The 909,113-nt window shown below is 71.1% G+C and carries 849 protein-coding genes, 2 tRNA genes, 1 other RNA gene, 2 pseudogenes and 2 riboswitches (1 of these 856 only partly in view); of the genes and pseudogenes, 473 read left to right on the top strand and 381 right to left on the bottom strand.

What is annotated here, in order from left to right; all coding sequences use genetic code 11:
- Both FH608_RS05040 and FH608_RS05035 read right to left on the bottom strand, forming a co-directional pair.
- Window positions 1-1,107: the 5' portion of a beta-propeller domain-containing protein gene (locus tag FH608_RS05040; protein WP_193318229.1), read on the bottom strand. Its footprint begins 912 nt before the window's first position; the window shows 1,107 of its 2,019 coding nt (coding positions 1-1,107); the start codon lies at window positions 1,105-1,107; the stop codon falls past the left edge of the window.
- A gap of 31 nt (window positions 1,108-1,138) precedes the next feature.
- The gene (locus tag FH608_RS05035) at window positions 1,139-3,613 is read right to left on the bottom strand and encodes a serine/threonine-protein kinase (protein WP_139628710.1); all 2,475 of its coding nucleotides are present in this window, start codon (window positions 3,611-3,613) and stop codon (window positions 1,139-1,141) included.
- A gap of 85 nt (window positions 3,614-3,698) precedes the next feature.
- On the opposite strand from FH608_RS05035, the gene FH608_RS05030 reads away from it, so the two are divergent.
- The 3 genes from FH608_RS05030 to FH608_RS05020 all read left to right on the top strand — a co-directional run bounded on the left by FH608_RS05030 (window position 3,699) and on the right by FH608_RS05020 (window position 6,228).
- Complete coding sequence (locus FH608_RS05030; protein WP_139628708.1) at window positions 3,699-4,292, top strand: TetR/AcrR family transcriptional regulator; 594 nt, start codon at window positions 3,699-3,701, stop codon at window positions 4,290-4,292.
- A gap of 19 nt (window positions 4,293-4,311) precedes the next feature.
- Window positions 4,312-5,055, top strand: a complete 744-nt coding sequence (locus tag FH608_RS05025; protein WP_139628706.1) for an MBL fold metallo-hydrolase — start codon at window positions 4,312-4,314, stop codon at window positions 5,053-5,055.
- A 195-nt stretch (window positions 5,056-5,250) separates the two neighbouring features.
- On the top strand, window positions 5,251-6,228 hold the full coding sequence (locus tag FH608_RS05020; protein WP_139628704.1) for a PLP-dependent cysteine synthase family protein: 978 nt from the start codon (window positions 5,251-5,253) through the stop codon (window positions 6,226-6,228).
- 197 nt (window positions 6,229-6,425) lie between these two features.
- Here the strand turns inward: FH608_RS05020 and FH608_RS05015 are convergent, their stop codons facing one another.
- Window positions 6,426-7,169, bottom strand: coding sequence for an N-acetyltransferase (locus FH608_RS05015; RefSeq protein WP_226898974.1), 744 nt, complete (start codon window positions 7,167-7,169; stop codon window positions 6,426-6,428).
- A gap of 79 nt (window positions 7,170-7,248) precedes the next feature.
- On the opposite strand from FH608_RS05015, the gene FH608_RS05010 reads away from it, so the two are divergent.
- Together FH608_RS05010 and FH608_RS05005 are read left to right on the top strand one after the other, a co-directional pair.
- Window positions 7,249-8,742 (top strand): DUF885 family protein, encoded by a 1,494-nt coding sequence (locus FH608_RS05010; RefSeq protein WP_139628700.1) that lies wholly within the window; start codon window positions 7,249-7,251, stop codon window positions 8,740-8,742.
- A gap of 198 nt (window positions 8,743-8,940) precedes the next feature.
- Entirely contained in the window at window positions 8,941-9,690 is a 750-nt protein-coding gene (locus FH608_RS05005; protein ID WP_139628697.1) for an SAM-dependent methyltransferase, read from the top strand.
- A gap of 41 nt (window positions 9,691-9,731) precedes the next feature.
- Here FH608_RS05005 and FH608_RS05000 read toward each other — a convergent pair whose 3' ends face one another.
- Window positions 9,732-10,682, bottom strand: a complete 951-nt coding sequence (locus FH608_RS05000) for a DUF2207 domain-containing protein (protein WP_139628695.1) — start codon at window positions 10,680-10,682, stop codon at window positions 9,732-9,734.
- A 97-nt stretch (window positions 10,683-10,779) separates the two neighbouring features.
- Between FH608_RS05000 and guaA the strand changes: the two genes are divergently transcribed.
- The 3 genes from guaA (at window position 10,780) to FH608_RS04985 (ending at window position 14,398) form a co-directional block, all read left to right on the top strand.
- Window positions 10,780-12,327 carry a glutamine-hydrolyzing GMP synthase gene (guaA, locus tag FH608_RS04995; RefSeq protein ID WP_139628692.1) on the top strand — a complete coding sequence of 516 codons (1,548 nt, stop codon included), beginning with the start codon at window positions 10,780-10,782 and terminating at the stop codon, window positions 12,325-12,327.
- A gap of 378 nt (window positions 12,328-12,705) precedes the next feature.
- Window positions 12,706-13,608: a DNA-processing protein DprA gene (locus FH608_RS04990; protein WP_193318228.1), complete on the top strand. Its 903-nt coding sequence runs from the start codon at window positions 12,706-12,708 to the stop codon at window positions 13,606-13,608.
- Window positions 13,609-13,807: 199 nt separating this feature from the next.
- Window positions 13,808-14,398 (top strand): hypothetical protein, encoded by a 591-nt coding sequence (locus FH608_RS04985; protein ID WP_139628689.1) that lies wholly within the window; start codon window positions 13,808-13,810, stop codon window positions 14,396-14,398.
- 68 nt (window positions 14,399-14,466) lie between these two features.
- Here the strand turns inward: FH608_RS04985 and FH608_RS04980 are convergent, their stop codons facing one another.
- On the bottom strand, window positions 14,467-15,105 hold the full coding sequence (locus FH608_RS04980) for a protein-L-isoaspartate(D-aspartate) O-methyltransferase (protein WP_139628687.1): 639 nt from the start codon (window positions 15,103-15,105) through the stop codon (window positions 14,467-14,469).
- 374 nt (window positions 15,106-15,479) lie between these two features.
- Between FH608_RS04980 and FH608_RS04975 the strand changes: the two genes are divergently transcribed.
- Both FH608_RS04975 and FH608_RS04970 read left to right on the top strand, forming a co-directional pair.
- Window positions 15,480-15,965, top strand: coding sequence for an ATP-binding protein (locus tag FH608_RS04975; protein ID WP_139628685.1), 486 nt, complete (start codon window positions 15,480-15,482; stop codon window positions 15,963-15,965).
- Between the two features lie 356 nt (window positions 15,966-16,321).
- Complete coding sequence (locus FH608_RS04970) at window positions 16,322-17,272, top strand: TAXI family TRAP transporter solute-binding subunit (RefSeq protein ID WP_139628684.1); 951 nt, start codon at window positions 16,322-16,324, stop codon at window positions 17,270-17,272.
- Window positions 17,273-17,300: 28 nt separating this feature from the next.
- On the opposite strand, the gene FH608_RS04965 is transcribed toward FH608_RS04970, so the two are convergent.
- Window positions 17,301-18,707: a sensor histidine kinase gene (locus FH608_RS04965; RefSeq protein WP_139628682.1), complete on the bottom strand. Its 1,407-nt coding sequence runs from the start codon at window positions 18,705-18,707 to the stop codon at window positions 17,301-17,303.
- 6 nt (window positions 18,708-18,713) lie between these two features.
- The gene (locus FH608_RS04960) at window positions 18,714-19,397 is read right to left on the bottom strand and encodes a response regulator transcription factor (protein ID WP_139628680.1); all 684 of its coding nucleotides are present in this window, start codon (window positions 19,395-19,397) and stop codon (window positions 18,714-18,716) included.
- A 170-nt stretch (window positions 19,398-19,567) separates the two neighbouring features.
- Between FH608_RS04960 and FH608_RS04955 the strand changes: the two genes are divergently transcribed.
- The 4 genes from FH608_RS04955 (at window position 19,568) to FH608_RS04940 (ending at window position 22,892) form a co-directional block, all read left to right on the top strand.
- A complete protein-coding gene (locus tag FH608_RS04955) occupies window positions 19,568-20,605 on the top strand; it encodes a tripartite tricarboxylate transporter substrate-binding protein (protein ID WP_226898973.1) in 1,038 nt (345 codons plus the stop codon).
- Window position 20,606: 1 nt separating this feature from the next.
- Window positions 20,607-21,068 (top strand): tripartite tricarboxylate transporter TctB family protein, encoded by a 462-nt coding sequence (locus FH608_RS04950; RefSeq protein WP_193318227.1) that lies wholly within the window; start codon window positions 20,607-20,609, stop codon window positions 21,066-21,068.
- 20 nt (window positions 21,069-21,088) lie between these two features.
- Window positions 21,089-22,594, top strand: a complete 1,506-nt coding sequence (locus FH608_RS04945) for a tripartite tricarboxylate transporter permease (protein ID WP_139628677.1) — start codon at window positions 21,089-21,091, stop codon at window positions 22,592-22,594.
- Between the two features lie 85 nt (window positions 22,595-22,679).
- Complete coding sequence (locus FH608_RS04940; RefSeq protein ID WP_139628675.1) at window positions 22,680-22,892, top strand: hypothetical protein; 213 nt, start codon at window positions 22,680-22,682, stop codon at window positions 22,890-22,892.
- 18 nt (window positions 22,893-22,910) lie between these two features.
- Here FH608_RS04940 and FH608_RS04935 read toward each other — a convergent pair whose 3' ends face one another.
- Window positions 22,911-23,906, bottom strand: a complete 996-nt coding sequence (locus tag FH608_RS04935) for a hypothetical protein (RefSeq protein WP_139628673.1) — start codon at window positions 23,904-23,906, stop codon at window positions 22,911-22,913.
- A gap of 154 nt (window positions 23,907-24,060) precedes the next feature.
- Here FH608_RS04935 and FH608_RS04930 point away from each other — a divergent pair, with 154 nt between their 5' ends.
- The 3 genes from FH608_RS04930 (at window position 24,061) to FH608_RS04920 (ending at window position 26,752) form a co-directional block, all read left to right on the top strand.
- Window positions 24,061-25,122 (top strand): sensor histidine kinase, encoded by a 1,062-nt coding sequence (locus FH608_RS04930; RefSeq protein WP_139628671.1) that lies wholly within the window; start codon window positions 24,061-24,063, stop codon window positions 25,120-25,122.
- Complete coding sequence (locus FH608_RS04925) at window positions 25,062-25,691, top strand: response regulator (protein WP_139628669.1); 630 nt, start codon at window positions 25,062-25,064, stop codon at window positions 25,689-25,691. Before FH608_RS04930 ends, FH608_RS04925 begins: the two co-directional genes overlap by 61 nt.
- Window positions 25,692-25,756: 65 nt before the next feature.
- Window positions 25,757-26,752, top strand: a complete 996-nt coding sequence (locus tag FH608_RS04920; protein WP_139628667.1) for a hypothetical protein — start codon at window positions 25,757-25,759, stop codon at window positions 26,750-26,752.
- 3 nt (window positions 26,753-26,755) lie between these two features.
- Here the strand turns inward: FH608_RS04920 and FH608_RS04915 are convergent, their stop codons facing one another.
- The 11 genes from FH608_RS04915 to FH608_RS04865 form a co-directional block, all read right to left on the bottom strand.
- Window positions 26,756-29,383, bottom strand: a complete 2,628-nt coding sequence (locus tag FH608_RS04915; protein ID WP_139628665.1) for a beta-galactosidase — start codon at window positions 29,381-29,383, stop codon at window positions 26,756-26,758.
- Window positions 29,380-30,576: an ROK family transcriptional regulator gene (locus FH608_RS04910; protein ID WP_226898972.1), complete on the bottom strand. Its 1,197-nt coding sequence runs from the start codon at window positions 30,574-30,576 to the stop codon at window positions 29,380-29,382. The genes FH608_RS04915 and FH608_RS04910 overlap by 4 nt, the downstream gene beginning before the upstream one ends.
- A gap of 107 nt (window positions 30,577-30,683) precedes the next feature.
- Window positions 30,684-31,355: a polysaccharide deacetylase family protein gene (locus FH608_RS04905; RefSeq protein ID WP_139628663.1), complete on the bottom strand. Its 672-nt coding sequence runs from the start codon at window positions 31,353-31,355 to the stop codon at window positions 30,684-30,686.
- Window positions 31,356-31,418: 63 nt separating this feature from the next.
- Complete coding sequence (locus FH608_RS04900) at window positions 31,419-32,117, bottom strand: class I SAM-dependent methyltransferase (protein WP_139628661.1); 699 nt, start codon at window positions 32,115-32,117, stop codon at window positions 31,419-31,421.
- Window positions 32,118-32,120: 3 nt separating this feature from the next.
- Window positions 32,121-33,248 (bottom strand): glycosyltransferase, encoded by a 1,128-nt coding sequence (locus FH608_RS04895; RefSeq protein ID WP_139628659.1) that lies wholly within the window; start codon window positions 33,246-33,248, stop codon window positions 32,121-32,123.
- Between the two features lie 122 nt (window positions 33,249-33,370).
- Window positions 33,371-35,746 (bottom strand): hypothetical protein, encoded by a 2,376-nt coding sequence (locus FH608_RS04890; RefSeq protein WP_139628658.1) that lies wholly within the window; start codon window positions 35,744-35,746, stop codon window positions 33,371-33,373.
- Window positions 35,743-36,963 carry an acyl-CoA reductase gene (locus FH608_RS04885; protein ID WP_139628656.1) on the bottom strand — a complete coding sequence of 407 codons (1,221 nt, stop codon included), beginning with the start codon at window positions 36,961-36,963 and terminating at the stop codon, window positions 35,743-35,745. Before FH608_RS04885 ends, FH608_RS04890 begins: the two co-directional genes overlap by 4 nt.
- The gene (locus FH608_RS04880; protein WP_226898971.1) at window positions 36,963-37,988 is read right to left on the bottom strand and encodes a LuxE/PaaK family acyltransferase; all 1,026 of its coding nucleotides are present in this window, start codon (window positions 37,986-37,988) and stop codon (window positions 36,963-36,965) included. Before FH608_RS04880 ends, FH608_RS04885 begins: the two co-directional genes overlap by 1 nt.
- Complete coding sequence (locus tag FH608_RS04875; protein ID WP_139628654.1) at window positions 37,985-39,292, bottom strand: AMP-binding protein; 1,308 nt, start codon at window positions 39,290-39,292, stop codon at window positions 37,985-37,987. Before FH608_RS04875 ends, FH608_RS04880 begins: the two co-directional genes overlap by 4 nt.
- On the bottom strand, window positions 39,292-40,050 hold the full coding sequence (locus tag FH608_RS04870; RefSeq protein ID WP_139628652.1) for an SDR family NAD(P)-dependent oxidoreductase: 759 nt from the start codon (window positions 40,048-40,050) through the stop codon (window positions 39,292-39,294). Before FH608_RS04870 ends, FH608_RS04875 begins: the two co-directional genes overlap by 1 nt.
- Window positions 40,025-40,273, bottom strand: coding sequence for an acyl carrier protein (locus FH608_RS04865; protein ID WP_139628650.1), 249 nt, complete (start codon window positions 40,271-40,273; stop codon window positions 40,025-40,027). Before FH608_RS04865 ends, FH608_RS04870 begins: the two co-directional genes overlap by 26 nt.
- A 164-nt stretch (window positions 40,274-40,437) precedes the next feature.
- Between FH608_RS04865 and FH608_RS04860 the strand changes: the two genes are divergently transcribed.
- From FH608_RS04860 to FH608_RS04850, 3 genes are all read left to right on the top strand, one after another.
- Complete coding sequence (locus tag FH608_RS04860) at window positions 40,438-41,265, top strand: hypothetical protein (protein ID WP_139628648.1); 828 nt, start codon at window positions 40,438-40,440, stop codon at window positions 41,263-41,265.
- Between the two features lie 136 nt (window positions 41,266-41,401).
- Entirely contained in the window at window positions 41,402-43,018 is a 1,617-nt protein-coding gene (locus tag FH608_RS04855; RefSeq protein ID WP_139628646.1) for a methyltransferase domain-containing protein, read from the top strand.
- 100 nt (window positions 43,019-43,118) lie between these two features.
- On the top strand, window positions 43,119-45,005 hold the full coding sequence (locus FH608_RS04850; protein WP_193318226.1) for a glycosyltransferase family 2 protein: 1,887 nt from the start codon (window positions 43,119-43,121) through the stop codon (window positions 45,003-45,005).
- On the opposite strand, the gene FH608_RS04845 is transcribed toward FH608_RS04850, so the two are convergent.
- Entirely contained in the window at window positions 45,002-46,126 is a 1,125-nt protein-coding gene (locus tag FH608_RS04845) for a DegT/DnrJ/EryC1/StrS family aminotransferase (protein ID WP_139628642.1), read from the bottom strand. The two genes, FH608_RS04850 and FH608_RS04845, sit on opposite strands and share 4 nt — an antisense overlap.
- Window positions 46,126-47,100, bottom strand: a complete 975-nt coding sequence (pseB, locus tag FH608_RS04840; protein ID WP_139628640.1) for a UDP-N-acetylglucosamine 4,6-dehydratase (inverting) — start codon at window positions 47,098-47,100, stop codon at window positions 46,126-46,128. Before pseB ends, FH608_RS04845 begins: the two co-directional genes overlap by 1 nt.
- A gap of 104 nt (window positions 47,101-47,204) precedes the next feature.
- Here pseB and FH608_RS04835 point away from each other — a divergent pair, with 104 nt between their 5' ends.
- Both FH608_RS04835 and FH608_RS04830 read left to right on the top strand, forming a co-directional pair.
- Entirely contained in the window at window positions 47,205-47,933 is a 729-nt protein-coding gene (locus tag FH608_RS04835; RefSeq protein WP_139628638.1) for a cytidylyltransferase domain-containing protein, read from the top strand.
- Window positions 47,930-48,901 (top strand): PseG/SpsG family protein, encoded by a 972-nt coding sequence (locus FH608_RS04830; RefSeq protein ID WP_139628636.1) that lies wholly within the window; start codon window positions 47,930-47,932, stop codon window positions 48,899-48,901. Before FH608_RS04835 ends, FH608_RS04830 begins: the two co-directional genes overlap by 4 nt.
- Window positions 48,902-48,922: 21 nt before the next feature.
- On the opposite strand, the gene pseI is transcribed toward FH608_RS04830, so the two are convergent.
- Window positions 48,923-49,966: a pseudaminic acid synthase gene (pseI, locus tag FH608_RS04825; RefSeq protein ID WP_139628634.1), complete on the bottom strand. Its 1,044-nt coding sequence runs from the start codon at window positions 49,964-49,966 to the stop codon at window positions 48,923-48,925.
- Window positions 49,963-50,454 carry a GNAT family N-acetyltransferase gene (locus tag FH608_RS04820; protein WP_226898970.1) on the bottom strand — a complete coding sequence of 164 codons (492 nt, stop codon included), beginning with the start codon at window positions 50,452-50,454 and terminating at the stop codon, window positions 49,963-49,965. The genes pseI and FH608_RS04820 overlap by 4 nt, the downstream gene beginning before the upstream one ends.
- A gap of 147 nt (window positions 50,455-50,601) precedes the next feature.
- Here FH608_RS04820 and FH608_RS04815 point away from each other — a divergent pair, with 147 nt between their 5' ends.
- The 3 genes from FH608_RS04815 to FH608_RS04805 are packed head-to-tail and all read left to right on the top strand — an operon-like array spanning window position 50,602 to window position 54,033.
- Window positions 50,602-52,047, top strand: a complete 1,446-nt coding sequence (locus FH608_RS04815) for a glycosyltransferase family 2 protein (protein ID WP_193318225.1) — start codon at window positions 50,602-50,604, stop codon at window positions 52,045-52,047.
- 48 nt (window positions 52,048-52,095) lie between these two features.
- Window positions 52,096-52,974 (top strand): CDP-alcohol phosphatidyltransferase family protein, encoded by an 879-nt coding sequence (locus tag FH608_RS04810; protein ID WP_226898969.1) that lies wholly within the window; start codon window positions 52,096-52,098, stop codon window positions 52,972-52,974.
- A gap of 21 nt (window positions 52,975-52,995) precedes the next feature.
- Window positions 52,996-54,033: a sulfotransferase family protein gene (locus tag FH608_RS04805; protein ID WP_139628630.1), complete on the top strand. Its 1,038-nt coding sequence runs from the start codon at window positions 52,996-52,998 to the stop codon at window positions 54,031-54,033.
- Here FH608_RS04805 and FH608_RS04800 read toward each other — a convergent pair.
- The 8 genes from FH608_RS04800 to FH608_RS04765 form a co-directional block, all read right to left on the bottom strand.
- Window positions 54,030-55,052, bottom strand: a complete 1,023-nt coding sequence (locus FH608_RS04800) for a glycosyltransferase (protein WP_139628628.1) — start codon at window positions 55,050-55,052, stop codon at window positions 54,030-54,032. The genes FH608_RS04805 and FH608_RS04800 overlap by 4 nt on opposite strands.
- Complete coding sequence (locus FH608_RS04795) at window positions 55,049-57,682, bottom strand: bifunctional glycosyltransferase/CDP-glycerol:glycerophosphate glycerophosphotransferase (RefSeq protein ID WP_139628625.1); 2,634 nt, start codon at window positions 57,680-57,682, stop codon at window positions 55,049-55,051. The genes FH608_RS04800 and FH608_RS04795 overlap by 4 nt, the downstream gene beginning before the upstream one ends.
- 95 nt (window positions 57,683-57,777) lie before the next feature.
- A complete protein-coding gene (locus FH608_RS04790) occupies window positions 57,778-58,485 on the bottom strand; it encodes an SRPBCC family protein (protein WP_193318224.1) in 708 nt (235 codons plus the stop codon).
- A 79-nt stretch (window positions 58,486-58,564) separates the two neighbouring features.
- On the bottom strand, window positions 58,565-59,419 hold the full coding sequence (locus FH608_RS04785; protein ID WP_139628623.1) for an FAD binding domain-containing protein: 855 nt from the start codon (window positions 59,417-59,419) through the stop codon (window positions 58,565-58,567).
- Complete coding sequence (locus tag FH608_RS04780) at window positions 59,416-61,752, bottom strand: xanthine dehydrogenase family protein molybdopterin-binding subunit (RefSeq protein WP_139628621.1); 2,337 nt, start codon at window positions 61,750-61,752, stop codon at window positions 59,416-59,418. The genes FH608_RS04785 and FH608_RS04780 overlap by 4 nt, the downstream gene beginning before the upstream one ends.
- Window positions 61,749-62,231 carry a (2Fe-2S)-binding protein gene (locus FH608_RS04775; RefSeq protein WP_139628619.1) on the bottom strand — a complete coding sequence of 161 codons (483 nt, stop codon included), beginning with the start codon at window positions 62,229-62,231 and terminating at the stop codon, window positions 61,749-61,751. Before FH608_RS04775 ends, FH608_RS04780 begins: the two co-directional genes overlap by 4 nt.
- 71 nt (window positions 62,232-62,302) lie before the next feature.
- On the bottom strand, window positions 62,303-62,509 hold the full coding sequence (locus FH608_RS04770; RefSeq protein ID WP_139628617.1) for a hypothetical protein: 207 nt from the start codon (window positions 62,507-62,509) through the stop codon (window positions 62,303-62,305).
- A complete protein-coding gene (locus FH608_RS04765; RefSeq protein ID WP_193318223.1) occupies window positions 62,499-64,070 on the bottom strand; it encodes a PspC domain-containing protein in 1,572 nt (523 codons plus the stop codon). The genes FH608_RS04770 and FH608_RS04765 overlap by 11 nt, the downstream gene beginning before the upstream one ends.
- A 114-nt stretch (window positions 64,071-64,184) precedes the next feature.
- Between FH608_RS04765 and FH608_RS04760 the strand changes: the two genes are divergently transcribed.
- The 3 genes from FH608_RS04760 to FH608_RS04750 all read left to right on the top strand — a co-directional run bounded on the left by FH608_RS04760 (window position 64,185) and on the right by FH608_RS04750 (window position 67,118).
- Window positions 64,185-65,393, top strand: a complete 1,209-nt coding sequence (locus tag FH608_RS04760) for an ATP-binding protein (RefSeq protein WP_139628614.1) — start codon at window positions 64,185-64,187, stop codon at window positions 65,391-65,393.
- Complete coding sequence (locus tag FH608_RS04755) at window positions 65,390-66,022, top strand: response regulator (protein WP_139628612.1); 633 nt, start codon at window positions 65,390-65,392, stop codon at window positions 66,020-66,022. The genes FH608_RS04760 and FH608_RS04755 overlap by 4 nt, the downstream gene beginning before the upstream one ends.
- A gap of 142 nt (window positions 66,023-66,164) precedes the next feature.
- Complete coding sequence (locus FH608_RS04750) at window positions 66,165-67,118, top strand: L,D-transpeptidase (protein WP_139628610.1); 954 nt, start codon at window positions 66,165-66,167, stop codon at window positions 67,116-67,118.
- 135 nt (window positions 67,119-67,253) lie between these two features.
- Here the strand turns inward: FH608_RS04750 and pcrA are convergent, their stop codons facing one another.
- Window positions 67,254-69,506, bottom strand: coding sequence for a DNA helicase PcrA (gene pcrA, locus FH608_RS04745; protein ID WP_449867004.1), 2,253 nt, complete (start codon window positions 69,504-69,506; stop codon window positions 67,254-67,256).
- A gap of 94 nt (window positions 69,507-69,600) precedes the next feature.
- Between pcrA and FH608_RS04740 the strand changes: the two genes are divergently transcribed.
- A complete protein-coding gene (locus FH608_RS04740) occupies window positions 69,601-70,320 on the top strand; it encodes a PIG-L deacetylase family protein (protein WP_139628608.1) in 720 nt (239 codons plus the stop codon).
- A 422-nt stretch (window positions 70,321-70,742) separates the two neighbouring features.
- Here FH608_RS04740 and FH608_RS04735 read toward each other — a convergent pair whose 3' ends face one another.
- From FH608_RS04735 to sucC, 8 genes are all read right to left on the bottom strand, one after another.
- Window positions 70,743-71,171: a PIN domain nuclease gene (locus FH608_RS04735; protein ID WP_139628606.1), complete on the bottom strand. Its 429-nt coding sequence runs from the start codon at window positions 71,169-71,171 to the stop codon at window positions 70,743-70,745.
- Window positions 71,153-71,377 carry a type II toxin-antitoxin system VapB family antitoxin gene (locus tag FH608_RS04730; protein WP_139628604.1) on the bottom strand — a complete coding sequence of 75 codons (225 nt, stop codon included), beginning with the start codon at window positions 71,375-71,377 and terminating at the stop codon, window positions 71,153-71,155. The genes FH608_RS04735 and FH608_RS04730 overlap by 19 nt, the downstream gene beginning before the upstream one ends.
- Window positions 71,378-71,643: 266 nt before the next feature.
- The gene (locus FH608_RS04725; protein WP_226898968.1) at window positions 71,644-72,330 is read right to left on the bottom strand and encodes a CPBP family intramembrane glutamic endopeptidase; all 687 of its coding nucleotides are present in this window, start codon (window positions 72,328-72,330) and stop codon (window positions 71,644-71,646) included.
- A gap of 200 nt (window positions 72,331-72,530) precedes the next feature.
- Window positions 72,531-72,788 (bottom strand): WhiB family transcriptional regulator, encoded by a 258-nt coding sequence (locus FH608_RS04720; RefSeq protein ID WP_139628602.1) that lies wholly within the window; start codon window positions 72,786-72,788, stop codon window positions 72,531-72,533.
- Between the two features lie 105 nt (window positions 72,789-72,893).
- Entirely contained in the window at window positions 72,894-73,574 is a 681-nt protein-coding gene (locus FH608_RS04715; RefSeq protein WP_226898967.1) for a neutral zinc metallopeptidase, read from the bottom strand.
- On the bottom strand, window positions 73,571-75,022 hold the full coding sequence (locus FH608_RS04710) for a glutamate--cysteine ligase family protein (RefSeq protein WP_226898966.1): 1,452 nt from the start codon (window positions 75,020-75,022) through the stop codon (window positions 73,571-73,573). The genes FH608_RS04715 and FH608_RS04710 overlap by 4 nt, the downstream gene beginning before the upstream one ends.
- 355 nt (window positions 75,023-75,377) lie before the next feature.
- A complete protein-coding gene (sucD, locus tag FH608_RS04705) occupies window positions 75,378-76,253 on the bottom strand; it encodes a succinate--CoA ligase subunit alpha (protein ID WP_139628598.1) in 876 nt (291 codons plus the stop codon).
- 3 nt (window positions 76,254-76,256) lie between these two features.
- Window positions 76,257-77,438, bottom strand: coding sequence for an ADP-forming succinate--CoA ligase subunit beta (gene sucC, locus FH608_RS04700; protein WP_139628597.1), 1,182 nt, complete (start codon window positions 77,436-77,438; stop codon window positions 76,257-76,259).
- 396 nt (window positions 77,439-77,834) lie between these two features.
- Here sucC and FH608_RS04695 point away from each other — a divergent pair, with 396 nt between their 5' ends.
- Window positions 77,835-78,662 carry a hypothetical protein gene (locus FH608_RS04695; RefSeq protein WP_139628596.1) on the top strand — a complete coding sequence of 276 codons (828 nt, stop codon included), beginning with the start codon at window positions 77,835-77,837 and terminating at the stop codon, window positions 78,660-78,662.
- A gap of 109 nt (window positions 78,663-78,771) precedes the next feature.
- Here FH608_RS04695 and FH608_RS04690 read toward each other — a convergent pair whose 3' ends face one another.
- The 4 genes from FH608_RS04690 to galE (FH608_RS04675) are packed head-to-tail and all read right to left on the bottom strand — an operon-like array spanning window position 78,772 to window position 80,835.
- Window positions 78,772-79,122, bottom strand: coding sequence for a VOC family protein (locus FH608_RS04690; RefSeq protein ID WP_139628594.1), 351 nt, complete (start codon window positions 79,120-79,122; stop codon window positions 78,772-78,774).
- Window positions 79,119-79,370 carry a zinc ribbon domain-containing protein gene (locus FH608_RS04685; RefSeq protein WP_139628593.1) on the bottom strand — a complete coding sequence of 84 codons (252 nt, stop codon included), beginning with the start codon at window positions 79,368-79,370 and terminating at the stop codon, window positions 79,119-79,121. Before FH608_RS04685 ends, FH608_RS04690 begins: the two co-directional genes overlap by 4 nt.
- Window positions 79,367-79,798, bottom strand: coding sequence for a MarR family winged helix-turn-helix transcriptional regulator (locus tag FH608_RS04680; RefSeq protein WP_193318222.1), 432 nt, complete (start codon window positions 79,796-79,798; stop codon window positions 79,367-79,369). The genes FH608_RS04685 and FH608_RS04680 overlap by 4 nt, the downstream gene beginning before the upstream one ends.
- A gap of 59 nt (window positions 79,799-79,857) precedes the next feature.
- On the bottom strand, window positions 79,858-80,835 hold the full coding sequence (gene galE / locus FH608_RS04675) for a UDP-glucose 4-epimerase GalE (RefSeq protein WP_139628589.1): 978 nt from the start codon (window positions 80,833-80,835) through the stop codon (window positions 79,858-79,860).
- A gap of 827 nt (window positions 80,836-81,662) precedes the next feature.
- On the opposite strand from galE (FH608_RS04675), the gene FH608_RS04670 reads away from it, so the two are divergent.
- On the top strand, window positions 81,663-83,288 hold the full coding sequence (locus tag FH608_RS04670; RefSeq protein WP_139628587.1) for a cell division protein PerM: 1,626 nt from the start codon (window positions 81,663-81,665) through the stop codon (window positions 83,286-83,288).
- A 175-nt stretch (window positions 83,289-83,463) separates the two neighbouring features.
- On the opposite strand, the gene FH608_RS04665 is transcribed toward FH608_RS04670, so the two are convergent.
- Complete coding sequence (locus tag FH608_RS04665; RefSeq protein WP_226898965.1) at window positions 83,464-83,883, bottom strand: hypothetical protein; 420 nt, start codon at window positions 83,881-83,883, stop codon at window positions 83,464-83,466.
- A 74-nt stretch (window positions 83,884-83,957) separates the two neighbouring features.
- On the opposite strand from FH608_RS04665, the gene purN reads away from it, so the two are divergent.
- From purN to FH608_RS51245, 3 genes are all read left to right on the top strand, one after another.
- Window positions 83,958-84,587, top strand: coding sequence for a phosphoribosylglycinamide formyltransferase (gene purN, locus FH608_RS04660; protein WP_139628585.1), 630 nt, complete (start codon window positions 83,958-83,960; stop codon window positions 84,585-84,587).
- Complete coding sequence (gene purH / locus FH608_RS04655; RefSeq protein ID WP_139628583.1) at window positions 84,584-86,122, top strand: bifunctional phosphoribosylaminoimidazolecarboxamide formyltransferase/IMP cyclohydrolase; 1,539 nt, start codon at window positions 84,584-84,586, stop codon at window positions 86,120-86,122. Before purN ends, purH begins: the two co-directional genes overlap by 4 nt.
- Before the next feature lie 224 nt (window positions 86,123-86,346).
- Window positions 86,347-86,523, top strand: coding sequence for a hypothetical protein (locus FH608_RS51245; protein ID WP_193318220.1), 177 nt, complete (start codon window positions 86,347-86,349; stop codon window positions 86,521-86,523).
- A 136-nt stretch (window positions 86,524-86,659) separates the two neighbouring features.
- On the opposite strand, the gene FH608_RS04650 is transcribed toward FH608_RS51245, so the two are convergent.
- The 4 genes from FH608_RS04650 to FH608_RS04635 all read right to left on the bottom strand — a co-directional run bounded on the left by FH608_RS04650 (window position 86,660) and on the right by FH608_RS04635 (window position 94,327).
- Entirely contained in the window at window positions 86,660-87,559 is a 900-nt protein-coding gene (locus FH608_RS04650; protein ID WP_139628581.1) for an ROK family protein, read from the bottom strand.
- Window positions 87,559-88,359 (bottom strand): DUF7158 domain-containing protein, encoded by an 801-nt coding sequence (locus FH608_RS04645; RefSeq protein WP_226898964.1) that lies wholly within the window; start codon window positions 88,357-88,359, stop codon window positions 87,559-87,561. The genes FH608_RS04650 and FH608_RS04645 overlap by 1 nt, the downstream gene beginning before the upstream one ends.
- Before the next feature lie 302 nt (window positions 88,360-88,661).
- On the bottom strand, window positions 88,662-93,095 hold the full coding sequence (locus FH608_RS04640; protein ID WP_139628579.1) for a glycoside hydrolase family 38 N-terminal domain-containing protein: 4,434 nt from the start codon (window positions 93,093-93,095) through the stop codon (window positions 88,662-88,664).
- A 560-nt stretch (window positions 93,096-93,655) separates the two neighbouring features.
- On the bottom strand, window positions 93,656-94,327 hold the full coding sequence (locus FH608_RS04635; RefSeq protein WP_139628577.1) for a tyrosine-protein phosphatase: 672 nt from the start codon (window positions 94,325-94,327) through the stop codon (window positions 93,656-93,658).
- A gap of 152 nt (window positions 94,328-94,479) precedes the next feature.
- Here FH608_RS04635 and FH608_RS04630 point away from each other — a divergent pair, with 152 nt between their 5' ends.
- Window positions 94,480-95,328 (top strand): bifunctional methylenetetrahydrofolate dehydrogenase/methenyltetrahydrofolate cyclohydrolase, encoded by an 849-nt coding sequence (locus FH608_RS04630; RefSeq protein WP_139628575.1) that lies wholly within the window; start codon window positions 94,480-94,482, stop codon window positions 95,326-95,328.
- Between the two features lie 224 nt (window positions 95,329-95,552).
- Here the strand turns inward: FH608_RS04630 and FH608_RS04625 are convergent, their stop codons facing one another.
- Genes FH608_RS04625 through FH608_RS04600 form a run of 6 tightly spaced genes read right to left on the bottom strand, consistent with a single transcriptional unit; the run spans window position 95,553 to window position 101,836 of the window.
- Complete coding sequence (locus FH608_RS04625) at window positions 95,553-97,013, bottom strand: benzaldehyde dehydrogenase (RefSeq protein WP_139628573.1); 1,461 nt, start codon at window positions 97,011-97,013, stop codon at window positions 95,553-95,555.
- Between the two features lie 10 nt (window positions 97,014-97,023).
- Window positions 97,024-98,610, bottom strand: coding sequence for a thiamine pyrophosphate-dependent enzyme (locus FH608_RS04620; RefSeq protein ID WP_139628571.1), 1,587 nt, complete (start codon window positions 98,608-98,610; stop codon window positions 97,024-97,026).
- On the bottom strand, window positions 98,607-99,377 hold the full coding sequence (locus FH608_RS04615; RefSeq protein ID WP_139628569.1) for an ABC transporter ATP-binding protein: 771 nt from the start codon (window positions 99,375-99,377) through the stop codon (window positions 98,607-98,609). The genes FH608_RS04620 and FH608_RS04615 overlap by 4 nt, the downstream gene beginning before the upstream one ends.
- Window positions 99,370-100,131 (bottom strand): ABC transporter permease, encoded by a 762-nt coding sequence (locus tag FH608_RS04610; RefSeq protein WP_139628566.1) that lies wholly within the window; start codon window positions 100,129-100,131, stop codon window positions 99,370-99,372. Before FH608_RS04610 ends, FH608_RS04615 begins: the two co-directional genes overlap by 8 nt.
- Window positions 100,128-100,907 carry an ABC transporter permease gene (locus FH608_RS04605; protein ID WP_226898963.1) on the bottom strand — a complete coding sequence of 260 codons (780 nt, stop codon included), beginning with the start codon at window positions 100,905-100,907 and terminating at the stop codon, window positions 100,128-100,130. Before FH608_RS04605 ends, FH608_RS04610 begins: the two co-directional genes overlap by 4 nt.
- Complete coding sequence (locus FH608_RS04600) at window positions 100,904-101,836, bottom strand: ABC transporter substrate-binding protein (protein ID WP_226898962.1); 933 nt, start codon at window positions 101,834-101,836, stop codon at window positions 100,904-100,906. The genes FH608_RS04605 and FH608_RS04600 overlap by 4 nt, the downstream gene beginning before the upstream one ends.
- Window positions 101,837-101,936: 100 nt before the next feature.
- Between FH608_RS04600 and FH608_RS04595 the strand changes: the two genes are divergently transcribed.
- Window positions 101,937-102,707, top strand: coding sequence for an IclR family transcriptional regulator domain-containing protein (locus FH608_RS04595; RefSeq protein WP_139628564.1), 771 nt, complete (start codon window positions 101,937-101,939; stop codon window positions 102,705-102,707).
- An 11-nt stretch (window positions 102,708-102,718) separates the two neighbouring features.
- Here FH608_RS04595 and FH608_RS04590 read toward each other — a convergent pair whose 3' ends face one another.
- Window positions 102,719-103,591 carry a MurR/RpiR family transcriptional regulator gene (locus tag FH608_RS04590; protein ID WP_139628563.1) on the bottom strand — a complete coding sequence of 291 codons (873 nt, stop codon included), beginning with the start codon at window positions 103,589-103,591 and terminating at the stop codon, window positions 102,719-102,721.
- Window positions 103,576-105,012 (bottom strand): glycoside hydrolase family 3 protein, encoded by a 1,437-nt coding sequence (locus tag FH608_RS04585; RefSeq protein WP_139628561.1) that lies wholly within the window; start codon window positions 105,010-105,012, stop codon window positions 103,576-103,578. The genes FH608_RS04590 and FH608_RS04585 overlap by 16 nt, the downstream gene beginning before the upstream one ends.
- Before the next feature lie 108 nt (window positions 105,013-105,120).
- Between FH608_RS04585 and FH608_RS04580 the strand changes: the two genes are divergently transcribed.
- Window positions 105,121-106,629 (top strand): glycoside hydrolase family 10 protein, encoded by a 1,509-nt coding sequence (locus FH608_RS04580; protein ID WP_226898960.1) that lies wholly within the window; start codon window positions 105,121-105,123, stop codon window positions 106,627-106,629.
- Window positions 106,630-106,789: 160 nt separating this feature from the next.
- Here the strand turns inward: FH608_RS04580 and FH608_RS04575 are convergent, their stop codons facing one another.
- The gene (locus FH608_RS04575; RefSeq protein ID WP_139628556.1) at window positions 106,790-107,437 is read right to left on the bottom strand and encodes an FHA domain-containing protein; all 648 of its coding nucleotides are present in this window, start codon (window positions 107,435-107,437) and stop codon (window positions 106,790-106,792) included.
- Between the two features lie 240 nt (window positions 107,438-107,677).
- On the opposite strand from FH608_RS04575, the gene FH608_RS04570 reads away from it, so the two are divergent.
- The 7 genes from FH608_RS04570 (at window position 107,678) to FH608_RS04540 (ending at window position 116,235) form a co-directional block, all read left to right on the top strand.
- Complete coding sequence (locus FH608_RS04570; protein ID WP_139628554.1) at window positions 107,678-108,799, top strand: citrate/2-methylcitrate synthase; 1,122 nt, start codon at window positions 107,678-107,680, stop codon at window positions 108,797-108,799.
- Window positions 108,800-108,956: 157 nt separating this feature from the next.
- Entirely contained in the window at window positions 108,957-109,256 is a 300-nt protein-coding gene (locus FH608_RS04565) for a DUF3017 domain-containing protein (RefSeq protein WP_139628552.1), read from the top strand.
- A 53-nt stretch (window positions 109,257-109,309) separates the two neighbouring features.
- A complete protein-coding gene (locus tag FH608_RS04560; RefSeq protein WP_139628550.1) occupies window positions 109,310-110,524 on the top strand; it encodes an NADP-dependent isocitrate dehydrogenase in 1,215 nt (404 codons plus the stop codon).
- 140 nt (window positions 110,525-110,664) lie between these two features.
- Complete coding sequence (locus FH608_RS04555) at window positions 110,665-111,693, top strand: polysaccharide deacetylase family protein (protein ID WP_226898958.1); 1,029 nt, start codon at window positions 110,665-110,667, stop codon at window positions 111,691-111,693.
- A gap of 84 nt (window positions 111,694-111,777) precedes the next feature.
- A complete protein-coding gene (locus FH608_RS04550) occupies window positions 111,778-112,995 on the top strand; it encodes an RNA-guided endonuclease InsQ/TnpB family protein (RefSeq protein ID WP_264372875.1) in 1,218 nt (405 codons plus the stop codon).
- A 130-nt stretch (window positions 112,996-113,125) separates the two neighbouring features.
- Window positions 113,126-115,207 (top strand): serine/threonine-protein kinase, encoded by a 2,082-nt coding sequence (locus FH608_RS04545; RefSeq protein ID WP_139628546.1) that lies wholly within the window; start codon window positions 113,126-113,128, stop codon window positions 115,205-115,207.
- A gap of 56 nt (window positions 115,208-115,263) precedes the next feature.
- On the top strand, window positions 115,264-116,235 hold the full coding sequence (locus FH608_RS04540) for a malate dehydrogenase (RefSeq protein ID WP_139628544.1): 972 nt from the start codon (window positions 115,264-115,266) through the stop codon (window positions 116,233-116,235).
- Here FH608_RS04540 and FH608_RS04535 read toward each other — a convergent pair.
- Both FH608_RS04535 and galE (FH608_RS04530) read right to left on the bottom strand, forming a co-directional pair.
- Window positions 116,228-116,413 (bottom strand): hypothetical protein, encoded by a 186-nt coding sequence (locus FH608_RS04535; protein WP_139628542.1) that lies wholly within the window; start codon window positions 116,411-116,413, stop codon window positions 116,228-116,230. The genes FH608_RS04540 and FH608_RS04535 overlap by 8 nt on opposite strands.
- Window positions 116,414-116,447: 34 nt before the next feature.
- A complete protein-coding gene (galE, locus tag FH608_RS04530; protein WP_139628540.1) occupies window positions 116,448-117,398 on the bottom strand; it encodes a UDP-glucose 4-epimerase GalE in 951 nt (316 codons plus the stop codon).
- Between the two features lie 86 nt (window positions 117,399-117,484).
- On the opposite strand from galE (FH608_RS04530), the gene FH608_RS04525 reads away from it, so the two are divergent.
- On the top strand, window positions 117,485-118,798 hold the full coding sequence (locus tag FH608_RS04525; RefSeq protein ID WP_139628538.1) for a hemolysin family protein: 1,314 nt from the start codon (window positions 117,485-117,487) through the stop codon (window positions 118,796-118,798).
- Between the two features lie 14 nt (window positions 118,799-118,812).
- On the top strand, window positions 118,813-119,817 hold the full coding sequence (gene trpS, locus FH608_RS04520; protein WP_139628536.1) for a tryptophan--tRNA ligase: 1,005 nt from the start codon (window positions 118,813-118,815) through the stop codon (window positions 119,815-119,817).
- 119 nt (window positions 119,818-119,936) lie between these two features.
- On the opposite strand, the gene FH608_RS04515 is transcribed toward trpS, so the two are convergent.
- The 4 genes from FH608_RS04515 to FH608_RS04500 all read right to left on the bottom strand — a co-directional run bounded on the left by FH608_RS04515 (window position 119,937) and on the right by FH608_RS04500 (window position 123,804).
- Complete coding sequence (locus FH608_RS04515; RefSeq protein WP_226898954.1) at window positions 119,937-121,457, bottom strand: alpha/beta hydrolase; 1,521 nt, start codon at window positions 121,455-121,457, stop codon at window positions 119,937-119,939.
- A gap of 83 nt (window positions 121,458-121,540) precedes the next feature.
- A complete protein-coding gene (locus FH608_RS04510) occupies window positions 121,541-121,735 on the bottom strand; it encodes a hypothetical protein (RefSeq protein WP_139628534.1) in 195 nt (64 codons plus the stop codon).
- A gap of 77 nt (window positions 121,736-121,812) precedes the next feature.
- A complete protein-coding gene (locus FH608_RS04505) occupies window positions 121,813-123,003 on the bottom strand; it encodes a helix-turn-helix domain-containing protein (RefSeq protein ID WP_139628532.1) in 1,191 nt (396 codons plus the stop codon).
- Window positions 123,004-123,297: 294 nt separating this feature from the next.
- A complete protein-coding gene (locus FH608_RS04500) occupies window positions 123,298-123,804 on the bottom strand; it encodes a MarR family winged helix-turn-helix transcriptional regulator (RefSeq protein ID WP_193318219.1) in 507 nt (168 codons plus the stop codon).
- Window positions 123,805-123,865: 61 nt separating this feature from the next.
- Between FH608_RS04500 and FH608_RS04495 the strand changes: the two genes are divergently transcribed.
- Both FH608_RS04495 and FH608_RS04490 read left to right on the top strand, forming a co-directional pair.
- Complete coding sequence (locus FH608_RS04495) at window positions 123,866-125,146, top strand: amidohydrolase family protein (protein ID WP_139628528.1); 1,281 nt, start codon at window positions 123,866-123,868, stop codon at window positions 125,144-125,146.
- 133 nt (window positions 125,147-125,279) lie between these two features.
- On the top strand, window positions 125,280-126,383 hold the full coding sequence (locus FH608_RS04490; RefSeq protein ID WP_139628526.1) for a YihY/virulence factor BrkB family protein: 1,104 nt from the start codon (window positions 125,280-125,282) through the stop codon (window positions 126,381-126,383).
- Window positions 126,384-126,408: 25 nt separating this feature from the next.
- Here FH608_RS04490 and FH608_RS04485 read toward each other — a convergent pair whose 3' ends face one another.
- Complete coding sequence (locus FH608_RS04485) at window positions 126,409-127,521, bottom strand: D-alanyl-D-alanine carboxypeptidase family protein (protein WP_139628525.1); 1,113 nt, start codon at window positions 127,519-127,521, stop codon at window positions 126,409-126,411.
- Between the two features lie 83 nt (window positions 127,522-127,604).
- On the opposite strand from FH608_RS04485, the gene FH608_RS04480 reads away from it, so the two are divergent.
- Window positions 127,605-127,841: an SCO4848 family membrane protein gene (locus FH608_RS04480; RefSeq protein ID WP_139628523.1), complete on the top strand. Its 237-nt coding sequence runs from the start codon at window positions 127,605-127,607 to the stop codon at window positions 127,839-127,841.
- A gap of 6 nt (window positions 127,842-127,847) precedes the next feature.
- On the opposite strand, the gene FH608_RS04475 is transcribed toward FH608_RS04480, so the two are convergent.
- Entirely contained in the window at window positions 127,848-129,200 is a 1,353-nt protein-coding gene (locus FH608_RS04475) for a peptide ligase PGM1-related protein (protein WP_139628521.1), read from the bottom strand.
- A 554-nt stretch (window positions 129,201-129,754) separates the two neighbouring features.
- Here FH608_RS04475 and FH608_RS04470 point away from each other — a divergent pair.
- Window positions 129,755-130,981 (top strand): M20 family metallopeptidase, encoded by a 1,227-nt coding sequence (locus tag FH608_RS04470; protein WP_139628519.1) that lies wholly within the window; start codon window positions 129,755-129,757, stop codon window positions 130,979-130,981.
- Here the strand turns inward: FH608_RS04470 and FH608_RS04465 are convergent.
- The gene (locus FH608_RS04465; protein ID WP_139628517.1) at window positions 130,959-132,842 is read right to left on the bottom strand and encodes a Xaa-Pro dipeptidyl-peptidase; all 1,884 of its coding nucleotides are present in this window, start codon (window positions 132,840-132,842) and stop codon (window positions 130,959-130,961) included. The genes FH608_RS04470 and FH608_RS04465 overlap by 23 nt on opposite strands.
- A 287-nt stretch (window positions 132,843-133,129) precedes the next feature.
- On the opposite strand from FH608_RS04465, the gene FH608_RS04460 reads away from it, so the two are divergent.
- The 6 genes from FH608_RS04460 (at window position 133,130) to FH608_RS04435 (ending at window position 139,945) form a co-directional block, all read left to right on the top strand.
- Complete coding sequence (locus FH608_RS04460; RefSeq protein ID WP_139628515.1) at window positions 133,130-134,188, top strand: BMP family lipoprotein; 1,059 nt, start codon at window positions 133,130-133,132, stop codon at window positions 134,186-134,188.
- Between the two features lie 82 nt (window positions 134,189-134,270).
- Window positions 134,271-135,857 (top strand): ABC transporter ATP-binding protein, encoded by a 1,587-nt coding sequence (locus FH608_RS04455; protein WP_139628513.1) that lies wholly within the window; start codon window positions 134,271-134,273, stop codon window positions 135,855-135,857.
- Window positions 135,857-136,999, top strand: coding sequence for an ABC transporter permease (locus FH608_RS04450; protein ID WP_139628511.1), 1,143 nt, complete (start codon window positions 135,857-135,859; stop codon window positions 136,997-136,999). The genes FH608_RS04455 and FH608_RS04450 overlap by 1 nt, the downstream gene beginning before the upstream one ends.
- Window positions 136,996-138,273 carry an ABC transporter permease gene (locus tag FH608_RS04445; RefSeq protein ID WP_139628509.1) on the top strand — a complete coding sequence of 426 codons (1,278 nt, stop codon included), beginning with the start codon at window positions 136,996-136,998 and terminating at the stop codon, window positions 138,271-138,273. The genes FH608_RS04450 and FH608_RS04445 overlap by 4 nt, the downstream gene beginning before the upstream one ends.
- Window positions 138,270-138,668 (top strand): cytidine deaminase, encoded by a 399-nt coding sequence (locus FH608_RS04440; RefSeq protein WP_139628507.1) that lies wholly within the window; start codon window positions 138,270-138,272, stop codon window positions 138,666-138,668. Before FH608_RS04445 ends, FH608_RS04440 begins: the two co-directional genes overlap by 4 nt.
- Window positions 138,668-139,945: a thymidine phosphorylase gene (locus tag FH608_RS04435; protein WP_139628505.1), complete on the top strand. Its 1,278-nt coding sequence runs from the start codon at window positions 138,668-138,670 to the stop codon at window positions 139,943-139,945. Before FH608_RS04440 ends, FH608_RS04435 begins: the two co-directional genes overlap by 1 nt.
- A 43-nt stretch (window positions 139,946-139,988) precedes the next feature.
- On the opposite strand, the gene FH608_RS04430 is transcribed toward FH608_RS04435, so the two are convergent.
- Window positions 139,989-140,378, bottom strand: a complete 390-nt coding sequence (locus tag FH608_RS04430) for a MarR family winged helix-turn-helix transcriptional regulator (RefSeq protein ID WP_139628503.1) — start codon at window positions 140,376-140,378, stop codon at window positions 139,989-139,991.
- Between the two features lie 87 nt (window positions 140,379-140,465).
- On the opposite strand from FH608_RS04430, the gene FH608_RS04425 reads away from it, so the two are divergent.
- Window positions 140,466-141,878, top strand: a complete 1,413-nt coding sequence (locus FH608_RS04425) for an MFS transporter (protein WP_226898952.1) — start codon at window positions 140,466-140,468, stop codon at window positions 141,876-141,878.
- A 139-nt stretch (window positions 141,879-142,017) separates the two neighbouring features.
- On the opposite strand, the gene FH608_RS04420 is transcribed toward FH608_RS04425, so the two are convergent.
- Window positions 142,018-143,898, bottom strand: coding sequence for a hypothetical protein (locus tag FH608_RS04420; RefSeq protein WP_139628501.1), 1,881 nt, complete (start codon window positions 143,896-143,898; stop codon window positions 142,018-142,020).
- 115 nt (window positions 143,899-144,013) lie between these two features.
- Between FH608_RS04420 and FH608_RS04415 the strand changes: the two genes are divergently transcribed.
- The 7 genes from FH608_RS04415 to FH608_RS04385 all read left to right on the top strand — a co-directional run bounded on the left by FH608_RS04415 (window position 144,014) and on the right by FH608_RS04385 (window position 149,079).
- Window positions 144,014-144,613, top strand: coding sequence for an AMIN-like domain-containing (lipo)protein (locus FH608_RS04415; RefSeq protein ID WP_139628499.1), 600 nt, complete (start codon window positions 144,014-144,016; stop codon window positions 144,611-144,613).
- Window positions 144,614-144,617: 4 nt separating this feature from the next.
- Window positions 144,618-144,968 (top strand): cupin domain-containing protein, encoded by a 351-nt coding sequence (locus FH608_RS04410; protein WP_139628497.1) that lies wholly within the window; start codon window positions 144,618-144,620, stop codon window positions 144,966-144,968.
- Between the two features lie 94 nt (window positions 144,969-145,062).
- On the top strand, window positions 145,063-146,136 hold the full coding sequence (locus tag FH608_RS04405; RefSeq protein ID WP_139628495.1) for an adenosine deaminase: 1,074 nt from the start codon (window positions 145,063-145,065) through the stop codon (window positions 146,134-146,136).
- Window positions 146,133-146,744: a hypothetical protein gene (locus FH608_RS04400; protein ID WP_139628493.1), complete on the top strand. Its 612-nt coding sequence runs from the start codon at window positions 146,133-146,135 to the stop codon at window positions 146,742-146,744. The genes FH608_RS04405 and FH608_RS04400 overlap by 4 nt, the downstream gene beginning before the upstream one ends.
- Window positions 146,745-146,847: 103 nt before the next feature.
- The gene (locus tag FH608_RS04395) at window positions 146,848-147,666 is read left to right on the top strand and encodes a MerR family transcriptional regulator (protein WP_139628491.1); all 819 of its coding nucleotides are present in this window, start codon (window positions 146,848-146,850) and stop codon (window positions 147,664-147,666) included.
- On the top strand, window positions 147,627-148,577 hold the full coding sequence (locus FH608_RS04390; protein ID WP_139628489.1) for a sigma-70 family RNA polymerase sigma factor: 951 nt from the start codon (window positions 147,627-147,629) through the stop codon (window positions 148,575-148,577). Before FH608_RS04395 ends, FH608_RS04390 begins: the two co-directional genes overlap by 40 nt.
- 16 nt (window positions 148,578-148,593) lie before the next feature.
- Window positions 148,594-149,079 (top strand): GyrI-like domain-containing protein, encoded by a 486-nt coding sequence (locus tag FH608_RS04385; RefSeq protein ID WP_139628487.1) that lies wholly within the window; start codon window positions 148,594-148,596, stop codon window positions 149,077-149,079.
- Window positions 149,080-149,087: 8 nt separating this feature from the next.
- Here the strand turns inward: FH608_RS04385 and FH608_RS04380 are convergent, their stop codons facing one another.
- From FH608_RS04380 to FH608_RS04360, 5 genes are all read right to left on the bottom strand, one after another.
- Window positions 149,088-150,497 (bottom strand): ATP-binding protein, encoded by a 1,410-nt coding sequence (locus tag FH608_RS04380; RefSeq protein WP_139628485.1) that lies wholly within the window; start codon window positions 150,495-150,497, stop codon window positions 149,088-149,090.
- Between the two features lie 132 nt (window positions 150,498-150,629).
- Complete coding sequence (locus tag FH608_RS04375; RefSeq protein WP_226899009.1) at window positions 150,630-152,249, bottom strand: phospho-sugar mutase; 1,620 nt, start codon at window positions 152,247-152,249, stop codon at window positions 150,630-150,632.
- 68 nt (window positions 152,250-152,317) lie between these two features.
- Entirely contained in the window at window positions 152,318-153,121 is an 804-nt protein-coding gene (locus FH608_RS04370) for a purine-nucleoside phosphorylase (protein WP_139628483.1), read from the bottom strand.
- Between the two features lie 3 nt (window positions 153,122-153,124).
- Window positions 153,125-154,429: a M20/M25/M40 family metallo-hydrolase gene (locus FH608_RS04365; RefSeq protein WP_139628481.1), complete on the bottom strand. Its 1,305-nt coding sequence runs from the start codon at window positions 154,427-154,429 to the stop codon at window positions 153,125-153,127.
- Window positions 154,426-155,418 (bottom strand): Lrp/AsnC family transcriptional regulator, encoded by a 993-nt coding sequence (locus FH608_RS04360; RefSeq protein WP_139628479.1) that lies wholly within the window; start codon window positions 155,416-155,418, stop codon window positions 154,426-154,428. The genes FH608_RS04365 and FH608_RS04360 overlap by 4 nt, the downstream gene beginning before the upstream one ends.
- A 110-nt stretch (window positions 155,419-155,528) precedes the next feature.
- Between FH608_RS04360 and FH608_RS04355 the strand changes: the two genes are divergently transcribed.
- Window positions 155,529-156,833: an MFS transporter gene (locus tag FH608_RS04355; RefSeq protein ID WP_139628477.1), complete on the top strand. Its 1,305-nt coding sequence runs from the start codon at window positions 155,529-155,531 to the stop codon at window positions 156,831-156,833.
- Between the two features lie 10 nt (window positions 156,834-156,843).
- On the opposite strand, the gene FH608_RS04350 is transcribed toward FH608_RS04355, so the two are convergent.
- A complete protein-coding gene (locus FH608_RS04350; protein WP_263008728.1) occupies window positions 156,844-157,332 on the bottom strand; it encodes a gamma-glutamylcyclotransferase in 489 nt (162 codons plus the stop codon).
- A 154-nt stretch (window positions 157,333-157,486) separates the two neighbouring features.
- On the opposite strand from FH608_RS04350, the gene FH608_RS04345 reads away from it, so the two are divergent.
- The 11 genes from FH608_RS04345 (at window position 157,487) to FH608_RS04295 (ending at window position 173,594) form a co-directional block, all read left to right on the top strand.
- The gene (locus FH608_RS04345; RefSeq protein ID WP_139628475.1) at window positions 157,487-158,881 is read left to right on the top strand and encodes an NAD(P)H-quinone dehydrogenase; all 1,395 of its coding nucleotides are present in this window, start codon (window positions 157,487-157,489) and stop codon (window positions 158,879-158,881) included.
- 96 nt (window positions 158,882-158,977) lie between these two features.
- A complete protein-coding gene (locus FH608_RS04340) occupies window positions 158,978-159,835 on the top strand; it encodes a polysaccharide lyase (RefSeq protein ID WP_139628473.1) in 858 nt (285 codons plus the stop codon).
- Window positions 159,836-159,955: 120 nt separating this feature from the next.
- Window positions 159,956-162,241: a TIM-barrel domain-containing protein gene (locus tag FH608_RS04335; protein ID WP_139628471.1), complete on the top strand. Its 2,286-nt coding sequence runs from the start codon at window positions 159,956-159,958 to the stop codon at window positions 162,239-162,241.
- A gap of 17 nt (window positions 162,242-162,258) precedes the next feature.
- Window positions 162,259-163,566, top strand: a complete 1,308-nt coding sequence (locus tag FH608_RS04330; RefSeq protein ID WP_139628469.1) for an ABC transporter substrate-binding protein — start codon at window positions 162,259-162,261, stop codon at window positions 163,564-163,566.
- Window positions 163,567-164,430: a carbohydrate ABC transporter permease gene (locus FH608_RS04325; protein ID WP_139628467.1), complete on the top strand. Its 864-nt coding sequence runs from the start codon at window positions 163,567-163,569 to the stop codon at window positions 164,428-164,430.
- On the top strand, window positions 164,427-165,248 hold the full coding sequence (locus FH608_RS04320) for a carbohydrate ABC transporter permease (RefSeq protein ID WP_139628464.1): 822 nt from the start codon (window positions 164,427-164,429) through the stop codon (window positions 165,246-165,248). Before FH608_RS04325 ends, FH608_RS04320 begins: the two co-directional genes overlap by 4 nt.
- 14 nt (window positions 165,249-165,262) lie before the next feature.
- Window positions 165,263-168,142 (top strand): glycoside hydrolase family 3 protein, encoded by a 2,880-nt coding sequence (locus tag FH608_RS04315; RefSeq protein WP_139628462.1) that lies wholly within the window; start codon window positions 165,263-165,265, stop codon window positions 168,140-168,142.
- Window positions 168,143-168,255: 113 nt separating this feature from the next.
- Window positions 168,256-168,729, top strand: a complete 474-nt coding sequence (locus FH608_RS04310) for a DoxX family protein (protein ID WP_139628460.1) — start codon at window positions 168,256-168,258, stop codon at window positions 168,727-168,729.
- Between the two features lie 193 nt (window positions 168,730-168,922).
- Window positions 168,923-171,586: a cellulose-binding domain-containing protein gene (locus FH608_RS04305; RefSeq protein ID WP_139628458.1), complete on the top strand. Its 2,664-nt coding sequence runs from the start codon at window positions 168,923-168,925 to the stop codon at window positions 171,584-171,586.
- Window positions 171,587-171,977: 391 nt separating this feature from the next.
- Window positions 171,978-172,355 carry a hypothetical protein gene (locus FH608_RS04300; RefSeq protein WP_139628456.1) on the top strand — a complete coding sequence of 126 codons (378 nt, stop codon included), beginning with the start codon at window positions 171,978-171,980 and terminating at the stop codon, window positions 172,353-172,355.
- Window positions 172,356-172,391: 36 nt separating this feature from the next.
- Window positions 172,392-173,594: a serine hydrolase domain-containing protein gene (locus FH608_RS04295; protein ID WP_139628454.1), complete on the top strand. Its 1,203-nt coding sequence runs from the start codon at window positions 172,392-172,394 to the stop codon at window positions 173,592-173,594.
- Between the two features lie 4 nt (window positions 173,595-173,598).
- On the opposite strand, the gene FH608_RS04290 is transcribed toward FH608_RS04295, so the two are convergent.
- Window positions 173,599-174,291 (bottom strand): glycoside hydrolase family 12 protein, encoded by a 693-nt coding sequence (locus FH608_RS04290; protein WP_139628452.1) that lies wholly within the window; start codon window positions 174,289-174,291, stop codon window positions 173,599-173,601.
- A 357-nt stretch (window positions 174,292-174,648) separates the two neighbouring features.
- Here FH608_RS04290 and FH608_RS04285 point away from each other — a divergent pair, with 357 nt between their 5' ends.
- Window positions 174,649-175,509: an SDR family NAD(P)-dependent oxidoreductase gene (locus FH608_RS04285; RefSeq protein ID WP_139628450.1), complete on the top strand. Its 861-nt coding sequence runs from the start codon at window positions 174,649-174,651 to the stop codon at window positions 175,507-175,509.
- Between the two features lie 30 nt (window positions 175,510-175,539).
- On the top strand, window positions 175,540-176,436 hold the full coding sequence (locus FH608_RS04280) for an RNA polymerase sigma-70 factor (RefSeq protein WP_139628448.1): 897 nt from the start codon (window positions 175,540-175,542) through the stop codon (window positions 176,434-176,436).
- 429 nt (window positions 176,437-176,865) lie between these two features.
- Here FH608_RS04280 and FH608_RS04270 read toward each other — a convergent pair whose 3' ends face one another.
- The 7 genes from FH608_RS04270 to FH608_RS04240 all read right to left on the bottom strand — a co-directional run bounded on the left by FH608_RS04270 (window position 176,866) and on the right by FH608_RS04240 (window position 183,236).
- Window positions 176,866-177,276 carry a hypothetical protein gene (locus FH608_RS04270; protein WP_226898951.1) on the bottom strand — a complete coding sequence of 137 codons (411 nt, stop codon included), beginning with the start codon at window positions 177,274-177,276 and terminating at the stop codon, window positions 176,866-176,868.
- A gap of 92 nt (window positions 177,277-177,368) precedes the next feature.
- Window positions 177,369-178,127, bottom strand: a complete 759-nt coding sequence (locus FH608_RS04265) for an SDR family NAD(P)-dependent oxidoreductase (protein WP_139628442.1) — start codon at window positions 178,125-178,127, stop codon at window positions 177,369-177,371.
- Between the two features lie 48 nt (window positions 178,128-178,175).
- Window positions 178,176-178,547 carry a YciI family protein gene (locus tag FH608_RS04260; RefSeq protein WP_139628440.1) on the bottom strand — a complete coding sequence of 124 codons (372 nt, stop codon included), beginning with the start codon at window positions 178,545-178,547 and terminating at the stop codon, window positions 178,176-178,178.
- 29 nt (window positions 178,548-178,576) lie between these two features.
- Complete coding sequence (locus tag FH608_RS04255) at window positions 178,577-179,230, bottom strand: DUF998 domain-containing protein (protein WP_139628438.1); 654 nt, start codon at window positions 179,228-179,230, stop codon at window positions 178,577-178,579.
- 451 nt (window positions 179,231-179,681) lie between these two features.
- Window positions 179,682-180,596, bottom strand: coding sequence for a carbohydrate ABC transporter permease (locus FH608_RS04250; RefSeq protein WP_139628436.1), 915 nt, complete (start codon window positions 180,594-180,596; stop codon window positions 179,682-179,684).
- Window positions 180,593-181,564, bottom strand: coding sequence for an ABC transporter permease (locus FH608_RS04245; protein ID WP_139628434.1), 972 nt, complete (start codon window positions 181,562-181,564; stop codon window positions 180,593-180,595). The genes FH608_RS04250 and FH608_RS04245 overlap by 4 nt, the downstream gene beginning before the upstream one ends.
- Before the next feature lie 34 nt (window positions 181,565-181,598).
- A complete protein-coding gene (locus FH608_RS04240; protein WP_139628432.1) occupies window positions 181,599-183,236 on the bottom strand; it encodes an extracellular solute-binding protein in 1,638 nt (545 codons plus the stop codon).
- A 173-nt stretch (window positions 183,237-183,409) separates the two neighbouring features.
- Here FH608_RS04240 and FH608_RS04235 point away from each other — a divergent pair, with 173 nt between their 5' ends.
- The 13 genes from FH608_RS04235 to FH608_RS04175 all read left to right on the top strand — a co-directional run bounded on the left by FH608_RS04235 (window position 183,410) and on the right by FH608_RS04175 (window position 194,207).
- Window positions 183,410-184,609 carry an ROK family transcriptional regulator gene (locus FH608_RS04235; RefSeq protein WP_139628430.1) on the top strand — a complete coding sequence of 400 codons (1,200 nt, stop codon included), beginning with the start codon at window positions 183,410-183,412 and terminating at the stop codon, window positions 184,607-184,609.
- A 104-nt stretch (window positions 184,610-184,713) separates the two neighbouring features.
- Complete coding sequence (locus FH608_RS04230) at window positions 184,714-187,476, top strand: glycoside hydrolase family 3 protein (RefSeq protein WP_139629025.1); 2,763 nt, start codon at window positions 184,714-184,716, stop codon at window positions 187,474-187,476.
- Window positions 187,473-188,477, top strand: a complete 1,005-nt coding sequence (locus FH608_RS04225) for a LacI family DNA-binding transcriptional regulator (protein ID WP_139628427.1) — start codon at window positions 187,473-187,475, stop codon at window positions 188,475-188,477. Before FH608_RS04230 ends, FH608_RS04225 begins: the two co-directional genes overlap by 4 nt.
- A gap of 138 nt (window positions 188,478-188,615) precedes the next feature.
- Window positions 188,616-189,038 carry a gas vesicle protein GvpJ gene (gene gvpJ, locus FH608_RS54705; RefSeq protein WP_139628425.1) on the top strand — a complete coding sequence of 141 codons (423 nt, stop codon included), beginning with the start codon at window positions 188,616-188,618 and terminating at the stop codon, window positions 189,036-189,038.
- A gap of 5 nt (window positions 189,039-189,043) precedes the next feature.
- Window positions 189,044-189,856 (top strand): GvpL/GvpF family gas vesicle protein, encoded by an 813-nt coding sequence (locus FH608_RS04215; protein WP_139628423.1) that lies wholly within the window; start codon window positions 189,044-189,046, stop codon window positions 189,854-189,856.
- Between the two features lie 3 nt (window positions 189,857-189,859).
- The gene (locus FH608_RS04210; RefSeq protein ID WP_139628421.1) at window positions 189,860-190,090 is read left to right on the top strand and encodes a gas vesicle protein GvpG; all 231 of its coding nucleotides are present in this window, start codon (window positions 189,860-189,862) and stop codon (window positions 190,088-190,090) included.
- 5 nt (window positions 190,091-190,095) lie between these two features.
- Entirely contained in the window at window positions 190,096-190,449 is a 354-nt protein-coding gene (gene gvpO / locus FH608_RS04205; protein WP_226898946.1) for a gas vesicle protein GvpO, read from the top strand.
- A 1-nt stretch (window position 190,450) separates the two neighbouring features.
- The gene (gvpJ, locus tag FH608_RS04200; RefSeq protein ID WP_263008729.1) at window positions 190,451-190,774 is read left to right on the top strand and encodes a gas vesicle protein GvpJ; all 324 of its coding nucleotides are present in this window, start codon (window positions 190,451-190,453) and stop codon (window positions 190,772-190,774) included.
- A 16-nt stretch (window positions 190,775-190,790) separates the two neighbouring features.
- Window positions 190,791-191,588, top strand: a complete 798-nt coding sequence (locus tag FH608_RS04195) for a GvpL/GvpF family gas vesicle protein (protein WP_226898944.1) — start codon at window positions 190,791-190,793, stop codon at window positions 191,586-191,588.
- A complete protein-coding gene (locus FH608_RS04190) occupies window positions 191,585-191,767 on the top strand; it encodes a gas vesicle protein (RefSeq protein WP_139628417.1) in 183 nt (60 codons plus the stop codon). Before FH608_RS04195 ends, FH608_RS04190 begins: the two co-directional genes overlap by 4 nt.
- Window positions 191,764-192,045: a gas vesicle protein K gene (locus FH608_RS04185; RefSeq protein WP_139628415.1), complete on the top strand. Its 282-nt coding sequence runs from the start codon at window positions 191,764-191,766 to the stop codon at window positions 192,043-192,045. Before FH608_RS04190 ends, FH608_RS04185 begins: the two co-directional genes overlap by 4 nt.
- Before the next feature lie 30 nt (window positions 192,046-192,075).
- Window positions 192,076-192,993 (top strand): RNA polymerase sigma factor SigJ, encoded by a 918-nt coding sequence (gene sigJ, locus FH608_RS04180; RefSeq protein WP_193318217.1) that lies wholly within the window; start codon window positions 192,076-192,078, stop codon window positions 192,991-192,993.
- A 104-nt stretch (window positions 192,994-193,097) separates the two neighbouring features.
- Complete coding sequence (locus tag FH608_RS04175; RefSeq protein WP_193318216.1) at window positions 193,098-194,207, top strand: NAD(P)/FAD-dependent oxidoreductase; 1,110 nt, start codon at window positions 193,098-193,100, stop codon at window positions 194,205-194,207.
- On the opposite strand, the gene FH608_RS04170 is transcribed toward FH608_RS04175, so the two are convergent.
- From FH608_RS04170 to FH608_RS04150, 5 genes are all read right to left on the bottom strand, one after another.
- Window positions 194,176-194,718 carry a GNAT family N-acetyltransferase gene (locus FH608_RS04170; RefSeq protein ID WP_139628413.1) on the bottom strand — a complete coding sequence of 181 codons (543 nt, stop codon included), beginning with the start codon at window positions 194,716-194,718 and terminating at the stop codon, window positions 194,176-194,178. The genes FH608_RS04175 and FH608_RS04170 overlap by 32 nt on opposite strands.
- 23 nt (window positions 194,719-194,741) lie before the next feature.
- On the bottom strand, window positions 194,742-195,365 hold the full coding sequence (locus FH608_RS04165; RefSeq protein ID WP_226898942.1) for a histidine phosphatase family protein: 624 nt from the start codon (window positions 195,363-195,365) through the stop codon (window positions 194,742-194,744).
- Window positions 195,362-195,868 carry an AAA family ATPase gene (locus FH608_RS04160; protein WP_139628411.1) on the bottom strand — a complete coding sequence of 169 codons (507 nt, stop codon included), beginning with the start codon at window positions 195,866-195,868 and terminating at the stop codon, window positions 195,362-195,364. The genes FH608_RS04165 and FH608_RS04160 overlap by 4 nt, the downstream gene beginning before the upstream one ends.
- A gap of 123 nt (window positions 195,869-195,991) precedes the next feature.
- The gene (locus FH608_RS51240) at window positions 195,992-197,386 is read right to left on the bottom strand and encodes a hypothetical protein (protein ID WP_226898940.1); all 1,395 of its coding nucleotides are present in this window, start codon (window positions 197,384-197,386) and stop codon (window positions 195,992-195,994) included.
- A gap of 127 nt (window positions 197,387-197,513) precedes the next feature.
- Window positions 197,514-199,271, bottom strand: coding sequence for an acetyl/propionyl/methylcrotonyl-CoA carboxylase subunit alpha (locus FH608_RS04150; protein ID WP_139628409.1), 1,758 nt, complete (start codon window positions 199,269-199,271; stop codon window positions 197,514-197,516).
- A 242-nt stretch (window positions 199,272-199,513) separates the two neighbouring features.
- Here FH608_RS04150 and FH608_RS04145 point away from each other — a divergent pair, with 242 nt between their 5' ends.
- The 5 genes from FH608_RS04145 (at window position 199,514) to FH608_RS04125 (ending at window position 206,215) form a co-directional block, all read left to right on the top strand.
- Entirely contained in the window at window positions 199,514-199,786 is a 273-nt protein-coding gene (locus FH608_RS04145; protein WP_026214895.1) for a WXG100 family type VII secretion target, read from the top strand.
- A 233-nt stretch (window positions 199,787-200,019) separates the two neighbouring features.
- The gene (locus tag FH608_RS53735; protein ID WP_193318215.1) at window positions 200,020-202,317 is read left to right on the top strand and encodes a serine/threonine protein kinase; all 2,298 of its coding nucleotides are present in this window, start codon (window positions 200,020-200,022) and stop codon (window positions 202,315-202,317) included.
- Between the two features lie 154 nt (window positions 202,318-202,471).
- Window positions 202,472-203,902 carry a type VII secretion protein EccB gene (gene eccB, locus FH608_RS04135; RefSeq protein ID WP_139628406.1) on the top strand — a complete coding sequence of 477 codons (1,431 nt, stop codon included), beginning with the start codon at window positions 202,472-202,474 and terminating at the stop codon, window positions 203,900-203,902.
- Window positions 203,903-204,124: 222 nt separating this feature from the next.
- The gene (locus tag FH608_RS04130) at window positions 204,125-205,273 is read left to right on the top strand and encodes a hypothetical protein (protein WP_139628405.1); all 1,149 of its coding nucleotides are present in this window, start codon (window positions 204,125-204,127) and stop codon (window positions 205,271-205,273) included.
- A gap of 33 nt (window positions 205,274-205,306) precedes the next feature.
- Window positions 205,307-206,215: a hypothetical protein gene (locus FH608_RS04125; protein WP_139628404.1), complete on the top strand. Its 909-nt coding sequence runs from the start codon at window positions 205,307-205,309 to the stop codon at window positions 206,213-206,215.
- Between the two features lie 24 nt (window positions 206,216-206,239).
- On the opposite strand, the gene eccCa is transcribed toward FH608_RS04125, so the two are convergent.
- On the bottom strand, window positions 206,240-210,247 hold the full coding sequence (gene eccCa / locus FH608_RS04120) for a type VII secretion protein EccCa (protein ID WP_139628403.1): 4,008 nt from the start codon (window positions 210,245-210,247) through the stop codon (window positions 206,240-206,242).
- 143 nt (window positions 210,248-210,390) lie between these two features.
- Between eccCa and eccD the strand changes: the two genes are divergently transcribed.
- Together eccD and FH608_RS04110 are read left to right on the top strand one after the other, a co-directional pair.
- Window positions 210,391-211,866 (top strand): type VII secretion integral membrane protein EccD, encoded by a 1,476-nt coding sequence (gene eccD / locus FH608_RS04115; protein WP_226898936.1) that lies wholly within the window; start codon window positions 210,391-210,393, stop codon window positions 211,864-211,866.
- Window positions 211,867-212,016: 150 nt separating this feature from the next.
- A complete protein-coding gene (locus FH608_RS04110; protein ID WP_226898934.1) occupies window positions 212,017-212,463 on the top strand; it encodes a YbaB/EbfC family nucleoid-associated protein in 447 nt (148 codons plus the stop codon).
- 95 nt (window positions 212,464-212,558) lie between these two features.
- Here FH608_RS04110 and FH608_RS04105 read toward each other — a convergent pair whose 3' ends face one another.
- Window positions 212,559-213,203, bottom strand: coding sequence for a hypothetical protein (locus FH608_RS04105; RefSeq protein WP_139628402.1), 645 nt, complete (start codon window positions 213,201-213,203; stop codon window positions 212,559-212,561).
- A 132-nt stretch (window positions 213,204-213,335) separates the two neighbouring features.
- Window positions 213,336-215,156, bottom strand: a complete 1,821-nt coding sequence (locus FH608_RS04100; RefSeq protein ID WP_139628401.1) for a midas domain-containing protein — start codon at window positions 215,154-215,156, stop codon at window positions 213,336-213,338.
- Window positions 215,157-215,543: 387 nt separating this feature from the next.
- On the opposite strand from FH608_RS04100, the gene FH608_RS04095 reads away from it, so the two are divergent.
- The 7 genes from FH608_RS04095 to FH608_RS04065 all read left to right on the top strand — a co-directional run bounded on the left by FH608_RS04095 (window position 215,544) and on the right by FH608_RS04065 (window position 220,914).
- Window positions 215,544-215,966, top strand: coding sequence for a WXG100 family type VII secretion target (locus FH608_RS04095; RefSeq protein WP_139628400.1), 423 nt, complete (start codon window positions 215,544-215,546; stop codon window positions 215,964-215,966).
- A 150-nt stretch (window positions 215,967-216,116) separates the two neighbouring features.
- On the top strand, window positions 216,117-216,440 hold the full coding sequence (locus tag FH608_RS04090; protein ID WP_139628399.1) for a WXG100 family type VII secretion target: 324 nt from the start codon (window positions 216,117-216,119) through the stop codon (window positions 216,438-216,440).
- An 86-nt stretch (window positions 216,441-216,526) separates the two neighbouring features.
- Window positions 216,527-216,982 (top strand): hypothetical protein, encoded by a 456-nt coding sequence (locus FH608_RS04085; RefSeq protein WP_139628398.1) that lies wholly within the window; start codon window positions 216,527-216,529, stop codon window positions 216,980-216,982.
- Window positions 216,983-217,000: 18 nt separating this feature from the next.
- Window positions 217,001-218,392, top strand: coding sequence for a hypothetical protein (locus FH608_RS04080; protein WP_139628397.1), 1,392 nt, complete (start codon window positions 217,001-217,003; stop codon window positions 218,390-218,392).
- 21 nt (window positions 218,393-218,413) lie between these two features.
- Entirely contained in the window at window positions 218,414-218,893 is a 480-nt protein-coding gene (locus FH608_RS04075) for a hypothetical protein (protein WP_139628396.1), read from the top strand.
- A 10-nt stretch (window positions 218,894-218,903) separates the two neighbouring features.
- The gene (locus tag FH608_RS04070; RefSeq protein ID WP_139628395.1) at window positions 218,904-220,193 is read left to right on the top strand and encodes a hypothetical protein; all 1,290 of its coding nucleotides are present in this window, start codon (window positions 218,904-218,906) and stop codon (window positions 220,191-220,193) included.
- A 76-nt stretch (window positions 220,194-220,269) separates the two neighbouring features.
- Entirely contained in the window at window positions 220,270-220,914 is a 645-nt protein-coding gene (locus tag FH608_RS04065; protein ID WP_139628394.1) for a hypothetical protein, read from the top strand.
- Here FH608_RS04065 and FH608_RS04060 read toward each other — a convergent pair.
- A complete protein-coding gene (locus FH608_RS04060) occupies window positions 220,902-221,198 on the bottom strand; it encodes a hypothetical protein (protein WP_139628393.1) in 297 nt (98 codons plus the stop codon). The genes FH608_RS04065 and FH608_RS04060 overlap by 13 nt on opposite strands.
- 87 nt (window positions 221,199-221,285) lie before the next feature.
- Between FH608_RS04060 and FH608_RS04055 the strand changes: the two genes are divergently transcribed.
- From FH608_RS04055 to FH608_RS04025, 7 genes are all read left to right on the top strand, one after another.
- Window positions 221,286-221,588, top strand: coding sequence for a hypothetical protein (locus tag FH608_RS04055; RefSeq protein WP_139628392.1), 303 nt, complete (start codon window positions 221,286-221,288; stop codon window positions 221,586-221,588).
- On the top strand, window positions 221,585-222,751 hold the full coding sequence (locus tag FH608_RS04050) for a transglycosylase SLT domain-containing protein (protein WP_139628391.1): 1,167 nt from the start codon (window positions 221,585-221,587) through the stop codon (window positions 222,749-222,751). The genes FH608_RS04055 and FH608_RS04050 overlap by 4 nt, the downstream gene beginning before the upstream one ends.
- A gap of 33 nt (window positions 222,752-222,784) precedes the next feature.
- On the top strand, window positions 222,785-223,927 hold the full coding sequence (locus tag FH608_RS04045) for a S8 family serine peptidase (RefSeq protein WP_193318214.1): 1,143 nt from the start codon (window positions 222,785-222,787) through the stop codon (window positions 223,925-223,927).
- A 99-nt stretch (window positions 223,928-224,026) separates the two neighbouring features.
- Window positions 224,027-226,696, top strand: coding sequence for a serine/threonine-protein kinase (locus tag FH608_RS04040; protein WP_193318213.1), 2,670 nt, complete (start codon window positions 224,027-224,029; stop codon window positions 226,694-226,696).
- A 170-nt stretch (window positions 226,697-226,866) separates the two neighbouring features.
- A complete protein-coding gene (locus FH608_RS04035) occupies window positions 226,867-228,033 on the top strand; it encodes a hypothetical protein (protein WP_139628388.1) in 1,167 nt (388 codons plus the stop codon).
- Window positions 228,034-228,309: 276 nt separating this feature from the next.
- Window positions 228,310-228,606, top strand: a complete 297-nt coding sequence (locus FH608_RS04030; protein WP_139628387.1) for a hypothetical protein — start codon at window positions 228,310-228,312, stop codon at window positions 228,604-228,606.
- 56 nt (window positions 228,607-228,662) lie between these two features.
- Entirely contained in the window at window positions 228,663-229,106 is a 444-nt protein-coding gene (locus FH608_RS04025; protein WP_139628386.1) for a YbaB/EbfC family nucleoid-associated protein, read from the top strand.
- 131 nt (window positions 229,107-229,237) lie between these two features.
- On the opposite strand, the gene FH608_RS04020 is transcribed toward FH608_RS04025, so the two are convergent.
- Both FH608_RS04020 and FH608_RS04015 read right to left on the bottom strand, forming a co-directional pair.
- Complete coding sequence (locus FH608_RS04020) at window positions 229,238-230,671, bottom strand: LysM peptidoglycan-binding domain-containing protein (RefSeq protein ID WP_139628385.1); 1,434 nt, start codon at window positions 230,669-230,671, stop codon at window positions 229,238-229,240.
- A gap of 285 nt (window positions 230,672-230,956) precedes the next feature.
- Window positions 230,957-236,122 (bottom strand): FtsK/SpoIIIE domain-containing protein, encoded by a 5,166-nt coding sequence (locus FH608_RS04015; RefSeq protein WP_394367649.1) that lies wholly within the window; start codon window positions 236,120-236,122, stop codon window positions 230,957-230,959.
- A gap of 394 nt (window positions 236,123-236,516) precedes the next feature.
- Here FH608_RS04015 and FH608_RS04010 point away from each other — a divergent pair, with 394 nt between their 5' ends.
- From FH608_RS04010 to FH608_RS03955, 12 genes are all read left to right on the top strand, one after another.
- Window positions 236,517-237,188 carry a hypothetical protein gene (locus FH608_RS04010; RefSeq protein ID WP_139628384.1) on the top strand — a complete coding sequence of 224 codons (672 nt, stop codon included), beginning with the start codon at window positions 236,517-236,519 and terminating at the stop codon, window positions 237,186-237,188.
- A 1-nt stretch (window position 237,189) separates the two neighbouring features.
- On the top strand, window positions 237,190-237,906 hold the full coding sequence (locus FH608_RS04005; RefSeq protein WP_139628383.1) for a hypothetical protein: 717 nt from the start codon (window positions 237,190-237,192) through the stop codon (window positions 237,904-237,906).
- A complete protein-coding gene (locus FH608_RS04000) occupies window positions 237,903-239,198 on the top strand; it encodes a CpaF family protein (RefSeq protein ID WP_139628382.1) in 1,296 nt (431 codons plus the stop codon). The genes FH608_RS04005 and FH608_RS04000 overlap by 4 nt, the downstream gene beginning before the upstream one ends.
- Window positions 239,199-239,201: 3 nt before the next feature.
- A complete protein-coding gene (locus FH608_RS03995) occupies window positions 239,202-240,044 on the top strand; it encodes a type II secretion system F family protein (protein WP_139628381.1) in 843 nt (280 codons plus the stop codon).
- Window positions 240,037-240,957: a type II secretion system F family protein gene (locus FH608_RS03990; RefSeq protein ID WP_139628380.1), complete on the top strand. Its 921-nt coding sequence runs from the start codon at window positions 240,037-240,039 to the stop codon at window positions 240,955-240,957. Before FH608_RS03995 ends, FH608_RS03990 begins: the two co-directional genes overlap by 8 nt.
- Complete coding sequence (locus tag FH608_RS03985; RefSeq protein WP_139628379.1) at window positions 240,957-241,190, top strand: hypothetical protein; 234 nt, start codon at window positions 240,957-240,959, stop codon at window positions 241,188-241,190. The genes FH608_RS03990 and FH608_RS03985 overlap by 1 nt, the downstream gene beginning before the upstream one ends.
- 28 nt (window positions 241,191-241,218) lie before the next feature.
- Complete coding sequence (locus tag FH608_RS03980) at window positions 241,219-241,644, top strand: TadE/TadG family type IV pilus assembly protein (RefSeq protein WP_226898930.1); 426 nt, start codon at window positions 241,219-241,221, stop codon at window positions 241,642-241,644.
- Window positions 241,641-242,057: a TadE/TadG family type IV pilus assembly protein gene (locus FH608_RS03975; RefSeq protein ID WP_139628378.1), complete on the top strand. Its 417-nt coding sequence runs from the start codon at window positions 241,641-241,643 to the stop codon at window positions 242,055-242,057. The genes FH608_RS03980 and FH608_RS03975 overlap by 4 nt, the downstream gene beginning before the upstream one ends.
- Window positions 242,054-242,458 carry a TadE/TadG family type IV pilus assembly protein gene (locus tag FH608_RS03970; RefSeq protein WP_226898929.1) on the top strand — a complete coding sequence of 135 codons (405 nt, stop codon included), beginning with the start codon at window positions 242,054-242,056 and terminating at the stop codon, window positions 242,456-242,458. The genes FH608_RS03975 and FH608_RS03970 overlap by 4 nt, the downstream gene beginning before the upstream one ends.
- Before the next feature lie 109 nt (window positions 242,459-242,567).
- Window positions 242,568-245,246: a BTAD domain-containing putative transcriptional regulator gene (locus FH608_RS03965; protein WP_226898927.1), complete on the top strand. Its 2,679-nt coding sequence runs from the start codon at window positions 242,568-242,570 to the stop codon at window positions 245,244-245,246.
- Window positions 245,243-245,857: a lipoprotein gene (locus tag FH608_RS03960; RefSeq protein WP_139628377.1), complete on the top strand. Its 615-nt coding sequence runs from the start codon at window positions 245,243-245,245 to the stop codon at window positions 245,855-245,857. The genes FH608_RS03965 and FH608_RS03960 overlap by 4 nt, the downstream gene beginning before the upstream one ends.
- Window positions 245,854-246,780: a hypothetical protein gene (locus FH608_RS03955; RefSeq protein WP_226898926.1), complete on the top strand. Its 927-nt coding sequence runs from the start codon at window positions 245,854-245,856 to the stop codon at window positions 246,778-246,780. The genes FH608_RS03960 and FH608_RS03955 overlap by 4 nt, the downstream gene beginning before the upstream one ends.
- Here FH608_RS03955 and FH608_RS03950 read toward each other — a convergent pair.
- The gene (locus tag FH608_RS03950) at window positions 246,770-247,204 is read right to left on the bottom strand and encodes a MarR family winged helix-turn-helix transcriptional regulator (RefSeq protein WP_139628376.1); all 435 of its coding nucleotides are present in this window, start codon (window positions 247,202-247,204) and stop codon (window positions 246,770-246,772) included. The genes FH608_RS03955 and FH608_RS03950 overlap by 11 nt on opposite strands.
- Before the next feature lie 90 nt (window positions 247,205-247,294).
- Between FH608_RS03950 and FH608_RS03945 the strand changes: the two genes are divergently transcribed.
- On the top strand, window positions 247,295-248,446 hold the full coding sequence (locus FH608_RS03945) for an MFS transporter (protein WP_139628375.1): 1,152 nt from the start codon (window positions 247,295-247,297) through the stop codon (window positions 248,444-248,446).
- A gap of 41 nt (window positions 248,447-248,487) precedes the next feature.
- On the opposite strand, the gene FH608_RS03940 is transcribed toward FH608_RS03945, so the two are convergent.
- The 6 genes from FH608_RS03940 to FH608_RS03915 form a co-directional block, all read right to left on the bottom strand.
- The gene (locus FH608_RS03940) at window positions 248,488-248,763 is read right to left on the bottom strand and encodes a hypothetical protein (protein WP_226898924.1); all 276 of its coding nucleotides are present in this window, start codon (window positions 248,761-248,763) and stop codon (window positions 248,488-248,490) included.
- Between the two features lie 31 nt (window positions 248,764-248,794).
- Window positions 248,795-249,307 (bottom strand): methylated-DNA--[protein]-cysteine S-methyltransferase, encoded by a 513-nt coding sequence (locus FH608_RS03935; RefSeq protein WP_139628374.1) that lies wholly within the window; start codon window positions 249,305-249,307, stop codon window positions 248,795-248,797.
- A complete protein-coding gene (locus FH608_RS03930; RefSeq protein WP_139628373.1) occupies window positions 249,304-250,686 on the bottom strand; it encodes an AlkA N-terminal domain-containing protein in 1,383 nt (460 codons plus the stop codon). Before FH608_RS03930 ends, FH608_RS03935 begins: the two co-directional genes overlap by 4 nt.
- Before the next feature lie 61 nt (window positions 250,687-250,747).
- Entirely contained in the window at window positions 250,748-251,689 is a 942-nt protein-coding gene (locus tag FH608_RS03925) for an NYN domain-containing protein (RefSeq protein ID WP_139628372.1), read from the bottom strand.
- 112 nt (window positions 251,690-251,801) lie between these two features.
- Window positions 251,802-252,002 carry an acyl-CoA carboxylase subunit epsilon gene (locus tag FH608_RS03920; protein ID WP_139628371.1) on the bottom strand — a complete coding sequence of 67 codons (201 nt, stop codon included), beginning with the start codon at window positions 252,000-252,002 and terminating at the stop codon, window positions 251,802-251,804.
- Complete coding sequence (locus tag FH608_RS03915) at window positions 251,999-253,588, bottom strand: acyl-CoA carboxylase subunit beta (protein ID WP_139628370.1); 1,590 nt, start codon at window positions 253,586-253,588, stop codon at window positions 251,999-252,001. Before FH608_RS03915 ends, FH608_RS03920 begins: the two co-directional genes overlap by 4 nt.
- 36 nt (window positions 253,589-253,624) lie before the next feature.
- On the opposite strand from FH608_RS03915, the gene FH608_RS03910 reads away from it, so the two are divergent.
- From FH608_RS03910 to FH608_RS03900, 3 genes are all read left to right on the top strand, one after another.
- Window positions 253,625-254,473 (top strand): ABC transporter ATP-binding protein, encoded by an 849-nt coding sequence (locus FH608_RS03910; protein WP_139628369.1) that lies wholly within the window; start codon window positions 253,625-253,627, stop codon window positions 254,471-254,473.
- On the top strand, window positions 254,470-256,029 hold the full coding sequence (locus FH608_RS03905; protein ID WP_139628368.1) for a hypothetical protein: 1,560 nt from the start codon (window positions 254,470-254,472) through the stop codon (window positions 256,027-256,029). The genes FH608_RS03910 and FH608_RS03905 overlap by 4 nt, the downstream gene beginning before the upstream one ends.
- Before the next feature lie 67 nt (window positions 256,030-256,096).
- The gene (locus FH608_RS03900) at window positions 256,097-258,718 is read left to right on the top strand and encodes a phosphoenolpyruvate carboxylase (protein WP_139628367.1); all 2,622 of its coding nucleotides are present in this window, start codon (window positions 256,097-256,099) and stop codon (window positions 258,716-258,718) included.
- Window positions 258,719-258,721: 3 nt separating this feature from the next.
- Here the strand turns inward: FH608_RS03900 and FH608_RS03895 are convergent, their stop codons facing one another.
- Window positions 258,722-259,813 (bottom strand): epoxide hydrolase family protein, encoded by a 1,092-nt coding sequence (locus FH608_RS03895; RefSeq protein ID WP_139628366.1) that lies wholly within the window; start codon window positions 259,811-259,813, stop codon window positions 258,722-258,724.
- Between the two features lie 108 nt (window positions 259,814-259,921).
- Between FH608_RS03895 and FH608_RS03890 the strand changes: the two genes are divergently transcribed.
- The 9 genes from FH608_RS03890 (at window position 259,922) to FH608_RS03850 (ending at window position 266,923) form a co-directional block, all read left to right on the top strand.
- Window positions 259,922-260,743 (top strand): biotin--[acetyl-CoA-carboxylase] ligase, encoded by an 822-nt coding sequence (locus FH608_RS03890; protein ID WP_139628365.1) that lies wholly within the window; start codon window positions 259,922-259,924, stop codon window positions 260,741-260,743.
- A gap of 38 nt (window positions 260,744-260,781) precedes the next feature.
- Window positions 260,782-261,294, top strand: a complete 513-nt coding sequence (locus FH608_RS03885) for a PH domain-containing protein (RefSeq protein ID WP_139628364.1) — start codon at window positions 260,782-260,784, stop codon at window positions 261,292-261,294.
- A gap of 4 nt (window positions 261,295-261,298) precedes the next feature.
- Window positions 261,299-262,312 carry an adenylate/guanylate cyclase domain-containing protein gene (locus tag FH608_RS03880; RefSeq protein ID WP_139628363.1) on the top strand — a complete coding sequence of 338 codons (1,014 nt, stop codon included), beginning with the start codon at window positions 261,299-261,301 and terminating at the stop codon, window positions 262,310-262,312.
- Window positions 262,313-262,326: 14 nt separating this feature from the next.
- On the top strand, window positions 262,327-263,412 hold the full coding sequence (locus FH608_RS03875) for an S-(hydroxymethyl)mycothiol dehydrogenase (RefSeq protein ID WP_139628362.1): 1,086 nt from the start codon (window positions 262,327-262,329) through the stop codon (window positions 263,410-263,412).
- Window positions 263,413-264,033: an MBL fold metallo-hydrolase gene (locus FH608_RS03870; protein ID WP_139628361.1), complete on the top strand. Its 621-nt coding sequence runs from the start codon at window positions 263,413-263,415 to the stop codon at window positions 264,031-264,033.
- A gap of 98 nt (window positions 264,034-264,131) precedes the next feature.
- Complete coding sequence (locus tag FH608_RS03865; protein WP_139628360.1) at window positions 264,132-264,308, top strand: (2Fe-2S)-binding protein; 177 nt, start codon at window positions 264,132-264,134, stop codon at window positions 264,306-264,308.
- A 15-nt stretch (window positions 264,309-264,323) separates the two neighbouring features.
- The gene (gene bfr / locus FH608_RS03860; protein WP_139628359.1) at window positions 264,324-264,809 is read left to right on the top strand and encodes a bacterioferritin; all 486 of its coding nucleotides are present in this window, start codon (window positions 264,324-264,326) and stop codon (window positions 264,807-264,809) included.
- 161 nt (window positions 264,810-264,970) lie between these two features.
- A complete protein-coding gene (locus tag FH608_RS03855; RefSeq protein WP_012888073.1) occupies window positions 264,971-265,639 on the top strand; it encodes a response regulator transcription factor in 669 nt (222 codons plus the stop codon).
- Window positions 265,640-265,642: 3 nt separating this feature from the next.
- Window positions 265,643-266,923 carry an ATP-binding protein gene (locus tag FH608_RS03850; protein WP_139628358.1) on the top strand — a complete coding sequence of 427 codons (1,281 nt, stop codon included), beginning with the start codon at window positions 265,643-265,645 and terminating at the stop codon, window positions 266,921-266,923.
- Window positions 266,924-266,998: 75 nt separating this feature from the next.
- Here the strand turns inward: FH608_RS03850 and FH608_RS03845 are convergent, their stop codons facing one another.
- Window positions 266,999-267,493, bottom strand: a complete 495-nt coding sequence (locus tag FH608_RS03845; protein ID WP_139628357.1) for a GtrA family protein — start codon at window positions 267,491-267,493, stop codon at window positions 266,999-267,001.
- 340 nt (window positions 267,494-267,833) lie between these two features.
- Here FH608_RS03845 and FH608_RS03840 point away from each other — a divergent pair, with 340 nt between their 5' ends.
- Together FH608_RS03840 and purE are read left to right on the top strand one after the other, a co-directional pair.
- A complete protein-coding gene (locus FH608_RS03840; protein ID WP_139628356.1) occupies window positions 267,834-268,982 on the top strand; it encodes a 5-(carboxyamino)imidazole ribonucleotide synthase in 1,149 nt (382 codons plus the stop codon).
- Window positions 268,979-269,479: a 5-(carboxyamino)imidazole ribonucleotide mutase gene (gene purE / locus FH608_RS03835; protein WP_139628355.1), complete on the top strand. Its 501-nt coding sequence runs from the start codon at window positions 268,979-268,981 to the stop codon at window positions 269,477-269,479. The genes FH608_RS03840 and purE overlap by 4 nt, the downstream gene beginning before the upstream one ends.
- Window positions 269,480-269,516: 37 nt before the next feature.
- On the opposite strand, the gene FH608_RS03830 is transcribed toward purE, so the two are convergent.
- Window positions 269,517-270,830 (bottom strand): UDP-glucose dehydrogenase family protein, encoded by a 1,314-nt coding sequence (locus FH608_RS03830; RefSeq protein WP_139628354.1) that lies wholly within the window; start codon window positions 270,828-270,830, stop codon window positions 269,517-269,519.
- 124 nt (window positions 270,831-270,954) lie between these two features.
- Here FH608_RS03830 and FH608_RS03825 point away from each other — a divergent pair, with 124 nt between their 5' ends.
- Window positions 270,955-272,118 (top strand): acyl-CoA dehydrogenase family protein, encoded by a 1,164-nt coding sequence (locus FH608_RS03825; protein WP_139628353.1) that lies wholly within the window; start codon window positions 270,955-270,957, stop codon window positions 272,116-272,118.
- A gap of 75 nt (window positions 272,119-272,193) precedes the next feature.
- On the opposite strand, the gene FH608_RS03820 is transcribed toward FH608_RS03825, so the two are convergent.
- The 9 genes from FH608_RS03820 to FH608_RS03780 form a co-directional block, all read right to left on the bottom strand.
- Window positions 272,194-273,453 carry a tyrosine-type recombinase/integrase gene (locus tag FH608_RS03820; protein ID WP_139628352.1) on the bottom strand — a complete coding sequence of 420 codons (1,260 nt, stop codon included), beginning with the start codon at window positions 273,451-273,453 and terminating at the stop codon, window positions 272,194-272,196.
- Between the two features lie 3 nt (window positions 273,454-273,456).
- Entirely contained in the window at window positions 273,457-273,633 is a 177-nt protein-coding gene (locus FH608_RS03815; protein WP_139628351.1) for a helix-turn-helix transcriptional regulator, read from the bottom strand.
- Window positions 273,630-274,937 (bottom strand): replication initiator, encoded by a 1,308-nt coding sequence (locus FH608_RS03810; RefSeq protein ID WP_139628998.1) that lies wholly within the window; start codon window positions 274,935-274,937, stop codon window positions 273,630-273,632. Before FH608_RS03810 ends, FH608_RS03815 begins: the two co-directional genes overlap by 4 nt.
- Window positions 274,938-275,185: 248 nt before the next feature.
- Window positions 275,186-275,524 (bottom strand): hypothetical protein, encoded by a 339-nt coding sequence (locus tag FH608_RS03805; RefSeq protein ID WP_139628350.1) that lies wholly within the window; start codon window positions 275,522-275,524, stop codon window positions 275,186-275,188.
- A gap of 14 nt (window positions 275,525-275,538) precedes the next feature.
- The gene (locus FH608_RS03800; protein ID WP_139628349.1) at window positions 275,539-276,237 is read right to left on the bottom strand and encodes a DUF2637 domain-containing protein; all 699 of its coding nucleotides are present in this window, start codon (window positions 276,235-276,237) and stop codon (window positions 275,539-275,541) included.
- Between the two features lie 27 nt (window positions 276,238-276,264).
- Window positions 276,265-277,599, bottom strand: a complete 1,335-nt coding sequence (locus FH608_RS03795; RefSeq protein ID WP_139628348.1) for an FtsK/SpoIIIE domain-containing protein — start codon at window positions 277,597-277,599, stop codon at window positions 276,265-276,267.
- On the bottom strand, window positions 277,592-277,921 hold the full coding sequence (locus FH608_RS03790) for an SCO3933 family regulatory protein (RefSeq protein WP_226898923.1): 330 nt from the start codon (window positions 277,919-277,921) through the stop codon (window positions 277,592-277,594). The genes FH608_RS03795 and FH608_RS03790 overlap by 8 nt, the downstream gene beginning before the upstream one ends.
- A gap of 324 nt (window positions 277,922-278,245) precedes the next feature.
- Window positions 278,246-279,442: a helix-turn-helix domain-containing protein gene (locus FH608_RS03785; protein ID WP_226899005.1), complete on the bottom strand. Its 1,197-nt coding sequence runs from the start codon at window positions 279,440-279,442 to the stop codon at window positions 278,246-278,248.
- 2 nt (window positions 279,443-279,444) lie between these two features.
- Complete coding sequence (locus FH608_RS03780; RefSeq protein ID WP_139628346.1) at window positions 279,445-279,753, bottom strand: putative quinol monooxygenase; 309 nt, start codon at window positions 279,751-279,753, stop codon at window positions 279,445-279,447.
- 173 nt (window positions 279,754-279,926) lie between these two features.
- Here FH608_RS03780 and FH608_RS03775 point away from each other — a divergent pair, with 173 nt between their 5' ends.
- Genes FH608_RS03775 through FH608_RS03765 form a run of 3 tightly spaced genes read left to right on the top strand, consistent with a single transcriptional unit; the run spans window position 279,927 to window position 281,213 of the window.
- A complete protein-coding gene (locus FH608_RS03775) occupies window positions 279,927-280,355 on the top strand; it encodes an ATP-binding protein (RefSeq protein ID WP_139628345.1) in 429 nt (142 codons plus the stop codon).
- Between the two features lie 32 nt (window positions 280,356-280,387).
- On the top strand, window positions 280,388-280,621 hold the full coding sequence (locus FH608_RS03770) for a hypothetical protein (RefSeq protein WP_139628344.1): 234 nt from the start codon (window positions 280,388-280,390) through the stop codon (window positions 280,619-280,621).
- 55 nt (window positions 280,622-280,676) lie between these two features.
- Window positions 280,677-281,213, top strand: a complete 537-nt coding sequence (locus FH608_RS03765; protein WP_139628343.1) for a hypothetical protein — start codon at window positions 280,677-280,679, stop codon at window positions 281,211-281,213.
- A gap of 12 nt (window positions 281,214-281,225) precedes the next feature.
- Here the strand turns inward: FH608_RS03765 and FH608_RS03760 are convergent, their stop codons facing one another.
- Window positions 281,226-281,729, bottom strand: coding sequence for a DUF4265 domain-containing protein (locus FH608_RS03760; RefSeq protein WP_139628342.1), 504 nt, complete (start codon window positions 281,727-281,729; stop codon window positions 281,226-281,228).
- Between the two features lie 257 nt (window positions 281,730-281,986).
- On the opposite strand from FH608_RS03760, the gene FH608_RS03755 reads away from it, so the two are divergent.
- Entirely contained in the window at window positions 281,987-282,553 is a 567-nt protein-coding gene (locus tag FH608_RS03755) for a hypothetical protein (RefSeq protein ID WP_139628341.1), read from the top strand.
- A 262-nt stretch (window positions 282,554-282,815) separates the two neighbouring features.
- Here the strand turns inward: FH608_RS03755 and FH608_RS03750 are convergent, their stop codons facing one another.
- The 5 genes from FH608_RS03750 to FH608_RS03730 all read right to left on the bottom strand — a co-directional run bounded on the left by FH608_RS03750 (window position 282,816) and on the right by FH608_RS03730 (window position 289,165).
- A complete protein-coding gene (locus FH608_RS03750; RefSeq protein ID WP_139628340.1) occupies window positions 282,816-284,300 on the bottom strand; it encodes a UvrD-helicase domain-containing protein in 1,485 nt (494 codons plus the stop codon).
- A gap of 52 nt (window positions 284,301-284,352) precedes the next feature.
- Window positions 284,353-286,293 carry an ATP-dependent nuclease gene (locus tag FH608_RS03745; protein ID WP_193318212.1) on the bottom strand — a complete coding sequence of 647 codons (1,941 nt, stop codon included), beginning with the start codon at window positions 286,291-286,293 and terminating at the stop codon, window positions 284,353-284,355.
- Window positions 286,294-286,734: 441 nt separating this feature from the next.
- Window positions 286,735-287,679 (bottom strand): hypothetical protein, encoded by a 945-nt coding sequence (locus FH608_RS03740; RefSeq protein WP_139628338.1) that lies wholly within the window; start codon window positions 287,677-287,679, stop codon window positions 286,735-286,737.
- A complete protein-coding gene (locus tag FH608_RS03735; protein WP_139628337.1) occupies window positions 287,676-288,329 on the bottom strand; it encodes a TauD/TfdA family dioxygenase in 654 nt (217 codons plus the stop codon). The genes FH608_RS03740 and FH608_RS03735 overlap by 4 nt, the downstream gene beginning before the upstream one ends.
- 44 nt (window positions 288,330-288,373) lie before the next feature.
- Complete coding sequence (locus FH608_RS03730; protein ID WP_226898921.1) at window positions 288,374-289,165, bottom strand: HNH endonuclease; 792 nt, start codon at window positions 289,163-289,165, stop codon at window positions 288,374-288,376.
- Window positions 289,166-289,591: 426 nt separating this feature from the next.
- Here FH608_RS03730 and FH608_RS54285 point away from each other — a divergent pair.
- Window positions 289,592-289,666: pseudogene (locus FH608_RS54285) on the top strand (hypothetical protein); the annotation flags it as partial.
- A 176-nt stretch (window positions 289,667-289,842) separates the two neighbouring features.
- Here FH608_RS54285 and FH608_RS03720 read toward each other — a convergent pair.
- The 7 genes from FH608_RS03720 to FH608_RS03690 all read right to left on the bottom strand — a co-directional run bounded on the left by FH608_RS03720 (window position 289,843) and on the right by FH608_RS03690 (window position 295,549).
- Window positions 289,843-290,331: a VOC family protein gene (locus FH608_RS03720; RefSeq protein ID WP_139628335.1), complete on the bottom strand. Its 489-nt coding sequence runs from the start codon at window positions 290,329-290,331 to the stop codon at window positions 289,843-289,845.
- A 55-nt stretch (window positions 290,332-290,386) separates the two neighbouring features.
- Window positions 290,387-291,019, bottom strand: coding sequence for a transposase (locus FH608_RS03715; protein WP_139628334.1), 633 nt, complete (start codon window positions 291,017-291,019; stop codon window positions 290,387-290,389).
- Between the two features lie 424 nt (window positions 291,020-291,443).
- Entirely contained in the window at window positions 291,444-292,547 is a 1,104-nt protein-coding gene (locus FH608_RS03710) for a serine hydrolase domain-containing protein (RefSeq protein ID WP_193318211.1), read from the bottom strand.
- Window positions 292,548-293,017: 470 nt separating this feature from the next.
- A complete protein-coding gene (locus FH608_RS03705; RefSeq protein ID WP_193318210.1) occupies window positions 293,018-293,506 on the bottom strand; it encodes a MarR family winged helix-turn-helix transcriptional regulator in 489 nt (162 codons plus the stop codon).
- A gap of 136 nt (window positions 293,507-293,642) precedes the next feature.
- Window positions 293,643-294,239 (bottom strand): ankyrin repeat domain-containing protein, encoded by a 597-nt coding sequence (locus tag FH608_RS03700; RefSeq protein ID WP_139628332.1) that lies wholly within the window; start codon window positions 294,237-294,239, stop codon window positions 293,643-293,645.
- A 102-nt stretch (window positions 294,240-294,341) separates the two neighbouring features.
- Complete coding sequence (locus tag FH608_RS03695; RefSeq protein WP_139628331.1) at window positions 294,342-295,232, bottom strand: hypothetical protein; 891 nt, start codon at window positions 295,230-295,232, stop codon at window positions 294,342-294,344.
- A complete protein-coding gene (locus FH608_RS03690) occupies window positions 295,229-295,549 on the bottom strand; it encodes a hypothetical protein (RefSeq protein ID WP_139628330.1) in 321 nt (106 codons plus the stop codon). Before FH608_RS03690 ends, FH608_RS03695 begins: the two co-directional genes overlap by 4 nt.
- A 107-nt stretch (window positions 295,550-295,656) precedes the next feature.
- Between FH608_RS03690 and FH608_RS03685 the strand changes: the two genes are divergently transcribed.
- Together FH608_RS03685 and FH608_RS03680 are read left to right on the top strand one after the other, a co-directional pair.
- Window positions 295,657-296,040, top strand: a complete 384-nt coding sequence (locus FH608_RS03685; protein WP_193318209.1) for a YbaB/EbfC family nucleoid-associated protein — start codon at window positions 295,657-295,659, stop codon at window positions 296,038-296,040.
- A gap of 2 nt (window positions 296,041-296,042) precedes the next feature.
- Entirely contained in the window at window positions 296,043-296,411 is a 369-nt protein-coding gene (locus FH608_RS03680; protein WP_193318208.1) for a YbaB/EbfC family nucleoid-associated protein, read from the top strand.
- A gap of 29 nt (window positions 296,412-296,440) precedes the next feature.
- Here FH608_RS03680 and FH608_RS03675 read toward each other — a convergent pair whose 3' ends face one another.
- Window positions 296,441-296,710, bottom strand: coding sequence for a lamin tail domain-containing protein (locus tag FH608_RS03675; RefSeq protein ID WP_226898920.1), 270 nt, complete (start codon window positions 296,708-296,710; stop codon window positions 296,441-296,443).
- A complete protein-coding gene (locus tag FH608_RS03670) occupies window positions 296,707-297,912 on the bottom strand; it encodes an RNA-guided endonuclease InsQ/TnpB family protein (protein ID WP_139628327.1) in 1,206 nt (401 codons plus the stop codon). Before FH608_RS03670 ends, FH608_RS03675 begins: the two co-directional genes overlap by 4 nt.
- Before the next feature lie 22 nt (window positions 297,913-297,934).
- Between FH608_RS03670 and tnpA the strand changes: the two genes are divergently transcribed.
- The 5 genes from tnpA (at window position 297,935) to FH608_RS03645 (ending at window position 302,683) form a co-directional block, all read left to right on the top strand.
- On the top strand, window positions 297,935-298,351 hold the full coding sequence (gene tnpA / locus FH608_RS03665; RefSeq protein ID WP_139628326.1) for an IS200/IS605 family transposase: 417 nt from the start codon (window positions 297,935-297,937) through the stop codon (window positions 298,349-298,351).
- Window positions 298,352-298,510: 159 nt separating this feature from the next.
- The gene (locus FH608_RS03660; RefSeq protein ID WP_226898918.1) at window positions 298,511-298,969 is read left to right on the top strand and encodes a VOC family protein; all 459 of its coding nucleotides are present in this window, start codon (window positions 298,511-298,513) and stop codon (window positions 298,967-298,969) included.
- Between the two features lie 9 nt (window positions 298,970-298,978).
- Window positions 298,979-300,466, top strand: a complete 1,488-nt coding sequence (locus FH608_RS03655; protein WP_226898916.1) for an AAA family ATPase — start codon at window positions 298,979-298,981, stop codon at window positions 300,464-300,466.
- 107 nt (window positions 300,467-300,573) lie between these two features.
- A complete protein-coding gene (locus tag FH608_RS03650) occupies window positions 300,574-301,719 on the top strand; it encodes a hypothetical protein (RefSeq protein WP_139628325.1) in 1,146 nt (381 codons plus the stop codon).
- A 115-nt stretch (window positions 301,720-301,834) separates the two neighbouring features.
- The gene (locus FH608_RS03645) at window positions 301,835-302,683 is read left to right on the top strand and encodes a hypothetical protein (RefSeq protein WP_139628324.1); all 849 of its coding nucleotides are present in this window, start codon (window positions 301,835-301,837) and stop codon (window positions 302,681-302,683) included.
- A gap of 33 nt (window positions 302,684-302,716) precedes the next feature.
- Here FH608_RS03645 and FH608_RS03640 read toward each other — a convergent pair whose 3' ends face one another.
- The 4 genes from FH608_RS03640 to FH608_RS03625 form a co-directional block, all read right to left on the bottom strand.
- Entirely contained in the window at window positions 302,717-303,439 is a 723-nt protein-coding gene (locus tag FH608_RS03640) for a DUF4097 family beta strand repeat-containing protein (RefSeq protein WP_139628323.1), read from the bottom strand.
- 146 nt (window positions 303,440-303,585) lie between these two features.
- Entirely contained in the window at window positions 303,586-304,410 is an 825-nt protein-coding gene (locus FH608_RS03635; protein WP_139628322.1) for an LLM class flavin-dependent oxidoreductase, read from the bottom strand.
- A gap of 151 nt (window positions 304,411-304,561) precedes the next feature.
- Complete coding sequence (locus tag FH608_RS03630) at window positions 304,562-304,909, bottom strand: STAS domain-containing protein (RefSeq protein WP_139628321.1); 348 nt, start codon at window positions 304,907-304,909, stop codon at window positions 304,562-304,564.
- Between the two features lie 22 nt (window positions 304,910-304,931).
- Window positions 304,932-306,377 carry an LCP family protein gene (locus FH608_RS03625; protein WP_139628320.1) on the bottom strand — a complete coding sequence of 482 codons (1,446 nt, stop codon included), beginning with the start codon at window positions 306,375-306,377 and terminating at the stop codon, window positions 304,932-304,934.
- An 80-nt stretch (window positions 306,378-306,457) separates the two neighbouring features.
- Between FH608_RS03625 and FH608_RS03620 the strand changes: the two genes are divergently transcribed.
- Window positions 306,458-307,477, top strand: coding sequence for a glycosyltransferase family 2 protein (locus tag FH608_RS03620; protein ID WP_139628319.1), 1,020 nt, complete (start codon window positions 306,458-306,460; stop codon window positions 307,475-307,477).
- A gap of 33 nt (window positions 307,478-307,510) precedes the next feature.
- On the opposite strand, the gene FH608_RS03615 is transcribed toward FH608_RS03620, so the two are convergent.
- Together FH608_RS03615 and FH608_RS03610 are read right to left on the bottom strand one after the other, a co-directional pair.
- Window positions 307,511-309,247 (bottom strand): CDP-glycerol glycerophosphotransferase family protein, encoded by a 1,737-nt coding sequence (locus tag FH608_RS03615; RefSeq protein ID WP_226898915.1) that lies wholly within the window; start codon window positions 309,245-309,247, stop codon window positions 307,511-307,513.
- A gap of 59 nt (window positions 309,248-309,306) precedes the next feature.
- A complete protein-coding gene (locus FH608_RS03610) occupies window positions 309,307-310,056 on the bottom strand; it encodes an IspD/TarI family cytidylyltransferase (protein WP_226898912.1) in 750 nt (249 codons plus the stop codon).
- Between the two features lie 112 nt (window positions 310,057-310,168).
- Between FH608_RS03610 and FH608_RS53730 the strand changes: the two genes are divergently transcribed.
- From FH608_RS53730 to FH608_RS03580, 6 genes are all read left to right on the top strand, one after another.
- On the top strand, window positions 310,169-311,584 hold the full coding sequence (locus FH608_RS53730; protein WP_263008730.1) for a CDP-alcohol phosphatidyltransferase family protein: 1,416 nt from the start codon (window positions 310,169-310,171) through the stop codon (window positions 311,582-311,584).
- Complete coding sequence (locus FH608_RS53725; protein ID WP_139628318.1) at window positions 311,581-312,204, top strand: DUF5941 domain-containing protein; 624 nt, start codon at window positions 311,581-311,583, stop codon at window positions 312,202-312,204. Before FH608_RS53730 ends, FH608_RS53725 begins: the two co-directional genes overlap by 4 nt.
- Window positions 312,205-312,279: 75 nt before the next feature.
- Window positions 312,280-313,014 carry a phosphocholine cytidylyltransferase family protein gene (locus FH608_RS03595; protein ID WP_139628317.1) on the top strand — a complete coding sequence of 245 codons (735 nt, stop codon included), beginning with the start codon at window positions 312,280-312,282 and terminating at the stop codon, window positions 313,012-313,014.
- Between the two features lie 27 nt (window positions 313,015-313,041).
- Window positions 313,042-314,082, top strand: a complete 1,041-nt coding sequence (locus tag FH608_RS03590) for an iron-containing alcohol dehydrogenase family protein (RefSeq protein ID WP_193318241.1) — start codon at window positions 313,042-313,044, stop codon at window positions 314,080-314,082.
- Window positions 314,060-314,827, top strand: a complete 768-nt coding sequence (locus FH608_RS03585) for a CDP-alcohol phosphatidyltransferase family protein (RefSeq protein ID WP_139628315.1) — start codon at window positions 314,060-314,062, stop codon at window positions 314,825-314,827. Before FH608_RS03590 ends, FH608_RS03585 begins: the two co-directional genes overlap by 23 nt.
- Before the next feature lie 185 nt (window positions 314,828-315,012).
- Window positions 315,013-315,897, top strand: coding sequence for a glycosyltransferase family 2 protein (locus FH608_RS03580; RefSeq protein WP_139628314.1), 885 nt, complete (start codon window positions 315,013-315,015; stop codon window positions 315,895-315,897).
- Window positions 315,898-315,932: 35 nt separating this feature from the next.
- On the opposite strand, the gene FH608_RS03575 is transcribed toward FH608_RS03580, so the two are convergent.
- The 5 genes from FH608_RS03575 to FH608_RS03555 all read right to left on the bottom strand — a co-directional run bounded on the left by FH608_RS03575 (window position 315,933) and on the right by FH608_RS03555 (window position 322,552).
- Window positions 315,933-316,646 carry an acetoacetate decarboxylase family protein gene (locus FH608_RS03575; protein ID WP_139628313.1) on the bottom strand — a complete coding sequence of 238 codons (714 nt, stop codon included), beginning with the start codon at window positions 316,644-316,646 and terminating at the stop codon, window positions 315,933-315,935.
- A gap of 165 nt (window positions 316,647-316,811) precedes the next feature.
- Entirely contained in the window at window positions 316,812-317,774 is a 963-nt protein-coding gene (locus FH608_RS03570; protein ID WP_139628312.1) for a glycosyltransferase, read from the bottom strand.
- A 56-nt stretch (window positions 317,775-317,830) separates the two neighbouring features.
- Window positions 317,831-319,075, bottom strand: a complete 1,245-nt coding sequence (locus FH608_RS03565; RefSeq protein ID WP_139628311.1) for an acyltransferase family protein — start codon at window positions 319,073-319,075, stop codon at window positions 317,831-317,833.
- A 174-nt stretch (window positions 319,076-319,249) separates the two neighbouring features.
- Window positions 319,250-320,896 (bottom strand): LCP family protein, encoded by a 1,647-nt coding sequence (locus tag FH608_RS03560; RefSeq protein WP_139628310.1) that lies wholly within the window; start codon window positions 320,894-320,896, stop codon window positions 319,250-319,252.
- 123 nt (window positions 320,897-321,019) lie between these two features.
- Entirely contained in the window at window positions 321,020-322,552 is a 1,533-nt protein-coding gene (locus FH608_RS03555; protein ID WP_226898911.1) for a hypothetical protein, read from the bottom strand.
- Between the two features lie 356 nt (window positions 322,553-322,908).
- Between FH608_RS03555 and FH608_RS03550 the strand changes: the two genes are divergently transcribed.
- From FH608_RS03550 to FH608_RS03540, 3 genes are all read left to right on the top strand, one after another.
- Window positions 322,909-324,999, top strand: coding sequence for a hypothetical protein (locus FH608_RS03550; RefSeq protein WP_139628309.1), 2,091 nt, complete (start codon window positions 322,909-322,911; stop codon window positions 324,997-324,999).
- Between the two features lie 100 nt (window positions 325,000-325,099).
- A complete protein-coding gene (locus tag FH608_RS03545) occupies window positions 325,100-326,011 on the top strand; it encodes a glycosyltransferase family 2 protein (protein ID WP_139628987.1) in 912 nt (303 codons plus the stop codon).
- A gap of 4 nt (window positions 326,012-326,015) precedes the next feature.
- Window positions 326,016-327,077, top strand: a complete 1,062-nt coding sequence (locus tag FH608_RS03540) for a glycosyltransferase family 4 protein (RefSeq protein ID WP_139628308.1) — start codon at window positions 326,016-326,018, stop codon at window positions 327,075-327,077.
- On the opposite strand, the gene FH608_RS03535 is transcribed toward FH608_RS03540, so the two are convergent.
- The 3 genes from FH608_RS03535 to FH608_RS03525 are packed head-to-tail and all read right to left on the bottom strand — an operon-like array spanning window position 326,978 to window position 330,132.
- On the bottom strand, window positions 326,978-327,934 hold the full coding sequence (locus tag FH608_RS03535) for a lysylphosphatidylglycerol synthase transmembrane domain-containing protein (RefSeq protein ID WP_139628307.1): 957 nt from the start codon (window positions 327,932-327,934) through the stop codon (window positions 326,978-326,980). The two genes, FH608_RS03540 and FH608_RS03535, sit on opposite strands and share 100 nt — an antisense overlap.
- Window positions 327,935-327,943: 9 nt before the next feature.
- The gene (locus FH608_RS03530; RefSeq protein ID WP_139628306.1) at window positions 327,944-329,020 is read right to left on the bottom strand and encodes a hypothetical protein; all 1,077 of its coding nucleotides are present in this window, start codon (window positions 329,018-329,020) and stop codon (window positions 327,944-327,946) included.
- A 50-nt stretch (window positions 329,021-329,070) separates the two neighbouring features.
- Window positions 329,071-330,132 (bottom strand): SPFH domain-containing protein, encoded by a 1,062-nt coding sequence (locus FH608_RS03525; RefSeq protein WP_139628305.1) that lies wholly within the window; start codon window positions 330,130-330,132, stop codon window positions 329,071-329,073.
- A gap of 71 nt (window positions 330,133-330,203) precedes the next feature.
- On the opposite strand from FH608_RS03525, the gene FH608_RS03520 reads away from it, so the two are divergent.
- From FH608_RS03520 to FH608_RS03490, 7 genes are all read left to right on the top strand, one after another.
- Window positions 330,204-331,031, top strand: a complete 828-nt coding sequence (locus FH608_RS03520; protein WP_139628304.1) for a class I SAM-dependent methyltransferase — start codon at window positions 330,204-330,206, stop codon at window positions 331,029-331,031.
- Window positions 331,032-331,048: 17 nt separating this feature from the next.
- Entirely contained in the window at window positions 331,049-331,963 is a 915-nt protein-coding gene (locus tag FH608_RS03515; protein WP_226898909.1) for a lysylphosphatidylglycerol synthase transmembrane domain-containing protein, read from the top strand.
- Between the two features lie 94 nt (window positions 331,964-332,057).
- A complete protein-coding gene (locus tag FH608_RS03510; protein WP_139628303.1) occupies window positions 332,058-333,173 on the top strand; it encodes a glycosyltransferase family 4 protein in 1,116 nt (371 codons plus the stop codon).
- A gap of 32 nt (window positions 333,174-333,205) precedes the next feature.
- Window positions 333,206-334,285: a mannose-1-phosphate guanylyltransferase gene (manB, locus tag FH608_RS03505; RefSeq protein WP_226898907.1), complete on the top strand. Its 1,080-nt coding sequence runs from the start codon at window positions 333,206-333,208 to the stop codon at window positions 334,283-334,285.
- 53 nt (window positions 334,286-334,338) lie between these two features.
- The gene (locus tag FH608_RS03500) at window positions 334,339-335,235 is read left to right on the top strand and encodes a DNA-3-methyladenine glycosylase family protein (RefSeq protein ID WP_193318207.1); all 897 of its coding nucleotides are present in this window, start codon (window positions 334,339-334,341) and stop codon (window positions 335,233-335,235) included.
- Between the two features lie 49 nt (window positions 335,236-335,284).
- Window positions 335,285-337,849, top strand: coding sequence for a bifunctional FO biosynthesis protein CofGH (locus FH608_RS03495; RefSeq protein ID WP_139628301.1), 2,565 nt, complete (start codon window positions 335,285-335,287; stop codon window positions 337,847-337,849).
- 30 nt (window positions 337,850-337,879) lie between these two features.
- Window positions 337,880-339,628, top strand: coding sequence for a substrate-binding and VWA domain-containing protein (locus FH608_RS03490; protein ID WP_394367648.1), 1,749 nt, complete (start codon window positions 337,880-337,882; stop codon window positions 339,626-339,628).
- 61 nt (window positions 339,629-339,689) lie between these two features.
- Here the strand turns inward: FH608_RS03490 and FH608_RS03485 are convergent, their stop codons facing one another.
- The 3 genes from FH608_RS03485 to cofD all read right to left on the bottom strand — a co-directional run bounded on the left by FH608_RS03485 (window position 339,690) and on the right by cofD (window position 342,859).
- On the bottom strand, window positions 339,690-340,427 hold the full coding sequence (locus FH608_RS03485) for a lytic polysaccharide monooxygenase (RefSeq protein WP_139628300.1): 738 nt from the start codon (window positions 340,425-340,427) through the stop codon (window positions 339,690-339,692).
- Between the two features lie 127 nt (window positions 340,428-340,554).
- The gene (locus FH608_RS03480) at window positions 340,555-341,826 is read right to left on the bottom strand and encodes a coenzyme F420-0:L-glutamate ligase (RefSeq protein WP_139628299.1); all 1,272 of its coding nucleotides are present in this window, start codon (window positions 341,824-341,826) and stop codon (window positions 340,555-340,557) included.
- 94 nt (window positions 341,827-341,920) lie between these two features.
- On the bottom strand, window positions 341,921-342,859 hold the full coding sequence (gene cofD / locus FH608_RS03475; protein WP_139628298.1) for a 2-phospho-L-lactate transferase: 939 nt from the start codon (window positions 342,857-342,859) through the stop codon (window positions 341,921-341,923).
- A 181-nt stretch (window positions 342,860-343,040) separates the two neighbouring features.
- On the opposite strand from cofD, the gene FH608_RS53720 reads away from it, so the two are divergent.
- The 6 genes from FH608_RS53720 to FH608_RS03450 all read left to right on the top strand — a co-directional run bounded on the left by FH608_RS53720 (window position 343,041) and on the right by FH608_RS03450 (window position 351,226).
- Window positions 343,041-344,927 (top strand): hypothetical protein, encoded by a 1,887-nt coding sequence (locus FH608_RS53720; protein ID WP_139628297.1) that lies wholly within the window; start codon window positions 343,041-343,043, stop codon window positions 344,925-344,927.
- A gap of 316 nt (window positions 344,928-345,243) precedes the next feature.
- Window positions 345,244-345,504 (top strand): WhiB family transcriptional regulator, encoded by a 261-nt coding sequence (locus FH608_RS03465; protein WP_020546325.1) that lies wholly within the window; start codon window positions 345,244-345,246, stop codon window positions 345,502-345,504.
- A 112-nt stretch (window positions 345,505-345,616) separates the two neighbouring features.
- Window positions 345,617-348,439 carry a glycosyltransferase family 2 protein gene (locus FH608_RS51235; protein ID WP_193318206.1) on the top strand — a complete coding sequence of 941 codons (2,823 nt, stop codon included), beginning with the start codon at window positions 345,617-345,619 and terminating at the stop codon, window positions 348,437-348,439.
- Complete coding sequence (locus FH608_RS51230) at window positions 348,436-349,743, top strand: DUF5719 family protein (RefSeq protein WP_193318205.1); 1,308 nt, start codon at window positions 348,436-348,438, stop codon at window positions 349,741-349,743. The genes FH608_RS51235 and FH608_RS51230 overlap by 4 nt, the downstream gene beginning before the upstream one ends.
- A 610-nt stretch (window positions 349,744-350,353) precedes the next feature.
- Window positions 350,354-350,743, top strand: coding sequence for a VOC family protein (locus FH608_RS03455; RefSeq protein WP_226898903.1), 390 nt, complete (start codon window positions 350,354-350,356; stop codon window positions 350,741-350,743).
- A 186-nt stretch (window positions 350,744-350,929) separates the two neighbouring features.
- A complete protein-coding gene (locus FH608_RS03450) occupies window positions 350,930-351,226 on the top strand; it encodes a DUF4287 domain-containing protein (protein ID WP_139628295.1) in 297 nt (98 codons plus the stop codon).
- A 103-nt stretch (window positions 351,227-351,329) separates the two neighbouring features.
- Here FH608_RS03450 and FH608_RS03445 read toward each other — a convergent pair whose 3' ends face one another.
- From FH608_RS03445 to FH608_RS03430, 4 genes are all read right to left on the bottom strand, one after another.
- Entirely contained in the window at window positions 351,330-352,199 is an 870-nt protein-coding gene (locus tag FH608_RS03445; protein ID WP_139628294.1) for an alpha/beta fold hydrolase, read from the bottom strand.
- A 99-nt stretch (window positions 352,200-352,298) separates the two neighbouring features.
- Entirely contained in the window at window positions 352,299-352,538 is a 240-nt protein-coding gene (locus FH608_RS03440) for a helix-turn-helix domain-containing protein (protein ID WP_139628293.1), read from the bottom strand.
- The gene (locus FH608_RS03435) at window positions 352,538-353,155 is read right to left on the bottom strand and encodes a hypothetical protein (protein WP_139628292.1); all 618 of its coding nucleotides are present in this window, start codon (window positions 353,153-353,155) and stop codon (window positions 352,538-352,540) included. The genes FH608_RS03440 and FH608_RS03435 overlap by 1 nt, the downstream gene beginning before the upstream one ends.
- Window positions 353,156-353,264: 109 nt before the next feature.
- On the bottom strand, window positions 353,265-353,705 hold the full coding sequence (locus FH608_RS03430; protein ID WP_226898901.1) for a metallopeptidase family protein: 441 nt from the start codon (window positions 353,703-353,705) through the stop codon (window positions 353,265-353,267).
- 214 nt (window positions 353,706-353,919) lie between these two features.
- Here FH608_RS03430 and FH608_RS03425 point away from each other — a divergent pair, with 214 nt between their 5' ends.
- From FH608_RS03425 to FH608_RS03400, 6 genes are all read left to right on the top strand, one after another.
- Complete coding sequence (locus tag FH608_RS03425; RefSeq protein ID WP_139628290.1) at window positions 353,920-354,849, top strand: dihydrodipicolinate synthase family protein; 930 nt, start codon at window positions 353,920-353,922, stop codon at window positions 354,847-354,849.
- Between the two features lie 349 nt (window positions 354,850-355,198).
- Window positions 355,199-355,567 carry a DUF3499 domain-containing protein gene (locus FH608_RS03420; RefSeq protein ID WP_106236645.1) on the top strand — a complete coding sequence of 123 codons (369 nt, stop codon included), beginning with the start codon at window positions 355,199-355,201 and terminating at the stop codon, window positions 355,565-355,567.
- A gap of 416 nt (window positions 355,568-355,983) precedes the next feature.
- Entirely contained in the window at window positions 355,984-357,333 is a 1,350-nt protein-coding gene (locus tag FH608_RS03415) for a phosphomannomutase/phosphoglucomutase (protein ID WP_139628289.1), read from the top strand.
- Window positions 357,330-357,497 (top strand): Trm112 family protein, encoded by a 168-nt coding sequence (locus FH608_RS03410; RefSeq protein ID WP_139628288.1) that lies wholly within the window; start codon window positions 357,330-357,332, stop codon window positions 357,495-357,497. The genes FH608_RS03415 and FH608_RS03410 overlap by 4 nt, the downstream gene beginning before the upstream one ends.
- Entirely contained in the window at window positions 357,494-358,603 is a 1,110-nt protein-coding gene (locus FH608_RS03405; RefSeq protein ID WP_193318204.1) for an SIS domain-containing protein, read from the top strand. Before FH608_RS03410 ends, FH608_RS03405 begins: the two co-directional genes overlap by 4 nt.
- Window positions 358,604-358,654: 51 nt before the next feature.
- Window positions 358,655-359,611 (top strand): cation diffusion facilitator family transporter, encoded by a 957-nt coding sequence (locus tag FH608_RS03400; RefSeq protein ID WP_139628287.1) that lies wholly within the window; start codon window positions 358,655-358,657, stop codon window positions 359,609-359,611.
- 23 nt (window positions 359,612-359,634) lie between these two features.
- Here FH608_RS03400 and FH608_RS03395 read toward each other — a convergent pair whose 3' ends face one another.
- Entirely contained in the window at window positions 359,635-359,973 is a 339-nt protein-coding gene (locus tag FH608_RS03395) for a MerR family DNA-binding transcriptional regulator (RefSeq protein WP_139628286.1), read from the bottom strand.
- A gap of 103 nt (window positions 359,974-360,076) precedes the next feature.
- On the opposite strand from FH608_RS03395, the gene ahcY reads away from it, so the two are divergent.
- Both ahcY and FH608_RS03385 read left to right on the top strand, forming a co-directional pair.
- On the top strand, window positions 360,077-361,504 hold the full coding sequence (ahcY, locus tag FH608_RS03390) for an adenosylhomocysteinase (protein ID WP_139628285.1): 1,428 nt from the start codon (window positions 360,077-360,079) through the stop codon (window positions 361,502-361,504).
- Window positions 361,505-361,710: 206 nt separating this feature from the next.
- Window positions 361,711-362,946 (top strand): adenosylhomocysteinase, encoded by a 1,236-nt coding sequence (locus FH608_RS03385; protein WP_139628284.1) that lies wholly within the window; start codon window positions 361,711-361,713, stop codon window positions 362,944-362,946.
- A gap of 12 nt (window positions 362,947-362,958) precedes the next feature.
- Here the strand turns inward: FH608_RS03385 and FH608_RS03380 are convergent, their stop codons facing one another.
- Window positions 362,959-363,588, bottom strand: coding sequence for a DUF305 domain-containing protein (locus FH608_RS03380; protein ID WP_139628283.1), 630 nt, complete (start codon window positions 363,586-363,588; stop codon window positions 362,959-362,961).
- A 167-nt stretch (window positions 363,589-363,755) separates the two neighbouring features.
- Here FH608_RS03380 and FH608_RS03375 point away from each other — a divergent pair, with 167 nt between their 5' ends.
- A complete protein-coding gene (locus FH608_RS03375; RefSeq protein WP_139628282.1) occupies window positions 363,756-365,135 on the top strand; it encodes an LVIVD repeat-containing protein in 1,380 nt (459 codons plus the stop codon).
- Window positions 365,136-365,141: 6 nt separating this feature from the next.
- Here the strand turns inward: FH608_RS03375 and FH608_RS03370 are convergent, their stop codons facing one another.
- Window positions 365,142-366,119, bottom strand: a complete 978-nt coding sequence (locus tag FH608_RS03370) for an RDD family protein (protein WP_139628281.1) — start codon at window positions 366,117-366,119, stop codon at window positions 365,142-365,144.
- A 51-nt stretch (window positions 366,120-366,170) separates the two neighbouring features.
- Here FH608_RS03370 and FH608_RS03365 point away from each other — a divergent pair, with 51 nt between their 5' ends.
- Window positions 366,171-367,163, top strand: a complete 993-nt coding sequence (locus tag FH608_RS03365) for a stage II sporulation protein M (protein ID WP_139628280.1) — start codon at window positions 366,171-366,173, stop codon at window positions 367,161-367,163.
- Window positions 367,164-367,178: 15 nt separating this feature from the next.
- On the opposite strand, the gene FH608_RS03360 is transcribed toward FH608_RS03365, so the two are convergent.
- The 5 genes from FH608_RS03360 to FH608_RS03340 are packed head-to-tail and all read right to left on the bottom strand — an operon-like array spanning window position 367,179 to window position 372,485.
- Complete coding sequence (locus tag FH608_RS03360; RefSeq protein ID WP_139628279.1) at window positions 367,179-368,552, bottom strand: DUF58 domain-containing protein; 1,374 nt, start codon at window positions 368,550-368,552, stop codon at window positions 367,179-367,181.
- 58 nt (window positions 368,553-368,610) lie between these two features.
- Complete coding sequence (locus tag FH608_RS03355; protein ID WP_139628278.1) at window positions 368,611-369,591, bottom strand: AAA family ATPase; 981 nt, start codon at window positions 369,589-369,591, stop codon at window positions 368,611-368,613.
- Complete coding sequence (locus FH608_RS03350) at window positions 369,581-370,768, bottom strand: DUF4350 domain-containing protein (protein WP_139628277.1); 1,188 nt, start codon at window positions 370,766-370,768, stop codon at window positions 369,581-369,583. The genes FH608_RS03355 and FH608_RS03350 overlap by 11 nt, the downstream gene beginning before the upstream one ends.
- Window positions 370,765-371,436: a DUF4129 domain-containing protein gene (locus FH608_RS03345; RefSeq protein ID WP_139628276.1), complete on the bottom strand. Its 672-nt coding sequence runs from the start codon at window positions 371,434-371,436 to the stop codon at window positions 370,765-370,767. Before FH608_RS03345 ends, FH608_RS03350 begins: the two co-directional genes overlap by 4 nt.
- 8 nt (window positions 371,437-371,444) lie before the next feature.
- The gene (locus FH608_RS03340) at window positions 371,445-372,485 is read right to left on the bottom strand and encodes a glycerophosphoryl diester phosphodiesterase membrane domain-containing protein (protein WP_226898900.1); all 1,041 of its coding nucleotides are present in this window, start codon (window positions 372,483-372,485) and stop codon (window positions 371,445-371,447) included.
- A 533-nt stretch (window positions 372,486-373,018) separates the two neighbouring features.
- Between FH608_RS03340 and mtrA the strand changes: the two genes are divergently transcribed.
- The 6 genes from mtrA (at window position 373,019) to FH608_RS03310 (ending at window position 380,216) form a co-directional block, all read left to right on the top strand.
- Window positions 373,019-373,696, top strand: a complete 678-nt coding sequence (gene mtrA / locus FH608_RS03335; RefSeq protein WP_043620615.1) for an MtrAB system response regulator MtrA — start codon at window positions 373,019-373,021, stop codon at window positions 373,694-373,696.
- 18 nt (window positions 373,697-373,714) lie between these two features.
- Window positions 373,715-375,448 carry an MtrAB system histidine kinase MtrB gene (mtrB, locus tag FH608_RS03330; protein WP_139628275.1) on the top strand — a complete coding sequence of 578 codons (1,734 nt, stop codon included), beginning with the start codon at window positions 373,715-373,717 and terminating at the stop codon, window positions 375,446-375,448.
- Entirely contained in the window at window positions 375,435-377,150 is a 1,716-nt protein-coding gene (locus tag FH608_RS03325) for an LpqB family beta-propeller domain-containing protein (RefSeq protein ID WP_139628274.1), read from the top strand. The genes mtrB and FH608_RS03325 overlap by 14 nt, the downstream gene beginning before the upstream one ends.
- A 178-nt stretch (window positions 377,151-377,328) precedes the next feature.
- The gene (locus FH608_RS03320) at window positions 377,329-378,051 is read left to right on the top strand and encodes a ComF family protein (RefSeq protein WP_226898898.1); all 723 of its coding nucleotides are present in this window, start codon (window positions 377,329-377,331) and stop codon (window positions 378,049-378,051) included.
- A 628-nt stretch (window positions 378,052-378,679) separates the two neighbouring features.
- On the top strand, window positions 378,680-379,345 hold the full coding sequence (gene hpf / locus FH608_RS03315) for a ribosome hibernation-promoting factor, HPF/YfiA family (RefSeq protein ID WP_139628273.1): 666 nt from the start codon (window positions 378,680-378,682) through the stop codon (window positions 379,343-379,345).
- Window positions 379,346-379,517: 172 nt separating this feature from the next.
- Window positions 379,518-380,216, top strand: coding sequence for a response regulator (locus FH608_RS03310; RefSeq protein ID WP_139628272.1), 699 nt, complete (start codon window positions 379,518-379,520; stop codon window positions 380,214-380,216).
- Window positions 380,217-380,291: 75 nt separating this feature from the next.
- On the opposite strand, the gene FH608_RS03305 is transcribed toward FH608_RS03310, so the two are convergent.
- Window positions 380,292-381,509 (bottom strand): winged helix-turn-helix domain-containing protein, encoded by a 1,218-nt coding sequence (locus FH608_RS03305; protein ID WP_139628271.1) that lies wholly within the window; start codon window positions 381,507-381,509, stop codon window positions 380,292-380,294.
- 579 nt (window positions 381,510-382,088) lie between these two features.
- Complete coding sequence (locus FH608_RS03300) at window positions 382,089-382,349, bottom strand: HGxxPAAW family protein (RefSeq protein ID WP_139628270.1); 261 nt, start codon at window positions 382,347-382,349, stop codon at window positions 382,089-382,091.
- A gap of 222 nt (window positions 382,350-382,571) precedes the next feature.
- On the opposite strand from FH608_RS03300, the gene secA reads away from it, so the two are divergent.
- Complete coding sequence (gene secA, locus FH608_RS03295) at window positions 382,572-385,361, top strand: preprotein translocase subunit SecA (RefSeq protein ID WP_139628269.1); 2,790 nt, start codon at window positions 382,572-382,574, stop codon at window positions 385,359-385,361.
- 89 nt (window positions 385,362-385,450) lie between these two features.
- Here secA and FH608_RS03290 read toward each other — a convergent pair whose 3' ends face one another.
- From FH608_RS03290 to FH608_RS03280, 3 genes are all read right to left on the bottom strand, one after another.
- Window positions 385,451-385,909: an Rv3235 family protein gene (locus tag FH608_RS03290; protein ID WP_226898896.1), complete on the bottom strand. Its 459-nt coding sequence runs from the start codon at window positions 385,907-385,909 to the stop codon at window positions 385,451-385,453.
- A gap of 219 nt (window positions 385,910-386,128) precedes the next feature.
- Window positions 386,129-387,442 (bottom strand): PTS transporter subunit EIIC, encoded by a 1,314-nt coding sequence (locus FH608_RS03285; protein WP_139628268.1) that lies wholly within the window; start codon window positions 387,440-387,442, stop codon window positions 386,129-386,131.
- A 61-nt stretch (window positions 387,443-387,503) separates the two neighbouring features.
- On the bottom strand, window positions 387,504-388,244 hold the full coding sequence (locus FH608_RS03280; protein ID WP_226898895.1) for a GntR family transcriptional regulator: 741 nt from the start codon (window positions 388,242-388,244) through the stop codon (window positions 387,504-387,506).
- 124 nt (window positions 388,245-388,368) lie between these two features.
- Between FH608_RS03280 and FH608_RS03275 the strand changes: the two genes are divergently transcribed.
- The 11 genes from FH608_RS03275 (at window position 388,369) to FH608_RS03225 (ending at window position 396,966) form a co-directional block, all read left to right on the top strand.
- Window positions 388,369-389,403, top strand: coding sequence for an SIS domain-containing protein (locus tag FH608_RS03275; RefSeq protein WP_139628266.1), 1,035 nt, complete (start codon window positions 388,369-388,371; stop codon window positions 389,401-389,403).
- 46 nt (window positions 389,404-389,449) lie between these two features.
- Window positions 389,450-389,686, top strand: coding sequence for a glucose PTS transporter subunit EIIB (locus FH608_RS03270; RefSeq protein WP_139628265.1), 237 nt, complete (start codon window positions 389,450-389,452; stop codon window positions 389,684-389,686).
- A 10-nt stretch (window positions 389,687-389,696) separates the two neighbouring features.
- Complete coding sequence (locus tag FH608_RS03265) at window positions 389,697-390,137, top strand: PTS sugar transporter subunit IIA (protein WP_139628264.1); 441 nt, start codon at window positions 389,697-389,699, stop codon at window positions 390,135-390,137.
- 85 nt (window positions 390,138-390,222) lie between these two features.
- Window positions 390,223-390,483, top strand: coding sequence for an HPr family phosphocarrier protein (locus tag FH608_RS03260; protein ID WP_139628263.1), 261 nt, complete (start codon window positions 390,223-390,225; stop codon window positions 390,481-390,483).
- Window positions 390,480-392,147 carry a phosphoenolpyruvate--protein phosphotransferase gene (ptsP, locus tag FH608_RS03255; RefSeq protein WP_139628262.1) on the top strand — a complete coding sequence of 556 codons (1,668 nt, stop codon included), beginning with the start codon at window positions 390,480-390,482 and terminating at the stop codon, window positions 392,145-392,147. Before FH608_RS03260 ends, ptsP begins: the two co-directional genes overlap by 4 nt.
- Window positions 392,148-392,386: 239 nt before the next feature.
- Window positions 392,387-393,676: a beta-N-acetylhexosaminidase gene (gene nagZ, locus FH608_RS03250; RefSeq protein ID WP_139628261.1), complete on the top strand. Its 1,290-nt coding sequence runs from the start codon at window positions 392,387-392,389 to the stop codon at window positions 393,674-393,676.
- Window positions 393,677-393,711: 35 nt separating this feature from the next.
- The gene (locus FH608_RS03245) at window positions 393,712-394,356 is read left to right on the top strand and encodes an HAD family hydrolase (RefSeq protein WP_139628260.1); all 645 of its coding nucleotides are present in this window, start codon (window positions 393,712-393,714) and stop codon (window positions 394,354-394,356) included.
- 31 nt (window positions 394,357-394,387) lie between these two features.
- On the top strand, window positions 394,388-394,894 hold the full coding sequence (locus FH608_RS03240; RefSeq protein ID WP_139628259.1) for a DUF6912 family protein: 507 nt from the start codon (window positions 394,388-394,390) through the stop codon (window positions 394,892-394,894).
- Between the two features lie 103 nt (window positions 394,895-394,997).
- Window positions 394,998-395,444, top strand: coding sequence for a DUF2690 domain-containing protein (locus FH608_RS03235; protein WP_139628258.1), 447 nt, complete (start codon window positions 394,998-395,000; stop codon window positions 395,442-395,444).
- Window positions 395,445-395,509: 65 nt separating this feature from the next.
- The gene (locus FH608_RS03230) at window positions 395,510-396,136 is read left to right on the top strand and encodes an HAD family hydrolase (protein WP_139628257.1); all 627 of its coding nucleotides are present in this window, start codon (window positions 395,510-395,512) and stop codon (window positions 396,134-396,136) included.
- 116 nt (window positions 396,137-396,252) lie between these two features.
- Entirely contained in the window at window positions 396,253-396,966 is a 714-nt protein-coding gene (locus FH608_RS03225) for an HAD family hydrolase (RefSeq protein ID WP_139628256.1), read from the top strand.
- A 207-nt stretch (window positions 396,967-397,173) separates the two neighbouring features.
- On the opposite strand, the gene FH608_RS03220 is transcribed toward FH608_RS03225, so the two are convergent.
- Window positions 397,174-398,748 carry a penicillin-binding transpeptidase domain-containing protein gene (locus FH608_RS03220; RefSeq protein WP_139628255.1) on the bottom strand — a complete coding sequence of 525 codons (1,575 nt, stop codon included), beginning with the start codon at window positions 398,746-398,748 and terminating at the stop codon, window positions 397,174-397,176.
- Window positions 398,749-398,835: 87 nt separating this feature from the next.
- Between FH608_RS03220 and FH608_RS03215 the strand changes: the two genes are divergently transcribed.
- The 7 genes from FH608_RS03215 to rhaS all read left to right on the top strand — a co-directional run bounded on the left by FH608_RS03215 (window position 398,836) and on the right by rhaS (window position 407,410).
- On the top strand, window positions 398,836-399,765 hold the full coding sequence (locus FH608_RS03215; RefSeq protein WP_139628254.1) for a LysR family transcriptional regulator: 930 nt from the start codon (window positions 398,836-398,838) through the stop codon (window positions 399,763-399,765).
- Window positions 399,762-400,619 (top strand): serine hydrolase, encoded by an 858-nt coding sequence (locus FH608_RS03210; protein WP_139628253.1) that lies wholly within the window; start codon window positions 399,762-399,764, stop codon window positions 400,617-400,619. The genes FH608_RS03215 and FH608_RS03210 overlap by 4 nt, the downstream gene beginning before the upstream one ends.
- Window positions 400,620-400,677: 58 nt before the next feature.
- Window positions 400,678-402,672: an acetoacetate--CoA ligase gene (locus tag FH608_RS03205; protein WP_139628252.1), complete on the top strand. Its 1,995-nt coding sequence runs from the start codon at window positions 400,678-400,680 to the stop codon at window positions 402,670-402,672.
- 128 nt (window positions 402,673-402,800) lie between these two features.
- Entirely contained in the window at window positions 402,801-404,297 is a 1,497-nt protein-coding gene (locus tag FH608_RS03200) for a sugar ABC transporter ATP-binding protein (protein ID WP_139628251.1), read from the top strand.
- Window positions 404,294-405,361, top strand: a complete 1,068-nt coding sequence (locus tag FH608_RS03195; RefSeq protein WP_226898894.1) for an ABC transporter permease — start codon at window positions 404,294-404,296, stop codon at window positions 405,359-405,361. Before FH608_RS03200 ends, FH608_RS03195 begins: the two co-directional genes overlap by 4 nt.
- Window positions 405,351-406,334, top strand: a complete 984-nt coding sequence (locus tag FH608_RS03190; RefSeq protein WP_139628250.1) for an ABC transporter permease — start codon at window positions 405,351-405,353, stop codon at window positions 406,332-406,334. The genes FH608_RS03195 and FH608_RS03190 overlap by 11 nt, the downstream gene beginning before the upstream one ends.
- Window positions 406,331-407,410 carry a rhamnose ABC transporter substrate-binding protein gene (rhaS, locus tag FH608_RS03185; protein ID WP_139628249.1) on the top strand — a complete coding sequence of 360 codons (1,080 nt, stop codon included), beginning with the start codon at window positions 406,331-406,333 and terminating at the stop codon, window positions 407,408-407,410. Before FH608_RS03190 ends, rhaS begins: the two co-directional genes overlap by 4 nt.
- 33 nt (window positions 407,411-407,443) lie before the next feature.
- Here rhaS and FH608_RS03180 read toward each other — a convergent pair whose 3' ends face one another.
- Complete coding sequence (locus FH608_RS03180) at window positions 407,444-408,082, bottom strand: GNAT family N-acetyltransferase (RefSeq protein ID WP_139628248.1); 639 nt, start codon at window positions 408,080-408,082, stop codon at window positions 407,444-407,446.
- A gap of 203 nt (window positions 408,083-408,285) precedes the next feature.
- On the opposite strand from FH608_RS03180, the gene FH608_RS03175 reads away from it, so the two are divergent.
- Entirely contained in the window at window positions 408,286-409,311 is a 1,026-nt protein-coding gene (locus FH608_RS03175) for a L,D-transpeptidase family protein (RefSeq protein WP_139628247.1), read from the top strand.
- Here the strand turns inward: FH608_RS03175 and FH608_RS03170 are convergent.
- The 5 genes from FH608_RS03170 to FH608_RS03150 all read right to left on the bottom strand — a co-directional run bounded on the left by FH608_RS03170 (window position 409,308) and on the right by FH608_RS03150 (window position 415,614).
- A complete protein-coding gene (locus FH608_RS03170) occupies window positions 409,308-410,717 on the bottom strand; it encodes an FAD-binding oxidoreductase (RefSeq protein ID WP_139628246.1) in 1,410 nt (469 codons plus the stop codon). The two genes, FH608_RS03175 and FH608_RS03170, sit on opposite strands and share 4 nt — an antisense overlap.
- Before the next feature lie 86 nt (window positions 410,718-410,803).
- Window positions 410,804-412,423, bottom strand: coding sequence for an NADH-ubiquinone oxidoreductase-F iron-sulfur binding region domain-containing protein (locus FH608_RS03165; RefSeq protein ID WP_317135544.1), 1,620 nt, complete (start codon window positions 412,421-412,423; stop codon window positions 410,804-410,806).
- A gap of 115 nt (window positions 412,424-412,538) precedes the next feature.
- Window positions 412,539-413,378 (bottom strand): ferric reductase-like transmembrane domain-containing protein, encoded by an 840-nt coding sequence (locus tag FH608_RS03160; protein WP_139628245.1) that lies wholly within the window; start codon window positions 413,376-413,378, stop codon window positions 412,539-412,541.
- A gap of 69 nt (window positions 413,379-413,447) precedes the next feature.
- Complete coding sequence (locus FH608_RS53715; RefSeq protein WP_264372873.1) at window positions 413,448-414,974, bottom strand: DUF1996 domain-containing protein; 1,527 nt, start codon at window positions 414,972-414,974, stop codon at window positions 413,448-413,450.
- 16 nt (window positions 414,975-414,990) lie between these two features.
- The gene (locus tag FH608_RS03150; RefSeq protein ID WP_139628244.1) at window positions 414,991-415,614 is read right to left on the bottom strand and encodes a DUF4142 domain-containing protein; all 624 of its coding nucleotides are present in this window, start codon (window positions 415,612-415,614) and stop codon (window positions 414,991-414,993) included.
- Window positions 415,615-415,731: 117 nt separating this feature from the next.
- Between FH608_RS03150 and FH608_RS03145 the strand changes: the two genes are divergently transcribed.
- The 3 genes from FH608_RS03145 (at window position 415,732) to FH608_RS03135 (ending at window position 421,632) form a co-directional block, all read left to right on the top strand.
- Window positions 415,732-416,277, top strand: a complete 546-nt coding sequence (locus FH608_RS03145; RefSeq protein ID WP_139628243.1) for a sigma-70 family RNA polymerase sigma factor — start codon at window positions 415,732-415,734, stop codon at window positions 416,275-416,277.
- Window positions 416,277-416,474 carry a zf-HC2 domain-containing protein gene (locus FH608_RS03140; protein WP_139628242.1) on the top strand — a complete coding sequence of 66 codons (198 nt, stop codon included), beginning with the start codon at window positions 416,277-416,279 and terminating at the stop codon, window positions 416,472-416,474. Before FH608_RS03145 ends, FH608_RS03140 begins: the two co-directional genes overlap by 1 nt.
- A 283-nt stretch (window positions 416,475-416,757) precedes the next feature.
- Window positions 416,758-421,632 carry an NAD-glutamate dehydrogenase gene (locus tag FH608_RS03135; protein ID WP_139628241.1) on the top strand — a complete coding sequence of 1,625 codons (4,875 nt, stop codon included), beginning with the start codon at window positions 416,758-416,760 and terminating at the stop codon, window positions 421,630-421,632.
- Window positions 421,633-421,678: 46 nt separating this feature from the next.
- Here the strand turns inward: FH608_RS03135 and FH608_RS03130 are convergent, their stop codons facing one another.
- The 3 genes from FH608_RS03130 to FH608_RS03120 all read right to left on the bottom strand — a co-directional run bounded on the left by FH608_RS03130 (window position 421,679) and on the right by FH608_RS03120 (window position 423,622).
- The gene (locus tag FH608_RS03130) at window positions 421,679-422,161 is read right to left on the bottom strand and encodes a Clp protease N-terminal domain-containing protein (RefSeq protein ID WP_139628240.1); all 483 of its coding nucleotides are present in this window, start codon (window positions 422,159-422,161) and stop codon (window positions 421,679-421,681) included.
- On the bottom strand, window positions 422,158-422,391 hold the full coding sequence (locus FH608_RS03125) for a hypothetical protein (protein WP_139628239.1): 234 nt from the start codon (window positions 422,389-422,391) through the stop codon (window positions 422,158-422,160). Before FH608_RS03125 ends, FH608_RS03130 begins: the two co-directional genes overlap by 4 nt.
- 214 nt (window positions 422,392-422,605) lie before the next feature.
- Complete coding sequence (locus FH608_RS03120) at window positions 422,606-423,622, bottom strand: hypothetical protein (RefSeq protein ID WP_193318203.1); 1,017 nt, start codon at window positions 423,620-423,622, stop codon at window positions 422,606-422,608.
- 115 nt (window positions 423,623-423,737) lie between these two features.
- Here FH608_RS03120 and prfB point away from each other — a divergent pair, with 115 nt between their 5' ends.
- Window positions 423,738-424,865, top strand: a complete 1,128-nt coding sequence (prfB, locus tag FH608_RS03115) for a peptide chain release factor 2 (protein ID WP_139628237.1) — start codon at window positions 423,738-423,740, stop codon at window positions 424,863-424,865.
- 33 nt (window positions 424,866-424,898) lie between these two features.
- Here the strand turns inward: prfB and FH608_RS03110 are convergent, their stop codons facing one another.
- Window positions 424,899-425,090 (bottom strand): hypothetical protein, encoded by a 192-nt coding sequence (locus FH608_RS03110; RefSeq protein WP_139628236.1) that lies wholly within the window; start codon window positions 425,088-425,090, stop codon window positions 424,899-424,901.
- A gap of 202 nt (window positions 425,091-425,292) precedes the next feature.
- Between FH608_RS03110 and ftsE the strand changes: the two genes are divergently transcribed.
- The 5 genes from ftsE (at window position 425,293) to ssrA (ending at window position 429,958) form a co-directional block, all read left to right on the top strand.
- Window positions 425,293-425,982: a cell division ATP-binding protein FtsE gene (gene ftsE, locus FH608_RS03105; protein ID WP_090930082.1), complete on the top strand. Its 690-nt coding sequence runs from the start codon at window positions 425,293-425,295 to the stop codon at window positions 425,980-425,982.
- 20 nt (window positions 425,983-426,002) lie between these two features.
- Window positions 426,003-426,911 (top strand): permease-like cell division protein FtsX, encoded by a 909-nt coding sequence (gene ftsX, locus FH608_RS03100; RefSeq protein ID WP_139628235.1) that lies wholly within the window; start codon window positions 426,003-426,005, stop codon window positions 426,909-426,911.
- A 25-nt stretch (window positions 426,912-426,936) separates the two neighbouring features.
- A complete protein-coding gene (smpB, locus tag FH608_RS03095) occupies window positions 426,937-427,404 on the top strand; it encodes an SsrA-binding protein SmpB (protein ID WP_139628234.1) in 468 nt (155 codons plus the stop codon).
- Between the two features lie 19 nt (window positions 427,405-427,423).
- Window positions 427,424-429,283: a penicillin-binding transpeptidase domain-containing protein gene (locus FH608_RS03090; protein WP_139628233.1), complete on the top strand. Its 1,860-nt coding sequence runs from the start codon at window positions 427,424-427,426 to the stop codon at window positions 429,281-429,283.
- A 291-nt stretch (window positions 429,284-429,574) separates the two neighbouring features.
- Window positions 429,575-429,958: a transfer-messenger RNA gene (gene ssrA / locus FH608_RS03085) on the top strand.
- A gap of 80 nt (window positions 429,959-430,038) precedes the next feature.
- On the opposite strand, the gene FH608_RS03080 is transcribed toward ssrA, so the two are convergent.
- Both FH608_RS03080 and FH608_RS03075 read right to left on the bottom strand, forming a co-directional pair.
- Window positions 430,039-431,412, bottom strand: a complete 1,374-nt coding sequence (locus FH608_RS03080) for a dipeptidase (protein ID WP_139628232.1) — start codon at window positions 431,410-431,412, stop codon at window positions 430,039-430,041.
- A gap of 33 nt (window positions 431,413-431,445) precedes the next feature.
- The gene (locus tag FH608_RS03075) at window positions 431,446-432,300 is read right to left on the bottom strand and encodes a PhzF family phenazine biosynthesis isomerase (protein WP_139628231.1); all 855 of its coding nucleotides are present in this window, start codon (window positions 432,298-432,300) and stop codon (window positions 431,446-431,448) included.
- Window positions 432,301-432,362: 62 nt separating this feature from the next.
- On the opposite strand from FH608_RS03075, the gene FH608_RS03070 reads away from it, so the two are divergent.
- Window positions 432,363-433,304 carry a LysR family transcriptional regulator gene (locus FH608_RS03070; protein ID WP_226898892.1) on the top strand — a complete coding sequence of 314 codons (942 nt, stop codon included), beginning with the start codon at window positions 432,363-432,365 and terminating at the stop codon, window positions 433,302-433,304.
- 461 nt (window positions 433,305-433,765) lie between these two features.
- A complete protein-coding gene (locus tag FH608_RS03065; protein ID WP_139628230.1) occupies window positions 433,766-434,281 on the top strand; it encodes a hypothetical protein in 516 nt (171 codons plus the stop codon).
- Window positions 434,282-434,378: 97 nt separating this feature from the next.
- Here FH608_RS03065 and FH608_RS03060 read toward each other — a convergent pair whose 3' ends face one another.
- Both FH608_RS03060 and FH608_RS03055 read right to left on the bottom strand, forming a co-directional pair.
- Window positions 434,379-435,278, bottom strand: a complete 900-nt coding sequence (locus tag FH608_RS03060; RefSeq protein WP_226898996.1) for an endonuclease/exonuclease/phosphatase family protein — start codon at window positions 435,276-435,278, stop codon at window positions 434,379-434,381.
- Between the two features lie 115 nt (window positions 435,279-435,393).
- The gene (locus tag FH608_RS03055) at window positions 435,394-436,668 is read right to left on the bottom strand and encodes a sensor histidine kinase (RefSeq protein ID WP_139628229.1); all 1,275 of its coding nucleotides are present in this window, start codon (window positions 436,666-436,668) and stop codon (window positions 435,394-435,396) included.
- Between the two features lie 242 nt (window positions 436,669-436,910).
- Here FH608_RS03055 and FH608_RS03050 point away from each other — a divergent pair, with 242 nt between their 5' ends.
- Entirely contained in the window at window positions 436,911-437,774 is an 864-nt protein-coding gene (locus tag FH608_RS03050; RefSeq protein WP_139628228.1) for a hypothetical protein, read from the top strand.
- Complete coding sequence (locus FH608_RS03045) at window positions 437,771-438,475, top strand: hypothetical protein (protein ID WP_139628227.1); 705 nt, start codon at window positions 437,771-437,773, stop codon at window positions 438,473-438,475. The genes FH608_RS03050 and FH608_RS03045 overlap by 4 nt, the downstream gene beginning before the upstream one ends.
- Here FH608_RS03045 and FH608_RS03040 read toward each other — a convergent pair.
- Window positions 438,420-438,827 carry a hypothetical protein gene (locus FH608_RS03040; protein WP_139628226.1) on the bottom strand — a complete coding sequence of 136 codons (408 nt, stop codon included), beginning with the start codon at window positions 438,825-438,827 and terminating at the stop codon, window positions 438,420-438,422. The two genes, FH608_RS03045 and FH608_RS03040, sit on opposite strands and share 56 nt — an antisense overlap.
- Window positions 438,828-438,927: 100 nt before the next feature.
- Between FH608_RS03040 and FH608_RS03035 the strand changes: the two genes are divergently transcribed.
- The 5 genes from FH608_RS03035 (at window position 438,928) to FH608_RS03015 (ending at window position 445,906) form a co-directional block, all read left to right on the top strand.
- Entirely contained in the window at window positions 438,928-439,890 is a 963-nt protein-coding gene (locus FH608_RS03035) for a GlxA family transcriptional regulator (RefSeq protein WP_139628225.1), read from the top strand.
- A gap of 38 nt (window positions 439,891-439,928) precedes the next feature.
- A complete protein-coding gene (locus tag FH608_RS03030) occupies window positions 439,929-441,758 on the top strand; it encodes a serine/threonine-protein kinase (RefSeq protein ID WP_139628224.1) in 1,830 nt (609 codons plus the stop codon).
- Between the two features lie 3 nt (window positions 441,759-441,761).
- Window positions 441,762-444,689 (top strand): AfsR/SARP family transcriptional regulator, encoded by a 2,928-nt coding sequence (locus tag FH608_RS03025; RefSeq protein ID WP_264372872.1) that lies wholly within the window; start codon window positions 441,762-441,764, stop codon window positions 444,687-444,689.
- 73 nt (window positions 444,690-444,762) lie between these two features.
- Window positions 444,763-445,380: a hypothetical protein gene (locus tag FH608_RS03020; protein ID WP_139628223.1), complete on the top strand. Its 618-nt coding sequence runs from the start codon at window positions 444,763-444,765 to the stop codon at window positions 445,378-445,380.
- Window positions 445,364-445,906: an OmpA family protein gene (locus tag FH608_RS03015; RefSeq protein WP_139628222.1), complete on the top strand. Its 543-nt coding sequence runs from the start codon at window positions 445,364-445,366 to the stop codon at window positions 445,904-445,906. Before FH608_RS03020 ends, FH608_RS03015 begins: the two co-directional genes overlap by 17 nt.
- Window positions 445,907-445,960: 54 nt before the next feature.
- On the opposite strand, the gene FH608_RS03010 is transcribed toward FH608_RS03015, so the two are convergent.
- Both FH608_RS03010 and FH608_RS03005 read right to left on the bottom strand, forming a co-directional pair.
- Window positions 445,961-447,049: a trypsin-like peptidase domain-containing protein gene (locus FH608_RS03010; RefSeq protein ID WP_139628221.1), complete on the bottom strand. Its 1,089-nt coding sequence runs from the start codon at window positions 447,047-447,049 to the stop codon at window positions 445,961-445,963.
- Between the two features lie 18 nt (window positions 447,050-447,067).
- Window positions 447,068-448,498: an AMP-binding protein gene (locus FH608_RS03005; protein WP_139628220.1), complete on the bottom strand. Its 1,431-nt coding sequence runs from the start codon at window positions 448,496-448,498 to the stop codon at window positions 447,068-447,070.
- A 491-nt stretch (window positions 448,499-448,989) separates the two neighbouring features.
- On the opposite strand from FH608_RS03005, the gene FH608_RS03000 reads away from it, so the two are divergent.
- Together FH608_RS03000 and FH608_RS02995 are read left to right on the top strand one after the other, a co-directional pair.
- The gene (locus FH608_RS03000; protein WP_139628219.1) at window positions 448,990-449,862 is read left to right on the top strand and encodes a hypothetical protein; all 873 of its coding nucleotides are present in this window, start codon (window positions 448,990-448,992) and stop codon (window positions 449,860-449,862) included.
- Between the two features lie 62 nt (window positions 449,863-449,924).
- Window positions 449,925-452,168, top strand: coding sequence for an acyl-CoA dehydrogenase (locus tag FH608_RS02995; protein WP_139628218.1), 2,244 nt, complete (start codon window positions 449,925-449,927; stop codon window positions 452,166-452,168).
- Here the strand turns inward: FH608_RS02995 and FH608_RS02990 are convergent.
- Window positions 452,165-453,985, bottom strand: coding sequence for a DUF2628 domain-containing protein (locus FH608_RS02990; protein WP_139628217.1), 1,821 nt, complete (start codon window positions 453,983-453,985; stop codon window positions 452,165-452,167). The genes FH608_RS02995 and FH608_RS02990 overlap by 4 nt on opposite strands.
- Window positions 453,986-454,080: 95 nt before the next feature.
- Between FH608_RS02990 and FH608_RS02985 the strand changes: the two genes are divergently transcribed.
- The 5 genes from FH608_RS02985 (at window position 454,081) to FH608_RS02970 (ending at window position 462,002) form a co-directional block, all read left to right on the top strand.
- Complete coding sequence (locus FH608_RS02985) at window positions 454,081-455,604, top strand: hypothetical protein (protein ID WP_139628216.1); 1,524 nt, start codon at window positions 454,081-454,083, stop codon at window positions 455,602-455,604.
- A gap of 104 nt (window positions 455,605-455,708) precedes the next feature.
- On the top strand, window positions 455,709-455,843 hold the full coding sequence (locus FH608_RS53710) for a hypothetical protein (protein ID WP_263008733.1): 135 nt from the start codon (window positions 455,709-455,711) through the stop codon (window positions 455,841-455,843).
- Window positions 455,844-455,854: 11 nt separating this feature from the next.
- The gene (locus tag FH608_RS02980; RefSeq protein WP_139628215.1) at window positions 455,855-456,658 is read left to right on the top strand and encodes a glycosyltransferase; all 804 of its coding nucleotides are present in this window, start codon (window positions 455,855-455,857) and stop codon (window positions 456,656-456,658) included.
- Window positions 456,655-457,749: a glycosyltransferase family 4 protein gene (locus FH608_RS02975; protein ID WP_139628214.1), complete on the top strand. Its 1,095-nt coding sequence runs from the start codon at window positions 456,655-456,657 to the stop codon at window positions 457,747-457,749. Before FH608_RS02980 ends, FH608_RS02975 begins: the two co-directional genes overlap by 4 nt.
- On the top strand, window positions 457,746-462,002 hold the full coding sequence (locus FH608_RS02970) for an alpha-(1->3)-arabinofuranosyltransferase domain-containing protein (protein ID WP_139628213.1): 4,257 nt from the start codon (window positions 457,746-457,748) through the stop codon (window positions 462,000-462,002). The genes FH608_RS02975 and FH608_RS02970 overlap by 4 nt, the downstream gene beginning before the upstream one ends.
- Here the strand turns inward: FH608_RS02970 and FH608_RS02965 are convergent.
- Window positions 461,923-463,071, bottom strand: a complete 1,149-nt coding sequence (locus FH608_RS02965; protein ID WP_139628212.1) for an acyltransferase family protein — start codon at window positions 463,069-463,071, stop codon at window positions 461,923-461,925. The two genes, FH608_RS02970 and FH608_RS02965, sit on opposite strands and share 80 nt — an antisense overlap.
- Window positions 463,072-463,238: 167 nt before the next feature.
- On the opposite strand from FH608_RS02965, the gene FH608_RS02960 reads away from it, so the two are divergent.
- Complete coding sequence (locus tag FH608_RS02960; protein WP_139628211.1) at window positions 463,239-464,147, top strand: DUF3068 domain-containing protein; 909 nt, start codon at window positions 463,239-463,241, stop codon at window positions 464,145-464,147.
- A 117-nt stretch (window positions 464,148-464,264) separates the two neighbouring features.
- Window positions 464,265-465,371 (top strand): NAD(P)H-dependent flavin oxidoreductase, encoded by a 1,107-nt coding sequence (locus tag FH608_RS02955; RefSeq protein WP_139628210.1) that lies wholly within the window; start codon window positions 464,265-464,267, stop codon window positions 465,369-465,371.
- Between the two features lie 29 nt (window positions 465,372-465,400).
- Here FH608_RS02955 and FH608_RS02950 read toward each other — a convergent pair whose 3' ends face one another.
- Window positions 465,401-466,210 carry a crotonase/enoyl-CoA hydratase family protein gene (locus FH608_RS02950; protein ID WP_139628209.1) on the bottom strand — a complete coding sequence of 270 codons (810 nt, stop codon included), beginning with the start codon at window positions 466,208-466,210 and terminating at the stop codon, window positions 465,401-465,403.
- 111 nt (window positions 466,211-466,321) lie between these two features.
- Between FH608_RS02950 and FH608_RS02945 the strand changes: the two genes are divergently transcribed.
- Genes FH608_RS02945 through FH608_RS02925 form a run of 5 tightly spaced genes read left to right on the top strand, consistent with a single transcriptional unit; the run spans window position 466,322 to window position 472,493 of the window.
- Window positions 466,322-467,869 carry an acyl-CoA synthetase gene (locus FH608_RS02945; protein WP_139628208.1) on the top strand — a complete coding sequence of 516 codons (1,548 nt, stop codon included), beginning with the start codon at window positions 466,322-466,324 and terminating at the stop codon, window positions 467,867-467,869.
- Window positions 467,859-468,758: a Zn-ribbon domain-containing OB-fold protein gene (locus FH608_RS02940; RefSeq protein ID WP_226898890.1), complete on the top strand. Its 900-nt coding sequence runs from the start codon at window positions 467,859-467,861 to the stop codon at window positions 468,756-468,758. The genes FH608_RS02945 and FH608_RS02940 overlap by 11 nt, the downstream gene beginning before the upstream one ends.
- Window positions 468,755-469,759, top strand: coding sequence for a lipid-transfer protein (locus tag FH608_RS02935; RefSeq protein WP_139628207.1), 1,005 nt, complete (start codon window positions 468,755-468,757; stop codon window positions 469,757-469,759). The genes FH608_RS02940 and FH608_RS02935 overlap by 4 nt, the downstream gene beginning before the upstream one ends.
- A complete protein-coding gene (locus FH608_RS02930) occupies window positions 469,759-470,907 on the top strand; it encodes a thiolase domain-containing protein (protein ID WP_139628958.1) in 1,149 nt (382 codons plus the stop codon). Before FH608_RS02935 ends, FH608_RS02930 begins: the two co-directional genes overlap by 1 nt.
- Window positions 470,907-472,493 carry an acyl-CoA synthetase gene (locus tag FH608_RS02925; protein WP_139628206.1) on the top strand — a complete coding sequence of 529 codons (1,587 nt, stop codon included), beginning with the start codon at window positions 470,907-470,909 and terminating at the stop codon, window positions 472,491-472,493. The genes FH608_RS02930 and FH608_RS02925 overlap by 1 nt, the downstream gene beginning before the upstream one ends.
- 5 nt (window positions 472,494-472,498) lie before the next feature.
- On the opposite strand, the gene FH608_RS02920 is transcribed toward FH608_RS02925, so the two are convergent.
- The gene (locus FH608_RS02920; RefSeq protein ID WP_139628205.1) at window positions 472,499-473,125 is read right to left on the bottom strand and encodes a LysE family translocator; all 627 of its coding nucleotides are present in this window, start codon (window positions 473,123-473,125) and stop codon (window positions 472,499-472,501) included.
- A gap of 21 nt (window positions 473,126-473,146) precedes the next feature.
- Window positions 473,147-474,007 (bottom strand): LysR family transcriptional regulator, encoded by an 861-nt coding sequence (locus FH608_RS02915; protein ID WP_139628204.1) that lies wholly within the window; start codon window positions 474,005-474,007, stop codon window positions 473,147-473,149.
- A 94-nt stretch (window positions 474,008-474,101) separates the two neighbouring features.
- Here FH608_RS02915 and FH608_RS02910 point away from each other — a divergent pair, with 94 nt between their 5' ends.
- Genes FH608_RS02910 through FH608_RS51220 form a run of 3 tightly spaced genes read left to right on the top strand, consistent with a single transcriptional unit; the run spans window position 474,102 to window position 475,455 of the window.
- A complete protein-coding gene (locus FH608_RS02910; RefSeq protein ID WP_139628203.1) occupies window positions 474,102-474,626 on the top strand; it encodes a cysteine dioxygenase family protein in 525 nt (174 codons plus the stop codon).
- A gap of 56 nt (window positions 474,627-474,682) precedes the next feature.
- Window positions 474,683-475,270, top strand: coding sequence for a winged helix-turn-helix domain-containing protein (locus tag FH608_RS02905; RefSeq protein ID WP_139628202.1), 588 nt, complete (start codon window positions 474,683-474,685; stop codon window positions 475,268-475,270).
- Window positions 475,271-475,281: 11 nt separating this feature from the next.
- Window positions 475,282-475,455, top strand: coding sequence for a hypothetical protein (locus FH608_RS51220; RefSeq protein WP_193318201.1), 174 nt, complete (start codon window positions 475,282-475,284; stop codon window positions 475,453-475,455).
- Here the strand turns inward: FH608_RS51220 and FH608_RS02900 are convergent.
- Window positions 475,440-475,844 (bottom strand): ester cyclase, encoded by a 405-nt coding sequence (locus FH608_RS02900; protein WP_139628201.1) that lies wholly within the window; start codon window positions 475,842-475,844, stop codon window positions 475,440-475,442. The two genes, FH608_RS51220 and FH608_RS02900, sit on opposite strands and share 16 nt — an antisense overlap.
- Before the next feature lie 88 nt (window positions 475,845-475,932).
- On the opposite strand from FH608_RS02900, the gene FH608_RS02895 reads away from it, so the two are divergent.
- The 3 genes from FH608_RS02895 to sigJ (FH608_RS02885) all read left to right on the top strand — a co-directional run bounded on the left by FH608_RS02895 (window position 475,933) and on the right by sigJ (FH608_RS02885) (window position 478,273).
- The gene (locus FH608_RS02895; RefSeq protein ID WP_139628200.1) at window positions 475,933-476,463 is read left to right on the top strand and encodes a TetR/AcrR family transcriptional regulator; all 531 of its coding nucleotides are present in this window, start codon (window positions 475,933-475,935) and stop codon (window positions 476,461-476,463) included.
- Window positions 476,464-476,525: 62 nt separating this feature from the next.
- Window positions 476,526-477,269, top strand: coding sequence for an SDR family NAD(P)-dependent oxidoreductase (locus FH608_RS02890; RefSeq protein WP_139628199.1), 744 nt, complete (start codon window positions 476,526-476,528; stop codon window positions 477,267-477,269).
- 65 nt (window positions 477,270-477,334) lie between these two features.
- Window positions 477,335-478,273 carry an RNA polymerase sigma factor SigJ gene (gene sigJ / locus FH608_RS02885; RefSeq protein ID WP_139628198.1) on the top strand — a complete coding sequence of 313 codons (939 nt, stop codon included), beginning with the start codon at window positions 477,335-477,337 and terminating at the stop codon, window positions 478,271-478,273.
- 45 nt (window positions 478,274-478,318) lie between these two features.
- Here sigJ (FH608_RS02885) and FH608_RS02880 read toward each other — a convergent pair whose 3' ends face one another.
- Window positions 478,319-479,674: a dipeptidase gene (locus FH608_RS02880; protein WP_139628197.1), complete on the bottom strand. Its 1,356-nt coding sequence runs from the start codon at window positions 479,672-479,674 to the stop codon at window positions 478,319-478,321.
- Window positions 479,675-479,946: 272 nt separating this feature from the next.
- Between FH608_RS02880 and FH608_RS02875 the strand changes: the two genes are divergently transcribed.
- Together FH608_RS02875 and ald are read left to right on the top strand one after the other, a co-directional pair.
- The gene (locus FH608_RS02875; RefSeq protein WP_139628196.1) at window positions 479,947-481,329 is read left to right on the top strand and encodes an aspartate aminotransferase family protein; all 1,383 of its coding nucleotides are present in this window, start codon (window positions 479,947-479,949) and stop codon (window positions 481,327-481,329) included.
- A gap of 82 nt (window positions 481,330-481,411) precedes the next feature.
- Window positions 481,412-482,521: an alanine dehydrogenase gene (gene ald, locus FH608_RS02870; protein WP_139628195.1), complete on the top strand. Its 1,110-nt coding sequence runs from the start codon at window positions 481,412-481,414 to the stop codon at window positions 482,519-482,521.
- Here ald and FH608_RS02865 read toward each other — a convergent pair.
- A complete protein-coding gene (locus tag FH608_RS02865; RefSeq protein WP_139628194.1) occupies window positions 482,518-482,967 on the bottom strand; it encodes a VOC family protein in 450 nt (149 codons plus the stop codon). The two genes, ald and FH608_RS02865, sit on opposite strands and share 4 nt — an antisense overlap.
- On the bottom strand, window positions 482,964-483,281 hold the full coding sequence (locus tag FH608_RS02860) for a PadR family transcriptional regulator (protein WP_153261267.1): 318 nt from the start codon (window positions 483,279-483,281) through the stop codon (window positions 482,964-482,966). Before FH608_RS02860 ends, FH608_RS02865 begins: the two co-directional genes overlap by 4 nt.
- Before the next feature lie 62 nt (window positions 483,282-483,343).
- Between FH608_RS02860 and FH608_RS02855 the strand changes: the two genes are divergently transcribed.
- Complete coding sequence (locus FH608_RS02855) at window positions 483,344-483,712, top strand: VOC family protein (RefSeq protein WP_139628192.1); 369 nt, start codon at window positions 483,344-483,346, stop codon at window positions 483,710-483,712.
- On the opposite strand, the gene FH608_RS02850 is transcribed toward FH608_RS02855, so the two are convergent.
- Both FH608_RS02850 and FH608_RS02845 read right to left on the bottom strand, forming a co-directional pair.
- A complete protein-coding gene (locus FH608_RS02850) occupies window positions 483,709-485,094 on the bottom strand; it encodes a tetratricopeptide repeat protein (protein WP_139628191.1) in 1,386 nt (461 codons plus the stop codon). The two genes, FH608_RS02855 and FH608_RS02850, sit on opposite strands and share 4 nt — an antisense overlap.
- A 128-nt stretch (window positions 485,095-485,222) precedes the next feature.
- Complete coding sequence (locus FH608_RS02845; protein WP_139628190.1) at window positions 485,223-485,405, bottom strand: type II toxin-antitoxin system Phd/YefM family antitoxin; 183 nt, start codon at window positions 485,403-485,405, stop codon at window positions 485,223-485,225.
- Window positions 485,406-485,428: 23 nt separating this feature from the next.
- Between FH608_RS02845 and FH608_RS02840 the strand changes: the two genes are divergently transcribed.
- Window positions 485,429-486,625, top strand: coding sequence for an RNA-guided endonuclease InsQ/TnpB family protein (locus FH608_RS02840; RefSeq protein WP_139628189.1), 1,197 nt, complete (start codon window positions 485,429-485,431; stop codon window positions 486,623-486,625).
- 45 nt (window positions 486,626-486,670) lie between these two features.
- Here FH608_RS02840 and FH608_RS02835 read toward each other — a convergent pair whose 3' ends face one another.
- From FH608_RS02835 to ggt, 4 genes are all read right to left on the bottom strand, one after another.
- Window positions 486,671-487,513, bottom strand: a complete 843-nt coding sequence (locus tag FH608_RS02835) for an urease accessory protein UreH domain-containing protein (protein WP_193318200.1) — start codon at window positions 487,511-487,513, stop codon at window positions 486,671-486,673.
- A gap of 47 nt (window positions 487,514-487,560) precedes the next feature.
- Entirely contained in the window at window positions 487,561-487,761 is a 201-nt protein-coding gene (locus FH608_RS51215; protein WP_193318199.1) for a hypothetical protein, read from the bottom strand.
- Window positions 487,762-487,853: 92 nt separating this feature from the next.
- On the bottom strand, window positions 487,854-488,099 hold the full coding sequence (locus FH608_RS02830; protein ID WP_139628187.1) for an SHOCT domain-containing protein: 246 nt from the start codon (window positions 488,097-488,099) through the stop codon (window positions 487,854-487,856).
- Between the two features lie 138 nt (window positions 488,100-488,237).
- The gene (gene ggt, locus FH608_RS02825) at window positions 488,238-489,968 is read right to left on the bottom strand and encodes a gamma-glutamyltransferase (protein ID WP_139628186.1); all 1,731 of its coding nucleotides are present in this window, start codon (window positions 489,966-489,968) and stop codon (window positions 488,238-488,240) included.
- Window positions 489,969-490,062: 94 nt separating this feature from the next.
- On the opposite strand from ggt, the gene FH608_RS02820 reads away from it, so the two are divergent.
- Window positions 490,063-491,172: a sensor histidine kinase gene (locus tag FH608_RS02820; protein ID WP_139628185.1), complete on the top strand. Its 1,110-nt coding sequence runs from the start codon at window positions 490,063-490,065 to the stop codon at window positions 491,170-491,172.
- A complete protein-coding gene (locus FH608_RS02815) occupies window positions 491,169-491,816 on the top strand; it encodes a response regulator transcription factor (protein WP_139628184.1) in 648 nt (215 codons plus the stop codon). Before FH608_RS02820 ends, FH608_RS02815 begins: the two co-directional genes overlap by 4 nt.
- On the opposite strand, the gene FH608_RS02810 is transcribed toward FH608_RS02815, so the two are convergent.
- Window positions 491,797-493,272, bottom strand: a complete 1,476-nt coding sequence (locus FH608_RS02810) for an FAD-dependent monooxygenase (RefSeq protein WP_139628183.1) — start codon at window positions 493,270-493,272, stop codon at window positions 491,797-491,799. The two genes, FH608_RS02815 and FH608_RS02810, sit on opposite strands and share 20 nt — an antisense overlap.
- A gap of 52 nt (window positions 493,273-493,324) precedes the next feature.
- Between FH608_RS02810 and FH608_RS02805 the strand changes: the two genes are divergently transcribed.
- The 3 genes from FH608_RS02805 (at window position 493,325) to FH608_RS02795 (ending at window position 494,872) form a co-directional block, all read left to right on the top strand.
- Window positions 493,325-493,528 carry a helix-turn-helix domain-containing protein gene (locus tag FH608_RS02805; RefSeq protein WP_139628182.1) on the top strand — a complete coding sequence of 68 codons (204 nt, stop codon included), beginning with the start codon at window positions 493,325-493,327 and terminating at the stop codon, window positions 493,526-493,528.
- Between the two features lie 10 nt (window positions 493,529-493,538).
- Window positions 493,539-493,994 carry a Clp protease N-terminal domain-containing protein gene (locus tag FH608_RS02800; RefSeq protein ID WP_139628181.1) on the top strand — a complete coding sequence of 152 codons (456 nt, stop codon included), beginning with the start codon at window positions 493,539-493,541 and terminating at the stop codon, window positions 493,992-493,994.
- A 122-nt stretch (window positions 493,995-494,116) separates the two neighbouring features.
- Complete coding sequence (locus tag FH608_RS02795) at window positions 494,117-494,872, top strand: class I SAM-dependent methyltransferase (protein WP_139628180.1); 756 nt, start codon at window positions 494,117-494,119, stop codon at window positions 494,870-494,872.
- Here the strand turns inward: FH608_RS02795 and FH608_RS02790 are convergent.
- Complete coding sequence (locus FH608_RS02790; RefSeq protein WP_139628179.1) at window positions 494,866-496,314, bottom strand: flavin-containing monooxygenase; 1,449 nt, start codon at window positions 496,312-496,314, stop codon at window positions 494,866-494,868. The two genes, FH608_RS02795 and FH608_RS02790, sit on opposite strands and share 7 nt — an antisense overlap.
- A 137-nt stretch (window positions 496,315-496,451) precedes the next feature.
- A complete protein-coding gene (locus tag FH608_RS51210; protein WP_193318198.1) occupies window positions 496,452-496,628 on the bottom strand; it encodes a hypothetical protein in 177 nt (58 codons plus the stop codon).
- Window positions 496,629-496,733: 105 nt separating this feature from the next.
- On the opposite strand from FH608_RS51210, the gene FH608_RS02785 reads away from it, so the two are divergent.
- A complete protein-coding gene (locus FH608_RS02785) occupies window positions 496,734-497,516 on the top strand; it encodes an SURF1 family protein (protein ID WP_193318197.1) in 783 nt (260 codons plus the stop codon).
- A 2-nt stretch (window positions 497,517-497,518) separates the two neighbouring features.
- Entirely contained in the window at window positions 497,519-497,836 is a 318-nt protein-coding gene (locus FH608_RS02780; protein ID WP_139628178.1) for a DUF3817 domain-containing protein, read from the top strand.
- Window positions 497,837-497,958: 122 nt separating this feature from the next.
- Here FH608_RS02780 and FH608_RS02775 read toward each other — a convergent pair whose 3' ends face one another.
- From FH608_RS02775 to FH608_RS02765, 3 genes are all read right to left on the bottom strand, one after another.
- On the bottom strand, window positions 497,959-498,153 hold the full coding sequence (locus FH608_RS02775; protein ID WP_139628177.1) for a hypothetical protein: 195 nt from the start codon (window positions 498,151-498,153) through the stop codon (window positions 497,959-497,961).
- A 129-nt stretch (window positions 498,154-498,282) separates the two neighbouring features.
- Complete coding sequence (locus tag FH608_RS02770; RefSeq protein WP_139628176.1) at window positions 498,283-499,347, bottom strand: protein kinase domain-containing protein; 1,065 nt, start codon at window positions 499,345-499,347, stop codon at window positions 498,283-498,285.
- Between the two features lie 27 nt (window positions 499,348-499,374).
- Window positions 499,375-500,229, bottom strand: coding sequence for an arylamine N-acetyltransferase family protein (locus FH608_RS02765; RefSeq protein WP_139628175.1), 855 nt, complete (start codon window positions 500,227-500,229; stop codon window positions 499,375-499,377).
- Between the two features lie 72 nt (window positions 500,230-500,301).
- Here FH608_RS02765 and FH608_RS02760 point away from each other — a divergent pair, with 72 nt between their 5' ends.
- From FH608_RS02760 to FH608_RS02730, 6 genes are all read left to right on the top strand, one after another.
- Window positions 500,302-500,985, top strand: coding sequence for a response regulator transcription factor (locus FH608_RS02760; RefSeq protein ID WP_226898889.1), 684 nt, complete (start codon window positions 500,302-500,304; stop codon window positions 500,983-500,985).
- Window positions 500,982-504,905, top strand: coding sequence for a DUF4153 domain-containing protein (locus FH608_RS52405; RefSeq protein WP_226898888.1), 3,924 nt, complete (start codon window positions 500,982-500,984; stop codon window positions 504,903-504,905). Before FH608_RS02760 ends, FH608_RS52405 begins: the two co-directional genes overlap by 4 nt.
- A gap of 8 nt (window positions 504,906-504,913) precedes the next feature.
- Window positions 504,914-506,470: an N-acyl-D-amino-acid deacylase family protein gene (locus tag FH608_RS02745; protein ID WP_139628174.1), complete on the top strand. Its 1,557-nt coding sequence runs from the start codon at window positions 504,914-504,916 to the stop codon at window positions 506,468-506,470.
- A gap of 65 nt (window positions 506,471-506,535) precedes the next feature.
- Entirely contained in the window at window positions 506,536-507,603 is a 1,068-nt protein-coding gene (locus tag FH608_RS02740) for an alanine racemase (protein ID WP_226898887.1), read from the top strand.
- Window positions 507,604-507,612: 9 nt separating this feature from the next.
- The gene (locus FH608_RS02735; protein ID WP_139628172.1) at window positions 507,613-507,993 is read left to right on the top strand and encodes a RidA family protein; all 381 of its coding nucleotides are present in this window, start codon (window positions 507,613-507,615) and stop codon (window positions 507,991-507,993) included.
- Between the two features lie 9 nt (window positions 507,994-508,002).
- Window positions 508,003-509,193 (top strand): hypothetical protein, encoded by a 1,191-nt coding sequence (locus tag FH608_RS02730; protein WP_139628171.1) that lies wholly within the window; start codon window positions 508,003-508,005, stop codon window positions 509,191-509,193.
- Between the two features lie 21 nt (window positions 509,194-509,214).
- Here FH608_RS02730 and FH608_RS02725 read toward each other — a convergent pair whose 3' ends face one another.
- The gene (locus FH608_RS02725; protein WP_139628170.1) at window positions 509,215-509,754 is read right to left on the bottom strand and encodes a TetR/AcrR family transcriptional regulator; all 540 of its coding nucleotides are present in this window, start codon (window positions 509,752-509,754) and stop codon (window positions 509,215-509,217) included.
- A 4-nt stretch (window positions 509,755-509,758) separates the two neighbouring features.
- Window positions 509,759-510,343, bottom strand: coding sequence for a LysE family translocator (locus tag FH608_RS02720; RefSeq protein ID WP_226898886.1), 585 nt, complete (start codon window positions 510,341-510,343; stop codon window positions 509,759-509,761).
- A 132-nt stretch (window positions 510,344-510,475) separates the two neighbouring features.
- Here FH608_RS02720 and FH608_RS54125 point away from each other — a divergent pair, with 132 nt between their 5' ends.
- A complete protein-coding gene (locus FH608_RS54125) occupies window positions 510,476-513,256 on the top strand; it encodes a helix-turn-helix transcriptional regulator (protein ID WP_139628168.1) in 2,781 nt (926 codons plus the stop codon).
- 243 nt (window positions 513,257-513,499) lie between these two features.
- Here FH608_RS54125 and FH608_RS02710 read toward each other — a convergent pair whose 3' ends face one another.
- Genes FH608_RS02710 through FH608_RS51205 form a run of 4 tightly spaced genes read right to left on the bottom strand, consistent with a single transcriptional unit; the run spans window position 513,500 to window position 517,243 of the window.
- On the bottom strand, window positions 513,500-514,102 hold the full coding sequence (locus tag FH608_RS02710) for a TetR/AcrR family transcriptional regulator (protein WP_139628167.1): 603 nt from the start codon (window positions 514,100-514,102) through the stop codon (window positions 513,500-513,502).
- 37 nt (window positions 514,103-514,139) lie between these two features.
- A complete protein-coding gene (gene otnC / locus FH608_RS02705) occupies window positions 514,140-514,778 on the bottom strand; it encodes a 3-oxo-tetronate 4-phosphate decarboxylase (protein WP_139628166.1) in 639 nt (212 codons plus the stop codon).
- Window positions 514,775-516,049: a 3-oxo-tetronate kinase gene (gene otnK, locus FH608_RS02700; RefSeq protein ID WP_139628165.1), complete on the bottom strand. Its 1,275-nt coding sequence runs from the start codon at window positions 516,047-516,049 to the stop codon at window positions 514,775-514,777. Before otnK ends, otnC begins: the two co-directional genes overlap by 4 nt.
- 42 nt (window positions 516,050-516,091) lie before the next feature.
- The gene (locus tag FH608_RS51205; RefSeq protein ID WP_193318196.1) at window positions 516,092-517,243 is read right to left on the bottom strand and encodes a hypothetical protein; all 1,152 of its coding nucleotides are present in this window, start codon (window positions 517,241-517,243) and stop codon (window positions 516,092-516,094) included.
- Between the two features lie 177 nt (window positions 517,244-517,420).
- Between FH608_RS51205 and FH608_RS02690 the strand changes: the two genes are divergently transcribed.
- Window positions 517,421-518,362, top strand: coding sequence for a sulfite exporter TauE/SafE family protein (locus FH608_RS02690; protein ID WP_139628163.1), 942 nt, complete (start codon window positions 517,421-517,423; stop codon window positions 518,360-518,362).
- 146 nt (window positions 518,363-518,508) lie between these two features.
- Here FH608_RS02690 and FH608_RS02685 read toward each other — a convergent pair whose 3' ends face one another.
- Genes FH608_RS02685 through FH608_RS02670 form a run of 4 tightly spaced genes read right to left on the bottom strand, consistent with a single transcriptional unit; the run spans window position 518,509 to window position 520,832 of the window.
- Window positions 518,509-518,964, bottom strand: coding sequence for a hypothetical protein (locus tag FH608_RS02685; protein ID WP_139628162.1), 456 nt, complete (start codon window positions 518,962-518,964; stop codon window positions 518,509-518,511).
- 37 nt (window positions 518,965-519,001) lie between these two features.
- The gene (locus FH608_RS02680) at window positions 519,002-519,757 is read right to left on the bottom strand and encodes a MauE/DoxX family redox-associated membrane protein (protein WP_139628161.1); all 756 of its coding nucleotides are present in this window, start codon (window positions 519,755-519,757) and stop codon (window positions 519,002-519,004) included.
- A gap of 10 nt (window positions 519,758-519,767) precedes the next feature.
- On the bottom strand, window positions 519,768-520,364 hold the full coding sequence (locus FH608_RS02675; protein ID WP_139628160.1) for a cell wall protein: 597 nt from the start codon (window positions 520,362-520,364) through the stop codon (window positions 519,768-519,770).
- Between the two features lie 12 nt (window positions 520,365-520,376).
- Window positions 520,377-520,832, bottom strand: a complete 456-nt coding sequence (locus FH608_RS02670) for an RlpA-like double-psi beta-barrel domain-containing protein (RefSeq protein WP_139628159.1) — start codon at window positions 520,830-520,832, stop codon at window positions 520,377-520,379.
- A gap of 170 nt (window positions 520,833-521,002) precedes the next feature.
- Between FH608_RS02670 and FH608_RS02665 the strand changes: the two genes are divergently transcribed.
- From FH608_RS02665 to FH608_RS02650, 4 genes are all read left to right on the top strand, one after another.
- The gene (locus tag FH608_RS02665) at window positions 521,003-521,893 is read left to right on the top strand and encodes a siderophore-interacting protein (protein WP_226898885.1); all 891 of its coding nucleotides are present in this window, start codon (window positions 521,003-521,005) and stop codon (window positions 521,891-521,893) included.
- A 131-nt stretch (window positions 521,894-522,024) separates the two neighbouring features.
- Window positions 522,025-523,410 carry a family 2B encapsulin nanocompartment shell protein gene (locus FH608_RS02660; RefSeq protein ID WP_139628158.1) on the top strand — a complete coding sequence of 462 codons (1,386 nt, stop codon included), beginning with the start codon at window positions 522,025-522,027 and terminating at the stop codon, window positions 523,408-523,410.
- 15 nt (window positions 523,411-523,425) lie between these two features.
- Complete coding sequence (locus FH608_RS02655) at window positions 523,426-524,592, top strand: family 2 encapsulin nanocompartment cargo protein terpene cyclase (protein WP_139628157.1); 1,167 nt, start codon at window positions 523,426-523,428, stop codon at window positions 524,590-524,592.
- Between the two features lie 17 nt (window positions 524,593-524,609).
- Window positions 524,610-525,455, top strand: a complete 846-nt coding sequence (locus FH608_RS02650) for a geranyl diphosphate 2-C-methyltransferase (RefSeq protein ID WP_139628156.1) — start codon at window positions 524,610-524,612, stop codon at window positions 525,453-525,455.
- A 34-nt stretch (window positions 525,456-525,489) separates the two neighbouring features.
- Here the strand turns inward: FH608_RS02650 and FH608_RS02645 are convergent, their stop codons facing one another.
- The 3 genes from FH608_RS02645 to FH608_RS02635 form a co-directional block, all read right to left on the bottom strand.
- Window positions 525,490-526,587, bottom strand: a complete 1,098-nt coding sequence (locus FH608_RS02645) for a hypothetical protein (protein WP_139628155.1) — start codon at window positions 526,585-526,587, stop codon at window positions 525,490-525,492.
- Entirely contained in the window at window positions 526,584-527,090 is a 507-nt protein-coding gene (locus tag FH608_RS02640; protein WP_139628154.1) for a SigE family RNA polymerase sigma factor, read from the bottom strand. The genes FH608_RS02645 and FH608_RS02640 overlap by 4 nt, the downstream gene beginning before the upstream one ends.
- 124 nt (window positions 527,091-527,214) lie before the next feature.
- Window positions 527,215-527,649 carry a CBS domain-containing protein gene (locus tag FH608_RS02635; protein WP_139628153.1) on the bottom strand — a complete coding sequence of 145 codons (435 nt, stop codon included), beginning with the start codon at window positions 527,647-527,649 and terminating at the stop codon, window positions 527,215-527,217.
- A 128-nt stretch (window positions 527,650-527,777) separates the two neighbouring features.
- Between FH608_RS02635 and FH608_RS02630 the strand changes: the two genes are divergently transcribed.
- From FH608_RS02630 to FH608_RS02620, 3 genes are all read left to right on the top strand, one after another.
- Window positions 527,778-528,125 carry a hypothetical protein gene (locus FH608_RS02630; RefSeq protein WP_226898884.1) on the top strand — a complete coding sequence of 116 codons (348 nt, stop codon included), beginning with the start codon at window positions 527,778-527,780 and terminating at the stop codon, window positions 528,123-528,125.
- 12 nt (window positions 528,126-528,137) lie between these two features.
- The gene (locus tag FH608_RS02625; RefSeq protein WP_139628152.1) at window positions 528,138-528,980 is read left to right on the top strand and encodes a universal stress protein; all 843 of its coding nucleotides are present in this window, start codon (window positions 528,138-528,140) and stop codon (window positions 528,978-528,980) included.
- A 108-nt stretch (window positions 528,981-529,088) separates the two neighbouring features.
- Window positions 529,089-530,135 (top strand): cellulose binding domain-containing protein, encoded by a 1,047-nt coding sequence (locus FH608_RS02620; protein WP_139628151.1) that lies wholly within the window; start codon window positions 529,089-529,091, stop codon window positions 530,133-530,135.
- 60 nt (window positions 530,136-530,195) lie between these two features.
- Here FH608_RS02620 and FH608_RS02615 read toward each other — a convergent pair whose 3' ends face one another.
- From FH608_RS02615 to FH608_RS02605, 3 genes are all read right to left on the bottom strand, one after another.
- Window positions 530,196-530,861 carry an AIM24 family protein gene (locus FH608_RS02615; protein WP_193318195.1) on the bottom strand — a complete coding sequence of 222 codons (666 nt, stop codon included), beginning with the start codon at window positions 530,859-530,861 and terminating at the stop codon, window positions 530,196-530,198.
- A 99-nt stretch (window positions 530,862-530,960) separates the two neighbouring features.
- The gene (locus FH608_RS02610; protein WP_226898883.1) at window positions 530,961-531,596 is read right to left on the bottom strand and encodes a hypothetical protein; all 636 of its coding nucleotides are present in this window, start codon (window positions 531,594-531,596) and stop codon (window positions 530,961-530,963) included.
- Window positions 531,580-531,975 carry a response regulator transcription factor gene (locus FH608_RS02605; RefSeq protein WP_226898882.1) on the bottom strand — a complete coding sequence of 132 codons (396 nt, stop codon included), beginning with the start codon at window positions 531,973-531,975 and terminating at the stop codon, window positions 531,580-531,582. Before FH608_RS02605 ends, FH608_RS02610 begins: the two co-directional genes overlap by 17 nt.
- A 116-nt stretch (window positions 531,976-532,091) precedes the next feature.
- Here FH608_RS02605 and FH608_RS02600 point away from each other — a divergent pair.
- Window positions 532,092-532,163: transfer RNA gene (locus tag FH608_RS02600), tRNA-Arg, on the top strand.
- A gap of 642 nt (window positions 532,164-532,805) precedes the next feature.
- Here FH608_RS02600 and FH608_RS02595 read toward each other — a convergent pair.
- Window positions 532,806-533,291, bottom strand: a complete 486-nt coding sequence (locus FH608_RS02595; RefSeq protein ID WP_394367647.1) for a DUF1062 domain-containing protein — start codon at window positions 533,289-533,291, stop codon at window positions 532,806-532,808.
- Window positions 533,292-534,118: 827 nt separating this feature from the next.
- On the opposite strand from FH608_RS02595, the gene FH608_RS02590 reads away from it, so the two are divergent.
- The 5 genes from FH608_RS02590 to FH608_RS02570 all read left to right on the top strand — a co-directional run bounded on the left by FH608_RS02590 (window position 534,119) and on the right by FH608_RS02570 (window position 537,748).
- Entirely contained in the window at window positions 534,119-535,468 is a 1,350-nt protein-coding gene (locus FH608_RS02590) for an MATE family efflux transporter (RefSeq protein ID WP_317135543.1), read from the top strand.
- Between the two features lie 55 nt (window positions 535,469-535,523).
- A complete protein-coding gene (locus tag FH608_RS02585) occupies window positions 535,524-535,916 on the top strand; it encodes a VOC family protein (protein ID WP_139628147.1) in 393 nt (130 codons plus the stop codon).
- A complete protein-coding gene (locus FH608_RS02580) occupies window positions 535,913-536,788 on the top strand; it encodes a sigma-70 family RNA polymerase sigma factor (RefSeq protein ID WP_139628146.1) in 876 nt (291 codons plus the stop codon). Before FH608_RS02585 ends, FH608_RS02580 begins: the two co-directional genes overlap by 4 nt.
- Window positions 536,789-536,863: 75 nt before the next feature.
- Complete coding sequence (locus tag FH608_RS02575; RefSeq protein WP_139628145.1) at window positions 536,864-537,430, top strand: LOG family protein; 567 nt, start codon at window positions 536,864-536,866, stop codon at window positions 537,428-537,430.
- Window positions 537,431-537,460: 30 nt separating this feature from the next.
- Window positions 537,461-537,748: a DUF1330 domain-containing protein gene (locus FH608_RS02570; RefSeq protein WP_139628144.1), complete on the top strand. Its 288-nt coding sequence runs from the start codon at window positions 537,461-537,463 to the stop codon at window positions 537,746-537,748.
- 23 nt (window positions 537,749-537,771) lie between these two features.
- Here the strand turns inward: FH608_RS02570 and FH608_RS02565 are convergent, their stop codons facing one another.
- On the bottom strand, window positions 537,772-538,746 hold the full coding sequence (locus FH608_RS02565; RefSeq protein ID WP_139628143.1) for a GlxA family transcriptional regulator: 975 nt from the start codon (window positions 538,744-538,746) through the stop codon (window positions 537,772-537,774).
- A 72-nt stretch (window positions 538,747-538,818) separates the two neighbouring features.
- Here FH608_RS02565 and FH608_RS02560 point away from each other — a divergent pair, with 72 nt between their 5' ends.
- From FH608_RS02560 to FH608_RS02545, 4 genes are all read left to right on the top strand, one after another.
- Window positions 538,819-539,523: an HD domain-containing protein gene (locus FH608_RS02560; RefSeq protein ID WP_139628142.1), complete on the top strand. Its 705-nt coding sequence runs from the start codon at window positions 538,819-538,821 to the stop codon at window positions 539,521-539,523.
- Window positions 539,524-539,594: 71 nt separating this feature from the next.
- Entirely contained in the window at window positions 539,595-540,539 is a 945-nt protein-coding gene (locus FH608_RS02555; protein ID WP_226898879.1) for a class I SAM-dependent methyltransferase, read from the top strand.
- Entirely contained in the window at window positions 540,523-541,212 is a 690-nt protein-coding gene (locus FH608_RS02550; protein WP_193318193.1) for a GNAT family N-acetyltransferase, read from the top strand. Before FH608_RS02555 ends, FH608_RS02550 begins: the two co-directional genes overlap by 17 nt.
- 225 nt (window positions 541,213-541,437) lie before the next feature.
- Complete coding sequence (locus FH608_RS02545; protein ID WP_139628139.1) at window positions 541,438-543,222, top strand: serine hydrolase domain-containing protein; 1,785 nt, start codon at window positions 541,438-541,440, stop codon at window positions 543,220-543,222.
- Window positions 543,223-543,284: 62 nt separating this feature from the next.
- Here the strand turns inward: FH608_RS02545 and FH608_RS02540 are convergent, their stop codons facing one another.
- Window positions 543,285-544,088, bottom strand: coding sequence for a cytochrome b/b6 domain-containing protein (locus FH608_RS02540; RefSeq protein WP_226898878.1), 804 nt, complete (start codon window positions 544,086-544,088; stop codon window positions 543,285-543,287).
- A complete protein-coding gene (locus FH608_RS02535; protein WP_139628138.1) occupies window positions 544,072-544,533 on the bottom strand; it encodes a hypothetical protein in 462 nt (153 codons plus the stop codon). Before FH608_RS02535 ends, FH608_RS02540 begins: the two co-directional genes overlap by 17 nt.
- Before the next feature lie 111 nt (window positions 544,534-544,644).
- On the opposite strand from FH608_RS02535, the gene FH608_RS02530 reads away from it, so the two are divergent.
- Both FH608_RS02530 and FH608_RS02525 read left to right on the top strand, forming a co-directional pair.
- Window positions 544,645-545,157, top strand: a complete 513-nt coding sequence (locus tag FH608_RS02530) for an RNA polymerase sigma factor (protein WP_139628137.1) — start codon at window positions 544,645-544,647, stop codon at window positions 545,155-545,157.
- On the top strand, window positions 545,150-545,821 hold the full coding sequence (locus tag FH608_RS02525; protein ID WP_139628136.1) for a zf-HC2 domain-containing protein: 672 nt from the start codon (window positions 545,150-545,152) through the stop codon (window positions 545,819-545,821). The genes FH608_RS02530 and FH608_RS02525 overlap by 8 nt, the downstream gene beginning before the upstream one ends.
- 49 nt (window positions 545,822-545,870) lie before the next feature.
- Here the strand turns inward: FH608_RS02525 and FH608_RS02520 are convergent, their stop codons facing one another.
- Window positions 545,871-547,346, bottom strand: coding sequence for a serine/threonine-protein kinase (locus tag FH608_RS02520; protein WP_139628135.1), 1,476 nt, complete (start codon window positions 547,344-547,346; stop codon window positions 545,871-545,873).
- Window positions 547,336-548,601 (bottom strand): DUF4407 domain-containing protein, encoded by a 1,266-nt coding sequence (locus tag FH608_RS02515; RefSeq protein WP_193318192.1) that lies wholly within the window; start codon window positions 548,599-548,601, stop codon window positions 547,336-547,338. The genes FH608_RS02520 and FH608_RS02515 overlap by 11 nt, the downstream gene beginning before the upstream one ends.
- Before the next feature lie 222 nt (window positions 548,602-548,823).
- On the opposite strand from FH608_RS02515, the gene FH608_RS02510 reads away from it, so the two are divergent.
- The 3 genes from FH608_RS02510 to FH608_RS02500 are packed head-to-tail and all read left to right on the top strand — an operon-like array spanning window position 548,824 to window position 553,228.
- Entirely contained in the window at window positions 548,824-550,173 is a 1,350-nt protein-coding gene (locus FH608_RS02510) for a hypothetical protein (protein ID WP_139628133.1), read from the top strand.
- Between the two features lie 14 nt (window positions 550,174-550,187).
- A complete protein-coding gene (locus FH608_RS02505; protein ID WP_139628132.1) occupies window positions 550,188-551,147 on the top strand; it encodes a hypothetical protein in 960 nt (319 codons plus the stop codon).
- Window positions 551,144-553,228, top strand: a complete 2,085-nt coding sequence (locus FH608_RS02500) for a hypothetical protein (RefSeq protein ID WP_139628131.1) — start codon at window positions 551,144-551,146, stop codon at window positions 553,226-553,228. The genes FH608_RS02505 and FH608_RS02500 overlap by 4 nt, the downstream gene beginning before the upstream one ends.
- Window positions 553,229-553,404: 176 nt before the next feature.
- Here FH608_RS02500 and FH608_RS02495 read toward each other — a convergent pair whose 3' ends face one another.
- On the bottom strand, window positions 553,405-554,517 hold the full coding sequence (locus tag FH608_RS02495) for a winged helix DNA-binding domain-containing protein (protein WP_139628130.1): 1,113 nt from the start codon (window positions 554,515-554,517) through the stop codon (window positions 553,405-553,407).
- A 326-nt stretch (window positions 554,518-554,843) separates the two neighbouring features.
- Here FH608_RS02495 and FH608_RS02490 point away from each other — a divergent pair, with 326 nt between their 5' ends.
- The 3 genes from FH608_RS02490 (at window position 554,844) to FH608_RS02480 (ending at window position 557,342) form a co-directional block, all read left to right on the top strand.
- Window positions 554,844-555,437: an MFS transporter gene (locus tag FH608_RS02490; RefSeq protein ID WP_139628129.1), complete on the top strand. Its 594-nt coding sequence runs from the start codon at window positions 554,844-554,846 to the stop codon at window positions 555,435-555,437.
- A 190-nt stretch (window positions 555,438-555,627) separates the two neighbouring features.
- Window positions 555,628-556,128, top strand: coding sequence for a copper chaperone PCu(A)C (locus tag FH608_RS02485; RefSeq protein WP_226898876.1), 501 nt, complete (start codon window positions 555,628-555,630; stop codon window positions 556,126-556,128).
- Entirely contained in the window at window positions 556,128-557,342 is a 1,215-nt protein-coding gene (locus FH608_RS02480) for a Dyp-type peroxidase (protein WP_139628128.1), read from the top strand. The genes FH608_RS02485 and FH608_RS02480 overlap by 1 nt, the downstream gene beginning before the upstream one ends.
- Window positions 557,343-557,360: 18 nt before the next feature.
- Here FH608_RS02480 and folE read toward each other — a convergent pair whose 3' ends face one another.
- From folE to FH608_RS02465, 3 genes are read right to left on the bottom strand one after another with little or no spacing between them, the layout of a single operon-like run.
- Window positions 557,361-557,969 (bottom strand): GTP cyclohydrolase I FolE, encoded by a 609-nt coding sequence (gene folE / locus FH608_RS02475; protein ID WP_139628127.1) that lies wholly within the window; start codon window positions 557,967-557,969, stop codon window positions 557,361-557,363.
- Window position 557,970: 1 nt separating this feature from the next.
- Entirely contained in the window at window positions 557,971-558,369 is a 399-nt protein-coding gene (locus FH608_RS02470) for a hypothetical protein (RefSeq protein WP_139628126.1), read from the bottom strand.
- A gap of 21 nt (window positions 558,370-558,390) precedes the next feature.
- The gene (locus FH608_RS02465) at window positions 558,391-558,894 is read right to left on the bottom strand and encodes a DUF2231 domain-containing protein (protein WP_139628125.1); all 504 of its coding nucleotides are present in this window, start codon (window positions 558,892-558,894) and stop codon (window positions 558,391-558,393) included.
- A gap of 97 nt (window positions 558,895-558,991) precedes the next feature.
- On the opposite strand from FH608_RS02465, the gene FH608_RS02460 reads away from it, so the two are divergent.
- On the top strand, window positions 558,992-559,681 hold the full coding sequence (locus tag FH608_RS02460) for a helix-turn-helix transcriptional regulator (protein WP_139628124.1): 690 nt from the start codon (window positions 558,992-558,994) through the stop codon (window positions 559,679-559,681).
- Window positions 559,682-559,779: 98 nt separating this feature from the next.
- Here the strand turns inward: FH608_RS02460 and FH608_RS51200 are convergent, their stop codons facing one another.
- On the bottom strand, window positions 559,780-563,019 hold the full coding sequence (locus FH608_RS51200) for an ATP-binding protein (protein WP_193318191.1): 3,240 nt from the start codon (window positions 563,017-563,019) through the stop codon (window positions 559,780-559,782).
- 167 nt (window positions 563,020-563,186) lie between these two features.
- On the opposite strand from FH608_RS51200, the gene FH608_RS02445 reads away from it, so the two are divergent.
- Window positions 563,187-563,669 carry a hypothetical protein gene (locus tag FH608_RS02445; RefSeq protein ID WP_139628122.1) on the top strand — a complete coding sequence of 161 codons (483 nt, stop codon included), beginning with the start codon at window positions 563,187-563,189 and terminating at the stop codon, window positions 563,667-563,669.
- 45 nt (window positions 563,670-563,714) lie between these two features.
- On the opposite strand, the gene FH608_RS02440 is transcribed toward FH608_RS02445, so the two are convergent.
- Window positions 563,715-564,920 (bottom strand): MFS transporter, encoded by a 1,206-nt coding sequence (locus FH608_RS02440; RefSeq protein ID WP_226898875.1) that lies wholly within the window; start codon window positions 564,918-564,920, stop codon window positions 563,715-563,717.
- A 98-nt stretch (window positions 564,921-565,018) separates the two neighbouring features.
- Here FH608_RS02440 and FH608_RS02435 point away from each other — a divergent pair, with 98 nt between their 5' ends.
- Complete coding sequence (locus tag FH608_RS02435; protein WP_139628120.1) at window positions 565,019-565,897, top strand: LysR family transcriptional regulator; 879 nt, start codon at window positions 565,019-565,021, stop codon at window positions 565,895-565,897.
- Window positions 565,898-566,047: 150 nt separating this feature from the next.
- Here FH608_RS02435 and FH608_RS02430 read toward each other — a convergent pair whose 3' ends face one another.
- Genes FH608_RS02430 through FH608_RS02390 form a run of 9 tightly spaced genes read right to left on the bottom strand, consistent with a single transcriptional unit; the run spans window position 566,048 to window position 576,280 of the window.
- Window positions 566,048-566,917 carry an aldehyde dehydrogenase family protein gene (locus FH608_RS02430; protein ID WP_226898874.1) on the bottom strand — a complete coding sequence of 290 codons (870 nt, stop codon included), beginning with the start codon at window positions 566,915-566,917 and terminating at the stop codon, window positions 566,048-566,050.
- Window positions 566,910-568,331 carry an aldehyde dehydrogenase family protein gene (locus FH608_RS02425; RefSeq protein WP_226898991.1) on the bottom strand — a complete coding sequence of 474 codons (1,422 nt, stop codon included), beginning with the start codon at window positions 568,329-568,331 and terminating at the stop codon, window positions 566,910-566,912. The genes FH608_RS02430 and FH608_RS02425 overlap by 8 nt, the downstream gene beginning before the upstream one ends.
- A gap of 14 nt (window positions 568,332-568,345) precedes the next feature.
- Window positions 568,346-569,266 carry a deoxyribose-phosphate aldolase gene (gene deoC, locus FH608_RS02420; RefSeq protein WP_226898873.1) on the bottom strand — a complete coding sequence of 307 codons (921 nt, stop codon included), beginning with the start codon at window positions 569,264-569,266 and terminating at the stop codon, window positions 568,346-568,348.
- On the bottom strand, window positions 569,259-570,263 hold the full coding sequence (locus FH608_RS02415) for an ABC transporter permease (RefSeq protein ID WP_139628116.1): 1,005 nt from the start codon (window positions 570,261-570,263) through the stop codon (window positions 569,259-569,261). The genes deoC and FH608_RS02415 overlap by 8 nt, the downstream gene beginning before the upstream one ends.
- Window positions 570,260-571,756 (bottom strand): sugar ABC transporter ATP-binding protein, encoded by a 1,497-nt coding sequence (locus FH608_RS02410; protein ID WP_139628115.1) that lies wholly within the window; start codon window positions 571,754-571,756, stop codon window positions 570,260-570,262. Before FH608_RS02410 ends, FH608_RS02415 begins: the two co-directional genes overlap by 4 nt.
- Window positions 571,753-572,694 carry a sugar-binding transcriptional regulator gene (locus FH608_RS02405; protein WP_139628114.1) on the bottom strand — a complete coding sequence of 314 codons (942 nt, stop codon included), beginning with the start codon at window positions 572,692-572,694 and terminating at the stop codon, window positions 571,753-571,755. The genes FH608_RS02410 and FH608_RS02405 overlap by 4 nt, the downstream gene beginning before the upstream one ends.
- On the bottom strand, window positions 572,691-574,205 hold the full coding sequence (locus FH608_RS02400; protein WP_139628113.1) for an FGGY-family carbohydrate kinase: 1,515 nt from the start codon (window positions 574,203-574,205) through the stop codon (window positions 572,691-572,693). Before FH608_RS02400 ends, FH608_RS02405 begins: the two co-directional genes overlap by 4 nt.
- Before the next feature lie 2 nt (window positions 574,206-574,207).
- Window positions 574,208-575,260, bottom strand: a complete 1,053-nt coding sequence (locus FH608_RS02395; protein WP_226898872.1) for a galactitol-1-phosphate 5-dehydrogenase — start codon at window positions 575,258-575,260, stop codon at window positions 574,208-574,210.
- A gap of 33 nt (window positions 575,261-575,293) precedes the next feature.
- On the bottom strand, window positions 575,294-576,280 hold the full coding sequence (locus FH608_RS02390) for a substrate-binding domain-containing protein (protein WP_139628112.1): 987 nt from the start codon (window positions 576,278-576,280) through the stop codon (window positions 575,294-575,296).
- A 273-nt stretch (window positions 576,281-576,553) separates the two neighbouring features.
- Between FH608_RS02390 and FH608_RS02385 the strand changes: the two genes are divergently transcribed.
- Window positions 576,554-577,372 carry a lipase family protein gene (locus tag FH608_RS02385; protein WP_139628111.1) on the top strand — a complete coding sequence of 273 codons (819 nt, stop codon included), beginning with the start codon at window positions 576,554-576,556 and terminating at the stop codon, window positions 577,370-577,372.
- A gap of 283 nt (window positions 577,373-577,655) precedes the next feature.
- Here the strand turns inward: FH608_RS02385 and FH608_RS02380 are convergent, their stop codons facing one another.
- Window positions 577,656-578,189, bottom strand: a complete 534-nt coding sequence (locus FH608_RS02380) for an LppU/SCO3897 family protein (protein WP_139628110.1) — start codon at window positions 578,187-578,189, stop codon at window positions 577,656-577,658.
- Between the two features lie 32 nt (window positions 578,190-578,221).
- On the bottom strand, window positions 578,222-578,578 hold the full coding sequence (locus tag FH608_RS02375; protein WP_139628109.1) for a winged helix-turn-helix transcriptional regulator: 357 nt from the start codon (window positions 578,576-578,578) through the stop codon (window positions 578,222-578,224).
- A 95-nt stretch (window positions 578,579-578,673) separates the two neighbouring features.
- Between FH608_RS02375 and FH608_RS02370 the strand changes: the two genes are divergently transcribed.
- Complete coding sequence (locus FH608_RS02370) at window positions 578,674-579,567, top strand: NAD(P)-dependent oxidoreductase (protein WP_139628108.1); 894 nt, start codon at window positions 578,674-578,676, stop codon at window positions 579,565-579,567.
- Here FH608_RS02370 and FH608_RS02365 read toward each other — a convergent pair.
- The 12 genes from FH608_RS02365 to coxB form a co-directional block, all read right to left on the bottom strand.
- Window positions 579,557-580,600, bottom strand: a complete 1,044-nt coding sequence (locus FH608_RS02365; protein WP_139628107.1) for a PP2C family protein-serine/threonine phosphatase — start codon at window positions 580,598-580,600, stop codon at window positions 579,557-579,559. The two genes, FH608_RS02370 and FH608_RS02365, sit on opposite strands and share 11 nt — an antisense overlap.
- A 256-nt stretch (window positions 580,601-580,856) precedes the next feature.
- Window positions 580,857-581,558, bottom strand: coding sequence for a cytochrome c maturation protein CcmE domain-containing protein (locus FH608_RS02360; protein WP_139628106.1), 702 nt, complete (start codon window positions 581,556-581,558; stop codon window positions 580,857-580,859).
- 85 nt (window positions 581,559-581,643) lie between these two features.
- Complete coding sequence (gene ccsA, locus FH608_RS02355) at window positions 581,644-582,330, bottom strand: cytochrome c biogenesis protein CcsA (protein ID WP_139628105.1); 687 nt, start codon at window positions 582,328-582,330, stop codon at window positions 581,644-581,646.
- Between the two features lie 47 nt (window positions 582,331-582,377).
- The gene (locus tag FH608_RS02350) at window positions 582,378-582,671 is read right to left on the bottom strand and encodes a hypothetical protein (RefSeq protein WP_139628104.1); all 294 of its coding nucleotides are present in this window, start codon (window positions 582,669-582,671) and stop codon (window positions 582,378-582,380) included.
- Window positions 582,661-584,136, bottom strand: coding sequence for a cytochrome bc1 complex cytochrome b subunit (gene qcrB / locus FH608_RS02345; RefSeq protein WP_139628103.1), 1,476 nt, complete (start codon window positions 584,134-584,136; stop codon window positions 582,661-582,663). The genes FH608_RS02350 and qcrB overlap by 11 nt, the downstream gene beginning before the upstream one ends.
- The gene (locus tag FH608_RS02340; protein ID WP_139628102.1) at window positions 584,133-584,960 is read right to left on the bottom strand and encodes a QcrA and Rieske domain-containing protein; all 828 of its coding nucleotides are present in this window, start codon (window positions 584,958-584,960) and stop codon (window positions 584,133-584,135) included. The genes qcrB and FH608_RS02340 overlap by 4 nt, the downstream gene beginning before the upstream one ends.
- Before the next feature lie 40 nt (window positions 584,961-585,000).
- Complete coding sequence (gene qcrC, locus FH608_RS02335) at window positions 585,001-585,717, bottom strand: cytochrome bc1 complex diheme cytochrome c subunit (protein WP_139628101.1); 717 nt, start codon at window positions 585,715-585,717, stop codon at window positions 585,001-585,003.
- Window positions 585,714-586,685, bottom strand: coding sequence for a cytochrome c oxidase assembly protein (locus FH608_RS02330; protein WP_139628100.1), 972 nt, complete (start codon window positions 586,683-586,685; stop codon window positions 585,714-585,716). The genes qcrC and FH608_RS02330 overlap by 4 nt, the downstream gene beginning before the upstream one ends.
- Window positions 586,676-587,062 (bottom strand): hypothetical protein, encoded by a 387-nt coding sequence (locus FH608_RS02325; RefSeq protein WP_139628099.1) that lies wholly within the window; start codon window positions 587,060-587,062, stop codon window positions 586,676-586,678. The genes FH608_RS02330 and FH608_RS02325 overlap by 10 nt, the downstream gene beginning before the upstream one ends.
- 8 nt (window positions 587,063-587,070) lie before the next feature.
- Window positions 587,071-587,682 (bottom strand): cytochrome c oxidase subunit 3, encoded by a 612-nt coding sequence (locus FH608_RS02320; RefSeq protein WP_139628098.1) that lies wholly within the window; start codon window positions 587,680-587,682, stop codon window positions 587,071-587,073.
- The gene (gene ctaD / locus FH608_RS02315) at window positions 587,679-589,598 is read right to left on the bottom strand and encodes a cytochrome c oxidase subunit I (protein ID WP_139628097.1); all 1,920 of its coding nucleotides are present in this window, start codon (window positions 589,596-589,598) and stop codon (window positions 587,679-587,681) included. Before ctaD ends, FH608_RS02320 begins: the two co-directional genes overlap by 4 nt.
- A 9-nt stretch (window positions 589,599-589,607) precedes the next feature.
- Window positions 589,608-590,594, bottom strand: a complete 987-nt coding sequence (coxB, locus tag FH608_RS02310) for a cytochrome c oxidase subunit II (protein ID WP_193318190.1) — start codon at window positions 590,592-590,594, stop codon at window positions 589,608-589,610.
- A 151-nt stretch (window positions 590,595-590,745) separates the two neighbouring features.
- On the opposite strand from coxB, the gene FH608_RS02305 reads away from it, so the two are divergent.
- Genes FH608_RS02305 through FH608_RS02290 form a run of 4 tightly spaced genes read left to right on the top strand, consistent with a single transcriptional unit; the run spans window position 590,746 to window position 594,712 of the window.
- Complete coding sequence (locus tag FH608_RS02305; RefSeq protein ID WP_193318189.1) at window positions 590,746-592,800, top strand: cytochrome c-type biogenesis CcmF C-terminal domain-containing protein; 2,055 nt, start codon at window positions 590,746-590,748, stop codon at window positions 592,798-592,800.
- Window positions 592,797-593,312 carry a TlpA family protein disulfide reductase gene (locus FH608_RS02300; RefSeq protein ID WP_139628094.1) on the top strand — a complete coding sequence of 172 codons (516 nt, stop codon included), beginning with the start codon at window positions 592,797-592,799 and terminating at the stop codon, window positions 593,310-593,312. Before FH608_RS02305 ends, FH608_RS02300 begins: the two co-directional genes overlap by 4 nt.
- On the top strand, window positions 593,309-594,301 hold the full coding sequence (locus FH608_RS02295) for a cytochrome c-type biogenesis protein CcmH (protein WP_139628093.1): 993 nt from the start codon (window positions 593,309-593,311) through the stop codon (window positions 594,299-594,301). Before FH608_RS02300 ends, FH608_RS02295 begins: the two co-directional genes overlap by 4 nt.
- A 33-nt stretch (window positions 594,302-594,334) precedes the next feature.
- A complete protein-coding gene (locus FH608_RS02290) occupies window positions 594,335-594,712 on the top strand; it encodes a hypothetical protein (protein ID WP_139628092.1) in 378 nt (125 codons plus the stop codon).
- Window positions 594,713-594,753: 41 nt separating this feature from the next.
- Here FH608_RS02290 and FH608_RS02285 read toward each other — a convergent pair whose 3' ends face one another.
- Window positions 594,754-595,245 carry a MarR family winged helix-turn-helix transcriptional regulator gene (locus FH608_RS02285; RefSeq protein WP_139628091.1) on the bottom strand — a complete coding sequence of 164 codons (492 nt, stop codon included), beginning with the start codon at window positions 595,243-595,245 and terminating at the stop codon, window positions 594,754-594,756.
- Window positions 595,246-595,270: 25 nt separating this feature from the next.
- Window positions 595,271-595,966, bottom strand: a complete 696-nt coding sequence (locus FH608_RS02280; protein WP_139628090.1) for a DUF4142 domain-containing protein — start codon at window positions 595,964-595,966, stop codon at window positions 595,271-595,273.
- Between the two features lie 196 nt (window positions 595,967-596,162).
- On the opposite strand from FH608_RS02280, the gene FH608_RS02275 reads away from it, so the two are divergent.
- From FH608_RS02275 to FH608_RS02225, 10 genes are all read left to right on the top strand, one after another.
- On the top strand, window positions 596,163-596,666 hold the full coding sequence (locus FH608_RS02275) for a hypothetical protein (RefSeq protein WP_139628089.1): 504 nt from the start codon (window positions 596,163-596,165) through the stop codon (window positions 596,664-596,666).
- A gap of 77 nt (window positions 596,667-596,743) precedes the next feature.
- Window positions 596,744-597,016: a DUF3040 domain-containing protein gene (locus FH608_RS02270; RefSeq protein ID WP_139628088.1), complete on the top strand. Its 273-nt coding sequence runs from the start codon at window positions 596,744-596,746 to the stop codon at window positions 597,014-597,016.
- 170 nt (window positions 597,017-597,186) lie between these two features.
- A complete protein-coding gene (locus tag FH608_RS02265; protein WP_226898871.1) occupies window positions 597,187-597,825 on the top strand; it encodes an RNA polymerase sigma factor in 639 nt (212 codons plus the stop codon).
- Window positions 597,826-597,905: 80 nt separating this feature from the next.
- The gene (locus tag FH608_RS02260; RefSeq protein WP_139628087.1) at window positions 597,906-598,145 is read left to right on the top strand and encodes an anti-sigma factor family protein; all 240 of its coding nucleotides are present in this window, start codon (window positions 597,906-597,908) and stop codon (window positions 598,143-598,145) included.
- A gap of 198 nt (window positions 598,146-598,343) precedes the next feature.
- Window positions 598,344-599,684, top strand: a complete 1,341-nt coding sequence (gene egtA, locus FH608_RS02255) for an ergothioneine biosynthesis glutamate--cysteine ligase EgtA (protein ID WP_139628086.1) — start codon at window positions 598,344-598,346, stop codon at window positions 599,682-599,684.
- Window positions 599,681-600,973, top strand: a complete 1,293-nt coding sequence (gene egtB, locus FH608_RS02250) for an ergothioneine biosynthesis protein EgtB (protein ID WP_139628085.1) — start codon at window positions 599,681-599,683, stop codon at window positions 600,971-600,973. The genes egtA and egtB overlap by 4 nt, the downstream gene beginning before the upstream one ends.
- 1 nt (window position 600,974) lies before the next feature.
- Window positions 600,975-601,694, top strand: coding sequence for an ergothioneine biosynthesis protein EgtC (gene egtC / locus FH608_RS02245; RefSeq protein WP_139628084.1), 720 nt, complete (start codon window positions 600,975-600,977; stop codon window positions 601,692-601,694).
- Window positions 601,695-601,709: 15 nt separating this feature from the next.
- Complete coding sequence (egtD, locus tag FH608_RS02240) at window positions 601,710-602,690, top strand: L-histidine N(alpha)-methyltransferase (protein ID WP_139628083.1); 981 nt, start codon at window positions 601,710-601,712, stop codon at window positions 602,688-602,690.
- Window positions 602,691-602,956: 266 nt separating this feature from the next.
- Entirely contained in the window at window positions 602,957-604,258 is a 1,302-nt protein-coding gene (locus FH608_RS52390; protein WP_226898870.1) for an aminotransferase class V-fold PLP-dependent enzyme, read from the top strand.
- Window positions 604,259-604,408: 150 nt separating this feature from the next.
- Window positions 604,409-605,758: an MFS transporter gene (locus FH608_RS02225; RefSeq protein WP_139628082.1), complete on the top strand. Its 1,350-nt coding sequence runs from the start codon at window positions 604,409-604,411 to the stop codon at window positions 605,756-605,758.
- 173 nt (window positions 605,759-605,931) lie between these two features.
- On the opposite strand, the gene FH608_RS02220 is transcribed toward FH608_RS02225, so the two are convergent.
- Window positions 605,932-606,501: a hypothetical protein gene (locus FH608_RS02220; RefSeq protein WP_139628081.1), complete on the bottom strand. Its 570-nt coding sequence runs from the start codon at window positions 606,499-606,501 to the stop codon at window positions 605,932-605,934.
- 234 nt (window positions 606,502-606,735) lie between these two features.
- Here FH608_RS02220 and FH608_RS02215 point away from each other — a divergent pair, with 234 nt between their 5' ends.
- From FH608_RS02215 to FH608_RS02195, 5 genes are all read left to right on the top strand, one after another.
- The gene (locus FH608_RS02215) at window positions 606,736-607,503 is read left to right on the top strand and encodes a hypothetical protein (protein ID WP_139628080.1); all 768 of its coding nucleotides are present in this window, start codon (window positions 606,736-606,738) and stop codon (window positions 607,501-607,503) included.
- Window positions 607,504-607,521: 18 nt separating this feature from the next.
- Window positions 607,522-609,027, top strand: coding sequence for a sensor histidine kinase (locus FH608_RS02210; RefSeq protein ID WP_139628079.1), 1,506 nt, complete (start codon window positions 607,522-607,524; stop codon window positions 609,025-609,027).
- On the top strand, window positions 608,999-609,661 hold the full coding sequence (locus FH608_RS02205; protein ID WP_139628078.1) for a response regulator transcription factor: 663 nt from the start codon (window positions 608,999-609,001) through the stop codon (window positions 609,659-609,661). The genes FH608_RS02210 and FH608_RS02205 overlap by 29 nt, the downstream gene beginning before the upstream one ends.
- A gap of 70 nt (window positions 609,662-609,731) precedes the next feature.
- Entirely contained in the window at window positions 609,732-610,292 is a 561-nt protein-coding gene (locus tag FH608_RS02200; protein ID WP_139628077.1) for a DUF4956 domain-containing protein, read from the top strand.
- Between the two features lie 81 nt (window positions 610,293-610,373).
- Window positions 610,374-611,222 (top strand): polyphosphate polymerase domain-containing protein, encoded by an 849-nt coding sequence (locus FH608_RS02195; RefSeq protein ID WP_139628076.1) that lies wholly within the window; start codon window positions 610,374-610,376, stop codon window positions 611,220-611,222.
- Here the strand turns inward: FH608_RS02195 and FH608_RS02190 are convergent.
- Window positions 611,156-611,542 (bottom strand): P-loop NTPase family protein, encoded by a 387-nt coding sequence (locus FH608_RS02190; RefSeq protein WP_139628075.1) that lies wholly within the window; start codon window positions 611,540-611,542, stop codon window positions 611,156-611,158. The genes FH608_RS02195 and FH608_RS02190 overlap by 67 nt on opposite strands.
- Before the next feature lie 68 nt (window positions 611,543-611,610).
- Here FH608_RS02190 and FH608_RS02185 point away from each other — a divergent pair, with 68 nt between their 5' ends.
- The gene (locus tag FH608_RS02185; RefSeq protein WP_394367646.1) at window positions 611,611-612,198 is read left to right on the top strand and encodes a DUF6879 family protein; all 588 of its coding nucleotides are present in this window, start codon (window positions 611,611-611,613) and stop codon (window positions 612,196-612,198) included.
- Window positions 612,199-612,283: 85 nt separating this feature from the next.
- Here the strand turns inward: FH608_RS02185 and FH608_RS02180 are convergent, their stop codons facing one another.
- Genes FH608_RS02180 through FH608_RS02160 form a run of 5 tightly spaced genes read right to left on the bottom strand, consistent with a single transcriptional unit; the run spans window position 612,284 to window position 618,983 of the window.
- Window positions 612,284-613,507 (bottom strand): acyl-CoA dehydrogenase family protein, encoded by a 1,224-nt coding sequence (locus FH608_RS02180; protein ID WP_139628073.1) that lies wholly within the window; start codon window positions 613,505-613,507, stop codon window positions 612,284-612,286.
- A gap of 9 nt (window positions 613,508-613,516) precedes the next feature.
- Window positions 613,517-614,497, bottom strand: coding sequence for an ABC transporter ATP-binding protein (locus tag FH608_RS02175; protein ID WP_139628072.1), 981 nt, complete (start codon window positions 614,495-614,497; stop codon window positions 613,517-613,519).
- The gene (locus FH608_RS02170) at window positions 614,487-616,427 is read right to left on the bottom strand and encodes a dipeptide/oligopeptide/nickel ABC transporter permease/ATP-binding protein (protein WP_139628071.1); all 1,941 of its coding nucleotides are present in this window, start codon (window positions 616,425-616,427) and stop codon (window positions 614,487-614,489) included. The genes FH608_RS02175 and FH608_RS02170 overlap by 11 nt, the downstream gene beginning before the upstream one ends.
- Window positions 616,420-617,358, bottom strand: coding sequence for an ABC transporter permease (locus FH608_RS02165; protein ID WP_139628070.1), 939 nt, complete (start codon window positions 617,356-617,358; stop codon window positions 616,420-616,422). The genes FH608_RS02170 and FH608_RS02165 overlap by 8 nt, the downstream gene beginning before the upstream one ends.
- On the bottom strand, window positions 617,355-618,983 hold the full coding sequence (locus FH608_RS02160; protein WP_139628069.1) for an ABC transporter substrate-binding protein: 1,629 nt from the start codon (window positions 618,981-618,983) through the stop codon (window positions 617,355-617,357). The genes FH608_RS02165 and FH608_RS02160 overlap by 4 nt, the downstream gene beginning before the upstream one ends.
- 109 nt (window positions 618,984-619,092) lie before the next feature.
- Between FH608_RS02160 and FH608_RS02155 the strand changes: the two genes are divergently transcribed.
- Window positions 619,093-619,737 carry a TetR family transcriptional regulator gene (locus tag FH608_RS02155; RefSeq protein ID WP_139628068.1) on the top strand — a complete coding sequence of 215 codons (645 nt, stop codon included), beginning with the start codon at window positions 619,093-619,095 and terminating at the stop codon, window positions 619,735-619,737.
- A gap of 220 nt (window positions 619,738-619,957) precedes the next feature.
- The gene (locus FH608_RS02150; protein ID WP_139628067.1) at window positions 619,958-621,010 is read left to right on the top strand and encodes a 3-deoxy-7-phosphoheptulonate synthase; all 1,053 of its coding nucleotides are present in this window, start codon (window positions 619,958-619,960) and stop codon (window positions 621,008-621,010) included.
- Between the two features lie 79 nt (window positions 621,011-621,089).
- Here the strand turns inward: FH608_RS02150 and FH608_RS02145 are convergent, their stop codons facing one another.
- Genes FH608_RS02145 through FH608_RS02130 form a run of 4 tightly spaced genes read right to left on the bottom strand, consistent with a single transcriptional unit; the run spans window position 621,090 to window position 625,907 of the window.
- The gene (locus FH608_RS02145) at window positions 621,090-623,051 is read right to left on the bottom strand and encodes a DUF6807 family protein (protein ID WP_317135542.1); all 1,962 of its coding nucleotides are present in this window, start codon (window positions 623,049-623,051) and stop codon (window positions 621,090-621,092) included.
- Complete coding sequence (locus tag FH608_RS02140; RefSeq protein WP_139628066.1) at window positions 623,048-624,136, bottom strand: mandelate racemase/muconate lactonizing enzyme family protein; 1,089 nt, start codon at window positions 624,134-624,136, stop codon at window positions 623,048-623,050. The genes FH608_RS02145 and FH608_RS02140 overlap by 4 nt, the downstream gene beginning before the upstream one ends.
- Window positions 624,133-625,005 carry a 5-dehydro-4-deoxyglucarate dehydratase gene (locus tag FH608_RS02135; protein ID WP_139628065.1) on the bottom strand — a complete coding sequence of 291 codons (873 nt, stop codon included), beginning with the start codon at window positions 625,003-625,005 and terminating at the stop codon, window positions 624,133-624,135. Before FH608_RS02135 ends, FH608_RS02140 begins: the two co-directional genes overlap by 4 nt.
- On the bottom strand, window positions 625,002-625,907 hold the full coding sequence (locus FH608_RS02130; protein WP_139628064.1) for an NAD-dependent epimerase/dehydratase family protein: 906 nt from the start codon (window positions 625,905-625,907) through the stop codon (window positions 625,002-625,004). Before FH608_RS02130 ends, FH608_RS02135 begins: the two co-directional genes overlap by 4 nt.
- A 180-nt stretch (window positions 625,908-626,087) precedes the next feature.
- Here FH608_RS02130 and FH608_RS02125 point away from each other — a divergent pair, with 180 nt between their 5' ends.
- The 6 genes from FH608_RS02125 to FH608_RS02100 all read left to right on the top strand — a co-directional run bounded on the left by FH608_RS02125 (window position 626,088) and on the right by FH608_RS02100 (window position 632,700).
- Window positions 626,088-627,041, top strand: a complete 954-nt coding sequence (locus FH608_RS02125) for a LacI family DNA-binding transcriptional regulator (protein WP_139628063.1) — start codon at window positions 626,088-626,090, stop codon at window positions 627,039-627,041.
- 214 nt (window positions 627,042-627,255) lie between these two features.
- The gene (locus tag FH608_RS02120; protein WP_139628062.1) at window positions 627,256-628,212 is read left to right on the top strand and encodes a carbohydrate ABC transporter permease; all 957 of its coding nucleotides are present in this window, start codon (window positions 627,256-627,258) and stop codon (window positions 628,210-628,212) included.
- On the top strand, window positions 628,196-629,062 hold the full coding sequence (locus FH608_RS02115; RefSeq protein ID WP_139628061.1) for a carbohydrate ABC transporter permease: 867 nt from the start codon (window positions 628,196-628,198) through the stop codon (window positions 629,060-629,062). The genes FH608_RS02120 and FH608_RS02115 overlap by 17 nt, the downstream gene beginning before the upstream one ends.
- 46 nt (window positions 629,063-629,108) lie before the next feature.
- Window positions 629,109-630,395, top strand: coding sequence for an ABC transporter substrate-binding protein (locus FH608_RS02110; RefSeq protein WP_139628060.1), 1,287 nt, complete (start codon window positions 629,109-629,111; stop codon window positions 630,393-630,395).
- A gap of 9 nt (window positions 630,396-630,404) precedes the next feature.
- Window positions 630,405-631,685, top strand: a complete 1,281-nt coding sequence (locus tag FH608_RS02105) for a Gfo/Idh/MocA family protein (protein WP_139628059.1) — start codon at window positions 630,405-630,407, stop codon at window positions 631,683-631,685.
- Complete coding sequence (locus tag FH608_RS02100) at window positions 631,675-632,700, top strand: dienelactone hydrolase family protein (protein WP_139628058.1); 1,026 nt, start codon at window positions 631,675-631,677, stop codon at window positions 632,698-632,700. Before FH608_RS02105 ends, FH608_RS02100 begins: the two co-directional genes overlap by 11 nt.
- Window positions 632,701-632,767: 67 nt before the next feature.
- On the opposite strand, the gene FH608_RS02095 is transcribed toward FH608_RS02100, so the two are convergent.
- The 7 genes from FH608_RS02095 to FH608_RS02065 all read right to left on the bottom strand — a co-directional run bounded on the left by FH608_RS02095 (window position 632,768) and on the right by FH608_RS02065 (window position 639,358).
- Entirely contained in the window at window positions 632,768-634,537 is a 1,770-nt protein-coding gene (locus tag FH608_RS02095; protein WP_139628057.1) for an ABC transporter substrate-binding protein, read from the bottom strand.
- Window positions 634,538-634,556: 19 nt separating this feature from the next.
- Window positions 634,557-634,832 (bottom strand): DUF2160 domain-containing protein, encoded by a 276-nt coding sequence (locus FH608_RS02090; protein WP_139628056.1) that lies wholly within the window; start codon window positions 634,830-634,832, stop codon window positions 634,557-634,559.
- Between the two features lie 2 nt (window positions 634,833-634,834).
- Window positions 634,835-635,656: a carbohydrate ABC transporter permease gene (locus FH608_RS02085; protein WP_139628055.1), complete on the bottom strand. Its 822-nt coding sequence runs from the start codon at window positions 635,654-635,656 to the stop codon at window positions 634,835-634,837.
- A 5-nt stretch (window positions 635,657-635,661) separates the two neighbouring features.
- Window positions 635,662-636,555, bottom strand: coding sequence for a carbohydrate ABC transporter permease (locus tag FH608_RS02080; RefSeq protein WP_226898869.1), 894 nt, complete (start codon window positions 636,553-636,555; stop codon window positions 635,662-635,664).
- Complete coding sequence (locus tag FH608_RS02075; protein WP_139628054.1) at window positions 636,552-637,688, bottom strand: ABC transporter ATP-binding protein; 1,137 nt, start codon at window positions 637,686-637,688, stop codon at window positions 636,552-636,554. The genes FH608_RS02080 and FH608_RS02075 overlap by 4 nt, the downstream gene beginning before the upstream one ends.
- Complete coding sequence (locus tag FH608_RS02070) at window positions 637,681-638,808, bottom strand: ABC transporter ATP-binding protein (RefSeq protein ID WP_139628053.1); 1,128 nt, start codon at window positions 638,806-638,808, stop codon at window positions 637,681-637,683. The genes FH608_RS02075 and FH608_RS02070 overlap by 8 nt, the downstream gene beginning before the upstream one ends.
- 121 nt (window positions 638,809-638,929) lie before the next feature.
- Entirely contained in the window at window positions 638,930-639,358 is a 429-nt protein-coding gene (locus FH608_RS02065; protein WP_139628052.1) for a MarR family winged helix-turn-helix transcriptional regulator, read from the bottom strand.
- 61 nt (window positions 639,359-639,419) lie between these two features.
- On the opposite strand from FH608_RS02065, the gene FH608_RS02060 reads away from it, so the two are divergent.
- Window positions 639,420-639,812 (top strand): VOC family protein, encoded by a 393-nt coding sequence (locus FH608_RS02060; protein WP_139628051.1) that lies wholly within the window; start codon window positions 639,420-639,422, stop codon window positions 639,810-639,812.
- Window positions 639,813-639,821: 9 nt separating this feature from the next.
- On the opposite strand, the gene FH608_RS02055 is transcribed toward FH608_RS02060, so the two are convergent.
- The gene (locus tag FH608_RS02055; protein ID WP_139628050.1) at window positions 639,822-640,604 is read right to left on the bottom strand and encodes an SDR family NAD(P)-dependent oxidoreductase; all 783 of its coding nucleotides are present in this window, start codon (window positions 640,602-640,604) and stop codon (window positions 639,822-639,824) included.
- Window positions 640,605-640,711: 107 nt separating this feature from the next.
- Here FH608_RS02055 and FH608_RS02050 point away from each other — a divergent pair, with 107 nt between their 5' ends.
- Window positions 640,712-642,289 (top strand): DUF4434 domain-containing protein, encoded by a 1,578-nt coding sequence (locus FH608_RS02050; protein WP_139628049.1) that lies wholly within the window; start codon window positions 640,712-640,714, stop codon window positions 642,287-642,289.
- Between the two features lie 7 nt (window positions 642,290-642,296).
- On the opposite strand, the gene efeB is transcribed toward FH608_RS02050, so the two are convergent.
- From efeB to FH608_RS02015, 7 genes are all read right to left on the bottom strand, one after another.
- Window positions 642,297-643,547 (bottom strand): iron uptake transporter deferrochelatase/peroxidase subunit, encoded by a 1,251-nt coding sequence (efeB, locus tag FH608_RS02045; RefSeq protein WP_139628048.1) that lies wholly within the window; start codon window positions 643,545-643,547, stop codon window positions 642,297-642,299.
- A 12-nt stretch (window positions 643,548-643,559) separates the two neighbouring features.
- Window positions 643,560-644,702: an iron uptake system protein EfeO gene (gene efeO, locus FH608_RS02040; RefSeq protein WP_139628047.1), complete on the bottom strand. Its 1,143-nt coding sequence runs from the start codon at window positions 644,700-644,702 to the stop codon at window positions 643,560-643,562.
- 11 nt (window positions 644,703-644,713) lie between these two features.
- Window positions 644,714-645,547, bottom strand: a complete 834-nt coding sequence (gene efeU / locus FH608_RS02035) for an iron uptake transporter permease EfeU (RefSeq protein ID WP_139628046.1) — start codon at window positions 645,545-645,547, stop codon at window positions 644,714-644,716.
- A gap of 91 nt (window positions 645,548-645,638) precedes the next feature.
- Window positions 645,639-647,006: a glycoside hydrolase family 5 protein gene (locus tag FH608_RS02030; RefSeq protein ID WP_139628045.1), complete on the bottom strand. Its 1,368-nt coding sequence runs from the start codon at window positions 647,004-647,006 to the stop codon at window positions 645,639-645,641.
- A 4-nt stretch (window positions 647,007-647,010) separates the two neighbouring features.
- A complete protein-coding gene (locus tag FH608_RS02025) occupies window positions 647,011-647,853 on the bottom strand; it encodes a carbohydrate ABC transporter permease (protein WP_139628044.1) in 843 nt (280 codons plus the stop codon).
- On the bottom strand, window positions 647,850-648,809 hold the full coding sequence (locus tag FH608_RS02020) for a carbohydrate ABC transporter permease (RefSeq protein WP_139628043.1): 960 nt from the start codon (window positions 648,807-648,809) through the stop codon (window positions 647,850-647,852). Before FH608_RS02020 ends, FH608_RS02025 begins: the two co-directional genes overlap by 4 nt.
- The gene (locus tag FH608_RS02015) at window positions 648,806-650,080 is read right to left on the bottom strand and encodes an extracellular solute-binding protein (protein WP_139628042.1); all 1,275 of its coding nucleotides are present in this window, start codon (window positions 650,078-650,080) and stop codon (window positions 648,806-648,808) included. Before FH608_RS02015 ends, FH608_RS02020 begins: the two co-directional genes overlap by 4 nt.
- 209 nt (window positions 650,081-650,289) lie before the next feature.
- On the opposite strand from FH608_RS02015, the gene FH608_RS02010 reads away from it, so the two are divergent.
- Window positions 650,290-651,300 carry a LacI family DNA-binding transcriptional regulator gene (locus FH608_RS02010; protein WP_139628041.1) on the top strand — a complete coding sequence of 337 codons (1,011 nt, stop codon included), beginning with the start codon at window positions 650,290-650,292 and terminating at the stop codon, window positions 651,298-651,300.
- 112 nt (window positions 651,301-651,412) lie between these two features.
- Here the strand turns inward: FH608_RS02010 and FH608_RS02005 are convergent, their stop codons facing one another.
- The 4 genes from FH608_RS02005 to FH608_RS01990 are packed head-to-tail and all read right to left on the bottom strand — an operon-like array spanning window position 651,413 to window position 654,875.
- The gene (locus FH608_RS02005) at window positions 651,413-652,213 is read right to left on the bottom strand and encodes an ArsR/SmtB family transcription factor (RefSeq protein ID WP_226898868.1); all 801 of its coding nucleotides are present in this window, start codon (window positions 652,211-652,213) and stop codon (window positions 651,413-651,415) included.
- 38 nt (window positions 652,214-652,251) lie between these two features.
- Entirely contained in the window at window positions 652,252-653,190 is a 939-nt protein-coding gene (locus FH608_RS02000) for an aminoglycoside phosphotransferase family protein (RefSeq protein WP_139628040.1), read from the bottom strand.
- Window positions 653,191-653,243: 53 nt separating this feature from the next.
- Window positions 653,244-654,458 carry an amidohydrolase family protein gene (locus tag FH608_RS01995; protein ID WP_139628039.1) on the bottom strand — a complete coding sequence of 405 codons (1,215 nt, stop codon included), beginning with the start codon at window positions 654,456-654,458 and terminating at the stop codon, window positions 653,244-653,246.
- Window positions 654,459-654,512: 54 nt separating this feature from the next.
- On the bottom strand, window positions 654,513-654,875 hold the full coding sequence (locus FH608_RS01990; protein WP_139628038.1) for a nucleotide pyrophosphohydrolase: 363 nt from the start codon (window positions 654,873-654,875) through the stop codon (window positions 654,513-654,515).
- Window positions 654,876-654,916: 41 nt separating this feature from the next.
- Between FH608_RS01990 and FH608_RS01985 the strand changes: the two genes are divergently transcribed.
- The 3 genes from FH608_RS01985 to FH608_RS01975 all read left to right on the top strand — a co-directional run bounded on the left by FH608_RS01985 (window position 654,917) and on the right by FH608_RS01975 (window position 656,958).
- A complete protein-coding gene (locus FH608_RS01985) occupies window positions 654,917-655,363 on the top strand; it encodes a MarR family winged helix-turn-helix transcriptional regulator (RefSeq protein ID WP_226898867.1) in 447 nt (148 codons plus the stop codon).
- A gap of 32 nt (window positions 655,364-655,395) precedes the next feature.
- Entirely contained in the window at window positions 655,396-656,199 is an 804-nt protein-coding gene (locus tag FH608_RS01980) for an alpha/beta fold hydrolase (RefSeq protein ID WP_139628037.1), read from the top strand.
- Between the two features lie 81 nt (window positions 656,200-656,280).
- A complete protein-coding gene (locus tag FH608_RS01975) occupies window positions 656,281-656,958 on the top strand; it encodes a helix-turn-helix domain-containing protein (protein WP_226898866.1) in 678 nt (225 codons plus the stop codon).
- An 85-nt stretch (window positions 656,959-657,043) separates the two neighbouring features.
- Here FH608_RS01975 and FH608_RS01970 read toward each other — a convergent pair whose 3' ends face one another.
- Entirely contained in the window at window positions 657,044-657,724 is a 681-nt protein-coding gene (locus FH608_RS01970; protein ID WP_139628036.1) for a 2OG-Fe(II) oxygenase, read from the bottom strand.
- Window positions 657,721-658,209 (bottom strand): methylated-DNA--[protein]-cysteine S-methyltransferase, encoded by a 489-nt coding sequence (locus tag FH608_RS01965; protein WP_139628035.1) that lies wholly within the window; start codon window positions 658,207-658,209, stop codon window positions 657,721-657,723. Before FH608_RS01965 ends, FH608_RS01970 begins: the two co-directional genes overlap by 4 nt.
- Before the next feature lie 217 nt (window positions 658,210-658,426).
- Here FH608_RS01965 and FH608_RS01960 point away from each other — a divergent pair, with 217 nt between their 5' ends.
- Window positions 658,427-659,230, top strand: coding sequence for an alpha/beta hydrolase (locus FH608_RS01960; RefSeq protein WP_139628034.1), 804 nt, complete (start codon window positions 658,427-658,429; stop codon window positions 659,228-659,230).
- A 12-nt stretch (window positions 659,231-659,242) separates the two neighbouring features.
- Here the strand turns inward: FH608_RS01960 and FH608_RS01955 are convergent, their stop codons facing one another.
- Window positions 659,243-659,764 (bottom strand): hypothetical protein, encoded by a 522-nt coding sequence (locus FH608_RS01955; protein WP_139628033.1) that lies wholly within the window; start codon window positions 659,762-659,764, stop codon window positions 659,243-659,245.
- Between the two features lie 173 nt (window positions 659,765-659,937).
- Between FH608_RS01955 and FH608_RS01950 the strand changes: the two genes are divergently transcribed.
- Complete coding sequence (locus tag FH608_RS01950; RefSeq protein WP_139628032.1) at window positions 659,938-660,627, top strand: maleylpyruvate isomerase N-terminal domain-containing protein; 690 nt, start codon at window positions 659,938-659,940, stop codon at window positions 660,625-660,627.
- A 91-nt stretch (window positions 660,628-660,718) separates the two neighbouring features.
- Here the strand turns inward: FH608_RS01950 and FH608_RS53705 are convergent, their stop codons facing one another.
- The 3 genes from FH608_RS53705 to FH608_RS01940 form a co-directional block, all read right to left on the bottom strand.
- The gene (locus FH608_RS53705) at window positions 660,719-660,853 is read right to left on the bottom strand and encodes a hypothetical protein (protein WP_263008735.1); all 135 of its coding nucleotides are present in this window, start codon (window positions 660,851-660,853) and stop codon (window positions 660,719-660,721) included.
- Window positions 660,854-661,036: 183 nt separating this feature from the next.
- Window positions 661,037-662,848 carry a DNA helicase RecQ gene (gene recQ, locus FH608_RS01945; protein WP_139628031.1) on the bottom strand — a complete coding sequence of 604 codons (1,812 nt, stop codon included), beginning with the start codon at window positions 662,846-662,848 and terminating at the stop codon, window positions 661,037-661,039.
- A 270-nt stretch (window positions 662,849-663,118) separates the two neighbouring features.
- Window positions 663,119-664,273: an MFS transporter gene (locus FH608_RS01940; protein ID WP_139628030.1), complete on the bottom strand. Its 1,155-nt coding sequence runs from the start codon at window positions 664,271-664,273 to the stop codon at window positions 663,119-663,121.
- A gap of 313 nt (window positions 664,274-664,586) precedes the next feature.
- Between FH608_RS01940 and FH608_RS01935 the strand changes: the two genes are divergently transcribed.
- The gene (locus FH608_RS01935) at window positions 664,587-664,826 is read left to right on the top strand and encodes a DUF3040 domain-containing protein (RefSeq protein ID WP_139628029.1); all 240 of its coding nucleotides are present in this window, start codon (window positions 664,587-664,589) and stop codon (window positions 664,824-664,826) included.
- Here FH608_RS01935 and FH608_RS01930 read toward each other — a convergent pair.
- The 4 genes from FH608_RS01930 to FH608_RS01915 form a co-directional block, all read right to left on the bottom strand.
- Complete coding sequence (locus FH608_RS01930; RefSeq protein WP_139628028.1) at window positions 664,800-665,060, bottom strand: DUF6343 family protein; 261 nt, start codon at window positions 665,058-665,060, stop codon at window positions 664,800-664,802. The genes FH608_RS01935 and FH608_RS01930 overlap by 27 nt on opposite strands.
- A gap of 24 nt (window positions 665,061-665,084) precedes the next feature.
- Entirely contained in the window at window positions 665,085-665,789 is a 705-nt protein-coding gene (locus FH608_RS01925) for a maleylpyruvate isomerase family mycothiol-dependent enzyme (RefSeq protein ID WP_139628027.1), read from the bottom strand.
- A 17-nt stretch (window positions 665,790-665,806) separates the two neighbouring features.
- Window positions 665,807-666,511, bottom strand: coding sequence for a DUF4344 domain-containing metallopeptidase (locus FH608_RS01920; RefSeq protein ID WP_193318187.1), 705 nt, complete (start codon window positions 666,509-666,511; stop codon window positions 665,807-665,809).
- Between the two features lie 145 nt (window positions 666,512-666,656).
- Entirely contained in the window at window positions 666,657-667,391 is a 735-nt protein-coding gene (locus FH608_RS01915; protein ID WP_139628025.1) for a hypothetical protein, read from the bottom strand.
- Window positions 667,392-667,570: 179 nt separating this feature from the next.
- Here FH608_RS01915 and FH608_RS01910 point away from each other — a divergent pair, with 179 nt between their 5' ends.
- A complete protein-coding gene (locus FH608_RS01910) occupies window positions 667,571-668,443 on the top strand; it encodes a sugar kinase (RefSeq protein WP_139628024.1) in 873 nt (290 codons plus the stop codon).
- 20 nt (window positions 668,444-668,463) lie between these two features.
- Here FH608_RS01910 and FH608_RS01905 read toward each other — a convergent pair whose 3' ends face one another.
- Entirely contained in the window at window positions 668,464-671,727 is a 3,264-nt protein-coding gene (locus tag FH608_RS01905) for a discoidin domain-containing protein (RefSeq protein ID WP_139628023.1), read from the bottom strand.
- 239 nt (window positions 671,728-671,966) lie between these two features.
- Here FH608_RS01905 and FH608_RS01900 point away from each other — a divergent pair, with 239 nt between their 5' ends.
- From FH608_RS01900 to FH608_RS01880, 5 genes are all read left to right on the top strand, one after another.
- Window positions 671,967-672,956 (top strand): LacI family DNA-binding transcriptional regulator, encoded by a 990-nt coding sequence (locus tag FH608_RS01900; protein ID WP_139628022.1) that lies wholly within the window; start codon window positions 671,967-671,969, stop codon window positions 672,954-672,956.
- A gap of 116 nt (window positions 672,957-673,072) precedes the next feature.
- A complete protein-coding gene (locus FH608_RS01895) occupies window positions 673,073-674,422 on the top strand; it encodes an ABC transporter substrate-binding protein (protein ID WP_193318186.1) in 1,350 nt (449 codons plus the stop codon).
- A gap of 4 nt (window positions 674,423-674,426) precedes the next feature.
- Window positions 674,427-675,293 carry a carbohydrate ABC transporter permease gene (locus FH608_RS01890; RefSeq protein WP_139628020.1) on the top strand — a complete coding sequence of 289 codons (867 nt, stop codon included), beginning with the start codon at window positions 674,427-674,429 and terminating at the stop codon, window positions 675,291-675,293.
- On the top strand, window positions 675,290-676,222 hold the full coding sequence (locus FH608_RS01885) for a carbohydrate ABC transporter permease (protein WP_226898865.1): 933 nt from the start codon (window positions 675,290-675,292) through the stop codon (window positions 676,220-676,222). The genes FH608_RS01890 and FH608_RS01885 overlap by 4 nt, the downstream gene beginning before the upstream one ends.
- A gap of 4 nt (window positions 676,223-676,226) precedes the next feature.
- Window positions 676,227-677,741 (top strand): glycoside hydrolase family 13 protein, encoded by a 1,515-nt coding sequence (locus FH608_RS01880; RefSeq protein WP_139628019.1) that lies wholly within the window; start codon window positions 676,227-676,229, stop codon window positions 677,739-677,741.
- On the opposite strand, the gene FH608_RS01875 is transcribed toward FH608_RS01880, so the two are convergent.
- Window positions 677,652-679,127, bottom strand: coding sequence for a nitrilase-related carbon-nitrogen hydrolase (locus tag FH608_RS01875; protein WP_139628018.1), 1,476 nt, complete (start codon window positions 679,125-679,127; stop codon window positions 677,652-677,654). The two genes, FH608_RS01880 and FH608_RS01875, sit on opposite strands and share 90 nt — an antisense overlap.
- A gap of 82 nt (window positions 679,128-679,209) precedes the next feature.
- On the opposite strand from FH608_RS01875, the gene FH608_RS01870 reads away from it, so the two are divergent.
- Window positions 679,210-679,737 (top strand): carboxymuconolactone decarboxylase family protein, encoded by a 528-nt coding sequence (locus tag FH608_RS01870; protein WP_139628017.1) that lies wholly within the window; start codon window positions 679,210-679,212, stop codon window positions 679,735-679,737.
- Here the strand turns inward: FH608_RS01870 and FH608_RS01865 are convergent.
- The 5 genes from FH608_RS01865 to FH608_RS01845 all read right to left on the bottom strand — a co-directional run bounded on the left by FH608_RS01865 (window position 679,734) and on the right by FH608_RS01845 (window position 686,025).
- A complete protein-coding gene (locus FH608_RS01865) occupies window positions 679,734-680,588 on the bottom strand; it encodes an aminoglycoside phosphotransferase family protein (protein ID WP_193318185.1) in 855 nt (284 codons plus the stop codon). The two genes, FH608_RS01870 and FH608_RS01865, sit on opposite strands and share 4 nt — an antisense overlap.
- A 61-nt stretch (window positions 680,589-680,649) precedes the next feature.
- A complete protein-coding gene (locus FH608_RS01860) occupies window positions 680,650-681,645 on the bottom strand; it encodes a LacI family DNA-binding transcriptional regulator (protein WP_139628015.1) in 996 nt (331 codons plus the stop codon).
- Between the two features lie 90 nt (window positions 681,646-681,735).
- A complete protein-coding gene (locus FH608_RS01855) occupies window positions 681,736-683,106 on the bottom strand; it encodes a GH1 family beta-glucosidase (RefSeq protein ID WP_139628014.1) in 1,371 nt (456 codons plus the stop codon).
- Between the two features lie 152 nt (window positions 683,107-683,258).
- Window positions 683,259-684,149 (bottom strand): serine/threonine-protein kinase, encoded by an 891-nt coding sequence (locus FH608_RS01850; RefSeq protein WP_139628013.1) that lies wholly within the window; start codon window positions 684,147-684,149, stop codon window positions 683,259-683,261.
- 40 nt (window positions 684,150-684,189) lie between these two features.
- Complete coding sequence (locus FH608_RS01845) at window positions 684,190-686,025, bottom strand: N-6 DNA methylase (RefSeq protein ID WP_139628012.1); 1,836 nt, start codon at window positions 686,023-686,025, stop codon at window positions 684,190-684,192.
- A 76-nt stretch (window positions 686,026-686,101) separates the two neighbouring features.
- On the opposite strand from FH608_RS01845, the gene FH608_RS01840 reads away from it, so the two are divergent.
- Together FH608_RS01840 and FH608_RS01835 are read left to right on the top strand one after the other, a co-directional pair.
- Window positions 686,102-686,872 carry a PP2C family protein-serine/threonine phosphatase gene (locus FH608_RS01840; RefSeq protein WP_139628011.1) on the top strand — a complete coding sequence of 257 codons (771 nt, stop codon included), beginning with the start codon at window positions 686,102-686,104 and terminating at the stop codon, window positions 686,870-686,872.
- Window positions 686,873-687,053: 181 nt separating this feature from the next.
- Window positions 687,054-687,980, top strand: coding sequence for a CHAP domain-containing protein (locus FH608_RS01835; RefSeq protein ID WP_139628010.1), 927 nt, complete (start codon window positions 687,054-687,056; stop codon window positions 687,978-687,980).
- 16 nt (window positions 687,981-687,996) lie between these two features.
- Here FH608_RS01835 and FH608_RS01830 read toward each other — a convergent pair whose 3' ends face one another.
- On the bottom strand, window positions 687,997-689,046 hold the full coding sequence (locus FH608_RS01830; protein WP_139628009.1) for a glucose 1-dehydrogenase: 1,050 nt from the start codon (window positions 689,044-689,046) through the stop codon (window positions 687,997-687,999).
- A 147-nt stretch (window positions 689,047-689,193) separates the two neighbouring features.
- On the opposite strand from FH608_RS01830, the gene icmF reads away from it, so the two are divergent.
- Window positions 689,194-692,385, top strand: a complete 3,192-nt coding sequence (gene icmF, locus FH608_RS01825) for a fused isobutyryl-CoA mutase/GTPase IcmF (protein ID WP_139628008.1) — start codon at window positions 689,194-689,196, stop codon at window positions 692,383-692,385.
- 84 nt (window positions 692,386-692,469) lie between these two features.
- A complete protein-coding gene (gene tpx / locus FH608_RS01820; protein WP_139628007.1) occupies window positions 692,470-692,970 on the top strand; it encodes a thiol peroxidase in 501 nt (166 codons plus the stop codon).
- 29 nt (window positions 692,971-692,999) lie between these two features.
- Here tpx and FH608_RS01815 read toward each other — a convergent pair whose 3' ends face one another.
- Entirely contained in the window at window positions 693,000-693,908 is a 909-nt protein-coding gene (locus tag FH608_RS01815) for a TIGR03619 family F420-dependent LLM class oxidoreductase (protein ID WP_139628006.1), read from the bottom strand.
- A 6-nt stretch (window positions 693,909-693,914) separates the two neighbouring features.
- A complete protein-coding gene (locus tag FH608_RS01810) occupies window positions 693,915-694,718 on the bottom strand; it encodes an SAM-dependent methyltransferase (protein ID WP_139628005.1) in 804 nt (267 codons plus the stop codon).
- A gap of 95 nt (window positions 694,719-694,813) precedes the next feature.
- Between FH608_RS01810 and FH608_RS01805 the strand changes: the two genes are divergently transcribed.
- Entirely contained in the window at window positions 694,814-695,560 is a 747-nt protein-coding gene (locus tag FH608_RS01805; RefSeq protein WP_139628004.1) for a helical backbone metal receptor, read from the top strand.
- 4 nt (window positions 695,561-695,564) lie between these two features.
- On the opposite strand, the gene FH608_RS01800 is transcribed toward FH608_RS01805, so the two are convergent.
- The 4 genes from FH608_RS01800 to FH608_RS01785 are packed head-to-tail and all read right to left on the bottom strand — an operon-like array spanning window position 695,565 to window position 699,904.
- Window positions 695,565-696,716 carry an ROK family transcriptional regulator gene (locus FH608_RS01800; RefSeq protein WP_139628003.1) on the bottom strand — a complete coding sequence of 384 codons (1,152 nt, stop codon included), beginning with the start codon at window positions 696,714-696,716 and terminating at the stop codon, window positions 695,565-695,567.
- 3 nt (window positions 696,717-696,719) lie between these two features.
- Window positions 696,720-697,565 (bottom strand): carbohydrate ABC transporter permease, encoded by an 846-nt coding sequence (locus tag FH608_RS01795; RefSeq protein ID WP_153261386.1) that lies wholly within the window; start codon window positions 697,563-697,565, stop codon window positions 696,720-696,722.
- Window positions 697,552-698,478: a carbohydrate ABC transporter permease gene (locus tag FH608_RS01790; RefSeq protein WP_139628001.1), complete on the bottom strand. Its 927-nt coding sequence runs from the start codon at window positions 698,476-698,478 to the stop codon at window positions 697,552-697,554. Before FH608_RS01790 ends, FH608_RS01795 begins: the two co-directional genes overlap by 14 nt.
- Window positions 698,479-698,524: 46 nt before the next feature.
- Entirely contained in the window at window positions 698,525-699,904 is a 1,380-nt protein-coding gene (locus tag FH608_RS01785) for an ABC transporter substrate-binding protein (RefSeq protein WP_139628000.1), read from the bottom strand.
- A 354-nt stretch (window positions 699,905-700,258) separates the two neighbouring features.
- On the opposite strand from FH608_RS01785, the gene FH608_RS01780 reads away from it, so the two are divergent.
- From FH608_RS01780 to FH608_RS54280, 3 genes and pseudogenes are all read left to right on the top strand, one after another.
- A complete protein-coding gene (locus tag FH608_RS01780) occupies window positions 700,259-701,254 on the top strand; it encodes a zinc-dependent alcohol dehydrogenase (protein ID WP_226898864.1) in 996 nt (331 codons plus the stop codon).
- A gap of 2 nt (window positions 701,255-701,256) precedes the next feature.
- Window positions 701,257-702,042: a sugar phosphate isomerase/epimerase family protein gene (locus FH608_RS01775; RefSeq protein ID WP_139627998.1), complete on the top strand. Its 786-nt coding sequence runs from the start codon at window positions 701,257-701,259 to the stop codon at window positions 702,040-702,042.
- A pseudogene (locus tag FH608_RS54280) lies at window positions 702,039-703,217 on the top strand (MGH1-like glycoside hydrolase domain-containing protein); the annotation flags it as partial. The gene FH608_RS01775 and the pseudogene FH608_RS54280, both read left to right, overlap by 4 nt.
- 9 nt (window positions 703,218-703,226) lie before the next feature.
- On the opposite strand, the gene FH608_RS01765 reads toward FH608_RS54280, so the two are convergent.
- Window positions 703,227-704,330 (bottom strand): zinc-binding dehydrogenase, encoded by a 1,104-nt coding sequence (locus FH608_RS01765; RefSeq protein WP_139627997.1) that lies wholly within the window; start codon window positions 704,328-704,330, stop codon window positions 703,227-703,229.
- Window positions 704,323-705,264, bottom strand: a complete 942-nt coding sequence (locus FH608_RS01760; protein ID WP_139627996.1) for a Gfo/Idh/MocA family protein — start codon at window positions 705,262-705,264, stop codon at window positions 704,323-704,325. Before FH608_RS01760 ends, FH608_RS01765 begins: the two co-directional genes overlap by 8 nt.
- 108 nt (window positions 705,265-705,372) lie before the next feature.
- On the opposite strand from FH608_RS01760, the gene FH608_RS01755 reads away from it, so the two are divergent.
- Window positions 705,373-706,344, top strand: a complete 972-nt coding sequence (locus FH608_RS01755) for a glucosyl-3-phosphoglycerate synthase (protein WP_139627995.1) — start codon at window positions 705,373-705,375, stop codon at window positions 706,342-706,344.
- Window positions 706,341-707,459 carry a glycosyltransferase gene (locus tag FH608_RS01750; protein ID WP_139627994.1) on the top strand — a complete coding sequence of 373 codons (1,119 nt, stop codon included), beginning with the start codon at window positions 706,341-706,343 and terminating at the stop codon, window positions 707,457-707,459. Before FH608_RS01755 ends, FH608_RS01750 begins: the two co-directional genes overlap by 4 nt.
- A 49-nt stretch (window positions 707,460-707,508) precedes the next feature.
- Here the strand turns inward: FH608_RS01750 and FH608_RS01745 are convergent, their stop codons facing one another.
- Entirely contained in the window at window positions 707,509-708,303 is a 795-nt protein-coding gene (locus FH608_RS01745; RefSeq protein WP_226898863.1) for a universal stress protein, read from the bottom strand.
- Between the two features lie 78 nt (window positions 708,304-708,381).
- Between FH608_RS01745 and FH608_RS01740 the strand changes: the two genes are divergently transcribed.
- Both FH608_RS01740 and FH608_RS01735 read left to right on the top strand, forming a co-directional pair.
- On the top strand, window positions 708,382-708,684 hold the full coding sequence (locus FH608_RS01740; protein ID WP_139627993.1) for a hypothetical protein: 303 nt from the start codon (window positions 708,382-708,384) through the stop codon (window positions 708,682-708,684).
- An 89-nt stretch (window positions 708,685-708,773) separates the two neighbouring features.
- Window positions 708,774-709,322 carry a phosphatase PAP2 family protein gene (locus FH608_RS01735; RefSeq protein ID WP_139627992.1) on the top strand — a complete coding sequence of 183 codons (549 nt, stop codon included), beginning with the start codon at window positions 708,774-708,776 and terminating at the stop codon, window positions 709,320-709,322.
- On the opposite strand, the gene pip is transcribed toward FH608_RS01735, so the two are convergent.
- On the bottom strand, window positions 709,276-710,247 hold the full coding sequence (gene pip / locus FH608_RS01730) for a prolyl aminopeptidase (protein ID WP_139627991.1): 972 nt from the start codon (window positions 710,245-710,247) through the stop codon (window positions 709,276-709,278). The two genes, FH608_RS01735 and pip, sit on opposite strands and share 47 nt — an antisense overlap.
- A 45-nt stretch (window positions 710,248-710,292) precedes the next feature.
- Here pip and FH608_RS01725 point away from each other — a divergent pair, with 45 nt between their 5' ends.
- Window positions 710,293-711,219, top strand: a complete 927-nt coding sequence (locus FH608_RS01725; protein ID WP_139627990.1) for a threonine ammonia-lyase — start codon at window positions 710,293-710,295, stop codon at window positions 711,217-711,219.
- 22 nt (window positions 711,220-711,241) lie between these two features.
- Here FH608_RS01725 and FH608_RS01720 read toward each other — a convergent pair whose 3' ends face one another.
- Window positions 711,242-711,820 (bottom strand): hypothetical protein, encoded by a 579-nt coding sequence (locus tag FH608_RS01720; RefSeq protein WP_226898862.1) that lies wholly within the window; start codon window positions 711,818-711,820, stop codon window positions 711,242-711,244.
- A gap of 206 nt (window positions 711,821-712,026) precedes the next feature.
- Between FH608_RS01720 and glgX the strand changes: the two genes are divergently transcribed.
- Genes glgX through treZ form a run of 3 tightly spaced genes read left to right on the top strand, consistent with a single transcriptional unit; the run spans window position 712,027 to window position 717,980 of the window.
- The gene (glgX, locus tag FH608_RS01715; RefSeq protein ID WP_139627989.1) at window positions 712,027-714,120 is read left to right on the top strand and encodes a glycogen debranching protein GlgX; all 2,094 of its coding nucleotides are present in this window, start codon (window positions 712,027-712,029) and stop codon (window positions 714,118-714,120) included.
- Window positions 714,113-716,242: a malto-oligosyltrehalose synthase gene (treY, locus tag FH608_RS01710; RefSeq protein ID WP_139627988.1), complete on the top strand. Its 2,130-nt coding sequence runs from the start codon at window positions 714,113-714,115 to the stop codon at window positions 716,240-716,242. The genes glgX and treY overlap by 8 nt, the downstream gene beginning before the upstream one ends.
- Window positions 716,232-717,980: a malto-oligosyltrehalose trehalohydrolase gene (treZ, locus tag FH608_RS01705; protein ID WP_139627987.1), complete on the top strand. Its 1,749-nt coding sequence runs from the start codon at window positions 716,232-716,234 to the stop codon at window positions 717,978-717,980. The genes treY and treZ overlap by 11 nt, the downstream gene beginning before the upstream one ends.
- Window positions 717,981-717,998: 18 nt before the next feature.
- On the opposite strand, the gene FH608_RS01700 is transcribed toward treZ, so the two are convergent.
- A complete protein-coding gene (locus tag FH608_RS01700) occupies window positions 717,999-718,901 on the bottom strand; it encodes a LysR family transcriptional regulator (RefSeq protein WP_139627986.1) in 903 nt (300 codons plus the stop codon).
- Between the two features lie 220 nt (window positions 718,902-719,121).
- Between FH608_RS01700 and FH608_RS01695 the strand changes: the two genes are divergently transcribed.
- Window positions 719,122-719,931, top strand: a complete 810-nt coding sequence (locus FH608_RS01695; protein ID WP_139627985.1) for an SDR family NAD(P)-dependent oxidoreductase — start codon at window positions 719,122-719,124, stop codon at window positions 719,929-719,931.
- A 97-nt stretch (window positions 719,932-720,028) separates the two neighbouring features.
- Window positions 720,029-721,717, top strand: a complete 1,689-nt coding sequence (locus FH608_RS01690; protein ID WP_139627984.1) for a DUF885 domain-containing protein — start codon at window positions 720,029-720,031, stop codon at window positions 721,715-721,717.
- Between the two features lie 100 nt (window positions 721,718-721,817).
- Here FH608_RS01690 and FH608_RS01685 read toward each other — a convergent pair whose 3' ends face one another.
- A complete protein-coding gene (locus FH608_RS01685; protein ID WP_139627983.1) occupies window positions 721,818-722,498 on the bottom strand; it encodes a LysE family translocator in 681 nt (226 codons plus the stop codon).
- A gap of 52 nt (window positions 722,499-722,550) precedes the next feature.
- Here FH608_RS01685 and FH608_RS01680 point away from each other — a divergent pair, with 52 nt between their 5' ends.
- Window positions 722,551-723,063, top strand: coding sequence for a CGNR zinc finger domain-containing protein (locus FH608_RS01680; RefSeq protein ID WP_139627982.1), 513 nt, complete (start codon window positions 722,551-722,553; stop codon window positions 723,061-723,063).
- A gap of 174 nt (window positions 723,064-723,237) precedes the next feature.
- Here the strand turns inward: FH608_RS01680 and FH608_RS01675 are convergent, their stop codons facing one another.
- Window positions 723,238-723,966, bottom strand: coding sequence for a TetR/AcrR family transcriptional regulator (locus FH608_RS01675; RefSeq protein WP_226898861.1), 729 nt, complete (start codon window positions 723,964-723,966; stop codon window positions 723,238-723,240).
- Window positions 723,967-724,063: 97 nt separating this feature from the next.
- Here FH608_RS01675 and FH608_RS01670 point away from each other — a divergent pair, with 97 nt between their 5' ends.
- From FH608_RS01670 to FH608_RS01655, 4 genes are all read left to right on the top strand, one after another.
- Window positions 724,064-725,059, top strand: coding sequence for a zinc-dependent alcohol dehydrogenase family protein (locus FH608_RS01670; protein WP_139627981.1), 996 nt, complete (start codon window positions 724,064-724,066; stop codon window positions 725,057-725,059).
- A gap of 550 nt (window positions 725,060-725,609) precedes the next feature.
- The gene (locus tag FH608_RS01665; protein ID WP_139627980.1) at window positions 725,610-726,626 is read left to right on the top strand and encodes a hypothetical protein; all 1,017 of its coding nucleotides are present in this window, start codon (window positions 725,610-725,612) and stop codon (window positions 726,624-726,626) included.
- 181 nt (window positions 726,627-726,807) lie between these two features.
- The gene (locus tag FH608_RS01660) at window positions 726,808-728,028 is read left to right on the top strand and encodes an FAD-dependent oxidoreductase (RefSeq protein ID WP_139627979.1); all 1,221 of its coding nucleotides are present in this window, start codon (window positions 726,808-726,810) and stop codon (window positions 728,026-728,028) included.
- 172 nt (window positions 728,029-728,200) lie between these two features.
- Window positions 728,201-728,773 (top strand): hypothetical protein, encoded by a 573-nt coding sequence (locus FH608_RS01655; RefSeq protein WP_139627978.1) that lies wholly within the window; start codon window positions 728,201-728,203, stop codon window positions 728,771-728,773.
- 154 nt (window positions 728,774-728,927) lie between these two features.
- Here FH608_RS01655 and FH608_RS01650 read toward each other — a convergent pair whose 3' ends face one another.
- The 8 genes from FH608_RS01650 to FH608_RS01615 all read right to left on the bottom strand — a co-directional run bounded on the left by FH608_RS01650 (window position 728,928) and on the right by FH608_RS01615 (window position 737,217).
- A complete protein-coding gene (locus FH608_RS01650) occupies window positions 728,928-730,580 on the bottom strand; it encodes an FAD-dependent monooxygenase (RefSeq protein WP_139627977.1) in 1,653 nt (550 codons plus the stop codon).
- A gap of 132 nt (window positions 730,581-730,712) precedes the next feature.
- Complete coding sequence (locus FH608_RS01645) at window positions 730,713-731,003, bottom strand: MTH1187 family thiamine-binding protein (RefSeq protein WP_139627976.1); 291 nt, start codon at window positions 731,001-731,003, stop codon at window positions 730,713-730,715.
- Window positions 731,004-731,214: 211 nt separating this feature from the next.
- Entirely contained in the window at window positions 731,215-731,535 is a 321-nt protein-coding gene (locus FH608_RS01640; RefSeq protein ID WP_139627975.1) for a hypothetical protein, read from the bottom strand.
- Between the two features lie 10 nt (window positions 731,536-731,545).
- Window positions 731,546-732,223: a uracil-DNA glycosylase gene (locus FH608_RS01635; protein ID WP_139627974.1), complete on the bottom strand. Its 678-nt coding sequence runs from the start codon at window positions 732,221-732,223 to the stop codon at window positions 731,546-731,548.
- Between the two features lie 113 nt (window positions 732,224-732,336).
- Window positions 732,337-733,236 carry a carbohydrate ABC transporter permease gene (locus FH608_RS01630; protein ID WP_139627973.1) on the bottom strand — a complete coding sequence of 300 codons (900 nt, stop codon included), beginning with the start codon at window positions 733,234-733,236 and terminating at the stop codon, window positions 732,337-732,339.
- The gene (locus FH608_RS01625) at window positions 733,233-734,615 is read right to left on the bottom strand and encodes a carbohydrate ABC transporter permease (protein ID WP_139627972.1); all 1,383 of its coding nucleotides are present in this window, start codon (window positions 734,613-734,615) and stop codon (window positions 733,233-733,235) included. The genes FH608_RS01630 and FH608_RS01625 overlap by 4 nt, the downstream gene beginning before the upstream one ends.
- A gap of 6 nt (window positions 734,616-734,621) precedes the next feature.
- The gene (locus FH608_RS01620; protein ID WP_139627970.1) at window positions 734,622-735,947 is read right to left on the bottom strand and encodes an ABC transporter substrate-binding protein; all 1,326 of its coding nucleotides are present in this window, start codon (window positions 735,945-735,947) and stop codon (window positions 734,622-734,624) included.
- A gap of 7 nt (window positions 735,948-735,954) precedes the next feature.
- Window positions 735,955-737,217, bottom strand: a complete 1,263-nt coding sequence (locus FH608_RS01615; RefSeq protein WP_226898859.1) for an ABC transporter substrate-binding protein — start codon at window positions 737,215-737,217, stop codon at window positions 735,955-735,957.
- A 114-nt stretch (window positions 737,218-737,331) separates the two neighbouring features.
- On the opposite strand from FH608_RS01615, the gene FH608_RS01610 reads away from it, so the two are divergent.
- The 3 genes from FH608_RS01610 to FH608_RS01600 are packed head-to-tail and all read left to right on the top strand — an operon-like array spanning window position 737,332 to window position 740,827.
- Complete coding sequence (locus tag FH608_RS01610) at window positions 737,332-737,838, top strand: PadR family transcriptional regulator (RefSeq protein ID WP_139627968.1); 507 nt, start codon at window positions 737,332-737,334, stop codon at window positions 737,836-737,838.
- The gene (locus FH608_RS01605) at window positions 737,835-738,563 is read left to right on the top strand and encodes an ABC transporter ATP-binding protein (protein ID WP_139627966.1); all 729 of its coding nucleotides are present in this window, start codon (window positions 737,835-737,837) and stop codon (window positions 738,561-738,563) included. Before FH608_RS01610 ends, FH608_RS01605 begins: the two co-directional genes overlap by 4 nt.
- Window positions 738,560-740,827 carry an ABC transporter permease gene (locus tag FH608_RS01600; RefSeq protein WP_139627964.1) on the top strand — a complete coding sequence of 756 codons (2,268 nt, stop codon included), beginning with the start codon at window positions 738,560-738,562 and terminating at the stop codon, window positions 740,825-740,827. Before FH608_RS01605 ends, FH608_RS01600 begins: the two co-directional genes overlap by 4 nt.
- Here FH608_RS01600 and treS read toward each other — a convergent pair.
- On the bottom strand, window positions 740,814-742,523 hold the full coding sequence (gene treS / locus FH608_RS01595; RefSeq protein WP_139627963.1) for a maltose alpha-D-glucosyltransferase: 1,710 nt from the start codon (window positions 742,521-742,523) through the stop codon (window positions 740,814-740,816). The two genes, FH608_RS01600 and treS, sit on opposite strands and share 14 nt — an antisense overlap.
- A gap of 263 nt (window positions 742,524-742,786) precedes the next feature.
- On the bottom strand, window positions 742,787-744,433 hold the full coding sequence (locus FH608_RS01590) for an asparagine synthetase B family protein (RefSeq protein WP_139627961.1): 1,647 nt from the start codon (window positions 744,431-744,433) through the stop codon (window positions 742,787-742,789).
- 138 nt (window positions 744,434-744,571) lie between these two features.
- Between FH608_RS01590 and FH608_RS01585 the strand changes: the two genes are divergently transcribed.
- The 6 genes from FH608_RS01585 to FH608_RS01560 all read left to right on the top strand — a co-directional run bounded on the left by FH608_RS01585 (window position 744,572) and on the right by FH608_RS01560 (window position 750,708).
- Window positions 744,572-746,416 carry a hypothetical protein gene (locus FH608_RS01585; RefSeq protein WP_226898858.1) on the top strand — a complete coding sequence of 615 codons (1,845 nt, stop codon included), beginning with the start codon at window positions 744,572-744,574 and terminating at the stop codon, window positions 746,414-746,416.
- A gap of 23 nt (window positions 746,417-746,439) precedes the next feature.
- Window positions 746,440-747,060, top strand: coding sequence for a DALR anticodon-binding domain-containing protein (locus FH608_RS01580; RefSeq protein WP_139627959.1), 621 nt, complete (start codon window positions 746,440-746,442; stop codon window positions 747,058-747,060).
- A gap of 124 nt (window positions 747,061-747,184) precedes the next feature.
- Window positions 747,185-748,567, top strand: a complete 1,383-nt coding sequence (lysA, locus tag FH608_RS01575; RefSeq protein ID WP_139627957.1) for a diaminopimelate decarboxylase — start codon at window positions 747,185-747,187, stop codon at window positions 748,565-748,567.
- A complete protein-coding gene (locus FH608_RS01570) occupies window positions 748,564-749,853 on the top strand; it encodes a homoserine dehydrogenase (protein WP_263008737.1) in 1,290 nt (429 codons plus the stop codon). The genes lysA and FH608_RS01570 overlap by 4 nt, the downstream gene beginning before the upstream one ends.
- 40 nt (window positions 749,854-749,893) lie before the next feature.
- The gene (locus tag FH608_RS01565) at window positions 749,894-750,355 is read left to right on the top strand and encodes a prevent-host-death family protein (RefSeq protein WP_139627955.1); all 462 of its coding nucleotides are present in this window, start codon (window positions 749,894-749,896) and stop codon (window positions 750,353-750,355) included.
- Window positions 750,352-750,708: a hypothetical protein gene (locus FH608_RS01560; protein ID WP_139627953.1), complete on the top strand. Its 357-nt coding sequence runs from the start codon at window positions 750,352-750,354 to the stop codon at window positions 750,706-750,708. The genes FH608_RS01565 and FH608_RS01560 overlap by 4 nt, the downstream gene beginning before the upstream one ends.
- A gap of 5 nt (window positions 750,709-750,713) precedes the next feature.
- Here the strand turns inward: FH608_RS01560 and FH608_RS53700 are convergent, their stop codons facing one another.
- From FH608_RS53700 to FH608_RS01540, 4 genes are read right to left on the bottom strand one after another with little or no spacing between them, the layout of a single operon-like run.
- A complete protein-coding gene (locus tag FH608_RS53700; protein ID WP_139627952.1) occupies window positions 750,714-752,387 on the bottom strand; it encodes a glycosyltransferase in 1,674 nt (557 codons plus the stop codon).
- Window positions 752,384-754,483 carry a glycosyltransferase gene (locus tag FH608_RS53695; protein WP_139627950.1) on the bottom strand — a complete coding sequence of 700 codons (2,100 nt, stop codon included), beginning with the start codon at window positions 754,481-754,483 and terminating at the stop codon, window positions 752,384-752,386. Before FH608_RS53695 ends, FH608_RS53700 begins: the two co-directional genes overlap by 4 nt.
- On the bottom strand, window positions 754,480-755,982 hold the full coding sequence (locus tag FH608_RS01545; protein WP_139627949.1) for a glycosyltransferase: 1,503 nt from the start codon (window positions 755,980-755,982) through the stop codon (window positions 754,480-754,482). The genes FH608_RS53695 and FH608_RS01545 overlap by 4 nt, the downstream gene beginning before the upstream one ends.
- Window positions 755,979-756,416, bottom strand: a complete 438-nt coding sequence (locus tag FH608_RS01540) for a hypothetical protein (protein WP_139627947.1) — start codon at window positions 756,414-756,416, stop codon at window positions 755,979-755,981. Before FH608_RS01540 ends, FH608_RS01545 begins: the two co-directional genes overlap by 4 nt.
- A gap of 235 nt (window positions 756,417-756,651) precedes the next feature.
- Here FH608_RS01540 and FH608_RS01535 point away from each other — a divergent pair, with 235 nt between their 5' ends.
- On the top strand, window positions 756,652-757,749 hold the full coding sequence (locus FH608_RS01535; protein WP_139627945.1) for a glycosyltransferase family 2 protein: 1,098 nt from the start codon (window positions 756,652-756,654) through the stop codon (window positions 757,747-757,749).
- Complete coding sequence (locus tag FH608_RS01530; RefSeq protein WP_139627944.1) at window positions 757,746-759,401, top strand: glycosyltransferase family 2 protein; 1,656 nt, start codon at window positions 757,746-757,748, stop codon at window positions 759,399-759,401. The genes FH608_RS01535 and FH608_RS01530 overlap by 4 nt, the downstream gene beginning before the upstream one ends.
- Before the next feature lie 30 nt (window positions 759,402-759,431).
- Here FH608_RS01530 and FH608_RS01525 read toward each other — a convergent pair whose 3' ends face one another.
- Window positions 759,432-760,934 (bottom strand): glycosyltransferase, encoded by a 1,503-nt coding sequence (locus FH608_RS01525; RefSeq protein ID WP_139627942.1) that lies wholly within the window; start codon window positions 760,932-760,934, stop codon window positions 759,432-759,434.
- A 157-nt stretch (window positions 760,935-761,091) separates the two neighbouring features.
- Here FH608_RS01525 and thrC point away from each other — a divergent pair, with 157 nt between their 5' ends.
- The 24 genes from thrC to FH608_RS01400 all read left to right on the top strand — a co-directional run bounded on the left by thrC (window position 761,092) and on the right by FH608_RS01400 (window position 784,043).
- Entirely contained in the window at window positions 761,092-762,150 is a 1,059-nt protein-coding gene (gene thrC / locus FH608_RS01520; protein WP_139627940.1) for a threonine synthase, read from the top strand.
- Window positions 762,151-762,171: 21 nt separating this feature from the next.
- Complete coding sequence (gene thrB / locus FH608_RS01515) at window positions 762,172-763,134, top strand: homoserine kinase (protein ID WP_139627938.1); 963 nt, start codon at window positions 762,172-762,174, stop codon at window positions 763,132-763,134.
- A gap of 457 nt (window positions 763,135-763,591) precedes the next feature.
- On the top strand, window positions 763,592-765,604 hold the full coding sequence (rho, locus tag FH608_RS01510; RefSeq protein ID WP_139627936.1) for a transcription termination factor Rho: 2,013 nt from the start codon (window positions 763,592-763,594) through the stop codon (window positions 765,602-765,604).
- A gap of 184 nt (window positions 765,605-765,788) precedes the next feature.
- Window positions 765,789-767,051: a sensor histidine kinase gene (locus FH608_RS01505; RefSeq protein WP_226898857.1), complete on the top strand. Its 1,263-nt coding sequence runs from the start codon at window positions 765,789-765,791 to the stop codon at window positions 767,049-767,051.
- Window positions 767,052-767,149: 98 nt separating this feature from the next.
- Window positions 767,150-767,785: a response regulator gene (locus FH608_RS01500; RefSeq protein ID WP_139627933.1), complete on the top strand. Its 636-nt coding sequence runs from the start codon at window positions 767,150-767,152 to the stop codon at window positions 767,783-767,785.
- A 138-nt stretch (window positions 767,786-767,923) separates the two neighbouring features.
- Window positions 767,924-768,142, top strand: coding sequence for a 50S ribosomal protein L31 (gene rpmE, locus FH608_RS01495; RefSeq protein ID WP_139627932.1), 219 nt, complete (start codon window positions 767,924-767,926; stop codon window positions 768,140-768,142).
- 87 nt (window positions 768,143-768,229) lie between these two features.
- Window positions 768,230-769,282, top strand: a complete 1,053-nt coding sequence (gene prfA / locus FH608_RS01490; RefSeq protein WP_139627930.1) for a peptide chain release factor 1 — start codon at window positions 768,230-768,232, stop codon at window positions 769,280-769,282.
- Complete coding sequence (prmC, locus tag FH608_RS01485) at window positions 769,279-770,133, top strand: peptide chain release factor N(5)-glutamine methyltransferase (RefSeq protein WP_139627928.1); 855 nt, start codon at window positions 769,279-769,281, stop codon at window positions 770,131-770,133. Before prfA ends, prmC begins: the two co-directional genes overlap by 4 nt.
- 27 nt (window positions 770,134-770,160) lie before the next feature.
- Window positions 770,161-770,808, top strand: coding sequence for an L-threonylcarbamoyladenylate synthase (locus FH608_RS01480; RefSeq protein ID WP_139627926.1), 648 nt, complete (start codon window positions 770,161-770,163; stop codon window positions 770,806-770,808).
- A gap of 88 nt (window positions 770,809-770,896) precedes the next feature.
- Complete coding sequence (locus FH608_RS51195; RefSeq protein ID WP_193318184.1) at window positions 770,897-772,690, top strand: hypothetical protein; 1,794 nt, start codon at window positions 770,897-770,899, stop codon at window positions 772,688-772,690.
- A gap of 44 nt (window positions 772,691-772,734) precedes the next feature.
- Window positions 772,735-773,064 (top strand): hypothetical protein, encoded by a 330-nt coding sequence (locus FH608_RS01465; protein WP_226898856.1) that lies wholly within the window; start codon window positions 772,735-772,737, stop codon window positions 773,062-773,064.
- Window positions 773,065-773,132: 68 nt separating this feature from the next.
- A complete protein-coding gene (locus tag FH608_RS01460) occupies window positions 773,133-774,398 on the top strand; it encodes a serine hydroxymethyltransferase (protein ID WP_139627918.1) in 1,266 nt (421 codons plus the stop codon).
- 57 nt (window positions 774,399-774,455) lie between these two features.
- Window positions 774,456-775,742, top strand: a complete 1,287-nt coding sequence (locus FH608_RS01455) for a glycosyltransferase family 4 protein (protein WP_193318183.1) — start codon at window positions 774,456-774,458, stop codon at window positions 775,740-775,742.
- 130 nt (window positions 775,743-775,872) lie between these two features.
- Complete coding sequence (locus FH608_RS01450; protein WP_139627916.1) at window positions 775,873-776,295, top strand: hypothetical protein; 423 nt, start codon at window positions 775,873-775,875, stop codon at window positions 776,293-776,295.
- Between the two features lie 65 nt (window positions 776,296-776,360).
- Complete coding sequence (locus tag FH608_RS01445) at window positions 776,361-776,576, top strand: AtpZ/AtpI family protein (protein WP_226898855.1); 216 nt, start codon at window positions 776,361-776,363, stop codon at window positions 776,574-776,576.
- A 73-nt stretch (window positions 776,577-776,649) separates the two neighbouring features.
- A complete protein-coding gene (atpB, locus tag FH608_RS01440; RefSeq protein WP_139627914.1) occupies window positions 776,650-777,450 on the top strand; it encodes a F0F1 ATP synthase subunit A in 801 nt (266 codons plus the stop codon).
- Between the two features lie 72 nt (window positions 777,451-777,522).
- The gene (atpE, locus tag FH608_RS01435) at window positions 777,523-777,753 is read left to right on the top strand and encodes an ATP synthase F0 subunit C (protein WP_138666586.1); all 231 of its coding nucleotides are present in this window, start codon (window positions 777,523-777,525) and stop codon (window positions 777,751-777,753) included.
- A gap of 28 nt (window positions 777,754-777,781) precedes the next feature.
- On the top strand, window positions 777,782-778,327 hold the full coding sequence (locus FH608_RS01430) for a F0F1 ATP synthase subunit B (RefSeq protein ID WP_139627912.1): 546 nt from the start codon (window positions 777,782-777,784) through the stop codon (window positions 778,325-778,327).
- Window positions 778,327-779,136 carry a F0F1 ATP synthase subunit delta gene (locus tag FH608_RS01425; protein WP_139627910.1) on the top strand — a complete coding sequence of 270 codons (810 nt, stop codon included), beginning with the start codon at window positions 778,327-778,329 and terminating at the stop codon, window positions 779,134-779,136. The genes FH608_RS01430 and FH608_RS01425 overlap by 1 nt, the downstream gene beginning before the upstream one ends.
- Window positions 779,137-779,159: 23 nt before the next feature.
- Complete coding sequence (gene atpA, locus FH608_RS01420; RefSeq protein ID WP_139627908.1) at window positions 779,160-780,809, top strand: F0F1 ATP synthase subunit alpha; 1,650 nt, start codon at window positions 779,160-779,162, stop codon at window positions 780,807-780,809.
- 3 nt (window positions 780,810-780,812) lie between these two features.
- Complete coding sequence (locus FH608_RS01415) at window positions 780,813-781,715, top strand: F0F1 ATP synthase subunit gamma (protein WP_139627906.1); 903 nt, start codon at window positions 780,813-780,815, stop codon at window positions 781,713-781,715.
- A gap of 1 nt (window position 781,716) precedes the next feature.
- On the top strand, window positions 781,717-783,165 hold the full coding sequence (gene atpD, locus FH608_RS01410) for a F0F1 ATP synthase subunit beta (protein ID WP_139627904.1): 1,449 nt from the start codon (window positions 781,717-781,719) through the stop codon (window positions 783,163-783,165).
- Window positions 783,166-783,231: 66 nt separating this feature from the next.
- Complete coding sequence (locus tag FH608_RS01405) at window positions 783,232-783,633, top strand: F0F1 ATP synthase subunit epsilon (RefSeq protein WP_139627903.1); 402 nt, start codon at window positions 783,232-783,234, stop codon at window positions 783,631-783,633.
- 29 nt (window positions 783,634-783,662) lie between these two features.
- Window positions 783,663-784,043 (top strand): DUF2550 domain-containing protein, encoded by a 381-nt coding sequence (locus FH608_RS01400; RefSeq protein WP_139627901.1) that lies wholly within the window; start codon window positions 783,663-783,665, stop codon window positions 784,041-784,043.
- Between the two features lie 149 nt (window positions 784,044-784,192).
- On the opposite strand, the gene FH608_RS01395 is transcribed toward FH608_RS01400, so the two are convergent.
- Window positions 784,193-784,783: a cob(I)yrinic acid a,c-diamide adenosyltransferase gene (locus FH608_RS01395; protein ID WP_139627899.1), complete on the bottom strand. Its 591-nt coding sequence runs from the start codon at window positions 784,781-784,783 to the stop codon at window positions 784,193-784,195.
- A gap of 127 nt (window positions 784,784-784,910) precedes the next feature.
- Between FH608_RS01395 and FH608_RS01390 the strand changes: the two genes are divergently transcribed.
- The 4 genes from FH608_RS01390 (at window position 784,911) to FH608_RS01375 (ending at window position 788,465) form a co-directional block, all read left to right on the top strand.
- Window positions 784,911-785,810 (top strand): ABC transporter ATP-binding protein, encoded by a 900-nt coding sequence (locus FH608_RS01390; protein WP_139627897.1) that lies wholly within the window; start codon window positions 784,911-784,913, stop codon window positions 785,808-785,810.
- Window positions 785,807-786,916: an ABC transporter permease gene (locus tag FH608_RS01385; protein WP_139627895.1), complete on the top strand. Its 1,110-nt coding sequence runs from the start codon at window positions 785,807-785,809 to the stop codon at window positions 786,914-786,916. The genes FH608_RS01390 and FH608_RS01385 overlap by 4 nt, the downstream gene beginning before the upstream one ends.
- Window positions 786,917-788,068: a sensor histidine kinase gene (locus FH608_RS01380; RefSeq protein ID WP_139627893.1), complete on the top strand. Its 1,152-nt coding sequence runs from the start codon at window positions 786,917-786,919 to the stop codon at window positions 788,066-788,068. It abuts the gene before it with no gap.
- Window positions 788,069-788,147: 79 nt separating this feature from the next.
- Window positions 788,148-788,465, top strand: a complete 318-nt coding sequence (locus tag FH608_RS01375) for an STAS domain-containing protein (protein WP_139627891.1) — start codon at window positions 788,148-788,150, stop codon at window positions 788,463-788,465.
- 101 nt (window positions 788,466-788,566) lie between these two features.
- Here FH608_RS01375 and FH608_RS01370 read toward each other — a convergent pair whose 3' ends face one another.
- The 3 genes from FH608_RS01370 to nucS all read right to left on the bottom strand — a co-directional run bounded on the left by FH608_RS01370 (window position 788,567) and on the right by nucS (window position 791,801).
- Window positions 788,567-789,109: a TetR/AcrR family transcriptional regulator gene (locus FH608_RS01370; RefSeq protein ID WP_226898854.1), complete on the bottom strand. Its 543-nt coding sequence runs from the start codon at window positions 789,107-789,109 to the stop codon at window positions 788,567-788,569.
- Window positions 789,110-789,250: 141 nt separating this feature from the next.
- Window positions 789,251-790,723, bottom strand: a complete 1,473-nt coding sequence (locus FH608_RS01365; protein ID WP_139627887.1) for an aldehyde dehydrogenase family protein — start codon at window positions 790,721-790,723, stop codon at window positions 789,251-789,253.
- A 415-nt stretch (window positions 790,724-791,138) separates the two neighbouring features.
- A complete protein-coding gene (nucS, locus tag FH608_RS01360) occupies window positions 791,139-791,801 on the bottom strand; it encodes an endonuclease NucS (protein WP_139627885.1) in 663 nt (220 codons plus the stop codon).
- 101 nt (window positions 791,802-791,902) lie between these two features.
- Here nucS and FH608_RS01355 point away from each other — a divergent pair, with 101 nt between their 5' ends.
- The 6 genes from FH608_RS01355 (at window position 791,903) to FH608_RS01330 (ending at window position 804,543) form a co-directional block, all read left to right on the top strand.
- Window positions 791,903-792,193, top strand: a complete 291-nt coding sequence (locus FH608_RS01355) for an ATP/GTP-binding protein (protein ID WP_139627883.1) — start codon at window positions 791,903-791,905, stop codon at window positions 792,191-792,193.
- A gap of 90 nt (window positions 792,194-792,283) precedes the next feature.
- Entirely contained in the window at window positions 792,284-792,988 is a 705-nt protein-coding gene (locus FH608_RS01350) for an alpha/beta hydrolase (protein ID WP_139628907.1), read from the top strand.
- A gap of 241 nt (window positions 792,989-793,229) precedes the next feature.
- Window positions 793,230-796,472: a LamG-like jellyroll fold domain-containing protein gene (locus tag FH608_RS01345; protein ID WP_226898853.1), complete on the top strand. Its 3,243-nt coding sequence runs from the start codon at window positions 793,230-793,232 to the stop codon at window positions 796,470-796,472.
- 76 nt (window positions 796,473-796,548) lie between these two features.
- Window positions 796,549-802,782: an RHS repeat domain-containing protein gene (locus tag FH608_RS01340; protein WP_139627880.1), complete on the top strand. Its 6,234-nt coding sequence runs from the start codon at window positions 796,549-796,551 to the stop codon at window positions 802,780-802,782.
- Window positions 802,783-802,897: 115 nt separating this feature from the next.
- The gene (locus FH608_RS01335; RefSeq protein ID WP_139627878.1) at window positions 802,898-803,656 is read left to right on the top strand and encodes an SDR family NAD(P)-dependent oxidoreductase; all 759 of its coding nucleotides are present in this window, start codon (window positions 802,898-802,900) and stop codon (window positions 803,654-803,656) included.
- Between the two features lie 143 nt (window positions 803,657-803,799).
- On the top strand, window positions 803,800-804,543 hold the full coding sequence (locus FH608_RS01330) for an alpha/beta fold hydrolase (RefSeq protein WP_264372868.1): 744 nt from the start codon (window positions 803,800-803,802) through the stop codon (window positions 804,541-804,543).
- 74 nt (window positions 804,544-804,617) lie between these two features.
- Here the strand turns inward: FH608_RS01330 and FH608_RS01325 are convergent, their stop codons facing one another.
- From FH608_RS01325 to mce, 3 genes are all read right to left on the bottom strand, one after another.
- Complete coding sequence (locus FH608_RS01325; protein ID WP_226898852.1) at window positions 804,618-805,910, bottom strand: AI-2E family transporter; 1,293 nt, start codon at window positions 805,908-805,910, stop codon at window positions 804,618-804,620.
- Window positions 805,911-806,079: 169 nt separating this feature from the next.
- On the bottom strand, window positions 806,080-807,363 hold the full coding sequence (locus tag FH608_RS01320; protein ID WP_139627874.1) for a DivIVA domain-containing protein: 1,284 nt from the start codon (window positions 807,361-807,363) through the stop codon (window positions 806,080-806,082).
- A gap of 182 nt (window positions 807,364-807,545) precedes the next feature.
- Window positions 807,546-807,980 carry a methylmalonyl-CoA epimerase gene (mce, locus tag FH608_RS01315; RefSeq protein ID WP_139627872.1) on the bottom strand — a complete coding sequence of 145 codons (435 nt, stop codon included), beginning with the start codon at window positions 807,978-807,980 and terminating at the stop codon, window positions 807,546-807,548.
- Window positions 807,981-808,064: 84 nt separating this feature from the next.
- Here mce and FH608_RS01310 point away from each other — a divergent pair, with 84 nt between their 5' ends.
- On the top strand, window positions 808,065-809,252 hold the full coding sequence (locus FH608_RS01310) for an acetyl-CoA C-acetyltransferase (RefSeq protein WP_139627870.1): 1,188 nt from the start codon (window positions 808,065-808,067) through the stop codon (window positions 809,250-809,252).
- Window positions 809,253-809,318: 66 nt separating this feature from the next.
- A complete protein-coding gene (locus FH608_RS01305; RefSeq protein ID WP_139627868.1) occupies window positions 809,319-809,786 on the top strand; it encodes an AAA family ATPase in 468 nt (155 codons plus the stop codon).
- A gap of 199 nt (window positions 809,787-809,985) precedes the next feature.
- Here the strand turns inward: FH608_RS01305 and FH608_RS51190 are convergent, their stop codons facing one another.
- The 3 genes from FH608_RS51190 to FH608_RS01295 form a co-directional block, all read right to left on the bottom strand.
- A complete protein-coding gene (locus FH608_RS51190) occupies window positions 809,986-810,138 on the bottom strand; it encodes a hypothetical protein (RefSeq protein ID WP_193318182.1) in 153 nt (50 codons plus the stop codon).
- A gap of 159 nt (window positions 810,139-810,297) precedes the next feature.
- Window positions 810,298-810,969 carry a DUF4230 domain-containing protein gene (locus FH608_RS01300; RefSeq protein ID WP_139627866.1) on the bottom strand — a complete coding sequence of 224 codons (672 nt, stop codon included), beginning with the start codon at window positions 810,967-810,969 and terminating at the stop codon, window positions 810,298-810,300.
- Between the two features lie 67 nt (window positions 810,970-811,036).
- Entirely contained in the window at window positions 811,037-812,416 is a 1,380-nt protein-coding gene (locus tag FH608_RS01295) for a hypothetical protein (RefSeq protein WP_139627865.1), read from the bottom strand.
- A gap of 228 nt (window positions 812,417-812,644) precedes the next feature.
- Here FH608_RS01295 and FH608_RS01290 point away from each other — a divergent pair, with 228 nt between their 5' ends.
- Genes FH608_RS01290 through FH608_RS01275 form a run of 4 tightly spaced genes read left to right on the top strand, consistent with a single transcriptional unit; the run spans window position 812,645 to window position 816,222 of the window.
- Window positions 812,645-813,196 carry a MarR family winged helix-turn-helix transcriptional regulator gene (locus tag FH608_RS01290; RefSeq protein WP_139627863.1) on the top strand — a complete coding sequence of 184 codons (552 nt, stop codon included), beginning with the start codon at window positions 812,645-812,647 and terminating at the stop codon, window positions 813,194-813,196.
- On the top strand, window positions 813,180-814,118 hold the full coding sequence (locus FH608_RS01285; protein ID WP_139627861.1) for a tetratricopeptide repeat protein: 939 nt from the start codon (window positions 813,180-813,182) through the stop codon (window positions 814,116-814,118). The genes FH608_RS01290 and FH608_RS01285 overlap by 17 nt, the downstream gene beginning before the upstream one ends.
- Before the next feature lie 9 nt (window positions 814,119-814,127).
- A complete protein-coding gene (locus FH608_RS01280) occupies window positions 814,128-814,757 on the top strand; it encodes a cytidylate kinase-like family protein (protein WP_139627859.1) in 630 nt (209 codons plus the stop codon).
- A gap of 55 nt (window positions 814,758-814,812) precedes the next feature.
- Window positions 814,813-816,222 carry an NAD-dependent malic enzyme gene (locus FH608_RS01275; RefSeq protein WP_139627858.1) on the top strand — a complete coding sequence of 470 codons (1,410 nt, stop codon included), beginning with the start codon at window positions 814,813-814,815 and terminating at the stop codon, window positions 816,220-816,222.
- 368 nt (window positions 816,223-816,590) lie between these two features.
- Here FH608_RS01275 and FH608_RS01270 read toward each other — a convergent pair whose 3' ends face one another.
- Genes FH608_RS01270 through FH608_RS01255 form a run of 4 tightly spaced genes read right to left on the bottom strand, consistent with a single transcriptional unit; the run spans window position 816,591 to window position 820,979 of the window.
- Window positions 816,591-817,064: a hypothetical protein gene (locus FH608_RS01270; RefSeq protein WP_139627856.1), complete on the bottom strand. Its 474-nt coding sequence runs from the start codon at window positions 817,062-817,064 to the stop codon at window positions 816,591-816,593.
- Window positions 817,065-817,121: 57 nt separating this feature from the next.
- Window positions 817,122-818,684: a glycerol-3-phosphate dehydrogenase/oxidase gene (locus tag FH608_RS01265; protein WP_139627855.1), complete on the bottom strand. Its 1,563-nt coding sequence runs from the start codon at window positions 818,682-818,684 to the stop codon at window positions 817,122-817,124.
- An 11-nt stretch (window positions 818,685-818,695) separates the two neighbouring features.
- Window positions 818,696-820,171: a glycerol kinase GlpK gene (glpK, locus tag FH608_RS01260; protein WP_139627854.1), complete on the bottom strand. Its 1,476-nt coding sequence runs from the start codon at window positions 820,169-820,171 to the stop codon at window positions 818,696-818,698.
- A gap of 55 nt (window positions 820,172-820,226) precedes the next feature.
- Window positions 820,227-820,979: an IclR family transcriptional regulator gene (locus tag FH608_RS01255; RefSeq protein ID WP_139627853.1), complete on the bottom strand. Its 753-nt coding sequence runs from the start codon at window positions 820,977-820,979 to the stop codon at window positions 820,227-820,229.
- Window positions 820,980-821,138: 159 nt separating this feature from the next.
- Between FH608_RS01255 and FH608_RS01250 the strand changes: the two genes are divergently transcribed.
- Window positions 821,139-821,768 carry a TetR/AcrR family transcriptional regulator gene (locus FH608_RS01250; protein ID WP_139627852.1) on the top strand — a complete coding sequence of 210 codons (630 nt, stop codon included), beginning with the start codon at window positions 821,139-821,141 and terminating at the stop codon, window positions 821,766-821,768.
- Between the two features lie 6 nt (window positions 821,769-821,774).
- Here FH608_RS01250 and FH608_RS01245 read toward each other — a convergent pair whose 3' ends face one another.
- Entirely contained in the window at window positions 821,775-822,287 is a 513-nt protein-coding gene (locus FH608_RS01245) for a hypothetical protein (RefSeq protein WP_139627851.1), read from the bottom strand.
- A gap of 110 nt (window positions 822,288-822,397) precedes the next feature.
- On the opposite strand from FH608_RS01245, the gene FH608_RS01240 reads away from it, so the two are divergent.
- Entirely contained in the window at window positions 822,398-822,976 is a 579-nt protein-coding gene (locus tag FH608_RS01240) for a YqgE/AlgH family protein (protein ID WP_139627849.1), read from the top strand.
- A gap of 121 nt (window positions 822,977-823,097) precedes the next feature.
- Here FH608_RS01240 and FH608_RS51185 read toward each other — a convergent pair whose 3' ends face one another.
- Window positions 823,098-823,706 carry a TetR/AcrR family transcriptional regulator gene (locus FH608_RS51185; protein WP_193318181.1) on the bottom strand — a complete coding sequence of 203 codons (609 nt, stop codon included), beginning with the start codon at window positions 823,704-823,706 and terminating at the stop codon, window positions 823,098-823,100.
- Window positions 823,707-823,858: 152 nt separating this feature from the next.
- On the opposite strand from FH608_RS51185, the gene FH608_RS01230 reads away from it, so the two are divergent.
- The 6 genes from FH608_RS01230 (at window position 823,859) to FH608_RS01205 (ending at window position 831,165) form a co-directional block, all read left to right on the top strand.
- Window positions 823,859-825,466: an MFS transporter gene (locus FH608_RS01230; protein ID WP_139627848.1), complete on the top strand. Its 1,608-nt coding sequence runs from the start codon at window positions 823,859-823,861 to the stop codon at window positions 825,464-825,466.
- 90 nt (window positions 825,467-825,556) lie between these two features.
- Complete coding sequence (locus FH608_RS01225; RefSeq protein ID WP_139627846.1) at window positions 825,557-825,820, top strand: DUF3039 domain-containing protein; 264 nt, start codon at window positions 825,557-825,559, stop codon at window positions 825,818-825,820.
- Between the two features lie 78 nt (window positions 825,821-825,898).
- Window positions 825,899-826,807 (top strand): zinc metalloprotease, encoded by a 909-nt coding sequence (locus FH608_RS01220; protein ID WP_139627845.1) that lies wholly within the window; start codon window positions 825,899-825,901, stop codon window positions 826,805-826,807.
- Window positions 826,808-826,833: 26 nt separating this feature from the next.
- Window positions 826,834-828,219 carry an MFS transporter gene (locus FH608_RS01215; RefSeq protein WP_226898850.1) on the top strand — a complete coding sequence of 462 codons (1,386 nt, stop codon included), beginning with the start codon at window positions 826,834-826,836 and terminating at the stop codon, window positions 828,217-828,219.
- Between the two features lie 83 nt (window positions 828,220-828,302).
- Window positions 828,303-829,289, top strand: a complete 987-nt coding sequence (locus FH608_RS01210; protein ID WP_139627843.1) for a hypothetical protein — start codon at window positions 828,303-828,305, stop codon at window positions 829,287-829,289.
- 124 nt (window positions 829,290-829,413) lie between these two features.
- Window positions 829,414-831,165, top strand: coding sequence for a DEAD/DEAH box helicase (locus FH608_RS01205; protein ID WP_193318180.1), 1,752 nt, complete (start codon window positions 829,414-829,416; stop codon window positions 831,163-831,165).
- A gap of 253 nt (window positions 831,166-831,418) precedes the next feature.
- Here the strand turns inward: FH608_RS01205 and FH608_RS01195 are convergent, their stop codons facing one another.
- Genes FH608_RS01195 through FH608_RS01185 form a run of 3 tightly spaced genes read right to left on the bottom strand, consistent with a single transcriptional unit; the run spans window position 831,419 to window position 834,178 of the window.
- The gene (locus tag FH608_RS01195) at window positions 831,419-831,919 is read right to left on the bottom strand and encodes a GNAT family N-acetyltransferase (RefSeq protein WP_139627842.1); all 501 of its coding nucleotides are present in this window, start codon (window positions 831,917-831,919) and stop codon (window positions 831,419-831,421) included.
- A 26-nt stretch (window positions 831,920-831,945) separates the two neighbouring features.
- Window positions 831,946-833,088 (bottom strand): hypothetical protein, encoded by a 1,143-nt coding sequence (locus tag FH608_RS01190; protein ID WP_139627841.1) that lies wholly within the window; start codon window positions 833,086-833,088, stop codon window positions 831,946-831,948.
- Window positions 833,078-834,178, bottom strand: coding sequence for a helix-turn-helix domain-containing protein (locus tag FH608_RS01185; RefSeq protein ID WP_139627840.1), 1,101 nt, complete (start codon window positions 834,176-834,178; stop codon window positions 833,078-833,080). The genes FH608_RS01190 and FH608_RS01185 overlap by 11 nt, the downstream gene beginning before the upstream one ends.
- A gap of 403 nt (window positions 834,179-834,581) precedes the next feature.
- Here FH608_RS01185 and FH608_RS01180 point away from each other — a divergent pair, with 403 nt between their 5' ends.
- Both FH608_RS01180 and FH608_RS01175 read left to right on the top strand, forming a co-directional pair.
- The gene (locus FH608_RS01180) at window positions 834,582-834,806 is read left to right on the top strand and encodes a hypothetical protein (RefSeq protein ID WP_139627839.1); all 225 of its coding nucleotides are present in this window, start codon (window positions 834,582-834,584) and stop codon (window positions 834,804-834,806) included.
- A 175-nt stretch (window positions 834,807-834,981) separates the two neighbouring features.
- The gene (locus tag FH608_RS01175) at window positions 834,982-835,359 is read left to right on the top strand and encodes an STAS domain-containing protein (protein ID WP_139627838.1); all 378 of its coding nucleotides are present in this window, start codon (window positions 834,982-834,984) and stop codon (window positions 835,357-835,359) included.
- 91 nt (window positions 835,360-835,450) lie between these two features.
- On the opposite strand, the gene FH608_RS01170 is transcribed toward FH608_RS01175, so the two are convergent.
- The 4 genes from FH608_RS01170 to FH608_RS01155 form a co-directional block, all read right to left on the bottom strand.
- Window positions 835,451-836,104: a class I SAM-dependent methyltransferase gene (locus FH608_RS01170; protein ID WP_139627837.1), complete on the bottom strand. Its 654-nt coding sequence runs from the start codon at window positions 836,102-836,104 to the stop codon at window positions 835,451-835,453.
- Window positions 836,105-836,247: 143 nt separating this feature from the next.
- Window positions 836,248-836,799 carry a hypothetical protein gene (locus FH608_RS01165; protein ID WP_139627836.1) on the bottom strand — a complete coding sequence of 184 codons (552 nt, stop codon included), beginning with the start codon at window positions 836,797-836,799 and terminating at the stop codon, window positions 836,248-836,250.
- 136 nt (window positions 836,800-836,935) lie between these two features.
- The gene (locus tag FH608_RS01160; RefSeq protein ID WP_139627835.1) at window positions 836,936-837,505 is read right to left on the bottom strand and encodes an isochorismatase family protein; all 570 of its coding nucleotides are present in this window, start codon (window positions 837,503-837,505) and stop codon (window positions 836,936-836,938) included.
- 15 nt (window positions 837,506-837,520) lie between these two features.
- Entirely contained in the window at window positions 837,521-838,804 is a 1,284-nt protein-coding gene (locus FH608_RS01155; protein WP_193318179.1) for a nicotinate phosphoribosyltransferase, read from the bottom strand.
- Between the two features lie 46 nt (window positions 838,805-838,850).
- On the opposite strand from FH608_RS01155, the gene clpS reads away from it, so the two are divergent.
- The 5 genes from clpS to FH608_RS01130 all read left to right on the top strand — a co-directional run bounded on the left by clpS (window position 838,851) and on the right by FH608_RS01130 (window position 841,451).
- Window positions 838,851-839,144 (top strand): ATP-dependent Clp protease adapter ClpS, encoded by a 294-nt coding sequence (clpS, locus tag FH608_RS01150; protein WP_132330654.1) that lies wholly within the window; start codon window positions 838,851-838,853, stop codon window positions 839,142-839,144.
- A gap of 10 nt (window positions 839,145-839,154) precedes the next feature.
- Window positions 839,155-839,679, top strand: coding sequence for a DUF2017 domain-containing protein (locus tag FH608_RS01145; RefSeq protein ID WP_139627833.1), 525 nt, complete (start codon window positions 839,155-839,157; stop codon window positions 839,677-839,679).
- 10 nt (window positions 839,680-839,689) lie between these two features.
- Window positions 839,690-840,091 carry a Mov34/MPN/PAD-1 family protein gene (locus tag FH608_RS01140; RefSeq protein ID WP_139627832.1) on the top strand — a complete coding sequence of 134 codons (402 nt, stop codon included), beginning with the start codon at window positions 839,690-839,692 and terminating at the stop codon, window positions 840,089-840,091.
- A 138-nt stretch (window positions 840,092-840,229) separates the two neighbouring features.
- A complete protein-coding gene (locus tag FH608_RS01135; protein ID WP_139627831.1) occupies window positions 840,230-840,502 on the top strand; it encodes a MoaD/ThiS family protein in 273 nt (90 codons plus the stop codon).
- A gap of 1 nt (window position 840,503) precedes the next feature.
- The gene (locus FH608_RS01130) at window positions 840,504-841,451 is read left to right on the top strand and encodes a PLP-dependent cysteine synthase family protein (RefSeq protein WP_139627830.1); all 948 of its coding nucleotides are present in this window, start codon (window positions 840,504-840,506) and stop codon (window positions 841,449-841,451) included.
- An 87-nt stretch (window positions 841,452-841,538) separates the two neighbouring features.
- Here the strand turns inward: FH608_RS01130 and FH608_RS01125 are convergent, their stop codons facing one another.
- Window positions 841,539-843,488 carry a DUF3352 domain-containing protein gene (locus FH608_RS01125; protein WP_139627829.1) on the bottom strand — a complete coding sequence of 650 codons (1,950 nt, stop codon included), beginning with the start codon at window positions 843,486-843,488 and terminating at the stop codon, window positions 841,539-841,541.
- A gap of 86 nt (window positions 843,489-843,574) precedes the next feature.
- On the bottom strand, window positions 843,575-843,901 hold the full coding sequence (locus FH608_RS01120) for a hypothetical protein (RefSeq protein WP_139627828.1): 327 nt from the start codon (window positions 843,899-843,901) through the stop codon (window positions 843,575-843,577).
- A 107-nt stretch (window positions 843,902-844,008) separates the two neighbouring features.
- On the opposite strand from FH608_RS01120, the gene FH608_RS01115 reads away from it, so the two are divergent.
- The 3 genes from FH608_RS01115 (at window position 844,009) to FH608_RS01105 (ending at window position 846,447) form a co-directional block, all read left to right on the top strand.
- Window positions 844,009-844,800 carry a thioesterase family protein gene (locus FH608_RS01115; protein WP_139627827.1) on the top strand — a complete coding sequence of 264 codons (792 nt, stop codon included), beginning with the start codon at window positions 844,009-844,011 and terminating at the stop codon, window positions 844,798-844,800.
- Between the two features lie 73 nt (window positions 844,801-844,873).
- Window positions 844,874-845,698 carry a glutamate racemase gene (gene murI, locus FH608_RS01110; RefSeq protein WP_139627826.1) on the top strand — a complete coding sequence of 275 codons (825 nt, stop codon included), beginning with the start codon at window positions 844,874-844,876 and terminating at the stop codon, window positions 845,696-845,698.
- A complete protein-coding gene (locus FH608_RS01105) occupies window positions 845,695-846,447 on the top strand; it encodes an MBL fold metallo-hydrolase (protein WP_139627825.1) in 753 nt (250 codons plus the stop codon). Before murI ends, FH608_RS01105 begins: the two co-directional genes overlap by 4 nt.
- On the opposite strand, the gene FH608_RS01100 is transcribed toward FH608_RS01105, so the two are convergent.
- On the bottom strand, window positions 846,432-847,670 hold the full coding sequence (locus FH608_RS01100; protein ID WP_226898849.1) for an MFS transporter: 1,239 nt from the start codon (window positions 847,668-847,670) through the stop codon (window positions 846,432-846,434). The two genes, FH608_RS01105 and FH608_RS01100, sit on opposite strands and share 16 nt — an antisense overlap.
- A gap of 68 nt (window positions 847,671-847,738) precedes the next feature.
- On the opposite strand from FH608_RS01100, the gene rph reads away from it, so the two are divergent.
- The 5 genes from rph to FH608_RS01075 all read left to right on the top strand — a co-directional run bounded on the left by rph (window position 847,739) and on the right by FH608_RS01075 (window position 852,352).
- Window positions 847,739-848,458, top strand: coding sequence for a ribonuclease PH (rph, locus tag FH608_RS01095; RefSeq protein WP_139627823.1), 720 nt, complete (start codon window positions 847,739-847,741; stop codon window positions 848,456-848,458).
- Window positions 848,455-849,045, top strand: a complete 591-nt coding sequence (gene rdgB, locus FH608_RS01090; RefSeq protein ID WP_139627822.1) for an RdgB/HAM1 family non-canonical purine NTP pyrophosphatase — start codon at window positions 848,455-848,457, stop codon at window positions 849,043-849,045. Before rph ends, rdgB begins: the two co-directional genes overlap by 4 nt.
- Window positions 849,046-849,091: 46 nt before the next feature.
- Window positions 849,092-850,717, top strand: coding sequence for a molybdopterin-dependent oxidoreductase (locus tag FH608_RS01085; protein ID WP_317135541.1), 1,626 nt, complete (start codon window positions 849,092-849,094; stop codon window positions 850,715-850,717).
- Window positions 850,718-850,841: 124 nt separating this feature from the next.
- Window positions 850,842-852,086 carry a toxin glutamine deamidase domain-containing protein gene (locus FH608_RS52375; RefSeq protein ID WP_226898848.1) on the top strand — a complete coding sequence of 415 codons (1,245 nt, stop codon included), beginning with the start codon at window positions 850,842-850,844 and terminating at the stop codon, window positions 852,084-852,086.
- Window positions 852,083-852,352, top strand: a complete 270-nt coding sequence (locus FH608_RS01075; RefSeq protein WP_139627821.1) for a hypothetical protein — start codon at window positions 852,083-852,085, stop codon at window positions 852,350-852,352. Before FH608_RS52375 ends, FH608_RS01075 begins: the two co-directional genes overlap by 4 nt.
- Before the next feature lie 185 nt (window positions 852,353-852,537).
- Here FH608_RS01075 and FH608_RS01070 read toward each other — a convergent pair whose 3' ends face one another.
- The 4 genes from FH608_RS01070 to FH608_RS01055 form a co-directional block, all read right to left on the bottom strand.
- Window positions 852,538-855,015: an ABC transporter permease gene (locus FH608_RS01070; protein ID WP_139627820.1), complete on the bottom strand. Its 2,478-nt coding sequence runs from the start codon at window positions 855,013-855,015 to the stop codon at window positions 852,538-852,540.
- A 1-nt stretch (window position 855,016) separates the two neighbouring features.
- Window positions 855,017-855,763 carry an ABC transporter ATP-binding protein gene (locus FH608_RS01065; protein WP_226898847.1) on the bottom strand — a complete coding sequence of 249 codons (747 nt, stop codon included), beginning with the start codon at window positions 855,761-855,763 and terminating at the stop codon, window positions 855,017-855,019.
- 81 nt (window positions 855,764-855,844) lie between these two features.
- Window positions 855,845-856,495: a response regulator transcription factor gene (locus FH608_RS01060; RefSeq protein ID WP_139627819.1), complete on the bottom strand. Its 651-nt coding sequence runs from the start codon at window positions 856,493-856,495 to the stop codon at window positions 855,845-855,847.
- Between the two features lie 13 nt (window positions 856,496-856,508).
- Window positions 856,509-857,678 (bottom strand): sensor histidine kinase, encoded by a 1,170-nt coding sequence (locus tag FH608_RS01055; RefSeq protein ID WP_139627818.1) that lies wholly within the window; start codon window positions 857,676-857,678, stop codon window positions 856,509-856,511.
- A 166-nt stretch (window positions 857,679-857,844) separates the two neighbouring features.
- On the opposite strand from FH608_RS01055, the gene FH608_RS01050 reads away from it, so the two are divergent.
- A complete protein-coding gene (locus tag FH608_RS01050; RefSeq protein ID WP_139627817.1) occupies window positions 857,845-858,273 on the top strand; it encodes a hypothetical protein in 429 nt (142 codons plus the stop codon).
- Between the two features lie 14 nt (window positions 858,274-858,287).
- Here FH608_RS01050 and FH608_RS01045 read toward each other — a convergent pair whose 3' ends face one another.
- Both FH608_RS01045 and FH608_RS01040 read right to left on the bottom strand, forming a co-directional pair.
- A complete protein-coding gene (locus FH608_RS01045) occupies window positions 858,288-858,800 on the bottom strand; it encodes a hypothetical protein (protein ID WP_139627816.1) in 513 nt (170 codons plus the stop codon).
- Window positions 858,801-859,400 carry a DUF6286 domain-containing protein gene (locus FH608_RS01040; RefSeq protein ID WP_226898987.1) on the bottom strand — a complete coding sequence of 200 codons (600 nt, stop codon included), beginning with the start codon at window positions 859,398-859,400 and terminating at the stop codon, window positions 858,801-858,803. It abuts the gene before it with no gap.
- Window positions 859,401-859,536: 136 nt separating this feature from the next.
- Between FH608_RS01040 and FH608_RS01035 the strand changes: the two genes are divergently transcribed.
- Window positions 859,537-860,730, top strand: a complete 1,194-nt coding sequence (locus FH608_RS01035; protein ID WP_139627814.1) for an amino acid deaminase/aldolase — start codon at window positions 859,537-859,539, stop codon at window positions 860,728-860,730.
- A gap of 67 nt (window positions 860,731-860,797) precedes the next feature.
- Here FH608_RS01035 and FH608_RS01030 read toward each other — a convergent pair whose 3' ends face one another.
- On the bottom strand, window positions 860,798-861,124 hold the full coding sequence (locus FH608_RS01030; RefSeq protein ID WP_139627813.1) for a DUF3618 domain-containing protein: 327 nt from the start codon (window positions 861,122-861,124) through the stop codon (window positions 860,798-860,800).
- A 154-nt stretch (window positions 861,125-861,278) separates the two neighbouring features.
- On the opposite strand from FH608_RS01030, the gene bcp reads away from it, so the two are divergent.
- Together bcp and FH608_RS01020 are read left to right on the top strand one after the other, a co-directional pair.
- The gene (gene bcp / locus FH608_RS01025; RefSeq protein ID WP_139627812.1) at window positions 861,279-861,752 is read left to right on the top strand and encodes a thioredoxin-dependent thiol peroxidase; all 474 of its coding nucleotides are present in this window, start codon (window positions 861,279-861,281) and stop codon (window positions 861,750-861,752) included.
- Window positions 861,753-861,882: 130 nt separating this feature from the next.
- Window positions 861,883-861,965 (top strand) — tRNA-Leu (locus FH608_RS01020).
- 25 nt (window positions 861,966-861,990) lie between these two features.
- Here the strand turns inward: FH608_RS01020 and FH608_RS01015 are convergent.
- From FH608_RS01015 to FH608_RS00975, 9 genes are all read right to left on the bottom strand, one after another.
- Entirely contained in the window at window positions 861,991-863,367 is a 1,377-nt protein-coding gene (locus tag FH608_RS01015; protein WP_139627811.1) for an L-serine ammonia-lyase, read from the bottom strand.
- Between the two features lie 54 nt (window positions 863,368-863,421).
- Entirely contained in the window at window positions 863,422-863,811 is a 390-nt protein-coding gene (gcvH, locus tag FH608_RS01010) for a glycine cleavage system protein GcvH (protein WP_139627810.1), read from the bottom strand.
- Complete coding sequence (gcvT, locus tag FH608_RS01005; RefSeq protein WP_139627809.1) at window positions 863,808-864,893, bottom strand: glycine cleavage system aminomethyltransferase GcvT; 1,086 nt, start codon at window positions 864,891-864,893, stop codon at window positions 863,808-863,810. The genes gcvH and gcvT overlap by 4 nt, the downstream gene beginning before the upstream one ends.
- Window positions 864,894-864,927: 34 nt before the next feature.
- A riboswitch (glycine riboswitch) is annotated at window positions 864,928-865,024 on the bottom strand.
- Window positions 865,025-865,122, bottom strand: a riboswitch (glycine riboswitch).
- Between the two features lie 149 nt (window positions 865,123-865,271).
- Entirely contained in the window at window positions 865,272-867,581 is a 2,310-nt protein-coding gene (locus FH608_RS01000; protein ID WP_139627808.1) for a M4 family metallopeptidase, read from the bottom strand.
- Window positions 867,582-867,682: 101 nt separating this feature from the next.
- Window positions 867,683-868,654 (bottom strand): LysR family transcriptional regulator, encoded by a 972-nt coding sequence (locus tag FH608_RS00995; RefSeq protein ID WP_226898846.1) that lies wholly within the window; start codon window positions 868,652-868,654, stop codon window positions 867,683-867,685.
- A 43-nt stretch (window positions 868,655-868,697) separates the two neighbouring features.
- Window positions 868,698-869,396, bottom strand: coding sequence for a gamma-glutamyl-gamma-aminobutyrate hydrolase family protein (locus tag FH608_RS00990; protein WP_139627807.1), 699 nt, complete (start codon window positions 869,394-869,396; stop codon window positions 868,698-868,700).
- A gap of 45 nt (window positions 869,397-869,441) precedes the next feature.
- Window positions 869,442-870,206 (bottom strand): 3-oxoacyl-ACP reductase, encoded by a 765-nt coding sequence (locus FH608_RS00985; RefSeq protein WP_139627806.1) that lies wholly within the window; start codon window positions 870,204-870,206, stop codon window positions 869,442-869,444.
- Between the two features lie 3 nt (window positions 870,207-870,209).
- Window positions 870,210-871,553: an aldehyde dehydrogenase family protein gene (locus FH608_RS00980; protein WP_139627805.1), complete on the bottom strand. Its 1,344-nt coding sequence runs from the start codon at window positions 871,551-871,553 to the stop codon at window positions 870,210-870,212.
- A gap of 9 nt (window positions 871,554-871,562) precedes the next feature.
- On the bottom strand, window positions 871,563-872,927 hold the full coding sequence (locus tag FH608_RS00975; protein WP_139627804.1) for a glutamine synthetase family protein: 1,365 nt from the start codon (window positions 872,925-872,927) through the stop codon (window positions 871,563-871,565).
- 98 nt (window positions 872,928-873,025) lie between these two features.
- Between FH608_RS00975 and FH608_RS00970 the strand changes: the two genes are divergently transcribed.
- From FH608_RS00970 to FH608_RS00950, 5 genes are all read left to right on the top strand, one after another.
- Complete coding sequence (locus FH608_RS00970) at window positions 873,026-873,730, top strand: FadR/GntR family transcriptional regulator (RefSeq protein ID WP_139627803.1); 705 nt, start codon at window positions 873,026-873,028, stop codon at window positions 873,728-873,730.
- A 44-nt stretch (window positions 873,731-873,774) separates the two neighbouring features.
- The gene (locus FH608_RS00965) at window positions 873,775-874,536 is read left to right on the top strand and encodes a hypothetical protein (RefSeq protein WP_139627802.1); all 762 of its coding nucleotides are present in this window, start codon (window positions 873,775-873,777) and stop codon (window positions 874,534-874,536) included.
- A 102-nt stretch (window positions 874,537-874,638) separates the two neighbouring features.
- Window positions 874,639-875,232 (top strand): NADPH-dependent FMN reductase, encoded by a 594-nt coding sequence (locus FH608_RS00960; RefSeq protein ID WP_139627801.1) that lies wholly within the window; start codon window positions 874,639-874,641, stop codon window positions 875,230-875,232.
- Window positions 875,220-876,692, top strand: coding sequence for a DHA2 family efflux MFS transporter permease subunit (locus FH608_RS00955; protein WP_139627800.1), 1,473 nt, complete (start codon window positions 875,220-875,222; stop codon window positions 876,690-876,692). Before FH608_RS00960 ends, FH608_RS00955 begins: the two co-directional genes overlap by 13 nt.
- Window positions 876,689-877,099, top strand: coding sequence for a MerR family transcriptional regulator (locus FH608_RS00950; protein WP_139627799.1), 411 nt, complete (start codon window positions 876,689-876,691; stop codon window positions 877,097-877,099). Before FH608_RS00955 ends, FH608_RS00950 begins: the two co-directional genes overlap by 4 nt.
- A 301-nt stretch (window positions 877,100-877,400) precedes the next feature.
- On the opposite strand, the gene FH608_RS00945 is transcribed toward FH608_RS00950, so the two are convergent.
- The gene (locus FH608_RS00945) at window positions 877,401-877,832 is read right to left on the bottom strand and encodes a tautomerase family protein (protein ID WP_193318177.1); all 432 of its coding nucleotides are present in this window, start codon (window positions 877,830-877,832) and stop codon (window positions 877,401-877,403) included.
- Between the two features lie 78 nt (window positions 877,833-877,910).
- Between FH608_RS00945 and FH608_RS00940 the strand changes: the two genes are divergently transcribed.
- Complete coding sequence (locus FH608_RS00940; RefSeq protein WP_139627797.1) at window positions 877,911-878,393, top strand: winged helix-turn-helix transcriptional regulator; 483 nt, start codon at window positions 877,911-877,913, stop codon at window positions 878,391-878,393.
- On the opposite strand, the gene FH608_RS00935 is transcribed toward FH608_RS00940, so the two are convergent.
- The 3 genes from FH608_RS00935 to FH608_RS00925 form a co-directional block, all read right to left on the bottom strand.
- A complete protein-coding gene (locus FH608_RS00935; protein ID WP_193318176.1) occupies window positions 878,390-879,817 on the bottom strand; it encodes a nickel/cobalt transporter in 1,428 nt (475 codons plus the stop codon). The genes FH608_RS00940 and FH608_RS00935 overlap by 4 nt on opposite strands.
- Entirely contained in the window at window positions 879,814-881,019 is a 1,206-nt protein-coding gene (locus FH608_RS00930) for a tetratricopeptide repeat protein (RefSeq protein ID WP_139627796.1), read from the bottom strand. The genes FH608_RS00935 and FH608_RS00930 overlap by 4 nt, the downstream gene beginning before the upstream one ends.
- 67 nt (window positions 881,020-881,086) lie before the next feature.
- On the bottom strand, window positions 881,087-882,463 hold the full coding sequence (locus FH608_RS00925; RefSeq protein WP_139627795.1) for a DUF4331 domain-containing protein: 1,377 nt from the start codon (window positions 882,461-882,463) through the stop codon (window positions 881,087-881,089).
- 225 nt (window positions 882,464-882,688) lie between these two features.
- Here FH608_RS00925 and FH608_RS00920 point away from each other — a divergent pair, with 225 nt between their 5' ends.
- The 3 genes from FH608_RS00920 (at window position 882,689) to FH608_RS00910 (ending at window position 887,086) form a co-directional block, all read left to right on the top strand.
- Complete coding sequence (locus FH608_RS00920) at window positions 882,689-884,398, top strand: ABC transporter ATP-binding protein (protein WP_394367651.1); 1,710 nt, start codon at window positions 882,689-882,691, stop codon at window positions 884,396-884,398.
- 53 nt (window positions 884,399-884,451) lie between these two features.
- Complete coding sequence (hutU, locus tag FH608_RS00915) at window positions 884,452-886,101, top strand: urocanate hydratase (protein WP_193318175.1); 1,650 nt, start codon at window positions 884,452-884,454, stop codon at window positions 886,099-886,101.
- Between the two features lie 208 nt (window positions 886,102-886,309).
- Complete coding sequence (locus FH608_RS00910) at window positions 886,310-887,086, top strand: MurR/RpiR family transcriptional regulator (protein WP_264372867.1); 777 nt, start codon at window positions 886,310-886,312, stop codon at window positions 887,084-887,086.
- On the opposite strand, the gene FH608_RS00905 is transcribed toward FH608_RS00910, so the two are convergent.
- The 3 genes from FH608_RS00905 to FH608_RS00895 are packed head-to-tail and all read right to left on the bottom strand — an operon-like array spanning window position 887,066 to window position 889,323.
- Window positions 887,066-887,815 carry an ABC transporter permease gene (locus tag FH608_RS00905; protein WP_139627791.1) on the bottom strand — a complete coding sequence of 250 codons (750 nt, stop codon included), beginning with the start codon at window positions 887,813-887,815 and terminating at the stop codon, window positions 887,066-887,068. The two genes, FH608_RS00910 and FH608_RS00905, sit on opposite strands and share 21 nt — an antisense overlap.
- Window positions 887,812-888,762 carry an ATP-binding cassette domain-containing protein gene (locus FH608_RS00900; RefSeq protein ID WP_139628891.1) on the bottom strand — a complete coding sequence of 317 codons (951 nt, stop codon included), beginning with the start codon at window positions 888,760-888,762 and terminating at the stop codon, window positions 887,812-887,814. The genes FH608_RS00905 and FH608_RS00900 overlap by 4 nt, the downstream gene beginning before the upstream one ends.
- Before the next feature lie 27 nt (window positions 888,763-888,789).
- The gene (locus FH608_RS00895) at window positions 888,790-889,323 is read right to left on the bottom strand and encodes a PadR family transcriptional regulator (RefSeq protein WP_193318174.1); all 534 of its coding nucleotides are present in this window, start codon (window positions 889,321-889,323) and stop codon (window positions 888,790-888,792) included.
- A 57-nt stretch (window positions 889,324-889,380) separates the two neighbouring features.
- On the opposite strand from FH608_RS00895, the gene FH608_RS00890 reads away from it, so the two are divergent.
- From FH608_RS00890 to FH608_RS00855, 8 genes are all read left to right on the top strand, one after another.
- The gene (locus FH608_RS00890; RefSeq protein ID WP_139627789.1) at window positions 889,381-890,067 is read left to right on the top strand and encodes an SDR family oxidoreductase; all 687 of its coding nucleotides are present in this window, start codon (window positions 889,381-889,383) and stop codon (window positions 890,065-890,067) included.
- 32 nt (window positions 890,068-890,099) lie between these two features.
- Window positions 890,100-891,311: an allantoate amidohydrolase gene (locus tag FH608_RS00885; protein WP_226898843.1), complete on the top strand. Its 1,212-nt coding sequence runs from the start codon at window positions 890,100-890,102 to the stop codon at window positions 891,309-891,311.
- Window positions 891,302-892,624: a formimidoylglutamate deiminase gene (locus tag FH608_RS00880; protein WP_139627788.1), complete on the top strand. Its 1,323-nt coding sequence runs from the start codon at window positions 891,302-891,304 to the stop codon at window positions 892,622-892,624. The genes FH608_RS00885 and FH608_RS00880 overlap by 10 nt, the downstream gene beginning before the upstream one ends.
- Complete coding sequence (gene hutI / locus FH608_RS00875) at window positions 892,621-893,769, top strand: imidazolonepropionase (RefSeq protein ID WP_139627787.1); 1,149 nt, start codon at window positions 892,621-892,623, stop codon at window positions 893,767-893,769. The genes FH608_RS00880 and hutI overlap by 4 nt, the downstream gene beginning before the upstream one ends.
- Window positions 893,770-893,872: 103 nt before the next feature.
- Window positions 893,873-894,814, top strand: coding sequence for a sigma-70 family RNA polymerase sigma factor (locus FH608_RS00870; RefSeq protein ID WP_139627786.1), 942 nt, complete (start codon window positions 893,873-893,875; stop codon window positions 894,812-894,814).
- A gap of 248 nt (window positions 894,815-895,062) precedes the next feature.
- A complete protein-coding gene (locus tag FH608_RS00865; RefSeq protein WP_193318172.1) occupies window positions 895,063-896,181 on the top strand; it encodes a globin domain-containing protein in 1,119 nt (372 codons plus the stop codon).
- Window positions 896,178-896,978, top strand: a complete 801-nt coding sequence (locus FH608_RS00860) for a DivIVA domain-containing protein (protein WP_139627784.1) — start codon at window positions 896,178-896,180, stop codon at window positions 896,976-896,978. Before FH608_RS00865 ends, FH608_RS00860 begins: the two co-directional genes overlap by 4 nt.
- Before the next feature lie 143 nt (window positions 896,979-897,121).
- Entirely contained in the window at window positions 897,122-897,559 is a 438-nt protein-coding gene (locus FH608_RS00855; RefSeq protein ID WP_139627783.1) for a hypothetical protein, read from the top strand.
- A 61-nt stretch (window positions 897,560-897,620) separates the two neighbouring features.
- Here the strand turns inward: FH608_RS00855 and FH608_RS00850 are convergent, their stop codons facing one another.
- The gene (locus FH608_RS00850) at window positions 897,621-898,538 is read right to left on the bottom strand and encodes a CPBP family intramembrane glutamic endopeptidase (RefSeq protein ID WP_139627782.1); all 918 of its coding nucleotides are present in this window, start codon (window positions 898,536-898,538) and stop codon (window positions 897,621-897,623) included.
- Between the two features lie 172 nt (window positions 898,539-898,710).
- On the opposite strand from FH608_RS00850, the gene FH608_RS00845 reads away from it, so the two are divergent.
- From FH608_RS00845 to FH608_RS00785, 13 genes are all read left to right on the top strand, one after another.
- Window positions 898,711-899,628, top strand: coding sequence for an ABC transporter ATP-binding protein (locus FH608_RS00845; RefSeq protein ID WP_139627781.1), 918 nt, complete (start codon window positions 898,711-898,713; stop codon window positions 899,626-899,628).
- 2 nt (window positions 899,629-899,630) lie between these two features.
- Window positions 899,631-900,389 (top strand): hypothetical protein, encoded by a 759-nt coding sequence (locus FH608_RS00840; protein WP_139627780.1) that lies wholly within the window; start codon window positions 899,631-899,633, stop codon window positions 900,387-900,389.
- Between the two features lie 107 nt (window positions 900,390-900,496).
- A complete protein-coding gene (lxmK, locus tag FH608_RS00835; protein ID WP_139627779.1) occupies window positions 900,497-901,564 on the top strand; it encodes a class V lanthionine synthetase subunit LxmK in 1,068 nt (355 codons plus the stop codon).
- A complete protein-coding gene (locus FH608_RS00830; protein WP_139627778.1) occupies window positions 901,561-902,535 on the top strand; it encodes a T3SS effector HopA1 family protein in 975 nt (324 codons plus the stop codon). Before lxmK ends, FH608_RS00830 begins: the two co-directional genes overlap by 4 nt.
- Window positions 902,535-902,855 (top strand): helix-turn-helix domain-containing protein, encoded by a 321-nt coding sequence (locus tag FH608_RS00825; protein WP_139627777.1) that lies wholly within the window; start codon window positions 902,535-902,537, stop codon window positions 902,853-902,855. The genes FH608_RS00830 and FH608_RS00825 overlap by 1 nt, the downstream gene beginning before the upstream one ends.
- Before the next feature lie 162 nt (window positions 902,856-903,017).
- Window positions 903,018-903,836 carry an ABC transporter ATP-binding protein gene (locus FH608_RS00820; protein ID WP_226898841.1) on the top strand — a complete coding sequence of 273 codons (819 nt, stop codon included), beginning with the start codon at window positions 903,018-903,020 and terminating at the stop codon, window positions 903,834-903,836.
- Window positions 903,833-904,663, top strand: coding sequence for an ABC transporter permease (locus FH608_RS00815; RefSeq protein WP_139627776.1), 831 nt, complete (start codon window positions 903,833-903,835; stop codon window positions 904,661-904,663). The genes FH608_RS00820 and FH608_RS00815 overlap by 4 nt, the downstream gene beginning before the upstream one ends.
- Window positions 904,660-905,646, top strand: a complete 987-nt coding sequence (locus FH608_RS00810) for an LLM class flavin-dependent oxidoreductase (RefSeq protein WP_139627775.1) — start codon at window positions 904,660-904,662, stop codon at window positions 905,644-905,646. Before FH608_RS00815 ends, FH608_RS00810 begins: the two co-directional genes overlap by 4 nt.
- Window positions 905,639-906,247: a flavoprotein gene (locus FH608_RS00805; RefSeq protein WP_226898840.1), complete on the top strand. Its 609-nt coding sequence runs from the start codon at window positions 905,639-905,641 to the stop codon at window positions 906,245-906,247. The genes FH608_RS00810 and FH608_RS00805 overlap by 8 nt, the downstream gene beginning before the upstream one ends.
- The gene (locus FH608_RS00800) at window positions 906,244-907,248 is read left to right on the top strand and encodes a hypothetical protein (RefSeq protein WP_139627774.1); all 1,005 of its coding nucleotides are present in this window, start codon (window positions 906,244-906,246) and stop codon (window positions 907,246-907,248) included. Before FH608_RS00805 ends, FH608_RS00800 begins: the two co-directional genes overlap by 4 nt.
- Window positions 907,249-907,263: 15 nt before the next feature.
- Complete coding sequence (locus FH608_RS00795) at window positions 907,264-908,007, top strand: class I SAM-dependent methyltransferase (RefSeq protein ID WP_139627773.1); 744 nt, start codon at window positions 907,264-907,266, stop codon at window positions 908,005-908,007.
- A 28-nt stretch (window positions 908,008-908,035) separates the two neighbouring features.
- Window positions 908,036-908,296, top strand: a complete 261-nt coding sequence (locus FH608_RS00790) for a hypothetical protein (protein WP_139627772.1) — start codon at window positions 908,036-908,038, stop codon at window positions 908,294-908,296.
- A 575-nt stretch (window positions 908,297-908,871) separates the two neighbouring features.
- A complete protein-coding gene (locus FH608_RS00785) occupies window positions 908,872-909,069 on the top strand; it encodes an LxmA leader domain family RiPP (RefSeq protein ID WP_139627771.1) in 198 nt (65 codons plus the stop codon).
- Window positions 909,070-909,113: the final 44 nt, after the last annotated feature.

Raw genomic sequence — 909,113 nt, 5'->3', positions numbered from 1 at the left:
CTGGGGTTGCGTGGGGGTGGGCTCCTCGGCGGGGGCGACGCCTTGCGACGGCAGGGGCCGCGGGCGGGTCGCCGGGGTGTCGTCCAGCGGGCGCGGCGGCGGCGGCAACGGCATCCACCGGTGCGGGGTGCCGGCGACGTACAGGCTGGTGCCGGTGCCGTACACGGTGTCGCCGTCGGCCGCCAGGGTGATCGGGTCGGTGCCGGAGGCGGTGACGCCCCGCGCGAGGTCGATGGTGTGCACGGTGAGCAGCGAGGTGCCGCTGTAGTCGGCGGGGTGGCTGACCCGCTCGCACGTCACGGATTCGCGCCTGATCGTCCCGGCCGCGTCGGTGATCTCGATCTTGGGGAGCCAGGCTTCGGCCGGGGCCCGCCGTACCGTCTCCTGGTTGGCCTTGAGGCGCTCGGACTCCGAGACGTCCTGCTCGTACTCGGGGAACGCGATGTCCGGCTGGCTGCGCGTGACGAGCTTGACCGTGGAGCCGACCATCCTGGCGTCCACGTACGAGCCCTGCGGCTTGATCGTGCTCAGCACCTTCGGCGCGCCGGAGAGATCGACGAGCACGTACTTCGTCTCGCCGGGCCGTACGAAATCCACCGCCTTGTACATGATGTCGCCGCCGCGCATCAGCACCAGCGCCCGATCGCCCGAGAGCAGCAGGTCGGCGGGCACGCCGCGCACGCCGTCGCCGTTCGTCAGCCGGAGCGAGCCGGTGACCTTCTGGGTGGCGGTGTCGATGACGCGAAGGACGCCGTCCTTGACGGTGATGACCCGGTCGCCGTCGGTCTTGACCACGTCGGGCTCGTCCACGCCGGCCTCGTGCACGTTCGTCGTGGAGTGCTCGGAGGTGTCGGCCTTCGCGGTGGTGCGGGCCTCCTTGGCGAGGGCTGCGACGGGCATCCCGTTCTGGAGGCCGTACGGGGTGACGCTCCTGGCCGCGTGCTCGCGCAGCCCGGACAGCAGGTCGTCGCAGCTGGTGTAGGCCACCAGGCGGACCGCGCCGAGCCGGGTCGGCCTGGGTTCCGGTGACGGGGTGCCCGCCGTGCAGGCGGTCGTGACTGTCGCGAGGGCCGCGGCGGCAGCGGCCGTACGGATCAGCGTCTTCATGCCCTCATGACGGGCTCGCCGCCCGGATGGTTCAGGAGCCCTGGCTGGGATTGACGGTGAAGGTCGGGCTGAAGTCGATCTTCTCCGGCACCTCCACCAGCTTGCGCACCAGCTTTCCGGCGAAGTCGACGACCTGGATCTCGTCGTTCACGCCGTTGTCCTGCTCCCAGCAGTAGAGGTGGCTCTCGTCGTAGAAGCCGAGGACCTTGTCGCAGTCGGAGGAGAACTTGCGCAGCCGCTCGCCCGAGCCGGCGTCCCAGATGCAGTGGTCACCGTCGCCGCCGTTGGGACAGTTGGTGACGAACGCCTTGCCCGAGGGCGAGAAGATGTCCTGCGTGCCGGCGGAGAGCGTGCCGATGCCGGGGTGGGAGCGCGTGGCCCTGCCGTCGGCGTCGAAGAAGCGCAGGCCGCGGTTCTTCTCGTCGCCGTAGACGTTCACCGTGCCCCCGTCGTCGCCGTCGAAGCCGAAGGACGTCGTCCGCACGGCAGGGTCGGAGACGTTCACCCTGGTCGCCTTCTTGGTGGCCATGTCGACCAGCATGAATCCGAGGTAGATCCAGTCGTCGCCGCTCTCTTTCTCGACGTTGAGCAGGATCTTGCCGCCGTCCTTGGACCAGGCCCTGATGGGCGTGATCAGCGGCTCCTTGACGGTCTTGATCGTCGTACGGTCGCCCGTCTGCCTGTCGGAGATGACGATGAAGTCGTAGTCGTCGGAGCTGTAGCTCTTGCCCCTGGACGCGAGGTAGCGGCCGTCGGGGGAGACCTTGGACTCGAAGTTGCCGGAGTATCTCGTGTACGAGCCGTGCAGCGAGTTCCTGGCGTAGTCGGTCCACTGGTCCTTGTTCTTGGGGTCGACCTCGTAGGAGGTCATGACGATCGCGTCACGCGGGTCCTCGTACAGGTACATGCCCGAGGCGCCGGGGATCTTTATCTTGGTGCCCGTCGTGGGCACGGCCGGCGGCTTGGCCGGCCTGCTGGGGGACGCGCTGGCGCTCGTCCCGGACCTGGACGGGCCGGGGGACGGAGTGCGGACGGGGCCGGCCAGCGACGCCTTGTCGACCTGGATGTACACGATCACGCCGGCCAGGATGAGCAGCGCCACCGCGACCGTGACGCCGGCGAGGATCGGGGCTCTGGTCCTGCTCCTCGTCGTCTGGTCGTGGCGGCCCGGGTGGGCGGGCGTCGGCGTCGGCCCGTACGGGGGCTGCCACGGGGGTTGGGACGAGCCCGTCTGCGGTGGCTGTCCCGACGGTCCGGCCGGGAAGCCCGTGTACGGTCCGTACGGGCCCGACCCGTGTCCCGACGGCGCCCCGGACTGTGGGCCGGAGTGCGGTCCAGGGTGCGGCCCGGACTGTGGTGCGGAGTGCGGTGCGGAGTGCGGTGCGGAGTGCGGTCCGGACGGTGCGGTGAACGGCGGCGCGGGCGTGGGTGTGGGCGTGGGCGGAGGCGGGTTGGAGGCCTCGGCGGCGGCCTGCGCGAGAATGCCCGAATGCTGCGGGAAGCCGGTCCCGGGACCGGACGGGCCGCCCGCGCCGGTGGAGGGGACGGGCGCGGGTCCTGCGCCGGACGCGGGGCCTGGACCGGACGCCGGGCCTCCGCCGGACACCTGGCCCGGCATGGACCCTGCGGGGGGCGCGAAACCCCCTGCCATGGGACCCGAGCCCGGCATGGGGCCCGCGGTGGGCGCCGGGCCGTTCGTGGGGCGCCGCAGCAGCCGCATGATGACCTGCTCGGCCGCCGGCCGCTGCGCCGGGTCCTTGGCCAGGCACGCGCCCACCACCTCGCGCAGCTGCTCGTCGAGCATGCCCAGGTCAGGATGCCGGTTGAGGACGCGGTTGATCACCGCCGGCATCGTGTCGCTCCCGAAGGGCGCCTGCCCGCAGGCGGCGAAGACCATCGTGCAGGCCCACGAGAACATGTCGGCGGCCGGCCCGACCGTGTGGCCCATGATCTGCTCGGGCGACATGTACGCCGGAGTGCCCACGACCATCCCGGTGATCGTCGAGGTCGCGTCCAGAGCCCGCGCGATCCCGAAGTCGATCACCCTGGGCCCGTCGGCGCCGATGATCACGTTGGCCGGCTTGAAGTCGCGGTGCACGATCCCGGCCTCGTGGATGGCGGCCAGCGCGGTCGCGGTGCCGATGGCCAGCCGGTGCAGGACCGAGCCCGTACGCGGCCCGTCATCCTGCACGACCTTGTGTAACGAGGGGCCCTCGATGAACTCGCTGATGATGTACGGCCGGTCCTGCTCGATCCCGGTGCCCAGCACGGCCGCGGTGCAGAACGGCGCCACCTGCTGGGCCACCTGCACCTCGCGCAGGAACCTCTCCACGCTCACCTGGTCGCCCGACAGGTCCGGCCGCAGCCACTTGACGGCCACACGGTTGTCGTTGTCGCCCACGGCCAGGTAGACGACGCCCTGACCGCCCTCACCGAGCCGGCCGAGGAGATCCAGTCCCCCCAGCCGGTGTGGATCTCCGGGGCGAAGCTGAGCGAACGTTGCCATGCAAGGATTCTGGCCCTATGCCGCGCATCCGCAAAAACAGCCTGCGGGCGCGGGAGGACTTCAGCGTGACGTCTACGCTGTAAACATGAACGATCGTGGCACGGCCGGGCGCATCGTGGACGTCGCGCGGCGCATCCTCGTGGAGGAGGGCGCCGGCGCGGTCAGCATGCGCCGGGTGGGCGACGCCGTGGGCATCACGGCCATGGCCATCTACCGTCACTACCCGAACAGGGACGCCCTGCTGCGCGCCGTCGCCGACCGCAGCGCGAGCGACCTGGCCACGATGTGGACCGAGCGCGCCGCCTCGGGGGACTGGGAGGAGCGGGCCTCGGCCGCGCTCGACGACTTCCTCGACTTCGCGCTCGGCAACCCGCACCTCTACCGGTTCCTGGTCCTGGAGTCCTGGGCGGGGGCGCGGCGCTTCCCCGAGGACTTCCGCGACGGGCAGGGCCCGCCCTTCAGCGTCGTCACGGCCCTCGTGGAGGAGGGCATGAGCACGGGACGGCTGCGCGCCGACGACCCGCTGGAGGTCGCCATGGTGATCACGTCGAGCACGCAGGGGCTCGTCCAGCAGTACCTGAGCGGGCGCATCGGGATGGACGAGCCCGACTTCAGGGCGCTCTGCCACCGCTCGATGTGGCGGATCGTCCACGGGCTCGTCAGGAATAACGGGTCATAGCGCGGTGTCATTTCACACCATGGAGATTCGTTACGTCGGGGGACCGACGGCCGTCCTGGAGATCGGCGGGGTGCGCCTGCTGACCGACCCCACGTTCGACGCTCCGGGCGACTACCCGATCGGCGACAGAGCGCTCACGAAGACGGCCGGACCCGCCGTCGAGGCGGCCTCCCTCGGGCCCGTGGACGCCGTGCTGCTCTCGCACGACCAGCACCCGGACAACCTCGACCGGGCGGGCCGCGACTTCCTGGCCTCCGTGCCGCTGGTGCTGTCCACGGGGTCGGCGGCCTCCCGGCTGGGCGGCCAGGTGCGCGCCCTGCCCAACTGGACGTCCGTCACGGTGGGCGGCGGGCTGGAGGTGACCGGCGTCCCCGCACAGCACGGCCCCGACGGGACCGAGCACCTGGTGGGCGAGGTCACCGGGTTCGTGCTGCGCGGCGACGGGCTGCCGACCGTCTATGTGAGCGGCGACAACGCCTCGCTGGATGTGGTGCGGGAGATCGCCGGCCGGGTGGGGCCGGTGGACGTGGCGCTGCTGTTCGCGGGCGCGGCCCGTACGCCGCTGGTGTCCGGCAACCTCACGCTCACCAGCGAGGACGCGGTCGCGGCGGCCGAGATTCTGCAGGCCAGGTACGTGGTGCCGCTGCACTTCGAGCACTGGGCGCACTTCACGGAGGGGCGCGAGAGGGTGGCCGAGGCGTTCGCCGGGTTCGGCGACCGGCTGCGCCTGCTCTCCCCGGGCGACCGCACGGACCTCACCTGAACGTAGTCGGCGTCCGCACCGACTTCACCTGAACGTAGCCGGCGTCCGCACCGACTTCACCTGAGCACCGCTGCGCGGGAGTACCGGCTTCACCTGAGCGCCGGTCCGCCGCCTGAACGCCGCCGCCTCCCGGGGCGGGGTCGGCTCGTGGCGAACGGGGGCGGTGGCGGGGCGCGCGCCTGGCAAGGTGGAACGGTGAGTTGGAACACGCGGGCGCTCGACGTGCTGGCGGCGGGGGAGCCCACCCCGCTGATCGACTTCCCGGTGCCGGCCCCCGGCATCCGGCTGCTGCTGAAGGACGAGTCCGCGCATCCGACCGGCAGTATGCGGCACCGGCACGCCAGGGCGCTGTTCCGCCAGGCGATCCTCGACGGGCTGGTCACCGAGGGCACGACCGTGGTGGAGGCGACCGGCGGCAACGCGGCCGTGGCCCAGGCGTGGTTCGCGCGGCGGCTCGGGCTGCCGTACACCGTGGTCATGCCGGGCAGGCGCAGCGAGGCGCGCGCCCGCGCGGTGGAGGCGCTGGGCGGGGAGTGCAGGTTCGTGACGCCGCCCCTCGCGATCTACGACGCGGCCCGCGAGATCCCCGGCCACTTCCTCGACCAGTTCGGGCGCGCGGCCACGCACGACCTGGGCGAGGAGCTGTTCGCGCAGGTGCGGCCCGACTGGGTGGTGACGGGCGCGGGCACGGGCGCGACGTCCGCCACGCTCGGCCGGTGGATCCGCGACCACGACCTGCCGTGCCGGGTCGCGGTGGCCGATCCCGATAATTCGGCATATTTCCCGGGCTGGACCCTCGACGTGCCCGACTACGGGACCGGGATGCCGTCCCGGATCGAGGGCATCGGCAGACCCCGCATCGAGCCCGGCTTCCAGCCCGACCTGGTCGACCTGGTCATCCCCGTGCCCGACGCGGCGAGCGTGGCGGCGGCCAGGCGCATCAGGGAGCTCACCGGGCTGCCGGTGGGCGGCTCGTCGGGCACGGCGCTCTGGGCGGCGCTGGAGCTCGTCGAGCGCATGCGGGCCAGGGGCGAGGGCGGCACGGTGGTGTCGCTGCTCGGAGACGCCGCCGATCGGCACCTGGCGACCTATCACGACGACGAGTGGGCCGCCGGGAAAGGCCTCGATGCCGGGGAATACACGGGGGAGCTGCGGCGCCGCACGGCTGCGTGAGCTTCGCGGTCGCCGTACGGGCGCGTGATGCGCTGCGGTCGCGGTACGGGCGCGTGATGCGCTGCGGTCGCGGTACGGGCGCGTGATGCGCTGCGGTCGCGGTACGGGCGCGTGATGCGCTGCGGTCGCCGTACGGCCACGGGAGGCCCTGTGGGTCGCCGTAGGGCGCGTGGCGATGTGGGCGAAGGCGCCCGCGCTCAGGTCAGCGGGTGGCTGACCCAGACGTTCGGCTCGACGTACACCGCGTGATCCTGCTCCACGTCGCAGTGCACCGGGCTGAGGGCGCCCGGCACCTCCACCGGCCCCGAGCGGTCGAACGGGAGGCCCGTCCACCGCCGCCACTCCGCCGGCGTGCCCGCCACCACCATCGAGCGGGGCGCCACCTTGACGATCTTCCCGCCCGCCCGCACGTGCACCCGTAACCAGGCGTCATGGGGCAGGCCGTCGGCCCGGGTCCTGAAGGCGTACTCGGCCATGGGGGTGTGCGGTTCGAGGTGCTTCATGGTGGGCCGGACCGGCGCCACCAGCTCGCCGTACCCGAGCCGGGCGGCGCACTCGCGCATGGCGGCCAGCATCCGCCCGGACAGGCCCGTCCCCTGTAGGTCGCGGCGGACGGTGATCTCGAGCGCCGAGACGGCGTCGGGCCGGGTGCCGCGCTCGCGGGCGAGCCAGCCGGACCTGATCACGCCGTCCCATCCGTCGTCGGGCAGCTCGGCGCCCTCCGAGTGGAACGGGGTCATGCAGGCCCGCGCCACCAGCCGCCCCGGTTCGGCGTCGTCGTCGGCCACCAGCACGTGGCCGGCGTGCGTCGTGGTGGCGAGGGGATAGAACAGGTCCGCGATCGGATCCTGCAGCATGAACTCCTGCCACGTATGGTCCATCTCGAACAACGACGCCGCGAATTCGGGGCGTTCCGCCAGGGTCGTGATCGTGAGAGCCATGTGGATCATTCTCACATCACGCCCACCTGGTACGCGCGCCAATAAACCACGCGATAAGCCGTACGCTACCGTCGGCCGCATGACAGAACTTGACGCCAGGCTGCGAGCCATCACCGACCTGATCGTGGCCGAGGCGCGCGAGGGCGGCGGCAGGCACGAGTACGACGGCCGGATCCAGGACCTCTCACCCGAGGGCGTACGGACCGGGCTGACACGGCTTGGCCAGGGTCCCGCGCCCGAGGACGCGCACGACGCCGAGCACCTACAGGTGTTCGAGGAGAGCCTGCGCACCCAGCTCGGCGAGCTGGAGCTGCACCGCAAGAACCCCCTGCTGCACCTGTCGAACCTCGACCTCGCCTGCTACGACCGCGACTACGCCCCCGAGGAGGAGCGTGCCGCCGCCAAGGCGGCCCACCTGGCGCTCTGGCCCGACGCCGTGCGCCACGCGATCGACGCGCTCGACCAGGTCCCCGCCCCGGTCGCGCAGTCCCTGCTGAGCGCGGTCAAGGGGCTGGCCGCCGGCGTCACGGACGAGGCCGCGCTGGAGGCCCACGGCCGGCTGGTCCGGCACGTCGAGCGAGCGGCGGCCGAGGGCGACCCGGACGCGGCGCTCGGCGGTGAGGCGCTGGCCCGGCTCATGGGCACGGCCGAGGGCCTGACGGTCGACCTGGGCCGGCTGGCCGAGCGGGCCGACGCCGAGCGCGACCGGCTGATGGCGCTGCTCGCCGAGTCCTGCGCCAAGCTGGGCGAGAAGGACAGGGCGCCGCTGGACGTCGTACGCGAGCTGGTCAAGGACCACCCCGACGCCGGCGGCGTGATCGAGGCGGCGCGGGTCGGCACGGAGAAGGCCATCGCGTTCACCCGCGAGAAGGACCTCGTCCCCTACCACGACGGCGAGTGCCTGGTGGGACCGGCGCCCGAGTCGCGGCGCTGGGCGATGGCCATGATGGCGTGGAACTCGCCGGGCGAGCCGGACGGCCCGTCGTGGTACCACATCACGCCGCCGGACCCGTCCTGGCCCGAGCAGGACCAGGAGGAGTGGCTGGAGGTCTTCAGCCGTACGACGCTGCCGGCCATCAACGTGCACGAGGTCGCGCCCGGCCACTTCTCGCACGCCCGCGCGCTGCGGCGGGCCGGGTCGGACGTGCGGCGGCTGCTCCAGTCGATGTCCTTCGTCGAGGGCTGGGCGCACTACGCCGAGGAACTGTGCGTGGAGGAGGGGTTCGAGGCGGACGACCCGCGGTTCGAGATCGGCGTGTGGGTGGAGGCGCTGATCCGCGTCACCCGGCTGGCCTGCGCCATCGGCGTGCACACCGGGCAGATGACGGTCGAGGACGGCGCCAGGCGCTTCGAGTCGGACACGCACCTGGCCGGGCCGGCGGCGCTGTCGGAGGCCAGGCGGGCGTCGTTCGACCCGACGTACGGGCGTTACACGTGGGGCAAGCTGCTCATCCTCGACCTGCGGGCGCGGGCGCGCGAGGAGTGGGGCGCGGGCTTCACCCTGCAGCGCTTCCACAAGGCCCTGCTCGACCTCGGCTCGCCGCCCCTCGGCCTGATCGACCGCATCCTCTGAGGCGCGCACCGACACGTCGCCGGCGGGTGGCGGCGCGGAGGTCTCTTCCGGCCCTCACCCCCCGGTCGCCGGCGAGCGGCAGGGGCGGGGGCCCTTTCGGCCCTCACCCCCCGCCGCCGGCGAGCGCTGGCGCGACCGCTCGGATATCGGGACGATAGTGACAAGACCGGAGCCCGAGCCCAAGCGCAACGGAGTGCGATGTCCGATCCGGAGTCCGTCCCCTCGTTCGACGCCGAAGGCCTCTTCGACGACGACTACCTCCACTTCTTCGCCGAGCACCTCGACGCCCGCGGTGACGCCGAGACCGAGCTGATCTGGCAGCTGCTCGACCTGCGGCCCGGCATGGAGGTCCTGGACCTGGCCTGCGGCCACGGGCGGATCGCCAACCGGCTCGCGCGGCGCGGCTGCCGCGTCACCGGCCTGGACTCCTCGCGGATCTTCCTGGACCGGGCCCGCCAGGACGCCGACGCCCTCGGCGTCACGGTCGACTACGTCCACGGCGATATGCGCCGGCTCCCGTGGACGGACCGCTTCGACCGCGTCGTCAGCTGGTTCACCGCCTTCGGCTACTTCAGCGACTCCGACAACCAGCGGGTGCTCGCCCAGGCCGCCGCCGCGCTCAAACCGGGCGGCAGGATCGCGATGGACCTGAACAACTACGCCGCCGTCGTCCGTACGTACCAGACGTCCACGGTGGTCGAACGAGACGGAGACCTGCTGATCGACCGGCACCACCTCGACCTGCTGACCGGCAGGAACGTGGTCGACCGGACGGTCATCCGCGACGGCAGGACCCGGAACGTCCCGTACTTCGCGCGGATGTTCACCTTCCCCGAGCTGCGCGACCGGATGCTCGCCGCCGGATTCACGACCGTCCACGCCGTCGGCACGGACGGCGCGGCACTCACGATGGACAGCCGGCGGATGATCGTGATCGCCGAACGCTGAGTGGCGAGCACGCCCGCGCGGCGGTCCCGGTGACCCGGGTGCTACCAGTGCCGCTCGTGCGCCAGCAGCCGCACCACCTTCCCGGTGCGCGGCTTGACCAGCAGCCGGACGAAGTCGCCCGGCAGCACGTCGTGGTAGAGCGTCTCCTTGACCACGTACGATCTGGCCTTCTCCGAGCTGCCGTCGTGGAGGGCCACGTAGTAGGAGCGGCCGCTGCTCATCGCGTCGGTGTCCACCTCGGCGACGGACCAGCGCTTGACGATGTGCCCGGCGACCTCCTGGCGTTCGGAGCCCGGGGCCGGTGAGCCGGGCGGCTCGATCTCGACGCCGTGCCAGCCGCTGCCGGTGTAGATCCATTCCTGCCGGGGGTTCGCCGGCTCGCGGTCGGGGCCGGTGATCTCCCGTCCGGTCCCGGTCAGCAGGAACCCCCTCCCGGCCATGAGCAGGCTCACCCCCGCCACGAACGACACCATGGTCGCGATCATCCCCGGCCACGACAGCCCGGCCGTCGCGATGGTGACGTACCAGGGGACCACGAGGGCCGCGGCGAGCAGCAGCGGCACGATCATGTTGGGCCAGCGCCGCCGCGCCAGGCCGAGGTCGATCGCGGTCTGCCGGACGAGGGGGACGAACTCGCCGTCCAGGTCGGTCCCCTCCGGCGTGAGCGCCATCACCGGCGCCTGCGGCCTGCCTCTCAGCCGGGCGGCCACCCGGTCGAGCACCCACCGCTCGTACGGCAGCAGCGGCTCCCGCCGGGGCGGGGCCAGGGTGAGGCGGTCGCCCTCGACGGTCACCCACCCGCGTCCCGCCAGGTCGAACAGCGCCGCGTGGAACACCTCCTGCGTCCGCATGCCTCGTAACAGCTCGACGACGGGCACGGGCGCGTCGTATCGGGAGGCCTCGCGAGGGCGTTCGCGGCTGGACACCTTGAAGGCGGCGGCCAGCGCGGCGACCCACAGAGCCCACGCGATCACCGGCCAGGCAAGATCCATCGTTCTGTGTTAGCACGAGTGCCGTCCACAGGCCAGGTGTAATGCACGAGGCCGATAGACTGTGGTTACCGCATTTCGCCTTTGGGGGGTTCTCACGGTGTCTGAATTCGACACAGTGCTGGTGGTCGACTTCGGCGCACAGTACGCGCAGCTCATCGCAAGGCGGGTGCGCGAGTGCCACGTCTACTCCGAGATCGTGCCCTCGACGATGCCGGTCGAGGAGATGATGGCGAAGAACCCCAAGGCGATCATCCTGTCCGGCGGCCCCTCCTCCGTCTACGCCGAGGGCGCGCCGCCGGTGCCTCACGGGCTGTTCGACACGGGCGTGCCCACGTTCGGCATCTGCTACGGCTTCCAGGCCATGGCGCAGGCGCTGGGCGGCGAGGTGGCGCGCACGGGCGTCGCCGAATACGGCGGCACGGCGCTGGAGGTCCTCAAGGAGGGCGTCATCTTCGCCGGCCTGCCGGCCGCCCAGACGGTCTGGATGTCACACGGCGACAGCGTCGCCGCCGCCCCCGAGGGCTTCACGGTGACCGCCTCGACGGGCGAGACGCCGGTCGCCGCCTTCGAGCATCCCGGGCGGGGCCTCTACGGCGTGCAGTTCCACCCCGAGGTGCTGCACTCCGAGCACGGCCAGGCCGTCCTCAAGCACTTCCTCGACGCGGCCGGCTGCCGCCCGTCGTGGACCATGCTCAACATCGTCGAAGACTCCGTCGAGGCCGTGCGCCGCCAGGTCGGCGACGGCCGCGCCATCTGCGCGCTGTCGGGCGGCGTCGACTCGGCGGTCGCCGCCGCGCTCGTCCAGCGCGCCATCGGCGACCGGCTGACCTGCGTCTTCGTCGACCACGGCCTGCTGCGCAAGGGCGAGGCCGAGCAGGTGGAGCGCGACTTCGTGGCCGCCACGGGCGTGAAGCTGCGCGTGGTCGACGCCTCCGACCGCTTCCTCAAGGCCCTGGAGGGCGTCTCCGACCCCGAGGAGAAGCGGAAGATCATCGGCCGCGAGTTCATTCGCGTCTTCGAGGACGAGCAGCGCGCCATCATGGCCGACGGCCCCGTCGACTTCCTGGTCCAGGGCACCCTCTACCCCGACGTGGTCGAGTCGGGCGGCGGCACCGGCACCGCCAACATCAAGTCCCACCACAACGTCGGCGGCCTCCCGGAAGACCTGCAGTTCACGCTGGTGGAGCCGCTGCGGGCGCTGTTCAAGGACGAGGTCCGGCGGGCGGGCGAGGAGCTCGGGCTGCCCGCCGCCATGGTCTGGCGCCAGCCGTTCCCCGGTCCGGGGCTCGGCATCCGCATCGTCGGCGAGGTCACCCGCGAGCGCCTGGCCCTGCTGCGCGAGGCCGACGCGATCGCCCGCGAAGAGCTGTCCAGGGCCGGGCTCGACCGGCAGATCTGGCAGTGCCCGGTGGTGCTGCTGGCGGACGTCCGCTCGGTGGGCGTGCAGGGCGACGGCCGCACGTACGGGCACCCGGTGGTGCTGCGGCCGGTGACGTCGGAGGACGCGATGACGGCGGACTGGGCGCGGGTGCCGTACGACGTGCTGTCGCGCATCTCGACCCGCATCACCAACGAGGTGCCCGACGTCAACCGCGTGGTGGTCGACGTCACCAGCAAGCCCCCCGGCACCATCGAGTGGGAGTAACCAGCAGTAACCAGCAGTAACCAGGAGTAACCGCCGTTGTTCGCCGCCTGGCCGTTCGTACAGGCTGGTCTGGTTTCAAACCCGTCCACACAGTACGGCTTCGCCTGGCCGGCACCACCCACCGCACGTGGCTGAGGGCCTCCAGGGAGACGCCCGCTGACCCGCACGTGCCCGGCCGCCGCAACGCCGCATCCTTGACCATCCGAGCAGGATCGTCGCCGGGTGAGGCATCCGAACGGTGAGGCTCAGCTTGCACGCGCGACTTGAGCATGTGCGGATTGATCGGTGGCTGCGCAGGCACACCTTCCCTGAAGGAATCGGCACACATGTTCGATGTCCGGGATGACGGGAGAGTTGCCGGGACACTACTCTGTAGGTATGGCCAGGTGGGACGACGAACGCGCCGCGATCGTGGCATTGCTTCGCCGTACCCCTACTGAGAAGGGGGAGCGGGAGGTCGTTCAGCGTCTCACCGAAGGGGCGTCAGCAGTGGCATTGCTGCGTGAACGACTGGCTCCTGTCGATCTGTTTGCCGATCCTGTAGAGGAAGCGATAGCGCAGGCGGAAGCGGAGATCGCCGCCTGGGAGCAGGAGGGCATTCAAGTCGTCGTCCTCGGGGATGACCGCTACCCACACCGCTTGCGAGATGTGTTCGACCGCCCCGCGTTGCTGTTCGTCCGCGGGGCACTGCTTGAGGAGGACAACGGCGTTGCGGTGGTCGGTTCGCGGGCGGTCTCATCGGAAGGCCACTCGATAGCGGCCGGGTTGGCCACGGGCCTTGTGGAGCGCGGACTCACCGTGGTCTCGGGTCTGGCCGCCGGTGTAGACACCGCAGCGCACCAGGCCGCGCTCAGAGCGGGCGGCCGGACAGTGGCCGTCATCGGCACGGGGATCCGCAAACACTTCCCTCCGGAGAACCGTGATCTCCACCGCGAGGTTGCCGGGCAAGGCGCCGTATTCTCCCAGTTCTGGCCGGACAAGGGCCCGGACAAGACGACGTTCCCACAGCGTAATGGCACGATGTCCGGCTACAGTCTGGCGACGGTCATCGTCCAGGCCAGCGAGCGAAGCGGGACTCGCATCCAGGCTCGGAAAGCGGTCGAACACGGCCGCCCTGTGATCTTGATGCGGTCGGTGGTCAACGGCACCCAGTGGGGGCAGGTCGCGGCAGGCAAGCCAGATGTGCATGTGGCTCGAGACGCTGGCGAAGCGCTGGCGATCGTCGACGGCCTGTTGGACCGGCCCAATCAGCTCGAAAGCTTCCTCTCGAGGATCGGCTGATCAAGTGGCGGAAACGTCGCCGATGCTCCGGCAGATGATCCGTGATCGGTTGGGCGCGATCATGAGTAACCCTCTTCGAATACCGAACATCACGTGTGACACGTGCACGGGGCCCGTCCCCGCGCAATACGTGAGGTGCTTTCGGTGCGAGAGGGACGCTCGCCGAGACGATGTACGCGTCGCAAGGCGAGTTGTTCCCTTGACCTACGCTGTGGTGGGCACACAGGCGGACCGCGACATGTACCGCTATAAGGATCCGATGCCGGACAACCAGCGGCTCCGCAATCCCTCATACCAGCGGTTACTCCTTCTTCTTCTGGGCTTTGCCCGTACTCACGCACCTTGTCTCGACGTGGGGGCGCGCAAGCCGGTTACGGGCATGACTGTGGTTCCCTCGCTCAGGGGCCGTCTGGGTCCTCATCCCCTCGCCGCTCTGGCGGCGGTCCTTCCCCGCTGCTGGGCGCCGGTAGGGCTCGAAGCCGTTCTCGGGATTTCAGAGTCGCGCCGACGTGAGACGCGGCCCGATCACTTCCTCGTGCATGATCCAGCAGCGGTGGCCGGCGAGCACATCCTCGTGGTTGAGGACACTTGGGTCCAGGGCGGCCACGCGCAGTCCGCGGCCGCCGCGCTGCTGCTCGCGGGCGCTGCGGATGTGACCATCGTGGTCCTTGCCCGCCGCATCCGCACTGACTATCAACGGTCGCTCATGGAAGCTTCCCTACGGCAGATCCTGGCCGACCGTGAGTACTCCCTGGACCTTTGCCCCGTCACAGGCGGTCGCTGTATGTAGCCTGAGCGTCCGGAGGCCGAAGCAGCGTTCGGTGCGTTCGTTTTTCCAGACCATTCCTGATCACGTACTTAGCTGTCCGGGCCCTCCAGATGGTCGCCGATCAGCGGGACGAAGCAGGCGGGGGTCAGCAGTCGCTCCCGGACCAGCCGCTCCTGCCGTTTGGCGAACAGCATGACGGTCTCCGGGGCCAGGCCCTCCTGGATGGGCATGACGAGACGGCCGTCCTCGGCCAGTTGGGCGGCGAGCGGGGCGGGCACCGCGTCGGACGCCGCCGAGACGATGATCCCCTCGAACGGGGCCTTCTCCGGCAGGCCCGCGGTGCCGTCGCCGACCAGCACCTCGACGTTGCCCACCGCTGAGGCGGCGAGGTTGGCGCGCGCGTGCTCGGCCAGGTCCGCGTGGCGCTCCATCGAATACACCTGGCGGGCGAGGCCGGCGAGGAGGGCGGTCTGGTAGCCGTACCCGGTGCCGATCTCCAGGACCGTCTCCGTGCCCGTCAGCCGCAGGGCCTCGATCATCTGCGCTATCAGGGACGGCTGCGAGGTGGGCTGGCCGTGGCCGATCGGGATGGGCGCGTCCAGCCGGGCACTCGGGGCAGCGCGCGGGGGCACGTACCGCTCGCGTGGGGTCGCGGCGATGACGGCGAGCAGGCGGGGATCGCGCACCCCGGCGCGCCGAGCGGCCACCACCAGCGGGTCGCGCTCCATCGCCGGTCACCGGCGACCCGCCATCGCGCGCCTCCCGCAGGCGCGTCGACGGCCATCGAAGGCGAATTCGTCGGCCATGCCCCTCAGCTTCCCCACCATCTGGAGTCGATTCCGGCGCCGCCGGGCCGGGGCTGATGAGCGCCGCCTCGGCCAGGAGTTGACGAGCGCTCGGCCGGGCCGTAGATGGCGCCGGCATCGCCCAGACGGGAATAGATCAGGACGATATGCCTCCTGGCGTCGGTACCTAGGTACTCGGGATAGGTACGTAGATGGGGATTTCTGGCCTCATTTCGGGGTGGTGCGGTGAGGCATTCTCGTGATGTGAGCAGGAAACGGGGACTCGTCCCCGGTACCGCACACGGGGGAGTAAGGCAATGAGGACGTGGAGCGAGATCCTGGCCGCGGTGACGGGCCGCCGGGCCATGGCGCTGCGGGAGGTGTCGTGGTGGCTGGCGCCGGAGCTGAGCTCGGTACGGGACGCGCGCCGGCTGACGCGGAGACAGTTGGCCGCCTGGGGTCTCGATGACCAGGTGGAGGTCGCGGAGTTGCTGGTCAGCGAGGTGGTCGGCAACGCGCTGGGCCACGGGTCCGGGCAGGTCAGGCTCGGGCTCGCGGTCGAGGACGGACTGCTGCGCTGCGAGGTCGAGGACGAGAACCCGGAGCTGCCGCGCCTTCGGAGCGCCGAGGTGGACGACGAGAGCGGGCGGGGGTTGTTCCTGGTCGACACGCTGTCGTGCTGCTGGGGCGGCGAGCGCACGGCACGGGGCAAGGCCGTCTGGTTCGAGCTCCCGGCACCCACCGACGACGGCACCGCGGGCGCCCCCGCCCCGGTCGCCGGCCTGATCCCCGCATTCTCCTAGCTCTCGTCCCGCCGAACCGCGTCCCAGCTCGGCGCCGCCGTGAGCAGCCGTCCCACGAGGCCGACCAGCGTGCTCGACCGGCTCCAACGGCGCCGCCACCACACCCCGCATCCGCCCCACACGCCGCATCCGCCACATTCCGCATGCTCCACAGGCCGCATCCGCCACACCCCGCGCCCGGCCGACCTCGTGTCCGCTGTGCGCCCAGGCTCGCGCGCACCAGCCGCCTTCGGCAGGGGCATCGCCGTTCGACGACCTGATGCGGGAGGTGAACGGCCGACGCGGACCGCTCCGGCCCTCGCCGGCACGTCCGCCGAGCAGGCCACCGGCCGGCGCCGAACTCGTATGCTCTCGGCATGGTGCTGAACCGGCTCACCCGGCGGGCCGCGCTCCTGGCCGCCGGAGGGCTGCTCGCCGGTTGCACAAGGCAGCCCGACGCGGGCACGGTCCGCCTGCGGCTGGCCACCGGCCCGGCGGGGGCGGTGTACCGGCGCATCGGCGGCGCGCTGGCCGAACGCATCTCCGAGCAGGTGCCGGGTGCCACGGTCAGCACCGTGCCGAGCGGGGCGTCCACCGACAACATCCGGATGTTACGGGCCGGTGAGGTCCACCTCGGGCTGACGAGCCTGGACGCGCTGATCACGACCGACGGCAGCGCGCCCGAGGGTCTGTCGGCGATATGCCGGCTGTACGACAGCCACCTGCATCTCGTGGTCATGGCCGGTTCGGCGATCGCGAAGTTCCCGGACATACAGGGCAAGCGCTTGTCCCTCGGCGCGCGCGACTCGGGCACGGAGTTCACCTCGCTGCGGGTTCTGGAGCTCGGCCGGGTGGACGCCGACACCCAGTACCTCAGCCAGGCAGCGTCGGCGGCGGCACTGCGCGATGGCGAGATCGATGCGATGTTCTCCCTGACCGGTGTCCCGACGCCCGCCATCACGGAGCTGGCGCAGCGGTCCCCGATCCGGCTGATCCGGCTGGACAAGCAGGCGGACGCGCTCGTCACCGCGTTCCCCGGGCCGTACTCTCCCGCCATGATCCCCGCGACCTCGTACGCCGGGGTCCCGGCCACCCGGACCGTCGCCGTGCCGAACGTGCTGCTCGTACGGAACGATCTGCCTGACGACCTGGTCCACGCCATCACCGACACGATCTTCACGAACACCGGCTCGATCATCTCCGCCGGCCGCGACGACGGCGAGGGCATACCGGAGGCGTGGCACATCAATGTGCGCACCGGCATCTCGACCGCGTCGATCCCGCTCCATCCGGGCGCCGCCGCCTGGTTCCAGGACCGTAAGCGCTGACCTGGCCGATTCAGCTGACCCAGCCGATTCAATCGACAGGAACGACCGGGAGCGCCACCACTGCGGCGAACCCGTGCCCCGCCCCGTCCTGACGCGCCAGGCCCTCCTCCAGCCGCAGCTCGCCCCCGGCCGCCCCCACCAGGTCCGCGCAGATCGCCAGTCCCAGGCCGGTCCCCGGCACGTTCTGGTGCCGCGGCGACCGCCAGAACCGCTGCATCGCCTGCGCCCGCTCGGACGCGTCGAGCCCCTGGCCGTCGTCACGGACCGCGATCGCCGCCACCCCAGCGGGGGAGACGCGGGCCGACACCTCCACCACCTGCGCCTCTGACAGCCGCAGCGCGTTGCTGATCAGCTCGTCCAGAATGCTCCCCAGCCCACCCGATGGCTCCAGCACCCGCAACCCTGGCGGCACGTCCACCGCCAGCCTCTGCCCGGCCGTCGCCGTCAGCGCCCGCCACCGGTCCACCCGGGTCGCCAGCACCGCGTCGAGCTCCACCGGCGACGCCGTCCGTATGCTCTCCATCCGCGCCGTGGCCTGCAGCGAGTTCAGCATGCGCTGCATCGCCTTCAGCTCGTCCACGGCGACGTCGTACACCTGGTGCCCGTTCCCGGCCGGCCGCAGGTGCGGTTCCAGGCTCTCCACGGCGAGCCGGAGGCTGGTCAGCGGATTGCGCAGCTGGTGGGAGGCGTCGGAGACGAACGCCCGCTGCCGCTGCACGGCGTTCTCGACCGCGTCCATCATCGTGTTGAACGACTCCGCCAGCCGCCGTAGCTCGACCGGCCCCGCCTCGGCGTCCGCGCGGATGGTGAGGTCGCCCTGCGAGATGCGTGAGCTGGCCGCGTCCAGCTCGCGTACCGGCCGCAGCACCCACGCCGACACCGGCCAGGCGACGGCCACCAGCGCGACCAGCGGCAGGAGTCCGAGCCCGGCGAGCTGGGCCCAGCGCAGGAGGATGCGCTGCCGCGTCTTCGACAGGTCGGAGATGGTCACGACGGCTCCGACGACCTCGCTGTCGCGGCCCACCGGCTCGGCGACCACGAGCGCGGAGTCTTCCCACGGCGCCCATTCCCCGGAGGGTTCGGGTCTCGCCCCGGCCAGCGCGGCGCTCAGGATCCGGGGCAGCGCCGGCTCGGTGCGCGCCGCCTCCTGGTAGGCACCGGCCGGTCCGAGCAGCACCGCGCCGGAGGTGTCGATCAGCGCGACGGGGATGCCGTACAGCTCGTGGTAGCGCTGCAGCTCCAGGGCGAGCGCCTCGGTACGGCCGGTCGCGAGCGCGGTGTCGGCCAGCGACGCGAACCGGCCGGCGTCGTTGAGCCGGTCCACGTACGTCTCCTGCATCTCCCGCTCGGCCACGGTGATGCTGAGCGGCACCCCGAGCGCCGCGACGAGCAGCACCGCGAGGGGCACCAGGACGACGAGCAGGCGGCGGTGCACGGCCTGTCAGCCGATCAGCTCCGGCTGGTCGGCCAGGAGCCGATAGCCGACCCCGTGGATCGTGCGGATCAGCACGGCCGGCCCGAGCTTGTGCCGCAGCGCCGCGATGTGGGTGTCCAGGGTGCGGCTGGAGGACTCCCAGGTGGCGCCCCAGATCTGGTCGAGGATGACGTCGCGGCTGACGACGTTCGGCGCGCGCCGGGCCAGCAGCAGGAGCAGCTCGAACTCCTTGCGGGTCAGCGTCAGTGGCGTGCCCTCGACGGTGACCTCGCGGGTGCCGACGCCGATCCGCATCGGGCCGAGGACGAGCGGTCCGTCGGGGCGGCTCAGCGCGCGGGCCACCCGGGTGCGCCGCAGGACGGCGTCGATCCTGGCCAGCAGCTCGGGTACGCCGAACGGTTTGACGATGTAGTCGTCGGCGCCGGCGCGTAAGCCGCGTACCCGCTCGTGCTCCTCCGAACGTGCCGTCACGGCGATGACGGCGGTCTCCGGGCTGTCACGCAGCTTGCGGATCACGTCGAGTCCGTCGCCGTCGGGCAGGCCCAGATCGACGAGGACCACATCGGACGGGTCGGCACGCAGGGCCTCCGCGGCGGTGGGGATGCGATGGACCTCGAAGCCCGCTTGGGCCAGGACAGTGACCAGGCCCCGCGCCACGCGGTCGTCATCTTCGATGATGGTGATCCGCATACCGGATTGTAAGTCCGAGATCGATGCTTGTGTTACCCCTCCAGTATTGGGATTCTTCTGACATCTGGCGCATTCCTTGGGATTCCTCTGACACCATCCGCCTCTCTGCCAGCCGAGACTGAGGCCGCGCACTCTCCGAAATGCGCCTGCCCTGACGAGGAGGCCGCGCTATGAGATCGACCAGTAGGTACCGGGCCACCACACAGATGATCGCCACGATCGGCGTCGTCACGCTCCTCACCGCCTGTTCCGGCAACGGAGGCACCACCGGCACCGGAGGTTCGACCGGCGCCACCGGGACCTACCCGGAGGAGAACATCACGTTCGTCGTGCCGTTCAGCGCCGGCGGCCCGACGGACACCGTCACCCGCATGATCGCCGAGCCGATGGCCGCCAAGCTCGGCGGCAAGATCGTCGTACAGAACGTCGAGGGCGCCGGCGGCACGGTCGGCGCCGGCGAGGTCGCGCGGGCGGAACCCGACGGCTACACCGTGCTCATGCACCACATCGGCATGTCGACGGCCCCCGCTCTGTACCAGAACCTGGACTACAAGCCGCTCGAGGACTTCGAGACGATCGGGCTCGTCACCGAGGTGCCCATGACGATCGTCGCCCGCAAGGACTTCCAGCCCTCGACGCTCCAGGACCTCGTGACCTACGTGAAGGCGAACGCCGACAAGGTCACCCTGGCCAACGCCGGCATCGGCGCCGCCTCGCACCTGTGCGGCCTGCTGTTCCAGACCGCCGTCGGCGTCAAGCTGCAGGAGGTCCCGTACGAGGGCACCGGGCCCGCCCTCACCGACCTCGTCGGCGGCCAGGTGGACTTCATGTGCGACCAGACGACCAACACCACCGGCCAGATCTCCGCCGGCGAGGTCAAGGCGTACGCGGTCACCACGCCCGAGCGGGTCAAGAGCCTGCCCGACGTGCCCACCACGACCGAGGCCGGGCTGCCCCAGCTCCAGGTCAGCGTCTGGCACGGCCTCTACGCCCCGAAGGGCACGCCGCAGGACGTCGTGGCGAAGCTGTCCGAGGCGCTGAAGGTGGCGCTGGCCGACCAGAAGGTCATCGACCAGATGGCCAAGCTCGGCACCGCGCCGGTCCCGGCCGAGAGCGCGACGCCGCAGGCGCATCGGGCCAAGCTCGAGGAACAGCTCGGCACCTGGGCGAAGGTCATCGCCGACGCCGGGGTCAAGGCGGCTTCCTGACGTGGAGCGCCGCCGGTCCTTCCCCGACGTCGTCGTCGGGACGATCTTCGTACTGATCGGTGGCGCGTTCGTGGTGGGGTCGCTCGGCTACGAGCTGGGCACCCCGCTGCGGATGGGCCCCGGTGCCTTCCCGCTGCTGGTCGGCGCGATCGTGGCCGCCCTTGGCCTGGCGATCGTCGTCAAAGGGTTCATCGCCGGCGAGGTGATCCCGTTCGGGCGCATCCCCTGGCGCGCGATCGCCGCCATCGTGGTCGCGCTCCTGTTCTTCGGGTTCACCGTGCGGGGGCTGGGCTTCGTCGTGACCTCGGCGGTGACCGCACTGGTCACCACGCTGGCCAGCTCGCGCGTACGGCTGCTCACGGCCGTGGCCGTGGCTGCCGGGCTGACCGTGGCCAGCACGCTCATCTTCGTCGTCGGGCTCCAGCTGCGGCTCCCGCTCTGGGGCCCGTGGCTGGGATTCTGACGCGGCATCCGGATTGAGGTATGGACCTTCTCAACGACCTCGCGCTGGGCTTCTCGACGGCCCTGGCGATCCAGAACATCCTCTACTGCTTCGTGGGAGTGCTGCTCGGAACGGCGGTCGGCGTGCTGCCCGGCATCGGACCGACGGCGACGGTGGCGATGCTGCTGCCGATCACGTTCAGCTTCGAGCCGGTGACGGCGCTGATCATGCTGGCCGGCATCTATTACGGCGCGCAGTACGGCGGCTCGACCACCGCCATCCTGATCAACCTGCCCGGTGAGTCGTCGGCAGCGGTCACCGCGCTGGACGGGCACGCGATGGCCAGGCAGGGCCGCGCGGGCGCCGCGCTGGCCGCCGCCGCGATCGGCTCCTTCATCGCCGGTACGGTGGCCACCGTCGTGCTGGCCGTCGCGGCCCCGCCGCTGGCCAGGGTCGCGTTGCAGTTCGGCCCGGCCGAATACTTCTCGCTCGTGCTGCTCGGCCTGATCGTGTCGATCGCGCTGGCGCGCGGCACGGCACTCAAGGCGCTGGCGATGATCGCGCTCGGCGTCCTGCTCGGCACGGTCGGCCAGGACATCTACACCGGTACGCCCAGATTCGTCTTCGACCGGCGTGAACTGTACGGCGGCATCGACTTCGTGTCGGTGGCGGTCGGCATGTTCGGCGTGGCCGAGATCCTGCGCAACCTGGAGAACGAGCAGGCCAGCACGGCGATCACCAGCAGGGTGCGCAACCTCTGGCCGACCCGCGAGGACTGGCGCCGGATGGCCGGCCCGATCGCGCGGGCCACCGGCCTCGGCTCCGCGCTCGGCGTCCTGCCCGGCGGTGGCCACGTGCTGGCCTCGTTCACCTCGTACGCCGTGGAGAAGCGGATCTCGAAGCGGCCGCAGGAGTTCGGGAACGGCGCGATCGAGGGCGTCGCCGGTCCCGAGTCGGCGAACAACGCGGCGGCGCAGACGTCGTTCATCCCGCTGCTCACCCTGGGCCTGCCCGCCCACCCGGTGATGGCGTTGATGGTCGGCGCGTTCATCGTCCACGGCATCACCCCTGGCCCGAACGTCATCACCGACGAACCGGCGCTGTTCTGGGGACTGATCGCGTCCATGTGGATCGGCAACGTGCTGCTCGTGCTGCTGAACCTGCCGCTGATCGGTCTCTGGGTGCGCATGTTGCGCATTCCGTACAAGGTGCTGTTTCCGATGATCATCCTGTTCGCGGCGATCGGCACGTACTCGCTGAGCTTCAACGCGTACGACGTCTACACGATCGTCTTCTTCGGGATACTCGGCTACATCCTGATCAAGTGCGGCTGCGAGCCGGCGCCCCTCCTGCTCGGTTTTGTTCTCGGGCCCCTGCTGGAGGAGAACATGCGTCGGGCGCTGATCATCTCCCGCGGTGACGCGACGGTCTTCCTGACCCGGCCGATCTCCGCGGTGCTCCTGGTCCTGGCCGTGGCGGCGCTCGTCCTCGCCGTCCTGCCGGCGATCCGCAAGCGCCGCGAGGTGGTGTTCACCGAGGAGGAGTGAGCCCCGTCCCGATGCAGAAACACCTGTTTCGCCATAGCCTGCTGCTCTGATGTCCCGAAGGCGACCGCGTTGTCACGGAGGATCGATGGCCGACCGCCCGCGCTTGCCGAAGGTTCTCTCGGCCGTCAGGACGCTCATGTTCGTCCAGAGCATTCTCGGCATCCTCGTCGGGCTCGCCGACGGTTCCTTCCCCCTCATGGGGATCGTGCCGCTGGCTTTCAGCGTCCCGGTGCTGATGAACCTGCTCCGGCACGATGTCCGCGCCTGGTTCGCGGGTGAGGAGGCAGCCCTGCCCTGACGGCATCCGCGTGCGCGTTCACGATGCGGTGACCGAGCCCGAGGGTGGTGCGTCGTGCTTGCGGCGCTGGTGGTAGCAGACGGTGGCGACGGCCAGCGCGGTGCCCCAGACCGGCCAGAAGCACTCTGGCAGCCAGGCGCCCCATTCGTCCAGGGCGAACCGGCCGGCGATGGTCCAGCGGAGGTAGGTCAGCCCGGCCACGGTGATGATGATCGAGACGAATCCGGCCGGGATGACGGCCATCAGCGGCGGCACCCGCCTGCCGCGCAGGCCGGGCATCCAGCGCGGGAAGATCTCGCCCCACCGCTGGGTCAGGCCGAGGGTGAGCAGGCCGCCGAACGCGCCGAAGGTGGCCAGGTACGCCCCCGCCAGCCACATGCCGTCCTCGCCCTCGGCCAGGAACTCCGCGTTCACGCCGAGCGGGATGCCCATCGCCCACGCCCACCGGGTGGCGGAGTACACCATTGGCACCGCGACCGCCACGTACACCGCCCTGCGTCCCCGCCGCGGGGTGAACCAGTGCGCGCGTTCCTGATCGCGCGCGTACGCCAGCGCCGCGGCGGCCAGCAACAGGCCGCCCAGCACGCACACGAGCTGGTTGAGCACCGGCCAGGGCCAGGCGTCCGCGAGGGTGGTGCCGCCGAGACCCCAGCCGAAGACGGGAGCGACCAGCAGGAGCGGCGTGTAGGCGACGCCCATCATGAGCCGCGAGTCGGGGACGACCAGGATCAGGAGCGCGGCGATCGGCCAGGCCAGGAACAGCGGTACGCGGCTGCTGCTCCTGCGGGCCAACGCGGTCGCCGTGACCGCGGTGACCAGGCCGAACGCGGCGATCGCCCAGCCGAAGCCCGGCGTGGTCGCGGCCAGGACGGACAGCGCCCGGTCCGGGTCGGGGTCGGTGGCGCCCCACGGGTATCCGGGCGCGCCCAGCGCCCACCCGGCTCCGAGCGCGCCGTAGGCCAGCGCCCACAGCGCCGCCGCGTACGGCCGCCGTCGAGAGGTGGAAGTCGTCATGCGACCAGCCTTGCGGCGCGGCGGGAGGGCGAGCCAGATGCCGTTCGGCACCCCTGCGGGCTCGGAACGGTGCCGTTCGGCACTCCCCGGTACGGCGTCAGAGCCGCGTATCGTCGCACGAGTGACCGTTATGTGGGTATTTGGCGTCATCCCAATGGCCGTGGCCGTGGCCGGACTGTCCCGGCGCCGGCTCCGGGCGCGGCTGTCCACCCCGGTTCTGCTGGCGGCGGGCGTGTCGGTGGCTGTCACCCTGGCCCACCTGACCGGAGTGGCGACCCCCGCACCCGGCGCCGACGTGCTGGGCATGGGCGAGAGCGTGGCGCTGATGGTGCTGGTCGGCCTGGTCACCCGATATGCGCCGTCCCGGCAGGCCATGGTCTCCGCCCCGGCGGCGGGCCTGGCCGCGGCCGTCTGGCTGCTGCGCGTGTTCGCGCCCGCCTCGCCGCTGGAAGGGCTGGGGGTGTGCGCGTTCTGGGGTACGGGCGCGCTGCTGGCCGCCGCCGTGGGTGGCTACCTGCGCCTGCTCGATGTACGGCAGGAGCGCGCGGTCGCCGACACCCGAATGGCCCTGCGGTTGCAGCTGGCCAGGGACCTGCACGACTACCTGGCGCACGACATCAGCGAGATGGTCGCGCACGCCCAGGCGGGCGGGGTGGCGGGCGATCCCCGGCAGGCGCTCGAACGCGTCGAGGCCGCCGGCCAGCGCGCCCTGTCCATGCTCGACAGGACCCTGGACATGCTCCACCACGACCGGCCCCTCGCCCCCGGCAGCGACCTGGGCGGCATCCGCGAGGCCGCCGAACGGTTCGCCGCCGCCGGCCCGGCCCGGGTCGACCTGCGCATCGACCCGGCCGTGACGGCTCCGCCGGAGACCGCGGCGCTGGCGTACCGGATCGTGATCGAGGGGCTGACCAACATCCGGCGGCACGCGCCGCGGGCCGGTCACGTGCGCCTCGGCCTCGGCGCCTCGTCCGGCATGCTGGAGATCACGATGACCAACGACGGCGTGGTCCGCGCCCCGAGCGCCCGGCGCGGCGGCACCGGCCTGGCCGCCCTGACCTCGCTCGTCCAGGCCAGGGGCGGCGAGCTGGTCGCGCGAGCCGTACCCGAGGGGTGGTCGCTGACCGCCCGCCTGCCGCTGGCACAATCGCCGGCGTGGCCACCCGCATCCTCGTCGCCGACGACCAGGAAGGCATCCGCAGCGCCTTCCGCCTGATCCTCGACGCCCAGCCCGACATGACGGTGGTGGCCGAGGCCGCCGACGGGCGGGCCGCGATCGACACCGCCAAGGCCGTCAAACCCGACGTGGTGCTCGCCGACATCCGCATGCCCGTGGCCGACGGGATCGAGGTGACCCGCGCCCTGGCCGGCACCGGCATCCGCGTCGTGGTCGTCACCACCTTCGGGCTGGACGAGTACGTCCACGCCGCGCTGCGGCACGGCGCCGCCGGGTTCATCCTCAAACGCTCCGGCCCCACGCTGCTCGTCGAGGCCGTCCGGGCCGCGATGAACGGCGACGTGCTCATCAGCCCGCAGCTCACCGTCCGGCTGCTGCGCGAGACCGGCCGGCCACGCGAGACCTCCGACGTCGTCCTCACCGAGCGGGAGGACGAGGTCGTGACCCTGGTCGCGCAGGGCAGGACCAACGCCGAGATCGCCGCCGAGCTCTTCCTGTCGCCGGGCACCGTGAAGAACCACATCGCCTCCGTCCAGCGCAAGACCGGCGCCAGGAACCGCGTCACGATCGCCGCGTGGGCCTGGGCCACCGGCCGGGCGGAGCCCTGAATCCTCCCGGTCATGAACGTCTCTAAGCCGCCACCCCGGAGGCCGGGCCGTGCGAGCGTGAAGGCGTGGGACTTCTGCGACTCGCCGTGCTGCTGTGGCTCACGGTGTGCCACCTCCGCAACGGCCGATCGTCCCCGGAGGCCTCCTCCGCAGGGCCGGAACCCGCCCCCAAGGCCGTGGGACGGCCCCGCGGCCTTCCGGTGATCATGGGGATGTTCGGCCTCGCCGCCCTGCTGGGCGTCGCCGCGTGGAAGGAGTACCGGCTGGCCGCGCCGGAGCCCCTGTACACCCGGTTCGACGGATCCATCGTCGTGGAGGTGACCCTGCCGAAGGGGGCACGCGCGCTCGACCTCCTGACGCTGGGCGTCACGGCCACTCCCTGCGCCGAGCTCCGGGAGCAGGTCGCCAGGTGCGGCCCCGACACGTACGACATCATGATGGGGGCGCTGGCCGGGGAGAACGCCCCGCGCTGCTTCGACTACCGCCTCGGGCTCCAAGGCGATGCCCGGATGTCCGAGATGGAGCTCGACGAAAAGCCCCAGCCGGCACCGTCGAAGGCGATCTCCGTGATCACGGGGAAGTTCTGCCGCGAGAGGGCGAACCCCCTCCTTCTCCGGCCCGTCCACATCAGGGGCCGCGCGCTGAAGCCGCTCGTGGCGAGCCGGGGATACACCACCGTGCTCGCCGCTCCAGCGGTCATCTACGCCGACGCCTCCCAGGAGACGTCCGTCTCCTGGGATCTGGGGGAGATCCCGCTCGACAGCACCGTGGAGTCCAGCAGCCGGTACGGCCGCACCGACGACGAGCGGCGGCTGGCATGGCGCCACCCCGATGTCGAGCCCGCGCGGCCCCAGCCCGGGGCGAAGCTGGAATGGCGGCCTGCCGTTCCCGAGTCCGGAGGGGGATACGGCCCGGCCCCGCACGCCCGGCTCGTGTCGCTTCCCGAGAAGCAGGCCGCCGAGCGGGCCCTGTTCTGGGCGGGGCTCCTGGCCGGGGCCGCCGTGTCGATGCTCACGTGGGCGGGGGAACTGCTGCTCGAGAACCGCCGCTCCCGACGTTGATCGTCAGGCTCGCAGGGTGACGGCCGTGAGCTCCCCGTCATCGTCGGGGTGTACGGCCTCCGCCAGCAGGACGAGCTCGTTGCCCCCGTCGGCGAACCACGGGCCAGGCAGGGTGAGACGGTCGGGGGAGCCGCCCGCCAGCTCGGGGCGGATGTCGCCGGGCAGCCAGAGACGGCCCACGACGCGGCCGTTGAAGAGCGCGGTCAGCTTGAGGTCGTGGCCGGTGAAGGTCGCGCTCCACGTACGGGCCGGGAGGTCCGCCAGGTCGAGGCGCACCCAGCGCAGCTCGCCGGCGCGCAGCCGTACGGGCAGCGTGGCGGGCCGGGCGGGGGCGGCGGACAGGGCGCGGAGCTCGGGCTCCCCGGCGAGGGCGACCGACCAGCCGGTGGCCCTGCGGCCTTCGAGCAGCCGCACCTCGCCGGCCGGCTCGCCGTGCCAGCGCCGCAACGCCAGCTCGATGCGGGCCGGCGCACCCGGGGTGATTGCCGAGGTGACGTCCACGTACGGGACGAGCGGGTTGACCGGGCCGAAACCGGTGCCGTTGACCGAGACCTCCACCAGCGCCCCCAGCCCGGCGAACTCCAGCACCCAGGTGTCGGCCTCCGCCGACGTGGCCTGCTCGGCGGCGTAGCGGGCCTCGGCGGGGCGGCGGGCGGTGATCCAGGCGCCCCAGCTCGTCACGGGGGCCGGTGCGGCGCCGATGCCGGGGCCGCTGACGCGCCACGGGTGCGGCACGTGGACGGCGGTGATCGCGGTGGCCGCGTCGAAGCCGCGCAGCGAGCCGAGGCGCAGGGCGGGCAGGCGGGCGTCGTCGAAGTTGGGGTGGCCCCAGATCTCGGTACGGACCTCCAGGCGCCCGCCCCGGTGGCCGGGCAGCAGCGCGAAGCCGCCGCCCGGCGTGACGGTGCCGAGGTGGTCGCCGTCCACGCGGGCCGAGAGCACGTCGGAGGCGCCGTGCAGGAGCAGGGCGCGGCCGGGGGAGAGGTCGGCGGCGTACCAGGCGAAGCCGCGGTAGGCGCCCAGGTGCTCGGGACGGGTGGGGACGTCGCCGATCTCGCGGGCGGGCGGCGGGGTGAACGGCGCCGTTCCTGACACGGCCAGGTGCCGCTCCTCCACCACCTCGGCGGGGTCGTCGAAGAGCGGGGCGCCGTGCTCGTCGAGGCCGCGCAGGCGGGCGGCGTCCGTACGGGGAAGGAAGATCAGGCGCAGGTCGCCGGCCGTGGCGCTCCCGACGGCCTTGCCGGACGGGCGGAAGATCACGCGGTCGCCGTCCCGCTCGGCCTCGACGTCCCCGGACAGCACCTCGCCGGACGCCTGCGCCTCCACGGACCCCAGTGCCTCCTCGGACGCCGGCGGGGCGGTGACGATCACCTGGGACGGGCCGTCGCAGGAGAACACCAGCGTGCCGGCGGCGGCCAGGCGCAGCTCGGCGGTGGCCAGCTCGATCCCGCCCCAGTCCATCAGCACGAACGGGCAGCTCCGGGCCGGAACCGCCACCTCGACGTCGCCGATCCGGGCGGTGCCCGGCGCGCCGCCCGGGTTGGCGAGGGCGACCAGCGTGCCGCCGCCGTGCAGGGCCAGCGCCCGCGCGCCGCCGTCCGGCAGCGGGAAGTCGGCCGTGACGGAGACCTCCGCCGGCACGGCCAGGGCCAGGGACGGGCCGAGGGCGTCGATCATCCCGGCCAGCAGGCGGGCCTCGCCGTACTCCTCCCGCCGCACCCCTGACGGCGACAGGTACCCGCCGAAGTCGTAGTCGCTGGTGAGCAGCGCGAGCGGCGACCCCCAGTTGTTGGTGGCCGTGGTGAACCCGAAGTCGTTCCCCGAGGCCTGCAGGTAGGGGCCGATCAGCTTGGCGCCCGCCGACAGCAGCCGGCGCAGCGTGACGTGCGTCCGGTTGGTCTCCGTGACCAGCAGCGGGAGGCCGCGCTCCGCGAGGTGCCGCTGGTAGACGGCGGCGGTCGCCTCGATGGCGGTGGAGGCGTCGTCGGGGTAGAAGTTGGCGGCGGGCACCACCCCGGCGACCTCGCCGCCGGCCCGCGCGAGGTCGCCCTGGCCGGCGCAGGCGACGAGCGGCACGCCGATGCCGTGTTCGAGCGCCATGTCGCGCAATGCGGCGACATATCCGGATGGGTGCTCGCAGTCGAAGAAGTCCAGCTCGTTCTCCAGCTGCACGAGGGCGACGGCCGGCGACTCCCGCAGGATCGGCAGGATCCGGTCGAACCACGCGCGGACGTGCGACAGAAAGCGGGCGTCGTTCTGGCGCAGCGGCACCCCCTCGGCGGCCAGCCAGGCGGGCAGGGCGCCGCCGTCCCATTCGGAGCAGATGTACGGCCCGGGCCGCGCCACGACCCACAGCCCCTCCTCGGCCGCCATTTCGAGAAATGTCCGTACGTCCCGCTCCCCGGAGAAGTCCCAGACCCCGGGCTCGAGCTCGTGGTGGTTCCACGGGAAGTAGACGTCGACGCAGGTGTAGCCCGACTCCCGCACCGCGCGCAGCCGCTCCCGCCAGGACCCGCGGGCGATACGGAAGTAGAACAGCGAGGCGCACAGCAGCAGCCGGGGCTCGTCGTCGATGAACAGGGCGCCGTCGGCGATGCGGACGTTCAGCGGGGGCCTCCAGCTCGGGCTCATGTTCGCCTTCCGGGGGAGATGACTGCGTCGAGGAACCCTTCGAGGGCGAAGGTGGCGGCGCCGAGGCTGACCGCGTTGCCGGGAATGTCGCTGAGCACGATGTGTACGGCGCCCATCGCCCGGTCCAGCGCGTGCGCGGCCACGGACTCCCGCAGCTCGGGCAGGAGCCTGGGGCCGAGGCTGCGCGCCACCCAGCTGCTCAGGACGACCGTCTCCGGGTTGATGATGTTCACGAGACCGGCCAGGGCCGCGCCCAGCAGGCCGGCCGTCCTGGTGATGACGGGGCCGGCGTCGGGCGAGTCGGCCAGGGCCTGGACGCAGGCGGTCTGGTCACCGCCGCACAGCAGCTCGCTGCCGGGGTCGAGCTCTCTCAGCGTCTCCATGATCCCGGGGGCGCCCACGTACGCCTCGACGCAGCCGCGGCTGCCGCATCGGCAGGCGCGCCCGCCGTACACCAGCACGCTGTGGCCCCACTCGCCCGCCGCGTCGGTGGTGCCGCGATACAGCGAGCCGCCGATGACCACGCCCGCGCCGACGCCGGTGCCGACGGTGACGCAGACCAGGTTGCCGGCCTCGCGCCCGGCGCCGGACCACAGTTCGGCCACGGTGCCGGCCATCAGCGGGTTGTCCAGGTAGAGCGGCAGGCCGATGCGCTCCTGGAGCAGGGCGAGCATGGGCACGTCGTGCCAGTCCCAGCCGGGCGCGAAGACGGAGACGCCCAGCTGGGGGGCGACCTGGCCGGGCACGCTCACCCCCACCCCGAGCACGCGCTCCCGCGCGGCGCCGTGCTCGGCGAGCAGCGCGTCGATCGCCCTGGCGATGCGCTCCGCGATCTCGGCGGGCCGCCGGGTCTCGGGCCCGATGGGGTGCTCGCCGGCGTGCAACCGCCGCAGCGCCAGGTCGAACAGCTCGGCGTGCACGTACGTCTCCGCGACGTCCACGCCGACCAGCAGGCCGCGCACGCCGTTGGGCGTGAGCACGGCGCGCGGCCGGCCGCTGCCCGAGCCGACGAAATGGTCCTCCACGATCACGCCCGCGCCCAGCAGATCGTTGACGACGTTGGCGATGGTGGCGAAGCTCAGCTCGCTCCGCCGGGCGATGTCCTGCCTGCTGGCGCTGCCCGCGGCGTAGATGCGGCGAAGGACGTCCAGGCGGTTGGCCCTGCGGATGTCGCTCGTCGTCCGGCGCAGCATGCGACCTGCCTCACTCGATGGTCGGAAGTGAGGCTAATACTTCGTCTAATACTTGTAAATATCCGACTTGCGGCGACTTGTCCGGATAGGGGCGGGCGGCCTGGGCGTCAGGGGTAGGTGACCCCGGACTTGGGGCCCTTGCCGCGCAGCAGCGTGGGCACCGTGACGAGGTGGTAGCCGCGCTTCTTGAGCTCCTTCAGGATCCCCGGCATGGCGTTGACGGTCGCCGGGACCACGTCGTGCATGAGGATCACGCCGTCGCGCTTGGCCAGCCTGAGCACCGCGGCCCTGATCTTCTTCTCGTCGCGCAGCTTCCAGTCGAGCGTCGTGCCCGTCCACAGCACCTGCGCCAGGTCCACCTGGTCGGCCAGCCCGAGCACGCGGTCGTTCGTCTGCCCGTAGGGAGGACGGAACATCACCGGCCGCAACCCGGTGGCCTTCCGGATCGCGCTCTGCGTGACCTTGAGCTCGTCGAGAATCTCGTCGTCGAGCAGGGCCGGCAGCGAGGCGTGGGACCAGGTGTGGTTGCCGATGGCGTGGCCCTGCGCGAGCGTCCGCCTGGCCACCTCCGGCCGCTCCTCCACCCGCTTGCCCACCAGGAAGAACGTCGCCTTGGCCCCCGCCTTCCGCAAGATCTTGAGCATCGTGGGGGTGTACGGGCCAGGCCCGTCGTCGAACGTCAGCGCCAGGCACTTCACCCGGGCGCAGTCGACCGCCGGGGCCTGGGCGTGCAGCGAGGTCATGGCCAGCGTCGCGGCCAGCAGGGCATGGATCACCACGGCTGCCAGCCTAGGACCGGGGCCCCGGCCGGCGGGTGCCGTCACGTCTCGTTCTGGAAACGCTCACTTCCCCAGCCGGGCACGCAGGAACAGCGTCACGCCCTTGAGCGACTTGACCGGCAGGTACCGCTCCGCGCGCACGACCGCCGACAGGCCCGCGTTCACCAGCGCCGGCATCCTGCGCAGGTCGCTGCCGCTGGAACGCCGCCGGTGCCGGACCACGAGGGGGCGGAGCAGCACGTTCCAGCTCCAGACCCGGTCCACCTCCAGCCCGGCCCGCTCCACCACGACGGTCAGCGCCTCGCGGCCGTAGCGCCGTACGTGCCCGACCGCGTGGTCATGGGCCGACCACAGCGCCATGTCGCACGGCACCGCGATCAGCGCGTACCCGCCCGGCGCCAGCACCCTGGCGATCTCCTCCGCCACGAGGCGGTCCTCGCGCACGTGCTCCAGCACGTCGAACGCGGTCACCAGGTCCAGGCTCCCCGGCTCGAACGGCAGCGCCCGCGCGTCCGCCCGCACCGCCCGGAGCCCCCGCTGCCTGGCCAGCTCGACCGCCGTCGCGCAGGTGTCGGTCGCCGTCGCGTCCCAGCCCTCCTCGACCAGCACCCTGGTGTTGCCGCCGCCCGCGGCGCCGATGTCCAGCGCCCTTCCGGTACGGCCCAGCCCGCGCAGCTCCCTGCGCAGGATGGCCCGCCGCTCGCGGTACCACCAGTGGGTGTCCTCTAGCGCGATCAGGCGGCGGATCTCCGTGGTTTCCATGGGTCATTTCCTCGTGTGGGCCCAGATGGTGAGCAGGCAGTACGCGACGGTGGCGGCGCCTGCCTCCACCGGCCGCCCGGCGGCGGCCGGCAGCGCGAGCACGGCCAGGGCGGTGAGGACGTACTGCGCGAGGAACAGCGGTAGCGCCCGCGTCCGGGCCGCCCGGCTCCGCACGGCCCCGGCGAGCACGAGCGCGCCGAGACAGGTCAGCGCGGGCGGCCAGATCTCCCGCAGCGGCAGGTAGGCGAGCGGGTAGAGCACGATCGGGAGCACGGCGGCCCCCGCTCCCGGCCTCCTGGGGCGGGACACGACCGCGTCCGGATGCGTCGGCGTGGGCTCGGGCCGCGCCACCGCGACGCGGGCCCGGCCCCTCGCCACCGACCAGGCGACCCTGGCCAGCCCCTTCAGGTCGTCGAGCGCCGTCCTGACGATCTCGACCCGGGAGTCCTCGTCCTCGATCCAGTCGACCGGCACCTCGTGCACGCGCAGCCCGTTGTGCTCGGCCAGCAGGAGCAGTTCGGTGTCGAAGAACCAGCCGTCGTCCTCGACCTTGGCCATCAGCGGCCTGACCACGTCGGTCCTGGCCGCCTTGAAGCCGCACTGGGCGTCGCTGAAACGCGCGCCGAAGCCGTGCCTGAGCAGGGCGTTGTAGGCGCGCGAGATCAGCTCGCGGCGCGGCGACCGGCGGGTGCGGGCGCCGTGCGCCAGCCGGGTGCCGATGGCGAGCTCCGCATGGCCGCTCGCCACCGACGCGACCAGCGGGAACAGGGCCCCGAGGCCGGTGGACAGGTCGACGTCCATGTACACCACCACGTCGGCCGGGCTCTCCCGCCAGGCCGCCCGCAGCGCCGCGCCCCTGCCCCGGATATCGAGCCTGCGTACGTGCACCCGCTCGTACTCGGCGGCCAGCGCGCAGGCGACCGGCCAGGTGGCGTCGGTGCTGCCGTTGTCGACGATCGTGATGCGCCACGGCAGCGGGAAACCGTCGTCCAGGAACCGGGCCAGCGTGCGCACGCAGCCGGGCAGGGCGCGCTGCTCGTTGAGCACGGGGATGACGATGTCGACGCTGGCGAGCCCGGTGGCGACCGCGACGACGCCGGGGCTCGGCTCCATGATGGCGCGCGTGTCCATGTCCCTGGTCCTGATCCCTGGTCGCTGGTGTCGGTGGCCGTACGTCCAGGGACATGATCGTGGGGGCGTCCAGCGCGGCGCGTGGCCGTTTCTCCTCACCGTGCCGTGAGCAGAGGAGGTCTTTACCCGATGCGGTAGACGGAGAAATGCGAGTTCCGAAACTGCAGCCGGGCGAACTTCCCCAGCTCCGGATTTATCCCGGTGAAGAGCCATTTGACGCCGTATTTCTGGGAGAGGTGCTGCACGTTCCGCGCCGAGGGCGCCCGGAAGGTCGCGTCGTTCGCCGCCAGCCGCGCCTGGTCCGCGAACGGTACCCGCAGGTACGGCGACACGAACAGCTCCGCCCGCGACAGCGTGCTCTCGGCGTACGCCCAGCCCTCCACCAGCACGCGCCGCTCGGTCAGCCCCGCCACCCAGTAGTGCCTGCTGTCGCACCCGGGCACCTGGACGGGGCGGCAGTGCAGGTCGGTGGCCACCACGTCGCCGGGCGCGGAGTGCCCGCGCAACCACCGCGCCGCGCGTACCGCCCCCGGCGGGATCTCCACCAGGCGGCCCCCGTGCTCGGGCGCGACGCGCAGCGCCGCCTCCCGGACGGACGCCGGCACCGCGAACCCCGCCACCATCGCCACCACCGCCACCCCGGCCCGGCCCCGCCGCGACACCACCGGACCGGCCTGCACGACCCCACCGGCCCGCCCCCACCTCACAGGAACGGCCCGCGTGGTCCCACCGGCCCGCCGCCACCCCACGGGAGCGGCCCGCGCGGTCCTACCGGCCCGCCGCCACCTCACGGGAGCGGCCCGCGTGGTCCTACCGGCCCGCCGCCACAGCAGCAGCGCCGCGACGGCTGAGGCCCCGAGCAGCGCGTACGGCGTGACCACCCGCACCAGCACGCCCCCGGGCACCTCGACCCGCGCGGCCAGCAGCGCGATCACCGCGCCGGCCCCCGCCATGGCGACCGGCGACCTCCACGGCACGCGCCGCCCGGCCACCCCGCACACGGCCGCGACCGACAGGTAGGGCCGCACGCTCTCCAGGAAGTACAGCTGCGAGCTCGCCGGATGCCCGAGCAGCACCGCCGCTCCCACCCCGGCCGCCCCCATCCCGAGCAGCAGCGACATGGACGGCTCCAGCACCCGCCGCCCCAGCCCCGCCACCCCGCCCCACACGCAGGCCAGGCAGAACAGATGGACGCAGGTCAGCACCGCGAGCGGCGCCACCGGCACGGCCGCCAGTCCCGGCTCACCGACGCCCGCCACCGCCCCCCACAGCACCCGCATCGCCGCGAACGGCGCCACCACCGTCCCCTGAGACCCTCGCCCGAACACCACGACCTGCGCGATCACCAGGCACACCAGCGCGACCCCCGCCACGCATACCCAGTCGGCCCGCAACCGGCGCTCCACCACCCACCGCACGGCCACCACGACCACCGCCCCCGCGAGCAGCAGCGGCAGGAACGTGGCCTTCGCCCCGGTCAACGCCACCAGCAGCACGACCAGCGCCACCCACCCGCGCCCGAGCCACCCTCGCCCCAGCCGCCCGCGCGTCAGCAGCAGCACCACCGGAGCGAACAGCAGCGCCCCGAACGTCTGCGTCGGGCTCGCCCACGCGGTGAACATCGACCGCGACGTGAAGTCCGCGCCCTCCCGCAGCGCCGGGCTGAGCAGGAAGTACGTGACCCCCACGGCCGCCACCCCGGCACCCCACCGCCCGCCCAGCTGCCGCCCCACCACCGCGACCAGCACGACCATGGCCGCCATCATCGGCAGCGTGGACAGCCGGTAGACCAGCGTCACCGGCTCGATCCCGGTCACCCAGCTCGTCGCCGCCATCTCGGCGTGGACGAACCAGTGGTAGGACAGCGGCTCGCCCAGCACGGACGGCAGCGTGGGCGGCACGTGATGCCGTACCTCGCCGACCAGCGCCAGGTGGTAGGGCATGTCCACGTACGAGCGGGAGATCGGCACCCGGTAGAGGTGGAGCGCGCTCCACGCGATGAGGTACGCCACGACGGCCGCCAGCGCCCACGCGCACCACGCGGGCATCCGCTCGGCAACCGCGCCGCCGATCGCATGCCCGCCCGCCGATCGCACAGCGGCCGGGCCGCCCCGCCAGTGCCGGCGCAGCCCCGGCACGAAGGCGAACGCGCCGAGCACCCCCGCGGGCATGACCAGCACGAGCAGCGGCGCGCCGAGCGCCCGGGCCGGGAGGTAGGCAAGGACCTCCAGCGCGTACCCGAACGCCAGCCCCGCCGCGACGTCCTCGGCCCGCGACCGGCCGCCGCCCGCCAGCGCCCGCCACAGCAGCGTGCCCGGCAGCGCCACCTCGATCCCGATATAGGCCGTGAAAGCCGCCAGATCACGCGCGGACACCCCGCACCACAGGAACACCACCACCGCGCCGGCGCCCACGATCACCGCGGGCAGCCCGCCGCGACCTCGCCGGTGGGACGCCGGCAGCCGGGCGAACGCGTTCGCGGGCGGCGCGAGCGTCATCTGATGACGGTCACCAGCCGCGTGAACTCGGCGGGAAGGTCGAACCCGTCCCACACGCGGTGGAAGCTCAGCGCGCTCCCGACCGGCACCATGCGATCGACCCCGCGCCCGGCCAGCCCTCTCGCCAGCTCCCTCAGCTCGTCGCCGCCGAACCCGAAGTGCGTCATCGTCTGGTCGCGCCGCTCCACCAGGGGGACCAGCTCCGCCAGCGAGCCGAGCCTGGCGTGCGCGAACGTCCCGGCCCCCAGCCACCGCCGCGGCGCCGCGGCGGCCGCCGCCAGCGTCACGTTGGCCAGCGCGTTGCCCCGGAACTCGACGCTCTCCGCCAGCCCGTCGGCGGCCAGGCCGTAGGTGGAGACCCGCTTCTCCACGGCCATCGCCGCGTCGACCCCCCACCCGCGCACGGCGACCACCCGCGCCACGTGCTCGCAGAAGTCGGCCCTCGCCGCGTCGCAGTCGCCCTCCGCGCCCACCCAGAACACGGTCCTGGGCGAGGAGCAGGCGGCCTGGTCGAACCAGTAGGTGTCGGTCACGAACCCCTCGGCCACGGTGACCCGCGCGGCCCTCGGCGCGCACAGCCAGGCCGCCGCGCGGACCACGGCGAACGAGGAGCGGTCGGGGAAGACCAGGTCGCGGGCGTGCGGGGCGAGCGGGTGGCGCCGCAGCTCGCCCACGGTGACGTCGCCGCCCCACACCACGCGCAGGTCACAGGCGGCGGAGAGCGCGGCCGTGATGCCGTCGCTGCGCCCGTAGGAGACGATGCGCTGGGTGGCCGCGATGACGGGATCGGCGCCGGTCAGCGCCTCGTGCAGGGTCTCCAGGATGACCTCGGCGACCGCGCCGGAGCGCGGCGACAGGCGCACGACGTTGCGGTTGCCCATCAACGCCGACAGGGCCCAGGAGTAGACGAAGACGGTGTCGACGTTCGCGGGTGGGATGTGGAAGACCAGACCGCGCGGCACGCGTACGTGCTCGGTGCCGAGACCCTCGACCGTGCGGGCCAGCTCGCTGGGGCGCAGGAAGAAGCCGAGCGAGCCCAGCTCCGGGTGGCGGCGCGCCAGCGCCGGCCGCAGCAGCCGCCGGCCGAAGGCGGCGAGGAACTCGCGCACCCGCTCGTCGCCCACGTCGAGCCCGCCGCCCAGCTCGCCGAGCAGCCCGTCGACGGGGACGTGGCCCGTGGCGGGGAAGCGGACGTCGAGCTTCGGGTCGTCCAGCATCAGGCCCGCCCCATGGTGTCGCTGCAGCCGCGCGCCTCGGCCCTGGGCAGCCTGCCCAGCACCTCGAACCGCTTGCCCGGCCAGCACCCGTCGTCGACGCCGCGCACCACGCCGAGGTCCTCGGTCAGCAGCACGTGGCCGGGGTAGGAGGTGGGCAGCGTGCTCACCACCTCGATCAGCCCCGGCTCGCCGGTCGGCGCCTCCTGCCAGGTCTCCGGATCCCGGATCACGACATCGGCGAAATCGGGGCAGTAAAGGCCGTCGCCGTCGGGGCCCTCCAGGAAGATCGTGCCGATCTGCTCCACCATCCCGTAGAAGTTGTGCACCCGGGTCAGCCCGCACTCGGCCGCCAGCCGCCCGCGGAACTCGGCGTTGCCGACCGCCTGCTCGGCCAGCCGCTTCCAGCCGCCGGAGTGGACGAGCACCCCCTGCGACAGGTCGGCGCCCAGGCCGAGCAGGTGCTGCCAGACCATGAACGTGAACCCGAAGACCAGGAACCGCCCGCCGCCGTGGCGTGCCAGGAACCCCTTGACCGCCTCCGCGTCCACCCGCCCCTGCTCGTCGAGCACGAACGTGTGGTCCCTGCCGAAGTTCATCATCCCGAGCACGCCCGCGCCCCTCGCGCTCAGCGTGGGGTCGCGCACGACGGAGCGGGTGTCCACCACCAGCATCGGCAGCCGCCGCTCGCCGAGCACCTCCCGGAGCGTGGCGGCCAGCATCCGGGGCTGCGCCGCCGCCGCCTCCCGATCGAGGTAGACCCGGCTGGGCCGCTGCCCGGTGGTGCCGCTGGAGGTCAGCACCCTGAACACCTGGTCCTCGCGTACGCTGCGCAACTCGTGCGTCTTGAACAGCCGCACGGGCAGCCACGGCAGATCGGCGAGCCGCGCGTAGGGGGGCTCGGCGCCGATGGCGTCAAGGATCCTGCGGTACGGGGGACACGCCTGCCGATGCCGCTCGGTCAGCGCCGCCAGCTCCCGCACCAGCGCCACCTCCCGCTCGGCCTCCCCCATCCTGAACACACTCACGCGCGCGACTCCAGGGCGCGGTAGTCGACCTTGCCGGTGGCCAGCAGGGGCAGGCTGTCGATGCCGCGCACGTCGAACCCGCTCCAGTGGACCCGCAGCTCGGCCCCCAGCCGGCGGGCCAGGCCCGCGCAGCCGGCAGCGTCGAGACCCTCGGCCCACACCGTCACCCGGTCGTCGCCGCTGGTGGCCGCCACCGGGACGGAGCCGCGCAGCAGGCGCTCCACGTCGTCGAGGTTGACCCGGACGCCGAAGATCTTGGCGATCCGCTTGAGCCGCCCCGTGATGTGGAGGAACCCCTCGGAGTCGAGCCGGCCCAGGTCGCCGGTGCGCAGCACGCCACCCAGGTCGTCGCCCCTGGCCAGGTCGGCGGCCGTCTCGGCGTAGCCCATCATGACGTTGGGCCCGTGGTAGACGATCTCGCCGTCGTCGATCTCCAGCCGCCCGCCGGGGACGGCCAGCCCGGCACAGCCCGGCTTGTCGGCCAGCCGGTCGGGCGGCAGGACGGCGATGCGGGCCGTCGCCTCCGTCTGCCCGTACATCACGAAGAACCGGTCGGCCTGCGCGGCGAACTCCGTGACCAGCTCGGGCCCGAGCCGCCCCCCGGCCTGGGTGAGGGTGGCGAGCGTCGGGTGCTCGGAGCGGTCGTAGCGCAGCCGCCGCAGCATCTCGTACTGGTAGGGGACCGCGGCCAGTGACGTGCACCCGTGCGCGTCGAGGTGGGTCCAGAACGACCGCTCCAGCAGCCCCGCCTCGGTCAGCATCACGCCGGCCCCCGCCACGAGATGGCTGTTGAGCACCGACAGCCCGTAGCTGTAGTGGAGCGGCAGGCTGGTAGGCGCGAGCTCGCCAGGGGTGATGGACAGCGCCGTGGCGATGGCGGAGGCGTTGGCCAGCACGGCCTGGCGCGACAGGCGGACGAGCTTGGGGTTGCCGGTCGAGCCGGAGGTGGCGAGGAGCACGGCCAGGTCGGGATGCGGCGGCGGCGCGTCGCGGCGCGCCGGGGGCGAGCCGTCGGCGGCGTGGGTGAACCCGAGCAGCGCCGCCGGCCGGAACCGGCCCACCAGCTCGGCCAGCGCCCCCGGCGTCAGGTCGGGGTCGAGCAGCGCGACCGGCCGCCCGGACCGCCACGCGGCGAGATAGCGCAGGACCGACGTGAGGTTGTTGCGCATGCCGCAGAACAGCGGGCCGGGCCGCAGCCGGGCCAGCGCCTCGGCGGTGCGGGCGACGTGATGGGCCAGCTCGTCGCCGCGGAGACCGGGCGGCTCGCCCGCGACGACGAGGCGGGCCTGCGGGTGCGGGAACATCACGACACCAGCCCGCCGTCCACTCCGAGGACCTGGCCGGTGATGAAGGAGGCGCTGGAGGAGAGCAGGAACGCCACGGCGAGGGCGACGTCGGCGGGCGTGCCGAGCCGGCCCAGCGGGGTCGCGGCGACGGTGGCCGCGCGGGCGTCCTCGCCGAGCGAGGCCAGCATGCCGGTCTCGATGTAGCCGGGGGCCACGGCGTTGACCCGGATCCCGGTGGGCCCCAGCTCCTTGGCCGCCGCCAGGGTGAGGCCGATCATGGACGCCTTGGTGGCGGAGTAGACCGCCTGGCCCGCGCCGCCCAGGCGGCCCATCATCGAGGAGACCAGCACCACGGCCGGGCAGGTGCCCCGGCGCAGCAGCCTGAGCGAGGACTGCAGGGTGTAGGCGGCGCCCGCCGCGTTGACCTGGAAGAGCCGGTCGATCGTGTCGTGGTGGGTCAGGCCGAGCGGGGCGGCGGCGTGGATGCCGGCGTTGATCACGAGCGCGTCGAGGCGGCCGTGCCGCTGGTAGATCCGCCGCATCACGGCTGAGACAGCCGCGGCGTCGCCCACGTCGCAGGCCACCGAGTCGGTGAGCCCGCCGGTCTGCTCGGCCACCTCGGCGGCGGCCTTGGCCGCCCGCTCCTCGTCGCGGCCGTGGAGCACGACGTCGTGGCCGGTCGCGGCCAGTGTGGCGGCGACGGCCCGGCCGATGCCCGCCGTGGACCCGGTGACGAGGACGACTCTGGGCTCAGATGGCGGCGGCGCCGATGCCATGCTTCTCCAGCAGCCCGGCCGCCTTGGCGAACGAGCTCATGTCGATCATCTCGTCGGTGTCGATCATGACGGAGAACTCGTCCTCCATCGCGGCGATCAAGGCCATGTGGGCCAGGGAGTCCCACTGGGGGATCGCGCGGTATTCGAGCCCGTCGACGTCGGCGCCGGCCGGGAGATTGAGCGCGCTGCGGAAGACGGCCCGCAGGCGGTCGACATGATTCATGATCACTCACCCTTTGTCGTCAAGCCACGACGTAGTGTAGCCGTAATTGTCGAGCGAGGAGAAACCAAGGCCCCGTCCCGGGTAATGGAAGCGTATAACGGCGAGTGGCGCCCCTTGGCGGCTGGGAATGTCGGACGGACACGGTCCACCGTACGGGGGGAATGATGGACGAATCCAATCACTGGTACGGGCACTCCCGCATACTCAGCAAATACTGCGGCCTGTCGGAGGAATCGCCGAAACGCATCCAAGGTTTCCTTCAGCACGGATGGAACTATCTCCACGGATTTCCACCCAACGACCACTGGTGCAGCCCCGGCTACCCCCGTTTCGTCTGGTCGGACGTGCTGCGCCGCCGCGGCTGGTCCATGGGCCGCCGGGGACACTACCTCATCGGCGCCCCGTGGATTTACCTTCTTCACCTTGAGCCGGAACTGGGCGTGGTACCCGAGCGCAAGGGTACGATCTGGTATCCCTTTCATGGCTGGGAAAAGCACTCCGTCACCGGCGACCACGCCCGGCTGGCCGACGAAATCCGAAATGTCGAGACCGGTCCGGTCACGGTCTGCCTTTACTGGCTGGAATTCGCGAACCCGGACATCCGGCGGGCGTACGAATCGAGGGGGTTCCGGGTCATCTGCCATGGCGAGCGCGGCTCCCGCTGGGAGGGGAAAGGGCGCGACTTCCTGCGCAAGCAGCTGGTCCAGTTGCGGCGCCACCGCAGGGTGGCCTCCAACCGGCTCGGCAGCGCGCTGTTCTACGGCGCCTCCGTGGGCTGCGAGGTGGCCGTGTACGGCGATCCGATGCAGTTCGAGGACGAGCGCCCCGAGTACGGCGGGACGGCGCGCCGCATGCGGCTCTGGCCCGAGCTGCACGGCACCCACGTCGACAGCGGGCTGGCGGCGGAGGTGGCCCGGCGCGAGCTGGGGTTCGACTATCAGGCGACACCGGAGGAGCTGGTGCGGATGTTCGGATGGAAACGGGTGCGGTGACGAGTCGGTGCGATCCGTGTGAGGCGGGCGCGATGGCTTTCACGCGATCTGTATGAGGCGGGGGCGACTTCGATGAAGCGGGTGCGATCTGTATGAACGGGGCGTTCGAGAACGTCTGGGAACGGATGTGGTGCGGGTGAACGAGGCGCCCGAGAACGTCCGGTTGATCGGCGGGGAGATGCTGCTGTGGTCCGACATGTCCACCATGGGTGGCGTCACGGACTGGCGCGGCGCGGCGTTCGAGCTGATCGCGCGGCTCATCCCGGCGAGCGGCCGGGTGCTGCTGGTCGGCCCGCATCCGCAGATGCTGGTGGACGAGGTCGTCGAGCGCGCGCCGTCCGCCGCCGTGCTCCTGCGCTCCTATCCCGACGCCTGCGCCCTGGGCGAGCGGCACCCGGGGCTGGCGGTCTTCTGCGGGCGGCTGGAGGTCTTCGAGGCCGAGGAGCCGTACGACCTGGTGCTGGCGCTCGACGGGCTGCTGCGCACCCACTCGGCCGAGGCGCCCGCGGCGGCCTGGCGCGAGTCGCTGGGGGCGCTGGCGGGGCTGCTCGCGCCCGGCGGGCGGCTGGTCCTCGGCGTACGCAACGACCTGGGCGTCGACCGCTTCCTGGAGGCCAGGCCCGCGGACCGGGAGGGCGGCGACGACCAGTGGGCGCCGCACGGCTTCGACCCGAGCTACCCCAGCGGGCCGGCGGCGCTCGACCGGGGTCTGGAGGCGGCGGGCCTGAGCGTGCGGCGCTGCTACGCGGCCTATCCGGGCAGGCAGGCGCCCCGGGCGCTGCTGTCCAGGGAGGCGCTGGCGGCCGAGCTGCCCGACGCGCTCACGTTCCCGCTGAGCGCGCGCGGCGGCGACCGCATGCTGGTGGCCGACCCGCTCCAGCTGACGCGCCTGGTGTTCCGGCACCGTCTGGGGGAGGAGCTGGCCCCGCTCTGGCTGGCCGTGGCCACCCGCCCCGCGCCTGAGGGGCGAGAGAGGCAAGACGGGCTGCGGGGTGACGAGCTGCCGTACGGGCTGGTCGAGGAGGGCGCCCTGCTGTACGAGCTCACCCCCGACGGCTCCAAGCGGTTCCCCGACGGCGAGGAGCGCCCGATCCCGGCGGGCCGGGTCGTGGAGGAGATCCTCGTCGAGGCGTGCGCCCGCGAGGACGTCAAGACCGTACGCGAGCTGCTGGAAGAGCTGGCCGGCTGGCTGGAGTCCGGCGGCGACGTGTCGGCGGCGACCGACAGCCTGGTCTACGACGGGGAGCGGTTCGCGGCCATCAGCCCCACGGCGGGCCCGTCCACGCCGCCGGGGCCGAAGGTGGTCCTGTGCAGGATCCTGTGGCGGTTCGCGGTCAGGCTGCTGGCGGCCGGTCACCATCACCCGTGGCCGTGGCCGCTGGAGGCCGACCAGCTGACGCTGACCCTGTGCGGGATGGCCGGCCGGCCGTGCGACCAGGGCGACCTCGACCGCGCCCGCAAGCTGGACGCCGAGCTGGGCTGCCCCGCCGACGAGCACGCCCCCACGTACCGCGACCTGCTCGGCGCCCGCGACCGCCTGGCCGACCAGCTCACCGCGGCCCTGGCCAGGATCTCCCGCCTGGAGACCAAGCTCTCCTACCGCGAGCGCGAGCTGGTCAGGTCGAAGGCCAAGCTGCGCAGGACCCAGCGCAGGGCCTCCGCCTACCGCAGGACGCTCGGCTACCGCCTCTCCCGCCGCCTGGCCAGCCCCCGCAAGGTCGCCCGCCGGGTCATCCGCCTGCTGTCCGGATGAAACCGCGCGTACGCCTGCTGTCTGGATGAACCGCGCGTCCGTCCGCTGCCCGGATGAACGCGCGGGGGAAACGGATAACCACCCTGGAAGAGGAGAGCGCATGCCGGTTCTTTCGGTGATCGTCCCGTTCCACAACGTCGAGAAGTACATCGGGCCCTGCCTGGAGTCCATCGCCGCGCAGACGATGGACGACCTGGAGGTGATCTGCGTCGACGACGGCAGCGCCGATGGCGGCCCGGCGGTGGTCGAGTCCATGCGGGCAGGCGACCGCCGGATCACCCTGCTCAGGCAGGGCAACCACGGCGTGGGCCGGGCCCGCAACGTGGGCGTGCGCCGGGCGACCGGCCGCTACCTGGCCTTCGTGGACGGCGACGACACCGTGCCGCGCGACGCGTTCAAGCGCCTGGTGTCCTCGCTCGAGGCGACCGGCTCGGACCTGGCCTGCGGCAACGTCATGCGCCTCTACCGGAACCTGCTCATCCCCTCGTGGGCGCACCGCGAGGCGTTCGCCCGCCCGGTCAAGAGCACCCACATCACCCGCCACCCGCTGCTGGTGCGCGACCGCATGCTGTGGAACAAGGTCTACCGGCGCGCGTTCTGGGACCGCCTCGGCCTGACCTTTCCCGAGCGCATGTACGAGGACCAGCCCGTCGCCATGGCGGCCCACGTGGGGGCGCGCTCGGTGGACGTGCTGGCCGCGGTCGTCTACCACTGGCGCGAGCGCGACGAGCCGGGCGCCTCGATCACCCAGCGCTGCCTGGAGCCGGACAACCTGCGCGACCGCCTGCTGTCCGTGCTGCAGACCTCGGCCGTGCTCGTCCGCGGCGCGCCGGAGCTCAAGACGGACTTCGACCGCGACACGCTGGACATCGACATGTCCGTCGCGGCGGAGGCCATGGCGGCCATGGGCCCGACGGCCGACCCGGCCCTGCTCGACCTCGCCGTCCGCTACCTCGACGGCGTCTCGCACGAGGCGTGGCTGAGCCTCCCGTACGCGCTGCGCCTCCAGGTCCACCTGCTGCACCAGCGCCGCCTGGCCGAGCTGGCGTACGTCTTCACCCAGGAGCGCTGCGGCCAGCTGCAGCCCCGGGTGAGCTCGGCCGGGCTGCTGCGCAGGCGCTGGTACGGCAGGCACCCGTCGATGCCGCAGCAGCTGTCCGACGTCTCCGGCGAGCTGCGCACGCGCGCCAGGCTGGTGAGCCTCGACTGGCGTGGCGGCATGCTCTACGGCGCCGGCCGGGTGGGGGTGGGCAGGTTCGACGTACGGGAGCTGCGCCGGATGCGGGTCAAAGTCTGGCTGGAGGAGCGCAGGACCGGCGAGACCGTGCCGCTCTCCGACGAGGAGAGCGCCCCCACCTGGGAGAGCGTCGTGCAGGAGGACGGCGGCGCGCTGCCTGAGCACGCGTTCCCGTTCAGGTTCGCGTTCGATCCGGCCGCGCTGACGCCCGCGCAGCTGGCCCGGCGCGGCCGGTGGGACCTGTACGTCCAGCTCAGGGGCCACGGCCTGCGCCTCGACGGCCGGGTGTCGGGGCCGCGCTGGTCGCCGCCCCTGATTCCCGCGCCGCGGCGCAGGAACGGCGTGTGGCTGGTGCCGGTGCGCAGCCCCAAGGGCAGGTGGGGCCTGCGGCTGCGCAAGGCGCCGGCGATCATCGGGGAGTGCCGGGTGGACGGCGGCGACCTGGTGTTCTCGGGGGCGCTGTCCGACGTGGGCGACGGCGATCCGGTGGTCAGGTTGCGGCGCAGGAGCGACGGGGAGGAGATGTACTTCCCGGCGACGCTGGCGGGCCGGGACTTTGAGGCCCGGGTGCCGCTGGCCGACATCGACGAGAGCGTGGGCCGCGAGTCGTGGTGGGAGGTCCTGCTCGACCAGGGCCGGGCCATCCGCCCGCTGGTACGCACGAAGGAGCGCCCGGTCGCGACCGTCGCGGCCAGGCGCTTCCTCGTCGACCGGGGCGAGGACGGCTGCCTGCTGCTGGCCGAACGCTAGCCGAGGATGCCCGCGAGGGTGTCCACGACCCGGTCCTGCTGGGCGTCGGTCAGGTCGGCGAAGAGCGGCAGCGACAGCTCCTCGGCGTAGAACTCCTCGGCACGGGGGCAGAGCCCGCGCCGGTAGCCGAGGTCCCCGAACACGGGATGGAGGTACGCCGGCAGGTAGTTGACCTGCACGCCGATGCCCGCGGCCCGCATGCGGTCGTAGACCTCGCGCCGGCGGCCGGCGAGGATCCTGACCGGGTAGAGGTGCCGGCTGGGCCGCACGTACGCGCGCTGGACCGGCAGCGTGAGCCCCGGCACGTCGCGCAGCAGCGCGTCGTAGCGGGCGACCAGCTCGGAGCGCCGCTCCCGGAAGCGCCCGAGCCGCCCGAGCTGGGCGAGCCCGAGCGCGCACAGCACATCGGGCAGCCGGTAGTTCAGCCCGAACTCGTGCACCTCCTGATGCCACCCGCCCGTGTCGGGCTCGCGCTGCTCGGCCGGGTCCCTGACCAGGCCGTGGTTCCTGAAGCGGAGGGCACGCCGCAGCATCTCGGGGTCGGCCGCCGCGACCGCGCCGCCCTCGGCCGTCGTCACGGTCTTGGTCGGGAAGAAGGAGAACGTGGTCAGGTCCGCCAGCGAGCCCACCGGCCGGTCCTTGTACGCGCTCCCGATCGAGTGCGCCGCGTCGGCCACGAGCACCGCCCCGGCCGGGTCGCAGAGCGCGCGCAGTTCGTCGTAGTCGGCGGGATGGCCCGCGTAGTCGACCGCCGTGACGGCCCGCGTCCTCGGCGTGACCAGCGCGGCCACCGCCTCGGGGTCGAGGTTGCCCGTGTCGGGCTGCACGTCGGCGAAGACGACCCGCGCGCCCAGCAGCGCGGCCGTGGCGGCCGTGGCCACGAACGTCAGCGGCGACGTGACCACCTCGTCGCCCGTCCGGACCCCGGCCGCCACGTAGGCGACGTGCAGCGCGGCCGTCCCCGACGTGACGGACACGCACGGCACGCCGCCCGTCCAGCGGGCCAGCTCCTCCTCGAACCGGCCGACGGCGGGCCCGGTGGTCAGCCAGTCGCCGCGCAGCACCTCGGCGACCGCCTCGACGTCGGACTCGCTGATCGACTGGCGCCCGTAGGGGAGCATCAGCGGGCCACCATGGCGCGCAGGTCGTCGACCGTGAGCCACCGGTCGTTGGTGTCGGAGCGGTAGGTGAAGCCCTCGGGCAGCGGCTCGCCGGCCGGCGGCGTGTAGCCCCAGGTCGCGATCGTGGGCTGGACGACGTAGCGGTCGTCCAGGCGCAGGGTCCTGCGGCCGTCGTCGGGGCCGATCATCTCCTCGTGGAGCTTCTCGCCCGGCCGGATGCCGATCTCGTAGATCGGGCAGCTCGGCGCGAGCGCCTCGGCCAGGTCGGTGATGCGCATGCTGGGGATGCGGGGCACGTACAGCTCGCCGCCCCTCATCAGGTCGAACGAGTCGACCACGAACCTGACGGCCTGGTCGAGCGTGATCCAGAACCTCGTCATGCGCTTGTCGGTGATGGGCAGGCTGGCGGCCTGCTCGGCCAGGCGCTGGAAGAGCGGCACCACCGAGCCCCTGCTGCCGACGACGTTGCCGTAGCGGACGACGGAGAAGCGGGTCTCGTGGGCGGCGGCGTAGTGGTTGGCCGAGACGAAGAGCTTGTCGGCGACCAGTTTCGTGGCGCCGTACAGGTTGATCGGGCTGGAGGCCTTGTCGGTGGAGAGCGCGACGACCTTGCGCACGCCGCAGTCGATGGCGGCCTCGACGACGTTCTGGGAGCCGGCGACGTTGGTGCGGACGTACTCGAACGGGTTGTACTCGGCCGTGTCGACCTGCTTGAGCGCGGCCGCGTGGACCACGTGGTCGACGCCGTGCATGGCGCGGGTCAGCCGGTCGCGGTCCCTCACGTCGCCGATGAACCAGCGCAGCCGCTCGTCGTCGCCGAACAGCTGCCTGGTCTCGTACTGCTTGAGCTCGTCGCGGGAGAAGACCACCAGGCGCCGCACCCCCAGGGAGTCGAGCGCGTGGCGGATGAACGCCCTGCCGAAGGACCCCGTGCCTCCGGTGATCAGTATCGATGATCCACTGAGAATGCTCACGTGGCCCCCTGAAATCGCGGTTACGCAAAGTAATGCTGCGATGCAGCCGGTAGCATAGCGCGATCGTCAAACCACGCACGGTCACACGGGGGAATGGGGCTTCGGTGCGGATTGTCGGGATTGTTCAGGCTCGGATGGGCTCGACACGCCTGCCGGGCAAGGTGCTGCGCGAGCTGGGCGGCCGGTCGGTGCTGGGGTGGGTGGTCCGCGCCGCGCGCGAGGCCGGCGTGCTCGACGACCTCGTGGTGGCCACCACGACCGAGGCGGCCGACGACGCGGTGGTCGCCGAGTGCCGGCGGCTCGGCGTCGCCTGGCACCGCGGGCCCGTGGACGATGTGCTGACGAGGTTCGTGCGCGCGCTGGCCGGACGGCAGGGGGAGGCGGTGATGAGGTTCACCGCTGACTGCCCGCTGCTCGACCCCGCCGTGATCAGGGAGGCGGCACTGGTCTTCCGCGCCGTGCCGGGGCTCGGCTACCTGAGCACGAGCCTGGCGCGCACGCTGCCGCGCGGGCTCGACGTGGAGATCGTCTCCGGCGACGCGCTGGCGCGGGCCGACGCCGAGGCGACAGGGTTCCACCGCACCCACGTGACCTCCTACGTCTACACGCACCCGGGCGACGCGCGGCTGCTCGGGCTGGCCTACCAGCCGGCCGCCGGTGACCTGCGGGTCACGCTCGACACCGAGGACGACTGGCGGCTCATCTCCCGCGTGGTCGACGCGCTGGGCGACCGCTGCCCGCCGTACGCGGCGCTGGTGGGCTGGCTGCGCGAGCGGCCGGAGGTGTGCGCGCTCAACGCCCACGTACGCCAGAAGGCGCTCCAGGACGCGTGATCCGGGTCGGGTTCCGATGCGACGCGGGCACCGGCACCGGGGTCGGCCACCTGGTGAGGTGCGTGGCGCTGGCCGAGGAGCTGTGCGCGCGGGGCGTGGCGGTGGTGTTCCTGGGCGAGGTGCGCGACTCCGCGTGGGGGCGGGCGCAGCTGCGGGAGCGCGGGCTGCCGCTCGTGCCCGCTCCCGAGAGGCCGTCCCGGCTGACGGCGCTCGCCCGCGAGCTGCGGCTGGACGCCGTGGTCCTCGACTCGTACGGGCTGCCGGACGGCACGGGCGCGGCGCTCAGGGCGGCGGGCCTGGCCGTGCTGGCGATCGTGGACGGCGACCCGCTGGGCCAGGACGCCGACCTCTACCTCGACCAGAACCTCGGCGCCGAGCGACACCCCGGCCCCGCCTCGCGCCTGGCCGGGGCCCGTTACGTGCTCCTGCGCGACAGCGTGCGGCGACTTCGATGCCGGGGGGAGCGGGAGTCCGGCCAGGTGCCGCGCGTGCTGTGCTTCTTCGGCGGCACCGACAGCGCGGGCGTGGCCCCGGCCTGGGCGCGGGCGCTGCGGGAGACCGGGGTGCCGTTCGAGGCCACCGTGGTCAGCCCCGCGCCGTTCGAGGCGGGCGGGCCGATCACCGTGATCCCGCCCACCGACCGCCTGCCCGAGCTCATGGCCGGGGCCGACCTCGTGGTCACCGCCGCGGGGTCGGCGATCTGGGAGCTGCTCTACCTCGGGGTGCCGGCCGCGCTGAGCTGGGTGGCCCGCAACCAGCTCATCGGTTATGAGGAGCTGGTGGGGCGGGGCGTCGCGGCCGGTCTCGGACCGGCGCCCGATCCCGCCGCCGTGGAGCTGCTGGCCAGGCTGCTGGCCGACCCCGCCGCCCGCGAGGAGCACGGCAGGCGGGGCGGCGGCCTGGTGGACGGCAGGGGCAGGGAGCGCGTCGCCGACGCGCTCCTCCGTGCCGGCGCCGGCTCCCCCTGAGAGCCCGTGCCCGCGCTCTCCTCAGATGAGATCCCAGCTCAGCGGGGTGCCGAACGCGACATCCCGGGTGAAGCGCCGCCCCATCACGTCCGCGGTCGCGTCGGGTGGCAGGCCGCCCGCCGGCCGGATCGAGCGCACGTTGTCGGGGGTCACCGTCTCGCCCGCGCGCACGTCGCGCACCACGTAGAGGGACCGGCGGAAGCGCAGCCCCTCACGCTCGGACGGCCGCGGCCCGATGGCCACCTCGCCCAGCGCCTGCCAGGCCCGCCCGCTCTCCACCACCAGCGCCGCGAGCTCGGGCGGCTCCAGCGAGAAGGCCGCGTCGACCCCGCCCTCGGCACGGGACCTCGTGACGTGCTTCTCGATCAGGCAGGCCCCCAGCGCCACGGCCGCCAGCGGCACCCCGATGCCCGGCGTGTGGTCGGAGATGCCGACCACCTCGCCCGTGAGCGCGGCCAGCAGCGGCAGCGAGCGCAGGTTGCTCTCGGCGGGGGAGGCGGGGTAGGCGGCCGTGCAGGACAGCACGGCGAGCTGGGTGCACCCGGCCTCGCGGGCCGCGGCCAGCGCCGCGTGGATCTCGCCCGCCGACGCCATCCCCGTGGAGATGACCAGCGGCTTGCCGGTGGCGGCGGCGAGCCGGATGAGCGGCAGGTCCACGATCTCCGAAGAAGCGATCTTGTACGCCGGCACGCCCAGCTTCTCCAGCAGCTCCACGGCCGTCGCGTCGAAGGGCGACGAGAACGCGATGAGCCCCCGCGCGCGGGCCCGCTGGAGGATCGGATCGTGCCACTCCCACGGCGTGTGGGCCCGCTCGTAGAGGCGGTAGAGGCTCTGCCCGCCCCACAGCTCGTGCCCGTCGCCCAGGCGGAACGCGGGCGCGTCGCAGTCGATGGTCAGCGTGTCGGGCGTGTACGTCTGCAGCTTGATCGCGTGCGCCCCGCTGTCGGCCACCGCGTCCACGATGGCCAGCGCCTGCTCCAGGCTGCCGTTGTGGTTGCCGGACAGCTCGGCGACGACGAACGGCGGATGGCCGGGCCCGATCGCCCGCCCCGCGATGGAGATCATGACTGCTCCTTCCTGAGCCTGATGGCGACGACGTCACGCGGGACGCCGTCGACGTCGCGCACGTAGGCGCCCACCTCCACGAACCCGAACCGCCTGTGCAGCCGCCTGACCGGCTCGTTGCAGGCCAGCACCTCCCCGCGCAGCGTGGTCAGCCCGAGCGGCCCGAAGGCGTGCTCGATGGCCGCCCGCTCCAGGCCGATCCAGGCCGGCAGCAGCGCGCCCGACGGTTCGAGGCCGTCCAGATCCAGGTAGAAGCCCCACGAGCCGCCCTCGGACGACAACCCCGAGTAGGACACCACACCCGCGGCGACGCCCTCGTGGTCGTAGATCAGCACCTGTTTGCGGGTGTCGGCGCGGGTGGCCTCCCACCACCGGGCGTGCTCCTCCTCGCCGATCTCGTGCGGATCGAAACTGGCCGCCCGCACGCGCGGATGGTTGCGCCACCGGCGCATGAGCGGCAGGTCGTCGTCCATCACGTCTCTCAGCACCGCTCCCCCTTACTCATCGTGTACGGGCTACTCCTCAACGTAGCGGATTACGCGTCCGGTAAAGAGCTGATCAGGGAGACGGAATCAGGGGGGCGGCCGGTGCATGCTGCCCCTGAAACCGTCCCCGCAGCCAAGGAGCGATGCGGCATGATCCCCCTGCTCAGCGTGATCGTCCCGATCTTCAACGTGGAGCCGTACCTGACCGAATGCCTGAAGTCGCTGGCCGCGCAGACGCTGGACGACATCGAGGTCGTGCTGGTGGACGACGGGTCCACCGACGGCAGCAGGCGCGTCGCCGAGGACTTCGTCGCGCGGGACGGCCGGTTCGTCCTGCTCGGCCAGCGCAACCTGGGGCCGGGGCCCGCGCGCAACCTGGGCATCCGGCAGGCCAGGGGCACGTACCTGGCCTTCGCCGACAGCGACGACGTCGTGCCGCCCGAGGCCTACCGGCGGCTGGTCGGCTCGCTCGCGGAGACCGGCTCCGAGGTGGCGTGCGGCGCGGTGCGGCGGCTCGTGGACGGCGTGCTGGAGGAGTCGATCCTGCACGAGAAGGTGTTCAGAAGACCCCAGCTCTGCACGCACATCACCGACAAACAGGTGCTCATCCGGGACCGCACGGTCTGGAACAAGGTCTACCGGCGCGACTTCTGGGAGCGCTGCGGCCTGGCGTTCTCCGCCGGCATCTACGAGGACGTGCCCGTCGCCATGCAGGCGCACGTGCTGGCCACCAGCGTGGACATGGTCGGCGACGTGGTCTACCACTGGCGCAAGCGCGACGCGGGGGAGACCTCGATCACGCAGCGCCGGGCCGAGCTGCCCAACCTGTGGGAGCGGCTGGCGGCCATCCGCGCGGTCCGCGCCTTCCTGGACGAGCGGGCGCCCGAGCTGCTCGACGGGTTCGACGCGCTGGTGCTGGAGAAGGACATCCTGTTCCTGTTCCAGGCGCTGGAGGCGTGCGACGAGAGCGGGCCGCTGCTGGAGCTGGGCGCCGCGTGGCTGGCCGCGCTGAGCCCGAAGGCGCTGGCCACCGCGCCGTCACTGCGCCGCCTGGAGCTGCACCTGCTCAGGCACGGCATGGTGCGGGAGCTGCGCAAGGTGCGGGCGTTCCGGCGGGCCCGCGAGGAGAGCGCCCGCATCGTGCCGCGCGGGCGGGGCGACGCCGAGTGGTACGGCGACTACCCGTTCTTCCGCAGGCGCCGCCGGCTGCGCATCCCCGACGAGGTGTTCGACGCCCGCGACGAGCTCAAGCTGATCGCCAGGGTGGAGGAGTGCTCCTGGAGCGGCGGGGAGTACCGCCTGCGCGGCAAGGTCGCGATCCACCGCGTCGACCGCAAGGTCGACAAGGTCAACCTGTGGCTCAGCGACGGCCGGCGCCGGGTGCCGCTGGAGGTGCGCCGCGCCGGCCGGCACGGCGTGACCGCGGCCATCGACACCCGGCGCCTGGTGGGCGGGGGGCCGAGCTGGCGCCTCCAGGTGCGCGCCGAGACGCGCGGCCTCGTGCTCAAGGGCTGGGCCAGGGACGGCGACGCGAACTCCGCGTGGCGGTTCTTCGTGCCCGGTTGGTCAAGAAGCGGCATGGACATCCCCCAGTAGTTCCAGAGAGTGACCGCCAGGATGCTCCACGTGGTCATGCTGGAGTCCATGAGGACCTATTCGCTCGATGACGTCTACGAGACACGCAAGCGGAGAGATTCCTGGTGGACCGTGTATTTCGTGGACCCGGTCGCCTGCCGGGTCGCCCTGCCCGTCGCCAACCGCACCAAGATCACACCCAACGGCCTCACCGTGTTCTCGCTGGTCCTCGGCGCGGTGTCCGCCCTCTGTTTCGCGACAAACCACCTCATAGCGGGCGCGGTCGTCTTCTATCTGAGCTTCATGATCGACTGCGTGGACGGCAAAATCGCCCGGCTCAAGGGCACGGGCACGCCGTTCGGCCTCTGGCTGGACTACGTGGGGGACCGCGTCAGGGTGGTCCTGTGCGCCGGGGGGCTGGCGTACGGCCAGTACGCCCTCACGTCGGATGTCAACTACATCCTGCTCGGCGCGGCGGTGGCCGTGCTCGATCTGTTCAGGTACGTCAACGCGCCGCAGATGAAGCGCGTACGCGAGGCCGTCAGGGAGGAGCGGGGGGAGCGCGGGCCCGAGCCCGACGAGGAGCACACGGAGCCACTGGAGCGGGTGCCGCACGCCGAGCCGCTGGAGCGGATGTCGCACATCGATTCGCTGGAGCGGGTGCCGCTCGCAGAGCGCACGCGGCGGCCACGCAGCTTCCCCAGGCGGCTCAACAGGTTCCTGGCCCGGCACCGGGTCCGCTCGCACCTGATCAGCGGCATCGAGTTCCACGCGGCGGTGTTCGTGGTCGCGCCCCTCGCGGGGGCATGGGCGCTGATCCCGCTCGCCGCACTGGCGGGCGTGCTGCTGCTGGTCAACGAGATCTTCCTTGTCTACCGGATGTGGCGCTTCACACGCAGGCACGGCGTCGCCTCCTCTCAGGAGAGCCGAGAGCACGTTCTCGTCTAAGTTTTCGGGGGTTACTACGAAATGTCCGACCGGCCAGTCTTCGTCATCGGATGTCCGCGGTCCGGCACCACGATGCTCCAGCTGATGCTCCACTCGCACCCGCGCATGGCGGTGCCGCCGGAGACGCGCTTCCTCGTCCCGGCTTATTACCGCCGCCGCACGTGGGGCGACCTGCGCGTCACCTCCCGCCGCCGCGCGCTGGCGCAGTGGATCGCGACCGACCGCAGCACCAAGTTCCGCGAGCTCAAGATCGACAAGGACGAGTTCGTCAGGGAGGTCGCGGAGGGCCCCGGCTCGCTCGGCTCGGTGTTCGGGACGGCCTTCCGCATGTACGCGGACCGGTTCGACAAGGCCCGCTGGGGGGACAAGCGGCCCAGCTACGTCAAGCAGGTCGACATGCTGCTCAGGCTCTTCCCCGACGCCCAGTTCGTCCACCTCATCAGGGACGGCCGCGACTGCGTGGCCTCGCTGAAGGAGATGCCCTGGTACACGCTCGACTCCTTCCACGCCATCTCCACCTGGGCCGAGGCCATCGACGCGGGCGGCCGGCTCAAGCGCACACTGAGCGAGGACACCTACTACGAGCTGCGCTACGAGGACCTCACCGACGACCCGGGAACCGAGCTGAAGAAGCTCTGCCACTTCCTGGAGGAGGACTTCTCCCCGTCGATGATCTCCCCGCGCGAGGCGGCCAGCGTGGCGGTGCCGCAGCACAAGGTCTGGCACCGCAACACCCACGGCGAGGTCACCCGCAGCCGCGTCGGGTCCTGGGCCGGCAGGCTGGACGACTGGGAGGTGTCGCTGTGCGAGCACATGCTCGGCGACCGCCTGGAGTCCATGGGGTACGAGCTGAGCGGCGCCCCCAAGCCGGCCAAGGAGCACGTGACGGCCGCCCAGAAGACCATGCAGAAGCGCAAGAACAGCCGCATGCGCAAGCAGATGCGCGACCGGCTCAACCGGCTGCGCGAGCCCAGCCCCGTGGCCGCCATGCTCACCTCGGGCCAGCGGTCCATGGCGGGCGTGCCGCAGCAGCGTACGGAGATGACCGAGCCGGTCTAGCGCTCCAGGTGGGCGAAGAGCCGCTCCCAGCCGTCCAGCACGTGGTCGAGGCGGAACGCCTCGGCCCGTGCGCGGGCGGCGACGCCCAGCCGCCGCCGCTCCTTCGGTGACCAGGTCAGGGCGCCCAGCACGGAGGCGAACGCGTCCACGTCCCCCGGCGGCACCGGCACGGGCCCGGCGGAGCGCACGCCGCCCGACACGTCGAACGCCACCGACGGCACCCCGTGCGCGGCGGCCTCCAGCAGCACGACGGGCAGACCCTCATGCTCGCTCGTCAGGCCCACGACGGAGGCGTCCAGGTACTCGCCGGGCATGCGCTCGGCGGGCACCAGCCCTCTGAAGACCACGCGGTGCCCGACCCCCTCCCGGTAGGCGTGCTCGCGCAGCCGTCCCAGCTCGGAGCCGTCGCCGATGAGGTGCAGCTCCCACTCCTGCGGCGCCCCCGAGCGGGCGAACGCGCTGATCAGCCGGTCGAACCGCTTGACCCCCTCCAGCCGGCCCACGCCGAGCACGCGGGGCGAGCGGAGCGAGGAGACCTGTTCCGGCCAGTGCGGCAGCGGGTTCGGCAGCGTCCAGGTGTTGGGCAGCAGCGCGTGCTCGGAGAACAGCCAGGCGTCGTCCTCGCTGAGGAAGACCGCCTGGTCGAGGCCGGGGTAGTGGCGGCGGATCGAGCCGAGGTGCCAGCAGCCGCGGGCGTGGTCGTACGAGCCGTGGTACTGCCCGATCGGCCGCAGCGCCGGGGGCAGCAGCGCCGACAGCCGGGCCACCACGGACGGCGTGGTCATGATCGCGTAGCCGGGCCCGATCCCGCCCAGCAGCCCCCTCAGCCGGCGCCCCGCCCCGGTCACGTGGCGGCGGTACATCGGCCGCTCCACGTACCGGAACGGGGCGCGGGAGCGTTCCAGGCCGATCACGTGCACCTCGTGTCCGCGCCCGGCGAGCCCCTGGGCCAGGGTGTGGGTCACCTGCTGGACACCGCCCAGCGTGTCGGCGTCGAGGCAGGCGAAGACGACGTTCATGCGAAGAAGTCCTCCACGATGCGCGCGGACGCGTCGCCACGCTCGTCGGCGCACCACAGGTCGCGGAAGGCCGCGTACCGGCCGCCGAAGGCCGCGTGGATCTCGGGCAGCCGCTTGATGACGTTCACCAGCTCCTCGGTGGTCGTGACGCACGGCCCCGGCGCGATCGCGGGCAGGTCGTGGTAGACGCCACGCTCCGACAGCCGGTACTCGTCCCAGTCGTCGATGAGGAACACCATCGGCTTGCCGGTGATCGCGTAGTCGCACATCACCGAGGAGTAGTCGGTCAGCAGCGCGTCGGAGGCCAGCATCAGGTCGTTGATCTCCGGATAGGAACCGGCGTCCCGGACGAAGTGCCGCAGGTGCTCGGGCGGGACGTAGCGCTCGACCGGATGGGTGCGCAGCACCAGCACCCACTCGCCGGCCAGTTCGCGGGCCAGCAGCTCCAGGTCGGCGCGTACGGACCGGCCGCTGCCCTTGCCCCAGTCGCGGTAGGTGGGCGCGTACAGCAGGATCTTGAGCCCGCGCGGGATCTCCAGCCGCTCGCGCACGTCCGAGCCGGGCTCGCCCTTGACCAGCGCGTCGCAGCGGGGCGTCCCGCACCGGTAGACCTTGCCCGCGTACCCGTTGGACGGCAGGAACAGCCGGGTGAACTCCGCGCTCGGCGCGACCAGCGCGTCCCACCGCGCGACCGCGGCCCGCCAGCGCGCCCGCGGCCGGTCGAAGTCGGAGCGCAGGTCGGGCGCGTCGAACCCGATCGACTTGATGCCCTGGCCGTGCCAGGTCTGCAGGTAGCGGGTGCCGCGCGGCTTCGGGTAGTCGAGGGGGAAGCCGTGGCTGTCCACCCAGATCCCGGCCCTGGCCATCGTCCAGAGGTAGGCCCAGCTGCCCCGGCGCACGAGCCGCGCGCCGGGCGGGAAGTGGCCGCGCCCCTTGGCCACCGACCAGACCACGTCGATCGGCAGCGAGCGCCGCCGCAGCTCCTCGTAGACGGCCCGCGGGCTGCCGCAGCAGCCCTTGCCGACGTCCGACTCGAACAGCGCCAGGTCCGGCCGCGTCGGCACCACCTTGATGAGCAGCTTGTACGCCCGCAGCTTGACTCGCGGCGTGCTGACCCGCCGCAGCAGCTCCCGCCTGGCCCACCGCGCGGCCCGCCGCCAGATCCGGCGCGAGCGCGTGCCGGGCCGCACACACAGGTACGCGGCGTACCCCTCGACCGTCACCGTGCCGCCGGGCAGCTCGACCGGCTCGGTGCGCGGGTCGGCGATGATCCGGTCGGTCGTGGTGTGCCCGTCGGAGGTCCTGGTGAAGCCGATGCGGGGCTCGCACTTGCCGGCGGGCGTGAAGGTGACCTCGCTGACGTAGCCGCCCTCGCCCGACGGTTCCGGCCTGATCGGGATCTTCCGGCCGCCCACCTGCAGGAAGGCCGTCCAGTCCAGCGGCAGCGCCCCGAACGGGTCGTACGTCCGCACCACCAGCCGCGCCCGCTCGCCGTCCGCGCGCAGGTCCGACACCTCGTGCCGGAGCCTGGCCTGGGAGAAGGGCAGCTCGGCCAGGCGCAGGTCCGTGATGTCCAGGCCCGGCGCGACCGACGTCCCCCAGTACGTGCGCCCGCCGAGCCGCACGGCCGCCCGCGGCGCGGCCCTCGTCCCGGTCAGCGAGCCCGCCGCCACCCGCAGGTCCTCGGCCCGGTCGTCGAGGATGAGCCGGCAGCAGACCCGCTCCAGCGGCTCCATCCCGTCCAGCACCTCGCCGGGGATCTGCTCCAGGTACGGCCGCACGACCGAGGCGAACTCCTTGACCCACACCAGGTCGCGCGCGGGCAGCGGGTTGAGGTAGACCCGCAGGTCCTGCCGCAGGAACCGGCGCTGCCGGTGCGGCACCAGGTCCGCCGCCCCGTGCCGGCGCAGCATGTCGTCGCTCATCCGCGCCGCGCGGACGCGCTGCCGCACGTTGTCGATGTCGTCGATGCTGAGCGAGATCGAGTCGTTGGCCGGGGCCCGGTGCCAGAGGTAGACCACCCACGGCACGATCGCGAACCTGCTCGTGAGTGCGTACAGCCCGGCCGCGAAGACGTGGTCCTCGTAGTGGATGTCCTCGGGGAAGCGCAGGCCGAGCTCGCGCAGCCGGCGCACGTCGTAGAGCTTGTTGGTGCTGAAGCAGTCGAGGAACAGCTCGGGCTCGGCGCGGATCCCCGCCACCACCCGCCGTCTGGCGAACAACTGCGGGTAGTACGGCTTGAGCTTCCCGCTCGACTCGTGCAGCCGCGAGATCTGCCCGGAGACGAACTCGGCCCCCGTCCGCTCGATCTCGCCGACCAGGCTCTTGCACGCGTGTCTGGGCAGCTCGTCGTCGCTGTCCAGGAACATCACGTACGGCGAGGTCGCGGCGTCCAGCCCGTCGTTGCGCGGCGCGCCGCAGCCTCCGCTGTTGACCCTCCTGCGCACGTACCGCACGCGGCGGTCACCCTCCACGAGCCGGGCCGCCACCTCCGGCGTGCCGTCCGTGCTGGCGTCGTCGACGACGATCACCTCGAGGTCGCGCAGCGACTGGCCGAGCACGGAACGCACGGCTCTGGGAAGGCGAGTGGCGTCGTTGTAAGAGATCACGACGACGGTGCAGTCCGGCATGCCACGTCCCCCCGCTGGTCGCATTCACCTGCGGGAATGGGACTTCCCCCAGGCTGCGGGAAGTGTCCGGACTTGATGGAGTATTTGGCTGAATATCAGCGTGTAAGACGACGAATCACCCAAATGATGACGAGCAGGGCCGCGAGCGCACCCGCGACGGGCGCCAGGCGCTTCAGCAGCGGCTGGCCCGCTATCTGCAGCAGGTCGAGCGCCTCCTCGTCCGGCGTGAGCGAGGTGCGCAGGGTGCCCGCGGGATGCGTGTCCTGCTCGGGCGACGGCACCGCGCTCAGGTGCCGCCCTTCCTCCTGGAGCGGCTTCTGAGCGGTCTCCTCCACGGGGGCGGGCTCGACCGTCGACTCGGAGAGCAGCCCGGCCAGGTTGGCCGCGAACTTGTCGATCAGCTTGCCCCCGACGTCGGCCATCACGCCGCGCCCGAACTGGGCGGGCCGGCCGGTCACGTTGAACGTGGTCTCCACGGACACCGTCGTGGCGTCGCCGGCCGCCGCCAGCCGCGCCTTGACCGTGGCCGAGGCCGTGCCCGCACCCCTGGCCTCCTTGCCCGACGCCTTGATGGTGAGCGAGCGGGCGTCCTTGTCGACGTCCTCGAAAGCGGCCGTGCCCTTGTAGGTCACCACGATGGGGCCGACCTTGACCTTCAGCCTGCCGGTGAACCCGTCGCCGTCGAAGGCGTCCAGCGTGGCCCCGGGCAGGCACGGCGCCACCCGCTCGACGTCGAGCAGCACGGCCCACGCCTGCTCGACGGGAACCGGAACAGTGAACTCGTGCTCGAACCGCATCGCCATCGATACGCTCCTTCCCGATGGTTGCGACCCTACGTCCGGGCGGGGGCGCCCCGGAAGAGGCGCCCCCTGGGTCACGGGCTCAGGGCGACCCCGACGCCGCGCGCACGGCGCGGTGGGTCAGGACCTGGGCCAGATGCCGGCGGTAGTCGGGCTGCGCGTGCAGGTCGGACGGCGGCGAGGTGCCCTCCGCCGCCCCCTCGCACGCCTGGCGCACCTGGTCGCCCAGCTCCACGCCGCGCAGGGCTGCCTCGGCGGCGCGCGCCCGCACCGGCGTCGGCCCCATGTTCGTCAGGCCGATCCTGGCCTCGGCGATCGCCCCGTTCGACCGCTTGAGCGCGACGGCCACGCCGACGATCGCCCATGCCTGCGCGGTCCTGTGGAACTTCTCGTAGTGGAAGCCCCAGCCCGCGCCCAGCTTCGGCAGCTTCACCCCGGCCAGGATCTCGCCGGGAGCCAGCGACGACTCCAGGTAGTCGACGAAGAAGTCGGCGGCCGGGATGTCCCGTTCGCCCTCCTCCGACCTGGCCACGAGCACGCCGTCCAGCGCCAGCACCACGGCCGGCAGGTCGCCCGCCGGGTCCGCGTGGGCCAGCGAGCCCCCGAACGTGCCCCGGTGCCTGATCGCCCGATCCGCCACCGTGGCCGCGGCCAGCGCCACCAGCGGGCAGCCGTCCCGCACGACGGGCGAGCGCACGACCTCGTCGTGCGTCGTCATCGCGCCGATGAAGACGTGGTCGCCGCGGTCGTGCACGCCCTTCAGCTCGGGCAGCCGTCCCACGTCGACCAGCGTCGAGGGGTACGCCAGCCGCAGGCGCAGCAGCGGCAGCAGCGACTGCCCGCCCGCCAGCACCTTGGCGTCCTCGTCCGAGGCGAGCGCCTGGCAGGCCTCGGCCACCGACCCGGGACGCACGTAGTCGAACCGCGCGGGGATCATCGCCTCTCTCCTTCCAGCGATCTCCAGACCCGTTCGGGCGTGCACGGCATCTGGATGTCGTGGATGCCGCGCGGGCGCAGGGCGTCCACGACGGCGTTCACGACGGCCGGGGTCGAGGCGATGGTGCCCGTCTCGCCCACGCCCTTGACGCCCAGCGGGTTGCTGGTCGCCGGCGACTCGGTCCTGTCGAGCTGGAAGTCCGGCAGGTCCGCCGCCGACGGCAGCAGGTAGTCGGCCATCGTGGTGGTCAGCAGGTTGCCCTCGGCGTCGTAGACGGCCTCCTCGAACAGCGCCTGCGCGATGCCCTGCGCGATGCCGCCGTGCACCTGGCCCTCGACGATCAGCGGGTTGACGACCGTGCCGACGTCGTCGACCGCCACGTACGAGCGGATCCTGACCATGCCCGTCTCGGTGTCCACCTCCGCCGCGCACAGGTGGGTGCCGTGCGGGAAGGAGTAGTTCTCCGGATCGAACGTGGCGTCGGAGTCGAGCCGCGCCTCCACGCCGTCGGGCACGTCGTGCGCCGTGAACGAGGCGTAGGCCAGCTCCTGGATGGTCCTGCGCTGGTCCGTGCCCCGCACCTGGAACGCCCCGCCCTCGAACTCCAGGTCGTCGGGCGAGCACTCCAGCAGGTGCGCGGCCAGCTTCCTGGCCTTCTCCCTGACCTTGTCGCAGGCCTTCACGACGGCGATGGCGCCCACGGCCAGCGAGCGGGAGCCGTACGTGTCCATGCCCTTGTGCGCGATGGCCGTGTCGCCGTGCAGCACCGTGACGTCCTCGAACGGCACGCCGAGCGCGTCCGCCACGATCTGGCTCCACGCCGTCACGTGCCCCTGGCCGTGCGGCGAGGTGCCGGTGACGACCTCGACCTTGCCCGTGGGCAGCATGCGCACCGAGGCGTGCTCCCAGCCGCCGGCCGCGTAGCGGGCCTCGCCGAGCATCCTGGACGGCGCCAGCCCGCACATCTCGGTGTACGTGCTGACCCCGATCCCGAGCTGCACCGGGTCGCCCCTGTCACGCCGGTCGGCCTGCTCGGCGCGGAGCTTGTCGTAGCCGAACAGCGCCAGCGCCCTGTCGGTGGCCGCCTCGTAGTTGCCCGAGTCGTACGTCAGGCCCGAGATCGTGGTGTACGGGAACTCGTCGTGCCTGATCCAGTTGCGCCTGCGCACCTCGACCGGGTCCATCCGCAGCTCGGCGGCCAGCTCGTCCATCACCCGCTCGATGGCGAACGTGGCCTCCGGCCGGCCCGCGCCCCGGTAGGCGTCCGTGGGCATCTTCGTGGTGAACACGCCCGTGCAGCCGAACTCGTACGCGTCCATCTTGTAGATGCCGTTGAACATCGACGCGCCCAGCATCGGGATGCCCGGCGTGACCAGCATCAGGTACGCGCCCATGTCGGCCAGCAGGTCGACCTGGAGCCCGCGCAGCCGCCCGTCGGCGTCGGCGGCCAGCCGGATGTGCTGGATCTGGTCGCGGCCGTGGTGCACGGTCAGGTTGCCCTCGGAGCGGGACTCCGTCCACTTGACCGGCCTGCCCAGCTTGCGGGCGAGCAGCAGGCAGAGCACCTCCTCGGCGGTGACCTGCAGCTTCGAGCCGAACCCGCCTCCCACGTCGGGGGCGATCACGCGGATCTTGTGCTCGGGGATGCCCGTCACCACCGCCAGCATGACCCGCAGGATGTGCGGGATCTGCGTGGCCGACCACATCGTGAACGAGTCGCCGTCGGTGTCGGCCAGGACCGCCCTCGGCTCCATCGCGCTCGGGATCAGCCTCTGCTGCACGTACGTCCGGTCGATGACGACCGGGGCGTCCCTGAAGGCGGCCTTGACGTCACCTGATTCGATCTTGACGTGGAACGCCCTGTTGCCCGCCTCGTGCACCTTCGGGCTACCGTCCATCAGCGCCTCGGTCATGTCGAGGACCGCCGGCAGCGGGTCGTACTCGACGTCGATCGCCTCCAGGGCGTCGGCGGCGCGGTAGCGGTCGGTCGCGACCACGCAGGCCACGGCCTCGCCGACGTACCGGACCTCCGACACCGCCATCGGCGGGTGGTCGGGGATGACGATGTCCTCGCTGACCGGCCACGCGCACGGCAGGCTGCCCTGCTCGGCGGCGAAGTCCTGACCGCTGAACGCGGCCACCACCCCGGGCAGCTCGCGCGCCCCCGACACGTCGACCCGGGTGATCCTGGCGTGCGCCATCGGGCTGCGCAGGAACATCACGTGCAGCATGCCCGCGCGGGACAGGTTGTCCGTCCACCGCGTGCGGCCCGTGAGCAGCCTGGCGTCCTCTTTCCGCCTCCTCGGGCGGCCGATTTCCTGCTCGACGGTCATGGCGCGCTCACCGTCCGCCCCATCTCCTGAGCGCCCCTGCGTACGGCCTTGACGATGTTGCAGTAGCCGGTGCAGCGGCACAGGTTGCCTTCCAGGCCCTGCCTGATCGCCTCCTCCGACGGCTCGGGGTCGTCCCTGAGCAGGTCTATCGCGGCCATGACCATGCCGGGCGTGCAGTAGCCGCACTGCAGCGCGTGCTCTTCGTGGAAGGCCCGCTGCATCGGGTGCATCGACCCGTTGACGCCCAGGCCCTCGATCGTGACGACGTCGCAGCCGTCGGCCTGCACGGCGAGCACGGAGCAGCTCTTGACGCTCGCGCCGTCGAGCATGACCGTGCAGGCGCCGCAGTTGCTGGTGTCGCAGCCGACCGGGGTGCCGGTCTTGCCGAGCTTTTCTCGTAGGAGATGGACGAGGAGGAGCCGCGGCTCCACATCCTCCTCGTACGCTATCCCGTCGACGGTGACGGTGATTCGGGGCATATGTCCTCCCTCAGGAGCAGGGGATCGGCGGACACACCCGAACCTACGCCGGTGTTTTTCCCGGTCAAGGGTTATTTGTGACGGAACACCTTGGCAATGATCGCCACCAGCCCCGCGAACGCCAATCCCAGCACCACGACCCCGATCAGCACCAGCGGATCCGTGATCGCGCGTGTCACAATCAGGATGCCCAGAACGACGAACAGCACACCGCTGAGCAGGGCCATCCAGTCCGTCCTGTGCAGGCGCCGCGGCCGCTCGACCTCGTCACGCGGCACGCCGCACCTCCATGTCGCCGACGCCGCCCTTCAGGTCGAGCACGATCGTGGAGACCTTCCCGTCCGGCTCGATCTCCGGCTGCAGCACCTTGTCGAGCCGCACGTCCATGCCTCCCCTGAGCGTGTGTTCGAGCTTGATGTCGCCGACCTTGTTGGTGGCGTGCACCTCGACCCGCGCCTCGGGCGGCACGATCACCACCAGCTCGCCGATCGTCAACGACGCCCTGAACGTCACCGTCGCCCCTGGCTCCAGCTTCAGCTCCGACAGGTCCAGCCGGCCGTCGCCGATGCCCGCGTCGTACAGCCTGCTCGCCTCCGCCACGCTCGTCGGCATCCACTGCGACTCGCCGACGGTGCGCGGCACGCCGCCGACCATCATGCCGACGCCCACCATGAGCGCGATCGTGGTCCCCGCGGCCACCAGCCCGGCGCCGCGGCCCCACCAGGCGGCCACCAGCAGCCCGGCGCCGATCGTGATGAGCATGGCGCCGCCGACGACGGTCGGGCTCACGCCCGCGGCCGACCTGGCTTGGACCGCCACGACGATCCCTCCAATGATGATTGCCAGCAGGAAGGTGATGACGCCGATGAACGACTTCGGGCGGCGCTGCCTGGGCTCCGTCCTGGGAAGCGTGCGGCCGTACAGCGCCGGGTCGTACGGCGAGTAGCCGGTCGCCCCTGCCCGCCTGGCCGGGTCGAGCGGCTGGTAGGGACCGTGCGGGGCGAAGGGCTCGCCGTACGGGGTGTAGTCGACCCGGGTCCTCGGCTGCGGCCGGTACGGCGGGACGGGGTGCGGCGCGGTCGCCTTGACGTCCTCGACGGGCTCGTCCACGGGGGCCGGCGGAGCCTGAGGGGCCTGAGGGGCGTTCGGGGCTTGCGGGGCATGTGGTGCTTGAGGAGCCTGAGGAGGCTCCGGAGCTTCGGGGGCGACCTCCCGGACGGCGGCCCGCTGGGTGGGTTCCCCCGCCGGCTCCACGATCGGCTCCACGATCGGCTCCGCAGCCGGCTTCACGGTCGGTTCCGCGGCCGGCTTCACGGTCGGCTCCGCGGCACCTGCCGCGGTCGTGACCGGCGGGGGCGCGTCGTGGGCCGTGGCGGCGGCGTTCGGCCGCCTGTTCAGCCGTTCGGGCATCGAGCGGGCCAGCCCGAGCAGATCCACTCCGCTGGAGTGAGCCGCCAGCAGGGCGACGGCCAGCAGGACGCCCACCACCAGCGTGCCGACGTCCAGCCAGACCGTCGCCAGGTTGAGCGCCAGCCCGAACGCCAGCACCGCCGTCAGCAGCGCCATCACGGTCTCGGCGTCGAAGTCGCGGCGCGTCCACTGCTCGATGAGTCCGGGCTTGCCGTTCGGCTCCTTCATCAGCAGGAACGCCGCTATGTAGAGGAACAGCCCGATGCCGGAGCCGAGCAGGAGCACGGCGAAGCCCACGCGGAACACCACGGGGTCGATGCCGGTGTGCCGTCCGAGCCCGGCACACACGCCCATGAGGAAGCGCCCCTCGCTGCTGCGTCGCAGCACCCGGGGCGGGGCGGCCGGTTCTCTGGGCGGAGCTTCTGTCATGCCACCTATCGTGGACCTACGCGCGGTGCGCCCGCATCCGGGACACCCCTGACCCGACCCGGGGGTTGTTCCCTGATGCCCGCGGTCCTCCGACATGTGACGATGAGCAATGTTATGGCTGACCAGAAGACTCTCGCCGAGCCGACCGGCGACGCGCCCTACCGGCGCATGATGCGCCCCATGGAGGGCCGCCTGCTCGGCGGTGTCGCCCAGGGGCTGGCCACACAGCTCTCACTCGACCCCGTCGTGATCAGGCTGATGTTCGTGCTGCTCAGCGTGGTCGACGGGGTCGGCATGGTGGCGTACGCGGTGCTCTGGATGATCACGCCGCGCCAGCCGCACGAGGGACAGCCGCCGCAGCGGGACTGGAGCCAGCTCGCGGCGTTCAGCGCGATCGGGGTGGCGCTGTTCGCGTTCGGCTGGCTCACGGGGGCCTCCCAGGGCGGGATCGGCATGTTGCCGTTCGCCGTGGGCGGCATCGGCGCGCTGATCCTCTGGCAGCAGGCCGACCCGGAACGCCGCAAGAGCTGGGTCCGGGGGGCCACCTCCAGCATCAGGAAGAACCGGGTCCGCACGCTGCTCGGCGTGGCGCTCGTCGTGGTCGGCGCGGTCGGCTTCCTCTACGCGCAGGGCGAGCTGGCCCAGGCCAGGCCCGGTCTGCTGTTCACCGTCGTGGTGGTCGGCGGCCTGGCCGTCATCGCCGCGCCCTGGCTGGCCGGCCTGTGGAAAGAGCTGCAGCTGGAGCGGCGCGAGCGCATCAGGCAGGAGGAGCGCGCCGAGGTGGCCGCCATGGTGCACGACTCGGTGCTGCACACGCTGACGCTGATCCAGCGCGTCGCCCACGACCCGCGCGAGGTCTCCCGGCTGGCCCGCTCCCAGGAGCGCGAGCTGCGCAACTGGCTCTACCAGCCCGCCCAGGACGCCGACGCCACGGTCGCGGCCGCCGTACGCAGGATCGCGGCCGAGGAGGAGGACGCCCACGGCGTGCCCATCGAGGTCGTCTGCGTCGGCGACATCGCCCTCGACCCGGCCGGCAAGCTGGCCGCCATGCTCAAGGCGTCCCGGCAGGCGATGGTCAACGCGGCCAAATATTCTGAGAGCCCGTCCATCTCCGTCTACGCCGAGGTGGAGGGCGAAGAGGTCACGATCTTCGTGAAGGATCGGGGCAAGGGCTTCGACCTCGACGCGGTGCCACTGGACAGGATGGGGATCAGGGAGTCCATTATCGGGAGAATGGAACGCCACGGAGGCGCGGCCAGGATCCGCACCTCGGTGGGTGACGGCACCGAAGTGATGTTGACGATGAAGGTGGAGAAGGCATGACGCGCGTGTTGATCGTCGACGATCACCGGCTCTTCCGTTCCGGCGTGCGGGCCGAACTGGGCGACTCGATCGAGGTCGTGGGCGAGGCCGAGGACGTCGAGACGGCCGTCCAGGCGATCGCCGCGCACCAGCCCGACGTGGTCCTGCTCGACGTCCACATGCCCGGGGGCGGGGGCCAGGAGGTGCTGCGCCGCGTGCTCGGTTCGGGCTCCCAGGTGCGCTTCCTCGCCCTGTCGGTCTCCGACGCGGCCGAGGACGTCATCGGCGTGATCCGCGGCGGTGCCAGGGGCTACGTGACCAAGAACATCAGCGGCAAGGAGCTGACGGACGCCATCCGGCGCGTGGCCGAGGGCGACGCCGTCTTCTCGCCGCGGCTGGCGGGCTTCGTGCTCGACGCGTTCGCCTCCTCCGAGGCGCCCTCCATCGACCCCGAGCTCGACTCGCTGACGCAGCGGGAGCGCGAGGTGCTGCGGCTGATCGCGCGGGGGTACGCGTACAAGGAGATCGCCAAGGAGCTGTTCATCTCGGTGAAGACGGTGGAGACGCACGTCTCGTCGGTGCTGCGCAAGCTCCAGCTCTCCAACCGCCACGAGCTCTCCCGCTGGGCCACCGCCCGCCGCCTGGTCTGACCCCCCCGCGCTTCCCCGCCGGACGGACCGTATTCGTGCGGGATCACACTGTTACGCGATAGTTATCCCCTGTCCGCCCATGATTCCCTGGCCTCAGTTGTCTCACATAGAGGAGAAAACCACATAGTCCAGGAGAATCCCCTTGAATCGCGTCCCCCGGATGCTGCCGGCCCTGGTCGCGCTGGCTGCCCTGACGGCCTGCGCGGCGGAGAGCGCCCACGTCCCGCAAGCGCAACCCCCGGTCGTACGGGTCGCGCAGGCGGCAGCCGTCGCGGCCCCGGCCAAGAAGGTCACGCTCGACATCGCCGACATCACGCCGATGAGCGAGACGACCGAGAAGGTAGGCGTCGGTTTCCCGATCATCGTCACGTTCGACCGCGACGTGAAGGACAAGGCGGCCGTCGAGGCACTGCTCGAGGTCCAGGCGGACAAACCGGTCGAGGGCGCCTGGCGCTGGGTGTCGAAGCGCAAGGTGATCTACCGCACCAAGACGTACTGGAAGCCCCACCAGAAGGTGCTCTTCACCGCGCGCCTGTCGCAACTGCCCGGCAACACCGGCGCCAAGGACGTCTCCCGCCGCTTCGCCGTGGGCACGCAGAACGTCTCCGTGGTCAACACCCGCAAGCACCAGATGCGGGTCTACCGGGACGGCAAGCTGGCCAAGAAGATCCCGATCAGCGCCGGCCGCGGCGGCCTCGTGCGCAACGGCGTGGACGTCTACCTCACCACCAGCGGCGTGCACCTCACCATGGGCAAGAAGGCCATGGAGACCATGACCTCCTCCTGGATGGGCGTGACCGACCCCAAGGACCCGCGCTACTACAAGGAGGAGATCCCGTGGGCGGTCCGGATCTCCGACAGCGGCGAGTACGTGCACCAGAGCGCCGGCTACTACCAGTACCTCGGCCGCTCCAACCAGAGCCACGGCTGCGTCCGGGCCACCCCGGCCGGGGCCAAATGGTTCTATGACATCGCCCAGCGCGGCGACGTCGTCAAGATCACCGGAACGAAGCGCAAGCTCCAGTGGAACAATGGCTGGAGCTACTGGCAGCTCAACTGGACCCAGTGGAAGAAGGGCAGCGCCCTGAAGAGCTGACCCGCCCCGGTTCGGGCCCCGTCAAACGGGGCCCGACCGGCATCGTCGGAGCCTTTCGCACCGCGGCCCGTCCGTCGCACCGGGCTCGTCGCAGCTTGTCGAACCAGGCTCGCCGGGCTTGCGGTGCCGGGCTGGTCAGAGCTTTTCGAGCGGCGCGTACGCCAGCAGCAGCGTCTTCTCCCCACCACTACCGAAGTCGATCTTGACCTTGGTCTTCTCCGCCACCCCGTCCACGGACACCACCGTGCCCAGCCCGAACGCGTCGTGCGTCACCCGGTCGCCGGGCGCCAGCGAGGGCACCTTGCGCCCGCCGCTCTTGGCGGGCGCCGGCCGGGCGGCGGGCTCGCGACGGGTGGCCGCGCTCCAGGCCGACTTCTCCGGGTCAGTGCGCCAGTCGATGAGCTGCCCCGGCACCTCGTTGACGAACCGCGAGGCCGGGTTGAACGACGGCGCCCCCCAGGAGCTCCGGACGGCCGCCCGCGTGAGGTAGAGCCGCTTCTGCGCCCGGGTGATGCCGACGTAGGCCAGCCGCCGCTCCTCCTCCAGCTCCTTGGGCTCGCCGAGGGAGCGGATGTGCGGGAACACGCCGTCCTCCATGGCCGTCAGGAAGACCACCGGGAACTCCAGCCCCTTGGCCGTGTGCAGGGTCATCAGCGTGACCACCCCCTGACCGCCGTCCGCGTCGGGGATCTGGTCGGCGTCGGCCACGAGCGACACCTGCTCCAGGAACTCGACCAGCGTGCCCTCCGGATTGGCCTCCTCGAACTCGGAGGCGACGGAGATGAGCTCGTTGAGGTTTTCCAGCCGCGACTCGTCCTGCGGGTCCTCCGAGGCCTCCAGCTCGGCGCGGTAGCCGGTGGCCACCAGCACCTCCTCGGCCAGCGCCGACGGCGGCACGCCCTCCGCCTTGGCGATCAGCTCCTCGATCAGCGCGACGAACTCGCGCACGGCGTTGAGCGAGCGCGTGGCCATGCCGTACGCCTCGTCGGCGCGGCGCAGCGCGTCCCAGAACGAGATGCGCTCGCGCGTCGACAGCGCCTCGATCATCGCCTCGGCGCGGTCGCCGATGCCGCGCTTCGGCACGTTGAGAATGCGGCGCAGCGACACCACGTCGGCCGGGTTGGCGAGCACGCGCAGGTAGGCCAGCAGGTCCTTGACCTCCTTGCGCTCGTAGAAGCGCACGCCCCCGACCACCTTGTACGGCAGGCCGGTGCGGATGAAGATCTCCTCGAACACGCGGGAGGCGGCGTTGGTGCGGTAGAAGACCGCGACCTCGCCCGGCTTGACGTCCTCCTCGTCGCTGAGCCGGTCGACCTCCTGGGCCACGAACATGGCCTCGTCGTGCTCGTTGTCGGCGACGTACCCGACGATCTTGGGCCCGTCGCCCTGGTCGGACCAGAGGTTCTTGGGCTTGCGCGACTCGTTGCGGGCGATGACCGCGTTGGCGGCCGCCAGGATGTTCTGGGTGGAGCGGTAGTTCTGCTCCAGCAGGATCGTGCGGGCGTCGGGATAGTCGCGCTCGAACTCCAGGATGTTGCGGATCGTCGCGCCGCGGAAGGCGTAGATCGACTGGTCGGCGTCGCCCACCACGCACAGCTCGGACTGGTCGGCTCCCGACCGCACCACGTCGCCGTCGGCCGTGCGCAGCTCGGGATGCCCCACCAGCTCCCTGATCAGGATGTATTGGGCGTGGTTGGTGTCCTGGTACTCGTCGACCAGCACGTGCCTGAACCGCATCCGGTAGTGCTCGGCCACCTCGGGGAACAGCTGGAACAACGTCACCGTGTTCATGATGATGTCGTCGAAGTCCATCGCGCCGGCCTCGGTCAGCTTGAGCTGATAGGCCTTGTACGCCTGCGCGAGCGTCTTCTCCAGGTGCGAGCCCGCCTTGTCGAGCGCGGTCTCGTAGTCGACCAGCTCGTTCTTGAAGTTGCTGACCTGCGCCGAGAACGAACGCGGCGGGTAGCGCTTCGGATCGAGCTCCATCTCCCTGCAGACCATCGCCATCAACCGCTGCGAGTCGGCCTGGTCGTAGATCGAGAAGCTCGACGGGAACCCCAGCCGCTTGGCCTCCCGCCGCAGGATGCGCATGCAGGCGCTGTGGAACGTCATCACCCACATCGCCCTGGAACGCGGCCCGACCAGCTTGTCGATGCGCTCCTTCATCTCGCGGGCGGCCTTGTTGGTGAACGTGATCGCCAGGATCTCTCCCGGATGGACCTCCCGCTCGGCCAGCAGGTAGGCGATGCGATGCGTGAGCACCCTCGTCTTCCCGGATCCCGCCCCTGCCACGATGAGCAGCGGGCTGCCATGATGAATCACGGCCTCGCGCTGCTGTGGGTTGAGGCCGTCGAGCAAGGGGTGGTCAACAGAGACTTGGGTCGGCACCTACCTAGGTTAAGACGCGCCGCCGACAATCGTTGACCGGAATGCCGCCGAAGGGCCGTGCGGTTGTCCTTCGTGGACAACGGAAAGGGGAGCCATGCTGCCGGAAGCCGAGATCAACCGGGTTCTCGTGGTCACCGCCCATCCGGACGACGTCGACTTCGGCGCCGCCGGAAGCGTGGCGCTGTTCGGGGACAGGGGCATCGAGGTCACGTACCTGCTGGTCACGGATGGGGACGCGGGCGGCAACGAGCGCACCTTGGACAATTCCGGCATGGCCGAGCTCCGCAGGACCGAGCAGCGCGCCGCCGCCAAGGCCGTCGGCGTCACGGACGTGCGCTTCCTCGGCTACCCGGACGGACAGGTCGTGCCCTCGCTGGAGCTCCGGCGCGACATCTCCCGTGTGATCCGCCAGGTCCGGCCCGATCTGGTCATCACCCACCATCCCGACCGCAACTACCAGCACGTCGCCCCCAGCCACCCCGACCACCGCGCGGTCGGCGGCTCCGCCCTCGACGCCGTCTACCCGGACGCCCGCAACCCCTACGCCTTTCCCGAACTGCTCAGGGCCGAGGGCCTGGAAGACTGGACCGTACGCGAGGTCTGGCTCACCGGCGGCCCCAACCCCGACCACTGGGTGGACATCACCGAGGCCATGGACCGCAAGCTCGCGGCCTTGCAGTCACATGTGAGCCAGATCGCCCATGTGGAGGGCTTCATCGACTTCATCAAGACCCGCTTCGCGACCTGGGCCGAACAGGCCGGCCTCCCTTCCGGCCGCTACGCGGAAGCGTTCCAGGTGGTCTCCACAGCCTGATCCCTGCCCCTGGCTGTCCCCGAACCCGCCCGGCTTTGTGCGGCACTCCGTCGCACGGCCCTGGCCCGTTGCTGCGACCTCGAGCCGTTCTACGGCACCGAGACGGCCGTTGTGGGGTGGGGAGCAGCCGTGCTGGGGGCCCGGAGCCGTCATCCGGCACGGGACCGTTCCGGGGCACGGAGCCGTCCCCCGGCGCGGGACCGTTCTGGGCCACGGGCCGTTCTGGAGGCACGGGACCGTTCTCGGATACGGGACCATTCCGGGGCACTGGGCCGTGGCCGGGTTCGGAGCGGTTCCGCGATACGGACCTTTCCAGGGCACCGGAACGGTTCCAGGGCACCGAGGTGGGCTGAGGCACCGAGGTGAGTGTGAGGCCGGGGTGGGCTGTAGGGCCCGGGTGGGTGTGGGGCGCCGAAGAGGGTCTAGGGCACCGAGCCCGGTGGTGCCACCCAGAGCGCCGGCTGTCCGGTGACCTCGGAGATGATGTCGAAGTCGCGGTCGTAATGCAGGACCGTGGCCCCGTGCACCTCGGCACACGCGGCGATCAGCAGATCATTCGGCGGGATGCCGCGGTGCTGAGAGCGTGCGGCGAGCTGCTTCTGCACGTCCAAGGCTCGGACCTGCGTCTCCTGGGTGAGTGGGAGCTGGATGCACTGCCCCTGGGCGTCCAAGATGCGTTGGTAGTGGGCGAAGTCGCGAGCGCTGTAGAGCACCTCCAGATCGATGACGCTGCAGGTCGCCACGACGCGCGCCACGTAGAGCGGATAGAGAGCTTTGGCGACCACATCGCTGGTGCGCATGCGGGCCAGTGCGCTCTTGTCGAGGAGATACATCACTCCGGTTGCGGCCACGCATGCTTCATGATCTCCGGATCCAGCAGATCCGGGCTCCCCTCCGTGCGCCAGAACTCGAACGCCTCGATTGCGTCCGCCCTTTCCGCATCCCGGTCGACCACCGCTTGAAGCGCGGCGTGCACCGTCTCCTTCATGGTCGGGGCGCCGAGTCTCCTCTGGGCTTGCTCCAGAAGCTCCTTGTCGACGTCGATTACCGTACGCATACGACATCACCTCCGTGCCTCCATCGTATATCAGAAGACGTGATCTTGATATACGCATTTCCCGGACGGCGCGGGCCCTGGGAAGTGCGCCCAGGAGACCTTAAAGCGTGCAGGTAAGACGTCTATGGCTGCTCAAGTTTCGGGCCCGGGGAATGTTCCGCCGACGGGTAAGAATCCTGATCCGCGGCGACAAAAGATCCACCGGATCTTCAGAAGAGACGGTCACGCTTCGTAGTGCAATTCGCCCAGCATCAGGGCAAACCGTCCTACTTTCGTTTGCCGGCCATCCGGGCGAAGAGGTAGCCGAGGGAGTTGGTGGCGAGGTGCAGCATGGCCGGGGCGAGCAGGCCGCCGTGGCGGCGTAGTTCGCAGAACAGCACCCCGGCCGCCGCCGTCGACACCACGCTCCCCGCCACCACCCGTGCGGTGTCCGGGCGAGAGGGTGACTCCGCTGCGGTCAGGGAACCTAGTGCCGGGTTGGCGTCGGCCATGTCGATGGCCGGGAGGATGTGCCACAGGCCGAACAGGGCCGAGGAGATCGCCGTGGCGGCGACCGTGCCCTGCCTCTGGCGCAGCATGGCGTACAGGGCGCCCCGGAAACCCACCTCCTCCAGCAGGACCGTGCCCAGCGGAACCTGGACCAGCGCCTCCTCCAGGGCGCGGGCGCGCGAGAGCGACAGGGCGCGCTCGTCCTGGAACAGCGGCCTGGTGCGGGGGTTGGCGACGCCGACCGCGTAGACGGCCGCCACCGCCGCCGCCAGCGCGCCTCCTGTCACGGCGCCCCGGCGGCCGTGCTCGAACCCGAGCTCCCGCCACGACAGGCCGGACCGCCGGGCCATCACGAGGAGGACGGCGGTCGCCGCGGAGGAGGTGACGGGCGCCCATCGGGGGGCGACCTTGTTGTTCATGATGTTGGCGGCGGCGAGCACGGCGATCGCGGGGAGCAGCGTCACCCCTGCAGGCTACGTCCGGCCCGTTCGCCGCGCTCGTTCCCCGCACGCTTCGCCGTCACGTCCCCTGCACCCGGCATGCTGCGCCGGTCGTCCGTCCGTGCTTGCCGGCACATTGCCTCGGCCGTAGACCGGTGTAGCGGGCCGATGGTCTGTCGCCTCGGCGGCAACCGGACGGGCGAGGAGGTGGGAGTGGGCGGGTGTCAGGAGGCGGCGGGGCGGCGCCAGCCGGCTGGGAGGCGGGTGCGGCGGCGTTCCTCCGGGGTGAGGCCGCCCCAGATGCCCTCCGACTCGCCCGCGTCTAATGCGTACGTGCGGCACTCCTCGATGACCTGGCAGCGCGCGCAGACCGCCTTGGCGCGGGCCTCCTGCAAGGGGGTGGGGGCGAGGGGGAAGAAGAGGTCAGGGTCGCTGGATCTGCACGCGCCCCGGCGCAGCCAGCCGATCTCCTCCATAGGCATGGGTCAAAGGTAGAGCGTGGGGGTGATCCAAGACATCATCCTGTGGGTTGAACCGGGAGTACATCCCCAGGTTCGATTCGGCCGGCCTCCGTACACCTGCGGTGCTCAGCAGGCGCCCACGCCGTCGCGGTAGCCGGTCGCGAAGGAGGCCTGGCGCTGTTCGGCCGTCCCGTGGGCGGCCGGGTTCAGCCAGTCGTCCGTCGGGTCGCCCGCCGCCGCGAGGCTCAGGAGCAGTTCGTCCTCGTCGCCCGGATCCGCGGTGAGCGCTCCCGAGCGGACCAGGGTCGAGAGGGTGCCGCCGGCGTAGCAGTCGGCTTGGAGCTCGAGCTGGACGTTCAGCTCGAAGGAGGTCCGGAGCTGTGCCTGCACGGCGTGCCCGAGCTCGTGCGGAATGATGACATAGACGGACCCGTCCCCCATCTCGTTCCAGAGCGATTCCATCCAGGCCTGGTCATAAGCGATGAAGTGCCCGATGGGGCAGTAGAAGGCGTTGTTCGGGACGGCGGGCTGGTTGCCGCAGCTGGGACCGGCGTTCCCGGTATAGGGGACGAAGTCGGCGATAGGCTGATATGTCCGGCCGAGGTGCTGGAACTGCTGCCGCCAGAATGCCTCCGTCAGCGTACGCGCGGCACGGACGTCGTCCTCGAACGAGTCGGCCCCCTGCGCGTCCATGGACCGCGGGCTGACGATGCCACAGGCCCCGACCAGCAGGGCGAGCACGGCCGACAGGAGGAGGGGAAGCAGGGGGATCGGGGGAATGGTCGAGATGCGCCGCACCGGCCTCACACGTCCCAAGTGTGCACGGGCTCGTTGGTGTGCATCCGCTCGATGTACCCCAAAGTCATGGCTCGCAACGCCTCATGCCGATCTCCTCCGTGCGCGCGTACGCGTTCCACCTGCCAGTTCGCCCCCGTACGACCGGTAAGACAGCGACCCTCGATGATGCCCAGCAGCCGGTCGGCGACGGGACGGTTCACGCCCCACAGCGCCAGCCCCTCGTACGCCATGGGCAGCAGCCGGCGCAGGATCAGCTCCGCCGCCGGCACCTCGCCCATCCCCGGCCAGTACAGCCGCGCGTCCAGCCCGTGCCGGGCCGCCGCGCCGAGATTGTCCTGTGCCGCCTGGAACGACATCTGGCTCCAGATCGGCCGCTCGTCGTACGGCAGCACGCGCATCAACCCGTAGTAGAACGCCGCGTTGGCCGCGATGTCGGAGACGGAAGGCCCGGCAGGCAGCACGCGGTTCTCGACGCGCAGGTGCGGCATCCCGTCCACCACCGCGTACACCGGTCTGTTCCACCGGTAGATCGTCCCATTGTGCAGAGTCAGCTCGTGAAGCTGGGGGATACGTCCCTGTTCGAGCTCGGTACGGGGGTCCTCGTCCTCGCAGAGGGGCAGCAGGGCGGGGTAGTAGCTGACGTTCTCCTCGAACAGGTCGAAAACACTCGTGATCCACCGCTCCCCGAACCACACCCTCGGCCGCACGCCCTGCGCCCTCAGCTCGGCCGGTCGCGTGTCCGTGGCCTGCTCGAACAGGGCGATCCTGGTCTCGCGGTGCAGTTCCCTGCCGAACAGGTAGGGGGAGTTGGCCGCCACCGCGACCTGGGGCCCCGCGATGGCCTGGGCGGCGTTCCAGTGCGCGGCGAACGCCTCGGGGCTGACCTGGAGATGCAGCTGGACGCTCGTGCACGCGGCCTCGGGGGCGAGGCTGTCGGCGTGCGTGTCCAGGCGTTCGACGCCCTCGATGGCCAGGTGCAGGTCCTCGCCCCTGGCCGCGAAGATCTGCTCGTTGAGCAGGCGGTAGCGGGGGTTCGCGGAGAGCGTGCCCTCGCCGAGGTCCTGCTCGCGCAGCGTGGGCAGGATGCCGATCAGGACCAGGTGGCCGCCCTCGGAGCGGGCGCGCTCCTCGGCGTGGTTGAGCCGCGTCCTGACGTCGTCCTCCAGGCGCGACGCCCCGTCGCCGCCCAGTTCCTGGGGCTCGATGTTGATCTCGACGTTGAACTGCCCCAGTTCCGTCGCCCAGTCCGGCCGCGCGATGGCGGCCAGCACCTGGGCGTTGCGCATAGCGGCCTCGCCGTACGCGTCCACGATGTTGAGCTCGATCTCCAGACCGGCGAGGGGACGTTCCACCTCGAAGCGCGATTCACGCAACATCTGGGCGAAGACGTCAAGGCACCGGTGCACCTTTTCCCGATATTTCCGGCGATCGTCCCGGCTGAAGACGACGACTGGCACGTCCCTCCCCATATCCCGAAATGTCCCACGCCAACGCCACCAACACCAGAGCGGGAGAGGGGGCCAAGGATGTCGTGACGTGGGGGTCAGGTCTTCACCACGGAGCCGGCCCAGGGGGCGGCGTAACGGCGGCCGGCCCCGCACACCCCATGACCGTCTCCCTGGACGGAGCCCAGCCCCGTGCGGTGGGTGGGCCGGTGGGGCGGAGCCGTAACAGATGGAGGGAGGGCACGCCCCGTGCGGTGGGACGGCCGGGCGGAGCCGTGAAAGAGGAAGCCCCGTGCGCTGGGCGGGCCGGGCGCCGTAGCCGCGAAAAGAAAGCCCCGTGCGGGGGCCGCACGGGGCTGGAGGGAGATCAGCGGGACTGCATGATCTCGCGCATGAGCTGCGCCGTCTCGGAGGGGGTCTTGCCGACACGGACGCCGACCTTCTCCAGGGCCTCCTTCTTGGCCTGGGCGGTGCCGGCGGAGCCGGACACGATGGCGCCCGCGTGGCCCATCGTCTTGCCCTCGGGCGCCGTGAAGCCCGCCACGTAGGCCACGACCGGCTTGGTGACGTGCTGCTCGATGTACGCGGCGGCCCGCTCCTCGGCGTCGCCGCCGATCTCGCCGATCATCACGATCGCGTCCGTGCCCGGGTCCTCCTGGAACGCCTGGAGCGCGTCGATGTGCGTCGTGCCGATGACGGGGTCGCCGCCGATGCCGACCGCGGTCGAGAAGCCGAAGTCGCGCAGCTCGTACATCAGCTGGTACGTCAGCGTGCCCGACTTCGAGACCAGGCCGATGCGCCCGGCGGTGGTGATGTCGGCCGGGATGATGCCCGCGTTGGAGGCGCCGGGGGAGGCGATGCCGGGGCAGTTGGGGCCGATGATGCGGGTCTTGTTGCCCTTGGCGACGGCGTGCGCCCAGAAGGCGGTGCTGTCGTGGACGGGCACGCCCTCGGTGATCACCACGCAGAGCGGGATCTCGGCGTCGATGGCCTCCATGACGGCGTCCTTGGTGAACGCCGGCGGCACGAAGACGACCGACACGTCGGCGCCGGTCTTGTCCATGGCCTCCTTGACGGAGCCGAACACGGGCAGGCCCTCGTGCGTGATGCCGGCCTTGCGGGCGTTCACGCCGCCCACGACGCGTGCGCCGGAGGCGAGCATGCGGCGGGTGTGCTTGGTGCCCTCGCCGCCGGTCATGCCCTGAACGATGATCTTGCTGTTCTCAGTCAACCAGATGGCCATAAGTCACGCACCTACCGCAGCGAGCTCGGCGGCCCGCTTGGCCGCGTCGTCCATCGTGTCCACCAGCTCGACCCGCGGGAGCGCGGCGTCGGCCAGGATCTGCCGCCCGAGCTGGGCGTTGTTGCCGTCGAGGCGGACCACCAGCGGGTGGGTCACGGCCTCGCCACGGCTTTCCAGCAGCTTGAACGCCGAGACGATGCCGTTGGCGACGGCGTCGCAGGCGGTGATGCCGCCGAAGACGTTCACGAAGATCGACTTGACGCTTGGGTCGGAGAGGATGATCTCCAGCCCGGCCGCCATGATCTCGGCCGAGGCGCCGCCGCCGATGTCGAGGAAGTTGGCGGGGGAGGGCTTGCCTGGGAACTGCTCGCCCGCGTACGCCACCACGTCGAGGGTGGACATGACCAGGCCCGCGCCGTTGCCGATGATGCCGACGTCGCCGTCGAGCTTGACGTAGTTGAGGTCCTTCTCCTTGGCCCTGGCCTCGAGCGGGTCCTCGGCCGACTTGTCGGCGAGCGCCTCGTGGTCGGTCTGGCGGAAGGCGGCGTTGTCGTCGAGGGTGACCTTGCCGTCAAGGGCCTTCACCTGGCCGTCGGCCGACAGGATCATGGGGTTGACCTCGACGAGCGTGGCGTCCTCGTCGACGAAGCAGCACCAGAGCTTCTCGATGAGCTCGGCGGCGCCGTCGAGCGCCTTCTCCGGCAGGCCGCCGGCCACCGCGATCTCGCGGGCCTTGGCGCGGTCGACGCCCGTCAGCGCCGAGACCGGCACCTTCGCCACCTTCTCGGGCGCGGTGTGGGCGACCTCTTCGATGTCCATGCCGCCCGAGGCGGAGCAGATGGCGAGGAAGGTACGGTTCGCGCGGTCGAGGAGGAAGGAGAAGTAGTACTCCTCGGCGATCGCGCTGGCCTCCTCCACGAGCACCTTGTGGACCGTGTGGCCCTTGATGTCCATGCCGAGGATGGCCTGGGCCTTGGTGACCGCGTCGGCGGCGTCGTCGGCCACCTTCACGCCGCCGGCCTTGCCCCGGCCGCCGGTCTTGACCTGGGCCTTGACGACAACGCGGCCGGTCAGCTCGTCGGCGGCGGACCGCACCTCCTCCACGTTCTTTGCGACGATGCCGCGTGGCACCGGGATGCCGTAGTCGGCGAAGAGCTCCTTCGCCTGATGTTCGAACAGGTCCACGAGGGTCCGTCCTCTTCCACTTGGTCGCTCGCCCTCCGTCGGGTTCGCGCCCTGCTTTTCCGACTGATGTTCGACAGCCCGGACAGTTGCGCTGATGGTCGCGTCCGCTTCGCCGCTCGTGTCGGCATCATGCCTCGTTCTCTCACGGCGAGCTCCTACGGCTCAGGGTGCGTGCCGGGCGTTTCCGCCGGTAAAGCCTAGCCCGAAGCTTGACCTGCCCCGGTCATGGGGGCGGGGGTTCTTCCGCTCTGTGACGGTGATCTCACTGTTCCGAACGGCCTCTGCACCGAATATGCACTGTTTCGGAATCGTACGCCCGGACGCTCGATATATGGCCGTGATCTTCGATTGGCATGCTTCTGCTCCCTCACCTCTGAATCGAACGGGGAAAAACGTATGAAGCGAATTCTCACGGGCCTCGCGTTAGCCGCGGCCGCCACGCTGGTGACGGCGACGCCCGCGCACGCGGCTCCCGTGAACCCTGCCAAGGCGCTGCAGAAGCAGTTCGTCAAGGGGCACGGGGTGCGGATCTCGGAGAAGTCCCGCATGAGCGTGGACGGAAAGAGCCTGGGAACCAGCACGACGACCGGCAGGCTCGAGTTCGGCAAGTCGGGCATCGTCGCCTCCGACATCCGGACCAGCTCCCCCAAGGGCAGCCTGAGCAGCCTCTTCGCCGCGCCTCCGCGCATCATCTCGATCGACGGCCACAGCTACGTCCAGGGTGGCCTCTACAGCGAGGACCTGCCCGACGGCAAGAAGTGGGTGCGCTACAACGGTCAGCCCAGCGGCAGCACCTACAACCAGCTCATCGACATCTTCGAGCCGAAGGTGCTGAAGCTGGTCCTCTCGCACGCCAAGAGCTCCAAGAGCGGCCTCTACAAGGGGTCGGTCACCTACAAGGACCTGGCCAAGGCATATGGGAGCAGGCTCGACGGCTCCTTCGCCAAGATCAAGATCGACTATGCGCTGAAGACCAACTCCAAGGGCCTGATCACGTCGCTGACCTCCTCGTGGGGCCTTGACTTCGGCATCCTGGGCAACAGCCGGTCCACCACCGAGACCCGCTACGTCGGGTGGGGATCCAAGGTCAGCATCAAGGCTCCGTCCAAGAGCGTGTGGATCGACGTCAAGGACCTCGGTGAGGACAGCGATGTTCCGCAGGAGATCCCGGACAACGCGCTCAAGGAGATCCCGGAGGGCTCCCTCAACTCCCTGGCCAACTAGCGCCGAAACGGCCGACCGGCTCCAACCGGCTTGAACTGGCTCGAAACGGCCTCCCCTTCTCCGATGGATTCAGGGGAGGCTTTTTCGGTCAGGGTCCCGTGGGAAGCGGTCAGCCCGCGCGGGCCAGGTCGGGCCGCTTGGTGTAGTCGGTCAGGCCGATGACGTTCCCCCACGGGTCGGGGACCTCGACCGTCCACCCGGTGAACACCTCGAACGGCTCGATCCCCAGCTCGGCCGCCGCCGCGCGGGCGTCGGGCACCTCCAGCCAGACGCGCATGGACCCCGGCCCGCCCTCCTGGACCCGTACCAGCAGGCCCGGGGTCTCCCGCCCGATCGCGAACAGCGCCAGCTCGTCCGTCGAGAACCGCTCCTCCAGTCCGAGCACGCCGCCGTAGAACTCCCTGGCGCGCGCCAGGTCGCCCACCCCGACCAGGATGTTGTCGACGCCGAGGATCCTCATGACGCGAGCCCCGGGTGGTCGCGCCAGGCGGGCATGGAGCGCATGTGGGCCCTGGTGGCCTCCTCTGCCTCGGCCCGTGACTGGCCGGCGCGCTGCGTCTGCCACTGCACCATGCGCTCGAACCGTTCGTCGAAGTCCTGCAGCGTGCCGTCCGGCCGGGAGCACAGCCGGCACCACGTGCTGTCCGGGTGCCGGGGCGTGTGGTCGCCGGGGCCCTCCATCGGCATCCCGCAGCTCTCGCAGTTCATGGCCCGTCCTCTCTGAGCAGCGCGCGGAGCCCGGCGACGAGGCCCTCGCGCTCCTGCGGCGTCATCTTCCGCACGGCGCGCGCCAGCAGGTCGTCCTCCAGCACCCGCGGCGAGGCCGCGTCGAAGGCCGCCCGCCCTTCGTCGGTGACCCAGACGAACACCCGCCGCCGGTCGCGCTCGTCCCTGATCCTGGCGACCAGGCCGCGCTCCTCGACCCGGTCGACCAGCTCGGTCGTCGCGGCCCTGGACAGGTGCAGGTGTTCGGCCAGCTCGCTCAGGGTGAGCGGCCCGGCGGCCCGCAGGTGGCCGAGCACGGCGTGCATCCTGGCGGTCAGCCCGGCCGCGATCGGCTTCCTGGACGCCTTGAACCGCCGGTAGACCGCCGGGTAGAGCCGCGCGACCTCGCCGGCCGCCTCCGCTTCTTCCATGGCTTCTTTCGTGTACGAACTGTTCGTACACGAATCGTACGCCCGCCATGGGGCGCGGTCTAGGCCAGGCGGGACTCCCGGATGCGGGCCCATTCGAGCGAGTGGCGGATGCCGTCCTCGATGGAGTGGCGCGGCCGCCAGTCCAGCAGGCGCCGGGCCAGGTCGCTGCGGGTGTAGGCGCCGGCCACGTCGCCGGGGCGGGGAGGCGCCTCGACCAGCTCGATCGGGCGGTCGACGACGCGGTTGAACGCCTCGGCCAGCTCCCTGACGGTGGTGCCGGCGCCCGTGCCGAGGTTGATCACGCCGGCCTCCAGCGCGTCGAACCTGCGCAGGGCGGCCACGTGGGCGGCGGCCAGGTCCCAGACGTGGACGTAGTCGCGGATGCCCGAACCGTCCCTCGTCGGGTAGTCCGTGCCGGTGATCTGGAAGGGCACGCCGTCCTCGTAAGCCTCGATCATCTTGCCCAGGGCGTGGCTGGGGCGGCGCAACTGCAGGCCCGTGCGCATCTCGGGGTCGGCGCCGATCGGGTTGAAGTAGCGCAGGGAGAGGATCTTGATCGGGTGGCCGGCGGCGATGTCGGCGAACATGCCCTCGCACACCGCCTTGGTGCGCGCGTAGGGGCTCTGGGGGTCGAGCGGGGACTGCTCGTCGACGGTGTGGTCGTCGCCCGCGCGGTAGATGGACGCGGAGGAGCTGAAGATCATCCGGGTGCATCCGTTGCGGAGCAGGTGATCGACGAACTCGAGGCTCTTGGTGACGTTCGCGCGGTAGTAGCCGATGGGGTCGGCCACCGAATCGGGCACCACGATGAGAGCGGCACAGTGCACAACCGCGTCTATATCCGGATTTTCCCCGAATATCTTGTCAATCAGCGGGCCGTCGCTGATATCCCCCTCATAGAACACCCGCCCCTCGGCGAACTCCCGCCTTCCTGTCACAAGGCTGTCCAGAACGACCGGCTCGATCCCGGCATCGAGACACGCGGACGCTACCGTGCTCCCGATATATCCCGCCCCACCAGTAACCAATACACGCATCCCTGCACCCTAATTGCTGGCGTCGCCCCTCAAACCAATCCATCTGTTACGGCTTCGCCCGGCCGGCGCCACCCGCCGCACGTGGTCGGCGGCCTCCAGGGAGACGCCCACTGACCCGCACGTGGCCGGCCGCCGCAACGCCGCCCCCTTGACCTGCTCCGTGGTCGAGCGGACCCATCGCGCGACGACATCCTCGCCCGCCTTCCACCCCGACCCCGGCGGACCGCACCGCCCCGGGGCTGCACGGCTGCCGGTCGCATCACCGCCAATGGCATGGCCGCGCATCACACGACCGCCAATGCCGGCGCCTCACACGCCCACCACTCGCCGCCCCCGATCACACGAGCGCAAACCACACGATGGCGGGTCACACGGTGGCGGGTTGCACGGCGGTAGGTCACAAGGTGGCGGGTCACACGCTGCGGGTCGCACGGTGGCGGGTTGCACTGCGGCGATCGCACGGTCATCCCGGTCGCGACGGCACCACCACGGGCGGCGTGCGCGGAGGCCCCACGGCATCACCACGGAGCCGGTCAAGGGTGCGGCGTTGCGGCGGCCGGCCACGTGCGGGTCAGTGGGCGTCTCCCTGGAGGCCGCCGACCACGTGCGGCGGGTGGCGCCAGCCCGGCGGAGCCGTAACAGATGGATGGTTTGAGGGGTGGCGCCGACCCGGCGCAGCCGTAATAGAGGGGTGGTGCCGGCCGGGCGCGGCCGCAACAGAGGGAAGCAGCCGTGGCAGACGGAAGACGCGCATCGGGAGAAGAAGAACGGGATCGGCGGCGCGTCAACCAAGCGCTGGTCGGGAAAGCTTGAGAAAATCGCCTACTGTGACGGCGATTCTCGACCAGTTGCGCACTGCCCCCCGGTCCGTGCTCGGCAAGCTCCCCGGGGTTTCGGGCGACGACGACGAGTCGAGGCGGCCGCTGCCCGTGTCGGGGATGCTGGCCGCCGCCGCCACGCTGGGCGTCGGGCTGGCCGCGCTCACCACGCTCACCCTCGTCGGCTGGATCGCCGCGCCGAGCGGCACGCTGGGCAGCGGGCTGCCGGGGGTCTTCCGCACGGCGGCGCAGCTCTGGCTGGCCGCGCACCACGCCGGGTTCGCGATCCAGGGCGGGCGGGTCGGTCTGCTGCCGCTGGGGTTGATGTTGCTGCCGGCCGTGCTGCTCTACCGCGCGGGCCGGTGGATGGCGCGTGACGCTGACCTGCGGCTGCGGCTGCCCGCGCGGCTGCCGAAGAACAGTCCCAAGGAGAAGGCGAGGGCGCGTCGCCGGGCCCAGATGGCCGTGGTGATGCAGGCCGGGGTGTCCCTCGCGGCCCCTTACGCGCTGCTCGCGGGGTTGATCGCGCTCGCGGCGAGCAACGAGATCACCCAGCCGTATCTCGGTGAGGTGCTGCTCAGCCACTTCGTGCTGGCGTTCCTGGCGGGGGCGGTGGCGACGGCCCGCATGATCGGCCCGTGGCGGGTGATGCTGCGGCTGCTGCCGGAGCGGGTGCGCGCGCTCACCGTCGGCACGGCGGTCGCCACGGCCCTGCTGCTCGTGGCCGGGCTCATGCTGGTGCTGGTCGCCGTCGCGCTGAACTTCGGGCAGGTCAGAGACCTGTCAGGGGTGCTCTCGCCCGGGTTCGTGGGCGGGGTGCTGCTGTTGCTGCTGCAACTGCTCTACCTGCTCAACGCCGTCGTCTGGGCCTCCTCCTACATCGCCGGGCCCGGGTTCGCGATCGGCGCCGACACCCTGGTGGCCCCCACGGGGGTGCAGCTCGGCACGGTGCCGAGCCTGCCGCTGCTGGGGGCGCTGCCGGACAGCGGGCCCGTGCCGGGGTGGATGATGGCGGTGGTCGCGCTGCCGTTCGCGGCGGGGGCGGTGGCCGGGGTGATGGTGGCCCGGATCTCGCCGTCGCCGTCGTATGAGGCGGCGCCGCTCTGGGGGCTTCTGAGCGGGGTGACCTCGGGGTGCGTGGCGGGGCTGCTGGCGGCGCTGTCCGGCGGGCCGATCGGCGGCGGACGGATGGCCACGGTCGGCCCTTCGCCCTGGGAGGTGGCGTTGTCGGTGGCGCTCGAGGTCGGGGTGGCGGCCGGCATCTCGGCCGGCGTGACCAACCTGCTGCTGCTCAACAAGAAGGCTCGCGCGCCGCTCGACAAGGCGGCCGCCCCCGTGCGCAAGGCCGGGGCCGCCATCGCCAAGGCGGCGAGCAAGGTGGGGCTGGCCGAGTCGGACCCGCGCCCGCTGCCCGGTCACTGGATGGACGCCACCGAGGCGGACACTCAGGAGATCCCGGTCATCAGGGACGACTGGCAGGACGAGCACGCCTCGGCGGAGGCGGAGACCCTGGCCCAGGCCCGTCCCCGCCGGCCGGAGCCGGCGCGGCCGCCGCGCAAGGACATCGTGGACGAGTCGGACGATCGCGGCGGCCACGTGATCTACGTCGACCCGTACGCGTGGGACCGCGACTGACCCGCATCACGAGCCCCGCCTGACAGCCGCACGCCCCGAACATCCCCCAGGACCAGGCCGACGGCCGTACGGCCCCGAACGAGCGTTCTCGGGCCCCGGGCGGCGGCAGCACGCCCCGTCGTCTCCGGGACCCGGCCGGGGCCGCGGGCACTCGGACGCTTTCGGAGCCGCCCGATCAGGGTTGCATGGCGCCGAGCATCTCCAGCACGTCGGCGGGCAGCTTGCGCTGGGCCGCCTCCCTGAACTGCGCGAAGCACTCGCCCTGCGCCGAAACGGTCCCCGCGCCCTTCATGCACTCCTGATAGGCGGAGTACTCCTCCATCAGATACAGCTGCATGCCCGTGGCCATGGCCGACAGCGCCAGCGCGATGGACGAGACGGTGATGCCGCCGACGGCGACACCGGTGGGCCGGCCCTCGGCCCTGAGCATGGGGAGCGCGCGGATGCCGGCCATGAGCGCGAACAACGCCATGACCAGTCCGGCGAGGGGCAACATGAACGTCATGGCCAGCGCTGCGATGGACAACCAGATCGCTCGGCGGCCCGCCGAATCAGCGGGCTGCTGGCCTGCCGGTGCCTTCACCGGTGTCGACACCTGACCTCCTCTGCGTCGCCGGGCGAGGAACAGATACTCTGACACCCCCACCCTGTTTCCTTTTGGGAGTGTGCGTGTCTAAGGCTGGGCGGCTCGTCGTCCTCGTCTCCGGCTCTGGAACCAACCTACAGGCCCTGCTGGACGCTTCTGCCGACCCGTCGTACGGGGCCCGCGTGGTCGCGGTCGGCGCGGACAGGGGCGGGATCGAGGGACTGGCCAGAGCAGAGAGGGCGCAAGTCCCGACATTTGTGGAAAAACTGGGCGATTATGCGACACGGGCGGAGTGGGATGTCGCCATCGCGGCCAGGATCGCAGCGTACGAACCCGACCTGGTGGTGTCGGCGGGCTTCATGAAAATTCTGGGTGCGCCGACGCTGAGCGCCTTCCCCGTGCTGAACACGCACCCGGCGCTGCTCCCGTCGTTCCCCGGCGCGCACGGCGTGCGCGACGCGCTGGCCCACGGGGTCAAGGTGACCGGCTGCACGGTGATGCTGGCCGACGAGGGCGTCGACAGCGGGCCGATCATCGCCCAGGAGGCGGTGGCGGTGCTGCCCGATGACGACGAGGCGGTGCTGCACGAGCGCATCAAGACCGTCGAGCGGCGCCTGCTCGTCGAGATCGTCGGCCGGATGGTCCGCGAGGGCTGGACGGTCAGCGGACGCATCGTCCGCATCGGCAACGAAACTGGAGGGGAATCCACGTGACTCGCATCGCCATCCGGCGCGCGCTGATCGCCGTTTACGACAAGTCCGGGCTCGAGGAGCTGGCCAGAGCCCTCGACGGCGCCGGGGTGGAGATCGTCTCGACCGGCGGCACGGCGGCCGCCATCTCGTCGTACGGGATCCCGGTGACGAAGGTCGAGCAGCTGACCGGGTTCCCGGAGTGCCTGGACGGGCGGGTCAAGACGCTGCACCCGCGCGTGCACGCCGGGCTGCTGGCCGACGTCACCAAGCCGCACCACGTGACGCAGCTGGAGGAGCTGGAGATCGACCCGTTCCAGCTCGTCGTGGTGAACCTCTACCCGTTCCAGGAGACGGTGGCCTCCGGCGCGACCGACGAGGAGTGCGTCGAGCAGATCGACATCGGCGGCCCCGCCATGATCAGGGGCGCCGCGAAGAACCACAACACCTGCGCCGTCGTGGTCGACCCCGCCTACTACGGCGAGGTGCGCGACGCGCTGGCCGGTGGCGGTTTCACGCTCACCGAGCGCAGGCGCCTGGCCGGCCTCGCCTATGCGCACACGGCCGCGTATGACGTGGCGGTGGCCAACTGGTTCGCGCGGACCGCCGACGACGGCGAGTTCCCCGAGTTCACGGGCGGTACGTACGAGCGCAAGGCCACGCTCCGCTACGGCGAGAACCCGCACCAGCGCGCCGCCCTCTACACCGGCGGCACCGGCGGGCTGGCCAACGCCGAGCAGTTGCACGGCAAGGAGATGTCCTACAACAACTACCTCGACTCCGACGCCGCCTGGCGCGCCGCCTGGGACTTCGCCGAGCCGTGCGTGGCCATCATCAAGCACCAGAACCCGTGCGGCATCGCGATCGGCGCCGACGTGGCCGAGGCGCACCGCAAGGCGCACGCCTGCGACCCCGTCTCGGCCTACGGCGGCGTGATCGCCGTCAACCGTCCCGTCACGGCCGAGCTGGCCCGGCAGATCGCCGAGATCTTCACCGAGGTCGTCATCGCGCCGTCCTACGAGGCGGAGGCGCTGGAGGTGCTGCGCTCCAAGAAGAACATGCGCCTGCTGCGCTGCCCGGAGGGCCCGTCGCGGCTGACCGAGCTCCGCGAGATCGACGGGGGGCTCCTGGCGCAGACCGTCGACAAGGCGGACGCGCCGGGCGACTCGGCCGCGCAGTGGGAGCTCAAGACCGGCACCCCCGCGTCGCCCGAGCAGCTGGCCGACCTGGAGTTCGCCTGGCGGGCGTGCCGGTCGGTGAAGTCCAACGCCATCCTGCTGGCCGCCGACGGGGCGACCGTGGGTGTGGGCATGGGGCAGGTCAACCGCGTCGACTCGTGCCGCCTGGCGGTCACCAGGGCGGGGGAGCGGGCGACGGGGGCTGTCGGGGCCTCGGACGCGTACTTCCCGTTCCCTGACGGGCTTCAGGTGCTGATCGACGCCGGTGTGCGGTATGTGGTGGAGCCTGGGGGCTCGATCCGGGACGAACTGGTCGTCGAGGCCGCAGAGAAGGCCGGAATCACCCTGTATTTCACCGGCACCCGCCACTTCTTCCACTGACCTCCGGACGATTCCTTCACTGAACCTTCGCCTTCGGACGGCCCCTTCACGGTGTCCCTGCTCCGACCTCATGGAGCTCGGCCATCGTGGAGGGGTCAGACCGGTTTGCGATGATCGTCCGTTATGGGACGATCATGTAGCATTCTGTCTGTTTCGGCGGCGAGCATCCGTGAAGTGCGGTTAACCTAAGGGCTTCCCCTGCCTCGCGTTTCACGGAGTTCCCCTTGCTCGACACGCTGCTGCACGCCTTCGTGACCATGAACGGCTTCGCCACCAGCCCGGTCGTCCTCGTGATCCTCGCCCTCATCGGCGCCTACCTGGGCGGCAAGGTCGTCGAGATCATCCCGTTCACCCGCCGGATCATCGAGCGCCGCGAGGCCCAGGCCGCCGAACGCGAGTAGCCCTCAAGAGCACCTCACCCACCGGCCGTCCCCCTTACCGGCCATCCTGCTCGTCGGCCGTCCCGCTCACCGGCCCATCCCGCTCGTCGGCCGTCCCGTCCACGGCCGTCCCGTCCACCCTGCGCCCCCGTCGTGCTCACGCGTGCAAGGTCGCCAGGCGGGCCGCTCCCGCCAGGGCCGCGTGCACGCCCAGAGTGCTCTGGTGGACCCGTACCGCGCGGACGAAGGCGAGCCCCGCCACGTCGTCCAGCATCCGCTCCAACGGATCGAACAGCACCTTCCCAGCCCCCGACACGCCGCCCCCGATGACCACCGTGGTGATCTCGACCGCGGCCGCCGTGGAGGCGATCATCCCGGCCAGTGCCCGCGCCCCGCGTTCGAAGGCGGCGACGGCGACCGGGTCGCCCGCCGCGGCGGCTTCGGCGAGCGCTCGCGCGTCCGCCTGTCCCGGGGCGGGCGACCAGCCGTTGTCCAGGGCCCAGCGGGCGAGGTTGGGGCCGCTGGAGTAGCGCTCGACGCAGCCCCGCCCCCCGCACTCGCACCGTTCACCGGAGGGGTCGATGGACATGTGCCCGACATGTCCGGCGTTTCCGGTCGGTCCCAGCAGCGGCATGCCGTCGATCACCAGCCCTCCGCCGATCCCGGTGGACACCACGATGCCGAGCAGGGCCGTACTGTCACGTCCCGCCCCCAACCAGTGCTCCCCGAGCGCGAAGCACTGAGCGTCGCCGGCGAGCACGGTGGGCAGCCCCGTCAGCTTCCGCACCTCGTCACGCAGGGGGAACCCGCGCCAGGTGGGCATGTTGACCGGGCTCACCGTCCCGGCCGCCAGGTCGAGCGGCCCGGCGCAGCCGATGCCGACGGCCTCCGGCGACGGGCCGTCCTCGGTCACCTCCCCGATGAGCGCCGTCAGGGCGGACATGACGTCCGTACGGGGCGTGGGCCGCGTACCGGAACGCAACACGGAACCCTCCTCGTCCACCAGCGCGGCGGCGAGCTTGGTTCCTCCGATGTCAATGGCAAGTACGTAGGTCATCAATGTTTGTGGTGGTTGTCGGGCTGGCGAGGATCGCCAGGGTGTTCCAGTCCGGGCACGAGTTCGATCTTCTTGGCGCGCATGTCGTCCAGCCATCGCGCGAAGGCTCTCCGCCGCGCGGCGTCCAGCAGCGCGTCCCCACCGGCGATGGGGGCGGGCGCGCGGGAAGGTCCTGGTTCTGGCCGAAGGGCGGCTCCTTGCTGGGGCGGCGGGGGTGCCGAGGCGGTGTCGGGCACGGCGATCGCGACATGCCAGCCCAAAGTGTCCCGCACCGGTCCGACCAGGGTGCCGTGGGGGTGGCGTCGCAGCTCTTCCGCGATCGCCGCGGGCAGGGAGTCGAGCGACGCCCTGCCCAGCGGGTCGAGGTCGTCGGACGTCGCCTGCTGGGCGCTCGAAGGGTCGGGGAAGACGCGGTGCCGGAGGAGGTGCCGCGGCGGCCGGTGCTCGGCCGGGGTGGGGGAGCGCCATTCCGGTGGGGCCGCCGTGGTGGCGGTGACGTGCGCGAACACGGCACGCACCCACGGGCTGCCGTTGTAGGCGGCGGTGTTGATGGAGCCCAGCTCGACGGCCGCCACCCCCTCGAACGGCTCGCCTTCCACCGGGTCGAGCCCCAGCTCGGACGCGACGGCCTCGCACAGCGCCTCCGTGAGGATGACCTGGGTCAGCCACCTGGCGAGCTGGCGGTCCTCCGAGCTTCCCGGCACGGGCAGCGTCCCGCGGAACGGGCCTTCGCGGAGCTCGGCGATGCGACGGTCAAGCCGCTCGCGCGGAACCGGCCGGCTGTCCACCCACCCGGCCACCGCCCCCACCCCAGGCGCCGACACCGCCCCCGTGGCGGGCGATGGCACATCCTTCGCCGTGGGGTCGCTCGAGTGCGAATGAGTGCGGGGATCGGTGGAGTGCGAAGGGGCGTGGGGGTCAGTGGAGTGTGTATGCGCGGGAGGATCGGCGGAGCGGGGTGTGCGGGTGGCGGCAGCGCTGGGGTCGGGTGTGTGGTGGGTGCTCGGGGTATGGCCGGATCCCGGTGCGATGGGCGGTGGCAGCAGGACAGGAGCCGGGCGTGCGGTGGGTGGTGGGGGCACGGCTGGGTGGGGGTGGGCCGTCACCGGGTCACCTCCAGGCGGATCGCCGGGCTGTACTGGCAGCGGCCGAACCACATGACCTTGGCCAGGGCCCATGCATGGCCGGTGGGCGCGTCCTCCGGGACCTCCACCGGGAACGACACGTCCACGGTCTCACCCGCCCCGACCGTGAAGCCCCGGATGACCTCAGGGAGCAGGTGCCAGGTCCCCCACGGGGACGCGAGCTGCGACTCACCGCGGATCTCGTCGGACGTCGTGTTGGTGAGTCGCAGCACGAGCGAGGTGCTGGTGCCTGGTCGGAGGGTGAGAGCGTCGGTGACGGGGGTGATGGACAAGCCGGTGGGGCGGGCCTCGGCGGACTTGGTGCCGCGATTTGCCTGGGTGGTGGACGATGCTGACGGTTCATCGTGGGCCGGGAGCTCCGGGGGGCTTCCGAAGGCGACGGTGGTGACGTCTTCGATGACCTGGCCGCCTACCGAGGTGCGGGCGGAGACGAAGTGCAGCCCCCGGTGCGGGTCGGGGTCCGCAGGGGGCGGGGTGACGGTGACCGGGAAACGGAGGTGGCCGCCCGCGGGGAGGCGGAAGGCGCGTTGGGCGGGGGTGGCGGCCCAGCCTTCCGGGAGGCGGAGGGTGACCAGGCCCTCATGGGGCTCGTCCGTCAGGTGGGAGGAGAGCACCACCTCCACGTCGAACGGCTCCCCGTCCGACGGCGTGACCAGGCCGGGGCTGATCGTCAGGGAGATCGGCAGGTAGCCGAGTGGAGCCGGCCCCTTGTTGTGCAGCCAGTAGCGGGTGAAGACCGGTTGGGCCTGCTCCACGGTGGGGCCCAGCTCCGGCGTGGGTTCCGGAACTGCGGTGCCCGTTTCGAGCAGGTCACCAGGGCCGGCGGCAGTCGAGTCGGCGATGATCGTGCTGGCGGCGGTCGTGCCAGTAGCGGTCGTGCTGGCGGTGATCGTGCCGGTAGCGCTCGTGCCGGTCGTGGTTGTGCTGGTGGTGGTTGGGTCGGTGGGCGGAGTGGCGTTGCTGGACGGGGTGGTGGCCAGGAAGGTGGCGATTTCGGAGCCCGTCAACGGGAGGGTGGGCGTCGTGACGGGGGTGCCGGGGCGTTCGAGGAGGTCGGAGTGGGTGAGGGAGCTCAGCGGGAGATGGGGCGAGCTGATCTCCGCATGAGAGCCCAGCCCGGTCGACTCCATCAGGCGGATCGTCACGCCCTGGTCGGGGGCGGTGGTGTGGCCGTGGGCGTGGGGGTTGCCGGTGACCTTGAGGGTGCTCAGCAGCACGTCACGGGCCGGCGAGAGCGTCAGGAGCGAGTGTGTCTGGGGGAGTTCGCCCGCTTGCGGAGCGGCGATCGTACGGGGGAGCAGCGGGGTGATGTGCTCCTGGGCCTGCGCGGGGAGTCGCTGGGCCCGCCAGTCGCCCTCCCCGGCGACCAGGGAGTAGGAGAACTCGTGGGTCCAGTGCTGGAGCTGGAAGGCCGAGCCGTCAGGCGTCGTGCGGTGGGGCGGGTCCAGCCAGATGCCGGACGGCCAGCCCGTGCAGGAACGCATCAACGACAGGTGCAGCGCGCCCGAGGGGTCGACGGCGAAGCCGGGCAGGCCGTAGGCGAGCAGGGCCACCGTGTGGTCGTCGAGGCGTTCAGCCCCCAGCGGGCACACCGCTTCGATCGTGGCGTCGGCCAGGTCGCTCACCAGCTCGGCGACCGGGCAGTTGACGATCAGGGCGGGCAGCGCACGTACGTCGCGCAGGTCGGCGCTCGGCTGCCAGACCTCCGTGAGGGGTTGTTCGGCCGGGATCCACACCCGGGACGCGCCCGACTTCAGGGCATCGAGGTAGGCGGGATCGGCGCGGGAAAGAATCTCGGCGGCCAGCGGGTTGGCGTCGGGGCCGCCCAGGACGATGCGGACGTCGGGCAGGTTGGAGTCGACGTCGAGCCAGCCGTAGCGGGTGCCCGCCGCGGACGACGTCGTGGCGGTCACCCCCACGCGGGCCAGGGCGACCACCAGATCGCGGGCCTCCGGAGCCTCCTCCAGGGTGGGCACCACGACCTCGGCCACCCCCAGGGCACGGGCGCCCGCCTCGCCGAGATCGACCTTCGCCGTGGCCGACAGGCCGAACCAGGTGTTGGCCGGATTGTCCAAGGTCCACGGATGCTCGGCCGTGTCGACGTCGGGGAGGGCGAAGCCGCGGCCCACGACGGCGCCCGAGACGTCCGACACGGGGAGCGCGCCTTCGACGCGAGCGGGGAAGCGGACGCGCAGCAGCCGGTCGGCGCCGCTGTGATCGAGCACGCGGGTGGTGAAGTCGATCCGGTCGGAGCCGGTCAGCAGGGTGACGGTCTGCTCATAAGTGATCTCGCCGACCTGCCCCGTGACGATGAGGCGCCGGCCCAGCGGGCTCGTGTCGGCGCGGGCGCTCGCCGCCGGGGCGTCGGCGGAGCCCACGACCCGGCCTGTGGGGATGAGGTGCCAGGGCCCCTCGCCCATGTCGGGGTGCTGGGGATATTCGTCGTAGAGGCGTAGTTCGTTGCCGAGGCCGGTGAGAACCTCCCGGCCGGATGACCGGTCGAGGATCGAGGTGAGCGCGCCTCCCCGGGACGGGTCGGCCGTGACCCGCCATCGGTGGTTCTCGATGGTCACGGAATCGGAGACCGGCCCGGTGTGGGGCGGGTTCTGTGCCTGAGCTTCCGCTGGTTTCGCGGGCGGCTGACCGCCGGTGGCGACCGGTGCGCCGGTGCGCCAGGTCTCCGGGGAGGTCGTCACGATGCGGTACGTGCGCCAGCCCATCGACGGCACGTCGCGGGCCAGGAAGGTCAGCGTGCCGTTCTCCACGACGGCGGGGACCTCGGCGCCTGAGGCGTCGATAACACTGTGCCCCGTCGGCAGCGCCACGCGGACCAGGCCGTCGCGGGCGAACGGCAGGGTGTTGGTCACCACCACGCTCGGCGTCTCGACGCCGATCCGGCCGGTCAGGGCGGCGAGCGCGTTGTCGCGGGAGGCCGTGGCCAGGTCGTACGCCTCGCGCCAGCCGGTCAGCAGGTCGATGTAGACCTGGTCGGACTCCGAGCCGGTGATCGCGTCGTGGTGGGCGCCGTAGGCCAGCTGCCGCCACACCTTGTCGAGCGCCGTGTGCGGGTAGCCGCCCAGGCCCAGCGCGGCCGCGAACGTCGACAGCCGCTCGGCGTCCAGCGCGGCCACCTCGGCGGCCCGCTGGGCCTGCTTGGTGTCGATGTACGACACGTCCTTGCCGGTGTAGACGGGGTTCATGTCGCGGGTCTGGGGGCTGAAGGACGACATTTCGGCGCGTACGGCGTCGAGGAAGTCGCGCGGGGTGGCGCAGACGAATTTGGGCCAGACATAGCGGTCGGCCCAGGTGCGGTGGATGTCGGTGACCCACTTGTTGGGCGGGGTGTAGTCGGTGCCCACGGGAAGGAGGATGTGCTTGGTCGCGGCGACCGGCTTGAGCGAGCGGTAGAGGTCGTGGACCGCGGCGCAGGCGTCGTCCAGCGACGGCGAGGAGTCCATCGTCCAGCCCGCGGAGTAGTGGGCGGGCATGTAGTGGGTCAGGACGCCCTGCCCCGACGGCGAGATCCACTCGAACTCGCTGGGGAACTGCATCAGCGCGGCGTCGTTCTTGGCCTGCTTGAAGTTCTTGCTGATCGGCCCCCACTGGTGGAACGGGCCGCGCGCCCACGCGCTGCCGGTCAGCCCGGCCGCCGCGAGATAGCCGGGGAACTGCGGGTCGTGGCCGAACACGTCGAGCTGCCACGCGGTGCGCGGATCGCCGCCCAGGATGTCGCGCTGGTAGCCGATGCCGTAGACGAGGTTGCGGATCGTCGCCTCGGCGCCGGTCAGGTTGGTGTTGGGCTCGTTGTACGTGCCGCCGATCAGCTCCGCCCTGCCCTCCGCCATGAGCGCGCGCAGGTCGGCCCGGCGCTCGGGATGGGTGTCGAAGAACGGCTTGAGATAGTCGACCTCGGCCAGCACGAAACGGTAGTCGGGGTCGCGCAGCGCCAGCTCGATGTGGGCCTCGACCAGCGCGAACGCGTTGCGCTCCCACAGCGGCCTGGTCGTGCCGTCGCCGGGCAGGAGCTCCCACGGGCTGGTGTAGGCGGCCTGGGTGTTCCACCACACCGGGTCGTAGTGGAAGTGGGACACCATGTGCATCGTCCAGCCAGGCTCCTCGGCCGTGACCGTGACCTCCAGCGACTCCTCGCCCAGCGTGAGCACACAGGGGACGGCGCTGCCCGGCGGGACGGACACGGCCAGCGGCACCTCCAGGACGGTGGCGTCCGCCGGCACGGTGACCGGGCCGGCCAGCCGCACGCCCTCGCCGCGCAGCTCCAGCGCCGCCTCGTGCTCTCCCCGGGCGACGGTGACCCGCAGGACCTGGTGAGGGGCGTCCTGGGAACCTACGAACAGGTCGGTCGACTCGGCGGTCATCAGGCGGGAAGGCACGGGGGAACCTCCTGGGCATGTTGCTGGCGCCCGCAACACTAAGCCCTCCGAAGATCAATGACAACGATGTCATGATTCTCTGTGGATAACGGAGCTCTGCTGCCTGGCGTCTGTGGATAACTCCTGGCCGGAGGGCTGGGTGTGCCGGGGTCCGTGTGCGGGTTTCCGGCCCCCTGAGGCACGCGGTGAGATGGGGGTGCGGTGCGGCCGGGCCGAGGCGATGGGAGCGCTTTGGTGGCGGTGTCGCTGTGGCGGTTTCGGCGGTCTTCCTACGGGAGGCACCGGTTCCGCCGCCTGCCGCGGCTGTGATGGCGGCGCCCGTTTCGGGTGGCGGAGGGTGAGGTGGCGCGGCGGCAGTGGTGAGTGCCGCTCGCGAGGGTGCGGTGGGGGTGAGCGGTGGTGTTGCGAGGGCGCGGCAGATGCGGAGTGGTGGTGTGCCGAAGGTGCGGTGGCGATGAGCGGTGGTGCCGCCAGGGTGCGGTGGTGGTGAGTGGTGGTGCCGCCAGGGTGCGGTTGGGGAGCGGTGTCGGGGGAGCGGGGTGGGCGATCGGGTGAGGGCGTCAGCGGCTCTGGGGTTCGGTCAGGCGGGTGCGCAGGGACGTGATGACGGACTCGTCGATGCCGAGGTACGGCACCGCGCCACCGTGCCGCTCCCGGAGATGCTCCAGCGTCCGCAGCATGGTCGCCTCGGTGATCTCGTTGAACAGGCGGCGCGAACGGTCGCCGGCGCCGGGCCGCGTGCAGGAGGCGGTGAGGGCGTAGTCGCGGGCGATCTCCCGGTCCGGGACCCCGGCCAGGGTCAGCGCCAGGGCGACGACGAGCCCGGTGCGGTCGCGCCCGGAGTGGCAGTGCACGAGCACCCCGCCGGGCGGCGCGAGGGCGATCGCGGTGATGACGGCCGCCATGCGGTCCGCGCCGCGATCGAGGATCGCCCGGTAGATGTCGGGCATCGTGTCGGCCATGGCTTCCAGGACGTCGTCCTCGTCGCGCAGGACGGACAGGTTCCGGTACGCGGGGTGGCCGGCCAGCGGGCTGGGATCGGCCGCGCACTCGCCGGCCAGGCGGAGGTCGATCACCAGCCGTACGTCGTGTGCCAGCACCGCCTCGACGCCGGCCGGGCGGGGGCGGTCGGAGCGGATCAGGGCGCCCTTCCTGATGCGGCCGCCCGAAGCGGTGGGGAGGCCGCCGAGGTCACGGGCGTTCTCGCAGCCGGGCCATGAAAGTGCGGTCATCGCTGAGTCCCGGTGCTTGCCGGCATGAGGTGGGGTCCTCCTCGTATTATGAAGGTCTCCTTCATTAGTAGCACCGTTCGTCCTGAAGATCAACCAGTGGGCGGGGTCGGGTGGCGTGCCGGTGGTCATGAGGGACGTGGAAGGATTGCGGCATGAGCGCAGTGAAACTCGATGGCAAGGCGACCGCCGCCAAGATCAAGGCAGACCTCACGGCCCGGGTGGCCGCGCTCAAGGAACGCGGCATCACGCCCGGCCTGGGCACCGTGCTCGTGGGCGACGACCCCGGCAGCCAGATCTACGTCGCGGGCAAGCACCGCGACTGCGCCGAGGTGGGCATCGCCTCCATCCGCGTCGACCTCCCGGCGACCGCCACCCAGGCCGAGGTCGAGGCGGCGGTCGACGAGCTCAACGCCTCGCCCGAGTGCACCGGCTACATCGTGCAGCTCCCGCTGCCCAAGCACCTCGACACGATGGCCCTGCTCGAGCGCATGGACCCGGCCAAGGACGCCGACGGCCTCCACCCGGTCAACCTCGGCCGCCTCGTCCACATGGTGGAGGCGCCGCTCCCGTGCACGCCGCACGGCATCGTGCTGCTCCTGCAGGAGTACGGCGTGCCGATCAAGGGCGCGGAGGTGGCCGTGGTCGGGCGCGGCATCACGGTGGGCCGTTCGCTGGGCCTGCTGCTCACCCGCCGCAGCGAGAACGCCACCGTGACCCTCTGCCACACGGGCACCCAGGACCTCGCGGGCCACGTGCGCCGGGCGGACATCGTGGTGGCGGCGGCGGGCGTGCCCGGTCTGATCACGCGCGACATGGTCAAGCCCGGTGCGGCCGTCCTCGACGTGGGGGTCTCCCGGGTGGAGGGGAAGATCGCCGGTGACGTGGCGCCCGAGGTGGCGGAGGTGGCGGGGTTCCTCACGCCCAACCCGGGCGGCGTCGGGCCCATGACCCGCGCCCTGCTGCTGTCCAACGTCGTGGAGGCCGCGGAACGCCTTCAGTAGCCGCCAGCAGGCAGAACGACCGCCGGCGGTGATACCGGGCAGCACCCGGTATCACCGCCGAAGGTCGGAAGCCCCCGAAGGTCGGAAGCCCCCGAAGGTCGGAAGCCCCCGAAGGTCGGAAGCCCCCGAAGGTCGGAAGCCCCCGAAGGGTCGGGGGCCGCCGAACAGGTCAGCAGCCGCCTGAAGGTCGGAGGCCGCCTGAAGGTCAGGAGCCGCTGAACAGGTCAGAAGGGGTACGTGGCGATGTCCCCCTGCATGGTGACCCACTGCGTCTCGGTGAAGGCGTCCACGTTCGCCCCGGTGCCCCCGAACCTGGCCCCCGTCCCCGACGCCCCCACCCCGCCGAACGGCGCCACCGCCTCGTCGTCCACGGTCTGGTCGTTGATGTGCACGATCCCCGTCGGCACCAGGTCGGCCAGCGCCAGCCCCTTCATCACGTCGCGGGTGAGGATCCCCAGCGACAGCCCGTACTCCGAGTCGCCGGCCAGCGCCGCCGCCTCCTCCAGCGTGGCGAACGTCGTCACGGGCGCGACCGGCCCGAACACCTCCTCGGCGTACGCGGGCGCGGTCACCGGCACCTCGGCCAGCACGGTGGGCCGGTAGAACAGGTCCTCGTACGTGCCTCCGGCGGCGAGCCGGGCCCCGGCGTCCACGCTGGAGGTGACCAGCCGGTGCACCCGGTCGCGCTGCCGCGCGTCGATGAGCGGCCCGAGCGCGACCTCGCCGGTGGCGGGGTCGCCGACCGGCAGCCCGGCGGCCTTGGCGGCCAGGCGCTCGACGTACTCCTCCGCGACGGCCTCGTGCACGAGGTGCCGCCCTGAGGTCATGCAGATCTGGCCCTGGTGGAAGAACGACGCCCACGCGCCCGCGGACGCGGCGGGGCCGAGGTCGGCGTCGTCGAACACGACCAGCGCCGAGTTCCCGCCCAGTTCCAGGTGGACCCGCTTGAGCAGGCGCGCCGCCGCCTCCCCGACCTTGCGTCCGGCGGCGGTGGAGCCGGTGAAGGAGATGACGGGGATGTTCGGGTCGGCGACCAGCGCCTGGCCGGCCTCGGGGCCGCCGGGCAGCACGTGCAGGAGCCCCGCGGGCAGCCCGGCCTCCTCGAAGACCCGTGCGATCGCGAACCCGCCGCAGACGGCCGTGCGCTGGTCCGGCTTGAACACGACCGCGTTGCCCAGCGCGAGCGCCGGTGCGACCGACCTGATGCCGAGGATCAGCGGGAAGTTGAACGGCGCGATCACGCCGACCACCCCGACCGGTATCCGCCGGGCGAAGCTGAGCCGCCTGCGGGCGGTCGGCAGCACCTCGCCGAGCGGCTGCGAGGCCAGCGCCGCCGCCTCGTAGCACTCCTGCGCCGCCACGTGCGTCTCGAATCCGGCCTTGCCCGGCACGCCGCCGGACTCGCGCACGATCCAGTCCTGGATCTCCTGCGCGTGCTCCTCGAAGAGCCGCCCGGCCCGCCGCAGCAGCGCCGCCCGCTCCTCGTACGGCGTGGCGGCCCACGCCCGCTGCGCCTCGCGCGCCCGCGAGGCCGCCGCCGCCACGTCGTCGGCGCCGGCCGAGCCCGCGCGGCCGAGCTCGTTCCCGGTCGCGGGCTCGACGACCGGGACGTCACCGGCCCGAGCGGCGGTCCACCCGCCGTCGAAGATCGATCCTGTCCAGATCTTGGGGTCGAGGAAGGTCATCGTGCGCCTCCTAGGGCTGGAAGTCGGGGTCCACGGTCACGGACACGTCGAGCAGCAGGGGTTCCTCGCGGGCGGCGAGCGACGGCAGCACCTCGTCCAGCGCCGCCGTCAGCTCGTCGTACGCGTCCACCCGCCTGGCCGGGCACCCCAGCGACCTGGCCAGCGCCCCCATGTCCACCTCGGTGAAGGGTGGCCACGGCGCCTTGCCGCCGCGCTGGTCGGCGAGGTGGTCCATGATCGCGTACCGGCCGTTGGCGAGCACCACGAAGAGGGCGCCCACCCGGTAGTGGGCGGCGCTCCAGAGGGCGTGCACGCCGTAGAGGGCGGAGCCGTCGCCCACCACGGCGAGCACGGGACGGCCGGGCAGCGCCATCCGCAGCCCGACCGCGGCCGGCACGGCGAACCCAAGCCCGCCCATGGCCGCCGAGAGGAAGCCGAGCGGGGTCCTCGCGGGCACGAGCCGGTGCAGGTCGGGGCGGGAGGACGGGGTCTCCTCGACCAGCACGGTGTCGGCCGGCAGCCGCGCCGCCAGCTCGCGCAGCACGTGCGCCGCCCGCAACGGCCGCCCTCCAGGAGGTACGGGAGGAATGTCCGGTACGTCCGGCCGTCGCGCCACAGCGGTCCTGGCCGGCAGCAGGGCGGCCAGGCGGGCGCAGACGGCCGAGGGCGACGCCAGGTAGGCGAGGGCGGCCGGGCTGCGGTGCGCCTCCGCCGGGTCGTCGGTGACCACCGCAACCGACGTCCCCGGCTCCACCAGCGGGCCGGGCGCGTACGGGTACTGCCGGAACACCGGCGCCCCCACCGCCAGCACCACGTCATATTCGGCCAGCGCCTCCCGCAGCCGCCCCCGGTCGGCCGGGAGCACCCCGGCGTAGCGGGGATGATCCTGCGGGAACCCGGCCCGCCCGCCGAACGACTCCTGGAACACCGGGCATCCCAGCCGCTCGGCCAGCGCCACCAGCGACTCCCACCCCGCCCGCGCGCCCGCCACGATCGCCGGCAACCTGGCCGCCGACAGCAGCTCCACCAGCGGCGCCAGCTCCTCGTCTGATACGTCCGCGGGCCGCACCACCCGAGCGGGCGCCGCCGCGGTCTCCCCGGAGAACGGCGCGTCCCAGTCGTCCATCGGCACGATCACGAGCGCGGGCCCGCGGAACGTCGTCGCCTCGTGGCAGGCCCGCGCAACAGCCCCCGGCACGTCCTGTGCCCGCACCGGCTGGTCCGTCCAGACCGGGTAGTCACCGGCCAGCCCGCCCAGCCGCCCGGCCAGGAACGGCTCCAGCGCCAGGTGCCGCCGGTCCTGCTGCCCGACAAGGACGACGAGCGGCACCCGGTTCGCCCGGGCGGTCGCGATGGCGCCCACCGCGTTGCCCAGCCCGGCCGTGGTGTGCAGGACGGCCAGCGCGGGCGCCTCGTTCCCGATCGCCCATCCCGTCGCCATGCCGATCACGGAGCCCTCGTGCAGGGCGAGCACGAACCGCAGGTCGTCCGGCAGCCCGGTCAGCAGGCTCACCTCGGTGGAGCCGGGATTGCCGAAGATCGTGGTCAACCCGTGCCGCCTGAGCACGTCGAACGTCGCGTCCCTCACGGTCGTCATCGCTGGTCCCTCGCGCGCTGGATCTGCCGGTAGACGTGCCCGCGCAGCTCCCCGAACCGGGGCAGGGACCGGGTGGTCAGCTGGTCGCGCTCCGGCGGCAGGTCGACCTTCAGGTCCTCCATGACCACGGTGGGCGACGCGGACAGCACGACCACCCGCTGCCCCAGATAGACCGCCTCATCGATGTCGTGCGTGACGAACAGCGTGGTCACCCCCAGGTCGCGCCACAACCGCAGGATCAGGTCCTCCAGGTCCGCGCGGGTCTGGGCGTCCACGGCCGCGAACGGCTCGTCCATCAGCAGCACCTGCGGCTCGTACGCGACCGCCCTGGCGATGGCCACCCGCTGCTGCATGCCGCCGGACAGCTGCCAGGGATGCGCGTCGGACACGTCGCCGAGGCCGACCGCCTCCAGCGAGCCGGTGACCAGCTCGCGCCGCCGCCCGGCGGGCACCTTCTTCTCCTTCAGCGGCAGCTCGACGTTCTGGCGCACGGTCATCCAGGGGAACAGGCTGCGGCCGTACTCCTGGAAGACCACGGCCATCCGCGGCGGCGGCCCCGTCACCGGCACGCCGTCCACCCGCACCTCGCCCGCGCTCGCCGGCAGCAGCCCGGCGACGCACCTCAGCAGCGTGGTCTTGCCGCAGCCCGACGGCCCCACCACGCACACCAGCTCGCCGGCGCCCACGTCGAAGGTGATCGAGCGGATGGCCTCCACCCGGCGGCCAGGACCCTCGTAGACCTTGCGCAACGCGGAGATCTCAAGCACGGGCCGCTCCACTGCCGTAGTACCAGGACAGGACCCGCCGCTCCAGGCGGCGGAACAGCACGGACAGCCCCAGGCCGATCAGCCCCAGCAGCAGGATGCCGCTCCACATCTCGGTGATCTGGAACTGCCGCTGGAACAGCACGATCGTGAACCCCAGCCCGCTGGAGCTGGCGAACATCTCGCTGATGACCATGAGGATGATCCCGATGGACAGTGCCTGCCGGAGCCCGGTCATGATCTGCGGGCTGGCGCCGCGCAGCACGAACCGCCGCAGCCTGGACGGGCCGCGCACGCCGTACATGCGGCAGGTGTCGGAGAGGACCTCGTCCAGCGCGCGTACGCCCTCCACGGTGTTCAGCAGGATCGGCCACACGCAGCCCGACACGATCACCAGGACCTTCATGAACGTGTCGATCCCGGCCAGCAGCATGATCAACGGCACCAGCACGGGCGGCGGGACGGCCCTGAAGAACTCCAGCACCGGCTCCAGCGTGGCCCGCAGCCGCGGCGACAGCCCGATCGGCACGCCGAGGCCCACCCCGAGCAGCGCCGCCATCGCGTAGCCCGCCAGCAGCCGCCCGACGCTCGGCAGCACGTCCACGACCAGGCGCTCGGAGAACCAGGTCTCGACGAACGCGCGCCCCACCCGATCGGGGCTCGGCAGGTAGAACGAGCCGCCGCTCACCGCCCACCAGGCCAGCACCAGCAGGGCGGGCAGGGCGAGCAGGGTGAGCAGCCGCGCCGGGCGTCTCATGCGGCCACCTCCGACCTGACGCTCGGGTGCCAGGCCAGCACCCGCCGTTCGAGCAGCCGTACGGCCGCGTTCACCCCGATGCCGACGAGCCCGGACAGCACGATCAGCGCGTACACGGCCGGGATCGCGCCGCTGCTCTGCGCCACCTGGATCTCGGCGCCCAGCCCCGGGCTGCCGATCACCAGCTCGGCCGTCACCGCCAGGATGAACGCCACCGCAGCCGCCAGCCTGAGCCCGGTCATCACGTACGGCAGAGCCGTCGGCCACACCAGGTGCCTGACCCTGGACCAGACCGACAGCCCGTACGCCCTGGCGGTGTCGGCGGCCACGGAGTCCACGGCCGCGACGCCGTACAGGACCTGGATGAGCACCTGCCAGAACGACGCGTACACGACGAGCAGGAGCGTCGAGCCGAGCGACGGGCCGAACAGCAACGTCGCCAGCGGCACCAGCGCGACCGACGGGATGGGGCGCAGGAACTCGACGGTGGAGCTCGTCAGCGCGCGCAGCCCCGGCACGACGCCGATGACCACCCCGGTCACCACCGCCGCGCAGAACGCCAGCGCCAGCCCGAGGGCCCAGCCGCGCAGGGTCTCGCCCAGCGCGATCCACAGCTCCGGCGTGGCCAGCTGGGCGGCGAGCGTGCCGAGGATGCGCGTGGCGGGCGGCAGGAACCGCTCGTCGACCAGGCCCAGCCGCGGGACGGCCTCCGTCAGCGCCAGCAGCCCGCCCAGCCCGGCGAGGCCGTACCAGCCCCTCTTCAGCGCACCGGTCACGGCACCAGCGCCGAGACGTCGACCTTCTCCTTCAGCACCCCGTCGGCCAGCGCCAGGTCGGCGATGGTCTGCACGGACGCCCTGTCCACCTCGACCGGCCACTTCGGCAGGTAGATCTTCGCGATCACCTCGGGCGAGATCTTGGTGTACGTCTTCAGCACCTCCCTGACCTCGTCGGGATGCGCGTCGGCGTACTCCAGCGACTTGCGCATCGCCGCCGTGAACCGCTTGGTCAGGTCCGGGTCGGTCTTGCCGGTGGTGAAGTACATGGCGACGGTCAGGTTGGGCGCGGCGTCGGCGAAGTTCCAGGCGACCGGGCGCGCGCCCTGGCTGAGGGCCTGGCTGACGAACGGCTCGACCACCCAGATGGCGTCCACCCGGCCGCTCTGCAGCGCGGCGGGCGCGTCGGGGAAGGGCAGCTCGACGAACTCGATGCCGCCGGGATCGCCGCCGGCCTTGCGCACGGAGGCGCGCACGGTCGTGTCGCCGATGTTCTTGAGCTGGTTGACGGAGATCTTCTTGCCCGCCAGGTCCTTGGCCGTCCTGATCGGGCTGTCGGGCTTGACCAGCACGGCGCTGAAGTCCTCGCCCTGCTGCCCGGTCGAGGAGACGCCGTTGGCGACGACCTTGACGTCGAGGCCCTGCTGCTTGGCGGTCAGCAGCGAGGTGGTGTTCGCGAAGGCGAACTGGAACTGCCCGCTCACCGCTCCCGTGATGGCGGCGGCGCCGCCCTGGACGGAGGTGATCGTGAGGTCGATGTTCTGCTCGGTGAAGAAGCCCTTGGCCTTGCCGAGATGGATCGGAGCGGTGTCGACGATGGCGATCACCCCGGCGTTGACCTGATCCCTGGCCCCGCCGGGGGACGCGTCGGGCTGGGCGCCGCAGGCGGTCACGAGTAAGGCGGCGAGGACGATGAGAGCTCGACGCACGATTGCTCCTATTTGTTCGCAATGCGCACATGTATTCTCGTCCCGAACAACTCGGTATGCGGAACCTACGCCTTTGTCCGCCCCTGTCAAGAGGATCACGATGGTTGATCATGTGCAGTCGCTGGCCCGGGGGCTCGCGGTGATCCGGTCCTTCAGCGCCACAGAACCCGAGCTGACGCTCAGCCAGGTCGCCCGCGCGACCGGCCTGAGCAGGGCCGCGGCCCGCCGCTTCCTGCTCACGCTGGAGGACCTGGGGTACGTGCGCAGCGACGGGCGGCTGTTCTCGCTCACTCCCCGCGTGCTGGAGCTGGGGTACGCGTACCTGTCGAGCCTGTCACTGCCCGAGGTCGCCGACCCGCACCTGGAACGCCTGGCCGCCGAGGTGCACGAGTCGGCGTCGGTGGCGGTGCTGGACGGCGAGGACGTCGTCTACGTGGCCCGCGTGGCGACGGCCCGGATCATGCGCGTGACCATCAGCATCGGGACCCGGTTCCCCGCCCACTGCACGTCGATGGGGCGGGTGCTGCTCGCCGGCCTGCCTCCGGCGGAGCTGGACGCGTACCTGGAACGGGCGCGGCTGCGCCGCCTCACCTCCCACACGATCGTGCTGCCCGCGGCGCTGCGGGGCGAGCTGGAGCGGGTGCGCGAGCGCGGGTGGGCGATCGTGGACCAGGAGCTGGAGGAGGGGCTGCGGTCGATCGCGGCGCCGATCAGGGACCGGTCGGGGCGCACGGTGGCGGCGGTGAACGTCTCGACGCACGCCAGCCGTACGAGCCTGCAGGCGGCGCGGCGCGACCTGCTGCCGCCGCTGCTGGCGACGGCCGCCGCCATCGAGGCCGACCTCGCCGCCCTGTCCGTCGCCCGCGCCTGAGCCCGGGCGGGTCAGCGGTTGCGGTAGCGGTCGGTGGCGTCGCGGGTGGCGCGGATGGCGGCGTCCGCCCGGTCGTACGTCCGCTGCGCCAGCCCCACGAAGATGCAGTCGACGATGAGCAGCTGGCTGATCCGGCTGGCCAGCGCGCCGGGACGGAAGGCCGTCTCGCGGCCCGCCGACACCAGCGTGTGGTCGGCCAGCCCCGCCAGCGAGGAGCGGGGATTGTTGGTGATCGCCACCACCATCGCCCCCTCCTCCGCGGCCGTACGGGCGGGCACCAGCACGTCGGGCGTCTCCCCGCTGCAGCTGATCGCCACCGCCACGTCGCCGTCGCGGAGCAGCGCGGCGCTGGTCAGGGCCAGGTGCGCGTCGCTGAACGGATGGCTCGACACCCCGATCCGCAGCAGCTTCTGCGACATGTCGGCCGCCACCAGGCCCGAGGCGGCGACCCCGTACACGTCCACCCGCCGGGCCACCGAGATGGCCTGCACGACCTCGCCCAGCTGGTCGGGGTCGAGCTGGGCCGCCGTGTCGGCCAGCGCCTCGGACTCGGCCCTGGCCACCTTGGCGATCACGTCCGTCAGCGGGTCGTCGGGCCCGAGGTCGCCGGGCACCAGCCGCTCCGGCTCCTTGGCGACGGCGGCCGCCAGCGCGAAGCGCATCTGCGAGTAGCCGGAGAAGCCGAGCGCCCGCGCCGTGCGCACGATCGTGGCCTCGCTCGTCCCGGACACCGCGCTGAACTCGGTGATCGTGCTGCGCACCACCAGCCCGGGATCGTCGAGGATGATGCGCGCGATGCCCTGCGCCGCCGGCGTGAGCGAGGGCAGCACGGCGCGTACGGCGGCGACCGGGTTGGCCGAGTCGGCGGTCACCGGGTCAGCCATTCGGCGGCCGCCTGCGCGGACACGCGGGAGATCCCGTGCGTGGCGACATGGACGGCCTCGCCGGGCGGCGCGGGGATGCCGGTGTCCACCACGATCACGTCGGGCCGCATCGCCACCGCCCGCGCGACGGTCTCGCGTACCCACGCGTGCCGGGCGGCGTCGTGCACCACCAGCACCACCGGCCGCTCGTCGTCCCTGAGGTCGGGCAGCTCGGCGGCGGGCTCCAGCTGCAGCCGGGCGGTGTTCGGCAGCTCGGCGGTGAGCGCCGCGGTGATGCCGGTCGGCGTGGAGGGGTCCACGGCCTTGTTGTGGCGGGTGTTGACCTCGATGATCAGGGGGCCGCGGTCGAGGGTGGCGGTGCCGGAGGTGGTGAGCGCCGCCCTGGCCGCCTCCAGGCCCACGCGCCGGTCCACGTCGCCGCGGGCCTTGTCGCGCAGCGCCGCCTGCCCGGCGTACCACTCCGACAGGGCGCGCACCCGCCCGGCAGCCTCGGCGAGCCGCTCCTCGGGCAGGTCCCCGGCGCGTACGGCGGCGACGATCGCGTCGCGGACCTCGTACACGATCTCCTCGGTGCAGATGCCGACGCAGATGGCGTCCACGCCCGCGTTGAGCGCCCGCACCGCGATCTCGCCGGGGCTGAACATGGCGGCCACCGCCCGCATCTCGATCGCGTCGGTGACGAGCATCCCGTCGAAGCCGAGCTCGTCCCTCAGGAGCTCGGTCATCACGGTACGGCTCAGCGTCGCGGGCAGGGACGGGTCGAGCGCGGGGATGAGCAGGTGGCCCGACATGATGGCGCGGACCCCGGCTCCGATCGCGGCCCTGAACGGCGGGAGGTCGCGCGCCAGGAACTCCTCACGGGAGGCGTGCACGGTCGGCAGGTCCAGGTGGGAGTCGGTGACCGTGTCACCGTGGCCGGGGAAGTGCTTGGCGCAGGCGGCCACGCCCGCGCCCTGCACCCCGTTCACGTACGCCACGGTGTGCCGGGAGACCAGGTCGGCCGTCGGGCCGAACGAGCGCACGCCGATGACCGGGTTGGCCGGGTTGGAGTTCACGTCGGCGTCGGGGGCGTAGTTGAGGGTGATGTCCAGCTCCCCGAGCATCCTGCCGATCTGGCGGGCCACCCGCTCGGTGAGGGAGGTGTCGTCCACGACGCCCAGCGCCCTGTTTCCGGGGAAGGAGCTGCCGGCCAGGACCTCGAGCCGGGTGACCGTGCCGCCCTCCTCGTCGATGGAGATCACGGCGTCGGGGTTCTCGGCCCGTAGATTCCGTACGAGCTGCGCGTCGATGACGTTCCGGGCGAACAACACGACACCGCCGAGACCTTCGCCGAGGGCGCGCCGCATCCAGTCGGGGGTGGAGGCCCCCTCGTACCCTGGGTGCAGCACGGTCATCGCCTGCCTGGCCAGGTCTCCGCTCATCGGCATTTTCCTTCACGGTTGTTGAACTGAAGGTAATTTTCTGTCATCGTCGCCTTCGATACAACCACTTTCGAGAGGCACCCCCCAATGCCCAGCAGAAGAACTCTTTTGAAGGGTCTCGCCCTCGCCGCCGCCGCGTCCGCCGTACCGCTGCCCGCCTTCGCGGAGGCGGGCTATGTCCCGCCGCTGCGCCAGATGCGCGGCATGTGGATCGCCTCCGTGGTCAACATCAACTGGCCCTCGAAGCCGGGACTGACCGCCGAGGAGCAGAAAGCCGAGTTCGTCGCCTGGCTGGACGTGGCCGTGCAGCGCAAGCTGAACTCGGTGTTCGTGCAGATCAGGCCGACCGCCGACGCGTTCTGGCCGTCGCCGTTCGAGCCCTGGTCACAGTACCTGACCGGCACCCAGGGACAGGACCCCGGCTACGACCCCCTCGGGTTCGCCGTCGAGGAGACGCACAAGCGCGGCCTCGCCTTCCACGCCTGGTTCAACCCGTACCGCGTCTCGATGCAGGCCGACCCCGCCAAGCTGCACCCCGACCACCCCGGGCGCCGGCACCCCGACTGGATCCTGCCGTACGGCGGGAAGCTGTACTACAACCCCGGCATGCCGGAGGTCCGTAAGTTCTGCCAGGACGCGATGATGGACGCGGTCACCCGCTACGACATCGACGGCCTGCACTTCGACGACTACTTCTACCCGACCAACAGCACGGCCTTCGACGACAGCGCCGCGTTCGCGCAGTACGGCGCGGGCTTCCCCGACCTGGCCGCCTGGCGGCGCAACAACGTCGACCTCATGGTCCAGGAGATGCAGCAGCGGGTCCTGGAGGCCAAGCCCGAGATCGCGTGGGGCATCAGCCCGTCGGGCATCTGGCGCAACAAGGGCACCGACCCGCTCGGCTCCGACACCAACGGCGGCCAGTCGTACGACAACCTGCACGCCGACACCCGTGGCTGGGTCAAGAAGGGCTGGCTCGACTACATCGCGCCGCAGCTCTACTGGTACATCGGGCAGCCGCCGGCCGACTACTCCAAGCTCGTGCCCTGGTGGTCCGACGTGGCGAGCGGCACGAACACGCTGCTGTGGATCGGCCAGGCCGCCTACAAGGCGGGCGACCCGGCGCAGGCGGCCGAGTGGCAGGCGCCCGGCGAGCTGTCGCGCCACCTGACGCTCAACCGCGACCACCCCGAGATCAGCGGCGACATCTGGTACAACGCCAACGACGTCAAGGTCGACAGGATCGGCTCCATCACCACCGCCGTCAACGACCACTACCAGCGGCCCGCGCTCGCCCCGGTGCTGCCCAGGCTGGCGAAGGGGCGGGCGCCGCACCGGCCCGTGCTGGCGTACGCGCTGCGCCGCTCCGGCGGGGTCGAGGTGCGGGCCGTGGCCACCGGCAGGGACGAGCCGTTCCAGTTCGCGATCTTCCGCTTCGACGGGCACGCGCGCTCGGACGCGTTCGACGACGCGCGCAACCTCGTCGCGGTCGTGCCCGGCGACCGGCAGGTGCGCTGGACCGACCCCGACGGGAAGCGCGGCGACCACTACTACGTGGTGGCGGTGGACCGGGCCAACCGGACCAGCCGGCCCAGCAATCCGTTCAGGGTGCTCTGATCAGGGCGATCTGAGAGCGCGCTACGCCCGCGCGTGTCGCCGGCCGGTTCGCCCGGCCGGCGACCAGCCCATCCTCACGGGCAGGGCGGCACTCAGGTTCCGACGCTGCCGGAACCCCTCGCCGAAGCCCCGGTCGCGACCCGATTCCTGAGAATCGCTCCTATGAAGCCCTTCGCCCAGCCGCCGACGGCTGCTCGGCCGAGGAGCCCGACGACCGCTGTGGGGGCACCACGGGGGTCGGGCGCACCAGACCGAGCGCGACGACCTCGTTGGCCAGGCGCGTGCGACGGTTGGTGCCCTCGGGGATCCTGAACTTCTGGTAGAGCCGCAGCAGATGCTGCTTGACCGCGGCCTCGGTCACGACCAGGTCGTCGGCGATCTCACGTGCGGTCGCCGGGGCGACGAACGCCTCGTCCGACAGCGCCGGCCTGCAGAGCGAGGTCAGCACGTCGACCTCCCGCCTGGTCAGCTCGGGGGCCGCCGCCCTGCGCAGCTCCACCTCGGGGGTGAAGTCCTCACGGGGGACTCCACCGATGCGGCCCCGCGCCGCGCCGAACGAGACGACGTCGCCGTCGTCCAGGACCCTCCGGGCGATCGGCCTGCCGTTCACCCGCGTGCCGTTCCTGGACAGCCCCAGGTCGACGACGTACAGGTAGGGTCCTCGTCTGACGAACTCGGCATGGAGCCGGGACACGCTGGGGTCGGTGAGCCGGATGTCGACCCCCCGCCCCCTCCCGACCGTCGTGATCTCGGGGCGCAACGGGACAACCTCGCCAGTGTCCTCGATGCGTATGAACGGCCCCTCCACTGGCGGTTCCTCCCCTTGGGTTGAGGCAGCGTATGGACGGCACGCCTCGTCCTGGGCACGGCAGTTCCTCCCCAGGTAGCCCGCCGTAACTATTACTACAGCTCCGGCTTACCCAAACGAGGGGATGCGGAATCGCCTTTGCCGAAAGGAGAATCCGACGTGAAATTGGTCTGGACCTTTGCGGACGGTTTTGCCTGCTCACGGGTAGACTTCGGTCGGAGATAAGCGGAGGAAACACTCATGGCGGACAAGCCCACGAAAGGTCTGGCCGATGTCGTCGCGGCGTCCACAGCGCTGAGCGACATTGACGGAAAGGCCGGCCGGCTCTTCTACCGTGGATACGACATCCACGACCTGGCCGGCCGCGCGACGTTCGAGGAGACCGCACACCTGCTCCAACGAGGCAAGCTGCCCGACCGGGCCGAGCTCGCCGCCTACGGCGAGGAACTGGCGCAAGGCCGGGAGCTCGGCGCCCTCGTGTCCGCGAACATCGCGGAGATCGCCGAGAAGCAGCAGCCGATGGAGGCACTGCGCTCGCTCGTGTCGCTGGCCGGCGCCGACGATCCCGACAAGGGCTCCATCACCCCCGACGCCAACCTGCGCAAGGCGGCCCGGCTGACCGCGCAGCAACCCCTCCTGGTGGCCCGCTACCACGCCGCCCGCACCGGCGGCGACGTCCCCGAACCCGACCCCTCCCTGAGCATCGCCGCGAACTTCCTGCACGAGATCACCGGCCGCATCCCCGGCGACCGCGAGGTCGAGATCTTCGACGAGTGCCTGGTGCTGCACGCCGACCACACGATGAACGCCTCCACGTTCGCCGCCCGGGTCTGCGCCGCGACGCTCTCCGACATGCACTCCGCGATCGTCGCCGCCATCGGCACGCTCAAGGGCCCGCTGCACGGCGGCGCCAACGAGCAGGTCATGAAGACCCTGCAGTCGATCCCGCCGGGCGGGGTGGCCCAGGCCGTACGCGAGAAGCTGGCGGCGGGCGAGAAGATCATGGGCTTCGGCCACCGCGTCTACAAGACCGAGGACCCGCGCGCCACCCACCTGCGCCGGATGTCGGCCGAGCTGGCCGAGGCCACCGGCGACGACACCTACTACCGGATGTCCAAGGAGATGGAGGAGGTCGTCTTCGAGACGAAGGGCCTCTACCCGAACGTCGACTTCTACGCCGCTTCGGTCTACCACTATCTCGGCATCCCGACGGACCTCTTCACCCCCGTCTTCTCCGTCAGCCGCATGGCGGGCTGGACGGCCCATGTCATCGAGCAACACGCAGACAATAGGCTGATCCGGCCCGACAGTGAGTACATCGGGGAGACGGATCAGAAGTGGAAGCCAATCGACGAGCGATGAGCCTGGGCCGGAGAGAGCGAGCCACGATGCCAACGGAGGCCCGTAGCGAATGCGACCATCAGCGCGAGCGATGAGCCTGGGCCGGAGAGAGCGAGCCACGATGCCAACGGAGGCCCGTAGCGAATGCGACCATGGGCTCGAGCGATGAGCGTCTGCGTTGAGCGATCGGGTTGAGCGTGAGAGCTGGGGGCCGTACCCGCTGATTCTGGCGGGTGCGGTCGTCGGCGTGCTGTTGATCCTTTTCGTGGACCCGCGCTGGGGCGGGTTCACGCTGGGCGCGGTCATCATGGTCGCCGCCGCCCTCCGGTTCGCCGGGTACGCCGGGCAGTTGTCGGTACGGGGCAAGCGGGCCGACGTCGTCACGTTGTCCGTGTTCGGCTTCGTGGTGGTCCTGACGTCGCTCCTGCTCTACAACCAGGAGCTCAAAGAGCTCATCCTGTCCCTTTTCGCCCGTTGACCGGACGGTCCGATAGCCTCAACGCATCAATTCATTGAAGGGGAACCATTCGCATGCCCAAGATCAAGGTGGAGGGCCCCGTCGTCGAGCTTGACGGCGACGAGATGACCCGGATCATCTGGCAGTTCATCAAGGACCAGTTGATCCTTCCCTACCTCGACGTCGACCTGAAGTACTACGACCTCGGCATCGAGCACCGCGACGCCACGGACGACCAGGTCACCATCGACGCCGCGAACGCCATCAAGAAGTACGGCGTCGGTGTGAAATGCGCCACCATCACCCCGGACGAGGCGCGGGTCGAGGAATTCGGTCTCAAGAAGATGTGGAAGTCCCCCAACGGGACCATCCGCAACATCCTCGGCGGTGTCATCTTCCGCGAGCCGATCATCATGTCCAACGTGCCGCGCCTGGTGCCCGGCTGGACCAAGCCCATCGTGGTCGGCCGTCACGCGTTCGGCGACCAGTACCGCGCCACGGACCTGAAGATCCCCGGTGAGGGCACGCTGACCCTGACGTTCACGCCGAAGGACGGCTCGGAGCCGATCGAGCTGGACGTCTACGACTTCCCCGGCGGCGGCGTCGCGATGGCGATGTACAACCTGGACGAGTCGATCCGCGACTTCGCCCGCGCCTCCATGCGGTACGGCCTCGCCCGCAACTACCCGGTCTACCTGTCGACGAAGAACACGATCCTCAAGGCGTACGACGGCCGCTTCAAGGACATCTTCGCCGAGGTCTTCGAGACCGAGTTCAAGGACGACTTCGACAAGGCCGGTCTCACGTACGAGCACCGCCTCATCGACGACATGGTCGCCGCGGCGCTGAAGTGGGAGGGCGGCTACGTCTGGGCCGCGAAGAACTACGACGGCGACGTGCAGTCCGACACGGTGGCCCAGGGCTTCGGCTCGCTCGGCCTGATGACCTCGGTGCTGATGACCCCCGACGGCAGGACCGTCGAGGCGGAGGCCGCGCACGGCACCGTGACGCGCCACTACCGCCAGCACCAGCAGGGCAACCCGACCTCCACCAACCCGATCGCCTCGATCTTCGCGTGGACGCGCGGTCTGGCCCACCGGGGCAAGCTCGACAACACCCCCGCCGTGACCGAGTTCGCGAACAAGCTGGAGGAGGTCTGCGTCGAGACCGTCGAGGGCGGTCAGATGACCAAGGACCTGGCGCTCCTGGTCGGCGGCGACGCCAAGTGGCTCACCACCCAGGACTTCCTGGGTGCGCTCGACGAGAACCTCAAGAAGAAGATGGCCTGACCATCCCCGTTCGAAGGGCCGCCTGCGGGCGGCCCTTTCGTCGTTCCCAGACCATCTCTTGACGGTGAGGCGGCGTGGCGTAGTTGATCACCTGGGTAAGAGCCACCTCGTAACAGTCGTACGCGTCTCGGGGGGTTCGGATGCGACTGGGTATTTTCAGGGGACTCGGCTTGCTGGCCGCCGTGGCGATCCTGGCTGGGTGCGACTCGCAGCCCGCGACCGTCAAGCTCACCGACACCAAGGTCGACGCCGCCGCCAAGCTGGCGGCGAGCAAGGCCGCCAAGGCCAAGGCGGCGGCCGCGGTGAAGGCGAACGAGCTGGGGCAGATCCCGGTGCTCATGTTCCACCGGATCATCGACAAGCCGGGCACGACGGACGACAGGACGCCGCAGCAGTTCCGCGCCGATCTGGAGCGGCTGGCCAGGGAGGGGTACGTGCCGATCTCGGCCGCCGAGATGGTGACCGGCAAGATCGACATCCCGGCCGGGAAACACCCTGTGGTCCTGACATTTGATGACTCGTCCCCGTCGCAGCTGACCCTGAACGAGGTCGGCGTCCCCGCACCCAACACGGCCGTCTCGATCCTCAAGGACGTGGCCGCCAAGCACCCGGGCTTCCCCGCGAAGGCCACCTTCTACGTGACCCGCGACATGTTCGGCAAGAGCATCCGGGAGGAGCAGGCCCAGGTGCTGGGCTGGCTCAGGGACAACGGCTTCGACATCGGCAACCACACCCGCGACCACGTCAACCTGCGCGGGCGCTCGCACAAGGAGGTCGAGGAGCAGATCGGCTCGATCGCCAAGGAGATCTTCGCCCTGTCCTCGGTCCGCCCGGTCTCGATCGCCCTGCCGTACGGCAACCAGCCGTCCAAGAAGGAATGGGCGCTGCACGGCAAGCTCTACAACCACAAGGGCGCGTTCCTGGCCGGGTACACCCCCGCGCCGGCTCCCTTCAGCAAGGCGTTCGACCCCCTGGGGATCCCGCGGATCAAGGTCATGGAGAAGAAGGGCGACTGCAAGCAGTTCTGCTCGGAGGCCTGGCTGGACTGGCTCAAGAGCAACCCGGACATGCGCTACACCTCCGACGGCGACGCGTCCACGGTGGCGTATCCCAAGTTCAAGACGCCGTACCTGCGCAAGGCCTTCGTCAAGTGGAGCCTGCCCTACTGACGCACGCTGCCGAGGACCACGCTCTGTGCGTCCCCCCGTGCCGGACGCTCATTTTGTCGTGCCCCCTCGATAGATTGGGCGATCGTGACGACACCATCGCAGGCGGTCGGGCATGCCCGGTACGGCTACCGGCTGCGGGTGTCGTCGACCGCCGAGAAGGCGTTGCTGGCGGAGTGGGATCGGTGCCGGTGGGTGTGGAATCAGTGCGTGGCCACCTCCAAGCAGGTCCACGCGCGCAACCGGGCCGATCCTGGTGACAGTCGGACGTGCGGGCCGGCGCAGCTCGACCGGATGCTGACCGGCTGGCGTGCCGGACATGAGTGGCTGGCGGCGGGGGCGTCGGTGCCGCAGCAGCAGACCATCCGCGACTTCGCCAAGTCCCGCGCGAAAGCGCTGAAGGACATCAAGGAGCGGTTGCCCGTGAAGCGGCGGGCGGGGATGCCGCGTTTCAAGAAGAAGGGCCTGGCCGATCCGAGCCTGAACTACACCCTGCGCGGCTTCCGGGTCAAGGACGGGCGCCTGCATCTGGCGGGCGGGATCGTGCTGACGGTGGTGTGGTCGCGCGCGCTGCCCGCCGAGCCGTCCAGCGTGCGGGTGTATCGCGACCGGCTGGGCCACTGGTACGCGAGCTTTGTCGTCCCTGCCCAGGCCGAGCCGCTGCCTGCCGCCGGTCGGATGATCGGCATCGACTGGGGTGTACGGGAGACGGCGACCACCACCAGCGACGCCCATGACCTTCCCCATGCCGAGTACGGCAGGAAGGCCCAGGCCAGGCTGTCGCGGTATGACAAGATGATGGCTCGCCGCAAACCCGCAACGGGCCAGCCCTCCTCGAATGGCTACCGGACGGCGAAGAGGCTGCGCGCCAAGCAGTACAAGAAGATCGCCCGCCAGCGCCAGGACACCGGTCGCAAGTGGGCCAAGAAGGTCGCGCGCGACCACGATGCGCTCGCGGTGGAGGACTTCAAGCCGAAGTTCCTGGCCAGGTCGAGGATGGCGCGCAAGGCGGCGGATGCGGCCATCGGCGCCACCAAGCGGGCGCTGGTCGAGATGGCGCGCAAGCACGGCCGCACTTTGCGGCTCGTCAACCCCGCGCACACCACCATGGACTGCGCCCGGTGCGGAGTGAGAACCAAGCACGCACTGCCGCTGTCCGAACGTACCTACACCTGCACCGCGTGCGGAGCCGTCTCCCCCAGAGACAAGAACTCCGCACACGTGATGCTGGTCCGGGCTGGTCTGACCCCGGCTGGTGCTGATCGCGTAAGACCTGGCAGTCCGCCGGACCGCCAGGCAGTGTGAGCCAGAAATCCCCCGCCTTTCTTGGCCTTTTAGACGGGGGAGCACTCAAGAACGGTTAACGGATCCCTGGGGACTTGCTGAACGTCGTAAAGTTTTCGTCGTTGGGGTTCAGCGCACGTGGGGATGACGTATGCCGCAAATCTCGCCGCTGGTGGCCGGCGATCCCGTCGAACTGGGGTCTTTCCGGCTGTCCGGACGGATCGGAGAAGGCGGTCAGGGCATCGTATACCTGGGCGTCAACGCCAAGGGGGAGCGTGGCGCGATCAAGCTGCTGCACGTGAAGTTCACCGGCGACACGATCGCGAGGTCGCGGTTCGCCAGGGAGCTCAAGGCGGCGCAGCGGGTGGCGTCGTTCTGCACGGCGCGGGTGATCGAGGCCGATCTCGACGGCGACACCCCCTACATCGCGAGCGAGTACATCGACGGGCCCGCGCTCAGGGACATCGTGGAGACCGAGGGGCCACTCTCCGGCACCGTGCTCGACCGCCTGGCCATCGGCACCGCCACCGCGCTCACCGCGATCCACCACGCCTCCATCGTCCACCGCGACTTCAAGCCCGACAACGTGCTCATCGCGGCCGACGGCCCACGCGTGGTCGACTTCGGCATCGCCCGCATCATCGACTCCACCGGCACGATCACCAGCCGGGCCATCGGCACGCCCGCCTACATGGCGCCCGAGCAGATCGCCGGTGACGACGTCGGCCCCTACACCGACGTGTTCTCCTGGGGCGCCACCATCGCGTTCGCCGCCACCGGGAAGCCGGCCTTCGAGGGCAAGTCCATCGCGGTGGTGCTCAACCGGATCCTCAACCACGAGGTCGACGTCGGCATGATGCCGGAGCCGCTGCGCGGCGTGGTGCGCTCGGCGCTGGCCAAGTCGCCGGCCGCGCGCCCGTCCGCCGACCAGATCCTGCTGCGGCTGCTCGGCCAGCCGGCCGGGGCGGGGGCGTCCACGGCGGTGCTCACCCGAGGCGTGCAGGTGGCCAGTGACGACACCACGCCGTTCCACCGGGTCTCGGCCGGGTCGATCACCGACCTGCCCGCCAGGAACGAGTCCGTGACGGGGCCGCCCGAGCCGCCGCGCCCGATGACGCACCCCACCCAGCCGCCGGCGTCCGGCTCATCGCCCCAGCCCGCCCGGTCGAACCAGCCCGGCCAGGCCGTGCCACCCACACAGCCCCCGGTCACCCAGTCGCCGGTCACCCAACCCCCGGTCACCCAACCCCCGGTCACCCAACCCCCGGCCACCCAATCGTCGGGCGCGCAGCCGCCGGGCACACAGCCGCCGCAGTCCGCCCAGCCGACGCGGGCGGCCTCCGGCGGAGCGCCCGTGCCGCGCGGGCGCTCGCGCCGCGGCAAGGTGTGGCTGGCGCTGGGCACCGCGATCGTCCTGCTCGCCCTCGCGGCCGCCGCGCTCGTGGTGAACCGCTGGCCGCTCGCGTTCGGCGAGGAACCCACGCCGACCGAGGAGCCCACGAGGACCTTCGCCACGGTCGTGGACAAGGTGGCGCAGACCGGCAAGGTCGTGATCGGCGTCAAGGGCGACCTGCCCGGCGTGGGGCTGCAGGACGGCGACGACTTCCAGGGCGTCGACATCGAGATCGCCCGGCGCATCGCCACGGAGCTGGGAGCGAGGGAGACCGAGCTCGTCAGGGTCAGCAGGGACGACCGGGCGTCGTCGCTGGCCGACGGCAGCGTCGACCTGATCGTGGCCACCTACTCCGTCGACAAGTCCGACACGCAGTTCGCGGGGCCGTACTACCTGGCGCACCAGGACGTGCTCGTCCGCGCGGGCAGCGGCATCGAGACGGTCGACGACCTGGCGGGCAAGGCGCTCTGCGCCCCCAACAGCCCGTCGGTCGGCGAGGTCCAGGACCGGGTGAAGGTCCGCGCCGTTCCCGCCTCCGACTACGCGATCTGCATGGACCTGCTCAAGAGCGGCAAGGTGGACGCGGTGCCCGGCGACGACCTGATCCTCGCGGGGTTCGCGGCCCGCGAGAACATGCGCTTCAAGATCCTCGGCGCCAAGTTCAACAACGAGCGCTACGCCGTCGGCATCAGGCAGGGCGACGTGAAGACGTGCAAGGCGGTCAAGGCCGTCATCGCCGACCTCTACCGCACGGGCTACATGAAGCAGCTCCTCACCAGGGCCTTCGGCAAGGTCGACTTCGAGCTGGAGCTGAAGGTGCCCGCGATGGAAACCTGCTGATGGCGAACGGGTAGCATCCCAAAGTCAGCGAATATCCCACGAGTGAGGGGAAGGCCATGGGGCCCGTCAAGGTGACCGTCACCGGAGCAGCCGGCCAGATCGGCTACGCACTGCTGTTCCGCATCGCGTCGGGGCAGCTGCTCGGTGCCGACGTCCCGGTCAAGCTCAGCCTGCTGGAGATCCCGGCGGCGGTGAAGGCGGCCGAGGGCACCGCGATGGAGCTCGACGACTGCGCGTTCCCGCTCCTGTCGGGCATCGAGATCACCGACGACCCCAACGTCGCGTTCGCGGGCGCCAACGTCGCGCTGCTGGTCGGCGCCATGCCGCGGAAGGCGGGCATGGAGCGGGGCGACCTGCTCGGCGCCAACGGCGGCATCTTCGGCCCCCAGGGCAAGGCGATCAACGACCACGCCGCCGACGACATCAGGGTCCTGGTCGTGGGCAACCCGGCCAACACCAACGCGCTCATCGCCCAGCAGAACGCCCCTGACGTGCCGGCCGACCGCTTCACCGCGATGACCAGGCTCGACCACAACCGCGCCCTGTCCCAGCTGGCCGCCAAGCTCGACGTGCCGGTCACCGAGATCAAGAAGATGACGATCTGGGGCAACCACTCCGCCACCCAGTACCCTGACCTGTTCCACGCCGAGGTGGGCGGCAAGGTCGCGGCCGAGCAGGTCGACCCCGAGTGGCTGCGCGAGACGTTCATCCCGACGGTGGCCAAGCGCGGCGCCGCCATCATCGAGGCCCGCGGCGCCTCCTCGGCCGCCTCGGCCGCCAACGCCGCGATCGACCACGTCCACGACTGGGTCAACGGCACCGACTGGACCTCCGCGGCCGTCGTCTCCGACGGCTCCTACGGGGTGCCCGAGGGCATCATCTCGTCGTTCCCCGTGCGCGCGTCCGGCGGCACGTTCGAGATCATCCAGGGTCTCGAGATCGACGCGTTCTCCCGCGACCGGATCGACGCCAGCGTGCGCGAGCTGGAGGAGGAGCGCGACGCGGTCAAGGCCCTCGGCCTCATCTGAGTTCCGTCACCGGCCCCCCGCTCGCCTGCGGGGGGCTCGAGGTCGGACAGGACACCTGCTGTACGGCCGGGGCGGCCTCCGGGGTGGCGAAGACCACGCCGGCGGCGGCCAGCAGGCTGCCCACCACGATGAGGACACCGAAGAGCAGCTTGGTGACCCTTGGTGAAAAGTTCCTCACATTTGGGTATCACAGCACACTTTGCGGTCTCGTATCACGGGTTTACAGAAAGCGCGTCCCACGCGTCAGAAACGATATCTTTCAGCGACGGACGCTCGGCCTTCCAGCCCAGCTCGCGCTGGATCCGCGCCGACGAGGCCACCAGCACGGCGGGATCGCCGGGGCGGCGCTCGCCGATGACGGCCGGAATCTCGTGGCCGGTGACCTCGCGGCAGACCGAGATCACCTCCTGCACGCTGAAGCCGGTGCCGCTGCCCAGGTTGTAGATCTTGTGCTCGCCCGGCTCGATCGCCTCCAGCGCCAGCAGGTGCGCCTGCGCCAGGTCGGCCACGTGGACGTAGTCGCGCACGCAGGTGCCGTCGGGCGTCGGGTAGTCGGTGCCGAAGACGCTCACGGACGCGCGTTCGCCGGTCGCCACCTTCAGCACGTTCGGGATGAGGTGGGTCTCGACCGTGTGCCGCTCGCGGAAGCGGCCGTAGGCGCCGGCCACGTTGAAGTAGCGCAGGCTCACCGCTCCTAGGCCGCGGATCCCCGCGAAGGCGCTCAGCGCGGTGTCGACGGCCAGTTTCGAGGCGCCGTAGGGGTTGGTCGGGCGCGTCGGGTCGTCCTCCCGGATGGGGGAGCGCTCGGGCTCGCCGTACGTGGCCGCGGTCGAGGAGAACACGATGCGGCCCACGCCCCTGTCCCGCATGGCGTCGAGCAGGGCGAGCGTGCCGCCGAGGTTGTTGGCCCAGTAGCGGCCCGGCTTCTCCACCGACTCGCCCACCAGCGACTTGGCCGCGAAGTGCAGCACCGCGTCCACGCCGTCGAGGGCATCGTGTGCCTCGGTGATGCTTTTTTGGACAAATCGGGCACCTTCCGGCACCGCATCCTGATGTCCCGTTGACAGGTCGTCGAGTACGGTCACCTCGTGTCCTGCCTCGACGAGCTGTGCCGCGACGACACTCCCGACATAACCGGCACCCCCGGTGACCAGTAGCCTCATGTGTACTCCTGTGCAAATATGTTTGATTTTGTACGGCTCGCCGTACAGCATACGCGCGAAAGCCCACGAGTACGCTGCCAACCACCATGTTTGACACCGTCGCGGCCAACATCGCCCTGGTTCTGCTTTTCATCCTGATCGGGGGGTTCTTCGCCGCCGCCGAGATCGCGATGGTCTCCCTCCGGGACAGCCAGGTCCGCAAGCTGTCGCAGAAGGGTCGCAGGGGCGAGCGGGTGGCCAAGCTGGCCCGCGACCCCAACCGCTTCCTGTCCGCCGTCCAGATCGGCGTGACCGTGGCGACCATGCTGTCCGCCGCGTTCGGCGCCGACCGGCTCGCCGTGCAGCTGTCGCCCGTGCTGGAGCGGTGGGGCGTGCCGGGGGCCGTCGCCCCCGTGCTCGCGCTCGTGCTGGTGACGCTGGCGATCTCGTACGTGTCGCTGGTGCTGGGCGAGCTGGCCCCCAAGCGGCTCGCGCTGCAGCGGGCCGAGGGGCTGTCGTTGTACGTGGCGCCGTTCCTCGACCGGATCGCGTCCCTGTCGCGGCCGATCATCTGGATGCTGTCGAAGTCCACCGACCTCGTGGTCCGGCTGCTCGGCGGCAATCCGGCGGCCGGCCGCGAGGCGGTCACCACCGAGGAGCTGCGCGACATGGTGGTCGGGCACACCGACCTCACCGCCGACGAGCGCAAGCTCATCGCCGAGGTGTTCACCGCCGGCAAGCGGCAGCTCAGGGAGGTGATGCTACCGCGGACGGAGGTGGAGTTCATGGACGCGGAGACGCCGCTGGCCGAGGCCGCCCGCATCGCCGCCGGGCTGCCGCACTCGCGCTTCCCCGTCTACCGTGACACCTACGACGAGATCATCGGCTTCGTCCACGTACGCGACCTGCTGGACCCCGAGCTGATCGGGCGGGTCGAGCCGATCAGCGCGGTGGTGCCGATCCGTCCCGCGAAGTTCGTGCCGTGGTCGAAGCGGCTGCTCAGCACCATGAACGAGATGCGCGCCGAGGGGCAGCACCTGGCGATCGTGGTCGACGAGTACGGCGGCACGGCCGGCATCGTCACCATGGAGGACCTGGTCGAGGAGCTGATCGGGGACATCAGGGACGAGTACGACGTCGAGGAGGACGTCGTGGTCCTGCCCGCCGGTGAGATCGAGATCGACGGCCTGACGAACCTCAACGACTTCGCCACGGAGACCGGCATCCGGCTGCCCGACGGCCCGTACGAGACGCTGGCCGGGTTCGTCATGGCGATGCTGGGGCATGTCCCAGATAGCGGGGAAAAGGTGGAAATAGCGGGATTTGAGATGACTGTCACCGAGCTGGACGGGCGCCGTATCGCCAGGGTGAGAGTGAAGCGGGGACCTCTCGCCGAGTCGCCTCCGGACCAGGATTCCTGACACAATTGCGTGCCATGGCCAGACCTCGTGTACTCTCCGGCATCCAGCCCACCGCGGACTCCTTCCACCTGGGCAACTACCTGGGTGCGGTTCGGCAGTGGGTCACTATGCAGGAGACCCACGACGCCTTCTACTGCGTGGTCGATCTCCACGCGATCACCGTCCCCACCGAGCCCGCCGCGCTGCGCCGCCGCAGCCGCGTGGCCGCCGCGCAGCTCTTCGCCGCCGGCCTCGACCCCGAGCGGTCCACCGTCTTCGTGCAGTCGCACGTGCGCGAGCACACCGAGCTCGCCTGGATCCTGACCTGCCTCACTGGCATGGGCGAGGCGGGCCGGATGACCCAGTTCAAGGACAAGGCGGCCAAATACGGCGAGAGCGCCGCCAGCGTCGGGCTGTTCACCTACCCGATCCTCATGGCCGCCGACGTCCTGCTCTACCAGGCCAACGCCGTGCCGGTGGGCGCCGACCAGAAGCAGCACCTGGAGCTCACGCGCGACCTGTGCCAGCGCTTCAACCACCGCTTCGGCGACACGTTCACGATGCCCGAGCCGTACATCCTCAAGGAGGTCGAGAAGATCACCGACCTCCAGGACCCGACGGCGAAGATGTCGAAGTCCTCCTCCAGCCCGGCCGGCATCCTCGACGTCCTGGAGCAGCCGGGCCCGCTGCGCAAGAAGATCATGCGCGCGGTCACGGACACCGGCTCGGAGGTGCTGTTCGACGAGGAGGGCAAGCCCGGCGTCTCCAACCTCCTCCGCATCCAGTCGGCCCTGACCGGCACGCCCATCCCCGACCTGGTCGCCCGCTACGAGGGGCAGGGCTACGGCACGTTCAAGAAGGACGTGGCGGAGGCCGTGGTCGACGCCTTCACGCCCATCCGCGAGCGCACGGAGAAGCTGCTGTCGGACGAGGCGGAGCTCGACCGCCTGCTGGCCATCGGCGCCGAGCGCGCGTCGGCGGTGGCCCGCCGGACCATGGCCGAGGTCCGCGACAGGGTCGGCTTCCTGCCCACCCTGTAGGCGATGACCGAGACCGGCCCCGGGCCCGGGGCCGGTGATCGGAGTGACCCCCGGCCGGGGTCATCCGGCCGGAGGAGCGAGGGCTCGTGCGCGCGCCCGGCGCGCGCACGAGCGGCGGCTCACCCCAGCGGGCCGGGGAACGACCAGCCGGGTGTGCCGGGCAGGGGCTCGACGGGCGCTCCGAACGTCCGCGTCTCCGCCGGCGGGACGGCCGGGCAGCGGGTGCCGGGCGCCGGGAGGGTCAGGGAGATCAGGTAGGCGTCGATGGCCTCGGTGACGCACGTGCCGCGTCCGTACGTGATGTGGCCCCATCCCTCGTACGTGAGCAACCGCCCCGAGCGGCCGAGCTGGCGCGACGTGCCGAGCGCCCACGGGTGGACGGTCGCCGGGTCGTGCAGCGAGTTGGCGACCAGCACCGGCGTGTCCGTGCGGACCTTCAGCCGGTGCTGCGGGTTCGGGATCGGGCCGGGCTGCCCGAGGCACGAGACGATCGGGCTGATGGACAGCGAGCTGTAGCGCATGTCGGGCGCGATCCTGGCCAGGCGGCGCAGGTGCCCGGCGTACTCGCGGTAGTTCCGCACGGGAAGCCGGTAGTCCAGGCAGAAGATCTGGAACGGGTTGGGCGCGACCTCCTGCGCGGTGTCCGCCGCCGGCGAAGCCGGCGCCTCACCGGCGGACAGGTCGGCGAGCAGCTGGGAGAAGGGCTGCCAGTTGGCCGGGTCGTAGAAGTGGCCGACGGCGGCGGAGATGAGCGTGAACGCGGTCAGCCGAGCGCCGGGCTGCCCCGGGATCGACAGCTCACCGCGGTCGGCGCGGGCCAGCAGGTCCCGCCAGAACGCCCTGACGTCGTGGCCGTGCTGGAGGCAGCCGCTGTCGCGCTCGCACCAGGCCACGAACTCGTTGAAGGCGTCCTGCGCGCCCCACGCCTCGGTGTCCATGAAGGCGCGCGTGCCGAGGCTGTGGTCCATCGTGCTGTCGAGGACGAAGGCCCGCACCCGATGGGGGTAGCGCTCGGCGTACAGCTGGCCCAGGAGGGTGCCGTACGAGCCGCCCCAGAAGCTCAGCCGCTCCTCGCCGAGCGCGGCGCGGAAGGCGTCGAGGTCGGCGGCGGTGCTGAGCGAGTCGACGTGGTCGAACAGCGGCCCGGTGCGGGCCCGGCAGTCGTCCCGCAGGCGCTCGTTGTAGGCCAGCGCCGCGTCGAAGTCGGCCTGGCTCGTGAAGATCGGGTTCGGCGCCTGGCCGAGCAGGGCGGTGGAGCAGACCACGGGGTGGCTGCGGTTGGTGCCGCGCGCGTCGAGGCCGATGACGTCGAAGCGGCGCAGCAGCTCGGGGCTGAGCATCCGCGGGCTCGTGATGGCCAGGTCCACCCCCGAGCCGCCGGGGCCGCCCGCGCCGAGCACGAGCGCGCCGATCCTGGCGGCCGGATCCGTGGCCTTGCGGCGGGCGACGCCCACGGTGAAGGTGCCGCTCGACGGCCGGCTCCAGTCGATCGGCACGGCGAGCGTCCCGCACTCCACGGCCGGGTCCTCGGGACAGGGTGTCCAGGCGATGGCGTCCCGCGTGGCGGCGGTGGCGGCAGTGGCGGGGAGGAGAGCGAGGGGGACGATGAGCCCCATGAGTAATGCGGCGAATCTTCGCATATCCCCGATCTTCAGCGCGATTCGGGCGGCTGTGAATCGGGCTGAGGTAGGGACCCTCGGCTCCTACGCGAGGATGATGCGAATCAGACTTGACGCGTCGCCCGGTGGATCCGGAGCAGGGCACGCAGGGCCGCGAGGCTGGGCCGGGTGAGGCGGAGGTCCCCGTGCGTGGCGGTCCAGCCCGTGCGGTCCCGCCGGAACGACCACCCAGGGAACTCCCGCGCGGCCTCCTGTTGCAGTCGTTCCATGACGAGATCGGCGGTCGGCGCTGTGGTCATGAACGCAGCGTGTCACCGGCAACCCGCTCCGTGACGAACTCGGGCGACAGATCTTCCCGTTCGCCGGGACCGAACTCCTAGTTCGAGATGTGGTGCCGCTCGGCCAGGTGGCGCACCTCCGGCGCCCACGACGGCCGCGCCCGCCGGGCGAGGGACCGGACCATCTCCCGCAGCAGCAGCTTGTGGTCGAGCTCCTCCGGGGACTCGCGCTCGATGCGCAGCAGGTGGAGCAGGCCGGCGGCGTCGTCGCCGACGTCCTCGCAGGCGCGGGCGACCTGGCTGAGATGGGTGGTGCGGCGCTCGATGGACGGCGTGCGGCGCAGGTCGATGTCGTCGGCGATCCGCAGCACCGTCTCGGGCCGCCCCATGTCGCTCTCGATGCTGGCCATGTGGATGGCGACGTTCGTCGGCCCGAAGAAGGCCAGGTCGTAGGCGTCGGAGCCGTCGTCGACGCGCTGCGCGAGCTGCGCCGCCGGCCCGCGTACCCGTTCCCTGGCCTCGTCGTCGTCGCCGCTGCGGGCCGCGCCGATCGCGGCGAGCAGGTGGAGCGCGCCGAGTGCCTTGAGATGGCGCACGTCGCCGTCGGCGACGTGCGGCTCCAGGATCTCGAGGCCGTGCCGCGCGACGTCGTAGGCGATCTGGTGCATGTCGTCGGCCAGCATCGACTGGCCGAGGTTCCAGTGCGTCCACGCGCGCATCAGCGGGTCGGCCGTCTCCTCGGCGAAGCGCATGGCGCGGTCGGCCGCCAGGTGCGCGAGATCCACCCGTCCCAGGTGCTTGAGCACGCCCCTGGCCAGCATGTACGCGTCCGTCGCGACGCTGAGGGCGCGGGGCGTGTCGCCGAGTGCGACGTTCTCGGCGTCGGAGATGAGGGCGGGCAGGGCGGACATCAGGATCGAGTAGCGGCGCGTCGAGCCGAACCAGGACGCCCGGGCCGCCGCCACCCGCTCCGCGAGCTGCTCGGCGTCGGGCGGCTCCAGATCGGGCGCCAGCGAGCGGGGGGTGAACAGGGCGCGCTCGATGTCGCTGATCTGCGGCCTGCTCGGCTCGTGCGAGTCGCGCGGGGCCTCGCCGAGGAGCACGGCCGTGCGCACGCCCAGCACCTTGGCGATCTCCCGGAGGAGGGGGAGCGAGGGAGTGCGCTTGCCGTGCTCGATCAGCTCGATGTGCCTGGGGGTGCAGCCGGATTGGGTCGCCAGCGCGGTGGTGCTCATGCCCCGCCGCTCGCGCTGGAGCCTGATCATCTGACCGGTGCTGATTTCGGCCATGGGGGTGACAGCCTCCTGGGTGAGCCCTGATCCCCCTCAGGTTAGGACTCCCGAAGATCGCCTGCCATGGATTCAGCCCTGCTCAGAGGAGTTGCCGCGGCCCGCATGGTGCTCCAGGAGGCGGGCCGGGAAACCTGATAGTTTCTCGCGTTCCGGCTGACTCAAAGGGGCCAGAATCTCGTCCTGAAGGCTCGCTATCAGTGCTCGCAGCCTCTGTTCGCGCTGCCGGCCCTCCGTGGTGAGCGTGATGACGTCGCGGCGGCGGTCGGAGGGGTCGGGGGCGCTCGACGGGGGCTAGCGGTAGCGGCGGCGGCCGATGTGGGTGAGAACTTCGCGCAGCGCGTCGGCCGCCGCCCGCACGGCCTCGTCGGGCACCCCGGCCGCCACGTCGCCGTAGGCCCGCCCGGCGGCCTCCAGTGCCGCGTCCGTCACGCGCCGCCCCTCGTCGGTGAGCTGGACCCAGCGGCTGCGCGCGTCGCCCGCGTTGGCCTCGCGCTCCACGTATCCGGCCGCCGCGAGGCGTTGCAGCACGTTGCTGATCCCCCCGGAGGTGAGGAACAGCGCCTTCGACAGCTCGCTCGGCTTCATCCCGTACGGCTCCGCCGCCCGGCTCAGTGCGGCCAGCACGTCGAACTCGGCGTACGTCAGCCCCAGCTCGGCCAGCTCCGCCTTGACGGCGTGCTCGAAGAGCAGGTGGAGCCGCGACATCCGCTTGCCGAGCTCCAGGGTGGCGATGAGCGACGGCGACATGCCTGCTTGCTCCCACCGGGGGACCATCGCGTCGATCTCATCGGGTTTCACGACATCGAGGATACTCAGCGAGAGATTGCTTTCTGAAAAGCTTCTTATTAAGCTTTTCGCCATGACATCTCCCCTCTTGATCAGGAACGGCGTCGTCATCGACACCGAGCCGGAGCCCGCCGTGCTGGGCCGGATGGACGTGCGGATCGAGGACGGCGCCATCGCGGAGGTCGGCCCGGGGTTGCCCGCCGTGCCGGGCGCCGAGGTGATCGACGCGACGGAGCGGATCGTGCTGCCCGGGTTCGTCGACACCCACCGCCACACGTGGCAGGCCGCAATCAGGGCCGTCGCGCCCGACATCGTCTTCGACGACTATCTGCGCCGCGTCCTCGGCGAGATCGCCCCGCGCTACCGCGCCGAGGACGTGCACGCGGGCAACCTCGCGGGCGCGCTGGAGTGCCTGGACGCGGGCGTCACCACGGTGCTCGACTGGTCGCACGTCCAGTTCAGCCCCGGCCACACCGAGGCCGCCGTGCGGGCGCTGCACGAGTCGGGCATCAGGGCCGTGTTCGGCTACTGCTACGGCGGCGAGCCCAACGGGCTGACCGCCGAGACCCGGCGGGTGCACGCGCTGCTCTCCGGCGCGCCGGGGCTGGTCACGATGGCGCTCGCCGCCCTCGGGCCGGAGATCGCGGGGCAGGAGCGCGCGCTGGAGGAGTGGCGCGTGGCCGCGGAGCTGGGCCTGCCGGTCACCGCGCACCTGGGCGGGCACAGCCGTGACAGCGCCGAGCGCGAACTCGCGTTCCTGGAGGCGAACGGGCTGCTCGCCACCCCCACGACCTTCGTGCACGCCCTCCACTACACCGACGACGAGTTCAAGCGCATCGCCGCCGCGGGCGGCAGCGCCTCGTACGCTCCCGTGGACGAGATGGCGCTGGGCATCGGCTACCCGGCCGCGGGGCGCGCCAGGGCGGCGGGCGTCCCGGCCAGCCTGGGCGCCGACACGGTGGTGTGCGCGCCGGGCGACATGTTCAGCCTGATGCGGGCCGTCCACCTGCTCGAACGGGGCCGCCCCGGCGGCGCGGGTCTCGGCTTCACCACCCGCGACGCGCTGCGCATGGCCACCATCGAGGGCGCCGAGGTGCTCGGCCTGGCCGACGCCGTCGGGTCGCTGCGGCCGGGCAAGCAGGCCGACCTGGTGCTGCTGCGGACCGACACGCCGGGCATGGCGGCGGTCCAGGACCCGATCGGCGCCGTGGTGCTCCACGCCGACACCGCCGCCGTGGACACGGTGCTGGTGGCGGGGCGGGTGGTCAAGCGGGACGGGCGCCTGCTGCACCACGACGTGGCGGCGGTCCTCGCGGCCCTGAAGGAGTCGGCCGCCACGGTGCTCGCAGCCTGACCGGGCCGGACACCGCCGACCTCCCAGGCTGACCGGGCCGGCCGTCACGGTCGTCCCGGCCCTGACCGCCGCCCGTGGGGACGCCTGATCGTCGGGCTCGCGCCAGGGTAGGGGGTTCCCGGGGAGGCGCGTGATGGCGAGCTTGAAGGAGCGGATCGCGGCGGTCAAGGCCTGGGTCCGCGGCAAGGTGAACTACTGGCGGGTCAGAAGGCTGTCGTTCGACCACCTGCTCAGGGCGATCCGGCGCTACCAGCAGCAGTCCGGCGACCGGCTGGCGGGCGCGGTCACCTACTTCGCGTTCCTGTCGTTCTTCCCGCTGCTCGCCCTGTCGTACGCGGTGCTCGGCTTCGTGGTCGCGACCAGCGGCACCACCAGGCAGGCGCTGGAGCAGGCCATCGCCGAGCGGCTCCCCGGCATCGCGGGCCAGCTCAATCTCGAAGCCATCGCCAGGGCCAGGGAGACCGCAGGGCTCATCGGTCTGCTGGGCCTGCTCTACGCCGGGCTCGGCGCGCTCGACGCGCTGCGCCAGGCGCTGCGCGAGATGTCGATGGCGGTCACCCCGGCGCCCAGCTTCTTCGCCGGCAAGCTCAGGGACCTGGTGTCGATCATCATGATCGGGGTCACGATGATCGTGTCCGTGCTGGTCGCGGGGTTCGCCACCACGGCCACGGACAAGGTCATGCACTTCGTCTTCGGCGGCGGGTCGGCGGTGGCCACCTGGGTGTGGCGGGCCGCGGGCGTGGCGGCCGCCGTCGGGGCCGACTGGCTGCTGTTCCTGATCCTGCTCGGCTGGGTGGCCAGGCCGACCCAGCCGTTCCGGGTGATCGCCAAGGGGGCGCTGATCGGGGCGATCGGGTTCGGGCTGCTGAAGCAGCTGGCGACGCTGCTGCTCGGCCACACGCTGGGCAACCCGATCTACGGGACGTTCGCGGTCATCGTCGGTCTGCTCATCTGGATCAACTTCTCGGCCAGGCTCGTGCTGTACGTCGCCGCCTGGACGGCCACCGCCGGCTACTGCCCGCCGCCGGTGCCGTCCCCCATCCCGGCCTCCGGCGCGCAGCCGGACGACGGGCCGCTGCCGGGCCGGGCCTGCGACCCGAGCCACCCGCCCGAGCCGGATGCGCGGCGCCGCCCGGCCCGCCCGCCCGAGCCGAGCCCGCGGCCCCGCCCCAGCCATCCGCCGGAGCCGGGTCCGCGGCGCCGCCCGGGCGACCCGGCGTCGGCGCCGGACGCCTGACCGGCCGCCGGGGACGGGGCCCGGGTCAGGAGCGTGATCTGGCGCGGCGACGGCGGCGGATGCCGAAGCCGAGCCAGACCAGCCCGAACAGCACCCCGCCCCCGATCACCAGCGAACCGACCAGCTTGGTGGAGTCGTCCTGCCGGGAGGCGGCCGTGTCGAGCAGCGGCGGCTGGGCGGCCGGCGTGACGTGCGCGGCCGGCGCCGAGGCGCGCGGCGCGGCCTGGACGTCCGGGGCCGGGTTCACGAGCTTGCCGACGGGCGTGGCCTTGCCCCTGACCGCGAAGCCCCAGTCGAGCAGCTTGGCCACCTCGTCCCAGAAGTAGCCGTCGTGCCGCATGATGCTCACCACGATCGTGTGCCCGTCGCGGGTCGCCGCGCCGACGAAGCTGCCCAGGGCCTTGGAGGTCCAGCCGTTCTTGACGCCGATCATGCCCTTGTAGCGCCCGAGCAGCTTGTTGTGGTTGCTGATCTCGTAGTGGCCCTTCGGGGCGGGGAAGTTGGCCCGCTTCGTACTGATGTATTCGCGGAAAGCGGGATTGGCGAGGCCGGCCCGGGCGATCAGCGCCAGGTCGTACGCCGAGCTGCTCTGCCCCGGCTTGTCCAGCCCGCTGGGCGTCTTCGCCACGGTGTCGTACGCCTGCAGCCGCTTGGCCTCGGCGTTCATGTCGCGCATGGTCTTGGCGAGGCCGCCGTTCGTTTCGGCGAGCGCCATGGCCGCGTCGTTGCCCGACGCCATCAGCAGCGCCCTGAACAGGTCATCGACCTTGTACGTCGCCTTGACCGACAGCCCGACCGCGCTGCCCTCCTGGTTGCACGCGTTCCGGCTGGGGCGGATCTCGCGGTCCTTGTCCAGCTTGGGAATGAGCGTGACCGCCGTCAGCGTCTTCAGCGTGCTGGCGGGCAGGTACCGTCCGTGGGCGTCCTTGGCCGCGAGCACGTCGCCCGTTTCCACGTCCGCGATGACGTACGACTTAGCCTGGGTCTTGGGCGGGTGCTCGACGCCCGGGGGCGCCACCAGGCCGCGGCTGCCCAGCGCCTCGCCGCCGACCGGCGTCGTGGGTGCGGCGTACGCGGTCCCGCCGGTGAGCGTGACCGAGGCGATGAGTGCCGTGACCGGCACGATTTTCGTCCACATGGCGGTCTCAGCGTAGCTTCGTGTTAATGCCCATGTGGCGACACATCCCCCGATGATCCACCTTCGATACAAGTGAGGCACTGATGTCACGAAAGATCGCCGGATTCCTCATCATCTTGGGCGCTTTCATGATCTTCGAATGGGTGAACCTCGGGTTTAACTTGGCCGACGGGCATCCGACGAGTTTCTACGTGGTGCACGGCATCCTGATCGCGGTGAACATCGTGCTCGCCGTCGTGCTGGGAGTGATCGGCTGGCGCGGCCTCCAGGGCGCCGCCCGCCGGGCGCCCGCCGAGGACCGCACGGGAAGCGCCCGGTGAGCCTCGTCAGGAGCCGCACAGGAGGCGCCGGGTGAGGGCGTGCAGCTCGTCGGCCTCCTCCCGCGAGTCGCCGATCGAGGTGAAGCCCAGCTTCCCGTACTCGGGGATGGCCCCGAGCAGGTGGAAGACATTCCCGGTCCGCCGCTCGGCGTCGAAGCCGATCCCGAGCCGTTCGGCCGTGCGGACGACCTCTCCGGGGGTACGCCCGCGCAGGCAGGACGAAGAGCAATTGTCCGTTGCGGTGTAGTACTTCGGCTGATTTCCGGACATGAGGAGGCCGGTGGCCGGGTCGTACGACGCCCCGGTCGTCAGCACGGCGGCCCCGAACGGATGCGTGGTGCCGCCGATCCGCAGGTTGATCTCGCACAGCAGCGCCGCGTACCCGGCGTCGGCCTTCAGCGCGAAGAAGTCCATGCCGAAGATCCCCACCACGCCGCGCTCGGCCAGCACCCGCGCGATCCGCTCGGCCGACGCCCCCACCTCGGCGCGGTACTCGGGCGCCGCGGGGAACGTGCAGCCCTGGTAGACGTGGCCGTTCGGACCGCCGAGCACCTGGTCGTGCGTGGCCACCACCTGGGCGTGGCCGCCGGGCGTGATCCGGGCCAGCGCGCTCGGGTAGTACAGCGGCCGGTGCTCGATGAACTCCTCGACCACCCCGCCCCGGTCCCTGATCTTGGCGGTGAAGGTGTCCCAGGTCTCGCCGGCCGCCGAGAAGCTGGTCAGCGACCTGTCGGCCTTGGTGACGATCACGTTGCCGAGCCCTGAGTAGCCGTCGTTCAGCTTGACGATCACCCGCTCGCCGGGCAGGGCCTCGATCGCCTCCTCGATCTCCAGCACGGTCCGCACGTCGCCGAAGCCCCGCGCCATCGGCACGCCCGCCTCGTGACCGACCTCGCGCGCCCCGCTCTTGGAGCCGTAATAGGCCAGGGAGGTGGCGGGACCGTAGAGGGGCACGTTGAGTAACGACGCCAGCTCCTCCTCCAGCTCGCTCAGCACGAACGGCACCAGCCAGGCGTCGCCCTCGACGGCCGCGCGCAGCTGTTCGAGCGCGTCGGGGCGGGCGAGCAGAGTCCTGGTCAACGGCTGGGACCAGGGGTCGTCGAGGCTGATCAGGCTGAGCCGCTTGGCGGCGTCGTCCGGATCGGGGAGGAACGAAAGGTAGTAGTCGACGATGTCGGGATCGACGGGCGCGGAGGAGAGATAGACCACCTTGACCCGGGGTTCGCGGAGCGCGAGCAGCAGGAAGAGCAGACGCTCCTCGTACGACCTGGCTGCCGTGATCCGGCGAAGCTCGTCCTGCGGCAGGGAGAGCGAGGGCACGACCACCAGGGTCCCCTCGCTCGGCTCGAAGATGCTCAATCCAGCATGCTTCTCCCCGAACGGGATATTAGTGATCATATTGCGAGTGAAACACGCATTCTTCTCAAACGCAGCCACCGCCGAAGTGTGATGAACATGACAGAAGGTGACAGGATTCGGAATCGCTGACCACGTTTGAACTGACAGCGATGGGTCACGATCTACTGATCCGTTGTAACTATTTCCGGATCAGTCGAGTGCTCACCCAGCGTGGTCACCTGCGGTTAGGGGCCATGCAGGGGGAGAATTTTGGCACATCCGTCACCGCGAACACGTGCGGGGGCGATAAAGTCTAACTATCGCCATCGGGCTCACGGCCGACCGCTGTGCTCCCCCCGGCTGCAGCGGCGCTCGCGACAGACGCGTTAAGCCCATGCTGACGATCTCGCGCACCCCGACCAGAGGGTGTGTTTTTTGATTCGCCGAGCGGCCGCTCGACCCGGGAGAGCCGCGGCGGATGGACCGGCTTTGACGAGCCTTCACGAGCTTTACGAGCGCATGAGCCGCGGTGGTCCGGCATATCGGTGAGCGCGGCACGAACGGGATGGTGACATATGAGGGGACGTGAGCTGCGGGGCGAACTCGATGCGTTCCTGGCGGAGACGGAGCAGGACCTCGTGGCGTTCCGCCGCGACCTCCACATGCACCCCGAGCTGGCCTTCGCCGAATATCGCACGACGCAGCGCATCGCCGAGCGGCTCACCGCCGCCGGGCTGGCCCCCTCGGTGCTCCCCCGCGGCACGGGCCTGATCTGCGACGTGGGCAGCGGCGACGGCCCGACCGTCGCGCTGCGTGCCGACATCGACGCGCTGCCCCTGCAGGACGAGAAGGACGCCCCCTACCACTCCACCGTCGAAGGCGCCTGCCACGCCTGCGGCCACGACGTCCACACCACCGTCCTGCTCGGCACCTCGCTCTTCCTCGCCCAGCAGGCCGCCGCCGGCCTGCTGCCCGGCCGAGTGCGGCTGATCTTCCAGCCCGCCGAGGAGTTGCCCGGCGGCGCCCTCGAGGTCATGGCGCAGGGCGGGCTCAAGGACGTCGACCGCATCTTCGGCCTCCACTGCGACCCCCGCGTCGACGTCGGCCAGGTCGGCATCCGGCCCGGCCCCATCACCTCCGCGTGCGACAAGCTGGTCGTCCGGGTCTCCGGCCCCGGCGGCCACACCGCCCGCCCCCACCTGACCGCCGACCTGGTCTTCGCCCTGGCCAAGATCCTCACCGAGCTGCCCGCCGCCCTGTCGCGCCGCATCGACCCCCGCTCCTCGCTCAGCCTCGTCTGGGGCAAGGTCGAGGCGGGCACGGCGGCCAACGCCATCCCCGACGCCGGCGTCGCCGCCGGCACCGTGCGCTGCCTCGACGAGGACGCCTGGCACGCCGCGCCCGACCTGATCAAGTCCCTCCTGGAGTCGGTGGCCTCCGCCTACGGCGTGGAGGCCACGATGGACTACACGCGCGGCGTTCCGCCCGTGGTCAACGACGAGGTCAGCACCGAGATGCTGGCCGAGGCCGCCGAGCGCGCGCTGGGCGCGGGCGCGGTGGTCCCGACCCAGCAGTCACTCGGCGGCGAGGACTTCGCCTGGTACCTCGAGTCGATCCCCGGCGCGTTCGCCCGGCTCGGCACCCGCTCGCCCGGCGGCGTCACGTACGACATCCACCAGGGCACGTTCGACGTGGACGAGAAGGCGATCGCGATGGGCGTGCGGGTCATGGCCGCCACCGCGCTGACCGCGCTGTGGGAGGTCGGCCCGCTCGACTCGGTCACCACCACCGCCATGGCGTGACCACCGGCAGCCGCAGCGACGACCGCCCCGGCGAGACCGTGATCCTCGTGCCCGGAGGGTAGCGCAGGGTGTAGTCGGGGTCGGTCGACATGATCACCAGGCCCAGCCGGTGGCCCTTCTTGACCAGGTAGTCCGTCGGCTGGAAGTCCCAGGTGAAGGTGTACTCCTTGCCCGGGCGCAGGGCCTCGGTCCGGTCCGGGCGGTGCCGGTTGCGCACGTCCAGCCAGCCCCTGGTGACGATCTTGTACGGGGTCGTCGCCGTCCCGAGCGCCCTGAGCGTCGTGCAGCCGGAGTCGCCGGGGACGCTCTCGCCGTAGCAGTAGGTCTGGCCCGTCGAGACCAGGCCGCCGGTGGGCCGCACGTCCGTGCCGTAGTCCACCAGCAGCGCCGTCAGGTAGGGCGCCGCGCCGCCGGCCAGCGAGGCGCGCACCGACACCGTGGGGGTGCCGGAGATGCGCACGTCGGCGGGGAGGTCCCCGGTCAGGTACGCCAGCCGGTTCGGGTCGGGCCCCGTGGCCTCCACCAGTTCCTCGGCCGTCCTGACCTTCTGGTCCGTGAACGTCTCCCTGGCCGACCTCGGGCTCGGCAGCAGGCCCAGCGCCGAGTCGCGGCCCAGCCGGAGCGGCACCGTGACCGCGCCGGGCAGCGGCCAGGAGGCGTGCCGCTCCCACCGGCCGGGCGCGATCTCCACGTCCGCCCGCGGCTCGCGCATGACGCCGGAGTCGATGCCGTACAGCCAGTGGTCGAACCAGCCGTGCAGCTGCCGCAGCCACTCGGCCGTGCGGAAGCTGAACGGGCTCATGTGGGTGCCCTGGTGCAGCCAGATCTTGCGCGGCACGTGCCGCTTGGCCAGGGCCTGCCACCACTGCGCGAACTGCTTGGTCTTGACGTTCCAGTCGTTGAGCCCGTGCACGAGGAAGACGCTGGCCTTGACCCCGCCGACGTCGTTCAGGTAGTTGCGGGCGTCCCACAGCGGGCCGTAGTCGCCGGTGACGCGGTCCTGGGCGGCGGTGATGTCCTCGATCAGCGCGCCGCAGGCCTCCTGGCCGTTCTGCCTGGTCAGCACGTACTTGGCGAGCACGTCCAGGTCCTCGCCCTGGTAGCCGCCGGGGGCCAGGACGCCGCCGTTGGCGCGGTAGTAGTCGTACCAGCTGGAGATGGAGGCGATCGGCACGATCGTCTCCAGGCCCTCGACGCCGGTCGAGGCGACCGCGTTGGCCAGCGTGCCGTTGTACGAGACGCCGATCATGCCGACCTTGCCGGTGGACCAGGTGGCCTCGACCGGGTTCCCGCCGGCGTCGAAGCCCTTGGCGCGGCCGTTGAGCCAGTCGATCGCGGCCTTCGGGCCGGCCGTCTCGTTGCGGTCACCGGAGGTGGGGCAGCCGGTGGCCCGGCCGCTGCCGAGGTTCTCCACGAGCGCGATCGCGTACCCGCGGGGCAGGAAGTAGTTGTCGTAATAGCCGTCGAACGGCTCGGCGGCCAGCTTGTCCGCCGCCACGGTGAGCGCGGGCAGCGGGTTGCCGCTCTCGTCCACGTCCACGGGGTGGTTGGCGACGTCGTTGCCGCCGGCGAAGTACGGGCTGGCCTCCATGATGACCGGGACCTTCAGCCCCTGGTCGGTCTCCTTGGGCCGGAGGATGTCCACGGCGACCCGGTCCGGCAGGCCGTCGTCGTCGCTGTCGGTTCCTTCGACCTCCACGAACACCGTCTCCTTCACGGCGTCCGCGCGGGAGAAGACCGGCTGGGTGGCGTTGTCCTCGACCGCGATGGCCGGGGTGCCGGCCGCGGCGGGGGCGGTGCCGCTCAGGGCCACGACGAGCAGCGCGGCCACGGGTAAGGTCAGGGCCTTCCAAGGATGCATGCGGGGCTCCGGGATGAGATTTCCACCGTCTGTCGGAATCTCCGTCAAGATCGGCCCCGACACAAGGGGCGAAGTCGGGACAAATCTTGTCCCGACTCGCGGCATGTGTCATGAATCATGCTTCAGGTCACGGACGCGAGTGATGTCGATAACGGAGCGGTTTCGACCCTGTGTGCCAGTTTGGTTCGCCCTGGTCAAGCAACTATCTTCCGTGCAGGTGCCGTACGTGTTTCTTCTCTTCGCGCCTGCGATGAAGTCCGACGGCGGGGAAACGGAAGGGAGTCGCCTTGCTCGGCAAGCGATTCAACAGGATGGCGATCGGCTCCGTGGCCGGCGTCATGCTCATGGCAGCGGCGGCCTGCGGCGGCGGCAGTGGTGGGGGCACCACGGCCAGCGAGGCGCCGAGCAGCGAGGCGTCGGAGAGCACGCTCAAGGTGGGCCTGGCGTTCGACGTCGGCGGGCGGGGTGACAAGTCCTTCAACGACGCGGCCTACGCCGGACTGGAGAAGGCCAAGACCGACCTCGGCGCGGAGATCAAGGAGCTGAGCCCGACGGCCGACGGCTCCAACCGCGGTGACCTGCTGCGGCAGCTCGCCGACGCCGGCTACAACCCGATCATCGGCGTCGGCTTCGCGTACGGCGACGACATCAAGAAGACGGCGGCCGAGTACCCCGACATCCAGTTCGCGGTGGTCGACTCCGCCTCCAACGGCCCCAACGTGACCGGCCTGCTGTTCGCCGAGGAGCAGGGCTCCTACCTGGCGGGCGTGGCCGCGGCCACCAAGTCCGAGGCGGACCACGTGGGCTTCGTCGGCGGTGTCGAGAACGACCTGATCAAGAAGTTCGAGGCGGGCTTCGTGGCGGGCGTGAAGTCCGTCAAGCCGGACGCCAAGATCGACATCAAGTACCTCACCCCCGACGGTGACTTCTCCGGCTTCAAGGCCCCCGACAAGGGCAAGGTCGCGGCCGAGAAGATGTACCAGGACGGCGCCGACATCGTCTACCACGCCGCCGGCGACTCCGGCCTCGGCGTGTTCCAGGCGGCCGCCGCGGCCAAGAAGAAGGCCATCGGCGTCGACTCCGACCAGCGCCAGACGGTCAAGGAGACCAACCTCCAGGGCGTCATCATGACCTCGATGCTCAAGCGCGTCGACGTCGGCGTCTTCGAGTTCATCAAGGCCTTCCAGGGCGGCGCCAAGGGCGGCACGAACGTCACGTACGACCTCAAGGTCGACGGCGTGGGCCTGTCCACCACCGGCGGCGAGATCGACGACATCAAGGACAAGCTCGACGCGGCGAAGCAGGACATCGTGGACGGCAAGATCACGGTTCCGACCAAGCCGTAACCGGGGTAGGAGTGACAGCTGAGGGCCCGGAGTCCCCACTTCGGGCCTTCTGTCTATCCCCCGCCCCCCGCTAGGAGAGGCAATGAGTGCTGACACCCTGGCCACGGCGCGACCCGCCGTAGAGCTGGAGGGCATCACCAAGCGTTTCCCCGGTGTCGTCGCGAACCACGACATCCGCATCACCGTCCGACCCGGCACGGTGCACGCCATCGTGGGGGAGAACGGCGCGGGCAAGTCGACGCTGATGAAGATCCTGTACGGCATGCAGAAGCCGGACGAGGGCACCATCAGGGTCAACGGCGAGGAAGTGAGCTTCCGCACGCCGAGCGACGCCATTGAGGTCGGCATCGGCATGGTCCACCAGCACTTCATGCTGGCCGACAACCTCACCGTGCTGGAGAACATCGTCCTCGGCGCCGAGCCGAAGAAGTTCGCCCGGCTCGACACCGCCTTCGCCAGGAGGCGCATCACCGAGCTGGCCGAGAGCCACGGCCTGCGGGTCGACCCCGACAAGCTCGTGGAGGACCTCGGCGTCGGCGACCGCCAGCGCGTGGAGATCCTCAAGGTCCTCTACCGGGGCGCGCGCATCCTCATCCTCGACGAGCCGACGGCCGTGCTCGTGCCGCAGGAGGTCGAGGAGCTCTTCCAGAACCTGCGCGAGCTGAAGTCCGAGGGCCTGACCGTCATCTTCATCTCGCACAAGCTCGACGAGGTGCTGGGCATCGCCGACGAGATCACCGTGATCCGGCGCGGCACCACCGTCGCCAGCGTCGATCCCGGCGACGTCACCGCACGCCAGCTGGCCGAGCTGATGGTCGGCAGCGAGCTGCCCACCCCGGAGACGCGCGAGTCCACCGTGACCGACGTCGTGACGCTGAAGATCGGCAACCTCACCATGGGGGCCGACGGCCACCGCCCCGGCGCCGACCCCGCCAAGCTGCGCGAGGAGGGCAGGCGGCTGCTCCTCGACGACGTGTCGTTCGAGATCCACCAGGGCGAGATCCTGGGCATCGCCGGGGTCGAGGGCAACGGCCAGTCGGAGCTGATCGAGGCCATCATGGGCATCCGGCCCGCGCACGGCACCATCGAGCTGGCCGGCCAGGACATCAGCGGCTGGTCCACGCTGCGGCGCAGGGAGTCCGGCATCGGCTACATCCCCGAGGACCGCCACCGGCAGGGCCTGCTGCTGGAGGCCTCGCTGTGGGAGAACCGCGTCCTCGGCCACCAGACCAGGAAGCCCGCGCGCCGCGGCATCTGGGTCAACCGGCGCGCCTCCAGGGCCGACACCCAGCGCATCGTCGAGGCGTACGACGTCCGCACCCCCGGCGTCGACACGCTCGCCCTGGCCCTGTCGGGCGGCAACCAGCAGAAGCTGATCGTCGGCCGCGAGATGAGCGGCGAGCCGAAGTTCCTCATCGCCGCCCACCCCACGCGCGGCGTGGACGTCGGGGCGCAGGCCGCCATCTGGGACCACCTGCGTGACGCCAGGGCGGCCGGGCTGGCCGTGCTGCTCATCTCCGCCGACCTCGACGAGCTGATCGGCCTGTCCGACACGCTGCGCGTCATCTACCGGGGGCGGATCGTGGCCGCGCTCGACCCGACCGACATCACGCCCGAGAGGCTGGGCGGCTACATGACCGGCGCCATCGCCGGCACCGAGGAGTCGTGATGCCCGCAGGGCTCAACCGGGCGCTGCTCACCGTCGTCGGCGCCGTCGTCGCCATCGTCCTCGCGATCGCGATCTCCAGCGTGGCGATCATCGCCGCGGGCGCCGACCCGGTCGCCGCGCTCACCGCGTTCTTCGACTTCGGCGCGAGCGAGCGGTCGGTGTCGAACAACATCGCGGCGTTCCTCAACCGGTCGGTGCCGCTGTTCATCTCCGGCCTGGCGGTGGCCGTCGGCTTCCGCATGAACCTCTTCAACATCGGCGTGGAGGGCCAGTACCGCCTCGCCGCCATCGTCGCGGCGTACGTGGGCTCGACGTTCACCGCGCCCGCGCCGATCCAGATCGCGGTGATCGTCGTGGTCGCGGCGGCCGTCGGCGGCCTCTACGCGCTGATCCCCGCGGTCATGAAGGTGACCAGGGGCGTGAACGAGGTCATCGCCACGATCATGCTCAACTACATCGCGATCAACCTGACGTCCTTCCTCGTCCGGGGGCCGTTCGCGGGGGAGCGCGCCGAGGGGCAGCTCACGACGACCACCCCCAAGCTGGGGGAGTCGGCGATGTTCCCCAACATCAACTTCATCTTCGACTGGTTCGGGCAGCCCCCGCCCACCCGCGGCGGCGGCGTGTGGGGCTTCCTGCTCCTGGCGGTCGTGCTCGGCGTGGTGGTCTGGGCGGTGCTGGAGCGCACCCGCTTCGGCTTCGGCGTCAAGGCCAGCGGCCTCAACGGCCCGGCGGCGCTCGCCTCGGGCGTCGACCCGAGAAAGATGATCATCGCGGCGATGGTGATGTCCGGGGCGATCGCCGGGCTCATCGGCCTGCCCGAGATCCTCGGTGACAGGGGCGCCTTCAACTCCAACTTCACCGCCGGCCTCGGCTTCCTCGGCATCGCGGTGGCCCTGCTCGGCAGGAACAAGCCGGTCGGCATCGCGTTCGCCGCGCTGCTGTTCGCCTTCCTCGACCGGGCGCAGGGCGCGCTGCAGATCGCGGAGGTCCCGGCGTCCGTGGTCACGATCATCCAGGGCGTCATCGTCCTGCTCGTGGTCGTGGCGAACGAGGTGACCAACCGGCTGGCGCTCAGACTCGAAGAACGGCGGGCCGCCCAGCAACTCGGCAGCAACACTCCGGTTGAGGTGGCGGCATGACGCGGATCGGCAAGTACCACGTGGCGCTCATCGGCGTCGCCGCGCTCATCCTGCTGATGTCGCTGGTGCGCGTCGTGACGGGCGAGGACGACATCACCTCGTCCGGCACGTTCGGAGCGGCGCTGATGCTGTCGGTGCCGATCGGCCTGGCCGGTCTCGGCGGCCTGTGGTCCGAGCGGGCCGGCGTCGTCAACATCGGCCTCGAAGGCATGATGGTGCTCGGCACCTGGTTCGCCGGGTGGGCCGGATACCAGTGGGGCCCCCTGGCCGCGCTGCTGGCCGGGCTGCTCGGCGGCGCGCTCGGCGGCCTCATCCACGCCGTCGCCACCGTCACGTTCGGCGTCGACCACATCGTCAGCGGCGTCGCGATCAACCTGCTCGGCCCTGGCATCACCCGCTTCCTGTCCGAGGTCCTCTACAAGGAGGGCACGCCGGCGGCCGAGGCGGGCGCGGGCATCACGAGCTCACCCGCGATCGGCTCCCCGCCGAGGCCAAGCCTGCCCCTGCTGTCCGACGGGCCCGACCTGCTGGGCAAGCTGGAGCAGACGCACTGGTTCCTGCTCTCCGACATCGCCGGCATCCTGCGCGGGCTCACGCACAATGTGAACGTGCTGGTCATCCTGGCGGTCCTGCTGCTGCCCCTGACGTTCTACGTGATCTGGCGCACGGCGTTCGGCCTCCGCCTGCGCTCGGCGGGCGAGAACCCGTGGGCTGCCGAGTCGCTGGGCGTGAACGTCTACCTGATCAAGTACCTCGCGGTCGTGATCTCCGGCGCCTTCGCCGGGCTCGGCGGCGTGTTCCTGGTCTTCGTCTCCACCAAGTACGTCGAGGGCCAGACGGCCGGGCGCGGCTTCATCGGCCTGGCCGCCATGATCTTCGGCAACTGGCGTCCCGGCGGGCTCGCGATCGGGGCCTCGCTGTTCGGCTACGCCGACGGCCTGCAACTGCGCAGCAACGGGGCGATCACGTCGTTCTTCCTGTTCGGCGCCGTGCTGCTGCTCGCCTACCTGGTCATCATGGCCCGCCGGATGCTGGCGCCGGGCCGGCCCGCCGACCTGGCGGTCAGGAGCGCCAAGGACTACACGCTGATGGCGGTCGCCGCCGCGGGCATGGTCGTGCTCTTCTGGCTGTGGCTGACCGTCGACCAGCTGCCCAACGAGTTCGTCTTCATCACACCACACGTGCTCACGCTGCTCGTGCTGCTGGTGGCGTCGCAGCGCCTGCGAATGCCCAAGGCCGACGGCGTGAGCTATCGCCGGGGGGAGCAACATTGACCACCATCGACTGGGACGGCCTGCGGGAGGCCGCCGCCGAGGCCATGCGCAGCGCGTACGCCCCGTACTCGAAGTTCCCCGTGGGCGCGGCGGCGCTGGTGGACGACGGAAGGGTCGTCACCGGCTGCAACGTCGAGAACGCCTCCTACGGCGTGGGCCTGTGCGCCGAGTGCGGCCTCGTGTCGGCGCTGCAGGCGTCGGGCGGTGGCCGGCTGGTGGCGTTCACCTGCGTCGACGGGCACGGCGAGCTGCTCATGCCGTGCGGGCGCTGCCGCCAGCTCCTCTACGAGTTCGGCGGCGAGGAACTGCTGGTCGAGACCGTGGACGGGCCGAAGCGCATGGCCGAGATCCTGCCGTACGCGTTCGGCCCGCAGGATCTCAGCCGGAGCGCCTGATGGACGCCATCGAGGTCATCCGCGCCAAGCGCGACGGCGGGGAGCTGACCGCGGCCCAGATCGACTGGGTGATCGACGCCTACACCCGCGGCGGCGTCGCCGACGAGCAGATGTCCGCGCTGGCCATGGCCATCCTGCTCAACGGCATGAACCGCCGGGAGATCGCCGGCTGGACCCAGGCCATGATCCGCTCGGGCGAGCGCATGGACTGGTCCGCGCTCGACCGGCCGACCGCCGACAAGCACTCCACGGGCGGCGTCGGCGACAAGATCACGCTGCCGCTGGCGCCGCTGGTGGCGGCCTGCGGGGCGTACGTGCCGCAGCTGTCCGGCCGTGGCCTCGGCCACACCGGCGGCACGCTCGACAAGCTGGAGTCGATCCCCGGCTGGCGGGCCTCGCTCTCCAACGACGAGATGCTGCACGTCCTGCGCGCGGCGGGCGCGGTCGTCTGCGCCGCCGGCTCGGGGCTGGCGCCGGCCGACAAGAAGCTGTACGCCCTGCGCGACGTCACCGGCACCGTCGAGTCCATCCCGCTGATCGCCTCGTCGATCATGTCGAAGAAGATCGCCGAGGGCACCGGCTCGCTCGTCCTGGACGTGAAGGTGGGCTCGGGGGCGTTCATGAAGACCCCGGAGACAGCCAGGGAGCTGGCCGAGACCATGGTCGCCCTCGGGACGGACGCCGGCGTGCGCACGGTGGCGCTGCTGACCGCGATGGATCGGCCGCTGGGGCGCGCCGTGGGCAACGCGCTGGAGGTCGCGGAGGCCGTCGAGGTGCTCGGCGGTGGCGGGCCCGCCGACGTGGTGGAGCTCACCGTACGGCTGGCTCAGGAGATGCTGGAGGCCGCCGGGGTGTCCGCCGGAAAGGACCCCGCCAAGGCGCTGGCGGACGGGTCGGCCATGGACGCCTGGCGGCGCATGATCGCCGCCCAGGGCGGTGACCCGGACGCGCTGCTGCCCCGCGCGGCGGAGACGCTGACCGTCTCCGCGCCCGCGTCAGGGGTGCTGACCCGGCTGGACGCGTACGCGGTGGGCCTCGCGGCATGGCGGCTGGGGGCCGGGCGGGCGCGCAAGGAGGACCCCGTCTCCTTCGGGGCCGGCGTCACGCTGCACGCCAAGCCCGGGGACCTGGTGCACGAGGGACAGCCCCTGATGACGTTGCACGCGGACGAGACCGGGAGGTTCTCGCGGGCGCTGGAGGCGCTGGAGGGGGCCTACGCGGTGGGTCCGGTGGACGAGGAGCGGCTGCCCCTGGTGATCGACCGCATCACCGCCTGAGCCGCCCCCTCAGGCACGCCCCTGCCGCTCGGCCCGCGCGAGCTCAGCGCGTCAGCGCGGCCGGGGCGTCGTCGAAGATCTCTGTCAGGACGGCGCGCTGCGTCGGGAGCGCCTCGGCGTGGCGGGCCCGGCCGGCCTCCGTGATGCACACGAACACGCCGCGCCGGTCGGCGTCGCACACCACGCGCGACACGAGCGCGGCCTTCTCCAGGCGGGCGACCACCCGCGACAGGGCGCTCTGGCTCAGGTGGACCTCGTCGCAGAGCTCCTGGATGCGCAGCTTCCTGTCGTGATGGACCATCCGGTCGAGCACTTCGAACTCGCTCGGCCCCAGCCCGTGCCGATCGCCCAGCTCGCGCTCCAGCGCGCACATGGCCTTGCTGTGCTTGGCCAGGACGTAATGCCAGGTGTCGACCACGAACTCCTCGTCCATGTCGCGGAGGTTACCACTTCGCCAAATCTCATGCAACGGCATTAAATTCTCTTGCATAAGATGCACCTGCATGTATTGTTCTGTCCCATGTCTTCTTCCTCATCCCGTTGGGGCGCGCTCGCCGTGCTCTGCGCAGTGATATTTCTTGACGCCCTGGACGTCTCGATGGTCGGCGTGGCCCTGCCCGCCATCCAGCACGATCTGGGCCTGAGCACGTCCTCCTTGCAGTGGGTGGTCAGCGGCTACGTGCTCGGCTACGGCGGTCTTCTGTTGCTCGGGGGCAGGACCGCCGACCTGCTCGGGCGGCGCAGGGTTTTCCTGGTCGCCTTGGGTGTCTTCGCCGTGGCGTCGTTGCTGGGTGGCATTGTGGACGACGGCGGGCTGCTGATCGCGGCCCGGTTCGTCAAGGGGGTGGCCGCCGCCTTCACCGCTCCCGCGGCGTTGTCGATCATCACGACCACCTTTCCCGAGGGGCCGGAGCGCAACAGGGCGTTGAGCATCTTCACCGCCTGCGGCGCAAGCGGCTACTCGCTCGGCCTCGTGCTGTCCGGCCTGCTCACCGAGATCGGCTGGCGTTGGACGCTGTTGATGCCGGTGCCCGTCGCGATCCTCGCGCTGATCATCGCGCCGAGGGTGCTGCGCGGCAGGGACGAGCGGGCCGAGGGCGGCCACGACCTGATCGGCGCCGTGCTGATCAGCGCGTCTATGCTGCTGCTCGTGTTCACCGTCGTGCAGGCGCCCGAGGCCGGTTGGGCCTCGCTCCAGACGATCGGCTCGCTGGTCGCGGTGGCGGTGCTGCTCGGCCTGTTCGTGCTCGCCGAGCTGCGGACGCGCCACCCGCTGGTACGCCTCGGCCTCCTGCGTTCCGGCCACATCGTCCGCGCCAACCTGGGGCTGCTCATCCTCATGGGCTCGTACGTCGCCTTTCAGTTCGTGGCCATGCAGTACTTCCAGAACCTCCTCGGCTGGTCCGCCCTCGGCACGGCCATGGCGTTCCTGCCCGCGGGCCTGCTCGTCGCGGTCACCTCGACCAAGATGGGCGACTTCGCCGACCGGTTCGGCACCGGCAAGCTGATCGTCATCGGCTCCGCCGCGCTGGCCGGCGGGTACGCGTTCTTCCTCGGCATCGACCGCGACCCGAGCCTGGGCGGCCTGGTGATCCCCGGCATGATCCTCATGGGCACCGCGTTCGCGCTGTCGTTCCCCTCGCTCAACATCCAGGCCACCAGTGGCGTGGACGACGACGAGCAGGGGCTGGCCTCGGGACTGCTCAACACCTCCGGCCAGGTGGGCGGCGCGATCGTGCTGGCCGTGGTCACCGCCGTGCTCACCTCGGGCGGCGGCGAGACGCTCTCGATCGGCGCGCTGCGCTCGGCCATCGTGGTGTCGCTGGTGCTGGCCCTGGTCGGCCTGGCGATCTCGGCGACCGGCCTGCGCGCCCGCCGGGTCCCGGCCGTCGGCCAGGCGGAGCGGGAGGCGCCGGTCTACGAGACCGTCTGACACGGGCCCGCTCCGCGAGACCGCCTGGTCACGCGGACGGGCTCGACGGGCCCGCCTGGTCACGCGGACGGACTGGACGGCGCCGCCTGGTCACGCGGACGGGCTGGACGGGCCGCCGGGCGACACGGCGGGCCCGCGCTCATTCCAGCGCGCCGATCGGCGAGTCGTAGTCGAGCGGCTCGATCTCGTAGTCCGCGGACTCGCTCGTGCCCGACCGCACGTCGACCTTGGTCAGGACGGCGTACTCGTCGTCCGTCTGGCGGACCAGCACCTCGTCCGCGCTCAGCCAGCGCTCCACCGCGAGCACCTGGTAGTCGTCGATCGCCGTACGGCGGCCGGTGACGCGGCCCGTACGGGCGTCCATGGTGACGAGCCTCTCCCCCTCCGCCACCAGGGCCAGCGTGCGGCCGTCGGGGGAGAGCGCGGCGCCGTACGCGATCAGGTCGGGGTCGATGCGGTAGCGGCCCGCGGGGCCGTTCGCCCGCTGGACCGTGAGCGTGGTGAGGGAGGCGTGGCCCGGTACGTTCTCCACGTCCCGCTCGTCGCTCACCACCCGCGTGCCGTCGTCCCCCACGGCGAGGATCCTGACCTCGCGCCCGGCGCTGTGCCTGGTCACGCCGGTGTCGAAGTCCAGCACCGCGCTGTCGGCCGCGCCGAAGTCGAGGGCGAAGTAGCGGCCGTTGGGGGAGGACGTGATGTGCGGGAGCGCCTCGCGGTGCCGCAGGTCGATCGTCCTGACCGTCCCGGTGCGCAGGTCGCGGACGACGTACGAGCCCTTGAGGTCGCGGTAGGCCAGGCGGTGGCCGTCGTGGCTGATGGCGAGCGGCAGCGTGGCGAAGGTCGTCTCGTCGTAGCCCGACCGCGCGCCCTCCAGCCGCCACTCCCTGCCCGACGTGGTCACGAGCCGCCACTGCTCGCAGGGCCTGGGGTCGCTGGAGTTCCTGGCGCGGCCGCCGCCCTCGCACCAGCCCAGGTACGCCGAGCCGATCGGGTCGTCCAGCGTGGCCGGCAGCGGCTCGGGGACCTGGTCGGGGGTGGCGTCGAGGGCGGTGGCGGGCATGCGGTCGAGGGTGTCGGCGATGGAGCTCAGGCCGGCCACGACCAGGGCGGCGAACGCGCCCACCGTACCCAGGGACACGGCCGTCCACGTGGCCAGGCGGATCCTGCGGCGCCTGGCGAGACTGCTCAGGACGGGTTCGGTGAGACCCGTACGCGACATCTCGGCCGCCACCCGGATCAGAGCGGCGCGCAGTCCTGGCTCGTCTGCGGCCGGTACGAAGTCCCTCGCCTGGACAGGCGCCGCCCACGCCGCAGGCGCACTCACGGCTTCCCCGCCCGGCGTCTGCCCGCCCGCCGGCTCCGTGTCCGTTGGTTCCGTGTTCGCCGCCTGCCCGCCCGCCGGTTCTGCGCCTGCGGTCTGCCCGCCCGCCGGCTCCGCGCTCGGCGGCTGCTCACCCGCTGATACCGCTCCCGCCGGTCCCGCGCCCGCCCGGTCCGAGGCCGGCGGCGCCGCGCCTGCCCAACCCGAGGGGGCCGCCCATGGCGCATGGATGTCCGCCGGCCCCTCCTGAGCGCCCGCCGCCGGCGGCGCTTCGGCTGCCGACAGGCCGTCGGCGAAGAGTTCGGGGTGGGCGGTGCGTAGCCGGGTGTATGCCTGGTGGGCCTCCGCGTCGAGTACGGCGGTCCACAGGCCCGTGACCGCCGTCGCCTGCTCCGCGGTCAACCCGTCGTGAAAGCGCGCCACCAGCGCGGCGCGCGCCTTGGGCGGCAGCGCGGCCAGCGCGTGGCCCCCGAGCGCGGGCGCCCCCCTGACGCCCAGGTAGCGCCCGTACAGCTCCCGCAGCGCCGCATGGACGGGGTCGTTCCAGCGGACGGAGGACCAACGGCGGCCCACCGCGACGAGGGCGGCGACCGCCAGGTCGTGGGCGCGGTTCTGGTCGGCGGTCAGCAGGTACGCGGTCCTGGCGAACGACGGCCCGTAATTCGCCAGGAAAATCGGTAAATCAGAGGCTTTATTCATGTAGTTGACTCCTTGTGGGCTGTTCAGCGTAGAGGGCGGCATCGGTCCCGCGAAAGGCCGGGAAACCCGCGCCCAACGGCCGCTTGCCGCCCCGCAAGCTGGGCATCTACCGGGCATGCGCCCGTCATCCCCGATCGCGCGCCGGTCACCGCGCTCCCGTGCCGTGGTCCCGCCCGCCTGCCTGGCTCTGCTCGCCTGCCTGGCTCTGCTCACCGCCTGTGGCACGGCCACCCGGACCGCGCTGCCTGACACGCCGTCCGTCTCCGGGCCGGCCAGGCCCGACACGCCGACGAGCACGGCCGAGGTGGACGTCCAGCGCGACGGCGCGGAGCCCGCCGTCGTGACCGGCGTGCGGTACGCCGCGCACGACACTTACGACCGCGTGGTCGTCGACCTCAAGGGCGAGATCCCCGGCTACAACGTCACCTGGGTGGAGCAGTTCCTGCAGAGCGGATCGGGCGAGCCCATCGAGGTGCGCGGCGGCGCGTACCTCCAGCTCACGCTCTTCCCCGCGAACGCCCACGACGAGAGCGGCCGGCCCACGTGGGGCGGCGGTCCGGTCTTCCCCGCCGACCTGGGCAACCTCACCGAGGTGGTCAGGACCGGCGACTTCGAGGGCCACGTCGGCATCGGGCTGGTGCTGGCCAGGCAGGCGGCGTTCCAGCTCAACGAGCAGGGCGGTCCCAACCGCCTGATCATCGACGTGGCACACTGACCTCGTGGTGAGAAAGATCGAGGGCCCGGCCCGCATACCGGTCCCTGGCGACAAGGTCATCGACGAGCACATCGGGCGCGTCAGCAGCGGTGACGACGCGATATCCATCGCCCACATGACGGCTCCGCCCGGCTGGGAGGAGCCGCCGCAGCGGCCGCAGTTCACCGAGTACACCGTGGTGCTGCGCGGCCTGGTGATGGTGGAGCACGCCGAGGGCACGACGGAGGTGTCGGCCGGGCAGTCGGTGGTCACGTCGCCGGGGGAGAAGGTCCGCTACAGCGCGGGTCCCGAGGGGGCCGAGTACATCGCGGTGTGCCTGCCCGCCTTCTCGGCGGACGGCGCGGGCCGCGACTGAGGAACGTCCCCGGGCGCGGCCGGGCCGTACCCCGCGAACGGCAGGCGGCAGGCGGCGCTGAGCCGCATCCGGGAGGACGTCCTATCATGGCGAGATGAGTCCCACGCTTGACGAGATCCGGCGGGCTCCCAAGGTGCTGCTGCACGATCACCTCGACGGCGGGCTCCGCGCCGGGACGATCGTCGAGCTCGCCAGGGAGACCGGCTACGACCGGCTGCCCACCGACGACCCCGACCACCTGCGCCGCTGGTTCGAGGAGGCGTCCGACTCGGGCTCGCTGGAGCGCTATCTGGAGACGTTCGAGCACACCGTCGGCGTCATGCAGACGCGCGAGTCGCTGGAGCGGGTGGCCGCCGAGTGCGCCGAGGACCTCGCGGACGACGGCGTGGTCTACGCCGAGGTGCGCTTCGCGCCCGAGCAGCACACCACCAGGGGGCTGAGCCTCGACGAGGTCGTCGAGGCGGTGCTCGACGGGTTCAGGAAGGGCTCCGAGGGGCGCGGTATCCGGGTCGGCACGCTGCTCACGGCCATGCGGCACAAGGCGCGCTCCATGGAGATCGCCGAGCTGGCCGTGCGCTACCGCGACGTGGGCGTGGTGGGGTTCGACATCGCGGGGGCCGAGGCCGGCTACCCTCCCACCCGCCATCTCGACGCGTTCGAGTACCTCCAGCGGGAGAACGCCCACTTCACCATCCACGCGGGCGAGGCGTTCGGGCTGCCGTCGATCTGGCAGGCGATCCAGTGGTGCGGCGCCGACCGGCTGGGGCACGGCGTGCGCATCATCGACGACATCTCCGTGGCCGGTGACGGGTCCGCGAAGCTGGGGCGGCTGGCGGCGTACGTGCGCGACAAGCGCATCCCGCTGGAGATGTGTCCCACCTCCAACCTGCAGACCGGGGCCGCCGCGTCGATCGCCGAGCACCCCATCGGGCTGCTGCGGCGCCTGCACTTCCGGGTCACGGTCAACACCGACAACCGGCTGATGAGCTCGACCAGCGTGTCGGGGGAGTTCGCCAAGCTGGTCGAGGCGTTCGGCTACGGCTGGGACGACCTGCAGTGGTTCGCGGTCAACGCGATGAAGTCGGCGTTCCTCCCGTTCGACGAGCGGCTGGCGCTGATCAACGGCGTGATCAAGCCGGGGTTCGCGCAGCTGAAGTGGCAGCCGTGAAGCAGACCTACCGGTCCAGGACCGCTTTCGTGCTCGGCTGGGTGTGGCTGGCCTTCGTCGCGTTCAACGTGTGGGACCTGATCGCCCACTACACCGGCCAGGCGTCGATGGTGGCGCTGGCCGTGCTGGGGGCGCTGACGGCGCTGGTCTACGTGGTCGCGCTGCGGCCCGCCACCGTGTTCACGGAAGGCGAGCTGGTGGGGCGCAACCCGCTGCGCACCACGTACCTGCCGTGGGCCTCGGTCGAGGACGTGACGGTCTCCCACTCCATCAACGTCGAGCACGGCGGCGGTCGGGTGCTGCGGCTGTGGACGCCGATGAGCACCGCCCGCGAGCGGGCCAAGGCGCAGCGGCGCTCGGCGCCCAGGCAGCAGCGCGGGCGCTACCGCACCGAGCCCACGCTGTCGAGGTCGGAGCAGGCGGCGGTGGACGCGTTCGCGGGCAAGACGCACGCCGACTGGGTGGGCGAGCAGATCCGCGACCGCGCCGAGGCGGCCAGGCGGCGCGACGAGGAGGCGACTCCGGCCCGGGTGACGTGGTCCTACGACGCCATCGCGGCGGTGGTCGCGGCCGTGGCGCTGGTGGTCGCGGCGATCCTCGCCGGCTGATCCCGGAGCGCTGAGCACCGTCCCCGAGGCCCGGCCCCCGGGCCCGGTCGTCTCGCCTCGGGTTGACCCTGACATCGTGTGAGGCCCTACACCTGGAGGGGTCATGTTCAGCATCGGAGACTTCGCCAGGCTCGGGCTGGTGTCGGTGCGCATGTTGCGCCACTACGACGCCATCGGCCTGCTACGCCCCGCACACGTGGACCCGGTCACCGGCTACCGGTCCTACCAGGCCGCGCAGCTGTCCAGGCTCAACCGGATCGTCGCCATCAAGGACCTCGGCTTCACACTGGAACAGGTCAGGGCGATCCTGGACGAGAAGGTCAGCGCGGAGGAGCTGCACGGCATGGTACGCCTGCGCCGCGCCCAGCTCGAAGCCCAGATCAGCGCGGATCTGGCCAGGCTGCGGGGGGTCGAGGCGCGGCTCCGTACGATCGAGAGGGAGGGGCACATGCGGACGGCGGAGGTCGTTCTGAAGAGCCTGGGCCCGGTCCGGGTCGCCCAGCTCGCCGCGAGGGCCGCCAGCTACGAGGGCGAGCACATCGGGCCCGTCATCCAGCCGCTGTTCCGGGAGGTCTGCCGCAGGGTGGAGGCGGCGTCCCTCCGCGTCACGGGGCCCGGCATCGCCTACTACGAGGAGGAGGGTGACGGCTCGGTCATGGTGCACGCCTGCCTGCCGGTCGCCGTGGGCGACGGCGACGTCGGCGACGTGGAGGTGGTGGACCTGCCCCGCGTCGAGACGGCGGCCACGATCATCCACCACGGGTCGATGGAGCAGGTGGGGCCGACGTTCCAGGCGCTGGCCCACTGGATCGAGGAGAACGGCTACCGGTCCTCCGGCCTGGCGCGGGAGGTCTCGCTGCACTGCCCGGATAACCTGGACGAATGGGTCACGGAGCTTCAGATCGAGGTGACCGCGACCTAGTGGACGCCACGCGGCTGGAAGCACACCGGGCCGAGCTGACCGGCTACTGCTACCGCATGCTGGGCTCGGGGTTCGAGGCCGAGGACGCGGTGCAGGAGACGTTCGTCAGGGCGTGGCGCACGTACGATCCGGGGCGCGGGCCGCTGCGCCCGTGGCTGTTCCACCTGGCCACCAATGTCTGCCTCGACATGCTGCGCGGCCCGCAGCGCCGCGCCCGCGCCATGGACCTGGGGCCCGCCGCCGTCCCTGGCGCCGACCTCGGCCCGCCGCTGCCTCCCGAGCGCTGGATCCACCCGATCCCGGACGCCCGCATCGTCCCCGAGGACGCGGCGGTGGCCCGGGAGACCGTCCGCCTGGCGTTCGTCGCGGCCCTGCACCACCTGCCGCCCCGGCAGCGGGCCGTGCTCATCCTGCGCGACGTGCTGGCGTGGAGCGCCGCCGAGACCGCGACGCTCCTGTCCACCACGGTCACGTCGGTCAACAGCATGCTGCAGCGGGCGCGCGCCAAACTCCCCGCGGCGGGCGCCGCGGACGCGGAGGTGGACGAGGCCCTGCTGTCGCGCTACGTCGCGGCCTTCGAGAGCCACGACGTGACCGGTCTGGTCTCGCTGCTGCACGAGGACGCGACGATGTCGATGCCGCCGTTCACGTGGTGGCTGCGCGGGCGCGAGCACATCCGCGCGGTCCTGCTGGCGTCCGACGCGCCCTGCACGGGCGCCCGCCTGCTGCCCACCCGTGCGAACGGCTCCCCGGCCTTCGGCCAGTACGTCGAAGGGCGGGCGTTCGGCCTGCTCGTCCTGGACGTCGCGGACGGCCGCGTCGCGGGCACGACCACCTTTCTCGACCCCGGCCTGTTTCCCTTCTTCGATCTGCCGATGAGTTTGGGGCACGCACTCCGTACCAGGAGGTGAAGGAGGAACATTCACCATGCCAAAGATCATCGACCTGCCCGCCCGCCCGTACGTCGGGATCCGCAGGACCATCACCATGACCACCTTCGGCCTCGTCGCCGACCGCATCGCGGGGCTGATCGGCTGGCTCGCCGAACGCGGCGTCTCCCCGGCCGACGCGCCCTTCCTCCGGTACGACAGCATCAACATGCCGGAGGACCGGCTGGTGGTGCAGGCCGGAGTGCCGGTCGCCACGCCGGTGGCGGGCGAGGGCGACATCTTCGCCGACGTCCTGCCCGCCGGCCGCTACGTCACCGAGTCCCACCACGGCCACCCCGATCAGCTGGCCGGAGTGATCTCGGGGATGCTGGCGTGGGGCGACGAGCAGGGGCTGGCCTGGGACATGACGGAGAAGGACGGTACGGAGCACTGGGGCTGCCGCCTGGAGCTCTACCGGACCAACCCGATGGTGGAGCCCGACCCGAACAACTGGGACACCGACCTGCAGTTCCGGCTGGCCTGACGAGCCGTCTACCGCCAGACGCCGAGTAGCTCCTCCGGGGAGATGTGCCTGACGCCGCTCACCTCGCACCCACTGCGGGACACCGCGTAGAGGGATGTCGAGGTGTCGGCGCCGGGCATCTTGGAGCGGTGGACGATGAGCTCGCTCAGATCATGATGGTCGAACGGCCGGTTCTCCAGCCATTTCACGGAGCCGACCATGGTGATCACCTTGGCGACGGGTTCCCGGTCGGCGCCGACCAGGTCGATCTCGGGATCGTTGCTCCTGGTCCAATAGCCGCCGATCGCCCCGGTCCCCTCGGGCAGGTCGTCCATGCGGCGAACGGACTCGAGGATCAGGGGCTCGATGGCCGTCCCTCGCCATGATGTCCATGAGCGGCGGATCCGGTCCAGGACCAGGTCTCCGCGGTCACGCTCGATGTCGGTCAGGCGGGATCCGATGAAGCGAAGCCAGAATCGCATATGCGAGTCGATCACTCGATACCGGGACTCCCGTGAAGGCCGGGTCGAGAGCGGCCGGTCCGCGACGATCATGCGCTTCTCCAGAAGGAGTTGCAGTGCACGGTTCATCGTCGCGCGGGGAATGCCCTGGGTGGCCGCCGCGATGTTGGCATGTGTGCGTTGCCCGGATCCGATGGAGCTGAGGATCTGACGTGCGTGTGCTTCCGGCGGAAACTCAGCGGCGAGCGCACGTTCGCCGCTGACCACCAAGGCCGAAAGGGGATCTTCGAGCGCTTCCTCCAGGTACGCCCAGAGGGAACCGCTCTTGGGCCACTCCTCGCAGATCATCGGCAGCCCGCCCGAAACAAGGTGCGCGTCGAACGCCTCCGCTGGGGGCAGATCCAGTGCCTGCGCAAGATCGTACGGGGTGAGCGGGTTCACCAGAAAGTCGACCGCCCGCTGGTAGAAGGGGCGGCCATGGGTGTTGATCGCCTCCATCATGGACAGGTCCGAGCCGATGAGGAGCAGCAGCACGGGCCGTCTGGAGAACTCTCTGTCGAAGAGCTTCTGGAGCACGCCCTCCAACCCCGGATCCGCCTTGATGAGGTATGGCAGCTCGTCAAGGACCACGATGCCGGGCGAGTCTTCCGGCAGGGCGCGTGCCAGGAGGGAAAGCGCGTCATGCCACGACGTGGGTTGTTCATCAGCGAAGACGGACGCACTGGGCAGGTTGGATGAGCGTGCCTCGTCAAGGAAGATGCGCAGCTCCTCACCCAGCGTCTGGCCGGTCGCCGTGTAGTACAGGTAAGGAAGCCGCGCCTGCCTGACGAACTCCTCCGCCAGCCTTGACTTCCCGACCCGGCGGCGTCCTCGGACGAGGAGGGCGCGTCCTGGCCGGTCGAATCGGTCGCGGGCCGTCTTCGCCAGCGCACGATTCAGGACAGCGAGCTCTCGCCGCCTTCCGATGAACGGCCCCATCTACCCTCCTGAATAGTCTCATCAGTGAGACTAATGCAGGAGTTGGTATCAAGCCTTGAGTACTGCGACTGTGGTCCGCAAATAGTCTCACGGATGAGACCAAGCTCGACGTCAGCCACGGGAGACTCTGTTTCAGAGGCCGAGGTGGGTGGTCAGGCCGGCCTTCAGGGCGTCGAGCTCGCGCGCCGCCCGCGCGCGGGCCCCCGCCACCTCGCCCGTCACCGGGACGACGACCTCCAGGTAGCACTTCAGCTTGGGCTCCGTGCCCGAAGGGCGGACCAGCACGCGGGCGTCGCCCGACAGCAGGTAGCGCAGCCCGTCGGTGGGCGGCAGGCCGCCGTCCCCGCGCGCCAGGTCGTCCACCCCGAGCACCTCCCGGTCGCCGAGGGTCGTGAACGGGCTGGTGCGCAGGCGGGCCATGGCGCCGGCGATCACGGAGAGCTCGTCCACCCGGAAGGAGAGCTGGGACGTCGCGTGCAGGCCGTAGCGGCGGGCCTGGTCGTCGAGGAGGTCGAGCAGCGTGCGGCCCGAGCGCCTGGCGGCGGCGGCGATGGCGACCACCGTGAGGGCCGCGCCGATGCCGTCCTTGTCGCGGACCGGGAGGCCCGCGTCGGAGCCGACGGCGTAGCCGATGGCCTCCTCGTAGCCGAAGACCATCCCCGGACCCGCCTTCATGATCCACTTGAAGCCCGTCAGCGTCTCGCCGTAGCGGACCCCGTGCGCTCGGGCGATCTTGCCGAGCAGCGTGGAGGAGACGATGGTCGTGGCCACCATGCGGTCGCCGGTGGTGTGGGTGATCACGTGCTCGGCGAGCAGGCCGCCGACCTCGTCACCGGTCAGCATGCGGCACGTGCCGTCGGGCAGCGGCACCCCCACCGCGCACCGGTCGGCGTCGGGGTCGTTGGCGAGGACGAGGTCCGCCCCCAGCTTGGCCGCCAGCGCCACGGCGAGGTCCATCGCCCCGGGCTCCTCCGGGTTGGGGAAGGAGACCGTGGGGAAGTCCGGATCGGGATCGCGCTGCTCCTCGACGGCCACCGGGGGCTCGAAGCCGGCCGCCGCGAAGGCGCGGGCCAGCGTGGCCGCGCCCACCCCGTGCAGCGGCGTGTACGCCACGCGCAGGTCGCGGGCCTCGCCCAGGGGCAGGGCCGTCACGGCGGAGACGTACGCCGCCACGATGTCGTCGCCGAGCTCGGTCAGCGTGCCGGGCGCGTGGAGCGGGAGCCGGTCGACCCGGCCGACGGCGTCGATGGCGGCCGAGATGTCGCGGTCGACGGGCGGGACGATCTGGGAGCCGTCGCCCCAGTAGACCTTGTAGCCGTTGTCGCGCGGCGGGTTGTGGCTGGCCGTGACCGTCACGCCGGCGTCGGCCCCGAGATGGCGTACGGCGAAGGCCAGGACCGGGGTGGGCAGCGGCCCCGGCAGGAGCGAGGCGTGCAGCCCGGCGCCCGTCAGGACGGCGGCCGTGTCGCGGGCGAAGACGTCGGACTTGTGGCGCGCGTCGTGGCCGATGACCACGTGTTTGCCGGGACCGAGCACCCGGGCCAGGCCGGCGGCGGCGCGCATGACGGTGACGCGGTTCATCCGGTTGGGGCCCGCGCCCAGCTCGCCGCGCAGGCCCGCGGTGCCGAACTCCAGCTTGGCCCCGAACCGGTCACGCAGCCCGGCCGCGTCGCCGCTATTGAGGAGGGCCATGAGCTCCGCGCGGGTCTCGGGGTCGGGGTCCTGCGACAGCCACTCCCCGGCCGCCGCCAGGACCGGGTCCGCGTCCGTGCCGGAAGGACCGGCGCCGGTGTCCGGGGGGTTCGGCTCGTGCGAGCGGCTCACAGGCGGTCCACCGCCTTGGACAGCAGGACGCCCATGCGGGCCGCCGTGGCCCGGCCGACCTCCAGGACCTCCTCGTGGTTGAGCGGCTCGCCCGACAGCCCCGCCCCCGGGTTGGTCACCAGGGAGACGCCGAGCACCTCCAGGCCCGCCTCGCGGGCGGCGATGGCCTCCAGCACGGTGGACATGCCGACCATGTCGCCGCCCAGCGTGCGCAGCATGCGGATCTCGGCCGGCGTCTCGTAGGTCGGCCCGCGGAAGGCCACGTAGACCCCTTCGGCGAGGGACGGGTCGATCTCGTGGATCAGCGCGCGCAGGCGGCGGGAGTAGACCTCGGTGAGGTCGATGAACGTGGTGCCGGTGATCGGGTTGGCCCCGGTCAGGTTGATGTGGTCGCTGATCAGGACCGGGTCGCCGACGTTCTGGGTCTCGGGGCGCAGGCCGCCGGCGGCGTTGGTGAGCACCAGCGTGCGCACCCCGGCCGCCGCCGCCGTGCGTACGCCGTGCACGACCGCGTCCACCCCGAGCCCTTCGTACAGGTGCGTGCGCCCGAGGAAGACGAGCGCGTGCCGCCCCTCGGGGGTGCGCACGACGCGGATCTTCCCGCCGTGGCCCGCCACGGCGGGCGCCCGGAAGCCGGGCAGGCCGGTGAACGGCACCTCGCTCACCGTCTCACCGATCGCGTCGGCGGCCGGCACCCACCCCGACCCCATGACGAGCGCCACGTCGAAGGTGTCGAGGCCGGTCGCGCTCCGCAGAGCCGCGGCGGCCTCGGAGGCCAGGGTGTATGCGTCGTTGGTCACAGCTCAGTAGTTTAGGAGCAGCCTGTCCAGGACCCGCACCCCGAACTGCAGGGCCTCCACCGGCACCCGCTCGTCCACGCCGTGGAACATCGAGGCGAAGTCCATGTCGGCGGGCAGCCGCAGCGGCACGAACCCGAACCCGCGCACCCCCAGGTCGGCGAAGAACGTCTTGTTGTCGGTGCCGCCCGACATGCAGTACGGGATGGCCCGCGCCGCCGGGTCCTCGGCCTTGAGCGCCGCGATCATCGACTCGACCAGCGCCCCGTCGAACGAGGTCTCCAGCGCGATGTCGTGGTGCACGAACTCGCGCCGCACCTTCGGCCCGAGCAGCGAGTCGACGGTCTTGAAGAAGTCGTCCTCGAACCCGGGCAGGAACCGACCGTCGATCACCGCCGTGGCCTGGCCGGGGATGACGTTCGACTTGTAGCCGGCGTCGAGCTGGGTCGGGTTGACGGTGTGGCGCAGCGTCGCGCCGACGAACCGGACGAGGGGCCCGATCCTGTCCAGCACCGCCTGCGGGTCGTTCTCGTCGAACGGGATCCCGAACGCGTCCGCCACCTCGGTGAGGAACTGCCGGACGGTCGGCGTGTAGGTGAGCGGCCAGTCGTGCTCGCCGATCCTCGCCACGGCCTTGGCGATCTCGGTGACGGCGTTGTCGGAGTTGAGCATGGAGCCGTGCCCCGCCGTGCCGTCGGCGATCAGCTTCATCCAGGCCAGGCCCTTCTGGGCGGTCTCGATCAGGTAGAGCCGCAGCGACGGGTCCACCTCCAGCGAGTAGCCGCCGACCTCGCTGATCGACTCGGTCACGCCCTCGAACAGCTCGGGGTGGTGGGCGGTGAGGTATTTGGCGCCGTACACGCCTCCGGCCTCCTCGTCGGCCACCCACGCGAACACGATGTCGCGGCGCGGCCTGCGCCCCTCGCGCTTGAGCTGGCGCAGCACGGCCAGCATCATCGCGTCCATGTCCTTCATGTCGACGGCGCCGCGGCCCCAGATGTAGCCGTCGCGCACCTCGCCGGCGAAGGGGTCGACGGACCAGTCGGCGGCGTTGGCGGGCACCACGTCGAGGTGGCCGTGCACGAGCAGCGCGGGCAGCGACGGGTCGGAGCCCTCGACGCGGGTGATCACGTTGCCGCGGCCCGGCTCGCTCTCGATGTAGGTGGACTCGATGCCGACGTCGGCCAGGCGGGCCATGACGATCTCGGCGGCGGCCCGCTCGCCCGGGCCGCTGCCGTCTCCGTAGTTGCTGCTGTCGGCGCGGATCAGCTCCACGCACAGGTCGGCGACCTCATTCTCGGCGGGTGTCATGGCGTTCTCTCCCAACGGTGATCCAACGTGAGAAGTCCGGACTTGTGGAGGTGACCGCGCTTGTAGGCGCGGGTGATCAGGGTGAGGTCGCTGTCGGTGATCTCGTCGTACTGCCCGACGACACCGGTCATGAAGCGGTAGAGGTCGGCCTCGTGGGCGGCCACGACCTGCACGATCAGGGAGTGGGTGCCGGAGGTGGCGGCGCAGTAGCGCACGCTGGGGTGGGCGGCCAGCCGCTGCCCGACCAGGTCCAGCCCGTACGGCCGGACCTTCAGCCAGAGCATGGCCTCGACCTCCAGCCCGAGCAGGGCCGGCTCCACCTCGGCGCGCGGCAGCAGCAGCCGCCGCTCGATCAGCGAGGTCACCCGCCTGCGCGCGGTCGGCACGGAGACGTCGAGCCGCTCGGCGACGGCGGTGAACGCGATCCTGCCGTCGGCGGTGAGCAGCCGGGCGATCTCCTGCTCCAGCGGCGACAGGCCCTCCTCGTCGGGCTGGCAATCGGGCGGCGGCGGGGGCCGCAGCTCGGCCACCTCCTGCTCGGTCAGGTAGGGAGCGTGCCACTCGGCGACGGTCCTGAACGTGTGCAGCACGACCTGGGCCTGTGTCTGCCGCACGCCGTCGATCTCGGAGACCTGCGCGGACAGGATGTGGTGCAGTTCCTCGCGGGACGGCGAGACCAGCTCGCAGCCGATGTCGGCGGCCCCGGTGAGCGCGTAGACCGAGCGCGTGTCGGGCCGGTCGGCCAGCGCCCCGGCCACCTTGCCCGCCGTGCCGGGCCGCACCTGGACGTGCAGGTGCACGGGACGCCCGTGGCCGGTGCGCAGGTCGTCGTAGATGGCGGTGACCCGGACGACGCCCTCGGAGATCAGGCGCTGCAGTCTCCTGGCGACCGTGCGCTCGTGCTCGCCCACGGCCCGGCCGATCTCGCCCCACGAGGCGCGCGGGCTGACTTGCAGCGCGGCGACGAGGCGCCGGTCGAGAACGTCCACCTGCAACCTGTTCTGTGTCGGGTTTGTAAATATCCGGCCAGACATTTGACTGTTTCGGTCTGCCAACTGCACAGTAGGCCATCACCGCACTTTGCAGCAAAGGAGCCCAAGTGGCGACCTCCCCCGTGGCCTCCTCACCACTCGGCATCCCCAAGAGCCGGGTCCGCCAGCTCATGGCGGCCAGCATCGGCAACGTCGTCGAGTGGTACGACTGGTACGCCTACACGTTCCTCGCTACCTACTTCTCCGCACAGGTCTTCCCCGAGACCGCCGGCAACAGCCTCGTGCCGCTGCTCAGCGCCTACGGCGTCTTCGCCGTCGGCTTCTTCATGAGACCCCTGGGCGGCCTGCTGGTCGGCGCGTTCGCCGACCGGTTCGGGCGCAAGGCCGCGATGACGTTCACGATCGTGCTGATGGGCGTGGGCTCGCTGCTCCTCGCCGTGACGCCGACGTACGAGGCCGCGGGCCTGCTGTCGCCGATCATCCTGACCCTCGCCCGGCTCGTCCAGGGCCTGTCCGTGGGCGGCGAGTTCGCCGCCGCCACCACGTTCCTGGTGGAGTCGGCCCCGTCCGGCCGGCGCGGCCTCTACTCGAGCTTCCAGTACGTCAGCACCACCATCGGCCAGCTCGTGGCCTCGGGCCTGGCGGCGCTGCTGGCCTCCGGCCTGGCCGAGACCGACATGACCTCGTACGGCTGGCGCATCCCGTTCCTCGTGGGCGCCCTGATCAGCCTCGTCGGCCTGTGGATCCGCAAGGGCGCCGACGAGACGTCGGCCGTGGCGGAGGAGATCCAGCGGGGCGAGGCCCAGCGGCCGCGGCTGTTCGAGTTCCTGCTGAGCTACCCGAAGGCGGCCGCCACGATCGTCGGCATCACGATCGCGGGCACCGTGGCGTACTACACCTGGACGAGCTTCCTGCCGACCTACGCGCAGATCACCGTCGACTTCGACAAGGCCGACTCGCTCACGGTCGGCACGATCTCGCTGTTCGTCTTCATGGTGCTGCAGCCGCTGCTCGGCATGCTCTCCGACCGCGTCGGGCGCAGGCCCATGCTGATCGCCTTCGGCGTGGCCTTCGTGGTGCTGCCGGTGCCGCTGCTCAACCTGCTGTCGGACTCGTTCGCGAGCCTGCTGGTCGTGCAGCTGGTCGGCATGCTGTTCCTCGGCTGCTTCACCTCGATCTCCGCGGCGGTGAACTCCGAGCTCTTCCCGACCCGGGTGCGGGCGGCCGGCGCGGGCTTCCCGTACTCGCTGACCGTGGCGCTCTTCGGCGGCACCGCCCCGCTGATCGGGACGGCGCTCAAGGACGCCGGCAACGTCGGCGTGTTCCCCTACTACATGTCGGCGCTGGCGCTGATCTCGACGCTGGTCTACATCTTCGTGCTGAAGGAGACCAAGGACGACCCGTTGTCCTAGCCGGCTCGTCCTAGCCGCCGTACGAGGTGCAGGGGCGCTCCCGCAACTCCTTGACGTAGTCGTCGGGGGCGCCCGCGCGCTCGGCCGCGTCGGCCAGGCTGCCGAGGTAGCGGGCCGACGGCAGGCCGCCCTCGTAGCCGTCGAGCACGTAGAGCCAGGCCACCACCTCGCCGTCGAGGGTCTGCACGCGCAGCCGCACCTTGTGGTACGCCCCGCGCACCGCGCCCTCCCACTGGTCGAGCGAGGTCTCCTCCCACTCCGGCACGTCGTAGAGCACCACGAACACGTGCTCGTCGGGATCCTCCACGATCGTGGCGATGGCGCCCTCACGGGGGTCGCCGCCGCCGAAGGTCAGCCGCCAGCCGGGCAGCCAGCCGACCCCGCGGATAGGGGAGTGCGGGGCGCGCATGGCCATCTGGTCCGGGTCCATGTTGGAGCCGTAGGCGGCATAGAGCCGGGGCTCGTTCGGTTGGCCCGAAGGACCTGAAAGCCACGCCACGGTCCACCCCTTTCACCGGGTGCTGCTCGTCTTCCGGTTACCGCGCCATCCTGCCACGCTGGACGGCCGCCACGTGTCATCAGCGCGGATCCCGTGTCCGGACGACTACGGGCCGGTTGCGGTCTTACCCGGCCCATGCGGGACAATGGGTGATGTGACGAGGATCGTGATCATCGGTGGCGGACCCGGAGGCTACGAGGCGGCCCTGGTGGCCGCCCAGCTAGGCGCGCAGGTCACGCTGGTCGAGCAGGACGGCCCCGGTGGCGCGTGCGTGCTGACCGACTGCGTCCCGTCCAAGACGCTGATCGCGACCTCCGTGCGCAAGCAGGCCCTGCTCGACGCGCCGTCGCTGGGCATCTCCTACGACGGCGGCCCCGACGGCGAGGCCGGCACGGTCGGCATCGACCTGCCGCTGGTCAACAAGCGGGTCAAGGAGCTGGCGCAGGCCCAGTCGGCCGACATCGCCACCCGCGTCGAGGCCGAGGGCGTGGAGATCATCAGGGCGCGCGGGCGGCTGGTCGACCCGCAGGTGGTCAGGGCCGGCGACCGTACGATCAGGGCCGACGTGGTGCTGCTGGCCACCGGCGCGACTCCGCGGGTGCTGCCCTCCGCCGAGCCCGACGGCGAGCGCATCCTCACCTGGCGCCACCTCTACGACCTGGAGGAGCTGCCCGAGCACCTGATCGTGGTCGGCTCGGGGGTGACGGGCGCGGAGTTCGCGGGCGCCTACCGCTCGCTCGGCTCCGAGGTCACGCTGGTCTCCAGCCGTGACCGGATGATGCCCAACGAGGACGCCGACGGCGCCGAGGTGCTCGAAGAGGTCTACCGCAGGCGCGGCATGAACGTCATGGGCCGCTCGCGGGCCGCCTCCGTCAAGCGCACTGCCGACGGCGTGGTGGTGACGCTCGAGGACGGCCGCACCGCCGAGGGGTCGCACGCGCTGATGACCGTCGGCATGATCCCCAACACCTCCGGCATCGGCCTGGAGGAGGCGGGGGTGCAGCTCGACCGGGGCGGCTTCGTCAAGGTCGACAAGGTCTCGCGCACCTCCGCGCCGGGCGTCTACGCGGCCGGCGACTGCACGGGCGTGCTCATGCTGGCGTCCGTGGCGGCCATGCAGGGCCGGATCGCGGTCTGGCACGCGCTGGGAGAGGCCGTGCAGCCGCTGCGGCTGGCCACCGTGGCGTCCAACATCTTCACCGACCCGGAGATCGCCGCGGTCGGGGTCGCGCAGCGGGCCATCGAGGCGGGCGAGATCGAGGCCAACGTGGTCAAGCTGCCGCTGGCCACCAACGCGCGGGCCAAGATGCAGGGGTTCAACGACGGGTTCGTCAAGGTGTTCTGCCGGCCCAACACCGGCATCGTGCTGGGCGGCGTGATCGTGGCGCCGGGGGCCTCCGAGCTGATCCTGGCCGTCTCCGTGGCGGTGCAGCAGCGGCTCACCGTCGACCAGCTCGCGCACACGTTCGCGGTCTACCCGTCGCTGTCCGGCTCGATCACCGAGGCCGCCCGGCGGCTCATGCAGCCCGAGGCCGCCATCGGCATCTAGGACGATCGGCCCGTTCCGGTATGTCGCGGGTATACCGCCGGTATGCCGCGCGCTCATCCGGCACGGGCGTGATCGGGGGACTTGTAGCGTTCGCGCATGACCATCCCCTCCCCACTCGCCGGCGGCAGCCGGAAGGCGGCCGCCGCCCTGCTCCTGTGCGCCCTGCTCGTGCCGGGACAGCCCGCCTTCGCGGCGCGCTCGGCGGCGCCCGCCGTCCTGTTCGACTACGAGGACGGCACGAAGACGTCCGGCTACGGCATCGAGCCCAACGCGTGCTGCCCGCACTCGATCGGGGTCAGCACCATGGGGCGGACGGGTGATTACTCGATCCGCAGCCATCTGAAGTACGGCGACCCGGCGGTCGCGGGCGGCGCCCGGGCGGAGAGCCACACCCTCGGCCTGGAGAAGAGCTACTACCGGTCGGGCGACACCGTCTACTACGGGTTCAGCATCTACATCATGAGCACCTGGAAGACCGACTCCCGGGAGGACATCCTCTTCCAGTGGAAGCCGTGGCGTGACACGTGCGAGTCCAACAAGTTCCCCAGCGCGTTCCTCACCGTCCAGCCGTCGGGCAAGTGGCGGCTGCGGGTCAACTCCGACGGCAACCGCTGCTCCACCGCCGGCTCGGTGCGCAAGACCAGCTTCGACCTGGCCGACATACGGCCGGGGAGCTGGCACGACTTCGTGTTCAAGTTCAGGTGGAGCCATCGCGGTGACGGCAGCATCGACGTCTGGCACCAGACCCACAAGGCTCCCGGCTGGAAGAAGGTCCTGGCCACCACCGGGGCCAATACGTTCAACGACGACGCCACCACCAAGGGCTACCTGAAGTGGGGGATCTACAAGCCCGCGTGGAACACCGCGCCGACCGAGGTCGACAGCCGGGTGGTCGTTCACGACAACATCGCGGTGGGCACGTCCTTCAGCGCCGTCGACCCGTCGGCGCACTGATCCGGGGCGGCGCCGCCCGGCGGCGGGCGGGCAGGGGGATCGGCAAATAGGCGTTGACCTTTGTTGGTATGGCCACCAAACTAATTCAGGAGTTTGGCGCCGCCGTTCAAAGGAGCTTCCATGCCCTATCGCCCCCCACTGGTCGCGCACGAATATTTCGTGGCCGACCCGCCCGAGCTGCCGGTCCGCGCGCGAGGCGAGGGTGGTCTGTCGGCGGTGACCGCCGCCGAGCTGGTCGCGGCGGACGGCGCCGAGGTGCTGGTGAAGGCTCTCACGACGGCGCAGGAGACGCTGGTCGTCCAGGTGGGCGTGGCCGGTGAGGGCGTCATCCGGGTGCGGTTGTCGGAGGACCCGAGCGCCCGGCCGCGATCCGAGAGGGCCGTCTCGCTTGTGACGCCCGGCACGTACTCAGGGGCACGTGCCGAGGCGGAGCCGGACCGGCCGATCGTGATCGACGCGGGGTCGCTGCGGGCCGAGATCAGCCTGGCGCCGTGGCACCTGCGGTTCACGGACGCGGCCGGGCGGACGCTGGTCGAGCAGGACCGGGGCCACACCGACATCAGCGGGCGCCTGCGCACGCTGCCCTTCGGCCGCTCCAGCGCCGGCGGCGCGCCCGTCGCCTACCACGAGAGCTTCGCCGCCGCCCCCGACGAGTCCTTCTCCGGCTTCGGCGAGTCGTTCACCCGGCTGGACAAGCGCGGCCAGCGCCCGCTCATGTGGAACTTCGACGCGTTCGGCGCCGAGTCGCAGCGCGCGTACAAGAACATCCCGCTGTACGTCTCCAGCAGGGGTTACGGCGTGCTCGTCGACAGCGGCGCCCCGACGGAGTTCGACGTGTGCCAGTCCACGCACAGCGTCGTGCAGATCGTCGTGCCCGACGACGTGATGGACTACTACGTGATCGCCGGGCCGGCGCCGGCCGACGTCCTGGACCGTTACGACCGGCTGACCTGCCGCCCGTCGCTGCCGCCGAAGTGGGCGTTCGGGACGTGGATCTCGTCCGGGTTCTGCGTGGACAGCCAGGAGCGGGTGCTGGCCAGGGCGCGCACGATCAGGGAGCGCGGCATCCCGTGCGACGTGCTGCACCTGGACACGTACTGGCAGAGCGACGGGCACTGGTCCGACATGCGGTGGGACCCCGAGAACTTCCCCGATCCCGGCGCGATGCTGGCCGAGCTGGAGGAGATGGGGTTCCGGGTCTGCCTGTGGATGAACCCGTACGTCTCCCACCTGAGCCCCGCCTTCGCCGAAGCCTCCGAAGCCGGATATTTCCTGAAGAATCAGGAGGGGGAGACGTACGTCGCCGACTGCTGGCACGAGTCCTTCCCGCCCTGCGGGATCGTCGACTTCACCAATCCGCGGGCGGCCGAGTGGTTCACCGGGCTGCTGCGCGACCTCCTCCATCAGGGCGTGGCCGCGTTCAAGACCGACTTCGCCGAGGGCGTGCCCGCCGACGCCGTCGCCTTCAACGGCATGACCGGCACCGACCTGCACAACGTCTACACCCTGCTGTTCAACGACGCCGTCGCCGCCGTCACCCATGAGGTGCACGGCCACGGACTGGTGTGGGCGCGCTCGTCGTTCCTCGGCGGCCAGCGCCACAGCGCCCAGTGGGGCGGCGACACCTACACCAGCTACGCCGCCATGGGCAGCACGATCAGGGGCGGCCTGGCGCACGGCCTGTCCGGGGTGCCGTTCTGGAGCCACGACGCCGGCGGCTTCACCGGCCGCCCCACCGACGACCTGTACGTGCGCTGGACCCAGTTCGGCGCGCTCTCCCCGCTGCTGCGCCTGCACGGCACGACCACCCGCGAGCCGTGGGAGTTCCCCGAGGTCGAGGAGCAGGCCGTGGACGCGCTGAAGCTGCGCTACCGGCTGATGCCCTACATCTACTCGGCGGCCGTCGAGGCGGCGCGCACGGGCGCCCCCATGATGCGGGCGATGTGCGTGGACCACCCGGACGACCCGGTGGCCTGGCAGGCGGACCTGCAGTACCTGCTCGGCCGCGACCTGCTGGTGGCCCCCATGACCGCGCCGGAGGGCGCCCGCCAGGTCTACCTGCCGCGCGGCCGCTGGGTCGACTACTGGACGGGCGAGGTGCTCGAAGGCTCCCGTTACGTCACGGTCGCCAAGCCGCTCGACCAGATCCCGCTGTTCGTCCGGCACGGCGCGCTCATCCCGGTCACCGCGCCGGGAGCCACGATCGACGTGCCGACCGAGATCACTCTCGTCGCCTTCGGGGGCGGCGACGCGACGGTGGAGGTCCACGACGAGGACGGCGTGACCGTCGCCGTCGCCACCAGGGACGGCGACGTGCTGCGTGTCGCCGTCACCGGCCCGAAGCGCGTCACCGGGGTGGAGTTCGCCCCGGTGGCCGGAGCTCCCGCTCGGGCCGTCCTTTCGTAACACCCCCTGGAGGGATCATGGTGAAATCACGAGCCGCGGCGGCGCTGGCCGCCGCGGTCCTGGTCCTGACGGCGTGCGGTTCTGGAGGCTCGGAGACACCGGCCACCCAGGACGGCAGTCAGCCGCGCACGCTCAAGCTCTGGCACTACGAGACGGCCGACAGCGCCATGGGCAAGGCGTGGGCCGAGGCGATCAAGAAGTTCGAGGCGTCGCACCCGAACGTCACCGTCACGTTCGAGGAGAAGAGCTTCGAGCAGATCCAGAAGACGGCGAGCATGGTGCTCAACTCCGACGAGGCGCCCGACATCATGGAGTACAACAAGGGCAACGCCACCGCCGGCCTGCTGTCCAAGCAGGGTCTGCTCACCGACCTGAGCGAGGAGGCCACCAAGCGCGGCTGGGACAAGCTGCTGCCCGGCGGCCTGCAGACCACCGCCAAGTACGACGACCGCGGCGTCATGGGCTCCGGCAAGTGGTACGGCGTGCCCAACTACGGCGAGTTCGTGATGGTCTACTACAACAAGGACCTCTTCGAGAAGAACAAGGTCGAGGTGCCGACGACGTTCGAGGAGTTCACGGCGGCGCTGGACACGTTCGTCAAGGCCGGGGTGACCCCCATCGCCAACGCCGGCGCCGAATACCCGGCCCAGCAGATCTTCTACCAGCTCGCGCTCACCAAGGCGCAGAAGCCCTGGCTGGACGCCTTCCAGTCGTACAACGGCAAGGTGGACTTCCACGGCCCCGAGTTCACCTACGGCGCCGAGACGTTCGCCGACTGGGTGAAGAAGGGCTACATCGCCAAGAACTCCTCCGGGCTCAAGGCCGAGGACATGGGCGTGGCCTTCATGAACGGCAAGTTCCCCATCATGATCAGCGGTAGCTGGTGGTACGGCCGCCTCGCCTCCGAGATCAAGAACTTCGAGTGGGGCCACTTCCTCTTCCCCGGCGCCACGATGGCGCCCGGGTCGAGCGGCAACATCTGGGTGGTGCCGGAGAAGTCGGAGAACAAGGACCTGGCCTACGACTTCATCGACATCACGATGAGCAAGGACATCCAGAACCTGCTCGGCAACTCGGGCGGTGTGCCCGTGGCCGCCGACCCGGGCGCGATCACCGACGAGAAGAGCAAGGAGCTCATCGAGACGTTCAACAAGCTCACCGCCCAGGACGGCCTGGCCTTCTACCCCGACTGGCCCGCGCCCGGCTACTACGACGTGCTGGTCGCCGGGGTCCAGAACCTCATCAACGGCGGCAAGACCCCTGCCGAGGTGCTGGACGAAATCGCCGGGCCGTACGAGGACAACCTCGCCGACATTGGCAACTGAATGAGGGTGCGCACGAGGGGGTACTGGCCCTACCTGGTCCCCAGCCTGCTGCTGTTCGTGGCCGTCATCGTCGTGCCGTTCCTGATGAACGTGGGCGCGAGCTTCACCCGCTGGTCGGGGGTGGGCACGCCCCGATGGATCGGGCTGGACAACTACGCCAGGCTGATGGAGGACGAGCGCTTCTGGCAGTCGTTCCAGCACAACGTGGGCCTGATCGTGGCCATGGCCGTCGTGCCGACCGCGATCGGTCTCGTGCTGGCGGCCTGCCTGTTCGACTACATCGGCAAGCGGTTCGGGCCGCGCACGGCCTCGGCGTTGCGGGCGATGTACTACCTGCCACAGGTGCTGCCGGTGGCGGTGGCCGGCGTGGTGTGGGGATGGATGCTGCACCCGTCGTACGGCGCGGTCAACCAGATCCTCGGGCTGGACCTCGACTGGCTCGGCGACCCCGACCTGGCGCTGGCCACGGTCATGGCCGTCATGGTCTGGTTCCAGCTCGGCTACCCGGTCGTGATCTTCATGGCCGGGCTGCAGCGGGTCGACCCGGCCTACTACGAGGCGGCCGAGATCGACGGGGCCTCGTGGTGGCGCAAGTTCTGGCACATCACGATCCCGCAGATCCGGCCGGAGATCTTCGTGGTGCTGCTGACCTGCACGATCGCCGCGCTCAAGGTGTTCGGGCCGATCTTCGTGCTGACGCGCGGCGGGCCGAGCAACGCGACCATGGTCCCCTCGTACTTCTCGTACCTGAACTTCTTCCAGAAGAGCAACGTCGGGTACGGCTCGGCCGTCGCCACGGTGCTGGCGCTGATCATCGTCGTGGTGACGTTCCTGTTCCTGCGGGTGCAGGAGCGTGAGTCATGAGGGGCCCGGGACGCTGGGCCGTGCTGTTCGCGCTGGTCGTGCTGGCGGTCGTGATGGTGTTCCCGTTCGCGATCGTGGCGGTCAACGCCGTCAAGTCGCCGGCCGAGTACAGCTCGCAGGGCCCGCTGAGCCTGCCCGACGGGCTCTACCTCCAGGGCATCGTGGACTTCTGGAACCGGGTGGAGTTCGGCACGAAGCTCTGGAACAGCTTCGTCATCAGCGCCTCGGTGGCGGTGTTCGCCGTGGTGCTGTCGGTGCTCAACGCGTACGCGCTGGGCATCGGCCGGGTGAAGGGGCGGCTGTCGATCCTCGTGCTGTTCCTGGTGGCCAACACGCTGCCGCAGGAGGCGCTGGCCTACCCGCTGTACTACCTGGCCAAGGCCGTCGGGCTGTACGACACCCGGCTGTCGGTGATCATCGTCATGACGGTGATCCAGGCGGCGTTCGGCACGTACCTGCTGAGCGCGGTCCTCGGCCAGTTCCCGAAGGAGATCCTGGAGGCGGCGGCCATCGACGGCGCGGGGCGGCTGCGGTCGCTGTGGCGGATCGTGGTGCCGATCAGTCGCCCCACGTTGAACGTGCTGCTGATCTTCTTCTTCATCTGGACGTGGAACGAGTTCTTCCTTCCGCTGATCTTCCTGATCTCGAACGACACCCAGACGGTGCCCGTCGCGCTCGGTGTCCTGCAGGGCGAGAAGTACATGGACGCCACCATGTCCAGCGCCTCGGCCCTGCTCGGCGTCGTCCCGGCGATCGCCTTCTTCCTGATCTTCCAGCGCACGCTGACCAGAGGTGTGACGGTCGGCGCCATCAAGTGATGGAGAACCCCTCTATGCGAAAGATCCCGTTATTAGCCACCCTCGTGCTGGCGGCCTCCGTGCTCGCCGCACCGCCGGCCCAGGCGGAGAGCTTCCCCTTCCAGAACCCGAGGCTGCCGGTGGAGCGGCGGGTCGACGACCTGCTCGGCCGGCTCACGCTCCAGGAGAAGCTGGGGCTGCTGCACCAGTCGCAGGCGGCCATCCCGCGGCTGGGCATCGCGTACCACAAGAACGGCACCGAGGCGCTGCACGGCGTCGCCTGGTCCAACCACCTCAACGACAACTGGAACCAGAAGCTGGCGAGCGGCACCGTGTTCCCGCAGGCCGTGGGCCTGGCGAGCACGTGGGACCCCGGCCTGATCAAGAAGGTCGGGTCGGCCGTCGGCGACGAGGTCCGCGGCTACAACGACGCCGACCCGATCCTGTGGGGCCTTCAGGTGTGGGCGCCGGTCGTGGACCTGCTCCGCGACCCGCGGGCGGGCCGCAACGAGGAGGGCTACTCGGAGGACCCGCTGCTGACCGGCGCCATCTCCACCGCCTACGGCAAGGGCCTGCAGGGTGACGATCCCTTCTACCTGAAGGCCGCGCCCGTGCTGAAGCACTACCTGGCCTACAACAACGAGACGAACCGCAGCCTCAGCTCCTCCAACCTGACGCCGAAGCTCAAGCACGAGTACTACGAGCAGGCGTTCAAGGCGGCCGTCTCGGCGAACGCCGCGACCGGGGTCATGGCGTCGTACCAGCTGGTCAACGGGCGGCCCGACCACGTCAACCCCGACCTGAACAGCACGGTCCGGTCGTGGACGGACAGGACGCTCTACAACGTCAGCGACGCCTGGGGGCCGCACGCGCTGACCGACCTGGAGAAGTACTACGACACCAAGCCCGAGGCGTTCGCCGCGGTGCTCAAGGCCGGGCTCGACAGCTACACCATCGACAACAGCGACTCAGGGCCGCTGACCGAGCACCTGACGGCCGCGCTCGACCAGGGGCTCATCACCGAGGCCGACGTGGACACGGCCGTGCGCCACGTGCTGACCATCCGCACCCGGCTGGGGCACTTCGACCCGGACGGCGGGCCGTACAAGAAGATCACCAAAGATGTGATCAACAGCCCCGCCCACCAGCGGCTCAACCGGGAGGCCGCCGGCGAGGCGGCGGTGCTGCTGCGCAACTCCGGCGTGCTGCCGCTGAGCTCGCCGAAGTCCGCCGCCGTGGTCGGGCCGCTTGCCGACACGCTCTACCGCGACTGGTACTCCGGCGAGATGCCGTACGAGGTCACGCCGCTCGACGGCATCAAGGAGCGCGTCGCCGACGTCAGCACCGGCACGGGCCTGGAGCGGATCGCGCTCAAGCACCTGGCCTCCGGCAAGTACATCACCGCGACCGGCACCGGCCCGGACGACAACGCCGCCCTGATCGACACGGCTCCCACCGCCGCCTCCCAGTGGGACCTGACCGACTGGACCGACGGCGTGTCCACGCTGCGCAACGCCGGCAACGGCAAGCTGCTCGGCGGCGACTGGCGCTCGCTCGACACCGATGACGACGAGCCCAACGGCTGGTACGTCCAGCAGCAGTTCGCCCTGGAGCGCCAGTCCGACGGCAGCTACCTCATCAGGTACGCCGGCTACGAGAGCGTGGAGGGCTGGTTCGCCCTGCCCGACCCGTACGTGAGCGTCTCCGCCGACGGCACGCTCGGCCTGGCCCCCAAGGCGGAGGCGGCCAGGTTCGGCAAGGAGATCGTGTCGGACGGCGTGGCGGCGGCGGCCGAGCAGGCGGCCAAGGCAGAGGTCGCGGTCGTCGTGGTCGGCAGCCACCCGTTCGTCTCGGGGCGCGAGTTCCACGACCGGAGCAGCCTGCGGCTCGGCGACGGGCAGCTGCGGCTGATCGAGGCCGTGCGCAAGGCGAACCCGCGCACGGTCGTCGTCCTGGAGACCAGCTACCCGGTCATCGTGGACGCCCCGACCCTGCTGTGGACCACGCACGCGGGCTCGGAGACCGGGCACGCCGTCGCGGACGTGCTCTTCGGCGACGTCAACCCGGCCGGCCGGCTCACCCAGACCTGGCCCGCCGGCGACGATCTGCCGAGCATCTTCGACTACGACCTGGCCAAGACCGGCATGACGTACCTGTACGGGGACGACGACCCGCTCTACGCCTTCGGGCACGGCCTCAGCTACACCTCGTTCGCCTACCGCGACCTGAAGGTCAGGGGGTCCACGGTGAGCGTGAAGGTCACCAACACCGGCCGGGTCAAGGGCGACGAGGTGGTCCAGCTCTACACCCACCAGCGCGAGTCCCGCTTCGAGCAGCCGGTCAAGCAGCTGCGCGGCTTCGAGCGGGTCACCCTGCGGCCGGGCCAGACCCGCACGGTGACCTTCACGCTGAAGAGGCCGGACCTGGCGGTCTGGGACTACACCCGCGGCAGGTGGGCCGTCGAGCGGGCCAGCCACGACGTGCTCGTCGGCTCCGCCTCCGACCGGATCCGCCTGTCCACGACTCTGCGCGTGCCCGGCGAGCGGATCCCCGTGCGCGATCTGGCCAGGACCACGCGGGCGATGGACTTCGACGACTACTCGGGCGTGGTGTTCGCGGACGAGACGAAGGCCGCGGGCGAGGCCGTGGAGGGCTCGGCGGGGGACTGGATCTCCTTCACCGGCGCCTCCTTCGGCTCCCGCTTCACGGCCGGGGTGTCGTCGGCGAGCGGCGGCGCGATCGAGCTGCGCTCCGGCTCGCCGACCGGCGACCTGCTGGGGACCGTCCAGGTGCCCGCCACCGGCGGGATCTACCAGTGGGGTACGGCGACCGGCACCGTCAAGGCGGGCACCGGCGACCTGTACGTCGTGTTCAAGGGTGACCTGAGGATCAGGGACTTCGCCCTGGCCCGATGACGTTCCGTGGCGGCCGCGAGCATGGTCGCGGCCGCCACGGAACCCCTGCTTGCTCCTTTTGGATAGCTGTGCTATCTATAGTCGATAGTGCGACTATCCAATGGGAGGCTCCGATGGTCCTGATCGTTCTGCTGGCCGCCACGCTGGTGTTCCGGCTGCTGGGGGCGCTGGGCGTGGCCAGGTTCACCACCTGGCGGGTCAGCGCCGCCCACGGCCTGGCCGTCATGCTGGTGATGACGGCCAGTGCGCACTTCGTCCCGGCGGGCGTGACCTTCATGCCCAACCACGCCGACATGGTGGCCATGGTGCCCTCGTTCGTGCCGTTCCCGGCCCTGGTGGTCCACCTCACCGGCGTGCTGGAGCTGGCCGGGGCCGCCGGGCTCGTGCTCGAAAGGACCCGGGGGCTCGCCGGCGTCTGCCTGGCGCTGCTCTTCGTGGCCCTGCTCCCGGCCAACGTCCACGCCGCCCTGGCCGGCCAGGAGGTGACGCCGCTGTGGCAGCGGGTCCCCGAGCAGGCGCTCTACATCGCGATCGCGCTGTGGCAGCGCGGCGTGCGGGTCGGGGAGCTCGCTCCCACCAGGTCGTGAGCGGGGGTCGATGTCTTATTAATTCGTTGTCTATCCAAACTATTGACCTTCGATACGCGCCTGTGTGAGCCTTCTGGTAGAGCTCATGCGCGAAGGCGCGGCGACGGTCAGGGTCCTGCACTCTGCTCGTGCATGGCGGTCATCTGAAGCCTTTGGGGCGCCTGCTGGCGTGCCTGGAAAGGAAGAGCCGCGCATGCGAAGAAGATTATTCGTCCTGCTGACGGCCGCGGCCGTGCTCCTCGTGGCGGCGATCGTGCGGATGTCGCCGGTCTCGGCCGTCGCCTCCGACCCGTACGCGTTCAAGAACGTCAGGATCGACGGCGGCGGCTTCGTGCCGGGCATCATCTTCAACCCGTCGGAGAGGAACCTCATCTACGCCCGCACCGACATCGGCGGCGCGTACCGGTGGAACCAGTCGAGCAGGACCTGGACGCCCCTGCTCGACTGGGCCGGCTGGGACGAGTGGGGCTACAACGGCGTGATCAGCCTCGCCACCGACCCCGTGCAGACCAACCGGGTGTACGCCGCCGTCGGCATGTACACCAACAGCTGGGACCCGAACAACGGCGCGATCCTGCGCTCCACCGACAAGGGGAACAACTGGCAGGTCACGACGCTGCCGTTCAAGCTCGGCGGCAACATGCCGGGCCGGGGCATGGGCGAGGCGCTGTCGGTCGACCCGAACGACAACCGCGTCCTCTACTTCGGCGCCCCCAACGGCAACGGGCTCTGGCGCAGCACCGACTACGGCGCCACCTGGGCGAAGGTCACGAGCTTCCCCAACCCCGGCAACTACGCCCAGGACCCCAACGACTCCAACGGCTACCTCAGCCACAAGCCGGGCGTCGTCTGGGTGACCTACGACCCGCGCTCGTCCGCCAAGGGCAGCGCCACCAAGACCATCTACGTGGGCGTGGCCGACAAGGAGAACAGCGTCTACCGCACCACCGACGCGGGCGCCACCTGGTCGCGCGTCGCCGGGCAGCCGACCGGTTACCTCGCCCACAAGGGCGTGCTGGACACCGTCAACGGCTACCTCTACATCGCGACGAGCGACACGGGCGGCCCGTACGACGGCGCCAAGGGCGACGTGTGGCGCTACGCCACCGCGACCGGCACCTGGACGCAGATCAGCCCCATCCCGTCCTCCAGCAGCGACGACTACTTCGGCTACAGCGGCCTGACCATCGACCGGCAGCACCCGGGCACGATCATGGTGGCCACGCAGATCTCGTGGTGGCCGGACGTGATCTTCTTCCGCTCCACGGACTCCGGCGCCACCTGGACCCGCGTGTGGGACTGGACGTCGTACCCGAACCGCAGCTTCCGCTACAAGCAGGACATCTCCGAGAACCCGTGGCTGTCGTTCGGCACCAACCCGCAGCCGCCCGAGGTCACGCCGAAGCTCGGCTGGATGACGGAGTCCCTGGAGATCGACCCGTTCGACTCTGACCGGATGATGTACGGCACCGGCGCCACGATCTACGGCACCGAGGACCTGACCAAGTGGGACTCCGGCGGCCAGTTCACCATCAAGCCCATGGCCAGGGGCCTGGAGGAGACGGCAGTGCTCGACCTGATCAGCCCGCCGAGCGGCGCGCCACTGGTCAGCGCCCTGGGTGACATCGGCGGGTTCCGCCACGCGAACCTGGACGCCGTCCCGTCGATGATGTTCACGGCACCGGTCTTCACCTCGACCACGAGCCTGGACTACGCCGAGAAGTCGCCGTCCGTCATGGTCAGGGCCGGCAACTTCACCGACGCCGACCGCCCGAACGACAGCCACGTGGCCTTCTCCACGGACGGCGGCGCGAACTGGTTCCAGGGCACCGAACCGGGCGGCATCGACGAGGGCGGCACGGTGGCCGCCGCCGCCGACGGCTCCCGCTTCGTCTGGGCGCCCAAGAACGTCACCCCCGTCTACTCCGTCGGCTACGGCAACTCCTGGCAGCAGGCGTCCGGCCTGCCCACCGGCGCCGTCGTGGAGTCGGACCGCGTCAACGCCTCGAAGTTCTACGGCTTCAGCGGCGGCCGGCTCTACGTCAGCACCAACGGCGGGGCCTCCTTCACCGCCACCGCCGCCTCGGGGCTGCCCAGCACCGGCAAGTTCAAGGCGGTGCCCGGCCGGGAGGGCGACCTGTGGCTGGCCGGGGACGGCGGCCTGTGGCACTCGACCGACAGCGGCGCCTCCTTCGCCAAGGTCTCGGGCGTCTCGAAGTCGGTGAACGTGGGCTTCGGCAAGGCGGCGCCCGGCGGGACGTACATGGCGGTCTTCACGGTCGCCACGATCGGCGGGATCACCGGCCTCTACCGCTCGGACGACGCCGGGGCGAACTGGGTGCGCGTCAACGACGACGAGCACCAGTGGGGCAACATGGGCGAGGCCCTCACGGGCGACCCCAGGGTGTACGGGCGCGTCTACCTCGGCACGAACGGCCGGGGCATCATCTACGGCGACCGTACCGGCCCGCCCGTCACCGTCACCCCCACGCCCACTCCCACGCCGACCCCGACCCCCACCCCGACCCCCACCCCGACCCCCACGCCGACCCCGGGGACGGGCTGCGCGGCCACCTACAAGACGGTCAACGAGTGGTCGGGCGGCTTCCAGGCGGACGTCACCGTCAAGAACACCGGCACGGCCGCGATCTCCGGCTGGAAGGTCACCTGGACCTGGTCCGGTGACCAGAAGATCTCCCAGCTCTGGAACGGCACCCCGACCCAGACGGGTGCCGACGTGAGCGTCACCAACGCCAGTTACAACGGCAACCTCGCGGCGAACGCGAGCACGTCGTTCGGCTTCACGGGCAGCGGGGCCGGCACGCCGCCCACCACGCTCACCTGCGCACCCGCGTGACGGCGGGAGGCGCTCCGGCGCCTCCCGTCACAGGGTGCTCCCGGTGCCGCCGTCGTTCAACGGCGGCGGCTCCGGCGGCGTGACCGGCTGCTGTCGTCCTGCCTGCGGCGAGGCCTCGGACCTGGCGGGGCCGGCGTGTGGAGCAGGACGATCCTTGCGGCAGACATGAAGTCGCCCCCTTCCGGCATATCGTCCCAAAATCCACATTACCCGCGCGAACGGCACTTCTTTGGCATCAGCCCCGGAAAGCTCGTCTCCCATGTAGACAACGTTCTTGTGGAGCGCTAACGTCGTCTTCAACAGAGACAAAGTCACGGCAGCCAGGGCGCCCATCCCGGCGTGGTACTACTGGAGATCCGCGAAGGAGGCCTACCGGCAAGATGGTGCACCCATGACCGAGCGTTACCTCGGTGTCATCGGCGTCGCCGAGGCACTGGGCGTGACCCGTCACGCGGTGCACAAGTGGCGCAGCCGCTATCCCGACGGCTGCGATCACCCGTTCCCCGGCCCGGACGTCGAGGTCGACGGCTCTCCCGGCTGGCGGCCCGAGCGGCTGCCGGAGATCGTGCGGTGGCGCGAGGGCCTGCCCGGCCGCGGCGCCGGCGGGGGCCGCCCCTCTCTCGCGCGCCAGGAATACCTTACGGCGGCGGCGGCGCGCGGCCTCACGAGGGACGAGGCGATACGCACGCTCGCCACGTTCGCCGCCGAGTTCCCCGAGATGACCGAGCCGGAGATCTGCGCCTGGCTCGTCGGGAAATGGCGCCCCTAGCTTCCCCACGCACACCGGCACGGAAGGCGATGACCCATGCCCGAGATAGGCGGAGAGACCGCACCAGGATTCGAAGCAGTACGCGAGGCGTTCGCCGCCAACCTGGCCGGCGGCCTGGAGACGGGCGCCGCGGTCAGCGCGTACCTGCACGGCCGGAAGGTCGTCGACCTGTGGGGCGGCATCGCCGACCCCGAGACCGGCCGCCCCTGGGAGCGCGACACCCTGCAGCTCGTCTACTCCACCACCAAGGCGATCACCGCCACCTGCGCGCTCCTGCTCGCCCAGCGCGGCGAGCTGGACCTCGACGCGCCCGTGGCCGACTACTGGCCCGAGTTCGCGGCCGGCGGGAAAGAGCGGCTGCCGGTCCGCTGGCTGCTCACCCACCAGGCCGGGCTGCCCGCGATCGACCACCCGATCACCCCGGAGGAGGCGATCGCCTGGGAGCCCATGGTCAGGGCGCTGGCGGCCCAGCGGCCGTACTGGGAGCCCGGAACGGAGCACGGCTACCACGCGCACACTTTCGGCTGGCTCGTCGGAGAGGTCGTCCGCCGGGTGTCCGGCCGCAGCCTCGGCACGTTCCTCGCGGAGGAGATCGCCGCGCCCCTCGGGCTGGACCTGTGGATCGGCCTGCCCGCGGCCGAACGGCACCGCGTCAGCCGCATCCTCGCCGGAAAGCTCGACCCGGAGGCCATGGTCGGCATCGACCTGGACACCGTCCCCGAGCCCATGCGCGACGTCATCGCCGCCTACGCCGACCCGACCTCGCTCACCGTACGCTCGCTCATGGTCGTCAGGCCCGCCCTCGACCACAACAGGCCGGAGGAGCAGGCCGCCGAGATGCCCGCCACCAACGGCATCTGCACGGCCCGCTCCCTGGCCCGCTTCTACGCCGCGCTCATCGGCGAGGTGGACGGCCACCGCATCCTCACCCAGGACACCCTGGCCGCCGCCACCGCCGAGCAGGCCACCGGCATCGACCGCGTCCTGCGCGTGCCCGTACGGATCGGCACCGGCCTCGGCCTGCCCACGCCGGACGCGTTCTGGTACTCGCCCACCGCCTTCGGCTTCCCCGGCCTCGGCGGCTCGCTCGGCTTCGCCGACCCGGCGACGGGGCTCGCGTTCGGCTACGTCATGAACCGGGTCGTGGAGGGCACGCCCGACCCCCGGGCCGCCGGCCTCCTCGCCGCGGTCCAGAGCGCCATGGAGGCCCAGGGCGCCGGGAGTGTCCCAATCCTCTGAATGGTCAGCTCGCCGACACCGAGAAGCTGTTGGTGCGGAAGTCCATCCCGCCGCTGGACGACGTGATCTCGTAGCCGAACTGGACGTCGCCGAGCGTCACGTCACCGAACCAGTTCCTGGCCCGCAGCCAGGTGAGGACCGCCTTGATGTCCACGGTCCCTGACATGGCGTTGCCCTGCCGTACGAACGAGAACACCTGGTTGGACCCGTTGGAGCCGCGGTAGACGTCCCAGCTGTGGCCGCCCACCGACGCGCTCGTCTGCCGCGACCCCAGCGGCCCCACCGGGCCGTACTTGTTCATCCAGAGCATGATCTCGTAGGTGTGGCCGTCGCACCAGATGTCGTACGCGGAGGTGTAGGCGCCGCCGTTGGGCACGGTGACGTTGAAGCTGCTGGTCACGCTGCCGAGCGCGCTGATCCGCCGGTTCACGTTCCTCGTGGCGTTGGGGTAGGACTTGACGCCGCCGGTGTTGGGGTGGTCCGCCCAGACACCCCAGTTGCTGTACGAATTCGCCCAGATCGTCTGGGGGCCATGGCCGCTGCCCCAGATGTTGTTGTAGAGCGTGTAGCCGCCGTTGGTCCAGGTGGCCCACTGGTCCGACGACCACCAGACGGCGGCCTGCGCCGGCTGCGCGAGCACTCCGACGAGCGCGACGATCAGGAAGGACGGGACGAAGAGGCGGAGCATCCTGAGCATGATCTCCCTTTCCACGGTGGTCCGTCGAACGGTCTGTCGAAGCGCTTCGACGAAATCGACGCGGCGCCGGGACCGGGTCCGACGGGAAGTGGAGTCACCGTAAATCCACGTGCGCGCGGAGAGAACAGCGCCGAGAAAGGAATTCTCACGCCGCAGGTCAACCCCGGTGAGGGGAAGGCAGGATCGAGGTGAAAGTTTCACGCCGCCCCGCGCTGCGCCGCTACGGGGGGAGGGGAGACGCAGGTCACACCGGATGCGTGTTATGAGCCCGCCGGGCCATGTGTCTTGAGGGTGTAACAGCGTGACGGCGGTGACCAGGGACCGACCTTGGCGGCCGCCACCGTAGGAGGAGACATCATGAGCAAGGTGTGGTTCGTCACCGGTTCGTCGCGCGGCCTCGGCCGCAACTTCGTCGAGGCCGCCCTGTCCCGCGGCGACCAGGTGGCCGCGACCGCCCGCGACGCCGCGAGCCTGGACGATCTGGTCGCCGCCCACGGCGACACCGTGCTCCCCCTGGAGATGGACGTCACCGACAAGGCCGCCGTCTTCGAGAGCGTGAAGCGGGCCGAGAGGCACTTCGGCCGGCTGGACGTCATCGTGAACAACGCCGGCTACGCCCAGGTCGGCGCGGTCGAGGAGCTGAGCGAGCGGGAGCTGCGCGCCCAGCTGGAGACCAACCTGTTCGGGGCGGTGTGGGTGATCCAGGCCGCGCTGCCGTTCCTGCGCCAGCAGCGCTCCGGGCACATCGTCCAGCTCTCCTCGGCGGCCGGGGTCATCGCCATGCCGCTCGGCGGCGCGTACCACGCCTCCAAGTGGGCCCTGGAGGGCCTGAACGAGGCCCTCGCCGGCGAGGTCGCCGAGTTCGGCGTCAAGGTCACCATCATCGAGCCCGGCGGCTTCGCCACCCGCCGTGGCAAGAACCCCGACCCGCTGGCCAACGGTCACATGGCCCAGACGGACCCGGCCTACGACGCTCTCCGCAGCCGCCTCGGCGCGGTCGCCGGGAAGCAGCCCGCCGGCGACCCGGCCGCCGCGGCCCAGGCGCTCCTCAAGCTCGTCGATTCCGACAACCCGCCCCTGCGGGTGCTGTTCGGCCAGGGCTTCTACCCGATGATCCAGCAGGCGTACGCCGACCGGCTCAAGACCTGGTCCGACTGGCAGGACCTGTCGGCGGAGGCGCACGGCGGGCCCGCGCCGTCGGAGCCGTCCCAGCCCTGAGCGAGCCGGAGCAAGGAGAGAGGGCGGCACATGACCGACCACGCCACCAACGAGGCGACCGAGACCTTCCTCGCCTACCGCAACCTGCTCTTCACCGTCGCCTACGAGATGCTCGGATCGGCGGCCGACGCCGAGGACGTCCTCCAGGAGACCTGGCTGCGATGGGTCAAGGCCGACATGGAGCAGGTGCGCGACCCGCGCGCCTACCTGGTCCGGATCACCACCCGGCAGGCGCTCAACCGGCTGCGCAGCCTGAAGCTGCGCAAGGAGGCGTACGTCGGTCCGTGGCTGCCCGAGCCGCTGCTCACCGCGCCGGACGTGGCCGAGGACGTCGAGCTCGCCGAGAGCGTGTCGATGGCGCTGATGCTCGTCCTGGAGACGCTGTCACCGACCGAGCGAGCCGTCTTCGTGCTGCGCGAGGCCTTCGAGGTCGGCTACGACGAGATCGCCGCCGCCATCGGCAAGAGCCCCGCCGCCGTCCGCCAGATCGCCTACCGCGCCCGCCGCCACGTCGACGCCCGCCGCCCGCGCGAGGCGGTCTCCTCCAGCGAGACCCGGGCGGCCCTGGAGTCGTTCCAGCGCGCGCTCGAAGGCGGCGACCTGCAGGGCCTGCTCGACGTGCTCGCCCCGGAGGTCGTGCTGGTGAGCGACGGGGGCGGCGTCAAGCAGGCCGCGCCCCGGCCCATCACCGGCGCCGGCAAGGTGGCCCGCTTCATCCTGGGCAGCATCGGCAAGGCCGGCGTCACGCTCACCGGGGACCCCACCGCGGTCAACGGCAACCCGGGGCTCGTCGTGCGCGTGGACGGGGAGATCGACGGCGTCATCGCGGCCCGGGTCGAGGACGACCGCCTCACCGGCCTGTACTACGTCCGCAACCCGCAGAAGCTGACCCGCATCGCCTCGGAGACCCCGCTCACCCTGCGGTGACCGCCGGTGCTGATCCTGGCCCTGCCTTTCAGGACGGAGCGTGTTACCTGATGCATGCGTACGACATCGCTGTGCCTGCTCGCGGTCAACGATGTTGATCGGTTTGCCTTGGATGACCGGTTCCCGCGTGTGTGATCCACAGGGTGCGCGCTTCGTCATCGATCGCGTACCACAGCCGACCGCCCGACGTCGCTTCGTACTGCCATTGCTCCAGCGGGTCCCCGCCCACCTTCACAACGCCGAGCGCTCCCTTGAGCGGGTGCTGGCGAGAGTCCACGCGCCTCGGGTCACTCGTGACGGCCTCCCAGGCCCGATCGAGATTCTCCCGTGCGTGAGCGAGTAGATGATTCCAACCTTGGGCGGCGCGGCGATCAGCGAATCGAACGCGCCACGGATTCGGGCGGGGAACGTCATCTCCTCGCCCCGCCATCAGGACTCGGCTCCCGGACGAGCGGCGTCCGGCCCATCACCGGAGAAGGGCCCTTGCAACTCGCGGGCGAGGCGCGGATCGCTCCAGACCACTGCCGTGGACCGCCACGAGATCAGCGATCGGGCGAACGGCAAGAATTCACCCGTGTCGGCTCCCGCGATCAGATGGTCGAGCAACTCGCGGACGCACTGATGACGCTCGGTCTCGGGCAGCCAGGTGAGCCAGGGAAGCTCCTCGGCCAGGACCTCCTCGGCCAGGGAGGCGTTGCGGCGAGCCACGGTGGCCAACGCCCGGCCGGCGATCCGCAGGCTGGCCGCCCCGGCCTCGAAGCGCTCCGCACGCATGAGGATGAGGTTCTCGTCGTCGCGCCGTTCCAGGATGACGTCGGCGTCGTCCAACGTGGGCAGCACCTCTGAAGGCCCTCTGAGGAATGTGCTGTATGGGAAGCTCCTGGTCGCCATGGCACCATCTTATCTGAAGTAGTTCAGATCCACACGATCATTCACGCCAGGACCGCGCCGCCGGCGACGTCGACGATGACGCCGGTGATCCAGCTCGATTCGTCTGACGCGAGGAACAACGCGGCTCTGGCGACGTCCTCGGGGGTGCCGAGCCGCCGCAGCGGGTGTGACTCGGCGAGCGAGTGCTGGACGTCGTCCGGTATCCACTGCTTGTTCGTCTCGGTGAGGATCGTCTCCGGGGCCAGGCAGTTGGCGCGGATGCCGAACGGTCCGACCTGGGCGGCCAGATCCTGGGTGAAGATCTGCACGCCGGCCTTGGCCGCCGCGTACGCGACGATGGTCCGTTCGCTCGGCTTGCGGCCGGCCGCGGAGGACAGGGTGATGATGTTGCCGGTTCGGCGGCGCTTCATGTCGGGCAGGAAGCACTTCACGGTCAGGAACGTACCGGTCAGGTTCCGGTCGATGTCGGCTCGCCAGCTCTCCTCCGTGATGTCCTCGATGGCCGTGGGCCGGCTGTTCGAGCTGCCGGCGTTGGCGACCAGGACGTCGACGTGGCCGTACCGTTCGAGGATCCGCTCACGCATCCTGGAGAGGTCGTCGGCGACCGTGACGTCGCCGAGCACGCTCATGACCTCGCCCCCGAGATCGCTGATGCGGGCCTCGACCGCGGCGAGCGCGGCTTCGTCGCGGCCGTGCAGCGCGACACGGGCGCCCGCGTGCGCGAACGCCATCGCGACGGCCGCGCCGATCCCCCGTGAACTGCCGGTGATCAGTGCCACCCGGTCCTTGAGCAGGCTCATCAGTCGTCACCTCTCTGCCATAAGTTCGTGATCGCACACCGTCGCCGCTCAGCCGGACTGGGGGAAGTCCTCGGGCCCGAACAGCCTCAGCACGTGCGACTCGCCTTCCCAGCCGGGCCAGAGCTCATAGTGCAGCTTCATGAAGCGGGAGGTCCAGTCCACGGCCTCCTCCTTGCTGCCGACCTCGTAAACGGCGTAACTGATGAGTTCCTTGCTCTCGGCGAACGGGCCGTCGGTGACGTGCAGCTTGCCGCCGGTCACTTCGACCCTGGCCCCCTGCGAGCTGGGCGCGAGGCCGCTCTGGTCGACCAGGGCGCCGGACTCGGTGGCCTGCCGGCCGAGCTTGGCGATGGCCTCCATGAGCTCCGCGGGTGGCGGGCCGTCGGGCTGGGTGGCGGTGAGCGTGACCAGGTAACGCACGATGGTTCTCCTCCGAGAGGATGGTCGGGTCAGACGGGGTTGCGGGAGAGGTTCAGGGACAGGAGCGACAGCCAGCTCCAGATGGCCAGGATGCCGACGATGAACAGGATGTTGGTCCAGGCCGCCCCGCCGCCGCTGGCGATGCCCAGGAAACTACCCAGGAACAGGGTGCCGGTGACGCGCGAGTAGACGGCCCAGCCCTTGCGGCCCTCGCGGGAGAAGCGGGAGGCCACGACGTACGAGGCCGCGATCATGCACAGGAACCCGACGGCCCCCACGACAAGGTGCCCGATGCCTGACATGGTGACGACTCCTGGCCCCTCCGGGGTTCCCGCCGGGAAGCCCATCGTCGGGTCGGCCTTGAAGACTGCGGCGCCGATCAGGCTGACGCCGAAGGCGCCCACCAGCAGCGGTGCCCATCGCGCGCCCCGGCCGGGCGTCAGGGCCCCGCGCAGGCCGGCGGCGCAGGCGATGGTCAGCAGGCCGGTGACGACGAAGTTGGCGGTCTGGATCCAGCCCAGATCACCGTTGGCCAGCAGGCTCCAGGAGTGGCGGGCCAGGTCGAAGCCCTCGCGGGTGAAGGCCTGAGCCAGGCCGGCCACCACGTACAGGGGACCCGCGACCACGCCGGCGGCCAGCAGCGGTCGTGCGGGGGCGGCGGAGTGGGTGAACTGCTCGGTCATGGTCCTTGTCCTCACGTCTGCGTGTCTTGCCTACGCGTCGAACGGTGCGAGCCGTTTTCGACAGCCTGCGGCGAGATCTTTGAGGATTTTCGGCGGTCACCGGAGCAGGCGGCACGATGCGCTGTCGGTCATCGGCGTTCTGCGCCCTGCCATCGCCACGCGAGGTCGCAGAGACGATCTCGCCGTGGGAGTTCATGTTGGACGATTTTCACCGATGCATGAAGCGCAAGCCAGGCAAGCAGCCGGACATTAGCCGGACATTTGTCACCGTGCGCTTCCCCTTCTCAGAACGTGTGCACGGAGATCCGCTACCGATGTGGTGCCCATGCGCTCGTCGAGACCGGTTCGGACCGGCGAGGTTCGACATGGCCCCTGGTCTGCATGACGGGCGTGGGTGCCCCGAGGTATCGCCGGGCCGAGCCCCGAGCGCCCCTTGTGGAAGGCGTTGCTTTCAGCCTTTGATGGCCCCGACGATGACGCCCTTGGTGAAGTGACGTTGGACGAACGGGTAGATGATCAGGGCCGGGATCACGGCGATCACCACGATGGCCATCTTGATCGCCAGGGTGGGCGGGGCGTCGCCCGTCACGCCGGCCGTGGCGCTGGGCAGCGGGTTCGAGTCGACCACGTACTGGCGCAGGATCAACGCCAGCGGCCACTTGCGGGTGTCGTCGATGTACAGCATCGCGTTGAACCACGCGTTCCAGTAGCCCACCGCGTAGAACATCGCCACCACCGCCGTCACCGCCTTCGACATGGGCAGGACGATGCGCCACAGGATGCGGAACTCGCCGGCCCCGTCGATGCGGGCGCTGTCGAGGATCTCTCCCGGGATGTTCATGAAGAACGAGCGCAGCACCACGACGTTGAACGCGGAGACCGCCGTCGGCAGGATCAGCGACCAGTACGTGTCCTTCAGGCCGAGGCCGCTGACCATCAGGTAGACGGGGATGATGCCGGGGAAGAACACGAACATCAGCAGGATGCTGAAGAGCAGCGGGCGGTGCAGGAAGGAGCCGGGGCGCGACAGCGAGTAGGCGCCGAGGATGCTGACGCCGGCGCTGATCAGCGTTCCCACGACCGTGACCCCGGTGCTGACCAGGACGGCGCGGCTGACGACGGTGTCGGAGAAGATCTGCCGGTACGCCTCGAACGTGATCCCGTCCGGCACCAGCACGAGCCCGCCCACGCGGTTGACCGTGGCGGCGGAGCTGAGGCTGGTCAGGACGATGACGTAGAGGGGGCCGAGCACGGCCACGACGATCAGGGTGATGAGGGTGCCCTTGCCGAGCTGGCCGACCGGTGAGGGGCGTTCCTCCCAGGGGGCGAGCCGGCCGCCGCGCGGGCGTGATGTCAGGACGCTCATGATCGTGAATACACCCCTCGCTCGCCGAGCGCGTGCGCGACCCGGTTGGCGGCCAGGATGAGCAGCAGCCCGACCAGGCCCTTGAACAGCCCGGCCGCCGCCCCGTACCCGAGGTCCCCGGTACGCATGCCGGACCAGTACACGAACGTGTCGAAGACTTCGGACGCCTGGCTGCCGACGGCGCTGCGTTGCAGCATGAACTGCTCGAACCCGACGTTCAGGGCGTCGCCGAGCCGCAGGATCAGCAGCAGCACGATCACCGGCCGCAGCCCGGGCAGCGTGATGTGCCACATGCGGCGCCACCGGCGCGCCCCGTCGACGGCGGCGGCCTCGTACAGGTTGGGGTCGATGGTGCTGAGCGCGGCCAGGAAGATGATCGCGCCCCAGCCCGCGTCCTTCCAGATGGTCTGGGACGTGATGAGCAGGATGAAGGTGTCCGAGTTGGTCATCCAGTCGACGCCCTGGTGGCCGTTCTCGCGCAGGATCTGCGCCAGCAGGCCCGCGCCGCCGAACATCTGCTGGAAGATGGCGATGACCAGCACCCAGGAGAAGAAGAACGGCATGTAGACGACGCCCTGCACGAACGCCCGCAGCCGGGCCGAGATGATGCTGTTGAGCAGCAGCGCCAGCATGATCGGCACGGGGAAGTAGAAGACGAGCTGGAAGGCGGTGATGGACAGGGTGTTGGCGATGGCGCGCAGGAACTGGGGGTCCTGGAAGAGCAGCGCGAAGTTGGTGAAGCCGATGATCGGGCTGCCGGTGATGCCGCCGGTGTAGGGGTTGTAGTCCTGGAACGCGATGACGTTGCCGAGGGCGGGGACCCACCAGAAGGCGACGACGATCAGGAGCATCGGCAGGTTCATCACCAGCAGCGGCCAGTCCCGCCGGAGCTTGGCCCGCCAGGTGAGCGTCACCGCCGTCCCCTCGGCGGTGACCTTGCGGGGCCGGGTGGCGGTCAGCATCCCCATGGCCGGTCCTCAGTCGCCGACGCACTTGCCACCGTCACAGGCGGCCGTTCTCTCGCGCGACCTTCATGTAGAACTCGCGTGCCTCGTTCCCGCCCTGCTCCTGCCACTCCTTGACGATCTTCGGCCATTCGGACACGGGCCGCTTGCCCCGGAAGATCTCCTGCATCTTGTCCTCGGTCGGCGTGACGAGCCCCGCCATCTTGGACGGCGTCTCCACCCGGATCCCCACGAACGGGTCGTTGTCGAGCACCTTCGCGGCGCCGACCTCCCAGTCGTACAGGGACTGCACGAGCTCCGGGTACTGGCTGGTCGCGTTGGCGTTGGGCCGTCCCGACAGGAACATGTACGTGGGCGCGACCTCCTTGCGCCCGAGCGCCGTCTGCTTGATGGTGCCGTTCTCGACGGTGTAGTGCTTGCCTTCGACGCCGTTGAAGACCAGCTCGTACTCCTGCGTCCCGAACGGCGCGGAGGTCCAGTTGGCCAGGGCGATCAGCTCGCGCGTGCGGGCGTCCCCGAGGCCCTTCTTGATGAAGGCGAACATGCTGGCGGGCTCGTTGCGCCACACGATGGGCGCGCCGCCGGCGTGCGCCGGGTACGGGGCGACGATGCCCTGCTCGAACTTGGGGTTGTCGGGCAGGAAGCGGTCGAGGTTCTCGTGCCAGGCGCCGAGGCCGTCCTTGTAGATGATCATCTGGCCGCTGCCGAAGATGGCCTTGTTGTCGGCGTCCTTGTTGGCGACGACGTCGGGGTGCACGTACCCGGCCTCGAAGATCTTCGTGAGCAGCTCGATGTGCGCGGCCCACTCGGGGGTCTCGTACTTGTACTCGAGCGTTCCGTCGCTCTTCTTGCGCCACTCGCGCGGCGCGCCCATGGCGCGCTGGACCTCCTGGTCAATGCCGCCGTACGCCCAGCGCTTCTTCTTCGGGTCGGTGATGGCCTTGCCCAGCTCCATCAGGTCGTCGGCGCTCTTGGGGTGCTCCAGGCCGAGCTCCTCCAGGATGTCCTGGCGGACGAACGTGGCGAACGGGAACGGGTCGTTCTGCCAGGGGATGCCCTGGAGCACGCCGCCGAAGACGCTGTACTGCCAGGCCGCCGTGTCGTAGTTGGCCAGCATGGGGAACTCCTTGGCCTTGTCCCCGGCCAGGAAGGGGGCGAGGTCGGCGAAGAGCTTGTTGGCCGCCTCGGTGAAGTGGGCGATCTTGATGAGCTCCCACTGCGGGACGCAGATCATCTCGGGCACGTCGCCGCTGGCGAGCAGGGTGCTGAGCTTCTGCCCGTACGTGTTGCCGTCGGAGATGTTGAAGCGGACGACGCCGCCGAGGCGCTCGTTGACCGTGTCGTAGTAGGAGTTGCTGCCCAGTCCTGGCGGCACGGTGCCCCACAGCGGCGTCATCGCGGTCACTTCCTTGCCGCTGGTCAGCGGCTTGGTGGTGACGGCCTGCACCATCTCGGCGGGGCGGGTCAGGAAGCCGGGCGCGACGAACTCGCTGCCCGCGAGCTCCGGCTTGAGCCCGGGGATCTCGAACGGGATCCGCGTCGGCACCAGGCTCTTGAGCTTGTCCGCGGCGACGGCCGTACCCTTGGACAGCTGCTTCTTCTCGGCGCAGCCCGCCACCAGAACGCTCGCGCCGACCAGACCGAGGAACCCGCGGCGAGTCGTGTTGGTCGCCATCGCGTCTCCCTTCTCGGAGTAGGGATGGCCTTACCAAAATTAGTTGGTATTCCGACCAAACAAATTAGTAGACTGTGACCGCAGCCACAAGGGATCGCGACGGTCACAGGTTGGTGAAGGGAGCCCACGATGCGGCATGCTGGGGTCATCTCTTGGCGGGAACGGGGCTGATATTGATCACTTCAACGACCGGCCCTCAGCCGGCCGACTTCGCCGACGTACGGGCCACCAACCTCGCGGTCGTCCTGCGGTTCGTGCGCGAGCACGCGCCGTGCTCGCGGGCCGACATCGCGGCCTCCACCGGGCTCAACAAGGCGACGGTCTCCAGCCTCGTCGCGGACCTCATCGACCGGCGGCTGGTGCGCGAGACCGGGCTGACGGAGAACCGGGTCGGCCGGCCCGCGACGATGCTGGTGCTCGACGGCTCGCCGTACGCCGCCATCGGGGTCGAGATCAACGTCGACTTCGTGTCGGCCGTGGCGACCGACCTGGCGGGGGAGCGGCTCCTGACGTGGCGGCGCGCGTTCTCGGGCGGTGACTCGGTCAACCAGGGCATCGCGGGGGTCGGCGCGATCATCAGGCGCGTGGTCGGCCGCATGGCCAAGGAGGAGCGCCAGGTCCTCGGCCTGGCCGTGGCCGTGCCGGGGCTGGTCGACGTGCAGGGGACCGTACGCATCGCGCCCAACCTGGGCTGGCGCGACGCCGACATCGGCGGCGACCTGACCAAGGCGCTGCGCGACCCCGGCTTCCCCATCCAGGTCGACAACGACGCCAACCTCGCCGCCCTGGCCGAGCAGCGGTTCGGGGCCCATGCCGGGGCCTCCGACCTGATCTACCTGACGGGCGAGGTCGGCGTGGGCGCCGGCGTCATCCTCGACGGGCGGCTGCGCCGCGGCCGGCTCGGCTTCAGCGGCGAGATCGGCCACGTGCAACTCGACCCCGACGGCCCCGCGTGCCACTGCGGGCGGCGCGGCTGCCTGGAGGCCATGGCCGGGATCGGCGCCGTGCTGGGCAAGGACCCCTCGCAGGCCGAGATCCAGATGGAGGTCGAGGAGTCCGTACGCCTGGCCCGCGCCGGCGACCCCGCCACCCTGGCCACCCTGGAGTCGGTGGGCCACAGCCTCGGCAAGGGCGTGTCCGCCCTGGTCAACCTGCTCGATCCCGAGGTGGTGATCCTCGGCGGCTACTACGTGCCGCTGGCGCCGTGGCTGCTGCCCGCCGTGCACGAGGAGGTGCGCGACCGGGTGATCGCCTCCGGTTCCGGCGGGTGCCAGGTGGTGGCCTCGACGCTGGGCCACGACGCGGCGGCTCTCGGCGGGGCCGCGAGGGTGCTGGATTCCGTAGATTCGGGGAGATTGCCCCGAGTCCCTTGACCTCGCTCTCGGTGGCGTGCACTCTTCAGTCAACCCACCGAAATGTCCGCGTAACTTCCCCAGGCCGGTCGTCGAAGCGCTTCGACACTCTCAGAGGGATGACCATGCAAGAACCCTTCCGCGACCCATCGGTCCCGATCCCCGACCGGATCGACGACCTGGTGCGCCGGCTCAGCCTCGAGGAGAAGGTGGGCCTGCTGCACCAGTACCAGCGGCCGGTCGAGCGGCTGGGCCTCGGCGCGTTCCGCACGGGCACCGAGGCGCTGCACGGGCTGGCCTGGCTCGGCCCGGCCACCGTCTTTCCCCAGGCCGTCGGGCTGGCCTCGACGTGGGACCCCGACCTCGTGCGCCGGGTGGGCGAGGCGACCGGCGACGAGGTGCTGGCCTTCCACCACAAGGACCCCTCGGGCGCCGGCCGCAACGTTTGGGCGCCCGTGGTGAACCCGCTGCGCGACCCCCGCTGGGGGCGCAACGAGGAGGGCTACTCCGAGGATCCGTGGCTGACCGGCGTCATGGCCGCGGCGTACGCCGGCGGGCTACGTGGGAGCGCTCCCGGCGTGCTGAAGACCGCCCCCACGCTCAAGCACTTCCTCGCCTACAACAACGAGACCGACCGCTGCACCACCTCCAGCAACCTGCCGCCCAGGGTGCTGCACGAGTACGAGCTGCCCGCCTTCAGGCCTGCCATCGAGCAGGGCGCGGCGGTGGCGGTCATGCCGTCGTACAACCTGGTCAACGGCCGCCCCGCGCACCTCAGCCCGCTGATCCGGCGGGTGCTGCGCGCGTGGGCGCCCGACGACCTGCTGGTCGTCAGTGACGCGTACGCGCCGGGCAACCTCACCGCGCTCCAGGGCTACCACGACACGCTGCCCGAGGCGTACGCGCACGCGATCAAGGCCGGGCTCGACAGCTTCACCCAGGACGACGACCGCTCCGAGGCCACGCTCGGCCACCTGCGCCAAGCGCTCGCGCGGGGCCTGCTCGGCGAGGAGGACGTCGACGGGGCCGTGCGGCACGTGCTGTCGATCAGGTTCCGGCTGGGCGAGTTCGAGGCGGCGACGCCGTACGACGACGTCAACGGCAACGTGGTCAACTGCCCCGAGCACCAGGCGCTGGCCAGGGAGGCGGCGCGGCGCTCGCTCGTGCTGCTGCGTAACGACGGGCTGCTGCCGCTCGACGGCGTGACGAAGATCGCGGTGATCGGGCAGCTCGGCGACGCGCTCATGGAGGACTGGTACAGCGGCACCCTCCCGTACGCGGTCACCGCCCGCCAGGGGCTGGCCGAGCGGTGCGAGACCGTGTTCTGCGAGGCGGTCGACCGGGTGACGCTGTCGTCGGAGTCGGGGCCGGTGGCCGCCGACCCGGCGGGCGGGCCGCTGAGCGTCAGCGGGGCGGAGCCGGGCACGTTCGACCTGTTCGACTGGGGCGGCGGGGCCTACGCGCTGCGGGCCGTGGCGACCGGCCGGTTCGTGTCGGTGGACGGCATGACGCTGGTCAACGACCAGCCGGGGCCGAACGGGTGGGAGGTGCGCCAGACGTTCCGGATGGAGGAGCGGCCGCGCGGCACGCTCGCCCTGCGCCACATCTCGACCGGCTGCTACGTCGGCGCGGGCGAGGACGGCGTGCTGCGCCTGGTGGACGACGCCGACCAGGCGGTCTGGCTGGCCATGGAGGTGGTCAGGAGCGGCACCGAGCAGGCCGCCCGACTGGCCGCCGAGGCCGACGTCGCGGTGGTCGTGGTCGGCGACCACCCGCTGGTGAACGGCCGCGAGACCGAGGACCGCATGACGCTGGCCCTGGCCCCCGGCCAGGACGCCGTGGTGCGGGCCGCTCGCAAGGCCAACCCCCGCACCGTCATGGTCATCACCAGCGGCTACCCGCTCACCTGGACCGACGACGAGCTGCCCGCCGTGCTGTGGTCGGCGCACGGAGGCCAGGAGTACGGCCACGCCCTGGCCGACGTGCTCTTCGGCGACGCCGACCCGGAGGGCCGCCTCACCCAGACCTGGTACCGGTCGGAGCAGGAGCTGCCCGACCTGCTCGACTACGACATCATCGCCTCCGACGCCACGTACCTGTACTTCCGCGGCGTGCCGCTGCACCCGTTCGGCCACGGCCTCAGCTACACCACCTTCGACTACGCCGACCTGCGCGTGCGCGTGGACGGCGACGTGGTCAGGGCCGAGGTCACGGTGACCAACACGGGCGGCCGGCCGGGCGTCGAGGTCGTGCAGTTCTACACCCACCAGCGGCGCTCGCGCGTCAAGCAGCCGCTGCGCCGCCTGCGCGGGTTCGAGAAGGTACGCCTCGCGCCGGGCGAGAGCCGTACGGTCACCCTGGCCCTGCCGGTGGCGGACCTGGCGTTCTGGGACGTGACCAGGGACAGGTTCGTCGTGGAGAGCGCGCCGCACCGCCTGATGGTCGGCCGCAGCGCCACCGACCTGCGCCTGAGCGCCCGCTTCGAGGTCGAGGGCGAGACCGTCCCGCCCCGGTCGGGGCGGCTGCGCGCGGACGCGCACGACGAGTACGACGCGATCACGTTCGTGGACGAGACCAAGGAGGACGGCGACGCCGTCAGGTCCGACGCGGAGGGAGCCTGGATCCTGTTCCGGCAGGTGGACCTCGACGGGGTCACGTCGTGCGTGGCGACGGCCGGCAGCGCGGAGGGCGGCGTGATCACCATCCGCCGCGACGACCCCCTCTACGGCCAGGCCCTGGCCACGTTCCCGGTGCCGAGGACCGCCCGCTACGCCTACCACGCCATCTCCGCGCCGCTGGCGGAGGCGGACGGGGTGCACGACCTCTACGTGGTGTTCGAGAATGACGGCGTGACGCTGGCCAGGCTCGACTTCGGAGGCGGGGATTGAACGGGCGCACGGTCACGATCGCCCAGGTCGCCAAGCACGCGGGCGTCGCCGTCAGCACGGTCTCCTACGTGCTCAGCGGCAAGCGTACGATCTCGGCCGACACCAGGCGGCGGGTGCTCGACAGCATCAGCGCGCTCGGCTACCACCCCAACGCCGGCGCCCGCGCGCTGGCCAGCAAGCGCTCCAACGTGATCGCGCTGGTGCTGCCGCTGCGCGCGGGCGTGCACGTGCCCGTCATGATGCGCTTCGCCGGCGCGGTGGTCACGGCCGCGCGCCGGTTCGACCATGACGTGCTGCTGCTGACCGCCGACGAGGGCGCCGCCGGCATCCGCCGGGTGGCCGCGAGCGCGCTGGTGGACGCGCTGGTGCTGATGGACGTCGAGATGGACGACCGCAGGGTGCCGCTGCTGCGCGAGCTGGCCGAGCCGAGCGTGCTCATCGGCTTTCCCGCCGAGCCGGGCGGGCTGACGTGCGTGGACCTCGACTTCCGCGCCGCGGGCGCGCGGTGCGTGGAGCACCTGGCCGAGCGCGGCCACGAGGAGATCGCGCTGCTCGGGGCCCCTTCGGTGGTGTACGAGCGGGGCACGGGGTTCGCCCGGCGGACCCGCGAGGGGTTCGTGGAGGCGGTCGAGGCCCACGGGCTCACGGGTGTCGCGCTGCCGTGCGAGGAGACGTTCGACGACGTCTACGAGACCGTACGCGACCTGTTGCTCGACCATCCCGGCACGTCCGGGCTGGTGGTGCACAACGAGGCGGCGGTCGGCCACGTGCTGGGGGCGCTGCGGCAGCTCGACCGGCGGGTGCCGCACGACGTGGCGGTGGTCGCGATCTGCCCCGACGACGTGGCCGAGCGCGCCAGCCCGCCGCTCACCTCGGTGCTGATCCCGGCCGAGGAGGTGGGCCGCGAGGCGGTCCGCCTGGTCATGGACAAGCTGGAGGGCCGCGTGGTGCCCCACTCCACCCTCCTCGCCCCGCAGCTCGCCATCCGCGCCAGCACCTGAGGCGAATCTCCCTTCTTCTCCAAGGTTGCACCGCGTGGTTGACCGCCCACGTCAAGCGATGCCCGTTTTTGTGCTCAATGTGGTTCAGTGTCGCTTTCTTCGGGCAGGCTCACGCGAAGGCAAGGGGAGGAAGGGAAGATGACCACGTCTGTGCAACCGGCGGCAACCGGCCAGATGGCCGGGCGTCCGACCCCGACCGGCCTGGCCGACGTCATCGACACGATTCTCGATCGGGGTCTCGTGATCGACGCCTACGTCAGGGTCTCGCTCGTCGGCATCGAGGTGCTCACGATCGACGCGCGGGTCGTCGTCGCGAGCGTCGACACGTACCTGCGCTTCGCCGAGGCCGCGAACCGGGTCGACATGTCCCAGACCGGAGAGAAGGGACTGCCCGAGGTCCTGGAGGACACGAAGGGCGCGGCCGGCGTGGACCGCACCAAGAACGTGGTCCAGGGCGCCCTGGAGGCGGCCGACGAGAAGCTGACCGACATCGTCGAGTCCCACACCGCCAGGAGAAAGGCCCCTCGTAGCCGTCGCGACGAGCGCGAAGAGGAAGAGTGAGCGAGATGGCACGATCGACCAAGGTCTCGGGAGCCTCCGTGCCCAAGCAGGCCACCCGCCGGGATCAGAACATCGCCTCATATGTGTACGGGATCGTGCCCGCGGACATGGAGCTGGATTCCGACGACCGCGGGCTGGGCGACCCGCCGGGAAAGGTCGAGCTCGTACGGCACGGCGAGGTCGCGGCCATGGTGAGCGACGTCGACGTCGAGCAGCCCCTGGGAAAGCCCGGCGACTACCTGGCCCACGAGCGGCTGCTCGACTCGGCCGCCGCCAGGACGCCCGTGCTGCCGTTCCGGTTCGGCGCGGTGATGGCCACGCCCGAGTCCGTCGTGGAGGAGCTGCTCAAGCCGTTCCACGACGAGTTCCGCGCCGCGCTCCAGGACCTGGAGGGCCAGGCCGAGTACATCGTCAGGGGCCGCTACGTCGAGGCCGCCCTCATGCGGGAGATCCTCACGGAGAACCCGGAGGCGGCCGCCCTGCGCGACGCCATCCGCAGCCGCCCGGAGGACGCGACCAGGAACGAGCGGATCAGGCTCGGGGAGATCATCGCGGCCTCGATCGAGGCCAAGCGCGACATGGACACCCGCCAGATGGTGGACGCGCTGTCCGGGCACTTCTCCACGGCGGTCGTCCGCGACCCGTCGCACGAGCAGGACGCCGTGCACCTGGCCATGCTCGTCAGGACCGACGGGCAGCGGGCGCTGGAGGAGGCGCTGAGCCAGGTCGGCGAGCGCTGGGAGGGACGCGTGAGCCTCCGGCTGCTCGGCCCCCTCGCCCCTTACGACTTCGTCATCGCGCAGGAACAGGGGGTATGACCCATGGGCCTGCTGGGGCTGATCCTGGGGCTGCCGTTCGCGCCCATCCGGGGGCTGGTCTGGCTCGCCGAGCTGTTCCAGGAGCAGGTCGACATGGAGACCAGGAACCCCGCCTCCGTCCGGCGGCACCTGGAGGAGATCGAGGCGGCCAGGGCGGCCGGCGAGATCACCGAGGAGGAGGAGAGCCGGGCGGTCGAGCGGGTGCTCCAGCTGATGGCCACAGGGCGGGGCTGATTCAGGTGATCGAGAAGCGTGCCACCGCCACCCGGCCGCGCGAGTCCCGCGAGCCCCGTGAGTCCCGGGAGCCCCGCGAGGCGCGGCGCAGGGGGCTGACGGCCGTGACGGCCGGCGGGGTCGGGCTCCAGCACATCAGCGACCTGACCACGAAGGAGCCGGAAGGGGTCACGGCGGTGGAGCCGGTCGAGGGCGGCTGGAAGGTCGGCGTCGAGGTCGTCGAGGACCGCCGCATCCCCTCATCGGGCGACATCCTCGCCCTCTACGAGGCCGAGATCGACACGGAGGGGAACTTGATGTCCTACCGCAGGCTGCGGCGCTACCGGCGGTCCAACGCCGACTTCGGTGAGGCGTTGTGACGTGGACAGAATAGGAGGAACCACCGCGCCCGCGGTGCGCCAGCCGTACGGGGGGTCCGGCCGCGAGCCGGCCAACCTCGGCGACATCCTGGAGCGCGTGCTCGACCGCGGCGTCGTGATCGCCGGCGACATCCGGGTGAACCTGCTGGACATCGAGCTGCTCACGGTCAAGCTGCGCCTGCTGATCGCGTCCGTGGACACGGCCAGGGAGCTCGGCATCGACTGGTGGGAGCACGACCCGTGGCTGTCCGGGCGCGACCGGGAGCTGATCGAGGAGAACCGCCGCCTGCGCCGCCTGCTCGCCGTGCGGGGCGGGGATGAGTGACACGGGGAGCCGAGCGGTGACGGGGGACGCAGGGACCTACGTGTACGCGGTCGCCCGCTCGGCCGTCGAGTGCCCCGACGGCGTCGGGTCCGTACGCACCGTCGCGGGGGCGGGCCTGGTGGCCTACGTGAGCACGGTGCCGCTGGCCGAGTTCGGGGAGGAGCCGCTGCGCCGCTCCCTGGAGGACCTGGACTGGCTGTCGGTGACGGCCCGCGCCCACCACCGCGTGGTGGAGACCGTGGCGGCGGCCACCCCGACGGCGCCGGTCCGGCTCGTCACCGTGTACGCCGACGACCAGCAGGTACGCGACCTGCTGGAGCGGCGCAGGGACGACTTCCTGGACGTGCTCTCCCACGTCACCGGGCGCAGGGAGTGGGGCGTCAAGGTCTACGCCGGCCACTCCTCCGAGCCCTCCGCCACGGCGCGGGGAGGCGGCGACGCGCGCAAGCCGGAGGGGGGCGACGCTCACAAGCCAGGGAACGGTGACGCGCGCAAGCCCGGGACCGCGTACCTGGAGCGCCGCCGGGCCGGCCTGCGCGGTCGTGAGCAGGTCCGCAGGCAGCTCCTGGCCCGCGCCGACCACATGCACGCCGCCCTGTCAGCGCTGTCCGTCGCGAGCTGCCGCCACCGCGCCCAGGACCCGCACCTGTCCGGCCGGACCGAGATGATGGTGCTGAACGGCGCCTACCTCGTGGACGAGGGCCGCGACGAGGAGTTCGCCGCGGCGGCCGGAGGTCTCGGCGGGGACGGCGTGGAGGTGCGCCTGACCGGCCCCTGGGCCCCGTACTCCTTCACGGTCATGGAGGCACGGTGACCCGCGACGTGGTCGCCGACGACCGGATCCCGCCCGAACGGGTCGCCCTGGTCGACCTCCTGGACCGCCTGCTGGCCGGCGGCGTCGTCCTGACCGGCGACCTCGTGCTGTCGATCGCGGACGTCGACCTCGTCCGCGTCTCGCTGCGGGCCATCATCACCTCGATCGAGGCGGCATGAGCACGGAGGCGCCCCGGCTGCGCATCGCGGCCGACTCGGAGACGGTCGAGCGCGACCTCACCCGGCTCGTGCTCACGCTCGTCGAGCTGATCCGCCAGCTCGTGGAGCGGCAGTGCGTACGGCGCATGGAGCAGGGTGACCTGTCCGACGAGCAGATCGAGGCGCTCGGGGTGAGCCTGATGCGCCTGGACGAGGCGATGAGCGACCTGCGCGACCGGTTCGGCCTCGCGCCCGAGGACCTCAACCTGGACCTGGGCCCCCTCGGCACCCTTCTCTGACCGGGAGGGGCGGGGTCTAGCATCGATCGGGTGGATCGCCGTGAGGCCGGGGCCGGGCCGGTCGAGGTGTTCGAGGAGCAGCGGGCGCGGCTGTTCGGGCTGGCGTACCGGCTGCTCGGCTCCGCCTCCGAGGCCGAGGACATGGTGCAGGAGACCTACCTGCGCTGGAGCCGGCGTTCGAGCGCGACCGCCGGGCCGGTCGAGGTGCCCGCCGCGTGGCTCACCAAGGTGCTCACCAATCTGTGCCTCAACCAGCTCGACTCCGCGCGGCTGCGGCGGGAAGCGTACGTCGGGCCGTGGCTGCCCGAGCCGGTGCTCACCGGCGACGGCGCGCTCGGGCCGCTGGAGACCGTCGAGCAGCGCGAATCCGTGTCGATGGGCGTGCTCGTCCTGCTGGAGCGGCTGACGCCGGTGGAGCGCGCGGTGTTCGTGCTGCGGGAGGCGTTCGGCCACAGCCACGCGGAGATCGGCGACCTGCTGGGCATCGACGAGGCCCACTCCCGGCAGCTGCACCGGCGGGCCAGGGCGCACGTGGGGGAGCCGCGTAAGAGGTTCGAGAGCGACCGCGAGCAGCACCGCCGCATCGTGGAGGTGTTCATGGCGGCGACCATGGAGGGAGACGTGGCCACCCTCGAACGCCTGCTCGCCGACGACGTGACCGCCTGGGCCGACGGCGGCGGCACCTCGACCGCGGCGCGGCGGCCCGTACACGGGCACGCGAAGGTGCTGCGCTACCTGCTGGGCCTCGGCACGCGCCCGGAGGCGGCCAGGGTGTCGCTGGAGATCCTGGAGACCAACGGGGAGCCCGCCGTCGCGATCCGCGACGCGGACGGCGGCGCGCTGTACGCGGTCATGGTCCTGGACGTCGAGGACGGGCGCGTCACCGCGACGCGGACCGTCATCAGCCCGGTCAAGCTCGCCTTCGCCGCCGCGCAGCTCGCGATGTGAGGGCGCCCGCCGGGCGTGAGGACGATTGTGAGAGCGATCACACGCGCCTGCTGTCACGCGCGGGCGGGCTCGCCGGTTCAGATGGGGACTCGACAGGAGGAACCATGACGGACCACATCCTGGTGCTGGGAGCCGGATACGCCGGACTGGGGGCGGCCAAGCGCGCCGCGCGGCGGCTGCCGCGAGCTCGGGTGACGCTGGTCAACGCGAGCGGGCTCTTCGTGGAGCGGGTACGCCTCCACCAGCTCGCGGCCGGCCAGCGGCTGCCCGAGCTGCCGCTGACCGGCCTGCTCCAGGGCACCGGCATCGACCTGGTGGTCGCCCGGGTGACCGGGATCGACCTCGCCACCCGCACGGTGACCCTCGACGGGCCGCCGCACCGGATCGGTTACGACATGCTCGTCTACGCGCTCGGGAGCGCCGCGGAGCTGGACGCCGTGCCCGGGGTGCGCGAGCACGCCCACACCCTGGCCACCGCCGACGAGGCCGCCCGGCTGCGCCGCCGCCTCGCGGAGAGCCGCGAGGTGACCGTGGTCGGTGGCGGGCTGACCGGGATCGAGGCGGCGACCGAGTTCGCCTCCACCCGTCCGGACCTGCGCGTCTCCCTGCTCTCCGGCGGCCCGATCGGGCCGGGCCTGTCCGTACGGGCGCGCGGCCACCTGCACCGCGCCTTCTCCCGCATGGGCATCGCCGTGCGCGAGCACGCCCCGGTCGCCAAGGTCGGCGAGGCCGGCCTGCTCCTGGAGGACGGCCAGGAGATCGCCGGCGAGACCGTCGTGTGGGCGGCCGGGTTCCGCGTCCCCGACCTGGCCGCGGCGGCGGGGCTGGCCACCGACGAGGAGGGCCGCATGATCGTGGACGACACGCTGCGCTCGGTGTCGCACCCGGACGTGCTCGGCATCGGCGACGCCGCCGCTCCCGGTCGCGGCGGGCGGCCGGCCCGGATGGCCTGCCAGACCGGCCTGCCCATGGGCCTGTACGCGGGGGAGGCGGCGGCCGACCTGCTGGCCGGGCGCACGCCGCGACGGGCCAGATACCGCTACGTGTGGCAGAACATCAGCCTCGGCCGCCACGACGGCGTCACCCAGTTCACCCGCGCCGACGACAGCCCGCTCGACGCCGTCCTCACCGGCCGCGCCTCCGCGGCCTTCAAGGAGGCCATCACCCGCGGCACCGTCTGGGTCATGCGCCACCCTGTGCCGATTCCCGGGTGATCGCCCAGCGCTCGTGGTCCCTCCACGCGCCGTCGATGAACTGGAAGTCCGGCGAGTAGCCCTCCTTCCTGAAGCCGGCCCGCTCGATCAGCCTCAGGGATCGGTCGTTGGACGGCTGGATGTTGGCCTCGATGCGGTGCAGCCCCAGCTCGGCGAACGCGTACCCGACCAGCAGCCGCAGCCCCTCCGTCAGGTAGCCGCGCCCGGCGGTGGCGGCGAAGGCGCAGTATCCCAGGGTGGCGTCCTGGCGGGTGCCGCGGACGATGTTGTTGAGGTTCGCCCGGCCCGCGATCGCGCCGGTGTCGCGGCGGCAGATGACGAAGCCCTCGTTGGACGGCCCGTCGAAGCGCGCGATATACCCGTCGAAGTCCTCGTCGGTGGCGATGGGCGCGCCGGGCATCCAGCGGGCGAGATGGTCGGCGCTGTCCCGGCTGAGGGCGAGGAACTCGGCGCGGTCCTGACGGGTGAGGCGGCGGAGCCCGACACGGGGCCCTTGAGCGAGGTAGTTCACCTATCGATCTTGTGCCGGACGCGTCAGGAACGCGCACCCCGCCCTTGAACCGGACACGGCCAGGACGGGCACCTCCACATCGATCCGTCCCATTCGACCGGGAACGGCGTCGCGTGCGGCAGCGGCGCCCCCCACACCCGCCGCCCCAGCCCGCACAGGGCGCTGAGCCCCGTGGTGAGGCTTCCGACATGCCCGACCAGCGCCACCGTCTCGCCGCGATGCGCGGCCGCGATGGCGGTCAGCGCGGCGACGACGCGCGCGGTCACCGCGTGCCCGTCCTCGCCGTCCGCCACCGCCTCGTCCAGCCGCCCGTCCACGATCCAGGACCTCAGCACCTCGGCCGAACGGGCCCGTACAGCCGGGTCGGTGGCGCCCTCCCGCTCTCCGACGCCCATCTCCACGAGCCCTGGCAGCGTGACCACCTCCACCTGCCCGAGCGCCTCGGCGACGATCTCGGCGGTCTGCCGGGCGCGCAGCGCGGTGCTGGCGTAGACGCGGCTGATCCCCTCGCCGCGCAGGCGCTCGGCCGCCTCCGCCGCCTGCGCCCGCCCGGTCGCCGTCAGGGCCGCGAGCGGCAGCGCGCCCGCGGCCCCGGCGACGACGTTCTCGGACTCGGCGTGCCGCATGCACAGCAGCCGCACCTTCACGCCTCCATCCGGAGTGCCTGAACGAGAGCGCCGAGCGACTCGTCCGGATCGTCCCCGGCGGTGTCGATCACGATGTGCTCCCGGTTCCACGGCTCGTACTCCCGGTCGACGACCTCCTGCCAGCCGGGCAGCCGCAGGCCGGGAATGTCCACCTTCCGCTCCCCGATCCGCGCCCGGTGCTCGTCCTGATCGGAACAGACCACCTCGACCTCGGCCACCGGCACGCCCGCCTTCACCCCGACGTCCCGCCAGGCGTCACGGGTCACCGCCAGAGGGTTCACCGACTCGGCCACCACGCTCAGCCCCTGGCGAAGGTGCTCCTCGGCGAGGGCGTAGCCGACGACGTAGCCGGCTGGTCCGATGGGGTGACGGGCCAGGCCGGAACGGACGATCGCCTGCTCGATGGTGTCGATCCGCAGGTGGACCGCGCCGAGGCGGGCGGCCAGCAGCCTGGAGAGCGTCGTCTTGCCGGTCGCGGGAAGGCCGCCGATGACGATGAGCACGCACCCCATGCTGCCGCAGCTCATCTGCGTCCTCGACCCCGGGCATCGAAAAGGGGGTGCCGCGCGGAAGCTGGTCCGCGTGAGCGCCCCCCTTGCGGAGGCCCATGCTGGTGGGCCCTGGGTTTACCAGTCGCCGCCGCCGAAGTCTCCGCCGCCGAAGTCGCCTCCGCCACCGAAGTCGCCCCAGCCGCCGCCACCGAAGTCTCCGCCGCCGCCGAAGTCGCCGCCCCCGCCGAGGTCGCCTCCGGCATCCTGGTAGCCCTCGGCGTAGCCGGCGCCGTAGCCGCCGTAGCCCCAGCCGCCGCTCAGCATGCTGCCCATCATGGTGCCGATGAACATGCCGGTCATGATGTCGCCGAAGCCGCCGTAGTAGCCGTACGCGTAGGGCTGGTAGGCCGGTCCGGCGTCGTAGTAGGGCCGGCGCTGGCCGTCGACCATGACCTCGCGCATCTGCGGGTCGAAGCCGCGCTCCACGGCTTCGGCGTCCATGCGGCAGGCCGGGACGTCGCGGACGGCGCCGCCGGGCGGGGCCCAGCGCACGTCGCGGACGGACGGGCCGTGCTGCGGGTTGAAGAAGCAGGGGGCGCGCCGCTCGGGGACCGGCTCGTTGTTGACCTTGGCCTTGACCACGGCCAGCGCGTAGCGGCCGTCCTCGAGGGTCTGGGTGACCTCGCGGACCTCCTGCGGGCGCTGGACGGCGGCCAGCTGTGTCTTGGCCTTCTCGTAGGAGTCGAGCGCCTGCTGGAACTCCTCGATGTGCTTGCCGCCCTCGCCGGAGAGCGTCACGTCGGTGTCGAGGGCGGTGATCTCCTCGCCCAGCTTGGTGACGTCCTCCTCGACGGTCTGCTTGACGGCCGCGAGGTCCTTGGCCTCCTGGATGGCCCGCTTCTTCTTCTTGTTGCTGGAGTAGAGGAAGTAGCCGCCACCGCCGACCACGACCAGCGCGCCCAGGGCGATCAGCGCGGAGGTGCCGCCGGCGCCGGGGTTGGCCTGGCTGCCGGGGTCGAGCGCCGAGCGCTTGCCGGCCGCGGCGAGGTCGACACGGTTGACGAAGTCCTTCATCCCGTCCGCGACGTTGGAGTTGGCGGACACCGCGAGGTTGGCCAGCTGGCCCGCGAGGCCCGGCTGGCGCAGCGCGCTCGACGCGGCGAACAGCGTCTGGCCGTCGATGACGGCCCACGTGGCGCGGTTGCGGCCCGCGTCCGTCAGCGCGGTGTTGAGGGAGCTCATGTAGGACTCAACGTTGGCGTCCGTCACCGAGCCGTCGGGGAGCGCCACGGCATAGACCTTGGTGTCGGCCCCCTTCAGCGCGTCACGGATCTCATCCTGCTGGTCGGATGTCAGCGGGGAACCCGACTGCACGAAAAGCGGATCCTTCTTGTCCTTCCAGTAGGACACCACCGACTGAGCATCCGGGGGTGCCGCCGCGTTGGCGGCAGGGGACAGCGCAAGAACGACGATTAGACCGGCGATCAGAGCCGCGATCGCGGCCCCTGCTCGGCGCAGCGAATGGGTCATTGGCAGCAAGCCTCCTTCGCCCATCAGGACGAACGGGCGGTCGGAAAAGTTCCTCACTTGGCACGGTACCCGTCGGGGGGCACATGGGTGCGTACGGCCGCCCAACAGCCTGGAGCCATGACTCGGGTCAGGCGTCCTTGATCTCGCAGATCGTGGCGCCGGAGGTGACCGTCTGCCCGACCGCGGCCGTGAGGCCCGTGATGGTGCCCGCTTTGTGCGCCGCGAGCGGCTGCTCCATCTTCATGGCCTCCAGGACGACGACCGTGTCGCCTTCGGCCACCACGTCGCCGTCGGCGGCCACGACCTTGACGATCGTCCCCTGCATGGGGCTGACCAGGGTGTCGCCGCTCGCCGCCGACGCCTTGCCGGCGCCGCGGGCGCGTCGCGGCGCCTTGCCGGGCGCGGCGGAGCCGGGGGCGGAGGCGGCGGCGCCGAGCCCCGCGGGCAGCACGACCTCCAGCCGCTTCCCGCCGACCTCGACCGTCACCGTCTCGCGCGGGGCGGCGCCCGGTCCTGGCGCGACCTCCTCGTCGTACGGCGGGACCGGGTTGTCCCACTCCGTCTCGATCCACCGCGTGTGTACGGAGAACGGCGCGGAAGCGAAGGCGGGATCCTCCACGACCGCCCGGTGGAACGGCAGCACGGTCGGCATCCCGGAGATCTCGAACTCCGCCAGCGCCCGCCGCGAGCGCTCCAGCGCCTCCGAGCGCGTCCTGCCCGTGACGATCAGCTTCGCGATCAGGGAGTCGAAGGTCTGCGGCACCGTCATCCCGGCCTCGTACCCCGAGTCGAGCCGCACGCCGGGGCCCGAGGGGGCGCGCATGACGGTGAGGGTGCCGGGGGCGGGCAGGAAGTTGCGCCCGGCGTCCTCGGCGTTGATCCGGAACTCGATGGAGTGGCCGCGCAGCGCCGGGTCGGCGTAGTCGAGCGCCTCCCCGTCGGCGATCCTGAACATCTCCCGCACCAGGTCGATGCCCGACACCTCCTCGGTGACCGGGTGCTCGACCTGCAGCCGCGTGTTGACCTCCAAGAACGAGATCGTCCCGTCCTGGCCGACCAGGAACTCGCACGTGCCGGCCCCGGCGTAGCCGGCCTCCTTCAGGATGGCCTTGGAGCTGGAGTAGAGGATCTCGACCTGCTCCTCCGTCAGGAACGGCGCCGGCGCCTCCTCCACGAGCTTCTGGTGGCGGCGCTGGAGCGAGCAGTCGCGCGTGCTCACCACGACGACGTTGCCGTGCGTGTCGGCCAGGCACTGCGTCTCGACGTGGCGGGGCCGGTCGAGGTAGCGCTCCACGAAGCACTCGCCCCGTCCGAAGGCCGCGACGGCCTCGCGCACGGCCGACTCGTACAGCTCGGCGACCTCCTCCAGCCGGCGCGCCACCTTGATGCCGCGCCCGCCACCGCCGTACGCCGCCTTGATCGCGATGGGCAGCCCGTGCTCCTCGGCGAACGCCACCACCTCGTCGGCCCCGGAGACGGGGTCCTTGGTGCCCGCGACCAGCGGCGCGCCGACCTTCTGGGCGATGTGCCTGGCCTGCACCTTGTCGCCGAGCGCGGCGATGGCGGAGGGCGGCGGGCCGATCCAGGTCAGGCCCGCGTCGATGACGGCCTGCGCGAAGGCGGCGTTCTCGGCCAGGAAGCCGTAGCCGGGGTGCACGGAGTCAGCGCCGGAGCGGCGCGCGACGTCGAGCAGCTTGCCGATGTCGAGGTAGGTCTCGGCGGGGGACTGGCCGCCCAGCGCGTACGCCTCGTCGGCGACCTTGACGTGCAGGGCGTCGAGGTCCTGGTCGGCGTAGACCGCCACGCTGCCGATCCCGGCGTCCTTGCACGCGCGCGCCACTCGTACGGCGATCTCGCCGCGGTTGGCGATCAGAACCTTCCGCACGGACCCACAGTCCTTCCTAAGAGAGTTCAGCGGCCCGGTTGCGCGCCGCCGTTCACGTGGAACACCTGCCCGCTGACATGCCTGGCTCATCCCGGAGGCCAGAAGAGAACGCTATCTCGCCGGCACCCACGAACGACTCCGAACAATCCTCGGGTAGACCATAGCCGCTCGGCATATCTCCGGCGACGGCCGGTGGTGACTCCTTAGGGTGAGGGCGCTTTCACAGCTTCCAGGAGGTATGCATGAGCCAGAGCATGCTCGGCGGCGACCCCGCGGAAATGCAGCAGATGGCCAGCCAGTTCACCCAGCAGTCGGAGGCGGTCCGCACCACGATGACCGCGCTCGACCGCGAGGCCGCCAAGGTCGGCACGGCGTGGACGGGGCCGGGTGCCCAGCGTTTCCAGCAGGCGTGGCAGAACTACCGCACGGCCTTCCAGCGCATGACCGAGGAGCTTCAGGAGGCTTCGCGGGTCATCGGCACCTACCGCCAGAACATCGAGTCCGCCACGAAATGAGCAACGGACGGGGGCCCTGGCGAGGGTGCCGGGGCTTCTTCCGACGTACGTGAGCCACACGCCGTCGCGAGGCCACGCCGGGCGGCGGGCGCTCGGGGCTCCCCGGCCCACCCGGCGGTGCGCGCGCGAATTGACGGTTAACAGTAAGGTTGCGCAATCCCAAACTAGTGATACGTATGTGGCGTATTTGGTTAAATGTCCTTCGATCATGAGGAATGCTCGGAAGGACGGTCATGGCCGAGAAGGACTCCCCGACGCCTGAGCGGATCGGCGCCCACGAGATCGTGGACCGGCTCGGCGAAGGCCCTCGGGGCATCGTCCACCTGGGACAGGAGTCCGAGGACGCCCCCCGCGTCGCGGTCAAGACACTGCCGGTGGACCCCGAGGATCCCGGCTTCGCCGAACGGCTCAAGGACGTCGCGAAGGTGTCGAGCTCGTACGTGGCCCGCACCATCGACGCCGGCACGCAGGACGGCCTGTCGTACGTGGTCCGCGAGTACGTCGAGGGCCGCTCGCTGGCCGAGACCGTCGCCGCGGACGGCCCGCTGAGCGGCGACGCGCTGGAGCGGGTGGCCGTCGGGATGCTGACCGCGCTGACCGCGGTCCACCTGGCCGGCTTCGCGCACCGCGGCCTCACCCCGTCGAACGTGATCCTCACCGGCGAGGGGCTGCGCGTCACCGACATCGAGATCGGCGACCCCGCGGGCGAGATCGGCTACCGCGCCCCCGAACAGATCAACGGCCTGAGGTACGGCCCGTACGCCGACGTGTTCGCCTGGGCCGCGACCGTCGTGTTCGCCGCGACAGGCTCCGCGCCGTTCGGGCACGAGGCCGCTTCCGTGCTGAACGGCGAGCCCGAGGTGGGCGACCTGCCCGAGCCGCTGCGGGAAGTGGTGCTCGCGGCGCTGGCCAAGGACGTGTCGGGGCGGCCCACGACGTACACGGCGCTGCTGCGGCTGCTCGGCGACGCCAGCGCGCCCATGCCCGGTGCGGCGATCGATGGCGTGCCTGTGCCGCCCGCCCCCGGCGAGGGCGCGCCGCCCACCGCGATCGAGGGGCCCATGCCGGTGCCCCCGGCGATCCTGCCGATCCAGCTGTCCATCGAGGGCGCCCAGAGGCCCGTCATGCCGCCGCCCCAGGGCCCCGACCAGCCCGGCGGCCCCATGCAGCCCGGCCCGGCGCCGATGCAGCAGGGCACCCCGCCGCAGATCCCCATGCAGCCCGGCCCGATGCAGCCCGGCCCCATGCAGCCCGGTCCCATGCAGCCCGGTCCCATGCAGCTTGGCCCCATACAACAGGGTCCGATGCAGCCTGGCCCCATACAACCCGGCCCGATGCAGCCGGCCCCGATGCAGGCAGGCCCCGCGGGGCAGGGCCCGATGCAGCAGGGCCCCATGGACCAGGGCCCCCAGAATCCCGTGCCGTCGCAGACCTGGGGACCACCGGAGCCGCCGCAGGACCCGTCCCAGGACCCCTCCTCCGAGAACCCGTCCCCCCAGAACGGGTGGACGCCCACCGTCGTGCCCGGCGGCCAGGCCGGCGCCAAGCCGCGCAAGCCGTTCCCCATCGGCCTGGTGGCGGGCGTGAGCGCGGTCGTGCTGCTGTCCGGGCTGGGCCTGTGGGGCGCGAGCGAGTACTCCGGCCGGGTCACCTTCTCCCCGGCCGCCGCGGCGGGCGACGGGCCGGCCAGGCAGGGCGACGCCGCCGCGGCCCAGGGGGTCGTGAGCAACCCGCCCGGCCAGCCGCAGGCCGAGGTGACGGTGCCGTGGGCCGCGACGCCCGGCGCCGACGACAACGGCGTGGGCCCCATGACGCTCCCCACCGACGGCGCCACAGGCGGCCCGCAGGTGCCCGTCCTCACCACGGTTCCGACGCCGCCGCCGGTCCCGATCCCCACGGTCACGACGACGGCCCAGCCGACCGTCACGACCACGAGCACGGCCACGCCGGCCAAGAAGGCCAAGCAGACCAAGAAGGCCAAGCCGCAGGCGACGGTGACCAAGACCGTGCCGCCGAGCCGGACGCCGACCCCCACGCAGAGCGCCACGAAGCGCCCGACCAAGCGGCCCACGCAGAGCCCGACCCAGGAGCCCACGCAGGAGCAGGAGAAGCCGACGCAGGCCGCGCGGCCGACGCCGACGAAGACCACGCAGAAGCCGGCGCAGCCGAAGCCCACGAAGACCTCGGCGCCGCCGGCGCCGAAGAAGAACCCCTACACCCCGACGCAGGTGTGCGGGAGCGGGTTCGTCGTGCAGCGGTCGAGCTCGTTCAGCGGCGGTACGACGTACCAGCTGTGGAACAACAGCACGGGACAGAACTGCGCGGTCACCATGAAGACCGGCGCGGACGTCGGCAAGGCCACCCCGATGAGCGTCAAGATCGAGGCGCAGGGCGGGGGGAGCGACAGCGACTCCGGCAACTTCGAGTACTACGCGGGCCCGGTGAAGGTGTCGGCCGCGGGCAAGTGCGTGCGCTACTCCGGCAGCGCCGGCTCGGGCAGCACGAGCGCCGGCTGGGCCAACTGCGGCTGAGCCTGCCGGTGGCCGGCGCGCCTGATCCGGGCGCCCGGCCACCGGTCTACCGGCAACTCCTAAGCTAAAGCGGACGTAACTTACGCCGCGGTGTGACCCTATGTCACGGCAGCCCCGTGTATATGGTGGTTTCCCCTGATTCACGAGGGGTGGCATGCAGACCAGCAAGGATCTCTACCAGGCCCACAAGCTGATGCAGCAGCGCATGGGCATGGCGCTGTTGCAGGCCGAGCCGGACGTGACAGAGTCGCCCATGCGGCGGCTCAACACGGCCATGCTGATCGGCCTCGTCCTGGCCGTCGTCGTGGCCGCCGGGTTCGGGATCTGGGGGTTGATCAAGCCGGGCAACGCCACCAAGCTCACCGATCCCGGCCAGTTGCTGGTGGAGGAGGAGACCGGCGCCACCTACGTCTACAGCCAGCAGGACGGCAAGCTGCTCCCGGTGGCCAACTACGTCTCGGGGAGGCTGCTGCTCGACGGCTCGGCCGAGGTCAAGTCCCGTAACGTCACCGCGGCGTCGCTCGCCCAGTTCAGCAGGGGCAAGATGGTCGGCATCCCCGGCGCCCCCGCCACGCTGCCCGACAAGAAGAGGCTGGTCCGCGGCCCCTGGTCGGTGTGCGTGTCGACCGACGCGAGCGGCAGGCCGTACGTGTCCCTGGTGGGCGGGCAGAACGTCGGCGGCGCGCCCGTCGACAGGAGCACCGCCATGGTGGTCGGCACCGCGCAGCAGACCTTCGTGGTGTGGAACAACGAGAAGTTCGAGGTTCCCCAGCAGCTGGCCAGGGTGGTCAGCAACGGCGGCCGGCCACGCCAGATGCCCGCGTCCTGGCTCAACGCCATCCCCACCGGTCCGCCTTTCGCCACGCCCTCGATCCCGGGACGCGGCAAGAGCGCGACCGCGCCGGGCGGGCGAAGGGGGCGGATCGGCCAGATCTACACCGTGCCGGCCGTGGCAGGCGCGGAGGCGCGCTGGTACGTCCTGCTCGCCGACGGCCTCGCTCCCATCGGGAACACCCAGGCCGAACTCCTGCGCCAGGACCCGGCCAGCAAGGCGGCGTACGGCAAGAACCCGGTCACCATGATCCAGATAGACGCGGCCACCGCCAACGCCACACCCCTGTCCAAGACCGACCTGCGCGTGGGCGGGTTGCCGACGACGATGCCGAAAATGATGTCCCCCGCTCCCTCGTCGCCGCTGTGCGCGGTCTACGCCGATGCCGACAAGGGTTCGATGCGGGCCACGATCACCGTGGGCAACACGCTGCCCCTGCCCGCGCCCAGGAGCTCGGACAACGCCCAGGAGAACGTCAGCCAGGTGCTGCTGCCGCCGGGTGGCGCCGCGCTGGTCGGCCTGCTTCCCGGCGAGGGACAGCTCACGTCGATCGCGAACTACTACCTGATCACCGACCAGGGGCGCAGGTTCGGCCTGCCGACCGCCGACGTGCTGGGCAAGCTCGGCTACACCGAGAAGGACGCCGCCCCGCTGCCCAGCCACCTCATCCACCTGGTGCCGCCGGGGCCCGACCTGGACCCGGCCGCGGCGAGGAACCCCGTGCAGGTCACCGCGTCCAACACCCAGCCGTGACCGGTGCGGAGCCTCGCCGCGGTCGCGACGCCAGGTTGCGCGCCGCGCCGTCCCGCCTCCTTCGCGGTCACGGCGTCCCAGGGGCAGGGGAAATTGGGACTCCTGTCCCTCAAAAGGGATATCGATATAGATTTTGCGTGATGTGACCGATGATGCGAGGCTGGACCACGGAGCTCGATGTGCGGGTGGCGCGTCGTCGACCGCTTCCCGGCCCGGGAGGGGATGAAGATGGCCAACGGATCGGGCATGACATCGGGGTCGGGCATCGATCCCGCCCTGCTCCTGAACACCGGTCAGCAGATGCCGGAGGAGCTGCAGAAGCAGGTCGGCGCGCAGATCCAGCAGGGCCTCGCGTTCCGGCTGGGCGAGATCACGAATCTGGGCAGGCAGTTCGAAGGCCCGCGCCAGACCGTCCAGACCTACCGTGACAACGTGACCGGCAGCGACATCGCCTGGCCCGGTTTCGGCCTCTGCGGGATGATGTACGGCTCGACGCACACGCAGACCAAGAAGGCACACGTCGACGCCTGCGAAACCGCCAAGGAGGTGCTGGAGAGCTGGCAGGCCGCGTTCAAGAGCGCCGACACCAACTACGACAAGGTCGAGCAGGAGATCGAACGACTGCAGAAGGGCGCTGGCGATGGGCCAGGCGGGCCCCAGGGCCCCGGCGGTCCCGGTGGTCCCACGTCGTACGGCGATGGCGACCCGTTCTCCGGCGGCGGCGTTCCCAGCGGACTCGGCAACCTGGATGGCATCTCTCCGGCGGGCTACGATCCTTCTGACGCGCTGAAGAACGGCATGACGGACCCGTCGTCACTGGGGTCCGTCCCGGGCCCGGGCGACATCGACCAGCCCGACTTCACCACCCCCGACACGCAGAGCCCCGACTTCACCACGCCGGACGCGCAGAACCCGGATTTCACCACACCGGACATGCAGAGCCCCGACTTCACCACCCCGGACATGCAGAGCCCGGACCTCAAGACGCCCGACTTCGGCAACCAGGACGGTCTCAACCCCAACGTGCCCGACCCTGGCTCGACCAACCTGGCGGGCCTCGGCAACAATCCGCTCGACCCGCAGGCGCTGTCGACCAACGGCCCATTGGATGGGCGCGCCGTCCCGCAGACCAGCACGGACGCGACCGTGCGCACCGGCTCCTACACCGGAGGCGGGAATGTCCCGAATCCGGGGGCCTCGACGAGTGTGGCCGGCGCGAACGGGATGCCTGGCATGCCCATGTCGCCGATGCTCGCCAATCCGGGGCAGGACCGGAGCCAGGGGGAAGGCAGCAAGCTCCAAGGCGAGGAATCCGACTGGATCGACGACCTCGACGTCGCACCTGCCACCTTGGGTCACGACAACGTCTGACATGCCGAACGAGAAAGTGAGCAGTCACCGCTGATGGTGGATTTGAACCCCTTTCATGTGGGAACGGCGGCGTGGACGGCGGCGGTCCCGACGACGGTCGCCGCCGGTGGTGTGCTGGGGCCGTACGGCTGGGCCATCGCCATCCTGGCCGCCGCCATGGCCAGCAACCCCGGAGGCATCGCGACCGAGGGCATGGTCATCGGCCCCGAGGGCGATGAGGGCTTCGAGGGGTTGAAGAAGCAGTGTCAGCAGCTCTACAAGAGCCTCGAGGAGAACGCGGACTGGCATGGCGACGCCAAGGAAACGTTCAAGACCGTGCTGGACAACTTCGTCGCCGAGTGTGACAAGGCCGCGCTCCGGTGCAAGGACCATCGCGACTCGCTGATCTGCACGGCGACGGTCCTCTCCGTACTCGGCGGCCTCATGGTGGTCATCGCGGGCGTCCTGGTGAAGCTGAAATGGGCGGACTTCGCGAGCAAATTCCTGCCGGCGAACGCGAAGCTCATGTCGGGGACGGCGATCCAGGGCATTCTGAAGGGCATCCTGCAGTCGCTGAAGATGAAGTGGCCCGAACTGAAGAAGCTCTTCCTCGCGGTCGGCGGTATCGCCACCCTGGTCATGTTCGCGGCCATGAAGCAGGACCGGATGTTCTTCCTGATGAAGGCGTTGCCCTCGCAGTTCGACATGAACGACACGAACTTCGGCCAGAATCCAACCGGGCTCGCTTACAACATCACCTACGAGAAGGGCCACCCCGTGTCCTCCACGGGTCTTGATCCGCAGCAGATGAGCAGCCTCACCCAACCGCGTGTGGAAGGGGCGGAGAACGGAGCCGGGACGATGCCCGCGCCCTACCCCGGCACGTCGGGCACTCCCGTTCCGGCATCAGGGGCGACCACGTCCGATGCCGGCACGGGATCACCGGACAACGCCCAGGCGTGATGATCAGCGCTGTGGCCGTGGACGTCATCCGCCGCTTTCCTGGCCGCCCTCCTGATCGCCCATGTAGGCCGACTGCATGAGCCGCTGGCCGGACTTGCGGTCGACGAAGATGCCCCGCCCCTGCGGCAGGAGCTGGGGACGCACGTTGCCGACGACGTAGCCCTCGTCCTTGTTGCCCGACATGAGCAGCGTCGGGCTGGCCATGTCCTTCAGCCTGGTGATCGTCTGGTCGAACATCGCACGCCCGATGCCGCCCATCTGCCGGGCGAGGATCAGGTGCAGGCCGATGTCGCGGGCCTGGGGCAGCAGTTCGACCAGGCCCATCAGCGGGTTGCTCGACGTGGCCACCAGGTCGTAGTCGTCCACGACGATGTACAGGTCGGAGCCCTTCCACCAGCTCCGGTCACGGAGCTGGTCTGGCGTCACGTCGGCGGGCGGGAGCCGCTTGAGCAGCGCGCTGCGGGCGTCGTTGATCAGCTCGGTGGCCGCGGTCGCCGAGGCGGCGTACCCGATCCGGTGCTCGGTGACCGCCGAGTCCAGCAGCGACCGGCGGTAGTCGATCACGATCATCATCGCCTCGCGGGGCGTGTTGCGCGCGACGATGCCCTCCGCGATGAGCCGCAGCAGGTTCGACTTGCCGCTCTCCGTGTCACCCGCGACGAAGAAGTGCGGGTCGGCCTCGAAGTCGAGCAGCACGGGGGAGAGCGTGGCCTCGTCGATGCCGATCGGCACGAGTCTGCCGGTGCGCTCCGGCCCCGGCAGCTGCGCCACGGGGAGTACGGCAGGCAGGAGGCGCACCCTCGGCGCGGGAGCGTGCCGCCAGGCGTCCTTCACGGCGCCCACCATCGCGCGCATGCCCGCGGCCAGGTCGTCGATCTCGGAGACCCCGTCGATCCTCGGCAACGCGGACAGGAAGTGGAACCCGTCCTTGGTCAGGCCGCGCCCAGGCACCCCCTCGGGCACCGCGAGCGACTTCTTCCTGTTGACCTCGGACTCGTAGGCGTCGCCGAGCTTGAGCTCGACCCGGGTGCCGAACAGGTCGCGGATGGCCGGCCTGAACTCCGACCACTTGTTGCTCGCTCCCACGACGTGGATGCCGTAACCGAGACCGCGCACGGCGAGGTCGGTGACCACCGGCTCCAGCGCCTCGTAATCCTGGCGCAGGGTCAGCCACCCGTCCACCACGAGGAACACGTCGCCGAAGCCGTCACCGGCGATCTCGCCGGCGGCGATCATCCTGCGGTACGTGCCGATGCCGTCGATGCCGTTCTCGGCGAACATGTGCTCCCGCTGGGCCAGCAGCGTGCTGACCTCGGCGACCGTCCTTCGCACCCGGTCGCCGTTCAGGCGGCTGGCGACCCCGCCGACGTGCGGCAACCCTTCCAGCGCTGCGAGCGCGCCGCCACCGAAGTCGAGGCAGTAGAACTGCACTTCTCGCGGGGTGTGCATGAGCGCCATGCTGCTGATCAGCGTGCGCAGGACCGTGCTCTTGCCGCTCCGCGTGCCGCCGGCCAGGCCGACGTGTCCGGCGGCACCGGACAGGTCCAGCCAGTACGGGTCGCGTCGCTGTTCGAAGGGGCGGTCGATGATGCCGATCACGGCGTGCAACTTGCCGCGACCGCCCCAGCCCGCGGTGGTCAGGCCGAACTCCTGCGTGACGGACAGCTGTGGCAGGAGTTGGTTGAGCGTGGGCGGCTCGTCGAGCGGTGGCAGCCAGATGGGGTGCGCGGGCGGTCCGTGCCCCTGGAGCCGGCCGACCACGATGTCGAGCAGGCTCTTCTGCGTGCTGTTGTCGGCCTTGGAGGCCTCGCCCGCGGCCACCTCTTTCTTCGGTTCCTGGATCACCGGCACGGGGACGAAGTCCGGCCCGTACTCCACCACCTGGCGGACCAGCCGCGTCTCGTCGTCGGCCATCGCCTGCTGGGGGTCGGCCTGGTAGGGACCGGAGACGTAGGCGGCCTTGAACCGGGTCATGCCGGTGGTGTCGAACTTGAGGTAGCCGTTGCCCGGGGCCGACGGCAGCTCGTAGGCGTCGGCCACGCCGAGCACGACCCGGCTTTCCATCGCCGAGAACGTGCGCAGGCCGATGCGGTAGGACAGGTGGGTGTCCAGGCCGCGCAGCCGTCCCTCCTCCAGCCGCTGGGAGGCGAGCAACAGGTGCACGCCCAGGGAGCGGCCGAGCCTGCCGATCATGACGAACAGCTCGATGAACTCGGGTTTGGCGGTGAGCAACTCGCTGAACTCGTCGAGCACCACGAAGAGCGTGGGCATCGGCTTCAGGTCGGCGCCCATCTCGCGAGCCTTCTCGTAGTCGCGCAGCGAGGCATAGTTACCGGCCGCGCGCAGCAGCTCCTGCCGCCGGACCATCTCGCCGTGCAGGGCGTCGTGCATGCGGTCGACCAGCGGCAGCTCGTCCTCGAGGTTCGTGATGACCGCGGAGACGTGGGAGAGGCCCTCCAGGCCGAGGAAGGTCGCGCCACCCTTGAAGTCGACCAGGACGAAGTTGAGGATCTCCGACGAGTGGGTGATCGCGAGGCCGAGCACGAGCGTGCGCAACAGCTCCGACTTTCCTGAGCCGGTGGCGCCGATGACGAGGCCGTGCGGCCCCATACCGCCCTGGGCGGACTCCTTGATGTCCATTTCGACCATCCGGCCATCGCTGCCCAGCCCGATCGGCACCCGCAGGCGGTTGCGTCCGGCACGCGGCTTCCACGTCTCGGCCGGGTTCAGCCGGTTGGGGTTCCCGACCCCGAGCAGCTCCGTCAGCGTGGTGTTCACCGACAGCGCGTCCTGCACGTCGCTGCTGGTCGCGGCCGACGCGCGGAGCGGGGCGAGCTGCCTGGCCAGCCCTTCGGTCCGGGCGAAGTCCAGCTTGTCGGGCGCGCCGAGCCTGGTCACCGTCTCCTTCCTGGCGTGATCCAGCTTGATCATGTGGAAGGCGTCCTGCTGGACGTCGAGCCTGAGCATCGCGCGTTCCTCCACCGGCCCGGTGGAGTCGGACAGGTCGATCACGGTCACGCCCTGGATGGCGTCGGTGCCGAGCTGGGAGTCGATGGGCACGTGCCCGCCGTCGACGATCAACACGTGGTACGGCAGCGCGTCCGCGGCCGAGCCCGGTTTGAACCTGGCGCGCTCCTTCAGCTCACCGCCCACGAGCCGGTCGAGCTCGGCGAGGTTCTCCGCCATCAGCCTGACCTGGCCGGCGGCGTCCGTCTCCTCCGGATGGAGGGCGTGCGGAAGCCACTTGAGCCACTCCCAGTGGGGCATCCACTCCTTGCTCGCACAGACCATGATCCGCATGTCGTCCGGCGAGTGGAACACCGCGATCTGCGCGATCATGGCGCGGACCAGCCCGCGCATGGCAGCGGCGTCGCCACGCAGACGGATGCGCGCGAACGAGCCGAGCGCGACGGACACCGGCAGCTCGGCGACCGTGGCATGGGCGCGGATGAACCGCCGCAACGCACCCGCCGACAGCGCGTCGAGCTCCTCGACGGGCTTGGAGTCCGGGGGAACGAGCTGCACCGCCAGCTTCTGCACGCCGGTGCCGAGCCGTACCGTGCCGAAGTCGTCGTCCCGTGACCTGCGTTCCCAGAGCCGCGGTCCCATGGCGATCCACCACAGCATGTCCGGTGACGGCGCGCCCCACTCGAGCGCCTCGCGCTGCTGCCTGGCCGTACGGCGCACCCGCTTGCGCACCTGCGCCAGATAGCGGAAGTAGTCGCGCCGAGCGCCGTTGAGCCGGAACTTCCGCTCACCCGCCTGGCGGCCGAACTGGCCGATCGACATGCCGAGCATGGAGATCGCGAACAGGCCGCTCGACACGTACATCAGCGGGTTGCTGTTGCCGTACGAGGTGAACATGAGCGCCATCGCGGCACCGCCGGCCACCATGGGCAGCCACATGAGCGCCTGCATCGCGCCCTGCGGCTGAACCTCGGGGATCTCCGGCGGCGACTCCAGCAGGATCTCTCCGCGTGGGGGCTTCGGCGGAGGGCGTCGTTCGGGGCGCCGTACGACGACGATGCTCACGTGATGTACTCTCCAGCCTCATAGCGCGCAGTGGCCCCGTCAATATTAGATCGGCCAACACCAGACACGGGGCTTAATCGACGTAGGCGGTGACATTTCACCACCGATACGCTAAACCCCGACGTACCTTAGGGAGGGTCGCTGTGACGTCACTCGCTCCGGGGCGGCGAAACTCACCCCCGGCCCGTAGCGGGCCGCCGCTGGGACCTGCCGCGCAGGGCCTTCCGCGGGGTGGCCAGGCCCCCCTGCCGCCGCTGTGCCGGGTCACGATCGTGGCGCCGCGCAAGCGAGTCGACCTGGCCCTTCCGGCGGACGTCCCGCTTCCTCACGTCCTGCCCGGCGTGCTGCGTGCCGCCGGCGAACAGGACGGCGAGCACGCCTCGGCCCCCGGATGGATACTGCAGCGGCTCGGCCAGCCGCCACTTGACGCCGGCCAGAGCCTCGGCGCGCTCGGCGTGCTGGACGGCGAGATCCTCTACCTGCGCCCCCGCCAGCTCGTGCTGCCCCCCGCGACCTACGACGACGTCGCTGACGTGATCGCGCTCGGCGTCGAGGAGAACGACGGCACGTGGAAGCACAGGCACACCCGGCTGATGGGCATCGGCGGCGCTGCCGCACTGCTCGTGGTGGGCACGCTCGCGCTGATACTCGCCGGCCCGCCGTGGACGATCTCCGCCCTGGCGTCCGGGGTGTTCGCGCTGTTGCTCGTGGCCGGCGGCGCCGTCGTGTCCCGCGCGGCGGGTGACTCCGGCGCCGGTGCGTTGATCGGCTACACCGCGCTGCCGTGCGGGTTCGTCGCCGGACTGCTGGTGCCGGCAGGGGCGGTCCCCATCTTCGACCTGGGCGCGCCCCACCTGCTCGCCGCTTTCGCGGTCACCGCGCTGGTCGCCACCATCGGTGGCGTGGCCATCGGGGACGGCGTCCCCGGCTTCCTCGGCACGGCCATCGCCTCGGTCGGCGGTGCCGTGTCCGCCGCGGTCATCATGCTCTTCCCCCTGCCGCCCGCCGGCGTGGTGGCGATGACGACCGCGCTCATGCTCACGATCTGCCCCCTGGTGCCGACGCTGGCGTTCCGGCTCGGCGGGCTCCCCATGCCCACCATGCCCACCACGGCCGAGGAGCTGCGCAACGACAACATCAACGTCGACGCCGATGTCGTCAAGGAGCGAACCAAGAACGCGCTGGACTACGCCTCGGGCATGATCGCGGGCCTCGCCCTGATGGCGCTCATCTGCCAGGCGTTCCTGATCGCCGCCGGCACCTGGATGGCCGCCGCGATGTCGGTCACGCTCTCCATCGCCCTGGTCCTGCGGGCCAGGGTGTTCCAGGGCGTCGCCCAGCGGCTCTGGCTGATCATCGCCGGGCTCGGCGGTGTCGCGGCGTTCGCGATCGCCATGGCCGTCGGCCAGGGTCCGTTCATCGCCGTGTCCGTCAAGATCGCACTGTTGTGGATCGCCGCGATCCCCGTCGGCCTGGCGCTGCGCTCTCCCGATGCCAAGCCCTCCCCGTTCTGGGTACGGGCGGGCGATGTCTTCGAAATCATGATCACCGTCGCGTTGTTCCCCCTGGCCCTCGGCCTGCTGGACGTCTACACCTGGGTGCGCGGCCTGGCCGGCTGAGCCCTCGGAGTGCCTGGATTGTCCTGAGGCAGGTGGGGATGGAGGGATAGGTTGTGGTAAGTCTCGTATGAGCATTAGGTTGCTGCACCGGTACGTACTCACGACCGCACGCCGGCGACCCCCCAAATCCTCCACGACAGGAGCACCACTGTGACCTCGGAGTTCGGCGACTTCGCCAATATCGACATCGACAAACTCCTCGCAGGCGCAGACCAGCAGTTCGCCAAGATGGAAGAGCTCCAGAAGGCCATGGCCGACATGGTCGGGACGGCGACCGACGAGAGCAAGTTCGTCACGGTCGAGTACGCCGGCGAGGGCATCCGCGAGCTCACCATCCACCCGAAGGCGATGCGGCTCAGTTCGGGCGAGCTGGCGGACATCATCAAGCAGGTCGTCGCCGACGCTGCCGAGGATCTGCAGCGCCAGGTCAACGAGGCCATGTCGGAGGTGTTCGGTGAGGAGGACAATCCGATGAACCTCATCAACGACCCCGAAGGCGCCATGCAGCAGATCAGAAGCGCCGAGGAGGCCTACAACCGGACCTTCGACGACGTGATGGGCGAGCTCGACAGGATCCGCCGCCGTCTCGATCTCTGAGCGCCCTGGACGAACCGATCGTCAGGTCGATCCTGCCGCCGTAGGCGCTGCCGGCCCGGAGATCCCCGCGCCGGGTTCCGGCTCGCGCCCCCTGTCTACCGCTCCTCGTCGGCCGCCGGGGAATCTCCACTGCCGCTGGTGGCCACGTTCTCGAGCCCCTCGATCTGGATCTTCTTGAAATCGGGGAGCTTTCCGTCCGCGGGTGTCGCGGCATGTTTGAGATCACCCGCGAGAAGTCGCTCACAGAGCATCTGCACCCCGATGAGAAGCGCCGAACTGACCGCCAGCAGGACCATTCTCTTCGCGATGGATCTCTTCACGGGGGCCTGAGCCGCTTGAGCCGCCGCACCGCCCGCGGCCTGAGCGCCGAGAGCGCCGAGTCCGGCCGTGGCCACGCTGCCGAAAAACCTCCCCAAGTTGGTCAACCATGCGATGGGGAGCAAGGTGGTTCCGACGGCCGCGCAGACTATGGCGGCGCTGAACGATTCGCGGGCCAGCCCGTCCAACGCTTTCGCGAGACTCTCCAGCAGGGTCTTGACCTCGCGCAGGCCGTCGACGGCCTTGCCGTTCGCGTCTTCGTACTCGGTGCGGCCGAACTCCTGCCACCGGTCGCTGGTGATGCCGCCCGGTGCGGCCACGAGCTTGCCGATGGCGTCATCCACCTGCTGGGCCCCTGCGATATGGACGCCACTCTGATCGTCGATGTCGGCAGGACTGGACCACAGCATTCCCATGGTCATCGCCGCGTATCGGCATATCAGACCGACAAGGGTGCCTCGTGCGATCCGTGCGCCGGAACCAGCGGCAGCGATCCCTGACACATAGAGCCAGGGGCCCGACTCATATCCCGCGCCAGCCATTACGTCCCCTCATCACACCGTGTTCGCCTTGTCGGCCGCCTCGATGACCCGAGCACCGTTCTCCAGGGTGGCGCCGAACCCCTCGATCTTTTTGTCCGCCGCCTCTATGCATGCGGCGATCTTGTCACGGGAGCCTTGATATGCGGCAGTGAGGCCCATGAAACCCAGAGCGCCGAACCCGGGAAGGCCGACATCGGCAGCGCTGATCGAACCGTGGCATTTCTGCAGGACGCTGCCTTCACCGCCGACGTTCTTGGTCTTGTTACGGAGCTCCCGCATCGCGGCCGGATCGCCGTTCCGCCACTTGCCGGAGACGCCACCGTCCTTGAGTATCTGGTCGCGACCAGGGCCACGGCCCTGGTCGTCGCCCTGGTCGTCGCCCTTGCCGGTGTCCTGGTCGCCCTTTCCGTCAGGGTTACCGCTGGGAGCACCTGAGCCCGGGCTTCCCGAACCGGTGTCCGGGCCCCCCGAACCGCCGGCGCCCGGACTCCCTGAACCGCCGCTACCCGGACTTCCTGAGTCTCCTGAGCCGTCAGCGCCCGGGCCACTGCCGCCGGCCCCGTCACCGCCGGCTTCCCCGGGCTGCAGGGCATCGTCGCGCGGGTCGTCCGGCTTGCCGTCGCCGTCCGCGTCGTCGGGCTTCCCGTCGCCGTCCTTGTCCGTCACCGGATCGCGCCAGTCGGGGATGCCATCCCCGTCCGTGTCCGGGTCCGGTTGATTGTCCCCGTCGCGGTCGCTGTCCTCGACGTCCGGCTTGCCGTCGCCGTCCTGGTCCTCGTTCTTGCCGTCGCCGTCCTTGTCGGGGTCACGCCAGTCCGGGATGCCGTCCTTGTCGGTGTCGACGTCCTCGATGTCGTCGCCGTCCGCGTCCGGGTCCTGGTCGTCGGGCTTCCCGTCCTTGTCCTGGTCTCCCGTCGTGCCGCCGCCCGGCGTCCCGTCTTCCGGGGTCTGGTCGCCGGGGGTCTGGTCGCCTGGCGTCCCCTCTCCTGGGGTCTGGTCACCTGGGGTCTGATCGCCTGGGGTCTGGTCACCTGGGGTCTGATCGCCCGGCGTCTGGTCACCCGGGGTCTGATCGGTGGGCGTCTGATCGGTCGGCGTCTGATCGGTCGGGGTCTGGTCCCCGGGCGCGGGTTCCGCCGGGGTGCCGCCCTGGCCGCCTGAGCCGTCGGTGCCACCCTGGTCGCCCGAATCGCCCGCGTCCTGCGGAGGTACCTGGCCGGGGAGGCCGCCCTGGTCCTGCTCGCCGTCAGGGGTGCCGTCGGCGTTCTGGTCCTCTTGCCCGTCGGGGGTGCTGTTCTTGTTGAGGTCCTCTTGCCCGTCAGGGACGTTGTTCTGATTGACGTCCTCTTCGCCGTCGGGCGTGCCGTTCGCCGGGTCGTCACGACCGTCCGCGACCCCGTTGCCGTCGGTGTCCTCCACGCTGGTGTTGGGGTCCTCGGTGTCCTTGACCCCGTCGCCGTCCTGATCGTCGGGTGTTCCGTCGCCATCGGCGTCTGTCTCGTCGGCCTGGACGCGATTCCGCTCGGCAGGCTCCTCCGATTCGGACGAGCTGTCGTGGGCGGCGTAGTCGGTCAGCTCGGTGTCGCGGGTGCCGCGGTCGTCGATGTCGTGGAGTACGGTCACCTCGTCAGCGCTGACAAGGGCATCCGCGGTGCCGTTGCCGTCCAGGGCATAGCCCATGGGCATCCCGGTCCCGAGCTCGGACGCGGCGGCGGTCTCGACGTCATCACCCGAGCCGGCGGAGAACCCCTGTCTCGCCGCGCCGTCGTTTGGCGCGTCGCCCCAGTTCAGCAGCGCTTCGATGCCTGACCCTTGAGTCACTGCCGCCCCCATTCACCCAGCCATGCTGATCGGGTACGTTAGCCGACCTTGCTGAGCGTACAGAAGGGGACGAACTGTCACACAAGTTCATCCAGATATCTGACGTGACTCCAGCAACGTGCCTATCCTGGCCACCTATACGTACGAACGTCGCATATGACCCCACCTCACCAAGATCTCCTTGAGCACCGCCATACGCAGAGGCATCCAAGCAAGGTGATATAGATCCGTAACCATGCATACTTGTCATGTATGTTACATAATGTCGTCTAAGTGACCCGTGATGTAACAGGTGAAGATCGCGGAGCTGACGTACCAGCCGGATCGGGAGAGCAGGTGGGGCGCGGCCAGGCTTCGCTCCAGACCACCAGAGCACAGATTCACTAGAGGAGACCTGAAGTGGCTGAAAGCCTGAACAGCTTCACAGCAACGCCGCAGCAGATGATCGTGGCTGCGGGCCACGTCAAGGAAGCGGCCGAGCAGATCGACACCCTGCGGCGGAGCGTCGGGACGGCGATCGAGCAGCTCACCCAGATGGCCGGTGGCCGCCAGGGGTGGGGCGGCCAGGCCGCCAACCAGTACCGGCTGCACATGGAGAAGTGGGACCAGATCTGCCGCTCGAAGATCCTGCGGGATCTGGAGAAGATCTTCGATGACCTCAACGTCACCGCCGGCGTCTACAGCAACGCCGAGGCGGACAACAACCTGAACAGCCTCGGCCTCACCGACCTGGACGGCGACGGCCAGACCGACGCGCTCAACCTCCACGACTCGAACGTCCCGGGGAGCCGGAGCGACATCGACAGCCTCATCAACGGATAGCAACCCATCGGCGATCGTGGGGTGGGGGCAGGCCGGGCGTGAGAACGCCGCACGTCGGTGCCGACCCATCACCGACGCCACAGGAGTCACGCTGATCCCCGGGCCACCGGTTGACCAGCACGGAGCATGACCCAGAAGACGGAGGATGCGATGAGCGGTAGGACTCAAGTCAATTTCGGGATGATGGAAGAGGCCAACATCGCGCTTCTCGGCGTGGTGACGAAGCTCGACCAGATCACCGACGACCTGTACAAGCAGATCATGTTGGACTTCGGTCAGGACAGCAACGACCCCGCCGTGAACAACTGGGACGGTGCCGCGAAGGAATACTTCGACCAGCGGCGCCGCGCCTGGGACCAGGCCGAGCGGGAGATGGGTGACCAGCTCCACGCGGCGGCCAGGGCGCTCGGCGTCGCCAACGACAACTACAAGGCGGCCGAGGATGCCAACCGCAGGATCTGGGCGCAGGCCTGACCGAATCGGGTGAGCTGCCGGGCATTCTCGCTGCGGTCGTCATGTCGCGGCCGAGAATGCCCGTCTTCGCGTGTTGAAGGAGAGACGTGGGGGAGAACTACCCCGGTTCCTACGGGCATGACCAGCCGGGGCACGAGGTGTACAGCGGCTGGGACTGGATCGAGGACGTCAGGGCCGCCGGCGAGGATCGTGTCAACAACCCCGGCCGCATGCGGGACGTCGCCAGAGAACTGGCCAAGGCCAGGGGGCCGTTGACCGGTGACGCCTTCTCCGAGGGCTACACGACGGGCACGATCTCGAGCATCAGGGAGACCATCGACCCGTCGGGCAGCGCGGGCAGCGCCCTGTCCGAGCGGGGAGCGGCCGCCGTCGTGGGCAAGTGGGACGCCGCGAAGGACTTCGGCACCATCATCAGCAGTGCCGGAACGCAGTTCGGGACGGCGTACCAGTGGTTCATCGACACCTACGACGATGCCATCAGGGCCATCGAGAGGAACGCCGATATCCACGACACCACGGAACATGCCAACCAGGGCAACTGAGTTCGAAGGACCACGACGATGGCGAGTGGCAAGCAGGACCGACTGGAGATCGCCCCGGGCGTCGTGCCGGCACCTGGCGGCGAGGATCAGTACAACAAGGCGACCATCCAGAATTTGCTCAATGACACGTCGCCCGCGCTGATCTCGGACATCGGTTTCGCGTACATGCACGCGGCCAGCGCCATCAAGGACGCGTGCGCGGCGCTGAAGGCCCAGGCGCGAGAGCTCGCCGAGGTGTGGGTGGGGCCGGACGCGACCCAGGTCCAAATGGCGCTGCAGGAGCTGTGCCGTACGGGGATGGAGATCTCCACCAAGATGGATCGGATGTCCACCGGCGTCCGGACCTACTCGGAGACGAAACTCCCCGAGGCGATCAGCAAGGTGAGCGCGATCCACGTCGACTCCGGGGACCAGACCGAGCAGAACAGCGCTGGAGGGGCCTCCGGCTACAGCAGCAGCGCGCAGGCCGAGCAGGCCGCCGACCAGCAGGCCGCCAACGCGGCGGCAGAGGAGGAGAACCGGCAGGCCCGCGAAGCCCTCCGCACGCTGAACGGCGATCTCAACTCCATCTGGGCGTCTCACATTCCGGTGGACATCGACGTCAACCTGCCGGCGATCAACATCGGCGCCGGCGACCAGCACTCCCCGGACGACCCGTACAGAGGCCGTCACCCGGGCGACATCGACATCAGCAGCGACTACAACTCCTCTACCGGCGGCGGCCACCAGGGCGCGACCACCGGGAACGACAGCGGCACGACCGGCGGCAGTCACCGCGGCGGCCAGGACGGGCCCGGCCAGGGTGACCGCGCGGGCAACGACGGCACGGACCGAACGGGCGGCGGCGACCAGACCGACCGGCCAGGCGACCAGACCACCCCAGGCGACCAGACGCCGGATGACGGGACGCCGGGCGATCAGACGCCGGGTGACCAGGGTGACGCCGGCAACGCCGGCCAGGACGACCGGCAGCGGGACGACGCCATCCCACCGGTGATCGGCCAGGACGAGCAGCAGCGGACCAGCCTGGGCGACACCGATGACCAGATCGACCCGAACCGTACCGAGAACGTCAGCTATGAACCGACGATCTCGCAGGTCACCAGCACTCCGAACCCGAACGCGGTGACGACGCGACCCACGACCCCGCTGGTGACTCCGACCACCTCCACGCCGGTCACGGTGATCGGTGGGCAGGTGTCCGGCGGCGCCGTACCCGCCGCCTCCGCCGGCGCGCGCGGTGCCGGGGGCGCGATGTTCGCCGGTATGCCGCACGGGCCGCTCGGGTACGCCGGAATGATCGGCGAGGAGGGTGCGGAGTTGGAGCGGACCGCCAACCTTCCCGAGGACCGGAGCGTCTGGGATCCGCATCGCGACGACGTCACACTCGTGTCGGACAAGATCTCTTGATGAGGGAAGAGGGCGATCATCATGGTTTTCCAGCTCGATCCCGACTGGCCCGGGCTCAAGGATCAGCCGAGCGCCGACTCCCACGACGTTGACGACTCCCACATGAAGCGCATCGCCGGCGAGATGGAGGCGCTCGTCGACCGGATCACCGGATCCACGGGTTCCGTCGGATACCCGGAGTTCGAGCATGGCGACGAACTGCCCCCTTCTCCCCGGCTTCCCGAAGGCGCGGGAAGCCTGGCCGACCTCCAGCGGGTGTGCGCCCTCACCGAGACGGAGCTGGGCGGCAGCGACATGAGGTGGACGACGGCGAACGGCTTCGCCCAGTCCATCAAGAACGCCTACGTCCACCTGATCGGTGAGCAAGGCAGCGATACCGGTAGGTACCAGCAGCTCATCTCAAGGGATGAGAAGGGCAACTGGAAGCTGGCCGAGGCGGTGCGAACGATGGGCAAGCGCTGGGGCGAAGCCCAGGAAGCCAACACCTACTACAACGCCTAGGAGTATGGACATGGGTGGGCAGCCGCAGGACCTCCCATCAACCCCGATCGCGCCCTTTCAGGCGCGGCCAGGAAGCACGCAGAACCCACAGACCTCCTGGATGACAGGTGCGGGCTGGCTGTCCACGGACGCCGCCGACACGATCAAGGATTGGTTCGAGAACACCAATCCCGTGGCCGTCCAGCGGGCCGCCGATTACTACCTGGCCGCGGAAGAGCTGCTCAACGGCTTCGCCAATGACGTCAAGGCGAAGGCGACCGAGCTGGCCGGGCACTACAAGGGCCCTACCGCCAAGGCCACACAGGAGCAGTTGCAGTACTTCCACGCCAGTGTCCGCGAGCTGGCGGGCAAGCTGGGCGACGTGGGCCGGCCTCTCCAGGCGCATGCCCAGACGCTCGCCCGCGCCCAGCGGGACATCAAGACCAGCGATGACCTCGGGTTCTTCGAGGGAATGCCGTTCAAGCGCATGCATGACCTGGAGAACAAGGCGAAGAATCTGCTCAAGGACATCAACGAGGAGATCGTCCATCACTACGATCAGCTTCCTGTTTCGATCAAGCCGCGGGGGTTCGACCCCAACCTCAATGTCGACGACCCTTTTCTCAAGAACATCGATATGCCGCCCTATGACTTCGACTCAGATCTGAAGGACACCGGCAATCCCTACGCGGACCCGTTCGACCAGCGGGGCCTGGATCCCGACGCCTTCGACACCGACGGGTTCGACACCGACCGATTCGACACGGACGGCATCGGCGACGACGGCGGACTCGACGCCCGCCCGATCAGAACCGACGGGTTCAACACGAGCCAGACGGGTTCCAGCGGCAGCCCCGGCAGCGGGCTGGACGGCAGTGGCCTGACTCCCCGGGGGTTCGATCCCGGCGGCCTCAACCAACCTGGCCTGGGCGACAACTCGTTCGGCACGAGCGGGCTCGACCCCAACAGCCTCGACCCGAACGGCCTGAACGACCGGACCAACCTGGCGAACAACGGGCCGAACACCATGATGACGGGTCCGGACCTGTCGAACACCCCTACCACCGGGTACGGCACAGCAGGAACCGGCGGGAGCAGCGGGTACGGCTCCGGTGGCAGCGCAGGGTACGCGGCGTCGGCCGCGACTCGCGGTGCCGGGGGCATGAACGGCGCGCCGTTCTTCCCCGCGGGCATGCACCCGGCCGGCGCCCAAGAGGAGAATGCGATCGACCGCACGTCTCCCCTTTACGAGGACGACGACGTCTATACCGGTGGCGGCTCCGACACCACGGTCAGCGAGCTCAACCACCGTACGACGTGAGCCTCCCCGCGGAGGACCGGGCGGTTGAGCCGCGCCTCCGCAGTGCCGGAGCCGGACCGCCACAGGAGATCAGCTGATGGCCTTCACCCTCGCCCCCGAGCTGACCGGGTTCTTCAAGGCGTTCGGCATCCCCGTGCCGGAGCATCGGCCCAGCGTGGACACCCAGCTCATGGAGACCCGCCGGATGACGAACCTGGCGGACGCGATCCTCGCTCATTCGGACGCGGCGAGCGGTCACGTGACCCACGTCCAGCGCACCAACGCCGGCGCCGACGTGGACGCCATGCGCGGCGCGACGGCTCACCAGCCGGGCGAGGACAGGAAGCTGGCCCACGCGGCCCTGGCCACGGCCGCGGCCACCGCGACCACGATCACCATCTACGTGACGTGGGAGCGCGTCCTCTGGGTGGCGGGCGTCATGCTGGTCACTGGGCTGATCTTCAGGCCCGCGGCCACCATGAACGTGGTCGGCAACGTGCTCGTGTTCGCCGGGCGGGTGCTGAACTGGCTGTGGCGGGTGGTGGCCGATCTGGGCAGAATGCTCGGCCAGGTGGTCATGAAACTGAGCGAGAGGCTGGTGGCGCGCCGCGCCGCCGCGAACGCGGCCAGGTTCCCCAGGAGCCCGCACGCGCCCTCACGGCGCAAGGTCTCCGGCGGTGACCAGCGGCAGATCGACGAGTTGATGAAGAAGCATTTCGGCGATGACGGTCAGGCCTCATAGGTGCTGTCGAGATCCGCCTGGCGATGGTTCACCGACATGGTGGCCACGTTCTCCGCGGCTGTGCCGTACGCGTCGACCTGGTCGTTCAGCAGCTCGAAGATGAGCTCCCGGGCGTGGCGGTGGATCGCGCTCAGCCCGGCCAGCGGGCCGCCGCCGATGGGGTCGCTCTCTGCCGCCGCCCACGCCCTGATCTGGTCGGCCTGGCCGGCCAGGCTGCTCGCCGTCCCGTCGAGGCCCGTGGCCGAATGCCACAGAGCACCGTGGGACACGTCGATTTCGCGCATATCTGCACCATAGGCAACTTGAGTTAACGTTTTCACCACTACGCTCCATTAATGACGCGTTTGCGACTCCAGAGGAGGACGACTTCGGTGGCAGGCATCGAACTCAACCGTCATGCGCTTGAGCGGCTACGCAACACGGTGGTCCAGGCGGCAGGGCAGCTGGGCTCGATCGGTGATCAGTTCACTGACAAGGCGCCCAATTCGTCGATCTTCGGTTCTGTCGCGAGCGCCGGCGCCCTGGCCACTGCGGTGGGCGGGGTCGAGCAGCGCGGCAGGGACGAGTACGGCCGCGCGGAGCGCAACCTGAAAGCCGTCGAGCGCGCGATCGGCAAGGTCCAGACCAACATCGACCAGGCCAACCTCGACAGCACACCGGGACGCGACCGGTGAGCCTGCGCCAGCAGATCGCCGCCCTGCCCGGCAGCGGCGAACTGATCGCCGCCATGGACAAGGTCAACGGCGATCCGGAGAAGATCAGGGCGATCGCGACCCGCTGGCGTCTGGCGGGCAACGCCTCCTTCGAGGAACCCGCGCAGCCCGGCGAGATGACCAAGCCCGGCCCGCTGGGCGACGTCGCCGGCGCCACCCGGCTCGTCGACGACGCGTGGAACGGCGCCTCGGCCGACGCGTTCGTCGACCACATGAAGCAGTACGGCAAAGCCGGCCAGGCGCTGCAGGAGGCGTTCGACGACTGCGCCAAGAAGCTGGACGACGCCGCTGACGCGCTCGACACCGCCAAGCGAGGCGTGAACGGCATCTGCGAGACCCTGCTCCGCGACGTCTCCACGTTCAGGACCGACAACAGGCACGAGGCGCCCACCGACGTCGAAGCCGGGGTGCGGAGCCTGGTCGGGAAGCAGGTCGACCCGGTCAAGACCCACGCGTCGAACGCGGAGTCGGCCGTCTCCGGCGCCGCCAGAGACATCAGCAGCCGGCTGGGTGATGCCAAGCTGCCCTTCACGTTCGAGGACATCAAGGCGCCCGAGGAGGAGTCCTTCGTCGGGACCAGAAGCGGCTGGGTGCCGGTGTCCGCCTCCGAGTTGTCCGATTCGGTCAGGACCACGCTCGCCGGCAACGCCGGGAGCACGGGCACCGGCGGCGGCGGCGCCTACAGCGGTGTCTCCGCCGGGGGCGGTGCGCCCGCGCCCAAGGAGGAGGTGGTCGAGTGGATCAAACAGGCGATCACCGAAATGAGGGATCCTCGCTTCAAGGCGGTGCTGGAGAGTCGCGGGATCGATGTCAGCGACCTCGACCCGAACGACCCGAAGGACATCGAACGCATCTGGACGGTCATCTGGCACGAGTCCGGCGGTAACCCGAAGGCGATCAACAACTGGGACATCAACGCACAGAACGGCGTGCCGTCCCAGGGCCTGATGCAGACCATCCCGCCCACGTTCAACGCCCACAAGCTGCCTGGGCACGGCGACATCCTCAACCCGGTGGACAACATCATCGCCGGCGTTCTGTACACCTACAGCCGCTACGGCGACATGGCCAACCATCCGGGCATCCGGTCCCTGGAGCACGGCGGCGGATACAAGCCGTACTAGGGATGGGCTTCGTTGATCACGATGAGGAGAGCGATGATCGGGCAGATGGTGCTGGCGGGCGTGCTGGCACTGTCCGCCGTACCCCTCGTCCCGGCCCGAGCGCTGGCAGCGCCGGTGAGGTGCGATCCGGAGCGCGGGGTGTACACGGTCGCCGAGCCGTGGGCGCAGCGCAGGCTCGACTACAAGAGCGTGTGGCCGATCACCCGCGGCGACGGCGTGACGGTCGCCGTGATCGACAGCGGGATCGACTCGACACATCCGCAGCTCAGGCCGTATCGCTACTACGACAAGACCGGGACGGGCAAGCCTGACTGCGTGGGACACGGCACCGCCGTGGCGGGGATCATCGCAGCGCAGGAGGACCCGCGGGTGCCGTTCGCCGGGGTGGCACCCGGGGCGCGACTCGTCGTGTTCAAACAGACGAACGAGTCGACCGGCGATCCCAATGTCCTGGCCGAATGCATCGTCCAGGCCGCCGACCTCGGTGTCGACGTGATCAATATCTCCATGCAGACGGGTGACCACCCGTACCTGAAGAACGCGGTCAACTACGCGCTCGCCAAGGACGTGGTCGTCGTGGCCGCCGCCGGCAACATCGATCCAGAAAAAGAGCGCAACGCACAGCCGATCTATCCGGCGTCGTATCCGGGCGTCCTCGCCGTCGGCGCCGCCGGCCCCGACGGCAGGCGCGCCGACACCTCCAACAACGCCACCCCCGTCGGCGTGCTGGCGCCCGGCACCGACATCACCAGCACCTGGACGGGCAAGGCCTTCATCAACGGCAAGTCCGGCACGAGCTTCGCCGCGCCGTACGTCGCGGGTGTGGCCGCGCTGATTCGCGCCCACTATCCCAAACTGTCGCAGGAGCAGGTACGGCGGCGCATCGAGACCACGGCCGACGGGCGCTCCGGCAAGGGCACCGGGGCGGGGATGGTCAATCCCCGGCTCGCGGTGACCGCCATCCTGCCGGACGGAAGCGCTCCGGTGGTCGCGCAGCCGGACGTGCCTCTGGACGCCGACGCGATCGCCCGGGTGCCACACCCCGACGAGAAGGTGATGTCAGTCTCCTCGTCGCTCGCCGCAGCCGCCCTCGCCGGTGCGGGCGTTGTCGCGTTCGGCGCGGTGGTCGTGCCACTCGGCCGGAAACGCGGCTGGAAGGCAGGGAGAAAGCCCTGATGTTGGCATGACAGTTTTGGTTAAATGTGACTGATGATCCGCATGTGGTAATTGATAGAGCAATGCCCGGGAAGGAAGACAATGGGGGAGACGTGCCCCTTGCGACCTGAAGACCCGAAGAAGGTCGGGGACTTTGAGATCGTCGGGTTGGTCGGCGAGGGCCCGCGCGGCCCCGTCTACCTGGGCAAGCGCGGGAACGACCGGGTCGCCATCAAAGTGCTGCCCGCCGTCCAGAAGCAGAACGACGCCGTGCTCAAGCAGCTCACCTCCGCCTCGGGCGTGTCGAGCTCGTACACGGCCCGCGTCATCGAGGCCGGCTGGCTCGAGAAGCGTCCCTATCTCGTGCGCGAGTACGTCGAAGGGCCCACCCTCTGGGAAACCGTCGAGGCCGACGGCCCCCTGACCGGGGACGCCCTCGAACGGGTCACCATCGGCACGCTCACGGCCCTCACGGTCGTGCGGCTCGCCGGAATGGTGCACCGCGCCATCACCCCGCACAACATCGTTCTCAGCGCCGACGGCCCGCGCCTCCTCGACCTGGGCGTGGGCGAACCCGCCGAGCACACTCCCTATCAGGCCCCTGAGCAGATCCGTGACGAGCCGTCAGGCGCGGCGGCCGACGTGTTCTCCTGGGCGGCCACCATGGTCTTCGCGGCCACGGGCAAGGCTCCCTTCGCCGACGGCGACGCCGTACTGACCGAGAAGCCCGATCTCGGTGACATCACCCAACCGCTCCGGCGTGTCCTGGTGTCCTGCCTGGCCAAGGATGTCGTGCAGCGCCCCACGGCGCAGAACGCGATGCTCAAGCTCCTCGGCGACAAGACCGCTGACACGCTGGTCGCCGGCCCTCCCCCCGCCTCGTCCGCCGGTAGGGCGGGCCTGGCAGCCGGAACCGGTGCCGTGAACAAGGAGGCCGGCGGGGGTGCCAAGGCCAAGGCTGATGCCGGCGCGGCCGGTGCCGGCGGACAGGCCGGACCCGCAGCGCCCGGCCAGGGCGCTGCGGCGCATCCGGGTACGGTTCTCGCTCAGCTGAGCGGCCAGACCCAGCCGGCCGATGCTCCCGGCGGAGCGCCCCGCGGCGCTGCCGCAGGCGGTCCTGGTCTCCAGGGCGGTCCGGGTGTTCAGGGAAGTCTCGCCGGTCAGGGGAGGCCGGGGACGGCCCCGATGGCCGGTGGACCTTCAGGCGGTCCGGGGCAGCCGGGACCCATGACGGGTGGGCCCGCCCAGCAGAGCCCCATGGGACCGGCAGGTCCGATGGGTGCCGGACCCGGGCTCCAGGGCTGGCCCGGCCCTGTGCCTGGTGGCCAGGTGCCCGCGGGACCGCCTGTGCCGCCCGTGCCTCCCGGCTGGACCGCGGGGCCGGGGATGGCGCACGCGGCGGGGCCGATGCCCGGCGGATTCGCCGGCGGGCCGGTCCAAGGCGGGCCGGTCCAAGGCGGGCCAGTGCAAGGCGGGCCAGTGCAAGGCGGGCCAGTGCAAGGCGGGCCCGTCGGGCCCGTCGGTGGTCCAGGCGTCACCGGCCCGGGTTCGCCCGCCGATCAGGGCGGCCGCGATGCTCACATCCCGCCCGGTCACCAGGGGGAGCCCGGCGATGGTCGCGCGCTCGAAGGGGTGCCGATGTCGCCTCCACCGTCGGGGGAGCCGCCGACCTCCCAGATGTGGGCGGCCCCCGCGCTGGCGGGCCAGGACGGTCAGACGGGTCAGCCACCGCACGGCGGTGACGGTGCGCCGCCGGTGATCACCCAGCTCCAACCGCTGGGAAAGCCGCACCCGCGCAGGAAGTTCCCCGTCGGCCTGGTGGCGGCGGTGGGCACGATCGTGGTGCTCTCCGGCGCCGGGCTCTGGGGCGCGGGAACGTTCGCCGGCGATTCAAGCTTCCGCGTGGCGGCCGAATCGAGCGAGTCGGGCGGGCAGAACGGCCTGAGCGCCTCCTCCTCGGCCTCCGCGGCCGGCCAGCCGGTGCCCATGCCGTCACCGACCGGCGTGCCCGAGCAGCCGCAGCCGGAGCCGCAGGTGACCGCGCCGTGGGCGACCACGGCCGCGCCCGATGACTCGCCGCTGCCGATGAACCTGCCCAACGAGTGGCAGACGGCGGTGCCGACGAACCCCGCGGTGATCGCGCGCCCCACGCCCCCGCCGGTGCAGACCCCATCGGCGTTGCCGACACAGCCCACGCCGCTGCCGTCCACCGTGCCCTCGCAGGTGCCGCAGGTGACGAGGACGGTCACCGTACAGCCGAGCCCGTCGGCCACGACGGAGACAGCTACCCCGACACCGACCGCGAGCGCGACCTCCGCGCCCACCCCCACGAAGGATCGGCCGGGTGAGGAGCCGAGCAGCGCGCCGACCCAGCAGCCGACCCAGCCGCCGGCGCAGCAGCCGAGTCAGGAGCCAACGCAGCAGCCGACGGCGTCGAAGCCCGCCCCGACCAACGAAGCGAAGAACCCGTACTCCCCGACCCAGGTCTGCGGCGCGGGGTTCTCCGTCCAGCGGTCGAGCGCGTTCGCCGGCGGTGTCACCTACCAGCTCTGGAACAACGGCACCCAGCAGAACTGCGTGGTGACCATGAAGACGAAGGACGTGGGCAAGAGCACGCCGGTAAGCGCCACGCTCTACGTCCAGGGCGGCAGCCCGGGCAGCGCGAGCGACAGCGGCAACTTCGAGTATTACGCGGGTCCGGTCAAGCTGAAGGCGCCGGGCAAGTGCGTGAAGTACTCGGGTTCGACCTCGCACGGCAGCACCAGCGTGGACTGGGCGAACTGCGGATGACGAGCCACTGACAGCCGGCCACTCGCCGACCGCGTCCTCGATCCGGGCGCGTGACCGTGAATGGCCGGTTGTCACCCTTATGGGCGGATCACTAAGGTGATCATGCTACGCCGCGCGGAGCCCATGGGCGCCGCGTGCGATTGTGGGAGCTGAATGTGCGAGACCATCACGTGAGCTCGGACCAAGGGATCGAAATCGACAGCGCCAGACTCGGCGAAGAAGAGTTCAATCTCGGCAAGATGGGCTACATCCTCGGATATCTCAACCATGACTACTACACCGCGCGGCTGCCGGCGAACGCCCTCGCCCCGGCGGGCGAGCCGGCGAGGTGGCAGTTCAACGGCATCGAAGCGGATCTGGAGGACCAGCTCCGCTATGCCAAGGATCACGCCTTCGATCTGGCTGGAAAAATCGGGCGGTCGAAGCACGGTTACGACGTCGCCGAGAGCGCGGCAGCGAGGAAGGTTCTCGAGGCCGTCGCGGACGCGCGCCAGGTCGGCTACGAGCCACCAGAATTGGACGCGCCGCAGTGGTCGATGAAGATCACCGAGCGGGTCGACGGTTCCAGCGGCGAGCTGGTTCCCCCATGGCAGCGACTGCCCGGATTCGGCGCCGCCGGCGCGGGAGCTCTCGGCCTGGCGGGCCTTGGTTTCGCCAAGGACGCCCGCCTCAGCAACCTCAAGTACGAGCTCTGGCGCCAGACTTCCTACCAGACTCTTCGGCAGCCGAAGGTCAGTGACCTCAGTAAGCGCACGCAGCGGAACCTGTTGCTGGGCAGGCGGCTGAGCTGGAGCCTCATCGTCGCGGGACTGGCCTGGGAGGCTCTGGTCGTACCATCCGACGTCGACCTTTTCGAGAGTAAGGTCAAGTGGGATGTCCTCGCATCGGACAGCGGCAGCCTGTTCGGCTACTCGGCGGAGAAGGTCCGAGAGGCGATCGCGGCCGCCTGGAAGGAAGGGCTCGCCGCCGAGTCCGCAGATGAGCGACTCGTCGAATTCATGGCGGCGGGAGTCCAGTTCGCCAACCGGGTCCGCCGCCTCGCCAAGGCCCTCGATGAGACCCTCGGGGAGCTGGAGCGCATCCACATCGTCGCCTTGGCGTTCAGCGGGCTCACCCTCGGCCTGCTTGTCGCCACGACTCTCGGCGGTCCGGCCAACCCCGTCATGCAGGCGTTCAGGGAGCGCGTCGGCGGCAGGCTGGCGACGGTGATCTTCACGGCACTGCAGCTCGCCCCGACCGCGTACTTCGTCGGTCTTGCCATGCACCGTTTCGAGACGGCGAACGACTCCATGAAGATCGGCGACCGCACGATCGACGGGTTCAAGCCCCTGCGCTGAACGCGTCCAGGGGAGATCTCAGATTCAGGCCGCGGTGGTGGCGGCGCGCGGGAACTCCTCCATCCCGGACGCCGGCCGGGACCGGCGGCGGCATGAGTCCCGTTTTGGGTGCCGATACCGTTTCGTAACGGCTGGGACAGTGACATGCCGACGAACGTTCTGTAACGTCTGCGTTAATTGGGACGATTGAGCTCCATGTGTGTGACCTGGGGCTTTGGGGTCCTTTGCCTCGTCTCACGCCTGCGAATGGCGAGGTGGCTCAAGGGGGGCGGCGGTATGACTCTGCAGGGCTTCGGTTACGAACACGGTGAACTGAAACTCGGTGGTGGTGACTACGCCGCCGCGTCCGAGGCATTGGCGAAGCCGCTGACCGATTTCGAGGACAACGCGAGGGCGGAGAACACGACCTTCGGCCTCCTGCCCAAGCACTCCGACGAGACGGCCGCGAACTACTACAGATTTCACAGCGAGATGACTCGGTATATCTCCACCTTGAAGGGCAATTTCAAGGGTGCCGGCGTGACTCTGCAGACGGCCGAGCGCAATTACGAGATCGCCGAACCCGACCGCTGATCGATGCTCGCAGGGTGTGAAACGTTCCAGGGTGTGGATGATGAAGTTGGACTGCCATGGCGCATGAGTTCAGATTCGAGGATTTGGACAACGCCACGTACGACGTCGAGCAGTCAGCACGCCGCGTGCAGGATGCCAGGGGAGAGCTCGACGCGATCGTCGGCTCGGGGGAGAGCGCCGAAGGGAACGTGCGGATCACCACCGACGTGTCCGGACGCGTACTGAGCATCCATCTCGACCCCCGGGCGATGAAGCTGGGCAGCCGTGACCTCGCCGACGAGCTCCTGGTCGCCGTACGGCGCGCGCAGGACGACAGTGACGCGCAGCGGGAGCGGATAATCTCCGGCGCACTCGGGACGTCCGAATGGTCGGTGGACTCCTTCGCCGAGCGCTCGCACCGGCAGTTCGACAAGATCGTGGACAATCACCGCCGTGTCCTGGACGAGAGCGAGGCCAGACTCAGCGAGATCATCCAGCGGATCGAGGAAGATTTCGAGTAGGGCCCGGCCGGTATCACCGGGAGAAACGAACGGGGCCCGGACTGCGGTTCTCCCGCAGGCAGGGCCAGAGTCCGGATGACGGCGCGAGCGGCAGGCGCGACCACCTGATCTACGGCGCCGGCCGGGCCGGACTATTCGCTGAGTTCGGGAATCCTCAACTGCTGTCCAGGGGCGAGCACGTTGGGGTCGTCACCGATGACGTCACGGTTGGCGTTGTAGATGAGCCGCCATTTGTTGTCGTCGCCGTACACCCGCTTGGCGATGTCCGACAGGGTTTCCTGAGGTCCCACCGCGACCCGCTCGGGGACCGGCGGCGCCGGGATGGTCGGCGCGCTGTAGTCGGGGTTGTCGTACTCGGCGTTGTACACCGACGGCTGCATGGAGTAGTCGGGCACGGGGCGGGCGTCGAGTGGCACCATGTACCGCAGCGCTGAGCCGGACGCCACGGAGCCGAACGACCCAAGAGCCAGCGTGAGACCGGGATTGCTTCCACCGGGGAGAAACCTGCGCAATGCCGCTCCCGCCGCGGTGTTGTAGACACCGCCGACCGAGGAGAAGATCGCCGCGTTCTTCAGCGCCTCGTTCAGCGGCTTGCCCTGGCTGAGGTCGATCACGAACTGCGGACCGGCCGTTGCGACGACGCCCATACCCGCGTCCATGATCATGCTGTTCTTGGAGGTGCTGGTGGTCCAGCGGGCGATCGCGCCCAGCCGGGTCGTCGCGGACAGCCAGGACACCATCGCGCCGGACCTGGCGAGCGCGACATAGGACCCGCCCCACGGGGTCACGAATCCCTCGCCGCGGGTGAGGTTGCCGAAACCGTTGGCGAACCAGCCCCCGGTCATGGCCAGTGCGCCCATGCTCCAGTAGTTCGACATCGAGGACAGCGCCGGGCGCAGGAAGGAGCCGGCGAGCGTCGTTGTCTTCGACGGGGCGAGACCGTTCGGGATGACCCCGTGGAGGAACCGGCTCTTGCCCGCCGACACCATTGAGGTCCTGACCGTCGACAGTCCGCGCTTCACGCGCAGCTGCTCCATGACCCTGCCGATCATGCCGAACGCCCTGCCGACTCCCCCCAGCATGGCCGCCTGCCTGCTCGCGACCGCGGTAGTGGCCACGGCGGCGGTTCCCGACGCCCGCGCGACCATCGCCCACCGTGCCCAGAGTCCCATGGCGCCCATGCCGACGGCGATCGCGCCGGAGATCTTGATGTTGTCCCACAGCATCTTGCGGATATCGATCATCGCCTGCCTGGACGCCGCGGACGCCTTCGCGGCCTCCTGCAGAACCTGGGCTCCCGTTCCAAGGTTCTTGATCGCGCTGGCCAGCTCGGCACGGTTCAGATGCCGGTACTCCATGTCCTTGTGATGCTCGGCCGCCAGGCCGGTCCACCCGCGCTTGTCCGCTTGCTCGGGGAGCCCGTCGTGCACCTTCTGCAGGTCCGTCTTGGTCCTGGCGACGGCCTCGGCCATGGTCTCGAGCCGGTGGATGTCTCTTTCGTCGCCGACGGAGTTCCACGCCCTGCCCATCACCTCGATCAACTCGCCGATGTCTTTCAAGATCATGGTGGCCACCCCCTAAGTGCGCAACTATGATCAAATCATGCCTTTTGTTGACGAAGTTGCACAAGAGGCGAGCTGTGCTGGTCAATCCCTTGACAACGGTGAGAACCAGGGGCCGGGAGTGATCCCCGGGTCCGCATGCCACCGCTCACGAAGCAGGGGAAACCACCATGGACACGGGGCTGCCGTGACGCTGGGCCGCACCGCGACGTGCCCTCCTCCGATCGCGGCGCTGTCCGGCGTCCGTTGATCGGCGGACGCCCCCTGCTCGTGCGGCAGATCCTTCCCTCAACCGCCGTCGGGAAGGGCTGCCTGGATGGGGGTGATGGTGCCCGTCCTCACCAGGAAACCACGCCCGGGAGGGCCTCCGACCGTTCCTCGTGGCAGGCGGATCGAGAAGATGTCTCCGTCGGCCTGGCTCTGGACCGCGAGCAGCACGCCGGTACGCGACTTGCGCGTCTCGGCCACGAACCCGCGATATGCCACTGCCAGATCCCCGGTCGTGCCGGCGATCAGCAGCGCGTGATCCCCGTCCCGGCCTGACCGGAGCACCTCCTCCAGCGCCGTCCCCAACGGACCGTCCGCGTTGATCAACTCGGCATCGTCCACGAGGACGACGTACCGCTGCCGATCCGCGACCAACTCCGGCAGGGCGGTGGAGTCGCCGTCCAGCACGGCCAGCGCTCCCTCCAACTCCCTCAACGGGCTGCGTCTGGGGGCCACGGCGATGACGGGCGTGCCCTGGGCGATGAGCGAACGGGCGGCCGTCAGCAGGACGGACGAACGACCGGAGCGGGACGGGCCGGCGATCACCGCGCCGGGCCCGTGGAGCAGCAGGTCGGGACCGAGCGGCGCAAGGGTGTCACCACCCGCGCCGACCAGGGCCCACAGCGGGGACGGGGGTGCGAACGTCGAGTCCAGCGCGAGCGCCTGGGAAGCCGTGATGCGCATCGGGAGCGCGTCCACCCGCAACGGCGGCTCACCCTCCCAAGGCCACCCGCCCTGGTCGGCGGCCACGGACCGTCGGCCTCCCGACCCCGCCGTACGGGAGGCCGGTGGGATGGCGGCCGCGCGGGACAGAGATTGAAGGGCCGCGACCTGCGCCGGGCCGGCGGGGTCAGGGGAGAGCAGGGCGATGTGGTGCTCGACGATGCCGTGCTCGCCCATCGAGAGCGCCCGTCCTGGTGGCATCGACGAGGGCAGGCCCTTGAGCGGGAAGCCCGCCAGGCCGTAGTCGGCGGGGTCGGAGAGGCGCAGCAGCAGGCGGTCGTCGAAGACCGTCGAGACCTGGCCGAGGAGGCCGGAACGGTCGCTGGTGACCACCGCCCTCAGCCCGACCGCCGGGCCTTCGCGCAGCAGCTGGAGCACCGCCTCGATCAGGCGTCCGTAGTCGTAGCCCTCGAAGGCGGCGACGAAGCCCTCCCAGCGGTCCAGCATGAACACCAGCCAGGGGAGGCGATGGCCCGCCCGGCGATATTCGGCCAGGGAGGCATGCCCGGCCTCGGCCAGCAACTGCTGGCGGCGGCCCACCTCGGCCCGGAGGCGGGTGAGCAGCCGCTCCACCCGGTCGATCTGGTCGCGGGTCACCACGGCGCCGCAGTGCGGCATGGCCACCAGCGGCAGCAGCGCTCCCGAGCCGCAGTCGACCGCGTGGAGGTGGACGTCCCCAGGGGACGCGTACGCCGCGATGGACCCCGCGATCGTGCGCAGCGCCGTCGACCTGCCGCTGCGGGCCGCCCCCGCGATGAGCACGTGGCCGCCGTGGGCGAGATCGAGCGCCAGCGACCGCCGGTCCTGCGCCCACGGGCGATCGGTCAGGCCGTACGGCAGCGGCGCCACCTCTGCGAACTCCTCCGATGAGGGCTGATCCCACGATCTCGGCTCCGGGCCTACCCCGCCTCCCGCCGATGAGGGGTCTGCAGCGCGGGTGGGGCGGTGGCGCGGCGAGGCGGGGAACGCCCGGCGGGTGGTGTCGAGGGAGGGCTGCCCCGAGCCCTTCCCCGGGCCCTTCCCCGAGCCCTTCCCCGGGCTCTTCCCCGAGGTGGGGAGGGGGCCGTGCGCGGTGGCCGCAGCCGGAGACGGGGCGTCGAGTGACGGCTGCGGCGTTGTCGTGGCTGTGACAGGAGAGGGAAGATCCAGGACGAACAGGGTGGGAAGGGGTTCGAGCCAGGGGCTGGGCTGGACGGGCACGGCGGCCAGGCGGGTGGCCTCGATGAGGGCGTCGGCCACCAGGGTGAGGTCCGTGGAAGTCGAGTCCTCCTCCGGCTCCGGAGGCGGAGGCAGCGGCTTGCCCAGGGAACGCCAGGGCACCTCGAGCACCCTGAGGCGGGCGCTCGGCCCGGCGAGCGGGCTCACGGACGGCGGTGCCGGGCTGCGGCCTCCGACCCTGGCCGTCTGGACGGCGGTGGCCGCCCCGACGCCGGAACGGACGTAGCAGCGGCCGGGTGTCGACTTGGAGATGTGGGCGGCGTCGGGCAGGTCGATGACGTCGGCCGACTCGGCGGGCTCGGTCACCCGGAGGGCGATGCGCAATGACGTGTTGGCCTGGATGTCGGCCGTCACGACGCCCGCCGGGCGCTGGGTGGCCAGAATGAGATGGATGCCCAGGGAACGGCCCCTGCGGGCGATGTCCACCAGGCCCGTGACGAAGTCGGGCAACTCGGCCACGAGTGCGGCGAACTCGTCGATGATCAACACCAGGCGCGGCATCCCCGGCCCCGTGTAGTCCTCGATGTCCTTGGCCCCGGCCGACGCCAGCAGGCGCTCCCTGCGCCGGATCTCGGCCGCCAGCGAGTCGAGGGCGCGCTGGGTCAGGTGGCCGTCGAGGTCGCTGACCATGCCGACCGTGTGCGGCAGGCGTACGCACTCCTTGAAGGCGGCCCCGCCCTTGTAGTCGATGAGCACGAACGTGAGCTGGTCGGGCCGGTTGGCCACCGCCAGCGCGCAGATCAGCGTCTGCAGCAGCTCAGACTTGCCCGCGCCCGTGGTGCCCGCGATCAGGCCGTGCGGGCCGTCGAGCCGGAGGTCGACCGAGAACGGCCCGTCCGGGCCGACGCCGATCAGCGCCTCCGTGGAGCCACGGTCGCGCCACCGGGCGGCCAGCTCCCGGCCGGTCGGATCGGGCAGGCCCATCAGGTCGAGCAGCCGGGCCGCGTCGGGCAGGTTGCCCGACGGGTCGTCCCTGCTCACGTCGCGGATCGGGGACAGGGCCCTGGCCAGCCGATCGCACCAGCCGGGGGAGACGAGGTCGCCCAGGATCGGGCCGATGACGTCGAGCCCGCCGCCGCGCAGGCGGACGAGGCCGTCGGTGCCGCACGCGGCCACGGTCTGGCACTCCTCGGGCAGCAGCCGCTGGTCGTCGTCGATGGCGAGCGTGAACACCCCGGAACGCGGGCCCTGGCGCAGCACCTGCGGCATGTTGGGCAGGCCGCGCAGCACCTGGGCGCCGTCGAGGACCACCAGCACGTCGTAGGGGCGCACGTCGTACGACGAGAACGTGGGCTTCTCCGGGCCGCCGAGATCGTCCCAGCCGGTGGGGATCTTGCCGAGCTCGGGGATCGAGGTGTTCTGGCGCTCGTCGATGAGGGCGGCGAGCTCGGCGACGCGGCGGGCCGCCGACTCGGGGTCGGTGCCGACCAGCGCCACGCACTCCTCGCCGGCGCGCGGCGCGCAGTGCGGCAGCCAGCGCGTCCAGCCCCAGCGGTGCTCGCCGTCGGCGTGCGCGGACACGACCACGACGGCCAGGTCGCGCGGGCTGTGCAGCGTCGCCGCCTGCGCCACGAGCCAGCTCGCGAGGCTGATCGCCTCGGTGCGGGGGCCCGTGACGCCCGCCACGCCCAGCCTGCGCATGGGCAGCGCCACGGGCACCGACCGGCAGATCGGCGGATCGATGGGCCCGCCCTGCTCCTCCGACAGCTCCAGGTCGGCGGGCAGGTCGGCGAGGCCCACCCTGAGCCTGAGCGAGTCGGAGTCGTGGATGCGGCGCTCCCACAGCCGCCTGCGCGGCCCGGTGGCCGTGAGCAGCACCTGCGCCGGGTCGGGCGCGTCCGACCTGCGCGCCGCCTCGTCCGCCGCCCGCGCCCGCTCCACGGCCTCGTCGAACTCCCGCAGCCGCTCGGCGTGCTCCTTGACCGCCTTCCTGTGCTGCTTCTTGCCGTGGCGGCGATCGCTCCACCACTGGCCGATCATGATGACGGGGGTCATGAGGGCGACGAGCAGGTAGTACCACTGCTTCAGGGCGATCGCCAGCGTCAGCCCCAGCACGGCGGGCAGGAAGGCGGCGAGCAACTGGAGGCGCATGCCCTCGTTCCTGGACGGCTCCTTCGGCCTGACGAACGTCCGCTCCGGCTCCGGACGCCGCAGCCTGGGCGGCCGGTTGTAGGACACGCCTCCCTCGCTCCTGGGCGCCAGGTGCGCGTCCCTGGGCTCGATCGACGTCAGCACGAACACCGACGACCCGCAGGTCAGCACCGCTTGATCGGGCCATTCGGCACGCTCGGTGAGCGGCCGGCCGTCGAGCTCGGGAACCTCGCCGTAGCCGGCGGCCAGCTCGGCCGCCTCCCGCTCCGCGACCCTGGCCGTGAGCTCGGCGACCTCCTCCGCCCACCGGCCCTTCAGCTTGAGCTTGGGCGCCTCGTCGGGCTGCCGCCAGGCGCGCTCGACGGTGATCGCGTCAGGCGTCACGCGTACGGTCACCGCCTCCGGGGCGAGCGCGGGGTCGGCGGTGGAGATGGCGCACATCGGGTCGGAGCCGATGACGTGCACGCCCAGGCCCAGCCGGTGCACGGTGCCGGCCGCCGGGCCGCCCACCACGCGCACCTCGGCCACCCCACCGGGCTCCTCGACGACGGTGGCGCGGGCGTGGTCGGGGTCGAGGGTCACCCTGTCGCCGTCGCGCAGCGCCGCCACGGCCGGGGCACGGGGGTCCAGCGGGCGGCCGTCCCGCCACATCACCGGCACCGCCCCGGCCGGCGCCGGTTGGGTACCCCGATCGGACCCGCGGGGCCTCGCCGTACCGCCGGGCGCCTCAGGGCCGCGCGGCTCCGTCACGCGCCCGGCGATGCCGGGATCCGCCGCGCCGGTCCACTCCGGCGCAGACGGGTCGCGCGTGGCGCCGTGCCGCCCAGGCGCAGGTGGATTCGCCGTGCCGCCGGGCCATTCCGGCGCAGACGGGTCCGGCGCGGCGCCGTGCCGCCCACGCGCGGGTGGGTCTGTTGTGGCGCCGGGTCTGCGAGGGTGTGGCACGCGGGCACGGTGCACAGGCGCACCCGGTGCGCGGGTGTCCCGGTCCTCGGGCCCCGCCATCCCGTACGGCGCGCGTGCCCTGGGCAGGCGGACGACCTTCGCCAGCGGCCCGTGATTGCTGAGCGCCGCGCTCACCGCCGCCACCGTGGCGCCGTCGTCGCCGTCGATCACGACGTCACGGTCGCCCTGCCCGCCGAGCACGGTGAGCATGATCCGCATGATGCCGTCCCCTCGCTCGGACCTCGGGCGCCCAAAGGTAGCGCCCGAAGCGAGGCTAGGCCCGTCGGATGACGGCAATGGCATGGCTGGACGGATCTGTGGACAACGACGGCGGGTGCTCCAGCCGCCTGTGGACAACTCGGCCGCCGCAGAAGGCGATAAAGCCGTGAAGAAGCGTGAATGTTGGGTCTGATGTTAGAGAAGTTGCCGGTAGCCGGAAAAATCAGCAGCCGTCAACTTGATAGAAACAATAAGCATTGATTATTTCCGGTTGACACCCGGCCACCTGCGAAACAAGCATGGGTCCTCGCATTCCGCCCCCGCGTACCCGCCGAGCCCCACATAATGGCGGGAATTCCACGATTCAATCGGGAGCCCCCCACCCATGAGGACCAGTGAAAAGCCTGCCGTCAACGCGGCGGCGGGGTTGTCCGGCCCGGCCTCGCGCAAGCTCCCCGTGCCCCCCAGAGAGCGCAAGCCGGCCCTGGCCGCGCTCGCCGTCCTGCTCATTCTCGGCGGCGCGCTGGCCACCACCCTGCTCGTGCTGCGCAGCGGCGACCGCGTCTCCGCCATCCGCGTCACGCAGCAGGTCGGCGCGGGCCAGCGGTTCCCCGAGCAGGCGCTCGAAGAGGTCAAGATCGCCGCGGACAGCGGCGTCGACTACGTGAGCTGGTCGCAGCGCAAGCTGGTGACCGAGAGCTTCGCGGCCGTGACCGTCCTGCCCGGCACCCTGCTGACGAGCAAGATGGGCGTCAAGGTGAGCTCCGAGCTGGGCGAGGGGAAGGCGACCGTCGGCCTCGCCCTTAAACCGGGGCAAATGCCTGCGGGAGTGGCGCAGGGCGACCGCGTCCAGCTCATATTCGTGCCGAGCCGTTCGAGTCAGGGACAATCGCGCGTACTCGCGGAAAGCGCCCTCGTCTTCTCGGTCGGCGACAAGTCCCGGACGGGAAATTCCGGCCAAATCACTGTGGTGGTGGATGCGTCGGCATCGCCGGAAATAGTGGCGCTCGCCTCCAGCGGCGAGGTCGCCGTGGCCGAGCTACCGGGGGCACGCTGACGTGGCGCTGATCGTACTGGCCGCCGACAAGGGCGCGCCGGGTGTGACGACTGCGGCGACGGCCCTGGCGGCGGTGTGGCCGCGCCCCGTCCTGCTGGCCGAGTGCGACCCGGCGGGCGGCGATCTCGCCTACCGGCTCCCGGCCGCGGACGGCGGCGTGCTGAACACCGGCAAGGGCCTGCTCAGCCTCGGCGCCACGGCGCGGCGGGGGCTCGAGCCCGCCCAGCTCCACCAGCACACGCAGAAGATCGTCGGCGGGCTCGACGTTCTCGTCGGGCTGACCCACGGCGAGCAGGCCGCCGGGCTCACCTGGATGTGGGGCCCGCTCGGCAGGGCGCTGGCCGCCGTGCCGAACGCCGACGTGATCGCCGACTGCGGCCGTCTCGGCGCGCACCCGCAGCTCGACGACCTGATCGCCGAGGCCGAGCAGGTCGTGCTGCTCACCAGGGCCACCCTTGACCACGTCGCCCACCTGCGCGAACGCCTCCAGATCACCAAGGCCCACGGCGTCGCCGTGATCGCCGACCCGCGTAACTACCGAGGCTCCATCGACGACGTGCGCAGGATCGTCGGCCCGGCCGTCCAGTACGTCCACGGCCTCGCCCACGACCCCAAGGGCGCCGAGCTGCTGCGCGGCCAGTGGGGCGGACGCCTCGACCGCTCCCTCCTCATCCGTACGGCGAGAGACCTGGCGCAGAGGCTGGTGACGCAACGATGATCGACCACTCGCTGGTCAAGCGCTTCCGCCAGGAGGTCGGCGACCGCCTGGCCCACCAGCGCAGGCTCGACCAGGCCAACGGCCTGCCTCCCATGACGGGGGAGGACGAGCGCCAGTTCGCCCGCGCGCTGATCTCCCAGGTCCTGGAGGAGCACGCGCGCAGCGAGATCGGGCTCGGCCGTACCCCGCCCACCGTCGAGGAGGAGGAGGCGCTGGCGGCCGGCATCCACGCCGCGCTGTTCGGCGTGGGCAGGCTGCAGCCGCTGCTCGACGACCAGGACGTCGAGAACATCGACATCAACGGCTGCGACAGGGTCTTCGTCAGCTACGCGGACGGCCGCGAGGGCATGCACGACCCGGTCGCCGAGTCCGACGAGGAGCTGATCGAGCTCATCCAGATCCTGGCGGCGTACTCGGGCCTGTCGAGCAGGCCGTTCGACACCGCCAACCCGCAGCTCGACCTGCGCCTGCCCGACGGTTCGCGGCTGAGCGCCGTCATGGACGTCACCGTCAGGCCGGCGGTCTCGATCCGCCGCGCCCGCCTCGGCAAGGTCTTCCTATCCGACTTGGCGGGTAACGGCACGATAAGTCGGGACATAGGGAAGTTTCTTACGGCCGCCGTCGCCGCCCGCAAGAACATCATGATCGCCGGATCCACCAACGCCGGCAAGACCACCCTGCTGAGGGCCCTGGCCAACGAGATCCCGCCCAGCGAGCGCCTCATCACCGTCGAACGCGCCCTGGAGCTGGGCCTCGACCAGTTCCCCGAGCTCCACCCCAACGTCGTCGCCTTCGAGCAGCGCCTGCCCAACTCCGAGGGCCAGGGCGAGATCTCCATGGCCGAGCTGGTCAGGCGCTCCCTGCGCATGAACCCCAGCCGCGTCATCGTCGGCGAGGTCCTCGGCGACGAGATCGTCACCATGCTCAACGCGATGACCCAGGGCAACGACGGCTCCCTGTCGACCATCCACGCCAACTCCAGCATGGAGGTCTTCAACCGCATCTCCACGTACGCCCTGCAGGCCGCCGAACGCCTGCCCATCGACGCCACCCACATGCTCATCGCGGGAGCCATCGACTTCGTGGTCTTCATCGAGAAGCGCAACGACTACAACGTCGGCGGCTCCCTGCGCCGCTACGTCTCCAGCATCCGCGAGGTCAACGGCTGCGACGGCCGCGTGCTGTCGAGCGAGGTGTTCGTGCCGGGCCCCGACGGCACCGCCGTCCCGCACGCCCCGGTCTCCTGCCTGGAGGAGCTCATCGCCCACGGCTACACGCCCGGCGGGTGGTGAGAGATGACCTTCGATCCGTTCGCGATGCTGGCGGGAGCGCTCGCCGGCGGCGGCCTGTTCCTGTTCTTCATGGCCCTGTACGGCATGCGCCCACGCCCGCCCCAGCCCAAGCGCCACCTCATCAAGATGCTGACCACCCGTACCGCGACGGCCGCAGTGGCCGCCGGCCTGGTCATGATCATCACCGGCTGGCCGGTGCTGGCGGTGGGCACGGTGCTGCTCGTGTTCTCCTGGCGCGGCCTGTCGGGCGGCGCGGCCGAGGAGCGCGCCGCCATGCGCCGCCTCGAAGGGCTCGCCGCCTGGACCGAGTCCCTGCGCGACACGATCGCCGGCGCGGCCGGGCTCGAACAGGCCATCCCGTCGTCCATCCGGGCCGCCGCGCCCATGCTCCGGCCCCACCTGCGCGCCATGATCGACCGGCTGCACACCAGGATGGCGCTGCCCGAGGCGCTGGCGATGTTCGCCGACGAGCTCGACGATCCTTCGGCTGACCTCGTGGTGGCCGCGCTCATCCTCAACTCCCGGCTGCGCGGCCCCGGCCTGCGCGACGTGCTCGGCGCGCTGGCCGTCTCGGCCCGCGAGGAGCTCGACATGCGCCGCCGCGTCGAGGCCGAACGCCGCTCGACCAGGCGCAGCGTCCAGATCGTGGTGATCACCGCGCTGGTCTTCGCCGGGCTCCTCATCCTCTTCAACCCGTCGTACGTCGCCGAGTACGAGGACTTCCTCGGCCAGGCCGTGCTCGTGGTCGTCGCCGGCCTGTTCGGGGCCGGGTTCGCCTGGATGCGGCGGCTGGCCAGGTTCGACAAGCCGACGCGGCTGCTCATGGGGGGAGGTGGCCATGATTGAGGGCGCGCTGGGCGGAGCCGTACTCGGGCTCGGTCTGTTCGTGCTGCTGAGGGCGCTCTTCCCGGCCCGGCCGGGGCTGGTCGCGCGGCTGCTCGCGCTCGACGCCGTGCGCGAGGACGCGGGCGGTCCCCGCATCCAGCTCGTGCTGCCCGACGAGGAGGTCGGCGAGTTCCGCCGCGGCCTGGGCGTCCGCCTGGCCCGCCTGTACGCCGCCCGCGGCTGGGAGGTCCGGTCGGTCAAGGCGGACCTGGCGCTGACCGGCCGCTCGTTCGAGGCGTACCTCGCCGGCAAGGTGCTGCTGGCGGCCGGCGGCCTGCTGGCGTTCCCGCTGCTGCTCGGCTGGCTGGTGCTCATGGGGTGGGGCGCCTCGCTCGCCATCCCGTTCTGGGCCGCGGTGCTCGTCGCGCTCGTCTTCTTCTTCCTGCCCGACCTGCAGGTGAAGAAGGACGCGGCGGCCAAGCGGCGCGACTTCCGTCACGTGGTCGGGGCGTTCCTCGACCTCGTCTCCATGAACCTGGCCGGCGGCCGTGGCGTACCCGAGGCCCTGATGATGGCCGTCTCGGTGAGCGGCGAGCAGCCGAACTGGGCGATGAGCCGCATCCGCGACGCCCTGAGCGGGGCCAGGATCGTCGGCATCACACCGTGGCAGGCGCTCGGCCAGCTCGGCGAGGAGATCAACGTCGACGAGCTGCGCGACCTGTCCGCCGCGCTGGGCCTGGTGGCCGACGACGGTGCCAAGGTGCGCGCGTCGCTGACCGCGCGGGCCGCCACGCTGCGCCGCCGCGAGCTGGCGGAGATCGAGGGCAGGGCAGGCGAGCGCTCGCAGTCGATGCTCGTGGCCCAGCTCCTGCTCTGCGCCGGTTTCGTGATCTTTCTCAGTTTTCCCGCCGCTATGAAGATGTTGGGGTCCTGATGAACCATCCCTGGATCGTGTACCTCACCGCGTACCTGGGCGTGCGCATCCACCGCGCCCGCACCGCCCCCACCCGCGGGGCCTCCGCCGTCGAATGGGTGATCATCACCGCCATCATCGCCGGTGTCGCGCTCGGCCTGGCCACCCTCATCAAGACGCTCGTCGAGCAGAAGCAGAGTGAGATCGAAGGCACCTTCGGCGGCGGTGGCAACGCCGGTGACACCAACCCGTAGGCCGGGCGAGCGCGGCGCGACAGCGACGGTGGCCCGGAAGAGGGGGGAGCGCGGCGCGACGGTGATCGAGCTGGCCATCCTCATGCCGGTCATCCTGGCGGTCGTGCTGCTCATCGTGCAGGTGGCGCTCTGGTTCCACGCCCGGCAGGTCGCGGAGGCGGCCGCCCGGGAGGGCGCCAGGGTGGCCAGGGCGGCGCCGTTCGACTCGGGTGACTGGCCGGGCCAGGCCACCGCCAAGGCCACCGACATCGTCAAGGCCATCGGCCCGAAGCTGCTCCAGAGCGCTACGGCCACGACGTCCGAGAAGGAACCCGACGAGCGTTTCGTCACCGTGAGCGGCAGTGCCGTCCAGGTGATCCCGCTCCTGCCGGAGCTGACGTTCACGATCAGCGCCACGGCGGGCGGGCCCGTCGAGTGCTTCCGCCCCGACAACGGCGGCGAGGACTGCTCGTGAGGCGGCCCGAGAAGGAGACTGAGAAGGAGACCGAGAAGGGCTCCATGGCCGTGGAGACCGTGATGCTGGCCCCCGTCTTCCTGCTGTTCCTCATGTTCCTGGCCGGGGCGGGGGTGCTGGTGGAGTCGCAGGGCCGGGTCAACGGGGCGGCCAGGGACGCGGCCCGCGCCGCGTCGGTGCAGCGCACGCTGGACGACGCCGAGGCCGCCGCCGAGTCCATCGCCGAGGGCGTGCTCACCGGCCCCTGCGGGTCGCCGGCCGTCTCGCTGGACGGCTCGGAGTGGGAGCAGGGCGGCGAGGTCCAGGCCGAGGTGACCTGCGAGCTCGACCTCGGCTTCCTGGGCTTCGGCGGCTCCAAGCGGCTGACCGGCACGGCCGTGGTGCCGATCGAGCAGTTCAGGAGGGTCGAATGAGGGAGCGGGGGTCGATGTCGGTGTTCACCGTGCTCTTCTCCGTCGTCGTGTTCCTGCTGGCCGGGCTGCTCGTGGACGGCGGCGCGGCGATCAACGCCCGGCTGCGCGCCGCCGACGTGGCCGAGCAGGCCGCGCGGGCCGGGGCCGACGAGATCGACGTCGACCACCTGCGCGCGACGGGGGAGACCCGGCTGCTCGGCGAGGGCGAGGTGTGCGCCAGGGCGGACGAGATCGTCGCGGCTCAGGGCGGCGACGACGTCGCGCGCGGCGAGTGCGCCGCCGGCCAGGCCCAGGTGACCGTCACCGTGACGGTGCGGTGGGAGGCGTTCTTCCTGGGCGCGATCGGGTTCCCCGGCTCGGAGATGACCGGCCGGGCGGTCGCCGCTCCAGAAGCGAGATAGACCGAATCGCACCACTTGATGGATCGGCGTACGGACGAGGCACGACGCTGTATGGCGGAGGGGAGAGACGATGGCGACGCGAGAGCCCGCGCGTTCACACGGACGTCACGTGCCCGTGCGCGTCAAGGCCAGGCGCGGTCCCGGTGACGTGCTGGCCGGCATCGCGTCGCTGATCGTGCTGGTCGCGCTCGTGGGCGGCGTGCCGTACGCGCTGCTCACCTTCGTCGGCCCGCCGATCGCACCCGAACTGCTCGACCTCGACGTGCTCACCGGCCGCGTCGGCCCGAGCACGGTCGTCGCGGTGCTGGTGCTGCTGGTGTGGCTGGCCTGGTTCCAGCTGTTCCTGTGCGTGCTGGTCGAGGTGTACGCCGGGGTGCGCAGGGTCGGCATGCCCGCCCGCGTGCCGTTCTCGGGCGGGACGCAGGCCCTGGCCAACAAGCTCGTCGGCGCCGTGCTGCTGCTCTTCACGACGGGGGCGATGGTCGCGCCGCTGGTCAAGCTGGCGCCGCCGCCCGCGCCGCATCCCGTGACGGCGGTCGCGTACTCGGCGCCGGTCGTCGAGAAGGCGCCGGAGGCGCAGAAGACCAAGAAGGTGTACGTCGTGCAGCCCCCGCACGGGCGCCACCACGAGAGCCTGTGGGAGATCGCCGAGAAGTGCCTGGGCGACGGCCGCCGATATCCCGAGATTTACCGGCTTAACCAGGCGAAGGAGCAGCCGGACGGCACCCGCCTGCGCATGGCCGACCTGATCAGGCCCGGCTGGGTGCTGGACATGCCGGACGACGCCAAGCACACGAACGTCGTACCCGTCGGCCAGCCCCGCGAGGAGACGCTGCGCGAGCACCCCGGCAGGGTGCACCTGGACCCGCGCCTCGAACACGGCTCCAAGACCGACCGGATCGAGCAGCGGACCGACGCGAGACCCGAGGCAAGACGAGAGGCGAGGCACCGGCAGCCTGAGCAGCGGCAGAGCGATCAGGAACAGATCACCATCAGGGAGAGCCCATCGGGCGACCTGACCGACTACCTCGCCACGGCCTCGCTCGCCGCCGCCGGCCTGCTGCTGGTGCTGGCCAGGCGGCGGCGCGAGCAGCTGTGGCACCGGATGTTCGGCCGCCGGATCGTCCGGCCGCGCGACGACGCCGCCAAGGCCGAGGCGGCGCTCAGGCTGGGTGGCGACGCGCCGGGCGCCCGCATCCTCGACATCGGCCTGCGCCTGCTCGGCGCCGAGCTGGCCGCGCAGCACCGCACGCCGCCCACCGTGTACGGGGCGCACCTGTCGGCCCGCACGCTCGACCTGTGGATCCACCCGCCGGACGGCGACGCGCCCGCACCGTGGACGGCCCAGGACGGCGGCCAGGTCTGGCGGCTCCCCGCCCACGAGGGGCGTCTCCTCGAGGACCAGCCCGGCGGTGCGCCGTACCCCGGGCTCGTCTCCATCGGCACGGACGCCGGCGGGCGCGTGCTCATCGACCTGGAGGCCGCGCAGGGCCTGATCAACGTACGCGGCCCGCAGACCACCGCCGCGCTGGCCGCGCTCGCCGTCGAGCTGGCCACCAACCGCTGGTCCGACCGCATGCGCATCACCCTTGTCGGCTTCGGCGAGGAGCTGACCGTCATCGCCCCCGACCGGATCAAGGCCGTCGGCGGGCTGGCCGAGGTGCTGCCCGAGCTGGAGGCGAGCGCCGCCCCGCGCAGGGAGGTGCTGACCGGACGCATCACCGGCAGCCCCCGACACGCTCACTACCTGCTGTCGGCCGTGGCGCCCACGCACGAGGAGGCCCGGCGGCTGGCGCTGCTGGCCCGGCGCGACACCGCCGGATACGTCCTCGCGGGCGACGTGCCGCACGCCACCTGGACGCTGGAGATCGGCGACGACGGCCGCGCCAGGATCGCCGAGCTCGGCTTCGACGTCCAGGCCCAGCTCCTGCCCCGCCGCCACTACCAGGCCCTGATCGACCTCTTCCGCACGGCCGGCCGGCTCGACGGCGAGCCCGTCCCCGAGGCCGAGCCGCTGGAAGGGCTCCGGCACCCGCCCGCCGTCGAGATCAGGATCCTCGGCCCCATCGAGGTCACGGGCCTGCGCCCGCTGGAGGAAGGCCGCATGGCGCTGGCCACCGAGCTGCTGGTCTACCTCGCCACGCACCCCGGCGGCGTGCACCCCTCCGTACTGGGCGGGGTCCTCTGGCCGCGCGGCGTCCAGTCCATGGTCAGGGACGCCACGATCGCCAGGGTCGCCGAATGGCTCGGCCCCGAACACCTCCTCACCGACGAAGCCGGCCGCATCAGGCTCGGGCCGGAGGTGCGTACGGACTGGGCGCTGTTCCGCGAGCTCGTACGCCGCGCGCACGGCGACCCGCCCACCGGCGCCGCCCTCCTGGAGAAGGCGCTCGGCCTGGTCAGAGGCCCCCTGCTGACCGGCCGCCAGCCGGGCAGGTATGCCTGGCTGGCGGGCGAGGACCTGGAGTACGACGTGGCCGCCGCCGTGGCGGACGCGGCGCACCAGCTCGCCGAGCTCCGGCTTGCCCACGGCCGGCCGGACGCCGCGGTGGCGGCCGTACGCCAGGGCCTGCTGCTGGCGGCCGACGACGAGGGCCTCTGGCGCGACCTGCTACGGGCCACGCACGCGACCGAGGACACGGTACGGCTGCGCGCCGTCGTCGAGGGACTGACCCGCAGGGCGGCCTCACACCCGTACGGCGGCGGGATGGCCCCGGAGACCGAGGCGCTGATCGAGGAACTGCTGCCTACGTGGCGCATCCATGTGGTGAGGGAGTCATCGGCATGAGACGAGTCATCGTGCTCCTGGCGCTCGTGCTGGCGGGCTGTGGCCAGGCGGAGCGCGCGTACACGCCGGGCGGGGGCGCGGCCCGCCCACCCACGGCCGGCGCGACGGAGCCCGAGCCCATGGCGTCCGAACCCAGGCCGTCCGGGCCTGAGTCCGTCACGATCGGCGGCGGCAAGCTCCGGGTGAACATCGACTGGCCCGCCAAGCGTGACCCGCTCCTGGAGGTCATCACCGACTACTACCTCGCGTCCAGAAAGGCGCTCGTCTCCGGCAGCGATCGATACCTATCGGATCTGGACATTGAACTGTCGGCGGCCCCAGAAGTGTACGACTGGGTGCATAGATACACCGAACAGGAGAAGACGGTGAAAGGCACTGCCCGCCTCTACAACCTGCGCGTTGCCGCAGTCGTCGGCAAAGGCGCGCAGATCAACGCGTGTGTGGACGAGTCTGAGACGCGCTTGATCTCCACGCGTACCGGCAAGGCGGTCGTGCCGCAGCCCGACTGGGTGCGCACCCCGTACCTCCAGGCCGCGCTCGCGCACCGCGGTGACGACGGCGTGTGGCGGATCAGAGGGCTTCGTTACGACATGGAAGGCTGCCCAGGATGAACCGCCTGATCCCGATGGTCGTCGCGACCCTGACGATGTTCGGCTTCCCCGGCGACCAGCCGAACGGCAGGGGCTTCAAGGACGGCAACACCGTGGGTGTCGACCTGTTCAACTCCAAGATCATAATCTCGGGGAACGGCGCCAAGGGCGGCGAGGCGGATGGCTACGTGCTCAAACGTCCCTGCTGGTATGAGCCCGGTCTGGACGCGAGCGAGATGCTCAAGACACAGGAGGGGCTGCGGGATTACTGGTTCAGGTTTACCAAGAACCCGACCGAGGAGAAGTTCCAGCAGTTCCTCAAGCAGTTCAAGGACCAGGTCGGCAAGGACGGACGCTGGTGGGGTCCGGCCTACAACGCCGCCGATCCGAAGGGGGAGGCCTGCTTCGCCGGCCTGGACCCGTTCGTGTTCGTGCCGCCCGGCACCACGCCGCCGGCTGGGATCACCATTCAGGAGTTGGCGGAGATCGCCAGGGCGGCGCTGACCGTACCCGAGCCGACAGTCAAGCTGAATCCCGACGCCAAAAGTTATGTCAACCTACCGACCTGGGTGTGGGTGGAAGGTATCGGGGAGCCGCGCAGATCGGTGACCGCGACGATCCCCGGCGTCATGAGCGCCACCGTGGTAGCCACATTGCAGAAGATCGAGATCGACCCTGGCACGACCGCCGACCGGGCGGAGGTGCGTGAGGACGGTTGCGGGACGAGCGGGAAGCCGTACGTCGAGGGTGGCGAGTTCACCTGCGGCGTGCGCTACCTGCGTTCCTCCATCGACCAGCCGAGTGAGAAGTACATACTCACCGTCACCACCGTCTGGCCGGTGGAGGTGGCCGGAGACGTGGTGCCGGTCCAGTTCGCACCCGTACAGGTCGACACGACCAGAGATGTGCCGGTCGGGGAGATCCAGAGCAACGTCAAGCCCTGACCACCGCGACGAGCAGGGCCAGCTCGGGCAGCTCCGCCGCCTCGTCGAGCACCTCCTTCAGCACGGCGTCGTGCGTGGGGCGCGCCTGGCCGAGCAGCTCGAACCCGGCCTGCGTCACCTCCGAGTAGATCCCGCGCCGGTCGTCCTCGCACAGGTAGCGCCGGAGCAGGTCGCGCTTCTCCAGGCGCGTCACCAGCCGGGTGGTGGCGCTCTGGCTGAGCACGACGGCCCTGGCGAGCTGCTGCATGCGCATGTGCCAGCCGTCCTGCCTGGCCAGCGCGTCCAGCACGGTGTATTCGCTCACGCTCAGCTCGTGGTCCTTCTGGAGCGCCTTCTCCAGCCTGTCCTCGATCTTGGCGTGCAGTGCCGCGAGCGTGCGCCAGCCCTGGGCGCGCGCCTCCACGGCGTCATCGGCTAGGGGCACGTGACAGTCTCCTCGGCATGCTTGTATGGTCAGTTAGTCGGCGTGTGCAAATAATGTCTACGCTCACTAACGTCTCTTGAGGAGTATTGTATGCCTCTCGCCCTGTTCGCCCTCGCGATCAGCGCCTTCGGCATCGGGACCACCGAGTTCATCATCAACGGACTGCTGCCCGAGGTGGCGTCCGACTTCGGGGTGACGATCCCGGCCGCCGGGTTGCTCGTGTCCGGCTACGCCCTGGGCGTGGCGGTCGGCGGGCCGCCGCTGACCATGCTCGGCGGGCGGCTGTCGCGCAAGACGATGCTGCTGTCGTTGATGGTGCTGTTCATCGTGGGGAACGCGCTGTCGGCGCTGGCGCCCTCGTACGCGGTGCTGATGACCGGGCGGTTCCTGTCGGCCTTCGCGCACGGCGCGTACTTCGGCGTCGGCTCGGTGGTGGCTGCCGACCTGGTGGCGCCACGGAAGCGGGCCAGCGCCATCGCCCTGATGTTCACCGGCCTCACGCTCGCGAACGTCCTGGGCGTGCCCCTCGGCACCTGGATCGGTCAGGCGTACGGCTGGCGGGCCACGTTCTGGGTCGTGGTGGTGATCGGCGTGGCCGGGCTGGCGGGGGTGCTGGCGCTCGTGCCTCGCCGTCCGCGCCCCACCGGCGGCGTCCTGCGCGAACTGGCGACGTTCCGTACGGGCGGGGTCTGGCTGGCGCTGGCGATGACCGTCTTCGGCTTCGCCCCCGTCTTCGCCGTCATCACCTTCATCGCCCCCATCATGACCGGCGTGGGCGGCTTCTCGCCCGGGGCCGTGCCGGTGGTCATGGCCCTGTTCGGGGTGGGCCTGGTGGTGGGCAACCTCATCGGCGGCAGGCTCGCGGACCGCGCCGTCATGCCGAGCATCTACGGCTCGGTCGCCCTGCTCACGCTCCTGGCCGTGGCGGTCGCGCTGGTGTCGGGCGACCAGATGGCCTTCGTCATCGCCATCACGCTGTTCGGGGTGGCCGCCTTCGCCACCGTCCCGCCGCTGCAGACGCGGGTCCTGGACGCCGCCGCCGGCGCGCCGACGCTCGCCTCGGCGGCCAACATCGGCGCCTTCAACCTGGGCAACGCGATCGGCTCCTTCGCGGCGGGCCTCACCATCGACGCCGGCCTCGGCTACACGGCCCCCGCCTGGACGGCCGTCCTCCTGGGGCTGGTGGGCCTCGCGGTGGCGGGCGCCGCCGGCCTCCAGGCCCGCCGCCTCGCCCCCGCCTGACTGCTGCCAGGGGCGAGCACGGCATGCGCGCCCCTGCCGGGTCAGTCGAAGAGTTCGTCGGTGTTGTGAACGGTGAGAGATCGGGCGATCCAGGTTTCGAGGGTGGTCTCATCCGTGCAGGCGAGAATGCGATCCCGTGCTTCCTCGGGGACAGGGATGAGGCGCTGTTGCAGGACCATGAGGATGGCTCTCGTCTCGCCCATGGCTTTGCCGTAGTCGATCCAGCCACGCACCCACGGGTGCTTGATCTCATCCAGGACGGCCACTGCGTTCTCCCTGAACTTGGTGATGACGGACTCGGGCAGCAGCGCGAGCACCACAGCGAGATTACCGAAGGCAGCGCATTCATCACCCTGCGTTCATCATCTGTCCCGACTCGTGGGCGATCAGCCATTCCTTGACCGGTACGCCGTAGTAGTACCCCCCATACCCCCCGCCGCTCGGCAGCACCCGGTGGCACGGCACGAACGGCGCGATCAGGTTCTGGGCGCAGGCCGAGCCGGCCGCGCGGGCAGCCGTGCGCGGGAGCCCCGCGCGCTCCGCCAGCTCCGCGTACGACACCGTCGTCCCCGCCTTGACCTCGCGAAGGGCCTGGTGGAGCCGCTTGCGGGTGGGCGAGCCGGGCTGCGAGACCGGGATCTCGTCCAGGGCGTCCAGGTCGCCCGCCAGGTACGCGCGGGTCGCCGAGGCGGCGGGTCCGAGGTCGTCCACGACCTCCAGGCCCTCCGACTGCAGGGCGGGCGTCAGGCGTACGAACATCTCCGTGGGGTCGGCGGTGAAGCCGGCCGCCACGAGCACTCCTTCGCGGGACAGCAGGGACAGCGGCCCCACGGGAGTCGGTACGAGCTGGGCAGCGATCATGATGAGCTCCAGAGATGCAGGGCGGCGTAGGCCCGCCAGGGCCGCCACCGCTCGATGTGGTCGTCGGGGATGCCGAGGCAGGCCATGCGCTTCTTGAGCACGAGGTCGCCCACGGGCCACGCGTCCGGGTCGCGGAGCGCCCGCAGCGCGATGTAGCTGGCCGTCCACGGGCCGATGCCGGGGACGGCGAGCAGGGCCGCCACCGCCTCGGCGGGTTCCTGGCCGCCGTCGAGGTCGATCTGGCCGTCCGCCATGCGGGCGGCCAGGTGCTTGAGTGTGGCGACTCGGCGGTTGGTCAGGCCGAGCCCCGTGAGGTCGGTGTCGAGGAGTTCGGCGGGGGTGGGGAAGAGGTCGCCCGGGGCTCGGGCGACGATGCGGCCGAGGAGCGTGCGGGCGCCCGCGACGGAGATCTGCTGGCCGACGACCGCGCGTACGGCCAGCTCGAAGCCGTCGAACGTGCCCGGCACCCGCAGCCCGGGACGGGCCTCCACCAGGGGGGCGAGCGAGGTGGTGCCGAGGATCTCGGTGATGGCGCCGGGGTCGGCGTCGAGGTCGAGCAGGCGGCGGCAGCGGGCGACGACGCGGGCGAGGTGCCGCGTGTCGTCCACCACGACGTCCAGGGCTATGTGGTCCTGTCGCGGTGTGAGGGTGATCGTCCCGCCCGGCACAGATCGTGCGTAGGAGGTGGGGGTTGCCACCTCCAGTCCGGGAATGGCGCGTGCCGCGAGGAACGCGAACACCCCTTCCACGTCGTACGGCTCGCGCCGGTGCAGCCGGAGCCGGAGCGCCGCGTCGGAAGCCCGGGGTCCGGCCGTGGCCCGCAGCTCGCTGGGCGTGAAGCCGTACGTCTCGCGCATCGTCGCGTTGAACTGCCGGACGCTCCCGAACCCCGCCGCGAACGCCACCTCCGTGACCGGCAGCCCGGTCTCCGTCAGGAGCTGCTTGGCGAGCAGCAGCCGCTTGGTCCTGGCCACGGCCAGCGGGCCGACGCCCAGCTCGGCGACGAACAGCCGGTGCAGGTGCCGTTCGGTGATGTGCAGCCGCTTGGCCAGCCCCGTGACGCCGCCGTGCTCGTCGGCGGCCCCGTCGTCGATCAGCCGCAGCGCGCGGCCCACGAGGTCGCCCCGCACGTCCCAGCCGGGATCGCCGGGCGACAGCTCGGGACGGCAGCGCTTGCACGGCCGGAACCCGGCGGCCTCGGCGGACGCCGCGTGCCGGTAGAAGCGGACGTTGCGCGACGCGGGCGTACGGGCCGGACAGATAGGACGGCAGTAGATGCGCGTCGTGGTCACCGCCGTGTAGAAGCGCCCGTCGAACCGGGCGTCCCTGGCGGAGACGGCCCGGTAACAGGAGTCGAAGTCGAGCTCGAGTGGTGACATGCCTCCGACAGTATGCGCTCCCCAGAGGCGCCGACTGGCGGAAATCGGACGTGTACGTGCGCTACTTGGACGAGACGCCGACCCCCAGGTCGAACTCCCGGTAGACCCTGGCCCAGAAGCCGTCGCGCAGCCACACCCGGGCCTCCGGGTAGGGGCGCAGCGAGTGGCCGAGCTCCTTCTCCGCCTCGATCAGCAGCTCGGTGTCGATCACGGTCGGCAGGATCGGCCCGGGCAGCAGGTCGCGGATGTTGTCGCGGCCGCGGGTCAGGATCCACTTCTGCGCCACGTGCTCGCCGACGTCCTCCACGCGCGGGCGGCTCGGCCCGAGCTTGGCCACCTGGCCGGGCTTGGCGTGCGGCTTGACGGGCGCGCGCCCGGCGAAGACCTGCGCGGGCGAGGGCGCGGCTGCGGGCGGCGGGACGGCCACGGGCTGGGGAGCACGGCTGAAAAAGGGCCTCAGGAAATCTGCAGTGATCACTTCCACGGTGTCGGACTCCCATACCAGGCGCTCGGCCTGGTTGGTGCCGTAAGGCGGCTCGACGCCCCACAAATGGATGCGCACGCCGTACGCCTGCGCCGCCTCGACCGCCGGAACCATGTCCTCATCACCGGCCAGCAGTATCGTGTCGGTGACCGCATGATGTCGGGCCAGGGCCTCCAGATCGCTCCTGATCTGCGCGTCCACCCCTTTCTGCTGGCCACGGGCGTTCAGGTTGCCGAGGCGCACCTTGACCCAGGGCAGCTGGGCGATGACCCGCTGGTCGACGGTGGGCACGCGGTCACGGGCTGCGTCATACCAATAGATCCGCAGAAGTTCGCCGGAAATACGTTCCTCTGCATGTTTCTGTAGACTCTGGATGAGCTCATCGGCGGCCACCCGATATTCCTTGCGCTCCTTGGCGCCGAGCAGCACTTCACCTGCCGCCGCATACAGATAACCGACATCCACCAGGACGGCGTACTTGGCTGCCACAGGATGCGGCATGAGGTCTGGGATGGCCATGTCGTCCTCCAGGCCGCGGTGTTAGTTAGTTGATCGGCTGACTATATACGCCATACTTTCTCTAGATAGTCCCAACTCCCGGGGAACTTGACACCCGATTCTCGGGATCTATCTAGGGTAGTGCGCTCATCCGCCATGCCGACTTCCCTGGAAGGACAGGCTTACGCATAGCTCTGACAGGGTTTCGCCACGTTCGCCGGCGCGGGGCCGGAGAGGGCTGCTGCCGGCCGTGCCGGGTGGCGAGGACGGCCACCAAAGCCGCGACCTCCTCGGGCGTGGCGTCGCCCCGGACGATGACGAGATCCGGCTTCACAGCGGGATGTTCCCATGCTTCTTGGGCGGGAGCGTGGCCCGCTTGTTCCTGAGCGCCCGCAGTGCCCTGACGATCTGGGGGCGGGTGTCGGACGGCCGGATCACCGCGTCGACGTAGCCGCGCTCGGCCGCGATGTACGGGTTCGCCAGCGTGTCCTCGTACTCGGTGACGAGCCGCGCGCGCTCGGTCTCGGGGTCGTCGGAGGCGGCCAGTTCGCGCCGGTAGAGGATGTTGACCGCGCCCTGCGCCCCCATGACCGCGATCTGGGCGGTGGGCCAGGCCAGGTTGACGTCGGCGCCGAGGTGCTTGGACCCCATGACGTCGTACGCGCCGCCGTACGCCTTGCGGGTGATCACCGTGATGAGCGGCACGGTGGCCTCGGCGTAGGCGTAGAGGAGCTTGGCGCCCCGGCGGATGATTCCGTTCCATTCCTGGTCGGTCCCGGGCAGGAAACCCGGCACATCCACAAAAGTCAGTATCGGAATATTAAAGGCATCACATGTTCGAATAAATCTGGCAGCCTTCTCGGATGCGTTGATATCAAGACATCCCGCGAAATGCATGGGTTGGTTGGCCACGACCCCGACCGGCTGGCCGTCCACGCGGCCGTACCCGACCACCACGTTGGGCGCGAAGAGCGCGTGGACCTCCAGGAACTCCCCGTCGTCCAGCACGTGCTCGATCACTTGGTGCATGTCGTACGGCTGGTTGGGCGAGTCGGGGATCAGCTCGTCCAGCTCCGGGTCGGGCTCCAGGTCGGTGGCGGCCTCGAAGACCGGCCCCTCGTCCAGGTTGTTCGACGGCAGGTACGACAGCAGCGCCTTGACGTAGTCGAGCGCGTCCTCCTCGTCGGCGGCCTGGTAGTGGGCCACGCCCGACTTGGTGTTGTGCGCGTGCGCCCCGCCGAGCTCCTCGAACGTGACCTCCTCGCCCGTCACCGTCCTGATCACGTCGGGTCCGGTGATGAACATGTGGGACGTCTGATCCACCATCACCACGAAGTCGGTCAGAGCGGGGGAGTAGACGTGCCCGCCGGCCGCGGCGCCCATGATGAGCGAGATCTGCGGGATCACGCCGGACGCGTGCACGTTGCGCTTGAAGATCTCCGCGTAGAGGCCGAGCGCGACCACGCCCTCCTGGATCCGCGCGCCGCCGCCCTCGTTGATGCCGATGATCGGGCACCCGGTCTTGATCGCCAGGTCGAGCACCTTGACGATCTTCTCGCCGTACACCTCGCCGAGCGAGCCGCCGAACACGGTCACGTCCTGCGAGAACACGCACACCTGCCGGCCGTCGACCGTGCCGTGCCCGGCGATGACGCCGTCGCCGTACGGCCGCCGCTTCTCCAGCCCGAACATCGTGGACCGGTGCCTGGCGAACTCGTCGAACTCCACGAACGAGCCCTCGTCCAGCAGCGCGAGCACCCGCTCCCTGGCGGTCATCTTGCCCTTGGCGTGCTGTTTCTCCACCGCCGCCGCCGAGCCCGCGTGCAGGGCCTCGTCGAGCCGCCGCTCCAGGTCGGCGATCTTCCCAGCGGTGGTGTGGATGTCCGGTTCTTCCGGTATCGGCTCCGCGGCTGTGCTCATGCGCGCAAGGCTAGCTGTTCTGCCTAGAGTGGATCCATGGCGGATGCGGTGCGCACGCACGGACTTTTCAAGCGGTACGGGCCGCAGGTCGCCGTGGCAGGCGTCGACCTCGTGGTGCCGGCCGGGAGTTTCGCGGGGCTGGTCGGGCCCAACGGCGCGGGGAAGACCACCACGCTCAGCATGATCACCGGGTTACTGCGTCCCGACGGGGGCTCGGCCGAGGTGGACGGGTTCCACGTCTGGCGCGACCCCGTGCAGGTCAAGGCCCGCATCGGCGTGCTGCCGGAGGGGCTGCGCCTGTTCGAGCGGCTGTCGGGCCGCGAGCTGCTGCTCTACAACGGGCGGCTGCGCGGCCTGCCCAAGGCGGACGTCGAGCGGCGCGCGGGTGAGCTGCTGGCGGTGATGGACCTCGCCGACGCCGCCGACAAGCTGGTCGTCGACTACTCCACCGGCATGCGCAAGAAGATCGGCCTGGCCGCCGCGCTGCTGCACAACCCGTCGGTGCTCTTCCTCGACGAGCCGTTCGAGGGCGTCGACCCGGTCAGCGCCAACACGCTCACCGACGTGCTGCGGCGCTTCACGTCCTCCGGCTCGACCGTGATCTTCTCCAGCCACGTGATGGACCTGGTCGAGCGGCTGTGCGACTGGGTGTCGGTGATGAGCGCGGGCCACATCGTGGCCCAGGGGCCGCTGGCCGACGTGCGCGGCGGGCGCAGCCTCAACCAGGCGTTCCTCGACCTGGTCGGCGGGCCGCGCGGCCAGGGCCAGGCCGGCCTCGACTGGCTCGGCGCCCGTACCGGCGCGCATCCGGGCGAACACCCCGGCGCCCGTACCGGCGCCCAGCCAGGCGAACAGCCCGGTGCCCGTCCCGGGGGACAGCCGTGAGCACGGTGGCGCTCTTCGCCCAGCTGAAGCTTCGGCTGCTGGCCGGAAACCTGCGCGGCGACGTCCAGCGCACGATCGGCTTCGTCTTCAGCCTGATCGCCGCCATCGGCGTGGCCGGGATCGGGTTCCTGCTGATGAGCCTGCTCCGGCTCGCGCCCGACGACATCGCCTCCTCGCTCGTGATCGTCGCGTTCACGTTCTTCCTCATCGGCTGGATGATCGTGCCGCTGCTCGCGTTCGGCCTCGACGACACCCTCGATCCGGCGAAGCTGTGGCTGCTGCCGCTGCCGACGGGGCGGCTCGCGGTCGGCCTGTTCACCGCGTCCGTCACCGGCGTCTGGCCGGTGGCGATCCTGATCGTGACGTTCGGCGCGCTGGCCGGGCTCGCGTCGGGGGTGGGCGGCTTCCTGCTCGGCGTGCCTGCCGTGCTGCTGCAGTTCGCGCTCTGCATCGTGACGTCCAGGCTGATCACCACCGCGCTCTCCGGCGTGCTGCGCTCCCGGCGCGGGCGCGACGTGCTGGCCCTGAGCGTGCTGTTCGTGGTGGTGCTCGCGCAGCTGCCCAACCTGCTGATGAACCAGGGCTTCAGCGACCCCGGGACGATGCTGCGCCAGATGGCGGCCGTGCTCAGGTGGACCCCGCCGGGCATGGCGGCGCACGCCATCGCCGACGGCGGCCTCGTCGGGCTGGCCGAGCTGGTCTTCGTGGCCCTGCTCGTGGTCGTGCTCGCCTGGCTGTGGGTCAAGGCGCTGGGCCGGGCCCTGGTCACGCCCGACGCCTCCACGCAGGCCGCGTCCGTACGCAGGGAGAGCGGGCTGGTCGACCGGGTCCTGCCCGACGGGCCCCTGGCGGCGGTGGTGACGAAGGAGCTGAAGTACTACAGGCGCGAGCCGAGGTTCCGCGTGGGCTGGTTCAGCGCCGTCTTCGTCACGGCCATGCTGGCGTTCTCGCTGACCAGGAACGGGCCGGGCGGCGAGGGCCTGCCGGTCGTGCTCACCGCCTTCGGCGCCCTGATGATCGCGCTGCAGTCGGGCAACGCCTTCGGCATCGACGGCCGCTCGCTGTGGATGAACGCCGTGGCGTTCGGCTCCGAGCGGGACCTGGCCACCGACCTGGCCGGGCGCCACCTGGCCAACGCGGTGGTGGCCGTGCCGCTGATCGCCGTGCTCGCCGTCCTGGGCGGCCTGTTCACCGGCCATCCCGCCATGATCGTCCCCGCGGCGCTGTCCGGGTGGGGCGCACTCGGGCTCGGGCTCGGCGTCGGCTCGGTGACCAGCGTGGTGGTCCCGTACACCGTGCCAGAACGGATGAACGCCTTCAGCGGCGCCGCGCCCGGGCAGGGCGGGCTCGCGTTCGTCTCCTCCATAGGGACGATGCTCGGCATCGCGCTGCTGTCGCTGCCGTTCGTGCTGCCGGTGGTGTTCGGCTGGGTCTGGGTGTGCGTGGCCGCCCCGTTCTACGGCCTGCTGGCCGAGGCGCTCGGCCGGCGACTGGCCGCCAGGATCGGGTACGCCCGCCTCCCCGACCTGCTCGCGGCGGTGTCAAAGGCATCCTGAGCAGTGGTCTAGTCCAATGGGCGAGACCGGTCTACGGCTTCCCCGGACGAGTCGATACCCTCACAACATGATTGACCAGGGGCTCGAGCGTCGCAGTGCCGCAGTGACCGAGATGCCGGACGAGCTACGCCACGATGTGCGCCTGCTGGGCAAACTGCTCGGCCAGGTGCTCGCCGAGCAGGGTGGCGAAGACCTGCTGGCCGACGTCGAACGGTTGCGCAAGGCCGTCATCGCCGCACGCAGGGGCGAGGTGTCCGCCGACGAGATCACCGACATGATCGCGGGATGGGAGATCGAGCGGGCGGTCGCGGTCGCCCGCGCCTTCACCTGCTACTTCCACCTGGCCAACCTGGCCGAGGAGCACTACCGCATCCGCACGCTGCGCGAGCGCGACGCCGAGGGCAGGGTCCAGCGCGAGTCGCTGGCCCAGGCCGTGAAGGAGCTGGGCCACGAGCGGGTCACCGAGCTGCTGGCCGGCCTGGAGCTGCACCCGGTGCTCACCGCGCACCCCACCGAGGCGCGCAGGCGCGCGGTCGTCACCGCCATCCAGCGCGTCAGCGGCCAGCTCACCGAGTACAACGCGCCGGGCCGCGGCGCCTCCGAGCGCGCCGAGAGCAAGCGCCGCCTGCTGGAGGAGATCGACCTCCTCTGGCGTACGGCCCAGCTGCGCTCGACCAAGCTCGACCCGCTCGACGAGGTGCGCACGGCCATGGCCGCCTTCGACGAGACGCTGTTCCGCATGGTGCCGCAGGTCTACCGCTCGCTGGACGCGGCGCTCGACGAGCGCACCGGCACCCGCCCGCCGCAGGCCAGGCCGTTCATCCGCTACGGCAGCTGGATCGGCGGCGACCGCGACGGCAACCCCAACGTCACGGCCCGCGTCACCCGCGAGACCATCCAGATCCAGTCCGAGCACGTGCTGACCGCCCTTGAGACGGCCTGCACGCGCATCGCCCGCACGCTGACGTCCTCCGTCCAGCTCGCGCCCTGCTCGCCCGAGCTCAGGTCGGCGCTGGCCGAGGCCGTGGACGCCTACCCCGACGTGGTCTCCGAGCTGGCCACCCGCTCGCCGCGCGAGCCGCACCGGCAGTGGCTGCTGTTCGTGGCCACGCGCATCGCCGCGACCCGCCGCCGCGACCTCGACCTCGCCTACCGCTCGCCCGCCGACCTGCTGGCCGACCTGCGCCTGGCGCAGGAGTCGCTGGCCGGCTCGGCGCCGCGCCAGGCGTACGGCGAGCTGCAGCACCTCATCTGGCAGGTGGAGACGTTCGGCTTCCACCTGGCCGAGCTGGAGGTGCGCCAGCACTCCCAGGTGCACGCGGCCGCCCTGGAGGAGGTCAGGGCCGGAGGCGAGCTGTCGGAGCGCACCGAGGAGGTGCTGGCCACGATCCGGGTGATCGCCTGGATCCAGGAGCGGTTCGGCGTCACGGCCTGCTCCCGCTACGTGGTCTCCTTCACCCGCTCGGCCGACGACATCGCCGCCGTCCACGAGCTGGCCCGGCACGCGCTCGGCGACCGGGCGCCGGTGCTCGACGTGGTGCCGCTGTTCGAGTCGGGCCAGGACCTCGCCAACTCGCCCGGCGTGCTGACCGGCATGCTCGACATCCCGCAGGTGCGCGAGCGGCTGGCGGCCACCGGCCGGCGCATGGAGATCATGCTGGGCTACTCCGACTCGGCCAAGGAGCTCGGCCCCGCCGCCGCCACGCTCCGGCTCTACGAGGCGCAGGAGGCGCTGACGGCCTGGGCGGCCGAGCACGACGTGAAGCTGCGCATGTTCCACGGCAGGGGCGGCGCGCTCGGGCGCGGCGGCGGCCCGGCCAACCGCGCGGTGCTGGCCCAGGCGCCCGGCTCGGTCGCGGGCCGGTTCAAGGTCACCGAGCAGGGCGAGGTCATCTTCGCCCGCTACGGCCACATCGCCATCGCCCGCCGCCACCTGGAGCAGGTGGCCAACGCCGTGCTGCTGGCCTCCTCGCCCACGGTCGGCGAGCGCACGGCGGCCGCGGCCGACCGCTTCCGCGGCCTGGCCGAGCAGGTGGCCACGGCCTCGGAGCAGGCCTACCGCGCGCTGACCGAGGCGCCGGGCTTCCCCGAGTGGTTCGGGCTGGTCAGCCCGCTGGAGGAGATCGGCTCGCTGCGGCTGGGCTCGCGCCCGGCGCGCCGCGGCCTCGGCGCGCCGCGCTCGCTCGACGACCTGCGGGCCATCCCGTGGGTGTTCGCGTGGGCGCAGACGCGGGTCAACCTGCCCGGCTGGTACGGTCTCGGCACCGGCCTGGCCTCGGTCGGCTCCCTCGACGAGCTGCGGGCGGCGTACGCGGAGTGGCCGCTGTTCAACGCGCTGCTCGACAACGCGGAGATGTCGCTGGCCAAGACCGACCGCTCGATCGCCAAGCGCTACCTCGCGCTGGGCGGCAGGGAGGACTTCAGCCGCCAGGTGCTGGAGGAGTACGACAGGACGCGCGACCTGGTGCTGCGGGTCACCGGCCACACCCGGCTGCTGGAGAACCGCAAGGTGCTCTCGCGGGCCGTCCAGCTGCGCGACCCGTACGTCGATGCGCTGTCGCACCTGCAGCTGCGGGCCCTGCGCGCGCTGCGCACCGGCAACCCGTCGGAGCAGGAGCGCGACCGCCTGTCGACGCTCCTGCTGCTGTCGGTCAACGGCGTCGCGGCCGGCCTGCAGAACACCGGCTGACCATCAGCCGCGCCCATCAACGGGGCCCTCGAAGAAGGCGATGACGTCGGACGCGAGGGCCTGCGGCGCGGTGTGCGCGGTGTAGTGTCCGCGCGCCGGGGCGGGCAGCGTCTTCCAGGAGACGATGCCGGCGTGGTCGCGTTCGGCGAAGCGGCGGATCGACGCGAAGTCGCCCTCGGCCATCGCCAGCGCGGTCGGCACGGTGGTGGGCTCCTTGGGCTGCTCCATGCGCGCGTTCTCCCAGTACAACCGGATCGCCGACCCGGCGGTGCCGGTGAGCCAGTGGATCGAGGCGTTGGCCAGCACGAAGTCGTCGTCCAGGTCGTCCTCGAAGAGCTGGACGAGCCAGCCGAGCAGCCCGGCGGGCGAGTCGGCGAGCGCGTGGGCGAGCGTCTGCGGCTGCTGCGAGTGCAGCACGTTGAAGGCGCCCTTCTCCTTCCAGAACCAGTCGAGCACCGCGAGGCCCGCCTGCTCCTCCTCGCTCAGGTCCGCGAGCTCGGCCGGGTCGCCCGACGGGAACGAGAACAGCTGGGTGACGTGCACGCCCACGACGTGCTCGGGGTCGATCCTGCCGACCTCGGGCGAGATCATCGAGCCGCCGTCGTTGCCCACCGCGCCGTAGCGCTCGTAGCCGAGCCGGGCCATCAGCTCGGCCCACGCCCTGGCGATGCGCAGGTTGTTCCAGCCCGGCTCCGTGGTGGGGCCGGAGAAGCCGAAGCCGGGAACCGACGGGATGACCAGGTGGAAGCGGCGCCTGAGCGGCTCGACGGCCCTCATGTACTCGAGGATCGAGCCGGGCCAGCCGTGGGTGAGGATCAGCGGCAGGGCCTCGGGGTCGTCGGAGCGCACGTGGACGAAGTGGATGTGCTGCCCGTCGATCTCGGTGGTGAACTGCGGGTACGCGTTCAGCTCGGCCTCCTGGGCGCGCCAGTCGAATCCGTCGCGCCAGCGGGTGACCAACCGCCGCACCCGCTCGACGCCGACCCCCTGGTCGACGCCCGGGATCTCGTGCGCGAAGCGGGTCCGGGCGAGGCGGTCGTGGAGGTCGTCGAGGTCAGCCTGCGGGATCTCGATGCGGAACGGCTTGATGCTCATGGCGGGGCTCCTCAAGAGGGGAACGGTTCGTTCTGTTCCAATAATATCAGAACGGAATGATCCATTCCAATGGGCTGATGTGTCCTCGCCACCTGGGAGGATGGGGAGATGGCCGGCTCCCGCTACTCCGATCTCGAACGCCCGCCCCTCTCCGAGGCGGCGCTCAACCGCGCGCTCGTCCGCCCCGGCTCCCTGTGGACCGGCGTCACCGTCGTGGAGAGCACCGGCTCCACCAACGCCGACCTGGCGCGAGCCGCCCGCGACGGGGCGGGGGAGGGCGCGGTGCTGGTCGCGGAGGCGCAGGAGGCCGGCCGCGGCCGGCTCGGCCGCCCCTGGTCGGCGCCGCCCCGTTCGGGCCTGATGTTCTCGGTCCTGCTCAGGCCGGCCGTGCCGGTCGCCGCGCAGGGCTGGCTGCCCATCCTGTACGGCGTCGCCGCCGCCTCGGCCGTGCGCCGCCTGGCGGAGGTGGACGTCCGCCTCAAGTGGCCCAACGACCTGCTGATCGGCGAGCGCAAGCTGGCCGGCATCCTCGCCGAGCGGGCCGACGGCGCGGTGGTCGTCGGCATGGGGCTGAACGTGTCGCTGCGCGAGGACGAGCTGCCCGTCGAGACCGCCACGTCGCTGGCCGTCGAGCAGGCGGCCTGCGTCGACCGCGACCCGCTGCTCAGAGCGGTGCTCAGGGAGGTCGAGAGCCACTACAGGGAGTGGACGGCCGCCGGGGGCGACGCGGAGGCCTGCGGGCTGCGCCCGGCGTACCTGGCGTCCTGCGCCACGATCGGGCGGCGGGTCAGGGTGGAGCTGCCGGCCGACCGGGCGATCGTCGGCCTGGCGACCGGGATCGACGGTTCCGGCCACCTGCAGGTGGAGTCGGAGGGCGAGCGGCACACGCTGAGCGCCGGAGACGTCGTACATGTACGGACAGCGGAATGAACGTGGCCGTGGCCCCGCGATGGTGGCACGATTTGGCCATGACCCTTCCCGACCACCATCTGACGCAGGGTGAGCGGCGCGTCCGGTCCTTCCACCCCCACTGGAAGCGGCTCGTCGGTCCCTTCATCGCGCTGGTTCTCCTGGCCGCGGCCACCGGCGCGGCGATCTACTTCATCCCCGGCCAGTGGGAGTACGCCTCCTACGCGAGGATCGCCGTCGTCGTCATCGGCCTCGTCCTGCTGACGATCTGGTCGTTCGTCCCCTACCTGCGGTGGAAGAACACCGGCTACGTGCTCACCACCCACCGCTTCACGATCAGCACGGGCGTGCTCAACAAGTCGACCGACGAGATCCCCATCGCCAAGGTCAACACCGTCAGCTCCGACCAGACCTTCCCCGAGCGCCTGCTCGGCTGCGGCACGCTGACCGTCGAGTCCGCGGGCGAGCGGGGCGAGATCGTGCTGCGCGACATCCCGAAGATCCAGGACGTCCGCACCGACCTGTTCAGGCTGGTCGAGGACGCCTCCGACGGCGAGATCGACGGCCGCTGATCGCGTGGGCAGCACCAGCCGCGGCCGGCCGAGCGCCGAGGACATCGAGCGCCTGCTCGTCGGCGCGCCGCCCCGGTTCACCAAGGAGCAGGTCACGGCCGAGGCCGGCGTGCCGCGCGAGCTCGCCGAGCGGATCTGGCGCGCGCTCGGGTTCGCCCAGCGGGCCGACGACGCCGTGGCGTTCACCGAGGGCGACCTGGGCGCGCTGCGCCGGGTGCGCCGGATGCTCGACAGCGGCGCGCTCGACGAGCAGACCGTCGTACGCATGGCCCGCGCGCTCGGGCAGACCACGGCCAGGCTGGCCCAGTGGCAGGCCGAGATCATGATGGGCGCCATGGTGCCGCCCGACCCGTCGGAGGACGACCTGGCCCGGGTGCTCGGAGCGGCGCAGGAGCTGATTCCCGACTTCGAGCAGGTGCTGGTCCACGTCTGGCGGGCCCAGCTGGCCGCCGCCGGCACCCGGCTGCTGGCCATCGCCGACGGCGGCGACGAGCTGGTGCCGACCCGGGTCTCGATGGCCGTGGGCTTCGCCGACCTGGTGTCGTTCACCAGGCGCGCCCGCGAGCTCGACGAGAAGGAGCTGGCCGAGCTGGTCGAGGGGTTCGAGGCACGGGCCTCCGACGTGGTGGCCGGCCACGGCGCCCGGCTGGTCAAGACGCTGGGCGACGAGGTGCTGTTCACCGCGCCGAGCGCGGCCCAGGCGGCGCGGATCGCGCTCGACCTGGTGGAGTCGGGCGTCGAGCTGCGGATCGGCATGGCGTACGGGCCCGTGCTCCCCATGATGGGCGACGTCTTCGGCACCACCGTCAACCTGGCCGCCAGGCTCACCGCCATCGCCAGGCCGGGCGCGATCCTCGTCGACTCCGCGCTGGCCGACGCGCTGGCCGACGCGCTGGCCGACGGGCTGGCCGGCGCGCCGGACGGCCTCGCGGAGGTCGAGGTGCGCGAGATCAGACGCCGTCCCGCGAGAGGCCTCGGCGTGGTGCGGCCCTATGTCTTGCGGAGATCATCCTCCTGACACAAGATGCTGGCATGCCGTACGAAGTGCAGGGCGTCGTCGCCCGAGCCAAGGGCCAGGAAGTTTCGCTAGAGACGGTCGTGGTGCCGGACCCCGGTCCCGGTGAGGCGGTGGTGAACGTGCAGGCCTGCGGGGTCTGCCACACCGACCTGCACTATCGCGAGGGAGGGATCAGCGACGACTTCCCGTTCCTGCTCGGCCACGAGGCGGCGGGCGTGGTCGAGGCGGTCGGGCCGGGCGTCACCGAGGTGTCCCCCGGCGACTTCGTCATCCTCAACTGGCGCGCGGTGTGCGGCCAGTGCCGCGCCTGCCTGCGCGGCCGTCCCTGGTACTGCTTCAACACCCACAACGCCGCCCAGAAGATGACGCTCAAGGACGGCACGGAGCTGTCGCCCGCGCTCGGCATCGGCGCGTTCCTGGAGAAGACGCTGGTGGCCGCCGGGCAGTGCACCAAGGTCTCCGCCGAGGCGCCCGCGCAGGTGGCGGGCCTGCTGGGCTGCGGCGTCATGGCGGGGCTCGGCGCCGCGATCAACACCGGCGGGGTGACCCGTGGCGACTCCGTGGCCGTCATCGGCTGCGGCGGCGTGGGCGACGCGGCGATCCTCGGCTCCTCCCTGGCGGGCGCCGCGAAGATCATCGCGGTGGACGTGGACGACCGCAAGCTCGGCTGGGCCCGAGACTTCGGCGCCACCGACACCGTCAACTCCCGCGAGAGCGACCCGGTCGAGGCGATCCGCGACCTGACCGGCGGCTTCGGCGCCGACGTGGTCATCGAGGCCGTGGGCCGCCCCGAGACGTACAAGCAGGCCTTCTACGCCAGAGACCTGGCCGGCACGGTCGTGCTGGTCGGCGTGCCGACCCCCGAGATGACCCTGGAACTGCCGCTCCTCGACGTGTTCGGCCGCGGCGGCGCGCTGAAGTCCTCCTGGTACGGCGACTGCCTGCCCTCGCGCGACTTCCCCATGCTCATCGACCTGTTCCTGCAGAACCGATTGCCGCTCGACAAGTTCGTCAGCGAGACGATCGGGGTCGACCAGGTGGAGGAGGCGTTCGCCAAGATGCACCGCGGCGAGGTGCTGCGCTCGGTGGTGGCGTTCTAGATGATCGACAGGGTCATCACCTCGGGCACGTTCTCGCTGGACGGCGGCACGTGGGACGTCGACAACAACGTCTGGCTGGTCGGCGACGCCCGCGAGGTCGTGGTCATCGACGCCGCCCACGACGCCGCGCCGATCGCCGAGCGCGCGGGCGGGCGCGCCGTCAAGGCCGTCGTCTGCACCCACGCGCACAACGACCACATCAACGCCGCCGGGCCGCTCGCCGCACGCACCGGCGCGCCGATCCGGCTGCACCCCGCCGACCAGGTGCTGTGGGAGCAGCAGTACGGCGCCGAGGTGACGTACGAGCCGCTGGAGGACGGCGAGAAGATCGAGGTCGGCGGGATCGTGCTGGAGGTGCTGCACACGCCGGGCCACTCGCCTGGGGCGGTCTGCCTGTACGCCGCCGACCTCGGCGCGCTGTTCAGCGGCGACACCCTGTTCAAGGGCGGGCCGGGGGCGACCGGGCGCTCCTACAGCTCGTTCGACACGATCATCCGGTCGATCAGGGAGCGCCTGCTGACCCTGCCGCCCGAGACCGTCGTCCACACGGGGCACGGCGACTCCACCACGATCGGCGCGGAGGCCCCGCACCTGGAGGAGTGGATCGCGCGAGGCCAGTAGCAGGAGTGTGGCACACCTAACGTAGGCAAGCCTTACCGAAGTGAGCTACCTTAGGTGTGCCTAACCTTGCTGCTTGTCCCCTGAAAGGCCTGTCCCCGATGTACGTCTGCGTGTGTCGTGCCGTGACCGAGAACGAGGTGCACGACTGCATCGCCGCCGGGGCCAAGAGTGCCAAGCAGATCCGCGACACCACAGGTGCCGGTGGGGACTGTGCCCGATGTGTACGGAAGATCTGTGCGATCCTGAAAAGGTCTGAAGAACTGACGACCGCATAGCAGGGGGCCCGTGTCATGCAGGGCGACAAGCAGATCATCGAGTTGCTCAACGAACAGCTGACCGCTGAGCTCACCGCGATCAACCAGTACTTCCTCCACGCGAAGATGCAGGAGAACTGGGGATACACCAAGCTCGCCGAGCACACGCGCGCCGAGTCGTTCGAGGAGATGCGCCACGCCGAACGGCTCACCGACCGCATCCTCTTCCTCGAAGGGCTGCCCAACTACCAGCGCCTGGGCACCCTGCACATCGGGCAGACCGTCGAGGAGCAGCTCAAGGCCGACCTCGAGGTCGAGCTGGCCGTCGTGCAGCGCCTGCGCCCGGCGATCGCGCTCATGCGCGAGAAGGGCGACATCACCTCGGCGCGGATCTTCGAGGAGATCCTGGAGGACGAGGAGCACCACATCGACTACCTGGAGACGGAGCTCGAGCTCATCCGGAGCCTGGGCGAGCAGCTGTACCTCGCCCGCTACGCGGAGCCGCCGTCCGCCGACGACTGACCGCACGGTCATCTGATGATCGCCGTGGGGGCAGGTCCGGTACTTTAATCCCGACTAACCGATATTTAGCGGCGTTTGCCCAGGTCAATGGATAGGTCAACTGCGAGTCAAACCGCGCGCTGTGCCCGGGAAACGATCGCCTAAGGTCATACGATCGCTTCATGACCTGCGTACTTCTCGCCGAGGATGACACCTCGATCTCGGAGCCGCTCGCGCGTGCGCTACGCCGCGAGGGCTACCAGGTCGAGGTGAGCCCGGACGGCCCGCAAGCGTTGGAGCGGGCCCTGTCGGGCGGCATCGACCTCATCGTTCTTGACCTCGGCCTGCCAGAGATGGACGGGCTGGAGGTGGCTCGCCGGATCCGCGCCGAGGGGCACGGCACCCCGGTTCTCATACTCACCGCCCGAGTCGACGAGGTCGACACGGTCGTCGGGCTCGACGCCGGGGCCGACGACTACGTCACCAAACCGTTCAGGCTCGCCGAACTACTCGCCCGGGTGCGGGCGCTGCTGCGCCGCGGCACCTCGGAGACCCCGGTCGTCCAGGGTGTCCGCATCGACGCCGACTCAAGGCGCGCGTGGATGGGGGACAAGGAGCTGCATCTGACCACCAAAGAATTCGATCTCTTGCGCGTGCTCGTGCGCGACGCCGGCAAGGTCGTCACCCGCGAGCAGATCATGCGGGAGGTCTGGGACACGAACTGGTGGGGTTCGACCAAGACCCTCGACATGCACATCTCGTGGCTGCGTCGCAAGCTCGGCGACGACGCCGCGAAACCGCGATACATCACCACCGTCCGGGGAGTCGGCTTCCGGTTCGAGCGCGAGTAGGAGATGCGCCGCCGACTGCTCTCCTCCACGCTGCTCGTCGCGGTCATCGCGGTGCTGCTGCTGGGGGTCCCCCTGGGCGTCGTCGTCAGCCGCCTGATCGTCGACGAGGCGGCCCAGGAGCTCGGGTCCGAGGCCAAACGCCTCGTGGGAGAGGTCGAGTACGCCCGCGTACAGGAGACCCCGCTCGACCCTCAGCAGCTGGAGCAGAAATATCCGGACCGGTATATCCAGATCTGGGAACGCGGAACCCCCCTCAGGGTGACCGTCGTCGGCAGCGCGCCGCCGTCCGGTCACCTCATGACGGAGGACGCGCAGACCAACACCGGCGTCTACGTCCGGATAAGCCGTGACCGGGATCAGGTCGAGCAGGACGTACGAGCTCGTCTCCTGCTCATCGTGGCCTTGGCCGTGGCCGCCCTGGCGGTGGCCGTCAGCCTGGCCGTCGTCCAGTCACGCCGGCTGACACTGCCCCTGCAAGATCTTGCCAAGATCGCCGAGCGGCTGGGCTCGGGCGACGCACGGCCGAGCAAGCACCGCTACGGCATCCCCGAGCTCGACCGGGTCGCCCAGGTGCTCGACCGCAGCGCGACCCGCATCTCCGACCTGCTCACCCGCGAGCGCGAGTTCGCCACCGACGCCTCCCACCAGCTCCGGACCCCCTTGACCGGCCTCACCATGCGCCTGGAGGAGATCGTCTCCGCCGCCGACCAGCCCGAGGTCGTCCGCGAGGAGGGCGAGGCCGCGATCGTCCAGGCCGAGCGGCTCACCGCGGTGATCGACGAGCTGCTGGCCGCCGCCCGGCGCCAGCGCCACGCCCAGGCGGAGCCGATCGCCGTGGACGAAGTGCTCATCCAGCAGATCAGGGAGTGGGAGCCGGTCTTCAGGGACGCCCACCGCTCGCTGCGGCTGGAAGGCGCCCGCGGGCTCAAGGCGATGGCCACCACCGGCGGCTTCGGCCAGGTGATCGCGTCGCTGCTGGAGAACTCCCTGCGCCACGGCGGCGGGGCCGTCACCGTCACCTCCACCAGCAGCGACAACTACGTGGTGATCGAGGTCGCGGACGAGGGCCCCGGCATCGCCGACGAGATCGCCCCCAAGATCTTCGAGCGGAACATCAGCGGTGGCGGGGGCACCGGCCTCGGGCTGACGCTCGCCCGCGCGCTGGCCGCCGCCGACGGCGGGCGGCTGGAGCTGGTGCGGCGCCGACCCGCGACGTTCGCCATCTTCCTGCGGCCGGCGGAGGACGGCGGCGGCAGGAACCGGGTGGTCAGCGGCCCCGCGTGACCCTCACCGACCCCGAGTGAACCTCAGCTCAGCGGCCGCGCGTGGCCCTCAGCGGCCGCGCGCGGCCCCGCGCGGTCAGCGGTCCCGCCTGATCCCGGCGTCGACCCCGCCGTCGGGCAGCTCCACCGGGATCGGCTCGGTAGCCTCCAGGAACACCCACTTCTTGTACGACCAGTAGCGGAACAGCGTGCCGAACCCGACGCCCACGATGTTGGCGATGTTGAGGCTCAGCGTGTCGTGCAGGTCGAGCGTGTAGGTGGTGAAGCCGATCGTCAGCATGCCGAACAGCAGCGCGATGCCGTTGAGCAGGAAGAACAGGAAGTATTCGCGCCCCAGCCCGCTCTGCTCGCGATCCCTGAAGGTCCAGTAGCGGTTGCCGAGGTAGGCGAACGTCGTGGAGATCGTGGTCGCCACGACCTTGGACGTGAGCGGCCCCAGTCCGAAGGCGACGTTGCACAGGTTGAGGAGGCCCGTGTCGAGCACGAAGGCGACGGCCCCGATGCTGCCGAACTTGGCCAGCTCGTGAACGAGGGACGCGAATCGCGCGTAGAGGCGTCTGACGACATCCACGTCTCTGCTCGGTCCCTTCCTTCGTCGAGCCTGACGTCTTCAGCGTACCGGCCAGCGTGACGGGTGGGGTGACGGCGGTTGAAGATCCGGCTGACAAATATCATCCCATGCCCGACATTTGCGAAAGACCCGACATTACGGAAGGTAGGCCGTTACGCTGCGTTGCACCGCGTCCGTGATCCGGCATCCACGGGCGAGGCCGCGCTGGGCGGCCGTGCCTGCGAAGGCAACCCGGAACGGCCGCCCAGCCCAGAGCGTCCGGGAATGTCGGCCTTGTCGGTGAGCTGACCTGGCCCCGAGCGTCCGGGAAAGTCGTTCCGTCCCGGTAAGCTCACCTGGCGTGAGTTCCTACAGCCCCATCGGACCGGTCGTCGGCATCGTCGGCGCGGGCCAGCTGGCCAGGATGTCGCAGCCGCCGGCCATCGCGCTCGGCCTAGAGCTGCGGGTGCTGGCCAACAGCCCCGAAGAGAGCGCCGCCCGGGTGATCGTCGACACGCGCATCGGAGACTACCGCGATCTCGACGATCTACGCGAGTTCGCCAAGGGCTGCGACGTGATCACGTTCGACCACGAGCACGTGCCCACCGACCACATCAGAGCCCTCACCGCCGCCGGCCACGCCGTCCATCCCGGCGCCGAGGCGCTGGTGCACGCCCAGGACAAGGCGGTCATGCGGGAGCGGCTGACCGCCATCGGCGTGCCCTGCCCGGCCTGGGCGCGCGTGTCGTCGCCCGAGCAGGTCGCGGCCTTCGCGGAGGAGCACGGCTGGCCCGTGGTCCTGAAAGCGGTGCGCGGCGGCTACGACGGCCGCGGCGTGTGGGTCTGCCGCTCTCCCGAGGAGGTCGTGGAGGCGTTCGCGACCGGCGTCGAGCTGCTCGCCGAGGCGTTCGTGCCGTTCGAGCGGGAGCTGGCCGTGCTCGTGGCCCGCTCGCCGCACGGTCAGGGCGTCAGCTACCCGGTCGTCGAGACCGTGCAGCGTGACGGCATCTGCGTGGAGGTCGTCGCGCCCGCGCAGGGGCTCGACCAGGAGGACGCCGCGCAGGCGCAGCGCATCGGCCTGAAGATCGCCCACGAGCTGGGCGTGACGGGGCTGCTGGCGGTGGAGCTGTTCGACACGCCCAACGGGTTCGTGGTCAACGAGCTGGCCATGCGCCCGCACAACAGCGGCCACTGGACCATCGAGGGCTCGACGACGTCGCAGTTCGAGCAGCACCTGAGGGCGGTGCTCGACCTGCCGCTCGGCACGCCCAAGATGACCGCCCAGGTCGTCGTCATGGCCAACCTGCTCGGGGGCGACGAGCCCGACCTGTTCAAGCGCTACGAGCACGTCCTCGCCCACGACCCGGGCATCAAGCTGCACTTCTACGGCAAGGAGGTGCGCCCCGGCCGCAAGATCGGCCACGTGACGGCTCTCGGCTCCAACCTCGACGAGGTCCGCGCCCGCGCCCGCCACGCCGCCGTCTACCTCACCACCGGGGAGTACACATGAGCGTCGGGATCGTCATGGGGAGCGACTCGGACTGGCCGGTCATGAAGGCCGCCGCCGAGGCCGTCGCCGACTTCGGCGTGCCCTTCGAGGCGGACGTGGTCTCGGCGCACCGCATGCCCACCGAGATGATCGAGTACGGCCGCGCCGCCGCGTCCCGCGGCCTCCAGGTGATCATCGCGGGGGCCGGGGGAGCGGCGCACCTGCCCGGGATGCTGGCCTCCGTCACGCCGCTGCCGGTGATCGGCGTGCCGGTGCCGCTGAAATACCTCGACGGGATGGACTCCCTGCTGTCGATCGTCCAGATGCCCGCCGGGGTGCCGGTGGCCACGGTCGCGGTCGGCGGCGCCCGCAACGCGGGGCTGCTGGCCGTACGCATTCTCGCCGCGTCCGACGCGAGGCTCCGGGCGCAGATGGAGGACTTCCAGGCGGAGCTGAAGGAGCAGGCGTACGCCAAGGGCGAGAAACTCCGCGCGGAGGCCGCCGCCCTGAAGCGCTAGGAGCGGCGGCCTGCCGGAGTGGGAACGGGGCTGCGGGTCACGGACGGCCGAGTGCGCGGTAGTGCCACCCGGCCGACCGCCACGTCTCGGCGTTCAGCGCGTTGCGCCCGTCCACGATGCGCCGGGTCGCGACCACGGCCCCCAGCTCCTCCGGATCGAGCTCCACGAACTCCTGCCACTCCGTGAGCAGCAGCACGACGTGCGCACCGCGGACCGCCTCGACGGCCGACTCGCCATAGTTCAGCTCGGGATGAGCCTTACGAGCGTTGCGCAGCGCGATCGGGTCGTACACGGTGACCTGTCCGCCCTGGTGGCCGATCGTCACGGCGACGTCCAGGGCGGGCGAGTCGCGAATGTCGTCGGAGTTGGGCTTGAACGCGGCGCCCAGCACGCCCACCGTGCAGCCGTGGAACGAGCCCCCCGCCAGCTCCCTGGCCAAATCGACCATGCGGGCGCGGCGCCGCATGTTGATGGCGTCCACCTCGCGCAGGAACGTCAGCGCCTGGTCAGCCCCCAGCTCGCCGGCCCGCGCCATGAAGGCCCTGATGTCCTTGGGCAGGCAGCCGCCGCCGAAGCCGAGCCCGGCGTTCAGGAACCGCCCGCCGATCCGGTCGTCGTACGACAGCGCCTCGGACAGCTGCTTGACGTCGGCGTGCGCGGCCTCGCAGACCTCGGCCATGGCGTTGATGAAGGAGATCTTGGTGGCGAGGAAGGCGTTGGCGGCCGTCTTGACCAGCTCGGACGTGGCGAAATCGGTCACCACGTACGGAACCTCGCCCAGCGGCTCGTACACCTCGCGCAGCACCTTCTCCGCACGCTCGGTACGAACGCCGAGCACGATGCGATCCGGGTGCAGAGTGTCCTCGACCGCGAACCCCTCCCGCAGGAACTCGGGGTTCCACGCCAGCTCGGCCTGCCCTCCGGCGGGCGCGAGCCGCGCGAGCTTGTCGGCCAGCCGCTCGGCGGTGCCCACGGGGACGGTGGACTTGCCGACGACCAGGCACTGCCGGTCGAGCAGCGGGGCGAGGGTCTCGATGGCCTGGTCGACGTAGGTGACGTCCGCGGCGTACTCCCCGCGCTTCTGCGGCGTGCCGACGCAGACGAAGTGCACGTCGCCGAAGGCGGCGGCCTCCTCGTAGGAGGTGGTGAAGCGAAGGCGGCCGGATTCGATCCCGCGGCGGAGCACCGGTTCGAGCCCGGGCTCGTGGATAGGAAGCTCGCCTTGATTCAGCCGGAGGACCTTGTCGGCATCGATGTCCACGCCAAGGACGTCGTACCCCAAATCAGCCATGCACGCCGCATGAGTGACGCCCAGGTATCCGGTCCCGATCACCGTGAGGCGATATGGCACGAGTGAGCTCCTTTCGATCGCGCAGGCATGCTACCGGCCCTCGCTACCTCCTACGTGCCACGTGCTTCTCTTCGCAAACCGTACTAGCTGGTAACAAGAAGGTCGGACGTCCTAGTATCAGCCCATGAGCTTCCCCCTTTACGCCCCCGCCGAAGAGCACGACCTGCTCAGGGAGACCGTCCGGGCCCTGGCCGACGAGAAGATCGCGCCGCACGCCGCGGCGGCCGACGAGACAGAAGAGTTCTCCTGGGACGTCTACAAGGCGCTCGTGTCGGCGGACCTGCACGCCGTACACATCCCGGAGCAGTACGGGGGCGCCGGGGCGGACGCGCTGGCCACCGTCATCGCCATCGAGGAGGTGGCCCGCGCCTGCGCCTCGTCGTCCCTGATCCCCGCCGTGAACAAGCTCGGCACCGTCCCCCTCCTCCTGTCGGCCTCGGAGGAGCTCAAGTCCCGCTACCTGGCCCCGGTGGCGAGCGGGGAGGCCATGTTCTCGTACGCGCTGTCGGAGCCGGAGGCGGGCTCGGACGCCGCGTCGATGAAGACGAAAGCCGTACGGGACGGCGACGCGTACGTGCTCAACGGCACCAAGATGTGGATCACCAACGCCGGGATCTCGGAGTACTACACCGTCATGGCCGTGACCGACCCCTCGGCCGGCGCCCGCGGCATCTCGGCCTTCGTCGTCGAGAAGTCGGACGAAGGCGTCTCCTTCGGCCCCAAGGAGAAGAAGCTCGGCATCAAGGGCTCGCCCACCCGCCAGGTGATCCTCGACAACGTCCGCATCCCCGCCACCCGCATGATCGGCGCCCCCGGCACCGGCTTCAAGACCGCCCTCGCCACCCTGGACCACACCCGCGTCACCATCGCCGCCCAGGCCCTCGGCATCGCCCAGGGCGCGCTGGACTACGCGATCGGCTACGTCAAGGAACGCCGCCAGTTCGGCCGCCCGGTGGCCGACTTCCAGGGCCTGCAGTTCATGATCGCCGACATGGCCATGAAACTGGAGGCGGCCAGGCAGCTCACGTACCACGCGGCGGCCAAGTCGGAACGGGCGATGGACGGCGAGCCGCAGAAGGACCTGACCTTCCTGTCCAGCGCCGCCAAGTGCGCCGCCTCGGACGCCGCCATGGAGATCACCACGGACGCGGTGCAACTGCTGGGTGGTTACGGGTACACGAAGGACTTCCCGGTGGAGCGCATGATGCGCGACGCCAAGATCACCCAGATCTACGAGGGCACCAACCAGATCCAGCGCATGGTCATGGCCAGGCAGCTTCTGAAGTAGCCCTGACATGCGGAAACCCCGCCTGCTGATCGCCAGCGGCGGGGGTTCGATGTATCGTGATCGCGAGCTGAACGATCACTGTTCCGTGCCTGTTCCGTAGGACACGCTGTGCGGACGGAACAGGCGGTCGTCGATCGCCCGGCGGGCCCGGTCGTAGGAGCCGGGCATCATGTGGGCGTACACGCGGAGGGTGAAGCCGGGATCGGCGTGGCCGAGGTACTCGGCGAGTTCCTTGACCGAGACCCCACCGGCCAGCATGACGCTCGCGTAGTAGTGCCGGAGCTGGTGCAGCCCCTCCTTGCGGGAGGTGGCATAGCGGCTCCTCTTGCGTGGGTCCTTGTCAGGTGCCGGGATCACGCCCGCGGCCACCAGAGCGGGCTTCCAGACGGTTTCGCTGTAGCTCCTGGCCTTGACGAAGCGATCGTCCGTCCAGCGGAACAACAGGTTGTGCGTGCGAAGCTTGCCGTCCACCTTCTCCCAGGGCAGGGAGCAAGCCAGCGGGGGATAGGCCGAGAGGTGCCTCTTGGTGGCCTCGGCCGCCCACTCAGGCAGCGGTACGACCCGCTCACGGTCGTTCTTCGGCAGAGCGAAGACGTGGTCGGCTCCCAGCTTCTTGATCTGCCGTCGTACGCGAAGAAGGCGCTCGTCGAAGTCGATGTCTTCGAGGGCCAGGCCGAACAGCTCGCCCTGCCGCAGCCCGCACGCGGCCCCGAGCATAGGGAGCAGACGGAACAGGGCGGGGTGAGCGTCGATCAGAGCGTGAACCCGTTCGTCCGACCACGCCGTGATCTCTTCGGTGGTGCGCTTCGGCACCTGGACGATCGGTGACTTGGCGGGACTCCGTTTGATTGCCTCGTCGGCGACGGCCAGGTCCAGGATGCCTTGGAGGACCAGGAAGGCCGTCTGTACGGTCGAGGTCTCGAAACGGCTGCTCAGGTCACTGATCCACGCCTGGATCTGGGATGGCTTGATGCTCTTCACCTGGCGCTTGGCGTAGGTCGGTGCGACGTGAAGGCGGTGGATGTACTCGTACCGAATCTTCGTCGATGGGTCCACGATGCGGGAGGCCAGCCACCGTTCGGCGAGGTCGGCGAAGAGCACCTTGCCGGCGTTCGGGTCGATGTAGTCGCCGCGCGCGATGTCCGCGCCCATAGTGGCGATCTTGCGTTCAGCGTCAGCCTTGCGGTCGTACGCCGTCGAGCGCTCGTCACCGTCGGGGTCCACCCAGACGGCAAGCCAGCGCTTGCCCTTGCCGTGGCGTGCGGTTTTGACCTTCTGCGGCTTGCCGTCCGGGGTTCGGACTGTCTTGGTCCAGAGGTCCTTGACGAAGGCCATGGGCTACTCCTGGTCCTGGACCCAGGACATGACGTCCTGTGGCACGTACCGGAGGTGTCGGCCGATCTTGCGGCCTCTCGGGCCCGTCCGGTGGTGTCGCCACTGGTAGAGCGTCGCGATTGGCACACCGAGGAAGGCGGACACGTCTTCGACCGTCCAGAGCCTGTCTAGGGCGTTCATCGATAACCTCCCTCGATTGCTGCGGCAAGGATCGCGTCACCGAGGGACAGTCCTTGTCCGGCGTACTGCCAGTGAGTGACCACGAGGACGGTGTCCTCGTCGAAGAGCGGGAGCCGTCCGGTTGTGACCTGTTCGGTGCGCATGTGTTCTTCTCGGGCTGCTCGGAGGGCGCCGAGGGTGGTGGAGTAGTGGCGGCTTTTGGTGGAGAAGTGGCCGCGGAAGCCGAGCATGTGTGCCCAGTGCGTGAGTCGCAGGTCGGCCAGGTCGGGGTCTTCGCCGAGGCGCATGCATGCGGCGATGAGGCGGCGGGCGTGGTCGCGGATGCGTAGGGCGTCGAGGTTGTCGAGTGGTTGTATACGGCGGTCCAGGGTGCCGACGCATTCGGCGGCCTTGGTGGCGTATTTGGCGATGTAGGCGGCGACGGCTTGTTCGGTGAGGTCGCCGTTCATGGTGATGCGGCGGACGTCGAACTGGGTGCCCCACTGGAAGGTGCGGTTGAGCGGCTTGATCTCCGCTGTCACGGCGGCTGCCGCGTGCTGGACGGCTTGTTCCAGGGCGTCGGCGGTGGCCCAGGCTGGTGGCGGTGAGTTGGGTCCGTCAGGGCCGTCGAGGCGGATCACGGCGTGGAAGTGGACGACGCCGCGGCGCTGGTATTCGGCGACCTTGGCGAAGGCGATGCTGACGTGCTCGCGCAGGGCCTTGACGGTCAGGCCGTTGAGCCTGGCGAAGCGGCGGCGCAGGGCGAGGGTGAAGCGGCGCCACAGCTCGGGGCTGATGGCGTTGAACAGGACCGAGCCGTCGTAGTCGTAGCAGTCGGGGCACAGCGGTTCGCCGAGGCGCGGGTCGTCGGCGCTGTGCCGGTCGGTGCAGGACATGACCTGTCCGTGCGGGCAGGTCTGGGCGTCGCGGCGGGCGTGGCAGGGCAGGACCTTGCCGTTCTTCTCCCGTCGCACGTGGACGGCCCCGAAGGAGGGCGCGGTGAGGGTGACGAACAGGCACGGATGCGAGCTGACCGTCTCGGGCACACCCTTGCCGCCGATGAGGCCGGCGCGGACGAGTTGGTAGGTGTCGGCGCGGTAGACCTCGGCGCAGGCCGGGCAGCGGGTGGCGCGGCGGGTCTTGCACGGCACGCGTAGGACGCCGTTGGGTTCGGTGGTGGTGGAGTAGCGGTGCAGGAGGTGGCCGGTGGCCTGGTCGTAGTGTTCGACCTTGCCGCGCAGGTGGATGGGCTGGCGGCAGCCGCCAGTGCGCTTGATCTGGCTGGCCCAGCGGTCGTAATCGGGTTGGTTGAGCCGGTGAATCATTCCAGCCACGGCGTGGCTGTGGGCAAGGTGGGGCAAGATGGTTCCGTCCTATCCAGTGACTCTGGTGTGGATGGCCCCCGGCCTGGCGCGGATCTTGGCGGATGTGTGGCCAGGCGGGGGCGCTGCGCGTTATGCGCCGTGGTTGTCGATGCCGCTGCCGTCGCAGTCGGCGCAGGTCTGGTCGTCGGTGAGGCCGGTGCCGTTGCAGGTGCAGCAGCGGTAGCGGACGACAGGTGTGGCGTCCATGGTCATCGGTCCTTTTGCGGGCTGTCGGGCGTGACGCAGCCGCGGTAGCTGTCGTGGGCGGCGTGCCGGGCACGGGATTCGGCCAGGATCGCTACGGCGCGGTACTGGATGGGGCCGAAGAACAGCGAGGTCGTGTAGTGGGTGTTCTCGCTGTCGATGTGGCTGCCGGGCAGGGCGGCCAGTCGGTTGATCTCGGCACGCATCTCGGCGTCTTGGGCGTCGGGCACGAAGTGGTGAACGATCGTGCTGCGCGGTGTCGGGATGTTGGGATGGGCTTCGAGCAGGTCGGCCAGGGCGCGCAGTCCAGCGATGAACGCGGGCCGCGTGTGGATGGTGGACATCGAGGGCGTTCCTTTCACTGAGCTTGTGCGGGCTGTAGAAGGTGGAGCAGGTCGGTGGCGAGCTGGTCGGATACGCCCAGGCGGGTGCGGATGAGGTCTGCGGTGATCGGCTCACCGTGCTTGGTGTGGTGCTCGTCGGCGACGCGGCGGGCGTAGTCGACCAGGGTCGGATCGGGTGCGGGAGCATCGTGCGGGCGGTCGACCTCGTCAGCCGGGGCCAGCGCAGGACGGTCAGCGAGCGGGACGTTGCGGGACTCTGCGGAGACGGCATGGGACGTCTGTGCGGCTGGTGAGGACGTCTCCGGGACGTCCTGCAGCGAGTTGGTACGGGTGGCGCCGGCGCGGCGTTCGAGCATGGACACCGCGACGAGGAAGGCGCCGGCCGGGGTGGCGGCGGTGATCCAGCCCCAGACGGTCGGTGTGGCCTGGGCGAGGTTGGCGGCCAGGGACAGGATGATGCCTCCGGTCAGGACCAGGACGGGCCAGGAGACCAGCCCTCGTTGGGTTCGGCCGGTCTTCTTGTCGCGTTGGCGTTCGCGGGCGGCCATGACGCAGGTCAGGTCGATGCAGATGGCGATGGCCCAGGACATCCAGCCGGTCTGGCCGTGCTGGCTGGCGGTGTCGCGGATGTGGGTGAAGGAGCCCGCGCCCGCGATGAGGGCCAGGACGAGGACAGGACCGGTGTTGAGCAGCCAGGCGGCGATGTGGCGCATCTTCGCCCCTCCTTTCCGGAAGTCGCCTCAGGCCGTCTGCTGGTCGGGCGTGTCCACCGGTTGAGCGATCATCACGTCGGCCCAGGTCGGTGCTTGGTCGGCGTAGGTGCGGGCGGCGTATTCGGCGGTGTGCTCGCTGACGTAGAAGGAGCGGGCCCGGTACCACTGGCCGTCCTGGCTGGCGACGATCGCGACGCCCGGTGTTTCGGCGGCGATGGTGCGTGCCGAGTCGAGCGCGGCCGGGTCAAGGTCACCGAGGGTCATCGTGGCGGTCTCCGGGTCGTTGACCCGGTGACAGATACGTCCCGAGCACTGGGCCCGCAGCGCCGTGACGCCGGGGCCGAGGTCGGAGCCGATCCGCTGGCCACAGCAGAACAGGTAGATGCCGAACGCCCGCCCGAGCTGGGCCACCCGCAGCAGCGCCGTCGAGGCCTTGGCGATCTCGTCCTTCTCGCTCTTGTCGGCCATCAGATACAGCTCGGCCAGCTCGTCCACCAGGACCACGATCGGCACCGGGCGCAGGCCGGGCGGGAGCTGCCAGATGTTGCGTGCCGAGGCCATCCGGCACATGCCCATCCGGTCGGTCATGAGCGCCACCAGGTCGTCCAGCAGTCCACCGCACTCGGCTCGTGTGGTGGCCAGCGCGGACAGCCGGGGCGCGTACGGCGTGAACTCCACGCCGCCCTTGAGGTCGAAGCCGACCAGAGCGACGGGTTGCGGTGCCAGGCCGACGATGAGTGCGTTGGCGAGGTTGGACTTGCCGGACTGGGTGGCTCCCGCGTTGATGTAGTGCGGCACGGTGCGGAAGTCGATAATCCACGGTTGGCCGGTCTCCAGCCGTCCCACGGTGACCTTAAGCAGCTCGGTGGAAGGCGGCAGCTCATCGACCTTGACCAGCGGGTCACGGATGGTGGCGGCCAGACGTACCCGACCGGGCTTGTCGGAGGAGACGCGCACGGCGTGCACGCCCCAGGAGTGCGCCAGCCGTTCGGCGACGTCGGCGTAGTCGGCTGGGATCTGCCCTTCCAGGGTGTGCAGGGTGACCCGCCAGCCGTACCGGGTCGGCAGCGGCAGCCACATGAACGGCTTGGTGTCCACGGCGATGCGCTGCCATTTGCGCCGGACACGGACGACGCCGGTTGAGGCAATCAGGCCGGGGACGGTGGTGAACCAGAAGCGCTGTCGCTTCTTGGTGAGGTTGCAGCCGAGGGCGATCTTGCGCCAGGACGCTCGGATGCTGATGGCCGTGATCGGGAAGCCGATGAGGAGCCAGAAGGAGCGGTAGTGCCAGCGGCGCCAGGCCCAGAGCCCGGCCGCGACGGCGGCCAGAACTCCGAGCATCCACCAGAGTTGGTCAGACACTGGCGGCCTCCTGCTGCGGGAGCAGGGCGGTGGCCCGGTAGGAGATGCCCCACTTCCCGGCGATCTCCCAGACGTAGCCGAGCAGGCCGACCGCGTGGACGGCGTCGCCGGCCTTGATGGGCGGCTCTCCGGTGATGCCGATCTTGACGAGCTCGATCCGGCCGACCTCGTCCTCCACGGAAACGGTGACCTCGTAGACGGTGTTGCCGTTCTTGTCGGTCTTGATCTCGCCGGTGTCGCGGTTGAGCACGCGAGGGCGCGGAGCCTTCACGCAGGTGATGGTGAGCTTGCTGACGTCCACAGGGATGGGGACGGTACGCATGGTGAGTTGACCTCTCGTCGGCCTGTTGATCAGGCGTTTCAGGACGGGGGAGGCCGTGCCGTCAGCTCGGAGGCGATAGCATCGAAGCGCCAACTAGGGTGCTTATCGCATCCGGCCTGGGCGGGTCTCCCGCTCAGGCCACTTTCATGTGTGGCCTCTCTCCGCCTTCCGTGAGCGGACCCTTCTTGATCCACCCCTGAAACGCGAAGAGCGTTCGTGCTGGGCTGCCACCCTCCGACTACGGAGAGTTCCAGCTACAACACGAACGCTACCTGATACTGAGAGTAATCGCTAGTACTTAGAGTACGTGTGCGCGTACTTTTTCTACGCCCCCACTCGTTCGGCCAGTTCCCGCAGCTCAGACGACGCCGGATCCTGCATCGACAGCAGGTCAGACACGAGCTGCCGGACCACCCGATGGTTACGGATCTGCTCCGGAGTGACGGCCTCGGCCTCCAGCAACGCGGCCACCGCCTCATCCACCTGACGACGCTGCGCATGCGCCCGCGCGAGATCCACGGCCAGCCGCGCCCGCCGCTCCGCCGACAGCGACGAGGTGTCCACCGCAGCGCCGACCCGTAGCGCGTGACCGGCGTCGCCCACCTCCACCGCTACCGCCACCTCATGCAGGGCGACGTTGGCCGGCCCGAACTCGGTGTTGTAGTCGTTGCGGTCCTCGCCGACCCGCTCTGCCATCTCGCGGGCTCGCGACAGGTGCTCGTAGGCAACATCGGCCTGATTGAGCCGGGAAGCGGCCACGGCCCGCTGCAGGGTGAGCCCACCCCACAACGACATCGCTTCCAGATTGCCCTGATCGGTGAGGAACCACAGCGCCTCAGCGGTGGTGCGCGCTGTCTCCTCCACCTGATCGAAGTGACGCGCCCCCAGGAAGACGAACCCCAGCCGGAACGCCCCGGCCGCCATCAACAACGGGCTACCCGCCCGCTCGGCCGCGCTGATGGCCCGATCAGCGGCGATCCACGCCGCCTCCGGCTCACCCAGCTTGGCCAGCGACGCCGAACACGTCTGATAGGCCACCGACAGCAGCTCGAACAACTCGGCCTGCTGCTCGTTCGGAGCAGACCGGGCGGCGTTCTCCAAGATGGGCACCAGCCCGCGCAGCAGTTCGGTCAGCTCGACATAGCGGCTCTGGTGCGTCAGCTCCCACGCGTGATCGACCCGTGGCTTGAGCTGATCGATCGCAGGCACCGGCGTGGCGTGCAACATGGCCTGCAGCGAATGAGCGCCGGACAGCACCAGCCGCAGCCCAGCCGTGCCGGGCGTCTCCTCATTGGTGGCGGCGACCACGGGCGCTTCGGCGGCCAGCTCCGACAGCGGCACATCCAGCGTTTCGGCGACCTTCTCCAGCACGGACATGCGATCGACCTTGCGCACGCCCCGCTCCACTTGCGAGATCCACGCCACCGATCGATCCACCAGCCGGGCCAGTTCGGCCTGTGACAGGCCGCGCCGCTTGCGCTCCTGGGCGATCCGCCGTCCGAGCGCCCGCTGATACTCCATGCTCACGACGTCGTGCCCTTTCCGCTCTGCAGTTCCAGCCAGTCGACCTCGACCGAGGCCAGCAGTTCCTCCCGGGCGGCCAGGAAGCGCCTGGTGTGCTCGGTCTGCTCGTGGGCGTCGAAGGCGTCGCGGTCCCGGTACAGCTCGTAGAAGATCCGCTGGAGCGGCTGACCGTCCACCCGGTGTGAGGCGTACACGATCGTTCCCGGCTCGTGCCGGCGGATCGCCTCGATTGTCTCACCGACGAGGGTGTCGAACGCTGCAGCGCTGTCCTCGTCCTTGCAGGTGAATCGCACCATTAGTCCGAACATGTGCACCCTCCTGGGTCGCCGCCGGTCTCTGGGGTCTCGGTTCTTTACTCGACCAGTACTTATTGTGCGGCGCAAGTACATCAAGTCGCTTGTACTTGAAGTATAGCACTAGTACTTTAAGTACTGTTAGCGATTGGCAGTGTGTTGACCTGCACGAACGCGAGGAAACGGCGATGTCCCCAGCGCTGAACAGCCCCAAAGAGATCCACCGGTGGTGTCGCAACTTCCCCGGCACCAGAGCCCAGATCAGCGAGGCTCGCCAGTTCGTCACCAGCTACCTGGGCGACCGCCCCGAAACCGATACCGCCCAACTGGTCGTGTCCGAACTCGCCACCAACGCCATCCGCCACACCCGCAGCGGACTGCCCGGCGGCCGATTCGGCGTCACCGTCCACGCAGGGATCGACCTCCTGATCATTGCTGTCTTGGACGAGGGCAGCCCATCCGTCCCGCACCTTTGCCAGGCCGAGGACGAGGAACAGAGCGGGCGGGGCCTGCATCTCGTCGAGACCCTCACCACCCGCTGGGGCATCCACGGCGACGAGACCGGCCGCACCGTCTGGGCACTCCTGCCTCTCACGCCGAAGCACCCAACCGCATGACCGACTGCCTGGCCCCGCACTTGCCTCCGCTAGTGCCGAACTGGACAAAGCTGGTCTGGATCGACGCCCGCAACGACCCACGCCGCAAAACGCTCGACTGGACCTGCCACTGCGCCGAGGTCGTCTACGAACTGTGCGCCGCAGGCGGCCAGACCTACCTCCGACGCACCGACACAGGCACCGGAATGATCGACGAGACCCATCGCATGAGCCCGCGGGCAGGCTACGCCACATGGCACGCCCTGCTCACCGGACTCGTACGGTGACACCTCCCTCCCGGTCGCCTACGGCCTGCCGCAGAAGTGGTCTAGGTTGGCTCGCGTGCAGGAACGGTGGCGCAGTTACAGGTACGTGGGACCGGCTGAATTGAAGGCCGCGATCCGCCCCGGCAGTGAAGGCCACCCCATCCGTTCGAGGGCCGACTTCGACCGCTGGGCCGCAGAGCACGCGGCAGCGGAACTTGCCGAGCCGTTCACCTTCGTGGTCGACATGGACGACGTCTTGCGCCTGGCGCCCCGGCGCAGCGAGCATGTCGCATGTGCCGCCGGCCGACCGGTCTTGAGCGCGGGCGAGATCGCCTTCAGCCGCGAGGGCGAGGCAGGCCGCTGGGTCGTGGTCGAGGTGAGCAACCACTCAACTGGCTACTGCCCAGACACCAGCTCGTGGCCGGCGGTCGCCGAAGCTCTGGACCGGGCCGGCCTGGAGCATCCGCCCACCTTCACGCATGAGGTGGTGTTCCGGCGCTGCCCCGCCTGCCAGGAGCACAACATCGTCAGGGAAGACGACTTCGTCTGCGTCTTCTGCGGGAACGACCTGCCTGCGCTGTGGAACGTGGACCCGTTCGATGAGCGCCCATGAACAAGCCGAGCGTCAGGCGCTTCGCCAGGCGTCGGTGATGCAGGGCTCCTCGAAGTGCCACCAGCCATCCATCCGACCCTGCCTCAGCAATGCCTTGATCTGCCCAAGATCTGCGTCAGCAGGCACGGTGAAGGCGACCAGGGGAAGTTCCGCGCTGAAGGATTCGCCGCCCAGGCCGAACGGCGCCAACTGCTCGTATACGGCCTCTGCGCTTGGCCCCAATGGTCCATTGGGCACCGGCAGCACCCGGACCGTGCAATTGCCGGAGGCTTCCACCCGCTCACAGGACCAGTGAAGACCATCATCATCGGTGACGAAGCGCACCACGTCGCCCTCGGCAACACCGTCCTGCAGGAAAGGGGTGTTCGCCACACGGGCAGTGTCCGGGCTCAAGTGCGTGGCCCAGAGCCCCTCGGCGTCGTAGGGAAGCCAGCCTTCCCGCGGCACGAACCGGAACCAGACCTTGATCAGGTCCGGCGCTGCGGAGAGGCGTTCGGGAGGGGAGATACAGACCATGCCCACATCCTCCCAATTCGCCGAGAGCTCATCGAGCGCCCTAAAAGATCACCGGGGCCTGCGAGGTGGCGGATGAGAACTTTCTCTACGGTTTCAAGGGCAGTCCGCCTGCGGCGTCCTGCCGCGAGTCGGGCAGTCGCTGGCCGCGCTGCGGCTCTCCGGCCGGTCGCGGCCAGCACTGCCCTCGCGCCCATTCTCCGGATGAAACACCGAAGAAAAGATACCAATAGGCAGAAAATTCGCTAAGCTTGCATGTTATGAGCTGGTCACTGAGCCGCCTAAAGCCTCGCGAGCCAGAATTGCTTGATGCCACATTCTTGTCGGTTGGACGAGCGCTCTACCTGGCGAATGAATTCGAGTCGAAGTGTCAGTTTGTTCTAAGAATCTCGAATCTCATTGCAATCGTGCAAGATGATCCAGTTCTGGGCCTGCAAGAGGCATTATCGTCGCTTCCTAGTGACAAAATGCTAGGGCCGACATTGATGGACCTCACTCAACGTGCATTGGGGGGTTTTAGCTCCCAAGATATCGATGTTCTGGATAGGGCACGGAAGGCCCGAAATTTCATCGCTCATGAAGGCGCGGCGATCGGGCCGATGTGGGCTGTAAAAAGCGACAGAATCCTGGATCACACCATCCGTCTACGTGCGGCTGTAGCAGACCTGGCGCATGGAGACAACCTAATTTCGCAGTGGTGTCACGGAATCGAAGAGCCGAAAGAGCCTCTGCCGAGGTTCTTCATCGAAGCCTATCCGTCAATGATCGACAATTGGGTTTTTGGTCACTTCGGTGAGCTGCTCGATGTTCTTAACTCCGATGTCTAGTCGAATTGGAGGATAAGCCGGATGCGTGGCCGAGCAGCGCTGCCGCTCGACCACAGCTCTTTAATTTAACTCATTTAGCGAACAGCTAAGGCCGTGACGATCGCCGACTTCGGTTCTCGCCGTAAAGGCTGGGGCGATCGGCTGCCGCGGACCGACTTCGTCGCTCCTTGCCACTGAATTACTGGGCTGGCCAAGTATGCTGGGAAGGGGATGGGTGTGGAGTGCGTAGATAACGCAGGCCTCCTCAGTGCGTGTCCGGGACCTAAATAGCGACCGTCATTGACTTGCCGCGAGTGAGTGCCACGTAGATGATTCGGTGATCATCGTTGCCTTCGTTAAGCCCGGTACTCAGTGCGGCCTTCTCGACCGACGTAAGTCGTACGCCGACACGCGGCCATTCTCGGCCCTTAGCTTGATGGACTGTGACCGCTGGCACCGGTCGAGAGACGTCGCGCTGCAGGTAGCTGCGGAGATGCGATAGCGGGCGGGTATAGGTCGCATGCCGGTCACGGAACTGTCGTGGTGACTCTGTCTGCACCGCTTTCACAAGCTGGTCCCACGCGTCATTGATGGCAGAAGCTGTTGTCGAGCGCAGTGTAGTAAGGACGTCGAACAGCTGTGGGTCGAGACGAGTTGGTGCAGCTGGATCGGTGATGCCCAGCGTTGCTAACGCTTCGACAGTGAAGACGGCTCGTCTACCAAGCGCGGAGGTGGTCACGATATCTAGAAGCAACAGCGCGGCGGCTCTTTCAACGGTGCGGGGACTACCAAATGACAGTGGTAGTATATCGCCGCCAATTTCCCAGAGGGTATCCCATTTCCTTGCAAGAACCATATCGAGTGGCCCGCCCGTATGGATCGGCAAATCTATCGATTTACCAGCTCGTAGATCGCGTGCAAGATCCACGCATTGTTCGGTGATAAACCGGAACGAGCGGGTCAATTGATAGGAGCGCAAGTGGAAATGCTCCACAAGTCTAGGGACAAGGTGAGGGCCAGCTCCTCGGAATAGGTACAGCGCCTGCCATGGATCTCCAATCACAGTGACGTTGACGCCATTACTGATCGCCCGGCCTATGAGCCTCAAGTCTAGCCGGTTCGCGTCGAAAATCTCGTCCACAATTAGGTTCTGGATCGTGGCCTGGATTCGGCGTACCAGAACCTCTGACAATTCGGCATCTCCAAAGGCGGCATCGATTATGGAGCGCACGTCTTCATGAGTGCAAATGCCTGCATTGGTAGCCTCCCTGAAAGCGGCATGCGCAATATTGCTGCTGGCCTTATTGTTATGACGTCCGGAGATGACGATTTTGCGCTCAGCAATAGTGAGGATTGGCTCGTATCGGGAAAAGGTGCGCTTGTATGATGCGTCCCAGCCATCGAGCACCCGCAGATCGGTATGGCCTCCTGGCCAACGCAGGTGATTGCCATCAAGCAGGAAGCTGAGCAGCTCCGATAGCAGCGTGTCGATGGTGACGACGCGATTGGGCGACCGCAGAGCGCCGAGACCCCACGTACGTGCGACGCGGTTTCGCAGCTCCCTGGTAGCCGCCCGAGTGAAGCTCAGGGCAACCGTGGCACGAGAGTCAGCGAGATTGTTGTAGTGGAGGAACCCGTACCGTTCAGCAGCGACGGTCGTCTTACCCGATCCGGGAGCGGCCTCGATAAATACGGCAGGCTCAATGGCGGCGGCAGCCAGCAATTGCTCGTCAGTGAGGCCACCACTCTGCTGGAGGCTGGGTCTCAACGGATTCTCCCCTTATCCCTGCACCTCTTGCCTGGCACATGTGGCGACGGCATCAACTTTGAAACGGGACGGCGTCTGGAGCCATCTCGGCCGGATCCACGTCGGGGTCGTAGAGGAAGTCGTAGAGACTGGCAATGTGGGATGGCACCACCACACTGGTGACATCCGCCTCGATGCGATCTTCCAGCAGTTGCGCCAGGTTCAGAGAAAACTGGGCCTTGTGAGGCTTTCCAGCGCCTTCCAAGGTGCCGCGTGTCTGGCTGGCGCTGGCGAACAGGGTGGTGATGCTTTCCACGTCAACGACGTGCGGGACGTCGAGACCGGTGGCCTCAAGCGCCGCGGTGATTAGACTCTCATTACCGGGAGTGAGCGATGGCTCAAGTGTGGGATGGCTGATGAAGTAGCCAAACGTGTCCGGATGGTACTTATTGGTCCATACCGGTTTTGTCGGAGTTTCTGCAACACGCTTGTCGCTGTCGCCAAGGATTGCCACCCGAGTTGCAAGTTCGAAACCGGGCGTGGCTAGAAGTTTGACTGGCCACTCGCCGACCTTCCAGCCCATGACGGTGATGGTCATCGCATTGACAAAGGCGATCCTGTTTGGGTCGGCACCAGCCCAGGCCCGCCCGAACAACCGAAGCACCGACGCTTCCGTGACACCTTCGACGAAGGCGACACGTTCCGCGAACAATGCAGCGGACCGGGTGGCGTCCATGTGCAGGCGCGCGAACCCAAGAACCTTGTCACGGTCGGGAACTGGTAGCCGGCCCACTGGCCGGCTGACATGCCGCCCACCGGAGATGCGGCGCAAGACCACGAGTTCCTCCGGCAGGCAGGAGGTAATGATGTCGGGGGCGTGACTGGAAAGGATTACCTGCATCTCAGGGCGTTGCCGGACGACCGCGCGTAGGTATCTCGCCAGACCGTGTTGTAGCTGGGGATGCAGATGCGCCTCTGGTTCTTCGATCACGACTGTGGCATGAAACGGTGTAGATGGGAAGAATGAGTCCTCTTCGGAGTCTCGTTCCGCTCTGGCCTGCGCAAGCCGATCTGCAGCGGCACGAACCGTGTTCTCTGAAACAGGACGATTCTCGTCGTCCGAATCAGTAACCGTGGCGGAATCTCCCTCGGCATACGTAGCTTCGGCTTCCGCTTCGACGATCGCATCGGCGGCTCGGCGCGCCGCGGAGTCAGGGATGGCAGCGAGGGTGACAGCGATATGCAGCAAATTTACGTAGCCGAGGCCACTGACCTCCAAATTTCGAGCTTGCGCACGGTCGGCGACAGCCGCAAGCATCAGCTCGAGAACGCGCGCGAGGTACTCGTCGTTGATAGCTTGCCCCCGGACAAAAGGCCACTGCTGGCTAACCCCGGCGGTCAGCGAATGTAGATGTTCGCTGACCCGCTGCTCGATGCTTTCGAGGATCTTGTGTTGAGAGAGCACGTCAAGAAGGGCCGCAGCGCTTGATCTCAGAGACTGCAGGTTCCGGGATCCGGTCAGCCGCTGCTGCTGTGCCCGAAGCAGCTCGATGAGGATTCGCGCCTCGCGACGGGCGAGTTCGTCAATGGGGTTACGCCATGCTGGGAGGTAGATTAGCCGAACGCTGTTAAGTAGATCAGCTCCGACGGTTACCTGCGTAGATACTTTTCCCAGATCACGGCTCAGAGCATATGTCCACGCCGCGGCCTGGCCAGTGCTAGTGGTTCCAGCTTGCGACTGCAGGAGCTGCCCCAACGGACCTTCGTCGGCGGGGTCCTCGGCATAGGAGTACTCCACATCGATGCTTCGGTCGCCAGGCCCGAGGGTCGCAGAAGATGGGAATGGCAGCCGTGGAAACCTCATGCGATGCGCAAGGTACATCGCATCGCAGGTAGTCGACTTGCCGACGTTATTCGCGCCAATAAGGACTGAGAAACGACCGGGGATGGCGCACTCAAGCTCGCCATGAGCGCTAGCACGAAATCCACGCGAGGTGATCTTGCTCAGGTGCATCAGGCTCTCCATAGGGGGTGTACCAGGATAACCGAATCCAGCAGGTGGCTTAGTGTCCCCGTACCGTGCACGTCTGGGCGAGATACGCCGAACGGCGCGGATTGGGGTACACCTCTCACGAGGGCCGAACATGCACGACCTCGTCGGCCCTTTGCAGCTCCAACATTCCGCTCGCGATCGGGAACATTCGCTATGACCACGATGCAGTCTGACCCGTGCATACAGTCACCAACTGAAGCGCACCTACACCGCCGATTAGCCCCACACCACCGGTGACCTCGGCCGACGGCAATGGCACCAGAGCAGTGGGTCCGCCTGCAACCGGAAGGTCAGGTTGCCGCCCCCGCTTCCGGTGCCTCCGGCCTGGCGGGGCCTTATGCTCCAGGCCGCCTGACGCCTGGATCAACCTCAGCCAGGCAGGAGTCATCGCGCCCGAGGCCGTCAGTCGTTACCGTAGTCGGGCTCGTCGTACTCACTGTCCTCAACGCCCTCGACATCGAAAGAGGTCGGGAGACCCGCCTGCTCGACGAACTCGCACCGATTCAGGACCAGATGGCAGTGAGAACAGCTGAAATGGTCGGCGGCGATCGTGAGTGTGAAGGTCGGGTAGTCGAAGTCGTACTCGGCCCTGTCATAGATCGTCTCGCCGGTGAACACCGTCCTCTCGCGTTCCCTGTCGATCTCCTCGTCGCCCTCCAGGACTCCTTCCTGGTCGCACGCGGGGCATGCTTGAGGTGTTTGGTAGCTCATGTAGGCGGTCAGATTGCCGACAGAGTTCCACTCGGCGACCATTCTCGTAGTCATCGTGCCGGCGCGGTACTGTGCGAGCCGCTGTTGCGCGCGAGCGATCAGTGCTTCGGTGCGGTCCTCGATGTTCTTCTTGTTCTGCGCCAGGTAGCCGTCGACGATGGGTTCGCGATCAGGCCCGACGAGGTCGGACATCTCCTTGTCCATGTTGTGGACGAGGATGTCCACCTGGGCCCAGAATTTGGGCCACCAGGCCTTCGGCGGGATCGCCAGAAACGGTACGCCGGGGCCGTGCAGGTACTCGTTGCGTGCCTCAGTGAAGCGTGAGGATTCCTTCAGATCGAAGGGGCGGAACGCCTTGGAGCACCGGGTGAGCACGGTCTTGGCGCGCACGGAGGAGAAGTGCCCGCCTCCCTTGGTCAGTCCCAGGGCGGCGAGCAGATTCGCCCCCTCCTCGGTGGGCTCGGCGATGAGAACCGGAGAAATTCGGGCGAGTGCCGCCTTGGCCAGTAGTTCCAGGGACAGGGACGCCCACAGCGCCTGCTCATCGAACGAGCGGACACCGTCGTCGTCCATGGCGCGGTTGAGGAACAGCTTGGCCTTAATCCACAGCGCCTCATGGTCATAAGGGGCGATCATGCGCCAGCCGCTCCGGCACGAAACGCGACCCGCGTGATCTCCCGATCGGGCTCGTCTTCTGCCGCCGCCCGAGCGTGTAGGACCCTCCGGTTGTTAATGAGCAAGACCTTGCCCGGCTCGTCCCAATGGTGTTCAACCACGGACTTGGTGGCATCCGTGAAGAAGTCTGCGGCGCGCCGTGACCGTTCGTCGCATGGGGTCATACAACCCGGGTCGTAGCGCAAATCTAGGCCTGAGGCTGCGGTGCGGAAGAAGCTCTCGCTGCCGTTGTTGACCAGGAACACACCGTGCCGCAAGTCGTTGTACGAAGGACGCTGATAGTCGATGATCCGGCACTTCCACAGGAGCGTTGGCACCTCACTCGGTTTCTCCGCCAGGAGCAGCACGAAGTCCGGGGGCTCAGGCAGATGCGCGCCGTCGGTGTGCAGCGGCTGCGTGCCCTTGCCGTAACGCGAACTGAGGGAGTTCGGCTTCGCCTCAGTAGTATCCAGCGGACGCAATGACGTGACCGGCGAATCCGTGCCCCGGAACGTCACCTCACTCCAGCCCATAGTGCTGGCGTTGAGCCGAAGCGATGCGAACGACCCTGAACCCGACGCCCACCCCTCCTTGAGAGCCTGCACGGCGAGATCCTCCAGCCTCGATGTCATAGTCCTGTTGTACCGGAGGACCACCTATAGAAGCACACGGTTAGTCAGCTCGCCTGCGGGCCACTCGGTGAGCTAGGGATCGTGACGGGCTTTCCCTTATTGTCAACGACTTTGGCGTCGGCTGCGGGGATCACTTCGACCCGAAGGATCTCCCATGGCGATGGCTCGGCTTGAGTTGGCCCGCCTGTCAGCAACATGTGGCGTATCCATGCACCGACCAGGTAGCCGTTTTCAGCGAGGCGGCTGATGTAGTGCCCCAGGAGCTTCGCCGCATCGCGCTGCTCCCTGATGCTGTCGAGTTCGCTCGCGATGTCGAGGTAGTCCTTGATCATGTCGAGGAACTCGATCGTCAAGTCTTCTGCGGCTTCGGGCTGATGATCGGCATGGGCGTACTCGAAAACATTTGCCCTGCGGAGCATCCCCCAAATAGCGTTCCCTGTAGTGATCGGCGTCAGGAGACGCGGTTGCGGAAAGCTGGGATCCGGGACAAGGCGAACGGGCCCGCCATCAGGATCGCCCAGGCGCGCGATCCACTCGCGATGAGACTTCTTGATCTCGTGTAGGCGTTCAACGGTGAACGTCGCGACCTGGTCGTCGATCTGCTTGTGGTGCTCGCTGCACAAGAGCAGAAGGTTTGAGTGGTGGTCTATGAGCTCCTCGCCCAAGTTGCTGGCTCTCGGCCCGGAAGCCCCGCGGGCGATGATGTGGCACTCTTCGCCGAAGATCGATGGACCGTCTGTCTCGCTACCTGAAGTAAGGACCTGGCGTCGACAGATCGCGCAACGCCCGCCCGATTCCACCCAGATGATCTTTCGGGTGCGCTCTGAGACCGCCATGGGGAAGAGCCTAGATTTCGCTGCCTCGCTGCACGGTGATATAGCAAGATCGCCTGAAATCTCTACGCGAGCTGACGACTCTTTCAGCAGGCCCATGCACCAAGAGCCTGCGAGATCTCCCGCCTGCTTCCGGCACGGAGTACAGCAACCCGACACGTCGGTAGTTCCACCGCGAACGTCATCGGGCCTCAGCGGCTCCCTGGCAGCGCGTGGGGCTTACAACGGACGCGCCAGCGTAATACGGTGCCAGCGACGGTGATGAACCGCGAGCCCTTCTTCGGGATCGCCATGAGCAACCTCCCGCCCTGTTCCGTCACTGTTCCGTGGGATGGCCGAGAACAGCGAGAAACGACGAGAGCCAGTCGCAACCGTAACCCCTGCTCAGGCTTCTGATCGACAGGTTTCCGCAGGCGGCCACGGAGAGCAACGGAGATCACCCAGATCTACGAGGGCACCAACCAGATCCAGCGCATGGTGATGGCCCGGCAGCTCCTCAAGTAGCCCCCTGACATGCGAAAACCCCGCCTTCCTGGTTGCGGACACCGTTAGCGAAGTAGACCGAACGGAAACGGCCCTGTGATCGCCTCTGTGATCACAGGGGCCGATCAAGGGTTCAGGCGGCGTTCAAAGTGCTCGCCAGGCCCTGAATCGTCGAGAGAACGCCCGGCCCGGACTCGTCAGTTCCTGGGAAAGATCTCGGTCTCGGGGCGCTGCATGTACTCCATCGCTGCGGTGAACTCCGGGTCTCCGACGCGCCGCTCCATCTCTTCAGGCGCCACGTCCTCGATGTGGGTCTGGATCCACCACACGTTGCCAAAGGGGTCGCGCACCCGCCCGACCAGGTCGCCGAAGGCCAGGTGGGTAACCTCCGAGATGGAGACGCCACCCGCCTCAACCGCCTGGCGGTGCACTGCACGGGCGTCCTCGACGTACAGCCGGAGGAACGCGGGCGTCGCCGGCCAACTCGGGTCACCGTCGAACAGCATCACGATCGCATCGCCGATACGGACCTCCGCGTGCCCGACAACCCCGCGCGAGTCGATCACCCGGCCCAGTTCTTCGGCGCCGAACGCCTTGCGGATGTAGTCGATGACTCCGGCCGTGTCGCGGGAAATGATCCACGGCGTGATGGTGGTGTAGCCCTCGGGAATGGCCTTGACAGACATATCGGATGCCTCCTTGCGTGCCGGAATGTGCCGCCGACACTAGGCCCCTTTTAGGTCAACTTCTTTCCTCGATGACACGGAGCGTTCTGGCAGCCCTGAGCGATCGATCAACCGGCCCAGAGGTCATCATGCTGCGGGACCGCCGCAGGCCAAAGCCTTTGACACCTTGGGCGATGGTGCCCTCCACGCCTGCCCTGTGGGCATAGCGCCGCTGCCATTCGTCGGTGCTTCGCCGCTGCCGGGCGCGTTGCAAGGCTTCATGTTCCTCCTGTGGGCGCAGGGTGATCCCTCGGCCCTTGGCCCCGCGAGTGCAGAGGTCCCGGCTGGGACAGTGCTTGCAGTCACGCATCGAAAAGCGCACGCGGATGACCGGAGTTCCACCTTGGTCGGTTTCGTTGGCCCAGGGCAGGCTGGTGGCTCCACTGGGACAGGTCATGACGCGGTTGTCCCAGTCGATGGTGAAGTCGCTGACGGCGAAGCCGTTGCCCTCGGCGCTTTGCCAGGCGTTGTCGGGCATCATCGGTCCCAGCAGCTCGATGCCACGGCGATCGGCGCGCGCGAGGTTGTGCGCGCTCATGTAGCCCTTGTCGGCCAGATGCACCGCCGGCGTCGGTTCACGAGAGGCCAGGGCCTCCTGAACCTGGTCAGTGGCTTCGTAGTCGCTGCCGGGCGACGGGGCGGTGATCACGTCCCGTTTGCAAGCAGGCGCTCCCCGAGGAGGTTTCACCGACCGCCCCGTGCTCTGCTTTGTTCCGTCGCTGTTCCGTCCGAGCGCCAGAATCAGCGAGAAGTGATGCAAGAGGTCCGCAGGTGTAGCCGCTGTTCAGTCTCATAATCGGCATGCTTCCGCAGGGGATCGAATCGCGGGTCGGATATCACCCGAATCCACGAAGGGACGAACCAGACCCAGCGCCGGTGATGGCCCGTCAGCTTCTCAAGCAGTCCTGAGCAGCAACTACCCCGCCCACTCCGGTGTGCGGGCGGGGTGTTGATGGGCTGGCGGAGGCCGTTGAGCGACTACCGACCGAAGTCGGGAGCCGTCACCTGGTGCGGAGCCGGGCCACCGATGCGCCACTTCGAGGGTCGCGCGGGCCGTTCCGAAGGATCCTCGCTCAGGAGACGGCGGCAGTGCGGCGGTCGATCAGCGTGCCCATGCGGTCGCCGGGTTTGCTCCATACCGGCATCCCGGCATCACGAGACCAACCCGCGTTCGAGGACGCGAGGGCCATCGTGGCGAGGTGGCGGCCGATGCCGTAGGTATCGGTGTCCTGCACGTTGCTGAGCACGACGACCGCGATGTCGTCGTCGGGCAGGTACATGTTGATCGCCGCGTAGCCCTGGAGAAGCCCGTGGTGGTACCGGAGCGGGTGCCCGTTCAGCCGGTCGATGGCCCAGCCGAAGGCGTACGCGGTCGACGGCAGGTTGAGGCAGCCGTTGGCGGGGCACGGCGCCTGTGGCGTGAAAGCCAGCTTGACGGTGGCGGGCGGCGCAACCAGGTGCGCGCCGAACGACCGGTCCCAGCGGGCGATGTCGTCGACGGTGGAGTAGATGCCGGTCGCGGAGAACGCCTGGGAGCCGTTGATGGGTGGGGCCGGGTCGCCGACCGTGAAGTAGCCCTTCGCGTATCCGGCGGGCGGATATCCCCTGCTGTAGCCGGTGTGCCGGAGGTGCAGTGGACCGGTGATCTCTCTGTGCAGTACGTCGCCGTACGGCCTGTGGGTGACCGCCTGGATGATGGCCCCGGCCAGAACGTAGCCGCCGTTGCTGTACTTCCAGCTGGTCCCCGGCTTGAAGTCCAGCGGCTTGCGCACGAACCGCTGGATGAGCGCCCGGGTGGTGGTCGGCCGCGAGAGCTTGGCATAGAAGTCCGGCAGCTCCTGGATGTTGACGATGCCGGAGGTGTGCGTGAGGAGCTGGCGGATCGTGACGGGCCGCCACGCATGCGGGCAGGTCCTGATGTACGCCGGGATGAGGTACGGGCAGATCGGGTCGTCCAGGCGGAGCAGTCCGCGGTCGCGCAGCTTCAGCATGAGCATCGAGGTGAACTGCTTGGTGACCGAGGCGATGCGATAGACTGTGTCCGGCCGGTTGGGGATGTGCCTTTCCGCGTCGGCCTGGCCGGCGGCGGCACGTAGCAGCACCTCTCCGCGCCGTACGACCAGGACCGAGCCGGTGAACTGCTTCCTCAGGGCCAGGCCCCGCAGGTACGCGCGCATCGCTGCGGCGGTCCGATCGCCCCGCGGCGCCGGCGCGGTGGCCAGCGGATCCGATGGCTGAGTTGCGTGGGGCGTGATGGTAGATGCGGCGATGGCGGAGGTGCGCTCGGGCACGACCACACCAGTCAGCGCGCAGCTGACCGCAAGAAACCGGACAATATTCGAAAACTTGGGCATGCTCTCCCCCGAGGACGCGCCATTGTCCCGACATTTAGACATTTCTCCGAATCGGGCGAGTGTCTTTCGAGAGTGCCCGCTGGACTGTCCTGGGGTTTGCTTTCCGTTTCACTGGTACGGTAAACGGTAATGAATGCCCTTTTCCTTTATGCATATCCCTTTGTTTGTGCTGTTTCGCGGCCGCTGGCTATCTCAGTAAATGTCAGTTATTTCCTGCCGGCGCATGGTGCAAGACGCGGAAGGGTGTGGGGGAGCCGTTGTGGGGTGGCCTCGGGCTCTGTGGTGCGGCCGGGCTAGATCTTCTTCGGGGGCGTCCGGTCAGTTGTACGGTCCTGGTCGGTCAGGTGGCCGAGCAGGACCTGGCTGATGTCGGCGAGCTGTCGTAGTTGTTCCGGGGTGAGCAGGTCGATCAGGTGCTCGCGGACGCTGGCTACGTGCTGGGGCGCGGCGGCTCGGAGGGCGGCGGCCCCGTCGTCGGTGAGCCGGGCCAGCCAGCCGCGTCGGTCGCCGGCGTAGTGCTCCCGGCGCACCCAGCCCTTCTGTTCGAGCTTGTTGACCGCGTGTGAGATGCGGCTGGGTTTGGAGTTGGTCCAGTGCGCCAGCTCGCTCATGCGCATGGTGCGCTGGGGCGCCTCCGACAGGAGGACGAGCAGCTCGTAGTAGGTGGGCGGCATGTCGGCCGCGGCCAGCAGGTCGCGCTCCAGGCGGTCGGTCAGCAGGCGGGTGGCGAGCCCGAAGGTACGCCAGGCGTGCTGCTCGTCGTCGGTGAGCCATCGCGTCATGGATGCGATCGTACTTGAAGGTTGCGTGCTGAAATAACTCCACGTGCTGTCACGGGCTCGTTGATCATTGCGACGAGATTTCAGCGGCGCACCCGCGCATGCGCCGACTTCCCGCCTTCGCCTTCCGGGCCATTGATCAGACGAAACCCTCGGCGACGAGCCGGGCGCCGTTCTCGTCGATGACGTGCCGCCGGCCCGATCCGCCGACGACGCGGCACCAGCTCTCCACAATCAGCTGGGCTCGTTCGAGCCGATACTTGAAACCGCCGTACATCCCGGGGACGGCGAACCAGCCGGCCGGGTTCCGCTGCTCGGTGAGCGTCTCCAGCTCGGGAAGGCGTAGCTGGTGCTCGGTGACCAGTTCACCGGCACGCTCGTGAATCAGCGTGTGGAAGTGACGTTGGATCGACCCCAATGTCCCGGCCGGTAGTTCGTGGAGGACGACCGGTGTGAGCGGTGCCAGGAGATGGTGGCGTCCCATGCGATGGGCGATGTCGGCCGCCCGCTCACCTTGAGCCGTGCGCAGCGTGCGCCAGGCGCCGCGTGCGACCAGCTGGTGAGCGATGTCGGGGTCGGAACCGTGCCAGGCGGCCTGGTGGAGCGGGGCGAAGCCGCTGCTGCCGCCGACCCTGCCGCCGTTGACCCAATCGGGGTGCTTGTCGAGCAGCTCGAAGACCGTGGGCCAGTCGCCGTCACGGGCCGCGTCGGCCAGTTCGTCGCGTCCTTCGATCACCCAATCGCTGTAACTCGACCGCAGGGTGACGCCATCCCAGGTCGAAACCTTGTCCTGCCCCATGTGGTTCCCATCCTCACCAAGGCGCCGCCGATCCATGGATCAGTTGTGCCTGCCCCGCTTCCTGCTGGCGTGCTCCGCGTCCACCCCCGCCTTGGCCTGCTTGAGCGCGTCCGCGGAGACGGTGTCGCCGCGGGCTTCGGCGTCCTTGATGGCCTTCTCGGCGAATTTTTGCTGGACCTCCAGCTCGTTGGTCCGTGCGGTGTTCACGTTGACCTGGTGCTGGACGGCCTCCTCCGCCGCCTCTTGGTGCCTGCGGGACCCGCCGCCGAGCCAGCCTCGCCCCATCTCCAGGCGGTGACCGGCCTGCGGCTGCGGGGTGCTGGGGAAGGGGGCGCCTGCGCGGGGGACGCCGGCGCCGCCGTAGGCCGGCATCGGGCCGCCGGGGGGTCGCATGCCGCGCAGCAGGTTCTCCAGCGGTTCGACGATCTTCCGGCGGATCGCGCCGGCGATCGCGCTTCCCGTGCCCTGGCGTACTTCGGTGAGGATCGTTCCTGTCCGCCGGCGCCCGTGCACCAGCTCCGCGGTCGCGCGCAGAGGCGCGGTGGGATCGGGCCGCAGGAGCTGCAGAGCGGCCCGGTAGGTGAAGTACAGGGCGGCGGCGCCGGCGGCCAGTTCGGCGGCCGTGACGACCTTGGACACCCCGTTGAGCGCGGTGGGCATGACGTTGGCGGCGGCGTTCACCTGGAGGGCGCGTTCGCCGTCGCCTCCCTCCTCCTGCCACCGGTCGCGCATCGCGGCGCCGGACTCGCCGCGGTAGTGCTCGCCGGCCTGGAGCAGGGTCGCGTCCGTCCCGGCCACGGCCCGGGCGGTGCCGTCCGCGGTCCCGCGCATCAGCTCGGCCTGCCGGTCGATCCGTTCGGTGTCGGGGAAGACGGTGGCGGGGATGCCGATGATCTGGAGAGCCTGTACGGCCTCGGGCGGCAGCGTCATGCCGGCTCCCCGGTGCGGTCGATGGCCGCGGCCGAGCCGTGCTCGGCGTCGGTGATGTTCCTGCCGGCCGTGTGCATGCCGTCGCCGTACCGCTGCATGGTGGAGCCGAGGACGGTGAGCGCCTCGTGCAGGTATCGCGCGCCCAGCCCCAGGGCGGTCGCACACTCGGAGATGAGGGAGGTGTCTCCCCAGGACGCGCCGATCGCCTCGCTCCCCAGCGGTCCCGCCGCGGCGGCGTACTCGTCGCCGTGGGCGCCCATCCGCTGAGGTGCGACGGTGCCGGTCCATTCGCGATAGATGTCGACTTCTCCGGTCATACGCCGACTGTAATCGGATCAGCCGCGGCGTTGTGATCTTTCGCTGGTTTACGGGGTACGTCCGCGACGATCTATGGTTGTGCCGAACCGTGGGCCGGGAGGTGGGTGTGGAGCCGCAATTCGGCAGTGATGAGGAGTTACGGGCCTATCTCGATCGCGCTCGGGAGGCGGTGCGCGGGCTGCGGCGCGCCAGGGAGAGCCTGATGTCCATCGCGGGCAGCGCGGCCGACGACGACGGCCTCGTCACGGCGACCTGCGACGGTGACGGCAGGGTCTCGCGGGTGTGGTTCGATCCGCGCGCGATGCGGTACGACCGGGTCGCCCTCGGCCGGCTGGTGACCGAGGTGCTGCAGGCGGCCCAGCAGGACGCGAGGCGCCAGGCGCTGGAGATCACCGGCGCGATTCTCGGCGACGAGCTGCCCGAACCGCCCACTGAGCGGGTGGTGCGCGATCGCATCGACCGCGTGACCCAGGACATCTTGGAGGCGTGATCGTGGGCGACGCTTGGGAAGACGGTGCCGGCTGGACCTCGGACCGCCTGCTGGCGGCGGCGGACGCGATTCAGGCAGATCTGGAGCAGGTCGTGGGGACCGGCCGGGCGGCCGACGGGCAGGTCGTGGCCACGGCGGGCGCGGACGGATCGGTCCTGGAGGTGGCGTTCGGCGAGCGGGCCATGCGGGTGGGCAGCCAGGCCCTCGCCGAGCATGTGTGTAGCGCCGTCGCGGACGCCCAGGACGACGCGGCCGCCCGGGTGCGGGAGCTGATGGGCGAGGCCGTCGAGGGGTTCGACCTGTCCGCGGCGGAGGAGAGGCTGAGCGGGCTGATCGATCCGCCGCCCGGTGCCATGCCGCGTCGCGGCTAGCGGGTTGCCGCCAGGGGGCCGTGGCCCCGTCACCGGCAGCGGGTGGAGGTGCCGCCACGGCCCCAGTCGCACGCGTCGATCTTCTTGAGGTCGCTGCCCCGATAGAGGCTCGCCCGGTCCCCGTCGTTGTTCCAGACGTACCATTTGCGGCCCCAGTACAGGGTGGTCCTAGTGTCGGTGCCCTGGCCGGAGCGTACGGTCACCGTCTTGCCAGGCCTGAGGGTGAAGCGCGGGAACCGGTACTTTTGACGCGCTCCTCGGGCTGAAGCCCAAGGATTCTGGCCTGTGCCGCTGTTCACGCGGCGGCACTTCCGTGGCTTCCTGCTTCGTCGGGCTGTGCCACCACGAGTGGTGGTCTTACCGGTCCTCCACAGGCGTTTAGCCTCTCCGCCCGTCCGGCGGCGAGGATGTTGATCGCGGCGTTGACGTCCCGGTCGTGGGTTGCGCCGCAGGCGCAGGTCCACTCTCGGACGTTCAGCGGCATGGACTGCTGGATGGTTCCACATGCCGAGCACAGCTTGGAGGAGGGGAACCAGCGGCTGATCCGGTGGAATGTCCTGCCGTACAGCTTCGCTTTGTACTCCAGCATCCCCACGAAGCTGGACCATCCAGCGTCGTGGACGCTCTTGGCCAACCTCGTACGGGCCAGTCCCTTGACCGCCAGGTCCTCCACATACACCGCTTGGTTCTCACGGATGATCTTCGTGGAGAGCTGATGGTGGAACTCGCGGCGCGCGTCGGCGACCTTGGCGTGCTGAGCGGCAACCCCGATCCGGGCCTTGGTCCGGTTCTTCGACCCCTTCTCTTTGCGCGACAGACCGCGCTGGAGTTTCTTCAGCCTCTTTTCCGCCCGGCGCAGAAACCGGGGAGAGGAGACCTTCGTCCCGTCGGACAGCACCGCGAAATGCCCCAGCCCCAGATCGATGCCCGCCTCGGTGTCGGTGTCGGTGTCGGGCAACGGGTTGTCGGTAACCTCGACCACGAACGAGGCGAAGTACCGCCCGGCGGCGTCCTTGATCACCGTCACGCTCGACGGCGTCGCGGGCAGTTCCCGCGACCATCGCACCGCGACGTCACCGATCTTCGGCAGGGCCAACATCCCACCCGAGACCACCTTGAACCGGGCATTCCTGGTGAACCGGATCGCCTGCCGGTTGTCCTTACGAGAACGGAAACGCGGCGATCCGAGCTTGGGCCCCCGGCGTTTGCCGGTGACCGAAGAGAAGAAGTTACGGAACGCGGTGGTGGCATCAGCCAGCGCCTGCTGGAGCACCACCGCCGACACCTCGGCAAGCCAGGCCCGGTCAGGGCGCTTCTTCGCCTCGGTGATCACCGAGCGGGACAGCTCCGCATCGGTGATGAACGGCAGAGCGTGGGTGTGAGCGTGGTTGCGCAGCGCGACCGCGTCGTTGAACACCACGCGGGCACACCCGAACGCCTTCGCCAGCGCGATCCGCTGAGCGGGCGTCGGGTCCAACCGGTAGGAGTAACGCAACTGCACCCACCCATCCTACTATTGGTTTATGGCCGAATACAGCGATATCAGAACGGGCAGACACTGTGTTTTCGCCCTCCACGCACATTTGGTTTTCGTGACGAAGTTCCGGCATCGGGTCTTCACCGATGCGCACCTGAGGCGGCTGGAGGAGATCATGCGGGATGTGTGTGCCGACTTCGAGGTCGAACTACGCGAGTTCAACGGCGAGGACGACCACGTCCATCTGCTGGTGAACTTCCCGCCGAAGGTCGCCCTGTCCAGGCTGGTCAACTCACTCAAGGGAGTCGCCTCCCGGCGGATGCGCCAAGAGTTCCCCGAGCTGGCGCGCCACTACTACCGGGCCAGCAAACTGTGGTCGGGCTCCTACTTCGCCGGGTCCGTGGGCGGTGCACCGCTGTCGATCGTGCGCCAGTACATCGAGCAGCAGACCCGTCCGGTCTGAACCGGGCAGACGCCGGTCCGCCTGGCGGCGAATCGGCTGTTCTTGCCCCGATACGCGGGACAGTCGGCTTCACCCACGGGCTGAAGCCCGGAGCACTGCCGACAATCCGGTAGCCGGCGGTGTCCGCATCCGACCACCGGAGATTCGAAGGAGGCATGCGTGAACGACCGGCCCGTCACCGGGATGCTGCACCACGTCGAGCTCTGGGTGCCCGACCTGCCGCGCGCCGTCGCGAGCTGGCAGTGGCTGCTGGAGTCGCTCGGCTACACGCCCTTCCAGGAGTGGAGCGACGGGCGGAGCTGGCGGTCGGGTGCGACGTACGTGGTGCTGGAGCAGTCGCCGGCGCTCACCGCTGACCGGCACGAGCGGCGCCGTCCCGGGCTGAACCACCTGGCCTTCCACGGGGGGAGCCGCGCCGAGGTCGACGCGCTGGTGGAGCGGGCGCCCGCGCACGGCTGGACGCTGATGTTCCCCGACTGCCACCCCTACGCCGGCGGGGAGCGGCATTACGCCGCGTACCTGGAGGACCGGGACGGGTTCGAGGTCGAACTGGTGGCCTTCGACGCGCCTGAGCCAATGCAGAACTATACTTCTGAGTACTACACTTCTGTAGAGTGAGCCATCGCAGTGGGGGAATTGTTGATCCAGAAGCCGGAGCGAGTCTTCGACCGCGTGCGGGAGTGGCAGGGCCTGGCCGGCTTCGTGACGCCGCGACGTCGAACGGTGGTGATCCCCGGCGCGACGCTCGGCGTCGTCAGCGGGCGACGTCGGCAAGGGAAGAGCTTCCTGCTCCAAGCGCTCGCGGAAGCGACCGATGGAATGTATTTCGCGGCCACCGAGGCAACGGAAGCTGAATCCCTGCGGCTTTTCACCGAAGCTCTCACGCGATTCACCCGGCAGGTCGTGGAGATTCCTTTCCGGGACTGGAACGACGCGATCTCGTACATGTTCCGCGCGTTCAGCGGCCGAGCGGTGCCGCTCATCCTCGATGAGTTCCCGTTCCTGTGCAGGGCCTCGCCCGCGCTGCCGTCGATCATTCAGCGGGAGCTCGGGCCAGGCGGCAGTGGAGGGGAAAGTGTCGCTCGGCTCATCCTCTGTGGGTCGGCCATGTCCGTGATGGGCGGGCTTCTTTCCGGGCAGGCGCCACTGCGCGGTCGGGCCGGTCTGGAACTCATGATTCATCCGTTCCGTTATCGGGACGCGGCGGAGTTCTGGGGGGTCACGGATCCTCGGCTCGCCGTGCTGGTGCACGCGATCGTGGGCGGAACACCGGCCTACCGATACGAGTTCACGCAGGGCGACGTGCCGGAGAGCCTCGATGACTTCGATTCCTGGGTTGTCCGCACGGTCCTCAACCCGCAGATGCCGCTGTTTCGCGAGGCGCGGTATCTGCTGGCGGAAGAATCGGATATTCGTGATCCCGCGCTCTACCATTCGGTGCTGGCCGCCATCGCGAGCGGGAACGCCACCAACGGCGGGATCGCCAACTATGTGGGGCGCAGGTCCGATCAGATCACGCATCCGCTCACGGTGCTGGAGGATTGTGCGCTGGTCAGACGGGAGCCGGACCTGTTCCGCTCCGGACGCGCCCGCTACCGCATCGTGGAGCCATTGATCACGTTCTATGAGGCGATCATGCGCCGTCGCTGGCCGGAGTTGGAGATCCACAGGGCCGAAACCGTATGGCGGGCGGTCAGGCAGACCTTTCAGGCTCAGGTCGTCGGGCCGCACTTCGAGGCGTTGTGCCGCGATTTCGCGCTGGACGCGGGCGAATCCGTTTTCGGTGGTCAACCGGCCGAGATCGGAGCGGGTGTCGTGCCTGATCCGGCCAACAGGAGTCAGATCGAGGTCGACGTGGTGGCGCTGGCCGCGCAGGAGCCCGGGCGGCCGCGGCGGATCCTGTCGCTCGGTGAGGTCAAGTGGGGGGAGGTGATGGGTCGTCATCACCTCGGGCGGCTCGCGAGGGCGCGTGAACTGCTGGAGAAGAAGGGGTACGACACGCGCGACGCCGTGCTCACCTGCTATGGGGGCTCCGGGTTCAGCGCGGAGTTGACAGCCGCCGCCGATGGCGATTCTCGGGTGGCACTGGTAGGGCTTGATCGCCTGTATGGGTAGTTCGGAGGGGGTTCACGGGGAGTTCAGGCAAATGTCAGACAACGCCATGGAGCCGGTATAGCGTCGGGTTTCGGTCTGTTCCTTAACTTGAGACGGGTACCGCACACATGCGTAAAGTCCTCACGCTCGCCGTGGCCGCCACCGCATCGCTCGGCCTGCTCGCCGCCCCCGCCGCCGCCGACAACGACCGTCCACGCGAGTACCCCGCCGAGATCGACGGCGGCGCCTGGACCGAGGGGCACGTCCAGGGCATCGCCATCGACCAGCGCAAGGGGTACATGTACTTCTCTTTCACCAACGTCCTGGTCAAGACCGACCTCAATGGCAACCCGGTCGGATCGGTGAAGGGCTTCACCGGGCACCTCGGCGATCTCGACTTCAACGCCAAGGACGGCCGCGTGTACGGCTCGCTCGAATACAAGGAGCAGGAGTCGTTCTACATCGCGATCTTCGACGTCGACCGCATCACCAGCATGGGCATGGACGCGCAGACCAGCGACGTGGTGAAGACGGTCTACCTCAAGGAGGTCGTCGCCGACTACACCGCCGACATGGACGGTGACGGCACGTTCGACGGCAACGTCGCCGACACGGCCGACCACCGGTACGGCTGCAGCGGCATCGACGGCGTCTCCTTCGGCCCGGAGTTCGGCAAGAAGGGCCGCAGGGACCTGCTCACCGTCGCGTACGGGATCTACTCGAACGTCGACCGGCAGGACAACGACTACCAGGTCATCCTCCAGTACGACATCCAGCAGTGGAAGAAGTACGAGAAGCCGCTCACCGAGAGCGACCCGCACACCAGCGGCCCCGAGCGGCCGCACGGCAAGTACTTCGCCTACACCGGCAACACCACGTACGGCGTGCAGAACCTCGAGTACGACGAGCACACCGGAAACTGGATGATGGCCGTCTACAAGGGCAAGAAGCCGCAGTTCCCCAACTACTCCTTCTTCATGGTGGACGGCCGCGAGCGGCCCACGGAGGGCGACCTCGTGGGACAGCCGGCGCCCGAGCGCGGCCGGCTGCTGACGCTGGCGCCCGGCGGGCTCCAGCACGACGCGACGGGCGTCAGGGGGTGGGAGGCCGACGGCCAGTACGGCCTGATCTCGCTGGGCGGAGGCCGCTACTACGTCTCCAAGTCCGGGACGGTCACGGAGGACGGCGTCAGCAAGCACACCGGCCAGGCGCAGCTCCACCGCTGGACGGGCCAGGCTCCGACCCCGTTCGAGCGGGTTCTCGGGGCCGAGTGACCTCGGACTCGACGTAACGAACCTCACTTGCCGGGCGTTCCGCTGCCTGCCAGCGGGCGCCCGGAGAGGGCTGTTAGGGTCGGTCACCATGCCCAAGAGCAAGTAAAGAACACACTTGCGCACAAGCTACATCCTGCTGGGAGAGGTCATGCGGACCACGAAGAAGATCGCCGCCTTGCTGGTGGGGGTGGCCGCCCCGGTGGCGGTCATGGCGCCGGCGGCCGAGGCCGAGGCGCGTCCTGCCATGGTGGCCTATCACGGGCTCACCGCCTCACAGAGCGTGGAGCGGGTCCGCCAGCTCAGGGACCAGGGCTACCGCCCGATCACGGTGAACGTGTCCGACGGTGAGCGGTACGCGGCGGTCTGGGCCAAGGGCGGGTCGCCGTCCAAGTGGGGCATCTGGCAGGGCATGTCGGCCGACGAGTTCCAGCAGCGCTTCGACGCCGGGCTGAAGGAGGGGGCGCAGCCGGTCTCCGTGTCGGCCACCGGGCCGAGCGGCTCGCCGGTCTTCACGGCCATCTTCGAGAAGCGGAGCGGGCGGTTCTTCACCAGGTCGAACCTCACCCCCTCGCAGTTCGGCGCCGCCAACAAGAAGTACGCGGGCCAGGGCCTCGCGCTGAGCTCCGTCGACGTGTACGGCACGCCCGGCGACCTGCGGTACGTGGGCGTTTGGACGGCCAACCAGGGCGGCGCCTGGTACTACACGTACGGCAAGTCCCACGAGCAGCACGAGGCGTACTTCAACGCGAAGCGGAAGCAGGGGTTCCGGCCGGTCAAGGTGGCCGTGGCGCCTGACGGCACCTATTCGGCGGTGTGGCGCAAGGACGGCGTCAAGTCCTGGGCCCACTACATCGACATGACCGCCTCCGGCTACCAGAAGCGGTTCGAGTCGCTCAACGCCAAGGGCCTGTTCCCGGTCCAGGTGAACGCCGAGAACGGGCGTTACACCGCGATCTGGCAGTGACACGGGCCGGGCGCGGGCCCCGCCCGCGCCCGGCTACCTGGCCACGAGGACCCGGACGTCACCCGTGCTGCTGCGGGCGGTGATGGTGCTGCCGCTCCCGGCGTCGTTCTTCAGCTCGGTACGCTCGGTGCCCGTCTTGCTGCGCACGCTGATCCTGTACGCGGCCCTGGGCACGGTGGCGGTCACCCGGCCGTCCCGCGAGTCCAGGTCCACGGCGGCGGGCGGGTCGGCGAACGTCACGTCGATCGCCCCGTCCGACGTCCGGCACCTGACGTCGCGCGACTTCAGGGCGTCGCCGGTGATCGAGCCCTCGCTCCGCAGCCGCAGCCGCCCCGTGGTGCCCGACACCTGGATGCGCTCCCGGCTGGAGGCGTCCACGTCCTGGGTGAGCCCCTTCAGGATGACGCCGTCCGGGGCGTCGACCGACAGCCGTACGCCCGCCGGGACCTTGACGTGGTAGCGAGCGCCGCAGTCGCCGACGACCATGGTGCAGTTCGCGCCCAGGCGCAGGGTGCCGTCCCGCAGGGACCAGGTGGCGTTGCCGTCACCGGCGGCCTTGCCGCGTACCCACCGCTCCACCTCGACCCGGCCGCCGGCGCCCGGCAGCACGCGCACGCCGCCCAGGGACGATCTGATCGTCAGGGCCGCGCCGGCGAAGGGGAACGACCGCGAGGAGCGGACCTCCTCGGCGTCCAGCTCGACTCCGCATCCGGTCGCCACCAGCGCCGTGACGACAAACGCCGCGATTCGTCTCATGCAGACGATCGTGGCGAAGCGGCCCGCGCCCGCCATCGACCATCCGGCCGAGCCGCGGCGCTCCGCCCTCCGCCGTTCGGCCAATGCCGCAGTGAGCGGCCTTGAGCGGTCGCCGCCAGAGCAGTGGACGGCAGCCGTCAGAGCGGTCAGAGGGCCGAGAGGAGCGCCCTCACGTGCCGGAGCGGGTCGGGGCCGAAGGGCCGGACCGCGACCGTGCCGGCCCCCGCCGCCCACAGCGCCTTGACCTGCGCGGCCGCCGCCTCCGCGGAGCCCGCCGTCACCGCCACCTCCTCGGGCGCGACCCCGAGGAAGCCCGCCTGCCCCTCCACCATCGGCCGCAGGGCGGTCGCGAAGTCGGCCCCGATGTGCAGGTACGTGAAGATCACCAGCTCGTGGTCCGCATCGCCGCCGATCTGGTCGAGGTAGCCGGGCAGCTGCTCGGGGCCGATGCCCTCCGGCAGGATCGTGCCCTGGGCGACCCGGCCCGACAGCGCCAGCGAGCGCGGCCCCTTCACCCCGGCCAGCACGGGCGGCGGCTCGGCCGGCGGGTGCACGAGGGACACGCCGTCGAGCCGCACCGCCTTGCCGTGCAGGGTGACCGTCTCGCCGCGCAGCAGAGCCCGTACGGACGTGATGGTCTCCTCCAGGAGGGTCAGGGGCGACGGCGGGGCGGCGCCCACCTGGCGCATCCAGTCGCCGACGCCGTGCCCGATGCCGGCGGCCAGCCGTCCGGGGTGCATCCTGGCGAGGTTGCCCAGCTCCATCGCCAGCAGCATCGGGTTGCGCAGGGGAGCGGGCGTGATGCCGATGCCGACGCGCAGGCGGGAGGTGACGGCGAGCGCGGTGGCCGCGGCGGAGACGCCGCCGGTCCAGCCGAGGTCCTCCACCACCCAGAGGTCGTCCACGGACGTCCCGTCCAGCTCCCTGGCGAAGGGGATCAGCTGCTCGGGCGGCAGGCCACGGTCGAACATGACTCCAAGTCTCACGATGCCCTCCAGTGCTTGCGGAACACCGAGTATCCAGCACGGCGGAACGCCCTGTCAGCGGCGGCGGCCCCTCAAGCCACGCCGTCGAGTGCCGGGCAAGCCCTCAGGTCACGCCGTCGAGCCCCGGGCAAGCCCCTCAGGCCGCGCTGCCGAAGGCCGAGCGGGCCTCGCTGAGCGATTCGCGGGTCTCGAAGTGGCGGTCGAGGTTGGTGATGGTCAGCAGGTGGCGGATCATGCCGGGAGCCACCACGAGGATCATGCGGCCGTTCACCCGGTGCACGTGGTTGAGCGTGGCCACCAGCACGCCGAGGCCGACGGAGTCGCAGAACGGCACCTCGGTCAGGTCGACGACGAGGTTGAGTGGATCAGCGGCGGCGATGGCGAGATCCAGTTCGTCCCGCAGCCGGGGCGCGCCCGCCACGTCGAGGTCACCTGTGACGTGCAGCACCGTGCACGGCTCCTCCCGCCACGACCTGACCATCATGGGCCTCACCCGCCCGGCATCATCACTGTTTCTTACATATGTTCTGCATTGCCGTCTTCGTAGTGGTTGTAACGCCGGGCTTGGTGGAAGGTATGGATTTGGTCTTGGGCTTGGCGATTTTCGGCTGGTCACTGCCGACGATCACCTCGATGCCCTTGAGGTCCGCCTCGCGCAGCTCGGCCCCCGGGATGGCGGCGGCCACGGCCTTCGCGGAGTCCTCGAGACCCTTGCCGTAGCGGACGAGGGTCTTCTTGTAGCCCTTCTTGGTCGTGTTGCCGGCCTGGTCCGGGACCTTGAAGCCGTACGCCTCCAGCCCCTCCTTGGTGCGGGCGCCGAGCCCCGTGATGAGCGTGCCGTTCTTGACCTCGAGCGTGATCTTCTCCGGCGGGACGGCCGAGCGGGTGGGCTTGGGGGTCGGCGTGGGCTTGGGCGTGGGGGGCACGGTCAGGTCCTGGTCGGCGCCGATCCTGGCGAACAGCTCGTGGGCCGCCTTCTTGTCCCACAGCACCGCAGACTCGCCCGTGGGCGCCGTGTAGTTGACGTCGGACAGCGGCACCTCCGCGAAGCGGACGTCCTGCAGCGAGACGTCCCGCATCTGGGTGGCCAGGCCGAGCAGCCCGTCGTCGGGGTCGACCTTGACCGTGCTCAGCGTGGAGTTGACGAACGCGGCCAGTTTGGCCGGGTTGGCCAGCGTGTCGGCGCTGAGCGCCCGGTTGAGCAGGGCCGAGATGACCTGCTGCTGCCGGTCGATGCGGTCGAGGTCGGAGCGGGCGGTGGCCCGGGTGCGGGCGTAGCCGAGCGCCTGCACGCCCTGGAGCTGGTGGGTGCCCGCCGGCAGGTTGAGCCCGGTCTTGGGGTCGTTGATCGGTACGGGCGTGCAGACGGTGACGCCGCCGAGGGAGTCGACGACGTCGATGAAGCCGAGGATGTTGACCTCGATGTAGCGGTTGATCTGCAGCCCGGTGACCGCCTCGACGGTCTGCTTGGTGAGCTTGGGCCCGCCGAACTGGTACGCCGAATTGATCTTGTGCTCGCCCTTGCCCGGCACGGTCGTCCAGGTGTCGCGCGGCAGGCTCACCACGGTGACCCGCTTGTGGTCCTCCGACAGGTGGATGACCATGATGGTGTCGGTGCGCTGGCCGGACTCGCGGCCCAGCTTGAGCAGGTTCTGCTGGCGGCGGGAGAGGTCGTCGCGCTTGTCGATGCCGACCAGCAGGATGTTCTCGGCGCCGCGGGCCGACGGCTCGGTCACGCCCGCGTCGACGGTGCCGATCTGGCGCGGCGTCGCCCACACGACGCCGGTGGTGACGAGGATCCCGGTGGACAGGAAGCCGGCGAGCAGCACGTTGCGGCGCCGGGCCCTGGCACTCCTGAGCGGCCTGCGGGGCCGGGTGGGCGCGAGCTTGACGCCGCCGTAGGCGTCACCGCCCACGAGCACACCGGCGTCCTCCTCGCCCTCGTCGCGCATGCCGCCCCCTCGTGTCGCGCGGGAGGATCGGGCGTTCGATTGCCCTCCTCCCGTGGTCGTACAGTAGCGTGAGCCCCGCCATGAAGCAGTTCCCCGACTCGCCGCAGGCCCCCGCGGAGACGCGCGCCTGGCCCCCCATTTCCGTCGTCATGCCGGTCCTCAACGAGGAGCGGCACCTTCGCGAGGCCGTCGACCAGGTCCTCGCCCAGAGCTACCCGGGTGAGATCGAGGTCGTGCTCGCCGTGGGCCCGTCCCATGACCGCACGCAGGAGGTCGCCGACGCCATCGCCGCGGCCGACCCGCGCGTGGTCGTCGTGCCCAACCCGACCGGCCGCACCCCCAACGCGCTCAACGCGGCCATCGCCGCCTCCCGCAACGGCATCGTCGCCAGGGTCGACGGGCACGCCATGCTGCCGCCCGACTACCTGCGCGTCGCGGTCCAGACGCTGGAGGAGACCGGCGCCGACAACGTCGGCGGCGTCATGGCGGCCGAGGGCGTCACGCCGTTCGAGCAGGCCGTCGCCTGTGCCATGACGTCCAAGATCGGCGTGGGCGCCGCCGCCTTCCACGTGGGCGGCACCGCCGGCCCGGCCGACACCGTCTACCTCGGCGTCTTCCGCCGCTCGGCGCTCGTCCGGGTGGGCGGCTACGACGAGCACTTCCAGCGCGCCCAGGACTGGGAGATGAACCACCGCATCCGCCAGAGCGGCGGGCTGGTCTGGTTCCAGCCGCGCATGCGGGTCTCCTACCGTCCGCGCCCCAACGTCAAGGCGCTGGCCAAGCAGTACTTCCACTACGGCCGCTGGCGCCGGGTGGTCTCGCGCACCCACGAGGGCACGATCAACCTGCGCTACCTCGCGCCGCCCGCCGCGGTGCTGGCCATGCTGCTGGGGCTGCTCGTCTCGCCGTTCCTGCCGTGGGCGCTCGTCGTCCCCGGCGGCTACGCGGTCGCCATCGTGGCGGGCTCGGCGCTGACCGGCAACGGGCTCTCGCCGGGGGCGCTGCTGCGGCTGCCCGTCGTGTACGCGACCATGCACTGCTCCTGGGGCTGGGGCTTCCTCACGAGCCCGAGAAAGCTGGCCAGACCGCCCCGATCCTGACCCGGGCTCACGACCCAGGCTCGTGATCAGGGCTCATGACTCCGTGAAGACCCGCTCGACCGCCGCGTTGAAGCGGGTCAGCGCGTCCGGATACTCCGGACCGAGCAGATAGCTGCGCAGCTTGACCCTGGCCCGGGCCAGCGTGTCCTCCCCGTCGAGGAAGTCCGCGAGCCCGGCCAGGTCCTCGCCCAGCAGCACGCCCGCCTCGGTGCTCGGGTAGCGCTCGTGGAAGGCCCGCTCGGGCAGGCCCGCGACGTTCGTCACCGCGTACGGCTTCTCGCTGGCCAGAAAGTCGGCCACGACGCTGGAGATGTCGGTGATGAGCAGGTCGCACTCGTTGAAGCAGTCGTACAGGTGCGGCTCGGAGCCGGTGACGATCAGGTGCTCGATCCGCGGCGTCTCGCCGGACGCCCGCGACGGGTGCCGGGCCTTCGACTTGGCCAGCTCGGCCGCCTCGATCATGGCCACGATCCTCCGGTGCGCGCGGGCGGCGCTCTTGTCGCGGTGCCCGGTCAGCGGGTGCGGCTTGTAGACGATCCGCAGCTCCGGCCGGTGGTCGAGGAGCGCCCGCACGATGCGCGGGCCCATGGTGATCAGCGACGTGTGGAAGAGGTCGTCGTTCCATCCCTCCCAGGTGGGTGCGTACAGGACGGTCCGGTACGGCAGCCCCGGCCCCTCCGTCGAGATGCCTTCGAGCTGCGGCCTGCCCACCTCGTGGACGCTCTCGTCGCGCACGCCCACCCTGGCCCGCCGGTAGCGGTCGCGGCCCGCCGGCCCGGCCACCCACACCTCGTCGTACACCCGGGAGAACGGGTTGAACGACGCCTCCTTGTCGCTGTCGCCGTGGTTGAGGAACGCGCTGCGCAGGGTCGGGATGCGCAGCATGTGGACGTTGCGGCCGACGTTGGAGACGTACAGGCAGAGCTTGGCGCTGAACAGGGCGCGGAAGCTCATCAGGTCGGCCGACGACGGGATGCACACCATGGGGAGCGTGGTCGAGTCGAGGTGGTTGGCCATGCCGCGCTCGCGCAGCACCACGATGGCGCGCCGGCTGATGCGCTCCAGCGTCGGCAGCCACATCCTGGCCTGGTAGGCGGCGGCGGTGGCGCCGGAGAAGTACAGGATGACCTCGGGACGGTACTTCTCGACCTGCTCGCCCACGATCTCCAGGACCCTCGCCCGGTCGGTCAGCGGGGTGGCGCGCCGTACGTACGGGATGAGCGCGAGCGTGCCGGCCACGCCCAGCACGAGCGCCAGCCCCGCCCCGGCGGCGGCGGTCACGGCGCCGAAGGCCGCGCCGAGCACCGGCAGGGCGTCCAGGTAGAGGAAGCGCACGCTGCGGCTGTCACGCAGGAAAGGGGGCGGCATCCTGGGCACGCGCAGCGCCGCGACGTCGAGGTTGCGGGTGCTCACCGGCATCCGGCTGAGCGTGCCCTTGAGGCGCAGCGCCAGCCCGGTGTGCCCGGCCCGCACCAGGTGGAGGGCGAACATCCCGGCCGCCAGCGCCACGAACCACCGCGACTCCACCCCGGCGGTCCGCGCCACCAGCAGCAGTGCCATGGTCTGCCGGGCCGCGAAGCGCACCGTGAGGCCGAGGTGCAGCCTGCCGAGGAGCTCGGGCAGCGGCCTGGTGGCGCGCGAGGAGAGGTGCTCGACGACGTACGAGAGCGCGGCCACCACCCCGAACACCGCCGGCGCCGGCCACAGGGCCGACGCCAGCAACGCGGGGTAGCTCCCGAGCAGGGCCGCGATCAGGACGAGTCTCCTCATGTGATCGCACGCTAACAACCCGCAGGTCAAGCGGCGTCCACGCGAACGTCTGCCACCTATCAGGGCAAGTCGGAGATTGGTGGAGATGCGGTGAGCTGGAAGAGAAGTTCGGCGATCGGCACGTCGGCGGGATGGGTGACCTTGATGTTGCGCTCGCTGCCCGGGACGAGGTGGATCGGCACGTCGGGCAGGTAACGCAGCACCACGCCGCAGTCGTCGGTGGCCGGGCGCGCGGCGAAGCCAGGGTCGGCCAGCGCCCGCTCGTACGCCTCGCGGATCACCGAGAGCCGGAAGCACTGCGGCGTCTGGCTGCGCCGCAGCACCGACCGGTCCAGCACCTCGCCGATCACCTCGCCGCCGGGCGCCGGCGCGGCCACCAGGATCGTGTCGGAACTCGGGATCGCCACGTTGACGGCCCGGTGGGTCTCCAGCGCCTTGACGCACTCGGTGATGATCCGCGGCTCCAGGAGCGGGCGTACGGCGTCGTGCAACAGCACGTCGCACTCCTCGTCCCCCAGCGCCTGAAGGGCCAGCCACGTGCTCTCCGTACGGCTCGCGCCGCCGTCGACGACCTTGGAGACCTTGTCGTAGCCGCCCGCGGCCACGATCTCGCGGACCCGGTCGGCGTGGCCGGGCGTCATCAGCACCACGATCTCGTCGATCTCGGGCGCGCCCTGGAACACCGCCAGCGAGTGCTCGATGATCGTGCGTCCCGCCACCTCGATGAGCTGCTTGGGCCTGTCGTGTCCCATTCGCTGCCCCACGCCGCCCGCGAGGAGCACCCCGACCGACCGCAACCGTGCATCCATATCGGGCAGCGTAACGGTCCTGTTCCGTGATATCGCCTTGACCTGTCGCTACGCTGTGGACACGCGCCCCCAAGCCATGCGGCTCCCGCGCGACCGGGAGGAGACCTGCGCTTTGCCCGACTCACTGACCAGCGAGACCACGGCCGCCTCGGTCGTGCTGCTCGCGACGACTTCGGCGTGCAAGCTCTCCTGTGCCGGCGGCACCCTGCTCGACCGGGTGACCGACCAGCTGGCCACGCTGCCGGTCCGCGAGATCCAGGTGGTGACCCCGGGTGGCGGCCTCGGCGCCGACCTCAGGGGCGTCGCCAAGATCGCCCGCATCTCCACGGGCGCCGTCGCCGTCCTCCCCGCCGACCTGGTGGCCCACACCGAGGCGCTGGCGCTGCTGCTCGACCATCCCGCCCGCGACACGGCCGCCCTGATCTCGAATGACGCCACCGCGGCGCCCATGCGGCCACCCGTACGCGTCCAGGGCGGCAGGATCGTCGCGGCCGGCAGCTCGTTCCACGTGGTCCCCGACGCGAACGCCACCTTCAGGGGCGTGCTCCAGGCGGGCGAGGCCGACCTGGCCGCGCTGGCCGACATCGCGGAGGAGCTGGCCGAGCTGGCCGACACCGGCCGGCTGGGTCCCGTCACGCCGGTCGAGGCCGTCGACCTGCTGCTGGTCGGGCTGGTCAGGTCGGGCGTGGCGGTGCGGGCGGCCGGGCTCGGGCCGCTGCACGCCGACCGGGTGACCGGTCAGGGCGCCGCCGACGCCGCCGTCACCAGGCTGGCCGAGGTGGACGAGGCCCAGGTCAGGCTCGACCTGTCGGTCAAGCAGGACGACGGCTTCGTCGCCACGTTCCTCGTCTCCACCTGGACGCGCCACCTGATCAGGCCGGCGGTCCTGCTCAAGCTGACCCCCAACACCGTCACCGGCGTCTCGCTCGCCCTGGCCGGGCTGGCGGCGGTCTGGTTCTCGGCGGGCACGCAGGGCGGGCGGCTGCTGGGGGCGCTGCTGTTCTTCCTGTCGTTCGCGCTCGACTGCCTCGACGGGCAGCTGGCCCGCTACACGCGCACGTTCTCGCCGCTCGGCGCCTGGGCCGACGGCATGTCGGACCGGCTGAAGGAGTACGCCGTCTACGTCGGCCTGGCGTTCGGCCTCGGCAGCCTCGGCGGGTGGCACCTCGCCGTGGGCGCCATGATCCTCCAGGTCGTGCGACATGCCATCGACCTGTCGTACGCCGGGGCCGCCGGCGACGCCGCCCGGGTCGGCGCGGCGTGGGGGCGCCCGCCGCGCTCCCTGCTGGAGCCGGCCGACGGCGGGCGCGCCAAGGGGGTGCTCGGGCTCGCCCAGCGGATCGAGGGCGACACGGTCGTCCACTGGCTGAAGAAGATCATCGTGCTGCCCATCGGCGAGCGCACGGCGCTGATCGCCCTCACCGCCGCCGTGTGGAACGCCAGGATCACCTTCCTGTCGCTGCTCTGCTGGGGCGGCGTGGCGGCCCTCTACCAGCTCGGCGGGCGGATCGTGAGGTCGGCGCGATGACCACGGTGCACATGACACCCGTTCCCAGCAGCACGGTCGTGGCCTACCGCGACGACGGCCCGCTCGCGCGCGCCATGGGGCTGCTCGTGGCCGGGCAGCTCCCGCCGCTGCCGCCGGTGGTCGCGGGCGCGTTCGTGACGGGCGTGCTGCTGGTGCTGGGCGTCGCGGGAAGCGACGGGCTCGCGGTGTTCGCGCCCGCCGTGACGCTGCTGCTGGCAGGGCCGGGCAGCACGCACGCGCACGACGGCAGGTTCGACTGGCTCGTGCCGCCGTTCCTGCGGCTCATCGAGTACAGCTTCGTCGCGGCGTGCGGCTTCGCCCACGACCTGCACCCCGTACTGATCTTCCTGCTGCTCGGCGCTCTGGCCTTCCACCACTACGACCTCGTCTACCGGCTGCGGCAGCGCGTCTACCCGCCGCTGTGGCTGTCCACGTCCGGCCTGGGCTGGGACGGGCGGATGATGGCGGTCGCGCTGATCGCCCTGTCCGGATGGGTGACCGCCGGCTACGTGCTGCTCGCGCTCTACCTGTGGGCGCTGTTCGGCTGGGAGAGCCTGACGTGCTGGCTCGCCGCGCCCCGATCCGGCGCCGAGACCGCCGATGAGGGTACGCAAGACTAACGCCGGATTACCCGCGGAGGGCCCAAAGGCGAATACTCTTTGGAGCCACATGGACGCTTGACTGAGGAGTGCACGTTGCTGGGAATGGTGCTGGCCGCTGGGGCCGGACGACGCCTGCGGCCCTACACCGACACGCTGCCCAAGGCGCTCGTGCCGGTCGACGGCGAAACCACGATCATGGACATCTCGCTGCGCAACCTCGCCGAGGTGGACCTGCGGGAGGTCGTGGTCGTCGTGGGTTACGCGGCGCAGGCCGTGCACGAGCGGAAAGAGGACCTGGAGCGGCGGCACGGCGTCAAGCTGACCCTCGTCCACAACGACAAGGCCGAGGAGTGGAACAACGCCTACTCCCTGTGGTGCGCCCGCGACTACTTCGCCCAGGGCGCGCTGCTGGTCAACGGCGACACCGTGCACCCCGTGTCGGTCGAGAAGACGTTGCTGTCCGCTCCCGAGACGAGCGACATCCTGCTGGCCGTCGACGACGTGAAGAAGCTCGCCGACGAGGAGATGAAGGTCACGCTCTCGCCCGAGGGCTCGCTGCGGCGCATCACCAAGCTGATGGACCCCTCCGAGGCGTACGGCGAGTACATCGGCGCCACCCTCATCAGGCCCGGCGCGGCCGCGCGGCTGGCCGACGCGCTCCAGGCCACCTTCGAGCGCGACCCGCAGCTCTACTACGAGGACGGCTACCAGGAGATGGTCGAGCGCGGCGAGGTGATCCACGCCGCGCCCATCGGCGAGGTCGACTGGGTCGAGGTGGACAACCACGACGACCTGGCCAAGGCCCGCACCATAGCCGTCCGCTACTGAGGGGGGCGCATGCCGCTTCTAGCGAGGATGTTGCCGGCGCCGCTGCTCATGGAGGTCAGGCGGGGCGCGGTGGCGGAGCTCGGCGCCCTGCTGGCCGACAGCCGCGTGGCGACCTCCGGCCGCGTCGCCGTGGCCGTCGGCCCGGGGCAGGGCGACCACATCGAGAGCCTGATCGCACCCACGCTGGGCGAGGCCGAGGTGTTCAGGGTGGCCGACGGGACGGTCGACGCGGCCGTCTCCCTCGGCGCGGATCTCCGCAAGGGCGCCTACGAGGTCGTGGTGGGCGTCGGCGGCGGCAAGACCATCGACGCCACCAAGTACGCCGCCTCGCTGGCGGGCATCCCCATGGTCGCGGTGGCCACGAACCTGTCCCACGACGGCATCTGCTCGCCGACCGCCTCCCTCGTGTACGAGGGTGGCAAGGGCTCCTTCGGCGTGCCGATGCCGCTGGCGATCCTCGTCGACCTCGACTTCGTGCACAACGCGCCCAAGACGCTCGTCAAGGCCGGCATCGGCGACGTGGTCAGCAACCTGTCGGCCATCGACGACTGGCAGCTCGGCAACATCGAGCGTGGCGAGCCCATCGACGGGCTGGCCTGCTCGATGGCGCGCACGGCGGCCGAGGCGCTCATCGGCCGCACCGACGGCATCGAGTCGGACGCGTTCCTCACCGTTCTGGCCGAATCTCTCATCCTGTCCGGCATGTCCATGGTGATCGCGGGTTCGTCCAGGCCCGCCAGCGGCGGTGACCATGAGATCCTTCATGCCGTGGATCAGCTCTTCCCCGGCACCTCCAACCACGGCGAGCTCGCCGGCATCGGTGCCGCCTTCTGCTACTTCCTCAGGGACGACACGGCCAGGGCCGACCAGGTGATCGACTGCCTGCGCCGGCACGAGCTGCCTGTCGTGCCGGCCGACATCGGGCTGACCAGCGAGCAGTTCGCCGAGGTGGTCGCGCTGGCGCCCTCGACCCGTCCCGGCCGCTACACGATCCTGGAGCACCTGCGCATGCAGGACTCCGAGATCCACGATCGGGTGGGGGACTATGTCCGGGCCTACGGTCGCTGACCTGCGGCGGGTCGCCCAGCCCGCCGGACACCTCGAGCGCAGGAACGGCGAGCACTGGGCGGGCGTCCTCTACATGCGCCGCCTGTCCATCTACGTCACGTGGCTGCTCGCCAAGACGCCCGTCACGCCCAACCAGCTCACCTGGGTGATGACGGTGGCCGGGATCGTGGCGGGGGTCGTGCTGGCCCTGCCGGGGCTGTGGGCCGCCGTGCTCGCCGCCCTGCTGGTGCAGGTCTACCTGCTGCTCGACTGCTCCGACGGCGAGCTGGCCCGCTGGACGGGCAAGACCTCGCTGGCCGGGGTCTACCTCGACCGCGTCGGCGCCTACTTCGCCGAGGCCGCGGTGCTCGTCGGGCTGGGCTGGCGCGCCTCGGCCGTCCTGCCCGACTGGTACACCGTGCTGGGCCTCGCGGGCGCGCTCGGCGCGATCCTCATCAAAGCCGAGAGCGACCTGGTGGAGGTGGCCCGCGCCAAGGGCGGCCTGTCGGCCGCGACCGAGGCGTCCGTGGCGCAGTTCCGCTCCGGGCTCCTGGCGCTCGGCAGGCGGGTGCTGGCGGCGACGAAGTTCCACCGCATCGTGCAGCCGATCGAGCTGTCCCTGCTCGCGCTGGCGACCGCGGTCGTCGATCTCGCGGCGGGGAACCTGACGGCGACACGGGTGCTGGTGGTCGCCTGTTTCGTCGCGGCATGCCTACAAGTCGTCCTGCATTTGGTAAGCATCCTCGCGTCGAGACGACTGGCGTGATCTCATGTCGGAACCGGAGGAGCTCCCCGTCCGTCGTATAGATCGGACGTCCGCCGTTCGGTGGGGGTTCATGGCCGGTTCCGATACGCTTAGCTCCAGCCTTTCCAAGACATGCAGACCAGCAGACTCGGTGATCATGAAAGAATGCTCCGCCCGTGCTCTCAACGCGTCAGGACAGTGATTCGTTGAAGATCTCGTGCGTCATCCTCACCATGGGCAACCGGGTCGCGGAGCTGAACCGGGCAGTCGAGTCCGCGCTCAACCAGGTCGACGGCGACGTCGAGGTGGTGATCGTCGGCAACGGCGCTGACGTGCCCGCACTGTCGGCGACGCCACCCGAAGGGTCGGCCGCGGTCGTGAAATCGATCCGGCTCGACCAGAACACGGGCATTCCCGCGGGCCGTAACCGGGGCGTGGAGGAGTGCTCGGGAGACGTCGTGCTCTTCCTCGACGACGACGGCTGGTATGCCAGCCAGAAGGTCGTCGCGCACGTACGCGACCGCTTCGCCACCGAGCCGGACCTCGCGGTGATCTCCTTCCGCGTGATGGACCCCGACGGCGGCATCGGCCAGCGGCGCCACGTGCCGCGCCTGCGCGCCGGCGACCCGCAGCGCTCCTCGCCGGTCACGACGTTCCTCGGCGGCGCCTCGGCCATCAGACGCTCGGCCTTCCTCCAGGTGGGCGGCCTGCCCGAGCGGTTCTTCTACGCCCACGAGGAGACCGACCTGGCCTGGCGGCTGCTGGGCGAGGGCTACCGCATCGAGTACGACGCCGAGACGGTGATGTACCACCCGCAGGTCCCGCCGACGCGGCACGCCGAGTTCTACCGGCTCAACGCCCGCAACCGGGTCTGGCTGGCGCGGCGCAACCTGCCGTGGCCGCTGGCGTTCCTCTACCTGACCAACTGGGTCGTGCTCACCCTCGTGCGCGAGCGCCGCTCCGGGGTGGCGCTCAAGGCGTGGTTCGCCGGCTTCGTCGAGGGGCTGCGTTCCCCGGCGGGGGAGCGGCGGCCCATGGCGTGGCGTACGGCCTGGCGCATGGTCAAGCTCGGCCGCCCGCCCATCGTCTGACCCCGGGCCCCAGGCCACGCGCCAGGGCCTCAGGCTCAGACCAGGACGGCGTCCCTGAAGGACATCGCGCCGCGCGCCACCGTCGCGGTGAACATCGCCCGCCTGGGCAGCCCCAGCTCGCTGAGCTCCTTGGCGATGGGGTGGTTGCCCAGGCGGATCAGCGCGCCGCCGAGCCGGAACCGGGCACCCCGGGCGCGCACGGACCACGGGACGCGCCGCGTGATCCCGTCGCGGTGCGTGTAGGCGTCCATCGGCGCCATGACCGTGGCGCCCGGCACGGGCAGGCCCGGCTTGATCAGCAGGTCGAGCACGAGCCGGCCGTCCCTGCGCAGGATGCACCGCTTGTACGGCGAGCCGAGCCGCAGCTCGATGTCCGCCAGCTCCTTCGGGAACCCCCACAGCGTCCGCCCCGCCTCCAGCGTGAACGGCTGGTCCACGGGCAGCCAGTGCACGAACAGCCCGGCCTGCCGGAGGTCCCGCAGCCTCATGACCCCCGACACGCCCGGAGGACGCACCAGGAACGCCATGCCGAACTCGTGGTAGGTGTCGAGGTCGCCGTCGCGGTAGTCGACGAACAGCAGCACGCAGACGGCCTTGCCGGGCAGGACCTCGGCCACGTCGAGCCCGGAGTAGGCGATCACCGCCCTGGCGGCGTCGGCGCGCACCGCGTAGAAGGCGCCGCAGACCTCCGCGTCCCGCACCCGCACCGGCATGGCCACCGTCCGGCCCTGGATGAGATGCGTTGCCATGGGTCCAGTACATCAACCCCTCGGTCGTGTGGCCATTCCCGCCCCTGGTGTCGTTCCGTGGCGGGGCGGTTGCTCTCCTTCTGGGAGGAGGAGGGAGGTTGCCCGCGGCGTCGTTCCGCGGCTGCGGTGGCCGGGGTTCCCTTGGGGAGGGGCGGGCGTTTCGGGTCAGACGGCGAGGGCGTGGGTGGGGAGGGCGGCCCAGGACTCGGCGCGGCGGACGAAGGCGGTCGCGTGGTCGGGCCAGTGGTGGCGCATGCGGGCCTCAGCGTGGCCCAGCGCGCCCAGCCGGGTCCGCCGCTCCGGATCCCCCTTCAGCTCCAGTACGGCGTTCAGCACCGCGTCCACGTCCACGGGCACCACGAGCCCGCACCCGGTAGCCTCCACCAGCGCGGCCCCCTGCGGTGTCGTGATCACCGGCAGCCCCCGGCCCATGTAGTCCATGATCTTGGTGGGCAGCGTGCGCACCGTGTCGTCGGCCAGGGACAGCCCCGCCAGCGCCCCCTCGGCCATGCGCAGGGCGTGCCGGAGCGGGACGTACCCGTACCAGTCGAGCAGCCCCACCCGCTGCGCGTCCCGCAGGAGCGGGCGGGCCTCGCGGGCGGCGGCGCCGATGAGGTCGAGCCGGACGCCGTGCGGCACCAGGCGCTCGGCGAGCCCGATCAGCTCCGACACCCCGCGCTCGGTCGAGAGGCGCCCGATGTGCACGACCCTGGCATCGCCGGGAGGCGGCGGGCTGGGCGACACGAGGGTCGCCTCCGGCACCACCGCGGGAGTGATCACCTGGTGGCGTCTGCCGGTCCTGGCGAGCTGCTTGGGGGTGACCTCCTCGCGTACGTCCCAGACGACCGGAGGGCGCCGGTGAGGCAGCATGCGCAGCAACCGGTACTCGTGGACGATCAAGAGGTCCGCGCCCTTCACGCCGCGCCTGAGCGCCGCGCGCGCCCTGCCGTACGCGGCGTGCCGCCCCACGTCGATCGCGGTGAGCCCCATGGCGGGGGTCACGTTGAAGTACGTGAACGGCGCGACGTAGGTGACCTCGTGGCCCGCGTCGAGCAGTGCCCTGATCTGCCGGTGCATGATCCGGGCGTCCTCGGGATGATGGACGGTCGTGGCGACACATGCGCGCATGTGTCGATGCTCCGCGCTTCCCAGGTCAAAGGCGTAAATGCGGGTGAAACGGTCGCTTAACTTCGCGAGGGGCGGCGATAGAGCCAGGTCAGCCGGGGCTCCAGCACCCATTTGAAGATCGTACGGGTCTCCGGCAGGCACAGCACGATGGCCAGCGCGAAACAGGTCGACGCGATGGCCAGCACCCCGAGCGGCCCGAACAGCCAGGGGAACGAGAGCCAGCCCATCTCCTTGGCGATCAGCACCGGGATGCCGTGCAGCAGGTAGCAGTAGAGGGTGCGGGTGCCGAGGTCGGAGAACCACGTCTCGCGTCTGGGCACCAGCGCGAGGATGGCGAAGCACATGGCCAGCGAGCAGATCAGCAGCGCGGTGCGCAGCCCGAGGCCCATGTACCACGACAGGTGGAGGTTCTGGTAGCTGGCCTTGAAGTAGAACGGGGCGACCTTGGCGTGCGGCGCGATGTAGATCGCCACCCCCGCCGCCCCGATGATGGTGAGGACGCCCAGGACCTTGATCCAGCGCCGGTTGAGCATCTCGAAGTGCTCGGGCTGCATCACCAGGCCGATCACGAAGAACGGCATGAGACCGAAGAAGCGGTCCATGCTGAAGTCACCCGAGATCTGGGAGAACCCGGAGAGCAGGTAGATCGCGATCGCCACCGGCACGGGGAACTTCATCCGCTTCCACACCGGTGTGGACAGCCGCCAGAACAGCAGCGCCAGCAGATACCAGTTGAGCCAGGCCGGATCGATGATCGTCAGGCTCCACTTCTGGCCCACCGAGACGCGGAGCAGGGCGTAGCCGACCTCGACGATCACGTAGGGGATGAGGAACGTGTCGACCAGCTTGTTGGTCTTGGCGTTGGAGTTCCAGAAATTTCGCGACAGGTAGCCGCTGATCAGCACGAACAGCGGCATGTGGAACGTGTAGATGAAGATGTAGGTGGCCCTGGAGGAGTCGGCCGCCAGCGTCGGCACCAGCGAGTGACCGATCGGCACCAGCGCGATCAGCAGGAACTTGACGTTGTCGAGGAACGGGTCGCGCTTGCGCTTGGGCGGCTGGGCCTCCTGCTGGGGCGCCGGCCGCGGCTGGGGACGCTCGTCCGAGGCGGGACCGTCGGCCTTGACCGCGGGCTGGGGCTCGGTCAGCTCTCCCGGCGCGACCCCGTGCGGGTCGGTGGCCTCACTCCAGAACGCCTCCTCCGGGAGCGGCCAGCGGGCTCCCGTCTGGGCAGGCCCGCCATCGTCGTCCTCTGGGCTTCGCGGAGGCGTGACCGGTGGGGAGAATCTGGTGTCAGACACAGGGGGAGTCGCTCAGCTTCGCTCGGGGCCGGGGAACACGACGACAGCGCGTCCACCGGAACCTCGCGGCTCCGGGTCGCGCTGCGTCGCCGACCCACAACACACTATCTCCCCCCGGGGCTCCTGTCCTTCGGGCTGCGGGAGAAGGCCCGTATCCACAGCGAACTTGGAGCGTCAGGTGCAGACGTTCTTCTGCTCCGACGCGGTGATGGTGCTGTTGGTGACGCTGTCGGGCAGCTTGGTCACCTTGACCGAGTCGAAGTCCTCTCCCACGAGGAGCTGGAGCACCGGGGTGCCCTTGGCCGGGGCCTTCGTGGGCGGGGTGGCGGGGGTGTACGCCTGCGGGTTGGACGCCTTGACCTTGCCCGCCGTCGAAGCGGGCTTGGGCAGGACGGACTTGGCGAGGGTGTCGGCGTAGTCGGGCGCCGCCTCGCTGGTCTTGGCGTAGTGGATCTCCGTCTTGGCCAGGCTCCCGCCCGCGGCCTCGTAGTTGCCCACGCCGACGACGTTGTAGCCCTCCTTGGCGAGCAGGTCGGCGACCTCGCCGGCCTTGCCCACGGTCTGGGTGCCGTTCAGCACCTGGACCTTCACATCCTCGGGCTTGCGCGTGACCTTCGGCTTGGAGCTGGCGCTGGCCGACGGCTCCGAGGCGGTGGGCTCGGTGTCGGTCTTGATGGAGGTGAACAGCTCGTTGGCGTCGGGCTGCTTCCAGACGACGCGGTTCTTGTCCTCGGGGTCGGGCAGCCAGGGGATCGTGGTGAGCTTGACGCCGCCGGCCGTCAGTTGCTTGGCGCTCAGGGCGATCTCGATGAGCTGCTCGGTGTCGTTGGCCAGCTCGGGGTCCATGGTGACGGACCCGGCCGCGGCCGAGATGAAGCTCCTGAGCTGGCCGACGTCGGTGAGCAGCTCGCTGCTGGTGGCCTTGGCGATGACCTTGCTCAGGAAGATCTGCTGGCGCTTGATGCGCTGGATGTCGCTGCCGTCGCCGTAGTGGCGCAGGCGGACGTACCCGAGGGCCTTCTCGCCGTTGAGCAGGCTCTTGCCGGGCGGCAGGACCAGCTTGGAGTTCTTGTCGTTGACGCCGGACTTCAGGCAGATCTCGATGCCGCCGAGCGCGTCCACGATGTTCTTGAAGCCGCTGAAGTCGACCTCGACGAAGTGGTTGATCCGGATGCCGGTGAGCGTCTCCAGCGTGGAGATCGTGCAGGCGATGCCGCCGGCGTTGTACGCCGAGTTGATCATGTCACGGCGCGGTGGCATCTCCTGCTTGGTGGTCTCGTTCCTGCACTTGGGGATCTGCACCATCGAGTCGCGCGGGAAGCTGATCAGACGCGCCTTGTCGCGGTCGGGCGACAGGTGCAGGAGGATGATCGTGTCGGTGCGCTTGCCGCCCGCGTCGGCCTGCCTGGCCAGCTCCTGGCCGTATTTGGCGTTGCCCGCGCCCGCGCGGGTGTCGGAGCCCACGAGCAGCACGTTGAGCGCGCCGGTATCAGGGGGCCGCGGGTTGATGATGTCGTTCTTGACGCTCTTCTGCTTGATGTTGCCGAACGCGTCGCGGTAGACGACGTAGCCGGTCAGCGCGCCCGCGACCATGACCGTGGTGAGGCCGATGCTGACATAGGCCAGGATGCGCATCTTGTTGTGGCCGCCGCTCCCGTTGTGGCCGCCACCGCGGTGACTGCGCGGCGGGCGGTCGTCGGGAGGGGGCGGGGGAGCGGCCGCGGCGGCCGCTCTGCGTGCCATCCTGCTGCCGGGCTGGGTGGGGGCAGCCCGATAGCCCTGCCCGGAGTTGACTACCGGCGCGCCCCTGTAGTCGGTCATTCGTCCCCTAGCCTCACTTCTCGCGCCTGACGCGCTGGCGTCCGTCGCCTCGCGCCACGAGACGAGGTCACGTACGGAATGCCATGACCGTTTTGACCCGGGCGTTTCCGCGGGAAAGCATACTCAGAGCCGGACATTGGGTGGAATATCATCGCCAAACTCTTTCGCCCTCCGGTTGCTTCCGGACTGTCTTAGCACGTTTGGCCCGATGCTCAGGGCCGCAGCCAGACAGGCCAGAGGTACGGCCGGCAGCACGTACCGGTAGTCGAACTCCGCAGCCGCGGCCGGTGTGGCCAGCAGCACGATGGCCGCTGACCAGGGCACAAGCCAGGCCGGAGCGCCGGCGGGACGCCTGCCACGGCGCCTGCGCGCGACGGCCGCCACCGGAGGAAGCAGCAGGACCCCCAGGAGCACCGGGCCGGGCAGCCGCGCCATGCTCTGGTAGGCCCTCAGCCATCCGGCGTAGGGCTCGACGATCTTCGTGCCGATCGCACCCTGCTCGTAGAGCTTGGCATACTCTGCGCCGACCCGTGCGGGATAGCGGCCAGGTGGCCCCGGCTCCGTAACCGGGAACTCGTAGTAGCCGTAGATCTCCGGGTCGGGATAGACCGGGCGGCTCCAGGTGAACGTCCGGCCCAGCTCGGCCAGCACCGACGCGGCGTAGTCGAGCGGCTGCCTGGTGATCGCCAGCGCCGCGAACCTGCTCGCCAGGTCGTCGTTCTCCTTCGTGAACGTGATGCCGGGCAGCTTCACGAGGGGCGAGTCCTTCGCCCAGATGTACTCCTGCGACGGCGGCCGCCGCTCCGGCGGGCGCGGGTCGCACAGGACCTTCAGGTCGGGCGGCGGGTCCATCCGTGCGCAGTCGGCGAACGACATGGTGCGCGCGTACAGGAACGCGCCGTTCGCCCCCACCAGGCCCACCCGCTGGTAGGTGGCGTAGAACCAGGCCCCGTACGCGACCACCGGCACGAGCGCCGCCGCGAGCAGCACCCCGGCCAGGCCCACGCGCCTGCGCAGCACGAACCACGCGGCGAACAGCACGATGAGCGGCTGGCCCACGGTCCTCGTGAGGGTGGCCGCCGCCAGCAGCAGGCCGACGGCGACCACCGCGCCCCTCCGCTCCGCCCTGCCCAGCGCCACCGCCGCCACGACCAGGAACATGAACAGCGTGTCGGAGACCAGCAGGTGCTCCAGCTCGACCTGGTACGCGTCCAGCAGCACGGGCACCGTGGCCAGCGTCGCCGCCCACCTCGGCGCCCGCCTCGCGACCCGGTAGACCAGCACGCCGGCGGCCAGGCCGAGCAGGTGCTGCCCGGCGGCGACCATGCCGAAGCCGTGGAACGGCTCCAGCAGCTTGAGGAACATCGAGTAGCCGGCCGGCCTGACCAGGTCGGGGCGCGGCTTGAAGACGGTGACGACGTAGGTGTAGGTGTCGGGGAACCACAGGGCCGGGCGGTAACCCAGCATCGCCAGCGCGCGCAGCGCCGTGCCCAGGGCGAGGACCACCAGGAACCACCGGTGCCGCCGCCACCAGGCCGGGTCCGCGACGCGGGCGCCGAGGCGGCGGGGGGCCCGGCGCCTGCCGCGTCCCGTCCTCGCGGGCTCGCCGGCCTCCGACATCACCCGCACGCCCTCCCGCTCTCTCCTTCCAGGCACCTCGCGAAGGTGCGTGGCCCGCTGCCCGCGGTGGTCCGTACGCTACCCGCGATTCCGGCACGCCCGTGACGGGTGACGGCCGCCGGCGCCCTTCTCCAGTGGCCTGCTCGTCACGGCGCCCGGCCACCGTCCCCGCCACCTGCCACGGCACTCACTCCACACCCGCCACTTGCCGCAGCCGGTGGCCCACGGTGGTGTGGCAGGCCGGCGAGCTGCGGTCGGGAGGCGGCGTGGTGGATGCCGGGTGGCTCCGATCAGGGTGGGCGTGGCCGTGACGGCGGCGGACCGTGACATCGGCGGCGCGCGGAGGCGGGCTCGTCGAAGTGGCCGCCAGGGTTGGATACGCTCGGTGATCGATGGGACTCGATCGATCAGGACGGCTGCTCGCCGCGCTCTCGGTGGCGCCCGCGCTGGCCGTGGCCGGCTGGCTGCTGGCGGGGCTGCCGCTGCTGCTGCTCGGCCGGTTCGCGCCGCTGCCCGCCGTGCTGCTCGGGCTGCCTGTCGCCGCCCTGCTGTGCTGGGCGGGCACGCGGCGGCTGGGCAAGGCGATCGAGGCCACGCCGCGGCAGGTCGCGGGCGTCGTGGCGGTGGCCGTGGCGTCCGGCGTGTTCAACGTGGTGATGCACAGCGAGCAGATCATCGTCAGGCGCGATCCCGCGACGTACGCGCAGTACGCGGCCTGGCTCGCGGGCCACGGCTCCCTGCCCATCCCGGCGCAGGTCGAGGCGTTCGGCGGCGCCGACCCCGCGCTGGTCTTCAAGAGCGTGGGCTTCTACCAGGTGGACGGCGGGCTGGTGCCGCAGTTCATGCCGGGGCCGCCGCTGCTGTTCGCGGCGGGCGACTGGCTGGGGGTGCCGTTCGCGGTGCCGGGCGTGCTGGGCGCGCTGGCGGTGCTCACGGTGGGCGGCGTGGTGGCGCGGCTGGCGGGGGCGCGCTGGGCGGTGCCGGCGTCGGCCGTGTTCGCGGTGAGCCTGCCGATCCTCTACACCTCGCGGACCACGTTCAGCGAGATCCCGTCGTTGATCCTGCTGTTCGGAGGGCTGGCGCTGACGCACGACGCGCTCTCCCAGCCCGGCGTGCCGGCGCGTGCGGGGCTCGCCCTCGGCGGCCACCTGCGCGGCGGGCTGGGCTGGGGCCGGGGGTTGCTGGCCGGGCTGGTGTTCGGGCTGGCCGTGCTGGTCAGGGTCGACGGGCTGCGCGACGTGCTGCCCGTGCTGGCGTTCGCCGGGCTGCTGATCGCGATGCGGCGCTTCGCCAGGCCGCAGGGCGCCCTGGGGCTGCCGCTGCTGGCCGGGCTCGTCGTCGGCGCCGGCCTCGGGATGCTGGCCGCGTACGTCCTCTCCCGCCCCTACCTGACCTACCTGTCGAGCTCGCTCGACCCGCTGCTGCTCATCTGCGCCGCCGTCCTGGCGCTCACCGCGGCCGGCACGGCCGCCGCCCCCCTGGTCACCAGGATCCGCCTGCCCGCGTGGGCCCCGGCGGCGGGCGCCGGGCTGGTGGTGCTGATCATGGTGGGCCTGTACGCGCGGCCGTGGCTGCAGACCGTGACCCGCCACCCCACGACGCCGGACGACCAGCGCACCGCCACGATGATCGCGCAGACCCAGGAGGTCAACGGCCTGCCCATCGACGGCGAGCGGCTCTACTTCGAGAACTCCCTGCACTGGGTGATCTGGTACGTCGGCCTGCCCGTGGTCGTGCTGGCCACGGTGGCGGCGGTGGTGCTGGTGCGCGGGCTGTTGCGGAACGGCCGGCCGTTCGAGTGGCTGCTGCCGCTCGCGGTCGTCGGCTGGACCACGGTCACCACGCTGGTGCGGCCGGAGATCACTCCCGACCATCCGTGGGCCGCGCGCCGCCTGGTCCCCGTCGTGATCCCGGGGCTGATCCTGCTGGCCTCGTACGCGCTGGCCTGGCTACGCGGGCAGGCCCGGCTGCGCGACGTCTCCGGAGGGCGCGGCGCGGCGTGGTTGCGCAGGCCGTCCGTGCGGCGCTGGGGGATGGCGCTGGCGGTGCTGGTGGTGCTCGCCCCGCCGGCCGTCGTCTCGATCGGCACCGCGTTCACCCCGGTCGAGCGGGGTGAGGGCGCGGCGGTGGCGGCGATGTGCGCGAAGCTCCCGCGCAACGGGTCGGTGCTGATCGTGGAGCGGGTCACCGGCGACCGGTTCACCCAGGTGCTGCGCGGCATGTGCGGCCTGCCCGCCGCGCAGGTGGCCAGGGCGGAGGGCTGGGACATCGCCCCGGCGGAGAAGGTGCGCCACCTGATCGGCCGCGTGCGCGCCGCCGGCCGCGTCCCCGTGGTGCTGGGCGCCGAGGAGGACCAGGTCTCGCTGTACGGGCCGGCGACCCAGGTGATGCGGCTGGTCACCCGCCAGGACGAGCGCGCGCTCGTGGACGCGCCCGACGGCACCTGGTCCCTGCGGATCAACGCCTGGATGGCCCTTCCGTGACCCAGGATCTTGGAAGTAGGTACTCCCGCTGTGCCCATGTGGACACCGCTTTGAGTTGGGCAGAGTAACCTCAAGGCCCGTGAGCACGCTTGAGACCCCCATGAGTGGACCTGCCGTGGATGAAGCGCCGTACGTCACCATCGTCCTGCCCTGCTACAACGAGCAGGACCACGTCATCGACGAGGTCGAGCGCATCACCAGGGCCATGGACTCCAGCGGCTACACCTATGAGCTCGTGGCGGTGGACGACTGCTCGACCGACGAGACTCTGGCCAGGCTGGAGGAGGCCGCGCCGCAATATCCTCACCTGCGCGTGCGCGCCTTCCACCGCAACGGCGGCGCCGGCACGGTGCGGCGCATCGGCACGCAGGAGGCCAGGGGCGAGATCGTCGTCTGGACCGACGCCGACATGACCTACCCCAACGACCGCATCCCCGAGCTGGTGCAGATCCTGGAGAAGGATCCGGCGATCGACCAGGTGGTCGGCGCGCGCACCAGCGAGGAGGGCTCGCACAAGTATCTGCGCGTCCCGGCCAAGTGGGTGATCCGCAAGGTGGCCGAGAAGCTGGCCGGCCAGAAGATCCCCGACCTCAACTCCGGGCTGCGCGCCTTCCGCAGGACCGTGGCCAAGCCCTACCTGCGGCTGCTGCCCCCCGGGTTCTCGTGCGTGACGACGATCACGCTGTCGTTCCTGTCCAACCAGCACGACATCTACTACCTGCCGATCGACTACGCCAAGCGGGCCGGCAAGTCGAAGTTCAGCTTCGTGTCGGACGCCTACCGCTACATCCTGCAGGTGCTGCGGATGATCATGTACTTCAACCCGCTCAAGGTGCTCATGCCGCCCGCGCTGTGGCTGGTGGGCATCGGGTTCGTCAAGGGCGTGGCGTGGGACATGGTCAAGCACCCGTTCTACTTCCCGATCAACACCCTGATGATCTTCCTGTCCGGGCTGCTGATCGGGGCCGTGGCGCTGCTGGCCGACCTGATCGTGCGCTCGCGGGGAGAGTAGGCGCGTGCGGATCGCGATCGTCGGCCCGACCTATCCGTACAAGGGGGGCGGGGCGCAGCACACCACCGAGCTGGCGCACCGGCTCGCGGCCCGGGGGCACGACGTGGTGATCGAGTCCTGGCGGGCCCAGTACCCGTCGTTCCTCTACCCGGGGCAGCAGACGATCTCCGCTCCCGAGGGCACCCCCTTCCCCCGCACCGAGCGCAGGCTCGACTGGCGGCGGCCCGACGGGTGGGTCTCCGCCGGCCGGCGGCTGCGGTCGGCCGACCTCGTGGTGCTGGCCGTGCTGAGCCCGGTGCAGGTCCCCGCCTACCTGGGCATCCTGTACGGGATCGGCGGCAGGGCCAGGACCGTCGCGCTCTGCCACAACGTGCTGCCCCACGAGCGCAAGCCGTACGACCGGCCGCTCATGAAGGCGCTGCTCAAGCGGGTCGACGGCGTGCTGACGCACTCCGAGCAGCAGGAGGGACTGGCGAGAGGCCTGACGGCGAAGCCGGTCGGCGTGGCCGCCCTGCCCCCGCACCTGCCCTCCACGCACGCGGGCACGTCGTCCGAGGTGCACCGGCGGCTGCTGTTCTTCGGCATCGTGCGCCCGTACAAGGGGCTTGACCTGCTGCTGAAGGCCCTCCCGGACGGGATCGGGCTGACGGTGGCGGGGGAGTTCTGGGGCGGGCTCGACGAGACCAGGGCGCTGATCGCCGAGCTGGGCATCGGCGACCGGGTCGAGCTGCGCCCCGGCTACGTCGCAGCCGGGGACGTGCCGGAGCTGTTCGCCGGGGCCGACGCGCTCGTGCTCCCCTACCGCACCGCGACCGCCAGCCAGAACGTCTGGCTCGGCCACGAGCACGGCGTGCCGGTGATCGCCACCCGCGTCGGCGCGCTCGCCGACCACGTCACCGACGGCGTCGACGGGCTGCTGGTCGAGCCGGGCGACGCCGGGGCGCTGCGCCGCGCGATCGAGCGGTTCTACGCCTCCGGCGAGCCGGAGAGGTTGCGGTCGGGTGTCAAGGCGGTCGACCCCGAGCCGTTCTGGTCGGCGTACACGGGGGCGCTGCTGGCCGCCTGACGGCCGAGCACGAACGAGATGCCCGCGGCCGCCGCGTCGGCCAGCGTGAACGCCAGCCGCGACACGATCGCCACCGCGAGCGCCGCCGGGGTGCCGACGATCGGGCCGAGCACGAGCACGAGGGCGCCCTCCCTGATGCCGACGCCGGCGGGCACCACGACGGTGAGGATGCCGGTGGCCCACGCGAACGCGTACGCGCCGGTCGAGACGGTGTAGCCGGCCTGACCGGCGAGCAGCCAGATGTGCACGCCGTACACAAGCCAGCCGAGCGCCGTCCACGCGACCGCGACGACCACCGTGCGGCCGGGCAGCACGCTCTCCAGCGGCTCCTTGCGCGCGACGCGCAATGCCAGGTTGAGACCCCAGGTGAGCACCTTGGGGTGGAGGCACACGGCGATCACCGGCACGAGCAGGATCAGGTACCACGCCTGGCGGACCGCCTCCAGCCGGCTCAGCGTGGCGGCGGCGATCAGGATCGCGACCCCGATGTTGATCACCAGGCCCAGCGAGATCGTCGCGAACGTCCGCCGCGGCGGGCTGCCGTGGTCGCGCCCGAGGTCCATCATCGCCGCGTACGCCCACACCGCGCCCGGGATGTACTTCCCGAGCTGGCCCACGAACATGATCCGCCCCGCGATCCGCAGCGGCACCCGCGTGCCCAGCCCCGCCAGGATCGCCCGCCAGGCCACCAGCATGAAGAACTGGCCGAGCAGCACCGAGCCGAACGCCCCGAGCAGCGCCCACGGCGACATCGCCGCCACCGCGCTCGTGGTCTCGTGCCAGTTCTTCGCCAGCCCGTAGCCGAGGAAACCGAGCGCGACCAGGGCCAGGACGACACGCAGCAGGCGGCGGAGCATTGGCTCAGGTTACGCGTGGTTCGCCAGGTAAAGCCAGACGACGCCCGCGACGACCGCCAGGGCGGCGAGCACCGCCAGCGCGATCTTGACCGCGCTGTACGGCCGGTCGCCCTGCACCTCCCCGCCCACGCCGTTGATGAGCACCTGGTACGACCTGCCGCCGAACAGGTAGGTGCCGACCCAGACCGGCAGCAGGAGCAGCTTGAACGTGACGCCCGAGTAACTCGTGTCGACGGAGAAGACGCGCTGCACGTCACCGCCGATGTCCCGGCGGCAGTCGCCCTCGATGACGCCCCGCATGACGCCCTTGGCCTGCTGAAGGCCGGCCTCCGGCTCCGTGTCGTAGCGCAGGCTGTGGTGCCCGGCCACGTACCCCGGCTGGAACGGCACCGCCTCCTTCAGCGGCCAGGGCTCCAGCTTGCCCAGGTCGTCGCCGTCGACGTGAGTGGTGGCGGCGACCAGCACGTCGTCGAAGTCGCGCGCCACCCGGCCGCCGGCCGGGTACCAGCGGGTGCGCCGCTCCCTGCGGGTGCGCCGCCTGCCGTTGGAGTCGGTGTAGGACGTGGTGATCCAGTAGTGCTCGCCGCGCTGGCCGACGTAGTCGGAGACCGTGGCCGCGTCGAACGTCCAGTGCGGCAGGTACGTGCTCTTCATCGACTCCGCCTCGGTGACCTTCTTGAGACGGTTGGGGGCGAACCAGCGGGTCCGCACCCACGAGCGCAGCGCCTTCCTCGCGCCGCCGCGGTCGAGGACGAAGGGCAGCACGGCCTCGGGGGCGACCTGGTCGTCGTCGGCCGTGTCAGCGACCAGGGCGGTGCCGCAGAACTGGCACGTCTTCGAGATCGCGTCGCTCTCGGTGCGGGCCGAGCAGCCGGGGCACGTGAACCGGTGCGGGGCGACGGTCCTGACGCGGGGCTTGGCGAGGAACGCCTCGTACGAGTGCTCGCGGACCTGGCGGGCGGGCGGCGCGATCGGCTGCTCCAGCCCGCAGTACGGGCAGCGCAGGGCGGTGGTGCCGGGCGCGAACGCCACGCCCGCGCCGCAGCCCGCGCACGGATGGGCCGGCGACTGCGTGGGGGAGGTCACGAAACATCCTCTCGGGAGGGCGGGAGCGGCGCGGAGGCCGTCGCAGGAGATCAGGAGGGCGGGAGCGGGGGAGGCGTGTCGCGCAGGAGCGGCCGGAGCTCGGGCACGTCGCGGGCCGGCACCCACCCCGCCATCCCCGACCTCCACACCAGCACGTCAGGGGCGAGCCCGGCGGCGGGCAGCCCGGCCTCGTCGAACGGGCCGCGCCGCTCGCCGTCCACTCCCAGGTACCACCGCTCCTCCTGGGGCAGCGGCGGCGGCCCGCCCGCGTCCTGGCTCAGGGCGGCGGCCATCTGCCGCCCGGCGGCGATCCCCATGCCCAGGCCCATGCCGTCGGCCGCCCCGCCCGCGTTCTCCAGCGCCTCAGCCGCCTGGAAGCGGGCGTAGTCCCCGAGGTCCCCGACGATCCCCATCTGGGACCGCTTGTCCATCGCCCGCTCCACCTCGGGCGGCAGGGAGATGTTCTCGATGGTGAAGGTCGGGATGGCGAGGCCCACCCCCGCCAGGTCGGCCGTCAGCGCCTCCGCCAGCCGCCGCCCCATCTCGTGCTGCCGGGCGGCCAGGTCGAGCACCGGGATCCCGGCGGAGGCGAGCGCGGGGGCGAGCCTGCCCACGACCAGCTGCCGCAGGTAGCCCTCCACCTCCTCGGTACGGAACCGCGGGTCCGTGCCGGCCAGCTCGCGCAGCAGCGCGCGGGCGTCGGTCACCCTGACCGCGTACGCGCCGAACGCCCGCAGCCGCACCGGCCCGAACTCCGGGTCGCGCACGATGACCGGGTTCTGGGTGCCCCATTTGAAGTCGGCGAACTGGCGGGTGCTGACGAAGTACACCTCGGCCTTGAACGGCGACTCGAAGCCGTACTTCCAGCCCTGCAACGTGGACAGCACCGGCAGGTTCCTGGTCTCCAGCGTGTACGTCCCCGGCGCGAACGCGTCGGCGATCTGCCCCTCGTTGACGAAGACGGCCACCTGCGACTCGCGCACGACGAGCTGCGCGCCCATCTTGATCTCGTTGTCGTACCGGGGAAAACGCCAGACGAGGGTGTCGCGGCTGTCGTCCAGCCACTCGACGATGTCGATGAATTCTCCGCGGATCTTGTCGAATATGGCCACTTCGCCCCCGTCCGTGTGGGTCCTGCCAGGTCGGCACCGTACCAAAGCCCGTTTGGGTACTGTGGGTCCTCGTGGGTAAGCAACGGGTCGCGCAGCTCGAATACTCGGAGTTCCAGTCGGCCATGCTCGACGAGGGCAAGCGGCGGCGGAAGGCTGCGAAGATCATCGCGGTGCTCGAGCACTTCCGCGGGCCGCTCGGCGGCCTGACCGTCGGCGACGTGGGCTGCTCCGCCGGGTTCATCGCCGACGAGCTCGCGCAGGCCGGGGCCAAGCACACGCTGGGCATCGACATCGACGTGCCGGGGCTGCGCAGGGCGGCAGACCGGTTCGGCGAACGGGTGGCGTTCGTCTGCGGCGACGGCACGGCGCTGCCGTTCCCCGACGGGTCGGTCGACGTGCTGGTGTTCAACCACATCTACGAGCACGTGGTCGACCCCGACGCCGTGGTGGCCGAGATGCACCGCGTGCTGTCCGACACCGGGGTGCTCTACCTCGGCCTGGGCAACCGGCTCGGCGTCATGGAGCCCCACTACAAGCTGCCGTTCCTGTCCTACCTGCCGCCCGCGCTGGCCGACCGCTACGTGCGGGCGTTCGGGCGGGCCGACAACTACTACGAGCGGTTCAGAACGCGGCGCGGGCTGCGCAGGATGCTGCGGGCCTTCCACGTGTGGGACTACACCTTCCCCGTGCTGGCCACGCCCGGCCGGTTCGCGGGGGGCGAGCTGTTCCCCGGCGCGCTGGGGCGGGTCGCGCAGGCCGTGCTGGCCCGCACGCCGCGCGAGCTGCTCAGGCTGCTGCTGCCGCTGGTCCCGACGTACCTGTGGGTGGCCACCAAGACGCCGCGGCGGCCGGCGGGCGCCGCGCTGCCGCAGCCGCCCGAGCGGGTCCGCCCGCTGTGAGCACCCTGAGACAGACCGTGAGACGAACCGTGGGACAACTGGAGGGCGCGGAGGCCGCGCCACGGCGCTCACCGGTCCGCCGGCTGGTGAGATACGGGTTCCTGGCCGTCGCGCTGGGATTCGGCGGTTACGCCGTGGCCGGGCAGTGGGACGCCGTGGTGGCCGGGTTCGCCCGGCTGTCGTGGCCCGCGCTGGCCGGCTCGCTCGTCGCCGTGGTCGCGGCGCTGCTCGGGGCCATGCTCACCTGGCGCACCCTGCTGGCCGACCTCGGCTCGCCGCTGCCGCCCCGGCCCGCCGCCAAGGTCTTCTTCGTCGGCCAGCTCGGCAAGTACATCCCCGGCGCGGTCTGGCCGGTGCTCGCCCAGATGGAGATGGGCCGCGACCTCGGCGTGCCGCGCTCGCGCAGCGCGGCGGCGTTCTTCCTGATGATGCCCATCCAGCTGGCCACCGGCCTGCTCGTCACGCTGGTCACGCTCGGCTGGGACCGTTACGGCTGGCTGCTGCTGTTCATCCCGCTGCTGCTCGTCCTGCTCGAACCCAAGGTCATCAACGGCGTGATCGGGTACGCCCTGCGCAGGCTCAAGCGGGAGCCGCTCGAACGCCCGCTGACCCGGCGCGGCATGCTCACGGCGCTCGGCTGGGCGCTGGCCGGCTGGCTCTGCTACGGCGTCCACCTCTACTTCGTCTCCCCCCAGGGCGGCCTGCTCTTCGCCGTCGGCGCCTTCGCGCTGTCGTGGTGCCTCGGCATCCTGACCTTCGTCGTCCCGGCCGGCGCCGGCGTGCGGGAGGTCGCGATGGTCGCGGTGCTGGCGCCGCAGCTCGACAGCGGCACCGCGATCGCGGTGGCTCTCTCCTCCCGGATCGTCATCATCGTGGGGGACCTGATCTGCGCCGGACTGGCAGGAATCGCCGCGCGTCGCGACTCAGTGTGATTTGACCCACGATCGGGGGGAGGTTGGTCATAGGCTGAACGTCAGAGGGGGACATACAGTCCCACGTTGATCTTGAGGGGAGAAGATCTACGTAATGCCTCGAGTGCTCGTCGACGCGGCGGCGGTCCCCGCGGACCGCGGGGCGTTGACCAGATATGTGGACGGTCTCGTGGCGGCGCTCCACCGGGCCGGCGCGGAGTTCGTGGTGGTGTGCCAGCGGACGGAGTCCGAGCACTACCGCCGGCTCGCGCCCTCGGCCCTGGTCGTCCCCGGGCCCGTGGCGATCTCCAACCGGGCCGCCAGGCTCGCCTGGGAGCAGACCGGCCTGCCGCTGCTCGCCCGCCAGACCGGGGCGGAGGTCATCCACGCCCCCTACTACTCCATCCCGCTCGGGTCCGGCCTGCCGACCGTGGTGACGGTCCACGACGCCACCTGGTTCACCGAGCCCGACCAGCACGGGCCGCGCGCGTCGTTCTTCCGCTCCGCCACCCGCACGGCCGTGCGACACGCCCGGCGGGTGATCGTGCCGTCCAAGGCGACCAGGGACGAACTGGTCCGCGTGCTGTCCGCCGACCCCACCCGCATCGACGTCGCCTACCACGGGGTCGACCAGGCTCAGTTCCACCCGCCGAGCGAGGACGAGATCCGCCGGGCCGCCCTGCGCTTCGGGCTGCACGGCCAGTCGTACGTCGCCTTCCTGGGTGCGCTCGACCCCCGCAAGAACGTCCCGAACCTCATCCGCGGCTTCGCCGCCGCCGTGAAGCGGCTGGACGAGCCGCCCGCGCTGGTGATCGGCGGCGGGGTGCACGAGGACGACGTGGACGCCGCCTGCCGCGAGGTCGAGGCCACGGTCAGGGTCGTGCGGCCCGGCTACCTGCGCGCGCCCGACCTGCCGGGGTTCCTCGGCGGGGCGCTCGTCGTGGCCTTCCCGTCGCGGGGCGAGGGGTTCGGCCTGCCGGTGCTGGAGGCCATGGCCTGCGGCGCGCCCGTGCTGACCACGCACAACACCTCGCTGCCGGAGGTGGGCGGTGACGCGGTCGCCTACACTGAGCCGGACGCCGACAGCATCGCCACCGCCCTGGGCGACCTGCTGGGCTCCCCCGCCAGGCGAGGGCAGCTGCGGGAGGCCGGGCTGGCGAGAGCACGCGAGTTCACGTGGGACGCCTCGGCGGAGGCGCATCTCAGCTCTTATCAACGCGCGATCGAATAGTTCGGTAACCTCACGGAGTGATGGAGAGCTCTTTGCCAGACCTCGAGGCGATCCTCCTGGTCGGGGGGCAGGGCACGCGCCTGCGTCCGCTGACACTGGGCACGCCGAAGCCGCTGCTGCCGACCGCGGGGGTCCCGTTCCTGGCCCACCAACTTGCCCGCGCGCGCTCGTTCGGGGTGCGCCGGATCGTGTTCGCGACCTCGTACAAGGCGGCGATGTTCGAGCCCGCCTTCGGCGACGGGGAGGCGTTCGGGCTCTCCCTCGAATACATCACGGAGGAGACGCCGCTGGGCACCGGCGGCGCGATCCGCAACGCCGCGGAGGCGCTGACGTCCGGGCCCTCCGACCCGGTGCTCATCCTCAACGGCGACATCCTGTCCGGTCACGACATCGGCGACCAGGTGCGCACCCATCTCGCGCGCCAGGCCGCTGTAACGCTCCATTTGACAGAAGTGGACGACCCTTCACGGTTCGGCTGCGTGCCGACCGACGAGACGGGGCGGGTGACCGCGTTCCTGGAGAAGACGCCCAACCCGGTCACCAACCGCATCAACGCCGGCTGCTACGTCTTCACCCGCTCGGTGATCGACTCCATCCCGCGTGACGAGGTCGTGTCGGTGGAGCGGGAGACGTTCCCCGGGCTGATCGAGTCGGGCGAGCTGGTGCTGGGATACGCCGACCGCACGTACTGGCTCGACGTCGGCACGCCCGCGGCGTTCGTGCGGGGCTCGCGCGACCTGGTGCTGGGGCGGCTGGCCTCGCCCGCGCTGCCGGGTCCGACCGGCGAATACCTAGCCCTGGAAGGGGCGCAGGTCTCGCCGGAGGCCAAGGTGCAGGGCGGCACGGCGGTCGGCGCGCGGGTCGTCGTCGAGGCGGGCGCCTCGGTCGTGGGCTCCGTCCTGACCGACGACTGCGTGGTCGAGGCGGGCGCCAGCGTGACCGACTCCGTGGTGGGGCGCGGGGCGCGGGTGTGCGCGGGCACGGTGGTGCGCGACGCCGTGATCGGTGACGGGGCCATCGTGGGTCCCGGCAACGAGCTGCAGAACGGCGTGCGCATCTGGCCGGGCGTCGAGCTGCCGGAGCGCGCGCTGCGCTACTCGAGCGACGTCTGACGGATGCCGGGCGTGGGTTCGGAGCGGGCGGCCGGGCGCGCGAGACTGGACGCGTGAGGGAGCGCAGGTGGGTGCCCGACGGGCCGCTGGACGTCGGGCTGGCGTTGCAGCCCCACAAGCGCGGCGGCGGCGATCCCGCCTGGCACCGGACCGGTGACGGAGCCGTGTGGCGCACGTCCAGGACCCCCGACGGGCCGTGCACGCTCAGAGTGGTCGTCAAGGACGGCTGCGTGCACGGGCAGGCGTGGGGGCAGGGCGCGGAGTGGGCGCTGGAGGCGCTGCCCGGGCTGCTCGGCGCGCACGACGACACCTCCGGATTCGTCGTCCGGCACGAGGTCCTGGCGGACGCCGCCAGGAGGAATCCGGGGCTGCGCATCGGGCGCACCGGCCGGGTCATGGAGGCCCTGGTGCCGGCCGTGCTGGAGCAGAAGGTGGTCGGGCGGGAGGCGTGGCGGGCCTGGCGCTGGCTGCTGACCCGGTACGGCGAGCCCGCGCCGGGCCCGGCGCCCGACGGCATGCGGGTCGTGCCCGAGCCGTCGGTGTGGCGGCAGATCCCCAGCTGGCACTGGCACCGCGCGGGCGCCGAGGCCGTCCGCGCCAGGACGATCGCGAACGCCGCCTGGCACGCCGCCAAGCTGGAGGCCGCCGCCACCAGCGAGGAGCTCGACCGGCTGCTGCGCGCGCTGCCGGGGATCGGGGTGTGGACGTCGGCCGAGATCCGCCAGCGCGCCTTCGGCGACCCCGACGCCGTGAGCGTCGGCGACTTCCACCTCGCCAAGCTCGTCGGCTACGCCCTGACCGGGGAGAAGACCGACGATCCCGGGATGATGCGGCTGCTGGAGCCGTACGAGGGGCATCGGCACCGCGCCACCGTCCTGGTCTGGCTCACCGGCCTGCGCCCGCCCGCGCGGGGGCCGCGGATGCCGGTGCGCGACTACCGGTCCTTCTGACGCGCCCCTGGGTGCGAGCGGCGAACCCAGCCCGACGTACTGTGCCCGTATGAGTCTCGTCAGCGAATCCGCGCTCCGCCGGGCGCTCGCCCGCGCCCGCGACGGCAAGTCCCTCGACGTCACGGAGGCGACCGTCCTCCTGCACGCCAGGGGCGAGCACCTCGACGCCCTGCTCGACCACGCCTCCCGCGTACGCGACGCCGGGCTCCGGGCGGCCGGCCGCGAGGGGGTCATCACCTACAGCAGGAAGGTGTTCATCCCGTTGACCCGGCTCTGCCGGGACCGCTGCGGATACTGCACGTTCGCGACCGCGCCGCACCGGTTGCCCGCGCCGTTCCTGAGTCCTGACGAGGTTCTGGAGATCGCCCGGCAGGGGGCGGCGATGGGGTGCAAGGAGGCGCTGTTCACGCTGGGGGACCGGCCGGAGGACCGCTGGCACCAGGCCCGCTCGTGGCTCGACGCCCACGGTTACGACGACACGCTGTCGTACGTGCGGGCCATGGCGATCCGGGTGCTGGAGGAGACGGGGCTGCTGCCGCACCTCAACCCCGGGGTGCTGAGCTGGCGTGACCTGCAGCGGCTCAAGCCCGTCGCGCCGTCGATGGGGATGATGCTGGAGACGACGTCGCGGCGGCTGTTCGAGGAGAAGGGGCAGCCCCACTACGGGTCGCCGGACAAGGACCCGGCGGTGCGGCTGCGGGTGCTGGAGGACGCCGGGCGTACGAACGTGCCGTTCACCACCGGGATCCTGATCGGCATCGGCGAGAGCGTCGAGGACCGGGCCGAGTCGCTGTTCGCCATCCGGAAGGTGGCCCGCGAGTACGGGGGCGTCCAGGAGGTCATCGTCCAGAACTTCCGCGCCAAGCCCGACACGGCCATGCGCGGGCTGCCGGACGCCGACCTGCGGGAACTGGCCGCCACCATCGCGGTGGCGCGCCTCGTCCTCGGCCCCCGGGTACGCCTCCAGGCGCCGCCCAACCTGGTGGACGCCGAGTACGAGCTGATGATCCGGGCCGGGATCGACGACTGGGGCGGCGTGTCGCCCCTCACCCCCGACCACGTGAACCCCGAGCGCCCCTGGCCGCAGATCTCCCTGCTGGCCTCGCGTACCGCTGGCGCCGGGTTCAGGCTGCGGGAGCGGCTGACCCTGTATCCCGAGTACGTGCTGGCCGGGGAGCCCTGGCTGGACCCCCGGCTGTCCGCGCACGTGGCCGCCCTGTCCGATCCGGTCACGGGGCTGGCCAGCGAGGACGCCGTGCCGGAGGGGCTGCCGTGGCAGGAGCCGGACGGGGGATTCGCGGCGTCGGGGCGGGTGGACCTGCACGTGGAGGTGGACACCTCGGGGCGCACCCATGATCGGCGGGACGACTTCGACCACGTCTACGGCGACTGGGACGCCCTCCGCGCCCGCCTCACCCCCGCGGGTCCCGGTCCTTCATCAGGAGGGGAGGTGCGGGCGGCGCTCAGGCGGGCGGCGGCGGATCCCGCGGGATTGAGCGACGCCGAGGCCGTGGCGCTGCTCCAGGCCGACGGCGAGGAGCTGGACGAGCTGGCCGCCATCGCCGACGCCCTGAGGAAGGAGGCCGCCGGCGACGACGTCACCTACGTCGTCAACAGGAACATCAACTTCACCAACGTCTGCTACACCGGCTGCCGCTTCTGCGCCTTCGCCCAGCGCAGGACGGACGCCGACGCGTACACGCTGAGCCTCGACCAGGTGGCCGACCGGGCGCAGGAGGCGTGGGACGCGGGGGCGACCGAGGTGTGCATGCAGGGCGGCATCCACCCCGACCTGCCCGGGACCGCGTACTTCGACCTGGCCAGGGCGGTCAAGGCCAGGACCCCCGGCATGCACGTGCACGCGTTCTCGCCCATGGAGGTCGTCAACGGCGCGGCCCGCACGGACATGTCCATCCGGGCGTGGCTGGAGGCGGCCAGGGAGGCGGGGGTGGACTCGCTGCCCGGCACGGCGGCGGAGATCCTGGACGACGACGTGCGCTGGGTGCTGACCAAGGGCAAGCTGCCCGCCAAGGAATGGGTCGAGGTCATCACGACGGCCCACGACGTGGGCATCCCGACGACGTCCACGATGATGTACGGCCACGTCGACAACCATCTGCACTGGGTGCGGCACATCAAGCTGATCCGCCGCATCCAGGAGGAGACGGGCGGGTTCTCCGAGTTCGTGCTGCTGCCGTTCGTGCACACCAGCGCCCCCATCTACCTGGCGGGCGTCGCGCGGCCGGGCCCCACGGCGCAGGAGAACCGGGCGGTGCACGCGCTGGCCAGGATCCTTCTGCACGGCGCGATCAGGAACATCCAGTGCTCCTGGGTGAAGCTCCGCGACGACCTGTGCCGCCAGGTGCTCCAGGGCGGCGTGAACGACCTCGGCGGCACCCTCATGGAGGAGACCATCAGCCGGATGGCGGGCTCGGAGAACGGCTCGTACAAGACCATCAGCGAGCTGAGGGAGATGGTCGAGGTGACGGGCAGGCCGGTCAGGCAGCGCACCACCGAGTACGGCACCCCGGCACCGGAGCGGCTGGCCGCCTCCCGGGCGAGCGACGGGGTGTGCGGAAGCGTCAGGAGGGCCCTGCCGACGGTCGAGCTATAACATGTTCTACCGACTGGAGAGAGGATGGTCGTGCGCCTGGGTCGACACCGCGCCGCGCCTGCCCCCGAGCAGCGACGCAGGAGGGCCTTCCGGCGCGGCATGCTGGCGGGCCTCACCGCCGTGGCGATCGTGGCCGGCGGCCTGGTCGTGGTGTTCGGCGGCGGCGGGCTGCTGTGCCGGACGCGAGAGCCTGTTCTGGTCAGCGTCGCCGCGGCTGTCGACGTGGCGCCGGCGGTGATGGAGGCCGCCGGGCTGTTCAACGAGACGGAGACGGCGGTGGGCGGCCGGTGCGTGCTGGTCCAGGTGACGGAGGAGCCGCCGGCCACCGTCCTGCGCACGCTCATCGGCGACCGCGCGGGCGTCTTACGGGAGCGGCCCGACGGGTGGATCGCCGACTCGTCCGCCTGGATCAGGCTGGCCCGCCGGCAGGGCGCGAGCGCGCTGCCCGAGGAGGAGAGCGTGGTGGCCACCTCGCCGCTGGTGTTCGCCACCCGGTCGTCGCTGGCCAGGCGCTTCTCCGTGGGCGGGACCGAGATGAACTGGCGGATGGTCTTCCCGCCGACCGTCCGCGGGCGGCTGGCGCCCAACGAGGACGAGCCGGACGTCGTACGCGTACCGGACCCGTCGCTGGCCGGGGCGGGCATCGCGACCGTGGCCGCCGCCAGGGACGTCGTCGGCACTGGACCCGACGCGGACAAGGCGCTGACCGCGTTCGTCCGGTGGGCGCAGGCCGGCTCGGCCCCCGACTACCGCAGCATGATGGCGGCGGTGGACGACCACACGTTCTGGCAGCGCCCGGTCGTCATCGTGCCCGAGCAGTCGGTCCTGCGCCACAACCGGCGCCCCTCCGCCGACCCGGTCGTGGCGCTGCACCCGCGCGAGGGCACGATCAGGCTCGACTACCCGTACGTCGTCACGGCGGGCGACCCCACAGTGGCCGAGGCGTCCACGGCCTTCGCCGACTGGCTGAAAGGCCAGCAGGCGCAGGAGATCGTCCGGCGGGCCGGGTTCAGGTCGGGTGACGGGGCCCAGGGGCCGATCTCGCCGGGCCCGCTGGTCCCGTCGGCCGATCCCAGGATCAGGCCGTCGGTGTCGCCGCAGGACATCGACGAGGCGCTGCGGGCCTGGAGCCGGCTGGCCCCGCCGACGAACATCCTCGTCCTCGCCGACGCCTCCAAGCACATGGCCGAGCCGCTGAACGGCACCAGCAAGATCAGGACCGCGCTGGACGCGGCCAGGATGGGGCTGCAGCTCTTCCCCGACTCGACGCGCATGGGCCTGTGGGAGTTCGCGCGGGGGCTGGGCGGCGCCAAGGACTACCGGCAGCGGGTGGGGCTCGGCCCGATCAACGAGCCCGAGACCGGGCAGGTCGTCCGCAGGAGCCGCCTGGCCGAGCTGACCGGCACGATCACCGCCCACGACAGGCGCGGCAGCTCCCTCTACGACGCCGTCCTCAGCGGCTTCCGCAAGGTCTCCGGCGACTACCGCGCGGAGATGAACAACTCGCTGCTGGTGATCACGTCGGGCGAGGACGACGGCAAGGGCACGAAGCTGCCGGAGCTGCTCGACAAGCTGCGGCGCGAGTGGAACCCGGACGAGCCCGTACAGATCATCATCATCGCCTTCGGCAAGGACGTCGATCGCGGCAGCCTGTCGCAGATCACCGCCGTCACGAACGGCTCTCTCCACGAGGCCCAGGAGCCGGGGGAGATCATCGACGTCTTCCTCGCCGCCCTGGCCCGGCGGCTCTGCCACCCCACCTGCGAGCCCAGCGCCTGAGGAGAGCGGGGGCGCCCGGAGGCACCCCCTTTGTCGGATCTGTCAGGTTTCGTCGGATCTGTTAGGCGCGCTGCCAGAGCGCCGGGACGTTGGGCGGCTCCCAGCCGGCCAGCGCGGTGTGGGCCTGGACGCAGCGGTACGTGGCGCCGTTGTAGGTCACGACGTCGCCGGCCGCGTACGCGGTGCCCGCCTTCCACGTGCCCGACGGCGCCGTCGTCGTGGGCGTGGGCGTCGGCGTGGGAGTCGGGGTGACGGTCGGGGTGGGCGTGGGGGTCGGGTTGCCACCGCCGCCGCCGATCTGCAGGTCGATGCAGGAGTAGAAGGCGTTGGCCGTGTCGGAGATGTTCCAGATCGCGAGCACCTTCTGCCGGCCCGAGTAGCCGGACAGGTCGACGTTGTGCGAGATCGTGGGCGGCGGCTGCTGGCCGTGGCCGTCGAAGACGGCGACCCGGGTGTTGCCGATGTAGTACTCGTAGTTGAGCGTGGCGTGCCTGGCGGTGAACGTCCAGGTGAAGGTCACCGTGCTGCCCACCTGCGTGGCGGGCCACGGCTTGCTCTCGTCACTGAGCTCGGCGAACTGCGCCAGGTTGGCGTTGCAGCTGCGCAGACCCTTCGGGCCCTCGACGCTCTGCGGTTCGTAGATGATGTTGCCGCAGTCGGGCACCTTGCCCTGGGCGCAGTTGGCCTGCCGGCTCGGGGGGTAATTCACGTAGCCGTGCGCCAGGGCCGGTGAGGTGTTGAACACCGTGGTGGCGATCGCGACCACCGCCACGGCGACCAACGTGAGCGTCCTTCTCATGAAGTGGCTCCTTTACATGGGGGGATGCCCCGAATATAAAGGAAACTTTCCTAACCGTAAACGCTCAAATCGACGACCGGCCCGCCCGGCCGGGAAGCCGGGCGGGCGGGGCGACGGTGGGGCGCGGCTAGCGCGTGACGATGAAGTCGTCGGGGTCGCGGGGCGCCCGGTCGCGCGGCGGGGCGGCGGCGTGCCCGACGGCCACGCACCCCATCGGGTCCCACGAGCCCGGCAGGTCGAGCACCTCACGGACGACCGGGCGGCAGAACATCGTGGACGACACCCAGGCCGAGCCGAGCCCCTCGACGGCGAGCTGGATGAGGAGGTTCTCCACCCCCGCGCCCGTCGCCACCACGAACATCTCCCGCTCCGACGCGTTGCGCCGGTCGTCGCGGTAGGTGTGGGAGCCCTCCATCACCAGGCACGGCACGATCAGATAGGGGGCGTTGCGCAGCACGTCGCCCCGCCTGATCCGCTTGGCGATCGACTGCTCGGTGAACCCGTCGCCGCGGAGGTCCTCGATCCAGGCCTCGCGCATGGCGTCGAGCAGCTTGGTCCGCGTCTCAGGCGACTCGACCAGCACGAACCGCCACGGCGTCGTGTGGTGCGGCGCCGGGGCCGCGATGCCCGCCGCCACCGCCCTGCGCACCTTCTCGGGATCGACCGGCCGGTCGGAGAACTCCCTGATGGTACGGCGGGCGAACACGACGTCGCGGGACCCGTAACGGAACAAATCATCGTCGGCCGCCCGCACCAGCGGCCTGACCCCGGGCCCGTCGTCGTCGGTGACCAGGTGGGACAGCCCGCGCACGATCGCCACCGGCACCCCGGCGAGCTTGCCCTTGACCAGCTCGGCCGCGCCCGCGATCTCGTCGGCCAGGGCCGTGACGGTGGCGTTGAGCGCGTTGCCGTAACCGTCGGACGTGCCGCGGAAGTCGTCGAGCGGGCGCACGCCCGCCGCGCCGATGGCCACGTCGGTGAGCCCGTTGCGCCACGGCCGGCCGAACGTGTCGGAGACGATCACGCCGGCCCGCGCCGGCAGGCCCTTTCTGATGCGCCTGGCCGAGGCGTCGGGGTCTTCCGGGAGGAGCAGCACGGTGCCGGGCTCGGTGTTGGAGGCGTCGACCCCGGCGGCGGCCATGACGAACCCGTGGCGGGTCTGGCTGATCACGGTGTCACCGCGCCTGGCCACCACCCGCTCGGTCTCGTCCTCGATGGCCCGCACCCGGTCGGGCGCCTGGCGGATCCGCCCCTCGGCCTTGCTCACGATCTTGGACGTGACGACCACGATGTCGCCGTCGCGCAGGCCGGCGTCCTGGAGCAGCGCCGCCACGTCGTCACCGGGACGGACCTCGCCGATTCCCTCGACGGCGATCACCTCCAGCCGTCGCGCGCTCATCGCGCACCTCCTCGAACGAGTCGCCCGGCGGGCGCGGGCGGTGGTGCCGGGCGCGCGGCGGCGCCGGCGGGAAGGGGGTAATGGCAGGTGATGGTCATCGGGCGAGCTCCGAGGCGAGGTCGAGGGCGGTGCGGGCGATGTCGGCGGCGGCGTCGGCGTCGTGCATGAGGATCGGCCGGGCGGCGACCCGGACGCCGTCGAGCGCGACCCCCGCGTCCTCCTCGGCCACCAGCCAGCCGTCGATCAGCTCCGAGCCGTACAGCTCCAGCACGGCCTGGGCGGAGGTCTCGACCCCGATGGCCGTCAGGCAGGCGTCGGCCATGCCACGGACGGGCGCGCCGCCGATGATGGGCGAGACTCCCACCACGGTCTTGGGGAGCAGGGCGTCGCGGATGCCCGGGACCTGGAGGATCGTCCCGATGCTGACCACGGGGTTGGACGGCGGCAGGATCACCACGTCGGCCTGCTCGATCGCGTCGAGCACCCCGGGCGCCGGCCTGGCCGTGTCGACCCCCACCAGCGCGAACGACCGCGCGGGGACCGAGGCGCGCAGGCGCACCCACCACTCCTGGAAGTGCACGGCGCGCCTGCCCTGCTCGTCCTCGATCACCACGTGGGTCTCGCAGCGGTCGTCGGTCATCGGCAGCAGCCGCACGCCGGGCTGCCAGCGCGCGCACAGCGCCGCCGTGATCTGGGAGAGCGGGTAGCCGGCCTCCAGCATCTGCGAGCGCACGATGTGGGTGGCGAAGTCGCGGTCGCCGAGCCCGAACCACTGCGGCTCCACGCCGTACGCGGCCAGCTCCTCCTTGACGACGTGGGTCTCCTTGGCCCGCCCCCAGCCCTGCTCCTCGTCGATGCCGTGACCCAGGGTGTACATCACGGTGTCGAGGTCGGGGCAGACCCGCAGGCCGAACAGGGTGATGTCGTCACCCGTGTTGCCGATGACGGTGATCGAGGCGTCTGGGGCGGCCGCGCGCAGGCCGCGCAGGAAACGGGCGCCGCCGATGCCGCCCGCGAGTGACACGATGTGCATGCGGCCCAGTCTTCCATCGGCCCCTGACAAGCCCTGCTGGGGACCGGTTTTACCCAACTTGTTACGAGAGAAATGCCAGGTGTAGGCCGAATTGGGATGTAGGAGGTTCCTGGGACTCCCGCCGCGCGAGTCAGTCATGTGGCAAACTCCCTTCGGACCAAAGGGTCCGATGGGGGTACTTGTGAGCAAATTTGACGTCGCCCGGCTGAGGGAGCCGGCCGCCTGGATCATGCTCGTCGCCGGACTGCTGAACGTGCTGCTCGCGCTCGGCGACATCCTGGCCGGTTCGAGCGCGCTGTCCCTGACCGAGCGCGCGGCCGCCAACGTGCTGGACCTGACGAACCCCGTCCTGACGGCGCTGCTCCTGGGAGCCGTGCTGCTGGTCACCAAGGTCGGCGAGCCGTCGCCCAAGGCCAAGCCGATCATGTACGGGTCGGCGGTCGGGCTGCTGCTGGCCGCGGTGTTCGGCATCGTGTCGCTGCTCCTCGGCCTGTTCGCCGGGATCGGCGCCTGGGGGACGATCCGCCTGGTCCTCCTGGGCGCGCCCTACCTCGCGCTGACCGCCATCGCGCTCGTCTACCTCCTCCCTCGGGTCCTGCCCGAGCGGCCCGTCGCGCAGGTCTACCACCAGCCGCAGTTCGGCGGCCAGCAGCCGCCCTACTTCGGGCAGCCGCAGCAGCAGTTCGGCCAGCCCGAGCAGCCGCAGCAGGGTCCGGCGTACGGGCAACCCCCCTACGCCCAGCCGGGCCAGCCGCAGCCGCCCTCCGGCGCGTACGGCCAGCCGCCCCAGCAGGCCCCGCAGCCCGGATACGGCCAGCAACCCCCGTCGGGCCAGTACGGCCAGCAGCCGCCGAGCTTCGGCGGCCAGCCGGAGCCCCAGGCGGCCCAGGCCCAGACCCCGCAGCCGCAGCCCGAGCCCCAGGCCCCCGCCGCGCCGCAGCAGGAGCACTACCAGCCGCAGCAGATCAGAGGCGCCCTGCCCGCCGCCCCCTCGGACCAGGGCCAGCCCGACCACCTCTTCGGCCAGCAGGGCTACACCCCCGCCGACACGGCGCCCTCGGGCCAGGAGTACGCCGCCCCGCAGGCCGAGTACCAGCCGGCCCCGTACGTACCGGCTGACAGCCAGCCGAACGTCCACAACCAGCCCAGCCCGAACCCCTACGCCCCGGCAGCGGCCGCTCCCGACCAGCCCGGCCAGTTCGCACCCCCCGCGGACCAGGGCCAGTTCGCGCCGCCGTCGGAGCAGAACCAGTTCGCGCCGCCGTCGGACCAGGGCCAGTTCGCGCCGCCCGCGGACCAGCAGCACAACCCGTACGCCCCCGCCGGGCTCGACCCGTACGCGCCGCCCGCCGACCAGCAGCCCAACCCCTACGCGCCGCCCGCGGACCAGCACAACCCCTACGCGCCCTCCGGCGACCACCTGAGCCCCTACGCGCCGCAGGAGACCGCGCCCAACGCGTTCGGCGACCAGGGCTTCCCGACGCCGGCCGGCGAGACCGCCCCCAGCGTGCCGTACCCCCCGGCCGACGGGCAGCAGTCACAGTTCGGGCAGAACGCCTTCGACCCGCAGGCCGGCCAGCCGTTCACCGGCTACTCGGGCCAGGAGTACGCCGCGCAGTACCAGGAGCCGGACCCGCCCGTGGACCCGCGCTCGCAGCAGCTCATGGACGCCTACCAGCAGGCGGAGACGTACCAGCACTCCAGCCCGGGCCAGCACTCCACCTCCGGGCAGCACTCCGCCTCGGGCCAGCACTCCGCGCCGGGCGCCCAGCCCGACCAGCGCGTGCCCGACTACGGCGGTCAGCCGCAGCCCAGGCCGTACGACGACCCCTTCGGCCACCCGCAGCAGCCCCCGCACCCGGGATACGAGCCGCAGCAGGGCAACTACCAGCCCACCCACCAGGCGCCGCAGCCGCAGCAGCAGCCGGGCTGGCCCCAGGCGGACGGCGCGGCGGTCGCCGGCGGCGAGGCGACGATGCGGATCGACCCGTCGGCGTTCGGCGGCCGTCCGGGGGACGACCCGATCGACCCGACCGCCATATACACCCCCAACGAGCCACGCAGGTAACGGACCGGCAATGAACGACTAGAGAGAAGGTGGGTCACGGGCGGGTGTCTATCCCGCCCTGGTACGGTTCGGACCGCTGAGACGTTGAACCGCCCTGCCGTCACCGAGCACAAAGGGTGTCGGCCGGGCGTGAACATCACATGCCAAGCACACCGGGGCGAGCTCTGGTCTTTCCCCGGATAGCTGCATGCCGCTTGACGTGGGCTACGGCACACGCGTGTAATTACAACCATGTTGTTACGCCTTCCGATGGGTGGGTAATAAGGAAGGCGTCCATGGGGGGCTCCATTGCGGGCGGGCGGCAGGGAGGTGTGCAGTGACCGATCCGGTCATCGCACAGGATCAGCTTGACGCTGAAGAACTCGGCTGGCAGGAGCGTGCGTTGTGCGCGCAGACGGATCCTGAAGCGTTCTTCCCGGAGAAGGGCGGCTCCACCAGAGAGGCCAAGAAGGTCTGTCGATCGTGCGAGGTCCGTGCCGAGTGTCTTGAATACGCGCTCGAGCACGATGAGCGGTTCGGCATCTGGGGCGGGCTGTCCGAACGGGAGCGCAGACGGATCAAGCGCCAGGCCGTTTAGGGATATGGGCGAGGGGGTCACACGGTCATCCGTGTGGCCCCTTTCGTAGCTCCAGGCCCCCCTTTCACCGGTATGGTGGGCGCGCCTGATCAACCTCCAGGAGCATCCACCCATGTCACGTCCCTATGTCACCGCCATCGTCGTCGCCCATGACGGTGCGCGCTGGCTGGGGGAGACGCTGCGTGCTCTGGTCGGCCAGAGCCACCGGCCCGACCGCGTGGTCGGCGTCGACAACGGCAGCAGGGACGGCTCGGCCGACCTGCTCGCCCAGGCTTTCGGCCGCGGCAACCTGGTCTCCCTGCCACGCTCCACCGGTTTCGGCGAGGCCGTCGCCGACGTGCTCGCCAAGCTGCCGCCCGCGGTCGAGAACGAGTGGATCTGGCTGCTGCACGACGACTGCGCCCCCGACAGGCGGGCGCTGGAGGCGCTGCTGACGGCGGCCCGGCTGGATCCCAAGGCCGCCGTGCTCGGCCCGAAACTGCGCGACTGGCTCGACCGCCGGCGGTTGCTGGAGGTGGGCGTGACCGTGGGCCGCACCGGGCGCAGGGACACGGGGCTGGAGCCGCGCGAGTTCGACCAGGGGCAGCACGACGGGACGTCCGACGTGCTGTCGGTGTCCACGGCCGGGATGCTGATCCGGCGCGACGTGTGGGAGCAGGTGGGCGGGCTCGACCCGTTCTTCCCGCTGTTCCGCGACGACCTCGACCTGTGCTGGCGGGTGCGCAACGCCGGATACAAGGTGCTGAACGTCACCGCCGCCGTGGCCTGGCACGCCGAGGCCGCCGCGCGCAGGCGGCGACGGATCGCGGTCAGCGGCGACCATCCGCGCCGCCTCGACAGGCGCAACGCGATCTTCGTGGTGATGGCGAACCTGCCGTTCGGCCCCATGATCCGGGCGCTGCTGCGGACCGTGCTCGGCGCGGTCGTCCGCACGGTGCTGTTCGTGGTGAGCAAGCAGCCCGCGAACGCGCTGGACGAGGTGGTCGCCATGGGGTCGATCCTCGTGCACCCGTTCCGGCTGCTGCGGGCGCGCCGGGCCCGCCGCCACGGCCGAAAAAAGGGATATATCCGCATAAAGCGGTTGATGACCGCTCCGGGGGCGGGCTGGCGGAGGCTCACCGACATGGTGCAGAGCTTCCTCGCCGGCGAGGCCCCCGTCGACTCGGCCGGCCGCCACCACCACGCCTCGGCGCCCGCCGAGGAGGAGTACGAGGTCGTGCCGGCCGACACCGGCGCGGTCAAGCGGTTCCTCAGCCGTCCGGGCGTCGTGCTCATGCTCGCCCTCACCCTGGTCGCGCTGGTCGCCGAGCGCTCCCTGATCGGCGGCGAACGGCTCGGCGGCGGCGCGCTCGTCCCCGTCACGGGCGGCGCGGGCGACCTGTGGGCCTTCTACACCGAGGGCTTCCACGACATCGGGCTCGGCTCGACCGCCTGGGCGCCCCCGTACGTCGCCGTGCTCGCCGCCCTCTCGACGCTCGCGTTCGGCAAGACCTGGCTGGCCGTCTCCGTGCTGCTGCTCGGCTCGGTGCCGCTGGCCGGCGCGACGGCGTACCTCGCCACCCGGCACATCATCCCGGCCGTGCCGGCGCGGGCGTGGGCGGCGGGCACGTACGCGCTGCTGCCCGTCGCGACGGGAGCGATCGCCGCGGGACGGCTGGGCACGGCCGTGGTCTTCGTGCTCGTCCCGGTCTACGCCTGGCTCGGCACCACGATGGTCTCCGGCGAGCGCCGCCGCTCCCGGCGGGCCGCGTGGGGGCTCGGGCTGCTGCTGGCCGTGGGGACGGCGTTCGTGCCGCTGGTCTACCCGCTCCTGGCCGTGCTGGCGGTGCTCGCGGCCGTCGCCTTCCGCGGCGCCCTCGTCTCCGTGGCCATCGCGCTCGTGGTGCCCGTGGCGCTGCTGTTCCCGTGGCTGGCCGACCTGGTGGCCTCGCCGGGGCGGATCCTCCAGGAAGCGGGCCTGAACGACCCCGCCCTGGTGGACGCCGGGCTGGCGCCCGAATCGCTGCTCGCGCTCAGCCCCGGAGGGCCGGGGCTGCCGCCGTTCTGGGTGACCGCCGGGCTGGTGGCGTCCGGGCTGGCCGCGCTGCTCATGCGCCGCCAGCGGATGATCGTCGCCATCGGCTGGGGGGTCACCCTGTACGGGGTGCTCGCCGCCATCCTGGTCAGCCGCCTGACCGCCGGCGGATCCCCGGCCTGGCCGGGCGTGCCGCTGGCGTTCGCCGGCACCGGGCTCGTCGTCCTCGTGGGCCTGACCGCGCACCGGCTGGCCGAACTGCGCGGCGGTGGCGGGCTGCCGCGGCTGGCGGCGCTCGCGGTCACGGCCGTGGCCTTCAGCACGCCGCTGCTGGCCGCCGGTTTCTGGGTGGCCGGCGGCGTGCGCGGGCCGCTCGTGGGCGACGCGCCCCAGGTGCTGCCCGCCCTGGCGATCGCCCGTACCACTCAGGGGGAACGCACGCTGGTGATCAAGGGATCGTCCTTCACCGTGCTGCACGGGCGCATGCCGCTGATCGGCGAATCGGAGCTTCCGGTCGCGTCCGAGGCCCGCACCCGCCTGGAGTCGGCCGCCCGGGGCCTCGTCGGCGGGCGCGGCGGGGACGCCGCCACGCTGGGCCGGCTCGGCGTCGGCATGGTCGCCGTGGCCGCGCCCGTCCCGCCCGAACTGGCCAGAACCCTCGACTCCCAGCCGTCGCTGGAACGGATGAGCCTCTCGGACGCGGGCGGGCTGTGGCGCCTGGCCGAGCCGCTCACCCGCGTACCCGCCCAGCCGGAGAGCGCCCTGCACACGCCCTGGCTGTGGGCGCAGGGAGCGCTGGTGCTGATGGTGGCCGTGCTGGCGGCGCCCGGACGGCGTGAGAGCGCCACCGACGGCGTGGAGGCCCCGGCCGCCGCGCCGGCCAGGACGTTCGACATGGCCAGGGCGGGTGGCCGGTCATGAAGCGCTTCGTGGAGAACCGGTTCGGCCTCCTCGCCCTGGTCCTCGTGTCCCTGGTCGCCCTGTACGGGGTCGCGTACGTCACCAGACCCGCCCCCCAGCCGCCCGCCGCGCGGCCCGTCGCCCGCAAGGTGCCCGTCGAGTCGGTCACCGCCGTGTGCCCGGGGCTCAAAGGCGAACAGGTCAACGTCTACCTGCCCGGCACCCTGACCCACGAGAAGATGCCGGACGCCGCGCCGTACGTGACCAACGGCCCCGGCGGGCTCGAAGCCGGCTACCTCGCCCGCGCCACCAGAGGCGCCGCGCGCGGCCTGTCCGGAGTGCGCTGCACCGAGCCCGCCCCCACCACCTGGCTCGTCGGCCCAGGCCCCGCCAACGCCGACGTACTCCTCCACCTCACCAACGCCGACAAGGCGCCGGCCATCGCCGACGTCCAGGTGTACGCGGCCGAAGGCCCCATCTCCGGCGACGCCGGCACCGGGCTGGAGATCGCGCCCGGCGAGCACAAGGACATCGACCTCAAGACCCTCGCCCCGTCCGCCGACATCATGGCGGTCAGCGTCACCACCGTCTACGGCCGCCTCGCCGTCGCCGCCAGAACCGCCCCCCACACCGGCGGCGTCGACTGGCTGCCCGTCGCCGCGCCCCCTGCCACCCGCGTCGTCGTCCCCGGCATCCCCGGCGGCGGCGGCCGCCGCGAACTCCTCGTCGCCGCACCCGGCGAGACCGACGCCCAGGTGCAGATCAAGGCGGTCAGCGAGGACGCCGACTACGCCATGAAGGGCCGCGAATCCCTGGACGTGCCGGCGGGCAGCGTCACCTCCCTCGACGTCACCACCGGCGTGGGCGGCTCCTCCGCGGCCCTCGTCCTCACCTCGCCCACCCCGATCGTGGCCGGCCTCGTCATCACCGGCACGGGCGGAAGCTCGGACGTCGCCTTCACCGCCGGCACCCCCGCCCTCGACCTCGGCAGTACGGTGGCCCGCAACGCCACCGGCTCCCGGCTCGTGCTCACCGCCCTGGGGGGACCGGGGAAGGTCCGGGTCCAGGTGGTGACGGAGAAGGGGGCACCGGCCAAGCCCCTGGAGGTCTCGGTGCCGGCGGACCGGACCAGGAACGTCAAGCTCAAGACCAAGGGGGACTTCGCGCTGGAGGTCACGCCGGTGTCGGGCGAGGTCTATGGGGGGAGGGTGGTGGAGGAACGCCTGAAGACCGGCCTGCTGATCACCACCCAGCCTCTGGCCCCGGCCCGGCTCTACACGATGCTCCCGTCCTTGACCGACACGGCCCGCGTAGTCGCCCCCTGACACCGCTTCGGGCCGCGCTTCGCGCGGACGGGGCTCCGGGCAGCGCCTCCCAAGGGGGCGCGCCCCCTTTCGATCCCCCAACGGCGCGGTCCTCGCCCTGGAGGCGCTTCGCGCGATGGAGAGCTCGGGCTGTATCCAGCGGGGGCAAGCCCTCGCCCCCGGCGAGGGGCCTTGCCGGCCCCTCGCGCTCCCCGGCGCCCCCGAAGATCGTCGGCCAGGACGGCGAATGGCATGAATCATCGGCTAGCGCCGCCGGCCACGGCATCAGGACCTTGCCTATTCGGATGTCCTGAGGGGGCACGCCGGCAGACCGCCGAAACTGTCCTTGCCCTCCGCAATGATGGCCCCGTTCGTATCCGCTCAGGTGGTCTCGAAGGAGCCGTGATGACCGCCGAAGAACCTGCCGGATGGTCCGGTCTCGGGTGGCATTCCTGGGGACCTCGCTCTCGACCGCGCCCGGCGGACCGTGGCTTCGCCACCCATCGAAGTCTTCCGTTGAGCAGGGGCAGTCCTGCTGTCGAAGTCTTTCGACGAATGGCGATGAGTTTCAGGCGGCTCGCGAGTCCACCTGACAGAACCGAACAACAGGAGGCGTGAGGTGGGCGAGCAAGTGAGCACCGCGATCATCGCTGTCAGGACCGTCGGCATCCCCGTCACCGACCAGGATCGCGCCGTCGAGTTCTATGTGGGAACACTCGGGCTGGACAAGCGGGTGGACGTGCCTGTCGAGCAGCTCGGTGGGCGGTGGATAGAGATCGCGCCCCTGGGAGCGGCGACCGCGATCGCACTCGTACCGGCAGATCCGGGACACCCGGCCGGTGTGGAGACGGGCATCCGGCTGACCACGGCGGATGCGGCGTCCCTCCACAAGGAACTGGCGGCGCGCGGGGTGGAGGTGGGTGAGTTGCTGCTGTGGGAGGGGGTCCCGCCGATGTTCTCCTTGCGCGACGCCGACGGCAATGGCTTGGAGATCGTCGAAGAGCAGAAAGGTGAAGCGTGACGGCTTATTGAGGGACCGCACTTACCTCAATTCCCCGTGAAAAATCGCGGAGAGCGACAGTCCGGCAGCGGACTCCAGCGGCTGCTGATGGTGGATCTATGCTGCGATGCCCCGATTGGTAAGCGGACGCTGTGTGACGAACGGGGCATATGATGACAATAACGATTTATGATAGGAGACTTGGGCATGTCGTTTCAGGCGTACCTCGACAATATTGAGGACAAGACCGGACTGGCGCCGCGCGAGTTCATCGCGTTGGCGAAGGAGCGGGGCTTCGACGACCCCTCGACGAAGGCGGGCACGATCGTCGAGTGGCTCAAGCAGGACTACGACCTCGGGCGTGGGCACGCGATGGCGCTGGTGCATGTGATCAAGAAGGGGCCGAAGATCGACGCGAAGCATGTCGGCAGTTCCGGCTCGCACCGCGACGAGTCGGACACGCTGTGGCTGGACGGCAAGAAGAACCGGCCAGAAGCCGGCTGACCACGGCACGGCGCGGTGGGCTCAGGCCGGCAAGGAAGCCGTCGGCCGCTGCGATGTCCGTGGCGGCTCCATGCGGGCAATGCGATGAACCCCACGGAATGAGTCAACCGAGCTTCCGCGGCTGCCTCTCCACCGCGGCGCGGAGGGCCGCACCGAACTGGTCCGGTGCCTCCAGCCAGGGATTGTGCCCCGCATCCGGGACGATGACGACCTCGCAGCCGAGGCGCGTTCCGAGGCGTCGCAGGGCGTCGGCGGGGCGGCTGTCGCCGGCCCCGCCGATGATCACCGTGCCGGGCGGCAGGTGCTCGCGCAGCTCGGCCAGGTGTGATTCGAGCGGATCTGTCTTCTTCGCCGCGTTGAGCTGGGCGTTCATCGCGTAGTTGACGGGCCGCAGCGTACGGGCCGAGGCCAGCGCCCAGTCCCATGCCCGGGCTCGGTCGGCGTGGTCGGTGTGCCACGACAGCGCGAGGTACTCGATCTCCTCGGCGTCCGTCCGCGACTCCCTCGCGTCCAGTTCCTCGAGCCTGGCCTGCTGCTCGTCCGTGCGCCGTGCCCGCTCCGCTGCCCGGTAGGCTTCCCGCCACGGGTCCAGGAAGGGGCCGGCGATCTGGATCAGCCCGGCCACGCGCTCTGGATGGGCCAGCAGGAAGTAGCCCGCCAGATTGGTTCCGTACGAATGCCCCACCAGGACGACCCGGTCGTGTCCCCATGCGTCGAGCGACAACGCCAGGTCGCGAACGTGGCGGGCGAGCGTGTGCTCTCCCTCCCAGAGCGATCCGCCGGTGCCGCGCTGGTCGTAGCGGTGGACCAGGCAAAGATCGTCGACGGCGCCGGCGACCGGGGCGAGATAGTCGGGGACACCTGGGCCGCCGTGGAGCGTGACGACGGGATAGCGCTGCGAGGCCGTCACCGGGCCCGTGGTCCAGGTGCGTAGCCGCGTCCCGTCATCCAGCTCGATCATGGCCGCTGTCACGGGCGGGAGTGTAATGCCGTCAGGGTGTGAGCACACTTCCTTTTTGTGCTGGGTGACCGCTATGGGCGGGGTGTTCCGCGAGGTCCTGCCGGCCCTCGTTCATCGTGCTTCGGCGGGCTGGTAGCTGAGGAGGTCGCCCGGCTGGCAGCCGAGGACGTCGCAGATCTTGGTCAGCGTGGTGAACCGGATGGCCTTGGCGCGGCCGTTCTTCAGGATGGACAGGTTGACGACGGTCACTCCGACCCGTTCGGCCAGTTCGGTGAGCGTCATGTCGCGCTCGGCCAGGAGCCGGTCGAGGTGGACGGTGATGGCGTGCGCGTCCGGCTCGGCGGGTGGCATCAGACGGTGCCTTCCAGGTCGTCGCGCATCTGCACCCCCGTACGCAGGACGCCTGCCAGCGCGAGCAGCCCGAGCCCGGCGAGCGGCACGACCAGCGGGATCTCCTTGATCCCGTAGTAGGACTCGCCCGTGGTCATCGTGTCCAGCAGCGTCATCATCGCGAGGTGTTCGAGCTGGGGAGCAAGGAGGCCGCCGGCGAGCAGCCACCAGCCCAGGACGCGCACCTGGCCGGCGACCTGCGCCAGGTAGACGCCGTCGCGGGCCCGCCACAGCAGCCGCCACACGAGGAAGAACGCACCGGCCGTCACGGCGAAGCCGGGCAAGGTCGTCAGGGCCTGCAGGACGTACTGGCCGGTGTCCGGCGAAGGGTCGATGAAGCCGAGATCGCCCGCCATGGCGACGACGCCTGACCGGGCTCTCTCCGTGAACGCGGGCTCGTCGAGGCTGATGCCGTAGAGGCTGGGGGACTGGGCCACGACGTGCGGGTCGGTGAGGCCGAAGAGCCCGCTCTTGGAGTAGAGCACCATGCCGGTGATCGCCCCGGTCACCAGGACGAGAAGCGCGAAGACCACGGGGCGGCGGACCGCGCGTCCGATGGTGCTGTGCAGTGCTGCCATCAGCCTGCTCCGATCGCTATCGTTTATCGATGGTATCGAGAAACGATAGCATCGAAAAACGATATGGCAAGCGTTGTGATCAGTGGTGGCGTGCCCGCCGTACGAGGTCTCAGGCGCGGTCGTCGTAGCCCGGGTCGACGGTTTCGGGGGAGAGGCCCAGGAGGATGGCCACCTGCTCCACCACTGTGTCGTGGACCATGGCGCCCAACGTGTCGCGGTCGCGCGCCCTGGCCTCCAGGGGTCGCCGGTAGATCACGATCGAGGCGGGGTTCTGGCCACTGGCCGCGTCCGCGCGGCCGAACGGGATCGGGTCGGAGCCCAGCCGGGGCCCGTCTCCGAGCTCGCTCAGCGGCGGGACCTCCTCCACCGCGAACTCCACGGCCGACAGCTGGCGCTCCCAGCGGGGCCGGAGCCGGTCGACCGCGTCCAGCACGAGGTCGTCGAAGCGCTCGCTGCGGGCCTTGGCCATGGGCACGTGGGAGGGGGCGAGCGGGCCGCGCAGGCCGCGCCCGTGGCGATCGCGCCGTCTGGGACCGCGCTGCTGAGTCACGCAAGCAAGTGTAAGGGGCCGGCCAGGCGGTCCTGGGGAGTGGCGTCGCTCCCGGGGCGGCGTTTCGGCAGCGATCGTGCGGACGGACTTTCGGGGCGACCGCAGGCCGGCGATCATCGAGCGTCAGGCGGCGACCGCTGTGGGAGGAGCCTGATGCTTGATCGCATGGTCTCGCCGGTAGGGCGCGTGGCGACGACCTCTAGGATCGTGGGGCATGAAACCACTGACCGCTCCTGACGTGCGCGGGGTCTGGGGGACGACCCTTCTCCCGCTGGCCGGAGACGGCGCGATCGACTGGGAGCGGCAGGGCGCTCAGATCGACGCGTTGGCCGCGAGTGGCGTGGACGGCGTCTACGCGCACGGGACCGCCGGCGAGTTCCACGCCCTCGAAGAGGACGAGTTCGACAAGGTCAACACTCTGCTCGCCGAACGTTGCGAGGCCGCGGGCCTGCCGTTCCAGATCGGCGGGTCGCACCCGGCCACCCCGGTCATGCTCAGCCGGGTGCGCCGGGCCGCGGCGCTGGAGCCGGGCGCCATCCAGGTGATCCTGCCGGACTGGGTGCCGCTCAACGACGACGAGGTGATCCGCTTCCTCGTCGGCGCTGCCGAGGCCGCCGGTGGTGTGCCGCTGGTGCTGTACAACCCGCCGCACGCCAAGACCCAGGTGCCGCCCCGGGTCCTGGCCCGGGCCACTCGCGAGGTCCCGCAGCTGATCGGGGTGAAGATGGCCGGCGGCGACCACCTCTGGTACGCGGAGATGACCGCCGCGGTACCGAGCCTGTCGATCTTCATCCCCGGACACCTCCTGGCCACCGGGCTGGCCCGCGGCGCTCATGGCAGCTACTCCAACATCGCCGCGATGTCGCCGAGGGGCGCTGTCGCCTGGTTCCGGCTCATGACGACGAACCCGGCGGCGGCGCTGGACGTGGAGCGACGCATCGGCGAGTTCTTCCAGCTGCACATCGCGCCGTTGCAGGCGGCCGGCCTGTCCAATCCGGCACTGGACAAGTTCCTCGCCATGGTCGGCGGCTGGGCCGACATCGGGACGACGCTCCGCTGGCCCGCGTCTTCCGCGCCGGCCGATGCCGTGGCGCCCGCACGCGCCGACGCCCACCGGCTGCTGCCAGAGCTGTTCCCGGCCTGACCCGGTGCGGGCGAGTAGGCAGGCTGCTCGTCGAGTACCGGCGAGCAGGAGACGTCGCCTGCGCGCGATCACCACAAGCGGGTGGGTGAGTGGGGTTGTACGGGGTGCCTTGGGGTATTCGTGCGGGTGAATTGCGGTTGGTTGATATGGTTTGGAGCTTGTGTCCGGAATGGGGCTGGCGGGCCGGACAGGGGATGGGCGATGGCCCGACGGTTTCGGGGTTTCCGGGGCCGGTGCCTTCTGGGCATGTGGGTGGAAAGGCTGCGACAGGTGTCCGAATTGTGGCGACACGCTCGTTAAGAGTGCTCAGATAGTGGCGCCTCGCACTCTTACCAGATACGGTCCCTCCGTGAGCCCCGTCCGCCGCTGTTCCCGCACCGCCTGCAGTCAGCCTGCCGTCTTCACGCTCACGTACGTATACGCCGACTCGACCGCTGTTCTCGGCCCCCTGGCGACGTACGCGGAGCCACACTGTTACGACCTGTGCGCAGAACACGCCGAGCGGCTGACCGCTCCCCGCGGCTGGGAGGTGGTCCGCCTGCCCACGGATGGCGCCTCCCCGAGCTCCGACGACCTGGAAGCGCTGGCCAACGCGGTCAGGGAGGCCGCGCGGCCCACGCCGTCCGGCGGCGGCGAGCCGGTCGGTCAGGGCGTCGAGGTGGGCCGCAGGGGGCACCTGCGGGTGCTGAGGTCCGCCCAGCAGCACCGCGACCGGTAGGCGCGACCGGTAGGAGCGGCGGGCCGCCCCGACATCAGGGTGAGCCGCCCCGGACTCAGGGGGAGCCGCCGGGAACTCAGGGCGAGCCGGTCGGGAACGTGTCCCCAACGGTTCGGAAAACCCTTCTTTCGAGCACTCCCGCGACGCACGGAGAGTGCCGGTAGGGTTGACCACGTCGGCGGTGACCACCGAAACCGTCGGCGTTGTCACCGCCGGGAGGGCGGAGGTCGCGCGGCCCAGGCCGGGGGCGCGGCTTGGGGCGTGCAAACCCGCAGTGGCGGGGCCGGGAGGCGAATCGCCAAGCGACAGCGTCCGGAGTCCCCGCGGGCACCGGACGGCTGGAATCCCCCGGATCCGTCCGCGGGGAGCACTCCAGGCACGGACAGACACGGAGAGTCGAGGGGCGGAGCTGGAGAGTGGGCGACCTCGCCAAGATCTTCAAAGCGTACGACGTTCGCGGCGTGGTGCCCGACGAGCTCGACGAGCCGATTGCCGAGGCCGTGGGAGCGGCCTTCGTCGAGGTCACCGGTGCCGGGTCGGTCGTTGTCGCGCATGACATGCGTGAGTCCTCCGTGCCGCTGGCCGAGGCGTTCATCAGGGGCGCCCGTTCGCGCCGCGCCGACGTCGTGCACGCCGGGCTGGGCTCCACGGACCTGCTCTACTACGCGAGCGGCAGCCTCGGGCTGCCCGGCGTCATGTTCACCGCCAGCCACAACCCCGCCCGCTACAACGGCATGAAGATGTGCCGCTCCGGCGCGGTGCCGATCGGCGGCGAGACGGGGCTGCGGGAGATCCGCGACAGGGCCGCCGAGCTGGTGGGCGCGTCGGCCGCGCCCGGCGGGTCGCTGATCGAGAAGGACCTGCTGCAGGGCTACGCCGACCACCTGCGCACGCTGGTCGACCTGGCGCGGATCAGGCCGCTCAAGGTCGTGGTCGACGCCGGCAACGGCATGGGCGGCCACACCGTGCCGGCGGTGTTCGAAGGGCTGCCGATCGAGCTGACCCCGCTCTACTTCGAGCTCGACGGCGACTTCCCCAACCACGAGGCCAACCCCATCGAGCCACAGAACCTCGTCGACCTGCAGCGGGCCGTGGTCGAGGGCGGCGCGGACATCGGGCTGGCGTTCGACGGCGACGCCGACCGGTGCTGGGTGATCGACGAGCGCGGCCGGTCGGTCTCGCCGTCGGCGATCACGGCGCTGGTCGCGGCGCGGGAGCTGGCGAAATATCCCGGGGCGACGATCATTCACAATCTGATCACGTCGCTCGGGGTCCCCGAGATCGTGCGCGAGCACGGCGGGGTGCCCGTGCGCACGCGGGTCGGCCACTCGTTCATTAAGGCCGAGATGGCCCGCACCGGGGCGGTCTTCGGTGGCGAGCACTCGGCCCACTACTACTTCCGCGACTTCTGGTTCGCGGACTCGGGCATGCTGGCGGCGCTGCACGTGCTGGCCGCGCTGGGCGAGCAGGAGCGGCCGCTGTCGGAGGTGGTGGGGGCCTACTCGCGCTACCACGCCTCCGGCGAGATCAACAGCGCCGTGGCCGACCAGGGCGAGGCGCTGCGACGGGTGCGGGAGGCGTTCGCCGGGCGCGGGGAGTTCGACGAGCTCGACGGGCTGACCGTGACCGGGCCCGGCTGGTGGTTCAACCTGCGGGCGTCCAACACCGAGCCGCTGCTCCGGCTGAACGCCGAGGCGGCCGACGAGAGCACAATGACGGCGATCAGGGACGAGGTCCTCGCCATCGTGGGAAGGGTGTCAGAGTGAAGATCGACGACTGGCTGCTGGAGATCCTGGCGTGCCCGGCGTGCAAGGCTCCGCTGCGCGCCGAGCCCGAGGCCGACGAGCTGGCCTGCACGGGGTGCGGCCTGATCTATCCCGTGCGCGACGACATCCCGGTTCTGCTCGTCGACGAGGCCAGGAAGCCGTGACCTGGGAGCCGGAGCGGCTCGACGACCAGCGTCACCTCAGCGAGGCCGATCCGGGCGGGATGCTGCCCGCGGTCGCCGCCTCGGCTGCCCACGTACGCACCGGCTACCGCGCGGCCGTCGAGGCCGGCGTGGCCGAGCGCCTGTCCGGCCACGGCCGCCCGCGGGCCGTCGTGGTCGCGGGCGTGGGCGCCTCGGCCGTGGGGGGCGACATGCTCGCGGCCGTCGCCGGCAACGGAGCGCCGCTGCCGATCGTGCGCCTGCGTTCCTACCAGCTCCCGGGCTGGGTGGGCGCCACCGACCTGGTCATCGCCGTCTCCGGCTCCGGCAGCGCCGAGGAGACGCTGTCCGTGGCCACCCAGGCCGTGCGGCGCGGCTGCTCGCTGCTCGGGGTGGGGGCGCCGCACTCCCCGCTGGAGGCCGTCGCCACGCAGGCCTCGGCCCCGTACGTCGCGGTGCCCGTCAGCGGCGAGTCCAGGGCCAACCTGTGGCTGCTGGCCACCCCGCTCGTCGTGGCCGCCGCCGGGCTGCGGCTCGCCCAGGCCGACGCCGACCTGTTCGAGCGGGTGGCCAAGTCGCTGGAGGACATGGCGCACCGGTGCCGGCCGTCCAGCGAGTCGTTCATCAACCCGGGCAAGTCGCTGGCCATGGATCTGGCCGAGAGCCTGCCGATGATCTGGGGGACGTCCTCCGTGACGTCGGCGGCGGCGTACCGGCTGGCCTGCCAGCTCCACACGAACGCGAAATATCCCGCCATCTACGGCGAGCTGCCCGAGGCCGACCACAACCAGGTCGTGGCCTTCGACGGGCCGATGGCCGAGCGCGACATCTTCGCCGACACCTCCGGGCGCGCGCTCAGGCTCGTCGTGCTGCGCGACGTCGACGAGCACCCGCAGGTGAAGCGGCGCCGCGAGGCCTCGGTACGCCTCGCGCACGACCGCGGCGTGCCGGTGACGGAGCTCGCGGCCGAGGGCGTGCACCCGCTGGAGCGCATGGCCACGCTGATCGGGCTCGCCGACTACGCGAGCACCTATCTGGCGCTGGGGTACGCCATCGATCCGACCCCTGTGTCAGCGATCACTGAACTCAAGGCCAGAATTTCCCCATAGGATCCTTTTTCAGGCCTTCAAGTACGTGATCTTTATGAGTGGAGAAGACCGGTGAGCGCGAGCGGCGGAACGAAAGCGATCATTGCGGCGTTGTCCGCGAACCTGGCAATCGCCGCGTGCAAATTCGTGGCCGCGGTCTTCACGGGATCGTCCTCGATGCTGGCCGAGGGCATCCACTCGGTGGCCGACTCGGGCAACCAGGTGTTGCTGCTGATCGGTGGCAAGCGCGCGGCCAGGGCCAGCACCAAGGAACACCCCTTCGGCTACGGCCGCGAACGCTACTTCTACGCCTTCGTGGTGGCCGTGGTGCTGTTCACGATCGGCGCGGCGTTCTCGATTTACGAGGGCGTTCACAAGATCTCCGAACCGCAGGCGGTGGAGTCGCCGATCTGGGCGTTCGCGGTGCTGATCTTCGCGATCATCGCCGAGGGCTTCTCGTTCCGTACGGCGATCAAGGAGTCGAACCCGATCCGCGGCAAGCTGTCGTGGGTGTCCTTCATCCGCCGGTCCAAGTCGCCCGAGCTGCCGGTCATCCTGCTGGAGGACCTGGGCGCGCTGCTCGGCCTGATCTTCGCGCTGTTCGGCGTGACCATGGCGGTGGTCACCGGCGACGGCGTCTGGGACGGCGTCGGCACCCTGATGATCGGCGTGCTGCTGGCCGTGATCGCGGTCGTGCTGGCCATGGAGACCAAGTCGCTGCTGGTCGGCGAGGGCGCCACGCCGGAGATGGAGGCGCAGATCCGTACGGCGCTGGAGGGCGCGCCCGAGGTCGCCAGGATCATCCACATGCGCACGCTGCACCTGGGGCCGGAGGAACTGCTGGTGGCGGCCAAGATCGCGGTGGCGCGCGACGAAACGGCGGCCGAGGTGGCGCACGGCATCGACGAGGCCGAGCGCCGCATCCGCGAGGCCGTGCCGATCGCCCGGGTCATCTACCTGGAGCCCGACCTCGACCGCCTGCGCAGCGCCGCCTCGCCGAGCTCCCCCTCCGGAGCCACCTCGACCTGAGAGCGGTCCGGCCAGGGCCGGCGTCAGCGGCCAGGCGGCCGGAGGAGGCGCAGCGCCTTCTCCTTCTCGAAGTCCAGCGCCCGGCGCGGCACCTGGATGCGCCCGATCCGCACCCCGAGGTCGCGTACGGCCGCCGCCACCGCGGGCTCGCTCAGCACCCGCAGCGCGAACGCCAGCTCCGCCGGCGACACGTCGAACCGTTTCTCCAGCTCCACCCCCTGCGCCACGGCGGCCAGCTCCTCGGGGCCGAACCGCCGGTGCGCTCCCCGCTCCCGCACCGGCGGCAAAAGGCCAAGAGCCTCCCGGTATCGGAGCATTCGCGGGGACATGCCGAGCCGCTTGGCGGCCTCCGTGATGCGCATTCTTACATTCTTACGTCAGTTTCACCCGCCTGGAGATGCGCCCCCGTCAGAGGGCGGCCTAGACTCGTCGGCGACAACCGTCCGTGACGCGAGGGGAACCCCGATGGACTTCAAGGTCGCCGACCTTTCACTTGCCGACTTCGGCCGCAAGGAGATCCGGCTCGCCGAGCACGAGATGCCCGGCCTCATGGCGGTCCGCAAGGAGTACGCGGCCTCCCAGCCCCTTCGCGGCGCGAAGATCATGGGCTCCCTGCACATGACGATCCAGACCGCCGTCCTCATCGAGACGCTGGTGGCGCTCGGCGCCGAGGTGCGCTGGGTCAGCTGCAACATCTTCTCCACGCAGGACCACGCCGCCGCCGCGGTGGTCGTCGGCCCCGACGGCACGGTCGACGACCCGAAGGGCGTGCCGGTGTTCGCCTGGAAGGGTGAGACGCTGGAGGAGTACTGGTGGTGCACGGAGCAGGCTCTCACCTGGCCGGGCGGTGACGCCCCCAACATGATCCTCGACGACGGCGGCGACGCCACGCTGCTGGTGCACAAGGGCGCCGAGTACGAGAAGGCCGGCGCCGTCCCGCCCGCCACCGCGGACGACCCGGAGGAGTGGCACGTCATCATCGACCTGCTCACCCGCACGGTCGGCGCCGACAACAAGTGGACCACGATCGCCGAGAGCATCAAGGGCGTCACCGAGGAGACCACGACCGGCGTGCACCGCCTCTACGAGATGCACAAGAACGGCCAGCTGCTGTTCCCGGCGATCAACGTCAACGACTCGGTCACCAAGTCGAAGTTCGACAACAAGTACGGCTGCCGCCACTCCGTCATCGACGGCCTCAACCGCGCCACCGACGTGCTGATCGGCGGCAAGGTGGCCGTGGTCTGCGGCTACGGCGACGTCGGCAAGGGCTGCGCCGACGCGCTGCGCGGCCAGGGCGCCCGCGTCATCGTGACCGAGATCGACCCGATCTGCGCCCTCCAGGCGGCCATGGACGGCTTCCAGGTGACCACGCTGGACGAGGTCGTCGGCATCGCCGACATCTTCGTCACCTGCACCGGCAACTTCAACATCATCTCCGCCGCCCAGATGGCGAAGATGAAGCACCAGGCGATCGTCTCCAACATCGGCCACTTCGACAACGAGATCGACATGGCGGGCCTGGCCAAGCTGCCCGGCATCGAGAAGCGCAACATCAAGCCGCAGGTCGACGAGTGGGTCTTCGCCGACGGCCACTCGATCATCGTCCTCGCCGAGGGCCGCCTGATGAACCTCGGCTGCGCGACCGGCCACCCGAGCTTCGTCATGTCCAACTCGTTCACCAACCAGGTGATCGCGCAGATCGAGCTGTTCACGAAGACGTCCGAATACCCGATCGGCGTCTACACGCTGCCCAAGCACCTGGACGAGAAGGTCGCCCGCCTCCACCTCGACGCCCTGGGCGTGAAGCTGACCGAGCTCACGAAGGAGCAGGCCGCCTACATCGGCGTCCACGTCGAGGGCCCGTACAAGTCCGACCACTACCGGTACTGAGCCGTCGTGAGCTCCGGGAGGCGGTTGCTCGCCTCCCGGAGCTTTCCGCTGCGAGCGCGCTCCACAGGAGCGCCCCGAACAACCATGTTCTACGGCAAGCCGGCTTACCCGCACGCGCCGACGTCACCTCCGCCCGTCATGGCCGGTCGTGAAGGCTCACGGGTCGCTCGCCGTGACGACGCGTCTTCTTCGCTCGAAGGGCTGGCATGGATCTCTGGGAAAGCGGTGAGCGGCAGATCTCGTGGGCTGCTCGTTCGATGCCGGTGCTGACCGCGATCGGCGAGCGGTTCGGGCTCGAACGGCCGCTCGACGGCCTGCGGATCGCCGCCTGCCTGCACGTCACCGCCGAGACCGCCGTGCTGATGGGGGCGCTCAAGGCGGGAGGCGCCGAGATCGCGCTGGCCGCGTCCAATCCGCTGTCCACGCAGGACGACGTGGCCGAGGCGCTGCGGACGTACGGGATCGCCGTGCACGCGCGGGCGGGGGTCGACCGGGCGGCCTACTACCGGCACATCCACCAGGCGCTGGACCTCGGGCCCGATCTGGTGCTCGACGACGGGTGCGACCTGGTGAACATCCTTCACACCGAGCGTACCGACCTGCTGGAGCGGGTCGGCGGCGGTTGCGAGGAGACCACGACCGGGATCATCCGGCTGCGGCAGATGGCCGCCGAGGGCGCGCTGCGGTTTCCGATGGTGGCCGTGAACGACACGCGCACGAAGCGGATGTTCGACAACCGCTACGGCACCGGGCAGTCCACGCTCGACGGCATCATGCGGGCCACCAACTTCATGCTCGCCGGCCGCACGGTGGTCGTGGCCGGGTTCGGGTTCTGCGGGCGGGGCGTGGCCGAGCGTGCCAAGGGGTTCGGGGCCCGGGTGATCGTGACCGAGATCGACGCGGTCAAGGCCCTCGACGCGACCCTGCAGGGCTACGAGGTGCGGCCGATGGCGGAGGCGGCGCTGGTCGGCGACCTGTTCGTCACCGTGACGGGCAACCGCGACGTGATCAGGGCCGAGCACCTGTCGGCCATGAAGGACGGCACGATCCTGGCCAACGCCGGCCACTTCGACGTGGAGATCGACGTGCGGGCGCTGGACGAGCTGGCCGTCGAGGTGCACCGTGGCGTGCGCCCCAACACCGACGAGTACGTCATGCCCGACGGCCGGCGCCTGCTGCTGCTCGCCGAGGGGCGGCTGGTCAACCTCACCGCGGCCGAAGGGCATCCGGCGGCGGTCATGGACATGTCGTTCTCCGCGCAGGCCCTCGCCGTGGCGTGGCTGGCCGGCGAGCGCTCCCGCCTCGACCCCGGCGTCTACGACGTGCCCGAGGAGATCGACCACGAGGTGGCCAGGCTCAAGCTCGCCGCCGCCGGCATCGGCATCGACCTGCTCACCGCCGAGCAGGAGGACTACCTGCACTCCTGGCGGGTCGGCTCCTGAGGGAGCGCGGCCCTAGAGCGCCGACAGCATCTGCTGCATGCGGCGGATCTCGGCCGTCTGCGTCACGCTGACGTCGCCGGCCAGCTCCTCCACCCGCATGTGGGAGCCGCTGGTGAGCACCCGATCCGACATCGTGATCGCCCCCAGATGGTGCTTGATCATGAGTTCGAGGAACATCCGGTCGAACTCCTTGCCCGTGGCCGCCTTCAGCGCCTCCATCTGCTCGGGCGTGGCCATGCCCGGCATTCCGTCGTGCGCGGCGTGGTGGTCGGGCACCTTCTGCTGCTGCTCCCGCAGCCAGGTCGTCATGAACTGGATCTCGGGCCCCTGGGCGTCCTTGATACGGGCGGCCAGGCTCTTCAGCTGCGCGGACGCGGCTCTGGTGGGGGCGAGGAGCGCCATGTCCATGGCCTGCCGGTGGTGGACGATCATGTCCTGGACGTAGGTGATGTCGGCCGCGTTCGCCGTGGGTGTGGGGACGGCGGTGGCGGCCTCGCCCGGTGACAGCGTCCTGGCCTGCTCGCCTGGACGGCCAGGGGCGATCACCGGCGCGGTCGAGTCGGCGCGTGGCGCCGACGGCGGGGAACTGCAACCGGAGAGGGCAATGACCGTGCCCGTGACGACAATGAGCGCGCCGCGCACCCAACCTCCCTGACTGACCCAGTTGAGAATGCGCACTCTAGGTCATAAGGGGGCGAATTAGAAGAGGGCGAATCGGAACAAAAAATGACAAGTTGCCTGCTAGTACGCCGACGCCGGAAAGGCGACGATGACGGAGATTTATGTCCCCTTTATAGGAGGATGCCCGAGTGTTCACCCCTCGCAGGGCGGTCACCCTGGTCGCGGCGGTCGTGGCGTTGGCCGGCATCGGCTTGCCGGTCCGGGCCGCCGACATCCCGCCGCCCGACACCGTGGTCACCAGCCCGAATGTGACCCACGTGCTGAACATCCCCAAACCCGCACCGATCGCCGGGACCATCAACACCGACATCGCTTTCCAGGGCAACTATGCCTATGTCGGTAACTACGGTGGCTTCTCCATCTACGACATCAGGAACCCCAAGCAGGCCAGGCCCGTCAGCTCCGTGGTCTGCCCGGGCTCCCAGATGGACGTCACCGTCTACGGCGACCTGCTGTTCACCGCCGTCGACTCCTCGCGCAGCGACGACTCGTGCAACAGCACGGGGCTGACCGCCGACCACAAGGAGGCATGGGAGGGCGTCAGGATCTTCGACGTCTCCGACAAGGCCAGCCCGAAGTACATCAAGTCGGTCGAGACCAACTGCGGCTCCCACACCCTGACCCTGGTGCCGGGCAAGGGCCGCGACCGCAAGAAGAACGTCTACGTCTACGTCTCGTCCTACGCGCCGTCGGCGAGCTTCCCCGACTGCCAGCCGCCGCACGACAGGATCTCGATCATCAAGGTGCCGCTCAGGGACCCGGCGTCCGCGGCGGTCGCCGCCACGCCGGTGATCTTCCCTGACGGCGGCAACGAGACCCAGCCCGGCCTGCTCCTGCCGACCAGCGGCTGCCACGACATCACCGCCTACGCCGAGAAGGACATCGCGGCGGGCGCCTGCATGGGCGACGGCGTGCTGTTCGACATCTCGGACCGGCTGAACCCGAAGGTCACGGCCAGGACCAGCGACCCGAACTTCGCGTTCTGGCACTCGGCCACCTTCAGCAACGACGCCAGGAAGGTCGTCTTCACCGACGAGCTCGGCGGCGGCGGCGCGGCCACCTGCAACGAGGCGGTCGGCCCGAACCGCGGCGCGGACGCGATCTATGACATCTCGGACGGGCAGTTCACGTTCAAGAGCTACTTCAAGATCCCGCGCTACCAGGACGACAGCGAGAACTGCGTCGCGCACAACGGCTCGCTCATCCCCGTCAAGGGCCGCGACATCATGGTCCAGGCGTGGTACATGGGCGGGCTGTCGGTCTGGGACTTCACCGACGCGGCCCACCCGAGGGAGATCGGCTACTTCGAGCGCGGTCCCCGCTCGGACGGCGGTGGCGGCGGCATCTGGTCCGCCTACTACTACAACGGATACATCTACGGGGCCGACTTCCACGAGGGCCTCGACGTCATCCAGATCAGCGACCGGCTCACGGACAGCGCCAGGCACGTCCGTACCGACCGGCTGAACGTGCAGAGCCAGGAGTCGTACCGGAACGGCCGGCACTGACCTGAGTCACTGAGGAGGCGCGAACCCGCCCGGAGTCGCCGTCGGCGGCTCCGGCGCGGGAGCGGCCGGAGGCCTCCCCTGCGCCCCGCCCTGGAAGCCCGGCTGCGGCGGCGGCGCGTAAGGCGGGGGCGGCTGGTACTGCCCCGGCGGCGCGTACGGTCCCGGTTGCGGCTGACCGTACGGCTGAGGCTGTGGCGGCGGTGGGGGCGGTGCGTACGGGGGCTGGTGGAGGTTGGAGACGTGCCGCGCGAGGCGTGCCTCCTCCCGCCTGCGGCGCTCGGCCAGGACGGCGCTCAGGTACGCGTGCGGCGGCACCCCGGCCGGAGCCACGGGCGAGACGAACGCCGCCACCTGGGTCGCGATCCGCACCCCCATCTCGTGCTGGACCTGCGGCGACAGGTCGTGCCAGCGCGTGAGGTACTGGCGGGCGGCGTGCGCCACCTCCTCGGGCAGCTGCGACAGCTCCAAGGTGGCCGCCCAGGCGGCCAGCGGCGGCGGCATCACGATGAGCTGTCCCGGGTCGCGCGGCGCCCGGTCGGAGATCACGATGGTGCCGGCGAAGACGTCGCCCAGCCGCTTGCCCCGCTGCGAGACCAGCGAGGCGATCAGCGCGGGCGCCCCGGAGAGCAACCAGAACTCCACCACCCCGGCCAGGCCCCTGAACAGCGCCTGCCTGAAGCGCTCGGGGCTGCCGTCGTCGGCGACCACCCGGAGCCCGAGCACCAGCTTGCCGAGGCTGCGGCCCCTGGAGAGGGACTCGACGAGCACGGGGTAGCCGACCAGCACCAGCACCACCAGCAGGGTCATCACGGCCCCGAGCATCGCGGGGTCCGCGATCACCGAGAAGGCGCCCAGGACCGCGTAGGCGCCGACCAGCACGCCGAACTGCAGGACCATGTCGATGATGATCGCCAGCGCGCGGGACGGCATCTGGGCGACCCGCACTTCGACGACGACCGCGTCGCCGGTCACAACCTCTGACATATGTGGAGCCTAACGGCTGTGCCGCGCTGATCGAGCGGCCAGAATGTTCGGGTGGACATCGACGCGTTCGTCACAGCACACCGGCCCGTGTGGGACCGGCTCGACCACCTGGTCAAGCACCGCTCGTCGCTGACGGGCGCCGAGGTGGACGAGCTGGTCGACCTCTACCAGCGGGTGGCGACGCACCTGTCCATCGTGCGCTCGTCGTCGGGGGACGCGATGCTGACCGGGCGCCTGTCCGCGCTGGTCGCCAGGGCCAGGTCCGCGGTGACCGGCGCCCACACGCCCGCCTGGCGGGAGCTGGTGCGGTTCTTCACGGTGTCGTTCCCCGTGGTGGCCTACCGGGCGCGCTGGTGGTGGGCGGCGACCGCGGTGGCCACCATCGTGTTGGGGTGGGTCATCGGCGCCTGGGTCGCCAAGAACCCCGAGGTGCAGGCGGCGATCGGCTCGCAGGACACGATCACCCAGCTCGTCGAGCACGACTTCGCCGACTACTACTCCGAGAACCCGGCCGCGTCCTTCGCCGGCCACGTGTGGCTGAACAACGCGTGGGTCGCCGCACAAATGATCATTTTCTCGGTGCTGCTCGGCCTGCCGATCCCGTACGCGCTCTACTCGAACGCCGCGAACGTCGGCATCGGCGGCGGCCTCATGGCCTCGCGCGACAAGCTGGACATCTTCTTCGGCCTGATCACGCCGCACGGGCTGCTGGAGCTGACCGCCGTGTTCCTCGCGGCGGCCGTGGGCATGCGCCTGGGCTGGACGGTGATCGACCCGGGGCCGCGCCGCCGCGTGGAGGCGCTCGCCGAGCAGGGGCGGGCGGTGATGAGCGTGACGCTGGGGCTCGTCGTGGTGCTGTTCGTGTCGGGGCTGATCGAGGCGTTCGTCACGCCGTCCGGGCTGCCGACGTGGGCGCGCATCGGGATCGGCGTGCTCGCCGAGGCGGCGTTCCTGGCGTACGTGATCGTCTACGGGCGCCGGGCCCTGCGCGAGAACGAGACCGGCGACCTCGAACGCGCCCCGGACGTGGCCCCGACCGCCTGACCTCTCGGTGAGAGGTCAGAGGCGGCCCGCGGCCTTCAGCGCCAGGTACGCGTCCGCCAGCGCCGGGGCGATCTCCTCCGGGGGCGCGTCCACGACCTCCACCCCGTGCCGCCGCAGCCGGGCCGTGATGCGCCGGCGCTCCAGCTGGGCGTGCTCGGCCGCCGCCGCGTCGTACACCTCCTCGGTCGTCTCCCGGCGGCCCGCCATGGCCACGACCCGGGGGTCCGACACCCCGGCCACCAGCACCAGGTGGCGGGAGGACAGCTGGGGGAGCACCGGCATGAGCCCCTCGTCCATCGCAGCCCCGTTGAGGTCGGTGAGCAGCACCACCAGGCAGCGCCGCTTGGCCCGCGCCAGGATGGCCGCCACCATGCCCTGCGAGTCGGCCTCGACCAGCTCGGCCTCGATCGGCGCCATCACGTTGACCAGCGACGACAGCAGCTCGGTGCGCGACGCGCCGCTCACCCAGGCGCGCACGGCCCGGTCGTAGGCGAGGAAGTCCACCTGGTCGCCGGCCCTGGCGGCGAGCGCGGCCAGCAGCAGCGCCGCGTCCATCGACCAGTCGAGCCGCGGCCAGCCCGGCGCCGGGCGCGGGTCGGGCCGCACCAGCAGCCCGCCGCCGCCCGCCGCGGCCCCCGCCATGGGGACCGGCGCGTCGCCCACCCGGCCCGCCGAGGTGCGGCCGGTGTCGATCACGATCAGCACGCGGCGGTCGCGTTCGGGGCGCCAGGTGCGGACGACCACGTCGTTGCGGCGCGCCGTGGCCCGCCAGTCGATCGAGCGCACGTCGTCGCCCACCACGTACTCCCGCAGCGAGTCGAACTCCGTGCCCTGCCCGCGCACGAGCGCCGGGTGCTGGCCGTCCAGCTCGCGCAGCCTGGCCAGCCGGGACGGCAGGTGCTTGCGCGACAGGAAGGGCGGCAGCACGCGGACCGACCACGGCGCCCGGTGACCGCCCTGGCGGGCGGCCAGGCCCAGCGGCCCCACCGAGCGCACGGTGACCGCGACGGACGAGCGGTCGCCGCGCCGGGTCGGGACGAGCGTCATGACGATCCTGCGGCGCTCGCCCTTGGGGACGTCCAGCGGGGCGACGCGCGGGGTGGCGCCCGCCGACGGCGGCCAGGCGTCCCTGAGCACGCCGCGCACCCGCCGGCTGCCCGGGTTCTCGACGATCAGCTCGACCGTGGCGCTCCGGCCCAGCCGTACGAGGGTGTCGCCGGAGCGGTGGAACCTCAGCGGGCGCACGGCGCCGGCGAACACCAGGTCCACCACGATCCCGGCGGCCAGCAGCAGGCAGACCCCGGCCAGCGCGGGACCGGGCTGCGGCGCCAGCATCACCACCACGATCCCGACGGCCGCGAGCAGCCCGGCGCGTCCCGTGAGAGCCATCAGCGCACCACCACCGTGAAAGCCACCACCGTGTGAGCCGTCATCGCCGGACTGGCCATCAGCGGGGGACCGGGACCGAGGCCAGGATGCCGTCGAGCAGGCCGTCGGCGGTCGCGCCCTCCAGCTCCGCCTCGGGCCGCAGCTGGATCCGGTGCCGCAGCGCGGGCCTGGCCAGCGCCTTCACGTCGTCGGGGGTCACGTACGAGCGCCCCGACAGCCACGCCCACGCCCGCGAGGCCGCCAGCAGCGCCGTGGCCCCGCGCGGCGAGACGCCGAGCTGCAGCGACGGCGAGTTCCTGGTGGCGCGGGCCACGTCCACGATGTAGCCGAGCACCTCGGGCGCCACGTGCACCATGGAGACCGCCTCCCGGCCGAGCGCCAGGTCGTCGGCCGTGGCCACGGCCTTCACCTCGCCGAGGTCGCGCGGGTCGAAGCCGCGGGCGTGCCGTTCGAGGACGGAGATCTCCTGCTCGCGCGGCGGCAGCGGCACGGTCAGCTTGAGCAGGAACCGGTCGAGCTGGGCCTCGGGCAGCTGGTAGGTGCCCTCGTACTCGACGGGGTTCTGCGTCGCGCACACCACGAACGGGTCGGGCAGCCGCCGCGCCGAGCCCTCCACGCTGACCTGCCGCTCCTCCATCGCCTCCAGCAGCGCGGCCTGAGTCTTCGGCGGGGTGCGGTTGATCTCGTCGGCGAGCAGCAGGTTCGTGAACACCGGCCCCTCGCGGAACTCGAACTCCGCGGTCTTCGCGTCATAGATCAACGAGCCCGTCACGTCGCCCGGCATCAGGTCCGGCGTGAACTGCACCCGCTTGAAGTCGAGCGCCAGCGCCGCCGACAGCGTGCGGACCATCAGCGTCTTGGCCACGCCGGGCACGCCTTCGAGCAGCACGTGCCCCTTGCACAGCAGCGCGATGACCAGCCCCGTCACCACCGCGTCCTGCCCGACGACGGCCTTGGCCACCTCGGCACGCAGCGCGCCGAGCGCCTCCCTGGCCGAGTCGCCCAAGCTCGTGACGCGGTACGTCTCATCAGAGTTCACTGACCTGCCTTTCGATGAGGTCCAAGTATCCGGCCAACCCGACGAGCCCGGCGTCGTCCGCCGGCGGCGGCCCGTAGAGCGCCGCGCCGACCTGCTGCGGGTCCTCCCCCGTGCGGGCGGCGAGCGCGGCGACGACCTCGTGCTGCCCGGCCCCCGCCCCGAGGCCCAGCCTGGGCGTGAGCCGGTCGATCGTGCCCGCGCGCAGCGACTCGGCGGCCCGCTGCCTGGCCCGCCTGGCGCGGTAGAGCCTGCCGCGGCCCTCGACCGTCTCGGCCGCGCGTACGACGACGGGCAGCTTCTCTGCCACCACGGGGCCCAGCCGCCTGCCCCGCCAGAACGCGGTGACGGCCAGGGCGATGATCGACATGTAGATCATCCAGCGGACGTTGTCGGGCATCAGGTCTTCCAGCGACTGGCCCCGCTCGCCGGGCAGCTCCGTCACGGGCGGGACGTCGGGGCGTACCAGCCAGGTCACGGCCTTGCCGGTGCCGATCAGGTTGAGCGCCAGCGCGGCGTTGCCGTCCTCGGCCAGGCGCTGGTTGGTCATGAAGCCGCCGTCGCCGACGACGGTGGTGACGCCGCCCGCGCTGGGGAAGCTGACGAGCGCGTAGCCGTCGCCGTCCGGGTAGCAGGAGGTGGCTCCGGCGGGGCCGGTGAAGATGGCGCCACCCATGTAGGCGCTGCCCGCGGCCCTGGCGGCGGGCAGCGGGCACTCGGGCTCGCGCGAGCGGGTGCGCGCCGTGGCGAGCTCGCTGCGCACGCCCGGGGCCAGGACGGGCAGCCCCGGCAGGTCGCCGACGATCAGCCGGTCACCCGGGATCTTGGTGAGGGTGTATTCGTCGAAGTACGACATGTCGGTGATCAGCAGCAGCCGGTCACCCGCCGCGCCCTTGGCGGCGGCGGCCTGCACGGAGTCGACCCGGTCCACCGTGACGCCCCGCGACCGCAGCACCTCGGCCAGCGCCTTGGAGCCCGCCAGCGAGGTGTCGTCGGGGTCCAGGCGGCGCGACTCGCCTCCTCCGCCGCTGAGCAGGACGCCGATGATCGCGACGAGCACGACGATCAGGCCGAGCAGCGCGATGATCCGGCTGCCGCGCCAGGCGGAGCGGAGGGTGGGGGAGGTCGCGGATGAGCCCTCGGCGGGCGCGGCGCCGGGGGGCCGCGTGAGCACGCTCATGCCGCCCCACCTGCCTGGTTGCCGGGCCCCGGCACGGCCGCCAGCGGGACGGGCCGGGCCTCACGGAGCTGGTTGTCCAGGGTGGACATCGTCTCGTAGGCCTCCCGCGTGCCCGGCACCCCGCCGTACGTCACGTCGTCGAACGACCGGGCCGCCCCGGCCAGCCGGGTGGCGAACCCCGGCAGCGACAGCGCCGCCTCGGCGGCCAGCTCGTCGGCGGTGCGCCCAGGCATGCCGTCGATAAGCGCGCGTTCCTCCAGGTCACGCGCGATGGCCCGGAGCCGTTCGCGGATGGCCTCGCTCCAGCGGCCCTCGGCGGCCAGCCCCTCGGCGGTCGCGCGGTGCTCGGCCGCGGTCATGGCCCGCTCCCCGAACAGCCCGCCCAGGACCGCCGCGTTGCGGCGCGTGGTCCTGCGCAGATGCCACGAGACGAGCACGATCAGGGCCAGGATGATCAGCACGATGACGACGGCGGCGATGACCCCTCCGGCAGAGCCGCCGCCCGAGGCCGTGTCGAGCAGGTCGCCGAGGAACTGCGTGACCCGCCGGTAGAGCTGGTCGATCAGCGACTCGTTCTCGTAAGCCGGCTTGAGCAGCTCGTCGGCGGCCCGCCGCGCCCCCTCCTCCCGGCTGATCGGCGTGTCCAGCCACAGGAGGGACGTGGCCATGAGCGCCGTCACGGTCTGGCGGAGTTGGAGGGGTGCCAGAGCTCGTCCGCGGAGGCGTGCACCCACCCCTGGCGCTGCTGCTCGATGGCCGCCGTCTGCAGCACGAGGTCGAACGCCTCGCTGCGCATGCGCCGGTCGGCGTAGAGCAGCCCGGCGACGCCGGCCTCGAACGGGTAGGTCAGCATGGACCCGAGCGTGGTGCCGATCGCGATCAGCACGGTCGAGACGACGGCGGTGGCCGCCGAGCCCGCGCCGAACACGCCGAACAGCGTGCCCGCCAGCGTGAACGGCACCGACAGGATGCCCGAGATGATTCCGAGCAGCACGGACGTCAGCAGCATGATGCCGAACACCCGCCAGAAGTCGCCGGTCACCAGGTGCCACGAGCGGCGCATGGCGTCGATCGGCCCCCGCCCCTCCAGCACCACGACGGGCGAGGCGAACGCGAAGCGGGTCCTGAAGAACAGGTAGTAGGCGAGGTACACGACGATGAACAGCAGGGTGCCCAGCCCGACCATCCAGCCGGTGGCCCCGGCGCTCGCGGAGCTCATGAACAGCGCCACCATGACCCCGATGAACAGGACCATCGGCACGATCATAATGACCGCCATCAGCCCCACGACGCCGAACAGCGCGGGCACCCGGCCCTTGGCGAGCTGCCACGCCTCGCCGGCGCTGATCCTGCCGCCGAAGACGGCGCGGCCGAGTATGCGGGTCAGCACGCCGGTCAGCAGGGTGACCACGACGAACTGGACCGCGTACGAGACCAGGGTGCCGCCGTACTCGGCGAGGATGCCGTAGACGCTGGTGAGGTCGCTGGAGGAGGTCTCGGCGCTCAGGGGGTCGGTCAGCGCGTCGTTCATGGAGTCGATCACGAACGCCTGCCCGATGGCCAGCGGCACCGCGGACAGCAGCGCGGCGATGGCCGACAGGCCGAGCACGGCCTTCGGGTTGGACCTGATCAGCTTGATCGCGCCGTCGAGGATGTCGCCGAGGCCCAGCGGGCGCAGCGGGATGATGCCCGGCCTGAGCGCGGACGGAGGCGGCACGAAACCATGCCCCGGACCGTAGCCGGGACCGGGTCCGTAGCCGGGTCCGGGCGGAGGAGGCGGATAGGGAGGATATGGTGTTTGGGGCCCTGGCCCCAGTGGCTGCTGTTGCTGAGGGGGCTGGCCGTACGGCTGCCCGTAGGGCACCTGCTGCGGGGCGCCCGGTGCGGTCCACGGGGAGGCCGGCGGGGCGCTGTACGGCGGGGGCTGTTCGGCCGACCAGCCTGATGGCGTCTCGGGCGGGGGACCGTGACCGTCTGACATATCCCAATCCTGGCATGCTGAACGGGGCATTGGTGTCACAGAGCCGATTCGCCGCCTCATCTTGCCCGCATTCCACGGCGAATCCGGTCAAGGTTCGCGTCCAGGGATGGCCGAAAGTTGCTTCGTTACCGCAGACTGAGATAGCGGTCGCGGGGGCGGACGTAAAATTCGCCTTTTGCATGGCCCATGTCACACTCATGGGCCGACCAAGGGTAACCTTCAGCGATCGTGCGGGTATGTCCCACAATGCGTAGAACGAATGAGGGGCCATGAAAGGTCGCGTGCTGGTCGTCGACGACGACGCCGCTCTCGCCGAGATGCTGGGGATCGTGCTGCGGGGGGAAGGCTTCGAGCCTTCTTTCGTCTCCGACGGCGACAAGGCCCTCGACGCTTTCCGGGATACACGCCCGGACCTGGTCCTGCTCGACCTGATGCTGCCGGGGGCCGATGGCATCGACGTCGCGCGGAGGATCAGGGCTGAGTCGGGGGTTCCGATCGTCATGCTCACGGCCAAGAGCGACACGATAGACGTCGTTCTCGGGCTGGAGTCGGGCGCCGACGACTACATCGTCAAGCCGTTCAAGCCGAAGGAGCTCGTCGCGCGGGTGCGGGCGCGACTGCGCCGCACGGACGAGCCGACCCCCGAGATCCTCCAGATCGGCGACATCACCATCGACGTGGCCGGCCACTCGGTCAAGCGCGGCGAGGAGACGATCAACCTCACGCCGCTGGAGTTCGACCTGCTGGTCGCGCTGGCCCGCAAGCCGCGCCAGGTGTTCACCCGCGAGGTCCTGCTGGAGCAGGTGTGGGGCTACCGCCACGCGGCCGACACGCGGCTGGTCAACGTGCACGTGCAGCGGCTCAGGGCCAAGATCGAGAAGGACCCCGAGCACCCCGAGATCGTGGTGACGGTCCGCGGCGTCGGCTACAAGGCCGGCCCCGCCTGATCCGCCGCCGCCCCCGCCGTGCCCCCGACGAAGACGAAGTCCCGCCGACGGACATTCCGCCAGATTCTGGGCGGCGTTCGCCGGCGGGTCCGTCGTGCGGCGGGCAGGACGCGCAGCATATGGCGGCGCTCGCTGCAGCTCCAGGTGATCACCAGCACGCTGGTGATCTCCGTGATCGTGGTGGTCGTGCTCGGCATGTTCCTGTCCGAGCAGATCGACCGCTCGGTCGTGGAGAGCAGCCAGAGCTCCTCCTTCAGTGAGGCGTTCGCCGACCGCCTCCAGATCGCCGACGCGCTGGCCCCAGAGACCGACGACCAGTCCAAGCCCGCCGACAGCGGCAAGAAGGGCTCCGGCAACCCGCTCGACGAGGTCATGGACATCGTCACCGGGTCGGGCGAGAACGGCTCCAAGAAGCGCTACGACGTCCTGATCCTCAACCAGAGCGTCCCCGGGCAGTCGCGGGCCTCCGGGAGCGTGGTGCCGCAGGACGTGCCGCCCAACCTGCAGCGCAACGTGCAGAAGACCGCCGACGGTCGGTCGGTCGGCTTCGTCGTGAAGATCAGGTTCATCGGGGAGAGCCAGCCCAGGCTCACGTTCGTGGTCGGCGGCATGGTGCACGTGCCCGCCACGGGCCAGGACTACGAGGTCTACCACTTCTTCCCGTTCACCGAGGAAGAGGAGCTGCTGTCCACCGTCCGGCTGGCCATCGTCGTGGTGGGGCTCGGGCTCGTGCTGCTGCTCGCCGCCATCGCGTACCTCGTCGCCCGCCAGGTCGTCACCCCCGTACGCCTGGCGCGCCAGGCCGCGGAACGCCTCGCCGCCGGCAAGCTCGACGAACGGCTCAAGGTGCGCGGCGAGGACGACCTGGCCCGCCTGGCCAACTCCTTCAACGAGATGGCCGCGAACCTGGCGCTGAAGATCCACCAGCTGGAGGAGCTCTCGCAGGTCCAGCGGCAGTTCGTCTCCGACGTCTCCCACGAGCTGCGCACCCCGCTGACCACCGTGCGCATGGCCGCCGACCTGCTCTACGACGCCCGCGAGGACTTCGACCCGATGGCCTCCCGCTCGGCGGAGCTCATGCAGGCCCAGCTGGAGCGGTTCGAGTCGATGCTGGCCGACCTGCTGGAGATCAGCCGCTACGACGCGGGCGCCGCCACCCTCGACCTCGACTCCGTGGACGTGCGCGACGTGGTGCTCCGGGCGATCGGCGACTCCGAGGCGCTGGCCGAGCGGCACTCGACCCGGTTCGAGCTGCGGCTGCCCAACGAGCCGTGCATGGCCGAGATCGACAACCGCCGGGTCGAGCGGATCCTGCGCAACCTGCTGTTCAACGCCATCGAGCACGGCGAGGGCCGCGACGTCGTGGTGACCGTGGGCGCCGACCGTGACGCGGTCGCGGTCGCCGTGCGCGACCACGGGATCGGGCTCAAGGCCGGGGAGGAGACGATGGTCTTCGACCGGTTCTGGCGGGCCGACCCGTCTCGAGCGCGCACGATCGGCGGCACCGGGCTCGGGCTGGCCATCTCGCGCGAGGACGCCACGCTGCACGGCGGCTGGCTGCAGGCGTGGGGCCAGCCGGGCGAGGGCTCGCAGTTCCGGCTCACGCTGCCCCGGGCGGCCGGGTCCGACCTGAAGGGTTCGCCGCTGTCGCTGGTGCCGCCGGAGATCGAGATGCGCCGTACGTGGCGTACGGCCATGACCCCGGTGCTGTTGCCGGCGTCGGCGGACGGGACCGGCCATGACGAGGACTAGGCGGCTCGCCGCGGCGCTCGCCATCGTGGCGGCCGTGGCGCTGGCGGGCTCGGGCTGCACCGTGATCCCCGTGACGGGCCCGCTCACCGTCCAGGAGACCGGCAGCGGCGACCCGCTGAGCAAGCCGTTCCAGCGCATGATCGCCATCCCGCCGAGGCCCACCTGGGGGCCGGACGAGACCATCAGGGGCCTGCAGGCCGCCATGGCCGCCTACGCCGACGACCCGAGCATCCTGGCCAAGTACCTGACCCCCGAGGCGCGGGCCGCGTGGAACCCCTCGGGGCCGGTGGCGGTGATCGAGGACGAGTACGAGATCGTGCCCTCCACGCCGCGCGACGACGCGGCGCAGGCACAGACGTTCACGCTCAAGGGCCGGTGGGTGGCAAAGATCGAGGAGGACGACTCGTACACGCCCACCGCGGGCGTCTCGCCGCGCACCTTCCAGCTGGTGAAGGCCGAAGGCGGCGGCTACCGGGTCAGCGGCCTGGAGGACGGCCTGCTGCTCACCAACGCCGACGTGACCCGCGCGTACCGCGCCACCAACCTCTACTACCTGACCGGCAAGACCCAGGACCGCCTGGTCGTCGACCGCGTGCGCCTGCGGCTCAAGCCGACCCAGACGTACGCGCAGACCATCCTCGAACGCCTGCTCAAGAGCCCGTCCCACGCGCTCAAGGGAGCCGTGACGACGAGCTTCCCGCCCGGCACGAAGATCGAGTCGATCAGGTCGGACGAGCGCGTCGTGATCAACCTCTCGGGCCCGCTCAGCCTGAGCGCCGAGGACACGCTGAGCGCCCAGATCAGGTACAGCCTCAACAAGAACGAGATCGCCAAGGGCCGCGTCATCGAGATCCAGGTCGACGGTGAGCCGTACACCGTCGACCGGCCCAGCGCCGACGACCACTGGCTGGACGACACCAGCGACACGGCCTACTACGTCAGCAAGGGCGCCGTCCACTACATGGGCCAGGACGGTCCCGCCGGCGCCGTGCCCGGCGCGGCGGGGGAGCAGCGCACCGGCTACTCCGGCTTCGCCGTCTCCAGGGACGGCGCGCTCATCGCCGCCAGGACCTCCACCGGCATCTCGGTGGCGGGGCTGACCCAGGAGGGGCGCTGGCAGGAGGTCATCCAGGGCACGCGGCTGACCCCGCCGACATGGCACAGGGACGGGTCCCTATGGACGTACGACAGCCAGAACGGCGTCCTGCTGCGGTACGACCCGATCACCGGCAGGGGGCCCGACCGGGTGGCCGCGCCCAAGCTGTCGGGGCTCGACGTCACCAAGCTCAGGATCGCCAGGGACGGCGTGCGCGTGGCGGTGATGACCGGCGAGAACACCGTCCACATCGGCGCGCTGACCGGCGGCTCGGCGGGCACCATGCTGGGGGCCTTCCAGGTGCTGACCACCACCGAGGTGGGCAACAAGATCACCAGCGTGGCCTGGGAGGACGACGAGCACGTGCTCGTGCTGGCGGAGGGCAAGGCGGGGCAGACGCTCAACGAGATCAACGTGGGCGACGGGGAGGTCGTGGGGGTGCCGCTCAAGGATCCGCTGGAGTCGGTGACGGCGCTGGGCGGCCGCGTGCTGGCGGAGGCCATGACGGACCAGGGCGCCAAGATCGAGGAGCTGGACCAGGACCGGCAGACCTGGACCGTCAAGATCGAGTCCGACGCCGGCTCGCCCCTCTTTCCCCTGGGCTGACCCGCCCCCGCCCGCGCCGGCCGCCGTTCGGGCGATTGCCCATGCGTTCGCCCCTGCGTCGCCGGGGAGGTGGATCACGGCCCTCGCTCCGCCCTCCCGACGTCAGGGCGGTCGATCACCATGTGGATGGTGCCCTTGGGCGGCATCGGGCACCCGAGGACTCTTGCACTGCGTCACCGTGGCGAAACTGTCGGTGGCGGGCGGCATCCTGGTCCACGTGCTGAGCGCCCTACTCGATCTCGTTCTTCCCCCCACCTGCGCCGGTTGCGGGGCCAAGGGGGCGCGGTGCTGCCCCGGCTGCCTGGCCGAGCTGGTCGGGGCGCCCGCGCGGCGGCGGCCCGAGCCGTCGCCGCCCGGCCTGCCCGACTGCTGGTCGGCGGCCACGTACGACGGCGCGGTGCGCAGGGCGGTCGTGGCCTACAAGGAGCGCGGCGCGGTGGCGCTGGCGGGCGTGCTGGCCGAGGCGGTGGCGTACACCGTGCTGTGGGCGCTCACCGGCGCCGGGGCGTCGTGGGCGGACCGGCCGTTCGCGGTGGTGCCGGTGCCGAGCGCGCGGCGGGCGCGGCGGCACCGGGGGCACGATCCGGTCGGCAGGCTGGCGGTGCTGGTCGCGGCGCGGCTGCGGGCGTCCGGCATGGGGGCGGAGGTCTGGGCGGGGCTGAGCCAGGTCAGGCGGGTCACCGATCAGGCGGGCCTGAGCTCGACCGAGAGGAGCGCCAACCTCATGGGGTCACTCCGGGTGCGGGAAGGCGCGAAAGGCCCTCCAGCAGCCTCTGCGCTGCTCCTGGATGACATCGTCACGACGGGGGCGACCCTGGCCGAGGCCGCCAGGGCGCTGCGGGCGGCGGGGGTGCGGGTGCCGCTGGCGGTCACCGTCGCCGCGACACGCCGAAGATCTTGAAAAGCATTACTGTCACGGTCCGTAAAGAAAGATCCAAATCCTGATCCTCACCTGGAGGACACATGTCACTACCTCCAAGGCTTCCGTGGGCCTGCTCAAGGGGCGGGACCCCCGTACGCATAAGGGTTGCCGATCGGTTAAATAGGGCATACAGGGCTCCCTCTATACCCCGGGAAAGTCACGGTACGTGATCCTTTGGCCGATCCTCCGGCTGACATTCGCCCTGGATGCGGATAGCGTTCTGACATGGCACCCGTTCGGGTCCGTGGTTGCGCAGGGTCGGGGTTCCCGGCTCTGCTAGCCGATGCCAGCCGCAGGCAAAACGGTCCACGTAAGGCGACTCTTTGTCGACCGATCACGGTGCGGCTTAGGGGTAAGTCCTGCCTTCCCGAGGGTCCAGATGTCCCTCGCCAGAAGAGAAGGGCAGTAGTGGCAACAGAGCTGCGAGACCCTCAGCAGGCGGATGTGGGGTCGAAGACCAGGTCGGCCGGGCGGGTGCCACCTGAGTTCCCGGTGACGCGCAGTCGGAAGAGGGTAACGGTGCGAGAAAGGCGGAGAGCGAACCCCGTCCGGCACGCACGTCGTCGGACGCTCTTGCTCAGTCGTTAGACCGAAGGGGGGCTGTTGCATGGACATCATCGTCAAGGGCCGGCACACAGGAGTGAGTGAGCGGTTCCGCGACCACGTGACGACCAAGCTGGCCAGGATCGAACGTCTGGACAACAAACTCATCAGAGTCGATGTGGAGGTGTCGAAGGAGCGTAACCCGCGCCTCGCCGACCAGCGCGAGCGCGTCGAGCTCACCATTCACTCCCGGGGGCCGGCGATCCGCGCCGAGGCCTCGGCCGACGACCGATTCGCAGCCCTCGACATAGCTCTCGACAAGCTGGAAGGCCGCCTCAGGCGGCTGGCCGACCGGCGCAAGGTCCACCACGGCAACCACTGCCCGCCCTCCGTCGCGGAGATCACCGCGACGCTCCCCGACGTCGCCGACCTGGCACCGCGGCCGGAGCCCGTCGCTCCCCGGCGGGCCGAGCCCGACGAGGACGAGCATGTGCAACGTGACAAGAGTTACGACGACATCGTCCCGATCGAGATGGACGGCGAGGGGCCGCTCATCGTGCGCGAGAAGTACCACCGGGCGGAACCCATGACCATCGACCAGGCCCTCCTCGAGATGGAGCTGGTCGGACACGACTTCTACCTTTTCCGTGACAAGGAGAGCGGCCAGCCGTGCGTCGTCTACAACAGACGCGGCTACAACTACGGCGTGCTGCGGCTCGTAGAGCCCTGATCGTGCGCTAAAAGATCTTCTCGACCACCCGAGAACCGCGGCACCCGTGCCATCATGGCGGTTCAACGGCTCTGGCCCCCCGACGAGGAGGAGACGTGAGCGAGCTCAGTCAGGTTCAGATGAGCGAGCGCAGCGAGGGAAAGGCAGGCGCGAGGCACCCCGAGGAGGCCTCGTGACCGAGTCCGGCGACGCTCGCACGTCAGCGAGCGAGCCCATCCGCGTGATGATCGTTGACGATCACGAGCTGATCCGGCGGAGCCTGGCGCTTGCGCTGGCCGCTGAGCCCGACATCGAGGTGGTCGGTGAGGCGAGCGACGGGCAGGAGGCGGTCGAAATGGCCGATCGCCTCATGCCTGACGTCGCTCTCATGGACGTTCGCATGCCGCGGCAGGACGGGATCGAGGCGACCAAGAACATCAAGGCCTCCGTCCCGAGCACCCGCATCATCATGCTGACGGTGAGCGACGAGGAGGAGGACCTCTTCGAGGCCATCAAGGCGGGAGCCACCGGCTACCTGCTCAAGGACGTCCAGATCAACGACGTGCCCGACGCGGTGCGCGGCGTGCACGAGGGCCAGTCGTTAATCAACCCGGCGATGGCGGCCAAGCTCATCAGCGAGTTCGCGAACATGAGCCGCAAGGAGGCCGAACGTCCGCCCCAGCTGCCCGTGCCCCGGCTGACCGAGCGCGAGATGGAGGTCCTGCGCCTGGTGGCCAAGGGGTTGAACAACCGGGAGATCGCCAAGCAGCTTTTCATCTCCGAGAACACGGTGAAGAACCACGTCCGCAACATCCTCGACAAGCTGCAGCTGCATTCGCGGATGGAGGCCGTCGTGTACGCGGTGCGGGAGCGCATGCTGGAGATCACCTAGCCGCACGGCGGCGGCCAGGTCGCCCACTCGGCCGAAGGTCTCCGACGCGACGCCCTCCCGAGCTCGGAAGAGTCGTCACCTCGCCGTAATGGCCGTGTTCAGGATCGGCAGGAGTTCCGGCGGGTCGGCGCGTTCGACGCGGACGGCGTCGCAGCCCACCCACTCGGCCGCCGACCACAGGGCGTCGCCCAGGGCGTCGGCCCACTTGGCGGGCGAGAGGCCGGGCTCCAGGTGGAGCTGCCTGATGACCAGCGTGGAGCCCTCGCGGGCCGGGTCGACGCGGCCGATCAGCCGGCCGCCGGCCAGCACCGGCATCGTGAAGTAGCCGTGCACGCGCTTGTCCTTGGGGACGTACAGCTCAAGCGTGTAGCGGAAGCCGAAGACGCGCTCCGTGCGGCCCCGGTGCCAGATGAGGGAGTCGAACGGCGACAGCAGCGTCGTGCGGTGCCGCCCGCGCGGCTCGGACGCCAGAGCCGCGGGGTCCGCCCAGGCGTTGGGCCGGCCCTTCTTGCCCGGCCAGCCCGCCACCGTCACCGGCACCAGCCCGGCCGCGCCGCTGAGGAGCACCTCGTCGAGCAGGGCGGCGTACTCGCCCCTGACCCGGAGGAAGTCGAGCAGGTCGGTCCGGTTGGCCACGCCCAGGGAGCGGCCCGCCACGGCGGCCAGGCGCGTGACGCACTCCTCGTCGGACAGGTCCTCGGCCAGCAGGTCGGCGGGGACGGCGCGCTCGGCCAGGTCGTAGACGCGCCGCCAGCCGACCCGGCGGGTGCAGACCAGCTCGCCGATGTCGAGCAGCCACTCAAGGCCGATCTTGGAGTCGGACCAGTCCCACCACGGTCCGCCGTTCTTCGCGCCGCCGACGTCGGTGGTCGTGAGCGGGCCCTGCTCACGCACCTGCGCCAGCAGCTTGTCCACGCCGTCGGGCACCTCGTGCCAGCGGTAGCGCCGCTTGAGGTAGGCCCGGCGCCTGAACGAATAGAGCGGCCAGTGCTCGATCGGCAGGAGGCAGGCGGCGTGGCACCAGTACTCGAAGCTCTGGGCGGGGTTGTGCCAGTAGGCCCGCTCCACCTTGGGCCTGCCCACCGCGCCCAGACGCGCGTACGCGACCAGCTCGTGGGAGCGGGCCAGGACGGAGATCGTGTCGAGCTGCACGGCCCCGAGCCTGCGCAACATGGCGTGCACGCCGCCCTTGCGCGCGTCCGCGCCGATCATGCCCTGCGACCGGAGGATGATCCTTCGCGCCTCGTCGGGGGTGAGGTCGGTGCCGGGGGTGAGGTCGGTGACGCCGGTCATGCCGGTGAGTCCGTACGGCGATGCATGCGAGCAATCTAGCGGCGGGCACCGACAAACCGCCCACTCCGATCTCGCACCCCTGCGTCTCCTCGCCTCCCGTGCCCCTGTCGGCGTGACGTGAGCTGGGCAGGTGGGTGGTGCGACGTGGGTGGCGGACGGGTTTTCGCGCTGCCGGGAGCCAGGCCACGGCCCCCTGCGTCCCCTGGGCGTCGAGTCGCCGTCGCCTTGTGCCGCCCCGGGCGTTGGATCGCCGTCACTTTGCGCCGCCCCGGGCGTCGAACCGTCGGCTTGTGCGGCCTGAGCGACAGGTTGCGGTCACCTGTGCCGCCTGAGTGACGAGTCCCCGTCACCTTGTGCCGCCTGAGTGCCCGGGTTGCCGTGACTCATGCGGCTTGGGCATCGAGGTCGACTGTGGCCTGTGTCCGTATGGCGGCCGGGGAGGCGTCTGCGAGTGCTGGGGCCAGTGACCAGGGGTGTTACGGGTCGCGATGGTTCTGGGGAGACACGCCCGGGGTGCGGGGTAAAGAAACTGGGGCACCCGGTTGGGGGCGGGTGCCCGCTTTGGTGCGGTCTTCTACGTCAGCGGTGGTCCTCGGCGCGCATGCCCACGCGCGGCGCGTCGATCACGACGTCGGTGGTGATGTTGAAGACGAGGGCCAGGATGCCCCCCACGACGAACACGCCGGCGCCGATCCAGACGAGCATCCAGTTGTCGGCCGTCAGGCCGAAGCCGGCCACCACGGTGCCCACGAGCATCACGGTCACCGAGAGCCACGATGACGCGCGACCGCCGTGACTGCCCAGTTGTTCCGTTTGCTCCGACTTCGTCCCCTCAACCATGGCTAATCCTTCCTTTGCCGGTTATCGCGTTTTCGGTGCGAGCCGGCTCTCCACCGGCATACCCTCTGCCTCAAACCATTCTCCCAGACAGGTCACGCGCCCTCGTCGGCACGGTGGCTGTGTCTGGTTGCGGAACCGCCTACGATGGCAACGGGGAAGTTTGTCTCGGCCTCTCCTCCTGGCGGCGCCGCCGGGGTAGACCTGCGAGGAGCTTTACATAAAGTGGCAGCCATTCTCGACAAGATCCTACGTGCCGGCGAAGGCAAGACCCTGCGCAAGCTCAAGCGGATCGCAGATCAGGTCAACTCCATCGAGGACGACTTCACGAGCCTGTCCGACGCGGAGTTGCGTGCGCTGACGGACGAGTTCAAGCAGCGCCATGCCGACGGCGAATCGCTCGACGACCTGCTACCCGAGGCGTTCGCGACCGTGCGCGAGGCGGCCCGCCGGGTGCTCGGCCAGCGTCCCTACGACGTGCAGATCATGGGCGGCGCCAACCTTCACATGGGCAACATCTCCGAGATGAAGACCGGTGAGGGCAAGACGCTGACGTGTACGCTCCCGGCGTACCTGAACGCGATCTCCGGCAAGGGCGTGCACGTCGTCACGGTCAACGACTACCTGGCCAAGCGCGACGCCGAAACCATGGGCCGCATCCACCGCTTCCTCGGGCTCGAGGTCGGGTGCATCATCGCGGGCCAGCAGCCCGACGAGCGGCGCAAGCAGTACCTCGCCGACATCACCTACGGCACCAACAACGAGTTCGGGTTCGACTACCTGCGCGACAACATGGCGTGGTCGCTCGACGAGTGCGTGCAGCGCGGCCACAACTTCGCGGTCGTGGACGAGGTCGACTCGATCCTGATCGACGAGGCCCGCACGCCGCTGATCATCTCGGGTCCGGGCGAGCAGTCGGGCAAGTGGTACACCGAGTTCGCCAAGATCGTGCCCCGGCTGCGCAGGGGTGTCGAGGCGAAGAACCCGGGCGAGGAGAGCACCGGCGACTACATCGTCGACGAGAAGAAGCGCACGGTCGGCATCCTGGAGTCGGGCGTCGAGAAGGTCGAGGACTGGCTCGGCATCGACAACCTCTACAAGCCCGAGCACACCCACCTGGTCGGCTTCCTGAACAACGCGCTCAAGGCCAAGGAGCTGTTCAAGAAGGACAAGGACTACATCGTCGCCGACGGCGAGGTCCTGATCGTCGACGAGTTCACCGGCCGCATCCTGCACGGGCGCCGCTACAACGAGGGCATGCACCAGGCCATCGAGGCCAAAGAGAGCGTGAAGATCAAGGACGAGAACCAGACGCTCGCCACGGTCACCCTGCAGAACTACTTCCGCCTGTACAAGAAGCTGAGCGGAATGACCGGCACCGCGGCCACCGAGGCCAACGAGTTCCACCAGACGTACAAACTGGGCGTCGTGCCCATCCCCACCAACCGGCCGATGATCCGCAAGGATCAGCCCGACATGGTCTACAAGACCGAGGACGCCAAGTTCGACGCGGTGGTCCAGGACATCAAGGAGCGCTACGAGGCCGGGCAGCCGGTGCTCGTCGGCACGACCTCGGTGGAGAAGTCGGAGCGGCTGTCCAAGGCGCTCAAGCGCCGCGGCGTGCCGCACGAGGTGCTCAACGCGAAGAACCACGAGCGTGAGGCGTCGATCATCGCCGAGGCCGGCCGCAAGGGCGCGGTCACCGTCGCCACCAACATGGCCGGTCGAGGCACCGACATCATGCTGGGCGGCAACTCCGAGTTCCGCGCCGACCTCGAGCTGCGCCAGCGCGGGCTCGACCCGGTCGAGACGCCGGAGGAGTACGAGAAGGCCTACCCCGAGGCGCTGGAGAAGGCGCGGGCGGCGGTCAAGGCCGAGCACGACGAGGTCACCACGCTCGGCGGCCTCTATGTCCTCGGCACCGAGCGGCACGAGTCGCGCCGCATCGACAACCAGCTCCGCGGTCGTTCCGGCCGCCAGGGCGACCCCGGCGAGTCGCGGTTCTACTTGTCGCTCGGCGACGACCTGATGCGCCTGTTCAACTCGGCCAGGGTCGAGATGATCATGACCAGGCTCAACATCCCCGACGACCAGCCGATCGAGTCCGGCATCGTCTCCAAGGCCATCGCCTCCGCCCAGCACCAGGTCGAGCAGCAGAACTTCGAGATCCGCAAGGAAGTTCTCAAGTACGACGAGGTGATGGACCGCCAGCGCAAGGTCATCTACGCCGAGCGGCTGCGCGTCCTGGAGGGCGCCGACCTGCACGAGCAGGTGCGCGGCTTCATCGGCGAGGTGGTCGAGGGCTACGTCGAGGGCGCCACGGCCGAGGGCTTCGCCGAGGAGTGGGACCTCGACAAGCTGTGGAAGGCGTTCGGGGAGCTCTACCCGATCTCCCTCAGGATCGACGACCTCATCGAGGAGGCCGGCAGCCGCGAGGAGCTGACCGCCGAGCTCATCAGCGAGAAGGTCAAGGCCGACGCGCTGGAGGCCTACGGCCGGCGCGAGGCGGAGTTCGGCGCCGACAACATGCGCGACCTGGAGCGCCGCGTGATCCTCTCGGTGCTCGACCGGAAGTGGCGCGAGCACCTCTACGAGATGGACTACCTGCGCGAGGGCATCGGCATGCGGGCCTACGCGCAGAAGGACCCCAAGATCGAGTACGCCCGCGAGGGCTTCGAGATGTTCTCCGCGATGCAGGAGGGCATCAAGGAGGACTCCGTCGGGTTCCTGTTCAACCTCGAGGTCGAGGTGCAGGAGAATCCGATCGTCGAGGAGGAGGACGCGGTCATCGCGGAGACCCGCTCGATCATCGCGCGCGGGCTGCGCGGCCCCGACCGGCCGGCCGAGCTCGAATACACCGCGCCGGGCGAGCAGGGCGACGTCGAGCACACCCGGGTCCGCACGACCCAGGCGGAGCGGGCGGCGTACGGCAACGTGGAGCGTAACGCGCCTTGCCCGTGTGGTTCGGGCAAGAAGTACAAGCGCTGCCACGGCGACCCGAAGCACGCTGCCTGACGAGCGCACCGCGAAGACCCCCACCGGCCTGTACGGGTTCGGTGGGGGTCTTCGCGTTCAGGCCGTCTCGAAGGTGAGGGTCTTCGCGTTCAGGCCGTCTCGAAGTCCGTGCAGAGCCACTGCACGCCCCGGCGTTCGAGGCGGAGGGCGAGCACGCGGTCGCGGTCGCCGCAGTGGACCAGCACGCACATCTCCAGCGCTCCGTCGCGTGGCTCCTTCACGTGCATGCGCCCGGCGAACGGCCGCCGGTCCGACCAGATCATCTGCCCGGCCTGGACGAGGTCACGGTAGGCGCGGGAGGTGAGCCGGTCGGACACGCTCTCCGGGGGGCGCCGGCCCGCGAGCACCTCGGCCAGGGCCTGCCCCAGGCGGCGCAGCCCGCGCTCGTCCGGGTCGGCTCCTGGAGGGCCGGACGACGGGCGGCGCCGGGCGAGGGCCAGGGCGCCGTCGGTGCCGGGGGCCGCGGCGGGCATGCCGTCGTATGCGGGCTCGTCGTCGTACGCCGGCTCGGGGGCGGGGGCGGCGCCGATGCGGGGGGCTGGTGACACGCGCGTCCTCCAGTTCTGGTACGAGAAACAGGCGGAGAAACAGACGCCTCAAGGAGTTTTCGGTCCGGCGCAGGAATACGAATGCCGCCAGCTTCTCCAGGCCCCGCCGCACTTTGTCCGGTTAGGCGGAGAACGGTTTCCCGAGCTGGATCCCCGCCCCCGCACGGCCGGGGATGTTTCGGCCGCGAGACGGCGTGCGGGGGCGCCGCCCCAAACCCGCTAAGTTTCGCCGGAGTCGACGTCCGGCTCGGGTTCGCGGCCCGGAGTCATGATGTTGAGTTTGCGGATGAGGAATGTGAAGACCACGTAATAGACGACTCCATACACCACGCCCAATATCAGGATCCCGGGGAGATTCTCGGTGTTCGACTTGCTGGCGTTCAGCAGCATGTCCAGCAGGCCCGCGGAGAAGCCGAACCCCAGCTGCCCCCCGATCAGCGTGGTCAGGGCCATGGCCAGGCCGGTCAGGACGGCGTGCACGACGAGCAGCAGCGGCGCCACGAAGATGAAGGCGAACTCGATCGGCTCGGTGATGCCCGTGACGAACGAGGCCAGGCCGGCCGACAGCATGATGCCGCCCACCGTGGCGCGCCGGTGCGCGGGGGCGGCTCGCCACATGGCCAGGGCGGCGGCGGGCAGGGCGAACATCATGATCGGGAAGAAGCCGGCCATGAACTGCCCGGAGTGCGGGGCGTCGCCGAAGTAGCAGTTCCAGTCGCCGCCGAGCACCCGGCCGCCGACGTCGCACTGCGGCACCACGTACCAGACGACGGAGTTGACGAAGTGGTGCAGGCCGAGGGGGATGAGCAGGCGGTTGACCAGGCCGTAGATGCCGGTCCCGACCGGCCCGATCGCGGCCAGGGCCTCGCCGGCGTGGCGGATCCACTCGCCGATGACGGGCCAGAGCCAGCCGAAGAGCACGCCGATGACCAGCGCCACGATGGAGGTGATGATGGGGACGAACCGGCGCCCGCCGAAGAAGGCCAGCCAGGACGGCAGCTTGATGCGGTGGAAGCGCTGCCAGAGCAGCGCGGCGACCAGGCCGATGACGATGCCGCCGAGGACCTTGGTCGGGTTCTGGATGCCGTAGTCGATGATCTCCTTGACGCCCTGGGGCTGCGCCTCCCTGATGAGCACGGTGTCGCGGATGTCCGAGCCGAAGAACATGACCTTGGACACCCGGTCGAAGACCAGGTAGCCGACCACGGCGGAGAGCGCGGTGGAGCCGTCGGCCTTGCGGGCGAAACCGATCGCCACGCCCACGGCGAACAGCAGCGGCAGGTTCTCCAGCAGCGCACCGCCGGCCGCGGCCAGCACCGCGGCCACCTGGTTCATCCAGGCGAACCCGGACACGTCCGCCAGGCCGCCCGGCTCGGCGCCGTTGGAGCCGAGCATGTCGGGCTGGCCGAAGCGCAGCAGCAGGGCGGCGGCCGGCAGGGCGGCGATGGGCAGCATCAGGGAGCGGCCCAGCCGCTGGAGCACGGTCATCACGCGAGCGAGCGGCGAAGGCCGGGCGGCGGTGGTCTCGTTCACCGGACGTTCCTCCGAGCCGGGTGAGGCTTCAGGCCCCGTCTCCTCCGAGCCGGGTGAGGTCTCAGCCCCGTCTGACGGGCATTTCCAGGATGGTACGCAGCTGGTAGCGGTCCGCGCGGTAGGTGGACACGCCCAGTTCCGCGCAGACGCCCCCGGCGAACGATCTGCGCTGCAGCAACAGTACGGCGCCGCCGCGCGGCAGCTTCAGCAGGTCGGCGTCGCTGGGGTCGGCGAGGCCGCCGTCGATGGTCAGCTCGCCGGCGTCCATGACGAGGCCGTAGCGGCTCTCCAACAGCTCATACAGCGATTTATCCGACAAGTCATGGGAGCCCAGATCCGGCGCGAGCTTGACCGGGATGTGCGCCCGTTCGATGGACAGCGGCTCCCCGTCGGCCGTCCGTAGCCGCTCGATGAAGTGGACCTCCTCGCCCGGCTGGATCCCCAGCTCCTTGGCGAGGTGCGCGCTGGCCCGCACGATCCGGCGGTCGAGGTCGCGCGAGCCCGGGATCATGCCACGGGCCCGCATGTCGTCGGTGAACGATGTCAGCTGGAGCGCCAGCTCGATCTTGGGCCGGGCGACGAACGTGCCCTTCCCCGGCACCCGGTGCAGGCGGCCCTCGGACACGAGGTGGTCCACGGCCTGCCGCACGGTCATCCTGGACAGGCCGAAGCGCTGGCAGAGCTCGCGCTCGGACGGAATGGCCGCCCCGATGCTCAACTCGTCGCTGTCGATGAGGTCCAGCAGGATCTCGCGTAGCTGGAAGTACTTGGGCACCGGGCTGTCCGGATCGATGTGCGCCACGGATCCTCCCCTCGATCTGACCTGGGCCATGGGTTATGGTTCGTACTGGTCTAGTCCGGACTAGACCACATCACGCGAAACATGGTCAAGCCCGTACCGCGAGGATCTAAGGAATGAGCCCGAGATGACCACGAAGATGCGCAGCGAGATCGCCGAGCAGCCGGCCGCGCTGCGGGCCACGCTGGAGGCCCTGCTGCCGAGGGTCGGCGAGGTGAGGGCGGTGGGCGAGCAGACTCGCCAACTGCTGTTCATCGCGCGGGGCACCTCCGACAACGCAGCAGTGTACGGACGCTACCTGGTCGAGTCGCACGCGGGCCGCCTGGCCGCCCTGGCCGCGCCCTCGATCGCGACGACGTACCGCCGCCGGCTCGACCTGGACGGCGTGCTGGCCGTGGCGATCTCGCAGTCGGGCCGTACCGAGGAGATCGTCGAGACGCTGGCCTGGGCGAAGGACTGCGGGGCGAGGACCGTCGGCATCACGAACGGCGGCGCGGACAGCCCGCTCGCGCAGGCCGCCGACGTGGCGCTGTGCACGGTCGCCGGGGAGGAGAAGGCCGTTCCCGCGACCAAGACGTACACGACGCAGTTGGCCGCGCTGGCCGTGCTCGCGCTGGGGCTGGGCGCCGACGTGGACCCGGCGGAGCTGCGGCGGGTGCCCGAGGCGGTGGAGAAGCTGATCGCCGAGCCGGGCGACGTGGACGCCGTGGTCGAGGGCCTGGCCGACAAGCCCGGCGTCGTCGTGTCCGGGCGCGGTCTCGCGTTCTCGACCGCGCTGGAGACGGCGCTGAAGCTCAAGGAGGCCTGCTACCTGCACGCCATGGGCCTGTCGTACGCCGACCTGCTGCACGGCCCCATCGCCGTGGTGGACGCCGACACCCCGGCGCTGCTGGTGGCCTCCGAGAACAGCCCGACCCTGTCCGGCACGATCGCGCTGGCCGAGCGGGTCGTGGCGGCGGGCGCGGCGGCGTTCACGATCGGCGGCGGCGACGCGCTCGCGCGGGCGGGCACGGCCGCGCTGAACGGCCCCGACCTGCCCGAGTGGGTGGCGCCGATGGGCCTGATCGTGCCGGGCCAGCTGCTCACCGAAGCCCTGGCCCGCAGGCTCGGCATCGACCCCGACGCGCCGCGCGGCCTGAACAAGGTCACCCAGACCGACTGACCCGCACGTGAGATAAACAGGGGGCAGGAGAGCTAGGGAGGGCCGGATGGCGGCTGACGCGAACGCGATCATCGCCGGGCTCGGCGGGGCCGGCAACATCATCGAGATCGAGCCGTGCATCACCCGGTTGCGTACCGAGGTGCACGACGCGTCCAAGGTCGACCAGGCCGCCCTCAGGGCGGCGGGCGCGCACGGCGTGATGGCCGCGGGGAACGTGGTCCAGGTCGTCGTCGGGCCGGAGGCGGACACCATCGCCAGCGACATCGAGGACATCATCGGCTGAGGGCGAGACCATGACGACTGTTCTCGCCCCGGTCGAGGGGGAGGCTGTGGGGCTGGCCGGCGTGCCGGACCCCGTGTTCTCCGCGGGGCTCGTCGGGCCGGGAACGGCGATTGATCCGCTGAGGGGGCCGGGGAAGGCCGTCGCCCCCATAACGGGCAAAATCATGAAGCTGCATCCGCACGCGTACGTGATCGTGGGTGACGACGGCAGGGGCGTGCTGGTGCACCTCGGCATCGACACGGTCCAGCTGAAAGGCGACGGCTTCCAGCTCCTGGCCGCGGAGGGCGACAGGGTGAGCGCGGGCCAGCCCGTGGTGGCCTGGGACCCCGCCGCCGTCGAGGCCGGCGGGCGCTCGCCCGTCTGTCCCGTCGTGGCGCTCGACGCCGAAGCCGTGAGCGAGGTCGCGCAGGGGGCAGTGCACGTGGGGGACGAGCTTTTCCGGTGGGACTAGCCACGGGAGCGGAGGCGTCACAATGTACGGGCGCTGTCGCACGAAATGGTCCGGCTGGTCTGGACCGGCACTACAAGGAGGAGTAATGGGTGAGCGCAAGGTCACCGTGGCCGCGGAGGTGGGGCTGCACGCCCGTCCCGCCGCGACGTTCGTGCAGCGGGCCAAGAAGGCCCCCATGGACATCACGGTGACGAGGTCCTACGGCGGGGAGAAGGTCAACGGCAAGAGCATCCTCGCGATCATGGCGCTCGACGTCAGGCAGGGCGAGACGGTCGTGATCAGCGCGGAGGGCGAGGGCTCCGAGGAGATCCTCGACGAGCTGGCAGAGATCGCCGGAACGCCATGAACCTGCGGGGGGTGGGGGTCAGCCCGGGCATCGGGCACGGCCCCGCGTATGTGCTCACCGCCTCAGTGCCCGAACCCCCCGAGGGCGCCACCTACACCGGCGAGGCGGAGCAGGAGAAGGAGCGCGTGATGGTCGCGCTCACCCAGGTCGCGGGCGAGCTCGAGGCCCGCGGCAACCGGGCCGGCGGCGAGGCCGAGGAGATCCTCAAGGCCCAGGCTCTGATGGCCGAGGACCCGGGGCTGGTCGTGAAGGTCAGGACGCTGATCGACCGCGGCCTGGCCGCCCCCAGGGCGGTCTTCGAGGCTTTCACGAAATATCGCAACGTGCTGGCCGGGTCCGGCGGCTACCTGGGCGAGCGGGCGGCCGACCTCGACGACATCAGGGACCGCGTGATCGCGCTGCTCTACGGGCGGGCCATGCAGGGGCTTCCGATCTCCCCCGCGGAGCCGTACGTGCTGGTCGCGCGGGACCTGGCCCCCGCCGACACGGCGCTGCTGTCGAAGCGGGACGTCGCCGCGTTCGTCACCGAGGAGGGCGGCCCGACCAGCCACACCGCCATCATCGCCAGGGCCATGGGCGTGCCCGCCGTCGTGGCCTGCTCGGGCGCCACCGCCATCCGCCCGGGCGTCCGGGTCATGGCCGACGGCACCTCCGGCGTCGTCCGCGTCGAGCCGGCCGAGTCCGACGTGGCCGAGGCGGTCGGGGCCGACACCGCCCGGCAGGCCGCCTTCGCCGCGGCGAAGGGACCCGGCAGGACCGCCGACGGGCACCGGGTTCCGCTCCTCGCGAACATCGGCAAGCCCGCCGACCTCGACGACGCCCTGGAGGCGGGGGCGGAGGGCATCGGGCTCTACCGGACGGAGTTCCTCTTCCTCGACAGGACCGAGCCGCCCTCCTCCGAGGAGCAGCGGTGCGCCTACCGGGCGGCGCTGGAGGCGTTCCCCGAGGGCAAGGTCGTCGTGCGCACGCTGGACGGCGGCGCCGACAAGCCGCTCGCGTTCCTGCCCGCGCCGGCCGAGCCGAACCCGGCGCTGGGGGAGCGGGGGCTGCGCAGGTTCAGGAGGTTCCCCGACGTCATGGAGGCGCAGCTCGGCGCGCTGGCGGCCGTCGCGTCACCCGGGCTGCGGGTGATGGCGCCAATGGTGGCCACGGCCGAGGAGGCCGGGTGGTTCGGGCAGGAGTGCCGGGCCAGGGGCCTGTCCGACGTGGGCGTGATGATCGAGATCCCGTCGGCCGCGCTGCGGGCCCGGGAGGTGCTGGCCCGCGTCGACTTCGTCTCCATCGGGACCAACGACCTCGCCCAGTACGCCTTCGCCGCCGACCGCCAGGTCGGAGCCGTCAGCGCGCTGCACGACCCGTGGGCGCCCGCGCTGCTCGACCTGGTCGCGATGGCCGCGAGCGCCGCCACGCGGGTGCGCAAGCCGTGCGGCGTGTGCGGCGAGTCGGCCGCCGACCCGGCGCTGGCCTGCGTGCTCGTCGGGCTCGGGGCCTCCACGCTGTCGATGGGTGCCGCGGCGCTGCCCGCCGTACGGGCCGTGCTGGCGGAGCACACGCTGGACCAGTGCCGCCGCGCCGCCGAGGCCGCGCGGGCGCAGCCCACGGCGTCCTACGCGCGTGCGGCGGCCCGCGCGCACCTGCCCGGCCTCGACCGGCTCGGCCTGTAACTTCCGCGCCCGTCCTGCGGCTCGGCGACCGCGCCGTGCCCCACGCGCGTCCTGGGTCTCGGTGACCGGGCCGTGCCTCGACGCTCGCCCTGTGGTTCCGCGTTCGGCCGGTGAATCCGCCGTGTCCCGATCGGCTGGGCCGGTGACCTGCGCCGTCTCATCCGGATGGCCGTGAATCCGGTGCATGGACGGCGATCTGGCGGCCTCGCATCGGTCGTCACATGGATACCTTTGGAGGCATGCTTCGACGGATCGGCACCACAGGCCTGCTCGCCATCGCTCTCACGGCCTGCGCCGGTGGCGGCGGCGCGGCGGGCGCGACCGGAAGCAGAGCCGCACCGTCGACCCCGTCCACCGGCACCACCGCCCCCCAGAGCCCGCCGCAGGCCGAGGTGGGCCCGGTGGAGCGGGCCCTGGCGAGGATGGACGTCGAGGAGAAGGTCGGCCAGCTGTTCATGCCCGTCCTGTACGGCACCGCGGCCGACACGGTGTCGGGGGAGAACCAGGCGAGGTACGGCGCCCAGACCCCGGCCAAGGTGATCGCCAAGTACCACCTCGGCGGCGTGATCCTCTTCCCGCACAACATCAAGGCCGTCGGCCAGGTGGTCAGCCTGACCAACGGCATGCAGCGGGCGGCCAAGGGGGTGCCGCTCCTGATCGGCACCGACCAGGAGAACGGCCTGGTGTCCAGGATGTCCGCCCTCATGACGGACTTCCCGGGCGCGGCCGAGCTCGGCGCGACCAAGCAGCCCGAGCGGGCGCGCGCCGTCGCCGAGGCGACCGGCGAGGAGCTGCGCGCGCTGGGCGTCAACCTCGACTTCGCCCCGGTCGCCGACGTGAACGTGAACCCGAACAACCCCGTCATCGGCCGCCGCGCCTACGGCGACGACCCGGCGCGCGTCTCGAAGATGGTCGCGGCGGCGGTCAAGGGCTTCGCCCAGGCGAAGGTGGCGGCCACCGCCAAGCACTTCCCCGGCCACGGCGACACCGACGTCGACAGCCACACCGGGCTGCCCGTGATCAAGCACACGAGGGCCCAGTGGGAGCGGATCGACGCGCCGCCGTTCGAGGCCGCGATCGGCGCGGGCGTGGACGCCGTGATGAGCGCCCACATCGTCTTCCCCAAGCTCGACCCGTCGGGCGACCCGGCCACGCTGTCCAAACCCATCCTCACCGGGCTGCTCAGGCAGAAACTCGGCTTCAAGGGCGTGATCTCCACCGACGCGCTCAACATGGCCGGGGTGCGCAAGAAGTACGACGACGGGGAGATCGCGGTGCGGGCCGTGCTGGCCGGAGCCGATCTCCTGCTCATGCCGAACGACCTGCCCAGGGCCTATCGGGCGGTGCTGGCGGCGGTGAAGTCGGGCCGGATCTCGAAACAGCGGCTCGACCAGTCGGTCACCCGGCTGCTCACGCTCAAGCGGGACAACGGGTTCCTGTCCGAGGCGCCGGTGGCCGATGCCGACAAGGCAGCGCGCGTGCTGCGCTCCGCCGAGCACCGCAGGCTGGCCGCCCGCGCCACTCGGTAGGAAAAACCAGATGTGTGACGTTCTACCCTAGAACGATGCTTACGGGTGTGCTCATCGACTGGGGCGGGGTGCTGACGACCAGCCTCTCCGACTCCATCGCGCGCTGGATCGCGGCCGACAGGATCGACGGCGACCACTATCGCGAGGTGATGCGGGAGTTGGTCGACCACGCCTACGGCGGTGGCGGCGAGAACGCCGTCCACGCCCTGGAGAGGGGCGAGATCGACGGCGCGGCCTTCGAGCGGGACCTCGCCGCTCGGCTGGTGACGCTGGAGGGCGTGCCGCCGGTGGCCGAGGGGCTGCTGACCCGGATGTTCGCTGGTTTCGAGCGGGTCGACGCCATGTACGACATGCTCCGCGACGTACGGAAAAATGGTGTCAAAACGTGTTTGCTGTCTAACTCCTGGTCGAACGAGTACCCCCGCGACGGCTGGGACGAGCTCTTCGACGCGGTCGTGATCTCCGGCGAGGTCGGGATGCGCAAGCCCGAGCCGCGCATCTTCCACCACGCGCTCGGCCAGATCGGGCTCCCCGGCGAGGAGTGCGTGTTCATCGACGACATCGAGGCCAACATCCTGGCCGCCCGCGCGCTCGGCATCGCCGGCATCCACCACCAGGACGCGAACTCGACCATCACAGAACTCGAGTCTCTGCTCCGACTCACGTTGCGACGGGCATGATAGAGCCCTTGCAAGCTTGGAAAGGTTCGTCATGCGCGTCTATCTGCCGTGCACGCTCCCGGCCCTGGCCACGGCGGTCAAGGCGGGGGAGCTGGGCCCCGCCCCGCTGACCGGCTACGCGGTGACCCCCGCGCTGGTCGAGTGGTATGCCTCGGGCGACACCGAGGAGCTCGAATACGTGGCGCTCACCGAGGCGGCCCGCGCGTCGCTGCGGATGCTCGCCGCCGACCTCGCCGACGGCGTCGAGGCCCCGCCCCGCCGCGTGGTGATCGCGGCCGAGGTGCCAGACCGCTCGGTCTCCGCCGGGGCCGACCTGGAGGAACGCGGCCGGGTACGCCTCGCCGACGCGATCCCGATGGCCAAGGTGGCCGCCGTGCACGTCGACGACCACGAGGCGATCGCCGACGTCGAGGCCGCCGTCGCCGCGCTGCCCGCCGCGGACGCGGGCGACGACGACGCGCGGTTCACCGTCGACGGGGCCGAGGCGCACGAGCTCATGTGGTACGCCACGCAGGAGATCCCCGACCTGCTCGGCTGATAACGGTGCCGTTACATCGGCCTTACTTCCGTGCGCGCCCTGATCCGGGCCTCGCTAGGGTCCGACGCGTCAGTGATTGTTTGACGCAAGGAGTCGGTTCTACGTGAAGCTTCGAGTCGCGGCCACCGTCATGGGGGCGGTAGCGGCTGTCCTGCTGGCGGGCTCACCCGCGAGCGCGCAGGCCAAGCCGTACGATCACCAGGACCCGGCCAGGTCGGGGTGCTGGAACGCGGCCAAGGTGGTGCGGTCCGCGAAGATCAACAGCCGCGCCAACGGTCAGGTAGGGACGATTCGGCTCTGGTGGTCCGGTCGGTGCAAGACCAACTGGATCGAGGTCAGGACGGCCACGTCCGCGAGCGGCACCATCAACGTGTACGCGGCCGACGGACGCTATGACCGGTTCAGCTTCAAGAAGGGCAACAAGGGCCGGCACTGGGGGAACATGATCTGGGCGAACAACATGTGCGCCTGGGGCAGCGCCTCCGTGCAGTGGAACGGCGGCCGGGGCGGCCAGAACGGCTCCGGCACGACGTCCAAGGCGTGCGGCTGACCGCCGCGCTCTCCAAGGCGGGGTCGCGGCCAGATGGCCGCGGCCCCGTCTAAGCTTGTCGCGACATGACAAAGCACATCATCTGGGACTGGAACGGCACACTCTTCCACGACATCGACGCCGTGGTCGGGGCCACCAACGAAGTCTTCAAGCCGTACGCGCTGCCCGCCATGACCGCGGACGCCTTCCGCGCCGTCTACACCCGTCCCATCTGGCTCGCCTACGAGCGCCTGCTCGGCCGCCCGCTGAACGAGGGCGAGTGGGAGCTGCTGGACGGCGGCTTCCACGAGCACTACTTCCGGCTCTGCGAGACCTGCGGGCTGGCCGACGACGCCGAACTCGTCCTGACGACCTGGACGGGCACGCAGTCGCTCTGCTCGATGGCGCCGCACGAGCACCTCGTGCCCAAGGTCGAGTCGTTCGGCATCACGGGCCACTTCACCAGGATCGACGGGCTCCTCGGCACCACGGGTGGCGAGAAGGCCACGCACATGACGGCGCACATCGCGGCCATCGGGCTGGATCCCGGCGAGATCCTGGTGATCGGCGACAGCGTGGACGACGGGCTCGCCGCGCAGCACGTGGGAGCCAGGGCGGTTCTTTACACCGGCGGCATGACCACCCGGGCCGACCTCGAAGGCACCGGGCTCCCCGTCGTCGACACCCTCTCCGAGGCGCTCGGTTACGCGTAGGCGCTCCCATGCTTTAATCGCTCAGGCCCTCCACCCGAGTGGCTTCCGCCGTACGCTGGGCTTTCATCCGAGCGGCTCGTCTCCGTACCCCCCAGGAGGTCGCCATCAATCGCCTCGTGCTCTGGAACGTCGATCTGACGCTGGTCGACGTCGCCATCGTGACCAGGGACGCCTACGCCGAGGCGTTCCGCGTCGTGACCGGGCGACCGCTGATCAAGCTCGTGCCGCCCATGGGCCGCCCCGACTCCGAGATCGTGTTCGAGACGCTCGCCGTCAACGGCATCCAGGCCGAGGACGACCACCTGCCCCGCTTCCTGTCGGCGCTCGCCGTGGCCTTCGCCGACCGGCGCGGGCGGCTGGCCAAGGAGGGGCGGATGATGCCGGGGGCGAAGGCGGCGCTGAAGGCCGTGTCCCGGGTCGACGGGGTGATCCAGACGGTGCTCACCGGCACCATCAGGGGCAACGCGGTGCACAAGCTCAAGGCGTTCGGGCTGGACAAGCACATCGACTTCACGCTGGGGGGCTACGGCGAGGAGGTCTATCCCAAGGCGACGCTGCTGCAGGTGGCGCAGTCGCGCGCCAAGCAGCGGTTCGGCACGCCGTTCACGGCCGCCAACACCGTCGTGATCGGTGACTCGACGCGGGACGTGCAGGCGGCCAGGATCGGGGGTGCCGCGATGATCGCCGTCGCCTCCGGGCGCTCCACCGCCGCCGAGCTCCGCGACGCGGGCGCGGCCGCCGTTCTCCCCGACCTCTCCGACCCCGCCGCCGTCGTCTCCTCCCTGCTTTCCTTGACTTCTTCTTCCGTGGTTACGGCACAGCCGACGTAACCGCACGCGCCGTCGGCGGCTCGGGTCTGTCATGGCCGGTCGTGAAGGCTCACGTGGTGCTCGCCGTTACGAGCGGGACGTGGGCCTGGCACCGTGGTTCCCGGGCCGGGCGGTGACCCTTGCGCCGGCCCCCGCCGCACCACATCCCACCGACGCGGCGCGGCAGGGGGTGCGGGGTTGCGGTGGGGGTGCCCGAGGGTGGGGTGGTTACTGGAGGGCGGTGAGGAAGCGGGCGGCGGCGGGGGCGGCGACGGTGGCTCCTGGGCCGGCGCCTTCGGCGATGACCGCGAAGGCGATGTCATCTCGGTAGCCGATGAACCAGGAGTGGGTGGGGGGTTCCTTGCCCGAGCCGTACTCCGCCGTGCCCGTCTTGCCGGCCGTGCCCGGCGGGAAGGGGACGGCGTGGGCCGTGCCCTCGGAGACGACGGCGGGCATGAGCTCGCGCAGCGCGTCCACCACGCCCTGCTCCAGCGGGCGCGGGTTGGTCGGCTGGGCGTCCGGGATGTGCTCCTCTTTGACGAGGGTCGGCGCGATCCAGGCGCCCGAGGCGATGGCGGCCGCGACCGAGGCCATGTTGAGTGGGCTCGCGAGGACGCGGCCCTGGCCGATGGAGGCGGCGGCGAGGTCCGTGTCGTCCTTGGGGTCCGGGAATTCGGCGTGGACCGCCGGGACACCCGGCGTGATGGGGGTGCCGAAGCCGAAGGCGTGGGCCACCTGCGCGAGCCGGCCGTCCTTGAGACGGTCCACGCTCATCTCGCCGAAGGTCGTGTTGCACGAGTGCGCGAACGCCTTCTCGAACGACAGCCGGCCGAAGTCCTCGAAGTCCGCGTTGTGGAAGGGGAAGCCGCCGATGTTCTTCTCGGCGGGGCAGGTGACCTGCCGGTCCGGCCGGATGCCGCCCGCGACGAGCGCGGAGGCCGTGACGACCTTGAACGTCGAGCCCGGCGGGTACTTGCCGAGGAGGGCCCGGTTGAAGCCGCCCGGCTTGTTGACCACGGCGAGGATCTCGCCGGTCGAGGCGCGCAGGGCCACGAGGGAGGCCGGCTGGGAGACGTCCTCCAGGGCTTTGGCGCCGGCCTGGTGGACCTTCAGGTCGATGGTGGTCTGGATCGGGCGGTAGTCGCCGGCCTTGACGACCGTCTTGATGGGGTTGTCTCCCTCGTAGAGGTCGATCCGCCGGCGATCCGGTGAGGAGAAGCGGTCCGGGATGGTCTGCTTGATGCCCTCGACGAGCTGTTGCACCGAGCCCGGGGCGCTGGGCGTGTTGATCTGGGTGCCGTCGGCGGCCAGGACCTGCAGCGGGTCGCCCTTCTGGGTCATGACGCGAAGGGAGCGGCCCTTCTTGAGCAGCGGGTGGATGCTCGCGGGCGTCCAGGCCACCTTCCAGGTGTGGTCGCGCTCGACGAGGTGGAGCATGCCGCTGTACTCCCAGTCCCGCGCCCCGAGCGTCTTGGCGACGAAGCCGACCTCGTCGCTGGAGCTGGGGAAGACGCCGTTCGGCCTGGGGCGGTAGAAGGACGCCTGGGTGATCTTGAGGTCGGTACGGAAGCGGCGGTGCCAGGCCTCGAAGTCGGCGGGCGGGTCGGCGACCAGTGCCCGCATCGCCGCGTAGTTCTGGTCCGTCCAGGCCGCCAGATACTTGTCGGCCGCCTCCTCCGGCGTGCCCTCCGTGCGCAGTGCCCAGACCGCGCCGCCCGCCGCGACGACCGGGATCAGGATCGCCGGAAGGAGCCATCGCCGCCGGCGACGGCGTCCGTAGATTGTCCCCCTGTGTGGTGCCATGCCGCAGAGGACACCAGACAGGGAGCAATGGTGTCCAATACTGATATGAGGGCCTTAAGGATATAAATGCGGATATAGTGGCTGGTCGTGGATCTCGTCCGGCACCTCCGCTACTTCACCGTCGTCGCGGAGGAACTGCACTTCGGCAACGCCGCGATCCGCCTCGGCATGGCCCAGCCCCCGCTCAGCCAGCGCATCAAGCGCCTGGAGGAGGAGCTGGGCGTGCGGCTGTTCGACCGCTCGGCCCGCCAGGTACGCCTCACCGAGGCCGGCCGGCTGCTCCTGGGCGAGGCCCGCGAGATCGTGGCCAGGGTGGACCGGCTGCACGAGCTGGCCAGGCAGGGCGAGGGCACGGTGCTCAAGGTCGGCGTCCCGCCCGACCTGGCCGCCGCCGTGATCGCCGCCCTCGTCGCGGGCTTCCGAGAGACCAATCCCGGGGTACGCCTCGCGCCCGCCGAGATCTGGACCGCCGACCAGCTGGCGGCGCTGGCGGAGGGCGCGATCGACGTCGGCCTCGTCCGCCACCCGGTCTCGGCGCCCGGCCTGCGCTTCGGCCAGGTTCTCGTGCAGGCGCAGGGCGTGCTGCTGGCCGAGGGCGACCCGCTCGCCGGCGTCGGCGAGGTGCACCTGGCCGACCTGGCGGGGCGGGAGCTGCTGATGCCGCCCAGGGAGGGCGAGCCGGGCATGCACGCGGAGACGCTGGCCGAGTGCCGCCGCCACGGCTACGTGCCCGTGCAGGTGCACGAGGGCGTGGGGCTGGGCCTGGTGCTGGCGGGCGCGGCGGTGGCGTTCGGCCCGAAGGTGGAGCTGCCGGGGGTGGCCTGGCGGCCGCTGCTAGGCTCGCCGATCATGTGCCGGGTCTCCGTCGCCTGGCGCCCGGCGACGGCCCCGATCAGCGCGTCGGTCGACGACTTCGCGGCCGTGGCCGTACGTACGTTGAAGGAGAGCGCCGGGATGACCGACGAGCGCGCCGTGCCCGTGCGGCGGGTCAGCCGCAGGCCGGGGATGCTGGCATGAGCCTGCCCGACTTCGACGCGCTGTTCCGCGGGGCCGGTGTGACCGGCTGGCTGTATGCCGCCGACATCGACTCGGGCCACGAGGTGGGGCACCGGCCGGACGAGCCGCTGCCCACGGCGTCCATGTTCAAGGTGCCGCTGCTGGTGGCGCTCTGCCGGCAGGCCGACGCCGGGCTGTTCGACCTGTCCGAGCGGGTGACCGTGACGGACGCCGACCGCTCGCCGGGGCCGACGGGGATCGCGGCGATGCTCGACGACGTGACGATCTCGCTGCGCGACCTGGCGTACCTGATGATCACCGTGAGCGACAACACCTCCGCCGACGTGCTGCTGGGCCGGGTCGGGTTCGAGGCGGTCAACGACATGCTGGCGGCGTTCGGGCTGGAGGGGACGCGGGTGACGCAGACCTGCCGCCAGCTCGATGACGCCATGAGCGCCGACGCCGGGCACGGCTGGCCGTACCTGGACGCCGAGGACCTGGCCCGGCTGAGCGTGCTCGACCCCGCGCGGACGAACCGCAGCACCCCGCGCGAGCTGGCCAGGCTGTTCGCGATGATCTGGCGGGACGAGGCGGCCTCGGCGGAGTCGTGCGCCTGGATGCGCGGCGTGTTCAACATGCAGGTGTGGCCGCACCGGCTGGCCTCCGGCTTCCCGTACGACGACGTCGCGGTCGGCGGCAAGACCGGCACGCTGCCCACGCTGCGCGGCGAGTCGGGGGTCGTCGAGTATCCCGACGGCCGGCGCTACGCGGTGGCCGTGATCACCCGCTCCTTCAGCACCGCGCTCAACCAGCCGCGCGCCGACGCGGCGATCGGCACGGCGGCGCGTATGGCGGTGGACCACCTACGGAGGTAGCAACTTATGTGGAAGGTCGGGTATGACATTCCCTCCGGCGGGCGACAGGATGGGTCACATGGTTGCTGAGGGCACGCTTCTCTGGGAGCCGAGCGAAGAGGTCGCCGCGAAGACCAGGCTGACCGCCTACCAGGAGTGGCTGGGCAGGCGCGGTCCCGATGATCTGGGCGCTTATGAGGACGTGTGGCGGTGGTCCGTCGACCGTCCCGAGGAGTTCTGGACGTCGATCTGGGACTACTTCGACGTGGTCGGGGAGCGCGGCGACGGGCCGGTGCTGTCCGGGACGATGCCGGACGCGCGGTGGTTCGAGGGCGCCTCGCTCAACTACGCCGAGAACGCGCTGCGCCGTACGGAGGGCAAGGCTCTGGTGTTCGTCTCCGAGGACGGCGCCCGCCAGGAGCTGAGCCGGCGCGAGCTGCGCGAGGAGGTGGCCCGCGTCCGGGCGGGGCTGGTCCGGCTGGGCGTGGGGCGCGGCGACCGGGTGGCGGCCTACCTGCCGAGCATCCCGCAGGCGCTGATCGCGTTCCTGGCGACCGCCTCGCTGGGCGCGATCTGGTCGGCCGGCTCGCCCGACTTCGGGGTGCCGAGCATCGTCGACCGGTTCAAGCAGATCGAGCCGAAGGTGCTCATCGCGGTCGACGGCTACCACTACAACGGCAGGACGTACGACCGCTCCGACGCCGTCAACGAGATCGCCGCCCAGCTGCCCACGCTGCGCGCGACCGTGTGGATCCCCTACCTCGCGGCGCTCGACGAGGGCCGCGCCCCGCAGCAGGCCCAGCCCGCCGAGGCGCACACCCGCGAGCACCCGCACGGCGAGGTGATCGGCTGGGAGGGGCTGCGGGCCGAGGAGGGGCCGCTGGAGTTCGAGCGGGTGCCGTTCGACCACCCGCTGTGGATCCTCTACTCCAGCGGCACGACCGGGCTGCCCAAGCCGATCGTGCACGGTCACGGCGGCATCGTGCTGGAGCACCTGAAGTCGCTCTCCTTCCACCAGGACGTGGGCGAGGGCGACGTGTTCTTCTGGTACACCACCACGGGCTGGATGATGTGGAACTACCTCATCGGCTCCCTGCTGGTGGGGGCCACGCCCGTGCTGTACGACGGCGCGGCCACCTACCCGTCGCCGGCCGCGCTGTGGCGGATCGCCGCCTCGGAGGGAGTGACCTACTTCGGGGTCGGGGCGCCGTACATCATGGCCTCGCTGAAGGCCGGGATCCACCCAGAGGGGCTGGAGCGGCTGCGCGGCATCGGCTCGACCGGGTCGCCGCTGCCGCCCGAGGGGTTCGCGTGGGTGGCCGCCGAGCTGCCCGGGACGCCGCTGGGGTCCTTCTCCGGCGGGACGGACGTGTGCACGGGGTTCGTCGGGGCGACCATGCTCCACCCGATCAGGGCGGGCGTCATCCCGTGCCGCTCGCTCGGGGCCAGGGTGGAGTCGTACGACCCCGCGGGCAGGCCGGTCATCGGCGAGGTGGGCGAGCTGGTGCTGACCGCGCCGATGCCGTCGATGCCGGTCGGGTTCTGGAACGACCCCACGGGCGAGCGCTATCGCGAGAGCTACTTCGACGTCTATCCCGGCGTGTGGCGGCACGGCGACTGGATCAAGATCAACGAGGACGGCAGCTGCGTGATCTACGGCCGCTCCGACTCGACGCTCAACCGGGGCGGCGTCCGGATGGGCACCAGCGAGTTCTACCGGGTGGTGGAGCGCTTCGACGAGATCGCCGACAGCCTGGTGATCGACACCGGCCGGCTCGGGCAGGAGGGGCGGCTGCTGCTCTACGTGACCATGGCCGAGGGCGCGACGCTCACGGAGCCGCTTGAGCGCGCCCTGTGCGACGCGCTGCGCAAGGAGCTGTCACCCCGTCACGTGCCCAACGAGATTCACGCCGTGCCCGGCATCCCCCGCACGCTGTCGGGGAAGAAGCTTGAGGTGCCCGTACGCAAAATCCTGCTGGGAACACCCGTCGAGCAGGCCGCCAATCCCGACGCCATGGCCAACCCCGAGGTGCTGCGCCACTTCTTGCCCCGGGAAGAAGGTCTTAAAACGTAACAATTTCCGCACGGCGCAAATGCTGGGCGACGGCGGGGAAATCTCCTCGTAGTTGACCATTGACGTTCAGGCGCCCGCTGATCTACCGTCCTCCCACCGCTTAAAACGATTTTGCCGGGAGCGCGGCAATGGATGAGACTCCCGTACTGTCCCTCTCACAGGTCAGCAAGGCGTTCGGCGCGGTGCGCGCCGTCCGCGAGGTCTCTCTTCAGCTGTTCCCCGGCGAGGTGCACGCGCTCGCGGGGGAGAACGGCGCGGGCAAGTCGACGCTCGTGAAGATCCTCTCCGGGGTGCACCGCCCCGACTCGGGACGCATCCTGCTGGACGGCGAGCCGGTCGAGTTCGGCGGGCCGGCGGACGCCCAGCGGGCCGGGGTCGCGGTCATCTACCAGGAACCGACCCTCTTTCCCGACCTGTCGGTCATGGAGAACATCTTCATGGGCCGCCAGCCCCGCGGCCGTCTCGGCATCGACCGGCGGGCCATGCGGGCGAGCGCCGCCGAGCTGTTCGCCAGGCTCGGCGTGCACCTCGACCCCGACCAGCCGGCCCGCGGCCTGTCGATCGCCGACCAGCAGCTCGTGGAGATCGCCAAGGCGCTGTCGCTGCAGGCCCGGGTGCTGGTCATGGACGAGCCGACCGCCGCCCTGTCGGGCACGGAGGTCGCCCGGCTGTTCGGCGTCGCGCGGACCCTGCGCTCCCAGGGCTGCGCGCTGCTGTTCATCTCGCACCGGCTGGAGGAGATCTTCGAGCTCTGCCGGCGGGTCACGACCCTGCGCGATGGCGCGCACGTCGCGAGCGACCTGATCGCCGACATCACCCCCGACGACCTGGTACGCCGCATGGTCGGACGGGAGCTGGACGCCCTGTTCCCCAAGCAGGAGACCGAGGCGGGCGAGGTGGCGCTGAAGGTGCGCCGGCTCACCCGCGAGGGCGTCTTCACCGACGTGTCCTTCGAGGTGCGCAGGGGCGAGATCGTCGCGCTGGCCGGGCTGGTGGGGGCGGGACGCAGCGAGGTCGCGCGGGCCGTGTTCGGGATTGACCGGTGGGACGCGGGCAGCGTCGAGGTCGACGGGAAACGGCTGCGGCCCGCCAGCCCCACGGCGGCGATGGCGGCCGGCCTGGCGCTGGTCCCGGAGGACCGGCGGCAGCAGGGGCTCGTCATGGACCTGTCGATCGAGCGCAACATCGGCCTGGCCGGGCTGTCGGCCCTGCACCGGGGGCCGCTGATCTCGCGACTCGCCGAGCGCGAACGGGCCAGGGACTGGGCGGTGCGGCTGCGGCTGAAGTTCGGCCGGCTGTCGGACCCGGTGAACGTGCTGTCCGGCGGGAACCAGCAGAAGGTGGTCCTCGGCAAGTGGCTGGCCCGCCGGCCGTCGGTGCTCATCGTGGACGAGCCGACGCGGGGCATCGACGTGGGCACCAAGGCCGAGGTGCACCGGCTGCTGTCCGAGCTGGCCGGGGGCGGGGTGGCGGTGCTGATGATCTCGTCGGAGCTGCCGGAGGTGCTGGGCATGGCGGACCGGGTGCTGGTCATGCACGAGGGGCGGCTGGTGGCGGAGATCCCTCGCGCCGACGCCACCGAGGAGAGCGTGATGGCCGCCGCCACCGGAAGGAGCGCGGCGTGACGGCGACCGCCACCACGGGGGAGACCATGCGGCGCAACGGCGGCCGGCGGCTCGTGGACCGGGTCGCGCGGGTGCGCGAGCTCGGCATCGTGGTCGCGCTCGGCGTCCTCTTCGGCGTCACCGGCGCCGTCAACCCGTCGTTCCTGTCATACGCGAGCCTGCGCGACATCCTGCTGAACTCCGCCATCGTCGCCATGCTCGCAGTCGGCCAGACGCTCGTGGTCGTCACCAGGAACGTCGACCTGTCCGTCAGCTCCGTGGTCGGCCTGTCGGCGTTCGGGGGCGCGCTGATCCTGGCCGACCACCCCGGCGTGCCGGTCGCGGTGGTGATCGCCGGGTGCGTGGTGCTCGGGGCGCTGTGCGGGGCCGTCAACGGGCTGCTCGTCGGCGCCGCCAAGGTGCCCGCGCTGGTCGCCACGCTCGGCACCCTGTACGCCTTCCGCGGCATCGACTACGCCTGGGCCGGCGGGCGCCAGGTGAACGCGGCCGACATGCCCGAGGGCTTCCTGTCGCTCGGGAGCCGCTCGGTGCTCGGCGTGCCGCTCCTCGCACTGGTCGCCCTGGCCGTGCTGCTCGCCGTGGGCTGGACGCTGGGCAACCTGCGGGCCGGCCGCGAGCTGTACGCCATCGGCTCCAGCCCCGAGGCGGCGGTGCTGGCCGGGATCGCGGTGCGGCGCAGGATCGTCGCGGCGTTCGTCGCCAACGGCGCCCTGGCGGGACTGGCGGGCGTCATGTGGGCGGCCCGCTTCGGCACCGTGGACGCCACCGTGGCCACCGGCAAGGAGCTCGACGTGATCGCCGCCGTCGTGGTCGGCGGGGTGGCCATCTTCGGCGGCAGCGGCAGCGTGTACGGGGCGGCGCTCGGAGCGCTGCTGCTGACCGGCATCACCAGCGCGCTGGCCGTGCTCCGGGTGGACGCCCTGGCCCAGACCGCCATCAACGGCGCGCTGCTGATCGCCGCCATCGTCCTCGACCGCGTGCTCGCCCTGCGGGTGGCCGCCGCGCTGCGCCGCCGCAGATACCACGAGACCACCGACCCCGGGAGGCCCGCCGATGGCCGTTGACCTCGCCCGGATGGCCCGCCGCTGGGAGGGGCTCATCCTCGTGCTGCTCGTCGGCGTGACCGTCTGGGCCTCGCTGGGCGTGGACGGGTTCGCGAACGGGTCCAACGTCTCCTTCCTGCTCCTCGACACGACCGAGATCGCCCTCATGGCCCTGACCATGACCCTGGTGATCGTCGCGGCCGAGATCGACCTGTCGGTCGCCTCCACGCTGGGGTTGTCGTGCGCGGTGCTGGGCCGGCTGTGGAACGCGGGCCTGCCCATCGAGGCGATCATGCCGATCTGCCTGCTGGTGGGCGCCGCGTGCGGCGCGTTCAACGGGCTGCTCGTCACCCGGCTCGGCCTGCCCTCGCTGGCGGTCACGATCGGCACGTTCGCGCTGTTCCGCGGCCTGGCGTACGTGATGCTCGGCGACCAGGCGGTGGCCGGCCTGCCGCCGGCCTACACGAGCCTCGCCACGGCCTCGGTCGGGCCGATCCCGCTCGCGACGATCCTCGTCGCGGTGCTGGCGGTGGTGGCGGCCGTGGTGCTGCACGCGACCGGCCTCGGCCGGTCGATCTTCGCGCTCGGCTCGAACGTGGAGGCCGCCTTCTTCGCGGGCGTCCGGGTCAAGCGGATCAAGCTCTGGCTGTTCGTGGCCTCCGGGACGATGGCCTCGCTGGCGTCCCTGGTGTACACGTTCCGCTACGCCAGCGCCAGGGCGGACAGCGGCATGGGGCTGGAGCTGGCCGTGGTGGCCGCCGTGCTGCTCGGCGGTGTGTCGATCTTCGGCGGCCGGGGCACGCTGCCCGGGGTCCTGATGGCGGTGCTGCTGCTCGGCGCCGTACGCAACGCGCTCATCCTCGCCGACGTGGCCAACGAGGTCCTGAACTTCGTGACGGGCCTGCTGCTCGTCGCATCCGTGCTGGCGCCGAATCTGGGGGCGGTATGGCGGCGGCGCTCATCACCACAAGTGGAAGGGAAGTCCGTTACATGACAACGCGCACCCCTTGGCGGCACACAGCGCTCCTGGCAGGGCTCGTCCTGCTGACCGCCGCCTGCGGCGGCACCACCAAGAGCGACGTGGAGCAGCAGGCCTCCGCCTCCGCCACGGCGGCCTCGTCGGCGGCGGCCGATCCGAACGCCCCCATCAAGCAGGGACTGAAGATCGCGTTCCTGCCCAAGCAGGTCAACAACCCGTACTTCACGATCGCCAACGGCGGCGGCATCGAGGCCGCCAAGGAGTTCGGCGGCGAGGGCAAGGAGGTCGGCCCGTCCGACGCCAGCGCGTCCTCGCAGGTGTCCTACATCAACACGCTCACGCAGCAGAAGCAGGACGCCATCGTCATCGCCGCGAACGACCCGAACGCCGTCGTGCCCGCGCTCAAGCAGGCGATGGCCGCCGGGATCAAGGTCGTCAGCTACGACTCCGACACCGCCCCCGAGGGCCGCCACGTGTTCGTCAACCAGGCCTCCGCCGAGGACCTCGGCCGTACCCAGGTGCAGTTGCTGGCCGAGCAGGTCGGGCACAAGGGCAAGATCGCCATCCTGTCCGCCACGCCCAACGCCACGAACCAGAACACCTGGATCGAGTTCATGAAGGACGAGCTCAAGAAGCCCGACTACAAGGACATGGAGCTGGTCAAGGTCGCCTACGGCAACGACGACGACCAGAAGTCGTTCACCGAGACGCAGGGGCTGCTGCGCTCGTACCCCGACCTGGCGGGCATCATCTCGCCCACGACCGTGGGCATCGCCGCGGCCGCCCGCTACCTGTCGGACTCGCCGTCCAAGGGGAAGGTCAAGCTGACCGGGCTCGGCACCCCCAACCAGCTGCGCAAGTTCGTCAAGGACGGCACCATCGAGGCGTTCGAGCTGTGGAACCCGGCCGACCTCGGCTACCTCGCGTCGTACGCGGCGGCGGCCCTCGCCTCGGGGCAGGTCACCGGGGCGGAGGGGGAGAAGTTCAAGGCCGGCAAGCTCGGTGAGTACACGATCGGCGCCAAGGGCGAGGTGCTCCTCGGCAAGCCGACCGTGTTCAACGAGGACAACATCGACGACTTCGACTTCTGAGCCTCGCACGGAGCCGCCTGGCCCCGGGGTGGGTCAGGCGGGGCCGAGGCCCAGGAGGGGCAGGCACGGGCCCAGGTTGTGGATCTCGAAGCCCGGCTGCTCCTTCCAGTCCTCGCGGGCCATGCGGAAGCGCCGGGTGGCCACCGGCTTGCCCTGGCGGTCGTGCATGGTGATGCCGTCCTCCTGGTAGCCGACCTTGCGCGTCACGGCCAGGGAGGAGTGGTTGTCCTCGAACGCCTCCGACACCGCGTACCGGGCCTCGAGGCCGGCGAAGGCGAGGTGCAGCACGGCGCGGCGCATCTCCGTGCCGATGCCCTGGCCGTGGAAGCGCCGCCCCAGCCAGGAGCCGGTCTTGACCTCGCGGGTCACCGCGAAGTCCGTGCCCATGATCCCCTGGGTGCCCACGACCTGGCCCTCGAAGACGACGGCGAACTCCACCGACCAGTCGTTCGCGGTCAACGCGCCCCATGTGCGGAAGTGGTACTGCAGCGTGCTCCGAGCCCGTTCGCCCGGGTCGGCGGCCGACCAGGGAACGAGGAACGGCATCTCGCCCTCCTCGTGGATGCCCTCGGTGGCGCGGTCGCCCAGGGCGTCGAGGTCGTCGAGCGAGGGATAGCGCAGGACGAGGCGCGGGGTCGTGATGGAGAGCTCGGTGAGCGGCCAGTGACGCATGGCGCCATATGGTGCCATCCGCACTCGCTCTCGCGCGACTGGTTTTTCGCCCCACACAAAGACTATAAAGGGGAAATGACCGTATTTAGCGGGGTTCGCTGATTATCCTGGGCTTTGCTTGACAAAACCTGTGTTGGAGGTGAATTCACGGCGATCTGGGTACGCGTCGATTTATGACGACAAAGTTTCGCGGAATAGCGGCCATGGCCGCTGGATGTGTCCTGCCGCTGCTCGCCGTGGTGCCTGCCCGGGCCGAGGAGCCGCCGGTCTGGGATGACCCTCCCGGCCGGGGACGCGAGCCCTTCGCCCGGGAACACGAGCCGCCGGTCCGGGGGGAGGAGCAGCCGGAACGGTTCAAGGAGCTGCCCGTCCACGTCCGGGAGCTGCTGGAGAGGCAGCGGGACCTGCCCATCAGGCAGCAGGACCTCTCCGACCGGGGGCGGGACCTGCCCGACCGGGGGCGGGACCTCTCCGACCGGGAGCGGGAGCTGCCGGACAGGGGCCGGGAACCGCGCGTGCGGGGCGAGGACTCCCCCGTACGGGACGACGAGGACGAGGTCCTCCACGAGGAGCCCGCCGAGGAGGAGGTGGTTCACGAGGAGCCGGTCCGCGAGGAGAAGACCGTCACCATCCTGCGGCCGGGCGACCGCGGCGAGATGGTCAGGCAGCTCCAGCGCCGCCTGCACCGCGACGGGTTCTACTTCGGCAAGATCAACGGCAAGTACAACGAGCAGACCAGGTACGCGGTCTGGGGCTTCCAGAAGAGCCGGCGCATGCGGCCGTCGAACGCGGTGGGGCCGAAGGTCTGGAAGGAGTTCGACCGGCGCCGGCGGGCGCGCCCGCTGGTGCCGAAGGGCCCCGCCGACCGGGTCGAGATCAGCCTGACCGACCAGCTGCTCACCCTCTACCGGAAGAACCGGCCGGTGCTGACCTCGCACGTCTCGACCGGCGCCGAGGTGCACTACTGCGAGGCCGGCCGCTGCGGCGACGCCGTCACCCCGGTGGGGGACTTCCACGTCTACAAGCGGGCGCCGGGCTGGACGAAGAGCCCGCTGGGGATGATGTACGACTCGCTCTACTTCATCGGCGGCATCGCGATGCACGGCTCGAAGCTGGTGCCGACCAGGCCGTCCTCGCACGGCTGCATCCGCATGCCGGTGCCGACTGCCGCGCGCCTGTACAAGCTCGTGGGCATCGGCGAGCCGGTGTACGTGCGCGGCAAGATCTAGACGCCCTGGGGGAGGCGGAACAGCCGGTCGGGGTCATAGGTGGATTTCACCTCGGCGAGCTGCGCCGCATTTGCCCCATAATAGGCATTGCGCCAATTCTTCAAGTCGGGGTCGATGTAATTCACATATGCATGATCGCCGAAAAATGGGGACATGTCGGAATGTGCGCGGCGTAGCCATCCACGGTCGGTGCCCTCCTGGTAATACTGCACGCTGAAAAGCGCCGCCCGGTGCGGGAAGGCCGTTTCTGCCCGGCCGACCCGCCCGACGGCGCCTCCCAGGGCGTCCAGCAGCACGGAGTGCCGCCCGCCGCGCTCGACCTGGTTCACCAGGGTGCGGATCCCGGCGGCGGGCAGCCTGCCGTACGCCATGTGCGACGTGGCAGCGAACGCCTCCCGCGGCATCCGGCGGCACTCGGCGACCGACATGGACGCGCAGCCGCCCATGACCTTCATGCCCTCCAGGTGGGAGACCGTCCGCGCCGAGCGGGACGACGTCCGCCCGGCCGCGGCGACGAGCGGGGCGAGCAGCCGGTCGAGCGCGGACCTGCCGCCGAGGTAGGTGCCGACGACGGACACGTCCAGCCCCCTCGCCGACCGCCCCAGGTGCAGCGACGACCACAGCGCGTCGGGCGCCGACGGGCCCCACGACTGCCACGCCTTCACCACGGCCTCCGCCCTGGACCACGGCCAGTGCAGGAAGAACACGGTGACGTCGCGCGTCCTGAACGTCCTGAACGTGAAGGACACCGCCACCCCGAAGTTCCCGCCGCCACCGCCCCTGCAGGCCCAGAAGAGGCCGGGGTGGTGCGTGGCGTCGCAGGTCAGCAGCCGGCCGTCGGCCGTGACGACGCGTACCGACTCGAGGACGTCGCAGGTGAGCCCGTACTTCCTGGACACCACCCCGATGCCCCCGCCCAGCGCGAGGCCGGCGATGCCGACCGTGGGGCAGGAGCCGGCGGGGATGCTCACGCCGTGGCGGGAGAGCCGGTCGTAGACGTCGATCAGCTTGGCGCCCGCGCCGATCGTGGCCCGGCCGCCCGCGTACGCCACCGAGTTCATCCGGGAGACGTCGATCACCAGTCCCGTGCCCGTCGACCAGCCCGCGTAGGAGTGCCCTCCCGAGCGGGAGGTGATCGGCACGCCGTTGTCGCGCGCGAACGCCAGGCACGCCGACACGTCGGCCGCGTTCGCGCAGTAGGCGACCCCGCCCGGCCTGATCCGGTCGTAGGCGGGGTTGTAGAGGCGGCGCGCGGTGGCGTAGCCGGCGTCGCCGGGCAGGACGAGCGTGCCCGCCAGCCGGCGGCGCAGCCTCTCCCAGTTGGGCGGCCGGGACGCGGCCGGTCCGGCCGCCACGGCGCCCACCGGCGCGAGCGCGGCGACATGCAGAAAATCCCGGCGGTTCATGGACGCTCTCCCCGGCCCATCGGCGCTCCGACGATGGGTGAGACGACTGCCCGAGCCGCCGGGTTCGTCACATTTACATCACCGGCTCACCCGGCCGACCCGCCGAACGCGTTCCGCACGGGTACGGGGCCCAGCCGCGTCAGCCGCGGCACGCCCGACCCGGCCTTCTTCAGGACGCCGTCCTTGACCAGCCGCAGCGGCGACCCGGCCGGCTTCGGCCCGTCCCCCGTGGTCTGCACGAGCCGCAGGGCCAGCGCGGGGCACATCTCGACGGTGCGCCGCGCCTCCTTGGCCATCCAGCCGGGGACGTTCCTGAACGACGGGAACCCGTAGTCGTCCAGGTCCACGAACTCCGGCAGCAGGTGCGCGCAGAGGCCGTGCCCCGCGCAGCGGGACCAGTCGACCTCCAGGCGGTACTCGACGTCCGCCTCGCGCTCCGGCATGGGCAGCACCCCGCGCACCGGCCGGCCGCACGAGCCGTGCTCCAGGTGGAGCGCGATCTCGCTCTCGAACGCGTCCAGCGCCGACAGCACGAACTTGGCCGTGCCGTCCGGGTGGAAGCACGCCCCGCGCCGCTCGACGCCGCGCACGCAGCGCCGTACGGCGTCCACCGAGCCCGTGCCCTCGACCAGCGCGCACATGGCCCTGGCGATGTCCGGCAGGCCCAGCCGGCACGGGCCGCACTGGCCCGCCGACTCGCCCGCCAGGTAGGAGGCGACCCGGGCGGCCTCGCCGAGCGAGCACGTCGACTCGCCGAGCGGGACGATGATCCCGGCGCCCAGCGTGGCCCCGGCCTGCTTCATGCCCTCGCGCGAGAGCACGGCCGTCGCGGCGGCGTCGGCCGACAGCCACGCGCCGTGGTAGCCGCCGATGAGCACGCCGTCGCCGACCTCGGCCTCGGTCAGCGCCAGCGCGTCGGCCAGGTAGGTGCCGGTCGGCGCCTCGATGACCGCGCCGTTGGCGGCGCCGCCGCTGACGGTGAGCAGGATGGTGCCGGGCTCCTTGCTGGTGCCGACCTCGGCGTACCGCTCGGGGCCGAGCTCGGCGAGCAGCGCGAACTGCGCGTACGTCTCCGTGTTGGACAGCAGGGTCGGCAGGTCGTCCACGCCGCTGACGGCGGCCCGCTTCTTCCTGCCCGGCGGGATGCCCTCCTCGCCGTTGACGGCCCGTACGAGCGCGCCGCCCTCCCCGGAGATGAACCGTTCCTTGATCCCGACCACCCGGATCGGGACGCGGCTCTCCGCGCCGCCCGACACGTTCGCGGCCCTGCGCTCGGCCACGGCGGCGGCGACCGACGCCTCGGCCACCTCGCCCCCGGCCGTGGCGACGACCACCTCGCGGGCGCCCAGCGCCTCGGCGGCCAGCACCGCGCCGTCGAGCACCAGGTGCGGGTTGCGGGTGAGCAGCATGGCGTCCTTGGAGCTGGCGGGCTCGCCCTCGGCGCCGTTGACCAGCACGACGCTGTCGCCGGAGCCGGCCGAGTCCGCGACGGCCCGCAGCTTGCGCGCGAACGGGAACGCCGCCCCGCCCCGGCCGCGCATGTCCACCTCGTTGGCCTGCGAGATGAGCTCGCCCAGCTCGCGCGGCTCAGGAGCGCCGTGGAGCGTGCGGTGCGCGGGAAGGTCCAGCCTGCGGGTGTGGTCCAGCCCGGCGGTCAGCCGGGCCGGACCCATGCGTAACACCCGCGGCACTCGGGCCGGGATCACGGTCGCTCCTTCGCTGTCGCGGGGATCATCCTGACTGCCGACGCGTTCGAGGGCCGGGCCGCCGGTGTGCTCCGGGACCTGGCCGCCCTGGCTGTCGGCGTGCTCGGGAGCCGGGTCATCCGGCCTCCCGGTACCTGCGGCGAGCTTCGGCGAGGCTCACCGGCGCGTTCAGCCCCGCGGCGGCCGCGGCCGGTGCGGCGGCGCTCTTGCGCGGCCGCTCCACGGGCACGCCCGCGGGCACCCCCATGGGGGCGGCCGAGGTGACGGCGGGACCTTCCACTCTCTCGGCCAGGGCCGGCGGCCGGCGCACCGTGGCCAGCACGCGGACGACCAGCGCGGAGCCGACCGCCGCCAGGGAGGCCACGTAGGACCAGGCCACCCAGCCGGCCGGCGGCCGGCCGGCCGTCAGGCCGTGCATGATCGCGACCGGCCAGGCGACGTACGCGGCGGAGTGCAGTATCCGCCACATCCACGGCCTGCTCCGCACCGCGAAGCGCCCCCTCAGCATTCCCGTGGCCACGGCCACGACCATGAGGTCGAAGGCCAGTGTGCCGAGGCCCACGTAGATCCCGGCCACCGGCACGACCGCCGCCCCCAGCGGCACGTGCCCGAGGCTGATCATGAGCGACATGTGCGTGACCAGGTAGGCCAGCCCGATGAGCGCGGTGGCCTTGTGCGCGAGCTGCGCCCTGACCCGGTTGGCCGGCGACAGGAAGACGCGTTCGGTCGTGAGCAGGCCGAGCGCGACCGTCGCGGTCAGCAGCACCAGGGCGAACACGCCCGCGTAGAACTCGAGGAAGCTGACCCCTCGGCCGAGCGTCGCGATGCCGCGTTCCGTCCTGGTCAGCGCGAACACCGACAGCAGGATGGCCGTGATCGAGGCGCCCGCCCCCAGCCGGACGTTCCTGGAGTCCAGCTTGGTGGGGGCGTGCCGGGGGTGTCGTCTGTGGAGCATCTATGGTTCCCTCCAAGGTCGGGTGAGGGTGCGACTCGGAAGGCTGGGACGGCCGCGAGGGCTGTCAGGTCAGCAACGGCGGCCCCGGTTGATGCATGAGACGACGAACTGCATCAGCCGATCGGGCATCACGTTGACGAAGTCGCCGTGGTCGGTGATCGGGTTGTGCTTCTGTTCCGGGAAGGCGTCCACCGCGTACGACGGACCCTGCGGCACGTTGTACGCGAGTGTCATGCGCAACGCCGGGATCGCCCTGGTGCCCTGAGGGCAGGCGCCGTTCTGGTCGGGGAAGACCACGTGCGTGCGGTGATTGGCGCTGTCGGTGTTCTGACCGTCCCAGCAGCTGGGGAAGTCCAGAATACGGAGGACCTGGCTGCCGCGCGGGCAAAGCGTGTATTTGTCGGGACTTATGCGATTTTGGAATCCCGAGCAGCTCCACCCGGCACGGGCGTTCTCGCCGCCGTTCGTGCCCGCCTTGGCGTCACCGGTGATGATCCGCATGAACCTCGGCATCGCGACGACCCTGGAGGTGGCGTTGCCGCGGAACTGGAGGGTCGCGGAGCGGGGCCGCAGCACCTGCCCGACGTTGCCGTCCGGGTCGCCGGTGTTCGCGTCCACCCTGCGGTCCCTGATGACGGGCCAGTAGTAGGTGGATTTGTCGCCCAGCCGGCAGGTGGTTCCCGCCGCGGCCAGGCTCTCGTCCGTGGAGAACGCGTCCGTCGACAGGTTGCCCACGTAGTCGTGCAGGTGGTGGGCGCCGTTCTCCACGCCGGGGGCGACGATGAAGTTGGCGGAGTTCTGGTGGCCGTTGCGGTTCGTCCCGCACTGCGAGACGAAGCTGCCCCTGGAGCCGTTGCGGCCGGTGCGGGCGTCGAGCCGGCGCGCCGCGACCTGGCGGATGTTGACGAAGTCCTGGGGGAACGGGCCCAGGTCGGCGCACTCCTCGGCGTCACCCGACCCGGTGGGCGAGGGGGAGGCGGTGGGCGACGCGGTGCCGTCCGGGTCCTGGGAGCCGGTGGGCGCGGGGGTGGCGCTCCTGGTCGGGCGGCCCCGGCGGGAGAACGTCGAGGCGCTCTCTTCGGGCTCGGGCGACTGGGCGGGGTCCTGCGCGTCGGGGTTCTGCGTGTCAGGGTTCTGGGCGTCGGGGTTCTGGGCGTCGGGGTTCTGGGCGTCGGGGTTCTGCGCGTCGGGATCCTGGGCGTCACGTGACCCGGCGTCGCGGGACCGGGCGTCGGGCGACTGCGCCGGGTCGTCGGCGTCGGGCTGCTGCGCGGGGTCGAGCACCGCGCGGCCGCCACCCTGGCCGAACCCGTCGAACCGGTCAAACCGGTCGCGACCATCCCGGTCCCGGTCCCGCCCGTCGCGGTCCCGGCCCTGCTGATCCTGGTTGCGGCCCTGGTCGTTCTGGTTCTGGTCGTTCTGGCCCTGGTTCTGGTCGTCGCCGTCCTGTCGAGGCGGAGCCTGTGACGTGGCCTCGGCCGGGTCGCAGTGGTCGGCGCGGGCGGGGCCGGCGCCGATGACGGCCGCGGACACCAGCCCGCCGGCCGCCACCGCCAAAGCTGACATGGCCGCGGCCATGCGTCTGGATCTCCTCATGTGTGTCTCCTCGGTTCTACCGCCATGCGAGGGATGGAGCGGGTGAGGGCGTCGGGGGCTCGGGCAACTGACTGTGGTCGACCAGGCCGGTGGACTCCAGGAGCCCCATGTGGCGCATGACGAAGGTGATGCAGGTCTCGGCGAACTTCCTGACCTCGGCATTGCGCGTCCCGGACCGTACGGCCGCGATGACGATGAAGACCTTGCCGTGCGAGGCGCGCAACAGGTTGGCGTAGTCCTTGTCGAAGGCCGGGCCGCTCTCGGCGGCCAGCTGGGCGAGCCAGCGCTGCTGGTTGGCGTTGGGTTCGTCCGGCAGCGCCACGCCGAGCTTCTTGGCGACCTGCCGGGTGATCTGGTCCAGCTTCATGTGGTCCTGCATGATGAGCCGGCCGACCTCCTTCACCCGCTGGGACTCCGCGCGGGTCTCGGAGTACTGGCCCGCGGGCATCTCCCAGAGCCCGGCCTGGCGCACCTTGATGATCAGATCGCGGTCCGCGGCGGTGAGCGGCCCCGAGGACGTCTGAGTCAGCTGGGCGGCCGCGGGATCGATCGAGGGTGGCATGACCAGCACGATCGTCACCGCGGCCGCGACGACGAAACCGCCGAGCATGAAGAGCTCGCCGCGCAAAAGCCTGTGCATGGTCGGAGATACGCGGACTTCTCCGTCCTGGTTCACTCATGGCCGGAGATAGTTAGAAATGACTGGAGTTATCGGAGTGGCTACCGGACTGATAACGAAGGTGTAAAGATGTGCCCCGTGCTAGGTCACCTCGACGGCAGGTTCGAGAGTGCGGATGCCGAGGCGGAGCATCGCATCGCGGTGCTCTACCAGGAGTTCGGCGGCCCTCTGCTGCGCCACGTACGCAAATCGACAGGTAACGACCTCCAGTGGGCCGAGGACGTCGTGCAGGAGACGATTGTCAGGGCCTGGCGAAACTCGGCAAGACTGCAATGGGAACCGAGCCTCATATGGGCGTGGCTACTCACGGTAGCCCGCCGCATCGTTATTGACGGACGTCGGCGGAAGAGCGTCCGGCCTCAGGAGGTCGAGCCGCCCGAAGTCGACATGATGGCTGTCCCCGACGGCTCGGAGCGGGCCTTATCAGCGATGATCGTCGCTGACGCCCTCCGCAGCCTCTCTGAAGAACACCGCGAAGTCATAGAGCAGACCTACCTCAGAGACCGTACGATAAATGAGGCGGCGGAGATTCTGGGGATCCCGCCGGGCACGGTGAAGTCCCGGCTCTACTACGGGATCCGGGCTCTCCGTGAGCTGCTGCGGGACAAGGGGGTAGCCGGCTGATGCACGACGGGGTGGCCGCCTATGTCCTCGGCGTCCTCGATGAGGACGAGCACGAGGCTTTCGAACGCCACCTCGACACGTGCGAGCGGTGCCAGGCGGAGCTCATCGAGCTCGTGGAGCTGCCCGAGCAGCTCGACGAGCTCAAGAACGCTCCTTCAGCCTCCGACGACGACCCTCCGATGTCGATGTCACGTTGACGTCTATGCCCTTTTCGGGTGGTATCGGTACGGCGAGGCTTTCGCGTCCGGTGAAGCGTTACCGGACGGTCAGGGGGAGGTGTGCGGTGGGCATCGACGGTGATGCGCCCGTTCTCCCGCACCTGCGTCTCCGCGGGGCTTCCACGCGCCTGTGGCGCGACTCGACCGGCGATGCCCCCTATCTGCATGAAAAGCCGCCTTCGCACTGTTTCCCCGTTCTGTGGGAACCAAGGGCCTGGCCATGAACGGCCACGGCGTACCCTCACAAAGGAGTGAGACCGACATGCCCCTCGACGAGGCCAAGGACGAGCTGCTCCAGCGAGCCGCGGAAAGCTGCGCGGCCGGCAGCGAGCATGTGACCGCGGAGGAGGCCCTGGCCTTGCTCCGGGTCTACTATCGCCATGTCGCACCGGAGGACCTGCTCGACCGCGACCCCGTTGACGTCTACGGCCCCGCGATGTCCCAGCGCCAGCTGGCCGAGGTCCGGCCCCAGGGCCGGGCGGTCGTCCGGGTCTACACGCCCACGCTCGACGAGAACGGCTGGGACCCCGGCCACTCGGTCGTCGAGGTGGTCACCGACGACATGCCGTTCCTGGTCGACTCGGTGACGATGGAGCTCGACCGCCACGGCCTCGGCACGCACCTGCTGGTCCACCCCCAGATGCGGGTGCGCCGCGACATGACCGGCCGGATGCTGGGCCGCGGCCAGGAGGATGTCACCGGCCAGATGCTGGTCGAGTCGTGGATGCACATCGAGATCGACCGCCAGGCCGACCCCGAGGCGCTCCGGCGGATCGAGGCCGACCTGCAGCGGGTGCTCACCGACGTGCGCCACGCGGTCGAGGACTTCAGGAAGATGCGGGCGCTGGCCGTGCAGACCGCGGAAGACCTCAGCATGAACCCGCCGCCCCTGGAGCCCGCGGAGGTCGAGGACAGCCTCGACCTGCTGCGCTGGCTCGCCGACGGGCACTTCACCTTCCTCGGCTACCGCGAGTACCGCCTGGAGGACACCGACGAGGGCGAGGCCCTGCGCTCGGTGCCCGGCGCGGCACTGGGCATCCTGCGCGACGACAAGGTCGGCTCCGGCAGCTTCTCGGCGCTGCCCCCCGAGGTGCGCGCCAAGGCCCGCGAGAAGCAGCTGCTGATCATCACCAAGGCCAACTCCAGGGCCACCGTCCACCGGGCGACCTACCTCGACTACATCGGGGTCAAGATGTTCTCGCCCGAGGGCGAGGTGATCGGCGAGCGGCGCTTCCTCGGCCTGTTCACGCACGTCGCCTACAACGAGTCGATCTCCAGGATCCCCGTGCTCAGGCGGAAGCTGGCCGACGTGCTCGACCGGGCCGGCCTGGCCCCTGACAGCCACGACGGCAAGGACCTGATCGAGATCCTCGAGACGTTCCCCCGCGACGAGCTGTTCCAGACCTCGCTCGACCAGCTGCTGCCGATCGCCCTCGGCGTGCTGCGGCTGCGCGAGCGCAAGCAGGTCAAGCTGTTCCTGCGGCGCGACGACTACGGCCGCTACATCTCCTGCCTGATCTACCTGCCGCGCGACCGCTACACCACCAAGGTGCGGCTGAAGATGCAGGAGGTGCTGCTGAAGGCGCTGGGCGGCAGGTCGCTCGACTACAGCGCGATGATCGGCGAGTCGGTGCTGGCCCGGCTGCACGTGGTCGTGCGCGGCGAGCGCGGCAAGCAGCTCCCGCCGCCGGGCGTGGACGTGGAGGAGCTGGAGGCGCGCCTGGCGGCGATCACCCGCTCCTGGGAGGACGACCTGGCCGCCGCGCTGGGGGAGATGGCCTCCGAGGAGGAGGCGCTCCCGCTCATCAGGCGGTACGCCTCGGCGTTCCCCGAGGGCTACAAGGTGGACTTCCCGCCCAAGGTGGCCGTCGTCGACCTGCGCCGCCTGGAGGAGATCGTGGCGGCGGGCGACGGCGAGGCCGTGAGCGTCAACCTCTACGAGCCGTACGACGCGACCGAGGGTGAGCGGCGGCTCAAGATCTACAAGGTCGGCTCGCCCATCTCGCTGTCCAAGGCGCTGCCGCTGATCCAGCGGCTCGGCGTCGAGGTCGTGGACGAGCGGCCGTACGAGATCGACCGCGACAACGACCCCGACACCAAGAACGCGTGGATCTACGACTTCGGCCTGCGCTACACGCCGTCGGAAGAGGTCGACAGGAACGAGTTCAAGCGGCTGTTCCAGGACGGGCTCACCGCGCTGTGGACCGGCCGGGTGCAGGCCGACGACTTCAACTCGCTCATCCTGAGCGCCGGGCTGACCTGGGAGCAGGTCGAGATCCTGCGCGTCTACGCCAAATACCTGCGCCAGGCCGGGAGCACGTTCTCGCAGCCCTACATGGAGCGGGTGCTGGCCGGCAACGTGCGGCTGGCGCGGCTGCTGGTGCGCCTCTTCGAGGCCAGGCTCGATCCGCGGCGGACCGACGACGTGCGGCTCGACCTCGCCGAGGCGATCCACGAGGAGATCCTGGGCGCGCTCGACGAGGTGGCCTCGCTCGACGAGGACCGGATCCTGCGGGCGTACCTCGAGATGATCCTGGCGACGCTGCGCACCAACTACTTCCAGACCGTGGACGGGCGGCGCAAGTCGTACATCTCCCTGAAGGTCGATCCGCAGGCGATCAGCGTGCTGCCGCTGCCGCGGCCCAAGTTCGAGATCTTCGTGTACTCGCCGCGGGTCGAGGGCGTGCACCTGCGCTTCGGGAAGGTGGCGCGGGGCGGTCTGCGGTGGTCCGACCGGATGGAGGACTTCCGTACGGAGATCCTCGGCCTGGTGAAGGCACAGATGGTGAAAAATACCGTCATCGTGCCCACTGGGTCTAAGGGCGGGTTTGTCGTGAAACAGCCTCCGGCGTCCGGGACGCGGGAGGACGTGCTCGCCGAGGGCGTGGCCTGCTACCGCACGTTCATCTCCGGGCTGCTCGACGTGACCGACAACCTGGTGAACGGCAAGGTCGTGCCGCCGCCCGACGTGGTCAGGCACGACGGCGACGACACCTACCTCGTGGTCGCCGCCGACAAGGGCACCGCGACGTTCTCCGACATCGCCAACGGCGTGGCCAAGGAGTACGGCTTCTGGCTGGGCGACGCGTTCGCCTCCGGCGGCTCGGTCGGCTACGACCACAAGGCCATGGGCATCACTGCCCGCGGCGCCTGGGAGTCGGTCAAGTACCACTTCAGGACCATGGGCGTGGACGTGCAGAGCACCGACTTCACGGTGGCCGGCATCGGCGACATGTCCGGCGACGTGTTCGGCAACGGCATGCTGCTGTCCCAGCACATCCGGCTGGTGGCCGCGTTCGACCACCGGCACATCTTCGTCGACCCCGACCCCGACGCGGCCCGCTCGTTCGCCGAGCGGCAGCGGCTCTTCCAGCTGCCGCGCAGCTCGTGGGAGGACTACGACACCAAGCTGATCTCGGCCGGCGGCGGCGTCTTCCCGCGTACGGCCAAGTCCGTGCCGATCACGCCGCAGATGCGCGAGGCGCTCGGCATCGCGGCCGGTGTCGCGGCGCTGTCGCCGAACGACCTGATCAGCGCCATCCTGCGGGCTCCGGTCGACCTGCTGTGGAACGGCGGCATCGGCACGTACGTCAAGGCCGGCGCCGAGTCCCACGCCGACGTGGGCGACAAGGCCAACGACGCGCTGCGCGTCGACGCGGGAGAGCTGCGCTGCAAGGTCGTCGGCGAGGGCGGCAACCTGGGGTTCACCCAGCTCGCCAGGATCGAGTTCGCGCGCAACGGCGGGCTGATCAACACCGACTTCATCGACAACTCGGCCGGCGTGGACACCTCCGACCACGAGGTGAACATCAAGATCCTGCTCGACCAGGTCGTACGCGACGGCGAGATGACCGACAAGCAGCGCAACCAGGTCTTCACCTCGATGACCGACGAGGTGGCCGACCTGGTGCTGCGTGACAACCACGCCCAGAACGTGGTCCTCGCCGCCACCCGTTCCCAGAGCGTCGAGATGCTCCACATCCACGCCCGCTACCTGCGGCGCCTGGAGCGCGAAGGGCTGGTCAACCGGGAGCTGGAGTTCCTGCCCTCGGACAAGACGCTGGCCGAGCGCCGCCAGGCCCGGCTGGGGCTGACCGCGCCGGAGTTCTCCGTCCTGCTGGCCTACACCAAGCTGGTGGTGGACGCCGAACTCCTGGCCTCCGACCTGCCGGACGACCCCTACCTGGCCTCGTGGCTGGTGTCGTACTTCCCGTCGGCCCTGCGCGAGCGCTTCCGGCCGTACATGGACTCCCACCCGCTGCGCCGCGAGATCATCACCACCTGCGTGGTGAACGAGCTGGTCAACTCCATGGGCACCACGTTCATGTACCGCTTCGGGGAGGAGACCGGGGCCTCGACCTCCGACATCGTGCGCGCCTACCTGGTGACGCGCGAGGTGTTCGACCTGGCCGGCTTCCACCGGGTGGTCGAGTCGCTGGAGAACAAGGTCGACACGGCGACGCAGATCGCCATGCTGCTGGAGGCCCGCAAGCTCGCCGAGCGCGGCACCCGCTGGCTGCTGATCAACCGCCGGCCGCCGCTGGACCTCGCCGGGTCGGTCAGCTTCTTCGTCAAGGGCGTCAACGGCCTGCTGTCCCACATCCCCAAGCTGCTGACGGGGCCCGACCTGAGCGCCTACGAGGAGCGCCGCGACGCGTTCACGGCCAGGGGCGTGCCGCTGGAGCTGGCCGAGCGGGTGGCCGCGATGGTGCCCGCGTACTCGACGCTGGACCTGGTGGAGGTGGCCTCGGTGACGGGCCGTCCGGTCAACGAGGTGGCGGAGGTCTACTTCGACCTGGCCGACCGGCTCCAGCTGGCCCGGCTCAGGGAGCGCATCATCGCGCTGCCGCGCGACAACCGGTGGAACTCCATGGCGCGCTCCGCGCTGCGCGACGACCTCTACGCCGCGCACGCCTCGCTGACCCGTGACGTGCTGGCCCACAGCACGCCCGGGCTGCCCCCGGAGCAGCGGCTGGCCAGGTGGAGCGAGGCCAACTCGGCGGCGGTCTCACGGGCCCGCCAGACGCTGTCGGAGATCTGGGAGAGCGACAACTTCGATCTGGCCACCCTGTCGGTCGCCCTGCGCGCCATCCGCACCCTGGTGGCGTCGAGCAACCTGCCCCACACGGAGGCCTAGGACGCGGCACCGGCCCCCTCCGTCCGCGTGCGGCGGGAGGGGCCGGTTACCAGCTGCCGGCGGCCAGGGGCTGCCGCACGTCCGCCATCAGGGCGGTCCGGTCCACTCCCGCCAGGGCGAGCGCGCGCGGCACGGTGCCCAGCTCGGCCTCCAGGATGCCGAGCAGCAGGTGGCCGGGCCGCAGGTCCCTCTTGCCCGTGGCGGCGGCGATGGCGCGTTCGATGGCGAGGCGGGCCGAGGCTCCCAGACGCGGGCGGCGGTCGGGGTCGCGGCTGGGCGTCGGGAGGTCGTAAGCGGCCAGGGACACCCCGGCCGCGCTCAGGCTGTGCTCGAACTCGCGGTCCAGCGCGGCCCTGATGGCCTGCCGGTCGAGGCCCGCGGAGCCCAGCGCCGCGTGGGCGGCCGTGCCCTCGTGGGAGGCGAGCGCCAGCAGCAGGTGATGGGCCTCGGTGTCGGCGGAGCCGTCCTCCTGGGCCTCGGCCATGCCCTGCCGGATGATCGCGTCGATGTAGTGGTCGATCTTGCTCACTGTCGTCTCCTCAGCGCGACACCGGCCGCGATGAGCCGCTTCGCGTGCTTCTTGTGCACGGCCTGGCGCGTGACGCCGAGCGCCTCGGCGACCTCGGGCCAGCTCCAGCCCGCGCGCATGGCCTGCTCGACGGCCGCGTCCTCGAGTCGGTCGGCCAGCCGCCGCAGCGCGACCACCGCCGCCAGCGCGTCGTCGGGCTCATGCACGACAGGGGTCTCATCAGCCGCCATATAAGCAACTTTAGTTGACTATTTCCATCGTGGTCAACCAAGGGCCGCTGACGAGGTGAACGCATGGCCGAAGAAGCAGGCCCAGGTTGCGCGTCGTCACGGCGAGCGACCCACGAGCCTTCACGACCGGCCATGACAGACGGTGACCTGGGTCGGCGCGTGCGGCCCACCGTGCGGAGCCGTAACGGACGGGGCTTGTAGGGCGGGGCAGTGACTATTGGCCGGACGCCCGGGTGAGTGCGCCGTCGTAGGCGATGACGGCGGCTGGGGCGGGGGACTTCAGGGAGGGGACGACAGTCGCGTACTGGTGCGTTTCGGTGAGTTTCATGGTGCGGCGCAGCACCTGGGAGCTGATCGCCCATCGCGCCGACTCCGGCACCGGGATGTAGTCGTCCTCGGCCGTCTTCGTCGTCGTGGTCGTCGTGCGCGTCAGGGAGTACTGGATCAGCGCCCCGCCGTCCTCGGTGCGCAGCGCGTAGACCGGGTAGTTGTCGGCGCTGAAGATCGAGTCGTAGCTGAACCCGTCGCTCTTCGCCTGCTCGCGTAGGTCGGCGATCTGCTCGGCCACCTCCGTCGTGTGCGGCCCCGCCGCCACGAGGCCGCCGGTGACCCCCGACGAGCCCGTCTCGGCCACGCTGGCGTGGACGGGGCCCATGAACTGCGGGCTGATCGTGACCGACTTGTCGTCGGGCGCCACCGCGGTCGCGTAGCCGTCGGCGTCGAGCTGGATCTCCGGCAGTTTCTCCCCCGGCACGAGCCGGGCGGCCGAGCTGATCCGCCAGCGATCGCCCTTGGCGAACGTGACCAGCGTCGGCGTGCCGTCGCGCGTCGCCAGCGCGCTGAACCAGGGCGACCGCTCGCCCTGCCCGAAGCGCGGCACGAACAGCGTCGGCGGCCCCCATCGGTAGCGGGGCGGCGCGTAGTCGTGCGCCAGGTACGCCGCCACGGTGAGCGGCGTCTGCCCGCCGGTCGTGAGATTGAGTGCCAGCTCCAGCCGCCCGTGCAGGTCGCTCTCGGCCCGCAGCGTGTCGCTCGTGACGGTGACCGTGGAGAACACCTCGGCGGCCTCGTCGAGCGTCACGGCGGGCGGGGGAGCGGAGGGCGAGGCGGAGGCGGAGGAGGTCGCGGCGGCCTTGGAGGGCTGGGGCTGGGCATCGCCCGAGCAGGCGGTCGCCGCGGCCAGGACGCCGGCGGCGAGCGCCAGCACCTTCCGCCGCCCGTATGCACGCACCCGGCCATGTTATTCGCGCCCGGGCCGAGCCGGGCCCTGAGCCGCCCATTCGACGCACGGAAGCCGTGAGTGGGATGGAGGGCGTAGCCCTCAGGGGGAAGTAGGCTAGGGAGACGTGGCAGGCATCGATCCGGCAGAAGAGATCAACGAGCTCGCGGGCACGCTCCGCAGCATCCAGGACGTGCTCGACCTCGACGCGATGCGCAAGCAGATCGAGGAGCTGGAGCAGCAGGTTGCCGCGCCCGACCTGTGGGACGACCCCGAGCAGGCCCAGAAGGTCACGAGCAGGCTGTCCCACCTGCAGGGCGAGCTCAACCGTGTCGAGGGCGTCGCGCGGCGCCTCGACGACCTGACGGTCCTCTACGAGCTGGCGGCCGAGGAGGGCGACGACGACACGCGCGCCGAGGCCGACAAGGAGCTCGAGTCGCTCAAGTCCGACATCGGCGCCATGGAGGTGCGCACTCTCCTGTCGGGCGAGTACGACTCCCGCGAGGCGCTGCTCACGATCAACTCCCAGGCGGGCGGCGTGGACGCCGCCGACTTCGCCGAGATGCTGCTGCGCATGTATCTGCGGTGGGCCGAGCGCAAGGGCTACGCCACCGAGGTCTACGACACCTCCTACGCGGAGGAGGCCGGCATCAAGTCGGCCACGTTCACGATCAAGGCGCCCTACGCCTACGGCACGCTCCGCGGCGAGCACGGCACTCACCGGCTGGTCCGCATCAGCCCGTTCGACAACCAGGGGCGCAGGCAGACCTCGTTCGCCGGGGTCGACATCGTGCCGGTCGTGGAGCAGACCGACCACATCGACATCAACGAGGACGAGATCCGCGTCGACGTCTACCGGTCGAGCGGGCCCGGCGGCCAGGGCGTCAACACGACCGACTCGGCGGTGCGCATCACGCACCTGCCGACCGGCATCGTCGTCTCCTGCCAGAACGAGCGCTCGCAGCTGCAGAACCGCGCCACCGCCATGAACGTGCTCCAGGCCAAGCTGCTGGAGCGCAAGCGGCAGGAGGAGGCGGAGAAGATGTCGGAGCTGCGCGGCGCGTCCACGACGTCCTGGGGCACGCAGATCCGCAACTACGTGCTGCACCCGTACCAGATCGTGAAGGATCTGCGCACGGGCACCGAGGCGGGCAACCCGTCGGCGGTGCTCGACGGCGACCTCGACGCCTTCATCGAGGCGGAGATCCGCTGGATGCGCCGCCAGGAGTCGGGCGGTGCCCAGGAGGCGTCCTAGGGCCGCTGGTCCTGGGGCCCGCTGAAGGGGCCGCTACGCGCCGCTGAGGTGCTTGACGGCGAGCGTCACGAAGAGCAGGACGAGCAGCAGCAGGGCGATGGCGGCGGGTGAGAGCCCGCCGAAGCCGTGCTGGTGCATCCGCTGCCGGCTGGCGCGGCAGGTGGGGCAGCGGCCCTCGATCACGGGGTGGGCGCACTGCGCGCATACGAGGTGTTCACAACTCATGACAGCCCCAAGTCTAGCCGCACAATCGTTTTGTTTCCGTTATGGACTTTCCAGCCCAGTCTTCCCCCTAGACTGTCGTCTGGCCAATCGGAACGTCGATCAACAGTAAAGAACGCGTACCCGAGCGGCCGGTGGCGGGAACTGGGCATGTGCCACCCTCGCTTCCGTCCTGACCCCTAGACTGGCATGCCGTGATGCTCTCGTGATCCATTTCGATAATGTCACCAAGGTCTACGCGAACCAGAACCGTGCCGCCCTCGACCACGTATCCGTAGACGTGGACAAGGGTGAGTTCGTGTTCCTCGTCGGTCCCTCGGGATCAGGCAAGTCCACATTCCTCCGTCTGATCCTCAAGGAGGAGCGGCCCAACTCCGGCGCCATCCACGTCGCCGGCAAGGACCTGGCCCGCCTCTCCAACTTCAAGGTGCCGCACCTGCGCCGCCGCATCGGCTGCGTGTTCCAGGACTTCAGGCTCCTCCCCAACAAGAACGTCTACGAGAACGTGGCGTTCGCCCTCGAGGTCATCGGAAAGCCCCGGCGGTTCATCCGCAAGGTGGTTCCCGAGGTCATCGAGCTGGTGGGTCTCGAAGGCAAGGCCCACCGCATGCCCGACGAGCTGTCCGGCGGCGAGCAGCAGCGCGTCGCCATGGCCCGCGCCTTCGTCAACCGGCCGATGATCCTGCTGGCCGACGAGCCGACGGGCAACATCGACCCCGCGACGAGCATCGGCATCATGAAGGTGCTCGACCGGATCAACAGGACTGGCACCACGGTCGTCATGGCCACGCACGACGCGGCCATCGTCGACTCCATGCGCAAGCGCGTGGTGGAACTGGAGGACGGCAAGATCGTCCGTGACCAGTCGCGTGGCGTGTACGGCCAGGCGTACTGACAGGGAGCTGCAGACAGAACATGCGGGCGAATTTCATCTTCTCCGAGGTCTGGATCGGCCTCCGTCGCAACCTGACCATGACGATCGCGGTGGTCATCACCGTGGCGGTCGGCATGGCGATGCTGGGCGTCGGCTTGATGATCAACGCCCAGGTCGGCATGATGAAGGGCTACTGGGACGACCAGGTCGAGGTCTCGGTCTACCTCTGCAGCAAGGGCACGGCGATCGAGTCCTGCAAGGGCAAGGAGATCACCAAGGCCCAGATGGACTCGCTGCAGCAGCTCATCAAGAGCACCCCCGGGGTCGACGAGGTGTTCTTCGAGAACCAGGCGGCGGCGTACGAGAACTTCAAGAAGTCGTTCTCCGCCAACAAGGCCCTCGCGAGCGTCACCAAAGTCGAGGACATGCCGCAGTCGTTCCGCGTCAAGGTGTCGGATCCCGACAACTACCAGTCGGTCATCCAGGCCATCCAGGGCAAACCTGGCGTGTCACAGGTGATCGACCAAGCGCAGCTGATCGGGCCGTTCTTCCAGCTGCTCGACAAGCTCTCCTTCACCGCGCTCGCGGTGGCGGTCATCCTGGTGATGGCGGCGGCGCTGCTGATCGGCAACACGGTCCGGCTCTCCGCGTTCAACCGGCGCAGGGAGACCGGCATCATGCGGCTGGTCGGCGCGTCCAACCTCTACATCCAGCTGCCGTTCGTCATGGAGGGCATGATCGCCGGCCTGATCGGCGGCGTGTTCGCGGCGATCATCCTGATCGTGACCAAGGTCTTCCTCTTCGAGGACCTCGGCCGCTACCTCGGCGACGCGACGGCACAGCTGGGCTGGAACGACGTGGCCCAGTCGATCACCTTCACCATGATCATCGGTGTGCTCATCTGTGTGCTCGCCTCCTTTGTCACCCTCCGTCGCTACCTCCGGGTCTAGAGGGAACCAGCGGTAAAGTCGATACATGCCACGTGAGACCGGGCGGAAGCTCGTCGCCCAGAACAAGCGTGCCCGGCACGACTACCACCTCGAGGACACCGTCGAGGCGGGGCTCGTGCTGCAGGGCACCGAGGTGAAGTCGCTGCGCGAGGGCCGCGCCTCGCTCGTCGACGGCTACGCCAGCATCGACGACGGCGAAGCGTGGCTGCTCAACGTCCACATCCCCGAATACTCCCAGGGGACCTGGACCAACCACGCGGCCCGCCGCAAGCGCAAGCTGCTCCTCCACCGTAAAGAGATCGACAAGCTCGCCGCCAAGACCAAGGAGGGCGGGCTGACGATCGTGCCGCTGGCCCTCTACTTCAAGGACGGCAAGGCCAAGGTCGAGATCGCCGTCGCCCGGGGCAAGAAAGACTGGGACAAGCGGCAGTCGCTGGCGGAGCAGCAGGCGAAACGGGAGATGGCCCGGGCGCTGCGGCACCGCAACCGATGAGAGCGGCGGCCCGCACCCGATGAGACGCGCCCGCCGCACCCTCGCCGCGGCCGCCACCCTGGCGGTCGCGTGCACCACCTTGACCGGCTGCTTCGAGGAGCCGACGCCGCACGACGCGGTGCGCGACTTCCTCGTGGGATGGCAGTCGGGCGACTACGACCTGGCCGCGGGCCGCACCGACGGCGACCGGGCGGCCGTGCGCAAGGCGCTGTCCGACGCCAAGCTGGAGCTCGACGCGGCCTCGTTCCGCTTCAAGATCACGAGCCTCAGCATGACGGGCGAGGAGGCCAAGGCCGACTTCCACGTCGAGGTCGACCTGGGGGAGAACAACCCCCTCTGGCAGTACGAAGGGCTGCTCCCGCTGCACCTGGTCGACGGCACCTGGAAGGTGCGCTGGTCGCCTTCCGTGCTGCACCCGCAGCTGAAGGAGGGGCAGCGGTTCGCGGTCGACACCGACCCGAAGCCGCGCAAGCCGATCGTCGACCGCAACGGCAAGCCGCTCCAGGGCAACACCGCCTTCTACAGCGCGGGCGTCTATCCCGCCAGGCTCGGCGACCGGGCCGAGGACGCGGCGGCGAAGCTCTCGGCGATCACCGGCTACGCCCAGGACCGGCTGCTGAGCCGCATCAGGTCCGCGCCGCCCGACAAGTTCGTGCCGCTGGTCACGTTCGGCCGGGCCCGCTTCCAGTCGATGCAGTCGAAGCTCGACGCGATCGACGGCATCGAGACGCAGCGGCAGGACCAGCCGGTCAATCCCGAGCCGCCCCGGCAGATCGTCGGCAGCGTCAGCGCGCTCACCCCCGAGACCGAGCAGAAGCTCGGCGGTCCCGAGCGGGCCGGCGACTCGGTGGGCAAGAGCGGCCTGCAGGAGGCGTACCAGAACTACCTGACCGGCTCCACGGAGACCAAGGTCGTCACGCTCGACCTCAAGACCGGCAAGCAGGTCGCCCTGCTCAAGGAGTGGCTGGGCCGGACCAACGTCTCGGTGCGCACCACGATCGACCGGGACATCCAGGCGGCTGCCGAGCAGGCGGTGGCCGACACGGAGACGAGCGCGCTGGTGGCGGTGCAGCGCGACACCGGTCAGATCCTCGCGGTGGGCGCCAAGGGCGACATGAGCCAGGAGAAGCACGCGCTGGCCGGCAAGTTCCCGGCGGGCACGGCGTTCTCCATCGTCGCCGCCGACGCGCTCATCAAGAACAACGTCAGCCCCAAGCTGCGGCTGGCCTGTCCTGAGGAGCGCACGGTCGGCGGTGCCAGGTTCGTCCGCACCGGCCAGCCGACCGGGGTGACCTCGTCGGCCACCCTGCAGGAGCACTTCGCCAAGGGCTGCGTCACCGCGCTGGCCTCGCTGGCCCGCCGCGTCTCGGCCGCCGACCTGGACGAGAGCGCCAAGGCGTTCGGCGTGGGCCTGCCCTGGAGGCTGCCGCTCAAGTCGTTCAGCGGCTCGCTGCCCGAGCTGTCCAGCGACGCCGACAAGGCCAGGGCCATCGCGGGCCAGAACGTCGAGGTCAGCCCGCTCGGCATGGCGCTGGTGGCCGCGGCGGTCGCCTCGGGCACCTGGCACCCGCCCGTGCTGGTCACCGACCCCGGCTCGCCCGACCCGGCGGCGGAGGTCGCGCAGGCTCCGCAGCCCGCGCCCGTCCCCCTGGACCCCAAGGTCCGCACGGCGCTGACGTCGATGATGCGGGCCGGCGCGATGGGCACCAGTGCCCAGGCCGGCAAGGGCCGCGTCTACGGCGTGAAGGCCACGGCGGGCAACCAGTACACCTGGTTCGTGGGCTGGCAGGGGGAGGTGGCCGTGGCCGTGCTGGCGAAGAACTACGACGCCGCGGCCGAGGCGGGCGGCTTTTTCGCCGCCCTCCAGAACTCTCCGTGAAAATGTTGTCACGCTGAGCAACCATTCGAGGGCCTGGTCGCGTCTTACTGAGTGACTGGGCCCGCTCGGGGGGTTGCGGATCCAGTCGCCGTGATGAGATCAGGACTTCATCTCGGGGGAAGTCCTGCCGTCCGGACCGGCTCGACCCTGCCGGTCGGCCCCCGGGAGCGCGAGCTGCGGTGCCACGCTCCCGGGGGCTTTGCCATGGGGAATTAAGGTGGCGTCAGGGGCGTTCTCCCCTGTAGATTCTTGTTGCTCGCCCGGTTCGCCGGGTGGGTTGACAACTGCACAGGGGGTGACTGGCTTCGACTTCGACTTTGCAAGCCAGGTGAAGCGGGCCGAGGACTGCGGACATAACCTCGTTAATCCTGTGACCGCAAACAACAAGTGCCAATTCCAAGCGCACTGAGGTCGGCCAGGACACCCTGGCCCTCGCTGCCTAAGTAGCGAAACCTCTGTCAGCCCGGGAGTGCCTTCGGCCCGGTGTCTGGCATCGCTAGAAGGCTCAACCGTTCGACCCGGCCACGGGGGAGATCGGGAAACCAAACAGTGGCTGGGCCCGTCGGCGACTCGCCTGCGTGATCGCCGGGGCCGAGAAAAGCACAGCAGGCTGCGCCCGGAGAAGCCCTGACTTGGGGTTGAAGGACGCGGGTTCGATTCCCGCCACCTCCACCACTTGAGACCGCCCCTTACCTGCGGAACACCGCAGGTAAGGGGCGGTTTCGCGTCTGCGCGCCCGGGTCGATGTTCCTGGCTCAGGCGGGTTCGCCCGTGGCGATGTTCCGCAGGAGCAGCGCCTCCGCCAGACAGACGCGGGCGAACTCGCCGAGGTGCAGGCTCTCGTTGGCGCCGTGCGCCTTGGTGTGGGGGTCCTCCACCCCGGTCACCAGGATCGAGGCCTGCGGGAACAGGCTCTGGAAGGTCGCGATGAACGGGATGGAGCCACCGACGCCGATCTCCACGGGGTCCGTGCCGTCCCAGGCGGTCTTGAACGCCGCGCGGGCCGCGTCGAAGTAGCGCCCGGTCGCGTCGATCACACAGGGGTTCCCGTTCGCCTCGAGCCTCACAGTGATCTGTGCGCCCCATGGCACGTGCTTCTCCAGGTGCGTCACGAGCATCTGGTACGCCGATGCCGGGTCGTCCCCGGGGGCGATACGCATGCTGATCTTCGCCCGTGCCCCCGCCACGAGCGCGTTGGGCGCCTCGGACGTCGGAGGCGCGTCGATGCCGAGTACGGAGATCGACGGCTTGGTCCAGATCCGATCGACGATGCGGCCGGTCCCGATCAGCTCCACCCCGTCGAGGAGCCCGGCCTCCGACCGGAACCGTTCCACCGGGTAGTCCAGCGGTGCCGCCTCCCCGCGGACCAGCCCCTCGACAGCCACCTCGCCGTCGGCGTCGTGCAGCGTCGCCAGCAGCCGGCACAGCGCGGTCAGCGCGTCGGGTACGGCCCCGCCGAACATGCCGCTGTGCGCCGCCGACTCCAAGACCTGGACGGTGACGAAGCAGTTGACGATCCCGCGCAGCGAGGTGGTCAGCGCGGGCACGCCGATGTCCCAGTTGCCGGAGTCGGCGATGACGATCACGTCACTGGCGAGATCGTCACGATTCTCGGCGAGCAGCTCGGACAGGGTGGGGGAGCCGAACTCCTCCTCGCCCTCGATGAACAGGACGATGCCCACCGGAAGCCGGTCGTCGGCCGTGCCGCACCCGAACGCCCGCAGCGCCGCGATGTGCGCCATGATGCCGGCCTTGTCGTCGGCGGAGCCCCGGCCGTACAGGCGGCCGTCCCGCTCGACCGGCTCGAACGGGTCCGACGCCCACAGGCTCGGGTCTCCTGTGGGCTGGACGTCGTGGTGCGCGTACAGGAGCACGGTCGGCGCTCCGGGCGGTGCGGGCCGGCGCCCGATGACGGCGGGAGCGCCCTCGCCGATGCGGCTGATCCGTACGTCCAGGCCGAGGTCGCGGATCAGATCGGCCACGGCGTGTGCCGAGCGCTCCAGCGGGGCGGCGTCGAAGTCGTCGAAGGCGATGCCGGGGATGCGCACCAGCCGTTCGAGGTCGGCGCGTACGCCCGGGAGTTCTCGTTCGATCGCGGCGCGCAGCTGGTCGACGGCCGGGGTAGTCATGGCGAAGTCCTTTTCGTGTGGATGGGTTCAGTGTCAGGCGAGGGGGATCGCCTGGCCGGTGACGCGGACGCGCGGGTCGAGGGGGTCCACCTCGACCAGCAACCGGCTCGGGCGGCCCATGTCCTCGCCCTGCTTGATGGTGACGCAGGCGGGTGCCCGCACCAGCCCCAGGTCACGCAGGTAGCCGCCGAACGCGGCCGCCGCCGCCCCCGTCGCGGCGTCCTCGACCACACCGCCGACGGGGAACGGGTCGCGGGCGTGGAAGACATCGGGGCTCTCGCGCCACACCAGATGCACGGTGGTCCACCCGTGGCGCCGCATCACGTCGGCGAGCCCGTCGAAGTCGTACGCCAGATCGGCCAGCCGCGACCGCGACACGCAGGCCAGCACGAGATGGTCGTTGCCGGCGAAGGCGACATGGGGCGGAAGCGCCGGGTCGAGATCGGCGTGCTCCCAGCGCAGGGCGGCGAGGGCCTCGTCCACCTCGCCGTCCCGGGCCGGCCGTGTCCGCGTCGGGACGCTGGTGAGCGTGGCCCGGACGACGCCGTCATCGGCGACCGTCTTCACCGGGATCTCTCCGCCAGGCGTGTCGAAGACCAGGTCGCCCGGCCCGATCCGCTCGGCCAGCGCCACGGAGGTCGCGACGGTGGCATGCCCGCAGAACGGGACCTCCGCGAGCGGGCTGAAGTACCGGAGCCCGAAACGGCGCCGCCGATCGTCCCGCGCGGTGATGAAGGCCGTCTCGGAATAGCCCACCCGCGCGGCCACGGCCAGCATCTGATCGGCCTCCAGCAGCCCCGCGTCCAGCACGACGCCGGCCGGGTTGCCGCCGTTCCGATCGGAGGTGAAGGCGGCGTAGCGCAGGACGTCGATGGTCGCGGAAGTCATGAATACATGCTTACCGTCCATATGTTATCGGTTCAAATGATGATTTATGATAGGCCGTATCGATGATTTCGATCGAGCACCTCTGGGATGGCCGCGTGGACACCCGCCTGCTGCACACTTTCACCATCCTGGCCCGGACCGCCAGCTTCACCGCCACGGCCGCCGAGCTGCATCTCGCGCAGTCCACGGTGACCGCGCAGATCCGGGCACTGGAGAAGGCGCTGGGCACCCGGCTCTTCGACAGGTTGTCCAGGGGCGCCGTCCTCACCGAGAGCGGACGGCGGCTGCTCGACGACGCCGAAGCGGTCCTGCGGGCCGAGTCCCGCCTGTTCACGACGGCGGCACAGGAAGGCCCGATCACCGGGAAGGTCGTGGTCGGCGCGGGGGAGACCCTGTGCTCCGCGCACCTGCCGAGCGTGATCGCCACCCTGCGGGACACCCATCCCGACATCGACGTCGACCTGCAGCCGTCCGGCACGGCCGACGCCGTGGAGAAGCTGCACTCGGGCCGGCTCGACATCGCCCTGCTGCTGGAGGAACAGGTCGACGTCCCCGAACTCGTCGTGACCCGCATCGGCGAGCAGTCCCTGGTCCTCCTGTGCGCCCCCGATCATCCGCTGGCCGGGCGGGACCGGCCGGTCACCTGGGAGGAACTGGCCGGCGAGAAGTTCTTCCTGCACGAGCAGGGCTGCTCCTACAGCGACCGGCTCGCCCGTCGCCTGCTGGCGGTGCCCGACGGGCGGCCACGCCTGACCCGTTTCGGCAGCATCGAGGCCGCCCGATCCTGCGCCACCGCGGGCCTCGGCCTCACCGTGCTGCCCCGGGCCAACGTCACCACCGCCCTGCGCGAGGGGAGCCTGGTCGAGGTGCCCGGCCACGCCCTGCCGGACGTCCCGGTCCATCTCGCTCGGCATCGGCGCCGCTGGGCCTCCCGCGCCACCCTCGCGGTGGAACACGCACTCGTGGCGCACTTCCAGCCGGACGACTCCAGGCCCGAGCCGTGATCACCCCGCCGGCACCGAAGTCCGGCACCGAAGTCCGGCACCGAAGTCCGGCACCGAAGTCCGGCACCGAAGTCCGGCACCGAAGTCCGGCACCGAAGTCCGGCACCGAAGTCCGGCACCGAAGTCCGGCAGGCCCGGGGCGGCAGGCGGGGAGCGGCGGCCAGGGACAGGCACGGATCGGCCGGCAGCCGGAGCCGCACCGTCACACCGGTACGCCGCGCCGGCTCACCCACTCGCATGACCGGACCCCTGACTCCGCACCCCGAGGTACAGGTCGACACGCCGGCCGGCGCCGTGGCTCACAGCCGGAGCGCCTCCTCGCGGGACCTCGCGGTAGAGGGTGAGCGTTGGCGGACCCCGGGACTGTCACGCCCGGGCGGAGCGCCTTTCACTCACAAGGGGGAGGAGGCTCCTCCGACGGGGGGAAGTCTCCGCCGCCTCCCGCCAATAATTTGATCGGCATGAACCGTATTGCTGTGCTCGCCATCCCGATCGTCTCCGTCGCCCTGCTGGCCGCCCCCGCAGGCGCCACCGCACCCAAGCCACCTTCCTACTCCCTGAGCGGCACCGCCACCGGGACGCTGCCGGAGTCGTTCGGTCAGTGGGCGGGTGACAAGGTGCGGTTCACGATCGATGCCAAGAGCACAGGAGGCAGGACGGAGGGCACGTTCGACGTGCTCCACGCGGGAAAGCCCGGCGAGCCGGCCGCGGGTGACTTCGAAGGAAAGATCACCTGCCTGGTCGCGGCCGACGGCTTCGCGGTCGCCACCGGCGTCATCTCGAAGGGCCGTGCCACCCTTCCCGGTCAGCCGGCCAAGGACGTGACCGGGCAGAAGGTCTCCTTCACGGTGCACGACAAGGGTCGCCGCGACACCATGTACTGGATGTGGGAGTTCCTGGGCGCGCCGATCAACGACTGCGAGGGCACGGCGCCGCTCTTCCGGCCGTCCACCAGCAGCTTCAAGGTCAAGTACTAGCCTCGATGCCTCTCGGGCCGATCGCCTGCGATGAAGGCGGCCAAGGTCGACGCCGGGCCGAGCGGGCGGCCCAGCACGAAGCAGGCGCCCCTTCGGCCTACGACAGCGTGACGGTGCCGATCAGCGCGCGGTGGTCGGAGCAGAGCCCGTCGGGGTTGCCGGCGCACGATGTCGGAGGCGCGAGCGTGTCACCCGAGTACGGGCCGGCGATCCGGTCCTCCCGGACGAAGATCATGTCGATCTTGCTCCCCGTGCCGCACGGCCCTCGGGGGTCCGGCGTGCTGACGCTGAGCTCGCCGTAGCCGGGGCAGTTGTTCTGGTCCGCGTCGTCCAGCTCGTGATAGTGCCCGGTGTTGCCGCGGTTGTTGGGGGTGTTCACGGCGGAGGAGTAGTAGCCGTTCAGCCGCGCGGCATCGGCCTGGATGTTGAAGTCGCCCGCGATCACCACGGTGTCGCCGTCCGCGTGATACGCCTCCAGCCGGGCGAGCACGGCGTTGAGCTGGGCGGCCCGGTAGGCGTCCACGTACGTGAGATGCGCCGTGCAGAACCGCAGATGGGGGCGGGCCTTCAGGGGAGCGCAGAGCATCTTGCGCTGCTCGGTCATGCCGTCGTCGGGAAGGGTGATCCGCTCGGCGGCCCCCAGGGGCTGCCTGCTGAAGATGGCGTTGCCGAAGTCCCTGCCGCCGCACGGCCCGCCCGACCTGGCCGGGTACGTGACGACGAAACGGGCGAAGTTGGCGTCGTCGGCCGGCCAGCCGGCGTCCCGGAGGCCGCTGATCAGCGCGTCGTACTGGTTCTCGCACAGCTCGTTGAACGAGGCGAAGCTCGCGCCCCGGGCGGTGATCGAGGACACCGCCGCCCGGACCATGCCGTTGGTGGTGGAGGCGTGGTTCAGGGTGTTGCCGGCCACGTTCCAGTGCCAGATGGTGGAGGACTCCGCGGTGGCGCTCGCCGCGCCGGGAGCGGCCAGTGCCACCAGAACCGATGAGATCACCACGGAGGTCAAGCGCCTAGGAAACCGCACGGGCCCACTCCAGTCGTCGTCGATCATCGCGTACCGCACCATCACGATCATCGATGCCGGCGGCGCGGTCAACGGCCCGGTGCGCGCCTCACGTCCCGCAGGGCAGGCTCGCGGTCAGGGTGGTGGGCCCGCCGGGAGGGCTGTGCAGCGCGAACGTCCCGTCGTGTGCCTCGATCCTGCGCCGGATGCCGACCAGGCCGGTCCCGTCGCGCTCGTCCGCCCCGCCGTGGCCGTCGTCGGCGACCTGGATGTGCAGCCGGTCGCGGTGGCGGCGGACCCGTACGGTGGCCTGCCGGGCGCCGCTGTGCTTGGCGATGTTGGTGAGCGCCTCGGCCACCATGAAGTACGCGGTGGCCTCGACGGCCGCGGCGGCCCTGACCGGGATGTCGGCTTCGATCCGGCAGGGCAGCGGGCAGTCGGTGGCCAGGCCGGTGAGCGCGTCGGCGAGGCTCCGGTCGGTCAGGACCGGCGGCAGGATGCCGCGCGCGACTCCCCGGAGCTCGGCCAGCGCCTGTTCCGCGGCGGTCTGAGCCCGTTCGAGCGGCTCCCTGGCGACGGCGGGGTCACGCGACAGTGCCTGGAGCGCCGCCCCGAGCAGCACGTTGACGGCCACCAGCCGGTTCTGCGTCCCGTCGTGCAGGGACCGCTCGATCCGCCGCAGTTCGGTGACGTGGGCGTCCAGGGCGGCGGCGCGGGTCGCGGTCAGCTGCTCCACCCGCAGGGTCAGGTCGGCGTCGCGGCCGGGGGCCAGGAGCCGCCGCCCCGGCCAGGCCTGCAGGCGCGCCATGCCGGGGACGAATATCACCGTGAGGGCGATCCAGAGCGGCGACAGCCCGGCGACGCCGAGAGCGCTGGGCATGTCCGTGACCATCCAGAGCCCGAAGGTGGCCCCGGTCGCGGCATCCTCCGGCGGCAGCGTCCACCACCACAACACGAAGGTGGCGTCCTGCACGGCGTGGATGGGGAACGTGAGGCCGAGGGTGCCGAGGAGCGCCCCGGACGTGGCGTGGGTGGCCGCCCAGGCCAGCTCCCTGCGTACGGTGCGGTCGGCGAGGGCGGCCCGCAGCCCGTCCGGCAGGGGCGCCGGGGCGATGATCTCCGGGCCCCAGCGCGAGAGCCTGGCCCGCTCGCGGTCGGCGACCGCGCGCAGCCCGCGCAGCACGAGGGGCAGCAGCGGCAGGCCCACCCCGGCCAGGCAGGCGACCGAGGTGACGATCAGCGACACGACGGAGATCGCGGCGAGGACCGCCGTGCCGAGCCCGCCCACGATGTGATCGAGCGCGTCAACGGTGACGACGGCGCGGTTGCGGATGGTCCGCCGTCTGGCCGATCGCCGATGGATCCCGCCGTTGTGAGGCGGCATGCACACTCCTCAGCCGGGACGCCCGGAGAGACCAGGCAGCGACAGATTGCTCGGGAAGCCCGCAAAGAAAGGTATACCTTACTTTGTCGCAAGTTTGTCTGAATGTCAGGGCCTTTGTTGGGTTGGTCAGAGTCCGCAGCAAAGGCACCGTGGGTGCACAATTGACGCCTCTCTGCCACCGATGGGGGCTTACATGTGCTTAGGTGGTCCTTTGACAATTGTGGGGTCGGAGTGAGGTAAGGGTGTCAAGGTACGGCTGGCGCCACTCGGCGTTCGCGCCCGTGGTGGGCCTGGTGGTGTCCGCGCTGCTGATGGCGGCCGGAGTAGTGGAGTCGCTGCTGATCGCCGTGGGCGCGGCCACGGCTCCGGCGGCTGCGGAGCTCGTGGTCACGCTCATCATCGCGGTGTTCTTAACCACCGTTCTCAGGATCGTCAGGGCCGTTCCGGACATCCGGCGGGAGAGCGCCGCGACGGAACGGGCCGTGGCGAACGTCCAGGCGGTGCGGCCCAACGAGGACACGCTGGTGGCGCGGCGGCTCAAGCTCTTCAAGGAGGCGGCCGAGGCGGGCAACGACTGCGAGGCGGTGCTGAGCGCCCGCTCCGCGCTCGACGAGAACGAGATGGCCAACCGGCACCACCTCGACCACGCGCTCATCTGGGCGCTGCCCGTGTTCGGGTTCATCGGCACCGCGCTGACGATGGGCGCGATGGTCAGCTCCTTCTCCAACGCCCTGGACAGCAAGGGCGATCCCAGCGTGCTCATGGCCGCGCTCAAGCAGCACGTGCTGCCGGAGCTGGCGTCCGCGTTCGGCGTCACCCTGATCGCGCTGTTCCTCAGCGTGCTCGCGTTCGGTGCGATGGCCCTGGTCGAGCGGGCGGAGCGCACGGCGGTCGTGGCCGCCGACGAGGTGTTCCTGACCTACATCGCGCGCCTGCCCGCCAAGCAGGCGGCACCCGCCATGAACGGGCTCACCCAGGAGCTGGCCCTGTCCAGGGGCAGGACGGAGGAGCTGGTCAAGAACCTGGACGCGCTGCGCACCGCCGTGGAGCGGCTGAGCGCGGTGGAGAGCAGGCCGCAGCGCTACACCCTGGTGAGGGACCAGTGAGGAGGCGGTCGGCGGGATCGTTCACGCCGCCGCTGGACCTGCGCTTCATCGACCTGTTCATGGCCATCGTCCTGGCGCTGTCGTTCGTCGCGATCATGCTGACGGTGGTGGCGCGGATGCTGCCGACGGAGGACGTCGCCTCGCCGCCCCCGCGCCAGGAGACCCGGCAGAGCGTGGCCCAGTTGGAGCGCAAGCTCGACGCCGCCGTGCAGGCCCAGCACAAGGCCGAGGCCGAGCTGAGAGTCGCGCGGGAGCAGATCGCCGAGCAGACCGCCTTCACGCTGCCCTGGTGGCTGATCGGGTTCTGCGCCGTGCTCGGCGTGTTCGCCGTGTTCATGGGGTGGCGGATCCGGCTGTGGAACGACGGCACCCTGCCACGCATTCGCAGCTGGCTGCTGGTCACGGCGGTGGTGATGGTGGTCACGGTGGTGATCAGGTGGCTGAGCGACAGCGAGGGCTACCTGCTGCTCGCCGCCATCCCCTGGTGGGCCGCCGACGCCTTCTGCCTGGGGCTCATGCTGGTCGCGTACGTGCTGATCTCCGTCATCCGGGCCAGTCACAAGGCGCTCGGCGACCTCAAGATCCGGTCGGCGCGCGGCGGGGTGGGCCCCGGCGCGCCGGTGGAGGAGCCCGAACGGGAAACCGTCAGTGCGCGCAGCCCGCGTACTCGTCGAGACGGCGCACCATCGCCGCCAGCATGAGCGGGAACATCGCCACGTGCGCCGCCATCATGAGCCCGCCGCCGTCGATGACGCCCAGCCACAGCAGCGGGAAGAGCGGCACCACCGGCACGAACATCGCCGCGCACATCTCTGAGGTGGCGGCCCAGCCGTGCCCCCTGATCCGCATCCACACGGCCATGCCGACCGACATGTTGAACGCCATGACCAGGTACGCCAGCTCCGGCTCCCGGCCGTAGGAGAGGCTGAGCCCGGCGGCGGACTCCAGCAGGTCGAGCGCGAACATGCCGGCGAACATGGCGATGACCATCTCCACGTAGTGGAGTGCGAACCTGCCCCAACGGCGACCCGTGCGCGTGCTTGTCGTTGTCATGCCCCCGACTGTCTCCGGGCCGCCGCCCCGCGGCCAGGGACGGTGGGTGGGAAGGTCCGGAAACTTGGGGACTTCGTCCTTCCGACCTACAGTCGTGCGCATGGAAGTACGACGGGTGGTCGTGGTCGCGTACGAGGCGGCGTCGCTGCTCGACATCGCCTGCGTCGTCTCGACCCTGGAGGAGGCCAACTGGCACGGCGCCCGGCCCTGCTACGAGGTGCGCCTGGCCGCGCCAGGCGGCCAGGCCGTCACCACCGGCACCGCGCTGGTCGTCCAGGCCCAGCGGACGCTCGAACGGATCACCGGCCCCATCGACACGCTGGTGGTGGCGGGCGGGATCGGGTCCGAGGACGCCGCCGCCAACCCGCTCGTCGTCGGCCACGTCCGCCGGCTGGCCCGCGAGAGCCGCCGCGTCGCGTCCGTCTGCACGGGGGCCTACGTCCTGGCCGCCGCCGGCCTCCTCGACGGGCGGCGCGCCACCACCCACTGGCAGATGGCGCAGACGCTGGCGGAGCGCTTCCCCGAGGTGGCCGTGGACGCCGACCCCATCTTCATCCGCGACGGGAACGTCGCGACCTCCGCCGGTGTCACCGCCGCCCTCGACCTCACCCTGGCCTTCGTCGAGGAGGACAACGGCACCGAGCTGGCCCGTACGGTGGCCCGCAACCTGGTCACCTACCTGCAGCGGCCCGGCGACCAGGCGCAGATGAGCATGTTCGTCAGCGGCCCCGCCCCGGCCAACAACCTGGTCAGGCGGACCATCGAGTACATCGGCGCCCACCTGCGCGACGACCTCACCACGCCCGCGCTGGCGGCCGAGGCGGGGGTCAGCGAGCGGCACCTCACCCGGCTGTTCCTGCGGCACCTGGGGCTCACGCCGGGGCGCTACGTCAGGCAGGCCCGCACCGAGGCCGCCGCGCACCTGCTGGCGTCCACCTCGCTGCCGATGGCGTCCGTGGCGGTGCGGTGCGGGTTCGGGACGGCGGAGACGCTGCGGCAGGCGTTCGTCGACCGGTACGGGATCCCGCCGTCCCGCTACCGCCTGGCGCAGGCGACCGGGTGAGGCGCTGATCCGGACAGTTCGTGACTAATGTGTCTGCGATGAACCAGGTCATAGGCGGCTACACGTTGCGCCGCCTGCTCGGCAGCGGCGGCATGGGCGAGGTGCACCTCGCCACCACGCCCACCGGCGGCCTGGCCGCGGTCAAGGTCATCCATCCGGCGCTGGCCCGCGACCCGGCGTTCAGGCGGCGGTTCGAGCGGGAGGTCGCGGCGGCGCGGCGGGTGGCCAGGTTCTGCACCGCGCCCGTCCTCGACGCCGGGATCGACGGAAATATCGCCTACCTCGTCACCGAATACGTCAAAGGTCCTGACCTGGCGCGTGCCGTACACGACCAGGGGCCCTTCTCCGGCTCCAACCTGGACGCGCTCGCCGTCGGCATCGCCACCGCCCTCAGCGCCATCCACGGCGCCGGCGTGATCCACCGCGACCTCAAACCCTCCAACGTGCTGCTCTCGCCGCTCGGGCCCCGGGTGATCGACTTCGGCATCGCCCAGCTCGTGGAGCACGACGGGCTGACCAGCCAGGCCATCCTCGGCACGCCCGCCTTCATGGCGCCCGAGCAGGTGCGCGGGGAGCCGCTGACCCCGGCCGCCGACGTGTTCGCGTGGGGCGGGGTGATCGCGTACGCGGGGACGGGGCGGCCGCCCTTCGGGAGCGGGGCGGCGGGCGAGGTCCTCTACCGGGTCGTGCGGGAGGATCCCCCGCTGGACGGGCTGGACGAGGGGATCCGGGGTGTGGTGGAGCGGGCGCTCGCCAAGGACCCCCGGCGGCGGCCCACCGCGCAGGGGCTCCTGGGGGAACTGGTCGGCGGCACCCGCCTCACCACGGCCACCGAAGTCGTCGAACGCACCTGGACCACCCTCACCACCCCACCCGGCACCGTTCCGCCCAGCGCCGCTCCGGCCGGTGTCCTTCCGCTCGGTGCCGCTCAGCCCGGTGCCGGACGGTCCGATGCCGCCCGGCCTGGCGACATCGCGCCCGGTGCCGCCGCGAGGGGTGCCGCTCCGGCCGGTGCCGCTCCGGCCGGTGCCGCTCAGCATGGCAACGCGCCGTCCAATGCCGCTCAGCCCGGCACCGCACCTCCCCATGCCGCTCAGCCTGGCGCCGTCGCGCCTGGTGCCGTCCCGCCCAGCGCTGTGCCGGGTGGTCAGGGGGCAGGTGGGGGGTCAGCGGTTCGTGGGCATGGGGAGCCGCCTGCCGGGGTGAGACGCCGGAGGTGGCCGTGGATTGCGGGGATCGCCGCGGTGGTCCTTGCCGCCGCCGTGGCCGTGCCCGTGCTGTCCCGGGAGAGCTGGCCGTACGAGGCGGGCTTCGGCGACTCGTGGGAGGTCGGCGCGTCGCAGGGCGGGAGCGCCAAGCGGTCCGGCTCGGGCTACGAGCTGAGCGTCAAGCCGGGCTGGCGGCTGTGGAAGTCGGCCCCAAGGCGGGAGCCGGCGGGCGGGGTGGTGGTCAGCGCCCGGGCCACCCTGGAGGACGGGTCCGGGCAGTACGGTGTGTGGTGCCACGGCTCGGCCGGCTCCGGCGACCGCTACGAGTTCGGGGTGAGCGGCTCGGGCGAGGTCACGATCGTCAAGCGCCGCACGGGCACCGAGGGCACGATCCTGTACGGCCCGGCCGGCGTCGGGAGCGCGGCCGCCAACCGCATCGTGGCGGAGTGCGGCAACGGCGGGGACAGCGGCAACGAGGACGGCGGGAGCGGGGGCAAGGTGACGTTACGCATGTGGCTCAACGACCGCCTGGTCGCGGAGGCGTCCGACACCGAAGCGCCGTACGGCCCGGGCGAGGCCGGCGTGCACGCCGCCTCCGGCGCCTCCGGGTCGCTGCGCGTCCGCTTCGACTCCTTCGCGCTCGGACCGGCAGGTCAATGACCGGTGGCCGATGATCGCGTGAACCCCCGCTTCGGCGTCCTCGGGCCGCTGCGCCTCGAGGCCGGCCAGGCGCCGGGACCGGCCAAGCACCGCACGCTGCTGGCGGCGCTGCTGCTGGAGGCGGGCCGGCCGGTGCCGGTCGAGCGGCTGGTGTCCGTGGTCTGGGACGACCGGCCGCCGGCGTCGGCGGGGCCGGTGCTCAGGGTGTACGTGAGCGCGTTGCGCAAGGTCGTGGACGGCATCCGTACGGTGCCGGGCGGCTACGTGCTGGACGTGGAGCCTGACGACGTGGACTGCCACCGGTTCGAGCGGCTGGTCGCCACGGCCAGGCGGGAGCGCGAGTCGGGCCGGATCGAGCAGGCGGCCGGCACGTACGGGATGGCTCTGGGGTTGTGGCGGGGACAGGCGCTGGCCGGCGTGGAGTCGTCCGCCCTGCGCCGGACGTATGCCGTGCCGCTGGAGGAGCTGCGCCTGACCGCGCTGGAGGAGCGGGTGCGGCTGGACCTGCGGCTCGGCCGGGGCGCGGAGGTGGTCGGGGAGCTGCGGGCGCTCGTCGGGGCGCACCCGCTGCGCGAACGTGCCTGGGTGTGCCTCATCGAGGCCCTCCACCAGGCGGGACGCCGGTCGGAGGCGCTCGGGGCCTACCAGGACGCGCGCAGGACGCTGGTGGAGGAGCTGGGGCTGGAGCCGGGAGCCGAGCTGACGGCCGCGCACCGGCGGGTCCTGGAGGACGAGGGCCGCCCGTCCGGGAGGACCGCCGAGGGCCGTACGTCCGGGAGGACCGCCGAGGGCCGTACGTCCGGGCGGCCGGGGCCGGTGGACGAGCTGCCGCCGGATATTTCGGATTTCGTGGGTCGACAGCACGTGCTCGACTGGATCGTCCGTACGGCGGGCGAGCAGGCATCCGTCCGTACGGCGGGCGAGCAGGCGTCCGCGCCCGTGCACCTCGTCCTCCACGGCCCGCCCGGCTGCGGGAAGTCCGCCGCCGCCGTGCACGCGGCCACCGCGCTGGAACGCCCTGACGGCCGCCTCTACGCCTCGCTCGGCGCCAGGCCGCCCGGCGCCGCGCTGGAGGACCTGCTGCGCTCGCTCGGCTGCCCGGACGGCTCGGTCCCGCCGGGGCTGGAGGAGCGGGTACGGCTCTACCGCAGCATGACGGCCCGCAGGAGGCTGCTCGTCGTGCTGGACGACGCCGCCGACGAGGCCCAGGTGCGCCCGCTGCTGCCGACCGGCCCCGGCAGCCTCACGCTCGTGACGAGCCGGTCGCCGCTGGCCGGGCTGGAGGCGGCGCGGGCGTACGAGCTGGGGGTTCTCAGCGAGGACGAGGCCGTGGCGATGCTCGGCGAGGTGGCGGGGCACGACCGGGTGCGCGCCGAGCCCGAGGCCGCCCGGCGCATCGTCCGGCTCTGCGGCCACCTGCCGCTGGCGCTGCGCATCGCGGGGTCCCGCCTGGCCAGGAAGCCGGGATGGACGCTCGACCACCTGGCGGGCCGCCTCGGCGACGAGCGGCGCAGGCTGGACGAGCTGAGCGCGGGCGACCTGGCCGTCCGGGGCAGCCTCGCGCTCGGCTACCGGGGCCTGCCCGACCGGGAGCGGCGACTGCTGCGCGGGCTCGGCGCGCTGTCGGCACCCGACTTCGCGTCGTGGGTGCTCGGCGCGGACCTGGAGCCGCTGGCCGAGGCGGGGCTCCTGCAGTCGCGCGGCCTCGACGAGGCGGGCCAGGAACGGTACGGGTGGCACGACCTGACCAGGCTCTATGCCGCCGAGCGGCTCGCCGAGGAGGACGGCGGGGCGGCGGGCGTGCTGGCGGCGAGGGCGGGCGTGATCCTTGAGCGGACCCGGCGGGCCAGAGCCACCCTGCTGCCCGCCGAGCCCGGCTCCGGCCGCACCGAGTCCCATCCGCCGCCCGGCCAGGGCACCCCTGACCAGCGTTCGGGAACGCGGGAAGGGGCGGCGGAGCCGGACGGGTTGAAGACCGGGTGGCTGCGCCAGGAGGCGCGGTGGCTGAGCGCCGAGCGCCGGTTCCTGGTGGCGGCCGTCGACGACTTCCACCGGGCGGGCCTGCACGAGGCGGCCTGGCGGCTGGCCTTCTATCTGACGCCGCTGTTCGAGCTGGGCGCCCACCACGACGACTGGCACCTGACCACGGCGACCGGGCTCGACGCGGCCAGGGCGGTGGGCCACCGGCACGGCGAGGCGCTCCTGCTACGCGGCCTGGCCGATCTGCACAGGGCCGAGGGGCGCACGGAGGCGGCCGCCGCGGCGCTGCGGGCGGCCCAGCCGCTGGTGGAGGGGTTGGAACTGGCCAGGATCACGCTCAGGCTCGGCCTGGTCCAGGCCCGTCCGGCGGAGGCCGAGCAGGCGTTCGTACGGGCCCTGCGGGTCTTCGAGGAGGCCGGGGACCGGCGCGGCCAGGCCGACGCGCTGAGGGCGCTGGGCGCGCTGCGCCGCGACCGGGAGGTGCTGGACCGGAGCCTGCGCGCCTACCAGAGCCTGGGCGACCCGCGCGGCGAGGCTGAGGCGCTGCTGGACCTGGCCAGGGTGCACCTGGGCGCGGGCAGGCGGGCCGAGGCGCGCGACTGCGCGGAGCGGCGGCTGCGGATCAACCGCCGGCTGGGCGACCGGCTGCCCGAGGCGGCGGCGCTGCTCGTCCTGGCCGAGATCGCCAGGGCGGACGGCGCGCCGGAGGCCGCCGCCGCGCTCGTCCGCGAGTCGCTGGAGACCTTCACCTCGTACGGCGAGCGCAGGGGCACCGCGCAGGCCCTCATGGCGCTCGCCCACGCGGCTCTCGACCTCGATGACCTGGATGGGGCGGTTGAGGCGTCTATGCGTGCCATGGGAGAGTTTGACCGCCTCGGTGACGAGCAGGGCAGGGCGGATGCCGAGCAGCTCGCGCAGGAGGCCCGTAGGCGGCGTGGCCGGCGGATATAGCCGACTATGCGGATTCTGAACGCCGTACCCCTACGGTGAGGGCCACATCCCCGACAACGAAGGTGATCACAGCATGCGAAAGACGATCGCGCTGGCGGTCGCGGCCGTCGCGCTGGCGGGCTGCGGTGCGCTCCCCGGCCGGCAGGGCGGCGGCGGCGAGGAGCGGCAGTCGCAGGCCGTCGTCGAGTCCCCCGCAGGGAAGCAAGAGTCGACGGCGCCCCAGGAGTCGCCCTCCTCCCAGGAGTCGCCGGCGGCCCAGCAGCAGAGCGCGCAGGAGTCCGCGCCGATCGCCACCCGCGAGGTCGAGGTGAGCCTGAGCGGCGATCGCGGCAAGGCGCGCGCCGACATCAACGAGCTCAAGCGCCAGGGCAGGACCCTCACACTCACCTGGAGGGTCACCGCGACCGACGGAAGGGTCGTCCTGGGCACCGGCCTCGGCACCGGCCCCACGGACTACACGGTCTCGGGCGTCTCGCTGATCGACCCGGTGAACGCCAAGCGCTACCGGGTGGCACGCAACGGCCCCGGCCAGGACGCGGAGTGCGTCTGCTCCGCGACCATGGGCAACCGGCTGGAGACGGGCGAGGCGTCCACGCTGTACGCCGTCTTCGCCGCGCCTCCTCCGGACGTCACGAAGATCAACATCGAGATGCCCATGATCGGCGTGTTCACCGATGTTCCGATCTCTTAGCGTCGCCCTGTCGCTCGTCCTGTCACCCACGCCCGCGCCCAGCCCCCCGGCCGGAGCCACCGGCGCGGTCGAGGACCTGGTGCTGCCCGTCGAGGACGTCATCGGCGAGATCGAGTCGCTGGACGGCACCGAGAGCGAGAGCAGGCAGGGGCGCCAGGTGACGGTCGCGCTCACCAGCGACGTGCTGTTCGCGCTGGACAAGTGGCGGCTGACCGCCAAGGCCCGGCAGCGGCTCTCGCAGGTGGCCGAGAAGGTCAAGGCCGACGGGGCGGGCGGGGTGGTCAGGATCGACGGCCACACGGACGACCAGGGGAGCGAGGCGTACAACGTCACCCTGTCGCGGCGGCGGGCGCAGGCGGTGCGTACGGCCATGAGCGGGCTGCTCAGCGACGCGGGCGTGACCCTGGAGGCGCGCGGGTACGGCGAGAGCCGGCCCAAGTGGCCCAACGTGGTGAACGGCAAGCCCGACAAGAAGAACCGCGCGCGGAACCGGCGGGTCGAGGTGGTGTTCACCGCCAGGCAGTGACCCCTTCCCAGGGGTGACGGCCGCGTGACGGCCTGGCGTGCGGGCCCGCGGCGGTCAGTCGCCCTGGAGCTCGCCCAGCGTCACGTTGACCGTTCTCGGGTTCCCCTCCGAGTTCAGCACCCCCACCTTGACCTGGTCGCCGGGCTTGAGGGTGGCGATGGTCTCGGACAGGGCCACCATCGTCGGCGTGTCCTTGCCGTTGATCGAGACGATCACGTCACCCGACTCGATGCCCGCCTTGTCCGCGCCTCCACCGGGCACGACGCTGACCACGCCCACCCCGCTCGGCTGGCCGTCGAGGCCGATGACCGTGCTGCCCCTGATGCCGAGGGCGGCCCGTTGGGTGTTGGTGACCTTGCCGGTCTTGACGATCTGGGCGGCGATGTTGGTCGCGGTGTTGCTCGGGATCGCGAACCCGATGCCGGGCGCGGCGCCCCCGCCCAGGGCGGGGTCGACGGCGGCGAGCGTGGGAATGCCGATCACCTGGCCGGACAGGTCGACCAGCGCGCCGCCGCTGTTGCCGGGGTTGATCGCGGCGGAGGTCTGGATGGCGTTGGCGATCGTGGCGCCGGGGGAGCCCTCCTCCTGCGGTTCGGAGACCGTACGGCCGAGCGCCGAGACGATGCCGTTCGTCACGCTGCCCGACAGGCCCAGCGGGTTGCCCATGGCGAGCACGATCTGGCCGACCCGCAGCTTGGACGAGTCCGCGAACTTGGCGGGCCGCAACCCCTTGGGGTCGTCCACCTTGATCACGGCGAGGTCGCCCGCCTGGAAGGTCCTGATCACCCTGGCGGGGCGCGGGGGGCCGCCGGTGGCGAGGGTGACCTCCATCTTGGTGGCCTGGCCGACCACGTGGGCGTTGGTGACGATGTGTCCCGCCGTGTCGTACACGATGCCGGACCCGAGCCCCACCTTGGTGGTGATCTGCACGATGGACGGCAGGACGTTGGCGATGACCTTCTCGTACGCCGCCTGGAGAGAGTTCAGCGACGCCGGCGAGGTGCCGGCAGGCGACGGGGCCGGGGGCGACACCTGCGTGGGTGACGCGAGCGCGCCCTGCTGCTCGGCCTCGGAATAAGGGGACGGCCCGCAACCGGTGAGCAGCACGGCGGCAGTGGCCAGACAGGCGACGATCCTCCTCATGGCAGGCCCCTGCCCAGCTCAGCCCGAAAGATACGCTTCCCGGACGTCGCGCCTGCTCAGCTTGCCCGTCGGCGTGCGCGGCAACGACTCGCGGTACTCGATCACGCGCGGATGCTTGAGCCGGGCCAGCCGGGGCGCGCAGTGCCGGAGCAGCTCGGCCGTCAGCTCGTCCCCGCCCGTGGCCCCCGCCGCCGGCTGGACGAGCGCGACGACCTTCTGCCCCCACTCGGGGTCCGGTGCGCCGATCACCGCCACGTCCGCCACGGACGGGTGTTCGAGCAGCGCGGCCTCGATCTCGGCCGGGTAGATGTTCACGCCGCCGGAGATGATCAGGTCGGTCCGCCGGTCCAGCAGGAACAGGTAGCCGTCGTCGTCCAGGTAGCCGATGTCCCCCGGGGTGTAGTCGCGGCCGCGCATCGACGCCGCCGTCTTGCCGGGATCGCCGTGGTACTCGAACCGGTTGATGCCGCCGATGTAGACCAGCCCCGGCGTTCCCGGGCCCACCTCGCGGCCGTCCTCCCCGACGATCGTGAACGCCATCCCGTCCAGCGCCCTGCCGACCGTGCCGGGCCTGGCCAGCCACTCCTCCGACGACACCATGGTCGCCACGGCCGCCTCGGTGGAGCCGTAGTACTCCCACAGGACGGGCCCGAGCCAGTCGATCATGGCCTTCTTGGTGGCCGGCGGGCACGGCGCCGCGCCGTGGTAGAGGTGGGTGAGGGAGGACAGGTCGTACGACTCCCGGTCCGGCACCCCCAGCAGCCGGTGGAACATCGTGGGCACCATGAACGCGTTCGTCACCCGGTGCCGCTCGATGAGCCGCAGCGCCTCGACGGCCTCGAACCGCTCGGGCGCCACGATCGAGTGCCCGAACTGCAGCGCCATCATGGCCTGCCCGTACGGCGCCGAGTGGTAGAGCTGCGAGCACACCAGGTGCACCCCCCCGGACGGCAGCCCGAAGTGCCGCCAGCTCTTGCGCATCAGGATCGGGTACAGCTCCTCCGGCGTCAGGTCCAGCAGCCGCCGCCGCACGCCCTTGGGGTGCCCGGTCGTGCCCGAGGTGTAGAGCATCATCGACCCGGCCCGCCGGTGCGCGGGCGCGTCGGCGGGCTGCCCGGAGACGAGCTCGGCGACCGTGAGGGCGTCCGGCGAGACCACCACCCCGGCCTGGCAGTCGGCCACGATGTAGGCGATCTCCTCGGCCGTGAAGTGCCAGTTCACCGGTACGAGGTAGGCGCCGATCTGGTACGTGGCGAGCATCATGGTGAGCGCGTCGAGCCCGTTCTTCAGCACGGTGACCACGCAGTCGCCCGGGGCCACTCCGCGCGAGGTCAGGCCGTTGGAGGCGCGGTTGGTGCGGGCGAGCAGCTCGCCGTAGGTGGCGCCCGCGTCGCCGAGGAGGGCGGGACGGCCGGGGTCGTCGGCGGCGATCTCGTAGAAACCCCTCATGTCCGCAGACCTTACAGAATTAGATTCTGCAGAGGGAATAGAGGAATTATCCCGCTCCAAGGTGACGTAACCTCAAGGCCATGGCGGACCGCGGCGACCAGAGACCCACTTATGATCCACCCACCACCCCGTTCCGCAAGATCGTCCCGCCGGCGGAGGAGACGATCAGGATCCAACGGCCGCCCCAGACCGGCAAGCCCCCGGCCAAGCAGCAGCCACCGGCTCAGCAGCCACCGGGCAAGCAGAAGCCCCCGTCCCAGCAACCGCCTGCCCAGCAACCGCCTGCCCAGCAGCAGCCGCCTCGACAAGCGCCACAGCAGCCTCCGTCGCCCCAGCCTCCGGCAAAGCAGCCCCCCGCCCAGCAGCCCCCGGCAAAGCAGCCCCCGACCCAGCAGCCCCCGACCCAGCAGTCCCCGGCTCAGCAGCCGCCGTCCCAGCCGACGCCGCTTCAGCAGGGGCCTCCCCGGCAGGGGCCGCCTCAGCAGTCGCCGATGCAACGCCCGGGCCTTCCTCCGCTGCCGCAGCCGCCCGTCCCGCAGGCCGGCGGGCCGCAGGCGCCGATGCAGCCCCCGCCCCCGTACCCCTTCGCGCCCGCCCCGAAGCCGCCCAGGCGTGGCTTCGGCGACATCCCGATCAAGGTCGTCTACCTTCTGGGCGCGATCCTCGGCACGGTCGGGGCCGTGTTCCTGATCTTCTTCGTGTTCTCCGGTGACGTGCCCGCCAACCAGACGGCGGGCGAGCAGGTCGTCCCGGTCTCGCCCGTGCCGACCTCCGCCGCCGCCACGGCGTCGCCCACCCCGAGCCCCACCCCGACGCCGATCGTGCTGCCGGAGGTGCCCAAGAGCAAGGCGTACGCGACCCTGCCGGGCAAGGCGGCCGTGGTCGCGGGCACCATCACGGACAAGAACAGCGGGATCAGCTATCCGAAGCTGGGCGCGCCGTGGAAGGCCAGGGACTACCCGCCGTACTCGGTGGCGCAGCGCATCGGCAAGGTGGAGATCCCGTACACGCTGATCGGCTCGGCGATGTACCCCGGTGACTCGCCGGCGAAGAAGCCCTCGACGGACGCCGACTACCGCGCGATCGCCACGGAGGCGGCCCGCTGGACGATCCGCACGCAGTACCCCAAGGGCGCCACGCTGGAGTGGACGGCCTCCAAGAAGGTCACGGTCGGCAAGGGCTGGACGCTCGGCTACAAGGTCACCTACACCCTCGACGGCAAGAAGCAGGTCGCCCAGGCCATGGTGTCGGTCGTCGAGGTGGGCAAGACGAAGCCCGCGATGCTCCTGGCCTCCATTCCTCAGGAGAACAAGGCGCGCTGGCCCGATCTGAACACCCTCGCGGAGAAGGTGCGGCCGCTCTAGCCCAGAAGCATCCTCTAGAATATGGTTCTGGGCATGGTCCGGACCTGGCATGGAGGATGAGCATGGCGATCGGGTTGAGCGAGGAGCACGAGGCGCTCCGCGAGTCGGTGAGCGGCTGGGCCGAGCGGAACATCCCGTCCGAGCTGCTGCGCGCCGGGGCGGACACGCGTCCCCCGTTCTGGTCGGCCCTGGCCGAGCAGGGACTGCTCGGCCTGCACGTGCCCGAGGAGCACGGCGGCTCCGGCTACGGGCTGCTGGAGACCGCCGTGGCCGTCGAGGCCCTGGCCGAGCGCATGGCGCCGGGTCCGTACGTGCCGACCGTGCTGGCCAGCGCGGTGATCACCGCCTCGAAGCGGCGTGAGCACCTGGAGCCGTTCGCCGACGGGACCCGCACCGGGGCCGTCGCGCTGACCGGCTCGCTCCGCGGCACCCGCACCGAGGACGGCTCGCTGGTGGTCTCCGGCACGGCCGAGCCGGTGCTCGGCGGCTCGCTGGCCGACGCGCTCGTGCTGCCGGTCGCCACGGACGACGGCGAGGAGTGGGTGCTGGTCGACGCGTCCGCCGCCACCGTCACCGCGATCAAGTCGCTCGACCTCACCAGGCCGGTCGCGAAGGTGGAGCTGTCGGAGGTGGCCGTGCCCGCCGAGCGCATCCTGGGCGGCGTCCAGAGCTCCGACGTGCGCGACCTGGCCGCGATCCTGCTGGGCGCCGAGGCGGCGGGCCTGGCCTCCTGGTGCGTCACGGCCGCCGCCGAATACGCCAAGGTACGCGTGCAGTTCGGCCGCCCGATCGGCCAGTTCCAGGGCATCAAGCACAAGCTCTCCCGCATGCTGGTCGCGCTGGAGCAGGCCAGGGCGACCGTGTGGGACGCCACCAGGGCGGCGGAGCGGCGAGCCGGGCCGGAGAGAGCGAAGGCGTCCAGCCTGATGCCAACGGCGGCCCGAGGGAGCGCGACCATCAACGCAGCCAGGGAGCTGGAGTACGCCGCCGCCATCGCCGGCGTGATGGCGCCCGACGCGGCCGTGCAGTGCGCCAAGGACGCCATCCAGACGTTCGGCGGCATCGGCTACACCTTCGAGCACGACGCCCATCTCTACTTCCGCCGCGCCCTCACCCTGCGCGCCCTGCTGGGCTCGTCGGCCGAGTGGGCCGCCAGGGTGACCGAGCTGGCTCTGCAGGGCGTCAGCCGCGAGATGCGGATCGACCTGCCCGAGGACGCCGAGGAGCTGCGCGAGTCGATCCGCGCCGAGATCGCGGAGATCGCCCAGCTGGAGGGCAAGGAGCAGAAGCGGGCGCTGGCCGCGCGCGGCTTCGTCATGCCGCACCTGCCCAAGCCGTGGGGCCGCGACGCCAAGCCCCTCGAGCAGGTGCTCATCGCCCAGGAGCTCAAGGCCGCCAAGGTCAGGCTGCCCGCGATGATCATCGGTGCCTGGGTGGTGCCGTCGATCGTCACGTACGGCACGCCCGAGCAGCAGGAGCGCTTCCTGCCCAAGACGCTCAGCGGCGAGATGATCTGGTGCCAGCTGTTCTCCGAGCCCGGCGCCGGCTCCGACCTGGCCTCGCTGCAGATGAAGGCCGAGCAGGTCGAGGGCGGCTGGAAGCTCACCGGCCAGAAGATCTGGACCTCCGTGGCGCACGTCGCCGAGTGGGGCATCTGCATCGCCCGCAACTCCAGCGAGGGCTCCAAGCACGAGGGCATCACGTACTTCCTGGTCGACATGAAGGCCCCGGGCGTCACGGTCCGGCCGCTGACCGAGATGACCGGCGAGAACCTGTTCAACGAGGTCTTCCTCGACGGCGTCTTCGTCCCCGACGAGCTGGTCGTGGGCGAGGTCGGCGACGGCTGGAAGGTGGCCCGCAACACCCTGTCGAACGAGCGCGTCTCGCTGTCGTCCGGTTCGGGCGGCACCGGCGCGTCGGTGCCCGACCTGCTGGGCCTCATCGGGCGGCTCGGCCGCGAGCTGACGCCTGCCGAGGCGCAGGAGGTGGCCGGGGTGGTCTGCGAGGGCCACTCGATCAACGCGCTGTCGCTGCGCGTCACGCTCAAGCAGCTGGCCGGCAGCGAGCCGGGCGCGGACGCCTCCGTACGCAAGCTGCTGTCCACCTCCCACGCCCAGCACGTCTCGGAGACGGCGGTCGACCTGCTCGGCACCGCCGCCGTCGTGGCCGCCGACATCAAGCTCGGCGACGCGGGCTACTGGAACCGGGCGGTGCTCGCCACCCGGGCGATGACCATCTACGGCGGCACCACCGAGGTGCAGCTCAACATCATCGGCGAGCGCATGCTGGGCCTGCCGAGGGACTAGCGCACGGGCTGCGGCGGGACGGGCGCGGCGTCCTCGGCCGGGACGGGGGCGCCGATCCTGATCTCGCCGACGCACGAGGCCGGGCCGATGGCACGGATGGCCAGCTCGGCCCCGGCACCGGTGATGGGGGCGAAGGTCCTGCCCAGGTTCTCGCCCGCCGGCACGGCGGTCTGGGCGAGCCCGAGCCGCACGTTCAGGGTGGTCTCGGCGCCGTTCAGGTAGGAGATCTGCACGGTGTGCTCGCCGTACCCGAGCGCGGTCGGGAGCCGGAAGCGCACCTCGTCCCGGCCGACCGGGGTGCAGGCGGCGCCGGCCGGGATCGTGATGCCGTCGATCCGCACGGGGGACAGCCGGCCCTGCCGGTCGAAGATCAGCGGATCGGCCACCGGGCCGGCGAGCCGGCTGGTCCAGGAGATCCCGTGCGGGGCGGTCGGCCCGAGCACGCGTGAGTGCCGCGCGTAGTCGTAGAAGAACGCCGCGAACGCCACCTTGGGCGGTACGTGCGTGTCGAGGACGACCGAGCCCGCCGGCACGCGGGCGAGCGCCGCCTCGGCGGTCCGCACGTAGCTCCGGACGTTCGCGCCGAGCGGCCGGTCGGCGTACGCGGCGACCGACCACACCGACCCGGCCGCGAACGCCGCCGCCACCGGCGCCCACGCCCACCGCAGCCGCGTCGAGGGGCGGCGCCAGGGCTGCTCCTCGCCCTGGACCGGGATGAACGCCAGCCCGATGGCCAGGGCCACGACCACGGCGGTGGAGGAGACGTATCGCAGCTCGAATCCGCTCAGATCCGGACCGAGCGTCTCGACCCGCCCCAGCATGATCGGCGCCACGTCGGCCAGCAGGAAGTAGCCGAGCAGCGTCAGCCACGCCAGCCAGGCCCGCCGCCGCCACATCACGGACACCGTCACCGCCACGGCCGCGACCGCCACGCTGGCCCAGCCGAGCACGGGCGGGGTGGCGGCCAGCGCGTAGTCCTCGCCGATCGACTGCCAGCGCCAGGGGCCGCCCAGCGACGTGGGCACGAGCGAGCCGGTCAGCAGCGTCCAGGCCGCCTTCACCGCGACCCCGGCGGCGGGGAGCTCGGCGTGGAAGGTGTCGTTCGTGAGCTGCACCGAGGTGAACAGCTGCCGGAAGAACACCACCGCGTACGGGACCAGCACGCCGAGGTAGAGCAGCCACGCCCGCCACAGCCGCCGCCCGCCGAGCCAGCCGACGGTGAGCACGAAGGCCAGCACCGGGATGAACGGCGCCTTGACGAAGAACACCATCCCGAACGCCGTCCAGCCGGCCGCCGCCACCGCGTGCCGCATCCGCCCCGTGCGGGTGAACAGGACGTGCGAGCAGAGCGCCATCGGCAGCGCGATCTGGAACGGCAGCGTCTCCGCCACCACCGCCCACCACGACAGGCCCGGGATCGTCATCGGGGTCAGCAGGAAGAAGCCGAGCGGGACCAGGATGGCCGGACGCGGGCCGAACAGCAGCCGCAGCAGCCGGAGCAGCGCCAGCCCGGCCGCCGCCTGCAGGCCGATCGTGAGGCCGTGCGCGAGCACGTCGTTGTAGACCCCGAGCCGGCCCATCACCCAGTGGATCGCGAACGCCCCCGGCATCAGGTGGCCGAAGTCGATCCGCATGAGGTAGTCCCAGGACAGCTGGCTCTCCAGCCCCCTGGCGATGAACATGAAGTCGTCCTGGCGGAAGTAGGTCCGCCTGACCAGCTCGAACTTCCAGACGAGCTGCACCGCCACCATCACCGCACCGGCGGCCAGCACGGCGTCGCCGCCGCGAAGCCAGTGGCGTGCCCGTACGGTAGCCACGCTCGCCATCATCACCCCCGCGAAGACTCAACCATGTCCTGGTCTGCGGTGGAATGGCCGTAGCAGGGTTGTGATGTCATAGCGGGATGCCGCATATGCCCCGATTCGGGCTCGTCGCTGCGCTGCTCGGGCTCGCGCTCGGCTGCCTGGCGCTCGGGCCGGCGCTCGGACGGGGTTTCACGCTGCTCCAGGACATGGTGTTCGTGCCGGACCCGGCCTTCAGCGCGTGGACGTTCGGGCTGGCGGGCGGGGCAGCGCGGGTCGTCCCGAGCGACGCCGTGGTGACCGCGCTGGCGCAGGTGCTGCCCGCCGAGCTGGTGCAGAAGGCGATCCTGCTGGGGATCTTCGTGCTCGGCTGCTCGGGGGCCGCGCTGCTGCTGCCGGCGGGCTCGCCGGGGCCGCGGCTGGTGGCGGGCGCGTTCTACGTGTGGAACCCGTACGTGGCCGAGCGGCTGCTGATGGGGCAGTGGGCGCTGCTGCTCGGGTACGCCGGGCTGCCCTGGGTCGTGCGGGCCGCGTGGTCAGGGCGGCGGCTCGCCGTCGCCCTGCTGCCGGCGGCGGTCGGCGGCTTCGCGGCGATGACGGTCACCGCGATCACGGCGCTGCCGGTGGCCCGCCGGCTGTGGGTCGTGGCGGGGGCGCTGGCGGCGTTCAGCCTGCCGTGGCTGGTCGCCACCGCGCTGCGGCCCGAGGGGCTCGCGGGCGATCCGGCGGGCGTGTACGCGTTCGCGGCCAGGGCCGACACGCCGTTCGGCGCGGTGGGGAGCCTGCTGTCGCTGGGCGGGATCTGGAACGCGCACGCGGTCCCCGCCGGGTACGGCACCGTCGTGGGGGCGGCGGCCCGGCTGCTGCTCACGCTGGCCGGGATCGTGTTCTTCCTGCGGAGCGCGGTGCCGTACAAGAGGGGGCTGGCCGTGGCGGCGCTGGCCGGGCTGGCGATCGCCTGCGCCGGCGTGAGCGAGCCGGGGCGGCGGGCGTTCGCCTGGCTGGTGGAGGCGTGGGGCGGGTTCGCGGTGTTCAGGGACGCCCAGCAGTACGTGGCGCCGCTCGCGCTGGTGGCGGCGCTCGGGCTCGGGCTGCTCGTCGAGTCGGTCGCGCGCGAGCGGGTGTGGCTGGCCGCGATGGCGCTCGTGCCGGTGGCCGTGCTGCCCACCATGGCCTGGGGCTCGCTCGGGCGGCTGGGGGCCGTCTCCTACCCGGCGGGCTGGACCGCCGCCCGCGAGGTCGTCCGGGCCGACCGGGAGCCGGGTGACGTGCTGGTGCTGCCCTTCGAGTCGTACCGGCAGTTCCCCTGGAACGGGGGCCGGGCCGTGCTGGACCCGGCCCAGCGCTTCTTCGCCGTGCCGGGGCGGCGGGTGGTCTCCAACGACGCCGTACGGGTCGGCGACCTGGTCGTCGGGAGCGAGGACCCGCGGGCGCGGGAGGTAGAACACGTACTAGCTGGGCCTTCGCCCGATCTTCGGGCGGCTGGATTCCGCTACGTCATCGTCAACGCGGGGACAGTTGAGGAACGGCGGCGCTTCGGCGTATGGCTACGGAGCGCGAGACTCCTGGTCGATACGGGTGACCTGCGGTTGTACCGGGTCGATGGTCGCATGCCATCCGGATATGACCCCTGATCAGGGGATTTGTAAAGTTTTCGTAGAGCTACTTCCGAGTAGCAAGAATTGGTTCTAGGTTAGGGGCGGCCCCGACCACGCACCGCGCTCCAGGAGGAACCCCCGTGTTCAAGATCCTCTTAGCGGCGATCATCGGCGTCGCCGTGGCGGCCCTCGTGACGACGGTCGCCACCGTCTCCCTCACCGGTGCCACCGCCACGCCGGTCAACCAGCCGCTCTACAACTACGGCGACCGGTAACCCGAGCCGACATGCCGCCCTCTCCATCACGGGACGAGGGGACGAGCCGACCACCACTGCTTGAGATCGTCATTCCCGCCCACAACGAGGAACGACGACTTCCCGGGGGCCTCCTGCAGCTGTGCGCGAAGCTTGCCCGCCTGCCGTTCCCGACCGCCGTCATCGTCGTCGACAACGCCAGCACGGACCGCACGGCCGACATCGTCAGGGACTGGCCGCGCGGACCCGTCCCGGTCCGGCTGATCCGGTGCCCGGTTCCCGGCAAGGGAGCCGCCGTGCGCGCCGGGCTGCTCGGCACCAGCGCGCCGTTCGCCGGCTTCGTCGACGCCGACATGGCCACCGACCTGGACGCCCTCGACGTCGCCTTCGGGCAGCTGCTGTCCGGCGAGCGCGTGGTGATCGGATCGAGGGCGCACCGCGACTCCCACGTCGAGAACCGCCACAGCAGGATCCGCGAGCTGGGTGCCTTCGGCTTCCGCGCCCTGGCCGGCGCGCTGGTGCGCGGGGTGAGCGACACCCAGTGCGGGTTCAAGTTCTTCGACGGGGTGCTGGCCCGCGAGGTCGCCGCCCGGCTCCGCACCCCCGGCTTCGCCTTCGACGTCGAGCTGCTCGCGCGCTGCGTGCGGGAGGGCTCCGCGGTGGTGGAGATCCCCGTGCGCTGGCACGACATGCCGGGCTCGCGGTTCTCCCCGGCCCGGCACACGTTCGGCATCGTGCTGGAGCTCGGGCGGATCTGGCTGCGGCTGCGCGCCCGGCCGCGGGCCGCCGCGCCCCCGTCCTGGGAGGCGCCGCTCGACCCCGTCGGATCTCCGTGAAGATCGCCGTCGTCAACTGGCGTGACCCCTGGCATCCCCAGGCCGGCGGCGCCGAGACCTTCGCCTGGGAGCTGGCCCGCCGCTTCGCGCGCGCGGGCCACGAGGTGTGCTTCGCCACCGCGCGGGCGCCCGGCCAGGCGCGGAGCGAGCGCGCCGAAGGGGTACGGTTCGTGCGGATGGGCGGGGTGTTCACCGTTTATCCGCTGGTGCTCTGCTGGCTGCTGCTCCGGCGCGGCCGCTTCGACGTGGTGCTCGACTGCCAGAACGGGATCCCGTTCTTCACCCCATGGGTCGTGCGGCGGCGTACCAAGGTCTTCTGCGTCATGCACCATGTGCACGACCGGCAGTTCGGCGTGCACATGCCGGGATGGCTGGCGGCGTTCGGGCGCTTCCTGGAGGGGCCGGTGGCGCGGCGGACCTACCGGCGGCACGCGAGCGTGGCCGTGTCGCCGTCCACGGTGCGGGCCATGCGGGAACGGCTCGGGTGGGAAGGGCCGGTGCACATCGTGCCGAACGGGGTGAGCGTCGCCCGGCCCTCCGGCGTCACGCGGAGCCTCTCGCCCCGGATCGTCTGCCTCGGCCGGCTGGTCGCGCACAAGCGGGTCGGCCTGCTGCTCGACGCCGTGCCCCAGCTCAGGGAGCGCTGGCCCGGCCTGACCGTGGACGTCATCGGCCGGGGACCCCTGGAGGACGAACTGCGTGCCCGGCTGCCGGAGGGCGTGACCCTGCACGGCTACCTGCCCGAGGAGGACAAGGCGCGGCTGCTGGCGCGGGCGTGGGTGCACGTGAGCGCGTCGCAGGGCGAGGGGTGGGGCCTGAGCGTCCTGGAGGCGGCGGCGCTGGGGGTGCCCACCGTCGCGTTCGACGTGGAGGGGCTGCGGGACGCCGTACGGGACGGCGAGACGGGGTGGCTGCTGCCGGAGGGGACGGAGCTGGCCAAGGGCATTGGCGCGGCACTCGCGGAATGGGACGACACTTATTCCGTGAAATGTCGGGCATGGGCGGACCGTTTCTCCTGGGACCGCAGCGCGGAGCTCCTGACCGCGCTGATGCTGGGCCGCGAGGTCGAGGCGGGCTGGGAGGCCCGGTGACGCGCAGACCACCGATCGACCGGGTGGTGGCCGGTCGCTCGCCCAACCAGCCCTCCACCGACCGCCTGGTGGCCGGCCGCCGCGTCCCCAAAGCTCCGGGACCGGCCGCGCCCGCCGGGCCGGACGCCTCCGTCGCGCCGCCCGCCGCGTCCCCGGCGAGCGGCCGCGAGCCGGTCGCGCGTCCGGCGAGCCGGGGCGGCGCGGCTCTGGAGGCGGTCGGCGTGCGGGTGTGGCGCCGGTGGTGGCTGGTCGTGTGCTGCCTCGGCTTCGCCGTGCTCGCGTTCACCACCAAGCCGGGCAACCTCATCTCCGACACCAAGATGGACCTCGCGCTCAACCCGGTCGGCTGGCTGGAGCGCGCCACCCACCTCTGGGACCTCCAGCACTTCGGCCAGCTCCAGAACCAGGTCGCCGGCTACGTCTTCCCCATGGGCCCGTTCTTCGCGCTCGGCGACCTGGCCGGGATCGAGCCGTGGGTGACGCAGCGGCTCTGGCTGACGCTGCTGATGTGCGTGGCGTTCCTCGGCGTGGAGCGGCTGGCCGGGCGGCTCGGCGTCGGCACCCCGGGCGCCCGGGTGGTGGCCGCGCTGGCGTACGCGCTGGCCCCCCGCACGCTGTCCATCCTCGGAGAGATCTCGGTCGAGTGGCTGCCCGCGGCGATGCTGCCGTGGATCCTGCTCCCGCTGCTCACCGCGTCCGAGACGGGCCAGCGCGCCCGGGGCGCCGTCAGGTCGGCGCTGGCCGTGGCGCTGTGCGGCGGCGTGAACGCGGTCGCCGTGCTGGCCGTGCTCGTCGCCCCCGTGCTCTACATCCTCACCAGGCCGCGCCCGGTGCCGCGCTGGCGGCTGCTGGCCTGGTGGTCGGCCGCCGTCTCGGTCGCCACCCTGTTCTGGACGCTGCCGCTGCTGCTCGCCGGCCGGTACGCGTTCTCGTTCCTGCCGTACACCGAGACCGCCGGCACCACCACCCAGGTCACCTCGCTCACGAACGTCCTGCGCGGCGCCTCCGACTGGGTGCGTTTCCTGCCGCTCACCGGCGTCTTCGACCAGCCGCCCGGCTTCGCGATCGCCACCTCCGCCACCATGGTCGTGGTCACCGGCGCGCTCGCGGCGCTCGGCCTGGCCGGGCTCTCCCGCCGGGACCTGCCCGCAAGGGGCTTCCTGGTGGCGCTGTTCCTGATCGGCGTGACGGCGCTGGTCGCGGGGCACATGAGCGAGCTGGAGCCGGTCGTGGCCGAGCCGGTGCGCTGGCTGCTCGACGGCCCGCTCGCGCCGCTGCGCAACCTGCGCAAGTTCGACCCGCTGGTACGCCTCGCGCTCGCCTTCGGCCTGGCCCACCTGCTCGTACGGGCCCGGCTGCCGCTGCGTGCCGTGTCGGTGGTGGCGTTCGCGGCCCTCGTGCTGCCCGTGTTCAACCAGGGCCTGGCCGCGCCCGGCGACTTCAGGCAGGTGCCGGCGTACTGGCGGGAGGCGGCGGCCTGGCTCGACGCGAACGCCGGCGACGACGGCGTGCTGCTGGTGCCGGGCGCCAAGTTCGGCGAGTACGTCTGGGGCCGCCCGATGGACGAGCCGCTCCAGGCGCTGACGACCGCCCGATGGACGGCCAGGCAGATCACGCCGCCCGGCTCGGTGGGGCTGACCAGGCTGCTCGACGCCATCGACGATCGGCTCGCCTCCGGTCACGGCTCGGCGGGGGTGACCGCCGTGCTGCGCCGGATGGGCGTGCGCTACCTGCTCGTCAGGAACGACCTGAACAGGGCGAACCTCCAGGGCGCCTGGCCCGCGCGCATCTTCGAGGCGCTGCGCGAGTCGCCGGGCATCAGGCCGGTGCGCTCGTTCGGCGAGCCCGTCGGCGACAGGGAGGGCGACGACGCCGTCGAGACGCTGGACGCGGCGTTCCCCGCGCTGGACCTCTACGAGGTGAGCGGCAGCTCCGACCTGGTGGGCGTGGAGCCGGTGGCCGACGCGCTGAAGGTGCGCGGCGGGCCGGAGTCCATGCTCGCGATGGGCGACCTCGGCCTGCTCGGCGACGGCCCGGTCCTGCTGAACGGCGACGCGGGCGGCCGCGAGGCGCCCACCGTGGTCAGCGACGCGCTGCGGCTGCGCGAGCGCTCGTTCGGAGAGATCAGGTCGAACCGGTCGCCCACGCTCACCGCCGACAGGAAGGCGGACTTCGGCGGGGTCAGAGCCCTCGACCTGCTGGAGGACGGCTGGCTGGACGCCGCCGCCACCGCCGAGTACGGCGGCATCGCCGGCATCACGGCCTCGTCCTCGCTGGCCGACCCGTACGCGATCGCGGGGCTCAGCTCGCCGGGCCGCGGCCCGTGGTCGGCCATGGACGGCAACGTCGAGACCGGCTGGGAGAGCGACGGCTCGAAGGATCCGCGCGGCGAGTGGCTGCGGGTGGACCTGCCGAGGCGGATGCGGATCCCGTACGTGCAGGCGATGTTCCCCTCCGACCTGCTGCTCGGCCAGCGCATCAGCCGCGTGGCCGTGGAGACCGAGTCCGGCGCCCTGGCCCAGGACGTGCGGGCGACCACGGACGCCCAGCGGCTGCGCGTCCCCGACGGCCCGACGAGCTGGGTGCGGGTCAAGGTGCTCGCGACGGCGTCCGGCGAGTGGAGCTACGGGCAGCGCGTCGGCGTCGTCGAGCTGTCCATCCCCGGCGTCACGGCCGAGCGAACGATCAGGCTGCCCGGAGCGGGCGGCGACGTGTTCGTCATGGACAAGGGGCTCGACGAGCGGCCCGCCTGCATGCGCAACAGGGCCCGCTGGGTGTGCAACCCGAACGCGCTGGCCAGGCAGGACGAGGAGACCGGGTTCGACCGGACCTTCACCGCCGGGTCCGCCGCGAGCGTGAACGTGCGGGGATCCGCCGTGCTGAGGGATCCGGAGCTCGTCGACCGGTTCACGCGCGTCCGTGCGGACCTGACCAGCGTGACCGGCTCGTCCCAGCTGGCCGAGGACGCGGTGGTCTCGCCCAGGTCGGCCTTCGACGGGGACACGAGCACGACGTGGATCCCGGCGGGCCGCGACGCCGAGCCCACGCTCAGCCTCGCGTGGAAGGGCCGGCGCACGATCTCCCAGGTCAGGATCTTCCGCCCCGCGAGCGACAAGCAGCCGCTCGACGTCGTGGTGACCGGCGACGGTGGCGCGGTCCGCGCGGGACGGGTCGATCCGAGCGGCCTGCTCACGTTCGAGCCGCTGTCCACCTCCCGGCTCAAGCTCCGCTTCACGCCGTTCTCGAAGCGGCTGCAGGTGACGGAGATCGCGGTGCCCGGTGTCGATCCCGTGGGCAGGCCCGCCGACATCCCGCTCCGGCTGCCCTGCGGCGCGGGGCCGAGGATCGAGGTGAACGGGCAGGCGATCCAGACCAAGGTCACGGGCACCCATGCCGACCTGCTGGAACAGCGGCCGGTTCAGTTCCTCGGCTGCTCCAAGGCCCGGCTGGCGGCCGGTGACAACCGGGTGCGGGTCGCCGGCTGGGACCCGTTCGCCGTCGACGCACTCGTGGCGGGCACGCTCCCCGACGAGCCGGGCGGCGTGGCGGGGGCGGCCGTGCAGGGCACCTGGACGCCGTCCGTACGCGAGGTCGCGGTGGACGCGCCCAAGGACTCCTTCCTCGTCGTCAACGAGAACTTCAACGCCGGCTGGCAGGCGCGGATCGCCGGGAAGACGCTCAAACCGGTCCGCGTCGACGGCTGGAAGCAGGGCTGGGAGCTGCCCGCCGGCACCTCGGGGACCGCCCGGCTGGAATACGTGCCGGACCGCGCCTACCAGCTCGCGCTGGTCCTCGGCCTGGCCGGGATCGCCCTGCTGGCCCTGATCGCCCTGGTGATGCGGGGCCCGCGGCCCGAGCACGTGCGCGAGACCGCCGCCGCCCCGGCCGCGCGGCTGCCCCACCTGCGCGCGCCGTACGCGGTCGTGCTCGGGCTCGCCTTCGGCGGCTGGGTGGCGAGCTGGCCCGGCATGCTCGCGGTCCTGGCCGCGGTGCTCGTGACGCTCCTGCTGCGGGCCAGGGGCCTGTCCGCGCACTGGCCGGCCGCCGCCGCGTTCGGCGTCGCCACGGCCTCCCTGGCGGCGGCCATGCTGGTGCCCGGCGTGGAGCTGCTGCTGGACCAGGTGCCGCAGCTGGCCGCCTGCGCGGCCATGGGCGTGCTCTTCGGCCAGCTGGTCAGGGAGCCGGCGCGACCGGAGCCGGAGCCGGAGCGGCCGGCGGCAGAGCAGGTGCTGACCGGCGCCGGGCGAGCTTGAGAGCGGGGACCTCGATCAGATGGTACGTACCGACGCTCAGCAGCAGCGAGACCATCAGCGACACCACGGCCACGCTGGGGAAGTCGCCGCCGAACGGCGGCGCGCCGGTCAGCTTGAGCTGCAACGTGATCACCGGGACGTGCCACAGGAAGAAGCTGTAGGAGATACGGCCCAGGTAGGCGCTCACGGGGTTGCCGAGCACCCGGTGCCGCAGCGAGCCGGTCCTGGGGGCCAGCGCGAACGGCGCCACCACCAGCACCGCGATGGCTGCCTCCAGGCTCATCCGCGTCAGCGACTCCGACAGGGTCGGCAGCGTCAGCGTGCGCGGGCCGGCCAGCCCCGTGCTGAGCACGGCGTACAGGATGAGGGCCAGCACCAGGAGCTGCGGCGCCAGCGCGTCGATCACCCTGCTGTGCCCGATCCACACCGACAGCACCGCCATCGCCATGCCGCCGGCGAAGAACACCAGGTTGTACGGCAGCGTCAGGGCGAGCTGCGACTGCCCGAACTCGCGGGTCGCGACCACGGTGACCACCGAGATCACCGGCAGCACCGCGATGCCCGCCAGCAGCCTGACCGGGGGGTTGCCACCGCGCCGTGCCCACCTGTGCAGCGCCCAGGCCAGCAGGGGGAGCAGCACGTAGAAGGCCATCTCGATGGGCAGCGTCCACATCTGGTAGAGCCCGTCGGGCGCCGGGTCGCCGGGGAAGTAGCTCTGCAGCAGCAGCATCCACTTGACCCAGTCGAGCCAGCCGAGCGAGCTCCACGCCCACAGCGCCAGCCCCGCCACGAGCCAGTAGGCCGGCATGACCCGCAGCACCCTGCGCCACAGGTAGCGCAGGAGGGCGGGGCGCGGCGTGCCCTCGATGACCGCCCGCGCCCAGGGGCGGTAGAGGAGCAGGCCCGACAGGAGGAAGAAGACGGGCACGGCGATGCCGAGCCTGGCCATCATCCAGGAGTACATGCCCTCGCGGTACATGACGCCCGTGTTGCTGCCGACGTGCAGCAGCCACACGCCCAGAGCGGCGCACGCGCGGATGCCGTCGAGGGCCGTGTCCCTGCCCTTCATCCCTGCTCACACCCCCTGGCTCGATCAGCGGAAACCACGATAGAACTTGTTTCTATCGATTTGATTGCGGTGGGAGGACCGCCGCTGACGGCCCTGACCCCCTGTCATACTTTGTTGCTCGAAGATCCCGCCACATGACAACACGTTCTACAAATCCGGAGGCCTCGATGGGTCGTATCTCAACGCTCGTCCTCATCGGGTTCGGGGCTTTCTTCGTCGCGCTGGCGCCGCTGCTGAAATTCTGGGCGGCGGGCCAGCTGATCTCCGCTCCGGCGGACCAGTTCGGCATCGCGCGGATGGAGGCCAAGGACGCGCGGTACTTCTCGCTGCAGGACCTCAAGGTCCTCACCGGCGACCTCGACATCATCGTCACGACCCGCGGTGACGTGAAGGAGGCCGACTCGCACCGGGTGGTCTGGGACGAGGCCACGGTCGTCAACGACGTGACCAACAGCCGGCCGCAGATCGAGCTGTCCGAGCGGCGCAGCGCCTTCGACCGCTACAGCGGGGTGGGGCTCAACTGCTGCGGGGCCAGCATCGACAAGGATCCGGTCACGCTGGAGGGGCAGATCTACAAGTTCCCCTTCGACGTGGAGAAGAAGACGTACAAGGTGTTCAACGGCACGGTGGGCAAGGCGTTCGACGCCACGTTCGTCCGCGAGGACACGGTGAACGGGCTGCCCGTCTACGTGTTCGAGCAGCAGATCCCGCCGAGCAAGACCGAGACGCGCACGGCGCCCGCCAACGTGCTCGGCATGACGGACACCAAGGGAGACGTGCAGGTCGACCGCTGGTACGACGGCACGACCACCTTCTGGGTGGAGCCGGTCACCGGCGCCCCGGTCAAGCAGGAGGTGCAGCGCCACGAGGTGCTGAAGACCCAGGACGGCGTGGAGCGCTCGGCGGCCTTCGTCGGCACCGCGAAGATGACCGAGAAGACCGTCGACGAGCTGGTCAAGAACGCCGAGGACGACAAGAACCAGATCAACCTGCTGCGCAACGTCATTCCGCTGGTCCTGCTCCTCGTGGGGCTCGCGCTCGCGTTGACCGGCGTCCTCGTCGGCCGCCGCAGGTGACCATTCAGCGCGGTTTACTAGAACACGTTATCGCCACCGTTACCGGCGAGTAGCGGATAAAAGAATCAGACCTAGAACGCGTTGCAGTTCGCTGCCCGCCGGACGTATTGTCGGGCCATGCGGACACGTGTCACGGACATGTTCGGAATCGAGTTACCGATCTTCGCGTTCAGCCACTGCAGGGACGTGGTCGCCGCCGTCAGCCGCGCGGGCGGCATGGGAGTGCTCGGGGCGCTCTACTTCACGCCCGAGGAGCTCGAGACCGAGCTCAGGTGGATCGACGACCACGTGGACGGCCGGCCGTACGGCGTGGACGTGGTCATGCCCGCCTCCTACGAGGGCGCCGACTTCGCGCCCGAGGAGCTGGTGGGCCGCCTGCAGTCGATGATCCCCGACGGCCACCGGGCGTTCGTCGAGGGCCTGCTGGCCCGGCACGGCGTCCCGCGGCTGTCCGCGGACGCCGATCCCGGCAGGGTGCTGCTCGGCTGGACGGACGCCACCGCCCGGCCGCAGGTGGAGGTCGCCCTGCGCCACCCCATCGCGCTGCTGGCCAACGCTCTCGGCCCGCCGCCCGCCGACGTGGTGGACCTCGCCCACGCGAAGGGCGTCAAGGTCGCCGCGCTCGCCTCCACGCCCCGGCACGCGCTCAAGCAGGTGGAGGTCGGGGTGGACGTCGTCGTCGCCCAGGGCACAGAAGCCGGCGGCCACACCGGCGAGATCTCCACCATGGTGCTGATCCCGCAGGTCGTGGACGCCGTGGACGTGCCCGTCCTGGCCGCCGGCGGCATCGGCAACGGCCGCCAGATGGCCGCGGGGATGGCGCTGGGCGCCGAGGGGGTCTGGACCGGCTCGCTCTGGCTGACCGTCGAGGAGGCCGACACCCCCGAGATGGCCAAGCGCCGCATCCTGGCGGCCACGTCCAGGGACACCGTGCGCTCACGCAGCTGGACCGGCAAGCCGGCGCGGCTGCTCAGGAACGAGTGGACGGAGGCCTGGGAGTCCGCGGAGTCGCCGGGCACGCTGCCGATGCCGCTGCAGTTCATGCTGGTCTCGGACGCCCTGCGGCGCATCGGCCGCTCGGACGCCGCCGAGCTGGCCACCTTCCCCGCCGGGCAGATCATCGGCGTCACCAACCAGGTCCGCTCGACGAAGGACGTGGTGTTCGGCCTGGTGGAGGAGTACGGCGAGGCGCTGGAACGGCTCGCGCGCCTCACGGCGGACTAGCCGGAACGGCCGGCGCGCCCGGCTGCGGACTAGTGGCCCCGGTAGGCGGGAGGGCGCTTCTCGCGGAAGGCGCGGGTGCCCTCCTTGGCGTCCTCCGAGCCGATCACCGGCCAGCCGAGCTCGTCCGACACCTTCAGCGCCTCCGGCTCCGGCATGCCCAGCGTGTCCCGGTACGTGCGCAGGATCGCCTGCACGGCGAGCGGCCCCGAGGCGGCGACCTCGCCGGCCAGCTCCCGGGCCGAGGCGAGTGCCTGCCCGTCGGGCACCACCCGGTTGACCAGGCCCATGGACAGCGCCTCCGCCGCCGTGACCGGGCGTCCGGTGAGGAGCAGGTCCATGGCGTGGCAGTACGGGATCTGCCGGGGCAGGCGTACGGCGCTGCCGCCCATGGGGAACAGGGCGCGCCTGGCCTCGAACAGCCCGAGCGTGGCCGACTCCGCCACCACCCGCAGGTCCGTCCCCACCAGGAGTTCCGTGCCGCCCGCGACCGCGTACCCCTCCACCGCGCTGATGACCGGCTTGGTGGGCAGGTCCTCGCGCAGCAGCCCCTTCCAGTGGAAGTTCGGCAGCCGCGTGGCCCTGGCCTGGACCTCCGGGTCCGCGGACGGCTGCCCCATGGCCTTGAGGTCGGCCCCGGAGCAGAACGTGCCCTCGGCGCCGGTCAGGATCGCCACCCGGACCTCGGGCTCCTCCGACGCGTACGCCCACGCCGAGGCGAGGCCGACCAGCATGTCCGAAGAGAGCGCGTTGCGGGCCTCCGGCCGGTTCATGGTGACGATCAGGACGTGGCCGTCGCGTTCGATCCGGCAGTGGGGGGTACTGATCGGCAGGAGCTCCACGGACGCCTCCGAAGGGGTCAAATCAAGCGCTTGCTACGAACTTCGGCCCCAGGATACGCTCCGAGCAGCAAACGAGAACAGGTTCCTGTTTCGGCTGCGAGGGAGCTCTCGATGGGCACGCTCGGTTTCTGGAAGCTCGCGCAGGCGGATCCCGAGTGGATCGCCGCCGTGGACCCCGACGGCACGGAGCACCGGGCGGGAGACCTGCTCGCCCGCGCCAACCGCCTCGTGCACGGGCTGCGCGGGCTCGGGCTCCGGCCGGGGGACGGTGTCTGCGGCCTCGTCCCGAACGGCGCGGACGGGCTCGTGCTCTACCTGGCCGCCCTCCAGGCCGGCTGGTACTACACGCCGGTCAACTGGCATCTCACCGGCCCCGAGATCGCGTACATCGTGGCCGACAGCGAGGCCAAGGCCTTCTTCGTGCACCCGCGCTTCGCCGAGGAGGGCGCCAGGGCAGCCGAGGCGATCGAGCCGCACCGCCGCTTCCTGCTCGAAGGAGAGGCCGACGGCTTCCGCCAGGTGAGGGAGCTGATCGACGGGTGGCCGGACACCACCCCGCCCGAGCGCACGGCCGGGGCCACCATGCACTACACCTCCGGCACCACCGGCAAGCCGAAAGGCGTCAAACGCCCGCTGAGCGGCCTCGACCCGGACGACTCCGCTGAGCTCATGACATTCCTGCTCGGACTGTTCGGCATCACGCCGGGCCGCCCCAACGCCCACCTCGTCACCTCCCCGAGCTACCACACCGCGGTGACGCAGTTCGGCGGCACCGCTCTGCACATGGGTCACACGCTCGTCTACATGGACCGATGGGACGCCGAGGAGATGCTCCGGCTCTGCGAGCGGCACCGCGTCACGAGCTCCCACCTGGTCCCGACCCACTTCAAGCGGCTGCTCGCGCTGCCGGAGCGGACCCGCGCCGCGTACGACCTGTCCTCGCTCAGGTGGATGATCCACGCCGCCGCGCCCTGCCCGATCCCGGTCAAGTGGGCGATGTTCGAGTGGTGGGGCGACTGCGTGTACGAGTACTACGCGGCCACCGAGGGCGGCGGCACGCTGGCCACGCCGGAGGACTGGAAGTCGCACCCGGGCACGGTCGGCAGGGCGTGGCCCATCAGCGAGCTGCTGATCGCGGACGAGCAGGGCGAACCCATGCCGACCGGCACGGCCGGGACGATCTACATGAAGATGGGCGGCGTCCCGTTCGAGTACAAGGGCGATCCCGACAAGACCGCCGCGAACCGCCTCAAGGACTACTTCACCGTTGGGGACATCGGATACCTGGACGAGGACGGCTACCTCTACCTCCGCGACCGCAAGGCCGACATGATCATTTCGGGCGGCGCCAACATCTACCCGGCCGAGATCGAGAACGAGCTCATGGTCCACCCGAAGGTGGCGGACGTGGCCGTGTTCGGCATCCCGGACGAGGAGTGGGGCGAGCAGATCAAGGCCGTGGTCGAGCCCGCGCCCGGCATCGAGCCGGGACCCGAGCTGGCCCGCGAACTGCTCGCGTCGCTGGAGGGCCGCCTGGCCAGGATGAAGTGGCCGAGAAGCGTCGACTTCATCGCCGAGATGCCCCGCGAACCCAACGGCAAGCTGCTCAAACGCAAGCTCCGAGCCCCGTACTGGGAGGGACACGACCGTGCCATCTGATCCGCTGCTCGCCCAGCACGTGCTGGAGTTCCCCGGCGGCTACACGCGGACGACCGGCCCCGTGGTCGGCCGGTTCCTGAGCGAGTTACGCGGCCGGCGGATCGTCGGGGTGCGGACGAAGGAGGGCAAGGTGCTCGTGCCGCCCCTGGAGTACGACCCCGCGAGCGGGGAGCCGGTGACAGATGAGTACGTCGAGGTCGGCCCGGCGGGCACCGTCACCACCTTTGCCTGGGTGGACGAGCCGCTCGCGGGCCACCCGCTCGACCGGCCGTTCGCCTGGGCGCTGATCAAGCTGGACGGGGCGGGCACCGCGCTGGTGCACGCCGTGGACGCGGGCAACCCCAAGGCGCTGGCCGCCGGCACCCGCGTCTGGCCGGCCTGGAGCGACCACCCCACCGGCCACATCACCGACATTTCCCATTTCGTGCCGGAGGTCACGAAGATCGTGGCCAACGTGCGCGCCGAGTACCGCCTCCAGGCCGGCGGCGCGCTCCGCGTCTTCCTGGAGGGCGTCGAGCGCGGCGTCTTCCTCGGCGGCCGGTGCGGGACCTGCGAGAAGGTGTACGTCCCCTACCGCGCGTCCTGCCCCGAATGCGGAAACGCCATCCCGGACCCGATCGAACTCCCCGACACCGGCACGATCACCACGTTCGCCATCAACAACCTGCCCGATCCGCGGGCCCCCCAGGTGCCGTTCGTGTCGGCGTACATTCTGCTCGACCACGCAGACATCCCCATGATCGCGCTCGTCGGCGACGTACCCGCTCACGAGGTGCGCCAGGGCATGCGGGTCAGGGCGGTCTGGGTCCCGGAGGGCGAGCGCACGGCGTCCATGGCGAACGTCCGCTGGTTCGCCCCCACCGGCGAGCCGGATGTGGAGCTGTCATGAGAGACGTCGCCATCGTCGCGTTCGCCCAGACCCGGCACGCCGGCCACGACACCGGCCTGAGCGAGCCGGAGATGATCCAGCCCGTCATCGACGAGGTCAAGGAGCGCACGGGGCTCGGCAGGTTCGGCTTCACCTGCTCGGGCAGCTGCGACTACCTCGCGGGCGCGCCCTTCTCGTTCGTGTCGGCCCTCGACGCGCTGGCCGCCTGGCCGCCCATCTCGGAGAGCCACGTCGAGATGGACGGCGCCTGGGCCCTGTACGAGGCGTGGGTGCGCCTCCAGCACGGCGACGTCGATTCGGCCCTGGTCTACGGCTTCGGCAAGTCGTCGCTCGGCGACCTGCGCACGATCATGACGCTCCAGCTGGACCCGTACTACCTGGCGCCGCTCGGCCTCGACCAGCTCTCCTACGCCGCGCTCCAGGCCGCCGCCGTCGGCGCGGACCGGGCGGAGCTCGACGAGATCGTGCGCAGGAGCCGGGCGGACGGGAGGAGCAACCCGTACGCGCTCGACCTGCCCGACCCCGACCCCGGCGAGCCGGACGCGCTGGTCGCGCCGCCCGTCACCGACGGCGCCGCCGCGATCGTGCTGGCCGCCGGTGACCTGGCCGGACAATTGTGCTCCAATCCCGCCTACATCAGGGGCATCGCTCATCGCATAGAGCCCCACTACCTGGGTATGCGAGATCTCGCCCTGTCGGCCTCCGCGGCCGATGCCGCACGAGCCGCGGGGGTCGGCAAGGGTCCTGTCGAGGTGGCCGAGCTGCATGCCCAGTTCGCGCACGAGGAGATCATCCTGCGCCGCGCGCTGGAGCTGCCCGGCGAGACGGTGATCAACCCGTCCGGCGGCCCGCTGGCCGCCAACCCGGTCATGGCCACGGGCCTCATCCGCATCGGCGAGGCCGCGCGGCGCATCCTCGACGGCGACGCGCGCCGCACCGTCGGCCACGCCGCCGGCGGTCCCTGCCTGCAGCAGAACCTCGTCACCGTCCTGGAGGCATGATGGCAAACCGGTGCGCGGTCATCGGGGTCGGGCAGACGCACTACACGACCAAGCGCAGGGACGTGTCGATCGCGGGCCTGGTCCGCGAGTCGGCGCTGCGGGCGCTGGACGACGCCGGGCTCTCGTTCGCCGACATCGACGCCGTGGTCGTCGGCAAGGCGCCCGACCTGTTCGAGGGCGTGATGATGCCGGAGGCGTACCTGGCGGACGCCCTCGGCGCGGCGGGCAAGCCGATGACGCGCGTGCACACGGCGGGCAGCGTCGGCGGCTCCACCGCGCTGGTCGGCGCCTCGCTGATCCAGGGCGGGGTGCACGACCGGGTACTGGTGGTGGCGTACGAGAAGCAGTCGGAGTCCAACGCCACCTGGGCGCTGTCCACGCACCTACCGTTCAGCGCGTCCCTCGTGGTGGGCGCGGGCGGCTACTTCGCGCCGCACATCCGCGAGTACATGCGCAGGTCGGGCGCGCCCGGACACATCGGGACGCTCGTGGCGGTCAAGGACCGGCTGAACGCCCTGAAGAACCCGTACGCGCACCTCAAGATCCCCGGCATCGACCAGAAGATGGTCGAGTCCACGCCGATGCTCTGGGAGCCGATCCGCTACCTGGAGACCTGCCCGTCCAGCGACGGCGCCTGCGCCCTCGTCCTGTCGTCCGAGTCCAAGGTCACCGGCACCCCGGCGTGGGTGCACGGGACGGCCATGCGCTCCGAGCCGATCTTCCGCGCCGGGCGCGACACGGTCAGCCCGCAGGCGGGCAAGGACTGCGCGGCCGACGTCTACCGCCAGGCCGGCATCGCCGATCCGCGGCGGCAGATCGACGTGGCCGAGGTGTACGTGCCGTTCTCCTGGTACGAGCCGATGTGGCTGGAGAACCTGGGGTTCGCGGCGGAAGGGGAGGGATGGAAGCTCACCGAGTCGGGGGCGACGGCGCTCGACGGTGACATCCCGTGGAACGCCTCGGGCGGGGTGCTGTCGAGCAACCCCATCGGGGCCTCGGGGCTGATCAGGTTCGCCGAGGCCGCGCTGCAGGTGCGCGGGATGGCGGGCGATCACCAGGTGGACGGCGCCCGCACGGCGCTCGGCCACGCGTACGGCGGGGGAGCCCAGTTCTTCGCGATGTGGATCGTCGGACGGGAGAAGCCCTGATGGAGTTCAACCACGCTGACCTGTTCGAGGGGGTCGCCGACGCGGTCGGGGACCGGACGGCCGTCGTCTGCGGCTCCGACCGGCGCACCTACGCCGAGCTGGAGGCCGAGTCGAACCGGCTGGCCCACTACCTCACGAGCGTGGGCGTCCAGCCGGGCCAGCACGTCGGGCTGCATCTCTACAACGGCGTCGAGTACGTCGCCGGCCTGCTGGCCACGCTCAAGATCAGGGCCGTGCCGGTCAACGTGAACTACCGCTACGTCGAGGCCGAGCTGCTCTACCTCTACCGCGACTCCGACATCCGGGCGCTGGTCTACGACGTGGAGTTCGACGCGCGGGTGGCCGCGGTGGCCGGTGACGCGCCGCTGCTGGAGCACCTGATCTCGGTGGGCGGGCCGTCGCGCATCGGCTCGGCGGTGCCGTACGGGACGGCCCTGGAGCGCGGCAGCCCGGAACGGCGCTTCCCGCCGCGCTCCGGCCAGGACGTCTACATCATCTACACCGGCGGCACCACGGGCCTGCCCAAGGGCGCGATGTGGCACGTCGAGGACCTGTTCATGGCCTTCGGCGGCGGCAACCCGTACGGCGAGCCGCGCGCCACGCCCCAGCAGGTGATCGACGAGGCGGTCAAGGCCGGCCCGCTGGTGATGATGGCCGCGCCGCCGCTGATGCACGGGGCCGCGCAGATGGCCACGTTCATCGCCTTCTGGATGGGCGCGACCATGGTGTTCGTGCGCCGCTTCGACCCCGAGGACGTGTGGCGCACGGTCGAGCGCGAGCGCGTGTCCACCATGAACATCACCGGCGACGCCATGGCCAGGCCCCTGGCCGAGGCGCTGGAGAAGGGCGGCTACGACGTCTCGTCGCTGTTCGTGGTCAGCTCGACCGGGGCGATCCTGTCCGGCGCGGTCCGCGACCGGCTCCAGGAGCTGCTGCCGAACATCATGATCATGGACAGCTTCGGCTCCACCGAGTCCGGCTACACCGCGTCGGGCCTGGCCGGGTCCTCGCCGGAGACCGGTCTGCGCTACCAGCCGAACGCCGTGGCCCGGCTGGCGGTGCTGGACGAGCGGCACCGGCCGGTCGAGCCGGGCTCGGGGCTCATGGGCACCATGGCGAGGGCGGGGCGGGTGGCGTTCGGCTACTACAACGACCCGGAGAAGACGGCCCGCACGTTCGTCACCGACGACGAGGGCACCCGGTGGCTGCTGACCGGCGACCTCGCGACCGTGGCCGCCGACGGCACCGTGAACGTGTTCGGCCGGGGCTCGCAGTGCATCAACACCGGCGGGGAGAAGGTGTTCCCCGAGGAGGTCGAGGCGGTGCTCAAGGGGCATCCGGCCGTGTTCGACGCGGTGGTGACCGGGGTGCCCGACGAGCGGTGGGGGAGCCGGGTGGCCGCGGTGGTGGAGCCGCGGCCCGGCGTCGAGGTCACGGCCGAGGATCTGGACGCGCACTGCAGGACCCTGTTATCGGGGTACAAGGTGCCCCGTTCGTACGCGTTCGTGGACGAAATGGTGCGCTCGCCCGCCGGCAAGGCCGACTACCGGTGGGCGCGCGAGACGGTGCAGGCGAGCGAGGGCTGAGGGGATCAGGTCTTCGCGGTGGTGAGCCAGGCCGCCAGGCCGAGGTAGACGAGCCCGCTGCCCATGTCCAGCCGCCGCCGGGCGCGGGCCGACCTGCGCATCCGGCCGGCCAGCGCCGAGGACAGCAGCGCGTACGCGCCGTCGGAAATCACCCCGAGCACCAGCCACAACGCTCCGAGCAGCAGGATCTGCGGCCCGACCGGACCCGCGGCGGGGACGACGAACTGCGGCAGGAACGCCAGGAAGAAGATGGCCGTCTTGGGGTTGAGCACGTTCACCACGAAGCCCTCCCAGAACAGCCGCCGCTTCGACTGCACGGGCAGCTCCACCTGCTGCTCGTCCTCGCCCCGCCGCATCAGCTTGCGCGCGCCGAGCCAGAGCAGGTAGGCGACGCCCACGTACTTGACCACCGTGAAAGCCGTGGCCGAGGCGGCCAGCAGCGCGCTGATGCCCAGCGCCGCGGCCGCGATGTGGACGAGCGAGCCCGCGTGCACGCCGAGCACGGAGATCATCCCCGCGACTCGGCCCTGCGCCACGCTGCGCGTGACGATGTAGAAGACGGCCGGTCCGGGGACCACGAGCAGTCCGAGGGTGGCCACGCAGAAGAGCGCGAGTCTTGATATGTCCGGCATGGGGCCATGGTAAGAGCGCCGTCAACGGCTTTCTTGGAGCGCCGCCAGCAGCGCCTCCGTGGCCGGCGGGTGGGGCGGGTCGCCGTAGACGGCGGCGTACACGTGCCTGGTCGAGCCGGGCACCTCCGCCACCTGCACGCCGGGGTGGCGGTGCGCCCGCAGCGCGAGCCCCGGCAGCAGGGTCAGGCCCAGCCCGGCCGCCACGAGAGCCTGGACGGCCACGATGTCGTCGCTGGTGAACGAGATCCGCGGAGCGAACCCGGCCTTCGCGCACAGGTCGAGCAGATGGCTGCGGCACCGGTCGCACCCGGCGATCCAGGACGACTCCGCATGATCCACCAGCGTGCCGGCCGGGCCGCTGGTGACGAGGTAGCTGGGGTCGTCGAGGAGATGGATCATGCGGATGCCGTTGTCCTCGGGCGCGGTGTCGTCGTACCGGAAGATCACGGCCACGTCCACGCGGCCCGACCGCAGCAGCCTGAGCGACTCCGGCGGCTCGGTCTCGGTGAGCTCCAGCCGCAGCCTCGGATGCGAGCCCGACAGCAGCTTGGCCGTCCGCGGGACGAACGTGCCCAGTGCCGAGGGGAACGCGGCCAGCCGCACCCGCCCCGACCGCAGCCCCACGTGCGCGGCCAGCTCGTCGGCGGCGGAGTCGAGGCGGCCGATGATCTCGGCGGCGCGCTCGGCGAGCAGCCGGCCGGCCTCGGTGAGCCTGATGCCGCGCCCGACCCGCTGGACGAGCCGGGCCCCGGTCTCCGCCTCCAGCCGGGCCAGGTGGTGGCTGACGGAGGGCTGCGAGTAGTGCAGCTCCTTGGCGGCGGCGGTCAGCGAGCCCTTGCGGGCGACCGCGACGAGGACGCGAAGGCGCACGACATCCAGCATTCATCAATCGTATCTATGAGTTGGCCAGAGAACTTCTGTTGGACCTATCGGTCCGGGCGTAGCACCGTGGAGGTGAACCTTCCGAGGAGATGCCATGAATGTCGTCGTCACCAGGCCAGGACTGGACGCACTCGTGTCCGGCGTTTCGGAGATCGTGAACCGCCGGCTCGCGAGCGGGGAGACCGCGCACGCCGTGGCCGACCTGCTCCGCGCCCGGCTGCCGGGGCTCGACCTGCTCACGCCGCGCGAGCGCGAGGGCTCGCCCGACGGGTACGTCTCCACGCCGCTCCACAGCCAGGATGACTTCTCCATCGTCAGCGTCGTCTGGCGCCCCGGCCAGGAGACGCCGGTCCACGACCACGTGGCGTGGTGCACGTTCGGGATCATCAACGGCATCGAGCACGAGACGCTCTACCGCGACATGGGCGACCACCTGGTGGAGATCGGGCAGGTCGCCAACCGGCCCGGAGAGGTCAGCGGCTTCGCCCCGCCCGGCGACATCCACAAGGTGCGCAACAGCAGCGGCGAGGTGGGGGTGTCGATCCACGTGTACGGGGCCGATGTGGGCAGGCTCGGCTCCAGCGTCCGCCGCGTCTACGACCTGCCCGTGCGGCGATGACCTCCTGATACGAAAATTTATTTGCGCAAATTTCCTTTCCCTTCTAGGGTGGCGTCATGGCCACCGAGAACACGCGCCGCATCAAGGACCTCGACACGCTCAAGGCGCTGGGTCACCCGCTGCGCATGAAGCTCTACCGCGCGATCTCCGTGGTGGGCACGGCGACCGCCTCGCAGCTCGCCGACCAGGTCGACGAGGCCGTCTCCCTGGTCAGCTACCACCTGCGCAAGCTGGCCGCGCACGGGCTCATCGAGGAGGCCGGGACAGATCGCGGCGACGCCAGGGAGCGCTGGTGGCGGCGCGCCGGCGCCGGCGTCAGCACCAGCGACGCGGACTTCCTCGACGCGCCCGAGCGCGCCGCCGTCCACGCCGCGGTCTCCCGCATGCACGCGCGCCAGCGCAACGAGATGTACGAGAACTACCTCGACACCCAGTCCGCCTGGCCCGGCGACTGGCGCAGCGCGGCCTTCACCTCCGAATACTTCCTCCCGCTCACCCTCGACGAGCTGCGCCGGCTGGGCGACGAGCTCAACGAGGTGCTGCGCAGGTGGCAGGCGCACGCGGAGGGCGCCCGCGACTCCGGCGACACCGATGGCCGCGAGAACGTCGCCGTGCACACGTACGGCTTCCCCTTCCGTACGTGAGAGGCGCGGCGATGCAACCGGACCTTTACCTGTACGTCGAGCGGGCGCGAGCCCGCGAGCTGCGCGCCGAGGCGGAGCGGTGGAGGCTCGCGCGCCCGCCTCGCCCGGCCGGCCGCGCCTGGGAGGCCCGCCTGGGCTGGGCGCTGGTGGAGACGGGCCTGCGGCTGGTCTACCGGCACTCCTGATCGAGGGCGAGCTGGTCGCGCATGGCCGTGCCGTCCATGACGGCCCAGTGCTCGACGATCCGGCCGTCCCGTACACGGATCATGTCGATGCTCCGCACGTCGTAGCGCCGGCCCGAGGCCGTGTGCGTGCCGCGGCTGAGGTAGACGTTGGCCGACAGATCGTCGGTCGCTATGTTCTGCTCCACCGTGACGGACGTGTCATGAAAGCCCGTCGCGCCGGAGAAGGCCCGCTCCCACTTGTCCCTCCACGCCGCCAGGCCGTGGTGGTCGCCGTCCGTGCCGCCCCGGTGGTCGACCACGTCCGGGTCGATGAGGGCCAGGCCCTCCTCCATCCGCCTGGCCTCGTACAGCTCGATGATGCGCCGATGCACCTCGCCGGCCGTCGCCATTTCGCGCTCCCGTCGCTAAGTGGGGAGTTCCCCGTTTCTCTGGTTCGGCTAGGGTAATCGGGGAGTTCCCCACTTAGCAAGGAGCCGGATGCCACCGAGGCCCCGCAGGGCGGACGCGCAGCGCAACCGCGACCGGCTGCTGGCCGCGGCCGCGCAGGTCTTCGCCGAACGCGGCACCGACGCGCCGCTGGACGACATCGCCCGCCGCGCCGGCGTCGGCAACGCCACGCTCTACCGGCATTTCCCCACCCGCACGGACCTGCTGGTCGCCGTCTACGCCGACGAGGTCGCCCACCTGTGCGCGAGCGGTCAGGCGCTGTTGGCCGCCGAGCCGCCGGGCGAGGCGCTGCACGCCTGGCTGCGGCTGTTCATGGACCACATCACCGGCAAGCGGGACCTGGCCCAGGGGCTCACCGGAGACGAGAGCGGCACCGAGCTGGTCGCGCGGTGGCACGCGTCCATGCTCGCCACCGCCTCGGCCCTGCTGGACGCGGCCAGGCGGTCTGGCGCCGTGCGCGCCGGCCTCGACGTGCGCGACCTGCTGACCCTGGTCAAGGGGATCGCCCTGGCTGCCACGGACCGCGACCAGGCCGAACGCCTCCTGTCCCTGATCCGCTGACCCCGCCTGTGAGGTCGCTCACACCGCGTCACAGCCGGCAGGGGCGTCACGTCTTAGAGGCCATGACGAACGCGCAACAGACCTCGGTGCTGATCACCGGAGGGAACAAGGGGCTGGGTCTCGAGACGGCCAGGCGGCTCGGCGAGCAGGGCTGGAAGATCTTTCTCGGCTCGCGGGACGAGGGCCGCGGGCGGGCGGCCGCCGGCAAGCTGGCCGCCGGCGGCGCGGACGTGGTCATGGTCCAGCTGGACGTGACCTCCGACGAGTCGGTGGCCGGCGCCGTACGGCTGGTCCGGGAGCACACCGACCGGCTGGACGTCCTGGTCAACAACGCCGGCGCGCCGGGAAGGATCGTCCCGCCCGCCGACGCCACGGCCGACGAGATCCACTCCGTCTACGACACCAACGTGTACGGGCCGATCAGGGTCACGCACGCGTTCCTGCCCCTGCTGCGGGCGGCGGACAATCCCCGGGTGGTGATGGTGTCCAGCGGCGGTGGCTCCTTCGCGGTCGTGACCGATCCCGGGCAGCAGGTCTCCAAGATGCACGAGCTCGCGTACAGCTCGTCGAAGGCGGCGCTGAACATGCTCACCGTCCGGTACGCCCAGGCGCTCCCGGAGATCAAGTTCAACGCCCTCACCCCCGGTGAGGTCGCGAACCACAAGTTCACCGCCACCGACATGAACAACCACACCGGCCAGCTGACGGTCGCCGAGGGCACCGACCCGATCATCAAGCTGGCGACGCTCGGCCCCGACGGGCCGACCGGGACCTTCATCGACCGCCTCGGCCCCGTGGCCTGGTGACCGCTCCGGGTACCCTGCGGGACGTCGTACGGAAACGTCCCGTGGACGAGGGAGGGCGGAGCGAGATGAGCGGGTCCGGTCCTGCGGACGAGACGGGCGCGGAGGCGGGGTACCGGCCGCTGCTGTTCTCCATCGCGTACGGCATGACCGGGTCCGTGGGCGACGCCGAGGACATCGTGCAGGACGCGTTCCTCCGCCTGACCCGGGCGCGCCGGGCGGGCACCGCGATCGCCGACCAGAAGGCGTACCTGGCGACGGCGGTGACGAGGCTGGGCATCGACCACCTGCGCTCGGCGCGGGTGCGGAGGGAGACGTACGTGGGGGACTGGCTGCCCGAGCCGGTCGTCGTGCCGGCCGGCGAGCCGGGGCCCGCCGAGCACGCCGAGCTGTCCGATTCGCTGTCGATGGCCTTCCTCGTGCTGCTGGAGTCGCTCTCGCCGGTGGAGCGGGCGGTGTTCATGCTGCGCGAGGTGTTCGGGTACGCCTACCCGGACGTGGCGGCGGCCACCGGCAAGACCGAGGTGAACTGCCGGCAGATCTTCGCGCGCGCCCGGCAGCGCATCGCCGCCGGGAGGCAGGAGCGCGACGGCGCGCCGCTCCCGGCACGGCGGGCGCGCGGCGAGGAGCTCGCCCGCAGGTTCTTCGAGGCCGCCGCGGGCGGCGACATGGACGCGCTGCTCGGCATGCTCGCACCCGACGTGGTGTTCCACGGGGACGGCGGCGGCAAGGCGCAGGCGATCGCGTATCCGGTGACCGAGCCGCTCCGGATCGCGCGGATGCTCGTCGGCGGTTTCCGCCGGGTCATGGCGCTCGGTGTCTCCTCCAGCCCGGCCTGGGTCAACGGCCGGCCGGGCGCCGTGATGTACGACGCCGAAGGGCGCGTGGCCGCCGTGGTCGGGCTCGACATCGACGGCGGCGTGGTGCGGGCGGTCCACGCGGTGGCCAACCCCGACAAGCTCGGCCATCTCGGACCGGTATCCGATGTGGGGCTGTCCGCAAAGTAGGGCGGGCCCGCCGGGTGGCCAGGGTCACCAGGCGGGGCCGGCCTCCTAGACGCCCAGCGCGGAGGGCAGGCTCAGCTCGTGGAGGAACAGGGCCTCGGTGGTCGCCACGCGCCGCAGCTCCTCCAGGTCCACCCGCTCGTTGGGGGCGTGGATGCCGGCGTCCTCGTCCTCCGCCCCGAACAGCAGGATCTCCGCCGCGGGGAACTGCTTGAGCAGCGTGCTGACCAGCGGGATCGAGCCGCCCGCGCCGACGTCCCTCGGCGGGCGGCCGAAGCCGAGCTCCATGGCCCGGTTGAGCGCCGCCCTGGCCTTGCCGCCCGAGTCGGCCTGGAAGCCCGAGCCCACCGTGAAGTCGCCGAACGACACCTGCACGCCCCACGGCGCCACCTGCCGCAGGAACTCCACCACCGCGTTCACCGCCGTCTTCGGGTCGCCCGCCGGCGGCACGCGGAGCGTCACCCGGGCACGCGCGACCGGCTGGACCGCGTTGACGGCACCTGAGACGGTCGGCACGTCCAGGCCGGTCACGGTGATCGCGTACGACGACCAGAGCCGGTCCGCCAGGGAGCCCGAGCCGACCAGCGAGACCCCGTCGGCCACGCCGGCCGTCTTCCTGAACTCCTCCTCCGACGGCCCCTGGCCGAGGAACGCCCCGCGCGGCAGCCCCGGCACGCGCACGTCGCCGTTGTCGTCGTGCAGCGAGGTGAGCATCCGCATCAGGGCGGCCAGCGCGTCGGGGGCGGCGCCGCCGAACGAGCCGCTGTGGACGGCCTCCCGCAGCGTGCGGACCTCGATGGTGAACGCCGCCATGCCGCGCAGCGACGTGGTGACCGCCGGGTCGCCGACGCGCGGGTTGCCGGTGTCGGCCACCACGATGGCGTCGGCCCGCAGCAGCTCGGGATTGCGCTCGACGAACGCCTCCAGGCGCTCGCCCGCGTATTCCTCCTGGCCCTCGATGATGACCTTGATGCCCACGGGGAAGCGGCCCTGGAAGGCGCGCAGGGCGGTGACGTGGGAGATGACGCCGGACTTGTCGTCGGCGCAGCCCCGCCCGTACAGCCTGCCGTCGATCAGCGTCGGCTCGAACGGGGGGGTGCGCCACGCGGCCGGGTCGCCGGGAGGCTGCACGTCGTAGTGGGCGTAGAGCAGGACGGTGGGCATGCCGGGCGGCGCGGGGGCCTCGCCGTAGACGGCCGGGAAGCTGCCCTCGACGGGCACCTGCTGGACGCGTGGCAGGCCCGCGGAGCGCAGCAGTTCCTCCGTCAGTGCGGCGGCGGCGAACACCGGCTCCTCGGGGTGCCCGGGGAAGGCGATGGAGGGGATGGCGGCCAGCCGCTTGAGGTCCTCGACGGCCTGGGGCATCGCGCCGGCCACAGCGCTTCTGATCTGATCAGCGGTCACGGAAGGTCCCCCGGGGGTCATGTTCTGGGTGGTCGGTGAGGTCGGTCTCGAGGGTCGTAACCCGTCATCCTCATCGCACTCATTGGATCACACAACGTCCCACGTGCGGGAACGCCCCCTTCTCCCCGCCTGCGGACATGCGGATTTCGTCGCCGTTACAGACCGGTTCTGCGGATCTCGATTTTCTTGCATATTGCTGCCACCGATTCGCTTGGCAATCCCGCAGGTCAGCATGCACACTGTGGGAAGTTGAGACACGAGGGAAGATAACCATGACGCAGCCCGAAAACGACGTCCTGAAGGCCGCGCAGGACAACCTGTGGTTGCACTTCACCAGGCACAGCTCGTATCAGCAGTCCGAGATCCCGACCATCGTGCGCGGTGAGGGGTCCTACGTCTACGACATCCACGGCAAGCGCTACCTCGACGGTCTGGCCGGGCTCTTCGTGGTCCAGGCCGGCCACGGACGCCAGGAACTGGCCGAGGCCGCCGCCAAGCAGGCGCAGGAGCTGGCGTTCTTCCCGCTGTGGTCCTACGCCCACCCCAAGGCCGCCGAGCTGGCCCAGCGCCTGGCCGCCCAGACCCCTGGCGAGCTCAACCGCGTCTTCTTCACCACCGGCGGCGGCGAGGCCGTCGAGTCGGCCTGGAAGCTCGCCAAGCAGTACTACAAGCTCGTCGGCAAGCCCCTCAAGCACAAGGTCATCAGCCGCCAGATCGCCTACCACGGCACCCCGCAGGGCGCGCTGTCCATCACCGGCATCCCCGCGTTCAAGGAGATGTTCGAGCCGCTGGTGCCCGGCTCGATCAGGGTCCCCAACACCAACCACTACCGCGCCGACGAGATCTCCGGCATCAAGGGCATGACGCCCGAGGAGTACGGCTTCTGGGCGGCGGAGCGCGTGGCCAGGGCCATCGAGATGGAGGGCCCCGACACGGTGGCCGCCGTCGTCGCCGAGCCCGTCCAGAACGCCGGCGGCTGCTTCCCGCCCCCTCCCGGCTACTGGCAGCGGCTGCGCGAGATCTGTGACGAATACGACGTGCTGCTCGTCTCCGACGAGGTCATCTGCGCCTTCGGCCGGCTCGGCACGATGTTCGGCGGCCAGCGGTTCGACTACGTGCCCGACATCATCACCTGCGCCAAGGGCCTGACCAGCGGCTATTCGCCCATCGGCGCCATGATCGCGCACGAGCGGCTGTTCGAGCCGTTCAAGAGCGGCGACACGATGTTCGCCCACGGCTACACGTTCGGGGGCCATCCCGTCTCGGCGGCCGTTGCACTGGCCAACCTTGATATCTTCGAACGTGAGGACCTGCTCGGCCACGTCACCAGACACGAGCCGCTCTTCAAGCAGACCCTCGACGACCTGAGCGACCTGCCCATCGTCGGCGACGTACGCGGCGCCGGCTATTTCTGGGGCATCGAGCTGGTCAAGGACAAATCCACCAAGGAGACGTTCAACGCCGAGGAGTCCGAGCGACTCCTGCGCGGCTTCCTGTCCAAGGCCCTGTTCGACGCGGGCCTGTACTGCCGCGCCGACGACCGCGGCGATCCCGTCATCCAGCTGGCGCCCCCGCTGATCGCGGGGCCGACGGAGTTCGCCGAGATCGGGTCGATACTCCGCGACGTGCTCACCCGAGCATGGGAGCGCCTGTAGAACGGCGCTTCGCTGGAGACGCGGCCCAACAGAACACCGTCAGTCCGGTACGACGGCGTGCCGGTTCGCGAAAGGATCAACCATGAAGATCGGCGTTCCCGCCGAGGTCAAGAACCACGAATATCGCGTCGCCGCCACGCCCGCCGGAGTTCACGAGCTGGTGCGCAACGGCCACGACGTCCTCATCCAGCGGGGCGCGGGGCTCGGCTCGTCCATCACGGACGAGGAGTACCTGTCGGCGGGCGCGAAGCTCCTCGACAGCGCCGACGCCGTGTGGGGCGAGGCGGACATGGTGCTCAAGGTGAAGGAGCCGATCGCCGAGGAGTACCACCGGCTGCGTGAGGGGCTGGTGCTGTTCACGTACCTGCACCTGGCCGCCTCCCGCCCCTGCACCGACGCGCTGCTCGGCGCGCGCACGACCGGCATCGCGTACGAGACCGTCCAGGTCGGCAACGCCCTGCCGCTGCTCGCCCCCATGTCCGAGGTCGCCGGCCGGCTCGCGCCGCAGGTGGGCGCGTACAACATGATGCGCTTCAACGGCGGGCGCGGCGTGCTGCCGGGCGGCGTGCCCGGCGTGGCCCCCGCGAAGGTCGTCGTCATCGGCGGCGGCGTCTCCGGCCTGAACGCCGCGCAGATCGCCGTCGGCATGGGCGCCGACGTCACCGTGCTCGACCTCAACATCGACCGCCTGCGCCACATCGACGCGATCTACCAGGGGCGGCTCAAGACGCTGGTCTCCACCTCGTACGCGATCGAGCAGGAGGTCCTGCAGGCCGACCTCGTCATCGGCGCGGTGCTGATCCCCGGCGCCAAGGCCCCGACGCTGGTCTCCAACGACCTGGTCTCGCGGATGAAGCCGGGCTCCGTGCTCGTCGACATCGCCATCGACCAGGGCGGCTGCTTCGAGGACTCGCGGCCGACCACGCACGCCGATCCGACGTACCAGGTGCACGAGTCGGTGTTCTACTGCGTGGCCAACATGCCGGGCTCCGTGGCCAACACCTCGACGTACGCCCTGACGAACGCGACCCTCCCGTACGCGGTCAAGCTGGCCAACCTGGGCTGGCGCGAGGCGCTCAAGACGGACGCGGGTCTCGCGGGCGGGCTCAACACCCACGACGGCAAGCTGACCAACCACCCGGTGGCGGAGGCGCTCGGCCTGCCGTTCACCCCGGTCACCGAGGTCGTCTAACCTTCCGGGCGGTACGCCGTGGCCTGCACGATCTCGCCTGGCGTCAGCTGCTCCCTGGCCGTGGTCACCGCCCAGCGGTGGCCGAAGGGGTCGCGCAGCACGCCGTACCGCTCGCCCCAGAACGTCTCCCGCACCGGCTGCTCCAGCTCGGCCCCGGCCTCGATGGCCTGCTCGGCCACGGTGTCGGGGTCGGCCACCTCCAGGAGGATCAGCACCGGGCTGCCGCCGAGCGTGGGCGGCGCCAGCGCGCCGAGGCCGGGCATCTCCTCGCTCACGAGGAGCCGCCCTGCCCCGATCTGCAACTCGACGAAGAGGATCGCCCCATCGGACAGCGTGTTGCGGAACACCTCCACCGCGCCCAGGCCCTCGCGGTAGAAGGCGATCGCCGCCTCCGCGTCGCGCACGAACAGGTGCGGGCACAGCCCCTGCGGGCGTAGCGATGTCATGCGATCAATCCTGCCTCTCTGGCCGCCGTCACCATGCGGGCCATCAGCTGGGCCTCGTCCCGCGCCGCGCGCTCGCCCGCCACGGTCAGCTTGTAGTAGCGCCGCCTGGCGTCGTGCGGTGCCTCGGGATCTCCCTCGTAGCTCTCCTCGACCAGGCCATCGGCCACCAGCCGGTTGATGGTCCGGTACAGCGTGCCGGGGCCCAGCCTGACCGCGCCCCCGCTGACCTCCTCGACGAACCGCATCACCGCGTAGCCGTGGCCTGAACCGCTGGCCAGCGCCAGAAGCACGTGGAATCCGGCGGCCGTGAGCATGATTGACACCATAGCACCGCAATGGTTATATCCACGGTGGATATAGCCCAGGAGGAGGAGCAATGTCGCTTGGCATCAGTCAGGTCACCATCTACGTCGAGGACCAGCAGAAAGCGGTCGACTTCTGGACGGACAAGGTGGGGTGCGCGATCACCAGGGACATGCCGTACGGCGAGAACCGCTGGATCGAGGTCGAGCCGCCCGGCGGCGGCGCCCGGCTCGTCATCCACAAGGCCGACCCCGACTGGCCCACCCCACCCACGGACATGCCCGGCCACGTGCTCTTCGAGGCCGATGACATCGTCACGACGTACGAGGAGCTCAGGGCGCGCGGCGTGGAGTTCACCCGGTCGCCCGAGCAGGAGTCGTGGGGCTGGTCGGCGGTCTTCGAGGACCCCGAAGGCCACCGGTTCCACTTGGGGCAGCGCTAGCGGACGCCCAGGCGGCGGCGCAGGTCACGGGCCGTCGCCAGCACGTGCTCGATCTCTCCCGGACTGGGCCACGGCGCGGTGCCGGGGCGCAGCAGCGTGCCGCGTACCGACGCTAGGTGCTCCACCGCCATCCGGTGCACGCCGCTCCGCTCCACCAGCCACCCGATCACGTCGGAGTGGTCGTGCAGCGGCCTCGTCACCAGGTCCCACGTGCCCAGCACCTCGGCCAGGTCGGCCACGGACAGCGAGACGCCGCCCCTGCGCCCGGTCGCGGCGGCGGCCAGCTCCGCCCGGGCTGCCAGCTCCGGCTCGGCGTGCCGCCCCCAGGCCGCCGGCGGCGGGTCGGACAGCCAGACCTGCGCCTCGCCCAGCTCGCCCGTCACCGACAGCAGCCCGCCCAGCTCGACGGCCGCCCCGCGATGCCCGGCCCGCGCCGCCTGCCTGAACCAGTGCTGCCCGCCCGCCATGTCGCCGAACTCGGCGATCAGCAGCAGGCCGTAGTTGAAGGCCGCCTCGGCGTCCCCGCCGGCCGCGGCCCGGCCGAACCAGTGGCTGGCCGCGCCGCAGTCGCCCAGCTCCACGCAGACGAACCCGGCCATCCGCTGGTCGTGCACCCGCCCGGTGCCGGCCGCCTGCTCGAACCAGGCGCGGGCCGTACGCAGGTCGCCCCTCGACAGGGCGACGCCGCCGAGCTGGGAGGCGGCACCCGGATGCTCGCTCTTGGCCGCCAGCCGGTAGTACGCCTCCGCGCCCTCGGGGTCGCGGCCCGCGTCGAGGTAGAGGCCCATACAGTACGCCGCGTCGGCGTGGCCCTCCCTGGCGGCGTACTCCCACCAGCGCACGGTCTCCTCGTCGTCGCCCGCCGAGTAGGCGAGGAAACCCAGGTCATGAGCCGAGGCCAGATCGCCGTCGCCGGCCGCCCGGCGGTGCCACTCGCGCGCCGCCACCAGCTCGCCGGCGTCCTCGCACATCAGCGCCAGCCTGCGGGCCGCCATCGTCGAGCCGCCGTGGGCCGCGCTCTCGAACCAGCGCCTGGCCCCCGCGGCGTCGCCGCGCTGCTCCAGCAGGAGCAGCGCCAGGTTGGCCGCCGCCTCGGCGTCACCGGCGCCGGCCGCGAGCTCGTACCAGCTGACGGCGTCCTCCAGGCTGCCGTGCTTCTCGTGCCAGACGCCCAGGTTGTAGGCGCTGTCGATGTTGCCCGCGGCGGCCGCCCGCTCCCACCAGCGTCTGGCGGCCGCGCGGTCGCCGTGCTGGGCGTAGAGCTTGCCGAGCCGGTGTGCGGCCCGCGCGTCACCGGCTCGCGCGGCGGCCAGCAGCTCGGGCTCGTCTCCCATGCGCGGCGCCGGTACGGTCGGCGCCGTCACCTCTCCTTGCCAGGCCATGGCGACCAGGGTGGCACGTGATCGCGCGATCGCGAACGGTAATCGCCGACCTGGCGCCACCAGAATGCGGGCCATGGGCTTCGGCCTTCAGTTTCAGGCCTGGGGGTCAAGGCGCGCGCGAGCGCCCGCTAGGGCGCGAGCGTGCCCTGACCGGATTGTTCTTGCTGCTCGGCCCACCATTCGTAGGAGACGATGACGGCGTAGGGCTGGCCGTTGCGCTCTACGATGGTGGGCTCGCCGAGGTAGTGGGCGGCGTTGATGCGTTCACCGATCTTCTCTCGCGTTTCTCGCACGCCCATACGAATAGTCATGATCAAACGGTACACTGTTCACCGTGCAGCTTCGGTACCAGTACCGCCTCTACCCGACCTCCGCCCAGCGTGACGCACTGGCGCGGGCGTTCGGTTGTGCGCGGACCGTGTTCAACGACGGGCTGCGCATGAGACAGGAAGCCCGTGAGAACGGCCTGCCGTACATCTCGGACGCCGACCTGTCCAAGCGGATCATCACGCAGGCGAAGAAGACGCCGGAACGCGCCTGGCTGGGCGAGGTGTCCGCCGTGGTGCTCCAGCAGGCGCTGGCCGATCTGAACACCGCCTACCGTAACTTCTTCGCCTCCCTGACGGGCAAGCGGAAGGGGCCGAAGATCGCCCCACCCCGCTTCCGGTCACGTAAGGACAACCGGCAAGCGGTCCGGTTCACCAGGAACGCCCGGTTCTCGATCACAGCGGGCGGGAGGCTGCGCTTGCCGAAGATCGGCGACGTGCCGGTGCGGTGGTCACGGGGCCTGCCCTCTGCCCCGTCCAGCGTGACGGTCATCAAGGACGCATCGGGCCGGCACTTTGCGAGCTTCGTCGTAGAGACGAGTGATGGGCCGCTGCCCGAGTCGGCGTCCGAGGTCGGGATCGATCTGGGCCTGAAACACTTCGCGGTGCTCTCGGACGGCCGGAAGATCGACAACCCGCGTTTCCTGCGCCGCGCCGAACGACGTCTGAAGAAAGCGCAGCGGGCTCTGTCCCGCAAGGCGAAGGGGTCGAACAACCGCGCCAAGGCCGTCGTGAAGGTCGCACGAGCGCACGCGCGGGCGGCCGACGCGCGCCGGGACTTCGCGCACAAGCTCTCCACGCAGATCATCTGCAAGAACCAAGCGGTGTACGTGGAGAACCTGTCCGTGAAGGGCCTGGCTCGCACGAAGCTCGCCAAGTCCGTGTACGACGCCGGGTGGGGCCAGTTCACCGCGATGCTCGCCTACAAGGCCGCCCGCCACGGCCGGACCCTCGTGAGGATCGACCGCTGGTTCCCATCCTCGAAGATGTGCTCGACCTGCGGAGCGGTCGCCGAGTCACTGCCGCTGCACATCCGGTCGTGGACCTGCCCGTGTGGGACGGTCCACGATCGGGACGTCAATGCGGCGATCAACATTCTCGCGGCCGGACGGGCCGAGAGACTAAACGCCTGTGGAGGCCAGGTAAGTCCGCCGCTCGCGGTGGCGCAGGTCGACGAAGCAGGAAGCCTCAGAGGTACCGCGTGAACGCGCGGCACGGGCTGAACCCCGGCCTTCAGGTCGGGGAGTGCGTCAAGAGAAATTGATGATGCCGCTGTACATGCCCATCCCGCACACGTACCGCAGGCTCCCGCGCGGTTGCGGCGGCAGGCGTACGGTGGCCGGCAGCGCGACGTCGCGCCCGCCGATCGTGACCGTGCCGGTGCACCCCTGGTCCACCAGCTTGAACACCACCTCGACCGGTACGCCCGCGCGGGCCGTCACCATGGCCGGGCGGTAGCCGTCGCGGGTGGCCCACACGGTCACGGTCTGCTTGCCGGGGCCGGAGACGGTGGACGGCGGCGGCGTGCCGCCGATCCAGCCGGCCAGGCTGAGGCCGGAGCCGACGGTCCAGAGTCCGGCGGCGACGGCCACCACGCCGGCCAGCCGGGCCAGCCTGGTGCGGGAGATCCGCCGCAGCACGTAGCCGAGCAGCGCGAACGCCGGCGCGGTGCCGGCGACGAACCCCGCCATGACAGCCGCCCCCGCCACCGGGGAGCCGCTGGAGATGGCGATCATCTCCATGCCGAGCGTCACCCCGCAGGGCACGAGGATGGTGGCCGCGCCGAGCAGCGGCGCTCGGTAGCGGGAGGGGGCCTCGGCCGAGGCGGGAGCCGCGCAGCGCCCCCGCCTCATCAGGCGCACCGCGTAGACGATCACCGTGGCGCCGGCCACGACGAGCAGCGCCGCCCGTGCCTGGGGCGGCAGCTTCACCGCCGAGCCGAGCAGCCCGAGCAGCGCCCCCATCGCGGTGTACGAGGCCAGCCGCCCCGCCAGGAACCAGCCGACCAGCGCGGGATCGCGCCCGTGGCAGCGGCCGGTCAGGCCCATGAGCAGCCCACCCTGCGTGGCCGTGCACGTCGCCGTCCCGGCCACGAGCCCGGCGGCGACGCCGCCGGCGAGCAGGGCGGCGGCCTGCGCGCTCAGTGGACGAGCGCCATGCTGTCCAGAGACCCGCTCTTGGCGGCCTCCACGATCGAGCCGAACTGGTCGAGGCTCATCTCGACGCGCTGCCCGAAGTCGTCCGTGATGACGACCTGGCGCTCCACCGGCGCCGTCTCGTCGACGAACAGCTCGGGGCAACCGCAGTTGCACTGGCCGCAGAATTTCGCGACAGACCGCATACCTGTCCCCACTTTCTACGATTCCCGGTATTCGCAACGTATCCCGGCATCGTGGATGCGGCCAGTGACAGTAATGGCACCCTAAGTGACGTTTAGGAGGCGCCGCCTCTGAGAACAGACATCTTTTCGAAGTACTCGTCGTCGTTCATCTCGCCGCGGGCGTACCGCTCGGCGATGATCTGCTCCGCCGACGCGGTGGGCGAGGCGGGAGCGGACGCGGGCGCGGGCCTGTTGCGCGGGCCCCACCAGCCGCGGCGCCTCGCCACGATGGCGAGCCCGACGACGGCGACCCAGAACAGCCCCCAGAAGAACGGGAAGACCGGCCAGATGTGGTGCATGACTCCTCCTTGACGTGTCGTGCCTCCAGGGTGCGGCGGAGGAGGGGGCCGCCGAATCGCACGCCGGTCCCTGTTCGGGGTCCGCCCCGGGGAGTGCTCGCCCGGGGCGGACGTACGCCCGCGGTGGTAGGGCGCCGGCTACGGCCGCACCACCAGCGCGCTGCCGCCGCCCCGGCGGACGGGCTCGGCGACGGCCTGGATGCGGCCCCTGCCCGTGAACTCCAGGGCGGTGGCCGCGCCGATCTCCGGGTTGAGCGCGAAGCTGTGCCCCTTGGCCTCCAGCTCGGCCTGGTGCTGGTCCAGGAACGCCTGCTCGGCCTGCGTCTGCGCGGTGTTGCGCTGGGTGGCGCGGGGCGCGGCGAGCGCGTCCGGCAGGTTCATCCCGAACTCGTACCTGTTGACCAGGATCTGCAGCACGGTCGTGATGATGGTCGAGCCGCCCGGCGAGCCGACCGCCAGCACCGGCTTGCCGTGCTTGAACACCAGCGTCGGCGCCATGGACGAGCGCGGGCGCTTGCCGGGCCCCGGCAGGTTGGGGTCGCCGGGCGCCGGGCCGAACGTGAAGTCGGTCAGCTCGTTGTTGAGCAGCACGCCGCGTCCCGGCACCACGATGCCGTTGCCGCCGGTGGACTCGATGGTCAGGTTGTAGGCGATCACGTTGCCCCAGCGGTCGGCGACCACCATGTGGGTGGTCTCAGGGCCTTCGTCCGCGATCGGGGTGGCACTCCCGGTGGGCTCGGCGCACGGCCCGTAGCTGCCGTCGGGGTCGCCGGGCGCCGCCGGATGGGCCATCGCCCGGTCGCCGATCAGGCAGGCCCGCTCCTTGGCGAAGCCGTCGGACAGCAGCTCGTCGAGCGGCACCCCGGGGATGTCGCCGACGTACGCCCCGCGGTCGGCGAAGGCCAGCCTGGACGCCTCCAGGTATTCGTGCAGCCCCACCTGCGGCAGCGCGTCGAGGATGTTGAGCGCCTCGCCGACCGTCGAGCCGCCGGAGGACGGCGGCGCCATGCCGTACACGTCCATGCCGTGGTAGTCGACCTTGGTGGGCTCGCGCAGGAGCGCGCGGTAGTCGCGCAGGTCCGACAGCTCCATCAGGCCGGGCCGGACGTTGCGGGTGACGCCGGGGGAGAGGGGCGGCTGCTTGACGGTGGCCACGACCTCCTTGCCGAGCTGTCCGCCGTAGAGCCAGCCGATGCCCCGCCTGCTCAGCTCGCGGTACGTGTTCGCGAGGTCGGGGTTCCTGAACACCGAGCCGACGGGCGGCGGCGCGCCGTTCGGGAGGTAGAGCTCGGCCGTGGAGGTGAAGTCCTGGAAGCGGTCCTGGTTGGCGGCCGTCTGGTCGTGGAAGGTCTGGTCCACGACGAAGCCCCTGGAGGCCACCGTGATCGCGGGCTTGAGGGCCTCCTTGAGCGAGATCGTGCCGAATCTCCGCAGGGCCAGATCCCAGTTCGCGAGCGTGCCCGGCACGCCCGCCGACAGGCCGCTGGTGACGCCCTCCTCGAACGGGATGCCCTCGAACGAGGTCGAGGTCATGGCCCGCGGAGCGGTCTCGCGGCCGTCGATCGTGTAGACCTTCCGCTTCCTGGCGTCGTAGTAGACCATGAAGCCGCCGCCGGTCAGCCCGGCGGAGAACGGCTCCGTCACGCCGAGCACCGCGCCGGCTGCGACGGCGGCGTCGACGGCGTTGCCGCCCTTCCTGAGCACGGAGATGGCGGCCTTGCTCGCGTCGAGGTCGACGGTGGCGACGGCCCCGCCGTACCCCTCCGCGACCGGGACCTTCCGCTGCGGTGCCGCGACCGCGGGCGAGGCCGGGACGAATGCGATGAGGACTGCTGCTGCTACTGCTGCTGGGACGAGCACTCGGCGCATGTTCCCCACGATGACCCACGTACGCCCGTCGCGGTAGGGCCCCCTGCCACGCAGGGGTGATGCACCGGTCAAAGTGCTCCCCTACCGTAGGGGTGTGCGTGGCAAGTACGGCTTCGATCCCTATCTGGCGCTCATCGTGGCGGCGGCCCAGTTCGTCATCGCCAGGGGCGCCTCCTGGGGCCAGCAGGGCTTCAGGGAGCCGCTCGACCCGTACGCCTACGGGCTGCTGCTGGTGGGGCCGCTGGCGATCCTGCTGCAGCGCCGCTTCCCGCTGCTCGGCACCGCGGCCGGGCTCCTGGCCTGCGACCTCTTCCTGATCGGCGGCTACGCCTACGGCCCGAGCTTCATCAGCACGGGTGCCCTGCTGTTCCTGCTGGTGGCGCGGGGCAGGAGGCTGATGGCCTGGCTCATGGCGACGATGACGCTGCTGTCGTTCATCGGCTACGCCTGGCTGGTCGGCAACCGCGACCTCTTCCACAGCGTGTGGATCCTGACGTTCGTCATGCTGTTCATGGTCGTGGCCGAGCTGGTCAGGATCGTCAGGGAGCGCCGGGCCGAGCGCGAGCGCATCACCGAGGAGGAGGCCAGGCGGCAGGCCAGCGAGGAGCGGCTGACCATGGCGCAGGAGCTGCACGACGTCCTCGCGCACAACATCTCGCTCATCCACGTCCAGGCCTCCACCGCGCTGCACCTCATGGACGCCAACCCCGAACAGGCCAGGACCGCTCTGTCCACCATCAAGACGGCGTCGAAGGAGGTTCTGGGCGAGATGCGCTCGGTCCTGAACGTCCTTCGCGAAGGCGCCCCCCGTTCCCCCACGGCCGGGCTCGACCGCCTCGACGACCTGGTCGAGCGCTCCGGCATGGACGTGAAGCTGGAGCGCGCCGGCTCGCGCCCGCTGCCCCCGCAGGTCGAGCGGGCCGCGTACCGGATCGTGCAGGAGTCGCTCACCAACGCCGCCCGCCACGCGCCCGGCTCGGCGGTGAGCGTGAGCCTCGACTACGGTGAGCGCGAGCTGGTCATCCAGGTCGCCGACAGCGGGGCGACGACGGCTCCCGTGCTGTCGGAGGACGGCAGCGGCAACGGCATCCCCGGCATGCGCGAGCGGGCCTCCGCGCTGGGCGGCACGCTCGTCGCGGGCCCGTCCGGGACGGGTTTCCAGGTCGAGGCCCGCCTGCCACTACCCGAGGAGACGACCTCATGATCAAGGTTCTGCTGGCCGACGACCAGGCGCTGGTCCGGGCGGGCTTCAAGGCGCTGCTGGACGCCCAGCCGGACATGACCGTGGTGGCCGAGGCCTCCGACGGCGCCGAGGCGGTGCGGCTGGCGGGCGAGCACCGGCCCGACGTGGTGCTGATGGACATCCGCATGCCCGGCACCGACGGCCTGACCGCCACCCGCCAGATGCCGCCGGGGCCGCACATCATCATCCTGACGACATTCGAGCTGGACGAGTACGTCTTCGAGGCGCTGCGCGGCGGCGCCAGCGGCTTCCTCGTCAAGGACACCGAGCCGGCCGAGCTGATCCAGGCCGTCCGGGTGGTGGCGGCCGGGGAGGCGCTGCTCTCCCCGAGCGTGACACGCCGCCTGATCGCCGAGTACGCCTCCCGCGCCAAGGAGCCGGTCGTCGCGGACGGGCTCGACCAGCTCACCGAGCGCGAGCGCGAGGTGCTCGCGCTGGTCGGCACCGGCATGACCAACGACGAGATCGCGGCCAAGCTGTTCATGTCGCCGGCGACCGCGAAGACGCACGTCAGCCGGGCCATGATGAAGCTGCACGCCCGCGACCGGGCCCAGCTCGTGGTCATCGCCTACGAGTCGGGGCTGGTCAGGCCGGGCTGGCTGTGAGCCGCCCGGCGGCGTCCTCGATCCCTTCCGCGCCCGCCCAGGCGACGTAGCCGTCGGGGCGGATGAGCAGCGCGTCGGCGGGCGGGTCGTCGGCGCGCGCCCGAACCACCTGGATCCAGCCGCCGTCCTGGGCCGCATCGGCCCGGTCACCCGTTCGAGCCGCGTCGGTCCGGCCCCCGGCCTCGGTCAGGGCGCCGTCGGGGGTGGTGTCGCCGCGCAGGTCGAGCAGCACGGGGCGGCCCGCCCGCATCAGCTCGGCCAGCCGCCGGCCGTCGGCCAGTCTCAGGTCGGGGGCGAACCGGCCGACCAGGGGATGGTCCGCCTGGCCGTACCGGACGCCGGAGTCGTGCAGCAGCCCGGCCAGGTGGCGCGCCGGCTGCTCGAACGCGAACACCTCGGTGAGCAGCCGGCGCAGCGCCGCCCCGTCCTCGCCCTCCACCCGGTCCAGCACCGCTTGCGCGCGGGTCTGCATGAGGGCCCGCTCGGCCACCGGACGGCGTTCGGACTCGTACGTGTCCAGAAGCCCGTCCGGGGCCCGGCCGGCGAGCACGGCGGCCAGCTTCCAGCCCAGGTTGGCCGCGTCCGTCATGCCGACGTTGAGCGCCGAGCCGCCCGCCGGGAACAGGTGCGCGGCGTCCCCGGCCAGGAACACCCGGCCCGCCCGGTAGCGCTCGGCGAGCCTGGCCTGGGAGACCGTGCTCGACAGCCAGATCGGCGCTCCAAGGGGCAGGTCCCGGCCGGCCACGCGGCGTACGGCCGCCCGGAAGTCCTCCAGCGTCACCGGGCCGTCGAGAGGCTCGCCCTTCTCGCGCACGCCGGCGACGAGCACGCCCTGCTGGAGCGAGGTCAGCAGCAGGCGTCCCCGCGGGGTCCTGTTCCAGCCCGGCTCCAGGCCGTCGACCTCCAGCGACTCGAAGATGCCCACGTCGGCCGCGAAGTGCCCGAGCCGCAGCACCTCGTCGTCGGTCGTGCCCGGGAAGCCGATCCCGGCCAGGTCGCGCACCGGGCTCCGCCCGCCGTCGCAGCCCACGACGTAGCGGGCGCGCAGGGTGCCGTCGATCGTCACCCCGTCGGGGTCCTGCGCCAGCGAGCGCACCTCGTACCCCCGCCTGATCTCGGCTCCCAGCTCCGCCGCCCGCTCGGCGAGCAGCGCCTCCATGCGGGGCTGCTGGATCATCAGCAGCCGCAACGGCATGTCGTCAGCGAAGCGCAGCGGCACCGAGCCGAACGGGAAGCCGGGCGCACGGCCCGCGAAGGGGCTGCCCGCGCTGAAGCGCTCCAGCAGGCCCCGGTGGTCGAGGAAGTCGATGATCTGCCCGCCCAGGCCGTTGGCCCTGGGCAGCTCGCTCGGTTCCGGTCTCTTCTCCAGCACGATCGGGCGGAGGCCGGCCAGGCCCAGCTCGCACGCGAGCATGAGCCCGACGGGTCCCGCCCCCACGATCAGTACGTTCTCCATGCCTGTCAGGCTAGGTTGACAGAAATCCGGCTGTCAAGCTAGCCTGACAAGCGTGGACGTTACAGAGCTCACCGAGCGGATCAGGGCGAACGATCCGGATATGGGGCTGCGGGCGGTGGGCGCGCTGCACCGGCTGGCCGAGCAGGTCGAGGCGGTGTCGGTGGCGCTGGCCCGGGAGCAGGGCTGGACCTGGGAGCAGATCGGCGACGCGCTCGGCATGTCACGGCAGTCGGTGCACGCCAAATACGGGAAGTGAGGCTTTCGCGATGTTCGGCATGGGGAAGAGCAGGTTCGCGGTGATGGTCAAGGCGGCCTTCGAGGAGGCCAGGCAGCGGGGGGACCGGCGGATGGGCACCGAGCACCTGCTGCTCGGCGTCCTGCACGACGCCGACTCCGCCCGGGCGCTCGGCGTCGACCTGCCCGGCGCGCGGGCCGCCCTGGAGGAGCTCGACCGGGCGGCGCTGCGCATGCTGGGCCTGGAGGTCGGCGACGTGCCGCAGGCGCCGCGCAAGCACCCGCCGGTGCCGGGCACGGCGCTCACGTCGAGCGCTCGCGCGGTCATCAACCAGGCCATCAAGAGCACGACGGCACGCACCAGGACGGCCGAGGCGCCACGGCAGCTCGTGCTCGCCCTGCTGGCCCAGTCGCGGCCCGATCCGGTGGCGCGGCTGATCGACCAGCTCGGCATCGACCGCACGGCGGTGCGCGGCCGGGTCGCGTGACCCCACCGGCCGCCCACCGTATGGGCCGGGTCGCGTGACGCGTCCGGCCGCGGTGCCGGGACTCGGGTCACGTGGCCGAAATTGGGTTGAACGTGTGGTGGGTGCGCTGACAAGGTCGAAAGATGGCCCGCACGTACGACGACCTCCTTCACGAGGCCGCCACGGTCTCCGTGGACGGCTGGGACTTCTCCTGGCTCGACGGCCGCGCCAGCGAGGAGCGCCCCTCCTGGGGCTACGCCGGGCTGCTCGGCGAGCGCATGGCGGCGGCCCGCGCCGCGCTCGACCTCCAGACCGGCGGCGGTGAGATCCTGGCCGGCGTGCCCGCGCTGCCGCCGGTGACCGTGGCCACCGAGTCGTGGCCGCCCAACCTGGCGCTGGCCGCCTCCCGGCTGCGCCCGCGCGGGGCCTGGGTGGTGGCCGACGACGACGAGCCGCGCCTGCCGTTCAAGAGCGGCGTCTTCGACCTGGTCAGCAGCCGTCACCCGGTGGAGACCTGGTGGGACGAGATCGCCCGGGTGCTGCGGCCCGGCGGCACGTACTTCTCGCAGCAGGTGGGGCCGTGGAGCGTCTCCGAGCTCACCCACTACTTCCTCGGCCCGCACGACGGCTCCGGCCGGGACCCCGAGCGGGCCAGGGCGGCGGCGGAGTCGGCCGGGCTGGAGGTCGTTGACCTGCGGTTCGAGCGGCTGCGGATGGAGTTCCACGACGTCGGGGCGGTGATCTACTTCCTGCGGAAGGTGATCTGGATCGTGCCGGGCTTCTCGGTCGAGCGCTACGCGACCAGGCTGCGCGAGCTGCACGACCGGATCGAGGCGGAGGGGCCGTTCGTGGCCCACTCCTCGCGCTTCCTCATCGAGGCCAGGCGGCCCGCTCAGTAGATCAGCTCGTACGCCTCCGGCCGCACCTTCCTGGTACGCGCCCAGTACTCGAAGGCGAAGCCCGGCCAGATCGTCCGGTTCACTCCGTGCTCGTCCAGATACCAGGAGGTGCAGCCGCCGGCGTTCCAGACGAGCGGGTCGAGGCGTTCGTGCAGGCGGCGGCCGAACGCCCGCTGTGCCCCCGGCCTGACGTCCACGGCCCTGGCCCGCGTCCTGGAGAGCAGGCGCAGGCAGTCGATGACGTAGCGGACCTGTGACTCGATCATGAACACGACCGAGGTGTGCCCGAGGCCCGTGTTGGGGCCGAGCAGGAAGAACAGGTTGGGGAAGCCCGCCGTGCTGATGCCGTAGTAGCTCTCGATGCCGTCCTGCCAGGCGTCCTGCAGCTTCAGCCCGCCCCTGCCGACGATGCGCTGCTCCTGCAGCGCGTCCACGACCTTGAAGCCGGTGCCGTAGACGATCACGTCCACCTCGTGCTCGGCGCCGGTGGCGTCCACGATCGAGTGCGGCCTGATCTCGGTGATCGCGTCGGTGACCAGCTCGACGTTGGGCCTGGTCAGGGCCGGATAGTAGTCGCTGGAGATGAGGATGCGCTTGCAGCCGATGAGGTAGTCGGGGGTGAGCTTGCGGCGCAGGGCGGGGTCGGGCACCTGCGCTTCGAGATGCTTGAGCGCCAGCTTCTCGTGGCCCTTCATCAGGCGCGGGTCGACGGCGAAGCCGAGCGCCCTCGACTCGAGCGCCCAGTAGAGGGCGCCGCGAATGGCCCTGGCCAGGCCGGGCAGGCGCAGGGCCCGGTGGGCGGCGGGGGAGAAGGCGAAGTCCGGCTTGGGCTGGATCCACGGGGGCGTGCGCTGGAAGACGGTCAGGCTGCCCGCGACGGGGGCGATCCGGGGGACGAACTGGATGGCGGACGCGCCGGTGCCGATGACGGCCACGCGCTTGCCGGTCAGGTCGATCGAGTGGTCCCACTCGGCGGAGTGGAAGGCGGGCCCGGCGAACTGCTCACGCCCCGCTATTTCGGGAAATTTCGGGATATGGAGGGCGCCGATGGCCGAGACCACGGCGTTCGTGCGGAACGTCGCGCCGTCGTCCGTGGTGACCGACCAGTCGCGCGCCGCGTCGTCGTACTCGAGGGAGGCGACGCGCTTGCCGTACCGGATGTGCGGGGTCACCCCGTACTTGTCCGCGCACGAGCGCAGGTAGCCCCAGATCTCCTCCTGCGGGGAGAACATCCGCGACCAACCTGGATTGAGCTCGTACGAGTAGGAGTACATGTGGGAGGGCACGTCGCACGCGCAGCCGGGGTAGGTGTTGTCGCGCCAGGTGCCGCCCAGCTCGGTGGCCTTCTCCAGGATGACGAAGTCGTGGTACCCCGCCTCCTTGAGCTTGATGGCCATGCCGATCCCGGCGAACCCCGCTCCGATGATGGCCAGCCCTGGCATCGCACCTCCCGGGAGCCCGCTTGTTGGACGCCCATTCGAATGTAATGAGCGCGGCCCCTCAGGTCCAGGGTGACCCCCGTCAGCGGACGACGACAACCCGCCACGGCTCCCGCGGCGGGTCGGATCCGGTGCGCGGCCTAGCGCAGCAGGAGGAAGGCGGCGACCCCGACGATCACGACCGCGACGACGATCGCGATGGCGGGCACCAGGGGCGACTTCTTGGGCTTGGCGGAGGCCTCCTGCTCGCGCCGCTGCGCGAAGGCCTTGAACTGCTGGGTGTTGCCCGCCGGGTCGATATGCTGCTGGTCAGACATGGGCAGCAGCCTAGCGTGAGACCTTGTGCCGTTTGCGGCGTTTGGCGGGATCTATAACGATGGGCTGATTAGGGGACCGGCCCACTCGGCGGATAGCTTTGAGGCATGCTCAGGACCCTGCTCTCGCCCCGCATCGTGGGGCTGCACCTGCTCACGGCAGTGGTCCTCGTCGCGTTCATCCTGCTGGGGCGCTGGCAGCTCGGCGTCTTTCAAGATTCGGGCAAGCCGCACGCCAGCTCCGACCCCGCTCCCGTCGCGGCCGGCACGCTCGCCCCGCTCGGCCCGCAGGTGAAGGGCGACGCCGTGGGGCGCCGGGTCACGGCCGAGGGCGTCTACGACCCGGGCCGCCAGCTTCTGGTCGCCGACCGGCGGCCCGACGTCGACGCGCCGGGCGGCAAGGTCTCGCGCGACCACGGCTACTGGGTGCTCACACCGCTCAGGCTCGACGACGGCACGCTCATGCCGGTCGTGCGCGGCTGGTCGGCCAGCGCCGACGACCCGGCGGTCGCCGCGGTGCCGGAGGGGCGCGTCACGGTGTCCGGGCGGCTGCGCCCGCAGCAGGGCACCGACAGCGTGCAGCGGCGCGCGGAGCGGCTCCCCGCCGGTCAGGTGCAGACGGTGTCCACGGGCGAGCTGGTCAACCTGTGGACCGGCCAGAAGGTCCGCACGGGGTTCGTCGTGGCGCAGCCGCCGTCGGGCTCGCTGACGCAGGTCAAGGTTCAGCCGCCGGTGGTCGGCGGCACGCTGACCTGGCGTAACCTGGCATACGCCGCCAACTGGTGGATTTTCGCCGGGTTCGCCGTGTTCATGTGGTTCCACTTCGTACGCGATGCCGTGCGAAGCGATCGGGACCGCGCCAAGTCCCCTGAGATGGCTCTGGAAGGTTAATCGTGGAATCGGCTCTGAAGCCCTTCCGGGTGCTCGCCTACGTGGTGGGCTGCATGCTGCTCGTGCTCTGCGTGGCCATGGTGATCCGTTACGGCTTCGGCAACCCCGCCCTGTCGAAGATCATCGCCCCGATCCACGGCGGCCTCTACATGCTCTATCTCGTCGCGGCCATGAATCTGGGCATGAAGGCGCGCTGGTCGTGGCAGTACATGCTCGGCGTCATGGTCGGGGGCACGGTGCCGTTCCTGTCGTTCTTCGTCGAGCGCAAGGTGAGCCGGCGCGTGCAGGCCGACCAGGCGGCGGTGGCCGCGGAAGCCTGAGCCCGGCGTCGGCCCTGAGCCCGGTGCCGGCCTGAGCCCGAGTCCGACCTGAGTCCGGTGCGGGCCTGGGCGCGGCGCCGAAGAGCGGCGAGGGCCCGGTGCGGGCCCCCGCCGACGGCGGCTCAGCGGCCGATGCCGCGCCTGCGGGCCCTCTTGAGCCGCTCGCGCTGCGACGGGTCGAGCATCAGGTAGCCGACCACCGGCGCGGCGACCACGCCGAGGATCACCAGCAGCGTGATCCACCCGGTGCCGAAGATGATCAGCGAGAGCAGGACGGCGGCGCCCGCGCCGATGGCGTACTTCTGGACTGGCGACATACTCAACATCCTCCGAACACGGAGCGCGCGCCCCGCCTCTCCCACATTCTGCGTCGTCTGACCAACGAGTGAACCCGCCGACTTGGTTCCGCTCGCGATGTATCGCAAACGCCGTCTCTCAACCGTCGCTCACGCGCGGGGCCGTACCGCCTCCAGGTCGTGGCGCAGCTCGTCCGGAGTGGGACGTTCCAAGGGGTTGCCGGACAGCAGCCGGAACAGGACGGGAGCCAGCACGCCCGCCCTGGCCAGCGCCGCGCCAGGCGCGGGCGGCGCGCCCTCGACGGCGGTGAAGAGCGTGGCGCCGAGCGACCACAGGTCGGCGGCCATCGTGGGGGCGGCCTCGGGAGCCGTGTAGGCCGGGAGCGTTCCGGACCTGAGCAAGGGGATCAGCCGCGCGCGGCCCTGAGGGCCGATGAGCACGTTGCCCGGCTGCACCCCGCCGTGGAAGTCGGCCAGCGCCTCCAGCTGGGCGAGCAGGGACAGCCCGAGCGCGGCCACCTCGGGGACCGGCAGCGGGCCCGCCGTCGCGACGATCACGTCCAGCGGGCGGTCGACCGCCAGCAGGTCGAGCGTCTCGCGGACCACGTCCATCGGCGGCGGGCCCGACGGGTGGAGCATGGCCCTGATCAGCGACCTGAGCGGGTCGGGGCCCTCGGCGGGCACCTGGCCGGGCGGCCGGCCCTCCACCGCGAAGTGCAGCGTGGCGGCCAGGGACCACAGGTCGGCCGACGGCAGCATGCTGAGGCTGGGGAAGCCGAAGCCGGTCAGCACCGCGCGACCGGTCGGGGTGAGCAGCACGTTGCCCGGCTCGACGCGCCCGTGCACGATCCCGGCCTCGTGCGCGACCGTCAGGGCCGCCAGCAGGCACACGCCCACCCTGGCCGCCTGCGGCGTCGGCAGCGGGCGGCGCGAGCGTACGGCCTGCTCCAGCGACGTGCCCGACACGAACTCCATGACCAGCCACGGCACCCGATCCTCGATCACCACGTCGAGCACCCGCACGATCGAGGCGTGCCGCAACCCGGACGCCCGGCGCGCCTCCTGCAACGCGGAGTCGCGCAGCTCGGTCGGCACCCTCAGCTCCCTGACCACGACGTCGCGGTGCTCCGACTCGTCGAAGGCCAGGTGGAGGGAACCTGCGCCCAGAGGGTTGAGCAAGCGGTATTTACCGGCTAGCTTCCTGGTCTCACCCATCTCGAGGTGCACGATAGCGCACCGCCGTCACGATGTGTCACCGGCGAGCCAGGCTTCGTGCGCGGCGCACAACTTACGCCATAGTTCGTCCCGCTCCCGGGCGCTCACGTCGGCGAGCGGCAGCAGGAAGACGTCCGCCAGCGCCGCGTAGTAGTCCCGCTGGTCGTCCAGGGTGACCGAGCGTGCGCCGCCGCCGACGCGGCTCAGCACGAGCCCGCGCAGGACGTCCACGCCGTACGCGTCGCGCCGCTGGATGGTGGCCGTACGCACGAAGCCGGACTCCGGCGAGGTGGTCAGGTGCCGGTGCATCTCCGCGAACGCCGACATGTCCGCAGGGGCCGGGTCGAAGTCCATGCCGAGGAACGAACCACTCGGGTCATGGTCGAACCGCCACCCTCCTGGCGCCACCTCCGACGGGCGCAGGCCGTACCGGAAGGGTCCCTGCCGGTACGTGCCCTCGACCAGCGGCAGCGGCTCGTGCAGCCCGTCCCCGAGCCCCAGGTCGGTCAGCCACTCCCCGCCCGGATTGTCCTCCGACGGGAGACCGCGCACGGTGAGCACCAGGTGGTTGGCGGTGATGCCGGGCTCGCGACCGCGCGTCTGGACGCCGCCGACGTGCCGGGTCACGTCGTACCCGAGCGCCCTGATCAGCTCGGAGAAGGCGCCGTTGAGGTGGTAGCAGTAGCCGCCGCGCCCGCGAATGACGCGCTCGGCCGACTCGACGGGATCGACGGTGGTGGCCCGGCCGAGCCAGATCTCCAGCGCCTCGTACGGCACCTTCTCGATGTGCGCGGCGTGGAGGACGCGCAGGTTCTCCGCGCCGGCGGGGGCGCCGGCGAGCTCGGGCAAGCCGATGCGGCGCAGGTATGCGGCGGTGTTCACCGGGCCAGTCTGCACTGTTTGTGCACAGATTTAGGAGTGTCGTCTGCACAGCGCGCTTCTAGGCTTTCGTTCGTGGCAGAGCAGCGACGCATCCTCGTGGTCGAGGACGACAAGACGATCGCGCTGGCCGTACGGAACCGGCTGGCGGCTGAGGGCTTCGACGTCCGGGTGGCCTTCGACGGGCAGGATGCCCTGGTCCAGTACGGCAGGGCGGAGCCCGAGCTGGTGATCCTCGACAGGCTGCTGCCGGGGCTCGACGGGCTGGAGGTGTGCCGAAGGATGCAGGCCGCCAGGCCGGTGCCCGTGCTCATGCTGACCGCGCTCGGCGAGGAGACCGACGTGCTGGTCGGGCTCGGGGTCGGGGCCGACGACTACCTGGCCAAGCCGTTCAGCATGCGCGAGCTGGTGGCACGGATCCACGCGCTGCTGCGCCGGGTCCAGCGGGCCGCCCAGCTCGCCGCCGAGGACACGGTGATCAGGGTGGGCGAGGTGGAGATCGACACCGCGGCGCGCCGGGTGTTCGTCGGGGGCGCGGAGGCGCAGCTCACCAGGACCGAGTTCGACCTGCTGCGCCGCCTGGCCGAGCGGCCAGGCCAGGTCTTCGAGCGCGACCGGCTGCTGTCGGACGTGTGGGGCTTCTCGGAGGCGGCGGCGACCAGGACCGTGGACAGCCACGTACGGGCGCTGCGCCGCAAGCTCGGCTCCGACGTGGTCCGCACGGTGCACGGCGTCGGCTACGCCCTGGTCCGCCGATGAGGCCGCTCGACTTCCTCGGCCGGATCAAGGTCAAGCTCGGCATCGTGATCGTGCTGGCCGTGGGCACCGCGTTCGTCGTCAACGAGGTCGGCCTCAATTCCGGCCTGTCCCGCGAGGTGCGCATCGCCGTCGCCGTGGTCCTGGCACTGATCATGGTGCAGCTGCTGGCCATGGGCATGACCAAGCCGCTGCGCCAGATGGCCAGCGCCGCCCAGACCATCGCCAAGGGCCGCTACGGGCTGCGCGTCCGCGCCACCTCCAGGGACGAGGTGGGGGAGCTGGCCAGGGCGTTCAACGCGATGGCGGCCGACCTCGGCGAGGTGGACCGCCAGCGGCGCGAGCTCGTCGCGAACGTCAGCCACGAGCTGCGCACCCCCATCACCGGGCTGCGCGCGGTGCTGGAGAACGTCGTGGACGGCGTCTCCGCGCCCGACCCCGTCACCATGCGGACCGCGCTCGCCCAGACCGAGCGCCTCGGCCGCCTCGTGGCCCAGCTGCTGGACCTGTCACGGCTCGACTCGGGGGTGCGGCTCATCGAGCCGGAGGCGATCGAGCTGGCGCCGCTGATCGAGCAGGCGGTCCGCGAGGCGTCGCTGGCCCGCGAGGACGTCGTGATCCGGCCGTCGGCCCCCGCCGACCTGGTGGTGCGCGCCGACCCCGACCTGATCGCGCAGGTCCTGGCCAACCTGCTCGACAACGCGGTACGGCACAGTCCGCCGGACGGGACGGTGCACGTGCACGCCGTCCCTTCGGGGGCCGGGGTGCGCCTCACCGTGGCCGACCAGGGGCCGGGCATCCCGCTCGCGGCCCGGGCTCGCGTCTTCGAGCGGTTCTCCCGGCTCGACACCGGGCGCGCCGCCGACTCGGGAGGCGCGGGGCTGGGGCTGGCCATCGTGAAGGAGATCGTCGAGCTGCACGGGGGTTCCATTCGCATCGACGAGGGTGCGGGGTGCCGCATGGTCGTCGACTTACCAGGGAGGACGAGGATGGCGGACGTGCCGTTGCAGGGCGAGCCGAGCGCGGGGGCGGCCGGCTCGGCCGCCCACGACGCTGGAGACGAGCCGCTTCTCGAACCGGGCGCGCCGGTGGCCGGGGTCTCGGTGACGGATGCCCCGGTGATGGGCGTCCCGGTGGCGAGTGTCCCGGTGACGGGCGCCGTGGCCGACGAAGGCGCTCCGGCACCAGCCCACGCGACCGGACTCAAGGACGCCGGACGCGAGGAAGCGGCCGGACGGGAGGCTGAGGCCGGACTCGACGCGGCCGCTGGGCCGCAGGCGGTCGGCGGCGCGGCCGCTCGGCCGGAGGCGGCTGCGGCGGATGTGGCTGGCACGGGCGTTGCCGGGCCTGACAGGGCTGGACCGGACATGGCCGGGTCGGACAGGGCCGGGGTGGACGTGGCGGCGGCGGACGTGGCCGGGCGGGAGACGGCGGCCGGGCTTGCGGCGCTTACGGCTCTGGCGACGGCCGGCGCACCCGGCGGTGTCGCGTCGAACGGCGTCGCATCCAGTGGCGTCGCGCCTGACGGTGTTGTGCCGAACGGTGTCGCATCCGGCGGTGTCGCGTCTGACGGTGCCGCCTCGAATGGCGTCGCGTCGAACGGTGTCGCGGCCGGTGGTGCCGCGTCGCGTGGGGACGCGATCGCGGCGAGTGGCGCTTCTGCGGACGAGCTGGACGCCACCATCGCCTCCGCCACCGAGGTCGAGGAGGCCGTGCGCACGGCAGCGTCCCGGAGCGACGAGCCGGCGGTGGGAGCCGGAGCGGCCGGCAGGGGCGGGGCCGCGGTCGGGGCAGCCGCGTTCCACGAGGGCGAGCAGGCCGTCGGAGCGGCGGCGGCCCAGCGCATGAGGAACGCCGGAAGCGCGCCGCCCGCGAGCAGCGGGCTCCTCAGGATGGTCGGTGGCGGCGTGATCGGCGTGCTGGTCGGCTTCCTGGCCGGCCTGTTCGCCGCCGTGATCGTCAGCGTGACCGTAGGCGACGGGCTGGCCCTGATCACGCTCGTGACGTCCATCGCGTTCATGGGCGCGGTCGGCGCGGGGATGGGCGCGGGCTCGGCCCGCCGGGCCGCCGCGGCCGCCTATACCTCGGCGCAGGTGGCCTACCCGTCAGCACACGCCACCCACCCGCCAGCACATGTCACCCGCGCGTCAGGGAGCGCAGCCCACCCGCCGGCGCAAGCGGCTCACGCGTCAGGGAGCGCAGCCCACCCGCCGGCGCAGACGACCCATGCGTCAGGCGGCTCGGCCCAACCGTCAACGCAAACGACGGACTGGTCAGGAAGCGCGGCCCGCCAGCCGACACAGGCGACCCCCTCGTCGGCGCAGGCGGCGACCCTGCCGGGCCGTACCCCCTACCCCCGATGGGAGGTCGCCCACCCGTCGGTGCCCGCCGCCCGTGCTTCGGCGCAGGGCCCGGCGACGCAGCGGGAAGGGGCCGTGCCGCCACCCCCGTACGTGCCGCCGCCGCTCTTCCCCAGGCCCGAGCTGCCCGATTCGCCCCGCTGGCTGCTGCCCGCCGCGGCGGGAGCCGGGGTGTTCGCCGCAGTGGCGCTGCCGGACGCGCAGGTGGGGCTGGGGATCGTGCTGGTCTCCATGGTGCTGGGGGCGGCCGCGCTGCCGGCCGTGATACGGCGGATGACGCCGTGGACGGTGGCGTTCGGGCTCACGGCGTACTTCCTGATCTCCATGGCGGCGGTGCGCGACGCCGACTGGCTGGTGGCGCTCCTGCTCGTGGCGGGGGCCGGGCTGGGCGCGCTGGCCGTGTCGGGAGCCGGGGCGGGCTGGCTCGGCGTGATCAGGGGCGGCATGTCCGTGCTGCTGGCGCTGGGGCCGGTGCCGTGGTTCCTGGCGGAGCCGTTCAAGAGGCTGTCGTCCAGGCGGCGCTTCATGCCGGCGCTGGCCGCGCTGGGCATCACGGCGGTGCTGCTGCTGGTGTTCGGGCTGCTGTTCGCCTCGGCGGACGCGGTGTTCGCCTCGTTCGTGGAGCGGCTGACCACCGCGCCGGACTGGGCGGACTCGGCGCCGCTGCGGATCTTCCTCTTCGCGGTGTTCGCCGTGTTCCTGGCGGCCGTCGTGCTGGTCGCGCTCAGGCCCGTGGTGGATCCGGTGGGGCCGGACACGAAGTTCGGGGTGAGCAGGAGTGTCTGGTTGCTGCCGCTCACGGCGGTGAACCTGCTGTTCGCCTCGTTCGTGGCGGTTCAGATCACGGCGCTGTTCGGCGGCAACGCCTGGGTGCTGCGGACGGCCGGGCTGACCTACGCCGAATACGCCAGGCAGGGGTTCTTCCAGCTCGTGGTGGTCAGCGTGTTCGTGCTGGGCATCGTGGCGGTGGCCAGCGGGCTGCTGAAGGTGGAGCGGCGCGAGCGCCTGCTGCTGGGGGTGCTGCTCGGCGTCCTGTGCGCGCTGACCATGGTGGTGCTGGCCTCGGCGCTGCACCGCATGAACCTCTACACCGACGCCTACGGCCTGTCCAGGCTGCGCCTGTCCGTGCAGGCCACGGTGTGGTGGCTGGGCGCGCTGTTCGCGCTGGTGCTGCTGGCCGGTACGGTACGGCTCCTCGGCCGCGGCTCCGGCTGGCTGCCGCGTACGGTCGTGCTGGTCACCGGGCTCGGCCTGGGCGCGTTCGCCGTGGTGAACCCCGACCTCCAGGTCGCCCAGTCGCAGGTCGAGATCAGGGGCGTGACCAACCTCGACTCCGACTACCTCGGCGACCTCGGCGCGGAGGCCGTGCCCGCCCTGGACCGGCTGCCCGAGCCGCAACGCAGCTGCGTGCTCGCCGACGTGATCGCGGCGAACGAGCTGGCGAGCCCGGATCCCTGGAACGGCTGGAACCTGGACCGGGCCAGAGCCCGCGCCCTGCTCGCCGAGCACCCCGTCGTCAGATCCCCGCAGTGCCCCCCGGGGTACTCGCGCGGCTCTGGTTGAATCCTGGGGTGAGGTTCGACGTAGTCATCAGCGGCGGCCGGGTGCTCGACGGCACGGGCGCCCCACCGTACCGGGCGGATGTCGGGATCGCGGACGGCAGGATCGCGCAGGTCGGGAGGCTGGCCGGCGCGACGGCCGAGACGGTGGTCGACGCGACGGGGCGGTTCGTGGCTCCCGGGTTCGTCGACTGCCACGCCCACGGCGACGCGGCCGTGTTCGACCCGGCGGTGCAGCGGGCGGCGCTCCGGCAGGGGGTGACCACGTTCGTGCTCGGGCAGGACGGGCTGTCCTTCGCGCCTGGCTCGGCCGCGACCGTCGCCTACGTCTCCCGCTACTTCGCCGCAGTCAACGGCCCGCGCCCCGGCGGCGGCGCAGCCGTGGGAGACGTACCCGACGGGCCGTTGAGCGTGGGCGAGCTGCTCGACGGCTACGACCGCGCCGTCGCGCTGAACACCGCCTACCTCCTCCCGCACGGCACCATCCGCTACGACGTCATGGGGCCGTCGTCGGGCGCGCCGTCCCGCGACGACCTGGCCGCCATGGTCGGGCGCGTCGAGCGGGGCCTGTCGGAGGGGGCGGTGGGTCTGTCGAGCGGGCTCGAGTACCTCCCCGGCCGCTACGCCACCGCCGGGGAGCTGGCCGCCCTGTGCGCCCCGCTCGGCGGGCTCCCGTACGTCACCCACATGCGGGCCTACGGCGCGCGGGCGGAGGTGGGCATGAGCGAGGTCGTGGACATCGCCGGGCGCTCCGGCGCCGCCGTGCACGTCTCGCACCTGCACGGCCCCGCCGACGTGCTGCTGCCGCTGGTCGAGCGGGCACTCGGCAGCGACGTGGACCTCACCTTCGACACCTATCCCTACCTGCGCGGCAACACGATCCTGGCCATGGTCGTGCTGCCCGACTCGGTGCCGGGCGCCGAGACGGACCGCGCGCTGGAGATGATCGCGTCCGGCGAGCTGGACGACTGGTGGCCGACGCTCGACGCCACGTGGCCCCGGCTGACCGTCTCGCACGCGCCGGGCCTGGAGTGGGCGGAGGGCCTGACCATGGTGGCGGCGGCCGAGCGGGCCGGGGTGAAGCCCGCCGAGTTCTGCCGCCGCCTCCTGACGGAGACGCGGCTGGAGGCGGGGGTCGTGTCCGCGCGGCCCGACGAGGGGCCGGAGGGGGAGCAGTCGGTACGCAGGATGCTGCGCCACCCCTCGCACACCGGCGGCTCCGACGGCATCTATGTGGGCGGCCATCCGCATCCGCGCGGTTTCGGGGCCTTCGCCCGGTTCCTCGGCCGCCACGTGCGGGAGCTCGGCGACTGGACGTGGGAGCAGGCCGTGGTGCACCTGGCCTCGCACCCCGCAAGGCGGTTCGGGCTGACGGACCGGGGCCTGGTGCGCGGGGGGTTCGCGGCCGACGTGGTGGTGATCGACCCCGCCGAGGTGGGCGACCGGGCGACCTACGAGGCGCCGCGCACGCCGGCGGCCGGGATCGGCGACGTGTTCGTGTCGGGCGTGCGGGTGCTGGCGGGCGGAGAGCTCACCGGCGCCACGCCCGGTCGCGCGCTCCGCTCATGAGCTCGCGGTTGCCTGGGACTGATGGGATGCCTGGGATAGGGTCGGACGGGGACGAAAGGGGTGCCGTGCTCGGGCAGCAGGTCTTCGGGGGCGAGCTGGAGCTTCCCCTGATGGTGGTCCACCGTGACGCGCTCCGGCACAACGTCGCCACGATGGCGGCCTTCGCCCGCGACCACGGGCTGGAGCTGGCGCCGCACGCGAAGACGCACATGTCTGCTGAGATCGCCACGCTTCAGCTTGAAGCGGGCGCCTGGGGGCTCACCGTGGCGACGCCCCGGCAGGCCCGGGCGGTCCGGGGCTTCGGGGCGGGCCGGATCATGGTGGCCAACCAGGTCGTGGACCCGGCGGGGCTGGCCTGGGCGGCCGGCGAGCTGGAGCGCGATCCCGGGTTCGAGCTGCTGAGCTTCGTCGACTCCCGAGCTGGGGTGGACATTCTCGCTCGTCACGCCGCGTCCCGCCCGTTCCGGGTGCTGGTGGAGCTGGGTCACGAAGGCGGACGGGCCGGGTGCAGGTCGCTGGACGGGCTGCTGGAGCTGGCGGCGTACGCGCAGAGCGTGCCCGGGGTGGAGCTGGCCGGGGTGGCGGGCTACGAGGGCGCGCTGAAGACCGCCGACGATGTCCGGAAATATCTGGATTCACTGCAGCAGGCGGTCGAGTACGTCCGCGTCCGCAACCCGATCCTCACCGTCGGCGGCAGTCAGTGGTTCGACGTGATCGGCCGCGAACTCGCCGCCACCCAGGCCAGGATCCTGCTGCGCAGCGGCGCGTACGTCACCCACGACGACGGCTACTACCGCGAGCGCACCCCGTTCAACCGCATCGACGGCGAGCTGCGCCCCGCCCTGGAGGTGTGGGCGCACGTGCTGTCCACGCCCGAGCCGGGGCTGGCGATCGTGGGCATGGGCAAGCGGGACGCCCCGTACGACGAGGGCCTGCCCATCCCGCGCCGCCCGGGCGTCACGGTCGTGAAGATGCAGGACCAGCACACCGTCGTACGCGCCGACGGGCTGAAGCCCGGTGACGTGCTGGGTTTCGGCATCTCCCATCCCTGCACCGCGTTCGACAAGTGGCGCGTGCTGCCCCTGGTGGACCCGGACTACCGTGTCGTAGGCACCATAAGCACCGACTTCTAGGGAGAATCCGTGAAAAAGGAGCTCAAGACCACGGAAGGTGCTGCCCCCATCGGCGCCTACTCGCAGGGCCTCGTGGTCGGCGACTTCGTCTACACCTCCGGCATGGGGCCGCTCGACCCGCACACCGGCGAGGTCGTCGGCGACGACGTGGCCGCGCAGACGCACCAGGTCATGCGCAACCTCGGCGCCATCCTGGCCGCCCACGGGCTCGGCTTCGACGACGTCGTCAAGGCCACGGTCCATCTGCAGCACCTCAAGCGCGACTTCGCCGCCTACAACGAGGTCTACCAGTCGTACTTCAGCCGCCCGTTCCCCGTGCGGACCACCGTGGGCTCCGAGCTGATGGACATCCTGGTGGAGATCGACTTCGTCGCTCACAAGAGCGCTTAAGGTCTGGTTGTGGACAGTTCGGTGTACGTCTTCGTCGAGGACCTGCGCGGCGAGGGCGTCGAGCGGGTGCTCGACAGGATCAGCGCGTACGGCGTGAGCGGCGTCACCGTCGGAGCCGTGCACCACGCCTCCCGCGACGTCACCCCGCACGGGCTGTCCCGGCTGACCGTCCGCCACGACGGGGCCCACTTCACCCCGCCGCCCGAGTTGTTCGCCGGGCTCCGGCTCTCTCCCGTGCCGGGCTATCCGAACGCCCTCGACGGGCTTCGCGAGGCGTGTGCGAAAAGGTCCATGAAGCTCCACGGATGGACGGTCTTCCTGCGCAACGCCACGCTCGGCACGGAACATCCGGACGTGACCGTACGCGACTGCTTCGGCGACCGCGGCTCCCTCACCGACCTCTGCCCCGCCCACCCCGACGTGCGCGAATACGCGGTCGCGCTGGCCAGGGCGGTGGCCAGGCTCGGGGTCGACAGCGTGGTCGCCGAGTCGCTGCACTTCAGGCCGCTCAAGCCGCAGCGCTCGTTCGTGCCGCTCGGGCCGATGGACGCGTACCTGTTCGGCCTGTGCTTCTGCGACTACTGCATGCGCCGCGCCACCGACCTGGGGGTGCACGCCGAGGTGGCGCGCGACGAGTGCGCGCGGATCGTGGGCGGCGTGCTCGACGGCGACCCGCCCGCGCAGGGCGAGGTGACCAGGGCGGCGCTGACGGCGTACGCCGGACCAGATGTGGTGGCCTACGCGCGGGCCCGGTCTGAGACCGTCACCACGCTGGTGTCGGAGGTGGCCTCCGCGGTCGCCGAGGAGGGCTCCAAACTGGTGTTCGTGGACTCGACGGGCGCGGTCAAGGGCTACCGGGACGGGCTCCCCACGCCGGGGCTGGCCGCCCATGACGCCTGGCAGCTCGGCGTGGACCTGGTGGCGCTGGGCGATCTCGTGCCCGCCTTCGGGGTGCTCGCGTACGCGCGGGACGCCGCCCGGGTGGCCGACGACGTGGGCGCCTACCTGCGGTCGGTCGGCAAGGACCGGGAGGTGCGGGCCGTGCTGCGGCCCGGACACCCCGACAGCGACTCGACAGACCGGCTGGTGGCCAAGGCCAGGGGCGCCAGGGCGGCCGGGGCCCTCGCCGTCGACTTCTACGCGTACGGGCTGGCGCCGCACCCGGTGCTGGAACGCATCCCGGCCGCGCTGTCGTCTTGACGGCCTCCACTCCGTGGAGGGTCAGACGCCGTCGAGGAGCGCCGAGACGGCTTCGGCGGGGAAGCTGTCGGCGACGCGCAGCCCCCTGAAGACCGCCCGCATCCACACGGCCCCGGCCAGCAGGTCGACGATCAGCATCGGGTCGGCCGACTCCTTCAGCTCGCCCCGGCGCACCGCGCGCGCGAAGATCTCCCGCTCCCGCGCGAACCGGTCGGCGAAGAACCGCCGCGCGTCCAGCTCCGGGTGGTGCACGGCGGCGGCCAGCGCGGCGACGGCGATGTCGCTGGCCGGCGGCTCGGTGAGCAGCCGCCGGACGCCTTCGACCAGCGCCACCAGGTCACCGCGCAGGCTGCCCGTGTCGGGCGCCTCGAAGCCCAGCACGTCGGCCTCCACCAGCGCGGCACCCAGCAGTGCGGGCTTCGACGGCCACCAGCGGTAGATCGTCGTCTTGTTGACGCCCGAGAGCTCGGCGACCCCCTCGACGGTCAGCCCGTCGTAGCCCCTCTCGGCCACGAGCCGCAACGTCGCGTCGAAGATCTCCTGCTGCTTCCTGGGCGCCATGGGGTCATTTTCTCCCGGCGAACGCCGTGACCACGCCCAGGCCCAGGTAGACGACGCCGCTGACGTACCGGAGAGCTCTGGCGCGGGAGTTGAGCCGGGTGCCGAGCGCGCCGGCGGCGCACGCGTACACGATGTCGGAGACCAGGCCCAGGAGCAGCAGCGTGAGGCCGAACAGCACCACCTGGAGCGCCGGCGAGCCCGCGCCCGGATCCACAAACTGCGGCAGGAAGGCCAGGAAGAACAGCGCCACCTTGGGGTTCAGCACGTTGACCAGCACGCCTTCGAGGAAGACCTTCCGCAGCGGCTGCGGGGGCGGCGCGGCGCCCTCCGGCTCCTTGCCGGTGAAGGCGCGGACGCCCAGGTAGAGGAGGTACGCGACCCCGGCCCACTTGACGACCGCGAACAGCGTGGCCGACTGTTTGATCACGTACGACAGGCCCGCGGCGGCGGCCGCGATGTGCACGAGGGTGCCGGCCTCCACGCCGAACGCGCTGGCCAGGCCCGCCGTCCTGCCCTGGGCGAGCCCTCTGGCGGTGATGTAGAGGTGGTTCGGGCCCGGGATGAGGACCAGGGCGAGCGAGGCCGTCACGAAGAGGGCGAATGTACTTGGGGGAATCACGAAACAGCAGCGTAAAATGCCTTTGGTAGGTCGATCAGGGCCAATGCCGGTCGGCTTTTCCGGGCCAATCAACTGTCGGTGAGAGGTGGCATAGTTTCCGGCGTGACAGGTCTTCTCGTCGGGCGCTCCACCGAGCTGTCCAGGCTGGTGCGGGTGCTGCAGTCCGCCGCCGAGGGCACGGCCGGTGTGGCGCTCGTCGGCGGCGACGCGGGCATCGGCAAGACGCGGCTCGTCACCGAGCTCGTCGCGCGGGCCCGCGAGCGCGGCTTCCACGTGCTGGTCGGCCAGTGCGCGGAGCTCGGCGACTCGCTGCCGTACCTCCCGCTGGCCGACGCGCTGCGCGGCGCCGAGCCGGCCGTGCGCGAGGCCGCCGCCGCCCACCCCATGCTGGGCCAGCTGCTGCCCGGCATGGACAGCGCGCCCGCGGCCGGGCTCACCCAGCAGCGGCTGTTCGGGTCGCTGCTCGGGCTGCTGGGCGACGTGCAGCCGGTGCTGTTCGTGATCGAGGACCTGCACTGGGCCGACCGGTCCACCCGCGACCTGCTGGTCTTCCTCAGCCGCATGGTGCAGGCCGAGCGGGTCTGCGTGGTCGGCACCTACCGCACCGACGACATCCACCGCCGCCATCCGCTGCGCGCCGTGCTGGCCGAGCTGAAGCGGCTGCCCACGGTGACCGGGGTCGAGCTGGGGCCGCTCGCGTCCGGCGACATGTCCGACTATGTGGCCACCTTGGGTGAGGTGGGCGCTCAGGAGCTCGGCCTCATCGTGTCCCGCGCCGACGGCAACCCGTTCTACGCGGAGGAGCTGTTCGCGGCCGTGGCCGAGGGCGACACCCTGCCCGACGGGCTGGCCAGCCTCCTCATGACCAGGGTCGAGGTGCTGTCCGAGGCCGGGCAGCAGGTGCTGCGCGCCGCCGCCGTGGCGGGGCGGCGGGTGGAGGACGAGCTGCTGCGGAAGGTGGCGGGGCTGCCGCTGGCCGAGTTCGAGGAGGCGGTCAGGGAGATCGTCTCGCGCGGCCTGCTCAGGATCGACGGCTACGGCTACACCTTCCGCCACGCGCTGCTGCAGGAGGCCGTCTACACCGACCTGCTGCCCGGCGAGCGCACCCGCCTGCACACTGCCTTCGCCCGGCTGCTCACCTCGCCCGCCGAGCTGGCCTACCACCACCTGGCCGGTCACGACCTGGCCGGGGCGCTGTCGGCGTCGGTCGAGGCGGGCCGCCTGGCCGAGCGGCTCGGCGCCCCCGCCGAGGCGCACAGCCACTACAACCAGGCGCTCGCGCTGTGGGAGCGGGTCGAAGGGGCGGCCGAGCTGGCCGGGGAGAGCCGCGAGGCGCTCGCGTTCCGGGGCGCCGTCGCGGCGGCCGACAGCGGTGACAAGCACCGCGCGATCGTCGAGCTCCGGGCCCTGCCGCCGGCGTCCGAGGTCAGCGAACGGCTGGCCTACTACCTCTACGAGGCCGACGACCAGCCCGGCGCCATCGCGGCGGCGCAGGCCGCCGTCGAGAGCGCGCCGGACCAGCCCGCGCTCGCCCGCGCCCTTGCAACTCAGGCCCGCACGCTGATCTGGAGCTCGCGTCACCACGAGATCGAGGCGCTGACCGAGCGGGCGCTGAAGACCGCCCGCTCGTGCGGGGCCAGGGACGCCGAGGTGGGCGCCCTGCTCACGCTGGCCACCTACGTCGAATACCGCGGCGAGATCGCCAGGGCCCACGAGCTGGTCCACACGGCCTCCGCCGAGGGCACCGGCGACCTGGCGATGGACCTGCGCGCCCGCTTCCACCACGCCCGCATCCACTTCGAGCAGGGGCTGCTGGCCCAGGCCGCCGAGGTGGCCGACGACGGCATCCGCATGGCGTTCGAGACCGGGCTCAAGTGGAGCACCTACGGCACCGACCTGCGCTTCCTGCGGTTCCTCATCCACTACGTGGCGGGCGAGTGGGACCAGGCCGAGGCCGTCGCCGCCGGCTTCGGCAGCCGGGTCGGCACGCCGCCGGAGGCGGTCCTGTCGTCGTTCGCGCTGTTCATCGAGGTCGCGCGGGGCCTGCCGCAGGTCGAGGAGCGGCTGAGCAGGCTGCGGCCCTTCTGGCACGACGAGCTGGCCGCCTACATGTCGCGCGGCCTGGCTGCCGAGCACGCGCTCTGGCACGGCGACCCGGCGACGGCGCTCGACCACGTGCGGGCGGTCCTGGAGCCCATGGAAGACGGCTACGCGACCGTGCTCCGGATCGCCGCGACCGGGCTGTGGGCGCTGGCCGAGCTGGGCACCACCGAAGGCGCCGACGAGCTCCGCGCCCGCGCCCGCCGGTCCGCCGAGGCCGGCCCCACCGGCGAGCCCGTGCACCTGGGGCCCGAGGGGCTGGCCTGGGCGCTGCGCGTGGAGGCCGAGTGGCACCGCGTGCACGGGCGGCTCGACGTGGAGCTGTGGCGGCAGGTGGTGGAGGCGTTCGACTTCGGGTTCGTCTACGAGGTCGCGCGGGCCCGGTGGCGGCTGGCCGAGGCGCTGCTGGCGGCCGGCGACCGGGAGGCGGCGCAGGCGGAGTGGGAGTCGGCCCGCGAGACCGCGGAGAAGCTGCGGGCGGCGCCGCTGGAGGGCGCGCTGCAGGAGTTCGGCCGGCGGGCGCGCTTCAGCGGCGCCGTGCAGAGGGCGGGGCAGGGGGCCGGGCAGCGGGACGGACGGCCGGGCGACGGCGGCTTGACGGCTCGGGAGGTGGAGGTGCTGCGGCTGGTCGCCGAGGGGCTGACCAACCGGGAGATCGCCGAGCGGCTGTTCATCGCGCAGAAGACGGTCAGCGTGCACGTGTCCAACATCCTCGGCAAGCTGGAGGTCGCCACCCGCACCCAGGCGGCGGCCGCCGGCCGCGAGCGGGGGCTGCTGGCCTGAGGGCTTCACGCGGGCGCGTGACGCGTTTCCGGGGTCCACCGAGGCCCGTGACGCGGCGAGCCGGCCGGCGGCTCAGGACGTGCCGGAACGGTGAGGCGGCCGGCCGGCGGCTTCGGGGGGCTCGGGTGCTGGGTCGGCTGACGGTCCGGGGAGCCGGGGGTGGTGGGGCCGGTGTCTCCGGGGAGGCTCGGAGGTTCGGTCGTCCTTACCGGGAAGGCGCGGGGTGATGAGGCGGCCGGTGGTTCAGGGTGTGCTCGGGGTGGTGGGCCGGGCGAGGTGGTCGACGAGGAGGTCGACCCTCGCCTGCTGGCGCTCGGGGGGAATGCGGCCGTCGTGGGCCAGCGTGGCCAGGCCGTGCAGGGCGGCCCACACGACTTCGGCGAACGTGTCGGAGCCGTGCTCGCCCGCCACGGGCTCCAGCGCGAGCACGAACTCGCCGAACGCCGCGCGCAGCTCCTCGGGCGTCTCCTCCGAAGCGAAGGGGATGGCGGTCGGCATGACGAACATGGCCTCGTACAGCGCGCCGCGGGTGCGGGCGAAGCCGAGGTAGGCCATCGCCACCCGGCGCAGCACCTCCCTCGCCGTGTCACCCGGCTCGGGTGTCGTGCGGGCCGCGCGGAGCTCGCCGGCCAGCTCCGCGAAGCCCTCGATCGCCACCGCCCGCACGATGGCGTCCTTGCCCTTGAAGTGGCTGTAGAGCACCGGCTGGCTGTATTCGACCCGTTCCGACAGCCGCCGGGTCGTCACGGCCTCCCAGCCCTCCGACTCGGCCAGCTCGCGGGCGGCGCTGATGATCAGTTGGTGGCGTTGCGCGCGTTCCCGTGCGCGGCGGGCGGCGATCGACATGCCACCTACGCTAGCACGACTAGAGTGGCTAGCGCCGCTAAGAGAGAGGCGGCGGTTCGAGCGCACGGCGCTGCTCGGGGGTGAGCGGGCGCGTGGGCAGGCCGCGGAGCAGCAGGAACAGCTTGGCCGTCTCCTCCAGCTCCTCGATGGCGTCCAGCGCCGCACCGAGGCTCGCGCCGGCGACGATCGGGCCGTGGTTGCTCAGCAGCAGCGCCGAGTGCGTACGCGCCGTCTCCTCCGCCGTCCGCTCCAGGCCCCGGTCGCCGGGCGCGAAGTAGGGCAGCAGCGGCAGGCGGCCCACCCGCATCGCGAAGTACGCGGTCAGCGGCGGCAGGGCGTCACGGGGGTCGAGGCCGTCCAGGCATGACACGGCGGCGGCGTACGTGGAGTGCGTGTGCACCACCGCGCCGGCCCGCGGCCGGGCCCGCAGCAGCGCGGCGTGCAGGAACGCCTCCTTCGACGGCTTCGGCCCCTCGACGTGCCTGCCCCGCAGGTCGATGACCGACAGGTCGCCGGCCTCGACGGTGCCGAGGCTCGACCCGGTGGGGGTCACGAGCACGCGGTCGTCGCCGATCCGTACGGACAAATTGCCGGTGCTGCCGTGCGTGAGACCGCGCCGGAACAGCGACCGGGCGGCCGAGACGATGCTCTCCCGGGCATCAGGCGCGGCCGTCATGCCACTCCCATCGGCGTGGTCGCGGACGCTTCGAGAAGCAGGCCCGGCTCGCCGAAGTTGCCGGACTTCAGCAGCAGGGCCAGGCCGGAGGCGGTGAGGATCCAGGGGACGCCGCGGGCCGCCTCGGCGCCGATCACGCCGCCGGGCACTCCGAGCGCGCCCACGACGGCTCCCGACGTCTCGCCGCCGGCGCAGACGAGGCGGGTGACGCCCCGCTCGACCAGCCCCCGGGCTACGCGGCCGATGGCCGATTCGAGGATCGCGGCCGACCGCTCGCCGCCCAGCGCCTCCTGCACGCGGCGCAGTGCCGCGGGCTCCAGCGACGAGTAGACGATCGGCGCGCCGGAGCCCGGCCCCAGCGCGTCGTACCAGTCGAGGGCGGCCTTGGCCAGCGACTCCTCGTCGGGGTCGGCCAGCACGTCGAGCCGGTGGGCCGGCCTGCCCGCCTCGATCACGGCGGCGACCTGCTCCAGCGTGCGGGCGGAGCAACTGCCCGCCAGCACCGCCGCGGAACCGGTCAGGGGAGGGGCGGGCGCGTCGTCGTACGAGGAGCTCGGTCTCGCCGCGGCCAGCCCGCCGGCCAGCCCCGCCGCGCCCGCGACCAGCGGGGCACCGGCCAGCGCCCGCCCGGCGGCGGCGAGGTCGTCGTCCTCGACGGCGTCCACGAGCGCGTACCGCACGCCCTGCCCGCGCAGCTCGGCCAGCCGCCGCCCGATCTCCCCGCGCCGCACCTCGGCCAGCGGCACGACCCCCGCCCGGTACGCGCTCTGGCTCCCCAGCACGCGCGGCAGGTAGGAGTCGGTCATCGGGGTGAGCGGGTGGTGGCGCATGTGCGACTCGGACAGCAGCACGTCGCCGACGAAGAGATAGCCGTTGTACTGCGTCCGGCCGTGCTCCGGCGAGCTGGGCGTCGTGGCCACCATGGGGACGTCCATGGCGTCGGCCAGCGCGTCGAGCACCGGCCCGATGTTGCCCTCGGCGGTGGAGTCGAACGTGGAGCAGTACTTGAAGTAGACCTGGCCGGCCCCGCGGGCGCGCAGCCACGCCAGCGCCGCCAGCGACCGCGCGACCGCCTCCCGACGGTCCACCGTGCGGGTCTTCAGCGCGATCACGAGGGCGTCGTGCCCGGGCAGATCGGTGCCCTCCGGCGGGGTCCCGAAGAACAGCATGGTGCGAAGGCCACGGCGGCGCAGCGCGACCGCGACGTCGCTCGCCCCGGTGACGTCGTCCGCGATGACGCCGATCACCGGCCCCTCGTTGGAGTCGAACATGACGCCGACACTATCCGGCGCCGCCGGCGAGCTCGTTCCGGGTCAGCTGGTGATGGTCAGGTCGCGGAAGAGGAAGTAGCTCGCGTGGTCGCTCTGCAGGTACGCGTGGTAGTGCGTGGCCACCGACTTGGCGCTCTTGTCGGCGGTGAGCACCGTGACGATCACGTACCTCTTGGCGGTGCTCGTACGGATCTTGCCGTACGCGAAGTCGGCGTGCGTCTTGTCCGTGCGCCACCTCAGCCCGTCCGAGGAGAGCGAGTTCAGCCGCGTGGCGGTCTTCTTGGCCACCTGCTCGCTGGGGAACGACATGATGATCTGGACCGCCTTGATGTGCCCGCCGCGGGCCGTGTACGCGAGCTGGACGGCGCGCTCGCAGTCGTTCTGGGCCAGCACGCCGCGGGCGTCGACCGGCTTGCAGCTGCTGTACGTCCAGCCGCCCACCTTGTCGGCCTCCAGCTTCACCTCGCCCAGCTTGAACCGCCAGTCGCCGAACTCGTCGTCCTCGATCGGCGAGCCGGGGTCGACCCGTTTCGAGGTGGGCCGGGTGGCGCTGGGGGTGGGCTCGGCGGGCTCGGACGGCTCGGAGGAGGGCGGGTCCGAGGGCGGGTCCGACTGCGGGTCCGACGGCGCGGTCGTGGCGGAGGGGTCGATGGTCGGCAGCGCCACGTTCGTCTGCGGGCCGGAGCCGCGCAGGTAGAGGTACGCGCCGACCCCGCCGCCGCCCAGCAGCAGCACGGCCAGGCCGATGACCAGGCCGACGATCAGGGCGGTGTTGCTCTTCGGGGGCGGCGCGGGAAGCAGCAGCGTGCCCTGCGGCCCCCTCGGAGGCCCGTACGGCCCCGGCGCCGGCGCTGGCGGCTGCCCGTAACCACCATGCCCGGGACCCTGCCCGGGACCCTGCCCGGGACCCTGCCCGGGACCCTGCCCGGGACCCTGCCCGGGACCAGGTGGCGGGCCGTACCCACCTTGCCCCGGTCCGGGCGGCTGCCCGTAGCCGCCCTGCCCCGTCCCAGGTTGCTGCCCGTAGCCACCCTGGCCCGGTCCGGGCGGAGGACCATAGCCGCCCTGGCCGGGCGCCGGGCCGTAGCCCGGTTGTCCCTGCCCCGGCGGGGGCGGTCCGTACCCCTGCGGTGCCCCTTGCCCGCCCCACGGGCCCTGGGGCTGGGGCTGCGGAGGCTGAGGGGGATATGCCATCCCCCCATTGTGGTGGAACTTATCCCCATCTGCCCCAATCGCCACAGAATTTCGTGCTCAGCGGCCAGACACGCGTCACCCGGCGCACAGGGGAACGCTCCACGACTTGACTCGATCCCGGACCTAATAGGATGCTAATCCTACTTGTTCAGTAGGAAAGCTAGGGAAGGGGCGGTTGTGCGAGCGCTCATCCTGCTCGGGCTCGTCGGTCTCGCGGCCCAGCTCGTCGACGGGAGCCTGGGCATGGCCTACGGCGTCACGTCCACCACGCTGCTGCTGGCCGTCGGCACCAACGCGGCGGCCGCCTCGGCCACCGTCCACCTCGCCGAGATCGGCACCACGCTGGCCTCGGGCATCTCCCACTGGCGCTTCGGCAACGTGGACTGGAAGGTCGTCGCCAAGATCGGCATTCCGGGGGCGGTCGGCGCCTTCGCCGGCGCGACGTTCCTGTCCAGCCTCTCGACCGAGGTCGCCGCCCCGGTCATGTCGTTCATCCTGCTGGCGCTCGGCTGCTACATCCTCGTCCGCTTCACCGCGTTCGGGCTGCCGCGCGGCAACCTGGGCAAGCCGCTGCGCAGGCGCTTCCTCGCCCCGCTCGGCCTGGTGGCGGGCTTCGTGGACGCCACCGGCGGTGGCGGCTGGGGCCCCGTCGGCACCCCCGCCATCCTCGCCAGCGGCCGCCTGGCGCCGCGCAAGGTGGTCGGCTCGATCGACGCGAGCGAGTTCCTGGTCGCCATCGCGGCCAGCATCGGCTTCTTCGTCGGCCTCGGCTCCGAGAACATCGACTTCGCCTGGGTGGGCGTGCTGCTGCTCGGCGGCGTCATCGCCGCGCCGATCGCCGCCTGGCTGGTCCGGCACATCCCGCCGCGCATCCTCGGCTCGGCCGTGGGCGGCGTCATCGTGCTCACGAACGTGCGCACCCTGCTGCGCAGCGACTGGATCGACGCCTCCACGGGGGTCCAGACGGTCACGTACGTGGTCATCGCCGCCATCTGGGTGGCCGCCATCGCCTGGTCGCTGCGCGAGTGCCGCCGTGACAAGGCGCACGAGTCGGTCGAAGCGGTCGAGGCCGAGCTGCGGCTCCGCACCACGGCCGAGGAGGAGACGGCCTCCGCCTGAGGCCCGAGCCGAGCCTCCGGCTTGAACCGCTGAACCGCTGAACGGCTGAACGGCTGAACGGCTGAACGGCTGAACGAGCTTGACCGGCTTGACGGCCGCGCGTGCCCGCCCCTTGCCGTACGGGCACGCCGGCGTTCACCTCCGGCTCAGGACGCCGTGTACTCCACGGCCTTGCCGCAGTAGCTCGTGCCCACCGGTGTGGTGCTGTACCGGCACACCTGCACGACCACGCGGTCGACCGGGATGAACGCGTCCGGGTTGGACAGCGTGAAGGAGAGCGCGACCTTCTCGTTGTCCGCCTTGGCCACCTCCGAGTCCACCAGGGACTTGCCGCTGTAGCCGGAGAAGGTGACGGTGGAGTACAGGCCGTCGTGGGCGCAGGGCGAGACGGACGCCTCGTCGGTCAGGGCGCCGTCGACCCGCACCACGGGCCGCACGATGGGGCCGTCGACCCATTCGAGGGTCCCTTCCGCGACCCCGCGCAGGCACTGGTCCCCGGAGTCGGCGTGGAACGGGACCGAGGCCGCGGCCGTGGCCGGCTGAGCCGCCAGAAGTCCGGCGGCGACCACCGCGCCCGAAGCCAGCCAAGCACGTAAACGCATGGCATCGACCTTCCGTGTGAATGTGGACAGTGACGTGTCATGACCCCACGAGCGTGACCAGGACGGCCGAGGGGTCGTTGCCGGCGAGCGGGATGGCGAAGACCGCCGTGCGCTCGCGGGCGCCGTAGACGACGAACCGCAGGCCGTCCTCGTCCCAGGTGTCCTGGACGTCGGAGGTGAGCTGCGCCGACGCCGAGCAGTACGCGGGGCTGCGGTAGAGCAGGTGCAGCGAGGCGCCCAGCGGGACGTGCTCCGACGGTGGCAGGGCGAGCGGGCGGCGCAGCCGTACGATCAGGCGTCGCAACGGGGTGAGCCAGTGGCGGTCCAGCTCGGCGGACAGGGCCATGAGCACCACTGCCTCGGCCAGGCCGAGCGCCACGATCGGGGGGTGCGGATCCGCCGGGACGGCCAGCAGGCTCGCGGCGAGCAGGAGGCCCGCGCGGGCGAAGGCCCGCAGGTCGACCGGCCGGGAGTGGGCGCCCAGGCAGCCGCACGACGAGGTGGGCGCGGCCACGTACGCGTACGCGAGGTAGGCGAGGAACCCGGCGGACAGCAGCGCGGCGGCGGCGACGTCCCACGGGGAGAGGGGCGGCACCAGCAGCGCGGCGGCCACGGCCAGCTCGACCAGCCCGGTGAGCCGCAGCGCCGGGACCGCGCGCGCCGCGCCGACCAGCCGGGCCAGGGCGGTCTGCCCGGCCCGGGCCCGCATCCGCCGGCTGAACAGCTTCGCGAGGCCCGCCCAGACCAGGAAGAGAGCGATCACGTACGGCTGCGTCGCGGCGATCCCGTGCATCGGCTGCCTCCTAGTGGGGGGAGAAGACGGTCGCGATGTCGACCTCGTTGGTGTCCGGCCGCCAGGCGCCCAGGATCTGCACGTGCTGGGCGACCTTCAGCATGGACAGGTCTGCGGTGGGCGGCGACTCGGAGTGCACGGCGACCGACTTGCCGGCGACGACGTGACACAGCACCTCTTGGCCGTTGTGGTCGAGGTGGAGTGTCCTGTCGGTGATGTTGGTGATGTGGCCCTTGATGTTGACGATGTTGAGCCACACGGACTCGGCGGCCAGCACGCCGTCCGGCATGAGCACGCCGCGGGCGTACAGGCCGTCACCCGGCTTCGCCTCGTCGAACGGCACGGGCCCGAGCTTCCACAGGCTCGTGCCGTCCACGATCCGGATGTTGTGGAAGACCATGTTCGAGCCGAGGACGAGCAGCGTGTTGTCCTTGATGGTGCGGATCCTGCCCTCGGCGAAGTTGGGGTCAGGGGTGCCGGGCTCCACGTCGGGCGCCGACTGGGCGAAGGCCGCCTCGGGGCCGAGCGAGCCGAGCGCGGTCGCGGCCACGACGGTGGCGCCGCCGCCGAGCACGGCGGACTTGAGCAGGTCTCGTCTGCTGGTCATCGCCGTCTCCTCTCACGCCACGTCGATCGAGCAGGGACGCAGGCCGCTGGAGAGGCTGGCGATCCTGCTGAACGCCGCCGGCGTGAGGTCGATCAGCCGGTTGTTGGCGCAGGTCGAGCCGCAGCAGCTGCGCTCGCCGCAGAACAGGTCGGTCTGCGGGCCGCAGTCGGCGATGCTGGTGACGACGCTGGTGCCGCTGCACAGCGCCGTGGTGCGGTGCCGGAAACCGCAGGTCCTGCGGGAGAGGCCGACCCCGCAGCGGTCGGGGCGGGTGATGGACCAGCAGGCGTCGGAGGTGTTGGGCCAGGCGTGCTGCAGGCTCCCCGAGTTGCAGGTGCCGCAGGCGCCCTTGCCGGTGCTGCTGCACGGCCCCCAGGCGGTGCCGCAGCAGAACCAGGAGACCTCTCCTTGGACGGCGGCGAGTAAGTCGACGGGGGTGTCGGGGTCGGGGGATTGGGTGCGCGTCATGCGCCCTCCTTGGGTGAGCTCTGGACGAGAGTCCTGAAGCTTTCCGACTCGATCTATGAGTACCATGTAAGGATTTTTCGTCAATGCCCCATTTTCCGATGGTGCATGGCGTCGCGGAGGGGGATCAGTTAGGTTAGCCTCACCTAATTCTCGTGGCGGGAGGTTGCCAGGTGGTAGAGCCCTATCGGATGTTCGGCGTGCGCGTGGCCAGGCTGGAGCGGTTGAGCCCGACGTTCCTCCGGGTCACCTTCACCGGGGACGAGCTGGGGTCGTTCGCCGACAACGGCTACGACCAGCGGCTCAAGCTCATCCTCCCGCTGCCCGAGCACGGCCTGGCCCACCTGCCCTCCGGCCCCGACTGGTACACGAGGTGGCGCGCGCTGGAGGACGGCAGGCGCAACCCGCTGCGCACGTACACGGCCCGGCTGGTCAGGCGGGACGAGCGCGAGGTGGACGTCGACGTGGTCATGCACCCCGGCGGCGACGGCCCGGTGGCGCGGTGGTCGAGGGTCGCGCGCCCGGGGGACGCCGCCGTGCTGTTCGGGGCCGACGCGCGCCACCCCGGCGACCACGGCGACGTCGTGTTCGACCTGCCGCCCGGCACCGGCGCCGTGCTGCTCGCCGGCGACGAGACCGCCGTGCCCGCCATCTGCGCCATCCTCGAACGGCTCCCGGAGGACGTCGAGGGCACCGCGCTGCTGGAGGTCCCGTGCGAGCAGGACTTCCTGCCCGTCGAGACGCCCAGCCGGGTCAAGGTGGAGTGGCTGGCCAGGGACGGCGCCGAGCGCGGCGCGCTGCTGGAGTCGGCCGTGCGCTCGGCCGCCGGCCGCCTGCTGTCGCCGGGGACGGCGCCGGAGGCGTACGAGGACGTGGACGTCGACGAGGAGGAGCTCTGGGAGGTGCCTCAGGAGGAGTGCGGCGAGCCCCTGTACGCCTGGCTGGCCGGCGAGGCCGCGGTGATCAAGGCGCTGCGGCGGCACCTGGTGGGCGAGCGCGGCATGGACCGGCGCGCGGTGGCCTTCATGGGCTACTGGCGCCAGGGCCGCGCCGAGCACGCTTAGTGAGGGCGCTCTGCCACTCAGGTTAGCGGTACATGACCTTCGCGTTACTCTACTCACTGTGCCAGCTTGACTACGTTCGGTAGTACATCCCACGAACACCTGCTGTCACAGGCGAGCGATTGCGAGGGAACATGTCAACGGAGCCGCGTCTGAGCCTCGACACCAGGGCCGCACGCAACCTGGCGACCACCACCAAGACGCGCCCGCAGATGCAGGCCATCACCTCCCGCTGGCTGCTGCGCAGGCTGCCGTGGGTCGACGTGAGCGGCGGCACCTACCGCGTCAACCGCAGGCTCACGCACCGGGTCGGGCGCGGCCGGGTGAGCGTGGTGCTCAACGGCGCCGACGACGTGCGCGTCATCCCCGACACCCTCCCCGAGCTGCCGCCGCTGCGCGGCTTCGACGACCCCGACGTGCTGGCGGCGATCGCCGCGACGTTCGCGCCGCGCGAGTTCCAGGCGGGCGACGTCCTGGCCGAGGCGGGCGCCCCGGTCACCGAGACGTACGTCGTCGCCCACGGCCGGCTCAACCGCCTGTCCGTGGGCCCGTACGGCGACACGCAGTTGCTCGGCGTCGTCACCGACGGCCAGCACCTGGGCGAGGAGGCGCTGACGCGTGACGGCCCCACCTGGCCGTGCACGGTCAGGGCCGCCACCGCCGGCACGCTCCTGGTCTCGCCCCGGCAGGACCTCCAGCGCCTGCTCGACGCGTCGCCCGCGCTGCGCGAGCACGTCGAGCGCTACGTCGAGCAGGCCAGCAAGCCGGTCAACCGGCGCGGCGAGGCCGCCGTCGCCGTCGCGTCCGGGCACACCGGCGAGCCCGTCATCGACGGCACGTTCGTCGACTACGACCTCCACCCCCGCGAATACGAGCTGAGCGTCACGCAGACCGTGCTGCGGGTCCACACCCGCGTGGCCGACCTCTACAACGACCCGATGAGCCAGCTGGAGCAGCAGCTCCGCCTGACGATCCACGAGATCCGCGAGCGCCAGGAGTGGGAGGTGCTCAACAACCGCGAGTTCGGCCTGCTGCACAACGCCGACTACGACCAGCGCATCAGCACCTGGTCGGGCCCGCCCACCCCCGACGACCTCGACGACCTGATCAGCATGCGCCGCAAGACCCGGCTGCTGCTCGCCCACCCCAGGGCGATCGCCGCGTTCTTCCGGGAGTGCAACAAGCGCGGGCTGGTGCCGGGCAGCGTCGACGTGGACGGCCACGAGATCCCGGCCTGGCGCGGCGTCCCGATCTTCCCCTGCGGCAAGATCCCCATCTCCGACCAGCAGACCAGCTCCATCGTGGCCATGCGCACGGGGGAGGACGACCAGGGCGTCGTCGGGCTCTACCAGACCGGCCTGCCCGAGGAGCACGAGCCGGGGCTGAACGTCCGCTTCATGGAGATCAACTCCCAGGCCGTGATGTCCTACCTGGTCAGCGCCTACTACTCGGCGGCGATCCTGGTGCCCGACGCGATCGGGATCCTCGAGAACGTCGACCTCGCGGCCCCCCGGGTCTAGGAAGGGGGCCACGTCATGCCCGAGATCGCAGCAGGTCCGAGCGGCCTGGGCACCTCCGCGTCGCGCCTGGCGCCCGCCGCGCATCCGCCCCTGCCGCGGCCCGACGACCGCGACGGGCACGAGCCCCCCAGACCCGCACCGGTGGACCCGGCGCACGCGTTCCGCGCCGCCGGCCACCGGCACGGCCTCGCCCCACTGCCGTACCGGGAGCGGCAGTGGGGCGACGGGTCGCACTCCCCGCTCTACTGCCCCGAGACCGTCAGGGACGACCCCGCCCTCGCCGACGAGGTGGACCGCCGGCTGGTCGCCTGGGCCGAGCGGGTCGGCCTGCACGAGGGGCGCATGGAGCAGTTCAGCGCGACCGGCTACGGGCGCCTGGCCATGCTCACCCACCCCGACGCCGACGACCCCGACCAGCTGCTGATCGCGGCCCAGATGAACGCCGCCTGGTGGGCCGCCGACGACTACTACGCCGACGAGACCGACCTCGGCGCCACGCCGACCGAGCTGCCGCCGCGCCTCGCCCTCGTCATGTCCGCCATGGACCCGCCCCCGCCGGCCGGCGACTACACCCGGCAGCTGGAGGAGGAGATCGAGTCCGACCCGGTGCTGGTCTCGCTGCGGTCGGCGATCGCCCACGTGACCAGGCACGCCTCGCCGTCGCAGGTGATGCGGGTGTGCAACACCACGTTCCAGATGTACGTGAGCTGGGACGCGTACGCCGCCTGGCGCTACCTGGAGACCCCGCCGCCGGTCTGGCGCTACCTCGCGGCGCGCCAGCACGACAGCTTCTACACCTCCATGACGCTCATCGACGTGGTGGGCGCCTACGACCTGCCCGCCGACCTCTTCTACGACAGGAGGTTCCACACCGCGCTCATGCAGGCCGGCACCGCCAGCGTGCTCGTCAACGACCTGCACTCGGTCGCCAGGGAGGCGGCCGACGAGCTGCCCGACTCCAACGTGATCCTGCTGATCGCCGCCGAGGAGGGCTGCTCCACCCGCGAGGCGACGGAGCGCGCCGTCGCCATGCACAACGACTTCGTCCGAGGCTTCGAGGCCAGCCGGCGGCAGCTCGACACCGTCCCGTCCGTCGAGCTGAAGCGTTTCCTGCGCGGGGCGCAGGCGTGGATGGCCGGCTGCCTCGAATGGCACAGCACCTCCAGCCGTTACCAGTCCTAGCGAAGGGAGCCCCGCCGATGACGGCCACCCCCGTCCTCAGCACCTACTACCAGCACTCGGTCGCCGACTATTGGAACTCCGAGAAGAACGCGGTCAACCTGCGCCTCGGCGAGGTCGACGGCATCTACCACCACCACTACGGCGTCGGAGAGGTGAACTGGTCGGTCCTGGAGGGCCCGGAGGAGACCCGCGAGAAACGGGTCGTGGAGGAGCTCCACCGGCTGGAGCACGCGCAGGCCGACCTCCTCATCGGCCAGCTCGGGCCCCTGCGGCCCGACCACCGGGTGCTGGACGCCGGCTCGGGGCGCGGCGGCTCCAGCCTCCTGGTCAACCTCCGGCACGGTTGCCACGTCGACGGCGTGTCCATTTCCGAGTCCCAGGTGGCCTTCGCCAACGAACAGGCGAGGAAGCGTGGTGTGCCCGACAAGGTGCGCTTCCATTTCCGCAACATGCTCGACACCGGGTTCGAGTCTGGATCGTTCCAGGCCAGCTGGAACAACGAGAGCACGATGTACGTCGAGCTGTCGCTGCTGTTCGCCGAGCACGCCCGCCTGCTGGCCCGCGGCGGCCGCTACGTGTGCGTGACCGGGTGCTACAACGACGCCTACGGCCTGCCGTCCCGCGCGGTCAGCCAGATCAACGCCCACTACATCTGCGACATCCATCCGCGCAGCACGTACTTCAAGGAACTGGCGGCCAACCGCCTGGTGCCGATCAACGTCATCGACCTCACCGCCGCCACCATCCCCTACTGGGAACTCCGTGCCAAGACGCATCTGGCGACGGGGATCGAGGAGGCGTTCCTGGAGGCGTACCGGGACGGCAGCTTCCAGTACCTCCTCATCGCCGCCGACCGCGTCTGACCTGGTCCGGGGGCGGTGACCCGCCCCCGGCTCGTCACTTCCCGGAAGCCGCTCCCGGCATGGCCAGGTCCATGGGGAGATCCTTGGAGAGGCCGGCGAGGTGGGTGGCCTTCCCGGTCTCGACGTTCACCGAGTAGGTGCTGTAGCCGCGGTTCATGGTGAGAACCATGACCTCCGACGGGCTGCGCCAGATGGAGGACTTCAGGTAACCGGCGTCCTTCGGCAGGCCGTGGATCTCCACCTTGCGCACGGTCCGTCCGGTCTTGGCGTCGAGGACGGTGAGCACCGGCTTGGTGGCCTCCTTGAACTCGCTGGCGACCAGCGTGCGGCCGTCCGGCGCGATCTCGCTGAAGTGGATGAACACGCCGTCGAAGCGCACCGGCTTGCGCCCGCCGGTGACCGGCATCAGCCACATGTCGGTCTTGCGGTACCTGACCAGCTCGACGACGCCGTTCTTGATGCTGATCGCCTCGTACTTGCCGGACACCGACACCGTCCTGCCGGTCCGCACGTCGATCACCATCCCCGGGTCCTTGCTGCCCACCTTGGGATCGAAGAACAGATACCGGCCGTCGTCGGAGAGCACGAGCTGGCTGCCGATCTTGATCCGGTCCTCCGCCACCGTCACGGGCGAGGTCACCTCGGCGCCGCTCATCAGGTCCCGGACCACATGCGCCCCGGCCTCGCGGTCGTAGTAGGCGATCTTGCCCCCGTCCCTGCTGATCGCGAGCTGCACGCGTCTGTTCTCGCTGGTCGCGGCGAGCGCCCTCGGCACGCGGTACGTGGTGCCGGAGCGGGTGACCACCCGCCACTCCGAGGCCCCGCAGTCGATGCCGCGGGGCTCCTCGACGACCTCGCAGGAGGTCAGGTAGGCGTGGCCGACCGGCCCCACCTTGCCGTCGGGCAGATCGGCCACGGTCTCCACCCGCTGCGGCGCGGCCGCCTGGGGCGGGCGGGGCAGGAGCTCCACCGCTGTCACCGTCGCCGCCGCCACCACCACGACCGTGGCGGCGGCGGTCATCGCCACCAGGGCCCGCCGCCTGCGCCGGTGACCCGCGATCGCCGCGTCCGCCAGGTTCACCGGCGGCGCCTCCTCCGCGAGATCCCGAAGCGACTCGCGCAGCCTGGTCATCGGGCCACCTCCTGGATGTGCAGCTCTGCCAGCTCGGGCGCCACGGTGCGCAGGCGCGCCAGCGCGTGGTGGGTCTGGCTCTTGACGGTTCCGACCGAGCAGCCCAGCACGCCGGCCGTCTGCGCTTCGGAGAGGTCCTCCCAGAAGCGCAGCACGATCACCGCCCGCTGCTTACGGGTCAGCTTGGCCAGCGCCTGGCGCAGCACGATCCGGTTCAGCGTGGCCTCGTCATGGGACGCGCCCCGCTCGGGCGGGGCGGCGCTCGGAAACTCGGGGCGGGGCCGGCGCGCCCACGAGATGTACTGGTTCACCAGCGCCTTGCGCGTGTACGCCTCGGGATTGCCGTCCCTGGACAGCTTGGACCAGTGCCCGACGACCTTGGTCAGCACGCTCTGGAGCAGGTCCTCGGCGAGATGCGCGTCCCCCATGAGCAGGTAAGCCGTTCGCATCAGCGCCTGCTGGCGGGCGAGCACGAACTCGCGGAAGCCGTCGTGACGATCCAATGTGCTCTCCTTTCACCCGTTGCAAACGCGCCCCAGCGAGCAAAAGGTTGCACTCCTTGTGCCCATAAACGAATGGGGCCCCGTTCGGAGCCCCATTCGTCTGATCGGTCCGGACGGCGTCGTCTCACGAAGGCGCGTAGACCCGGTGGACGAACTCTGCGAGCTTGTTGTCCGGCAGTTCCTTGGCCAGGTCGGCCTCGCTGACCATGCCGACGATCCGGTGATTGTCGATCACGGGCAGCCGCTTGATCTGGTGCTGCTCCATCTTCTGCAGCGCGTCCTCGACGCTGCTGGCGGCCTCCACCCAGACCAGGCCCATGGCGAGCTCGCTCGTCGTGGTCTGGTCGAGGTCCTTCCCCTCGGCGCAGCACTTGATCACGATGTCGCGGTCGGTGATGATGCCCTTGAGCCGGTCGTCTTCGCCGCAGATCGGCAGCGCGCCGACCGACAGGTCACGCATCATCTGCGAGGCCCTGCGCAGGCTGTCGTGCTCACCGACACACTGCGCCCCCTGGTGCATCACGTCCTGTACGGTCTTGCCGATTCCCGAAGTGCCCATTGCTTCCTCCCTCGCGAGGGTCGAAGGAATCTCCAACGAGGCCCCCCTACCCCCACCGCACGAGAGCGTGCACCGGGCGCCCAGGTTTGACGAGCGGCCCAGGCGGTATGGTGTTCATCAGGGGAAACATGAAAAAGATCGCAGCTGTCGCAGGACTCGTGGTCATGGCCACGTCCAGCGTGACCGCCGCCTTCGCGGACGGTGCCTACCAACACGAAGTGAGTCAGCAGCAGTACGACACCCTGATCTCCCAGTGCCGCTTCTCCGACTTCGGCAAGGCGAAATGCCGGGCAGCGGTCCGGGAGGTGTTTCGCATAGGCAAGGCCGACACCAAACTCGACTGCCGCACCTACTCCGGCGTGACCGTCTGCGGCACGCTCAAGCTGAGCAAGGCTGAGCGCCGGTGCATCGACAACGCCGTCGCCGGCGGGCTCCCGTTCCGGCGTGCCGAGGTGGAGTGCTACGCCTTCTCCTGAGGAGTCGGATCCATGATCATCGTGGGCGTCGACGGCTCCCGAACCGGGCTGGACGCCGCCGGCTGGGCCGCCACGGAAGCGGCGCTGCGCCACGCGCCGCTGACCGTGGCGCACGCCGTTCCCCGATGGGTGTGCGAGGAGGAACCCGGACGCTACATCGAGGTGGGCCGCTGGATGCGCGACAACGCGAACACGGTGCTCGCCTCCGCCAAGGACCGGGCGCGCCGCGAGCGGCCCGCGATCCACATCGAGACCGTCCTCCTGCCGGGCGACCCCCGAGCCGCCCTGCTCAAGGCGTCGGAGGAGGCGGAGCTGCTGGTCGTCGGCAGCCGCGGGATCGGCGGCGTGCGCGGGCTGCTGGTGGGCTCGGTCGCGTACGGCCTGGCCGCCCACGCCACCACCGACATCGTCCTCGTACGCGGACGCCCCTCGCCGCCGCAGGGCGACGTGGTCGTCGGGATCGACGGCTCCCCGGGCTGCCGCCGGGCGCTCGGCTTCGCGTTCGCCGAGGCGGCGCTGCGTGACACGCGGCTGCGCGCCGTACACGCCTGGGCCTGGCCGCACCCGGGCGGCTTCCAGCCCGCCGACCGCGACAGCGAGCGCGACGTGGTGCGGGCGCTGCACGAACTGCTGGACGAGCACGAGGAGCGGCGTCCCGGCGTGGACGCGGTGGCGGAGGTCGTGCACGGCCACCCCGTCGAGGTGCTGCGCGAGGCGGCGAAGGGGGCGGACCTGCTGGTGGTCGGCTCCCACGGGCGCGGCCAGTTCGCCGGGATGCTCATGGGGTCGATCAGCCAGGCCATGCTGCACCACGCGCCCTGCCCCCTGGCCGTGGTGCGGCGCGGCGAGGTCTGAAAGTTACACGACGTCCTCCCAGCTCATCGGCCTGTGAGCAGGGCATCGCCTTTGCGTCGTACCGAGCGCTCTTTACGATCTGCGCAGGCGACGACGGGAGAGCGGACGATGCGCAGGACCAGCAGCCTGCTGGCGGCGATACTGGCGTTCGTGGCGGCGGTGACCGTCGCCATGACCACGCAGGCCAGCGGCGCGGCCGCCACGAGGATCATGCCCCTGGGCGACTCGATCACCGGCTCCCCAGGCTGCTGGCGGGCCCTGCTCTGGAACCGCCTCCAGAGCACCGGCCACACCGACGTCGACTTCGTCGGCACCCTCCCGCCGCAGGGGTGCGGCGTCTCGTACGACGGCGACAACGAGGGCCACGGCGGCTACCTGGCCACCAACGTGGCCAACCAGAACCTGCTGCCCGGCTGGCTCTCCGCGACGAAACCCGACATCGTGCTGATGCACTTCGGCACGAACGACGTGTGGAGCAACATCGCGCCCGCCACGATCCTCAGCGCTTTTACCACGCTCGTGAACCAGATGCGGGCGAGCAACCCGCAGATGAAGATCCTGGTCGCCCAGATCATCCCCATGAACCCGTCCACCTGCCCCGACTGCGCGCAGCGCGCCGTCGCCTTCAACAGCGCCATCCCGGGCTGGGCCGCCGCCACCACCACCGAGCAGTCGCCCATCACGGTCGTCGACCAGTGGACGGGGTTCAGCACGAGCACGGACACGTACGACGGGGTGCACCCGAACGCGGCGGGCGACCAGAAGATGTCCGACAAGTGGTACCCGCCGCTGGTCGAGGCCCTGTCGGGAGTCGTCCAGCCCACGGTCACACCCACCGTGACACCCACACCTGCGGGCGGCTGCACGGCCACGTACAAGATCGCCAACCAGTGGCAGGACGGCTTCCAGGGGGAGGTCACCGTCAAGAACACCGGCGCGGCGGCGACGAGCGGCTGGACAGTGGGGTGGACCTTCACGAACGGTCAGCGGATCAGCCAGCTCTGGAACGGCACGGCGAGCACGAGCGGCTCGTCGGTGACGGTGCGTAACGCGGGCTGGAACGGCTCGCTCGCGCCGGGAGCCTCGGCGACGTTCGGCTTCATCGCCTCGTGGAGCGGCACCAACACCGCCCCCACCCCCACCTGCACGGCCTAGGACGTTGCAGCTCGCTCAGGAGCTGGGGACGACCGGCGCCCCCTCACCGGCCGGTGGGGCTCACGAGCTGGGGACGACCGGCGCGCCCTCACTGGCCTGCACCAGCACGAACCCTTGCCCGCTGAACGCCAGCTGCATGGCCTCCCCGCTGCCCCGCCCGATCAGCGCCCCCACCTTCATCGTCCGGTTCACGCCGACGTGCAGCCCGGTGCTCCAGCACACCGCGGACTGCCCGTCGGCGAACGTCGGCATGCGGGCCGCGTCCAGCAGCACCGGCGTGCCGTGCGTGGTCACCGCCACCCACCCCGTGCCGGTGACCGTGGTGTTGAACAGCCCGCCCGCCGCCACCCCGGCGCCCTGCACCCGCTGGATGTCCCAGGTCAGCTGCGGCTGGAACGCCAGCAGGTTGCGCCCGTTGACGGTGATCCCCTCGTTCTCCAGGTAGAACAGGTGGATGTCGTCGGCGTTGTCGGCGAGGTAGAGCAGCCCCTCGCCGCGCACGCGCATGAGCGAGGCGCCCTCACCCGTCATCGCCTTCTTGAACAACTTGCCGAGGCCCCCGGCGCCCTCGTAGTCGAAGTCCATCCGCCCCTGGAAGGCGACCATGGAGCCCTGCTTGGCCAGGACCTCGTGCGGGAGCTGGACGCGGAGCATCTTGCCGTTCTGCAGGGCGAAATCCTGGGGCAACTGCTGGGAGTCGAGATTGCCGAAGACGGAGCTGCGCACGGATCAACCTTCCTGGGGCCTGGGACGAAGCGGGTCAATCGCCAGCGTACGTCGGCGGGCGTCTTCCGAGGCGTGGCCGCCCGTACGGACGCCTCGCGCTCACACCTGCTCGCGCGCCTCTTCGATCGACCGCAGCACCCCCGCGGCACCATCGGCCGAGGCGATCTCCGCGGCCTCGTCCAGCACCGCCAACGCGTGCGCCCGCCGCCCCTCGGCAGCGGCGATGTACGCCAGCCCCACCATGTTGGCCGCCACCCCGGCCGGGAACCCCACTTCCCTGCGGAGCCGTACGGACTCCTCCAGCCGCTCTCGCGCCGCCTCCAGCCGCCCCGCGACGTGCTCGCCGATGCCGAGGTGGCGCAGGACGTACGAGAGGGTCAGCCTGTCGCCGGCCTGGGCGGCGAGCTCGTGGGCACGCTCGAGAACCGGCCGCGCGGCCTCCTGGTCACGCCGTACGACCTGATGAAAGACCCCCACCCAGAACAGCGCCTCACCCTCGCCCCGCACGTCACCGCCCGCCCGGTAGAGTTCCGCGGCCCGCTCGAACAACCCCAGCTCCGCCGCATCCTCACCCTGGCCGTCGAGGAACCGCGCGTGCGCCACCCGCCCGCGAGCCAGCGCCAGATCGGCCTCCACCCCGTCCAGCTCCCGGTCGGCGGCCTCCAACCCGGTGGCGTCACCGGCGAACACGGCCTGCTCATACAGGACCCGGGCCCGCTCAAGTCGCGTGTCCACGCCCACCATCCACCAGATCCCGCACCACCTGGATCAACTCGGCCGGGTCGAACGGCTTGGTGAGATAGGCGTCCACCCCGATCCCCAGCCCTCGTCTCCTGTCATCGTCCTGTGCCCGCGCCGTGATCAGCACCACCTTGATGTGACTCGTGGCCGCCGCGGTACGCAACCTCTCCGCCGTCGTCCAGCCGTCCAGACACGGCATCATCACATCCAGCGTGATGACATCCGGCATCACGTCGAGCACCCGATCAAGGCAGTCCTGCCCATCGGTGGCGGTCGCGACCTCGAACCCCTCCAGGTGCAGGTTGACCGCGATGAGCTGCCGGATCACCTCGTCGTCATCGACGACCAGCACTTTCCCAAGAACCTCGCCCACGGCCGCAAAGCTAACCTGTAGCAGGGTCGTCACGGGCGGTTTTCACGGGATGTGTTCGCGGAGCGTTATCCGGTGCCGAGTAGTGCCACGATGCTGGTAGCCTTGTCACTCGTTGAGCCCCCTTAGCTCAGGGGATAGAGCACCGGCCTCCGGAGCCGGGCGCGCAGGTTCGAATCCTGCAGGGGGCACTCACGATCTACCATCGCAAGATGGGCAAGGACCTGCGGAAACGCAGGTCCTTCTGCGTTCCGGGTGTGTCACTCGCCGCCATCGATGACAAGCATGTGCTCATGATCACGTGCCCGACACGTACCGGTCATGAACTACACGCGGCGGCCGGATCATCGGCGGCATGCAGGCAGCGGGGCCCGCCCCCAATGATATTCCAGCACGTGGATCACATCACAGACGATAGTGATCGGCACGTGACGGCGATCGGCTCCCGGTCGCACTCAGGGCTGAAGCGTTCTGATGTGGTGAGACCGAGTAGTTGAAGGCCGTCAGCAGGGTGACTGGGGTGGTCGGTGGCAGCGGTGATGTTGGTCCAGCCGATGGTGCGGGTCAGGCCGACGGCGAGGTTGCGGAAGCCGGCCAGGATCCGGGGCGCGTTGCCGGTGCGGACTTTGCAGGCGTCTTCGCGGTAGGTGACGTCGCGGATGTGGTGGAGGGCCTCGACGCTCCAGTGCCCATTGACCAGCCCAGCGAGCTGGGCATGGGTGATGCGGCCCGGTGGCAGACAACTGGTGATGGCGTAGATCGTGCCGAGGGCTGGGCCACCAGGTGGGGGTGAAGCCGGGCGGGCCGGGTGGCCCGCCGCGGCTACATCTTCGCTAGTCCCCGGCCATGACGGTAAAGGTGAATCCGGCGCTCGTCGGGCGGCGCAGCGGAATGTCGCACTTGACCCGGCGCAGTACCTCGTTCCTGCTGAGGCCGAGCCCTTGCGCGATGAGCCGATCTGGGCGCACCGGCACCGGATCCTCGAAGGTGACCTCCACCTGGGTCGGCCATGCGTCGTCGAGCCGTGCCGACGGGGTGTCCAGCCGCCAGGCCCCCTCCCAGTCCAAGGTGAAGCGGTTGCGCCGGGCGAGCAGCGGATCGAACAGCCTGGACACCACCAGTTCCGGATCGTTGACGCGGTAGCCGTGGAGCTCGGCCGGATCGAAGGATCTGACCGGCACTCGCTCGTGCACGGTGAGCTTGCTCGTCCGATCGCAGGATACGCAGCGGACCAGCAGCCACACGTCCAGCCGCTTGGCGTTGGCGTTGACGCGGAATCTGCCCTCGCCGGTGGTGGCCGACTCCGATCCGCAGTCCACGCACCGCAACGACAGCAGAGGCAACCTGGTTCGACGAACGACCCAGGACAGCACGATATGAGGTTGTGAAGACATGAGCCCTCTAGACCTGACACGAGGCCGATTGCGCGCGGCCTCAAACGCTGTATGACCGGGCGGCGCGAGGGCAGCCCGGCAGGGCCGACGGGAGCGTCGGCTACAGGTGAGCGGAAGAATCAGGTCTTAAAGAGCAGGCGGGGTCACGCGGTTTGTCCTCTGTCCTCACGGCGACGGGCCACAGGCAGCCTACGGGAACGCGAAAATGGCCTCTAACGGTTTTCAACCGGTTGGCCTCGACCGGTTGTGACCGACTGACCCAGAAGATGACGGACGGCTGTGAGCTGACGTCTGGTGACCAGGGCCGAAGCGTTCTCCTGTCGTGAAACCGAGTAGCCGAAGGCCGTCGGCGGGGTGGCTGCGGTAGTAGTCGGCCGCTCAACCGCCCAGCCGCATCATGCGTCCACCAGCCGACAACGCTTCGGCCCTGCGGTAGCACTTGGCGCGCCCGCGAAATCGCCAGGGGAATCTACGCCGTCCCACGAGTGCGCGCGCGACTTTCTTGGGCGGCTTGTGTCTCACACGGTGTGAGGTCGTATTCAAGAGGTGCCGACTTCAGGAGGTGCATCGTGGGAACGGCAGAGCGGGTCGATGGGGTCCTGCGTTCGGGTAAGGAGCCGGACCTGCACGGGATCGTGGTGATGCAGGACGGGCGGGTACCGGTCGAGTGGTACGGGGCCAGGCGCGATTGCATATAGATATCGCCCCATTGTCAATTCGCGCTCCCAGTCGTTGCGTTCCCGGAGGTTCGCGTGTTTCCCTTGGCCGCTCATAAAAGAACGGGGGTGTGGCGGACCATCTCCGGCCTCGCTGTTCCTCTTTTTGTGGCCGGGTCCCTCAATTTCGCTGCCCAGCTCGGAATTGTCGCCATTCTGGGGCGAATGGGGGGAGAGGCCATTTATGTGCGTTCCCTGTATCAGCCTGTCAGCCTCATCGTCCTCGCCCTGGGTGTGGGCTTCGCGGTCTGCAACCAGGTCGCCGCCGCGATCAGCAAGGGGGCCGGGCGGCCCCAGGACGTCATGGCGAACGCCGCCAGCCTGGCCAGGGTGTGGCTCGGGTTAGGCGCGGCCCTGTATCTGGTCCTCGCGGTCGCGGCTCCCTCCCTGCCTGGTCTCCTTCATGTGGACGCCGAGCTGCGGGACACGTTCGCCTCCTTCCTGCGCTGGACCAGCGCGGCCGGTCTGCTGGCCGTCGGGGCGGAGCTGTGCGCGTCCAGCCTGCGCGGCTACGGGTATGTGCGACAGGCCACCGTGCTGGTCGTCTGTACGGAGAGCGTGAGGGTCGGTCTCGTGGCCGGCCTCGGACTCGGTGCCGGCATCGGGATCGCGGCGGTGCCCATCGCCGAGGCGGCGGCGGGTCTGACCGGCCTGACCATGGGCCTGGTGCTGCTGCGCCGCACCGAGCTGTGGCATCCGCCGGCCGTCCGGATCTGGCGGCGCGAGGTGTTCACCGACCTGCGTCGCATCGGTGTGCCCATCGCCATGTCCTTCCTCGTGCTCTCGGCGTACAACCTCGCGGTCATCGGCGTCCTCGGGAACTACGGGGAGAACGCCGTGGCCGGGTTCACGGTCGCTTCCACCCTGCAGAGCGTCGTGCTGCTGCCGGGCATGGTCCTGGGCACAGCCACGGCGATCACCATCAACCAGCAACGCGGCGCGGGCGAATGGCGGCGCATACGTGAATCGATGCGTGGCGGCATCGAGGTCACCGTCGTGACCTACGTGGTGATCGCGGTGCTGGTGTGGTCACTGCATGACCCGCTGGCGCGGCTGATAGGCGGCGACGCCGGGGTGGCCGCAGCGGCGGGCAGTTACCTGGGCGCCGTGGCGCTCTCCTACGCCGTCCAGGGACCCGTGCTCACCTCGCTGACCGTGATGGAGGAGACCGGCGGCGGCTTCCGGGCCATTGTGCTCAACGCGATCTACTTCGGCCTGATCGTCGCGGTCGGCGCGGCGGCGGCACACGCCGTCGGCAGCGCGGAGGGCTTCTACGCCGCGGTGGCGTACTGCAACCTGATCGGCGTGACGGTGCCGCTCGTCGCCGTACGGCACATACGGAAACTGTCCGGACCTGTTACCTTCTCCCGTCGTCACTCGTCATAGGGGCGACGACCGAACACGAACGGTCGTCGCACCCGACGAGTGAATCGAGAACGGAATGCTGACCACCATCATGTACGCGACGATCTACGTCACCGATCAGGACCGCGCGCTGGAGTTCTACACCGAGGGACTCGGCCTGGAGAAGCGGATCGACTTCTCGGGGCCCGACGGACGGTTCCTCACCGTGGGCGTTCCCGACAGCCCGGTGCAGATCCTCCTGTGGTCGCATGCGGCGGCCGCCGGACAGCCGGGCGACGTGGGCAGGGAGGGCGCGCCCGGTCCCCTAATCCTCGAGTCCGACGATCTGCGGAAGGATTTCGAGATCATGCGCCGGCGCGGCGTCACCTTCGAAGAGCCCGAACCAGTGGACTATCCGTTCGGGGTCCGTATCGAGGCGGTGGACCCGGACGGCAACCGGGTCTCGCTCCGCCAGCAGCGCAAGCCGTGACCACCCACCCGTCCGGCCTCGTGGCCGAGGCGTTCGAGGCCCAGCGCGATCGGCTGCGCGCTCTCGCGTACCGCGTGCTGGGCTCGCACGCCGACGCCGAGGACGTGGTCCAGGAGGCCTGGATGCGCCTGGTCCGCCAGGACGCGGCGACCATCGGCAACCTGGCGGGCTGGCTGACCACCGTGGTCGGCCGGATCAGCCTGGACCTCCTGAGATCCCGTCAGGCCCACCCCGAGACCGCCTACGGGCACGAGTTCGCGGACCTCGTGGTGACGCCCGCCGACGACCCCGCGCCGGACGAGCAGGTGGCGCTGGCCGATTCGGTCGGTCTCGCCCTGCTCGTCGTGCTCGACTCGCTCACCCCGAGCGAGCGCCTGGCGTTCGTCCTGCACGACATGTTCGCCGTCCCGTTCCAAGAAATCGGGCAGATCCTGGGCAAATCCGCCGACGCCAGCAAGATGATCGCCAGCCGCGCCCGCCGCAAGGTCCAGGCTCCGGATCGGCCGCCGGGCCCCGGCCGCGGGCACCAAGAGGTCGTCCGGGCATTCCGTGCCGCAGCGCTCGGCGGCGACTTCGAAGCGCTCCTGCGCGTCCTCGACCCGAACGTGAAGCTGACCGTCGACACCCCTGACGGCATGGTCGTCACCATCGGCGCCACCGAGGTCGCCGCCGGCGCCCGCATGTTCTCCGGCGAGGTCGGCCGCCAGCGACCTGTGCTCGTCAACGGCGTCCCTGGTCACATGTCCTGGCGTCTCGACGGAACCCCGCTCTCCGTCATCGCCTTCACCGTCGCCGAAGGCCGGATCACCGGCATCCACATCATCGTCGATCCGGCCAAGCTCGCCTCGATCCAGCTGCCCGCACCGACCTGAGCTATCACATATGTGGGAGGATGTCTCATATATGAGAGGAACCTGTACGAGGGCTCGTTGCTCAAATGGGGACATATGAAGCGCATTGCCATCTTCACCGGCTCGTCGTCCGGTGCCCACCCCGACTTCTCCGACCTTGCCGCCGCTGTGGGTCGCGAACTGGCGGGAAGGGGGATCGGCGTGGTGTACGGCGGCGGGCGGGCCGGGCTCATGGGTGCCCTCGCCGATGGGGCCCGCGCGGCCGGTGGCGAGGTGATCGGGGTGATCCCGCGCAGCATGGTCGAGAGGGAGTGGGCCCACGACGGGATCACCGAGCTGCACGTGTGCGAGACGATGCACCAGCGTAAAGCGATCATGGCGGAGAAGGCCGACGCCTTTCTGGCCCTGCCGGGCGGACTCGGAACCCTGGAAGAGATCTTCGAGGTGTGGACGTGGCGGCAACTCGGATTCCACCGGAAACCGGTGGGCTTCCTGAACGCCCGCGGCTTCTGGAGTCCTCTGCTGAACGCCCTGGACGCCATCGCCGCCGGCGGGTTCATGTCCGCTCTCGCCTTACAAGACATCGTCGTGGAACACGAACTGCCCGCCGCGCTCGAAGCGCTCTCCGAACGGGTCGTCGCCGGGGACGGGCAGGTCCTCTGAGTCGGAATCCCAAGTGAAGGATCGTTGCTTATGAGCGCTTATCTGATCGCGACTGTCCGTGCGACGGGGAACGCCGAGGAACTCGCGGAGTACCGGCGGCGTGTCGGCGCGACGATCGAGCCGTACGGGGGCCGGTATCTGGCGCGTGGCGAGCCCGTCGCGGTTCTGGAGGGAGAGTGGGACGGGGCGCAGGTCGTGGTGGTGGAGTTCCCTGACGTGGCGGCCGCGCGGGCCTGGAACGACTCGGCGGCCTATCGGGAGATCGCGCCTCTTCGCGCGCGCAACACTCTCAGCGTGCGAGTGATCGTGGACGGGTAGGCGTTCATGAGGGGTCAGGGGGTTCACGCCGACCGGTCGCCGGTGGCGGGGCGGAAGGTGTCTCGGTACGCGCTGGGCGGGACGCCGACGTGCTCCTTGAACAGCGTGCGGAAGTTGGCCGAGGTGCCCAGGCCGCAGCGCCGTGCCACGGCCTCCACCGTGAGGTCGGTGGACTCCAGCAACTCCCGTGCGTGGCTGAGCCGGGCCTCCAGGAGCCATCGCATGGGCGGTCGCCCGGTCTCGGTGTTGAAACGGCGGATGAGGGTGCGCCGGGACATCCCGGCCTGCCGTGCCATCCGGTCCACGGTGAGGGGCTGGTGCAGGTTGAGCAGCGCCCACTCGTACAGCTGCGTCAATCCGCCCGATCCTTCGGGTCGTACGGGCAGGTCGATGTACTGGGCCTGGCCGCCGGTGCGGTGCGGGGCGGTGACCAGCGTGCGGGCCCGCTGGTTGGCCGCGCGGGCGCCGAAGTCGCGCCGGATGAGGTGCAGGCACAGGTCCAGGCCCGCGGCGACCCCGGCCGACGTCAGGACCTCGCCCTCGTCGACGTAGAGCACCTTCGGCTCCACCGTGACCCGGGGGTACCGGCGGGCCAGCGAGGCCGCGTACTGCCAGTGCGTGGTGGCGCGCCGTCCGTCGAGCAGGCCGGCGGCGGCGAGGACGAACGCGCCGGTGCAGATGGACACCATGCGGGCGCCCCGGGCGGCGGCCGCCGCCAGCGCGTCGCGGACCGCGGCCGGGGGCGGCCCGGGATCGGCCTGGCCGGGCACGATGACGGTGTCGGCGGATTCCAGGCAGGTCAGCCCGTCCTGGACGGACATCGCCGGACTGCCGTGCACCGGGACGAGCCCCGGCCGCTCGGTGCACACGGTCAGTTCGTACGGCCCGTCGCGCCAGCTGCCGAAGACCTGCAGGGGTATCCCGAGGTCCAGCGGCAGGACGTCGGCGAGAGCCAGCACGACCACGTGATGCGAGGGGCGGGAGGTCCGGCCGGGCATGGCACGATCCTAGCGGTGGTTGGCATTCGTGCCACTGACGGTGCAGGGATGCCCGCGCCTACGGTCCTGGGCATGGACCATCTCATCCCGGACCTGCCCGACAGTTCCGCGGCCCGTCACGCCGTCGAGCACGTGCGGTCCTGCGAGAGCGAGCCCGTCGCCAACCACAGCGTCCGCAGTTATCTGTTCGCCAGGCTGCTGGCCGAGCACGAGGGGCTGAAGGCCGGCGCCGACTTTGACGCCGATCTTCTCTTCTTCGCCTGCGTCCTGCACGACCTCGGCACCTCGCCGCGGGCTCCCGGCAAGCAGCGCTTCGAGGTCGAGGGGGCCGACATGGCCGTCGAGTTCCTCACCGGGCACGGCTACGGCGTGCGGGAGACGGACCTGGTCTGGGAGGCGATAGCGCTGCACACCTCGCCCGGGATCGCCGAGCGTCGAGGAGCGCTGGCCTCCCTCACCCGCGGGGGTGTGGGCGGCGATTTCGGGATCGGGGTCGACTTCGTGACCGACGCGCAGGGCGAGGCCGTCCACAGCCGCTACCCGAGGCTGAACATGGCCACCGTTCTGGTCGACGACATCGTCCGGCACGCCGCCCGCGCCCCGCAGGCCGCCGCCCGCTTCACGCTGGCCGGCGAACTCGCCCGGGAACGAGGCGAACTCGCGCGGGAACGCGGTGACCTCGCCCGGCAGCGAGGCGACCTCGCCCGGGAGCGAGGTGACCTCGGCGCCCCGACCGCTCTGGAACGCACGGCGGCCGCCTCGCGCTGGGGAGCGTGACCGGCCATTCGTGGTGACGTCGGCGCAACATATGTTGACAGCGATCCAGGAGGCAACATATGTTGCGTCGGGTGAAATCCGAGCAATTCGGCGCAGACGCGCGGCGTACCGCGGACGAAGTAGCCGGTGACGGCGGGCTGGCGGCGCTTGCCCGACTGACGGAGACCATCTCGGCTCTGGAGTGGCGCAGGACGGAGATCATCGGAGAGTTGCGCCGCAGCGGGCAGGTGAGCTGGGAGGAGATCGGCCGGGCGTGCGGCATGACCCGCCAGGGCGCCACGCGCCGCTGGTCCCGCCAGGTGCAGGCGACCTCGTTCGGAACCGCCGCGGCCTCCTATCACCAGGGACGGCCCGGATACCCGTTGTCCTCGGTCGAGTGGCTCGTGCCGCGCCGCGCCCGGCGTGTCCTGGATCTGGGTGCGGGGACGGGACAATTCACGCGGCTACTGGTCGAGGCCGGGCTGAAGGTCGTGGCGGTCGAGCCGTCCGGGCAGATGCGCGAGCGGTTGCGCGTGGCAGTCCCCGGGGCGGAAGTGCTCGAGGGACGCGCCGAACGCATCCCATTGGAGGACGACAGCATCGACGCGGTCGTCGTCGCGCAGACCTGGCACTGGGTGGACCCCGCCCTGGCCGAGCCGGAGATCGCACGTGTCCTCGTGCCCGGCGGAACCCTTTCGCTGGTATGGAACGTCAGGGACCTCGCCGAGCCGTGGGTGGCGGACCTGGACGGCATCCTTCACCAGCACTCCCGACACGCGATCGACACGCGACCGTCTGTCGGCGAGCCGTTCGGCCCGCCCGAGCGCATGGAGATTCGCTGGAGCCAGGTGATGACCCGTTCCGAACTCCTCGACATGGTCGCGTCCCGCAGCTACGTGATCACCCTCCCGGAGGAGGTCAGGTCGTTGCTGCTGGCCGACGTGCGGGAACTCCTGGAGGCACATCCCGATCTCAAGGGCCGCGAGGAGATCGCTCTTCCCTACGTCACCCGGTGCACCCGTGTCCGCCTCGGCTGATCGTCACGAGACCACCGGCAGGAGGCACGGCATCGGGTCCCAGACCGTGACCGTACGCGAGCTCGGCGTCGAGGACGCGGCCCCGTACCGGGCGTTTCGCCTGGAAGCGCTGCGGGCCACCCCCACGGCGTTCACCTCCAGTTACGAGGAGGAGAGCGCCAAGCCGCTGTCTACGACCATCGCACGCCTTGCCGCCGCCGGGCGGCCGGACGGCGCGGTGGTCGGCGCGTACGACGGGGGCCGCCTCATCGGCATCGCCGGCCTGTCCGTTCCCCCGCGACGGCAGGAGCGCCACAAGGCGACGTTGTTCGGCATGGCGGTCGCCCCGCACGCCGCCGGCCGCGGCATCGGCAAGCTACTGGTCCACCGGATTCTGGAGATCGCCGCGTCCGTCGAGGGGCTGACCCAGGTCGGCCTGACCGTGTCAGAGGGGAACCTCCCCGCCGAACGGCTCTATCGCTCGTGCGGGTTCGAGGTATGGGGACGCGAGCCACGGGCGGTCGTCATCGGCGGTCGGCCCATCGCCAAGCTGCACATGATCCGCATGCTCGATCGGCCTGACCCCCCGGGGTCCCCTCCGCCGGGCTTTCGCGCTTCGGAGAATTCACGCGACCCCTCCATCTCGTTACGGTCCGATGCGTCCCTTATTGGCATCCCGGGCGTGGACCTGTAGGGTCGAATAGTCCCTAAATGAGGGACTTGGCGCACGCCGTGGACGCATCAGGCGTCGGCGTGCCGGCGGCCGTGCACGGTCGTCCCTTGCATCATCTCGGGGAGCCTTCGATGAACAACTCCGCCCTGGTCAAGATCTCTGTTCCCAGCGCGGTCCTCCGCGCCACCCGCCGGTCAGAGCCGGACGAACAGGCCCTGGCGCCGGGCGCGGCTGGGGCTCGCTGACATGCGGATCCTGACGGTGCTGTCCGTGTTACTGGCATTGGTCGCGCTGCCCGGCACCGCGAGCGCCGCCGATGTGGCGGGCCTGGCCGCCGAACTGGTGCCGAGACTCCTGTCCGAGCACGGCGTCCCGGGCGCGTCCGTCGCGGTGGTCACGGCCGGCCAGGTGAAAGCTCAGGGGTACGGCTACGCCGACCGGGACAGGCGCATCCCGGTGGACGCGGCCGGCACCCGGTTCGCCACCGCATCGCTGGCCAAGACGTTCACCGCCGCCGCCGTCCTCCAGCTCGTCAGGGCGGGCCGGCTCGACCTGGACCGCGACGTCAACACGTACCTGACGACCTTCCAGATCCCCGACACCTTCCCCGGCCATCCCGTCACCCTGCGGCACCTGCTGACCCACACCGCCGGCTTCGAGTCGAACGTCCTGGCCACCTCCTGGACCGACCCCGCCGCCGCCGAGCCGCTCGCCAAGGTCGTCGAGGACGGCCTGCCGGAGCGCGTACGGCCCCCGGGCACCGTTCTGTCCTACGACAACTACGCCTACGACCTGGCCGGTTACGTGATCGAGGCGACTTCGGGCCAGGCATACGCGCAGTACGTCAAGCAGCACATCCTGGACCCGCTGGGCATGACCGGCACCACCTTCGCCACCCCCGACCCGGCCACCCTGGCCACCGGCTACGGCGACACCGGCTCCTTCGCTCACTACTATGGCCACCCCTCCTCCGGAACCGGCCCCGTCACGACCGCCGCCGACATGGGCAAGCTCATGCAGGCCCTGCTGACCGACGACCCCCGCCTCGGCCCCGGCGTCGCCGCCGCGATGAAGACCCGGCAGTTCACCCAGGACCCGCGCCTGCCCGGCATCGGCTACGGCCTGGAGGAGACGGCGAGGAACGGCCACCGCCTGCTGTTCAAGGCCGGCGACGTCAACGGCTTCCACGCCCTCATGACGCTCCTGCCCGACCAGCGCACCGGCATCTACGTGGTGCTCAACGGCGAGCACACCCCGTACGACGTCGTCCACCAGATCATCGACCGGGCCTTCCCCGGCACCGCGGAACGGCCCCCGCCCACGGGCGGCGACACCACGGCGTACGCGGGCACCTACGTCACCACCCAGTCCCGCGGTGACCTGCTGCGCTTCGCCACGCTGTTCGACCACGTGACCGTGACCGCCACCGGCAGCGGCGAGCTCACCACGACCGGGCTGTCCGCCGACGGGACGGCCCAGCGATGGCGGCAGGTCGGACCGGGCCTGTTCGCCGAGCGCGACGGGCCGGAACTCATCGCCTTCACCGGCCACGGCGTGCTCGCCGGCGGGCACCGCGAGGAGGCCACGACGTTCGAGCGCTCACCGGTCACGCTCCACGTCTGGCTGCTCTACGCGGGACTGGCCGCCTTTCTGGCGGCCCTGATCGGCATGCCGGTCGCGGCACTCGTCCGCCGCCTCCGCCGCCGCCCGGCCCGCCACCGGTTCGCCTGGTGGCTGGCCTGGCTGACCGGCGCGCTCGTGGCCGTCTTCGTCTACGGGCTGGCGACCACGGTCATCATCGCCCCGACCGACGCCATCCTCGTCGGCTCGCCCCTGCTGACCGGCGCCCTGCTCGCCTCCTCCACCGCCTTCGTCCTGACCGGCGGGCTCGTGGCGTGCACGGGCGTCGCCTGGTGGAAGCGGTGGTGGGGGCTGCCCGGCCGGATCTCGTACACCGCGTACACCATCGCCGCGCTCGCCTTCATGACCGTCGCCTACCTCTACAACCTCGTCGGAGGCGTGTTCGCCTGACAGGGCGGCGGCGCCGCACGCTGGAAGCGGAACGCCCGTCCGCCCATGACCGGGGGCGGCCGTCAGTCCGGTGCGCCGGAGGTCCTCCTGAGGTGGCGGACGGTGGTCCGGAGCTCCGCGACCTCTGCCCGGCAGGACCGGCAGTGCCGGAGGTGGGCCTCGACCCTGGCCGTCTCCGTGGGGTCGAGGGCGCCGAGCACGTACGCGCCCAGCGAGGTCGGCTCCAGCCTGGCGGCCCAGCCCGGCCACAGCCGGAAGGCGACCGACCGGTCGAGGCGCCCGCCCAAATGCATCGAGCGCCAGACCCCGCGATATCCGGGCAGCACCCCCGACGCGACCACGATGTGCCCGGCGACGAGCAGCGTGACGAGATACGTCGTCCAGCGGTGCACCTGCACGAGCACCGCGAACACCGGCCCGCCGTGCAGCGTCGCCATCCCGGCGCCGGTGCCGGCCAGCACGAGCAGCCCGCCGGCCAGCACCAGGTTGAGCAGCCGTTGCCCCGGGTCGAAATGGCCGTCGTGATGGGGGAACCTGCCGGTCAGCGTCGCCGCCGGCCAGCGGGCGAACCACCGCAGGTCGGCCCGGCGGAAGCGGACGGACTCCGTCACGAAGGTCCGCGCCGCGCGGAACCCCAGCGTGAGCCCTGCCACGGCGAGGGCCGTGAACGCCCAGCCCACGACCGTGTGCAGGGTGGTGTCGGCCAGGCCGGTGAGCCGCGCGAGCGGGCTGGGGTCGCCCTCCCGGCCGGACAGCAGCCACCAGCCGGTGCCCAGCAGGACCAGCGTCGTGAGGTAGGTCGCGGCGTGGAACCATCGGGTCCGCCGGTTGTAGCGGCGAACCGGGCGGTCAGTACCCGCCGCCATAGTCCTGGCCCTGCTCCGGAGCGGTGGTGGCGGGGGAGGAGCCGCCGCCGGATCCGGTCACGTTCACGGTGATCTCGGCCGACGCGCCCGCCGAGGAGTGATCGGCGTGCTGCAGGGTGACGCTGACCGTGTGCTCGCCCGGCGGCAGCCCCGTGACCTGGAACGGCGAGGAGGTGACGACGGTGTAGTCGTCGGTGTGGCCGTCCGTCGAGACGTGGACGTGGTCCTTGCCGGAGTCGGTCGGGCCGATCTCCTCGCTGGAGCTGAACTCGAGGGCGAAGGAGGAGCCGACGTCCGCGCCGTCGACCGGGGAGGAGATGGTGAGCGTCGGTCCCCCGCCGTCCGTCCCGCCTTCGGTTCCACCGGACGTGCCGGCGGATCCGGTGTCCGCGCCGCATCCGGCGAGCAGCACGCAGCTCGCCGCTATCAGGAGAAATCGCTTCATGCACGGTTGTACGGGCTTCGGCCGGAAATCGGATTCACCTGAAGCCGAAACGCTGATCGTTTCCGTAGAAGGGGCATGTGGGCTCTATCCGATGAGTCGCTCCTGGCGGGTATGGCATCCGGCGACGCGCAGGCGGCCGCCGCCCTGGTCCGCCGCTACCAGGCCAGGGTCTTCGGGCTGGCGCGGGCGATCGTGCGCGAGCCGGGGCTGGCCGAGGAGGTGGCTCAGGAGGCGTTCGTACGGGCGTGGCGGCACGCCGCGGCGTACGACTCGCGCCGGGGCGCGGTGTCGACGTGGCTGCTGGCCATAACCCGTAACCTGGCGATCGATGCGTTACGCCTCAGACGGGAGGAACCGGTCGACCCGCAGGTGCTGCTGACCAGGCTGCTCGCCGTGGAGCCGGCCGACGAGGCCGCCCAGGCGGCGCAGGGCGAGGAGTTCGTCAGGCAGGCGTTGCGGGGGCTGCCGCTCGAACAGGCCAGGGCGATCGCGCTGGCCGTCTTCTACGGGATGTCGGGCCGGAAGATCGCCGAGATCGAGGGGATACCTTTGGGTACCGCCAAGACGCGCCTGCGAAGGGGAATGGCGAGGCTCCGCGACCAACTGGAGGTGAGCGATGGCTGAGCCCTCCGGATGCGGGCAGGCCCGCGAGGCGATCCCCGAGCTGGCCATGGGCGCGCTGTCGGGGGAGGAGCGCGCGGCGGCCCTGGGACACCTCGCCGACTGCCCGGCCTGCCGCAGGGAGCTGGAGGAGGCGACCAGGATGGTCGACGCCCTCACCTCGATCGCGCCCGCCGAGGAGCCGCCGCCCTCGTTCGAGTCCCGCGTGCTGGCCAGGATCGCCGAGGCCCGCAGGCCGTCGCTGCTGCGGCGGCTGACCCCGTACCTGGCGACGGGCGTCGTCGTGGGCGTGCTGGCCGGCGGGTTCGTGTGGAATGCCACGGAGGCGGACCGCCGGCTGGCGGCGAGCTACCGGACCACGCTGGAGGTGGCCGACGGCCGCTACCTGACGGCCGCCGCCCTGTACTCGGGCCGCGAACTGGCCGGCCACGTGTTCGGCTACCAGGGCTCGCCCAGCTGGCTGGTGTTCACGATGAAAAAGGCGGGCGGGCCGTACCAGGCCGTGCTCGTGGGTGTGGACGGCACGACCACCGACCTCGGCCGGTTCACGCTCACCGGGCGGCAACGGTCGTGGAGCACCACCGTCGACCAGCCGATCGGGCGGATCGCCGAGATCCACCTGCGCCGGGCCGACGCTCCGGACATGGTCGCCGGCTTCCACCACTGACATCTCGTGCCCCGCGCGCGGTGAGGAGAAGGGGTGCGCGGCGCGGGTATTACGTGAGCCTGCTCTTGACGGCCTCTCGGGTGGCGTCGGGGAGGCGGGAGAGGAGGTGGTCGCGGGTGGAGCGGGGGCAGTGGGTGAGGACGTCCGCGATGGTGGCGGGCAGGAGCCGGTTCAGAGCGCGTACGGCCGGGTCCTCCGGCATGGCGGCGACCGCGAGGCCCGTCTGGCGAGGATCGGTGGCGGCCATCGCGCCGATGGCGGCGGCGGAGTTCCTGTCGTGCATGCCGCCGAGGATGCGACTGCGGTGGCGGGCGTCCATCGCCAGCACCACGCCCGCGACCAGGGCGGGGTCGCGGACCTGGTCCAGCAGCCGGCACGCGCGGCGGGGGAGCAGCATCTGCAGGATCCTGGCGCTCTTGGCCGCCTGCCCGCACATCTCCTCCACCGCGTCGGCGGTGAGCTCCTGCCACCGCTCTCCGAGCACCGACGCGGCGTCGGCGGCGGGGAGCGCGAGAAGCCTCTCCCCCTGGTGCACGATCGACCCCCGCGCGGGCGGCCGGGCCTTCCCCACGGCGGGGCCCTCTTGGGGCGGCAGGCCTCTCCTCGCCGCCCCGCCTCCGCCCTGACCGTTCCCGGCCCGATCTCCTGGCGGATCACGCCGGACCGGCCCACCTCCGGCAGGATTCCGCCCGGATCGCGGATGACGGTCCCCGTCTCCGGGGGAGCGGGGCGGTTCGAGGAGACGCTTCAGTTCGTGGGCCAGTTCGGCGGCCTTCATGCGGGTGCCGGGGTTCTTGTCCAGCAGGTGGCCGATCGTCGAGGCGAGTGTGCGGGAGCGGAGCATGGGGTCGGGATCGGCACTGAGGATCGCGAACCTGACGGCCGCGTCGTTGCTCTTGCGGAACGGCGGCCGCCCCTCCAGCGCCGTGTAGAGCGTGGCGCCGAGCGACCACAGATCGGCCGCCTCTCCGGCCGGGTGGCCATGAAGCCGCTCGGGCGCCATGAAGTCAGGGGTCCCGACCAGCCGCCCGTGCGTGGTGAGCGAGGACTGGCCCTCGATGGCGGCGATCCCGAAGTCCACCAGCACCACCTCGCCGGAGGCGGTGATGAGGATGTTGTCCGGCTTCACGTCGCGGTGGTACACCCCCACCGCGTGGGCGGCCGTGAGCGCGTCGAGCACCCGGGCCCCGATCCTGGCCGCTTCGAGCTCCGGCAGCGGTGCGCGGCCGATCAGCGTGCCGAGCGTGGTGCCGCGGACGTAGTCCATCACGATCCACGGCCCGTCCTGGGTGTCCAGGATGTCGTGCACTCTGACGATGCCGGGATGGACGACCCTGGCCAGCGCCTGCGCCTCCCGCCTGGCCCGCGCCGCCAGTTCGGGCACCGGCCCGATGTCGGGGCGGATCTGTTTGAGCGCCACCGTCCGGTCCAGTGCGCGGTCCTTGGCACGCCAGACCCGCCCCATGCCGCCCCTGCCGAGGGGCGCTTCGATGACGAACCGGCCGGCGACGCGGTCACCAATCATCGTTCAGCTGCCCGGCGTGCTCGTAACGCCCGCCGCCGGATCGGGTGTCGCGCAGGCCGCGCAGCGCGTCGTCCTCGAAACTGCGCGTCCCGTAGCTCTCCGTGGGGTACGAGCCGGGGTCGCCGTGGTCCGGCGCATCGTAGGAGGCGGTGAAGCGCCGCGTCTCGCCGGGCTCGTCGCGAATGTCGTCGAGCGCGTCACGCAGCCGCTTCGCGTCCAGCTTCTCCTCGATCTTGTCGTACGATCCCGGCCGCTGCATCAGCTTGACCAGCACCGGCAGGCACTCGATGACCAGGATGAACAGGAAGAGCAGCAGGCGCGCCATGTTGAGCGCGGCGTTGTCCCGGGAGACCCGGCTGAGCGCCTCGAGGCGGAGCAGCAGGCCGTCGGAGTCCTGGTTCTCCTGGACGAACTGGTTGCGAAGGTCGGTCTGCTGGCCGGTCAGCCGCTCCAGCTCGGCCCGTACCTTCGGCAGCTCCTCCTCCGCCGCTTCGAGCCGCCTGGCCCGCCCGGTGGCCTGGGTGCTCCCGAGCTGGTCTCGGCGCTGCTGGATCTGCCGGTCGATGTCGTTCACCTGGCCGGCGGCGCGCTGGTAGGCCCGTTCGGCCGCCCGGGACAGCGGCCCGGGACCCTTTTTCGCGCATTTCGGCGGACCCACGTAAAGCTGGCACTGCCATTCCTCGTAGAACGTGTCCCGCTGTTTCACCGCCTCCTTGCGTGACTTCTCCAGCTCCTGGATCCGCTGGTCGGAGGCCGGGTCGAGCGCTGTCTCCCCTCGGGAGGCGATCACGGCTTCGAGCTCCGTCACCGTCTTCTCCAGGGCGTCCACGCGCTTGCCCGTCTCGCCGGTCTGCTGCGCGCGGGTGAAGGCGTCGAGCCGTTCCTGCTTGATGTCGAGAATGGTGGCGTCGATCTCCGGCTTGAAGATCTGTAACACCAGCGGTGTGGAGATGACGGCGCCGAGGAGGAGCGCCAGGAGGACGCGAGGCAGGGCAAGCCAGAACCGTCGCCGGCCCCTGACGGGCAGCGAGGTGGCGAGCCAGCGGTCCAGGCCCAGGATCACCACGCCCCAGACCAGGCCGATGGCGATGGCGAGCGGCAGGAAGACCTTGAGCGCCGAGAAGAGCGCGAACGTCATGGCCAGCGCGGCGAGGCAGGCGGTGGTGAGGATGGCCCCGCCCAGGCCGACGAACCTGGCGCGTTCGCCGTCGTACTTCTCCAGCACGTCCTGACGGGCGCCGGACAGAATGATCAACCATTTACCGATCACATGCCGCTCCAGAAACTCCCGCCGCTACCCTCTCGGCAGGGTACTTATTAGCATCAACAGTCGGCAACGACGAGGTAACCAACGGCATCAACAAGGTAGGGCGAACCGCGTCTGATTCATTGACCCGTCACCGTGACGCGGGATGACAAATATGCATGAAACGGACTTTATATTGATAAATTCCCCCAAACTTCACATTTCCGCTCGATGAGCGCGTCCATCCACGACCTCATCGCGTCGTTCGTGCAGCGGCTGACCGTCGTGGAGATCGACGTTGCCGGCATCCGGTTCTTCGAGGTCCGCGCGGACGAGATCGGCACGCCGTACGTCATCCGCAGGGCCGCCGCCAAGTGGTCCACCCTGACCGCCACCGGCGACGAGGTGGCGGACGCGGTGGGCCGGGTCGCCCGCGAGCTGATCTCCCCCGATGATCCCGACCCGGTCGTCGTGCTGCACACCGCCGTCGGGCCCGAACAGGAGGCGAGCCTGCGCGCGATCACCGCGTGGTGCCCCGCCGCCAGGGTCGCGCACCCGACGGGGGTCAAGGCGGGTGACCTGCTGCGCGACCTCGCCGCCCAGGTTCCGCTGCGGCAGTCGTACGACCTGGTCGTGGCCAGGGAACGGGCCGGGGACGGGCGGCTGGAGCTGGCGGGGCAGCCGCTCTTCGGCGCGGGCGCGCTGCCGGGCCAGGACGCCCACGCCACCGTGACCTGCACCGACCCCGGCGGCATGCTGCTGGCGGTCTCGGCATGGGCGGGCCCGCTCGAACCCTCAGGCCTGGTCTCGGTCGACCACGCGCCGCTGCCCGCGGGCCGGCACACCCTCAGGGCGGTGCTGGAGCGCCCCGGCCAGGTCGGCTTCCCCGGCATCGCGGGCCTGCGCCCGCACACCGGCTCCTGGGCGGAGGTGGTCGCCGGCCTCCCCGTACGGCTCCGTCCCCCTTCCCCCCGCCCCGCCCACCTGATCTGCGCCATCGAGACCACCGGCGCGCAGGACGAACTGGAGGCCCGCTGCCACTGGCCCGCGTACCTCATCGACCTGCTGGCCGAGACCCCCACACAGTTCTCGATCATGAGCTACGGCACCCACGTCTTCGGCGAGCGCCACCCGGTCCACGTCCCGCCCAGGGTGGTCCTCTGGGCCGGCTCGGCGGCCCAGGCCAGGGTGGCGCTGGAGTCGCTGCGCCCCGCTCCGCCGACATACCCGAACGCGGCCCAGGTGGAGGACGTCCTGGCCGAGCTGCGCGGCCTGCTCAGGCAGGACGGCGCCCGTACCGCCCTGCTCACGGTCGGCGCGCGCCCGCCGCACCCCCGCAGGGTCGGCAGGGACCGCGTGCCGCCCTGCCCGCTCCGGCACGACTGGCAGATGCTGCTGCAGGACTTGGAGCGGCGCCACGGCACCAAGTGCGCGGCCATCTGCGACGGCACCTCGCCGGTCTGGGAGCGGCTCGGCTCGGCGGCGCTGTACCAGGTGGACGCGGTGGACGTCGAGGAGCTCGCCGCCCGCCTCGACCTGACGTCCGCCGGGGGCTCGCTCACCCTTCCCTTCGTCAGCTGAAATGAGGACCCCGCGTGACCGAGTCCGAACCGGCGCCCGACATCGCGATGTGGGGCGCCTCGGGTAGCGGAAAGACCGCCTTCCTCGCGGCGCTGAGCATCGCGCTGAACAAGGCCGAGACGAACTGGAAGCTGGTCGGCGAGAACCAGGCCTCAGGGGCCGAACTGATCAAGCTCCGCAACAGGCTGCTGGACGATCGCACGTTCCCCGACTCGACCGAATCCCTGACGTACTACAACTGGCTGCTGATCGGCCCGCCGGAGTACCACCGGCAGTGGTGGCGGCCGTGGCGGACGCAACCGGGCAGGGCCCCGAGGATCAGACTGGACTTCCTGGACCCGCGCGGCGGCCTGTACGCCGAATCGCAGGCGAGCGTCGACAAGGAGGCCCTGGTGTCCAGCCTGGTCAGGAGCCGCGGGCTGATCTACATGTTCGACCCGGACCGGGAGAGCCGGGTCGGCGACGCCTTCAAGCACCTGGACTCGGCGCTGAACGAGGTGGCCGCGCAGATGCTGGCGGGCAACGAGTACGCCGACGGCAAGCTGCCCCACTACATCGCCGTCTGCATCACGAAATATGACGACCCGCGGGTGCTGACGCTGGCGGACCGGTGGGGGCTCACCGAGCCCGATCTCAACGACGAGATGCGCATCCCGCGCGTGGCCGAGGACCGCGCCAGGGAGTTCTTCCACCGGCTCTGCCGGCACGGGCGCAGCCACAACGCGGAGATGATCGTCGACCTGATCGAGACCTACTTCCACAAGGACCGCGTGAAGTTCTTCGTGACCTCGTCGGTGGGGATGTACATCGACGAGCGCCACCGCCGGTTCGACCCGGACGACTTCCTCAACGTCATCGACGACCCCCACAGGGGCCTCATGATCCGCGGGCCCGTCCGCCCCATCAACGTCATGGAGCCGGTGATCTGGCTCGGCGGCATGCTGAGTTCGCGCTCGATGAGGAGCGGGCGATGACGGTGCTGCCGACCGCTCACTGGGCCGTCCTCGGCAAGACGCCGCAGAGCCTGGACGACTACGACGTGATCGGCTCCAGCACGGGAGCGTTGAGCAAGGCGGAGTTCTCCGACTGGCTCAAGTCGTTCTCCTCAGGCACCGTGGAGCCCAAGGCGCTGCCGCGCGTGGCGGCCAGCCACTTCAGCCGGGGCGGCGAGTCCTGGCTCGGCCTGTCCCTGCAGACGAAGCCGGAGTCCCAGGACGGCTTCCACCGTCCGTACACGATGACCTGGCACGTCTGCCTCCGCTGGGAACAGGTCTCGAAGACCCCGATCTCCTACCGTGCCCTGTACGAGGCGCTGCAGAGGAAGGACTTCTCCGGCGAGAGCCCGTTCCGGCTCAGCCTCCGCGACTACGACCCCCCGAGACTGGCCGGCGTCGCCAACGCCACCGCGCGCCGGGCGGCGGCCCTCCTGCTCACCGGCAGGCCCGTCTGCGTCGTCCGCGCGGAGCTCCCGATGGAGCAGCGGCTCGACTTCCTCGACGCCGTCGCGGCGCTCCTCCCGTACGGCATGCGCAGCGGACTCGCCGTCTCCACCTGGACCAACAGCGCCTCCAGGCATCGCATCCGGCTCTCCTTCGCCGAGGTCGCCCCCGCACACGGTGCCTGGGAGCTGCCATGGGAGAGGGACGTCCCGCATGATCTCCCTCCCGAGGCCCGCCTCTACGAGCAGGAACTCGCGCAGTACGAGCACGACGGCCTGACCCGCCTGATCCGCCGCCTCGCCGCCCTCGGCCGCCCGCTGGACCTCGACAGCGAGACCGACCGCGCCGAAGCCCTCATGCGGGTACGCGAGCACACCGCGATCAGCCTGGCCTCCTCCGTGAAGCAGGTGCTCCCCGAGTCCCTCGACAGCCTCGCCCGCGCCGACGAGGTGCGGCTCCACGAGCTCAACGCCCATCTGTCGCAGGCCCTCGACCGCGTCACCGACGACGACCGCCCGGCCTATCGCGACATCGTCAAACGGAACCTGACCCGGCTGCCCGACCGGCTGGCCGGCTCTCCCACCACGGAGACCTTCTTCGGGATCCTCCTGCGCCTCCTGTACGGCCCCGCTCTCCACCGCCACGACCTCGAGAACCTCTGCCTCGACCTCGGCGGCCTCAGAGAGGTGCCCCGGCCCCTCGCCAGGGCGCTCAAGGCGGCATCCGCTCGCTGCGATCCCCTGGTCAAGCTGCTGATCACCTACCTCATAGGCGACGCCGGGATGCGGCAGCAACTCCTCTCGAACATGACTGTCGAGGAGCTGCTTCACCTGATCGGGCGCTCCCGCGACGCCACCGTGCTGGACAGCGTCCTGCGCGAGCTGGGAGGGCGGGGCGACAGGAAGGAGGTCGCCCAGCAGCTCCACCGCCACCGCTACCTGGTCAAGCCGATCTCCGCCTGCCTCGGCGACGCCGGCATGGAGCATCACCGCAGCATCCTGCAGCTCAGCCGAGGCCGCCTGCTCCTCCCCGGGGACGTCAAGGAGATCTTCGAGGCCCTGGACGAGACCCCTCCCCAGGCGTTCATGCTCGCGATCGTGGCGGAGAGCGGCCGGGGAACGGGCGCGGCGCTGCTGTCGGGGCTGACCGCGCACGCGTTGAGACAGCTGGGGCTCGAAGGCCCGATCAAGCGGGAGATCGAGGACGGCCTCACCAGGATGACCGCTCCCGCGCTCACCCGCGCCCTGCGGAGCCCGCGCAGGCTCTTCGGCGGCCGGCTCCCCGCGACCACATCCTCCCAGACCGGCAGGATCCGCACGGTCCAGGACTCGCTCCGCCGGCACTTCCCCACCCCGCTCACCGAGTCCGACGTGGAGGCGGCGCTCGACCGGCTCGAACACCCCGCCCCGCTGGCGGACCTGCTGGCGATCATGGCGGAGAGCGGCCCCGGGACGGCTCCGACGCTGATCTACTGGCTCGCCCATCGCGCGGTCGCGCAGCTGAACTCACGCCTCACCGCGGAGTCCCTCGCCGACATCGACCAGGGCCTGCAGCGGATGACCGGCCCCCGCCGCGCCCTGCCCCTCGTATGGCGCTCCCACCGAGGCCAGGCCTGACCCGCCGTCTGAAGGCGGGACAGAGGCCGTCACCGTGCCGGTTCGGGGAGCAGCACACGAGGCCGCAGGTGACGAAGCGTCCCCCGTGCGGCCAGACACTGCACGTCCACCCGTTGATCAACGACTCGCACACGCGCTCGAGTCGCAGGGCCGCCGCTGCCTGAACAGGCGACGGGTCAGGGCCAGCGCACCTCCGGGGTGCGTTCCACGAACTGCGCGTACTGCTCGAACGCCCGCTCGACCTCCGCCCGGTCGCTTCCGCGGAACGGTACGAGCGGCTGGACGACGATCCGTACCCGGCTCTTCGTGAGGGTGCGTTTCCAGATGGCCACGACCCGGCCGGTGCGCACCACGGTGGACTGGAAGACCCCGTTGTTACCGGGGATGATGGCCGCCTTGTGCTCGTCGGCGACCATGAGTGAGCGGTCTTTGTAGCCCAGCAGGTATTCGTCGAACCCGGGCAGCACGAGCACCTCGTCGTCGCCGGCCGGGGGAGGGGTGGTGTCGAGGAGCGCGGCGTCGAGGTACGTCTCCACGCCGTTGACGGTCACCCGGGCCAGTGCGTCGCCGGCCACCGCGATGCCGCGTTTGGCGTCAGCGGCGGTCAGGCCGGTCCAGCCCGCGAAGTCGTGCCGGGTGGCCGGCCCGCGGCCGCGGAAGTAGCGCAGGGCGATGGTGCCCAGCGCCTCGTCGCGCTCCGGCCGGTGCGGGTCGGGAACCCACTCGTCGAGCAGCACGAAGCTCTGCTCGTTGCCGATGTTGGGGGCGATGCACAGCAGGCCCCGCTGGCTGGCGTACCACAGCAGGTGGTAGCCGCGCTGCCCGCTGGTGTCGATGCCCTTGTCGGCCAGCACGGCCAGGCACTCCGACCGGCTCAGCCGCCCGCCGCCGGTCAGGGCCGCGCCCAGCACCTCCATGGCCTGAACGGCGGTCTCCTCCGACAGGCCGAGTTGTTCGCGCCGCCTCGCCGCGCCGTTCAGCACCCGGACGCCCATCAGTTCGAGCATCCAGCGGGCGTCGCGGGACGGGACGAAATGGATGGTGCCGCGCATCGGCCACGTGCGCAGCGCCTCACGCCGCTCCAGCGCGGCGGTGACGTCGGCGGCGGTGTGTCCGGGCAGGCGCACGCCGAACGACCACAGACCGCTGGCCAGGTCTTGCGCCTGCATCGCCCCGAGCCAGGTCACCACCTCGGCCACATCCGTCGCCCGCCTGGCGTCGCCGGGTGACGCTCGGAGCAGCAGGCTGGACATCCGCAGGCCGAGCACCTGTTGGGGGGAGAGTTCCACTGATTACCGCCTCCTCGCGCCCACCGTAGCCTTCGCCACCGACAATCCGGCGATGCGATCGCCTGCTGGAAGGCTCAGCGTACGGGGTGGGTGGCTCAGGACGGTGGGACAGCGGCGATGCGAGGCGGGCGGGTCTTATGGGTGAGGGCCTGAGCCCCTGGCGCCTCCCCGCGGCGCCACTGCTCGGCCCCTGGCACGCGCGGGACCCTCGACATCGACGGCATGTACGGCGCCTGAATCCCGCCACCTCCGGAGCCAGGCCCGGAGGTTCGAAGCTTGCGGGGGGATTCAGGGGCGACGGGGTGGGATGGGAGGATGAGCCTGCTATGACCGCCTCCCTGCCGTTCCGCCTCGCGCGTGCCTCGGTGTTCGCCGTGGTGTGCGTGGCATTGAGCGTGCTGGCGCACCTCCTGGGCGGGGGGTCGGTGGCCGGGCCCGTGGTGGCGGGTGGGCTGCTGCTGGCGTTCGGGGTGGCGGTCGCGGCCTCGGGGCGTGAGCGGACGCTGGTGGCGATCTTGCCGCTGATGGTCGGCATGCAGGTGGTTCTGCATGTGCTGTTCTCCCTCAGCCACGCTCCCGCCGTACATGCCGTGCTTGGTCACGTTTCTGCTGGGCACGCGGCACTCGGCCATGCTGAGCAGGGGATGGCGCCCGGTGCGGGCATGCTGGTCGCGCATGCGGGGGCGGCGGGGCTGATCGCGCTGTGGCTGGCGCGCGGTGAGGCCGCGCTGTGGGGGTGCCTCCACCGGCTGGCCGCGCGACTGTGCCAGGTGCTGGTGGTCCTCCTGCGGCCTGCCCATGAGCCGGCTGCCATGGTCACGGCGTCCGAGCCGGGACGGTTGCGGTCGGTCGCGCTGGCGCACGCCGCACCTCGGCGGGGTCCGCCGTTCACGCAGGTGTTCGTCTTCCTCTCCAGCTGATCCCCGCGGTCAGGCTGGGGGTTGTCACCATGCCCGGCCGTGGCCGGGCACCGCGCGATCGCCGCTGTCCGGCGGTCGCGGCAAACGACCCTGTGTGATCCGCCTTCGGCGCGGTGGTACGCCACCGTGCGCTGAGGGCTGCCGTGAAAGGCCCATCATGTACGTTTCCCGTTCGCTTTTCCTTCCTGCCGTGGCGCTGGCCGCGGCCGTACTCGTCTCCGGTTGCGGGACACAGGCCACGACCTCGGCCACCCCGCCGGGGGCTGCGACGCCCGCCGCCAGCCCCTCGCCTGCTCTGACCATCACCGACCCCTGGGTCAAGACCGGGGAGAAGGGCATGACCGCTGCCTTCGGGACACTGGTCAACAACACCGACAAGGAGGTGACGGTCGTCTCGGGCGCTTCGCCGCTGTCGCCGGAGATCGAGCTGCATGAGGTGGCGGACTCCGGCGGCAAGATGGTGATGCGTCCGAAGAAGGGTGGGTTCGTCGTTCCCGCTCATGGCTCCCACGAGCTGGCGCCTGGTGGTGATCACATCATGCTGATGGGGATCACCGGCAAGGTCGAGCCCGGGGCTGAGGTGCCCTTCACCCTGACGCTCGCCGATGGCGCCACAGTGCGGTTCACCGCCATCGGCAAGGACTTCGCCGGTGGCGAGGAGGACTACCGGCCCGGCAAGGACATGAGCTGATGGGTGCCCGGAGCCGCCTCACTCGGCGGGGTCTGCTGGCTTCAAGCGCCGCCGCCGCGGCCGGTGTCCTCGCCGCACCGGCGGCGGCGGCGCGGGCGGCCGCACCAGTCCAGGTGGCTGAGCCGGTTCAGGTGGATGGCTCGGCTGTGGAGCCCTTTCACGGTTCGCATCAAGCCGGAGTCGCCACCACCCCGCAGGCTCACGCCGCGTTCCTCGGCCTCGACCTGCGCAGCGGCGTCGGACGTGAGGCGGTGGGCCGGATGATGAGGCTGCTGAGCGACGACGCCCGCCGCCTGACTGCGGGCACTCCCGCCCTGGCCGACACCGAGCCGGAGCTCGCGGTGCTGCCCGCCCGCCTGACCGTCACCTTCGGGTTCGGCCCCGGCCTGTTCGCCGCGGCCGGCCTGGCGGATTCGCGTCCGGCGTCGGTGGAGCCGCTGCCGCGCTTCGCGATCGACAAGCTCGAGTCTCGCTGGAACGGCGGCGACGTACTGGTGCAGATCTGCTCCGATGACCCCCTGACCGTTGCCCACGCCCTCCGCATGATCGTCAAGGATGCCCGCGCCTTCACCCGCGTCCGGTGGATCCAGCGCGGGTTCCGGCGCGCCGCCGGGGTACGGAAAGCCGGGCTGACCCAGCGCAACGTCATGGGGCAGCTCGACGGGACGGCCAATCCCGTGCCGGGCACCCCCGCCTTCGACCGCGCGGTGTGGGCCGGCGGCGACGCTCCGGCCTGGCTGCACGGCGGCACCACGCTGGTGCTCCGGCGGATCCGGGCCGAGCTGGAGACCTGGGACGCGGCCGACCGGGTCGCCAAGGAGTTCACCGTCGGCCGCCGCCTGGACACCGGCGCCCCGCTGACCGGGGCCGCCGAGCACGACCCGCCCGACTTCGCCAGGCTGACGGCGGTCGGGTTCCCGGTCATCTCGGAGTACGCCCACATCAGGCGGGCCCACAGCCCCGACCCCGCCAAGGGGATCTTCCGTCGCGTCTACAACTACGACGACGGCCTCAGCGCGGCCGGGCACGCCGACAGCGGCCTGATCTTCGCCTCGTACCAGGCCGATGTCGCCGCCCAGTTCCTGCCCATCCAGCGCAGGCTGGCCGAGGCCGACCTGCTGAACGAGTGGACCACGCCGATCGGGTCCGCCGTGTTCGCGATCCCGCCGGGCTGCCCGCCCGGCGGCTGGATCGGGCAGAGCCTGCTGGAATGACCTCCGCCGCCGGGGCGATCAGGGGCTGGTGAGTGCGAGGAACTCGGCGCGCGAACGCGCGTCGTCGCGCAGCCCGCCGAGGAGCGTGGAGGTGATGGTGCGCGCCCCGGGGGACTGCGCCCCGCGCAGCGTCATGCAGGTGTGGTCGGCCTGGATGACCACGCCGACCCCTCGGGGCCGCAGGTGCTCCTGCAGCCATTCGGCGACCTGCTTGGTGAGGCGCTCCTGGACCTGTGGCCGGCAGGCGAAGTGCTCGACGACGCGGGCGAGCTTGGACAGGCCGACGATGCGCGGCCCCGGCAGGTATCCCACATGGGCGATGCCGGTGAACGGCAGCAGGTGGTGCTCGCACACCGACCGGAGCGGGATGTCGCGTACCAGGACGAGCTCGTCGTACCCCTCGTCGTTGGGAAAGGTGGTCAGCTCGAAGGAACGTGGGGTGAAGAGCTCGGCGAACGCGCGAGCCATCCGGCCGGGGGTGCCGCGCAGGCTCTCGCTGTCCAGGCAGATGCCCAGAGCGTCGAGGAACTGCCTGGCCGCTTCCTCGGCGGCGGGCAGGTCGATGCCTGGCGTGTGGACGGCGGAGCCGTTGCGGCCGCCCCGGCTCGGAGTCGATCCGTTGAGCACGTCAGCTCCCGGCCACGGTGGCGAGGAGGACGAGGACGAGCGTGGCGACGGCGAGCACGCCGTGGCCGGCCACGACGGCGACCGGGATGGAGCGCTCGGGCGCCGGGCTGGTGGCGCGGGCGCGGTAGACGGGGATCCAGCGGAACAGCATGGTGAAGCCGAGCAGGGCGATCAGTACGAGCAGCCCCAGCGAGCTCCACGCCAGCACGTCGCTGTCGAGGGCGAGGTAGACGATCCAGAGGACGAGCCCGATCGCGGCGAGCAGGAGGTGGCCGAAGGCCACGGGCGCGGGCAGGCGTGATTGCCGGTCACGGTGCCCGCCTCGGGAGATCCACACGCCGAGCATGTAGAACCCGCCGAGCGCGGTGACTATCCAGGTGACGAGGGCGGCGATGGCCATGGTGATCTGCCTCTCCGGGGGTCAGGGACGGAAGCCTTCTGCTTGCGTCGTTTCGTCGGCGACGCGGACGCCGTAGCGGTAGGCGAGCTTGCCGCCGAGGAATCCGGAGACCCCCAGCGCGGCCAGGGCGACCGCCGAGAGCGCGATCGGGCCCGCGCTCACCGGCTCCGGCCCGGTGGTCGCTCGCCAGGCCCATGCGGCGCCATATGCGGCGGTGATGAGCAGGTTGAGCGCCATATGGATGAGTGCCGTACGGAATGCCGGGGTGCCTGGCGCGATGGCCAGGAAGTCCAGGAACCCGAACAGGGCGGCGGCCAGCGCGCCGATCACTCCGACGGCGATCAGCCACAGCGAGCCGCGGACCAGGAACGCCGGATCGGGGACCACGTGCGAGGCCAGGTCGAAGACCAGGCTCGTCACCCAGGCGCCGATGGGCACCGTGACCAGGATCGGGTGCAACGGGTGTCCGTACGGCCCGGCCAGAGCCGTGACGGGGCGCTTGGCCTGATGCAACGGCGCGGACATGACCACCTCCTATTTCGCCAATGATTCTTAGCTTTATCCCGTCCATGGCTTGGAGGCAAGGGGTTTCGACTCAATCACCGGGTGCTATCGTGGTGGCGTGACGGACGAGGCGGTGCGGGCCGTGGCGGCGCTCGACGACGAGCTGAGGCGCCGCATGTACGCGTTCATCCGGCAGTCACAGGAGCCGGTGACACGTGACGAGGCCGCGCAGAGCGTCGGCATCTCCCGCAAGCTGGCCGCCTTCCACCTGGACAAGCTGGTCGAGGTGGGCCTGCTGGTCGCCACCTACGCCCAGCCGGGCGGCATCCGCAAGGTGGGCCGCGCCCCCAAGCTCTACCAGCCCTCCGACCTGCAGGTGCAGGTCAGCATCCCGCCGCGCGAGCACAGCCTGCTCGCCGAGATCCTGCTCGACGCGGTGCGCGGGCAGCGTCCCGAGGAGAGCGGGCCGCAGGCCGCCGTGCGGGTCGCGGGCGATCGGGGCCGCGAGCTGGGCCAGGCCGAGCGCCGCCGGCTCAAGCCCGGCAGGCTCGGCACCGAGCGGGCTCTCACGTACGTCGGGCACATGCTGGAACGCCACGGCTTCGAGCCGTCCCGCGTCGCGCCGACCCGCCTGCGGCTCGACAACTGCCCCTTCCACCCGCTCGCGGCCAAGGACCCCGACCTGGTGTGCGGCATCAACCATGCCTTCCTGACCGCGTACTGCGAAGGGCTCGGCGCGACCACCGTGAAGACGGCGCTCGTCCCCCGGCCGGGCGCGTGCTGCGTGGAGCTCGGCGCCACGCCGTGATGACCCGCGATGACGCCATGCCGTGATGACCTGCGATGACGCCACGCCGTGATGACGTGCGATGACGCCATGCGTGTCCGTCCGAGCCTCGGCGGCGATCACAGCCGCGTCAGGGCCTCGGCTCTGCCCCGGTCGTACGGCACCGACAGGCGTACGGCCGCCGCCATCGCCTGCTCGGCCGCGCGCCGGGCCTGCCTCGGCCGACCGGCGGCCGACAGTGCCAGGGCGCGGGCCCAGCCGATCCGGGCCGCCGCGCCGGGGTTGCGGGTGGCGTACCGGGACAGGTGCCTGAGCAGCCGCCGTACGAGGCCGGTGTCGGCGGGGTGGTGGAGGAGCTCGGCGAGGCCCGTCCAGCACTCCAGCATGCCCGGCTGCACCGCCGGCAGCCGCTCGGCCAGCGCCAGCGCCTCGGGCAGCGCGGCTCGCGCCCGCTCCGGGTCCAGGCGGGCGGCGATGGCGAGCAGGCGCAGCTCCTGGATCGTGCGGCGGGCCGGGCTGTCGCGCAGGCCGAGCTCCTTCTCGTGCGTACGGCGCCGCTCGTGCGAGGCCCGCGCGGCCGCCAGCAGCTCCCGGATCCGCTCCACCGGCACCCCGTCCAGGCGCAACAGCGCTTCGGCCCGTCCGGTCAGGCACCAGTGGCGGCCGATGTCGTCCCCGCCCACCCGCGCGACCGCCAGTTCCTCCGTCTCGGCGTAGATGGCGACGGCCGTGGCGAAGTCGCCCTGCCACATCGCGGTCTCGGCCAGCATGCCCGCGCAGTTCTCGGCCACGCGCGGGTCGATCGTGCGGGTCCGCCCTGCCGCGAACGACCGCCTGGCGTCCTCGAAACGGCCCGCGTGCAGCAGCTCTATCCCGCGGGCCAGCCGCGCCCGGTGCAGCGCCTCGGCCGGCCGGTCGACGGCGGCCATGGCCTGGTCGGCGAGCCTGCCGTAGCGGGCGGCGATCCGGTGGTGGCCGGCGAGGCGGGCGATGGTGGCGAAGTTCGCGTACGCCTCGGCGCGCAGCGCGGGGTCGGCGGCCCGGTCGGCGGCGTTGAGCTGGCGGAGCGAGGTCACCAGCATGACGGGGAGGTCCTGCTCGTGGTAGGCGAGCCGGGCGAGGAGGGTGAGCGCGTGCGCGGCCTCGACCCCCTCCATGAGGGAAGAGGGCAGACCGCAGCGAGATGCCGGGAGGAGGCGGCGAGACGGCGGATGCGGGTGGTGAGGTGCGAGGAGGGGGCGGTGGGTGGCGGTCGGGAGGAGGCGGTGGGCGGCTTGGCGGGTGGCGGCGGCGAGGAGGGCGGTGGTGAGGCCGGTGCGGGTGGTCGGAAGCGGTTCGCTGAGCGTGTCGAGGGCGGCGCGGGCCAAGCGGGTGGCCGCGCGCTCCCTGGCGAGCTGGTGCGAGCTCACCGCCGCCATCCGGAGCAGCCGGGCGCGCAGGCCCCGATCCTCAGAAGCGCCGTCGAAGCGCTCGCTGACGACCGAGGGCTTGTCGAAGCGTTCGCTGACGATCGCCAGCGACTCCTCGTACAGGCGTAACCGCAGGCACAGCGTCCAGTAGAGGTACAGGAAGCGGGGCTCCCCGGACGCCCGCCAGGCCGGCCGGAGGTTGTCCATCTCGGCGCCGAGCACGCGGACGACCTCGGCGTCGGAGCCGTCCTGGAGCGCCGTGGCGTGCCGGTCGAGGAGGCGGGCGTAGTGGCGGGCGTGCCGGTCGCGTACCGCGTGGTCGTCCAGATGGGCGGCGGCGAGCTGCTGGATGAGGGGGTGCAGGGTGTAGCGGCCGGACGGGCTGAGCTCGAGCATGCTGTGGTCGACCAGCTGGACCAGCACCTCGGGGGTGGTGGCCGCGACCTCCAGGGCGGCGCCCAGCGTGCACCCGCCGCCGAACACCGACAGCGCGGCCAGCGCCGCCCGCCCCTCCGGGTCGAGCAGCCGCCAGGACGTCTCGAAGACCGTGCGCATGCTCGCGTGCCTGGCCCGCACGGCCGGTCCGGCGGCGGAGAGCAGCCCCGGGTCAACGCCGAGGCGTTCGGCCAGGTCGGCGCAGGGCACGGCGCGCAGCAGCCCGGCCGCCAGCTCGATGGCCAGCGGCATCCCGCCGGTCGCGGCACAGATCGCGGCCACCAGCGGCGCCTCCCGCTCGGGGTCGAACCCGGGCCGGGCCTTCAGCGCCCGTGCGGCGAACAGCGCCTCGGCCGCCGGCCCCGGCAGCCCCTCCACGGGGACGATCACCTGGCCGGGTACGTCCAGCCGTCGCCGGCTGGTCGCCAGCACGCGCACGCCCGGAGCCACCCGCAGGATCTCGCCGATCGTCGCGTCGAAGGACGGCAGGTGTTCGAGGTTGTCGAGCACCAGCAGGGCGGAGCGGCCGGCGAGGGCGGCCAGGAGCAGCTCGGCGGCGGGGCGCGGCGGTGACAGGTCCACGCCGAGCCGGCGGGCGAGCGTGGTCACGGCCGCTTCGGCGCGTACACCCGCGAAGGAGACGAACGCGACCTCCTGGTCCCCGGCTCCGGCCGCCGCGATGGCCAGACGTGTCTTGCCGATCCCGCCCGGACCCGACAGCGTGACCAGGCGCTGCCGGGACAGCAGGGTGCGCAGCCGGTGGATGTCGCGCTCGCGGCCGATCAGCCCCGACCCAGGCACCGGCAGCGGAGCCCGGCGGGGCGCTGCGGGACGGGGCACGAGCTGCTGCCGCAACGCGCGGGTCTCGGGCGCCGGGTCGACGCCCAGCTCCCGTGCCAGGCGCAGCCGCAGCTCGTCGTAGCAGGCCAGCGCCGCGGCCCGGTTCCCGGTCCTGGCCAGCGAGCCGATCAGCACGCGGTGGGCTTCCTCGTCGTACGGGTCCTGCTCCGTGACGATCCTGGCCAGCCGTACGACGTCCTCGCAGGCATCCGGCCCGGCGCGTACGAGCAGCTCGCGCAGCACCAGCCGGATCCGCCGCCGCTCGCACTCCAGCCATCCGGCGAAATCAGGCGCGTCCCCGAAACGGAGGCCGTCGAGGAACTCCCCGCGCCACAGCCGCAGCGCCCCGGCCACCGTCGGGGCCCGCGTGAGCTGCCGGTGGTCCACGAAGCACGCGTGGTCGGCGCGGAAGCCGACGTCGTCGCGGGTGATGTCGAGCCAGCGGCCCACGTCCTTGCGCAGCTCCGACAGCGCCAGCCGCAGGCTGCCCCGGGCGTGGGCGTCAGGGCGCTCGCCCCACAGCAGCCCGGCGAGCTCCGCGCGCGGGCGGGCGCCGGGCACGGCGGCGAGGTAGCAGAGGAGGGCCCGCGTCTTGGCGGAGCGGATCCGCACCGGGCTCCCCGCGATGGCCAGCTCGGGCGTGCCGAGCAGCAGCAGACTGAGGGAGTCTCCCATGCGAAGCACGGTAGGCACCGGCCGGCCGACCGGCTGTGCCAAGAATTACACGCGTTGTGTGCCATTGTCCGCTGACCTGGGCTCTAACGATGCGCTCACGGTCCGCGCCGCACTCTGATGCCGCGTCCCGCGACAGTCGCGAGACGCCGGCATCCTCAGGAGGAAGCATGCATTCGCGCAAGGTGATCGCCGCACTCGCCCTGGCCGGAGGGATGGTCGCGCCGGTGGCGCTGGCCACGACCCCGGCGGCCGCCATGGCCGGCTCGTGCCGCGTGACGCTGTACGACATCGACGCCGGCAACGTGGCCGACCGGGACGGCCGGGACGAGCTCCGGTTCCTGGTCGACGGGAACCTGTTCCCTCGGATCAACGCCAACTACTACGGCATGAACGCCGGTGACGACGGGGATCCCGGCGACTTCGAGAACCCCACCTCGATCATCCTGAGCACCCAGAACGTGGCCTTCCAGCTGCGTGAGGCCGACGGCCCGATCTGGGGTCAGGGCGACCTGCTCGGCACGGTGACCGCGACCGGCGGCACATGCGCGGGGCTGGCCACCGGTGGCACCACGACCGTCACGAGGACCCTCACCGGGACCGAACAGACGGCCTACTCGTACGTGGTCAGCCTCAAGCTGACCGGACTGTAGCCGCCCCCCGGAACGAAGAGGCCCCGCTGCCGCCGCGGGGCCTTCTCAGTATCCGCTGGTGGTCAGCTCCTGCTCCGCGGCGGTGGCGCGGGCGGCCCTCCGGCCGGTGGTGAGGTTGAGGAGCAGGGAGCCCGCGGTCAGCGCCACACCGAACCAGACGACGCTCGTGACGCCGAGGTGGTCGGCGAACAGCCCGCCGAACAGCGCGCCGAGCGCGATGGAGGTGTTGTACGCCATGGTGTTGAGCGACATGGCGGCCTCGAAGGTCTCCGGCGCGGCGTTGAGCGTCATGTTGACCTGGCACAGCTGCACGGCGCCGAAGGAAAGTCCCCAGACGACCAGCGCGATGACGGAACCGGCCGGGCCGTCGCCGATCGCGAGCAGCAGGAGCAGGGACACGACGAGTCCCGCGCAGCCGACGACGAAGCTGCCGCGCAGGTTCCTGCCGACGGTGTGCCCGGCGATGAAGTTGCCGACGGCGCCCGAGGCGCCGAAGACCATCAGCACGACGGTGATGAAGGCGGGAGTGGCGCCCGCGCTGCTCTCCAGGTAGGGCCGGACGAACGTGTACGCACCGAAATGCCCGAGCACGAACAGCACGACGGTGAACAGCACCAGCCGCAGCGGCACGTTCTTGAGGGGAAGCCCGAAGACCTCGCGGACCGAGACCGCGTTGGCCGACGGCAGCGAGGGAACCGTGGCGGCGACCGTGAGGAGCACCAGCACGGACAGGCCGCTCCAGAGGAGGAACGTGGCCCGCCAGTCGGTGAGGCTTTCCAGCATGGTGCCCAGCGGGATGCCCACGACGGTGGCGATCGAGATGCCGGACATCACGATCGAGGCCGCCCTGTTCGCGTGGCGTTCCGGGACGAGGCGCATCGCCATGCTCACGCCGATGGCCCAGAACACGCCGCTGGCGAATCCCATGATGAGCCGGGTCGTCAAGATCAGCGCATAGTTCGGCGAGATGCCGGTGATCAGGTTTCCCAGGGCCAGGATCGCGAGCAGGACGGTCAGGAGCGCCCGCCGGTTGACGCGCCTGGACCATGCCACGATGAACGGCACGCCCAGTCCGGCGGAGACCCCCTGCAACGTGACCATCAGCCCGGCGACGCCCACGGTGATGTCGAGACTCGTGCTCAGCGGGGTGAGCAGGCCGACGGGCATCAACTCCGTGGTGAGGAAGACGAAAAGGCTGGCCGTGATCGCCGCGACGCCCAGCCATGCTCTCAAGGTCGAACGTGGATTCATGTCATGTGTTGCCACCATGACTCAAGGGTGGGCGAAGCCCGATCAATGAGTCCAACGCATAATTTTCATCGTGATCGATCGTGGTGCACGATGGATGCATGGAGCTGCAACAGCTGAGGTACGTCGTCGCGGTCGCGGAGACCAGCAACTTCACCCGGGCCGCCGAGCGCTGCCAGGTCGTGCAGTCGGCGCTCAGCCATCAGATCGCCGCCTTGGAGCGGGAGCTGGGCGCCCGGCTGTTCGAGCGGACCAGCCGGCGCGTGCGCCTGACGCCGGCCGGTGAGGCGTTCCTGCCCGCCGCCCGGGAGTGCCTGGAGGCCGCCGACCGGGCCCGCGCGGAGGTCGCCGCGGCGAGCGGGGAGATCCGCGGGCGGCTCGCCGTCGGCGCCATCCCCACGGTGACGGCCGTCGACCTGCCGGTCGTGCTCAAGGAGTTCCGCCACCTGCACCCGCGGGTGCGCGTCACGCTCGCCTCGGGCGGCAGCGACTACCTGATCGAGCGGGTCCGGCAGGGCGGCGTGGACGTGGCGTTCCTCGGCCTGCCGACGCGCGCGGAGCCGAAGGCCGTCCAGGGCCGCCGGCTGGCCAGGGGCGAGCTGGTCGCCGTGGTGGCGCCGGACCATCGCCTGGCGGGCGACGTGGTCGAGCTGCGGAGCCTGGCGGACGAGCCGTTCGTCGACTGGCGCGCCGGCCACGCCGGGCGGGTCCAGTCGGACGAGGCGTTCGCGGCGGCGGGGGTGCGGCGTGACGTCGCCTTCGAGGTGTCGTCCGCCGACTTCATGGTCGACCTGGTGCGGCAGGGCCTCGGCGTGGGGCTGCTGCCGGCCGCGTACGCGCCGCGCTTCCCCGACCTGCGCACCATCCGGCTTCGCGACGCCCCGGAACGGGTGGAGCACCTGATCTGGGCGAACCATCCGTCACCGGCGGCCACGGCCTTCCTTGACCTGCTCGACCGGGGCGACGGCGGACCCCGATGACGGGGAGCCGGCCCGGCGACGCCCGGAGCGGGCCAGGGTCAGGGCCGGCCCCGCCACCTCGATGGCCTCGTCCAGCCACGGCGGGTCGGCGGACGTCCTGCTGCTGGTGGCGGAGGGGGACGGCGGCCGGGTACGCCTGACCTCCACCGGTCAGCGGCCGATCGGGTGCCAGACCGTCTTGGTCTCCAGGAACGGCCTGATCCGGGACAGCCCGGGATCGGCGTCGTTCCAGTCGTCCGCGCCCGGCCGCAGGACCCGCTTGAGCGTGGTCGCCGCCAGCGCCTCCAGCTCGGCCGCGAGACCGCCCGCCCCGGCCAGGTCCAGGGCGTTCACGTCGGCGTGGCCGGCCAGCGGCGGGGCGAGCTCGGCCAGGCGGCCGGTCAGGATGTTCGCGACGCCGCCCGGCAGGTCGGAGGTGGCCAGCGCCTCGGCCAGCGTGACGGCCGGCAGCGGCGCGCGCTCGTCGGCCACCAGCACCGCCGTGTTGCCGGAGGTGATCACGGGGGCGAGCACCGAGACCAGCCCGAGCAACGGGGAGCCGGCGGGCGCGAAGACGCCCACGACGCCCGTCGGTTCGGGCTCGGAGAGGTTGAAGTACGGCCCCGATACCGGGTTGGCGCCGCCGAGCACCTGGCCGATCTTGTCGGCCCACCCGGCGTAGTAGACCCAGCGGTCGACCGCCGCCGACACCAGGGCCTGGGCCCTGGCCGCGCTCACGCCCTCGGCCGCCGCGACCTCCTCGGCGAACTGGGCCCGCCGCCCCTCCATCATCTCGGCGATCCGGTAGAGGATCTGCCCCCGGTTGTAGGCGGTCCGGCCCGACCACCCGGGGAACGCCTTGCGCGCCGCCACGACGGCGTCGCGCACGTCCTTGCGGGAGGCCAGGGCGGCGTTGGCGAGGTGGTCGCCTGCCGGGGACGTCACGGGATAGGACCTCCCTGATTCCGAGCGCGGGAACGCGCCGCCGACATAGAGCTTGTACGTCTTGCGCACGCCGATGCGCGGGGAAATGTCAGCCAAGGTATGCCTCCAGCCCGTGCCTGCCGCCTTCGCGGCCGTAGCCGGACTCCTTGTAGCCGCCGAAGGGGCTGGCCGGATCGAACACGTTGAAGGTGTTGGACCACACCACGCCGGCGCGCAGCCGGCTGGCGGTCCAGAGCATCAGGGAGCCCTTCTCGGTCCACACCCCGGCGGACAGCCCGTACGGCGTGTTGTTGGCCTTGGCCACGGCCTCCTCCGGGGTGCGGAACGTGAGCACCGACAGAACGGGCCCGAAGATCTCCTCGCGGGCGATCCGGTGCGCCTGCGTGACGCCGGTGAACACGGTGGGACGGAACCAGTAGCCGCGCTCCGGGAGCGGGCACGCCGGCGACCAGCCGGTGGCGCCCTCGGCCTCGCCGGCGGCGGCCAGCTCGCGGATCCTGGCCAGCTGAGCCGCGGAGTTGACGGCCCCGATGTCGGTGTTCTTGTCGAGCGGGTCGCCGAGCCGGAGCCGCTCGATGCGGGCGCGCAGTTTGGCCAGCAGTTCCTCCGCGATCGACTCCTGGACCAGCAGCCGCGAGCCGGCGCAGCACACGTGGCCCTGGTTGAAGAAGATCCCGGACACGATGCCCTCGACGGCCTGGTCGATCGCCGCGTCGTCGTAGACGATGTTGGCGCCCTTGCCGCCCAGCTCCAGGGTGAGCCGCTTGCCGGTGCCGGCCACCGCGCGGGCGATCTCCCTGCCGACGTCGGTGGAGCCGGTGAAGGCGACCTTGTCGGCGCCGGGGTGCGCGACCACGGCCCGGCCGGTGTCGCCTGCGCCGGTCACGATGTTCACCACGCCGGGCGGCAGGCCCGCCTCCTGGCAGATCTCGGCGAACGCCAGGGCGGTCAGCGGGGTGGTCTCGGCGGGCTTGAGCACGACCGTGTTGCCGGTGGCCAGCGCGGGCGCGACCTTCCACGCCAGCATCAGCAGCGGGAAGTTCCACGGGATGACCTGCGCGGCCACGCCGAGGGGCCTGGTCCCGAACCCCGCGTGGGCGAGCTTGTCGGCCCATCCCGCGTAGTAGAAGAAGTGGGCGGCGACCAGCGGCAGGTCGATGTCCCTGGTCTCCTTGATCGGCTTGCCGTTGTCCAGCGACTCCAGGACGGCCAGCTCGCGGGCGCGTTCCTGGATGATCCGCGCGATCCGGAACAGGTACTTGCCGCGCTCGGCGCCCGGCATCGGCGACCACACGCGCTCGAACGCCCGCCGGGCGGCGGTGAAGGCGCGATCCACGTCGGCCTCGCCGGCGGCGGCCACTTCCGACAGCGGCTCCTCGTCGGCCGGGTTGACGGTGACGATGCGCTCGTCGCTCTTGGCGGCGACGAACTCGCCGTCGATGAACAGGTCGTACGACGGCCGGATGGTCACGATGGAGCGTGACTCCGGCGCGGGCGCGTACTCGAAGATCTCCACGCCTCCCCCTAGTCGATGGTGTAGTAGTCGGGGCCGCTGTAGTGCCCGGTGCTGAGCTTGGTGCGCTGCATGAGCAGGTCGTTCAGCAGCGTCGAGGCGCCCAGCCGGAACCACGCCGGGTCCAGCCAGTCGTCCCCGGCGATCTCCTTGACCAGCACCAGGTAGCGGATCGCGTCCTTGGCGGTGCGGATGCCGCCGGCCGGCTTCACCCCGACCTGCCGTCCGGTGGCGGCCCGGTAGTCGCGGACGGCCTCCAGCATGATCAGCGTGACCGGCAGGGTGGCGGCGGGCGCGACCTTGCCGGTGGAGGTCTTGATGAAGTCGGCGCCGGCGTGCATCGCGAGCCAGGACGCCCGGCGGACGTTGTCGTAGGTGACGAGCTCGCCGGTCTCCAGGATGACCTTCAGGTGGGCCTCGCCGCAGCGCTCCTTGACGGCCGTGATCTCGTCGAAGACCTTGCCGTGGTCGCCCGCCAGGAACGCCCCCCGGTCGATGACCATGTCGATCTCGGTGGCGCCGGCGGCCACGGCGGCGGCGGTGTCGGCCAGCTTCACCTCCAGCGACGTGCGCCCGGAGGGAAAGCCCGTGGCGACCGAGGCGAGCCCGACCCCGCTGCCCGCCAGCGCCTCGGCGGCCACCGCCACCATGTCGGGGTAGACGCAGAGCGCGGCGACCGGGGGAGCGGTGGCGTCGGACGGGTCGGGCCGCATGGCCTTGGCGGCCAGCGCGCGCACCTTGCCCGGGGTGTCCGCCCCTTCGAGGGTGGTCAGGTCGACCATGCGGATGGCCAGGTCGAGCGCCGCCCGCTTGGCCGTGGTCTTGATCGACCTGGTGGCCAGGTCGGCGGCCCGCTTCCGCACGCCGACCTCGTCGACGCCGGGCAGTCCGTGCAGGTAGGCCCGCAACGAGCCGGGGATGGTGTCAGGCACGAGCGCCACGCCTCTCGATGAGCATGTTGAGTACGAGGGCGACCAGCAGGATGAGGCCGGTCACCACCATCTGGAAGAAGGAGCCCAGGCCGAGCAGGTTGCACAGGTTGCGCAGCACCGACAGCAGCAGCACCGCCACGAACGTGCCGAACACGCCGCCCCGCCCGCCGAACAGGTTGGTGCCGCCGAGCACCACGGCCGCGATGGCGTCCAGTTCCAGGCCGTTGAACGCGGTGGGCTGGCCCACGGTGAGGCGCGAGGTGAGCAGCACCCCGGCCAGCGCCGCCAGCGCGCCGGACACGGCGAACACGGTGGTGATCACACCGCGTACGGGCAGGCCCGACAGCCGGGCGGCCTCCTTGTTGCTGCCGACCGCGTAGACGTACTCGCCGAACGTGGTGCCCCGCAGGACGAGGGCGGCGAGGACGGTGATCGCCACGAAGATGATCCCGACGATCGGCACGTACCCGATGAACCCGCCGCCGAGCAGCTGGAACCCCTCGGGGCCGCCGCTTTCCGCCGGTTTGCCGTCGGTGAGCAGGTACGTGAGCCCGCGTACGGCGGTGAGCCCGGCCAGGGTGGTCATGAACGACGGCAGCGACAGGTACGCCGACATCCCGCCCATGATCGCGCCGAACGCCGCCCCCGCCACCATGCTGAGCAGGATCGCCGGCAGGACCGGCACGCCCGAGCCCATGAGCAGGGCGACGGTCATCCCGCCGAAGGCGGCCACGCTGCCGACGGACAGGTCGATGCCCGCCGTCAGCACCACCATCGTCATGCCGATGGCGACGATGCCGGTCAGCGACGACTGCTGCAGCAGGTTGGCGATGTTGCGGCCGGTCAGGAACTGCGGCGCGAGCAGCGTCGCCACCACGCACAGGGCGAGGAAGACCAGCAGCAGGTTGGACTTGACGATCAGGTCGGCGCCGCGGCGCGCGCGGGCGCCGCGTTCCTGGCCGGTTGAGGCCACCGTGGATCCGAGGGATGCGGTCATGGTGCGGCTCCTGTGATGACGGTGTGCGCGATGACGCTCTCCGGGCTGACCCGGGGGTCGAAACGGGCGACGTTGCGGCCCTCGTACAGGACCTGGATGCGGTCGGCGTTGGCGGTCAGCTCGTTGAGCTCGCTGCTGGCGAGCAGGACGGCCACGCCCTGGTCGGCGAGGTGGCGCACCTGCCGGTAGAGGTCGGCCTTGGCGCCGACGTCGAGGCCGCGCGTGGGCTCGTCCAGCAGCAGGACCCTGATCCCGCCCCGGGTGATCCACTTGGCCAGCACGACCTTCTGCTGGTTGCCGCCGGACAGTTGCCCGACGAGCTGTCCCGGCCCGGCGGCCTTGACGCCGAGGTCGGCGAGCGCGGGCGAGGTGAGGCGCCGTCCGAGCCGGCCGGGCAGCACCCACGGGGGCCGGCCGAGCGCGCTGATCGCGGCGTTGCGGCTCACGGAGAGCCCCAGCATCAGGCCCTGCTCCTTCCGGCTCTCCGGCACCAGCGCGAGGCCGGCGCGCACGGCGGCGGCCGGGCCGGCGACCTTGAGCGGGCGGCCGTCCAGCCGGGCCACGACCTGCGCCTTCAGGTCGCCGAACAGCGCTCGCAGCAGCGTGGTCCGTCCCGCGCCGCCGAGCCCGGCCAGCCCGACGACCTCGCCGGGCCGCACCTCGATGCCGCGCACGTCGAGCAGCCCCGGCACGTGCACCCGCTCGACGCTGAGCAGCGGCTCGCCCCCGGGGGCCGCGCGGTCGGTGGCGCTCACGAGCTCGCCGGCCTCGCCGATCATCGCGGCCACGATCTCGTCGGGACCGGTCGAGGCGAGGTCGAACACGCCGGCCGTACGGCCGTCGCGCAGCACCGTGGCGCGGTCGCCGATCTCCATCACCTCGTCCATCCGGTGCGAAATGAAGATCACGGAACGCCCCTCGGCGGTGAGCGACCGGATGACCTCGAACACGGCGGTCAGTTCGCTCTCGCCCAGCGTCGCCGAGGGCTCGTCCATGACGATGACGCGCGCGTCGGCGGTCAGCGCCTTGGCGATGGCGGTGAGCTGCTGTGCCGCGATCGGCAGGTCCCTGACGCGGGCGGTCACCGGGAACGTGGCGCCGACCCGGTCCAGCGCCTCGCGGGCCAGCCGCGCCCGCCGCCCGTGCCGGACGAACGGGCCGAGGTGAGGCGCCCGGCCGAGCAGCAGGTTCTGCGCCACGGTGAGGTCGGGCAGCAGGTCCAGCTCCTGATAGATCACCGCGATCCCGGCCGCCAGCCCCGCGTGCGGGGTGGCGGGCCTGAACGGCTGACCGTCCAGCAGGATCGTGCCCTCCTCCGGCTGGTACGAGCCGGCCAGGATCTTCATGAGCGTGCTCTTGCCGGCGCCGTTCTCGCCCAGCAGGCAGTGCACCTCGCCGGGGCGCACGCTCAGCTCCACGCCGTCAAGGGCGACCGTGCCGGGGAAGCGCTTGACGATCCCGGCCATGTGCAGGCGTTCGGCGGTCCCTGTCATGCCTCCTCCAGCAGGTGGGTGGCGTTCTGGTCGTCGGTGATCAGCACGTCGCACAGGCCGCTCGTCACGACCGCGCGGCACACCGCGCGCTTGGCCACGCCGCTGACCAGCGCGACCGAGGTGGTGGCCGAGCGCAGCACGTCGAGGGAGAGGCCGAGCGTGCGCCCGTCGAGGTCGGGGTCGACGATCCGGCCCCGCGCGTCGATGAAGCGGCCCAGCACGTCGCCCACCGCGCCGGCGCGGGCCAGCCGGTCGAGGTCGTCCTCGTCGATCTGGCCGGTGTCCACCAGCACCGAGTCGCTGCCCATGCCGCCGGGGCTGAACAGGAACAGGTCCGCGCGGGCGGCCAGCGCGAGCACGTCGGCGATGGCCCGGTCGCTCTCCAGCACCGCCCGGGTGCTCTGCTGCTGCAGGATCGCCGGCGCGGCCAGCAGCGTCGCGGTGCCGCCGCCGTGGTGGGCGATCTGGCTCGCCATGCTGTGCGCGCTGCTCGGCTGCCGGGAACGGCTGAGCGCGCCGTTGATCTGCACCACGTTGACGCCGGTGGCCCACCCGGGGGCGAGCCCCCCGGCCAGCCGGTCGAGCGTGCGCCCCCAGGAGACCCCGATCAGCCGGGGCACGGGCCGGGTCTCCGCCAGGCGGTCGGCTCCGGCCGCGGCCACCCGGTCGCGTACCTGCTCGTCGTCGACGCTGCCGCCGCTCGCCACCACGATGGCGTCCCGCAGCCCGAACCGCTCCCTGAGGGAACGCTCCAGCGTCCGCACCCGGGAGCGCGGATGCAGCACCTCGATCCGGACGATGCCGGCCTCGCGCGCCTCGGCCAGCATCCGCCCCACCTTCCAGCGGGTCAGGTGCAGCGCGTGGGCGATCTGCTCCTGCGTCTCGCCGTTCTCGTAGTAGCGCACGGACACCTGGTAGAGCTGGTCGTCCTCGCTCATGAGCGCGCCCCCCTTCCCGGCTCGCTCAGGCGGTGGGACAGCTCCGCGGTGGCGGCGGTGGCCGCCCGGTAGTCGGCGTAGCCCTGCTCGTACGCCGCCACGTGCGCGGCGACCGGCTCCACGGTGCGCACGTCGGGGGCGTAGCGCGCCGCCGCCTCCGCCAGGGAGGCGTGGTGGCCGGAGCCGGCCGAGGCCAGCACCGAGCAGGCGCGCAGCGTGAGGTTGTCGCCGGCGACCAGGTGGACCGGCCGGCCCAGCACGTCGGCGGTGGTCTGGAGCCACAGCTCGTTGTGCCGGATGCCGCCCGAGAGGAAGACCTCGTCCACGGCGATCCCGCCGCCGGTGAAGGAGTCGATCACCTGGCGGGTGCCGTACGCGACGCCCTCCACGGCCGCCCGGTAGACCTGCTCGGGGGAGCTGCCCAGGGTCAGCCCGAGCACCGCGCCGCGCAGCCGCGGGTCGCGCAGCGGCGTGCGGTTGCCCATGAAGTAGTCGAGCACGATCAGGCCGTGATCGACCGGTGGCAGCGCGGCCGCGGCCTTGATGAGCCCGCCGAGCTCCGCCCTGGGCCTCCCCATGAGCCGCTCGCCGGCCCAGGCCAGCACCGAGCCCGCGCTCACCTGGCCGCCCTCGACGAGCCAGCGGCCGGTGTGCAGCGCGTCCGGGTACGGCCCCCAGACGGTGGACGGGAAGACCGGCTCGTCGATCTCCGTGACGAACGCGTTGGACGTGCCGCAGACGATCGACACCCGGCCTTCCGGCGCGCCGCCGATGGCCAGCAGCGACAGGTGCGCGTCGATGCCGCCGGACACCACGATGGCGGGGCCGGTGACGCCCAGCTCGTCGCGGGCCTCGGCGCCGAGCGGCCCGACCGGGTCGCCGACGGGCACGATGTCGTCAGGCAGCTTGCCGCCCAGGTCGCCGATGCCGAGCGACTCGTACAGGTCGTGCGGGAAGCCCGCGCCGCGCGGGTCGTAGTTGCTCTTGCAGACCGCGTTCATCCGCGACCCGGCCCACCGCCCGGTGAGCCGCCACACCATGTAGTCGACCGCCTCGGTGATGCGCGCCGCGGCGCGGTAGGTCTCGGGCTCGTGGCGGGCCAGCCACATCGCCTTGGGCACCAGCCACTCCACCGCGTCGCTGTCGCCGGAGTAGCGCAGCACCGGGTGGCCGGCTCGGGCGGTCAGCGCCGACTCCTCGCCCGCGCGGGCGTCCATCCACAGCAGGGCCGGCCGCAGCGGGCGCCCGTGCCGGTCGAGGACGGCCACCGTGGACGCGGTCGTCGCGACCGCGACCCCGGCGATGGACGGGTCGCCCGCCTGGGCGAGCGCCTGGCGCACGGCGTGCACGCTCGCCCGCCACCAGTCGTCCGGGTCCTGCTCGGCCCAGCCGGGCCGGGGGAAGCAGGTCGGGTACGCGTCGTCGCCCGCCCCCAGGACCGAACCGTCCGCGCCGTAGACCGCCGCCCGCGCGCCTTCGGTTCCCAGGTCGAGGGCGAGGAAAGCCGTCATCGTCACTCCTCGTTCGGCAGGAAGAGGACCTTGGAGCTGAAGATCGACCGGTCGCCGAGGCTGGCCATGGTCTCCGGCAGCGCGTCCAGCCCCAGCTCATGCGTGATCATGAACTTCCACGCGAGGTCGCCCGAGGCCAGCGACCTGGCCGCCACCCGCCACTCGTCGCCGGGGAACGGCGCCGAGAAGGAGTTCCAGGCGCCGTGCAGGGTGACCTCACGGCGCAGGAACGAGCTGAACGTGGCCTTGGGCAGCACCACCGGCTCGTGCGGGATGCCGATGAACACCGCCTCGCCGTGCCTGGCCACCAGGGAGACGGCCTGGTCGATCGTGGCGGGCACGCCCGCGGACTCGATCACCACGTCGTAGCCGTCGCCGGCCAGGTCGCCGGCCGCCTCCGCGCTGGTCGCCGTGTGCGTGGCGCCGGCCTCGGTCGCCATGGCGGCCTTCTGCTCGTTCAGCTCGATCACCAGCACCTCGGACGCCCCGGCGATCCGAGCCCACTGGACGGCGAACAGCCCGATGGGGCCCGCGCCCACCACCGCCACCCGGTGGCCGCCGCGCATCTTGGTGCGCCACAGGGCGTGCAGGGCGATCGCGGCCGGATCCAGCATGGCCGCCGCCCGAGGGTCGAGGTCGGCCGGCAGCACCATGAGGTTCTCGTCCGGCACGGTGACGTACTGCGCGTACGCCCCGTCCCTGCGGCTGCCGAAGTAGCCGTAGTTCATGCACAGGCTGAACTGGCCCTGGCTGCAGGGGGCGCAGGCGTGGCAGGGAATGAGCGGGGGCACGGTGACCAGGTCGCCCTCGCGTACCCGGCCGGTGGCGGCCAGGCGCTCGCCGAGCCGTACGACGTGGCCCGAGAACTCGTGACCGCAGATGATCGGGAAGTGGTACGCGCCCGCGTGCAGCATCCGCGGGATGTCCGAGCCGCAGACCCCGCAGGCCGCGACGCGGACGAGCGCCTCGCCTGGGCCTGGCTCGGGCACGGGCACCTGCTCCACCCGGATGTCACCGGGTGCGTGGAGCACCGCTGCCTGCATGGTTTCCGGCATCCTGTCGCCTTTCTCGTCTTGACTGTGGGGGCGTTACTTCGAGGCCTGGGCGAACTCGCCGTCGCCCACGTACTCAGCCGCGTTGTCCTGGTCGACCAGCGCGGTGCCCGCGTCGATGGAGGGCTCGACCTGCTCGCCCTTCTGCACCTTGAGCGCCGTGTCCACGGCCTTCGTGCCGAGGGAGATGGGGTCGTTGAGGGCGGTGGCCACGTACTGGCCGTCGGGGATCTGCTTGACCGCCTCCATGAGGCCGTCCACCCCGGCGACCAGGACCTTGTCCTTGCCGTTCTCCTTGAGGACCTGTAGCGCGCCGAGCGCCATGTCGTCGTTGTGGGCGTAGACGGCGGCCACGTCGGGGTGGACCTGGAGGAGGTCCTGCATCGCGGTGACCGCCTTGGAGCGGACGTAGTCCGAGTACGGACCCTCGATGATCTTGATCTTGAGGTTGGCCGCCACCGCCTCGTGGAAGCCCGCGCTGCGGTCGCGCGCCACGGCGCCGCCGGCGTCACCGCGGATCTCGATGACCTTGCCGCCCTTGGCGCCGAGCTCCTCGCTGAGCCGCTTGCCGACGAGCGCGCCCATCGCCTTGTTGTCGCGCCCGACGTGCGAGACCGCGCCCTCGGGCACCGGCCGGTCCACGGTCACGACCGAGACGCCGGCCGCCTTGGCGGCGGCGATGCCCGGCTGCACGCCCTGCGGGTCGACCGGGTTGATGAGCAGGACGTCCACCTGGCGGGTGATGAGGTCCTGGATGTCGTTGTTCTGCTTCGTGACGTCGCCGCCCGCGTCGGCGAAGTAGAGGGTGGCGCCGGCCTGCTTGGCGGCGGCCTCCGCACCCTCGCGGAGCTGGACGTAGAAGGGGGACTGCTGGGTCGCCTGGCTGAACCCGATGGCGACGGGGCCGTCCGCCTTCTGGTCCGTGTTCTGGGGGGATCCGCCGGGATTGGCGGACACCGAGCAGGCGGACAGGGCCGTGATCAGACTGAGGGCAGCAATAGTGATCGGCCGGAATCCACGCATTTGGGCCTCCGTTTGTGACGTAGATAACGCACCGTAAGTCGGGTATTAACCTGCTTGCAACACTTGAGCTGGATTTTGCTCATATGAGCAGATTCCTGGAAGTGATCGCCGTGGTACCAGAGTTTCCGCAGGTGACGGCGGTGCGGGAGACGTCTGAGCGTGGCGGCGCCGGACGCCCGGCCTCGCGTGGTACATGTCGTCTGACGGCGGGCGACCCCGCGGGGGCGCCCCGCCGGATCAGTGGCTCCCCCCATGAGGCGAGGGGGAAGACCCATGACCGCGATCAGTTTCGACCACGCGACCACCGGCTACAGCCTGGCGCACGCGCGCTGCCTGGCCTACGCCGCCGACCTGGCCTACAAGGACGAGGACCGGGTCAGGGCCACGGCCAACGGCTGGGGGTTCGACCGCGTCATGTCCTTCCGGGTGCCGCACACGCCGCCGTTCCCGCTGCAGGACACGCAGGCGTACATCGCCGCCAACGACGACATGATCGTCGTGGCGTTCCGCGGCACACAGCCGGAGGAGCTGCGTGACTGGCTGTCGGACGCCAACACGCTGCTCGCGCCGTACGCCGCGGGCACCGGCATGATCCACTCCGGCTTCTACCGCGCCCTGGAGGTGGTGCACCCGGCGATGCTGCGCACCCTTGAGGAGTGGCGCGACAACGGCCAGTCGCTCTGGTTCACCGGGCACAGCCTGGGCGGCGCCCTGGCCATGCTGGCGGCGGCGCGCACCTACTTCGAGGACCCCACCCTGCTGGCCGACGGCGTCTACACCTTCGGCCAGCCGCGCACCTGCTGTCCGCAGCTGGCCGCCGCCTACGACGAGGCGTTCAAGGGGCGCATGTTCCGCTTCGTCAACAACAACGACGTCGTGCCCCAGCTGCCGCCCGCGCCGCTGTTCCGGCACGTGGCCGAGGAGCGCTACTTCGACGCCAAGGGGCGGCTGCGCGAGAAGATGTCGCTGGCGGGGGGCCTGGCGGACCGGCTCATGGGCCGCACCACCGACCTCCTGGCGCCGGGCGGCGACGGGATCCGCGACCACTTCATCCAGTCCTACCTGGCCAACTTCGACGCCAACGCCCGCTGATCAGTCAAGTCTGCGTGAAATCCCGAAATATGCGGCGATTTGGCCATATATGGGGTCTAGAGTCCATATTTAGGACTCAGTCCACGGGGGAGGGATCATGACCATGACTCGTGTATCCCAGGCCGGCTTCCAGCAAGGTGGCTGCCCATGGTGGCGCCGCCGCCGCGGATTCTGCCACCGGCACCGCAGGAGGTGGGGTCGCTGGAACTCCTGGGACCACTGGGGCCGGAACTGGTGACAACCGGTTTCGTGGAGAGCCGGCGGGCCGCGCGGCCGCCGGCTCTCAGCTGTCCACGCCGTCCGTGCAGATCGTGAGCGGCGGATCGCGGTAGACCAGGGCGATCGGGCCGGTCAGGTCGTCCACCAGCGTGTATCCGGCGTCCTCGCCGCACAGCTCCTTGTCGGCGGTGCCCTCCGCCACTTTGACGACCTTGTACGTGGCCTCCGGCCCGCACGGCGTCTTGGCGGCCTTGCCCGTGGGGAAGCCGACCTCCTGGTGGAAGCAGTCGCCGACCCGGGCGTTCAGCGTCAGGCACAGATGCCAGCGAGTGGCGCCCCGCGCGTAGCCGGAGGAGACGTAGCCGTACGTGCTGCCGCCGCACGACCTGTCGCCGCCGGTCAGGCGCCTGGCCACCCTGTACGCGGCGGCCGGCGTCCCGCAGCCGACGATGCGGAACTCGGTCGTCTTCTTGCCCTCCCCGAGCGCCTCCAGGCAGTCGCCCGCCCGCGCGCGTACCGGATCGTCGTCGGCCGCGCATCCGGCGGCCAGGAGCGACGCGGCGGCCAGCGCGAGTGCGACGGGAGCGGCCTTCACCATGATCCGCAGAGCTTATCGGACTCATGGACGTTTCAGGACGGATGCGACACCTCGTGGTGCGTGCCCTCGTCGCCGCCCAGCAGGTGCTCGCGGCCCCACGCTCCGAGCGGGGCCAGCGCCTGGTTGAGCGAGACGCCGAGCGGTGTCAGCGAGTATTCGACGCGGGGCGGCGACTCGTCGTACAGCTCGCGATGGACGATGCCGTCCGCTTCCAGCTCGCGCAGGTGGGAGGCGAGCACCTTCTCGCTCACCCCCGGCAGCCCCCTGCGCAGCTCGCCGAAGCGGCAGGTGCGCTCGTTCAGCGCCCAGAGGACGAGCACCTTCCACTTCCCGCCGATCAGGTCCATCGCCGCGTCGATCCCGCAGACGTACGTGCCCGGCCTCGCCATGGCCACCCTCCCACCTGGTCGCTTACCCCGGGGTCAGCACGCACTTCAAAGTGCGTACTTGAGGGACTCCGGGGTCCGCGGCCAGCCTAATCGGCATGAATGATGACATCTCTGACCAGCCTGTCGATCGGCCGCGCCTCGCCCTGCTGGGGCTCGGCGCCATGGGCGGCGCCCTGGCCCGCGCCTGGCTGGCCGCCGGCCGGTCGCTGACCGTGTGGAACCGCACCCCGGGCCGGGCCGAGCCGTTCGCCGCCGCGGGCGCCCGGGTCGCGGGGACGCCCGCCGAGGCGGTCGCCGCGGGCGATCTCGTGGTGGCCTGCCTGCTCGACGACGCCTCGGTCGGTGAGGCGCTTTCCGGGGCCGACCTGGCGGGCAAGGACCTCGTCAACCTGACCACCGGCACGCCCGCCCAGGCCCGCGCCCGCGCCGAGTGGGCCGTGCGCAGGGGCGCCCGCTTCCTGGACGGCGGGATCATGGCGGTGCCGCCCATGGTGGGCGTCCCGGAGTCCGGCGGCTACGCCTTCTACAGCGGGTCCCGCGCCCTGTTCGACGCCCACCACGACACGCTGACCGTGCCCTTCGGCGCGGTCTACACCGGCGAGGACCCCGGCTTCGCCGCCCTGCACGACGTGGCGCTGCTGAGCGCGATGACCGGGATGTTCGCCGGGGTGGCGCACGCCTTCGCGCTGATCCGCAAGGAGAGCCTGGCGCCGAGCGGCCTGGCGCCGCTGCTCGTCGGGTGGCTCACGGCCATGGCGCCGCACGCGTACCAGATCGCCGCCCACCTGGAGAGCGGTGACTACACCGAGGGGGTGGCCTCCAACCTGGCCATGATGGTGGAGGGCAACGCGACGCTGCGGCGTACGGCCGAGGAGCAGGGGGTCGGCGCCGAGCTGCTGGCGCCGTTCATGGCCCTGATGGAGCGGCGCCTCGCGGACGGCCACGGCGACGAGGGCACCACGGGCGTCGTGGACCTGCTCACTCGCTGAGGGCGGGCTGCCGGCCCGCCGACGGCCCTTCGTCGCGGCGGGGGCGGAGCAGCAGCATGGCCACGTCGTCATGCAGCGGCGTCGCGACGTGGGCCAGCAGGTCGAGGCGGAGCGCCTCCAGCGCCGTCTCGGGGTCGTGCGCCTTCAGCAGGTAAGCCCGCTCGGCCAGCGGGTAGAAGCGGCCCGCCGGGTCGCGGGCCTCGATCACGCCGTCGGTGTAGAGCAGCAGCTGGTCGTCCGGCCCGAACGGCACGCGGTGCCCGGCGGGACGGTCGGCCCCCAGCTCGGCCAGGCCCAGCGGGGGCGCGAACTCGCCGGGCTCGAGGAAGGCCACCGACCCGTCGGCGTGCACCAGCAGCGGCGGGGGATGGCCGTAGTTGAGCAGGGTCAGCGTCCCGTCGGCGGCGGACTCGACCAGCACCGCGGTCACGAACTCCTCGCCCTCCAGCCGCCGGTTGAGCGCCCGCTCCAGCCGGCTGCTCACGCCGGCGAGGTCGGGCTCGTCGTGGGCCGCCTCGCGGAACGCCCCCAGCACCAGCGCGGCGGTCTCGACCGCTTCGAGCCCCTTGCCCTGGACGTCTCCCACGATCATGCGCACGCCGGTGGGACCGGTCACAACCTCGTACAGGTCGCCGCCGATGCGGGCCTCGGCGGCGGCCGAGGTGTAGGAGACGGCGGCCCGCAGATGACCGGCCCGCCGGGGCACGGGGCGCAGCAGCACGCGCTGCGCCACCTCGGCCACCGACCGCACGTCGGCCAGCTCGCGCTCGCGCTGCTGGCGCGCCACGGTGGCCACCAGCCCGCCCGCGGTTACCCCGGCGATGACGATCAGGCTGACCAGGCTCTGCCGGGTGCCCAGCAGGTTGTTGTACACGGCTAAGCCGAGCGAGGTGAGCAGGGCCAGCGACCCGATCAGCAGCATGCGGCGCACGGTGCCGACGAGGCTCGCGAACGCGGGCCCGAGGGCCAGCAGCGACATGTAGCCGGCTTCCCGCCCGGTCGCGATGTCGACCAGCGCGACGACCGCCAGCATGACGTACGGCAGCGCCCAGGCCAGGCGCTGCGGAGAGGCGGCGTCGCCCAGGAGTGAGCGGCCGTCGTCGTGGAACCGATGCCGGCTGAAGATGAGCGCCTCCCCCGGAACGCCGATGCTTCTGTCGTCAGCCGACCAGACTCCCCGGCACGCCGCCCGTCACTTTAACAAGAGGTGACACGCCTGGCCAGCCCGCGAGGCGGCACGTTACAGCAGCGCCGATAAGGCCTTTGTCAGATCTCCGGCGCGGCGGCGGTCAGGTGGCCACGCGGAGGGTGCCCCGCATGCCCAGCGGTTCGTGGCCGCCCAGCCCGCACACCAGGGTCAGCAGCGCGCCGCGCGGCGCCCGCAGGCGCAACGTCGCGCTCTGGCCGGGGGCGAGCACCGGCGTGTGCGCCGAGACGCCGCCGCCGGTGACGATGAGGTCGTGCGCGGTGGCCCCGGCGTTGGTCACCTCCAGGCTCACCGGGCCCGGGCGCAGCAGCGGGTCGCGGGCGGAGATGGCCCACTCGGTGAGTCCGACGCGGGTGCGCGAGACCGCGGCCGGAGCGATCGGGGCCGCGGCGGGCGCGATCGTCGCTGCGGCCGGCGGCGGGCGGTACTCGTTGGAGTGCTTGACCATCAGGCGGTCGGAGCGGAACACCCGGCCGTCGAGCCGGCCCTCCACGATCGCCCCCTGGCCCGCCGCGAACACCGGGGAGACCGCGCCGGTGTGGACCACCCGCAGGTCGCTGACGCCGTCGGTCAGGGTGAAGGCGACGCCCCCCGGGACGGCCAGCACGCTGCCCTCCACCACCAGGCCGCCGACCCGCAGCCGCCCCGGGAGCGCCTGGCTGGACGCGGCCAGCTCCTGCGGGGTGCGGTAGTAGACGAGCCCGTCGTCGAGCGCCCGGTACGCCACCACGCCGCCGGCCACCAGCGCGGCCGACGCGACGAGCAGCTTGACCCCGACCTTCACGACGACGGACGCCCGGACCAGAGCGCGTACGCCAGCCAGGTGGCCGCCGTGAGCGCGTAACCGGCGCCGACCCAGAGCCAGGCGCTCACCGGGCGGCTCCCGCCGGAACCTCGGGCCCGATCCGCGGCGCGGGCACCGGCGAGCCTGGCCGCTCGGCGGCGAGGGAGCGGGCGCGCCGGGCGATGACCCAGGCCGCCAGCGCGGCGAACGCCGCCGTCGAGACGAGCAGGGCCGCGAGCATGGGCGGGGCGATGGGCCAGCGCCCCTCCGGGCTGAGCACCGTGGGCGGCTGGTGCAGCGCGCGCCACCACAGCACGGAACCGTGTACGAGCGGCACGGTCAGGAACCCGGCGCAGCCCGCCCACGCGGCCGCCCGGCCGCCGGCGAGCCGCGCCACCGCCAGGTAGACGAGGTAGGCGCCCAGCATCAGGACGGTGGTGGTGAGCCTGGGGTCCCAGGTCCACCACACGCCCCACACGGGACGCCCCCAGAGCATGCCGAGCACGATGGCCAGCGCGGTGAGGCCCGCCCCGACCTCGGCCGCGGCCCGGCCAAGCCGGTCGAGCGCGGGCCTGCGCCGCACCAGGCGCAGCAGGCCCGCGGCGAGGACGGCGGTGAAGCAGAGGTACGCGGTCCAGGCGGCCGGCACGTGCACGTACATGAGGCGCTGCACCTCGCCCTGCACGGCGTCGGGCGGCGCGACCAGCAGCCCCATCACCGGCGCCGCGGCGGCGCCCACCGAGACCAGCACCCCCGGCAAGGAAAATCGCACGCCCGCCCCCCGATCCGGCCGTCGTCACTCTGCGTAACGGTCCTAATCTACCTTTCCCGGTCGCCTTCGGCCGGGAGGCGGCCGAGCACGCGCCGGGCGATGTGGTAGGCGATCAGCGCCAGGAGCAGCCCTTCAAGGCTCCGGCGCAGCCGCGGCGTGCGCGCCCGCGCCACCTCCTCGCCCTCGCGGACCCGAATGGGGGTGCGCGGGTAGGCGGTGGCGGCGCTGCGGCGGGCCGCGTCCTGGCCGGCGTACTCGGAGTGGCTGACCAGCCGCACGTCGCCCTCCCGGTACGCCCACCGCCAGTAGCCGTTGCGCTGGCGCCACACCTCAACCGCCATGCCGGCTCCCCGAGTCCACCACGTCGGGCGCGTCCTCCGAGGGGACGGCGGGCCGCTCGGCCCGCGGGCCGGGCGGCGCGGGCGGGCGCCGCGCCTCCGGCCGGCGCAGGCCCAGCACCCCGGCGATCTGCCGGGGCTCCATCGTCGTCAGCCTGCTGCCGGGATGCCCGCGCAGCGCCCGCGCCAGCACGTACGCGACCGCGCCGCAGATCACCGGCACGACGAGCACCACGACCCGCAGCGCCACCACGTAGTCCTGGACGGGCACGGACAGGCCCCTGGCCACCAGGTCGTCGGAGGCCGCGAAGGTCAGGAGCACGACCAGCGACACCGCCCACACCCCGGCCGCCGTCCGGCCCGGCCGGTCTCTGACCCGGTCGAGCACCTGGTGGCGCTCCCGGTCGCCGGTGACCAGGCGGTCCAGCCACGGCCACGCGTACAGGGCGACGACCATCAGCACGGGCAGCGCGACGCCGGGCAGGAACGGCGAGGGCACCAGGTAGCCGAGGACCCGGAACTCGACGGCGGGGAACAACCGCAGCAGGCCCTCCACCCAGCCGAGGAACCAGTCGGGCTGCGCCGGGGTGGTCCCGGCGGACGGGCTGAACGGCCCCCACACCCACACGGGGTTGACCTGGACGAGCGCGCCCAGGCCGAAGCTCACCGCGAGCACGGCGGACAGCAGGCCCAGCGAGCGGAACGCGTACGTGGGCCACATCTTGGAACCCACCACGTTGTGGTCGTTGCGCCCCGGGCCGGGGAACTGGCTGTGCTTCTGCCGGACCAGGATCGCCATGTGCGCGCCGATCAGCCCCGCGATGAGCGCGGGGAGCAGCAGGATGTGCAGCGAGAAGAAGCGCGGGATGACCCGGTCGCCGGGGAACTCGCCGCCGAAGACCAGGTACGCCACCCACGTCCCGACGATCGGGATGGACAGGAACGTCGAGTAGCCGATGCGCAGCCCGCTGCCCGACAGCAGGTCGTCCAGCAGCGAGTAGCCGATGAAGCCGTTGGCCAGCGAGGTGAGCAGCAGGGTGACGCCGACCAGCCAGTTGATCTCGCGGGGCGTGCGGAACGCGCCCGTGAAGAAGATGCGGCAGGCGTGGATCGCGATGGCGGCCAGGAAGATGAGCGCCGACCAGTGGTGCACCTGGCGGAAGAGCAGCCCGCCCCGGATGTCGAAGCTGAGCTCGATGGCGGAGGCGTAGGCGGCCGAGACCGACGAGCCGCGCAGGGGGCCGTACGAGCCGCCGTAGATGGTCTCGGCGGTGCTCGGGTCGAAGAACAGGCTCAGGAAGACGCCCGTCAGCACCAGCGTCACGAAGCTGTAGAGGGCGATCTCGCCCAGCATGAACGACCAGTGGTCGGGGAACACCTTGGCCAGCGCCTCGCGGGTCAGGGCGGCGGCCCGCAGCCTGCGGTCCATCCAGCGCAGGCCCGCGCGGGCGATCATGCGGGCGATCACATCGGCCTCCAGTAGCCCGCGCCGACCGGCTCGGGGAAGTCGCCCGCCGCCACCAGCACGCCGTCGCCGTCGAGGCGGAGCGGGAGCTGCGGCAGCGAGCGCGCGGCCGGTCCCGACATCGGCTCCGCGCCCCTCAGCACGTCGAACACCGACTGGTGGCACGGGCAGACGAGCTGCTGGGCGGGCGCGACGTACTGGCCGACGGGGCAGCCGGCGTGGGTGCAGAGCTTGGAGAAGGCCACCACGCCGTCCACCGTCCAGCGCTCGCGCCCGGCGGGCAGCCGCAGCTTCGCCGGGTCGACGCGCAGCACGACGGCCGCGCTGTCGCCGGTGTCGAGGTGGCCCTCCGGGAAGGCCGTCACCATGGTGCCCGGCGTCACGTCCGCCGCGCGTACGGGCCTGCCGTCCTGGTCCACCAGCCGCACGCCGTCGCGCCAGGCGGTGGTGGCCAGGGCCACCGAGGGCGAGGGTCCGTGGACGATCAGCGACCTGACGGGGAACACGCCCGCCAGGCCGAACGTGCCGAGCGCCAGCGCCAGCATGCGGCGCGGCAGGCGGCCCGCCGGCCGGTCGTACTCCGCCTCCAGCGCCTCCCGCTCGCCGGGCGGCGAGACCATCGGCTCGCGCTCCTCGACGTACGGGCCCTGCGGCAGCAGCGTCGCCGCCCACAGCACGAACCCGGCGGCCAGCCCGGCGAAGCCCAGGGCGAAGCCGAGGCCGAGCAGCAGCCGGTCGGCGCCGGCCACGTACGACGCGGCGGCCATCACCGCGCCGAGCACCGTCACGCCGAACGCGGCGGCGATGCCGCGCTCCGGACGCTTCATGACGACCTCCTCCCGGTCGGCCGGGCGGGCGGCGCCACGCTCATGGGGCCCTCTTCCCGATCAGCCGGATGAACAGCGCCAGCAGGCCGAGCCCGAACACCCAGGCCACCGCCCCCTCCGGGACCGGGCCGAAGCCGCCGAGCGGCGCCCCGCCGTGGTCGAGCTGCGGGCGGAGCGAGGTCACGTAGGTCGCGATCGCGTTCACCTGCGCGTCGCTGATCACGCCGCGCGGGAACGAGGGCATCGCGCCCGGCCCGAGCCGGATGGCCTCGGCGATCTGCGTGGGCGTGGAAGCGAGCAGCGGCGGCGCGGCCTGGCCGCTCGACAGGGTGCCGCCGGCCAGCGAACCCGAGTGGCACGCGGCGCACGTCGAGACGAAGATCTCGCGCCCCTCCTGGAGGTCGCCCCTGGACACGACCGGGATGGCCGGCCCGTGGCCCAGCGACGCGATGTAGGCGGTCAGCGCGTCGATGTCCCGCGGGCCGAAGGCCGGCTGCCTGCGTTCGGAGGCGGCGCCGGGATGGGGGAGCGGCATGCGGCCGGTGGACAGCTGGAAGTCGGCGGCGGCGGCGCCGGAGTTCTCGAGGTTCGGGCCGCGCGGGCTGCCCTCGCCGTTCTGGCCGTGGCAGGTCGCGCAGCTCTGGCCGTAGAGCGCCCTGCCCCGCGTCTCAGGCGCCGGTGTCGGCGGCGCGGCGGCGGCCCCCGACGCCCCGGCCACGGCGAGGGTGCAGCCCAGGATCGCCAGTGCCCGCCTCATCGCTCACCTCCGGGTACGGGGGAGGCGACCTCAGCGGGCGGCCTCGTCAGCTGGCTGCCTTCCCGTGGCCCGTCCATCCACGCCAGGAAGATGGCAAAGATCGCGCCGAGATAGACCAGATCAGCCGGAATCCACATGATCAGCCCGGCGAGCTGCTGGTCGGCGAGCGGATCGGCGCCCGACTCCAGCGCGTTGGCCGCCTGGCCGGGGAAGAGCGGGGCCCTGGCCAGGGTCAGCACCGCGCCGAGCGCCGCGCTCGGCAGGGCGGTGGCGAACAGGTAGAGGATCGCCAGCGGCGGGTTCAGCCGGTGCCGGGCGGGGGTGAGCACGTGCGCCCAGAGCAGCCAGGCGGTGCCCAGGAAGGTGACGTGCTCGACGACGTGCACGACGTCGTTGCTCAGGGCGAGGCCGTACGGGACCGGCAGGTGCCAGACCCAGAGCACGGCCACGTGCGCCGCCCAGCACGTCACCGGACGCCGCAGCATCAGGACGCGCCGCACCACCCGCCTGAAGGTGGTGAGCGCCCGCCGGCCGCGCGGCGGGAGGAGGAGCAGGACCGGCACGCTCGGGGCGCCGGCCGCCAGCAGCGGGCCCGCCAGCGAGATGAGGATCATGTGCTGGGCCATGTGCGTGGAGAAGCGGTCGTCCGCGATCGCGTCGAGCGGCGGCAGCAGCGCGACCGCCACCGCCGCGAGGCCGCCCGCGAACGCCCACACCCTGGCCCGGCCCATGCGGCGCGCCCCCGCCCGCACGTAACCGCCGGTTTCCCGGAAGCCGCCGCCCCTGCGGGAGTCGCCGCGCCCGAGGGAGCCGCTGGACGTGCGGGAGCGGTTGGACGTGCGGGAGCCGCCGAGGCGGCGCAGGCCGGCGACGTAGCCGGCCGCCGCGAGCAGCAGCCAGCAGCACACCGGCAGCACGCCCACCAGGTCGAGCCCGCCCTCGGGGTGGTGCAGCGCTATCACGCGCATGGCGCGATCACTCCCAGCGCCACCGCGCCGAACACGATCATCAGGCAGGCCAGCGCGTCCAGCCCCAGCCCCAGCTCGGCCAGGAACCGGGCCCGCCGCTCCCGCCGCCCGGTCGCGCCGGCCAGGTCGTGCTGCCAGATCCGCCACGCGGCGGCCAGCGCCGCCGCGGCGGGCACGGCCGGGACCGCGGTGGCCACGATGACGAAGGCGTGCAGCGGCAGGCCGTTGACGTCGCGGCGCCCGATGGAGCAGACCAGCTCCACCACGCCCCAGGCGGCCAGCAGGTGCACCGCCCACGCCACCGCGCCCCCGGCCACCGCGAAACACAGCAGCCAGCGCCCCACCCGCCGGGTCTTCCGCTCGGTTTCCGTGCTCACGGGGGACCTCACAGGCGCGGGCTGATGTAGACGGTGAACAGGATGGCCAGCCAGATGCCGTCCACGAAGTGCCAGTAGAACGAGACGATCCTGACCCGCTTGTGGTGCCGGTGGCTGAACTTGCCCGCCAGCGCGGCGACCAGCGTGAACGAGAGCATCACCAGGCCGGTGAAGACGTGCATCCCGTGGAAGCCGGTGATGACGTAGAACAGCGATCCGTAGGCGTTCGTCGCGTACGTGAACTCCTCGAGCTTGGTGAGGTACTCGGTGCCCTGCAGGGTGAGGAAGCCCGCCCCGAACAGCACGGTGAACGCCAGCGTGACGCGCAGCGTCCGTTTGCGGTTGTGCCGCACGGCCCAGTCGGCCCACACCATCCAGCCGCTGCTCAGCAGCAGCAGCGCGGTCATGCCGAGCGGTTTGGCCAGCTCCGGCTTCTTGATGCCGGGCGGCGGCCACTCCCCGACGGTCAGGAACCGCAGGTAGTAGTACGAGGCGAGCAGGCAGGCGAACAACGTCGCCTCGGTCGCCACGAACAGCACCATCCCCCACCAGGCGGGCGTGCGGCCGGGCGGCTCGCTGGCCAGCGCCTCGGGCTCGGTGACACCGGTGATGACGGTCATGCCTGCGCCTTCTCCCACGGCCAGAGCCAGCCCATGACGGTGAACGCGGTGGCGGCCGCGAAGACCCCCGCGGCCACGTACCAGCCGAACAGCAGGGACAGCACGGTCAGGAACAGCGCCGCGGCGCTCAGGAACGGCAGGACGCTGTGCTCCGGCATCTCCAGGGGATGCTCGGGCTCGCCGTCCAGCTCGGAGGTCCGCAGCACCAGGTGCCCGTCCGCCAGCACCCGCGACTCCGACCGCGCCCCCTCGGCGAAGGAGGCGAGCGTGCGCGCGTCCCAGAGCGGGTGCAGGCTGTGCACGGTCGGGATGACCGCGAAGTTGTACGGCTTGGGCGGCGACGCGGTGGCCCACTCCAGCGTCTCGCCGCCCCACGGGTCGGCCGGGGCCGCGGGGCCGCGCCGGTGCGCGTGCCACAGCGTCAGCAGCGTGCACAGCAGCCCGGCCGCCAGCAGGTACGCGCCCACGGTCGACAGCAGGCTCCACAGCTCCCAGCCCAGCCCGGACGGGAAGGTGTAGACGCGCCGCGGCATGCCCAGCAGCCCGGAGATGTGCATGGGGAAGAAGGTCAGGTTGAACCCGGCGAACACCAGCCAGAACGACCACCTGCCGGCCCGCTCGTTCCACATCGTGCCGGTGAACTTGGGCCACCAGTGGAACAGCCCCCCGATGATGGGGAACACCGCGCCGCCGAACAGCACGTAGTGGAAATGGGCCACCACGAAGTACGAATCCGTCACCTGCTGGTCGAACGGCACGATGGCGAACATCACGCCCGTCACGCCGCCCAGCACGAACACCACGATGAACCCGGCCGCCCACAGCATCGGCACGCCGAGCACGACCCGGCCCATGAGCATGGTGCCGACCCAGGAGAAGATCTGGATCCCGGCCGGGATCGTCACGACGATGCTGGCGGCCGAGAAGAACGTGAGCGACAGCGGCGGCAGGCCCACCGCGAACATGTGGTGCACCCAGACGCCGAAGCTGATGACGCCGGTGGCCACGGTGGCCAGCACGATGAGGCTGTAGGCGGCGATCGGGCGGCGCGAGAACACCGGCACGATCGAGGAGACGATGCCGAGCGCGGGCAGCACGATGATGTACACGTCGGGGTGGCCGAACAGCCAGAACAGGTGCTGCCACAGCACCGCGTCGCCGCCCGCGGTGGTGTCGAAGAAGTTGGTGCCGAACCGGCGGTCGAGGAAGAGCAGCAGGTTGGCGGTGTTCAGCGGCGGCAGCGCGAACACCACCATGAACGAGGTGACCACCAGCGCCCAGACGAACACCGGCACCCGGTTCAGCGTCATGCCGGGGGCGCGCAGCTTCAGCGCGGTGCAGATGAAGTTGATGGCGCCGGCCGTGGTGGACACGCCGAGGAAGAGCAGGCCCAGGGTGTAGACGTCGAGGTTCGCGCCCTCGGAGTACCTCAGGCTGGTGAGCGGCACGTACGAGAACCAGCCGCCGTTGGGGGCCGCGCCGAAGAGCAGGCTGACGAACATCAGCAGGCCCGCCGCGGCGAAGACCCAGTAGCCGAAGGCGTTGAGCCGCGGGAAGGCCATGTCCCGGGTGCCCAGCATGAGCGGGAAGAGGAAGTTGCCGAACCCGAACAGCATCGGCGTCGCGAACAGGAAGATCATCGCGGTGCCGTGCAGGCTGAACAGCTGGTCGTAGACCTCGGGCGGGACCAGCCCGGCGTCGGGCGCGGCCAGCTGGGTCCGCATGATCAGGGCTTCCAGCCCGGCCAGCGTGAAGTACAGGGCGGCGGTCACGAGGTAGCGGCGGCCGATGCGCTTGTGGTCGACCGTGGCCACCCAGCCGAACAGGCCGGGCGGCTCCTCCCACCGGCTCGAGACCCGCTCGCCGGCCGCCTCGGCGGCGATCTCGTGCGCGCGGGTCGCGTCCAGGGTCTCCACGGGCGGCTCCTAACGCAGGGTTTCCAGGTAGGCGACGATCGCGTCCAGCTGCTCGGGCGAGAGCGGCTGCGGCGGCATGCGGTTGCCGGGCTTGTACGCCTGCGCGTTCTGGATCCAGCGGGCGAGGTTGGCGGGGGTGTTGGCGAGCGTGCCGGCGCCGAGGAACCTCCGGCCGGCCACGTGCGTCAGGTTCGGCCCCACCGTGCCCCGGGCGCTCGTGCCCGCGACGGTGTGGCAGGAGGCGCACGAGGCAGAGGTGAACGCCTGGCTGCCGCGCGTGCTCGCCGGGCGCGACTGGCCGGCCAGCCACGCCTGGAACGCCGCCGCCGGCTCCGCCACGACGTGCAGCGCCATGCGGCCGTGCTGGGCGCCGCAGTACTCGGCGCACTGGCCGCGGTAGACGCCCGCCCGGTTCGCGGTGAACCACAGGTGGGTGACCCGCCCGGCCACCAGGTCGGTCTTCACGGTCAGCTGCGGCACCCAGAAGCTGTGGTTGACGTCCGCCGTGCGCAGCCGCACGTGGATCGTGCGGCCCACCGGGACGTGGATCTCGTTCGCCGTCGTGAACGGCGAGCCCGGGTAGCGCACCTCCCACCACCACTGGTGTCCCGTCACCTCGACGTCCAGCTGGTCGGGATCGTGCGGGTCGTCGAACGCGCGCATGCCGTCCAGCCCGGCCACGTACACGAACGTCAGCACCGCCGCCGGGATCAGCACCCCGCACACCACCACGAACCGCCGGCCGGACCGGGTCGAAGGGCGCGCCTCGCGCCGCCGGTGCACCGCCCACAACACCAGCGCCGTGACGATCACGCACACGGCCGCGGCGATGCCGAACAGCAGCCACCACAGGCCGGCCACCCGCTCCGCGCCCGCGCCGCCCGGCGACAGCGGAGAAGGCGTGCTCGCCGTGCAGCCCGCCGTGAGGAGCAGGACGCAGGCCGCCGCAGGGAGCAGTGCACAGGCCGCGCCCGCGCGCCGAACCCCGCATGCCACCACGTGCCTCCCCGTCCCCCGAAGTCGCAGACTAAGCGGGACAACCCGCCCGACCCCGGCCGCCACGCCCATGACCTGGGGAAACTTGTCCAAAGGCGGGCGGGGCGGGATCCTGGCCTCCTGTGTGCCCCCGGGAGGCGACGGTGTCCGCGTGATCGGTTACCTCGGCACGGCGGCCCTGTGGGCGGGGCTCGCCGCGTCGCTCGCCGCCGCGCTCACCTGGCCGCGCGCGCGGTCGCGGCCCCTGGCCGCCCGCTGCACGGCCTGCGCGCTCGCCTGCGCGGCGCTGGCCTTCGTCCTGCTGGAGTCGGCGCTGGTCACGCACGACTTCCGGATCGGCTTCGTGGCCCGGCAGGGCGGGCGCGACGTGCCGCTGTACTACACGGTGACGAGCCTGTGGTCGGCGCTGGAGGGCTCCCTGGTCCTGTGGCTCCTCGTCCTCGCCGCCTTCGCCTTCGCCGCCGGCCGCCATCGCTCCCGGCGGGCGGCGACGGCCGGCGGGCACCACGGAACGGACCGGCTCCAGCGGATCGCCATGACCACGGTCATGCTGGTCTGCGCGGCGTTCTTCGCCCTCACCGCGCTGGCCGCCGACCCCTTCGCCGCCGCCGACCCCGTGCCCGCGGACGGGCCGGGCCCCGACCCGCTGCTGCGCGGCCACCCGCTGATGGGCGTGCACCCGCCGCTGCTCTACCTCGGGTACGCCGGCCTCATGGTGCCCTTCGGGTACGGCGTGGCCTGCCTGATCACGGGGCGCGTGGAGGTGGCGCGGATCCGCGCGTGGACGCTGGTCGCGTGGATCCCCCTGACCGCCGGGATCGTGCTGGGCGCCTGGTGGTCGTACGGCGTGCTCGGCTGGGGCGGCTACTGGGAATGGGACCCCGTCGAGAACGCGTCACTCATGCCCTGGCTGGTGGCCACCGCGGTGCTGCACGCCGCGCGGGCGCGCTCCCTGCGCGCGTGGACCGTGGCGCTGGCCGTGTCGGCGTTCCTGCTCGTGCTGCTCGGCACGTTCCTGACCCGCAGCGGGGCGGTGGCCAGCGTCCACTCCTTCACCCGGTCGGCGGCCGGGCCGGCGCTGCTCGGCGTGCTGACCGCCGCCCTCGTCACGGCCGCCGGCCTGATCGCCTGGCGCGTCCGGCGGCCCCCTTCCGATGCCCGCCCCGCCACGGCCCCCCTCCTGGGCAGCGGCCTCCTGACGGCCCTGGCCGGCACCGTGCTCCTCGGGACGCTCTTCCCGCTGGTCGCGGATCTGGTGCTGGGGGAGCGGGTGTCGGTGGGGGCGCCGTACTTCGACCGGATGGTCGTCCCGGGCCTGCTGGCCCTGCTCGCGCTGATGGGCGCGGCGTCGAGGCGCCGTCAGCGGCTCGCCCGGCCGGTCGCCGGTGCTGGGTCATCGGAGTGCGGTCGGGGGCTTGCCTGGCCGGTCGCGGCCGGTGCGGCGACGGTGGCCGGGCTCGGGTCCACCGGCCGGCACTCCGTCACGGCCCTCCTCGCCTTCGGGCTGGCGGCGTTCGAGCTGGCGGCGATCGCCGCCCGGCTGCTGGACCCGGCGGTCGGGCGGCGGCGCATGGGCGTGCTCACCGCCCACGCCGGCGTGGCCCTGGCCGCCGTCGCCGTGGCCGCCTCCTCCGGCTACGCCCAGCAGGCCCAGGGACGGGTACGGGTCGGGGAGTCGCTCCAGGTGGGCGGCTACGACGTACGGCTCGACGGCGTCGAACGGCAGGCCGCGGACGGAGCCATGACCGCCGCCGCCCGCGTCGTCGTCACCCGCCACGGTGCCGCCGTCGGCGTGCTGCGCCCGTCGCTGGCCTTCTACCCCGCCCGCGGCGGCTCCCCGGTCGCCCGGCCCGCCATCCGCGGCGGGCTGCTGTCCGACCTGTACGTGTCCGTGTCGGAGGTCGACCAGGACGGCGCCGCCGTGGCGCTGCGCGTCGCGGTCAACCCCCTGATGAGCCTGCTGTGGGCGAGCGGCGGCCTGATGGTCCTGGGCGGGCTGCTGACCCTGGCCCCCACCCGCCCGCGCACCTCGCCGGGTTCGGCCTTGTTGCCGACGCGGCCCCGCACGGCGCCGCAGCCGGCGTCCGGTCAGGGCCGCACCCCCTCAGAAGCACCGTGCGAGTCGGAGCCGTCGTCCGGGTCGGCGAATGCCCGCGCGTCCGAGGCCGGTGGAGCGTCCCGGCCGCGGAAGGCGCGCATGCCATGAGGCGCCCGCTGATGACCCTGGCCGCCCTCATGGCGGTGCCCGTGCTCCTGGCCGTACTCGTGCACGCCCTCGGCCCCGGCGGCAGAACTGACGCGGTGCCCGAGCGGCGCAGGCCTGACCTGTCCGGGCGCACGCTCGATGGGCGGGCGTTCGCGCTCGGCGAGCTGCGCGGCCATCCGGTGCTGGTCAGCGTGTGGGCGTCGTGGTGCGACCCGTGCCGTGCCGAGTTCCCGCTGCTGGCGGGCGCGGCACGCGAGCTGGACGGGGTGCGCTTCCTCGGCGTGGACCTGCGCGACGCCCCCGGCGCCGCTCGCGCGTTCCTGGCGGAGACCGGCGCCGCGTCGTTCCCCCACCTGGCCGACCCCGACGGGCGGCTGGCGCTGGAGTTGGGGGCACGGGGGGTTCCGGAGACGTTCCTGCTCGACCGGCAGGGCTTCATCGTGGACCGCCGCATCGGCGCGCTCACCCAGGACTGGATCGAGGGGCACGTGGTGCCGCTGCTCACGCCATGACCGCCAGGCTCGCCGCCCTCCTCCTGACCGTGCTCGCGGGGGTCGCCCTCTGGCGCTCCGCACTCGGCGAGCCCGGCCCGGCCGAACGGGTCCACGAGATCGCGGCCTCCCTACGCTGCCCGGACTGCCAGGGCGTCTCGGCGGCGGAGTCGTCCTCGCAGATGGCCCTGTCGGTCCGGGCGGAGATCGAACGCCGGCTGCGCGCCGGGCAGAGCGCCGACGCCATCCTCGACCACTTCAGGCAGCGTTACGGGGATTGGATCCGGCTCTCGCCGGGAGTGGACGGGTTGTCCGCGCTGCTGTGGATTCTTCCCGTGGCCGCGCTGGCAGCGGCCCTGTTGCCCGCTGTTCGGCGACGACGGGGCAGGGGGGCGTCGGCCGTGCTGCCCGCCGTCCCGCGACCGGGCAGGCGGGGGTTGCCCGCCATCCGACGGCGACCGGCAAGGCGGGCGCCCAACCCGCCGGATGCGGAGCATCCGCCCTCTGCGGGGCGGTCGCGGGCCGATGCCGTGCCCGCCGTCGTGCTGCTCCTCCTCGGGTCGGTGGCCGTCACGGGCGGGGCGGTGGCCGTGTGGGCGAGCGGGCGCATCCAGAACGCCCCTGTCGCGGAGGAGACTCGGGGCGGCGGTGGGGACGCGGCGGGCCGGGCTCGGGCGCTTGCCGCCGCCGGTGACCACGACGCGGCCGTACGGGCGTACCGCGAAGCCTTGAGACAGCACCCGGACGACCGCGCCGCCCGCTACCTGATGGCCTTCGAGCTGGTCAGGTCGGGCCGGGCGGCCGAGGCAGTGGCGCTGCTCGAACCCCTGCTCGCCACCCGCCCCCACGACCCCGACCTGCTGCTCGTCGTGGGCACGGCGGAGCTGACCACCGACCCCGCCCGAGGCCGCCGGACGCTGCGGCGGTTCCTGGCCGCCGCCCCGCCGGGACACGCGGCGGCGCCGAGGATCCGCGCCCTGCTGAGGAGTTCTCGCGACCTGCCCGGGTAGGCGTGACGTCCTCATGGAGAGAGGAGACATGTCATGAGTTCCCCCCAGCAGTTCGGCGACAGCGGCCTCGGTCAGGTGCGTACCGGCATGAAGGTCGTCGACGGCGACGGCAAGGAGATCGGGACGGTGGAGTCCGTGAAGATGGGCGACCCGCAGTCCGTGACCGACGAGGGCCAGACCTCCGACACCCCTCATGGGCTGGTGCGGACCGTGGCGGAGGTCTTCGGCGACGGCGAGCCGGACGTTCCTCCCGCGGTGGCGGCCCGGCTGCTGCGGACGGGTTTCGTCAAGGTGGACGCCCGCGGCCTGTTCGCCCGTGACTTCTACGTGGCCCCCGACCAGGTGGCAAAGGTCGAGGCGGACGTCGTGCACCTGGCGAAGGACGCCGGGGCGCTCGCCGAGGAGACATGATCGCACCGCCCTGCTGATCGCCGGGCGGATCTGAGCGCGACCTACGCGTCGGGCCAGCCGAGCGGGTAGCGCAGGTTCGGTGGCTCGCCGCCCGCCTGGTTGAAGGCGGTCATCGCGGAGATCAGCGCCCGGCACTGCTCGGGCGTCATGCCGGAGACGATGCCCGAGATCTCCTCACGGCGCCGGGCGGTCACCTCGTCCACCAGGCGCCGCCCCTCCGGGGTCAGCCGCATCAGGCTCTCGCGGCGGTTGTGCGGGTTGACCTCGCGGACGACCAGCCCCGCGGCGACCAGCCGGTCGGCCATCCGCATCGCGGTGCTGCTGTTGACCCCCAGCAGTTCGGCCATGGTGACGAGCTTCGTCTCGCCGTGCGCCGACAGCACGACCAGCATGCGGAACTGCGGGACCGTGACGCGGTCCTGCGCGGCGGCCAGCGAGCGGACGGCGATGGCCACCAGCAGTCGCGACCCGGTGAGGACGGCCGAGATGACGGCGTCGAGCTCCTCCTTGGTCACCCGGCCCCGTTCGTGCATGGTGACAGTTGTACACGCCTCCGGATCATTCGGGCGGGTCGGGGAAGCTCTCCGGCGTGGTGAGGCCCGTGCTCTCCAGGAGGCGCTGGTGGTTGAGCACCGCCGCGTTGGCCTGCTCGGAGAAGCGGCGGATCAGCGTGTTCTGCGTGCTGCCGCGCACCGCGCCGATCAGGCCGAAGATCTGCCCGTGGGCCAGGCGCAGCCATTTGACGTACGTGGCGTCGTACGAGGAGCCCTTCCTGCCGGAGATGTCGGCCATCCAGCCCTGCTGCTGTGCGGTGGCCTTGACCGGCAGCTGGACGTCCAGCTTGCCGGCCAGCTCGCGTACCTGCTCGTCCAGCGTGTGGTGCTGGGCCGAGATCTCCTTGCTGATCTGCCGGACGCGGGCGGTGCTGGCCCGCTGTGCCGCCTCCTGGGAGATGATCATCTCCCACAGGGTGGCGAGGCGTACCTTGCGCATCAGCTCCCTGTCGGCCTCCGACAGCGGCCCCCACTCGGTCTCCCAGGTGCCGCCGTCGGGATCCGCCTGCGCGGAAGCGGAGTCGGACGGCGTGGCGTCCACGGGCACGGTGTCGGTCGGCACGGTGTCGGCGGTGGGCAGGGAGCCGACGGCGACGGTGTCGGTGCTGGGCGTCGGCGTGTAACCGGCGCAGGCGGTGAGCGGGCAGAGCGCGGCGATGCCGCAAGCGACGAGAACGCGACGGCTCCGGTGGAGTCGCATACGCCGTCATCCCCTTCCGGGTCCTGGATGCGGTCGTGTGGCACCGGTCACCAAGGGATACGCCGGCGGGTGCCGGATCGTTCATCGCCCTGCGCGGGATGGCGCGGCCGTACAGGGTCGTGGGGGCGCATCACATGTTCGTTGCAGTGTGCAAGGGTGCTTGGTGATTCGCCTGGTTTGAGATGAGATGGGCTCCATGTCCTGGTGGCCGCGTCTCCTGTGGATCGCCGCCGTCGTCCTGGTGGCGCTCACCGCGGGCCTGACGTTCGCGCGCCTGCTCGAAATGCCGGTGGAGCTGGGTTACGACACCTCGATGTACGTGCGGCTCAACGACGCCCTCTATCCTCATCTCTCGTACGTGAGCGCGGCTGTGGAAGTGCTCGCCATGCTGGCCACGGCCGCGCTGGCGCTCGTGGAACGCGGCACCAAACGCTTCAGGCCGGCCCTGTCCGCCGCGGTGCTGATGGCCGGCGCGCTGGTGCTCTGGCTGGCGGTGGTGCGGCCCGCCAACGCCGTGTTCGCGACCTGGGCGCCGCAGTCGCTGCCGCCCCACTGGCACCAGTGGCGGCTGCGCTGGGAGATGGGCCAGGTCGGCAGCGTGGTCCTGTTGAGCGCCGCGTTCGTGCTGCTGCTCGTCGCCCTGACCGGGCCAGGCCGGCTGATCCGTACGTCGCCCGAACCCTCACCGCGCACCCGGTGAGTCTTGCATAATGCAAGGAATACGCGCGGCAGGGCGTGCGGCCGCTTGGGCAACGGCGATGGAACGAGGCGTGAGGCATGAGTCTTTCCCCCGAAGAGCGTCGCGCGCTCGAAGAGCTGGAGCGGCGCCTGATCGTGGAGGCCCCCGAGCTCGACGCGCTGCTCGCCGCCCCGGCCGACCGCGAGGCGCCGGGGGGCAGGTCCGTCCTCCAGGTGTGGTGCATGCTGGTGCTGCTGACCTGCGCCGTCTTCATGATGGGCGTGGTGGTGCTGCTGACCTCCGGCGGCACGGGGTGCTCGGGGCTGCGGGTCAGCTCGTGCGAGCAGCCTGTCAGCACCCGCGAGGGATAGTCCCGCGCCGGCCCGAATCCCCTGTCCCACAGGGGGTATCCGCGCTCCGGAGACTGAAGAAACGTCAGTGGGAATGATTACCGTGGAGGCGGTGTCGTTCCAGGCGCGAGCCAGGGCTCCGGCACGGTGCCACGGACAGGTCTCAGCGTTCGACCGGAGGGGAAGCGATCGTGGGGTCTTTCGCGGGCGGTGGGCTGCCCCCGGACGACGTCGTCGTCACGGCCCTGCGCGCCGGTGACGAGACGATGTTCGCGGCGCTGCTCGACACCTGGTCGGGGGGCATGCTGCGGGTGGCCAGATCCTACGTGTCCACCGACCACTCGGCGGAGGAGGTCGTCCAGGACACGTGGCTGGCGGTGATCGGCGGCATCGACGCGTTCGAGAGCCGCTCGTCGGTCAAGACGTGGGTCTACCGCATCCTCATCAACGCGGCGAAGAAGCGGGGCGCTCGCGAGAGCCGCACGCTGCCGTGGAGCTCGTTCGAGCACGACGGCGCCGCCGAGGAGGGCAGGGGGCTCGACGAGGTGCCGCCGGGCGGGCGGCAGGAGCCTCCCGTCGCCTGGCCGACGCCCGAGAGCGAGGCGCTCGCCTCCGAGGTGCGCGGGCTGATCGCCGAGGGGCTGGCCAGGCTGCCTCCCCGGCAGCGGACCGTGATCACCCTGCGCGACGTCGAGGGGTGCACGTCCGAGGAGGTGTGCGAGATCCTGGAGATCTCCGCGGCCAACCAGCGGGTGCTGCTGCATCGCGCCCGCACGGCGGTGCGCGGCTGGCTGGCCGACTACTTCGAGTCGGTCAAGCAGCCAGAATAGCTCGCGGGTCGCATCCGGCCGGGTGCGGCGCCCACAATATGTGAAACGGTTCATATCCAGAGAAAAGGGCGGTCGACGTCGTGAAGCGGTTCACCTGCGACGAACTGGCGGGGCTCGTGACCGCCTACCTTGAGGACGCCCTCGACCGGCCCGACCTCGATGGCGTGCGGACCCACCTGGCCACCTGCGAGGGCTGCGAGCGCTACGTCGAGCAGTTCCGCGCGACCGTCGTCGCCCTGGGCGACCCGCCGCCGGAGAAGCTGCCCGCCGACGTGCGCTCCCGGCTCATGTCCGCCTTCCGCGAGCGCCGCCGGTTATGAGCGCTGCCTGAGCGCTTCCGCTCCGCCCTGAGCCTCGTGCTGTGAGTTTCGGCGCTGCGCGTGCCTGCCTGCCTGCCGTGACCGCCCGCCTGCGCCGGGCCTCGGCGCCGCGACATCCGGATCATTGCCCAGAAATTACCTGTAACGCTGGCGCGTCTCGCGGGTCTGTAGACCTGTGCGCCACGCGAAGGGTAGACGATGATCGGCCTGACGTCCGAGGGCACGCCGCTGCGGAGCACCGCCGAGGTGGCGGAGTTCGCGCGCCGCTGCTTCGAGCCCGGCCTCCCCGGCGCCGCCGACCGGGTGGGCGTCGAGCTGGAGTTCCTGGTTTTCGACCGCGCGGCGCCGGCCGCGCACGTCCCGCTGGCCAGGGTCGAACGCGCCCTCGCCACGCTGCCGGGCGGCGATCTCACCACGCTGCCGGGCGGCAGCCGGGTGACGTTCGAGCCGGGCGGCCAGATCGAGCTGTCCGGCCCCGCGGCGCCGCTGCCCGACGCGCTGGCCCGGCTGGCCGCCGACGTGGCCGCCGTGCGCGCCGCGCTGCCGGCCGAGGGTCTGGTGCCGGCGGGGGTGGGCCTCGACCCGGTGCGACCGGCCCGCCGCCAGCTGCGCCTGCCCCGGTACGACGCGATGGCCGAGTTCCTGGGTGAGCCGTACGGCGCGCTGATGATGTGCTCCACCGCGTCCGTCCAGATCAACCTCGACCTGGGCACGCGGCCGGCGGTCCGCTGGGAGCGGGCGCACGCGCTCGGCCCCGTGCTGCTGGCCGCCTTCGCCAACTCGCCGCTGAGCGGCGGGCGGCCGTGCGGCTGGATGTCGGGCCGCCAGGCCGTCTGGCACCACCTCGACCGCACCAGGACCAGGCCCGTGCCCGCCTGGTCCGTGCCGTCCTGGCCCGGCCCTGCCTGGCCCGGCCCCGCCGACCTCGCTGCCCGCCCCTCCGGCCTGGCCGCCGGCCCGGCCGGTGATCCGGCCGGCGACTGGGCCGAATACCTGCTGGACGCCCGCCTCATGCTGGTGCGCGAGGGCGACGGGCACTGCCGCCCGGTCCGCGACGGCTCGACGTTCCGCGACTGGCTGGAGGGCGGCGGCGAGCGCCGGCCCACCGCCGAGGACCTGGCCTACCACGCCACGACGGTCTTCCCGCCGGTACGGCCCAGGGGCTGGCTGGAGATCCGCTACCTCGACGCCCAGCACCCCGCCGCCTGGCCGGTCTGCGTGGCCGTGACGCACGCCCTCGTCACCGACGACCGGGCCGCCGACGCCGCGCTCGCCGCCGTGGAGCCGTACCGGACGGGGTGGGAGGTGGCGGCGCGCTGCGGCCTCGGCGACCCGCGCCTGCGCCGGGCCGCCGAGGCGTGCTTCCGGGCGGCGCTGGAGGCGCTGCCCCGGCTCGGCGCCGGCCCCGGCCTGGCAGGCGAGGTGGCGGCCTTCGCCGACCGGCACGTGGCACCGGGCCGCTCTCCGGCGGCCGATCTGATGGACGCGGCGCCGGGACGGTCCGTCCCGGACTGGCTGAACGGGGAAGGACGGCAATGAACGACTTCAAGGAACGCATCGCGGCCGAGCTGCTCGCCGTGCGCGACCGGTCGCTGGCCTACACCGCGGCGGAGGACGACCTGCTGGTACGCCAGCACTCGCCGCTCATGTCGCCGCTGGTGTGGGACCTCGCGCACGTGGGCAACTACGAGGAGCTCTGGGTGCTGCGCGAGGCCGCCGGCATCGAGCCGCTGCGCCCCGAGATCGACGACATCTACGACGCGTTCAAGCACCCCAGGAAGGACCGCCCCACCCTGCCGCTCCTCGGCCCGGCCGAGGCCCGCCGCTACATCGAGGGCGTGCGCGGGCGCGTGCTCGACGTCCTCGACGCGATCGACCTCGACGGCCCCACCCCGCTGCACCGCGACGGCTTCGTGTTCGGGCTGGTGATCCAGCACGAGCACCAGCACGACGAGACCATGCTGGCCACCCTGCAGCTGTCCGGGCAGCCCGGCCTGGTGCGCGACGCCGACCTGCCGCCGGGCCGCGACCAGGGGCCGGAGGAGGTGTACGTGCCGGCGGGGCCGTTCACGATGGGCACCGCCACCCTGCCCTGGGCCTACGACAACGAACGGCCCGCCCACCAGGTGGACCTGCCCGGCTACTGGATCGACCGGCTCCCCGTCGGCAACCGCGCCTACGCCGCGTTCATCGAGGACGGCGGCTACGACGACCCGCGCTGGTGGGCGCCGGAGGGCTGGCAGTGGCGGCGGCGCAGCGGCACCGGCGCGCCGCTGTTCTGGGCCAAGGACGGCGACACGTGGTGGCGCATCCGCTTCGGCCGCACCGAGCCCGTCCCGATGGACGAGCCGGTCCAGCACGTGAGCTGGTACGAGGCCGACGCCTACGCCCGGTGGGCCGGCAAGCGGCTGCCCACCGAGGCCGAGTGGGAGAAGGCCTGCGGCTGGGACCCGGAGGCCCGTCGGGCCCGCCGCTACCCGTGGGGCGAGGAGGACCCGCGGCCCGGCCTGGCCAACCTCGGCCACCGCGCCGCCCGTCCCGCGCCGCTGGGCGCCTACCCCGCCGGGGCCAGCGCGTACGGGGCCGAGCAGATGGTGGGAGACGTCTGGGAGTGGACGGACTCCTGGTTCCAGCCCTATCCGGGATTCCGCAGCTTCCCGTACAAGGAGTACAGCGAGGTGTTCTTCGGCCACGAATACCGGGTGCTGCGCGGCGGCTCCTGGGCGGCCGACCCGGCGGCGGTGCGGACCACGTTCAGGAACTGGGACTACCCGATCCGCCGGCAGATCTTCACCGGGTTCCGGTGCGCGCGTACGGAGCTGGTCTGAGGTGTGCAGGCACGCCGCCTGGCTGGGCGCCGCCCGCCCGCTCACCTCGCTTATCCAGGAGCCTGAGCACGGCCTGCTCAAGCAGTCGTACGCGCCGCGCCGCCAGCGCCAGGGCCTGATCAACGCCGACGGCTACGGCATGGGCTGGTACGACGGGGACCGCTCCGAGCCCGTGCGCTACCGCCGTACCGTGCCCATCTGGGGCGACGCCAACCTGCCCGGCCTCGCCCGCGCCGCCCGCTCCACGTGCCTGCTCGCGGCCGTGCGCTCGGCCACGGCCGGCATGCCCATCGAGGAGAGCGCCACCGCGCCGTTCGCCGACGGGGGCTGGCTGCTCAGCCACAACGGGCGCGTCGACAGGGACGCGCTGCGCGACCTCGCCGACGACCTGGCCGGGCAGGCCGAGAGCACCTGCGACGCCGCCTGGGTCGCGGCGGCCGTGTTCCTGCGCGGGCGCGCCGGGCTCGGCCTGGGCGCGGCGCTGGCCGAGGTCGTCGTCCACGCCGGGAAGAAGGACCCCGGCGCCCGCCTCAACCTGCTCGCCTGCGACGGCGCCTCCATCGCCGCGACCGTCTGGGGCGACACGCTCTTCTACCACCGGCACCCCGACGGCGTGCGCGTGGCCAGCGAGCCGCTCGACGACCTGCCCGGCTGGCAGGCCGTGCCGGAGCGCAGCCTGCTGACCGTCACCCACGACCGCGTGAACGTGCAGCCGTTGTGATCCAAGGAGACCCTGATGACCGTCAGCCAGTCGACCGTGCATGTGCTCAACCATCTTGACCGCGACTACCTGCGCCAGGCTCTCGAACGCGACGTCAGGACCGGTCTGACCGCGTCTCCCAAGTGGCTGCCGCCCAAGTGGTTCTACGACGCCGCCGGCAGCGAGCTGTTCTCCCGCATCACCCGGCTGCCCGAGTACTACCCGACACGGCGCGAGCTGGCCATCCTGCGGGCGCGGGCCACGGACCTGGCTGCGGCCTCGCGCGCCGACACGCTCGTCGAGCTGGGGTCGGGCACCAGCGAGAAGACCGAGCTGCTGCTGGAGGCGCTCGCCTCGGCCGGCACGCTCCGCGCGTACACGCCGGTGGACGTGGACGCCGTCACCCTGGAGGCGGCGGCGCGGCGGCTGGCCGGCCGCTTCCCCGGGCTGGACGTCCGGGCCGTGTGCGCCGACTTCGAGCGCCATCTGGGGCTGCTGCCGCGTACCGGGCGGCGGATGGTCGCCTTCCTCGGCGGCACGATCGGCAACCTCGAACCCGCCGCCCGCCGGGTGTTCATGAAGGAGGTGCGCGCCACGCTGCGGCGCGGGGACACCTTCCTGCTCGGGGCCGACCTGGTGAAGGACACCGGGCGGCTGGTGGCCGCGTACGACGACTCGGCGGGGGTGACGGCGGCCTTCAACCGGAACGTCCTGAAGGTGGTCAACCGGGAGCTGCGGGCCGACTTCGAGCCAGAGGCGTTCGAGCACGTGGCGCTGTACGACGAGCGGCACGAGTGGATCGAGATGCGGCTGCGGGCCACCCGCGACATGCGGGTGCGGATCGAGGGGCTCGGCATGACGGTTTCCTTCGCGGAGGGGGAGGAGACGCGTACCGAGATCAGCGCCAAGTTCCGGGTGGAGGGGCTGCGGCGGGAGCTGGCGGCGGCCGGGTTCCGGATCCGGCGCGCCTACACCGACCCCGACGGGGACTTCGCCCTGATCCTGGCGGAGGCATGAGCACCGAGGACGGCCGCGACCCACCGCCCGCCGGAACAACCCCCGGGCCGGACCGCTCACCGCCAGGACCCTCGCGGGGCCCTTCACCCGGCCCGGACCGCTCGCAAGCTCCTGCACCCGGGCCGGACCGCTCGCAAGCTCCTTCACGCGACCCGGGCGGCCCGGACGACCCGGACCGCTCGCGGGCCGCCGGATCGGGGCCTTCGGCGGCGCACTCCGAGCTGGACTCGCTGGTCGTCCGGGCCTGGAGGGGCGCGCGCAGCGTCATGCCGCCCGGGCACCTCGACGCCGCCGGCTGCAACGTGCCCAGCGACCGGGTCATGAACGCGGTCGTGTCGCACCTGCGGCTGGAGCGGGAGCGCGGCGGCTACGCGGCCGCGCCCGACCTCACCCCGGCCAGGTCGGCGCTGGCCGCGCTGGTCGGCGCGGGCCCAGAGGACGTGGCGTTCCTGGAGAACGGGACGGCGGCGATGGCCGCCCTCCTCGGCGGGTGGCGGCTCCCGCCGGGCAGCCGCGTCGGCTACGCGCGCACCGAGTACGGCAGCACCCTGATGCTGCTGCGCCACCTGGCCGCGCACCGCGGGTGGAAGCCGGTCGAGCTGCCGGTGGACGCCGACGGCCGCCTGACCCTGGAGGGTCTCGGAGCCGGGCTCGACCTGGTGATCGTCTCGCACATCGCCTCCCACCGCGGCATCGTGCAGCCGGCGGCGGAGATCGGTGCGCGGTGCCGCGCGGCGGGCGTCCCCTTCGTGCTCGACGTCTGCCAGTCGCTCGGGCACGTGGAGGTACGGGGTGCCAACGCCACCGCGTACGTGGGGACCTCCCGCAAGTGGCTCGCGGGGCCGCGCGGCGTCGGCTTCCTGATCGTGCCCGGCCTGACGCCGGCCATGGACGCCGCGGTCCCCACCCTCGGCGGCCACCTCTGGACGGACAGCGGCGAGCAGCCCGGCGAGCTGCCTGCGATGCCTTACGAGCAGTCCGGCGAGCTACGTGCCGGGCTTGGCGAGCGGATCGGCGAGCTACGTGCCGGCCTCGACGAGCAGCCCGGCGCGCTTCGCGCCGGCCTTGACGAGCGAGCCGCCGAGCATCGCGCACGGCCTGACGAGCAACCACAACAGTCCGGCGAGCCGCGTACCGGGCTCCACGAGCGGGTGGGCGAGCCGGTGCCGCAGCCCGGGGCGGTACGGTACGAGAGCTCGGAGGCGGCCATGGCAGCGCGGGCCGGGCTCGGCGTGGCCGCCGTCGAGCAGCACGCGATCGGCCCGGCGGCGATCCACGCGCACCTGGCCGAGCTGGGGCGCGCGGCACGCGGCGTGCTCGACGGGGCGGGCGGGTGGCGCGTGGTGGAACCGGCCGACGAGCCCTCCGCCCTGGTCACGCTCAGGCCGCCGCCGGGCGACACGGCGGAGGCCGCCGCGGCCCGGGCGGCAGAGGCGTCCCTGCTGGTCGGCGTCGTGCCGAGGACGCGGGCGCCGCTGGATCTCACCGAGCCGGTGCTCCGCGTCTCCCCGCCGCCCGGCACCCCCTTGGAGACCTTGGAGGCCCTGGCCCGCGTCCTGGCGCGCTGACCTTCTCGGCCCCACGGGCCCGGTGCGGTGATCGTGCCGCCGTCGACGCGGTGCGCAAATATCTTCAAGACCGAGCGGGTGCGTACGGCCGATGCTGAACGCGTGATCGCTCTTGCTCCTCCACCGGCGACAGCATCAGGCCGGGGCCGCATGCTCGCCGTACTGCTCACCGGGCAGGTCATGGCGTCCATGGACGGCTCGATCGTGTCGGTGGCCGCGGAAACCATTCGTGACGAGCTGGACGCCGGCGGTGCCGCGGTCCAGCTGATCGTGTCGGGCTACCTGCTGACCACCGGTGTGCTCATGGTCACGTGCGCGCGGATCGGCGACCTCATCGGGCAGCGGCGCGCGTTCCTGCTCGGACTCGGCTGGTTCACCGGCGCTTCGCTGCTGTGCGGGCTGGCCCCGGACGTGACCATGCTGGTGCTCGCCCGCGTCGCGCAGGCCGTGGGGGCGGCGCTGCTCACCCCGCAGATCTTCTCGCTCGTCCAGGTGCACTGGCAGGGGGCGGCACGCCGCAGGGCGATCGGCCTCTACAGCATGGTGCTCGCGCTGGGAGTCGCGCTGGGGCAGGTCGTCGGGGGGCTGGTCGTCAGCGCTGACCTGTTCGGCCTGTCCTGGCGGCCCGTCTTCCTGATCAATGTCCCGGTCGGGCTGGTCGTGCTGGCCGTCGGACCGCGCCTGCTGCCGCACCGCCGTACGGACGAGCAGGTACGTCCTGATGCGGGCGGGGTGGCGGTCCTGACCGTCGCCATGACCGCGGTCACCGTCCCGCTCATCTTCGGCCCTGACCACGGCTGGCCCGTTTGGGCATGGATCTCGCTGGGGTGCGGCGCCGCGCTGCTGGCCGGGTTCGTCCGCTATGAGGCCAAGGTCCCGCACCCGCTGCTGGACCTGGAGGTGCTGCGGCCGCATGGGGTGAAGCCGGGACTGGCGGCCTGCTGGATCAGCATGGGCTGCTACACCGTGTTCCTGCTCACCCTGACCCTGCATCTCCAGACCACGCTGGGCTACTCCCCGTTGCGAGCGGGGCTGGCGTTCGTCCCGTACGCGCTGGGGTTCGGCGCGCTCAGCCTGAGCTGGAACCGCTTTCCGCGGCGGCTGCGGCGCGCCCTGCCGATGGCCGGTCCGATCGCGTTCGCGGCCGGGGCGATCCTGCTGGTGCTCCTCTGCCGTGACCAGTGGCGGCCGGCCGTATCCGTACCGCTGCTGTTCCTCGCCGGGGCAGGACACGCCGCCGGGTACAGCCCGCTGATCGCGCAGATCACCTCGCTGGTCGCGCCGCGGCTGGCGTCGGCCGTCTCGGCGCTGAACTCCACCGGCCCCATGCTCGCCGGGGTGACCGCCGTCGCAGGGTTGGGGAGCGTTTACTTCGCGGCGCCCTCCTCGGCCGAGGGTCTCCTGCGGGTGGTCGCCGCGATCGCCGTCCTGCTCGCGATCGGCACGGCGTGCGCCATCCGGGTCGCTCTGGCGTGCCGGACCGCGGACCAGGCGGGGTGACGACGCGGACGTCCGGCGGGCGAGCCGCGACCCTTCCGCCCCACCGGAACGGTCACGCTCACCGCGGCCGGGCCCGCCGCCCCCGATGGCGGCGGCGGGCCCGTAGGGGCATGAGCCTCCTGTGCTTCCCTCCCGATGTCCACAGGTGACGCCCCGACGCACGCTGAACGTCCTTAGTTGACGCAGTCCTGGCTCAGCAGCCCCAGCGCCATCTCGTAGACCCTGCCCTTGTCGTCGAGCAGGAAGGAGTAGTACGCCTTCGGGTTGCCGGGGGCCTTCACGTACGGGAAGCCGCTCGCGGCCGTCTTGACCTTGGGATAGGCCTTCTTGATCTGCTTGTGCGTGGAGCCCAGGCCGATCCCCTGCGGGGTCCTGACATGCTTCGGCGCGAACATCACCGCCACGCCGCGCTTCTTGGAGATGTAGAGGCCGACGGAGTTGCGGTCGTTGCGGTGCGCCTTGAGGTCCCAGCCGCTGCAGGTCACGGAGTCGAGCCCGCGCTTGTGGACGACCTTCCCCGTCGCCTTGGCCGTCTTGGCGCTCATGCCCAGCTTGACGCCCCCGTACCCGTACGGACCGAACGCGGCACGGGCTGCGGTGGAGCCGTGCCGGGCGGGGGCCGCCTGCGCCGCGGCGGCGTCCCGGGTCTGAGCCGCGTGCGCGGCGGGCGCGAAGCCGGCCAGGGCCAGCCCCCCGGCCAGCGTCGCCGCCAGCGCGGCGCGGGTCATCGTGTGTGTGGTCATGCACGGTTGGACGGCGGATCGGGCACCGAGGTTCGCCAACCGCCCGAACCGCCCAGCCCGGTTTCGCGAGCCGCCGCCGGTGCCGGGTCGGTCGGCTCAGCGGACCTCGCTGGACGGTGCTGTGACGTCGATCCATATCATATCGTGATTATGCTGCGACGCGGCGTGTTCGGATGAGAGGTTTCTCATCTCTGCCTCAGCGTGGTCTCCTCGAAGGGCGTCAAGGTCGAAGTCATGAAGCATCGGGGAACGTGGGTCCTCTTCGCCCTGGGCGCGGCGATGGTCGGGTTCATCTCGGTGGGGCTGGTGCGGGCCGCCCACGACGAGCCCGAGCTCGGCGACTCCGTCGTCGTGTCCCCCACGTCCGCGGCGGGGGAGTCAGGCCCCGGCGCGGGCGCGGAGCCGGGCGCGAGCCGCGGTCTCGCGACGAGCGGCGAGCCGGAGGAGGACGACGACGAGGACTCGGCGCCCGGCGGGGACACGGTGCCACGGCCCGTCCCCGGCGCCGACCCGCCACGCCCGCCGGGCACGGCGCCGCACCACGCCACCGGCACGGAGTCGCAGCAAGCCGCCCGCGCCGAGACGCAGGGTGGCACCGGCGGGGAGCGGCAGGGGGCCACCGGTGCGGAGCGACACGGCGGCACCGGCGCGGAGCCGCGGCGCACCGCGAGCGCGAAACCGCGCAGCAGCCCGAGCGCGCGGCCGAAGCCCGGCGCGACCGGCGCGTCGCGCCCCGCCCTCTCTCGTCCTGCCACGTCACGCCCGGCCACGAGCGCCCGTCCCCGCGGGGACGACGCCGCCGTGCCGCCCGGGGCACGACCCACAACCGGCCGGACCGGGGCGGAGCCGGTCAGACCACCGTCGCCCAGACCCGTGGGCGACGATGACGGCGATGACGACGGCGGCGACGGCGACGACGACCGCGGCGGTGGCGGCGGCCTCGGTGGCGGCGACGATCGGGGTGGCAGTGGCGATCTGGGTGGCGGTGGCGACGATGACTGACCGGTTGACCGCATGCGGATGAGCGCCAGGGCCCGGATCGTGGGCTGGATGCTCGCCGTCGTCGGTCTGGCCCTGTCGGTCTCGATCTTCGCGACGTGGACGATCCTGCTGGCCCGCCTCGACGACCGGATGAGCCTGGAGCTCAGCAACGAGGCGGAGAAGCTGCGCCGCTACGCCGCGAGCGCTCGCGACCCGGCGACCGGCCACATGGTCACCGACGTCGAGGAGCTGCTCACCGGATACCTCGCGATCAACGCGCCCGACCGGTGGGAGACCTTCTTCAGCATCATCGACGGCAAGGCCGACCGGATCACCGCGATCCCGCCCCCCGTACGCCTCGACACCGACGACGCGCTGGTCGCGCGGCTGGCCAGGGCGACGAGGCCCGACGACGGCGAGGTCGAGAGCGCCAGGGGAACGGTCCATTACGCGGTCATCCCGGTCACGGTGCGTTCAGACCCGCGGCCGGGCCACTTCGTCGTGGCCATCCTCTACGACCGGCACCGCGACGAGATCGCGGACGCGATGCGGGTGCTCGGGATCTCCGCGCTGGCGGCGCTGGCGCTGGCGGGGGCGGCCGGGTGGTTCGTGGCGGGCCGGGTGCTGGCGCCGGTCCGGCTGGTCAGCCAGACCGCGGAGCAGATCAGCGACTCCACCGACCTCACGCGCAGGCTCGACGTGCCGGGCGACGACGACGTGGCCGCGCTGGCGGCGACGTTCAACCACATGCTCGACCGGCTGGAGCACGCCTTCGTCGTGCAGCGCCACTTCATGGACGACGCCGGCCACGAGCTGCGCACGCCGATCACCGTCATCCGCGGCCACCTGGAGCTCATGGGCGACGACCCGCGCGACCGCGCGGAGACGCTCGCCCTCGTCACCGACGAGCTCGACCGCATGAACCGCATCGTCGAAGACCTCCTCACCCTGGCCAAGGCGGAGCAGCCGGGCTTCCTCGACCTGCACGACGTCGAGGTGGCCGACCTCACGGTCAGCGTCGTCGCCAAGGCGCGGGCGCTCGGCAACCGGCGCTGGCGGGTCGACGAGGTGGCCGAGGCCCGCGTGCCCGCCGACCGCCAGCGGCTCACGCAGGCGCTCATGCAGCTCGTGGCCAACGCCGTCCGCCACACCACCGACGACGACCTGATCGCCGTCGGCTCGGCCGTCCGTGACAACCGGATCGAGCTGTGGGTACGCGACAGCGGCCCCGGGGTGGCGCCCGCGGAGCGTGAGCGGATCTTCGGCCGGTTCGTCCGCGGCGCGGGCCGGACCGTGATGTACGAGGGCGCAGGTCTGGGGCTCGCCATCGTGCGGTCGATCGCCGAGGCGCACGGCGGCAGCGTCAGGGTGACCGACGCGCCGGGCGGGGGCGCCTGCTTTGTCATGAACATCCCGATGTGGGACCTGTGGGGGGCGAGCGACGAGCCCCGCCCGCGCGCTCTGACCGCCGAGATGGGTCCTGTCCGTGTGGCTTGTGGTCATGGGGGAGGGGCCGGTGAACCGGATCTTGATCGCCGAGGATGAGGCCAGGATCGCGTCCTTCGTGGAGAAGGGGCTGCGGGCCAAGGGGTTCGTGACCGCCGTGGTCGGAGACGGCATCGCCGCCTACGACCTCACCTGCGCGGGCGGGTTCGACCTGCTGATCCTGGACATCGGGCTGCCGCTGAGCGACGGCTTCACGGTGCTGCGGCGGCTGCGGCAGGCGATGGTGACCATACCGGTGATCATCCTGACCGCCCGCGACAGCGTGAGCGACACGGTGGCGGGCCTGGAAGGCGGCGCCGACGACTACATCGCCAAGCCGTTCGCCTTCGAGGAACTGCTGGCGCGGGTGCGGCTGCGGCTGCGGGCCGACCGCTCGCCCGAGGTGACGGTGCTCCGGGTGTCGGACCTGTCGCTCGATCTGCGTACGCGTCGCGCCTATGTGGGCGGCCGGGGGGTGGACCTGTCCACCAGGGAGTTCGCGCTGGCGGAGATCTTCTGCCGCCACCCCGACCAGGTGCTGACCCGCGAGCAGCTGCTCAGCCACGTGTGGGGCTTCGACTTCGACCCCGGGTCCAACGTGGTGGACGTCTACGTCCGCTACCTCCGCCGCAAGATCGGCGCCAACCGGATCGAGACCGTGCGCGGCACCGGCTACCGCATGAGAGTGGCCTAATCATCGCCTCACCGTCGCCTCACCCCGCGCCGGCAGGCTGTTCATGGGCAGCACCACGGAGGGAGCGGTCATGACAGCCGGACTCGTAATGGATCTCGCCTCGGTCGTCGTCCTGGCCTACGGCCTCTACTACCGGCGACATCACCGGCGCGACCTGCTCTTCGCCTACGTGGCGCTCAACGTGGGCATCTTCGCGGTCGTATCGCTCCTGCTGGTCCAGCGGGTCGACATCGCCGTCGGCTTCGGCCTGTTCGGCGTGCTGTCGATCATCCGGCTCCGGTCCAGCGAGATCACCCAGCAGGAGATCGCCTACTACTTCGTCGCCATCGTCCTGGGGCTGGTCAACGGCATCGCGCAGGCGTGGCCGCTGACCGCCCTGCTGCTGGACGGGGTGCTGCTGGCGGTGATGTACGCCGCCGACCATCCCCGCCTGCTCGGCCGCACCCGCCACCAGGTCGTCACCCTGGACGTCGTCCACTCCGACCCGGACCTGCTCCGGGCCGACCTGGAGAGCCGGCTGCGCGCCCGCGTCCTCCACTACGTGGTCACCAACCTCGACTACGTCCGCGACGTGACCGTGGTGGACGTCCGCTACGCGGTCCCCCCGCACCAGCGCGCCGGCCTCCGGTGAGCGACACGGTGCTGCCGGGGCCGGGCCGGGCCGGGCCGGGCCGGGGCGGGGCGAGGCGGGGCGAGGGAGTGAGGAGGGGTGATGGTGGCTGAGCCGGACGCGAACGTGCTGCTCGCCGGGATCGCGGCCACGGTGCCGCCCGTCGGGCTGGAGGAGGTGCCGCGGCTGATGCGCCGGGTCGACCGCAAGTACATCGTGACGGCCCCGACCATGGCGGCGCTCGCGGCCGAGCTGGGAGACCGGTTCGCCGTGCTGCGGATCGGCGCGCGGCGGCAGTTCCGCTACACCTCCACCTACTTCGACACCCCGGGGCTGCTCACCTTCCACCAGCACCGGCAGGATCGGCGGCGCAGGTTCAAGCTCCGCACCCGCACGTACCTGGACGGGGGCGGGCGCTGGCTGGAGCTCAAGCTCAACGGCGCGCGCGGCGGCACCGACAAGCACCGCATCCCGTACGACGACGCGCCGGGCCGGGCGCTCACCCGGGAGGCCATGGAGTTCGTCCGCGACACGCTGCTCAGCGAGCTCCACCTGGTCGCACCCGAGACGCTCGCACCGGTGCTGTCCACCGACTACCGGCGCGTGACCCTCGTCGACGTCGCCGGCTCCGCGCGGCTCACGTGCGACACGGGGCTGCTCTGCCGCGACGGCGGCGCCAGCGCGCCGGCCCGGCGCGACCTGGTGCTGCTGGAGTCGAAGTCGGCGGACGGCAGGGCCCTGGTGGACAAGGTCCTGCGCGGGCTGGGCGTGCGGCCGGTGACCGTGAGCAAGTACTGCCTAGGGGTCGCCGCGCTCCGCGACCTCCCCGCCAACCGCTGGCATCCGGTGCTGCGCCGCTACCTCGCCCGCCACCCGGAAAAGCGTCAGGCATCGCTCGCATATTCGGAATGCCCGAGGGTTCTGGCCAGCACGTGCCGTACCGTCTCCTGAAGCGAGCTGTCCTGATGAATGACCGTTTCGTATCCTCCGGGAAGCAGGTCGCGTTCGACGTACCACTCGCGCATCACCTCCGCCCCGAACTCCACGCTCTGCGGGCGACCGGCGTGGCGGCGGAGCGTTTCCTCGAAGGGAATGTCGAAGGAGAAGAAGTGGCTCCGGCCCGGATGGTCGTCGCGGAGAGAGCGCAGCACGTCCTGGCTCACCAGCGCCAGGCCGCGCCTGCCGTACGCCTGCCGCAGCGCCCGGGCGACGCTGGTCTTGCCCGAGCCCGAGTTGCCGCGCAGGACGATCAGTTGAGTCGTGGGCGCCACCCGGGCGAGCGTAGTGCGTGGGAACGGGGGAGGGTTCGTGTGGCGAATTGCACGGGTACGGACACCATATGCTTGAGCGGATTCATGAAATATCGGGCTGCCGGCTCGACGCTGATGGATATCTTGACGATTTCTGGCCTAATTTCCGGAAAATTGATGACCTGGTGTGGAAACTGGAGCGCCTTCAGAGTTTCGAGGCCGCGGAGCCGAGCTGGGTGGCGATGATGGAAGGCGACCGGGCCCGCTCGCTCAAGCTGGTCGACGGCGAGCCCGTTTCGAGGGCGGCCAGGAGCACCGCACACAAGCGCATCCGCGTCGTCGAGCAGCCCGTCACCCCCTACCTGCGATGGGAGATGCACGTGCTGGCCACGCGGGTGGCGGTGGCCGAGGAGGTGCGGGTGCTCGACGCGGGCGAGGTGGCCGACCTGGAGATCGACCGGCCGCTGCCGGAGCTGGTCGTGCTGGGCTCGGCCGTCATGTACGAGGTGACGTACGACGACTCGGGGATGCACAGCGGCGCACGGCGGATCGACGACTCCGACGTGATCGCGGCGTGCCGTGGCGAGCTGGACAAGTTGTTCGCCGCCGGGGAGGATTTCCAGCCCTACTACGAGCGGGAGATCGTGCCCCTGCCGGCCCCACGGGTGACCGTCTGAATGACGAGTGGGGATTCGTCTCTTTGCCGGCCCCACGGGTGACCGCCTGATTGACGGGTGCGGTCCCGCGGGTGGCCGGATGGGGTTACAGGGGGAGGCCGCCGGTCGCTGAGCTGGTGGTGCCGGTGGCCTGGTAGGCGGCGATCGTGCGCTCCGCGATGCGCATCTGGTGGATCTCGTCGGCCCCGTCGGCGAAACGGGCCCAGCGCGCGTGCTGGAACATGCTCGCCAGCGGCGTGTCCGTCGAATACCCCAGCGCCCCGTGCACCTGGATCGCCCGGTCCACGATCCGGTTGAGACTGTTGGCCACGAAGTGCTTGGCCATCGACACCTCCGTGCGGAAGTCCTCGCCCTTGTCGATCTTGGAAGCGGCGTGCAGCACCATGAGCTTGCACTGGTAGAGCTCCATGGCCGAGTCGGCGATCATCCACTGGACGCCCTGCTTCTCGGCGAGCAGCGAGCCGTGGCTGTAGCGGTCGAGCGCGCGGCCGACCATCATGTCCAGGGCCGTCTCCGCCTGCGAGATCCAGCGCATGCAGTGCGCCAGCCGGGCCGGTCCGAGGCGGTACTGGCCGAGGCGGTGGCCGTTGCCGCGCCCGCCGAGGATCTGGCTGCCGGGCAGCCGCAGGTCCTCGATGACGATCTCGCTGTGGCCGGTGGAGCCGTGCATCGTCTCGACCTCGCGCACGTCGTTCCAGCCCGGATGGGGCAGGTCCACGAGGAAGGCGGTGTTGGCGCCGCGCGAGCCCTCCGGCACGTCGTGCTCGGTCCTGGCGATGAGGATGGCGAAGCCGGCCCGCCGGGCGTTGGAGATGAACCACTTGTGGCCGTTGATGACCCATTCGTCGCCGTCCCGTACGGCCGAGGTGCGGATCAGGGTCGGGTCGGAGCCCGCCACCTCCGGCTCGGTCATGGCGAAGCACGACATCGTGGTGCCCTCCAGGAGGGGGCGGAGGTACTTCTCCTTCTGCTCGTCGGTCGCCCAGTGCAGCAACGTGTGCATGTTGCCCTCGTCGGGGGCCTGGCAGTTGAGCACCCACGGGCCGATGCGGGTCTTGGCCGCCTCCGACTGCACCATGGCCAGCTCGACGTGGCCGAGCCCCATGCCGCCCCACTCCTTCGGCATGTGGGGCAGCCACAGGCCCGCGGCCTTGGCCAGGGAACGCAGGTGGAAGATCGTGCGGAGGTACGCGTCGCGGTCGCCCTCCTCCACCTTCTCCATGGCGGGCTTGACGGTCTCCTGGATGAAGGCGCGCACCCGCCCGCGGATCTCCACGTGCTCGGGGGCGAGGGTGAAATCGATGGCCATGCTGCTCCTCTAGCGTGAATCGGTGGGGTAGTGGCAGGCGAGCCAGTGGTCCTCGCCGACCTGCCGGATCTGGGGCTCCTCGCTCGCGCACCTGGCCCCGGCGCGGGGGCAGCGCGTACGGAAGCGGCACCCGCTCGGCGGGTCCACCGGGGACGGCGGCTCGCCGCTGATCAGGGTGCCGGCCGGCGGGAGGTCGGGGCCGCCGCCGGGGATGGAGGCGATCAGGGCCCGCGTGTACGGGTGCGCCGGCGCGGAGATCAGCTCGGCGCTCGGCGCCAGCTCGCACACCTTGCCCAGGTACATCACCATGATGCGGTCGCTGACGTTCTTGACCACGGCCAGGTCGTGGGCGATGAAGACGAGCGTGAGCCGGTAGCGCTCCTTCAGGTCCTCCAGCAGGCCGAGGATCTGCGCCTGCACCGACACGTCCAGGGCGGACACGGGCTCGTCGCAGATCACCACCTCCGGGTCGAGGACCAGCGCCCTGGCGATGGAGATGCGCTGGCACTGCCCGCCGGAGAACTCGTGCGGCCGGCGTACCGCCGCGGCCCGCGGGTCGAGACCGACCGCCTCCAGGACCTCGTCCACCCGGTCGCCCGGGAGGTCCCACACGCGCGGGCCCTCTTCGACGATCTCGCGGACGCGGCGGCGCGGGTTCAGGGAGGAGATCGGATCCTGGAAGATCATCTGGAGGCGGCGGCGGGTCCTGCGCAGGGCCTCGCCGCGCAGGGCGGTCAGCTCCAGGCCGTCGAGCCGCACCGAGCCCGAGCGCGGCGGCGGGAGCTGGACCAGCGCCCTGGCCGCGCTCGACTTGCCGCAGCCCGACTCGCCGACGATCCCGAGCGTCTCGCTCCGCGCCAGGTCGAAGCTCACGCCGGAGACCGCCCGCACGGTGCGGCCGCGGCCCGCGGGGAACTCCACGACCAGATCCTCCACCCGCAGCAGCACCTCGTCACGAGGACGCAGGTGCGCGCTTCCGCTACCGGCCACGGCTGTCCGCCCCTTCCACGACGACCTCATCGAGCGGGTACCAGCAGGCGTACGAGCCGGTCAGCGGCGGCGCCTCCCGCGCGCAGCGATCCTCCGCGTACGGGCAGCGCGGCTGGAAGGCGCACCCCGGCGGCAGGTCCGCCAGGTCCGGCGGCCGGCCGGGGATGACGCTCAGCCGGTGGTGCACCGGGTCGGACAGGCGGGGCGCGGCCCGCAGCAGCGCCTCGGTGTACGGCATGCGGGGCCGCGCGAACACCTCCGCCGCCGGACCCCGCTCCACCACCTTGCCGGCGTACATCACGATCACCTCGTCCGCCCAGCGCGCCACGAGGGACAGGTCGTGGCTGACCAGCACCATCGCCATGTCCCGCTCCTCCCGCAGCCGGTGCAGCAGCCGCAGCACCTGGTCCTGGACGGTGACGTCGAGCGCGGTCGTCGGCTCGTCGGCGAACAGCACGTCGGGCCCGCACGACAGCGCCATCGCGATCGTCACCCGCTGCCGCATGCCGCCGGAGAGCTGGTGCGGGTAGCGGCGCAGCATGCGCTCGGGGTCGGGGATGCCGACGGAGGCCAGCAGCCGCGCCGCCTCGGCGCGGGCCTGCCTGCGGCCCATGCGCAGGTGCACCCGCAGCGGCTCGGTCACCTGGGTGCCGATCGTGCGGACCGGGTTCAGCGCGGTCATCGGGTCCTGGAACACGGTCCCGAGCCGGGGCCCGAGGACCGAGCGCATCTCGGCGGGGGTGCGGGCGGTCAGGTCGTCGCCCGACAGGTAGACGTGCCCGCCCCTGACGGAGGAGCCGGGCAGCAGGCCGAGGATCGAGCGGATCAGCATGGACTTGCCGGAGCCCGACTCGCCCACGACGGCCAGCGTCCTGCCGCGTTCGAGGGTGAAGGAGACGCCGTCCACGGCCCTGACGACGCCGCGCGGCGTGACGAGGTGCGTGCGCAGGTCCTCGGCCTGCAGCAGGCAGCCGGCGCGCACCTCGTGCGGCGCGGACGGCAGCGGGGCGGCGCCGGCCTCCCGCACCGGCTCCAGGCCGCTCTCCCGCACGTCCGTCAGCGCCCTGAGCCGGTCGCCGACCAGGTTGAACGAGAGCACGGTCAGGAACATCACCAGCGAGGGCGCCAGCACCACGTGCGGCGCGGTCTCCAGCAGCGTGCGGCCCTCGTTGATCAGCCCGCCCCAGGTGGGGGTGGGCGCCTGGACGGACAGGCCCAGGAAGGCCAGGCCGCCCTCGGCGACCACGACCACGGCCATCCCGATGAACGCGTACGACGCCGCGGGCACCGCCACGTTCGGCACGATCTCCCGCCACAGGATGCGCCGGTCGCGGGCGCCCAGCACGCGGGCGGCCAGCACGAACTCGCGCTCGGCGTAGGTGAGGGTGGCGCCCCTGACCAGCCGTACCCAGGAGGGCACGCCCAGCACGCCGAGGACGATGAGCACGTTGCGCAGGTTGGCCCCGGCGAAGGCCACCACGGCAAGCGCGAACACCAGCGCGGGGAACGCCTGCGCCACGTCGTTGACCGCCATGATCACGGTGTCGGCGGCCCGGCGCCGGTAACCGGCCAGGATGCCGAGCGGCGCGCCGATGCCCAGGCCGAGCAGCACGGCGCCGACGCCCACGCCCAGCGAGACGCGGGCGCCGTGGACGACCCTGCTCAGCACGTCGCGTCCGAGCCCGTCGGTGCCGAACGGGTGCGCGGCGCTGGGCCCGGAGCGCGGCGGCCCGGCCAGCGTCTCGTCGTAGCGGGCCAGCGGCAGCACGTCGGCCAGGACGGCGGCCAGCAGCACCAGCGCGATCCAGCCGGCCGCGGCCCAGAAGCCGGGCCCCATCCGCCCGAGCACGCCCGCCGCACTCCGGGAGCCGGGCCTCGTCCGCCCGAGCACGCCGGTGGCCTGGGAATCGGGTCCGGGCCGCCTACGCACGCCGGATCCTCGGATCGACGGCGGCGTACACCAGGTCCACCGCGAAGTTGACCGCCACGTAGCCGACCGAGATCAGCACGACGCCTCCCTGCACCGTCAGGTAGTCGCGGGAAAAGATGGAGTCGACGATGAGCCGCCCGACGCCGGGCAGCCCGAAGAGGGTCTCGATGATCACCGTGCCGCCGATGAGCGCGCCCAGGTTGAGGCCGACGGCGGTGATCAGCGTGATCGCCGACGGGCGCAGCGCGTGCCGCCACAGGATGCGGCGCGGTGACAGGCCGCGGGCGCGCGCCAGCGTGATGTAGTCCTCCTGGAGGGTCGCGATCAGGTCCGTACGCAGCAGCCGCGCGTAGACGGCGAGCTGGCCGCAGCCGAGCGTGATCGCCGGCAGGATCACGGAGGTGAGGTTCCAGCCCAGGTCGAGCGAGAGCGGGGTCCAGCCGGTCGCCGGCACCACCTGCCAGGTGACGGCGAAGACGAGGATCAGCAGCACGCCGAGCACGAAGACCGGGGTGGACAGCAGGGCGAAGCTGACCGCGGTGAGCGCCTGGTCCAGGGCCCGGCCGGCGCGGCGGGCGGCGGCCACGCCCACCGGGATCGCCAGGCCCAGCGCGATGACCTGCGCCGCGACCAGCAGCTCCAGGGTGACGGGCAGCCGCTCGGCCAGCGCGCTCGCGACCGGCGCCCTGGTGATGTACGACTCGCCGAAGTCGCCGGTGACCAGCCCGCCGAGCCAGCCGAGATAGCGCACCAGCAGCGGCTGGTCCAGCCCGAGGTCCTGGCGGAGCTGCGTGCGCGCCTCCTCGGTCGCCGACAGGCCCAGGATCTGCGTGACCGGGTCTCCGGGCAGCAGGTTGAGCAGCACGTACGACAGGAAGGTCACGACGAGCAGGACCGCCAGCAGCCGGACCAGCCGGTTCACGATGATCACTGCGGGTCCACCCAGAGCTGGTAGAACGGGTGGTACGGGATGGGCGACCCGGTCACCGGCAGCCCCTTCTCGCCGTCCGGCAGCACGTGCTCGCCGATGCCGTGCACCTTCGTCCTGGCCACGACGGACCCGGTGTTGAGGTGGTCGACGAAGACGTACGGCACGAGGTCCCGCAGCCGCTCCTGCACGGTCGCGTACGCCTTGGCGCGCGCGGCCTCGTCCGGGGCGGTGCGGCCGACGTCGAGGGCGTCGCTGAGCCGCTTGTCCTTCAGCCGGGTGAAGTTGAGCGAGACGGAGCCGACAGGCCGGGCGTACGCCTGGTGCAGCCAGATGTACTCGCCGTCGGGGTCGGGCGAGGAGAACGCGGTCCACACGGTGGCCGCGAAGTTGCCGGTGACGGCCCGGTTGATGAGGTCGGCCTGGTCGGCCTGCTTGATCGACACGTCGATGCCGGCCTTGCGCCACATGTCCTGGGCCAGCTCGATGCCCTGCATGGTGTTGGGATCGGGCGTGGAGATGATCTCGAAGCGGATCGGGCCCTTCTCCGCCTCCACCTCCTTGACCAGGGCGGTCGCCTTGGCGAGGTCGTAGGCGGGGTAGTCGCCGCCCTCGGCGTACCACTTCGCGTCCTTGGACCAGGGGCCGTCGGCCGGCTCGGTCAGCCCGCCGCGCAGGGTCGAGATGACCGTCTCGCGGTCGGTGGCGTAGGCGAGTGCCCTCCGGACCCGCAGGTCGTCGAGCGGGGGCACGGCGGTGTTGAGCATGAACATGTACTCGGCCACGGCCATGCCCTGCGAGCGGTGGACGGTGTAGGCGTCCTTCTGCCCGCCGTACTTGGCCAGGTCCTCGTCGCGGGTGGTGCCCATGGCGTCGAGGCCGCCGGAGTCGAGGGTCTGGGCCCGGGTCTGGCTGTCGGGCAGGATGCGGAACTCGATCTCGTCCAGGTACGGCAGGCCCTGCCGCCAGTAGTGCGGGTTGCGGGTGACGACCATGCGGTTGTCCGGCACGTACTCCTTGAACAGGAACGGCCCGGTGCCGACCGGTTTCTGGCTGGCCGCCTTGGGGTCGGAGAGCGAGGAGGGCGGCACGATCATGCCGACCTGCGCGTCCAGGTAGTAGGGGAAGACCACCCACGGCTGCTTGAGGTCGACCTTGACCGTCATCGGGTCCACCAGCTCGAAGGACTCGACCGGCGCCAGCACCGCCGCGTTGAGCGGCGAGGCCTTCTGCGCCTCCAGGTTGGCCTTGACGATGTCGCCGGTCAGGGCGATGCCGTCGGAGAACGTGATGCCCTCCCTGACCTTGATCGTCCACTCGTCGTGCGCCTCGTTCGGGGTGATCGACTCGGCCAGGTACGGTTTCCAGTCGCCGTCGGCGTCCACGCTCGTCAGGGTCTCGATGATGGTGCCGGCCATGCTGTAGCTCTGTCCCGCGAACTGATCCGTGATCGGGTTGAAGCCGTTGGCATCCGCGCTCAGCCCGTAGACCAGGCGCCCGCCCTTCACGGGCCCTGTCGCCTCAGGTGACCCGCCGCCCTGCGGCGTGGCGACCGGCCGCTGGCCGCTGCATGCCACCACCACCGCCGCGACCAGCACCAACGCGGCGGGCGTCCTCCAGCGTTTCATCGCGCCTCCTCCCGGTCAGTCCCCCGAGAGCAATTTCACCGATAGTACTATCGGTGAAAAACCGCACAAGAGCCGCGAGACAATCGTTACTGGAGGAGGGAGGGCATCGATGACGAGCACGCCGCTCAGCAGGAGCGAGGCCAAGGACCTCACCAGGCGCAAGCTGATCAAGGCCGCGCTGGCCATCCTCGACGAGGAGGGCGAGGCCGGGCTGACCACCGTCAAGGTCGCCAAGGCCGCCGGCATCGCTCAGTCGAGCTTCTACGTGCACTTCAAGGACATGCAGGACCTCCTGCGGGAGCTCGCGGAGGAGGGCGGCAGGCGGCTGCGCCGGGCGATGCGGGAGGCGCGGAGCAAGGCCCGCGAGGCTCCCAGCGACCTCGACCGCCACCGCGAGACCTTCCGCATCCCGCTGGAGGCCATCTGCCGCCACCCCGAGCTGCTCCGCATCCAGATGCGGGCCAAGCACGACCCCTCGTCCTCGCTGCGCGCCTTCGCCCTGGAGACGTCCGCCGCCTACCGCGAGCACCACGCCGCCGACCTGGCCGCCCTCGGCTACACCGCCGACGACGAGCGTGACAGGCGGCGCCTGGAGATGATCGCCGAGGGCATCAACGCGGCCACCAACGCCCTGGCCATGGGCCATCTGGAGGGCCGCTACCCCGATCTTGAGGAGGCGGCCGACATCCTGGTGGCCCTGTCGAGGGGCGCGCTGCGGCTGCTCAGGTCCAGCGCGGCCGAGCGGTCGACTTGAGCCACGCCGGGTCGTGCTGGTACGGTTCACGACATGCCGCTGGTCAGTCGATTTTGGCGTTATGTGCGGGCTCCGGGTGGGGCCGAGCGTCACATGCGCTGATCGACTGTTCATCCGGAGCCCAAGGCAGAGAGATACCTCTCTGCCTTTCGTCATGTAGGCGGGCGGCTCCGGACCCTCGGTCGTGGGCCGCGTCGCCACCGAGCGCAGAGAGCAGGCCATGACCGCCACCAGGGATCTACGCATCACCTCGTTCGAAGCCTTGAACACCCCCGCGCAGCTGCGCGCGGAGCTGCCGCTGGGACCGGACAGGGAGGCGTTCGTCGAGGCGAGCCGCCGTGCCGTCCGTGACATCCTCGCCGGCCGTGACGACCGGCTGCTGCTGGTCATCGGCCCGTGCTCCGTGCACGACCCGGACGCCGCGCTCGACTACGCCCGCCGCCTGGCCGAGGCCTCCCGTGACCTGTCCGACGCCCTGTGCGTGGTCATGCGCGTCTACTTCGAGAAGCCGCGCACGACCATCGGCTGGAAGGGCCTGATCAACGACCCGGACATCGACGGCGGCCACGACGTGCGGCGCGGCCTGCACCTCGCCCGCACCGTGCTCCTCGACGTGCTCGCCACGGGGCTGCCCGTCGGCTGCGAGTTCCTCGAACCCACCAGCCCGCAGTACATCGCCGACGCCGTGACCTGGGGCGCGATCGGCGCGCGCACGCCCGAGAGCCAGGTGCACCGCCAGCTGTCCTCCGGCCTGTCCATGCCGGTCGGGTTCAAGAACGCCACCGACGGCGACGTGCAGGCGGCCATCGACGGCGTGTACGCCTCCTCCCACCCGCAGGTCTTCTTCGGCATCGACGACGACGGGCGGGCCGCCGTGGTCAGCACCACGGGCAATCCCGACTGCCACATCATCCTGCGCGGCGGCCGCGGCGGCCCCAACTTCGACCCGGAGTCCGTGCGCGACGCGCTCAAGCTGCTGCGCAAGGCGGAGCTTCCCGAGCGGCTGGTCGTGGACGCCAGTCACGGCAACAGCGGCAAGGACCACGTGCGCCAGGCCGCCGTGGTCCGGGAGCTGGCCGCCCGGATCTCCGGGGGCGAGGAGGGGATCGCCGGGCTGATGGTGGAGAGCTTCCTCGTCCCCGGCCGGCAGGAGCCCGGCCCGCGCGAGGGACTGACGTACGGGCAGAGCATCACCGACGCGTGCGTCGGCTGGGACGAGACGGAGCAGCTCCTCGACGTCCTGGCGGAGGCCGTAAGGGCCCGCAGAGCTTAGGACGTGGCGGCGGCCGTGCGGGCCCGCAGAGCTTAGGAAGTGGCGGCGGCCCGCGCTCGAGAGCGGGCCGCCGCCCCGGCTAGCGCAGCAGGTCGCGGGCGACGGCGGAGGCCGAGCCCGCGTCCAGCCGCCCGTCGATCACCGCCGTGACGACCCGCCGCGTCAGCGTGGTCTCCAGGACCAGCGGCCGGTCCCAGGCCAGGGCCTGGCCCACCCCGGGATACTCCGCCACGCGCACGAACCACGGATCGTCGCCCGTCTGGGCGAAGACCAGCGTCCAGTCCCGCTCCTCGGGGGTGGTGCCCGTCATGGCCACCCACGGGGACCGGCTGCCGTGCACGGCCCGCTCGTCCCCGGGGAAGGTGGCCCGGCCGGTGGAGGTGCCCGGCGCCCGCCAGAAGAACCCGCCGTAGCCGGCGCCCTCCCGGCCCTTGGTGGCCGAGCTGTGGATCTCCACGGGCGCGCCGGTGAGGTTCGTGAGCGTGAAGGAGAAGTCCAGCGCCCACGCCCCCTCGACGGGCCGGGCGAGCACCGTGCGCTCCTCGCGCGCCATCACTCGCCCGCCTGGCCCCACCCATTCCAGCTCCTCGACGAAGCCGTCGTCGCCGAACCGGGAGAAGGCCAGATGTCGCTGCACGCCGTGGTCGTCCAGCCAGGCCGGGCCCCGGTCCTTGACGTACGTGCGGCCGCCCCAGAAGTTCGCGCCGCCCAGGTCGGAGATGGCGACCCCCACGCCGAGGTGGTGCACGTGGTCCTCGGGGCGTACCTCGGTGACCTCCACGCCGGCGAGCGTGCGCACCGGGTGCAGGTAGGGGCGCGGCGAGTCGGTGGCCGGCAGGTCGGGCCGCCACTCGTAGGCGGCCACGGCCGTGTCGCCGGCGCGCAGCTCCACCGACGTCCACGGCACGCCCAGCTCCGAGTAGAGCGCCAGCTCCTCGGCGCTGCGCGCGGTCAGCTCGGTGACGCCCGGCAGGAACCGGTGCGTGACCTCGCCGGTGCGGGCGTCCCGCTCAATGACCTGGTGCCGCTCGGGGATCGGCAGCGGCTCGGGGGCCAGCCGCACCGCGTCCAGCACCTGGGTGAACGCCTCCGTGGCGGCCAGCGGCACCAGCAGGCGGGCGCCCGTGCGGACGTGGTCGACCAGGTTCTCCAGCAGGTCCGTACGCTCGTGGACCGTCGTCGTGACGGAGCCGTCGGCCAGCTCGACCTTGAGCCGGTCCTGCGTGTAGACCAGCGTGGCGCGGCCGGCGTCGCCGTGCACGACGAGGTACGGCTCGCTCCTGCCGGTCGCGCACAGCGTCACCGCGATCGTGATCACCTGGCCGTCGCCGAGCCGGACCCGCACGCACGAGGTGTCGTCGGACTCGATCGGGTGGGCGTGGTAGAGCTCGGTCTCGATCTCCGCGATCGGGGCGTCCACCAGGGCCAGCGCGGTGGCCACGGCGTGCGCGAACGGGTTCGTCAGCGCGCCGTCCACCACGTCCACGCCGTCGAGGCGGCGCCGGCCCGACCAGGCCGACCGGGTGAAGTAGGCGGAGGGCCGCTCCCAGGCGCCCGCGCCGCCGATGCCGCGCACCTGCCCGAGGGTGCCGTCGGCGATCAGCGCGCGCAGCGCGGGGACCGCCGCCGAGCCCAGCGACTGGAAGCCCACCTGGCAGGCGAGCCCGGTCTCCGCCACCGCCTCGGCGATCCTGGCGTGCGCGGCGGGGCCGGCCGCCGGCGGCTTCTCCAGCAGCACGTGGGAGCCCGCGTGCAGCGCCGTCACCGCGAGGTCGGCGTGCGTGTGGATCGGCGTGCAGATGATCGTGATCTCCGCGGCGGTCTTCGCGAGCAGCTCGCCCAGGTCCGGCGACTGCAGCGGCGAGCCGAAGTCGACCTCGGCGGGCCGCACGTCGCAGATCCCGGCCAGCTCGATCACGCCCCGGTCGGCCAGCCTGCGCAGGTTGCCCAGATGGTGGCGCCCGTGCCCGTGCGCGCCGGCGAGGACGACCTTGACGGCGCCCGTTTCCACCGCGCCCGCCTCCATGGCGCCCACGTTCATGGGGACCACCTCAGCCCGAGCCCGGCCTGCCCGGTCGCGCGCAGCGTCCCGCCGGAGATCTCCACGGGGTACGGCTCCGCCAGCAGCCCGAGCGCCGCGAACGAGGCGTCCTCCACGTCCTCCACCATGACCGGCAGCGGCAGGGTCAGGGCCAGCTGCCCGGACAGCTCGTTCAGCAGATGGGGGTAGACCGGCACGTCGTACGTCCTGGCCAGCTCCACGATCCGCCGGAACGGCGTGATGCCGCCGACCCGCACCACGTTCGGCTGGACGATGTCGCACGCGCCCGCGGCCAGCAGGTCACGGAAGCCGTAGGCGGTGTAGACGTTCTCGCCGACGGCGACCGGCACGTCGACGGAGCGGCGCAGCTCCACGTGCGCGGCCACGTCGTCGGCGGGCAGCGGCTCCTCGATCCAGTGCAACCCGAACTCCCGCAGCGCGGCCAGCGCCCGCCTGGCCCGGTGCAGGTCCCACCGCTGGTTCGCGTCGATCATCAGCAGCCGGTCCGGCCCGATCACCTCGCGCACGGCGGCCACCCTGGCGACGTCCTCGGCCAGGTCGGGCCGGCCCACCTTGATCTTGACGCCGCCGTACCCGGCCGCCACCCAGCGCCGCGCCTGCTCCACCAGCTCGTCGAGGGAGTAGTGCAGGTTGACGCCGCTGCCGTAGACCGGCACCTCGTCGCGCCGCCGCCCCAGCACGTCGGCCAGGCCGCCGTCGCCGCAGCGCAGGTCCCACAGCGCCAGGTCGATCCCGGCCAGCGCGATCGTGGTGATCCCGCCGGGACCCGCCTCGCGCAGGTGCCGCCACAGCCGGTCCCACACCACCTCGGGGTGGGCGGGCAGCCCGATCAGCGCCTCGCGCAGGTCGTGGTCGAGCAGGGCCTGTACGGCGTGCGCCCCGATCTGCGGCGTCCACGAGAACCCCGTCCCGCGCCGCCCGTCCTTCAGCGTGACCTCGCACACGATCACGTGGTTGGCGGGCACGTCCGCGCCCCAGGGCCGCGGCAGCGGGACCGTCCGGAGCGAGGTCCGCAGGTCGGCGATCGTCCCGAGCCCGCCGCCGGCGTCTCCGTCGCGCGTCATGACGCCGCCAGCTCCAGACCGGTCTTGATCAGGGCCTCCAGCTCCTGAAGGTGCTCGTCGGTCGGCTCGACCAGCGGCGGGCGCACGCCGCCGACGTCCAGGCCGCGGTGGCGCACCCCGGCCTTGACCAGGGAGACCGCGTAACCGGGGACCTTGCCGCGCAGCCGTACGAGCGGGGCGTAGAACTCGGTGAGCAGCCGCTCGTGGCCGTTCAGGTAGGCCAGCGCGATCTCCGGCGCGAACGCGAACACCGCGCTGGAGTAGAGCTCCACCCCGATGCCCCGGTAGGCGGGCATGGTCAGCTCGGCCGTCGGCAGCCCGTTGAAGAACAGGAAGTCCGGGTACGCCTCGCGCACCGCCAGCACGGTCCGCTGCATCCGGTCGATGTCGCCCACGCCGTCCTTCAGCCCGATCACCCCGGGGATCCCGGCCAGCTCCACCACGGCCTCCGGCTCCAGCACCACCGAGCCCCGCTGGTAGATGATCACCGGCAGCTCGGCGGCCACCGCGGCCACGTAGGCGGCGTAGCCGTGCCCGGGGCCCTGCGCCAGGTACGGAGGCATGAGCAGCAAGCCGTCGGCGCCCGCCTCGCGAGCGGCCCGCGCCTGGTTCAGCGCCGTGCCCAGCGGGCCGCCCGCGCCCGCGAACACCGGCACCCGCCCGCCCACGGCCTCGGCCGCCACCCGTACGGCCCGCGCGTGCTCGGCCTCCGACAGCGCCGAGAACTCGCCCGTGCCGCACGCCACGAACACGCCGCCCGGCCCGTGCTCCATCCCACGCCTGATGTGCTCGGCCAGCACCTCCTCGGCGAGCGCGCCGCCGGTGTCAAAGGGGGTCACGGGGAAGAACAGCACGCCGCTGAGATTCATACGCCTTCCTTACCATCGGTTTCCTGGAGTTCGGTGCGCCAGCTCCGCTTGGGCTGCCAGCCGAGCAGGCGCTGGGCCTTGGCCGTCGAGAAGGCGGGGGCGGTGCCGGTGAGCCCGGCGGCGAACGGCTCCGTGCCGGGGATGACCTGCGGCAGGAGGTCGGCCAGCGGCTTCCTGGCCAGCGCGTCGGCCGCCCCGGCGAAGAACACCTCGCCGTTCGGCAGCTCGGGCAGCGCCTCGGCCAGCACCGCGATCAGCTCGGCGGCGTCGCGGGAGTCGATGTAGTTGAACAGCGAGACCCCGCCCAGCTCCGGGCGGTCCAGCCGCTCGCGCACGGTGTGACCCGACTGCGTGGGCGCGCCGGCCCACTCCTCGGGCGGGATGACGAAGCACGGCCGCACGGCGGCCATCCTGGTCGTCCCGGCCACCGCGAACGCCTTCATGGTCTCCTCGGCCACGACCTTGGACAGGTTGTAGGCGTTCCACGGGCGCGTGGGGTGGGCCTCGTCGATCGGCAGGTAGGAGGGCGCCCAGCCGCCGGGCGCGCCGTACCCGATCACGGTGGGGCTGCTGGCCACCACCACGCCCCGCACGCCGAGCGCCACGGACGCCTCGCAGACGTTGAACGCGAGCTGGGTGTTGACCTTGTAGATCACGGACTCCGGGAAGCTGAACGGGGTCGCGATCGCGGCCAGGTGGATCACCGATTCGGGCCGGAACCGGGCCATCACCTCGAACGCCTCGCCGGTGTCCGTAAGATCGGCCGGTAAGGCGACCGCGGCGTCGCCCGGCGTGCCGGGTGCTCGGTCGACGCCGATGACCTCGTGCCCGGCCGCCGCGAGCGTGCTGACCACGCTGCGGCCGAGGCGTCCTGCGCTTCCGGTGACGAGGACTCTGCTCACCGTGGGAGGCTCCTTCAAGACTGCAAACAGTTGCACTAAACCTTTGTGTGACTGGGGGCAAGGCGTCAAGTAGTGATTTCGTAGCCCCAGTGCGAGCAGGGGTTTCCCGTCAGGGTTGCCTGGCAAGCGCTTTCATCGTACCCAGGGATTCTGCAAGCGGTTGCGTTAGGGTGGGCGACTGTGACAGTGACGATTCGTGATGTGGCCCGGGCCTCCGGCGTGCATGTATCGACCGTGTCGCGGACGTTCTCCGCGCCGCACATGGTGAACGCGGCCACCCGCACGAGGGTGCTGACCGTGGCCGAGGAGCTCGGATACCGCCCGAACCGGGCGGCCAGGGCGCTCACGACCGGCCGCACCCACAATCTCGGCCTCATCGTGGCCGACATCGCCAACCCGTTCTTCCCGCCGCTGATCAAGGCCGCCCAGGCGGAGGCCAGGCAGCGCGACTACCACCTGTTCGTCGCCGACACCGATGAAGAGGCGGGCGCCGAGGAGGAGCTGGTGCAGGCGTTCTCCAAACAGGTGGACGGCGTGGTGCTGTGCAGCCCGCGCTCGTCGAACAAGGCGCTGGAGCGGCTGGCCGCGCGGGTGCCGTTCGTGGTGATCAACCGCCGGCTGCGCGGCGCCGCCACCGTCCTGATGGACGTCGGCCACGGGGCCAGGCTGGCGGTCGAGCACCTGGCCGGGCTCGGGCACCGCCGCGTGGCGCTGGTGGCGGGGCCGGCCGGCTCGTGGACGAGCGCGGAGATCCGTACGGCCGCCGAAGAGGTGGACGGCGTCGAGCTGATCGTCATCGGCCCGAACGCGCCCACCGAGCGGGGCGGGTTCGCCGCCGCGGGCCGGGTGCGGGAGTCGGGGGCGACGGGCGTGCTCGCCTACAACGACCTGGTGGCGATCGGGCTCATCGACGGGCTCGGCGAGCTGGGGCTGGGCGTGCCGGAGGACGTCAGCGTCGTGGGGATCGACGACATCGTCCCGGGACGGCTGAACCGCCCCAAGCTGACGACGGTCGCGATGCCCACCGCCGCGGCCGGCCGGCTCGCCGTGGACCTGCTCATCCAGGAGGTCACGGCGACCACGTCGCTGGAGACCCGGCTGGTCATCCGGGACTCCACCGCGCCTCCACGATAGCCCGGATCCTGCAAACGGTTGTACTAACTGAGCAGAGAATTCATCTGACTTATCCGCCACGCAAGCCGTCTAGCTGGGAAAATGCCGCAACGATATATCGGTAACGGCTATGTAACGCCTGCAAAGGGTTGACGTAACTTTCCCCCCAGCTATAGGAAAGCGCTATCCATTCACATCTCGCCGGAAGGTCCGTGAATGACGAATGAGTTCCGTCATGGCTGACTCGGTGGCGGTCAAGACCCGGCCGGCGGCCGCCCAACCCCCATCGAGCGGGCGCCGCACGCAACGTGCCCGCCGCGAGGCGAGGGCCGCCTACCTGTTCCTGGCGCCCTGGTTCGTCGGTCTGCTCGTCATCACGATCGGCCCGATCGTCGCCTCGCTCTACCTGTCCTTCACCGACTACAGCCTCCTGTCGGAGGCCAAGTGGGTCGGGCTGGACAACTACGTGAAGATGTTCACGGAGGACCCGAGGTTCCTGTCCTCGCTGAAGGTGACCACGATCTACGTGGTCGTCTCGGTCCCGCTGCAGCTCGCCTTCGCGCTGGCGCTCGCCCTGGTGCTCGACCGGGGGCTGCGCGGGCTGCCGATCTACCGCTCGATCTTCTACCTGCCCTCGCTGCTCGGCGGCAGCGTCGCGATCGCGATCCTGTGGCGCAAGGTGTTCGGCTCGGACGGCCTGGTCAACGCGGTGCTCTCGATCTTCGGTATCGAGGGCCCCGGCTGGGTGGGCGACCCCGACACCGCGCTCGGCACGCTGATCCTCCTGCACGTGTGGACGTTCGGCGCCCCCATGATCATCTTCCTGGCCGGGCTGCGGCAGATCCCCAGCAGCTACTACGAGGCCGCCGCCGTGGACGGCGCCGGCGCGCTGCGCCAGTTCAGGTCGATCACGATGCCGCTGCTGACGCCGATCATCTTCTTCAACCTCGTGCTGGAGGTCATCAAGTCGTTCCAGTCGTTCACGCAGGCGTTCATCGTCAGCAACGGCAAGGGCGGCCCGGCCGACTCGACGCTGTTCTACACGCTCTATCTCTATCTCAAGGGCTTCAAGAGCTACGACATGGGCTACGCCGCGGCGATGGCCTGGATCCTGCTGCTCATCATCGCGGCGCTCACCGGGGTTAACTTCCTCGCTTCCAAGTATTGGGTCTTTTATGGCGACACCAAGTAGGCCGATCCCGGTCCTGTTCCGCCCGCTCAAAGGCGGGCGCGTGGTCAAGCACATCCTGCTGATCGGTTTCGGGCTGGTCATGCTCTACCCGCTGCTCTGGATGATCTCCAGCTCGCTCAAGCCCGAGGAGCTGATCTTCCGCGAGCCGGGACTGGTGCCGAGCCACCTCACGTTCGAGAACTACACCGCGGGCTGGACGGCACTGAAGCATCCCTTCGGCTACTACCTGTGGAACTCGGCGGTCGTCACGGCGCTGTCGGTGGTGGCGAACCTGGTGGCCTGTTCGCTGGCCGCCTACGCCTTCGCCCGGCTGAACTTCCCGCTGAAGAAGCTCTGGTTCGCGCTCATGCTGGGCACGATCATGCTGCCGCACCATGTGGTGATCGTCCCGCAGTACATCATGTTCTCGAAGCTCGACCTGATCAACACGATCTGGCCACTCGTGATGCCGAAGGTGCTGGCGACGGACGCGTTCTTCGTCTTCCTGATGGTGCAGTTCATCCGTACACTGCCGAGGGAACTGGACGAGGCTGCCGAGATCGACGGAGCGGGCTACTGGCGCATCTTCATCCGCGTGGTCATGCCGCTCTGCGTGCCGGCCCTGGCCACGACGGCCATCTTCACCTTCATCTGGACCTGGAACGACTTCCTGAGCCAGCTCCTGTATCTCAACAACCCGGACAACTTCACCGTTCCGGTCGCGTTGCGCACGTTCCTGGACGCCAGCAGCGACTCGTCGTGGGGACCCATGTTCGCCATGTCGATCATCGCGCTCGGCCCGATCTTCGGCTTCTTCCTGGCCGGTCAGAAGTACCTGATCCGTGGCGTGGCCACGACGGGACTCAAGTAGCTCCAACCACCCCCCAACGAGAGAACACCCCATAGGAGGTAGAGCCGTGAGCTCTGGCAAGAAGATGTGGTCGGCGGCGCTGCTCGCCACCGCAATGCTGGCGGTCACCGCGGCCTGCGGCAGCGGCGGCGACGGCGGCGAAACTGCCGACGGCAAGATCAAGCTGCGCTTCTCCTATTGGGGCAGCGACGCGCGGCAGAAGATGACCGAAGAGGCCATCAAGAAGTTCGAGGCGAAGAACCCGACCATCGACGTCGAGGGCGAGTTCTCCGACTGGGCCAGCTACTACGAGACGCTGTCCACGAAGGTCGCGGCCAGCGACGCGCCCGACGTCATGAGCCTCGAGATCCGCGGCCTGCGCGAGTACGCCGACCGCGGCACGCTGGCCGACCTGTCCAGCTCGGTCAACACCGCCGACTTCGACGCCAAGGTGCTGGGCACCGGCGCCATCGACGGCAAGCAGTTCGCCATCCCCACCGGCGTCAACGCCTTCTCCCTGATGGTCAACCCCGCCCTGGTGGAGCAGGCGAAGGCGAAGATGCCCGACGACACCACGTGGACCTGGCAGGACTACGTGGACCTGTCCGCCAAGGTCACCTCCGGCAGCGGCGGCAAGATCATCGGCACGCAGCTGAGCTGGAACCCCGCGTACCTCCAGATCTTCGCCGCGCAGAAGGGTGAGCCGTTCTACAACGGCAACCAGCTCGGCGTCTCGGCCGCCACCATCAAGGAGTGGTGGGCCATCATGCAGAACCTGATCAAGACCAAGGGCACCCCCGACGCCGCCAAGAGCTCCGAGATCGGCGCGACCAGCATCGACCAGTCGCTGCTCGGCACCAACGGCGGCGCCATGGGCATGTGGTGGAGCAACCAGCTCGGCGCCGTGACCAAGGCCTCGGGCCAGAACATCGACCTCCTGCGGATGCCGAAGATCGAGGGCGCCACCACCGGCGGCATGTTCCTGCAGCCGGCCATGTTCTACGCGGCCTCCTCCAAGTCGGAGCACGCGGCCGAGGCCGCCAAGTTCATCGACTACATGGTCAACGACCCGGAGGCGGGCGCGATCATCCTCAGCGACCGCGGCCTGCCGGCCAGCTCCAAGGTCCTCGCCGCCGTCCGGGAGAAGCTGCCGGACGCCGACAAGAAGACGCTGGACTTCCTCGACAAGGTCAAGGGCGAGCTGGCCGACCCGCCCGCCGCCCCGCCGAAGGGCGCCAGCGCCATGGAGGACATCCTCACGCGCTACTCCGAGGAGGTCATGTTCGGCAGGATGACCCCCGACGACGCCGCGCAGAAGTTCATCACCGAGGCCAACGCCTCGATCGCAGGCTAGAGGAGAGACATGAAGTACGCGTTCGTCGGGCTCGGGCACCGCGCGCAGATGTACGTCGACGCGCTGCTCGGAGATTGGCGCGACGCCGGCACCATCGTCGCCCTGTGCGACACGAACCGGACCCGCATGGACTACTACGCCGAGCGGATCGGTCACGAGGTGCCGCGCTTCGCCCCCGATGAGTTCGACAAGGTGCTCGAGCTCGCCGACGCGGTCATCGTCACCACCGTCGACGCCACGCACGCGCGATACGTGTGCGCGGCGCTCGACGCGGGGCGCGACGTCATCGTGGAGAAGCCGCTCACCGTCGACGCCGACGGCTGCGCGGCCATCGCGGAGGCGGCCGAGCGCTCCACCGGCAAGCTGATCGTCACGTTCAACTACCGCTACTCGCCGCGCAACTCGGCCGTGCGCCGCATCCTCCAGGAGGGCGCGATCGGCAGGGTGACGTCCGTGCACTTCGAGTGGGCGCTCGACACCATCCACGGCGCCGACTACTTCCGCCGCTGGCACCGGCAGCGGACCAACTCGGGCGGGCTGCTGGTCCACAAGTCCACCCACCACTTCGACCTGGCCAACTGGTGGCTGGCCAGCGCTCCCGAGACCGTCTTCGCCCAGGCCGACCTGCGCTTCTACGGCTCGGAGAACGCCCGCGAGCGCGGCGTGACCGGCCGCCCCGAGCGGGGTCAGGGCGCCCCAGGGCTCGGCACGGACCCGTTCATCCTGGACATCTCCAAGGACGCCCGGCTCAAGCGCCTCTACCTCGACGCCGAGCACGAGGACGGCTACATCCGCGACCAGGACGTCTTCGGCGACGGGATCACCATCGACGACACCATGTCGGTGATGGTCCGCTACGTCAACGGCTCCGTGATGACCTACACGCTCAACGCCTACGCGCCCTTCGAGGGCTACCGGGTGGCGTTCAACGGCACCGCCGGGCGGCTGGAGCTGGAGGTGATCGAGCGGGCGTGGACCCCGCCGCACGCGGCCGTCGACCCCAGCGCCGCCAGCAAGGAGCACCAGGCCGGCTCCTCGGAGCGGCTCGTGCTGCACCGCCACTGGAGCGAGCCGGAGGAGGTGCCGATCGAGGCGGGCGCCGGCGGGCACGGCGGCGGCGACCGCCTGCTGCTGAACGACGTGTTCCGCGGCCCCGGCGACGACCCGCTGAAGCGGCAGGCCGGCTACCGCGACGGCATCCGCAGCGTGCTGACCGGCCACGCGGCCAACGTCTCGGCCGCGACCGGAGAGCCCGTGCGCCTCGCGGACGACGGCACGCGTGTTCGCTGAGCTGGCCGGCGTCACCGCGGCGCAGTTCGGGGCGGCTCCGGCGCTCCCGGGCCCCGAGCTGCGCTCCGCCGCGCGTACCGCCATCGGGGTGCTCGACCTGTCCGCCCGCGACGTGCGGGTCGAGCGTTCCTGGACGGACGGCGACCTCGCGGGGGAGGAGCTGTCCTGGTCGGTGGGGTTCGGGCCGCGTACGCGCGCCTATCTCCTGCGGCCCAGGGACGCGGACGGGCCGCTGCCCGGGGTGGTGGCGCTGCACTGCCACGCCGGGATGAAGTGGGCCGGCAAGGAGAAGATCGCCGACGGCCCCGAGCCCCCGTCGCCCGAGGTTCGCGACCTCCGCGAGCGGATCTACGGCGGGCGCGCGTTCGTCAACGCGCTGGCCCGCCGGGGCTTCGCGGTGCTGGCCCACGACGTGTTCGTGTGGGGCAGCCGCCGCTTCCCGCTCGGCGTCGACGAACCCGCCGCCTACGACGCCGCCGCCAGGGACCACGAGCACGTGGTGGCCAAGCACTGCGCCGTGCTCGGCACGTCCTTCGCCGGCGTGGTCGCGGGGGAGGACCTCGCGGCGGCGGCCTACCTGCGCTCCCGCCCGGACGTCGGACCGGTCGGATGCGCCGGCCTCTCGGGCGGCGGCCTGCGGGCGGCGCTGCTGGGCGCCTTCGACCCCGAGATGCGGGCCGTCGTCGTGGCGGCGATGGTGTCGTCCTACCGCGACATGCTCGGCGGGCACGTCGAGAAGCACACCTGGATGCTCTACCCGCCCGGGCTGCCGCGCCTCGGTGACTGGCCCGACCTGGTGGCCGCGCGCGCCCCCGAGCCGCTCATGGTGCAGTACGCCATGCGCGACGAGCTGTTCCCCGAGGCCGGGATGCGCCGGGCGCACGCCGTGATCGGGGAGCGGTACCGCGAGGCGCCGGGGGCTTACGAGGCGGTGTTCGCGGAGGTGCCGCACAGCTTCGACGTGCCCATGCAGGAACACGCCTTCGACTGGCTGGCCGCGCGGCTGCGCGATTAGGAGCGGGCGACCAGGAGCGGGCGATCAGGAGGGAGGGCCGCCCGGGAGGCGGCCCTCCGCTGTCAGGTCAGTTGCCCGACTTCCACGTGGCGACGAGCCGGTCGTAGTCGAGCGTCTCGGGCTTGCCGCGCTCGTCGGCCAGCTTCGGCGCGGGCGCGCCCGGCTGGTCGAACCAGTACTGGGCGGGACGCTCCGGGTTCAGCTTCGGCGCGCAGTTGCCGCCGTAGCCGCGCCGCTCCAGCCGGGCCAGGATCTCGTCCTGCTGCTTGGCGAGGTTGTCCATCGACTGCTGGGGCGTCGTCTCGCCGGTCACCGCGGTGGCCACGTTCTGCCACCACAGCTGGGCGAGCCGGGGGTAGTCCGGCACGTTCGTCCCGGTCGGCGTCCACTGCTTGCGGGCCGGCGAGGCGTAGAACTCGATGAGCCCGCCGTACTTCTTGGAGTTCTCGGAGAAGTAGTCGCTCCTGATGTCGGAGTCGCGGATGAACGTCAGCCCCTTGATCGACTTCTTCAGCGACACCGTCTTCGACGTGACGAACTGCGCGTACAGCCACGCGGCGGCCCTGCGCTCCTTCGGGGTGTTCCTGAGCAGCGTCCACGAGCCGGCGTCCTGGTAGCCGAGCTTGTTGCCCTCCTTCCAGTAGACGCCGTGCGGGCTCGGCGCGATGCGCCACTTGGGCGTGCCGTCCTCGTTGACGACCGGCAGCCCCGGCTTGGTCATGTCGGCCGTGAACGAGGTGTACCAGAAGACCTGCTGGGCGATGTCGCCCTGGGCGGGCACCGGGCCGGCCTCGCTGAAGTTCATGCCCGCCGCCTCCCTGGGCGCGTACTTCTTCAGCCAGTCCACGTACTTGGTGAGCGCGTAGACCGCGGCCGGGCCGTTGACGTCGCCGCCGCGGGTGACCGACGAGCCGACCGGACGGCAGTTCTCGACCCGGATGCCCCACTCGTCCACCGGCAGGCCGTTGGGGATGCCGGGGTCGCCGTTGCCGGCCATGGACAGCCAGGCGTCGGTGAAGCGCCAGCCCAGCGACGGGTCCTTCCTGCCGTAGTCCATGTGGCCGTAGACCTTCTTGCCGTCGATGGTCCCGTTGCCGTTGACCTTGTTGGTGAAGAAGTCGGCGATGTCCTCATATGCCGCCCAGTTGACCGGGACGCCGAGGTCGTACCCGTACGCGGCCTTGAACTGCTTCTTGATGTCCGGGTCGGTGAACCAGTCGTAGCGGAACCAGTACAGGTTCGCGAACTGCTGGTCGGGCAGCTGGTAGATCTTCTTGTCGGGGCCGGTGGTGAAGCTGATGCCGATGAAGTCGTCCAGGTCGAGCGTGGGCGAGGTGACGCCCTTGCCCTCGCCCGCCATGTAGTCGGACAGCGGGAAGACGTAGTCGCCGCGCGAGTGGGTGCCGATGAGGTCGGAGTCGTTGACGTACGCGTCGTAGATGTTCTGGTCGCCCTGGATCTGGGTCTGGAGCTTCTCGACGACGTCGCCCTCCTGGATCAGGTCGTGCTTGATCCTGATCCCGGTGATCTCGGAGAACGCCTTGGCCAGCGTCTGGGACTCGTACTCGTGGGTGGTGATCGTCTCGGAGACGACGTTGATCTGCATGCCCCGGTACGGCGCCGCGGCCTTGATGAACCAGTCCATCTCCGCGAGCTGCTCGTCCTTGGACAGGGTGCTCGGCGTGAACTCCTCCGACACCCACCGCTGCGCGGCCGCCTTGCCTTCGGCCTCCGTGAAGTCGCTCGCGGGCTTCTCCGCGCCCTGCGTGCAGCCGGCCGCCACCAGAGCGAGCGCGGCCAGACCTACGGCCGCGGACCTGCCTGCCCGATGCCTCATGCGCTTGGCTCCTCTTCTGTTAACCCCATATCCCGATCACGACCACCACCAGCAGCGCGCAGCCGAGCGCGAGCCACATGGACAGGTCGGTGACTGCTATCCAGCCCGCCAGCACGACGGCGGCGCTGATCAGGCCGATGTAGAGGCGGTCGCCACGGTCGGTCTCGATGCGCAGGAAGCCCCGCCTGGCCACCGGAGGGGACAGTCGGGCCCAGACGGCCATCGCGACCAGCAGCAGAGCGAGCCCGGCGAACACCAGGGCGGTGGGGACGGTCCAGACCATCCACTCGAACATCCCTAGACCCTCCCCATGGTGAAGCCCTTGGCGATGTAGTTGCGCACGAACCAGATGACGATCGCGCCGGGGACGATGGTGAGCACGCCCGCCGCCGCCAGCAGGGCCCAGTCGACCCCGGCCGCGCTGACCGTACGCGTCATGGTGGCCGCGATCGGCTTGGCGTTCACCGAGGTGATGGTCCTGGCGATCAGCAGCTCGACCCAGCTGAACATGAAGCAGAAGAACAGCGTGACGCCGATCGCCGACCGGATCATCGGCAGGAAGATGCGGACGAAGAACCGCGGCAGCGAATAACCGTCTATCGCGGCCGTCTCGTCTATTTCCCGGGGAATTCCCGACATGAATCCCTCGAGTATCCACACCGCGAGCGGCACGTTGAACAGCATGTGCGCGATCGCGACGCCGAGGTGCGTGTCGAAGAGACCGACGTGCTGATAGATCTGGAAGAACGGCAGCAGGAACACCGCCGGCGGCGCCATGCGGTTCGTCAGCAGCCAGAAGAACAGGTGCCGGTCCCCGGCGAAACGGAACCGCGAGAACGCGTACGCCGCCGGCAGCGCGACCACGAGCGACATCACCGCGTTCAACGAGGTGTAAACAATGGAGTTCAGGTAGCTCGAATACCACGCCGAACGGGTGAAGAAAGTGGCGTAGTTGTCGAACGTCACCCGCTGCGGGACGAGCGAGAAACTGCCGAGGATGTCCTCGTTCGGCCTGATCGACATGAGGAACATCCACAGGATCGGCACCATGAGGGTCGCCGCGTAGAGCCAGAAGACCGTCCGCGCCCAGGGCAGCCGCCGCCCGGTGTGCCTGGCCATCGGGGTCACCTCCCCGACCTGGTGAGCACGGTGAAGAAGACGTAGCAGAGGATCTGCACGAACAGGAAGTAGAGCAGCGAGAACGCGCCCGCCGGGCCCAGGTCGAACTGCCCGACCGCGATCTTCGACAGCAGGATGCTGAGGAACGAGGTCGCGTTCCCCGGGCCGCCGCCCGTCACCACGAACGGCTCGGTGTAGATCATGAAGCTGTCCATGAACCTGAGCAGGATCGCGATCGTCAGCACCCCGCGCAGCCGGGGCAGCTGGATATGCCGGAAGGTGGCCCACGCGGACGCTGCGTCGATCTGCGCGGCCTGGAAGTACGGCTCGGGGATCGAGCGCAGCCCCGCGTACGCCAGCAGCGCCACCAGCGGCGTCCAGTGCCAGACGTCCATGACCAGGACCGTGATCCAGGCGTCCGTCGAGTCCAGCGTGTAGTTGAAGTCGACCCCCGGGACGTGGTTGACGGCCCAGCCGCCCAGGCCGATGTCGCCGCGGGCGAAGATCTGCCAGATCGTGCCGACCACGTTCCACGGGATCAGCAGCGGCAGCGCCACGAGCACGAGCGCCACCGACACCCACACGCCCCGGCGCGGCATGCACACCGCCAGCGCCACGCCCAGGGGGATCTCCAGCAGCAGCACCTGTGCCGAGAACAGCAGCGTGCGCACGAACGCCGAGCGCACCTCCGGGTCGCGCGTGATCGAGCGGAACCACTCCAGGCCGACGAAGATGCGGTCGCTCGGGGTGAACACGTCCTGCACGGAGAAGTTGACCACGGTCATCAGCGGAATCACGGCCGTGAACGCCACCGACACCACCACCGGCAGCACCAGCCACCAGGCCCGGTTGTTCCTGCGCTTCAGGTCCGCCCGCGGCTCCTCCCCGACCTCGGTCACGCCGTGCTCCTTCCGTCGAGCGGCGCCAGCGAGCCGCACCTGACCTGGTCGCGGAACAGGAACGTGCGCTCCGCCGGGAAGTGCAGGAACGCCGCGGAGCCCGGCTCGTGGAGGGCGCCCGCCTCGGTCTTGACGAGCACGGGGTGCTCGCCGACCAGGGTGTGGACCAGGTCGTACGCCCCCATGCGGTCGGTCCCGGTCACCGTGGCCGCCACGCCCGGCGACCGGCGGGGGCCGCCGATCACCACGAACTCGGGGCGCACCCCGATCCTGACCGGCCCGGCCGGCAGCCCATCGGCGGCTTCCACGTCGGACCGGCCGGCGTGGACGCCGTCGGCGGCGGCGAGGCCCACCTCCGACGGGCCGATGCGGACGACGCCGGCGACGATCTCGGCGGGCAGCATGTTCATGCCGGGCGAGCCGATGAAGTGCCCCACGAACTCGTGCGCCGGCGACAGGAACAGCTCGGCCGGCTCGCCCGCCTGCACGATGGCCCCGTCGTTGACCACCACGACCTCGTCGGCGAAGGTCAGCGCCTCGGTCTGGTCGTGGGTGACGTAGACGAGCGTGTGCCCGGTGTCGCGGTGGATCTCCTTGAGCTTGCTGCGCAGGGTCCACTTCAGCGCCGGGTCGACCACGGTGAGCGGCTCGTCCAGCAGCACCGCCGCCACCTGGGAGCGCACGAGGCCGCGGCCCAGGCTGACGATCTGCTGGCGGCCGGCGTCCAGGCGGCGCGACCGGCGGCCCAAGTGCTCCTCCAGGCTGAGCAGCCGGGCGACCTGGCGCACCCGCTGGTCGACCTCCTTAGCCGGATATTTCCGGTTACGGAGGGGGAAGGCCAGGTTGTCGTAGACCGACATCTCCTCGTACAGGACAGGGAACTGGAAGACCTGAGCGATGTTGCGGCCCGCGGTGGGCACGCCGGTGACGTCGCGGTCGTCGAAGAAGACCCGGCCCACGGTGGGGATGATCAGGCCGGAGATGATGTTCAGGAGTGTGGTCTTGCCGCAGCCGCTCGGCCCCAGCAGCGCGTACGCCCGGGAGCCGCGCCAGGTCCAGGTCATCGGCTTGACCGCCCAGGTGCGGCCGCCGTCGTAGCTGTGGCCCACGCCTTCCAGCCGGATGTCAGCCATGCAGGTCGACCTCCGCGGCGCCGGTGGCCGGCAGGCGCGCGCCGTCCTCGTCGAACACGAGGACGTGCGCGGGGTCCACGTACGCGACCGCGGACCCGCCGGGCGTGAACTGCCGAGTGCCCGGCAGGTGCGCGACCAGGTGGACCTGGTCGCGCAGGAGCAGGTGCAGGAACGTCGCGCTGCCCGTCACCTCGGCCAGCCTGATCTCGGCCGGCCACTCCAGCGCGCCGGGGCCGCCGCGTTCGAGGCGCACCTGGTGGGGGCGCACGCCGAGGGTGACCGTACGCCCTGACGGGTGCGCGCGGGGCGCCGGGAACTCCGCGCCCAGGCACTCGATGCGCCCGTCGCGCACCACGCCGGGCAGCAGGTTGAGCGGCGGGTCGCTGAGCGTGGCCGCGACCGCCAGCGTGGGCGGGCGGGCGTACATCTCGGCCGCGTCGCCGATGTGCTGGACCCGGCCCTCGCCCAGGACCACGGTCGGCGCGGCGAACGTCAGCGCCTCGTTCGGGTCGGCCGTGGCGTAGAGCACCACGCCGGACGAGTCGGCGAACATGGCCTTCAGGTCGGCGCGCAACTGCTCGCGGAGCTTGAAGTCCAGGTTGGCCAGGGGCTCGTCGAGCAGCAGCACGTCCACGGGGCGGGCCAGCGCGCGGGCGATCGCGGTGCGCTGCTGCTGGCCGCCCGACAGCTCGGCGGGCCTGCGGCCGAGCAGCGCCGCGAGGCCCATGAGCTCGGCCACCTCGCGCACCCGCCGGTCGATGCCGTCCCGGCGGAACCCGGGGTCGAGCCGGAGCGGGGAGGCGATGTTCTCGTAGACCGTCAGCGACGGATAATTGATGAATTGCTGATAGACGAAGGCGACCGAACGTTTTCGCACCGAAATGCTGGTGACGTCTTTTCCGTCGACCATGACACGGCCCGAATCCGGCGGTGACAATCCGGCGGCGACCCGCATCAACGTCGTCTTTCCCGCGGTCATCGGACCGACGAGCGTGGTCATTCCGTTGGATAATTCCAGGCGAACGTCGTCGAGCCAGGTCTCCCCGCGTCGCCGTACGAAGACGCCATCGAGAATCAGCGTCACTGTGCCGGTCCTCTCTGCTCGCCCTCCATCTAACATGATCTGCAACTAAGTGCAAAGAGGGCTTGTGGTATGGCAGTGAACCGTGTGACGCCTGGGTTTTTCCCGGGGGCGCCGTTTATTTACCGTGAGGCTGCTGAGCTCGGCTTTTTCGGCCCGGTCAGCCGGTGAGAACCTTCGTGACCAATTCGTGCAGCCGCCGGCGCTCGGCGTCCGTCAGCGGCGCCAGCGTCTCCCGCTCCACGCGCTCGACCAGGTCCAGCGCCCGGTCCAGCGCGTCGCGGCCCGCGGGCGTCAGCGAGATCCGGTAGCGCCGCCGGTCGGCCGGGTCGCGGTCGCGCTCGGCCAGCCCCTGGTCCATCAGGCGGTCCATGTGCCGCACCATGTCGCTCGGGTCGAGCCCCAGCCGGTCGCCGGTCTCGCGCTGGGCGGCGGGCCCGAAGTCGGCCAGCGCGGCCAGCACGGCGAACTCCCAGAGGCTCAGCCCCGTCTCGTCGGCGAGGCGGGCGCCGAGCGCGCGGCGGCTGCCGGCGCCGACCCTGTGCAGCACGAAGGTCGTGGTCGCGAGCAGGGTCGGCGGCAGGTCCATGCCACCTAAGTGTAGGGTGCAACCAATCATTGGTAGTTACCCACTAACTTGGAGGAGCCCGATGGACGCGCTCTACCCGCGCCTGCTGGTGCGCGACTTCCCGGCCTGCGCCGCGTTCTACCAGGCCGTGCTGCGCGAGTTGCTCGGCGCCGAGCCGGTGAAGGTCCTGCCCGGCTACGCCAACTGGGACATCGGGGGCGAGGCCGGGCTCGTCCTGTTCGCCCGCGACAGGATCGCTCAGGCCGTCGGCACCGAGGGCCTGCCCGGCGCCGGCCAGGACGCGGCGATGCTGGTCATGAAGGTGGATGACGTGGACGAGGCGACCGCCTGCCTCGCCCGCCACGGCGCCACGGTCGCCGCCCCGCCGCAGGACCGCCCGGACTGGGCGCCGAACCTGCGCACCGCGCACGTGCGCGACCCGGAGGGCAACCTCATCGAGCTGCAGTCGTACTGAGATCGGGGCTCAGGGGATGATCGAGTCCACGTACCCGCCGTCCACCCGCACCGCCGCGCCCGTGGTGGCGGAGGCGAACGGCGAGCTGAGGTAGACGACCAGGTTCGCGATCTCCGCGGGCTCGATCAGGCGCTGCAGCAGCGACTGCGGCCGGTGCAGACGCATGAACTCCCGCTGCGCCTCCTCCCACGGCAGCTCCCGGTCCACCAGCTGGTAGACGAACTCCTCGACCCCGCCGGTGCGCGTCGGCCCCGCGATCACCGAGTTGACCGTCACCCCGCTGCCCGCCGCCTCCTTGGCGAACCCCCGGGAGACGGCCAGCAGCGCGGTCTTCGTCATGCCGTAGTGGATCATCTCGATCGGGATGGCCACGGCGGAGTCGCTGGCGATGGAGAGCACCCGGCCCCAGCCGCGCTCGATCATGGCGGGCAGGCAGGCGCGGGTGAGGCGGACGGCGCTCAGCACGTTCACCTCGAAGTAGCGCCGCCACTCGGCGTCGCTGATCTCGAGCGCGGGCGCCGCCCCGAAGATGCCCAGGTTGTTGACCAGGATGTCCACCTGGGGGAGCGCGTCCAGCACCGCCTGGCAGCCCTCCTCCGTGGTCACGTCGCCGGGCGCCGCGACCAGGTCGCCGACCTCTATCTCCTCGATGGCCATCGCGACGGAGCCCTCACTGCGGCCGTTGACGCCGACGCGGGCCCCAGCCAGCGCCAGGCCCTCGGCGATGGCCGCCCCGATGCCCTGCGTCGAGCCGGTGACCAGCGCGGTCTTCCCACTGAGATCGATACGCACGAGGTCCATTGTCCGGGGTGAGGGTGGCACTCGCCCGTGCACGACACGGGACGAGACCGAAATGCCGGTCTGATGCGTAGGCTTGGGGTGGCGTGGAAGGGGCGTGGGTGCACCGGATCCTGTGGCTGGTCGTGGCGGTCGCCTTCGTGGTGAGCCTCGTCGTGCCGGACGACTCCGAGCCCTCCTCGACCCCCTCGGAGGCCGTGGGGGAGTGCCAGTCCCGCGACACGCGGGTCACCGCCCCGTACGCCGTCACCGGCTACTGGGTCATCCCGCGCGCCGATCCCTGCGTGACGCGGCGCATGGTCGAGGCGATCCACTCGATCGGGGGCGACACGCTCATCACGTTCGGACCTCGGTTCAGCGCGGGCGTGACCACCGAGTTCGACGACTGCGTCGTGGACGGGCGGCCGTGCGCCGACGTCCCCGGCGCGCGCCACGTCTACACGTACGTGACCAGCGAGGAGTTCGGCAAGGGGCTGCTGCGCTGCCCCGGCGTCGACCGGCGGATCGAGAGCCGGGGCCGGATCTTCTACCGGGTCGCGCTGTCCGGCTCCTGCCAGGACCCCGTGCGCGACGTCGTGCTCATCGCCACGGACGGCGACGGGCTCGGCAACCTGATGGCGGAGGCGGCCGCGTACGGGATGCGGGTCTTCCCGGGGCTGCCCGCCGCGCCGCAGCTGGAGGGCAAGCCGTGGGAGCCCGACACCGCGCACCTGCCCGCGCTGAACGCCTTCACCACGCGGGTCCTCGCCGACTACCGGGAGCGGTTCGGGGCCTCCGCCGCGTTCGGGGGCGTCTACCAGTCGTTCGAGCTGGCCATGCGGTCGCGGGTGGCCAAGGACCCGATCATCGACCTGTACGCGGCCCAGCACGAGGTCGTCGCCGCCACCCTGCCGGGCAGGAAGATCCTGGTCAGCCCGTACATCGACGCCAGGAGAGGGCGCGGATTCCCGCCCGCGCAGGCGGCTGAAGGGCTCGCCGACATCGCCGCCACCCGGGCCGGCGCGCCCATGGCCGTCGCCGTGCAGGACGGGCGCGGCACGGGCAAGGTGCCGCTCTACGGGCCCCACCAGGAGCAGGCCACGGTCGCGCCGCGGCTGGTGCCGGTCGTCGGGGCGGTGAGCAACGCGCAGGCGTACTACGGGGCCACCCGCGACTACATCGAGGCGGCGGGGCGGCGGGTGCCGTCCGGGGTGGAGCTCTGGGTGAACGTGGAGGGCTTCGAGCCGACGCCGGCGCCGGGGGAGTGCGGGCGGGTGGACCCGCTGCCGCTGCGCGGGCGCACCTCGAAGAGCCGGATCGACCAGCAGGTCATGGCCGCCGGGACGCACGCCGCCAAGATCATCTCCTACGGGTGGGACCCGTTCTTCACCTGCCGGGCGGGCTACGACACGCCCTCGCTCGCCGACGACATCGCCAACGGCTGGAGCGAGCCCATCATCGTCGCCGCCGCCCCGAAGGAGCGGGACGGCCGGCCCGGCCTCCTGGTGGAGGGCTACAACCTGCGGGGCGGCACGCTGCGCTTCGACCCGCCCGGAGCCACGGCCACGCCGACGTGGTACGAGAAGGGCGCGCGGCTGGAGTCGGTGTGGGCCCCGTACGTGCCCTCGGGCCCCTGGATCTCGGTCACCGCCACGAACGAGGCCGGCCAGTCCAGCACGACCCCGTACGTGATCCGCTGAACCCCCTCTACGCCTCGAAGAGGGTGCGGCCCCAGTAGTCGCCGGCGTCCCGGACGCCCGGCGGGCAGGCGAACAGGCCGCTGGAGATGTGCTTGATGTACTCGTTGAGCGCGTCGTGCCTGGCCAGCCTCATCTGCACCGGTACGAACTGCTTGCGCGGGTCCCGCTGGTAGGCGATGAAGAACAGCCCGGCGTCCAGGCGGCCGAGCCCGTCGGAGCCGTCCACGTAGTTGTAGCCGCGCCGCAGCAGGTGCGCGTCGCCGTTCGAGCTGGGGTGCGCCAGCCGCACGTGGGCGTCGTCCTTGATGTACGGCTCCCCGGAAGGCCCCTTGGCCGCGAAGTCGATCGGGTCGAACTCGGCCCTGGCGCCCAGCGGCGCGCCCTCGCCCTTGTCCCGGCCGAAGATCTGCTCCTGCTCGGCGAGCGACGTGCGGTCCCAGGTCTCGATCTCCATGCGGATCTTCCTCGTGACCAGGTACGTGCCGCCCGCCATCCACGCGCTGCTGTCCTGCGGGGAGGCCCACAACTGGTCGCGGAGCAGGTCGGCGTCCTCCAGCTTGAGGTTGTCGGTGCCGTCCTTGAAGCCCAGCAGGTTGCGCGGGGTGGCCTGGGCGCGCGAGGTGGAGGAGGTGCGGCCGAAGCCGAGCTGCGACCAGCGGACGGACACCTTGCCGAAGCCGATCCTCGCGAGGTTGCGGATGGCGTGCACGGCGACCTGGGGGTCGTGGGCGCACGCCTGCACGCAGAGGTCGCCGCCGGAGATCTCCCGAACGAGCTGCTCCCCCGGAAATTTCGGCAGGTCGGCGAGAGGGGCGGGGCGCCGGTCCGCCAGCCCGTACCGGTCGTCGAAGAGCGACGGCCCGAACCCGACCGTCAGCGTCAGCCCGGAGGCGGGCAGCCCGAGCGCCTCGCCCGTGTCGTCGGGCGCGGCCTCGGGCGCGCCGCCCACCGCTCCGAACGAGCCGGCCTCCTTGCCCTGCGTCAGCCGCGCCGCCGCGGCCGTCCACTCCTGCAGCAGCTCGGCCAGCTCCGCCCGCTTGTCCGTGATGACGTCGAACGCCACGAAGTGCAGCCGGTCCTGCGCCGGCGTGACGATGCCCGCCTGGTGCTCGCCGTAGAAGGGGTACGGGTCGGACGTGGAGGTGGCGTGCGCGGCCGGGGCGTCGTGCAGCAGCGTGTTGGCGCCCACCACCCCGGCGCCGACCGCGGCGGCGCCCGCCGCGCCCAGCCCGAACAGGCCCCTGCGGCTCAACCCCATGGTCGCCTCCCGCTATTTCGCGATGACCGGCGCGATTTTACTGATCGGCTCGGCCAGCGCGTTGATCGCGTCCGACAGCGCCTTCAGCTCGGCCTTGGACAGCTCGTCGTGGAGCTGCCAGCCGTCGCCCTTCTGGTGCCGGTCGAGCGCCGCCTCGGCCGCGGCGAACTTCTCGTCCAGCGTCTTGACCAGGTCGGGCGCCCGCTCCTCCAGCACCGGCCTGAGCGCCTGCACGGCCGCCTTGGAGCCTTCGAGGTTGGCGTCGAAGTCCCACAGGTCGGTGTGCGACCAGATGTCCTCCTCGCCGGTGATCTTCCCGGTGGCCACCTCGTCGAGCAGTTCCTTGGCGCCGTTGGCCAGGTTGAGGGGGGTCAGCTCGGCGGCGTTCGACTTCTGCACGATCGTCTTGATGTCGGCGATCAGTTTGTCGGCGATCGGGCCGTCCTTGCCGACGTCCTTCTTGATCCACAGATCCTTCTCGATCCGGTGGAAACCGGTCCACTCCTCACCCTCGGCGAGGTCGGCCTCGCGGGCGTCGATGGCCGGGTCGAGGTCGCCGAAGATCTCCGCCACCGGCTCGATGCGCTCCCAGTACGTCCGCGAGATCGGGTAGAGCTCCTTGGCCTCGTCAACCTTCCCGGCCTTGACCGCGTCCACGAACTCCTGCGTCTTGACCAGCAACGTGTCGCTCTGCGACTTGATGTAGCGCTTGTAGCCGGTGACGGCCTCGGCGAGCTTGGCGTCCGAGGTGAGCGCCTTGTGCTCGCCCGTCACCTTGAGCGCGTTGCGGATGCCCTTGCCCACCATGCCGGGCTTGCAGGCGGTCTCGTACGCGCCGGCCGGCAGCTCGGCGATGAGCTCCCTGGTCAGCCCCGGCACGATGTTCTCGACCTCGGCCATGACGCGGTCGCCCGGGGCGTACACGTAGAACTCGGTCACCTTGCTGCCGCCGTTGGTGATCGAGAACGTCGTGGTGCCGGCGACCACCTCGGAGGCGCCGACCTTGCACTCGGTGTCGCTCGCGGCGACGGTGACCTTGCCGGGGGCGGCGGACCCGGCGGGAGCCCCGGCGGAGGCGTCGGTGGTGCCGGAGCCGCAGGCGGCCAGCGTCGCGAGGGCGAGCGCGCCGAAGGACAGGTGGATGGCGGTACGCATGATGCTCCTGTTCAGGCCGCGGAGGACGCGGGCGACGGCGTGGGCTTCACCCGGGAGTGTCGCAGGAAGAGGACGAGAGTGGGCACGAGGTAGCAGGCCCAGGCGACGACCTCGGCGACGCTGGGCTGCGGCGTGATGTTGAACATGCCGGACAGCAGCGCGCCGTACCAGGAGGTGGCGGGCATGACGCCGCTGATGTCGAAGGCGAACGTGTTCAGGCCGGGCAGGAGGTTGGCCTCCTGCAGGTCGTGCACGCCGTACTTGAAGATGCCCGCGGCGACGAGGATGAGCAGCAGCCCCGTCCAGGTGAAGAACTTGGTGAGGTTGATCCGCACGGCGCTGCGGTAGAGCCCCCAGCCGAGCAGCGCCGAGGTGATCAGCCCGAGGCTGATGCCGATCAGCGGTTGCGGCGTGGCGGTCGCGCCCTGGACGGAGGCGAAGAACAGGATCGCGGTCTCCAGGCCCTCGCGGGCGACGGCGAGGAAGGCCATCACGACCACCGCGATCGAGCCGAGCTCCAGCGCGTCGGAGAGCTTGCCGCGCAGCTCGCCCGAGAGCGCGCGGGCCGCCCGCCGCATCCAGAAGATCATCCAGGTGACGAACGCGACGGCGAGCAGCGAGGTGATCGCGTCGAACAGCTCCTGCCCGGTGTGCGCCAGGTGCGCCGCGGTGAACGTCAGCAGTGCGCCGAACCCCACGGACAGCGCGACGGCCGCACCCACTCCCGTCCAGACCTGCGGGAGCTTGTCCCTGCGGTCACTTTTGACGAGGAAGGCGACCAGGACGGAGACGACGAGTGTCGCCTCGAGACCTTCGCGCAGTCCGATGAGGTAACTGGCGAGCACCGTGACTCCCGTTAGCTGAGGAAAGGCTTACCTAAATTAGGGCAGCCGAAGCATAGCTACGCAAGTCCCGGGAGCGACAGTGTGCGCGGAGTCACTGCCGCAGATTCTCCGCCAGCAGGTCGAGCAGCGGCTGCCGGCGTTCGCACCTTTCGAGGAGGAAGGAGTCGGCCAGACCCGTCAGCTCGTCGTCGCCGAGCCCGCGGAACAGCTCGGCGTACTCGGGCAGCAGCGCCTGGGCGATGAGGATGTGCCTGATCAGGTCGTCGGTCTGGTAGCGGGCGCCCCACGGGTACGGCTCCCAGCCGGGGAACTCGTGCTCCACCAGGTCGTGCAGGGGGGCGAGCACGTCCGCCGCCTCCTCCATGGTGGAGCCCCAGCGGTCCGCGCCGAGCCGCCGCTTCTTGGCGATGAAGCCGCCGAACCTCCTCAGGTACGGCCCCGAGGCGTGCACCAGACCCTGCAGCCCCACGTCCTTGTACGTCCACAGCGACCAGCCCGCGCCGTGCTCGTCGTAGATGTCCAGCTGGTCGCGGAGGATCTGGTAGCGCTGCTGGTCCACGGCCGGGTCACCGGTGTAGACGGGGCCGAACTCGCCGACCCACAGGGGCGTGCCCGTCTCGCGCTGGAACCGCGAGCGCCTGGCGAAGGTGCGCTCCAGCTCGTTCTTGTCGCACCACTCGCCGCGGGTGTAGCCGGGGTACGGCCCTCCGTGGGCGAAGCCCGCCAGGGCATAGTCATGGAGAACGAAGACCGTGTTCTCGTACATCTCCCGAAATATCGAGAAATCGGTGGAGTACGTGTTGCCGTCCAGGAACAGGATGTGGTGCGGGTCCGCCGCCCGCACGGCCTTCACCAGCCGGTCGTAGAACGGGCCGATCACCTTGCCCGAGACGTCGCCCGGCTCGTTGACCGGGTTGTAGCCGGCCACCCAGGGATTGTCGCGGTAGTGGTCGGCGATGACCTCCCACAGGTGCACCGCCCGGTCCTGGAAGTGCCGGTGCTGCCAGAACCCGGCCACGTGGGTCGGGTTGTCGGAGTGCCAGTGCTGGTTCTGGGAGCCGGGCAGGGCGTGCAGGTCGATGACGCTGTAGATGCCGTGCGCGCCGAGCAGCCCGATCACCCGGTCGAGGTGGCGGAAGCCGCGCGGGTCGATCTCGAAGGGCCGCTCGTCGGACTCCCAGTGCCGGTAGTTGACCGGGATGCGCACGCAGTTCATGCCCAGCCCGGCCAGCAGCGCCGCGTCGTCCTCGGTGAAGAACGAGGTCAGCAGCCGCTCGAAGAACAGCTCCACCCGCTCCTCGCCCAGCACGGTGCGTACGGCGTGCCGCATGGAGCTCTCGTTGGCGGGGTAGCCGGTGATGAAGTTCTCCATGTTCAGCCAGCCGCCGAGGCCCACTCCCCGCAGCCGTACCGGCGTGTCGTCGTCCGTGTAGAGCCGGGCTCCTGACACGTGCAGCATGTGGTCATCCCTTCGTCGCACCCGCGGTGAGACCACCGACCAGGTGACGTTCCGCAATGGCGTAGAACCCGAGCGCGGGCACCATGGCCAGGACGAGATAGGCCAGGATGCGGGCGGTGTCGGAGGCGTACTGGCCCTGGAACTGCTGGATGCCCAGCGGCAGCGTCCAGCTCGACTCCTCGCTGAAGACCACGAGGGGCAGCATGAAGTTGTTCCAGCTGCCCACGATGGCCAGCACCGAGACGGTGGCGATGGCGGGCCTGGCCATCGGCAGCAGGATCCGCCAGAAGAACCCGAACGGGCCGCAGCCGTCGATGATGGCCGCCTCCTCCACCTCGCCGGGGATGCTGCGGAAGAAGCCGCGCAGGATGATGATCGTCAGCGGCAGGCCGAAGGCGGCCTGCGTGAGGATCACGCCGAGCGGGTTGTCCAGCAGGCCGAACGTGCGCAGCAGCACGAAGATCGGCAGAATGGCCACCGCGAACGGGAACATCAGCCCGGCGGTGAACATCGTGAAGAACAGCTCCCTGCCGCGGAAGGCGAACCTGGCGAAGACGAACCCCGCCAGCGCCGACACCCCGACGGTCAGCACGGTCGTCACGACCGCGATGAACGTGCTGTTCCACAGCTGCAACCAGAACGTGCCCGAGCCCAGCACGTCGGTGTAGTTGTCCGTCTCCCACGTCCGGGGCAGCCCGAACGGGTTGCCGGACAGCTCGCTGGTGGTCTTGAAGCCGCCGATCAGGGCGTAGACCACGGGGATGAGGACGAACGCGCCGACGACCCACGCGATCGCGTGCAGGGGCAGCGTGCTGCTCCGCGGCGTGCGCCTCCTGCGGTGGATCATCGGCGTTCTCCCATCGACGTGGTCGCGCCCTCCAGGTCGCGGCGCATCACGAAGCGCTGGTACACGAGGGCGAAGACGAGGCTGAGCAGGAACATCACGACGCTGATCGCGCTGGCGTAGCCCACCTGGGAGCGCTTGAAGCCCCAGTCCATCATGGTCACGGCCATCGTCTCGGAGGAGTGCGACGGGCCGCCCTGGGTGAGGATCCAGACCAGGTCGAAGAGCTGGATGGTGTAGATGACGGACAGGAAGACGCTGATCCTGATCGTCGGCCCGAGCAGCGGCAGCGTGATGTGCCGGAACGTCTTCCAGCTCGTCGCGCCGTCGATCTGGGCGGCTTCGACCAGTTCGTTGGGGATGTTCTGCCGCCCGGCCAGATAGATCATCATGTGGAAGCCGAAATATTTCCATGTCATGACGAGAAAGAGCGACGGCATCACGGTGTCGGGGTTCGCCAGCCACTCCGAATCCAGCCCGAACACGGACAGGATCTGGTTCGCCATGCCGGACTGCGGCGAGAGGATCAGCGAGAACAGCACGCCGGTGATGACCTCGGACAGCACGTACGGCGCGAAGAACACCACCCGGTAGAGCGCCCGCCCGCGGATCCGCTGGTTCAGCAGCATCGCGATGGCCAGCGAGAACGGCAGCTGGATCACGACCGACAGCAGCACGAGGACGGCCAGGTGCCACAGGTCCTGACCGAAAATTTCGGTGCCGAAAAGCCGGGTGAAGTTGTCGAGCCCGATGAAGTCGGTCGGCAGGCCGCCGAACCCGTTCCACTTGAACGCGCTGGCGTAGAACGCCACCAGGATGGGCGCGACGACGAGGAGCACGAAGAGCACCAGGGCGGGCAGCAGGAACAGCGCGATGGTCACCCATCGGCCGCGCGGCCTGGTGGCAGGGGAGGGGGCCGGAAGCCTGACCGCTTCCGGCCCTCTGGTGAGTGTCGTCATCCTTCGCTCTTGGCCACTTCGGTGATGGCCTGGCCCACCTGCTCAGGCGTCTTCGTCCCGGCGATGAGCTCGGCCACGCTGTCGTTGACCTGCGCTCCGACGGCCGGCGGATACGCCTGGTCGAGGTAGAGCTGGTATCCACTGGCCTCGGCCAGCAGGCTCGCCACCTGCTTGAGGTTGGGGTCCTTGACCGAGGTCTCCTCGCCCTTGAGCACCGGCAGCACGCCGCCGGCGACCACGGCCTTGGAGTGGTTCTCCATCGCGGTCATGTACTTCACGAACTGCAGGGCCTCCGGCGGGGCGTCCGCGCCGACGGCCAGTCCGCCGCCACCGCCGAACGCGTCACTGGCCGAGCCCTTGCCGCCCTCGACCGCGGGGAAGGGGAAGAAGCCCAGGTCGTCGCCGAGCCCCTTGCCCGCGTCCTTCTGCGTGGCGGGCGCCCACTGGCCCATCAGCTCCATCGCGGCCTTGCCGTTCGACACGGTGGCCGCCTGGCCGTCCGGGGTCGAGTACGCCGCGCCCAGGAAGCCCTTCTGGAACGGCTGCAGGTCCGCCAGCGCCTTGACCTGCTGGCTCGCGGCCAGGAAGTCGGGCTTGGTGAAGTCGTGGTCGGTGGCCGCCTGCTTGAGCCCCTCCAGGCCCGCGATGCGCAGCGCGAGGTAGGCCCAGTAGTAGTGGCCCGGCCACTTCTCCTTGCCGGCCAGGGCGATCGGCGTGATGCCCGCCGCCTTGAGCTTCTTGACGTCCTCCAGGTACGCCGACCACGTGGCGGGCGGCTCCGTGATGCCGGCCTTCTCGAAGAGCTTCTTGTTGTACCAGAAGCCCACCAGGCCGATGTCGGTCGGGAGCCCGTACGTCTTGCCGTCGAACTGGTACGCGCTCAGCGACGCGGGCGTGAAGGTCGGCAGGACGTCGGCGACGTCGGCGGAGATGTCCTTGACCAGCCCCGCGTCGATCTGCTGCTGCAGCACGCCGCCGCCCCACGTCGCGAAGATGTCGGGGGCCTTGCCCGACTGCGTGATCGTCGTGAGCTTGGCCTTGTAGGCGTCGTTCTCCAGAACCGTGGCCTTGATCGTGACGTTGGGGTTCTGGGCCATGAACTCCTTGGCCCGCTCAGCCCACAGCGTCTTGAGCGGCTCGGCGGTCGACAGGTGCCACCACTCGATCGTGACCTTGGACGGCGCGCCGCCCTCCTCGGAGGCGCCGCCGCCACCTCCGCCACAGCCGGTTAAGAGCACCGCGGCCACGAACAACACGAGACTGCGTTTCATCCAGGGGTCCCTTTCTCAGCGTGGCTCGGCGCTTCTCGCAGGACCCCCGCGCATTGGTGACGCATGGGGCACCGCATGACACACCGGGCGAAAGTTTCGTAATACCCCCGATAGTTTCGCTGTCTGGATGGTAGGTAAATGTCGGGGAAAGCGTCAATACGAGCCGTGGGAGCGATCCCAATCCGAAACTTTCGGCTACACTTCCGAAGGTGTCAGCGAAGCGGCGGGTGACGATCGCACTGATCGCGGAGGAGGCGGGCGTCTCCATCCCGACGGTGTCCAAGGTCATCAACGGACGTCCAGAGGTCGCCCCGGCGACCCGCCATCGAGTCGAGCGGCTCCTGCAGGAACACGGCTACCAGCGCCGCATCAGCCAGGACGACACCCCGTCCGGCCTGGTCGACCTGGTCTTCGCCGAGATCGAGTCGCCGTGGGCCATGGAGATCGTGCGCGGCGCCGAGGGCGCGGCCCACGAGGCGGGGGCCAGCGTGGTCATCTCCGTCCTGCACACCCACGCGGGGCCGGGCCGAGACTGGCTCGAACGCCTGGCCGCCCGGCGGACCGACGGCGTGGTGATCGTCGCCTCACATCTGTCCACCGGCATCCAGGCCCAGCTCAGCGCGCGCTCGCTGCCGTTCGCCGTGGTCGACCCGGAGGGCGAGCCCGCCCCCGGCGTCATCTCGGTCGGCGCCACCAACTGGAACGGCGGCCTGTCCGCCACCCGCCACCTGCTGGAGCTCGGCCACCAGCGGATCGGCATGATCAGCGGCCCGACGGACATGCTCTGCAGCCAGGCCAGGGTCGACGGCTACCGCGCGGCCCTCGAGACGGCGGGCGCGCCCATCGTGCCCGAGCTGATCCGGCGCGGCACGTTCCTGGTGGAGTCCGGCCACGACGAGGGCCATGCCCTCCTCTCCCTCGACGAGCCGCCGACGGCCATCTTCGCGGCCAGCGACCTGATGGCGTTCGGCGTCTTCGAGGCCGCCCGGCAGCGCGGGCTGCGGGTGCCGGAGGACCTGAGCGTGGTGGGCTTCGACGACCTGCCCCTGTCCAAGTCGGCCTGGCCGCCGTTGACGACGGTCCGCCAGCCGCTGCAGGAGATGGCGGCCCTGGCGACGCGCACGGTGCTGGCGATGGGGCGGGGCGAGGTGCCCGACACCAAGCGCGTGGAGCTGGCGACGGAGCTGATCGTCCGCGACAGCACGGCCCGCCACGCGTAGCGGCGTGGCCCTGGTGGCCACGCCTGATGAGAGAAGCCGGCTGCGCATGGCGGGACCGGCCCGCGCGCTTGGTGCGGACCGGTCCCGTGGGTGTGGTGGGCGCTGGAGGGGGTCAGGCGTTCGCGGGGGCCATGTCCCAGGGCGCCTGCGGGAGGACGTCGCCCGTCTCCAGCAGCGACTTGAGGTTCGCCAGCACGGCCGGCCACCCCTGCGCGATCGCGTCGAGCATCTCCTGGTCGGCGAGCTTCTCGTGGGTCACGGTGAGGCGGACGATGTCCTGGTGCGGCTCGACGAGGAAGGTGACGACCGACGGCTCGGCCGCCGCCTCGCCGCCGGCCGGGTCCTCGAAGGTCATGACCAGGCGCGTCGGCGGCTCGACCGCGAGCACCTTGCCGATGACGTCGGCGACGCCTGACCCGTCGACGCGCCGGTGCTCCCAGGACGCGCCCGTCTCCCAGTCGGAGACGTTGGCGTGGCCCCAGAAGCGCGCCGTCAGGTCGGCGTCGGTCAGGGCCTTCCACACCTGGTCCGCGTTCGCGCGGATGTAGGTGACATAGACGTAGGTCGGCATGGTGGTGGTCATGGCGTACTCCTCTGCCTGGTTCCTGATGGCGCTGATCGCCTGCAGACGTGGCCGGTCGAACCCCGAGATCCAGCGCTCCTCGATCTCGTGGATCGGCACCGGATTGAGGTAGTGCAGCCGCTCCCGCCCGCGCCGTACGACGGTGACGAGGTTGGCGCGCTGGAGGACGTCGAGATGCTGCGTCGCCGACTGGCGCGCCATCCCCAGGCGGTCGCACAGCTCGCGCAACGTCTGGCCGTTGTGCTCGCGCAGGCGGTCGAGCAGGAGCCGCCGCGTGGAGTCGGCCAGCGCTTTGAACACCTGGTCCATCGCGCTCGGTTCGGGGGTCATGCCTCCATTATGCAGGTATATACCTGCATAACGTCAAGTCAGGCGCGAGTACGTTCGGTGAGCAGCTCCGCCAGGTGTTCCGCGGTCTGGGTGAGCCAGTCCAGCCGCGAACCGCCCCTGGCCATCCGGAACCCGTGGCGGCGGCCCCAGAACGCCGCCTGCACGGCGTGGAGCTGGGCCCAGCGCTCGGCGCGCTCGCGATCGACCCCGGCAGCCTCGGCGAAGACGTCCAGCGCGCGGTGGAGCGCCTTGCGAAGGTCGTCCGCTTCGAGGAGTGCCAGGGCGCGCGACTTGAGCAGCGTGCCGCCGTCGTAGGCCGGGTCCCCGGCGTACCCCTTGGGGTCGACGGCCAGCCACGGCTCGCGGTCGGCGCGCAGGATGTTCTCGGGGTGGAGGTCGCCGTGGATGAGGGTGTCCGGCTGTGCGCGGCCCAGTTCCTGGACGGTCGCCACGGCGGCGTCCAGCACGTACGGCGGCAGACCGTGCGCCAGTTCGGCGGCGTCCTTCCGCAACTCCTCCTCCCAGGCATCGGCCCGGTCCCGCAGCCGGGGCAGCCCGGGCGGCGCGGGGACGGCCAGCCGGCGGCTGATCCGCCCCGCCAGCGCCAGCACCTCGTCGCCGTCCTCCACCTCCGCCAGGGTCGCCGTCCCCGCCCGTTCGAGCAGCATGGCGAAGCGCGCGTCGTCACGCTCGTACAGCTGTACGGCCCCGCGCCCGCCCCACGCCGCGAACGCGTCCGGCTCGTGGACGTTGCCGGGATGCGGGAACGACACCTTCAGCGCGGCGGCCAGGCCGTCGCGCCGCCGTACCGGGACGATGATCCCGACACCCCCGTGCATCACCTCGCCGTCCGGCACGCAGCCCCAGCGCCCCAGCAGCTCCTCCACGATCGCGGGCAGCTCGGCCAGCCACGCCGCCCCCGGCTCGCCCTCACGGTCCACAGTGCTCTGTGCGAAAGCACCCGGTATCACCATCATTCGGGCACCTTACGGGAGCCGGACCGCCTCGGCCCCCGGGCGGCGGGGCTGCTTCAGCCCACGGAGACGGTCACCGAGTCGACGCCGGTCTGCGTGACCGAGCGGCCGGAGACCAGGACCAGCGCGAGGTTGCGCAGGTCGGACAGGCGGGCCAGGGGGTCGCCGGCGACCGCGATGAGGTCGGCCCGCTTGCCCGGCTCCAGGCTCCCCGTCACCTCGCCCACCCCGCAGGCGTCGGCGGCGCGTACGGTGGCCAGCTCGATGACCTCGGCGTTGTCACAGCCCACGGACGCGAACACCTCCAGCCCCGCGACGTATCCGTCGGTGGGGTTGGCCACGCCGGCGTTGGCGAACCCGGAGTCGGTGCCGGCGATGAGCCGCACCCCGGCCTCCCGCAGCCCCGCCACGCTGGCCAGCCAGTCGTCGATCATCTGCTGCCCGTGCACCTTGCTCATCCGCCAGAACACGCCGTGCAGGGTCGGGCACACGTACGTGCCGCTGGCCGCGACGAAATCGGCCAGCTCGCGGTCGAAGCGGTGCCCGGACGGCGTGAGGAACGTGCAGTGCTCGACGGTCGCGACACCCGCCTCGACGGCGCTGCGGATGGCCGCGTGCGCGTGGGCGTGCGCCGCGACGCCCTTGCCGCGCGAGGCGGCCTCCTCGACGGCCACCCTGAGCTGCTCCGTGGTGTACTGCTGGGTCCAGCTCGGCGGCGCGCCCGGCGTCATCAGCCCGCCGGAGGCCATCACCTTCAGGCAGTCGGCCCCGGCACGGAGGTTCTCCCGGGCGACGCGCCGGATGGCGGGCTCGTCGTCGGCCTCGCCGCCCATGTACCAGCAGTGGCCGCCGGTGATCGTGATGGGCCTGGTGGCGGCCACGATGTGCGGCCCGACGGCCAGCCCTTCCTCGACGGCGTCACGCAGCGCCACGTCGAGGAAGCCGCGCGCGCCGAGGTCGCGGCAGGTCGTGACGCCCGCCGAGACCAGCTTGCGGGCGTTCTCGGCCATGCGTAGCAGCAGGTGGTGGTCGCTCTCCCGGCTGCGCCGCGTCACCGGGTCGACGTCGGCGTCGAACCCCAGGTGCACGTGCGCGTCGATCAGCCCGGGGAGCACCGTGTGGCCCGGCAGGTCGAGGATCTCGCCGTCCTCGCCGGCGCTGCCGCGCGGCCCCACGGAGACGATCTCGGAGCCGTCGATGGCGATCTCACCGCCGTCGATCTCCTGCCCAGGACGGCCGGTGAGCACCTTGGTGGCGCGAATGACCCTCATGCACCGACTTTAAGTGCCGGGCGGAGAGGGCGGGAGTCCTGCAATCGCCGTTCCTTACGCGCCGGGCGGCGAGGGTGGGGCCTTCTCGGCGGAGCCGCGGTATCGGTCGGCGGCGTAGCGGCGGTCGTTGTCCTCCAGCTTGTCCCCGGCCGCCGCCATCAGGTCCACGCCCAGGACGTCCGCCAGCCGTACCAGGTAGAGCGTCACGTCCGCCAGTTCGGTGCGCATCCTGGCGAGCGCGTCGGGGTCGGGGCTCATGGACTGCTCGGCCGTCAGCCACTGGAACTCCGCCACCAGCTCCCCGACCTCGCCCGCCAGCGCCATCGCCAGGTTCTTCGGAGTGTGGAACTGCTCCCACTCCCTGACCCTGGCGAACTCCCGCAGGCGTACGGTAAGGCGCTCCAACTCCGTCGTCACGACGTACGACCCTACCGAGCCCCGCCGGTAAGTTGCTGATCGTGAATGGGGTCGAGCTGTTCCTGTTGGGCCGGGCGCTGATGAAGATCGGCGAGGAGGCGATGCCGACCGAGGGCATCGGCGAGCACTCCACGAGCGTGCGCACGGTCCTCATCGTGGTCAGCGATCTGCGCGCGCACCCCGGCACCACGGTGGGCGAGATCGCCGCCCGTACGGGGCTGCCGCAGAGCGCCGTGTCGGCGGCGATCGCGCGGTTGCGCACGGCGGGCGCGGTGATCGCCGAGACGGATCCGGCGGACCGGCGCCGGACGATCATCCGGGAGGCGCCCGAGGTGTCCGAGCGGGTGACCAGGGTCAGGGACACCCCGATCGACGCCGCGCTGGCGGCCGCTCTCGGCACGGACGATCCGGGGCGGGTGAGCGAGACGGTGGCGGCCCTGGAGGAGCTGGCCGAGCGGTTGATCCCCGGCATAATCCATCAAACTTGATGCATCAGATTTGATGGATTAGGGTGGCCGGCATGACCGCAGACATCGTGCGCGTGCCCGGCGCCGACCTCTACTACGAAACGCGCGGCACCGGCCCGCTCCTGCTGATCTCCCAGAGCGGGGAGGGCGACGCGGGCCGTACCGTCGACCTGGTGGATCTGCTGGCGGACACGTACACCGTGATCACCTACGACCGGCGCGGGCTCAGCCGCAGCACCGTCCAAGCCCCCGGCGCGAGCGTGCGGCGGCACGCCGACGACGTGCACCGGCTCCTCGCCCACCTCACCGACCAGCCCGTCATCATGCTGGGCCAGAGCCTGGGCGCCTCCATCGGGCTCCACCTGGCCACCGAGCACCCCGAGCAGCTCGCCCTGCTCATCGCGCACGAGCCCGTCTCGCCCTGGCTGCTGCCCCCGGCCGAACGCGCCGCGCATCTCGCGGAGCTGGAGCAGCTCCGGGCCCTCTACCTCGAAGACGGCCTGCCCGCCGTGCTGGGGGAGGTCAGGCGGGTGCTCGGCATCACCGGGGACGCCGAGCCCGGCCTGGCCCCGCAGCCCATGACACCCCAGCGGCAGGCGAACTTCGACTTCTTCATCCGCCACGACTTCGCCGCCGTCGCGCGTGACGACCTGGACCTCGGCGGATGCCGTACGGCGATCCTGCCCGCGGCCGGGCGCACCACGCCGCACACCGTCTTCGACCGCCGGTGCGCGGCCGAGCTGGCGAAGCTGCTCGGCACCGAAGTGGTGGAGTTCCCCGGCGGGCACAACGGCAACACCAGCCATCCCCGGGCATACGCCGCCCGCCTGCGCGAGGTGCTCCAGGCCGCGGCCTGAACGGTTTCGGTACGAGGATCTGCCCCGAATTTTGAGCCCACCGGCGGCGGTGCCCGCACTCAGCCCGGTTAGGCTGCCCGGATGGAACTGAAGGACCGGGTGCGCGAGCTGAGGGCTCAGGGTCGCTCCCCGAAGGAGATCGCCAGGGCGCTGAAGGTGGCGCCGTCGGTGGTGGCGCCGCTCGTACGGGCCATCGCCGCCGAGGCCCCCGCTGCCGAGCCCGAGCTGGTCGGCTGCTGGGTGAACGTCGGCTGGAGCGAGGGGCTCACCGTCGATCCCGCCCGCGGGTGGGTGGACGAGGCCCCGGAGTCGGGCACGGGCGGCTCGGTGTGCGTGCTGGTCGCGCGGCGGCACACCTGGGACAAGATGACCGTCTGCGGCTACCTCGCCGACGTCTACTGCCTCGGGCTGAAGAACGCCCTCGGCCCCGAGGTGCTCGACGAGCGCGAGCTGCTGCGCTTCCGCCCGTACTTCTTCGGCGAGTACGCGGGCTGGCAGGACGCGCCGATCGAGTTGGCCAAGGACATCGTGTTCGGGTCCATCGACCACGCCCGCACGCTGGGGTTCGAGCCGCACGAGGACTTCGCCCCCGTGGCCGACCTGCTGGGCAAGTGGGAGGGGGAGTCGTCTATCACGTTCGGCCGGGACGGCAAGCCGTTCTACGTGCAGGGCGTGGAGGACGACCCCAACCGGGTGCTGCAGATCCTGCGGCGCAAGCTCAGCGACGACGAGTTCGACTACGCCCTCGCCGAGGAGTGACGCCCGCCCGGCCGTCGCCGTGAAGGTCCGGCGCCTCCCGTCGGCGTGCGGCGCTTCCAGCGGGCGCGGCCGGCGTGCGGCGCTTTCAGCCGGCGTCGTGGAAGACGAGTCCCAGCGTGTGCCGCAGCCCCGACCGTACGGTGCTCACGCCGTGCCGTACGGGGGAGGCCGACCAGCCGCGCGAGGACCGCACGGGCCGGTCGCGCGTCGTGAACACGAGCCCCTGCCCCTGCGGCAGCATGGTCACCGTGCCCCGTGACTGCGCCCGTGGCCGCTGCTCCACCAGCAGGAACTCGCCGCCGGTGTAGTCCTCGCCCGGCCGGTCGAGCCCGATCACGACCTGCAACGGGAACACCAGGTCGCCGTAGAGGTCGCGGTGCAGGGCGTTCCAGTCGTCCTTCCCGTACCTCAGCAGGATGGGGGTCGGCTTCGTCTGCCCTGCCCGGTGGCACATGTCCAGCCACTCGCCGAGGTCGTCCGGCCACGGCGCCGGACGGCCCAGCTTGGCCGCCCAGTCGCGGGCGATCGGCAGCAGCCGCGGGTAGAGCTCCGCCCGCAGCCGCTCCACCAGCGGCGGGAACGGGTGGTCGAAGTACCGGTACTGCCCGGCCCCGAAGCGGTGTCGCGCCATGTCGACGGTCGATCGGAACAGGCCCGCCTCGCCGTACAGACCGGAAATCTCCCTGCACTCCGCGGGGGTGAGGAGCGGCGGCGTGAGCGCGCACCCGTACGCGTTGACCTCCTCCGCCAGCTTCGCCCAGCTCATGACAGCACGCTCCAGAGCCGTGGCTGCCGGACGCCTTCGAGGGCGAGCAGCTCGTGCTTGCGCTCGACGCCTCCCGCGTACCCGGTCAGCGAGCCGTCGGCGCCGACGACCCGGTGGCAGGGGCGGACGACGAGCAGCGGGTTCGCGCCGACGGCCGCGCCCACGGCGCGGATCCGATCCCGTGGCGCGCCGACGCGGGCGGCCAGCGCGCCGTACGTCGTCGTGGTCCCGTACGGCAGCGCCGCCACCTCCTCCCACACCCGCTCCTGGAACGGGGTGCCGTGGGAGGCGAGCGGCAGGTCGAACGCGATCCGCTCGCCCGCGAAGTACTCGGCGAACTGGCGCTCGGCCTCGGCGAACGCGCCCGGCTCCCGCCTCAGGCCCGCCCGCGCGGCGAGGTCGAACGACACGCGCGCCAGCGCCTGCCCGTCACCGGCGAGCAGCAGCTCACCGAGCGGGGTGTCGATCGTGGTGTAGATGTCCATGCCTTGTCCAACACCAGCGCCCGCCGCGAAGTCGGCAGTTTTCGGACCTCGCAGCACACCGATTTCCGCACCCGCTCGGGGGCCGTTCGCGGCTCGGCCGAGCCGATCCACCGCGGTCCCCGAAGTTCCTCATGCCCGGCCCGAAGGCGGGCGGCGGGCACAGCGACGATCCACGGCCTGTGGACGGCCCGGCGACGCCCGGCGTACCTCACTGACCATGGCCGAGTCCCGAGAGCACACCTTCACCGGCACCAAGGGCCTCAACACGGCCCGCGAATGGCCCAACGACCGCCCGCGCTACCTCGCCCTCCTCATCCACGGGTACGGCGAGCACATCGGCCGCTACGAGTACGTCGCCGACCGGCTCGTCCGGCACGGCGCGGCCGTCTACGGCATCGACCACATGGGCCACGGGAAGTCGACCGGCGACCGGGTGCTCGTCGAGAACTTCGAGGACGTGGTCACGGACGTGCACACCGTCGAGGAACGCGCCAGGGCCGACCACCCCGGCGTCCCCGTCGTGGTGATCGGCCACTCCATGGGCGGCATGATCGCCGCCCGCTACGCGCAGCGCTACGGCGACGGCCTGGCCGCGCTCGTGCTGTCCGGGCCGGTGATCGGCGAATGGGAGATCGTCCCGGCGCTCCTGGCGTACGAGGAGCCCCCGGACACCCCCATCGACCCGGCCACCCTCTCCCGCGACCTCTCCGTGGGCACCGCCTACGCCGCCGACCCGCTGGTGTGGCACGGGCCGTTCAAGCGGCCCACACTGGAGGCGTTCGCCACGACGCTGGAGACGATCGCCAAGGGCGGCACCCTCGGCTCGCTGCCCACGCTGTGGGTGCACGGGGCCGACGACGAGCTGGTCCCGCTACGGGGCAGCCGCCCCGGCGTCGAGGCGATCAAGGGTACGTACCTGACCGAGCGGATCTACGAGGGCGCCAGGCACGAGGTCTTCAACGAGACCAACAAGGACGAGGTCCTCGACGACGTGACATCCTTCGTCGACCGCGCTCTGTGACGTCGACCGGGGCTATTTGACGGAGAGCCAGACATACCCCGAGCCCTGCGTACGCGTGAGCTCGACCTTCCAGCAACCCGGCTTCGGGAAGACGAACCCCGTGCCCCACTCCTCGCCGGGCCGGTGCCAGCTCGACCCGCCATGCACCTCGGGCCCCCAGGCGAGCTTGGCCGAGGTGCCGTCGGCCAGCGTCGCCTTCACCTTCAGCGGCCCCTCGCCGGTGATCCGCCACACGATCTTGATCTCCTTGCCCTTGGCCAGCGGCGGGCCGGGGGCGAACAGCAGCCCCCACACCTCCGCGTCCTCCCCGGTGCCCCGCACCTCCGGGAACCCCTCACTCAGGAGCACAGAAGTCCCGTTGCAGGACTCCTTCGTGGCCGTCGGGCTCGGGCTGATCACAGGGATGCCGGAGCCCGGGGACGTGGGCGTCACCACGGGTGAGGGCGAGGGCGGGGGAGCGGGCTCGGCAGCGGCACGCGTCCCGGCCGAGCACCCGGCGGCCAGCAACAGCGCCGCCATCATCAACGGTTTCATAGATCCTCCTCGTCCTGACTACTCCGGAACCAGGCAGGAGGTTCCAGACGTCGCCCCCTGAGCACCGGCGACTTGTGGAGGATGTCCGAAGCCTCCCGCACGTGGGCGCCCGCCCTCCGGGCTCGCCGATGAGTTTTCCCGGGAAGCGGGGTCTGGATTAGGGAGGAGGCGATATGTGGGAGCAGACATCTGCACCGGCCGCCGGGGTGGCGTTGCTGGAGCGCGCGATCGAGTACGCACTGGGCGGCCTGCGCGTCGTCACACCGGCCACCCTCTGCCGGCCCACCCCCTGCGCGGGCTGGAACGTCCAACGCCTGCTCGACCACATGGCGGACTCGCTCCAGACCTTGAACGACGCCGCCGGCGGCCACATCACCCCCGCACGGGCCGGCGTCCCCCGGGACCGTGCCCGCGACCGTACGATCCCCGCACCGGCCGACGTCCCCCCGGACCATGCCTGCGACCGTACGATCCCCGCACCGTTCGGCGGTCTCCCGGGTGGCAATCCGGCGCTGCTCCTCAGGGACGACGCCACCGAAGTGCTGGGCCTGTGGATGGGCACCCTCACCGGTGCCCGGCTCGTCTCGATGGCCGGACACCACCTGACGAGCCCGATGGTGGCGGCGGTGGGCGCCATCGAGATCACCGTCCACGGCTGGGACGTGGCCAGATCGTGCGGCGAGCACCACCCGGTCCCGCCGCTGCTGGCCGACGAACTGCTGGACCTCGCCCATCTGTTCGTCACCGCCGAGGACCGGCCGCACCGGTTCGGCCCGCGCGTGAAGGTGCCTGCGCATGCGCCCGTACAGGACCGCCTCCTCGCCTACCTCGGCCGCGACCCGAACTGGCCTGCATGCCCCTGACCAGCCCGGAAACCTGAACCCGAAGGACATAACCCACAGCCCAAGGCCACATTTCCGGCTCATACGCCGTACGATCACCCTGTACGGCAAGTCAGAGGTGCTCGTTGTGGCGGGCCCCCACACACGTCCGGCCGGTCGTCAGCGGGGTGGCGCAGCTGATCGCCGCGACCCGGCCGACCAACGTGGTGGCGACGACCGTTCTTCGTGCGGCCGTCGCCACCACCACGTCGTCATCGTCAACAGTGACGCTCGCCGGCCCCTGTCTTACCTTTCGTGCTGCTGCGCCCACCACGCATCCCTGCGCGGCGGCCACACGCCCTTGGACGACCGCTGTCACGCAACCCTGCGTGGGGCAGCGACGCGTTCGTGGTGGGGCGTCACGAAGCAGGCCGTATCCGCCACGGCTGGGTCAGGCGTCTTCGGCGAGGACCTCCAGCACCTGCTCCCCGAACTTGGCCAGCTTGTTCTCGCCCACCCCGTTGACCGTGCCCAGCTCGGCCAGCGTGGACGGCCGGACGGTCGCGATCTCCCGCAGCGTCGCGTCGTGGAAGATGACGTACGCGGGCACCCCCTGCTCCTTCGCCGTGGCCCCCCGCCACGCGCGGAGGCGTTCGAAGAGCGGGGCGGCCTCGGCGGGCAGCTCCACCGCAGCCTTGGCCTTCGCGGAGGTCGCCACCTTGGCCCGGACGGGACGCAGGGCGTCGCGGCGCAGCAGCACCTCGCGCTGCCCGCGCAGCACCGCCGCGCTGTCGTCCGTCAGCACCAGCGCCCCGTAGTCGGACTCCACCGCCAGCAGCCGCTGCGCGAGCAGCTGCCGCACCACCCCGTGCCACTCAGCGTTGCCCAGGTCGGATCCCACCCCGAACACGGTCAGCGTCTCGTGCCCGTGCTGCAGCACCTTGGCCGTCTTCTTGCCGAGCAGGATGTCGACCACCTGCCCCACCCCGAACTTCTGCCGCCTCTCCCGGGCCAGCCGCAGCACGGTCGACAGCACCTTCTGGGCGGGGACCGTGCCGTCCCACGACTCCGGCGGCGCCTGGCAGGTGTCGCAGTTTCCGCACGGCTCGGCGCCCTTCTGGCCGAAGTAGTCGAGCAGCATCACGCGGCGGCAGCTCACCGTCTCGCAGAGCGCCAGCATCGCGTCGAGATGGAGCACCTGGCGGCGGCGGTGGGCCTCGTCGCCCTCCATGGCCATCCGGCGGTGCTGGACGACGTCCTGGAGGCCGTAGGCCATCCACGCCGTGGCCGGCAGCCCGTCGCGCCCCGCCCGCCCGGTCTCCTGGTAGTAGCCCTCCACCGACTTGGGCAGGTCGAGGTGGGCGACGAAGCGCACGTCGGGTTTGTCGATGCCCATCCCGAACGCGATCGTGGCCACCACCACCAGCCCGTCCTCCCGCAGAAAACGGGCCTGGTGGGCGGCGCGGGTGCGGGCGTCGAGGCCCGCGTGGTAGGGGACGGCGGCGATGCCGTTGTCCGCCAGGAACTCGGCGATCTTCTCGACCGAGGAACGCGACAGGCAGTAGACGATGCCTGCCTCGCCGGGATGCTCATCACGCAGGAACGCCAGCAACTGCCGCTTCGGCTCGCTCTTGGGCGTGATGCGATAGTGGATGTTGGGCCGGTCGAAGCTGGCGACGAAGTGACGGGCCTGGTCGAGGCCGAGCCTGGAGGTGATCTCCGCGTGGGTGGCGGGCGTCGCCGTGGCGGTCAGCGCGATGCGCGGCACGTCGGGCCAGCGCTCGTGCAACGTGGACAGCTCGAGGTAGTCGGGGCGGAAGTCGTGGCCCCACTGCGCCACGCAGTGGGCCTCGTCGATCGCGAACACCGAGATCTCGCCCTTGGCCAGCAGCCGCAGCGTCGCGTCGACCCGCAGCCGCTCGGGGGCGAGGTAGAGCAGGTCGAGCTCGCCCGCCAGGAACTCCGACTCGACCAGCTGCCGCTCGTCGAAGTCCTGCGTCGAGTTGAGGAACCCCGCCCGCACGCCGAGCGCGCGCAGCGCGTCGACCTGGTCCTGCATCAGCGCGATCAACGGTGAGATGACCACCCCGACGCCACGGCGCACCAGGGCGGGGATCTGGTAGCAGAGCGACTTGCCGCCGCCGGTGGGCATGAGGACGAGCGCGTCGCCGCCGGCCACGACGTGGTCGATGATCTCCTGCTGCCCCTCACGGAACGAGTCGTAGCCGAACACGCGGTTGAGAACGTCGGTGGGGGTATCCATGTGGCTACCTTACGTGTTCGGGGGCGAGCTGTGCGTGAGTTCCGCCTAGGGCGATCGGGCTCGCCCGGCCATGGAGTCGGGTGACTCCTGGCGGCGGCTCGATGGCGTCCCACCAGTCTGCCCGATCGCGATCGTTCACCGCACCGCGCCGACCCCTGGCTCGGGCGCGGCGTTGCGGGGGTGCCGGGTCTCAGGGTCGGGTGTGGCGACGGCCGGGTCTCCAGGCCTGCCCGAGGCGGTTGCCTGAAGCGGCGGGACGGGCGGGGAGTCCTATGACGCGAGCGGCGGGGTGTCCCGGTCGTACGCCACCAGCGACACGGCGCCGAGCGCGCACGCCACCGCCACCGCTCCCATGACCGCCGGATACCCGGCGAACTGCGCGACCCCGGCCGCCAGCAGCGGCGCGACCGCCTTGGCCGTCGTGATGGGCAGCGCGAGCGCCCCGCTCAGCGACGCGTACGCCCTGGTCCCGTACCGGTCGGCCAGCAGGGCGGGCCGGGCGATGGTCCCCACCCCGAACCCCAGCCCGAACAGCACGACGGCGATGACGGCGCCCGCCGGGCTGCGGCCCATCAGCGGCAGGAGCACCGCCGCCAGCCCCTGGAGCCCGAACATGACGGCCGTGACAAGAGCGACCGGCCAACGCCCCTGCAGGCCGGTGGTGACGAGCCGGCCGGTGACGGACAGCACCCCGAGCAGCCCCGCGACCCCGGCCGAGAAGACGGGCGGGTGGCCGAGGGCGATCAGGTACGTGACCAGGAGCACCCCCATGACCGCCACCGCGCCCGTCTGGGTCAGGAAGGCGGCGGCCAGCAGCCAGAAGGGCCGTTCGCGCAGTGCCGTCCCGACGATCTCGCGCCGGGCGGCGTGCGGCGGGACGCCCCGGTTCCGTACGGCCAGCGCGTGCAGCGGCACGCAGGTCAGCGCGTATCCGGCGGCGAGGATGACGAGTGCCTGGCGCCAGCCGTACAGGTGGACGAGGAACCCGGTCAGCGGCAGGAAGATGGTGGAGGCGAACCCGGCCACGACGGTCACGGCCAGCAGCGCCCGCGCCCGCCGGGTGGCGTCGAACCAGGCCACGATGACCGCGAACGCGGCCTCGTACAGCACCATGGCCGAGGCCACGCCCAGCACCCCGCACACCAGGTACAACTGCGCCACGGTGCGGACCTGCGACCACGCCAGCACGGCGAGGCCGCCCAGCAGCGACCCCGCCGTCATCAGCCCGCGGCCGCCGTGCTGGTCCAGCCAGCGCCCGATGAGGGGCGCCACCACTCCGGACACCAGGACGGCGAGCGTGATGGCGCCGGTGAGTCGCGCGACCCCGGCGTGCAGATCACGGGACATCGGCGGGATGAACACCGAGAAGGCGTAATAGAGCACGCCGTATCCCGCGGTCTGCGTGATGGACAGTGCGCCGATCATCCAAATGTGGGACTTCGATCCCGGCGCGCCGATCACTCCATGTTCGTTCCCCTTCACCGACCGGAAATTACGGTGACAAATATCACCTCACCATCCCCAGAAATAACATGGTGTGAAAAGTGAATAACGTCGCGTCATGAGTTTTTCGGTCCGGTGACCGGCTGCGGACACGCCATTGGAAAAGGCGCGAGCCGGTGCCCGGCCCCGGGGGCGTCCCGAGCGCGGCGCACGCGGCCGTCCGTTCGCGGTGGGCATGCCTCCCCGGACCCTGGGTAAATGGTGGTCACCCGGCGTGTGAGCAGTGGTGATGGCGATGAGTCTCTCTGGGAAGGAACGCCGCATTCTCGCTGAGATCGAGCTGGCTCTCGAGCGAGAGGATCCCGAGCTGGCCAAGCGCGTCGCGGCGATCAACAGGATCGAGTCCGACGACAAGAGCCTTCCGAAGGCGTACGGCGAGAGGCTGCGAACGTGGGTGCTCGTCCACGTATGGATGATCTTCGCGGTCTGCGGCCTGGTGATCGTGCTGCTACTGGTGGCCGCCGTGACCACCTGAGTCCCTGCGCCGTCGTCGCAGCACCATCAGGTCGATGGCGGCGACGACGGCCACCAGGGCGGCGATCGCTGCCTCCCAGCGCCAGACCTCGGCACCGGTGCTCGCCGCGCGTACGGCGAAGAACGCCGCGGCGGCGATGCCCAGCAGCAGCGCCACGAGCGACAGGATGCGCCGGGCGCCCAACGGGCTGCGCGCCGACAATGGCTCCGTGCCCTCCCGGTTACGCAGCCACATGACCGATGTCTCCTCTCGGGGGCTTCAGGCGAGGCATCTGAGGGCGGAGGCGATGCGCGGGTCGAGCCCGTGCGAGGCGGGCAGCCGGCCCACCGTGGCCTCCACGAACTCCGGGTACGACAGCGTCCCGTTGACCCCGTCCACGGCCACCCAGACCTGCTCGGCCGTCTGCTCCACCTGGATCTTGGACTCCTGCTCCCGCAGCACGAACCGCCCGACGGCCACCCGCCACAGCGTCCGGTCGTCGGCCTCGGACTCCGGAACGGGCGCGCCCACGTCGTCGGCGTGGGTGGCGTACTCGGAGTCGTAGTGGAAGGCCTGCAGGCCGCACGGATAGGGCCCGGCCATCGTGTCGAGCAGCCCGTCGGGGCCGAGCTCCCGCATGCGCCGCCGCGTCTCGCCGTTCTTGACCCGCCACTCCTCCAGCACGTCCGCCACCGGCATGCCGCGCCGCTGCCGTACCGACCACTCGTTGAAGTCGTTGAACCCCGACACGCCGGCCTTGGACAGCCTGGTCAGCAGGTCCTGGACGGTGTGGTCGAGGCAGGCGTGGTTGTACAGCTCCTCGCCCGCGAGGTGGCCCAGCACGTCGCGGACCGACCAGCCCTCGCAGCGGGACGGCCGCGCCCAGCCGGCGTCATCGAGCCCGCCGAAGAACCGGCCGAGCCGGGCCGCCTCGGCGTCGAGGATGTCGAACGGATTGAAGTCTTTGAGCAGGTCCTCGGCCATACCCGGGACGCTACCCGCTATGCAGGGGCTTTCACGGCGAGGGCGCCGAGGGCGGATTTGACGCCGTCGTACTCGGCGGCGCACGAGGGCGCCCGCTCGGGCGGGACCCAGCCGCCCTGGGCGATGCGCCGGTACTTGCCGGGGTCGGAGCCGTACAGCAGGCAGGAGAACGTGTCGGATTCCTCGGGCCCGGACAGGGCGTCGAGGCCGGACTGGTCGGCGAGCAGGTGGCGCGCCTCGGCGGCGCCCACCACGCGTCCTGGCGCGTCGCTCGTCAGCGTCAGCGCCGCGAACCGGTCGGCCTGCTCGTCGCTGTCGGGCAGGCCGTTGAGCGTGCTGAGGGCGTGGCCGAGCTGGTGGTGGAAGAGCACGGACAGCGCGGCGTCCATGCGGCCGGACCAGGCGCGGGTGTCGGCCTCCTCGGTCTCGGAGACGCCGGACATCGTGCGGCGGGCCCTGTCGACCAGCTGGTAGCAGATGGTGATGCGGCGCTCGTCCTGGTCCCACGTGGCCTCGGCCGCGTCGCAGTCGCGCGCGGTCACCTCGATCGGGGCGGGCAGCCTGATGCCCGTCTTCAGCGCCCTGCTCTCCTTGAGGAGCTTCATGGCCTGCTCGGCGCGGGGGGAGCCGGGTTGCTCGTAGTGGACGGTCAGCTCCGGTGCGGGAGCCGCTCCCAGCGTGCTCGCCGTGCTCAGGACGAGGGCGATCAGGGGAAGCGGCATGCGGTGGCTCCTTCGGGGGTCGATCAACGCAATGCGAGACTCCATTCACGGGATGGGTGATCGCTAAACGTGGGCGACGGTAAAGGAACCGGAAAGCCGGAGGCCCGGCCCCCGCGAGGGGACCGGGCCTCAGGTGATCGAGTGATCAGTGACGCCACCAGTGGCTGTAGACCCGCACGTAGTCCGAACGGCTCTTGGTGCTCTGGAGGTTGTCGTCACCGGAGTAGACGGCCCGGAACCAGCCGCTCTTGTAAGCGCGCGTCTTGGCGTAGAACTTGCCGTCCCACCTGGTCTTGGCGGAGTCGACCCACTTCCACGCGCTGTGGCCGCTGGCGCGGTAGTAGACGTTCACGCGCTCGCCGCGGACGCCCTTCCAGCGGTCGTCGTCCTTGGCCTGCAGGCGGCCGGAGATGTAGATCGACTTGCCCTTGCGGACCTTGGACGGGCTGGCGTAGAAGCGCGAGACCCGGGTGTCGGACTTCTTCTGGATCTCGACCGCGAAGTACGCCGAGTCCCTGGCGATGACCTTGCCGTCCTCGTCGAAGGCCACGGCCGTGGCCCGCCACTTGCCGGCCGGGTCGTTCTCGTTGAAGCCGATCGCGAAGCGCCAGCCCTCGAGGTCCTTGACGCTCTTGGCGCGCAGGGTGCGCACGCCGGCCGGAGCCACGCTGAGCTCGACCTTCTCGACGTCGCGGCTGGCCCCGACGTCGAAGTACGCGGTCGTCTCGGCACCGGCCTTCACCACGACCGGGTTGGGCGTGATGTCGCGAATCCTGAGCTGGGTGTGCGTCTGGGTGGACGCCGAAGCGGCGCCGGCACCCGACACCAACATGGCCCCGCCCACAAGGGCGGAGACGATACCGAATGCGATCTTTCTCATGAGGGTGCTGATTCCTCTCCCCGTATTGACTCAAGCCGGCCCTCGGGGGTGGCCGGCCCTTTACTACTTTGAGCCCCGCGATGGGAGAAAGGTTGGCTAAAAGTCGAGAAAATATTTGATCACGGCGCTAACCAGCGCGAATGAGGCAAAATTTCATGTGACCCACTACAGTCTGGCCCATGACCGACGTCTACACGCTCGGCGAGCCCTTGGGGGTCGTCTCCAGCGGCCGCGTCCGGCACGAGAGCGAGGCCAGGCTCGACGTGTGCGGGCCCGAGCTGACCTTGGCGATCGCGCTGGCCAGGCTGGGGCACAGGTCCGCGTACCTGGGCAAGGTGGGCGACGACGAGCTGGGCGCCAGGGCGCTCACCGCGCTCAAGGGCGAGGGCGTGGACGTGGCCGACGTGCGCGTGTCCGAGGGCCTGCGCACCGGGCTGGTGCTCAGGGAGATCCGCGTCGGGCGCGAGCTGAGGGTGACGCAGTACCGCGCCGGCTCGGCGGGCTCGCGGCTCGCGCCCGGCAACGTGCCGATCGACCGGATCGCCGCCTCGAAGATGCTGCACGTCACCGGCGTCACGGCGGGCATCGGCAGGGACGCGCTGGAGGCGGTGCGGACCGCCGTGACCGCCGCCAGGAACGCCGAGGTGATGATCTCCTTCTCCGTCGAGTACGTCCCGGAGCTGTGGCCGTCGGTGCGCGAGGCCGAGGAGGTGCTCGGCGAGCTGGCCTGCGCCTCGCACCTGCTCTTCCTCCGCCAGGACGAGCTCGACCTGGTCAAGCCCGCCCTCACGCCGGAGCGCGAGGTCGTGGTGGACCGTGGCGCGAAGGGCGCGAGCGTGCGCGCCGACAGGATGCGGTACGACGTGCCCGGCTGGCAGGTGCCCATCGTGGACACGGCCGGGGCGGGGGAGGCGTTCGCGGCCGGCTACATCAGCGCCGCGCTCGACGGCCTCATCCCGCAGGAACGCCTGCACCGCGGGGCGCTGTTGAGCGCCGCCGCGGTGACCAGCGTCAGCGACTGGCAGGGGTTGCCCACCAGGTCAGAGCTCTAGTTCGTGGCTCCAGTTGGTGGTCAGTTGGTGGTCAGGGTGAACGTCGAGGTCGTGTTCCTGATGTTCTGGTGGTTGTCGGCGAAGGTCAGGCCGTTGATCGTGGCCGACCCGACGGCCGGTCCCTGACCCGGCTCGGGCATCTCGTTGACCCAGATGCCGAACCCGGACTTGGCGTCGAAGGCGTCGCCGCTCTTGTGCGCCCCGCTGATCGAGACGTTGGTGAGGATCGTGTCCTTGACGGGGTTGAGCGGAGCGCCGCCGGAGTAGCCGGTCTGGAACATGATCCCGCTGTACGTCGGGTCGACGATGTCCAGGTTGTCGACGCGGATGCCCTGGAACACCTTGGACGAGGAGAACAGCCACAGCGCCGGGAACGTCTGCTGCCCCCAGAAGTGGCCGCCCGCCCGGACCAGCGAGATGTTCTCGAACGTCGTCGGCGGGCTGGCGCCGAACCCGTGCATCGGGATCCCGAAGTCGAGCGAGCTGATCGTGACGCCCGGGTACGTCAGCGTGTCGGCGACGTAGATGTTCCTGAAGGTGTTGTCGTAGCCGCCGTAGACCGCCACGCCCGCGGCCCGCCAGGTGAGCAGCGAGGTCAGGTTCTCGTAGACGTTGCCGGTCTGCTCGCCGGGGTTGTTGTCGGTCGCGGAGAACAGCGCGAAGCTGTCGTCGCCGGTGGCCCTGGTCTCGACGTTGGTGACGTGGTTGCCGGTGCTGCCGTTGGTCATGTTCAGGCCGTCGGCGAACATGTCGCGGATCCGGGAGTTCTTGATCGTCATGTTGTCCGTGTTCGAGCCCCAGTACAGGCATACCTGGTGCTCGGTCCAGATGTTGTCGATCGTCATGTTCGCGACGTTCGAGAAGTCGAACACCTTACCGGGGCCGTCGATGCGCGTGGTGTAGTTGCCGAAGTAGGCGAAGTTCGCGAACGTGGAGCCGTTGGCCGAGGCCTCCGTGCGGAAGCCCACGTCGGTGTTCTCCTGGCTCGCGGGGGAGTGGAACCGGGTGAACCACGGCCCGGCGCCGACGATCTTGACCGACTTGCCGTACACCTGGAACTTGCCGGTCGTCTGGTAGTCGCCCTGCGGCAGGTATACGCCCACCAGGCCGGCGTCCATGCGGGCCTTGTCGAGCGCGTTCTGCACGTCCTGGTGCGAGAATCCGGCCGGTACGGCGTACTTCGCCGGGTCCGGGTTGGGGATCGGGGTGGCCTGCTCGAAGTCCACGAAGTCGATCGCGTACGTCTGGGTGTTGGCCGCGTCCTTCTGCAGCCTGATCCTGCTGCCCTTCGGCACGGTGGTGCCGAGCAGCACGTTCGCCTCGTCGTAGATGTGCCGGGGCGGGCCGGCTCCCGGGCTGTTGCTCGGGCTCGCCTCGGGGCCGTAGAGCCAGGCGTAGTGGGAGGTCAGGTTGATCGCCTTGAGGAAGGTGCCGTCGACGTAGACGTTCAGCGTGGAGCTGAGGCCGCCGCCGCCCGCGGCGTCGGGCATCGAGAAGCGGGTGACCAAAGTGTTGGTGTCCGCCCGGGTGGTGAACTCGACGTACGCGCCGGTCTGGTTGAGCGTGACCGCGCGCCGTCCCGAGGCCTCGCCGGCGAGCGTGCCGATCTCCCTGCTCGGGCCCACGCGGGCCGCGCCGCCGCCGATCACGGCGTCCTCGGCCTCGTACGTGTCGTACGGCATGTTCGCCCCGCGGCCCACGAACAGCGGCAGCTCGCTGGTGTTGTTGTCGCGCTTGACGGGCAGCTCGTCGGCGTCGCCCGCGAGCACCGTCTTGACCGTGTACCTGCCGTCGGCCGCGGTCCACGTGCCCAGGTCCACGGGGCTCGTGGTCGCGCCGGGGGCGATGGCGCCGCTCGCGGAGCCGGTCAGGGTCCTGACGACGGTGCCGGAGGCGTTCGTGACGGTGAGCGTGATGCCGTGGGACCCGCCACTGGACGCGACCGTGCCCTGGTTCTTGATCGCCACCGAGAACGTCACCGTGTTGCCCGCGGCGGGGTTGCCGGGCGTCCAGGCGACGGGGGAGGCGATCAGGTCGGCCGTGTCGACCGGTTTCACGGTCAGCGTGCCGGTGGTGGCGTTGTTGGCCTCGTTCAGTTCGATGACGTCGTCGTCCTCGTCCACCTTCGCGGAGAGCTGGTACGTGCCGGCGTCCCTGGGCCCGATGTCCGCCGACACGGTGGCCGACGCACCGGCGGCCAGCGCGCCCACGTTCGCGCTGCCGACCTTCTCGGTGCCCGCGTAGAAGGTCACGGACGTGGCGGCGGAGCCCGCGGTGCCCGCGTTCCTGACGGTGGCGGAGAGCGTGACCGCGTCCGTCTCGACCGGAGCGGCCGGGCTCGACCTGAGGTCACTGACGGTCAGGTCCGGGTTGGCCGACGCCTCGCCGAAGACCTGGAACTCGGCCACCTGCCCGCCCGGGGCCCCGGAGTTGGCCGTGAACCGGAGCTGGACGTCGGCGACCTCGGCCGTCACCGGGATGCTGACGGCGTTGCCGGTGGCCGGGTCGAAAGTGTAGCTCTTCGCCGGAACCAGGCTGCCGAAGGCGGTGGCGCTCTGCTCGCGGCCGAGCACCTGGATGGTCTGGGTGCGCCTGGCCCAGACGGGGTCCGGGTTGAGCTTCAGGGTGATCGAGCTCAGGTGGGCGTTGGCGCCGAGCTGGACGGTGAGGGTGCCGGGGTACGCGGCGCCCTCCCAGTAGGTGCGCACGTCGTCGTCGTTGGCGTTGGCGGCCACGTACGTGTGGGTGTGGGAAGACTCGGTGATGGGCCTGCCGAGCGCCAGGTTCGTCCCGTCGTCCGGAGGGTTGTCCGGCGCGCTGCCCCAGACCTCGAACTCGCTGATCTGGCCGGCGGGCCACCCGGTGTTCGCGGTGATCCGCAGCCGCACGTAGCGGGTGGTCGTGGCGTCGAACGTGATCGTCGCCGTCGGGTCGAAGGTGTACGTGGCCGAGCCGACGACCGTGCTGAAGGCGGAGCCGTCGGCGCTGCTCTCGACGGACAGCGTCTGCGTGCGGCGGGGCCAGCCGGACGGCAGCTTGAGCACCAGCCGGTCGATGCTCGCGGGGACGCCGAGGTCGACCTGGACCCACTGCGGGAGGGCGTTGTTGGCCGACTCCCAGTAGGTGGCCTGGTTGCCGTCGGTGACGTTGGCGGCGGGGTAGACGTCGGTGAAGCTGCTCGCGGTGGCCGTCTTGCCGGCCGCGACGTTCACGTCGGCCGCCGCGTGGGCGGGTGCGGCCAGGAGTCCGATGAGTAACGTAAGGGCGGCTAACACTGCTCTCATGGGGGTGGCCCTTCGTGTATGGCGGATTGGCCGAACCATAGGATGTCCAACAGATACCCGCAATATTTGGACTGTTTTTCGCAAGCACTCGACTGACAGCGACGTCGTACTCGAGCATCCCTCCGCTGGTCAGCGGCGGTCGCGAGCTGGGAAGCCCGCCATATGCGCGGTGCAAGCCCCGACGTACGGCCGACGCAAGCCGTTGCAAACACTTGCGCCGATGGCCGTATAGTTTGCGCATGACGCGACGACTCGCAGAGGTGGCCAAGAAGGTCGGGGTGAGCGAGGCGACCGTGAGCCGCGTGCTCAACGGCAAGCCGGGGGTGTCCGACGCGACCCGCGAGGCCGTGCTGACCGCCCTCGACGTGCTCGGCTACGAACGCCCGACCCAGCTGCGCGGCGACCGGGCCAGGCTGGTCGGCCTCGTGCTCCCCGAGCTGCAGAACCCGATCTTCCCCGCGTTCGCGGAGGTGGTGGGCGGGGCGCTGGCCCAGCAGGGGTTCACCTCCGTGCTCTGCACCCGCACGGTCGGCGGCGTCTCCGAGGCCGACTACGTCGACCTGCTGCTCCAGCAGCAGGTGAGCGGCGTCGTCTTCGCCGGCGGCCTGTACGCCCAGGCCGACGCCTCCCACGGGCACTACGAGCTGCTGCACGAGCGCAAGCTGCCGACCGTCCTGGTCAACGCGGCGGTCAGGCGCCTCGACTTCCCGCAGGTCTCGTGTGATGACGCGGTGGCCTCCGAGATGGCGCTGTCCCACCTGCGCGCGCTCGGCCACGAACGGGTCGGCATGGTGCTCGGACCGAAGGACCACATGCCGTCGCGGCGCAAGCTGGAGACGTTCCAGGCGGAGGGCGGCGACCCCGAGCTGGTCGAGCACACGATGTTCTCGCTGGAGGGCGGGCACGCCGCAGCCGCCCGGCTGGTCAGGCGCGAGGTGACGGGCGTGATCTGCGCGAGCGACCTGCTCGCGCTCGGCACCATCAGGGCGGCCCGCCGCGCGGGGCTCGCCGTCCCGGGGGACATCTCGGTCATCGGCTACGACGACTCGGCGCTGATGAACTGCACCGAGCCGCCGCTGACCACCGTCCGCCAGCCCATCGACGCCATGGGCCGCGCGGCCGTGGACCTGCTGGTGGCGCAGATCGACAAGGCGGTGGTGCCGGCGGACGAGCTGCTGTTCGAGCCGGAGCTCGTCGTCCGCGCCTCCACCGCCCGCGCCCACCCCTGACCTTCAGGGACTGTGTCACGTGACACAGTCGTTATCTTGCAATAGTCCGTCGAAATATTGCGAACTTCGATCCGCGATCCTATGGTGTGGGCACCTCGCATCAGAAGGGTCAGACCATGCGGAGATCCACCGGACTCTTGCTCGTATCCGTGCTCGGCGTCTCGGCCACAGCCTGTGGCTCCAGCGAGCCCGCCACCCCCGCCCCCGGCGGCGCCAAGGCCGTGACGATCACGGTGGCCTGCCAACCGGCCAAGTCCGCGCCGAAGGAGCGCAAGGCGTGGGACGACGACGTGGCCACGTTCATGAAGGCGCACCCCGGCGTGACGGTCAAGAGCACGGACCAGCAGCCGTGCTTCGACCCCAAGACGTTCGGCCCCAAGCTGGCGGGCGGCCAGATGGAGACCGTCTTCGTGGTGCCGGTGACCAACTACGCCGACGTCATCGCCCAGGGCCAGGCGCTCGACATCACGCAGTACACCAGCAGCATCAAGAACTGGAACGACCTGCGCCCCGACGTGCGCGAGCTCGTCACCAAGGACGGCAAGGTGTACGGCGTGCCGAACGTGCACTACAGCGTCGGCCTGGTCTACAACCGCGCCCTGTTCACCAAGGCCGGGCTCGACCCGGACAGCCCGCCCAAGACGTGGGCCGAGGTCCGCGAGGCCGCCAAGAAGATCGCCGGGCTCGGCCAGGGCTACGTCGGTTACGGCGAGTACTCCGGCGGCAACACCGGCGGCTGGCACTTCACGCAGGCCATCTACGGCCGCGGCGGCTCGATCCTGACCCCGGACAACAAGCAGGCCGCGTTCAACTCGCCCGAAGGCAAGGCCGTGCTGCAGAACCTGCACGACATGCGCTGGGTCGACAACAGCATGGGCAACAAGCTCCTGGTCGGCTGGGAGTCGCTGATGATGGCGATGGGTAGCGGCAAGGTCGGCATGATGCTGGGCGCGCCCGACGTGGTCACCGACGTGGTCAACAAGTTCAAGGGCAACGTCGACGACTACGGCATCACCGGCTTCCCCGAGGCCAAGGCGTCGCTGAGCGGCGGCGAGGCGTTCATGATCAACCCGAAGGCCACGCCCGAGGAGGCCAAGGCCGGCTTGGAGTGGATCGACTTCCGCTTCAACACCGTCGGCAAGGGCCGCTTCGACTTCGCCCGCGGCAAGGCCAACGGCAACCCGGTCGGCGTGCCCGACAACGACGTCTACGGCGCCTCGCCCACGGGCAAGGCCATCCAGGAGGACCGCGTCAAGAACGCCTCGCTGCCGGTCGATCACTACCAGCCGTACGTCGAGGCCGCCGCGACCATCCCGCCGAAGGCGGAGCCGGTCCACGCCCAGGAGCTGTACGCCATCCTCGACGTGGCCATGTCGGGCGTCCTGAGCCGCGAGGACGCCGGCATCGACGAGCTCCTCGCGGACGCCGAGACCAAGGCGAACGCCATGCTGGCGGCCAAGGGCTGACCTTATGGGGATCTTGAGGCGCAATCTGACGGCCTACGGATTCCTCTGCGCGGCGCTGTTCTGCTTCACGGTGTTCGCCTGGTATCCGATGGTCAGGGAGTTCGTTCTGAGCTTCCAGAAGACCGACCTGATCAACCCGCCCACCTGGGTGGGGCTGGACAACTTCAAGGCGGCCGTTGCGGACCCGGCCTTCGGCGAGGCCTGGCTGAACACCGTGGAGTTCACGCTCCTCGCGCTGCTGTGCGGCTATGCCGTGCCGTTCGTCGTCGCGCTCGTGCTCAACGAGCTGCGCCACGCCCGGGCCTACCTGCGGTTCGTGGTCTACCTGCCGGTCATGCTGCCGCCGATCGTCGCGGTGCTGCTGTTCAGGTGGTTCTACGATCCGGGGCCCGGGCTGTTCAACCAGGTCCTGGACTTCTTCCACCTGCCGCCGCTGGCCTGGCTGGACTCGTCGTCCACCGCCCTGATCTCCCTGGTCCTCGTCTCGACCTGGATGAACATGGGCAGCGCGACGCTGATCTACCTGGCGGCGCTGCAGAACATCCCGCCCGAGCTGTACGAGGCCGCCGAGCTCGACGGGGCCGGGATCCTCAAGCGGATCAGGCACGTCACGATCCCGCAGACCCGGCTGATCCTGCTGCTCATGCTGATGCTGCAGATCGTGGCGACCATGCAGGTGTTCATCGAGCCGTACATGCTGACCGGCGGCGGCCCGGAGAACGCCACCGTCTCGGTCGCGTACCTGATGTACCAGTTCGCCTTCTCGCAGATGAACTACGGCCAGGCGGGGGCGCTCGGCATGATGCTCATGTTCGCGCTCCTCCTCTTCGCGGCCTTCCAGCTGCGCACCACCAGGGAGGACCGGGCATGATCTCCGTCGGGGCCCGCGCCGCCACCGGGCGGCGGCGGCAGAGGAGGCGCTCGCCGAAGCCGATCCAGGTGCAGTTCCGCACGATCGTCTCGCCGCACCAGCTCAACAGCAGGTGGGGCCGGCGGATCTACTGGCTGGTGCTCGTCGCGGTCATCGTGCTCTTCACGCTGGCCTTCGTCTTCCCGCTCTACTGGATGATCACCGGCGCGATGAAGACGCCGGAGGAGATCGCCCAGATGCCGCCCACGCTCACCCCGGAGGCGCCCAGCCTGGACGCGTTCTTCGAGGCGTGGGACCTGTTCGACATCGGCACGCTGCTGGCCAACACCGCGTACTACGCGCTGGGCGCCTGGCTGTTCTCCATGGCGGTGGACGTGACGGCGGCGTACGCGCTGTCGAAGCTGCGCCCGATGTTCGGCAACGTGGTCCTCGGCGCGATGCTGGCCACGCTGATGATCCCGCCGATGGTCATCCTGATCCCGCTCTACGTCACGATCGTCGACCTGGGGCTGCTCAACAACCCGTGGGGCCTGTGGTTCCCCGCGGCGGCCAACGGCTTCAACATCTTCCTGCTCAAGCGGTTCTTCGACTCCATCCCGCGCGAGCTGATCGAGGCGGCGCAGATCGACGGCGCGGGCCCGCTGCGGGTGCTGTGGTCGGTCGTGCTGCCCGTCTCCAGGCCGATCCTCGGCGTGGTCTCCATCTTCACGATCGTCACCGCGTTCAAGGACTTCGTCCTGCCGCTGCTGGTCATGACCGACAGCGAGAAGATGACGGTCAGCGTGGGCCTGTCGCAGACGGCCGGAGCGGTGACGCAGAACCAGGTCATGGGCGGCCTGTTCATCGCCAGCATTCCGATGATCATCGTTTTCTTCATCTTCCAACGGCACATCATGGCGGGACTCACCGCCGGAAGCATCAAGGGATAAGCGCATGTCGCAAACGTGGTGGCGGGGGGCCGCGATCTACCAGGTCTACCTGCGTAGCTTCGCCGACGGGAACGGCGACGGGGTCGGCGACCTCGCCGGCCTGCGCTCCCGCCTGCCGTACCTGAAGGATCTCGGGATCGACGCCATCTGGCTCAATCCGTGGTACCCGTCGCCGATGGCCGACGGCGGCTACGACGTGGCCGACTACCGCGACATCGAGCCGGTCTTCGGCACCCTGTCCGAGGCGGAGCGGTTCGTCGAGGAGGCGCACGAGCTGGGCATCAGGGTCATCATCGACGTGGTGCCGAACCACAGCTCCACGGAGAGCGCCTGGTTCAAGGAGGCACTCGCCGACCCGGCGGCCAGGGACCGGTTCTGGTTCAGCGACGAGCCGCTCAACGACTGGCAGTCGATCTTCGGCGGCTCGGCCTGGACCCAGGTTCCCGACGGCCAGTGGTACCTGCACCTGTTCGCACCGGAGCAACCGGATTTCAACTGGGGCAATCCGGAGGTCCACCAGGAGTTCGAGGACGTGCTGCGCTTCTGGTTCGACCGGGGCGTGGACGGCGTGCGCATCGACTCCGCGGCCCTGCTGATCAAGTCGGAGGAGGGGTACGAAGACCTCGACGAGGTCCACGACGTCTACCGTCGGTGGCGCGAGGTGGCCGACGAGTACGGCGAGCGCGTCCTGATCGGGGAGGTCTGGCTCCCCGACCAGGAGCGTTTCGCCCGCTACCTGCGCCCCGACGAGCTGCACACGGCCTTCAACTTCGACTTCCTGGCCTGCCCGTGGGACCCGGCGGAGCTGCGCAGGGTCATCGACCTGACCCTCACCACGCACACCCCGATCGGCGCCCCGCCGACGTGGGTCCTGTCGAACCACGACGTGACCAGGCCCGTCACCAGGTACGGCCGCGCGGACACCGCGTTCGCGCACGGCGGCCGGCTCCACGGCACCCCGTCGGACCTGGAGCTGGGCCACCGCCGCGCCAGGGCGGCGGCGCTGCTCGCCATGGCGCTCCCCGGCTCGGTGTACGTCTACCAGGGCGAGGAGCTGGGCCTGCCGGAGGTCGAGGACCTGCCGGACGAGCTGCGCCAGGACCCGATGTACGCCAGGTCCGGCGGCACGAACCCGGGCAGGGACGGCTGCCGCGTCCCGCTGCCGTGGTCGGGTGACGAGCCCCCGTTCGGCTTCGGCGCCGGCACGCCGTGGCTGCCCCAGCCGGACGGCTGGCGCAAGCTGACGGCCGAGGCGCAGCGCACCGACCTGGGCTCGATGCTCAACCTCTACCGCACGGCCCTCGGCCTGCGGCGCGACCTGCTGGGCGACGGCACGCTGACGTGGCTGCCGACCGGCCCGGAGGTCCTGGCCTTCGCCAGGGACTCCGGCCTGGTCAGCGTCACCAACCTGAGCAGCGGGCCGGTGCCGCTACCTCCGGGACGGCTCCTGCTCTCCAGCGGCCCGCTGGAGGACGGCGTCCTGCCCTCCGACACGACGGCCTGGCTGGCGCGGGACTGAGCGGAGCGCCACCAGCCCGGCCACCGTCAGCGCCAGGCACAGCCAGGCGAACCAGTCGCCGAACCTGGCGTACACGGTGGGCCCGGGACCCTGGGGCACGTCGGCGAAGGCCGTGACGAACGGCTGCCGCGTGCCCTCGGTGTCCGTCCCGGCCAGCACCCGGCCCCACGCGTCGGAGATCATCGGCGTGCCCCACTGCGCCGCCCAGGCCACCGGGAGCCCCGTCTCGACGCCGCGCAGCAGCCCCATGCGGCTGTGCTGCCAGCCGTTGCCGAACTCGTCGGCGGCCGGCACGGCCATCAGCCGCGCCCCCGCTCTCGCGTAGTCGCGGATCGGGGAGGCGAAGTTGAGGTCCATGCAGTTGGCCAGGCCGACCCGGTCACGGGCGAAGGCCAGCTCGTCTCCATGCCGGAACGGGATCCCGGGCGCGAAGTGCCACTTCGTGTAGAAGACCGGCGCCGACCCGTCGCCGGGGAGCGCGACCGAGTAGTTGTACTTGATCTCAGGGGTCGAGTGCACGATCCCGATGACCACGTCCATGCCGCGCTCGCGGGCGACCTCGCGCAGCGGCGCGAGCGCGCGGTCCCGGCTCGCCTCGTCGGTGCCGAGCGTGCCCTCGGGCAGGACCACCAGGTCGACGCCCTCGGGCAGCGCGGCGATCTCCTTGACGTAGTCGCGGATCAGCGCCTGCACGTCCGGGGCCGCCGCGTCGGGGGCCCACTGGTAGCGGGTGGCCGACATCACCGCCACCCGCGGCCCGGTCGCGGGGTCCGGGCCGGCCAGCCGTACGGCGCCGAAGACGAGCACGAGCAGGCACGCCGCCGCGCCCACCGCACCGGTGCGCAGGCGCGGCCGCCAGGCGGCCCCCGGCCAGAGCACCGCCGCCAGCGCGGCCGGCGCCAGCAGCAGGACGTACTCCACGCCCCAGGCGCCCGTCACCGAGGCGATCTGCGTCACCACCGGCACGCCGGCCACGGAGGTGGCCAGCGGCCAGACGATGCCGGTCGGATTGGTCACCGCGGTCAGGTACATGAACGCCACCCACACGGCCGGCGCGGCGCAGGCGGCGAGCAGCAGCAGCCCGCGCCGGGCGAGCGCCTGGAAGAGCCAGACCACCAGCCCGAACAGCAGCGAGCTGCCGATCATGATGGCGAACCCGATGGGCTGCGGCACCGACGGGGTGCGCAGGAAGAAGGTCAGCTGGTTGGTCACGCCCAGCAGGAAGGCCAGGGACGCGAGCAGGAAGGCCGCCCGGCCGCTCACGCGCGGCGCCAGCAGCAGCATCGGGAGCGGTGCCAGCCAGGTCAGCGCCGGGATCGGCGCGAAGCCCGTGCCGAAGAAGAACAGCACCGCCGAGGCGGCCGTGGCCGCGAGTGCGAGAAGCATGTATACACCGTAAACATCGAGGTATACGGTGTCAACATGGCCGCGTACGCGCAGGTGGCGCGGGCGGCGTTACGATCACGGGATGGCACGGCTGCGCAGGACACCCCCGGACGACCTGGCCCATGACGCCCGCGCGCTCTACGAGAAGATCACCGCGGGGCCGCGCGGCCGGTTCATGGTCGACCCCGACGGCGGGCTCGCCGGCCCGTTCAACGCCATGCTCCTCAGCCCGCCCGTCGGCGACCCGCTGCAGGAGCTCGGCGCGGCCGTCCGCTACCGCTCGTCGCTGAGCGACCGGGCCAGGGAGCTGGCCGTCCTGGTGGTCGCCGGGCACGAAAACAGCGCGTTCGAGCGGCAGGCCCACGAGCCCATCGCCCGGGAGCTCGGGTTCACCGGCGACCAGCTCAAGGCGCTGCGCGACGGCGAGCCCCTGGCGCTGGACGACCCTGCCGAGAGGGCCGTGCTGGCGGTGACCCGCGCCCTGGTCGCCAGGAAGGATCTGGACGACGCGGAGTACGCGGCGCTGGGGGAGCGGGAGCTGTTCGAGCTGACCACGCTGGTCGGCTACTACACGACCCTCGCGCTCCAGCTGCGCGTCTTCCGGGTCTAGCGGGTGGCGCCGCTGGGGTCGCGGAGCCACGCCTCCAGCGCCGTACGCGCCGCGTCGGCCTCCGAGGGCAGGCGCATGGCGAGCAGCTGCATCCAGAGCGTGCCCTGGAGGGCGCGGGCCGCCAGGAAGTGCCGTATGCCCGGATCATCGGGATCGGCGCCGTAGGCGCGCACGGCCGCGCGCCCGTCGAGCCGCGTCGTGCGCAGCAGGCACGCCAGGTCCCACTCGACGGGCCCGGCCATGGTCTCCTCGAAGTCGTTCCACAGCAGCCCGGCGGGCGTGGCGAGGAGGTTGCCGGGGTGCGCGTCGCCGTGCAGCGCCCGCGCCGGCCGGCCCGCCAGCCGCTCCGCCAGGCCCGCGTACGCGTCGCGCAGCCGCGCCGCCACGTCGCCGGGGAGGTGCCCGTCGAGCAGTTCCAGCAGCCGCGGCGGCTCGTCGAGCACCGGCCCGAGGCGGGGCAGCTCGCCGGGGAAGCCCCGCAGCGCGTCGTGCAGCTCGGCGAGCGCCCGCCCGGCCGTCTCGGGGCTCACCTGATGGCCGGGGTCGTGCTCGACGTGCGTCCAGAACGAGACCAGGATCCCGTCACGCGCGTGCGGCCCCGGAGGCAGCAGCCCGGACGGCGGCACGACCGGCACGCCCTGCCCGTGCAGGTAGGACGCCACCTCCAGCTCCCGCCGCAGCGCGTCCTCGGGCCGGCCGCGGCCGAACGCGGTCACGGTGGGCACCCGCGCCACGACGGGCGCGGGCCGCAGGTGGATCCGCAGGCTGAACGAGTCGCGCAGCACGACCGGATCGCGCACGCCGACGCCGTGCTCCTCGGCGAGGCGCGCCACCGAGGCCACGGTGCTCACGCCGGCCCCCTGACCACCAGCAGGGGCGCTCACGCCGACCCCCTGACCACCGGCACGGCGCTCACGCGGACTCCCGGACCACCAGCTCCGTCGGCATGATCACCGGGTCGGCCGCCCCGCCCTCGAACAGTCCGAGCAGCAGCCTGACCATGGCCGCCGCCTGCTCGGCCACCGGGTGCCTGAGCGTCGTCAGCGGCGGCTCGGTGTACTTCGCCGCCTCGATGTCGTCGAATCCCACCACCGCCACGTCGTCGGGCACCCGGCGCCCGGCCTGGCGCAGCGACTGCAGCGCCCCCACCGCCATCAGGTCGTTGGCCACGAAGACGGCGTCCAGCTCGGGGTCGTCGCGCAGGAGCTGCCGCATCGCGATCGCGCCCGACTCGCGCGTGAAGTCGCCCACCGCGACGATCGAGCGCAGGTCGGAGTCGCGCAGCACGTTGCGGTAGCCGGTCAGGCGGTCCTGGCCGCCGATCATGTCCTGCGGGCCCGCGATCGTGGCGATCCTGCGCCTGCCCCGCTCCACCAGGTGCCGCACGCCGGTCTCCGCCCCGCCCACGTTGTCGTTGTCGACGTACGGGATGTCCACCGGCACGGCGGGCCGCCCGTAGGAGACCACGGGGACGCGCAGGCGCGAGAGCGCGGCCGGCAGCGGGTCGGCCCCGTGCATGGAGATCAGCATGACCCCGTCGACGTGCCCGCCCGCGATGTAACGCTCCACGCGGGCATGGCCCTTGGCGGAGGCGGCCAGCATCAGCACGACCTGCTTGTTGACCGTTTCGAGCTCCATCGACGCCGACCTGATCGCCGTGGAGAACATCGGGTCCTCGGAGAAGACCCGGGTGCCCGGCTCGCTGACGACCAGGGCGATGGAGTCGGTGCGCTGGGTGACCAGGCTGCGCGCGGCCGGGTTGGGCACGTAGCCCAGCTCGTCGATCGCGCGCAGCACGGCGTCGCGGATCTGGGGCGCCACCGTCGTCTGGCCGTTGACGACCCGGGACGCGGTGGCGCGCGACACCCCCGCCCGCGCGGCGACCGCTTCCAGGGTGGGGCGTCTCATGACTGGACCAAGAGGGAGAGCACGAAGAAAATCTACCGGTTCCGTCCGTAGCGCTCCGGACATCAGTTCACGCGCAGAGCCCGGAGAAGTTCAGAAGCCGTTTCCGGTGATCACGTCTCTGTACCAGAGCGCACTGTCCTTGGGTGTCCTGGTCTGTGTCGCGTAGTCCACATGCACGATGCCGAAACGGCGCCGGTAGCCCTCCGCCCACTCGAAGTTGTCGAGCAGCGACCAGACCAGGTATCCGCGCAGGTCCGCGCCGGCCTCGATGGCCCGGTGCACCTCCCGGAGGTGCCCGTCCAGGTAGGCCACCCGCTCCGCGTCGTGCACGCGCCCGTCCGACACGACGTCGTCGAAGGCCGCGCCGTTCTCGGTGACCATGAGGCCGACCTGGGGGTAGTCGCGCGACAGCCGTACGAGGAGCCTGGACAGGCCGTCCGGCACGATCGGCCAGCCCATCGCGGTCGTCGGGGCGTCCGCCTGGGCGAACCTGACGCCCTCCGAGCCGGGCCAGGCGGCGTCGGCGGGCAGCCCGGGGCCCGCCTCGACCACGCACGGGTTGTAGTAGTTGACGCCGACCAGGTCGATCGGCGCGTTGATCAGCGCCAGGTCGCCGTCCTGGACGTGGCCGGTCCCGCCGTTGCGGGCCGCCGCTTCCAGGACCTCCTCCGGGTACGTGCCGTACAGGGCCGGGTCGAGGAACTGCCGGGTCAGCAGCGCGTGGACGCGCTCGACGACGGCCGCGTCGGCGTCGCCCGGCACCGCCCAGGGGTCGTTGACCTGGGCGGGCGTCAGCACCGGCGAGGAGTTGACGACCAGCATGATGCTCCGGGCGCCGCTCGTGCGCAGCCGCCGCGCGGCCAGTCCATGGCCGAGGAGCAGGTGGTGGGCCGAGCGCAGGGCGCTGGCCGGGTCGCGGCGGCCCGGCGCGTGCACGCCGTTGCCGTAGCCGAGGAAGGCCGCCACCCAGGGCTCGTTCAGCGTAGCCCAGTGCTCCACCCGGTCGCCGAGGCGGTCGTACACGGCCTGGGCGTAGTCGGCGAACCGGTGGGCGGTGTCCCGATCGGTCCAGCCGCCGCGGTCTTCGAGAGCTTGGGGAAGGTCCCAGTGATAAAGAGTGATATATGGCGAAATGTCGGCGGCCAGCAGCTCGTCCACGAGCCTGTCGTAGAACGCCAGCCCGCGCGGGTTGATCGGGCCCGCGCCGTCCGGCTGGACGCGCGGCCACGCGACCGAGAACCGGTACGCCGCCAGCCGCAGCTCGCGCATCAGCCCGACGTCCTCGCGGAAGCGGTGGTAGTGGTCGCAGGCCATGTCCCCGGTGTCGTCGTTAGCCACGTTCCCGGGAGTGTGGGAGAAGGTGTCCCAGATCGACTGGCCTCGCCCGTCCTCCTTGACCGCGCCCTCGATCTGGTAGGAGGCCGTCGCGGCACCCCAGACGAAGTCCTCGGGAAAGATCATTCCTTAACAGCTCCTCGCGTTTTTCCGCCGATGACGTGCCCGCCCGAACAGGGCAGCTCTCTGAGAGAGCGCTCTCTCAGAGAGTCGCGGCGGATCCGTCCGGCTGTCAATGGTGCCGGACGTAACGATCCGAAAGGAGCGGGAGAGCGCGTTCAGACGTTGAGCGCGCGGCCCGCCATGCGGGCGTACATCCGGCCGGGGCTCGGGGCCTTGGCCAGGAACCCGGGCAGCATGGGCAGCTCCACCGCGAACGGGTCGAGCCGCTCGTACAGCTCGTTCGCGTCGGCGGGCCGGTCGTCCGGCTGCTTCTCCAGCAGCTGCGACAGCAGCGCGCCCAGCTCGCGGGGGAGGCCCGGGATGGCCGGCGGACGCTCCTTGACCTGCTTCTCGAAGACCACGTAGTCGGTGGGGCCGGTGAAGAGCTGCCGGCCGGTCAGCATCTCGTGCAGCACGCAGCCCAGCGAGTAGAGGTCGCTGCGCGGCTCCGCCACGCCGTGCTGGATCTGCTCGGGCGCCATGTACGCCGGCGTGCCCAGGATCTGCCCGATCCGCGTGAACGTGGTGACCTCGGCGTCGCGCAGCATGGCCAGCCCGAAGTCGAGCACCTTCACGCCGCCGTCGGGGCAGAGCATGAGGTTGGTCGGCTTGAGGTCGCGGTGGCAGATGGACAGCGAGTGCGCCGCCGACAGCACGGCGCACGCCTGGGCCGTGATCGCCGCCGCCCACGACACCGGCAGCGGGCCGTGCTCGCTGACCACGTCGGCCACCGTGGCGCCCTCGATGAACTGCATCACCTGGTAGAGCCGCTGCTCGTGCGTGCCGAAGTCATAGAGGACCGGGGCGCCCGGATGCTCCAGCCTGGCCAGGATGCGCGCCTCGCGGATGAACCGGCTCTCCATCTCGTGATCGGGCCCGCTGGGCAGCCTGAGCAGCTTCACCGCGACCCGGCGGTCGAGGTGGCGGTCGTGGCCCGCGTAGACGGCGCCCATGCCGCCCTGCCCGAGAGGGAGGTCGTCGAGCACGTATCGGTCGCCGATGACCATTTGCCCCTCCCAGCAGCCTTCCGGGGAAAAAGCTACACCGTCAGGACTGCGGGTGCAGATGGCCGTCGGCGAGGCCGTCGAGGCCCAGCCTGATCAGCGTCTGCCCCAGCGTCGAGGTCTCGCGGATGGCGTCCTCCAGCACGGCCAGCTGCCTGAACGCCTCGCCGTACGCCTTCTGCTCCTTCAAGGACAGGCGCGGCAGCCGGGTGCGCCGCACGTCGAACCTGCTGGAGCCGGTCGTCACCCGGCCCCCGGCGGCCCGCAGGAAGCCGGCCAGGAAGTCGGGGTCGAGCCGGCGCGCGTCGACCCGGTAGAGCGTCAGGTGCGGGCCCAGCATCGCGCCGCCGTCGGCCATCACCCGCACGCTGGAGTAGGAGGCCACCACGTCGCCCGGATGGATCGCGACCAGGCCCTGCTGCATGGTGGTGGAGCCGGACGGCGCGCTGCCGTGCAGCACGTCGTCGGAGGTCAGCACCGGCACGTCGCCGCCGTCGGCGGCCATCTTGGGCGGGGCCTGAGACGTGGTCACCAGGCCCTCCTTGATGAGGTCGCCCAGCGTCGTGACGGGCCGGTCGAGCGGCTGCTCCAGGACCTGCAGGTCGGGCGGCGGCGCCGCGGCGGCCAGGAAGCGGTCGCGGGCCTCGGCGTACGCCTTGCCGACGTCGTCGCGCCGCTGGTGCCTGGCCGGGGTCATGTCGACCTCGTCGGCCAGCAGGTCGATGATGCGTACGCTCTGATCGGAACGGTCCTCCAGGTAGGCCTGCCAGGCCGGCTCGACGACCGCCAGGTCGCCGGTGGCGTCGAGGATGAGCACCTCCGACGGCGGGCGCTCGCCGGCCGCCGGGCGGCGCAGCAGCCACAGGTCCGAGCCCGGCAGCGCGACGACGGCCCGCAGCGCGCCCGCGCGCAGGAGGTTGGCGCGGATGCGGCGGCCCGCCTTGCGGCTGGCGGCGGCCGGCGGCATGAGGACGGCGACCAGGCCGCGCGGCCTGACGTGGGTGAGGCAGTGCTGGACCCAGGCCAGCTCCGGCTCGCCGCGCGGCGGCAGGCCGTACTCCCAGCGCGGGTCGCCGGTCAGCTCCTCGTAACCCCAGGCCCGCTCGTTGAACGGCGGGTCGCAGACCACGGCGTCGGCCTTCTCGCCGGCGAACGCGTCGTGGCGCATCGCGTCGCCGGCCACCACCTCGGCCTCGACGCCGCGCAGCCGCAGCCGGGAGGCGGCGATGGCCGCCGAGGTCTCGCTGAGCTCCTGCCCGAGCACCCTGCCGAGCCCTCCGGCCGGGGCGGGATTCGCGCGGGCGGGGGCGAGGAGCAGCGTGCCGACGCCGCAGGCCGGATCGAGGATCGTGGTGTCGGCGGCGCCGTCCGCGCGGACGAGCCTGACCATGAGCCCGGCGACGTCCTCGCGGGTCACCGAGAGCTGCCGGGAGTGCGCCTCGAGATAGCGCTCACACAGGAACTCGTACGCGCCCAGCGCCCCCTGCTGCGCGGCCAGCTCCAGCAGGAGCTCCGCCAGCTCCGGGTCCAGCCCGACGTCCTCCCCGCGGGGCGGGTCGCTCTCCACGGAACCACCCGCGGGCGGCTCGGCCGCGCCGGTCAGGAGGGCGCCCGCGCGGGCGACCAGCTCGCCCAGCCGCAAATCGCCCGCGGCTTTCAGGCGTTGCCACACCCGATCTCCCAGGGAGACCTGGTAGGACTTCCCATAGCGGCGCAGCCAGGACTCGACCTGGCGCAGCGAGAAGAGCGGCTGGTTGGCCGTGCCTCCGATGGGATCGGGGAAGTCGTCGTGGCGGCGACGCCAGTTGCTCACCGCGGCACGCCCGACACCGGCGAGCCGGGCGATGTCACCGGCGTTGACGGTCGGGTCGTGGCTCATGGAGCCCACAGTAGTTCACAAGAGTCTTCAGCGCATCTGCTTGTGAAGTCTTTCAACCAATGATTTACTGCAGGGTATGAAGCACAACATCCGCTATGCCGCCGGATCAGACGTGGGCCGCCGCAGGGAGCAGAACGAGGACTCCGGCTACGCGAGTGGCCGGATGCTGGTGGTGGCCGACGGCATGGGTGGTCACGCGGCCGGCGAGCTGGCGAGCTCGGCGGCGATCGCCGTCATGCGAGAGCTGGATGCCACGCTTCCCGAGACGGGCGCGGACCTGGAGGCGGCCCTGGAGGGCGCCGTGCACGAGGCTGCCCGCAGGCTGGTCGAGCTGGCCGACATCGACCCGGCACGCCGGGGCATGGGCACCACGGTGACCGCCATGCTGTGGGACGGCTACCGGTTCGCCATGGCCCATCTCGGTGACTCCCGCGGATATTTGCTTCGCGACGGTGCTCTCTATCAGATGACCAAGGATCACACACTTGTGCAGTCGATGGTGGACGAAGGGCGGATAACGGAGGATCAAGCCGCCGTGCACCCCCGGCGTTCGATGGTGCTGCGCGTCCTGGGCAGCGAGGGCAGGGCGGAGCCTGACATGGCGCTGCGCGAAGCCGAGCCCGATGACCGCTACCTCCTCTGCTCCGACGGCCTCACGACCGTCCTCGGCCCCGAGGTCCTGCACGAGGTGCTGACCACGGTGGCAGACCCGGGCGCCGCCGTCCAGCGGTTGATCGATCTCGCGAACGAGGGCGGCTCGCCGGACAACGTGACCGTGATCGTGGCCGACGTCGTCGCGCCGGGCGCGGGTGACGCGGGCGTCTACCGGGTGGGCGCGGGCTCCTAACAAGCGTAGTAGCCGGTCTCAGGAGCCCCAGCAGTCACAAGACGGATGTTTCCGGACATAGCACGACACTTTCCAGTTGCTCCGCGCACTTTCTCGATGGCGCTACTACAGTCCATCGTGATTTGTCGGTTTTCTGGGAGGAGTCACCCTGGACCCGATCGCGGACGAGCTGCTGAAGACGGTGCGGCGGGAAATCGGCTACAAGGAGAAGGACGGCCAGCTCACCAAGTTCGGCCAGTGGTACGCGCATCGCGTCCAAGACACCCAGTACCGCGACGCGCCGTGGTGCGACATGTTCCTCGCCTGGGCCGCCGACAAGGCCGGGCTGACCGACTACGTGGGGTCGTTCGCCTGGACGCCCTCCCACGCCGCCTGGTTCATGAAGCAGGGCGCCTGGACACAGAAGCCCGAGCCGGGAGCGCTGGTCTTCTTCGACTGGCGGGGCGGCAAGAGCTACAAGGGCATCGACCACGTGGGGATCGTGGAGCGCGTCACCGGCGCGAAGATCCACACGATCGAGGCGAACGTGGACCGGGTCTGGCTCAAGCGCAAGACCCGCGAGACGGACAAGGTCGTCGGCTACGGCATCCCGCGCCTCGTCAAGGAGAACCTCAACGAGATCCGCTCCACCGAACGGCCCTTCGTGCCGGCGCCGCGCGCGGAGCCTGAGCACGGGACGCCCCTGGACGTCCTGGGCACGCCGCCCGCGCTGCTGGCCGTGATGGTGCTGACGACCATCGTGCTCTCCCTCCGCGTCGCCGGCCGCCGCCGCGGCACCCACCGCCGCCTGCGCCGGCTCTGGAACGCACCAACCGCCCCCGACCCACCCGGCGCGGAACCGCGCAGGTCAGCGCGGGAAGAGGGCTCGGCCCGAGAGCGGGAGCCGGCCCGCAAGGCGGCCCGCGAGACGGCCCGCGAGACGGCCTCCGCGGGCGCGGCTCACCCCGCCGGAACGCGCGCCCGGTCCGGCCCGGCGGCCACCGCCGCCGCCAAGGGCGCCGCGGTCAAGGGCGCCGTGGTCAAGGGCGCCGCCGCCAGGGGCAGCGGGGCCGCCACTGCGGCGAAGCGGACGGCTCCGGGCAGGCGCAGGCCGTACGAGCGCGGCTGAGACCCGTGCGAGGCGCTCACCTGGTGAGGTCGATGACCACCTTGACGTCCTCGCCCCGTTCGAAGGCCTCCAGGGCGCGGGACAGCGGGACCCGCCGCGTGATGAGCCGTTCCAGCCACCCGAGGTCGGCCTTGGCCAGCGCCACCGCCGCGTCCCTGTAGTGCCGCAAATTGGCGTTCACGGTGCCGAAGACCACGTCGTTCTCCAGCACGATGTCCCGGTTGATCACGCCGGGGTCCACCCGGTGCGTGCGCCCGCCGGGTGAGAGGCCGGCCAGGCAGACGATGCCGGCGGCGGCCGTGCCGGTCATGGCCTCGATGACCAGCGGCCCGGCGCCCGTGCACTCGATGATGATGTCGGGCCGGACCGGGGGGAGGTCCTTCAGCGACGAGGCGGAGTGGTACGTCGCGCCGATCTCCTCCACGAGCCGCGACTTGAGCCCTGCCGGCGAGCGGTTGAGCACGTGCACGTCGAGCCCCCGCTGCCGCCCCATCAGCGCCGCAAGCAGCCCGACAGGCCCGGCCCCGGTGACGAGGAGCGTCCGGGGCTCGAACCAGGCCCGCGACCCGATCCGTTCGATGTGGTCCCACGCCTTGGCGACCACCGACGCGGGCTCGACCAGCATGCCGACGCTCTCCAGCGACGGGTCGAGGCGCACGGCGTAGCCCGCCTCGACCGTCCAGTGCTGGGAGGCGTAGCCGTCGAGCTGCTTGATGCCGCGCTCGGTGTAGCGGCCGTTGCGGCACATGTCGAACTCGCCCCGGGCGCACGCGCCGCAGGGCTCGGGGTCGGGCCGGCGTACCACGCCCACCACCAGGTCTCCCGGCGAGAACGCGGACCCCTCCGGCACCTCCAGCACCCGGCCGAGCGACTCGTGCCCGATGACCATCCGTTCCCTGCCGGGCGGCGGCCAGCCGTACTCGGCCGTCGCGAGCTCCCTGTCGGTGCCGCAGACGCCGAGGGCGAGCCCCTCGACGACCAGCAGGCCCTTGCCCGGCACGGGATCGGGCACGTCCTCGACCGCGAGCGTCCCCGTCTTGCCGGGCGCGAACGTCAGCGCACGCATCTCTGCCTCATCTCCCTGCCTCACCCCCGGTTGCCTCGCGAGCCCCTACCCCGGAGCGGCGCGGCGAATACTCCGGCGTCCCCTGTCGAATTAGTAGGACGTCCTAGTATCTTCGTAGGAAGAGCCCTCACGAAGGAGTGACAAGGCGTGCATGTCCCTGAACACCCAGTGCGGTTCGTGACCGCCGCGGCCCTGTTCGACGGCCACGACGCGGCGATCAACATCATGCGGCGCATCCTCCAGTCACAGGGGGCCGAGGTCATCCACCTCGGGCACAACCGCTCGGTCGACGAGATCGTCACGGCCGCGATCCAGGAGGACGTCCAGGGGGTGGCGATCAGCTCCTACCAGGGCGGGCACGTGGAGTTCTTCACCTACCTCGTGGAGCTGCTGCGCGAGCGCGGGGCGGGGCACGTCAAGGTGTACGGCGGCGGCGGGGGCGTGATCGTCCAGGAGGAGATCGACCTGCTGCACTCGCGCGGCGTCACCCGCGTCTTCTCGCCCGAGGACGGCCAGCGGTACGGCCTGCCCGGCATGATCAACAAGCTGATCGAGGACTGCGACGTCGAGCTGGACGACCCGCCGCCGGTGGAGGCGGTGGTCTCGGGCGACCAGGCGGCGCTGGCCCGGGCGGTCACGCTGCTGGAGTCCGGTCACGCCCCGGCCGAGCTGGTCGAGGGGCTGCGGGCCGCCGCCGCGGACAAGCGCGCCCCCGTGCTCGGCATCACCGGCACCGGCGGCTCCGGCAAGTCGTCGCTCACCGACGAGCTGGTGCGCAGGTTCCGCGTCGACAACGACGACAAGCTGCGCATCGCGATCCTCGCCATCGACCCCACCCGCAGGCGCGGCGGCGGCGCGCTGCTCGGCGACCGCATCAGGATGAACAGCCTGGGCCCGCAGACCTACTTCCGCTCCATGGCCACCAGGGGCGCCGCCAGCGAGGTGCCCGCCTGCCTCGACGACGTGATCGCGGCGTGCCGGGCGGCGGGCCACGACCTGGTGATCGTGGAGACGCCCGGCATCGGCCAGGGCGACGCCGGGATCGTCCCGCACGTGGACGTGCCCCTCTACGTGATGACGCCGGAGTTCGGGGCGGCCTCGCAGCTGGAGAAGATCGACATGCTCGACTTCGCCGAGGCCGTGGTGATCAACAAGTACGAGCGGCGCGGCGCGGAGGACGCCCTGCGCGACGTGCGCCGCCAGCTCGTACGCAACCGGGAGGCGTTCGGCTCGGGACCGGAGGACATGCCGGTCTTCGGCACCATCGCCGCCCGCTACAACGACGCCAGCGTGACGGCCCTCTACCAGTACCTCAAGCCGCTCCTGCTGGCCGAAGCGGGCCCCGGGCTGCTGCCGGAGGTGACCGGGCGCACCTCGCGGGCCTCGGCCGCCATCGTGCCGCCCGCCCGGGTGCGCTACCTGGCCGACATCGCCGAGACCGTGCGCGCGTACCACGCCGAGACGCTCGCCCAGGCGGAGGTGGCCCGCCGCCGCCAGCAGCTCGCCGCCGTGCGCACCCTCATGGAGGACTCCCGGCTGCAAGAGCTGGAGGAGCGGGCGGACCGGGAGCTCACCGACGAGAGCCGGGCCCTGCTCGACGGCTGGCCGGCCGTCAAGGAGCGCTACACCGCCGACGAGCTGGTCGTGAAGGTCCGCGACCGGGAGATCCACACCCCGCTCTGGCGCGAGACCCTGTCGGGCAACCGGATCCCGCGCGTGGCCCTGCCCCGCTACAGCGACCACGGCGACCTGCTGCGGTTCCTGCGCGGCGAGAACCTGCCCGGCACGTTCCCGTTCACCGCGGGCGTGTTCCCGTTCAAGCGTGACGACGAGGACCCGACCAGGATGTTCGCGGGCGAGGGCGACCCGTTCCGCACCAACAGGCGCTTCAAGCTGCTGTCCGAGGGCCAGCCGGCGACCAGGCTGTCCACGGCGTTCGACTCGGTGACGCTGTACGGCCACGACCCGGACCTGCGCCCCGACATCTACGGAAAAGTCGGGACCTCAGGGGTCTCGATCGCGACGCTCGACGACATGAAGGTGCTCTACGACGGGTTCGACCTGGCGGCGCCCAACACCTCGGTGTCCATGACGATCAACGGCCCGGCGCCCACGATCCTGGCCTTCTACCTCAACACCGCCGTCGACCAGGCCCTCGACCGCTTCCAGGCCGAGCACGGCCGCGCGCCGTCGGACGAGGAGGCCGCCGAGCTGCGCGCCACGACGCTGGCCACGGTCAGGGGCACCGTGCAGGCCGACATCCTCAAGGAGGACCAGGGCCAGAACACCTGCATCTTCTCCACGGAGTTCTCGCTCCGGATGATGGCCGACATCCAGGAGTGGTTCATCAGGAACGGCGTGCGCAACTTCTACTCGGTCTCGATCTCCGGCTACCACATCGCCGAGGCCGGGGCCAACCCCATCAGCCAGCTCGCCTTCACCCTGGCCAACGGCTTCACCTACGTGGAGGCGTACCTGGCCAGGGGCATGAAGATCGACGACTTCGCCCCGAACCTGTCGTTCTTCTTCTCCAACGGCATGGACCCCGAGTACAGCGTGCTCGGCCGGGTGGCCCGCCGCATCTGGGCGGTGGCCATGAGGGAGCGCTACGGCGCCGGCGAGCGCTCGCAGAAGCTGAAGTACCACATCCAGACCTCGGGCAGGTCCCTGCACGCCCAGGAGATGAACTTCAACGACATCCGCACCACCCTCCAGGCCCTGATCGCCATCTACGACAACTGCAACAGCCTGCACACCAACGCCTTCGACGAGGCCGTCACCACCCCGTCGGCCGACTCGGTGCGCCGGGCCATGGCGATCCAGCTCATCATCAACCGCGAATGGGGCCTGGCGAAGAACGAGAACCCGCTGCAGGGCGCCTTCATTGTCGAGGAGCTGACGGACCTGGTGGAGGAGGCGGTGCTGAGCGAGTTCGAGCGGCTGTCCGACCGGGGCGGCGTGCTGGGCGCGATGGAGACCGGCTACCAGCGCGGCAAGATCCAGGACGAGTCCATGCTGTACGAGATGCGCAAGCACGACGGCTCGCTGCCCATCGTCGGCGTCAACACGTTCCGCAACGGGGACGAGGAGCAGCCGGCGCACAAGCTGGAGCTGGCCAGGGGCACCGAGGAGGAGAAGCGCTCGCAGCTCGACCGGCTCCACGCCTTCCAGGAGCGCAACCGCTCGGAGGCGCCCGCGCAACTCGCCCGGCTGCGCGAGGCGGCGATGTCGGACGGCAACGCCTTCGAGGTGCTGATGGAGGCGGCCCGCCACTGCTCGCTCGGCCAGATCACGGACGCGCTGTTCGAGGCGGGCGGCCAGTACCGCCGCAACGTCTGACAGGGCCGCCCGCCCGGTCGGCGGCCGGGCGGGCGGCGCGGATAGGATCACGGGGCGGGCAACATCGCTAACGAGGAGGCTTTCATGTCCGACGTCACTTTCAAGGGCACCCCCATCACCGTGGGCGGCACCTTCCCGAAGCCCGGCGACAGCGCGCCCGCGTTCACGCTGGTGGGCGGCGACCTCGGCGAGAAGTCGCTGGCTGACTTCGGGCAGCGGACGAAGGTGCTCAACATCTTCCCGAGCATCGACACCGGCGTCTGCGCGGCCTCCGTGCGCCGCTTCAACCAGATCGCCTCGGAGCACCCCGACGTGGCCGTGCTCTGCGTCTCCGCCGACCTGCCCTTCGCGCAGAAGCGGTTCTGCGGCGCCGAGGGGCTCGACAACGTGACCACGCTCTCGCTCATGCGCGGCCGCGAGTTCCTGGCCGACTACGGCGTGGCCCAGGAGTCGGGGCCGCTGGCGGGGCTGGCCGCGCGCGCGGTGGTCGTGCTCGACGGCGACAACAAGGTGGTCTACTCCGAGCTGGTGCCGGAGATCACGCAGGAGCCCGACTACGAGGCCGCGCTCTCCGCGCTCAAGTAACCGCCGGCGCAAGTGGCCCGCGGGCGCGTTCAGGCGGCGCCTGACGTCGTGAGACGGCTCCTGAAGTCGCCGGCCAGGTCCAACAGGTGCTCGTCGCTGGTGGCGGTGTGCTGGAGGTCCAGGATGATCTCGTGGACCCCGGCCTCCGCCGCGGTGGCGAGGTAGTCGCAGATCTGGGCGACCGTGCCGCTCCAGGGCGGGTCGCCCGCGCCGGTGACGACGGGGTTGGCGCGCATGGCCATGCGCAGCGCGGCGGGGTCGCGCCCGGCCTCCTCGGCGCCGCGGCGGACGATGTCCCACATCGCGGTGAGCATGGGGATCGGGAGCGTCGCCGTCAGCCAGCCGTCGCCCCGCCGGCCGATGCGGCGCAGCGCCGGCCGGGCGAACCCGGCCAGATAGAGCGGGGGCCGCCGGGCGGGCTTGGGCTCGATGTGGCTGGGCGCGATCGTCCACAGCTCGTTCTCGTACGCCACCGGGTCCGTGCCCCAGATCGCCTCCAGCACGTCCAGGGTGGCGTCGTAGCGGGCCGCCCGGCCCCGCCACGGCACTCCCGCGGCGGCGTACTCGTCGGACGACCAGCCGAGCCCGAGCCCGGCGACCAGCCGCCCGCCGCTGAGGTGGTCGATCGTGGTGAGGGAGCGGGCCAGGATCGCCGGGGGATACCAGCAGGCGTTCAGCGCGCTCGTGCCCAGCCGGACGGTGGACGTCGCCGAGGCGGCCACCGACAGCACCGCGAAGGGGTCCAGGGAGACCCGGTGCGCCTCCGGGATGCGCCCGTCGCCGCCCGGGTAGCGGTCCTTCGGCCGCAGCGGCGTCATCAGCCGGTCGCCGGCCCACAGACCGGCCAGCCCCATCGACTCGGCCTCGGCCGACACCCGCAGCACGCTGGACAGCGCGGCGAACCTGCCGAACTGAGGGACGGCCAGCCCGAGCTCCATGGGCCCTCAGCCCTTCCTTCCGACGCCGCACAGGATGAGCGACGACTCGGGGCCGTCGGGGAAGTCGAGCGCGTCGGCCTCCTCCGGACGCCACTCCGGCAGCCAGACGAGGCCGGGGTCGGCCAGCTCGAACCCCTCGAACAGGCCCGCGATCCGCTCGCGGCTCCTGAGCGTGATCGGGGCGTCGGTGCTCTCGTAGACCTCGGTGATCGTGTGCACGGCGTCGGCGCGGGCGTCGCTGGTGCCATGGGACAGGACGAGGCAGCTGCCGGGGGCCAGGGCGTCACGCAGGCTCGCGACGACCTCCTCGGGCCGGTCGGCGTCGCCGAGGTGGTGCAGGACCGCCGTCAGCAGCACGCCGACCGGGCGGCCGAGGTCGAGGGCCGCCGCCACGGACGGGTCCGCCAGGATCGCGCCGGGGTCGCGGAGGTCGCCGCCGGCCACGGTCGTGCCGCCCTGCCCGGCCAGCAGCGCCCTGGCGTGCACCAGCACCACGGGGTCGCGGTCGACGTAGACGACCCGGGCGGCCGGGGCGATCTCCCTGGCCAGCTCGTGCACGGTGGGCTGGGCGGGCAGGCCCGTGCCCACGTCGAGGAACTGCGTGATGCCGGACTTGGCGAGGAAACGCACTGCACGCCCGAGAAACGCCCGGTTCGCCCGGATCGCGGCTCGTAATTCCGGGGCGACCTCCAGCATCTTCGCCGCCGCCGCCCGGTCGGCGGGGAAGTGGTCCTTCCCGCCGAGGAGGTAGTCGTAGAGGCGGGCGATGTTGGGCGTGTGCGGATCGAAGGCCGGCGACTTTCGCTCCAACCGTCATTCCCCCGATCAAGAGCTGGCGATCTTCAAGCGGGATTCTACGGATTCGGACCGGCGTCGGGTTGAATTCAGGAGTGTTGGATTCAGGTGTGGACGACACCGGTGCCCCCGTGGCGGTCCCCGAGACCGTGCGGCGGATCGTGTCCCTGGTGCCGTCGCTGACCGAGTCGGTGGCGGCGACAGTTCCCGAGGCGCTGGTGGGCGCCACCGACTGGTGCTCGCACCCGGCCGATCTCGACGTGGCCAGGGTGCGGGGCACCAAGAACCCCGACCTCGACGCGATCAGGCGGCTCAGGCCCGACGTGGTCCTGGCCAACGCCGAGGAGAACCGGGCGCCCGACATCGAGGCCCTGCGCGCGTCGGGCGTGGCGGTCTGGGTGACGCGCATCGAGACGCTCGACGGGGCCTTCGCCTCGCTGGACCGGATGTTCGCGCTGGCCTGCCGTACCGCGCGCCCGGCGTGGCTGGACGCGGCGGAGCGGGCGTGGCTCGCGCCCGAGGACGGGCCGCGCCGCACGGCGATCGTCCCGATCTGGCGGCGGCCGTGGATGGTGGTGGGGCGCGACACGTTCACCGGGGACGTGCTCAGGCGGCTAGGCGTGGACAACCTCTACGCGGGCCACGCGGAGCGCTACCCCAAGATCCCCCTCGACGAGCTGGTCGGGCGGCGGCCGGAGCTGGTGGTCCTGCCCGACGAGCCGTACGCGTTCTCGGCCACGGACGGCCCCGAGTGCTTCCCCGGGCTCTCCTGCGCGCTGGTCAGCGGCCGGCTGCTCACCTGGTACGGCCCCTCGCTGGTGGAGGCCCGGGCGGAGCTGCGGCGCGCGCTCGGCTGACCGGTCAGGCCCGCTCGCCCGCGGCGAGGGCCGCGTCCACCGAGGCGGGGGAGAGCACGTGCTCCATGACCATCACCGCCATCCCCACGATCCCGGCCCGCTCGCCCAGCGAGGCGGGGACGATCTCCAGATTCCGCGTCGTGTACGGCAGGCTGCGGCGGTAGACGGTCTCCCTGATGCCCGTCAGGTAATGCTCCCCGGTATCCGCCATGTCCCCGGCCAGCACCAGCACGCCCGGGTTGAGCAGGCTGACCGCGGTGGCCAGCACCACGCCCAGCGTGCGGCCGGCCTCCTGGGTGCGGGCGACGGCCCTCGGGTCGCCCGCCTGCACGAGGCGCACCACGTCACGGCTGGTGTGCCGGCCGAGGTCGGCGGCGACGGCCTGGCCGCTCGCCAGCGAGGCCACGCAGCCGCGCGAGCCGCACGTGCACACCCGGTCGTCGGTCTCGCTCAGCCGCACGTGACCGATGTTCCCGGCGGCGTCCTCGACCCCGCGGTAGATCCGCCCGTCCAGGATGATGCCGGTGCCGATGCCCGTCGACACCTTGGTGAGGAGCAGCGCGTCCGTTTCGCGCCACGACGACCACCACTCGCCCATCGCCATCGCGTTGGCGTCGTTCTCGACCAGGATGGGCACGTCGTACGCGGCCCCGATCGCCTCGCGCACCGGGTAGTCGTCCCACCCGGGCATCAGGAACGACCTGATCACCCGCCCCGTCCTGTGGTCCACCGAGCCGGGCACGTCGAGCCCGACGCCGCACACCTCGCTCGACGGCCGCCCGGCCCGGTCGAGCATGCGCTGGAACGCCTCCCGCACCCACGACAGGACGGCCTCGGGTCCCAGCTCGATGCGCATCCCGGTGCTCTCCTCGGCCATGGGGCGGGCGGCGAGGTCGGTGAGCGCCACCCTGGCGTGGGCCGCGCCCAGGTCGGCCACCAGCATCAACCGCCTGGAGGCGGCCACGTCCAGCACCGAGGGCGGCCGCCCGCCCCCGGAGGCCCCGACGCCGGACTCGTGGATGTATCCGGCGTCGATCAGCCGGTCGACCCGGTCGGTGATCGTCGACCGGGACAGGCCGGTGTACTCGATGAGGTCCTTGCGTGTCCGGCAGGCGCCATCGCGGATGAGCTGGAGGATCTGGCCCGCCGTCAGCATGGTCTATCCCTTCTCCGCCCCGGCCGTCAGGCCCTCCGTCAGCAGCCGTTCACTGGCGAAGAACACGATCACGATGGGCAGCGTCAGCACCACCGAACCCGCCATCAGGACCGTGGTGGGGACCTCGATGCTGCCCGCCAGCTGCGAGAGCCCCAGGGAAACCGTCCAGCTCTCCCGCTTGTCCACGAGGAAGAGCAGGGCGAACAGGAACTCGTTCCACGCGATCATGAAGGCGTACAGGCCGGTGGCCATCAGCGCGGGCTTGGACAGTGGCAGGACCACGCGCCAGATCGTCGACAACCTCGTGCACCCGTCGATCGCCGCCGCCTCCTCCACGCTGCGCGGCACGGTCTCGAAGTAGTTGCGGAGCATGTATACCGTGACCGGCACCGTTTGCGCGATATAAACGGCGATCAACCCGAGAAGCGATCCGCGCAGGCCGAGCATCGTGAACAGCACGAACAGCGGGATGGCCAGCACGATCGCCGGGAACAGGTAGACCGCGAGGAAGAGGAAGTGCACCTGGCGCCGCCCGAAGAAGCGCAGCCGCGCGACCGCGTACGCGCCGGGGATCGAGATCAGCAGCGTGCACGCCACCGAGGCGACCGCGACGATCGCGCTGTTCCTGAGGAAGGTCAGGAAGCCCTGCCTGGTCAGCACGTCCACGTACGTGTCCAGGGTGAAGGCGCGCGGCCAGAGCGAGCCGGGCTCCAGGATGAGCTCCTGGATGTCGCGTACGGACAGCATCACCATGTAGAGGAACGGGAACGCCGTCATCACGAAGAGCACCAGGATGACCAGCGGCTTCAGCACCCGCAGCAGCCCGCGCTCGAACCTATCCCTGCTCATTTCCCCCCCGCTCATCGCCGCCTCCACCGAAGAACCGCAGGTAGAAGGTCAGGAAGACCACCAGGAAGACCGCCAGCACGATGGCCTGCGCGGCGGAGGCGCCGATGTCGTCGCGCGCGGTCAGGAAGTTGTAGACGCGCACGCTGACCACCTCGGTGCCGGCCCCGCCGCCGGTCAGCAGGTAGACGTCGTCGAACTTGGTGAACGTGAACACGAACCGCAGCACCGACAGCAGCGCGATGATCCGCCAGAGCTGCGGCAGGATCACGTAGCGGAAGCGCTGGGTCGGCGTGGCCCCGTCCACCACGGCCGCCTCGTCCAGTTCGGCCGGCAGCGCCTGCAGCCTGGCCAGGATGAACAGGAACGCGAACGGGAAATACCGCCACGCCTCGAACGCGATCACCGTGAGCAGCGCGACCGGCACCTGCACGCCGAGGAACTCGCCCCTGGCCTGCGTGAGGAACGCGATCGGCTCGCGCAGCCAGGTGTTGACGATGCCGTACTGCGGGTTGAGCATCGTCTCCCACAGGAACGCCACGGCCACGACCGGCGCCACGTACGGGATCAGGATCGAGGCCCTGACCAGGGTGCGTCCCCTGAACCTGTCGCGCAGCGCCAGCGCGGCCACCAGCCCGATGGCGATCGACAGCGCGGAGCCCGCGACGGTGTAGACGAGCGTGTTGACCAGGGAGGTCCAGAAGCCGGGCTCGGACACGACGTAGACGAAGTTCTCCAGCGTGTAGCGCCCGAACAGGCCCGCCCGCCGGATGTTGATCAGCCGCACGTCCTGGAACGCCAGCATGATCGCCCACAGCAGCGGCAGCACGACCACGACCAGCGTGATGACGAGCGTCGGCGAGATGAGGGCGAGTCCCGCCCGTCCCTCCTGCTGCCGGAGCGTGCGCGGGCTCATCGCCGCGCTCCGCGCCGCGGCCCGGCCGCCGGGATGCGTCGCGGGGTCACTGGCGGATCCCGCGCTTGATGGTCTCCACGTCGGCCTTGGCCTGCGCGGCGGCGGCCTGCGGGGTCAGCGAGCCGTCCACGAGCGCGCTGAGCGCCTTGGGCACGGGCAGCTCGCCCATGGTGGCGCCGACCAGCTTGCCCTGGCCCTGCGGGATGCCCCAGCGGGCGAAGGTGCCGGGGCTCTCGCGCAGGGCGTCGAGCACGTCGGCGGGGTAGACGTCGGCCAGCGGCTTCTTGGTGTCGACCCCGGCGGGCAGCTTGTTCCAGGTCTCCGCGAAGCCCTCGCGGGTGGGGAACTTGCCTTCCGGCGCCATGCCGATCCAGCGCTCGTAGCCCTCGTCCATCATGTAGGCGACGAACGCGGCCGCGGGGTCCTTGGCGGCGTCGCTGGTGATCGCCCAGGAGACGATCTCGCCGTACTGCGCGGGCGCGCTCGCGTCGGGTCCCTTCAGCGCCGTGACCACGCCGGTGTTCGCGGCCAGCCACGTGGGGTCGTCACGGCACTCCTGGCAGCTCGGCAGCGCGTCGTTACGCAGCCCCGCCAGCTCGTCCAGGATGAACGACGACCAGATCGTCATGGCCGCCTTGCCGGAGAAGTACGTGGCCCTGGTGGAGTCGACGTCCTGCTTGCCCTTGACCGAGTAGTCGCGCGCCAGCTTCGCGTAGAACTCGAATGCTTTCACGCACTGCGGTGAGTCAAGAGCGACATTTCCGGAATTGTCGACCAGCTGGCACCCGTTGGCCAGCGCCACGTGCTCGAAGCTCTGCGCGGTGAACGAGTCCTTGGGGGCGATCGCCAGCGTGATGCCCGCGAGCCCGCCCGTGTCGAGCCTGGCCGCCGCCGCCTCCAGCCGCTCGTACGTGTCGGGCGGCTGCAGCCCCGCCCTCTCGAACAGGTCCTTGCGGTAGAGGATGAGCTGCGCCCAGCCGTCGCTGGGCACCGCGAGCAGCCTGCCCCCCGCGCTGTCGAGCTCCAGCGCCCGCGCCGAGAACGAGTCGCGGCCCAGCCTGCCGACGACCTCGCCCGGCGTCTCGGTGTCGAGCAGGTCGTTGGCTTCCAGCTCGCGCACGGCCGACAGCGGCAGCGCGCCGATGACGTCGGGCAGGTCGTCGGCCGCGGCGGCGGCCGTGATGGTCTGGCTGAACTGGTCCTCGGCCACCCCGACCAGCTTGACCTTGATGCCGGTCTTCTTGGTGAAGTCGGCGGCGATCTGGTTCTGCACGGCCATCCGGTCGGGCAGGTTCTCCTCGGTCCAGACGGTGATCTGGTCGCTCCCGGACGACTCGCCGTCGTCGCCGCACGCCGCCGTGGAGGCGGCCAGCAGCAGGATGACGGAGAGGGCGGCGGTTGCCTTGTCCGGTCTGAAGTTCGGCATGGCACGGCTCCTCCGGTAGGGGATATCCGCCTCTACCCCATGCCTCTGCCCACCAATAAGGGATCTTCTTCGCAAAAGATCTACTTTCCGCCATTTCGGTCATCCGGAGTTCACCTGCGAGGCTGAAAAGCCCAGGTCCGCGGCCAGGAAGGCGTTACGGGCAAGGTCGCTTTCCGGAAAACACGCTCGCGGAAACCCCAATGTCCCCAGCCGTCACGCGTGGAAGACGTAGACTTAAGTCTGTTACGAGCGCAACTATCGTATGCAAACAACGACTAAAACTTTAACTTCTGCTTGATCAATAAGCGTAAGTGTTGAGGAATGCGCGTCATCACCTTTGAAGGGCCGGGCCAAGTGCGCGTCGGCCTCGAGCCGTCCGCCGACCTGGTGCCGGGGTCCGTACGAGTCCGCACGATCTATTCCGGCGTCTCGTCGGGCACCGAGCTCACCGCCTATCGCGGCACCAATCCCTACCTCAATCGCCACTGGGACACCGAGCGGCGGCTCTTCGTCGAGGGGCAGACGCACGCCTACCCGCTGACCGGCTGGGGCTACCAGGAGGTCGGCGAGGTGGTGGAGGCCGCGCCCGACGTCGCGGATCCGCCGATCGGCAGCGTCGTGTGGGGCATCTGGGGCCACCGCGCGGAGGCCGTCGTCCCGGCCGACAAGCTCGTCGGCCACGTGCTGCCGCCCGGCGCCGACCCGCTGACCGGCGTGTTCGCCCGCGTGGGCGCCATCGCGCTCAACGCCGTGCACGCCGCCGACGTGCACCTCGGAGACCAGATCGCGATCTTCGGCCAGGGCGTCATCGGGCTGCTCGCCACCCGCCTGGCCGTGCTCAGCGGCGCCAGGGTGGTCGCGGCCGACGCCATCCCCGATCGGCTGGAGATCGCCAGGAAGTTCGGCGCGGCCGAGACGATCGACGTGCGCGCGGGGTCGGTGGCCGAGTTCATGCGCAAGCGCGTCGAGGGCGCCGACACCGTGATCGAGCTGAGCGGCAGCAACCAGGGCCTGCACGAGGCCATCAGGACCGTGCGCAAGGGCGGCCGGGTCGTGGCCGCCGGCTTCTACCAGGGCGACGCGGTCGGGCTGCGGCTGGGCGAGGAGTTCCACCACAACCAGGTCCAGCTCGTCTCCTCCCAGATCGGCGGCGTGGCCTCGTGGCTGGCGCACCGGTGGGACGTCGAGCGCCTGCAGCGCACGTTCATGGCTCTCGTGCACGAGGGCCAGGTCGAGGTCGGCGAGCTGGTCAGCCACGTCGTCCCCGTCGAGCGGGCCGCGCAGGCCTTCGACCTGATCGACAGGCACCAGTCCGAGGTGCTCCAGCTCGTCTTCACCTTCGAGGAGTGACAGTGAAGCTCGCCGTACAGGAGCAGCTCCTGCCCGGGCGCACGCTGCAGGAGAAGTTCGCCTTCGCGGTCGACGCCGGGTTCGACGCCATCGAGCTGCGCGGCAAGGGTGATTTCCACTTCGCGGGCCGCCTGACGGAGCTCAAGCGGGCCCTGGCCGACGGCGTGGTCATGCCGACGGTGTGCGTGGAGATGCCGCACTTCATCGGCGACTTCGACCCGGCCAGGCGCACGGACGCCATCCAGCAGCTCAGGTCCCAGCTCACGGTCATCGCCGAGCTGGGCGGCATCGGCGTCATGACGCCCGCCTCCTGGGGGCAGTTCTCGCGCCGGCTGCCGCCGTTCGAGCCGCCGCGCGGCCCCGAGGAGGACCGCGAGGTGCTGGCCGAGGCGCTCGGCATCCTCGGCGAGCACGCGCAGCGCAACGGCGTGCTGATCATGCTGGAGCCGCTCAACCGGTACGAGAACCACATGGTCAACACCCTGGCCGACGCGGTCTCCTACTGCTCGATGGACTCCATCAGGGTCGTCGGCGACACGTACCACATGAACATCGAGGAGGACGACCCCTGCCGCTCCCTGGCCGAGGCCGCCCCCTACCTCGCGCACATGCAGATCAGCGAGTCGAACCGGAACCAGCCCGGCACCGGCCACATCGACTGGGGCGCGGAGCTGGCCACCCTGGACGCGGTCGGCTACGACGGCTACCTCGCGCTCGAATGCCGCCTGCGGGGTGAGCCCGAGATCGTCCTCCCGCAGACCGCCGCCTTCGTCAGGAAGTACCTGTGATCCTGCGCGACGCCGTGCGGGTCCTGGTGGCCAACTGGGACGGCAGCCACACGGTTCCCTCGCGCCGGCTCTACCCGCACCAGTGGAGCTGGGACTCCGCGTTCACCGCCATCGGCAACGCCCGCTGGTCGCCGCGCAGGGCCAGGACGGAGCTGCTGTCCCTGTTCGGCGCGCAGTGGCGCGACGGCAGGGTGCCGCACATCGTGTTCAACCCGGCGGTGCCGGAGGGCGCCTACTTCCCGGGGCCCGAGTTCTGGCAGGCGCACGCTCCCTCCGGGTCGGCGACCTCCGGCATCGTGCAGCCGCCGGTCCACGCGCTGGCCGCGTGGAAGACGTACCTCGCCGAGCCCGACACCGCGTTCCTGCACCGGATCTACCCCCGCCTCGTGGCGCAGCAGGAGTTCCTGCGCGCGGCCAGGCGCTCGCCCGAGGGGCTGGTCTCGATCGTGCACCCGTGGGAGTCGGGCATGGACAACAGCCCGGCCTGGGACCTGCCGTTGCAGGCCGTGCGCCCGGCCGCCGCCGGGTTCGTCCGCCGCGACCTCGCCACGGTCAGCGCCGACGAGCGGCCCACCGACCGCGACTACGAGCGGTACGTCTCGCTCGCCGCCGCCTACCGCGACTCCGGCTACCGCGGCCCGGGGGAGTTCCAGATCGAGTGCCCGCTGTTCAACGCCGCGTACGGGCTCGCCGAGGCCACGCTGGCCGAGATCGCGGGCGTGCTCGGCCTCGACCCCGCGCCGCACGAGCGCGAGGCGGCCGCGATCACCGCCGCGATGGTCGAGCACCTCTTCGACGGCGAGCTCTTCCAGGCCCGCGACGTGCGCACGGGGCTGCTGATCCACTCCGCCAGCACCGCCGGGCTGACCCCGCTGCTGCTGCCGGGGCTGCCGCGTGACGTGGCCGGCGCGCTGATCGCGACCGCGCTCGACCGGTTCGGGCTCAAGGACGGCGCGCTGCCCAGCTACTCCCCGGCCGCGCCCGAGTTCGACCCGGCCCGCTACTGGCGCGGCCCGAGCTGGATCAACCTCACGTGGCTGGTCTGGCAGGGGCTCCGCGACCGCCGTCCCGACCTGGCCGCCCTCGTCGCCGACGGGATTACCGCCGCGGTCGCGCACGCCGGGTTCCGTGAATACTTCGACCCGTTCGCCCTGAGCGGCCACGGCTGCCGCGACTTCAGCTGGTCAGCCGCCCTCATCCTCGACGTGGTCGCAGAGCACGGCCTGCACGGTCTGCCGGCGTCCGGCCGCGAGGTCGGCCAGGAAGCGGGGGGCGTCGGCGAAGCCGACCAGGTCGGTCACCACGTGCTCGCGTAGCCGCGTGCCCCGCTGCCTGAGCAGCTTGATCGTCTCGTGGGAGAGCCGCTCCCTGTCCCAGGCGTGCGCCAGGCCGCGCGGCACCCGGCCGATCTGGGCGCAGCGCACGGTGAGCCCGTTGTGGTGGAACTCCTCGCCCAGCCGGACGTCGTCGGCGCCCTGCGTGTAGAAGGCGAGGTCCACCAGCGTGCCCTGGGGGCGCAGCAGCCGCAGCCCGAGCGCCAGCGCCCTCGGCCGGCCGCGGCACTGGAAGACGACGTCAGCGCCCCGGTCGTCGGGGCCGTGCCGCCAGCGGCGCTTCAGGTCCACCGCCGGGTCGTCGTCGGCGGACAGCACGTTCGCGCCGAGCGCCTCGGCGATCGCCAGCCTGGCCGGGGTCTCGTCCACGACCACCACCTCGGCCGCGTCGCCCGCCATGGCGAAGCAGGCCGTCAGCAGCCCGACCACGCCCGCGCCCACGACGGCGACCCGGCGGCCGCGCACGCCGTCGCCGAGGTGCCGCACGCCGGGCCCGAGCAGGTCGTGAGCGGCGTGCAGGAGGCCGTTGGCGCAGATCGGGCCCATGTGGGCGACGTAGACGCCGAGCATCGGGTCGAGGTCGTCCGGCAGCTCCACGAACCTGTCGGTCATCGGGTCCGCCACGTACGCCGTGCGGTGCCCGTAGCACATCGAGACCAGCGCGCCCTCGGCCACCGCCCGCGTGCGGGTCTCGACCACCAGCCCGACCTGCATGTAGCCGATGCCGCGCACGGGGAAGCCGACCGACGGCGCGCCCGCCGTGAACAGCCCGAGCGCCGGGTCCCAGCTCGACGACAGGTAGGGGTTGGTGCCCTTGACGTAGGTCAGCTCGGTGCCGGCCGAGACACCGCTGTGGGTGGTCGCCACCATGAACCCGCCGTCGGGGATGTCGGGCAGCTTCTCCTCGACGAGGCACACCTCGCCGGGTCCCTCGATGCTGATCACGTCACCCATCGAGCATCACCGGCCTCCGTTCGGTCGCGGACCGCGCGAGTGCCAGGGCCAGGCGGTGGGTCCGCAGGGCCTCGCCGTACGGCACGCGCACGTCGGCGTCCCTACCCCGAACGGCGTTGACGAACTCCCGGTCCACCCGCGTCTTCGCCTGGCCGTCGTCCTCGATCACCCGCTCGCCGTCGACGAGCAGCCGCGTCTCGCTGAGCTCCAGAGCCAGGCCCTCCGCGCACACCTCCAGCCCCACCCGGTGCTTCTGGCTGAGCAGGCAGGAGGTGGCGAGGAGCCCGGCCGCGCCGTCGGCGAAGCGCAGCACCGCGGCCGTCGCCCGGTCCACCTCGCCGTCGCCGCTCTCGCCGGCGGGCACGGCGTGCACCATCGTCACCTCGCCCACCAGGACCCGCGCCAGGTCCAGCACGTGGACGGCCTGTTCCACGATCTGGCCGCCGGACCTGCTGCGGTCCAGCCACCAGGCGACCGGCGGCACCTTGTCCAGCCAGTGGCCCAGGGCGAGCCGTACGGGGCGCTCGGCGAGCAGGTCACGGGCCTGATGGAGGATGTCCAGATAGCGCCAGTGATGGCCGACCGCGGACGGCAGGGAGCGCCGCGATATTTCATTCGCGATGGATTCCGCGGTGTGCAGGTCCAGCGAAAGTGGCTTTTCTACAAATATCGGTAGATTGTACGATAGGGCGTCCAGCTCAGGATTACCGTGCGCGAATGGCGGTACACATACGTAGACCGCATCCAGAGCGCCGGCACCCAGCAGGTCGGCGTGGCCCCCATAGGCGGGGGCGCCGTGCTTCGCGGCCAGATCCTCGGCCTTCTGCCTGTCCGTGTCGGCGATTCCGGCGATCATAACATCGGGGAAACTCGACAGGACGTCTGCGTGGCGGGCGGCGACGTTTCCGGCACCTATGATGCCGACGCGAATCATTGGGGACACAATCCGGCATATGCCACCTCCCGTCGCCGCCAAACAAACAGGTTCAAAGGCGCATAGATCGGGCAGAGGTCGTCACCTCATGAGATCGGGGCTGACTGCATGGAGAGAGATCTGCGAGCCTTGGCCAGAGTCCAGGAATGGTACGGCCCGCACTCGAGCACCGCGGCCGAGTGGCCGGCCGAGGCCCTGCTTCCGGCGAAGGGAGCCACGACGGTGAGCGTCGTGCTGCCCGCGCGCGACGAGGAGCGCACGGTGGGCGACATCGTGAGGGTGATCCGCCGCGACCTCGTCGAGCGGCTCCCGCTCGTCGACGAGATCCTGGTCGTCGACTCCAACTCCACCGACGCCACGGCCGAACGGGCGCGCGAGGCGGGCGCCCGCGTGGTGGCGCAGGACCAGGTGCTCTCGCACCTGCCGCCGCTGACGGGCAAGGGCGAGGCGCTGTGGAAGGGCCTGGCGGCCTCCAGGGGCGACATCGTCGTGTTCGTGGACGCCGACCTGCGCGACTTCGCCGCGCACTTCGTGTCCGCCCTGGTGGGGCCGCTGCTGATGAGCGGCGGCACCCACTTCGTCAAGGCCGCGTACGAGAGACCGTTCACGGGCGAGGACGGGGTGGCGCGCCGCGGCGCGGGCGGCCGGGTGACCGAGCTGGTGGCCAGGCCCATGCTCAACATGTTCTGGCCGGAACTGGCCGGGTTCGCCCAGCCGCTCGGCGGCGAGTACGCGGCCCGCCGCGAGGTGCTGGAGCAGGTGCCCTTCGTCACCGAGTACGGCGTGGAGTTCGGGCTCCTCGTCGATCTGCTCCGGCTCGTCGGCCTGGACGCGATGGCCCAGGTGGACCTCGGCACGCGCACGCACACCCACCAGCCGATGGCCGCGCTCGGCCGGATGGCCGGGCAGATCATGCTCACCGCCTGGTCCCGCCTGGAGCGCCAGGGCCGGGTGCTGGCGTCCGAGCCCCCCGCCTGCGCGATGCTCCAGTTCGGGCTCGACGGGACCGACCTGGTGGACCTGGCCGTGGCGGAGCGACCTCCGCTCGCCTCCCTCGTGCTGGAGGAGGATGTGGCATGAAAGTCCTGGTGAACGCGGGGCCGTGGCTCGCGGTCCCGCCTCCCGGCTACGGCGGGATCGAGAACGTGGTGGCCACGCTGGTGCCCGCGCTGCGCGAGCGCGGCGTGCGGATCGTGCTCGCCGCCGCCGGGTCCAGCACGCTGGAGGTCGACGAGCTGATCAGCGTGTACGACGACGGCCAGTTCGCGGAGCTGCAGAAGCCGTACAACCAGGTCATGGGGATCGCGCACGCGCACCAGGCCAGGGTGGCGGCCGAACTGCGCGCCCGCGACGACATCGACCTCGTGCACGACCACGTGGAGGTCGTCGGGCCCTCCGTGCTGTCGGCGCTCGGCGGCCCGCCCGTCCTGCACACGCTCCACTGGGACCTGCGCAAGCATCCGGCCTTCTACGCCGCGTTCCCGCCGTCGATCGCGGTCAACGGCGTCTCGGAGTCGCAGCTCGCCCGCGCCCCCGACGCCCTGCGCGCCGCCTCGCTCGGGGCCGTCCACCTGGCCAGCCCGCTCGCCGGCCGCCCCGCAGTGGCGGGGCAGGGCGAGCACCTGGTGGTCATGGGCCGCATCTGCGGGCTCAAGGGCCAGCACGTGGCGGCCAGGATCTGCCAGAAGCTCGGCCTCCCGCTGGTGCTCGCCGGGCCGGTCAGCGGCCGCAACAGCCCCGCCGAGCTGGACGTCGTGGTCCAGGACCCGTACCACCCGCTGCACAGCCACCCCGACGTGCGCTACCACCTCGACCAGGTGGCGCGCTACCTCGACGGGGACCTGGTGCGGTGGGTCGGCGCGGTGGGCGGCGAGGCCAGGGACGACCTCTACGCCTCCGCCAGGGCCGCCCTCTTCCCGATCCAGTGGGACGAACCCGGCGGCACGGCCGTCGTGGAGGCGCTCGCGCTCGGGGTGCCGCCGGTGGGGCTGCGCCGGGGCTGCCTGCCCGAGATCATCGACCACGGCCGCACCGGGTTCCTGGCCGACTCCGAGGAGGAGCTGGCCGAGTGGGTGCTGCGGGTGGACGAGCTGGACCCCGAGGAGTGCCGCGAGGAGGCGCGCAGGCGCTTCTCACCGTCCGTGATGGCGGAGCGCTACCTGGAGCTGTACGAGGCCGTCACGGCCCGCGCGTAAGGGGCGCCCCGTACCGAGGTCGTAGGGCGCCTGGGTCGCGCGCCGGGGGTCAGGCGAAGCCGCGGGGCAGCACGATGACCGGGCAGGGTGAGGCCCGCAGCGCCTTCATCGCCAGCTCGCCCAGGAACACCCGGTGCGGCTCCGCGTCCTCGCTCGCCGCGCACACCAGCAGCTCGCCGGGGGCCCACTCCACCGTCTCCAGAGCGGCGGCCACGTCGTGCCCCTCGGCCACCTCAGACTCCGCCTCGATGCCCGTGGTCTCCCAGGCCAGCCGCACGGCCAGCGCGAGGTCGTCCCTGAGCTTGCCCTGGTCCTCGGTGCGCAGGTCGAGGGTGATCAGCCGGAGCGGGATGCCGAGCCGCAGCGCCGCCTGCGCGATGCGCTCGACGGCCTCGTCGCACTGCGGGCGGTGCACGTAGGCCAGCGTGAGGCGCTCGGGCCCGTCGGCCGGCACGTGGTGGGCGGGCGTCAGCATGACCGCCTCCGACGACCGGTGGAGCAGGTGGCTGGAGGTGGAGCCGATCTCGATCCGGCCGCGCCGGCCGCCCTCCGCCGAGCCGACCACGATGAGGTCGGCCCTGATGCGGCTGGCCAGCACCGACAGACCGCGCCCCGTGCCCCTGCTCTCGTAGGTGAGGTATTCGGCCGGGACGTCGCCCAGCTCCTCGGCCGCGTGCGCCAGGTTGGCCTGCGCCTCCACCGCCAGCCCCGGGCTGCCCGGCGGGTAGATCACGGCGACCGTGAGCTCGCCGCCGGTGATGCGCGTGATCGCGGCGCCGAGGGCCAGCGCGTCGCGCCCGCCCTGGCCGCCGGTGTAGCCGACGATCACGTGCTCTCCGATCACGATTGCCCTCCTACCCGCTCTGAACTGGGAATACGCGGCCTTGATCGAAGCGTTGTAAACCCTTGGAGGCGTAAAGAAGTGAAGATCACCCTTGACACCCGCTTCAACTTCAACGGGTCGTTCGGCACCCTCGGTGAAGCGGTTCAGCAGCTCAGAGACCGGGATCTGGCCTGCACGGTGGCCGCGGAGGCCGTGGAGCGGAAGGTCACCATCTTCTCCGACTGCGTGGAGCGCGGGTTCACGCCGCTCCGCAGCGAGATCATGGCCGCCTACTACGTCGCCGCCTGCGACGCCACCACCGAGGCGTTCGACCGGGGGCTGATCACCAAGAGCGAGCTGGAGAGCCAGCAGGCCGCGCTGATCCGGCAACTCCTTACGTAAGTCATCCCTCTTTTGGCCAATAGGTCGAGGCGTTAGGCGGCGTTAGTTCGTAAGGTCGTGTCCACTACTGGTTAACCGATTGGACACCCGTGTACCGCAACATCGTCGACTTCGCCATGACCACGCCAGGATGGCTGCACACGCTCGCAGAAGTCGGCACTGACGCGGGTTTATTCCTCTTCGCGGCGTTGTTCGTGGTGGCCTTCCTCCGGGCGTGGCGCCGTCCGGCGCGCGACCTGGCGCTGGTGATCGCGGGACCGGTCGGGATCGTGATCGCGTACGTCCTGAGCGAGGTGCTCAAGACCTTCATCAGGGAGGACCGGCCGTGCCGGGGCGGGATCGCCACGCTCGTCGCGTGCCCGCCCCTGGACGACTGGTCCTTCCCCAGCAACCACTCGGTGATCGCGGCCGGCGCCGCGGCCACGCTCGTGCTCGTCTGGCGCGCCCTGGCCTGGACCGTGCTGCCGCTCGCCGTCCTCATGGCGTTCTCGCGGGTCTTCGTGGGCGTGCACTACCTGCACGACGTGCTCGCGGGCTTCCTCATGGGGCTGATCCTGGCGCCGTTGTTCGCGCTGCTCGTCGTGGGGGCTCTCACTCCCGCGGTACGGCTCGTGCGAACCCGTCTGTCGCCTCGATGAGCCGGTCCACGATGCCCGGCTCGGTGGAGGCGTGCCCGGCGTCGTGGACGACGTGGAAGGCGGCCTCGGGCCACGCCTTGTGCAGGTCCCAGGCGGTGGCCATGGGCGTGCAGGCGTCGTGACGGCCCTGCACGATCACGGCGGGGATGTGGCGGACCTTGTCGACGTCCCTGATGAGCTGCTCAGGCCCGAACCAGCCGCCGTGGTGGAAGTAGTGGTTCTCGATGCGGGCGAAACAGACGGCGTGGCGGTCCTCGCCGAACTCCTCGACCAGCTCGGGGTCGGGCAGCAGCGTGACCGTGGCGCCCTCCCACTGTGACCACGCTCTTGCCGCGGCCAGCCTGGCGTCGTGATCGTCCCCTTCGAGCCGGCGGCGGAAGGCCGCCATGAGGTCGTCGCGCTCCTCCGGCGGGATGGGCGCCACGAACGACTCCCACAGGTCGGGGAAGATGTGGCAGGCGCCGTCCTGGTAGAACCAGCGCAGCTCCTGCGGGCGGAGGGTGAAGATGCCGCGCAGCACCAGCTCGGTCGTGCGGTCCGGGTGCGTCTGCGCGTACGCCAGGGCCAGCGCGCTGCCCCACGAGCCGCCGAAGACCTGCCACCTGTCGATGCCGAGGTGCTCGCGCAGCCGCTCCATGTCGGCCACCAGGTGCCAGGTGGTGTTCGTGGCGAGATCGGTGGCCGGGTCGCTGGCGTGGGGCAGGCTGCGGCCGCAGTTGCGCTGGTCGAACAGGACGATCCGGTAGAGCTCGGGATCCCACTGGCGGCGGTGCTTGTCGGTGCACCCGCCTCCGGGCCCGCCGTGCAACATGACGGCGGGCTTGCCGTCGGGGTTTCCGCAGGCCTCCCAGTAGATCTGGTTGCCGTCGCCGACGTCCAGCAGACCGGAGTCGTACGGTTCGATGGGCGGGTACAACGTTCTCATGCTCCCCGATCCTGCCTCATCAGGCGCTTTCCGTAGGATCATCGCATGGAGCTCGTGACCCTCGACGACATCCGCGCCGCGGCCGACCGGATCAGGGGAGTGGCGGTCCGCACGCCGCTCGTGCGGATGGGCCCCCCTGACATGGAGGGGGTGTGGGTGAAACCGGAGAGCCTGCAGCCGATCGGGGCGTTCAAGATCCGGGGCGCCTACAACGCGGTGGCCTCGCTGCGACCCGGCGGCGTCGTCACCCACTCGTCCGGCAACCACGGGCAGGCCCTGGCCTACGCGGCCAAGGAGTTCGGCGTGCCGTGCGTGGTGGTCGTGCCCGAGGGCGCCCCCCAGGTGAAGGTGGCCGCCATCGAGGGATGGGGCGCCGAGATCGTCATCGTGCCGCCCGAGAAACGCGAGGCTGTCGCCGAGGAGGTGGCGCGGGAGCGGGGGCTGACGCTGGTGCCGCCCTACGACCACCCGGCCGTGATCGCGGGGCAGGGCACCGTCGGGGTGGAGATCGTCGAGGACCTGCCCGACGTCGAGACGGTGCTGGTGCCGGTGGGCGGCGGCGGGCTGGCCTCCGGGGTCGGCGCGGCGGTCAAGGCGCTGCGGCCCGAGGCCAGGGTGATCGGGGTCGAGCCCGAGCTGGCCGCCGACGCGGCGGAGAGCCTGGCCGCCGGGCATCCGGTGGAGTGGGGGCCGGCGCGGACGTTCCGCACCATCGCCGACGGGCTGCGCACGGGGCTGTCCGACCTGACCTTCGCGCACATCAGCCGGTGGATCGACGGCATCGTCACCGTGTCGGAGGACGAGATCAGGGCCGCCATGGGGCGGCTGGCGCGGTCGGCGCGCCTGGTGGCCGAGCCCAGCGGCGCGGTGACCACGGCGGCGCTGATGTCCGGGCGCGTCCCGGCCGGGCGCACGGTGGCCGTCCTGTCGGGCGGGAACGTGGATCCCGAGCTGCTCAGGCAGGTGATCTAGGCCGGTGATCTAGGCCGGTGATCTAGGCTGGGGTCCACCGGTGGCGGCTCAGGAACGAGCGGTCGCCCGTGGCGTACTCGTGGAAGGCCGCCCGCACCTCCGCCAGCTCCGGCACCACGGTGCTGACCAGCGTGCCCTCCTTGTACTCCAGTTCGAAGCCCGGCGAGACCTGCAGGAAGTGCCGCCCGAAGTTCACCAGGGCCACGAACGGGTTCTGCGCCGACAGCGTGGCCAGCACGTCGTGGACGAGGCCGAGGTCGGGGTCGTGGACGACCATGCCGTCGCCCGTGTGCAGCTGCATGCCCTCGTACACGCCGAGCGGCGCCACGTTGTGCACCAGGTCGCGCTGCGGGTCGTAGCAGACCATGCCGTGCGCCCGCGCGACCGCGAAGACCTGGGCGGAGGTCTCGTCCATCGTGTCCAGGTCCATCGACACCAGCACGTGGCCCGGATAGAGCGCGATCTCCCCGGGCAGCTCCTTGGCGATGTCGGGCACCTCCCCGGCCACCGGACGGGTGCGCTTCACCGACAGATAGGCGGCGCGGGCCTGGTCCCTGCTGATCGGCACCGGCTCGTCCCACACCATCAACTCAACGCTCATCGGTCCATCTTGTCCGACCGGCGCCCCGAGGTGCGCACCACGGTCCCCAAGTGACGCAAAGCCGCGCCGCACATCACCCGATTCCAGACATCCGGCGAGCTCACTCCGCCAACTGGAGTAACTCGTGGTGACGGTGGAAGGAACAAAGCGGCTTGTCGGGTCGACCGGGGGAACGGAACATGGGGAGAGACCGCAAGGGAGCCTCGATGATCGAGATCTGGCCGGGTGACCCCTATCCGCTCGGAGCCACCTATGACGGCGCCGGCACCAACTTCTCGCTCTACACCGAGGTCGCGGACGCGGTGGAACTGTGCCTGTTCGACGAGGGCAACACCGAGTCGAGGGTGCCGCTGACCGAGGTCGACGGGTTCATCTGGCACGGCTACCTGCCGGGCATCGGGCCGGGCCAGCGCTACGGCTACCGCGTCCACGGGCCGTACGACCCCGCCAGGGGGTTGCGGTGCAACCCCAGCAAGCTGCTGCTCGACCCGTACGCGATGGCCATCGAGGGCAGCGTGGAGTGGGACGAGGCCGTGTACGGCTACCGGTTCGGCCAGCCCGACACGCGCAACGACATGGACTCCGCCCCGTACGTGCCGCGCTCCATCGTCATCAACCCGTTCTTCGGATGGGGGCACGACCGGCCGCCCGCGACGCCGTACCACGACACCGTGATCTACGAGGCCCACGTGCGGGGCCTGACGATCAGCCACCCCAAGATCCCGAGGCACCTGCGCGGCACGTACGCGGCGCTCGGCCACCCCGAGATCCTCGACCACCTCACCAAGCTCGGGGTGACGGCGCTGGAGCTCATGCCGGTGCACCAGTTCGTCACCGACCACATCCTGGAGCAGCGCGGCCTGTCCAACTACTGGGGCTACAACTCGATCGGCTTCTTCGCGCCGCACAACCGCTACTCCAGCCAGGGGCAGCGCGGCGGGCAGGTGCTGGAGTTCAAGGCCATGGTCAGGGCGCTGCACGAGGCCGGCATCGAGGTCATCCTCGACGTCGTCTACAACCACACCGCCGAGGGCAACCACCTCGGGCCGACGATGGGGTTCAGGGGGATCGACAACCTCAACTACTACCGGCTGGTCGAGGACGACCCGCGCTACTACGTCGACACCACCGGCACGGGCAACAGCCTGCTCATGCGCTCCCCGCACGTCCTGCAGATGATCATGGATTCGCTCCGCTACTGGGTCATCGAGATGCACGTCGACGGGTTCCGCTTCGACCTGGCCTCGACCCTGGCCAGGGAGCTGCACGAGGTCGACCGGCTGAGCTCGTTCTTCGACCTGGTGCAGCAGGACCCGGTGCTGTCGCAGGTCAAGCTGATCGCCGAGCCGTGGGACGTGGGTCCCGGCGGCTACCAGGTCGGCAACTTCCCGTCCCGGTGGACGGAGTGGAACGGCCGCTACCGCGACACGATCCGCGACCTGTGGCGCGGACAGGCCGCCACGCTGCCAGAGTTCGGCTCCCGGTTCACCGGGTCGAGCGACCTCTACCAGGACGACAGCCGCCGGCCCGCCGCCTCCATCAACTTCGTCACCTGCCACGACGGCTTCACCTTGCAGGACCTCGTCTCGTACAACGGCAAGCACAACGAGGCCAACAAGGAGGGCAACCGCGACGGCACCGACGACAACCGGTCCTGGAACTGCGGCGAGGAGGGCCCCGCGGGCGACGCCGTCGAGTCGCTGCGCGAGCAGCAGAAACGCAACTTCCTCACCACGCTCTTCCTGTCGCAGGGCGTGCCCATGCTCTCCCACGGCGACGAGCTGGGCCGCACCCAGAAGGGCAACAACAACGGCTACTGCCAGGACAACGCGCTGACCTGGGTCGACTGGTCCGACGTGCGCGAGAACTGGCTGCTGCTGGAGTTCACCCAGAGCCTCGCGGCACTGCGCAAGAAGCACCCGGTCTTCCGGCGCAGGCGCTTCTTCTACGGCAAGCCGGTACGCGGCCTGAACGACATCGCCTGGCTCACCCCCTCAGGGGAGGAGATGACCGACAGCGACTGGAACGTCGGATACGCCAAGTCGCTGGCGGTGTTCCTCAACGGCGACGCCATCACCGAGCCCGACCGCCGTGGCCGCCCGATCCGGGATGACTCGTTCCTGCTGCTGTTCAACGCCCACCACGACACCATCAAGTTCACGATCCCCAAGGATTACGGCGAGATGTGGCACACCGAGATCGACACCGCGATGCCGATCAGACTCGACGCCCGGATGTGCCGCGGCGGCGAGGCCATCGAGGTGCCGGGACGCAGCGTACGGGTGCTGCGCCGTGTCTAGGCCCTCCTCCACCTACCGGGTGCAGCTGACCCCCGACTTCGGCTTCGCGCAGGTCGCCGCGATCGCCGGCTACCTGCGCGACCTGGGCGTGAGCCACGTCTACCTGTCGCCGGTGCTGCAGGCCACGCCCGGGTCGCTGCACGGCTACGACGTCACCGACCACTCCAGGATCAGGGAGGAGTTCGGCGGGGCGACCGGGTTCAGGGAGATGGCGCAGCAGCTGGCCGCGCACGACCTGGGCGTCGTGGTGGACATCGTGCCCAACCACATGAACACCGTCAACGCCCAGTTCTGGTCGGTGCTCAAGCACGGGGCCGCCTCCCCGTACGCGAACTGGTTCGACATCGACTGGTCCGAGGGCAAGGTGGCGCTGCCCGTGCTCGGGGACGAGACGGACCCGTACGTCGACGGCGACGTGCTGCGCTACCACGAGCACGCCTTCCCCTACCCCGGCCACTACCAGCTGGTCGACTGGCGCGAAGGCCCCGGCTACCGGCGCTTCTTCGACGTGTCGTCGTTAATAGGGCTGCGGGTCGAGGACCCCGCCGTGCTGTTCGCCACGCACGAGGTGATCTTCTGGCTGCTCGACGAGGGGATGGTCGACGGGCTGCGGGTCGACCATCCCGACGGCCTGGCCGACCCGCGCGGCTACCTCGATCGCCTGCGCGCCCGCGCGGGCGAGACCTGGACCGTGGTGGAGAAGATCCTCATCGGCCCCGAGCGGCTGCCTGGTGACTGGGCGTGCGACGGCACCACCGGCTACGACGTGCTCAACCGCGTCAACGGCCTCTTCGTCGACCCCGCCGGGAAGGAGCCGCTCGTGCGGCTCTTCACCGACCTGACCGGGCAGCCGGCCGAATACCGGCCGGTGATGGCGCGGGCCAAGCGGGAGGTGCTCGACCTGTTCTTCGGCGCCGAGGTCGCGCGCCTGGCCAAGGCCGCCGGGCAGGACCCCGACGCGGTGCGGGAGCTGCTCGCCGCGATGCCGGTCTACCGCGCGTACGTGGTGCCGGGCGAGCCGCCGCCGCCCGAGTCCGTCGAGATCGTCGAGCTGGCCGCCGAGGCGTGCTCGCCCGCCGTGCTGCCCCTCGCCCGCGAGGTCCTGTACGGCGGCGCCGACGCGATCGTGCGGTTCCAGCAGACGTGCGGTCCCGTCATGGCCAAGGGCGTGGAGGACACGGCGCTCTACCGGTGGTTCCCGCTGGCGTGCCTCAACGAGGTGGGCGGGGAGCCGGACGCGTTCGGGGTGGGGGTGGAGGAGTTCCACGACTACTGCGCGGAGCTGCGGCCGTACACGATGACCACGCTGTCCACGCACGACACGAAACGGTCGGAGGACGTGCGGGCCCGGCTGTCGGTGCTGTCGGAGATGCCGGAGGAGTGGGCCGCCGCCGTGGCGTCGTGGTCGTCGGAGGTGAGCTTCGATCCCTGTCTCGACTATCTCGCCTGGCAGAATCTCATGGCGGCCTGGCCGATCTCGGTCGAGCGGTTCGCGGAGTACCTGTTGAAGGCGGCGCGGGAGGCCAAGACCTCCATTTCCTGGATAAATCCGGATCCGTCTTATGAGCGTGGTTTGCGGGAGTTCGCGGCTGCGGCGGTGCGGCAGCCGGTGGGGGAGTTCACCGAGCACATCGAGCCCTACGCCATGTCCAACTCGCTCGGGGCCAAGCTCGTGCAGCTGATGATGCCCGGAGTGCCCGACGTGTACCAGGGCAACGAGACGACGGACTTCTCGCTGGTCGACCCGGACAACCGGCGGCCCGTGACCTACCCCCGCAAGCCGGAGAGCGCCTGGGACGCCGCCAAGCTGCTGGTCACCACCCAGGCACTGCGGCTTCGCCGGCGGCTCGGGGGCGCGGCTCCGTACCTGCCCCTCTGGGCGGAGGGGCCCGCGGCCTCGCACGTCATCGCCTTCGCCCGGGGCGAGCGCCCGCGGGCGGTCGCGGTCGCCACCCGCCTGCCCGTACGCCTGGCGGCCACGGGCTGGGGCACCACCTCCCTGACGCTGCCCGCCGGCACGTGGCGTGACCTGCTGACCGGCGGCCTCCACACGGGGCGCATCCCGCTCGCGCACCTGCTCGGTCAGTATCCGGTCGCACTCCTGGAGAGACATGATCTTTGAGGTCTGGGCGCCGAAGGCCACGACTGTCGACGTGTCCGTCGAGGACGTCCGCCACGCGATGTCGCGCGGGCAGGGGGGCTGGTGGTCGGTCGACGTGGCGGGGGCCTCGCACGGGACGCTCTACGCGTACGCGGTGGACGGCGAGGGGCCGTACCCGGACCCGCGCTCGCGGCGGCAGCCTGAGGGGATCTTCGGGCCCAGCGCCGTGTACGACCACGGCCGCTTCACCTGGTCCGACCACGACTGGAAGGGCCGCGACCTGCGGGGCGCGGTGGTCTACGAGCTGCACGTGGGGACGTTCACGCAGGAGGGGACGTTCGCGGCGGCCGTCGAGAAGCTGCCGCACCTCGTCGAGCTCTGCGTGGACTTCGTGGAGGTCATGCCGGTGGCGCCCGTGCCGGGCGGGCGTAACTGGGGGTACGACGGGGTCGACCTTTATGCGGTGAACGAGACGTACGGGGGGCCTGACGGGCTCAAGACGTTCGTGGACGCCTGCCATCGGGCCGGGATCGGGGTCATCCTCGACGTCGTCTACAACCATCTGGGGCCGTCGGGAAACTTCCTGGACCCCTTCGCCCCCTACGTTTCCGGACTCAAGGGCAGCTATTGGGGCGATGCGGTCAACCTGGACGGGCCGGACTCCGACGAGGTGCGCCGCTACTTCGTCGGCAACGCCGTGCAGTGGCTGCGCGACTACCACATCGACGGGCTGCGCCTGGACGCCGTGCACGCGCTGCACGACCGCCGCGCCACCCACCTGCTGGCGGAGTTGTCGGCCGAGGTGGACGCGCTGGCCTGCTCCGTGGGCCGCCCCCTGACGCTGATCGCCGAGTCCGACCTCAACGACCCGCGCATGGTTCGCTCCCTCGACGCCGGCGGCCTCGGCATGACCGCCCAGTGGAACGACGACGTCCACCACGCGCTGCACTGCGCGGTGAGCGGCGAGTCGCACGGCTATTACGCGGACTTCGCCTCCCTGGGGGCGCTGGCCAGGGTCCTGACCTCGGGCGTGCTGCACGACGGGAGCTACTCCGCCTTCCGCGGCCGCTCCCACGGCGGCTCCTTCGCGGGCGTGCCGGGGCACCGGCTCGTCGCCTGCCTCCAGAACCACGACCAGATCGGCAACCGCCCGGCCGGCGACCGGCTGCCGCTCACCGCGCTCAAACTGGGCGCCGGCCTGCTGCTGACCTCGCCGTTCACCCCCATGCTGTTCATGGGGGAGGAGTGGGGGGCGCGCACCCCGTTCCTGTTCTTCTCCGACCACGTGGAGCCCGCGCTGAGGGAGAGCGAGGGGGAGCGGCGGGAGCGGGAGTTCGACGGCTTCGGGTACGAATGGGACGCGCCCGACCCCTCGGACGAGGAGGCGTTCCTGCGCTCGAAACTCGACTGGACCGAGGTCAAGGAGGAGGCGCACTGGTCGCTGCTGTGCTGGTACCGCGACCTGATCGCCCTCCGCAAGGCGCTGCCCGAGCTGTCGGACCCGCGCCTGGACCGGGTCCGGGTGGAGGTGGACCCGCTGGAGAGGTGGCTGGTGATGTGGCGCGGGGCGCTGGCGGTGGCGGTGAACCTCGCGCAGGAGTCGGTCACGGTGCCGGTGGCGGCGGGCCCCGGGGCGGTGCTGCTGGCATCGGACGAGCCCGTGGTGGCGGGGGAGGAGGGCATGCGACTGCCAGGGCAGTCGATGGCGATCTGCCGCACGGATCGGCCGGCCGGCGAGTCGCAGCCGAAGTGGAGATGAACGCCTTCCCCGGCAGCGCTAGCAGCGCGCCGCCGCCGTGATCAGATGCTCGAGGATGACGCTGATGGCAGGGTGACGATCGCCCTGATGGCGGGTGATGGCGAAGACGTGCCGGTTGATCGGCTGGCGGAGGGGACGCAGGACGACGTTCGGCGGCAGGTGCCGGGCTCCCAGCGTGGGCAGCAGCGTGACACCGGCACCTGCCGAGACCAGGGAGAGGATCGCCGCGTAGTCGTTGGTCTGTGCGACCAGGTGCGGGACGAATCCGGCGATCCCGCAGGCCCGTTGGAGCATCTGGTGGCAGGAGGTGTCAGAGGCGACGGAGAGCCAGGGATGATCGCTGAGGCAGCTGAGGTCCGCGCTCGGTTCCTGGCAGGCCGGGTCGTCGGCCGGTAGCGCCACCACCACGGGGTCGGTCAGCAGGTCGTGTCGCTCGGATGTGGGTGGCAGCGCGAACGGCAGCAGATCGTAGGAGTGTGTCACGGCGAGGTCGATCTCGCCCCGGGTGAGTGCGGGCAGGCTTTCCTCCGGCTCCATTCCGGTCAGACGGAGGGTCAGCCGGTCGCCGTGCTCGGCCACGATGCTTCGCCAGGCGTCTCCGACGAACGTCGCGGTGGCTGAGGCGAAGGAGGCGAGCCGGACCGTGCCGACGATCTGTGTGCGCAATGCCAGCAGGTCGGCCTCCGCGGCGGCGAGCTGGTCGAGGAGGACGGCGGCGTGGGCGACCAGGACGTGACCGGCATCGGTCAGCGTCAGGCGCCTGCCGTTGCGGCGCACCAAGGAGACTCCGGCCTCGCGCTCCAGGGTGGCGATCTGCTGGGACACCGCGGGCCCTGTCAGATGCAGGGCCTTTGCCGCCGCGCTGACCGTGCCGTGCGCTGCGAGCGAATGCAGCAGCCGGAGGCGGCGTAGGTCCAACATGAAAGCTGAGCTTACCTTTCAGCGAAGAAACTTCAACTGGACTTTCGTTGCTGCTTGACCCAGACTCCTTACCTGCGAGCACGCGAGGGAGCCGGTCTCGTGGATTCGAGATGCCGCACACGCCCATGCGGGCACGGCCGGCGGATCCGGTGGCGTGCCCGTGGGCGGAACCACCGACGGCCGGACGCGGGTGTCGCGGGAACGAGCATGGAAGGGACACATGATGAGCAGCGGGCGCGTCGCCCTGGTCACCGGTGCCGGTCGCGGAATCGGACGGATCATCGCCGTCCGCTTGGCCGAGGAGGGTTTCGACGTGGGCATCACCGCGCGCTCGGTCAAGCAGCTCACCGAGACGGCCGAGCTGATCAAGCAGCGCGGACGTCGAGTGGTTGTCGCGCAAGGAGACGTGACCAGCAGCGGTGACGTCTCCCGCGTCCTGGCCGGCGTCACCACCGCCCTGGGGCCGGTCGACGTCCTGGTCAACAACGCCGGATATCTGGGGCGGTACGGCTCGTTCGCCGACTCCGAGCCGGACGACTGGTGGCGTGTCGTGGAGACGAACGTGCGCGGTCCCGCCCTTTGCACCAGAGCGGTGCTTCCCTCGATGCTGTCCCGGCGTCGCGGTCACATCATCAACATCAACAGCCTGCAGGGCTCTCGCAGCGGCGGGACGTCGGCGGCGTACTCGGTGTCGAAGGCGGCGCTGATGCGGCTCACGGACAGCATCGCCGCTGAGACCACCGGGTCGGGAGTGGTGGTCATGGACCTGAGCCCGGGCCTGGTGCGCACCGCGATGACGGACGACCGCCCGGACCTCGGCCTCCTGCCCGCTGAGGAGTGGACGCCACCGGAGGCGGCCGCCGGTCATGTCGCCGCTCTGGTGTCGGGAAGGTACGACGCGCTCCACGGCCGGTTCGTCCACGTGTCCGACGACCTCGACTCGCTGCTGCCGCGCACCGCCGCCCACCCGGACGCCAGGGTCCTGCGGCTGGTGCCGGCGGGGCCGGATGATCCGCTGAGCGACGCGTAGCGGCGACGCGATCGGGTGCACGTCTGTTTCGCCGCACCACCGTCTCGCCGGCGTACCCGGATTGGCCGGCGACCATGCCCTTGGAAGGGTGGAGGAAATGACAGCCGACAATCGACGTCCTGTCACGGTGATCGACACGATCATGGATCGCCATCTGGACGACCACGCCGCCCTTGATCCGATCATGGCGACCACGCTGGGCATCGCCGGTCACGACACCGAACTGCCGGATCTGTCCCCCGACGCGCTCGCGGAGATCTCAGCCCTGCGGCGCAGAACCCTCGCCGCACTGTCCGAGGCCCAGCCCGAGGACGCCGTCGACCGGGTGACGGCGGCGGCGGCCCGTGACCAGCTCGGAATCGCCGAGGCGATCCGGGCGACCGGCGCCGAGGAGTCGCGCCTCAACAACATCGAATCCCCGGTGCAGACCATCCGGCAGGTGTTCGACCTCATGCCCACCGCGACGGCGGACGACTGGGCGGCCGTGGCGAGCAGGCTCCGCCGGGTGCCGGACGCGATCGCCGGCTACATCGCCTCCCTGAGATACGCGGCCGCACGAGCCCACGTGAGCCCACGGCGCCAGGTGGAGGCCGCGATCGGGCAATGCCGGGCCAACACCGGCGGTGACGGCTTCTTCGCGACCCTTGCCCGCGACGCCTCGCCCCATGACGGCTCGCTGCCTCCCGCCCTGCGCAACGATGTGGAACACGCGGCCCGCGAAGCGGGCGACGCCTACGACAGGCTCGCCGCGTTCCTCGGCGACGAACTGTTCCCCCAGGCAGCCACGGAGGACGCGGTCGGCCCGGAGCGATACGCCCTGTTCGCCCGGTCCTACCTCGGCACCTCGGTCGATCTGGCCGAAGCATACGCCTGGGGCCAGCACGAGTTGAGCCGCATCGCCGCCCAGATGCGGGCGACCGCGGCGCGCGTCAAGCCGGGCTCGTCCGTTCGCGAGGCGATGGACCATCTGACCGCCGACCCCGCGCGCAGGCTGTCAGGCGTCGACGCCCTGCAGGCGTGGATGCAGGACAAGGCCGACAGCGCCATCGCGGCGCTCGGGGGCACCCAGTTCGACATCCCCGAGCCCGTACGCGTGCTGGAGTGCAGGATCGCCCCGGCCGGCGGAGGCATCTACTACACCAATCCCAGCGACGACTTCAGCCGCCCCGGCCGCATGTGGTGGTCGGTCCCCCCAGGCGTGAACGAGTTCTCGACCTGGCGGGAACTCAGTACCGTCTACCACGAGGGCGTCCCGGGGCACCATCTGCAGATCGGCCAGACCGTCTACCGGCGCGAGGTGCTCAACCGCTGGCGGCGGCTGGCATCCTGGGTCAGCGGACACGGCGAGGGGTGGGCACTGTACGCCGAGCAACTCATGGCCGAGCTGGGCTTCCTCGACGATCCGGGCGACTACCTCGGAATGCTCGGCAGCCAGGCCTTCCGTGCCGCACGGGTGGTCATCGACATCGGCATGCACTGCGGCTTCGACCCGCCGGACCAGGACAGCGGCCCCTGGACATATGACAAGGCCCTGCGGCTGCTGGCGGCGCACACCACGAAAACCGAGAGCCGGCTGCGCTATGAGGTCGATCGATACCTGGGCCTGCCCGGGCAGGCAGCCTCGTACAAGCTGGGCGAGCGTGTCTGGCTGCGCCTGCGGGACGAGGTCAGGGCTCGCGAGGGCGATGCTTTCGACCTGAAGAGCTTCCACCGCCGCGCTCTCGACGTCGGGGGCGTCGGACTCGACGTGCTGTCAGCAGCGGTCCTGGGCGAGATCGGCGACTGACGCGTCGTCGCCCGGTCCCGCCGCGTGGTGTCGCGGCGCCGGCTGCGCAGGCGGCGATGCGGTTGACGTGAGGCCGCGGAACGGCAGTTACGGCGTCGCCTCACTGGATGGTGTCGGCCAGCAGGGCGGTCGCCAGCGCGCCATAGACGGTTGCCGCGAGCCGCTCCAGGATCATCCGGACCCTGGTGCGTTGCAGCAGGCGGTCACGTATCGCGCCTGCGGCATATCCGATTCCGAGATCCGCGAGAAGTCCCAGGATCTGCAGGATCAAGCCCAGCATGAGGAGCTGCAGGACAGGGTTGCCGGCGGCGTCGCCGAGGAACTGCGGCAGGAACGCCGTGAAGAAAAGCATGATCTTGGGATTGGAGATGTTCACTATGAACCCGCGCCGGAACATGTCCGCGGACCGGGCGGTGGACGGCTCCAGCGGCGAACCGCTGGACCTCCAGGTCACCCATGCGAGATACAGAAGATACGCGGCGCCACCCATCCGGATCGCGTCGGCGACAGCTGGTGCGGCGGCGAGGAACACGCCGAGGCCGAGGGCCGTGAGAACGACGTAGACGCTGACGCCCGTGGTGACGCCCAAGGCGGCTCGGGTCGCGCCGCTCCGGCCGTTCCTCAATCCCGCGGCGACCATGAAGGCCATGTCAGGCCCTGGCACGAGCAGCAGGACGATGACGGCGGCGATGAAGGCGGGCAGGACACCGAGGTCGATCGATATGTAACCTATAGACACAGCTCTAGAGGTTACTAAAGAGGTAACCCGAATAACGACCATCTCGGGTTACACTGTCCGCGTGCTTGCCGTCCCAGCGCTTGACGTGAGCCGCGTGGTCGAGTTCGTCAACGAGTACGCCGATCGCCCGCGTGCGGTCGCGGGCGAGCAGGAGATGCCGTACCCCGATGCGGCCGAGGTCCTGACGTGGTCCGGCCGGCTGCCCGTCCTCGCGGCCGGTGACCTTGTCGCGGCGGCGAACGCGGCTTACCGGGTGTTCTCCTCGGCGCCCGACGGGCGCGCGTTCGAGGAGCTGAACGCCCTCCTGCGATCCGCCCGTCCCTCACCCGTCGCGACCGAATCGGGCCTGCGCTGGACCGTCGACGCGCCGGGCGAGGTTCTCCCCGCGGCACTGGCCACATGCCTGCTGGAGTGGCTCATGAACCATGAGCAGGCCCGCCTCGGCACGTGTGAGGCCGCGAAGTGCGTCGATGTGTACGCCGATGTCTCTCCAGCTGGTCGCCGGCGTTTCTGCTCGTCGACCTGCCTGAGTCGTCACAAGGTCGCCGCCTACCGGCGGCGCTCGTCTGGAAGTCGCGGGCAACCGGGCGAGCCGGAGCCGAGCTGATCACTCAGATCCAGGTCCTCCGCCGGACGTCCTGCTTGCCGCGGCCGAGGACGACAGGGCCGCTCACGTAACGGCCCGCCTTCATTGCCGCAGGTCATGGGCAGCAGTGTCACGGACAACCGGGCGCTGTCCGTGGCCCGCGCCGGTTCCTTCTGCGGCACATCGTCCAAGAGCTCAGGTGGAGGATCGCAGCGTCCCCACGTCGAGCCCCAGAGATCTGAGCAGGTCGAGCAGCTCGGTGTGGTAGAGCTTGGCGGGATCACCGGTCTGCGTGCCGAGATGGCCGTAGACCTCCAGGGAGATCAGGCCGTGCATGCGGCCCCACATGCGAAGTGCGAGGGCGACGGCGGCCGGGGGCAGGTCGGGGAAGTGTTCCCGGATGGTGCCGGCCAGGCCGGGTGAGAAGTCCGACCACCGGTGCTCGGTGAATACCTGGGTGGCTTTCGCATGCGGCCAGGCGGCGGCGGCCAGTTCGGTGAGTCCCAGGCAGGCACGTTTGGCGGCCTCGGGGGCCGGTCCGCCGGCCGGCGCGTGATAGCCGGCGACGGGATCGCCGTAGATGAGCCGGAAGCCTTCGGGGTTGGCCAGCGCCCAGAGGCGTACGGCCTGCCCCCAGGCCAGGATGCGGCCCGCGACGTCGTCGGGGGCGACGGCGTCGCGGGCGGTCTCCACCTGGTCCAGCAGCGACGTGTAGATGTCGTTGATCAAGTTTGTGATCAACGCGTCGCGGGTCTCGAAGTAGCTGTAGATGGCGCTGCCGCTCATGCCCATCTCGCGGCCGATCGCCCGCAGCGAGACGGCGTCGGGGCCGCCTTCGCGCAGGTGCTTGAGTGCGATGGCCTTGATCTCCGCGGTGGTCTGCGCTCGCAGCCGTGCCCGGCGGCCCACTGTCTGCTCCTGCACGCTTGACAGCTTACACCGCTACGTTAGAGTACGGCGCACAAACTTTGAACGCCGTTCTGATTTAGAACGGAGCGCGTGACAGAGAGAAGGGTTCGTGATGAAAGTCAGGACAGTCCTGTTCGACGAGCTCGGCGGTCCCGAGGTGCTCCATCTCGCCGAAGTCGACATCGGTGAGCCAGGCCCCGGCCAGGTGCGGGTGCGCATAGACGCGTTCGGCCTCAACCGGGGCGAGGTGTTCCTGCGCACCGGCCGGTACTACTACGACGCAATCCTGCCCGGCTCGCGCCTGGGCACCGAGGCCGCCGGCGTGGTGGAGGCCGTTGGACCGGGCGTGACGGGCTACGCCGCCGGAGACGCGGTCAGCATCGTGGCCAAGCCGAACGACGAGGGGATGTCCGTCCACGGCATCTACGCCGACCGGGCCGTCGTGGCGGCCGAGCGGCTGATCCGCCGCCCGGAACACATGGACGCGGTGACCGGTGCGGCCGTGTGGGCGGCCGCGTTCACCTCCTACGGCGCTCTGGTCGAGGTCGGCGGGCTGCGGCCCGGCGATGACGTGGTCGTCACGGCCGCCTCCAGCGGCGTCGGCATGGCCGCCGTCCAGATCGCCGCCCACCTGGGCGCCACGCCCATCGCGGTGACCAGGACCGGCGCCAAGGCCGACCGGCTGCTGGCCGCGGGTGCCGCGCACGTCATCACCGCGGACGACGACGTGGTCAAGCAGGTGCACGCCCTCACCGGGGGCCGCGGCGCGCGGCTGGTCTTCGATGGCGTCGCCGGCCCTGGCCTGCCCGACCTGGCGCGAGCCGTGACCCCGGACGGCATGCTGATCGTCTACGGCTCCCTGGACGGACGGCCCACCCCGCTGCCGATGTGGTGGCCGATCAACGTCTATGGCTACGCCGTCTTCCACCTCTTCGCCGACGCCGAACGCCTCCGCCGGGCCGAAGCGTTCATCACCGACGGCCTGCGCGCCGGAGCGCTCGCCCCGGTCATCGACCGCACCTTCGACCTGACCGACATCGTCGAGGCCCACCGCTACATGGAGTCCAACACCCAGGTCGGCAAGATCGTCGTCACCGTCCAGCACTGACGAGGGACGACCCGTGAACCACGCCCATCTCATCCACCGGTTCATCGACGCCGTCAACGGCCACCTCCACGCCTTCTTCGACGCCGCCAACAGCTGACACGCCATCCGGGAAGAACCATGTCCTCCTCCACGCGACGGCTGCTGACCGTCACGGCCATCACCGTCTGCGCCCTGCTGACCGGCTCCGCCGCCGCATTTCCAGCGACATCGGCATCGGCGAACTGGCGACGGCGCACGCGCGGAGGCGATCTGGAGCCGTGGGACCAACCAGGCCGGCCAAGGTGCTGACGTCGGGCGTGCTGCACGACGGGATTCGTCCCGCCTTGCGGGAGGGCGAGGGGAGCGGCGGGTGCGCGAGGGGAGCGGCGGGAACGCGAGTTCGACGGCGTCGGGCACGAGTAAGACGACGGGACTTATCCACAGGTGACGGCACAGCTTGAAGCGTTCTCCACAGAACCGCGCTCTACCTCACCTCGCCTCCTCCCGATCACCGATGATCCTGAGTGCCTCACCGATCCGACACTCTCCCGCACCGCACGGAGGCACACCGATGAAGATCACCCTTCCGCTGCCAGGCATGCTGACCTCCCTCTTCGTCATCGCCATGGAGCACCTGCCGTTCGACGTCGAGTCGTTCCTGCCCTGGCGCGTCAGGGGCCCGCACAGGCGGGCCACGATCGGCGCCATGACCGCCGGCACCCTGAAGGTGACCCACCACCGGACACCATGGAGACCGACGGCCGTCAACCTCACGGACGACGAAAGGCGCCGCCTGCGGCGTACTACGCAACACGTGGTCGTCTCCACGGCCGCCCCTCCGCACAAGCTCCCGGCCGGCGTCCAGGCCGCGCGGGCGGCCGCCCGCTCGCTGGCCCGCGAGTGCGACGGCCTGCTGATCGACCCCCTGACGGGCTCGACCCTCCTCACCTGCGGCCGCTGCGCGGGCGAGCCTCCGGCCTTCAGCCTCGGCGACGACTGGCTGTCCTGGGACGTCCAGGTCCACGACGCCGCCACCTGCCCGCCCTGGGACCCGGCTGAAACGGGCGGGTGCGACTGCCTGCGCGTGACGTCCCGAGGGCTGCGCCGCTTCGCCCTCCCCGAGATCACCCTGGACGGCGCCGCGTGCGCCCACAACCGGTGCGCGACCCACCTCCTGCGCACGGTGGCCCACCGGCTGGTGGGCGACCATCTGGCCTACCTCGCCGACCACCCGCGGGCCACCGAGCGCGGGCTCGACGACCATCTCCAGATCCGCGCCTCCGACCAGCCGGACGGCGGCCTCCCCTTCGGCGTCCAGCTGACGCCGTACGACGGGGAGCTGGGCGAGCTGGGCCGCACCGGCACCATCCGCCGCCTCAGGATCGGCCCCACTCCTGGCACGGGGCAGATCACCTGCCTCAAGGTCGGCCCGCCGTCCGGCTTCCCCGGCACCCTGAACGACTGGCTCTGCGCCACCCGGACCGCCGTCCACCCGCCTCTGACCTTGGTCGACTGCCACCCGGAAACCAGCCCGCCCCCTTCACCCCGGCCCCTGCCCTCCACCAGCCCTCCGGGCATCGCGGCGTGAGGCCTGTGGCATTCATGGGGAGCGCGGTTACGATCGGCATGCCGTCGCGCGAATCCGCAGCCGCCGCCACTGACAGGAGCGGGTGCAGATCCCGGAAGTGCCGACAGGAGCGGGTGCAGATCCCGGAAGTGCCGACAGGAGCGGGCGCAGATCCCGGAAGCCCTGACAGGAGTGCGTGCCGATGCCGGAACCGCTGCAGGTCGTGATCGTCGGGGGTGGCCTGGGCGGGCTGTGCGCGGCTCACGGCCTGCGTGAGGCCGGGTTCGGAGTGACGGTCCACGAGCGCGATCCCTCATTCGACCACCGGCCGCAGGGTTACCGCATCCACCTCGACTCGCGGGGCGCGGGCGCGCTGCACGCGTGCCTGCCGCCCCGCCTGTACGAGCTGTTCACCGCCACCGCCGGGCTGCCCAGCAGGCGCGTGACCATTGTCGACGAGCGCCTGCGGGAGCTGCACGCCGTCGAGTTCGGTGACGTGTCCGCGGGGGGCGACCCCGCGACCTTCAGCGCCTCGGTCGACCGGATGGTGCTGCGCCAGGTGCTTCTGGCCGGGCTCGACGGTGTGGTCCGCTACGGCGCCGAGTTCGCCCGCTACGAGCACGAGGGCGACCGGGTGCGCGCCTGGTTCGCAGACGGCAGCAGTGTCGCCGGCGACCTGCTGGTAGGCGCCGACGGCATCGGGTCGCGGGTGCGGAGCCAACTGCTGCCGCACGCGCGCACCAAGGATTCGGGCATCAGGTGCGTCTACGGCAAGACCCTGCTCGACGAGCGGATCGCCGGCCTGCTGCCCTCCCGGCTGCACGAGGGCTTCATGTCGGTGCGCTCGGGCCGGACCGGCCTGGCGCTGGGGCTGGTACGGCTGCGCGAGGATCCGGCGGACGCGGCGGCCAGGCTCTGGCCGGGGCTGCGCCTGCGCTGGTCCGGCGACTTCGTGATGTGGGCGCTGACCGTACGCGTACGCGACCTGCCCGGCATCGACGCCGACCTGTCGGCCGCCGAGCTGCACCAGCGGGTGACGGGGCACATCGCCACCTGGCACCCCGACCTCGTGGCGCTCGTGGCCGCCGCCGAGGTCGATCAGACGTTCCGCGTCCCGATCCGGAGCTCCATTCCCCTCGCGCCATGGGAGCCGTCCAACGTCACCGTGCTGGGCGACGCCGTTCACGCGATGAGCCCGGCCCAGGGTTCGGGGGCCAACTGCGCGCTGCTGGACGCGGCGGTGCTGAGCCGTTCGCTGCACGACGCCGTGACGGCGGGCACGCCGCTCGTCAGCGCGGTCGGCGCCTACGAACAGCGCATGACCGGGTACGGCTTCGCCGCGGTGCGCGCGTCGGAACGGGCGGCGGGCACGAGCGGTGGCCTGCTGAGCCGGATCTTCGGCAGGCTCGGGCGCTCGCCATGACCGCGACCACTGAGCGCGGGACGAACAGCGTCACCGGGAGGCCCTCTTGGTCACGGCGAGGGGCTCACGTGACTTGTGTGACCAATGTGATGGGGTTTGTCATAAAAAAGGGATGATTGTCTTGAACCGAAATGAGGTGTCTGTCCGTCCAAGTGGCGTGACCCCGTTTGAGATGATCGACGAAGATCTGCGAACGGCCCGTCAGCGGGCGCACAGATGGGAGAAGCTGCACCGGCGTCGCGCGGCCATCGCCGGCCTGGTGTGCGAGGCGCGGCGGAAACTCGACGCGGCCGCGGTGTGGGATCAGGAACAGGTGGCCGTCGAGGAGACGAGGCTCGGCTCGTACAGGGCCGTGCTGGCGACCTTGGACGAGGAACTCGCCAAGGTGGGGCCGGCGCGCGATCTGTACGAGGAGTTGCTGGCACGCGAGGAGCGGCGGCTGGCGTCGTCGGCCGACCCCCGGGGCGCTGAGCTGCTGGAGATCGCCCGGCTGCTGGCCGAGCTGGAGGTCGAGCTACCCGCCTGGGAACGCGCCCGGTCAGCCGGGCGCGCGGCGCTGCGCGGTCAGGGCGCGGTGGGGGAGTTCGTCAGGACGGTGGAGGCGCTGGGGATGACGATGGACGGCGCTGTCCAGGAGGCGGGCGCCGTCCGCGGGGTGGTGGAGCGCCTGGAGGAGCGCTGCCGTGAGCTGGGACGGCTGCGCCGCCGGCTGCGAGCCCGTCGGGAGGAAGTACTTCTCGGCTGAGCCGCCACCGCCCCCATGGTGGCGGCTGCTGGGCATGCGTGAGGGTGCTCGGCCGCCCCGATGGGAGCGGGGCGGGCGGACGAGAGGAGCGTTTCGGGCGTCTCCGGTGCGTGTCCCCAAAGGTCGCCGGTGCGTGTCCCCGAAGAAGGGCGCGTCATCCCGTCGCGGCCCTGCCGTCCGGGCTCAGGCCGGGGCCGGTGAGGGCGGGCACCTGGCGGTTGAGGAGCCGGCGTAGGACGTCCTCCAGGGTCGCGAGCGGGTCCGGGTCGGGGTGGGGGGAGCGCCAGGCCACGTAGCCGTCCGGCCGGACCAGTACGGCGCCGCCCCCGCTGACGCCGTACCGCTCCCTGAAGCGCCCCTCCACATCCATCAGTTCCTCGTCCACCACCACCCGCGTGAGCAGGAGCCCGAGCCGTTCCTTGACCACGCGCCCGGCGTCCGTCCAGGCCTGGCCGCCCTCCCTGTCGGCCAGCAGGACGAAGCCGGAGCCGAACAGGTCGATGGTCGAGATGCGCTGCCCCTCCCAGTCGAGCACCACGTGCGGGGCGCGGCTGCCGGGGCGGCCGTCGGGCACGCGGGGATCCTCCAGGATCGAGCCGTCGTCGCCGGGTTCGTCCAGGATGGCCGTCGAGTGGTAGCGGAAGCCGATGAGGGCGCCCACGGGGTCGTCGAGCGGCTCCGGGTAGCCGACGCGGGCCGCCGGAGGCATGCGTACGCCGAGGTTGGCGAGCTGGGCGTCGGCCGTGAGCGCGCCGATGGGGCGGCGTTCGGCGTCGTACGTGTCGAGGAACGCGGGCCCCGCCTGCCCCGTGATGACGAGCCAGAGCCGCCAGGCGAGGTCGCAGCCGTCCTGGAGCGCCGTGCTGCCGCCCTGCCCGCCGGTGGGCGGCATGGTGTGGGCCGCGTCGCCGGCGAAGAACACCCGCCCCACGCGGTACGTGTCAGCCAGTACGTGCGCCATGGCGAACGACGTCGTGTCCAGCACCCGCACGTCCAGGTCGGGCCGGCCGGTCGCGACACGCACCAGGTCCGCGCAGCGCTCCTCGGTGAAGTCGGCCAGGGTCTCGGAGCCGGAGAGGTTGACGCCCAGCACGTGTGAGCCCACCCCGGTGCCGGTCACGATCACGCCGGTGAAGACGTCGTTCTGCAGGTACCAGAGCGTGACCTCGCGCTCGCGTACCAGCCCGGTCAGGTCGGCGTCGAACATGATGGAGCAGGTCCGCCCCAGCTCGCCCTTGCCGGACGTGGGCACGTTCAGGAGAGCGCGCAGCGGGCTGCGGTATCCGTCGGCGGCCACCAGGTAGTCGGCCCGCACGATGCGGTCGCCGCTCGCGTCGCGGATGAGCGCGGTCACGCCATCCTGGTCCTGGTCGAGCGAGACGAGCTCGGTGGAGAACCGCAGGTCGGCGCCGAGCTCCTCGGCCTTGTGCCGCAGCAGGCGCTCGATCTCGGCCTGCGGCGCCCCCACGTGCGCGGCGGGCGTGATGTCGGTCAGGAAGGCCAGCTCCTCGACCTCGTCACTGATGATCATATTGGGGTTCGGGTCGGAGAGGCTCTTGGCGATGGCGATGCGCATGTTCTCGCCGATGCCCGCCCAGATGTCGGCGAGCGCCTGCTCCAGGCCGGCCACGGGGCGCAGCAGCTCGACGGCTCGCGGCCCGACGCCGAACGCCTTGGGCTGGATCGAGGTGCTCGCGTGCTTCTCCACGAGCATCACCGGGACGTCGCGCCACGCCAGGAGCGTCGCCGCGCTCAGACCCGCGTACCCACCGCCCACCACGAGGACGGGCACTCGCTCTTCGTCCATGCTCTTCCCCTCCCAGGAACGCGTACTATCGCGTCTTCCGACGGGAGACACGATATGTCGCGTAACGAGAGCTGGTCAAGACATATCGCGATTGCGGACAGAGGGCCGGGCGGCCCCTTGAGAGGGTGAGGGTCAGGAGAGGTGGCGTTCCAGGGACTCGACCTTGCTGGTCATGCCGTCAGTGACGCCCTCGCGCAGGTCGGCCTTGAGCACCAGGCTGACCCGGGGCGCGACCTCGGCCACGGCGTCGACGGCGCGCTTGATCACGGCCATGACCTCGTCCCACTCGCCCTCGATCGTGGTGAACATCGCGTCCGTGCGGTTGGGCAGCCCGCTGTCGCGGACCACCTTGACGGCGCGGGCGACGGGCTCGGCGACCCCTTCGCCGACGCCCAGCGGGGTGATGGAGAATGCGACGATCATGCCTTGCCTCGCTCCCTTGCGACCGGCCCGGCCAGTCGAGCTCGTTCAGCCGGGTCCTGTCCGGTTCGTCACCGTCGATCTTAGCGAGGCACCGTCCGGCGGATCGGGGCGAGGTCCGTGCCGCCCCGGGGTCCGTGCCGCCCCGGGTGCCGGGCAGGCGCCGGCACGCGAAGTGCCACGACGCCTGCCAACGCCGTGGCCGCCGCGTACGTCACACGTGGTCGTGCTCTTCTTCCTCTTCGTCGCTCGGCCCCTCCGACGGCTCCACCCCGAGCATCGCCTCGCGCGGCTCGATCTCGGTGATGTGGTCGACGAGCTGCAGCACGTGGTCGGGCTCGATCAGCCACTGCAGCGCCGAGGCGCCCGACTCGTCGGAGACGACCAGCTCGGCCTGCTCGGTGCGCTCCTCCTCGGTGAGGTCGGCGTCGGGGTGCCTGATCTCGGCCAGCGCCGCCGCCTGCAGCGCGTCCACGTCGAGCACCTCGACGGTCAGCTCGACCGTGAGGCGCAGGAACTTCGGTTCATCACTCATGGCGACGACTCTAGGGCAGCTTCCACTCGACGGGGGCGGCGCCTTGCTGGATGAGCAGCTCGTTGGCCCTGCTGAAGGGTCGGGAGCCGAAGAATCCGCTGCGGGCGGACAGGGGCGAGGGGTGGGCGGACTCGATGCGGGGCACGTTGCCGAGCATCGGCGCGAGGTTGCGCGCGTCGCGGCCCCACAGGATGGCCACCATCGGCTTGTCGCGGGCCACGAGCGCGCGGATGGCCTGCTCGGTGACCTGCTCCCAGCCCTTGCCCCGGTGGGAGGCCGGCTTGCCGGGCATCACGGTGAGGACCCTGTTGAGCAGCAGGACGCCCTGGTCGGCCCACGGCGTCAGGTCGCCGTTGGAGGGGCGGGGGAGGCCGAGGTCGGTCTCCATCTCCTTGTAGATGTTGACCAGGCTGCCGGGCAGCGGCCGCACCTCGGGGGCCACCGAGAACGACAGGCCCACCGGGTGTCCTGGTGTGGGGTAGGGGTCCTGGCCGACGATCAGCACCTTGACGCCGTCGAAGGGCTGGTTGAAAGCGCGCAGGACGTTCGAGCCGGCCGGCAGGTACTGCCTGCCCTCGGCGATCTCCTTGCGCAGGAACTCGCCCATCTGGGCGATCCGCTCGGCGACGGGCTCCAGCGCGTGGGCCCATCCGGCTTCGACGACTTCATTCAGTGGACGACCGGCCATGGCCGTTGAGCTTATCCAGGTCTGGTGCGGCTTGCCGCCCGAACGCCTGCTTCGGCCGTACCAGAATGATCACGGGCGCCCGCGGCACCGGCGGGCACCCGTGATCGGTCGGGTCACTTCACGGAACCGGCCATCATGCCCTGCACGAAGTACCGCTGGAAGGCGAAGAACAGGACCAGCGGGATGATCAGCGACAGGAAGGCGCCCGAGGATAGGATGTCGACGTTCGATCCGAACTGCCGCATCTGGGACTGCAGGGCCTTGGTCATCGGCTGGTTCTCGGGGTTGGCGAACACGAGCGCGATGAGCATGTCGTTCCACACCCACAGGAACTGGAAGATGCCCAGCGAGGCGATAGCGGGCTTGCCCAGCGGGAAGACCACCGACACGAAGATCCGCCACTCCGGCGCGCCGTCCATGCGCGCGGCCTCGAGGAGCGAGGCCGGGATGCCGACGAAGAAGTTCCGGAGCAGGAAGATCGCGAACGGCAGGCCGAACGCCGTGTGGAAGAGCACCACGCCCGGGATCGAGCCGAAGATGCCGATGCCACCGTAGAAGGACGCGATGGGGATCAGCGCGATCTGGATGGGCACGATCAGCAGCCCGACCACGACCAGGAAGGACAGGTCGCGCCCGGGGAACTCCATCCACGCGAACGCGTAGGCGGCCATGGCCGCGATGCCGATCACCAGGATCGTGGTCGGCACCGTGATCGCCACGGTGTTCCAGAAGGACGCGGTGAAGCCGCTGGCCAGCAGGTCCGCGTAGTTCTGGAGGGTCAACTCGGCCGGCTTGGTGAAGATCGTCCACCAGCCCTCGGCGTTGTTGACCTGGGTCGTGCGCATCGAGACGACGAGCAGGCCCAGCGTCGGCACCAGCCAGAACAGGCCCAGCAGGATCATGATCACCTGGACGGCGCCGCCGCCGATCCGGTCCACGATCTTGCTGGCCAGACCCCTGCGCGGCGCGCCCGTCTCGAGCCCCGTCGGCGCCGTTGCGGTCGCGGACGTCATGACTCTCCCCTCTTGAACCGGCGGATGTTCATGATCATGAAGGGGAGGACCAGTATCAGCAGGAAGACCGACAGCGCACTGCCCAGGCCCTGGTTGTTGCCGCCGCCGAACGAGACGCGCCACATCTCCAGCGCGATCACGTTCGCCTGCGGCTGCACCGAGGCCGGCGCGATGATGAAGACCAGGTCGAACACCTTCAACGTATTGATGATCATCGTCACGAAGACGACGAGCAGCACCGGTGACAGCAGCGGCACGGTGATCTTGCGGAACACCTGCCACTCCGTGGCGCCGTCGATGCGGGCGGCCTCCAGCGCGTCACGCGGGATGGCCGCGAGCCCGGCCGCGATCAGCACCATGGCGAACCCGGCCCACACCCAGACGAACGCGCCGATGATCGCCGGCGTGATGAGCGTCGGGCCGAGCCAGCTCAGACCGCCGTAGGCGGCCTCGAAGTTCGACTTCGGCAGCCGTACGACGTAGGAGCCCGCGGCCAGGCCCTCGAACTGGAACGAGCCGTCGCCGGCCGTGGTAGTGGTCGCGGTGACCTGGCCGTTCTGCACGGCCTCCACGGTCATGCCCGGCAGCCCCTTCTCCGAGCCGTCGACCGCGCCGCTCGTGCCGCCGCCGCCCGGGGTGAAGTCGAACCAGACCACGCCCGAGAGCCCGTCGCCGACCGCCGGAGCCTTGGCGGGCTGGGCGTCGGTCGGCATGAGGCCCTGCTTGACGCCCACGATGGGGATCATCACGGGCTGGCCGGCCTGGGCGGGCTGCTTGGTGACGACCGCGCCGCCGTCGTCGGCCACGGGCGACTGGTCGCCCTCGCGCGGCCGGGCCTCCGGGTAGCCCTGCGAGGAGGAGAACGTGTCGTGCACGGTGGTGAGCACGGCGTTGGCCAGGCCCTTGTCGGGGCTCTGCTCGTAGACGAGACGGAAGATCACGCCCGCCGCCATCAGGGAGACGGCCATCGGCATGAACACGATCAGCTTGAACGCCGTCGACCACCTGATCCGCTCGGTCAGCACGGCGAAGATCAGGCCGAGCGTGGTGACCACGATCGGCGCCACGACGACCCAGATGAGGTTGTTGCGGATCGTGGTGAGCATGCCGCCGTCGGTGAAGATCGTGGCGTAGTTGCCCAGTCCCACGAATCCGGTGCCCACCGAGTCGAACAGGCTCCGGAAGATGGAGTAGACGATCGGGTAGACCACCCAGATGCCCAGCAGCAACGCTGCGGGGAGGAGGAAGGCGATGGCGACCGCCGGCGAGGGGCCGAGGCGTCTCTGCTTACGGGGGGTTTCAGCCGGTCCGGTGGAGGGCCCGCCCGCGATCTCCGCGGGCGGGACCTGCGGGCCGTCCAACCGTTCGGTCACGGCCATACCTCTTTACTTCCAGGCCTTCTTGGCCTCGGCCTCGAGTGCGGTCTGGGTGCCCTTGATGTCGCTGGGGTCGCGCACGAAGTCCTGCAGCACCTTCCACTCGCCCTTGCCGTCGGTGCCGCCGAACGCGCTCGGCGCCAGGTCGGACATGTCGTAGCGGACGGCGTCACCGGCCGAGACGATGGTCTGGCCGAGCTGCTTGGTCAGCTCGTCGGGGTAGTTGTCGGGGGAGACGTTCTTGTTCGGCGACAGGTAGCCGGGCAGCTTGGCCCAGATCTCGCCGCCTTCCTTGGAGGCCAGGAACTGCAGCAGCGCCATGGCGCCGGGGTTGTCCTTCATCGCGACCGCGACGTCGCCGCCCAGGATGACCGGGGCCGTGTCACCGGCCTTGGGGAACGGGAAGTACTTGGCCTCCTCGCCGACCTTGGCGCCCGAGGCGACGGCCTCGACGGCCACGAAGTCGGCCTCGATGGCCATGGCCGCCTTCTTGTTGCCGTAGACCTTGCTCACGCAGGTGGGGAAGTCGGTCTGCAGCGTGCCGGAGTTGCCGTCGAGCAGGAACTCCTTCTTGCCGACGATCTGCTGGATCTTCTCCAGCGCCGTCGTCACGGTCGGGTCCGTCCACGGGATCTCGTGCTTGGAGAGCTTGTCGTAGTTCTCGGGGCCGGCGGTGGACAGGTAGACGTTCTCGAAGAGGTCGGTCAGCGTCCAGCCCGAGGCGCCGCAGAGGGAGAACGGCGCCGTGCCGGAGTCGGCGATGGTCTGCGCGTTCTTGACCAGCTCGTCCCAGGTGGTCGCCGGCTGCACGCCCGCGTCCTCGAACGCCTGCGAGCGGTACCAGACCAGCGACTTGTGGGCCGCCTTGATCAGCACGCCGTACACCTTGCCGTCGGCGGAGCCGAGCTCCTTCCAGTACGGGGTGTAGTTGGTGTCGATCTCCTTGATGACGTCGTCGGTCAGCGGCTTGAGCGCGCTCTGCTCGGCGTACTGCTGCACCAGGCCCGGCTGCGGCAGGATGGCCACGTCGGGCGGGTTGTTGCCTTGGATGCGCGGGCCGAGGTAGGCGCCGGTGTCCTCGCCGGTGGAGGCGTACGTGACCTCGGCACCGGTCTTGTCGGAGAACGCCTTGAGCACCTGCTCGAAGTTCTTCTGCTCGTCGCCGGTCCACTTGGCGGCGACCTCGATCTTCACGCCCTGCAGCGTCTTGGCGCCCTCGGCCGGGGCCGAGGCGGAGCCCGACTCGGTGGGGGTGGTGGTCGTCGGGGCGTTGCCGCAGGCGGCGACGGCTACCGCGAGCCCGGCCAGGACGACTGCTGCTCTGGCTTTACGCATGGCTGCCTCACTGGGTTCTGATGATCTCTTCAAGTTCTGACTTCATGGAGGCCGCGACATCGTCGGCGGACTCGCTCGAAGGGTTGCCGAGCGCCTTGGCGACCGAACTGGCGATCACCAGGCTCAGCTGGTTGTAGTTGGCGCTCACCGGCCGGGGGTTGGCCGCGAGAATGCTCTCCTTGAGCACCGGAAGGTAGGGGAAGCGCTTGATGAGGGCGGGATCGTCGTAGAGCTCCGTCCACACGGGCGGGAACGAGCCGTCGGTGAGCACCCGGCGCTCGTTCTCCAGGCTCGTGAAGTAGCGGATGAACTCCTGCGCCGTGTGCTGGTGCCTGGAGTACGCGCTGATCGCCAGGTTGGCGCCGCCCAGCGTGCTGGACCCGGGGCCGTCGAGCCCCGGCAGCCTGGTGACGCCGAGCTTCCCGCCCAGCTTCTCCTTGGCGGGTCCGTAGGCGTGCGGCCAGTTGCGGGCGAAGGCCAGCCTGCCCTCCTGGAAGGCCAGGCGCGACTCCTCCTCCTTGTAACTCAGCGATTCCTTGGGGATCCAGCCTTCGCGCAGACCCCGGAGCAGGAAGTCGAGCGCGATCTCCGCCTTGGCCGGATCAAGGGCCACCTCCGTGCCGTCCTGGCTGACGATCTGCCCGCCCGCGGACTGCAGGGCCTCGGAGAAGTTGACGGTGAGCCCTTCGTATGCCAAAAACTGCCCGGCATAGCCTCCAATGTTGTGCTTTTTCGTTATCCGTCGTGCCTGGTCGCGTAGCTCGGACCACGTCCGTGGCGGCTTCTTGACCAGGTCGGTCCGGTAGTAGAGCAGCCCCGCGTTACTCGTGTACGGGACGGCCCACAGCTTGTTCTTGTAGACCGCGGTCTCCACGACGGGCGGCAGGAACCTGTCGAGCGGGAACAACCCGCGCTCCAGGGGGATGATCCAGCCGTTCTCCGCGAATTCTGCGGTCCAGACGACATCGAGGCCCAGGACGTCGTACCGGGCGCTCTTGGCTTGGAGGTTGGCCACCATCTGAGCGCGCTGCTCGTCGGAGGCCTCGGGCAGCTCCAGCAGCGTCACCTTCTCGGCCGGGTGGGCCTGGTTCCAGCGATCCAGCAGGGGTTGCAGGTACGCCGTGGTGTCGCGGCCGGTGGCGAACGTGATGGGGCCTGTGCCGCCCGTCCCGGTCTCGCCGCCGCCCTCAGTGCTCGCTGAAGCACATCCCGCGGCCGTAAGGAGCACGACCAGGGCGAACGGCAGCGAGCGCACCTCTGTTTCCTCCACTTTCAGGGGGATACATACGTGTTAGGTAGATGCATTTATGTTATGCACACATGTAATCTGTAGGTCAACGTTTAGCTGCGTAACGCATTCGTAACACGGCGGGGAGGTGAGGCAGTGCGGCTTCACCTGCTGGCGCTCCTGGCGAAAGAGCCGGCTCACGGCTACGAACTCAAACAGGCGCTTGAGCAGACCTTCGGCAGCGCCTACCCCTCCCCCAACATCGGGCAGATCTACGTCACCCTGGGCAGGCTGGAGAAGGACGGCCTGGTCAAGGCGGTCGACGTCGAGCAGTCCAACCGGCCCAACAAGAAGGTCTACTACCTCACGGCCAAGGGCCGCGACGTGCTCACCACGTGGGTCGACGAGCCCACGGAGGGCCCCCGGGTGCGCGACGAGTTCTTCATGAAGCTCGTGCTCGCCCCTCTCACCGGCATCGCCGACCGGATGGCGCTGATCAGCCGCCAGCGCCGCCACTACCTGTCGCTCATGAGCGATCTCAACGATCTCCTGGTCCACACGCCGCCGACCGACCGGGTGGCGACGCTTCTCATCGAGGGCGCCATGCTCCACCTGCAGGCGGATCTTGACTGGCTGGAGCGTTGCCAGGAGGATCTGGCATGAGCACGGTTGTAAAAACGGTCAATCTGGTCAAAATCTACCAGGATGGCGCGGTGCCCGTGCCTGCCGTGCGCGGCGTGGACCTGCAGGTGGAGCCGGGAGAATTCATCGCGATCATGGGCCCGTCCGGGTCGGGGAAGTCCACGCTCATCCACATGCTGGGCGGGCTCGACACCAGGACGAGCGGCGAGATCTGGCTCGACGGCAAGCGGGCCGACACGCTCTCGGAGAGCGCGTGGGCGCTGCTGCGGCGCAAGAAGGTCGGGTTCGTCTTCCAGTTCTTCAACCTCGTCGCCAACATGACCGTCGGCGACAACGTCGAGCTGCCCGCGCTGCTGGCCGGGGCCTCGCCCAAGGTGGCCCGCGAGCGCAGGGAGAGTCTGCTCGGAGCGCTCAACCTCACCGACCGCGCCGACGCCTCGCCCGCCAAGCTGTCCGGCGGCGAGCAGCAGCGGGTCGCGCTGGCCAGGGCGCTGGCCAACCAGCCCAGCGTGCTGCTGGCCGACGAGCCCACCGGAAACCTCGACAGCCGCAACACCCGTGACGTGCTCCGCCTGCTCAGCGAGGTCCACAAGGAGGGGCAGACGATCGTCATGGTCACCCACGACGCCCGCGTGGCCAGCCTGGCCGACCGGGTGGTGTCCCTGTTCGACGGGGAGATCGTGGACGACGGCCGCATCTCGCGCAGGCGCACCGGCACGGCCGGCGAGGTGATCGACCTCAGATGAGCACAGCGCTGGCGGGGAGCCGCTGGATCAAGGCGGACCTGCGGGCCAGGAAGGGCCAGGCGGTGCTGACCGTGCTGACCGTGGCCGGCATCGTCGCCGCCCTGATCACCGCGGCCACCCTGCTCGAGGACGGCACCAACCCGTGGCGGAGCCTGTTCGCCCAGACCGACGGCGCCCACGTCTGGCTCTACACCGACGACAGCCCGCAGGCGGACCTGCGCGGCATCGACGGCGTGACCCAGGTGGCGGGCCCGTACCGGTCGGCGCCCGTGACGGTGGTCCAGAACGGCAAGAAGGACCCCGCCGCGCTGCGCTCGATGCCCGCGGACCAGCCCGAGGTGGCGCACCCGGTGGTGGCCGAGGGCAGGTGGCTGGACGCCTCGCAGCCCGACGGGGTGGTCGTCGAGCGCTCGTTCGCGACCTCGTTACGGATCGGGCTCGGCGCCCCCTTCACGGTCATCGCGCTCAGCGGCGAGCGCCACACCCTGTACGTACGCGGCATCGCCGACTCCGCCGAGCAGGGCTTCTACCCGCAGTGGACGCCCGGCCTGGCCTACGTGCTGCCCGCCATGCTCGACCGCATCGAGCCCATGCTGGGCCGCAGCGAGTGGGTGACGGGGCTGCGTCTGGCCGACCCCGACGCCACGCAGGTGGTCTCGCAGCGGGTGGTCGTCATGCTGGAGGACCAGCTCCAGCGCGTCTACACCTGGCGCGAGGTCAGGGCCGCCATGGAGCTGGACAACCGGCTCCTGGGCACCCTGCTGGCGCTGTTCGGGGTGGTCGGGCTCGTGGCCGCCGCGCTCGCGCTGGCCAACGCGGCCGGCGGGCGGGTGCTGGGCCAGCTGCGCGACCTGGCCACGCTCAAGTCGCTGGGCTTCACCAGGGGCCAGCTCGCGCTGCTGCTCCTCGTCGAGCACGGCGCGCTCGGCCTGCTGGGCGTCGCGATCGGCGCCCTGGTGGGCTGGGGCGTGACGGCGGCGGTGCTCGGCACCACGTCGGTGGCGCCGATCCCGGTGCTGGCCATCGTCGCGGGCACCGCGCTCGTGGTGCTGGCCGCCGTGGGCGTGCCCGCCTGGCGCGGCGGCCGCACGCCGCCGATCCCCGACGTGCCCGCCCTGCCGCCGCGCGGCCACCTGTCCAGGCTGGCCAGGCTGGCCCTCCTCGTACGCCTCCCGCCCGCCCTCGTCCTCGGCACCAGGGACGCCTTCACCAGGCGCGTGCCGGCGTTCCTGACCGCGTTCGGGCTGGCCGTGCCGATGATGATGATCACGATCGGGCTCGGCGTCTGGGCCACGCTGGACAACTTCGCCGACCACCCCGAGCAGGTCGGCCAGCACGCCGGCCTGTACGTCAGGCCGGGCAAGCTGGAGCCGGCCGAGGCCAAGGTCATCGCCGAGAGGGACAGGGATGTGCGGGCCGTCTACGCCGGCACCGACGTGAACGCCCTGGCCCCCGGAGAGGCCCGCTCGGTCCGGGTCCGGGCCATCGGCAGCTCGACGGACCCGTACCCGTTCCCCGTGGTCGAGGGCCGCATGTACGGCAGGCAGGGCGAGGCGGTGGCCGGACAGGGCCTGCTCGACCTGCTCGGCATCAAGATCGGTGACCGGGTGCGGCTGACCGTGGGCGGCACGCCGCTGATCGTCAGGATCGTCGGCAGGACCGTCGAGCCCGACCTCGACGGCGAGGTGATCTCCGTGGGGCTCGACAGCCTGGCGGCCAAGGACTCGGTGCCGCCGGAGTACTACGCGCTCGCGCTCAGGCCCGGAGCCGACCCCGCCGAGGTGCGCGGGCGGCTGCTGGCCGAGTCGGGGGAGAGCCTGGACGTCCAGGCCGCGGTGAACCCGGCCGACCGGCTGTCGGTGATCCGGGTGGTGATCGTGGCGCTGATCGCGGTGCTCATGCTGATCGGCCTGGCCAACCTGCTCACCGCCAGCGCGCTCGGCCTGCGCGACCACGCGCTCGACCTGGCCGTGCTGAAAGCCATGGGGCTGACGCCCCGCCAGGTCATGGCCACGCTCGTGACCGGCACGGGGTTGCTGGTCGTGCTCGGGGTGGGCGCGGGCGCGGCGGCCGGCATGTCCGTCGTGACCGGGCTGATCGACCTTCAGGGCCACACCAGCGGCGTGGGCGCCGGCATCGGCCGCGCGCCCTCCGCGCTGACCCTGGCCGGCGCCGTCGCGGTCGCCGTGGGCACGGCCCTCGCGGTGGCGCTGATTCCCGCCCGCCGCGCGGCCCGTGCCCAGGTGCCCGTCACTTCTCGCTGACGGTATCCGGCTTCTTCAGGGCGAACCAGTAGAAGCCGTGTGCCGGCAGCGTGAGCAGGTACGGGAGCTCGCCGATCGGCGGGAACGGCACCTCGCCGCGCGCCTCGATCGGCACCAGCCCCTCGAACCTGCGCAGGTCCAGCTCCACCGGCTGCGGGAACTTCGACAGGTTGTTCACGCACAGCACGATGTCGTCGCGGTCCTCGCGGACGAAGGTGAGCACGGACGGGTTGGACGACCACATTTCCGTGTACGCCCCCACGCCGAACACCGGGTGCTTGCGGCGGATCTCGAGCATCCTGCGGGTGAAGTGGAGCAGCGAGCCCTCGTGGCGCTGCTGGGCCTCCACGTTGACCGCCTGGTAGCCGTAGATCGGGTCCATGACCGCGGGCAGGTAGAGCCGCCCCGGGTCGGCCGAGGAGAAACCGGCGTTGCGGTCGGGGCTCCACTGCATCGGCGTGCGGACCGAGTCGCGGTCCTCGAGCCAGATGTTGTCGCCCATGCCGATCTCGTCGCCGTAGTACATGATCGGCGAGCCGGGCAGGCTCAGCAGCAGCGCCGTGAACAGCTCGATCCGGTCGCGGTCGTTGTCGAGCAGGGGGGCGAGCCGCCGGCGGATGCCCAGGTAGGCGCGCATGCGCGGGTCCTTGGCGTACTCCTTGTGCATGTAGTCGCGCTCTTCCTCGGTCACCGTCTCGAGCGTGAGCTCGTCGTGGTTGCGCAGGAAGATGCCCCACTGCGCCTTCTCGGGCAGCTTGGGCGTGCGCGACATGATCTCGGAGATCGGCTCGCGGGTCTCCTTCTTGACCGCCATGTAGATGCGCGGCATCAGCGGGAAGTGGAAGGCCATGTGGCATTCGTCGCCCCCCGTGGTGGGGTCGCCGAAGTATTCGACCACGTCCTCGGGCCAGCCGTTGGCCTCGGCCAGCAGCACCCGGTCAGGGTGGAGCCGGTCGACCTCGGCCCTGATCTTCCTCAGGTAGGCGTGCGTCTCCGGCAGCCCGGCGCACGCCGTGCCCTCGCGCTCGAACAGGTACGGCACCGCGTCCAGCCGGAACCCGTCGATGCCGAGGTCCAGCCAGAACCGCAGCACCTCCAGCATCGCGTCCTGCACCGCCGGGTTGTCATAGTTAAGGTCCGGCTGGTGGTGGAAGAAACGGTGCCAGTAGTACTGCTTGCGCACCGGGTCGTAGGTCCAGTTGGACTCCTCGGCCCCAACGAAGATCACCGGCGCGTCAGGGTAGCCCGTGGGATGGTCGGACCACACGTAGAAGTCGCCGTACGGACCTTCGGGGTCGTGCCGGGACGCCTGGAACCAGGGGTGGCGATCACTTGTGTGATTCATCACAAGGTCGGTGATGATCCGCAGGCCACGTTCGTGGGCCCGCTCGATCAGCTGCACGAAGTCCCCTAGGTCCCCAAAGTCCGGGAGGATCTTCATGTAGTCGGAGATGTCGTAACCGCCGTCACGCAGCGGCGACTCGTACAGCGGCAGCAGCCACAGGCAGTCCACGCCGAGCCACTCGAGGTAGCCGAGCTTCTCGATGAGCCCGCGCAAGTCGCCGGTGCCATCGCCGTTGGAGTCCTTGAAGCCCCGGACGAGGACCTCGTAGAACACCGCCCGCTTGTACCAGGCTGGATCCTCCGAGACGAAAGCCTCGGAGATCGGCTCCGGCAATGGGGATGCGTTGATCATATGTCGCTCACAGGAAGAGATGTGGGCAGGACGAAGTCACCGGTTGCCCCGGCGAAGTTATCTGGTGACCGCGCCGCGTAGGGTCGTCATCCCTGCGAACCCCACTGTCCGTGAACGAGACCGGATTTGTGATCTGGTGCCCGTTTGTGCGGCGCTTACGGGCCGAACACTACCAGCCCGGTGGCTTTCCGGAACCCGCTTCTGCTGTGCGAGAGTTCGTACCCAGGAGATCCGTAGGTAATCGCCCTGTTACCCAGCGTTCACTAAAAAGGAGGCGCAAGGTCCGAGAGGTCGTTCTCGAAGTCGCTCAACCACAGCCCGAAAAGCACCAGACCGCGCACCCAGAAGCGGTCGTTCCAGCCGTTGTACCTGGTCAGAGCGTCGGGACCGCCGGCGATCACCTCGTGCATCTCGTCCGACAGCAAGGTCGGCACCCGGCGCACCACGGTCTCCAGCATGCGGTGCGAATAATTTCGGGCAGGGGCGGCCGTCGACCGCAACGGCACCCGCCTCAATGGCTGCTTGACCACATTCGTGGAAGGCAGGGCGGCCACCCGAGGATTGGCCGCGTGCAGCACCTCGCGGTAGAAGCGGCCCTGGTGCTTGCGGGCGACGCCGACCGAGAGCGCGGCGTCGAAGAAGCGGGGGTCGATGAACGGCGCCGCGAACGACGCCTCGGGCCCCACCAGGTTGACCACGGAGCGCGCGATGCCCCGCACGGTCCTGGTGTGCAGCACCGACAGCGGCAGCTCGGCCCGGTGCCCGTGGAACATGGAGGTGGCGGCCGCGAACTGCTCGCGCACGGTCTCCTCCATCCACTGGGCCGCCGCCTTCGACAGGAACGGCTGCGAGGGCGCACCGAGCGACAGCGAGGAGAGCACGGCCGCGGAGCGCTCGGCCTGCGTCCTGGCCTCCAGCGCGGCCCCGCTGACCATGAAGTTCTTCAGCAGCGGCCCGCCGGCCAGGCCGTCGACGAGGATCCGGCCCGCGCCGTGCACCTCCTTGGCGAAGGGCGCGTACCAGGCGTGGTGGGGCGTGAGGTATTCGAGCCTGCGGGCCACCTCGGCGGCGTCGCCGGGGTAGGCGGCGGCGTCCTGGGTGATCACCCGGTGCGGGATGTCCAGCTCCCTGGTGATCGCCCTGGCGAAGGCGATGTCGGTGTCGGTGCCGTCGTCGGGGCTGGTCGTCCACGACTCGACGTCCATCCCGCGCGCGACGGCCACGCCGGCCAGCAGCCGCGAGTCGTAGCCGCCGCTGACCGGCACGAGCAGCTTGCGGCCCTCGTAGCCCGCGTAGACCTCGCCCAGCAGCTCGACGATCTCGCCGGGGCTGATCCACGACTCGTACGGCTCGGTGCGCAGCCAGCGGGGCAGCCGGCGCTCCGTGGCGAGCCGGCCGTACCGCCACACCAGCGCGCTCGACCCCGGCAGCCGCTTGACGCCGGTGTACGGGGTCGCCTCGCCCAGCGGGAACGTCACCTGGAGGATCGAGGCCCACGCCGACCAGTCGATCTCGATCGGCGCCAGGCTGAGCAGCGGCTGGATCAGGGACGAGAAGTAGACCGCGTCGCCGTGGCGCACGAAGTAGACGTCCACCAGCCCCAGGGCGCCGGTGTGGAGCGTGACACTCTCGCCGTCGCCGATCAGGCCGGGCGTCTCGTACGTCTCCGCCACCGCCATCCAGTCGGCGGCCCGGTCATCGGCGGAGGAGGGCTTGCGTTCGCCCCACGAGAACGCGAACGTGTTGCCCGCGCGGTGGTAGGGCGGCAGGGGCGTGGAGCTGAACAGCGCCGCCTCGGGCGACTGGAGCGCCGGCAGCACCCTGGGGCCCGCGGCGGTCAGCTTGCCGAGTATGGCGGTGTCGATCCGGCCGAGAGCGCCGCAGACGTAGGGCCGCACGTTGAACTGCACCGGATCTCATCCCTTCGAGACGCTTCCCGCAAAAGAGTATCCTTTGCCGGGCTGAGGGAGCGGAGGTCGCGTGAGCGAGCGGAGCGAGGGAACAATCAGACGCAGCGTCTTGGTCGCCGGGCCGAGGAAGGAGGCCCGGTGACGATCGAGCTTGAGAGCACTCGCCGGGCGCTGCGGGACGCCGTGGCGCAGGCCGAGCGCGCCGCGGAGCTGGCGAGGCTGCTGGACGCCGCCCAGGCCCGGCTGGCCGCCGCCGAGCAGAGCGCCGACGAGGTCAAGGCGCTGGCCGAGCGGCTGAGCGAGACCGAGGAGCGGCTCGCCGCCGAGCAGGCCGCCGCCGACAAGCTCCGCAGGGAGCTGGCCGAGCAGCGCTTCCAGGCCGAGGTGGCCAACTGGAAGCTGTCCTCGATGAAGGTCGCCCGCTGGAACCGGCTCGGCGACGCGATCAAGAGCGGCAGGAACAACCCGATGCGCCTGGCCAAGGGGCTCAGGGGCGCCGCCAAGCCGGTCAAGCGGCCCATCGCGCCCAAGCGCCGGCCGCCCGCCGCCGCCAAGTCCAAGGACGAGCGGCCCGGGGCCGCGTTCCAGGCCACCAGCACCACGAGGACGCTCGGGGGCGCCTCCTTCAAGCTCAAGCCCTTCCGGGTGCCGACGGGGCCCAACACCAGGCCGCACCTGACGGCGGCGGTGATCGCCGACCCGCACGCCGAGGCGCTGCTGCGCTACGAGTGGCGGCAGACGACCGGCTTCACGCCCCGCGACTTCGCCAGGGTGCTCCCGCTGGAGGTGCCCCACCTGCTGGTGGTCGAGTCCGTCACGCAGGGCCCGTGGGTCGAGGAGATCACCGGCGAGCCGGGCGAGGGCATCAGGGCGCTGCTCGACTGGTGCGCCGAGCGCGGCATCCGCACGGTCTTCTGGCACACACAGGGCGACGTCGCCGCGTACGCCGCGACGGCCGAGCTGTTCGAGCACCGGTTCACCACCGACGTGACGGTGGCCTGGCCGCGCCTGCAGTTCGGGGTGCAGCCCAGGGTGCACAACCCGCTGCCGCTGGCCGGCGGGCGCATCGACCGGGTGCTCACCCTCGACCAGCTCCTGCCCGGCCACCTGGCCTACCCCGACGTGCTGACCTCCTACCGCTGGCCGTCCGGAGTGGACTGCCCGCCCGGCACGCCCCAGTGGCGGCTGGCCGAGATCGCCGCCTGCGGCACGCCCATCGGCCCCGAGCCCGACGGGCGGCGGGCGCACGTGGCGCTGCGGCGGGCGTACCAGATGGGCACGATGACCGAGCGGATCGACGAGATGCTGGAGGCCATCGGCCTGCCCAGCGCCCGCGCCACGCTCAACACCTCGGTTCTGCTCCCGATCCTCGACCCCTACCTGATGGAGCACGCCCTGGCGCAGGTCGCCAAGCAGTCGGGGGTCGACCAGCTCGTCGTCATCGGCCCGCCCGAGACGGAGCTGCGGGCCCGCGACGTGCTGCCGGACGTGGAGGTCGTCTACCGCCGCCCGCACCCGGCCATGACCGAGGGCGCGATGCTCGACGCCGGCATCGACCTGTGCGAGGCCGACCTGGTGGCGGTCATGGACCCGCGCGACGTGTACGGCGCCCACTACCTGTCCGACCTGCGCCGGGCCTTCCTCTTCAGCACCGCCGACATCGTCGGCAAGGCCGCCTTCTTCGCCCACCTGCGCAAGCCCCAGGCCACCCTGCTCAAGCAGCCCGACGCCGAGTACGCCTACCTCCCCGAGGTCGCGGGCGCCACCCTCCTGGCCCGCCGCAACACGCTGCGCGAGGTGGGCTTCGCCGACCTCACGGAGGGCTGGGACGAGGTGCTCATGCGGCAGTGCCGCGAGGACGGCATCAAGGTGTTCTCGGCCGACCGGTTCGGCTACGTGCGGGTGCGCGACGAGGACCGCTGGCTGCTCGGCGCGGCCCACCTGGTCGAGTACGGCTCCGCCGAGCCGCACGCGCTCATCTGAGCCCCCGCCGTAGGGTCGTCACCATGACGCCCGTCGAGCTGGCCGAGGTGCTGGGGGAGCCGCCGGTTCCGGAGGGCACGTGGGAGCGGGAGGCGATCTACGTCTCCGCCGCGGCGCTGCGTCGCCGGGTGCCGGCCGGGCCGCTGGCCGAGCGGGTGCGCGGGCTGGCCGGGGTGGCCGCCGTCGAGGTCAGGGGCGACGGGTTCCTGCGGATCGTGGTCGGCGAGCCGGCCGAGGCGATGCTCTTCGAGCCGCCCCGGCTGCCGGAGCCGTCCTGGCCGGACTTCCCGCGCACCTGGGACAACCCCGGGTTCGTGGTGCGTTACGGGCATGTGCGGGCCTCCTGGGTGCTGCGGTGGGCGCGGGAGCTGGGGGTGCCGTCCGGGGAGGTCAGGGGGGAGCTGCTCGACGGCGCGTACGACCGGCGGGTGCTGCGGGTGCTGGCCGAGCTGCCCGGCCGGCTGGTGAGCCGGGACCCGGGATGGGAGGCCTACCTCGTACGGCTGGCCCTGGCCTACCACGACGCGCACGAGCGCGCGCCGGCCGTGCCGGTGGGCGACCGGCCGGCGGGCCCGGTGCACGCGGCGCGGGTACGGCTGGCGCGGGCCGTACGGGACGTGCTGCCCGGCCCCGACAGGCTCTGACTAATCGCAAAATATCCGGCCAAACGGCGAAAAATCGTAAAAATATCCCTTCCAGGGCTTGATCGCGTCTCGATACGTGGTCAGTGGGTCATGGCTTGGTTGCGCTTCCGATAGCCTCGATCGGGTGAGTCGATTCGTCCATCCCGCCGGGGACCGGCACGCCGAGATGCTGCCCCAGGAGCGCCCGCCGGTGGCGCCCGCCGACCTCAACCGGATCAATCCCGCGATCTGGCCCCGAACGTCGGCGCGGACCGATGGCGCGCTCACCGTCGGCGGGGTGGACGTGCGCGATCTGGCCCGCGAGCACGGCACCCCCCTCTTCGTCCTCGACGAGGAGGACGTGCGCTCGCGGATGCGCGACTACGCCACGGCCTTCGCCGGCTCCGAGGTCCACTACGCCGGCAAGGCGTTCCTGTGCAAGGAGATCGTCCGCTGGCTCCACGACGAGGGCCTCGGGCTCGACGTGGCCAGCGGCGGCGAGCTGGCGGTGGCGCTGAGCGTCGGCTTCCCGCCCGAGCGCATCACGATGCACGGCAACAACAAGTCCGTCGCCGAGCTGACCAGGGCCGTGGAGGCCGGGGTCGGCCACATCGTGGTCGACTCGTATGAGGAGATCGCCAGGCTCGGCCACCTCGCCGAGCGGCTGGGCAGGCGGCCCAAGGTGATGATCCGGGTGACCACCGGGGTCGAGGCCCACACCCACGAGTTCATCGCGACCGCGCACGACGACCAGAAGTTCGGGCTGTCGCTCAACACCGGCGCCGCCGCCGAGGCCGTGCGCCGCATCCTCGCCCTGCCACAGCTCGAGCTCGTCGGGCTCCACTCCCACATCGGCTCCCAGATCGTCGACACGGCCGGGTTCGAGGTGGCGGCCAGGCGGCTGACCACGCTGCTCGTGCAGGTCAAGGACGAGCACGGCGTCGTGCTGCCCGAGCTCGACCTCGGCGGCGGCTACGGCGTCGCCTACGTCGAGGGCGACGAGGCGCCCGACATCAAGGAGCTGGCCGACGGCCTGCGCGAGATCGTCACCAAGGTGTGCAAGGACGCCGGCCTGCCGGTGCCCAGGCTGACCGTCGAGCCGGGGCGCACCATCGTCGGGCCAGGCGGCATCACCCTCTACGAGGTGGGCACGGTCAAGGACGTCGAGGGCCTGCGCACCTACGTGAGCATCGACGGCGGCATGAGCGACAACGTGCGCACCGCCCTCTACGGCGCCGAGTACACCGCGGTGCTGGCCAGCCGCGAGAGCGCCGCCGGGCCCATGCTCAGCCGCCTGGTCGGCAAGCACTGCGAGAGCGGCGACATCATCGTGCGCGACCTCCACCTGCCGGCCGACCTCGCGCCGGGCGACCTGATCGCGGTGGCGGCCACGGGCGCCTACTGCCGGTCGCTGGCCAGCAACTACAACTACCTGCCCAAGCCCGCCGTGGTCGCCGTCTCCGGCGGCCGGTCACGGGTGATCGTGCGGGGCGAGACCGAGGACGACCTGTTGAGGGGGCAGCTGTGAAACCGCTGAAAGTGGCTCTCCTGGGCTGCGGCGTCGTCGGCTCGCAGGTCATCAGGCTCATGCACGAGCAGTCCGCCGACCTCGCTGCCCGCATCGGCGCCCCGCTGGAGCTGGCCGGGGTCGCGGTGCGCCGGCTCGGCCGCAAGCGCGACGTCGAGGTGGACCCGGCGCTGCTCACCACCGACGCCGAGGCGCTGGTCGCGCGCGACGACGTCGACATCGTCATCGAGGTCATCGGCGGCATCGAGCCCGCCCGCTCGCTGATCGTCTCCGCCCTGTCCGGCGGCAAGTCGGTGGTCACGGCCAACAAGGCGCTGCTGGCCGAGGACGGCGCCACCCTGCACGAGGCCGCACGGGCCGGCAACGGCGACCTCTACTTCGAGGCCAGCGTGGCCGGCGCCATCCCGCTGCTGCGCCCGCTGCGCGAGTCGCTGGCCGGCGACCACGTCAACCGCGTGCTCGGCATCGTCAACGGCACCACCAACTACATCCTCGACAAGATGGACACGACGGGCGCGTCCTTCACCGACGCCCTGGAGGAGGCCCAGACGCTGGGCTACGCCGAGGCCGACCCGACGGCCGACGTCGAGGGCTTCGACGCCGCGGCCAAGGCCGCCATCCTGGCCGGGCTGGCCTTCCACAGCCGCGTCACGGCCGCCGAGGTGCACCGCGAGGGCATCACCGAGATCACCGCCACCGACGTGGCCTCCGCCAAGGAGATGGGCTACGTCATCAAGCTGCTGGCCATCTGCGCCCGCTCCGACGACGGCCGCTCGTTCGGCGTGCGGGTGCACCCCGCCATGATCCCGCGCACGCACCCGCTGGCCGGGGTGCGCGAGGCGTACAACGCGGTCTTCGTCGAGGCGGAGTCGGCGGGGCAGCTCATGTTCTACGGCAAGGGGGCGGGCGGGGCGCCCACCGCGTCCGCCGTGCTCGGCGACCTGGTGGCCGTCGCCCGCAACCGCCTGGCGGGCGCGCGCGGGCCGGAGGAGTCGACGTACGCGGACCTGCGGGCCCACCCGATGGGCGAGACGGTCACGCGCTGCCACGTGGCCCTCGACGTGGCCGACAAGCCGGGCGTGCTGGCGCGGGTGGCCGAGCTGTTCGCCAAGCACGACGTGTCGATCCAGACCGTGCGCCAGGAGGGGCACGGCGACGACGCCCAGCTCGTCATCGTCACCCACCGCGCCACCGACGCCGCGCTGACGGCGACCATGGAGGGGCTGCGCGAGCTCGACATCGTCCGCGCGGTCGCCAGCGTGATGCGCGTGGAGGGCGACGAGTAGCTCATGGACTTCGGAAATAATTCCGAAGTAGGCTTCTCGTGTGACCACACCGACGGTTCCCTTTTCTGATCTCTCGAAGCACTCCAAGGAAGTCGCCGAGACGCTCAACCGCGTGCATCGGGTGCACATCAGACGCCGTGACGGGGAAGACCTCTACCTCACGACAGCCCGGCACGATCGGGAGAGGGAGGAGACGGCGAGCGTGGTGGCCGGCCTGCTCGCCGCGCTCGTCACGAGCGACGAAGGCGTGCGGGCGGTCAGGCAGGCACTCCTGGCCGTGTTCTCGTGGGCGCGGCATCTGTCGCCCGAGGAGCGGCAGGAGTTCGTGCGCGACCTCATCGACGCGACCCGGGACGCCGTGGACCTGGACGTCCACGCCACCCTGCACCGGGTCGTCGTCGAGTGGCGCGCGACCGCTCGTATCCTGGCCGATCCCGCACTGGCCGCCCGGCTCACCGGCCCACTGCCGGAAGACGACCACGGAGAGGTGCTCGCACCGTGAGCCCGAAGCGCGGCGACGACGTGGCGCCACCCCCTGTAGAGGGTGAATGGCGGCTGAGATTCGCCACGAACGACGCGGCAAAGGGATGGGCGGCGCTGTGCACGGAAGCTCCTGGCAACGCCCGGCGCTGTTTCGAGGCGTTGAGGAGTGATCCGCTCTCCACCGAGATCCCCGACAGGCAGCACCGGCTTCGCGGCCGGTTGGCGACCACGAGTTACGGCGGACGTGAGTTGCCGCAATGGGAGTACGAGGTCACCGCCGGTGGGCGCGTGCGATATCTCGTAGACGTGGATCGGCGGACCGTCTACTTCGTCTACGCGTCAACCCGGCACCCGAAGGACACCGACGCATAGCCGTGTCAGGTGTCGGGGAAGGCGAGGTCGCGGACCTTGCGGACGGCACGTTCGAGCACTGAGCGGTTGCCGGCGCGCGACAGGCGCACCGCCTCGCGGCGCCAGGTCTCCGCCTTCTCGCGCCAGCGGGCCGCGTCCCGGCCGTTCTTGCCCGCCTCGCGCCGCAGCTGCCCGATCTCCGCCCGGAGCGCGGCCACGCGCTTGCGGTAGAGGGCGAGCTCCTTCTCGTGCGCGGCGGCGAGCCGGTCGAGCTCCGGGACCGGCGGCCGGCGCGGCGGGTAGACCTCAGGGCGGCGGGCGAAGCCCCAGCTCTCGCCGTCCACCCATTCGAGGCCGAAGAGGGCGTCGATCAGGTCGTCCCGATCGTCGTCCGGGGCGGCCACCAGCGCGGCCCGCGACCGGGCGGCCGTGCGGTCCAGGCGGGCCACGGTGACGCCCTCCGCCGTCTCCTCCAAGGCCACGCACACCGCGCCGAGGTCGCCCGCCTCCATGTGGTCGATCAGGCGTTCCACCGTGTCCCTCGAGGGAACCCAGCCCGGCGGGACGGAGAGCCGGAACGGCGGCGTGCCTTCGAGCGGGCCGGTCAGGTGGACGCGGGGGTCGTGGGCGAAGTTCGCCTGGATGAGGCGGAGGTCGAGGTCAGGGTCCGCGAGCGGGGAGCGGCGCTCCCCGGTGAGCGCGTGCCAGGGGCCGGGGACGGTGACCCGGACGTCCTGGACGGAGCCGGCCAGGAGGGCGTCGACCGTCGCCCGCACGTCCTCGTACGAGCCGGCCGGCACGGTCGCGTCCACGTACGGCACCAGCCACTGCCGGCCCGGGTCCGTGCGCAGGTAGCGGCGGTAGGGGACCCGGTCGGCGACGTAGGGGTCGTTGTAGCGCTTCAGCGCCGCGAACTCGCGCATCGCGGTCGGCAGCCCGACATGCCACGCGCGCGACTCCGGGTCCGGCACGAACACCGCGCCGGCCTGCGTCAGGCGGTAGCCCAGCTCCGTGTCCTCGGCGAGCACCAGGGACGTGTCCATGCCGCCGATCGAGCGCAGCAACGCGGCCGGGTACGACGCCGTGGCGCCCACGTGGACGCGGGTGGCCAGGGAGCTGGGGGCGTGGCGCAGGCCGTCGTGGTCGGCGATGATCTGCTCGGCCCAGTCGTGGCGGTGCGGCGAGAGGGGGAAGAGCGCGTCCTCCTCGCCCCGCTCCAGCGCCCGGCGTACCCGCTCCTGCGTGGGAAGGTCGGTGGCGGCGGTGAAGTCGATCCAGCCCAGGGCCACCACGTACGGCGCCAGGTGGTGCCAGCGCAGCTGGGCCTCCAGGTGCCGCCGGTGCGGGACCATGTCGGCGTCCAGGACGAGCACCACCTCGCCGGTCGCGGCGTCGAGGCCCGCCTGCACGGCCCAGGCCCGGCCCCAGCCGCCGGGCGGGCTGGAGATCAGCTTGGTCCTCGCCGGGACCAGTTCGGGCAGGCGCAGCGGGGTGGCGCTGCCGTCGTCCACGACGATGACGTCCACGAGGTGCTCGGGGTAGCTCTGCGCGGATAGGGCGGCCAGGGTGAGGTCCAGCGTGTCCTGGCGGTCGTGGGCCGGGATGACGACGGTGACGGCCAGCGTGGGCTCCCAGGCGCCCAGGTCGGGCGGGTCGAGCACGCCGAAGTCGTTGCGGCGGATGCGGGGCACGCCGGTCATGGGAGGGGGCTCCCGTCGAGTGCCATGAGGGCGTTCGGGCGGAAACCGCGCCACTGCCGCCTGTTGCGCTGCAGGAACGTGCCGATCGGCTCCTGCCAGGTGTGGCCGGCCGCCGGGCCCCTGCGCAGGATGTAGCCGAGCCCGTGCGTACGGTAGATCTGCCCGCCCGCCGCCTGCAGCGCCTCCTGGAACTGGGTGTCCACCGAGCGCCGCAGTGGCCTGAACCCGCCCACCGCCTGGAACGCCGACCGCTCCACCAGGATCGTCCCGCCGGCGACGAAGCTCGTGATCTGCTCGGTGACCTGCCTGCGGTGCACGGTGACGTCGATGGACGACAGGTAGACGAACTCCGGCACCGTGCCGACCACCTGGGCGCCCGAGTAGGAGTGGGCCAGCAGCAGGTCGGACAGGAAGTCGGGGCCGTACCAGTCGTCGTCGTCCATCTTCAGCAGGAACGAGCCCGAGGCCCTGGCGGCGGCGTCGTTCAGCACCTCGCCGAACACGGCCCGGCCGTCCGCCTCGAAGGCGGTCAGCGGCCCCTCGAACGCCGCGATCGCCCCGGCCACGTCCGGGTGGCCCTTGGGGACGCCGTGCAGCGCGAGGATCACTTCCAGCCGGGCGCCGCGCTGGCGGGCGATCTGGTCGAGGGCGAACGCCACCATGTCCGTCCGGCGGGTCGCCAGCAGGACCGACGTGAGCGGGGGAGCGGGGGCGGGCGCGCCGAGCTGCTCCCAGCGCGCCGCGACGCCGTGGGTACGGAGGGCGGCGCGGCGCAGGCGGATGCTGTGCTCCTCGCGCCGCAGGTCGTCCGTGAGGTCAGGGCAGAGCTCGATGAGCCCGGCGAGCTCGTCGCCGAGCGCGCCGGCCCAGCGGGGCACCGACTCCGCGTGCAGCGGCACCCCGGCGGCGGCCAGCCCGGCCAGCACCCGTACGGCGGCCAGCGGGCCGCTGTGGGCGTGCCGCCAGTCGACCTCGACGCCGCGGATCTGCCGCAGCCTGGCCGCGTCCGCGTCGGTGACCCCGCCGGACTCGGCGAACGTCGTCACGACCTTGCCGTCCAGCACGACCGACCACCGGCCGTCCCGCTCGGCCAGCGACGCCGTGCCCCGGGAGGGGGTGGTGACGAAGCCCTGGGGGTTGACGAGCCGTTCGTCCACGGGAGGGATCATGGAGGGCTCGGCGAGCACGTCGGGATCGGCCAGTGGCGAGGTGCCCATCCCGGGGCGGCCCAGGCGCTCCCAGCTCACGGCCCGCAACGTCGGCCGCTCGATGGGCGTCTCGTCACCCGTCCACGCGGCCTCGCGCTCTCCACCGTCCGGCCGCTCGGCCGCGCCCTCCCCGCCGGGCGTATCCCTGGGTGCGGCTCCGGCGTCCGGGGCGGGAGGCGGCGCGGCGTCGGAGGCGGCCCGATCGTGGCCGGGAGTGTCGTGGCCGGAGGCGGTCCGGCCGGGGGCGGGGGGCCGTTCCACGGACGGGTGGCCCAGGGTGCGAAGGACCAGGTCGCCGCCCGGCGCGCCCACCCGCTCGGGCACCGGCCCCGTCACCTCGGCGGGCGTCGCGTTCGGATCGCCCGGCCGCCAGTCCGCCGCCCCGACCCCCGCGATCGCCGCCGCCGGAGCTCCGATGACGTCGAGCCGGTGCCCCGCGAACGCCCGCGCCATGGCCGTCACCGTACGGCCGGCGGGCGTGGGAGCCGAGAACCGGGCGTCCACCACCCACACCCGGTTCTTCGGCCGGTACACCCGCAAATCCGTCAGCGACCGCCACCGGTGCGCGGGAGTCGGCGTGGGCACCGGGGCGGGATGCGAGGCGGGCGTGTCGAGCACGGCCACGACCGCCCGTTCGGCCTGCGGCAGCAGCTTGTGCAGGGTCGCGATCCTGCGCAGGTCGGCCGGCGTCCTGGCCAGCACCAGCACCGCGGGCGCCGCCCGGCCCTGGTCGGCGGGCGGCTCCGACGGCTCCAGCAGGTCCCGGTCCAGGTCGACGGCGGCGCGCCCGGCATCGGTGTACAGGGCGGCGGCGCCGTCGGTGGCGGGGTCGATCCCGGCGAAGTAGACGCGCGCCCCGCGCAGCTCCGCCAGCAGCTCGCCGATCATCCGGCGCTCCGCAGCTGCCTGATCAGCGACCCCAGCCCGCCACGGCCGCCGTCGCCGTCATCCGCGGGCGGCGCGGCGGACAGCCGTTCCACCTCGGCCGACAGCCGTTCGACCTCGGCACGCAGCACCTTGACCTCCTGCAGCCGCTCCCCGGCCAGCGCCCGCCACTTCGCGGGATCCCCGGCCGGCGGCTCGGCCTCGTCAGCCGTCGCGAAGCCGTACTCGGCCCCGCTGACCCACTCCGACCCGAACATCTCGTCCACCAGGTCGTCGGCCTCGCCCTCGAGGAGGGAGGCGCGGGCGAACGCCGCCGTACGCTCCAGGCGGGCCGCCACGACCCCGGACGGCCCTTCGGCCAGCGCCACGCTGACCAGGCCGAGCTGGTCGCGGCCGGCGTGGCGGACGAGCCTGGAGAGGGTGTCGGCGCCCAGCACCCACCCCGAGGGCAGGCCGAGCAGGAAGGGGGCGGGCGCGGCCGAGGCGGGTACGCTCTGCGCGAACACCACCCGGGGCTCGTGAGCGTAGAGATTGCGCAGCAGGCGCAGGTCGAGCAGGGGATCGTCGAGGTTGGAGCGGCGCTCGCCGGTCAGCTCGTCCCACGGCCCGACGAGCGTGACGGCCGCGTCGGGGAGCGTCCCCGCGAGCGCGGAGTCCACGCTCGCCCTGGTCTCCTCGTACGTCGTCGCGGCCACGACGACCCGCACGTACGGCACGCGCCAGGTGCGCCGGGGATGGCCGCGCAGCCAGCGCAGGTCGGGGATGAGATCGCCCAGGTACGACCAGTTGTGCCGGTGCACCTCCCGCTCCCGCAGCATCACGGTGGACGGCCCGACGTGCCACGCCCTGGCCTCGGCGTCGGGGATGAAGACCGCCCCGGCCTGCGCCAGCCGGTAGCCGAGCTCGGTGTCCTCGGCCATGTCGAGTGAGGCGTCGACGCCGCCCGCCGCGCGCAGCAGATCGGTCCGTACGGACGTGGACGCGCCCGTGTGCAGCAGGTACGCGCTCGCGCCCGCCTCCTTGAGCCGCGCCGTCGACTCCAGCGTCTTGCGCGTGTACTCCGCCTGGACGCCCTCCTCGCCCGGCTCCGCCACGAACCGCGTGTCCCCGATCACCACCGCGTATTCGATCAGGTGGTGCCAGCGCATGTGCGCCTCGATGTGGTCGTCGGCGAGCAGCATGTCGGAGTCGAGCCAGTGGATCACGTCCCCTGTGGCCGCGAGCTGTCCCGCCTGCCGGGCCGCGCCGCGCCCCCATCCGTCGGTCACCCGGACGACCCGCGCGCCCGGAACGTCGAGCGGCGGCTCGTTCCCGTCGTCCGCGATCACCACGTCGAGCAGCTCGGCCGGGTACGTCTGCCGCGCGAGCCCCGCCATCGTGCGCTCCAGCGTCCCGGCGCAGTCGCGGGCCGGGATGACGACCGAGACCCGGAGCGTGGGCCGCCACGCCCCGATCACCGGGGGCCGCAGCGCGCCGTAGTCGTTGTGCCTGACCAGCGTCATACGGAGTCCCTGGCCAGCGCGCGAACCTCCGCGCGCAGCGCCTCCACCTCTCGTGCCCGCGTCATCGCGTTCACCCGGTCCTCGCCGAGCGAGGCGAGGATGGCGCCCAGGTCGTCGGCCCGCCGCGCGGCCGAGTCCTCGACGGCCCGCGCCACCTGGTCCAGCCTGGTCTCGATGGTCTTCAGCGCGGCGGTGGTCCGTGCCAGCTCAGCCTCGTGCTTCCTGATCCGCAGGTCGATCCGCTGCGCCTTGCCGTCGAGGCGGCGCACGGAGAACGCGAGATAGGCGAGGGCGGCCAGCGCGACCAGGAAGGCGAGCGTGGCGGCGGCCGCGCCGAAACTGATCAGGCCGGCGAGTACGAGCAGCGCGAGCACACAGACGGTCGCGGCTGCGGGAATTGCGGCGGTCGCGGTCCACCTGCGAGGCAAGAGCATCCGCGCGTACCTTTCGTCGTTCCCTGCTTCTGGGGCAATAGGGACGTCTTGGACATCTTCGGATTATTGACACCCTAATAAACAACGGCACCTACCGTGCCATAACTTGCCGCACGAGAACGGAAAATCACCTCGGCTTCACCTGCGCCGCAAGGCCTGACGGCACTCGCGCCCGCGTCCGCGCGCGAGTAAAACGGGCGTAAGGTAGGCGCCGACCGAGTCCCCGAGGAGGCCCATGTCCATCACCCCTTGCGGCTTCGCGCGTACGCCGGAGAAGGGGCTGGCCCGCCTGCACTGGGCACCCGGCGGCTGGGCGGTCGAGGGCCGGCCCGCCGACGTGCCCGAGCTGCGCCCGCTGCGCGGCCTGGAGATCGAGTGGCCCGCCGGGGAGGTGGCGCCGGACGAGCCCGTGGCGGGCCTGCTGCGGCTGGCCGCCGCCGGCGTCCCGCTGACCGCCGAGCGCGCGGCGCCATGGGCGCCCGGCGCGGTGCCCGGCGACCTCGCCGCGCTGCTCGCCGACCGCGACTGGCTCGGCCACGCGCCCGACGGCACCGCGCGGTCGCTGGCCGACCTGCGGCGGGAGGAGCACAGCGTACGCCTGCGCCGCCTGGCCCACCCCGTTGACCGGGCCAAGGTCAGCATCGTCATGGCGAGCAGGCGGCCGGGCATGGTGGGCGCGGCGCTGGCCAGGATGGAGCGGCAGCGCGACGTCGAGGCCGAGGTGGTGCTGGGGCTGCACGGGGTGGCGTTCGACGAGGTGCGCGAGCAGGTCGAGTCCTGCTCGCTGCCGGTGACGTGGGTGGAGGTCCCGGCGTCCGTGCCGTTCGGCGAGGTGCTCAACCGCGCGGCGGCGCGGGCGGGCGGCGACTACCTCGCGAAGTGGGACGACGATGACTGGTACGGTCCGCGCCATTTGGGCGATCTGCTCATGGCGCTGTCGTACTCGGGGGCCGACGTGGTGGGCACGACGGCGGAGTTCTTCTACCTGGAGCCGCTGCGGGCGACGGTGCGGCGCACGACGTTCGCGAGCGGGGCGGCGTATCCGAGCGAGGTGTGGGCCGATCACGTGGCCGGTGGCACGATCTTGGTATCTCGGGAGAAATTTCAGGAAATTGGGGGATTTCCTGGATTACCGCGCGCTGTGGATCTTGAATTCCTGAAAGCGGCGCAAAAGGCCGGCGCGCGGATCTACCGCACTCACGGGCTGGGTTACGTCCTGCGCAGGGGGCTCGGCGGCGAGCACACCTGGCAGCTGCCGCTGGCCCACTTCGTCAAGGTCGCCGCCAACCAGTGGCGCGGCTTCCGCCCGAGCCTGCTGGTGGAAGCCGCATGACGACGCGGACCGCCGGCCCCGTCAGGGTGCGCGGCAACGACTACCGGATCCTGGAGCCGCTGCTCGACGGCTTCACGCCACGGCTCACCGTCAGCGTCGTCGTGCCGGCCTACGGCGGCCAGGACAAGCTCGACCTGGTGCTGGCCGGGCTGGCCGGGCAGACCTATCCGGCGGAGCTGACCGAGGTCATCGTCGTCGACAACGGCAGCACGCCCCCGCTGCGGCTGCCCGAGGTGCGGCCCGGGCGCACGCGCCTGATCGTCTGCGCCGAGCCGGGACGCGCCGTCGCGCGCAACGCCGGCCTGGCCGAGGCCACCGGCGACGTGATCCACTGGCTCGACTCCGACGTGGTGCTCACCCCCGGCGCGATCGAGGCCCACATGCGCTGGCACCACGCCGCCCCCTACCTCGTCGTGACCGGCTACATCCGGTTCACCGAGGTGGAGCTGCCTTCCGAGCTCCCCGACGACCTGGAGAAGCACTTCGAGCCCGCCGAGCCGCACGCCTGGATCGTCGACCTCGTCGAGCGCACCGACGGGCTCACCGACAACCCCCAGCGCCCCTTCAGCCTGCACGTCGGCGGCGCGACCTCGGTCAGCGCCCGGCTCGTCGAGGCGGCCGGGCCCATGGACGACGACCTGATCCTGGGCCAGGACACCGAGATGGGCTACCGGCTCGGCCAGGCGGGCGCGGTCTTCGTGCCGGAGCCCCGGGCACGGGCGTACCACCTCGGGCCCACGATGCGCATGCGCGACAAGGCGCCGATCGACCGGGTGAGCCACGCGTTCGTGGCCGACCGCATCCCGTCCTATCGCTGGCTGCGGGGGCATCCCGGGCGGCAGTGGAAGGTCCCGTACGTCACCGCGGTGGTCGACGGCACGGCCGGCTACGACGCCGTGCGGGCCACCGTCGACGCGCTGCTGGCCGGCACCGTGCCCGACCTGTCCGTGCTCGTCGTCGGCCCGTGGGACACCCTGGAGCGCGACCGCCGCGCCCCGCTGAAGGACCCCGACCTGGAGCTGGTGCTCGTCCACGGCCACTACCTGCACGAGGGCCGCGTACGCCTGGCCGCCACCGAGAGCGTCGACCCGGCCGTGCCCTTCGTCCTGCGGCTGCCCGCCGGCTGGGTCCCCGGCGAGGACTCCGTGGCGCGCCTGCTCGACCTGGCCCGCGACGAGGGCCTGGGCCTGGTGGACGTCCTGCTCGCCGAGTCGCCTGAAGGCGTCGTCACGGCCCGCCTGGAACGGGTCTCCGCCTTCGCCAGGGCCCGCATCGTGGCCGGCCCCGACGACGACCTGGACGACCTGGACGACGTGGTGGACGCCGTGTCCGGCGTGTCCTGGGTGGAGGGCGAGAGCTACGGGTTCGGCACCGAGGCGACGCCGCCGCTCGGGCGGCGGGGGGCGTACCGGGCCCGCACGGAGGCGCAGGCCGAGGCGGCCCGGCTGGCCAAGGAGGCCGAGCGGCTGCGGGCGCAGGTGGCCAAGTGGAGGGAGGAGGCAGGGCGCTGGCGCAAGTCGGCGGTGGAGCTGCGGCGCGAGGTCGGCACGCTGCGCCGCCAGCTGGCCGCCGCCAACCGGGTCCAGCAGAGCCTCAGGACGGTGGTCTCGACGACGATGCGGCGCGCCCTCCGCAAGCGGCTCCGCAACTGACCCCTCGGGATCGGCGCGCTCGGGGCCGGGTCAGTTGTTGGCGCGCAGGGCGGACTTCAGGCGCCGCAGCAGCGTGTTCTCCGGCGTCACGGGGTCCTTCCGAGGGCCGTCCGCCGCGGGCGCCGGGCCGGGAGCGGGGACGGACGCCGGGGCGGGCTGCGGCGCGGGAGCGGGCCAGAAGCGCTCCGGCCCCTCGTGGCGTACCCCGTGGGTGGTGGCGATGACCTCGTCCACATCGGCCTCGGGGCCGGCGAGCAGGAGGGCGCGGCCGAGCGCCGAGGTGCGCTCCAGGCGCGCCGTCCGCCCGTCCGGCAGGTCGACGATCAGCACCCCCGTGAGATCCTTCTGCACCGACTCGATCATGCGCTCCAGCGTCACCCGGTGCAGCGGCACGTCCACCGGCCCCCGGTAGCGGAACGGCGCGGGCGCGGGCGTCGGCGCCGCCTCGTCGATGAGGCGGATGCGTTCGTCGTACGCGAACAGGTCGCGCATCAGCCGCAGCTCGAAACACGGGTCGGACAGGACGGACCGGCGCCCGGAGGCCAGCCGCGACCACGGCCCCACCAGCGTCACCACCACGTCGGGCAGCTTGCCGTCCAGCGCCGCCGCGACCGCCTGCCGCACCACGGACTCGGAGGTGTCGGTGACGTCGAGCACGATCTCCACGTACGGCACCAGCCAGCGCCGTCCCCGCTCCTTGCGCAGGTCCCTGCGGAGCGGGATCCGGTGCGCCAGGTACGGCTCCACGGCCCGCACGGCGCGCTCCCTGTCGCGGTGCTGGGCGGGCAGCCCGAGATGCACGGCCTGTGCGTCCATGTCCGGCACGAACACCACGCCGTGCATGGCCAGCCGGTAGGAGAACTCGGTGTCCTCGCCGCGCACCACGCTCGGGTCGAGGCCGCCCACCGCGTGGAAGACCTCGCGGGGCAGGGCGAACGTCGGCCCCGTGCACACGTGGTACGGGTTGCGGCTCTTGCGCAGCCCGTCGGTCTTGGCGATCGTCGCCTCGGTGGAGCTGGCCACGGCCCCGGCCAGGTCGAACAGCTCGTCCAGCCGCTTCGCCTGGTACACCTGGCCCGGCGTGATCGGCGGCGCGTCCACGAACTTCTTCATCCCGATCGTGACCAGGTAGTCGGTCACGTGGTGCCAGCGGGCCAGCGCCTCGATGTGCTCGCGGCAGGTCACCATGTCGGCGTCGAGCCGCTGGATGATCTCGCCGTCGGCGGCCTTGGCGCCGGTGTTGACGGCGTTGGGGATGCCCCAGCCGTCACGCACCCGTACGACGCGGGTGTTGATCGGGCGGATCTCGGGCAGCCGGATCGGCGGCTCGCTCCCGTCGTCGACCACCAGGACCTCCATGAGGTGGTCCGGGTACGTCTGCGCCGCCAGCGCCGCGAGCGTCAGATCGAGCCTGTCCTGCCCGCCGTGCGCCGGTATCACCACGCTCACGGAAAGGGCGGGTGACCAGGCGCCGAGCTCCGGCGCCGCGATCGGTGAATAGTCGTTCTGCCTCAGAGCAGGACGCGCGTCCATGGTCGTGACCCCCTGCCGAGACCTTATCGGGAGATGCTGAGAATTTCCTGAATAGTGCCCCTGTCCAATGGAGGTGTCCGGCCGGTGGACACGGCTCCGCGACGGCCGTCAGGACCCCGTACACTCGGTGCCGAACACCGCAGGTAGGGGAGTCATCATGAGCAGGTCGTGGCGTGGCCTCATCGAGGAATACCGCGAGCGTCTTCCTGTCAGCCAGAAGACGCCCGTCATCACGCTGCTCGAGGGCGGCACGCCGCTGGTGCCCGCGCAGCGCGTCTCCGCCCTGACGGGGTGCGACGTCTACCTGAAGGTCGAGGGCGCCAACCCGACGGGCAGCTTCAAGGACCGTGGCATGACCATGGCCATCAGCAAGGCGGTCGAGGAGGGGGCCAAGGCGGTCATCTGCGCCTCGACCGGCAACACCTCGGCCTCCGCCGCGGCCTACGCCGTCCGGGCCGGGCTGACCTGCGCCGTGCTGGTGCCACGGGGGAAGATCGCCATGGGCAAGCTCGCCCAGGCGCTCGTGCACGGCGCCACGCTGCTGCAGGTCGAGGGGTCGTTCGACGACTGCCTGGAGATGACCCGCAAGCTGTCGTCCAGCTACCCGATCGCGCTGGTCAACTCGGTCAACCCGTTCCGGCTGCAGGGCCAGAAGACGGCCGCGTTCGAGATCGTCGACACGCTGGGCGACGCGCCCGACATCCACTGCATCCCGGTGGGCAACGCGGGCAACATCTCGGCCTACTGGATGGGCTACCAGGAATACGCCGCCGACGGGGTGGCGACGAAGCGGCCGCGCATGTTCGGCTTCCAGGCCAGCGGCGCGGCGCCCATCGTGCAGGGGGCGCCCGTCGCCCACCCGCACACGATCGCGACCGCCATCCGCATCGGCAACCCCGCCTCCTGGTCGCTGGCCACCGCGGCCCGCGACGAGTCGGGCGGCGTCATCCAGGCGGTGACCGACCGGCAGATCGCGGCGGCGTACAAACTGCTGGCGCAGGAAGAGGGCGTCTTCGTCGAGCTGGCCTCCGCGGCCAGTGTCGCCGGGCTCCTGCAGGCCCACGCGCAGGGGCTCGTCGACCCGGGCCAGCGCATCGTCTGCACGGTCACCGGCAACGGGCTCAAGGACCCGGACTGGGCGATCTCGGGCGCGCCCGCGCCCGTCGTCATCCCCATCGAGGTCCACGCCGCCGCGGCGGCGCTCAACCTCGCCTGACGGCGAGCACGGGGAGGAAAAGTGAAGACCGTTCGCATTCGCGTGCCCGCGACGTCGGCGAACCTGGGGCCGGGGTTCGACGCGCTGGGGCTCGCGCTGAGCCTGTACGACGAGGTCGAGGCCACGCTCACCGGCGAGCCGGGCGTCCACGTCACCGTGGAGGGTGAGGGCGCCGGAGAGGTCGATCTCGGGGAGGGCCATCTGGTCGCCAGGGCGATGCGGGCGGCGTTCGACCGCATGGGTGCCGCCCAGCCCGCGGGCATCCGGTTGCGCTGCCGTAACGCGATCCCGCACGCGCGCGGGCTGGGGTCCTCCGCGGCGGCCGTGTGCGCGGGCATCCTCGCCGCGCGAGCCCTGGCCACGGGGACTCCGGGCGAGATCGCCTCGGGGGCTTCAGCCAAGAGCGCTTCGGCTGTGGGCGAACACCTGCCCGACGACGCCGTCCTCGCACTCGCCACCGAGATGGAGGGCCATCCCGACAACGTCGCCCCCTGCCTGGCCGGCGGGCTGACGGTGGCCTGGTCCGACCACACGGGGGCGCCGCATATGGTGTCACTGGCTCCCGACGAGCGCATCCGCCCGGTCGTCCTCGTCCCGTCGTTTCGCCTGGCCACGGAGACCGCGCGGGGGCTCCTGCCGAAGGATGTGCCCCACAAGGACGCATCGTTCAACGCCGGCCGGGCCGCGCTGCTGATCGCGGCGCTGACCCAGCGGCCGGAGCCCGGGCTGCTGCTCGCCGCCACCGAAGACCGACTCCACCAGGCATATCGCGCGCCTGCCATGCGGGACACCGCCGATCTGGTAGAACGTCTCCGTGCTGCGGGCGTGCCCGCGGTCGTTTCGGGAGCCGGTCCCACGGTTCTTGCGTTTTCGACCTCGGATATACAGGATTTGATCGCGCCAGAAGTGGGTAATGACTGGCACATCCAGCTAATGGACGTCGATCCGGTTGGTGCGGACGTTCAGTTCCCCGAGACACGCTGATGCCTCTTTAGACCTTCAGGGAATAGCCGTGTGCGCTGGTGATGTTAGGCTGGTAGCCGCACCAGATGCCCCCTTGGTGGGTGCGTGCTTGTCAGCCATACATTGCTGCATCATGCTTCACGTCGCGAGGCGTGGGCAGCGCGGCTGTCTCCCCGGAATCCGTTGCCTCCGGTTGGCCCACACCCGGTTGGCCCAACGTGAGGCGGCGACGACGGGGACCTGCGCGTTCGAATCACATCGACATCTGGTTGGCGACAGCAATCTGGGGGGTGTCAGCCACGCGCCACGGCCCTGTGGCGGCTTGGACGAGCCCCTCCCCAAGAGTGGCGGCCGTCCACAGCGACTGCCGAAGATCGCAGAGTGCACCCCGACCCGGTCTGTCCCGCCGGATCGCAAGCACCTCCGGGACGCCCGGCAGAACGAAACCGGCGCCCGACCCCTGGGAAGGACCTTTTAGTTGAGCGACACCACCGAACTCCTCTCCGACGCATCAGGCGCAGAGCCGGCGTCCGGCGACACCCCCACTCGCGCTCCGGCCAAGCCGCGTGCGCGTCGCTCCGGCACCGGCCTGTCCGCCAAGGTGCTGCCCGAGTTGCAGAAGATGGCAGCGGAGCTGGGCATCAGCGGGACCGGGCGCATGCGGAAGAGCCAGCTCATCGCGGCCATCCAGGAGAAGCAGGGTGGCGGCGCGGGCGAAGGCGCACCGGCTTCGGCCCCGGCGGCCGAGGCTCCCGCCGCTGCGGACGCGGCTCCCGCCGCCGAGCGGCCCACCCGTACCCGTAGGGAACGTTCCCGCGCCAAGACCGCGGAAGAGCCCGCGCCGCAGCCCGTCGCGCAGCCGGCGGAGCCCGTGGTGGCGGCTCCCGAGCCGGTCGTCGCCGCTCCGGCGGAGCCCGTCGTGGAGCAGCAGCCGCAGGCCGTGGAGAGCGGGCAGAGCGAGACGCGCGCCGAGCGCGGCGAGAGCCGCCGCGAGCGCCGCAGCCGTGGCGAGCGCCGCGAGCGGGGAGACCGCTCCGGCGGCGACCGCTCGGGCGACCGGGGCGAGGGCGGCCGCGCGGACGGCGGCCGTGACGGTGGTCGCGACGGCGGCCGTGACGGCGGTCGTGACCAGCAGCGCGAGCGCGCCGCCGACTCCGGCGGGCGCGGCGACCGCGGTGACCGCGGTGACCGCGACCAGCGTGGCGACCGCGACCAGCGTGGCGATCGCGACCAGCAGCGCGGCGGCGACGACGACGAGCGCGGCGGGCGCAGCCGCAGGGGCCGGTTCAGGGAGCGCAACCGCGGCCGTGGCCGCGACCGCTTCGAGGGCGGCGAGCCCGTCATCGGCGACGACGACGTGCTCATCCCGATCGCCGGCATCCTCGACATCCTCGACAACTACGCGTTCGTCAGGACCAGCGGCTACCTGCCGGGCAGCAACGACGTCTACGTCTCGCTCGCCCAGATCCGCCGCAACGGCCTGCGCAAGGGCGACGTCATCACCGGCGCCGTCCGCCAGCCCCGCGAGGGCGAGCGGCGCGAGAAGTTCAACGCCCTGGTCCGCCTCGACACCGTCAACGGCATGGACCCGGAGCAGGCCCGCAACAGGCCCGACTTCAACAAGCTGACGCCGCTCTACCCGCAGGAGCGCCTGCGCCTCGAGACCGAGCCCAACATCCTCACCACGCGGATCATCGATCTCGTCTCGCCGATCGGCAAGGGCCAGCGCGGCCTCATCGTCTCGCCGCCCAAGGCCGGTAAGACGATGGTGCTGCAGTCCATCGCCAACGCGATCACCCGCAACAACCCCGAGTGCCACCTGATGGTCGTGCTCGTGGACGAGCGGCCTGAAGAGGTCACCGACATGCAGCGGTCGGTCAAGGGCGAGGTCATCCACTCGACCTTCGACCGTCCCGCCGAGGACCACACCACGGTCGCCGAGCTCGCCATCGAGCGGGCCAAGCGCCTGGTGGAGCTCGGCCACGACGTGGTCGTCCTGCTCGACTCGATCACCCGCCTCGGCCGCGCCTACAACCTGGCGGCCCCGGCGTCCGGGCGCATCCTGTCGGGTGGTGTCGACTCCACGGCGCTCTACCCGCCCAAGCGGTTCTTCGGCGCCGCGCGCAACATCGAGAACGGCGGCTCCCTCACCATCCTGGCCACGGCCCTCGTCGAGACCGGGTCCAAGATGGACGAGGTCATCTTCGAGGAGTTCAAGGGCACCGGCAACATGGAGCTCAAGCTCAACCGGTCCCTGGCCGACAAGCGGATCTTCCCCGCGGTGGACGTCGACGCGTCCGGCACCCGTAAGGAAGAGATCCTCATGGCCAAGGAAGAGCTCCAGATCGTCTGGAAGCTGCGGCGGGTGCTGCACGCTCTGGACATGCAGCAGGCGCTGGAGCTGCTGCTGGAGAAGATGAAGGAGACCAAGTCCAACGCGGAGTTCCTCATGCAGGTCCAGAAGACCACGGTGAGCAACGACCGCGACTAGCGGCTCCTGTCCTGTCGGAGGGGCGGCCGGGGTTTCACCCCTGCCGCCCCTTCCGTCGTCGCGTGTCCCTTCTGTTCTCCGGCCGCACCCGCCGGGGTCCCGTGAAAAGGGTGGGGCTAGCCCCACCCCTCGACGGAAGCCTCCCGGATTCACGCCGGCGCTCCGCGCGTGCACTCTTGAGGGCATGCGATCAGCCGCGCTGAAGGACCGGGTGCCCTGGGGAGCCAAGGGACCGCTGGGGGTCCTGGTGGACCCGATGACATGGCGGGCCGCGCCGTACCTGGCGGTGACCGGGGCGCTCGGGTTCGGGTGGTTCGTGGTGCTGTCCGTGGCCCTGCCCGTTTCGCTCACCCTGACGGTCGTATGGGTCGGCGTGCCGCTGACGATGGCCGCGATACTCATGTGGCGCGGCGGGGCGATGCTGGAGCGGCGGCTGATGCACGCGGCGCTCGGCGTCAGGATCGCCGACCCGTACCGTCCCAGGCCGGAGCGCGGGCTGGGCGCGCACCTACGGTGGCTGCTGGCGGACTCGGCCACCTGGCAGGACCTGGGCTACCTGCTCATGCTGCTGCCGCTCGGCCTGGTCGAGACGGCCGTGTCGCTCGTGGTGTGGACGACCTCGGCCATGCTGCTCATCCAGCCGATCCTGATGTCGCTGTGGGTGGCGGGAGTGCACAGCGACCTGACCATCGACAGCTGGGCCGGCTCGTTCGTGGCGGCGGCGTTCGGGCTGCTGGTGCTGGTGATGGCGGCCTACCTCGTACGGGGGATGGCCTGGCTGCACGGGACGCTGGCGACGGTGCTGCTCGGCGGCAGCCAGGAGGAGCGGCTGCGGGCCAGCAGGGCGAGGGGGATCGACGCGGCCGAGGCCGAGCGGCGCAGGATCGAGCGCGACCTGCACGACGGTGCGCAGCAGCGGCTGCTGTCGGTGGCGGTGGACCTGGGGCGGGCTCAGTCGAAGTTCGACAGCGAGCCGGAGGAGGCCAGGCTGCTCATCGCGCAGGCGCACGCGGGGACGAAGGCCGCCATCGGCGAGCTGCGCAACCTGGCCAGGGGCATCCACCCGGCCATCCTGAGCGACCGCGGCCTGGACGCGGCCCTGTCGGGGCTGGCGGCCAGAGCGCCCGTCCGCGTGGACGTCTCCGTCGAGCTGGAGGAGCGGCCGCCCGCCGCCGTCGAGAGCATCGCGTACTTCATCGTGGCCGAGACGCTGGCCAACATGGCCAAGCACTCCGGGGCGTCCGAGGCGTCGGTCATGGTGGTCAGGGACCATCGCGGCGTGGTGGTCGACGTGTGGGACGACGGCATCGGCGGGGCCGCCATGGTGCCGGGGGGCGGCCTGTCCGGGCTGGCGGACCGGGCGGCCACCATCGACGGGGTGCTCGTCCTGCACAGCCCGCTGGGCGGCCCCACCCTCGTACGCGCGGAACTGCCCTGTGAGTGGTAGCCGCGGCCCGCACCGGACACCCGGACGCCGTTCCCGCAGGCGCAGGGTCCGCGGCCCGCAGTGGACAGCTGGACGCCGTCCCCTGTAGGGATGGGGCCATGCGCGTGGTCATCGCCGAGGACTCCGTACTGCTGCGCGAAGGGCTCGCGCGCCTGCTCGCCGACGGCGGCGTCGAGACGGTCGCCGCCGTGTCCGACGGCCCGGCGCTGGTGTCGGCGGTGCTGGAGCACGCGCCCGACCTGGCGATCGTCGACGTGCGCATGCCGCCGACCCACACCGACGAGGGCCTGCGCGCGGCGCTGAAGGTGCGCGAGGCCATGCCCGACTTCCCGATCCTGGTCCTGTCCCAGTACGTCGAGGAGCGCTACGCGGGCGACCTCATCGGCAGGGCCGTCGGCTACCTGCTGAAGGAGCGGGTGGCCGACGTGGCGGAGTTCATGGAGGCGGTGCGGCAGGTGGCGGCGGGCGGCACCGTCATCGATCCCGAGGTCGTCGTGCAGCTGCTGAGCCGCCAGCGCCGCGGCGCGCCGCTCGACTCGTTGTCGCCCCGCGAGCGCGAGGTGCTCGCGCTCATGGCCGAGGGCCGCTCCAACACCGCCATCGCCGCCCGGCTGGTCGTCACGGAGGGCGCGGTGGAGAAGCACATCTCCGGCATCTTCGCCAAGCTCGCCCTCGGTCCCGCTCCGGAGGACCACCGCCGCGTGCTGGCCGTCCTGACGTACCTGGGCCGTTGACGGAAACGTACGGTGCCGCCGCGGGAATGCGTGATGGCCTGGGATGGTTGCACGATCTGGCACACTGGTAGCTGACCAATGAGCGGCTCCGGTTCACGCCGTACGGCGACCCGGCGGCCGCGCCCCGAAAGGACAGCGATGAAGCGCGACATCCACCCTGACTATCACGTGACGCAGGTCACCTGTTCCTGCGGTAACACGTTCACCACCCGTAGCACCGCGAAGAACGGCGTCATCCACGCCGACGTCTGCTCTGCCTGCCACCCGTTCTACACCGGCAAGCAGAAGATCCTCGACACCGGCGGCCGGGTGGCCCGCTTCGAGAAGCGCTTCGGCAAGAAGGCCACGGGCAAGTAGCTTCACCGACGCCGGCCCGGACGCACCCGCGTGCGCCGGGTCGGCGTTGTTGGTGAAACGGCCGAAACCTGGACAGAAGGACCCACGGTGAATCTCGACGAGTTGCTCAAGGAGTATTCCGAGCTGGAGTTGCAGCTCGCCGACCCCGCCGTGCACGCCGACCAGAACAAGGCCCGCACCCTCGGCAGGCGCTACTCCCAGCTCACGCCGGTCGTCGGCACCTACCGCGAGCTGGAGTCGGCGCGCGACGACCTGAGCGCCGCCAAGGAGCTGGCCGGCGAGGACGAGGCGTTCGCGGCCGAGGCCGCCGAGATCGAGCAGCGCATCCCCCAGCTGGAGGAGCGGCTCAAACACCTGCTCATCCCGCGCGATCCCAATGATGACAAGGACATCATCATGGAGATCAAGGCGGGCGAGGGCGGCGAGGAGTCGGCGCTGTTCGCGGGCGACCTGCTGCGGATGTATCTGCGGTACGCCGAGCGCGTCGGGTGGAAGACCGAGATCATCGACAGCCAGCCCTCCGACCTCGGCGGCTACAAGGACGTCACGGTCGGCATCAGGGCCAAGGGCGACGAGGGCGTGTGGTCCAGGCTCAAGTTCGAGGGCGGCGTGCACCGCGTGCAGCGCGTGCCCGTCACCGAGTCGCAGGGGCGCATCCACACCAGCGCCGCGGGCGTGCTGGTCTACCCCGAGGCGGAGGAGGTCGACGTCCAGATCGACGCCAACGACCTGCGCATCGACGTCTACCGCTCCAGCGGCCCCGGCGGCCAGAGCGTCAACACCACCGACTCGGCCGTCCGCATCACCCACCTGCCCACCGGCGTGGTCGTCTCGTGCCAGAACGAGAAGAGCCAGCTCCAGAACAAGGAGTCGGCGCTGCGCATCCTGCGCGCCCGGCTGCTCGCGATGGCGCAGGAGGAGGCCGAGGCAGCCGCGCAGGCCGAGCGCAAGTCGCAGGTCCGCACGGTCGACCGCTCCGAGCGCGTACGCACCTACAATTTCCCCGAAAACCGCATCTCCGACCACCGCGTCGGCTTCAAGGCGTATAACCTCGACCAGGTTCTCGACGGCGAGCTCCAGGCCGTCACCCAGGCCCTCATCGACGCCGAGATGGCGGAGAAGCTCGCACAACACTCATGACATTTCTGCTGGACGAGATCGCCCTCGCCACCGCCCGGCTGGCCGAGGCGGGTGTTCCCTCACCGCGCACCGACGCGGAGGAGATCGCGGCGTTCGTCCACGGCGTGCGCAGGAGCGAGCTGCACCTGGTCAAGGACGCCGACTTCGACGCGCTGTTCTGGGAGGGCGTCGCCAGGCGCGAGGCCCGCGAGCCGCTGCAGCACATCACGGGCCACGCCTACTTCCGCTATCTGGAGCTGGCGGTCGGGCCCGGGGTGTTCGTGCCGCGGCCCGAGACCGAGGTGATGGCGGGCTGGGCCATCGAGACGCTGCGCGCCATGGACGTGACCGCCCCGCTCGTCGTCGACCTGGGCACCGGCTCGGGCGCGATCGCGCTGTCCATCGCCCAGGAGGTGGCGCTGGCGGAGGTCCACGCCGTGGAGGTCGACCCCGCGGCGTACACGTGGGCCAAGCGCAACATCTCCGAGCTCGGCCAGGACCGCACCTACCTGCACCCCGAGGACCTCGCGGAGGCGCTGCCCGAGCTCGACGGCAAGGTCGACCTGGTCATCTCCAACCCGCCCTACATCCCGCCCGGCGCGATCCCGCGCGACCCCGAGGTCCGCGACTACGATCCCACCAGGGCCCTGTACGGCTCGGGCGACGACGGGCTCGGCGAGGTGCGCGCGGTCGAGCGCACCGCCCGCCGCCTGCTGCGCCCGGGTGGCTGGGTGGCCGTCGAGCACGCCGACGAGCAGGGCAGAGCCGTCTACCTGACCTTCCCCGAGGACAACGGCTGGCGCGACGTACGCCTGCGCCAGGACCTCACCAGAAGAGACCGCTTCGTCACGGCCCGCCTGGGCCAGGACTAGGATGCACGCGAGCGAGGTAATGGGACAGTGGGAAGACTCTTTGACTGCTCGGACCTCGAGCAACGCGCCGAGGGGCTGACGGAGGCCGCCGCCGCCGTGCGCCGCGGCGACCTCGTGGTCATCCCGACCGACACCGTCTACGGCATCGGCGCCGACGCGTTCACGCCGGCCGCCGTCACGGCGCTGCTCGAGGCCAAGGGCCGGGGCAGGGAGACGCCGCCGCCCGTGCTGGTGGGCACCGTACGAGCCGCCACAGCGCTCATAGACGACCTCGGGCCGTACGGGCAGGACCTGATAGACGCCTTCTGGCCGGGGCCGCTCACGCTCGTCTGCAAGGCCAACAGGGCCCTTTCCTGGGACCTGGGGGAGAGCAAGGGCACGGTGGCCGTACGCATGCCGCTGCACCCGGTGGCCCTCGACCTGCTCAAGGAGACCGGCCCGATGGCCGTCTCCAGCGCCAACCGCTCCGGCGCGACCGCCGCCACCACGGCGCAGGACGCGGAGGAGCAGCTCGGCGACTCCGTCGCGGTCTACCTCGACGGCGGCAAGGCCACCGACAACACGCCCTCCACCATCCTCGACCTCACCACGGCCGTGCCCAGGATGCTGCGGCGCGGGGCGGTCCCCATCGAGAAGCTGCGGGGCATCATCGGCTACGTCGCCACCGACGACTGACATATACCGTCTGCTTATCCCGGCTGCGGCGGCCCTCCGGCCATGATTACGGTGAGGCCCGGAGTGGCGTTACGTCGGGGAGTGGCCCATGGGCAAGTTCGACGGCATGGATCCCAAGCTGGTCCGCGAGCTGCTGGCCGAGGTGAAACACGCGGCCACGCAGATGCGCACGGTCGAGGACCAGGTCAGGGCGGCCATGCGGCGGGCCGGGCTGTCCACCGTGGCCACCCACCGGCCCGTCCAGGTGGCGGACGCGGTCGACACGATGGTCAAGGACGTCGACGGACGGCTGGGGACGCTGGAGAAGCGGGTCGACCAGCCGCGGGGCGACGTACCGGGTGCCGGGACGGGGATGACGCAGGGCGACGAGCCCAAGGACGTCCGCGGGGACCGGGACCGATACGAGAATCCGCGCGCCACCGAGACCGCGCCGAAGGACGACACCACCAAGACCGGCGCCGACGGCAAGACGGGGTCGGACGGCAAGACGGGGTCGGACGGCAAGACGGGCACTGACGGTAAGACGGGCACTCCCGACAAGACCGATACGGATGGGAAGACCGACGCCGACGGCAAGACGGGGGCCGACGGAAAGACAGGGTCTGATGAGAAGACGGGCTCTGACGGGAAGACGGGCTCTGACGGGAAGACGGGCTCTGACGGGGACGGGAAGACGTGCGACGGCGCCCGTGACACGGATCGCGACCAGGGGACCGGGAGCGGCGGCAGGACCGGCGATCAGCCGGTTGGCCAGCCCGTTGACGAGCCCAAGGACGGCGATCTGGACAGCCGGCGCGACCGCGGCGCCGAGGTGGACGCCGATCCGGCCGGCAACCCTTCCAAGGACGCGCAGGACGTGTCCAGGCCACAGATCGTGGAGGTCGACGGCGTGAAGGTCCTGCAGATTCCCATCGACCCGCCGACGGCCGAGCAGCTGGAAGACCTGCTGGAGAACGCCGACAAGGTGCAGCCGGCCGAGATGCCGAAGGTCCCCGCCGACCCCATCTCGGCGGGAGGAGCCACACCGGGCGGCATGGACCCCACACCCGGTGGCACGCCCACGAGCCCAGGCGGTACGGACTCCACACCGGGCGGGACGGACACCACCCCGGGCGGCTCCGGCTCCGGCGGCACGGAGGTCACGCCCGACCGGCCCTCGGGCGACGACACAGGCCAAGGCGCAGGCGGCGGCCAAGGCAACGGCCATGGCCAAGGGGACGGCTATGGCCAAGGCGCGGGTAACGGCCAGGAGACGGGCGACTGCCAAGGGACGGGCAACGGGCAGGGCACAGACGGCGGGCAGGGCACGGGCTCCGGACAAGGTGCGGGCGCCGGGCAGGACACGAGTGCCGGGCAGCGCACGGACAACGGCCAAGGCGCGAACACCGGCCAGGGCAACGGTCAGGGCAACGGCCAGGGCGCGAACACCGGCCAAGGGGCGAACAACGGTCAGGGCGCGAACACCGGCCAGGGCACAGGTGTCACGGTTCCGCCGACGAATCCCGAAACCGGGACAGCCCCCGCCCCGGGGACACCTTCCACTCCTGGCACAACCCCCACCCCCGGGACACCTCCGGCCCCGGGCGCAACTCCCACCATCCAGGTGCAGATCGCCTACGGGCCTCCGATCGGCGGTCAGGCGAGCCCCGTGCCGGACATCCCCGCCTGGGCGAGCGAGGGCGGCGAGGTCGTCTCCGTGGACGTCACCCCATCGACCCCCGACGCGCTGACCACGGTCGTGGAGCACCACCGCGACATCCGGCCGGTGGACCTGCCCTCGGTCGAGCTCCACCCCGGCGAGGACGGACGGGCGGCCGGGGACGTCCGGCCCGACGGCCCGCCGGGCGAGGTGGAGCCGGGCACGCCGGAAAGGAGCGCGTGATGTACGTCGACCCGCCGGCCCCAAGGCCAAGAGAGCCCGGTGAGATGCCGCCCGTGACCGCCTCAGGAGCCCTGGACGACCCCCAGAGGGCCTGGGAGTTCAACCCCGACTACCAGCGCCTGGTCGTGGCCTGGAACGCCGTCCTGCCCCACCTGGAGACGCTCTCGACGGCACTCGACAAGGCCTACGGCCTGGCCAAGAGCCCGCAGACGTGGGACGCCCCGGTGGGGGAGCGCTACGTGCAGGACATCCGCGAGTGGCGCAACCGGCTCGCCGTCTATCGCCACTCGGTGCTGACCGCGATCAGCGACGAGGCCGCCGACACCCCGAGGTGGGTCCGGACGACGGCCGGGGCGCCCCACGCGTTCCTCTAGCCCCGCCCACAAAGGTCCTGAAGGACCCGTGCCTGGGAGAGACGGGCACCAGGTCGTACAGTGGGGAAATGGGTGAGGAACCCTACTACGGCCCCGACTTCGGCCTGCTGCAGCGGCAGGACCCGGAGCTCGCTCGGGTGCTCCTGGACGAGCTCGACCGGCAGCGCACCGGCCTCCAGCTGGTCGCGGGCGAGAACTTCACCTCGCCGGCCGTCCTCGCCGCGATGGGCTCCACCCTCACCAACAAGTACGCCGAGGGCTATCCGGGCAGGCGCTACTACGGCGGCTGCGAGGTCGTCGACCGGGCCGAGCGGATGGCGGTGGAGCGGGCGCGCAGGCTGTTCGGGGCGGAGCACGCCAACGTGCAGCCCCATTCGGGCGCCTCGGCGAACCTGGCCGCCTACGCGGCCCTCCTCCAGCCCGGCGACACCATGCTGGCCATGGCGCTGCCGCACGGCGGCCACTTCACGCACGGCTCGAAGGTGAACTTCTCGGGACGCTGGTTCGACGTCGTCTCGTACGGCGTGCGGCGCGACACCGAGACGATCGACTACGACGAGGTCAGGGATCTGGCCCTGCGCCACCAGCCCAAGCTCATCGTGTGCGGCGCCACGGCGTACCCCCGGCTGATCGACTTCTCGGTCTTCCGCGGCATCGCGGACGAGGTGGGGGCGTGGCTGATGGCCGACGTGGCGCACACGATCGGGCTGATGGCGGGCGGCGCGATCCCGTCGGCGGTGCCGCATGCGGACGTGGTGACGTTCACCACCCACAAGGCGCTGCGCGGGCCGCGCGGCGGGGCCATCCTGTGCACGGACGAGCTGGCCGCCAGGATCGACCGGGCGGTGTACCCGTTCGTGCAGGGCGGGCCGCTGATGCACGTGATCGCGGCCAAGGCGGTGGGGTTCGCGGAGGCGATGCGGCCGGAGTTCGCGGAATACGCGCGCCGGGTGGTCGTGAACGCGCGGGCGCTGACGGAGGCGCTGGCCGCGGCGGGCATGCGGCCGGTGTCGGGCGGCACCGACACCCATCTGGCGCTGGTCGACCTGCGCCCGCTGGACGTGTCGGGCGCGGAGGCCGAGCGCAGGTGCGCCGCGGCGGGGATCACGCTGAACCGGAACGTGATCCCGTACGATCCCGAACCGGCGTCGGTGACGTCGGGGATCAGGGTGGGCACGCCGTGCGCGACCACGCAGGGCATGGGCCCCGAGGAGCTGCGGGAGGTGGGCGGTCTGGTGGCCGGGGCGGTGTGCCGGCCGGGCGAGGCGCGGGAGATCCGGGAGAGGATCGCGGCCCTCCTTGCCATACATCGGCCATATCTCAGCGAATATTAAGCTGGTCTGTGTCGTTTTCCGGTCCCAGAGGACCGGAGGATCCGGGAAACTAGGTTCGTGCGCGAATACCTGTTCATGGCGCTCGTCTCCGCGGCGGTCACCTATCTGCTGGTTCCGCTGGTGCGCCGCTTTGCCATCCGCATCGGCGCCATGCCGGAGATTCGCGATCGTGACGTGCACACCACGCCGACGCCCAGGCTGGGCGGCCTGGCCATGTACGGCGGGCTGGTCGTGGGGCTGCTGCTGGCGAGCGAGCTGACCCATTCGAGCGAGGCCCTGGCGGGCACCGGTCATCCGGTGCCCGCTTTGATCATTGCGGGCGGCCTCATCACGGTCACCGGCTTCCTCGACGACTGGTGGGGCATGGACCCCTTCATCAAGCTCGCGGGGCAGATCGCGGCGGCCGGCGTGCTGGTGGCCTTCGGCATGAGCCTGACCTCGATCCCGCTGCCGGAGAGCTGGGGCGGCTCCACCAGCCTCGACTACACCCTCAGCACGATCATCACCATCCTGGTGGTGGTCGTGACGATCAACGCGGTCAACTTCGTCGACGGGCTCGACGGGCTCGCGGCCGGGATCGTGTGCATCGCGGGCATGGCCACCTGGGCCTATTCGATCATCATTTCGCAGGTCATCTCGGGCAGCAACATCACCGCGACGGCGGCCATCGCGGCGGTCCTCATCGGCACCTGCCTGGGCTTCCTGCCGCACAACTTCCATCCGGCGAAGATCTTCATGGGCGACACGGGCGCCATGCTGATCGGGCTCGTGCTCGCCTCCTCGATCGTGACCGTGACGCCGGTCGACACCTCGGCCATCGCCGACATGAACAAGTTCCCCGTGGTGCTCCCGCTGCTCGTGCCCGCGGCGATGCTGGTGCTGCCGCTGGTCGACCTGATCACCGCCGTCGTGCGCCGCACGTCGCAGGGGCTGTCGCCCTTCGCGCCCGACCGCGGCCACCTGCACCACCGGCTGATGGACGTCGGCCACTCCCACCGGCGCTCCGTGCTGATCATGTACGCGTGGACGTTCGTGTTCTCGTTCACCATCGTCGGCCTGGCCAGGCTCGGCGTGCCCGTCCTGTGGTTCCCCGTCGTCATCGTGGTCGCGCTCGTCGTGCTGATCCTGATGCCGCTGTCGCGCTGGCGGGGCAGGGGAGGGGCGCACGCCGCGAATGGCGACAACCCTGACGACGACGGCGGCCCGCCGACGGGGCCGATGCCGCCCATCCTTCCCGAGGGCCCGCAGGTCAGGCGGCAGGCGCCGCCCGCCGGGGGCGACCCGCGCGAACGCGCGAGCGCTGAGGGCAATCCGGTCATTCCAGCCTTTCCGCGCCGTTCTTGATCGCGAACTGGAAACGGCAGGTAAAAGCGGTCTTCCGTGAGCTTGTGATATCTTTCACGAGCAGGGACTCCAGATGCACCGCCTCTGGAGGTAGCAAACGCTCGCTTGATAACTTGCTGATGGAGCATTGATGCAGGCCAACGACGTGCGCGTACTCAAGAGCGCCGCGATCCCCACCCTCGTGGCAGGGGTGGTCGCCATGGTCGTCGCGCTCCTGACGGCCGGGGGCGAGGGAGTGCTGGGCGCCGCGATCGGCACCGTGCTCGTGGGAGTCTTCTTCACCATCAGCGTGGTGGTGGTCTCCTACGCCGCACGCGTCTCGCCCCAGATGATGGCGATCGCCGCCATGCTCAGCTACCTCGTCAAGGTCATCGCCATCATGGTCGTGCTGACCGCCTTCCGCGACACCACGATGTGGGACAACCAGGCGTTCGCCTGGTCGGTCGTGGGCTGCACGCTGGTCTGGACGGGCTTCGAGGTGCGCGCGTTCATGAAGACCAAGCTGCTGTACGTCGACCCCGAAGCCGCTGTCCCGGGGAAGGGCGACTCGTGATGGCAGGTAAAGGGATGAGGTCCAATATGACTAGTCCTTCACGGCCTGCTATCGTCAGGCCCGCGATGAGCGCACAGGAACGCCGGCCGGAAGAGGACGGTCGCGACTTCGCCGACGCCATGTGGTCGGTCCCCAGCTACCTGCTCGCGGGGATGGCCGTTTACGGGGGCGCCGGCTGGTTGCTGGACCGCTGGTTGGACATGTCCGCGTTCTTCCCGATAGGCATCGTCCTCGGGGTGGTGCTCGGCGGCTACCTGGTTTACCGGAAGTTCGGCCGCTAGCCCCAGACATCAAGTTTCGCCCCGCTGAGGAAAACCCTTGTGATCCACACTACGACGTTGAAGGGAACGCCGCGTGATTGCGCTGACGGTCCTCGCTCCTCCTGAAGACCAGTTCAAGGCCCCGACGCCTGACGAGCTGTTCAACTCCTTTACCCCGATCATCCCGGGGGTCGACTGGTTCACCAAGCCGGTTCTCCTCGCTCTCTTCAGCTCGGTGCTGGTGATCGGCGTCTGCTGGGCGGCCTTCGCCAACCCCAAGATCGTGCCCAGGGGCATTCAGAACGTCGTCGAGTACGGCTACATGTTCGTCCGCGACCAGGTCGCCCGCCCCTTCCTGGGCAAGGACGCCGACCGGTGGATGGGCCTGCTGGTCTCGATCTTCTTCCTGGTCCTGGTCTGGAACCTGCTGGGCGTCTTCCCGGTGCTCCAGTTCCCGGTCGCCGCGCACATCGCGTTCCCGATCGTGCTGGCCGGGACGATCTACATCCTCAAGGTCTACCTCGGGATCAAGCACCAGGGCGCGATCGGCTACTTCAAGAACATGATGTTCCCGCCGGGCCTGCCGAAGTTCATCTACGTTCTCCTCGCGCCGATCGAGTTCCTGTCGAACCTGATCATCGCGCCCTTCACGCACGCGGTCCGGCTCTTCGCCAACATGTTCGCCGGCCACATGCTGCTGGCCTTCTTCAGCATGGTCGGCTTCTGGTTCCTGTTCGAGAAGCTGACGCCGCTCGGCGCCGGGGTGGGTGTGGTCGGCGTGATCATGACCATCATCCTCACGGCCTTCGAGATGTTCATCCAGTACCTGCAGGCATTCCTCTTCGCGCTGCTGGCGGCCATGTACATCGGCGGCTCGCTGCACCCAGATCACTGAGATCCACGTACCGGAATATCCATGACCGGTGGAGACTCCGCTTCACCGGCCGTCCAGTAAAGGAATACAGCAATGAGCGTTCTCGCTGAGGTCTCCGGCAACGTCACCGCCATCGGTTACGGTCTCGCCGCCATCGGCCCCGGCATCGGCGTCGGCATCATCTTCGGTCAGGGCGTGCAGGCCATCGCGCGCCAGCCCGAGGCTTACGGTCTGATCCGCCAGAACATGCTCCTCGGCTTCGTCCTCACCGAGGCCCTCGCCCTGATCGGTCTGGTGGCGCCGTTCATCTTCCAGGGCATCTGACCCACCCCTCTGACGAAAGGCTGCAACCATGAAAACGGCAGCTTCGCTCCTCGCGGCGGAGGGCGCCAACCCGCTCATTCCGCACGACTTCGAGCTCATCGTCGGGATCTTCTCGTTCTTCGTCGTTGTCCTCGTCGTCGGCAAGATCCTCACGCCGCGCATCCAGAAGACGCTGGCTGAGCGGACCGACGCGATCGAGGGCGGCATCAAGAGGGCCGAGGAGGCCCAGGCCGAGGCGCAGGCCCTGCAGAAGCGTTACTCCGAGCAGCTCGAAGAGGCCCGTCGCGACGCGGCCAGGCTCCGCGAGGAGGCTCGCGAGCAGGCCGCGCAGATCAAGGCCGAGCTCCGCGAGGAGGCGCAGGCCGAGGCCCGCCGCCTCGTCGAGGCGGCGCACGCGCAGATCGAGGCGGACCGCCAGGCGGCCTTCGCCCAGCTGCGCACCGAGATCGGTCGCCTGTCGACCGAGCTGGCCGGCCGCATCGTCGGCGAGTCGCTTGAGGACGAGGTCCGGCAGAGCCGCATCGTCGACAGGTTCCTCGACGAGCTCGAGGCGTCGCCGCAGGCGGTGCGCTGATGCGTGGCCTGAGCAGGGTGGCGCTGGCCGAGGTCGAGGAGCGGTTCAACGCGGTCGCCGGCAGTGCCGACCTCGGTACGCTCTCCGACGAGCTGTTCGCGCTCGCCGACCTGCTCGACCGCGAGCACGGCCTGCGCCGTGCCGTGTCCGACCCGTCCAGGCCCGGCGAGCAGAAGGCGGCCACGCTGCGCGTCCTGCTCGCGGGCAAGGTCGGCGAGGCGGCGCTCGCCACCGCCGAGACGGCGGTGGCGGCCAGGTGGTCGCGCACCGGTGACCTGGCCGACGCCCTCGAACGGCTCGGCGTGGTCGCCGCGGCGGCGGAGGCGGAGAGCCAGTCCAGGATCGACGAGGTGGAGGACGAGCTCTTCCGCTTCGGCCGCATCGTGGCCGCCAACCCGGCCCTGCGCCGGGCGCTGACGGCCGCGGACGCGCCCGCCGCGGGCAAGGAGCAGCTGCTGCGCGACCTGCTCGGCGGCAAGGTCGGCCCGGCAAGCCTGCGCCTGATCACGCAGGTCGTAGTACATCCACGGGGACGTAGCCTGGAAGCAGGGCTCGAGGAGTTCGGGCGGCTCGTCGCCCAGCAGCGCCAGCGTCTCGTGGCAGTGGTCCGCAGCGCGGTGGAGCTGACCGAGGCGCAGAAGCAGCGCCTCGCGTCGTGGCTCAGCACCTCCTACGGCCGTGACGTGCACCTGAACGTCGAGGTGGACAAGCGAGTGCTCGGTGGGTTCTCGGTCCGCATCGGCGACGAGATCATCGACACCACCATTGTGGGACGAATCGACGAAGTCCGCCGCCGGTTGGCCGGCTAGGCGAATAGGGAGACAGAGTAGAGATGGCGGAGCTTACGATCCGGCCGGACGAGATCCGGGACGCGCTTGAGCGCTTCGTCCAGGCGTACGAACCGGAAGGCGCCGCGCGCGAGGAGATCGGGACCGTCGTCGACGCCGGCGACGGCATCGCCCATGTCTCCGGCCTTCCCTCGGCGATGGCTAACGAGCTGCTCGAGTTCGAGAACGGCACGCGCGGACTGGCGCTCAACCTCGACACCCGCGAGATCGGTGCCGTTGTCCTGGGTGACTTCAGCGGCATCGAAGAGGGCCAGACGGTCCGCAGGACGGGCGAGGTCCTGTCCGTGCCCGTCGGCGACAACTTCCTCGGCCGCGTGGTCGACCCCCTGGGCAACCCGCTCGACGGAAAGGGCGCCATCGAGGCCGAGGCCATTCGCGCCCTCGAGCTGCAGGCCCCCACGGTCGTCCAGCGGCAACCCGTGAAGGAGTCGCTGGCCACCGGCATCAAGGCGATCGACGCCATGACCGCGATCGGCCGTGGTCAGCGCCAGCTGATCATCGGTGACCGCGGCACCGGCAAGACCGCGATCGCCGTGGACACCATCCTCAACCAGCGCGAGAACTGGGCCTCCGGTGACCCCACCAAGCAGGTCCGCTGCGTCTACGTCGCGGTCGGCCAGAAGGGCTCGACCGTCGCGCAGGTGCGGGCGCGCCTGGAGGAGGCCGGCGCGATGGAGTACACCACCATCGTCGCCGCCCCCGCATCCGACCCCGCCGGTTACAAGTACATCGCCCCGTACGCCGGCTCGGCGATCGGACAGCACTGGATGTACCAGGGCAAGCACGTCCTGATCGTCTTCGACGACCTGACCAAGCAGGCGGACGCCTACCGCGCCGTCTCGCTGCTGCTGCGCCGCCCGCCGGGCCGTGAGGCCTTCCCGGGCGACGTGTTCTACCTCCACTCCCGCCTGCTGGAGCGCTGCGCCAAGCTCTCCGACGACATGGGAGGCGGCTCGATGACCGGCCTGCCGATCATCGAGACCAAGGGCAACGACGTGTCGGCCTTCATCCCGACCAACGTCATCTCCATCACCGACGGCCAGGTCTTCCTCGAGACCGACCTGTTCAACGCCGGTGTGCGGCCCGCCATCAACGTCGGCATCTCGGTGTCCCGAGTCGGTGGCTCGGCGCAGGCCAAGGCCATGCGCAAGGTCGCCGGCACGCTGCGTCTGTCGCTGTCGCAGTACCGCGACCTGGAGGCGTTCGCGGCCTTCGCCTCCGACCTGGACGCCGCGTCCAAGGCTCAGCTGGAGCGCGGCCAGCGGCTCGTCGAACTGCTCAAGCAGCCCCAGTACAGCCCGTTCGCGCTGGAGCGCGAGGTGGCCTCCATCTGGGCGGGCACCACGGGCGAGCTGGACGACGTGCCGATCGAGGACGTCCGCCGCTTCGAGTCGGAGTTCCTCGACTTCATCCAGTCCTCGCACAAGGGTGTCTTCGACACCATCCGCGAGACCAGGGACCTGTCGGACGACACGGTGACCGCTCTGAAGGACGCCATCACGGAGTTCAAGAAGGGCTTCACCACCTCGTCGGGCGAGCTGCTGGTCAAGGACGAGCCGGTGGCGCCCCTGGAGGCCGGTGAGGTCGGCCAGGAGAAGATCAAGAAGGTCGTCCGTCCGGCGGAGAAGAAGTAGGCCATGGGTGCCCAGCTAAGGCTGCTGCGGCGGCGGATCAGCTCGGTCAAGTCGACCGCCAAGATCACGCGTGCCCAGGAGCTCATCGCCTCTTCACGGATCGTGAAGGCGCAGCAGCGGATGCAGGCGGCGCTGCCGTACGAGCGCGAGATCACTCGCGCCGTCACCGGCGTCGTCAGCAACGCGGCCAGCGTCGACCATCCGCTGACGGTGGCGAAGGACAACCCCGCCAGGGCGGGCGTGCTCATCGTCACCAGCGACAGCGGCTTCTGCGGCGGCTTCAACGCCAACGTGCTGCGCGAGGCCGAGGCCCTGCGCGGGCTGCTGGAGGGCCGCGGCCTGGACGTCGTGCCGTTCGTCACGGGGCGCAAGGGTGTCACCTGGCACTCCTTCCGCCACCGCGAGATGGGCGGCCAGTGGGTCGGCTTCTCCAGGAAGCCTGCCTACGCCGACGCCAAGGAGATCGCTCAGGAGCTGATCGACTCGTTCAAGGACGAGAACGGCATCGACGAGATTCACATCGTCTCGACCGAGTTCGTCTCGATGCTGACGCAGAACGTCGTGGTCAAGCGGATCCTGCCGCTGGAGGTCGAGGAGACCGAGGCGACGGACACCACCGTGATCCCTCCGTACTTCGAGTTCGAGCCGACCGCCGCCGACGTGCTGGAGTCGCTGCTGCCGCGTTACGTCGAGTCGCGCATCTTCACGGCGCTGCTGCAGTCCGCGGCCTCCGAGGAGGCCGCGCGGCGGCGCGCGATGAAGTCCGCGACCGACAACGCCAACGAGCTCATGCGGGTGCTCACCCAGGAGATGAACCAGGCTCGCCAGGCGGAGATCACCCAGGAAATCAGCGAGATCGTCGGTGGCGCCAACGCGCTCGCTGACGCCGCAGCGGGGAAAGAGTGAAATGACTGCAGAGGCTGTTGAAAACGTAGAGGCCGCGGCGGCCGGCACCGGCCGCGTGGCACGCGTCACCGGCGCGGTCGTCGACGTGGAGTTCCCCGTCGAGGCCATGCCCGACATCTATAACGCCCTCAACGTCGAGGTCACCCTCGGCGGCGAGGAAAAGACCCTGACCCTGGAGGTCGCCCAGCACCTCGGCGACAACCTGGTGCGGGCCATCTCGATGCAGCCCACCGACGGCCTGGTCCGCGGCCAGGCGGTGCGTGACAGCGGCGCCCCGATCTCGGTGCCGGTCGGCGACGTCGTCAAGGGCCACGTGTGGAACGCGCTGGGCGAGACGCTCGACGTGCCGACCGCGTCGCTCAAGATCGAGGAGCGGTGGGGCATCCACCGGCCGTCGCCGCCGTTCGACCAGCTCGAGTCCCGCACCGAGATGCTCGTCACCGGCATCAAGGTCATCGACCTGCTCACCCCGTACGTGCAGGGTGGGAAGATCGGTCTGTTCGGCGGCGCGGGTGTGGGCAAGACCGTCCTCATCCAGGAGATGATCCGCCGCGTCGCCCGCAACTTCGGTGGCACCTCGTGCTTCGCCGGGGTGGGCGAGCGCACCCGTGAGGGCAACGACCTCTGGCTGGAGATGGAGGAGGCGGACGTCCTCAAGGACACCGCGCTCGTCTTCGGCCAGATGGACGAGCCGCCGGGCACCCGTCTGCGGGTCGCGCTGTCGGCGCTGACCATGGCCGAGTACTTCCGCGATGTGCAGAAGCAGGACGTGCTGCTGTTCATCGACAACATCTTCCGCTTCACGCAGGCCGGTTCCGAGGTCTCCACGCTGCTCGGCCGCATGCCGTCCGCGGTGGGTTACCAGCCCACGCTGGCCGACGAGATGGGTGTGCTCCAGGAGCGCATCACCTCGACGCGCGGTCACTCGATCACCTCCATGCAGGCGATCTACGTGCCCGCGGACGACATCACCGACCCGGCGCCGCACAACGCGTTCGCGCACCTCGACGCGCAGACCGTGCTCTCGCGGCCGATCTCGGAGAAGGGCATCTACCCCGCGGTGGACCCGCTCGACTCCTCCTCCCGGATCCTCGACCCGCAGATCGTGGGCGAGGAGCACTACCGGGTGGCCCAGGAGACCAAGCGGATCCTGCAGAAGTACCGCGAGCTCCAGGACATCATCGCGATCCTCGGTATCGACGAGCTGTCCGAGGAGGACAAGGTCACCGTCCAGCGTGCCCGCCGCATCGAGCGCTTCCTGTCGCACCCGATGTACGCGGCCGAGGCGTTCACCGGCCAGCCCGGCGAGACCGTCCCGCTGGACGAGACCATCGCCTCCTTCAAGGGCCTGTGCGCGGGTGAGTACGACCACCTGCCTGAGCAGGCGTTCTTCATGGTCGGTGGCATCGAGCAGGCCGTGGCCAAGGCCAAGGAACTCGAGCGCCGCTAGTCGCCCTAGGGTGGTGGTGCGGCAAGGAAGCCGCACCACCGCCAGATCGGAAAGGAACCTACAGAAGTGGCGAAGCTACGTGTAGGGGTTGTCTCACCCGAGCGTGAGATCTGGTCGGGCGAGGCCGACATGGTGATTGCCAAGACCGTGGACGGCGAGATCGGTATTATGCCGCAACACGCACCTGTGCTCGGTGTTCTCGTCGAGGGCGGTGTGCTGCGCGTGAAGCGGGAGGGCGAGGGCGACCTCGTGGCGGCGGTGCACGGCGGTTTCATCTCCGTGGCCGACGACGAGGTCTCCGTGCTCGCCGAGGTGGCCGAGCTCGGTTCCGAGGTCGACATCGCGGCCGCCCGCGACGCTCTCGACCGGGCCCAGGCCTCGATCGAGGCCAACCAGGAAGACGCCGACGCGGCGATCGAGGCCAAACGTGCCAGGGCCCGGCTCCGCGCGGCGGGCGAAGAGGTTTAATTAGTCCAAGCGGGGCTTTGGGGGGCGGCATGGTGGCGACGACGGTTGTGATTCTCGTAGCTTGTGCCGCCCTCATAGTCCTACGGGCATTCACGCTGGCCCGCTCGCGCGGCAGCGTGCCCTGTCGGCTGCGCGTCGGTGAGCGCGGCTGGCGCAGCGGAGTAGCCCGCTACGCCGACGGGGAGCTCCACTGGCTTCCGCTTCTGGGCGTCCGACTGAGGCCGCGCCACGCGATCGCGAGGCGCGGCCTCGTCGTTTCCGCCCGCCGTGAGATCGACGGCGGGCTTTTTGCTGTCGACTGCGGCGGCACGACCCGCGGCATCTCCCTGGCGATGAGCGCCGACGCCCTGACGGGCTTCCTGGCCTGGCTGGAGTCCGCGCCCCCCAGCGCCTACCTCGACGTCGCCTGACCTCATGGTCATCTTTTACGCGGTGCCGTGGCTTGCCACCCGCCGCACTTCGGCTGGTGGCCCTCCAGGAAACGGCCTCTGACCCTTCAGCGGCGGGCCGCCGTTACGCGAGCCGATGTTGACCGGTTTCGTGGGCATCGCCTCTCGCTCTAGCGGGTGCCGCCCGGTTTCCAGAGGATCTCCTCGCCGTCGTGGGCGACGCGGCAGGCGATGAAGAGCAGGTCCGACAGGCGGTTGAGATATTTCGCCGTCAGCACGTTCATGTCGTCGTGGGCCTGAAGGGCGGCCCAGGTCGTGCGCTCCGCCCTGCGGACCGTGACCCTGGCCACGTGGAGCGCGGCCGTGCCGGGGTCACCGCCGGGGAGCACGAAGCTGCGCAGCGGCTTCAGCTTCGCGTTGAAGCGGTCGCACTGCTCCTCCAGCCAGTCGATGTACGACTGCTCCACCCGCAGCGGCGGGAACTCCGGCTCCGCCACGACCGGCGTGGCGAGGTCCGCCCCCACGTCGAACAGTTCGTTCTGCACCCGGACGAGAACCTCGACCAGGTCCGCGGGCAGCGTGCCGAAGGAGAGGGCGAGCCCCAGGTGGGCGTTGGCCTCCTCCACGTCGGCGTACGCGGCCAGCCGGGGATCGGTCTTGGAGGCCCGGCTCATGTCGCTCAGCGCGGTGGTGCCGTCGTCGCCCGCACGGGTGTAGATACGGGAGAGGACGACCGGCTTGTCCTTGTCGGCGCGAGTCATGGAATCAGCGTAATGACAAATGTCATCTGAAAGACATGCAGGATGCACATGGCCCGCGTGATGTCGGCGACTACCAGGGCGAACGCCGCATACGCCACGATGGACCCATGACAGAGGAGATGACCTGATGCTCGAGATCAGCGAGCTGCGTAAGCGCTTCGGAGGCGGACCGGGCGCCTCCGAGGGAAAGGTCGCCCTTGATGGAATCAGCTTTGCCGTACGCCCCGGCGAGATGTTCGGTTTCGTGGGCGCGAACGGCGCCGGCAAGACGACGACGATGCGCATCGTCATGGGAGTGCTCCAGGCCGACTCCGGCTCGGTGAGCTGGGAGGACAGGCCGCTCGCCTACGACGACCGGCGGCGCTTCGGCTACATGCCGGAGGAGCGAGGGCTTTACCAGAAGATGCGCGTCGGCGAGCAGATCGAGTACTTCGGCCGCCTGCACGGGCTCGGCCAGCAGGCCGCGAAGAAGGCCACGGACGATCTGCTGGAGCGGCTCGGGCTGACCGAGCGCAGGGGTGACGCGGTGCAGACGCTCTCCCTGGGCAACCAGCAGCGGGTGCAGCTGGCGGTCGCCCTGGTGCACGACCCGGAGGTGCTCGTGCTCGACGAGCCCTTCTCCGGGCTCGACCCGATCGCGGTGGACGCGCTGGCCACGGCGCTGCAGGAACGGTGCAGGAGCGGCGTGCCGGTGATCTTCTCCAGCCACCAGCTGGAGCTGGTCGAGCGGCTGTGCGACTCCGTCGGCATCGTGGCGGCCGGCCGGATGGTGGCCACGGGCACGGTGGCCGACCTGCGGGCGGCCGAGAGCAACACGCTGCGCGTGGTCGTCCGCGACCCGGCCCCCGGCTGGGCGGACGGCCTGCCCGGCGCGGTCACCGCGACTGACGGCAAGCACGTCCTGCTGGCCGACGGCGAGCGCGACGACCAGGAGATCCTGCGGCGCGCCATGAAGGCGGGACACGTCGAGCACTTCGGGGTCGAGCGGCCCACCCTCACCGAGATCTTCAAGGAGGCCGTCACGTGAACGGGGTGATGCTGGTCGCCCGCCGGGAGATCACCACGCAGATCCGGACCAAGGCGTTCGTGATCGGCCTGCTCGTCACGGCCGTGCTGGTGGCGGCGGTGTCCTTCGCGCCCACGATCATGGACCGTCCCGACTCGTACACGCTGGGCACCGTCAACTCCCAGCAGCTGCCGCTCAAGGCCGCAGCCCCGGACGCCGAGTTCACGTGGCGCGGCTTCCCCGACGAGGCCGCCGCCAAGCAGGCGCTGCTCGACGGGGACGTGGACGCGGTGCTGGTCGACGGCACCAAGGTGCTGACCGACGGCGAGCTCGGCAGCGAGCTCAGCGTGCTGCTGCAGAGCGTCAACCGCGAGGTGCGGCTCGGCGCGGCCGGTGTGTCGATCCCGCCGCTCCAGATGGTCTCCGTGGGCGCCGACACCCGGTACGAGGCCGCCCGTACCGGCATCGCCGTGGTGCTCGTCCTCGTGCTGTTCATGCTGCTCATGGGCCAGGTCATGATGGTGGCCATGGGCGTGGTCGAGGAGAAGAGCAGCAGGATCGTGGAGATCCTGCTCTCCACCCTGCGGCCCTGGCAGCTGCTCGGCGGCAAGATCATCGGCCTGGGCGTGCTGGGGCTGATCAACCTCGTCACGATCCTGGCCGTCGGGCTCGTCGCCGCCGCGGCGTCGGGGCTCGCCGCGGACTTCCCGCCCGGGATCCCGGGGCTGGTGGCCGGCGTGCTGCTGTGGTTCCTGCTCGGGTACGCGTTCTTCGCCACGCTGGGGGCGGCGCTCGCGTCGCTGGTCTCGCGCCAGGAGGAGGTGGGCAGCGTGATGACGCCTCTGACCATGGTCATCATGCTCACCTACTTCGTGGCCTTCTACGCCACCAACGACCCCACGGGCACGCTGGCCACGGTCGTGTCGTACATCCCGCCGTTCTCCTCGATGGTCATGCCGGTGCGGATGGCCGCGACCGAGGTGCCGCTGTGGCAGGCCGGCGTGTCCATGGCGGGCATGGTGCTGGCCGTGCTCGCGGTGCTGGGCTTCGGCGCGAAAATCTACGAACGGGCCGTGCTGCGGACAGGGGCCAGGCTCAAGCTGGGCGACGTGCTGCGCGCCCGGTAGATGGACGAGATCCAGCGGGCGCGCCGCATCACGTGGCGGGTCCTGGTCTCCGGCCTCGTCGTGATGTGGCTGTCCATCGTGACGGCGTCCGTCGTCGCGATCGGCGAGGGCAGCTTCAGCTGGTGGCGCGCCGTGCCCGCGGCGCTCCTGGCGCTCGGCTTCACCTGGCTGTGCCCGCGCGTCGTCAACGCGATCTTGGACCGCCGCTACCCCACCCGGCAGGTGGCGGTGGCGGCGGTCCTCGCGCTCGGCGCGGCGGGCCTGGGCGGAGCCGAGCCGTTCGGGTGGGGTTTCGTGCTCATGTGCTGGCTGTCCGTCGCCACGCTGGAGGTCTCCAAGCGCACCGCCGTTCTGCTGGCCGCCGGCGCGTGGGTGGCCGGCGTCGGGCTCGTGATGGTGTGGGTGAACGTCGCCCCTCTCGTCGGACGTGACCTGGGCCTCGTGCAGTCGCTGGCCTCGTACACGCTGCTCTGCGTGCTGCTGCCGCCGTTCAACCGGGTGTGGGTCTGGGTCTGGAACCTCGCCGTGCAGGCCCATGAGGGGCGCGAGGCGCACACCCGGCTGGCGCTGGCCGAGGAGCGGCTGCGCTTCGCCAGGGACCTGCACGACCTCGTGGGGCACCAGCTGTCCGCCATCGCCGTCAAGACCGGGCTCGCCGTCCGGCTGTCCGACGTTGACCAGGCCGCGGCCAAGGCCGAGATGGCCGAGGTGAACACGCTGACCAGGCAGGCGCTCAAGGAGCTGCGGCAGGCCGTACGCGGCTACCGCGAGCTTGACTTGACCGCCGAGCTGAATAGCGTGAAAGGTGTGCTCGAAGCGGCCGGGGTCCGCTGCGAGGTCGGCCTGCCCCACGGCGACCTGCCCGACGGGGTGGCCCCGGTGTTCGCCTCGGCGCTGCGCGAGGCGGTGACCAACGTGCTCAAGCACAGCACGGCGACGTTCTGCGACATCACGATCCGTTTCACGGCCCGCGAGGCGGAGCTGAGCGTGCGCAACGACGGGGTCGCCGGGCAGCGTCCAGGAGATCTGGGCAGCGGGCTGACGGGCGTGCGGGAGCGGCTGGCCGCCGTGGGCGGCACTGTGAGCGCCCACCCGACGGAGGACGGGGACTTCCTGCTGAAAGCAGTCGTGTCACTTCCGATAGGTGGGTAGGGGACGCACAAGGTACATCTTCGTCGCGTGTCATTACGCGCGGTGATGACTACGCTGTGTAGGTGAATGGGGAGGTGGCATGCGAGTCCGGGGCAACCCGAGTGCCCAGGTGGTGCGGATCGGCGCCAGGCTCGACGCCGGCACGTCCGCCGGGGTGCGGGAGCGGCTGCATGAGGCCCTCGACTCCGGCGAAGGCGACCTGATCCTGGATCTCTCCAAGCTGGAGATGATCGACGCGACCGGTCTCGGGGTGCTGGTGGGCGCGCACAGGCGCGCGCTGAGCGTGCAACGCCGTCTCGTTCTTCGGGGGGTGCCACCGAGGATCATGCGGATCCTCGCGGTGACCCGGCTGAATCGGGTGCTGCACGTGGAGGTTCCCGCAGCCGCGGTGGCCTGATGTGACATATCGGAGCGGGCGACGATCAGCCGTTGCCCGCTCTTTCCTGGCTTAGACGAAATGGAGTTTTCGGGCCGGCCGTTGAAATGGCCGCCGATTAGTCAGGGCGTGCCGAGGCTCCTGATGAAGATGTGCGCCGCGACGTCCACGAGTTCGCCGATCGGCGGCGGCGCCTCCGCGTGCAGCCATTCGATGAGCAACTCTTGTAGCGCTCCAACCACTCCGAGTGCCACCAGTCGCCGATTCAACCCCGGCGGGTGCACGAAATCCGCCGACGCGTCCTCGACGAGACGCGCGAACGCGTCGATCGCGCGCTGACGCGACAGTGTCAGGACATCCCCGGAACGGCGCACCTCGACGTGCATGATCCGGGCCCGCCGCCAGTCCGCCGTGGTGAATTCGATATAGGCGCGAATCCCGGCCTTGACTCTGTCGTCAAGCGTGTTCGGCGCCTCCTGGACGGCTTTGCTCACCACCGCCAGGCTTTCGTCCACGCAGCGCTCGTGACACGCCTGGAGCAACTCCTCCTGGCTGCCGAAACATTCGTAGAAGGCGCGGTTGGAGATCCGCGCCTCGGAGCACAGCCTTTCGATGGTCGTCTCCGCGAACCCCGGCTTCGCGTATAGCGAGTACGCGGCCGTCATCAGCCGCTCACGTCTGTCGGCCAGCCTTTGCTCAGCCGACATTCCCCGGTAAGACCGGTTCACTTTCCACCCGTCCATGATCGTGGCCCCCAGAGCACACAATTATGGACGGATGATCCGATTTCGGAAAGGGTAAGAAGATTACCTTTTACGTCGTCCGTGCAAGAACGTGACAAGCCTGATCAGCCGCTCAAGCTCCGCGGGGCCCCGCGTGAACGACGTCAGGTTCATCCCCGGCATCGCGAAGCGCTGGCGCGAGATCGCCTTGGGCCGGGCGAACTCCCGCAGGCCGTCGGCCCCGTGGATGCGCCCGAACCCCGAGTCGCCCATCCCGCCGAACGGCAGCGCCGGCACCCCGGCGAACGAGATGACCGAGTTGATCGCGGTCATGCCGGAGCGCATCATGCGGGCGAGTTCCATGGCCCGGCGCGTGTTGCGGGAGAAGACCGTCCCGCCCAGCCCGTACACCGAGGCGTTGGCCAGCTCCAGCGCTTCCTGCGCGTCACGGGTGCGCCGCACGGTGATGGTCGGGCCGAACGTCTCCTCGCGCACCGCGGGCGACTCCTCCGGCACGTCCTCGACGATCACGGGCTCCACGTACGGGGCGCGCACCGACCCGGTGCCGCCGGCCACGACCTTCCCGGCCTTGGCGGCGTCGTCGATGTGCCGCTTGATGATGTCCAGCTGGCCCGGCATCGTGATGGGGCCGTAGTCCTCGCCCGCCTTCACCTTCGCCACCCGGTCGGACAGCTCGCGCATGAACGGCTCGTAGACGGCGTCCACGACGTACACCCGCTCGACGCCCACGCAGGTCTGGCCCGCGTTGGACATCGCGCCCCACAGGCAGGCGTCGGCGGCCTTCCCGATGTCGGCGTCGGCGTCCACGATGAACGCGTCCTTGCCGCCGCACTCGGCCACGATGGGCGTCAGGTTCTCGGCGCACGCCGCCATGACCCGCTTCGCGGTGGCGGTCGAGCCGGTGAAGGCCACCTTCCTGACCCTCGGGTCGGCGGCCAGCGCCGCCCCCGTCTCGCCCAGCCCCGTCACCGTCTGCAACACCGGCTGCTCGGGCACCGCCTCGGCGAACAGCTCCGCCAGCCGCACGCCGATCCCGGGAGTGAGCTCGCTGGGCTTGAACACGACGGCGTTGCCGGCCGCCAGCGCGTACGCGATGGAGCCCATCGGGGTGAACACCGGGTAGTTCCACGGGCCGATCACCCCGACCACGCCGAGGGGGAGGTATTCGAGCGTCGCGGCCAGGTTGAGGCCGATCATGCCGGGGTTGACGCGGCGGCGGCCGAGCACCTTCTGCGCGTTGCGCGCGGCCCAGTCGAGGTGGGTGATGGCCAGCACGATCTCCAGCGTCGCGTCGCCCACCGGCTTGCCGTTCTCCTCATGGACCAGCTCGGCCAGCTCCCTGAGGTGCTGCGTGATGACCGCCTTGTAGTCCAGCAGCCGCCTCCTGCGCTCACCCGCCCCGAGCGCGGCCCACCACCCGGCCGCCTCCTCGGCCCGCCCGACGGCCTGCCGGACGGCGTCGGGGCCGTGCTTGGGGTGACTACCGACGATCTCGCCGGTCGCCGGGTTGAGTGAGTCGAACGTCACGGTCGTCATGGCGCCACGATAATCCGGTAATTCCCCACTTACCAGGCCACCCACCTCCCTCCGCGCAGGCCCCCAAACCACTCGATCGCCCTGGCCGTCTGGGGACGCCGTGAGGCGGTGGTGCGGGGCGACGGGCCGCTGTCGGGGCGGCGTGACGCGGTGACATGGCATGGCGCGACGGGGCGGGCGGTGGCGAGGCACCGACGCCGGTGCGCGGGTTCGCGGCGCCGGGCCGGCGGGACGGTGTACGGCGGTGCCCGGCGCAAGGGGTACGGCGCCCGGCCGGCAGAGCCCAGGTAACCGGGCAATCATGGGCTCGCGTAACGGCGCTCAGCCGGTGAAGGGTCAGCGGCCGTTCCCTGGAGGGCCACCAGCCGAAGTGAGGCGGGTGGCGAAACCCTGGCACCGCCGTAACAGAAGAGGATCAGAACAGGGTCGGGTTGGTGGGGGCGATGCCGCGGAGGGAGTCGTAGTCGAGGGTGACGCAGGTGATGCCGCGGTCGGTGGCGAGGACGCGCGCCTGGGGTTTGATCTCCTGGGCTGCGAAGACGCCGCGCACGGGCGCCAGTATCGGGTCGCGGTTGAGCAGCTCCAGGTAGCGCGTCAGCTGCTCAACCCCGTCGATCTCGCCGCGCCGCTTGATTTCCACAGCCACGGTCGCCCCCACCGCGTCCCTGCACAGGATGTCCACCGGCCCGATCGCCGTCATGTACTCCCGCCGGATCAGTGAGTAGCCCTCGCCCAGCGTCGTGATGTGCTCGGCGAGCAGCTCCTGGAGGTGGGCCTCCACCCCGTCCTTGATCAGCCCGGGGTCGACGCCGAGCTCGTGGCTGGAGTCGTGGAGGATCTCGGCCATCGTCAGCACCAGCTGCTCGCCGGTCTTGCCGTGGGTGACCGTCCAGGTGTCGCCGTCCTCCTTGAGCTTGCACGGCGGGTTCATCCAGTTGAGGGGCTTGAACGCGCGGTCGTCGGCGTGAATGCTCACGCTCCCGTCCGCCTTGATCAGCACCAACCTGGGGGCCATCGGCAGGTGCGCCGTGAGCCGTCCAACGTAATCCACGCTGCATCGCGCGATGACCAGCCGCATGACGTCCCACCTTAGCGGCTCTGGAAAACTGGGCGCATGGCGTTCAAACGGGTGGAGGGCGATGGCGGTCGCGTGGGGGGCGGTCGTGTGGGGGCGGGGAGATGAGCCCTCGGCGCGCCCGCCGCAGGGAGTCTTCCCGGCCGTTCGGTTTCCCGACCGGGCTGGACAAGGTGGAGGAGTGGCCGGACGGCGAGTGGAAGGTACGCATGCTCACCGGCGCCTCCTCCATCAAGGACTACCGGTGCCCCGGCTGCGACCAGGAGATCCGCAGCGGCGTGCCGCACCTCGTGGCCTGGCCGAACTGGCCGGGCGGCGACGAGGAGCGCCGCCACTGGCACCCGGCCTGCTGGCGTAAGAGACTCCACCGCGGCCCGGGCCGCAGCCGTTACTGAGCGCGGAGCATCCTCTGCCATCGACACATCCGTTACTGAGCGCAAGAGCATCCCCCGTCATCGACGCATCCGTTACTGAGAGGATCCATGGTGGAGATTCGCGCGGCGACCGTCCTCCCCGCCCGGCGCGAGCCGATCGAGCTGCACACGGGCGACGGCCTGACGCTGGTCGGCGAGCTGGCCCTGCCGCCCGACCGGCCTCCCGTGGCGACGCTGGTGACCCTGCACCCGCTGCCCACCCACGGCGGGTTCATGGACAGCCACGTCTTCAAGAAGGCCGCCAACCGGCTGCCCGCCCTCGCCGACCTGGCGGTGCTGCGCTTCAACACCCGGGGCACCTCCTCCGAGCGCGGCACCTCGGAGGGCGCGTTCGACGGGGGAGAGGGGGAGCGGTACGACGTCGCGGCGGCGCTCGAGTACGCCGAGTACCACGACCTGCCGCGGGTGTGGGTGGTCGGCTGGTCGTTCGGCACCGAGCTGACGCTGAAGTGGGCGCACGACCCGCTGGTGGAGGGCGCGATCCTGCTCTCACCGCCGCTGCACAGGGCGACCGACCGCGACCTGGACGCCTGGGCGGAGTTCGGGCGGCCGCTGGTGGCGCTGGTCCCGGAGTTCGACGACTACCTGCGGCCCGAGGAGGCGCGGCGGAGGTTCGAGCGGGTACCGCAGGCCGAGGTGATCGGGGTCGACGGGGCCAAGCACCTGTGGGTGGGGGAGCCGTACGTCCGCATCGTCCTGAACGAGATCGTCAAGCGGGTCAACCCGGACGCGTGGCCGCTGCCGACGGACGTCTGAGGCATCACCCTGTGACGGAAATTTCCGGATAATGCGCAGTTGTGAAGGAAATTTGAGCAGAATGAGCAGAAGTCTGGACTTCCCTCTCGACCAGGGTGAAACTCCGATCGTCAACTGAAGACCGTGGAGACGCCGGGCGGGAGGATCGTAGCCCGTCCCGCGCGTGATCCCTGCTCACCATGGGTGAGGGCGTATGCGGGCAGTGCGTGGGTTGGTTACGGCGGCGTTGGCCTTATCGATCATGGTGGTGCCGCATCCGGCGTCCGCCGCCCAGGCGGTGACCACCCCACCTCCACAGACCTCACGAGCCGTCCCGCCGACACCGGGCGCGCCGCCGTCGGAAGAGCGCGCCCTCGCGGCCGCCCGCACCGAGGGCCGGCCGGTCGAGATCGAGTCGATGCGCAGCGAGACCCGCCAGGTCTGGGCCCAGCCCGGCGGCACGCTCACCATGGAGCAGTACGCCCGTCCGGTGCGCGTGCGCAAGGCCGGCGGCTGGGTCCCCGTGGACACCACGCTGCGCCTGCGCCCCGACGGCGCGGTGGAGCCGGTCGCCACGGCGGCCGGCCTGACGTTCTCCGGCGGCGGCACGGCCCCGCTCGCCCGCCTGTCGCGCGGCGCCAAGACCCTGGAGCTGGGCTGGCACGGCACGCTCCCCAAGCCCACCCTGAACGGTGACACCGCCACCTACGCCGAGGTCATGCCGGGCGTGGACCTCCAGGTCACCGCGGACGTGGACGGCTTCTCGCACGTCCTCGTGGTCAAGTCGCGCGAGGCCGCGGCCGGCCTGACCGAGGAGCTGACCTATCCGCTCACCACCAGGGGCCTGACGCTCAAGGCGGACAAGGCGGGCAACCTGGAGGCCCGCGACAGCGCCGGCGGCACGATCTTCATCGCGCCCACCCCGACGATGTGGGACTCGGAGGGCATCACGAGCCCGCGGGCGCTCAAGGAGGGCCGCTCGCCCGAGGCCAGGCAGGCCACGATGGGCGTGGAGCTGGCGGGCAGGCAGCTGCGGCTGAGGCCGGACAGGAAGATGCTGACGGACCGCGACACCCGCTTCCCCGTCTACCTCGACCCGTACTTCTCGGCCGCCCGCGGCGCGTGGACGGCCGTCTGGAGCAACTGGCCCAACTCCAACTACCTGAACTCCAGCGACGTCGCCAGGGTGGGCCACGTCGAGTCGCAGAAGAACCGCTCGTTCTTCCAGATGAACACCGGCTCGACCATCCACGGCAAGCAGATCGTCAAGGCGACGCTGCGCACGTATGAGACGTGGTCGTACTCGTGCAGCGCCCGCAAGGTCGAGGCGTGGGCGACCAACCGGATCAGCAAGAGCACCACCTGGAACAACCAGCCGGCGTGGGTCACGAAGATGGACACGGTCAACGTGGCCAAGGGCTGGGGCGCGTCGTGCCTGCCGGGCGGCGTCGAGTTCGACGCCACGCCGCAGGTCGTCAACGCCGCCGCCAACAGCTGGCCCAACGTCACCATCGGCCTGCGGGCCACCAGCGAGACCGACGTCTACGCCTGGAAGAAGTTCAAGAACAACCCGAGCCTGGTCATCGAGTACAACTCCATCCCGTCCGCCCCGGTGGCCGCCGACGCGTGGTCGGACCCGGGCGGCGCCTGCGTGTCCGGCGAGGACCGGCCGGTCATCGGCACGGCCACGCCGAAGCTGTGGGCGCGGCTGAAGGACGCCGACAACTCGGTCAAGGGCCGTTTCGAGTGGTACGACGCCGCGGGCACGAAGACCGGCGAGTACGTCACCGCGACGGGCTCGTCCGGCACCGCCTTCTACGCGACGATCCCGCAGAGCCTGTATGCCGACGGCACGCTCATCCGCTGGCGGGTGCGCGCCGAGGACGGCAAGGCCACCAGCGACTGGAGCCCCTGGTGCGAGGCCACGGTGGACGCCACGGCCCCGGGCCGGGAACCGGTCGTGACCTCGCCCGAGTACGCCGAGAACGCCTGGAGCGACGGTCTCGGCCTGGCCGGCACGTTCACGTTCGACCCCAACGGCGTCCCCGACGTGGCCACGTACGTCTACGGGCTGGACACCACGCCCAAGGTGGAGGTGCCCCCCGGCGCGGACGGCAGGGCGACGATCGCGCTCACCCCGCGCCACGACGGCCCGAACGTCCTGGCGGTGCGCAGCAAGGACCGCGCGGGACACCTCGGCCCGATCCGAACGTACGTCTTCAACGTCAACGCGGGCCGCGACCCCAGCGGTCACTGGAAGCTGGACGAGGGCGAGGGCACCGTGGCCGCCGACGCCGCGAACGCCCACCCCGCCACCCTCCACGGGGCCGCGTGGACGGCCGGCCGGACCGGCGCGGCGCTGCGCCTGAGCAACGCGGACGCGCAGACCTCAGGGCCGGTGACCGACACGACCCGCAACTTCACCGTCACCGCCTGGGCCCGCCTGACGAGCACGGCGGGGACCGCCACCCTCGTCACCCAGGAGGGCACCAGGACCGGCGGCTTCGCGCTGCAGTACGCCAAGGCCGACGATCGCTGGGCCCTGGCCCGCGCCGGCTCGGACGCCGACGGCGCCACGACCGTGCGGGCGCTCTCCTCGGCGGCCCCGAGGCTGAACGAGTGGACCCATCTGGCCGGCGTCTACGACTCGGCGGCCGGCCAGCTCTCCCTCTACGTCAACGGCCGGCTGGAGTCCACGGTCGCCTTCACCCAGCCGTGGAACGCCACCGGGCCGCTCACCATCGGGCGCGGCCTGGCCGGCGGCGCGGCGGCGGAGTTCTGGCCGGGCGACGTGGACGACGTCCGCGTCTACGGGCGGGCCATGTTCGCCGACGAGGTGGCCGACCTGGTCAACAGCGCCGCCGCCCTGGTCGGCCACTGGACGCTGGACGAGGAGTCGGGCACGTCCGCCGCCGACTCCTCGGGCCGGTCCGCGCCCGCGACGCTCGCCGGGGGCGCGTCGTGGACCGCGGGCTGGCTGGACGGCGCGCTCGCGCTCGACGGCGTCAGCGGCTACGCCCAGACGGGCCGGCCCGCCGTCAACACCGCCGCGGGCTTCACCGTCGCCGCCTGGGTCCAGCTCGACTCGGTGCCGGCCGCCGACGCCGCCGCCGTGGCCCAGCCGGGCAGCAGGACGGCCGGGTTCCAGCTCGGGTTCGACAAGGAGCAGGGGCGGTGGGCGTTCGGGATGCGTGCCGCCGACACCGACACGGCCGCGCTCGTGCGGACCCGCTCCGACGCGGTCCCGAACCCGCTGGAGTGGACGCACCTGGCGGGCGTGTACGACGCGCTCGCCGGCGAGCTGCGCGTCTACGTCAACGGACGCCTGTCCGCCACCACCGTCACCGACCACGTGAGCACGTGGAACGCCACCGGCCCGCTGCAACTGGGCCGGACCGAGAGCGCGGGCGCCTTCACCGGCTACTGGCCGGGGGCCGTGGACGACGTCCGCACGTATGACGGCGTGCTGAGCGCCGAACGGATCGCGCAGTTGGCCGCTCAATAGGCAGAGCGGCCGGCCGCGCGACAGAACCACACGCACCCCAGTAAACCCGATCAGCACCCCCGACTGGGAGAGGTTCATGGACCTGCCGAGTGAGTTAGACCTGCCCGAATCCCGCTGGAACCGCCCACAAGAACCCGACTTACCAGACATTCCCGACACCTCGTGGAACCGCTTCCTGGAGCCCAAGCCCGAGTCGCCCTGGCCGCGCCGGCTCGCCGCCGTCCTCTCGATGGTGCTCGTCCTGCCGCTCGCGTACGCCATGCCCGCGCAGGCGGCCGCCCGGACGGCCCCGTCCGTGCAGAAGGAGAAGCCGGTCAAGGGCGGCAAGGTCCCGGTCCGGCCCCCGCTGCCCGATCCCGTCGAGAAACAGGCGTGGAAGGCGCCGCCAGGCGTCAGCTGGCCCAAACCGCAGGTGGCGGAGCTGGGCGGCGGCCGGGCGAGCACCCTGGCGGCCGGGTTCCCGGTCAAGCTGGCCCCGGCGAAGGGCCTGAAGGCGGCGGAGGCCGCCGATCCCGTACGCGTCGAGATCCTGGACAGCAAGCTCCTGGGCCTGGCCATGCGCGTGTCCCCCGGCCAGGGCGCGAAGACCCTGTCCGCGAAGAAGACCCGCCTGCAGGTCGACTACTCCGGCTTCCGCTACGCCTACGGCGGCGACTACGGCGCCCGGCTGCGCATGGTCAAGCTGGAGGAGTGCGCGCTGACCGGGGCCGACGGCTGCGCCGCCCCCGAACCGGTGAAGAGCGAGAACGACCCGGCGGCAGGCACGCTCACCGCCGACGTCGAGTCGGCCGGCCTGTACGCGGTCACGGCGGGCGCCTCCGGCCAGTCGGGCGACCTCGCGGCCACCTCGCTGGCGCCCTCGGCGAAGTGGAGCGTCGGCACCCAGTCCGGCGACTTCAGCTGGGGCTACGGCCTGCGCATGCCGCCCGCCCTGGGCGGCGAGGAGCCGGACGTCTCGATCGCCTACTCCTCCCAGAGCGTGGACGGCCGCACCGCCTCCACCAACAACCAGCCGTCCTGGGTCGGCGAGGGCTTCGAGCTGAACCCCGGCGGCTACGTCGAGCGCCGCTACAAGTCCTGCATGATCGACGGCAAGAAGACCGGCGACATGTGCTGGGACCAGGACAACGCCACGCTGTCGCTCGGCGACTCGGCCATGGAGCTGGTCAAGGACGCCACGACCAAGCAGTGGCGGCCCAAGCGCGACGACGGCACCAGGATCGAGTACCTCACCGGCGCCACCAACGGTGACAACAACGGCGAGTACTGGCGCGTCACCACCGCCGACGGCTCCCAGTACACCTTCGGCCTGAACCGCCTGCCCGGCTGGGTCAGCGGCAAGCCGGTGACGAACTCGGTGCAGACGGTGCCGGTGTTCGGCAACAACAGCGGCGAGCCGTGCCACTCCAGCACCCCGGCCAACGCCTGGTGCCAGCAGGCCTACCGGTGGAACCTCGACTACGCGGTCGACACCCACGGCAACGCGACCACGTACTGGTACGAGCTGGAGAAGAACTACTACGGCCGCAACATGAAGCCGGAGCTCGGCACCCCCTACGTGCGGGGCGCGTACCTCACCCGCATCGACTACGGCTACCTGGGGAGCGAGCTGTTCACCAGGGCTCCGGCGGCCAGGGTCGTGTTCGACGTGGCGGAGCGCTGCCTGCCGAGCGGCAGCGTCACCTGCGCTCCCGAGCAGCTCAAGAAAGAGACCGCCGCCTCCTGGCCGGACGTGCCGTTCGACCAGATCTGCGATTCCGGGGTGAAGTGCACCGACCGCCTGTCGCCGACGTTCTTCTCGCGCAAGAGGCTGACCAAGGTCACGACCCAGATCCGCACCGCCGCCGGCCAGTACGCGCCGGTGGACTCCTGGGCGCTGACCCACCAGTTCCCCGCCACGGGTGACGGCATGAGCCCGTCGCTCTGGCTGGCCTCGATCCAGCAGACCGGCCACGTGGGCGGCACGATCACGCTGCCGAGGACCACGTTCATCGGCGTCCAGCTGCCCAACCGGGTGGACACGAACGAGGGCCGCGCCCCGCTGGTCAAGTGGCGCGTCCAGGCCGTGAACAGCGAGAGCGGCGGCGAGCTGCGCGTCAACTACGCGCCCGCCGAGTGCGAGCCCGGCAAGCTGCCGGCCGCCGACAAGAACACCAAGCGCTGCTTCCCGCAGCGCTGGTCCCCGCCGAACGAGGCCGAGGTAACCGACTGGTTCCACAAGTACGTCGTGGCGCAGATCGTGGAGGTCGACCGGGTCGGCGGCGCGCCGAACAAGGTCACCGACTACGAGTACCTGGACGGCGCCGGCTGGCACTACGCCGACAACATCCTCGTCAAGCCCGAGCACCGCACCTGGGCCGACTGGCGCGGGTACGGTCGCGTACGGGTGCGCGAGGGCGACGGCCAGGACACCAGGCGCACGCTCACCGAGTTCCGCTATTTCCGCGGCCTGCACGGTGACAAGCAGGCCGACGGCTCCAAGCGCAGCGCCCAGGTCGAGGACTCCGAGGGCGTCAAGATGGACGACCTGGACCAGCTGTCCGGGTTCGAGCGGGAGGAGACCCTGTTCGACGGTGACGGCGGCGCGGTCCTGACCTCGACCGTCGAGGAGCCATGGTCGGTCAAGACGGCCGAGTCCACGCAGGGCGGCGTCACCAAGGCCGCGTACATCGTGCAGCCCAAGTCCATGGTCACCCGCACCGCGCTGGGCGGCGGCACGTGGCGGCGCACCGGAGAGGAGCGCTCGTACGACGCCAAGGGCCTGCTCACGCAGGTCGAGGAGCAGGGCGACCTGGCCGACGACGGCGACGACCAGTGCACCCGCTACACCTACGCCCGCAACGACACGTCGTGGATGCTCGACTACACCAGCAGGATCCAGAAGGTCGCGGCCGGCTGCGACACCGGCGTGTCCACGCTGGCCGCCGACGAGGTCATCTCCGACGAGCGGGTCCAGTACGACGGCAAGGCGTACGGGCAGGCGCCGAGCAAGGGCGACGTGACCGCGGTGCAGCAGCTCGCGTCCGGCGACGGCGCGACGATCACCGACAGCACCCACACGTACGACGTCTACGGCAGGGAGACCAGCGAGACCGACGCCATGGGTACCAGGTCGACCATGGCGTACACGCCGGCCACGGGCGCCCCGGCCACCGAGGTCACGGAGACGAACCAGCTCGGCCACGTCGAGAAGATCATTCTCGAGCCCGCCTGGGGAGAGCCGATCGCCGAGATCGACGCCAACGGCAAGCGCGTCGACATGGAGCACGACGCGCTCGGCCGCCTCGTGAAGGTCTGGCAGAACGACCGCAGCAAGGCGGCCGGCCAGTCGCCGAACACCGAGTACGCCTACACCGTCCGCAACGACGGCCCCAGCGTGGTGACCACCAGGACGCTGCGCCCCGACGGCGGCTACACCACCAGCTACGAGCTGTACGACGGGCTGATGCGCGAGCGCCAGACCCAGGAGCCGGCGCCCGTCGACGACCAGACGCAGGACCCGGCCCTGCGCGACGGCCGCACGATCACCGACACCCTCTACAACTCCCTGGGCGAGAAGGCCAGGTCCAACACCGGCTACTTCGCCACCGGGGAGCCCGCGACCGAGCTGTTCGCCGTGTCGGACACCGACGTGCCGAACCAGATCGTGTCGACCTTCGACGGCGCCGGTGACGTCAACGCCCAGATCCTCAAGGCCAAGGGCGTGGAGCAGTTCCGGGTCAGCGTCAAGCAGGAGGGCGACAGGGTCCACGTGACGCCGCCGCCCGGCGGGACCGCGACGACCCGCATCGGCGACGCCGACGACCGCCTCATCGAGCTGCGCCAGTACAAGGGCGCCACCCCGACCGGCGAGTACGAGTCCACCAAGTACACCTACGACCACGCCGGACGGCTGTCCACGGTGACCGACCCGGCGGGCAACGTCTGGCGCCACCACTACGACGTGCGCGGCCGGGAGATCAGGACCGAGGACCCGGACAAGGGCGTCACCACCTTCACCTACAACGACGCCGACGAGGTGGTCAGCGTCAGCGACGCCCGCGGCAAGACCCTCTGGTACTCCTACGACGAGCTGGGCCGCAAGAAGGAGATGCGCGAGGGCTCGGCGACCGGCCCGCTGCTCGCCGAGTGGAAGTACGACGCGCTGGCCAAGGGCCACATGAACGCCGGCATCCGCTACCTGGGCGGGCAGGCGTACAAGGCGGAGATCAACGCCATCGACACCGCCTACCGCCCGCTGCGCGAGACCGTCACCATCCCGCAGCGCGAGGGCAGGCTGGCGGGCTCGTACGTGCTCAACACCCGCTACACGCTGGACGGCGACGTCCAGTCCGTCAGCTTCCCCGCCGCCGGGGGGCTGGAGGACGAGTCGGTCGTCTACTCCTACGACGCGCTGGGCCAGCCGACCAAGGTCACCGGCCTGTCGCCGTACGTCAGCGCCACCCGCTACTCCAAGATGGGCGAGACGCTCCAGTACGAGCTGGGCTCCGGCAGCAGGAAGACCTGGCTCACCTACACCCACGACGAGGCCACCCGCAGGCTGACCGGGATGCGCCTCGACCGGGCGGGCGCCGCGTCCACCGACCTCGACCTGCACTACACCTACGACCCCGCGGGCAACATCACCAAGATCGCGGAGGAGGCCGGCGGCCAGGACACGCAGTGCTTCACGTACGACCATCTGCGCCGCATGACCTCGGCGTGGACGGCCACGGACGACTGCGCGAGCGGTGCCCCCGAGTCCGGCACGATCGGCGGCGTGGCCCCGTACGCGGTGAGCTACGACTACGACGTCACCGGCAACCGGATCAAGGAGACCAGGCACGCATGGGGCGGCGCGCCGGAGACCGTCCGCACCTCCACCTACCCGGAGGCCGGCGGCAAGCAGCCGCACGCGCTGCAGAGCGTCGGGCAGGATCTGTTCGAGTACGACGCGGCCGGCAACACCACCAGGCGTAAGGTCGGCGCCTCCGACCAGACCCTGGTCTGGGACGCCGAGGGCAACCTGGAGTCGGTCACGGAGGCGGGCAGGACGACGTCGTTCGTGTACGACGCGGACGGCGAGCGGCTGATCCGCAAGACGCCCGACGACGCCACGCTCTACATCGACGACATGGAGCTGCGCTTCGACTTCGCCAAGGACAAGGTCGAGCAGACCCGCTACTACACGATCAACGACAAGCCCGTCGCGGTGCGGACGCCGGACAACCAGGTCTACTTCATGGCCAACGACCACCAGGGCACCGCGCAGGCGGCGGTGAACGCCGCCAACGGCGAGCTGGCCGTACGCAGGACGACCCCGTTCGGCGAGGACCGGGGCTCGCCACCACCGTGGTGGCCGGGCCAGCGCGGGTTCGTCGGCGGCACGAAGGACACGACGACCGGGCTCGTCCACCTCGGGGCCCGCGAGTACGACCCCAAGAACGGCCGGTTCATCTCGGTCGACCCCGTCATCGACGAGCAGGACCCGCAGCAGCTCAACGCCTACGCCTACGCGAACAACAGCCCCGTCTCCATGAGCGACCCCGACGGCCAGCTGTTCTGGATCGCCGCGGCCATCGTGGTCAGGGTCGCCGCGTCCGTGATCGCGAGGCGGCTCGCGGCGGCGGCGGCCAGGCGGGCGGCGCTCGCCGCGGCCAGGGCGGCGGCCAGGCGCGCGGCCATCGCGGCGGCCAAACGCCGGGCGGCGGCACTGGCCAGGAAGAAGGCGCTTGAGGCGGCCAGGAAGCGGGCCGCGGCGGCGGCCAGGAAGAAGGCGCTTGAGGCGGCCAAGAAGAGGGCCGCCGAGAAGGTCAAGAAGGCGAAGGAGGCGCTCAAGGCCCGCCGGGCCGCGATGAAGGCGAGAAGGGACGCCAGGAGGAAGGCCGCCGAGGCGGCGGCGAAGCGGCGTGCCGCGCTGAAGGCCAGGGCGCGCAACCACCGGGCCGGCCGGGTCCCCAGGGGCGTCCAGCAGGCGCGGTCGCGTCCGGCACACCGGCCGACCAGCCACAAGGCGGCACAGCGCCAGTCGCCGCCGAAGGTCGCCAGGCAGCCGGCCCAGCCACAGCCGAGCCACATCTGGCGCAATGACGGGACCAGGCAGCCGACGCAGTCCATCTCCGTCTACCGCAACGGCGAGATGTACCCCGACGGGCCGCCTCCTCCCGGTCTCCGGCCGGGCGGCTCCGGCCAGGGCCAGAAGCAGATCTTCCGGCCCGAGAAGGTCGAGCCGGAGAACACGAGGACGGGCACGATCGCCGAGACCGGCGCCCGCGTGACCCGCTGGATCGACCAGAGCGGCCTGGACGACTTCTTCGGATTCTTCTTCTAGACGCCTCTGGAGGCTTGTGATGCCGGCGCGGGGTCCCATCAGGGCCCCGCGCCGGTGGCGTTCCTGGGCCGCCAGTCACTAGAATCTTGTTCGGTCATCATTTCGAGGAGGCAGCGTGGGCGCGTTCGATCTCAGCGGTATGCAGGCTCTGGTCACCGGGGCGTCGAAGGGGATCGGGCGGGCCATCGCGCTCGCGTACGCCGAGGCCGGGGCCGACGTGGCGCTCGTGTCGAGGTCCGCCGAGACCCTGGCCGGGGTGGGCAAGGAGATCGAGGCGCTGGGCCGGCGCGCGCTCGTCATCCCCGCCGACCTCACCGACCGCGACGCGGCCGCCGGGGCCGTGACGGCGGCGATCGAGGGGCTGGGCCACCTCGACATCGTGGTTAACAACGCGGGCGGCTCGAACTTCATGGTCGAGTTCAAGGACCTGCGGCTGTCGGGGTGGGACAAGCTGATGCGGCTCAACCTCGACTCCGCCATGACCGTCTGCCACACGGTCGCCCCCCACCTGCTGGAGCGGGGCTCCGGCACGGTCATCAACGTGGCCTCGGTCGCCGCCCTGGGCGCCCCCTTCCTCGCGCCGTACGCCGCCGCCAAGGCGGGCGTGGTGGCGCTGACCAAGACTCTGGCCGTGGAGTGGGCGCGGGCCGGGGTGCGGGTCAACGCCCTGTGCCCCGGCTGGACGGCCACCGACCTCAACCGCAACCTCTGGGAGGACGAGACCTCCGGCCCGGCCACGGTCTCCGGCGTGCCCATGCGGCGCTGGGGAACGCCGGAGGAGATGGCCCAGCCGGCCGTGTTCCTGGCGAGCCCGGCCGCGGCGTACATCACGGGGCAGGTGCTGTTCGTGGACGGCGGCGCCACGGCCATCTAGCGCCGCTGTAAAGGTTTTCGCCGCAGCGGATCGGCCCTTTCGGCGATATAGGCATCCGACATTGAGTGCTTGCCGCCCCGAACCGGGTTACGGTGTGGTCCGTGCAGCTCTACACGAGATCGTCCGGGACCGGGCTCCCGGTTGTGCTGCTTCACGCGTTCCCGCTGTCGTCGGCCATGTGGCTCGCCCAGCGCGAGGGTCTGGCCCCGACCTGCCGGGTCATCACGCCCGACCTGCGCGGCTTCGGCGGGTCGCGGCTGGGCGACGACGAGCCGTCCGTCGACCTGATGGCCGACGACGTGGCCGCCCTGCTCGACGACGAGGGCATCGACAGGGCGGTGGTCGGCGGGCTGTCCATGGGCGGCTACGTCACCATGGCGTTCTGCCGCCGGCACCCCGACCGGGTGCTCGGCGTGATCCTGGCCGACACCAAGGCCGGCGCCGACCCGCCCGCGGCGCGGGACAACCGCGAGCGCATCGCCAGGGCCGTGCTGTCCGACGGCAGCGGGGTGCTGGTCAGCGACGTGCTGCCCGGCCTCATCGGGCCGACCACGAAGGAGCGGCGGGCCATGGTGTTCGGGCGGGTCAAGGGGCTGGTGCAGTCCGCGCCGCCGGGCGCCGTCGCCTGGGCGCAGCGGGCCATGGCGGCCCGGCCCGACTCGTTCGACACGCTGAGCGGGCTGAAGGTGCCGCTGCTGGTCGTCGTGGGGGAGGAGGACGAGCTGTCGCCGCCCGCCGACGCCGAGGCGATGGCGAGGTCCGTGCCCGACGGGCGGCTGGAGATCATCCCGAAGGCCGGGCATCTGAGCGCGGTCGAGCAGCCGGAGGCGTTCAACGCGGCGGTGACCGAGTTCCTCAGGACCGAGCTCGGCGGCTCCCACCGCTGACCACCTGGCCCCGTGATCACCTGACTGTCGTGACCGCCTGGCGGGCCTGACCGCCCGGCTGACGTCGTCGCCGGTCAGGCGTGTTCCTGGCGGGGCACGAGCACCTCGCGGATGATCAGCGCGATCGCGGCGGCCACCGGGATGGCCAGCAGGGCGCCGACGATGCCCAGCAGCGCACCGCCGAAGAGCGCGGCGATCACCGTGACGGCGGGCGTCACGTCCACCGAGCGCTTCATCACCCGCGGGTAGACGAAGTAGTTCTCGACCTGCTGGTAGACGACGAAGAAGATCGCGCACGCGATCCCGGCGGGCAACGACTGCAGCAGCGCGACACCGGTCACGAGCACTGCGCCGATCGTGGCGCCCACCAGCGGGATGAGGTCCGTCAGCGCCACGACCAGGGCGAGCGCGAGCGCGTACTGGACGCCGGCGATGGACAGGAAGATCCACGTCAGGACGCCCGCGATGACCGAGATGAGCACGTTGCCCGCCACGTACCCGCCGATGCCGGTGAGGATCTCCTCGGAGATCGCCCGCGTGCGCGCCCTGCGCGACGACGGGACCAGCCTGAGCAGGTAGTCCTTGATCGTGTGCAGCGAGCCCAGGAAGTAGAGCATGAGCACCAGGAGCGTCACCGTGGTGTAGACGCCGTTCAGCACCACCAGGCCCGCGCCCATGATCCCGCTGGCCAGCGACGGCCCGAGCGTGGTCGTCACGAACGTCTTGAGCTGCGCGAGGATCTGGTAGTCGGCGTCGAGCTGGTGCAGCGTCGGGTTCTTGCCCAGCTCGGTGACGTAGTCGGGCACCGCCGCCACGAACTCCGACAGCTGCTGGCTCACCGGCGGCACGATGGCCAGGCCGAACAGCGCGAACGCCACGATCACCCCGGCGAACACGATCGAGATCGCGCCCCGCCTGGCCAGGCCGCGCCGCTGGAGCGCCTCGACGGCCGGGTTCAGGCCGACGGCCAGGAACATCGCCACGACGATCAGGATGATCGTGCTCAGGGACGCGACGACCATCTGGGCGATCGCGATCGCCGTCAGCACGCCGAGCCCGCCGACCAGGCCGAACAGGAACGGCCCGCGCGCCAGCGGCTTGCCCGGCAGCCCGTACGGCTGTGCCGCGTCGTCGCGGTCCTGCCCCGAGCCCCCCGCTTCCGCCGGAGGACTCGCGCCGACGGCGACCCCGGGGGCAGCGGGACCGGCATCCGGGGGACCGGCTTCGAGGGCATCGCCGGCGGCCCCAATGGTGGCCGGCCCGGTTGTGGTCGTCCCAGGGACGGCCGACCCGGTGGTGGCCGGCTCGGGGGTGGTCGGCTCGGGGGTGGTCGGCGCAGCCGTGGTGGGCTCGGCATCCGCGGACAAGGCGACTCCCGGGGAAGTTGGGGGCAAACCCGAAGAAACTCGTACGAGCTTGGACCAGCACCTCGTACGAGCTGATAACAGAAAGAGAGCCTAGCGACCATCAGATCGCCAGGCTCTCTCCAACCTGATCTTCAGCCCCCGTGTGCCGGCCCCGGCCGGTGAGCGGCGGCTACTCCTGCCACCACTCGGCGTCGTCCTCCGCCTTGGCCTCGACCTTGGCGGCGGGCGTCGTGACCGGCGCCTCGACGACGGGCGCGGCGAGCGCCGGCTTCGGCGGGGCCGCCGTGACCGCGGGCTCCGGCTCCATGCCCGGCAGCGCGGCGCCGCCGAGCAGCTGGCGCAGCTGGGCCAGGTGGCTGGTGATGCTGTCGCGCTGGCGGGTGAGCTCGTCGACCTGGCGCTGCATCGCCGTACGGGTGCGCTCCGCCTCGTTCTTGGCCTCGGTGACGATCGTCTCGGCGCTCGACTTGGCGTCGGCCACGATGGTCTCGGAGCTCTTGCGGGCGTTGGCGACCAGCTGCTTGGCGTGCAGATCGGCCTCGCGGCGGGTCTGCTCGGCCTGCTGGGTGGCCTTCGTGGCCCGCGACTCGGCGGTGGCGGCCCGCTGCTCGGCCTCGGCGACCAGCTTCTGCGTGGCGGCCTGCGCCGTGGCGTGGCGCTCGGCCTCCTGGCGCTCGGCCTCCTCGCGGCGGGAGGCGAGCTGGATCTCGAACTCCGCCTCGTCCTGCGCCCGCTTGGCCTCGGACTCCTCCAGCACCCGCTGGGCCTGCGCGCGCATCTCGTCGGCCTGCCGCTTGGCGGTGGTGAGCACCTCGTCGCGCTCGCGCTTGGTCGAGGCCCGCAGCTGGGCGACCTCGCGCTCGGTGGTGGTGCGGAGCTTGGCGATCTCCCGCTCGGCGTCGGCCCGCTTCTCGGCCACCTCGTGGTCGGCCGTGGCCCGCAGCTTGGCGACCTCGCGCTCGGTGGTGTTGGTCAGCTCGTCGGCCTCGCGGCGGGCCGTGGAGCGGATCTCCTCGGCGTCCCGCTCGGCGGCGGTGCGCATCTCGTCGCTCTCGCGCGTGGCCTGGGCGCGCTTCTCGGCGGCCTCCGCCTCGGCGGCGGCGCGCAGGTCGGCGGCCTCCACCTTGGCCGCCGCCTTGATCTCGTTGGCCTCGGACCTGGCCGCCTGCACGAGCTCGGTGGCCTGCTCCTCGGCCAGGCGGAGCAGCTGCTCGATGCGGGCGCCGAGGCCGGAGTAGGTCGGGCGCTCCTGCTCCTGCAGCTGGCGCTGGGAGTCGGACAGATCGCGCTGCAGGCTCGTGACCTGCTCGCGGGCCTGGCGCAGCTCTCCGTCGAGCTGCTTCAGGTGGTCGTGGACCTGATGCCGGTCGTAACCACGGAGCACCACGTCGAACTCGCGTGCTGGGGCGTCCTCGAAGAAGTTGTTGAGCTGGGCGTCGATGTCGGACTGCATGGAGGCTCGATCCTGGGTTGTCGAGACGGCTACACGGGCCGGACGGGGGGTTCGGGGCATCCGATCCAGGAGCCTGTGCCTCTCGGCAGGCTCCATGTCCGGTGGAAGGTCAAGCGTACTCCGCTGGTGCCGCCTGCGAAGCCCCGTCCACCTTTCTGCGTGACTAGTTACATATGTACGATTTATGCGCTTTGTGAGGGCCGGGCCGCCTGGACCAACTCCGTCAACACTCCTCCAACATCCTTGGGGTGCAGGAACGCGATCTCCGAGCCCATGGACCCATGCCTGGGACGCTCGTCCAGCAGCCTCACACCCTTCTCGCCGATCTTAGTCATGGCCATGGCGATGTCGGGCACGCCAAATGCCACATGATGGAGGCCCTCGCCCCGCTTAGCCAGGAATTTTCCCACAGGAGAGTCGTCAGAGAGGGGCTCCAGCAGCTGAATGTAGGAGCCCCCACCTTCGCCGTCGGCGATGTGCAGCATCGCCTCCTTCACGCCCTGCTCCTCGTTCACCTCCCTGGCCACGACGTCGAGCTCGAACGTCTCCGAGAAGAACGCGATCTTCTCCTCGAGGTTCCTGCACGCGATACCGATGTGGTCGATCCTCATGAACATGTGTGGCCCACCTCCATAGCGAGCGTCCGCCTACTCGTGGGTATGGTGTCAAAGAACCGGAGGCGAACGTTGGAGGCCGTGGTCATGTCCAGTTCCGTCATCGTGGCCGGTGCTCGCACCCCCGTCGGCAAGCTTCTCGGCGCGCTGTCCGGGCTGACGGCCGTCGAGCTCGGCGGCATCGCCATCAAGGCGGCCCTGGAGCGCGCGGGAGTTGCGCCGGAGGCCGTCGAGTACGTGATCATGGGTCAGGTGCTCCAGGCCGGCGCGGGCCAGATCCCCTCCCGCCAGGCCGCCGTCAACGCGGGCATCCCGATGACCGTCCCGTCCCTCACCGTCAACAAGGTCTGCCTGTCGGGCCTCGACGCCATCGCGCTGGCCGACCAGCTCATCCGCGCGGGCGAGTTCGACATCGTGGTGGCCGGCGGCATGGAGTCCATGACCAACGCCCCGCACCTCCTGCCGGGCATGCGCAAGGGCGTCAAGTACGGCGGCGCGCAGGTCGTCGACTCGATGGCCCACGACGGCCTGTTCTGCGCGTTCGACCAGTGCGCGATGGGGGCGTCGACGGAGCGCCACAACACCCGGCTCGGCATCGGCCGCGAGGAGCAGGACGCCCTGTCGGCCCGCTCCCACCAGCTGGCCGCCGCCGCCGCCAAGAACGGCGTCTTCGACGACGAGATCGTCCCCGTGGAGATCCCGCAGCGCCGCGGCGAGCCGGTGGTCGTGCGCGAGGACGAGGGCGTACGCGGTGACACCACGCCCGAGACCCTGGCCAGGCTCCGCCCGGCGTTCGCCGCCGACGGGACCATCACGGCGGGCTCGTCCTCGCAGATCTCCGACGGGGCGTGCGCGGTCGTGGTCATGTCCAGGGCCAAGGCGGAGGAGCTGGGCGTGGAGTGGCTGGCGGAGATCGGGCGGCACGGCAACGTGGCGGGGCCCGACGCGTCCCTGCAGTCCCAGCCGGCCAACGCCATCAAGCAGGCGATGGCCAAGCAGGGCGTGACGGCCGGCGACCTCGACCTGGTGGAGATCAACGAGGCCTTCGCCAGCGTGGTGCTGCAGTCGGTCAAGGAGCTGGGCGTGCCGCTCGACAGGGTCAACGTCAACGGGGGCGGCATCGCCCTGGGCCACCCGATCGGGGCCTCGGGGGCGCGGATCGTGCTGACGCTGGCGTACGAGCTGCGGCGGCGGGGCGGCGGCCTGGGCGCCGCGGGCCTGTGCGGCGGTGGCGGCCAGGGCGACGCCCTCCTCATCACCGTCCCCAAGCGGTAGGACCGCGCGCGACCGCTTCCGCCGCGGCGAAGGTGCGGGCCACCGGACGACGGCTACGCTCGCCGTATGGCGAAGGTCCTGATCACCGGGATGTCGGGCACCGGGAAGTCGACCGCGCTGAAGGCCCTGGCCGCGCGCGGGCACCGGACCGTCGACACCGACACCGGCGAGTGGAACCACTGGGTCACGGCGCCCGACGGGTCACCGGACTGGGTGTGGCGCGAGGACGCGATGGCAGCGCTGCTCGAAGGCCACCGCGACGGCGCGCTGTTCGTGGCGGGCTGCAGGTCGAACCAGGGCCGCTTCTACCCGCGGTTCGACCACGTCGTGCTGCTGAGCGCGCCCGCCGCCGTCATGCTGGCCAGGATCGCGGCGCGCGTGGACAACCCGTACGGCAAGAGCCCCGAGGAGCGCGAGGCGGTCCTGCGCGACCTGGCGCAGGTCGAGCCGCTGCTGCGGGCGACGGCGACGCTGGAGATCGACGCTTCTGCGCCGCTCGACACGGTCGTGGCGCGGCTGGAGGCCCTGGCGTGACGCACTGGAGGCTCTGCGTGAGGCGCTGGAGGCCCTGGTGTGGGGTGCTGGATGCCCTGGCGTGACGCGACGCCCCGGGCCGACCAGGAATGGTCCGGGGCGTCGCGACGCCGGCGTCTGAACCCTTTGACGCCGCCCCCTCACGGGGGCTGTTCAGCCCGGCCGCGAGGGAGGATGCGGCCGGGCTGCTTGTGGCGGGTCATGAGGCGAGGAACCTGGCGAACACCGAGCGGTGCCGGCGCTCGGCCCGCCGGGTCCTGCCGGCCTCGAGCGCGCGCCGCTGTTCGGCGGCGGCCTGACGCAGCTCGGCGGCGTGGTACTGCATCACGGTGTAGTCGAATTCGGCGTTCATCACAGCCCCTTGTGCTCGTGTCTTCCCTGCACTCTCAAGACTCCGCCTAAGGCCCTCCCCGACACATCGGGCGGATGCCTTATCTCCGGGCATAAGGGCAGATAGGAAGGTCCTAAGGAGGGGGCGAGCGGGGACTAAGGGCGGGTCCTAAGGCGGCGACTAGGGCTCGTCCGTGTACTTCACCGTGATTTTGGTGAAGCCGAGCGACTTCAGCAGGCCCGACAGCATCGCCTTGGTGTTGGCGTCCGCCCGGGCGCGCAGGTCGCTCGCTACCGCCGCCTCCGTGATCTTCTTCTCCGCCAGCAGGTACAGCTCCCGCTGGTCGGACGGCGACCCCGACAGGAAGTCCTGCACCCGGTCGAACAGGCCGCGCTGCTGGGCGAAGACGTAGGAGCGGCTGTTGTCCAGGTTCGGCTTCTCCAGCTGGGCCCTGGGCAGGCGCACGGTCGCCTGGGTGCGGTCCTCGGAGACGGTGACCGCGTCCGTGGCCAGGCCCGAGAAGTCGACGTACGCGTCCACCCCGCCGGCCCCGACGAACAGCGTGCGGGTGCCCTTGATCGCGTCGGGCAGGAAGTTGGCGTCCTTCTCCAGGTCGACGACGACCTGGAAGTTGCCCGTCGCGGCCTCGAAGCGGCTCAGGTCCTTGATGGACTGCAGGAGCACCGGCTGGCTGCGGTCGATGGTCCGCTCGCCGAGCGGGTTGAGCCAGGTCCAGGCCAGCCGCCCGGCCACCACGAGCAGGACCGCGAGGACGAGGAGCCCCGCCACGTATCGCCACCTGCGCCGTCGCCCGGGAATCGCCTCGGGCGGCGTCGTACGGGAAGTCGTCATGGGAGCATGACTACCCGTCTGGCGATCATCAGTGCCAGCCCTTTGGTGACATCTCCGATTCCGGCCGTCAACCGGGCGCCGAGCCCGTGCGGACCGTGGTCACGATGGGGGAGGAGCTCGGGGTGCCGCCACCGGTGCTCGTGGTCTCGGGGTAGACCGGGTAGACGTGGCTGGTCTCCGGGGTCGGCAGCACCTGCGGCGCCACCTGCGCCCGCGCCGGGCCGCCGCCGAAGTGCGTGCTGGACAGCCGGCAGTTCTGGAAGTCGCTGTAGAACATCCGCAGCCACTCCCTGCGCTGGTGCTCGCTCAGCCACGAGAACCAGGACGCCGCGTACTGGTGCTCGGGCAGCGGACCACCGGGCAGCGGCTCGCCGCGCAGCCACGCCATCACGATCTCCCTGTAGCCGTCCGCCACCGTGCCCGGGCAGCGGGCGGCCAGGGATTCGATGTACTCGTACGCCGCCTCCTCCGCGAACCCCGCGGACAGGTCGGGCACGTGGATGGGCGCGAGGCCGTTGGCCGGCTTCAGCTCCTCGTCCAGCGGCCGCTGCTCCACCCGCGTGAACGCCGCCGGCGTGCCCGCCAGCCGCGAGGCGATCTGCGTGAACGTCGCCCCCAGCTCGGTCAGCCCCGCCCGCATCCCGGGATGCACGCACACCGTGATCGGCCAGTCCTGGCAGCTGTACGCGATCTCCACGGCCGCCGCCGGCTTGGGGTGGGCCAGCACGCGCGACACGCCCATCCCGGCGGCCAGCACCGACAGCAGCGCGCACGCCAGCACCAGCGCCTGCCTGGTCACGAGCGCCGCCCAGCCGAGCAGCAGCGCCGCCGTGATGCCGAGCAGCCAGATCGTCTGGTCGAAGAACGGCGCCCCGCTCAACCCCTGGAACAGGTCGTACGGCTCGCCGGTGCCGGGCGCCAGCTTGTCGGCCCAGCCGCGGTCGTCGGCCAGCCACGAGAACGCCCCGTAGCAGGCGAGCCCGGCCAGCGGCGGCGTGTACGCCTTGGGCACCACCCAGCCGGCCACCCACCCGATCACCGAATAGAGCGCCAGCCCCGCCATGCCCATGCCGAGACCGGACAGGCTCAGCCGGCCCGCCTGGTCGGTGAGCACCGTCTTGACCGCCAGCACCAGGACCGTCGCCGCGAACGAGCCCAGCACCACCACCACGATCGCCAGCGGCGCCTTGAGCGCCCGCCACGTCGTCAGCGCGCGCCCGCGCAGCGCCCTGCGCTTGCGCAGCGCCACCCAGGCGGCGAACGCCGCCGCCACGGGCCCGGTCATCCGCAGCGAGCCGATGACCGCGGCCACGATGTTCTCCCAGGCGTCCACTCCTGGTATCAGGACGTTCCACGCGGCGACCAGGCCGAGAGCCAGGAGCACGGCGACCGTGACGGCCGCGCTGTGCTTCAGCTCCTCCCGTGAAACGCCCGCGTGCTCACGCACCCTTTTCCCCGTTGACCTTCATCAAGCACCCCCCGTGCCCCTCGGCGAGACGGGCGGGCAAGCCCGGCCTGTCCCCACAGGCCGATGGACTTGGCGTCCGCGTCACCATACGTACGAGAACCATAACTGAGCGTGATGATTGATGTCCGGATTCTTGGTCAAGCGGGGAGCCCTGTCGTCAGGGGTGACCAGACGAACCGGGACGAGGGGCGCGCTACCGTATGCGCTGTGTCGCAGCCCAAGCCGCTCAACCTGCCGTTCGACCCCATCGACCGCGCCGCGGAGAGCTGGCGCGCCCACTTCGGGCCCTCCTCCGCCATGGCCGCGGTGACGTCCATCATGAGGGCGCACCAGATCCTGCTCTCCCAGCTCGACGCGCTGCTGAAGCCCTATGACCTGACCTTCGCCCGCTACGAGGCCCTGGTCCTGCTGACGTTCAGCAAGACGGGCGCGCTCCCGCTGTCCAAGATCGGCGAACGGCTCATGGTGCACCCCACCAGCGTCACGAACACGGTGGACAGGCTGGAGAAGTCCGGGTTCGTCACCCGGCTGCCCAACCCGCGCGACGGCCGCGGCGTGCTCGCCGAGATCACCGGAGCGGGAAGGGACGTCGTGGAGCGCGCCACCCGCGACCTGATGGCCGCCGAGTTCGGCCTCACGATGTACGCCGAGGACGAACTCCACCAGATGTTCACCCAGCTGCGCACCCTCAGGGTGGCGGCGGGTGACTTCGCCGCGTCGCCGATGCGGCAAGATGAAGAGCATGGCGGACTTCTCTAGGCCCGGGTCGCTCTACGGAGCGGTGGACCTGGGCGCGCGCAAGCAGGCCCTAGAGGCACAGACCCGGCGGGAGACCGCGGGTCCCCAGGCGGCCGCGCCGGGCTCGGTCGTCGACGTGACCGAGGAGACGTTCACGACCGAGGTCATCGACCGGTCGATGACCGTCCCCGTGATCCTCGACCTGTGGTCGCCGCGGGCGCCGGGCAGCGCGCAGCTCAGCCCGGTGCTGGAGAAGGTGGTCGGCGACCTCGCCGGCCGGGCCGTGCTGGCCAAGGTCAACGTCGACGCCAGCCCGCAGATCGCGCAGGCGCTGCGCGTGCAGGCCGTGCCGACCGTGCTGGCCATCTTCCAGGGGCAGGCCGTCACCGGCTTCCAGCAGGTGCTGCCCGAGCAGGAGGTGAGCCGCTGGCTCGACGAGTTGATGGGCGCGGTCGAGCAGTTCTACCAGGCCAACCCCGGCGCCCGGCCGCAGCAGGCGCCCGGCGCTGAAGAGGCGCCCGCCGCGCCGCCCGCCGACCCCGACCTCCTGGCCGCGGAGGAGGCCATCGAGAAGGGCGACCTCGACGCGGCGGCGGCCGCCTACCAGCGGCTGCTGGCCCGCGCGCCGGGCGACGAGGACGCCAAGATGGGCCTGGCCGGCGTCACGCTGATCAAGCGCACCGAGGGGGCCGACCCCGCCGACGTCCAGCGGCGCCTGCAGGACCCTGCCGACATCGACGCGCACCTGCTCGCCGCCGACCTGGAGATGCTGTCCGGCTCGGTCGACGAGGCGTTCGAGCGCGTCATCGCCGTGGTCAAGCGCACCTCGGGTGACGAGCGTGACAGGGCGAGGCGCCATCTGCTCGGCTTGTTCGACACCTTGCCGGGCGACGACCCATCTTTGGCGAAAGCACGTAGAGCTTTGGCGAGCGCACTGTTCTAACCTGGGGCCATGCGGGTCGTCACCATATCCGCGACTTACGGCACGGCCGGCAGCCAGATCGGCCCGGCCGTCGCGGAGCGCCTCGGCGTGCCGTTCGTCGACCGCGCCATCCCCAGCGCCGTCGCCCAGGAGCTGGGCTGCACGCTGGAGGAGGCGCTGGCCCATGACGACCGGGCCGAGCACGGCCTCGGGCGGCTGCTCTCAGGGGCGATGCGGCTGCCCACGGTCACGTTCGGCGGGGTCGACATGTACGTCCCGGGCGCGATGCCGCACGCGCCCGAGGAGTTCGTCCGCGCGGCCGAGCGCATGCTCAAGGACATGGCGGACGAGCAGGGCGGCGTGTTCCTCGGCAGGGCGGGCGCCGCGGTGCTGGCCGACCGTCCTGGCGCGCTCCACGTACGCCTCGACGCGCCTGTCAAGCGCAGGATCCGGCAGACGGCCACGCTCTCGGGGATCGGCGAACGCGAGGCCCGCAAGATCATCGAGGACAACGACCGCGCCAGGGTGGCCTACGTGCGCCACTTCTACCGGATCGATCCCGCGGACCCGTGTCAATATCATCTCGTCGTCGACAGCACGACGATTCCCGTTCCGACGTGCGTCGAGCTGATTGTCACGGCGGCCGAGGCACTGGATTGACCTGGGGAGCCCTATCATGGGGGAATTCTTGGTCAGTCCCGAAGGAGCGATTGACGTGGCCACCGTCCCGAGTGTGTCGTACTCCATCACCGTGCGTCTCGAAGTGCCGGCCGGCGGCAAGGCCGTCAGCCAGCTCACCCACGCCGTAGAGTCGGCGGGAGGAGTCGTCACCGCCCTCGACGTCACCAACGCCGGCCACGAGAAGCTCCGCATCGACGTGACCTGCGCCGCCAGGGACACCGATCACGCGCAGGCCATCGTCGACCAGCTCGAGGCGGTCGAGGGCGTCGTCATCCACAAGGTGTCCGACCGCACCTTCCTCATGCACCTCGGCGGCAAGATCGAGATGAAGTCGAAGGTGCCGCTGCGCAACCGCGACGAGCTGTCCATGGCCTACACCCCGGGTGTGGCGCGCGTGTCGATGGCCATCGCGCGCAACAAGGAGGACGCCAGGCGGCTGACCATCAAGCGCAACACCGTGGCCGTCGTCACCGACGGCTCCGCCGTGCTGGGGCTCGGCAACATCGGCCCCGAGGCGGCGCTGCCGGTCATGGAGGGCAAGGCGGCGCTGTTCAAGCGGTTCGCGGGCATCGACGCCTGGCCCATCTGCCTCGACACGCAGGACGTCGACGAGATCGTCCGCACGGTGCAGGTGATCGCGCCCGGCTTCGGCGGCATCAATCTTGAGGACATCGGCGCGCCGCGCTGCTTCGAGGTGGAGCGGCGCCTGCGCGAGCTGCTCGACATCCCCGTCTTCCACGACGACCAGCACGGCACCGCGATCTGCGTGCTCGCCGCGCTCACCAACGCGCTGCGGGTCGTCGAGAAGGACATCGAGACCGTCAAGATCACCATGGCGGGCGCGGGGGCGGCCGGCAACGCGGTGCTGCGGCTGCTGCTCGCGGCCGGCGCCCGTAACGTCATCGTCTGCGACTACCTCGGGGCCGTGCACGGCGGGCGCGACGACCTCGACGAGTCGCTGCGCTGGATCGCCGACCACACCAACGCCGAGGGCTACTCCGGAGACCTGCGCGGCGCCGTCAAGGACGCCGACGTCTTCGTCGGGGTGTCCGCGCCGGGCATCCTGACCGGCGACGACATCGCCACGATGGCCAAGAACCCGGTGGTGTTCGCGCTGGCCAACCCGGAGCCCGAGGTGTCGCCCGACGAGGCGCGCGAGCACGCGGCCGTGGTGGCCACGGGGCGCTCCGACTACCCCAACCAGATCAACAACGTGCTGGCCTTCCCGGGCGTGTTCCGCGGGCTGCTCGACGCGCAGGCGGGCGGGGTGACGCAGGAGATGCTGCTCGCGGCGGCCGGCGCGCTGGCCGCCGTCGTCACGCCGGAGGAGCTGGGGCCCAACTACATCATTCCCAGCGTGTTCCACCCCGACGTGGCGGGTGCCGTCGCCGCGGCCGTCCGGGAGTCCGCCGGCGGTCGCGCCCGCGGCTTCACCGAGGCGTGATTACTTAGAGTTACGGCGGGGCCGGCCTGGCGCCTCCCGCCGACCCCGGTTGGGGGCCTCCAGGGAGACGCTCACTGACCCGCACAGGGCCGGGCGCCGTTACGGCGGGATTCTTGGCCGGGTCCGTGGCGTCCGGGCGCGCCACCGTCCGCTTCTGACCGGCCTCGGTGCCGCAGCCTCCGGCCCGCTTGGGGGTTGCTGCTCCTGATCGGTTTCGAGGCCGCCGGCCGGGGCTGGGCGGCTTGGCGGTGTGGCGGCTCGCTGGTCGGCCGCGCGGCGGGGGTGGGCTGTGCGGGCACCGGCTGTTGTGGTTGTGCGCTCCCTTGAGATGGGCAGGGGTGACCCGTGTGGGTGCCGTGCCCGGGCGGTCAGGCGACCGTGAGGGCGGGCATGAGGGCGTAGGTCTCCTGGAAGACCAGGTTGTGGGCGTCGGCGGCGGCGATGACGCGGAGCGTGTCGAGCTGGGCCTCGGCGTCCGCCGGCGTGAAGACGTTCAGCGGCCAGTCGCCGACCGTGTTGCCCCGCAGGTGCGGGTGGTGGAAGTCGCAGCCGTAGTGGGCCACGACGGCGATCGGCTGGACGTGGCTCGCGCGCTGCTCCGGCCACGTGAGCGACCACATCGCGTTGAGCCCGCCCTCGCGCGACCGGGTGACGCCGCTGGCCACGACGCTCCCGGTGCCGAGCAGCAGGTCGGCGTCGAGTTCGGAGAGGGCCCTGCGCGCCACCGGGTCCAGCAGTTCGGTGGCCGTGACGAACAGGCGCTCCTTGTCCTCCCGCGAGACGGCCTCGCCGTGGATGCCGTCGCGCAGGTCGCGGAAGTGGCGGAGCAGGGCTTCGTTCATGGGAGTGCACATGCCACCCCCCTTCCCCGGCGGGCGGGCAGGCCACCTCCCAGGACGTCAGGCGAGCAGCCGCCCGATCCCGGCCCGCACCTCCGGCGTGTCGAGGCCGCGGACCGTGAGGGTCGTGCGGCGGCGTACGACGTCGTCCACCGTGGCCGCCCACTCGTGGTCGCGCGCGAAGACCGCCTGGGCCCAGATGTCGGGGCCGTCCGGGTGGATGCGCTCCCCTAGCGCGGGGTCGTCGCGGATGAGCCGGGCCAGGTCGAACGCGATCGACCCGTAGTGCGTGGCCAGGTGCCTGGCCACCAGCGGGTCCATCCGGGTGCCCGGGTCGAGGTCGGTCCAGAGCCGCAGGGCCACCGCGTCGGGGCTGGCCAGCCCGGGCAGCGGCACGGCGGGCAGGATGTCGGCCAGGTCGTCGCCCAGCGGCCGCCCCGGCAGGTGGGCGAGCGTGTCGAGGACGTGCTTGCCGATGTGGCGGTAGGTGGTCCACTTGCCGCCCGCCACCGACAGCATGCCGCCCGCGCCCCTGGTCAGCACCGTCTCCCGCTTGGCCGCCGCGACCTGGCCAGGACCGCCGGGCAGCACCCGCAGCCCCGCGAAGGCGTAGGTGATGTCCTCGCGCCTGAGCTGCTCGTCGCGTACGGCGTGGCCGGCCTCGCCGAGGATCTGCGCGATGTCGGCCTCGGTGGCGGCGACCGCGCCGGGGTCGCCCTCGTACGACTCGTCCGTGGTGCCGAGCAGCAGGTGGTCCTCCCACGGGATGGCGAACGACACCCGGTACTTGTCGACCGGCGTGGTCAGCGCCGCCTTCCACGGCTCGTGGCGGCGCAGCACCAGGTGGGCGCCCTTGGACAGCCGGATGCTGGGCGCGGCGCTCGGGTCCTCCATGCGCCGCAGGTGGTCGACCCACGGACCGGTGGCGTTCAGGACGAGCCGGGCGGACACGCCGAACTCGGTGCCGTCGAGCCGGTCGCGCAGGTCGGCCCCGGTGATCGTGCCGGTGACGGTGCCGCCCGTCTTGCGCAGCCCGACGACCTCGGCGTGGTTGAGGACGACGGCGCCCGCGTCGACGGCGGCCCGGACGGTCATGACCGCGACGCGGCTGTCGTTCATCTGGTGGTCACCGTAGACGGCGGCGGCGCGCAGGCCCTCGGTCCGCAGCGCGGGCACCTTCGCCAGCGCCTGGTGCGGGCTGATCACCTTGCCCATGCCGTCGCCGAACACCGACAGCGCCGAGTACAGGAACACCCCCGCGCCCAGCTTGGCGGCCCCGTGCGGCCCGCCCTTGTAGATCGGCACCAGGAACGTCAGCGGCTTGACCAGGTGCGGCGCGATGTCGGCGGCCAGGGCGCGGCGCTCGCGGTGGTTCTCGGCGACCAGCCGGACGTTGCCGGTCTGCAGGTAGCGCAGGCCGCCGTGGACCAGCTTGGACGAGGCGCTGGAGGTGGCGCCGGCGAAGTCGCCCGCGTCGACCATGGCCACCCGCAGCCCGGCCTGCGCGGCCATCCAGGTCACCGACGTGCCGAGGATGCCGCCGCCGATCACGAGCAGGTCGTAGGCGGTGCGGGCGAGCTCCTCCCGGGTCCGTGCGCGGTCGGCGCAGGTCGTGGTCTCCATTGGCAGGCTCCCTACTGTTCGGCCCAGTCGAGGGTGCGGGCCACGGCCTTCTTCCAGCTGTGGTACCCGTGCTCGCGGGCGGCCTCGTCGATGGCCGGGCGCCACTCGGCGGCCTTGTGCCAGTTGGCGCGCAGGCTGTCGAGGTCGGGCCAGTAGCCGGTCGCCAGCCCGGCGGCGTACGCGGCGCCCAGCGCGGTCGTCTCGGCCACCATGGGCCGGATCACCGGCACCGCGAGCACGTCGGCGAGCGTCTGCATGAGCAGGTTGTTCGCGGTCATGCCGCCGTCGGCGCGCAGCGTGGTCAGGTCGAGCCCGGAGTCGGCGTTCATCGCGTCGACCACCTCGCGGGTCTGCCACGCCGTCGCCTCCAGCACGGCCCGCGCGATGTGCCCCTTGGTGACGAAACCGGTCAGCCCGGCGATCACGCCGCGCGCGTCCGAGCGCCAGTGCGGCGCGAACAGGCCCGAGAAGGCCGGTACGAAGTAGCAGCCGCCGTTGTCGTCGACCGTCCGCGCCAGCGTCTCGATCTCGGCCGCGCTGGAGATCAGTCCCAGGTTGTCGCGCAGCCACTGCACGAGCGACCCGGTGACCGCGATGGAGCCCTCCAGCGCGTACGTGGCCGGGCCGTCGCCGATCTGGTAGCCGACGGTGGTCAGCAGGCCGTGCTTGGAGGCGACAGGCTCCTGACCGGTGTTCATCAGCAGGAAGCTGCCCGAGCCGTAGGTGCTCTTGGTCTCGCCGGGCGCGAAACACGTCTGCCCGAACAGCGCCGCCTGCTGGTCACCGAGCGCCGAGGCGACCGGGACGCCGTCCGGAGTGTGCCCGTAGACCTCGGCGGACGGGCGGATCTCCGGCAGCATCGCGCGGGGCACGCCGAGCGCGGCGAGCAGGTCGTCGTCCCAGGCCAGCGTGCGCAGGTTCATCAGCATCGTCCGGCTGGCGTTGGTCACGTCGGTGACGTGCCGGCCCGTCAGGTTCCACAGCAGCCAGCTGTCCATCGTCCCGAACAGCACCTCGCCGCGCTCGGCCCGCTCCCGCAGACCCGGGGTCTCGTCCAGCAGCCAGCGAATCTTCGGCCCGGAGAAGTACGTCGCCAGCGGCAGCCCGGCCCGCTCCCTGAACAGCCCCTCGTGCTCGGCCAGCGCCCTGGTCAGCGGCGCCGTGCGGGTGTCCTGCCAGACGATCGCCGGGCAGACGGGCCGGCCGGTGGCCCGCTCCCACAGGACGGTGGTCTCGCGCTGGTTGGTGATGCCGAGCGCGGCGATCCGGCCGTCGCCGATGCCCGCGCCCCCGACCGCCTCCGCCAGAACGCCCTGCACGGCCTCCCAGATCTCCCCGGCGTCGTGCTCGACCCAGCCGGGCTTGGGGAAGATCTGGCGGTGCTCGCGCTGGGCGACGGAGATGATGTTGCCGGCCTGGTCGAAGACGATGCAGCGGCTGGACGTGGTGCCCTGGTCGATGGCTGCGACGTAGTGAGGTGTGGGCACGGGGTTCCTCGCTCGGATCGGGTTCGGCAATGCCGAACGAATGCTATTTCGAGGCTCAGGGATGTTCAAGTGAGCGGGTGATCGCGCGGGCGGCGTCCCGTACGTACGAGACGAACTCCATGTGCAGGGCGCCGCCGGGGGCCAGCCGCTCGACGGCGCCGCGGATGCCGATGGCTCCCACCACCAGCCCGCGCGGGTCCTTGATGGGCGCGGCGATGGCCACCTCGCCCTCGGTCAGCTCCTCCGTCTCGCCCGCCCACCCGCGCGTCCTGACGAGGTCGAGCTCCTCCTCCAGCGCGGCGGGGTCGACGATCGTGTGCTTCGTGTACGGCTCCAGCGGCCGGTCGAGTGCCTCGCCGTACGGGTCGTGGGCGAGCAGCACCTTGCCCAGCGCGCTGGCGTGCGTCGGCAGGTAGGTGCCCACCTGGAGGGTCTGCAGGCTGTCGTCGGGCCGGAAGACGTGGTGGATCACCAGCACGTGACCCTCGTGCAGGGTGCCGATCCAGGCGCTCTCCCTGCTGCGCCCCGCCAGCGCGTCGGCCCAGTTGATGGCCCTGGTGCGCAGCTCGTTGACGTCGAGGTAGCTGGTGCCGAGATGGAGCAGCGTGGCGCCGAGCCGGTACTTCCCGCTCGCCTCGTCCTGCTCGACGAACCCGACGTGGACCAGCGTGCGCAGGATGCCGTGCAGCGTGCCCTTCGGCAGGCCCAGCGCCCTGGCCAGCTCGGCGACCCCGAGCCGGCGCGGCCCCGAGGCGAGCAGCCGAAGGATCGCGGCCGCCCGCTCTACCGACTGAATCGTCTCTCCCACACCCGCACCCTAGCGCAGCATCGTTCGGCATAGCCGAACAACTCTGTGAATGGAACCGATCACGTCGTGTCAGCGTCCAGGAGGTTGGGGGAAATGCGATGCCGACCCCTAATGGGATGAGAGTTCCGTTAGAGTGGAACGTTGCGACGAGGAGAGTTGATGGACCAACCGTCCCGTTCAGCGGGCACCGTGCGTCCAGGGGGACGCACGGCGAGGGTCCGCGCGGCGGTCATGGACGCCACGCAGGACGCGCTGGTCGAGCACGGGTTCCATGGGCTGACCATGGACCAGGTGGCGGCCAGGGCCGGTGTCGGCAAGACCACCGTCTACCGGCGCTGGGGCAGCCGGGCCGGCCTGGTCACCGACCTCATGAACGAGCTGGCCACCCAGTCCATGCCCCATGCCGACACGGGCGACATCGAGGGCGACCTGATGGCCAACGCCCTGTCGGTCCTGAGGGCGATCAACGACGGGCGCCTCGGTGCCACGTTCCAGGCCATGATCGCCGCCGCCACCAGCGACGAACAGGCCGCCCGCGCGCTGCGCGTCTTCTACGAGCGCCGGATCGGCGAGTGGGCCGGCACCGTGGACCTGGCGGTCAAGCGCGGCGAGCTGCCCCAGGGGACGGACGGCGGTGAGCTGATCAGGGCCGTCTCGGCGCCGCTGTACTACCGGCTGGTGGTCACGCGGGAGCCGGTGACGCTGGAGGACGCCGAGCGCTCGGTGGCGCGGGCGCTGGTCGCCGCCAGGGCCGGAGCCTTCGTCATGCGGGACCCGGGCGCCCCGTGAGGAGGCTCATGGGGTCGAGCGCGGCCAGATGGAGCCGTACCACCACAGGATGCCGCCCATCACGATCAGGCCGCCGGCCGTCGCCAGCTTGCCGATGAGGTCGGTGGGCGGGCCGGTGAAGGGCAGGTTGCCGCGGTGGTGCCCCCAGGGGCAGTCGTTCCTGGCGCGGGTGGAGTCGATGAGCGTGTCCGGCTGCTTGTCGGCCACCGAGTACGCCTCGATCTCGGCCGTGCTGCCCTTGCGCACCGCCACGGCCCTGACGATCGTCTTGCGGGCCGGGATGGAGCCGCTCGCCACGCTCTCCCCGTCGGCCCGGAGGTCGAAGCGTACGAGCTGGCGGGTCTGGTTGTGCAGTGTGACCTCGACGCGTCCCGAGCGGCAGTGCACGTCGTCCACCGTCATCGTGAACGGGTCGCCCTGGTCGTCGGGCCATGGCCAGGCCTGCGCGCTGCCGGGGAAGAGCAGAAACGTCGCGCACACCGGTAGGGCGGCCAGGACGAGACGTGTCTGTATGCGCATGAGCACCCCCGGAATGCGATCTTTGCTACCTTAGGTGCCCATGTGCTTACGAAAAGTAACATCGCGCGCCCGGGGGAGCGTCAGGTCCCCGCAGCGTTCATGATGGATGTATGGCGGAAGCGATCTACGTCGGCGGTTTGTTGGTGGCGACGCCGCTTCTCGACGACCCCAATTTCCGGCGTAGCGTCGTGCTGATCCTCGAACACGACCACGACGGGGGCACCCTGGGTGTGGTGCTCAACAGGCCGAGCGACATCTCGGTCACCCAGGTGCTCCCCGTGTGGGATCCGCTGGTGACGGGGCCCTCCGTGCTCTTCGAGGGCGGCCCCGTGCAGACCGACAGCGCGCTCGCGCTGGCCGCGGTGCCCAGCGGGGAGGAGCCGCTCGGCTGGCGCAGGCTGCACTCGGGCACCCCGGCCGTCTCGCGGCTGGGCACGGTCGATCTGGACGCCCCGCCCGAGATCCTTCAGGGGGAGATCGCGCAGATGCGCATCTTCGCCGGGTACGCCGGATGGTCGTCGGGCCAGCTGGCCAGCGAGATCGCCGAGGGCGCCTGGTACGTCGTCGACTCCGAGGTCGGCGACACCTTCCACGCCGATCCGCGGGCGCTCTGGCGTCACGTGCTGCGCCGCCAGCCCGGCGAGCTGGCCTTCGTGGCGACCCACCCGGAAGACCCGACGATGAACTGACCTTCTGTGGCGAACCGACCTTCTGTGGCGAACCGACCTTCTGAGGCGAACCGACCTTCTGGGACGACGACCCTCGAAGCCACTCCAGGCACTCGCCCGCGTCCGCCCGGCCTTCGGGCCCTCAGCGGTCCCAGCCCGGCTGTAGCGAGCGCTCGGCCAGCTCGATGGTCTCCGCCATCCGGCGCGAGATCTCCGGCACGGTGGCGTCGCGGCGCGGGCACTCGAAGCCGACGCGCATCGTGCACGAGGCGAAGGCGACGATGAGGTGGGAGAGCTGGTCCTCGTCGGGGTCGACGCCCCGGCGGGCGGCGACCACCTCGACCAGCCGCCGATCGGTCTGGGCGCCCCTGGCCACGGAGAGCCCCACCAGGCGCGGATGCTCGTCCAGAAGCCGCCGCAGCTTCAGGAACCTCTCGCGATCGTCGGGCGTTGACCCTTCGACGTCTTCGAGCACGGCCCGCATCGCGTGCATGAGCGACGTGAAGGCCGGCTCGTCCGCCGGGCGGGAGGACAAGGTCTCCAGCATGATCTCCTCGCCGTGGTCGTGGAACCACAGCACCAGATGGTCCTTGCTGGTGAAGTAGCGGAAGAAGGTGCGTGGGGAGACGTCGACGGCCCCCGCGATCTGCTCCACCGTGGTCGACTCGTATCCTTGTTCGAGGAACAGGTCGAGCGCGGCGTCGAGGATCGCCAGGCGTGTCTTCTCCTTCTTGCGTTCCCGAAGACCCACAGTGGCCACTCCCTCGCAACCTTTCTGTCACAGTGTGCCATAAGTCATAGAGCGACGATTAAAAATCGATTGTGATTAGTCATGGCATGACATAGATTACCTACAGTTTTAGGTGATCTATGCCCCGGTGGGGGCTGTACTTAGGGGGACTCATGGCTCACGCGAAGGCGGTTGACGCTCCGCCATCGCCGAGACCGGCCAAGACGGGGGCCGGCGGCAATCCTTGGCTCGTGCTGTTGTCCGTCAGCCTTGGCGTCATCATGGTCATGCTCGACGGCACGGTCGTGGGCATCGCCAACCCGTCCATCCAGGCCGACCTCAAGGCCTCGCTGTCCGACCTGCAGTGGGTGACCAGCGGCTACCTGCTGGCGCTGGCGGTGTTCCTGATCACCGCCGGCAAGCTGGGCGACCTGTTCGGGCACAAGCGGGTGTTCCTGATCGGTGTGGGCGGCTTCGCGCTCTCTTCTGTGGGCATCGGACTCAGCGCCGAAGTGTCCGACATCATTCCCGGCGTCTCGCCGGTGGGCATGCTGATCGGCCTGCGGGTGCTGCAGGGCCTGTTCGGCGCGCTGCTCCAGCCCGCCGCGCTGGCGCTGCTGCGCACGGCGTTCCCGGGTGAGAAGCTCAACCAGGCGATGGGGGCCTGGGGCGCGATCATCGGCCTGTCCAGCGCGGCCGGCCCGATCGTGGGCGGCGTGCTGGTGGAGCAGGCGAGCTGGGAGACCGTCTTCTTCATCAACGCTCCCGTCGGCGTCGTCGCCCTCGCCATGGGCATCTTCCTGATCAAGGACAACCGGTCGCAGACGATGGCCAGGATCGACTGGCTCGGCGTGCTGCTGCTGTCGGGCGCGATGTTCTCGCTGGTCTGGACCATCATCAAGGCCCCCGAGTGGGGCTGGGGCGACAGCACGACGCTGACCTTCATCGCCGTCTTCGCGGTGCTCATCGCCCTGTTCATCTTCTGGCAGAGCACGATGCAGAAGCGGGGCGGGCAGCCGCTGGTGCCGCTGTCGCTGTTCAGGAACGCCTCGATCTCCATCGGCACCGTGCTGATGATGATGGTCGCGTTCGCGATGTTCGGGGCGATGTTCTTCCTGGGCTTCTTCTTCCAGGGCGTGCACGGCCTGTCGCCGCTGGAGGCCGGCCTGCGCATGCTGCCGATGAGCGCCGGCATGATCGTCGCCTCGCCGCTGGCCGGCATGGCGATCGGCAGGCTGGGGCCGAAGATCACGATGGCGGCCGGTCTGCTGATCACCGCGTTCTCGATGTTCCTCATGTCGCGGCTCAGCATCGATGCGTCGTTCATCGAGAGCGGCATCCCGTTCGTGCTGCTGGCCTTCGGCATGTCGCCGGTGTTCGTCGGCGCCACGGAGATCATCGTGGGCAACGCGCCGGAGCGGCTGACCGGTGTCGCGGGCGGCGTGCAGCAGTCGGCCATGCAGGTCGGCGGCGCGCTCGGCACCGCCATCCTGGGCGCCGTGATGGCCGGCGAGATCTCCGACAAGCTGGCCGGCTACCTCGGCCCGGCGGCCCAGGCGATCCCGCCCGCGCAGCTGACGGCGCTGGAGAAGGCCGCCGCGTTCGGCGCCGCGCCTCCCGGCCTGCCGCAGCAGATCGGCGACGCCGTGCACAACTCCTTCATGGACGGCATGCACCTCGCCTTCATCGTGAGCACCTGCATCGCGGTGCTGACCGCCGCGCTGACGCTGTTCGTCAAGGCCGGCAGGAAGACCGAGGGCGCGCCGGTCCACATGGGCTGAGCCCGCGCCCCACGTACGGCCCTCGCCACGCGGCGGGGGCCGTACCGCTGCGTGGGGGACCAGGGCGCGCGCGGGCATAAACTCGGTGGGGTGAGCACCACGAAGATCCTCCCAGAGCAGGAGACCACGCCGCGGACGTCGCACGGCGACGGCGACCACGAGAGGTTCGCCCACTACGCGGACAAGCACAAGATCACCGAGAGCATGGTGACGGGCACGCCCATCCGCGCCCTGTGCGGCAAGGTCTGGGTGCCCAGCCGTGACCCCAAGAAATATCCGGTCTGCCCGGAGTGCAAGGAGATCTACCAGGGTCTGCCCTCCGGTGGCGGCGACGGCGGCGGCGACAAGCAGTGAGTGTTGCTGAGCGGTAAACCCACCACGCCGGGCTACGGTCGGTAGCCTGACCAGCTCGGACCGTAGTGGGGGACCCGTATGACCCGGCGTGTGACCGCCGTCTCGTTGGCATGTCTGCTCGCCGTCGGGTTCACACCGCCCCTCCACCTCCAGGCCTCATCGGTCGAGGCCGCACCGCTCCGCGCCCTGCCGGCGGCCCGCTGCGGCGCGGTCCATGCCTTCAAGGTGCCCGCGCCGCGCTCGCCCAAGCCTGGAGACGTGGCCAAGGTCATGACCGAGCTGGGCAGGCGCCTGGCCGGCATCACGCCGCCCGCCCAGATCACCGTGCCCGTCTACGCGCACGTCATCACCCGTGGCGCGCGCCGGGTCACCGGCCAGGACGTCAAGGCCCAGATCGACGCGCTCAACACCGCGTACGCCGGCGGCTACGGCGGCGTCGACACCGGCGTCCGCTTTCAGCTCGACGGCGTCACCGTCACCGAGAACGATGCGTGGTTCGCCGACCCGGTCGCCAACGAGCGGCCCATGAAGGTGGCCCTGCACCAGGGCGACGCCCGCACGCTCAATCTCTACATCGCCCAGCTCAGCGAGCAGATGCTGGGCTTCGCGAGCTACCCCTACTGGTACGACGAGAGCCCCAGGCTCGACGGCGTCGTGATCGACTGGCGCAGCCTGCCAGGCGGCGCCATGAGCAACTACAACCGCGGCTTCACCGGCGTGCACGAGATCGGGCACTGGCTCGGCCTCTTCCACACCTTCGAGAACGGCTGCGACCTGCCCGGCGACGGCATCGCCGACACCCCGATGGAGGCCAGGCCCACGGAGGGCTGCCCGGCGGACAAGGACTCCTGCACCAGCCCCGGCGGCGACCCCATGCACAACTTCATGGACTACGCCCACGACACGTGCATGTCGGAGTTCACCCAGGGGCAGGCGGACCGGATGCGCCAGATGTGGGCCGTGTACAGGAACACCCCGCAGGTCTAGGTGTGGGGGCAAATTACGATGTGCGAGTGACAGGACCGAAAACAGTCGAGACTCCCCACAAGCCCGCTCGCATCCTCGGGCCCGAATACCGCGTGGCGACCATCGGCATCGTCCTGGTGATCACGCTGGTGGCGTTCGAGGGCATGTCGGTCGTGGTCGCCATGCCCACGGCGGCCAGGGAGCTGCACGCGCTCGACCTCTACGGCATCAGCCTGTCCGCCTTCCTCATCGCCAGCCTGTTCGCGAACGTGGTGGCCGGGCTCTGGGCGGACCGGCGCGGCTACCCGCTGCCGTTCCTCGCCGGGGTCCTGCTCTTCGTGCTGGGCATGGGGCTGGCCGGGTCCGCCCAGTCGGCCGGGATGTTCCTCGTCGCCAGGGCCGTGCAGGGGCTCGGCGCGGGGCCCTCGGTCGTGGCGCTGTACGTGATGATCGCGCGGGTCTATCCGATGGAGCTGCGGTCCAAGGTGTTCGCGGCCGTCTCCGCCGCCTGGGTGGTGCCCGCCATGGTGGGCCCGGCCGTGGCCGGATTCGTGTCGGAGCAGTGGGGCTGGCGCTACGTCTTCTTCGGGATCATCCCGCTCGTGGTGCCCGCGCTGGCGATGCTCGTACCCGCGCTGCGCATGCCGTCCGCGTCCCAGGGAGAGCGCTCGGACGGGCCGCGCTCCAGGCCGCTCGCGATGACCCTGGCCGCCACCGCCACGGCGGGCGGGGCCGGGGTGCTGCTGCACGGGGTGGACCAGGTGCACCTGCACCCCGCGTCCGGGGTCCCCGAGAGCGTGGCGGGCCTCGCGTTCCTGCTCTACGGGCTGTACCGGCTGCTGCCGCCGGGGGCGCTGCGCTTCAGTCGCGGGCTGCCGACGACCGTGCTGATGCGCGGGTTCTACTCGGCGGCCTTCTTCGGGGTGAACTCCTACATCCCGCTGGCGCTGGTGGACGTGAAAGGCTTCGACGCCAGTTACGCGGGCGTCGCGCTGACCACCGGGGCGCTGGGCTGGTCCGCGGGCTCCTACCTGCAGAGCAGGCGGGACGGCGAGGCGTACCGGCGGATCCGGCTCGGGGCGGCCTGCGTCACCGTGGCGATCCTGGTCTGCGTGCTGTGCGTCCTTCCCGGGGTGACCGGGTGGATCGCCGTGCCCGCGTGGATCGTGGCCGGGTTCGGGATGGGCTTCGGCATGACCACGGTCAGCGTCACGGCGCTGAAGCAGTCGCCGGTGAACGAGCAGGGCGCCAACTCCGCCGCGCTGTCGGTCGCGGACATGCTCGGGTCCGCTGTCACGGTCGGGATCGGCGGCGCGCTGCTCAACGTGTTCGGGCACGGCCCGGACCAGATCGCCACCGCGTTCGTCGTGATCTCCTTCCTCATGGCCGCCGTCGGGCTGAGCGCGACCCTGCTCGCCGGGCGCACCCGCTGAATTCCGCCTCTCCCGTCACAGGCACCACGGTTCTCCTGATCCCCGCGCCGAGGAGTGATAGGACAGCGGGACAGGGAGGTGCCATGGAGGATGATCGCCGCGTCTGGCCGCCTCAGGCCGGCCCCAGGCATCGCCGCACCCCGCCCCGGTACGCGTGGGGGCCTCCCCACGCGGAGACGCCGCGGCGCGGCCGTCCTGGCCCCCTGGAGGCGGTCCCGGACCCGGAGCCCGAGCCCGGACCCGACGCCGGCCGGGAGCCCTCACGCGAGCCCGATCCGGGGTCCGCACGCGATACCGGATGGCAGTCCCTGCGCGACGCGGGGTGGGAGTCCGTACAAGAGCCCGATCCGGGGTCCCGACGGGAGCCGCATCCGCTGGACCTCGACCCGGGCGAGCCGTGGAACCCGCGCATCCGCGGGACCGGGCAGCGCCGCGAGGACCCGTGGGACGACCCGCGCGAGGACTCGCTCCCCCCGTCGGCCCGGCTGCGCGGGTCCCCGGTGGACCCGGGACGGCGCGTGCGGGTGGCGGAGTCGGCGCGGCGGCGCTGGACGGGCGTGACGGCGGCGGCGCTGGCCGGCGTGGCGCTGGTGGCCGGGGCGACCGTCGTGGTGCTGCGGACCACCGCGCCACCCGAGCAGACCGGCAGGCTGAGCGACGCGCTGGCCGGGGTGACGGCGGCGTTGCCGCAGGGCTGGACGCAGGGGGCGGTGCCGCCGGTGACCGGTTTCACATCGGTGGTCAGGGACGGCGACGGCGGCCTGGTGATGGCCAAGCCCGTCCCCGGGCCGGTGGAGGACGCCGGCGAGGCCACGACGGAGGCCGCGGAGCTGTACTCCCGGCTGCTGCTCAAGGGCGACCGGGTGAACGTCGTCGAGGACAAGGGTCTGCCGGGCGGCCACACGCGGGCACTGCGGGCCGAGTACCGAGACGTGGCCAACCGGCCGGCGTACCTCCGAGTGACGATGCTCACTCGCGGCGGCGATCCGGTGCTGCTCGTCGGCCTGCTCCAACCCGAGGAGAGCGGCCGCAGACAGGCGCTGGACGCGGTGATGACGAGTATCCGATAAGCCGCATAGCACGTGGAGAAGTCCTTGGCCAGAATCGCCGGTGCACGGCACGTCTTGTCGGTGTCCCCGATTACCCTTGGGTCACTGTGAGAGAGCGAAGCACACGAACCCCAGAGGTGATGCGGTGAGCACCTTCGCCGCGTCCCACCTTTCGCCTTCCTATCCAGACCGAGCCGCGTGGGGCACCGCACCCAAGTTGCGTGCCTGGCAGCAGGAGGCGTTCGACCTCTACTTCCGGCGCGAGCCGCGTGACTTCCTCACCGTGGCGACGCCGGGCGCGGGCAAGACGACCTACGCCCTGCGCATCGCCAGCGAGCTCCTGGCCAACGGCGTGATCAGGGCGATCACCATCGTCACGCCCACCGAGCACCTCAAGCGCCAGTGGGCCGACGCCGCCGGGAAGGTCGGCATCGCCATCGACCCCGAGTTCAAGAACAGCCAGGGGGCCACCTCGCGCGACTACACCGGCGTCGCGGTGACGTACGCGCAGGTCGCCATGCACCCCGCGCTGCACAGGGCGCGCACCGAGGCGCGCAAGACGCTGGTGATCTTCGACGAGATCCACCACGCGGGCGACGCCAAGTCGTGGGGCGACGGCGTGCTGGAGGCGTTCGAGCCCGCAACCCGCCGCCTCCAGCTCACCGGCACCCCGTTCAGGTCCGACGACAACCCCATCCCCTTCGTCGCCTACGAGGAGGACGGTGAGGGCCTCAAGCGCAGCGTCGCCGACTACTCCTACGGCTACGGCCCGGCGCTCGACGACGGAGTGGTGCGCCCGGTCATCTTCCTGGCCTACTCCGGCGAGATGAAGTGGCGCACGCGGGCGGGCGACGAGATCGCCGCGACGCTCGGCACGCCGCTCACCAAGGACCAGCTCTCGCAGGCGTGGCGGGCCGCGCTCGACCCCAAGGGCGACTGGATCCGCCAGGTCATGCAGGCCGCCGACCGGCGCCTCACGGAGGTGCGCAGGGGCGTGTCCGACGCGGGCGGCCTGGTCATCGCGACCGACCACGAGACCGCCCGGGCCTACGCCCGCCACCTGCGCAACATCACCGGCGAGGGCGCCACGGTCGTGCTCTCCGACGACCCCGGCGCGTCGAAGAAGATCAAGCAGTTCTCGGAGTCGCAGGACCGCTGGCTGGTGGCCGTGCGCATGGTGTCGGAGGGCGTCGACATCCCCCGCCTGTGCGTGGGCGTCTACGCCACCTCCACCTCGACCCCGCTCTTCTTCGCCCAGGCCGTCGGCCGTTTCGTGCGGGCGCGCAAGCGCGGCGAGACCGCCTCGGTCTTCCTCCCCTCGGTGCCCACGCTCATGGGGCTGGCCAACGAGATGGAGGTCGAGCGCGACCACGTGCTCAACAAGCGGCCTCCGGAGGACGGCCTCGACGACACCCTGCTGGAGCAGGCCAACCGCCAGAAGGACAATCCTGACGTCCTGGGCGACGAGCTGCCGTTCGAGACGATGGAGACGTCGGCCACGTTCGACCGGGTGCTCTTCGACGGCGGCGAGTTCGGCACCGGCGCGGAGGTCGGCTCCGCCGAGGAGGAGGACTTCATCGGCCTGCCCGGCCTGCTGGAGCCCGACCAGGTGGCGACGCTGCTGCGCAAGCGGCAGTCCGACCAGCAGGCGGCCAGGCGCAAGCAGCCGGCCGAGGAGCCGCGCGAGCGCCTGGCGCCGCACGAGCAGATCGCGGAGCTCAGGCGCGAGCTCAACGGCCTGGTCGGCGCGTGGAACCATCGCACGGGCCAGCCGCACGGCGTCATCCACTCGGAGCTGCGCCGCTCGTGTGGCGGGCCGCCGATCGCGCAGGCGACGGCGGAGCAGATCCAGGAGCGCATCGACACCATCCGCCGCTGGGCCACCCAACGCCGCTGACCCCGCCACCCCGACGACGGCCACCCAACGCCGCTGGCACCGCCACTGGCACCGCCACTGGCACCGCCACTGGCACCGCCACTGGCACCGCCGCCCCGACGACGGCCGGCCAATGCCGCAGACACCACCGGCCTGGCGACGGGCCCCAGGGCGGGTCGTGGCGGGGCACGGCGGACTGTGGCGGGCACAGCATTCCTGCGCCGCCGGCTCGGCGGAGGCCGCGCCGCGGTCGCCCGTGTGGAGGGGACGGTGGTCAGCCGAGTTTCCTGACGAGGATGCGGCAGACCTCCGGCCGGAGCTCGCGCCTGCCGTCGGGGTGGTAGACGACCTTCGTCGTGGCCACCTCGCCGTGCGGCCATTCGGCGTACCCCCGGCGCTCGTACAACCGCTGCGCGTCCAGGTTGTCCAGGCCCACGCCGAGGGCGACCTGCTCGTGCCCGTCGCCGAGGAGCCGCTCCTCGGCGGCCCACAGCAGCTCGGTGCCGATGCCGCGGTTGCGCCGCCACGGCACGACCTCCAGGTGCGTGAGCAGCGCCACGCCCGGCAGGTGAGTGCGCAGCTCGGGCTCCTCGGCGGGCGCCAGCCAGACGTAGACGTCGCCGACCGCCGCCGCGCTCTCCCAGGCGACCAGCAGGAGCCCGTGCCCGGTGTCCTGCCTGGCCAGCCGGTCGGCGAAGTAGGCGCCCTGCCCCAGCGAGCCGATCATGGCCGGGAGATCGTCATGGACGGCCTGGCGGATGTCACGTGCCCCCACGGACGACAGATTCCCGGTTGATCCTCTTATGAATCAAATGATGTCCATCGAGGCAATTGCTCGGAACCGGGGTGGACCAGCCATTTCATGACGTCTGCCACGCTCAACCCGATATGCGGAACTTTCTCGAGGTGCTCCGACCACCGGTGCCGGTCCTCCGACCAGGCTTCGAGATACCGTACGCAGAACTCCGGCGTGATGCGGCTGAGCCGGCCGAGCGCCGCGAGCAGCGACTCCTCCATGGCCCGGCGGTTGGTCGTCGCGCCCGGCGGCAGCTCCCTGACGCGGCGCAGCACGTCCCTGACGAAGGCGGTGCGCCTGGCCAGGAAGCCCTTCCAGTACGCCGTGCCGGTCGCCGCCGCCCAGCCCCTGCCCTCGTCCAGCAGCCAGTAGACGCCTTCGGCCAGCACGTCGCCGAGCTCCTGGTCGCGCGCGCGGACGGGGCGGTCGAACGGGTCGTACGGGCGCTGCTTCACCCTCCCCGTCACCGCGAGCCGCCGCAGCGACCGCTCGCCCAGCAGGTAGAACCAGTCCTCGTTGTAGATGTTCGGGAAGAACGAGGGATTGCGGGTGGTCTCGACGGCGAGCGCGCCCCCGCCCACGAACGAGTCCTGCCGCCCGCCGGTCAGCCGGTGCGCGTGGCACACGACCGAGTTGTCCGGATAGCCGCCGATATGCATGCCGACGGCGTCGTACGTGTCGAGCAGCGCGGCGGCGCGCGCCACCTCCTCGTGCCCGCCGACCTCGATGTCGTCGTCCAGGAACACGATGCGCCGCCAGCCCGTGAGGCGCGCCAGCAGCAGGCCGGTGTTGCGCTTGGCGCTGAGGTCGGTGGCCCGCGCGAACGGCGTGCCCTTCACCAGGGCCGTCGTCGCGAAGTCCGGCAGGTTGAGCCGGGCCGGGTCGTCGATGCCGACGGCGATGAAGCGGACGCCGGCCGGCATCAGGGCGTCGGCCAGGCCCGGTTTGCTCCACTTGCTGTGCAGGGTGACGAGGGTGCAGTCAAGCGCGATCGCCAGGCGGATCGCGTACTCCAGCCACTTCGGATGCCTGATCGTCGGCACGACGATCGCGTCGACGGCGCCGGACCCTCCGGCTTCCGGACCGTCCGGGTGGAGGTCGACCAGGCTCCGGTGCGAGTCGTGATGGTGCTCTATTTCAGTCTCCATTGGCAGGCTCCGGCCACTCGTGCAGCCGGAACGACTCGCGGGCCCAATCAGGCGTGACGGCGACCCGGCCCACGATCCTGACCCGCGTGAGAATGCTGTACGACGCCGCGTCGCCGAACCGGTCGCGCAGATAGCCGGCGTTGCGGTCGCGGAAGTGCTTGTCGGTCAGTGCCCGCACCGTGCCGTAGACGCCCCTGGCGTACATGCCGTTGCAGATGGTCAACGTGCGCTCGACGTTCTCGGGGTTGACGCCGCGGTAGAAGAACCCGACGTCCTCCAGCAGTTGCAGATTATCGCCGGAGCCGCTGGTGACGGTGTAGTGCCTGCGCGTGTCGCCGCCCTCGTCGACCTCGAAGTACGGCCCCTTCTCGCCGTCCCAGTCGGGCACCTGGCGCACCGGGAGCTCGATCTGCTCCAGCATGGCCTGGGTCACCTCGTTGTAGTCGACGCCGCCCAGCAGCACCACGTGGGTCGTCAGGTCGTCGGAGGAGCGCAGGTCCTCGGTGGCGCGCAGGGTGAGCGGGCTGTGCGGGTTGGCGGCCCGCAGGTGGCCCCACAGCTCGAACAGGGAGTCCAGGTCGGAGTACTTGTAGAGCTCGATGTAGTCGGGGCGGGTCGGATCGGCGTACGGGATCCTGGCCCGGTGCTCCTCGGGGATCTGCGAGCAGATGATCGTGATCGACTCGCCGCGCGGGAAGTGCCACGGGCCCTTGAGGAAGGTCTCGCCGGCCTGCGCCGGCTTCGCGCCCTCGCCGTCGGCCAGGGTCCTGAGCGCCTCCTTGCGCAGCCGCGTCAGCTCGTCGAGCAGCTCGTGGTACGCCGTCACCTCGTCGGGCGTCAGATCGGACAGCGGCAGCACCCGGGCCCTGCCGTTGGCGATCGAGCGCCGGGTGGCGAAGAACGCGGCGTACTTCTCCAGCCGGGGGAGCGGCGGGACCTTGGCCGTGTGCGCCGACTCCCATGAGGAGATCAGCGGCACGCTCACCGCGAACGCCTCGCGCAGCTGCGCCTGGGTGACCCGCACCTCAGGCCAGTGCCCGTCGCGCAGCTCGCGCAGTCGGCGTGCCAGCCCGGAACCGTCGCCGTTCATGCCAGCCTCATTCGTGTGAACTTCAGCAATTTCTAGTGAACGTCAACCTGGCGGCGAAGTCGATGAAGAATCCGCAGCTAAGGCCTAACAGAACAGCCAACCCGTACCGCGCGAGCGGTACAAGAGGGACCAGTCTAACCATTCAGCTATCACCACCGTGTACGAATAGCTCGGTTAAGGCGGGGTACGTCTTTACTTGAGATTACCTTCAGTGAAATTAACTAAACATTGGTGGAGGTGGTTCGCGATGAGGGTCCGATGAGCCACGCCCGACAGAAGCGGCATCCCACGCAAGCAAAACCGCGGCGTGCCTTCGAGGCCGAGTCCGTCCATCGGCGGAGGCGCCCGCGTAGCGAGGCTCTGTCAGAGCGCGTCCACGCACCGGGGGAAAACCCTTATGTCCATGCCAACGGCCATCCTCCATCTCGCGATGGCCATCCCCGCCCCGACCGACACCCGAACCGGGACCCTCTTCCTCCTGGCGACCCTGATCACGCTGGCGGTGGCCGCCCTCCGCTGGATGGTCAAGCGGGCACACGTCGTCATGGTGATCAGCGGCACGGCCGTCATGACGGCCGTCCTCGCCGTGCTGGTGCTCGCCTACTGGATCACCTTCGGATCCGCCTGAGGGTGCCGTCGCGCGCGGCGTCCCGCCCCCCGGCGCTGCGCGCGTGCTGGTCCGTCCGTTACGTTCCGTGACTCTGTGCGTTTGGCCACAGAACAGTGTCTCCCTGTTAGAAACTCCACTTAACCGGCAAGAACCACCCTTGGCTTGTCTCGGGATACGCAGAAGGACTTTGCCCATGTCGTCTGAGGCCACCAGAAAGCCGACGTTGAGCGTCACTTCCGGCCTCTCCCGAAACGCCGTCATCATCCGGCTCGAAGGCGAGCTGGACGTCAACGTGCTCCCCTTGTTGCGCGAGCACCTGCGACCCGTCTGGGACCTTCCCCCCAGGCCCTTCCTGATCCTGGACCTGGGGGAGCTGTCGTTCTGCGACTCGATGGGGATGAACGAGCTCGTCGGCGTGCTGCAGCGGTGCGAGGCCCAGGGGACCCGGCTCCTGCTCGGAGGGGTCCAGGGCGTCGTGGCCAGGGTGCTGTCGATCACCGGGCTGCGGAACGCGTTCGAGGTCTTCACGCGGCTCGACGACGCGTTGCGGCTGGCGGTGGTCACGCCCTGACGGCGTCACGGCCGGCGATCGCCAGGCCCGCGGCGGGGCCTGGCCCAGGACCCGGCTCAGGCTCGGCTCAGGACCCGGCCCAGGGCTCGGCTCAGGCGAGGGGCTTGCGCGCGAGCAGCATCGCCTGCGGCGTCATCTCCGCCGCGGACTCCTCCCGGGCCTCGCGGAGGAGCCGCGCGTGCATGACGAACCCGGCCTTCTCCAGCAACCCGGCGATCCGTTCGGGGCGCAGGCGGCGGAAGTCCAGCTTGATCTCGTGCCCGAACCCATCCGTCCTGTGCTTCGCCTCGTCACCGACCTGGAAGGCGATCAGCGTGTACGCCCCGGGCGCCATGACCCGGTGGAACTCGGCGAACACCTCGGGCAGCAGCTCCTGGGGGATGTGGATGATCGAGTAGTTGGCGACCAGGCCGCCCAGCGCCCCGTCGGGGAGGTCGAGCGCCAGCATCGAGCCCTCCTCGAACCGCAGCTCCGGATAGGTGCGCCGGGCCAGCGCGACCATCGCCGGCGACAGGTCCACGCCGAACGCGTCAAGCCCGAGGTCGTGCAGGAGCGCCGTGATCTGGCCGGGCCCCGATCCCACGTCCGCCACCGGGCCGCGGCCGTGCACGAGCTCGGCGAAAGCGGCGAACATCGCCCGGTCCAGCGGCATGGCGGCCAGCTCGCCATGGAACGCCTCGGCGTAGTCGGCGGCGATGGCGTTGTAGGAGGCGCGGGTGTCGCGCAGGAAGTCGGGTTCGGTCATGGCGGATCACCCTAGTGCCGCCCGCACCCGTGCCGGGCCAGGGCTCGACAGAGCACGCCGCTCGTGCCGGGTCCCGTCGCGGCGAAGCACGCCAGTGGCACCGTGCCCGTACCGGGCCGGGGCGGCGAAGCGCGCCGGGGTGGCTACGCGCCGTGGACGAGGTGCTCGGGGATGCGCCGGCCGGTGCGCCCGTCGGTGAGGATGTCGCGGGCGTGCGCGTGCACCGGCACCCGCACCGTCGCCCTGCCGTTCCTGACCTGGATCGGGAGCGTGAACACCTGCTGGTGGCGGGCCGTGAGCACGGTCGCGTGCCGCCCCACGGGATGCCCGACGCGCGGCCCCTCGTACAGCCAGAGGAGCATCTTCCGGCCCTCGGACCGCACGACGGCCTCGGCCGCCGGGCACTCGCGCGGCGCCGCAGCCCAGGTCAGCACGATCTCGCGGCCCACCCGCGCGGACCGGGGCACCGGCATGCGCTCGGCGCAGGACGGCGCGGCGGGCGCCGCCACGGCGTGGGCAGGAGGCGTGTCGGGCCGGACGGCGTCCATGGCGAACGTGCCGCACTCCAGCAGCACCAGCGTCGCGATCGCGCCCACCCGGTCGACGGCACGGCCCCTCACGAGCAACCACAGGCAGAGAGGGCCGAGCACCAGCCAGGCCACGCCCAGGGAGACGGCCAGCATGAAAGACCTCACACGAAAAGGGAGTATGTGACTCTCCGTATTACTACGGCTCCGGAGAGGGTTCGCCCTCTTGGATATCACATCACCGCAGCGTTGCCTATCGCATACGCTTCGTGATCAGTGGCGCGTGGCCGTCGGCGCCGGCCTGTCAGCCCACCACGGGCGCGCCCCGGAGGGTGGCGCCCGCGTCCTTGAGCTCCGCCAGCGCCGCCTCCGTCGTCGTGTGGGACACGCCGGCCGTCAGGTCGAGCAGCACCCGCACCGCCAGCCCGTGCTTGACCGCGTCGAGCGCCGTGGCGCGCACGCAGTGGTCGGTCGCGATCCCCACCACGTCCACCTCGTGCACCCGGTGCTGCCCGAGCCACTCGGCCAGCGGCACCCCGTCGCTGGAGGCGCCCTCGAAGCCGCTGTAGGCCGCCGCGTAGGCGCCCTTGCTGAAGACCTCCTCCACGCCCGAGACGTCGAACGACGGATGGAAGTCGGCCCCCGGGGTGCCCGCCACGCAGTGCGCCGGCCACGTGGAGACGTAGTCGGGCCTGTCGGAGAAGTGGGCGCCGGGTGAGACGTGGTAGTCGCGGGTCGCCACCACGTGGTCGTAGCCGTGCTCGGCCACGTGCCGGGTGATCGCCGCCGCGACCTCGGAGCCGCCCGTCACGGGCAGGCTGCCGCCCTCGCAGAAGTCGTTCTGCACATCGACGATGATGAGCGCGGTCCCCATACCCAGCACCATACGTCAGGCGAACTCGGTGGGGATCGCCGCGTACCCCCTGCCGAGGTGGAGGGCCTCCAGGGGGAGGGTGGCGACGGCGGCGGCGTGGCGTTCGCGGGCGGCGGACAGCGGCTCCCGGCCGACGACCTCACCGTCGCGCACCAGCTCGTGCAGCAGGGGGATCCCGCCCTCGGGCGCCAGGCCGCCGGTGGTGACCAGCTCGGTCTCCACGTGGCCCGACTCGTCCAGCAGCCGGTACGCCTCCTTGCGGCCCCCGCGCGACGGCTTGCCCACCGAGCGCTTGGCCACGGCCTCCATCCTGCCCGCGGCCGTCTCCCGCGCCACCAGCTTGTACACCAGGGCCGCCGTGGGGACGCCGGAGCCGGTGACCAGCGAGGTGCCGACGCCGTATCCGTCCACGGGGGCGGCGGCGAGCGCGGCGATGGCGTACTCGTCCAGGTCGGAGGTGACCAGGATGCGCGTGTCGAAGGCACCGAGCGCGTCGAGCTGCTCGCGCACCTCCTGCGCGGCGGCGGCCAGGTCGCCCGAGTCGATGCGGACCGCGCCCAGCTCGGGGCCGCCCAGCTCGACGGCGGTGCGTACGGCCTCGGCCACGTCGTACGTGTCCACCAGCAGCGTCGTGCCCCGGCCGAGCGAGGCGATCTGGGCCTCGAACGCCTCCTTCTCCGAGTCGTGCAGCAGCGTGAAGGCGTGCGCCGCCGTGCCGGCCGTGGGCACGCCGTACCTGTGCCCGGCCATGAGGTTGGAGGTGGAGGCGAATCCGGAGATGTACGCGGCGCGGGCGGCGGCCACGGCGGCGCTCTCGTGCGTGCGGCGGGACCCCATCTCGATGAGCGGCCGCTTGCCCGCGGCGTTGGTCATGCGGGAGGCGGCGGAGGCGATGGCGCAGTCGTGGTTGAGAATCGACAGCGCGATGGTCTCCAGCAGCACGGCCTCCGCGAACGTGCCCTCCACGATCATGATGGGGGAGGCGGGGAAGTAGAGGTCGCCTTCTCGGTAGCCATAGATGTTCCCGGAAAACCGGTAATCGGCGAGAAACGCCAGAGTGGAGTCGTCGACGACCCGGTTCTCCCGCAGATAGGTGAGTTCTTCCTCACCGAAGCGGAAGCGTTCCAGCTCGTCCAGGACACGTCCCGTGCCGGCGACAACCCCGTAGCGCCTGCCACCGGGGAGATGTCTGGCGAAAACCTCGAAAACGGCGCGCCTGTGTGCGGCCCCGCTCCGCAGGGCCGCCTGTAGCATCGTCAGCTCATAGTGATCTGTGAGCAACGCAGTGCTCATGGTCATCGTCACGAGTCGAAGACTACGGCCCAGATAGGGCAGACTCGGGGATGTGGGTAGCACCGCTCCAATCGCCGTTGAGCGTCCGTCATCGGACGTCCGACCCGATCTGCCGTGGGTGACCATCGTCTGGAATGACCCGGTCAACCTCATGTCCTACGTGACCTATGTCTTCCAAACGGTCTTCGGCTACACACGGGAGAAGGCCGAGAAACTGATGCTGGACGTCCACCACAAGGGCAAGGCCGTCGTGTCCAGCGGCACGCGGGAAGAGATGGAACGCGATGTGCAGATTCTCCACTCCTACGGCCTGTGGGCGACGGTCCAGCCGGATTCGGTCAAGTGAGGCGGCGCGGGTGACTTCGGGGTTCTCGCCGGGCAAGGGCGGCGGCGTCGTGGCGGAGTTCGAGGCCGCCGAGGTCTCGTTGCTGCGCTCGCTCGTGTCGATGATGCTCGGCATCGTGGAGCCGGGGCAGACCAGCGACGACCCGCTGGAGCGGGCGCTCGGCATCGGCGGCGGTCAGGCGCCGTCCGACCCGGTGCTGGCCAGGCTGTTCCCCTCGGCGTACGAGGACGAGCAGGAGTCGGCCGAGTTCCGCCGCTACACCGAGGCCACGCTGCGCGACGGCAAGCGGGCCGACGCGCAGACCGTCTTCGACACCGCCAGGTCCGGCCGCGCCGACCTGACGCCGGAGCAGGCGCAGGCGTGGCTGCGCTCGCTCAACGACGTGCGCCTCACGCTCGGCACCAAGCTCGACGTGACCGAGGAGGTCCACGACGAGATCGCGATGATGTCCGAGGACGACCCGCGCTACCCGGCCTACGTGACCTACGACTGGCTGACCTACCTCCAGGACAGCCTGGTCCGGGCGCTCTGGTAACTTCCGGGGCATGCTGTCGATCTCGCAGGAACTCGCTGACAAGATCGTCGCCCATGCCCGCGCGGACCACCCCGACGAGGCGTGCGGCGTGATCGCGGGCCGTGACGACGTGCCCGAGCGGTTCATCCCGATGGAGAACGCCGAACGCTCGCCCACCTTCTACCGCTTCGACTCGATGGAGCAGTTCAGGGTCTGGCGCGAGATGGACGACCGCGACGAGACCCCGGTCGTGATCTATCACTCCCACACCGCGACCGAGGCGTACCCGTCGCGCACCGACGTGTCCTACGCCTCCGAGCCGGACGCCCACTACGTCCTGGTCTCCACGCGCGACGAGGACGAGGTCGAGTTCCGCTCGTACCGGATCCTCGACGGAGTGATAACGGAGGAAGAGGTAAGGTTTCTCCCATGATGGCCAGGCCGGTGCAGAGCTTCCTCTTCGCGCACACTCCTGCTGTCGTCGTCTACGACTGTCGCTGAGCCAGGAATCCGCATCAAGCCATCGGTGTTGCTGCCGATGGGACGACCTGACCTGAGGAGACTGAGCGCGATGGCCATCGAGGTTCGCATTCCGACCATCCTGCGTAACTACACCGGCGGCGCCAAGGCCGTCGACGTCGAGGGAGCCACCCTCGAAGAGCTGATCAGCAACCTTGAGTCGCGCCACCCGGGCATCAAGGACCGCCTGGTCGACGACGGCAGCCTGCGCCGCTTCGTCAACGTCTATCTGAACGACGAGGACGTCCGCTTCCTGGGCGGGCTGGGCACGAAGCTGTCCGACGGCGACACGGTCACCGTGCTGCCCGCCGTCGCCGGCGGCTGACATGCGGTTCGACTCGCTGATCGACTCGGTCGGCCGCACGCCGCTGGTCGGCCTGCCGCGGTTGTCGCCCTCGGCCGACGTGCGCGTCTGGGCCAAGCTCGAAGACCGCAACCCGACCGGGTCGATCAAGGACAGACCCGCGCTGTGGATGATCGAGGAGGCCGAGAAGGACGGCAGGCTCACGCCGGGCTGCACGATCCTCGAGCCCACCAGCGGCAACACCGGCATCTCGCTCGCCATGTCCGCCAAGCTCAAGGGCTACCACCTGATCTGCGTGATGCCCGAGAACACCTCGGAGGAGCGCCGCCAGCTGCTGCGCATGTGGGGCGCGGAGATCATCTCCTCGCCGGCCGCGGGCGGCTCCAACGAGGCCGTGCGCGTGGCCAAGCAGCTGTCGGCCGAGAACCCGTCCTGGGTGATGCTCTACCAGTACGGAAACCCGGCCAACTGGCGCTCCCACTACGAGGGCACCGGCCCGGAGATCCTGGCCGACCTGCCCACCGTGACCCATTTCGTGGCCGGGCTCGGCACGACGGGCACGCTGATGGGGGTCGGGCGGTTCCTGCGCGAGCGGGTGCCGGGCGTGCGGATCGTCGCCGCCGAGCCGCGTTACGGCGAGCTGGTGTACGGCCTGCGCAACGTGGACGAGGGGTTCATCCCCGAGCTCTACGACGAGTCCGTGCTGACCACCCGCTTCTCCGTGGGCTCGGCCGACGCGCTGCGGCGCACCCGCGAGCTGCTGGCCACCGAGGGGATCTTCGCCGGGGTCTCGACCGGCGCGGCGCTGCACGCGGCGCTGGGCGTGGCCGCGAAGGCCGTCAAGGCGGGAGAGCGCGCCGACATCGTGTTCGTGGTGGCCGACGGCGGCTGGAAATACCTGTCGACGGGCGCGTACGAGGGCACCCTGGAAGAGGCGGAGGACCGTCTCGAAGGGCAGCTCTGGGCCTGAGCCACAGGACGACGGAAACAGGAGAGCGGCCGGTCTTCGCGACCGGCCGCTCTCCGCGTTCAAGGGGGCCCAAGGGGGTCCAAGGGGTCAGTTGAACAGCAGCCGCAGCGAGAACGTCATCTCGGTGTCGGTCCGCGAGCCGCTCAGCCCGACCGCCCGCAGCGCCTGCAGGTTGGCCTTCTCGTCGCCCTGCACGGACTTGAGGTAGAGGTTCTCGACCTTGTCGAGGTCCACGAACAGGGCGAAGTTGGCGTCGTCGGGGTTCGGGATCGCCGTCTGGAACGTCTCGGAGTCGCCGAGCGTGCCCTCTCCGGCCAGCTGCTTGGCGTACTCGTCGGACGTGCCGACCGCGAAGACGCCGTCGCCGGACGCCTTGGCGATCTGCGGCGCCCCCTGGCCCTGGGCGGTCAGCGCCTGCTGGACCTTGTCGACGATGGCCTGCGCCTTGGCCGGGTCGGTGACGATGCGCACGCCGCCCTTGATCTGGTTGCTCTCCAGGCCCTGGCTGTCCACCGCGGCGGTGAAGTTCTGGCCGAAGACCGTCGACAGGTCGTCGGGCAGCTTCAGGCCGAGCTGGGTCTGCGCCTGCTGGATCATCTGCTGCACCTCGGCGCTGCCGGACGCCGCGGCCTGCTTCTGGATCTGCGCCCACTGCTTGGTGACGATCTGGTCGAGCCCGGAGATCGACACGGCGCCCGCCGTGGTCTCGGGCAGTGTGCCCAGCTCGGCCTTGGCCAGGTCGCCGTCCGCGGCCAGGCCCTTCGCGCCGCGCACGACGCCGGCGAGCTCGACGTACGCGCTGTCGAAGCGCAGCGCGCCGGCGAACCTGGCGTCCTTGAACTGCTCCAGCGCGGTGGCCTGGTCGGCCGTGACCTCCTTCTTGGCGAGGTTCATGAGGCCGCCCATGTCGGCCCAGAACGACAGCACGCCCTGCTCGCCGATCGCGCCCATGTCGTCGCCGTACTCGGCGTTGTCGGCCAGGCTGCCGTCGGCCTGCGCGTACTTGTCGGCCAGCTGCTGGGTCGAGCTGATCAGCGCGTAGTCGTCGCGGAAGGCCACGCCGTACTTGTCGCCCTCCATCAGCTTGGCGATGCCGGCCTTGGCCTGCTCCTCGTCCTTGACCTGGACGGCCACCGCGTAGTCGGGCTCCTCCTTGCCCGAGGGCACGGCGGCGAAGCCGATCCTGCTGCCGAGCCACGGGTCGACGTCCTTGGCGAAGTCGATCTTGGTGTCGCCGTCGTTGATCGTGTCGAACAGCGCCTTGCGCGGGTCCTCGCCGCTGAAGGAGTCCTTGGTGGCCGTGAACTTCCTGGCGATCTGGAACAACGCGATCTTCTGGTTCGCGGCCGGGTCCATGTCGAGCCGGGCATAGGCGATCGCGTCGGCCGGCAGCACCTCGTCGGGCTGCGTGCCGCCGCCGCCGATCGCACCCACGGCCCATACCGCGCCGCCGCCCAGCAGCACCACGGCGAGCGCCGCGGCCGCGGCGATGATCCACGTCTTGCGGCCCTTGCCGGCGGGCTGCGCGGGGCCGAAGCCCTCGGGGCCCTGGTGCTGCCAGCCGCCCTGGCCCTGGGCGTACGGGTCCTGCTGCTGCTGTTGCTGCTGCCCCCAGCCCTGCTGCTGGTAGGGCTGCTGCGGGTCCCAGCCCTGCTGGGGTTGCTGCTGCTGTTGCTGCCAGCCGCCCTGGGGCTGCCCGCCGTACTGCGGTTGCCCACCGTACTGCTGCTGACCGCCGTACTGCTGGCCCTGACCGCCGTACTGCTGGTTCTGCTGCTCATAGGAGCCCTGCTGGCCGCCGTACGGGGAGCCGTAGGAAGGCTGCTGCCCGTACGCGGACTGGGGGCTGTAGGGCTGCTGGCCGTAGGACGCCTGCTGCCCGTAGGTCCCCTGCTGGCCCTGGGGCTGCTGGTAGGGCTGCTGCGGAGGGTACGGCTGCCCCGAGGACGGCGGCGTCTCCGGCTGCTGCCCCTGGTTCCAGTTGTAGGCCGTGGTCCTTTCAGGATCCTGGCCGTAGGGGGGATTGTTCGCAGACATCACTCAACTCACAATGTGGACTTTTTACCACAGAGAAAGCTAGCTGATGTTGCTGGATGGGCGCTTGCAATGTGCTGAACTGTGGGTCAGGCCCGGGTCAGCTCCTTCCGCAGCGCGCTGATGTGGATCTCGCCGCCGCCGTAGTCCTCGACGCACGACCACGGGACGAACGTGCAGCCCGCGTAGATGGTGCGGGCCAGCGTCCTGGAGAGCCAGTCGGCCCGGCCCGCGCGGTCATGGGTGAGGCCGAGCAGCAGCGACGCCCGCCGGCTGGAGACGAGCAGCCCGTAGACGGTGTTGTTCTCCTGGAGCTGCGCCTTGTGCTTGACCACGCGGATGTCCACCACGTGGCCGACCCACACCCCATTGGAGTCCCAAACGGACTGACCGATGAGTTCGGTGACACTTGCCATGATCGAACCTTCTCAACCACATCACGTTTTCGCAGGTAGGCGCGCTGAAAGCGGGATGCACTAGAGTATGCCGCCAGAATAGTGTTCTGGACTTGAGGCGGGCGTGGATGACCAAGTTCGACGAGGCGACACAGGCGATCAAGGTCGACGAGGGCACGTACGACGTGTGCCTCGACCCCGGCTACGGGATCGGCGGGCCGCTCAACGGCGGCTACCTGATGGCGGTGCTGCTGCGCGCGGCGGTGGACGCCTCGCCGTTCGAGCACCCGGTGAGCACGACGGCGCAGTTCCTGAAGGCGCCGGTCGCCGGCCCCGCGCAGGTCAGGATCGAGCCGCTCAAGGCGGGCAGGACGGCCGCGTTCGCCAGGGCCACGCTCGTGCAGGACGGGGTGGCGCACATCGAGGGCCTGATCACCACAGCCACGCTGCACGAGGTGGAGCCCGACTACGCCGCGGCCCCCGCGCACGACATGCCGCCGCGCGAGGAGTGCGCCAAGCTCCCCGATCCCAAGCCCGAGTCGGGCATGCTGCTGAACGCCCAGATGGAGCTGTACTTCGACCCGCCCACGATCGGCTGGCTGTCGGGCCGCCCGACCGGCAGGCCGGAGGCGCGGGCGTACTTCAGGATGGCCGAGCCGCAGGACCCCGATCCGTACGTGCTGGCGCTGGCCGTGGACGCGCTGCCGCCCGTGGTGTTCTCCGCCGGCGCGCGGGGCTGGGCGCCCACCGTGGACCTCACCTGGCACCTGCGCGCGCTGCCCGCTCCCGGCTGGCTCACGTTGCTCGGCGGCGGCCGGCTGATCTCGGACGGCTGGTTCGACGAGGAGGTCGAGGTACGCGACTCCGCGGGCCGCCTCGTCGCCCAGTCGCGCCAGCTGGCCCGGGTCGGGAGAGGCTGACGTCACGAAGCGCGGCGAGACTGTGAGCATTCTTACGCAGAGTTGATCGTGCAGGTCCCCTACCCTCTAGAACGTGCCGGACGAGAGTATTGGGATCTTCGACAGCGGGGTCGGCGGGCTGACGGTCGCTCGCGCGATCATCGACCAGCTGCCCTACGAGTCCATCACCTACGTGGCCGACACGGCCCGCCAGCCGTACGGGCCGAAACGCATCGCGGAGGTCCGCGCCTACGCCCTGGAGGTGATGGACCACCTCGTCGAGCACGGCGTCAAGATGCTCGTGATCGCGTGCAACAGCGCCAGCGCGGCGGTGCTGCGCGACGCCCGCGAGCGTTACGACGTGCCGGTCGTCGAGGTGATCCAGCCGGCCACCCGGCGCGCGGTGCGGGCGACCCGCACCGGCAGGGTGGGCGTGATCGCCACCAGGGCCACCATCGACTCCATGGCCTATCACGACGCCTTCACCGCGGCGCCCGACGTGCTGCTCACCGGCGTGGCCGCCCCGCGCCTGGTGGAGTACGTCGAACGGGGAGAGACGATGAGCGACGAGCTCATCGAGGTGGTCCGCGAATACCTGGAGCCCATCAGGACGGCCGACTGCGACACCCTCATCCTCGGCTGCACCCACTACCCGCTGCTCACCGGCGCGATCTCCTACGTCGTGGGCGACGGGGTCACGCTGGTCTCCAGCGCCGAGGAGACGGCCAAGGACGTCTACCGGATCCTGCACGACCGCGGCCTGGCGGCGGGAGGCGAGGCCACCCCCCGGCACCGCTTCCGCGCCACCGGCGACTCCCTGCTCTTCGCCCGCCTCGGGCGGCGCTTCCTGGGCCCGGAGATCGACGCGGTCGAAGTCGCACCAGTGGGGGATACCACCTCAAACGGGAGGCCCACATGAAGGTGACCATCGTCGGATGCTCGGGCAGCTACCCGGGCCCCGACAGCCCCGCGTCCTGCTACCTCCTGGAGGCCGACGGGTTCAGGATGCTGCTCGACCTCGGCAGCGGGGCGCTCGGCGCGCTCCAGCGCCACGTCGGGCTGTACGACGTGGACGCGATCTGCCTGACCCACCTGCACGCCGACCACTGCCTCGACATGTGCGGCTACCACGTGGCCCGCACGTACGGGCCCGACGCCCCGTACCCACTGGTCCCCGTCTACGCGCCCGCCGACGCGCGTGCCCGGCTCTCCCGCGCGTACGGGATGCCGGACGAGCCCGACATCGAAACCGCGTTCGACTTCGTGCCGCTCGCGCCCGGCTCGTTCGAGATCGGGCCGTTCACGCTGACCGCCGGGCTGGTCAACCACCCGGTCGAGGCGTACGGCTTCCGCGTCGCCCACGGCGGCAGGTGCGTGGCCTACTCCGGCGACACCGGCGAGTCGGCCGAGCTGGTGAGGCTCGCCGCCGGCGCCGACCTCCTGCTGTGCGAGGCGTCGTTCCTGGACCGCCCCGGCCTGCCCCCCGACCTGCACCTGACCGGCCGCCAGGCCGCCGAGCACGCCGCCAAGGCCGGCGTCGGCCGGCTCGTGCTCACCCACCTGGTGCCGTGGAACGACCAGCGCACCGTGCTGGAGCAGGCGGCGAGCGGCGGCTTCGGCGGCCCCGTCGAGCTGGCCCGCAGCGGCGCCGTCTACGACCTCGCCTGAAGCTCGCCGAAGTCGCGCATGCGGGGCAGCGGCGAGAACACCAGCGGCAGGAACGCCACCAGCCGGCCCGTCATGAACACCCACAGGGCCTCCCGCACCCCGATCCGCTGGGCGACGAGCCCGCCGAGCAGCGCCCCCAGCGCCATGATGCCCCAGGCGACGAACCGGACCGACGCGTTGACCCGGCCGAGCAGGTGTTCCGGGGTCACGGTCTGGCGGTAGGTGATCTGGCCGACGTTCATCAGTGCCGCGCTCCACGACAGCGCCATCGAGGTGATCGCGAAGCACACCATCCGCCAGTCGGCCTGCGTCAGGGGCATCAGCAGGCCGAAGGGGGAGCCCACGACGGCGGCCAGCCAGGTCATCCTGGCCGTGCCGAACCGCCTGGTCAGCGGGCCGGCGGTCAGCCCGCCCACGAGGCCGCCGACGCCGCCGGACATGAGCAGCAGGCCGATCATGCCGGGCGCCAGCCGTACCACGTCCGCCAGGAATAACACCGACAGGCCGAGCACGGCGCTGAGGCACAGGTTGATGGCCGCCGTCGAGGCCACGAACATGCGCATCAGGCGGTCCTGCCACAGGTACGCCAGCCCCTCGCGGATGCCGTGCAGCAGCGGGGTGGGCTCGGTGACGGCGGGCGGCTTGTCGGCCACCTTGATCGAGCCGAGGAAGAGCACCGAGGCGAGCGCGCCGAGCGCGGTGGTGACGAGCGTGCGCGGGGCGCCGAGCAACTGCACCAGCGCGCCGCCGATGGCCGGCCCCGCCAGGAAGGAGCTGGAACGCACGACCTCCAGCTTCGCGTTGCCGTCGCTGAGCTGCCCGGTGCTGACCAGCTCGGGCAGGTACGTCTGGTCGGCGACGTCGTTGAAGACCTGGCTCACCCCGGCCAGCAGCGCGACCACGAACAGCATGCCGATCGACAGCAGCCCCAGCTCGGCCGCCAGCGGGATGCTGCCGAGCAGCACGAATCTCGCCAGGTCGGAGGCCATCATGACCCGGCGCTTGCGCATCCTGTCGACCCAGACCCCCGCCGGCAGGCCGATCAGGAGGAAGGCCGTGGTCTGCAGCGCCGACAGCAGGCCCACCTCCGCCGGCCCGGCGTGCAACACGAGCACCGCCACCAGTGGGAGCGCCACACGTGAGATATTCGCCCCCAGTTCGTTCGCGACATGCGAGCTGATGAACCGGAGGAAGTCAGGGTTTCGCAACACCCCCGTTGTCATTGCGTAAGGATCCATGTGGCGGACACATTTGGTCAAGAGTGTCGTGGCGCGGAGATAGGGTGATCTGCATGTCCCGACAGGATGGCCGCAACCCTGACCAGCTTCGCCCGATATCCATCACCCGGCATTGGCTGGCCCATGCCGAAGGGTCCGTTCTGGTGGAATTCGGCAGCACAAGGGTGCTGTGCGCCGCCTCGGTCCAGGACAGCGTGCCCCGGTGGCGGAGGGGCAGCGGGCAGGGTTGGGTGACGGCGGAATATGCCATGTTGCCCAGGGCGACCAATACTCGTAACGATCGTGAATCGGTTCGGGGAAAAATCGGCGGACGTACGCACGAGATTTCCCGGCTGATCGGCCGCTCACTGCGGGCCTGCGTCGATTACAAAGCGTTGGGGGAAAACTCCATTCTGCTCGACTGTGACGTTCTGCAGGCCGACGGCGGCACCAGGACCGCCGCCATCACCGGCGCCTACGTCGCGCTCGCCGACGCCGTCGCCTGGATGCGCCGGCGGCGGATGTGCCCGGGCGACCCGCTGATCGGCTCGGTCGCGGCCGTCTCCGTCGGGGTGGTCGGATCCGTGCCGATGCTCGACCTCTGCTACACAGAAGACGTGGCAGCGGAGACCGACATGAACGTCGTGATGACGGGGGAGGGCAGCTTCGTCGAGGTGCAGGGCACCGCCGAGGGCGCCCCATTCGACCGCGCCGCGCTCGACCGGCTCCTCGACCTGGCCGTGACGGGGTGCGAGGAGCTCACGCTGATCCAGCAGGAGAGCCTGAGTTCATGAAGATCGTGCTGGCCACCCGCAACGCCGGGAAGATCGCCGAGCTGCGCCGCATCCTGGCCGGGTTCGACATCGTGGGTCTGGAGGAGTTCCCCTCGATCGCCGACGTCGTGGAGACCGGGGTCACGTTCGAGGAAAACGCGCTGCTCAAGGCGCACGCCGTGGCCCAGGGCTCGGGGCTGCCCGCGGTCGCCGACGACTCGGGGCTCTGCGTCGACGTGCTCGGCGGCATGCCGGGCGTCTTCTCGGCCCGCTGGTCCGGGAAGCACGGCGACGACGTGGCCAACCTCGAGCTGCTGCTGGCCCAGGTGTCCGACGTGCCCGCCGACAAGCTGACCGCCCGGTTCACCTGCGTCGCCGCGCTGGCGCTGCCGTCGGGGGAGTCCCGGGTGGTGGAGGGCGTGCTGCCTGGCCACCTGGTCAGGTCGCCGCGGGGGAGCAACGGCTTCGGCTACGACCCGATCTTCGTGCCCGAGGGCGAGCGGCGCACGACGGCCGAGCTGCCGCCGGAGGAGAAGGACGCGATCAGCCACCGGGGGCTGGCCTTCCGCGGGCTGGCGCCCATCGTGAAGCAGCTGGTGCGCTCGTAACCATCGCGTAAGAACCGCGCCGCGGCGGGCGGCGTACCTTCGCACTGTGCAGAGGATTTCGATGGTGCCCGCATGGGCGGGGGCTCTGGCGGGTCTGGTGACCGGGGGCGCGGCCCTCGGCGTGGCCCAACTCGTGGCCGCGCTCACCGGGCAGGAGACGTTCCCCGTCGTGGCGGTCGGCGACGCGGCGGTCGACCTGTCGCCCGCTCCCGTCAAGGAGTTCGCGATCAGCGCGTTCGGCGAGAACGACAAGACGGTTCTGGTCGGAGGCGTGCTCGTGGTGCTCGCCGGCATCGCGGCCGTGATCGGCGTGCTGGCGCTGCGCCGGCTCGCGTACGGCTTCGCGGGGCTGGTCCTGTTCGCGGCGGTCGGCGTGCTCGCGGTGCTCACCCGGCCGGACGCCGGGCTCCTCGACGTGCTGCCGACCCTGGTGGGGGTGGCGGCGGGCGCGTGGACCCTCTCCTGGCTGGTACGGCGGGCCGCCCCCGCCGTTCCGGGGGCCGGCACCCCCGCTCCGGCCGCCCTCACGCCTGAGAACGATGTCCTCACGCCGGAGAACGACGTGGAGCGGCCGGCCGTGATGCGGGCCGGGGACGATCTGCGGGCCTTCGACCGGCGGCGGCTGCTGACCGGCGCGGCCGGCGGGGTGGTGGTCGCGGGGGCCGCCGCCGTGCTGGGCCGCCAGCTCGGCGGGCGGCAGGCCGTGGACGCCGCGCGGGTGGGGGTGGCGCTGCCCAGGCCCGCGACGCCCGCCAAGCCCATCCCGGCAGGGGCCGACCTCCACATCAACGGCTTGTCCTCGTTCATCACGAAAAATCGGGACTTCTATAGGGTCGATACCGCGCTCATCGTCCCTCAGGTGAACCCGAACGACTGGAAGCTGCGCATCCACGGCCTGGTCGACCGGCCGGTGGAGCTCACGTACCAGGAACTGCTCGGCCGGCCCCTCACCGAGGCGGACGTCACGCTCACCTGCGTCTCCAACGAGGTCGGCGGCGAGTACGTCGGCAACGCCCGCTGGCTCGGCGTCCGCATGGCCGACGTGCTGCGCGAGGCCGGCCTCCAGTCCGGCGCCGACATGCTGCTGTCCACCTCGGCCGACGGGTTCACCTGCGGCACGCCGGTCGACGTGATCATGGACGGGCGCGACGCGCTGTTCGCCGTCGCGATGAACGGCGAGGCCCTGCCCCTGGAGCACGGCTTCCCCGTCCGCCAGGTGGTGCCCGGCCTGTACGGGTACGTGTCGGCCACGAAGTGGGTCGTGGACCTCAAGGTGACCCGGTTCGACCAGGACGAGGCGTACTGGACGCCGCGCGGCTGGGCGGCCAAGGGACCCATCAAGACCCAGTCGCGCATCGACGTGCCCCGGCAGGGCGCCTCGCTCAAGGCCGGGCGCACCACGATCGCCGGGGTCGCCTGGGCGCAGCACACCGGGGTGGACGCCGTGGAGGTGCGGGTCGACCGGGGCGAGTGGCGGCAGGCGAAGCTCGCCGAGGTCCCCGGGCCCGACACGTGGCGGCAGTGGTCGATCGACTGGGACGCCGCGGCCGGCTCGCACACGATCGAGGTGCGGGCGACCGACGCCGCGGGACGCACCCAGACCGACCAGCAGGCCCCGCCCGCGCCCGACGGCGCCACCGGCTGGCACACGATCACGGTGCAGGTGGGCTGAGCGCCCCGCTTGCCCCTGTTTCCGCAGGTACGGCGGGTGCTTCCGGCGGTGAATCTCGCCGACTTCCCCTCCCTGTCACGGTGACCCCTCTACGATCGGTCGTCGAGCATGACAGGAGGCAGCCGTGTTCCGCGAGCGCAGGCCGAGCGTCCGGTGGGTCCTTCCAGACGGGCGGTACAACCCCCTGGTGGCGGAGGGGGTGCGGTGGCTCGACTACGAGCGCGCCGCCGAGAGCGGCGCCGCCCCCGCGAACTCCCCTCCGGACGACGCGGCCACCTTAGAGCCCGCGGACCCCCGAGCCGATTCACCCGATGCTGAGCGGCCCGATGCTGAGCGGCCCGATCCCGAGCCGTCCGACGCGGAGTTGTCCGATCCGGAGCCGTCTGATTCCGAGTCGCCGGATCTGGAGTGGCTTGATCCCGAGGCGGCCGCGCCTCCAGACCTCAGAGACGAGCCGCCCCATCGTGGTGCCGAGCCGCGCGGCCGTCAGGCGCGGTCCTCCGGTTCCAGGGACAGCTCGCCCGAGCAGCAGAGCGCATCCCTCGGGCCCTGGACCATGGCGCCCGGCCACCAAGTGGAGCCCCCCGGTATGCAGGGCGAGTCGCCTGATGCCTGCCAGGGAGAGCCCCTCGGTCCCTGGGCCGGGTCGCCCGATCGCCGGGGGCAGTCCCGCGATGCGTGGGCCGGGTCCTTCGACTTCCGGGGCGAGTCTCTCGATGCTCAGGGCGAGTCCCCGGAGCCCGGTGGGGGTGACTGGTTCGACCTGCCGCAGCGGCCGCCCCGGCTCGCCGACTGCCGGCCGTACGGTGTGCCGGGTGGGCTCGCGCACCCCGATCCGCAGGTGGAGCGGGACCTCGCCGAGGCGCTGCGGCCCGGTGACCGGTTTCCCGACCCGCGCGGCACCTGGGTCCGGCTGGTGAACGGCGGCGGGCCGGCCGACGACCCGTTCAGGGCCTCCAACGCGGCCGACTGCGCGCTGGCCGTCATGTCCACCTGGTACGGCGAGCCCGCGGCGGCCGCCCCCAGGTACCCCGAGTACGACCGGATCGGCCGGCCCCTGCTGACGGGGGAGCAGGGCAGCCTGGCCAGGATCGAGCGCTGGATCGGCCATCCCCTCAGGCACGCGGGGCAGGGGCGGCACGCGTACCCGATGATCGCGCGGCGGCTGCAGGAGGCCGGGCACGGGGCGGCCGCCGTCATCGTGGTGCGCTGGCCCGGCGGCGGCTGCCATGCCTGGAACGCTGTCAACTCCGACGGCGAGGTGATCTGGATCGACGCCCAGCGGGGCCACATGTCAGTGGAGCCGGCGTACACGACGGTGACCGGGGTGTTCTGCGTGATACTCGACCGGCGGGGGCGGCCACGATGAACCTGGAACAGGCCAGGGCGCTGGCGGAGGAGTACTTCAACGGCGTGCGGCCGCCCGACGAGGCGCTGCCGGTGGGGGTGCACGGATTCTACGGCGGTTACGTGGCGTGGGTGCGTGACCTTGATCCCGACGACCCGGCGACGCTGCCGGAGACGATCGGGGGCGGGTGCGTCGTGATCGACCGCGCCACGGGCGAGGTGGTGGCCCGGCCGCTGCTCGACCCGGAGACGGTCGCCGCCCTCTGGCCGGGCCGCACGCCGCGCTGAGAAAGCTCCGACCTGGAAGGCCGCACGCTACGGGGAGACGGCTCCGGACCTGTAGGGCCGCACGCCGTGCTGAGGACGCCGTCCGCGAAGGAAGGCCGGGCGCCGCCCCCATGAGACGCCCGACCACCTGCGTGCCCTCTTTCCCGCTTCTTCGCATTTATGCGACTAAAGGGCCTTTATCCGGATCAACTGGTGGCGAGCGCGCCGACGATCGAGGCCCGCGCGGCCCGCCGGGCCGGGAGCACGGCGGCCAGCACCCCGGCCACCCCCGACAGCGCCACGAAGAGCGCGATCTGCCCGACGGGCGCGGAGAAGACGGCGCCGTCCAGCATGGCCATGATCGCGGCCCAGCCGAAGGCGACCCCGAGCACCACCCCCACCAGCGCTCCGATCAGCCCGAGCACCAGCGCCTCGACCGACAGCATGCGCCGCAGCTGAGCCCGGGTCAGGCCCAGGGCCCGCAGCAGCGCCGACTCCCTGGTCCGTTCGTGGACCGACAGGGAGAGCGTGTTGGCGATGCCCAGCAGCGAGATGAGGATCGCCAGCCCCAGCAGCCCGGTGATGACCATCAGCAGCATGTCCAGCGTCTCGTCGAACTGGCCGCGTATCTCGGTCGAGCTCGCCACCCGTACGGTCGGGTAGGCCGCCACGGCGGCGTCCACCACCGCGCGGGCCCGCGCGGGCGGCACGCCGTCCCTGATGTTGATCAGGACGCGGGTGTCCGGGATGGCCCCGAAGTACGTGTCGAACGCCCCCTCCGCGACGGTGACCTGCGGCAGCGGCGACTCGGCGCTGTCGAACAGCGCGACCACCTTCAGCCGGACGGTCCCCGCCTCGGGCGTCCTGACCTGGATCGCCGTGCCGAGCCCGAAGCCGAGGTCGTCGTCCACCGCCGCCTGCCCGGGGCCGAGGCCTTTCATGGAGCCGGCGGTCAGGGACGGCTCGATGGGGCCGGCGTACGTGCCGACGCCGAGCCGCCGGCCCGCGACCGTGACCCTGGCCTCGCGCAGCTGCACCACGGAGGAGAGCTCGGGTCTGCCGCGCAGCTCCGTGGCCACGGACCTGGGGATGACCGCGTCGAGCCGCTGGCTGCTCAGCGCGTAGTCGATCGGGAACTGCTCGTCCAGCTTGACGGTCATCGTCTGCCGGGTGGACGCGGTCACCACGGAGATCAGCGTCATGAGCGTCACGCCGATGGTCAGCGCGACCGTGGTGGTGGCGGCCCGCCTCGGGTTGCGTCCCGAGTTGCCCACCGCGAGCCGCCCCGGCACCCCGAACAGCCGCGCGGGGATCCAGCCGACCAGCGCGCTCAGCGGCCTGACCAGCACCGGGCCGAGGATCAGGACCGCCAGGAACGTCAGCGCGCCCCCGGCCATCACGACGACGAGCGAGACCTGCTGGCCGGGCGGGAGCACGAACACGCCGGCGGCGGCCGTGCCCAGCCCCGCCAGCAGGAAGAGCCCGGCGAGGACGGCGCGCACCACGCCCGCCCTGAACGTCTGCTCCTCGGCCTGGGTACGCAGCGCCGCGATCGGCGCGACCCTGGTGGCCGACCGGGCGGGCAGCACGGCCGCGCCCAGCGTGACCACCACGCCGACGGCCAGTCCCGCCGCGATCGTGACGGGCGTGAGGGTGACGGCCGCGTCCGTGGGCAGCGGGGCGTCGACCGCGGCCAGCACGGTCAGCGTGAGCGAGGCCAGGCCGTACCCGACGAGCAGGCCCAGCGCCGAGGCGAGCACGCCCACCACGGAGCTCTCCAGCAGGATCGAGCCGAACACCTGGCCGCGCGTGGCGCCGACGCACCGCAGCAGCGCCATCTCCCTGGTGCGCTGGGCGACGAGGATGTTGAACGTGTTGTAGATGACCAGCGCGGCCACCATCATCGCCACGAGCCCGAACATCAGCAGCCCGAGCGTCAGCATCTCTGTCTCCACCCCGGCCGCACGGGCCAGGTCGGTGGCCAGCTCGCCGCCGGTCTTGACGACGTACGCGCCGCCGGCCGCCGCCGCGACGGCCTGCTTCAGCCCGGGCGCCGTGCCTGCCACGTCGATCTCGCGGTAGCCCTTCGCGCCGGTCATCCGCTGCGCGGTGGCCGCGGTGAAGCCGACCGCCCCGGTGTAGGAGAGCTCCTGGTCCACGCCGGGGTCGAGCAGCCCGACGAGCCTGAACCGGTGCTCGCGCTGCCTGGCGTCCAGCACGGTGATCGTGTCGCCGGGCCGGAAGCCCTGGGCCTTGGCGGTGTTCTCGTCGAGCACGGCGGCCTGGTCGTCGGTTCCGGGGCCGGTGCCCTCGACGATGTCGGTACGGTCGAGCGGCCCGGGGACGATCGACAGGGCGGTGGTGGGGGCGTTGCCGGCGGTCTTGCCGTCCTTGCCGAGCACGGGCGCGGGCGCGCGGATCAGCCCCTGCGCCTCGGTGACGCCGTCGAGGGCGCGGATCCGCTCCAGGAGCCGTTCGGGCAGCACGGCGTCCGGGCCCTTCGGCAGCACCGCCACGTCCACCTTGGCCGCGTCGGCGGTGACCCGCTGGTCGTAGCCGGCCTGCACGGTGTCGTTCAGCACGAACGTGCCCGCGATGAACCCCACCCCGAGCGTGATCGCCAGCGCGGTGAGCAGCAGCCGGAGCCTGTGCGCGCGCAGCCCGGCCAGTGCCGTCCTCAGCACCTCACGCCTCCAGCTTCACGAGGGTGTCCAGCACGGTCTGCGGCGTCGGCGCGGCGATCTCGGTCACCAGCTCGCCGTCGCGCAGGAAGACCACGCGGTCGGCGTACGAGGCGGCCACCGGGTCGTGCGTGACCATGACGATGGTCTGGCCCAGCTCGCGTACGGAGGTGCGCAGGAAGGACAGGACCTCCGCGCCGCTGCGGGAGTCGAGGTTGCCCGTCGGCTCGTCGGCGAAGATCACCTGGGGCTTGCTGATCAGGGCCCTGGCCACCGCCACGCGCTGCTGCTGGCCGCCGGACAGCTCCGACGGCCGGTGCCCGAGCCGGTCCCGCAGGCCGACGGTCTCGATGACCCGGTCGAACAGCGGCTGGTCGGCCTGGCGGGCGGCGATCTCCAGCGGCAGGCGGATGTTCTGCTCGGCGGTGAGCGTGGGCAGCAGGTTGAACGCCTGGAAGACGAACCCGATCCGCTCGCGGCGCAGCATCGTCAGCCGGCGGTCGCTCAGCCCGGTCAGCTCCACGTCGCCGATGTGCACGGTGCCCGACGTCACGGTGTCGAGCCCGGCCAGGCAGTGCATCAGCGTGGACTTGCCCGAGCCCGACGGGCCCATGATGGCGCTGAACGCCCCGGTGGCGAACGACACGTTCACGGAGCGGAGGGCGTGCACCTGGGCGTCGCCCTGGCCGTACACCTTGCTGAGATCCCTGGCCACCACGGCGGGCGGGGCTGGGGTGAGCGTCACATTCATGCGCATCACGCTAGGAGCGGAAAGTGCAGGATTTATGGGCCTGCTGGATGGACTTCGTGTAGGACTCCAGATGACCCCGGGTCAGACTTTCGGCCGATGCGACGGCACGACGAGCCCGGCCTCGTAGGCGTAGACCACCACCTGCGCCCGGTCCCGCAGCCCCAGCTTGGCCAGCACCCGCCCCAGGTGCGTCTTCACCGTGGCCTCGGCCACCTCCAGGCCGGCCGCGATCTCCGCGTTGGACAGGCCGCGGGCCACCATGAGCAGCACCTCCCGCTCGCGCGGCGTCAGGTCGGCGCCCGGCACCGGCTCCTCGGCCGGGATCTGGGCGGCGAACCGGTCGAGCATCCGCCGCAGCGTGCTCGGCGAGACCACCGCGTCGCCCGCGTGCACCACCCGGATCGCGTCGACCAGGTCGGCCGGCGGCACGTCCTTCAGCAGGAACCCGGCCGCGCCCGCCCTGACCGCGGCGAACGCGTACTCGTCGAGGTCGAACGTGGTCAGGATCAGCACCTTCGGCCCGTCGATGCGCCGGGTGGCCTCGACGCCGTCCATGGCGGGCATGCGCACGTCCATGAGCACGACGTCCACCTCGGTGCTCTCCAGCTTCTCCAGCGCCGCGAGCCCGTCACCGGCCTCCGCCACCACCTCGATGTCCGGCTGGGCGCCGAGCACCATCCGGAACCCGGCCCGTAGCAGCTCCTGGTCGTCGACCAGCATCACGCGGATCATCCGGCCGCCCTCCCTACGCCGCTCTCGCCATGGGCAGCCTGGCCAGCACCTCGAAGCCGCCGCCCGGCAGGGGGCCGGCCTGTACGGCGCCGCCGTACAGGCCGGCGCGCTCGCGCATGCCGATCAGGCCGTGGCCGTCCGTGCTCGCGGGCGCCGCCGCGCCCCTGCCGTCGTCGCTCACGCGCACCACCAGCTCCGGGCCGTTGTAGTCGATCGCCACGACCGCCCGTACGCCGGGGCCGCCGTGCTTGAGCGCGTTCGTCAGCGCCTCCTGGACGATGCGGTAGACCGCGAGCTGCTGGCCCTCGGGCAGCTCGCGCGGGTCGCCGCCGACCTCCAGCCGGGTGGGCACCGCCGAACCGCGCACCAGCTCCTCGAGCTGGCCCAGGCCGGGCTGCGGGGTGTAGTCGGTGATCGCCGTCTCGCCCTCGCGCAGGACGCCGACCAGCCGGCGCATCTCGGCGAGCGCCGCCCGGCCGGTCTTGGAGATGGCCTTGACGGCCACGCGTGCCTGCTCGGGGTCGGTGTCGAGGGCGTAGCCCGCGCCGTCGGCCTGCACCACCATGACGCTGACGTTGTGCGCCACCACGTCGTGCAGCTCCCTCGCGATCCTGGCGCGCTCGGCCGCGGCCGCCATCCTGGCCTGCTGGTCGCGCTCGCGCTCCGCCCGCTCGGCGCGCTCCTCCAGCCCTTCGAGGTAGCGCCTGCGCGTGCTGGCGTACAGGCCGGCCAGCCAGATCGTCACCACGAAGATCGAGCCGGTGGTGAACATGCCGAGCGTGGGTTCGTACCAGTTGACCAGGGCCATGAACGTGCCCAGCTCCGCCACCAGGACCGCCGCCAGCGCCCACCGGAACGCGCACCGGTAGGCGACCGCCCAGAGCGCGACCAGCACCGCGAGGTTGGCCGGCAGCGGGTTGACGCCTGCCAGCCACTGCCCGAAGCTGACCAGCGCGACGGCGGCGAACGAGCCGACCGGCCGGTCGCGCCAGATCAGCGGCAGCAGGAGCAGCGCCGACAGGCCCAGGTAGCCGGCCACGCCGAGGTACGGGGTGCCCGGCGCCGGGTCGCTGTCCGCGTACGGGATCGCGAGAGGCGCTGACAACGCGGCGAGCGGCGCCACCCGGAGGGCGCCGGCCAGCTGCTCGTGGCGCCTGGTCCACGCCCGTACCCTGCCGAACACACCCTCACGATATGTAGCTCCGCCTGACCGGTGTTCCGCCTGAAGGTGGATGTACGCCTACGACCCAGGTCTTACGTGACCTGTGGCTTACGCCAGGCTTACGGTGATTTCGGCATTCTCGTACCTGGGAGCGCCCCCTCTGGAGGGCGAGTAAAGGGAGATCGTGATGGCGGATCATGATCGCGACGCCGGGTCGCGCGGTGAAGAGGAAGCGCCGCGCGACCCGACCCCCGGGGAGCACGACGGGGAAGGGCGGAGCAGGTACAGGTACGGCGAGGCGCCACCGGGTCCCGGCTACGCGCCGCCCCCCACGATGCCCATGGCGGCTCCCTCGCGGCCCGGCTCGTACCGGGAGTTCTTCCGGCAGAAGCAGGCGCAGGTCATCGGCGCCGGGCTGGTCGGTCTCGCGCTCGGCGCCCTGCTGGGCGGCGGCGCCGTCGCCGTGGTCAGCGACTTCGGGCACCGGGACGACGCGCGCGTGATGCACCAGGGGTATCCCGGCTGGGGGCCGGGGCTGCGCTACCTGGAGCGGCCGGAGATGCCGCTGCCGCCCTCGCCGCCTCCGCCGCCGCCGGTGCCGACCCGCACCGGCTGAGCGGGCCGGGCGGGTCAGTACGGCTGGCCGCGCAGGCGCCGGACGTGCAGGCGGACGACGGTGCCCGCCTCGTCGTCGCGGACCTCCCGGCGGATCCTGCCGACGATGTCCTGGTCCAGCTTGCGCACCACCGCGCCCACGTCCGCGGCCGACGGGCACGTCAGCGAGACGCGCAGGCCCTCCTCGCCGACGCGCACGCGTGCCCGGCCCAGGCCCTCCACGCCCTTCAGCCCGACGAACAGCATGGCGGTGCCGGTGCCGGTGGGCAGGCCGCGCCGGCCCCAGCCGAGGCTGAGCAGCAGCCAGCGGAGCGAGGCCAGGGCGAGCAGCACCAGGGTCAGGGAGACGGCCCACAAGGTCCAGGGCTCGTCGGTGAGCGCCCCGCGGGCCTGGGCGGGCAGGACTTTCGCGGTGGGTGACAGGTCGGGGAAGTGGCCGTCGCCGCGCAGCCAGGCGTACGCGCCCAGGGCGAGCAGCGTGCCGCCCACGACGGCCAGGCCGACGCGGTTGCCCGTGTACTGCCGCATCTACCGTCCCTTCTCGCGCAGCCGGACCACGACCTCGCCCGTCCCCAGCGTGCCGAGGCCGGCCAGGCGGTCGCCCACCGCCGTGCCGACCTGCCGCAGCATCGAGCCCGAGCTCTCCGACTCCGTCATGACCGTGACCTCGATGGTGCGGTTGCGCAGGCGTACGCGGGCGCCGATCACCCCCGGCACCTGCTGGGCGGCCGCGCGCAGCGTGCGGCGCAGGCCCGGACGGGTGATGCCGATGACGATCAGCGGGTCGGACGTCTCCACCGGCACCAGCCGGGAACGCCCCGGCACGACCGCCAGGGCCAGCATCAGGGTGCCCGCGCCCGCCACGGCCAGGGCGGCGGCGGACAGCTCCCGCCAGGTGGTCCGGCCGGCCAGCTCGACGGCCTCGTTCACGGGTACCCAGCCGAGCGGGTGGCCGAGCAGCCCGGACACCACCTCGGCCGCCGTCGCCCCCAGCCCGGCGGTGAGCGCCAGCGCGATGAGGGCTCCAGGGAGGGTACGCGCCGGTCTGAGCGCCCGTCTCGCCCTGCGCAGCCCGGTCTGCCGCGTGTTGACCGCGGTGTCGGGCTTGGTCTGCTGAAGCGTGGTCATCACAACGACAGACGTACATGGATGCGGCACGGCCACGACCGCGCCCTCGCCGCCCATTGCCCGAACATTACGGGGACGGACATCAAGGTGAACGTCGCTCATATTCATCTGCCCGTTATGCGGTTACGCTGAGTGTATGGATGACCGCCAGCGTTACGACCGCGCCACAGCGGGGCTCGAACCGCCGTTCGCGATCGTCGACCTGGCGGCACTGCGGGCCAACGCGGCCGACCTCGTACGGCGGGCGGCGGGCAAGCCGATCAGGGTGGCCAGCAAGTCGGTGCGCAGCCGCCCGCTGCTCGAACGCGTCCTGGGCATGGACGGGTTCCGCGGCGTCATGGCCTTCACGCTTCCCGAGGCGCTGTGGCTGGCCGCGCGGGGCTTCACCGACATCCTGGTGGCGTACCCGACGGCTGATCGGCACGCGCTCGCCGAGCTGGCGGGGAACGCCGAGGCGGCCGCGCGGATCACCGTGACCGTCGACTCGACGGCCCACCTGGACTTCACCGAGGCGGCAGTGGCGGAGGTCCACCCCCGATCCGAGATCCGGATATGTATGGACATCGACGCCGGATATGTCGCCTTCGGAGGGAAGTTTCGGGCGGGGGCTCTGCGCTCGACCATCCGCACTCCCGAGGAGGCCGCCGACCTGGCCGCCGCCATCGCCAAGCGGCCCGGGTTCAGGCTGGCCGGGCTCATGGCGTACGAGGCGCAGATCGCCGGGATGGGCGACGCCCCGCCCGCGAACGCCGCCTACACCCGCGTCCTGCGCGCCATGCAGGCCCTTTCCACCAGAGACCTCATCCTCAGGCGCGGCCGCATCGTGAACGCCGTCCGCCAGGTCTCCGACCTCGAGTTCGTCAACGGCGGCGGCACCGGCTCCGTCGAGCGCACCGTGCGCGAGAAGGCCATCACCGAGGTGGCCGCCGGGTCGGGCTTCTTCCACCCGAGGCTGTTCGACTTCTACCGGCGCTTCACCGGCCACCCGGCCGCGCTGTTCGCCCTGCCGGTGGTGCGCCGCCCCGCCACCGACACGGTGACCGTGCTCGGCGGCGGCTACCCCGCCTCAGGCAGCCCGGGGCCGAGCCGCCTGCCCCAGCCGTACCTGCCCGCCGGGCTCCGCTACGCCCCCGACGAGGGGGCGGGCGAGGTGCAGACCCCGCTGATCGGCCAGGCGGCGGAAGACCTGCGGATCGGGGACCGCGTGTGGTTCAGGCACGCCAAGGCGGGAGAGCTGTGCGAGCGCTTCGACACGCTCCACCTCGTCGAGGGCGACACCCTGGTGGAGTCGGTGCCGACGTACCGGGGCGAGGGCCGGACCTTCCTCTGACGGCCTGGCCTTCCTGTGACGGCTCGCCCTCCTCTGAGGGCTTGCCGTCCTCTGATGGCCGGGCGGGTCAGCGGCGCTTGCGGCGGCGGCGCCAGAGCAGGACGGCCGCCCCCACGACCAGCACGGCCCCCACGCCGATCAGCACGGGCCCCAGCTCGGGAGGCTCCTCCTCCCACACCCGGTCGGGATCGTCGGTGGCCGGCCGCGCCGTCACGCCCAGCGCGTCGCCCACGGACGCCACGAACTGCGTCGCGCGGTGCTTGGCGTCGGCCACCGTGCGCTCGGCGACCCGCTTGGGGCTCACCCGCTCGGCGATGGCGTCGACCGTCTGCGCCAGCTCCGCACGCGTCCGCGCGATGCGCCGCTCCAGCTCGTCGGGGTCGGTGTCAGCCATGGCTCTCCTCTCGACCGTACGCGTGGGCCGCGCCCGCTCCGCGTGCCGTGCGGACTCCGTACGTTCCTGGTGGTGATCAGTCTGTCAGGTCGGCACGCCGTACGGCACGGCGGCCAGGCCGGTAGGTTGGCGGGAAGAACTCAGGAGGGCAACTTTGACCGAAACCAAGCTCGCGCCCGGCGACGCCGCGCCCGAGTTCACGCTACCCGCGGCCGACGGCATGCCCGTCTCCCTCGACGCCTACCGCGGCAAGCGGGTGATCCTCTATTTCTACCCCGCCGCGATGACGCCCGGCTGCACCAAGCAGGCCTGCGACTTCCGCGACAGCCTCGGCCAGCTGACCGAGGAGGGCTTCGTGGTGCTCGGCGTGTCGAAGGACAAGCCGGCGAAGCTGGTGAAGTTCGCCGAGCGCGACGGGCTGACCTTCCCGCTGCTGTCCGACCCCGACCTCGCCGTCCACCAGGCGTACGGCGCGTACGGCACGAAGAAGCTCTACGGCAAGGAGGTTGTGGGGGTCATCCGCTCGACCTTCGTCATCGACGCCGACGGGAAGGTGGAGCAGGCGCTCTACAACGTGAAGGCGACGGGCCACGTGGCCTCGCTGAAGAAGAAGCTCGGCCTGGCCTGACGGCGGCCCGCGGGCCCTCCGCGAAGGGCCCGCGCCCTCTCCCGCTCCAACCCGCGGGCGCCCGAACAGCCGCCCGCCGCGCCCTTGTGGAGCGCTAAACTAGATCCGGCCCGCTTTGGCGAGGGGCTGCGCGGGCGTGGCGAAATGGCATACGCGGCAGGTTTAGGTCCTGTTGGTTGAGACACCGTGGGGGTTCGAGTCCCCCCGCCCGCACCTCAGACGCCCCGCCCGGTGATGCTCAGCATTCGATCACGTTGACGGCCAGGCCGCCGCGCGAGGTCTCCTTGTACTTGTCGAGCATGTCCCGACCGGTGTCCCGCATCGTCTTGATGGCCTTGTCCAGGGCCACGTAGTGGCGGCCGTCGCCGCGCAGCGCGATCCTGGCGGCCGTGATCGCCTTGTTGGAGGCCACCGCGTTCCGCTCGATGCACGGGATCTGCACCAGGCCGCCGATCGGGTCGCAGGTCAGCCCCAGGTTGTGCTCGATGCCGATCTCGGCCGCGTTCTCCACCTGCTCGGGCGTGCCCCCGAGGACCTCCGTGAGCGCCGCCGAGGCCATCGAGCAGGCCGAGCCCACCTCGCCCTGGCAGCCCACCTCGGCGCCGGAGATGGAGGCGTTCTCCTTGAACAGCACGCCGATCGCGCCCGCCGTCAGCAGGAAGCGCACCACGCCGTCCTCGTCCGCGTGCGGCACGAACCGGGTGTAATACGTCAGGACGGCCGGGATGATGCCGGCGGCGCCGTTGGTGGGGGCGGTGACGATGCGGCCGCCCGCGGCGTTCTCCTCGTTGACCGCCAGCGCGAAGAGCGTCACCCAGTCCATGGCCTGCAACGGGTCCTTCTCCGCCGGCTCCGACTGCAGGCGGCGGTGGAGCCGGTTGGCGCGGCGCTTGACCTTGAGCCCGCCGGGCAGCACGCCCTCCTTGGAGATGCCGCGGCGCACGCACTCCGCCATGACCTCCCAGAGCCGCAGCAGCCCCGCGCGGATCTCCTCCTCGGTGCGGCCGAACGCCTTCTCGTTCTCCAGCATGAGCGCGGAGATCGACAGGCCGGTGTTGGAGCAGTGCTTGAGCAGCTCCTCGCCCGTGGTGAACGGGTAGGGCAGGACGGTGTCGTCCGGCTTGATGCGGTCGGCGCCGGTGGCCTTCTCGTCCACGACGAAACCGCCGCCGACCGAGAAGTAGACCTTCTCCCGCAGCCGCTCCCCGTCGGAGGCGTACGCGGTGAAGCGCATGCCGTTCGGGTGCTCGGGGAGGGAGATCTTGCGCTCGAACACGAGGTGCTCGCCCACGACGAACGGGATCTCGTGCGCCCCGTACAGCTTGACCGTGCCCGAGGCCCGCATCGCGGCCAGCCGGGCGTCGATGGAGTCGACGTCCACCAGCTCGGGCTTCTCGCCGGACAGGCCGAGCAGGACCGCCTTGTCGCTGCCGTGGCCCTTGCCGGTCAGGCCGAGCGAGCCGTAGAGGATGGTCTCGACCCGCGCGACCCGGGGGAGCAGGCCGTCCTCGTGCAGGCCGCGGGCGAACTTGTGCGCGGCCGCCATCGGGCCTCCCGTGTGGGAGCTCGACGGGCCGATGCCGATCTTGAAAAGGTCGAAGACGCTGATCGCCATTGACTGCGCCCTTCAGGAAGGGCCGGGGCCCCGGTTCGGGGCCCCGGCGGTGGGTCAGGACTCGCCCGAGGTGAGCGCGGTGTACTCCTCGGCGGAGAGCACCTCTTCGGGCTCGCCCTCCATGCGCACCCTGAACATCCAGCCCTCCCCGTACGGGTCGCTGTTGACCAGGCTGGGGTCGTCCACGACGGACTGGTTCACCTCGACGATCTCGCCGCCGACAGGGGTGTAGATCTCGTTCACCGACTTGGTGGACTCCACCTCGCCCACGGAGTCGCCCGCCTCGATGTTCGAGCCGACCTCGGGGAGCTGCACGTAGACGACGTCACCAAGGGAGTCGGCGGCGAAGGCCGTGACGCCGATGGTCACGGTCAGGCCGTCTTCGAGCCCGGCCACCCACTCGTGCTCCTTGGTGTAGCTCAGGTCGTCAGGGATGTTGCTCACTTCTTCCTCCTGTAGAAGGGCAGCTCTACCAGGTCCATAGGTTCTTGGCTGCCCCGAATGTCCACGGCCAGGCCTGATTCGGCGCCGGCGTCCACGTAGGCCATCGCGATGGGCCTGCCCAGAGTCTGGGAGGGCGCACCACTGGTGACCTCGCCGACGACGGCGCCGTCCTTGGTCACCGGGTATCCGTGGCGCGGCACCCGGCGTCCCCGCGCGACGAGGCCGACGAGCCGGCGCCGCGGCGGGTCGTCCTTGACCGCCTCGAGCGCCGTCCTGCCGACGAAGTCGCCCGGCTTGTCGAATTTCACCACCCTGCCCAGCCCCGCGTCGAACGGGGTGAGCTCGACGCCGAGTTCGTTGCCGTACAGCGGCATGCCGGCCTCGAGGCGGAGCGTGTCGCGGCTGGACAGTCCGGCGGGCTTGAGCCCGTACGGCTCGCCCGCCGCCATGAGGGCGTGCCAGAGCGGCACCGCGTCCTGGTTGGCGACGAACAGCTCGAACCCGTCCTCGCCGGTGTAGCCGGTGCGCGCGATGAGCGCCTGCCGCCCGTCGACCAGTCCGGGCAGGCCCGCGTAGTACTTGAGCCCGGCGAGGTCGGCGTCGGTGAGGGTGGCGAGGATCTCCTGGGCTCTGGGGCCCTGCACGGCGATCAGCGCGTACTGGTCGGAGCGATCCTCGACGACCACGTCGTACGCCTTCGTACGATCCTTCAGCTCATTTCCGACTTTTTCGTAGTTCGAGGCGTTTGCGACGACCATGAACTCCTCGTCCCCGAGCCGGTAGACGATGAGGTCGTCGAGCACCCCGCCCCGCTCGTTGACGATCATGGTGTACCTGGCCCGCCCGGGCACCAGCGCCGACAGGTGCCCCACCAGCGCGTAGTCGAGGGCCTCGCCGGCCTGCGGCCCGGTCAGGAAGATCTCGCCCATGTGCGAGAGGTCGAACAGCCCGGCCGCCTGGCGAACGGCGTTGTGCTCGGCGGACTCGCTGCCGTACCGGAGCGGCATGAGCCAGCCCGCGAAGTCGGTGAGCGTCGCGCCGAGGCTCTGGTGAACGTCTCGTAGCGGTGTTGGTCGGGACATTTGTCGCACCTCAGGACAGGATTGGATGCCAGCATCCTCCCCCTCTGTCATCGATGCCTGAGAGCTTCGCCCGAGTTTTGCCGGACTTTCACCTTCGGCGAGGCCCCGCAGGCCTGCTTTCCAGAGGTCACCTCGGCCGTGCGGTCCTTTGCCTTGAGAGGTTCGCGGGGAGGGCTTGCTCCTTCAGGGACCCTGACCGGCTGTCAGGGCGCTCTCCCGCACGGTTTCGCCGGTGATGTCCGCCAGCCTAGTGCTGCGACGGGGGTCTTGTCGCGTTCGGGCCGTTCGCGGGTGCTTGTGGCGTATGGCGGCATAAAGCCGCGTGCGGGCCGGTCATGGCAGGCGGCCCGCACGCGGCGTCCATGAGGGATCAGAGGGTCAGATTCGCTGCCAGAGGGCCGGCACGATGGCGGGCTCCCAGCCGGGCAGGCTGGTGTGGGCCTGGATGCACCGGTAGCCGGCGCCCTGGTAGGTGACGACGTCCCCGACCGCGTAGGGAGTCCACGGCGCCCAGGTGCCGCCCTGGTCGCCGCCCACGGTCAGGCTGAACGCGGTCGAGCGGTCGACGCCGGTCCCGTCGGCGTTCAGGCTGATCTGATAGGTGCCCGGCGCGACGCCGGACGTGGTGGCGATCGTGACCGAGGACGACTGTCCCGCGGTGATCGTCCCCGGGTTGAAGGTCACGGTGACGCCGGCGGGCGCGCCGCTCGCCGACAGCGCGACGCTCTGCGCGTCTCCCGAGGTGACCTGGGTCGCCAGCGTGGCCGTGGCGGAGCCGCCCGGCTGCACGGACGCCGACGACGGGCTCACGGTGACCGAGAAGTCGTCGGCGACCTCGCCGATCCGCAGGGTGTACGTCGCGGTCCTGTCCACGTCGGAGCCGTCCGCCGTAACGGTGATCGCGTGAGCGCCCTGAGGGCTGGCGGCGGAGGTGGCCAGCGTGAGCGTGGAGCTCTGGCCGGCCTGGATCGTGGCCGGGCTGAACGACGCGGTGACGCCCGAGGGCAGGCCGCTCGCCCGCAGCGTGATCGGCTGCGCGGAGCCGCCGGTCACGGTGGTGCGGACGGTCGTGGTGGCCGTGCCGCCCGGCTGCGTGCCGCCCGAGGCCGGGTCCAGCGCCATCGAGAACTCGTCGCCCTCGTCACAGGGCTGCTCGCCGGGCTGCGGGCGGACGTTGACGCCGTCCCAGGCGGCCCTGACCACGTTGTACTCGGCGCAGCCGGAGTAGAGCGTCCTGGCGGCGTTGAGCGTGGCGACGCGCGCCTTGGCGTGCGTCCACGGCTGCGTCTTGGTGTTGAGCGCGGTCATGAAGATCTCGCCGGCCTTGCGGACGCCGAGGCCGGCGATCGCGCCGCCGCCGTCGCAGCGGGCGCTGGCCGGCTTGCCCGCCGGGTTCGTCCCCTCGGCCACCAGGTAGAACCAGTGGTTCTGGGGCCCGGCCGCCGCGTGCACCTCGGTGTTGGGGATCGAGGCGCTGTAGCAGTTGGGGTGGCCGAGCGCCTGCGGGTTGTACATGTTCCTGATCGGCCCGCTGCCGGCCAGGTCGACCTCCTCGCCGACCACGTAGTCGGGGGTGTCGTTCGGATTGTCGGCGTACGCCTCGGTCAGCGCGCCGAAGATGTCGCCGGTCGACTCGTTCAGGCCGCCGGTCTCGTTGCCGCCGCCCGCGCCGCCGCCGCCGGAGAACTGGAAGACGCCGTGCCCGAACTCGTGGGCGACCACGTCGATCGAGGTGAGCTGGGCGCTGCCGGACTGGTTGCGGCCGAAGGTGGCGTAGGAGCCGTACCAGTAGGCGTTGACCGCCGGCAGGCCGACCCGGGCGGGGTAGCCGCCGCCCTGGCCGTTGACGCCGTCGCGGCCGAGCCAGTCGCGCAGCATGTCCCACTCCCGTTGCGCCGCGTACAGGGCGTCGACGCAGGCGGTCTCCAGGTCCGTGCCGCTGCCGTTGCCCCAGGTGTCGACGGACTTGGTGTACGGCTGGCCGTTCTGGCCGCCGCACTGGACGCCGGGCCGGTTCGGGTCGCGCATCGAGTAGGCCGGCGTGGTGTCGATGGAGACGGTGCCGACGTGGTCGCCGGTGCCGGTTCCGTCCCTGACCTCGTCCCACTGGTCGATGACCTTGCCGGTGCGCGCGTCCACGTACACGTGGAGGATGCTCGGGCGTTCGGCGGCGCTGACGACGACCTCCCACGCCGGCCTCGGCGTCTCGGTGGTGGCGTGCACGACGAGCTTCGGCGTGGCGACGGAGGCCACCGCCGTGCCGGCCCGCTTCCTGGCGGTGACGGCCGCGGCGGCGGCGCTGACCCGGGCCTTGACGTCCACGTCGATCACGGCGCGCTGGCCGGTGGTGACGGTGGTGACGACCGCGCCCGACTCGTCGGTGCCCACGACGACGTCGCCGCCGTAGACGGGCAGGCCCCGGTGGGTGCGGGCGTAGGTGAGGAACTGCAGGCCGCGCACGCCGGTGACGGCGGACGACAGCGTGAACTCGTCCCCGGCGGCGGCCTTGATCGCGGCCGGTTCGGCGAGCAGGACGCTGCTCGCGGTGGTGAGCGCGTCGCGGCGCTCGTCGGGGGCGGGGGGATCGCTCACCTGCGTCGCCTGGGCGCTGGTGGCGCCCACGAGCGAGCCGGTGATCAGGGCTAACGCGAGCGTGGCGGCAGCCCCCAACCTGAGTCTGGGGTTCACTCTCTGGCTCCTACGGGGGGTGTGGAGTGGAAGAGCCCCGGCCGGCTGGGGTCACTCAAACCATGCCATCGCCAGTGCGAAGGCTGGAACCCAACACTTTCCTATAAGTTCACGCTATGGCCGTGATCGAGTGGCCCGTGGCGCTTCAGCCATGCCCGGTAGACGGGCGCCCGCATCGACTCCGCCCAGTACGTCTTCGTCACCGCCTGGACCAGGTCGGCGGCGTGCCCGGCGAGCGGGCCGCGGGCCGACCAGCCCACCAGGTGCCGGAAGCGCAGCGGGGTCCCCGACAGCGGGCGGAGCGTGACCCGGCCCCGGGCGGGCGCGGTCGCCTGGAAGAGGCCGACGCAGCGGTCCTCGGCGATCAGGTCGAGCGCCACGTCGAGGTTGACGCCGTACGACATGCGGGGCTCGAAGCCGCGCGCCGCGCAGGCGGCCCAGAAGTGCTCGCGCGGGCCCGCCTCGACCATCGGCGGGAGCGCCCAGTCGGCGTCCGCCAGGTCGGCCAGCTCCACCTCGTCCCGCCCGGCCAGCGGGTGGTCGTGCGCCAGGCCCACGAACAGCGGCTCTGTCGCGATCACCCCGTACACCGCGCCCTGCGGCGGCGACAGCTCGTGCCCCGGGTAGTCGTCCAGCGTGGCCAGCTCGATCCGCTCGGCGGCCAGCAGGCCGGGCAGCGGGTCGAGCGACTGCTCGGTGCGCAGGCTGATGTCGGCGTCGGGGAGCAGCGTGCGCAGGCTCTTGGCCACGTAGATCGCGAGCCGGGTGGGCGCGCAGCCGACCCGGATCCGGGCGTGCCCGGCCGCCTCCGCGCGCCGCAGGGTGTCGCGTTCCAGCTCCTCGAAGGCGGGCAGGAGCGACCGCGACCTGGCGAGCAGCCACGCGCCGAGCGGGGTGGGGGTGGCGCCGGCGGGCCCGCGCTCGAACAGCGCGCCGCCGAGGCGCCGTTCGATGCGCTGGAGCTGGGCGGCCAGGGCGGGCTGGGACATCCCCAGGGCGCCGGCGGCCCGGGAGATGCTCCCGGTGTCGGCGATCGCGCACAGCACCCGGAGGTGGCGCACCTCGAGTTCCACGTCTCCGAGCTTAAAAGTAAAGAAGCTTTCCAGTAAGGCCCAATCAGCGGCAGGCGGTGACGAGCGCCTCGAACAGCGCGTGGTCCTCGGCCGCCTCAGGATGCCACTGCACGGCCACGGCGAAGGGTGCCGCGTCCAGCTCGACCGCCTCGATCGTGCCGTCGTCCGCGGTGGCGGTGACGGCGAGGCCGGGCGCGAGGCGGTCGACGGCCTGGTGGTGGTAGTGGGGCACGGTCACGGGGCCGCTGCCCAGCGCCTTGGCCACGCGGCTGCCCGGGACCGGCGTCACGGGCAGGGGGCCGAAGCGGCCGGGTGCGGGGGAGTGGCCGGCGTGCCCCACCACGTCGGGGAGGTGCTGGTGGAGGGTGCCGCCGAGCGCGACGTTGAGCACCTGGAGCCCGCGGCAGATGCCCAGGTACGGCAGGCCGGCGTCGAGCGCCGCACCGAGCACCGCGAACTCCGCCTCATCACGAAATTTGCGGATATAACCGGTTTGCGGCCCGGGGGCCTCGCCGTACCGGGCCGGGTCCACGTCCCCGCCGCCGGCCAGGATGAGCCCGTCCAGGCGGCCCACGACCTGCGCGGGCTCGCCGCCCGGCGGCAGCACGACGGGCTGCCCGCCGGCGCGCACGACCTGCTCCACGTACATGTACGGCAGCAGCGCCACGGTCATGTCCCGCCAGACCGTGAAGGCGGCGGGCTCGACGTAGCACGTGATGCCGATGACCGGGCGGCGCACCATGACCTCCTACAGCGACCTTCAGCAGGGACCTTCAGCAGCGACCTTCTACAGCGGTGTGACGTACGCGCCGGAGATGCCGCCGTCCACCAGGAACTCGCTGCCCGTGATGAACGACGAGTCGTCGCTGGCCAGGAACGCCACCGCCGCCGCGATCTCCGACGCCTCGGCGAAGCGGCCCATGGGGACGTGCACCAGCCGCCGCTGCGCCCGCTCCGGGTCCTTGGCGAACAGCTCCCGCAGCAGCGGCGTGTTCACCGGCCCGGGGCACAGCGCGTTCACCCTGATGCCCTCCCTGGCGAACTGCACGCCGAGCTCCCGCGACATCGCCAGCACCCCGCCCTTGGAGGCCGTGTACGAGATCTGCGAGGTCGCCGAGCCCATGACCGCCACGAACGACGCGGTGTTGATGATCGAGCCCCTGCCCTGGCGCCGCATGTAAGGGATGGCGTGCTTGCAGCACAGGTAGACGCTGGTCAGGTTCACCTCCTGGACGCGCCGCCAGGCGTCGATGCCGGTCTCCAGGATCGAGTCGTCGTCGGGGGGCGAGATGCCGGCGTTGTTGAAGGCGACGTCCACGCTGCCGTAGGTGTCGTGGGCCGTCCTGAACATCCGTACGACGTCGTCCTCGTTCGTCACGTCGGCCCTGACGAACAGGCCGCCGACCTCGTCCGCCGCCTTGGCGCCCGCCGCCTCGTCCACGTCGGCGCAGACGACCTTCGCGCCCTCCTCGGCGAGCCTGCGCGCGCTGGCCAGCCCGATGCCGCTGCCCGCGCCGGTGATGACCGCCACCCGGTCCAGCAATCGCTGCACGTGTCACTCCCAGGAGATGAAGACGTTCTTGGTCTCGGTGAACGCCGCCAGGGCGTCGGCGCCGAGCTCCCTGCCGAGCCCGGACTGCTTGAAGCCGCCGAACGGCGTCCAGTAGCGGACCGACGAGTGCGAGTTGACCGACAGGTTGCCCGCCTCGACCGCCCTGGCCACGCGGAGCGCCCGCCCGACGTCGCGGGTCCAGATGGAGCCGCTCAGGCCGTACGGGGTGTCGTTGGCGATCCGTACGGCCTGCGCCTCGTCCTCGAAGCGCGCCACCGACACGACGGGCCCGAAGATCTCCTCGGTGAACGCCGGGTCGGTCACCTCGGGCGTCAGCACGGTCGGCGGGAACCAGTAGCCCTTTCCGTCCGGGCAGGAGCCCTGCAGGTAGGGGGTGCCGCGGACGAAGCCGCGCACGCGGTCGAGGTGCTCGGCGCTGATCAGCGGGCCCATCTCGGTGCTCTCGTCGAGCGGGTCGCCGACCTTGACCGCGCGGACGGCCGCCGCGAGGCGCTCCATGAACTCGTCGTACACCTCGGCCTGGACGAGCAGCCGCGACCGGGCGCAGCAGTCCTGACCCGAGTTGTCGAACACCGCGTAGGGTGCGCTCCTCGCCGCCCTGTCGAGGTCGGCGTCGGCGAAGACGATGTTGGCGGACTTGCCGCCCAGCTCCAGCGTGACCCGCTTGACGTGCCGCGCGGCCTTGGCGGCGATCTCCTTGCCCACCTCGGTCGAGCCGGTGAACACGATCTTCGCCACGCCCGGGTGCTCCACCAGGCGGGCTCCCGCGACCTCCCCTGCCCCAGGCAGGACCTGGAGCACCCCCTCGGGGAGGCCCGCCGCGAGGGCCAGCTCGGCCAGCCTCAGCGCGGTCAGCGGAGTCCATTCGGCCGGTTTGACGATCACCGTGTTGCCGGCCGCCAGCGCCGGGGCCATGCCCCAGGACATGATCATCATAGGGTAGTTCCACGGCACGATGACGCCCACGACCCCGAGCGGCTCCTGGAACGTGACGTCCACGCCGCCGGGCACCGGGATCTGCCTGCCGTGGTCGCGCTCGGGGGCGCCGGCGTAGAAGTGCAGCACGTCGCGCACGTTGCGGGCGGCCGCGCGGGCGTTGCCGATCGGGTGCCCGGCGTTGGCCAGCTCCAGCCCGGCCAGCTCCTCGCCGTGGGCGTCCACCAGGTCCGCGAACGCGCGCAGCAGCCGCGCCCGGTCGCCCGGCGACACCTCGCGCCAGCTCGCGTACGCCTTCCTGGCACGCTCCACCGCCCGGTCCACCTCGGCGGCGTCGGCGAACTCGATTTCGGCGACGACGGACTCCGTCGCCGGATTAATGATCTTCATGTGCCCGCTTCACATCCGCTCGAACCCACGGAACATCTCCCAGTCCGTCACCGCCGCGTCGAACGCGGCCAGCTCCACCCGCGCGTTGTTCGCGTAGTGCTCGACCACGTCCTCGCCGAACGTCTCGCGCGCCAGCTTCGAGCCCTCGAACAGCGCCAGCGCGTCCCGCAGCGTGTGCGGGACGGTCTCGGCGCCGGAGTCGTAGGCGTTGCCGTCGTACGCGGCCTCCAGCGGCAGCTCGCTGTCGATGCCGTGCAGCCCGGCCGCGACCAGCGCCGACACCGCCAGGTACGGGTTGACGTCGCCGCCCGGCACCCGGTTCTCCACGCGCAGCGACCGGCCGTGGCCGACGAGCCGGAGGGAGCAGGTGCGGTTGTCCACGCCCCACTTGACGGCCGTGGGCGCGAAGCTGCCGGGGACGTAGCGCTTGTAGGAGTTGATGTTGGGGGCGTACAGGAGGGTGAGCTCGCGCATGCAGGCGAGCTGCCCGGCGATGAAGCGGGCACCGAGCGGCGAGAGCCCGTACGGCCCCTCGCCCGCCATCACCGGGTCGCCGTCGGAGCTGCGGAGCGAGATGTGGATGTGGCAGGAGTTGCCCTCGCGCTGGTTCGGCTTGGCCATGAAGGTGATCGAGCGGCCCTCCTGGGCGGCGATCTCCTTGGCGCCGGTCTTGTAGATGACGTGCTGGTCGCAGGTCCGCAGCGCCTCCTCGTAGCGGAAGGCGATCTCGTGCTGGCCCAGGTTGCACTCGCCCTTGGCCGACTCGACGTACAGGCCCGCGCCCTCCATGCCGCGCCTGATCCGCCGCAGCAGCGGCTCGACGCGGGAGGTGCCGAGCAGGGAGTAGTCGACGTTGTAGAGGTTGGCGGGCCTCAGGTCGCGGTAGCCGCGCCGCCAGGCGTCCTCGTAGGCGTCCTCGTAGACGCAGAACTCCAGCTCGGTGCCCACGTACGCGGCCAGGCCGCGCTCGGCGAGGCGGGCCAGCTGCCTGCGCAGGACCTGCCGCGGCGAGGCGGCCACGTCGCCGCCGTCCTCCCAGGCCAGGTCCGCCATCAGCAGGGCGGTCCCTTCGTGCCAGGGCACCCTGCGGAGCGTCGACAGGTCGGGCTTCATCACGAAGTCGCCGTAGCCCCGGTCCCAGGACGACATCGCGTAGCCCGAGACGGTGTTCATGTCCACGTCCACGGCGAGCAGGTAATTGCATCCCTCGGAGCCGTGGTGCAGCACCTCGTCGAGAAAATAGCGTGCGGACAGCCTCTTGCCCTGCAACCTGCCCTGCATGTCGGCGATCGCGAGGAGGACCGTGTCGATGCGTCCGGCCGCCACCTCGTCGCGCAGCTCGCTGACGGAAAGGATCCCCGTGCCTTCGCTCACGCCGTCTCCCACCGATTGGGCTAGTCTTAGACCATTGAGGTGTACGACGGCTTCGCTTGTCAAGACCTGAGGACATGTTGGACGAGTCGGCGCGTTTGATGACGGTGTTGCGCCCGGTGCGGGCCGGCAACGCCTTCGAGGAGACCGTGGAGCGGCTGCTCCAGGCCATCAAGCTCGGCGTGGTCCCGCCGGGTGACAAGCTGCCGCCCGAGCGGGAGCTCGCCGCCCGGCTCGGCATCAGCCGGGTCACGCTGCGCGAGGCGATCCGGGCGCTGTCGGACGCGGGCTATCTCGACGTGCGCAGGGGCCGCTACGGCGGGGCCTTCGTCACGTACGCGCCGCCCCAGCCGGACGCCGGCGACCTGCGGCAGGCCGTGGCCGAGATGGGCAGCGACGACCTGTCCGACGCGCTCACGTTCCGGCTGGCGGTGGAGTGCGGGGCGGCGCAGGTGCTGGCCTCCTCCGAGCTGACGGAGGAGCAGCGGGCCGTGCTCCTGCGCCGGCTGGAGGAGGTGAACGGGGCCGCGATCGAGGACTACCGCCGCCTCGACACCGCCTTCCACCTGTCCATCGCGGAGCTGACCGGCTCCACGCTGCTCGCCACGACGTGCGCGGACGCCCGCTCCCGGGTCGGCGACCTGCTGAACGCGATCCCGATGCTCCAGGTCAACCTCGACCACACCGCCGTGCAGCACCGGGCCATCGTGGACGCCATCCTCTCCGGCGACCCCGACGCCGCCCGGCGGGCGGTGACCGAGCACCTGGAGGCCACAGCCGCCCTTTTGCGGGCGTTCCTGTCCTGAGGCATGGAAGGGGCGGACGGCTCGTACCATCTCTTTCTAGAGTCATGGGGAACTGGTTCGAGCAGAACATCATCGCCACAGGACGGCTGCCGCTGTTCTGTTACTTCGTCACGCTCATCGTGGCGTTCATCGCCACCCGCATCAACGTCCGCCTGATCAGGGCCAAGATCGGCTGGTTCCGCGACGTGAACGTGGGCGAGATGCACATCCACCACGTCGTGTTCGGTGTGGTGCTGATGCTGGTCGGGGGCGTCTCCGGCCTCATCGTCTCCTCCGCCTCGCAGATCGGCTACGCCGCCGCGGCCTCCGTCTTCGGCATCGGGTCCGCGCTGGTGCTGGACGAGTTCGCGCTGATCCTGCACCTGCACGACGTGTACTGGGAGGAGGAGGGGCGCACGTCGGTCGACGCCGTCTTCATCGCCGTCGCCGTCACCGGCCTGCTCCTCATCGGCCTGCGCCCCCTGACCTGGGATTACGGCACGCCGATCAACCCCGCCTTACTGATCGTGGCCAACCTGGCGCTGGCCGTCGTCACGCTGCTCAAGGGCAAGATCTGGACGGGCATGGCGGGCCTGTTCATCCCGCCGATGCTGGTGGTGGGCACGGTACGGCTGGCGCGCCCCGGCTCCCCGTGGGCCCGCTGGCGCTACGCCAAGGGCTCGCCGCGCAAGATGGCCACTGCCCTGCGGCGCGAGGAACGCTGGCGGCGGCCGGTGATCCGGGGCAAGATCGCCTTCCAGGAGTTCCTGTCCGGGCGGCACGATCTGCCCTCCACGCGGCGGTCGATCTCGAGAAAGCAGCGCTAGAGGCAATGCCGGTTCGTCGAGGTTCCGGCACGACAGGCGAGCCGCCTGGCCCGTGGTGATCGACTTGAGCTCGCCTATAGGCGAATATCTAGCGTCGAAGCCATGATGCAAGACAACCTCAACGGCCGGCTCCGCATCGCAGTGGTGATCGGGAGCGTGCGCAAGCCCAGGCTGGCTGATTCTCTCGCCGCGTGGCTGGAACGCGAGCTCGCCGCGATCGACTGGCTCGACCTCGACATGATCGACCTGGCCTCGGTGTCGCTGCCGATGCACGAGATGCGGCCGGGCGGGGCGGCCGCGTCCCCGATCGCGGGCCGGCTCGCGGACGCTGACGGATTCGTGTTCCTCGTCCCGGAGTACAACCACAGCTTCCCGGCGCCGGTGAAGAACGCGATCGATTGGCACTTCACCGAGTGGGCGTACAAGCCGGTCGCGTTCGTCGGATACGGCGCTTCGGGCGGTATAAGGGCCGTCGAGCAGTTGCGGACGGTCTTCCCCGAGCTGCGGGCCACCACGGTCCGGGAATCGGTCCTGCTGCCGATGGCGTGGGAGCACCTCGACGCCGACGGCCGTTTCGTTCCTCCGCCGGGTACGGTGCAGGCGCTGCATGCGACGATGAACGAGCTGCGTACGTGGGCCCGCGCGTTGCGCTCCCACCGCATCGCGGATCTGGCCGGCAGGGCATGGACAAGCTGACCGGACCGGAGCTGCGCGCCGGGATCGTGCTGGCGTTCGGCGGATTGATGGCGGTGCTGGACGCCACGATCGTCGCGGTGGCGCTGCCGCAGCTGATGGCGGCGTTCGGCACGTCGCTGACCGCCGCCCAGTGGATCATCACCGCCTACGCGCTCGCGATGGTCGCGACGATGCCGCTTGCTGCCGGTCTCGCCGCACGCTGGGGTGCCCGTCGCATGTATCTGGGGGCGCTGATCGCCTTCGCGGTCGCGTCCGCCGCCGCCGGCGCAGCCGGCGGCCTGGGCTGGCTGATCGCCGCACGGGCGGCGCAGGGCCTTGCCGGTGGCCTGATGACGCCGCTGGGGATGGCGATCGGGTTCGGCGCGGTCGTGCCCGAACGCCGTGGCCGGATGATGGCGGTCACCGGCCTGCCGATGCTGATCGGGCCGATCCTGGGCCCGGTGCTGGGCGCGTCGCTCCTGGGGGCGGGGTCGTGGCGGGCGCTGTTCCTCATCACCGTGCCGCTGGCGCTGCTGGGCAGCGTGGGCACGCTGGCCTGGCTGCCGGCCGATCCCGCACGCGGCCGGCGGGCCCGGCTGGACCTGGCCGGAGCGATGCTGCTGGTCCCGGGCATCGTCGCGGTGGCCTACGGCGTCAGCGCCCAGGACAGCCCGGCCGTCGTGCGCGTCGTTGCCGTCGTCTGCGGTGCGGTGTCGGTCGCGGCGTTCTCGGCCCGGGCATTGACCCATCCCGAACCGCTGCTGCGGATCGGGCTGTTCCGCAATGCGACGTTCGGAAGGGGCGCCGTGGTTCTCGCCCTGTATGCGGCTCCCTACTTCGGATCCGTCGTGTTGATGCCTGCCTACGTGCAGACGCTGCGCCTCGACAGCGCATCGGTCACGGCCGCATTGATGGTCCCCGGTGCGGTCGGCATGGGCATCAGCCTGCAGCTCGCCGCCCGGATCCTGGAACGGCTCGGTCCCCGGCTGGTGGTCGGCACAGGGCTCGGCCTCGCGATCGCCTCCGGGCTCGTCCAGGTGGTCATCCTCCGGCCGGACACCCCCTACCTGGTGCTCGGCCTGATCGGATTCGCTCAAGGAGCGGGCACCGGCGCGATCATGATGCCGACGATGTCCAGTTCCAGCCGTGATCTCAACGGCCCCGACCTGGCCTCCGGCTCTGCGCTCCTGTCGCTGGTGAGCACGATCGCCAACGGCATGGGCACAGTAGCGGTCAGTGCGCTGTTCACGGCGTTGACCGCCGCGATGACCGGCGGAGGGTCGCTCGCGGCGCCGGCCGGCCTGGGAGCGGCGGCCGGTGCCGCTCAAACGGCCACCATCGTGGACGCCCTGCGGCTGACCCAGGTAGCGGCCCTCATCGTGATGGCGCTTGCCCTGGTCGTACGCTTGCGCTCACCACGCCGCGCCCCGGTGATACTGGACCGGCGAGATTCGTCAGCGAACGCGGGAAGTGTGCCATGACCACCACCGAGCACCACGACCTCGTTGCGCGCCATGCCTCACTCACGGTCGGACAGGTGGCCAGGGCTGCCGGCGTGACGGCAAACGCCGTCCGATTCTACGAGCGCTACGGTGTGATCAAGGGTTATCGGAGCAGCGGCAACGCTCGCCGCTTCACCGTGGACGCGATCTGCCGGATCAAACTCGCACTCGCCGCGCAACGCGTGGGAATCACCCTGAGGGAGAGCGCCGACATGCTTGCCGGCATTCCGCCCCTCGCACGCGATCTCGGCCAGTGGGTCGGCGCGGGTGAAGAACTCGTCCGGATCGGCCGCGCCCGCATCACCCAGCTTCAAGCGACCGTGAGTGAACTGGCCACCCTCGACTTCCTCCAGTCGGACAGCTCGGAGGGCCGGCCGCGAAAGTGATCCCTTCGGGCACCGATCGGCATCGGGCTGCCCGAACTTCAGGCCGGTGCCACGGACCTGCATGACGCTGGTGCAACAGATCGTCGGTCCTGGCATGCAGTGCAGTGGCGAGGGCGTTGGGTTGATGCTCACAAACTCTGACCCACGACACCCTCGCCCCATCACCCGGCAGCCACACATCGAAAGAGCTGCTCAGCAGTGCGTCTCACGCCAAGCCTCAGCCCAACCCGGACAACCTCCCGGTTGGTGGTGCGTGGCTGCGCCGCGCGCCTCGCCCGAGAGCGGTCGGATTGTTCGGCTGTCAGTGTGACGCGCCCGGCGTGACCGCGGAAATGCCGTGGCGTGCGAGCAACTCCGGGTCGAGCAGCTGCGCGTGTCCATTGCCGATGGACCAATCGGCGCGGTCGTTCTCCACCAGCGTGATGACCAGGTCTTCGGGCCGGATGCCCACCGCCGCGAGTCGCTGCGCGATCTCGCGGTAGAGCCGCTGCTTGAGCTCGTCCGGGCGACCGCGCACCAGTGCGATCTGCAGGAACACAACGTTATGGCGGTCCACCCCCAAGTAGTGGGGATCGAAGATCAGCTCGTCGGCGCTGCGCCGCTCGATGATCTGGAACCGGTCCCCCGGCGGAATCCCGATGACCGTGGTCATGGCGTCGTGTACGGCGTCGGCGATTGCCTGCCTGGTAGCGGCGGGCGTGTCTTCCCGCAGGGTGATTCGGGTGAGTGGCATGGGTGTCTCCCATCTAGCTTCCATTTTGGAAGCTAGATTAGCTGACTTGCGAAAGTGAAGCTAGATAGGATGGTGGACATGGAATGGAGTGAGCAGGATCCGTCCAACTGCAGCGTCGGCCGCACCGCCGACATCGTGGGCAAGCCCTGGGTGCTGGTGATCCTGCGCGAGCTCTTCCGCGGCCTGCGCCGCTTCGACGAGATCCAGGAACATCTGGGGGTCTCGGCCCCGATGCTGGCACGCCGCCTGGACTTTCTCGTCGAGTGCGGCCTGCTCGTCCGCAGGCCGTATCGCCTGCCGGGTCGACGGGAGCGGCACGAGTACCACCTCACGCCCGCGGGGCAGGATCTCTTCCCGATCCTGGCCGCCCTGCACGAGTGGGGCGACGCGCATCTGGCCGATCCAGCAGGCCCCGCCACGACCTATCGGCACCGCGGCTGCGGCGCGGACGTGCGACTGCAACTGTCCTGCACACGTGGCCACACCCTGACCGCTGGCGCCGAGGAGGTGCTGCCCGAGCCCGGACCCGGAGCTCGGCCACGGCACGCGCAGCGGCGCTAGAGGGCGATGGCCGAGCGGAGCGCCAGGCCGGCGCCCAGGAGCAGCACCATCGCGGCCGTCCCCGCCGGGGCCAGGCGCGAGAGCCGGGCGGCCAGGCGGCGGCCGGCTGAGGCGCGCCGCTCCAGGCGGTCGACGAGCCTGACCAGGAGCAGGCCCGTGACGGTGAGGGTGGCGGCCATGCCCAGGCCGTAGGCGGTCACCAGCGCCACCCCGAACCAGGTGCGGCCGAGACCGATGGCCCCGAGCAGCACGACGAGGGCCGAGGGGCTGGGGACGAGCCCGCCCGCGACGCCGAGACCCACCAGACCGGCCCGCTTCGCCGCCCCCTCGCCCTTGCTCCCGTGGCCGTGCCCGTGGACATGGACATGTCCGTGGCCGTGGCCGTGCGGCGAGCGGGGGTGGCGGGCGTTCAGGAGGAGGCGCAGGCCGATGGCGGCGATCAGCGCGCCGCTGGCCACCCCCAGCCAGCCCAGCACCGACTCGCCGGCCAGCGCCGTGAACGCGCTCAGCAGCAGCCCCACCACCAGCACCCCGGCCGTGTGGGTGGCCGTCACCGTCGCGCCCACCACGAGCGCGTCGCGCGGGCGGCCGCGCCGCCCGGCCAGGTACGCGGCCATGATGGTCTTGCCGTGCCCGGGGATCAGCGCGTGCCCGGCCCCCAGCACCACGGCCAGCCCGACCGCCAGCAGGCCGAGCGGCACCGTCAGCGTGCCCGTACCGATCAGGCCGGTGAACGTGCGCTCCAGGGCGGCCAGGGCGTCGCCCACGGGACCCCCGAACCCGGCCGGGCCGGGAGCGCCGCCGGGAGCGCCGGTGGCCGGGAGGCCGGGGCCGGGCGAGACGGCCAGGACGGCGGTGCGCTGGTCGAGCGGGTCGGCGAGGAGATCGTCCGGGTAGGCCCGCAGTTCCCCGCTCACGCTCTCGGAGGGCACCGAGGAGCGGGCCAGCCGCACCCCGTCGCCCACGGCGGTGATCTCGCGCCAGCCGATCCTGTCCTGCTCGAACCCGTCGGTGAACTCCACGGCCCCCGTGGCGCGGACCCCGGCCACGAGCCGGCAGGTCAGGCGGCTGGTCCGGAGGCCCCCCTGGCCGGGGGCGTACGCGAAGGAGGAGCCGGCCACCCGCCACGGCACCTGCCTGCCCGCGACCGCGAGCCGCTGGGCGGCGGCCAGGGCGGCGCAGCGGCGGGCCGCGTACGAGCCGTCCACCTGGGCACTGGCCTGGAGCGTGGGCAGCTCGGCCAGGTCCACGACGGCGAGGTTGCGCACCTCGGAGGGCGTGACGCGCAGGCCGTTGTAGTGGTTGACGGTGAAGTTGCCCAGCGGGTGCGCCGCCACGGGCACGGCGGCCCGTGCGGGGGCGGCCCCGAGCAGGAGGGCCGCGCAGAGCAGCGGCAGGAGGACGACGAGCGAACGGGATCTCATGAGAACCTCGCCAGTGCGGGCAAATCGGGGTCGAAGCCGGGGTCCACCTCGGCGGGCCGGCCCAGCGCCCGCTGGATCGTGGCCCGGTGGTAGGCGAGGAGCGGGTTGCGCCAGCCGGTGGCGGTGGCCTTCCTCGCGTACGGCAGCGCCTCGGCCGGCCGGCCCGCCCTGAACAGGGCCCAGGCGAGCGCGTCGGCGGCGACGAGGTTCGGGTGGCGGGCGTACTCGGCCCTGGCGTGCCGGACGGCCAGTGCCGGGTCACCGTGGTCGGCCTCGAACTCGGCCCAGGTCAGGTCGTCGCGCACGCCCGCGGCCCTGAACAGCTCGCGCTGCGCCCCGAGCAGCGTCCAGTCGGCCGGCAGGCCCGCCTTGAGCCGGGTCTCGCCCTGCTCGATCAGGTACTGGGGGAGCGGCAGGCGTTCGACGACCTTCTCGTACAGGCTCAGCGCCTCGGTCAGGCGGCCGCCCAGCGCGGCGGCCCTGGCCTGCCCGGCGAGCGCCGGGGTGTAGGCGGGGTAGGCCCGCAGGGCCTGCGCGTACCGGCGGGAGGCCGTGGCGAGGTCGCCGGAGTGCAGGGCCAGCTCGCCCAGGTAGTAGCGGGCGTAGGCGACGTCGGCGGGCGCCCAGGCGTCGCGCTCGGCCAGTTCGAGGTACTCGCGGGCCTTCGCCTGGTCGCCGCGGAGCTCGGCCGCGTACGAGGCGCGGGCGAAGGCCGCCACCCCGGGGCGCAGCTCCAGCATCCTGTCCACGGCCCGCCGCGCCCCGCGCAGGTCGCCGAGCTGCGTCTTCGCGTCGGCCAGCACGCCGAAGGCGGCGGCGCCGTACGGGTTGGCGCGGGTGGCGCGCTCGGCCAGCCGTACCGCGTCGGCGAACTCGTGGCGGCCCGCCGCCAGCGCCGCCTGGCCGGTGAGCACCGCGTCGTCGCCGGGTCGCAGTGCGGCGGCCCGGGCGATCGCGCCTTCCGCCTTGGTGTAGTACGAGGGGTCGCCGGTGACCCTGGCCTGGTCGACGTACTGGGAGGCGAGCCGCGCCCAGCCGCGGTGGTCGCCCGGCAGGCGCGCCAGCCGGTCGCGCAGCGTCTCGGCGACCGGACCGGCCCGCGCGACCGGCCGCTGCGCGGAGGGCGGCGCCGAGAAGGAGACGACTGTTAAGGCCAGGGCGCCGAGCAGGGCCAGGCCGGCGAAGAGGGCGAGGGAACGCATGTCCGGGACTCCAGTGCCGTGGGAGGGGGCCGGCCGGCCGCGACGGGAGGCGCGGCCGGCCGGGGGCTCAGTGCTGGTTCACCGCGGCGTTGCCGGGCAGCGGGATGTACGGGAACGACTGCAGGAGAGGCTTGTCGTTCCTGTCCACCTTGTCCGTGAGTCCTGGCACGAGCTTGCCGGTCAGCGCGGCGCCGGCCACGGCCTGCAGCTCGATGTCCACGACGTCGTCCATGAGGCGGCGGCCGTTCGGGAACCCCTGCAGGTCGCCGGCCAGCACGCCGAGGCGGTTCGGGTCCTTCGACGGCGGGATCGCCATGTTCAGCCGCAGCATCTCCGCCGGGCGGAGCTTGCCGGCGTCCTTGTTGAGCACCTGCGAGTTCAGGTCCGCCTTGATCGGGCCGTTCCCCTTGGCGATGCCGGTCAGGAAGATCTCGACCAGGTCGTCGCGCGGGGTCGGCGGGGCCTTGATGCCGTAGATGCCCTCCAGCAACCTGGCCACCTCCGGGTCGGTGACCCGCTTGACCAGCGGCGCCACGTCGGCGTCCCGCTCCGGGGGCAGGGCGTTGAAGGCGTCCTTGAGCCCGGCGGGGGAGACGACCTCGTTCACCAGCGGGTTGCACAGGCGCGAGACCTGGACGTACCTGCTGCCGTTGAACTTGTCGGTCGTCGAGCACACCCCGATCACGGGGTTGCGCTTGACGTCGCCCTTGAGGGCCAGCTCCTTGGCGGGCACCTGGACGGCGACGGTGTTGACGTTGTAGCCGCGGGTGGTGTCCTGGCCGACCTCGGTCAGGTCCCCGCCGTAGAGCAGGTCGAACACGCGCAGGTCCAGGAAGAACGCCTCGTCCGACTGGCCGGCGAACGCCTTGCCGCCGCCGGGCAGGCTCTTGAGCGACTGGGTGCGCAGCGTGCCGTAGTCGGGCATGGAGGCGGGGCCGGTGTTGCTCGGCGCGACGACGCCGTCGCGGACGAGCGTCCTGGTGCCGCCGTGGGTGATCCTCTTGAGCGTGTAGCGCTGGCGGAAGAGCAGGTTGGGGTCGTCGAGCGAGGTGACGGGGCCGTTGGCGTAGAGGAACGTGGTGGTGCCGCGCCGGTCCTCGTTGCGGAACGTCCACTGGTAGGTGATGTCCGCCTTGGCGTCGCCGTTGTTGTCGATCTTGATGTTGTAGCGGGACTTCGTGGCGAACGGGTAGAAGTTCGGGCCGCCGTTGGGCTCCTCGAACGGGATCCAGTTCGCGAGCAGGGTCACGGTGTCGGCCTTGTCGGGGCTCACGAACGCGTACACGTCCGTGTTGTCGTGCTGCGGGTCGCCCGCGATCATCGGGGCCTCGCGGTGCGAGGAAGCGGTGCCGGAGTCGGTGCGGAGCACGGCCAGCGACGACGCGGTGACCGCAGCGGCGAGGCCGAGTCCGACGAGAGCGCGCCGGTTGATCCGGAGCTCCATCGTGGGTCCTTTCGGAAGGGCTGATCGGTTGTCTCGAGGTTCCGGCCGGGTTCCTCGACGCCCTATTCGTCCGGGGGGCGCGCCTGGATGTCATCTCCTCCTCAAGGAGGAGGGTCAACCAAAGTTGACATACTCAGGTCGTCAATTTAGGTTGACCCTGTCGGCGTGGTGCGGAAGGTGCCGCGCCGATCGTTGGACAAGCCAGGAAATGTTGTGAAAGGAGATGTGGTGGTCGGGGAGTTGCTCGCTTACATCCGCCCGCACCGGAAGATCCTGTTCGTGGGCGGGCTGCTGGGCCTGATCGGCTCGGCCGCGGGGCTCGCGATGCCGTTGCTGGCCAAGTACGTCGTGGACGCGTTCGGCGAGGCGGGCTCGATGGCCGGGCCGCTGTTAGGACTGACCGCGGCCGTCCTGATCGGTGCCGTCGTGTCGGCCGGGGGAAGCTACCTGATGGAGCGCACGGGCGAGGGCATCGTGCTCGGCGCCCGGCGCAGGCTCGTCGACCGGATGCTGCGGCTGCGGGTGGCGGACGTCGACCGGCTCAAGCCCGGCGACCTGCTGTCGCGGGTGACCGGCGACACCACGCTGCTGCGCGCCGTGCTGACCAACGGCGTCGTCGAGTCCGTCAGCTCCGCGTTCATGCTGGTCGGGGCCATCGTCATGATGGCGACCATGGACGGCGTGCTGCTGCTGGTCACGCTGCTCGTGGTGGTGGTGATCGGGGGGCTCGTCGCGCTCATCATGCCACGCATCCAGCGGGCGCAGACCCAGGCCCAGGAGGCCGTGGGCGAGATGGGCGCCGTGCTGGACCGGGCGCTGCAGGCGTACAGGACCGTGAAGGCCAGCGGCGCGGAGGAGCGGGAGATCGCGGTGGTGGGCGACGCGGCGGTGCGCGCCCGCGACCGGGGCCTCCAGGTCGCCGGGTGGACGTCGCTCGCGGGAGTGGCGACGTGGATGGCCGTGCAGATCGCGTTCCTCGCCGTACTGGCCGTCGGCGGCGCCAGGGTCGCGTCGGGCACCCTTGAGGTGTCGTCGCTGATCGCGTTCCTGCTCTACCTGTTCTACCTCGTGCCGCCGATCGGGCAGCTCGTCCAGGGCGGCGTCCAGCTCCAGCAGGGCCTGGCCGCGATGCGGCGGATCAAGGAGATCGAGGACCTGCCCGCCGAGCCCGACAGCGCCCCCGTCACTGGACCTGCCGCGCCGGTCGGGGTGACCTTCGACAACGTGACCTTCCGGTACGGCGACGACCGGCCGATCGTGCACGACGGGGTCAGCTTCGAGGTGCCGCCCGGCGGGCTGACCGCGCTGGTGGGGCCGTCGGGGGCGGGCAAGTCGACGGTGTTCGCGCTGATCGAGCGCTTCTACGAGCACCAGGGCGGATCCATCGCCATCGGCGGGCGCGACATCCGCGACTGGCCGCTCGGCGAGCTGCGGGCCGCGCTCGGGTACGTCGAGCAGGACGCGCCCGTGCTGGCCGGGACACTCAGGGAGAACCTGCTCTTCGCCGCCGGGGACGTCACCGAGGAGGAGCTGGGCCGGGCCATCGCCCGTACGCGGCTCGACGACCTGGTGGCCAGGCTGCCCGAAGGGCTGGAGACGGCGGTCGGGCACCGCGGCGTGCTGCTGTCGGGCGGCGAGCGGCAGCGCGTGGCCATCGCCAGGGCGCTGCTGCGCAAGCCCCGGCTGCTGCTGCTCGACGAGGCCACGTCCCAGCTCGACGCCGTCAACGAGCTGCGGCTGCGCGAGGTCATCGCCGAGGTGGCCGCGGAGACGACCGTGCTGGTGATCGCGCACCGGCTGTCCACCGTGACGAACGCGGACCGGATCGTGGTCATGGAGGGCGGCGGCGTACGGGCGGTCGGGACGCACGAGTCGCTGGTCGGCGAGGACGAGCTCTACCGCGAGCTCGCCGCCACCCAGTTCCTCGTCGGCTAGCCGTTGTACTCTTCGGGTGACAAAGGTGAATGTTGTCATTCAGGAGGGTCACCATGAGCCGCAGCGTGCGCGCGCCGCGAGGCACGACGATCACCGCGAAGGGCTGGCCGCAGGAGGCGGCGCTCCGCATGCTCCAGAACAACCTGGACCCGGAGGTCGCCGAGCACCCCGAGCAGCTGGTCGTCTACGGAGGCTCGGGGAAGGCGGCGCGCGACTGGGCCTCGTTCGACGCGCTGGTCAGGACGCTGACCACGCTCGAGGGCGACGAGACCCTGCTGGTGCAGTCGGGGCGCCCCGTGGGTGTGTTCCGCACCCACGAGTGGGCGCCCCGGGTGCTCATCGCCAACTCCAACCTGGTGCCCGACTGGGCGAACTGGGAGGAGTTCCGGCGCCTGGAGGCGGCCGGGCTCACCATGTACGGGCAGATGACGGCCGGTTCGTGGATCTACATCGGCACCCAGGGCATCCTGCAGGGCACGTACGAGACGTTCGCGGCGGTGGCGGCGAAGCGCTTCGGAGGGTCGCTGGCCGGCACGATCACGCTGACGGCCGGGCTCGGCGGCATGGGCGGGGCCCAGCCGCTGGCCGTCACCATGAACGGCGGGGTGGCCATCTGCGTCGACTGCGACCCGCGCTCGGTCGCCCGGCGCATCGAGCACCGCTACCTCGACGTGGAGGCGTCGTCGCTGGACGAGGCGCTGCGGCTGGCGTACGCGGCGCGCGACGCCCGCGAGGCCCTGTCCATCGGGGTCGTGGCGAACGCGGCGGAGGCCGTGCCCGCCCTGCTCGCCCGCGGGGCCGAGATCGACATCGTCACCGACCAGACCTCCGCCCACGACCCGCTGATGTACCTCCCGCTCGGGGTCGCCTTCGACGACATGGCCGCCGAGCGTGACAAGGACCCCGCCGGGTTCACCGAGCGGGCGCGGGCCTCGATGGCGCGGCACGTCGAGGCCATGGTGGGGTTCAAGGACGCGGGGGCGGAGGTGTTCGACTACGGCAACTCCATCCGGGGCGAGGCGCGGCTGGCCGGATACGAGCGGGCCTTCGACTTCCCCGGGTTCGTGCCCGCGTACATCAGGCCGCTGTTCTGCGAGGGCAAGGGCCCGTTCCGGTGGGCGGCGCTCAGCGGCGATCCCGCCGACATCGCCGCGACCGACCGGGCGATCCTCGAGCTCTTCCCCGACAATGAGCCCCTGGCGCGGTGGATCAGGAAGGCCGGGGAGAAGGTGCACTTCCAGGGGCTGCCGGCGCGGATCTGCTGGCTCGGCTACGGCGAGCGGCACGTCGCGGGGGAGCGCTTCAACGACATGGTGGCCTCGGGCGAGCTGCGGGCGCCCATCGTGATCGGGCGCGACCACCTCGACAGCGGGTCGGTGGCCTCGCCCTACCGGGAGACGGAGGCGATGGCCGACGGGTCCGACGCGATCGCCGACTGGCCGCTGCTGAACGCCCTGCTCAACACCGCCTCGGGCGCCGCCTGGGTGTCCATCCACCATGGCGGCGGGGTGGGCATGGGCCGCTCCATCCACGCCGGCCAGGTGACGGTGGCCGACGGGACGGCGCTGGCGGGGGAGAAGCTCAACCGGGTCCTGACGAACGACCCGGGGAGCGGCGTGATGCGGCACGTGGACGCGGGCTACGACACGGCCGCCGAGGTGGCCGCCGCCCGTGGCGTTCGCATCCCGATGCGCGAGTCCTGACCGCCCCGCGCCGCGCGCCGCGCACGCCTTCCCGCCGGGCCACGGCGCCCGGCGGGTGGGCGTGGGGAGCCCACGCAGAGGAGGGGCTGTATGGGTCGGTCGTGGCCGGTGGGATGAGAATGCGGGGCGGGGAGCGTTGGAGATGGGCGTGGCGGACGGATATCACGGTGGGCTGGGTGTGCTGCTGGATGGCCGGAGGCTGTCGCCCGTGCAGCGGAGGATCGCTCACTATCTCAGCGAGCACCTCGACGAGGCGATCTTCCTGTCCAGCGTCGAGCTGGCCGAGCGGGCCGGGGTGAGCCAGCCGTCCGTGACGCGGTTCGCCATGGTGCTGGGGTTCGCCGGATACCCCGAGCTGCGCCAGGCGCTGCGGCCGCTGGTGCTGGGCGGCGGCGCGGTGGAGGGGCCGCAGGAGAGCCTCCTGCGCGGCGCCATCGACTCCGAGATCCGCAACCTCGCACTCATCAGGGAGCGCCTGCCGGCGTTCCCGCTCAAGGAGCTGGGCGAGCAGCTGGCCGCCACCGAGCCGCTGCCCGTGGTCGGGCTGCGCGTCTCGTGCGGGCTGGCCACCACGTTCGCCTACTACGCCCGCCGCATCCACCCCGACGTGCGGCTGCTCACGCACGGTGGGTCGGAGCTGGTCGACGGGCTGCACGCGGCGCGCAGGGCGGGCGCGGAATGGGTGGTGGCGGTGGTCCTGCCGCGGCATCCCGTGGAGGCGGTGCGGGCCCTGGAGTACGCCGAGAAGCTCGGCCTGCGGGTGGCGGCCATCACCGACAGGTGCGACTTCCCGGCCGAGGTGGTGCTGGACGCGCCGGTCGGCGACCGGCTGGTGTTCGACTCGCACGCGGCGCCGCTGGCCCTGGCCATGGCCCTGGTGGAGGCCATGGCCGACGCGGCGCCGCTGCGCACCAGGGCCAGGCTGGAGGAGTACGAGCGGATGACCGACGAGACGGGGACGTTCCTACCCGGCGATCCGGCGTAGCGAGCGCATCGACCAGATCGTGGTGAGCACCGCCAGCACGATGAACAGCGTGAACGCGATGGGGATCGACGCGTCACCGAGCCGCCCGGCGAACAGCGACCGCCCGGCCTCGACCGCGTGGTAGAGCGGGTTGATCGGGGCGAGGAACTTCATCCAGTCGGGCGCGTACGCGATGGGGATGAACAGCCCGGCCAGCAGCATGATCGGCAGCATGAACAGGTTGAGCGTCTGCGACATGCCGTTCTCGTCGCGCACGGTCAGCGCCAGCCCCTGGGAGAGGCCCGAGGCGAACAGGCCGGTCGCGGCCATGAGCAGCAGCACCAGCACCAGCTCGACGGCGCCGATGCGCACGCCCATCAGCATGGCCACGATCAGCACGAGGATAGCCTGGCACACCAGCACGACCATGTCCTTGGCCACCCGCCCGAGCACGATGGCCGGCCGCCACGCGGGGCTGACGGCGTAGCGTTCGAGCGAGCCGTTGCGCAGCTCGGAGATCAGCCCGAACCCGGAGAAGAGCGAGCCGAAGACCGCGATCATCATCATCGACGCCGGCGTGAACATCCGCAGCGCGTCCTCCGTCGTGCCGCCCGGCGTCAGCGACTTCAGCAGCGGCGCGAACATCAGCAGGTACAGCACCGGCTGCAGGATCCCGAAGAGCGGCCAGATCGGGTTGCTGAACGACTTCTTCAGCTCGTAACCGGTGAACAGGACGGTGTGGCGGATCACGTGGCGGCTCCAGCGTCGCGGAGGGTGCGGCCGGTCTTGGCCAGGAAGACGTCGTCGAGCGTGGACCGGTCGAGCGCGATCGAGCTCAGGCCCAGCCCCTGCTCCTCCAGGGCGCGCAGCAGCGCGGGCAGCGCGTGCTCGCCGTCGTCGACGTAGACGCGCAGGACGTCCTCGTCGACGCGGGTCTCGCGGGCGTACGGCTTGAGCGTGCCGGCGGCCCGCTCCGGCTCGTCCACCCTGAGCGTGATCACGTCGCCGGACACCTCCCGCTTGAGCTCGCCCGGCGTGCCCTCGGCCACGACCTGGCCGTGGTCGATGATCACGAGCCGGTCGCACAGCGCGTCGGCCTCGTCGAGGTAGTGGGTGCTGAGCAGGACGCTCGTGCCGGAGTCGCGCAGCTGCCTGATGCGGTCCCAGAGGTTGGCGCGGTTCTGCGGGTCGAGGCCGGTGGTGGGCTCGTCGAGGAAGAGCAGCGGCGGGCTGTGCACCAGCCCGATCGCGATGGCGACGCGCCGCTTCTGCCCGCCCGACAGGGTACGGCCTGGGCGGTCGGCCATCTCGGTCAGGTCGAAGCGCTCCAGCACCTCGGCGGCCGCCCGCTTCGGGTCGGCCATGGCGTGGATCCTGGCGGCCATCATGATCTGGGCCCGGGGGCTCGTGGTGTCCTCCACCCCGCCGGCCTGGCTGACGTACCCGAGCTCGCGCCGCACGGCGGCGGGCTCCTTGAGCAGGTCGTGGCCCGCGATCGTGGCCGTTCCCGCGTCGGGGGCGATCAGCGTGGAGAGCATCCTGATCGTCGTGGTCTTGCCCGCGCCGTTGGGCCCGAGCACGCCGAAGATCTCGCCCTCGGCCACGTCGAGGTCCACGCCGCGCACGGCCTCGACGGTCTGCGTGCCCTTCCTGCTCCGTGTTGTGAATGTCTTTCGCAGTCCCTGTGCCTGAATCATCATGGGGGTCGGCTCCTTAGGAGGGCTTTAGGGAAGTTCGTCGGCCTCCACCCGCTCGATGGCGTGCTCCACCCAGTCGAGCTGGGCCTGGAACATGGCCCTGGTCAGGCGGAGGTTCTCGTCCACGTGCCGGGGAGCGCCGTAACGCTGCTTGACGCCGAAGATGTGTCCGATGGTGTCGACGTTCATCCGGAGCTGCCGCATTCGGCCATGCAGGGCGTCCAGAATCTCCTGTTTTTCCAGCCGGTCGATGAACGTCACCGCCACCTGGAACGGGTCCACGATCGGGCTGACCTCGTGCCAGGCGGTCAGCAGCAGCCGGTGGAACTCCTGGCGGCCCTGCTCGGTCAGCTCGTAGACGACCTTGCCGCCCCGGCCCGCCTCGACGACCTCGACAAGGCCTTCGTCGGCCATCTTGCCGAGCCCGTGGTAGATCGACCCGAACGCGACGTTCGCCCACTGGTCGGCGCCCATCACCTCCAGCCGTCGCCGGACGCCGTAACCGTTCATGGGGCCGTCGAGCAGTGCGCCGAGGATGAGGACCCGCGTGGAAGAGGACATGTGTACAAGTTTGTATTCAAATTTGAGTAAGCTGTCAACGCCCATAAGCTGATCTCCATGAACGAACGACCGACGGCGCTGGTCACGGGCGCATCGCGGGGCATCGGCGCGGCCGTGGCCACGGCCCTGGGCCCCACGCATCACGTCATACTCAACGGCCGGGACGAGGAGTCGCTGGCCGCCGTGGCGGCGGGGCTGCCCGACGCGCGGCCCTGGCCGAAGGAGCTCGCGGAGGTCGCGGAGCCGGACGTCGCCGGCATCGACCGGCTCGACGTGCTCGTGCACTGCGCCGGGGTCGCCCGCATGGGCCGCATCGCCGACCTGCCGGCCGCCGCGTGGCGCGAGACGTACGAGGTGAACGTCGTCGCCGTCGCCGAGCTGACCCGGCTGCTGCTGCCCGCGCTCCGGCGGGCCGCCGGTCACGTCGTCTGCGTGAACTCCGGCTCCGGGCTGCGGGCCAACCCCGAGTGGGGCGCGTACGCGGCCAGCAAGTTCGCGCTGAAGGCGTTCGCCGACGCGCTCCGGCTGGAGGAGCCCGCGCTCAGGGTCACCACCGTCTACCCCGGCCGGACGGCCACCGACATGCAGCGCGAGCTGCGGCGCTACGAGGGTGGCGCGTTCGAGCCGGAGAAGTACCTCGATCCGGACAGCGTGGCGCGGGCCGTGCTCGCCGCCGTGACCGCCGGTCCCGACGCCCATCTCACCGAGCTGACCCTCCGGCCCAGGGGCGGGCCCGTGAGCTGAGCTGAATGGATCCATTCACTAGAGTGGGGTCCATGCTGCTTGAACCACTCGCGCGCATCGGGCGCGATCCCGCCACCGGAGGCTACGTCAGGGACGCCTGGTCGGCGGCCGACATGGAGCTGCGCGAGTGGTTCGCCGGCGAGGCCGGCCGCCGGGGGCTCGACCTGCGCGAAGACCGCAACGGCAACCTCTGGGCCTGGTGGGGCTCCCCCTCGCGCGAGCGCCCCGGGGTGGTGACGGGCAGCCACCTCGACTCCGTCCGCCAGGGCGGCGCCTACGACGGCCCGCTCGGCGTCGTGTCGGCCTTCGCCGCCCTCGACCTGCTGCGCGGGCGCGGCACGGAGCCGTCCGTGCCGGTCGGGGTGGCCTGCTTCACCGACGAGGAGGGCGCCAGGTTCGGGGTGCCGTGCATGGGGTCGCGGCTGCTCACCGGCGCGCTGGAGCCCGGCAGGGCGCTCGCGCTCACCGACGACGCGGGCGACACGCTGGCCGACGTCGTGGCGGAGCAGGGGCGGGAGCCGCACGCGCTGGGGCGCGACGACGAGACGCTGGCCATGATCGGCACGTTCGTGGAGCTCCACGTCGAGCAGGGCCGCGCGCTGGTGCACGAGGGCCGGCCGGTCGGGGTGGGGCAGGCGATCTGGCCGCACGGGCGGTGGCGTTTCGACTTCCGGGGGCGGGCCGACCACGCGGGCACCACGCGGCTGGCCGACCGGGACGACCCGATGGTGCCGTTCGCCCGGATGGTGCTGGCCGCCCGTACGGCCGCGGCGGAGCGCGGGGTGGTGGCCACGGTCGGCAAGGTGCGCGTGTCGCCGGGCAACGCCAACGCGATCCCCGGCCTCGTCTCGGCCTGGCTCGACGCGCGCGGGGCGGACGAGGCGGCCGTCCGCGACCTCGTCGCCGAGCTCGCGCGGGCCGAGGGCGACGTGGTGGCCGGCGGCCCCGGCGCGGGGGGACGGGTCGAGGTGCGGGAGGAGTCGTGGACGCCGGTGGTCGACTTCGACGTGCCGCTCAGGGAGCGGCTGGCCCGCGTCGCGGGCGGCGACACGCCCGCGCCGATCCTGCCCACGGGGGCGGGCCACGACGCCGGAATCCTGGCCACGGCGGGCGTTCCGAGCGCGATGCTGTTCGTTAGAAACCCCACCGGCGTGTCCCATTCCCCGCATGAGCACGCCGAGCAGGCAGACTGCGAGGCGGGAGTCGTCGCGCTCGCGGACGTGCTGGAGGATCTGTGCCGCTGACCTACTGGTGCGAGCAGGCCTGGCTGCCCGGCGGCGTCGCCGAGGGCGTGCTCGTCGAGATCGACGGCGCCAGGATCGTCCACGTCGAGCAGGGGCCGCCCGGCGCGGCCGAGCGCCTGCCGGGGCTCACCGTCCCCGGCCTGGCCAACGCCCACTCCCACGCCTTCCACCGCGCGCTCCGCGGCACCGCCCAGGAGGGCAAGGGCGACTTCTGGACCTGGCGCGAGCAGATGTACGACGTGGCGGCGGCGCTCGACCCCGACTCCTACCACCGGCTGGCCACGGCCGTCTACGCCGAGATGGCGCTGGCCGGGGTGACCTGCGTGGGCGAGTTCCACTACCTGCACCACGCGCCCGGCGGGCGCCCGTACGACGACGCCAACGAGATGGGCCACGCCCTCATCCGCGCCGCCCGTGACGCGGGCCTGCGCATCGCGCTGCTCGACACCTGCTACCTGTCCGGCGGCATCGGCGCCCCGCTCGCCGGCGCGCAGCTGCGCTTCAGCGACGGCGACGCCGACGGCTGGGCCGCCAGGGTGGAGGAGCTGGGGGCGGCCTACGAGGGCCGGCTCGACGTGGAGATCGGCGCGGCCATCCACTCCGTGCGCGCGGTGCCGCCCGAGCAGATGTCCGTCGTGGCCGAGTTCTCCCACCGCAACGCCGCGCCCCTCCACATGCACGTCTCGGAGCAGCAGGCGGAGAACACCGCCTGCGTCGAGATGTACGCGGCCACCCCGGTCCAGGTGCTGCACGAGCGGGGCGCGCTCGGCCCCCGCTCGACCGCCGTGCACGCCACCCACCTGACCGACGTGGACATCGAGCTGATCGCGCAGTCCGGCACGTACATCTGCATGTGCCCCACCACCGAGCGCGACCTCGCCGACGGCATCGGCCCGGCCAGGGCGGCGGCCGACCGAGGCGCGCAGCTCACGTTCGGCTCCGACAGCCACGCCGTGATCGACCTGTTCGAGGAGGCCAGGGCGGTCGAGCTGGACGAGCGGCTGAGCAGCGGCCGGCGCGGCAACTGGAGCGCCGCCGACCTGCTCGCCGCCGCCACCGGCAAGGGCCACACCTCGCTCGGCTTCCCCGACGCGGGCCTGCTCGTGCCCGGCGCCTGGGCGGACCTCGTGTCGGTGCGGCTCGACTCCGTGCGTACGGCGGGCGCCCGCGGGCTGGAGGCCGTGGTGTTCGCGGCCACGGCGGCGGACGTGCACTCCGTGATCTCCAGTGGGCGCCGGATCGTCACCGACGGGCGGCACGTGCTGGGCGACGTCGGGTCCCTGCTGGCAGAGGCGATAGGGAGGCTGCGATGACCACGACGCTGATCGACGGGATCGGCGTGCTCTACACCGGCGACCCGGAGCGCGAGGAGATCGAGGACGCGGCGATCGTCCTGGACGGCGGGCTGGTCGCCTGGACGGGCACGTCCGGCGAGGCGCCCGACGCCGACGAGCGAGTCGACGCCGAGGGCCGGGCCGTCATCCCCGGGTTCGTCGACAGCCACGCGCACCTGGTGTTCGCCGGCGACCGCACAGCCGAGTTCCAGGCCCGCATGTCCGGCGAGCCCTACACCGGCGGCGGCATCAGGACCACGGTCGCCGCCACCCGGCGGGCCGGCGACGCCGAGCTGGCCGCCCGCACGCTCGGCCTGGTCGACGAGATGTGCGCGCAGGGCACCACCACGGTGGAGATCAAGAGCGGCTACGGCCTGACCGTCGCCGACGAGCGGCGCTCGCTGCGGATCGCCGCCAGGCTGACCGAGGAGACCACGTTCCTGGGGGCGCACGTCGTGCCCGCCGACATGGACGCCGACTCCTACGTGCGGCTCGTCGCCGGGGAGATGCTCGAGGCGTGCGCACCGTACGCCAAGTGGGTGGACGTGTTCTGCGAGCGCGGGGCGTTCGACGGCGACCAGACGCGCGAGATCCTGGGCGCCGGGCAGAAGGCCGGGCTGGGGCTCCGGGTGCACGCCAACCAGCTGGGCGAGGGGCCGGGCGTGCGGATCGCCTGCGAGCTGGGCGCCGCCTCGGCCGACCACTGCACCCACCTCACACCGGCCGACGTGGACGCGCTGGCCTCCTCAGGCACGGTGGCGACGCTGCTGCCGGGGGCGGAGTTCTCGACGCGCTCGCCCTACCCCGACGCGCGGCGGCTCATCGACGCCGGCGCGACGGTGGCGCTGGCGACCGACTGCAACCCGGGCTCGTCGTTCACCTCGTCGATGGCGTTCTGCGTGGCGCTGGCGGTGCGGGAGATGCGCATGACGCCCCTTGAGGCGATCCGGGCGGCGACGTACGGCGGGGCACGCGCGCTGCGGCGCACGGACGTAGGCTGGCTGCGTCCCGGGGCACGGGCGGACCTGGTGGTGCTCGACGCCCCCTCCTACGTCCACCTGGCCTACCGGCCCGGCGTTCCCCTCGTTCACCAGGTGTTTCAGGGCGGTCTCCTCCTTGAGTAGGACATCCAGAACCATCCCAGCGGCGTAGTGCTTTAGGGAATCTTTGCTTCTGGCCGGACGTTGGCCGGATAAGAACGCATGCTGCGGAACGAGGTGCCTGGGGATGGCAAGGCCTACGGGGAGTCGCACGCAGGAGCAGCAGACCGCCGAACGTGATCTGCTGGGGACCTACCTGGCCGAGATCGGCCGGGTCCCGTTGCTCTCGGCGGAGGAGGAGGTGGAGCTCGCCAAGCGGATCGAGGCGGGTCTCTTCGCGGAGCAGCTGCTCGACAGCGGGGGCTCGGAGCCGCGCATCGGGGACGCGGCCGACGAGGAGCTGGAGCGGCTGGCCGTCTCCGGCCAGCGGGCGAAGGACGAGTTCATCCAGGCCAACCTGCGTCTGGTGGTGGCGGTGGCCAGGAAATACTCCGGCCGGGGGATGCCGCTGATCGACCTGGTGCAGGAGGGCAATCTGGGGCTGGTGCGGGCGGTCGAGAAGTTCGACTACCGGCGGGGCTACAAGTTCTCCACGTACGCGACCTGGTGGATCCGCCAGTCGGTGGGGCGCGCCATCCACGAGCAGGCCCGCCCGGTGCGGCTGCCGACGCACGCGGGTGAGCAGATGACCCGGCTGATGCGGGTGCGGCGCGACATGCTGGCCGAGTTCGACGTCGAGCCGACGGACGACGACCTCGCCGGGATCCTCGACCTGCCGATCGAGCGCGTGCGCGAGCTGCGGCGCTGGGCGTCCGACCCGGTCTCGCTCCAGCTCGGCGTGGGCGACGAGGACGAGACGGAGCTCGGCGACATGATCGCCGACGAGACCTGGGCCGACCCCGAGCAGCAGGCCATCGACATCCTGGAGCGGGAGCGGCTCGACCAGTGGCTGACCGGCCTGGAGGGGTCGACCAGCGAGATGCTGCGGTGGCGCTACGGCCTGGTGGACGGGCGCGAGCACACGCTCACCGAGGTCGGGGAGCGTTACGGCATCGGCCGCGACCGCGCCCGGCGCATCGAGCGGGACGCCCTGGCCCGGCTGCGCAAGATGGCCACCGCCGCCGCCTGACCCTTCTCCGACTCCATATCCGACATCCCGTAACCGCCCCACATCGAGGGGACGGTTACGGGATGTCGTGTTTCAGGTGGAGTGGGTGACAGATGTCATATGGGGCCCGTGACTCCGGCGACTACACGCTGCTCCCGGCCCCGGGCGAAACTGATGGCGAATCGAGCGTTGACACGGCTGGAGGCCTGATGTCGGCCACGAGCGCTATCTTGTCGCCCCACGGCGCAGGCGCCCCCGCGTTCACACAGGTGAAAGCGAACTTCGAGCTTGTCGCCAAGTACGGCGACAACGTCCCGCTGTACCTGTTCTCCGATATGTTCCTGCGCGTGCCCGCCCTGCGCGAGCTGTTCCCGGTGCACATGAGCCGCCAGCGAGAGCGGCTGATGGCGGCGCTGTCGTTCGCCGTGGAGCACGCGCACAACCTTCCGGAGATCACCCCGTACCTGCACCAGCTCGCGCGCAGCCACCGCAAGTTCGGCACCGAGGGCGAGCACTACGAGCAGTGGAGCGCCAGCGTGGTGAACACCATGCAGCGCTTCTCGGGGAACATGTGGGACGAGGGGCTCGAGGAGGAGTGGCGCGACTTCCTGTCGCTGCTGACCCGGACGCTGTCGGAAGGGGCGCGGCAGGACGCCAGCCTCCGTCCGGCGTACTGGACGGCCGAGGTGATCAGCCACGAGCGGCGCAGCGTCGACGTGGCCGTGCTGCGGCTGCTGGTCGACCGGCCCTTCAAGTACGTCCCGGGCCAGTCGGCCCCCGTCGAGGTCAGGCAGTGGCCCAACATGTGGCGCTACTACTCGATGGCCAACGTGCCGCGCCGCGACAACACCGTCGAGCTGCACGTCAAGGCGGCCGGCGCGGTGAGCCGCACGCTGGTCTGCGACGTGCGCGAAGGCGAGGTCGTCAAGCTCGGCGCGCCCGTCGGGACCCTCACGCTCAACCCGAACACGGGACGCAACATCCTGCTCATCGCGGGCGGCACCGGATTCGCCCCGATCAAAGCCGTTCTCGAGCACGTGACCAAGCTGCCGGTCCCGCCGTGGGTGTCGGTGTTCACCGGCGCCCGCGAGCGCGGCGGGCTGTACGACCTCGACGTGCTGCGCGACTGGGAGCAGAAGTACCCGTGGCTCACCGTACGCGCGGCCCTGTCGGAGCTGGAGGACCAGAGCGTCGCCACGACCGGCACGGTCGGCGAGGCGGTCAGCCGCTACGGCCGGTGGGAGGGCTACGACGCCTACGTGTGCGGCCCGCCGGCCATGGTCGACGGCACTGTGGCCATGCTCCACGCGAACGGCTTCACCGACAACCGCATCCGCCTGGAGAGATTCGCGGGCGCCGCCACGCCTTCCCGGAGGTTCGCCATATGACCGACTCGATGGAGCCCTTCCCCCCGCCGGGCCAGCCCCTCGTCGCCAACGCTAACGGCAACGGGCACGCCGCCGCGCAGGACCTGCTGCCGTGGTCCGACGCCGGCGAGAGCAACGCGGAGGACGTCTGGGAGGAGCCGGCGTGGGACGAGCCCCAGGCGGCCCCGAGCGGCGACCCCTCCGGCGACCGGCTGACTCCCGCAGAGCTGCGCGCGGTGGTCTTCCGCCGCGCCCCGCTGGGCAAGCGCGGCCTGGACGAGCACCAGGTCAACAGCTTGCTCGACCGGGTGGAGGCCGAGCTGGTACGCCTGACGCAGGAGAAGAGGGCGCTGGAGACCGAGGTCGAGCTGCTGCGCGACAGCGCGGCGAGGCAGCCGGAGCCCGTCGCCCCTCCCCGCGAGGAGCCGGCGGCGAGGCCCCAGGAGACCGGGCTGGCCCGCGTCGACCAGGCCGAGCACGCCGCGTCCCGCTCGGTGGCCGGCCGCGTCCAGGAGGCGCACGTGTACGCCGCCAGCCTCCTGTCGCAGGCCCAGCAGACCGCTGACCAGTACATCAAGGACGCCCAGCGATACAGCAGGGAGCTGATCGAGGACGCCCTCCTCAAGCGCGGCACGATCCTGTCCAACGCGGCGGCCGAAGGGGATCGGACCGTCGGGGTGGACGCGGTGGGGCAGGAGATCGCCCGGCTGCGCACGGCCAACCAGACCTACCGCGGCAAGCTGCGCGACTACTTCGAGCTCATGCTGATGAATCTCGACGAGTGGGAGACCGCGGAAGGGGCCGGCGGCTCGACCTGAGCCGGCCGGCGCCGGGCGCCGTCCGCGAAATTGCGGGCGACGGCGACAGACGTATTCATTCACATCGGGGGCTTTACCGGACCAGTGTGTGGAGAGGCGTGCCCGAAAACGCCCTCTCCCCGCCTCTCAGAGAGGAAAAGAAAATGGCGCTCCGCAACGAACTCAAGCCCGTCGTGCCGGGCACGGTCAGGACCGTTCAGATTCTCATGTGGATCGGCGTGGTGCTCGGCGCCATCTCGTTCGTCATCGGAATCCTCGGAATGGCGGTCATCGCGTCGGGAAATCTCCCCGCCGGCACCAGTCAGGCCGACCTGCCCGCCCCGGACGCCCTTTCGTGGGCCTCCCTGCTGGTCTCCGCCGTCCTGCTGGTGGTCATGCTGGTCCTGGCCATCAGGATCCCGCGCCGCGCCGCCGGCACGCGTAACGCCATCGTCTGGCTGTTCGGCGTCTCCGCGGTCCTCGCGCTCGCCACCATCCTCATCGGCTCCTCGCTCCCGACCATCATCCTCACGGTCGCCATCTCGGTGCTGGTCATCGCCCTGCTGATGACGCAGTCGGCCAAGGAGTACTTCAACGCCTGAGCCGCGGCGAAGGGGGGCACCACCCGCCGGGCGGGTGGTGCCCCCCTTCAGGTGCGGGAGGTCAGCGGATCAGCGCGGGGTCCGCGGGCAGCGGGGCGTCGGAGCGCGGCCGTACGAGGCGGAAGAGCAGGAGCGCGACGGCCACGTACAGGACGCCGGCCAGCACCCCGCCGGAGCTCGCGAGGACCGGGTTGAGCGGCGAGTCGGCGTCGGAGCCGAGCAGGTTGAGCGTGGCGGAGCTGTCGTTGAAGATGGCGTGGCCCATCACCGCCGGCCACACGCTGCCGGTGGCCAGCCGCGCCCACGAGAGCAGCGCGCCCAGGGCGACGCAGATCGGCACGAACATGAGGGCGGCCCACGGCCCCAGGTTGGGGTAGTTGTAGCCGAGCAGGGTGAGCGGCGCGTGCCACACGCCCCAGATGACGCCGGAGATCAGCACCGCTCTGAGCGTGCCGTACCGCATGAGCCTCGGCAGCAGCCACCCGCGCCACCCCCACTCCTCGCCGAAGGCGGGGATCATGGTGATGAACGCGGCCAGCGGCATGGTGACGAGCATGGCGATCGCCGTCACACCGAGGTCGCCCATGTCCGCCCCCGTGGCCTCCAGAGCCTTGCGCAGCCCGGAGTGCCCGGCCAGGTCCAGCTCGGCGACGCCGACCAGCGCGCTGAGCAGCAGCGTGAGCGCGACGAGCACGGGCACTCCGAGCCACACCCCGAAGAAGACCGCGACGGTCCTGCCCTTGCGCGGCCCGAGCCCGAGCCCGGTCTCGCGGGCCAGCTCGCGGAAGGTCTGCCCGCCTCGCAGGCGGCTCACCAGCCACACCACGAGGACGGCCAGTGTCGGCGTGAACATCATCAGCGCGGCGTACGCCACCAGAAGGGGGTCGGACAGCCCGCGGCCGTTCAGCCATGCCGGTGACGCGACGAGCCAGGCGAGCACGATCGCGACGGCGCTGAACCAGAGGGTCTTGGATCGCATGAAATGATCATGCTATTTCCGGCTTGACCACGCCAGACGCCGAAGTCACGCAACGCTGTGGACAAATGTCATACGGGCCGGGGAAGCGGCGGGGAAGCGGGCCGTTGTTAAGGTCCCCACGACAGCCGCGAACGTGGGACGCCCCACTTGACGGCGAAAGCGAGACGGCAACATGAGACCTATGCTTCAGGCCAGGGGCCTGACGAAAAGATACGACTCCGTGCTGGCCGTGAGTAATGCCAACTTCGCCGTACGGTCAGGTGCGATCACGGGCTTTCTCGGCCCCAATGGGGCCGGAAAGTCCACCACAATGCGGATGTTCCTCGGCCTGGACAGCCCCACGAGCGGTTCGGCCCTCATCGACGGCAAGCGGATCGACGAGTGGCCGGCGCCGGCCAGGAAGGTCGGCGCGGCGCTGGACCCGCAGTGCGTCCACCCGAGCCGCCGGGCGATCGACAGCGTGCGGTGGGCGGCCCACCTCGCCGGGGTCGAGCGCAAGCAGGCCGAGGTGCTGCTGGACCGGGTCGGGCTGACCGAGGTGGCCGGTGAGCGCGCCGGGCGGTTCTCACTGGGCATGAAGCAGCGGCTGGCCCTGGCCGTGGCGCTGGTCGGGAACCCCGAGATCGTGATCCTGGACGAGCCGATGAACGGCCTGGACCCGGACGGCATCAGGTGGATGAAGGCCCTGCTGTGCCAGTTCCGCGACCAGGGCAGGACCGTCTTCGTGTCCAGCCACCTGCTGGCCGAGCTGGAGGGCCTGGTCGACGACCTCGTGGTGATCGCCCAGAGCAAGATCGTCGGGAACGGGTCGGCGGAGGCGTTCATCAGGCGCTTCCAGGGCCAGTCGGTGGTGGTCGGCTGCGACGAGCCGCGGCTCCTCGCCGAGGCGGTCATCAGGGCGGGCGGCCGGGTCAAGCGGGACACCGGCCAGCAGCTCCTGCACGTCACCGGCCTCACCGCCGTCGAGGTCGGCAAGATCGCGCGCGACAACAAGGTGGCGCTCTTCGAGCTGCAGGAGAAGCGCAGCCTGCAGCTGGCGTTCACGCAGGCGACCGCGGACCGGTCCGGGATCAGGGGGGAAGTGGGCTAGCCATGGACTTCGCCAAGCTGTGGTCCACCGAGATCATCAAGTTCCGGACCCTGCCCAGCAACGTGGTGACCGTGAGCGGCGCCGTGGTGCTCGCCGCCGCGATCGCGCTGGGCATGGGGACCATCGTCGAGCCGGACGGCACGCTCCCGGCGTACGGCGGGATGCGGGTCGACTCGGGGGGCTCACAGGTCCTGGCCAGCGGCATGCAGGTCGTGCTCTACGCGATGATGGTGCTCGGCGTGCTGTCGGTGACGGGGGAGCTGCGGGCCGGCACGTTGCGCGTCACCATGTCGATGGCCCCCTGGCGGGGCCTGGTGTACGCCGCCAAGCTCGCCTCCCTGGCCACGATCGCGGCCGCGACCGCGCTCGCCGCCCTGCTCGTCGAGTACGTGGCCGCGCTGATCACGGCGGGGGACACCGCGTTCTCGCCGTTCGCCCAGGGCGGCGTCTTCCACCTGGTGTCGTTCCTGTTCACGGTGCCGCTGATGGCGATCCTGGGGGCGGCGACCGGGCTGCTGCTCAGGAACGGGGCCGGAGCCATCTCGGCGCTGTTCGCCTGGGCGTTCGCCGCCGAGGGCATCCTGACCGCCTTCCTCCCGCAGTCGGTCTATCCCTACCTGCCCTTCGTGACGATCGGGGTGGCCGCCGGCTCGGTGACCACCGGACCCGTTCCCTTCGTCGGACTGCTCCTCTTCGCCGGGTACACCGCCGTGATGGCCGCGGTCGCGTACCTCTTCTACAAGCAGCGGGACGTCGGATGAGCCCGCTCAACCAGTCGTCCACAGGACGTGGACATCGAGACCATGGGGGTCGTGTGACCGCCTTACCGCGGCTGCCTCAGAGACGGAACACCTACGAGCCCGTCTCCTTGGGAGAGGTTCCCGAGATCAACGCGTTCCTGAACTCGAAGGGTCTCGGCGAGCTCGCCGACGACCAGATCACGACGTACGTCGGACGCAACGACAACTGGACGGGCAGGACCTCCAACGGCACGGCCGTCTTCGTCAAGAGACTGCCGGCCCTGGAGGAGGCGGCGGAGAGGGTCAGGCGCTCCGTGGCCTTCGACAGCGCCGTCCACGCCGCCGGCCAGGGGGAGCTGCGGGCGCCTCGGCTGCTCGCCCACGACGTCACCCGGAACATCCTCGTCTTCGAACTGCTCGACGAGGCCACGACCGGCGCCGACCTCGCGGCGGACGAGCAGTTCCACGACGAGCTGGCCCGCCAGGCCGGGCGCGCGCTGGGCGTGCTCCACAGCATTCCGGCGGCGGAGCTGCCGGTCCCCCTGGAGACCGGCAGGCCGATCTTCCCCGACCTGTTCCTGCTGGACGCGCTGCCGCTGCCGTTCTACCTGTCCTTCACCTTCGCCGAGGTGAGCCTGTGGAACATCATCCACGGCGACAGGGGCCTCACCGAGGCCCTCGGCAGGCTGCGCGACATGGACCAGCGGGCGCCGCGGCGGCCGACCCACTGCGATCTGCGCCTCGACCAGTTCCTCGTCACGGACGACGTGCTGTACCTGACCGACGGCGAGGAGTTCCGGCTCGCCGACCCGGCCAGGGACGTGGGCGCCTTCGCCGGGGAGTGGCTGCACCAGGCCGTCGCCGGGCTCTCGGGCAAGGGTGAGGACGACGCCTTCGCCGGCCCGCCCACCCACGAGGAGATCGTCTCCCGGGGCGCCGCGAACCTGGACCGGCTCCGCCCTCGGATCGCGGCGTTCTGGGACGGCTACACGACGACGTGCGCCGACATCGACGACGAGCTGCCCGTCCGCGCGACGGCGTTCGCCGGCTGCCACCTGTTCGACCGCGCCGTCGTGACGTCGGGGAAGAGCGCCCGCCTGCACGCCGGCCTGCGGGCGGCCATGGGCATCGGGCGGACCGCGCTGTCCGACCCCGAACGGTACGTGACGGCACTCGGGCTGGGGGACGGCTCATGACCACGATCGGTGTTTCGCCCAGGCTCGGCGAGCTGCTCGCCGAGATCGAGGTGGCCCAGGGCGCGAACGTGGCGTTCGTCCGGGACCAGAAGGTCGAGGGCTCGACGCCCAGGGAACTCGTCGGGAACCTCGCCCGCGCCCTGTACGTCACCCTCCACTGCGGCAGGGAGGAGCGGGACGGGCTCGGCCCCCGCACCCTTCGCGACAGGCGGCTGGAGGAGCGCTTCACCGAGGCCACCCCGCACCAGGCGACGTGGCTGCCGGTGCGGAACCCGCGCCCGTCCGGCCAGGACGGCGTGACCGTCGTCGAGATCGACGGGGTGCGGGTGGCCGTCCCCGCCGACGCGGTGCTGGAGCCGGGCGAGAGCCCCCACCCCGGACAGGTGACCCTGCGCGTGCCCTCCTACCGGGCCGCGCTGTCACCGGGCTTCTTCCTCGTGGACGGATCGCAGGGGCACCCCATGGACAAGCCGCTCCTCCGGGTGTACGTGCACGTCGCCGAGGCCGAGCACGCGCCGCGCGCGTGGAACGCCGTGCTGGCCGGGCTCGAGGCGGCGAACCGTCCGTACCGGGCGAAGGTGTGCTCCTCGCCCCTGCTGTACCCGAGACGGGACGCGCTCGTCGTCTACCTGGGCGTGAGCGACTGGCACCTCGCCTCCGCCGTCGAGGCCGCCGTCAGGGGCCTGCCCGGCATCGGCCACGACACCTCACCCTTCGCCCGCCGGCTGGCGCCGGGCGTCGGGATCGCCTGCGAGCCCGAGGACGCCCGGCCGGAGCGCGCGGGGATGAGCTTCGGCGAGCACCGCGCGCTGGCCCTGGCCGAAGGGCTCGTCGCCCAGGCGGCGTCGGGGCCCGGGAGCTCTGCCGGCTCGGCCGTCGCCGAGTCGCTGATCGCCGCCCGCATCGACCCCGGCGAACCCGCCCGCAATTCCGACTCACCCGAATTCCCGGCTCTGCAAGGTGTTGAGTGATGCCACGTCCCCCGGCCATCCCCCTACAGGAGAAAACCAGACTCGTGCTGGCCGTGCTCGCGAAGGAGACCACGATCGCCGAGGCTGCGAAAGCGGCCCAGGTGACCGAGCAGTCGGTCATCAACTGGCGCAGGCAATTCGTCGACGGGGGGTGCGCCGGGCTGGCGGGCGGCGCCGCCGACCGCCGGCCCGAGCGCGAGGAACAGCTGGTCAACGAGATCAAGAGGCTGAAGATGGCGCTGGGCGAGGCCTACGTCGAGGTCATGACGTGGCGAAAGGTCGGTGGCGCGAGAAAGGTCCCTTCCGAAACCTCGAAATGATCAGGCAAGAGGTGGGGGTTTCCATTTCGAGGTTCTGCGACATTCTCGACATCCCGCGCCGAAGTTACACGCGCTGGCGTGCCGAACATCTCTCAAGAAAGGAGGAGGACGATTCAGACTCCGGGCAAGAATAACGGTCCCGCGGTGATGGCGCGGCGGCTCATGATGCGATACGGCACCAAGGACGTGCTGCGCGGCATCGACCTGACCATCAGACGCGGGGAGGTGGTGGCCCTGCTGGGGCCCAACGGCGCCGGCAAGACCACCACCGTCGAGATCCTCGAAGGCTTCCGCCGGCGCAGCAGCGGCGACGTACGCGTTCTCGGTGCGGACCCGAACGCGCCCGACGAGTCGTGGCGCTCGCGGATCGGGGTGGTCCTGCAGACCTGGGGCGACCACCCGCGCTGGCAGGTGGCCGAACTCCTCGAGCACATGGCCGGTTTCTACCCGAACCCCCGGGACGTCCCGACGCTGCTGGAGGAGCTGGGCCTGGAACGCGAGGCCGGGCAGATCATCCAGAAGCTGTCCGGGGGGCAGCGCCGGCGCTTCGACGTCGCTCTGGGCATCGTGGGGAACCCCGAGCTGCTGTTCGTCGACGAGCCCACCACGGGCTTCGACCCCGAGGCCCGCAGGAACTTCCACGACCTGGTCGAGCGGCTGCGCGGCGACGGCCTGACCATGCTGCTCACCACGCACGACCTGCACGAGGCCGAGCGGCTCGCCGACCGGATCGTCATCCTCATCGACGGCCAGATCGCCGCCGAGGGCACCACCGCCGACCTGGCCGAGCAGGCCAGGGCCGAGACGAAGGTGATCTGGAGCGAGGACGGCGAGGAGCAGGTGCAGTACGCCAGGGACCCGTCGGAGGTCGTCTGGCAGCTGCACAAGAAGTTCGACGGTCCCATTCCGGACCTCCAGGTCCATCGACCCACGTTGGAAGACGTCTACCTCCAGATGGTCCGGGCGGGGGAGCCACAATGACCACACCCAGCGCGTTCGTGAACGGCCTGCGCAGGGGGCGGCGGGAGGTCGTCCAGGTCCTCCGCAGCCCCAAGGAGCTGTTCAACTTCCTGAGCACCCCGGTCCTCATGGTGGTGCTCGGCCTGTTCGTCCGCGTCGACATACCCGGCAGCGACGTCGGCATGGGCCACCTCATCGTCGCCGGCGGGATCACCACGATGATCGCGCAGGCGTCCATCCTGGTGGTCCCGCAGGCCCTCGCCGTCGAGAAGGAGGACGGCACGCTGCTCCGCATGCGCACTGTGTCCGGCGGCATGACCGCCTACCTCGTCGGCAAGACGTGCGTGGTGGTCGTGACCGCCGTCGGCGGCGCCCTGCTGACGCTCGCCGGCGGCGTGCTGTTCGTGGGGACCGACCTGCCGCGCGACCTCGCGCACTGGGGCACCTTCGCGTGGGTCATCCTGCTCAGCCTGGTGACGCTCACGCCTCTCGGCGCCGCGCTCGGCGCGCTGCTGCCCAATCCGCGCGGGTCGCTGGCGCTGATGATGCTGATCATGCTCTTCCTGCTGGGCTTCTCCGGCCTCTACTTCCCGGTCACCGTGCTGCCCGGCTTCGTGCAGGCGATCGTGTCGATCTTCCCGCTGAAGTGGATCGGCCAGGGCATCCGCTCCAGCCTGCTGCCCGACGCCGCGCTGGCGGCCGAGACGGCGCAGAGCTGGCAGCTGATGCTCGTCTTCGTGGTCCTGGCGGTCTGGGCCGCCGTGGGCTTCGTCATCGCGCCGGGCATGCTGCGCCGGATGAGCCGCAGGGAGTCCGGCACGCGTCTCAAGAAGGCGGTGGCGTCATGACGCCGTACGAGCGGAGGCAGCGGCTGTCGCTGATGTTCCCGGCGCAGCCCGGCGGCCTCGACGAGCTGATGGACTTCGCCGGGTGCGCGCGGGAGGTGAGCGCGCGCCGGCTGTGGATGGGCCAGTCCATCCGGCTGGACACGTACCAGGCGATGGCGGGGCTGGCCGGCAGGATGCCGGGGCTTCCCCTCGGCACGGGGGTCACGCTGACGCCGCTCATGCACCCGTACATGGCGGCCATGGCGGCCAGGAGCGTGAGCGCCCTGTCGCAGGCGTCCTTCGTGGCCGGCTTCGGCCCCGGCGCCAAGGAGTTCCAGAACAGCGTGCTCGACCGCCCCTTCGAGCGGCCGCTCAAGGCGGTGGAGGAGTACGTCACGCTGGTCCGGCGCCTGCTCGACGGCGAGGTCGTCAACCACAGCGGAGAGCACTACACGATGAGGTCCGTCCTCATCCCGGTGCAGGCTCCCGTGGTCGAGGTGGGGGTCGGCGTCCTGCGCCCGGGGATGGCGAAGGTCGCCGGACGGGCCGCCGACGTCGCGATCACCTGGCTGGCGCCGCCCTGGTACATCAGCGACCACCTGAATCCCGCGTTCGAGCTGGGCGCCAAGGAGGCCGACCGCGAGCCGCCCCGGGTGGCGGCGGTCGTGCACGCGGCGGTGAAACGCCGGGGCCGCAACCTGCGCCGCATCGTCCAGGCCGTGGTGGGCAGCCACCTGTCCGCCGCCCACTACACCGACATGCTGCGCAAGGCCGGGCTGTCCGTGGACCCCGCCAACCCGCGGCAGGGCGCCCAGGAGCTCATCGACTCCGGCGTCTTCGCGACGGGCACGCCGGACGAGATCGCGGTCGCGATCGAGAGGTACGTCGAGTGCGGCGTCGACGAGGTGATCCTCAACGTCGGCGGCGTCTACCTCGTCGAAGGTCAGGCGGCGGCGGAACGCGAGATCCGCGAGATCATGGAGGCCTGGGAATCCCGTGAGTGACGACAACCCGACGATGGGCGAGGCCCCGGCCTTCGGGGCGCGCAGGCTGCTGTTCGCCGGCACCGGCGCGCTGGCCGTCGCCCACATGCCGTTCTGGGTCAACTGGCTCAGCTTCTGGTATCCCAAGCTGGAGGTACGGGTCGCGATCACGCGCAGCGCCGCCCGCTTCGTGAGCCAGGCGGCCCTGGCCCCGCTGGCGGGGCGGGAGGTCTTCCTCGACGCGTGGGCGGACGAGCCGGCGCCGACGGCCCCGCACGTGGAGCTCACGGAGTGGGCCGACGCCGCGATCGTCCATCCGGCCACGTACAACTTCGTGACGCGGTTCGCCCTCGGCATGGCCGACACGCCGGTGCTCCTGGCGCTGCAGTGCACCAAGGCACCGGTCGTCGTCGCGCCGGCGCTCCCGCCCGGCGGGGTGGACTCCCCGGCCTACCTGCGGCACGTGGCTTCCCTGAACGAGCGGCCCAACGTGGCCGTCGTCCCGCCGACGCCCGGGGCGAGCGCGACCACCGGGCGGATGGACGCCGCGGTGGCCACCCCGCTGCCCGAGGTGGTGGCCGTGGCGGAGAAGCTGCGGATCGAGCTGGGGGGTGCGGCATGACGCGTACGGGAACGCCCGGCGCGCTGGTCGATTCGTTCGGCACCGGCTTCCTGGTCACCCGCGTCTTCCGGCAGGGCGACGATTACCTGTGGGTGCGCACGCCCGGACCCAGGCGCGGGAACCGGTTCACCGCGATCCCGGAGGAGCTGCGGGACCCGGGGCTCGCCGCGGGCGGCGTCGCGCTGACCCCGGGCACGCCGGTCGGCGACGACCGGCACTACCTCGTCGGGGCCCGCTTCTCCCTGGCGCTGCTCATGGCCGCCCAGCCGGCCGGGCCGCACTGGACGGAGCTCGCGCCGCTGCTGCGCGGCGTGGGCGAGCTGGTCCGCCGGGTCCACGACACCGTCTCGCCGGCCCCGGCCGCGGAGCCGCCTCGGGGAGCCGAGCGCCTGAGGCGCTGGATGGCCACGGGGGAGGGCGCCGCCCCGGCCGGTGACCTGCACCGGCTCGCGGTCCGGAAGCTCGGGCGCGAGCGCTGGGACCGGGTGCTCGGCTGGTGCGACGGCGCGGTCGCCGACGGCTCGCGCGAGCGGGTCCTCCTCCTGGGCGGGGTGACCCTCGGCGGCCTCGTCCCCGCCCGCACGGCCCCTCCCGCCGGGACCCCGGCCGCGGCAGGACGGCTCGCGGCAGGCGAGGAACCGGCCGCGGGGGGCCGGCTCCTGGTGGGCGAGGAGCTGGCCGCCGGCCCGCCGGAGTACGACCTGGGCTGGACGCTGGGAGAGCTGTTCGAGTTCGGCGCGCTGCACTGGAAGGCCGCGGACCAGGGCGAGCCCGCCGCGCACTGCGCCGCCGCCGCGCGGAGCCTGCTCGACGGCTACGGCCGAGAACACCTCGACCTCGACCTGCTCGGCCGGGTGGCGCTGCTCCGCGTCCTCACGCACGCCCACGACTTCGCCGCGTACGTCGCCTGGACCGACCAGCTCCACGAGTACCTCGACCTGGCGATTTCCATGATCGACACAGACGGTACGGCGGCTCTGCCCCACGACACGCTCGCGTGAGCACGGAGGACCACAGTGGCACTGGACAACGCGTTCTACGACGACACACTGGCCTCGGTCTACGACCAGATGTACCCGCTGGACGGCGACACGGTGCAGGCCATCGACTTCATCGGCGAGCTCGCGCCGCCCGGGGGCCGGATCCTGGAGCTCGGCGTCGGCACCGGGCGGATCGCCGTCCCGCTCGCCGAGCTCGGCTACGACGTCCACGGCATCGAGGGCTCGACGGCGATGCTCACCAAGCTCAAGGAACGCGACCCGGACGGCAAGGTCACCACGCATCTCGGCGACTTCACCGAGACCACGACGGGAGAGCAGTTCGACGTGGTCACGCTGGTGCTGAACACCTTCTACGTCGCGATCACCAAGGAACAGCAGCTGTCCTGCCTGCGAAACGCGCGCGGCCAGCTGCGCGGCGGGGGAAAGCTGATCATTGAGGCGTTCGACCCCGCCCCATACCATGACATGAAGAAACCCGAGGTCTCCGTGCGGCATCTCAGCGAGAGGGCCATCATGCTCGACACCTTGACGGTCGACAGGTCCAAGCAGCTGATGGTCGCGACGCACACCATTCTCTCGGCCGGGTCCCCGGAGACGAAACGGCACGTCATCCGTTACGCCTTTCCCGCCGAGATCGATCTCCTCGCCCAGCTCGCCGGCCTGCGCCTGGCGGGCCGCTGGGCCGGCTGGACGAAACTGCCCTACACCTCGGCGAGCCTGCGACACGTGTCCGTGTACGAGCCCGACCAGGACGTCTGACGTCACGAAACCACAAGGGAGACATGCCATGGCGGAAATCTTCATCGCAGCCGCGACAATGGTTCTCGGAGGCGGGGCCGCGGCGGCCGTCAACAAACGCCAGAAGAAAAAGAGAGAGGCATTTACGGCGCAATTCGGATCCTTCGAGGAATTCCGCCGGGCAGCCGATCCCGATCGCATCAGGGCCATCCGGGACGACCAGGGCGAACTCGTGGCCGTCAAGGTGGTCCGGCAGGAATACCCCGGCATTCCGCTGGAATATGCCACGCGCTTCGTCAAGCAACTCTGACCGCCCCGCACGCGCGCGCTTCCGCGCGGCGCCACCAGGGCCGGCCTGACCCTCTCGCACTCCGCGTCTCGGGTGTCCGCGGAGTGCGCGGTGGCGGCCGTACCATGCTCTAGCTGCGAGGTTCGGGAAGTCCGAGAAGGGCAGCCCGAGCCGCGATGACCCGTGCCCGCAGGCCCGCCGTCGATACGGCGCCGCCCGATCTCAAATAACAGATGGAAACGGGAAGGCCGCGGGCGAGGCCGCCGGGCCGCCCGGACGCCGCCGATGACGGTCCATTACCGCTGGTGCGGCAACCGTTCAGACAATGGACACGGAAAAACGCCTGACCGGGCCGCCGGTTAGCAAAAGTTTCAAAACTCGATCGGTGAGCCACGAAAGTTTTTCTATGGATCTCCCCGGCCGGACTCGGTAAAATGACATTTGTCATAAGCCGAGCACGATCGGCAGACACGGGGGGAACTGGTGCAGGACACGTTCTCGGGGGAGCTCCGCTTATTCTCCCGGGGCGAACCACCTCACCGCTTGTGGCCGCACTCCCCGTCTGGAATCTCTCAGTCGAACCGACGGAGGTCTTCATGACGACCACGGACCAGCTCATGGCAGGCTACGCGACCTATGCCACACCCCAGGAAGTCGGCGCCGCCGCCGCCGGCGAGGCGCCGGAGATCAGCCCGATCTCGGTAGCCGTCCTGTCCTTCATCGGGCAGTCCAGCTACGCCTGCGGCGCCGGCATCAGCATGGCCGTCAGCTTCACCATCGGCAAGGGTTGCTGAAGTGATGTCGGGGTGCCGCCGGGCCCGGCCCGGAATCTCCCGGC

Origin of the sequence: Nonomuraea phyllanthi (assembly GCF_006334985.2) — a bacterium.
In the GTDB taxonomy this organism is placed as follows: Bacteria; Actinomycetota; Actinomycetes; order Streptosporangiales; family Streptosporangiaceae; genus Nonomuraea; species Nonomuraea phyllanthi.
Note: the sequence above shows the minus strand (reverse complement) of the source record. Positions and strands in the feature narration are given on the sequence as shown.

Bases quoted from the DNA above. Each gene is read 5' to 3' on its own strand.
- FH608_RS05035 (WP_139628710.1), bottom strand. From the start codon at position 3,613: ATGGCAACGTTCGCTCAGCTTCGCCCCGGAGATCCACACCGGCTGGGG.
- FH608_RS05030 (WP_139628708.1), top strand. From the start codon at position 3,699: ATGAACGATCGTGGCACGGCCGGGCGCATCGTGGACGTCGCGCGGCGC.
- FH608_RS05025 (WP_139628706.1), top strand. From the start codon at position 4,312: ATGGAGATTCGTTACGTCGGGGGACCGACGGCCGTCCTGGAGATCGGC.
- FH608_RS05015 (WP_226898974.1), bottom strand. From the start codon at position 7,169: ATGGCTCTCACGATCACGACCCTGGCGGAACGCCCCGAATTCGCGGCG.
- FH608_RS05010 (WP_139628700.1), top strand. From the start codon at position 7,249: ATGACAGAACTTGACGCCAGGCTGCGAGCCATCACCGACCTGATCGTG.
- FH608_RS05005 (WP_139628697.1), top strand. From the start codon at position 8,941: ATGTCCGATCCGGAGTCCGTCCCCTCGTTCGACGCCGAAGGCCTCTTC.
- FH608_RS05000 (WP_139628695.1), bottom strand. From the start codon at position 10,682: ATGGATCTTGCCTGGCCGGTGATCGCGTGGGCTCTGTGGGTCGCCGCG.
- FH608_RS04990 (WP_193318228.1), top strand. From the start codon at position 12,706: ATGGCCAGGTGGGACGACGAACGCGCCGCGATCGTGGCATTGCTTCGC.
- FH608_RS04980 (WP_139628687.1), bottom strand. From the start codon at position 15,105: ATGGAGCGCGACCCGCTGGTGGTGGCCGCTCGGCGCGCCGGGGTGCGC.
- FH608_RS04975 (WP_139628685.1), top strand. From the start codon at position 15,480: ATGAGGACGTGGAGCGAGATCCTGGCCGCGGTGACGGGCCGCCGGGCC.
- FH608_RS04970 (WP_139628684.1), top strand. From the start codon at position 16,322: ATGGTGCTGAACCGGCTCACCCGGCGGGCCGCGCTCCTGGCCGCCGGA.
- FH608_RS04960 (WP_139628680.1), bottom strand. From the start codon at position 19,397: ATGCGGATCACCATCATCGAAGATGACGACCGCGTGGCGCGGGGCCTG.
- FH608_RS04955 (WP_226898973.1), top strand. From the start codon at position 19,568: ATGAGATCGACCAGTAGGTACCGGGCCACCACACAGATGATCGCCACG.
- FH608_RS04945 (WP_139628677.1), top strand. From the start codon at position 21,089: ATGGACCTTCTCAACGACCTCGCGCTGGGCTTCTCGACGGCCCTGGCG.
- FH608_RS04940 (WP_139628675.1), top strand. From the start codon at position 22,680: ATGGCCGACCGCCCGCGCTTGCCGAAGGTTCTCTCGGCCGTCAGGACG.
- FH608_RS04935 (WP_139628673.1), bottom strand. From the start codon at position 23,906: ATGACGACTTCCACCTCTCGACGGCGGCCGTACGCGGCGGCGCTGTGG.
- FH608_RS04930 (WP_139628671.1), top strand. From the start codon at position 24,061: ATGGCCGTGGCCGTGGCCGGACTGTCCCGGCGCCGGCTCCGGGCGCGG.
- FH608_RS04915 (WP_139628665.1), bottom strand. From the start codon at position 29,383: ATGAGCCCGAGCTGGAGGCCCCCGCTGAACGTCCGCATCGCCGACGGC.
- FH608_RS04910 (WP_226898972.1), bottom strand. From the start codon at position 30,576: ATGCTGCGCCGGACGACGAGCGACATCCGCAGGGCCAACCGCCTGGAC.
- FH608_RS04900 (WP_139628661.1), bottom strand. From the start codon at position 32,117: ATGGAAACCACGGAGATCCGCCGCCTGATCGCGCTAGAGGACACCCAC.
- FH608_RS04895 (WP_139628659.1), bottom strand. From the start codon at position 33,248: ATGGACACGCGCGCCATCATGGAGCCGAGCCCCGGCGTCGTCGCGGTC.
- FH608_RS04890 (WP_139628658.1), bottom strand. From the start codon at position 35,746: ATGACGCTCGCGCCGCCCGCGAACGCGTTCGCCCGGCTGCCGGCGTCC.
- FH608_RS04885 (WP_139628656.1), bottom strand. From the start codon at position 36,963: ATGCTGGACGACCCGAAGCTCGACGTCCGCTTCCCCGCCACGGGCCAC.
- FH608_RS04875 (WP_139628654.1), bottom strand. From the start codon at position 39,292: ATGTTCCCGCACCCGCAGGCCCGCCTCGTCGTCGCGGGCGAGCCGCCC.
- FH608_RS04870 (WP_139628652.1), bottom strand. From the start codon at position 40,050: ATGGCATCGGCGCCGCCGCCATCTGAGCCCAGAGTCGTCCTCGTCACC.
- FH608_RS04865 (WP_139628650.1), bottom strand. From the start codon at position 40,273: ATGAATCATGTCGACCGCCTGCGGGCCGTCTTCCGCAGCGCGCTCAAT.
- FH608_RS04860 (WP_139628648.1), top strand. From the start codon at position 40,438: ATGGACGAATCCAATCACTGGTACGGGCACTCCCGCATACTCAGCAAA.
- FH608_RS04850 (WP_193318226.1), top strand. From the start codon at position 43,119: ATGCCGGTTCTTTCGGTGATCGTCCCGTTCCACAACGTCGAGAAGTAC.
- FH608_RS04845 (WP_139628642.1), bottom strand. From the start codon at position 46,126: ATGCTCCCCTACGGGCGCCAGTCGATCAGCGAGTCCGACGTCGAGGCG.
- pseI (WP_139628634.1), bottom strand. From the start codon at position 49,966: ATGATCTCCATCGCGGGGCGGGCGATCGGGCCCGGCCATCCGCCGTTC.
- FH608_RS04815 (WP_193318225.1), top strand. From the start codon at position 50,602: ATGATCCCCCTGCTCAGCGTGATCGTCCCGATCTTCAACGTGGAGCCG.
- FH608_RS04810 (WP_226898969.1), top strand. From the start codon at position 52,096: ATGAGGACCTATTCGCTCGATGACGTCTACGAGACACGCAAGCGGAGA.
- FH608_RS04805 (WP_139628630.1), top strand. From the start codon at position 52,996: ATGTCCGACCGGCCAGTCTTCGTCATCGGATGTCCGCGGTCCGGCACC.
- FH608_RS04800 (WP_139628628.1), bottom strand. From the start codon at position 55,052: ATGAACGTCGTCTTCGCCTGCCTCGACGCCGACACGCTGGGCGGTGTC.
- FH608_RS04795 (WP_139628625.1), bottom strand. From the start codon at position 57,682: ATGCCGGACTGCACCGTCGTCGTGATCTCTTACAACGACGCCACTCGC.
- FH608_RS04790 (WP_193318224.1), bottom strand. From the start codon at position 58,485: ATGGCGATGCGGTTCGAGCACGAGTTCACTGTTCCGGTTCCCGTCGAG.
- FH608_RS04785 (WP_139628623.1), bottom strand. From the start codon at position 59,419: ATGATCCCCGCGCGGTTCGACTACGTGCGTCCCGGGTCGGTGGCCGAG.
- FH608_RS04780 (WP_139628621.1), bottom strand. From the start codon at position 61,752: ATGACCGTCGAGCAGGAAATCGGCCGCCCGAGGAGGCGGAAAGAGGAC.
- FH608_RS04775 (WP_139628619.1), bottom strand. From the start codon at position 62,231: ATGCCCCGAATCACCGTCACCGTCGACGGGATAGCGTACGAGGAGGAT.
- FH608_RS04765 (WP_193318223.1), bottom strand. From the start codon at position 64,070: ATGACAGAAGCTCCGCCCAGAGAACCGGCCGCCCCGCCCCGGGTGCTG.
- FH608_RS04760 (WP_139628614.1), top strand. From the start codon at position 64,185: ATGGCTGACCAGAAGACTCTCGCCGAGCCGACCGGCGACGCGCCCTAC.
- FH608_RS04755 (WP_139628612.1), top strand. From the start codon at position 65,390: ATGACGCGCGTGTTGATCGTCGACGATCACCGGCTCTTCCGTTCCGGC.
- FH608_RS04740 (WP_139628608.1), top strand. From the start codon at position 69,601: ATGCTGCCGGAAGCCGAGATCAACCGGGTTCTCGTGGTCACCGCCCAT.
- FH608_RS04730 (WP_139628604.1), bottom strand. From the start codon at position 71,377: ATGCGTACGGTAATCGACGTCGACAAGGAGCTTCTGGAGCAAGCCCAG.
- FH608_RS04720 (WP_139628602.1), bottom strand. From the start codon at position 72,788: ATGCCTATGGAGGAGATCGGCTGGCTGCGCCGGGGCGCGTGCAGATCC.
- sucD (WP_139628598.1), bottom strand. From the start codon at position 76,253: ATGGCCATCTGGTTGACTGAGAACAGCAAGATCATCGTTCAGGGCATG.
- FH608_RS04695 (WP_139628596.1), top strand. From the start codon at position 77,835: ATGAAGCGAATTCTCACGGGCCTCGCGTTAGCCGCGGCCGCCACGCTG.
- FH608_RS04690 (WP_139628594.1), bottom strand. From the start codon at position 79,122: ATGAGGATCCTCGGCGTCGACAACATCCTGGTCGGGGTGGGCGACCTG.
- FH608_RS04685 (WP_139628593.1), bottom strand. From the start codon at position 79,370: ATGAACTGCGAGAGCTGCGGGATGCCGATGGAGGGCCCCGGCGACCAC.
- FH608_RS04680 (WP_193318222.1), bottom strand. From the start codon at position 79,798: ATGGAAGAAGCGGAGGCGGCCGGCGAGGTCGCGCGGCTCTACCCGGCG.
- galE (WP_139628589.1), bottom strand. From the start codon at position 80,835: ATGCGTGTATTGGTTACTGGTGGGGCGGGATATATCGGGAGCACGGTA.
- FH608_RS04650 (WP_139628581.1), bottom strand. From the start codon at position 87,559: ATGACCTACGTACTTGCCATTGACATCGGAGGAACCAAGCTCGCCGCC.
- FH608_RS04635 (WP_139628577.1), bottom strand. From the start codon at position 94,327: ATGACCGCACTTTCATGGCCCGGCTGCGAGAACGCCCGTGACCTCGGC.
- FH608_RS04630 (WP_139628575.1), top strand. From the start codon at position 94,480: ATGAGCGCAGTGAAACTCGATGGCAAGGCGACCGCCGCCAAGATCAAG.
- FH608_RS04625 (WP_139628573.1), bottom strand. From the start codon at position 97,013: ATGACCTTCCTCGACCCCAAGATCTGGACAGGATCGATCTTCGACGGC.
- FH608_RS04620 (WP_139628571.1), bottom strand. From the start codon at position 98,610: ATGACGACCGTGAGGGACGCGACGTTCGACGTGCTCAGGCGGCACGGG.
- FH608_RS04610 (WP_139628566.1), bottom strand. From the start codon at position 100,131: ATGAGACGCCCGGCGCGGCTGCTCACCCTGCTCGCCCTGCCCGCCCTG.
- FH608_RS04595 (WP_139628564.1), top strand. From the start codon at position 101,937: ATGGTTGATCATGTGCAGTCGCTGGCCCGGGGGCTCGCGGTGATCCGG.
- FH608_RS04590 (WP_139628563.1), bottom strand. From the start codon at position 103,591: ATGGCTGACCCGGTGACCGCCGACTCGGCCAACCCGGTCGCCGCCGTA.
- FH608_RS04585 (WP_139628561.1), bottom strand. From the start codon at position 105,012: ATGAGCGGAGACCTGGCCAGGCAGGCGATGACCGTGCTGCACCCAGGG.
- FH608_RS04570 (WP_139628554.1), top strand. From the start codon at position 107,678: ATGGCGGACAAGCCCACGAAAGGTCTGGCCGATGTCGTCGCGGCGTCC.
- FH608_RS04560 (WP_139628550.1), top strand. From the start codon at position 109,310: ATGCCCAAGATCAAGGTGGAGGGCCCCGTCGTCGAGCTTGACGGCGAC.
- FH608_RS04555 (WP_226898958.1), top strand. From the start codon at position 110,665: ATGCGACTGGGTATTTTCAGGGGACTCGGCTTGCTGGCCGCCGTGGCG.
- FH608_RS04545 (WP_139628546.1), top strand. From the start codon at position 113,126: ATGCCGCAAATCTCGCCGCTGGTGGCCGGCGATCCCGTCGAACTGGGG.
- FH608_RS04540 (WP_139628544.1), top strand. From the start codon at position 115,264: ATGGGGCCCGTCAAGGTGACCGTCACCGGAGCAGCCGGCCAGATCGGC.
- galE (WP_139628540.1), bottom strand. From the start codon at position 117,398: ATGAGGCTACTGGTCACCGGGGGTGCCGGTTATGTCGGGAGTGTCGTC.
- FH608_RS04525 (WP_139628538.1), top strand. From the start codon at position 117,485: ATGTTTGACACCGTCGCGGCCAACATCGCCCTGGTTCTGCTTTTCATC.
- trpS (WP_139628536.1), top strand. From the start codon at position 118,813: ATGGCCAGACCTCGTGTACTCTCCGGCATCCAGCCCACCGCGGACTCC.
- FH608_RS04515 (WP_226898954.1), bottom strand. From the start codon at position 121,457: ATGCGAAGATTCGCCGCATTACTCATGGGGCTCATCGTCCCCCTCGCT.
- FH608_RS04510 (WP_139628534.1), bottom strand. From the start codon at position 121,735: ATGACCACAGCGCCGACCGCCGATCTCGTCATGGAACGACTGCAACAG.
- FH608_RS04505 (WP_139628532.1), bottom strand. From the start codon at position 123,003: ATGGCCGAAATCAGCACCGGTCAGATGATCAGGCTCCAGCGCGAGCGG.
- FH608_RS04495 (WP_139628528.1), top strand. From the start codon at position 123,866: ATGACATCTCCCCTCTTGATCAGGAACGGCGTCGTCATCGACACCGAG.
- FH608_RS04490 (WP_139628526.1), top strand. From the start codon at position 125,280: ATGGCGAGCTTGAAGGAGCGGATCGCGGCGGTCAAGGCCTGGGTCCGC.
- FH608_RS04485 (WP_139628525.1), bottom strand. From the start codon at position 127,521: ATGTGGACGAAAATCGTGCCGGTCACGGCACTCATCGCCTCGGTCACG.
- FH608_RS04480 (WP_139628523.1), top strand. From the start codon at position 127,605: ATGTCACGAAAGATCGCCGGATTCCTCATCATCTTGGGCGCTTTCATG.
- FH608_RS04470 (WP_139628519.1), top strand. From the start codon at position 129,755: ATGAGGGGACGTGAGCTGCGGGGCGAACTCGATGCGTTCCTGGCGGAG.
- FH608_RS04465 (WP_139628517.1), bottom strand. From the start codon at position 132,842: ATGCATCCTTGGAAGGCCCTGACCTTACCCGTGGCCGCGCTGCTCGTC.
- FH608_RS04455 (WP_139628513.1), top strand. From the start codon at position 134,271: ATGAGTGCTGACACCCTGGCCACGGCGCGACCCGCCGTAGAGCTGGAG.
- FH608_RS04450 (WP_139628511.1), top strand. From the start codon at position 135,857: ATGCCCGCAGGGCTCAACCGGGCGCTGCTCACCGTCGTCGGCGCCGTC.
- FH608_RS04445 (WP_139628509.1), top strand. From the start codon at position 136,996: ATGACGCGGATCGGCAAGTACCACGTGGCGCTCATCGGCGTCGCCGCG.
- FH608_RS04435 (WP_139628505.1), top strand. From the start codon at position 138,668: ATGGACGCCATCGAGGTCATCCGCGCCAAGCGCGACGGCGGGGAGCTG.
- FH608_RS04430 (WP_139628503.1), bottom strand. From the start codon at position 140,378: ATGGACGAGGAGTTCGTGGTCGACACCTGGCATTACGTCCTGGCCAAG.
- FH608_RS04425 (WP_226898952.1), top strand. From the start codon at position 140,466: ATGTCTTCTTCCTCATCCCGTTGGGGCGCGCTCGCCGTGCTCTGCGCA.
- FH608_RS04420 (WP_139628501.1), bottom strand. From the start codon at position 143,898: ATGAATAAAGCCTCTGATTTACCGATTTTCCTGGCGAATTACGGGCCG.
- FH608_RS04415 (WP_139628499.1), top strand. From the start codon at position 144,014: ATGCGCCCGTCATCCCCGATCGCGCGCCGGTCACCGCGCTCCCGTGCC.
- FH608_RS04405 (WP_139628495.1), top strand. From the start codon at position 145,063: ATGAGTCCCACGCTTGACGAGATCCGGCGGGCTCCCAAGGTGCTGCTG.
- FH608_RS04395 (WP_139628491.1), top strand. From the start codon at position 146,848: ATGTTCAGCATCGGAGACTTCGCCAGGCTCGGGCTGGTGTCGGTGCGC.
- FH608_RS04390 (WP_139628489.1), top strand. From the start codon at position 147,627: ATGGGTCACGGAGCTTCAGATCGAGGTGACCGCGACCTAGTGGACGCC.
- FH608_RS04385 (WP_139628487.1), top strand. From the start codon at position 148,594: ATGCCAAAGATCATCGACCTGCCCGCCCGCCCGTACGTCGGGATCCGC.
- FH608_RS04380 (WP_139628485.1), bottom strand. From the start codon at position 150,497: ATGGGGCCGTTCATCGGAAGGCGGCGAGAGCTCGCTGTCCTGAATCGT.
- FH608_RS04365 (WP_139628481.1), bottom strand. From the start codon at position 154,429: ATGACACCCGCCGAGAATGAGGTCGCCGACCTGTGCGTGGAGCTGATC.
- FH608_RS04340 (WP_139628473.1), top strand. From the start codon at position 158,978: ATGACCATCCCCTCCCCACTCGCCGGCGGCAGCCGGAAGGCGGCCGCC.
- FH608_RS04335 (WP_139628471.1), top strand. From the start codon at position 159,956: ATGCCCTATCGCCCCCCACTGGTCGCGCACGAATATTTCGTGGCCGAC.
- FH608_RS04330 (WP_139628469.1), top strand. From the start codon at position 162,259: ATGGTGAAATCACGAGCCGCGGCGGCGCTGGCCGCCGCGGTCCTGGTC.
- FH608_RS04325 (WP_139628467.1), top strand. From the start codon at position 163,567: ATGAGGGTGCGCACGAGGGGGTACTGGCCCTACCTGGTCCCCAGCCTG.
- FH608_RS04320 (WP_139628464.1), top strand. From the start codon at position 164,427: ATGAGGGGCCCGGGACGCTGGGCCGTGCTGTTCGCGCTGGTCGTGCTG.
- FH608_RS04315 (WP_139628462.1), top strand. From the start codon at position 165,263: ATGCGAAAGATCCCGTTATTAGCCACCCTCGTGCTGGCGGCCTCCGTG.
- FH608_RS04310 (WP_139628460.1), top strand. From the start codon at position 168,256: ATGGTCCTGATCGTTCTGCTGGCCGCCACGCTGGTGTTCCGGCTGCTG.
- FH608_RS04305 (WP_139628458.1), top strand. From the start codon at position 168,923: ATGCGAAGAAGATTATTCGTCCTGCTGACGGCCGCGGCCGTGCTCCTC.
- FH608_RS04300 (WP_139628456.1), top strand. From the start codon at position 171,978: ATGACCGAGCGTTACCTCGGTGTCATCGGCGTCGCCGAGGCACTGGGC.
- FH608_RS04295 (WP_139628454.1), top strand. From the start codon at position 172,392: ATGCCCGAGATAGGCGGAGAGACCGCACCAGGATTCGAAGCAGTACGC.
- FH608_RS04290 (WP_139628452.1), bottom strand. From the start codon at position 174,291: ATGCTCAGGATGCTCCGCCTCTTCGTCCCGTCCTTCCTGATCGTCGCG.
- FH608_RS04285 (WP_139628450.1), top strand. From the start codon at position 174,649: ATGAGCAAGGTGTGGTTCGTCACCGGTTCGTCGCGCGGCCTCGGCCGC.
- FH608_RS04280 (WP_139628448.1), top strand. From the start codon at position 175,540: ATGACCGACCACGCCACCAACGAGGCGACCGAGACCTTCCTCGCCTAC.
- FH608_RS04265 (WP_139628442.1), bottom strand. From the start codon at position 178,127: ATGAGCCTGCTCAAGGACCGGGTGGCACTGATCACCGGCAGTTCACGG.
- FH608_RS04255 (WP_139628438.1), bottom strand. From the start codon at position 179,230: ATGACCGAGCAGTTCACCCACTCCGCCGCCCCCGCACGACCGCTGCTG.
- FH608_RS04250 (WP_139628436.1), bottom strand. From the start codon at position 180,596: ATGAGCGTCCTGACATCACGCCCGCGCGGCGGCCGGCTCGCCCCCTGG.
- FH608_RS04245 (WP_139628434.1), bottom strand. From the start codon at position 181,564: ATGGGGATGCTGACCGCCACCCGGCCCCGCAAGGTCACCGCCGAGGGG.
- FH608_RS04240 (WP_139628432.1), bottom strand. From the start codon at position 183,236: ATGGCGACCAACACGACTCGCCGCGGGTTCCTCGGTCTGGTCGGCGCG.
- FH608_RS04230 (WP_139629025.1), top strand. From the start codon at position 184,714: ATGCAAGAACCCTTCCGCGACCCATCGGTCCCGATCCCCGACCGGATC.
- gvpJ (WP_139628425.1), top strand. From the start codon at position 188,616: ATGACCACGTCTGTGCAACCGGCGGCAACCGGCCAGATGGCCGGGCGT.
- FH608_RS04215 (WP_139628423.1), top strand. From the start codon at position 189,044: ATGGCACGATCGACCAAGGTCTCGGGAGCCTCCGTGCCCAAGCAGGCC.
- FH608_RS04210 (WP_139628421.1), top strand. From the start codon at position 189,860: ATGGGCCTGCTGGGGCTGATCCTGGGGCTGCCGTTCGCGCCCATCCGG.
- FH608_RS04185 (WP_139628415.1), top strand. From the start codon at position 191,764: ATGAGCACGGAGGCGCCCCGGCTGCGCATCGCGGCCGACTCGGAGACG.
- FH608_RS04175 (WP_193318216.1), top strand. From the start codon at position 193,098: ATGACGGACCACATCCTGGTGCTGGGAGCCGGATACGCCGGACTGGGG.
- FH608_RS51240 (WP_226898940.1), bottom strand. From the start codon at position 197,386: ATGACCCATTCGCTGCGCCGAGCAGGGGCCGCGATCGCGGCTCTGATC.
- FH608_RS04145 (WP_026214895.1), top strand. From the start codon at position 199,514: ATGAGCCAGAGCATGCTCGGCGGCGACCCCGCGGAAATGCAGCAGATG.
- FH608_RS53735 (WP_193318215.1), top strand. From the start codon at position 200,020: ATGGCCGAGAAGGACTCCCCGACGCCTGAGCGGATCGGCGCCCACGAG.
- eccB (WP_139628406.1), top strand. From the start codon at position 202,472: ATGCAGACCAGCAAGGATCTCTACCAGGCCCACAAGCTGATGCAGCAG.
- FH608_RS04130 (WP_139628405.1), top strand. From the start codon at position 204,125: ATGAAGATGGCCAACGGATCGGGCATGACATCGGGGTCGGGCATCGAT.
- FH608_RS04125 (WP_139628404.1), top strand. From the start codon at position 205,307: ATGGTGGATTTGAACCCCTTTCATGTGGGAACGGCGGCGTGGACGGCG.
- FH608_RS04105 (WP_139628402.1), bottom strand. From the start codon at position 213,203: ATGACCATGGGAATGCTGTGGTCCAGTCCTGCCGACATCGACGATCAG.
- FH608_RS04100 (WP_139628401.1), bottom strand. From the start codon at position 215,156: ATGGGGGCGGCAGTGACTCAAGGGTCAGGCATCGAAGCGCTGCTGAAC.
- FH608_RS04090 (WP_139628399.1), top strand. From the start codon at position 216,117: ATGAGCGGTAGGACTCAAGTCAATTTCGGGATGATGGAAGAGGCCAAC.
- FH608_RS04080 (WP_139628397.1), top strand. From the start codon at position 217,001: ATGGCGAGTGGCAAGCAGGACCGACTGGAGATCGCCCCGGGCGTCGTG.
- FH608_RS04075 (WP_139628396.1), top strand. From the start codon at position 218,414: ATGGTTTTCCAGCTCGATCCCGACTGGCCCGGGCTCAAGGATCAGCCG.
- FH608_RS04070 (WP_139628395.1), top strand. From the start codon at position 218,904: ATGGGTGGGCAGCCGCAGGACCTCCCATCAACCCCGATCGCGCCCTTT.
- FH608_RS04065 (WP_139628394.1), top strand. From the start codon at position 220,270: ATGGCCTTCACCCTCGCCCCCGAGCTGACCGGGTTCTTCAAGGCGTTC.
- FH608_RS04060 (WP_139628393.1), bottom strand. From the start codon at position 221,198: ATGCGCGAAATCGACGTGTCCCACGGTGCTCTGTGGCATTCGGCCACG.
- FH608_RS04045 (WP_193318214.1), top strand. From the start codon at position 222,785: ATGATCGGGCAGATGGTGCTGGCGGGCGTGCTGGCACTGTCCGCCGTA.
- FH608_RS04030 (WP_139628387.1), top strand. From the start codon at position 228,310: ATGACTCTGCAGGGCTTCGGTTACGAACACGGTGAACTGAAACTCGGT.
- FH608_RS04025 (WP_139628386.1), top strand. From the start codon at position 228,663: ATGGCGCATGAGTTCAGATTCGAGGATTTGGACAACGCCACGTACGAC.
- FH608_RS04020 (WP_139628385.1), bottom strand. From the start codon at position 230,671: ATGATCTTGAAAGACATCGGCGAGTTGATCGAGGTGATGGGCAGGGCG.
- FH608_RS04015 (WP_394367649.1), bottom strand. From the start codon at position 236,122: ATGCTCACCGTGCTCGGCGGGCAGGGCGACCGTGACGTCGTGATCGAC.
- FH608_RS04010 (WP_139628384.1), top strand. From the start codon at position 236,517: ATGAGGACCAGTGAAAAGCCTGCCGTCAACGCGGCGGCGGGGTTGTCC.
- FH608_RS04000 (WP_139628382.1), top strand. From the start codon at position 237,903: ATGATCGACCACTCGCTGGTCAAGCGCTTCCGCCAGGAGGTCGGCGAC.
- FH608_RS03995 (WP_139628381.1), top strand. From the start codon at position 239,202: ATGACCTTCGATCCGTTCGCGATGCTGGCGGGAGCGCTCGCCGGCGGC.
- FH608_RS03990 (WP_139628380.1), top strand. From the start codon at position 240,037: ATGATTGAGGGCGCGCTGGGCGGAGCCGTACTCGGGCTCGGTCTGTTC.
- FH608_RS03985 (WP_139628379.1), top strand. From the start codon at position 240,957: ATGAACCATCCCTGGATCGTGTACCTCACCGCGTACCTGGGCGTGCGC.
- FH608_RS03970 (WP_226898929.1), top strand. From the start codon at position 242,054: ATGAGGGAGCGGGGGTCGATGTCGGTGTTCACCGTGCTCTTCTCCGTC.
- FH608_RS03960 (WP_139628377.1), top strand. From the start codon at position 245,243: ATGAGACGAGTCATCGTGCTCCTGGCGCTCGTGCTGGCGGGCTGTGGC.
- FH608_RS03955 (WP_226898926.1), top strand. From the start codon at position 245,854: ATGAACCGCCTGATCCCGATGGTCGTCGCGACCCTGACGATGTTCGGC.
- FH608_RS03945 (WP_139628375.1), top strand. From the start codon at position 247,295: ATGCCTCTCGCCCTGTTCGCCCTCGCGATCAGCGCCTTCGGCATCGGG.
- FH608_RS03935 (WP_139628374.1), bottom strand. From the start codon at position 249,307: ATGATCGCTGCCCAGCTCGTACCGACTCCCGTGGGGCCGCTGTCCCTG.
- FH608_RS03930 (WP_139628373.1), bottom strand. From the start codon at position 250,686: ATGTCACCACTCGAGCTCGACTTCGACTCCTGTTACCGGGCCGTCTCC.
- FH608_RS03925 (WP_139628372.1), bottom strand. From the start codon at position 251,689: ATGGCCATCCCAGACCTCATGCCGCATCCTGTGGCAGCCAAGTACGCC.
- FH608_RS03915 (WP_139628370.1), bottom strand. From the start codon at position 253,588: ATGAGCACAGCCGCGGAGCCGATACCGGAAGAACCGGACATCCACACC.
- FH608_RS03910 (WP_139628369.1), top strand. From the start codon at position 253,625: ATGGCGGATGCGGTGCGCACGCACGGACTTTTCAAGCGGTACGGGCCG.
- FH608_RS03900 (WP_139628367.1), top strand. From the start codon at position 256,097: ATGATTGACCAGGGGCTCGAGCGTCGCAGTGCCGCAGTGACCGAGATG.
- FH608_RS03895 (WP_139628366.1), bottom strand. From the start codon at position 259,813: ATGAGCATCAAGCCGTTCCGCATCGAGATCCCGCAGGCTGACCTCGAC.
- FH608_RS03890 (WP_139628365.1), top strand. From the start codon at position 259,922: ATGGCCGGCTCCCGCTACTCCGATCTCGAACGCCCGCCCCTCTCCGAG.
- FH608_RS03885 (WP_139628364.1), top strand. From the start codon at position 260,782: ATGACCCTTCCCGACCACCATCTGACGCAGGGTGAGCGGCGCGTCCGG.
- FH608_RS03875 (WP_139628362.1), top strand. From the start codon at position 262,327: ATGCCGTACGAAGTGCAGGGCGTCGTCGCCCGAGCCAAGGGCCAGGAA.
- FH608_RS03870 (WP_139628361.1), top strand. From the start codon at position 263,413: ATGATCGACAGGGTCATCACCTCGGGCACGTTCTCGCTGGACGGCGGC.
- FH608_RS03865 (WP_139628360.1), top strand. From the start codon at position 264,132: ATGTACGTCTGCGTGTGTCGTGCCGTGACCGAGAACGAGGTGCACGAC.
- bfr (WP_139628359.1), top strand. From the start codon at position 264,324: ATGCAGGGCGACAAGCAGATCATCGAGTTGCTCAACGAACAGCTGACC.
- FH608_RS03855 (WP_012888073.1), top strand. From the start codon at position 264,971: ATGACCTGCGTACTTCTCGCCGAGGATGACACCTCGATCTCGGAGCCG.
- FH608_RS03850 (WP_139628358.1), top strand. From the start codon at position 265,643: ATGCGCCGCCGACTGCTCTCCTCCACGCTGCTCGTCGCGGTCATCGCG.
- purE (WP_139628355.1), top strand. From the start codon at position 268,979: ATGAGCGTCGGGATCGTCATGGGGAGCGACTCGGACTGGCCGGTCATG.
- FH608_RS03825 (WP_139628353.1), top strand. From the start codon at position 270,955: ATGAGCTTCCCCCTTTACGCCCCCGCCGAAGAGCACGACCTGCTCAGG.
- FH608_RS03820 (WP_139628352.1), bottom strand. From the start codon at position 273,453: ATGGCCTTCGTCAAGGACCTCTGGACCAAGACAGTCCGAACCCCGGAC.
- FH608_RS03815 (WP_139628351.1), bottom strand. From the start codon at position 273,633: ATGAACGCCCTAGACAGGCTCTGGACGGTCGAAGACGTGTCCGCCTTC.
- FH608_RS03810 (WP_139628998.1), bottom strand. From the start codon at position 274,937: ATGATTCACCGGCTCAACCAACCCGATTACGACCGCTGGGCCAGCCAG.
- FH608_RS03805 (WP_139628350.1), bottom strand. From the start codon at position 275,524: ATGTCCACCATCCACACGCGGCCCGCGTTCATCGCTGGACTGCGCGCC.
- FH608_RS03800 (WP_139628349.1), bottom strand. From the start codon at position 276,237: ATGCGCCACATCGCCGCCTGGCTGCTCAACACCGGTCCTGTCCTCGTC.
- FH608_RS03790 (WP_226898923.1), bottom strand. From the start codon at position 277,921: ATGCGTACCGTCCCCATCCCTGTGGACGTCAGCAAGCTCACCATCACC.
- FH608_RS03785 (WP_226899005.1), bottom strand. From the start codon at position 279,442: ATGGAGTATCAGCGGGCGCTCGGACGGCGGATCGCCCAGGAGCGCAAG.
- FH608_RS03780 (WP_139628346.1), bottom strand. From the start codon at position 279,753: ATGTTCGGACTAATGGTGCGATTCACCTGCAAGGACGAGGACAGCGCT.
- FH608_RS03775 (WP_139628345.1), top strand. From the start codon at position 279,927: ATGTCCCCAGCGCTGAACAGCCCCAAAGAGATCCACCGGTGGTGTCGC.
- FH608_RS03760 (WP_139628342.1), bottom strand. From the start codon at position 281,729: ATGGTCTGTATCTCCCCTCCCGAACGCCTCTCCGCAGCGCCGGACCTG.
- FH608_RS03755 (WP_139628341.1), top strand. From the start codon at position 281,987: ATGAGCTGGTCACTGAGCCGCCTAAAGCCTCGCGAGCCAGAATTGCTT.
- FH608_RS03745 (WP_193318212.1), bottom strand. From the start codon at position 286,293: ATGCACCTGAGCAAGATCACCTCGCGTGGATTTCGTGCTAGCGCTCAT.
- FH608_RS03740 (WP_139628338.1), bottom strand. From the start codon at position 287,679: ATGATCGCCCCTTATGACCATGAGGCGCTGTGGATTAAGGCCAAGCTG.
- FH608_RS03735 (WP_139628337.1), bottom strand. From the start codon at position 288,329: ATGACATCGAGGCTGGAGGATCTCGCCGTGCAGGCTCTCAAGGAGGGG.
- FH608_RS03730 (WP_226898921.1), bottom strand. From the start codon at position 289,165: ATGGCGGTCTCAGAGCGCACCCGAAAGATCATCTGGGTGGAATCGGGC.
- FH608_RS03720 (WP_139628335.1), bottom strand. From the start codon at position 290,331: ATGTCTGTCAAGGCCATTCCCGAGGGCTACACCACCATCACGCCGTGG.
- FH608_RS03710 (WP_193318211.1), bottom strand. From the start codon at position 292,547: ATGCGCGCGTACCTGCGGGGCCTGGCCCTGAGGAAGCAGTTCACCGGC.
- FH608_RS03705 (WP_193318210.1), bottom strand. From the start codon at position 293,506: ATGACGCGATGGCTCACCGACGACGAGCAGCACGCCTGGCGTACCTTC.
- FH608_RS03695 (WP_139628331.1), bottom strand. From the start codon at position 295,232: ATGACGCTGCCGCCCGAGGCCGTACAGGCTCTCCAGATCATCGGCATC.
- FH608_RS03690 (WP_139628330.1), bottom strand. From the start codon at position 295,549: ATGACCGGAGAAGTCGACATCTATCGCGAATGGACCGGCACCGTCGCA.
- tnpA (WP_139628326.1), top strand. From the start codon at position 297,935: ATGGCCGAATACAGCGATATCAGAACGGGCAGACACTGTGTTTTCGCC.
- FH608_RS03650 (WP_139628325.1), top strand. From the start codon at position 300,574: ATGCGTAAAGTCCTCACGCTCGCCGTGGCCGCCACCGCATCGCTCGGC.
- FH608_RS03640 (WP_139628323.1), bottom strand. From the start codon at position 303,439: ATGAGACGAATCGCGGCGTTTGTCGTCACGGCGCTGGTGGCGACCGGA.
- FH608_RS03635 (WP_139628322.1), bottom strand. From the start codon at position 304,410: ATGTTCGACCGTGGCCTGCCGCCCGAGCAGCTGATCCCCTTCGCCAGG.
- FH608_RS03630 (WP_139628321.1), bottom strand. From the start codon at position 304,909: ATGATGGTCAGGTCGTGGCGGGAGGAGCCGTGCACGGTGCTGCACGTC.
- FH608_RS03625 (WP_139628320.1), bottom strand. From the start codon at position 306,377: ATGCGCGACGAGGGCGAGGAGGACGCCGGTGTGCTCGTGGGCGGTGAC.
- FH608_RS03620 (WP_139628319.1), top strand. From the start codon at position 306,458: ATGAAGCAGTTCCCCGACTCGCCGCAGGCCCCCGCGGAGACGCGCGCC.
- FH608_RS03615 (WP_226898915.1), bottom strand. From the start codon at position 309,247: ATGAGGAGACTCGTCCTGATCGCGGCCCTGCTCGGGAGCTACCCCGCG.
- FH608_RS03610 (WP_226898912.1), bottom strand. From the start codon at position 310,056: ATGGATGCACGGTTGCGGTCGGTCGGGGTGCTCCTCGCGGGCGGCGTG.
- FH608_RS53725 (WP_139628318.1), top strand. From the start codon at position 311,581: ATGACCACGGTGCACATGACACCCGTTCCCAGCAGCACGGTCGTGGCC.
- FH608_RS03590 (WP_193318241.1), top strand. From the start codon at position 313,042: ATGTTGCCGGCGCCGCTGCTCATGGAGGTCAGGCGGGGCGCGGTGGCG.
- FH608_RS03585 (WP_139628315.1), top strand. From the start codon at position 314,060: ATGTCCGGGCCTACGGTCGCTGACCTGCGGCGGGTCGCCCAGCCCGCC.
- FH608_RS03575 (WP_139628313.1), bottom strand. From the start codon at position 316,646: ATGGCAACGCATCTCATCCAGGGCCGGACGGTGGCCATGCCGGTGCGG.
- FH608_RS03570 (WP_139628312.1), bottom strand. From the start codon at position 317,774: ATGCGCGCATGTGTCGCCACGACCGTCCATCATCCCGAGGACGCCCGG.
- FH608_RS03560 (WP_139628310.1), bottom strand. From the start codon at position 320,896: ATGACCGACTACAGGGGCGCGCCGGTAGTCAACTCCGGGCAGGGCTAT.
- FH608_RS03550 (WP_139628309.1), top strand. From the start codon at position 322,909: ATGGGACTCGATCGATCAGGACGGCTGCTCGCCGCGCTCTCGGTGGCG.
- FH608_RS03545 (WP_139628987.1), top strand. From the start codon at position 325,100: ATGAGTGGACCTGCCGTGGATGAAGCGCCGTACGTCACCATCGTCCTG.
- FH608_RS03535 (WP_139628307.1), bottom strand. From the start codon at position 327,934: ATGCTCCGCCGCCTGCTGCGTGTCGTCCTGGCCCTGGTCGCGCTCGGT.
- FH608_RS03510 (WP_139628303.1), top strand. From the start codon at position 332,058: ATGCCTCGAGTGCTCGTCGACGCGGCGGCGGTCCCCGCGGACCGCGGG.
- FH608_RS03495 (WP_139628301.1), top strand. From the start codon at position 335,285: ATGAGTCTCGTCAGCGAATCCGCGCTCCGCCGGGCGCTCGCCCGCGCC.
- FH608_RS03485 (WP_139628300.1), bottom strand. From the start codon at position 340,427: ATGAGAAGGACGCTCACGTTGGTCGCCGTGGCGGTGGTCGCGATCGCC.
- FH608_RS03480 (WP_139628299.1), bottom strand. From the start codon at position 341,826: ATGAGCGCGCGACGGCTGGAGGTGATCGCCGTCGAGGGAATCGGCGAG.
- cofD (WP_139628298.1), bottom strand. From the start codon at position 342,859: ATGCACATCGTGTCACTCGCGGGCGGCATCGGCGGCGCCCGTTTCCTG.
- FH608_RS51235 (WP_193318206.1), top strand. From the start codon at position 345,617: ATGTCACGTCCCTATGTCACCGCCATCGTCGTCGCCCATGACGGTGCG.
- FH608_RS51230 (WP_193318205.1), top strand. From the start codon at position 348,436: ATGAAGCGCTTCGTGGAGAACCGGTTCGGCCTCCTCGCCCTGGTCCTC.
- FH608_RS03450 (WP_139628295.1), top strand. From the start codon at position 350,930: ATGTCGTTTCAGGCGTACCTCGACAATATTGAGGACAAGACCGGACTG.
- FH608_RS03440 (WP_139628293.1), bottom strand. From the start codon at position 352,538: ATGCCACCCGCCGAGCCGGACGCGCACGCCATCACCGTCCACCTCGAC.
- FH608_RS03435 (WP_139628292.1), bottom strand. From the start codon at position 353,155: ATGGCAGCACTGCACAGCACCATCGGACGCGCGGTCCGCCGCCCCGTG.
- FH608_RS03425 (WP_139628290.1), top strand. From the start codon at position 353,920: ATGAAACCACTGACCGCTCCTGACGTGCGCGGGGTCTGGGGGACGACC.
- FH608_RS03395 (WP_139628286.1), bottom strand. From the start codon at position 359,973: ATGCGCATCACGGAGGCCGCCAAGCGGCTCGGCATGTCCCCGCGAATG.
- ahcY (WP_139628285.1), top strand. From the start codon at position 360,077: ATGGACTTCAAGGTCGCCGACCTTTCACTTGCCGACTTCGGCCGCAAG.
- FH608_RS03385 (WP_139628284.1), top strand. From the start codon at position 361,711: ATGGATCTCTGGGAAAGCGGTGAGCGGCAGATCTCGTGGGCTGCTCGT.
- FH608_RS03370 (WP_139628281.1), bottom strand. From the start codon at position 366,119: ATGTCAGAGGTTGTGACCGGCGACGCGGTCGTCGTCGAAGTGCGGGTC.
- FH608_RS03360 (WP_139628279.1), bottom strand. From the start codon at position 368,552: ATGGCTCTCACGGGACGCGCCGGGCTGCTCGCGGCCGTCGGGATCGTG.
- FH608_RS03350 (WP_139628277.1), bottom strand. From the start codon at position 370,768: ATGAGCGTGCTCACGCGGCCCCCCGGCGCCGCGCCCGCCGAGGGCTCA.
- FH608_RS03345 (WP_139628276.1), bottom strand. From the start codon at position 371,436: ATGGCCACGTCCCTCCTGTGGCTGGACACGCCGATCAGCCGGGAGGAG.
- mtrA (WP_043620615.1), top strand. From the start codon at position 373,019: ATGAAAGGTCGCGTGCTGGTCGTCGACGACGACGCCGCTCTCGCCGAG.
- FH608_RS03325 (WP_139628274.1), top strand. From the start codon at position 375,435: ATGACGAGGACTAGGCGGCTCGCCGCGGCGCTCGCCATCGTGGCGGCC.
- hpf (WP_139628273.1), top strand. From the start codon at position 378,680: ATGGACATCATCGTCAAGGGCCGGCACACAGGAGTGAGTGAGCGGTTC.
- FH608_RS03305 (WP_139628271.1), bottom strand. From the start codon at position 381,509: ATGACCGGCGTCACCGACCTCACCCCCGGCACCGACCTCACCCCCGAC.
- FH608_RS03300 (WP_139628270.1), bottom strand. From the start codon at position 382,349: ATGGTTGAGGGGACGAAGTCGGAGCAAACGGAACAACTGGGCAGTCAC.
- FH608_RS03275 (WP_139628266.1), top strand. From the start codon at position 388,369: ATGACCACGAAGATGCGCAGCGAGATCGCCGAGCAGCCGGCCGCGCTG.
- FH608_RS03270 (WP_139628265.1), top strand. From the start codon at position 389,450: ATGGCGGCTGACGCGAACGCGATCATCGCCGGGCTCGGCGGGGCCGGC.
- FH608_RS03265 (WP_139628264.1), top strand. From the start codon at position 389,697: ATGACGACTGTTCTCGCCCCGGTCGAGGGGGAGGCTGTGGGGCTGGCC.
- FH608_RS03260 (WP_139628263.1), top strand. From the start codon at position 390,223: ATGGGTGAGCGCAAGGTCACCGTGGCCGCGGAGGTGGGGCTGCACGCC.
- ptsP (WP_139628262.1), top strand. From the start codon at position 390,480: ATGAACCTGCGGGGGGTGGGGGTCAGCCCGGGCATCGGGCACGGCCCC.
- nagZ (WP_139628261.1), top strand. From the start codon at position 392,387: ATGCTTCGACGGATCGGCACCACAGGCCTGCTCGCCATCGCTCTCACG.
- FH608_RS03245 (WP_139628260.1), top strand. From the start codon at position 393,712: ATGCTTACGGGTGTGCTCATCGACTGGGGCGGGGTGCTGACGACCAGC.
- FH608_RS03240 (WP_139628259.1), top strand. From the start codon at position 394,388: ATGCGCGTCTATCTGCCGTGCACGCTCCCGGCCCTGGCCACGGCGGTC.
- FH608_RS03230 (WP_139628257.1), top strand. From the start codon at position 395,510: ATGACAAAGCACATCATCTGGGACTGGAACGGCACACTCTTCCACGAC.
- FH608_RS03220 (WP_139628255.1), bottom strand. From the start codon at position 398,748: ATGGCACCACACAGGGGGACAATCTACGGACGCCGTCGCCGGCGGCGA.
- FH608_RS03210 (WP_139628253.1), top strand. From the start codon at position 399,762: ATGAGCCTGCCCGACTTCGACGCGCTGTTCCGCGGGGCCGGTGTGACC.
- FH608_RS03205 (WP_139628252.1), top strand. From the start codon at position 400,678: ATGGTTGCTGAGGGCACGCTTCTCTGGGAGCCGAGCGAAGAGGTCGCC.
- FH608_RS03200 (WP_139628251.1), top strand. From the start codon at position 402,801: ATGGATGAGACTCCCGTACTGTCCCTCTCACAGGTCAGCAAGGCGTTC.
- FH608_RS03190 (WP_139628250.1), top strand. From the start codon at position 405,351: ATGGCCGTTGACCTCGCCCGGATGGCCCGCCGCTGGGAGGGGCTCATC.
- rhaS (WP_139628249.1), top strand. From the start codon at position 406,331: ATGACAACGCGCACCCCTTGGCGGCACACAGCGCTCCTGGCAGGGCTC.
- FH608_RS03180 (WP_139628248.1), bottom strand. From the start codon at position 408,082: ATGCGTCACTGGCCGCTCACCGAGCTCTCCATCACGACCCCGCGCCTC.
- FH608_RS03175 (WP_139628247.1), top strand. From the start codon at position 408,286: ATGGCCGCTGGATGTGTCCTGCCGCTGCTCGCCGTGGTGCCTGCCCGG.
- FH608_RS03170 (WP_139628246.1), bottom strand. From the start codon at position 410,717: ATGAACCGCCGGGATTTTCTGCATGTCGCCGCGCTCGCGCCGGTGGGC.
- FH608_RS03160 (WP_139628245.1), bottom strand. From the start codon at position 413,378: ATGCTCCACAGACGACACCCCCGGCACGCCCCCACCAAGCTGGACTCC.
- FH608_RS53715 (WP_264372873.1), bottom strand. From the start codon at position 414,974: ATGAGGAGATCCAGACGCATGGCCGCGGCCATGTCAGCTTTGGCGGTG.
- FH608_RS03150 (WP_139628244.1), bottom strand. From the start codon at position 415,614: ATGCACAGGCTTTTGCGCGGCGAGCTCTTCATGCTCGGCGGTTTCGTC.
- FH608_RS03140 (WP_139628242.1), top strand. From the start codon at position 416,277: ATGCACGACGGGGTGGCCGCCTATGTCCTCGGCGTCCTCGATGAGGAC.
- FH608_RS03135 (WP_139628241.1), top strand. From the start codon at position 416,758: ATGCCCCTCGACGAGGCCAAGGACGAGCTGCTCCAGCGAGCCGCGGAA.
- FH608_RS03125 (WP_139628239.1), bottom strand. From the start codon at position 422,391: ATGGCGGCTGATGAGACCCCTGTCGTGCATGAGCCCGACGACGCGCTG.
- FH608_RS03110 (WP_139628236.1), bottom strand. From the start codon at position 425,090: ATGAGTTGTGAACACCTCGTATGCGCGCAGTGCGCCCACCCCGTGATC.
- ftsX (WP_139628235.1), top strand. From the start codon at position 426,003: ATGCGGGCGAATTTCATCTTCTCCGAGGTCTGGATCGGCCTCCGTCGC.
- smpB (WP_139628234.1), top strand. From the start codon at position 426,937: ATGCCACGTGAGACCGGGCGGAAGCTCGTCGCCCAGAACAAGCGTGCC.
- FH608_RS03090 (WP_139628233.1), top strand. From the start codon at position 427,424: ATGAGACGCGCCCGCCGCACCCTCGCCGCGGCCGCCACCCTGGCGGTC.
- FH608_RS03080 (WP_139628232.1), bottom strand. From the start codon at position 431,412: ATGACTACCCCGGCCGTCGACCAGCTGCGCGCCGCGATCGAACGAGAA.
- FH608_RS03075 (WP_139628231.1), bottom strand. From the start codon at position 432,300: ATGACTTCCGCGACCATCGACGTCCTGCGCTACGCCGCCTTCACCTCC.
- FH608_RS03070 (WP_226898892.1), top strand. From the start codon at position 432,363: ATGATTTCGATCGAGCACCTCTGGGATGGCCGCGTGGACACCCGCCTG.
- FH608_RS03065 (WP_139628230.1), top strand. From the start codon at position 433,766: ATGAACCGTATTGCTGTGCTCGCCATCCCGATCGTCTCCGTCGCCCTG.
- FH608_RS03055 (WP_139628229.1), bottom strand. From the start codon at position 436,668: ATGCCGCCTCACAACGGCGGGATCCATCGGCGATCGGCCAGACGGCGG.
- FH608_RS03040 (WP_139628226.1), bottom strand. From the start codon at position 438,827: ATGACAACGACAAGCACGCGCACGGGTCGCCGTTGGGGCAGGTTCGCA.
- FH608_RS03035 (WP_139628225.1), top strand. From the start codon at position 438,928: ATGGAAGTACGACGGGTGGTCGTGGTCGCGTACGAGGCGGCGTCGCTG.
- FH608_RS03030 (WP_139628224.1), top strand. From the start codon at position 439,929: ATGAACCAGGTCATAGGCGGCTACACGTTGCGCCGCCTGCTCGGCAGC.
- FH608_RS03020 (WP_139628223.1), top strand. From the start codon at position 444,763: ATGCGAAAGACGATCGCGCTGGCGGTCGCGGCCGTCGCGCTGGCGGGC.
- FH608_RS03015 (WP_139628222.1), top strand. From the start codon at position 445,364: ATGTTCCGATCTCTTAGCGTCGCCCTGTCGCTCGTCCTGTCACCCACG.
- FH608_RS03010 (WP_139628221.1), bottom strand. From the start codon at position 447,049: ATGAGGAGGATCGTCGCCTGTCTGGCCACTGCCGCCGTGCTGCTCACC.
- FH608_RS03005 (WP_139628220.1), bottom strand. From the start codon at position 448,498: ATGAGGGGTTTCTACGAGATCGCCGCCGACGACCCCGGCCGTCCCGCC.
- FH608_RS03000 (WP_139628219.1), top strand. From the start codon at position 448,990: ATGCAACGCCCGGGCCTTCCTCCGCTGCCGCAGCCGCCCGTCCCGCAG.
- FH608_RS02995 (WP_139628218.1), top strand. From the start codon at position 449,925: ATGGCGATCGGGTTGAGCGAGGAGCACGAGGCGCTCCGCGAGTCGGTG.
- FH608_RS02985 (WP_139628216.1), top strand. From the start codon at position 454,081: ATGCCCCGATTCGGGCTCGTCGCTGCGCTGCTCGGGCTCGCGCTCGGC.
- FH608_RS02980 (WP_139628215.1), top strand. From the start codon at position 455,855: ATGCCGCCCTCTCCATCACGGGACGAGGGGACGAGCCGACCACCACTG.
- FH608_RS02965 (WP_139628212.1), bottom strand. From the start codon at position 463,071: ATGAAGGGCAGGGACACGGCCCTCGACGGCATCCGCGCGTGCGCCGCT.
- FH608_RS02960 (WP_139628211.1), top strand. From the start codon at position 463,239: ATGGGTCGTATCTCAACGCTCGTCCTCATCGGGTTCGGGGCTTTCTTC.
- FH608_RS02955 (WP_139628210.1), top strand. From the start codon at position 464,265: ATGCGGACACGTGTCACGGACATGTTCGGAATCGAGTTACCGATCTTC.
- FH608_RS02945 (WP_139628208.1), top strand. From the start codon at position 466,322: ATGGGCACGCTCGGTTTCTGGAAGCTCGCGCAGGCGGATCCCGAGTGG.
- FH608_RS02935 (WP_139628207.1), top strand. From the start codon at position 468,755: ATGAGAGACGTCGCCATCGTCGCGTTCGCCCAGACCCGGCACGCCGGC.
- FH608_RS02930 (WP_139628958.1), top strand. From the start codon at position 469,759: ATGGCAAACCGGTGCGCGGTCATCGGGGTCGGGCAGACGCACTACACG.
- FH608_RS02925 (WP_139628206.1), top strand. From the start codon at position 470,907: ATGGAGTTCAACCACGCTGACCTGTTCGAGGGGGTCGCCGACGCGGTC.
- FH608_RS02920 (WP_139628205.1), bottom strand. From the start codon at position 473,125: ATGCCGGACATATCAAGACTCGCGCTCTTCTGCGTGGCCACCCTCGGA.
- FH608_RS02915 (WP_139628204.1), bottom strand. From the start codon at position 474,007: ATGCTGGATGTCGTGCGCCTTCGCGTCCTCGTCGCGGTCGCCCGCAAG.
- FH608_RS02910 (WP_139628203.1), top strand. From the start codon at position 474,102: ATGAATGTCGTCGTCACCAGGCCAGGACTGGACGCACTCGTGTCCGGC.
- FH608_RS02905 (WP_139628202.1), top strand. From the start codon at position 474,683: ATGGCCACCGAGAACACGCGCCGCATCAAGGACCTCGACACGCTCAAG.
- FH608_RS51220 (WP_193318201.1), top strand. From the start codon at position 475,282: ATGCAACCGGACCTTTACCTGTACGTCGAGCGGGCGCGAGCCCGCGAG.
- FH608_RS02900 (WP_139628201.1), bottom strand. From the start codon at position 475,844: ATGGCGACGGCCGGCGAGGTGCATCGGCGCATCATCGAGCTGTACGAG.
- FH608_RS02895 (WP_139628200.1), top strand. From the start codon at position 475,933: ATGCCACCGAGGCCCCGCAGGGCGGACGCGCAGCGCAACCGCGACCGG.
- FH608_RS02890 (WP_139628199.1), top strand. From the start codon at position 476,526: ATGACGAACGCGCAACAGACCTCGGTGCTGATCACCGGAGGGAACAAG.
- sigJ (WP_139628198.1), top strand. From the start codon at position 477,335: ATGAGCGGGTCCGGTCCTGCGGACGAGACGGGCGCGGAGGCGGGGTAC.
- FH608_RS02875 (WP_139628196.1), top strand. From the start codon at position 479,947: ATGACGCAGCCCGAAAACGACGTCCTGAAGGCCGCGCAGGACAACCTG.
- ald (WP_139628195.1), top strand. From the start codon at position 481,412: ATGAAGATCGGCGTTCCCGCCGAGGTCAAGAACCACGAATATCGCGTC.
- FH608_RS02865 (WP_139628194.1), bottom strand. From the start codon at position 482,967: ATGACATCGCTACGCCCGCAGGGGCTGTGCCCGCACCTGTTCGTGCGC.
- FH608_RS02860 (WP_153261267.1), bottom strand. From the start codon at position 483,281: ATGCTCACGGCCGCCGGATTCCACGTGCTTCTGGCGCTGGCCAGCGGT.
- FH608_RS02855 (WP_139628192.1), top strand. From the start codon at position 483,344: ATGTCGCTTGGCATCAGTCAGGTCACCATCTACGTCGAGGACCAGCAG.
- FH608_RS02850 (WP_139628191.1), bottom strand. From the start codon at position 485,094: ATGGCCTGGCAAGGAGAGGTGACGGCGCCGACCGTACCGGCGCCGCGC.
- FH608_RS02845 (WP_139628190.1), bottom strand. From the start codon at position 485,405: ATGACTATTCGTATGGGCGTGCGAGAAACGCGAGAGAAGATCGGTGAA.
- FH608_RS51215 (WP_193318199.1), bottom strand. From the start codon at position 487,761: ATGCGGTCTGTCGCGAAATTCTGCGGCCAGTGCAACTGCGGTTGCCCC.
- FH608_RS02830 (WP_139628187.1), bottom strand. From the start codon at position 488,099: ATGCACCACATCTGGCCGGTCTTCCCGTTCTTCTGGGGGCTGTTCTGG.
- ggt (WP_139628186.1), bottom strand. From the start codon at position 489,968: ATGCGCCGAGTGCTCGTCCCAGCAGCAGTAGCAGCAGCAGTCCTCATC.
- FH608_RS02815 (WP_139628184.1), top strand. From the start codon at position 491,169: ATGATCAAGGTTCTGCTGGCCGACGACCAGGCGCTGGTCCGGGCGGGC.
- FH608_RS02810 (WP_139628183.1), bottom strand. From the start codon at position 493,272: ATGGAGAACGTACTGATCGTGGGGGCGGGACCCGTCGGGCTCATGCTC.
- FH608_RS02800 (WP_139628181.1), top strand. From the start codon at position 493,539: ATGTTCGGCATGGGGAAGAGCAGGTTCGCGGTGATGGTCAAGGCGGCC.
- FH608_RS02795 (WP_139628180.1), top strand. From the start codon at position 494,117: ATGGCCCGCACGTACGACGACCTCCTTCACGAGGCCGCCACGGTCTCC.
- FH608_RS02790 (WP_139628179.1), bottom strand. From the start codon at position 496,314: ATGCCAGGGCTGGCCATCATCGGAGCGGGGTTCGCCGGGATCGGCATG.
- FH608_RS51210 (WP_193318198.1), bottom strand. From the start codon at position 496,628: ATGTCTGACCAGCAGCATATCGACCCGGCGGGCAACACCCAGCAGTTC.
- FH608_RS02785 (WP_193318197.1), top strand. From the start codon at position 496,734: ATGCTCAGGACCCTGCTCTCGCCCCGCATCGTGGGGCTGCACCTGCTC.
- FH608_RS02775 (WP_139628177.1), bottom strand. From the start codon at position 498,153: ATGTCGCCAGTCCAGAAGTACGCCATCGGCGCGGGCGCCGCCGTCCTG.
- FH608_RS02770 (WP_139628176.1), bottom strand. From the start codon at position 499,347: ATGGGTGAGACCAGGAAGCTAGCCGGTAAATACCGCTTGCTCAACCCT.
- FH608_RS52405 (WP_226898888.1), top strand. From the start codon at position 500,982: ATGAGGCCGCTCGACTTCCTCGGCCGGATCAAGGTCAAGCTCGGCATC.
- FH608_RS02725 (WP_139628170.1), bottom strand. From the start codon at position 509,754: ATGGCGCCCAGGAAGCAGCAGGAGATCTTCGACGCGACGTTGCGGCTC.
- FH608_RS02710 (WP_139628167.1), bottom strand. From the start codon at position 514,102: ATGTCGATCGCCGCCCGCCGCGCACGGGAACGCGCGCAACGCCACCAA.
- otnC (WP_139628166.1), bottom strand. From the start codon at position 514,778: ATGACGGCCGCGCCTGATGCCCGGGAGAGCATCGTCTCGGCCGCCCGG.
- otnK (WP_139628165.1), bottom strand. From the start codon at position 516,049: ATGTTCGACTCCAACGAGGGGCCGGTGATCGGCGTCATCGCGGACGAC.
- FH608_RS51205 (WP_193318196.1), bottom strand. From the start codon at position 517,243: ATGGCATATCCCCCTCAGCCTCCGCAGCCCCAGCCCCAGGGCCCGTGG.
- FH608_RS02685 (WP_139628162.1), bottom strand. From the start codon at position 518,964: ATGCGTTTACGTGCTTGGCTGGCTTCGGGCGCGGTGGTCGCCGCCGGA.
- FH608_RS02680 (WP_139628161.1), bottom strand. From the start codon at position 519,757: ATGCACGGGATCGCCGCGACGCAGCCGTACGTGATCGCTCTCTTCCTG.
- FH608_RS02675 (WP_139628160.1), bottom strand. From the start codon at position 520,364: ATGACCAGCAGACGAGACCTGCTCAAGTCCGCCGTGCTCGGCGGCGGC.
- FH608_RS02670 (WP_139628159.1), bottom strand. From the start codon at position 520,832: ATGACGCGCACCCAATCCCCCGACCCCGACACCCCCGTCGACTTACTC.
- FH608_RS02660 (WP_139628158.1), top strand. From the start codon at position 522,025: ATGTCAACGGAGCCGCGTCTGAGCCTCGACACCAGGGCCGCACGCAAC.
- FH608_RS02655 (WP_139628157.1), top strand. From the start codon at position 523,426: ATGCCCGAGATCGCAGCAGGTCCGAGCGGCCTGGGCACCTCCGCGTCG.
- FH608_RS02650 (WP_139628156.1), top strand. From the start codon at position 524,610: ATGACGGCCACCCCCGTCCTCAGCACCTACTACCAGCACTCGGTCGCC.
- FH608_RS02645 (WP_139628155.1), bottom strand. From the start codon at position 526,587: ATGACCAGGCTGCGCGAGTCGCTTCGGGATCTCGCGGAGGAGGCGCCG.
- FH608_RS02635 (WP_139628153.1), bottom strand. From the start codon at position 527,649: ATGGGCACTTCGGGAATCGGCAAGACCGTACAGGACGTGATGCACCAG.
- FH608_RS02630 (WP_226898884.1), top strand. From the start codon at position 527,778: ATGAAAAAGATCGCAGCTGTCGCAGGACTCGTGGTCATGGCCACGTCC.
- FH608_RS02625 (WP_139628152.1), top strand. From the start codon at position 528,138: ATGATCATCGTGGGCGTCGACGGCTCCCGAACCGGGCTGGACGCCGCC.
- FH608_RS02620 (WP_139628151.1), top strand. From the start codon at position 529,089: ATGCGCAGGACCAGCAGCCTGCTGGCGGCGATACTGGCGTTCGTGGCG.
- FH608_RS02585 (WP_139628147.1), top strand. From the start codon at position 535,524: ATGCTGACCACCATCATGTACGCGACGATCTACGTCACCGATCAGGAC.
- FH608_RS02575 (WP_139628145.1), top strand. From the start codon at position 536,864: ATGAAGCGCATTGCCATCTTCACCGGCTCGTCGTCCGGTGCCCACCCC.
- FH608_RS02570 (WP_139628144.1), top strand. From the start codon at position 537,461: ATGAGCGCTTATCTGATCGCGACTGTCCGTGCGACGGGGAACGCCGAG.
- FH608_RS02565 (WP_139628143.1), bottom strand. From the start codon at position 538,746: ATGCCCGGCCGGACCTCCCGCCCCTCGCATCACGTGGTCGTGCTGGCT.
- FH608_RS02560 (WP_139628142.1), top strand. From the start codon at position 538,819: ATGGACCATCTCATCCCGGACCTGCCCGACAGTTCCGCGGCCCGTCAC.
- FH608_RS02545 (WP_139628139.1), top strand. From the start codon at position 541,438: ATGCGGATCCTGACGGTGCTGTCCGTGTTACTGGCATTGGTCGCGCTG.
- FH608_RS02540 (WP_226898878.1), bottom strand. From the start codon at position 544,088: ATGGCGGCGGGTACTGACCGCCCGGTTCGCCGCTACAACCGGCGGACC.
- FH608_RS02535 (WP_139628138.1), bottom strand. From the start codon at position 544,533: ATGAAGCGATTTCTCCTGATAGCGGCGAGCTGCGTGCTGCTCGCCGGA.
- FH608_RS02530 (WP_139628137.1), top strand. From the start codon at position 544,645: ATGGCATCCGGCGACGCGCAGGCGGCCGCCGCCCTGGTCCGCCGCTAC.
- FH608_RS02525 (WP_139628136.1), top strand. From the start codon at position 545,150: ATGGCTGAGCCCTCCGGATGCGGGCAGGCCCGCGAGGCGATCCCCGAG.
- FH608_RS02520 (WP_139628135.1), bottom strand. From the start codon at position 547,346: ATGATTGGTGACCGCGTCGCCGGCCGGTTCGTCATCGAAGCGCCCCTC.
- FH608_RS02510 (WP_139628133.1), top strand. From the start codon at position 548,824: ATGAGCGCGTCCATCCACGACCTCATCGCGTCGTTCGTGCAGCGGCTG.
- FH608_RS02500 (WP_139628131.1), top strand. From the start codon at position 551,144: ATGACGGTGCTGCCGACCGCTCACTGGGCCGTCCTCGGCAAGACGCCG.
- FH608_RS02490 (WP_139628129.1), top strand. From the start codon at position 554,844: ATGACCGCCTCCCTGCCGTTCCGCCTCGCGCGTGCCTCGGTGTTCGCC.
- FH608_RS02480 (WP_139628128.1), top strand. From the start codon at position 556,128: ATGGGTGCCCGGAGCCGCCTCACTCGGCGGGGTCTGCTGGCTTCAAGC.
- FH608_RS02470 (WP_139628126.1), bottom strand. From the start codon at position 558,369: ATGGCCATCGCCGCCCTCGTCACCTGGATAGTCACCGCGCTCGGCGGG.
- FH608_RS02465 (WP_139628125.1), bottom strand. From the start codon at position 558,894: ATGTCCGCGCCGTTGCATCAGGCCAAGCGCCCCGTCACGGCTCTGGCC.
- FH608_RS51200 (WP_193318191.1), bottom strand. From the start codon at position 563,019: ATGGGAGACTCCCTCAGTCTGCTGCTGCTCGGCACGCCCGAGCTGGCC.
- FH608_RS02445 (WP_139628122.1), top strand. From the start codon at position 563,187: ATGCATTCGCGCAAGGTGATCGCCGCACTCGCCCTGGCCGGAGGGATG.
- FH608_RS02440 (WP_226898875.1), bottom strand. From the start codon at position 564,920: ATGAATCCACGTTCGACCTTGAGAGCATGGCTGGGCGTCGCGGCGATC.
- FH608_RS02435 (WP_139628120.1), top strand. From the start codon at position 565,019: ATGGAGCTGCAACAGCTGAGGTACGTCGTCGCGGTCGCGGAGACCAGC.
- FH608_RS02415 (WP_139628116.1), bottom strand. From the start codon at position 570,263: ATGACCGCATCCCTCGGATCCACGGTGGCCTCAACCGGCCAGGAACGC.
- FH608_RS02410 (WP_139628115.1), bottom strand. From the start codon at position 571,756: ATGACAGGGACCGCCGAACGCCTGCACATGGCCGGGATCGTCAAGCGC.
- FH608_RS02405 (WP_139628114.1), bottom strand. From the start codon at position 572,694: ATGAGCGAGGACGACCAGCTCTACCAGGTGTCCGTGCGCTACTACGAG.
- FH608_RS02400 (WP_139628113.1), bottom strand. From the start codon at position 574,205: ATGACGGCTTTCCTCGCCCTCGACCTGGGAACCGAAGGCGCGCGGGCG.
- FH608_RS02395 (WP_226898872.1), bottom strand. From the start codon at position 575,260: ATGCCGGAAACCATGCAGGCAGCGGTGCTCCACGCACCCGGTGACATC.
- FH608_RS02390 (WP_139628112.1), bottom strand. From the start codon at position 576,280: ATGCGTGGATTCCGGCCGATCACTATTGCTGCCCTCAGTCTGATCACG.
- FH608_RS02385 (WP_139628111.1), top strand. From the start codon at position 576,554: ATGACCGCGATCAGTTTCGACCACGCGACCACCGGCTACAGCCTGGCG.
- FH608_RS02380 (WP_139628110.1), bottom strand. From the start codon at position 578,189: ATGGTGAAGGCCGCTCCCGTCGCACTCGCGCTGGCCGCCGCGTCGCTC.
- FH608_RS02375 (WP_139628109.1), bottom strand. From the start codon at position 578,578: ATGGCGAGGCCGGGCACGTACGTCTGCGGGATCGACGCGGCGATGGAC.
- FH608_RS02370 (WP_139628108.1), top strand. From the start codon at position 578,674: ATGAATGATGACATCTCTGACCAGCCTGTCGATCGGCCGCGCCTCGCC.
- FH608_RS02365 (WP_139628107.1), bottom strand. From the start codon at position 580,600: ATGCTGGCGGTCGTCGCGCTGGTCGACATCGCGACCGGGCGGGAAGCC.
- FH608_RS02350 (WP_139628104.1), bottom strand. From the start codon at position 582,671: ATGGCGGTTGAGGTGTGGCGCCAGCGCAACGGCTACTGGCGGTGGGCG.
- FH608_RS02340 (WP_139628102.1), bottom strand. From the start codon at position 584,960: ATGAAGCGTCCGGAGCGCGGCATCGCCGCCGCGTTCGGCGTGACGGTG.
- qcrC (WP_139628101.1), bottom strand. From the start codon at position 585,717: ATGAGGCGGGCACTGGCGATCCTGGGCTGCACCCTCGCCGTGGCCGGG.
- FH608_RS02330 (WP_139628100.1), bottom strand. From the start codon at position 586,685: ATGCGCGTGATAGCGCTGCACCACCCCGAGGGCGGGCTCGACCTGGTG.
- FH608_RS02320 (WP_139628098.1), bottom strand. From the start codon at position 587,682: ATGACCGTCATCACCGGTGTCACCGAGCCCGAGGCGCTGGCCAGCGAG.
- FH608_RS02300 (WP_139628094.1), top strand. From the start codon at position 592,797: ATGAGGCGCCCGCTGATGACCCTGGCCGCCCTCATGGCGGTGCCCGTG.
- FH608_RS02295 (WP_139628093.1), top strand. From the start codon at position 593,309: ATGACCGCCAGGCTCGCCGCCCTCCTCCTGACCGTGCTCGCGGGGGTC.
- FH608_RS02290 (WP_139628092.1), top strand. From the start codon at position 594,335: ATGAGTTCCCCCCAGCAGTTCGGCGACAGCGGCCTCGGTCAGGTGCGT.
- FH608_RS02285 (WP_139628091.1), bottom strand. From the start codon at position 595,245: ATGCACGAACGGGGCCGGGTGACCAAGGAGGAGCTCGACGCCGTCATC.
- FH608_RS02280 (WP_139628090.1), bottom strand. From the start codon at position 595,966: ATGCGACTCCACCGGAGCCGTCGCGTTCTCGTCGCTTGCGGCATCGCC.
- FH608_RS02275 (WP_139628089.1), top strand. From the start codon at position 596,163: ATGTCCTGGTGGCCGCGTCTCCTGTGGATCGCCGCCGTCGTCCTGGTG.
- FH608_RS02270 (WP_139628088.1), top strand. From the start codon at position 596,744: ATGAGTCTTTCCCCCGAAGAGCGTCGCGCGCTCGAAGAGCTGGAGCGG.
- egtA (WP_139628086.1), top strand. From the start codon at position 598,344: ATGATCGGCCTGACGTCCGAGGGCACGCCGCTGCGGAGCACCGCCGAG.
- egtB (WP_139628085.1), top strand. From the start codon at position 599,681: ATGAACGACTTCAAGGAACGCATCGCGGCCGAGCTGCTCGCCGTGCGC.
- egtD (WP_139628083.1), top strand. From the start codon at position 601,710: ATGACCGTCAGCCAGTCGACCGTGCATGTGCTCAACCATCTTGACCGC.
- FH608_RS52390 (WP_226898870.1), top strand. From the start codon at position 602,957: ATGCCGCCCGGGCACCTCGACGCCGCCGGCTGCAACGTGCCCAGCGAC.
- FH608_RS02225 (WP_139628082.1), top strand. From the start codon at position 604,409: ATGCTCGCCGTACTGCTCACCGGGCAGGTCATGGCGTCCATGGACGGC.
- FH608_RS02220 (WP_139628081.1), bottom strand. From the start codon at position 606,501: ATGACCACACACACGATGACCCGCGCCGCGCTGGCGGCGACGCTGGCC.
- FH608_RS02215 (WP_139628080.1), top strand. From the start codon at position 606,736: ATGAAGCATCGGGGAACGTGGGTCCTCTTCGCCCTGGGCGCGGCGATG.
- FH608_RS02210 (WP_139628079.1), top strand. From the start codon at position 607,522: ATGAGCGCCAGGGCCCGGATCGTGGGCTGGATGCTCGCCGTCGTCGGT.
- FH608_RS02200 (WP_139628077.1), top strand. From the start codon at position 609,732: ATGACAGCCGGACTCGTAATGGATCTCGCCTCGGTCGTCGTCCTGGCC.
- FH608_RS02195 (WP_139628076.1), top strand. From the start codon at position 610,374: ATGGTGGCTGAGCCGGACGCGAACGTGCTGCTCGCCGGGATCGCGGCC.
- FH608_RS02185 (WP_394367646.1), top strand. From the start codon at position 611,611: ATGCTTGAGCGGATTCATGAAATATCGGGCTGCCGGCTCGACGCTGAT.
- FH608_RS02180 (WP_139628073.1), bottom strand. From the start codon at position 613,507: ATGGCCATCGATTTCACCCTCGCCCCCGAGCACGTGGAGATCCGCGGG.
- FH608_RS02160 (WP_139628069.1), bottom strand. From the start codon at position 618,983: ATGAAACGCTGGAGGACGCCCGCCGCGTTGGTGCTGGTCGCGGCGGTG.
- FH608_RS02155 (WP_139628068.1), top strand. From the start codon at position 619,093: ATGACGAGCACGCCGCTCAGCAGGAGCGAGGCCAAGGACCTCACCAGG.
- FH608_RS02150 (WP_139628067.1), top strand. From the start codon at position 619,958: ATGACCGCCACCAGGGATCTACGCATCACCTCGTTCGAAGCCTTGAAC.
- FH608_RS02145 (WP_317135542.1), bottom strand. From the start codon at position 623,051: ATGAACGTGGGCGCCATGGAGGCGGGCGCGGTGGAAACGGGCGCCGTC.
- FH608_RS02140 (WP_139628066.1), bottom strand. From the start codon at position 624,136: ATGACGCGCGACGGAGACGCCGGCGGCGGGCTCGGGACGATCGCCGAC.
- FH608_RS02135 (WP_139628065.1), bottom strand. From the start codon at position 625,005: ATGAATCTCAGCGGCGTGCTGTTCTTCCCCGTGACCCCCTTTGACACC.
- FH608_RS02120 (WP_139628062.1), top strand. From the start codon at position 627,256: ATGGCTGACTCGGTGGCGGTCAAGACCCGGCCGGCGGCCGCCCAACCC.
- FH608_RS02115 (WP_139628061.1), top strand. From the start codon at position 628,196: ATGGCGACACCAAGTAGGCCGATCCCGGTCCTGTTCCGCCCGCTCAAA.
- FH608_RS02105 (WP_139628059.1), top strand. From the start codon at position 630,405: ATGAAGTACGCGTTCGTCGGGCTCGGGCACCGCGCGCAGATGTACGTC.
- FH608_RS02095 (WP_139628057.1), bottom strand. From the start codon at position 634,537: ATGAGGCATCGGGCAGGCAGGTCCGCGGCCGTAGGTCTGGCCGCGCTC.
- FH608_RS02090 (WP_139628056.1), bottom strand. From the start codon at position 634,832: ATGTTCGAGTGGATGGTCTGGACCGTCCCCACCGCCCTGGTGTTCGCC.
- FH608_RS02085 (WP_139628055.1), bottom strand. From the start codon at position 635,656: ATGGCCAGGCACACCGGGCGGCGGCTGCCCTGGGCGCGGACGGTCTTC.
- FH608_RS02075 (WP_139628054.1), bottom strand. From the start codon at position 637,688: ATGGCTGACATCCGGCTGGAAGGCGTGGGCCACAGCTACGACGGCGGC.
- FH608_RS02070 (WP_139628053.1), bottom strand. From the start codon at position 638,808: ATGTTAGATGGAGGGCGAGCAGAGAGGACCGGCACAGTGACGCTGATT.
- FH608_RS02065 (WP_139628052.1), bottom strand. From the start codon at position 639,358: ATGGACCTGCCGCCGACCCTGCTCGCGACCACGACCTTCGTGCTGCAC.
- FH608_RS02060 (WP_139628051.1), top strand. From the start codon at position 639,420: ATGGACGCGCTCTACCCGCGCCTGCTGGTGCGCGACTTCCCGGCCTGC.
- efeB (WP_139628048.1), bottom strand. From the start codon at position 643,547: ATGGGGTTGAGCCGCAGGGGCCTGTTCGGGCTGGGCGCGGCGGGCGCC.
- efeO (WP_139628047.1), bottom strand. From the start codon at position 644,702: ATGCGTACCGCCATCCACCTGTCCTTCGGCGCGCTCGCCCTCGCGACG.
- FH608_RS02030 (WP_139628045.1), bottom strand. From the start codon at position 647,006: ATGCTGCACGTGTCAGGAGCCCGGCTCTACACGGACGACGACACGCCG.
- FH608_RS02025 (WP_139628044.1), bottom strand. From the start codon at position 647,853: ATGATCCACCGCAGGAGGCGCACGCCGCGGAGCAGCACGCTGCCCCTG.
- FH608_RS02020 (WP_139628043.1), bottom strand. From the start codon at position 648,809: ATGACGACACTCACCAGAGGGCCGGAAGCGGTCAGGCTTCCGGCCCCC.
- FH608_RS02015 (WP_139628042.1), bottom strand. From the start codon at position 650,080: ATGAAACGCAGTCTCGTGTTGTTCGTGGCCGCGGTGCTCTTAACCGGC.
- FH608_RS02005 (WP_226898868.1), bottom strand. From the start codon at position 652,213: ATGACCCCCGAACCGAGCGCGATGGACCAGGTGTTCAAAGCGCTGGCC.
- FH608_RS02000 (WP_139628040.1), bottom strand. From the start codon at position 653,190: ATGATGGTGATACCGGGTGCTTTCGCACAGAGCACTGTGGACCGTGAG.
- FH608_RS01995 (WP_139628039.1), bottom strand. From the start codon at position 654,458: ATGAGGGTCATTCGCGCCACCAAGGTGCTCACCGGCCGTCCTGGGCAG.
- FH608_RS01980 (WP_139628037.1), top strand. From the start codon at position 655,396: ATGACCGCAGACATCGTGCGCGTGCCCGGCGCCGACCTCTACTACGAA.
- FH608_RS01975 (WP_226898866.1), top strand. From the start codon at position 656,281: ATGGAACTGAAGGACCGGGTGCGCGAGCTGAGGGCTCAGGGTCGCTCC.
- FH608_RS01970 (WP_139628036.1), bottom strand. From the start codon at position 657,724: ATGAGCTGGGCGAAGCTGGCGGAGGAGGTCAACGCGTACGGGTGCGCG.
- FH608_RS01965 (WP_139628035.1), bottom strand. From the start codon at position 658,209: ATGGACATCTACACCACGATCGACACCCCGCTCGGTGAGCTGCTGCTC.
- FH608_RS01960 (WP_139628034.1), top strand. From the start codon at position 658,427: ATGGCCGAGTCCCGAGAGCACACCTTCACCGGCACCAAGGGCCTCAAC.
- FH608_RS01955 (WP_139628033.1), bottom strand. From the start codon at position 659,764: ATGAAACCGTTGATGATGGCGGCGCTGTTGCTGGCCGCCGGGTGCTCG.
- FH608_RS01950 (WP_139628032.1), top strand. From the start codon at position 659,938: ATGTGGGAGCAGACATCTGCACCGGCCGCCGGGGTGGCGTTGCTGGAG.
- recQ (WP_139628031.1), bottom strand. From the start codon at position 662,848: ATGGATACCCCCACCGACGTTCTCAACCGCGTGTTCGGCTACGACTCG.
- FH608_RS01940 (WP_139628030.1), bottom strand. From the start codon at position 664,273: ATGATCGGCGCACTGTCCATCACGCAGACCGCGGGATACGGCGTGCTC.
- FH608_RS01935 (WP_139628029.1), top strand. From the start codon at position 664,587: ATGAGTCTCTCTGGGAAGGAACGCCGCATTCTCGCTGAGATCGAGCTG.
- FH608_RS01930 (WP_139628028.1), bottom strand. From the start codon at position 665,060: ATGTGGCTGCGTAACCGGGAGGGCACGGAGCCATTGTCGGCGCGCAGC.
- FH608_RS01925 (WP_139628027.1), bottom strand. From the start codon at position 665,789: ATGGCCGAGGACCTGCTCAAAGACTTCAATCCGTTCGACATCCTCGAC.
- FH608_RS01920 (WP_193318187.1), bottom strand. From the start codon at position 666,511: ATGCCGCTTCCCCTGATCGCCCTCGTCCTGAGCACGGCGAGCACGCTG.
- FH608_RS01915 (WP_139628025.1), bottom strand. From the start codon at position 667,391: ATGAGAAAGATCGCATTCGGTATCGTCTCCGCCCTTGTGGGCGGGGCC.
- FH608_RS01910 (WP_139628024.1), top strand. From the start codon at position 667,571: ATGACCGACGTCTACACGCTCGGCGAGCCCTTGGGGGTCGTCTCCAGC.
- FH608_RS01905 (WP_139628023.1), bottom strand. From the start codon at position 671,727: ATGAGAGCAGTGTTAGCCGCCCTTACGTTACTCATCGGACTCCTGGCC.
- FH608_RS01900 (WP_139628022.1), top strand. From the start codon at position 671,967: ATGACGCGACGACTCGCAGAGGTGGCCAAGAAGGTCGGGGTGAGCGAG.
- FH608_RS01895 (WP_193318186.1), top strand. From the start codon at position 673,073: ATGCGGAGATCCACCGGACTCTTGCTCGTATCCGTGCTCGGCGTCTCG.
- FH608_RS01890 (WP_139628020.1), top strand. From the start codon at position 674,427: ATGGGGATCTTGAGGCGCAATCTGACGGCCTACGGATTCCTCTGCGCG.
- FH608_RS01885 (WP_226898865.1), top strand. From the start codon at position 675,290: ATGATCTCCGTCGGGGCCCGCGCCGCCACCGGGCGGCGGCGGCAGAGG.
- FH608_RS01880 (WP_139628019.1), top strand. From the start codon at position 676,227: ATGTCGCAAACGTGGTGGCGGGGGGCCGCGATCTACCAGGTCTACCTG.
- FH608_RS01875 (WP_139628018.1), bottom strand. From the start codon at position 679,127: ATGCTTCTCGCACTCGCGGCCACGGCCGCCTCGGCGGTGCTGTTCTTC.
- FH608_RS01870 (WP_139628017.1), top strand. From the start codon at position 679,210: ATGGCACGGCTGCGCAGGACACCCCCGGACGACCTGGCCCATGACGCC.
- FH608_RS01860 (WP_139628015.1), bottom strand. From the start codon at position 681,645: ATGAGACGCCCCACCCTGGAAGCGGTCGCCGCGCGGGCGGGGGTGTCG.
- FH608_RS01855 (WP_139628014.1), bottom strand. From the start codon at position 683,106: ATGATCTTTCCCGAGGACTTCGTCTGGGGTGCCGCGACGGCCTCCTAC.
- FH608_RS01850 (WP_139628013.1), bottom strand. From the start codon at position 684,149: ATGGTCATCGGCGACCGATACGTGCTCGACGACCTCCCTCTCGGGCAG.
- FH608_RS01845 (WP_139628012.1), bottom strand. From the start codon at position 686,025: ATGAGCCACGACCCGACCGTCAACGCCGGTGACATCGCCCGGCTCGCC.
- FH608_RS01840 (WP_139628011.1), top strand. From the start codon at position 686,102: ATGAAGCACAACATCCGCTATGCCGCCGGATCAGACGTGGGCCGCCGC.
- FH608_RS01830 (WP_139628009.1), bottom strand. From the start codon at position 689,046: ATGCGTGCGCTGACGTTCGCGCCCGGCAAGACGGGGACGCTCGCGGTC.
- tpx (WP_139628007.1), top strand. From the start codon at position 692,470: ATGTCCGACGTCACTTTCAAGGGCACCCCCATCACCGTGGGCGGCACC.
- FH608_RS01815 (WP_139628006.1), bottom strand. From the start codon at position 693,908: ATGGAGCTCGGGCTGGCCGTCCCTCAGTTCGGCAGGTTCGCCGCGCTG.
- FH608_RS01800 (WP_139628003.1), bottom strand. From the start codon at position 696,716: ATGCTGACGGCGGGCCAGATCCTCCAGCTCATCCGCGATGGCGCCTGC.
- FH608_RS01795 (WP_153261386.1), bottom strand. From the start codon at position 697,565: ATGAGCAGGGATAGGTTCGAGCGCGGGCTGCTGCGGGTGCTGAAGCCG.
- FH608_RS01790 (WP_139628001.1), bottom strand. From the start codon at position 698,478: ATGAGCCCGCGCACGCTCCGGCAGCAGGAGGGACGGGCGGGACTCGCC.
- FH608_RS01785 (WP_139628000.1), bottom strand. From the start codon at position 699,904: ATGCCGAACTTCAGACCGGACAAGGCAACCGCCGCCCTCTCCGTCATC.
- FH608_RS01765 (WP_139627997.1), bottom strand. From the start codon at position 704,330: ATGGGTGACGTGATCAGCATCGAGGGACCCGGCGAGGTGTGCCTCGTC.
- FH608_RS01760 (WP_139627996.1), bottom strand. From the start codon at position 705,264: ATGATTCGCGTCGGCATCATAGGTGCCGGAAACGTCGCCGCCCGCCAC.
- FH608_RS01755 (WP_139627995.1), top strand. From the start codon at position 705,373: ATGGAGAGAGATCTGCGAGCCTTGGCCAGAGTCCAGGAATGGTACGGC.
- FH608_RS01750 (WP_139627994.1), top strand. From the start codon at position 706,341: ATGAAAGTCCTGGTGAACGCGGGGCCGTGGCTCGCGGTCCCGCCTCCC.
- pip (WP_139627991.1), bottom strand. From the start codon at position 710,247: ATGAGAACGTTGTACCCGCCCATCGAACCGTACGACTCCGGTCTGCTG.
- FH608_RS01725 (WP_139627990.1), top strand. From the start codon at position 710,293: ATGGAGCTCGTGACCCTCGACGACATCCGCGCCGCGGCCGACCGGATC.
- FH608_RS01720 (WP_226898862.1), bottom strand. From the start codon at position 711,820: ATGAGCGTTGAGTTGATGGTGTGGGACGAGCCGGTGCCGATCAGCAGG.
- glgX (WP_139627989.1), top strand. From the start codon at position 712,027: ATGATCGAGATCTGGCCGGGTGACCCCTATCCGCTCGGAGCCACCTAT.
- treZ (WP_139627987.1), top strand. From the start codon at position 716,232: ATGATCTTTGAGGTCTGGGCGCCGAAGGCCACGACTGTCGACGTGTCC.
- FH608_RS01700 (WP_139627986.1), bottom strand. From the start codon at position 718,901: ATGTTGGACCTACGCCGCCTCCGGCTGCTGCATTCGCTCGCAGCGCAC.
- FH608_RS01695 (WP_139627985.1), top strand. From the start codon at position 719,122: ATGATGAGCAGCGGGCGCGTCGCCCTGGTCACCGGTGCCGGTCGCGGA.
- FH608_RS01690 (WP_139627984.1), top strand. From the start codon at position 720,029: ATGACAGCCGACAATCGACGTCCTGTCACGGTGATCGACACGATCATG.
- FH608_RS01685 (WP_139627983.1), bottom strand. From the start codon at position 722,498: ATGGTCGTTATTCGGGTTACCTCTTTAGTAACCTCTAGAGCTGTGTCT.
- FH608_RS01670 (WP_139627981.1), top strand. From the start codon at position 724,064: ATGAAAGTCAGGACAGTCCTGTTCGACGAGCTCGGCGGTCCCGAGGTG.
- FH608_RS01665 (WP_139627980.1), top strand. From the start codon at position 725,610: ATGAAGATCACCCTTCCGCTGCCAGGCATGCTGACCTCCCTCTTCGTC.
- FH608_RS01660 (WP_139627979.1), top strand. From the start codon at position 726,808: ATGCCGGAACCGCTGCAGGTCGTGATCGTCGGGGGTGGCCTGGGCGGG.
- FH608_RS01655 (WP_139627978.1), top strand. From the start codon at position 728,201: ATGATCGACGAAGATCTGCGAACGGCCCGTCAGCGGGCGCACAGATGG.
- FH608_RS01650 (WP_139627977.1), bottom strand. From the start codon at position 730,580: ATGGACGAAGAGCGAGTGCCCGTCCTCGTGGTGGGCGGTGGGTACGCG.
- FH608_RS01645 (WP_139627976.1), bottom strand. From the start codon at position 731,003: ATGATCGTCGCATTCTCCATCACCCCGCTGGGCGTCGGCGAAGGGGTC.
- FH608_RS01640 (WP_139627975.1), bottom strand. From the start codon at position 731,535: ATGAGTGATGAACCGAAGTTCCTGCGCCTCACGGTCGAGCTGACCGTC.
- FH608_RS01635 (WP_139627974.1), bottom strand. From the start codon at position 732,223: ATGGCCGGTCGTCCACTGAATGAAGTCGTCGAAGCCGGATGGGCCCAC.
- FH608_RS01630 (WP_139627973.1), bottom strand. From the start codon at position 733,236: ATGACGTCCGCGACCGCAACGGCGCCGACGGGGCTCGAGACGGGCGCG.
- FH608_RS01625 (WP_139627972.1), bottom strand. From the start codon at position 734,615: ATGGCCGTGACCGAACGGTTGGACGGCCCGCAGGTCCCGCCCGCGGAG.
- FH608_RS01620 (WP_139627970.1), bottom strand. From the start codon at position 735,947: ATGCGTAAAGCCAGAGCAGCAGTCGTCCTGGCCGGGCTCGCGGTAGCC.
- FH608_RS01605 (WP_139627966.1), top strand. From the start codon at position 737,835: ATGAGCACGGTTGTAAAAACGGTCAATCTGGTCAAAATCTACCAGGAT.
- FH608_RS01600 (WP_139627964.1), top strand. From the start codon at position 738,560: ATGAGCACAGCGCTGGCGGGGAGCCGCTGGATCAAGGCGGACCTGCGG.
- treS (WP_139627963.1), bottom strand. From the start codon at position 742,523: ATGATCAACGCATCCCCATTGCCGGAGCCGATCTCCGAGGCTTTCGTC.
- FH608_RS01580 (WP_139627959.1), top strand. From the start codon at position 746,440: ATGACGCCCGTCGAGCTGGCCGAGGTGCTGGGGGAGCCGCCGGTTCCG.
- FH608_RS53700 (WP_139627952.1), bottom strand. From the start codon at position 752,387: ATGACCGGCGTGCCCCGCATCCGCCGCAACGACTTCGGCGTGCTCGAC.
- FH608_RS53695 (WP_139627950.1), bottom strand. From the start codon at position 754,483: ATGATCGGCGAGCTGCTGGCGGAGCTGCGCGGGGCGCGCGTCTACTTC.
- FH608_RS01545 (WP_139627949.1), bottom strand. From the start codon at position 755,982: ATGACGCTGGTCAGGCACAACGACTACGGCGCGCTGCGGCCCCCGGTG.
- FH608_RS01540 (WP_139627947.1), bottom strand. From the start codon at position 756,416: ATGCTCTTGCCTCGCAGGTGGACCGCGACCGCCGCAATTCCCGCAGCC.
- FH608_RS01535 (WP_139627945.1), top strand. From the start codon at position 756,652: ATGTCCATCACCCCTTGCGGCTTCGCGCGTACGCCGGAGAAGGGGCTG.
- FH608_RS01530 (WP_139627944.1), top strand. From the start codon at position 757,746: ATGACGACGCGGACCGCCGGCCCCGTCAGGGTGCGCGGCAACGACTAC.
- FH608_RS01525 (WP_139627942.1), bottom strand. From the start codon at position 760,934: ATGGACGCGCGTCCTGCTCTGAGGCAGAACGACTATTCACCGATCGCG.
- thrC (WP_139627940.1), top strand. From the start codon at position 761,092: ATGAGCAGGTCGTGGCGTGGCCTCATCGAGGAATACCGCGAGCGTCTT.
- FH608_RS01505 (WP_226898857.1), top strand. From the start codon at position 765,789: ATGCGATCAGCCGCGCTGAAGGACCGGGTGCCCTGGGGAGCCAAGGGA.
- FH608_RS01500 (WP_139627933.1), top strand. From the start codon at position 767,150: ATGCGCGTGGTCATCGCCGAGGACTCCGTACTGCTGCGCGAAGGGCTC.
- rpmE (WP_139627932.1), top strand. From the start codon at position 767,924: ATGAAGCGCGACATCCACCCTGACTATCACGTGACGCAGGTCACCTGT.
- prmC (WP_139627928.1), top strand. From the start codon at position 769,279: ATGACATTTCTGCTGGACGAGATCGCCCTCGCCACCGCCCGGCTGGCC.
- FH608_RS51195 (WP_193318184.1), top strand. From the start codon at position 770,897: ATGGGCAAGTTCGACGGCATGGATCCCAAGCTGGTCCGCGAGCTGCTG.
- FH608_RS01465 (WP_226898856.1), top strand. From the start codon at position 772,735: ATGCCGCCCGTGACCGCCTCAGGAGCCCTGGACGACCCCCAGAGGGCC.
- FH608_RS01460 (WP_139627918.1), top strand. From the start codon at position 773,133: ATGGGTGAGGAACCCTACTACGGCCCCGACTTCGGCCTGCTGCAGCGG.
- FH608_RS01450 (WP_139627916.1), top strand. From the start codon at position 775,873: ATGCAGGCCAACGACGTGCGCGTACTCAAGAGCGCCGCGATCCCCACC.
- FH608_RS01445 (WP_226898855.1), top strand. From the start codon at position 776,361: ATGAGCGCACAGGAACGCCGGCCGGAAGAGGACGGTCGCGACTTCGCC.
- atpE (WP_138666586.1), top strand. From the start codon at position 777,523: ATGAGCGTTCTCGCTGAGGTCTCCGGCAACGTCACCGCCATCGGTTAC.
- FH608_RS01430 (WP_139627912.1), top strand. From the start codon at position 777,782: ATGAAAACGGCAGCTTCGCTCCTCGCGGCGGAGGGCGCCAACCCGCTC.
- FH608_RS01425 (WP_139627910.1), top strand. From the start codon at position 778,327: ATGCGTGGCCTGAGCAGGGTGGCGCTGGCCGAGGTCGAGGAGCGGTTC.
- atpA (WP_139627908.1), top strand. From the start codon at position 779,160: ATGGCGGAGCTTACGATCCGGCCGGACGAGATCCGGGACGCGCTTGAG.
- FH608_RS01415 (WP_139627906.1), top strand. From the start codon at position 780,813: ATGGGTGCCCAGCTAAGGCTGCTGCGGCGGCGGATCAGCTCGGTCAAG.
- atpD (WP_139627904.1), top strand. From the start codon at position 781,717: ATGACTGCAGAGGCTGTTGAAAACGTAGAGGCCGCGGCGGCCGGCACC.
- FH608_RS01400 (WP_139627901.1), top strand. From the start codon at position 783,663: ATGGTGGCGACGACGGTTGTGATTCTCGTAGCTTGTGCCGCCCTCATA.
- FH608_RS01395 (WP_139627899.1), bottom strand. From the start codon at position 784,783: ATGACTCGCGCCGACAAGGACAAGCCGGTCGTCCTCTCCCGTATCTAC.
- FH608_RS01390 (WP_139627897.1), top strand. From the start codon at position 784,911: ATGCTCGAGATCAGCGAGCTGCGTAAGCGCTTCGGAGGCGGACCGGGC.
- FH608_RS01380 (WP_139627893.1), top strand. From the start codon at position 786,917: ATGGACGAGATCCAGCGGGCGCGCCGCATCACGTGGCGGGTCCTGGTC.
- FH608_RS01375 (WP_139627891.1), top strand. From the start codon at position 788,148: ATGCGAGTCCGGGGCAACCCGAGTGCCCAGGTGGTGCGGATCGGCGCC.
- FH608_RS01370 (WP_226898854.1), bottom strand. From the start codon at position 789,109: ATGACGGCCGCGTACTCGCTATACGCGAAGCCGGGGTTCGCGGAGACG.
- FH608_RS01365 (WP_139627887.1), bottom strand. From the start codon at position 790,723: ATGACGACCGTGACGTTCGACTCACTCAACCCGGCGACCGGCGAGATC.
- nucS (WP_139627885.1), bottom strand. From the start codon at position 791,801: ATGCGGCTGGTCATCGCGCGATGCAGCGTGGATTACGTTGGACGGCTC.
- FH608_RS01355 (WP_139627883.1), top strand. From the start codon at position 791,903: ATGAGCCCTCGGCGCGCCCGCCGCAGGGAGTCTTCCCGGCCGTTCGGT.
- FH608_RS01345 (WP_226898853.1), top strand. From the start codon at position 793,230: ATGGTGGTGCCGCATCCGGCGTCCGCCGCCCAGGCGGTGACCACCCCA.
- FH608_RS01340 (WP_139627880.1), top strand. From the start codon at position 796,549: ATGGACCTGCCGAGTGAGTTAGACCTGCCCGAATCCCGCTGGAACCGC.
- FH608_RS01320 (WP_139627874.1), bottom strand. From the start codon at position 807,363: ATGCAGTCCGACATCGACGCCCAGCTCAACAACTTCTTCGAGGACGCC.
- mce (WP_139627872.1), bottom strand. From the start codon at position 807,980: ATGTTCATGAGGATCGACCACATCGGTATCGCGTGCAGGAACCTCGAG.
- FH608_RS01310 (WP_139627870.1), top strand. From the start codon at position 808,065: ATGTCCAGTTCCGTCATCGTGGCCGGTGCTCGCACCCCCGTCGGCAAG.
- FH608_RS01305 (WP_139627868.1), top strand. From the start codon at position 809,319: ATGGCGAAGGTCCTGATCACCGGGATGTCGGGCACCGGGAAGTCGACC.
- FH608_RS51190 (WP_193318182.1), bottom strand. From the start codon at position 810,138: ATGAACGCCGAATTCGACTACACCGTGATGCAGTACCACGCCGCCGAG.
- FH608_RS01300 (WP_139627866.1), bottom strand. From the start codon at position 810,969: ATGACGACTTCCCGTACGACGCCGCCCGAGGCGATTCCCGGGCGACGG.
- FH608_RS01285 (WP_139627861.1), top strand. From the start codon at position 813,180: ATGGCGGACTTCTCTAGGCCCGGGTCGCTCTACGGAGCGGTGGACCTG.
- FH608_RS01280 (WP_139627859.1), top strand. From the start codon at position 814,128: ATGCGGGTCGTCACCATATCCGCGACTTACGGCACGGCCGGCAGCCAG.
- FH608_RS01270 (WP_139627856.1), bottom strand. From the start codon at position 817,064: ATGAACGAAGCCCTGCTCCGCCACTTCCGCGACCTGCGCGACGGCATC.
- FH608_RS01265 (WP_139627855.1), bottom strand. From the start codon at position 818,684: ATGGAGACCACGACCTGCGCCGACCGCGCACGGACCCGGGAGGAGCTC.
- FH608_RS01250 (WP_139627852.1), top strand. From the start codon at position 821,139: ATGGACCAACCGTCCCGTTCAGCGGGCACCGTGCGTCCAGGGGGACGC.
- FH608_RS01245 (WP_139627851.1), bottom strand. From the start codon at position 822,287: ATGCGCATACAGACACGTCTCGTCCTGGCCGCCCTACCGGTGTGCGCG.
- FH608_RS01240 (WP_139627849.1), top strand. From the start codon at position 822,398: ATGGCGGAAGCGATCTACGTCGGCGGTTTGTTGGTGGCGACGCCGCTT.
- FH608_RS01230 (WP_139627848.1), top strand. From the start codon at position 823,859: ATGGCTCACGCGAAGGCGGTTGACGCTCCGCCATCGCCGAGACCGGCC.
- FH608_RS01220 (WP_139627845.1), top strand. From the start codon at position 825,899: ATGACCCGGCGTGTGACCGCCGTCTCGTTGGCATGTCTGCTCGCCGTC.
- FH608_RS01210 (WP_139627843.1), top strand. From the start codon at position 828,303: ATGGAGGATGATCGCCGCGTCTGGCCGCCTCAGGCCGGCCCCAGGCAT.
- FH608_RS01190 (WP_139627841.1), bottom strand. From the start codon at position 833,088: ATGGAGACTGAAATAGAGCACCATCACGACTCGCACCGGAGCCTGGTC.
- FH608_RS01185 (WP_139627840.1), bottom strand. From the start codon at position 834,178: ATGAACGGCGACGGTTCCGGGCTGGCACGCCGACTGCGCGAGCTGCGC.
- FH608_RS01180 (WP_139627839.1), top strand. From the start codon at position 834,582: ATGCCAACGGCCATCCTCCATCTCGCGATGGCCATCCCCGCCCCGACC.
- FH608_RS01175 (WP_139627838.1), top strand. From the start codon at position 834,982: ATGTCGTCTGAGGCCACCAGAAAGCCGACGTTGAGCGTCACTTCCGGC.
- FH608_RS01170 (WP_139627837.1), bottom strand. From the start codon at position 836,104: ATGACCGAACCCGACTTCCTGCGCGACACCCGCGCCTCCTACAACGCC.
- FH608_RS01160 (WP_139627835.1), bottom strand. From the start codon at position 837,505: ATGGGGACCGCGCTCATCATCGTCGATGTGCAGAACGACTTCTGCGAG.
- FH608_RS01155 (WP_193318179.1), bottom strand. From the start codon at position 838,804: ATGACCATGAGCACTGCGTTGCTCACAGATCACTATGAGCTGACGATG.
- FH608_RS01140 (WP_139627832.1), top strand. From the start codon at position 839,690: ATGCTGTCGATCTCGCAGGAACTCGCTGACAAGATCGTCGCCCATGCC.
- FH608_RS01135 (WP_139627831.1), top strand. From the start codon at position 840,230: ATGGCCATCGAGGTTCGCATTCCGACCATCCTGCGTAACTACACCGGC.
- FH608_RS01130 (WP_139627830.1), top strand. From the start codon at position 840,504: ATGCGGTTCGACTCGCTGATCGACTCGGTCGGCCGCACGCCGCTGGTC.
- FH608_RS01125 (WP_139627829.1), bottom strand. From the start codon at position 843,488: ATGTCTGCGAACAATCCCCCCTACGGCCAGGATCCTGAAAGGACCACG.
- FH608_RS01120 (WP_139627828.1), bottom strand. From the start codon at position 843,901: ATGGCAAGTGTCACCGAACTCATCGGTCAGTCCGTTTGGGACTCCAAT.
- FH608_RS01115 (WP_139627827.1), top strand. From the start codon at position 844,009: ATGACCAAGTTCGACGAGGCGACACAGGCGATCAAGGTCGACGAGGGC.
- FH608_RS01105 (WP_139627825.1), top strand. From the start codon at position 845,695: ATGAAGGTGACCATCGTCGGATGCTCGGGCAGCTACCCGGGCCCCGAC.
- FH608_RS01100 (WP_226898849.1), bottom strand. From the start codon at position 847,670: ATGACAACGGGGGTGTTGCGAAACCCTGACTTCCTCCGGTTCATCAGC.
- rph (WP_139627823.1), top strand. From the start codon at position 847,739: ATGTCCCGACAGGATGGCCGCAACCCTGACCAGCTTCGCCCGATATCC.
- rdgB (WP_139627822.1), top strand. From the start codon at position 848,455: ATGAAGATCGTGCTGGCCACCCGCAACGCCGGGAAGATCGCCGAGCTG.
- FH608_RS01075 (WP_139627821.1), top strand. From the start codon at position 852,083: ATGAACCTGGAACAGGCCAGGGCGCTGGCGGAGGAGTACTTCAACGGC.
- FH608_RS01065 (WP_226898847.1), bottom strand. From the start codon at position 855,763: ATGAATGTGACGCTCACCCCAGCCCCGCCCGCCGTGGTGGCCAGGGAT.
- FH608_RS01060 (WP_139627819.1), bottom strand. From the start codon at position 856,495: ATGATCCGCGTGATGCTGGTCGACGACCAGGAGCTGCTACGGGCCGGG.
- FH608_RS01050 (WP_139627817.1), top strand. From the start codon at position 857,845: ATGGCGGATCATGATCGCGACGCCGGGTCGCGCGGTGAAGAGGAAGCG.
- FH608_RS01045 (WP_139627816.1), bottom strand. From the start codon at position 858,800: ATGCGGCAGTACACGGGCAACCGCGTCGGCCTGGCCGTCGTGGGCGGC.
- FH608_RS01040 (WP_226898987.1), bottom strand. From the start codon at position 859,400: ATGACCACGCTTCAGCAGACCAAGCCCGACACCGCGGTCAACACGCGG.
- FH608_RS01035 (WP_139627814.1), top strand. From the start codon at position 859,537: ATGGATGACCGCCAGCGTTACGACCGCGCCACAGCGGGGCTCGAACCG.
- FH608_RS01030 (WP_139627813.1), bottom strand. From the start codon at position 861,124: ATGGCTGACACCGACCCCGACGAGCTGGAGCGGCGCATCGCGCGGACG.
- FH608_RS01015 (WP_139627811.1), bottom strand. From the start codon at position 863,367: ATGGCGATCAGCGTCTTCGACCTTTTCAAGATCGGCATCGGCCCGTCG.
- gcvT (WP_139627809.1), bottom strand. From the start codon at position 864,893: ATGTCCCGACCAACACCGCTACGAGACGTTCACCAGAGCCTCGGCGCG.
- FH608_RS00990 (WP_139627807.1), bottom strand. From the start codon at position 869,396: ATGGTGCGCCGCCCGGTCATCGGCATCACGTGCTACGTCGAGCCCGCC.
- FH608_RS00980 (WP_139627805.1), bottom strand. From the start codon at position 871,553: ATGAAGATCATTAATCCGGCGACGGAGTCCGTCGTCGCCGAAATCGAG.
- FH608_RS00970 (WP_139627803.1), top strand. From the start codon at position 873,026: ATGACGGTGTTGCGCCCGGTGCGGGCCGGCAACGCCTTCGAGGAGACC.
- FH608_RS00965 (WP_139627802.1), top strand. From the start codon at position 873,775: ATGGGGAACTGGTTCGAGCAGAACATCATCGCCACAGGACGGCTGCCG.
- FH608_RS00960 (WP_139627801.1), top strand. From the start codon at position 874,639: ATGATGCAAGACAACCTCAACGGCCGGCTCCGCATCGCAGTGGTGATC.
- FH608_RS00955 (WP_139627800.1), top strand. From the start codon at position 875,220: ATGGACAAGCTGACCGGACCGGAGCTGCGCGCCGGGATCGTGCTGGCG.
- FH608_RS00950 (WP_139627799.1), top strand. From the start codon at position 876,689: ATGACCACCACCGAGCACCACGACCTCGTTGCGCGCCATGCCTCACTC.
- FH608_RS00945 (WP_193318177.1), bottom strand. From the start codon at position 877,832: ATGCCACTCACCCGAATCACCCTGCGGGAAGACACGCCCGCCGCTACC.
- FH608_RS00940 (WP_139627797.1), top strand. From the start codon at position 877,911: ATGGAATGGAGTGAGCAGGATCCGTCCAACTGCAGCGTCGGCCGCACC.
- FH608_RS00935 (WP_193318176.1), bottom strand. From the start codon at position 879,817: ATGAGATCCCGTTCGCTCGTCGTCCTCCTGCCGCTGCTCTGCGCGGCC.
- FH608_RS00930 (WP_139627796.1), bottom strand. From the start codon at position 881,019: ATGCGTTCCCTCGCCCTCTTCGCCGGCCTGGCCCTGCTCGGCGCCCTG.
- FH608_RS00925 (WP_139627795.1), bottom strand. From the start codon at position 882,463: ATGGAGCTCCGGATCAACCGGCGCGCTCTCGTCGGACTCGGCCTCGCC.
- hutU (WP_193318175.1), top strand. From the start codon at position 884,452: ATGAGCCGCAGCGTGCGCGCGCCGCGAGGCACGACGATCACCGCGAAG.
- FH608_RS00900 (WP_139628891.1), bottom strand. From the start codon at position 888,762: ATGATTCAGGCACAGGGACTGCGAAAGACATTCACAACACGGAGCAGG.
- FH608_RS00895 (WP_193318174.1), bottom strand. From the start codon at position 889,323: ATGTCCTCTTCCACGCGGGTCCTCATCCTCGGCGCACTGCTCGACGGC.
- FH608_RS00890 (WP_139627789.1), top strand. From the start codon at position 889,381: ATGAACGAACGACCGACGGCGCTGGTCACGGGCGCATCGCGGGGCATC.
- FH608_RS00885 (WP_226898843.1), top strand. From the start codon at position 890,100: ATGCTGCTTGAACCACTCGCGCGCATCGGGCGCGATCCCGCCACCGGA.
- hutI (WP_139627787.1), top strand. From the start codon at position 892,621: ATGACCACGACGCTGATCGACGGGATCGGCGTGCTCTACACCGGCGAC.
- FH608_RS00870 (WP_139627786.1), top strand. From the start codon at position 893,873: ATGGCAAGGCCTACGGGGAGTCGCACGCAGGAGCAGCAGACCGCCGAA.
- FH608_RS00860 (WP_139627784.1), top strand. From the start codon at position 896,178: ATGACCGACTCGATGGAGCCCTTCCCCCCGCCGGGCCAGCCCCTCGTC.
- FH608_RS00855 (WP_139627783.1), top strand. From the start codon at position 897,122: ATGGCGCTCCGCAACGAACTCAAGCCCGTCGTGCCGGGCACGGTCAGG.
- FH608_RS00850 (WP_139627782.1), bottom strand. From the start codon at position 898,538: ATGCGATCCAAGACCCTCTGGTTCAGCGCCGTCGCGATCGTGCTCGCC.
- FH608_RS00845 (WP_139627781.1), top strand. From the start codon at position 898,711: ATGAGACCTATGCTTCAGGCCAGGGGCCTGACGAAAAGATACGACTCC.
- FH608_RS00840 (WP_139627780.1), top strand. From the start codon at position 899,631: ATGGACTTCGCCAAGCTGTGGTCCACCGAGATCATCAAGTTCCGGACC.
- FH608_RS00830 (WP_139627778.1), top strand. From the start codon at position 901,561: ATGACCACGATCGGTGTTTCGCCCAGGCTCGGCGAGCTGCTCGCCGAG.
- FH608_RS00825 (WP_139627777.1), top strand. From the start codon at position 902,535: ATGCCACGTCCCCCGGCCATCCCCCTACAGGAGAAAACCAGACTCGTG.
- FH608_RS00820 (WP_226898841.1), top strand. From the start codon at position 903,018: ATGATGCGATACGGCACCAAGGACGTGCTGCGCGGCATCGACCTGACC.
- FH608_RS00815 (WP_139627776.1), top strand. From the start codon at position 903,833: ATGACCACACCCAGCGCGTTCGTGAACGGCCTGCGCAGGGGGCGGCGG.
- FH608_RS00810 (WP_139627775.1), top strand. From the start codon at position 904,660: ATGACGCCGTACGAGCGGAGGCAGCGGCTGTCGCTGATGTTCCCGGCG.
- FH608_RS00800 (WP_139627774.1), top strand. From the start codon at position 906,244: ATGACGCGTACGGGAACGCCCGGCGCGCTGGTCGATTCGTTCGGCACC.
- FH608_RS00790 (WP_139627772.1), top strand. From the start codon at position 908,036: ATGGCGGAAATCTTCATCGCAGCCGCGACAATGGTTCTCGGAGGCGGG.
- FH608_RS00785 (WP_139627771.1), top strand. From the start codon at position 908,872: ATGACGACCACGGACCAGCTCATGGCAGGCTACGCGACCTATGCCACA.